At 52.1% G+C, this 922,746-nt stretch carries 864 protein-coding genes, 4 pseudogenes, 4 riboswitches and 2 other annotated features (1 of these 874 running past the window's edge); of the genes and pseudogenes, 701 read left to right on the forward strand and 167 right to left on the reverse strand.

Features of this window, described 5'->3' with window-relative positions:
* Positions 1-2: 2 nt before the first annotated feature.
* From LOS79_RS02560 to LOS79_RS02575, 4 genes are all read right to left on the reverse strand, one after another.
* Positions 3-902 carry a carbohydrate ABC transporter permease gene (locus LOS79_RS02560; protein WP_315416054.1) on the reverse strand — a complete coding sequence of 300 codons (900 nt, stop codon included), beginning with the start codon at positions 900-902 and terminating at the stop codon, positions 3-5.
* Between the two features lie 9 nt (positions 903-911).
* A complete protein-coding gene (locus tag LOS79_RS02565; protein ID WP_315416055.1) occupies positions 912-1,868 on the reverse strand; it encodes an ABC transporter permease in 957 nt (318 codons plus the stop codon).
* Between the two features lie 87 nt (positions 1,869-1,955).
* Entirely contained in the window at positions 1,956-3,554 is a 1,599-nt protein-coding gene (locus tag LOS79_RS02570; RefSeq protein ID WP_315416057.1) for a response regulator transcription factor, read from the reverse strand.
* Positions 3,547-5,325 carry a sensor histidine kinase gene (locus LOS79_RS02575; protein WP_315416058.1) on the reverse strand — a complete coding sequence of 593 codons (1,779 nt, stop codon included), beginning with the start codon at positions 5,323-5,325 and terminating at the stop codon, positions 3,547-3,549. Before LOS79_RS02575 ends, LOS79_RS02570 begins: the two co-directional genes overlap by 8 nt.
* Before the next feature lie 419 nt (positions 5,326-5,744).
* On the opposite strand from LOS79_RS02575, the gene LOS79_RS02580 reads away from it, so the two are divergent.
* From LOS79_RS02580 to LOS79_RS02605, 6 genes are all read left to right on the forward strand, one after another.
* A complete protein-coding gene (locus LOS79_RS02580) occupies positions 5,745-9,305 on the forward strand; it encodes a DUF5695 domain-containing protein (RefSeq protein ID WP_315416060.1) in 3,561 nt (1,186 codons plus the stop codon).
* A 397-nt stretch (positions 9,306-9,702) separates the two neighbouring features.
* Positions 9,703-10,284: a TetR/AcrR family transcriptional regulator gene (locus LOS79_RS02585; protein ID WP_315416062.1), complete on the forward strand. Its 582-nt coding sequence runs from the start codon at positions 9,703-9,705 to the stop codon at positions 10,282-10,284.
* 30 nt (positions 10,285-10,314) lie between these two features.
* A complete protein-coding gene (locus LOS79_RS02590; RefSeq protein ID WP_315416064.1) occupies positions 10,315-11,556 on the forward strand; it encodes an MFS transporter in 1,242 nt (413 codons plus the stop codon).
* A 111-nt stretch (positions 11,557-11,667) separates the two neighbouring features.
* Positions 11,668-13,602 (forward strand): sensor histidine kinase, encoded by a 1,935-nt coding sequence (locus LOS79_RS02595; protein ID WP_315416065.1) that lies wholly within the window; start codon positions 11,668-11,670, stop codon positions 13,600-13,602.
* Positions 13,599-15,176 carry a response regulator transcription factor gene (locus LOS79_RS02600; protein ID WP_315416066.1) on the forward strand — a complete coding sequence of 526 codons (1,578 nt, stop codon included), beginning with the start codon at positions 13,599-13,601 and terminating at the stop codon, positions 15,174-15,176. The genes LOS79_RS02595 and LOS79_RS02600 overlap by 4 nt, the downstream gene beginning before the upstream one ends.
* A 50-nt stretch (positions 15,177-15,226) precedes the next feature.
* Entirely contained in the window at positions 15,227-16,906 is a 1,680-nt protein-coding gene (locus LOS79_RS02605) for a transglutaminase domain-containing protein (RefSeq protein ID WP_315416067.1), read from the forward strand.
* A gap of 127 nt (positions 16,907-17,033) precedes the next feature.
* On the opposite strand, the gene LOS79_RS02610 is transcribed toward LOS79_RS02605, so the two are convergent.
* Entirely contained in the window at positions 17,034-17,594 is a 561-nt protein-coding gene (locus LOS79_RS02610; protein WP_315416069.1) for a TetR/AcrR family transcriptional regulator, read from the reverse strand.
* The gene (locus LOS79_RS02615; RefSeq protein ID WP_397386727.1) at positions 17,587-18,795 is read right to left on the reverse strand and encodes an MFS transporter; all 1,209 of its coding nucleotides are present in this window, start codon (positions 18,793-18,795) and stop codon (positions 17,587-17,589) included. The genes LOS79_RS02610 and LOS79_RS02615 overlap by 8 nt, the downstream gene beginning before the upstream one ends.
* A 213-nt stretch (positions 18,796-19,008) precedes the next feature.
* On the opposite strand from LOS79_RS02615, the gene LOS79_RS02620 reads away from it, so the two are divergent.
* The gene (locus tag LOS79_RS02620; RefSeq protein ID WP_315416070.1) at positions 19,009-20,310 is read left to right on the forward strand and encodes a GntP family permease; all 1,302 of its coding nucleotides are present in this window, start codon (positions 19,009-19,011) and stop codon (positions 20,308-20,310) included.
* A 27-nt stretch (positions 20,311-20,337) separates the two neighbouring features.
* Entirely contained in the window at positions 20,338-21,480 is a 1,143-nt protein-coding gene (locus LOS79_RS02625) for a glycerate kinase family protein (protein WP_315416071.1), read from the forward strand.
* Positions 21,481-21,831: 351 nt separating this feature from the next.
* Here LOS79_RS02625 and LOS79_RS02630 read toward each other — a convergent pair whose 3' ends face one another.
* Positions 21,832-22,860: a CdaR family transcriptional regulator gene (locus LOS79_RS02630; protein ID WP_315416072.1), complete on the reverse strand. Its 1,029-nt coding sequence runs from the start codon at positions 22,858-22,860 to the stop codon at positions 21,832-21,834.
* A gap of 229 nt (positions 22,861-23,089) precedes the next feature.
* Between LOS79_RS02630 and LOS79_RS02635 the strand changes: the two genes are divergently transcribed.
* The 3 genes from LOS79_RS02635 (at position 23,090) to LOS79_RS02645 (ending at position 25,673) form a co-directional block, all read left to right on the forward strand.
* A complete protein-coding gene (locus LOS79_RS02635; RefSeq protein ID WP_315416073.1) occupies positions 23,090-23,887 on the forward strand; it encodes a MerR family transcriptional regulator in 798 nt (265 codons plus the stop codon).
* Complete coding sequence (locus LOS79_RS02640; protein ID WP_315416074.1) at positions 23,884-24,573, forward strand: GNAT family N-acetyltransferase; 690 nt, start codon at positions 23,884-23,886, stop codon at positions 24,571-24,573. Before LOS79_RS02635 ends, LOS79_RS02640 begins: the two co-directional genes overlap by 4 nt.
* 86 nt (positions 24,574-24,659) lie before the next feature.
* Positions 24,660-25,673 (forward strand): alpha/beta hydrolase family protein, encoded by a 1,014-nt coding sequence (locus LOS79_RS02645; protein WP_315421946.1) that lies wholly within the window; start codon positions 24,660-24,662, stop codon positions 25,671-25,673.
* Between the two features lie 389 nt (positions 25,674-26,062).
* Here LOS79_RS02645 and LOS79_RS02650 read toward each other — a convergent pair whose 3' ends face one another.
* Genes LOS79_RS02650 through uxuA form a run of 3 tightly spaced genes read right to left on the reverse strand, consistent with a single transcriptional unit; the run spans position 26,063 to position 28,899 of the window.
* Positions 26,063-26,188 (reverse strand): hypothetical protein, encoded by a 126-nt coding sequence (locus tag LOS79_RS02650; RefSeq protein WP_315416076.1) that lies wholly within the window; start codon positions 26,186-26,188, stop codon positions 26,063-26,065.
* Between the two features lie 17 nt (positions 26,189-26,205).
* Positions 26,206-27,822, reverse strand: a complete 1,617-nt coding sequence (locus tag LOS79_RS02655) for a mannitol dehydrogenase family protein (protein WP_315416077.1) — start codon at positions 27,820-27,822, stop codon at positions 26,206-26,208.
* On the reverse strand, positions 27,823-28,899 hold the full coding sequence (gene uxuA / locus LOS79_RS02660) for a mannonate dehydratase (RefSeq protein WP_315416078.1): 1,077 nt from the start codon (positions 28,897-28,899) through the stop codon (positions 27,823-27,825). It lies immediately after the preceding gene.
* Positions 28,900-29,122: 223 nt separating this feature from the next.
* Here uxuA and LOS79_RS02665 point away from each other — a divergent pair, with 223 nt between their 5' ends.
* The 3 genes from LOS79_RS02665 to LOS79_RS02675 all read left to right on the forward strand — a co-directional run bounded on the left by LOS79_RS02665 (position 29,123) and on the right by LOS79_RS02675 (position 32,954).
* Positions 29,123-29,776 (forward strand): GntR family transcriptional regulator, encoded by a 654-nt coding sequence (locus tag LOS79_RS02665; protein WP_315416080.1) that lies wholly within the window; start codon positions 29,123-29,125, stop codon positions 29,774-29,776.
* A gap of 289 nt (positions 29,777-30,065) precedes the next feature.
* Complete coding sequence (locus tag LOS79_RS02670) at positions 30,066-32,135, forward strand: alpha-glucuronidase family glycosyl hydrolase (protein ID WP_315416082.1); 2,070 nt, start codon at positions 30,066-30,068, stop codon at positions 32,133-32,135.
* 24 nt (positions 32,136-32,159) lie between these two features.
* On the forward strand, positions 32,160-32,954 hold the full coding sequence (locus LOS79_RS02675; protein ID WP_315421949.1) for a Nif3-like dinuclear metal center hexameric protein: 795 nt from the start codon (positions 32,160-32,162) through the stop codon (positions 32,952-32,954).
* A gap of 33 nt (positions 32,955-32,987) precedes the next feature.
* Here LOS79_RS02675 and LOS79_RS02680 read toward each other — a convergent pair whose 3' ends face one another.
* The gene (locus tag LOS79_RS02680; protein ID WP_315416083.1) at positions 32,988-33,275 is read right to left on the reverse strand and encodes a hypothetical protein; all 288 of its coding nucleotides are present in this window, start codon (positions 33,273-33,275) and stop codon (positions 32,988-32,990) included.
* A 90-nt stretch (positions 33,276-33,365) separates the two neighbouring features.
* On the reverse strand, positions 33,366-33,590 hold the full coding sequence (locus tag LOS79_RS02685) for a transposase (RefSeq protein WP_315416085.1): 225 nt from the start codon (positions 33,588-33,590) through the stop codon (positions 33,366-33,368).
* On the opposite strand from LOS79_RS02685, the gene LOS79_RS02690 reads away from it, so the two are divergent.
* On the forward strand, positions 33,590-33,733 hold the full coding sequence (locus tag LOS79_RS02690; protein ID WP_315416086.1) for a hypothetical protein: 144 nt from the start codon (positions 33,590-33,592) through the stop codon (positions 33,731-33,733). The two genes, LOS79_RS02685 and LOS79_RS02690, sit on opposite strands and share 1 nt — an antisense overlap.
* A gap of 301 nt (positions 33,734-34,034) precedes the next feature.
* Here LOS79_RS02690 and LOS79_RS02695 read toward each other — a convergent pair whose 3' ends face one another.
* A complete protein-coding gene (locus LOS79_RS02695) occupies positions 34,035-34,913 on the reverse strand; it encodes a helix-turn-helix transcriptional regulator (protein WP_315416087.1) in 879 nt (292 codons plus the stop codon).
* A gap of 186 nt (positions 34,914-35,099) precedes the next feature.
* Between LOS79_RS02695 and LOS79_RS02700 the strand changes: the two genes are divergently transcribed.
* The 5 genes from LOS79_RS02700 (at position 35,100) to LOS79_RS02720 (ending at position 44,509) form a co-directional block, all read left to right on the forward strand.
* Positions 35,100-37,259 carry a glycoside hydrolase family 3 C-terminal domain-containing protein gene (locus LOS79_RS02700; RefSeq protein WP_315416088.1) on the forward strand — a complete coding sequence of 720 codons (2,160 nt, stop codon included), beginning with the start codon at positions 35,100-35,102 and terminating at the stop codon, positions 37,257-37,259.
* A 47-nt stretch (positions 37,260-37,306) separates the two neighbouring features.
* Positions 37,307-38,236, forward strand: coding sequence for an ABC transporter permease (locus LOS79_RS02705; RefSeq protein ID WP_315416090.1), 930 nt, complete (start codon positions 37,307-37,309; stop codon positions 38,234-38,236).
* Between the two features lie 65 nt (positions 38,237-38,301).
* Positions 38,302-39,123 carry a carbohydrate ABC transporter permease gene (locus LOS79_RS02710; protein WP_397386769.1) on the forward strand — a complete coding sequence of 274 codons (822 nt, stop codon included), beginning with the start codon at positions 38,302-38,304 and terminating at the stop codon, positions 39,121-39,123.
* A gap of 128 nt (positions 39,124-39,251) precedes the next feature.
* On the forward strand, positions 39,252-40,940 hold the full coding sequence (locus LOS79_RS02715) for an ABC transporter substrate-binding protein (protein WP_315416092.1): 1,689 nt from the start codon (positions 39,252-39,254) through the stop codon (positions 40,938-40,940).
* 68 nt (positions 40,941-41,008) lie between these two features.
* Positions 41,009-44,509, forward strand: coding sequence for a glycoside hydrolase family 2 TIM barrel-domain containing protein (locus tag LOS79_RS02720; RefSeq protein ID WP_315416093.1), 3,501 nt, complete (start codon positions 41,009-41,011; stop codon positions 44,507-44,509).
* A 73-nt stretch (positions 44,510-44,582) separates the two neighbouring features.
* On the opposite strand, the gene LOS79_RS02725 is transcribed toward LOS79_RS02720, so the two are convergent.
* Both LOS79_RS02725 and LOS79_RS02730 read right to left on the reverse strand, forming a co-directional pair.
* Positions 44,583-45,902: a sugar phosphate nucleotidyltransferase gene (locus LOS79_RS02725; protein ID WP_315416095.1), complete on the reverse strand. Its 1,320-nt coding sequence runs from the start codon at positions 45,900-45,902 to the stop codon at positions 44,583-44,585.
* Between the two features lie 14 nt (positions 45,903-45,916).
* On the reverse strand, positions 45,917-46,732 hold the full coding sequence (locus tag LOS79_RS02730; RefSeq protein ID WP_315416096.1) for a DUF6492 family protein: 816 nt from the start codon (positions 46,730-46,732) through the stop codon (positions 45,917-45,919).
* A 229-nt stretch (positions 46,733-46,961) separates the two neighbouring features.
* Here LOS79_RS02730 and LOS79_RS02735 point away from each other — a divergent pair, with 229 nt between their 5' ends.
* From LOS79_RS02735 to LOS79_RS02765, 7 genes are all read left to right on the forward strand, one after another.
* Positions 46,962-47,717, forward strand: a complete 756-nt coding sequence (locus LOS79_RS02735; protein WP_315416097.1) for a YheC/YheD family protein — start codon at positions 46,962-46,964, stop codon at positions 47,715-47,717.
* Positions 47,718-47,887: 170 nt separating this feature from the next.
* Entirely contained in the window at positions 47,888-48,124 is a 237-nt protein-coding gene (locus tag LOS79_RS02740; RefSeq protein WP_315421952.1) for an ApeI family dehydratase, read from the forward strand.
* Positions 48,125-48,235: 111 nt separating this feature from the next.
* Positions 48,236-49,255: a LacI family DNA-binding transcriptional regulator gene (locus tag LOS79_RS02745; RefSeq protein WP_315416098.1), complete on the forward strand. Its 1,020-nt coding sequence runs from the start codon at positions 48,236-48,238 to the stop codon at positions 49,253-49,255.
* Between the two features lie 152 nt (positions 49,256-49,407).
* Entirely contained in the window at positions 49,408-50,388 is a 981-nt protein-coding gene (locus LOS79_RS02750) for an ABC transporter permease (protein WP_315416100.1), read from the forward strand.
* A 15-nt stretch (positions 50,389-50,403) separates the two neighbouring features.
* Positions 50,404-51,291: a carbohydrate ABC transporter permease gene (locus LOS79_RS02755; RefSeq protein ID WP_315416102.1), complete on the forward strand. Its 888-nt coding sequence runs from the start codon at positions 50,404-50,406 to the stop codon at positions 51,289-51,291.
* 89 nt (positions 51,292-51,380) lie between these two features.
* A complete protein-coding gene (locus LOS79_RS02760; protein WP_397386770.1) occupies positions 51,381-53,021 on the forward strand; it encodes a type 2 periplasmic-binding domain-containing protein in 1,641 nt (546 codons plus the stop codon).
* Between the two features lie 68 nt (positions 53,022-53,089).
* A complete protein-coding gene (locus tag LOS79_RS02765) occupies positions 53,090-54,439 on the forward strand; it encodes a glycoside hydrolase family 30 protein (RefSeq protein ID WP_315416104.1) in 1,350 nt (449 codons plus the stop codon).
* Positions 54,440-54,544: 105 nt separating this feature from the next.
* On the opposite strand, the gene LOS79_RS02770 is transcribed toward LOS79_RS02765, so the two are convergent.
* Positions 54,545-55,552 carry an ABC transporter substrate-binding protein gene (locus tag LOS79_RS02770; RefSeq protein ID WP_315416106.1) on the reverse strand — a complete coding sequence of 336 codons (1,008 nt, stop codon included), beginning with the start codon at positions 55,550-55,552 and terminating at the stop codon, positions 54,545-54,547.
* Positions 55,553-55,958: 406 nt separating this feature from the next.
* Here LOS79_RS02770 and LOS79_RS02775 point away from each other — a divergent pair, with 406 nt between their 5' ends.
* A complete protein-coding gene (locus LOS79_RS02775; RefSeq protein WP_315411724.1) occupies positions 55,959-57,110 on the forward strand; it encodes an IS110 family RNA-guided transposase in 1,152 nt (383 codons plus the stop codon).
* 612 nt (positions 57,111-57,722) lie between these two features.
* Positions 57,723-58,874: an IS110 family RNA-guided transposase gene (locus LOS79_RS02780; protein ID WP_315411724.1), complete on the forward strand. Its 1,152-nt coding sequence runs from the start codon at positions 57,723-57,725 to the stop codon at positions 58,872-58,874.
* An 820-nt stretch (positions 58,875-59,694) separates the two neighbouring features.
* On the opposite strand, the gene LOS79_RS02785 is transcribed toward LOS79_RS02780, so the two are convergent.
* Together LOS79_RS02785 and LOS79_RS02790 are read right to left on the reverse strand one after the other, a co-directional pair.
* The gene (locus LOS79_RS02785; protein ID WP_315416108.1) at positions 59,695-61,305 is read right to left on the reverse strand and encodes a response regulator; all 1,611 of its coding nucleotides are present in this window, start codon (positions 61,303-61,305) and stop codon (positions 59,695-59,697) included.
* On the reverse strand, positions 61,302-63,041 hold the full coding sequence (locus LOS79_RS02790; protein WP_315416109.1) for a cache domain-containing sensor histidine kinase: 1,740 nt from the start codon (positions 63,039-63,041) through the stop codon (positions 61,302-61,304). The genes LOS79_RS02785 and LOS79_RS02790 overlap by 4 nt, the downstream gene beginning before the upstream one ends.
* A 320-nt stretch (positions 63,042-63,361) precedes the next feature.
* On the opposite strand from LOS79_RS02790, the gene LOS79_RS02795 reads away from it, so the two are divergent.
* From LOS79_RS02795 to LOS79_RS02825, 7 genes are all read left to right on the forward strand, one after another.
* Positions 63,362-64,969, forward strand: a complete 1,608-nt coding sequence (locus LOS79_RS02795) for an extracellular solute-binding protein (protein ID WP_315416110.1) — start codon at positions 63,362-63,364, stop codon at positions 64,967-64,969.
* 54 nt (positions 64,970-65,023) lie between these two features.
* A complete protein-coding gene (locus LOS79_RS02800; protein WP_315416112.1) occupies positions 65,024-65,641 on the forward strand; it encodes a LacI family DNA-binding transcriptional regulator in 618 nt (205 codons plus the stop codon).
* Complete coding sequence (locus LOS79_RS02805) at positions 65,634-66,917, forward strand: alpha-amylase family glycosyl hydrolase (RefSeq protein ID WP_315416114.1); 1,284 nt, start codon at positions 65,634-65,636, stop codon at positions 66,915-66,917. Before LOS79_RS02800 ends, LOS79_RS02805 begins: the two co-directional genes overlap by 8 nt.
* Before the next feature lie 124 nt (positions 66,918-67,041).
* A complete protein-coding gene (locus LOS79_RS02810; protein WP_315416115.1) occupies positions 67,042-67,965 on the forward strand; it encodes an ABC transporter permease in 924 nt (307 codons plus the stop codon).
* Positions 67,966-67,981: 16 nt separating this feature from the next.
* Positions 67,982-68,905, forward strand: coding sequence for a carbohydrate ABC transporter permease (locus LOS79_RS02815; RefSeq protein WP_315416116.1), 924 nt, complete (start codon positions 67,982-67,984; stop codon positions 68,903-68,905).
* A gap of 40 nt (positions 68,906-68,945) precedes the next feature.
* Positions 68,946-71,363 carry a glycoside hydrolase family 31 protein gene (locus tag LOS79_RS02820; RefSeq protein WP_315416118.1) on the forward strand — a complete coding sequence of 806 codons (2,418 nt, stop codon included), beginning with the start codon at positions 68,946-68,948 and terminating at the stop codon, positions 71,361-71,363.
* A 371-nt stretch (positions 71,364-71,734) separates the two neighbouring features.
* The gene (locus tag LOS79_RS02825) at positions 71,735-72,250 is read left to right on the forward strand and encodes a stalk domain-containing protein (protein WP_315416120.1); all 516 of its coding nucleotides are present in this window, start codon (positions 71,735-71,737) and stop codon (positions 72,248-72,250) included.
* 118 nt (positions 72,251-72,368) lie between these two features.
* Here the strand turns inward: LOS79_RS02825 and LOS79_RS02830 are convergent, their stop codons facing one another.
* Positions 72,369-73,643 carry an MFS transporter gene (locus LOS79_RS02830; protein WP_315416121.1) on the reverse strand — a complete coding sequence of 425 codons (1,275 nt, stop codon included), beginning with the start codon at positions 73,641-73,643 and terminating at the stop codon, positions 72,369-72,371.
* A gap of 11 nt (positions 73,644-73,654) precedes the next feature.
* A complete protein-coding gene (locus LOS79_RS02835; protein WP_315416122.1) occupies positions 73,655-74,290 on the reverse strand; it encodes a TetR/AcrR family transcriptional regulator in 636 nt (211 codons plus the stop codon).
* 413 nt (positions 74,291-74,703) lie between these two features.
* Between LOS79_RS02835 and LOS79_RS02840 the strand changes: the two are divergent.
* From LOS79_RS02840 to gtfA, 4 genes and pseudogenes are all read left to right on the forward strand, one after another.
* Positions 74,704-74,913: pseudogene (locus LOS79_RS02840) on the forward strand (glycoside hydrolase family 38 C-terminal domain-containing protein); the annotation flags it as partial.
* A 75-nt stretch (positions 74,914-74,988) separates the two neighbouring features.
* Entirely contained in the window at positions 74,989-75,963 is a 975-nt protein-coding gene (locus LOS79_RS02845; RefSeq protein WP_315416123.1) for a LacI family DNA-binding transcriptional regulator, read from the forward strand.
* A gap of 125 nt (positions 75,964-76,088) precedes the next feature.
* A complete protein-coding gene (locus tag LOS79_RS02850) occupies positions 76,089-77,045 on the forward strand; it encodes a carbohydrate kinase family protein (protein WP_315416124.1) in 957 nt (318 codons plus the stop codon).
* Positions 77,046-77,057: 12 nt separating this feature from the next.
* Positions 77,058-78,527 carry a sucrose phosphorylase gene (gene gtfA / locus LOS79_RS02855; protein WP_315416125.1) on the forward strand — a complete coding sequence of 490 codons (1,470 nt, stop codon included), beginning with the start codon at positions 77,058-77,060 and terminating at the stop codon, positions 78,525-78,527.
* Between the two features lie 16 nt (positions 78,528-78,543).
* On the opposite strand, the gene LOS79_RS02860 is transcribed toward gtfA, so the two are convergent.
* On the reverse strand, positions 78,544-79,431 hold the full coding sequence (locus LOS79_RS02860; RefSeq protein ID WP_315416126.1) for a LysR family transcriptional regulator: 888 nt from the start codon (positions 79,429-79,431) through the stop codon (positions 78,544-78,546).
* A 151-nt stretch (positions 79,432-79,582) separates the two neighbouring features.
* On the opposite strand from LOS79_RS02860, the gene atoD reads away from it, so the two are divergent.
* Genes atoD through LOS79_RS02875 form a run of 3 tightly spaced genes read left to right on the forward strand, consistent with a single transcriptional unit; the run spans position 79,583 to position 82,102 of the window.
* On the forward strand, positions 79,583-80,242 hold the full coding sequence (gene atoD, locus LOS79_RS02865) for an acetate CoA-transferase subunit alpha (protein WP_315416127.1): 660 nt from the start codon (positions 79,583-79,585) through the stop codon (positions 80,240-80,242).
* Between the two features lies 1 nt (position 80,243).
* On the forward strand, positions 80,244-80,915 hold the full coding sequence (locus tag LOS79_RS02870) for a 3-oxoacid CoA-transferase subunit B (RefSeq protein WP_315416129.1): 672 nt from the start codon (positions 80,244-80,246) through the stop codon (positions 80,913-80,915).
* Positions 80,912-82,102: an acetyl-CoA C-acetyltransferase gene (locus tag LOS79_RS02875; RefSeq protein WP_315416130.1), complete on the forward strand. Its 1,191-nt coding sequence runs from the start codon at positions 80,912-80,914 to the stop codon at positions 82,100-82,102. The genes LOS79_RS02870 and LOS79_RS02875 overlap by 4 nt, the downstream gene beginning before the upstream one ends.
* A 168-nt stretch (positions 82,103-82,270) precedes the next feature.
* Here the strand turns inward: LOS79_RS02875 and LOS79_RS02880 are convergent, their stop codons facing one another.
* From LOS79_RS02880 to LOS79_RS02895, 4 genes are all read right to left on the reverse strand, one after another.
* Positions 82,271-84,451 (reverse strand): serine hydrolase domain-containing protein, encoded by a 2,181-nt coding sequence (locus LOS79_RS02880; protein ID WP_315416132.1) that lies wholly within the window; start codon positions 84,449-84,451, stop codon positions 82,271-82,273.
* A 29-nt stretch (positions 84,452-84,480) separates the two neighbouring features.
* Positions 84,481-85,554 (reverse strand): DUF5808 domain-containing protein, encoded by a 1,074-nt coding sequence (locus LOS79_RS02885; protein ID WP_315416134.1) that lies wholly within the window; start codon positions 85,552-85,554, stop codon positions 84,481-84,483.
* 2 nt (positions 85,555-85,556) lie between these two features.
* Positions 85,557-85,952: a GntR family transcriptional regulator gene (locus LOS79_RS02890; RefSeq protein ID WP_315416136.1), complete on the reverse strand. Its 396-nt coding sequence runs from the start codon at positions 85,950-85,952 to the stop codon at positions 85,557-85,559.
* Positions 85,953-86,244: 292 nt separating this feature from the next.
* Positions 86,245-86,715: a GNAT family N-acetyltransferase gene (locus LOS79_RS02895; protein WP_315416138.1), complete on the reverse strand. Its 471-nt coding sequence runs from the start codon at positions 86,713-86,715 to the stop codon at positions 86,245-86,247.
* A 462-nt stretch (positions 86,716-87,177) separates the two neighbouring features.
* Between LOS79_RS02895 and LOS79_RS02900 the strand changes: the two genes are divergently transcribed.
* Positions 87,178-87,678: a hypothetical protein gene (locus LOS79_RS02900; RefSeq protein ID WP_315416140.1), complete on the forward strand. Its 501-nt coding sequence runs from the start codon at positions 87,178-87,180 to the stop codon at positions 87,676-87,678.
* 58 nt (positions 87,679-87,736) lie between these two features.
* Here the strand turns inward: LOS79_RS02900 and LOS79_RS02905 are convergent, their stop codons facing one another.
* A complete protein-coding gene (locus LOS79_RS02905; RefSeq protein WP_315416141.1) occupies positions 87,737-88,522 on the reverse strand; it encodes a 3-hydroxybutyrate dehydrogenase in 786 nt (261 codons plus the stop codon).
* A gap of 26 nt (positions 88,523-88,548) precedes the next feature.
* On the reverse strand, positions 88,549-89,928 hold the full coding sequence (locus LOS79_RS02910) for a GntP family permease (RefSeq protein WP_315416142.1): 1,380 nt from the start codon (positions 89,926-89,928) through the stop codon (positions 88,549-88,551).
* A 361-nt stretch (positions 89,929-90,289) separates the two neighbouring features.
* Between LOS79_RS02910 and LOS79_RS02915 the strand changes: the two genes are divergently transcribed.
* The 3 genes from LOS79_RS02915 to LOS79_RS02925 all read left to right on the forward strand — a co-directional run bounded on the left by LOS79_RS02915 (position 90,290) and on the right by LOS79_RS02925 (position 92,414).
* Complete coding sequence (locus LOS79_RS02915; protein WP_315416144.1) at positions 90,290-90,700, forward strand: RrF2 family transcriptional regulator; 411 nt, start codon at positions 90,290-90,292, stop codon at positions 90,698-90,700.
* Between the two features lie 209 nt (positions 90,701-90,909).
* Positions 90,910-91,815 (forward strand): methyltransferase domain-containing protein, encoded by a 906-nt coding sequence (locus LOS79_RS02920; protein ID WP_315416145.1) that lies wholly within the window; start codon positions 90,910-90,912, stop codon positions 91,813-91,815.
* A gap of 161 nt (positions 91,816-91,976) precedes the next feature.
* Positions 91,977-92,414: a GreA/GreB family elongation factor gene (locus LOS79_RS02925; RefSeq protein ID WP_315416146.1), complete on the forward strand. Its 438-nt coding sequence runs from the start codon at positions 91,977-91,979 to the stop codon at positions 92,412-92,414.
* 172 nt (positions 92,415-92,586) lie between these two features.
* On the opposite strand, the gene LOS79_RS02930 is transcribed toward LOS79_RS02925, so the two are convergent.
* The gene (locus tag LOS79_RS02930; RefSeq protein WP_315416148.1) at positions 92,587-94,524 is read right to left on the reverse strand and encodes an NAD(+) synthase; all 1,938 of its coding nucleotides are present in this window, start codon (positions 94,522-94,524) and stop codon (positions 92,587-92,589) included.
* 204 nt (positions 94,525-94,728) lie between these two features.
* Between LOS79_RS02930 and LOS79_RS02935 the strand changes: the two genes are divergently transcribed.
* On the forward strand, positions 94,729-95,559 hold the full coding sequence (locus LOS79_RS02935) for an MBL fold metallo-hydrolase (RefSeq protein ID WP_315416149.1): 831 nt from the start codon (positions 94,729-94,731) through the stop codon (positions 95,557-95,559).
* Between the two features lie 5 nt (positions 95,560-95,564).
* On the opposite strand, the gene LOS79_RS02940 is transcribed toward LOS79_RS02935, so the two are convergent.
* Complete coding sequence (locus LOS79_RS02940; protein ID WP_315416151.1) at positions 95,565-96,335, reverse strand: DeoR/GlpR family DNA-binding transcription regulator; 771 nt, start codon at positions 96,333-96,335, stop codon at positions 95,565-95,567.
* Positions 96,336-96,676: 341 nt separating this feature from the next.
* Here LOS79_RS02940 and LOS79_RS02945 point away from each other — a divergent pair, with 341 nt between their 5' ends.
* From LOS79_RS02945 to fucU, 4 genes are read left to right on the forward strand one after another with little or no spacing between them, the layout of a single operon-like run.
* Positions 96,677-98,443: an L-fucose isomerase gene (locus LOS79_RS02945; RefSeq protein ID WP_315416153.1), complete on the forward strand. Its 1,767-nt coding sequence runs from the start codon at positions 96,677-96,679 to the stop codon at positions 98,441-98,443.
* 36 nt (positions 98,444-98,479) lie between these two features.
* Positions 98,480-100,045 carry a rhamnulokinase gene (locus tag LOS79_RS02950; protein ID WP_315416155.1) on the forward strand — a complete coding sequence of 522 codons (1,566 nt, stop codon included), beginning with the start codon at positions 98,480-98,482 and terminating at the stop codon, positions 100,043-100,045.
* Positions 100,042-100,692: a class II aldolase/adducin family protein gene (locus LOS79_RS02955; RefSeq protein WP_315416157.1), complete on the forward strand. Its 651-nt coding sequence runs from the start codon at positions 100,042-100,044 to the stop codon at positions 100,690-100,692. The genes LOS79_RS02950 and LOS79_RS02955 overlap by 4 nt, the downstream gene beginning before the upstream one ends.
* Positions 100,693-100,728: 36 nt before the next feature.
* Positions 100,729-101,169, forward strand: coding sequence for an L-fucose mutarotase (gene fucU, locus LOS79_RS02960; RefSeq protein ID WP_315416159.1), 441 nt, complete (start codon positions 100,729-100,731; stop codon positions 101,167-101,169).
* A 473-nt stretch (positions 101,170-101,642) separates the two neighbouring features.
* On the opposite strand, the gene LOS79_RS02965 is transcribed toward fucU, so the two are convergent.
* From LOS79_RS02965 to LOS79_RS02995, 7 genes are all read right to left on the reverse strand, one after another.
* Positions 101,643-102,473 carry a sugar phosphate isomerase/epimerase family protein gene (locus LOS79_RS02965; RefSeq protein ID WP_315416161.1) on the reverse strand — a complete coding sequence of 277 codons (831 nt, stop codon included), beginning with the start codon at positions 102,471-102,473 and terminating at the stop codon, positions 101,643-101,645.
* Between the two features lie 496 nt (positions 102,474-102,969).
* A complete protein-coding gene (locus LOS79_RS02970; protein WP_315416163.1) occupies positions 102,970-103,656 on the reverse strand; it encodes a rhamnogalacturonan acetylesterase in 687 nt (228 codons plus the stop codon).
* Between the two features lie 13 nt (positions 103,657-103,669).
* Complete coding sequence (gene uxaC / locus LOS79_RS02975) at positions 103,670-105,091, reverse strand: glucuronate isomerase (protein WP_315416165.1); 1,422 nt, start codon at positions 105,089-105,091, stop codon at positions 103,670-103,672.
* A 36-nt stretch (positions 105,092-105,127) separates the two neighbouring features.
* Positions 105,128-106,615 carry a UxaA family hydrolase gene (locus LOS79_RS02980; protein WP_315416167.1) on the reverse strand — a complete coding sequence of 496 codons (1,488 nt, stop codon included), beginning with the start codon at positions 106,613-106,615 and terminating at the stop codon, positions 105,128-105,130.
* Between the two features lie 62 nt (positions 106,616-106,677).
* A complete protein-coding gene (locus tag LOS79_RS02985) occupies positions 106,678-108,102 on the reverse strand; it encodes a tagaturonate reductase (protein ID WP_315416169.1) in 1,425 nt (474 codons plus the stop codon).
* A 222-nt stretch (positions 108,103-108,324) separates the two neighbouring features.
* Positions 108,325-109,320, reverse strand: a complete 996-nt coding sequence (locus tag LOS79_RS02990) for a LacI family DNA-binding transcriptional regulator (protein WP_315416170.1) — start codon at positions 109,318-109,320, stop codon at positions 108,325-108,327.
* A gap of 250 nt (positions 109,321-109,570) precedes the next feature.
* Entirely contained in the window at positions 109,571-109,789 is a 219-nt protein-coding gene (locus LOS79_RS02995) for a hypothetical protein (RefSeq protein WP_315416171.1), read from the reverse strand.
* A 152-nt stretch (positions 109,790-109,941) separates the two neighbouring features.
* Between LOS79_RS02995 and LOS79_RS03000 the strand changes: the two genes are divergently transcribed.
* From LOS79_RS03000 to LOS79_RS03010, 3 genes are all read left to right on the forward strand, one after another.
* A complete protein-coding gene (locus tag LOS79_RS03000; RefSeq protein WP_315416172.1) occupies positions 109,942-110,295 on the forward strand; it encodes a DUF3139 domain-containing protein in 354 nt (117 codons plus the stop codon).
* Positions 110,296-110,463: 168 nt separating this feature from the next.
* Complete coding sequence (locus LOS79_RS03005; protein WP_315416174.1) at positions 110,464-111,591, forward strand: DNA alkylation repair protein; 1,128 nt, start codon at positions 110,464-110,466, stop codon at positions 111,589-111,591.
* Positions 111,588-111,869 carry a Dabb family protein gene (locus tag LOS79_RS03010; RefSeq protein ID WP_315416176.1) on the forward strand — a complete coding sequence of 94 codons (282 nt, stop codon included), beginning with the start codon at positions 111,588-111,590 and terminating at the stop codon, positions 111,867-111,869. Before LOS79_RS03005 ends, LOS79_RS03010 begins: the two co-directional genes overlap by 4 nt.
* Before the next feature lie 145 nt (positions 111,870-112,014).
* Here LOS79_RS03010 and LOS79_RS03015 read toward each other — a convergent pair whose 3' ends face one another.
* Both LOS79_RS03015 and LOS79_RS03020 read right to left on the reverse strand, forming a co-directional pair.
* The gene (locus LOS79_RS03015; RefSeq protein ID WP_315416178.1) at positions 112,015-113,376 is read right to left on the reverse strand and encodes a metallophosphoesterase; all 1,362 of its coding nucleotides are present in this window, start codon (positions 113,374-113,376) and stop codon (positions 112,015-112,017) included.
* Between the two features lie 87 nt (positions 113,377-113,463).
* Positions 113,464-114,024, reverse strand: coding sequence for a hypothetical protein (locus LOS79_RS03020; RefSeq protein WP_315416179.1), 561 nt, complete (start codon positions 114,022-114,024; stop codon positions 113,464-113,466).
* 158 nt (positions 114,025-114,182) lie between these two features.
* On the opposite strand from LOS79_RS03020, the gene LOS79_RS03025 reads away from it, so the two are divergent.
* The 4 genes from LOS79_RS03025 to LOS79_RS03040 all read left to right on the forward strand — a co-directional run bounded on the left by LOS79_RS03025 (position 114,183) and on the right by LOS79_RS03040 (position 116,743).
* A complete protein-coding gene (locus tag LOS79_RS03025; RefSeq protein WP_315416180.1) occupies positions 114,183-114,764 on the forward strand; it encodes a TetR/AcrR family transcriptional regulator in 582 nt (193 codons plus the stop codon).
* Positions 114,765-114,902: 138 nt separating this feature from the next.
* Entirely contained in the window at positions 114,903-115,568 is a 666-nt protein-coding gene (rnhA, locus tag LOS79_RS03030) for a ribonuclease H (protein ID WP_315416181.1), read from the forward strand.
* A 70-nt stretch (positions 115,569-115,638) separates the two neighbouring features.
* A complete protein-coding gene (gene ung / locus LOS79_RS03035; RefSeq protein ID WP_315416182.1) occupies positions 115,639-116,307 on the forward strand; it encodes a uracil-DNA glycosylase in 669 nt (222 codons plus the stop codon).
* A gap of 31 nt (positions 116,308-116,338) precedes the next feature.
* The gene (locus LOS79_RS03040; RefSeq protein WP_315416184.1) at positions 116,339-116,743 is read left to right on the forward strand and encodes a hypothetical protein; all 405 of its coding nucleotides are present in this window, start codon (positions 116,339-116,341) and stop codon (positions 116,741-116,743) included.
* 97 nt (positions 116,744-116,840) lie between these two features.
* Here LOS79_RS03040 and LOS79_RS03045 read toward each other — a convergent pair whose 3' ends face one another.
* On the reverse strand, positions 116,841-117,962 hold the full coding sequence (locus LOS79_RS03045; RefSeq protein ID WP_315416185.1) for an AI-2E family transporter: 1,122 nt from the start codon (positions 117,960-117,962) through the stop codon (positions 116,841-116,843).
* Positions 117,963-118,150: 188 nt separating this feature from the next.
* Here LOS79_RS03045 and LOS79_RS03050 point away from each other — a divergent pair, with 188 nt between their 5' ends.
* A complete protein-coding gene (locus LOS79_RS03050; protein ID WP_315416187.1) occupies positions 118,151-118,624 on the forward strand; it encodes a hypothetical protein in 474 nt (157 codons plus the stop codon).
* Positions 118,625-118,653: 29 nt separating this feature from the next.
* On the opposite strand, the gene LOS79_RS03055 is transcribed toward LOS79_RS03050, so the two are convergent.
* On the reverse strand, positions 118,654-118,953 hold the full coding sequence (locus LOS79_RS03055; RefSeq protein ID WP_315416189.1) for a hypothetical protein: 300 nt from the start codon (positions 118,951-118,953) through the stop codon (positions 118,654-118,656).
* A 381-nt stretch (positions 118,954-119,334) separates the two neighbouring features.
* Between LOS79_RS03055 and LOS79_RS03060 the strand changes: the two genes are divergently transcribed.
* From LOS79_RS03060 to LOS79_RS03085, 6 genes are all read left to right on the forward strand, one after another.
* The gene (locus tag LOS79_RS03060; RefSeq protein ID WP_315416191.1) at positions 119,335-120,096 is read left to right on the forward strand and encodes a DeoR/GlpR family DNA-binding transcription regulator; all 762 of its coding nucleotides are present in this window, start codon (positions 119,335-119,337) and stop codon (positions 120,094-120,096) included.
* Positions 120,097-120,133: 37 nt separating this feature from the next.
* On the forward strand, positions 120,134-121,045 hold the full coding sequence (gene pfkB / locus LOS79_RS03065; protein ID WP_315416193.1) for a 1-phosphofructokinase: 912 nt from the start codon (positions 120,134-120,136) through the stop codon (positions 121,043-121,045).
* A gap of 45 nt (positions 121,046-121,090) precedes the next feature.
* On the forward strand, positions 121,091-123,040 hold the full coding sequence (locus LOS79_RS03070) for a PTS fructose transporter subunit IIABC (protein ID WP_315416195.1): 1,950 nt from the start codon (positions 121,091-121,093) through the stop codon (positions 123,038-123,040).
* Positions 123,041-123,236: 196 nt separating this feature from the next.
* Positions 123,237-123,737 (forward strand): Crp/Fnr family transcriptional regulator, encoded by a 501-nt coding sequence (locus tag LOS79_RS03075; protein WP_315416196.1) that lies wholly within the window; start codon positions 123,237-123,239, stop codon positions 123,735-123,737.
* A 318-nt stretch (positions 123,738-124,055) separates the two neighbouring features.
* Positions 124,056-124,727 (forward strand): YitT family protein, encoded by a 672-nt coding sequence (locus LOS79_RS03080; protein WP_315416197.1) that lies wholly within the window; start codon positions 124,056-124,058, stop codon positions 124,725-124,727.
* 206 nt (positions 124,728-124,933) lie between these two features.
* Positions 124,934-125,728, forward strand: coding sequence for a TIGR00266 family protein (locus tag LOS79_RS03085; RefSeq protein WP_315416200.1), 795 nt, complete (start codon positions 124,934-124,936; stop codon positions 125,726-125,728).
* 450 nt (positions 125,729-126,178) lie between these two features.
* Here the strand turns inward: LOS79_RS03085 and LOS79_RS03090 are convergent, their stop codons facing one another.
* Positions 126,179-126,913, reverse strand: a complete 735-nt coding sequence (locus tag LOS79_RS03090; protein WP_315416201.1) for a class I SAM-dependent methyltransferase — start codon at positions 126,911-126,913, stop codon at positions 126,179-126,181.
* Positions 126,914-127,159: 246 nt separating this feature from the next.
* Here LOS79_RS03090 and LOS79_RS03095 point away from each other — a divergent pair, with 246 nt between their 5' ends.
* Positions 127,160-127,858 carry a response regulator transcription factor gene (locus tag LOS79_RS03095; RefSeq protein WP_315416202.1) on the forward strand — a complete coding sequence of 233 codons (699 nt, stop codon included), beginning with the start codon at positions 127,160-127,162 and terminating at the stop codon, positions 127,856-127,858.
* Between the two features lies 1 nt (position 127,859).
* A complete protein-coding gene (locus LOS79_RS03100; RefSeq protein WP_315416203.1) occupies positions 127,860-128,834 on the forward strand; it encodes a sensor histidine kinase in 975 nt (324 codons plus the stop codon).
* Positions 128,835-128,884: 50 nt separating this feature from the next.
* Here the strand turns inward: LOS79_RS03100 and LOS79_RS03105 are convergent, their stop codons facing one another.
* From LOS79_RS03105 to LOS79_RS03115, 3 genes are all read right to left on the reverse strand, one after another.
* Positions 128,885-129,160: a PQ-loop domain-containing transporter gene (locus LOS79_RS03105; RefSeq protein ID WP_315416205.1), complete on the reverse strand. Its 276-nt coding sequence runs from the start codon at positions 129,158-129,160 to the stop codon at positions 128,885-128,887.
* Between the two features lie 158 nt (positions 129,161-129,318).
* A complete protein-coding gene (locus tag LOS79_RS03110; RefSeq protein WP_315416207.1) occupies positions 129,319-129,753 on the reverse strand; it encodes a MarR family winged helix-turn-helix transcriptional regulator in 435 nt (144 codons plus the stop codon).
* Between the two features lie 94 nt (positions 129,754-129,847).
* Positions 129,848-130,885 (reverse strand): NADH:flavin oxidoreductase/NADH oxidase, encoded by a 1,038-nt coding sequence (locus tag LOS79_RS03115; RefSeq protein WP_315416209.1) that lies wholly within the window; start codon positions 130,883-130,885, stop codon positions 129,848-129,850.
* Between the two features lie 195 nt (positions 130,886-131,080).
* Between LOS79_RS03115 and LOS79_RS03120 the strand changes: the two genes are divergently transcribed.
* From LOS79_RS03120 to metE, 5 genes are all read left to right on the forward strand, one after another.
* Complete coding sequence (locus LOS79_RS03120) at positions 131,081-131,851, forward strand: ABC transporter ATP-binding protein (RefSeq protein WP_315416210.1); 771 nt, start codon at positions 131,081-131,083, stop codon at positions 131,849-131,851.
* A complete protein-coding gene (locus LOS79_RS03125; protein WP_315416211.1) occupies positions 131,826-133,775 on the forward strand; it encodes an ABC transporter permease in 1,950 nt (649 codons plus the stop codon). Before LOS79_RS03120 ends, LOS79_RS03125 begins: the two co-directional genes overlap by 26 nt.
* A gap of 14 nt (positions 133,776-133,789) precedes the next feature.
* Complete coding sequence (locus LOS79_RS03130; protein WP_315416212.1) at positions 133,790-134,413, forward strand: DedA family protein; 624 nt, start codon at positions 133,790-133,792, stop codon at positions 134,411-134,413.
* 21 nt (positions 134,414-134,434) lie between these two features.
* Positions 134,435-135,295, forward strand: coding sequence for an undecaprenyl-diphosphate phosphatase (locus tag LOS79_RS03135; RefSeq protein ID WP_315416213.1), 861 nt, complete (start codon positions 134,435-134,437; stop codon positions 135,293-135,295).
* A gap of 203 nt (positions 135,296-135,498) precedes the next feature.
* Positions 135,499-137,799 (forward strand): 5-methyltetrahydropteroyltriglutamate--homocysteine S-methyltransferase, encoded by a 2,301-nt coding sequence (gene metE / locus LOS79_RS03140; RefSeq protein WP_315416214.1) that lies wholly within the window; start codon positions 135,499-135,501, stop codon positions 137,797-137,799.
* Between the two features lie 191 nt (positions 137,800-137,990).
* Here the strand turns inward: metE and LOS79_RS03145 are convergent, their stop codons facing one another.
* Positions 137,991-138,143 carry a DUF1540 domain-containing protein gene (locus LOS79_RS03145; RefSeq protein ID WP_315416216.1) on the reverse strand — a complete coding sequence of 51 codons (153 nt, stop codon included), beginning with the start codon at positions 138,141-138,143 and terminating at the stop codon, positions 137,991-137,993.
* Between the two features lie 398 nt (positions 138,144-138,541).
* Here LOS79_RS03145 and LOS79_RS03150 point away from each other — a divergent pair, with 398 nt between their 5' ends.
* The gene (locus tag LOS79_RS03150) at positions 138,542-139,696 is read left to right on the forward strand and encodes a DUF4349 domain-containing protein (protein ID WP_315416217.1); all 1,155 of its coding nucleotides are present in this window, start codon (positions 138,542-138,544) and stop codon (positions 139,694-139,696) included.
* A gap of 93 nt (positions 139,697-139,789) precedes the next feature.
* On the opposite strand, the gene msrA is transcribed toward LOS79_RS03150, so the two are convergent.
* Positions 139,790-140,776 carry a peptide-methionine (S)-S-oxide reductase MsrA gene (gene msrA, locus LOS79_RS03155; RefSeq protein WP_315416219.1) on the reverse strand — a complete coding sequence of 329 codons (987 nt, stop codon included), beginning with the start codon at positions 140,774-140,776 and terminating at the stop codon, positions 139,790-139,792.
* A 98-nt stretch (positions 140,777-140,874) separates the two neighbouring features.
* Positions 140,875-141,486 (reverse strand): TVP38/TMEM64 family protein, encoded by a 612-nt coding sequence (locus tag LOS79_RS03160; protein ID WP_315416221.1) that lies wholly within the window; start codon positions 141,484-141,486, stop codon positions 140,875-140,877.
* A gap of 148 nt (positions 141,487-141,634) precedes the next feature.
* Between LOS79_RS03160 and LOS79_RS03165 the strand changes: the two genes are divergently transcribed.
* From LOS79_RS03165 to LOS79_RS03180, 4 genes are all read left to right on the forward strand, one after another.
* Positions 141,635-142,570 carry a Gfo/Idh/MocA family protein gene (locus LOS79_RS03165; protein ID WP_315416222.1) on the forward strand — a complete coding sequence of 312 codons (936 nt, stop codon included), beginning with the start codon at positions 141,635-141,637 and terminating at the stop codon, positions 142,568-142,570.
* A gap of 27 nt (positions 142,571-142,597) precedes the next feature.
* The gene (locus tag LOS79_RS03170; protein ID WP_315416223.1) at positions 142,598-142,921 is read left to right on the forward strand and encodes a hypothetical protein; all 324 of its coding nucleotides are present in this window, start codon (positions 142,598-142,600) and stop codon (positions 142,919-142,921) included.
* Between the two features lie 125 nt (positions 142,922-143,046).
* A complete protein-coding gene (locus LOS79_RS03175) occupies positions 143,047-143,364 on the forward strand; it encodes a winged helix-turn-helix transcriptional regulator (protein WP_315416224.1) in 318 nt (105 codons plus the stop codon).
* A 746-nt stretch (positions 143,365-144,110) separates the two neighbouring features.
* A complete protein-coding gene (locus LOS79_RS03180; RefSeq protein ID WP_315416226.1) occupies positions 144,111-144,833 on the forward strand; it encodes a hypothetical protein in 723 nt (240 codons plus the stop codon).
* 65 nt (positions 144,834-144,898) lie between these two features.
* Here the strand turns inward: LOS79_RS03180 and LOS79_RS03185 are convergent, their stop codons facing one another.
* Both LOS79_RS03185 and LOS79_RS03190 read right to left on the reverse strand, forming a co-directional pair.
* Positions 144,899-145,561, reverse strand: a complete 663-nt coding sequence (locus tag LOS79_RS03185) for a hypothetical protein (protein ID WP_315416228.1) — start codon at positions 145,559-145,561, stop codon at positions 144,899-144,901.
* Positions 145,562-145,637: 76 nt separating this feature from the next.
* A complete protein-coding gene (locus tag LOS79_RS03190; protein ID WP_315416230.1) occupies positions 145,638-146,522 on the reverse strand; it encodes a LysM peptidoglycan-binding domain-containing protein in 885 nt (294 codons plus the stop codon).
* A 207-nt stretch (positions 146,523-146,729) separates the two neighbouring features.
* Here LOS79_RS03190 and LOS79_RS03195 point away from each other — a divergent pair, with 207 nt between their 5' ends.
* The 7 genes from LOS79_RS03195 (at position 146,730) to LOS79_RS03225 (ending at position 154,418) form a co-directional block, all read left to right on the forward strand.
* Positions 146,730-147,497: a Gmad2 immunoglobulin-like domain-containing protein gene (locus LOS79_RS03195; RefSeq protein WP_315416232.1), complete on the forward strand. Its 768-nt coding sequence runs from the start codon at positions 146,730-146,732 to the stop codon at positions 147,495-147,497.
* 49 nt (positions 147,498-147,546) lie between these two features.
* Entirely contained in the window at positions 147,547-148,872 is a 1,326-nt protein-coding gene (locus LOS79_RS03200) for an FAD-binding oxidoreductase (RefSeq protein WP_315416234.1), read from the forward strand.
* A 145-nt stretch (positions 148,873-149,017) separates the two neighbouring features.
* Entirely contained in the window at positions 149,018-149,743 is a 726-nt protein-coding gene (gene ric, locus LOS79_RS03205; protein ID WP_315416236.1) for an iron-sulfur cluster repair di-iron protein, read from the forward strand.
* 133 nt (positions 149,744-149,876) lie between these two features.
* Complete coding sequence (locus tag LOS79_RS03210; RefSeq protein WP_315416238.1) at positions 149,877-150,578, forward strand: hypothetical protein; 702 nt, start codon at positions 149,877-149,879, stop codon at positions 150,576-150,578.
* A gap of 204 nt (positions 150,579-150,782) precedes the next feature.
* Entirely contained in the window at positions 150,783-153,209 is a 2,427-nt protein-coding gene (nirB, locus tag LOS79_RS03215) for a nitrite reductase large subunit NirB (RefSeq protein ID WP_315416239.1), read from the forward strand.
* A gap of 24 nt (positions 153,210-153,233) precedes the next feature.
* Positions 153,234-153,575: a nitrite reductase small subunit NirD gene (gene nirD / locus LOS79_RS03220; RefSeq protein WP_315416240.1), complete on the forward strand. Its 342-nt coding sequence runs from the start codon at positions 153,234-153,236 to the stop codon at positions 153,573-153,575.
* Positions 153,576-153,599: 24 nt separating this feature from the next.
* Entirely contained in the window at positions 153,600-154,418 is an 819-nt protein-coding gene (locus LOS79_RS03225; protein ID WP_315416242.1) for a formate/nitrite transporter family protein, read from the forward strand.
* 201 nt (positions 154,419-154,619) lie between these two features.
* Here the strand turns inward: LOS79_RS03225 and LOS79_RS03230 are convergent, their stop codons facing one another.
* The gene (locus tag LOS79_RS03230) at positions 154,620-155,339 is read right to left on the reverse strand and encodes a Crp/Fnr family transcriptional regulator (RefSeq protein WP_397386728.1); all 720 of its coding nucleotides are present in this window, start codon (positions 155,337-155,339) and stop codon (positions 154,620-154,622) included.
* Positions 155,340-155,800: 461 nt separating this feature from the next.
* Here LOS79_RS03230 and LOS79_RS03235 point away from each other — a divergent pair, with 461 nt between their 5' ends.
* The 27 genes from LOS79_RS03235 to LOS79_RS03365 all read left to right on the forward strand — a co-directional run bounded on the left by LOS79_RS03235 (position 155,801) and on the right by LOS79_RS03365 (position 196,380).
* Positions 155,801-158,107 (forward strand): glycoside hydrolase family 65 protein, encoded by a 2,307-nt coding sequence (locus LOS79_RS03235; protein ID WP_315416243.1) that lies wholly within the window; start codon positions 155,801-155,803, stop codon positions 158,105-158,107.
* Positions 158,104-161,025: a beta-phosphoglucomutase gene (gene pgmB / locus LOS79_RS03240; RefSeq protein WP_315416245.1), complete on the forward strand. Its 2,922-nt coding sequence runs from the start codon at positions 158,104-158,106 to the stop codon at positions 161,023-161,025. The genes LOS79_RS03235 and pgmB overlap by 4 nt, the downstream gene beginning before the upstream one ends.
* Positions 161,026-161,101: 76 nt before the next feature.
* Complete coding sequence (locus LOS79_RS03245) at positions 161,102-161,905, forward strand: alpha/beta hydrolase (protein ID WP_315416246.1); 804 nt, start codon at positions 161,102-161,104, stop codon at positions 161,903-161,905.
* Between the two features lie 213 nt (positions 161,906-162,118).
* Positions 162,119-164,818, forward strand: a complete 2,700-nt coding sequence (locus LOS79_RS03250) for a beta propeller repeat protein (protein WP_315416247.1) — start codon at positions 162,119-162,121, stop codon at positions 164,816-164,818.
* 153 nt (positions 164,819-164,971) lie between these two features.
* On the forward strand, positions 164,972-166,765 hold the full coding sequence (locus LOS79_RS03255) for a cache domain-containing sensor histidine kinase (RefSeq protein WP_315416248.1): 1,794 nt from the start codon (positions 164,972-164,974) through the stop codon (positions 166,763-166,765).
* Positions 166,766-166,778: 13 nt separating this feature from the next.
* Entirely contained in the window at positions 166,779-168,107 is a 1,329-nt protein-coding gene (locus LOS79_RS03260) for a response regulator (protein ID WP_315416250.1), read from the forward strand.
* A 116-nt stretch (positions 168,108-168,223) separates the two neighbouring features.
* Positions 168,224-169,147 carry a carbohydrate ABC transporter permease gene (locus tag LOS79_RS03265; protein WP_315421957.1) on the forward strand — a complete coding sequence of 308 codons (924 nt, stop codon included), beginning with the start codon at positions 168,224-168,226 and terminating at the stop codon, positions 169,145-169,147.
* Position 169,148: 1 nt separating this feature from the next.
* Positions 169,149-170,021, forward strand: coding sequence for a carbohydrate ABC transporter permease (locus LOS79_RS03270; protein ID WP_315416252.1), 873 nt, complete (start codon positions 169,149-169,151; stop codon positions 170,019-170,021).
* Positions 170,022-170,154: 133 nt separating this feature from the next.
* Positions 170,155-171,624 carry an ABC transporter substrate-binding protein gene (locus LOS79_RS03275; protein ID WP_315416254.1) on the forward strand — a complete coding sequence of 490 codons (1,470 nt, stop codon included), beginning with the start codon at positions 170,155-170,157 and terminating at the stop codon, positions 171,622-171,624.
* Between the two features lie 607 nt (positions 171,625-172,231).
* Positions 172,232-174,853 (forward strand): bifunctional acetaldehyde-CoA/alcohol dehydrogenase, encoded by a 2,622-nt coding sequence (adhE, locus tag LOS79_RS03280; protein ID WP_315416256.1) that lies wholly within the window; start codon positions 172,232-172,234, stop codon positions 174,851-174,853.
* Positions 174,854-175,116: 263 nt separating this feature from the next.
* Positions 175,117-177,378, forward strand: coding sequence for a formate C-acetyltransferase (pflB, locus tag LOS79_RS03285; protein ID WP_315416257.1), 2,262 nt, complete (start codon positions 175,117-175,119; stop codon positions 177,376-177,378).
* 121 nt (positions 177,379-177,499) lie between these two features.
* Positions 177,500-178,237: a pyruvate formate-lyase-activating protein gene (pflA, locus tag LOS79_RS03290; protein ID WP_315416259.1), complete on the forward strand. Its 738-nt coding sequence runs from the start codon at positions 177,500-177,502 to the stop codon at positions 178,235-178,237.
* A 391-nt stretch (positions 178,238-178,628) separates the two neighbouring features.
* Entirely contained in the window at positions 178,629-180,035 is a 1,407-nt protein-coding gene (locus tag LOS79_RS03295) for an extracellular solute-binding protein (RefSeq protein ID WP_315416260.1), read from the forward strand.
* A 166-nt stretch (positions 180,036-180,201) separates the two neighbouring features.
* Positions 180,202-181,086: a carbohydrate ABC transporter permease gene (locus tag LOS79_RS03300; protein ID WP_315416261.1), complete on the forward strand. Its 885-nt coding sequence runs from the start codon at positions 180,202-180,204 to the stop codon at positions 181,084-181,086.
* The gene (locus LOS79_RS03305; RefSeq protein ID WP_315416263.1) at positions 181,086-181,916 is read left to right on the forward strand and encodes a carbohydrate ABC transporter permease; all 831 of its coding nucleotides are present in this window, start codon (positions 181,086-181,088) and stop codon (positions 181,914-181,916) included. Before LOS79_RS03300 ends, LOS79_RS03305 begins: the two co-directional genes overlap by 1 nt.
* A gap of 27 nt (positions 181,917-181,943) precedes the next feature.
* Complete coding sequence (locus LOS79_RS03310) at positions 181,944-183,797, forward strand: cache domain-containing sensor histidine kinase (RefSeq protein WP_315416264.1); 1,854 nt, start codon at positions 181,944-181,946, stop codon at positions 183,795-183,797.
* Positions 183,775-184,572 carry a response regulator transcription factor gene (locus LOS79_RS03315; RefSeq protein ID WP_315416265.1) on the forward strand — a complete coding sequence of 266 codons (798 nt, stop codon included), beginning with the start codon at positions 183,775-183,777 and terminating at the stop codon, positions 184,570-184,572. The genes LOS79_RS03310 and LOS79_RS03315 overlap by 23 nt, the downstream gene beginning before the upstream one ends.
* 308 nt (positions 184,573-184,880) lie before the next feature.
* Entirely contained in the window at positions 184,881-187,154 is a 2,274-nt protein-coding gene (locus tag LOS79_RS03320) for a stalk domain-containing protein (RefSeq protein WP_315416266.1), read from the forward strand.
* Between the two features lie 149 nt (positions 187,155-187,303).
* On the forward strand, positions 187,304-187,765 hold the full coding sequence (locus LOS79_RS03325) for a Fur family transcriptional regulator (RefSeq protein WP_315416267.1): 462 nt from the start codon (positions 187,304-187,306) through the stop codon (positions 187,763-187,765).
* A gap of 2 nt (positions 187,766-187,767) precedes the next feature.
* Positions 187,768-188,031 (forward strand): membrane protein insertion efficiency factor YidD, encoded by a 264-nt coding sequence (yidD, locus tag LOS79_RS03330; RefSeq protein WP_315416268.1) that lies wholly within the window; start codon positions 187,768-187,770, stop codon positions 188,029-188,031.
* Positions 188,032-188,069: 38 nt separating this feature from the next.
* Positions 188,070-188,329 (forward strand) — a binding site (T-box leader).
* Positions 188,330-188,572: 243 nt separating this feature from the next.
* Positions 188,573-190,603 (forward strand): methionine--tRNA ligase, encoded by a 2,031-nt coding sequence (gene metG, locus LOS79_RS03335; RefSeq protein WP_315416270.1) that lies wholly within the window; start codon positions 188,573-188,575, stop codon positions 190,601-190,603.
* 173 nt (positions 190,604-190,776) lie between these two features.
* Positions 190,777-191,757: a metal ABC transporter solute-binding protein, Zn/Mn family gene (locus tag LOS79_RS03340; RefSeq protein WP_315416271.1), complete on the forward strand. Its 981-nt coding sequence runs from the start codon at positions 190,777-190,779 to the stop codon at positions 191,755-191,757.
* A 33-nt stretch (positions 191,758-191,790) separates the two neighbouring features.
* Positions 191,791-192,540 carry a metal ABC transporter ATP-binding protein gene (locus tag LOS79_RS03345; protein ID WP_315416273.1) on the forward strand — a complete coding sequence of 250 codons (750 nt, stop codon included), beginning with the start codon at positions 191,791-191,793 and terminating at the stop codon, positions 192,538-192,540.
* Positions 192,541-192,917: 377 nt separating this feature from the next.
* Positions 192,918-193,235: a transposase gene (locus tag LOS79_RS03350; protein WP_315416277.1), complete on the forward strand. Its 318-nt coding sequence runs from the start codon at positions 192,918-192,920 to the stop codon at positions 193,233-193,235.
* 11 nt (positions 193,236-193,246) lie between these two features.
* The gene (locus tag LOS79_RS03355; RefSeq protein WP_315416278.1) at positions 193,247-194,110 is read left to right on the forward strand and encodes an IS3 family transposase; all 864 of its coding nucleotides are present in this window, start codon (positions 193,247-193,249) and stop codon (positions 194,108-194,110) included.
* A gap of 671 nt (positions 194,111-194,781) precedes the next feature.
* Positions 194,782-195,585: a metal ABC transporter permease gene (locus tag LOS79_RS03360; RefSeq protein ID WP_315416280.1), complete on the forward strand. Its 804-nt coding sequence runs from the start codon at positions 194,782-194,784 to the stop codon at positions 195,583-195,585.
* A gap of 81 nt (positions 195,586-195,666) precedes the next feature.
* Entirely contained in the window at positions 195,667-196,380 is a 714-nt protein-coding gene (locus LOS79_RS03365; protein WP_315416281.1) for a cytochrome c biogenesis CcdA family protein, read from the forward strand.
* Here the strand turns inward: LOS79_RS03365 and splB are convergent.
* Positions 196,377-197,453 carry a spore photoproduct lyase gene (gene splB / locus LOS79_RS03370; RefSeq protein ID WP_315416283.1) on the reverse strand — a complete coding sequence of 359 codons (1,077 nt, stop codon included), beginning with the start codon at positions 197,451-197,453 and terminating at the stop codon, positions 196,377-196,379. The two genes, LOS79_RS03365 and splB, sit on opposite strands and share 4 nt — an antisense overlap.
* A gap of 192 nt (positions 197,454-197,645) precedes the next feature.
* On the opposite strand from splB, the gene mntR reads away from it, so the two are divergent.
* From mntR to LOS79_RS03385, 3 genes are all read left to right on the forward strand, one after another.
* A complete protein-coding gene (mntR, locus tag LOS79_RS03375) occupies positions 197,646-198,071 on the forward strand; it encodes a transcriptional regulator MntR (RefSeq protein WP_315416284.1) in 426 nt (141 codons plus the stop codon).
* A gap of 183 nt (positions 198,072-198,254) precedes the next feature.
* Positions 198,255-199,931, forward strand: a complete 1,677-nt coding sequence (locus tag LOS79_RS03380; RefSeq protein ID WP_315416285.1) for a family 10 glycosylhydrolase — start codon at positions 198,255-198,257, stop codon at positions 199,929-199,931.
* Between the two features lie 76 nt (positions 199,932-200,007).
* Complete coding sequence (locus tag LOS79_RS03385) at positions 200,008-200,973, forward strand: patatin-like phospholipase family protein (RefSeq protein WP_315416286.1); 966 nt, start codon at positions 200,008-200,010, stop codon at positions 200,971-200,973.
* 100 nt (positions 200,974-201,073) lie between these two features.
* On the opposite strand, the gene LOS79_RS03390 is transcribed toward LOS79_RS03385, so the two are convergent.
* Both LOS79_RS03390 and LOS79_RS03395 read right to left on the reverse strand, forming a co-directional pair.
* Entirely contained in the window at positions 201,074-201,391 is a 318-nt protein-coding gene (locus tag LOS79_RS03390; RefSeq protein WP_315416287.1) for a hypothetical protein, read from the reverse strand.
* A 22-nt stretch (positions 201,392-201,413) separates the two neighbouring features.
* Positions 201,414-202,367, reverse strand: coding sequence for a DUF1385 domain-containing protein (locus LOS79_RS03395; protein WP_397386771.1), 954 nt, complete (start codon positions 202,365-202,367; stop codon positions 201,414-201,416).
* A gap of 206 nt (positions 202,368-202,573) precedes the next feature.
* On the opposite strand from LOS79_RS03395, the gene LOS79_RS03400 reads away from it, so the two are divergent.
* From LOS79_RS03400 to LOS79_RS03415, 4 genes are all read left to right on the forward strand, one after another.
* Positions 202,574-203,065 (forward strand): YqhR family membrane protein, encoded by a 492-nt coding sequence (locus tag LOS79_RS03400; protein ID WP_315416290.1) that lies wholly within the window; start codon positions 202,574-202,576, stop codon positions 203,063-203,065.
* 75 nt (positions 203,066-203,140) lie between these two features.
* Entirely contained in the window at positions 203,141-204,211 is a 1,071-nt protein-coding gene (locus LOS79_RS03405) for a M24 family metallopeptidase (protein WP_315416291.1), read from the forward strand.
* A 45-nt stretch (positions 204,212-204,256) separates the two neighbouring features.
* Complete coding sequence (efp, locus tag LOS79_RS03410) at positions 204,257-204,814, forward strand: elongation factor P (protein ID WP_042178624.1); 558 nt, start codon at positions 204,257-204,259, stop codon at positions 204,812-204,814.
* A gap of 225 nt (positions 204,815-205,039) precedes the next feature.
* Positions 205,040-206,293: an aspartate kinase gene (locus LOS79_RS03415; RefSeq protein ID WP_315416293.1), complete on the forward strand. Its 1,254-nt coding sequence runs from the start codon at positions 205,040-205,042 to the stop codon at positions 206,291-206,293.
* 402 nt (positions 206,294-206,695) lie between these two features.
* On the opposite strand, the gene LOS79_RS03420 is transcribed toward LOS79_RS03415, so the two are convergent.
* Positions 206,696-207,562 (reverse strand): YitT family protein, encoded by an 867-nt coding sequence (locus LOS79_RS03420; RefSeq protein WP_315416294.1) that lies wholly within the window; start codon positions 207,560-207,562, stop codon positions 206,696-206,698.
* A 343-nt stretch (positions 207,563-207,905) separates the two neighbouring features.
* Here LOS79_RS03420 and LOS79_RS03425 point away from each other — a divergent pair, with 343 nt between their 5' ends.
* The 29 genes from LOS79_RS03425 (at position 207,906) to LOS79_RS03565 (ending at position 233,238) form a co-directional block, all read left to right on the forward strand.
* On the forward strand, positions 207,906-208,169 hold the full coding sequence (locus tag LOS79_RS03425; protein WP_397386729.1) for a YqhV family protein: 264 nt from the start codon (positions 207,906-207,908) through the stop codon (positions 208,167-208,169).
* An 82-nt stretch (positions 208,170-208,251) separates the two neighbouring features.
* The gene (gene spoIIIAA / locus LOS79_RS03430) at positions 208,252-209,253 is read left to right on the forward strand and encodes a stage III sporulation protein AA (protein WP_315416296.1); all 1,002 of its coding nucleotides are present in this window, start codon (positions 208,252-208,254) and stop codon (positions 209,251-209,253) included.
* Entirely contained in the window at positions 209,246-209,764 is a 519-nt protein-coding gene (gene spoIIIAB, locus LOS79_RS03435) for a stage III sporulation protein SpoIIIAB (RefSeq protein WP_315416297.1), read from the forward strand. The genes spoIIIAA and spoIIIAB overlap by 8 nt, the downstream gene beginning before the upstream one ends.
* Before the next feature lie 13 nt (positions 209,765-209,777).
* Positions 209,778-209,981 (forward strand): stage III sporulation protein AC, encoded by a 204-nt coding sequence (spoIIIAC, locus tag LOS79_RS03440; RefSeq protein ID WP_020426549.1) that lies wholly within the window; start codon positions 209,778-209,780, stop codon positions 209,979-209,981.
* A 9-nt stretch (positions 209,982-209,990) separates the two neighbouring features.
* Entirely contained in the window at positions 209,991-210,380 is a 390-nt protein-coding gene (gene spoIIIAD, locus LOS79_RS03445; protein WP_315416305.1) for a stage III sporulation protein AD, read from the forward strand.
* Positions 210,381-210,431: 51 nt separating this feature from the next.
* Entirely contained in the window at positions 210,432-211,691 is a 1,260-nt protein-coding gene (spoIIIAE, locus tag LOS79_RS03450) for a stage III sporulation protein AE (RefSeq protein ID WP_315416307.1), read from the forward strand.
* 67 nt (positions 211,692-211,758) lie between these two features.
* Complete coding sequence (spoIIIAF, locus tag LOS79_RS03455) at positions 211,759-212,574, forward strand: stage III sporulation protein AF (RefSeq protein WP_315416309.1); 816 nt, start codon at positions 211,759-211,761, stop codon at positions 212,572-212,574.
* A 35-nt stretch (positions 212,575-212,609) separates the two neighbouring features.
* Positions 212,610-213,245, forward strand: coding sequence for a stage III sporulation protein AG (gene spoIIIAG, locus LOS79_RS03460; RefSeq protein WP_315416311.1), 636 nt, complete (start codon positions 212,610-212,612; stop codon positions 213,243-213,245).
* 214 nt (positions 213,246-213,459) lie between these two features.
* A complete protein-coding gene (locus LOS79_RS03465) occupies positions 213,460-214,332 on the forward strand; it encodes a SpoIIIAH-like family protein (RefSeq protein WP_315416312.1) in 873 nt (290 codons plus the stop codon).
* Between the two features lie 207 nt (positions 214,333-214,539).
* Positions 214,540-215,052, forward strand: a complete 513-nt coding sequence (accB, locus tag LOS79_RS03470; protein ID WP_315416314.1) for an acetyl-CoA carboxylase biotin carboxyl carrier protein — start codon at positions 214,540-214,542, stop codon at positions 215,050-215,052.
* 55 nt (positions 215,053-215,107) lie between these two features.
* Positions 215,108-216,451: an acetyl-CoA carboxylase biotin carboxylase subunit gene (accC, locus tag LOS79_RS03475; RefSeq protein WP_315416315.1), complete on the forward strand. Its 1,344-nt coding sequence runs from the start codon at positions 215,108-215,110 to the stop codon at positions 216,449-216,451.
* A 124-nt stretch (positions 216,452-216,575) separates the two neighbouring features.
* A complete protein-coding gene (locus LOS79_RS03480; protein ID WP_315416316.1) occupies positions 216,576-216,992 on the forward strand; it encodes an Asp23/Gls24 family envelope stress response protein in 417 nt (138 codons plus the stop codon).
* 258 nt (positions 216,993-217,250) lie between these two features.
* Positions 217,251-217,790, forward strand: coding sequence for an alkaline shock response membrane anchor protein AmaP (amaP, locus tag LOS79_RS03485; RefSeq protein ID WP_315416317.1), 540 nt, complete (start codon positions 217,251-217,253; stop codon positions 217,788-217,790).
* Positions 217,791-217,805: 15 nt separating this feature from the next.
* Entirely contained in the window at positions 217,806-218,039 is a 234-nt protein-coding gene (locus LOS79_RS03490) for a DUF2273 domain-containing protein (RefSeq protein ID WP_315416319.1), read from the forward strand.
* Positions 218,040-218,206: 167 nt separating this feature from the next.
* Entirely contained in the window at positions 218,207-218,656 is a 450-nt protein-coding gene (nusB, locus tag LOS79_RS03495) for a transcription antitermination factor NusB (RefSeq protein ID WP_315416321.1), read from the forward strand.
* Between the two features lie 38 nt (positions 218,657-218,694).
* Positions 218,695-219,552, forward strand: coding sequence for a bifunctional methylenetetrahydrofolate dehydrogenase/methenyltetrahydrofolate cyclohydrolase FolD (gene folD, locus LOS79_RS03500; RefSeq protein WP_315416323.1), 858 nt, complete (start codon positions 218,695-218,697; stop codon positions 219,550-219,552).
* Between the two features lie 8 nt (positions 219,553-219,560).
* Positions 219,561-220,934 (forward strand): exodeoxyribonuclease VII large subunit, encoded by a 1,374-nt coding sequence (gene xseA / locus LOS79_RS03505; RefSeq protein ID WP_315416325.1) that lies wholly within the window; start codon positions 219,561-219,563, stop codon positions 220,932-220,934.
* Complete coding sequence (gene xseB / locus LOS79_RS03510) at positions 220,918-221,175, forward strand: exodeoxyribonuclease VII small subunit (RefSeq protein WP_315416326.1); 258 nt, start codon at positions 220,918-220,920, stop codon at positions 221,173-221,175. The genes xseA and xseB overlap by 17 nt, the downstream gene beginning before the upstream one ends.
* Positions 221,162-222,109 (forward strand): polyprenyl synthetase family protein, encoded by a 948-nt coding sequence (locus LOS79_RS03515; RefSeq protein WP_315416327.1) that lies wholly within the window; start codon positions 221,162-221,164, stop codon positions 222,107-222,109. Before xseB ends, LOS79_RS03515 begins: the two co-directional genes overlap by 14 nt.
* Positions 222,110-222,203: 94 nt before the next feature.
* A complete protein-coding gene (gene dxs / locus LOS79_RS03520) occupies positions 222,204-224,108 on the forward strand; it encodes a 1-deoxy-D-xylulose-5-phosphate synthase (RefSeq protein WP_315416328.1) in 1,905 nt (634 codons plus the stop codon).
* A 41-nt stretch (positions 224,109-224,149) separates the two neighbouring features.
* Entirely contained in the window at positions 224,150-225,040 is an 891-nt protein-coding gene (locus LOS79_RS03525; RefSeq protein ID WP_315416330.1) for a TlyA family RNA methyltransferase, read from the forward strand.
* An 84-nt stretch (positions 225,041-225,124) separates the two neighbouring features.
* Positions 225,125-225,700, forward strand: a complete 576-nt coding sequence (locus LOS79_RS03530; RefSeq protein ID WP_315416331.1) for a hypothetical protein — start codon at positions 225,125-225,127, stop codon at positions 225,698-225,700.
* A 28-nt stretch (positions 225,701-225,728) separates the two neighbouring features.
* Positions 225,729-226,178, forward strand: coding sequence for a transcriptional regulator AhrC/ArgR (gene ahrC, locus LOS79_RS03535; RefSeq protein ID WP_315416332.1), 450 nt, complete (start codon positions 225,729-225,731; stop codon positions 226,176-226,178).
* Between the two features lie 45 nt (positions 226,179-226,223).
* Positions 226,224-227,951: a DNA repair protein RecN gene (gene recN, locus LOS79_RS03540; protein ID WP_315416333.1), complete on the forward strand. Its 1,728-nt coding sequence runs from the start codon at positions 226,224-226,226 to the stop codon at positions 227,949-227,951.
* Between the two features lie 114 nt (positions 227,952-228,065).
* Positions 228,066-229,205 carry a SpoIVB peptidase gene (spoIVB, locus tag LOS79_RS03545; RefSeq protein ID WP_315416335.1) on the forward strand — a complete coding sequence of 380 codons (1,140 nt, stop codon included), beginning with the start codon at positions 228,066-228,068 and terminating at the stop codon, positions 229,203-229,205.
* 195 nt (positions 229,206-229,400) lie between these two features.
* Complete coding sequence (spo0A, locus tag LOS79_RS03550; RefSeq protein ID WP_315416337.1) at positions 229,401-230,228, forward strand: sporulation transcription factor Spo0A; 828 nt, start codon at positions 229,401-229,403, stop codon at positions 230,226-230,228.
* A gap of 197 nt (positions 230,229-230,425) precedes the next feature.
* Positions 230,426-231,571, forward strand: coding sequence for an AraC family transcriptional regulator (locus LOS79_RS03555; protein WP_315416339.1), 1,146 nt, complete (start codon positions 230,426-230,428; stop codon positions 231,569-231,571).
* A gap of 111 nt (positions 231,572-231,682) precedes the next feature.
* Complete coding sequence (locus LOS79_RS03560) at positions 231,683-232,660, forward strand: ABC transporter substrate-binding protein (protein ID WP_315416341.1); 978 nt, start codon at positions 231,683-231,685, stop codon at positions 232,658-232,660.
* On the forward strand, positions 232,657-233,238 hold the full coding sequence (locus tag LOS79_RS03565; protein ID WP_315416342.1) for a nitroreductase family protein: 582 nt from the start codon (positions 232,657-232,659) through the stop codon (positions 233,236-233,238). Before LOS79_RS03560 ends, LOS79_RS03565 begins: the two co-directional genes overlap by 4 nt.
* Before the next feature lie 70 nt (positions 233,239-233,308).
* Here the strand turns inward: LOS79_RS03565 and LOS79_RS03570 are convergent, their stop codons facing one another.
* Both LOS79_RS03570 and LOS79_RS03575 read right to left on the reverse strand, forming a co-directional pair.
* Positions 233,309-234,157, reverse strand: coding sequence for a FlxA-like family protein (locus LOS79_RS03570; RefSeq protein WP_315416343.1), 849 nt, complete (start codon positions 234,155-234,157; stop codon positions 233,309-233,311).
* 148 nt (positions 234,158-234,305) lie between these two features.
* A complete protein-coding gene (locus LOS79_RS03575; RefSeq protein WP_315416345.1) occupies positions 234,306-234,677 on the reverse strand; it encodes a hypothetical protein in 372 nt (123 codons plus the stop codon).
* Positions 234,678-234,923: 246 nt separating this feature from the next.
* Here LOS79_RS03575 and LOS79_RS03580 point away from each other — a divergent pair, with 246 nt between their 5' ends.
* Together LOS79_RS03580 and LOS79_RS03585 are read left to right on the forward strand one after the other, a co-directional pair.
* The gene (locus tag LOS79_RS03580; RefSeq protein ID WP_315416347.1) at positions 234,924-235,607 is read left to right on the forward strand and encodes a helix-turn-helix domain-containing protein; all 684 of its coding nucleotides are present in this window, start codon (positions 234,924-234,926) and stop codon (positions 235,605-235,607) included.
* Positions 235,608-235,727: 120 nt separating this feature from the next.
* Entirely contained in the window at positions 235,728-236,036 is a 309-nt protein-coding gene (locus LOS79_RS03585) for a hypothetical protein (protein WP_315416348.1), read from the forward strand.
* 130 nt (positions 236,037-236,166) lie between these two features.
* On the opposite strand, the gene sda is transcribed toward LOS79_RS03585, so the two are convergent.
* From sda to LOS79_RS03600, 4 genes are all read right to left on the reverse strand, one after another.
* On the reverse strand, positions 236,167-236,346 hold the full coding sequence (gene sda, locus LOS79_RS03590; protein WP_315416349.1) for a sporulation histidine kinase inhibitor Sda: 180 nt from the start codon (positions 236,344-236,346) through the stop codon (positions 236,167-236,169).
* Positions 236,347-236,607: 261 nt separating this feature from the next.
* Complete coding sequence (locus LOS79_RS03595; RefSeq protein ID WP_315416350.1) at positions 236,608-236,943, reverse strand: LytTR family DNA-binding domain-containing protein; 336 nt, start codon at positions 236,941-236,943, stop codon at positions 236,608-236,610.
* A 143-nt stretch (positions 236,944-237,086) separates the two neighbouring features.
* Positions 237,087-237,617, reverse strand: coding sequence for an accessory gene regulator ArgB-like protein (locus LOS79_RS33025; RefSeq protein WP_397386730.1), 531 nt, complete (start codon positions 237,615-237,617; stop codon positions 237,087-237,089).
* Entirely contained in the window at positions 237,586-238,257 is a 672-nt protein-coding gene (locus tag LOS79_RS03600) for a hypothetical protein (RefSeq protein ID WP_315416351.1), read from the reverse strand. Before LOS79_RS03600 ends, LOS79_RS33025 begins: the two co-directional genes overlap by 32 nt.
* 130 nt (positions 238,258-238,387) lie before the next feature.
* Between LOS79_RS03600 and LOS79_RS03605 the strand changes: the two genes are divergently transcribed.
* Entirely contained in the window at positions 238,388-238,906 is a 519-nt protein-coding gene (locus LOS79_RS03605) for a DinB family protein (RefSeq protein ID WP_315416352.1), read from the forward strand.
* Positions 238,907-238,946: 40 nt separating this feature from the next.
* Complete coding sequence (locus LOS79_RS03610; protein WP_315416354.1) at positions 238,947-239,201, forward strand: hypothetical protein; 255 nt, start codon at positions 238,947-238,949, stop codon at positions 239,199-239,201.
* A gap of 77 nt (positions 239,202-239,278) precedes the next feature.
* Here the strand turns inward: LOS79_RS03610 and LOS79_RS03615 are convergent, their stop codons facing one another.
* Complete coding sequence (locus LOS79_RS03615; protein WP_315416355.1) at positions 239,279-239,848, reverse strand: thymidine kinase; 570 nt, start codon at positions 239,846-239,848, stop codon at positions 239,279-239,281.
* A 218-nt stretch (positions 239,849-240,066) separates the two neighbouring features.
* Here LOS79_RS03615 and LOS79_RS03620 point away from each other — a divergent pair, with 218 nt between their 5' ends.
* Genes LOS79_RS03620 through LOS79_RS03630 form a run of 3 tightly spaced genes read left to right on the forward strand, consistent with a single transcriptional unit; the run spans position 240,067 to position 243,868 of the window.
* On the forward strand, positions 240,067-240,276 hold the full coding sequence (locus LOS79_RS03620; protein WP_315416356.1) for a hypothetical protein: 210 nt from the start codon (positions 240,067-240,069) through the stop codon (positions 240,274-240,276).
* An 18-nt stretch (positions 240,277-240,294) separates the two neighbouring features.
* Positions 240,295-242,043 (forward strand): ABC transporter ATP-binding protein, encoded by a 1,749-nt coding sequence (locus tag LOS79_RS03625; protein WP_315416357.1) that lies wholly within the window; start codon positions 240,295-240,297, stop codon positions 242,041-242,043.
* The gene (locus tag LOS79_RS03630; RefSeq protein WP_315416358.1) at positions 242,024-243,868 is read left to right on the forward strand and encodes an ABC transporter ATP-binding protein; all 1,845 of its coding nucleotides are present in this window, start codon (positions 242,024-242,026) and stop codon (positions 243,866-243,868) included. Before LOS79_RS03625 ends, LOS79_RS03630 begins: the two co-directional genes overlap by 20 nt.
* A 109-nt stretch (positions 243,869-243,977) precedes the next feature.
* Here LOS79_RS03630 and LOS79_RS03635 read toward each other — a convergent pair whose 3' ends face one another.
* Positions 243,978-244,289 (reverse strand): DUF2627 domain-containing protein, encoded by a 312-nt coding sequence (locus LOS79_RS03635; RefSeq protein ID WP_315421962.1) that lies wholly within the window; start codon positions 244,287-244,289, stop codon positions 243,978-243,980.
* A 167-nt stretch (positions 244,290-244,456) separates the two neighbouring features.
* Here LOS79_RS03635 and lpdA point away from each other — a divergent pair, with 167 nt between their 5' ends.
* The 4 genes from lpdA to LOS79_RS03655 all read left to right on the forward strand — a co-directional run bounded on the left by lpdA (position 244,457) and on the right by LOS79_RS03655 (position 250,291).
* Positions 244,457-245,878: a dihydrolipoyl dehydrogenase gene (gene lpdA, locus LOS79_RS03640; protein ID WP_315416359.1), complete on the forward strand. Its 1,422-nt coding sequence runs from the start codon at positions 244,457-244,459 to the stop codon at positions 245,876-245,878.
* A 280-nt stretch (positions 245,879-246,158) separates the two neighbouring features.
* Positions 246,159-247,190, forward strand: coding sequence for a thiamine pyrophosphate-dependent dehydrogenase E1 component subunit alpha (locus tag LOS79_RS03645; protein ID WP_315416360.1), 1,032 nt, complete (start codon positions 246,159-246,161; stop codon positions 247,188-247,190).
* 3 nt (positions 247,191-247,193) lie between these two features.
* On the forward strand, positions 247,194-248,180 hold the full coding sequence (locus LOS79_RS03650; RefSeq protein ID WP_315416361.1) for an alpha-ketoacid dehydrogenase subunit beta: 987 nt from the start codon (positions 247,194-247,196) through the stop codon (positions 248,178-248,180).
* 554 nt (positions 248,181-248,734) lie between these two features.
* Positions 248,735-250,291, forward strand: coding sequence for a dihydrolipoamide acetyltransferase family protein (locus tag LOS79_RS03655; RefSeq protein WP_315416362.1), 1,557 nt, complete (start codon positions 248,735-248,737; stop codon positions 250,289-250,291).
* Between the two features lie 112 nt (positions 250,292-250,403).
* Here the strand turns inward: LOS79_RS03655 and prli42 are convergent, their stop codons facing one another.
* Positions 250,404-250,505 (reverse strand): stressosome-associated protein Prli42, encoded by a 102-nt coding sequence (gene prli42, locus LOS79_RS03660; protein WP_315416364.1) that lies wholly within the window; start codon positions 250,503-250,505, stop codon positions 250,404-250,406.
* A 97-nt stretch (positions 250,506-250,602) separates the two neighbouring features.
* Between prli42 and LOS79_RS03665 the strand changes: the two genes are divergently transcribed.
* Positions 250,603-251,730: a M20/M25/M40 family metallo-hydrolase gene (locus tag LOS79_RS03665; RefSeq protein WP_315416365.1), complete on the forward strand. Its 1,128-nt coding sequence runs from the start codon at positions 250,603-250,605 to the stop codon at positions 251,728-251,730.
* Between the two features lie 164 nt (positions 251,731-251,894).
* Here the strand turns inward: LOS79_RS03665 and LOS79_RS03670 are convergent, their stop codons facing one another.
* Complete coding sequence (locus tag LOS79_RS03670) at positions 251,895-252,068, reverse strand: hypothetical protein (protein ID WP_315416366.1); 174 nt, start codon at positions 252,066-252,068, stop codon at positions 251,895-251,897.
* 77 nt (positions 252,069-252,145) lie between these two features.
* Here LOS79_RS03670 and LOS79_RS03675 point away from each other — a divergent pair, with 77 nt between their 5' ends.
* The 10 genes from LOS79_RS03675 (at position 252,146) to LOS79_RS03720 (ending at position 261,267) form a co-directional block, all read left to right on the forward strand.
* Positions 252,146-252,718: an NUDIX domain-containing protein gene (locus tag LOS79_RS03675; RefSeq protein WP_315416367.1), complete on the forward strand. Its 573-nt coding sequence runs from the start codon at positions 252,146-252,148 to the stop codon at positions 252,716-252,718.
* On the forward strand, positions 252,709-253,908 hold the full coding sequence (locus LOS79_RS03680) for an endonuclease Q family protein (protein ID WP_315416369.1): 1,200 nt from the start codon (positions 252,709-252,711) through the stop codon (positions 253,906-253,908). Before LOS79_RS03675 ends, LOS79_RS03680 begins: the two co-directional genes overlap by 10 nt.
* Before the next feature lie 104 nt (positions 253,909-254,012).
* Positions 254,013-254,648, forward strand: coding sequence for a stage II sporulation protein M (spoIIM, locus tag LOS79_RS03685; protein ID WP_315416371.1), 636 nt, complete (start codon positions 254,013-254,015; stop codon positions 254,646-254,648).
* Between the two features lie 177 nt (positions 254,649-254,825).
* Positions 254,826-255,293, forward strand: coding sequence for a ferric iron uptake transcriptional regulator (locus LOS79_RS03690; protein ID WP_315416372.1), 468 nt, complete (start codon positions 254,826-254,828; stop codon positions 255,291-255,293).
* 231 nt (positions 255,294-255,524) lie between these two features.
* The gene (locus LOS79_RS03695; protein ID WP_315416374.1) at positions 255,525-255,758 is read left to right on the forward strand and encodes a DUF4227 family protein; all 234 of its coding nucleotides are present in this window, start codon (positions 255,525-255,527) and stop codon (positions 255,756-255,758) included.
* Positions 255,759-255,899: 141 nt separating this feature from the next.
* Positions 255,900-256,793 (forward strand): site-specific tyrosine recombinase XerD, encoded by an 894-nt coding sequence (gene xerD, locus LOS79_RS03700; RefSeq protein ID WP_315416376.1) that lies wholly within the window; start codon positions 255,900-255,902, stop codon positions 256,791-256,793.
* 158 nt (positions 256,794-256,951) lie between these two features.
* Entirely contained in the window at positions 256,952-258,130 is a 1,179-nt protein-coding gene (gene deoB, locus LOS79_RS03705) for a phosphopentomutase (protein ID WP_315416377.1), read from the forward strand.
* A gap of 64 nt (positions 258,131-258,194) precedes the next feature.
* Positions 258,195-259,019, forward strand: coding sequence for a purine-nucleoside phosphorylase (locus tag LOS79_RS03710; RefSeq protein WP_315416378.1), 825 nt, complete (start codon positions 258,195-258,197; stop codon positions 259,017-259,019).
* 56 nt (positions 259,020-259,075) lie between these two features.
* Positions 259,076-259,936, forward strand: a complete 861-nt coding sequence (locus LOS79_RS03715) for a purine-nucleoside phosphorylase (RefSeq protein ID WP_315416379.1) — start codon at positions 259,076-259,078, stop codon at positions 259,934-259,936.
* Positions 259,936-261,267: a pyrimidine-nucleoside phosphorylase gene (locus LOS79_RS03720; RefSeq protein WP_315416380.1), complete on the forward strand. Its 1,332-nt coding sequence runs from the start codon at positions 259,936-259,938 to the stop codon at positions 261,265-261,267. Before LOS79_RS03715 ends, LOS79_RS03720 begins: the two co-directional genes overlap by 1 nt.
* Positions 261,268-261,342: 75 nt before the next feature.
* Here LOS79_RS03720 and LOS79_RS03725 read toward each other — a convergent pair whose 3' ends face one another.
* Positions 261,343-262,077 (reverse strand): GNAT family N-acetyltransferase, encoded by a 735-nt coding sequence (locus LOS79_RS03725; protein WP_315421965.1) that lies wholly within the window; start codon positions 262,075-262,077, stop codon positions 261,343-261,345.
* A gap of 2 nt (positions 262,078-262,079) precedes the next feature.
* Positions 262,080-263,153: a serine hydrolase domain-containing protein gene (locus tag LOS79_RS03730; RefSeq protein WP_315416382.1), complete on the reverse strand. Its 1,074-nt coding sequence runs from the start codon at positions 263,151-263,153 to the stop codon at positions 262,080-262,082.
* 241 nt (positions 263,154-263,394) lie between these two features.
* Between LOS79_RS03730 and LOS79_RS03735 the strand changes: the two genes are divergently transcribed.
* The 26 genes from LOS79_RS03735 (at position 263,395) to LOS79_RS03860 (ending at position 291,455) form a co-directional block, all read left to right on the forward strand.
* A complete protein-coding gene (locus tag LOS79_RS03735; protein ID WP_315416384.1) occupies positions 263,395-264,348 on the forward strand; it encodes a DUF1177 domain-containing protein in 954 nt (317 codons plus the stop codon).
* A gap of 110 nt (positions 264,349-264,458) precedes the next feature.
* Positions 264,459-265,127, forward strand: a complete 669-nt coding sequence (locus tag LOS79_RS03740) for an AroM family protein (protein ID WP_315421967.1) — start codon at positions 264,459-264,461, stop codon at positions 265,125-265,127.
* A gap of 18 nt (positions 265,128-265,145) precedes the next feature.
* Positions 265,146-266,090: an aminopeptidase gene (locus tag LOS79_RS03745; protein WP_315416386.1), complete on the forward strand. Its 945-nt coding sequence runs from the start codon at positions 265,146-265,148 to the stop codon at positions 266,088-266,090.
* 148 nt (positions 266,091-266,238) lie between these two features.
* On the forward strand, positions 266,239-266,922 hold the full coding sequence (locus tag LOS79_RS03750) for an aspartate/glutamate racemase family protein (protein WP_315416387.1): 684 nt from the start codon (positions 266,239-266,241) through the stop codon (positions 266,920-266,922).
* Positions 266,923-267,845: 923 nt separating this feature from the next.
* Positions 267,846-269,372 carry a PucR family transcriptional regulator gene (locus LOS79_RS03755; protein WP_315416388.1) on the forward strand — a complete coding sequence of 509 codons (1,527 nt, stop codon included), beginning with the start codon at positions 267,846-267,848 and terminating at the stop codon, positions 269,370-269,372.
* 257 nt (positions 269,373-269,629) lie between these two features.
* Positions 269,630-270,640, forward strand: coding sequence for an ABC transporter permease (locus LOS79_RS03760; RefSeq protein ID WP_315421970.1), 1,011 nt, complete (start codon positions 269,630-269,632; stop codon positions 270,638-270,640).
* 24 nt (positions 270,641-270,664) lie between these two features.
* A complete protein-coding gene (locus LOS79_RS03765; protein ID WP_397386731.1) occupies positions 270,665-271,570 on the forward strand; it encodes an ABC transporter permease in 906 nt (301 codons plus the stop codon).
* Positions 271,571-271,705: 135 nt separating this feature from the next.
* A complete protein-coding gene (locus tag LOS79_RS03770; RefSeq protein ID WP_315416390.1) occupies positions 271,706-273,307 on the forward strand; it encodes an ABC transporter substrate-binding protein in 1,602 nt (533 codons plus the stop codon).
* 194 nt (positions 273,308-273,501) lie between these two features.
* On the forward strand, positions 273,502-274,785 hold the full coding sequence (locus LOS79_RS03775; RefSeq protein WP_315416391.1) for a M20 family metallopeptidase: 1,284 nt from the start codon (positions 273,502-273,504) through the stop codon (positions 274,783-274,785).
* A 128-nt stretch (positions 274,786-274,913) separates the two neighbouring features.
* Positions 274,914-275,891, forward strand: a complete 978-nt coding sequence (locus tag LOS79_RS03780; protein ID WP_315416392.1) for an ABC transporter ATP-binding protein — start codon at positions 274,914-274,916, stop codon at positions 275,889-275,891.
* Positions 275,888-276,850, forward strand: a complete 963-nt coding sequence (locus tag LOS79_RS03785) for an ABC transporter ATP-binding protein (protein ID WP_315416394.1) — start codon at positions 275,888-275,890, stop codon at positions 276,848-276,850. Before LOS79_RS03780 ends, LOS79_RS03785 begins: the two co-directional genes overlap by 4 nt.
* Before the next feature lie 83 nt (positions 276,851-276,933).
* The gene (locus LOS79_RS03790; protein WP_315416395.1) at positions 276,934-277,359 is read left to right on the forward strand and encodes a hypothetical protein; all 426 of its coding nucleotides are present in this window, start codon (positions 276,934-276,936) and stop codon (positions 277,357-277,359) included.
* Between the two features lie 178 nt (positions 277,360-277,537).
* Positions 277,538-278,779 (forward strand): D-alanyl-D-alanine carboxypeptidase family protein, encoded by a 1,242-nt coding sequence (locus tag LOS79_RS03795; protein ID WP_397386732.1) that lies wholly within the window; start codon positions 277,538-277,540, stop codon positions 278,777-278,779.
* 184 nt (positions 278,780-278,963) lie between these two features.
* Positions 278,964-279,317: an anti-sigma F factor antagonist gene (spoIIAA, locus tag LOS79_RS03800; RefSeq protein WP_315416398.1), complete on the forward strand. Its 354-nt coding sequence runs from the start codon at positions 278,964-278,966 to the stop codon at positions 279,315-279,317.
* Entirely contained in the window at positions 279,314-279,769 is a 456-nt protein-coding gene (gene spoIIAB, locus LOS79_RS03805) for an anti-sigma F factor (RefSeq protein WP_315416400.1), read from the forward strand. The genes spoIIAA and spoIIAB overlap by 4 nt, the downstream gene beginning before the upstream one ends.
* Before the next feature lie 11 nt (positions 279,770-279,780).
* Positions 279,781-280,536 (forward strand): RNA polymerase sporulation sigma factor SigF, encoded by a 756-nt coding sequence (gene sigF / locus LOS79_RS03810; protein WP_036727459.1) that lies wholly within the window; start codon positions 279,781-279,783, stop codon positions 280,534-280,536.
* A gap of 219 nt (positions 280,537-280,755) precedes the next feature.
* On the forward strand, positions 280,756-282,315 hold the full coding sequence (locus LOS79_RS03815) for a sigma-70 family RNA polymerase sigma factor (protein ID WP_315416402.1): 1,560 nt from the start codon (positions 280,756-280,758) through the stop codon (positions 282,313-282,315).
* Between the two features lie 104 nt (positions 282,316-282,419).
* Positions 282,420-283,148: a metallophosphoesterase family protein gene (locus LOS79_RS03820; protein ID WP_397386772.1), complete on the forward strand. Its 729-nt coding sequence runs from the start codon at positions 282,420-282,422 to the stop codon at positions 283,146-283,148.
* Between the two features lie 116 nt (positions 283,149-283,264).
* Positions 283,265-283,492, forward strand: a complete 228-nt coding sequence (locus LOS79_RS03825; RefSeq protein ID WP_315416403.1) for a hypothetical protein — start codon at positions 283,265-283,267, stop codon at positions 283,490-283,492.
* Positions 283,493-283,597: 105 nt separating this feature from the next.
* Positions 283,598-283,909 carry a hypothetical protein gene (locus LOS79_RS03830; RefSeq protein WP_315416404.1) on the forward strand — a complete coding sequence of 104 codons (312 nt, stop codon included), beginning with the start codon at positions 283,598-283,600 and terminating at the stop codon, positions 283,907-283,909.
* Positions 283,910-284,158: 249 nt separating this feature from the next.
* Positions 284,159-285,217 carry a FecCD family ABC transporter permease gene (locus tag LOS79_RS03835; RefSeq protein WP_315416406.1) on the forward strand — a complete coding sequence of 353 codons (1,059 nt, stop codon included), beginning with the start codon at positions 284,159-284,161 and terminating at the stop codon, positions 285,215-285,217.
* A 1-nt stretch (position 285,218) separates the two neighbouring features.
* Positions 285,219-286,253 carry a FecCD family ABC transporter permease gene (locus LOS79_RS03840; protein WP_315416407.1) on the forward strand — a complete coding sequence of 345 codons (1,035 nt, stop codon included), beginning with the start codon at positions 285,219-285,221 and terminating at the stop codon, positions 286,251-286,253.
* Positions 286,254-286,280: 27 nt separating this feature from the next.
* Complete coding sequence (locus LOS79_RS03845) at positions 286,281-287,321, forward strand: NAD(P)/FAD-dependent oxidoreductase (RefSeq protein WP_315416409.1); 1,041 nt, start codon at positions 286,281-286,283, stop codon at positions 287,319-287,321.
* 206 nt (positions 287,322-287,527) lie between these two features.
* Positions 287,528-289,129, forward strand: a complete 1,602-nt coding sequence (locus LOS79_RS03850) for a spore germination protein (protein WP_315416411.1) — start codon at positions 287,528-287,530, stop codon at positions 289,127-289,129.
* Positions 289,119-290,324: a Ger(x)C family spore germination protein gene (locus LOS79_RS03855; protein ID WP_315416413.1), complete on the forward strand. Its 1,206-nt coding sequence runs from the start codon at positions 289,119-289,121 to the stop codon at positions 290,322-290,324. Before LOS79_RS03850 ends, LOS79_RS03855 begins: the two co-directional genes overlap by 11 nt.
* Before the next feature lie 33 nt (positions 290,325-290,357).
* A complete protein-coding gene (locus LOS79_RS03860; protein WP_315416415.1) occupies positions 290,358-291,455 on the forward strand; it encodes a GerAB/ArcD/ProY family transporter in 1,098 nt (365 codons plus the stop codon).
* 14 nt (positions 291,456-291,469) lie between these two features.
* On the opposite strand, the gene LOS79_RS03865 is transcribed toward LOS79_RS03860, so the two are convergent.
* The 3 genes from LOS79_RS03865 to LOS79_RS03875 all read right to left on the reverse strand — a co-directional run bounded on the left by LOS79_RS03865 (position 291,470) and on the right by LOS79_RS03875 (position 294,592).
* On the reverse strand, positions 291,470-291,691 hold the full coding sequence (locus tag LOS79_RS03865) for a YczF family membrane protein (protein WP_315416417.1): 222 nt from the start codon (positions 291,689-291,691) through the stop codon (positions 291,470-291,472).
* Between the two features lie 162 nt (positions 291,692-291,853).
* Positions 291,854-292,867 (reverse strand): ABC transporter substrate-binding protein, encoded by a 1,014-nt coding sequence (locus LOS79_RS03870; RefSeq protein ID WP_315416419.1) that lies wholly within the window; start codon positions 292,865-292,867, stop codon positions 291,854-291,856.
* A 102-nt stretch (positions 292,868-292,969) separates the two neighbouring features.
* Positions 292,970-294,592 carry a helix-turn-helix domain-containing protein gene (locus LOS79_RS03875; protein ID WP_315416420.1) on the reverse strand — a complete coding sequence of 541 codons (1,623 nt, stop codon included), beginning with the start codon at positions 294,590-294,592 and terminating at the stop codon, positions 292,970-292,972.
* 127 nt (positions 294,593-294,719) lie between these two features.
* On the opposite strand from LOS79_RS03875, the gene LOS79_RS03880 reads away from it, so the two are divergent.
* From LOS79_RS03880 to LOS79_RS03900, 5 genes are all read left to right on the forward strand, one after another.
* Complete coding sequence (locus LOS79_RS03880) at positions 294,720-295,079, forward strand: (2Fe-2S) ferredoxin domain-containing protein (protein WP_315416422.1); 360 nt, start codon at positions 294,720-294,722, stop codon at positions 295,077-295,079.
* Between the two features lie 111 nt (positions 295,080-295,190).
* A complete protein-coding gene (locus LOS79_RS03885) occupies positions 295,191-296,000 on the forward strand; it encodes a GNAT family N-acetyltransferase (RefSeq protein ID WP_315416423.1) in 810 nt (269 codons plus the stop codon).
* Positions 296,001-296,042: 42 nt separating this feature from the next.
* The gene (locus tag LOS79_RS03890; protein ID WP_315416425.1) at positions 296,043-296,774 is read left to right on the forward strand and encodes an SDR family NAD(P)-dependent oxidoreductase; all 732 of its coding nucleotides are present in this window, start codon (positions 296,043-296,045) and stop codon (positions 296,772-296,774) included.
* A 222-nt stretch (positions 296,775-296,996) separates the two neighbouring features.
* Positions 296,997-298,151: an AI-2E family transporter gene (locus tag LOS79_RS03895; protein ID WP_315416426.1), complete on the forward strand. Its 1,155-nt coding sequence runs from the start codon at positions 296,997-296,999 to the stop codon at positions 298,149-298,151.
* A gap of 19 nt (positions 298,152-298,170) precedes the next feature.
* Positions 298,171-299,649 (forward strand): carboxylesterase/lipase family protein, encoded by a 1,479-nt coding sequence (locus LOS79_RS03900; RefSeq protein ID WP_315416427.1) that lies wholly within the window; start codon positions 298,171-298,173, stop codon positions 299,647-299,649.
* 128 nt (positions 299,650-299,777) lie between these two features.
* On the opposite strand, the gene LOS79_RS03905 is transcribed toward LOS79_RS03900, so the two are convergent.
* Positions 299,778-300,956, reverse strand: coding sequence for a PstS family phosphate ABC transporter substrate-binding protein (locus LOS79_RS03905; RefSeq protein ID WP_315416428.1), 1,179 nt, complete (start codon positions 300,954-300,956; stop codon positions 299,778-299,780).
* Between the two features lie 227 nt (positions 300,957-301,183).
* Positions 301,184-301,332, forward strand: a riboswitch (FMN riboswitch).
* 128 nt (positions 301,333-301,460) lie between these two features.
* Here LOS79_RS03905 and LOS79_RS03910 point away from each other — a divergent pair.
* Positions 301,461-302,423, forward strand: a complete 963-nt coding sequence (locus tag LOS79_RS03910; protein ID WP_315416429.1) for a DMT family transporter — start codon at positions 301,461-301,463, stop codon at positions 302,421-302,423.
* A gap of 117 nt (positions 302,424-302,540) precedes the next feature.
* Here the strand turns inward: LOS79_RS03910 and LOS79_RS03915 are convergent, their stop codons facing one another.
* Positions 302,541-303,719, reverse strand: coding sequence for a hypothetical protein (locus LOS79_RS03915; protein WP_315416431.1), 1,179 nt, complete (start codon positions 303,717-303,719; stop codon positions 302,541-302,543).
* Positions 303,720-303,904: 185 nt separating this feature from the next.
* On the opposite strand from LOS79_RS03915, the gene LOS79_RS03920 reads away from it, so the two are divergent.
* From LOS79_RS03920 to LOS79_RS03940, 5 genes and pseudogenes are all read left to right on the forward strand, one after another.
* Positions 303,905-304,570, forward strand: coding sequence for a stage V sporulation protein AA (locus tag LOS79_RS03920; RefSeq protein WP_315416432.1), 666 nt, complete (start codon positions 303,905-303,907; stop codon positions 304,568-304,570).
* Positions 304,567-304,992 (forward strand): stage V sporulation protein AB, encoded by a 426-nt coding sequence (locus LOS79_RS03925; protein WP_315416433.1) that lies wholly within the window; start codon positions 304,567-304,569, stop codon positions 304,990-304,992. The genes LOS79_RS03920 and LOS79_RS03925 overlap by 4 nt, the downstream gene beginning before the upstream one ends.
* A 1,109-nt stretch (positions 304,993-306,101) precedes the next feature.
* A pseudogene (locus LOS79_RS03930) lies at positions 306,102-307,772 on the forward strand (spore germination protein); the annotation flags it as partial.
* 191 nt (positions 307,773-307,963) lie between these two features.
* Positions 307,964-309,298, forward strand: coding sequence for a diaminopimelate decarboxylase (lysA, locus tag LOS79_RS03935; protein WP_315416434.1), 1,335 nt, complete (start codon positions 307,964-307,966; stop codon positions 309,296-309,298).
* A 113-nt stretch (positions 309,299-309,411) separates the two neighbouring features.
* Complete coding sequence (locus tag LOS79_RS03940) at positions 309,412-309,843, forward strand: peptidylprolyl isomerase (RefSeq protein WP_315416436.1); 432 nt, start codon at positions 309,412-309,414, stop codon at positions 309,841-309,843.
* Between the two features lie 325 nt (positions 309,844-310,168).
* Here LOS79_RS03940 and LOS79_RS03945 read toward each other — a convergent pair whose 3' ends face one another.
* The gene (locus LOS79_RS03945) at positions 310,169-310,936 is read right to left on the reverse strand and encodes a YwaF family protein (RefSeq protein ID WP_315416438.1); all 768 of its coding nucleotides are present in this window, start codon (positions 310,934-310,936) and stop codon (positions 310,169-310,171) included.
* Positions 310,937-311,225: 289 nt separating this feature from the next.
* Here LOS79_RS03945 and LOS79_RS03950 point away from each other — a divergent pair, with 289 nt between their 5' ends.
* The 23 genes from LOS79_RS03950 (at position 311,226) to glpK (ending at position 335,542) form a co-directional block, all read left to right on the forward strand.
* A complete protein-coding gene (locus tag LOS79_RS03950) occupies positions 311,226-314,699 on the forward strand; it encodes a collagen binding domain-containing protein (protein ID WP_315416440.1) in 3,474 nt (1,157 codons plus the stop codon).
* A 131-nt stretch (positions 314,700-314,830) separates the two neighbouring features.
* Positions 314,831-315,232 (forward strand): large conductance mechanosensitive channel protein MscL, encoded by a 402-nt coding sequence (mscL, locus tag LOS79_RS03955; RefSeq protein WP_315421976.1) that lies wholly within the window; start codon positions 314,831-314,833, stop codon positions 315,230-315,232.
* A 106-nt stretch (positions 315,233-315,338) separates the two neighbouring features.
* Positions 315,339-315,511, forward strand: a riboswitch (FMN riboswitch).
* 226 nt (positions 315,512-315,737) lie between these two features.
* Positions 315,738-316,838: a bifunctional diaminohydroxyphosphoribosylaminopyrimidine deaminase/5-amino-6-(5-phosphoribosylamino)uracil reductase RibD gene (ribD, locus tag LOS79_RS03960; protein ID WP_315416442.1), complete on the forward strand. Its 1,101-nt coding sequence runs from the start codon at positions 315,738-315,740 to the stop codon at positions 316,836-316,838.
* Between the two features lie 38 nt (positions 316,839-316,876).
* Positions 316,877-317,545, forward strand: a complete 669-nt coding sequence (locus LOS79_RS03965; RefSeq protein WP_315416444.1) for a riboflavin synthase — start codon at positions 316,877-316,879, stop codon at positions 317,543-317,545.
* A gap of 62 nt (positions 317,546-317,607) precedes the next feature.
* Positions 317,608-318,861, forward strand: a complete 1,254-nt coding sequence (locus tag LOS79_RS03970) for a bifunctional 3,4-dihydroxy-2-butanone-4-phosphate synthase/GTP cyclohydrolase II (protein WP_315416445.1) — start codon at positions 317,608-317,610, stop codon at positions 318,859-318,861.
* Between the two features lie 51 nt (positions 318,862-318,912).
* The gene (gene ribE, locus LOS79_RS03975; protein WP_036727378.1) at positions 318,913-319,380 is read left to right on the forward strand and encodes a 6,7-dimethyl-8-ribityllumazine synthase; all 468 of its coding nucleotides are present in this window, start codon (positions 318,913-318,915) and stop codon (positions 319,378-319,380) included.
* 133 nt (positions 319,381-319,513) lie between these two features.
* Positions 319,514-320,305 (forward strand): segregation and condensation protein A, encoded by a 792-nt coding sequence (locus LOS79_RS03980; RefSeq protein ID WP_315416449.1) that lies wholly within the window; start codon positions 319,514-319,516, stop codon positions 320,303-320,305.
* Entirely contained in the window at positions 320,274-320,888 is a 615-nt protein-coding gene (gene scpB, locus LOS79_RS03985) for an SMC-Scp complex subunit ScpB (protein WP_315416450.1), read from the forward strand. The genes LOS79_RS03980 and scpB overlap by 32 nt, the downstream gene beginning before the upstream one ends.
* Positions 320,889-321,083: 195 nt before the next feature.
* Positions 321,084-321,782: a DUF2953 domain-containing protein gene (locus LOS79_RS03990; RefSeq protein WP_315416451.1), complete on the forward strand. Its 699-nt coding sequence runs from the start codon at positions 321,084-321,086 to the stop codon at positions 321,780-321,782.
* A gap of 80 nt (positions 321,783-321,862) precedes the next feature.
* Positions 321,863-322,348, forward strand: a complete 486-nt coding sequence (ytfJ, locus tag LOS79_RS03995; RefSeq protein WP_315416453.1) for a GerW family sporulation protein — start codon at positions 321,863-321,865, stop codon at positions 322,346-322,348.
* A 217-nt stretch (positions 322,349-322,565) separates the two neighbouring features.
* Positions 322,566-323,771 carry a D-alanyl-D-alanine carboxypeptidase family protein gene (locus LOS79_RS04000; RefSeq protein ID WP_315416454.1) on the forward strand — a complete coding sequence of 402 codons (1,206 nt, stop codon included), beginning with the start codon at positions 322,566-322,568 and terminating at the stop codon, positions 323,769-323,771.
* A gap of 255 nt (positions 323,772-324,026) precedes the next feature.
* Positions 324,027-324,698 carry a nucleoside recognition domain-containing protein gene (locus tag LOS79_RS04005; protein ID WP_315416455.1) on the forward strand — a complete coding sequence of 224 codons (672 nt, stop codon included), beginning with the start codon at positions 324,027-324,029 and terminating at the stop codon, positions 324,696-324,698.
* Positions 324,699-324,749: 51 nt separating this feature from the next.
* Positions 324,750-325,238: a spore maturation protein gene (locus LOS79_RS04010; protein ID WP_397386773.1), complete on the forward strand. Its 489-nt coding sequence runs from the start codon at positions 324,750-324,752 to the stop codon at positions 325,236-325,238.
* 266 nt (positions 325,239-325,504) lie between these two features.
* The gene (locus tag LOS79_RS04015; protein WP_315416457.1) at positions 325,505-325,825 is read left to right on the forward strand and encodes a hypothetical protein; all 321 of its coding nucleotides are present in this window, start codon (positions 325,505-325,507) and stop codon (positions 325,823-325,825) included.
* Positions 325,826-326,028: 203 nt separating this feature from the next.
* Complete coding sequence (locus tag LOS79_RS04020; RefSeq protein ID WP_315416458.1) at positions 326,029-326,553, forward strand: hypothetical protein; 525 nt, start codon at positions 326,029-326,031, stop codon at positions 326,551-326,553.
* A 437-nt stretch (positions 326,554-326,990) separates the two neighbouring features.
* Positions 326,991-327,335 carry a peptidoglycan recognition protein family protein gene (locus LOS79_RS04025; protein ID WP_315416460.1) on the forward strand — a complete coding sequence of 115 codons (345 nt, stop codon included), beginning with the start codon at positions 326,991-326,993 and terminating at the stop codon, positions 327,333-327,335.
* 20 nt (positions 327,336-327,355) lie between these two features.
* Positions 327,356-328,114 carry a pseudouridine synthase gene (locus tag LOS79_RS04030; protein WP_315416461.1) on the forward strand — a complete coding sequence of 253 codons (759 nt, stop codon included), beginning with the start codon at positions 327,356-327,358 and terminating at the stop codon, positions 328,112-328,114.
* A 112-nt stretch (positions 328,115-328,226) separates the two neighbouring features.
* Positions 328,227-328,751 carry a thiol-disulfide oxidoreductase ResA gene (resA, locus tag LOS79_RS04035; protein ID WP_315416463.1) on the forward strand — a complete coding sequence of 175 codons (525 nt, stop codon included), beginning with the start codon at positions 328,227-328,229 and terminating at the stop codon, positions 328,749-328,751.
* Positions 328,748-330,436 (forward strand): cytochrome c biogenesis protein ResB, encoded by a 1,689-nt coding sequence (locus LOS79_RS04040; protein ID WP_315416464.1) that lies wholly within the window; start codon positions 328,748-328,750, stop codon positions 330,434-330,436. Before resA ends, LOS79_RS04040 begins: the two co-directional genes overlap by 4 nt.
* Entirely contained in the window at positions 330,433-331,695 is a 1,263-nt protein-coding gene (ccsA, locus tag LOS79_RS04045; RefSeq protein ID WP_315416465.1) for a cytochrome c biogenesis protein CcsA, read from the forward strand. Before LOS79_RS04040 ends, ccsA begins: the two co-directional genes overlap by 4 nt.
* 75 nt (positions 331,696-331,770) lie before the next feature.
* Positions 331,771-332,487, forward strand: coding sequence for a response regulator transcription factor (locus tag LOS79_RS04050; protein WP_039301726.1), 717 nt, complete (start codon positions 331,771-331,773; stop codon positions 332,485-332,487).
* Complete coding sequence (locus tag LOS79_RS04055) at positions 332,488-333,927, forward strand: HAMP domain-containing sensor histidine kinase (RefSeq protein ID WP_315416466.1); 1,440 nt, start codon at positions 332,488-332,490, stop codon at positions 333,925-333,927.
* Between the two features lie 121 nt (positions 333,928-334,048).
* Positions 334,049-335,542 (forward strand): glycerol kinase GlpK, encoded by a 1,494-nt coding sequence (gene glpK / locus LOS79_RS04060; RefSeq protein WP_315416467.1) that lies wholly within the window; start codon positions 334,049-334,051, stop codon positions 335,540-335,542.
* A gap of 86 nt (positions 335,543-335,628) precedes the next feature.
* Here the strand turns inward: glpK and LOS79_RS04065 are convergent, their stop codons facing one another.
* The 6 genes from LOS79_RS04065 to LOS79_RS04090 form a co-directional block, all read right to left on the reverse strand.
* Positions 335,629-336,621: a 3-oxoacyl-[acyl-carrier-protein] synthase III C-terminal domain-containing protein gene (locus LOS79_RS04065; RefSeq protein WP_315416468.1), complete on the reverse strand. Its 993-nt coding sequence runs from the start codon at positions 336,619-336,621 to the stop codon at positions 335,629-335,631.
* Positions 336,622-336,797: 176 nt separating this feature from the next.
* The gene (locus tag LOS79_RS04070) at positions 336,798-337,148 is read right to left on the reverse strand and encodes a hypothetical protein (RefSeq protein WP_315416469.1); all 351 of its coding nucleotides are present in this window, start codon (positions 337,146-337,148) and stop codon (positions 336,798-336,800) included.
* Positions 337,149-337,347: 199 nt separating this feature from the next.
* On the reverse strand, positions 337,348-337,710 hold the full coding sequence (locus LOS79_RS04075) for a carboxymuconolactone decarboxylase family protein (RefSeq protein WP_315416470.1): 363 nt from the start codon (positions 337,708-337,710) through the stop codon (positions 337,348-337,350).
* A 49-nt stretch (positions 337,711-337,759) separates the two neighbouring features.
* Positions 337,760-339,373, reverse strand: coding sequence for a thiamine pyrophosphate-binding protein (locus LOS79_RS04080; RefSeq protein ID WP_397386733.1), 1,614 nt, complete (start codon positions 339,371-339,373; stop codon positions 337,760-337,762).
* Between the two features lie 143 nt (positions 339,374-339,516).
* A riboswitch (cyclic di-GMP riboswitch) is annotated at positions 339,517-339,612 on the reverse strand.
* A gap of 381 nt (positions 339,613-339,993) precedes the next feature.
* Positions 339,994-341,244, reverse strand: a complete 1,251-nt coding sequence (locus LOS79_RS04085) for a methyl-accepting chemotaxis protein (protein ID WP_315416472.1) — start codon at positions 341,242-341,244, stop codon at positions 339,994-339,996.
* A 108-nt stretch (positions 341,245-341,352) separates the two neighbouring features.
* Positions 341,353-342,327 (reverse strand): helix-turn-helix transcriptional regulator, encoded by a 975-nt coding sequence (locus LOS79_RS04090; protein WP_315416473.1) that lies wholly within the window; start codon positions 342,325-342,327, stop codon positions 341,353-341,355.
* A gap of 167 nt (positions 342,328-342,494) precedes the next feature.
* On the opposite strand from LOS79_RS04090, the gene LOS79_RS04095 reads away from it, so the two are divergent.
* Positions 342,495-343,340, forward strand: a complete 846-nt coding sequence (locus LOS79_RS04095; RefSeq protein ID WP_315416474.1) for an SDR family NAD(P)-dependent oxidoreductase — start codon at positions 342,495-342,497, stop codon at positions 343,338-343,340.
* 70 nt (positions 343,341-343,410) lie between these two features.
* Here the strand turns inward: LOS79_RS04095 and serA are convergent, their stop codons facing one another.
* Both serA and LOS79_RS04105 read right to left on the reverse strand, forming a co-directional pair.
* Entirely contained in the window at positions 343,411-345,003 is a 1,593-nt protein-coding gene (serA, locus tag LOS79_RS04100) for a phosphoglycerate dehydrogenase (protein ID WP_315416475.1), read from the reverse strand.
* Positions 345,004-345,239: 236 nt separating this feature from the next.
* Positions 345,240-345,466: a binding site (T-box leader), on the reverse strand.
* Positions 345,467-345,578: 112 nt separating this feature from the next.
* The gene (locus LOS79_RS04105; RefSeq protein WP_315416476.1) at positions 345,579-346,484 is read right to left on the reverse strand and encodes a hypothetical protein; all 906 of its coding nucleotides are present in this window, start codon (positions 346,482-346,484) and stop codon (positions 345,579-345,581) included.
* A 65-nt stretch (positions 346,485-346,549) separates the two neighbouring features.
* On the opposite strand from LOS79_RS04105, the gene LOS79_RS04110 reads away from it, so the two are divergent.
* The 3 genes from LOS79_RS04110 to LOS79_RS04120 are packed head-to-tail and all read left to right on the forward strand — an operon-like array spanning position 346,550 to position 348,344.
* Entirely contained in the window at positions 346,550-347,143 is a 594-nt protein-coding gene (locus tag LOS79_RS04110; protein WP_315416477.1) for a CPBP family intramembrane glutamic endopeptidase, read from the forward strand.
* Entirely contained in the window at positions 347,140-347,514 is a 375-nt protein-coding gene (locus LOS79_RS04115; protein ID WP_315416479.1) for a hypothetical protein, read from the forward strand. The genes LOS79_RS04110 and LOS79_RS04115 overlap by 4 nt, the downstream gene beginning before the upstream one ends.
* Entirely contained in the window at positions 347,508-348,344 is an 837-nt protein-coding gene (locus LOS79_RS04120) for a metallophosphoesterase (RefSeq protein WP_315416481.1), read from the forward strand. Before LOS79_RS04115 ends, LOS79_RS04120 begins: the two co-directional genes overlap by 7 nt.
* A 173-nt stretch (positions 348,345-348,517) precedes the next feature.
* Here LOS79_RS04120 and LOS79_RS04125 read toward each other — a convergent pair whose 3' ends face one another.
* Positions 348,518-349,435, reverse strand: coding sequence for a polysaccharide deacetylase family protein (locus tag LOS79_RS04125; protein ID WP_315416483.1), 918 nt, complete (start codon positions 349,433-349,435; stop codon positions 348,518-348,520).
* Between the two features lie 85 nt (positions 349,436-349,520).
* On the opposite strand from LOS79_RS04125, the gene LOS79_RS04130 reads away from it, so the two are divergent.
* The 53 genes and pseudogenes from LOS79_RS04130 (at position 349,521) to LOS79_RS04385 (ending at position 393,734) form a co-directional block, all read left to right on the forward strand.
* Positions 349,521-349,889: a hypothetical protein gene (locus LOS79_RS04130; protein WP_315416484.1), complete on the forward strand. Its 369-nt coding sequence runs from the start codon at positions 349,521-349,523 to the stop codon at positions 349,887-349,889.
* A 286-nt stretch (positions 349,890-350,175) separates the two neighbouring features.
* Complete coding sequence (locus LOS79_RS04135; RefSeq protein WP_315416486.1) at positions 350,176-350,790, forward strand: genetic competence negative regulator; 615 nt, start codon at positions 350,176-350,178, stop codon at positions 350,788-350,790.
* 146 nt (positions 350,791-350,936) lie between these two features.
* Positions 350,937-351,632 (forward strand): glutamic-type intramembrane protease PrsW, encoded by a 696-nt coding sequence (prsW, locus tag LOS79_RS04140; RefSeq protein ID WP_315416488.1) that lies wholly within the window; start codon positions 350,937-350,939, stop codon positions 351,630-351,632.
* 76 nt (positions 351,633-351,708) lie between these two features.
* Positions 351,709-351,855, forward strand: coding sequence for a hypothetical protein (locus LOS79_RS04145; protein WP_315416489.1), 147 nt, complete (start codon positions 351,709-351,711; stop codon positions 351,853-351,855).
* Between the two features lie 113 nt (positions 351,856-351,968).
* Positions 351,969-353,327 carry a germination protein YpeB gene (gene ypeB, locus LOS79_RS04150; RefSeq protein WP_315416491.1) on the forward strand — a complete coding sequence of 453 codons (1,359 nt, stop codon included), beginning with the start codon at positions 351,969-351,971 and terminating at the stop codon, positions 353,325-353,327.
* A gap of 192 nt (positions 353,328-353,519) precedes the next feature.
* A complete protein-coding gene (locus LOS79_RS04155) occupies positions 353,520-354,173 on the forward strand; it encodes a flagellar brake protein (protein WP_315416494.1) in 654 nt (217 codons plus the stop codon).
* Positions 354,174-354,386: 213 nt separating this feature from the next.
* Positions 354,387-355,097, forward strand: a complete 711-nt coding sequence (cmk, locus tag LOS79_RS04160; protein WP_315416496.1) for a (d)CMP kinase — start codon at positions 354,387-354,389, stop codon at positions 355,095-355,097.
* Positions 355,094-355,681 carry a lysophospholipid acyltransferase family protein gene (locus LOS79_RS04165; RefSeq protein WP_315416498.1) on the forward strand — a complete coding sequence of 196 codons (588 nt, stop codon included), beginning with the start codon at positions 355,094-355,096 and terminating at the stop codon, positions 355,679-355,681. The genes cmk and LOS79_RS04165 overlap by 4 nt, the downstream gene beginning before the upstream one ends.
* Positions 355,682-355,859: 178 nt before the next feature.
* Positions 355,860-357,176: a 30S ribosomal protein S1 gene (gene rpsA, locus LOS79_RS04170; RefSeq protein ID WP_315416500.1), complete on the forward strand. Its 1,317-nt coding sequence runs from the start codon at positions 355,860-355,862 to the stop codon at positions 357,174-357,176.
* A 166-nt stretch (positions 357,177-357,342) separates the two neighbouring features.
* Positions 357,343-358,668: a ribosome biogenesis GTPase Der gene (gene der, locus LOS79_RS04175; RefSeq protein WP_315416502.1), complete on the forward strand. Its 1,326-nt coding sequence runs from the start codon at positions 357,343-357,345 to the stop codon at positions 358,666-358,668.
* A gap of 12 nt (positions 358,669-358,680) precedes the next feature.
* Positions 358,681-359,298, forward strand: a complete 618-nt coding sequence (gene plsY / locus LOS79_RS04180; RefSeq protein ID WP_315416504.1) for a glycerol-3-phosphate 1-O-acyltransferase PlsY — start codon at positions 358,681-358,683, stop codon at positions 359,296-359,298.
* A complete protein-coding gene (locus tag LOS79_RS04185) occupies positions 359,291-360,331 on the forward strand; it encodes an NAD(P)H-dependent glycerol-3-phosphate dehydrogenase (protein WP_315416506.1) in 1,041 nt (346 codons plus the stop codon). The genes plsY and LOS79_RS04185 overlap by 8 nt, the downstream gene beginning before the upstream one ends.
* A 66-nt stretch (positions 360,332-360,397) precedes the next feature.
* Entirely contained in the window at positions 360,398-360,673 is a 276-nt protein-coding gene (locus LOS79_RS04190; protein ID WP_315416508.1) for a stage VI sporulation protein F, read from the forward strand.
* A 170-nt stretch (positions 360,674-360,843) separates the two neighbouring features.
* Positions 360,844-361,023, forward strand: coding sequence for a DUF2768 family protein (locus LOS79_RS04195; protein WP_315416510.1), 180 nt, complete (start codon positions 360,844-360,846; stop codon positions 361,021-361,023).
* Between the two features lie 44 nt (positions 361,024-361,067).
* Complete coding sequence (locus LOS79_RS04200; RefSeq protein ID WP_315416512.1) at positions 361,068-361,436, forward strand: 2Fe-2S iron-sulfur cluster-binding protein; 369 nt, start codon at positions 361,068-361,070, stop codon at positions 361,434-361,436.
* 59 nt (positions 361,437-361,495) lie between these two features.
* Entirely contained in the window at positions 361,496-362,230 is a 735-nt protein-coding gene (locus LOS79_RS04205) for a DUF3939 domain-containing protein (protein ID WP_315416514.1), read from the forward strand.
* A gap of 370 nt (positions 362,231-362,600) precedes the next feature.
* On the forward strand, positions 362,601-364,079 hold the full coding sequence (gene spoIVA, locus LOS79_RS04210) for a stage IV sporulation protein A (RefSeq protein WP_315416516.1): 1,479 nt from the start codon (positions 362,601-362,603) through the stop codon (positions 364,077-364,079).
* A 364-nt stretch (positions 364,080-364,443) separates the two neighbouring features.
* Positions 364,444-364,716, forward strand: a complete 273-nt coding sequence (locus LOS79_RS04215; RefSeq protein WP_020427702.1) for an HU family DNA-binding protein — start codon at positions 364,444-364,446, stop codon at positions 364,714-364,716.
* 113 nt (positions 364,717-364,829) lie between these two features.
* Positions 364,830-365,078, forward strand: a complete 249-nt coding sequence (mtrB, locus tag LOS79_RS04220) for a trp RNA-binding attenuation protein MtrB (protein ID WP_315416523.1) — start codon at positions 364,830-364,832, stop codon at positions 365,076-365,078.
* A gap of 107 nt (positions 365,079-365,185) precedes the next feature.
* Positions 365,186-365,725 carry a hypothetical protein gene (locus LOS79_RS04225; RefSeq protein WP_315416525.1) on the forward strand — a complete coding sequence of 180 codons (540 nt, stop codon included), beginning with the start codon at positions 365,186-365,188 and terminating at the stop codon, positions 365,723-365,725.
* Between the two features lie 113 nt (positions 365,726-365,838).
* Complete coding sequence (locus LOS79_RS04230) at positions 365,839-366,708, forward strand: heptaprenyl diphosphate synthase component 1 (RefSeq protein WP_315416527.1); 870 nt, start codon at positions 365,839-365,841, stop codon at positions 366,706-366,708.
* 27 nt (positions 366,709-366,735) lie between these two features.
* Entirely contained in the window at positions 366,736-367,464 is a 729-nt protein-coding gene (locus LOS79_RS04235; protein ID WP_397386774.1) for a demethylmenaquinone methyltransferase, read from the forward strand.
* A complete protein-coding gene (locus tag LOS79_RS04240; RefSeq protein WP_315416531.1) occupies positions 367,457-368,332 on the forward strand; it encodes a UbiA-like polyprenyltransferase in 876 nt (291 codons plus the stop codon). Before LOS79_RS04235 ends, LOS79_RS04240 begins: the two co-directional genes overlap by 8 nt.
* Entirely contained in the window at positions 368,329-368,937 is a 609-nt protein-coding gene (locus tag LOS79_RS04245) for a UbiX family flavin prenyltransferase (protein WP_315416533.1), read from the forward strand. The genes LOS79_RS04240 and LOS79_RS04245 overlap by 4 nt, the downstream gene beginning before the upstream one ends.
* Complete coding sequence (locus tag LOS79_RS04250) at positions 368,934-369,794, forward strand: menaquinone biosynthetic enzyme MqnA/MqnD family protein (protein ID WP_315416535.1); 861 nt, start codon at positions 368,934-368,936, stop codon at positions 369,792-369,794. The genes LOS79_RS04245 and LOS79_RS04250 overlap by 4 nt, the downstream gene beginning before the upstream one ends.
* The gene (locus LOS79_RS04255) at positions 369,791-370,759 is read left to right on the forward strand and encodes a polyprenyl synthetase family protein (protein WP_315416537.1); all 969 of its coding nucleotides are present in this window, start codon (positions 369,791-369,793) and stop codon (positions 370,757-370,759) included. Before LOS79_RS04250 ends, LOS79_RS04255 begins: the two co-directional genes overlap by 4 nt.
* Before the next feature lie 138 nt (positions 370,760-370,897).
* The gene (gene ndk / locus LOS79_RS04260) at positions 370,898-371,341 is read left to right on the forward strand and encodes a nucleoside-diphosphate kinase (RefSeq protein WP_315421978.1); all 444 of its coding nucleotides are present in this window, start codon (positions 370,898-370,900) and stop codon (positions 371,339-371,341) included.
* 26 nt (positions 371,342-371,367) lie between these two features.
* Entirely contained in the window at positions 371,368-372,171 is an 804-nt protein-coding gene (locus tag LOS79_RS04265; protein ID WP_315416539.1) for a CheR family methyltransferase, read from the forward strand.
* Between the two features lie 107 nt (positions 372,172-372,278).
* Positions 372,279-372,455 carry a hypothetical protein gene (locus LOS79_RS04270; RefSeq protein WP_315416541.1) on the forward strand — a complete coding sequence of 59 codons (177 nt, stop codon included), beginning with the start codon at positions 372,279-372,281 and terminating at the stop codon, positions 372,453-372,455.
* Positions 372,456-372,627: 172 nt separating this feature from the next.
* Positions 372,628-373,797 carry a chorismate synthase gene (gene aroC / locus LOS79_RS04275; RefSeq protein WP_315416543.1) on the forward strand — a complete coding sequence of 390 codons (1,170 nt, stop codon included), beginning with the start codon at positions 372,628-372,630 and terminating at the stop codon, positions 373,795-373,797.
* 1 nt (position 373,798) lies between these two features.
* Positions 373,799-374,902 carry a 3-dehydroquinate synthase gene (gene aroB / locus LOS79_RS04280; RefSeq protein WP_315416545.1) on the forward strand — a complete coding sequence of 368 codons (1,104 nt, stop codon included), beginning with the start codon at positions 373,799-373,801 and terminating at the stop codon, positions 374,900-374,902.
* A complete protein-coding gene (gene aroH, locus LOS79_RS04285) occupies positions 374,896-375,267 on the forward strand; it encodes a chorismate mutase (RefSeq protein WP_315416547.1) in 372 nt (123 codons plus the stop codon). Before aroB ends, aroH begins: the two co-directional genes overlap by 7 nt.
* 395 nt (positions 375,268-375,662) lie before the next feature.
* Positions 375,663-377,216 (forward strand): anthranilate synthase component I, encoded by a 1,554-nt coding sequence (trpE, locus tag LOS79_RS04290; RefSeq protein WP_315416549.1) that lies wholly within the window; start codon positions 375,663-375,665, stop codon positions 377,214-377,216.
* Positions 377,217-377,291: 75 nt separating this feature from the next.
* On the forward strand, positions 377,292-378,332 hold the full coding sequence (trpD, locus tag LOS79_RS04295; protein WP_315416551.1) for an anthranilate phosphoribosyltransferase: 1,041 nt from the start codon (positions 377,292-377,294) through the stop codon (positions 378,330-378,332).
* Entirely contained in the window at positions 378,322-379,152 is an 831-nt protein-coding gene (trpC, locus tag LOS79_RS04300) for an indole-3-glycerol phosphate synthase TrpC (protein WP_315416552.1), read from the forward strand. Before trpD ends, trpC begins: the two co-directional genes overlap by 11 nt.
* A complete protein-coding gene (locus tag LOS79_RS04305) occupies positions 379,145-379,822 on the forward strand; it encodes a phosphoribosylanthranilate isomerase (RefSeq protein WP_315416554.1) in 678 nt (225 codons plus the stop codon). The genes trpC and LOS79_RS04305 overlap by 8 nt, the downstream gene beginning before the upstream one ends.
* Positions 379,819-381,015 carry a tryptophan synthase subunit beta gene (gene trpB / locus LOS79_RS04310; protein ID WP_315416556.1) on the forward strand — a complete coding sequence of 399 codons (1,197 nt, stop codon included), beginning with the start codon at positions 379,819-379,821 and terminating at the stop codon, positions 381,013-381,015. The genes LOS79_RS04305 and trpB overlap by 4 nt, the downstream gene beginning before the upstream one ends.
* Positions 381,015-381,836, forward strand: a complete 822-nt coding sequence (gene trpA, locus LOS79_RS04315) for a tryptophan synthase subunit alpha (protein ID WP_315416558.1) — start codon at positions 381,015-381,017, stop codon at positions 381,834-381,836. Before trpB ends, trpA begins: the two co-directional genes overlap by 1 nt.
* Before the next feature lie 56 nt (positions 381,837-381,892).
* Positions 381,893-382,990 (forward strand): histidinol-phosphate transaminase, encoded by a 1,098-nt coding sequence (gene hisC, locus LOS79_RS04320; protein ID WP_315416559.1) that lies wholly within the window; start codon positions 381,893-381,895, stop codon positions 382,988-382,990.
* Between the two features lie 61 nt (positions 382,991-383,051).
* Positions 383,052-384,146 carry a prephenate dehydrogenase gene (locus tag LOS79_RS04325; RefSeq protein ID WP_315416560.1) on the forward strand — a complete coding sequence of 365 codons (1,095 nt, stop codon included), beginning with the start codon at positions 383,052-383,054 and terminating at the stop codon, positions 384,144-384,146.
* Positions 384,147-385,118: 972 nt separating this feature from the next.
* On the forward strand, positions 385,119-385,706 hold the full coding sequence (locus LOS79_RS04330) for an RNA polymerase sigma factor (RefSeq protein ID WP_315416561.1): 588 nt from the start codon (positions 385,119-385,121) through the stop codon (positions 385,704-385,706).
* Between the two features lie 5 nt (positions 385,707-385,711).
* Positions 385,712-385,810, forward strand: a pseudogene (locus LOS79_RS33030) (zf-HC2 domain-containing protein); the annotation flags it as partial.
* Positions 385,811-385,858: 48 nt separating this feature from the next.
* Entirely contained in the window at positions 385,859-386,302 is a 444-nt protein-coding gene (locus tag LOS79_RS04335; RefSeq protein WP_315416562.1) for a zf-HC2 domain-containing protein, read from the forward strand.
* A gap of 245 nt (positions 386,303-386,547) precedes the next feature.
* Entirely contained in the window at positions 386,548-387,135 is a 588-nt protein-coding gene (locus LOS79_RS04340; protein ID WP_315416563.1) for a histidine phosphatase family protein, read from the forward strand.
* Between the two features lie 90 nt (positions 387,136-387,225).
* Positions 387,226-388,314, forward strand: a complete 1,089-nt coding sequence (locus LOS79_RS04345; RefSeq protein WP_315416564.1) for a hypothetical protein — start codon at positions 387,226-387,228, stop codon at positions 388,312-388,314.
* An 11-nt stretch (positions 388,315-388,325) separates the two neighbouring features.
* On the forward strand, positions 388,326-388,832 hold the full coding sequence (locus LOS79_RS04350; protein ID WP_315416565.1) for a gamma carbonic anhydrase family protein: 507 nt from the start codon (positions 388,326-388,328) through the stop codon (positions 388,830-388,832).
* A gap of 18 nt (positions 388,833-388,850) precedes the next feature.
* Positions 388,851-389,030, forward strand: a complete 180-nt coding sequence (locus tag LOS79_RS04355) for an IDEAL domain-containing protein (protein ID WP_039309877.1) — start codon at positions 388,851-388,853, stop codon at positions 389,028-389,030.
* 98 nt (positions 389,031-389,128) lie between these two features.
* Complete coding sequence (locus LOS79_RS04360) at positions 389,129-389,554, forward strand: DUF2487 family protein (RefSeq protein ID WP_315416567.1); 426 nt, start codon at positions 389,129-389,131, stop codon at positions 389,552-389,554.
* Positions 389,555-389,776: 222 nt separating this feature from the next.
* Positions 389,777-390,328: a Rieske (2Fe-2S) protein gene (locus LOS79_RS04365; RefSeq protein ID WP_315416569.1), complete on the forward strand. Its 552-nt coding sequence runs from the start codon at positions 389,777-389,779 to the stop codon at positions 390,326-390,328.
* A 5-nt stretch (positions 390,329-390,333) separates the two neighbouring features.
* Positions 390,334-391,005 carry a menaquinol-cytochrome c reductase cytochrome b subunit gene (gene qcrB / locus LOS79_RS04370; protein WP_315416571.1) on the forward strand — a complete coding sequence of 224 codons (672 nt, stop codon included), beginning with the start codon at positions 390,334-390,336 and terminating at the stop codon, positions 391,003-391,005.
* 145 nt (positions 391,006-391,150) lie between these two features.
* Positions 391,151-392,026: a menaquinol-cytochrome c reductase cytochrome b/c subunit gene (locus tag LOS79_RS04375; protein ID WP_315416573.1), complete on the forward strand. Its 876-nt coding sequence runs from the start codon at positions 391,151-391,153 to the stop codon at positions 392,024-392,026.
* 105 nt (positions 392,027-392,131) lie between these two features.
* Complete coding sequence (locus tag LOS79_RS04380) at positions 392,132-392,779, forward strand: DUF1405 domain-containing protein (protein ID WP_315416574.1); 648 nt, start codon at positions 392,132-392,134, stop codon at positions 392,777-392,779.
* Positions 392,780-392,834: 55 nt separating this feature from the next.
* Positions 392,835-393,734 carry a sporulation protein YpjB gene (locus LOS79_RS04385; RefSeq protein ID WP_315416575.1) on the forward strand — a complete coding sequence of 300 codons (900 nt, stop codon included), beginning with the start codon at positions 392,835-392,837 and terminating at the stop codon, positions 393,732-393,734.
* A 117-nt stretch (positions 393,735-393,851) separates the two neighbouring features.
* On the opposite strand, the gene LOS79_RS04390 is transcribed toward LOS79_RS04385, so the two are convergent.
* Positions 393,852-394,724 carry a YitT family protein gene (locus LOS79_RS04390; RefSeq protein ID WP_315416577.1) on the reverse strand — a complete coding sequence of 291 codons (873 nt, stop codon included), beginning with the start codon at positions 394,722-394,724 and terminating at the stop codon, positions 393,852-393,854.
* 146 nt (positions 394,725-394,870) lie between these two features.
* Here LOS79_RS04390 and LOS79_RS04395 point away from each other — a divergent pair, with 146 nt between their 5' ends.
* The 23 genes from LOS79_RS04395 (at position 394,871) to LOS79_RS04505 (ending at position 418,226) form a co-directional block, all read left to right on the forward strand.
* The gene (locus LOS79_RS04395; protein WP_315421981.1) at positions 394,871-395,200 is read left to right on the forward strand and encodes a nucleotide pyrophosphohydrolase; all 330 of its coding nucleotides are present in this window, start codon (positions 394,871-394,873) and stop codon (positions 395,198-395,200) included.
* 59 nt (positions 395,201-395,259) lie between these two features.
* Complete coding sequence (locus LOS79_RS04400; RefSeq protein WP_315416578.1) at positions 395,260-395,781, forward strand: tetratricopeptide repeat protein; 522 nt, start codon at positions 395,260-395,262, stop codon at positions 395,779-395,781.
* 31 nt (positions 395,782-395,812) lie between these two features.
* On the forward strand, positions 395,813-396,616 hold the full coding sequence (dapB, locus tag LOS79_RS04405) for a 4-hydroxy-tetrahydrodipicolinate reductase (RefSeq protein WP_315416580.1): 804 nt from the start codon (positions 395,813-395,815) through the stop codon (positions 396,614-396,616).
* A 16-nt stretch (positions 396,617-396,632) separates the two neighbouring features.
* On the forward strand, positions 396,633-397,055 hold the full coding sequence (gene mgsA / locus LOS79_RS04410; RefSeq protein ID WP_315416582.1) for a methylglyoxal synthase: 423 nt from the start codon (positions 396,633-396,635) through the stop codon (positions 397,053-397,055).
* Positions 397,055-397,765, forward strand: coding sequence for a bacillithiol biosynthesis deacetylase BshB1 (gene bshB1, locus LOS79_RS04415; RefSeq protein ID WP_315416584.1), 711 nt, complete (start codon positions 397,055-397,057; stop codon positions 397,763-397,765). Before mgsA ends, bshB1 begins: the two co-directional genes overlap by 1 nt.
* 87 nt (positions 397,766-397,852) lie before the next feature.
* Entirely contained in the window at positions 397,853-399,010 is a 1,158-nt protein-coding gene (gene bshA / locus LOS79_RS04420; protein WP_315416586.1) for an N-acetyl-alpha-D-glucosaminyl L-malate synthase BshA, read from the forward strand.
* A 10-nt stretch (positions 399,011-399,020) separates the two neighbouring features.
* Positions 399,021-400,397 carry a CCA tRNA nucleotidyltransferase gene (locus tag LOS79_RS04425; protein WP_315416587.1) on the forward strand — a complete coding sequence of 459 codons (1,377 nt, stop codon included), beginning with the start codon at positions 399,021-399,023 and terminating at the stop codon, positions 400,395-400,397.
* The gene (locus LOS79_RS04430; RefSeq protein WP_315416589.1) at positions 400,387-401,190 is read left to right on the forward strand and encodes a biotin--[acetyl-CoA-carboxylase] ligase; all 804 of its coding nucleotides are present in this window, start codon (positions 400,387-400,389) and stop codon (positions 401,188-401,190) included. The genes LOS79_RS04425 and LOS79_RS04430 overlap by 11 nt, the downstream gene beginning before the upstream one ends.
* Before the next feature lie 343 nt (positions 401,191-401,533).
* Positions 401,534-402,400 carry a 3-methyl-2-oxobutanoate hydroxymethyltransferase gene (panB, locus tag LOS79_RS04435; protein ID WP_315416591.1) on the forward strand — a complete coding sequence of 289 codons (867 nt, stop codon included), beginning with the start codon at positions 401,534-401,536 and terminating at the stop codon, positions 402,398-402,400.
* Positions 402,401-402,449: 49 nt separating this feature from the next.
* Positions 402,450-403,292, forward strand: coding sequence for a pantoate--beta-alanine ligase (panC, locus tag LOS79_RS04440; RefSeq protein ID WP_397386775.1), 843 nt, complete (start codon positions 402,450-402,452; stop codon positions 403,290-403,292).
* A complete protein-coding gene (panD, locus tag LOS79_RS04445) occupies positions 403,285-403,668 on the forward strand; it encodes an aspartate 1-decarboxylase (RefSeq protein WP_315416593.1) in 384 nt (127 codons plus the stop codon). Before panC ends, panD begins: the two co-directional genes overlap by 8 nt.
* 114 nt (positions 403,669-403,782) lie before the next feature.
* Positions 403,783-404,424, forward strand: coding sequence for a tetratricopeptide repeat protein (locus LOS79_RS04450; RefSeq protein WP_315416594.1), 642 nt, complete (start codon positions 403,783-403,785; stop codon positions 404,422-404,424).
* 113 nt (positions 404,425-404,537) lie between these two features.
* Entirely contained in the window at positions 404,538-407,399 is a 2,862-nt protein-coding gene (dinG, locus tag LOS79_RS04455) for an ATP-dependent DNA helicase DinG (RefSeq protein WP_315416595.1), read from the forward strand.
* 372 nt (positions 407,400-407,771) lie between these two features.
* Entirely contained in the window at positions 407,772-408,425 is a 654-nt protein-coding gene (locus LOS79_RS04460) for a redox-sensing transcriptional repressor Rex (protein ID WP_315416596.1), read from the forward strand.
* Positions 408,412-409,713 carry an amidohydrolase gene (locus LOS79_RS04465; RefSeq protein ID WP_315416597.1) on the forward strand — a complete coding sequence of 434 codons (1,302 nt, stop codon included), beginning with the start codon at positions 408,412-408,414 and terminating at the stop codon, positions 409,711-409,713. Before LOS79_RS04460 ends, LOS79_RS04465 begins: the two co-directional genes overlap by 14 nt.
* Before the next feature lie 26 nt (positions 409,714-409,739).
* Complete coding sequence (locus LOS79_RS04470; protein ID WP_315416599.1) at positions 409,740-410,261, forward strand: cell wall elongation regulator TseB-like domain-containing protein; 522 nt, start codon at positions 409,740-409,742, stop codon at positions 410,259-410,261.
* Between the two features lie 660 nt (positions 410,262-410,921).
* Positions 410,922-411,464: a hypothetical protein gene (locus LOS79_RS04475; protein WP_315416600.1), complete on the forward strand. Its 543-nt coding sequence runs from the start codon at positions 410,922-410,924 to the stop codon at positions 411,462-411,464.
* Entirely contained in the window at positions 411,457-412,959 is a 1,503-nt protein-coding gene (locus LOS79_RS04480; protein WP_315416602.1) for an AAA family ATPase, read from the forward strand. Before LOS79_RS04475 ends, LOS79_RS04480 begins: the two co-directional genes overlap by 8 nt.
* A gap of 132 nt (positions 412,960-413,091) precedes the next feature.
* Positions 413,092-413,964, forward strand: coding sequence for a 3-hydroxyacyl-CoA dehydrogenase family protein (locus LOS79_RS04485; protein ID WP_315416604.1), 873 nt, complete (start codon positions 413,092-413,094; stop codon positions 413,962-413,964).
* Entirely contained in the window at positions 413,961-415,169 is a 1,209-nt protein-coding gene (locus LOS79_RS04490; RefSeq protein WP_315416605.1) for an acetate/propionate family kinase, read from the forward strand. The genes LOS79_RS04485 and LOS79_RS04490 overlap by 4 nt, the downstream gene beginning before the upstream one ends.
* Before the next feature lie 21 nt (positions 415,170-415,190).
* Positions 415,191-416,486 carry an asparagine--tRNA ligase gene (gene asnS / locus LOS79_RS04495; protein WP_315416606.1) on the forward strand — a complete coding sequence of 432 codons (1,296 nt, stop codon included), beginning with the start codon at positions 415,191-415,193 and terminating at the stop codon, positions 416,484-416,486.
* A 27-nt stretch (positions 416,487-416,513) separates the two neighbouring features.
* On the forward strand, positions 416,514-417,281 hold the full coding sequence (locus LOS79_RS04500) for a DnaD domain protein (protein WP_315416607.1): 768 nt from the start codon (positions 416,514-416,516) through the stop codon (positions 417,279-417,281).
* A 138-nt stretch (positions 417,282-417,419) separates the two neighbouring features.
* Positions 417,420-418,226, forward strand: a complete 807-nt coding sequence (locus tag LOS79_RS04505; RefSeq protein ID WP_315416609.1) for an AAC(3) family N-acetyltransferase — start codon at positions 417,420-417,422, stop codon at positions 418,224-418,226.
* 447 nt (positions 418,227-418,673) lie between these two features.
* Here LOS79_RS04505 and proC (LOS79_RS04510) read toward each other — a convergent pair whose 3' ends face one another.
* Genes proC (LOS79_RS04510) through proB form a run of 3 tightly spaced genes read right to left on the reverse strand, consistent with a single transcriptional unit; the run spans position 418,674 to position 421,990 of the window.
* Positions 418,674-419,540, reverse strand: coding sequence for a pyrroline-5-carboxylate reductase (gene proC / locus LOS79_RS04510; RefSeq protein ID WP_315416611.1), 867 nt, complete (start codon positions 419,538-419,540; stop codon positions 418,674-418,676).
* A 41-nt stretch (positions 419,541-419,581) separates the two neighbouring features.
* The gene (locus LOS79_RS04515; RefSeq protein WP_315416613.1) at positions 419,582-420,829 is read right to left on the reverse strand and encodes a glutamate-5-semialdehyde dehydrogenase; all 1,248 of its coding nucleotides are present in this window, start codon (positions 420,827-420,829) and stop codon (positions 419,582-419,584) included.
* A 57-nt stretch (positions 420,830-420,886) separates the two neighbouring features.
* Positions 420,887-421,990, reverse strand: a complete 1,104-nt coding sequence (gene proB, locus LOS79_RS04520) for a glutamate 5-kinase (protein ID WP_315416615.1) — start codon at positions 421,988-421,990, stop codon at positions 420,887-420,889.
* A 444-nt stretch (positions 421,991-422,434) separates the two neighbouring features.
* On the opposite strand from proB, the gene LOS79_RS04525 reads away from it, so the two are divergent.
* Positions 422,435-422,632 (forward strand): hypothetical protein, encoded by a 198-nt coding sequence (locus tag LOS79_RS04525; RefSeq protein ID WP_315416616.1) that lies wholly within the window; start codon positions 422,435-422,437, stop codon positions 422,630-422,632.
* Between the two features lie 82 nt (positions 422,633-422,714).
* On the opposite strand, the gene LOS79_RS04530 is transcribed toward LOS79_RS04525, so the two are convergent.
* Positions 422,715-423,626 carry a LysR family transcriptional regulator gene (locus tag LOS79_RS04530; RefSeq protein WP_315416617.1) on the reverse strand — a complete coding sequence of 304 codons (912 nt, stop codon included), beginning with the start codon at positions 423,624-423,626 and terminating at the stop codon, positions 422,715-422,717.
* A gap of 252 nt (positions 423,627-423,878) precedes the next feature.
* Here LOS79_RS04530 and leuC point away from each other — a divergent pair, with 252 nt between their 5' ends.
* From leuC to LOS79_RS04570, 8 genes are all read left to right on the forward strand, one after another.
* On the forward strand, positions 423,879-425,303 hold the full coding sequence (gene leuC / locus LOS79_RS04535) for a 3-isopropylmalate dehydratase large subunit (RefSeq protein WP_315416618.1): 1,425 nt from the start codon (positions 423,879-423,881) through the stop codon (positions 425,301-425,303).
* Positions 425,304-425,335: 32 nt separating this feature from the next.
* Positions 425,336-425,938 carry a 3-isopropylmalate dehydratase small subunit gene (leuD, locus tag LOS79_RS04540; RefSeq protein ID WP_315416620.1) on the forward strand — a complete coding sequence of 201 codons (603 nt, stop codon included), beginning with the start codon at positions 425,336-425,338 and terminating at the stop codon, positions 425,936-425,938.
* A 214-nt stretch (positions 425,939-426,152) separates the two neighbouring features.
* Entirely contained in the window at positions 426,153-427,712 is a 1,560-nt protein-coding gene (locus LOS79_RS04545) for an N-acetylmuramoyl-L-alanine amidase family protein (protein WP_315416621.1), read from the forward strand.
* 262 nt (positions 427,713-427,974) lie between these two features.
* On the forward strand, positions 427,975-429,423 hold the full coding sequence (locus LOS79_RS04550; RefSeq protein ID WP_315416623.1) for an N-acetylmuramoyl-L-alanine amidase family protein: 1,449 nt from the start codon (positions 427,975-427,977) through the stop codon (positions 429,421-429,423).
* Positions 429,424-429,531: 108 nt separating this feature from the next.
* Positions 429,532-430,173 carry a GerMN domain-containing protein gene (locus tag LOS79_RS04555; RefSeq protein WP_315416624.1) on the forward strand — a complete coding sequence of 214 codons (642 nt, stop codon included), beginning with the start codon at positions 429,532-429,534 and terminating at the stop codon, positions 430,171-430,173.
* A gap of 42 nt (positions 430,174-430,215) precedes the next feature.
* Complete coding sequence (locus LOS79_RS04560) at positions 430,216-433,002, forward strand: S-layer homology domain-containing protein (RefSeq protein WP_315416626.1); 2,787 nt, start codon at positions 430,216-430,218, stop codon at positions 433,000-433,002.
* Positions 433,003-433,216: 214 nt separating this feature from the next.
* On the forward strand, positions 433,217-433,927 hold the full coding sequence (nth, locus tag LOS79_RS04565) for an endonuclease III (protein WP_315416627.1): 711 nt from the start codon (positions 433,217-433,219) through the stop codon (positions 433,925-433,927).
* A gap of 2 nt (positions 433,928-433,929) precedes the next feature.
* Positions 433,930-434,196 carry a hypothetical protein gene (locus LOS79_RS04570; RefSeq protein ID WP_039308864.1) on the forward strand — a complete coding sequence of 89 codons (267 nt, stop codon included), beginning with the start codon at positions 433,930-433,932 and terminating at the stop codon, positions 434,194-434,196.
* Between the two features lie 173 nt (positions 434,197-434,369).
* On the opposite strand, the gene LOS79_RS04575 is transcribed toward LOS79_RS04570, so the two are convergent.
* Together LOS79_RS04575 and LOS79_RS04580 are read right to left on the reverse strand one after the other, a co-directional pair.
* On the reverse strand, positions 434,370-434,927 hold the full coding sequence (locus LOS79_RS04575; protein ID WP_315416629.1) for a DUF2812 domain-containing protein: 558 nt from the start codon (positions 434,925-434,927) through the stop codon (positions 434,370-434,372).
* A gap of 1 nt (position 434,928) precedes the next feature.
* Positions 434,929-435,267 (reverse strand): PadR family transcriptional regulator, encoded by a 339-nt coding sequence (locus LOS79_RS04580; RefSeq protein ID WP_315416630.1) that lies wholly within the window; start codon positions 435,265-435,267, stop codon positions 434,929-434,931.
* A 314-nt stretch (positions 435,268-435,581) separates the two neighbouring features.
* Here LOS79_RS04580 and LOS79_RS04585 point away from each other — a divergent pair, with 314 nt between their 5' ends.
* The 4 genes from LOS79_RS04585 to LOS79_RS04600 all read left to right on the forward strand — a co-directional run bounded on the left by LOS79_RS04585 (position 435,582) and on the right by LOS79_RS04600 (position 441,054).
* Entirely contained in the window at positions 435,582-437,234 is a 1,653-nt protein-coding gene (locus LOS79_RS04585; protein WP_315416631.1) for a dynamin family protein, read from the forward strand.
* A 5-nt stretch (positions 437,235-437,239) separates the two neighbouring features.
* A complete protein-coding gene (locus LOS79_RS04590; RefSeq protein WP_315416632.1) occupies positions 437,240-439,261 on the forward strand; it encodes a dynamin family protein in 2,022 nt (673 codons plus the stop codon).
* A 148-nt stretch (positions 439,262-439,409) separates the two neighbouring features.
* A complete protein-coding gene (gene purT / locus LOS79_RS04595; protein WP_315421986.1) occupies positions 439,410-440,600 on the forward strand; it encodes a formate-dependent phosphoribosylglycinamide formyltransferase in 1,191 nt (396 codons plus the stop codon).
* Entirely contained in the window at positions 440,590-441,054 is a 465-nt protein-coding gene (locus tag LOS79_RS04600; RefSeq protein ID WP_315416633.1) for a GNAT family N-acetyltransferase, read from the forward strand. Before purT ends, LOS79_RS04600 begins: the two co-directional genes overlap by 11 nt.
* A gap of 654 nt (positions 441,055-441,708) precedes the next feature.
* Here LOS79_RS04600 and LOS79_RS04605 read toward each other — a convergent pair.
* Positions 441,709-441,846 carry a hypothetical protein gene (locus LOS79_RS04605; RefSeq protein ID WP_315416634.1) on the reverse strand — a complete coding sequence of 46 codons (138 nt, stop codon included), beginning with the start codon at positions 441,844-441,846 and terminating at the stop codon, positions 441,709-441,711.
* A gap of 72 nt (positions 441,847-441,918) precedes the next feature.
* On the opposite strand from LOS79_RS04605, the gene LOS79_RS04610 reads away from it, so the two are divergent.
* The 14 genes from LOS79_RS04610 (at position 441,919) to LOS79_RS04675 (ending at position 463,725) form a co-directional block, all read left to right on the forward strand.
* Positions 441,919-443,568 carry a response regulator gene (locus tag LOS79_RS04610; RefSeq protein WP_315416635.1) on the forward strand — a complete coding sequence of 550 codons (1,650 nt, stop codon included), beginning with the start codon at positions 441,919-441,921 and terminating at the stop codon, positions 443,566-443,568.
* A 2-nt stretch (positions 443,569-443,570) separates the two neighbouring features.
* Entirely contained in the window at positions 443,571-445,397 is a 1,827-nt protein-coding gene (locus LOS79_RS04615; RefSeq protein WP_315416636.1) for a sensor histidine kinase, read from the forward strand.
* Entirely contained in the window at positions 445,394-446,425 is a 1,032-nt protein-coding gene (locus LOS79_RS04620; RefSeq protein ID WP_315416637.1) for a substrate-binding domain-containing protein, read from the forward strand. Before LOS79_RS04615 ends, LOS79_RS04620 begins: the two co-directional genes overlap by 4 nt.
* Positions 446,426-446,574: 149 nt before the next feature.
* Positions 446,575-447,651 carry a galactose ABC transporter substrate-binding protein gene (locus LOS79_RS04625; RefSeq protein WP_315416639.1) on the forward strand — a complete coding sequence of 359 codons (1,077 nt, stop codon included), beginning with the start codon at positions 446,575-446,577 and terminating at the stop codon, positions 447,649-447,651.
* Between the two features lie 152 nt (positions 447,652-447,803).
* On the forward strand, positions 447,804-449,315 hold the full coding sequence (locus tag LOS79_RS04630) for a sugar ABC transporter ATP-binding protein (RefSeq protein ID WP_315416641.1): 1,512 nt from the start codon (positions 447,804-447,806) through the stop codon (positions 449,313-449,315).
* A 51-nt stretch (positions 449,316-449,366) separates the two neighbouring features.
* A complete protein-coding gene (mglC, locus tag LOS79_RS04635) occupies positions 449,367-450,374 on the forward strand; it encodes a galactose/methyl galactoside ABC transporter permease MglC (protein ID WP_315416643.1) in 1,008 nt (335 codons plus the stop codon).
* A gap of 1,561 nt (positions 450,375-451,935) precedes the next feature.
* Complete coding sequence (locus LOS79_RS04640; protein WP_315416645.1) at positions 451,936-453,897, forward strand: WG repeat-containing protein; 1,962 nt, start codon at positions 451,936-451,938, stop codon at positions 453,895-453,897.
* A 242-nt stretch (positions 453,898-454,139) separates the two neighbouring features.
* Positions 454,140-454,922, forward strand: coding sequence for a CAP domain-containing protein (locus tag LOS79_RS04645; protein ID WP_315416647.1), 783 nt, complete (start codon positions 454,140-454,142; stop codon positions 454,920-454,922).
* A 268-nt stretch (positions 454,923-455,190) separates the two neighbouring features.
* Complete coding sequence (locus LOS79_RS04650; protein ID WP_315416648.1) at positions 455,191-456,120, forward strand: GDSL-type esterase/lipase family protein; 930 nt, start codon at positions 455,191-455,193, stop codon at positions 456,118-456,120.
* Between the two features lie 84 nt (positions 456,121-456,204).
* Positions 456,205-457,185, forward strand: a complete 981-nt coding sequence (locus LOS79_RS04655) for an ABC transporter ATP-binding protein (protein ID WP_315416649.1) — start codon at positions 456,205-456,207, stop codon at positions 457,183-457,185.
* Complete coding sequence (locus tag LOS79_RS04660) at positions 457,178-458,167, forward strand: ABC transporter permease (protein WP_315421989.1); 990 nt, start codon at positions 457,178-457,180, stop codon at positions 458,165-458,167. Before LOS79_RS04655 ends, LOS79_RS04660 begins: the two co-directional genes overlap by 8 nt.
* A gap of 71 nt (positions 458,168-458,238) precedes the next feature.
* Complete coding sequence (parE, locus tag LOS79_RS04665; protein WP_315416650.1) at positions 458,239-460,221, forward strand: DNA topoisomerase IV subunit B; 1,983 nt, start codon at positions 458,239-458,241, stop codon at positions 460,219-460,221.
* Positions 460,222-460,620: 399 nt separating this feature from the next.
* A complete protein-coding gene (gene gyrA, locus LOS79_RS04670) occupies positions 460,621-463,062 on the forward strand; it encodes a DNA gyrase subunit A (protein WP_315416652.1) in 2,442 nt (813 codons plus the stop codon).
* Positions 463,063-463,293: 231 nt separating this feature from the next.
* Complete coding sequence (locus tag LOS79_RS04675; protein WP_315421992.1) at positions 463,294-463,725, forward strand: MarR family winged helix-turn-helix transcriptional regulator; 432 nt, start codon at positions 463,294-463,296, stop codon at positions 463,723-463,725.
* Positions 463,726-463,770: 45 nt separating this feature from the next.
* Here the strand turns inward: LOS79_RS04675 and LOS79_RS04680 are convergent, their stop codons facing one another.
* On the reverse strand, positions 463,771-464,517 hold the full coding sequence (locus LOS79_RS04680; RefSeq protein WP_315416653.1) for an RluA family pseudouridine synthase: 747 nt from the start codon (positions 464,515-464,517) through the stop codon (positions 463,771-463,773).
* Positions 464,518-464,520: 3 nt separating this feature from the next.
* On the reverse strand, positions 464,521-465,384 hold the full coding sequence (locus tag LOS79_RS04685) for a class I SAM-dependent methyltransferase (RefSeq protein WP_315416654.1): 864 nt from the start codon (positions 465,382-465,384) through the stop codon (positions 464,521-464,523).
* A 197-nt stretch (positions 465,385-465,581) separates the two neighbouring features.
* Between LOS79_RS04685 and LOS79_RS04690 the strand changes: the two genes are divergently transcribed.
* From LOS79_RS04690 to LOS79_RS04705, 4 genes are all read left to right on the forward strand, one after another.
* Positions 465,582-466,466, forward strand: coding sequence for a helix-turn-helix domain-containing protein (locus LOS79_RS04690; protein WP_315416656.1), 885 nt, complete (start codon positions 465,582-465,584; stop codon positions 466,464-466,466).
* Between the two features lie 103 nt (positions 466,467-466,569).
* Entirely contained in the window at positions 466,570-466,950 is a 381-nt protein-coding gene (locus LOS79_RS04695; RefSeq protein WP_315416657.1) for a VOC family protein, read from the forward strand.
* Between the two features lie 280 nt (positions 466,951-467,230).
* Positions 467,231-467,683, forward strand: a complete 453-nt coding sequence (locus LOS79_RS04700; RefSeq protein WP_315416658.1) for a flavodoxin — start codon at positions 467,231-467,233, stop codon at positions 467,681-467,683.
* A 2-nt stretch (positions 467,684-467,685) separates the two neighbouring features.
* On the forward strand, positions 467,686-468,465 hold the full coding sequence (locus tag LOS79_RS04705) for a hypothetical protein (RefSeq protein WP_315416659.1): 780 nt from the start codon (positions 467,686-467,688) through the stop codon (positions 468,463-468,465).
* A 104-nt stretch (positions 468,466-468,569) separates the two neighbouring features.
* Here the strand turns inward: LOS79_RS04705 and LOS79_RS04710 are convergent, their stop codons facing one another.
* Positions 468,570-469,424 (reverse strand): GNAT family N-acetyltransferase, encoded by an 855-nt coding sequence (locus LOS79_RS04710; RefSeq protein WP_315416660.1) that lies wholly within the window; start codon positions 469,422-469,424, stop codon positions 468,570-468,572.
* 12 nt (positions 469,425-469,436) lie between these two features.
* A complete protein-coding gene (locus LOS79_RS04715; protein WP_315416661.1) occupies positions 469,437-469,712 on the reverse strand; it encodes a GNAT family N-acetyltransferase in 276 nt (91 codons plus the stop codon).
* Positions 469,713-469,922: 210 nt separating this feature from the next.
* Between LOS79_RS04715 and LOS79_RS04720 the strand changes: the two genes are divergently transcribed.
* The 11 genes from LOS79_RS04720 to LOS79_RS04770 all read left to right on the forward strand — a co-directional run bounded on the left by LOS79_RS04720 (position 469,923) and on the right by LOS79_RS04770 (position 482,052).
* Positions 469,923-470,825 carry an ArsR/SmtB family transcription factor gene (locus LOS79_RS04720; RefSeq protein ID WP_315416663.1) on the forward strand — a complete coding sequence of 301 codons (903 nt, stop codon included), beginning with the start codon at positions 469,923-469,925 and terminating at the stop codon, positions 470,823-470,825.
* A 221-nt stretch (positions 470,826-471,046) separates the two neighbouring features.
* Positions 471,047-472,816, forward strand: a complete 1,770-nt coding sequence (locus tag LOS79_RS04725; protein ID WP_315416665.1) for an ABC transporter substrate-binding protein — start codon at positions 471,047-471,049, stop codon at positions 472,814-472,816.
* Positions 472,817-472,886: 70 nt separating this feature from the next.
* Positions 472,887-473,840, forward strand: a complete 954-nt coding sequence (locus tag LOS79_RS04730; RefSeq protein ID WP_315416667.1) for an ABC transporter permease — start codon at positions 472,887-472,889, stop codon at positions 473,838-473,840.
* Positions 473,841-473,854: 14 nt separating this feature from the next.
* A complete protein-coding gene (opp4C, locus tag LOS79_RS04735; RefSeq protein WP_315416669.1) occupies positions 473,855-474,778 on the forward strand; it encodes an oligopeptide ABC transporter permease in 924 nt (307 codons plus the stop codon).
* 12 nt (positions 474,779-474,790) lie between these two features.
* Entirely contained in the window at positions 474,791-475,774 is a 984-nt protein-coding gene (locus LOS79_RS04740) for an ABC transporter ATP-binding protein (protein ID WP_315416671.1), read from the forward strand.
* Positions 475,767-476,732, forward strand: a complete 966-nt coding sequence (locus tag LOS79_RS04745) for an ABC transporter ATP-binding protein (protein WP_315416672.1) — start codon at positions 475,767-475,769, stop codon at positions 476,730-476,732. Before LOS79_RS04740 ends, LOS79_RS04745 begins: the two co-directional genes overlap by 8 nt.
* 249 nt (positions 476,733-476,981) lie before the next feature.
* Positions 476,982-477,596 carry a 50S ribosomal protein L25 gene (locus LOS79_RS04750; protein ID WP_315416673.1) on the forward strand — a complete coding sequence of 205 codons (615 nt, stop codon included), beginning with the start codon at positions 476,982-476,984 and terminating at the stop codon, positions 477,594-477,596.
* 417 nt (positions 477,597-478,013) lie between these two features.
* Positions 478,014-479,852, forward strand: a complete 1,839-nt coding sequence (locus LOS79_RS04755; RefSeq protein ID WP_315416674.1) for a fibronectin type III domain-containing protein — start codon at positions 478,014-478,016, stop codon at positions 479,850-479,852.
* Between the two features lie 202 nt (positions 479,853-480,054).
* Positions 480,055-480,684: a YhbD family protein gene (locus tag LOS79_RS04760; protein ID WP_315416675.1), complete on the forward strand. Its 630-nt coding sequence runs from the start codon at positions 480,055-480,057 to the stop codon at positions 480,682-480,684.
* Between the two features lie 14 nt (positions 480,685-480,698).
* The gene (locus tag LOS79_RS04765) at positions 480,699-481,385 is read left to right on the forward strand and encodes a hypothetical protein (RefSeq protein WP_315416676.1); all 687 of its coding nucleotides are present in this window, start codon (positions 480,699-480,701) and stop codon (positions 481,383-481,385) included.
* On the forward strand, positions 481,378-482,052 hold the full coding sequence (locus LOS79_RS04770; protein WP_315416678.1) for a hypothetical protein: 675 nt from the start codon (positions 481,378-481,380) through the stop codon (positions 482,050-482,052). Before LOS79_RS04765 ends, LOS79_RS04770 begins: the two co-directional genes overlap by 8 nt.
* 13 nt (positions 482,053-482,065) lie before the next feature.
* Here the strand turns inward: LOS79_RS04770 and LOS79_RS04775 are convergent, their stop codons facing one another.
* Positions 482,066-482,692 (reverse strand): GyrI-like domain-containing protein, encoded by a 627-nt coding sequence (locus LOS79_RS04775; RefSeq protein ID WP_315416680.1) that lies wholly within the window; start codon positions 482,690-482,692, stop codon positions 482,066-482,068.
* Positions 482,693-482,858: 166 nt separating this feature from the next.
* Between LOS79_RS04775 and LOS79_RS04780 the strand changes: the two genes are divergently transcribed.
* Positions 482,859-483,416, forward strand: coding sequence for an SMP-30/gluconolactonase/LRE family protein (locus LOS79_RS04780; RefSeq protein ID WP_315416682.1), 558 nt, complete (start codon positions 482,859-482,861; stop codon positions 483,414-483,416).
* Positions 483,417-483,458: 42 nt separating this feature from the next.
* Here the strand turns inward: LOS79_RS04780 and LOS79_RS04785 are convergent, their stop codons facing one another.
* Complete coding sequence (locus tag LOS79_RS04785; protein ID WP_315416683.1) at positions 483,459-484,697, reverse strand: MFS transporter; 1,239 nt, start codon at positions 484,695-484,697, stop codon at positions 483,459-483,461.
* A 158-nt stretch (positions 484,698-484,855) separates the two neighbouring features.
* On the opposite strand from LOS79_RS04785, the gene LOS79_RS04790 reads away from it, so the two are divergent.
* A complete protein-coding gene (locus tag LOS79_RS04790; RefSeq protein WP_315416684.1) occupies positions 484,856-485,506 on the forward strand; it encodes a DUF1796 family putative cysteine peptidase in 651 nt (216 codons plus the stop codon).
* Between the two features lie 162 nt (positions 485,507-485,668).
* On the opposite strand, the gene LOS79_RS04795 is transcribed toward LOS79_RS04790, so the two are convergent.
* Positions 485,669-486,112 carry a MarR family winged helix-turn-helix transcriptional regulator gene (locus LOS79_RS04795; RefSeq protein WP_315416686.1) on the reverse strand — a complete coding sequence of 148 codons (444 nt, stop codon included), beginning with the start codon at positions 486,110-486,112 and terminating at the stop codon, positions 485,669-485,671.
* 173 nt (positions 486,113-486,285) lie between these two features.
* On the opposite strand from LOS79_RS04795, the gene LOS79_RS04800 reads away from it, so the two are divergent.
* From LOS79_RS04800 to LOS79_RS04810, 3 genes are all read left to right on the forward strand, one after another.
* Entirely contained in the window at positions 486,286-487,743 is a 1,458-nt protein-coding gene (locus LOS79_RS04800) for an MFS transporter (RefSeq protein WP_397386734.1), read from the forward strand.
* Between the two features lie 113 nt (positions 487,744-487,856).
* A complete protein-coding gene (locus tag LOS79_RS04805) occupies positions 487,857-488,303 on the forward strand; it encodes a carboxymuconolactone decarboxylase family protein (RefSeq protein ID WP_315416690.1) in 447 nt (148 codons plus the stop codon).
* A 97-nt stretch (positions 488,304-488,400) separates the two neighbouring features.
* On the forward strand, positions 488,401-489,315 hold the full coding sequence (locus tag LOS79_RS04810; RefSeq protein ID WP_315421995.1) for a sigma-70 family RNA polymerase sigma factor: 915 nt from the start codon (positions 488,401-488,403) through the stop codon (positions 489,313-489,315).
* Positions 489,316-489,708: 393 nt separating this feature from the next.
* Here the strand turns inward: LOS79_RS04810 and LOS79_RS04815 are convergent, their stop codons facing one another.
* Positions 489,709-491,067 (reverse strand): PFL family protein, encoded by a 1,359-nt coding sequence (locus tag LOS79_RS04815; protein ID WP_397386735.1) that lies wholly within the window; start codon positions 491,065-491,067, stop codon positions 489,709-489,711.
* 27 nt (positions 491,068-491,094) lie between these two features.
* Positions 491,095-491,364: an ACT domain-containing protein gene (locus LOS79_RS04820; RefSeq protein ID WP_315416692.1), complete on the reverse strand. Its 270-nt coding sequence runs from the start codon at positions 491,362-491,364 to the stop codon at positions 491,095-491,097.
* Positions 491,365-491,595: 231 nt separating this feature from the next.
* Here LOS79_RS04820 and LOS79_RS04825 point away from each other — a divergent pair, with 231 nt between their 5' ends.
* From LOS79_RS04825 to LOS79_RS04880, 12 genes are all read left to right on the forward strand, one after another.
* The gene (locus tag LOS79_RS04825) at positions 491,596-493,230 is read left to right on the forward strand and encodes a GGDEF domain-containing response regulator (protein WP_315416693.1); all 1,635 of its coding nucleotides are present in this window, start codon (positions 491,596-491,598) and stop codon (positions 493,228-493,230) included.
* A gap of 65 nt (positions 493,231-493,295) precedes the next feature.
* Positions 493,296-493,667: a response regulator transcription factor gene (locus LOS79_RS04830; protein WP_315416694.1), complete on the forward strand. Its 372-nt coding sequence runs from the start codon at positions 493,296-493,298 to the stop codon at positions 493,665-493,667.
* The gene (locus LOS79_RS04835) at positions 493,654-496,917 is read left to right on the forward strand and encodes an ATP-binding protein (RefSeq protein ID WP_315416695.1); all 3,264 of its coding nucleotides are present in this window, start codon (positions 493,654-493,656) and stop codon (positions 496,915-496,917) included. Before LOS79_RS04830 ends, LOS79_RS04835 begins: the two co-directional genes overlap by 14 nt.
* A gap of 134 nt (positions 496,918-497,051) precedes the next feature.
* A complete protein-coding gene (locus tag LOS79_RS04840) occupies positions 497,052-498,026 on the forward strand; it encodes an aldo/keto reductase (protein ID WP_315416696.1) in 975 nt (324 codons plus the stop codon).
* A 464-nt stretch (positions 498,027-498,490) separates the two neighbouring features.
* Entirely contained in the window at positions 498,491-499,021 is a 531-nt protein-coding gene (gene lspA / locus LOS79_RS04845) for a signal peptidase II (protein ID WP_315416698.1), read from the forward strand.
* A 259-nt stretch (positions 499,022-499,280) separates the two neighbouring features.
* Positions 499,281-501,143, forward strand: coding sequence for an assimilatory sulfite reductase (NADPH) flavoprotein subunit (locus LOS79_RS04850; protein ID WP_315422000.1), 1,863 nt, complete (start codon positions 499,281-499,283; stop codon positions 501,141-501,143).
* 32 nt (positions 501,144-501,175) lie between these two features.
* Positions 501,176-502,891 carry an assimilatory sulfite reductase (NADPH) hemoprotein subunit gene (cysI, locus tag LOS79_RS04855; RefSeq protein ID WP_315416700.1) on the forward strand — a complete coding sequence of 572 codons (1,716 nt, stop codon included), beginning with the start codon at positions 501,176-501,178 and terminating at the stop codon, positions 502,889-502,891.
* A gap of 240 nt (positions 502,892-503,131) precedes the next feature.
* Complete coding sequence (gene map, locus LOS79_RS04860) at positions 503,132-503,878, forward strand: type I methionyl aminopeptidase (RefSeq protein WP_315416701.1); 747 nt, start codon at positions 503,132-503,134, stop codon at positions 503,876-503,878.
* Positions 503,879-504,114: 236 nt separating this feature from the next.
* The gene (locus LOS79_RS04865) at positions 504,115-505,545 is read left to right on the forward strand and encodes a SpoIIE family protein phosphatase (RefSeq protein WP_315416703.1); all 1,431 of its coding nucleotides are present in this window, start codon (positions 504,115-504,117) and stop codon (positions 505,543-505,545) included.
* A 49-nt stretch (positions 505,546-505,594) separates the two neighbouring features.
* On the forward strand, positions 505,595-505,987 hold the full coding sequence (locus LOS79_RS04870) for an ATP-binding protein (RefSeq protein ID WP_315416705.1): 393 nt from the start codon (positions 505,595-505,597) through the stop codon (positions 505,985-505,987).
* 45 nt (positions 505,988-506,032) lie between these two features.
* Positions 506,033-508,018 (forward strand): methyl-accepting chemotaxis protein, encoded by a 1,986-nt coding sequence (locus LOS79_RS04875; RefSeq protein ID WP_315416707.1) that lies wholly within the window; start codon positions 506,033-506,035, stop codon positions 508,016-508,018.
* On the forward strand, positions 508,011-508,298 hold the full coding sequence (locus tag LOS79_RS04880; RefSeq protein WP_315416709.1) for an STAS domain-containing protein: 288 nt from the start codon (positions 508,011-508,013) through the stop codon (positions 508,296-508,298). Before LOS79_RS04875 ends, LOS79_RS04880 begins: the two co-directional genes overlap by 8 nt.
* 89 nt (positions 508,299-508,387) lie before the next feature.
* Here LOS79_RS04880 and LOS79_RS04885 read toward each other — a convergent pair whose 3' ends face one another.
* The 4 genes from LOS79_RS04885 to LOS79_RS04900 all read right to left on the reverse strand — a co-directional run bounded on the left by LOS79_RS04885 (position 508,388) and on the right by LOS79_RS04900 (position 511,378).
* Positions 508,388-508,792 (reverse strand): CBS domain-containing protein, encoded by a 405-nt coding sequence (locus LOS79_RS04885; RefSeq protein WP_315416711.1) that lies wholly within the window; start codon positions 508,790-508,792, stop codon positions 508,388-508,390.
* Positions 508,793-508,992: 200 nt separating this feature from the next.
* On the reverse strand, positions 508,993-509,418 hold the full coding sequence (locus LOS79_RS04890) for a VOC family protein (protein WP_315416712.1): 426 nt from the start codon (positions 509,416-509,418) through the stop codon (positions 508,993-508,995).
* A gap of 394 nt (positions 509,419-509,812) precedes the next feature.
* Positions 509,813-510,442 carry a C39 family peptidase gene (locus tag LOS79_RS04895; protein ID WP_315416713.1) on the reverse strand — a complete coding sequence of 210 codons (630 nt, stop codon included), beginning with the start codon at positions 510,440-510,442 and terminating at the stop codon, positions 509,813-509,815.
* 30 nt (positions 510,443-510,472) lie between these two features.
* Positions 510,473-511,378: a TIM barrel protein gene (locus LOS79_RS04900; RefSeq protein ID WP_315416715.1), complete on the reverse strand. Its 906-nt coding sequence runs from the start codon at positions 511,376-511,378 to the stop codon at positions 510,473-510,475.
* A 174-nt stretch (positions 511,379-511,552) separates the two neighbouring features.
* On the opposite strand from LOS79_RS04900, the gene LOS79_RS04905 reads away from it, so the two are divergent.
* The 6 genes from LOS79_RS04905 (at position 511,553) to LOS79_RS04930 (ending at position 521,548) form a co-directional block, all read left to right on the forward strand.
* On the forward strand, positions 511,553-512,647 hold the full coding sequence (locus LOS79_RS04905; RefSeq protein ID WP_315416717.1) for a winged helix DNA-binding domain-containing protein: 1,095 nt from the start codon (positions 511,553-511,555) through the stop codon (positions 512,645-512,647).
* Positions 512,648-512,710: 63 nt separating this feature from the next.
* Positions 512,711-513,190: a heme-degrading domain-containing protein gene (locus LOS79_RS04910; RefSeq protein ID WP_315416719.1), complete on the forward strand. Its 480-nt coding sequence runs from the start codon at positions 512,711-512,713 to the stop codon at positions 513,188-513,190.
* A 189-nt stretch (positions 513,191-513,379) separates the two neighbouring features.
* Complete coding sequence (locus LOS79_RS04915) at positions 513,380-513,847, forward strand: GNAT family N-acetyltransferase (RefSeq protein WP_315416721.1); 468 nt, start codon at positions 513,380-513,382, stop codon at positions 513,845-513,847.
* Between the two features lie 167 nt (positions 513,848-514,014).
* Complete coding sequence (locus LOS79_RS04920) at positions 514,015-515,190, forward strand: small-conductance mechanosensitive channel (RefSeq protein ID WP_315416722.1); 1,176 nt, start codon at positions 514,015-514,017, stop codon at positions 515,188-515,190.
* A gap of 2 nt (positions 515,191-515,192) precedes the next feature.
* Complete coding sequence (locus LOS79_RS04925) at positions 515,193-520,616, forward strand: diguanylate cyclase (protein ID WP_315416724.1); 5,424 nt, start codon at positions 515,193-515,195, stop codon at positions 520,614-520,616.
* Positions 520,617-520,705: 89 nt separating this feature from the next.
* The gene (locus tag LOS79_RS04930; protein WP_315416726.1) at positions 520,706-521,548 is read left to right on the forward strand and encodes a methyl-accepting chemotaxis protein; all 843 of its coding nucleotides are present in this window, start codon (positions 520,706-520,708) and stop codon (positions 521,546-521,548) included.
* A gap of 63 nt (positions 521,549-521,611) precedes the next feature.
* On the opposite strand, the gene LOS79_RS04935 is transcribed toward LOS79_RS04930, so the two are convergent.
* Positions 521,612-522,649 (reverse strand): asparaginase, encoded by a 1,038-nt coding sequence (locus LOS79_RS04935; RefSeq protein WP_315416728.1) that lies wholly within the window; start codon positions 522,647-522,649, stop codon positions 521,612-521,614.
* Between the two features lie 181 nt (positions 522,650-522,830).
* Between LOS79_RS04935 and LOS79_RS04940 the strand changes: the two genes are divergently transcribed.
* From LOS79_RS04940 to LOS79_RS04960, 5 genes are all read left to right on the forward strand, one after another.
* Complete coding sequence (locus tag LOS79_RS04940; protein ID WP_315416730.1) at positions 522,831-523,754, forward strand: MBL fold metallo-hydrolase; 924 nt, start codon at positions 522,831-522,833, stop codon at positions 523,752-523,754.
* A 14-nt stretch (positions 523,755-523,768) separates the two neighbouring features.
* A complete protein-coding gene (locus tag LOS79_RS04945) occupies positions 523,769-524,614 on the forward strand; it encodes a GNAT family N-acetyltransferase (protein WP_315416733.1) in 846 nt (281 codons plus the stop codon).
* Between the two features lie 307 nt (positions 524,615-524,921).
* On the forward strand, positions 524,922-526,094 hold the full coding sequence (locus tag LOS79_RS04950) for a helix-turn-helix domain-containing protein (protein WP_315416734.1): 1,173 nt from the start codon (positions 524,922-524,924) through the stop codon (positions 526,092-526,094).
* 43 nt (positions 526,095-526,137) lie between these two features.
* A complete protein-coding gene (locus LOS79_RS04955; RefSeq protein ID WP_315416735.1) occupies positions 526,138-527,187 on the forward strand; it encodes an ABC transporter substrate-binding protein in 1,050 nt (349 codons plus the stop codon).
* The gene (locus LOS79_RS04960; RefSeq protein WP_315416736.1) at positions 527,184-527,996 is read left to right on the forward strand and encodes an alpha/beta hydrolase; all 813 of its coding nucleotides are present in this window, start codon (positions 527,184-527,186) and stop codon (positions 527,994-527,996) included. Before LOS79_RS04955 ends, LOS79_RS04960 begins: the two co-directional genes overlap by 4 nt.
* A gap of 115 nt (positions 527,997-528,111) precedes the next feature.
* On the opposite strand, the gene LOS79_RS04965 is transcribed toward LOS79_RS04960, so the two are convergent.
* The gene (locus tag LOS79_RS04965; protein ID WP_315416738.1) at positions 528,112-528,867 is read right to left on the reverse strand and encodes a PIG-L deacetylase family protein; all 756 of its coding nucleotides are present in this window, start codon (positions 528,865-528,867) and stop codon (positions 528,112-528,114) included.
* Between the two features lie 53 nt (positions 528,868-528,920).
* The gene (locus LOS79_RS04970; RefSeq protein WP_315416740.1) at positions 528,921-530,258 is read right to left on the reverse strand and encodes an MFS transporter; all 1,338 of its coding nucleotides are present in this window, start codon (positions 530,256-530,258) and stop codon (positions 528,921-528,923) included.
* A 253-nt stretch (positions 530,259-530,511) separates the two neighbouring features.
* Between LOS79_RS04970 and LOS79_RS04975 the strand changes: the two genes are divergently transcribed.
* From LOS79_RS04975 to LOS79_RS04990, 4 genes are all read left to right on the forward strand, one after another.
* Complete coding sequence (locus tag LOS79_RS04975) at positions 530,512-532,101, forward strand: methyl-accepting chemotaxis protein (RefSeq protein WP_315416741.1); 1,590 nt, start codon at positions 530,512-530,514, stop codon at positions 532,099-532,101.
* 23 nt (positions 532,102-532,124) lie between these two features.
* Positions 532,125-532,550, forward strand: a complete 426-nt coding sequence (locus LOS79_RS04980) for a chemotaxis protein CheW (RefSeq protein ID WP_315416743.1) — start codon at positions 532,125-532,127, stop codon at positions 532,548-532,550.
* Positions 532,551-532,567: 17 nt separating this feature from the next.
* Complete coding sequence (locus tag LOS79_RS04985) at positions 532,568-534,556, forward strand: chemotaxis protein CheW (RefSeq protein WP_315416744.1); 1,989 nt, start codon at positions 532,568-532,570, stop codon at positions 534,554-534,556.
* An 80-nt stretch (positions 534,557-534,636) separates the two neighbouring features.
* Positions 534,637-534,810, forward strand: a complete 174-nt coding sequence (locus LOS79_RS04990) for a hypothetical protein (protein ID WP_315416746.1) — start codon at positions 534,637-534,639, stop codon at positions 534,808-534,810.
* 103 nt (positions 534,811-534,913) lie between these two features.
* Here LOS79_RS04990 and LOS79_RS04995 read toward each other — a convergent pair whose 3' ends face one another.
* Positions 534,914-535,267, reverse strand: coding sequence for a hypothetical protein (locus LOS79_RS04995; RefSeq protein WP_315416747.1), 354 nt, complete (start codon positions 535,265-535,267; stop codon positions 534,914-534,916).
* Between the two features lie 154 nt (positions 535,268-535,421).
* Here LOS79_RS04995 and LOS79_RS05000 point away from each other — a divergent pair, with 154 nt between their 5' ends.
* A complete protein-coding gene (locus tag LOS79_RS05000) occupies positions 535,422-535,931 on the forward strand; it encodes an AAA family ATPase (RefSeq protein WP_315416749.1) in 510 nt (169 codons plus the stop codon).
* Positions 535,932-536,686: 755 nt separating this feature from the next.
* Here the strand turns inward: LOS79_RS05000 and LOS79_RS05005 are convergent.
* The 3 genes from LOS79_RS05005 to LOS79_RS05015 all read right to left on the reverse strand — a co-directional run bounded on the left by LOS79_RS05005 (position 536,687) and on the right by LOS79_RS05015 (position 539,301).
* Entirely contained in the window at positions 536,687-537,652 is a 966-nt protein-coding gene (locus LOS79_RS05005; RefSeq protein ID WP_315416751.1) for a serine hydrolase domain-containing protein, read from the reverse strand.
* A gap of 161 nt (positions 537,653-537,813) precedes the next feature.
* Positions 537,814-538,806 carry an anti sigma factor C-terminal domain-containing protein gene (locus tag LOS79_RS05010; protein WP_315416753.1) on the reverse strand — a complete coding sequence of 331 codons (993 nt, stop codon included), beginning with the start codon at positions 538,804-538,806 and terminating at the stop codon, positions 537,814-537,816.
* Positions 538,807-539,301, reverse strand: coding sequence for an RNA polymerase sigma factor (locus tag LOS79_RS05015; protein WP_315416754.1), 495 nt, complete (start codon positions 539,299-539,301; stop codon positions 538,807-538,809).
* A gap of 164 nt (positions 539,302-539,465) precedes the next feature.
* Here LOS79_RS05015 and LOS79_RS05020 point away from each other — a divergent pair, with 164 nt between their 5' ends.
* From LOS79_RS05020 to LOS79_RS05035, 4 genes are all read left to right on the forward strand, one after another.
* Entirely contained in the window at positions 539,466-540,005 is a 540-nt protein-coding gene (locus LOS79_RS05020) for a GNAT family N-acetyltransferase (protein ID WP_315416756.1), read from the forward strand.
* Between the two features lie 133 nt (positions 540,006-540,138).
* The gene (locus tag LOS79_RS05025) at positions 540,139-540,690 is read left to right on the forward strand and encodes a hypothetical protein (protein ID WP_315416758.1); all 552 of its coding nucleotides are present in this window, start codon (positions 540,139-540,141) and stop codon (positions 540,688-540,690) included.
* Positions 540,691-540,945: 255 nt separating this feature from the next.
* A complete protein-coding gene (locus LOS79_RS05030; protein WP_315416760.1) occupies positions 540,946-541,638 on the forward strand; it encodes a hypothetical protein in 693 nt (230 codons plus the stop codon).
* A 106-nt stretch (positions 541,639-541,744) separates the two neighbouring features.
* The gene (locus LOS79_RS05035; RefSeq protein ID WP_315416762.1) at positions 541,745-543,010 is read left to right on the forward strand and encodes a DUF5050 domain-containing protein; all 1,266 of its coding nucleotides are present in this window, start codon (positions 541,745-541,747) and stop codon (positions 543,008-543,010) included.
* Between the two features lie 80 nt (positions 543,011-543,090).
* Here the strand turns inward: LOS79_RS05035 and LOS79_RS05040 are convergent, their stop codons facing one another.
* Positions 543,091-543,864: an AraC family transcriptional regulator gene (locus LOS79_RS05040; RefSeq protein WP_315416764.1), complete on the reverse strand. Its 774-nt coding sequence runs from the start codon at positions 543,862-543,864 to the stop codon at positions 543,091-543,093.
* An 18-nt stretch (positions 543,865-543,882) separates the two neighbouring features.
* On the reverse strand, positions 543,883-544,491 hold the full coding sequence (locus LOS79_RS05045; RefSeq protein WP_397386736.1) for a LysE family translocator: 609 nt from the start codon (positions 544,489-544,491) through the stop codon (positions 543,883-543,885).
* Between the two features lie 133 nt (positions 544,492-544,624).
* Here LOS79_RS05045 and LOS79_RS05050 point away from each other — a divergent pair, with 133 nt between their 5' ends.
* The 16 genes from LOS79_RS05050 (at position 544,625) to LOS79_RS05125 (ending at position 564,357) form a co-directional block, all read left to right on the forward strand.
* A complete protein-coding gene (locus LOS79_RS05050) occupies positions 544,625-545,077 on the forward strand; it encodes an HIT family protein (RefSeq protein WP_315416765.1) in 453 nt (150 codons plus the stop codon).
* 60 nt (positions 545,078-545,137) lie between these two features.
* A complete protein-coding gene (locus LOS79_RS05055) occupies positions 545,138-545,752 on the forward strand; it encodes a hypothetical protein (RefSeq protein WP_315416766.1) in 615 nt (204 codons plus the stop codon).
* 32 nt (positions 545,753-545,784) lie between these two features.
* Positions 545,785-546,474, forward strand: a complete 690-nt coding sequence (locus LOS79_RS05060) for a response regulator transcription factor (RefSeq protein WP_315416767.1) — start codon at positions 545,785-545,787, stop codon at positions 546,472-546,474.
* Positions 546,471-547,475 (forward strand): sensor histidine kinase, encoded by a 1,005-nt coding sequence (locus tag LOS79_RS05065; protein ID WP_315416768.1) that lies wholly within the window; start codon positions 546,471-546,473, stop codon positions 547,473-547,475. Before LOS79_RS05060 ends, LOS79_RS05065 begins: the two co-directional genes overlap by 4 nt.
* Before the next feature lie 98 nt (positions 547,476-547,573).
* Positions 547,574-548,329: an ABC transporter ATP-binding protein gene (locus LOS79_RS05070; RefSeq protein ID WP_315416770.1), complete on the forward strand. Its 756-nt coding sequence runs from the start codon at positions 547,574-547,576 to the stop codon at positions 548,327-548,329.
* Positions 548,326-550,272: an ABC transporter permease gene (locus tag LOS79_RS05075; RefSeq protein ID WP_315416772.1), complete on the forward strand. Its 1,947-nt coding sequence runs from the start codon at positions 548,326-548,328 to the stop codon at positions 550,270-550,272. Before LOS79_RS05070 ends, LOS79_RS05075 begins: the two co-directional genes overlap by 4 nt.
* 283 nt (positions 550,273-550,555) lie before the next feature.
* Positions 550,556-551,296 carry an MOSC domain-containing protein gene (locus tag LOS79_RS05080; protein ID WP_315416775.1) on the forward strand — a complete coding sequence of 247 codons (741 nt, stop codon included), beginning with the start codon at positions 550,556-550,558 and terminating at the stop codon, positions 551,294-551,296.
* 71 nt (positions 551,297-551,367) lie between these two features.
* Positions 551,368-552,300 (forward strand): ArsR/SmtB family transcription factor, encoded by a 933-nt coding sequence (locus LOS79_RS05085; RefSeq protein ID WP_315416777.1) that lies wholly within the window; start codon positions 551,368-551,370, stop codon positions 552,298-552,300.
* Positions 552,301-552,484: 184 nt separating this feature from the next.
* A complete protein-coding gene (locus LOS79_RS05090; RefSeq protein WP_315416779.1) occupies positions 552,485-554,245 on the forward strand; it encodes a glycoside hydrolase family 2 protein in 1,761 nt (586 codons plus the stop codon).
* Positions 554,246-554,392: 147 nt separating this feature from the next.
* Positions 554,393-556,036, forward strand: coding sequence for a 3-keto-alpha-glucoside-1,2-lyase-like domain-containing protein (locus LOS79_RS05095; RefSeq protein ID WP_315416781.1), 1,644 nt, complete (start codon positions 554,393-554,395; stop codon positions 556,034-556,036).
* A 303-nt stretch (positions 556,037-556,339) separates the two neighbouring features.
* Entirely contained in the window at positions 556,340-557,653 is a 1,314-nt protein-coding gene (locus LOS79_RS05100) for an ABC transporter substrate-binding protein (RefSeq protein ID WP_315416782.1), read from the forward strand.
* Between the two features lie 93 nt (positions 557,654-557,746).
* Complete coding sequence (locus tag LOS79_RS05105) at positions 557,747-558,670, forward strand: carbohydrate ABC transporter permease (RefSeq protein ID WP_315416785.1); 924 nt, start codon at positions 557,747-557,749, stop codon at positions 558,668-558,670.
* Positions 558,671-558,683: 13 nt separating this feature from the next.
* On the forward strand, positions 558,684-559,496 hold the full coding sequence (locus LOS79_RS05110; protein WP_315416787.1) for a carbohydrate ABC transporter permease: 813 nt from the start codon (positions 558,684-558,686) through the stop codon (positions 559,494-559,496).
* A gap of 39 nt (positions 559,497-559,535) precedes the next feature.
* Positions 559,536-561,407 carry a cache domain-containing sensor histidine kinase gene (locus LOS79_RS05115; RefSeq protein ID WP_315416789.1) on the forward strand — a complete coding sequence of 624 codons (1,872 nt, stop codon included), beginning with the start codon at positions 559,536-559,538 and terminating at the stop codon, positions 561,405-561,407.
* A 1-nt stretch (position 561,408) separates the two neighbouring features.
* Positions 561,409-563,010: a response regulator gene (locus tag LOS79_RS05120; RefSeq protein ID WP_315416791.1), complete on the forward strand. Its 1,602-nt coding sequence runs from the start codon at positions 561,409-561,411 to the stop codon at positions 563,008-563,010.
* Positions 563,011-563,085: 75 nt separating this feature from the next.
* A complete protein-coding gene (locus LOS79_RS05125; RefSeq protein WP_315416793.1) occupies positions 563,086-564,357 on the forward strand; it encodes an extracellular solute-binding protein in 1,272 nt (423 codons plus the stop codon).
* A 31-nt stretch (positions 564,358-564,388) separates the two neighbouring features.
* Here LOS79_RS05125 and LOS79_RS05130 read toward each other — a convergent pair whose 3' ends face one another.
* Entirely contained in the window at positions 564,389-565,186 is a 798-nt protein-coding gene (locus LOS79_RS05130; protein WP_315416794.1) for an alpha/beta fold hydrolase, read from the reverse strand.
* Between the two features lie 151 nt (positions 565,187-565,337).
* On the opposite strand from LOS79_RS05130, the gene LOS79_RS05135 reads away from it, so the two are divergent.
* Both LOS79_RS05135 and LOS79_RS05140 read left to right on the forward strand, forming a co-directional pair.
* Complete coding sequence (locus tag LOS79_RS05135; protein ID WP_315416796.1) at positions 565,338-566,312, forward strand: helix-turn-helix transcriptional regulator; 975 nt, start codon at positions 565,338-565,340, stop codon at positions 566,310-566,312.
* 76 nt (positions 566,313-566,388) lie between these two features.
* A complete protein-coding gene (locus tag LOS79_RS05140; RefSeq protein ID WP_315416798.1) occupies positions 566,389-567,264 on the forward strand; it encodes an alpha/beta fold hydrolase in 876 nt (291 codons plus the stop codon).
* Between the two features lie 121 nt (positions 567,265-567,385).
* Here LOS79_RS05140 and LOS79_RS05145 read toward each other — a convergent pair whose 3' ends face one another.
* The gene (locus LOS79_RS05145) at positions 567,386-569,197 is read right to left on the reverse strand and encodes an LTA synthase family protein (RefSeq protein WP_315416800.1); all 1,812 of its coding nucleotides are present in this window, start codon (positions 569,195-569,197) and stop codon (positions 567,386-567,388) included.
* Positions 569,198-569,454: 257 nt separating this feature from the next.
* Between LOS79_RS05145 and LOS79_RS05150 the strand changes: the two genes are divergently transcribed.
* The 7 genes from LOS79_RS05150 to LOS79_RS05180 all read left to right on the forward strand — a co-directional run bounded on the left by LOS79_RS05150 (position 569,455) and on the right by LOS79_RS05180 (position 573,493).
* Entirely contained in the window at positions 569,455-569,709 is a 255-nt protein-coding gene (locus LOS79_RS05150) for a hypothetical protein (RefSeq protein WP_315416802.1), read from the forward strand.
* Complete coding sequence (locus LOS79_RS05155) at positions 569,706-570,836, forward strand: SGNH/GDSL hydrolase family protein (RefSeq protein WP_315416804.1); 1,131 nt, start codon at positions 569,706-569,708, stop codon at positions 570,834-570,836. The genes LOS79_RS05150 and LOS79_RS05155 overlap by 4 nt, the downstream gene beginning before the upstream one ends.
* 105 nt (positions 570,837-570,941) lie before the next feature.
* Positions 570,942-571,475 carry a TetR/AcrR family transcriptional regulator gene (locus LOS79_RS05160; protein ID WP_315416806.1) on the forward strand — a complete coding sequence of 178 codons (534 nt, stop codon included), beginning with the start codon at positions 570,942-570,944 and terminating at the stop codon, positions 571,473-571,475.
* 12 nt (positions 571,476-571,487) lie between these two features.
* Positions 571,488-571,811, forward strand: a complete 324-nt coding sequence (locus LOS79_RS05165) for a DMT family transporter (protein ID WP_315416808.1) — start codon at positions 571,488-571,490, stop codon at positions 571,809-571,811.
* A gap of 3 nt (positions 571,812-571,814) precedes the next feature.
* Complete coding sequence (locus tag LOS79_RS05170) at positions 571,815-572,144, forward strand: DMT family transporter (protein WP_315416810.1); 330 nt, start codon at positions 571,815-571,817, stop codon at positions 572,142-572,144.
* Positions 572,145-572,377: 233 nt separating this feature from the next.
* Positions 572,378-573,178, forward strand: a complete 801-nt coding sequence (locus tag LOS79_RS05175; RefSeq protein ID WP_315416812.1) for an N-acetylmuramoyl-L-alanine amidase family protein — start codon at positions 572,378-572,380, stop codon at positions 573,176-573,178.
* A 66-nt stretch (positions 573,179-573,244) separates the two neighbouring features.
* Positions 573,245-573,493 (forward strand): P-loop NTPase family protein, encoded by a 249-nt coding sequence (locus tag LOS79_RS05180; RefSeq protein WP_315416814.1) that lies wholly within the window; start codon positions 573,245-573,247, stop codon positions 573,491-573,493.
* A gap of 23 nt (positions 573,494-573,516) precedes the next feature.
* Here the strand turns inward: LOS79_RS05180 and LOS79_RS05185 are convergent, their stop codons facing one another.
* Positions 573,517-574,053 carry a CDP-alcohol phosphatidyltransferase family protein gene (locus LOS79_RS05185; RefSeq protein WP_315416815.1) on the reverse strand — a complete coding sequence of 179 codons (537 nt, stop codon included), beginning with the start codon at positions 574,051-574,053 and terminating at the stop codon, positions 573,517-573,519.
* A 229-nt stretch (positions 574,054-574,282) separates the two neighbouring features.
* Between LOS79_RS05185 and LOS79_RS05190 the strand changes: the two genes are divergently transcribed.
* From LOS79_RS05190 to LOS79_RS05230, 9 genes are all read left to right on the forward strand, one after another.
* Positions 574,283-575,170: an AraC family transcriptional regulator gene (locus tag LOS79_RS05190; protein WP_315416817.1), complete on the forward strand. Its 888-nt coding sequence runs from the start codon at positions 574,283-574,285 to the stop codon at positions 575,168-575,170.
* Between the two features lie 102 nt (positions 575,171-575,272).
* Entirely contained in the window at positions 575,273-575,797 is a 525-nt protein-coding gene (locus LOS79_RS05195; protein ID WP_315416819.1) for a hypothetical protein, read from the forward strand.
* 174 nt (positions 575,798-575,971) lie between these two features.
* Entirely contained in the window at positions 575,972-577,003 is a 1,032-nt protein-coding gene (locus LOS79_RS05200) for an ATP-binding cassette domain-containing protein (RefSeq protein WP_315422004.1), read from the forward strand.
* Complete coding sequence (locus tag LOS79_RS05205; protein WP_315416820.1) at positions 577,000-577,812, forward strand: ABC transporter permease; 813 nt, start codon at positions 577,000-577,002, stop codon at positions 577,810-577,812. The genes LOS79_RS05200 and LOS79_RS05205 overlap by 4 nt, the downstream gene beginning before the upstream one ends.
* Positions 577,813-578,420: 608 nt before the next feature.
* Positions 578,421-578,516 carry a transposase gene (locus LOS79_RS05210; protein WP_315416821.1) on the forward strand — a complete coding sequence of 32 codons (96 nt, stop codon included), beginning with the start codon at positions 578,421-578,423 and terminating at the stop codon, positions 578,514-578,516.
* 57 nt (positions 578,517-578,573) lie between these two features.
* A complete protein-coding gene (locus tag LOS79_RS05215; protein WP_315416822.1) occupies positions 578,574-578,786 on the forward strand; it encodes a hypothetical protein in 213 nt (70 codons plus the stop codon).
* A 79-nt stretch (positions 578,787-578,865) separates the two neighbouring features.
* Positions 578,866-579,051, forward strand: coding sequence for a transposase (locus LOS79_RS05220; protein WP_315416823.1), 186 nt, complete (start codon positions 578,866-578,868; stop codon positions 579,049-579,051).
* Positions 579,052-579,648: 597 nt separating this feature from the next.
* A complete protein-coding gene (locus LOS79_RS05225) occupies positions 579,649-580,173 on the forward strand; it encodes a hypothetical protein (protein ID WP_315416825.1) in 525 nt (174 codons plus the stop codon).
* 35 nt (positions 580,174-580,208) lie between these two features.
* The gene (locus tag LOS79_RS05230) at positions 580,209-580,700 is read left to right on the forward strand and encodes a hypothetical protein (protein WP_315416826.1); all 492 of its coding nucleotides are present in this window, start codon (positions 580,209-580,211) and stop codon (positions 580,698-580,700) included.
* A gap of 12 nt (positions 580,701-580,712) precedes the next feature.
* Here LOS79_RS05230 and LOS79_RS05235 read toward each other — a convergent pair whose 3' ends face one another.
* On the reverse strand, positions 580,713-581,690 hold the full coding sequence (locus tag LOS79_RS05235; protein ID WP_315416827.1) for a biotin--[acetyl-CoA-carboxylase] ligase: 978 nt from the start codon (positions 581,688-581,690) through the stop codon (positions 580,713-580,715).
* Positions 581,691-581,911: 221 nt separating this feature from the next.
* Between LOS79_RS05235 and LOS79_RS05240 the strand changes: the two genes are divergently transcribed.
* The 11 genes from LOS79_RS05240 (at position 581,912) to LOS79_RS05290 (ending at position 592,376) form a co-directional block, all read left to right on the forward strand.
* Positions 581,912-582,463: a biotin transporter BioY gene (locus LOS79_RS05240; protein WP_315416828.1), complete on the forward strand. Its 552-nt coding sequence runs from the start codon at positions 581,912-581,914 to the stop codon at positions 582,461-582,463.
* Between the two features lie 8 nt (positions 582,464-582,471).
* Positions 582,472-583,962, forward strand: a complete 1,491-nt coding sequence (locus LOS79_RS05245; protein WP_315416829.1) for a class I adenylate-forming enzyme family protein — start codon at positions 582,472-582,474, stop codon at positions 583,960-583,962.
* 5 nt (positions 583,963-583,967) lie between these two features.
* Positions 583,968-585,122, forward strand: a complete 1,155-nt coding sequence (locus LOS79_RS05250) for a thiolase family protein (RefSeq protein WP_315422006.1) — start codon at positions 583,968-583,970, stop codon at positions 585,120-585,122.
* Between the two features lie 36 nt (positions 585,123-585,158).
* A complete protein-coding gene (locus LOS79_RS05255) occupies positions 585,159-585,992 on the forward strand; it encodes an SDR family NAD(P)-dependent oxidoreductase (protein WP_315416830.1) in 834 nt (277 codons plus the stop codon).
* Positions 585,979-586,779 (forward strand): ATP-binding cassette domain-containing protein, encoded by an 801-nt coding sequence (locus tag LOS79_RS05260; RefSeq protein ID WP_315416831.1) that lies wholly within the window; start codon positions 585,979-585,981, stop codon positions 586,777-586,779. The genes LOS79_RS05255 and LOS79_RS05260 overlap by 14 nt, the downstream gene beginning before the upstream one ends.
* On the forward strand, positions 586,764-587,624 hold the full coding sequence (locus LOS79_RS05265; RefSeq protein WP_315416832.1) for an ATP-binding cassette domain-containing protein: 861 nt from the start codon (positions 586,764-586,766) through the stop codon (positions 587,622-587,624). Before LOS79_RS05260 ends, LOS79_RS05265 begins: the two co-directional genes overlap by 16 nt.
* Positions 587,614-588,420: an energy-coupling factor transporter transmembrane component T family protein gene (locus LOS79_RS05270; RefSeq protein WP_315416834.1), complete on the forward strand. Its 807-nt coding sequence runs from the start codon at positions 587,614-587,616 to the stop codon at positions 588,418-588,420. The genes LOS79_RS05265 and LOS79_RS05270 overlap by 11 nt, the downstream gene beginning before the upstream one ends.
* Positions 588,421-588,547: 127 nt before the next feature.
* Positions 588,548-589,078 (forward strand): GNAT family N-acetyltransferase, encoded by a 531-nt coding sequence (locus tag LOS79_RS05275; RefSeq protein WP_315416836.1) that lies wholly within the window; start codon positions 588,548-588,550, stop codon positions 589,076-589,078.
* A gap of 130 nt (positions 589,079-589,208) precedes the next feature.
* Positions 589,209-590,765, forward strand: a complete 1,557-nt coding sequence (locus tag LOS79_RS05280; protein ID WP_315416838.1) for an ABC-F family ATP-binding cassette domain-containing protein — start codon at positions 589,209-589,211, stop codon at positions 590,763-590,765.
* 102 nt (positions 590,766-590,867) lie between these two features.
* Entirely contained in the window at positions 590,868-591,791 is a 924-nt protein-coding gene (locus tag LOS79_RS05285; RefSeq protein ID WP_315416840.1) for a DUF7638 domain-containing protein, read from the forward strand.
* Positions 591,792-591,878: 87 nt separating this feature from the next.
* Positions 591,879-592,376: a YcxB family protein gene (locus LOS79_RS05290; protein WP_315416842.1), complete on the forward strand. Its 498-nt coding sequence runs from the start codon at positions 591,879-591,881 to the stop codon at positions 592,374-592,376.
* Between the two features lie 141 nt (positions 592,377-592,517).
* On the opposite strand, the gene LOS79_RS05295 is transcribed toward LOS79_RS05290, so the two are convergent.
* On the reverse strand, positions 592,518-592,889 hold the full coding sequence (locus tag LOS79_RS05295) for an iron chaperone (RefSeq protein WP_315416843.1): 372 nt from the start codon (positions 592,887-592,889) through the stop codon (positions 592,518-592,520).
* A 337-nt stretch (positions 592,890-593,226) separates the two neighbouring features.
* Here LOS79_RS05295 and LOS79_RS05300 point away from each other — a divergent pair, with 337 nt between their 5' ends.
* The 9 genes from LOS79_RS05300 (at position 593,227) to LOS79_RS05340 (ending at position 598,459) form a co-directional block, all read left to right on the forward strand.
* Positions 593,227-593,529, forward strand: a complete 303-nt coding sequence (locus LOS79_RS05300) for a hypothetical protein (protein WP_315416845.1) — start codon at positions 593,227-593,229, stop codon at positions 593,527-593,529.
* A 19-nt stretch (positions 593,530-593,548) separates the two neighbouring features.
* The gene (locus LOS79_RS05305; RefSeq protein ID WP_315416847.1) at positions 593,549-593,911 is read left to right on the forward strand and encodes a hypothetical protein; all 363 of its coding nucleotides are present in this window, start codon (positions 593,549-593,551) and stop codon (positions 593,909-593,911) included.
* Between the two features lie 172 nt (positions 593,912-594,083).
* The gene (locus LOS79_RS05310; RefSeq protein ID WP_315416849.1) at positions 594,084-594,476 is read left to right on the forward strand and encodes a VOC family protein; all 393 of its coding nucleotides are present in this window, start codon (positions 594,084-594,086) and stop codon (positions 594,474-594,476) included.
* Positions 594,476-595,108 (forward strand): pyridoxamine 5'-phosphate oxidase family protein, encoded by a 633-nt coding sequence (locus LOS79_RS05315; RefSeq protein WP_315416850.1) that lies wholly within the window; start codon positions 594,476-594,478, stop codon positions 595,106-595,108. Before LOS79_RS05310 ends, LOS79_RS05315 begins: the two co-directional genes overlap by 1 nt.
* 20 nt (positions 595,109-595,128) lie before the next feature.
* Positions 595,129-595,740: a class I SAM-dependent methyltransferase gene (locus LOS79_RS05320; RefSeq protein WP_315416851.1), complete on the forward strand. Its 612-nt coding sequence runs from the start codon at positions 595,129-595,131 to the stop codon at positions 595,738-595,740.
* 21 nt (positions 595,741-595,761) lie between these two features.
* Positions 595,762-596,379, forward strand: coding sequence for an HAD family hydrolase (locus LOS79_RS05325; protein ID WP_315416852.1), 618 nt, complete (start codon positions 595,762-595,764; stop codon positions 596,377-596,379).
* Between the two features lie 188 nt (positions 596,380-596,567).
* Positions 596,568-596,951, forward strand: a complete 384-nt coding sequence (locus tag LOS79_RS05330; protein WP_315416854.1) for a GntR family transcriptional regulator — start codon at positions 596,568-596,570, stop codon at positions 596,949-596,951.
* Positions 596,948-597,802 carry an ABC transporter ATP-binding protein gene (locus tag LOS79_RS05335; RefSeq protein WP_315416856.1) on the forward strand — a complete coding sequence of 285 codons (855 nt, stop codon included), beginning with the start codon at positions 596,948-596,950 and terminating at the stop codon, positions 597,800-597,802. The genes LOS79_RS05330 and LOS79_RS05335 overlap by 4 nt, the downstream gene beginning before the upstream one ends.
* Positions 597,803-597,805: 3 nt before the next feature.
* Positions 597,806-598,459 carry an ABC-2 transporter permease gene (locus tag LOS79_RS05340; protein ID WP_315416857.1) on the forward strand — a complete coding sequence of 218 codons (654 nt, stop codon included), beginning with the start codon at positions 597,806-597,808 and terminating at the stop codon, positions 598,457-598,459.
* Between the two features lie 25 nt (positions 598,460-598,484).
* Here the strand turns inward: LOS79_RS05340 and LOS79_RS05345 are convergent, their stop codons facing one another.
* Positions 598,485-598,763 (reverse strand): hypothetical protein, encoded by a 279-nt coding sequence (locus LOS79_RS05345; protein ID WP_315416858.1) that lies wholly within the window; start codon positions 598,761-598,763, stop codon positions 598,485-598,487.
* Positions 598,764-598,837: 74 nt separating this feature from the next.
* On the opposite strand from LOS79_RS05345, the gene LOS79_RS05350 reads away from it, so the two are divergent.
* The gene (locus tag LOS79_RS05350) at positions 598,838-599,200 is read left to right on the forward strand and encodes a MerR family transcriptional regulator (protein ID WP_315416859.1); all 363 of its coding nucleotides are present in this window, start codon (positions 598,838-598,840) and stop codon (positions 599,198-599,200) included.
* A 98-nt stretch (positions 599,201-599,298) separates the two neighbouring features.
* Complete coding sequence (gene coaW, locus LOS79_RS05355; protein WP_315422007.1) at positions 599,299-600,090, forward strand: type II pantothenate kinase; 792 nt, start codon at positions 599,299-599,301, stop codon at positions 600,088-600,090.
* Positions 600,091-600,180: 90 nt separating this feature from the next.
* Here the strand turns inward: coaW and LOS79_RS05360 are convergent, their stop codons facing one another.
* Complete coding sequence (locus LOS79_RS05360) at positions 600,181-600,690, reverse strand: GNAT family N-acetyltransferase (RefSeq protein WP_315416860.1); 510 nt, start codon at positions 600,688-600,690, stop codon at positions 600,181-600,183.
* Between the two features lie 253 nt (positions 600,691-600,943).
* Here LOS79_RS05360 and LOS79_RS05365 point away from each other — a divergent pair, with 253 nt between their 5' ends.
* Positions 600,944-601,303, forward strand: a complete 360-nt coding sequence (locus LOS79_RS05365) for a hypothetical protein (protein ID WP_315416861.1) — start codon at positions 600,944-600,946, stop codon at positions 601,301-601,303.
* Between the two features lie 494 nt (positions 601,304-601,797).
* Here the strand turns inward: LOS79_RS05365 and LOS79_RS05370 are convergent, their stop codons facing one another.
* A complete protein-coding gene (locus tag LOS79_RS05370) occupies positions 601,798-602,997 on the reverse strand; it encodes an IS4 family transposase (RefSeq protein WP_315415358.1) in 1,200 nt (399 codons plus the stop codon).
* A gap of 634 nt (positions 602,998-603,631) precedes the next feature.
* Here LOS79_RS05370 and LOS79_RS05375 point away from each other — a divergent pair.
* The 14 genes from LOS79_RS05375 to LOS79_RS05440 all read left to right on the forward strand — a co-directional run bounded on the left by LOS79_RS05375 (position 603,632) and on the right by LOS79_RS05440 (position 617,576).
* Positions 603,632-604,294 carry a GntR family transcriptional regulator gene (locus tag LOS79_RS05375; RefSeq protein WP_315416863.1) on the forward strand — a complete coding sequence of 221 codons (663 nt, stop codon included), beginning with the start codon at positions 603,632-603,634 and terminating at the stop codon, positions 604,292-604,294.
* A gap of 20 nt (positions 604,295-604,314) precedes the next feature.
* A complete protein-coding gene (locus LOS79_RS05380) occupies positions 604,315-605,475 on the forward strand; it encodes an amidohydrolase (RefSeq protein WP_315416864.1) in 1,161 nt (386 codons plus the stop codon).
* Positions 605,476-605,516: 41 nt separating this feature from the next.
* Positions 605,517-606,560, forward strand: a complete 1,044-nt coding sequence (locus LOS79_RS05385) for a methionine ABC transporter ATP-binding protein (RefSeq protein ID WP_315416866.1) — start codon at positions 605,517-605,519, stop codon at positions 606,558-606,560.
* Positions 606,535-607,194: a methionine ABC transporter permease gene (locus tag LOS79_RS05390; protein WP_315416867.1), complete on the forward strand. Its 660-nt coding sequence runs from the start codon at positions 606,535-606,537 to the stop codon at positions 607,192-607,194. Before LOS79_RS05385 ends, LOS79_RS05390 begins: the two co-directional genes overlap by 26 nt.
* A 29-nt stretch (positions 607,195-607,223) precedes the next feature.
* Positions 607,224-608,243: a uroporphyrinogen decarboxylase family protein gene (locus LOS79_RS05395; protein WP_315416868.1), complete on the forward strand. Its 1,020-nt coding sequence runs from the start codon at positions 607,224-607,226 to the stop codon at positions 608,241-608,243.
* A gap of 12 nt (positions 608,244-608,255) precedes the next feature.
* Positions 608,256-609,089, forward strand: coding sequence for a MetQ/NlpA family ABC transporter substrate-binding protein (locus tag LOS79_RS05400; protein ID WP_315416870.1), 834 nt, complete (start codon positions 608,256-608,258; stop codon positions 609,087-609,089).
* 24 nt (positions 609,090-609,113) lie between these two features.
* Positions 609,114-609,923 carry a pyrroline-5-carboxylate reductase gene (gene proC / locus LOS79_RS05405; RefSeq protein WP_315416872.1) on the forward strand — a complete coding sequence of 270 codons (810 nt, stop codon included), beginning with the start codon at positions 609,114-609,116 and terminating at the stop codon, positions 609,921-609,923.
* Entirely contained in the window at positions 609,923-610,687 is a 765-nt protein-coding gene (locus tag LOS79_RS05410) for a VOC family protein (RefSeq protein WP_315416874.1), read from the forward strand. Before proC (LOS79_RS05405) ends, LOS79_RS05410 begins: the two co-directional genes overlap by 1 nt.
* Positions 610,688-610,783: 96 nt before the next feature.
* Entirely contained in the window at positions 610,784-611,650 is an 867-nt protein-coding gene (locus tag LOS79_RS05415) for a DUF4085 family protein (RefSeq protein ID WP_315416875.1), read from the forward strand.
* Positions 611,651-611,757: 107 nt separating this feature from the next.
* On the forward strand, positions 611,758-612,912 hold the full coding sequence (locus LOS79_RS05420) for a copper amine oxidase N-terminal domain-containing protein (RefSeq protein ID WP_315416877.1): 1,155 nt from the start codon (positions 611,758-611,760) through the stop codon (positions 612,910-612,912).
* Between the two features lie 75 nt (positions 612,913-612,987).
* The gene (locus tag LOS79_RS05425) at positions 612,988-614,001 is read left to right on the forward strand and encodes a phosphotransferase enzyme family protein (protein ID WP_315416879.1); all 1,014 of its coding nucleotides are present in this window, start codon (positions 612,988-612,990) and stop codon (positions 613,999-614,001) included.
* 48 nt (positions 614,002-614,049) lie between these two features.
* Complete coding sequence (locus LOS79_RS05430) at positions 614,050-614,382, forward strand: ArsR/SmtB family transcription factor (protein WP_315416880.1); 333 nt, start codon at positions 614,050-614,052, stop codon at positions 614,380-614,382.
* A gap of 63 nt (positions 614,383-614,445) precedes the next feature.
* Positions 614,446-616,023: an MFS transporter gene (locus LOS79_RS05435; RefSeq protein WP_315416881.1), complete on the forward strand. Its 1,578-nt coding sequence runs from the start codon at positions 614,446-614,448 to the stop codon at positions 616,021-616,023.
* 335 nt (positions 616,024-616,358) lie between these two features.
* Complete coding sequence (locus LOS79_RS05440) at positions 616,359-617,576, forward strand: glycoside hydrolase family 5 protein (RefSeq protein WP_315416882.1); 1,218 nt, start codon at positions 616,359-616,361, stop codon at positions 617,574-617,576.
* A gap of 90 nt (positions 617,577-617,666) precedes the next feature.
* Here the strand turns inward: LOS79_RS05440 and LOS79_RS05445 are convergent, their stop codons facing one another.
* Positions 617,667-618,536 (reverse strand): alpha/beta fold hydrolase, encoded by an 870-nt coding sequence (locus LOS79_RS05445; RefSeq protein WP_315416883.1) that lies wholly within the window; start codon positions 618,534-618,536, stop codon positions 617,667-617,669.
* 152 nt (positions 618,537-618,688) lie between these two features.
* Between LOS79_RS05445 and LOS79_RS05450 the strand changes: the two genes are divergently transcribed.
* Positions 618,689-619,402 (forward strand): MerR family DNA-binding transcriptional regulator, encoded by a 714-nt coding sequence (locus LOS79_RS05450; protein ID WP_315416884.1) that lies wholly within the window; start codon positions 618,689-618,691, stop codon positions 619,400-619,402.
* 74 nt (positions 619,403-619,476) lie between these two features.
* On the opposite strand, the gene LOS79_RS05455 is transcribed toward LOS79_RS05450, so the two are convergent.
* Entirely contained in the window at positions 619,477-619,695 is a 219-nt protein-coding gene (locus LOS79_RS05455; RefSeq protein ID WP_315416885.1) for a helix-turn-helix domain-containing protein, read from the reverse strand.
* Positions 619,696-619,807: 112 nt separating this feature from the next.
* Between LOS79_RS05455 and LOS79_RS05460 the strand changes: the two genes are divergently transcribed.
* From LOS79_RS05460 to LOS79_RS05470, 3 genes are all read left to right on the forward strand, one after another.
* Positions 619,808-620,092, forward strand: coding sequence for a DUF6809 family protein (locus tag LOS79_RS05460; protein WP_315416886.1), 285 nt, complete (start codon positions 619,808-619,810; stop codon positions 620,090-620,092).
* A gap of 216 nt (positions 620,093-620,308) precedes the next feature.
* Positions 620,309-621,004, forward strand: coding sequence for a stalk domain-containing protein (locus LOS79_RS05465; RefSeq protein WP_315416887.1), 696 nt, complete (start codon positions 620,309-620,311; stop codon positions 621,002-621,004).
* 634 nt (positions 621,005-621,638) lie between these two features.
* The gene (locus LOS79_RS05470; RefSeq protein WP_315416888.1) at positions 621,639-622,493 is read left to right on the forward strand and encodes a stalk domain-containing protein; all 855 of its coding nucleotides are present in this window, start codon (positions 621,639-621,641) and stop codon (positions 622,491-622,493) included.
* A gap of 78 nt (positions 622,494-622,571) precedes the next feature.
* On the opposite strand, the gene LOS79_RS05475 is transcribed toward LOS79_RS05470, so the two are convergent.
* The gene (locus tag LOS79_RS05475) at positions 622,572-623,225 is read right to left on the reverse strand and encodes a TetR/AcrR family transcriptional regulator (protein WP_315416889.1); all 654 of its coding nucleotides are present in this window, start codon (positions 623,223-623,225) and stop codon (positions 622,572-622,574) included.
* A gap of 183 nt (positions 623,226-623,408) precedes the next feature.
* Here LOS79_RS05475 and LOS79_RS05480 point away from each other — a divergent pair, with 183 nt between their 5' ends.
* The 8 genes from LOS79_RS05480 to LOS79_RS05515 all read left to right on the forward strand — a co-directional run bounded on the left by LOS79_RS05480 (position 623,409) and on the right by LOS79_RS05515 (position 631,133).
* Complete coding sequence (locus tag LOS79_RS05480; RefSeq protein ID WP_315416891.1) at positions 623,409-624,194, forward strand: SDR family NAD(P)-dependent oxidoreductase; 786 nt, start codon at positions 623,409-623,411, stop codon at positions 624,192-624,194.
* A 157-nt stretch (positions 624,195-624,351) separates the two neighbouring features.
* Positions 624,352-625,830 (forward strand): serine hydrolase domain-containing protein, encoded by a 1,479-nt coding sequence (locus LOS79_RS05485; protein WP_315416892.1) that lies wholly within the window; start codon positions 624,352-624,354, stop codon positions 625,828-625,830.
* Between the two features lie 120 nt (positions 625,831-625,950).
* Positions 625,951-626,655, forward strand: coding sequence for a CPBP family intramembrane glutamic endopeptidase (locus tag LOS79_RS05490; protein WP_315416893.1), 705 nt, complete (start codon positions 625,951-625,953; stop codon positions 626,653-626,655).
* A gap of 53 nt (positions 626,656-626,708) precedes the next feature.
* On the forward strand, positions 626,709-627,356 hold the full coding sequence (locus tag LOS79_RS05495) for a hypothetical protein (RefSeq protein WP_315416894.1): 648 nt from the start codon (positions 626,709-626,711) through the stop codon (positions 627,354-627,356).
* A 64-nt stretch (positions 627,357-627,420) separates the two neighbouring features.
* Positions 627,421-628,182 (forward strand): metallophosphoesterase family protein, encoded by a 762-nt coding sequence (locus tag LOS79_RS05500; protein ID WP_315416895.1) that lies wholly within the window; start codon positions 627,421-627,423, stop codon positions 628,180-628,182.
* Between the two features lie 624 nt (positions 628,183-628,806).
* Positions 628,807-629,598 carry a sugar phosphate isomerase/epimerase family protein gene (locus LOS79_RS05505; RefSeq protein WP_315416896.1) on the forward strand — a complete coding sequence of 264 codons (792 nt, stop codon included), beginning with the start codon at positions 628,807-628,809 and terminating at the stop codon, positions 629,596-629,598.
* Between the two features lie 243 nt (positions 629,599-629,841).
* Complete coding sequence (locus tag LOS79_RS05510; RefSeq protein ID WP_315416897.1) at positions 629,842-630,834, forward strand: hypothetical protein; 993 nt, start codon at positions 629,842-629,844, stop codon at positions 630,832-630,834.
* 32 nt (positions 630,835-630,866) lie between these two features.
* Complete coding sequence (locus LOS79_RS05515; protein ID WP_315416898.1) at positions 630,867-631,133, forward strand: helix-turn-helix domain-containing protein; 267 nt, start codon at positions 630,867-630,869, stop codon at positions 631,131-631,133.
* 50 nt (positions 631,134-631,183) lie between these two features.
* On the opposite strand, the gene LOS79_RS05520 is transcribed toward LOS79_RS05515, so the two are convergent.
* A complete protein-coding gene (locus LOS79_RS05520; RefSeq protein WP_315416899.1) occupies positions 631,184-631,405 on the reverse strand; it encodes a helix-turn-helix domain-containing protein in 222 nt (73 codons plus the stop codon).
* A gap of 112 nt (positions 631,406-631,517) precedes the next feature.
* Between LOS79_RS05520 and LOS79_RS05525 the strand changes: the two genes are divergently transcribed.
* The 5 genes from LOS79_RS05525 (at position 631,518) to LOS79_RS05545 (ending at position 640,204) form a co-directional block, all read left to right on the forward strand.
* Complete coding sequence (locus LOS79_RS05525; protein WP_315416900.1) at positions 631,518-631,811, forward strand: DUF6809 family protein; 294 nt, start codon at positions 631,518-631,520, stop codon at positions 631,809-631,811.
* A 301-nt stretch (positions 631,812-632,112) separates the two neighbouring features.
* Positions 632,113-632,595: a recombinase zinc ribbon domain-containing protein gene (locus tag LOS79_RS05530; RefSeq protein WP_315416901.1), complete on the forward strand. Its 483-nt coding sequence runs from the start codon at positions 632,113-632,115 to the stop codon at positions 632,593-632,595.
* Positions 632,596-633,055: 460 nt separating this feature from the next.
* Positions 633,056-636,814, forward strand: coding sequence for a YobI family P-loop NTPase (locus LOS79_RS05535; protein ID WP_315416902.1), 3,759 nt, complete (start codon positions 633,056-633,058; stop codon positions 636,812-636,814).
* Between the two features lie 50 nt (positions 636,815-636,864).
* Positions 636,865-637,743 carry a hypothetical protein gene (locus tag LOS79_RS05540; RefSeq protein ID WP_315416903.1) on the forward strand — a complete coding sequence of 293 codons (879 nt, stop codon included), beginning with the start codon at positions 636,865-636,867 and terminating at the stop codon, positions 637,741-637,743.
* A gap of 352 nt (positions 637,744-638,095) precedes the next feature.
* Complete coding sequence (locus LOS79_RS05545) at positions 638,096-640,204, forward strand: thioredoxin domain-containing protein (RefSeq protein WP_397386737.1); 2,109 nt, start codon at positions 638,096-638,098, stop codon at positions 640,202-640,204.
* 137 nt (positions 640,205-640,341) lie between these two features.
* Here the strand turns inward: LOS79_RS05545 and LOS79_RS05550 are convergent, their stop codons facing one another.
* Entirely contained in the window at positions 640,342-641,130 is a 789-nt protein-coding gene (locus LOS79_RS05550; protein WP_315416905.1) for a PaaX family transcriptional regulator C-terminal domain-containing protein, read from the reverse strand.
* A gap of 207 nt (positions 641,131-641,337) precedes the next feature.
* Between LOS79_RS05550 and LOS79_RS05555 the strand changes: the two genes are divergently transcribed.
* Positions 641,338-642,027: a metal-dependent hydrolase gene (locus LOS79_RS05555; RefSeq protein ID WP_315416906.1), complete on the forward strand. Its 690-nt coding sequence runs from the start codon at positions 641,338-641,340 to the stop codon at positions 642,025-642,027.
* A gap of 349 nt (positions 642,028-642,376) precedes the next feature.
* On the opposite strand, the gene LOS79_RS05560 is transcribed toward LOS79_RS05555, so the two are convergent.
* Positions 642,377-643,186 (reverse strand): alpha/beta fold hydrolase, encoded by an 810-nt coding sequence (locus LOS79_RS05560; RefSeq protein WP_315416907.1) that lies wholly within the window; start codon positions 643,184-643,186, stop codon positions 642,377-642,379.
* Between the two features lie 180 nt (positions 643,187-643,366).
* Here LOS79_RS05560 and LOS79_RS05565 point away from each other — a divergent pair, with 180 nt between their 5' ends.
* Positions 643,367-644,227 (forward strand): aminoglycoside phosphotransferase family protein, encoded by an 861-nt coding sequence (locus LOS79_RS05565; RefSeq protein ID WP_315416908.1) that lies wholly within the window; start codon positions 643,367-643,369, stop codon positions 644,225-644,227.
* Positions 644,228-644,448: 221 nt separating this feature from the next.
* Here LOS79_RS05565 and LOS79_RS05570 read toward each other — a convergent pair whose 3' ends face one another.
* A complete protein-coding gene (locus LOS79_RS05570) occupies positions 644,449-644,676 on the reverse strand; it encodes a hypothetical protein (RefSeq protein WP_315416909.1) in 228 nt (75 codons plus the stop codon).
* 149 nt (positions 644,677-644,825) lie between these two features.
* Here LOS79_RS05570 and LOS79_RS05575 point away from each other — a divergent pair, with 149 nt between their 5' ends.
* Both LOS79_RS05575 and LOS79_RS05580 read left to right on the forward strand, forming a co-directional pair.
* The gene (locus tag LOS79_RS05575) at positions 644,826-645,665 is read left to right on the forward strand and encodes a DegV family protein (RefSeq protein ID WP_315416910.1); all 840 of its coding nucleotides are present in this window, start codon (positions 644,826-644,828) and stop codon (positions 645,663-645,665) included.
* A 189-nt stretch (positions 645,666-645,854) separates the two neighbouring features.
* On the forward strand, positions 645,855-646,217 hold the full coding sequence (locus LOS79_RS05580) for a hypothetical protein (protein WP_315416911.1): 363 nt from the start codon (positions 645,855-645,857) through the stop codon (positions 646,215-646,217).
* 515 nt (positions 646,218-646,732) lie between these two features.
* On the opposite strand, the gene LOS79_RS05585 is transcribed toward LOS79_RS05580, so the two are convergent.
* The 4 genes from LOS79_RS05585 to LOS79_RS05600 all read right to left on the reverse strand — a co-directional run bounded on the left by LOS79_RS05585 (position 646,733) and on the right by LOS79_RS05600 (position 650,384).
* Positions 646,733-648,328 carry a hypothetical protein gene (locus tag LOS79_RS05585; protein WP_315416912.1) on the reverse strand — a complete coding sequence of 532 codons (1,596 nt, stop codon included), beginning with the start codon at positions 648,326-648,328 and terminating at the stop codon, positions 646,733-646,735.
* Between the two features lie 506 nt (positions 648,329-648,834).
* Positions 648,835-649,122 carry a YxcD family protein gene (locus LOS79_RS05590; protein WP_315416913.1) on the reverse strand — a complete coding sequence of 96 codons (288 nt, stop codon included), beginning with the start codon at positions 649,120-649,122 and terminating at the stop codon, positions 648,835-648,837.
* Complete coding sequence (locus LOS79_RS05595; protein WP_315422010.1) at positions 649,122-649,547, reverse strand: hypothetical protein; 426 nt, start codon at positions 649,545-649,547, stop codon at positions 649,122-649,124. Before LOS79_RS05595 ends, LOS79_RS05590 begins: the two co-directional genes overlap by 1 nt.
* A 258-nt stretch (positions 649,548-649,805) precedes the next feature.
* Entirely contained in the window at positions 649,806-650,384 is a 579-nt protein-coding gene (locus tag LOS79_RS05600; protein ID WP_315416914.1) for a beta-class carbonic anhydrase, read from the reverse strand.
* 304 nt (positions 650,385-650,688) lie between these two features.
* Between LOS79_RS05600 and LOS79_RS05605 the strand changes: the two genes are divergently transcribed.
* The 10 genes from LOS79_RS05605 (at position 650,689) to LOS79_RS05650 (ending at position 658,150) form a co-directional block, all read left to right on the forward strand.
* On the forward strand, positions 650,689-651,135 hold the full coding sequence (locus tag LOS79_RS05605; RefSeq protein ID WP_315416915.1) for a hypothetical protein: 447 nt from the start codon (positions 650,689-650,691) through the stop codon (positions 651,133-651,135).
* 95 nt (positions 651,136-651,230) lie between these two features.
* Positions 651,231-652,748, forward strand: a complete 1,518-nt coding sequence (locus tag LOS79_RS05610) for a carboxypeptidase M32 (RefSeq protein ID WP_315416916.1) — start codon at positions 651,231-651,233, stop codon at positions 652,746-652,748.
* 64 nt (positions 652,749-652,812) lie between these two features.
* A complete protein-coding gene (locus LOS79_RS05615) occupies positions 652,813-653,460 on the forward strand; it encodes a PAQR family membrane homeostasis protein TrhA (protein ID WP_315416917.1) in 648 nt (215 codons plus the stop codon).
* Positions 653,461-653,608: 148 nt separating this feature from the next.
* A complete protein-coding gene (locus LOS79_RS05620) occupies positions 653,609-653,965 on the forward strand; it encodes a putative DNA-binding protein (protein ID WP_315416918.1) in 357 nt (118 codons plus the stop codon).
* Positions 653,966-653,986: 21 nt separating this feature from the next.
* Positions 653,987-655,378 carry a signal recognition particle protein gene (gene ffh / locus LOS79_RS05625; protein ID WP_315416919.1) on the forward strand — a complete coding sequence of 464 codons (1,392 nt, stop codon included), beginning with the start codon at positions 653,987-653,989 and terminating at the stop codon, positions 655,376-655,378.
* 427 nt (positions 655,379-655,805) lie between these two features.
* Positions 655,806-656,078, forward strand: coding sequence for a 30S ribosomal protein S16 (gene rpsP, locus LOS79_RS05630; protein ID WP_019910363.1), 273 nt, complete (start codon positions 655,806-655,808; stop codon positions 656,076-656,078).
* Between the two features lie 22 nt (positions 656,079-656,100).
* Positions 656,101-656,331 (forward strand): KH domain-containing protein, encoded by a 231-nt coding sequence (locus LOS79_RS05635; RefSeq protein ID WP_019910364.1) that lies wholly within the window; start codon positions 656,101-656,103, stop codon positions 656,329-656,331.
* 90 nt (positions 656,332-656,421) lie between these two features.
* On the forward strand, positions 656,422-656,946 hold the full coding sequence (gene rimM / locus LOS79_RS05640) for a ribosome maturation factor RimM (protein ID WP_315416925.1): 525 nt from the start codon (positions 656,422-656,424) through the stop codon (positions 656,944-656,946).
* The gene (gene trmD, locus LOS79_RS05645; RefSeq protein WP_315422012.1) at positions 656,946-657,770 is read left to right on the forward strand and encodes a tRNA (guanosine(37)-N1)-methyltransferase TrmD; all 825 of its coding nucleotides are present in this window, start codon (positions 656,946-656,948) and stop codon (positions 657,768-657,770) included. The genes rimM and trmD overlap by 1 nt, the downstream gene beginning before the upstream one ends.
* A gap of 254 nt (positions 657,771-658,024) precedes the next feature.
* Entirely contained in the window at positions 658,025-658,150 is a 126-nt protein-coding gene (locus tag LOS79_RS05650; RefSeq protein ID WP_315416926.1) for a hypothetical protein, read from the forward strand.
* Positions 658,151-658,648: 498 nt separating this feature from the next.
* Here the strand turns inward: LOS79_RS05650 and LOS79_RS05655 are convergent, their stop codons facing one another.
* The gene (locus tag LOS79_RS05655) at positions 658,649-658,837 is read right to left on the reverse strand and encodes a hypothetical protein (protein WP_315416927.1); all 189 of its coding nucleotides are present in this window, start codon (positions 658,835-658,837) and stop codon (positions 658,649-658,651) included.
* Between the two features lie 229 nt (positions 658,838-659,066).
* On the opposite strand from LOS79_RS05655, the gene LOS79_RS05660 reads away from it, so the two are divergent.
* On the forward strand, positions 659,067-659,324 hold the full coding sequence (locus tag LOS79_RS05660; RefSeq protein WP_315416928.1) for a hypothetical protein: 258 nt from the start codon (positions 659,067-659,069) through the stop codon (positions 659,322-659,324).
* Between the two features lie 86 nt (positions 659,325-659,410).
* On the opposite strand, the gene LOS79_RS05665 is transcribed toward LOS79_RS05660, so the two are convergent.
* On the reverse strand, positions 659,411-660,364 hold the full coding sequence (locus LOS79_RS05665) for a hypothetical protein (RefSeq protein WP_315416929.1): 954 nt from the start codon (positions 660,362-660,364) through the stop codon (positions 659,411-659,413).
* Between the two features lie 246 nt (positions 660,365-660,610).
* On the opposite strand from LOS79_RS05665, the gene LOS79_RS05670 reads away from it, so the two are divergent.
* The 4 genes from LOS79_RS05670 to ylqF all read left to right on the forward strand — a co-directional run bounded on the left by LOS79_RS05670 (position 660,611) and on the right by ylqF (position 663,157).
* A complete protein-coding gene (locus tag LOS79_RS05670; protein WP_315416930.1) occupies positions 660,611-660,937 on the forward strand; it encodes a hypothetical protein in 327 nt (108 codons plus the stop codon).
* Positions 660,938-661,096: 159 nt separating this feature from the next.
* On the forward strand, positions 661,097-661,441 hold the full coding sequence (rplS, locus tag LOS79_RS05675; RefSeq protein ID WP_315416931.1) for a 50S ribosomal protein L19: 345 nt from the start codon (positions 661,097-661,099) through the stop codon (positions 661,439-661,441).
* Positions 661,442-661,646: 205 nt separating this feature from the next.
* Positions 661,647-662,267 (forward strand): signal peptidase I, encoded by a 621-nt coding sequence (gene lepB, locus LOS79_RS05680; protein WP_315416933.1) that lies wholly within the window; start codon positions 661,647-661,649, stop codon positions 662,265-662,267.
* A gap of 29 nt (positions 662,268-662,296) precedes the next feature.
* Positions 662,297-663,157 (forward strand): ribosome biogenesis GTPase YlqF, encoded by an 861-nt coding sequence (gene ylqF / locus LOS79_RS05685; RefSeq protein ID WP_315416934.1) that lies wholly within the window; start codon positions 662,297-662,299, stop codon positions 663,155-663,157.
* Positions 663,158-663,349: 192 nt separating this feature from the next.
* Here ylqF and LOS79_RS05690 read toward each other — a convergent pair whose 3' ends face one another.
* A complete protein-coding gene (locus LOS79_RS05690) occupies positions 663,350-664,759 on the reverse strand; it encodes a transposase (protein ID WP_315411930.1) in 1,410 nt (469 codons plus the stop codon).
* A gap of 689 nt (positions 664,760-665,448) precedes the next feature.
* On the opposite strand from LOS79_RS05690, the gene LOS79_RS05695 reads away from it, so the two are divergent.
* The 7 genes from LOS79_RS05695 to LOS79_RS05725 all read left to right on the forward strand — a co-directional run bounded on the left by LOS79_RS05695 (position 665,449) and on the right by LOS79_RS05725 (position 671,998).
* Positions 665,449-666,066 (forward strand): ribonuclease HII, encoded by a 618-nt coding sequence (locus tag LOS79_RS05695; RefSeq protein ID WP_315422014.1) that lies wholly within the window; start codon positions 665,449-665,451, stop codon positions 666,064-666,066.
* A gap of 97 nt (positions 666,067-666,163) precedes the next feature.
* Positions 666,164-668,320: a hypothetical protein gene (locus LOS79_RS05700; RefSeq protein ID WP_315416936.1), complete on the forward strand. Its 2,157-nt coding sequence runs from the start codon at positions 666,164-666,166 to the stop codon at positions 668,318-668,320.
* Positions 668,317-668,622 carry an EscU/YscU/HrcU family type III secretion system export apparatus switch protein gene (locus LOS79_RS05705; RefSeq protein WP_315416937.1) on the forward strand — a complete coding sequence of 102 codons (306 nt, stop codon included), beginning with the start codon at positions 668,317-668,319 and terminating at the stop codon, positions 668,620-668,622. The genes LOS79_RS05700 and LOS79_RS05705 overlap by 4 nt, the downstream gene beginning before the upstream one ends.
* Complete coding sequence (locus tag LOS79_RS05710) at positions 668,619-669,005, forward strand: YraN family protein (RefSeq protein ID WP_315416938.1); 387 nt, start codon at positions 668,619-668,621, stop codon at positions 669,003-669,005. The genes LOS79_RS05705 and LOS79_RS05710 overlap by 4 nt, the downstream gene beginning before the upstream one ends.
* A 263-nt stretch (positions 669,006-669,268) precedes the next feature.
* Positions 669,269-669,550: a hypothetical protein gene (locus tag LOS79_RS05715; RefSeq protein WP_315416939.1), complete on the forward strand. Its 282-nt coding sequence runs from the start codon at positions 669,269-669,271 to the stop codon at positions 669,548-669,550.
* A gap of 34 nt (positions 669,551-669,584) precedes the next feature.
* Positions 669,585-670,094 (forward strand): metallophosphoesterase, encoded by a 510-nt coding sequence (locus LOS79_RS05720; protein ID WP_315416940.1) that lies wholly within the window; start codon positions 669,585-669,587, stop codon positions 670,092-670,094.
* A 212-nt stretch (positions 670,095-670,306) separates the two neighbouring features.
* Positions 670,307-671,998: a YifB family Mg chelatase-like AAA ATPase gene (locus tag LOS79_RS05725; protein WP_315416941.1), complete on the forward strand. Its 1,692-nt coding sequence runs from the start codon at positions 670,307-670,309 to the stop codon at positions 671,996-671,998.
* Positions 671,999-672,166: 168 nt separating this feature from the next.
* On the opposite strand, the gene LOS79_RS05730 is transcribed toward LOS79_RS05725, so the two are convergent.
* On the reverse strand, positions 672,167-672,595 hold the full coding sequence (locus tag LOS79_RS05730) for an organic hydroperoxide resistance protein (RefSeq protein ID WP_315416942.1): 429 nt from the start codon (positions 672,593-672,595) through the stop codon (positions 672,167-672,169).
* A gap of 148 nt (positions 672,596-672,743) precedes the next feature.
* On the opposite strand from LOS79_RS05730, the gene LOS79_RS05735 reads away from it, so the two are divergent.
* From LOS79_RS05735 to dut, 69 genes are all read left to right on the forward strand, one after another.
* Complete coding sequence (locus tag LOS79_RS05735) at positions 672,744-673,211, forward strand: MarR family winged helix-turn-helix transcriptional regulator (RefSeq protein WP_315416943.1); 468 nt, start codon at positions 672,744-672,746, stop codon at positions 673,209-673,211.
* Positions 673,212-673,559: 348 nt separating this feature from the next.
* Complete coding sequence (gene sucC / locus LOS79_RS05740; RefSeq protein ID WP_315416944.1) at positions 673,560-674,717, forward strand: ADP-forming succinate--CoA ligase subunit beta; 1,158 nt, start codon at positions 673,560-673,562, stop codon at positions 674,715-674,717.
* A 35-nt stretch (positions 674,718-674,752) separates the two neighbouring features.
* Complete coding sequence (gene sucD / locus LOS79_RS05745) at positions 674,753-675,682, forward strand: succinate--CoA ligase subunit alpha (RefSeq protein WP_315416945.1); 930 nt, start codon at positions 674,753-674,755, stop codon at positions 675,680-675,682.
* A gap of 173 nt (positions 675,683-675,855) precedes the next feature.
* Positions 675,856-676,974 carry a DNA-processing protein DprA gene (gene dprA, locus LOS79_RS05750; protein WP_315416947.1) on the forward strand — a complete coding sequence of 373 codons (1,119 nt, stop codon included), beginning with the start codon at positions 675,856-675,858 and terminating at the stop codon, positions 676,972-676,974.
* 101 nt (positions 676,975-677,075) lie between these two features.
* Entirely contained in the window at positions 677,076-679,172 is a 2,097-nt protein-coding gene (topA, locus tag LOS79_RS05755; RefSeq protein WP_315416948.1) for a type I DNA topoisomerase, read from the forward strand.
* A gap of 22 nt (positions 679,173-679,194) precedes the next feature.
* Entirely contained in the window at positions 679,195-680,574 is a 1,380-nt protein-coding gene (trmFO, locus tag LOS79_RS05760) for an FADH(2)-oxidizing methylenetetrahydrofolate--tRNA-(uracil(54)-C(5))-methyltransferase TrmFO (RefSeq protein ID WP_315416950.1), read from the forward strand.
* Between the two features lie 30 nt (positions 680,575-680,604).
* On the forward strand, positions 680,605-681,147 hold the full coding sequence (gene hslV / locus LOS79_RS05765) for an ATP-dependent protease subunit HslV (protein WP_315416951.1): 543 nt from the start codon (positions 680,605-680,607) through the stop codon (positions 681,145-681,147).
* Positions 681,148-681,180: 33 nt separating this feature from the next.
* Entirely contained in the window at positions 681,181-682,581 is a 1,401-nt protein-coding gene (hslU, locus tag LOS79_RS05770) for an ATP-dependent protease ATPase subunit HslU (protein ID WP_315416952.1), read from the forward strand.
* 376 nt (positions 682,582-682,957) lie between these two features.
* Positions 682,958-683,365, forward strand: coding sequence for a flagellar basal body rod protein FlgB (gene flgB / locus LOS79_RS05775; RefSeq protein WP_315416954.1), 408 nt, complete (start codon positions 682,958-682,960; stop codon positions 683,363-683,365).
* A 6-nt stretch (positions 683,366-683,371) separates the two neighbouring features.
* Positions 683,372-683,821, forward strand: a complete 450-nt coding sequence (flgC, locus tag LOS79_RS05780; protein ID WP_315416956.1) for a flagellar basal body rod protein FlgC — start codon at positions 683,372-683,374, stop codon at positions 683,819-683,821.
* Between the two features lie 27 nt (positions 683,822-683,848).
* On the forward strand, positions 683,849-684,157 hold the full coding sequence (gene fliE / locus LOS79_RS05785) for a flagellar hook-basal body complex protein FliE (protein WP_315416957.1): 309 nt from the start codon (positions 683,849-683,851) through the stop codon (positions 684,155-684,157).
* Positions 684,158-684,191: 34 nt separating this feature from the next.
* Complete coding sequence (fliF, locus tag LOS79_RS05790) at positions 684,192-685,778, forward strand: flagellar basal-body MS-ring/collar protein FliF (protein ID WP_315416958.1); 1,587 nt, start codon at positions 684,192-684,194, stop codon at positions 685,776-685,778.
* Positions 685,779-685,782: 4 nt separating this feature from the next.
* On the forward strand, positions 685,783-686,799 hold the full coding sequence (gene fliG / locus LOS79_RS05795) for a flagellar motor switch protein FliG (protein WP_315416960.1): 1,017 nt from the start codon (positions 685,783-685,785) through the stop codon (positions 686,797-686,799).
* Positions 686,792-687,640 (forward strand): FliH/SctL family protein, encoded by an 849-nt coding sequence (locus LOS79_RS05800; RefSeq protein WP_315416961.1) that lies wholly within the window; start codon positions 686,792-686,794, stop codon positions 687,638-687,640. The genes fliG and LOS79_RS05800 overlap by 8 nt, the downstream gene beginning before the upstream one ends.
* Positions 687,633-688,946 carry a flagellar protein export ATPase FliI gene (gene fliI, locus LOS79_RS05805; protein ID WP_315422016.1) on the forward strand — a complete coding sequence of 438 codons (1,314 nt, stop codon included), beginning with the start codon at positions 687,633-687,635 and terminating at the stop codon, positions 688,944-688,946. Before LOS79_RS05800 ends, fliI begins: the two co-directional genes overlap by 8 nt.
* 6 nt (positions 688,947-688,952) lie before the next feature.
* On the forward strand, positions 688,953-689,396 hold the full coding sequence (gene fliJ / locus LOS79_RS05810) for a flagellar export protein FliJ (RefSeq protein WP_315416963.1): 444 nt from the start codon (positions 688,953-688,955) through the stop codon (positions 689,394-689,396).
* A 19-nt stretch (positions 689,397-689,415) separates the two neighbouring features.
* Positions 689,416-690,369 carry a MotE family protein gene (locus LOS79_RS05815; RefSeq protein ID WP_315416964.1) on the forward strand — a complete coding sequence of 318 codons (954 nt, stop codon included), beginning with the start codon at positions 689,416-689,418 and terminating at the stop codon, positions 690,367-690,369.
* Between the two features lie 22 nt (positions 690,370-690,391).
* On the forward strand, positions 690,392-691,879 hold the full coding sequence (locus LOS79_RS05820) for a flagellar hook-length control protein FliK (protein WP_315416967.1): 1,488 nt from the start codon (positions 690,392-690,394) through the stop codon (positions 691,877-691,879).
* Between the two features lie 28 nt (positions 691,880-691,907).
* Positions 691,908-692,390, forward strand: a complete 483-nt coding sequence (flgD, locus tag LOS79_RS05825; protein WP_315416968.1) for a flagellar hook assembly protein FlgD — start codon at positions 691,908-691,910, stop codon at positions 692,388-692,390.
* Positions 692,387-692,770, forward strand: coding sequence for a TIGR02530 family flagellar biosynthesis protein (locus LOS79_RS05830; RefSeq protein ID WP_315416970.1), 384 nt, complete (start codon positions 692,387-692,389; stop codon positions 692,768-692,770). The genes flgD and LOS79_RS05830 overlap by 4 nt, the downstream gene beginning before the upstream one ends.
* Positions 692,771-692,892: 122 nt before the next feature.
* A complete protein-coding gene (flgG, locus tag LOS79_RS05835; protein WP_315416971.1) occupies positions 692,893-693,711 on the forward strand; it encodes a flagellar basal body rod protein FlgG in 819 nt (272 codons plus the stop codon).
* A 117-nt stretch (positions 693,712-693,828) separates the two neighbouring features.
* The gene (locus LOS79_RS05840; RefSeq protein ID WP_315416972.1) at positions 693,829-694,053 is read left to right on the forward strand and encodes a flagellar FlbD family protein; all 225 of its coding nucleotides are present in this window, start codon (positions 693,829-693,831) and stop codon (positions 694,051-694,053) included.
* Positions 694,050-694,517: a flagellar basal body-associated FliL family protein gene (locus LOS79_RS05845; RefSeq protein WP_315416974.1), complete on the forward strand. Its 468-nt coding sequence runs from the start codon at positions 694,050-694,052 to the stop codon at positions 694,515-694,517. The genes LOS79_RS05840 and LOS79_RS05845 overlap by 4 nt, the downstream gene beginning before the upstream one ends.
* Before the next feature lie 39 nt (positions 694,518-694,556).
* Positions 694,557-695,555 (forward strand): flagellar motor switch protein FliM, encoded by a 999-nt coding sequence (gene fliM / locus LOS79_RS05850; protein WP_315416975.1) that lies wholly within the window; start codon positions 694,557-694,559, stop codon positions 695,553-695,555.
* The gene (fliY, locus tag LOS79_RS05855; protein WP_315416976.1) at positions 695,545-696,852 is read left to right on the forward strand and encodes a flagellar motor switch phosphatase FliY; all 1,308 of its coding nucleotides are present in this window, start codon (positions 695,545-695,547) and stop codon (positions 696,850-696,852) included. Before fliM ends, fliY begins: the two co-directional genes overlap by 11 nt.
* Before the next feature lie 26 nt (positions 696,853-696,878).
* The gene (locus LOS79_RS05860; protein WP_019910416.1) at positions 696,879-697,244 is read left to right on the forward strand and encodes a response regulator; all 366 of its coding nucleotides are present in this window, start codon (positions 696,879-696,881) and stop codon (positions 697,242-697,244) included.
* Between the two features lie 9 nt (positions 697,245-697,253).
* Positions 697,254-697,784, forward strand: a complete 531-nt coding sequence (locus LOS79_RS05865) for a flagellar biosynthetic protein FliO (protein WP_315416981.1) — start codon at positions 697,254-697,256, stop codon at positions 697,782-697,784.
* Positions 697,781-698,545: a flagellar type III secretion system pore protein FliP gene (gene fliP, locus LOS79_RS05870; protein ID WP_315416982.1), complete on the forward strand. Its 765-nt coding sequence runs from the start codon at positions 697,781-697,783 to the stop codon at positions 698,543-698,545. The genes LOS79_RS05865 and fliP overlap by 4 nt, the downstream gene beginning before the upstream one ends.
* 22 nt (positions 698,546-698,567) lie before the next feature.
* Positions 698,568-698,837: a flagellar biosynthesis protein FliQ gene (gene fliQ, locus LOS79_RS05875; protein ID WP_315416983.1), complete on the forward strand. Its 270-nt coding sequence runs from the start codon at positions 698,568-698,570 to the stop codon at positions 698,835-698,837.
* 10 nt (positions 698,838-698,847) lie between these two features.
* On the forward strand, positions 698,848-699,633 hold the full coding sequence (gene fliR, locus LOS79_RS05880; protein ID WP_397386776.1) for a flagellar biosynthetic protein FliR: 786 nt from the start codon (positions 698,848-698,850) through the stop codon (positions 699,631-699,633).
* Between the two features lie 22 nt (positions 699,634-699,655).
* Entirely contained in the window at positions 699,656-700,750 is a 1,095-nt protein-coding gene (gene flhB, locus LOS79_RS05885; protein ID WP_315416984.1) for a flagellar biosynthesis protein FlhB, read from the forward strand.
* A gap of 71 nt (positions 700,751-700,821) precedes the next feature.
* Entirely contained in the window at positions 700,822-702,804 is a 1,983-nt protein-coding gene (gene flhA, locus LOS79_RS05890; RefSeq protein WP_397386777.1) for a flagellar biosynthesis protein FlhA, read from the forward strand.
* Entirely contained in the window at positions 702,801-704,231 is a 1,431-nt protein-coding gene (gene flhF / locus LOS79_RS05895; protein ID WP_315416986.1) for a flagellar biosynthesis GTPase FlhF, read from the forward strand. The genes flhA and flhF overlap by 4 nt, the downstream gene beginning before the upstream one ends.
* Positions 704,228-705,106 (forward strand): MinD/ParA family protein, encoded by an 879-nt coding sequence (locus LOS79_RS05900; RefSeq protein ID WP_315416988.1) that lies wholly within the window; start codon positions 704,228-704,230, stop codon positions 705,104-705,106. Before flhF ends, LOS79_RS05900 begins: the two co-directional genes overlap by 4 nt.
* 38 nt (positions 705,107-705,144) lie before the next feature.
* A complete protein-coding gene (gene cheB, locus LOS79_RS05905) occupies positions 705,145-706,536 on the forward strand; it encodes a protein-glutamate methylesterase/protein-glutamine glutaminase (protein ID WP_315416990.1) in 1,392 nt (463 codons plus the stop codon).
* A 34-nt stretch (positions 706,537-706,570) separates the two neighbouring features.
* Positions 706,571-708,655, forward strand: coding sequence for a chemotaxis protein CheW (locus LOS79_RS05910; protein ID WP_315416992.1), 2,085 nt, complete (start codon positions 706,571-706,573; stop codon positions 708,653-708,655).
* A 27-nt stretch (positions 708,656-708,682) separates the two neighbouring features.
* Complete coding sequence (locus tag LOS79_RS05915) at positions 708,683-709,144, forward strand: chemotaxis protein CheW (RefSeq protein WP_315416993.1); 462 nt, start codon at positions 708,683-708,685, stop codon at positions 709,142-709,144.
* Positions 709,145-709,180: 36 nt separating this feature from the next.
* Positions 709,181-709,774 (forward strand): chemotaxis protein CheC, encoded by a 594-nt coding sequence (locus LOS79_RS05920; protein ID WP_397386778.1) that lies wholly within the window; start codon positions 709,181-709,183, stop codon positions 709,772-709,774.
* Complete coding sequence (locus LOS79_RS05925) at positions 709,767-710,264, forward strand: chemotaxis protein CheD (protein WP_315416995.1); 498 nt, start codon at positions 709,767-709,769, stop codon at positions 710,262-710,264. Before LOS79_RS05920 ends, LOS79_RS05925 begins: the two co-directional genes overlap by 8 nt.
* A gap of 2 nt (positions 710,265-710,266) precedes the next feature.
* Positions 710,267-710,680, forward strand: a complete 414-nt coding sequence (locus tag LOS79_RS05930; protein ID WP_315416996.1) for a hypothetical protein — start codon at positions 710,267-710,269, stop codon at positions 710,678-710,680.
* Positions 710,681-710,756: 76 nt separating this feature from the next.
* The gene (locus LOS79_RS05935; RefSeq protein ID WP_315416997.1) at positions 710,757-711,545 is read left to right on the forward strand and encodes a FliA/WhiG family RNA polymerase sigma factor; all 789 of its coding nucleotides are present in this window, start codon (positions 710,757-710,759) and stop codon (positions 711,543-711,545) included.
* 29 nt (positions 711,546-711,574) lie between these two features.
* The gene (locus LOS79_RS05940; RefSeq protein ID WP_315416999.1) at positions 711,575-712,978 is read left to right on the forward strand and encodes a flagellar assembly protein A; all 1,404 of its coding nucleotides are present in this window, start codon (positions 711,575-711,577) and stop codon (positions 712,976-712,978) included.
* A gap of 69 nt (positions 712,979-713,047) precedes the next feature.
* On the forward strand, positions 713,048-713,356 hold the full coding sequence (locus LOS79_RS05945) for a hypothetical protein (RefSeq protein ID WP_315417000.1): 309 nt from the start codon (positions 713,048-713,050) through the stop codon (positions 713,354-713,356).
* Positions 713,357-713,425: 69 nt separating this feature from the next.
* Positions 713,426-714,007, forward strand: coding sequence for a hypothetical protein (locus tag LOS79_RS05950; RefSeq protein ID WP_315417001.1), 582 nt, complete (start codon positions 713,426-713,428; stop codon positions 714,005-714,007).
* Positions 714,004-714,636: a hypothetical protein gene (locus LOS79_RS05955; protein ID WP_315417002.1), complete on the forward strand. Its 633-nt coding sequence runs from the start codon at positions 714,004-714,006 to the stop codon at positions 714,634-714,636. Before LOS79_RS05950 ends, LOS79_RS05955 begins: the two co-directional genes overlap by 4 nt.
* Positions 714,637-714,832: 196 nt before the next feature.
* Positions 714,833-715,534 (forward strand): 30S ribosomal protein S2, encoded by a 702-nt coding sequence (gene rpsB, locus LOS79_RS05960; RefSeq protein ID WP_036692565.1) that lies wholly within the window; start codon positions 714,833-714,835, stop codon positions 715,532-715,534.
* Between the two features lie 135 nt (positions 715,535-715,669).
* Positions 715,670-716,320, forward strand: coding sequence for a translation elongation factor Ts (tsf, locus tag LOS79_RS05965; RefSeq protein WP_315417004.1), 651 nt, complete (start codon positions 715,670-715,672; stop codon positions 716,318-716,320).
* 106 nt (positions 716,321-716,426) lie between these two features.
* Positions 716,427-717,155, forward strand: a complete 729-nt coding sequence (gene pyrH / locus LOS79_RS05970; protein WP_039295247.1) for a UMP kinase — start codon at positions 716,427-716,429, stop codon at positions 717,153-717,155.
* Positions 717,156-717,710, forward strand: coding sequence for a ribosome recycling factor (frr, locus tag LOS79_RS05975; protein ID WP_315417006.1), 555 nt, complete (start codon positions 717,156-717,158; stop codon positions 717,708-717,710).
* Positions 717,711-717,787: 77 nt separating this feature from the next.
* Positions 717,788-718,555 carry an undecaprenyl pyrophosphate synthase gene (locus LOS79_RS05980; RefSeq protein ID WP_315417008.1) on the forward strand — a complete coding sequence of 256 codons (768 nt, stop codon included), beginning with the start codon at positions 717,788-717,790 and terminating at the stop codon, positions 718,553-718,555.
* Positions 718,556-718,576: 21 nt separating this feature from the next.
* Complete coding sequence (locus LOS79_RS05985) at positions 718,577-719,380, forward strand: phosphatidate cytidylyltransferase (protein ID WP_315417009.1); 804 nt, start codon at positions 718,577-718,579, stop codon at positions 719,378-719,380.
* Positions 719,381-719,402: 22 nt separating this feature from the next.
* Complete coding sequence (locus LOS79_RS05990) at positions 719,403-720,542, forward strand: 1-deoxy-D-xylulose-5-phosphate reductoisomerase (RefSeq protein ID WP_315417012.1); 1,140 nt, start codon at positions 719,403-719,405, stop codon at positions 720,540-720,542.
* 146 nt (positions 720,543-720,688) lie between these two features.
* Complete coding sequence (rseP, locus tag LOS79_RS05995) at positions 720,689-721,963, forward strand: RIP metalloprotease RseP (protein ID WP_315417014.1); 1,275 nt, start codon at positions 720,689-720,691, stop codon at positions 721,961-721,963.
* A 102-nt stretch (positions 721,964-722,065) separates the two neighbouring features.
* Positions 722,066-723,514, forward strand: a complete 1,449-nt coding sequence (gene proS, locus LOS79_RS06000; protein WP_315417015.1) for a proline--tRNA ligase — start codon at positions 722,066-722,068, stop codon at positions 723,512-723,514.
* Positions 723,515-723,668: 154 nt separating this feature from the next.
* Entirely contained in the window at positions 723,669-727,994 is a 4,326-nt protein-coding gene (locus LOS79_RS06005; protein ID WP_315417016.1) for a PolC-type DNA polymerase III, read from the forward strand.
* A 248-nt stretch (positions 727,995-728,242) separates the two neighbouring features.
* Entirely contained in the window at positions 728,243-728,710 is a 468-nt protein-coding gene (gene rimP, locus LOS79_RS06010; protein WP_315417017.1) for a ribosome maturation factor RimP, read from the forward strand.
* A 26-nt stretch (positions 728,711-728,736) separates the two neighbouring features.
* Positions 728,737-729,834, forward strand: coding sequence for a transcription termination factor NusA (gene nusA / locus LOS79_RS06015; protein ID WP_315417019.1), 1,098 nt, complete (start codon positions 728,737-728,739; stop codon positions 729,832-729,834).
* Positions 729,835-729,864: 30 nt separating this feature from the next.
* Positions 729,865-730,173: an RNase P modulator RnpM gene (rnpM, locus tag LOS79_RS06020; protein WP_315417020.1), complete on the forward strand. Its 309-nt coding sequence runs from the start codon at positions 729,865-729,867 to the stop codon at positions 730,171-730,173.
* On the forward strand, positions 730,166-730,489 hold the full coding sequence (locus LOS79_RS06025; RefSeq protein WP_036724725.1) for a YlxQ family RNA-binding protein: 324 nt from the start codon (positions 730,166-730,168) through the stop codon (positions 730,487-730,489). Before rnpM ends, LOS79_RS06025 begins: the two co-directional genes overlap by 8 nt.
* Positions 730,482-733,175, forward strand: coding sequence for a translation initiation factor IF-2 (gene infB / locus LOS79_RS06030; protein WP_315422019.1), 2,694 nt, complete (start codon positions 730,482-730,484; stop codon positions 733,173-733,175). Before LOS79_RS06025 ends, infB begins: the two co-directional genes overlap by 8 nt.
* Positions 733,176-733,193: 18 nt before the next feature.
* Positions 733,194-733,541: a 30S ribosome-binding factor RbfA gene (gene rbfA / locus LOS79_RS06035; RefSeq protein WP_315417022.1), complete on the forward strand. Its 348-nt coding sequence runs from the start codon at positions 733,194-733,196 to the stop codon at positions 733,539-733,541.
* Between the two features lie 27 nt (positions 733,542-733,568).
* A complete protein-coding gene (locus LOS79_RS06040; protein WP_315417023.1) occupies positions 733,569-734,546 on the forward strand; it encodes a DHH family phosphoesterase in 978 nt (325 codons plus the stop codon).
* Entirely contained in the window at positions 734,543-735,463 is a 921-nt protein-coding gene (truB, locus tag LOS79_RS06045; protein WP_315417024.1) for a tRNA pseudouridine(55) synthase TruB, read from the forward strand. The genes LOS79_RS06040 and truB overlap by 4 nt, the downstream gene beginning before the upstream one ends.
* A gap of 45 nt (positions 735,464-735,508) precedes the next feature.
* The gene (locus LOS79_RS06050; RefSeq protein ID WP_315417026.1) at positions 735,509-736,456 is read left to right on the forward strand and encodes a bifunctional riboflavin kinase/FAD synthetase; all 948 of its coding nucleotides are present in this window, start codon (positions 735,509-735,511) and stop codon (positions 736,454-736,456) included.
* A gap of 150 nt (positions 736,457-736,606) precedes the next feature.
* Positions 736,607-736,876: a 30S ribosomal protein S15 gene (rpsO, locus tag LOS79_RS06055; RefSeq protein ID WP_019910460.1), complete on the forward strand. Its 270-nt coding sequence runs from the start codon at positions 736,607-736,609 to the stop codon at positions 736,874-736,876.
* A gap of 221 nt (positions 736,877-737,097) precedes the next feature.
* Positions 737,098-739,194, forward strand: a complete 2,097-nt coding sequence (pnp, locus tag LOS79_RS06060; protein WP_315417035.1) for a polyribonucleotide nucleotidyltransferase — start codon at positions 737,098-737,100, stop codon at positions 739,192-739,194.
* Positions 739,195-739,444: 250 nt separating this feature from the next.
* The gene (locus tag LOS79_RS06065; RefSeq protein ID WP_315417036.1) at positions 739,445-740,431 is read left to right on the forward strand and encodes a polysaccharide deacetylase family protein; all 987 of its coding nucleotides are present in this window, start codon (positions 739,445-739,447) and stop codon (positions 740,429-740,431) included.
* Positions 740,432-740,508: 77 nt separating this feature from the next.
* The gene (locus LOS79_RS06070; protein ID WP_315417037.1) at positions 740,509-741,774 is read left to right on the forward strand and encodes a M16 family metallopeptidase; all 1,266 of its coding nucleotides are present in this window, start codon (positions 740,509-740,511) and stop codon (positions 741,772-741,774) included.
* On the forward strand, positions 741,752-742,198 hold the full coding sequence (gene dut / locus LOS79_RS06075; RefSeq protein ID WP_315417039.1) for a dUTP diphosphatase: 447 nt from the start codon (positions 741,752-741,754) through the stop codon (positions 742,196-742,198). The genes LOS79_RS06070 and dut overlap by 23 nt, the downstream gene beginning before the upstream one ends.
* 88 nt (positions 742,199-742,286) lie before the next feature.
* On the opposite strand, the gene LOS79_RS06080 is transcribed toward dut, so the two are convergent.
* The gene (locus LOS79_RS06080) at positions 742,287-743,795 is read right to left on the reverse strand and encodes a S41 family peptidase (RefSeq protein ID WP_315417041.1); all 1,509 of its coding nucleotides are present in this window, start codon (positions 743,793-743,795) and stop codon (positions 742,287-742,289) included.
* A gap of 166 nt (positions 743,796-743,961) precedes the next feature.
* Here LOS79_RS06080 and dpsA point away from each other — a divergent pair, with 166 nt between their 5' ends.
* The 9 genes and pseudogenes from dpsA (at position 743,962) to LOS79_RS06125 (ending at position 754,335) form a co-directional block, all read left to right on the forward strand.
* A complete protein-coding gene (dpsA, locus tag LOS79_RS06085; RefSeq protein ID WP_315417042.1) occupies positions 743,962-744,858 on the forward strand; it encodes a dipicolinate synthase subunit DpsA in 897 nt (298 codons plus the stop codon).
* On the forward strand, positions 744,858-745,454 hold the full coding sequence (locus LOS79_RS06090) for a dipicolinate synthase subunit B (RefSeq protein WP_315422022.1): 597 nt from the start codon (positions 744,858-744,860) through the stop codon (positions 745,452-745,454). Before dpsA ends, LOS79_RS06090 begins: the two co-directional genes overlap by 1 nt.
* A 102-nt stretch (positions 745,455-745,556) precedes the next feature.
* Positions 745,557-745,855, forward strand: a pseudogene (locus LOS79_RS06095) (dipicolinate synthase subunit DpsA); the annotation flags it as partial.
* 89 nt (positions 745,856-745,944) lie between these two features.
* Complete coding sequence (dapG, locus tag LOS79_RS06100) at positions 745,945-747,165, forward strand: aspartate kinase (protein ID WP_315417044.1); 1,221 nt, start codon at positions 745,945-745,947, stop codon at positions 747,163-747,165.
* A gap of 16 nt (positions 747,166-747,181) precedes the next feature.
* A complete protein-coding gene (gene dapA / locus LOS79_RS06105; RefSeq protein WP_315417045.1) occupies positions 747,182-748,057 on the forward strand; it encodes a 4-hydroxy-tetrahydrodipicolinate synthase in 876 nt (291 codons plus the stop codon).
* A 582-nt stretch (positions 748,058-748,639) separates the two neighbouring features.
* Entirely contained in the window at positions 748,640-750,322 is a 1,683-nt protein-coding gene (locus LOS79_RS06110) for a ribonuclease J (RefSeq protein ID WP_315417048.1), read from the forward strand.
* Positions 750,323-750,572: 250 nt separating this feature from the next.
* Positions 750,573-751,358 (forward strand): ClpP family protease, encoded by a 786-nt coding sequence (locus LOS79_RS06115; protein ID WP_315417049.1) that lies wholly within the window; start codon positions 750,573-750,575, stop codon positions 751,356-751,358.
* Positions 751,355-751,570: a YlzJ-like family protein gene (locus tag LOS79_RS06120; RefSeq protein WP_315417050.1), complete on the forward strand. Its 216-nt coding sequence runs from the start codon at positions 751,355-751,357 to the stop codon at positions 751,568-751,570. Before LOS79_RS06115 ends, LOS79_RS06120 begins: the two co-directional genes overlap by 4 nt.
* Before the next feature lie 98 nt (positions 751,571-751,668).
* Positions 751,669-754,335: an FtsK/SpoIIIE family DNA translocase gene (locus LOS79_RS06125; protein ID WP_315417051.1), complete on the forward strand. Its 2,667-nt coding sequence runs from the start codon at positions 751,669-751,671 to the stop codon at positions 754,333-754,335.
* Between the two features lie 70 nt (positions 754,336-754,405).
* Here LOS79_RS06125 and LOS79_RS06130 read toward each other — a convergent pair whose 3' ends face one another.
* Entirely contained in the window at positions 754,406-756,373 is a 1,968-nt protein-coding gene (locus tag LOS79_RS06130) for an ABC transporter substrate-binding protein (RefSeq protein WP_315417052.1), read from the reverse strand.
* A 173-nt stretch (positions 756,374-756,546) separates the two neighbouring features.
* Here LOS79_RS06130 and sleB point away from each other — a divergent pair, with 173 nt between their 5' ends.
* The 20 genes from sleB to LOS79_RS06230 all read left to right on the forward strand — a co-directional run bounded on the left by sleB (position 756,547) and on the right by LOS79_RS06230 (position 777,230).
* Entirely contained in the window at positions 756,547-757,422 is an 876-nt protein-coding gene (sleB, locus tag LOS79_RS06135) for a spore cortex-lytic enzyme (RefSeq protein WP_315417054.1), read from the forward strand.
* 194 nt (positions 757,423-757,616) lie between these two features.
* Complete coding sequence (gene yfmF, locus LOS79_RS06140) at positions 757,617-758,897, forward strand: EF-P 5-aminopentanol modification-associated protein YfmF (RefSeq protein WP_315417055.1); 1,281 nt, start codon at positions 757,617-757,619, stop codon at positions 758,895-758,897.
* A gap of 2 nt (positions 758,898-758,899) precedes the next feature.
* Complete coding sequence (yfmH, locus tag LOS79_RS06145) at positions 758,900-760,180, forward strand: EF-P 5-aminopentanol modification-associated protein YfmH (protein ID WP_315417057.1); 1,281 nt, start codon at positions 758,900-758,902, stop codon at positions 760,178-760,180.
* Positions 760,180-760,947 carry an elongation factor P 5-aminopentanone reductase gene (ymfI, locus tag LOS79_RS06150; protein WP_315417059.1) on the forward strand — a complete coding sequence of 256 codons (768 nt, stop codon included), beginning with the start codon at positions 760,180-760,182 and terminating at the stop codon, positions 760,945-760,947. Before yfmH ends, ymfI begins: the two co-directional genes overlap by 1 nt.
* Positions 760,948-761,071: 124 nt before the next feature.
* Positions 761,072-761,332: a DUF3243 domain-containing protein gene (locus LOS79_RS06155; RefSeq protein WP_315417060.1), complete on the forward strand. Its 261-nt coding sequence runs from the start codon at positions 761,072-761,074 to the stop codon at positions 761,330-761,332.
* A 148-nt stretch (positions 761,333-761,480) separates the two neighbouring features.
* Entirely contained in the window at positions 761,481-762,248 is a 768-nt protein-coding gene (locus LOS79_RS06160) for a DUF3388 domain-containing protein (protein WP_315417061.1), read from the forward strand.
* 39 nt (positions 762,249-762,287) lie between these two features.
* Positions 762,288-763,235, forward strand: a complete 948-nt coding sequence (locus tag LOS79_RS06165) for a helix-turn-helix domain-containing protein (RefSeq protein WP_315417063.1) — start codon at positions 762,288-762,290, stop codon at positions 763,233-763,235.
* 41 nt (positions 763,236-763,276) lie between these two features.
* Entirely contained in the window at positions 763,277-763,477 is a 201-nt protein-coding gene (locus LOS79_RS06170) for a hypothetical protein (RefSeq protein WP_315422601.1), read from the forward strand.
* A gap of 259 nt (positions 763,478-763,736) precedes the next feature.
* Entirely contained in the window at positions 763,737-764,228 is a 492-nt protein-coding gene (locus tag LOS79_RS06175; protein WP_315417064.1) for a YajQ family cyclic di-GMP-binding protein, read from the forward strand.
* Positions 764,229-764,362: 134 nt separating this feature from the next.
* Entirely contained in the window at positions 764,363-764,950 is a 588-nt protein-coding gene (gene pgsA / locus LOS79_RS06180; RefSeq protein WP_315417066.1) for a CDP-diacylglycerol--glycerol-3-phosphate 3-phosphatidyltransferase, read from the forward strand.
* A 55-nt stretch (positions 764,951-765,005) separates the two neighbouring features.
* On the forward strand, positions 765,006-766,295 hold the full coding sequence (locus LOS79_RS06185; RefSeq protein ID WP_315417069.1) for a competence/damage-inducible protein A: 1,290 nt from the start codon (positions 765,006-765,008) through the stop codon (positions 766,293-766,295).
* Positions 766,296-766,535: 240 nt separating this feature from the next.
* Positions 766,536-767,600, forward strand: coding sequence for a recombinase RecA (gene recA, locus LOS79_RS06190; RefSeq protein ID WP_315417070.1), 1,065 nt, complete (start codon positions 766,536-766,538; stop codon positions 767,598-767,600).
* Positions 767,601-767,721: 121 nt separating this feature from the next.
* Positions 767,722-768,456, forward strand: a complete 735-nt coding sequence (locus tag LOS79_RS06195; RefSeq protein ID WP_315417072.1) for a regulatory protein RecX — start codon at positions 767,722-767,724, stop codon at positions 768,454-768,456.
* Between the two features lie 308 nt (positions 768,457-768,764).
* Positions 768,765-770,306, forward strand: a complete 1,542-nt coding sequence (rny, locus tag LOS79_RS06200) for a ribonuclease Y (RefSeq protein WP_173133412.1) — start codon at positions 768,765-768,767, stop codon at positions 770,304-770,306.
* A gap of 152 nt (positions 770,307-770,458) precedes the next feature.
* Entirely contained in the window at positions 770,459-771,253 is a 795-nt protein-coding gene (locus LOS79_RS06205; protein WP_315422025.1) for a TIGR00282 family metallophosphoesterase, read from the forward strand.
* A 203-nt stretch (positions 771,254-771,456) separates the two neighbouring features.
* Positions 771,457-771,717 (forward strand): stage V sporulation protein S, encoded by a 261-nt coding sequence (locus tag LOS79_RS06210; protein ID WP_019910496.1) that lies wholly within the window; start codon positions 771,457-771,459, stop codon positions 771,715-771,717.
* A 215-nt stretch (positions 771,718-771,932) separates the two neighbouring features.
* On the forward strand, positions 771,933-772,901 hold the full coding sequence (locus LOS79_RS06215) for a dipeptidase (RefSeq protein ID WP_315417085.1): 969 nt from the start codon (positions 771,933-771,935) through the stop codon (positions 772,899-772,901).
* 215 nt (positions 772,902-773,116) lie between these two features.
* Positions 773,117-773,689 (forward strand): phosphate propanoyltransferase, encoded by a 573-nt coding sequence (gene pduL, locus LOS79_RS06220; protein WP_315417087.1) that lies wholly within the window; start codon positions 773,117-773,119, stop codon positions 773,687-773,689.
* Positions 773,690-773,923: 234 nt separating this feature from the next.
* Positions 773,924-775,579 carry a DEAD/DEAH box helicase gene (locus LOS79_RS06225; protein ID WP_397386738.1) on the forward strand — a complete coding sequence of 552 codons (1,656 nt, stop codon included), beginning with the start codon at positions 773,924-773,926 and terminating at the stop codon, positions 775,577-775,579.
* Positions 775,580-775,952: 373 nt separating this feature from the next.
* Positions 775,953-777,230 (forward strand): IS110 family RNA-guided transposase, encoded by a 1,278-nt coding sequence (locus LOS79_RS06230; RefSeq protein WP_315415005.1) that lies wholly within the window; start codon positions 775,953-775,955, stop codon positions 777,228-777,230.
* A 675-nt stretch (positions 777,231-777,905) separates the two neighbouring features.
* On the opposite strand, the gene dapA (LOS79_RS06235) is transcribed toward LOS79_RS06230, so the two are convergent.
* Positions 777,906-778,781, reverse strand: coding sequence for a 4-hydroxy-tetrahydrodipicolinate synthase (gene dapA / locus LOS79_RS06235; protein ID WP_315417088.1), 876 nt, complete (start codon positions 778,779-778,781; stop codon positions 777,906-777,908).
* Positions 778,782-778,901: 120 nt separating this feature from the next.
* On the opposite strand from dapA (LOS79_RS06235), the gene LOS79_RS06240 reads away from it, so the two are divergent.
* Positions 778,902-779,798, forward strand: coding sequence for a LysR family transcriptional regulator (locus LOS79_RS06240; protein WP_315417090.1), 897 nt, complete (start codon positions 778,902-778,904; stop codon positions 779,796-779,798).
* Positions 779,799-779,854: 56 nt separating this feature from the next.
* Positions 779,855-780,541 carry an MBL fold metallo-hydrolase gene (locus tag LOS79_RS06245; RefSeq protein ID WP_315417091.1) on the forward strand — a complete coding sequence of 229 codons (687 nt, stop codon included), beginning with the start codon at positions 779,855-779,857 and terminating at the stop codon, positions 780,539-780,541.
* A 27-nt stretch (positions 780,542-780,568) separates the two neighbouring features.
* Here the strand turns inward: LOS79_RS06245 and LOS79_RS06250 are convergent, their stop codons facing one another.
* Positions 780,569-781,057: an AraC family transcriptional regulator gene (locus LOS79_RS06250; protein ID WP_315417092.1), complete on the reverse strand. Its 489-nt coding sequence runs from the start codon at positions 781,055-781,057 to the stop codon at positions 780,569-780,571.
* A gap of 223 nt (positions 781,058-781,280) precedes the next feature.
* On the opposite strand from LOS79_RS06250, the gene htpG reads away from it, so the two are divergent.
* From htpG to LOS79_RS06265, 3 genes are all read left to right on the forward strand, one after another.
* Positions 781,281-783,161: a molecular chaperone HtpG gene (gene htpG / locus LOS79_RS06255; protein ID WP_315417093.1), complete on the forward strand. Its 1,881-nt coding sequence runs from the start codon at positions 781,281-781,283 to the stop codon at positions 783,159-783,161.
* A gap of 179 nt (positions 783,162-783,340) precedes the next feature.
* Positions 783,341-784,855: a DHA2 family efflux MFS transporter permease subunit gene (locus tag LOS79_RS06260; protein ID WP_315417095.1), complete on the forward strand. Its 1,515-nt coding sequence runs from the start codon at positions 783,341-783,343 to the stop codon at positions 784,853-784,855.
* Positions 784,856-784,918: 63 nt separating this feature from the next.
* Positions 784,919-785,461 carry an acyl-CoA-like ligand-binding transcription factor gene (locus LOS79_RS06265; RefSeq protein ID WP_315417097.1) on the forward strand — a complete coding sequence of 181 codons (543 nt, stop codon included), beginning with the start codon at positions 784,919-784,921 and terminating at the stop codon, positions 785,459-785,461.
* 101 nt (positions 785,462-785,562) lie between these two features.
* Here LOS79_RS06265 and LOS79_RS06270 read toward each other — a convergent pair whose 3' ends face one another.
* Positions 785,563-786,432 (reverse strand): LysR family transcriptional regulator, encoded by an 870-nt coding sequence (locus LOS79_RS06270; RefSeq protein ID WP_315417099.1) that lies wholly within the window; start codon positions 786,430-786,432, stop codon positions 785,563-785,565.
* 184 nt (positions 786,433-786,616) lie between these two features.
* Between LOS79_RS06270 and LOS79_RS06275 the strand changes: the two genes are divergently transcribed.
* The 4 genes from LOS79_RS06275 to LOS79_RS06290 all read left to right on the forward strand — a co-directional run bounded on the left by LOS79_RS06275 (position 786,617) and on the right by LOS79_RS06290 (position 792,073).
* Positions 786,617-788,356, forward strand: coding sequence for an ABC transporter ATP-binding protein (locus tag LOS79_RS06275; RefSeq protein WP_315417101.1), 1,740 nt, complete (start codon positions 786,617-786,619; stop codon positions 788,354-788,356).
* On the forward strand, positions 788,353-790,092 hold the full coding sequence (locus tag LOS79_RS06280; protein ID WP_315417103.1) for an ABC transporter ATP-binding protein: 1,740 nt from the start codon (positions 788,353-788,355) through the stop codon (positions 790,090-790,092). The genes LOS79_RS06275 and LOS79_RS06280 overlap by 4 nt, the downstream gene beginning before the upstream one ends.
* Before the next feature lie 179 nt (positions 790,093-790,271).
* The gene (locus LOS79_RS06285; protein WP_315417104.1) at positions 790,272-790,967 is read left to right on the forward strand and encodes a TetR/AcrR family transcriptional regulator; all 696 of its coding nucleotides are present in this window, start codon (positions 790,272-790,274) and stop codon (positions 790,965-790,967) included.
* Entirely contained in the window at positions 790,964-792,073 is a 1,110-nt protein-coding gene (locus tag LOS79_RS06290) for an alpha/beta fold hydrolase (RefSeq protein WP_315417106.1), read from the forward strand. Before LOS79_RS06285 ends, LOS79_RS06290 begins: the two co-directional genes overlap by 4 nt.
* Here LOS79_RS06290 and LOS79_RS06295 read toward each other — a convergent pair.
* Positions 792,042-792,938 carry a helix-turn-helix domain-containing protein gene (locus LOS79_RS06295; protein ID WP_315417108.1) on the reverse strand — a complete coding sequence of 299 codons (897 nt, stop codon included), beginning with the start codon at positions 792,936-792,938 and terminating at the stop codon, positions 792,042-792,044. The genes LOS79_RS06290 and LOS79_RS06295 overlap by 32 nt on opposite strands.
* Before the next feature lie 178 nt (positions 792,939-793,116).
* On the opposite strand from LOS79_RS06295, the gene LOS79_RS06300 reads away from it, so the two are divergent.
* Positions 793,117-795,195: a beta-galactosidase gene (locus LOS79_RS06300; protein WP_315417110.1), complete on the forward strand. Its 2,079-nt coding sequence runs from the start codon at positions 793,117-793,119 to the stop codon at positions 795,193-795,195.
* Between the two features lie 118 nt (positions 795,196-795,313).
* On the forward strand, positions 795,314-795,700 hold the full coding sequence (locus LOS79_RS06305; RefSeq protein ID WP_315417111.1) for an alpha/beta fold hydrolase: 387 nt from the start codon (positions 795,314-795,316) through the stop codon (positions 795,698-795,700).
* Here the strand turns inward: LOS79_RS06305 and LOS79_RS06310 are convergent.
* The 4 genes from LOS79_RS06310 to kduI form a co-directional block, all read right to left on the reverse strand.
* Entirely contained in the window at positions 795,672-796,295 is a 624-nt protein-coding gene (locus LOS79_RS06310) for an NUDIX hydrolase (RefSeq protein ID WP_315417113.1), read from the reverse strand. The two genes, LOS79_RS06305 and LOS79_RS06310, sit on opposite strands and share 29 nt — an antisense overlap.
* 166 nt (positions 796,296-796,461) lie before the next feature.
* Positions 796,462-797,217: a 2-dehydro-3-deoxy-D-gluconate 5-dehydrogenase KduD gene (kduD, locus tag LOS79_RS06315; RefSeq protein ID WP_315417115.1), complete on the reverse strand. Its 756-nt coding sequence runs from the start codon at positions 797,215-797,217 to the stop codon at positions 796,462-796,464.
* A 36-nt stretch (positions 797,218-797,253) separates the two neighbouring features.
* Positions 797,254-798,009: a DeoR/GlpR family DNA-binding transcription regulator gene (locus LOS79_RS06320; RefSeq protein ID WP_315417116.1), complete on the reverse strand. Its 756-nt coding sequence runs from the start codon at positions 798,007-798,009 to the stop codon at positions 797,254-797,256.
* A gap of 34 nt (positions 798,010-798,043) precedes the next feature.
* Entirely contained in the window at positions 798,044-798,877 is an 834-nt protein-coding gene (kduI, locus tag LOS79_RS06325) for a 5-dehydro-4-deoxy-D-glucuronate isomerase (protein WP_315417117.1), read from the reverse strand.
* A 227-nt stretch (positions 798,878-799,104) separates the two neighbouring features.
* Here kduI and LOS79_RS06330 point away from each other — a divergent pair, with 227 nt between their 5' ends.
* The 8 genes from LOS79_RS06330 to ybaK all read left to right on the forward strand — a co-directional run bounded on the left by LOS79_RS06330 (position 799,105) and on the right by ybaK (position 808,650).
* Complete coding sequence (locus tag LOS79_RS06330; protein WP_315417118.1) at positions 799,105-800,769, forward strand: hypothetical protein; 1,665 nt, start codon at positions 799,105-799,107, stop codon at positions 800,767-800,769.
* Positions 800,770-800,992: 223 nt separating this feature from the next.
* Positions 800,993-802,417, forward strand: a complete 1,425-nt coding sequence (aspA, locus tag LOS79_RS06335; protein ID WP_315417119.1) for an aspartate ammonia-lyase — start codon at positions 800,993-800,995, stop codon at positions 802,415-802,417.
* 371 nt (positions 802,418-802,788) lie between these two features.
* On the forward strand, positions 802,789-803,499 hold the full coding sequence (locus LOS79_RS06340) for a response regulator transcription factor (protein WP_315417120.1): 711 nt from the start codon (positions 802,789-802,791) through the stop codon (positions 803,497-803,499).
* Complete coding sequence (locus LOS79_RS06345) at positions 803,496-804,638, forward strand: HAMP domain-containing sensor histidine kinase (RefSeq protein ID WP_315417121.1); 1,143 nt, start codon at positions 803,496-803,498, stop codon at positions 804,636-804,638. The genes LOS79_RS06340 and LOS79_RS06345 overlap by 4 nt, the downstream gene beginning before the upstream one ends.
* Positions 804,639-804,640: 2 nt before the next feature.
* Complete coding sequence (locus LOS79_RS06350) at positions 804,641-806,971, forward strand: ABC transporter permease (RefSeq protein ID WP_315417122.1); 2,331 nt, start codon at positions 804,641-804,643, stop codon at positions 806,969-806,971.
* A 4-nt stretch (positions 806,972-806,975) separates the two neighbouring features.
* Positions 806,976-807,734, forward strand: coding sequence for an ABC transporter ATP-binding protein (locus LOS79_RS06355; RefSeq protein WP_315417124.1), 759 nt, complete (start codon positions 806,976-806,978; stop codon positions 807,732-807,734).
* Positions 807,735-807,846: 112 nt separating this feature from the next.
* Complete coding sequence (locus tag LOS79_RS06360; protein ID WP_315417126.1) at positions 807,847-808,098, forward strand: YolD-like family protein; 252 nt, start codon at positions 807,847-807,849, stop codon at positions 808,096-808,098.
* 75 nt (positions 808,099-808,173) lie between these two features.
* Positions 808,174-808,650, forward strand: coding sequence for a Cys-tRNA(Pro) deacylase (gene ybaK / locus LOS79_RS06365; RefSeq protein WP_315417128.1), 477 nt, complete (start codon positions 808,174-808,176; stop codon positions 808,648-808,650).
* A gap of 61 nt (positions 808,651-808,711) precedes the next feature.
* Here ybaK and LOS79_RS06370 read toward each other — a convergent pair whose 3' ends face one another.
* Positions 808,712-809,515: a phosphotransferase gene (locus tag LOS79_RS06370; protein ID WP_315417130.1), complete on the reverse strand. Its 804-nt coding sequence runs from the start codon at positions 809,513-809,515 to the stop codon at positions 808,712-808,714.
* 49 nt (positions 809,516-809,564) lie between these two features.
* On the reverse strand, positions 809,565-810,317 hold the full coding sequence (locus LOS79_RS06375; protein WP_315422027.1) for a YdcF family protein: 753 nt from the start codon (positions 810,315-810,317) through the stop codon (positions 809,565-809,567).
* A gap of 317 nt (positions 810,318-810,634) precedes the next feature.
* On the opposite strand from LOS79_RS06375, the gene LOS79_RS06380 reads away from it, so the two are divergent.
* The 6 genes from LOS79_RS06380 to LOS79_RS06405 all read left to right on the forward strand — a co-directional run bounded on the left by LOS79_RS06380 (position 810,635) and on the right by LOS79_RS06405 (position 818,870).
* A complete protein-coding gene (locus tag LOS79_RS06380) occupies positions 810,635-812,242 on the forward strand; it encodes a response regulator (RefSeq protein ID WP_315417132.1) in 1,608 nt (535 codons plus the stop codon).
* Between the two features lie 49 nt (positions 812,243-812,291).
* On the forward strand, positions 812,292-814,043 hold the full coding sequence (locus tag LOS79_RS06385; protein WP_315417133.1) for a cache domain-containing sensor histidine kinase: 1,752 nt from the start codon (positions 812,292-812,294) through the stop codon (positions 814,041-814,043).
* Between the two features lie 13 nt (positions 814,044-814,056).
* Positions 814,057-815,406 carry an ABC transporter substrate-binding protein gene (locus LOS79_RS06390; RefSeq protein WP_315417135.1) on the forward strand — a complete coding sequence of 450 codons (1,350 nt, stop codon included), beginning with the start codon at positions 814,057-814,059 and terminating at the stop codon, positions 815,404-815,406.
* A gap of 242 nt (positions 815,407-815,648) precedes the next feature.
* On the forward strand, positions 815,649-817,010 hold the full coding sequence (locus LOS79_RS06395) for an ABC transporter substrate-binding protein (protein ID WP_315422029.1): 1,362 nt from the start codon (positions 815,649-815,651) through the stop codon (positions 817,008-817,010).
* Positions 817,011-817,093: 83 nt separating this feature from the next.
* The gene (locus tag LOS79_RS06400) at positions 817,094-818,032 is read left to right on the forward strand and encodes a carbohydrate ABC transporter permease (RefSeq protein ID WP_315417136.1); all 939 of its coding nucleotides are present in this window, start codon (positions 817,094-817,096) and stop codon (positions 818,030-818,032) included.
* Position 818,033: 1 nt separating this feature from the next.
* A complete protein-coding gene (locus tag LOS79_RS06405; RefSeq protein WP_315417138.1) occupies positions 818,034-818,870 on the forward strand; it encodes a carbohydrate ABC transporter permease in 837 nt (278 codons plus the stop codon).
* Positions 818,871-819,062: 192 nt separating this feature from the next.
* On the opposite strand, the gene LOS79_RS06410 is transcribed toward LOS79_RS06405, so the two are convergent.
* A complete protein-coding gene (locus LOS79_RS06410; protein ID WP_315417140.1) occupies positions 819,063-819,416 on the reverse strand; it encodes a cupin in 354 nt (117 codons plus the stop codon).
* 36 nt (positions 819,417-819,452) lie between these two features.
* Positions 819,453-820,382 carry an AraC family transcriptional regulator gene (locus LOS79_RS06415; protein WP_315417142.1) on the reverse strand — a complete coding sequence of 310 codons (930 nt, stop codon included), beginning with the start codon at positions 820,380-820,382 and terminating at the stop codon, positions 819,453-819,455.
* Between the two features lie 182 nt (positions 820,383-820,564).
* On the opposite strand from LOS79_RS06415, the gene LOS79_RS06420 reads away from it, so the two are divergent.
* Positions 820,565-822,673: a glycoside hydrolase family 52 protein gene (locus tag LOS79_RS06420; protein ID WP_315417144.1), complete on the forward strand. Its 2,109-nt coding sequence runs from the start codon at positions 820,565-820,567 to the stop codon at positions 822,671-822,673.
* Positions 822,674-822,710: 37 nt separating this feature from the next.
* Here LOS79_RS06420 and LOS79_RS06425 read toward each other — a convergent pair whose 3' ends face one another.
* On the reverse strand, positions 822,711-823,811 hold the full coding sequence (locus tag LOS79_RS06425; protein WP_315417145.1) for a GerAB/ArcD/ProY family transporter: 1,101 nt from the start codon (positions 823,809-823,811) through the stop codon (positions 822,711-822,713).
* Between the two features lie 175 nt (positions 823,812-823,986).
* Here LOS79_RS06425 and LOS79_RS06430 point away from each other — a divergent pair, with 175 nt between their 5' ends.
* The 5 genes from LOS79_RS06430 (at position 823,987) to LOS79_RS06450 (ending at position 829,690) form a co-directional block, all read left to right on the forward strand.
* Entirely contained in the window at positions 823,987-825,498 is a 1,512-nt protein-coding gene (locus tag LOS79_RS06430; protein ID WP_315417147.1) for a spore germination protein, read from the forward strand.
* Position 825,499: 1 nt separating this feature from the next.
* Positions 825,500-826,723 (forward strand): Ger(x)C family spore germination protein, encoded by a 1,224-nt coding sequence (locus tag LOS79_RS06435; protein WP_315417148.1) that lies wholly within the window; start codon positions 825,500-825,502, stop codon positions 826,721-826,723.
* Between the two features lie 6 nt (positions 826,724-826,729).
* Entirely contained in the window at positions 826,730-826,960 is a 231-nt protein-coding gene (locus tag LOS79_RS06440; RefSeq protein ID WP_315417149.1) for a hypothetical protein, read from the forward strand.
* A gap of 109 nt (positions 826,961-827,069) precedes the next feature.
* Positions 827,070-828,302 (forward strand): MFS transporter, encoded by a 1,233-nt coding sequence (locus tag LOS79_RS06445; protein WP_315417151.1) that lies wholly within the window; start codon positions 827,070-827,072, stop codon positions 828,300-828,302.
* Between the two features lie 98 nt (positions 828,303-828,400).
* Positions 828,401-829,690: an L-cysteine desulfidase family protein gene (locus LOS79_RS06450; protein ID WP_315417152.1), complete on the forward strand. Its 1,290-nt coding sequence runs from the start codon at positions 828,401-828,403 to the stop codon at positions 829,688-829,690.
* Between the two features lie 18 nt (positions 829,691-829,708).
* Here LOS79_RS06450 and LOS79_RS06455 read toward each other — a convergent pair whose 3' ends face one another.
* Together LOS79_RS06455 and LOS79_RS06460 are read right to left on the reverse strand one after the other, a co-directional pair.
* A complete protein-coding gene (locus LOS79_RS06455; protein ID WP_315417153.1) occupies positions 829,709-830,767 on the reverse strand; it encodes an ankyrin repeat domain-containing protein in 1,059 nt (352 codons plus the stop codon).
* Positions 830,768-830,924: 157 nt separating this feature from the next.
* Positions 830,925-831,680 carry a DeoR/GlpR family DNA-binding transcription regulator gene (locus LOS79_RS06460; protein ID WP_315417154.1) on the reverse strand — a complete coding sequence of 252 codons (756 nt, stop codon included), beginning with the start codon at positions 831,678-831,680 and terminating at the stop codon, positions 830,925-830,927.
* Between the two features lie 466 nt (positions 831,681-832,146).
* On the opposite strand from LOS79_RS06460, the gene LOS79_RS06465 reads away from it, so the two are divergent.
* The 19 genes from LOS79_RS06465 (at position 832,147) to LOS79_RS06555 (ending at position 857,633) form a co-directional block, all read left to right on the forward strand.
* Positions 832,147-833,298, forward strand: a complete 1,152-nt coding sequence (locus tag LOS79_RS06465; protein ID WP_315417155.1) for an iron-containing alcohol dehydrogenase — start codon at positions 832,147-832,149, stop codon at positions 833,296-833,298.
* A 30-nt stretch (positions 833,299-833,328) separates the two neighbouring features.
* A complete protein-coding gene (rhaB, locus tag LOS79_RS06470) occupies positions 833,329-834,804 on the forward strand; it encodes a rhamnulokinase (RefSeq protein ID WP_315417156.1) in 1,476 nt (491 codons plus the stop codon).
* Between the two features lie 100 nt (positions 834,805-834,904).
* On the forward strand, positions 834,905-836,161 hold the full coding sequence (gene rhaA / locus LOS79_RS06475) for an L-rhamnose isomerase (protein WP_315417157.1): 1,257 nt from the start codon (positions 834,905-834,907) through the stop codon (positions 836,159-836,161).
* A gap of 65 nt (positions 836,162-836,226) precedes the next feature.
* On the forward strand, positions 836,227-837,072 hold the full coding sequence (rhaD, locus tag LOS79_RS06480; protein ID WP_315417158.1) for a rhamnulose-1-phosphate aldolase: 846 nt from the start codon (positions 836,227-836,229) through the stop codon (positions 837,070-837,072).
* A gap of 148 nt (positions 837,073-837,220) precedes the next feature.
* Positions 837,221-838,315, forward strand: a complete 1,095-nt coding sequence (locus tag LOS79_RS06485; protein ID WP_315417159.1) for an NADH:flavin oxidoreductase — start codon at positions 837,221-837,223, stop codon at positions 838,313-838,315.
* A gap of 143 nt (positions 838,316-838,458) precedes the next feature.
* Positions 838,459-838,842, forward strand: coding sequence for a cytidine/deoxycytidylate deaminase family protein (locus tag LOS79_RS06490; protein WP_315417161.1), 384 nt, complete (start codon positions 838,459-838,461; stop codon positions 838,840-838,842).
* A 618-nt stretch (positions 838,843-839,460) separates the two neighbouring features.
* A complete protein-coding gene (locus LOS79_RS06495) occupies positions 839,461-840,567 on the forward strand; it encodes a hypothetical protein (RefSeq protein WP_315417162.1) in 1,107 nt (368 codons plus the stop codon).
* Positions 840,568-840,596: 29 nt separating this feature from the next.
* A riboswitch (cyclic di-AMP (ydaO/yuaA leader) is annotated at positions 840,597-840,738 on the forward strand.
* Positions 840,739-840,884: 146 nt separating this feature from the next.
* Complete coding sequence (locus LOS79_RS06500) at positions 840,885-842,045, forward strand: KamA family radical SAM protein (RefSeq protein WP_315417163.1); 1,161 nt, start codon at positions 840,885-840,887, stop codon at positions 842,043-842,045.
* A gap of 178 nt (positions 842,046-842,223) precedes the next feature.
* The gene (gene miaB / locus LOS79_RS06505) at positions 842,224-843,810 is read left to right on the forward strand and encodes a tRNA (N6-isopentenyl adenosine(37)-C2)-methylthiotransferase MiaB (RefSeq protein ID WP_315417164.1); all 1,587 of its coding nucleotides are present in this window, start codon (positions 842,224-842,226) and stop codon (positions 843,808-843,810) included.
* Between the two features lie 24 nt (positions 843,811-843,834).
* On the forward strand, positions 843,835-844,287 hold the full coding sequence (locus LOS79_RS06510) for a YlbF/YmcA family competence regulator (protein ID WP_315417166.1): 453 nt from the start codon (positions 843,835-843,837) through the stop codon (positions 844,285-844,287).
* 206 nt (positions 844,288-844,493) lie between these two features.
* Positions 844,494-845,264, forward strand: coding sequence for an NUDIX domain-containing protein (locus LOS79_RS06515; RefSeq protein ID WP_315417168.1), 771 nt, complete (start codon positions 844,494-844,496; stop codon positions 845,262-845,264).
* A gap of 30 nt (positions 845,265-845,294) precedes the next feature.
* On the forward strand, positions 845,295-845,837 hold the full coding sequence (locus LOS79_RS06520; RefSeq protein WP_315417169.1) for a cysteine hydrolase family protein: 543 nt from the start codon (positions 845,295-845,297) through the stop codon (positions 845,835-845,837).
* Positions 845,838-845,896: 59 nt separating this feature from the next.
* Positions 845,897-847,360: a nicotinate phosphoribosyltransferase gene (locus LOS79_RS06525; RefSeq protein ID WP_315417170.1), complete on the forward strand. Its 1,464-nt coding sequence runs from the start codon at positions 845,897-845,899 to the stop codon at positions 847,358-847,360.
* A 406-nt stretch (positions 847,361-847,766) separates the two neighbouring features.
* A complete protein-coding gene (locus tag LOS79_RS06530) occupies positions 847,767-848,996 on the forward strand; it encodes a family 8 glycosyl hydrolase (protein WP_315417171.1) in 1,230 nt (409 codons plus the stop codon).
* 451 nt (positions 848,997-849,447) lie between these two features.
* Positions 849,448-852,483, forward strand: a complete 3,036-nt coding sequence (locus tag LOS79_RS06535) for an RCC1 domain-containing protein (RefSeq protein ID WP_315417173.1) — start codon at positions 849,448-849,450, stop codon at positions 852,481-852,483.
* A 394-nt stretch (positions 852,484-852,877) separates the two neighbouring features.
* Positions 852,878-853,888 (forward strand): 2-oxoacid:acceptor oxidoreductase family protein, encoded by a 1,011-nt coding sequence (locus LOS79_RS06540; RefSeq protein WP_315417174.1) that lies wholly within the window; start codon positions 852,878-852,880, stop codon positions 853,886-853,888.
* 27 nt (positions 853,889-853,915) lie between these two features.
* Complete coding sequence (locus tag LOS79_RS06545) at positions 853,916-856,222, forward strand: thiamine pyrophosphate-dependent enzyme (RefSeq protein ID WP_315417175.1); 2,307 nt, start codon at positions 853,916-853,918, stop codon at positions 856,220-856,222.
* Between the two features lie 145 nt (positions 856,223-856,367).
* Positions 856,368-856,967, forward strand: a complete 600-nt coding sequence (locus LOS79_RS06550) for a DUF1349 domain-containing protein (RefSeq protein WP_315417176.1) — start codon at positions 856,368-856,370, stop codon at positions 856,965-856,967.
* 138 nt (positions 856,968-857,105) lie between these two features.
* Positions 857,106-857,633, forward strand: coding sequence for a hypothetical protein (locus LOS79_RS06555; protein ID WP_315417177.1), 528 nt, complete (start codon positions 857,106-857,108; stop codon positions 857,631-857,633).
* Positions 857,634-857,749: 116 nt separating this feature from the next.
* Here the strand turns inward: LOS79_RS06555 and LOS79_RS06560 are convergent, their stop codons facing one another.
* The 5 genes from LOS79_RS06560 to LOS79_RS06580 all read right to left on the reverse strand — a co-directional run bounded on the left by LOS79_RS06560 (position 857,750) and on the right by LOS79_RS06580 (position 862,263).
* On the reverse strand, positions 857,750-858,568 hold the full coding sequence (locus LOS79_RS06560) for an ABC transporter permease (protein WP_315417178.1): 819 nt from the start codon (positions 858,566-858,568) through the stop codon (positions 857,750-857,752).
* Positions 858,565-859,587 carry an ABC transporter ATP-binding protein gene (locus LOS79_RS06565; RefSeq protein WP_315417180.1) on the reverse strand — a complete coding sequence of 341 codons (1,023 nt, stop codon included), beginning with the start codon at positions 859,585-859,587 and terminating at the stop codon, positions 858,565-858,567. The genes LOS79_RS06560 and LOS79_RS06565 overlap by 4 nt, the downstream gene beginning before the upstream one ends.
* A 20-nt stretch (positions 859,588-859,607) precedes the next feature.
* The gene (locus LOS79_RS06570) at positions 859,608-860,405 is read right to left on the reverse strand and encodes an ABC transporter permease (protein ID WP_315417181.1); all 798 of its coding nucleotides are present in this window, start codon (positions 860,403-860,405) and stop codon (positions 859,608-859,610) included.
* A 36-nt stretch (positions 860,406-860,441) separates the two neighbouring features.
* Positions 860,442-861,503 carry an ArsR/SmtB family transcription factor gene (locus LOS79_RS06575; protein WP_315417182.1) on the reverse strand — a complete coding sequence of 354 codons (1,062 nt, stop codon included), beginning with the start codon at positions 861,501-861,503 and terminating at the stop codon, positions 860,442-860,444.
* A 238-nt stretch (positions 861,504-861,741) separates the two neighbouring features.
* On the reverse strand, positions 861,742-862,263 hold the full coding sequence (locus LOS79_RS06580) for a MogA/MoaB family molybdenum cofactor biosynthesis protein (protein ID WP_315422032.1): 522 nt from the start codon (positions 862,261-862,263) through the stop codon (positions 861,742-861,744).
* A 171-nt stretch (positions 862,264-862,434) separates the two neighbouring features.
* Between LOS79_RS06580 and LOS79_RS06585 the strand changes: the two genes are divergently transcribed.
* From LOS79_RS06585 to LOS79_RS06605, 5 genes are all read left to right on the forward strand, one after another.
* Complete coding sequence (locus tag LOS79_RS06585; protein WP_315417183.1) at positions 862,435-863,463, forward strand: CobW family GTP-binding protein; 1,029 nt, start codon at positions 862,435-862,437, stop codon at positions 863,461-863,463.
* Positions 863,464-863,556: 93 nt separating this feature from the next.
* Entirely contained in the window at positions 863,557-863,904 is a 348-nt protein-coding gene (locus LOS79_RS06590) for a four-helix bundle copper-binding protein (RefSeq protein WP_315417184.1), read from the forward strand.
* 213 nt (positions 863,905-864,117) lie between these two features.
* Positions 864,118-865,086 (forward strand): ATP-binding cassette domain-containing protein, encoded by a 969-nt coding sequence (locus LOS79_RS06595; RefSeq protein WP_315417185.1) that lies wholly within the window; start codon positions 864,118-864,120, stop codon positions 865,084-865,086.
* Between the two features lie 35 nt (positions 865,087-865,121).
* Positions 865,122-865,790, forward strand: coding sequence for a hypothetical protein (locus LOS79_RS06600; RefSeq protein ID WP_315417186.1), 669 nt, complete (start codon positions 865,122-865,124; stop codon positions 865,788-865,790).
* 27 nt (positions 865,791-865,817) lie between these two features.
* Entirely contained in the window at positions 865,818-866,282 is a 465-nt protein-coding gene (locus LOS79_RS06605; protein WP_315417187.1) for a hypothetical protein, read from the forward strand.
* 125 nt (positions 866,283-866,407) lie between these two features.
* On the opposite strand, the gene LOS79_RS06610 is transcribed toward LOS79_RS06605, so the two are convergent.
* The 3 genes from LOS79_RS06610 to LOS79_RS06620 form a co-directional block, all read right to left on the reverse strand.
* On the reverse strand, positions 866,408-867,709 hold the full coding sequence (locus LOS79_RS06610; RefSeq protein ID WP_315417188.1) for a winged helix-turn-helix domain-containing protein: 1,302 nt from the start codon (positions 867,707-867,709) through the stop codon (positions 866,408-866,410).
* A 153-nt stretch (positions 867,710-867,862) separates the two neighbouring features.
* Complete coding sequence (locus LOS79_RS06615; RefSeq protein ID WP_315417190.1) at positions 867,863-869,950, reverse strand: ABC transporter ATP-binding protein; 2,088 nt, start codon at positions 869,948-869,950, stop codon at positions 867,863-867,865.
* Between the two features lie 42 nt (positions 869,951-869,992).
* Positions 869,993-871,741 (reverse strand): ABC transporter ATP-binding protein, encoded by a 1,749-nt coding sequence (locus LOS79_RS06620; RefSeq protein ID WP_315417191.1) that lies wholly within the window; start codon positions 871,739-871,741, stop codon positions 869,993-869,995.
* 484 nt (positions 871,742-872,225) lie between these two features.
* On the opposite strand from LOS79_RS06620, the gene LOS79_RS06625 reads away from it, so the two are divergent.
* Positions 872,226-872,543 carry a HesB/YadR/YfhF family protein gene (locus LOS79_RS06625; protein ID WP_315417192.1) on the forward strand — a complete coding sequence of 106 codons (318 nt, stop codon included), beginning with the start codon at positions 872,226-872,228 and terminating at the stop codon, positions 872,541-872,543.
* A 157-nt stretch (positions 872,544-872,700) separates the two neighbouring features.
* Here LOS79_RS06625 and LOS79_RS06630 read toward each other — a convergent pair whose 3' ends face one another.
* Genes LOS79_RS06630 through LOS79_RS06640 form a run of 3 tightly spaced genes read right to left on the reverse strand, consistent with a single transcriptional unit; the run spans position 872,701 to position 874,705 of the window.
* Positions 872,701-873,216: an ADP-heptose synthase gene (locus tag LOS79_RS06630; RefSeq protein WP_315422035.1), complete on the reverse strand. Its 516-nt coding sequence runs from the start codon at positions 873,214-873,216 to the stop codon at positions 872,701-872,703.
* 41 nt (positions 873,217-873,257) lie between these two features.
* Positions 873,258-873,701 (reverse strand): DUF441 domain-containing protein, encoded by a 444-nt coding sequence (locus tag LOS79_RS06635; protein WP_315417194.1) that lies wholly within the window; start codon positions 873,699-873,701, stop codon positions 873,258-873,260.
* A gap of 20 nt (positions 873,702-873,721) precedes the next feature.
* Complete coding sequence (locus tag LOS79_RS06640) at positions 873,722-874,705, reverse strand: YpdA family putative bacillithiol disulfide reductase (protein WP_315417196.1); 984 nt, start codon at positions 874,703-874,705, stop codon at positions 873,722-873,724.
* 196 nt (positions 874,706-874,901) lie between these two features.
* Between LOS79_RS06640 and LOS79_RS06645 the strand changes: the two genes are divergently transcribed.
* The 4 genes from LOS79_RS06645 to rsgA all read left to right on the forward strand — a co-directional run bounded on the left by LOS79_RS06645 (position 874,902) and on the right by rsgA (position 878,408).
* Complete coding sequence (locus LOS79_RS06645) at positions 874,902-875,498, forward strand: DUF2087 domain-containing protein (protein ID WP_315417198.1); 597 nt, start codon at positions 874,902-874,904, stop codon at positions 875,496-875,498.
* 120 nt (positions 875,499-875,618) lie between these two features.
* Complete coding sequence (locus LOS79_RS06650; protein ID WP_315417199.1) at positions 875,619-876,077, forward strand: DUF3939 domain-containing protein; 459 nt, start codon at positions 875,619-875,621, stop codon at positions 876,075-876,077.
* 191 nt (positions 876,078-876,268) lie between these two features.
* Positions 876,269-876,940, forward strand: coding sequence for an HAD family hydrolase (locus tag LOS79_RS06655; protein WP_315417200.1), 672 nt, complete (start codon positions 876,269-876,271; stop codon positions 876,938-876,940).
* 376 nt (positions 876,941-877,316) lie between these two features.
* A complete protein-coding gene (gene rsgA / locus LOS79_RS06660) occupies positions 877,317-878,408 on the forward strand; it encodes a ribosome small subunit-dependent GTPase A (protein ID WP_315417202.1) in 1,092 nt (363 codons plus the stop codon).
* A 195-nt stretch (positions 878,409-878,603) separates the two neighbouring features.
* Here the strand turns inward: rsgA and LOS79_RS06665 are convergent, their stop codons facing one another.
* Positions 878,604-879,230, reverse strand: coding sequence for an FMN-dependent NADH-azoreductase (locus LOS79_RS06665; RefSeq protein WP_315417204.1), 627 nt, complete (start codon positions 879,228-879,230; stop codon positions 878,604-878,606).
* Between the two features lie 296 nt (positions 879,231-879,526).
* Here LOS79_RS06665 and LOS79_RS06670 point away from each other — a divergent pair, with 296 nt between their 5' ends.
* Complete coding sequence (locus LOS79_RS06670) at positions 879,527-879,664, forward strand: hypothetical protein (RefSeq protein WP_315417206.1); 138 nt, start codon at positions 879,527-879,529, stop codon at positions 879,662-879,664.
* Between the two features lie 154 nt (positions 879,665-879,818).
* Here the strand turns inward: LOS79_RS06670 and LOS79_RS06675 are convergent, their stop codons facing one another.
* On the reverse strand, positions 879,819-880,058 hold the full coding sequence (locus LOS79_RS06675) for a hypothetical protein (RefSeq protein ID WP_039310083.1): 240 nt from the start codon (positions 880,056-880,058) through the stop codon (positions 879,819-879,821).
* 179 nt (positions 880,059-880,237) lie between these two features.
* On the opposite strand from LOS79_RS06675, the gene LOS79_RS06680 reads away from it, so the two are divergent.
* The 8 genes from LOS79_RS06680 to LOS79_RS06715 all read left to right on the forward strand — a co-directional run bounded on the left by LOS79_RS06680 (position 880,238) and on the right by LOS79_RS06715 (position 889,094).
* The gene (locus tag LOS79_RS06680; RefSeq protein WP_315417210.1) at positions 880,238-880,906 is read left to right on the forward strand and encodes a hypothetical protein; all 669 of its coding nucleotides are present in this window, start codon (positions 880,238-880,240) and stop codon (positions 880,904-880,906) included.
* A gap of 280 nt (positions 880,907-881,186) precedes the next feature.
* Positions 881,187-882,191: an ABC transporter substrate-binding protein gene (locus LOS79_RS06685; RefSeq protein ID WP_315417212.1), complete on the forward strand. Its 1,005-nt coding sequence runs from the start codon at positions 881,187-881,189 to the stop codon at positions 882,189-882,191.
* Between the two features lie 142 nt (positions 882,192-882,333).
* Positions 882,334-883,113, forward strand: a complete 780-nt coding sequence (locus LOS79_RS06690) for an ABC transporter ATP-binding protein (RefSeq protein WP_315417213.1) — start codon at positions 882,334-882,336, stop codon at positions 883,111-883,113.
* A gap of 80 nt (positions 883,114-883,193) precedes the next feature.
* Complete coding sequence (locus LOS79_RS06695; RefSeq protein ID WP_397386779.1) at positions 883,194-883,946, forward strand: ABC transporter permease; 753 nt, start codon at positions 883,194-883,196, stop codon at positions 883,944-883,946.
* Positions 883,947-884,183: 237 nt separating this feature from the next.
* On the forward strand, positions 884,184-885,173 hold the full coding sequence (locus LOS79_RS06700; protein ID WP_315417217.1) for an aromatic acid exporter family protein: 990 nt from the start codon (positions 884,184-884,186) through the stop codon (positions 885,171-885,173).
* A gap of 199 nt (positions 885,174-885,372) precedes the next feature.
* Positions 885,373-886,404: an HD-GYP domain-containing protein gene (locus LOS79_RS06705; protein WP_315417220.1), complete on the forward strand. Its 1,032-nt coding sequence runs from the start codon at positions 885,373-885,375 to the stop codon at positions 886,402-886,404.
* A gap of 301 nt (positions 886,405-886,705) precedes the next feature.
* Positions 886,706-887,263, forward strand: a complete 558-nt coding sequence (locus LOS79_RS06710; protein ID WP_039310097.1) for an outer spore coat protein CotE — start codon at positions 886,706-886,708, stop codon at positions 887,261-887,263.
* A 226-nt stretch (positions 887,264-887,489) separates the two neighbouring features.
* Positions 887,490-889,094, forward strand: coding sequence for a putative amidoligase domain-containing protein (locus tag LOS79_RS06715; RefSeq protein WP_315417224.1), 1,605 nt, complete (start codon positions 887,490-887,492; stop codon positions 889,092-889,094).
* A gap of 420 nt (positions 889,095-889,514) precedes the next feature.
* Here the strand turns inward: LOS79_RS06715 and LOS79_RS06720 are convergent, their stop codons facing one another.
* Positions 889,515-890,312 (reverse strand): GNAT family N-acetyltransferase, encoded by a 798-nt coding sequence (locus LOS79_RS06720; protein WP_315417226.1) that lies wholly within the window; start codon positions 890,310-890,312, stop codon positions 889,515-889,517.
* 330 nt (positions 890,313-890,642) lie between these two features.
* Between LOS79_RS06720 and mutS the strand changes: the two genes are divergently transcribed.
* The 18 genes from mutS to LOS79_RS06810 all read left to right on the forward strand — a co-directional run bounded on the left by mutS (position 890,643) and on the right by LOS79_RS06810 (position 910,340).
* Positions 890,643-893,408: a DNA mismatch repair protein MutS gene (gene mutS / locus LOS79_RS06725; RefSeq protein ID WP_315417228.1), complete on the forward strand. Its 2,766-nt coding sequence runs from the start codon at positions 890,643-890,645 to the stop codon at positions 893,406-893,408.
* Positions 893,409-893,562: 154 nt separating this feature from the next.
* A complete protein-coding gene (gene mutL / locus LOS79_RS06730; RefSeq protein WP_315422038.1) occupies positions 893,563-895,635 on the forward strand; it encodes a DNA mismatch repair endonuclease MutL in 2,073 nt (690 codons plus the stop codon).
* A gap of 41 nt (positions 895,636-895,676) precedes the next feature.
* Positions 895,677-896,456, forward strand: a complete 780-nt coding sequence (locus tag LOS79_RS06735) for a class I SAM-dependent methyltransferase (protein ID WP_315417229.1) — start codon at positions 895,677-895,679, stop codon at positions 896,454-896,456.
* Positions 896,446-897,426, forward strand: a complete 981-nt coding sequence (gene miaA, locus LOS79_RS06740) for a tRNA (adenosine(37)-N6)-dimethylallyltransferase MiaA (protein ID WP_315417232.1) — start codon at positions 896,446-896,448, stop codon at positions 897,424-897,426. The genes LOS79_RS06735 and miaA overlap by 11 nt, the downstream gene beginning before the upstream one ends.
* A gap of 19 nt (positions 897,427-897,445) precedes the next feature.
* Positions 897,446-897,685, forward strand: coding sequence for an RNA chaperone Hfq (gene hfq / locus LOS79_RS06745; RefSeq protein WP_315417234.1), 240 nt, complete (start codon positions 897,446-897,448; stop codon positions 897,683-897,685).
* A gap of 139 nt (positions 897,686-897,824) precedes the next feature.
* Complete coding sequence (locus tag LOS79_RS06750; RefSeq protein WP_315417237.1) at positions 897,825-900,392, forward strand: transglycosylase domain-containing protein; 2,568 nt, start codon at positions 897,825-897,827, stop codon at positions 900,390-900,392.
* Between the two features lie 221 nt (positions 900,393-900,613).
* Complete coding sequence (locus LOS79_RS06755) at positions 900,614-901,168, forward strand: ribonuclease FAU-1 family protein (protein ID WP_315417240.1); 555 nt, start codon at positions 900,614-900,616, stop codon at positions 901,166-901,168.
* 2 nt (positions 901,169-901,170) lie between these two features.
* Positions 901,171-901,827: a YdcF family protein gene (locus LOS79_RS06760; RefSeq protein ID WP_315417242.1), complete on the forward strand. Its 657-nt coding sequence runs from the start codon at positions 901,171-901,173 to the stop codon at positions 901,825-901,827.
* A gap of 189 nt (positions 901,828-902,016) precedes the next feature.
* Positions 902,017-902,988, forward strand: a complete 972-nt coding sequence (locus LOS79_RS06765) for an AAA family ATPase (protein WP_315417245.1) — start codon at positions 902,017-902,019, stop codon at positions 902,986-902,988.
* Between the two features lie 35 nt (positions 902,989-903,023).
* On the forward strand, positions 903,024-904,313 hold the full coding sequence (gene hflX, locus LOS79_RS06770) for a GTPase HflX (protein ID WP_315417247.1): 1,290 nt from the start codon (positions 903,024-903,026) through the stop codon (positions 904,311-904,313).
* A 162-nt stretch (positions 904,314-904,475) separates the two neighbouring features.
* Positions 904,476-905,729 carry a methionine gamma-lyase family protein gene (locus LOS79_RS06775; RefSeq protein ID WP_315417250.1) on the forward strand — a complete coding sequence of 418 codons (1,254 nt, stop codon included), beginning with the start codon at positions 904,476-904,478 and terminating at the stop codon, positions 905,727-905,729.
* A 677-nt stretch (positions 905,730-906,406) separates the two neighbouring features.
* Positions 906,407-906,817, forward strand: coding sequence for a MerR family transcriptional regulator (locus LOS79_RS06780; RefSeq protein WP_019910684.1), 411 nt, complete (start codon positions 906,407-906,409; stop codon positions 906,815-906,817).
* 31 nt (positions 906,818-906,848) lie between these two features.
* On the forward strand, positions 906,849-908,177 hold the full coding sequence (gene glnA / locus LOS79_RS06785; RefSeq protein WP_315417315.1) for a type I glutamate--ammonia ligase: 1,329 nt from the start codon (positions 906,849-906,851) through the stop codon (positions 908,175-908,177).
* A gap of 152 nt (positions 908,178-908,329) precedes the next feature.
* Complete coding sequence (locus LOS79_RS06790) at positions 908,330-908,563, forward strand: hypothetical protein (protein WP_315417318.1); 234 nt, start codon at positions 908,330-908,332, stop codon at positions 908,561-908,563.
* 44 nt (positions 908,564-908,607) lie between these two features.
* Positions 908,608-908,871, forward strand: a complete 264-nt coding sequence (locus tag LOS79_RS06795) for a hypothetical protein (protein ID WP_315417320.1) — start codon at positions 908,608-908,610, stop codon at positions 908,869-908,871.
* Between the two features lie 15 nt (positions 908,872-908,886).
* A complete protein-coding gene (locus tag LOS79_RS06800; protein WP_315417323.1) occupies positions 908,887-909,246 on the forward strand; it encodes a hypothetical protein in 360 nt (119 codons plus the stop codon).
* Positions 909,247-909,412: 166 nt separating this feature from the next.
* Entirely contained in the window at positions 909,413-909,634 is a 222-nt protein-coding gene (locus tag LOS79_RS06805; RefSeq protein ID WP_315417326.1) for a hypothetical protein, read from the forward strand.
* Positions 909,635-909,776: 142 nt separating this feature from the next.
* Complete coding sequence (locus LOS79_RS06810; protein WP_315417329.1) at positions 909,777-910,340, forward strand: hypothetical protein; 564 nt, start codon at positions 909,777-909,779, stop codon at positions 910,338-910,340.
* Positions 910,341-910,419: 79 nt separating this feature from the next.
* Here the strand turns inward: LOS79_RS06810 and LOS79_RS06815 are convergent, their stop codons facing one another.
* Positions 910,420-910,758 carry a L,D-transpeptidase gene (locus LOS79_RS06815; RefSeq protein ID WP_315417332.1) on the reverse strand — a complete coding sequence of 113 codons (339 nt, stop codon included), beginning with the start codon at positions 910,756-910,758 and terminating at the stop codon, positions 910,420-910,422.
* A 181-nt stretch (positions 910,759-910,939) separates the two neighbouring features.
* On the reverse strand, positions 910,940-911,566 hold the full coding sequence (gene lexA, locus LOS79_RS06820; protein WP_315417335.1) for a transcriptional repressor LexA: 627 nt from the start codon (positions 911,564-911,566) through the stop codon (positions 910,940-910,942).
* Positions 911,567-911,761: 195 nt separating this feature from the next.
* On the opposite strand from lexA, the gene LOS79_RS06825 reads away from it, so the two are divergent.
* From LOS79_RS06825 to LOS79_RS06885, 13 genes are all read left to right on the forward strand, one after another.
* Positions 911,762-912,175: a cell division suppressor protein YneA gene (locus tag LOS79_RS06825; RefSeq protein ID WP_315417337.1), complete on the forward strand. Its 414-nt coding sequence runs from the start codon at positions 911,762-911,764 to the stop codon at positions 912,173-912,175.
* Between the two features lie 110 nt (positions 912,176-912,285).
* Positions 912,286-912,489, forward strand: a complete 204-nt coding sequence (locus tag LOS79_RS06830) for a DUF896 domain-containing protein (RefSeq protein WP_315417339.1) — start codon at positions 912,286-912,288, stop codon at positions 912,487-912,489.
* A gap of 54 nt (positions 912,490-912,543) precedes the next feature.
* On the forward strand, positions 912,544-913,071 hold the full coding sequence (locus tag LOS79_RS06835) for a hypothetical protein (RefSeq protein ID WP_315417342.1): 528 nt from the start codon (positions 912,544-912,546) through the stop codon (positions 913,069-913,071).
* Between the two features lie 32 nt (positions 913,072-913,103).
* Positions 913,104-913,889: an HAD family hydrolase gene (locus tag LOS79_RS06840; RefSeq protein ID WP_315417345.1), complete on the forward strand. Its 786-nt coding sequence runs from the start codon at positions 913,104-913,106 to the stop codon at positions 913,887-913,889.
* Between the two features lie 241 nt (positions 913,890-914,130).
* A complete protein-coding gene (locus LOS79_RS06845) occupies positions 914,131-914,550 on the forward strand; it encodes a FixH family protein (RefSeq protein WP_315417348.1) in 420 nt (139 codons plus the stop codon).
* Positions 914,551-914,728: 178 nt separating this feature from the next.
* Positions 914,729-918,106, forward strand: a complete 3,378-nt coding sequence (metH, locus tag LOS79_RS06850) for a methionine synthase (RefSeq protein WP_397386780.1) — start codon at positions 914,729-914,731, stop codon at positions 918,104-918,106.
* A gap of 189 nt (positions 918,107-918,295) precedes the next feature.
* Positions 918,296-919,246, forward strand: a complete 951-nt coding sequence (gene rnz / locus LOS79_RS06855) for a ribonuclease Z (protein WP_315422041.1) — start codon at positions 918,296-918,298, stop codon at positions 919,244-919,246.
* 228 nt (positions 919,247-919,474) lie between these two features.
* Positions 919,475-920,263 (forward strand): TIGR01457 family HAD-type hydrolase, encoded by a 789-nt coding sequence (locus LOS79_RS06860; protein WP_315417353.1) that lies wholly within the window; start codon positions 919,475-919,477, stop codon positions 920,261-920,263.
* A 47-nt stretch (positions 920,264-920,310) separates the two neighbouring features.
* Positions 920,311-921,126: an Fpg/Nei family DNA glycosylase gene (locus LOS79_RS06865; protein WP_315417356.1), complete on the forward strand. Its 816-nt coding sequence runs from the start codon at positions 920,311-920,313 to the stop codon at positions 921,124-921,126.
* Positions 921,116-921,970, forward strand: a complete 855-nt coding sequence (locus tag LOS79_RS06870; RefSeq protein ID WP_315417358.1) for a deoxyribonuclease IV — start codon at positions 921,116-921,118, stop codon at positions 921,968-921,970. Before LOS79_RS06865 ends, LOS79_RS06870 begins: the two co-directional genes overlap by 11 nt.
* Positions 921,971-921,981: 11 nt before the next feature.
* A complete protein-coding gene (locus LOS79_RS06875; protein WP_315417360.1) occupies positions 921,982-922,308 on the forward strand; it encodes a cyclic-phosphate processing receiver domain-containing protein in 327 nt (108 codons plus the stop codon).
* A complete protein-coding gene (locus LOS79_RS06880) occupies positions 922,305-922,631 on the forward strand; it encodes a thioredoxin family protein (RefSeq protein WP_315417363.1) in 327 nt (108 codons plus the stop codon). Before LOS79_RS06875 ends, LOS79_RS06880 begins: the two co-directional genes overlap by 4 nt.
* A protein-coding gene (locus tag LOS79_RS06885) for an ABC transporter ATP-binding protein (protein ID WP_315417365.1) crosses the window boundary here: on the forward strand, positions 922,631-922,746 show its start. Its footprint extends 667 nt past the window's final position; 116 of the gene's 783 nt are visible here — the first part of the coding sequence; the start codon lies at positions 922,631-922,633; its stop codon lies beyond the right edge, outside the window. Before LOS79_RS06880 ends, LOS79_RS06885 begins: the two co-directional genes overlap by 1 nt.

Genomic DNA, 922,746 nt, shown 5'->3' on the forward strand with positions numbered 1-922,746 from the left:
CATTAGCTTTTGACCGAGCCCAGCGTCATGCCCTTAACGAAATAGCGCTGCAGGAACGGATAGACGATCAGAATAGGTACGGTGACGACAATCGTAATCGCCATTTTGACTGATTCAGGCGAGATCTGGGCCATGACCTCCACCATATTCCGGCCGCGGAAATTATCGGCATTGGTCGTGGTGCTCTGGATCACCTTCATCAGCTCAAACTGCAGTGTCGTAAGTGCGTCATTCGAGCCGTTGTAGAGATAGGTATCAATCCACGCGTTCCACTGGCCGACAGCCAGGAACAGGGCGATGGTGGCCAGCGCAGGCTTGGTCAGCGGCAGAATGACCCGCCAGTAGATGGTGAAGTCATTAGCCCCGTCGAGCTTGGCGGATTCCTGCAGGGCATAAGGCAGGCCGTCGATGAAGGAGCGGATGACGAACACGTTGAAGGCGCTGACCAGACCGGGCAGGACATAGACGCCGAAGGTGCCCATCATATGCAGGTCCTTGATCAGAATGTAGAACGGGATCAGCCCGCCCGAGACATACATCGTCAGCGCCAGGAAGGTAGAGACGAATTTACGGGCCTGAAAGTCCACACGGCTCAGTGTAAAAGCAAGCATCGAGGCACTGACAAGGCCAAGCAGAGTCCCGATGAGGGTGCGCAGGACAGAGATTTTGAACCCGGTAATCAGTCCCGAGAAGGCGAAGATCGTCTCATAATTCTTGAAGGTGAACACCCGCGGGTAGACGGTGATTCCGCCCTTGATGCTGTCCGTGGAGTCATTGAAGGAGATCGCCAGTACGTTCAGGAACGGATAGAGGGTGGCGACGGTCACGACCGTAATCGCGAGATAGACGACCAAATCGAAGATGCGGTCCGACCAAGAGGCAGCGGCGAATTTTTTCAGCATAGGGGCCTCCTAAATGATGCTTTCTTTCGTTATTTTTTTGAAGATACCGTTTGCGGTAAACAGCAGGATCACGCTGACTATGGAGTTGAAAATATTAATCGCTGTACCGAAGGAAAACCGTCCCATGCCAAGCCCGTAATTCAGTGAATATAAATCAAGCGTCTGGGAGTAGTCGCGGACCAGATTGTTGCCGAGCAGGAACTGCTTCTCAAACCCGATGCTGATGAGGTGGCCTATAGAAATGATCAGCAGAATGACAATCGTCGCCCTGATTCCCGGCAGTGTAATATGCTTGACCTGCTGGAGCCGGCTGGCCCCGTCCACCCTGGCGGCTTCATACAGCTCCGGTCCGATGCCCGAGATGGCAGCCAGATAAATAATCGTGTTCCAGCCCGTTTCCTTCCAGACATCCGAAGCGGTGACAATCCCCCAGAACAGGTTGCCCTTGGCCATGAACTGAACCGGTTCACTGATAATATGGAGACTCAGCAGCAGATCGTTTACCGCGCCGTTGTCGGTGGAGAGCATTTTGGTAATAATCCCGGCGGCCACGACCCAGGACACAAAGTGCGGCAGATAAGAGACCGTCTGGACGAAGCGCTTCAGTACCTGCAGTCTCACCTCGTTCAGGAGGATGGCGAAGATAATGGGAATGACGAATCCGGCCAGGAGGCCCATAATACTCATTGCCAGGGTGTTGCGCAGGGCGTTGAAGAACTGTTCATCCTGGAAAAGCTCCCTGAAATACTGCAGCCCGACCCACTTTTGCTCGAAAAAGGCTTTGCCCGGCTTATATTTCTGGAAGGCCATGGTCCATCCCCACAGCGGCAGATAACTGAAGACAAACGCCCAGATGACAAAAGGGACCGCCATCATGTAGAGGAATTTCTGCTGCCGGAACTTTTTCCAAAAGCGTGAGGGCGGGTTCTTCGGCTCCGGCTTCACAGGGGTAGTAATCGCTTTCATTTAAGTCCCTCCTTCGATATGCTTTTATCATAATCTCCAGGCATTCATGGAAACACCGGAAGATTATCGTTAAAAAACAGGGGGAAATCAGCTATTTTCGTAAGCGTTTTCTGAAAAATCATCATTCTGCGCTGAATCTTTTCTGCGGTAGACAGAGGGGGAGATGCCTTCGATTTTTTTGAACTTTTCACGGAAATAATCGACATCGCTGAAGCCGACCTCGCTTGCCGCCTGATGGATTTTGCAGCCCTGGTCCAGCAGCTCCTTGGCCTTTTCTATGCGGACCTTGTCCAGATAGCTGTTGAAGGAGCTGCCTGTGCTGCTCTTGAACAGCTTGCCGAGGTAGGGGCTGCTGTAAGCGAATACATCCGCCAATGTCTCCAGCTTCAGGTTCTCGGCATAACGGCGGTGGATCAGGTCCAGCATCCGTTTCATCAGTACCTCCAGCTCATCCCGGACAATGCCTCCGGCATATTGTTCTAACAGCTCTATGATGTAACGCTGCAGCCGGGGGAGGGAGGTATGCCTGTAGATATGCTGGATTTGCCCGTCCATCCAGCCCTGTGCCCCGCCAAGCTCCTTATACTGCAGCCCCAGCTTGTTGGAAAGAGCGGTAAGAGTACGCACGTAATATGACTTTACGGCCATCTCGGACATTCCGGCGGCGGTCATAATATCCCCGGCCTCATGAATCAGCGAAGGGATCACCTGGTGGTTGCCGGTGTCGAGGGCGAAATACAGCCGGCCCGGCACCGGCGCCAGACTGCGCTCCGCTTCAAGCGGCCGGGCCGGCTGTCCGGTTCTCAGCTTCAGCGAATCCGGTCCGATCATGCCCGGCTCGTCGTAGAAGAAATGATCCTTCATCCGGGCCAGCGCCGAATGATGGGAGAGGGATAACCCGTTCAGGCTGTCCACCATATCCCCTGCGGTGATGATGCAGTCCAGCCCTTCGGCCTCTGCCGCTTCCCGGATGCTCTGGACCATCAGCTTGCGCACCAGCTCCTTCTGGTAGGAGGGCTGCAGCAGAACGCCAAGATAAGAATCCAGCGAGAAGACCACTCCCCAGCTGTTGCTGTCGAAGCCGGCCGTCAGCCTTGCCTTGACGGCAGTAGAAGGGCCGTTGTCCGCATGGTTCTGCAGCAGCAGCCGGATCAGGACCACCTGATAGGAGTCCCAGAGCAGCCCGGACTCCGCTGCTGAATGCATCAGCGCAGGTGCAGGCTGCAGGCTGCTCTCCATCAGCAGGGACTGGACCAGCATCTCCCGGCTCCAGACCTTGACGGCCGCATTCTGCTTGCGGTGTGCCTGCTGCTCATCGAGCTCCCTGGACAGATTCATCAAGTACAGCTGCATCTCGTCTTCATCCACCGGCTTGAGCAGGTAGCTGTCGATGCCGAAGGACATCGCGCGTTTGGCATAGCTGAAGTCGGCGTAGCCGCTCAGGATAATGATATGGAGCTCCGGATTGTCCTCGCGCAGCTCGCGGATTAACTCCAGCCCGTCTCTGCCAGGCATGCGGATATCGACGATCAGCAGGTCGGGAGTGTACAGGTCATACTTGTGCCTGGCTTCCACAGCATTGGCTGCTGTATCCGCTACCCGGAAGCCGAGGCTCTCCCAGTCCAGCAGGGTGATCAGCCCTTCGCGGATCGCCTGCTCGTCATCAACGATCAATACACTATACATAAGAATCACTCCTTAACGGGATGGCGAAGCTGATCTGTGTTCCGAAGCCGCTCTGGCTGGTTAGGGTTAGCCCGCATTCGGGTCCATATGTCAGCTGGAGCCGCAGATGAATATTGCGCATGCCGATATTATTGGTCTCATAATCTTCCTTGCTCTCCAGCATCCGGCGGATTTCTTCCATCCGTGCCGGTGACATGCCGCTTCCGTTGTCAGCCACTTGTATCTTAAGCAGGTTCTGCTCAATCCGGATGTCCACCATGACCATGCCCCCGTCCGTCACATTCTCCAGCCCGTGAATGATGCAGTTCTCCACCAGCGGCTGGATAATCAGCGGCGGAATGCGGACCTGATTCGCCAGCGGGTCCACGTACAGCTCATAGGATAGCCGGTCGTTATAGCGGAATTTCTGGATGACCAGATAGCAGTTTACGGTCTCCAGCTCACTTTGCAGCGGAATCATTCCGCTGCCGACCTCCAGGTTTTTGCGCATCATTTTCCCGAGCAGTCTTACGACCTGCGAGATATCGGTCTGGCCCCGGGAATGGGCCTTCATCCGGATGGACTCCAGCGCATTGAACAGGAAATGCGGATTGATCTGGCTGGCCATCATCTTAAATTTGATCTCATTCTGCTTCAGCAGGGTAGCATTCTTCTGGCGGTTCGATTCCTGGACCTCACTCATCAGCTCGTTAATGTTCCGTACCATATGATTGAATTGCCTGGCCAGCTGGCCGATTTCATCCTTGCCGTCGATAACCAGCCGTGCCTCCAGATTGCCGGAGGCGACCTTGGAGATATGCTTGCTGAGATGCAGCATCCGCCCGGTGAGCAGCCGGGAGAAATAATAGATCAGCAGAATGGCCATCACCAGGGCGGAGAGAATGACCGTCAGCGCCATCGTAATAATCCGGTTGGTCTCGCCTACAATGCTCTCCACAGTGAAGATGGAGATGATGCGCAGGCTGTTCAGGCTGCCTCCCGGATGCCAGTCGTCAATCAGCATCTTGGACGGCTTGCCGTCAATCATCACATCGGCCAGCCCTTGTCCGGCAAGGGTGGACTGCGGCTTCAGGCTGATATCCTCCAGCGTCTTGCCCAGTGTATCCGCGCGGTTCGAGGCAACGATATGATCGTTCTCGTCTACGATGATCGTCTCGAAGGTCTCCTGGTTCAGAATGGCATTCAGCTTATTCGTATTGACGTTCACGATCAGCACACCGGTTGTCCGCTGCTTGAGGAAGTCTACCTTGCGGATCAGGCTGAGATAGTATTTGCCGTTGCGGCTGTCCGGAATGTAATTCCAGCAGACCATCCCCTTCTGGGCAAGTGCCGCCTGATACCAGCGCTCATGTGTAACCGCAGCGTCAGCCTGGAGGAATTCCCAGTTGTTCAGAATCGTCGGATTGTCGATGTACAGGCGGATGCTGGAGATCTCCGAATACAGGCGGACGAATTCCCGGAAGTCCGGATAGTCCCAGTATGCCTGCACCACATCATAGACGGAGACATAGCGGTGGTTGGCCGCTTCCTCCAGCCGGCTGTCGTTAGACAACCGGTAGGCGATGTCCAGCGGAACATTCAGCATCTCGCCGGTCCGTTTCTTGACCCGGTCGACATTGGCCGTAATCTGCTCCAGCGCATTGCCGAGTGCCATGCTCCGCAGCTCGCTGGTCAGGAACACCCCTACAATGAGCACGGGAATCAGGGCGACAATACCAAACGATAGGAAGAGCTTGGTCCTGAGCTTCAGATTGTTCATCAAAGTGATCATACGGGTATACACAAATACAATCTCCTCCGTCAGCCCTCAAAAGTGGTAACGCTTACATAAAAGTATATCGTGATTTGCACAGCCAATATATGTAATTCGTTTAGTTTTTATTGTCTTCTGTTATGGAATTGCAAGGTTTGAGGATGACGGTGACCGGAGCGGATAAACATTGCAGGCGGCTGTCGTTTCGGGTGAAGCAGGTTGAAATGATTAAAAATAAGGTTGAAATTCAAGATTTTTTTTCGCCGGAGAGCATGTATTATTGTAGATGAATTACTATAAATTTGAAATTAAAGAAACGGGAGCATGAGATGGCCTGGGGAGGAGGACGCGTCCGCGGATAGAGAGATTCATAGAAGTATTCCAGTGAAGTGGATAAGAGACATACTGTACATTCCGCTTTTCAAGGAGGAATTGCAATGCCGGGAAGAATGAAATCACCATTCGCGAAAAGGACGCTGTTAAGCGCCGTTTTCACCACAGCAGCCTTAGGATTATTATGGTTTGCCCAGCCCGCCTTTGCTTATGATCTGTCGAACAGCAATTTCCAGGTCAGTACCGGTACCAATGGAGATATTACCAGCCTGAAGCTGACCGGAGATAACTTTCCCACCAACTATGTCATGAATGCAACCAATGCCCCGAATCAGAATACGGCAGACCACCAGTGGCTGGGCGAGCTGATGTTCACTTACCGGCTGAACAACGGCGCCTGGACCAAAGCCTTAACCAATAAGTCCGCCGACGGCCGTACGCAGAACCAGTCCGGCAATACCGTCAACATCGTCTACCAGAATTCTGCGAATGCTGAGGGTATCCGCAATTTCAGAGTGAACGAAAGCTATTCTCTTGTAAGCGATTACTTACTCTGGCAGATTCAAGTGACCAACACCAGTGCACAGACGCTGGAGATTGGTGACTTCGGCCTGCCGCTGCCTTTTAACGAATTCTGGACCGGCGGAAGCAACGAACAAATCTATGAGACCCGGGTAGTTACCCAGTCCTTCATCGGCAATAACAGCTCTTATGTAACTGCCCAGCGTCCCAGCGGCATTGGCCCGTCCCTTCTACTCATACCGGATGCAACTACCGGCGCAGGCTTCGAGTATATGGATAACTGGCGTATCCAGGATCATGCGGGCAGCAAATGGGCGGGAGATCAGGGCGGCTGGATCGAAGGCCTCTCAGTCTATTACATTCACTCGAATGTGATTAAGAGCACCGGACGCGGCTATCTGCCCAGCAGCAGCCTGACCCTGGCGCCGGGAGCAAGCAAGACCTATGCCTTCAAATTCTTCAAATCAGCCAGTGAGCAGGCAACTAAGGACCGGCTGTACTCCGAAGGTCTGATCGATACTACGGTAGTGCCGAGTATGGTAGTGCCGACGAATCAGACGGCCAAATTCGATCTGCGCACCTCTAAGACAATTACTTCTGTCACTGCGCAATATCCGTCGGAAACGACATTAGCTTCCCTGGGCACCACATCGGGAGACCACAAGCTCTACTCCCTGCAGATGAATCACCTCGGTCCCAATAACATCACAGTCAATTACGGCAGCGGAGAACAGACAACCCTACAGTTCTATGCCATTGAGCCGGTAGATACGGCGCTCCAGCGTCATGCCACCTTCATGGTGAACAATCAGCAGTGGAATGTGCCGGGAGATATCCGCGACAAGGCGTTCGATGACTGGATGATGCAGACCAATACGAAGCGCAACAATTTTGCCGGGTATTGGGGCTGGGGGGATGACTGGGGATATACGCATGCCCAGTTCCTCGCCGAGAAAAATGTCCAGAAGCCGGTAACCTCAGAAATTACCGCACTCGACCAGTATCTGGAGACCACCATCTGGACGAACCTGATGGCCGGTCATCACACCGATTATCTGGTGCCTGACTTCCTGATGGCCCCGCCGAACACTACACCAACCTACCGCGGGTATGCCTATCCGCATATCTATAACACCTATTTCAGCATGTACAAAATTTCCAAGCTATACCCTGGCCTGATCACCTATACTCAGCCAAGCAACACCTATCTGCTGCGGGCCTACAATATTATGAAAGCTCTCTACGACGGTCCTGTAGCCTACAACTGGAATACCGGGCTGATGGGGGAAGTGACCACACCGGAGATTATCAAAGCGCTGCAGGCTGAAGGCTATACCTCCCAGGCTAATGATATCATTGCGAAAATGAACACCAAATACAATAACTTTGCCGGCACGACCTATCCATACGGCTCCGAATACAACTATGACAATACCGGTGAGGAAGCCGTGTATATGCTGGCGAAGATGAATAACAACAACAGCATTAAGAGCAAGATCAATACGAAGACCCGTGCCGTGCGCGGTAAAATGCCGGTATGGTACTTCTACTCCGATCCGGTAACCATCAACGGGGAGCCATGGTGGCAATTCCAGTACACCGCTTCGCTTGCCGGAACGGCAATGGATGACTGGGTGCGTAACCAGTCTGCGACTCCGGAAGTGGAGCAGCGGTTAACCTATGCCGCCAAGCTTGCTAATCTGACGGCCATTAACTCCGGCCAGATCAGTTCGGACCCTGCGGATATTGGAGCGGTATCCTGGACGTATCAGGCGATGAAGGGCAATAACGGGGCCCTGGGTCTTGACGGCGGCCCGCTGTTTAACGGCTGGCGCGGCATGTCCGGCGAAGCGGATCTCGGGCTGTTCGGCGCGATCAAGCTGCTGAGCTCCGATGTGGCGGTTGATCCGATCTTCGGCCTGTACGGCTATGGCTGCGAGGTCACAGAGAGCGGCGGGAACTACATCGTTACACCTAAGGACGGCGTTAACCAGCGGCTGAATCTGATTACAGAGAAATGGGGCATGAGTCTGGAGCGGGACAGCTACACCCTGGCGACAGTAGCCAAGGCGAAGGATAGTGCCAGCTTCACGCTCAGCAGTGCAACTCCGGGTACAGCGCATGTAACCAAGGTGGCCTTTACCGGATTTGCTCCCGGGACCTATAACGTAACTGTGAACAATGTGGCCTCCGGCAGCTTCACTGCGGCCAGCGGCCAGACCGCAACCGTGAGCCTGAATATCGGAACCGCAGCTTCCTATGAGGTGAAGATCCAGCAGGGAACCGTGACTCCGGTTTCCTCCATTGTAGTTAACTACAAGATGAACCAGTCCTCCGGCACGGCGGTTACGGATTCTTCCTCCGCCGGGAACCATGCGGCATTGACCGGAACAGCCACTTGGATTGCCGGCCGCACGGGCGCTGGCAATGCGCTGAATCTGAGCGGAACCAGCGCCTATGCAACACTGCCGGCCGGGGTGGTCAGCCAGCTGAATGACTTTACGATCTCAGCCTGGGTCAAGATTACGGCCAATAGCGACTGGGCGCGAATCTTCGATTTCGGCACAGGTACAACGGCTAATATGTTCCTGGCGCCGCAGATCGGAGGCGGGGGGATGCGTTTTGCTATTACAACCGGCGGCAACAGTGCGGAGCAGCAGCTTACGGCCTCCTCGCCGCTGGCAACCGGAGCATGGAAGCATGTCGTCGTGACCTTATCCGGTACGACCGGCCGGCTCTACCTCGATGGCGTCCAGGTTGCCGTGAATACGGGCATGACGCTGACGCCTTCCAGCCTGGGCAATACCACCCAGAACTATATCGGCAAATCGCAATACAATGATCCGAATCTGAATGGTGCTGTCGATGACTTCATTATCTTTAACCGTGCACTCAGTGCTGCCGAGGTTACCGCACTCTTCGGAGGGACGGTGCCGGCGCTCTCGGCCTCCTTTTCCCTGGAGGAGCTGAATGCCCTGGAGCCGGATGCTGAGCTTACAATTCCGCCGCTTGAAGAAACGGAAGGGCAGCAGCCGGATAGCGGAGCAGCCCCGCAGCCGGATAGCAGCTCTCCGGGGACGGAGCAACCGGATTCTCCTCCAGCTCCTGAGGCTCCGGAAACACCTGAACCGCCTTTAAGCTGATCCTCCGGGAGTGTGTTAAGTTCGAAATGTATAGAGCCGAGGGGAAGAACCTGTAACAGGGTTCTTCCTTTTTTTATGAGAGCGTAGCTAAATCCCTGCTCTATAGGTGGGCTGTACACGGCATTGCCGCGTTCCGCCAGTACCGTCCCTGTGCATGGTTCTGCGTATCTCCGCATGCCCCTGCGTGCCCTAAACAGCAGCTACTATATCTCCGTATTTTGGTGTCGTAGACTGCCTGCTGATTCATTCTCCGCATTTTGGTTTCGCCCACTGCCGGCTGCCTTCTGACATATGTATGAAATTTTAAATTTACAAAGTTTAATCTTTATAAGATAATGATACGAAACGTATCGTTTCTATTAGCCGTGCATCAATGATCATCAGGAGGTGAACCGCAATGATCCCAGGCATTAACCTGAATGCGAAGCATAAGGAAGCCCGCAGCAGGAAGGCGATTCTTGAAGCGACGATGATGATTTTAGAGAATCAGAGCTATTCCTCTTTAACAATAGAAGCGGTGGCATCTCAGGCCGGAGTAGGCAAATCTACCATCTACAGATGGTGGGAGCATAAAGCGCGCCTGGTCCTCGATACTTTTGTGATGGCCGTCGAATCCGAGTTTGTCTTTGAGCGGAACCTGTCCGTTCAGGAGAACTTCAAACGGCAGCTCGAGGCTTTAGCGCGTATTCTTGGCAGCAAAGTGGGGAAATCCACCTTAACTATCGTTACCGAGAACGACGGGATTGCGCAGGAGTTTTACAGCTTATTTTTGTCCCTGAAAAGAAAAGAGGCCAAACAAGCGCTTCAAGCCGCGATGGAGCAGGGGGAAGTGAAGCGGTCGGTGAACATGGACGTTGTATTGGATCTGCTCTACGGTCCGGTCTATTTTCAAATTCTCATCTATAAAAAAATGCCGGATGAGCATTACATCGAGGACTTGTTACAGCACGTAATGCAGGGAATTTCAGCTGGCGTTTAAACTATAAATATACCGGGGGAACTTTACTTCATGAGTCAGACGACAAATGTGCAACAAGGCAATGGCAAGAAAAACTATTCATTAATGACAATTATTCTGTTCTGGTGCGGAATGGTTATTATGACCAGCATGTATATTACAATCCCGTTAGCGGATGTATTCACCAGGGCGTTTCAGATTAGTCCGGCTCAGGCGGCATGGATCGGGAGTTCATTCTCGCTCTGTTATGCCTTGGGTTGTCTGCTGTATGGTCCATTCTCGGACAGATACGGCCGTAAAATATTCCTGGTGGCGAGTATTACCGGCTTAACGCTTGTGACCCTAGTGATCGGGTTTGTGGAGAGCTATTACGGGCTCATTCTTCTTAGAGGTCTGCAGGGGCTGGTGGCTGCGGCATTCGCACCGATCTCGCTTGTGTATGCGGGAGAGATGTTCCCGGCACATAAACGGCTGACCGCAGTCGGCTTTATCAGCACCGGGCTGCTGATGGCGGGGATTGTAGGCCAGGTATTCAGCGGGCTGGTGAATGAATATTGGGGCTGGCACGGAATCTTCATTATACTGGGCATCCTGTATGGGATTACGGCGGTCATTGTAATCAGCCTGCTTCCGAAGGATGAGCTGCACCGGCCGAAAGAAAATGTGCTGCTCAAGTTTAAACAAATGACTGGATTACTGAAGCAGACGCAGCTGCTGGCGGCTTTCGCCATTACGTTTGTCCTGCTGTTAAGCCTGGTCGGCATGTACACCGTGCTAGGCAGTTATTTAAGCTCAGACAAGTTCGGGTTATCGGCACAGGCGATCCTCACGATTCGGGCGGCGGGGATAGCCGGGATGCTGTTATCGCCGTTTGCAGGCCGGATCGCGGGGCGGCTGGGAATGGCGGCAGTGCTGCGGGGCGGCTTGGCAATTGCGGCGGCGGGCCTGCTGGGACTCAGTCTTAGCCCGGGCCTGCCGGCGATTATCCTGATGAGCGTTGTCTTTGTAGCGGGGATCGCCCTCGTCACTCCGGTTAATATTTCAATCGTCAGCCAGCTGGGAGGCCATGCGCGCGGTTCGGCAATTTCATTCAATGCCTTTATTCTGTTCCTTGGCGCGAGTACGGGGCCCATAATCGCCTTAAGACTGCTGAAGACAGGGAACTATGCGCTGTCCTTTGGAATTCTGGGCTCCATTATGACCGCAGGATTCCTGGTTTCTCTTCTGTTACAAGTCCCCTCCGGGCGCCTGGCCAAAAGTGAACAGGCATCAGTTGTACCGGCTAAGCAGTGAACACTGCTGCCGGTTCACAAGCCGGCTCCCTATCAAGGGGGGCCGGCTTTCGCACATCTCAGGCCTTATTGTCCGGAAATAGATCGGACGCATATCTGAAATCCTGCAACCATGACTGAAATTTGGTGCCTTATGGTCCGGGAAGGGATGAAATATAATAGAGATATCAGCAGCGGCGAAGAAGAGGGGCGGGGAATGGGCAAATTCAGGAACACAGCAGCAGGAGTCAGGGCATGGTATGGCGGTCTATCCATTCATATCAAGCTGATTGCGGCTTATATCATCATCATTCTGGTCCCGGTTATTATCATTTCGAACTATTTGTTTGCCGGATTCTACCGCAATACAATCAAAGACACCGTTAAAGAGAACCGTTACCAGATCAACAATGAGAAAGAAGTGATTACGGGTAAAATTGCGGCCATGGAACAGTCGTTCAATCTGCTGATTTCGGATAGTCAGCTCGGAGAATATGTAATGATGAAATCGGAGCCTGAGGTGTACGAGCTTATGACGTACAAGGCGTTCGCTTTCAGTTATCTGCAGCGGGTCATGTTCAATAATCCGGATATTGCGGGTGTCCGTTTTTACGTGAACAACCCCTTCATCATGGAGCTGTGGCCGATTATTTATCATGAAGAACGGATTAAGGACAGCCCCTTATACTCTAAAGTGATGAAGCAACCCGGGAGAATGCTGTGGGAGATAGAGTCCGCAGACTCAAATTCCATGGTCTCCATGATCATCGGTTCAAACCGGGCTGATAACCTGCATATCGGAATCATCAAGATAGACATGCGGATTGAAGATTTTTTTGAGAAAGCGTATACCAACAGCAGTGAACGCGACTCCCGTTTCTTCATTCTCGACCAGCAGGGCAACCTGCATGCCAACAATACAGATCCGCTCCCCGGACTGGATGAAGAGCAGATCCGGCAGGCTGTCACGGAGTATAAACAAGCAGGCAAGACGTCACTGGTGGTGCCCGGGGGCGGTGCCGATTTCCTGTACCTGGTTGAACATATCGATAAAATAAATGCGGAGCTTGTGAACGTAATTTCCTTACATACGACCTATTCCAAAATCGGCCATACCCGGAATACCGTGATTCTTGTAGTCACCCTTCTGCTCATTCTGCTGGCTGTCACAACCTATTTCATGCAGTCTATTGTACTGAAGAAGCTGGATGTTCTGCGGGAATCGATGAAAAGAGTGCGCGGCGGCAATTTCAGTATCGAAGTCCCCGTGCAGGGCGGTGATGAGATCGGCGAGCTGGCCCATCATTTCCGGCAGATGCTGAATACCATTAATGAACTGGTGGCAGACGCGGTTAAGCGCAGTGCGGCTACGAAGGAAGCGGAGCTTCAAGCCTTGCGTAATCAGATTGATGCGCATTTCCTCTACAATACACTGGAGAATCTGAAAATGCTCTCGGAGGTTGAAGGGCAATACACGATTGCGGATGCGCTTACATCTCTCGGCAGTATTATGCGTTACAATCTGCGGTGGACGGGCGATAAGGTGCAGTTGAGTGACGAGCTGGGCCATATTCAGCACTATATTTCGATCATGAGCATCCGTTACGACGAGAAGCTGCAGCTGCAGCTGGATGTACCGTGGGAATTGCAGAACCAGGAGCTGCCCAAAATGTCGCTGCAGCCCATTGTGGAGAATGCTTTGAAGCATGGAATGTACTCCGCCCTGATGAGGCGGGAAGGCCTGTGTGTAGACCTGCATGCTTATAGCGGGGAAGGCTCCTTCTATGTTGAAGTGACTGACAATGGTACCGGTATTCCTGAGGACAGACTGGCCGTGTTAAATGAGAAGCTGACTATGACTGACGCAGAGTTCTATTCTTTGCCGGAAGAAGCTGCAGTGCTTAAGAAGGGCAACGGCGGCATCGGACTGCGCAACGTGAACCAGCGGATCCGCATGTACTACGGAGAGGAATATGGCATCCGGGTGGAGAGTGTTCAGGGGAGCGGCACTACTGTAAAGGTTAAACTGCCCTTAGATAACACTCTGGGAGGGGAAACACAACTATGAGAAAGCTTCTGATTGTTGACGATGAAAAGAATATCCGCCGCGGGCTGCAGGCGATGATCGAACGGGAATATAAGGACATCTATGACATTCATCTGGCCTGCGATGCCTTTGAGGCGCTGGAGATGCTCCGGTCAATGGATATAGAGATTCTGATTACGGATATCTGTATGCCGGAAATGGATGGGATCGGCTTAATCAAAAAGGTGCAGGAGCTTGAGCCCAAGCCGGTCGTGGTCATTGTCAGCGGCTATGATGACTTTGCTTATGCCAAAGCTGCGATCCGCTATGAAGTGAAGGAGTATCTGTTGAAGCCTGTACTCCGTAATGATTTGGCTGCAACAATCAGGCGGGTCGAAGAGGAGCTGGTCCGGAGTGAGGAAGCGGCGAATGCACGGTTCTCGTCGGCTGAGCAGCGCGAGGAATACAGGGAGAGCCAGCTGAATTTGTATTCCAGCCACCCCTCAGCCGAGCAAGAAGAGGTTAGGGGCAAGCTTTCGCAGCTGGACCTCGGCTGGCTGGATCAAGGCTTTCATGCGGTCATGATAAAATATCCCGGGGATGAGCAGGCCTCGGGATCTGCTGCCTTTAAGGCGCGGGTGACGGCGTTGCTGGAGCAGGCAGAGCCTGCACTGCATTTCCGCTTTGCCCGTTTTTGGGACTCTAATCTGCATGCCGTTATCCTCACAGAGGGTGCGGAGTCCTGGCGGATACTTACTGAGGCTCTGGTGCAGCTCGATTCCGGGCTAATGCTATCGGTCAGCGGCTTGAACTTCGGGATGGAGAAGCTGTATTCGGCGTGCGAAGAGGCGGCGGTATCCTTGAAGTATACTTTCATGCTGCCTGCTCCCGGCATTGTGCTATTCGAGGAGATTTGCCGGAAGGACAGTGACTATGAGGTGCCGGGGGACAAAATTGCAATGGCTGTGGATCTGCTGGGCTCAGGGCGGGAGAAGGAGATGCTGGGACTGCTGCATGAAATACTGGATGACGCGGACATTAGCCGGAGGAATACCGGTTATCTGGAGGGCATCAGCAGGGCATTGAACGAAGCTCTTCTTGAGCTGATTATGCAGCAGAAGGGCAAAGACTCCATTGAAATTGTACAGCAGCTCAATACTATCGGGGATGTATACCGGTTCAGCTGCTTCGCGGACTATTTCCGTGAGGTACAGCGTGTATTTCTTCTGCTGGGCGACTATATCCGGACACTGAAGTCCAGGCATACGGATAATAAAGAAATGAAGACGGCCGTACAGTACATCCACGATAATTACGACCAGAATATCAATATGACCCTCATTTCTAATATCGTATCCTTTAACTATTCTTACTTCAGCCAGGCCTTCCGGGATTACACCGGTGAGAACTTCGTAACCTACTTGAAGAATTACCGGATCGGCAAGGCAAAGGAGCTGCTGCAGACAACGGATGATAAGATTTACGAAATAGCGATGAGAGCCGGTTTTGAGAATGCCAAAAATTTTAACCGGGTGTTTAAAGAAAGTGAAGGCGTGAGCCCGGTGGAATTCCGTATCCAGCGGAAGTTTTTGTCCGGACCGTTCATAGACACATAAGCAAAGTATAATGTACTTCAGCAAAATTCCATTACTCCGGAGGTAAAAGAATGCAGCAGGCTAGAGCGGACTTGGCAGCACCTGATTTTGGGCCAAATGTACTTGTATTTGATCCCGCCATGCCCGGCAGGGACATTCAAGAGATGTGTGACCGGGTATTTGCAGAGCAGGAACGGGCGGAGTTTGGAAGGAACCGCTGTGCGTTACTGTTCAAACCCGGTGTATATGATGCTAGAATCCGGATCGGATTCTATACACAGGCGGCGGGGCTAGGCGAATCGCCGGACCAGGTACGGATTACTGGAGGCGGCATTAACTGCGATGCAGATTGGATGAACGGCCTGGCGCTGATTAACTTCTGGCGCTCCGCCGAAGGGATTGCTACAGAGCCGGTGCCGGGTGAGGCGGCGAAATGGACAGTATCCCAGGCAGCCCCGTACCGCAGAATGCATGTGCTTGGAGATCTGGAGCTGTTCGACCATGCCGAGAAAAACTATGCCAGCGGAGGGTTCATGGCGGATACAGCGGTGGATGGATCGGTCAACTCCGGCCCGCAGCAGCAGTTCTATCTGCGCAATTCACAGTGGAGCGAGTGGCATAGCTCCCAATGGAATAATGTGTTTCAGGGCTGCGTGAATCCGCCGGAATCCGCAGGCTGGCCCAGTCCGCCCAATACCGTGCTCTCCCGGGTGCCCGTGGTCAGAGAGAAGCCGTATCTGTATATCGCCAGCGATGGCCGTTATTATGTGAAGGTTCCGCAGCTGCGTGCAGCTGCGGCCGGAATTACCTGGTCCGGAGGAGCCACCGAAGGCAAGTCACTGGAGCTCGGCCATTTCTATATTGCCAAGGCTGGCCAGGATACGGCAAAGACGCTGAACCGCGAGCTTGCCGCCGGCAGGCATCTGCTGCTGACACCGGGAATTTATGGCCTTGAAGAGCCGGTCCGCGTGGAGCATGCAAATACAGTGGTACTCGGTTTGGGCCTGGCTACGCTGGTGCCTGAGCATGGGGCAACAGCTATGCAGATTGCAGATGTAGACGGGGTAATTATCGCCGGACTGTTATTTGACGCCGGAACGGAGGGTTCCGGGAGTCTGCTGGAGGTGGGGCCGCCCGGCTGCACAGGCCGGCATTCCGCTAATCCGGCTTCGCTGCATGATCTGTTCTTCCGGGTGGGAGGGGCGGGAGGCGGCCGGGCAGAGGTCTGCCTGACAATCAACAGCAGTGATGTAATCGGTGATCATTTCTGGCTCTGGCGGGCCGATCACGGTGAAGGCGTGGGCTGGGAGCGGAATACTTCAGACAACGGGATAATCATTAACGGGGATCATGTTACCATTTACGGGCTGTTCGTGGAACATTTTCAGAAATACCAGACTGTCTGGAACGGGGATTACGGCAGACTTTTCTTTTATCAGAGTGAAATTCCTTATGATGTGCCTGATCAGGCCAGCTGGATGAACGGGGGAGTGAACGGCTTTGCCTCCTATAAAGTAAGTGATACAGTGACCCGGCATGAGGCCCATGGTCTCGGGATTTATTCCTTCTTCAATGCCGGGCCCCATATCAGGCTGCACAGTGCGATAGAAGCACCGGCTTCGCCAGAGGTACGCTTCACGCATATGGTGGATGTGTTCCTGAACGGTAACGGGGAGATTACCCGTATGGTGAACGGGCTTGGAGCCACAGCCTGCGAAGGTTCAAGGGTCCACTATCTCGCTGAGGCTTGAGGCATGCGGGATATGGAGTAATTAGCACGCCTGGTATCCAAGTGAAGCCACACCCCGCACGCAAAATTTAAGGCTATTCCAGGCAGCCGTGGTATGGCTTGCCGGAATAGCCTTTTTAGTGTGAGCCCTAGTGGATGCCCTTCCAGAAGGTATCCCAGATAATGGCCAGCGCTGCCTCATAGGATTGCCTGGTTTCATAGACGAGCTGGATTTCCAGTCCGTCGATTACCGTCAGCATCGCCAGGGCACACTCTTCCGGTGTGAAGCGGAAAGAATCGCCCTGCCGGAATATCCTGCATAATTCCTCCTTAACCGTCCCCACATACTGCCGGAACTGCCCGAGCACGAAGTCCTGGATTTCCAGGGGGGCAATGAAGGAAGTAATATGCATAAAAGATACATTCGGCAGGGTCAGGAACCGGTTTTTGAGCTCATTCAGAAAACCGTAGAGCTGCTGCTCGATCATTTTGCCCTGCGCGGCCTCGAAATAACGGATAACAAACTGCTGCTCCTCCTGAACGACTCCGGTGAATAATTCCTCCAGCAGCGCTTTTTTGGAAGGATAGTGATAGGACAGCGACTGCTTGCGGATGCCGGCCTCCTCGGCAATTTGCGCCATCTTGGCAGCTTCATATCCGAAGCGGTTGAAATGCAGGATGGCGGCTTCTTTAATCTGCTTTTTAATCAATGATTGCCTCCTTGTGTCGTTCTGCCGGATTTCCCTGGTTCTGCCGCCGGGCAAAGAGGATGTAGAACAGCAGGAATAAGGCCATAACACCTATGCCGATATAATAAACCATTGTATAGGAAAATGCCGAAGCGATAAAGCCGAACAGCAGTGAGCCGCCGCCGATCCCCAGATCGAAAAAGTTGAAGAAGCTGGCCATGGCCCCTTCATGCTCATGCTCATCGACCAGATTGAGGCACCATGTCTGAATAGCGGGGAAAATAGCCCCGAAGCCGAACCCGTACAGCACACCCGCTGCGATAAATTGAAGCTCAGACTGCGACAAGGTTAACACAAGCAGTCCGGCCATAGTCAGCAGAGCTGACGGAATCAGCACATAGCCGGGGCCAAGCCGGTCCAGCAGCGCTCCGGAGACCAGCCGGACGAGGAAGCTTGCCGCCGCGATGGTGAAAAAGAACCAGGCCACATTCTGAAACCCTTTCTCCACGGCATAGATAGCTACAAAGGACATAATCGAGCCGGCGGCAAGCCCCATCAGCAGAATTAACAGGGAAGGAAACAGAACCCTGCGTTCAAACAGCTTGACCTTCACGCTCTCCCTTGTGCCTGTACCCTGCGGCTGTCTGGATACGAATAGCGCCATCAGCAGCGACAGCAGCAGAATAGCCGCTCCGCTCATGAAGATTCCCCGGAAGCTGTACAGCTCCAGCAATGCTACCCCGATCAGCGGGCCGACGGAGATCGCAACCGTCTCCCCGACCCCGAAATAGCCGATTCCCTCACCGCGGCGTTCCCGCGGAATATTCTCGGCAGCGATGGTTGCGAAATAGGTTGAGGCCAGGCCGAAGCCGGCACCGTGGATAAACCGGATGAGCAGAATGACATAAATGTCTGACGAGAGGTAGTATGAGCCAGTTGCCAGCATACATATAGAGATCCCGGCGATCAGCAGATATTTCTTGTCGATCCGCTGGGCGAGCACCCCGGTCAGCGGACGGATCAGGATGGCGGAGAACATGAAAATCCCTGTAACCAGGCCGATCTGCCGCGCCTCTCCGCCAATGCTGGAGATGAATAACGGCAAGGTGGGCAGCAGCATTTCAAACGCCATGAATAACAGTGCATTAGCCAGCATGATGAAAATAAAAGAGCGGCCCCACAGTCCGGCAGTGGTTGTGTTTCGTTGTGCTTTTGTACGCATTGTTTGCTCCGTTCTTGTTACTGAAATGAAATATAATCCCCAGTTTATCTGACTGTCGTCAGATAAACAAGCTTTTTTATAAGTTTAAATAACGAAGGCTGTAATTCATTGGTCACTTGCACAATGCATTTCGTCCTTTCATCAATATTATTTTGCTGCTCCGGGACCTTATAATGAGAGCGTGTTCAACAAGTACTTAGGGGGAAATTTGAAATGGAAGGATTAGTTATTGGTTGGTATGGAGCACTGGCGGGGCTGGCAATTGCCATTATCCTGATACTCCGGAAATTGAATCCGGTATACGCATTGTTCCTGGGAGCTATATTAGGGGCACTGATCGGCGGAGCCAATCTCGAACAGACGGTAAGCGTTCTTGTAAGCGGTACACAAAGTGTAATGGGCACGGTACTGCGGGTTCTGGCTGCGGGCGTTCTGGCCGGGGTCATGATGGAATCGGGGGCGGCAGAAGCTATAGCCCAGGCTATCGTTAAGAAGTTCGGCGGCAGTAAGGCGATCATCGCCCTGGCGCTGGCTACGATGGTCATTACGGCAATGGGCGTATTTATTCCGGTAGCGGTGCTGATCGTAGCTCCGATTGCCCTGTCTGTAGGCAACAAAATGGGAATCTCCAAGCTCGCACTGCTGCTGGCCTTGTCCGGCGGGGGGAAGGCCGGGAATATCATCTCCCCGAATCCGAATACCATCGCTGCGGCACGCGGTTTCGACCTGGATTTGAGCCATGTGATGCTGGCTGGTCTGATTCCGGCAATCTGCGGGTTAATTGTAACCGTTATCCTTGCCTCACTGGTGAAGAACAAAGGTATAATGGTTTCCTCAGAGGAAGCCGCAACGGGTGCGGAAAGTGCGAATACAGCAGCTTATCCGCCGCTGGGCCGGGCGGTTGTCGCACCGCTGGTAGCGATTGTGCTGCTGATGATTAACCCGATCGGTTCGATCTCCGGAATTGAAGCGCTCACTAAGCTTAAAGTGGATGCGCTTTATATTCTGCCGCTGGCCGGAATTATCGGGATGCTGGCTATGGGACAAGGGAACAAGGTACTGAAGTACACTTCCTCCGGCCTCAGCAAAATGACGGCGACCGTCCTGATCCTCATCGGCGCCGGCGGGATTGCCGGGCTGATCTCTGCTTCGGATCTGTCGGTCCAGGTGGTTCACCTGATTGAGCTGTCCGGCATTTCCGGCACCTTCCTGGCCCCGATTTCCGGTATACTGATGGCAGCAGCCACCGCTTCTACCTCCACCGGGGTTATCGTTGCCACCGGTTCCTTCGGACAGGCTATCCTTGATATGGGCACCGCTCCGCTGGCTGCAGCCGTTATGGTGCATACCGGTGCTACCGTCATCGACTCCCTGCCGCAGGGCACGTACTTCCATGTAACGGCCGATGCCATGAAGATGTCTATCAAGCAGCGGATGGGGCTCATTCCTTACGAAGCGCTTGTCGGCGGTACAATGACCGTTGTGGCTACGCTGGTTTACGGATTTTTGTTCTAATATCAATATTATAGATGAGGTGTGGAAATGAGAGAGACAACCTTTGTACTGGCACCCGATTCCTTTAAAGAGAGTATGACAGCGAAGGAAGTTTGTATTGCAATGGAAAGCGGTCTGCGTAAAATATATCCGGATGCGTCCTATATCCATGTTCCGATGGCGGACGGGGGAGAAGGCACCGTGCAGTCGCTGGTCGACGCCTCCGGCGGAGAGATTCATTATAAGGAAGTTATAGGACCGCTGGGACAGACCGTTACGGCCAAATACGGGATTCTCGGTGACGGGGGAACGGCGGCAATCGAGATGGCTTCGGCCAGCGGCATCCAGCTTGTGGACAAGAGTGAGCGTAATCCGCTCATTACCACAACCTATGGCACAGGGCAGCTGATTCTGGAGTGTCTGGACCGGGGCATCCGCAAAATCATTATCGGCATCGGCGGCAGCGCCACCAATGACGGCGGCGCAGGCATGGCTGAGGCGCTTGGGGCGCGGTTCCTGGATGCAGCGGGTGCGCTGCTTCCGCGCGGCGGCGGCGGCCTGGGCCGGCTGGCTGCAATCGACATCACTGCGCTTGACCCGCGGCTGCAGCAGGTGCAGTTCATCGTTGCCTGCGATGTGACCAATCCGCTCTGCGGGGAGCACGGGGCCTCGGCAGTGTTCGGCCCGCAGAAAGGCGCGACTCCGCAGATGGTACAGCAGCTTGACGCCAATCTGGCCCACTATGCGGCAGTGGTCAAAGAGCAGCTGGATAAGGATGTGCGGGAGCTTCCCGGTGCCGGCGCGGCCGGCGGGCTGGGTGCAGGCCTGATGATTTTCACGCAGGCAACACTGCAGAAGGGGATTGAAATTGTGATTGAGTATACAGGGCTGCAGCAGAAGCTGGCGGATGCCGACTATGTCTTTACCGGTGAAGGCGGCATCGACTTCCAGACCAAATTCGGCAAGACACCGTATGGCGTAGCCCGTACCGCCAAAGCCGCCGGCAAGCCTGTTATTGCCTTGGCCGGGTATATTGGCGAGGGTATTGAAACGCTATATTCCGAAGGCATTGATGCCATCTTCGGTATTGTTCCCGGTGCTTCAAGCCTCGACAGGCTGCTGGCTGAAGGGCCGGCCAATGTAGAGCGGACCTGCGAGAATATCGCCAGACTGCTGAAGCTTAAGGCTTAGTTTAGTCAGCAGCTGAGCGCCATTGTCAGCGGAGCTGCGATTGATGAATCAGCCCCGGGAATTTTCCCGGGGCTATTCTTAATATCTCTGTTTAGTCTTCGTTTGACCGCTTCTCCCCCGGCTACAAGTGGAAAAAGAGCATTTAAATCTCCGGAAATCGCCGACTCTGAAGATTTAAATGGAAAAAGTACACTTAAGTATCCGGATTCCTGGCCATAAGGGTGGGGATGCAGGAATTAGTTGTCATTTTTCCACTTAAGTTACTCAGTGCGGAATGCATGGTGAATTTAAATGTACAAAATCCACTTATTGGGCTTGGCCTGCGAAGCAAGGGCGTGCTTAACTAACTTTCTACTTATACAGCGCCAGCAATTCATAAGTCAGCTCGAACAGCTGCAGCAGATTGCGCGGATCCTTGCCGGTAATGCCCCCGATCCGCTTCAGCCTGTACTGCAGTGTGTTGCGGTGAATATTCAGATGCTCCGCCGTTTGCGAGACGCTGCAATTATGGTTGATGAAGCTGCGGAGCGTTTCCAGCAGGTCGGCGGTATCGTCCAGCTTCATTGCAGTGCCGGCTTTGTCCGACAGCTTGGCCTGGCTGAGCTTTACAAGGAATTCAGCTTCGTCAAAGGTGATTGCCTGTGCGGCGGGCTTCAGCGCAAGCAGGATATTGAGTGCAGCTTTGGCCTGGCGGTAGCCCTCGGCGATGCTGGATTCCAGCCTGCTGGAGGCAATAAGCAGCTTCGGCTGCTGCAGCAGCAGCTGCGCGGCCAGCTTGCTGGTATCAGGCCGGTTCTGGACCAGCATCAGCCAGGTCTCTTCATCGAGCTGGAAGGAAGGATGCATCAGCATCAGCTTGGCCTGATCCTGCTCCGGACTAAAGTGCTTAAGGTACAGCACTGTAGTTTTCAGCAGAAGATCGATTTTGTAAGGTGCAGCTTCCTTTCTCAGCTTCTGGGAGTAGGCTCCCTGATGGGCGAGCAGCATTTCCAGCCATGCCTTCTGGCGGTTGGCTTCACTCATAAGATTCTCCAGGGCGGTCCGCTGTTCAATCAGCAGGGACACTGTGGTTTTTACAATGTTGCAGAAAGGCCGGACCTCCTCCGGTCTGCCGGAAATCCCGATAACCCCGACACGGGTGTTGCCGATTACAATCGGCTCGTTTGTCCCCTTTTTCTCGTACAAGGTATCCTCGATTACCTCTACCATCTGGCCGGTGGCCAGCGCTTCAACGGCTGCCTTGTGAACGGTCCCGACCCGCTCCTTTTTTCCGCTGCCGATAATAATCCCCTGATCATTCATAATGTTGATGTTATAAGGGATATCCATCATCATTTTGTCCACGATCTCCTGCGCCTGCTTCTCGGAAAGCTGAAACAATGACCTTCTCCTCCTTCACCGCACCCGGATGGCTGCTGCTGCAGACTCCTGCTTGTACATTGTGCATCTGAACAAAATTATAGATGATTTTGCCCAGGGTATAAAGACGCAACAGGGCGGCAGGCTGTACTATTTGATGACATTATTGAAGCTCGGCCTGCAGCCTTGACCTTAGGTCAGACCTAAGGTATATCATGGGAGATAAGTATTGAAGCAGGAGGGTTGTCTCATGAGTACAGAAATTACAATTAGTGAGCTGGCCAGACTTATGGAAGTGTCCATACATCAGATCCGGTATTTCGAGGAGAAGGGGGTGCTTCTTCCTTCTTATACAGATACGAACGGATACCGGATGTATGGAATCGATCAGGTCTACCAGCTGTCGCAAATTATGCTGCTGCGCAAGCTGGGGATGCCCGTGCAGACGATCAGAGAACATATGGAGGACCCGGACCCGCAAGCGATGGAGGAGAAGCTGCAGCATTCGCTGACAGAGACCGGCGCAGAGATTGTCCGGCTGCAGCAGCTGGAGCGGCAGATCCGGAAGGTACTGCGTGAGCAGCAGGATTTTCAGCGGGAGAAGCTAAGCTGTCATGTGAAGATGCGTGAGGCATTGCCGCTGCAGAAGTGGTTTGAACTGGAGACGGCGGCATCGCTCGAGGCAAGCACACTGGCGGAGCAGTCTGCCCGGGTGGGCAGGTTATTCGAAACGGACATTCATTATGTATACAGCGGTGCAGATCATGTCGCATTGTATACAGCGGCGGAGCCCGGCGGAAGGACCGACCTGACCTTACCGGCGGGCCGTTATCTTGCTTATTCGCTGCAGGCTGAGAATGAATCTGCGCTTGAACAGATTACCGCCCAATTCAGCCGTCATGCTGAACGAGAATATGGTGAGCTTCCGGGCCCGCTGATTCTTGTCGAGAAATCCTATCTTTCCTTATTCAGCCGGGACAAGCTGCATTACGAAGTGCTGCTCTGTATTGAACCCGAAGGCTCCGGGGAAGGCGCTGATGCCATATGACGGCTAATGCTTCCGCTGCTATGAAGGTTACCGTTACAGATATGCGGCCTGAGTATAATCATGAGGTGGGCAGGCTTATTGCCTATGGATTTCAGGGCAAGTTCCGTTCGCTAACGAAGAACCGGCCGGATGATTTGGCTGTTGTCTTCAGGCAGCTGCTGGAGCAATCGGCGGAAGGTACATGCACGAAGCGGGTTGTGGCGCTGCTGGGGGAAGAGGTTGTTGGTACGATGAGCATGAAGTGGCATAAGGATGCAGCTGGAGGTAAGGCCAGGGAAGCTGGTGTGACTGAAGGTACGGCCAGGGAAGCTGATATGACCGCCGCCGGGCTCGTTAAGCTGCTGGAAACCGGAGGAATGCGCTTAAGCAGGAGGCTTCTGCTGCTGGGGGCGCTCTGTTGCCTGAACCACAACCCGGTGCGGGGTGAGTGTTATATCGCTGATCTGGCGGTCCATCCCAGGTATCAGGGAATGGGGATCGGCGGGCTGCTGCTTCACCGGGCGGCGCAGTACATGCAGGGTCAGCCCCGGCTAGAGTATCTGAGCCTGCATGTCTCCGGCCGAAATACCTCCGCCAAAGGGATGTATGGGCGGCGGGGCTTCCGCACACAATCGGAAGAGCACAGCCTGATCAGCAAGCTGCTGTTCGGTGAAGAAAGTTGGGAATATATGATCTGCGGACAATAGTGGAGGTTCGGATGAAGAGGAAGGTTAGTGCGTTGGATAAGGGGATTACGATGGATAAGAGAAGAATGCTGAGTAAGAGAGGAAGGCTGAGTAAGAGAGGCGGGATCGCAGTCATTATTGTGCTGCTGATCCTGCTGGGTGCGGGTCTTTACGTACTGCGGCAAAATACTTTTGATATGACCATACAGCCTGTAGAAATTTCTACTCCCCAGGGCAAACTGACCGGCATGCTTACGCTGCCTGAGAACGCGGCCGGCAGTAAGCCGGGTCTGGTGCTTTTCATTCATGGTGACGGGCCGGTGGATGCCTCCCATAATGACGGTTATAAACCGCTCTGGGAGCGGCTTGCCTCCCTCGGCTATGCCTCTCTGTCGCTCAACAAAAGAGGGATTAATGGCTCGGACGGCAGCTGGCTTGAACAGAGTATTGAAGACAGGGTGGAGGAAGCGCGCCAGGCGCTGGCCTGGGCCAGAGCGCAGCCGTTCATTGACAGCGGACGGATTGGCGTCTGGGGAGCAAGCCAGGCAGGCTGGGTCATTCCGCAGCTTGCGGCGGAGGAACCCCTTGCATTCAGCATTCTGGTCTCACCGGCCATCAACTGGCAGCAGCAGGGCGCTTACAACACCCGGCAGCAAATGATGAAGGACGGTTATACTGCAGAGGAGATCGCGCAGCGGATCACCTACGAGCAGCAGGTAAATGAGCTATTGCAGCGGGGGGCGGACTATGCGCAATATACGGAAATGACGGACCCGGGTGAAAGGATGTCTGCAGAACGCTGGTCCTTCGTCCGCCGGAACTTTCTGGCCGACGCTGCGGGTGAGCTGCACAACTTTAAGACTCCGGTGCTCCTGCTGCTTGGCGAGGAGGATGTGAATGTGGATGTGGAGCAGACGGAGCAGGTGTACCGCGGGAAGATCCGCCCGGCCTCGCTGCTCACGGTTCAGCGGTTCCCGGACACCGAGCACTCCATGCTCCCGGTGCGGACGGCGGATTCTCCGCTGCGCGCATTCATGATCAGCCTGTTTGCGCCACGGCGGATTACGGTTGATGGCTATATGTCGGCGATTGAGTCGTTTTTGAGTAAAAAGAGTAAATAGGGAAGGTACATTCGGCCTTCGCGCAGCGGTCTGATCCCACCTCTGGGGGAATTAGGGGCACTAATGCCCCTAATATGCGCCATCCGCCTAATTTGTGCGGAACTAGGGGCACTAATGCCCCTAAAAAGCGCCTTCCGCCTAAATTCGGCGGAACCAGGGGCACTAATGCCCCTAAAAAGCGCCTTCCGCCTAATTTCGACGGAACCAGGGGCACTAATGCCCCTAAAAAGCGCCCTCCGCCTAAATTCGGCGGAACCAGGGGCACTAATGCCCCTAATGTGCTCCTTTGCCTACGCGGTGACCCAATGTATTCGGTTTATCACATACAATGAGCTCATTTACCTACGCATAAGCCCGATGTATTCGGCTTTCCACATACAATGGCTTGTCTACCTCTCGATTTCCGTGTTCAACCCATCATCCACCGCCTGAGCAGCAAAAAAAGAGACCGGGAAGCTCCTCCCGGTCTCCATCTCCATCTCTATCGTTATCACTATCTCTATCACTATCTCCATCGCTATCATCTGCTGTATCAGCCGATATACTTCGTAAGCGTAGCCCGTACAGCGCCCGGCCCGGCCAGCATCTCGGCGAACATGCCCTGGATGACTTCGCCGAGCCCGATGGCGTACAGATCCACGCCGAAGATGGCCTGGTCTTCCAGTACGGCCCGCACGCCCGCAGCCTGTGCAGCATCTGCGCCAAGCGCAATTCCTTCAAGCTTCGCCTGCAGCGATTCCAGCAGCGGGTCCGGACTCAGCGAGAATACCGCGCCTTCATCGTTCACGCCGAGCAGGTATCTGCACCAGGCGGCGATCGCCAGCGGAATGGCGGTCAGCTGCTGCGGATCAAGCTCCTCCCGGCGGATGTACGCCTTGATCGTCTCCCCGAAGCGGATGCCGACCTTCTGGGAAGTGTCGGTAGCGATCCGCTGCGGCGTATCCGGGATGAACGGATTGGCGAAGCGCTCCTGCAGCACTTCATCCAGGAACTGCTTCGGACTCAGGATGCCCGGGTCAACGACAACCGGCAGCCCTTCGGTATAGCCAATAACCTCTACAAGCTTGCGCAGGGTAGCATCCTTCATCTCATCGGCGATCAGCGTATAGCCGAGCAGACAGCCGGTTACGGCAAGCGCCGTATGCAGCGGGTTAAGGCAGGTAGTAACCTTCATGGTCTCCACCTTGTTCACCGTATCACGGTCGGTGAAGATGATCCCGGCTTCTTCAAGCGCCGGACGGCCGTTCGTGAATTTGTCTTCAATGACCAGGTACTCGCTGATCTCAGCGTTAACGAACGGTGCGGTGTAGGTGTTCTTGGAGGTCACAATGACCTCCATGCCGCCGATCCCCTGCTCCAGCAGCGCGGCCTGAACGGTTTCAGACGGGCGCGGCGTGATTTTATCAATCATGGACAGCGGGAAGGTGATCTTCGACTCATCCTCAAGATAGGCAACGAATCCGTCCTCCACATGTCCCTTGGCCGCCCACTCCCTGGCAATAGTGACCATGCCGTTCTTCAGCTTGTCGCCGTTATGCGAGCAGTTGTCCATGCTGACGAAGGTCATCGGGTACTGGCCCTTCAGATAGCGGCGGTAGGCCAGCGAAGCAACGATGCTCATTGCATGAACCGGGTGAGCCGGACCGCCGGTAATATCCTTCTCCACGATGCCGAGATACTGGCCGTTCGGACCGGTGAGGGAGTAGCCTTTTTCCGTAATGGTGAAGCTGGCCATCTGCAGGCTCGGATGCTCGAATACAGCTGTCAGGCGGCTGTAATCGGCTTCCCGGGTTTGCTCTGCCGCAAGGCCTTCCACGATGCTGCTGACAATCCGCTTCTGGAAGTCGCCGCGCGCATTCATCAGGACGAGCAGCGTCAGGTTATCATAAGGCTTGTAGACCTTGTCAATCATCTCGAAGTCGAAGGTTTCAGCAGCAATAATACCGGTATCAGCCTTGCCGCTGTCGAGCAGCTTCTGATGGGCATTCGCCACGAACCCTCTGAAAATATTCCCCGCACCGAAATGAACCCATTCCGGCTTCTCCAGCGTATTCTGCGCTACTGCAGCAAAATCAAACTGCGGCAGCTCTACGCCTGCGGCTTCCCAGGCCTCGCGGCCCTCTATGCTGCTTCTGGTCAGATTCAGCATTTATTTCGCCCCCTTGGCATTCTCCAGGCTATCCCATACACCCAGCAGATACATAATACCCAGCGCTCTGTCGTAGAGGCCATAGCCCGGACGGCAGTTCTTCTCTTCGCCCCACAAGTGGCGGCCGTGGTCCGGACGCACATAACCGGTGTAGCCGTTCTCATGATACGCTTTAACGACCTCAGCCACATCCACACTGCCGTCCCGGCCGCGGTGCGATACCTCGATGAAATCACCGTTGTCGAACACCTTCACATTGCGGATATGTGCAAAATAAATCCGGTCGTGGAATTCACGGATCATCGCCGGCAGGTCGTTCTGCGGATTCGTTCCCAGTGAACCGGTGCAGAAGGTCAGGCCGTTATACGGGCTGTCAACCATGTCCAGGAACCGGCGGATGGAGTCGCGGCTGCGGATGATGCGCGGCAGGCCGAAGATCGGCCAGGCCGGATCGTCAGGGTGGATGGCCATGCGGATATCGACTTCTTCACAGACCGGAATGATGCGCTCCAGGAAATACTTCAGGTTGTCGAACAGAATATCCTCGGTAACATCGGCATACGCCGCGAACAGCTCATCCAGCTTGGCCAGACGTTCCGGCTCCCAGCCCGGCATAGTGAATTCTCCGGCGCCCTTCAGAATCCGGTCAACCATTTCGCGCGGATTATCGGTAATGGCAGCCTTTTCATAAAAGAGGGCGTTCGAGCCGTCCGGCAGCTCCTTATACAGCTCAGTACGGGTCCAGTCGAACACCGGCATGAAGTTGTAGCAGATCACTTTAACGCCAACCTTGGCCAGCTTGCGGATCGTATCGATATAAATGTCGATGTATTTGTCGCGGGACGGCAGTCCGATTTTGATATCATCATGAACGTTGACGCTCTCCACAACCGCTGTGCTGAAGCCTTTGGCGGTAATCTGGTCGGCCACCTTCTGAATTTCATCCATTTCCCAGACTTCCCCGGCCACCTTGTGGTGCAGCGACCAGACGATGCCCATTACCCCCGGAATTTGCCGCACATGGTCAAGGGTAATATTGTCATTGCCCTCACCATACCATCTCCAAGTCATATTCATTGTCATTTCCTCCTTGTGATTGAACATAAATACAAATAGAAGTGTTATGATCCCTTGAAAAGATTGATGTTACCGGAATCTGCTGATATGATATAATAATCTTGTATACAAGATGTGATTCGTAATGATCATAAAATAAGCCTGCATCTTTGTCAATGAAATTGTTATACCTTTTCTATATAATGAGTAAAGAAGAATATCGTACAGAAAGTTGGTCAATCCCATGACTTCCAAAAAAGAAATTATGACCTATCTGAAGCAGGAAATCCTCTCACTGGCGCTGAAGCCGGGGGATATCATCAGTGAAACGGTGCTGTCCGAACGGTTTCAGCTGTCGAGAACACCGATCCGGGATGTGCTGAAGCAGCTGTCCCTGGAGCATTACGTCGATATTTATCCTAAAAAAGGTAATCTGGTTTCATACATAGATCTCGAATCCGTCGAGCAGATCATCTACCTCCGCAATGTCCTGGAGAAGGAGATCATGAAGTCGCTGGCCGGCAATATTCCGCTGAAGGGGCTGCACGGGTTAAGGGAGAATCTCCAGCAGCAGCAAAAATGCATTGAACAGGCAGAGGGCGCCGAGTCATTTCTGCTGCTGGATGACCAGTTTCACCGGATGATGTTTGGCCTGGCCGGCCGTGAATTTCTCTGGGGGGTACTGCAGCAGTTTAATGTGCATTACATCCGCTACCGCAAGCTGCATATGCTGAAGGACGAGAAGCTGACAACCATTCAGCAGGAGCATCAGCAACTGCTGGATTATATTATGCAGGGGGATACTGCCGGTATTGATAAGCTGCTGCATCACCATCTCCGCGCCGATATTGATTCGATGAATTTTCAGGAGCATTTTGCCGGCTATATAAAAAAATAAACCGTCCGCAGCTTCCCGGCAGACGCCTGGTATCCTTGTACTCATGTGACATGAAGACAGGGATATTTGGCGTGGATACCTATAGCTTGGATCTCTGTTAAAGCGAACCGGTGTCCGGTTAAGCGTCTGGATATCCGGTTTTAGGCAGCTGGAATGGCAAAATTATGCTTGATTTGGGTAAATAAATGCTTGATTTGACAATGTCCCGCCTGCCTGGCGCATGTTAGCATGAACTGGTATACAAGCTGCTTATTAAGCCGGACTGAGGAGTAAGGAAGGAGATATTAACATGAGTCAACCAACTCAAAAGCGGGACAGCGGATACGAAGCCTGGTTAACCTATCCGGCGCTGCCGCAGGGTCAACTGCATAAAGAATATATGGAGTGGTGCGGAGCGGTCTCTGTCACCGAAGAGCATGAGACCATTCAGGCAGCGCTGAGCGAATGGCAGCGGGGGATCTTACTGATGCTGGGCACCGAATCCGTACAGGAGCCGCAGCCGGAAGGGTTCTGTGTAGCCTTTGGTACGTTCCAGGGCGGAAATACACTGATCCGGAATGTATTTGCCGAAATGAGTACTGACGCTGTAGGAGCGGAAGGGTTCGCCATCCGCACCAGCTTTGCCCATAAATGCATTGCCGTAGGGGCTGCGGCTCCTGCAGGGTTGCTGTATGGTGTCTTCCATCTCCTGCGCCTGCTCGGAAGCCAGAAGGAAATCGGGCAGCTGGATGAAATTGTGAATCCGGTGAATGCGCTGCGGATGATTAACCATTGGGATAATTTTGACGGCAGTGTGGAAAGGGGGTATTCCGGCCGGTCTTTCTTCTATGAGCATAACCGTTTTGTAGAGGATATGGGCAGAATCACTGATTATGCACGCTTGATGTCTACAGCAGGAATCAATGCGATTGCTATCAACAATGTGAATGTGCATGCACTGGAAACCTTGTTTATCTCTACTTATCTGCCTGAGGTTGCAAGAATAGCCGGAATATTTAGAACGTACGGCATCCGGTTGTTCCTGAGCGTGAACTTCGCCGGCCCGATGCATGAGGGAGAAGTAGGAAACGCCGATCCGCTGGATCCCGGAGTAAGACAGTGGTGGCAGAAGAAGGCGGCAGACATCTATAGGCTAATTCCTGATTTCGGCGGATTTGTCGTCAAGGCCGATTCGGAGAACCGTCCAGGCCCGTTCACTTACGGGCGGGATCATGCTGACGGTGCCAACATGCTGGCAGAAGCCTTGGAGCCGTTCGGCGGAATCGTTATCTGGCGCTGCTTCGTTTACAACTGCAAGCAGGACTGGCGTGACCGCAAGACCGACCGGGCGAGAGCGGCATTTGATCATTTCAAACCGCTTGACGGTAAATTCAAGGATAATGTTATTCTGCAGATCAAGAACGGGCCGATGGATTTCCAGGTTAGAGAGCCGGTATCCCCGTTGTTCGGAGCGCTTGAACAGACCAATCAGGTTATAGAGTTTCAGATTGCCCAGGAGTATACCGGACAACAGCGGCATGTCTGCTACCTGGTTCCGCAGTGGAAGGAGATTATGGAATTTGACACGCAGGCCAAGGGCGGAGCGGCACCTGTGAAGCATATTGTCGACGGATCAGTATGGGGCAACCGTTACAGTGGAGTGGCGGCGGTCTCAAGTGTGGGCAATGACCGGAACTGGACCGGCCATCTGCTGGCACAGGCAAATCTCTACGGATTCGGGCGGCTGGCCTGGAATCCGGAGCTGTCTTCCGAAGAAATTGCGGCAGAGTGGATCGCCTTGACCTTCGGATCGGATACAGATGTTGCCGGCGTAATCAGCCGCATCTTGCTCGATTCCTGGGAGATTTACGAATCTTATACGGCACCGCTTGGGGTTGGCTGGATGATTAATCCTGAGCATCACTACGGCCCGAATGTGGACGGTTATGAGTATTCACAGTGGGGCACCTATCATTATGCCGACCGGCAGGGAATCGGCGTAGACCGGACTACAGCTACGGGCACAGGATACAGCGCCCAGTATATGGGTAGCAATGCCCGGCGTTATGATTCGCTTGCAGCGTGCCCGGATGAGCTGCTGCTGTTCTTCCATCATGTGCCCTACACCCATGTGCTGCATTCCGGCAAAACCGTGATTCAGCATATCTACGACAGCCATTTTGCAGGGGCCGAACGCGCCGCCGGATTGCTGGAAGACTGGCGTACGCTGAAGAACAGGGTCGCGGAAGGATTGTATGTACAGGTTGAGGAGCGACTGCAGGGTCAGGCCGCACATGCCAGGGAATGGCGCGATCAGATCAACACTTACTTCTACCGCAAGAGCGGTATTGAAGATGCCGGAGGACGCAGAATCTATTAAGAGGGCCGGGAGGTGATCATGAAGATGAATCCCACGTTCGGGCAGGTAATCGGGCATTTAACGGCAGGGATCAGCCTGCTGGGCGACACGGTGGATAAGCTTGAGCCTGGAGCTCCGGAGACGGAGGTACAGGGAATAGTGACCGCCTTCTCCGCTTCACAATATGTAATCGAGCAGGCAGCGCTGCTTGGCGCGAATCTGATTATCTCACATGAAGGTGTCTATTACAGCCATCATGATAACCGTGAGGTACTGGAGAATGACCCGCTCTACCGGCAGAAGGCTGCGCTGATAGCCAGTACCGGGGTAAGCATATACCGCTTCCACGATGCGGTGCACCGCTATACTCCGGATGGTATTACCGAAGGGCTGCTGCGGGAGCTGGATTGGGAGCCGTACGTTGAGCAGCATCTGCCTCATGTAACGGTTCTCTCGGTGCCAGCCATGACGGTTTCCGAGATGGCCGGTTATTTGAAGAGGCAGCTGCAGATTCCTTATATCCGCGTGGCCGGTAATTTGTCAGCAGTTTGCAGCAGAGTTGGTGTACTGGTCGGTTATCGGGGAGGCGGAGCGCTGACGCTTCCTTTACTGGGGCAGGAGTCCCTTGATCTGATTATTGCCGGTGAAGGCCCGGAATGGGAGACCCCGGAATATATCCGGGATGCCGTCCGCCAGGGCCGGAACAAAAGTTTAATTATGCTAGGCCATGCCGAGAGTGAAGCGCCCGGGATGAAGCTGCTGGCCGAGCGGCTGAAGTCACGGTTTCCTGATGTGGGGGTCAGCTTTGTTCAGGACCAGCCTGTGTTTCAAATTGTGTAAGGGGGCTGGTTTATCTTTGGGTTTTTCCAGCAGTTACGACTCCAGCGCCTGAGTCATTTGTTCGAGTTTCTCACTGCTCATCTCGGTGGACTCGCCAAGTTCGCTCAGTTCCTGGCCACGGTGTTCCTGTTCTTCTTGTTTCTCTGCGGCCTCAATGCCCTCAAACAAAGCCTGTACCTTTTCTTGGAGTTTGGCCTTATGCCTACTAACCGCTTTGCCCCACACGAAAGTGTAACGATTCGCGTTGGCCTCGATCTTGGTGCCATCCACGAAGTAATGCTCTAGGGAAACGTATTTTTCGTCCGCAAGAAATTGAAGCACGGCGGTAAATACCGTTTCGAGGACATTCCTCATCCGCTGGGAACGAAAGCGATTAAGCGTGCGAAAATCGGGTCGCTGCCGTACGACCAGTCACATGAAAGGAATATTCTCTCGCACGGCTTTGGCGATTCGACGAGACGAATAGATACGCTGAGTGTAAGCGTAAATGATGACTATGGTAAGCATTTTAGAGTGATAGCTGTCGGAGCCGCCGCCGGGATAGGCAGCGTCAAAAATGGAGTAGTCCAGCCGATTGACGGCGGCATTAACGACACGAACAAGGTGATTTTTTGGAATGTCTTCTTCCAGATCCATTGGCAAGCAAAGTGGGTCCTGGTATATTAAATGTACAAAGAAATCGCTCCTTTTTTGAAATGGTTGCTCAACACTTCCATTTTACCAAAGAGCGATTTCTTTTTGTGTTTTTTGAAAGAATGGTAGAAACCTTCCCCGCTTAAACAGTGGAGAGGACGGACTGATTGTGGAAAAGCGGTAGCGGTCGCCTTGGTCTCCGGATTTTCACCGCTAAGGGGAATCAAAAAAATCTGGAGAGCACAGTGATTGGAACAACGGTCCGTTCTCGGAACGTCCACCCAAGTGCACACGTTGATCCTACTCCAAGATAAAGAGCTGTCCCAAGCAGCCATTTCATGGCTTTTGGGACAGCCCCTTGTGTTCCGCTCCATGTTGAAGCCGCAGACGATGGTGGAGTCCGGTATCCGAAGCGGAAGAATCCGGGAATGCAAATGAACCGCCGCTTCAATCAAGAGGCTTATGGACTCCATGCAATAATTTGTATTCCGAAGGTGTGCATTTCTTGTAGCTCTTGAATACGCGGTTGAAGGTAGGCAGACTGCCGAAGCCTGAACTCATGGCGACCTCTATAATCGACAGATTCGGATCGATCAGCAATTTCTCCGCAAACATGATGCGATGCTCGTTGAGATAGTTGTAGTAGGACATGCCCATAAATTGTTTGAACAAACGCATAAAGTGGAATTTACTGAAACCGGCCAGTTCGGCCAGTGTTTCAACTTGGATTTCTTCTGTGCAGTGATCATTGATGTAATTGCACACTTCCAGCAGCTTATCAATGTATTTATGCTGCTGCTGCTGGTTTTTCCGGTGGGGGAAGCGGCGCTCCAGACCCATGAAATTCCGGCCGAGAATAACAAAAAACTGAATCAGCATGGCGTAAGCGGAGGCTTCCTTAAGCAGCGAAGGGCTGAAGTACTCCTCCGTCAGTTCAATCAGCAGCGGCTTCAATGCGCCATGCAGATCCTTGCCTTGTTGTGGCGTAATGGTGATATATGGCCGAAGCAGGTGGAAGGTGGAATCCAGCCCGTTCAGATGATAGAGAAGCGTGCAGTCGAACTGCATGATGATCCGTCTGCCCGTTTCCGGGGCAAACAGCTGATGCAATTCGCCCGGAGGGATAATGAGAATGTCGCCCGGATTCAGAACGATCTGGGTATCATCGACGACCGCCGAATAAGTGTTCTCGAGCGGCATAATCACTTCAGCCGCCGTATGCCAATGGATGGGATAATTATCAGCTTCCCGGTTCAAATAGATGCGAATTCCGAAATGTTCCCGGTAAGACACGGTCTCCTTGGCGCCGTTCAGAATTTCAATCATCAGCATCTTTCCTTTCTTGTATACGAGTTAGCAATATTTGAACAGTCAAAAGCTAAATTCACGAAGATAGAACATAGGAGGCATTTTATAATGAAGTCAATGAAACCGCATACAAATGATCAAAGAAGGTAAAATATCTAATTAAATATATTTTATCACAAAAAAGGAAAGAGGGATGCTGAAATTATGGTCAATCTTGTATACAACCAGGAAAAAATCGATCGCTACAAGGCACGCGCCAAAAGTCTTGTTGAGCAGATGACCCTGCAGGAAAAGGTGCATCAAATGCTGCACTCCGCCCCGGCCATCCCGCGCCTTGGCGTTAAAGCCTACAACTGGTGGAACGAAGCATTGCACGGGGTGGCCAGGGCCGGCGTGGCAACGGTATTTCCGCAAGCCATTGGACTTGCTGCCACGTTCGATGAAGAGCTGCTCGAGGAAGTGGCCGATGCGATCGCAACGGAGGCAAGAGGCAAATTCAACATGCAGCAGGCGTATGGCGATACGGATATTTACAAAGGCCTGACTTTCTGGGCCCCGAACATCAATATCTTCCGCGACCCGAGGTGGGGGCGGGGGCATGAAACTTATGGGGAGGACCCTCATCTGACCGCGAGACTGGGCGTCCGTTTTATTCAGGGCTTGCAGGGACATGACGAGGATTATCTCAAACTCGCCGCCTGCGCCAAGCATTTTGCTGTCCACTCGGGGCCGGAGGGTCTTCGTCACCGCTTTAACGCGGTCGTCTCCGTTCAGGATTTACATGAGACGTATCTGCCGGCTTTTCAGGCTTGCGTTCAAGAAGCCAGGGTCGAAGCGGTAATGGGCGCCTACAACCGGACTAATGGAGAACCCTGCTGTGGAAGCAGTCTCTTGCTTGAACAGATCCTGCGCGGCGAATGGCAGTTTGACGGACATGTTGTTTCGGACTGCTGGGCCATCCGGGATTTTCATGAGCACCATCAAATAACGGCGAACGCCGTTGAATCGGTTGCTTTGGCGGTAAGCCGGGGTTGTGATCTGAATTGCGGCAGCCTGTTTCTGTTTTTGCTGGACGCGGTCAAGGAAGGGCTCGTCACCGAAGAACAGATCGACCTTGCCGTAACCCGGCTGTTTACGACAAGGATGAAGCTCGGCCTGTTTGATCAACCGGAGCAGGTAGCGTTTAACTCGATCAGCTATAACGAAGTGGATACTCCCAGGATGCAGGCATTAAACCGCAAGGCCGCCCGTTCGGGCCTGGTGCTCCTTAAGAACGAGAACGGTTTGCTGCCGCTAAGTAAAGACGGGCTCCGCACGATCGGTGTCATTGGCCCCAATGCTAATAACCGCCGGGCCTTGGTTGGCAATTACGAAGGGACCGCGTCCCGCTATATCACGGTTTTGGAAGGCATCCAGGATTATGCCGGCGAAGCTGCCCGTGTCTTGTATTCCGAAGGCTGCGATTTGTATAAAGGCGGGGTCAGCGGGCTCAGTACCGGGAATGACAGGATCTCTGAAGTTAAGGCTGTATGTGCGGAAAGCGACATTGTAGTCGTTTGCCTGGGCCTGGATGCAGGGCTGGAAGGGGAAGAAGGAGATACCGGGAATCAGTTCGCCAGCGGCGATAAGCCGGATTTAAGGTTCCCCGGGATCCAGGAGGAAGTGCTGAAAACTGCTTATGCCAGCGGCAAGCCAGTGGTGCTGGTCGTACTTTCGGGGAGCGCACTCGATCTGAGCTGGGCAGATGGGCACATACCGGCAATTATGCAGGGCTGGTATCCGGGCTCTCAAGGGGGGCGGGCCATCGCGGAGGCATTGTTCGGTGAATTCTCTCCGGAGGGCAAGCTGCCGGTGACGTTTTACAGGTCGACAGAGGAGCTTCCCGAATTCACAGATTATTCGATGAAAAACCGGACGTACCGCTATATGACCAGTGAGGCACTATATCCGTTCGGTTATGGGCTATCCTATACCCATTTCGCCTTGGACAGTATAGAACTGGATACGGAGCGGATCACATCCCAAGGCGTTCAGGTTACCGCCACACTGCGAAACTGCGGAGACCTGGCGGGGGGAGAAACGCTGCAGTTATACGTCAAGGCCGAGCGGGACGGAGCGCCCAATCCGCAGCTTAAGGTATTCCGGAAAATTTACCTGGAGCCGGGTGAGAAGATGGAAGTAATGCTGCATCTTCCGGTTGCCGCTTTCGCATTATGCGATGAGGAAGGCGTGAGAAGAATTCAGCGGGGAACTTATACCGTTTACATAGGCACCTCTCAGCCAGACCAGCGAAGCCGCACACTGACATGCAGGCAACCTGCGGCATTCACGCTTACTGCCGGTGACGAGCTTGAAATCAAATAAGATTTTTTATGAAGTGAACTATCTTCTAAGGAATGTGGTGATTGACAATGGCAGCCAGCAACAAGGCAGCAGACGCAAGCCCGCTGCTCTCGCACGTCAGAAAAGAGTGGAAACTGTATTCGTTTTTGATCATCCCCGTGCTTTATTTTCTCTTGTTCAAATATGTACCGATGCTCGGGAATATCATCGCTTTCCGCAAATACAGGGGCGGTCCCAATTTGATGGGTACCGAGTGGGTCGGACTGCAGTATTTCGAAATGTTTATGAAGGATCCGACTTTTTGGCGGGCGTTCAGAAACAATCTGTTCCTAAGTGTGGTTTATCTGATTATCCGCTTTCCGACCACACTTATTTTTGCCTTGCTGCTAAACGAATTGGTGCGGATAAGGGTGAAAAAGTTAGTGCAGACCATTTCGTATCTGCCGCATTTTATTTCCGTCGTTATCGTCGTCGGGATGGTTAAAGAAATGGTTTCGTTAAACGGGCCGATCAACGCACTGCTGGCAAATCTGGGCTTTGAAAAAATTATGTTCATTTCCTTGCCGCAATGGTTCTCGACACTTTATGTCTCCTCCGGGATATGGCAAGGGCTTGGCTGGGGCACGATTCTATATTTGGCGGCCATGACCGGAATTAATACGGAGCTGTATGAAGCGGCAAAAATCGATGGTGCAAGCCGCTTCCGGCTGGCTTGGCATGTAACGATTCCGGGCATTCTGCCAACGATCATGACCCTGTTGATCCTGGATGTCGGCAGTATCCTCGGATCGAATTTCGAGAAAATTCTGCTGATGTACAATCCGCTGACTTATCAAACTGCGGATGTTATTTCAACCTACGTGTACCGCATGGGTATCACCGGCGGGAACTTCAGTTATGCCACCGCCGTCGGGTTGTTTGAAGGCGTCATCGGTCTGATCCTGGTAACGACCGCGAACCAGATTTCCAAGAAAACAACGCAATCAAGCTTGTGGTAAAGGAGTGAAAAGCAGTGAAAGTATCGGCGTCCTACCGTACATTTCAAATAGTAAACGGTATTATTATGGCTCTGGTTGTGTTCATAACCCTGTATCCGTTTGTATATCTGGTCGCCCAGTCCTTTAGCTCGGAGGCAGCTGTATATGCAGGCAAGGTCAGTTTTTATCCGGTGGGATTTACAACCAAAACCTATGAGATCCTTTTGAGTAAACCGGATTTCTTCCGGTATTACGGCAATACCATTTTGTATTCCGTGGTGGGTACGGCGATTTCGGTTGCCGCAACGGCGGTGCTGGCCTACCCGTTGTCCAAAGAGAAGCTTCGTATGAATAAGTTTTTTATCCCCTTCGTGCTCTTTACGATGTACTTCGGCGGCGGACTCATTCCGAACTATATTTTGGTGGCCAAAACTTTGGCAATGCGGGACACGATCTGGGCGATCATTATTCCCGGTGCGATCAGCGCCTTTAATGTCATCCTGATGAAGACCTTTTTCTCCAGCCTGCCGCCCGAGCTTGAAGAGGCGGCCAAGGTAGACGGACTGGATGTGTATGGCATCTTTTGGCGGATCACTTTGCCGCTCTCCAAACCGATTTTAGCCACAATCGTTTTGTTTGTCATCGTGGGGATCTGGAATAACTGGTTTGGTCCTTCGCTCTATCTGCAAACGAAGGAGAAGTGGCCGATCGCCTTGTACCTCAAGCAGGTTATCGACAGCGCGGTCAGTCCGACCGAAATGGGTGCTACCTCCGAGCAGGCAACGCAAATAGCGGCGACTGTAAAGTCTGCTGCAATGGTACTTACCTCTCTGCCGATCATTTGCGTCTATCCGTTTGTGCAGAAATATTTTGTCCAAGGTATGATGATTGGTTCTGTCAAAGGGTAACGGGATACGTTCCGGCAGCTCCGGTCGGTCAGCAGTTGACTATTTCCCGTTGCCGGGAGGTACACAATATAGATTTCCTCGTTGCATAAGCAGCTCACAGCTTTACTACATCTTTAAGGAGGTTAAGTATGGAAAGAAATAACTTTCAAAAATGGTCCGGGGTCATGTTATCGGCAGTGATGGTATTGGGGCTCGCGGCTTGCTCGGGTTCAAACGGAAACAACAACGCGAGTAAAACTCCGGCGCCGGCGAACACCGAGGTGAAGGGCAACCAAACGGAAGAGAAGACTTTGGACTACAGCTTTGGGGAGAATCAGACCTTCCACTCGAGCGAACCGGTCACCTATTCAATGATGTACAGCGACCACGAAAACTACCCGTACAGCAAAGACTGGAGATTCTGGAGTGCGGTTCAGGAAAGAACAAATGTTAACTTCGATTTGGCCATCACAGCCAGAACGGAATACGAAAACCAGAAATCGCTGCTCGTTAACAGCGGTGACGCTCCTTACATCATTCCGAAGACGTATGAAGAGTCGGCTTTCGTCGCCGGCGGTCAAATCGTGCCGGTCAGCGACTGGATACAGTATATGCCGAATTATTTGAAAGCGGTTAAAGATTGGGGCTTGGAAGAAGATTTGAAAGCCAAGCTGCAGGCGGATGGCAAATATTATGTGCTTCCTGGTCTTTGGGAGGTTGCCGGGGGCGGATATTCCTATATCATCCGCAAGGACATTTTCGAGGCGGCGGGCATTGACGTTGAGGCCGAGGAAGGAAATTGGACATACGAAGATTTCTATGCAGCGCTTAAGAAAGTCAAGGAGTATACCAAAAAAGACTATGTGTTCTCCGATGAATTCAAAGGCGACTCCACGCTGAATATTGCCGGGGTGGCTTACGGCGTAACCGCAGGTTGGGGTAAGGCAAACGGAATGAAGTTTGACCACGATAAAAATCAGTTTTATTTTGCCGATGCATCGGATGACTTCAAATCTTATGTCACTTATTTCAATAAGCTGATTAACGAAAAGATCATGGACCCGGAATCGTTCACCCAGGAGGATGACGCGGCCCAAGCCAAGTTCTTTAAAGGCGACAGCTTCGTGATTAACGGCAACTATCAGCTGCTGGCTGATTTCCAGACGAAGATGCAGGACCCTAATGCCGAACTCTACATGATTGTACAACCAGGCGGTCCTAAAGGAATGCTGCAAATGGAAACATCCCGCCTTGAGAACGGGGTTATGATCAGTCAAAACGCACTGGACGATTTAGGTGAAGAGGAATTTATCAAAATGCTGCGTCTGGTCGACTGGCTGTGGTACTCTGATGAAGGACATACGCTCAGCTTATGGGGCGTGGAAGGGGAAACCTACACCAAGGATGCAAGCGGCAACTTTGTGCTCGATCCCGATATTACGTATAACGGCATGAACGTCGATACGGCAACGAAAAAACTGAACGCCGATTTTGGTTTCGGCAATGGCATGTTTGCCTATGGCGGTTCCGCTAAGCTCAAGCTGTCCAAAATGACAGAAGGGGAACGGGACTACAACGACCGGATCTTCGCCACGCGTGAGCCGCGGAAGATTGATCCGCCAATCATGGCGAATCCCGACCAGAGTGAACAGATGAACCTGATCCAAACCCCGCTGATGGACTATGTCAGCACGATGACTTTGAAATTTGTTACCGGCCAGGAGAGCCTTGCGAACTGGGATGTCTATGTTGCAGCTGTGAAAGCAAACGGCAGTGAGCGTTATGAACAAATGGCCAACGAAGTGTTTGAAAGTACAAAAAGTCTGCTGGGATATTAAATCGGCACAGGAGCCTGGCACACCTTTGCGGTGTACCGGGTTCTTTTTTGTAAGAAGGGGGAGTATCAATGAGCCGGAGCAAATGTTTCAATAACGATTGGCTGTTTTCTAAACATCCTCTTCACACGGACTTCGAGTCTGTAATAACCGGCAAGGCTGACTGGAAATCCGTAACTGTTCCCCATGATTGGCTGATTGGTGATTCATATCACCTTTACGAGGACGGAGATGGCTGGTACCGCAAAGCTTTTGTTCTGCCTGAGCAAGCTCCTGGAACCCGGTTAACCTTACGTTTCGAAGGGGTATACATGGATTCGGCGTTCTATGTAAATGGCCATGCCGCGGGCGTCTGGAAATACGGTTATTCGACCTTTGAAATCGATATTACTCCATTCGCGAAAGCGGGGACTAATGAAATTTATGTCCATGTCGTTCATCAGTCTCCCAATTCCCGTTGGTACACCGGCGCCGGGATATACCGGTCTGTGTGGTTAAAGTCATATCCCGATACCCATATGGCAGCAGACGGGATCTATATTTCGACCTCACATGACAACGAAACCTGGTTTGTGGAGGCTAGCACAGAAATAGTAATAGGAGAACAAAGACGCGGGGCTTCAACCTCAGACCTGAAGCTGCGCTATCACGTAATTGATAACGACGGCAAATCCGTGGCTGTGACCGAGGCTGCTTTATCCGGCGCCAAGAAGAACGGTTCATTAATGTGTGCAGGCACCCGGATTCCTATAGAAAAGCCTGAATTATGGGATATCAGCCGGCCTTACTGCTACACACTTACAGTGGAGCTGATAGATGGTGATGCGGTTATCGAAGCAGAAACACAAAGCTTTGGATTCCGTATGATCAAGTTCGACAGCCGGCAAGGATTCTTCTTGAACGGAAGGCATGTTAAGCTCCAGGGTGTCTGCCAGCATCATGACCTTGGCGCGCTTGGTGCTGCTGTGAACAAGACGGCTCTGCGCCGTCAGCTGGTCCTGCTGCAGGAGATGGGTGTGAATGCCATCCGTACCGCGCATAATATGCCTGCTGTAGAGCTGATGGAGCTGGCGGATGAGCTGGGGCTGCTCATCGTCTCGGAAGCCTTCGATATGTGGGAGCGCAGCAAGACACCTTATGATTATGCCCGGTTCTATCCGCAGTGGTGGAAGCGGGATATTGCCAGCTGGGTAAGGCGGGATCGCAACCGGCCGAGTCTCATCATGTGGAGCATCGGCAACGAGATTTATGACACGCATGCTGACAGCCGCGGCCAGGAGCTGACCCGGGAGCTGATGGACGAAGTGCTGCTCCATGATCCGCAGCGCAATGCCTTCGTGACGATCGGCTCCAACTTTATGCCTTGGGAGAATGCACAGAAATGTGCCGATATCGTCAAGGTGGCGGGCTATAACTATGCTGAGAAATATTACGGGCAGCACCATGAGGAGCACCCGGACTGGATTATTTACGGCAGTGAGACCTGCTCGACAGTGCAGAGCCGGGGAGTCTACCACTTCCCGCTGGCTCAATCTGTTCTGGCTGATGATGATCAGCAATGCTCTTCTCTGGGGAACAGTTCTACCAGCTGGGGCGCCAAAAGCACGGAGGCCTGCATCACCGCAGACCGGGATGCCTCCTTCTCGCTGGGACAGTTTATCTGGACGGGCTTTGACTATATCGGGGAGCCGACTCCCTACCATACCAAGAACTCTTATTTCGGACAGCTGGACACCGCAGGCTTTCCCAAGGATTCCTATTACATTTATCAGGCAGAATGGACAGATTACCGTACGCATCCGATGATTCATATCTTCCCTCACTGGGACTTCTCGCCGGGTCAGCTGATTGATGTGCGGGTCTGCTCGAATGCTCCGCGCATCGAGCTGTTCTTGAATGATGTCTCGCAGGGCAGCGTGAATATCGATCATGTGAACGGACATAAGCTGCTTGGAGAATGGCAGCTGCCTTATGCAGAGGGGGTTCTGCGTGCAGTTGCTTATGGTGAGCAGGGGAATGTAATTGCTACGGAGCAGATTTCCTCCTTCGGGAATGCAGCTTCGCTGGTGCTAACCCCTGACAAGCGGGAAATGACCGCAGACGGTACGGGCCTTATTTTCGTAACGGTCAGCACACTAGATCAGTCCGGGCGTCCGGTAGCCAATGCCAATAACCGGATTCACCTGAGCGTGGACGGCCCGGGCAGGCTGATCGGTTTGGATAACGGGGACAGCACGGACTATGATTCCTACAAAGGCGTAAGCCGCCGCCTGTTCAGCGGTAAGCTGCTGGCGGTGATTGCCGGTACACTGGAAGCCGGGACGATTACGCTGCGTGCGGCTTCAGCGGGGGTAGCTGCTGCCGAGGTTCAACTGCAGTCCGTTCTTCCGGCTCCGGGAACCGTACCTGAAGACGGACTATACCTGTATGCGCATAATCCGCAGGAAGCAGATGCTTCCGCCGCCGGAATGCCGCAGCCGGGGGAAGCGGACGATATCCCGGTCCGGAAGCTGGAGATCATCTGCCCGGAAGGCAATGTTCTGACGCCCGGGCAGCCGTCACTTCCGGTCCGGGTGAAGCTGCATCCGCCGGATGCCTCCTGGCGGGAGGTGGAGTGGCGCATTACCAATGCAGCCGGAATCGATACGAATATTGCTGCAATGGAGACGGACGGCCATGAAGCAGTTATCACAGGCCTGGGAGACGGGGATGTGTATATCCGCTGCGGCACAGCCAACGGAGCAGACAGCATCCGGCTCTATTCACAGATGGAATTGAAGCTTACAGGCTTCGGCCGGGCTTGTCTGAATCCGTATGAATTTGTATCTTCCGGGTATCACAGCAGCCGCAGCACGAATCTCACTAACGGCAACGAACGGGGGGTCGCAACAGCCCGGGAAGGGGAGAGCCGGATCTGCTTTGAGCGGATTGACTTCGGGGAGTACGGAGCGGATGAAATCATCCTGCCAATATTCTCGTTGGATGACCTTGAATTCCCCATAGAAATATGGGAAGGCATTCCGGGGGATAGCACGGCAGCGCTGCTCACCACCGTCACGTACCAGAAGCCTTCCATCTGGAATGTGTATCAGGAGGCGTGTTATAGGCTGCCTAAGCGTTTGACCGGCATAACTTCCCTGTCCTTCGTCCTGCGGAAGAAAATCCATCTGAAAGGCTTCTCGTTTGTCCGCAAGCAAAAAGCGTTCGAGCGTCTTGACGCAATAGCTAATAACGCGGTTTACGGGGATTCCTTCACTGTGACCGGGGATGCCATTGAGGGGATCGGCAATAATGTTTCGCTGGTTTATACAGGAATGGACTTTGGCGGGGCGGAATGCTCAAGGATTGTAATCTGCGGGCGCTCCGCACTCGCAGGCAACACGCTGCAGATTCTTTTCGGCGGTCCTGATGGTGAATCCAAACAGCTGATTGAATTCGCCGGAAGCGGCAGTTACACGGAACGTGAATTCGTTCTGGAGCCGCCGGTAAGCGGCAGCCGGACAGTCACTTTCCTGTTCCTGCCAGGCAGCCGGTTTGACTTCAAGTGGTTCCGGTTCCTGCCGTCCGTGTAGCAATAAGGGATATCCCAAACAGCCATTCCATGGCCTTTGAGATATCCCTATTGTTTGTGGCGGTTGAAGCGAACTAATATACCCGCTCGTCATCCCCCGCTTGGCCAATCCGCACCTCAATCAGCTTCAAAGCGCTGACAGCTCTGATCGCATGCTGTTGTCCCCTGGTTATTGTAAATATTCCGCCTGCCTGTGCTGCGGCTGCAAGCCCGTTCATCTTGACCTCTCCGTGACCGGATATAATTATCCATGTCTTGGCAGAGTGCTGACAGTCCATTTCAGGTATTTCATGTTCCGGCAGCAGTGTCAGCTGGATCGTAAGTGTTAACCCGGTGCCGTTTGCCGTCCTGTCCAGGAGAGTATAGCTCCCCCATGCGGCTTCTCCATACCCTGGCTCCTTAACGGAATGCTCTTGCAGAATGTCCTTGATGCGGTTTGCTTCCTTCTTGGCGGCAATCAGAATGCCTTCCGGACTTCCTACGGCAATTATACCGGGAACACCGATGACATGCAGCGGAACGTTCAGTTCGTTGACAATATGGGTGTCCCGGGCTTCACCCCAGATTGCCCCGTTTCCAATAACTGGTGTCTGCAGCCGGGCAGCCAGTGTACTCCAGCTTCCCAGATCCCCCCATTCCCCTTCATGCCGCAATACGACTGCTTTGGCGCTGCGCTCTGCGACTTCTTTATCAAAGCTGCGGACCGGGAGTCCGGGATATTGCTCTATAAATGCTGCGGCATCGGTGGGCAGTCCCATCTTCTCCAGATGAGAGAGCATGAAACTTAGCGTAAAAGCAAAAACTCCGCAGTTCCATAACGCGTGTGCCTCAATCAATTCCTGCGCACGTACTATTTCCGGCTTCTCCTCAAAAGTGAGTACTTTAGCATAAGCGTCAGTTGAACCCGGCTCCGGAATAATATAGCCGTACTGATCCGAAGGGGCAGACGGTTTTGTGCCCAGCAGAGCAAGATCAGCCCCTGAGGCAGCTAGTACATCTGTGAATTCATGGAACTTCAGGAAAAAGCTCTCGTCCGCGTACATATCTGCCGGAGCTACGCACAGGATATCTTCCGGCTTGGCCTTGCCTGCAGAATAGAGATGCAAGGCTCCAAGCGCGGCCGCCGTAAAGGTGCCGCGCTTATGCGGTTCTCCGATTACCGGATAGCAGTTCCCGGTATACCTCCGGACAAGGCCCGCCTGATCCTGATGCGCGGCGAACAATAAGGATTCATCAAGTCCGGCATGGCGGAGCTGGCGGCACACCCGCCCGATCATCGATTCGGTGCCTCCTCCAGGTGCAGGGAGCAGGCGGAGAAACATCTTGGAGCGGATCCGGCCGGACAGGGGCCACAGCCGCTGGCCGGAGCCCCCGCATAAAAGAATAGTGTGCAAGGCTGTCTGCCTCCTTAGGGCTTGCCTGGAGTGGAATATCCCTTGCGCTGATGAAAGGACAGCGAACGGTAGGAACGGGCGAGCTTACGGATCTTTTCTTTTCCAAGAAGAGCCGCAGGGGTTTTCAATGCTTTATTGTTTGCATTCTTGAGCAGCACAGAGGCGCTGTTCCCGCTGTACACATAGTTGGCATAAGTTTCGAATTCGGAGAACCCGAATTGCTTTTTTTTGTTGATACTGCGCAGGACCGCGGCATGCCAGGACATCCCGTGGCGGGCTTCGATGGTACGTTTCAGTGCAGCCAGCTTCGCGGACTCAAACAGCATGTAATGGGTAACGAAAGACTTGGGTGATGGCGCGGCGGTGCCAAACAGCTTCCGGTAGGTACGAAAATACTCCCGCTGGCTCCAATTGCGGCAATAAAAGATAGTCCGTCCTTCAGAACGGAAGAGGTGAGGGCGGATTAGTACCGTATCGGCATCGACAACCAGAAAGAATTTTTCACGGCAAATATGATTTCCGTTCATTTTGAGCAGCTGCTGATACAGCCAGCCGGACCGGTTCCAGCGGGAGGAGGAGTAGCGGATATCTTTTTTGGTAAAAGGGAGCACGGTAGCTTCGTTCACAAAAATGCAGTTTTTCCGGGAACATAATGCCCTGATTCTGCTGCTGTCCGGTGAAACAATATAAATATTGCTGATGGGATGGCGGACATAACGGCGGAGGCTGTCAATGACATAAGGGAGGGTTGCAAGATCCTTTTCAATGGCCGGGATCAGGATGTCAATAGCCGGCCCGTTTTTTGATGCATTAGCTGAAGAAGCTGACATGGATTCATCTCCGTACCTGTATTGACACTTGAGCGTCTGCAGTAAGTTATGCCCGTGATTGAACGGTTGACAGGGCAAGCACTCTCCACAGGAGCACAAAATAAACATATTTTCATGTACGGGACAGATGCTTTATACAGCTCTGCCTTCTTATGCATAGGATGCAGCGGTTGATAAATCTAGGGAGGATTACTGTTAATCATTCCTTCTCGGACAGGAGAGTGCGTGCGTGAGCGCCAAACAGGTTCAGTCAGGACAGAGCAAATGGTATAAAACCCAATTGCTGCTTAAGAACAACACCATTCATCCCTTCATCCCCGATACCCGGAAGTTCACCAAACACAATCTCAAGCAGATGATTCACAGCTATGGAATGATCTATGTCAAGCCGGAACGGGGAACCTATGGCAATGGGGTGATCCGCGCTGAGCGGGGGGAGCGTCAGGGGTATGCGTACCAGTATGAGGAAACGCTGCGCCAGTTCGATACTTTTGAAGCTTTTCATAACAGTCTCGCGAAGAAGATCGGCAAAAGGAGCTATCTGGTTCAAAAAGGCATCCATCTGCTGAAGCATAACGGGCGGCGCTTCGATATCCGTGTGATGGTGCAGCTTAGTCCCAAAGGTGTCTGGGAAGCCACCGGGATCATCGGCCGGCTCGGGCATCCGCGTAAAATAGTGACGAACTACCACAGCGGCGGCAAGCCGACTGCGGTTGAGCAATTGCTCTCTACCCATCTGTCAGCCCAGCAGCTCATGCACTTGAAGGGAGAACTGAACCGGTTGGGCATACGCATAGCGGCTCAAATGCAGAAGACCTACCCGCACCACCGGCAATTCGGTGTAGATATCGGTCTCGACCGGACGCTGAAGCCGTGGATTATTGAAGTAAACATGAATCCTGACCCGTATATTTTCAATCAGCTGAAGGATAAATCCATGTACCGCAGAGTCATGAGATACCGGCGGCTTGGCCTCACGAAATGAGTCTCGGCGCATACTCGCAGGCTTGCCCGGCTGGGCAGGTCTTTATTTAATTGTGCACCCGTGTGTATGAACCAGTTTGTTTCACACAAGTGACTCTAAGCTGCAGGCCGCCTCTATAGCTAAATACCGCTGCTTTATAGTAAAATTAGATAAATTTACTTACCGAGGAGCTGTCCCATGCTGGACATAATCAGATCAAAGCACGCATTCCCCACCGGTATCCGCTTTTGCTGGTCGACCGGATCACCGGGCAAGAAGAGGGGAAGCGGGCAACGGGAATCAAGAATGTGAGTATCGGCGAGCCGTATATGACCGGGCATTTCCCCGGCTATCCGGTGATGCCGGGTGTATTAATCGTTGAAGCCCTGTGCAGTGCGGAGATAATGTTCGCTTTCAGCGGGCAATAACGGGCGGAAAAGGCGGCTGAATAAAAATCATGATAATAAGTGTTGTATTTAAAACGGTTTCATGCTATTTTATAAACTATAAAAACGTTTTTATTACAGAGGAACATTGATATGGCAAAGATAACAATCAAAGATGTGGCCAGAGAAGCGGGCGTCTCCATCTCCACCGTCTCCAACGCCTTGAATGATGTGGATGTGCTGAACCCGGAGACCAAATCCCATGTGCTGAAGGTGGCCCAGCGCCTCAATTATGTTCCGAACCTGAACGGCAAGCTGCTGAAGTCCGGTACGACTAAGATGCTGGGATTCTTCACAACAAGCGTGACCGGTCCATACTTCTACAAGCTGGTAGAATCCATGGCCCGGCAATGTGACCGTCTGGGCTACGGCCTGAATGTCTTTGTCACCAAGGACAAACAGGTAATTATGAGCAACATTCTGGGGCGGCGCGTGGACGGCGTCATTATCTACGAAGAGCTGGGCATCGACGAGCATGATATTGCCGCAATGAGTAAGGACAAGATTAAGGCGGTATTCCTGGACCGGGTGCTGGAGAACGAAGGCATGGGCAGCATTATTTTTGATTCTTACGAAGCAGGGTATGAGGCTACGAAATATTTGATCGGCCTCGGGCATAAGCGGATTGCCTATATCTCCGGTGTGGACACGATGTTCGACAGCGTGCAGCGGCAGGAGGGGTATCTTGCGGCGCTCCGCCAATATCAGCTTCCTGTGGATGAGGATTATATCCTCCAGGGGTATTTCGAGGAAGACAGCACCTATAATGCCGTAAAGTCCTTTATCCGCGTACATCCCGAGAAATTGCCGGATGCCTTCCTGGCCGGTAATGATATCAGTGCGATCGGCTGTATTCAGGCGCTGAAGAGCTACGGTTATGAGGTTCCGCAGGATGTCAGCGTAATGGGCTTTGACGATATTGATATCGCCCCGTACTATTCTCCGCCGCTTACAACTGTAAGGAACCAGATTGCAAGACAGGGCATGCTGGCCATCGATCATCTGGTCCGTATGATTCAGGACAAAGAGCAGGGTGCTGTGCAGAAATTGCAGGGTGAACTTGTGGTAAGAGGCTCAAGCCATGTGAAGCTGGACCGGAATGATCGCCCATAGAGAGCAGAAGTGATCATTTTGAAATATAAGCTGTTTCCGCCGGGTCTGTTTTATAAATATAATCATAGCAGGGGGGCTTTTTTTTGCGCAGAAATAAAAACGTTTTTATTGATTTAGAGATCTGAATTTCTTGATTTGGAGGGGAGAATAACGTGAACAAAACAGCTGTAGCATCATCCGCCGCAATTCCGCCGGCCCGCAAGAAGCCGGTCTCGCAAAGGGTGAAGGAGTTCATCAGGGATTACAAAAGGCAGTGGGAGATTCAGTCCATGGTGCTGCCGGGCATTATTTTTATGATTATATTCTGCTACATACCGATCTACGGCTTAAGTATTGCCTTCAAAAATTACACTGTCATCGACACGCTGTCCTCCGCACCCTGGGTCGGGCTTGAGAACTTCAAAATCATTATGTCCGATGAATATTTCTGGGATGCGGTCGTAAATACGCTGGGCATCAGCTTCCTGAAGCTGGCGGTCGGGTTCGTCATTCCAATTATACTGGCGATAATGATCTACGAGCTGAACATGGGCCGGTTCAAAAAATTCGTCCAGACCATCTCCTATCTGCCGCATTTTCTCTCCTGGATCGTGCTCGGCGGAATGCTGATTACCTGGTTCTCGACCTCGGGACTGTTCAATGAGCTGCTGCTGAATCTCGGGCTGATCTCGAAGCCGTCCAACATTCTGCTCGATTCCGGCAAGTACTGGTGGATCGCCACATTGTCCGATATCTGGAAAGAGGCCGGCTGGGGAACGATTCTGTACCTTGCCATCATGTCAAAGATCGATCCGACCTATTATGAAGCTGCCAAGATCGACGGGGCCAGCCGGCTCCGCCAAATCTGGAACATCACGCTTCCGAACATGAAGTCGATTATCAGCCTGAATCTGATCCTGACTGTAAGCGGTTTACTTGGCTCCAATCTCGATCAGACGCTGGTGCTCATGAACTCGCAGAACCGGGCCAGAGCCGAGGTCATCAACTCGTATGTATACCGGATGGGGATGACGCAAGGCGACTTCTCCTACGCGACTGCCGTAGGTCTCGGAGTCTCTATCGTTTCGGTAATCCTGCTGGTCACGGCCAACTCCATCACCAGCAAATTGAATGATAATCAATCCGTGTTATAAAGGGAGGCAGCTGCTGTGAACCGAAAGGTGGTTAAAGAAGATATCGACAGCCGGATCTTTGACGCCGTCAATATGATTTTGCTGGTCATCTTCATGGTCATTATTCTCGTTCCGCTATGGAACGTTATCATTTCATCGTTAAGCTCAGGCAAGGCGCTTGCCGAGGGCGGATTCATCTTCTGGTCCAAAGAATTCTCACTGGAGAATTACCGTGCCGTCTTTAATGACAGCAGCATCGGGCAGTCGTTCCTGGTCTCGGTCTCCAAAACCTTCGTCGGGGTATTCACCCATGTATTCTTTTGCGCAATGATCGGTTACGGTCTCAGTAAAAGGGATATCCGCGGCCGCAAGCTGTATGTGGCGATGGGCGTCATTACGATGTTCTTTTCCGGCGGGATGATTCCGACTTACCTGCTGATCAAATCGCTCGGGCTGCTGAACAGCTTCTGGGTGTACATTATTCCAGCCTTATTCAGCTATTACGACGTTGTCATTCTGATGAACTTTTTCCGGAACGTACCGGATTCGCTTGAAGAGTCGGCCAAAATCGACGGTGCAGGCGACTGGCATATTTTCCTGAAAATCTTCATTCCGCTCTCCATGCCCGCTATGGCGACAATCGCCCTGTTCAACGGAGTGGGGCAATGGAACGACTTCATGACAACCAAACTATATATCACCAATCAGGCGCTGTACCCGCTGCAAATGAAGCTGTATGAGATTATCGTGCAGTCACAGACCCAGTCGATGCAGAACATCGGGGGCTCCGCCGTAATTGAAACCACCACCAAAGGGGTTCAACTAGCTACGATTGTCATTACCACCCTGCCGATCGTTGCGATGTATCCAATTCTGCAAAGGTACTTTATCTCCGGCATGATGATGGGGGCGGTCAAAGAGTAGGGAAGAGGGGGATTGGCATGCTTTGAATTTGTGGACTTATTCATTTTCGAAACCGGTTTCTAATTAATTATTCGGGAGGTCAAACAATGATGAAGATGAGAAAAGTGTTAGGAAAGCAGGTCGCCAAGCTCGCGCTGCTGACGATGGCGGCTATGCTGGCGGTTGCCGGCTGCAGCTCAAACGGGGGCGGCTCCAAGAAAACAGGTGATGTTTCGATTGAGAACCGCTACACAGTGGACCCGGAAACTCCGGCCTGGCAGCTGGATAAGAAGGAAGAGACAACCGAGCTAACCTGGTATGTCAATGCGGACTGGTGGAATACAGACTTCGGCAAGGATGTCGTGACCAAGAAGATCAAAGAGGACTTGAACATCAACATCAAGTTTATTACAGGTGATGACACGAAGCTGAATACCTTCTTTGCCGGCGGTGATATGCCTGACCTGCTGACGATCTTCGACTCGAACTCTCCGGTGGTGCAGAAGGCGGCTACCTGGGCGCTTCCGCTGAACGATCTGGCTGAGAAATATGATCCGTATTTCAATAAGGTGGCTGCTGCCGATACATTGAACTGGTTCCAGCTGAAAGACGGCAAAACCTATGGCTATCCTAACTATTCCAATACACAGGCTGATTATGACAGCGGTAACATTCCGGCTAAAACGGCTTTTGTCATCCGCAAGGATGTCTATGAAGCGCTGGGCAGCCCGTCCTTCGGGACTCCGGAAGAGTTCAAGAGCACGATGAATCTGATCAAAACCAAGTTCCCGGACATGATTCCCTTCGGCTTCAACTCCATCGGGGAGGGTACAGGCTCGCTTGGTGATGTGCTGCAGGATTTCATCGGCGTTCCGCTTGAATCGGCAGACGGCAAGTTCTACAACCGCAATCTGGATGAGGATTATCTGACCTGGCTCCGGACGCTGAATGCCGTATACCGGGGCGGGGCAATCAGTGATGACAGCTTCGCCGACGACGGAACAGGCTTCGAGGAAAAGGTGAAGTCCGGAAAATATGCTACAATGCTGCTCGACGGGACACCACAGCAGGGCGGTAATCTGCAGATCTTCATGAGTGCCAATCCCGGAAAAGAATATATTGCTATTGACGGGCCGCAAAGTACTGCAGGCCATCAGCCGACCCTGAACCAGTCCGGGATTACCGGCTGGATGATCAGCTATATCACCAAAGATTGCAAGGACCCGGCCAAAGCGATTCAAATCTTCACCTACCTGCTCAGCGAAGAAGGGCAGAAGCTGATGAACTACGGGATTGAGGGCGAGACCTACAAGGCAAACAGCGACGGCACGGTTGAGCTGCTTCCGGAAGTGAAGGATCTGCAATTGAACAATGCAGATAAGTTCAAGAAGGACTACCGGATGGGTGAATTTATGTTCTTCGGCCATGACCGCCACAAAGCGCTCAGCAAGGATGCTTTCCCTGAGTCCATCAAGCAGATGCAAGAATGGGGCAAGGGCAAGCTGAAGCCGCACTTCATTCTGGAGAATATCAACCCGGATCAGGGTACAGCGGAAGCCCGCGGCCTGACAGCGATTAATACGAACTGGAATACCACGCTGGTGAGCATGATCCGCTCCAAGGATGATGCAGCCTTCGACAGTACCTTGGCAGACTACAAAGCCTTCCTGGAGAAAAACAGTTGGGATAAGATCGTAGAAATCCGCAGCGGGAAGATGAAAGCCAACAAAGAGAAGCTGGGCATTCAATAAGCAAGGCGAAGGGGGCCGCTTTGGGCCCCTCTTCTGTATTTCAATCCAGAATAACGGAGGGATAAAGTATGCCGGAAATTAGCTTTTACCAGTCAACAGGAGAAGACGCGCTCTTTGTGGAGCAGTCCGCAGCTCAGCTGCCGCAGACAGCCTCCGGAGAAGTGACTGTTACAGTTGCTATCGATGCTGATAAGACATTTCAGGAAATGGACGGGTTCGGGGCATCCTTCACGGACTCGGCAGCTTACCTGATCCATCAGGTGCTGGATGAGCAGCAGAGGACAGAAGTGATGCAGAGGCTGTTCCATCCGCAGGAAGGCATCGGCTTGTCGGTGCTCCGCAGTCCCATGGGGGCATCGGATTACGCCAGAACCATCTACAGCTACAGCGATTTGCCCGAAGGTGAGACTGATCCGGAGTTAAGCAGGTTCTCTGTCCGCCATGATGAAGCGGACATTATTCCATTGCTGCAGCAGGCGCTGACGCTTAATCCGGAGATTAAGCTGATGGCTTCGCCCTGGAGTGCACCGGGCTGGATGAAGACGGGCGGCTCGATGATTGCCGGGCAACTGAAGCCGGAGTACTATGGGGTCTATGCGGATTATTTCGTCCGTTATATCCAGGCTTATGCGGCGCACGGACTGGCTACTTATGCGGTTACCCCGCAGAATGAACCGCTCTATGAGCCGCATCACTATCCGAGCATGCTGATGCTCCCGGAGCAGCAGCAGGAATTCATTCGTGAGTATCTGAAGCCGGCTTTGAAGCAGCACGGGCTTGAGCCCAAAATCCTCTGCTACGATCATAACTGGGACCGTCCGGATTATCCGCTATCCGTGCTGGAAGCGGCTGCAGCTGATGTGGACGGGGTCGCCTGGCACTGGTACGGCGGCGCACCGGCAGCCCAGTCGCAGGTGCTGGCAGCTTACCCGGATAAGGAAGTACACTTCACCGAGGGCTCGGGCGGGGAATGGATTCCGCCGTTCGAGCAGGCGTTCTCCAATGTGATGCGCACAGGCATCGAGATTCTGCGGAATCACAGCAAATCGTTCGTGCTGTGGAATATGGCGCTTGATGAACAGAACGGGCCTGCGGTTCCCGGCTTCGGCAAGAGCACCTGCCGCGGGGTAGTGACCGTTAACCAGCAGACTAAGGAGCTTACGTATACTCTGGATTATTACGCACTGGCCCATTTCAGCAAAGTGATCCGGCCGCAGGCACTGCGCCTTGGAGCTGATTCCGACAGCGGGCAGGTCCGTACGGTCGCCTTCCGCAACCCGGACGGCTCGGTTGCGGCTGTATTGTTCAACGACGGAGAGACAGAAGAGACGGTAGCCGTCCAATTGCAGGGGGAAGAGGTACTGACCTTTGCCATGGCTGCGAAAAGCGCGGTGTCACTGAGGGTGAACGGAGTATAGAGAAATGGAGCAGTTGAAGAGACGAATCACTTTATAACACAATAGGCGTCCCGCAGACCATCAGAGGTGGCTGCCCGGGACGCCTTTTTGCACTTAAATCTGAAGCTATTTGCTGACCTGGCTGTTAAAAATAGTGGCGATCTCATCCAGCAGCCTGTCCAGCGTAACCGGATCATCGAAATTATACTTGCTGTCGAACGTGTAGACCCGGCCTTCCTTAACCGCAGGAATGGCCTTCCAGAGTCCGCTGTTCATTAGAGTTGCCTGTCTTGCAGCCGTCTCGGTGCTGGTATCGGTCAGGAGGAACAGGTGAGTGCCCATGTACTCCGGCAGCACCTCGTCGGAGATGCTGGCAAACCGTTCATCGGCATCAATCAGCTTTTGCACACCTGCAGTAGGCGTGAAGCCAAGCTGTCCGTACAGTGTCTCGTTCAGACCCTTACCGCCCATGACGTACAGATCAGAGCCCAGAACCAGCAGGGAGGCAGCGGACTCGCCTTCCGTTAAATTCAGCTGCGCTTTCACGGAGGCCACCTTTGCCTTATAGTTGCTGAACCAGGTATCGGCTTCTGCCGTGCGCCCGAACAGCTCAGCTAACTGCCGGACACGCTCCTCCGTCGGGAAGGTTCCGTCAAGGCCCACCACTACCGTGGGTGCAATCTGGCTCAGTGCTTCAATCCCCGTCTCATCCCAGTCATCAAAGATAATCAGATCCGGTGATAAGGACAGGATCTTCTCCGGGGAGAACGGATATCCGACATCCTCGATGCCTTCAAGCAGATCCGGATAGGCAACCTGTGTGCCGATGACACTTAGCGTAGCTCCGGCAGGCTTCACTCCGAGGGCGAGGAGGTCGCCGGGGTTGCTGCCTACATATACAATCGTTTGCGGCTCGGTAGGAATTTCAACCTCACGATTCTTGTAATCCGTGTACATCCGTGTTGTGGCCGCAGCCGGCTCTGATGCCGCCGGACTGGCCGCAGGCACCACGGTTGCCGCTGCAGTAGCGGCTGGAGCAGCATTGTTCCGGTTATTCGCCTGGCCGCAGGAGGCCAAGATTAGCGTGAAGAGGAGCAGGGTGAGCGGAAGAAGAAACTTTTTTGTGCTTGGCATGGTGACGCTCCTTTTGGATGATTTGTATTTGTGCAGAATCTGTTTGCTGGTGGCGCAATTACCCATTTACCGGCCTGCTTGAGCGGATCATACCGCCAGGCGCTGGGACATTTTACCGTTACAGACATGGTAGACCTTATTTCTTCCCGAACCCCGCTATTTCACATGCTAACGGACACCAGTGCACTTATGTAAGAGAATTCGGCCCCGAAACTGCAGGTGGAGCAGTAATAAGGTCTCTGAGGTCCGTTAGCTCCCACAAACAGGCTGTTTGGAGAAAATAGTTATCATGAACGAAACCGACATCGCAATTTGTTTATCTCGTAGGTTAAATTGGAAATCCTAAGAGTGAATGGCTCAAAGATCCCAATTCAGAGCTAACAAACAAAAAGGAGTCGGTTTACTAATGAGTATCGCCAAAAAGTATATTGGATTAGACGTATCCAAAGCCAAAATTGCTGTAGCCATCGCAGATGAGGGCCGTGGCGAACCCCGCTTTTGGGGGATTATCGAACATACCAAGGAACGCATACTAAAGCTTCTACATCAACTGCAAGGTTCCGGTGAATCCCGAGTGGAACTGGAAGTCTGCTACGAAGCCGGGCCCACCGGGTACATGCTTCACCGTTGGCTCCTCGAAGCCGGCATTGCCTGTACCGTTGTTGCTCCTTCTCTTATCCCTCAGCGCGCTGGGGACCGGATTAAAACCGACAAGCGGGATGCGCTTCGCTTGGCTCAACTCTTTCGGGCTGGCGAACTAACGGGGATCTACATCCCCTCTCCTGAGGAGGAAGCGCTCCGGGATCTCGTTCGAGCCCGCGAGGACGCCAAAGAAGATATGAACCGCCACAAGCAGCGCATGGGCAAGTTCCTGCTGCGTTTGCAGCTCTTCCCTCCAAGCAAGGTCAAGGCCTGGACCTTCGCCTTTGAAGAGTGGCTGGATACCCTCCGCTTCGAGAGTTCCTGCCACCGCATAGTCTTCCAGGAATACCGGGAGAGCATTCGAGAAACGGCAGAACGACTTCGGCGTTACGAAAAAGAGATCGAGCGTCTCTCTCACACCCATGTGCAGGCGCCACTTATTGAAGCCCTTCAGGCGCTGCGAGGAGTGGCCACACTCACCGCTACCACACTGGTGTCGGAGATGGTCAGTGTGACGCGGTTTGCCAGCGCCCCCTCGTTCATGAGCTACTGTGGGTTAGTACCCAGTGAACACTCCAGCGGTGTGAGCCGTAGTCAGGGAAAGCTGACCAAGGCAGGCAATGCACATTTGCGGCGGGTGCTGGTCGAAGCGGCCCACCATTACCGGCACTCACCGGGCGTACGGCGCAAATTGCGGGAGCGAATCAGCGGACTGCCGCCGGAGGTGCAGCGAATGGCCTTTGAGGCACAAAATCGACTTCATCGCAAATACATGACGATGCTGGGAAAAGGGAAGCACAAATCGAAAATCGTAGCCGCCATTGCCCGGGAGCTTGCCGGCTTTGTATGGGCTATTGCCAGAGTTCTGGAGAAGGGCGACCGAAACCCAGCCACGGATTCTCTAATTGCCGGATAACCCTTGCCGTACATGGACGACAAGGCCACACGTTACGTTACTGAAAAAAAGTCCCACCCTAAAAGAAAGGAAGTGAAAACCGGGAAGCTAGAGCATGACTTACCTTGGAGGCAAAATCGAGCAAGGTGAAGAGAAACGCCGCGGAAGACCTTTGTGCCCGTTTGCTTGCAAACGACGGACGAAAATAGTTAGCGGCAGGCTCTTCAGATGGATAGATACCATGTGTAAACCCACGAATATCAGGATGCCAACCAGCGAATGATTTTTGCCTCCAAGTTAAGAACATGCTCCTCCCTATGTGTTGAGAAGAAAGGTTAAACACTGCGTCAACCCTTTGGGAAAAAGGGAACCTCCTCTAAAAGACGTCAATTGATAGGTTTGTTTAAGTGCGCCAAAAACGGGATTGCTACTGCGGCGCTTGACTGTTTCGTTCATATCAAGGTCTCTGAGGTCCGTTAGCTCCCACAAACAGGCTGTTTGGAGAAAATAGTTATCATGAACGAAACCGACATCACAATTTGTTTATCTCGTAGGTTAAATTGGAAATCCTAAGAGTGAATGGCTCAAAGATCCCAATTCAGAGCTAACAAACAAAAAGGAGTCGGTTTACTAATGAGTATCGCCAAAAAGTATATTGGATTAGACGTATCCAAAGCCAAAATTGCTGTAGCCATCGCAGATGAGGGCCGTGGCGAACCCCGCTTTTGGGGGATTATTGAACATACCAAGGAACGCATACTAAAGCTTCTACATCAACTGCAAGGTTCCGGTGAATCCCGAGTGGAACTGGAAGTCTGCTACGAAGCCGGGCCCACCGGGTACATGCTTCACCGTTGGCTCCTCGAAGCCGGCATTGCCTGTACCGTTGTTGCTCCTTCTCTTATCCCTCAGCGCGCTGGGGACCGGATTAAAACCGACAAGCGGGATGCGCTTCGCTTGGCTCAACTCTTTCGGGCTGGCGAACTAACGGGGATCTACATCCCCTCTCCTGAGGAGGAAGCGCTCCGGGATCTCGTTCGAGCCCGCGAGGACGCCAAAGAAGATATGAACCGCCACAAGCAGCGCATGGGCAAGTTCCTGCTGCGTTTGCAGCTCTTCCCTCCAAGCAAGGTCAAGGCCTGGACCTTCGCCTTTGAAGAGTGGCTGGATACCCTCCGCTTCGAGAGTTCCTGCCACCGCATAGTCTTCCAGGAATACCGGGAGAGCATTCGAGAAACGGCAGAACGACTTCGGCGTTACGAAAAAGAGATCGAGCGTCTCTCTCACACCCATGTGCAGGCGCCACTTATTGAAGCCCTTCAGGCGCTGCGAGGAGTGGCCACACTCACCGCTACCACACTGGTGTCGGAGATGGTCAGTGTGACGCGGTTTGCCAGCGCCCCCTCGTTCATGAGCTACTGTGGGTTAGTACCCAGTGAACACTCCAGCGGTGTGAGCCGTAGTCAGGGAAAGCTGACCAAGGCAGGCAATGCACATTTGCGGCGGGTGCTGGTCGAAGCGGCCCACCATTACCGGCACTCACCGGGCGTACGGCGCAAATTGCGGGAGCGAATCAGCGGACTGCCGCCGGAGGTGCAGCGAATGGCCTTTGAGGCACAAAATCGACTTCATCGCAAATACATGACGATGCTGGGAAAAGGGAAGCACAAATCGAAAATCGTAGCCGCCATTGCCCGGGAGCTTGCCGGCTTTGTATGGGCTATTGCCAGAGTTCTGGAGAAGGGCGACCGAAACCCAGCCACGGATTCTCTAATTGCCGGATAACCCTTGCCGTACATGGACGACAAGGCCACACGTTACGTTACTGAAAAAAAGTCCCACCCTAAAAGAAAGGAAGTGAAAACCGGGAAGCTAGAGCATGACTTACCTTGGAGGCAAAATCGAGCAAGGTGAAGAGAAACGCCGCGGAAGACCTTTGTGCCCGTTTGCTTGCAAACGACGGACGAAAATAGTTAGCGGCAGGCTCTTCAGATGGATAGATACCATGTGTAAACCCACGAATATCAGGATGCCAACCAGCGAATGATTTTTGCCTCCAAGTTAAGAACATGCTCCTCCCTATGTGTTGAGAAGAAAGGTTAAACACTGCGTCAACCCTTTGGGAAAAAGGGAACCTCCTCTAAAAGACGTCAATTGATAGGTTTGTTTAAGTGCGCCAAAAACGGGATTGCTACTGCGGCGCTTGACTGTTTCGTTCATATCAAGGTCTCTACGGTCCGCATGGAACAGAAGGTATGTACAGAGAGCCAGAATGCTGGATTCAGAGTACAGAATGCTGGATTCAGAGTACAGAGTGCAGAGTGCAGGATTCAGAGTGCAGATGCAGGATATAGGTAGCAGGTGGCACGCGCAACCTGCTTCTCAGCCGTAGCATCATGCAGCAACATGTGCATCCACTGAATGAAGATGATAATCATTATCACTAGGAGGTGTATTTTACTATAATAGAGAGGAACCGCAGAGTTGTCAATCCGCAGATATACTCTTTCAAGCTAAACTCCCCCGAGCAAAGGCAAACTATCAGCAGCAACGCAAAAGAAGCCCGCACCAATGGGAAGGTGCAGACTTCTTGCCAGCAGAGCAGCTACAGCACGGAATGGGATTGCTGATCCTTCTTGTATTCATTCGGCGGAAGGCCGACCTCCTGCTTGAACAGCTTGGAGAAATAAGAGTAGTTGGTGTAGCCGACTTTATCGGCAATAGTATAGACGGAGTGCTGGGTCGTCTCGAGCAGATGCTTCGCGGCGGCAATCCGCACCTTAATGATATAGCTGCCCAGAGAGATGCCGGTCTCCTTCTTGAACAGCCGGGCAAGATAATCCGGGTTCAGATAGACAATCTCCGCCAGGTCGTTCCGGGTCAGATCATCACCGTAATGGCTGTGGATATACTGCTTAATCTCCTCGGCAACTGATGTAGGCTGGGCGGTGAAATCCCGGTATTTCATCGCTGTACTGACCAGATAGTTCAGGTATTCCTCCATGTCCTCGATCGAAGCCAGGGAATGGAGCAGCAGCTGATCATGGGTTGTGCCGGAATACAGCTTGTGCACCTGAATCCCTTTCATCTTAAGGAAAGAGTAAACAAGCTGCACAATATCAAGCCGGAACAGGCTGAGCACTGAGGTATCAAGCGCCCGGCCCCTCAGCATCCCGCGCAGATAAGCGGTCACCGCGTCAAGAAAGGCGGTCAGATTATTCTGGCTCAGCAGCTCCTCCAGGTGGGCCAGATCCGGCGGAAGATACGCTGCTTTGTTGTGCTGCAGATGCGTCTCCACCAGGAAAGTGTGGTTTCTGCTGCGCGTAATCTCCTCAATCATCAGAAGCGAGGACTTGAATATCCGGCCGACATCGCTGAGTGCACCGGATAAGCCGATGGTGCAGCAGGCGTCACATTTGAGATACGGATTGGCCTTTTGAATAAACGAATTGCATAGCTCCTCCAGCAGGGGAAGCTCGGGGGTCCGGTTCCATTTCAGAACGGCGATCCAGTACGATTCCTTATACTCCAGAATACTCTCAATCGAGAAGCACGGGCTCTTGAACAGCTCATACAGCACATTCAGCAGGGCGAAATCAAACAGATATTTCTCCTCCTTGCCCATGCTGCCGCCCTGCGGGAACAGGTTGAAGAGCACCGGCTGGATCAGATCATCCATCTGATAGGAGAGATTCTGTTCCTCCATTGCCAGATGTATCGCGGCGGGCCGGATCTGGAAGGCTGTGCTGTCATTCACCAGCTTGCGCCAGAAATGCTCCTGGATTTTGGCCTGATTTTTCTGCCAGAATTGGCCCTCCTGGATCGCTTTCTCGTTGTGCTGCTGCTCCTTCGACCGTGTAATCGCTTTCTGGATAATGAGCATCAGCTTGTCGAATTCGATCGGCTTGAGGAAATACTCGAAGCTCTGCAGCTCAATCGCCTTCTGCGCATAGTTGAAATCGGCATAGTTGGTGAGCAGAATCGTCTGAACCGGGTAATTCCGCTCTCTGATCCATGCCAGAAGTTCCAGCCCGCTGCCCTGCGGCATCTCGATATCGGAGATCAGAATCTGCACAGAATGCTGCTCCAGAATGTCTTTGGCCTGGGAGATACTGTTCGCGGTGAAGACATGTCCGATCCCGAGCGCCGTCCAGTCAATCCGCTTCTGCAGCGCAGCAATTACATAGTAGTCATCATCAACCAGCAAAATATTCATCGCATCTGCCCACTTTCTGTTAAGGGTACGGGGAATTCCGGGAGACACAGGGTGATGCAGGCGCCGCCCTCTGCAGCGTTGGAGAAGCTGACGGCAGCCCGCCGCAGGTAGAGATATTCCAGCCTTTTCAGCGTGTTCATAATACCGATATGTGTACCCTTGGACTGATCAAGCGGCTCGCCCTGATTCAGCTTATCCAGCACTTCGTAAGGGAAACCGGGACCGGTGTCGGAAATCTCAATGACGTTCATCACTTCACCTTCCATAATACGGCGGTTCACGGTAAGCCTGATCCGGATCTCATCTGTTCTGGAAACGGCATATTTGACGGAATTCTCGATGAAGGTCTGCAGCACCAGCGGCGGAATCATCATGTCCCGGGTCAGCGCATCCTGCTCAATCTCATAGACAAATGCATCACGGTACCGGCTCTTCTGAATATCGAGATAGATCCGTACATGCTCGATTTCACCGGCAAGCAGCACAAAGTCCTCACTGCCCTGGAAAATATACCGGAAATACTTCGAGGTGGACATGGCCATCTGCTCAATCTCCTCGTACATTTGAATCTGTGCCATACTATATATGCTGGTCAGGCAGTTCAGGAAGAAATGCGGCTTGATCTGCTGCTTCATGAAATCCAGCTGAATACTCTGCTTCTCCAGCTCCTGCTCGTACATGGCGATTTTGATATTGCGGATCTGGTCGACCAGATCCTTGAACTGTGCATTAGCCTGCTCCAGCTCGATGATCTTGCTGCTCTTGAAATCGGCCGGCTGGCCGTCCTCACTGAGATGGGCCAGATTCTCCGAGAAGCTCTGAATCGGTCCCAGTATCCTGCGGTTGAAGAACAGCATCACTGCGCAGAGCGTAGAGGTTACGATGAAGAAGAGCAGCATGATGAGCAGCTGGGCGATCATAATTTTCTCAAAGGCACCGAACTTGATGACCATCTTGGCGCTTAAGCCTGTATCCGAGAACTCATTAGTAATGGTTGTGCGTGACTGGAAGAGCTTCTGCAGCCCTGATTCCTTCTGCAGCGGTTTGCCGCTGTTGGAGACCAGAGTAGAGATGTCCTTTCCTGTCTCGTCGATCAGTGAGGCATAGCCGTTCGCACCCAGGTTGATCTGGCGGAGCGGAGTGATCAGATTGTCGGCAGAGATCATTCCGATCAGGTAACGGTTGTAGTAGGGAACAATATTAATGATATAATATTTGCCGTTCACGAGAACCGGTGTCCAGCGGGAGTAGAACTTCTCGTACACCTTTTTATCATCAATAAAGGAGATAATCTGCTCCCTCAGCTCGCGGTAGTCTGAATAGTCGATGCTGATCGGCGCGCAATTCAGGAAGAAGGACTGGTTCCTCAGATAAAAAAAGAAGTTGAACTCCTGCCCGTAATTCCGCTGCAGCTCCGAGAAACGCTTGAACAGATCTTCGTTGGAGTTCAGAAATTCCTTGCTGCTGAGCTCGTGGGCATTCATCATATTAAGGCTGTCATCGTTCGCCAGTGTCCAGCCCATATAATGGTTAATGTAAGCGAAATCATGATTAATCCGGTTAATATACAGATCGGCGGTGTCCTGCAAATACCGGGTGGACTGCTGCTTGACGATGGAAACAGAAGTAACACTGATGACAAGATCGAGAATAAGCACGGTAAAGGAAATCAGTATCGTGAGTTTAACATAATGGCGGATCGGGTAGGGCTTATGCCCCGCTGTGTTTTTAATCATGGTAGTCAGGCGTTATCCTTTCCTGCATGTCCGTGCCGGACGAACATCTGCGGGTAAATTAGTGACTCTGTAATTATAAAACCTTAAGCCTGAAATTACATGGGGAATTCCCGGCTTGACGCCTACAAGTCCGGATACAGCATGGAAAAGTCTGAATAGCGTTATGAAACCGGCTAAGATCAGGCTGCTGGCCCCCCTAAATATTGTAAGCGGATGCAGAGGTCCGAATAACAGCCCCTAATGGTCCGGAAAAGTCAGAGGCAGGCAAGTATCATTAGGGATGTCAAAAGGATTAAATATACCGAAACGGGGGATTATCAATGGTTAAACAGAACAGGAAGCCGGCAGCCAAGAAATGGGCTGTATCGGCACTGGCAGCAGTAATGCTTGTAGGACTGGCCGGCTGCGGCGGGGACAATAAAGAGAATAATGCAGCAGCTACAGACACGGGCAGCTTCAACAAGGAAGGCCTGCCGATTGTGAATGAGCCGGTAACGCTCAAAGTACTGACTGTCCGCTGGGGCAGCATGGGTGACACCTTCACCCAGAACCAGTGGCTTAAGGACCTGGAGAAGAATTCCAATGTCAAAATCGACTGGCAGGTTATGTCCTCCAATGACTGGGCAGAGCAGAAATCCATCCTCCTGGCCAGCGGCACGCTGCCCGATGTTGTCCTGGGCAATCAGACCTTCTCCGACTCTGATATTGTGAACAACCTCAGCTATTTCCGTCCGCTGGATGATTATATTGACCAGTACATGCCTAATCTGAAGGCTGCGATGGAAGAGACACCGGATATGAAGAAGATCAGCACCTTCCCGGACGGTAAAATTTATTCACTGCCGACCAGACTTCCTTCGCGTCCAAAGAGCTCCCGCCAGCCGGTTATCAACAAAACCTGGCTCGACAAGCTGGGCCTTGAGGTTCCGGGTACCGTTGACGAGCTCTATACTGTGCTCAAAGCATTCAAGGAGCAGGATCCGAACGGAAACGGCAAGGCCGATGAAATTCCTTACATTGAAGTAAGCAATGATATTATCAGTCCTTTCGGCATTGCTGACCTGAATAATAACAACATGCTGGTTAAGGACGGCAAGGCTGTCTATTATCCGATATCGGAAGAATATAAGGAAGGCATGAAATGGGAGAACAAGCTCTACTCCGAAGGTCTGCTCGACAAGGAGCTGTTCACCCAGGATGCTACGATGATCTCCGCCAAATTCCAGAATCCGGATGCGCCGATCGTCGGCTTCACTTACCAGTGGACCCCGGATGCCGTGTTCGGCAAATGGAGTGACCAGTATGTGACCATTCCGCCGATTGCCGGACCGGACGGCAACCGCTACACGATTGGTAATCCGATCGGGATGAGCCTGGGCCGCAATGAGCTGCTGATTACGAGTTCCTGCAAAACACCGGAAATTGCCGCACGCTGGGCGGATGAGTTCTATACGAATGAAGCGAGCATCCAGAACTTCTGGGGAGCTATCGGAACCGTTATCCAGAAGAATGCGGACGACACTTATACCCTGATGGACCCTCCGGCCGGAACCAGTGCAGATGCCTGGTACTGGGATCAGTCACTGCGGGATTTCGGGCCGAAATATGTAAGCCCGTCCTTTGAATCGAAAATTGTATTGAATCCTGAGGCGGGTGACGGACTCAAGCTGCAGCTCGACAAGCTGGGCAGTGAATATGTATCCACACCGTTCCCTAACGTAATGTACACTTCCGAAGAGTTCGAGGAGCTCCCGACCCTGACGACGGATATTGATACTTATGTGAACACGATGCGCGCCCAATTCATCAGCAAAGGCGACATTGACGGCAGCTGGGATGCTTATGTGAAGAAGCTGAACGATATGGGGCTTGATAAGCTCGTTAAAATCCGTACGGATGCATACAGCCGCTACAACAGCGTGGAATAAGACGGACCTCAGGTCCGGTAAGCTCAATCCATAATAAGAGGGGAGACTTCCAGAGTGACGGTTACCATGAAAAAAGTAGCCCGTAGAGCAGGGGTCTCCATCTCTACGGTCTCCCGGGTATGTTCAGGCCGGCCGATGGTCAAGGAAGAGAGTGTCCGCAAGGTGAAGCAGGTCATGGAAGAGCTCGGGTATACGCCGAACAGGATTGCCCAAAGCCTGGTATCAAGGTCAGCGAACTGTCTTTGTCTTCTGCTGCCCTTGGCGGAGCAGCCGGTATTTGCCAAACTGCTGTATATGGAGATGGCCCGCGGAATCATAGCTGAGGCGGCCTGTCTGGGATACGACATACAAATCAGCTCAGGTATGAATGAGCAGGAGGAGCTTGAGGCCGTCTCCGGCCTTCTGAAGGGCCGCCGTGTTGACGGAGTGATTCTGCTGCACTCAGGCGGGGAAAAGCCGTTAATCAGCTATCTGAAGGGCAGCGGTTATCCTTTTGTTGTTGCAGAATGCCCGGGCGCCGAAGCTGTTCAGCAGGGTGATGCCATGCTACATCCGGGCACGTATGAAGCTGTGAACCAGCTGATTGCGGGAGGCTGCCAGTCGGGCACTCTGGCCGTCCGGGCATTGACAGGGAAGATCAGATCTGACCATTGGGAGTGTAAGTATGGCTAAACAAACGGATATTACCCTGCGGAATCAGGTGGTCTATTCCATCTACGTAAGGAATCACAGCGAGGAAGGAACCTTCCGGGCGGTAGAGAAGGATCTGGAGCGGATCAAAGGGCTGGGTGTGGATATTATCTGGCTGCTGCCGGTGCATCCGGTCGGCCGGGAAGCGCGCAAGGGCGGGCTCGGCAGTCCCTATGCCAATCAGGATTACCGGGAAATTAATCCGGAGCTGGGCAGTCTGGAGGAGTTCCGCGCGCTGACCGGGGCGATTCACAGGCACGGAATGAAATGCATGATCGATGTGGTCTATAATCACACCTCTCCCGATTCCTGGCTGGTCCGCCATCATCCGGAATTCTTCTACAGAACTCCGGAAGGCAAGCTCGGTAACCGTGTCGGCGACTGGGGGGACATTGTAGATCTGGACTACGGCAATCAAGAGCTGTGGGCATACCAGCTGAAATCGCTGGTTATGTGGGCTGAGCTGGTGGACGGCTTCCGCTGTGACGTTGCCCCGCTGCTGCCGCTTGAATTCTGGCTGCGGGCCAGGGAAGCGGTCGCAGCGGTTAACCCCGGCTGCCTCTGGCTTGCCGAATCAATTGAACCTGAATTCACGCTGCATCTGCGGCAGCGGGGGATGGTCAGCCTGTCCGACAGCGAGATTCTTCAAGCCTTTGATGCCTGCTATGACTATGATACTTACCCGTATTTCACAGGTGTACTGAACGGCAGCATTCCGCTGAGCAGCTATGTGGAGAAGATTAATGCGCAGGAGTATATCTATCCCGCTAATTATGTGAAGCTGCGGTTTCTGGAGAACCATGACCGGCCCCGGGCCAAGGCGCTGTTCCCGGATGAGAATGAGCTGATCAACTGGACAGCATTCATGTACTTCCAGAAGGGGATGCCGCTGATCTACGGCGGGCAGGAGACGGAGAATGAGATTTGCCCGGACTTGTTCGATAAGAATCCCGTTAATTGGCATACAGGCAAGGATCTCTCCTGGCTGTTCCAGGCACTTTATCCGATCAAGAAAAGTCCAGTTATGACCCATGGCATCTGCAGGCTGACTGCACATGACGAAGACGGAATAGTTACCGGTATTCATTCTTGGGGCGGGCAAAAGCTGGCCGGGGTGTTCAGTCTGCGGGGGAAGCCGGCGGAAGCGGAGCTGGAGCTGCCGGACGGAGACTATGTCAACCTGATTGACGGCAGTCCGGTTAGCGTGGCCGGCGGGAAATTACACTGCAGCGGCAAGCCGGTCATAGTTGAAGCTTAAGCGATTGCGCAAAGTGAACTGCGTTCCTGAGAAAATGCCGCCCCGCGCCGAAGTCTGTCCGCGAGGCGGTATTTTTGATGCTGAAAATTTTTTTGTAAGCTAAAACTTTTGAGGAGGGGTCACCATGAAATCCGGTCAGTCCAGTCCGGCAGCAGCCTTCGGACAGATCAAACGAAACTGGGGGCTGTATTTATTGCTGCTTCCCGCAGTAGTGCTTACATTATTGTTTGCATACAAGCCAATGTACGGGGTGCTTATCGCCTTTAAGGATTATAGTCCGGCGCTGGGGATCGGCGGCAGCCCGTGGGCGGGCTTCAAGTATTTCGAGAAATTCTTCAATTCCTATCAATTCACCAATACCATTAAGAACACGATGATCATCAGCGTATACAGCCTGATTACTTTCCCGATTCCGATTATCCTTGCGTTAATGGTCAATCAGATGCGGCCGAACCGGTTCAGAAGATTCTTCCAGACGGTATCGTATATGCCGCATTTCATTTCTACTGTTGTAATGGTAGGCCTGATGATGATCCTGCTCTCGCCAAGCACCGGTATCGTCGGCAATCTGTATAGTCTGTTCGGCGCGGAGGCTCCAGATCTGATGGGCTCCTCGTCACTGTTCAGCAGTGTATATGTCTGGTCGGATGTGTGGCAGCATGTCGGCTGGGACAGCATTATCTTCATTGCCGCGCTCTCTGCAGTCGATCCCAGCCTGTATGAAGCAGCTACGGTTGACGGGGCCAGCCGCTGGCATAAGGTCCGTTATATCGATATCCCGATGCTGATGCCGACAGCCATTACGCTGCTGATTCTGCGGGTGGGCGGTCTGCTCGGCGTAGGATTTGAGAAGGTCTATCTGATGCAGAATGATCTGAATATCACCTCCAGTGAAATTCTGTCGACCTATGTCTACAAAATCGGTCTGCTCAGCAGCCAATACAGCTTTTCTTCAGCAATCAACCTGTTCAATACCATCATCAACTTCATTCTGCTGATTATGGTAAACCAGATTTCCAAAAAACTAAGTGAAAACAGCCTGTGGTAGAAGGAGGAGCAGCAAAATGGGAGTACTAGAGCCAGTGGTTAAAGAGAATGCCCGGAAAATTAAAAATAACCGGTCCTCAGATTCAGTAATGGAAATGGTCATGTATGTAATTGCGGTCCTGTTCCTGATCATCCTGATCTATCCGCTGTATTTCATCGTTATCGCTTCTTTCAGTGATCCTTCGGCTGTGGCGGGCGGCCAGGTCTGGCTGTTCCCCAAGGGGTTCACCTTCGACGGTTATAAGGAGCTGCTGAAGCACAGCAATATCTGGATCGGTTACCGGAATACCATCCTCTACACTGTGGTGGGGACGGCAATCGGTCTCGTTGTGAATATCTCGGCAGCGTACGCCCTGTCCAGAAAAGATCTGGCGGGACGCAAGTTCCTGTCCCTCTTCTTCATCTTCACCATGTTCTTCAACGGCGGGCTGATTCCGACCTTCCTGACGATCCGTGATTTCCACATGTATGATACCTTCCTTGTAATGGTACTGCCGTTCTCGGTCGGAGTGTACAACATCATTGTGGCCCGGACCTTCTTCCAGACCAGTATACCCGGAGATCTGTGGGAAGCGGCCCAGATAGACGGCTGCGGGAATCTGCGTTATTTCCTGCAGGTCGTGCTGCCGCTCTCCAAAGCCATTATTGCCGTGCTGGGGTTATGGATTGCCGTTGGATACTGGAATTCGTACTTCAACGCCCTGATCTATCTGAAGAACCCGGACATGTACCCGCTCCAGCTGATTCTGCGCAATATTCTGATCACCAACCAGATGCAGTCCAGCATGGGCAGCGGCGAAGCCGCGCAGATTGCCCTGCGGTTAGCCAGTATGATGCGCTACTCTGTCATCATCATTGCGACTGTGCCGATTATGTGTGTGTATCCGTTCGTGCAGAAGTATTTCAATCAAGGGGTCATGATCGGCGCTGTGAAGGAATAGACAGATTGCTTATATACTAGGAAACGAGGTTACCTTACTGATGACAACTACATCTCAAGAACTGCAACCGCTGCCGCAGCACTGGCGCTTCACTTCTGAACCGGCTGCAAATCCCGGGGCAGTGGTTCAAGGAGACGGCTACCGGTTCACAGTACTCACATCTGCGCTGATCCGCATGGAATACAGCCCGCTTGGCAGCTTCGAGGACCGGGCCACCCAGATAGTGGTGAACCGCAGCTTTGAGGTTCCTGAATTCAGGGTAAATGATCTCGGCAATAAGCTGGAGATCATTACAGCCCGGCTGCAGCTTACCTATGACAAAGAGCCGTTCTCACGGCATGGGCTTAGCGTGAAGGTGAGGAACGGCTCCGGACATTTGATGAGCGTGTGGCATTACGGTGATGAGGGGCAGAATCTCGGCGGTACGGCACGCACACTGGATAATGCCGACGGAGCCATTCCGCTGGAGCAGGGTCTGCTGTCGCTGTCCGGGTACACGGTGGTCGATGACAGCCGCTCTCTGCTCCTGGAGCAGGGCGGCACAGTGCAGCCGCGCGGACAGGAAGGAACCGACCTGTATTTGTTCGGTTACGGGCATGACTATCTGGAATGCCTGAAGGATTTCTACCAGCTGTGCGGCAGGACACCGCTGCTGCCCCGTTACGCGCTCGGCAACTGGTGGAGCCGGTATTACCCGTATTCTGAGGAAGAATATATGGGGCTAATTGAACGTTTCGGACAGGAACAGATTCCGTTCTCCGTAGCGGTTATGGATATGGACTGGCATCTCGTTGATGTTGATCCGCAGTACGGCAGCGGGTGGACCGGGTACTCCTGGAACCGTGAGCTATTCCCGGACCCGCAGCGTTTCCTGGGCTGGCTGCATGACCGGGGCCTGCGCGTCACGCTGAATGTCCACCCGGCAGACGGCGTGCGGGCCTTCGAAGAGCCGTATCTGGCAATTGCCGCTGACCTTGGCATGGACCCTGAGCGCGGGGATGCGGTCGAGTTCGACATTACCGATTCCCGGTTCCTGCAGGCCTACTTCAAGTTCCTGCATCATCCGCTGGAAGAGGAAGGCGTCGATTTCTGGTGGATCGACTGGCAGCAGGGCGGAATCACCAAGATTCCTGGACTCGATCCGCTGTGGATGCTGAACCATTATCATTACCTCGACAGCGGCCGGCGGGGAAGACGGCCGCTTACCTTCTCCCGGTACGCTGGCCTTGGGAGCCACCGTTATCCGGTCGGCTTCTCCGGCGACACTATTATTACCTGGGAGTCGCTTGCCTTCCAGCCTTATTTCACGGCGAATGCGTCAAATGCCGGGTATGGCTGGTGGAGCCATGATATCGGCGGCCATATGGGCGGGTATCTCGACGACGAGCTGACGCTGCGCTGGGTGCAGTTCGGCGTATTCTCTCCGCTCCTGCGCCTGCACAGCTCGGCCAGCGCGTTCAACAGCAAAGAGCCGTGGCGGTTTAACCCCGTCGCTGAAGCTGCGATGAAGGAGGCTTTGCGGCTGCGTCACCGCCTGCTGCCTTATCTCTACACGATGAACCGCTATGCCAGCCGGGACGGGCTTCCGCTGGTGCAGCCGATGTATTATCGGCATGCGGAGCAGCGCGAGGCGTATGAGGTGCCGAATCAGTATTACTTCGGCACAGAGCTGATCGCCTGCCCGATTACGCAGCCCGCCCATTCCCATACAGGAGCAGCGGAGTTCAAAGCCTGGCTGCCGGAAGGGCTGTGGATCGACTTCTTCAGCGGCCGGGTGTATGACGGCGGACGAAGGCTGGCGCTTTACCGGAACCTGCAGCAGATTCCGGTGCTGGCGAAGGCGGGGGCGATTGTCCCGATGACCGATCTGACGGAGTATACGTCATCGGTGGACAACCCGCAGCAGCTTGAGGTCCGGGTATTTGCCGGAGCGGTCGGCCGGTTCCAGCTGTGGGAGGATGCAGGGGACACTGCAGAAGACCGGGATGAGCATTGGTGCGTTACCGGGATGACGCTCGCGTGGGGAGAGCAGGCGGTCTTTACGGTTCATCCGGCAGAGGGCAATACTCCGGTGATTCCGGAGCGGCGAAGCTGGAAGCTGGTCTTCACAGGCATCATGGAGACAGACGTTTCAGTGACAGCCGGTGGTGTACAGATTGCTGCAGATACTTCGTATGATGCAGCGTCGGGTATGCTGACTGTTACCGTGCCGGAGTGTCAGGTTACAGAAGCGCTGGAGATTACCTTGGCCGCGGCTCAGGTTGCGGTGAACCGGATCGTAGATGAGGTCTTCGCGCTGCTGAACCGTGCGCAGATCCGCTTTGAGCTGAAGGAGCAGATCTACCGGCTGGTGAGGGGCAACCTGAGCCCTGCGGCGGTACTTGCTGCCCTGGCTTCACTGAAGCTGGAAGCGCCGCTGTATGGAGCGCTGTGTGAGATTCTCAGCGCGCGGCTGTAAGGCTAAGGGCAAATGAATAGCGATATATGATCCGGGATATAGCAAGTCTCTTGTATGCCCCCTACAAACAGCCGATTGCATTGCCGGGCGGTTTGTAGGAGGCTTTTTATGTGGATAAGGCGTGCTGAAATTAACCGGGAATCCGCCGGATGGAGAGGTAATAAGCGCGCTGGTATCCGTTAAGGTCTTGAAATTAGGCTTAATATCCGAAATAAGCGCTGTACGGTCCGTAAGGATTGGAACAGGGGAAACGCAGTAAGCTTAGGGGATTTCTCGGACCTTTTTTGTTATGAATCTTTTCCAGTCTCGGCACCGGCGGCGATAAAATGATAGAATAGAAGTCATAGTCTTCTACGGGGAGTGATAAGCTGATGAAAAAGATTGCTGCCGGGCTGGTGGCCGGGGCATTGCTGTTGGCAGGTACACAGGTGCTTGGCGCATCTTCGTCGCTGGTAGGAAAGGCAATTCAAGCGGAGTTTACCGTGAATGTATATGGCAAGAAATTAGCCGATCCGGCGATTGTGATTGACGGTAAAAGCTATGCGCCGGTTCGTGCAATCGGTGAGATCGCAGGGTTCAAGGTTTCCGTGGACGGCAAAACAATCAGTCTGGACGAAAAAACGGAAAGCGCCTCTTTCGCGTCAAGCGACAGGAGTCCGGCAGTTGGACCTGTACCGGTGGTTACTCCTGATCCCGCTGTAAGCATAACCAAGAGCAGAATTGAAGTGATAGACAGCAAGATAGATGATGCCGTGGATAGAATCCTGACCGCCAGCAGCCAGCTGAAGGCGAACCCGGATAATGCCGAACTGAAGCTTAAGCTGAACCAGTACAAGGCTGAATATGCCGATCTGCTGAAGCAGAAGGATGCAGAGCTGCAGAAGTAAGCGGAAATTGCTTAAGAAGTTTGAAAAAAAGGATGTCTCATCTGCCGTGACCGAGGATGGTTTTGGCTGCGGGACATCCTTTTTGCTGCTGGGCATATATCCCGGGGATGCTCAGATCTTAGCCGCTACTATCTGCTGCTGCGGTATTTCCGGCGTGTCCGGCCAGCTTGCGGACGAGCGGAGGCAGGGCGAATCCGTAAAAAGCGCTGACCAGCAGTGTACAGAAACCCAGCAGATAGTGCAGCCAGGTGATGGACACCAGCGCAGGAAAGGCAAGGGCGACGAAGCCGAGTGCAAGGGAGTGGCCGAGCATCATAATGGGCTCAATCAGCGCATTAACCCGGCCCATGTTCTGCGGAATGACCAGCTCCGGCATCCAGCTGCCAAGCGCGATATTCACCGGTGCTATACAGATGCCTTCGATCAAAACGAGCGGCAGATAGATATAGATTGAATCTGCAGAGCCTAATGTAACAATCAGCATGCTGGACCCAAACAGTCCAAAGATTAGCACCCGGGTGCGCGAGAACCGGCGGATTAGCGGAGAAGCGGCCAGGCTGCCGATCAGAAATCCGATGCCAAGGAAAATAGTAATCAGGGAGGCATGCAGCATATAATTATCCGGACTCAGCTTGTATTTCATGGCAAAAATCGGCAGCACGGCGAATACGCCGTTAACGATACCGAAGAACAGGAAGCCGCCTATGAGCGTAAGGAGCAGCCTGTGCTGCAGGAGATAACGGATGCCTTCACTGAATTCCCTAAACAGCAGCGGGAAGCGGATATCCCGCAAGGAATGATGTCCGGAAGGCATCCGTGCATCCGCGCTGAACCTGCAGCTCAGGATCAGGAGTCCGGAAACGAGGAAGCTCAGCCCGTCGATCAGTATGGCTCCTTCGATCCCGAGAAAGCGGTAGGCCGTTGCCCCCAGGCTCATGCCAAACAGCATGAACAGCCCCATAATCATCTGATTTAAGCCGGAGGCATGAATATACTGCTCCTGCCCTATGCTGCCCTGCAGCAGACCCATCTCGGCGGGACCAAAGAACTTCGCCACTGCGCTGCGCAGGAAGAGCAGCAGAAAGCATAAGGTCAGCATTTCATAATGCAGACAGACCAGCAGCAGCAGTGTTAATCCCGCCCGGATCCAGTCGCTGTAGGCGGCGATCTTTTTGCGGTCGAGCAAATCGGCAATGACACCGACGAGCCAGAATACGGCCAGCGTAGGTAAGGAATACATCAGCTCAGCCGCCGCGGCCAGTGCCGGACGCGTGCTGAAATGGTCTACCAGGTAATAGGCAAAAGCCATATTCCCGACGACGGTTCCAAGCTGTGAGGTGAAGGCGGCCAGGAACAGCCTGGTGAAGACGGGATTGCGGAAAAGTGCTGACATCTTGTATCCTCCTATTCTGAAGCCGGGCTGGCTTCAGGCTTCAGCAGGTGCTCCAGATATTCCAGCAGGGCTTGCATCTGAAACTCTGTCTGAGCGAGCTCTGGCCCAACGGCCAATGAATGGGTCATAATACCCTCGGAATAAGAAGCGGCAATCCTTGCGAGCTGCGCCAGCGGCAGAAGCGGACGGAATTCCCCACGCTCTACACCTGTCTGCAGCAGTGCTGCATAACGCGTGATTCCGCGCTCGTAACGGTCCAGCAGCAGGCGCCGCCGCCGCTCATTCCGGGCGCCTCCCTGGAAGTACTCATAGAAGGCCGACAGGAAGATTCCATCCGGCCCCCGCAGAAGGTCTGCCTGCTGGTCTTCGGTCAGCCGCCGGATCACATCCCAGATCAGCGGATGTCCTGATACCAGGGCAGCCAAGTGATCTTCATATTCATGATCCTGCTGATCCAGCAGCGCCTCGAAAATTTCCTCTTTGGTCTGGAAATACAAATAGATCCAGCCGCGGCTCATACCGGTTTCGTCCAGGATATCCTTAAAAGTGGCGGCCTCATAGCCTTTGGCGGCGAATACAAGCTTGGCGGCATCCAGAATCTTTTTGCGCCGCTCTTCTTTTTGCTGCTCTGATATTTTGGGTGACACTAATCTCTCCTCCTCCAATAAAATGACACGATCGTCATTTATATTATAATGACACATGTGTCATTTATCAAGTGTTATGTGTTAATGGAAATAGAGTATTTTTCCTGGATTATACATCGGTTGCTCGCTGTTGCCCCTGTCGCATTGTTTGCTATACACTAATTGTTATCTACAGAACGCAGCAGGGGTTAAACACACTAATATTGGGAACGCAGCTAGTAGATAGCTGTATTTCGTGCAGTTAAAAAACAGCCGGAAGCTGGTTTGACTCAAGTAAATGTATTCTGTACAACTAAAAACAGCCAAAGCTCTGTTTATGAGCAATTGAGAGCATTTTAATTGTATGGAGTGCAGTTATTTTGCTTATTATGCGTTGGAAGGTGATTATAGCTGTATGAAATGCAGTTAGCGACCGGCTCGGCAATGTGAAGCGTCCGACCCACTGGAATACGAGCCGGGATTATGCCCGGTTCGAGAGTATCGGCCACCAGTGGACCGACTTGTCGGAACGGGGATATGGGGTCAGCTTGCTGAACCACTGTAAGTAAGGCTATGATATCAAACATCACACAATGAGGCTCTCGCTGATCAAATCGGCCGTTCACCAGGATCCGCTGGCTGACAGTCGTTATATCAAAACAAACATGATATGGTAATATGGATGAATGAGTACAATCTGAGGTGGAGAAGAGAAGTCGATGGCTACCATTAATGATGTAGCGGAGAAGGCAGGCGTATCCGTTACCACTGTGTCAAGAGTATTGAATAACCGGGGATATATCAGTGAGAAGACGCGGCGTAAGGTCTACGAGACCATGGAGGAATTGCACTATCAGCCCAATGAGATTGCACGCTCCCTGCTCCGGAAGCAGTCCAACTTAATCGGCTTAATTGTACCGAACGTCTCACATCCTTTTTTTGGCGAGTTCACTGATGTTGTTGAGCATTATGCTTATGAATATGGTTACAAGCTTCTGCTATGTCACTCCCAGCTGGATCCCAATAAAGAGCGGGAATATATAGGCATGATGAAAAGACACCGGGTGGACGGCATTATTATGGGCAGCCATACACTCGAAGTGGATGAATACCGGGAGCTTAATTATCCTATCGTTACAGTCGACCGCCGGATTCATCAGTTTCCTTATGTTGCCTCGGATAACCTCCAGGGAGGGAGGCTGGCGGCGCAGATGCTGATCGGCAAAGGCTGCCGCAGAATAGCCCATATTTGCGGTAACCGCTCCTTGGATATGTTAGCCAATCTCCGGACAACAGGCTTCAAAGAAGAAATTGGTCTGGCGGGCATGGAATCTATCATCTTAGAAACAAATATGGATGTATTCAATCAGGATGAGTACAGGCGCATTGTCTCTGACCTGTTCACTGAGTATCCGGATGTAGACGGAGTCTTTACAACAAGTGACATTATGGCTTCGTATGTAATTAAGCATTGTACGGGATCGGGGAGAAGAATTCCTGAGGACGTCAGGATTGTCGGTTATGATGATGTTGCAGCGGCCGCCTGGATCAGTCCGGGAATCACCACCATCAAGCAGCCGCTGCCCGCTATGGGCAAAAGGGCTGTAGAATTAATCCATAAGCAGATCAACGGGGAGACAATTGAGCAGGCGAACATTTTCCCGGTTGAGCTAATTATAAGAGAGACAACGTAAAGTGAACACCAATAACGGGTTCACTTTACATATTTCATAATATGTCAAAGGATTGACATGTAAAGCGTTTGACATATATAATTTCTTCATATTACAAGATGCCGATAGAGCCTTGGAGGGAAACCATGTTTGAACTGGATGAGAGTGTTGAATTAAGAGAAGCTGATATTGACCTGCTGACAGCAGGCGAACTCCTGATCGATATGATCTCGGCAGAGTTTGACGAAGAGGTTCAAAGCGGAACCTATCAGAGGTTTTTCGGAGGCTCACCCTCCAATATAGCGATGAATGTGAAAAAACTGGGTATCCGCTCCGTTGTAGCTTCAGCAGTGGGCAATGACGGCCTGGGCAATTATCTGATCAGGCATCTGCAGCACGCGGGAATTAGCACGGATTGCATCCAGCAGGTGAGTCAGGCAACAAGCATGGTGGTGCTTACGAAAAGTAAATCTACTCCGGTTCCGATTTTTTACCGGGGAGCAGACTATCAGCTGACGTATACGCGGCAACTCAAGCATGCACTTATGAATTCGAAAATTTTACATTTCTCCAGCTGGCCGGTCTCCAGACTGCATTCACGCGGGACCATCGAACAAGCCATTGCTCAAGCGAAAGAGACGGGGCTGCTGGTATGCTTCGATCCGAACTACCACCCTATGGTATGGGATGAAGGCGGCGACGGAATCCGTTACATACAGGGGCTTATCAGTCAGGCGGATATCATAAAGCCTTCCGAGGATGACGCCGAGAGACTGTTCGGGAAGCAATCGCCGGAGACGCATGTAGAGAACTTTCTGAAGCTGGGCGCTAAGCTGGTGATCCTGACTTTGGGCAAGGACGGTGCGATAGTCTCAAATGGGAGACAAACCGAGCACTTCCCGACAATGGCGAAGGAGATTGCGGATACTACCGGGGCGGGCGATGCGTTCTGGTCCGGGTTATATACAGGCATGGTAAAAGGTTACACGCTGCGCAAAGCGGTACAGGTCGGGCTGGCTACCAGTGCTTACAAGCTTAAATATATCGGGGCTGTAGTCGATTTGCCGGATGCGGAGTCGATTTGCCAAGCATATGAACTCTAGGAGGGTATTTCATTGTCATTAAAAAATCAAGTACAGCTCATCACATATCCGGATTCCTTAGGCGGAAACCTGAAGGCTCTGAATGAAGTTTTATCGCATCAGCTGGCTGGCCTCTTTAAGGGCGGTGTACATATTCTTCCGCCGTTTCCCTCTTCCGGTGACCGGGGCTTTGCGCCATTAACGTATCTGGAGATTGACCCGGCCTTTGGCGACTGGAATGATATGAAGGAAATCGGGAAGAACTTCGATGTACTAGTGGATTTAATGGTGAATCATATTTCACAGAAATCAGAATTTTTTCAGGATTTCCTGGCTAAGGGCAGGGAATCTGCATATGCGGACCTGTTTCTTACCCTGGATAAGCTTTGGCCGGACGGGGAGCCTGTGCAGGCGGATATCGATAAGATGTTCTTACGCCGGCAGTATCCGTATTCCAGATTTCAGATCGGGCAAACCGGAGCAGAAGAGAGGGTCTGGACAACTTTTGGCAAAACAGAGCCTTCAGAGCAGATCGACCTGGACATCAACTCCACAAAGTTCAAACAATTAATGGCGGAATTCTTTCTTAATTTCAAACAGAATAATGTGAAAATTGTGCGGCTGGACGCTGTAGGTTATGTGATTAAAAAGCTGGGCACCAGCTGTTTCTTTGTGGAGCCGGAAATCTATGAATTCATAGACTGGGTCATGGATATGGCGAATTCGCTTGATCTTGAGCTGCTGCCGGAGGTTCATTCCCATTATTCCATTCAATACAAGCTTGCTGAGCACGGCTGCTGGATTTATGACTTCATCCTGCCTTACCGTATTCTGGATACTTTAGTGAACCGCTCAAGTGCAGAGTTGCTGGATTATCTGCGGACCCGTCCGGCCAGACAGTTTACGATGCTTGACTGTCACGACGGCATTCCTGTAAAGCCGGATCTGGATGGCCTGATTGATACAGCTGCTGCCCGTAAACTCGTAGATACCTGCCTGGACCGGGGCTCCAATCTAAGCCTGATTTTATCGGATGAGCATAAAGATGAGGATGGCTTTGATGTTCATCAAATCCGGTGTACGTACTACTCCGTACTGGACTGTGATGATAATGCCTATCTGGCGGCAAGAGCGGTTCAGTTCTTTGCTCCGGGCATTCCGCAGGTATATTATGTCGGCCTGCTGGCCGGAGAGAACGATGCTGAGCAAGTTAAGCTTACAGGCGAAGGCCGTGAAATTAACCGCCACAATTATACTCTGGATGAAATCGGGCAGGCATTGCACAAGGAACCCGTGCAGCGCCTGATGAAACTGATCCGTTTCCGGAATGACTATGAAGCGTTCAATGGGGCATTTGTTGTTCAGGCATCTGCTGACAATGAAATCCGCTTGCGCTGGGAGAAGGAAGGGAAGTATTGTGAGCTCTTTATTGATCTGGGGACTATGCGGCCGGTTATAAGCTATTTAGATGATAATGGTGCTATGGCTGAATATGTTGTGTAGCAACGGACATATTTTGCTATACAACCAGGGAATGCTCTCCTAGAAAACGGATGAATTCCCGCATGCATTTGCTGATGTAGCGCTCCTTATTCCAGATCAGAACGACGTTCCACGGAATGGACGGATTGCGCAGCGGCAGAATGCGCACATTCTGGTTGGATACCTTCTCGCATAGCGGCTCCGGCAGGAAGGCAATGCCTAAGTTAGCGGATACCAGCTCTACAAGCAGGTCCCATTGAGCGCTTTCATAAGCAATGTTGGCCTCGAACCCGGCGCTGATGCAGGCATCAATAATATGCTGCCGCATGGCGAAGCCTTTGGCGAACAGGATCAGCGGCTCTTCCCGGAGATCGGTCAGGGCGGCTTCACTGCTGGAGGCCAGCGGATGTGACTTATGGACAACAATTGCCAGATTCTCACGGACAAAGGGCTTGATGCCGAAGCTGCCTTCACGGACGGGAAGCAGAACGGCACCCAGATCAATACTGCCCTCCAGCACCATATTCTCAACATTCTTCGAGCCCTGTTCATTCAGCTCGAAGGAGATGTTGGGATATTTTTTTTGGAACGGCGTTACGATCTTAGGAACAAATACGGAGCTGATCACCGGAGGCAGCCCGATCTTGATGGTGCCTGCCTTGAGATTGCTGATATCATCGAGCGTCATATGCAAATTGTCCACCGCGTTAATAATCAGCTTAATCTGCTCCATTGCCGCCATACCGGCATCGGTCAGCCGGACATATTTGCCCGAACGGTCAAACAGCATAACCCCCAGCTCATCCTCCAGGCTCTTGACCATCTTGCTTAGCGTCGGCTGGGTCAGGTGGAGCTTCTCCGCCGCCTTCGTAATATTATGCAAATTGGCCACTTCCAGCACATATCTAAGATTCCGTACATCCAAAAGAAAGCGCCTCCAATCTATGATATATTTGCATGGTTCGCATGCGATGTCTGAATTTTACCCCCTAAAAAGCGCGTTGTACACTATATACATAAAGTCATCAGCATCACTTTTGTCAATGGGCTGCAGAAAAAACAGGAGGGGTTTTGGTATGGACAAAGTAACGACGCATGCTGAAATAGGCGATTTATTTCATGACGGAATGACCATTATGGTAGGCGGTTTCATGGGAACCGGAGCACCCGAAGGCTTGGTCCGCATCCTGATGGACCGGGATATCAAAGACATTACGCTGATCTCCAGCGACACGGCTCTGATGGATACGGGAGTGGGACCGCTGGTCCTCAGCCGGCGGCTGAAGAAGGTTATCGCTTCACACATCGGAACCAATCCGGAGACGGGCAGACAGATGCTTGCCGGAGAGCTGGCGGTGGAGCTGGTCCCGCAGGGGACGCTGGCAGAGCGGGTACGTGCAGGCGGTGCGGGGCTGGGCGGCATTCTGACACCAACAGGAACAGGCACAATGGTAGCTGAGAACAAGCAGACCTTAACCATTGAGGGCAGAGAATATCTGGTGGAACTGCCGCTGCGTGCCGATGTTGCACTGCTGAAGGCGCATAAAGCGGATAAGTCCGGCAATCTGGTCTACCGCAATTCGGCACGCAATTTCAATCCGCTGATGGCGCTGGCCGCCGATCTGGTTATAGTGCAAGTTGATGAAATTGTGGAAACCGGGGAGCTAGACCCTAATATTGTCGTCACACCGGGTGTTCTGGTCGATAAAATTATCTGCTACGTGGAGGGCGAATAACATGGATACGAAAGAGCTGATCGCACGCCGGGCAGCGGCAGAGCTGCATGACGGGGACGTAGTCAATCTGGGCATCGGGCTGCCGACACTGATTCCGAATTATCTGCCTGCAGGCGTCAACATTATTTTGCAGTCAGAGAACGGCTATATCGGACTCGGTCCGGTGGGAGACACTATCCTCCCTGATCTGGTCAACGCAGGCGGCAAGCCGGCCCATATATTGCCTGGCGGCTCATTCTTCGACAGTGCGACTTCGTTTGCGCTGATCCGCGGCGGGCATGTGGATGTGACCATTCTTGGCGGGCTCGAGGTGGATGAACACGGCAATCTGGCTAACTGGATGGTCCCAGGTAAAATGGTGCCCGGTATGGGCGGCGCGATGGACCTGGTTACAGGTGCCAAGAAAGTGATTGTCGCGATGGAGCATACTTCCAAAAACGGCGCTCCCAAAATCGTAAGCGACTGTACCCTTCCGCTTACAGCACGCGGTGCTGTAGCGATGATCATTACGGAACTGGCTGTATTCCGCTTCACCCCGCAGGGATTAGTGCTGGAAGAGTTAGCACCAGGTACAGATTTGCAAACGGTTACAGACAAGACGGGCGCAGCGTTTACAGTTTCGGAGCACTTGTCGGCAATGAAAAATATTCCTGCAGATGAGGTGTTATCATGAGCAGAGCCCAAGAGATTGTCATTGTCAGTGCAGTACGGACGGCACTGGGTTCTTTTGGCGGAAGTCTGGCAGGCATTCCAGCAGTTGAGCTGGGGGCACTGGTTATTAAGGAAGCACTGCAGCGGGCGGGTGTTACTCCGGCACAGGTAGACGAAGTAATTATGGGGAACGTACTGCAGGCAGGTCTGGGCCAGAACCCGGCGCGTCAGGCGGCGCTGAAAGCAGGCATTCCAGTTGAAGCCTCCAGCCTGACAATTAACAAGGTATGCGGTTCGGGCATGAAGGCAGTTCATCTGGCGGCGCAAAGTATAATAGCTGGGGACAGCGAAATTATCGTAGCCGGCGGAATGGAGAATATGTCGAAGGCGCCTTATGTGCTGGATCAGGCCCGCTACGGCTACCGGATGGGCAACGGTACGCTGATTGATACGATGGTAAGTGACGGTTTGACTTGCGCATTGGGTAACTACCACATGGGCATTACCGCCGAGAACATCTCCGAGCAATTCGGCATTAGCCGGGAGATGCAGGATGCGCTGGCAGCGTCCAGCCAGGAGAAGGCCGTACGCGCTATTGAATCTGGCAGCTTCAAGGAAGAAATTGTGCCTGTAGTGATACCGCAGCGTAAAGGCGATCCTATCATCTTCGATACTGACGAGTTTCCGCGTAAAGGTACAACGGCCGATAAGCTGGCAGGCCTGCGTCCGGCCTTTAAGAAGGACGGAAGTGTAACTGCCGGGAATGCCTCCGGGATTAATGACGGGGCTGCAGCCATGGTCATTATGACGGCAGAGAAAGCGGAGGAGCTTGGTTTGAAACCCCTGGCCCGAATTCTGTCTTACGCGTCAGGTGGCGTGGATCCTTCAATCATGGGCATGGGGCCGGTTCCGGCGACCAGGAAAGCGCTGCAGCGCAGCGGACTGACGATCGGTGACATTGATCTGATTGAGGCGAATGAAGCATTCGCCGCGCAGATGCTGGCTGTCGGCCAGGCACTGGACTTCCCGGAAGAGAAGGTCAACGTGAACGGCGGAGCCATCGCCCTGGGTCATCCGATCGGTGCCAGCGGGGCAAGAATTCTCGTAACACTGATTCATGCATTGAAACAGCAGGGTGCCCGGACCGGACTGGCTACGCTGTGCATCGGCGGCGGCCATGGGGTAACGACGATAATTGAAGTGATCTAGAATAGTGAATGAAGATAGGCTGCAGGCATCCGTGCACCGGCATTATTGGCAACATAATCATAGTATTTGTGAAAATCAGAACAAAGTTTAGGTGAGCAAAGCTCCTGTAATAGGGCTTTGCTCTTTTTTTGCTTTTTTGTTTGGAGTTTGATACAGCTGATAATTGCGTTATTGCACAGAAATCTCAAACTTCGTTCCGGTATCCCCGGCGAATACAATCGATCCTCCGGCAGGCAGCTTAACCTGATCCTTGTCTCCGATGACACTGAAGTAGATGCAGGTTCCCTCTAAATTATAAATTGCGAAGGAGGCGTTCGGGGACATGCTTACCTTAATGGTCTTGCCCCAGTCTTTGTCGCTTATCGTATACCACCTGGCATAGCCGTCCTGCTGAATCGTAACGGTAGACTTCTTAGCGATGTGTATAGGCTTCATGGCGTCCTCGTTCACTAAGGTGAAACCGCCCGTTTTCAGATATTCAACGCCGTCTTGTGTAAAGAATGTAAGACTGGCGAGATCCCGGCCGCTATTTCCCGGGATTTGCAATTCGGAGACGGCTGAATCCGGGCCGGTTATCCGTTTGTCGAGCACATACCCCGGCAATTGTTCCGACAGATTCAATTGGGTGGGAGGCAACAATAAATAAATGAGTGAAGTGAATTTCTCATTTACTGGATAATACTTCTTGCCGTCACGCTGCATCCATGCTTCCATGGTCTGCGCCGGGAGATTCTGGGGCTGGAGCTTCTCGGCGTTGTACATAGATACTGCCAGCTGACCAAGACCTGGTGCTACTGCGTATTGACGAATCCATTCGTAGGTGCGGCCATTATCCTCCGTCACGAAGCTGATCAGCGTATTTCCATCTGGACTATGAAACATACCGTCCGCTGAATATTGGTAGAACTGGACTGGATTTTCGGAGGAGTGCTCAGGAGTGATGGACATGCCCCCATCTTCGGCAATATCGATGTTCATCGTTGTACCGGTTGCACCATAGATACCCGAATACTGCAGCAGGGACTCCGGCATATCAGCCTTAACCGGTGCGCCGTATGACTTTTCAGGCTTGAATTCAGCAATGACTCCTTTCTCCTTCAGCGCCTGAAGTAAGATTTCGGTCGCCAGAAGCTGATCGTATGTGCTGGCCCCGCCGGAAGAGATAACAGCTGCCGCCATCTCCTGTTCGGGAAGCACAACGAGCGACGCGTGATAGAGAGGCGTATCTCCGCCTTTGGTCAGCGCCTTCATCCCGTATTCGCTGAAGGGATACAGATTAACGCCGTCCCAGCCGAGACCGAAATCGATTGAATTGTCTGCATCGTCTGGCCAGAGCGGCGTTTTGTACTCAGCTTGCGCCATGGCCTCAGCCGATTTGCCGGATAAGACCTCTTCCGCTTCTCCCGTGAAAATTTGCGAGAACCTGGCCAAATCTTCCGCGGTGGAATAAATGCCTCCCGTTCCGATAACGTTCACTGCCTCGGTTGGAAGTTGTCCTGTATAGGTAGGATAATAGAGCCCCGCCATCTTCACTGTGTCCGGAGAATCGAGAGGTGTTTTCGTACCGTTCATACCCAGAGGTTCTGTAATATAACGGTGGATATAAGAGGTGAAGTCCATACCGCTGACCTGCTCGACCAGAATCTCGGCCAGCGTAAATCCGTCATTGCAATACACAGAATAAGCTCCCGGATCCGCCTTCAGGGTCTGACCAGCCAGCTGTTTCAGCAGTGTGTCGTGGGCGTATGTATCGTTGTCTTTGAATAATTTGGCGTTCATTAACGAGGAGCCGTTCAGCCCGGAGGAATGATTCAGCAGCATGCGCGGCGTAATCTGCCTGAAACGTTCATCCTTCATCGTAAACTCCGTAATATACTGGACGATGGGTGTATCGAGATTGATTTTCCCTTGCTCGACCAGCTGCATAACGGCAACTGTGGTGAACATTTTACTAATAGAGCCGATCCCATACATCGTGTCTTTCGTGAGCGGTTTCACTCCATGCTCATCATTCTTGCCGGCTTCGCCGGATATAGTGATGTTGCCGTGATCGATAAGGGCGTATTGCACGCTGTTCGTACCGTAAGGTTTCGTGAGGAGTGTATCTGCTTTCTGCTGTGCAGCTTTCGTGGTTACGTCATAGGTGATCACAGTCTTGGTAGAAGATGAGTCTGCTTCCGCCGTTGACACGGTTGCCGGAACTGCATTTGACTCGGTTACCTCAGCAGTATTAGGAGCGTCTGCTATGTTCTGCATCTGAACCACAGGTACATTGTCGTCGCAGGCGGTTAACAGCAGCAGCAGACATAAAGACAGCGTAATTACGATTTTCCAGCGGATTCTGATCATTTGAACTCCCCTTCACTGTAATTCTTTATTTATCTCAATAATGGAAAAGCAAGAATAGTATCGAGTACCGGAACAGTTATGATCGCGGCGGCTATAATTTTACTGCGCGGGTTGGCCAAATTGACTGTCCAGCCGAAACCGCGATTGTTCGGGACGATGAGTGCCGGATCTTCAGGATTCACGTAGATACTGCCAAGCCACTTCCAGTGCCTCTCCTCCAGTGAAGGTATATCCCTTAGCTGATCAATACCTTTGATTCGCATGTAAAGGATAACACCGGTTAGGGCGACTAGGAGGGCTATGCAGAGCGACATCCCGGAGAGGAAGAGCAGATTCCCTTTCCAGCGGTACAATGCGCTGGCTTGTGCGACCCCATAGAATACAACCATCAGGAATGAGGTGCCCCAAGCCAGAAGCGAATGGATCTTCTTATGCTGCAGCTGTTTTTGCAGCGAGCCTTTCCGGTCATGAGGGTCGAGTGATGTTCTAGCCCGGCTGATCAGCAGATGATAGCAGACGAACACAGTGATATTCAGCGCTTGCGTAATGTTCAGCATGAACACGGTCCACCAGGTTTTGTAAAAGGTAATCATACCGAGATGCAGGACATGCGGAATCTGATCCCACCGCATAATTGCGCAGAAGGTGCATATTGCCATAACACCGGCATTTGCTGAATACCACCAAAAGCTCAGCCCCGGCCTATGATTCCGGCCGGCTGCGAGGCTGGCTGCGCGCTTCGTCTGCCGGACAACCTGCCAGCCTCTGGCTGTCTTCAGGCGTTGCACGGATCTTCGGCTGAGCCATACAGTGAAAAATGATGCAGCTATTATAAGCAAGAGGGATGCCGTCCAAATCAGGAGAGCCCGCGCCGGCTGATGGCGCAGCCAAGACAAGCAAGCGCCTCCGATGACTGCCGCCAATCCGGCGGTAAGCAAAGCGTAATTCCGGCGGATGGCACGGACAGACGGGTCCTTCAAAGCATCCTCCGGCAGCACGATGCCGAACAGGACTGTACGCAATCCGAGATAGACCCGCAAGCTAAGCATCAGGGCAAGGATCAAATAACTGCTAAATATAATAATTGCCGGTTCTTCTACCAACGTTATTCCCCTCCTCGAATCGTAATGATATCCCGGTACACGGATCTGCTCTGCTGGGCAAAAACCTCTTCGGCCATGCCCCTTACGGCAGCCGCTGCCGCAAGGGACCTCAGCTGCCGCCGGAGCTTGTCCTCGAACACCTCTGTTACACCGGGCATCCCGTCCGGCTGAACGATAACGCCCTTTTTCCGGTGCACTTGAAGCAGGCCCTCCTGTTTGAGCAAATTGTAGGCTTTGTTGACAGTATGGAGATTGATCCCGAGATCCTCTGCCAGGCTGCGGATCGACGGAAGCGGATCCCCGGGCCGCAAAGCGCCGGAGGCGATCCCTTCGACGATCTGGTCAACCAGCTGCGTGTAAATGGGGGTGTCCGACTGCAGATCAAGCTCTATGAACACGAATATCCCTCCTTGTAATGTTGTAAGAAATCTAATCGGATGGTAATACATGTTAAATTGCATTTGTTATATTACATGTATAACATATATATTTAAGTCCGCGCAAGATTCAGTTGAAAATAATTCCATATGAACATATCCAAAAAAATATTGAATTGTGAGATATTATGGGTTCATCAATCGTGTTGATTAGTAGGAGGCGAAATCTTCTTCGGCAAAGAAATTCCGGTGAATAACTGAATATAAAAAAGCAAAGCACCAATTTTTTAACTGGCGCTTTGCTTTTTTGAGTTTACAGCGAGGTGGCTGTGACATCAAGCCGCATCCGCGGTGCCGGTCCTCCGGGCGTCTCAATGACACCGGTAGTAACGAAGCCGGCGGATTCATAAAAGCTTAGCGCCTGCCTGTTGGCTGTTACCTCAATGGGCAGCCCGTGCTGTGTAAGGTCAGCGACCAGTGCGCTTGCGACGCCTTGGCGCATCCGGGCAGGATCAGTGAACAGATCCTCAAGTTCCAGGAAGCCGCCTGCCGGGTATGCCGAGGCAAAGCCGGCAATCAGGCTGTCCACTACAGCGACACGTACGAACGGCAGCATGCTGTCGTCCCACACGAACCATTCAGGATGGGCAGCGGCTAGCTCACAGCCGCCTTCGGCAGACAGCGATGCAGAACGGAAGATCACGCGCAGCGTATCCGCGTCGTCAAGAACTGCATTTCTGATGATTAGTTCAGATGAGGGGGATAAGGGTTTTTTATTCTCCACGTTCAAGCCTCCTTTTGATTATTCTACTATAACCCGGAGCATAAAGATGATAGGATAACCTTTTAGAAGGGAAGTGAGGATCGAACCAGGTATAGTGCCGGTTCTTAATCTGGGAATGCAGCTGGATTTACGTTCACTGCTTAGTTTTGATGATTTTTGTTCCCATTCTGGTCCTTACGGACCGTACAGCCTTTATTTTCCGTTTTTCGGCCTTTTCGCCAAGCTAACGGACCACAGCGCCGTTATTTCCTCTCCGCAGAGCCCTTTTTCATTAAAAATCAGCAAATAACGTCCATGGTGTCCGTTGGCCTGCGAAAAATCGAGTAGTATTCGAAATAAGAGCTCCTGTGTCCGTTGGCGATAAGCAGACTCCGGGCTTCGGTAGAATGAGGGTGGGGAAGGTTCTGTTGCACAAAGTACAATTACTCCATTCAGGAGGTGTTTAACTTCTTCAAAAACAGAATGAGAACAAATAAAATAACTGAATTAGAAAGAGAGTTAAGATTTTACCAGCCGTTATTTGAATACGTATCTTTTGATGTTCAGTGGGTGATGTTAAACAGGCGTCTATTAAGAATTTTGTTATTGAATGTGGAAGCCATGTATGAAATGGAGCTGCCGGCTGAGGAAATAAAGATCAATTTAGACGATCAGACTATCGAATATATCCAAATGCTGACTAACTTTTTCGACAATCGAATCGTTACCTTACGGGAGTATTTTGATCAGTATTACATATCCATTCAACCGTTAATGCAAACATCGCCTGACTTTTTTTATGGTTATTTCGATTATGTTTCCAAACTTTTAACGGGTATTAACGCTGAAATTTTAACGAATCAAATCTCTCTTCTGCAGCTTCGATATTTGAATAACTATGTACTTTACTTTTATATGGAAATTGTCCAAGGCATAAACAGATACGAAACAGTTACCAGAGAGCTTGAGCAGTTACAACAATAAGCAGCGGCCCCCCCGGCTAACCGGAGAACCGCTGCTTTAATCATTCTGGGCGCTGTTCTTATTGCGCCGTATACCCGCCGTCGATCAGCAGGGTGGAGCCGGTGACGCCTTTCAGGCGTTCGCTGGCAATCAGCATGGCGTAGTCGGCGATTTCTTCAACCGCCAGCAGGCGCTTCTGCGGAACGAGCGGATAGATCACTTCTTCGAGTACGCTCTCGAGCGGCACATTGCGGGTTCTGGCCAGATCCTCCAGCTGTCCGCGGACAAGCGGTGTATCCACATAACCCGGACAGAGCGCGTTCACCGTAATGCCGTGGGCGGCACCTTCCAGCGCGGCGACCTTGGTCAGCCCGATCAGGCCGTGTTTGGCACTGTTATAGGCAGCTTTGCCGGCAAAGCCGATGACGCCGTTGATCGAGGCCATGTTGATGATGCGGCCGTAGCCTTGTTCCTTCATAATCGGGAAGGCATGCTTGATGCCGATAAAGGCGCCGGTCAGCATCACCTTCAGCATGAACTCAAACTTTTCCACCGGGAAATCTTCAATCGGCGACACATGCTGCAGTCCTGCGTTGTTCACCAGAATGTCCAGTCTTCCGTAGACCTCTTTGGCTTTGGCAATTGCCGCGCCATATTCATCTTCCCGGGTAACGTCACATCTAAGGCCATAGGCTTCATAGCCCTGGGACTTCAGCTCTTCGGCAGCAGCTACGGATTGCTCCTCGCGTACATCGGAGATAACCACTTTGGCACCTTCGTGTGCGAACTTGCGGGCAATTTCCAGACCGATACCACTGGCAGCACCGGTAACGAAAGCTACTTTATTCTCCAAAAATCGGCTCATTTCAGCAAAACCTCCATATGGATGAATTAGAATATCGACAGAACGATGGCAAGAGTGAAGACGGCGAGCGTTTTCAAACAAGTGATGGCAAAGATATCTTTATAGGATTGCTTATGGGTAAGTCCCGTAATCGCGAGCAGGGTAATGACGGCACCGTTATGCGGTAGGGTATCCATCCCGCCGGAGGCCATAGAAGCAATTCTGTGCAGCAGCTCCGGGCTGATGCCGAGCGTATCTGCCATGGTCATATAGGTTTTGCCCATAACTTCCAGGGCGATGGACAAACCGCCTGAGGCGGAGCCGGTAACCCCGGCGAGAATGTTCACGGACAACGCTTCCGAGATCAGCGGATGATCACTGATGTTCATGATCCATTCCTGAATGGATTTGAAGCCTGGCAGCGTTTTCACAACATTGCCGAAGCCGACTTCAGATGCGGTATTGAAGATAGCGAGCAGGGAGCCCATGGCAGCGGCGGTAAGACCGGCAGCCATTTTGCCTTTAACCTGGCGGATATTGATGCAGCCTGCAGCGATAACCCCGATACAGAGGGCGATGATCAGCGACCAGCTGGACGACACGGTTTTGACATTGGCGATATTGAAGGTTTCCAGCAGCTCGCTGCTGTACCAGTTCGTTACGGACATGGAGGTTCTGCTAAGAACAAAGTTGAAGACGAGCACCAGCACAAGCGGCAGAACGGAGATCCAGATATTCGGATATTTGGCGTTCTCCAGCACTTCCGGCTCGTTTTTATGATTAGCGCCATAACCTTCGCCGTTAGCAGCAGCCTGCTTGCGCCGGCGCTCCAACCACCACAGGCCGCCGATGAAGACGATCAGTGCCCCGATGATACCGACGAGCGGGGCGGCATAGGCATCAGTTCCGAAATAAGTGGTCGGGATAATGTTTTGAATCTGCGGCGTACCCGGGAGGGCATCCATCGTATAAGTGAAGGCGCCAAGGGCAATCGTTCCGGGAATAAGCCGTTTCGGAATATCTGCTTCACGGAAGATTGCTACTGCGAACGGATAGACTGCGAAGGCTACGACGAACAGCGACACACCGCCATAAGTCAGTACGGAGCAGGCGAGTACCACAGCCAGCATAGCCCGCTTGGAGCCGAGTGCTTTGACGATCGTCTGGGCGATGGAAGAGGCAGCGCCGCTTAGCTCCATCATTTTACCGAATATAGCTCCCAGAAGGAAGATCGGGAAAAAGTTTTTAACGTAGTTCGCCGCATTCAGCATGTATACTTCGGTGTAGCTCGGCATCAGGGCGACCCCTGAAATGACTACCGCAAGCAGTGTGAAAATCGGTGCAAAAACGATAACCGGAAATCCCCGGTAAGCGAAGAACATCAGCAGGCCAAGCGCCAGAACGATGGCTAAAACCTGAATAACCATGTGAACCCCCCTCAATAGATGTGTAACCAAGACCTTTTCTTAACGATAACCGTAGCTCTGGTCCAGAAAATATTAAATATGCTTTCGTCCCTTCCAACCTTGTGCGCGCAGGTTACTGGTTTGTTGGTAACGCTTACATACAAAGTGTACAACAGCATCTTCCAGGCGTAAAATTCAGTCGGTGCATGAGATCCATGAAAAAATTTTATGGATAAGCAGGAGAATATCCGGCGGGCTGCAGTTTAGGCAGAAGCTGATTTTTTTGCTGCTTGCATTATTTTTGCATTAAGGCTATTATAGATAAATAAAGTCTGTAATACAAAGGCGTTTTTTATTCTGCTGATCTAAGGGGGTGCAAGACATGAAGTATTCTAAGGCAACGAATTATGCGCTGCATACGATGCTATACCTGGTAGCCTTCACTCCGGATAAGCCCGCTAACGTGCAGCAGCTGGCGGAGAAGCAGGGCGTATCGCCTACGTATCTGTCCAAGATTTTGACGAAGCTGGTGAAGGCGGGGCTGATCGAGTCTGCATCAGGTGCGAATGGCGGGTACCGTCTGCGGCGCAGGCAGGAGGAAATCTCCTTCCTGGACATCATCCATGCAATTGAAGGTACGGCATCCCTGTTCGACTGTACGCTGGACCACCCCAGTGAGTGTCTGATCCAGCAGGAGATGGTGAAGGCCGAAGGGCAGATGGAGGATTACCTGAAGAACAAAATGATCTCCGAGCTGGCCGGAAAAATGGCAGAGCACCTGAATCACGCCTAATGTGCAGCAGCCAAAGAGAGCGTAACTTGCTGACAGAAACGCTGTCGTCCCTGGCAAGGAGGGTGCAGCTGTTTCTGTCGGGATTTATATATATGGGGCGGTGGGATCTCAGGCCTTTTCGCGGATATTAACAGTCTGTTAAGTCTGCGAAGGAGATGATTTTATAGCAATAAACGGTTATGAACTTAACAAGAGAGGATTGATTATTAATGAGTAACGGATTATTTGACCCGCAGGTATGGGAGACCGCCTGGAAGGAAGATCCCAAGGCAATGAGCAATAAGTTCAAGGCCATGGGGATGGACCCGCACCACAGCTTCGACCATAAGGCCAAGGTGTTTAATGAAGAGGTATTCAGCAGCGGAGGAAAAGCCAGAAGTGAACGGATTATCAGCTGGATGGAAGGGCAGGGAGTGGATTTTGCCGGACTGACGGTTCTTGATATAGGTGCGGCCTCAGGCGGCTTCACAGTTCCTTTTATCGAGCGGGGGGCTAAGGTTACGGCGGTAGAGCCTAATGTTCCATTAGCTGAGCTGTTCCGGCAAAATACTGCGGGAGCTGCCCCGGGCCAGGTGGAGCTGGTGAGCGAAGCGTTTGAGCATATCGATATTGCGGCAAAAGGCTGGCTGAACGCCTTCGATCTCGTATTTGTATCCATGTGTCCGGCGGTATTTGACTGGGAGAGTGCGGAGAAAGTCATTAGCTGTGCACGGCAATACTGCTACATCAGCATGTCGGCTGGTGTGCAGGAGCATGGCCTGATGAATGAGGTGCTGCCGCTGCTGACCGGCCGGGAGGTGCATGCAGAATCTTCAGATATGGCGTACCTGCTGCAGCTGCTGTATTTGAAGGGTTACACCTATGAATCTATTGTGACCCGGGAAACGAAAAGCAAGGAGTTGTCCATAGAGGCGGCGCTTAACGAAGTGATGGAAATGCTGCCTTTGCATCATTTGAATGATACGGAGACAACCCGGAAGATTATTACAGAATATTTACACACGACTTACCCGGAGCAGAAGGTGGTAGTCCGCCAGGGAGGGCGGTTCGGCAAGGTGCTGATTAAGCTGCAGGAGCTGAATATGTACAGCAGGGCATCCGCCGTGAGCAAGTAACCGGTCCGCAGCCGGTATTCTGGAGATTGTCTTTCCCGCCAAAGATGTTATCATAGAGTAGATCCCTGCGCGGGATCTATTTTATTATCCGGGAGGACTGAGGGCAATGAGCAAGCATATTTTCGAGCATGACCTGATGAGGAAAGTGGGTGAAATCTACTATGAGCCGTAGTACCGGTACGATTTCACTGCGCGAGGAGCTGGTGCAGCAGCTGGTGTATCTGGATGAGCACCGCTTCACCATCCTGGACCGGATGGCCTGGGAGTCAGCGGCGGAGCGCTCAGAGATTCAGGACTTAATCAAGAGATATCAGGCAGCGGTGGAGCAAATTCTGGCCGGAGACAACAGCGGGCTTGAACGTTCAATGGTTCTAGCCGGCTCCTTCGTCTCCCTGCAGATCGGCCAGGAAACGCTGAAGGATGCATACCGGATTGTGATTCCGGGTGAAGCTGAGCTGGATGAATTCTGCATCTCCATCTGGTCCCCGATGGGCCGGGGACTGCTCCTGGCCTGTCCCGGAGATACCGTCACGATCCAAACCCCGTTTGGCAGTGATGAGGTGCTGATTCTGGATAATGTATATGCAGGAATAGCCTAGTACAATGAAAACAGGCGTCTCCCGTCATTCTAAGGAGCTGCGAGGAAATTAGTACCAGCTATTGTTGGCAAAATCTCCACGGTTTTGGGAGTTTTGCCGGCAAATTAGCGGTGCTTTATTTCGTCGCAGTCTCTAAGATGACAGGGGACGCCTGTTGCTGCTGGGATAAGATTTACAGCTCCTCTACTTCACGAAGCCATAGGGCGGCGGAAGCATCGCTCGGCATACGCCAGTCGCCGCGCGGCGAGAGGCTGACCGTCCCGACCTTCGGTCCGTCCGGCAGGCAGGAGCGCTTGAACTGCTGGGTGAAGAAGCGGGTGATGAACACCTTCAGCCAGGATACAAGCTGCTCCTTCGGATACGCCTCGCCGAAAGCATGCCGGGCGAGGTAGAGCATTTTGCCGGGAGAAGCACCCGTACGCAGCATGTAATACAGGAAGAAGTCATGCACAATGTAAGGTCCCAGAATATTCTCGGTCAGCTGGACAATCTCGCCGGTCGCCGAAGGCGGCAGCAGCTCCGGGCTGATTCCGGTCTCGATGATGCTGTAGAGGAATTTATTGACGGTCTCATCGGCCTCGTGGTCCGCGTACCAGGCCACGACATATTGGATCAGCGTCTTCGGAATGCCCGAGTTCACGCTGTACATCGACATATGGTCACCGTTATAGGTACACCAGCCAAGCGCGAGCTCCGACAAATCGCCGGTGCCGATGACGATGCCGCCGTTCTTGTTGGCCAGATCCATCAGAATCTGTGTACGCTCGCGGGCTTGGACATTCTCATAGGTCAGATCATGCACATCTTTGTCGTGGCCGATATCCTCGAAGTGCTGGAGACAGCTCGCCTTGATATCCACGACCAATAGCTGAGCGCCAAGTGCCTTGATCAGGCCGACGGCATTGTCGTAGGTCCGGTTCGTCGTGCCGAAGCCCGGCATGGTGACGGCCAGCACATCGCTGGCCGGACGGCCGAGCAGCTCCATCGCCCGCACAGCGACCAGGAGGGCAAGCGTCGAATCCAGGCCGCCGGATATACCAATCACTGCCTGCTTGGTGCCGATATGGCGGATGCGCTTCATCAGGCCGGAGGTTTGAATCGAGAGGATCTCCCGGCAGCGTTCATCACGCTGCAGCGGATTGCCCGGCACGAACGGATTCATGCTGATAGCGCGCTTCAGCTCACGCCGGCTGTTATCGCGGACCGGCGAAGTGTAGAGCAGCTCCCGGTAGTTGCGGCCGCCCTTGCCGGCGCGGAAGGTGCCCATCACCGTGCGGGAATACTGGACCCGCGGCAGGTCGATATCGGCCGTGATCATCCGGCTCTCATGAGTGAAACGTTCGGACTCGGCCAGCAGCTGGCCGTTCTCAGCGATCAGGGAGTGCCCGCCGAAGACAACATCCGTTGTCGACTCGCCGGTATTACAGCTGGCATACACATATCCGGCTACGCAGGATGCGGACTGGCTGGTAACCAGCTGGCGGCGGTAGTCGGCTTTGCCGACCAGCTCGTTGCTGGCGGACGGGTTGAACAGCAGCGTCGCTCCGGCTTGGGCCAGCAGACTGCTTGGCGGAACAGGTACCCAGAGATCCTCGCAGATCTCCACGCCAAAGGATATATTTCCGTTACTCTCACAGGCAAAAATCAGATCATTGCCGACAGGTACGGCGCTGCCGCCGATCCGCAGCTCGGTCACTTCCAGCTCTTCGGCGCCGGCGAACCAGCGCGGCTCGTAGAATTCGCTATAACCGGGAATGCAGGTCTTCACGACAATGCCGAGAATCCGGCCCTGCTGGAGGACTGCCGCGCAGTTGAACAGCCGGCTCTTGATAGAGACCGGCAGCCCGGCAATGACGATCATCTTATGCTCAGCTGTGGCAGCCGTAATCCGGAGCAGAGCCTCCAGCGCGGCCTCCTGCAGCTTCGGCTGCAGAAACAAATCTGCACAGGTATACCCCGTAATGCACAGCTCGGGGAGCACCAGATACTCTACCTCCTGCTGGTCAGCCTCATGTATAACTTTAATAATCTGTTCCGCATTAAACGCGCAGTCAGCCACCCGCAGTTCAGGGGAAGCAGCGGCCACCCGTGCGAATCCGTAATTCTGCATTCAGTTCACCTATCCTTTATTGAGGTACACTTTCTATCTAATAATTGTACCCATGAAATGCCATTGGTAACAAGCAGCGATTTGCAGAAGCGCTTCCATTTGCCGGCTGGCGGGTATAGAATATATGGATATGCTCTATTTAATAGTACGAAATACAGAAACGGATAGTTGGAAGTGGAATCTAGGATAAGGAGGATTACTGCTGTGTTTAAAGGAAAAGAACTAATCGGAGAGATTAACGCTACCGTGGTGCCTTACGGCTGCCTGGCGGTCTGGTTTCTGGGACAGGCCAGCGTCATTATCAAGGGCGCGGATGTAACGGTCTATATTGATCCATACGTATCACCGGACCCGGACCGGAGCTTCCCGCCTCCTGTAACACCGGAAGAGATAACGAATATGGAGGTCTGCCTCATCACCCACGATCACTCGGATCATCTGGATGAAGCAGGCTTGCCTATAATGGCCGCAGGCAATCCTGCAGCACAGTTCATGGCACCGGCGGTCTGCCTGGAGCGTCTGCAGGAGCTGGGCATCCGGAAGCAGCAGCTCATGGCAGCGTTACCCGCTGAAGAGACGGAGCTTGTGCCCGGACTGCAGGTGATTCCTGTAGCGGCGGCTCATGAGGAGCTTGAGCTTGATGAAGCGGGCCAGCCGAGGTATGTCGGCTACATCCTGCAGCTGAACGGGGTTACCCTGTACCATTCCGGAGATACGGTGCTGTTCCCGGAGCTGATCGAGGAGACCCGCAGCCGGAATATCGACCTTGCCCTGCTGCCGATTAACGGCCGGGATTATTACCGGAACAGCCGAGGTATTGTCGGCAACATGAATTACCGGGAGGCGGCTGAGTTTGCCGCGACCAGCGGATTTGAGACTGTCATTCCGCTGCATTATGACCTGTTCGCCGGGAATGCTGAGAATCCGGGATATTTCGTTGATTACCTGTACCGGAATTTCCCGGAGCAGAAGTTCCATATGATGGCCAGAGCAGAACGGTTCGTATATGTGTCCGCGCAGGCTTTTAAGAGATAATTAGGTTACTGGGACGCAGGATAGAGCAGAGACACCTGATATTTACTCAGGAAATCGATCCATTCCGCAGACGGCTGCTGATCAGTAACGATGTAATCGACCTTGTCGAAGCTGAACAGCCGGATGAAGGCGATCCGGTCAAACTTGGAGTGATCGGCAAGCAGCACCACCTTGTTCGCCTGCTGCTGCATCAGCACCTTCAGCTCGGTCTCCGCTTCGTTCGAATCGCTGAGCCCGCCGGTCATGGAGAGCGCCTTGCAGCTGAAGATGGCGACATCCACATTATATTTCAGAATCGTCTGCGAGGCAGTCGGCCCTACAAAGGAGCTGGTCTCCGGCCCCAGAATCCCCCCTGTGGAAATAAGCTTCTGCCCGGAATGCTGAAACTCTGACAATACCGCCAGTGAGTTGGTGATGATTGTCAGATTTTTTTTGTCCTCCACCATCCGCCGTAAGCCTTCAAAAGCCGTCGTGCTTGTGTCAGTCATCACACTGTCCCCGTCATTGATCAGCTCAAGGAGACTTGCGGCAATCAGCCGCTTCGCTTCAATATTGACCTGGTGCCTGTGGGAGTAGGACGGGTCTTCATTGGTATGGGCATTCAGGATGGCCCCGCCGTAATTCTTTTTGGCAATACCCTCCTTATCGAGCCGGTCCAGATCGCGCCGGATGGTCTCCTCCGATACACCAAATTTCTGCGCCAGATCGGCAACGTGAACCTTCTTATGCCTGTAGAGCTCATTGATTACCAGATCCCGCCGTTCAAATGCCTTCATCACTTTGACCACCCTTGATTTGATCTTTCTTTATCATCGTAACTACTAGTGTACTACAACTTGCTGTCAAGGTTAAAGCTTCATATCCGTAATAATACCACAATTATTTCGATAATATCACACAAAACCACATATAAAACTAATTAAAGTGTGGAATAGTGTTGACTTTATGAGTCTTGAAATCTATGATGAAGTAGAAAAGGATTGGCCGGCGTAGCCTGGACCACAAGCAGGGGCTTGTAGTGCAGCATATTTGACAACGCTTACTAATCCATAGCTTCAACTCCGTTCAGCAGTAATGAAATTATTCATTTATTTATGAATTCCGGGGAGGAACAGCAGTGACAGCAAATTATCCGAAGATTGGTATCCGGCCGACGATTGACGGCAGAAGACGCGGGGTGCGGGAATCGCTGGAGGTCCAGACCATGGGCATGGCACAGCGTGTGGCGGCGTTTTTGCAGGAGCATTTATTTTATCCGGACGGGTCGCATGTGGAATGTATCATTGCCGATTCAACCATCGGCGGGGTGAAGGAAGCGGCAGCAGCAGCACAGAAATTCGCAGGAGCAGGGGTAGGCGTGTCGATTACGGTAACCCCTTGCTGGTGTTACGGGTCGGAGACGATGGATATGGATGCCTCCATCCCGCATGCGGTCTGGGGATTTAATGGAACGGAGCGCCCCGGGGCGGTATATCTGGCGGCAGTGCTCTCGGCTTATGCGCAAAAGGGCATTCCGGCCTTCGGCATCTACGGTGAGGATGTGCAGGAGTCGAGCAGTGAAGAAATTCCGGCGGATGTGCAGTCCAAGCTGCTGCAATTCGCAAAGTCCGGGCTGGCGGCAGCAATAATGAAAGGGAAATCCTATCTGTCCATGGGCTCGGTCTCGATGGGGATTGCCGGTTCGATCGTGAACGAGCAGTTCTTCCAGGAGTATCTTGGCATGCGCAATGAATATATCGATATGTCTGAATTTGTCCGGAGATTTGAGGAAGGCATCTATGATCCGGAGGAATTCGCGCGCGCACTGGCCTGGGTGAAGGACAACTGCCGGGTTGGCGCGGATAATAACCCGCAGCATCTGCAGCTTAGCGAGGAAGTTAAGGAAGAGCAGTGGGAGACTTGTGTGAAAATGGCGCTGATTGCCCGCGATCTGATGACCGGCAATCCAACGCTTGCGAAGCTGGGCTTCGAGGAAGAGGCGAATGGCCATAATGCACTGCTCGGCGGCTTCCAGGGCCAGCGGCAATGGACAGACCATTTCCCGAACGGGGATTTCATGGAGACGATCCTGAATTCCTCGTTCGACTGGAATGGCAGACGGGCGCCTTATATGGTCGCCACCGAGAATGACAGCCTGAACGGGGTCACCATGCTGTTCAATTATCTGCTGACGAATACGGCGCAGATCTTCGCCGATGTCCGCACCTTCTGGAGTCCGGCTGCTGTGAAACGGGTTACCGGCCATGAGCTGGAGGGAGCTGCGGCGGGCGGTCTGCTGCATCTGATCAATTCCGGTTCAGCCGCGCTGGACGGAACCGGAGAGCAGAGCAAGGGCGGCCAGCCGGCGATCAAGCCGTTCTGGGAGATTACTGACGAAGAGGCAGCTGCCTGTGTGGCGGCGACCCAGTTCCGCCCGGCCTCGCAGGAATATTTCCGCGGGGGCGGCTTCTCCACCGACTATTTGACCAAAGGCGGAATGCCGGTTACTATGGCCCGGCTCAATCTGGTCAAGGGTCTTGGACCCGTGCTTCAGCTGGTTGAAGGCTTCACGGTGGAGCTGCCGGAGGCTGTGCATGATACGCTGGACCAGCGGACCGATCCTACCTGGCCGACCACCTGGTTCGCACCAAAGCTGACCGGCAAAGGCTCGTTCCAGTCCGTCTATGATGTAATGAACAACTGGGGCGCGAACCATGGAGCGATCAGCTACGGGCATATTGGTGCCGATCTGATTACCCTGGCCTCGATCCTGCGCATTCCGGTCAGCATGCATAATGTGGAGGATTCCCGGATATTCCGGCCGCGTGTCTGGTCGCTCTTCGGTACAGAGGATCTGGAAAGCGCCGATTACAGAGCCTGCCGGAACTTCGGGCCGCTCTACTAAATCTTCAGATGAAGCGGGTGCGGGATGAAGGGTGAAGTGAGAATCATTAAGCTGCTGGCTGTCGACCTCGGCGCCAGCTCCGGCAGGGTTATGCTGGGAACCTATGCTGAAGGGCGGGTGGCGGTGGAGGAAATCCGCCGCTTCCCCAATCTGCCGGTGGAGGCGGACGGGCATCTTTACTGGAATGTTCCCCAGCTGTTTCAGGAAATCAAGCTGGGAATCAAGGCAGCTGTGGACAGCCACGGACCGCTGGAGGCTATGAGCGTCGATACCTGGGGAGTTGATTATGGCTTCCTGGATGAGCACGGGGAGCTGCTGGGTCTGCCGCATCATTACCGGGATCAGCGGATGGAAGCCATCGCTTCCCGGCTGGAGGCTGCATTGCCGCCGGAGGAGCAGTTCCGGCTGACCGGCAATCAGTCCGGTACAATTAATACCGTCTATCAATTATATGCCGACCTGCAAGGTGATCCCGGACTGCGGGCGGGAGCAGGGCTGCTGCTGATGATGCCTGATCTGTTCCATTATATGTTAAGCGGCATGGCGGCAGCCGAGCAGACTATCTGGAGCACCAGCGGCCTGCTGCAGCCGGACTCTGCCGCACCGGCGCTTGAAGTGCTGCGCCGGCTGGAGCTGCCGGCGGAGCTGATTCCCCGGCTGGTTCCGGCCGGCACCGTACTCGGTGAACTGCGGCCCGAGCTGCAGGCGGAGCTGGGTACAGGACCGCTGAAGGTGATAGCCGGCGCTTCCCATGACACGGCTGCTGCTGTCGCTTCGATCCCTTACGGTTCGGATTCCGGGCCGGACGGATTTGGCGGGAGCCGGGGAATACGCCCGGAGATGAGTCAAGGCAGGAGTCCAATGCACAGCACTGCTGGAGCTGCAGCTCCGGCCGGCTCCGCCGCATTCATCAGCTGCGGCACCTGGTCGCTGGCCGGCCTCGAGACAGCAGAGCCGGTACTGAGCGCTGAAGCCTGTTCCTACGGCTTCACGAATGAGAGCTGCTTCCGCGGCACCAACCGGCTGCTGAAGAATATCACCGGCCTGTGGCTGCTGCAGGAGACCCAGCGCGGCTGGGCAGAGGCGGGCGAGCCGCTCAGTCATCAGGAGGCGGCTGCTCTTGCAGCGAACCTTGACCGGTCCACAGCAAGGGTAGCCATACTGGACCCGAATGATCCCGTGTTCAGCACACCGGGGAATATGCCCCTGCGGATTGAATCCTATTGCCTGCGCACCGGCCAGCCGGTGCCGCAGACCAAGGCGGAGATTATCCGCACCATTCTGGAAAGTCTGGCTGAAGCCTATGCCGGAACGATCCGGGAGCTGGAGCTGCTGACAGGAACTCCGGTCAGCTGTATTCATATGGTCGGCGGAGGTATTCAGAACACGCTGCTGTGCCAGCTTACCGCCGACGCCACCGGCAAAGAGGTGATCGCCGGACCAGTCGAGGCCAGTGCGACCGGCAACATCGTAGTGCAGCTTGCAGCATTAGGTGTAATTGCGGCTGCAGATGCCCGGTCCATTGTCGAGCGGTCGTGTGCACCTGTCAGCTATCTGCCGGCTTCATCTACTATTCACAGCAATCAAGGAGGACAATTATGAATACCAGGGAAGAGGAATTACGCCTGCTTATCTGCGATATCGGCCGTAATTTGTTCAATAAGGATTTTATCGCCGCGAATGACGGCAATATTTCGGCCCGCCTGTCAGCTACGGAGGTGCTGGCTTCTCCAACCGGAGTCAGCAAAGGCTACCTGAAGCCGCATATGCTGGTCAAAGTAAACCTGCAGGGGGACATCCTTGAAGCTGCAGAGGGCTACCGGCCATCCACTGAAGTGAAGATGCATCTGAAGATTTACAATGAGCTGCCGGAAATGGGCGGTGTGGTTCATGCGCATCCGCCGTATGCTACGGCTTTTGCCATCAAGGGTGAATCCCTCGACAAAATGATGATGCCCGAGTCTGTAATTGCCATGGGAGACATTCCGCTGGCGGCTTACGGCACGCCTTCGACCGAAGAGATTCCTAATTCGCTGATTCCCTTCCTGGGCAAGAAAACCGCTGTGCTGCTGGAGAGCCATGGCGCATTAACCTGGGGGAAAGATGTGATGGGCGCGTATATGAATATGGAGCGGCTGGAATATACGGCGAAGCTGACCTTCCTGACGCGGATGATCGGCGGGGAACGGGAGCTGCCGCAGCACCGGATTGAAGAGCTGGTGGCGTTGCGGTCCTTTTACGGAATGTAGCGGTGTGAGGCTTAAGTTTAAGGAGGACAGACCGTTATGCTCAAAAAAATTCCCAAGCTGCTCTCACCGGAGCTCGTCCGCATCCTGATGGAGATGGGCCACGGTGACGAACTGGTTCTGGCCGACGCCAACTACCCGGGACACGGGCTGCATTCCAGGGTGCTCCGGGCCGACGGCATTGGTATTCCCCGGCTGCTGGACGCCATTCTGGAGCTGCTCCCGCTCGATCACTACGCCCCGGCGCAGGCGGCATTCATGGCCGTAGTGGAAGGTGATCCGACCGTTCCGGTCATCTGGGACACCTACAAGGAGATTTTGGCCAGACATGACGGCGAAGCAGTCGTTGAGTATGAAGAGCGTTACGATTTCTACAACCGCTCGAAGCAGAGTTACGCAATCCTTATCACTGGCGAAGAAGCGCTGTACGGCAATATCATCCTCAAAAAAGGGGTAATCCCGCCGGATGCTGAAGCCTGACGCTGAAGCCTGAAACTATGATCATCTTCAGCTGTAGTTCAAGCAGGCCGCCCGGCATTTGCCGGGCGGCCTTAGTGCTGTGCTGAGCGCTTATGCTGCGCAGTGTGCTGAAGGGTTACCTGGGATGTCGACGGATTGTTGGGAGATGGTGGGAAGTAACGTGGTAACCGTCGCGGTAGCGCAATGTATTCGGTTTTTCACATATAAATGGTTTGGTTATCGTCGGGTAGCGCAATGTATACGGTTTTTCATATACAAATGGCCTGTTTACCGTCGGGGTAGCGCAATGTATACGGTTTTTCATATACAAATGGTCTATTTACCGTTGAGGTAGCGCAATGTATACGGTTTTTCATATACAAATGGACCGGTCACCATCGCGGCAGACTATACCTTTTACACAATCCCGATGTGTACCGGACTAGAACAAAAAAAGTGCCCCGTAAGCCGCCTAACCGGCCGGGGCACTTATATTATAGCTCGCTGTAAATCCGCCTTAGTAGTCTTGCACTTTCCTGCATATGTTCCTCCGGCGTGCTCTCCAGCAGTCCATGAATATGCGGGCGCTTGTACTTCATGTAATGAAGCAGCGGGGTGAAGTTCAGCAGCCCCTGTCCGGCCGGAACGATGTGCAGCCTGCCGTCAATAATCGTGAAATCCTTCAGATGCAAGACAGCGATCCGGTCGCCCAGCAGTTCTAATGCTTCAGCGACTATCCGGTCCTGATCCAGGTAATTCTCCGGCGTCATCAAATTGGCAGCGTCGAAAATAACCTGCAGATTATGCGAGGACACTTCATCCAGCAGCCGTCTAGTCAGCTGGGCTGTATACAGCGGATGGTTGATCCCTGCCTCAATGCCCACGGTTACCCCGAACCGCTCTGCTTCGGCTGTCATCTGCTTCACAGAGGCTACAACCTGCTGAAAGGCTTCTTCCGTAAAGTTATCCGGCGTATATCCCCGGCTGGTGCTGCCTGTCTCCGTACCCACCAGGCTGGCACCGAAATCACGGGCCAGCCGCAGATGTGTGCTGAAATCGTGAAGCGCCTGAGCACGCCGGGCAGGATCGGGATCAATGATGTTCACGTAACATCCGAGAACGGCAATTTGAATTCCAGCCTGGCGGAAGGCGTTGCCGTAATAGGAGGCTGAACCGGGGCTGAGTGCACTGAGTGCAGGAACGCTCTCCGGGAACGATTTATGCAGCGCGAGCTGAATAGCGGGGAAGCCGTGCCTGCCCAGCTTCTCAATCAGCTGCGGCAGGGGGCAAGGGTTGAAATCGTGGGCGCGAACACCCAATTGCATAGGAACAGTCATATGTAATCTCCTTCCCGATTTAGAATCAGTTAACGAACATTCTGTTTACCACACCAAGCATTTGCGGGAACTGAACTTACCGGAACTGAGTCTAGCGATACTAAGATTGTTGAAACTCTTTCTACCGATCCCTAGCCCACGCTACTCGTTCTATCGTTACTCATCCACCTAACACACACTCTACCGATACTCATCCACCTAACACACACGCTACCGTTACTCATCCAACTGATACGCACACTACCAATCCCATCCTGCCGCTATCCTTGCGGACATCAGAGCCGTTATCCTCTGCAAATTGTCGATTTTTAGATTCTTACGGACATGAGGGACTTTATTTCCGCAGTAATGTGCAGAATTGGACGTTTCCGGAGCGGATAAAGGCTCTGTGGTCCGCAAGCAGCGGGAAATCTGCATATTGAGGCAGATAAGGTCACCTGTGTCCGCAAGGCGGCTGCAGGTGACCTGGCATACGATTATGGCACTATATTGTGTTGCCTGGAAATAGCTCCTGCCAGGTGCCCGTCTGCTTAAGCGCCTCGGCAACGAGTGCTGCAATCTGCTGCGCACCGAATTGCGAGAAATGGGTATCATCCGTGACTCCATCCGGATAATTGGGCCGGCTGCCCGGCGGCAGATGCATGAACAGCTGTGCCGAATCCCCGGCTCCCAGGCGGCGGAAGAGCTGCTGGGAAGCAGCGAATATGTCCAGCAGCGGGGTGCCCGTCGCTCCGGCAACTTCCCGGGCCGCCTGCGGGTACAGACCGACCGCTTCCGGATCAGGCTCACCTTCCGGTGTGAAGCGGCGGCGGCTGACGGAGGTGAGCAGCACCGGGTAACCGCCCAGGTTACGGGCGGAATCAATAAAGCTGCGCAGATTGTGACGGTATTCGGTCTGCGGATCGGTATACCGCAACGGGTCTTCAATCTTCTGGTCGTTATGGCCGAATTGGATCAGCAGGAGATCCCCGCTGTGGAAATCCTGCTCAATATCGGCGAGCCTGCCTTCGGCCAGGAAGGAGCGGGTGCTCCGCCCGTTGATTGCCCGGTTCTCCACGTGAACTCCGGGAGCAACATGCTGCGCCAGAAATTCACCCCAGCCGGCCATCGGCCATTCACCGCCGCCCTTCCGGGCAGCGGTGGAGTCTCCGGCAATGAAAATTGTCGGCATTGTCAGCACTCCTTTACCGGGCGCTGACAGCTTCGCTGCCCGCGGTCCGGAAGCCGAAATAGCCGGCTGCATTATTGTAGGAGATATCCTCGACCATCCGGCCGAGCAGCTCCAGATCATCCGGTGCCTCTCCGCGCTCGGCAAGTTCGCCGATCAGCTCGCATAGCACCCGGCGGAAATACTCATGACGGGTATAGGAGAGGAAGCTGCGCGAGTCGGTCAGCATACCGACGAAATTACCGAGCAGGCTGTTGTCAGCCAGCATTGTCAGCTGCTGGCGCATTCCGCTGCGCGTATCGTTGTACCACCAGCCGGAGCCAAGCTGCAGCTTGCCTGCGGTGTCTTTTTGATAACAGCCCATCAGCGCCAGCAGCGAAGGATAATCCCCCGGATTCAGCGAGTAGAGGATTGTCTTCGGCAATCCGGCTCCGCTCTCCGCCCGGTCAAGCAGCTGTGAGAGTGCTGTCGTCAGCGGCAGATCATTAATGCCGTCGTATCCGGTATCCGGTCCGAGCTTCTTGAACATCGGCGTGTTGTTATTGCGGTAAGCATGCAGATGCAGCTGCATCGTCCAGCCTTTGTCATGGTAGAACCCGATCAGCGCCGTGAGCAGCTCTGTACGGTAAAGTGTAACTTCCTGCGGGGTCAGCTCGCCGCCCTGTAGTCTTTTAGCAAAAATAGCTGCAACTGCTTCCGGCTCACCCGCCTCGTACCGTAGCACATCCAGTGCGTGGTCGGACAGGCGGCAGCCGTTCTCGTGGAAAAAGTCCACACGGTCAGCCAGTGCCGCAAGCAATGCGTCATAAGTCTGCACCGGCTGTCCAGCAGCCTGCTCCAGCTTGCCGATCCAGGCAGAGAAGCCTTCGGCATCGATATTCAGCGCCTTGTCGGGACGGAAGGTCGGGAATACCTGGAAGGCCGTTTCTTCCTCACTAAGTAGCTTGTGATATTCCAGCGAATCCGCCGGATCGTCGGTCGTGCAGATGACTTTGACGCCGGAACCCCGGATCAGGCCGCGCCGTGTGAAGGCCGGTTCAGCCAGCTTGCGGTTCACCTGCTCCCAGATGGCCGGGGCGGTAGTTTCATTCAGCAGCTCATTTACACCAAAGAAGCGGCGCAGCTCCAGATGCGTCCAGCTGTAGAGCGGATTGCCGACCGCTTTTGGCAGTGTACGGGCCCAGGCCAGGAATTTATCATAATCGGAAGCATCCCCGGTAATATGGGATTCCGGCACGCCGTTCGCCCGCATCAGCCGCCACTTGTAATGGTCACCGTAGAGCCAGGCGGCAGTCAGGTTCGCAAATGGTTTATCCTCATAGATTTCCCGCGGGTCAAGATGGCAATGGTAGTCAACGATCGGCATGGTTTTGGCATGGTTGTGATAGAGCTGGCGCGCCGTCTCGCCGGATAACATGAAGTCTTCGTTAAGAAACATGGATAAGATCTCCCCTAGAATGAATTTGGATAAGATTTATAGTGTTACACCTGTTTTGAAAATAGCCAGCTCACGCACCTGATTTTGCTCATTCCGTGTTTTTTGGCCGCTGGCGACACTGATGATATAAGTAATGAACTCTTCCAGCACATCCGCCATCGGCGTTTCCAGCAGCGGCCCGGCGTTGAAGTCCATCCAGTGGCCTTTTTTGGCAAAAAGATCGTTATTGGTCGCCACCTTCACCGTAGGCACAAAGCTGCCAAACGGCGTTCCGCGTCCCGTAGTGAACAGCACCAGCTGGCAGTCCGAAGCGGCGAGGGCAGAGGCGGCTACGAGGTCGTTGCCGGGAGCCTGCAGGAGGCTTAAGCCTTTTTTGCGCAGCTTCACGCCGTATTGCAGCACATCCACCACTGGTGACGTTCCTGCCTTCTGGGTGCAGCCGAGCGATTTATCCTCCAGGGTGCTGATGCCGCCGGCCTTGTTCCCGGGAGACGGATTCTCATACACAGGCTCGCCGTAGGAGAGGAAATACTGCTTAAAGTTATTGATCAGCGACACGATATCCTCATAGACTTCGCGGCTTTCTGCACGGGCCATCAGCATTTTCTCCGCGCCGAACATTTCCGGCACCTCAGTCAGCACCGAAGTGCCGCCCTGGGAGATGATGAAGTCGGAGAAGGCACCCAGCAGCGGATTAGCGGTAATGCCGGAGAATCCGTCAGAGCCGCCGCACTTCAGGCCGATATTCAGCTCACTGAGCGGAACCGGCTCACGGACATCATCCTTCGCAGCTTCGTACAGCTCATCCAGCAGGGCGCGTCCGGCTTCAACCTCATTGCCCACCTCCTGGGCGACCAGGAATTTCACCCGGGACTCATCGTAATCCCCGAGCATGCTGCGGAATTCAGCGACGATATTGTTCTCGCAGCCGAGGCCGAAGACGAGTACACCGCCGGCATTGGGGTGGTTAACCGCATCGAGCAGAATGCTGCGGGTCATGCGGTGATCATCGCCGAGCTGCGAGCAGCCGTAAGGATGACTAAGCACGGTAAGGTTGTCGAAGCCGCCGAGATCCGGGTGCTCATCCTTGAACTCCTGCAGCATCTGCTCAGCGATGCCGTTTACACAGCCGACAGTCGGGATAATGAACAGATCATTGCGGATGCCGACCTTGCCGTTCTTGCGGCGGTAGCCCTGGAAGGTCAAGTCCCGGCGTGGATAGGTAACCTGATGGATATCCGGCACATATTCGTATTCTTCTTCACCAACCAGATTGGTTTTGATATTGTGCGTGTGAATCCAGTCACCGGCGGCAATCGGGGCAATGGCATGACCGATCGGGTAGCCGTATTTGGTGATGACATCCTCCGGCTGGAAAGCCGTCAGGGCAATCTTATGCCCCTGCGGAACATCCTGGGCGGTCTGCACGGTCACTCCGTCTATAGTGAGCTGTTCCCCGGCCGGAATCGGCCGCAGGGCTACAGCTACGGTATCTCTGGGGTTCATTTTCATTAAGTGCTTCATGTTGACCCTCCTAAAGTTTTGATAGCATAGACTAAAGTTTTGATAGCATGGACTTCAGTAACTCAGCCTACCAGCTGCTGCAGCGCCGCACGGGAATCCCCATGCTCCAGCTGCTCCAGAGAGGCAGTAACTTCACCGGCTAAGCCTGGCAGCAGGGTTAAATCCTGTCCCCACAGACTGGTGTTGCTGAGGATGGTGCTGACGAAGCTGGCCGGATGGCTCCAGGCCTGGTCAAATACAGCAAGTACCTCTGCACTATCCTGGCGCGGCACGCGGTCCCCGCGGTAGCTGAGCAGAAGGGCCGCGAAGGCAAGTGTCATGCGCTCAGGCAGCCGGCTGCGTTCCTGCTGGTAGCGGAGGAGTACAGGGAGCAGGCGGGTTTTGAATTTGGAGATGCTGTTCAGTGAGATGGAGGTCAGCTCATGGCGGATGAACGGATTTCTGAACCGCTCCTGTACAGCACCGGCATAAGACAGCAGCTCATCCTCAGGCAGATCGAGCATCGGAATCAGCTCTTCTTCGATCAGCTGTTTCACGAAGCGGGAGAAGGTGCCGTCATTCATCACATCTTCAACCGTTTCGAGGCCAGCCAGCAGACCAAGCGGAACCATTGCGGTATGCGGCCCGTTCAGCAGATGAACCTTGCGTTCACGGTAAGGGGTCATATCAGGAGTGACCACAACGTTCAGTCCGGCCTTAGCCAGCGGCAGCCGCTCAGCCAGGGATTCCGGTCCTTCAATGACCCAGAAGAGGAACGGCTCGGCCGTAACCATTACTTTGTCGAGATAACCAAGCTCTGCTTCCAGCGCAGCAGCCTGCTCACGCGGGTAGCCGGGAACAATCCGGTCAACAAGGCTGCAGCAGAAGGTATTCTCCGCTTTCAGCCATTCGAGGAATTCTCCCCCGAGGTTCCATTCGGCAGCATAACGCTCCACAATCTCCTGCAGCTTCTCACCATTGCGGTCAATCAGCTCACAAGGGATAATGACGAAGCCCTTCTTGCCGAGCTGGAAACGGCGGTGGAGCAGCGCTGTCAGCTTACCCGGGAAGCTCTTCGGCGGTGCAGCCTCTGCGCGGTCACCGGGAAGATAGGCAATGCCGGCTTCCGTAGTATTGGAGGTGATGAATTCCAGCTCATCGTTCTCAGCAAGGGCCAGATAAGCCTCGTACTGGGTATACGGGTCAAGTACACGGCTCACGGAGCTGATCAATTCACGGGAGTTGACAGTCTGGCCGTCCATGATACCGTTCAGCAGAACCGTATACAGGTTATCCTGTTCAGCCATGAATGTGCCCACGCCGCCGCCGGGGCCTTGCTCAATCGGCTGCACCAGTACGGCGCTTCCGTTAAAGAGGCCCTGATTATTCATCTGCTGCAGCTGCCAGTCCACGAAGGCACGCATAAAGTTGCCTTCGCCGAACTGGATCATCCGTTCCGGATGGAGAGTTAATTCCGGGTGAGTGCTTCGGGATAAACGGTTTGTCATAGTAGTCATGATCTCCTTTAAATATAAAGTTTAAATGCACACGTTAACATTTTTATTTTAAGCAAACCCCGGATACACCGCCCTTGACGGCCGGCTCCGAGTTTGCTGAAAATAGCGGCTTGCCTGATGCTGTACTTCGCTGCCGGGGATCATCGCTGGCCTGAACCGGCATTCAGCAAAAGAATCATAAGCACAGCGCTGCACTCTCCGGGGTCACGCAGCCTAACCCCCGGCAACCGTATCGCGCACAACCAGCGAGGTACGGACGAACAGCTGCTGCGGCGGAGTATCCGGCTGCTGAAGCAGCTGGATCAGCATGGTCATGCCCAGCTCACTGATCTCGGCAATAGGCTTGCGGACAGTAGTGAGGGCCGGATTCGTATAGCGCGAGAACATAATATCGTCGAATCCGATCAGTGAAATCTGCCCCGGCACATTGGTATTGTGGGCGTAGCAGGCATTCATGGCGCCGATCGCCATATCATCGTTGGAGCAGAACACAGCTGTAGGCTGCTCCTCCAGACCCAGCAGTGCCGTCATTGCAGCATAACCGCTCTCAATGCTGTAATCTCCGGAAGCGAAATAATCGGGATTCAGCCCGAGACGGTTAGCAATCAGGCTGTCCATGAATCCTTGCTTGCGTTCGCTGGACGATTTGAAGCCGGGCTTGCCTTCAATTATAGCCAGCTTACGGTGCCCCTGCTGCACGGCGTAATCAATCGCTTCCCTGACGCCTTCACGGTCATTGGCGACCACATTCATAATGCCCGGGTCCTCCAGCTGGCGGTTCAGCACCACAAGCGGAATGCCTATCTTCTTCACATGGTAGATGAAGGCATTATCCTCATCACTCTGGCTCATGACCAGAATGCCGTCGAATCGCTGAGGCTGGATATTGCTGAAATTATGCACGCCGTCGATTCCGTTCACCGTCAAATTGTAGTTCTCATCGAGGATATGCGTAATCCCCTTGATGGCATCAACCAGGAAGCTGGCTGAAGTCCCCTGCTCAATGCTGGAGAAGAACAGTCCGATGGTGAACGATCTCTTGGTGACCAGACTCTTCGCGCTGTAGTTCGGCACATAATTCATCTCCGCAGCAATGCGTTCAATCTTGTCCCGGGTGGCCTTCTTAATCAGCGGGTTGCCGTTTAGTGCTCTGGATACTGTAGTATGAGAGACACCAGCGACACGTGCGATATCCTTGATGGTAATCATAAGATCTCTCCGGGTAATTGGAATTGTTAACGATTTCAGTTTAGTTCTCAAGCGCGGTCAAGTCAATAGTTTATTGAAATGCACACGTTAATATTTTGTGAAATATGAGCGCGGAGGGCAAGACAGGCCCGGGAACCGGTCCCGGGCCTGTCTTGCAGGAAGCAATCTCTTTTGCATGCAGGAGAATGAATCATAGATGCGGAATTAACCGGCATAGAACAGGTACAGTGCAAGTCAGCCAAAAGCTGTCTCAGACCCGGTTATGCTGGAACTTCGTAATGTCCCGGGCGTAATGCGAGGATGTGCCGTCGAATCTTTTTATCCGTACATAGTCTTCAGAGAATTTCACGACAATTCCGACACCTACCTGGGAATACATCCCGTCGGGGTCAAGCTGCAGTGCGGACACAAAGGTCTGCGAAAGGGCAGCGACAAAAAAATCAGCGTTATCAACAAGTGTCCGCGGCATGGCAGGGGTCCCTCCTCAGTTTTGTTCTGGCAAATCAACGATGCAAAAAACTTAGATCTTATTTTACGATAGGAGAGCGGTTTTGAAAATAGGCTTTCTTTTGCAGAAAGTGTGAAAATAATGGTTTTTATGTGAAAAGGGGTGCAATACTGGTGAGTGCGGCAAAAAAGACGGTAATAGGTGTGCTGGCAGGGCTGATCATTCTGCTAATCGTGGTTCCAACAGTGTATGTTCAGGTAAATAAGAGGCTATATGCCCACAGGGTTATGTCTTATCTATTGCATGAGAAGCATTACAGCAGGGAGGAGATTGCTTCAGCCCGGGGAATTTGGTCGGTCAAGTTGCCGCCGTTTCTGGTCAAGGTCAAATTCAGCGATGAGCCTGAGGTTGAGTATACTTACTTTGCACATAATGAGGTGCTGCAATTCAGCCACGAGATTACACAGACCGGGCTTGAACAGGGAATCAGCGATGCTGATCTGAAGCATTATGTTCCGATGGAGTAGGCGTATAGCGTATCACATAAGTTATGTCTGGCGAAAAAAAGAATATAGTCCCGCTCCCCACCGCTGCGGGCATTTCGGCTAATAATATGACATGGGGCTGTCCAGTTACTTGTGCTACACTGTGGCAACAGAAGAGTTATTAAACAGAACAGCAGGGGGAATCAAAAAATGGCGGAACCACTAAAGGCTATGTACAACGAAGAATTTCTGAAAGGGCTTGGGGCTAAACTTGCTGCCGTGTATAGCGGATTTGATTGCAGAGGCTTCACCGCAGCAGCGATGAAAGAGCCTTGGGAGGAGCTCGAGCTTAAGGCCCGGATGCGGCGGATTACGGAAACTCTGGGGGATTTCCTGCCTCCCCGGTATGAAGATGCCCTGCAGATTCTGTTTGCAATAGATGAGCAATGCATAGGCTTTCCGTATCTGATCTTCCCTGACTTCGTCGAAGTATTCGGCGGAAGTGAAGAGCACTGGGAGCTGTCGGTGGCTGCACTTGAGCGGTTCACACCGAAATCTTCGGCGGAGTTCGCGGTCCGGCCCTTCCTGCTGCGCGATCCGCAGCGGATGATGGCCCGGATGCTGATCTGGGCACAGTCGCCGGGTGAGCATGTGCGGCGGCTGGCCAGTGAAGGGTGCCGGCCCCGCCTGCCGTGGGGGCAGGCACTGCCGGTGTTCAAGCGGGATCCTTCCCCGGTGCTGCCGGTGCTGGAACTGCTGAAGGCCGACCCTTCGCTGTATGTCCGCAAGAGTGTGGCCAACAATCTGAATGATATTGCGAAGGATCATCCCGGCGTAGTGATTGAGACCGCCCACCGCTGGCTAGGCGGGAATGCCCATACGGACTGGATCGTGCGGCACGGCTGCCGGTCGCTGATCCGCAAAGCCAATCCCGAAATTATGGCTTTATTCGGTTATGCGGCTGAAGCGGAGGATACGCCGCTCGTCACCTCAGCCGTTCTGGCTGTAGAACCGGGTACTGTGCGGACCGGTGACAGCTGCGGGCTGCAGTATGCTCTTACAATCCGGGAGGGTGATCCGGTACGTATCCGCATCGAATACGGGATTGATTTCGTGAAGGCCGGAGGCAAGACCTCCCGCAAGCTGTTTCTGCTATCGGACAAAACCGTCCCGGGCGGCTCCAGGCTGACCGGAACGCGGACCCACCGCTGGGCCGATCTGACCACCCGGCGGCATTATCCGGGCAGGCACAGGATTGCGCTGCTGGTCAATGGCCGGGAAGCTGCACATACACTGCTGCAGCTCGAACCGTGGAGCGATGGAGGCGATGAAGAGTGATTACGAATAATCTGATGATCAAGCTGAAAGACAGCAGCCCGGAGCGTATTGCTGAAGCCCGTGAAGCGCTGCTCGGCATGCGCGGCAAGATTGGGCATATCCATGAACTGAAGGTGGAGACAGACATCCGCAGCGGTACGTATGACCTCATGCTGATCGTACAATATGTGTCGATGGCCGACCTGGAGGCGTATCTCGTCCATCCTGTTCATGTTAAGGTATCGGAGTATATTGCCGGTGTCATTCTATCAGCGGCTTCGTTTTGCTATGGGACATAAGGAAGCTTTACACCAGCAGATGATGGTCCTGTTTTGGCGTACATCTATAATCTGTTTCCGCGCTGCCGGTACCGCAGCTAGAAGCTGCAAACAACAAAAAGGATGTCTCCTCAGCCTAAATGGCTTGTGGGACATCCTTCTTTGCTCAGGGCCCCTGCAGCTCCACATGCAGCTGTTGGTTGTCCTTCACCTCCCGGCTGGTCATGCCGAGCACATAACTCCGCAGCCCGCCGGATGGAGCTGACTGCCAGAGCCGGTAGCCTTCAGTGGCAATCACTGCCGCATTGTCTGTACGGGCAGTGCCGGCAAAATAGATTTCATTCAGCCGGCCGACTACATCGGCCATGGCCATCAGCTCGGCATCCGAATATCCGGCATATGCAGGGTCTGCGGATAAGCGGGAATAACTGCGGGTCGCTGAGCGTTTGCGGAAATTCGCCTCACTATACTTTTTGAAGCCGAGCAGATTCTCGTCAGTGCTGCCTGTCGCTGCTGCCCAAGCTTCCATACCCAGTGCCGCTGTACTGTAATCCATAGTTTGATTAGCGGAGGAATACTTAAGAAGGCCGTATTGATGAGGGAATACAGACAAAGCGCTTCCGGCAATATCATAGATACGGTTTCCGTTCTCCTCTTGGTATTGGCTGATATCCTGAATGTGAATATGACCGCTGAATACGGTCCGGATACCGCTTTGCAGCAGGGTATCAATCACCTGGCCATGATCGTCCACGGTAAAGCCCTCCTGGATGAATTCACTGTGATCGAGCAGGCTGTGGTGCATAACCGCAACGATGTGCGCGCCGTTTGCAGCAGCCAGCTCACCGCAGGCTCTAATCCATTTCAGGGTTGCAGAACTGACACCGCCCTCCAGCTGCGGATGTCCCAGCTTCTTGTTATCCCCATACTTAGCAGTGTCGAGCATAAGCAGCCACAGATCCTCTGACGGAGCTGCCAGATAGCTGAGCGAATCCCCGTCTTCCAGCAGCGCTTCACTGTACCCGAAATTATTATAGATTGTACGGAATTCCTCCGCTGTTACGGAATCTGCTGTATACTGGCGGCTGCCGTCGAACCTTCGCGCCCAGGGGTTCTGGATATCATGATTGCCGGGAATTACATACACACGGGTTCCGGTATCCTGTTCAATTTGCTGCAAATGTTTAGCCAGGTCCTTATGACTGGCTTGTTCTCCATTATTGGTGAGATCCCCGCTGATGATTACGGCGTCAGGCCTGCGGATTCCGATGTCATAGCCAAGGGCGTCCATCATTTCACGGCTGTAGCCCAGCTGTTTGCCGTCACCGGCGGCCAGGAACTGATTGAAGGCCGGACCGAAATCCCTCAGGCTTTGTGCTAAATAATGTGTGTCGGTCGTCGTCAGTATACTCAGATCATGACCGGACTCTATACGGTACTGCGGTTGTTGCCGTTCTTCTTGACCGCTGCATGAAGTTAATATCAGAAGCAGGGAAGGGATTATGGCAAATTTACGGATGGACAACATTAAGCTGCACCTCTTTTCCAAGTAAAACTTCAAAAGAGGTGTCCCGCCGGGCCGCTTGCCCCAGTGGACACCCCTGTAAGGAGAGGCTTATTTCTTAACTTCAGTTACACCTGTTACTTTACCCTGATCAGCAGCCGTGTAGGTAGCCTGATATTTAGCGTCAGAGAAATAGACGTTGCCTTCGATGGTGGCATTTACGACAGCGAATCCGTCAGCTTCTACATACACATCACCGACGAAGGTGCCGCCCTGAATCCGGGCATTCTCGCTGCGGATCGTAATTTTTGGAGCGGTGAGCGTGAAGGAGTTCGTAATATTGTGATCCGCATCCTGGGTATAAAGCGCAATTTTGCGGGCCGGCTCTTCCTTGTTGATGAATTGTCCGTCGACCACAAGCTCCTCGGTGAAGGTCAGGTCGTTCAGGACAGCAGCGATCCAGTGGCCGTCTTTGCTGATCGCCTTCTTGAAGGCTTCGTTATTGTCAACAACAGACACGGATGTTACGGCATCCGGAGCCTCCGTGGCGGCAGCCGTACTGCCGTTGTCTGCGGGCGTATTTGTGTTTGCCGCATTGTTGTTCGCTGAGTTTCCGCAACCAAGTAACAGGGCCAGTGTGCAGGCTGCGGCTAATGCTGCGAGCTTTCTCATGTAAATAACCTCCTTGGTGTGTATGTTGCTGTTAAACCATTAATGCTTTAAAATTAATATAGAATGATTAGTGCGGAATTAATGTGATGGATTTCACAATTCCAACTTAATATTTACCGATCGTTCTATAAATGCTAAAATTGATCTTGGAAAGGAGCATGATGATGGCCAGAAGCAAAGAGTTTGATATTGACGATGTGCTCGGCAAGGCGATGAATATTTTTTGGCAGCAGGGTTACGAGAAGACCTCAATGCAGGATCTCGTTGCCGGTATGGGTATTCATAAGCGAAGTATGTATGATACCTTCGGTGATAAACACACCTTATACATTAAAGCTATGGAACGCTTTGCTGCCATCAACGCCTCCAGAATGGAGAGCCGTACCGAAGGGGATATTCCGGTGAAAGCGGCAATTGCCCTGCTGTTTGAAGCCGTGATCTATAAAAGCGAAGCAGAGCCCAAAGGCTGCATGCTGGTGAACACTGCGGTAGAGCTGTCAAATCATGATCCGGAAGCTGCGGCCAGAGTGCAGGAAGCCTTTTTGAACACCGAGAGCCTGATAGAGCGTCTGGTGCTGCAGGGTCAGAATACCGGTGAAATTACCAGCCGTCTTCCGGCAGCCGCACTCGCCGCTTGTCTGCATAACGCCTTGGTAGGCATCCGGGTTATGGTCAAGACTGCTGCGGATCAGCAGAAGCTCCAGACTATCGTTGACACAACCCTTGCAGTGCTTGACTGATGCTGCTGCTATAGTATGAACGTGCCTGCCGGGAATTATCCGGATTATATTCGGGCAGGAAGCAGACTTCTATATCGCCGCCGTTTGGATTACAATATAATTTTGATGATTCATTAAGCGGTGAAAGGAGCTGTACCAGTGGCTAAACAGAAATATTATGTGGTTTGGGAAGGCAAGCAGCCGGGAGTCTACGGTACCTGGGCAGAATGCCAGGCGCAGACGGATCATTATACCGGAGCGAAATATAAGTCCTATGAGAGCAAGGCAGCAGCGGACGCCGCCTATAAAGCAGGCTGGAAAGGCAATTGGGGGACCGGTGCGGCGGCATCCGGAGCATCTGCCAAGGGCAAGAGCACAAAGAGCTGGAGCAGAAGCGCATCTGTCGAAACATCGGCGGAGATTGACTACAACAGCATCTCCGTTGATGTCGGCACACGCGGCAATCCTGGACCTGTTGAGTATAAAGGCGTGGACACGCAGACCGGAGATATCATTTTCTCCTGCGGGCCGATCCGCAAGGGGACGAACAACCTCGGAGAATTTCTGGCGATTGTTCACGCCCTGGCGTTGCTGAAGAAGGAAGGCAGCAGCAAAACTGTCTACAGTGACTCCGTGAATGCGATGAAGTGGGTCAAGCAGAAGAAGGTGGCGACCACGCTGCCGCGCGATGCTTCCACCGAAGAGATCTGGGTCCTGATTGACCGGGCTGAGAGCTGGCTGCGCAGCCATACATATGATAATAAGGTGCTGAAATGGCAGACCAAAGAGTGGGGCGAGATCAAAGCGGACTACGGCCGCAAATAATCTCGGCCGCATGTGGTTAATAACAGGGTAAGAAAGAATACTATCAGTAAGCATGCAGGAGGAGAACGGGATGTTTGGCAATGATTGGGATGAAGTGCTGCAGGAAGAGATTCAAAAGCCGTATTTCAATGAGCTGCGCTATGCGCTGGCGCATGAGTATAAGCAATACACCGTCTACCCGCCCAAGGACAAGCTGTTCTCGGCTCTGAAGCTGACGCCATACCATAAGACCCGGGTGGTTATTCTCGGCCAGGATCCGTATCACGGTGCGGGACAGGCACATGGACTGAGCTTCTCGGTTGAGCCGGGGGTGCGGATTCCGCCGTCGCTGCGCAATATTTATATTGAGCTGCATGAGGATTTGGGCGTAGCGGCCCCGAATCACGGGTCATTGCTGCACTGGGCAAACGAAGGAGTGCTGATGCTCAATGCCGTGCTCACTGTACGTGAAGGCCAGCCGAACTCGCATAAGGGACTAGGCTGGGAGACATTTACCGATGCTGTTATGGAGAAGCTGAACGAACGGACTGAACCGATGGTATTCATCCTCTGGGGCAGCCATGCCCAGCTTAAGGGGGCGGCTATCGACCGCAGCAGGCATAAGGTTATCCAGTCTCCGCACCCGAGCCCGTTCTCGGCTCACCGCGGTTTTCTCGGCAGCCGCCCGTTCTCCCAGGCCAATCAGTACTTGGAATCGCACGGGCTTACAGGAATCGACTGGTCCATACCGAATCTATAATTAGCAAGCACAACAAGAAGGGGGTGGAGCCATGAAGCATTGGGTAGGCAGACCGGTCATTATGTACTGCGGGGAGGAGCCGTATACGATTATGAAAGGCGTTCTGCGCAGGTGGGACCCTGCAGCTTCGGTAGCCGTAATCGGACATCAGGAAATTACCGTCCCTTTTCGTGACATTGTGTACATCAAGACACTGGCTCCCAAGGAGAGGGCCCTGCCCCCGGTTCTCCATTCTGTCGGATATGTAATGAGAGAACGCCAGCAGTTTGATAACGCAGTCTATTTCAAATCTGCCGTTACAGTCTGGAAAGGCGACCAGCTGATCGCCTGCAATACGACGATTGTGGCGCATACCAAAGGCTCAGTCACGCTCCGGGACGGGCAGAACCTGCTGAAGGGTAATCACATCTTTGTAGTCCGCTCGCTGCGGGGCTGAGTATCGGGTTCACAAGCAGAAGGGCAAGTCCCCCATCCGGGGTGACTTGCCCTTTTTTTGTAAGCTAAGATTATATATGTGCCTGGGATTACTGTGGTTATTGCGGTTCATTATCCGTTATTACTACGGTCTCCGTCTCGGCTGCAGGCTCATCCCCGCGTTCAGCAATGATAATCTCGTAAATCCGCAGGAAGAGAATTTTGAGGATCATGTATACCGGCAGCGCAATCAGCACGCCGATAATACCGAAGAAATCTCCGCCGACCAGAACAAGCAGGACGGTTGTCAGCGGATGCACATCCAGCGATTTGCCGTAGATGATCGGTGACAGGACATTATCCTGAATCTGCTGGGCAACCAGAATAATTACCAGCGACCAGATGGCCATCGAAGGGGATTCAATGAAGCCTACGATGATAACCGGAATCGCTGCCAGCAGTGATCCGACATAAGGAATGAAGTTAAGCGGAATGGAGATCACCGCCAGCAGCAGTGAATAGGGCAGGCCGATTAACAGGAACCCGATATAGAGCATGATGCCCAGCACCACATTCAGCAGGACGCGGGTAACAATGAAGCCGCTTAGCGCACTGTCGATATCCTTCAGGATATCCTGGCCCTGCTTGCGGTATTTCCTGGGTACCAGACTCTGCAGAATGGGCGACAGCTTATGTCCGTCCTTCAGCATGTAATAGAGGATAATCGGCAGCGTCGCGATAACCACTACAATGCTGGAAACGACACTGATCAGGTTGGACATGGAATTCGTTACCCATGCAATGGCATCATTCAGGTAGCCTGTCAGCCGGGTGGTCAGATCCGTATCCCCTTGGAAAAACCGGGAGAAGGCGGGTTCATTCTGCAGCTGGTTGAACTGGTTTTGCAGCCCTTGCACCAGGTAAGGCGTGTTGTCGATGAAATTCTGGATCTGCTCACGCAGTGTCGGCCAGACCAGCACCCAGAACAGGACGAACAGTCCGGCAAAGACCAGATAGATCAGCAGAACGGAGAGGGCCCTGTTAAGCTTCTTACTCTCCAGGTAATTCACGAGCGGCCGGAGCAGGTAGAACATGAAGCCTGACAGCATCATCGGCACAAGCAGCAGATTAAAGATGGCCACAAGCGGCGAGAACAGAAAGATTACTTTGGAGCCCAGATACAGGATAGTCAGAAATGCGATAATAGCCAGGCATGTCCGGAAATATTTGCTTTGCAGCACAGTTGCTCCCCCAATCTCTAAATTTATGTTTATGTATACGTAACACGAGCAGCAGCGTTCTATTTAATTTGCTGAAGCTCCGGTTCTATCTTTATAACCGGATTGGAAGACTTTGATTCAGCACCGGCTTGTCCCGGGTTCAAGCGGTATACAGAGGGTTAATATCGCAGTAACAGGAGGGATGTGAGATGCCTACTCTCGTTGTAGGGATTTTTGGACACAGGAGCGATGCAATACTTGCAATCGGGGAATTGAAGGAGTACGGAATTAAAGCCAAGGAGATATCGGCGGTTACGAAGCAGAAAAATACACTTGAGATTATCAGCCATGACGCCGGGATAGGGGCTGTGAAGACCGGTGAAGGCAATGAGGGTTTGTTCGGTACAGCGCGCGGTCTGGGTGTCGGCCTTAATATGCTGGATGATACGGCTGTGGCAGCAGGTCCGGCCGCAGGCAAGCTGGCGGGAGCTGATATTGAAAGTGACAGCCTCACAGTCAGTCTGATCGGTATTGGTATCCCGCAGGAGGATGCTGAAGCGTATGCGGCGCATGCTGATCTTGAGCATATCATTGTGATCGTGCTCCTCCGGGAAGAGAAGCAGCGTGAACAGGTACAATCCATATTTGAGAAGCATCAAGCAGTGCCGCTCCGGTCCGGATAAGCGGGCAGGGCACAGAACTAAAGCGGAGCTTAATATTTACGCGGCGGACGGGATCTTCGTTTTGCCGCTTTTTTGCGTGCCTGGACGAAGAGAACGGGATCAATGCCGATTTCTCCCCCTGTAGCTTTAGTAACCTGCTTCGCTTTGACCAGGGAAAGGAAGCCGAATAATTCGCCGAGAACACCAAAGCCGGCGGCAATGATTGCATAGTCTTCAGCACTCAGCTCTTCGCTTTCTGCCGTATTACTGCTGCTTCCGCTGCCGGCATTCTTGCCTCCGCTGTTGTTGCCGGCAGGATTATAACCATAGTTATCGCTGTTATTGGCCATTTCGTGTTCACCCGCTTTTCCCCATATGTAATATAAAATATGTTGCAGCGTCCTGTTATGAAATAGGCAATCGGGAGGTAATTTGCTGCAGCAGAGCTGCGGAGGACTCATCCGGAAATGAGCAGAAATGAGCATGAACAGGCCGGATACACGGTGGGAAGCGCAAAAACCTTGTGAAAAAGGGATATTTTGCTGTTTTTAAAGCAGAAAAAAAGCACTTTACAGGTTATGAAAACGCTGTTACAATCATAAATGAGCACAAATGGTCAATAACGATCAGTAATGAGCGAATAACTGAGCAAACCTTAATCCAAACTCAAATAGATGATCTATTATAGGAATCCGGACAGCTTGAGCTGCCCGTCCTGAGGAGTGAGAATCATGTTTGAAGAAGAACGGAAACGGAGTATCCTGCAATTTGTCAATGAGCATACAAGAGCATCGGTTCAGGAGCTGAGCCAGGAGCTGTCAGTCTCGGAATCAACGGTGCGCCGTGATCTCAAGGAGCTGGAGGAAGCGCACCTGCTGAAGCGTACACATGGCGGGGCAGTGTCTCTGCAAAGTGTAAACTTTGAGGCGGCTATTCCGGATAAGGAAGACAGGTTCCTGGATGAGAAGCTGCGGATCGCCCGTAAGGCAGTAGAGATGATTCAGGAAGGCGATGCGATCCTGCTGGACGGCGGAACGACAACCTTGCAGATTGCCCGGGCGCTGAAATCGTTCCGTAACCTGAAAGTAATCACCAACTCCATCATGGCACTTAACGAGCTGAAGGATTGCCGCAACATCGAGGTGTCCATTACCGGAGGAATGCTGCGGCCGGACACGATGGCTTTTGTCGGACCGATGACTGAACGTTCACTGGATATGGTGCGGGTAGATAAGGCATTCCTGGGAACGAACGGGCTGGATTTACGGGAAGGCATCACCACCCCCAACATGCTGGAGGCAGCTACCAAGCGCAAAATGATCTCTGTGGCGAAGCAGAGCATTCTGCTGGCTGACCACAGCAAGATCGGGCAGATTTCTTTTTGCAAAGTAGCGGATCTTAAGGAGATCGACCACTACATTCTGGATACGGCAGTGCCGGAGAGCTTCCTCCGGGAGCTGGGGAAACTGGATATTGATTATACGTTGGCCTAAGACAGAGCGTACAAACCACAATAATGAGGGATGACAAATGATTTATACAGTTACGCTTAACCCTTCCGTCGATTATATCGTGGAGGTTGAAGAGTTTATTACAGGCGGGCTAAACCGGATGAAGCGGGATATGAAGCTCCCGGGAGGGAAAGGGATTAATGTATCCCGTGTCCTTAACCAGCTTGGAGTAGCTAATACGGCGACCGGCTTTCTTGGCGGCTTCACCGGCGGGTACATTGAAGACTGGCTGCGCAAGGAGACGATAGACAGTGATTTCGTGCATATCTCAGATGACACGCGGATCAATATTAAGCTTAAAGCGGGAGAAGAGACCGAAATTAACGGAGCCGGACCGGATATTACCACAGCCGAGGCTGAGCAGTTGCTGCACAAGCTTGACGGCTTGAAGCTGGGGGATATTGTGATCCTGTCGGGAAGCATTCCGCCGTCGCTTGGCAATGATTTCTACGGCAGACTGATCGCCATATGCAGGCAGCAGGGGGCAGAATTTGTCATTGATACAACCGGTCAGGCCCTCAAAGAAGCCCTGGCTCAGGGGCCGCTGCTTGTCAAACCTAATCATCACGAGCTGGCAGAGCTGTTCGGCGTTGCCATTAACACCAGAGAGGAGATTATCACTTACGGGCGCAAGCTGCTGGAAGGCGGTGCGAAGCATGTGCTTGTATCGATGGCCGGAGAAGGTGCATTGTTCATATCCGGCCAGGAGGTATACCATGCCAGTGCCCCGGCAGGCCAGGTGAAGAATTCAGTAGGTGCAGGGGATTCAATGATTGCCGGATTTGTCGGTACCCTGTCGCTGACCGGGAATCTGCTGGAGGCCTTCCGCGCCGGAGTGGCTTCAGGAAGCGCAACAGCGTTCTCTGATGACCTGGCAGAGCGGCAGCTGATTGAAGAGCTTCGTCCAAGTATAGTACTGTCGCAGCTGTAAACTGCCTTACAAGAGAATGAAGTATACCTTTAGGAGTTGATATTAATGAAGATTACGGATCTGATGATACAGGAAACAATGATTATGGAACTGGCGGCAACAACCAAGGAAGCGGCAATCGATGAGTTAATCGCCAGTCTCGCAGCCAGCGGCCGGATTAGTGATGTGAAGCTGTTCAAGGAAAAGATCCTTGCCCGTGAAGCCCAGTCGAGCACAGGCATCGGCGGAGGCATTGCAATGCCTCATGCCAAGACCAAGGCTGTGAATGAAGCGACTGTCGTATTCGCCAAGAGCAGCACCGGGATTGACTTTGCTTCCTTAGATGAAGCTCCGGCCCACCTGTTCTTCATGATTGCCGCTCCGGACGGAGCGGGAAATGTGCATCTGCGTACACTGGCGGCTTTGTCGAGGCTGCTCATTGAAAGCGAATTCATAGAGCAGCTCATGAATGCTAAGACCCCTGAGGAAATCACAGCATTGTTCGACGCCAAGCAGGCTGAGGCAGAAGCTGCAGCCGAGGCGGAAGCGAAGGCGGCTGCGGAGAAAGAGGTGCAGAAGGCTGCGGTGCAGCAGGCTGAGCCGGTGCGTATGATTACCGGAAACCCGGATTCGGCGGCCTTCGTGGTTGCTGTAACAGCTTGTCCTACGGGAATTGCCCATACCTTCATGGCGGAGGATGCCCTGAAGAAGAAAGCCAAGGAGATGGGCGTGAACATCCGGGTCGAAACCAACGGCTCCGAGGGTGCGCAAAATGTACTGACGGAAGATGAGATTGCCCGGGCCAGCGGTGTTATTATTGCTGCGGACAAAAATGTGGAGATGGACCGCTTCAATGGCAAGCCTGTACTGCAGCGGCCGGTAAGTGACGGAATCCGCAAACCGGAGGAGCTGATCCGGATCGCGGTCAAGGGCGATGCACCGGTCTACCGCAGCTCCGGCAAGACAGACAGCGGAGCCGCTGCGGTGAAGTCCGGTACCATCGGAGGCAAGATCTACAAGGACCTGATGAACGGGATCTCCCACATGCTTCCGTTCGTAGTCGGCGGCGGAATTCTGCTGGCTATCTCCTTCCTGATTGAGCAGGTCGCCAGTGTCGACAATCCGCTGGTGAAGCTGCTGCAGACGATTGGCGGAGGTGACGGCGCATTCCACTTCCTGATTCCTATCTTAGCCGGATTTATCGCTCTCAGCATCGGTGACCGCCCTGCGCTTATGCCGGGTATGGTCGGCGGGATTATGGCTCTGAATGCCAACGCCGGCTTCCTCGGCGGCCTGGCTGCCGGTTTCCTGGCCGGATATGTTATTCTTATGCTGCGTAAAGCCTTCTCAGGTTTGCCGCGCACCCTTGACGGCCTGAAGCCGATTCTGCTGTATCCGGTATTCGGCCTGCTCATAACCGGCAGTGTTATGTACTTCCTGTTCAATCCGGTATTCAGCTGGATTAATGAAGGCATGATCGATGCGCTTAACCATTTGGGCACTGGCAACAAAATTCTGCTGGGACTGGTGCTCGGCGGTATGATGGCAATTGACATGGGCGGCCCGTTCAATAAAGCAGCTTATACTTTTGCGATCGGTGTCTTCACTTCCAGCGGTAATACAAACGGCCTGATGATGGCTGCTGTAATGGCCGGAGGTATGGTGCCTCCGCTGGCGATTGCCCTGGCCACTACATTCTTCAAGAATAAATTTACAGAAACCGAACGCAAATCAGGCTTAACCAACTATGTGCTGGGCTTGTCGTTCATTACGGAAGGGGCAATTCCATTCGCTGCAGCTGACCCGCTGCGTGTCCTCACTTCCTGCATCATCGGCTCAGCCGTTGCCGGCGGCCTCACCCAGCTGTGGAACCTTAACGTTCCTGCACCACACGGCGGCGTATTCGTAGCCTTCCTGTCCAGCAATGCGCTGCTGTTCCTGCTGGCTGTGCTGATCGGCTCCGTCATTTCCGGTCTGATGCTCGGTCTCTGGAAAAAGCCGCTCGCGGCAAAATAATGTAATCCATTCCCGGAAACTGCCGTGGAGCAAGGAAGCCGCCTGAGGCCGCCTGCTCTTCAGGCGGTTTCTTTTTGCTGTAACGGATACTCTCCTCAGAAAGAGCGGCAAAGCCGTTTCCGCCTGGGCTCCATTTTTTTGTCGTATTTCGGTATAATTAAAATATATATAAAGAGAAGGCAAAGGAGAATGCGAGATGATTATGCACAAAGGTGAAGTCTTGTTCCGTCAGGGTGACGGCGGCCAGAACCTGTACCGGGTGAAGAGCGGGCTGTTCAAGGTGACAAGACTGCATGAGAACGGGAATATGGTGCTGTTTAACCTGCTCTATCCGGGTGAGACCGTTCCCCATCATTCCCTCATTTCGCCGAAGGAGGCGCATGGAACAGCAGTAGCGATGATGAAGAGTGAGGTGGAACTCATTCCCGCTGCAGAATGGTACCGCGAGCTTAAGGAGAATCCCGGTAAGGTGATGGAGGTCGCGCTTTTGCTGCAGGAGAAGGTACGGTTTATGCAGACAAGGCTGGATCACCTCACGGTAGGCACGCCTGGAGACCGGATGGCCCTGCTGACCCGCTGGCTGAATGAATACTCACACGGCGCATTGCTGACAGACCTGCTGACACAGGAAGAAATCGGACAATTAATCGGCGTCCGCCGGGAAACCGTCAACCGTTTATTGCGGAATCAGGAGTAATTACTGAAATTTATTGGCAATCTGTTTAGAATGGCCCTGCAGCGTGGTATAATCTATTCAGAACCTATTAAACTAAAGAAAGGATCAGGATACCATGTGTCCCCGAAGGACGATTCCCCAAAGGACGATTTGGAAACGTTATGATCTGTCTTATACTTAGCTTCCCTGTAGAATGTGCGTGATTCGTTGTTAATTGACGAGAACCGCCTCTGCGAGGGAAGGGAGTATTGTATGCGAAGGAGCAACACCTCCGGTTTAACCCGTCGTAGAGGCTGGTGGGACGTCTAGCCGCCATTTACGATAAGGGGAGACCGAGTAATGAAGAAACAAGACAGTGGCATGAGTTTGCCGCTCCGACTAGCTGTTATTTTGTCCGGAACATTATTGCTTGCATTTACGTATTATCACATCAATTATCAGAACCATTTGACCGAGGGCGGATTTGTGGGCCTGTCACTGCTCGGCAAATACGTACTAGGGATTTCACCATCGTTATCCATCTTAATCCTGGATATTCCTGTACTCTTAATCGCACTAATCTTCAAAGGAAAATCGTTCGTAATGAACACCTTCATCTCTGTAGCTGCCTTTACGGTATTTTACAGCTTGATGGAGCGCTATTCCGGATGGGTTATTGACCTGCAGGATAACCTGCCGCTAGCGGCATTGTTATCTGGTGTGCTGACAGGTCTTGGAGCGGGAATGGTCCTGCGTGGCGGCGGGGCGAGCGGCGGTGACGATATTTTGTCGCTGCTGATCAGTGAATGGAAAGGAATTAAGGTAGGCACCGTGTTTATTCTGATGGATGTAATTGTGCTGGGCTTGTCACTCTTCTATATGCCTCTCAGAGAAACCCTGTACACCGTAATGGCTGTTGTTGTGGCCGGTTATGTGATTACATTTACAACCTCTCTGGGCAGATCGAAGCTGGTCAAGACTCCGAAGATTCAGCCTTCACTAGGCCAACCGCAGGATAGCTCGGTAGCTTGAATTACGTCAGATGCCCCCGTATTCCGGGGATGATGAAAGGTCAGCGGACGAAAGTCCGGCTGGTCTTTTTTTTGTGTGTAAGCACATTGCCCAGCCCCAGTCTGAAACCGCAAGCCGGAAGGCAGCGTATATATGTCATTCAAACCAGCAAGATGCATAAGGTAGAAGTAGAGCCAGGCCCACTAGTTGAAGGAGGAAGTCCGAGAATGAGTGCACATGAAATTGATTATGCAATTATGGGCGAGGAAATCCAGTGTGTAGAGGTGCAGCTGGACCCGGGCGAGAGTGTTGTTGCGGAAGCGGGCAGCTTCATGATGATGGATCCCGAGATTACGATGGAGACGATCTTTGGTGACGGGAGCGGGAGCTCGCGGGGCGGCGGACTGATGGGCATGCTGAAGGGTGCAGGCAAACGCCTGCTGACCGGAGAAAGCCTGTTCATGACAGTTTTCACACACAGCGGGGCTTATGGACGGAAGAGTGTAACCTTTGCTGCCCCTTATCCGGGTAAAATCATTCCGCTTGATCTTCTGCAGTATGGCGGTAAGGTAATCTGCCAGAAGGATTCCTTCCTCTGCGCAGCCAAAGGCGTGTCGATCGGCATCGAATTCCAGCGCCGGCTGGGGGCGGGCTTCTTCGGCGGAGAAGGCTTCATCATGCAAAAGCTGGAAGGGGATGGACTCGCCTTCGTCCACTCCGGCGGCCATGTGCTGGAGCGGACGCTGCAGCCTGGAGAGACCATCAGGCTCGATACCGGCTGTCTGGTCGCCATGACCTCTTCGGTCGATTACAATATCGAGATGGTCAAAGGGGTGAAGACGGCACTCTTCGGCGGCGAAGGCCTGTTCTTCGCCACCTTGCGCGGACCGGGCAAGGTGTGGGTGCAGTCGCTGCCGTTCAGCCGGATGGCAGACCGCATCCTGTCGGCCGGCAGCGCGGGCGGCCGTAAGGAAGAGGGCAGCATCCTTGGCGGCCTGGGCAACCTGCTCGACGGCAAGTAACGGAGCTTGCGTGCCGGAGACGGTGGCCTGCGGAACTGTCCGCCATTTCCGCCGGCCGCCAGACAAAACCGCAAGCAACAGCCGCCCCGCCGGGATTCCGGGGGCGGCTGTTTTTTTACGGCTCAGAGTTGTTGACTCCGGCTGCATGCTAAGACGATTATCTCCAGGGCCGTAGCCCCTAGCTGCTCTGCCTCCAAGCCCCGAACCCTCTATTGTACTTTGTACACTAGATAAGCTCTTTACCAGCCGGAAAAGTGAATCTAAAGCACTCTGTACATTAGATTATTGCTGAACAGGTGTTTTTGGGCAAATGATCGGAATTCAAATGTATGAAATACAATAGAATGAGTTTAACCTCCCATTATCACTTATTGTACAAAATGCAATCAGCACCAATACTTTACCAGTAGCCAGTACTTCTATCCTGTACACATAGGTCCATGGCTAATATTACAACTTCACCGCAGACAGCAGCAGGAACATCGGCCGCCGGGTCTCTTCCTGCCACGCCGGATTCATCTCCAGCATGTCCGGAGTCGGCTGCAGCTCGGAGATCTGCCTCAGGCTGAAGCCCGAATCAAGCAATAGGTTGATATAAGTGGCCGTACTGCGGTGGTATTTCGTCACTTCATGTCCGAGGAAGCTGGCCTGACGCGGCCCCTCCAGGTGGTAATTGTCGACCGGCCAATGCTGCTTCTCGCCTTCCGGGCCGAAGTGCCAGTCCTGTGCGGCGAGTGCGGTATAGATGGGGTGCTCAACAGAGAACACGAATGCCCCGCCCGGCTTCAGGCAATGCTGCACCTGCCGGCAGAGCAGGGCGAAATCATTGATATAGTGAATTGCGAGTGAACTGATCACCGTATCGAACTCATCCGCGGCGAACTCCGTATCCTCTATGGCAAGCTGGCGGTACTCGATCTGCGGATCGCTGGTCATTGCCCTGGCCCGCTCCAGCATATTCGCTGAGAGATCAATCCCCACTACAGCATCCGCCCCCTGCTCACGCGCATACCGGCAGTGCCAGCCGAAGCCGCAGCCCAGGTCCAGTACCCGCTTGCCTTTCAACTCGGGCAGAAGTTCGCGGAAGGCGTGCCATTCCCCGGCAGCCTCAAGTCCTCCTGTAGATCTGGGCATTGCACTGTAATTCTCGAAGAAACTGTCGACATCATATTTATTCTGCTTCATAAGGCATGTCCTCCGCTGCGGCGTATGGCCTGTTAATTAGGATTCTGATATTACGGGGTTACCCATGGAAAGTATACCTCAGATTTGACTGGAGTACAGGTACTGTATATATTACCTGTATAGATTTTATAAGACTTCGGGCTCCCCGCAAAGTACCTTAGCCAGCTTCGAAGCTAAGCCCTGCTTTGTGCGGGATGTTATGGGGCAAACCCCTTAGTACGCTAAGGCAGTAATCGGAGGGCCAGCATGTTCAAAATATTCATTATCGAGGATGACCGGGGACTGGTAACCCTGCTTCAGGACTACTTACATAAATTTGGCTACGATACACGGGCAGTGCATGACTTTGATGCGGTACGGGCGGAGTTCGAGGCGTTTGCCCCGCAGCTGGTGCTGCTGGATGTGAACCTGCCCAAATTCGACGGTTACTATTGGTGCCGCCAGATCCGCGCGGTCTCAACCTGCCCGATCTTGTTCATATCCGCCCGCGACGGCAAGATGGATCAGGTGATGGCGCTGGAGAACGGGGCGGATGATTATATCACGAAGCCCTTTGATTATGAGATTGCGATGGCCAAAATCAAAAGCCACCTGCGCCGCGCCTACGGCTCCTACGCCGGAGGCGGTATTGAACGCAGTCTTTCTGTCGCCGGTCTGCAGCTGGATGTGGAGCGCCTGACACTGGTCCGGGGCGGGATGAAAATTGATCTCAGCCATACAGAGGCCAAGATTCTCGATGAGCTGATGCAGAAAGCCGGTACGATTGTCACCCGTGACCGGCTGCTGGAGAAAATCTGGGATACCGAAGCCTTCGTCGATGATAACACGCTGAATGTCTATGTAACACGTGTGCGCAAAAAGCTGGCTGCCCTGGATATTATGGAGGGGCTGCAGACGGTACGCGGCCAAGGCTACAGGCTCTGCGAGAATTGGGAGGAGGCGTAATATGAAGCTGTTCATCCGGGAGCAGTCTCCGATAATCGCGGTCTATTTGGCCCAGCTTGTGATTATTACGCTTGTATACAGGCTTGACGGAGGAAGCAGCGTTACTGTAAGCCTGTATGCGGTGCTGCTTAGCACGATTCTCCTGCTCGGCTATCTGGCTTACCGGTATCTGGCGAACCGCTCGTTCTACGAGCGGCTGATGACCGTTCCCGGAACGCTGGAGGAGTCCGGCGGGCCGCAGCAGAATACTCCGCTCGCTGAGAGCCTGCGGCTGCTCCTGGCCAGGCAGTTCCGGCTATATCAGAATGATCTGCATAACTACCGCCATAAGCTGGAGGAGCATATCCACTTCATTAACCAGTGGGTGCACGGGATGAAGACCCCGCTCTCAGTCATTCATCTCATGATCCAGGACAAAGATGGTCCGCCGTATACAGCGATTGGCGATGAGCTGGACCGGCTGAAGAAAGGGCTGGAAACGGTGCTGTACACGGCCCGCCTGGATACGTTTGAGCATGATTTCTATGTGGAGCGGCTGGAGCTTGCGGCAGTGGTACGGGGAGTGACCTCTGAGCAGAAACGGCTGTTTATCCGCAAACGGGTATTTCCGCAGATTTCGGTAGAGAGCGGCATCATAATAACTACGGATGAGAAGTGGCTGTCCTTTGTGCTGACCCAGCTGATCACGAATGCCCTGCGCTATACGGTGGAGGAGGGCAGATTCGTCCATTTCCGCGGTTGCCTCCAGGAGCAGGGGAGGGTAGTTCTTGAGGTGCGTGATGAGGGGGTAGGCATTCCTCCGGGTGATCTGCCGCGGGTGTTCGACCCTTATTTCACCGGCGTTAACGGCCGCAGCTTCCAGGAATCGACCGGCATGGGGCTGTATCTGGTGAAGCAGATCTGCGGCAAGCTGGAGCATGAGGTGGAGATTCACTCGGAGGTAGGGAAAGGAACGACCGTACGGATTATTTTCTGAAAAAAGCTGCACAAGCCGGTCTGAATAAGCCCTACTGGGCACCGTCCCTTCTACCTGCTGTTTCCGCGGTACCGGAGGATGAGGACGACGACTGTTGTTACGACCGAGAGCGACAGGGAATTGGTGATCAGAAATGCCAGTCCGACCCCCTGGGCAGCCAGATTAACCGCGTAAGCCTCCATAAGTGCGATGCCGAGCAGCATCAGGAGATAAGATTTCAGGCTGAGATCTGCGACTGAGCGCGTCTTCAATATTTGCAGAATTTGTGGAATCCAGCCCAGTGCGAGAATCAATCCGCCGGCCAGCTGCATCACCGTGAACAACATGCGTACACCCCGCTATTCTTCGTTTATTACGTTGTATGCCGGGGACCGGGCAGAGGTTACGATTAGACAGCCGAAGGCGACAAGCTGGCGGTTATATAAAAATAACCCGCAGTCCCCATACGGGACTGCGGGTCCGCCCGGCAGATTTCTGTCCGGGCCTATTGCGGTTTATGCTGTGCAAGCTGCTGCAGGAGCGCCTGCGCATCTGCTACAGGAAAAGCTTCCTGCAGCACTTCATTTACGGTCACCTGAGCGCGGTCCACCTTATTCTGCCCGATGGCCGTCAGGGACGTATAGATGCTTCTGCGGTCATCATCACAGACCTTCCGCTCAAGCGCACCGCAGCCTTTGGCTTCAAACCGGCTGACCAGCCGCGATACAGCACTCTGGCTGAGTCCGACCATGGATTCCAGCTGCTGCAGCTTCAGCTTCTGCTCAGGGGCTTCGGACAGAAACAGCAGCACATAGAATTCCTTCAGCGATAGCTGGTAGTTCTCCATCAGCTTGGCTTCAAGGGCAGCGGCAACATTCATTTGGATATGGGAGAGTGACAGCCAGCTGGCAATCAGGCCACTATCAAGGGTGTTCTTCATGTCTTCATTCCTCCCCGCACGTTACTGTCATCAATCAAATTATAATCCAGTATACCATTTGGAGTCAGAGAAGGACACCACAGGGATAAGTGATTTAGGCTCTCGCACGGGGGAAGCCGAAGGTATACTGCTTCGGAACGCCGGCATCTTTGCCAAGCTGTACGCCTGCCTCCAGGGTCCAGTAAGGATTGCGCAGCATCCCGCGGCCGACCGCGATCAGATCTGCCTCCTCATTGCCGATAACGGCATCCGCCAGAACAGCTTCATCCAGCCGTCCTACAGCAATCACCGGAACATTCAGCTCCTGCTTGATGCTTCTGGCCAGCGGTACCTGATAAGCAGCATGAGTGCCCGGCTTCCCGGCTGCCGCTATCGGACCCTCACCGCCTGCGCTGATATGGAAGATATCGGCCCCGGCTTCCTTATACGCCCGGCTGATCTCCAGGCTCTCGGCAATTCCATATCCGCCTTCTACATACTCCTGTGCGGAAATGCGCATAATCAGCGGCATATCCGCCGGCATCACACTTTTGGCAGCAGCGATAACTTCTTTACCGAACAGATTCAGATCCTGTCCGTATTCATCCGTTCTCTGGTTGGTCAACGGCGAGTGGAACTGGTGAATCAGATAGCCGTGGGCCCCATGCAGCTCAATGACATCAAAGCCGGCCTGAACAGCACGTTCTACTGCCTTCCCGAATTTGCCGACCATCTCCTTCACTTCAGCCGTGGTCAGGGCACGCGGTGTTTTGGAATCAGCATCAAATGGAATCGCGGAAGACGATACAGGCACCGGAGCATCTTCAGCCTTGCGTCCGGCATGGGCAACCTGGATGCCGACTTTGGCACCATGGGCATGAATGGCATCGACAATACGCTTAAGTGCAGGAATCTGCTCATCGGACCAGAGCCCAAGATCATAATCAGTGATGCGGCCGTCCGGTTCAACATCAGCCATCTCAATAATTATCAGCCCGGTACCGCCGACTGCCCGGCTTACATAGTGGTTGTAATGCCAGTCTGTGGCAATACCGTCCTTATTCGTAACAGAGTATTGGCACATAGGCGGCATAACCACCCGGTTTTTCAGTTGCAGGCCTTTAAACTCATAGGGGGTGAACAGGTTCTTCATTGATTGTGCGCTCCTTTGTTATGGCTAATTATTAAATGTATGCTCATGCATATAAATATAGACCGCAAGATGAGCCCTGTCAACTGGAATTTATGGCTTACAATACTGTAAGGTAGTTGTAAGTTTCAGAAATAGCTGGCAAAGTGTACTGTTTGTATAATGAAAACAATCCAGGTGAAAGAGGAGCGGAAGCCCTTGCCCCTATTAGACGTCCACCATTTATCCAGAATTTATGAAGGCAAGGTATCCATACATGCGCTTAATCATATCCGTTTCGCCGTGGAGAAGGGTGAATTCGTTGGCATTATGGGACCATCCGGCAGCGGCAAAACCACACTGCTCAACGTCATCGCCACAATCGATGAGCCGACCTCGGGCCAGGTGCTGATTAACGGCCGGGACCCGAATCTGCTGGGCCGCCAGGAGAAGGCGCTGTTCCGCCGTGAGGAGCTGGGGCTTGTGTTTCAGCATTTCAATCTGCTGGATACGCTCACGGCTGAAGAGAATGTGGTGCTTCCGCTGACCCTTGGCGGCAGAACTGTCCGCGAAATGGAGCTGCGTTTGGCCGAAGTAGCAGCAAGGCTGGATATTACGGCACTGCTGCCTAGGCGCATCCATGAGCTCTCCGGCGGCCAGAAGCAGCGTGTAGCGATTGCCAGAGCGATGATTCACCGTCCCTCGCTGATTCTGGCCGATGAGCCTACGGGCAGCCTCGACTCCAAAACATCCCAGGAAGTCATGGGGCTGCTCGCCGAGGTGAACGAAGCGGAGGGAGCAACCGTGCTGATGGTCACGCATGATGCGGTGGCAGCCAGCTTTTGCCACCGGGTGATTTTTATCAAGGACGGACGGTTTTACAGTGAGATGTACCGGGGCAGCAGCCGGGCGGCTTTCTTCCAGAATATTATTGATATGCTGTCGCTGCTGGGAGGAGACGGCCATGACCTTTCGGCAGTTCGCCTTTAGGAATGTAACCAGAAGCAAACGCAAGTATGCCGCTTACTTCGTGAGCAGTGCATTCTCAGTCATGATTTTCTTTCTGTGTGCGCTGTTTATCTTTCATCCGGCTATTGCAGGAGACTTGATTCTGGATACCGCGGCGAAAACAATGATGATGGCGGAAGGAATCATTTACGTATTCTGCTCTCTGTTCGTGCTTGTATCCGTCGGCTCCTTCCTGCAGTCCCGTAAGCTGGAGTTCGGGATACTCCTGATGCACGGAATGACCAAAGGACAGCTTAACGGGATGGTCTTCCTGGAAAATATGCTGATCGGCGGTTCGGCCATTCTCACAGGGACTACTCTTGGCATGCTGTTAGGCAAGCTGTTCCTGATGATCGGTGCAGCATTTCTCGGCATTCCCCCGCTGGGCTTCTATTTCAGCTGGCAGGCACTGGTGCTGACAATTATCAGCTACGCTGTATTGTTCGTGCTGATTTCATTATCAACCTTCACCTTCATCGGTAATGAATCGCCGGGAGGAATGTTTCAGCGCGGACGCAGCGGGGAGAGGGCACAGCGTGTCCGCAGCCCGCTGGCACTGCTCTCCGGCCTGCTGCTGCTGGGCGGCTATGTGCTGGCTGCACGGACTACTGCATCCACCGTAGAAGTGATGATGTTTCCGGTGGTGGCGATTACGGTCATCGGAACCTACCTGTTCTACACTCAGCTGAGCCTGTATATCGTGGAACGGCTGAGAAGCCTCCGGCGCTTTTACTGGCAGCGGATGCGGATTATCACCTTCTCGGGCTTGTCCTACCGCTGGAAGGATAACGGACGGATGTTCTTTATGGTGACGATTGTCTCGGCAGTCTCCTTCACATCAGTGGGCGTGTTCGCCTCCATCCATACGTTATCCCGGGAGCTGAAGCTGGATTATCCTGCGGCCGTCGGTTACACCGCCAAAGGCGGAGCAGCCGGCTCCTCAGCAGAGCAGGATCTGGCCGGCATTGAACTGGAGCTGATTAACTTAGGTGTGGAGTATAACATACTGAGGATTCCGGTTAAATACGCCGCAGTCGAATCGCAGACCGGCCCGGATCATACAGACCGGCTGCCGCTCATGGCCTACAGCGATTATCTGCTGGCTCTGCAATATGCCGGGTTTGAGTCTTCCGAGCCGCCGCTGGAAGGAAATGACGGGCTGGTGATGATTGGCTCCCAGCGGGACCGCAGCCTGACCGGTGAACGGTTCAAGGCTGATTATAAGCTGGCGCAGGGGCTGGACATCAGCGAGAGCGGCTACACGCAGCATGTGCCGGTTGCTGAATATCTTCTGCCGGAGCTGGATGGCCGGGGCGGCGGCGATTTCAGCGGCCTTGTTATTAGCGACAGCCTCTATAACAGCATTATTCCGGTTCAGCAGGATATATACTACGGCTTCTATATGGAGGATTTCCCGCAGACCGCTGGGATTGGCTCAAGTCTCGCAGACGGCGGGAAGATTGCCTACGAGAGTAAGCGCAGCTACGCCATTGTCGTCAGCGGCACATTATTTGAGATTCAGCGGACCCTGTACAGTACGATGCTGTTTGCTTCCCTGCTCGTCGGGACGGTCTTCTTCATCGCTGCAGGCAGCTTCCTGTATTTCAGGTTATATGTGGACCTGGAGCATGACCGGTTCCAGTATTCGGCCTTGTCGAAGATGGGCTTCACTGACCGGGAGCTTGACCGCAGTGTAACCTCACAGCTGGCCCTGATGTTTTTTGTTCCGGTTCTGCTGGCTATTGCCCATAGTGTCTTTGCCTTTATAGCTCTGCAGCGTCTGTTCTATCTGTCCATCGCGGCTGAGACAGGCGCGGTGCTGGGCGGTTATCTGGCTGCACAGGGAATCTATTTCTTCCTTATCCGCAGCCGCTATTTACGCAATCTCAAGAAAAATCTGCTCTAAACAGGAGGCCGCAAATGCAAACTTGGATTACGGATTTTATGGAGCAGTTCGGATATTTCGGTATTTTTCTAATGCTGACGCTGGAAAATGTGTTCCCGCCTATCCCTTCTGAGGTGATTCTCCCCTTCGGCGGATTCATGACGACAACGACCCATATGACAATAACAGGTGTACTGATCGCCTCAACGGCAGGCTCGCTGCTCGGCGCGGTCATTTTGTACTGGATCGGCCGTCTGCTGGATGTGGACAGACTGGAGCGGATCGTGGAGCGCTGGGGCGGCCTGCTGCGGATCAGCGGGAAGGATATCCGCAAGGCGGATGCCTGGTTTGACAAATACGGGTACTGGACCGTGCTCTTCTGCCGGATGATCCCGCTTGTACGCAGTCTGATCTCAATCCCTGCGGGCATGTCCGGAATGAAATTCGGGGTGTTCATGCTCTTTACGGCGATAGGGACACTAGGCTGGAATTTGCTGCTGGTACTGCTGGGTGCGGCGCTCGGTGAATCCTGGGAAGATATCGCCGGATACATCGGAACCTATTCCAGCTTTGTGTATGCGATTATTGCTGTAGGGCTGCTGGTGCTCGGTGTGCTGTTTTACCGTAAAAGACTGAATGCCGGCAAGGTGCGGGGCTGATTAACCAAAAGGGGGATGACCATGGAGCTGCTGACCATTATCAAAGCAATTATATTAGGAATTGTAGAAGGATTGACTGAATTTGCTCCGGTATCCTCAACGGGCCATATGATTATCGTGGATGACATGTGGCTCAAGTCTCAAGAGTTTCTGGGAAAATATACGGCAAATACGTTCAAAATAGTGATTCAGCTGGGCTCAATCCTTGCGGTAGTCATCATTTTCCGTAAACGGTTCATTGATTTGCTTGGGCTTAAGAGGTTCAGCCGCAAGGAAATGACGGCAGTGCCGGACGGCCAGCCGCAGGTGTCTGCCGGAGGGAAGCTGAAGCTGGGGCAGGTTATTGTAGGCCTGATCCCGGCGGGGATTTTCGGATTCCTGTTCGAGGATTATATTGATGAGCATTTATTCTCCATCTCTACGGTACTGGTCGGGCTTGTGATCGGGGCCATATTTATGATTATCGCCGACCGGTTTGCACCCAAACAGACCCGGACAGAGAGTGTTGACCAGATTACATATAGGCAGGCGCTATCGGTCGGACTGATTCAGTGCATTTCGCTGTGGCCGGGCTTCTCGCGCTCAGGTTCGACGATTTCCGGCGGTGTGCTGCTGGGCATGAGCCACCGTGCGGCTGCGGACTTTACCTTCATCATGGCCGTCCCGATTATGGCCGGAGCCAGCCTGATTTCACTGGTGAAGAACTGGCAGTATTTCACGCTCGATGCCCTGCCGTTCTTCATCGCGGGCTTCATCAGCGCCTTCCTGTTCGCGCTGCTGTCGATGCGTTTCTTCCTGAAGCTGATTAACAGAATCAAGCTGCTCCCTTTCGCCATATACCGGATCATCCTGGCTGCTATAGTCTACCTGGTCTGGTTCTGAACCGGTTTTGCCGGCCGCCGGAAACCGCAGCTCCTGTATAGGAGCATGCGGTTTTTGGTGTGTTACCGCAGCTGATCCGGCACTTTGCTATAAGGAATCTGTATAGCAGAATTAGCCGGAATCTGTTGCGGGCGGCGGGAAGCGTGCAGTAAGATGGCATCAGCTTAAGGGACAGATTGAATATGGATGAGGAGTGGACAGAGATGACGCAAGGAATCAGAACAAGCAGCCTCGGGTACCCGAGAATCGGCAGGAACCGGGAATGGAAGAAGACACTTGAGGCTTACTGGGCCGGAACGACCGATGAGCAGACTTTCCGCGCACAGATGGAGGAGCTGCAGCTGCAGCATCTGCAGGCACAGGCGCAGGCCGGAATCGGGCTGGTACCGGTCGGTGATTTCACCTTTTATGACCATGTGCTGGATACAGCCGTTATGTTCGGCATTGTGCCGCCGCGTTATGCGTACGACGGCGGAGATATACCGCTTGATTTGTACTTCGCTATGGCCCGTGGCAATGCCGGGGCTACAGCCTGTGAGATGACCAAATGGTTCAATACGAACTATCACTATATTGTCCCTGAAATCGGCAGTCTGACGCCGCGGCTGACGGAGAACAAACCGCTGGCTGCATACCGCTTTGCCAAAGAGCGGGCCGGCATAGACGGCAAACCGGTTATAGTCGGGCTTTATACCTTCCTGAAGCTGTCCAAAGGCTTCCAAGCTGACGAGATCGCTGCTGTTGCCGCACGCTTCCTGCCACAGTATGTGCAGCTGCTGCAGGAACTGGAGCAGGAAGGTGTAAGCTGGGTTCAAATCGATGAACCAGCTGTTGTTACCGGCTTGACCGCAGGGGATATCAGCTTGCTTGAAACGATATACGGAGAGATTGCTGCAGCAGTACCGGGCCTGAACATCATGCTGCAGACTTACTTCGAAGCTGCTGAACCGCTTGAAGCACTGCTGGGGCTGCCGGTTCAGGGGATCGGACTTGATTTCATCCATGACGGGGGCAACAATCTGAAGTCGGTTGAACGGCTGGGCTGGCCGGAAGATAAGGTTCTGGGAGCCGGTATCATCGACGGCCGAAATATTTGGCGGGCAGATATTGATGCCAAGCTTGCGCTGGTTGCCCGGCTGCAGCAGAGCGTGCCGGGTGAGCGGCTGATTCTCCAGCCATCATCCAGCCTCCTGCATGTGCCGGTTAGTGTCGAAGGCGAGAACAAGCTGAAGCCGGCGGTGAAGAATGCTTTGGCCTTCGCAAGCGAGAAGCTGGCTGAGCTGGTGCTGGCCGCTGCAGCGGCGAACGAAGGCGCCGGGCTGTATGCCGCTGAGCTGGCCGTAAGCCGCGAAGCACTGGCGGTCTTCCGGGCGCTGCCGGAACGGCAGCGTGAGGATGTGGCGGAGCAGGTTCGCAGCCTTAAGCAGCTGCCGGATTCCCGCAGCCTGCCATTCTCCGAACGTGTGAAGGTCCAGCAGGCGAAGTGGAAGCTGCCGCTGCTGCCGACAACGACCATCGGCAGCTTTCCGCAGACTGCTGAGGTCCGCCAGGCCCGCCTGAAATGGCGCAAGGGAGTCTGGAATCAGGAGCGTTACGACGGGTTCATCCGCCGGCAGATTGCCGAAGCGATTACGCTTCAGGAGGAGCTTGGCCTCGATGTGCTGGTACACGGGGAATTTGAGCGTACGGATATGGTTGAATTCTTCGGGGAAAAGCTGGCGGGTTACCTGTTCACCGGAGGCGGCTGGGTACAGTCCTACGGCTCGCGTTGTGTGAAGCCGCCGGTGATCTATGCCGATGTCGCTTTTGTTGAACCAATGACAGTCAAGGAAAGCCTGTATGCCCAATCGCTGACGAAGCTTCCTGTCAAAGGGATGCTGACCGGGCCGGTCACGATTCTGAACTGGTCGTTTGTCCGGGATGATCTCAGCCGGGAAGAGGTGGCAGGTCAGATAGCGCTTGCACTGCGTCATGAAGTAACCGCGCTGGAGGAGGCGGGCATCGAGATGATTCAGGTCGATGAGCCGGCGATCCGTGAAGGACTGCCGCTGAAGGCAAGGGATCATGAATATTATCTGAACTGGGCTGTGAAGTCGTTCCGTACTGCAACGAATCATGTAAAAGCTACGACTCAGATCCATACGCATATGTGCTACAGTGAATTCAATGACATGATATCTTCGATTTCGGCAATGGATGCGGATGTGATCTCAATTGAAACCTCCCGCAGCCACGGGGAGCTGATTGTCAGCTTTGAAGAGCAGGAATATGACAAGGGCATCGGGCTTGGAGTGTACGACATTCACAGTCCGCGTGTACCGGCCGTAGAAGAGATGACTTCAGCTATTGAGCGTGCGCTGCGTGCGCTGGAGGTCCAGCAGTTCTGGATTAATCCGGATTGCGGGCTGAAGACACGGGGCTGGGAAGAGACAACGGCGGCACTGCGGAATATGGTTAAGGCAGCGGTTATAGTCCGGGAGAAGAGCGGGGCAGTCAGCCGCTGATTGCTAGGCTGTAACAACCGGCCGGACACAGGCAGAGAAAAACCACTATTCCTGGGTATTCCCATCCAGGTATAGTGGTTTATTTTCTTAATTTTACGGAAAACACTTGATAATAATTCTCATTCTTGATAGAATGAGAAAAGAAAAGAAGGAACCGTGGAGGGTCCCTTCGATATTTCTATAAACCGTTATTATTTGCTTTCGAAGGTTTTGCAGTCTGTTTCTTCAGACTTGCTAGGTTCTTTCGAGCTGTGGTAAGCAACAAAGATGGACTCTGCGTTGCATTTGTTTTCTTCAGCCCAATAAGTACAGGAATTAACTGCACACAATACGTCTTTTGCCATGAGGGTTCACCTCCTCTTATAGTAGTTGGCATCATAAATCGGCAATTAGCAATTAATCTGTTCAGCAAGGTGGAGCTTGTCCGAACAGCACCTACCCTCATTCTGAAGAGTGAAGGGTATTTGGTGTTTTTTGTCTTTTTCAGACATTACAATTGTAACAAATAATGAGCGGATACGCAAACAGGATCATCCACCGGCTGGATGGTTCTTTTTGCATACAAGGATAAATTAGGTTGAATTTCAAAGAAAAGAATAGTTTCTTCAGTAGCAGCTGCAACCTTCCAGCTTTTGGAACGTCATAGGTATAAGCGCGGAAGAGATCTATAGATATAACGGCCTTTCGCGGCAGCATTCTGAATATTCAGAAGCGGAATAAATACACTTTTGGAGGAATGAGCATGCGAAAAAGGGGTCTGCAGTACTTGTTATGTTTATTGGCGGTTTCACTGGTTCTGGCAGGCTGCGGGAGCAGCGGTAATAACGATAGTGCCGCAAATACTTCATCCAATGCGTTAATGAGCGACCAGGGTGCGAACTCGGATGGATCTGCCGAGGCTCCGGCAGCAGAGAGCGCAAACAAAAACTCCCTGGCCAATGAGGTTGCAGCTGCCGACACCGCAGCAGCTCCGGTTGAGCAGGGGGGCGGAGGCGCCAGCCCGGCTGTACCGGTTATGGGTTCGGGGCAGGGGGCAGAAGGGCCTGCCGGCTTCGCAGCAGCTGATGTTGCGGCAGGACTGAACAAGAAGCTGATCTACCGGGCCAACCTCAATATGGAGGTAACTGATTACGGGGCAGCACAGACAGAAGTGAGGAATATGATTACCCTGGCAGGGGGATATATTATAGAATTTTCTGAGAATGTATCTGAATATGAACAGGGCGGAACCTTTGTCCTCAAAGTACCGGCAGCTGGTTTCTCTTCGTTTCTGAACAATCTGGAGAAGGTCAAGCATGAGCAGCTGCAGCGCAGCATCCAGGGTCAGGATGTCTCGGAAGAATATGTAGATCTGGAATCCAGGCTCAAAGCCAAACAGCTGATGGAGACCCAATATATTGAATTTATGAAAAAAGCCACTAAATCAGCTGATCTAGTAGCCTTTGCCAACCAGCTGGGCGAAATTCAGGAGCAAATTGAACAAATTAAGGGCAGAATGCGGTATATTGACCAGAACGTCTCCTTCTCGACCGTAGAGCTTCGCCTTTACCAGACAGAGAAGCCTGTTACCGCTACACAGACTAAAGAGCAGGGGCCGCTGGGCGAACGGGCATCCGAAGCGCTGAAGGGCAGTATGAATGCTCTGTCAGCAATGTTCCAGTGGCTGGTAGTCTTTCTAGCAGCTGCGCTTCCGATACTGGTTGTTGCCGCAGTCATTGTGGCGGTCGTCATCTGGCTCCGGAGAGTCTTCAGACGGCAGGATCAGGATCATATTGAGCGGATCCGCCAGGGCAATGCATTAACACGGGCGATCCATAACGCCAAAGAAGAAGCACCTGCAGCACCACCTGCAGCACCAGTAACGGATGAGGCGGAAAGCGATAATAAACCTAAATAAAAAGCCTTCAAACGTTAAACAGCCTCCAGTCCCGGATAATCCGGAAGTGGAGGCTGTTTGCAGTTATGGACTGTAAAAGGTATTGTCCGCTAGTTAAGCATGCTGGAACAGAACACGGTACTCACCGTAGCCTTCCTTCTCCAGATCCTCTTTCGGAACAAACCGCAGAGCCGCTGAATTGATGCAGTAGCGCAGCCCGTTTGCACCGGGACCGTCGTTAAAGACATGGCCGAGATGGGAATCGGCTGTTTTGCTGCGTACCTCGGTGCGGATCATCAGATGGCTGAGGTCACTTTTCTCCTTAACCGCATAATCGCGGATCGGCCGCGTGAAGCTCGGCCAGCCGCAGCCGGAGTCATATTTGTCCTCGGAGCTGAAGAGCGGTTCGCCGGATACAATATCAACATACAGCCCATCGCCGTGATGATCCCAGAATTCGTTGCGGAAGGGTGATTCAGTGGCATTGTTCTGGGTTACCTCATATTGCAGCGGGGTCAGGCGTTCCTTCAGGCTCTTCGGGTCTTCCTTGTGGGTCCAGTGGGCTTCGATAAAAGCCTCCCGTCCCGACCCTTTACGGTAACGTTTGTAATGGCCCGGATTCTTATGATGGTAGCCCTGGTGATATTCTTCGGCCCGGTAGAACGGCTTAGCCGGAAGAATCGGGGTAACAATCGGTGCGGAGAAACGTCCGCTGGCCTGCAGGGCCGCCTTGGAGGCCTCCGCCTGCTGCCGCTGCTCCTCAGTATAGGTAAAGATTGCCGTACCATAAGAGGTACCGCGGTCATGGAATTGTCCGCCGGCGTCCGTAGGATCAATCTGCTGCCAGAACAGCTCAAGGAGCTTGCTATATGGGAAAATATCCGGATTATACGTAATCTGCACAGCTTCTACATGCCCCGTAGTTTCCGAGCACACTTCCTCATAGGTCGGATTTATGGTATGTCCGCCGGTATACCCGGAGATGATCTGGGTAATGCCGGGAAGCTCTTCAAACGGGGATACCATACACCAGAAGCATCCTCCGGCAAATATTGCCTGTTCAGTCTTGAAGCCTTGCGAATCAGCTTGAACTTCACTCATCAATATCCCTCCATTCTTGGAATGCAATTAAATAGATCACAATTTAATTATAAAACAAATAGCAGTTCCCTGCCAGCTTCCGGTAGATTGTCCTCAGTTCAGCGGCGCAGCGAAGGGCGCGGACGCAGGGAATAGCCGGCGACTGCCAGGATCACGGCGTAGAGGATAATTGCTATGGCCGCACTGCGCGGATGCTCGAACAGCTGGCCGCCGAGAAAGGCGTACAGGGCAATCCCGGGAATTTTGCCGATCGCCGAGGCAGCAAGATAACTCCAGAAAGGCAATCCGGCAGCACCCGCGTAAATATTCACAGCCATTTGGGGAATGACCGGAGCCAGCCGGGCCAGAATTACTGAAGCAAACGGCCGCCGCTGCACAGCTGCGGTGAATTTATCCAGCACGGTAATGGATTTCAGATAGGATATGGATCTGTCACGGTACAAATATTTAACAAAACCGTATACAAGGGCTGCCGCCAGATTGGTGGCGAACCAGCAAATTATAGCTCCGGCCAAACTTCCGTAGGCATACCCGAACAGGCTTATAATCAGCTTGTAGGGCAGCACCGGGAATAACGCCAGCACTGTAGCAGCGAGAAGGGACAGCAGCAGGTAATGATCGGCCTTAAGCCAGGCCAGAATATCATACCTGTAGATAAACGCGGGAATAATGCACGAAACATACACAATTACAGTTAACCATTTTCTCATTCTACTATGCCCTTTCTTGACTCCATACATTTCATCATACTGAAAAAAAACTGATTAATGAAGCAAAGATCATTGTCGCCGGGCCGTGTCAAGGTATAATACATCTATAAGGGCTAGAATTTCATCAATATTTAAGGGAGAAACCTCAATGAATATATCTGTTCGCAAAAGAGTGGCAATCATCGGCATCGGCGATATTGCCCGTAAAGTCTATTTGCCGCTGCTCTCCCGTCATGACCAGGCAGAAATTGCCGGAGTGCTCAGCCATTCACCGGTAACGGTACAGAAGGCGGTTCAGGCTTACCGTCTTCCGAAGGGGACTACAGATCTAGATGAGCTGTTATCCTGGAACCTTGATGCTGTATTCGTGCATAGTCCAACACCTTCACATTATGAAATAGTGACCCGTTGCCTTGAGCACGGGGTGTCTGTATATGTGGACAAGCCATTGTCCTATAATCTGGAGGAATCCCGGCAGATGACAGAGCTGGCAGAGCGTAAAGGTCTGCTGCTCGGGGTCGGCTTCAACCGCCGCTATGCTCCTATGTACGTAGCGGCCAAGTCCTGGCTGCATAAGGCGGGAGGCATCAGCCATTGCAGCGCGGTCAAGCACCGGACGAAGCAGCAGGCAGGGAGCAGCCATGAAACAGTGCATGATGATCTGATTCATATGCTGGATCTGCTGCTGTGGTTGTGCGGGGAGAATTACGAGCTGCTGCACAGCAGCCTGAAAGCGGATGCTGAAGGCAGACTATTGCAATCCTCCGGACTGCTGGACTGGAACGGTGGTACAAGCGGGATTTACAGTATGGTCCGGGATGCCGGTGCCGATCTGGAGAAGCTTGAGCTGCACGGAAACGGCCGGTCGGTAGAGGTTGCGGATATGGAGCGGGCAACGCTGTATGAGCAGGGTTCTCTGCCGCGCACACAGAATTTCGGCAGCTGGGACACGGTACTGGAGCGCAGAGGTTTCGCAGGGGCCGTTAATCATTTTTTGAGCAATATCGGGACACCGGAGAAGTGCGGTATTGCCGCTTCAGCGGTTCTGGCCAGCCATGTGCTGGCAGCGAAGCTAAGCCGGTAACAGCATGACAGCAGAGAGGGGATCAACATGGAAGACTACGATAAATCAATGGAAGAAAGAATCATCGAGAGCTACAAGCGGGATGAGGAAATGATGATTCTGGTGTTCGCCCAGTGGTGTGTTAACAACCGGCTGGACCCGCAGGCATTATACATGCAGGCCTATCCGCAGCAGGAGGACAATCTGGCGCTCCGCAACGCGCTTGCGCTGACGGTATCCGAGGAAGAGGCCGGATTCATCTCTGATGATACAGTGCTTGGCGTGCTGTCCCTATACAGCAACGATGATCTGGCGTACGTGGTAACAGAAGCTATCGGGCAGCGGAAGCAGGCGGAGGACACAAGGGATTGACAACAGCGATATAATAGTTATGGCTAATGAACTTTTTTTGTGTAAATGATGTTCATTCTGGATTAAATGTGGTAAAATTATATATACTAACTAATCGTAAGTTTCATAAGTGAGAGGTGACAATAATGGGAGAACATCAGCTGACAATGTGCCCGCGGTTTGAAACGGCCTTTTCTTTTCTGGGCAAACGCTGGAACGGTCTAATCATTCAGACTTTGATGAGCGGTCCTAAGCGCTTCAAGGATATATCCGGACTGATTCCGTCAATGAGCGATAAGATGCTGTCTGAACGTATGAAGGATCTGGAATGTGAAGGCATTCTGGTACGTCACGTGTACCCGGAGACCCCGGTGCGCATCGAATACGAGCTGACCGAGAAAGGCCGTGCGCTGGAGCCGGTTATGCAGCAGATTCAGACCTGGGCCGAAAGCTGGGTCGAGTAACAGCGTTTCATGTGTAATGCCAGCCCCTTGCCGGTCTCCGGTTAAGGGGTTTTTTCAAGAAAGCAGCCAGTCACGTAACCGTTGTACAAGTGACTAGCTAAACGTTACGGACAGGGGAGACGTTAAGCCTGCGGAAAGGCAGCAGAGTGCAGGACCTTAAGGACACCAGCGCCGTTATTTCACCCGAAAAGCGGAGTTAGCCCATGAAAAGCGGCGGACAAGGGCCGTGGAGTCCGTTAAGACTGCCTAAAAGGCCTATTTCGAGCGCATAAGGGCTGTGGTGTCCATAAGGGGCAGAATTGGATTGATTTGACTTGCTTGGCGGGTAATGTACGCGGGCATACTAATATCCTAATTCAACATTTGGCTTTCCAGTTCAAGCTGTATAGTAAGAAAGTATAGAATAGAGTGAAACGGCAGGTGCGGGGCTTTAAACCCTCATACGCGTTGTAATCCGGATCATTTTATTTTGCAATCTGCTAAATAAAACTTGCACTGTGTCCAAACCTGTGTAATATAATAGAACAAAATCATACTCAGAATGTGTGGAAGTTCTAACAAAAGTAGGAAGAGCCTAAGCATCCGATAAATAGTTGAGCGGATAGTATGCTTACGAAGCAAGTTTTGCCGTAGTGGACTCGTAGGAGGCTATGCTAACAAAACTAAGCATATGCTTCCGGTGTAAGTTTTGTACGAAGCAGATTCGTAGGAGGCTATGCTAACAAAACTTTTAGGAGGCGATAATCATGACCATCACCTTGTTTTCCCGGGAAATTACCTATGGAAAAAAAGATGTCGCCGAGCTGGAGAACGCTTCAATCAGAGTGCAGCTGATGTATGACCGGGTGCTCCACATGCTGCACAGCTATCTTCCCGGTTCCCTGTGGAATAGCTGGATCGGTGTACCCTATGAGATTATTTCCTCCCTGTACAAAGGGGATAATGACAGCGGCAGCGTGTTCCAGAAATGGATTCAAAGCCCGTCCGGCTGGAAATGCATCGGCTGTGAACGGCATTGTCTGGAGCCTGCGGAGGCCGGCGGCGGAGAATCGTCTGCACCGCAGCGCCGGTTCACCTTCCATAACGGGAGCAGCCAGAGCATGGTCCTGCAGGCCGTAATCTGGTCGATGTATGAGAATACCCTGCTGTTTCAGCCCTACCTGGGTGATGAGGCTTTTCTGGACGCTGAGGATTTAGAACTGATTTCTGCGTATTTTGTACCCACCTATTTGACGCCCGCCCCGCTGCTTGAAATCAATAAACCCTCCAAAGCTTATAAGGACAAAAATATGCAAATCTATCAGGAATGGATCTCCGCACCGGATCTGGTGCTGCAATGGAACGGCGGACTGACTGAAGGCAGATGGATGACCGGGGTCTACGTGGACCATTCAAGGTTTGCGGGTCTCGGGCCTTATCTGAAGGATGCGCAAGGGAAGCGGACCTATATGCGGGCGACTGTCCAATAAATACTGCCATAACAAAAACTTGAAAGGTGTGTGAGCCCTTCAAGTTTTTTTGTTATGCCAGTTATCTAAATGGTCCAATGGACATGGCTGATGCCAACCAGGTACCATTCATCTTTATAGAATTCAAATATAAGCCTCAGGCTGGAAAACAGCATACCGGTGATATCATTTGATTCTGAGCCGCTGAAGTAATATTCAGAAAAAATGGCATCAGGGTAAACCTCCCTAAGATTATTAGTCGAACTGCTGGAGGCAATGAACTGATTATAGGCGATTTTCTCCGCATTGGCATAATCACGGTCATATACAAACTGGTTCAGGTATTCTTTTAAAGTAAGCTTCATTGGGAAGCCGGTACCGTCGTATGCCCCCCATTCAAATACCGTATCCTTCTGAATCAGAGGTGCCAGCTGTTCTCCCTTGAAGATCAAATCAGCGGTTGGCAGAATTGTAGCATCCGGAGAGAAACGGACTCCCTTAACCGGATGAACCAGAGTCCCGAGTGTCTTCATATCTGAATCTTTAAGTGCTTTGATTACCAGCTGCGACCTTGGGGCAATGATCTTTTCTGCTTCAGCCGGACTGAACTGTGCACCTGAAGACCGGTTCGCGGTAACAATTGTATTCACCGGAATTACCGCCCGGTCAAGTGCTGAAGCATAACTTTCATTCACCCACCCCAGGACTCCAAGACCAGCCAGCAGAGCAATGGCCGTTTTTTTAAGCATTTACTTCGGGCTCCCTCCTTCAAGTTATCACTGTATCTTTGCCCCTCCCGTACTTATTCTATACACTATTTTCTGATTAGAGCAGGGTGATAGCTGCATCTCCTGCCCTATGGAGAAAACCAGTCTGTCCTGTGGTTGTGACCTGCACAAAGTCAAAAACAGCAAGTGCACCCGGACCGGAGATGTCACCAGCAGGACTGGGAATATACCAGCGGTGGACAATGACAGGGGTACCCTTTGTCAACAGCGTAGAGCCAGCATCAAAAGCAGGCGAGCTGTACAGCTCAGTATCTGTAGTGGTGAGATGAATCCGTTTTGTCCAGAGAGGGATTAAATCCATCCGCATAAGGCTGAGTCTGGCACTATCCGCCACATTTGCATCCGGGTCATTCCGTAAGGTCTGTTCCAGGGCTGACCTCACGCCAGCACCTGTTCCAATTCTCCCCAGGCTCTTAACCGCAGAATCACGGATGGTGCTGCAGGAATGGTTCAGCAATTGCGTTAAGTAAGGTACAGCCGTTTGACCCATAGCCTCCCACAGGAATTCCTCCCGGTATAGGGCTTCACCCCAAATGGAGTTAATGGAGTCGCAATCCTCTGGTCTGATATTCCAGCTGTTATAGAGCGCCACAGGATCTACTTGATAGGTACTGACTAACAGCTCGGCTCCGGCAGTGATGAGGTCGGGATTAGTGATTTGATTTGCTTGTATTAAGGTGTGGGGGGTAGTGGAGAATTGCTGAGACAGACACCAGAGCGAGTCACCCGGCATGACTACATAATAGGGGGAACCGCCGGCTTTGGGCAGCGGGGTGTTAGGATCGGGAATGATAAGGGGAATACCGGTGACAATGTAATCGGGATTACAGATAACATTCGCTGCCAGAATGGCGGGCACAGTGGTTTGGAAGCGCTTGGCGATTGCCGATAAATGATCCCCGTGTTGCACAATATACAGCATGAATACAGCCCTCTTTCATAAAAAAATGCGGGCATTAAAAGCATTATCCGCCCAGGCTACAGTCTATGCGTTCCTTTGCAGGATGGGCACATGCAAATTAATTCATGAAAATTGCTATAATTTTGAATATGCCCAATATACATGAGAGGTCAAGAATATTTTGGTGGAGGGATGAACATGTCTTCTGCATCAACGCTTGTATATAGGATGTCAAATGCTGAGAATCTTAGTGCTATTGCTGTAAAGTTTAATGTGAATATTGATGAGCTTGCCCGGAGTAACGCGCTTCCGGCTAATTATTCTCCAGAAGAGAGTCCGGTTATGCTCACCATTCCCGGCCTGAGCCTTGAGATTCCCGGTGTCTACTATAATGTGAATTCCAATGAACATCTGTACAGCATAGGTTTTCGTTTCTTGGCTTCCCCGAACCTGATTGCAGGGATTAATCCGTCTATTCTTAACGCGAACCGGGTTTATATCGGCCAGAAGCTCCGGGTTCCAGCTTTCATTCATACTGCCGGCATTAACGATACATTAACGGACATTGCTAATCTCCGGGGCATCCCCTTTACCTATCTGGCCCGGATTAATGAGGATAGACCCGGCTTTACCTACGAACAATTGCCTGAAGGCTTCGATGTGTTGATTCCGCTCCCCTCCTCCAAAGGGACACTTATCACCCAGCCTGTTCCGGGTACGCGAATCGGGGATGATGTTAGTTTAACGCGGATTCAAGGTGTGGCCTCAGAATTTGAAGGCAACTTTCTGTACCGTGTGCTTGACGAAGATAACCATGTGCTGATGGAAGGGGCCGGAACGGCACCCTGGACAGGAAATACAACTTTTGGCGCATTCGATTTTCCGCTTGATCTCACCTCGCCTCCAACTACTCCAAGAGGTAAAATACTCATCTTTGCCTATAACGAAAGCAGCGGCAGCTTAATCGATCTGGCAGAAACGCGGATATACTTTTAGCGATATTGGGTATTTGGAGCAAATCCTCTAAATCGAAGGAGGCTTGTGTATGGCCTGGACCAGCGGCTTAACAGGGCGTATCCTAGAACAAGGTACTCCAGGTTATGAAGAAGCCCGGCGCAATTATAATTCCCGGTTCTCTAAGTTTCCTAAGCTTATCGTGTATTGCCTGGAGCCTGCCGATGCTGCAAATGCGGTCAGCTGGGCCAAAAAACAAAGGATGGATTTCCGGGTACGCTGTGGAGGACATAGTTACGAGGCATACTCAAATATTGACGGGGGACTTGTCATAGATGTGAGTGAGCTGACACATCTGAAAGTGGATAAAGCTGCAGGTACAGCGCGGGTTGGAGCAGGGTTTCGTCTAAAAATGCTCTATGAAGCTTTATGGAAGTTCGGCTTTACGCTGCCCGGAGGCTCCTGCCCGTCAGTAGGGGTTGCCGGGTTAACGCTTGGAGGCGGATACGGCTTTTTATCAAGGGCATTCGGCATGCTCTGTGATGCAGTTCAGGAAATCGAACTTGTTGATGCCAATGGCGTGCTGATTCGTGCGAATGAAACGCTAAGAAGTGATTTATTCTGGGCATGCTGCGGCGGAAGCGGCGGGAACTTCGGCATTGTGACCACTTTTACCTTTCGTTTGTATCCCATCGGTGATGTTGCCCAGTTCAGTGCATCCTGGGATCATACTGAACTGGAGAAAGTGATCCGTTTCTGGCAGGACTGGGCTCCCCATGCAGATTCCCGTCTGACTTCCGGTCTTGAGCTTCCCGCCAAAGGTCTCGGTGATGTAACAGCCAAAGGGATATTTACCGGACTGGAAAAGGATTTGCGGAAAACCGTGCGGCCGCTCCAGGAGGCTGTTCCGCCCAAGCAGCTGACTTTCCGGTCATCCACCTGGATTGAAGCCATCCGCAAGCTCGGCGGTAATGAGATCAGGCAGGCCAGGTTCAAGAACAGTTCGGCCTACATCTATAAACCTTTTACAGAGCATGCGCTTCAAATATTATCTGATAACCTGCAGGCTGCCCCTGGTAACGGCAACCTTGCCAGTCTTGTTGCCTACAGAGGTGCAATCAGTGAAGTATCTCCGGAGGCTACAGCCTTTCCCCACCGCGAAGCCCTGTTTGTGATTCAGTATCAGTCTTATTGGCGGAGCAGTGATGATGCCTCAGCCCGTATCGGGTGGATTGAGCATTTCAGGGAATCCATGCTGCCCTTTACCCAAGGAGCATACTCCAATTACTGCGACAGCCTGATTTCTGACTGGCCGGTTTTATATTTCGGCAGTAATCTGGCCAGGCTTAAACGTGTTAAACAAGCGTATGATCCTGACAATCTCTTCCGGTACGAACAAAGTATCCCCCTGCCGTAGGCTTACAACCGGAAGATTTTGATCCGTTCATTAAAATTAAATATATTTAGTGCGTACAATCACTAATCCGGCCTGCAGCCAGTGTTAAGGTGTAAAGGTGATCAAGAGCAACAACCTATACCAACAACACGAGGGAGGGGCCATCATGGCGTCCAATCAATTAAACGATATAACTGTTCAACCGGGATTTTCCTCTGAAACCATGGTTAGAGACATCGTTCTGCAGTTCCCGAAAGCTGCGGATTATTTCAAAGGACAACGCATTGATTTCTGCTGCGGAGGCGCGAAGCCGCTCACTGAAGCAGCTGCCGAGAAGGGGCTGGATGCAGACGTAATGATCCAGGAACTGAATAAGCTGCGGGAAGAGCATCCGGTGCTTGAAGAAGATACAGCCTGGAACGAGGCTTCTTCCGAAGATCTGGTACATTATATCGTAAACAAGCATCACCGCTACCTGCGTGAGGAGCTTCCTTTAATCAGCCAGAACGTAACCAAAGTATTCCGCGTACATGGTGAAGATTCCCCGCATTTAGGTGAAATGCACCGTCTGTTCAACCTGCTGCGTGAGGATCTGCTTCAGCATACCGCTAAGGAAGAGGAAACCGAATTCCCGAAAATGCTGGCTTATACACAGAATCCGAGCGAAGAAGGACTTGCTGAGCTCCGCGGACTGCTGGCTAATCTGGAAGCAGAGCATGACGGTGCCGGTGAGATTCTGCGTGAGCTGCGCAGAGTAACCAATGACTACACACCGCCAGCACATGCCTGCACAACTTACCGTTTGACCTATGCCCGGCTTGAAGAGCTGGAAGGTATGACCTTCGAGCATGTGCATCTGGAGAACAATATCCTGTTTCTGCGTTACCAATAAGCTGTTATGGTTGCAAAAGCTCCTACGGGGGCTTTTTTGTCATTCACATAGTGCAGAAATAATTTGAGAACAGCCCTCTGATGCGTTATCCTTAAAGAGTCATGGATACTACAGAAGAAGGCGGTGCCGTGGAATGTCCACCCACTCGATATGGCGCTTGCTGCTGGGCTTGATCGTTGTTATGACATTAGGCGGCTGCAGCTCGGCTCTGGGATCAGGAAATGCCGGCAGCGGTGCCGGAAATGCAAATAATCAGATTACATTGTCTGTCCTGGTCGGCGAGCTTAATCTGGCCGGTACCGCCGGAAGACTGCTTACCGAAGCGTATACGGACGGCAATACAATGATAGATTTGTTACGCAAGAGCGGGGTAGCCGCATTTGCTGCAGATGGCTATAGCATTACGGAGGTTAACCGGATAACGCTAAGTTCCGGGCTGATGTGGGAGATCCAGGTGAACGGCAAAAAGCTCACAGACTGGAACAGTAAAGTGGAACGCGGTTCAGCTATTGCCTTGACAGTAAAAGCTGCGGATGCCGGGGCTCAGCTCCAGCCAATAATTATTACGGTGAACGGAGGGAGCGAGCAGCCGGAGCTGACACATTCACATGTACTCCCTTATACCGAAGAACTGACGGTGAGAGGACTCATGAAGAAGAGCGGGATGATCACCCTGGCCGAAGATAACAAAACGATCCTAACCGTTATGGATTATGCGCGGCTGAGCAATGAAGAATGGAAGCTGAAGGTGAACGACAAGGGCCTGCTTGGCAATGGCATGGATATGAAGCTCAGGCCGCAGGATAAGCTGGAAATCGCATTGATTCTGAAATAGTGCTGAGTCTATCACCTGCGTTCAGTTAATAGTAAAAGGGTTTCTGTGCGGAACGCATGGAGATCCTTTTTTATATGAATTATTTGTGAAAAGATTCACATCTAATGTGATTGCAATCACAAAGGTGCCTTAATTTTAAAAAGTATAATTTCTGTATCAAGCAGGCTTGTGAGGATATCCGAGTCTCTAAGGAGGGTCTTACCAGTGACAACGGAGAGAAAAAAATTAGTTCTGATAGGTAACGGTATGGCTGGTGTGGGCACCATTGAGCAGATTTTGAAACTGGGCGGAGCTTATGATATTACGATCTTCGGAAGCGAGCCGCATCCCAACTATAACCGGATCATGCTGTCTTATGTTCTGGAAGGCAGTAAAACAATTGAAGATATTATCTTGAACGACCGAAAGTGGTATGAGGATAACCATATTACACTCCATACAGGAACAACAGTTGTGCGGATTGATGAAGCCGGCAAACAGATCATTACAGATAATGGGCTTACAGTTCCGTATGACAAAGCGATTATTGCCACAGGCTCGAATTCATTTATTCTTCCTGTACCGGGCAGTACGAAAGAGGGCGTAGTCGGCTTCCGGGATATTGCCGATTGTGATGCCATGCTGGAAGCAGCGAAGCAGTACCGTACGGCTGCAGTTATCGGCGGAGGCCTGCTGGGTCTTGAAGCTGCCAAGGGACTTGTTAATCTAGGCATGGATGTTACCGTTGTGCACTTGCTGGAGGATCTGATGGAGCGGCAGCTGGACCACACAGCATCCTCGATGCTGCAAGCTGAGCTTAAGCGGCAGGGTGTGAAGTTTGCCATGGGCAAGCAGACGGTGGAGCTGACAGGAGAAGAACGGGTTAACGGGCTGCGCTTTAGCGACGGCAGTGAGCTGCAGGCAGATTTTGTAGTGATGGCTGTCGGCATTAAGCCGAATGTGCAGCTTGCCAAGGACAGCGGAATCAATGTTAACCGCGGGATTGTTGTCGATGATTATCTGCAAACCTCGATGGCTGATGTGTATTCTGTCGGCGAATGTACAGAGCATCGGGGAACCTGTTACGGTCTGGTAGCACCGCTCTTTGAGCAGGGTATGGTACTGGCCAAGCATTTATCGGGGGCACCTACGGCCGGGTATGAAGGCTCTGTTGTTGCCACCAAGCTTAAGATATCCGGTGTGGATGTATTCTCAGCCGGAGAGTTCACGGAATCGGCAGAGCATACCGTAATTTCCGCCAAAGATGAGTGGAAGAGAACCTATAAGAAGATTTTGCTTAAGGACAATAAGATTGTCGGTGCAGTTCTGTTCGGCGATGTTACAGAGTCGGCCAATCTGCAGAAGCTGGTGAAGCAGTCAACAGAAATGACCGATGAAATCTACGGGGAAGTTATGGGTACAGGCTGCTGCGGCGGAGGCGGAGCCAAAAAGGGCTTGTCTGTTGAAACCATGGCCGATGAAGAAATCGTCTGCGGCTGTAACGGAGTAACGAAGAAGGCGATTGTTGATGCGGTTACGGAGAACGGTTTTACGACAGTGGATGAAATCAAAGCCTGCACCGGAGCGACCCGCTCCTGCGGCGGCTGTAAACCGGTCGTTGAGCAGATCCTGCAGTTCGTTCTCGGAGACAGCTTCCAGCAAAGCGCCAAGCAGGGCATCTGCAGCTGTACACCTATGAGCCGGGATGAGATTGTGGCCGAGATTACGGCTAAAGGTCTTAAAACTACTAAAGAGGTAATGCATGTGCTGGATTGGAAGCAGCCGGAGGGCTGTTCGAAATGCCGCCCGGCCGTGAACTATTACCTTGGAATGATCTATCCGGATACCCATGAGGATGAAAAAGAATCCCGGTTCGTGAACGAACGGATGAGCGCCAACATTCAGAAGGACGGGACTTATACGGTCGTTCCGCGGATGTACGGCGGGGTAACTACACCGGAGGATCTGAAACGGATTGCCGATGTATCCCTGAAGTATGATGTGAAGGTCGTGAAGGTCACCGGCGGACAGCGTCTGGATCTGATCGGCGTGAAGAAAGAGGATGTGCCGAAGGTCTGGGAAGAGCTGGATATGCCTTCCGGCTATGCCTATGCGAAATCCCTGCGTACTGTCAAGACTTGCGTAGGTTCGCAGTTCTGCCGGTTCGGTACGCAGGATTCCATGGGGATGGGGGCCATGCTTGAACGCAAGTATGAACGGCTGGATATGCCGGCCAAATTCAAAATGGCAGTGAACGGCTGCCCGCGCAACTGTGCTGAATCCTGCACCAAGGACATCGGCATCGTCGGCAACGACGGCGGCTGGGAAGTATTTATCGGCGGTAACGGCGGAATCAAGCCGCGGATCGCGGATGCCTTCTGTAAGGTGAGAACCGATGAAGAGCTGACCCAGGTCTGCTCGGCCGTGATACAGTACTACCGTGAAACCGGCAACTACCTGGAAAGAACTTCGGAATGGGTTGAGCGTATGGGCCTGGAGCATATCCAGACTGTAATTATGGGCAGTGACGACAACCGTAAGGAACTGGCGGCGCGGATCGAGTTTGCCCTCGCACAAGTCAGTGATCCATGGAAAAAAATGCTGGGTGACGAGGGGACCCGCACAGCGCTGTTCGAGCAGACACGGGTATAGCCAAAAGGGAGAGGTGAGAGAAATATGAAACTGGGTAAACGTGAGTATGCAGTAGGTGCTGTAGAAGATTTCATGCCTCAGATTGGACGGGTAGTCACTGCTGGGGAAGTAGAACTGGCGGTATTCCGCACATCAGACGGTGCTGTCTATGCTGTGGAGAATCACAGCCCCCACCCGAAAGGCGGTCCGCTGGCTGAAGGAATTGTATCCGGTTATTATCTGTATGATCCGCTGCACGACTGGAAAATCGATCTGCGCACCGGTGAAGTCCAGGCGCCGGACCGGGGTCTGGCGGCAGTTCATCCGGTGGCCGTTGAAGACGGGATTGTTAAAGTCAGCCTGGCATCAGCAGTGGCAAGCCTATAAATTATAAGAAGAGCAGGTGCGGATATGTTTACGCAAAGCGTAGAGAATATCGTAGAGACAGCCGTGGGCAAACGTGACAAAATGAATGAGAGTCTGCCGAAATATTTTTTGGCAGCCTTGCTCGCCGGAGCATATGTCGGGATTGGTATTATTCTGATCTTCTCGCTCGGCGCACCGCTGGCGGCGATTAAATCTCCTTTTCAGCCGCTGATTATGGGGGGCTCCTTCGGAATTGCCCTGACTCTGGTGGTCTTCGCAGGCTCAGAGCTGTTTACAGGCAATAATATGTTCTTTACCGTAAGCACACTGGCCGGAAGAACGACGATATGGGATACAGTGAAGAACTGGGTCCTCGTGTTCCTCGGTAATGTGGCCGGTGCAGTAATTCTGGCACTGCTGATTCAGGGTACAGGGTTGTTCAAAGCAGCCCCGGTGGATCACCTGATCTTCACCGCCGCGGCCAAAAAGATGAGCCTGCCGTTCTCGGAGCTGTTCTTCCGCGGTATTCTCTGTAACTGGCTGGTCTGTCTGGCACTTTGGATGTCCTCGCGTGCGAAGAGTGAATCCGCCAAGCTGGTGCTGATCTGGTGGTGCCTGTTCGCCTTCATCGCGAGCGGCTATGAGCACAGTGTAGCGAATATGACTCTGCTCAGTGTAGCAGTGCTGCTGCCGAATCATCCGGAGACTGTAAGCATTGCCGGCTGGCTGCATAATATGATCCCGGTTACGCTGGGAAATATCATCGGCGGCGGTGTGTTTGTCGGGATGGCCTACTGGCTGATCTCACCTGTTCGTACGCCGCGTACCTCATCTGCTCCAAGCAAGACAAAGAAAGCAAGTTAATCTGAAAATCCCTGCGGCTGAATATGCTGCGGGGATTTTTTGTCACTGAAAGGGTCCGCGCTTATGTGTTATGCTGTTTAGGACTCAGTTGCGGGCGGGCAAGAAAAAAAGACGCCGGACAGGGCGCCTTCGACCACTCTATTAAAATGATTGGGTCATATATGTTTCAATGAGGTGAATAGAGGGTATTATTGATAGGGATTAAATGCGGCAGATTTCGTTAGGGCATAATTCACAATGGCAGATCTCCTGAAGCATCCCCAGATCCTTAATGACAATCATACCATTCTCATACTCAACAGCATCTTTTTTACGCAGATCGCTCAGCATGCGGTTAACACTCTCACGGGTAGCACCGATCATGTTGGACAGATCTGTATGTGTAATTTTTTTATTGATCAGAATGCTGTCGCCGGTCTTCTCACCATAGGTGTTGCCCAGGCGGATCAGTGTGGAGCAGAGTGCACCCGGCTTGCCGTACATCATCAGATCGCGGAATTTCGTCTGTGTAAGACGGTGATGAATCCCCATCCATTTCATGAAATCAATGGCGAAGTCGCAATGCTGGCAGATTAGAATCTCCAGATCCTTCTGCTCAATCACGCCAACTTCACTTTCTTCAATCACTTCGGCAGTGAAGCTGTGCTTCGTACTGAAGAACGGGTCGGCTTGACCCACCATGTCGCCTGCCTGATACATATAAAGAATCAGTTCTTTGCCTTCATCGGTAGATTTGGTTAACTTCACACGTCCACGTTTGATATAAAACAATTTATCCGAATAGTCGCCTTCCCAGAACAAGTGTGAGCCTTCAGGGACAATGCGCTCTTTCATTGTAACCAGTAACCGGTTAAAGTTCTGTTCGGAGAAACAGTTTGTATTGCCGCGGGCTTCGATAACATTATAATGTTCCTTTATCATAATCGACATCCCCTTTATTCCCTCAGTTTTTCAGTAAATTTTAAATTAATTATACATGGAAATTCCTCTTTATGGGTAGAAATTTTCGCGAAAAAGTGTCGAATTTTTTACATTGTGATAATTTTCACTTCATTTGTGTGAGAAATGATATGTTTTCGGGCCTTAAGAGGGATCAACAACCTGTATTACAGGATATTATAGCAGCTGTCTCCTATTCTGGATAGATCCTGGGAGCTTGCGGCTTTTTTTGCTGTGCACTGAATAAATCTGAAATGGTTTAGATAATTATAACGCAAAATGCAGGATTCTGTAAGTTCCGTAAAAATGCACATAACTTTATTACAGGCTGACCTTGGCTCTGCAGATGCTTAGCGATACGCTGATACTTAAGACTCCGTACCCCCGTGATAGTGTATGCTGCGGGCCGGTCGGAACATTCTTCGGAGAAGGAGAAATCAGCTATGGCAAAAGTGGCAGACAAATATCTTAAGGTCGATCCTTGGGCAATCCTGGAGGAGGGCTTTGATCCGGAGCGCAACCGGACCTCGGAATCGATTTTTTCACTTGGAAATGAGTATATGGGTGTGCGGGGATATGCAGATGAAGGCTACAGCGGGGATACGCTGCCCGGCAGCTATTTGAGCGGCCTCAATGAGCAGATGGAAGTCGGCAACCACTATAAGGGGATTATCCGCTCGCTGCGTTACATGGTGAATGCAGTGGACTGGCTGTATACCCGGATAGCGGTGGATGATGAGCAGCTTGATCTGGCGCACAGCCAAATAACGGAATACAGCCGCAGGCTGGATATGCGCACCGGCACCTACCGAAGGGCATTCATCTGGCATCTGGCAGACGGCAGACAGCTTAAGATTGCTTTTACACGCCTGGTCAGCATGACGATGTCTCAGCTGGGCCTGCAGCAGGTCGAATTTGAGCCGCTCAATTTCTCGGGCTGTGTAAACATTGTAACCGGGCTTGATTTCGGCATGATTCATGAAGAGCGCGGCCAGAGCATGTGGCAGGAGCTGCGCAGCGGTGAAGAAGGAACTGTAACCGCTATTCTGGGCAGTACGCTGACAACCGGAAACAAGCTGTTCTCCGGGTTCGCGCTGAAATCCGCCCAGACTTTGGATACGGAGCTTGTTGCCAAGAGCCGGTTCATCGGCCGGAAGTTCTCGCTGCAGCTGGTTCAAGGGGAGACTGCCGCGTACAGCAAGCTCGCCGTTAATGTTACAGGCAGCAAGGCTTCGCTTAACGGGGATGAGCTCTGGGCAGAAGGAATGACGCTTGCTGCACAAGCCGGCGGGCTTGATGTAGAGGAAATATTCGCTGAACAGGCCGCCTACTGGGACGGGATCTGGGCCACCAGTGATATTGTGATTGAAGGCGATCCTGAGAATCAGCAGGGGATCCGCTTCTGTATTTTCCAGCTGTATCAGACCTACCATGGCGATCATCCCGGCTATAATATCGGCGCCAAAGGGCTGACCGGTGAAGCGTACCGCGGCCTTGCCTTCTGGGATACCGAGTCCTACTGCCTGCCGTTCTATATGTTCAACAATCCGAAGGCGGCCCGCAGCCTGCTGGAGTTCCGCTATAAAACCCTGCCGGAAGCGATGCAGCGGGCTAAGGATGTGGATTGTGCGGGAGCCTTTTATCCCATTGCGACCATTGACGGGACTGAAAGCTGTGACCTGTGGCAGCATTCCAATCTGCAGCTTCATGTCGGGACAGCCGTTTCCTACGGCATCTGGCATTATGTGAAGAATACAGGTGACCGGGAGTTCCTGTACAGCAAGGGAGCCGAGATGCTGATTCAGATCAGCCGTTTCTATGCAACCCGGGGACAATGGGGGCAGCGCAGCGGGCAATACGGTTATTTCGGCGTCATGGGACCGGACGAATTCCAGCTCATGGTGAATAATAACTGTTACATCAATCTGATGGCGCAGAAATTGTTCGAATACACGCTGGAGACGCTGGCCGGAATGAAAGCGGGTATGCCGGATGCCTATGCTGCTGTGGCTGCCGCAACGGGTCTCCGGGAAGAGGAACTGGCCGATTGGGATCATAAGCGTGAGCACATGAAAATTCCGCTCGACCAGGGCAGCGGCGTGTATGAGGAGCATGACGGTTATTTCGATATGCCGCATATCGACATCCATTCCATTCCGGTGACGGATTTCCCGCTCTATTCCAATTGGTCTTATGACCGTCTGTACCGTTACGACATGATCAAGCAGCCGGATGTGCTGATGTTCATGTTCTTGTATAACGGGCAATTCTCCAAAGAAGCCAAGCTTGCGAATTACGAATATTATGAAACCAGATGTATTCATGAGTCTTCACTCTCACCGTCGATTCATTCCATCCTGGCAAGTGAAATCGGCAAACATGAGGAAGCCTATAATTTCTTTGAGTTTGCCACCCGGCTTGATCTGGATAACTATAACCGTAATACAAGAGAAGGACTCCATACCACCTCTATCGCAGCAGCCTGGATGAATATTGTCTACGGCTTTGGAGGTATGCGTTCCGATGGTCCGCAGCTCAGCTTCCGGCCGTCACTGCCGCAGAAATGGGACTCTTACAGCTTCCAGGTCATGTATGCAGGGGTGCTGCTCGGCATCAATGTAAATAAGAATCACGTCAGCTTCAAGGCAATAAACGGCGGAAGTACTGAAGTTATAGTATACGGCCAGCAGGTAAAGGTAGATGCGGCGGGGATTACGCTTCCGCTGGGTGAAGGGATGATGGCCTCATGAGCTGGACTGTAAGCGAGCACAGCTTCGAGCCGGAGCGTATTACGACGAACGGGAATAAATATATGACCGGGAACGGTTATATGGGCTGCCGCGGCACACTGGAGGAATTCGGCAAGGAGCAGCTTGCCGCCGTTACATTAGCCGGACTGTATGACAAAGCAGGGGACAAGTGGCGTGAGCCGGTGAATGCGCCGAACGCGCTGTTCACGGTAATTAACTGCGACGGGCAGGATTTAAGTGTGCTGGCAGCCGAACCGGCAGCTCATACACAGAGTCTTGAACTCCGCCAGGCCGTTCACCGGCGGGAGACGGTGTTTGGTATTCGTGACGGCGGACAGCTGACTTACACAGCGGAGCGTTTCGTCAGCATGGATCAGCTTCATGTGCTGGCGGGCAGGTTCACGCTCCACAGCACAGTGGATTGCCGGATCGTCATCCGGACCGGCATTGACAGTGAGGTCTGGGATATTAACGGCCCGCATTTGTCCGGGCAGCAGAGCCGGATGCGTGAGGAGGTGCTGCTGGCAACTGCGGTTACCGGTGAACTGCAGCTTCCGGTGGCGGTGGCCGAGCAGGCGGATTTCGGATTTGGCAGGCAGGAGATCGATGCAGAGCGGGCACTGCGGACGGTTTCTTTTGACGCCAAGGCTGGTGAGACATACGAATGGTATAAATATGCTGCTGTATTCACCGGACTGGACTCCGGAGAAGAACCGGAGGAATGTGCACTCCGGGCGGTCCGGGCGGCGGCGGATGCCGGTTACAGTGAGCTGCTGGAAGCCCATAGCCGTATCTGGGAGGAGCGCTGGCTGCGCAGCGATGTCCGGATTGAAGGAGATGATAAGGCGCAGTCCGCCCTCCGGTACAGCATCTATCAGCTGCTGATCATTGCGCCTACGGAGTCCGAGAAGGTATCCATTCCGGCCCGCGGGTTATCCGGCCAGGTCTATAAGGGCGCTGTATTCTGGGACACGGAAATGTTCATGCTGCCGTTTTTCCTGCACAGTGATCCCGCGACCGCACGCAATCTGATGATGTACCGGATTCATACACTGGACGGTGCCCGCAGAAAGGCGGCTGAATACGGGTACCTCGGGGCATTTTATGCCTGGGAGAGCCAGGATTCGGGGGATGATGCCTGCACCCTGTTCAACGTAAATGATGTGTTCACAGGACGGCCTATGCGGACCTATTTCCGCGATAAGCAGGTGCATATCAGTGCGGATGTGGTACATGGCATCTGGCAGTATCTGCAGTTTACCGGAGATGACGCTATTCTTGCAGAAGGCGGAGCCGAAGTAATCTATGAGTGTGCCCGTTTCTTCTATTCATATGCCTATTATAATCCGGTGAAGCAGCGGTATGAGATTCTGGATGTGACCGGCCCGGATGAATATCATGAGCGGGTGAATAATAATGCCTTTACCAATGCCCTTGTACACGAAACGCTGGAAATTGCCCTGAAGGCAGCAGCTTTGCTGGAGGACAAATATCCGGCAGTGTATGCGGAGCTGGCTTCGCAGTTCAGCGGCGGACCGTTCCTGGCGGAGTTCAAGGAGATGCTGGAGCATTTCTATGTTCCTCAGCCGGACCCGGACACGCTGATTATTGAACAATTTGACCGGTATTATCAGCTGGAGGAGGTTACGCTGGCAGAGCTTAAGTCGCGGATTATCAACAAGCATGAATATTTGGGCGGCGGCAGCGGTCTGGCCACAACGACCAGAATACTCAAGCAGGCTGATGTTGTACTGATGCTGAATCTATTCAAGGGCAAATTCAGCAAAGAGGTGAAGCAGGCCAACTGGGAATTCTACGAGCCGCGCACCGAGCACGGATCGAGCCTAAGCCCGTGCATCTACGCGCTAGTTGCTGCTGATATCGGCTCCCCGGATTGGGGGTATCCGTATTTCATGCGTACCGCTACGGTTGATCTTACCGGAGAAGCGAAGCAATATGTCGGTGACCTCTATATCGGCGGAACGCATCCGGCTGCGAATGGCGGTGCCTGGATGGCTGCGGTACTGGGCTTCGCGGGGCTGCACTTTGACGGAGGAATTGCTGCGCTGAATCCGGCGCTGCCGGAGTCCTGGCAGTCCGTAGAGCTGCCGGTCAGGCTGCGAGGCAGCAGCTTCCGGCTGCAGATCAGCCGGGGCAGAGTCACGGTCACAGCTGCGGAAGACAACAGCGGGGCGGTCCTGTTTGCCGGCTTCGGCGGTGAGCCGGAGCTGTGCCGGCCGGGAGCGCAGCTGCAGTTTACCGCTCCGGCCCGGGAAGCAGCAGAACAGATGCTGAACAATATGAAGGGTGCGATCTTTGACCTTGACGGTGTAATTGTAGATACAGCCAAATATCATTATTTGGCCTGGCGTGCGCTTGCCGCAGAGCTGGGCTTTGAATTCACGGAAGCCCATAATGAACGGCTGAAAGGAGTCAGCCGGATGAGATCCCTGGACATTCTGCTGGAGATCGGAGGCAGGGAATTCAGTGATGAGGAGAAGCATGCCATGGCGGAGAAGAAAAACCGCCTCTATGTGGAGTATATCTCCCGGCTTGATCAATCGGAGCTGCTGCCCGGTGTTAAGGACTACCTGCATAGGCTAAGAGGGCGGGGAGTAGCCATTGCTCTTGGTTCAGCCAGTAAAAATGCCGAATTCATTCTGGATAAGCTGAACATCGCCGGATTATTCGACGCTGTTATCGACGGCAACAAGGTATCCCGGGCCAAGCCCGATCCGGAGGTCTTCCTGGCGGCTGGCGCGGCGCTGGGCCTGCAGCCGCAGGATTGCATTGTCTTTGAGGATGCTGAAGCCGGAGTGGCTGCCGGTAAAGCGGCGGGAATGCCGGTTGTCGGCATCGGCAAGCCGGAAATCCTGCAGGAAGCGGATCTGGTCATCGCCGGATTGCATGAGCTGTAATACCTTGGTAGAATGGCCTGGAGGAAGTATTTTCCTCCGCCTATTATACTATTGAAGGAAAGCATGAGGGATGAGGATGGAAACATTGCTGCTATGGCCTGAGGGTGCGCCTCACGCACTGGGGACCGGTGATGAGGACCGGCCGGCGGTTACTCCGTATTTGGTGGACGGCAAGCATAATGCCGCTATTGTGATTTGCCCGGGAGGCGGGTACGGCATGCGCGCCGAGCATGAAGGGGCTCCGGTCGCCCGGTGGCTGAATACACTTGGGATTTCCGCCTTTGTGCTGCGCTACCGTGTTGCGCCTTACAGATACCCGGCTGCGCTACAGGATGCACAAAGAGCACTGAAGACGATCCGCCACCGCGCGGAAGAATTCGGCATTGATCCCGGCCGTCTGGGCATCCTGGGCTTCTCTGCCGGAGGACATCTGGCTTCAACCGCCGGTGTCCTGTACGATCAGGGCAATCCGGATCACCGGGATCCGGTGGAGCATCAGTCCAGCCGGCCGGATTGTCTGATTCTGTGTTACCCGGTCATATCCATGAGGGACGGGGTAACGCATGAGGGCTCGAAGACCAATCTGCTGGGAGAGGCACCTGATGAGCAGCTGGTCAAGCGCCTGAGCAGCGAGCTTCAGGTGACAGCCGAAACACCGCCGGTCTTTCTCTGGCATACTGCGGATGATGCATCTGTTCCAGTGGAGAACAGCCTGCAGTTCGCCGCAGCTCTGGGCCGGCATAATGTTCCTTATGATCTGCATGTCTATGCTCACGGCATACACGGGCTGGGGCTGGCGGAAGAAGAGCCGCACACCAAATCGTGGAGTGAAGCCTGCGCCTCCTGGCTGCAGCTGAACAGGTTCGCGAACAATATCTAACCGGATGCGCACAAGGCAGCCGGCCCTTTTACAGGGGCTGGCTGTTTTGCTGTGCAGCGTGCATTAACAGGCAGAGGGTTCATAAGCTGGGGGAGGCTGTTTCAACAAATGATAGTGAAAAGAGTTATATAGATATCTGCACGGTTATTGGTATAATTACCCTGTTTTACAAGTATAAACAGTGCGGAGTTGATTTTGTTGCGGCGAAAGCGTTTGAAATTATTATTCATTTGTGCACTGCTTCTGCCCTGGCCGCTGGCCGGAACACGTGGAGCAGAGGCGGCTGCCGGCCCGGTCCAGTGGTACAAAACCGCCCAGTCTCTGGAATCAAGTGATCTGTACGATGTTGCTGTCAACAGCAGGAGCACTTATGTGGCGGTCGGGCAGGAAGGGACGATTCTGACATCGGCAGATGCCAGAACATGGCAGGCAACACACACGCAAGGAACAGAGAGTTACCATTCTGTGGCTACCAGCGGAGCCGGCTTCGTTGCTGCCGGGAATAAAGGGGCGCTCAAAGTCTCGAAGGACGGCTACAGCTGGACAAACGGGAAGCTGAACCGTGCTTATACCCTTAGCGAGCTGGTTCCGGCAGAGGATAGGAAGCTGGAGAATAAGGATTACACAATTAACTGGACAAGCACACTTCCGCTTACGGCTCTGGCTGTCGACAGTGTAATCTATGACGGCAAGAAGTATGTGGCTGTCGGTAACTGGTCAGTGAGCACCGGTACCCGCAAGGCCGGAAGCAAGAGCACGGAGCCTTCAGCCACGCTGCGTGAAAGGGTGATTATGACCTCGCCGGACGGCAATACGTGGAGCCTGCGCCTTGCGGAGGTCTCCCTCGGCAAGAAGATTATTTATGACGGCGCGAAATATCTCATTATGGCTGACCGCACCCTCTATCAGTCAGCGGACCTTAATACCTGGAAGGAGATTGTTCCGGCTGCGGTGCGCAAGCATTCCGGGGCCGGGCTGGATGATATCATCTATGCCAACGGCACCTATACAGCCATCGGCTGGGACGGCAACATCAGTCTCTATACCGGCCGGATCTACACGTCCAAAGACGGTGTGAACTGGACAGAGATTATGAACAATAAGGAGCTTGGATATACGGTAAGTGCCGAAATTCAGGCGCAGTACGGCAAATCTCCCGGCTTTGCGGGTCTTGCAATGAACAGCATTATGTGGGACGGCAAGCAGTACTGGATTGCCGGTTACCGCGGACTGGTGCTGCGCTCGGATGACGGCAGGCAATGGGAGCGGTGGTCTGATTCTACAGAATTCCTGCAGCCGCTGGGAAATCAGAATTCGGCCGGGAAGAAGGCGAATATCAATAAAATTATGTTTGACGGCAAGCGGTATATTGAAGTCGGCAACCGCGGCACGGTCATCGTCTCGGACACCATGAAGAATGCCGATGTGGTCCGGAAGCGGCTGGGCATCGATGTAGATATTCTTGTTCATGACGGAAATTCGCGTTATCTGGCTGCAGGCAGCGAAGGTGATCTTCTGGAATCTCCGGACGGCTATAACTGGACAAGCGTAGCAATGGGTTATGACGGGATAGCATATACATGGGAAGGTGCGGCTGCCGGCAAAGGAACGGTTCTGCTGCTCGCTGCACAAAAGACAGGATCGGTATTCTCCGGGGAGCATGACTACTTCTACTCATCAAGTCCCGGTGTTTGGGAGAAGAAAAAGTTTCCGGTGAAGGCAGATATCGCATACGGCATTTCATATCAGGCCGGCAAATTTTATGTCAATACATATGACGGGTATATGACCTCAACGGACGGGCTTACCTGGAGCAAGCTGACTGCATACAAACCGCGGTTGACCAAAATCATCAGCAACGGCAAGATTATGATCGGCCTTGCAGCGAATGGCGAGACACCAAGCGGAGCCAAGGAACAGATCAGCTGGCATCAGGTTTATACCTCGGCCGATGGAGTTACCTGGAAGAAAGCTGTGATTGAAGAAGGCAATGTGAAGTACCGCTTTACCGCTGAGGACATCCTATGGGACGGCAAGCAGTTCAGTCTGGTAGCGGGATATGCCTATTCGACCAATGTAACCCCGGGGAAGAGTAAAGAGATCTTCGCCGCCTCTGTGAACGGAATCCAGTGGAAGCTGACCGGCAGCCGTAATGAATACATGTCCAGTGTGGCTTCGGACGGCAAGCAGTTTGTGGCAAAAGGTCCAAAGGGGTTGTATCTGTCCAGTGACGGGGTGAACTTCAAGTTGACCGGCAATGCCAGTGTCAGCGGTAAAGGAACCAATGTGGTGTTATGGGACGGGGAGAAATTCATCGCCGGAGGCCAGGGCGGGCTGATTCTGGTCTCGAAGAAGCCGCCTGCTGCCGGGGGGCAGAGCTGGCAGGATGAGGTCACCACGTTTGCTATTCAATATGACCCCGAGCATCCGATCGATGAGAAAGCAAGTCCTGCCCAGGCTGCAGTGCAGCAGGCTGCCCAGCAGGCCGCCGAGGCATTTAAGAAGGAAGCTGCTGTGCGGATTGACGCAGTGAAAGAAGTCGGCCGGCAATTCGGGTTCGATGTGTCCGATGAAGAACGGAAGGACGGCTGGTATTGTTTCCTGATGCACACGGAAGATATTGATTATGCCACCTTCCCGTCAGGGGATTTCCGCAATCAGCTGGAAATTCAAGTCTATTTCAACGGGATCGATACGAAGCAGATGAAGGCGGCAAGCCAGATTATTGCCCGGCATACCGGGGCCTCTGCGGACGAGATGAATGTGCTGCTGCAATCCGTTCTGGACGGGAAGCAGGATGTTACACAGACGACCAGTGCAGGCGGTACTGCCCTGAAGGTTTCACTTGTCCTCAAGCAGAAGAGTACGGATGAGAGTCCGGAAATGTATGGAGAGTTAACGATCCAGTACTAAAGAGGCTCTCCCGTGAAGACAGACAGTCCTGCTCCGTGATTAACGGACAGGGCTGTTTTTCATATTCCGTATAAATAAGCATAATTAACTTTGAAAAAGACCTATGTAAGCGTTTGTAGGTTTGTTATATTATTGAAACTGGAGGTGTTCCAGATGTTATCTGTGCTTATCAAGCCGATTGTGAAGCTGAACGTCAAGCAGCAGCTAATCCTGCTGTTTCTGATTATGATCTCGCCCATCCTGATTCTTAACAGCTACGGCAACTACAAGGCGGAGGAGATTCTCAAACGCCATGTAACCAATGCCTACGTTGAGCTGAATAAGCAGAATTTCGCCATTATTAACAGGGATATTGATACAGTCAACAAAATAACAACGACCGTTATCCAGAATCCGGTTTTGCAGCAGCTGAATATGAGCGGGGATGATCAGGTGCTGGAACGCGTCAAACGCTATGAGACGATTGAAAAGCTGCTGGGCAGCTACTCGCAGGGAGCCGAACGGGGCGACGGGATTTACTACTCGCTGTATGTGTACGATCCGGACAATTATTACTTTTTTGCACCGAATTTTCCGCAGGTGAAGAAGGCGGGGGTGTATTTTTTCTCCAAAGGCGAAATGCCCTACTGGTTCGAACAGGTGGTACAGCAGAAAGGCCACGGCTATCTGATGTTCACGGAGAAGCTGAGCCCGCAGGCCGAGGATCTCAAGACGCTGACTTATGTCAGGGCAGTTAATAATATTTACCGGGGCGCGGGAACGATCGGCGTGCTGGTTGTCACCAAGATGGAATCCAAGATCGGTGAATCCCTGAAGTCCATCTCCCTGCCTGACGGGGAAATCTTTTTGACGGATATGAATAACCGTGTGCTGGCCTCCACCACGAATTCAACGGGGGACGTAATCGTGCTGCCGGAGGGCTCAGAAGGCGGAGATCCTGAGGGGACTGAGGATATCATTACCGATGATTTCATCTATGTCGTGAACAACAATCATGCCTTTGAGCAAAAGCTGGTCTATAAGGTTCCCGTCAAGGCGCTGCTGCAGCAGCAGAACGAAATGAAACGGGTCATTCAATACATAACGGTTGCCTACGCGCTGTTCGGGCTGATTATTATCACCTATTTCTGGCGTTCACTGATGACTCCCCTGCAGAAACTGGCTTTCTTTGTGCGCAAGTATGAGCCCGGCAACCGTGTGCCTGAGACGCCCCGGAGAGGAAGCAACGACGAGGTCAGCGTATTGATTGCATCAACCTATGATATGGCCCGCCGGCTGAACAGCCTGATTATGTACAAATACCAGATGGAGCTGAAGCAGAAGGAGTCACAGCTGCAGCTGCTTTATCAGCAGATCAACCCGCATTTGCTGTACAACACCCTGGAGAGTATTTATTGGAAAAGCTCGCTGGAAGGCAATGTGGAATCCGCGGAAATGATCAAGGAATTATCCAAGCTGATGAAGATCAGCTTAAGCCGGGGGCGCGAGCTGATTACGCTCGAAGAGGAGCTGGAGCATGCCAGTGCCTACATCAAGCTGCAGCAGCACCGGTATGATTATGTGTTCAGCGTGATCTGGAATATAGCGCCTGAAACCAAAAACAATCTGATTCCCAAGATCACCCTGCAGCCGTTAATCGAAAATGCCATTATTCACGGGGTTAAAAACATGGATGAGGACGGGGAAATCATCATTACTTCGGTTCTGGAAGGGGAGATGATCCTGATTACCATTGAGGATAACGGCTATAAGCAGGTGGATTATACAGCCATTGATCAGGTGCTGAATGATGAGAGCCCCAATCCGGTCAGCGGCTACGGCATCCGGAATATCAATCAGCGGGTGCATTTGCATTTCGGGCCGGACTACGGAATCCGATACGGGCCGCGGACAGGCGGGGGAACAGTGGTAACAGTGACACTGCCGAAATCAGAGACTATAGAGTAGAGGAGAGATCCTGATGTTCAACATACTGGTTGTTGATGATGAGCCGCTGATCTGCAAGGGGCTAAGCAGCCTGCTGGCAGCCTCGGGACTGGACATTGACCATATTTATACCGCCAGCAGCGGGTTTGAGGCGCTGGACTGCATCCGAATGGAGGAGATTGATCTGCTCGTCACGGACATCCAAATGGGCGCAATGAGCGGAATCGAGCTGATGCAGCATGCCAAAATGACCAAACCATGGGTTCAGACCATCGTCATCTCGGCGCATGAGACCTTCCAGTATGCGCAGATGGCGGTCCGGCTGGGGGCCAAGGATTATCTGATCAAACCGCTGAACAGCGAGCAGTTCCTTGATTCAGTAAGGAGTGTAGTCCTTAAGCTGGATAAGCCGTCACCTGAGCTGTCAACTTACATGGCCGGGAGCCCTGAAAGCTTCCGCCTGGAGGAGCCGCTGCCGGAGTACAGCCAGCTGCTGAACAAGCTGCTAACCGAGACGGCGGCAGTGCTGGGGACAGAAGAGGGGCTGCATAAGCTGCAGGAGCTGAGCCTGCAGGGGCCGTTCTTTGCCATACTCAAAATCAAGCTGCCCTTCCCGGAAGGATACCGCGAGCAGAAGTATACTCACCGTGACCACGGCCTGCTGCGCTATGCGGCATTGAATATTGCCAAGGAGCTGCTGGACCAGGAGTGGAACTCAACCGCATTCTATTCACCGGACGGCGAGATTACAGTGATTATCCAGTGGGATGAACGCAGCTATGAGGAATCGGCTACAGGCCAGGTAGGCAGGCTGGATGTACTGGGCCGCAGCCTGCACTTCAATATCCACCGTTATCTGCAGCTTAATGCGGTTATCGGCATCAGCCAGATTCTGAAAGGCCTCAGCTTCATCGATGTGCTGAACCGCCAGGCCTCGAAGGCCATTCTCTGGAACAAGGAGCATGTGGATCATTATGTATTCTACTACGGGGATTTCAACTGGAATAATTATGCTGCCGAGCCTTCCGCTGAAGAGCTGCATACGCACAGTAATCTGATTGTGCAGAAGGCGAAGGAATATATTGACGAGAATTACGCCCAGAAGGGCCTGACTATTCATGAGGTCGCGAAGAAAAATCACGTCAGCCCTAATTATTTAAGTTATCTGTTTAAGAAAAATACAGGCCATAACCTGTGGGAATATGTCATTAAGCTGCGGATGGAGGACAGCCGGGAGATGATCCTGAATACCGATCTGCGCCGGTATGAGATTGCCGAGCGGGTCGGGTATGAATCGCCGGAGCATTTCAGCAAGATTTTCAAAAAATATTACGGGATCAGCCCCAGCGAGCTGAAGAAGTAAGAATGCTTACGATTGGCATAGAACTAGACATGTTCGGCCTCTCCGTCTTTTCCTACAATTAAGGTAGGAGGCACTTTGCGAAAGTGCTGAAAGACGAAAGAAATGAGGGAGCAAGCATGAACCAGTCTGCTGCGTTACACGATCACCCGCCGGCGGAGCTTGAGCGCAAGCCGTACAAGCAAAACCGCTGGAAAAAGAATTTATGGGGCTTTCTGTTCCTCGTCCCCGCGATTGTCATCTTCATTATGTTCATGTGGGTCCCTATCTTCAAAGGGTTCCTGTATAGCTTCTACACGGTGGATTTCGTCAAAGGAAATACCTTCGTCGGCATGGACAACTATGCCAGAGCCCTTACTGACCCGGATGTACTGATTGCGGTGAAAAACACCCTGTACTACATGCTGCTCTGCCTTGTAATCGGCTTCTGGGTTCCGATAGCCTTCGCCATCGCGATCTCCGAGCTGCGGAAATTCGGCGGATTCGTCCGGGTGGCTGCATATCTGCCGTATGTTATGCCCGCTGTTGTGCTCTACGGGTTATGGAGATGGCTCTACGATCCGGTCGGACCGATCAATGCCCTGATTGGCAGCACAGGGGCGGAACAGATCGCCTTCCTCACGGATACGAGGTGGTCGATGATCTCACTGGTCTTCATGGAGACCTGGCAGCAGTTCGGGTCGGGGATGCTGATCTACCTGGCTGCCGTGCTCAGTATTCCGCGGGACTGGTATGAAGCCGCCGAAATTGACGGCGCCGGCGTCTGGGCGCGCATCCGCCATATTACGCTGCCGTCGCTGCGCAATCTGATTCTGCTGATGCTGATTCTGCAGGTGATTGCCACCTCGCAGGGATATCAGTCGCAGATGGCGCTCCTGGACGGCGGTCCGAACAATGCGACGCTGACCTATGCGCTGCTCATTGTGAAGTATGCTTTTACAAGACTGGATTATGGTACGGCTACTGCGCTGGGGATGCTGATGTTCGTTGTTCTGGGCGGTTTGGGCATTTTACAGTTCAAGCTTAACAAGGAGGACAACTAGGATGAAGAGCGCAGAAAGAGGCATTCTGTCGGAGCATGATCTTAAGAAAACCGGCAACAAAATCGTATACGGAATCATGATATTTTTCATTCTTCTGATGGTCTTCAGCATGCTGTACCCGATCCTCATGACGATGTTCAACGGGCTGAAATCCAATGTCGAGGTCAATTCCTTCCCGCCGCATTTCTTCCCGCAGGAATGGCATTTCGGCAATCTTAAGGATGCGCTGAATTATATTGATCTGCTGATGTTCCTGAGAAACACATTATATATCTTTGTAGGAAATATGGCGGCGACCCTGATCGTGCTGGGACTGGCTTCTTTCAGCATCTCGCGGATGAATGTGCCGTTCCGGCGGGGCTTCTACTTCTTCTTCCTGATGACATTGTTTATTCCCGCTACAAGCTACATGATCCCGAACTTTGTCAACCTTAAGGAGCTGGGGCTGCTGAACCAGTATGCGGCCTTCTGGCTGCCGGCGGGGGCGAATACGTTCTTCTTCCTGCTGCTTAAGAACTTCTTCGACGGAATTCATCCGGAGATCCTGGAAGCCGCGCGGATTGACGGGGCCTCTGAACCAAGAAGCTTCTTCACCATCGCTGTTCCGCTGTCTATTCCGATTTTTGCGACGCTGGCAATCTTTATCTTTTCCACTGCCTGGAACGACTGGTTCTGGCCGTCGCTTGTCATGCACAGTGAGGAGAAATATACGCTTGCAACAGCTATCTATAAGTATGTCATTAATGTAAAAGCGCTGAACACGAACATCAAATTTGCCATTCTGTTCCTTGTGTCGCTGCCGCCGATTCTGGTGTTCCTGGTCTTCCAGAAGTTTATTATGCGCGGAGTATCGTTGTCGGCGGTTAAGGGATGAGCAGGAATATGTCTTAAGCTGCTACGGATCGTAAACCTGCACATGAAAGTAATATAAATACACCTCGTTTGTAAACGGTTTCTCTTTTATGATGAATTTGTAAGCTAATTATGAATTGAAAAGGGGAGTTTCAATGCGTAAATATTCCAGCGTACTAGCATGTCTCCTGGTGGCGGGATCGTTATTGTCCGCATGCGGCGGCAATAATAACGGGAACAAGCCGGCGGCAAACGGAGGAGAGGCGACTAATGCACCTGCGGCTACCACTGCGGCAGAAGAGACCACGGCTCCTACAGAGGCACCGGCAGATGATATCACCCAGAGAAAAGTAACGATCAAAATTCACTATCCTACCCCTGACCTTACCGAGGTAAGAGCGCAGGAGGATGACAGAATCAAACGCTTCCAGGAAGTCTATCCGAATGTAGAGATTGTCAAGGATGACTGGCAGTACAACGTAAGTGAAATCGGAGTGAAAATGGCTGCCAACGAAGCGCCAACCTTCTTCAATACGTATGCGACTGAAGCGAAATTCCTGGTGGAGAAGGGCTGGGTCGCTGATATTACCGATCTGTGGAACAATTATGAATTCAAGGATCAGATCAACCCTGTACTGCAGAACCAGTTCATTATTGACGGCAAGGTGTACGGCGTAACGCAAAAGGGTTATGTCACCACAACTATGATCAATAAGAAGATGCTCGATGAAAAAGGTGTAGCTGTCCCTCCAATGGACTGGACCTGGGATGATATGCTGAACACGGCTAAAGGTGTAGCAGATGCCAAGAAAGGCATCTCCGGTATTGCCCCGATGGGTAAAGGAAATGAAGCCGGCTGGAACTGGACCAACTTCCTGTTTGAGGCGGGCGGGGAAATCCAGAAGATTGAAGGCGGCAAGGTTGTAGCTACATTCAATTCGGAGGCCGGCGTGAAGGCGCTCGACTTCTACAAGAAGCTGAGATGGGAAGCGAAGGCTGTCCCTCAGGACTGGGCACTCGGCTGGGGTGACGCTGTAGGCGCCTTCCAGCAAGGACGTACTGCGATGGTAATGGCCGGATCTGACGGCGTTATCGAGCAGGCGCTCAACCAGGGCGGACTCAAGCCTGCGGACGTACTGACCTATCCAATGCCGGCTGCTGAAAAAGGCGGCAAGCATACCGGCGTCCTCGGCGGCGATTATCTCGTCATCAACCCGAACGCTTCCAAGGATGAGCAGGAAATGGCGTTCCGTTATATTACTTTCGATTATTTCTCTGATAAAGGCCTGGATGCGCTTGATGCGATTCTGCAGCAGCGCAAAGCGGACGGCAAGTATTTCATCCCGCCGCTTCTCGACTACTATGCTGCTGATTCTGATTTCGGCAAGAAGACCAAAGCCGTGTATGACAAGTTCTCCGACATTGTATATCAGTACAATCCGGACATCATGGCTCTCCTGGACGGCAAGCCTGAAGCGCAGTACAACACTCAGGACTACTATGCAACCATGTCCAACGTAATCCAGGAGCTGTTCTCCAAGGATGGTACGGATTCCAAGGCCCAGCTCGATGCTGCAGCCAAAACCGTACAGGAGAAGTTCTTCGACACGATCAAGGTAGAGTAGGGGAGCTGAAAGATCAGCTCCGTCCGGCGGCAAGCTGATTAATGAATAGTTCCGGTGCCTGGCACACGGGTAACGGCTGAGGTTAAGGCAGGAGACAGAGTCTCCTGCCTTCTTTTTGTTGGTGGGAACTGTTGCAAAGTATAGAATCAGCCAGCTTTGCGCAAATAGCGGATTCCCAGTCCTCAGCTTCATTCTCTAACTCAACCTAATTCCCAGCCGGCAGTGGGCGGATGCATTACTTTTCTCTATGAGGCAGATTTATATTTATATTTCAGAAGAGGAGAATGTGAGGAGCAGAAATCAAGATTCAAAAAAATATCTGGTATTATTTACCTGTAAATATGGCTGTAAGAGCGTATTGCGGAAAGAGTAGCTCACATTGGAGGTTGATTTGAAGCGGAGTAGTTCGCAATTCAGACAAATATCAATAAATAATCACATATAAAATGGAAATAATGCTAGGATATGATCGAATGAAAGCGCTTTGAAAACAAATCAAAAAAAACTTTATACTTTGTGAAAGATTTCACTATGCAAAGCGGAAAGGATGTGTTAAGATAAATGTGTAGAGAAAAACAACCTAAAAATTGACAGGAGGACGAGGGAGATGGCAGTTAAAAACGAAGTCGCCGCCCAAGTGAAACAAACCACCGCTGAAGAATATATTCAGACTTTGGTGGATAAAGCAAAGAAAGCGCATGAAGCGTTCATGGCGCTGGATCAAGAGCAGACGAACACAATTGTTCACGCAATGGCGCTCGCCGGACTCGACAAACATATGTACCTCGCTAAGCTGGCTGTTGAAGAAACAGGCCGCGGCGTATACGAAGACAAAATTACGAAGAACATCTTCTCAACTGAATATATCTGGCACGGAATTAAGTACGACAAGACAGTAGGCGTTATTGAGGATAACGCTTATGACAACTTCCAGAAGATCGCTGAACCAGTCGGAATTATCATGGGTATCACACCGGTAACCAACCCAACATCCACCACGATGTTTAAAGCGTTGATTTCGGCAAAGACACGTAATCCTATTATATTCGGTTTCCACCCGTCAGCGCAAGAGTGTAGTGCGGCAGCAGCCAAAATTCTTCACGATGCAGGCGTAAAAGCTGGTGCACCTGAGAACTTCATCCAGTGGATTGAGCTTCCTACAATGGACAAAACAAATGCACTGATGAACAATCCTGACGTTGCACTGATTCTGGCAACCGGCGGATCGGCAATGGTTAAGGCAGCTTACAGCTGCGGCAAGCCGGCACTCGGCGTAGGCCCTGGTAACGTACCTGCTTTCATCGAGAAGAGTGCTGATATCGATCAGGCTGTAACGGATATCATCCTTTCCAAAACCTTCGATAACGGTATGATCTGTGCTTCTGAGCAGGCGGTTATTATTGAAGAAGCTATCTTTGACCAAGTGAAGAAGAAAATGATTGCGAACGGCTGTTACTTCGTAAACAAAGAAGAAGCTGCCAAGCTGACAAGCGGCGCAATGAACGTAGAGAAATGTGCAGTTAACCCTGCAATTGTCGGCCAATCTGCTGTGAAGATTGCTGAAATGTGCGGAATCCAGGTTCCTGCCGGAACGAAGATTCTGGTAGCTGAGCTTGAAGGCGTAGGTACTAAATATCCGCTGTCCGCTGAGAAGCTGAGCCCGGTTCTGGCCTGCTACAAAGTGAAGAACGCTGATCAGGGTATCGAACGTGCAGCTGAAATTGTTGAATTCGGCGGTATGGGCCACAGCTCGGCGATCCACTCGAACAACGAAGAAGTGATCATGAAGTTCTCTAACCGTCTGCAAACCGGACGTATTCTCGTCAACTCGCCTTCTACTCATGGCGCAATCGGCGATATCTATAACACTAATATCCCTTCATTGACACTGGGCTGCGGATCTTACGGACGTAACTCGGTATCGCAGAACGTGACTGCCATCAATCTGATCAACGTGAAAAGGGTGAATCGTCGTACAGTGAATATGCAATGGTTTAAAGTACCTGACAAGATTTATTTCGAAAAGGGATCCACTCAGTACCTGGCCAAAATGCCTGATATCACTCGCGTAGCGATTATCACTGACCCTATGATGGTTAAACTGGGCTATGTTGAAAGAGTTGAGCACTATCTGCGTCAACGCCAGACTCCTGTAGCGATCGAAGTGTTCTCGGAAGTTGAACCGGATCCTTCGACTACTACAGTAGAAAAAGGTACAGCCATGATGAACAGATTCCAGCCGGACTGCATCATCGCACTGGGCGGCGGTTCCCCGATGGACGCTGCAAAAGGAATGTGGTTGTTCTATGAACATCCGGATGCTGACTTCAATGGTCTGAAACAGAAATTCATGGATATCCGCAAACGCGTATACAAATTCCCTAAGCTCGGCAATAAAGCCAAATTCGTTGCGATTCCGACAACTTCCGGTACAGGTTCCGAAGTAACTTCATTCGCAGTAATTACTGATAAGACAACAGGGAACAATACTAAGTATCCGCTGGCTGATTATGAGCTGACTCCGGATGTTGCAATCATCGATCCTGAGTTTGTATACAGCTTGCCAAGAACTGCAGTTGCCGATACAGGTATGGACGTATTGACTCACGCGATTGAAGCTTATGTTTCGGTTATGGCTAGTGACTACTCCGATGGTCTGGCAATCAAAGCCATTCAGCTGGTATTCCAGTGGCTGGAGAAATCCGCACTGACCGGCGACAAGCTGGCACGCGAGAAAATGCACAATGCTTCGACACTGGCTGGTATGGCTTTCGCTAACGCCTTCCTGGGTATCAACCACAGCTTGGCGCACAAGTGGGGCGGCCAGTACCACACCGCACACGGCCGTACCAACGCCATCCTGATGCCGCATGTCATCCGTTACAATGCCAAGAAACCTACGAAGTTCGCTTCGTTCCCTAAATACTCGCACTTCGTAGCTGACGAGCGTTATGCCGAAATCGCCCGCATTCTGGGACTGCCGGCCCGCACTACAGAAGAAGGCGTAACAAGCCTGATCAATGCGATCCGTGAAATGAACAAAAAGCTCGGTATCGAAGAATCGTTCTCGGCGCTTGGTTTCGATCCTAAGGACTTCGAATCCCGTGTTGATTACCTGGCTGACCGTGCATTTGAAGACCAATGTACAACTGCCAACCCTAAATTGCCGCTGGTATCCGAGCTTGCTGATGTATACCGCAATGCATTCTACGGCAAATTCGACAACTAACATCTGATTGTTTGGCAAAGAATGAGTTTATAGGTTAATATGGAACTGGATGGAAGTGACAAATATCACCGAAAGAGTGATATTTGTCACAGTCCTTTTTCAGAAAATAAACTAAAATGTTTATATAAAGAACGATCCCAGTTATGAAATCGCGATTGTGAATTTTATAACAACCAATATAACAATGGGATCACGAGACACGGGATCAACCTTCAAGCCCGCGATCTCTACAAATATGATAAATATAAATGGAGGGATTTAGCATGTCGGTGATTGAAAAAGATGTACAAGAAGTAAAGTCGGGTTGGAGAAGTTTTGTTAAAGGCAAATGGTCCAAAAAAGTTGACGTTAACGAGTTTATCGGTAAGAACATTAAGCCTTATGAAGGAAACGAAGATTTCCTCGTAGGTCCAACAAGCAATACAACTGAACTTTGGAAGATTATTTCCCAGCTCAGCAAGGAAGAAAGAGAAAAAGGCGGCGTATGGGATGTTTCCCTGGATACTGTCTCTACTATTACTTCCCACAAACCAGGTTACATTGACAAGGACAAGGAACAAATTGTCGGCGTTCAGACTGACGCGCCTTTCAGACGTTCCATTCAACCTTTCGGCGGTATTAAGATGATGATCGATGCTACTAAGGCTTATGGCTTCGAGCTTCCGCAAAACATCGTCGACATGTTCACGAACATCCGCAAAACGCATAACCAAGGCGTATTTGATGCATATACACCAGACATGAGAGCTGTGCGTAAATCCGGCGTAATTACAGGTCTTCCTGATGCTTACGGCCGCGGACGCATCATCGGCGACTATCGCCGTGTTGCTCTGTACGGTATTGATTTCCTGATCAAAGATAAGAAACAGCAACTGACCGAGCTTGAAGTGGATTCCATGACAGAAGATGTAATCCGTTTGCGTGAAGAGCTGTCCGAGCAGATCCGTGCCCTGGGCGAACTGAAGCAAATGGCTGCTGAACATGGTATGGATATTTCCAAACCGGCCAATAACTTCAAAGAAGCTACCCAATGGGTATACTTCGGTTATCTGGCAGCAGTTAAAGAACAGAACGGTGCGGCAATGTCCCTGGGCCGCGTATCCTCCTTCCTTGACATCTATGCACAACGTGACTTTGAAGAAGGTACCCTGACTGAAGAGCAAGCACAAGAAATTGTTGACCATTTCGTAATGAAACTGCGTATCGTGAAATTTCTGCGTACGCCTGACTATAACGATCTGTTCTCCGGCGACCCTACTTGGGTTACTGAATCCATCGGCGGTATGGCTGAAGACGGAACAACCCGGGTAACTAAGAACAGCTTCCGGTTCCTGCACACCCTGTACAACCTGGGACCTGCACCAGAACCAAACTTGACTGTACTTTGGTCTGAGAAGCTTCCTGAAGGCTTCAAGAAATTTTGTGCCAAAGTTTCTATCGAAACCAGCGCTATCCAATATGAGAACGATGATGTAATGCGTCCATACTGGGGTGAAGATTACGCGATTGCCTGCTGCGTATCCCCAATGCGTATCGGTAAACAAATGCAGTTCTTTGGCGCTCGTGCCAACCTGGCAAAAGCTCTGCTCTATGCAATCAACGGTGGTAAAGATGAGAAATCCGGCGCTCAGGTAGGTCCTGAATATCCGGCGATCACTTCCGAATATCTTGATTACAACGAAGTAATGAAACGCTTCAAACCAATGATGGAATGGCTGGCTAAGACTTACGTTAACACGCTGAACATCATTCACTATATGCATGACAAGTATTCTTATGAACGTATCGAAATGGCGCTGCATGACCGCGACATTCTGCGCACGATGGCTTGCGGTATCGCTGGTCTGTCCGTTGCAGCTGACTCGCTGAGCGCAATTAAATACGCTAAGGTTAAACCGATCCGCAACGAAGAAGGAATTGCGATTGACTTCGAAACCGAAGGTGAATTCCCTTGCTACGGTAACAACGACGACGCTGTCGACAGCATCGCGGTTGAATTGGTTGAAACCTTCATGACAATGATCCGCAAGAACAAAACTTACCGTGATGCGGTTCCGACTCAATCGGTACTGACTATCACTTCTAACGTGGTATACGGTAAGAAAACTGGTACTACTCCAGATGGACGTAAAAAAGGCGAACCGTTCGCACCAGGTGCTAACCCAATGCACGGACGCGACAAGAAGGGTGCACTTGCTTCTCTGAACTCTGTAGCGAAACTGCCGTACTCCGATGCACAGGATGGTATCTCCAATACATTCTCAATCGTGCCTAAGGCTCTGGGTAAAGACGAAGAATCCCGCAAGTCCAACCTGGTATTCATGATGGACGGATACTTCCACAACAACGCTCAGCACTTGAACGTTAACGTATTTAACCGCGAACAGCTGATCGATGCTATGGATCATCCTGAGAACTATCCGCAACTGACAGTTCGTGTATCCGGTTATGCTGTTAACTTCATCAAGCTGACCCGCGAACAACAGCTGGATGTAATTAACCGGACATTCCACGATTCCATGTAAGATCTGTTCTTGCTAAGTGAGAACTGAAATAGCTAGAAGAGCTGCCGCCCTTGAAAGAGGGCGGTACACTCTTGTTATAAATTAATTAAAATTTAAAGTTTTCTCGGAAGGATGACCTCTTATGCTTAAAGGACATATCCACTCTTTAGAAACCTTTGGAACGGTGGATGGCCCGGGTATCCGCTTCGTGCTTTTTATGCAGGGCTGCCTGCTGAAATGCCAATATTGCCACAACCCGGATACATGGGGACTGAATGAAGGCAAGGAAATGACCGTCGAGGCTGTTCTGGCGGAAATCGAACCTTACCTGAATTATTATAAAACTTCCGGCGGCGGACTTACTGTATCTGGAGGCGAACCAACGCTGCAGGCTCATTTCGTTAAACAGCTGTTTACGGAAGTGAAGAAACGCTGGAATCTGCATACGACGCTGGACACCAATGGATACAATGACGGTTCGAAGATCAGCGATTTGCTCGATGTGACTGATCTCGTGCTGCTTGATCTGAAGCACATTGATGATGAAGCGCACATCAAGCTGACTGGTAAATCTAACGACCGCACATTAAAGCTGGCCCGCTGGTTATCTGACAATAACCGTAAAATGTGGATTCGCCACGTATACGTGCCCGGCATTCATAATAAAGAAGAGGATCTGCTGAGTCTCGGCCGGTTCATCGGTACACTGAGCGGCGTAGAGAAATTTGAAATTCTGCCTTACCATGTCATGGGGATTTATAAGTGGCAGGAGCTGGGCCGCCCTTATGAGCTTGAAGGTGTAGAACCGCCGTCCGACGAAGAAGTGAAGCGTGCATACCGCCTGATTGAAGAAGGCCGCATGCAGACTGCTTTGGTCTAATATCATAGCATTATTAACGAAAGCGAAGCTTCCAGTCTGCGAAGTTTCGCTTTTTTGGTGCTGTAAAACAGCAGTTCAAACAGTGATTGCGCTGGAGTTGTCCGGGCATGTTCCGCAAGCTGTTCTGGTAACGCTCGCGCAAAGTTAGCTTGGGGGTTAGCCGGACTCAATCGAATGTATAGGAAGTGTGACATGAGATTGCAGATTTATGAACTGGATTGAATGAAACATGAATAATTCTGGTATGGTCATGTCAGTAAAACTTACTGAATTCGCTTACATTAGAGGTTTTTATCCCTATTGTAGATGAATCTTAACCTTACGATTACAATTGTGATTTTCTATAATAAGAGTTGTAAGGGAAATCATTAAATAGGGAGGGTCACCCGTAATGAGAAAAAGTATAACACTGTTGTTGTCCCTGATGCTGGTAAGCTCAGCGCTGCTGGCAGGTTGTGGAGGCAATAACAACAACACTGCAGCCAGCACTAATGAGCCTGCAGCAACAAATGAAACCGCTGCAACAAATGCACCAGCTACCGAGGAACCCGTTAGTGCCGAACCTTTTGAAATGACAATCCGTCATACCCAGGTAGGGGCCGACAAACAGAAACGTCTGGCGATCCTGGAGGATGTCGTTGGCAAAGTTCAGGCAGATGTGCCAGGCCTCACCTTCAAGCTGGATGGTGTAGATTCTGATGTGAACCGTAAAGAGAAGCTGCGCGGTGAAATGGCCGCAGGCAACCCGCCTGAAATCTTCGACCTGTTCGGCAGCCCGGATTCCAAAATCTATGCCAAGGAAGGTAAGCTGCTCGACCTGACTCCTATTCTCGAAGAGCTGGGCATTAAAGATAAGTTCTCCAACCTGGATCCGTTTACTTATGAAGGCAAAATATACGGTCTGCCGATCGGCGGCTCCGGTGAAGGTTTCTTCTACAATAAAGAATACTATACAAGCAAGGGCTGGAAAGCACCGACAACCTTTGCTGAGCTGGAACAGCAGCTGGCAGATATTAAGGCTGACGGCAAAGTGCCGCTGGCAGGTGCCTCCAAGGCTGGCTGGGTACCATTAATGCTTGCCAACCACCTCTGGTCACGGTATGCCGGACCGGATGTAACTGCCAAGTTCGCTACGGGCGAAGCCAAGTGGAATGATGCGAATGTAGTGAAGGGATTCGCGAAATACAAGGAATGGGTAGACAAAGGATACTTCAAGAAAGGCGAGCTCGGCTTCGAGTATGCTGAATATACAACCCAGTTCACCAGTGGGGAAGCCATCCTCATGTATGACGGAACCTGGAAATCCTCCGTATTCAAAGCCGGTCAATCCGGTGAAGGCCTGATCGGCAAGGTCGGATTCTTCAATATTCCTCCGGTTGACGGCGGTGTAGGCGATCAGACTGCACTGATGCGCGATGTGAACAACGGCTACGGCTTCTCTGCTACTGCGGGTGATGATGAGCGCCAGCTGGCAGCAGTGAAATCATTCATTAAGAATATGTTTAATGAAGAAATGCAGCTGCGCGGTCTGGTAGAGGATGGAGTATTGCCGGCGATGAAGATTGATCAGGCGGTACTAAACGAGAACATTACCGATGATCTCATGAGTGAGATCGTAGCCGTACTGAACGGCTCGCAATCTTCATTCCCTGCCTTTGACTCCCTGGTGCAGGCGGATGTGACTACAGAAATCAGTAACATTCAGATCCAGAGTCTGATTGGCGGACAGACCACACCTGAGAAGATGGGCGATGCGCTGCAGAAGATTCAGGAAGAAGCGAATGCAGCAGTAGAATAAGAAGCGGTAAACTGAATGTACCCTGGTGCCTGCTTTTGCTCCAGGGTACTTTTTTAAAAACAAGACTTTTAGTTTTTCGGGGCCCCCGCAAAGTACCTGAATAAGCCCCGAAGCCAAAGCCCCACTATGTGGGGGAGAGTGATGTCTAAGCAATGTGGAGGTTGTTATGAATAAAGCACTAAGAAATCCTCTGGTGTTCGTCCTGTTTGTTATTCCGGCACTGGTCCTGTTCATCATGTTCTTCATCTATCCGATCTTCAGCTCCATCTACTACAGCTTCACCAGCTGGAACGGCGTATCCGATACTGTGAAATATGCCGGTCTGGATAATTTCAAAAAAGCCCTGGGAGATGAACGCTTCTGGGTTTCAGTTAAAAATAACGGCTGGTTCATTCTGTTCTCCGTATGTATCCAGGTGCCGCTGATTGTCTTTTTCTCCTTACTGATCGCTAATGTAAAGAAGCTGAAAGGGCTCTACAAAACAGCCGTATTCATGCCTTCCATTATGTCAACAGCGGTAATCGGGATCCTGTGGGGCTTCATTTACGAGCCGAATATCGGACTGTTCAATAAGGTGCTCGGCCTGGTCGGGATTGAGCCGATCTACTGGCTGTCGGATGAACGCTTTGCCATGCTGTCCATTCTGATTACGAATGCCTGGCAGTGGACCGGATTCTACATTGTAATGGTACTGGCGGCTATTCTGTCCATACCGGGGGAACTGGATGAGGCGGCAGCCATTGACGGTGCCACGGGCTTCCAGCGTGCCACGCGCATCACCCTGCCGCTGATCGTGCCGATTATCTCCGTTGTCATCATGCTGTCCATTGCCGGTGCAATGAAAGCTGCTGATATCGTCATCGTTATGACTAAAGGCGGTCCGGCCGGTTCGACCGAGGTCATGGCCACTTATATGATCAAGTATGCAATCACCAACTTCAAATATGGGTACGGGAATACCATCGCAGTTCTGATCTTTATGTTCACGCTCGTGGTTACAGCTCTTTACCAGCTGCTGTTTGCCCGTCGTACAGAAAGGATTGAATACTGATGCCGCGCACCTTGAAGAAAAGTCTGCCGCATATCGCTTTGCTGGGGTATCTGGTGGTTGTGCTTTTTCCGTTTCTCTTTGTATTGTTCTCTTCTGTTAAAAAAGACAATAACGCCATTGCCCTGAATCCGTTCGGCATCCCGAAAAGCTTTGAATTCTCGAACTATGTAGAAGCCTGGGTGAATGCCAAGATCAGCACATACTTTTTTAACAGCTTATATATTTCTATCCTGTCGTCAGTGGTATCAATTCTGCTGGCCTCGATGTTTGCCTTTGCGGTTACACGGATGCGCCAGGGGCAATGGAACAAAATTCTCTTCTCGCTGGTCCTGATCGGTATGCTGATTCCGAACAATGCGCTGATGCTGCCGATCTACACGATTGTCCGCAAGCTGCACATCCTGAATACACACTGGGCATTAATCATTCCCTATATTGCCAATGCGATTCCGTTCACAATTATTATTCTGGCGGCGTTCATGCGCTCATTACCGAGTGAAATTGAAGAAGCGGCTGTCATGGATGGCTTGAAGGCTCCGGGTATCTTTGCTAGAATTATTGTACCTTTAACAGTTCCGGCTATGGTTACAGTCTTCATTGTTAATTTCCTGGGAAATTGGAACGAGTTCCTGCTGGCGAACTATTTTCTCTCCAATGACGAGCTGCGCACACTCCCGGTCGGGATGGTGCAATTCCGTGACCAATATCAGATGAACTACGCCCAAATGTCGGCGGGGATTGTCTATAGCGTGGTTCCGGTCATCATTATTTATGCTATTTTGCAGGAGAAGATTATAGAAGGCGTTACTGCAGGCAGCGTCAAAGGATAACCTTATTCATGTCAGGAGCATGGGCCGATGAACTTGCGCTATAAATTATTTACGGCATTCCTAGGCCTGATTATCATTCCGTTATTCATCCTTGGCATGATTATGTTCTTCGTCACTTATAATTCAATTGAGAAGAAGTACAGCCAGCAGTCCGAATATTCGCTTAAGGCGATCAGTTACAGTATTTCAAATGTGTTCAAGGATATGGACAATGTGACAGACAACGGAATTGCCACCTCGGTGTTTCATATGGCGCTCAGCGCAGATGATCCTTCGAAACAGGATTTGACCGATGCCGAGCAGCTCAGCCTGAATGCCAGCCAGCGCAATTTCCGTAGTCTGCTTTACAATCATCCGTCGATCAGCTACGCCTTTCTGTATAATTTTAATGGGAAAGGCAGCTCGGAGATCGTCTCGGTGTTCACTAAAGAAAATTTCCGTACACTCCCCTATGAAAAATTCAAGGGCAGTGATCTTTATCAGGAGGTTATGAAGCTTAACGGGGTTCCAAAATGGCTGGCGCCGCATGAGTATCCCGAGCTGACGGGAACAGAGGCTGTATTTACACAGATCCGGCTGATTAAGGAGTTAAGTTTCTTTCAGAATATCGGGATTCTGGTCGTCCAGATCAAGAATTGGGAGTTCGAGTCGATTTTCCGCAATCTGAAGATCGGGGACAGCAACCAGAAGGTATCCTTCATGCTAGTCAATGATGACGGGATGATTCTGCTTGACCCTGACCGCCAGCTGGACGGACAGGACTTCCGCTCTTTCACTACGAAGGATATTACCTTTAAGCCCGGCTTTCAAAGCTTCAGGACGCAATTTGATGGTGAAAAGAGTATTTTGTCCGTTTATCATCTGAAGGATTATCCGTGGAGCCTCGTTTCGGTCACCTCCTGGGGATCCTTATCCCATGAGGTTACGGTATTCGCCCGCTGGTTCGTCGTTGTAATGTTCCTGTGCCTGCTGGGTGCAGTCATCTTCAATCTCTTCTTCATGAACCGGATAACCGGCGGAATCGCCGTGATTGTCCGCTTCATGCGCCGGGTAGAGGGCGGAGATCTGACCACCAGGGTCGAGGAGAAGGGTGACGATGAAATGACGCTGCTGGCCAGGGGCTTCAATGATTTGATGGACAAAATTAATTCCCTGTTCAACAGAGTCCACGAAGAGCAGCGGCGCAAAAATCAGGCCGAGATGCGGGTGCTGCAGGCGCAGATCAAACCGCATTTTTTGTTCAATACGCTTGAATCGATCAATGTTCTGGCCGTTCAGAATGAAGGGCGCAAGGTGAGCGAGATGGTGTACCGGCTGGCCAGCATTCTGCGGATCAGCATTCAGGACAGGGATGAAATCACGCTGGAGGAAGAGGTTAAGCATCTGCGCAACTATCTCGATATCCAGAAATTCCGTTTCGAGGACCTGTTTGATTATGAGCTGGATATTCCTGAAGAGCTGCTGGGCTGTGGGATTCTGAAGCTTACACTGCAGCCGCTGGTGGAGAACAGTATTCAGCATGGTTTTGAAGGCATCAGCTATAAAGGGCTTGTAAGCGTTAAGGTCTGGGAAGACCGGGGTAACCTGATTCTGCGGATTGAGGATAACGGAATCGGCATGACCTCGTCCCAGCTGTCGATGTTCCAGTATATGGTGAGCGAACCCGCAGAGCAGATGACGGAAGGCAAGCCGGAGCATGGCATCCATCTGGAGCGGCGGGGGCTGGGTGTCCGCAGCGTAGCAGACCGTATCCGGATAGAATACGGTGAGCGGTACGGGATTTTCATCTGCGCGAGTCCGGGAACCGGCACAATCATCCAGTGCATCATACCTAAATACGGCCAGGGGGAGGATCATTATGCTAAAAGTATTATTGGTTGATGATGAGGCGCCTATCCTGAACAATCTGAATAAAGTACTGCCGTGGCAGGACATGGGAATGGAGGTTGCGGGGATGGCCCGCAGCGGAATGGAGGCTCTGCGGATAGCTGAAGCGGACGCGCCGGATCTGGTGCTCTGCGATATCCGCATGCCGGTAATGGATGGGCTTACCTTCATCGGCAGGCTGCGCGAGATGGGCCTGGAGAGCGAAGTGCTGCTGCTCAGCGGCTATCAGGAATTCGATTATGCCCGGGAAGCAATCCGCCTGGGTGTGAAGGAATATATCTGCAAGCCGATTCATTATGAGGAGCTGGGCAATAAAGTCCGGGAGATCGGTGCACGAATTCGCAGTAAGCAGTATAAAGAGAAGTTGTACAACAGCATTCCGCTGTTCCAGGAGCTTCCGGCAGCAGAGGATACCGCTAAAAAAACACCGGACCAGCTGATGAATCTGGCTGCGCAGTATATTACGGAGCGGCTGAATTATGATCTGGGGATTGAAGAGGTAGCGCAGAAAATCGGTATCAGCAGCAGCTATTTCTGTCTGCTCTTCAAAAACCGCTTCGGGGTGACCTTTGTGGAATATGTAACGCAGCAGCGGATTGAAGCTGCCAAATTTATGCTGGCCAGCAGCGACAAAAGCATTACCGCCATCAGCTCCGGGGTAGGCTATCAGGAACGGCGCTATTTCACCAAGGTGTTCCAGAAGCAGACGGGCATGTCTCCCAAGGAATATCGTGACAAGCATAAGACAGCAGAAGCCGGGCAGCATTAATGTTGTTCGCAGCAAGGAAGGCAGAACAATAGTAAATGCAGGCACACGATTGTTCCGAATGGGGCAATCGTTTTTTTGTTGAAGAAATGGACGAACTATGGTAAAAAATAGATATTAATAGATCTTTCTTTACACTTTGTGAAACTTTTCGGTTTAGCCTGCGTCTAATACTATGGTTTGTAAAACGAACGTGGCAAAATATTCAGCCGTCCTGAAGAGGGCGGTTGCGTTTTTGCGGGGACTATAAGAAGTAGAAACAGACAAATACTTCTTATCACACAATAAATGGGAGCAGAAGGAGTCGTACAATGAATTTGAAAAAACTGATTTTAGTGACAGCGCTTGCTGTGACACAAACTGCAGCAGCCGTTCCGGCGATTGCAGCACCTGCCGGTGCACAGGTGGCAACAGATACTGTTGCCGCAGCAGTCAACAACACACAGGCAGAAGCGGCTCAGCCTGAGCCTACAGATCCGCTGCCGCCGCTAACCAGCCAGACCCCTGCAGGGACAACACTGGCAACACCTACGCCGACACCTGCACCAGCGGCTACACCGGTTCCGGCAGCAACAGATGCAGCAGTACCTGCAGTTACGCCTGTACCAACAGATGCGGCAATACCGTCAGTTACTCCTGACCCTGCTTCAGCCCAGACCATCACGACGCAATCCCTGCCTTCATCCGGCCAGTCTGTGAATGCAACCGGTGCAGGCCAGCTCATTCTGATGATGAACAGCAACAAAATGTTCCGGAATGGAGTTCCGTATACGGCTAATCAGCCGATGGCAGTCAAGAACGGTGTCTCTTATGTATCCATCCGGGCCATGGTGGAAATGGTGGGTGTAAGTTACACTTACGATGCCAAGACCAAAGAAGTTATTGTGACCAAGGGCGGCAGCATTATGCGCTTTAAGACTGACAGTAAGATCTATACCGTTAACGGAAGCCCGGTTACAATGAAAGGCCCTGCCTACCAGTTCAAAGGCACCTTCATGGTTCCGTTAACCTCCATTACGTATGCACTGAGCATTCCTTACACGGTGGACAATGTGCAGAAGCGTGTAATTCTGTCGTTGAACACCAAGCCAACGGCATCCTTCTCGGTCCAGCCGACTGAAATCTATGCCGGTCAAACGGTGGTAAACTATGTGACCAGCAGCTCTTCTCCAAACGGCACTGCCATTGTGGATGAAATCTGGGGCGGCAACAAGCTCGACATGTACGACCAGCCGGGATTCTACACCGTTACTTATGCAGTACGCGATGCCAATGGTCTCGTAAGTGATACGGTCTCCAAAACGATTCAAGTCCTGCAGCCCAACCAGCCGCCTGTAGCACAGTTTACAACGGACAAAGATGAATATAAGATGGGTGAGCCGGTAGTGCTTACAGATACCAGCTATGACCCTGAATATGAAGAGCTGACAGCCACCTGGAGCAACCGTGCGCTTGCCTACTTCAACCCGGGTCCTACGTCGATTCAGCTGACTGTTACCGATAAGCACGGACTCAGCAGCACGTTCGAGAAGACCATTAACATTACAAGCGAAACGCTATATACCCAGGATGAAGTTGCGAAGCTGTTTACCGTTCCGGGGGATGTCCTCACCTTCGACGGAGGCTTGATTCCTGGACTGCCTAACCTGAACTACAATCTTTCGTCAGATAGCTACACGCTGATCCGCAGTAACAGCCCCGAAACCGTGAATACGGAAGGTGTACTGTACCGCGAAACGGCTTTCGGTAAAACACGCTTCCTTGTGCACCATATGAACAATATGAGCACACGGCAGAAGCTGTATGTTATTGCGACGAACAATGGTATATATCCTGCAACAATTACGACCGATTATGTAGGGATTGCCGGTCCGGTTACATCTCCGGAATACACAGGCAGAATTTCAATTCAGAAATACTACCAGTCCATGATTACAGGTCTGAGTAAAACCTCAATCATCCTGCAGCCGGGCCAGAGTATTCCGATTATGACGGATTTGAACAAAATTGCCATGAAGCCGAAGGAAGTTCTCTCGCTTAGTGCGGACCTGACCAGCGACTATCCTATTCAATACAATGTAGTGATGGTTGAAGAAACTAAAGATCCGGTAGCGCTGCTGCCGACACTGCCAGTTCTTGACCGTGACGGTGTGCACAACCGGGGAACTTACCCGGATTCAACCCGCATTATCAATGTGACCGATGTAGTCGGAACAACACAATCCAAACTGATCCTCGGGGACAATAGAAACGACCTCAATCTGGTCGGTATTGATCCGATGACGGGAACAGAGGCATCCAATTCCGGCAACTTCGGAGTGCTTTACAAAATTGTCCTTGACCGCGTTGCTGCGAACACGCTGATTACCTTCAATCCGCGCGGAGGCAATTATCTCGGGTCTGTTCTAGTGAACGGAACGATTGTTAACCTGCCGAATAAGGGCAGCCTGTCCAGCTCGGATATGAATGCTGTCGTCTTCCGTACCGGTGAATATGAAGGTCCGGTTGAGATCACCTTCTCGGTAGCTTCCGGCAGTAATCTGCCTGTAAACTTTGTCTTCACGCCGCTTCCGGCGAAGAAATAAAGGCATCTTAGCAACAGCCGTTCCTCAGGGAGCGGCTTTTTTTTTGGCATAATAGGGCGCTGCAGGCACGCTTCATTGACGGGGCAGTGCTTTTCGGGCATTATTAAGGGAGTGATATTCAATCGAATTATGTTATGGGAGATGGGCAAATGCTGTCGACAGATCAAATACTGGAAGCTATGTCGGGGCAGGGGCTGCGGATTACCGATCAGCGCAAGACGCTTGCCAGATTATTTGGCGAGAATACGGGATATTTGTCGGCGAAGGATGTATATGAGCATATGGGCCGCAAATACAGCGGGCTCAGCTTTGATACAGTTTACCGCAACCTGCGTGTTATGGAGGAGCTCGGTGTGCTTGAGCAGGTGGTCTTTGAAGAGGGTGTCAAATTCAAAGCAAGCTGCAGCCAGGATCATCATCATCACCATATGATTTGCCTGCAGTGCATGAAGACTTACCCGATTCATTTCTGCCCGATGAACTTAACGGATACGCCGGACCAGTTCCGGGTGGTCAAGCATAAATTTGAGGTATTCGGGTACTGCAAGGACTGTGAACAGACCCGCGAGGAAGAAGCGGCGGCTGCCTCACACGGCAAGGAAGGCCGCTGATTATGGCCGGTTTACGCAGAACAGTACAAGCGCCAATCCGGGTGTACCGACGGTTTATTTCACCGCTGAAGCCGGCCACCTGCCGCTTCTATCCAACCTGTTCAGCTTATGCTCTGGAAGCGATCGAGGTTCACGGGGCGCTGAAGGGCTCATGGCTGGCTGCCCGGCGGATTGCCCGGTGTCACCCGTTCCATCCGGGCGGACTTGACCCGGTGCCGCCGCCTAAAGCCCGTGATACAGGGGATGAGCCGGCGCATACAACTTGACAGGTGCGGCTGTGATGGGTATATTTTGAATAATAAGTGTAATTCCGAGGAACGGATAAGTAAATGTGGACAACCATTACAGAGAGCCGGGAACTGCTGTGAGCCGGTATGGGACGCCAGATTGAATATGGTCCGGGAGGAACTGTGTTCGAGCGGAAGCCGGAGATAGCGGCAGATGTAAGAGTACAGCGTGTTCCAGCGTTAATGGACAGTTCCGCAAGGGACTGGCGAAGCCTGTGCTCTGTGAGGAGCCGGGGAACTTTGGGTGGTATCGCGTGAGTTTACTCTCGCCCCATATAGGGGCGGGAGTTTTTTGCAATTTCAAGAGTTTATAAGTTTTGAACCCCTGCAAAGGACCTGAGGAAGCATCGAAGTTAAAGCATCACTTTGCGGGGCTATTTTGAAAGATAAGCATTTATATGTGTTACGCTATAAATGTTCCTTATCTTTCCACTGAACCGGATACCGTCCTCTGGAGGACGGCGCAGCCGTTTCCACTTGTGTCAAGATTATCAGGTATAGACGAAGGGATGACAATGTAATGAGTGAGAACAAAACCTTTTACTTAACAACACCAATCTATTATCCGAGTGATAAGCTGCATATCGGCCATGCGTATTCGACCGTGGCCGGTGATGCGATGGCCCGCTACAAGCGCTTGCGCGGTTATGAGGTCCGTTATCTGACCGGCACCGACGAGCATGGCCAGAAGATTGAAGAGAAGGCCGGCAAAGCCGGCAAGACACCGCAGGAGTTCGTTGACGGGATTGTGGTCGGCATCAAGGACCTGTGGCGGAAGCTGGATATCTCCAATGATGATTTCATCCGTACAACGGAGGAGCGTCATAAGAAGGTAGTGGCGGATATTTTTGACCGGCTGCTGAAGCAGGGGGATATCTACAAAGGAGAATACGAGGGCTGGTACTGTATTTCGGATGAGACCTTCTACACCGAGACTCAGCTGGTCGACATTGAACGGGATGCGGACGGCAATATTACCGGCGGGAAAAGCCCGGACAGCGGCCATCCCGTAGAGCTGGTGAAGGAGGAAAGCTATTTCTTCCGGATGAGCAAATATGCTGACCGCCTGCTGAAGTTCTACGAGGAGAACCCGGAATTCATCCTGCCGGAATCGCGCAAGAATGAGATGATCAACAACTTCATTAAGCCGGGTCTGGAGGATCTTGCCGTATCGCGAACGACCTTCGACTGGGGCGTTAAGGTAAAAGGCGACGAGAAGCATGTAGTGTATGTCTGGATTGATGCGCTGACCAACTACATTACCGCACTCGGCTATGGCTCGGAGGACCGCAGCCTGTATGATAAGTTCTGGCCTGCGGATGTGCATATCGTCGGCAAGGAGATTGTCCGTTTCCATACGATCTATTGGCCGATCATTCTGATGGCGCTGGGTGAGCCGCTGCCGAAGAAGGTCTTCGCGCATGGCTGGCTGCTGATGAAGGACGGCAAAATGTCCAAGTCCAAAGGCAATGTAGTGGATCCTGTAACGCTGATTGACCGCTACGGCCTGGATGCCCTGCGTTATTATCTGCTGCGCGAGGTGCCATTCGGCTCGGACGGCACGTTCACACCGGAGAGCTTCGTGGACCGTGTCAACTATGACCTGGCTAACGACCTCGGCAATCTGCTCAACCGGACCGGGGCCATGGTAGAGAAATATTTCGGCGGCGATCTGCCGGCTTATGCTGGTAAAGTGACTGCATTCGACGGCGAGCTGGAGTCTGCTGTTGAGAGCACCTACGCCAAGGTAGAGGAAGCGATGGAGAAAATGGAGTTCTCCGTTGCACTGACCGCCATCGGCGCCCTGATCAGCCGGACGAACAAATATATTGACGAGACCCAGCCATGGGTGCTCGCGAAGGATGAGAGCCGGGCCGGTGAGCTGGCTTCGGTGATGCGACATCTGGTAGAAGGGCTGCGTACCGCGTCCATTCTGCTGCAGCCGTTCCTGACCGGCGCTCCGGCGAAGATCTGGGAGCAGCTGGGCATTCAGCCGGGCGAGCTCACTACTTGGGAGAGCGGCAAGTCCTTCGGCCTGATTCCAGCGGGCACCAAGCTTGCGAAGGGCGACCCGATCTTCCCGCGCCTCGATGTGGCGCAGGAGGTAGCGTACATCGCCGAAGCGATGGGAGCCGGTAAGCCGGCCGCAGCAGAGGCTGCGCCAGCTGCGGCGGCAGTGGCTCCGGAAGCGGCGGCTGCCGCTGATCCGGAGGAAGAGGAGCATAAGGAAGAAATCGGCATCGACGATTTCGCCAAAGCGGAGCTGCGCGTAGCCCAGGTCATCGCTGCCGAGCCGGTGAAGAAGGCCGACAAGCTGCTGAAGCTGCAGCTCGATCTTGGATACGAGCAGCGCCAGGTCGTATCCGGCATTGCCAAGTTCTACACGCCGGAGGAGCTGGTGGGGCGCAAGGTGATCTGCATCGTGAACCTGAAGCCGGTGAAGCTGCGCGGTGAGCTGTCGCAGGGGATGATTCTGGCAGCGTCTAAGGGCGAGCAGCTGACTATCGCTACGGTGCCGGACAGCATGCCGAATGGAGCCATTGTGAAATAAGCTGAGTCAAACAGCTTGAACAAATAGCAGAACAGACCAACCCCGTATGCTTAGGCAGCGGGGTTTGCTCTGTCCGGGCGGGAGCAGACGCAAAGATCAGAGTTGACTTATCGTAACGATTACTATTATAATTCTCATAGTAAATTTTACGATTTAAGGAGCCGATAGAGAATATGTTTCAGAACCGTATGAATAAAGGGCTGCTGCTTGCAGCTGCCATGATAATGCTGCTGATGCTTACGGCATGCGGACCGAAGAGCAGCGGAAGTATTGTAGAGGACAAGGTTAATGTTATTACTACTTTTTATCCGATATATGAATTCACCAGTGAAATCGGCGGGGAAGATATCAACGCAATTAATCTGCTTCCGGTTGGCGTAGAGCCCCATGACTGGACGCCGCGCAGCCAGGACATCGTCAATACATCCAAAGCGCAGCTGTTCCTCTATAATGGCGCCGGACTGGAAGGCTGGGTTCCTAATTTCCTGAAGAGCCTCGACAGTGACAGCAAAGTGAAGTCGGTGGAAGTCAGCCATGGGGTTGATTTGATTATGACGGACGAAGAGGACGGGCATAATCATGGCGGTGAAGACGAACATGCCCATGAAGACGAAGCGGCAGCCGACAGTCTGCATACAGATCCCCATACCTGGGTAAGCCCGAAATCGGCGCTCGTGATGGCGAAGAATATTAAGGAAAGCCTGCAGTCTGTTGATCCTGAGCATTCAGCTGGCTATGAAGAGCGTTACCAGAAGCTTGCTGACCGTCTGACAGAGCTGGACAGCAAGTTTACCGCAGAACTGGGCAAGCTGCCTAATAAGGAGATTGTCGTGTCTCATCAGGCTTTCTCTTATCTGGCGCGTGATTATGGCTTGTCCCAGCATGCGATTATGGGCTTATCCCCGGATGCCGAGCCGCGCGGGCAGGATCTGCTCGACCTGGCGGCACTAGTGAAGGAAGAGAAGATCCGGTATATATTCTTCGAGGAGCTCGTATCGGATAAGCTGGCCAAAACCTTAGCCGGTGAAGCCGGTGTGGAGACGATGGTCCTGAATCCTGTAGAGGGGCTGACCGAAGCCCAGGAGAAGAACGGGGACAATTATTTCACGCTGATGGAGAAAAATTTGCAAAATCTGATTCTGGCCTTACAATAAAAAGGAAAGTATAAGTGAAAGGCGGTACTTCACATGCAACCGGTATCCCTGGACTGCCATCAGCATATGATCGAAATACAGGATTTGTCCTTCTCTTACGGAGAGCAGAAGGTTATATCCAATCTGAATTACACGGTAAAAGAACGTGATTTCCTTGGCATCATCGGCTCGAATGGCGCCGGCAAGACCACGCTGCTGAAGATGATTGTCGGTCTGCTGCCTGCTTCAAGCGGCGAGATCAGACTATTCGGCCAGCCGGTCCGGAAATTCAAGGACTGGGAACGGATCGGCTATGTTCCGCAGAAAAATGCCTTCAACCCCCTGTTCCCGGCCACTGTGCGTGAAGTGGTGCTGTCGGGCCTGTATAACAACAAGAACCTGATCCGCCGCGTGTCGAAGGCCCAGCACCAGAAGTGTGAGGATGCGCTTGAGGTCATGCGGATTCAGGATATTGCGGAGAAAAGAGTCGGCCAGCTGTCCGGCGGCCAGCAGCAGCGTGTTTTCCTGGCCCGCGCCTTGATCAACCATCCGGATCTGCTGATTCTGGATGAGCCTACTGTCGGTATCGACGCCGAGACCCAGGCCGGATTCTTCGACCTGATTATGCATATGCACGCCCACCACCACATGACCTTCCTGATGGTCTCGCATGATATTGATATGATCAAAAACTACCTGGGCAGCGAGCCGGTTCAAAAGAACGGCAAGATCAATTTCTACTGCCGCCACTCTCACGAGGCTCAGGATTGCGTTGCTGAGGATCTGCAGCACACGCTCTCTTAAACTAACTAATCTTTAGTCTTTAAAAGCCGGTTTGCGCTCAGCCATACTGCCTCCGTTGGCCTGGACGTTCAACCTCTTAGTTCTTTTTGTTGTGATTTCGCTCTTGTCATTGCTCTTGCACTAACTCGCTTGCTTTTACATTCTTGTTTTTTGCTCTTTTGCTTTGGATGTTCAGCCGCGTGTAACGGACACAGAAGCCCTTATTTCTTCTGAAAAGCAAGGTTTCGCAAGCTAACGGACACCAGAGCCTTTATTTGCTTCTTTTTACCTCATTTTTGCCCGCAGAAGAGGAAATAAGCGCGCTACTGGGATTAGAATGGAAAGTGGACGACTGTTAACGGACGGAGGGATAATAAGAGCAACGGAGGTGCGTCCCTATGGGAGAAAAACGACAACGGTACAACGAAGAATATAAGAAGCAAACGGTGAAGTTCATTCAAGAACAGACGAAGAGCTTAGGGGACATCGCGCAAGAGCTGGACATTCCGAAAAGTACGCTGCACCAGTGGATGGGGCAATACCGGGAGCTAAAGAATGAACCGGTCGCAAGTATGGATCGGGTACGGGAACTCGAAGCCGAGCTCCAAGAGATGCGCCGTCAGCTTCAGGAGAAAGACACTCAACTTGCTGACACGGAGGAAGAACTAGCGATCGTAAAAAAAGCAGTGCACATCTTCAGCAAACCAAGGAACTAAGATTCCAGTTCATGAAGGACCATCGCTCCGAGTTTCGCTTGGAGAAGATGTGCAATACCCTACAGGTATCCAGGAGCGGATATTACAAGTGGCTCAATGCCAAAGCCAGTTTGCAGGCACTCCGCAAGGCAGCCGTTATGGAGCGAATCCGGTACCATTTTGACGATCATAAAAAACGGTATGGAAGTCCGAAGATCACCCGCCTGCTGCATCAGGAAGGCTATACGGTCACGAAACGCACAGTGAGTGTGTACATGCGAGAAATGAAGCTCCGCTCTATTGTATCTAAGCCATACCGTGTGCAGACGACCGATTCCAAGCATAGCAATCCCGTTGCACCAAACACACTGAACCAAGAGTTTAAGGTGCTTAAGCCCAATACCGTATGGGTCACGGACATCACGTATATCCCTTGTCGTGGAGGTCGCTTATACCTAGCTAGCGTCATGGATCTATGCACGCGAGAAATCGTAGGGTGGCGGCTGTATAACCATATGGAGACGAGCCTGGTCTTAGACGCACTGCAGGCGGCTTACACGGCGAAGCGGCCCGGCGAGGGCCTACTGCATCACTCTGACCGAGGGTCTCAATATACCTCAAAAGAATATGTCGACCAACTAAAGACATACCACATGAAATCCAGCATGAGCCGTAAAGGAAACTGCTACGATAACGCCTGCATTGAGTCTTGGCACAGTATTTTAAAGAAAGAGCTCATCTACTGTAATCCGCGCTTCAAAAACCCGGAACAGGCATATGATGCTATTTTCCAATACATTGAGTTCTATTACAATCGCAAGCGAATGCACAGCTCGCTGGGGTATCTTTCCCCCGCCCGCTTTGCTAAGCAATTCACTAAAAAATCCGTTGCGTGACAGTCTACTTTCTTGACAGAAGTCCATACGGTCCGTTAGCCTGCAAAAAGTAGCCTTTTTGTTAAAATAACGGCTCTCGTGTCCGTAAGAATCCGAAGTGGAATCAAGCATAATAGGTTTTGGGTCTCCAGGCTTCGTGTTTGCAGGGTTAGTGTTTTAATTTCCTATGAATATGCAATTCATAAGGTTTATGTAAGTATTTCATTGGTCGTCCATTGTGCAACATAGGACGGCCTTCGCTCTTGTTTTTGTTATTGTTTCTGCTCTTATCTTTTCTTTATCTTTTAGCTTTTATCTTTTGACCTTAGGACGTATCTAGATCCCTCAATCATTAAGCGTATCCCGTCAGGGAGGAAAAGCGCTCTTTAACCAACGCCTCTAAGCAGCGGAATTCTGAACTCTCACGCCAGTTGCCCTTAACGGGTGTCCAGAGGGCGGAGCCCTTGGGGCCCTCCCTTGGAAGGGAGGGTTTGGGAGGGATCGAAAAGGGTTTACAGAAAAGGGTTTACAGAAAAGGGTTTACAGAAAAGGGTTTACAGAAAAGGGTTTACAGAAAAGGGTTTACAGAAAAGGGTTTACAGAAAAGGGTTTACAGAAAGGTTTGCAGTAAAGGTCTTAAATGAGCTCTAGATTAGTTCGAAATGGTCTGTTTGAAAAAGGAGAATAATATCTTGGATATCCTATTTAGTGATTTTTTCCAGCGGGCACTGGCCGGCGGCCTGATGATCGGCATCACCGCACCGCTGATCGGCGTGTTTCTGGTGCTGCGGCGCCTGTCGATGATCGGGGATACGCTGGCACATGTAACGATTGCCGGGGTGGCGCTGGGCTTCCTGACCGGTTTTTATCCGCTGGGTGCGGGGCTGATCTTTGCCGTAATCGCCTCATTTGCGATTGAAAAGCTGCGTAAGGCGTATAAAAGCTACGCTGAGCTGTCGATTGCGATCATCATGTCGGGCGGGGTGGCGCTGGCCTCACTGTTCTTCACGCTGGGCAAAGGGTATAATGCAGATGTGATGAGCTACCTGTTCGGCAGCATCTATACGCTGAATAATACAGACTTGATTGTAGTGGGGATTGTAACGATTGCAGTGGTCCTTGTGGTAACCCTGTTCTTCAAAGAGTTCTTCCTGCTCAGCTTCGAGGAGGATGCGGCCAGTGTCAGCGGACTGCCGGTGAAGCTGCTGAATATGCTGATTACTGTACTTACAGCGCTTGTGATCAGCACGGCGATCAAGATTGTCGGCTCGCTGCTGGTGTCAGCGCTACTGACCATTCCGGTAGCGGTCAGCCTGCTGCTGTCCCGCAGCTTCAAATCCTCGGTGATGCTCTCGGTAATCATAGCTGAAATTGCAGTTGTGGGCGGTCTGGTGATTGCCGGAGTATGGAACCTCGCACCAGGGGCAACGATTGTGCTGCTGCTGATTGCCCTGTTAACCTTGACGCTAATCGGCAAAAAGGGCCTGCCCGCCTAATAGCCGGAACTACATAAGAAGCTTGAATACTGCAAATGCGGAAGTGACCCGGTCCGGGTACTTGGAAGGAGAGATGCGCAAGTGTCCAGCCTTAATGCAGGAATTGCTTTTGCCGCCGGAGTGGCCTCGTTCATATCACCTTGCTGTCTGCCGCTTTATCCTTCTTATCTCTCCTATATTACGGGCCTGTCCGTACAGGAGCTGAAGAGCGGGGGAAACAGCAAAGAGGTCCGTTTCCGGACCCTTTCGCATACGCTGGCCTTTATTTTGGGCTTCTCCGCCGTCTTCTATACCTTAGGCTTCGGAGCTGGGCTGTTCGGTCAATTCTTCAACGGCCAGCGGGATCTGATCCGCCAGCTGTCGGCCCTGCTGATCATTATAATGGGCTTATTTCTGCTTGGCATATTCCAGCCGCAGTTTCTGCTGCGGGAGCGGAAGCTGGAGCTGAAATGGAGGCCGGCGGGCTACCTTGGCTCATTTATCTTCGGCATCGGCTTCTCCGCAGGCTGGTCACCGTGCATCGGGCCGATTTTAACTGCAATTATTGCCCTTTCCGCCAGTGATCCCGGCACCTGGTTTCCGCTGATAACTGCTTACAGCGCCGGATTTGCACTGCCGTTCTTCGGACTTGCTTTTTTCCTGGGCGGGGCGCGGAAGATTCTGAAATACTCCAGTCTGCTGATGAAGCTTGGCGGCGGACTGATGGTGTTCATGGGCATTCTGCTGTTCACCGACCAGATGTTCCGGATTACAGTCTGGCTGCAGGGAATCACGCCGGAGTGGCTGATTTTTTAAGTGAAGTAATCAATACCCGCTTCCGGGAAATGTTCGAAGATCCGCTCTGTGATGAACTCGCGCAGGGCGGTTTGCTGTTCGTCGGGATAGACATACTTGTTCTGGCCCCACTTGCCCCATTTCTTCTTGCGTTTCTCCATATCCATCTCCAGCTTCGATTTCGGATAACGCTTCTCGATGACCGTCTTGGCTGTCTTGGTGAAGCGGTGCTGTATCATTTCAAAGGTTAAGCCTTTGCCGGTTCCCGGAGGAAGCGACCGGGCCAGCTTCTCCAGCAGCTCCGCATAGCCCTGCTCCCAGCCGTCATGCCATATGATCGGCGCGATGATGAAGCCCAGCGGATAACCGGCCCGGGCAATCTGGCCAGCGGCCTCGATCCGCTCCTCAAAGCGTGAGGTGGCGGGCTCGAAATTTTTGATCACATAATCGGCATTTACGCTGAAGCGTACGCGGGTGTGGCCGTTATGCTTCAGCTGAAGCAGAGGCTCGACATGCTGGTATTTGGTCACGAAACGCAGGCGCCCGAGCGGCTCTTCAGCCATGAACTCAATTAGTTCGGCCAGTGATCCGGTAATATGCTCAAGACCCAGCGGATCTGAGGTACAGGCTGCCTCGAAGGTAGTAATTTCCGGTGCGCGTTCCGTGATATATTTTTTGGCAGCATCGATGATGTCCCCTGTATTGACATATACCCGGATATAGGGCTTGGAACCGAGTGTGGTCTGCAGATAGCAATAATGGCAATGGCCCATACAGCCGGTGGCAATCGGAATCGCATAATCGGCGGACGGCTTGGACTGGTCAAAATTCAATGTTTTGCGGAGTCCGACGACAAGTGTCCGCTTGGCGATTTTGTATTGCTGGGCCTCGGTCTCACCGGGCAGGTTGGTAATCCGGTTATGCGAGGTCGTCATGCGGAACGGGATATTCCGGGCTTTAACCCACTCCATAATCCGCTCCCCTTTGGGGTATTTCAGGGCATCCGGCTCAAAGAACACAAGCTCCGGAATGAACAGCCCTGTAGGTTTCCGCGGTCTTGAGGCAGGAGGGCGTTCAGGGGTTATTAAGGTCATGAATTCACACTCCTTAGCTATGAGGATACCGTTATTGTGCCGGTTTGCACGGCATTGAAATCATGGTAAACATCGCTAGGCGGAGATGCGGCTGTTCGGTTGGACTTGCCAAGGGGCGGCAGAAACATGTATCATTGTTAGAGCAAGGTTCGGCCCTGGCGCCACGCTCATTATAGAAAAGAGGTAAAGTTAATGCCAACACCCAGCATGGAGGATTATTTGGAGCGCATATACAAGCTCATCGATGAGAAGGGTTATGCGCGGGTCTCGGATATTGCCGAGGGTCTGGAAGTACACCCCTCCTCCGTGACCAAGATGATCCAAAAACTGGATAAGGACGAATATCTCATCTATGAGAAATATCGTGGGCTTGTCCTAACAAGCAAAGGGAAAAAAGTGGGAAAACGTCTTGTGGACCGCCATCAGCTGCTGGAGGAATTCCTCGGACTTATCGGGGTTCAACAAGAGCATATTTATAAGGATGTTGAAGGCATTGAGCATCATTTGAGCTGGGATTCCATCACCCGGATCGAAACGCTGGTGGAGTATTTCCGCCGCGATGAAGCCCGTCTTCAAACCTTATACGATATTCACCATGAAATGGCCGGCGACTCATAATCGGGGCTGTTTTTGTTTGATTAGCGCAACCTTTCCAGTTTTATTACGTCAAAACGGGTACGTTCCTTTTTTATACCAGGAAGGACTCCGTTTACCCAAGAAGACGGCCCTCTCTCCCTGATCAGGACGAGAGGGCCGTCTTTTTGCGGCAAAAACCAGAACGAAGACAACAGGGGAGGAATTATGAATTACCGTAAATGGATGTTAGGGCTGCTGGTAGTCATGTTATGTCTGCCGGTATGGTCCACAGGCGCACGTGCAGCAGCAGCGCAGATTACAATTGAGCTGGACGGAGTAAGTCTGAGCAGTGATGTTCCCCCGTATATTACACGCACCAATGTTACCATGGTGCCAGCAGGGGTGATCAGCAAGGGGCTAGGCGCCGGGGTAATCTGGGACCAGGCCAGCAAGACTGCTACTATCAGCAAAGGTAATGATGTGCTGAAGCTGACCAGCGGCAGTAAGACGGCCGTAGTTAATGATGCCCGGGTCAGCCTGGACACCTCTGTACAGATTACACAAGGACGGGTAATGGTGCCTTTGCGGTTCGTCAGTGAGCAGCTTGGGCTGCAGGTTGTCTGGAATCAGGCAACCAAGCATGTAGCCCTGTATTCTAATGCAGAGATTGGCGGTCCGTCTGCACCGGCAGTGCCAACCGTACCGACGGTTCCTGCACCAACTGTACCCACACCTGATGTGACGGCCCCGGCGGTGCCTGTACCAACCGTACCGTCTATTCCCGGGGTGAAGGCCGGCAAGGCGATGAAAGGCGCCTGGGTGTCCACAGTGTACAACCTGGACTGGCCTTCCACTGCCTCTGCGGGAAATGCAGATAAGCAGAAGAAGGAGTTTGACAGCCTGCTGGACAAGCTTCAGGCAGCCGGATTCAACAGCGTGTTCGTACAGGTAAGACCTTCAGCAGATGCCTTGTATCCCTCGCAGCTAGTACCTTGGTCTAAGGTACTGACAGGTACAGAAGGGAAGCAGCCCGGATATGATCCGCTGGACTATATGGTCAGCGCAGCCCATAGCCGGGGCATGCAGTTCCACGCCTGGTTCAATCCGTTCCGTGCAGCAACTGCAGCGGACACCAAAGGCCTTGCTGAGAATCATGTAGCTAAGCTGCACCCGGAGTGGATTGTCAAAGCTGACAACAAGCTGTATATCAATCCGGGGATTCCCGAGGCTCGGCAGCATATTATCGACACGGTGATGGAAGTTGTAAGAGGTTATGATATTGACGGCGTACATCTGGATGATTATTTCTATCCTTCAGGCGTAACGTTTGCTGATGATGCTGCATTTAAAACCTATAATGCTACAGCTATTACCTCTAAAGGGGACTGGCGGCGTGATAATATCAATCAGTTCATCTCCAGGCTGGGTAATGAGATCCATGCAGTGAAGCCGGCTGTATCCTACGGCGTGAGCCCGTTCGGGGTATGGCGCAACAAGAAAGCGGACAGTACCGGCTCGGATACTACTGCGGGTGTGTCGGCGTATGACGACATGTATGCGGATGTCCGGGCCTGGATCCAGAATGGCTGGGTGGATTATGTTGCCCCGCAAATTTACTGGAGTCTCTCATTCAGTGCTGCACGGTACGACAAGCTGGTAGACTGGTGGGTGAATGAAGTCTCGGGCACAGGTGTCAAGCTGTATACCGGACTGGCCTCCTACAAGGTGGGGGATACAAAGCAGACCGCAGAATGGCAGAGTGCTGAGCAGATTATCAATCAGCTGAAATATAATGAGCAATATGATGCCGTGTCCGGCAGCATCCTGTTCCGGGCAAATGATATCGTAGCAAGGGACCCGTTCGGGCTGGCAGGCCTGCTAAGCTTTTATTTCAAATCATAACTTCATAAGGAGTCATGAATATTCCCCCGTGGTCATAGATAAGCAATAAGATCTATGGAACGGGGGAATTGCCGTTATGGAGATTAACGCGGTGTTTGAGGGAGGCGGGGTTAAAGGAATTGCTCTGGCCGGTGCAGTAGAGGCGACCGAGCAGGCAGGGCGGACCTTCCGCAGAGTAGCCGGAACCTCTTCAGGCTCCATCATCGCTTCGCTGCTGGCTGCCGGCTATGACGGGGAGGCGCTGAGCCGGATTATCAGGGCAACGCCTTTCACTTCCTTCCTGAAGCGCGGAGCGCTGTATAATACAGCAGTAATCGGACCGGCAGTGCGTGTGCTGATCAAAAAAGGGCTGTATTCCGGCCAGGCACTGGAAGCGTGGATTAAAGGGCTTCTGCATGAGAAAGGCGTGAATACTTTCAGTGATCTGCCGCAGGGGAAGCTGTCGGTTATTGCATCGGATATTACCAATGGCAGAATTGTTGTGCTGCCGGATGATCTGGCATTATACGGGATTTCAGCAGATTCCTTTGAGGTGGCCAAAGCTGTGCGGATGAGCTGCAGCATTCCTTATTTCTTCGATCCGGTGATGCTGCGGCTGTCCGGGGCTGCCGCCAAAGGCAGAGCCTTCACCGAGCAGTTTGTCTATATGGTGGACGGCGGGATGCTGAGCAACTTTCCGTTATGGCTGTTTGACGAGAAGAAGAACGGCTTCGCGTCACCTGAGCGGAGGACACCTACGGTGGGCTACCAGCTGATCGGGAAGGCGCAGCCGCAGCCGCACCGCATCACGGGGCCGTTCAGTATGCTGCAGGCGATGGTAGGAACGATGCTCTCCGCGCATGACGAGCGTTATATTGAGACGGATAAATTCGTGCGGACGGTCAAAATTCCCACACTTGGTATTTCTACCACCCAGTTTCACATTTCCCCTGAGCAGAGTGAAGCCGTCTATAATGCAGGGCTGCAGGCCGGAGCCGAATTTTTCAAGAACTGGCGGCCCTACCAGATGAGGTTTCCGGCTTCGCCGGGGAAGAAACAATAGCCCAAACTGTATTGATGACTGGTTCCACAAAGTAATATAAAAAGGCATCCCGCACATTGTATAACAACGCGGGATGCCTTTTGCTGCTTTGAACCGGGGTTCAATGATATTTGGGAAGCTGATCGTCGTTTTTACCCTTGCTGCCTTCGATCACCTGGAACGGATAGCTCTTGCGCTTGCCGGGTGAGGCCTGGGTTTTGCGGATGCCCGCGACCTTGGACATCGTCTTCGCCGACGGTTTGACTTTGGTGCGGGAACGCCCGCCTGAGGTTCTGCCCGGCATTGACCGGAAAGCGTAGTACAGCAGGGCAACCAGGATCAGCGGGAGAATGAACACGGATAGTGCAGACAGTCCGCGAATCATAAAATCAGTTACCAGCCCCCAGACTGCAAGAACTATAGAAATCCAAAAAACCAAAGCATGTCTGATCAATGGCCACTCATCCTTTCGCAGGATCTAAAATGCCGCCGGACACACTTGCCTCAGAATATCCTCTTGCTTCAATTGCGGCATCGAGCTCCCGCATCCGGTTGAACGAGGCGATGGACACCTCAACCATATCGTCCTTAGGTTCCTTAGTAGTCAGCAGCTGAAGCCACAGGCCCGGATACCCCAAATACTTAAGGAAAGCCCTGTCTCTTACCGCATTGGTACCCTTCAGCACCTCAAATGAGATCCCGATGACTACCGGCAGCAGAATAATGCGCTGCAGCACCCGTTCCACCAGATTATCCCATGGTACGACAGAGTAGATGATAACACCGAGGATAATGGTCAGCATCATGAAGCTGCTTCCGCAGCGGTAATGCAGACGGCTGTATTTCTGTACGTTCTCTACGGTCAGTTCTTCACCGGCTTCAAAAGCACTGATAACCTTATGCTCGGCACCGTGATACTGGAAAAGCCGTTTGATGACCGGAGTCTGCGAGATCCCCCAGAGATAGACGAGCAGGAGAACCAGCTTAATCCCGCCTTCAACCAGGTTGTGCAGAACATAGTTGTCAAATGCATCGCGGAATAAAAAATCTTCCACGAATACCGGAACCAGTGTGAATATAAGCTTACCGAAAAGGAACGATAGAATACCCATGACAGCTACGCCGAAAATCATACCCAGGCTCCAGCCTTCATCCTTCTTCTTGTCTTTGTTCTTCTCTTGCTGCTTAGCAAGCTCTTCCGGTTCCGTCTCATCCTCGGCATAGGATTCAGCCGAATAGTTCAGATGCTTCGAGCCTTTGGCGCTGGAATCTATAATACTGACAATGCCGCGAAGCAATGGAATCTTGCGCAGCTTGATAACCCAGCTCTTATCGCTCTTCGGCACCTCCAAAAATGTGATTTCCTGATTCTTCCTTCTTACGGCTGTTACGTTGATATGCTTGCCGCCGAACATTACGCCTTCAATGACGGCTTGGCCGCCGTAACTGGGAGTTTCCTGGGACAACCAATTCACCTTCCCGTGTATTAATGTAGTTTATTTATTACATTGTAACTAATTTTTAAGCACATTACTAGTTGGATTGCCTTTTGCTGTACATACTAGTCAAGAGAGAGGAAGCGGAAGCCGGAATAACCCAATACTGAAAGCGAGGCAGTTCTATGAGTTCTTCCAGCAAGCAAAAGTCGGTCCATACGAACCCGTGGTATTTTGCCATGGAGCTTGGTTTTTTCGCCGGATTAATCTGGGGAGGGGTACGCTGGCTGATGTATGTCTTCCATTTCACCAAGGTCATCCCGGGTTTTTTGCTCGAGCCTTTTTTCAAGCATGATTTCCTGTTAACGCCCGCCGGGCATCTGCTCGGATATCTATCCTTTATTGCCTTCTCCGTCATAGTATCCCTGCTCTATGTGCTCATCTTCCGCAGGCTGAAGGGACCTTGGCCGGGTATGATTTATGGCGTGCTCTGGTGGTCAGCGCTGTTCCTGGCCGGTTCATGGATGTTCCTGATGCAGCCCCCCTTTAGGCTTCCCTGGAATTCGGTAATCAGTGAATTTTGCCTCTTCCTGATCTGGGGATTATTCATCGGATATACAGCGGCAATTGAGTACACGGATGAGCGGAAACGCGAACAGCAGACAAAGCTTGCCTGAGCGCCCGAAAAAACTTCTCAGGTGGCATGCCACTATGTTAAAATACAATGTGGCTATTTCGAGAGGAGAATGAAAATGGGCAACAAGCGCGTCTCCAAGCTGCGTACGGTTTTGCAGGAACAGGGATTGGATGCGATGTTAATTACCAGCGGCTATAACCGCCGTTATTTGAGCGGATTCACCGGCTCTTCCGGCTATGTTCTGGTTACCGGTGATGACAGTTATCTGCTGACTGACTTCAGGTATATGACACAGGCCTCGGAACAGGTCACCGGAATGAAGGTCGTTCAGCATGGAGCGAAGTTCATTGATACCGTGCGTGAGCTGCTGCCGCAGAGCGGACAAGTCCGTCTCGGCTTTGAGCAGGATGAGGTATCCTTCAGCGCGTATACTGCCTATGCAGCGGCTCTGCAGCCGGTTGTTCTGGTTCCGGTATCCAAGGCTGTAGAGAACCTGCGTATGTTCAAGGATGAGGAAGAGCTGGCTGTAATGCAGCGGGCAGCCGATCTGGCCGACGCCACCTTCAGTCATATTCTGAATGTAATCAAGCCCGGCATGACCGAACGTGATGTGGATCTGGAAATGGAATTCTACATGCGTACCCATGGAGCAACCTCATCCTCGTTCGATACCATTGTCGCTTCCGGCGAGCGCTCGGCGATGCCGCATGGTGTTGCAAGCAGCAAGGTTATCGGAAACAACGAATTCGTTACCTTCGATTTCGGTGCACTGCTGGACGGCTACTGCTCGGATGTAACACGTACGATTGCTTTGGGATCACCTGATCCCAAGCTGAAGGAAATCTATGATATCGTGCTGGAGGCACAGATGCATGCACTGGCGCATATCAAACCCGGTATGACCGGGCGTGAATGTGACGCTCTGGCGCGGGACATTATTGCCCGCTACGGTTACGGGGAGTACTTCGGCCACAGCACAGGCCACGGCCTGGGTATGGAGGTTCATGAGAACCCGCGCCTGTCCATGCTGGCTGATGAGATTATCCAGCCGGGCATGGTGGTCACCGTGGAGCCGGGGATTTATCTCTCAGGGCTTGGCGGCGTGCGGATTGAAGATGATATTGTCATTACCGAAAGCGGCATAACGCTGCTGACACATTCGTCTAAGGCTTATACGGTATTGTAAGACACACTTATTCAGTTATTTCATCGATTTCAGGAGGGATTTTTAGTGATTTCAGTTAATGATTTCAAGACAGGCTTGACAGTAGAAGTAGAAGGGGATATCTTCACCGTCCTCGATTTCCAGCACGTAAAACCAGGTAAAGGTGCGGCATTCGTCCGCTCCAAGCTGAAGAACCTGCGCAACGGCAACACCGTTGAACGCACCTTCCGCGCCGGCGAAACCATCGGACGTGCAATCATCGAAAACCGCGGTGTGCAGTATCTGTATGCCAGCGGTGCTGAGCATGTATTCATGGATAACGAAACCTACGACCAGTTTGAATTGACTGCCAAGCAGCTGGAGTGGGAGCTTAACTTCCTGAGAGAGAACATGACTGTTAATATCGTAAGCTACCAGGGTGAAATCCTCGGGATCAACCTGCCTACAAGCGTTGAGCTGAAGGTAACAGAAACCGAGCCGGGCGTTAAAGGCAACACTGCCCAGGGTGCAACCAAAGCAGCTACGCTGGAAACCGGTCACACTGTACAGGTGCCGCTCTTCATCAACGAAGGTGACGTCCTGCTGATCGATACCCGTGAAGGCAAATACATCTCCCGCGCATAGGAGCTGTTCTGTCCCGGATTAACTGTTATATTCATCGGCCTCCCCGCAGCTTGCGGCGGAGGCTTTTTTCAAATATAACCATAGACATTCGGACAGCTTCGAGAAAAATGGGCGTTTTTTTTGTGAAACCATTAACGCATGTTATGATTTTCGTATTATACTGTGTTAAAGCGGGAAACCAAATATAAGCTACTACTCAGAGCGAAATAGGGAGTGAATGGAACTTTGTCACTTTATGTTATGAAATTCGGAGGCAGCTCCGTCGGCGACATTGAACGCATGCAGCGTGTCGCTAAGCGCATCGCAGACAAGCAGGATGAGGGCCACCGCTGCGTTGTGGTTGTATCCGCCATGGGGGATACGACAGATGACCTGATCGATCAGGCCAAGCAGCTGAACGCTGAGCCGCCTGCACGCGAAATGGATATGCTGATGACTACCGGGGAACAGATCTCCGTAGCCTTGTTGTCCATCGCCCTGCACGGGATTGGCCGGAATGCAGTGTCCTATACAGGCTGGCAGGCCGGATTCCGTACCGATGATACGCATGGCCGGGCACGGATTAATGAAATTGTTCCGCGCCGTGTGCTGGAGTCGCTGGAGCGTGAGCAGATTGTAATCGTAGCCGGATTCCAGGGAATGACGCTGGATGGCGAGATTACAACACTGGGCCGCGGCGGTTCGGATACGACGGCTGTAGCGCTGGCCGCTGCCATTAAAGCCGATGTATGCGAGATTTACACGGATGTGGACGGGATTTACTCCACAGACCCGCGAATCGTGAAGACTGCGCGCAAGCTGAAGGAAATATCGTATGACGAAATGCTGGAGCTGGCCAATCTGGGCGCAGCTGTCCTGCATCCGCGTGCGGTGGAGTATGCCAAACGGTATCAAGTGAAGCTGGTCGTCAGATCAAGCTTTAATCATAATGAAGGAACTGTTGTGAAGGAGGAAGCAAGCATGGAGCAGGGTGTAGTAGTTAGCGGAATCGCATATGATAAGAACGTGGCCCGGATCAGTATTCTGGGGGTACCGGATGTTCCAGGCGTACTGGCCCAGGTATTCGGCAAGCTGGCCGGAGAAGGCGTTGACGTTGATATTATTGTCCAGAGCGGCGTGCTGGACGGAACCGCTGATTTCTCCTTTACCGTAGGACTCGGCGATCTGGTGAAAGCCAAGCAGGTGATCGAGGGACTGCACAGTGAATTGCCTTACCGTGAAGTGACTTCCGAGGATAACCTGGTCAAGGTGTCTATCGTGGGTGCAGGCATGGTCAGTCATCCGGGGGTAGCAGCCCAGATGTTCGAAGTCATCTCGAGCCAGGGCGTGAGCATCAAGATGGTCAGCACCTCAGAGATCAAGGTATCTTGCGTTGTTGAATCCGGTAATCTGCAGCAGATCATTCAGGCGCTTCATACTGCCTACAACCTGGATACCGCTGAGCAGGCCTTCGTCGGAGGTCCTCAGGACCGCCGGTAAGCCCTAAACTGATGTGGGGGTTGAGCGAAAAACCGAATACAATGCGCGAACGTCAATGTAAAGCGGACAATATATAAGACATAGATACAAAGATCAATTAGTAACCAATAATCGTCAGTCAAAAAGAGTGCTATTCCCCGAGCGAGCGGAGAATAGCACTCTTTTGCATAGCATAGTAAATGTGGCTGGCAACGGTATCGGCGATATGCTTAATTGTACTTTGTACAACTATATTGTCTGATTTACTAGCGATTATCCATATAGTTGTATTTCGTACAACTAAACTGACTTTGTACCTTGGTTCCCGCCCATTTGGGCAAATTTAGTTGTACGGAATACAGTTATACGATGTTCGCATCCATTTTCTCTGTTTTTAATTGCACATTATACAACTATCCTCGTTTAACCCAGACGCCGGAACCGGCCCATGATCTCAACTGTCTCCAGCACGTTAACAAAGGATTTCGGATCGGTCTCCAGAATCGTCTTGCGCAGATCGGCCAGCTCGTAACGGGTTGTGACCGTCATCAGCATCGTGTTCCCTTCGTGGCTGTATCCGCCCTCAGCATTCACTACGGTGACACCGTGGGGCAGGCAGGTCAGGCGGCTCAGCATCTTCTCCCGCTCCTTCGTGACAATGAAGCAGGTCAGCTTGACGTGGCGGATATGGATCATATCAACAACCCGGCTTTTGACGAAGATACACAGCATCGCATAGAGCGCGGAATCCCAGCTTTTGAAGAAGCCCAGGCTTAAGATGACCAGTCCGTCCAGCACGAACAGCACAGTGCCCATCGGAATATCCCGTTTGCGGGTAATAATCGAGCCGAGAATATCGAATCCCCCGGAAGATCCGCCTGCACGCAGCGAGAAGCCAACCCCTCCGGCAATAATAACCCCGCCGAAAATACTGGCCAGAATCGGGTCCTTGGTCAGCTTCACCACAGGAATAATAGTGAGGAACCAGGTGGTGGAAATAACGGACAGCATGCTATAGCAGATATATTTTTTGCCTACCGCGATAAATCCCCAAATCAGGATCGGCAGATTGATGGCGAAATAATACAGCGAAATGTACTTTGGATTCGTTAAGTAGCCGATAATCGAGGCCGTTCCCGCTACACCGCCGCTGAGCAGCTGATGCGGAATCAGGAACAGCCGGAGCCCGCATGCCACCAGAAAAGCAGAGAAAATAATGATGGCTACTTCCTTGACTTGTCTGGCTACTGTTCCTGATACGAGCGGTACTACGAAATTACGAACTTGCATGACTGTGATCCCCTCTTTTTCCGATGTCTTATCTGGCTTCCGGCGGTGCGCAGCACCTCTTTTGGGAAGTGAAATGGAAGGTGCCAGTAGTTTCTCCAGCGACCCGCCCTTCTATTTAATTATGCTCCTGCCGGAACGCGCAAAAATAATTTTATCATACCGATGATATTTTTTTATATAGGTCTGCACTATGATTTCTTTCACACTTGCCAAATTCTCCGCGGGTCTCCTTCATTTCTTTTTGTCTAAAGTGGCGGTCTGCCGCATATCCATGGATAACAGCTTGTTTAATCTGCAATGTATTGCTTGTAATTCATAGATTCGGACAAGGGGGTAGAACGGTTTGGACAAGTATGTGGGCTGGATGGCGGGGCTGCGGCTGCTGTCGGGCAGTGTGGAGATTGCCGCTGCGCTGATCATGCTCCGGCTTAATCAGGTGGACAAGGCGCTTGCCGTCAATTCCGGGCTGGCGCTGGTCGGACCGACAATTCTGATTCTGACAACAGCAGTAGGACTGACCGGGATGGCGGAGCAGCTCTCCTGGGGGAAGCTGGGCTGGATCGGATGCGGCGTGGCTTTTCTCTTAATCGGTATCTTAAAGAAATGATAGATGATAGTCATAAAGCTCAGGTACAAGCATAAATATGGAGTAAAGCTAGTAAGTAGAGGACAGCTTGGGGGTACTTTGTATGGCTAAGGATTGGCTTCTATTATTTCCTGAAAAAGTAAGAGCGCTGCTCAGCGGACTTCCCCTAGCGCTCCTGGACAAAGTGGAGGAAGTCCGCGTCCGTGAAGGACGGCCGCTTGAGATCAACTACTCCGGCAAATATCATTTTGTCGGTGCCGGCGGCGCTCTGACACAGCTTCCCGGTGAAGCCTACAGGCCGGACCGGGAGGATACGCACCGGCTGCTGGACCTGATCAGCAATCATTCGCTGTATACGATGGAAGAGGAGCTGCGCAAGGGCTTCATCACCATCCCCGGCGGACACCGGATCGGCCTCTCCGGCCGGACCGTCCTAAGCGGCGGAGGGGTAGAGCATCTGCGCGACATTACCGGCTTCAATGTGCGCATCGCCCGTGAGGTGCACGGCATTGCCGACGGTGTGCTGCCCTATCTGCTGGACCGGGGGCGGCAGCGGATTATGCATACACTGATCCTCTCGCCGCCGCAGCACGGCAAGACGACGCTGCTGCGCGATCTGGCGCGGCAGATTTCGGCAGGCGGAAGGGACGGACGCGAAGGAAGCCGCCCGGCGCTGAAGGTCGGCATCGTCGATGAACGCTCAGAGATTGCCGGGAGCCGGCGCGGCGTCCCGGCCTTCGATGTCGGCCCGCGGACGGACATTCTTGACGGCTGTCCCAAAGCGGAAGGCATGATGATGATGATCCGCTCGCTGTCGCCGGATGTGCTGATCGCAGACGAGATCGGCCGGCTGGAGGACGCGGAGGCGGTAACGGAAGCACTGCATGCCGGCATTACAGTGGTCGCCTCCGCGCACGGCAAGGAAGTGGCCGAGCTGGCCAGGCGGCCGGGGCTGGGCGGGCTGCTGGAGCACCGGATGTTTGAGCGGTATGTCATTCTGCACCGCTCAGAGTCCGGCCTCGCCTTCCGCATTCTCGACGCCCAGAAGCGCGGGCTGCTGCTGATCTCGCCGGAAGAGCGGCAGGCGGGTGACCGCCATGCTTAAGCTAGCAGGTGCGGTGCTGATCGTCCTGGCAGGCACTCTGGCAGGCTTCAGGATAGCCGCCCAGTACGCTGAGCGGCCCCGGAACATCCGGGCGCTGATTGCAGCGCTGCAGCGGCTGGAGACAGAGATCCAGTACGGCTACACTCCGCTGCCGGAGGCGCTGCGGCGGATCGGTCAGCAGATGAAGGAGCCGCTGCGGGCCTTCTTCATCACGGCGGCTGAAGAAATGAGTGAGCCGTATAACTGCAGCGCCGAGGAAGCGGTACGGCGGTCCATGGAGGCCCACTGGAGCAGGGCTGCCCTGAAGCCGGCGGAGCAGGAAATTATCCGGCAGCTCAGCTGCACACTGGGCACCAGTGACAGAGTGAATCAGAGCACGCATATTGCGCTGGCTCTGCAGCAATTGAAGCAGGAGGAGACAGCGGCCAGAGAAGATCAGGGCAAGTATGAGAAAGTGAGCAAAAGCCTGGGTCTGCTGCTTGGAGCATTGATCGTCATTTTGATCTTTTAGCGAGGTGCCAGGAATGAATATTGAAGTCAACGCGATCTTTCAGATTGCCGGCATCGGCATCATTATCGCCATGATCCACACGGTGCTTAAGCAGATGGGTAAAGAGGATATCGCCCACTGGGTAACGATTGTCGGCTTTATCATCGTGCTGTTCATGGTGATCCGCATGCTGGACGGACTGCTCCAGGAAATCAAAACGATTTTTCTTTTTCAATAGGCTGAGGTTATGGAAATCATTCAGGTAGTGGGAATCGGGCTCTTGTCGACTGTCCTCATCCTTGTATTGAAGGAGCAAAAACCGGTGTTCGCCTTTCTGCTGACAACTGCAGCCGGCATTCTGATCTTCCTGTTCCTGATCGGCAAGATCGGAACGATTCTCGGGACGCTGGAGCGGGTCGCGGAATCCTCCGGAATGGAAATGATCTATATCAAAACCGTGTTCAAAATCATCGGCATTTCGTATATCGCAGAGTTCGGGGCGCAGATAGTGCGGGATGCCGGGCAGGAGTCGATCGCCTCCAAAATCGAGCTGGCCGGCAAGGTGCTGATTATGGTACTGGCTGTGCCGATCATCAGCATAATTATCGAGACAGTGATGAAGCTGCTGCCGGCGTAAAACTGCAGGAGCGCAGCGGGGATAACTGTTACAGGAAAGCGGGGTGACGGGATGCAGGCGCATAGTATTTTTCGTCCGCCAAAAGGTTATAAACTGCTCTTGCTGCTCCCTTGTCTGCTGCTGTTACTGTGTACAGGCACCCTCTATGCCGCTCCGGCCGGGCAAGCACAACAGACACAGACACAGGCTGCTGGCGGAAGCGGGGGCTCGTCCTCTCCGGTTGACCAGTGGGTGAAGGGGCAGGTTCAGAGCCTGCCTACGGACGGGGTAGAGTCGTACTGGAATCAGCTGATGAAGGAGTACGGGGGATTTTTTCCTGACGGTAAAACCCCTTCGCTGATGGATATGCTGTTGCCAGGCGAAGACGGCTTAAGCTTCAAAAGTGTCCTGTCCGGCCTGACCTCCTACATGTGGCATGAGGTGCTTTATAACGGCAAGCTGCTCGTTACGATTGTAATGATCAGTGTGCTGAGCATGATTCTGGAGACGCTGCAGACCGCTTTTGAACGGAAATCAGTCAGTAAAATCGCTTATATGCTCTGTTACATGGTTGTGCTAGTAATCGCAGTCAACAGCTTCAATATCGCTATCGGCTATGCCAAGGATGCCATTGACCGGATGAGCGATTTCATGATGGCCATGATCCCGCTGCTGTTCGCGCTGCTGGCTTCCATGGGCAATATCGTTACAGTCTCGGTAACCCATCCGCTGATTGTGTTTATGATTCATACGGTCAGCACGCTGATTCATACAGTGGTCTTCCCGCTGCTGTTCTTCTCGGCGGTGCTGCATCTGGTCAGTGCCATGTCGGAGAAATACAAGCTGACCCAGCTGGCGAATCTGTTGCGCAATATAGGGGCCGGACTGCTGGGCGTGCTGCTCACCGTCTTCCTCGGTGTGATTTCGGTCCGGGGGATTACCAGCTCGGTTACGGACGGGGTTACCATCCGCGCTGCTAAATACATTACAGGTAATTTCGTTCCAGTTATCGGCAAAATGTTCGCGGATGCCACCGATACGGTGATCTCGGCCTCGCTGCTGGTGAAGAACGCCATCGGGCTGTCGGGAGTCATCATCATCCTTTTCCTGTGTGCCTTCCCGGCGATCAAAATTCTGATCCTTGCCCTGATCTATAACGTGGCCGCCGCAGTAATGCAGCCGCTAGGGGATACGCCGATTGTGAGCTGCCTGCAGACGATCGGCAAAAGCATGATTTATGTCTTCGCGGCACTTGCAGCCGTCTCGCTGATGTTCTTCCTCGCAGTAACGATTATGCTGACAGCGGGCAATGTCACGGTGATGATGCGGTGAGGTATGGGGAGGATAACCGGAGCAGGCAGCAGGTATTAACATATTCAGGACTTTCAGGAGGTGCTCCATGACCTGGTTAGGCGGATGGCTGCATGAGCTGATTCTGGTGGTGCTGCTGGCTGCATTTGTAGAGATGCTGCTCCCCAGCAAATCCATGGAACGCTACGCGAGGCTGGTGCTCAGCCTGCTCGTGCTGCTGACAATGCTCAGCCCGATTGTCTCCCTGTTGAAGGGGGATGCCGGTGCTGAGCTGAGTCAGGCAATGGAGCGGCAGGACCGCAGCGGCGGGCTGCTGTCAGGTACAGGCGGAGGTGACCATTCGCTGGAGCAGATTCTGGCTGACGGCAGGATGCTGGCTTCGGGTACCCGGGAGCAGAGCCTGAAGCTGGCCGCAGCTGAGGTTGCCGGACAAATGCGGGAGCAGATTGCCGCAGGCACCGGAATCCGCGGCGTGAATGTTACAGTTGCGCTGGGTATGGGTCCGGATACAAGCACACTCAGCGGTGAGAATGTGCCGGTGATCTCCGCTGTAACAGTGGCTCTGCCTGAAGCCGCAGCTGCCGCCGGCAGCCCTGATTCAGCTGCAGGTTCAGCTGCCGTCGGCAATCCGATCCGGATTACTCCGGTACAGCCGGTTCAGGTCAGTCTGGACGGCGGCAATCCGGCAGGGGAAGCCAGCGCTGAAGCTTCGGTGCCGGGCGGTTTAGCGGGTTCAGCCGGTTCAGGCGCCGGCCCGTCAAACGGCGGGAGTACAGGCCCGGAGGAACAGGCGGCGGCGGCAAGCGAAGCAGAAGCCATTATCCGGCTGCTGGAGCAGAACTGGAGCCTGGACCCTGAGCTGATTCATATCCAAAGCGGCAGCTCCGCTGCTGTGAAATCATAAGTCAGAAGAGGCCATAACCAGAAGGAGGGAAATCAATGGGCAATTGGCTGAAAAAGCTGGAGCAGTGGGCCGGCGGCGGGAGCGGCAGCCCGAAGCGGAGCCATACGTTCCGCTGGCTGATCATTCTCGGGCTGCTGGGAGTCGCGATTATGCTGTTTAACTCCTTCGTGAATGTGAAGAAGCTCGACAACGAGAATACGGGGCGCGAACCGCCGGTAAGCGGGGCCGCACAGACTGTTCTGCAGGAGACGGTGTCATCAAGTTCCTTCGACAGCATTGAACTGGCGATGGAGAACCGGACGAAGGAAATACTGGAGAAAATCGTCGGGGTCGGCACCGTAGATATCATGGTTACTGTAGAATCCACCGAGGAAATCGTGGTCGTGCGCAATATGAATGATACGCAGGCGCAGAGCGAGGAAACGGACGCCAGCGGCGGTAAACGGCATACCACACAGTACACCAGGGACGGGGAAATTGTTACCTACAGCCAGTCCGGCGACGAGACCCCGATTGTAACCAAACGGATCAAACCCCAGGTACGGGGCGTGCTGGTTGTCGCCAAGGGTGCGGAGAATAAAACGGTACGGAGCCTGATTGAGCAGGCGGTTGAAAAAGGGCTGAACGTACCGAGCTACCGCATCTCCGTTGTTCCGCGCAAGCAGGAATAGATATTCAGCAAAGACTGCCTGCGGCAGACAAAAATCAGGCATATGTGGGCCAAACCACGCGTATGCTTTCATAAACGGGTTGTCCAAGCGGACAAACCGAGCGGATTCACTGAAGCAGATGCTAACAAAACTTTAAGCGTAGGCTTCCGAAGTGAGTTTTGTACGAAGCAGACTCACCGGAGTAAATGCTAACAAAACTTTAGGAGGAATAAAAATGAAGGGCAAAAGACAAACGATTTGGCTCGTATCCATGCTTAGCCTGATGGTGGTGCTCTCGGCATACTACTTGTTCACAGAAGATACAGGATCTTCGATTCCTAAGGAAACAGCAGGCAGCATCCAGGTGGATACAGTGAAGGATGGAACCGGCGGGGGAACGGCAACAGCCCTTGACAGCGGGCTCGTAATCAACGAAGTGAGCACAGACGGCACTGTAGCGGCTGATACCGGAATCACGGCTGATGACAGCAGCACTGCTGCAGTTACTGATGAGACCGGCAAGGCAGCAACAGACGAAACAGCAGCTGCAGTATCCGAAGACAGCACAGACGCGGCCGTAACGGCTGACAGCGGTGATACAGCCAAAGACACAGCGGCAGCAGGCAATTCAGGCAAAGAGGCTTCTGCAGATAAGGGCAAAGAGACCAAGGCGGCAGCTGCCTCCACGGACAAGACTCCGGTCAAGGATGATGCGGCCATTCTGGACGAGGTTGCTTCCCAGAGCGTCTCGGCAACCAGCATGTTCACCAATTATCTGTATGAGCGGGAACAGAAGAACCTGAAGGACCACAACGATCTGCTGGCGCTGATTAATGATATGGATAAGTCGCCTTCGGAGAGTGCGGTTGCCCAGGAGCAGCTCAGCAAGCTGGAGGAGAAGGAGTCCAAAATCACCGGAATCGAAGAGCAGCTGCAGCAGAAATACGGTGAGGCCATCGTGAAGGAAGAAGCAGGGGATGCTTACACAATCGTAGTGCTCAGCGATAAGCTGGATGTCAAACAGGCCGTGGGCATTGTGGACCTCGTCATGAAGGAACTGAGCGTAACGCAGGACAAGATTAAGGTCCAATATGTATCTGAGCAGTAAGCTTGGCTGAATAAAAAATAAGAAAATAGCATAAAATGCCGAAAGAGCCCGGGCTGGTCCAGGGCTCTTTCCATTTCTAGCGTTTGTGATATAATACATAAAGTTATCTTGAAGTATAAAAAAGAATACGCTGGCAGAGTTACCCCTTGCCCTGCATATCTGTATCCAAAATGGCTTTGAGAGAAAGCTGAAGGAGTGAACTATTAAATGTTCAAGTTAAGCGAGATTAAGGAATTGATTAAATTGCTGGACCAGACCTCCTCCGTACATGAGCTGGAGATTGAAAGCGAAGGTATGAAGCTGGCTATCCGCAAACCGGATCGTCCAGAAGCTGATGGAACAGTAATACATCAGGCGGCTCCTTATGCCTATCCCTTTACGCCAGCCCCGCAGCCGCAAAGCCTGCAGCATGTTGCCCCTCCGGTTGTCAGTGAAGCTCCTGCTGCAGCGCAGCAGTCGCAATCGTCCGCTGAAGGCGCATTACATAAAATCGTCTCACCGATGGTCGGGACCTTCTATAGTGCCGCTTCACCGGAAACCCCGTCTTTTGTCAATGTAGGGGACCGGGTCAACGAGAAATCAACGGTCTGCATCATCGAAGCGATGAAGCTGATGAATGAACTGGAAGCAGAAGTGAAAGGCGAAATTGTCTCCGTCCTGGCCGAGAACGGCCAACTGGTAGAATACGGCCAGCCGCTGTTCCTGGTGAGAGCGGAATAGTTGCCGCTACAATCATGAGGAGCTTGAAGCTTCGCTAAACTTTGGGAGGAAACGCATGAACATTCAAAAAGTGTTGATTGCCAACCGCGGTGAGATTGCGGTCCGCATTATCAGGGCTTGCCGTGAACTGGGCATTTCCACCGTTGCAGTCTATTCGGAGCCGGACCGGGACTCCCTGCATGTCCGTCTGGCTGATGAGGCTTACTGTATCGGTCCGGTGCTGTCCAAGGACAGCTACCTGAACTTTACAAATATTATGAGCGTAGCTACGCTCACTGACTGCGATGCGATTCATCCGGGCTACGGATTCCTGGCTGAGAATGCGGATTTCGCAGAAATCTGCGAGTCCTGCAATATCACCTTTATCGGCCCTTCCCCGGATGCCATCACGCGGATGGGTGACAAGGCCGTAGCGAAAGAAACGATGAAGCTGGCCGGTGTTCCGATTATTCCCGGGTCTGACGGTCTGGTCGGTGATATAGAGGAAGCAGTGATGTTGGGCCGTGATATCGGCTATCCGATCATCGTCAAGGCTACGGCAGGCGGCGGGGGAAAGGGCATCCGCATCGCCGAGGATGAAGAGTCGCTGGTGAAGCAGATTACCGCTGCGCAGCAGGAGGCGCAGAAGGCTTTTGGCAATGCCGGGGTATACTTAGAGAAATTCCTCACCGGCATGAAGCATGTGGAAATTCAGATTATCGCTGATAACCACGGCAATGTCGTCCATCTGGGCGAACGGGACTGCTCTGTGCAGCGCCGCCGCCAGAAGCTGATTGAAGAAGCGCCTTGTTCTGTGCTGACATCTGAGATCCGCGAGGCCATGGGCCAGGCGGCAGTACGGGCTGCACAGGCGGTTAATTATTCCGGGGCAGGCACGCTGGAATTCCTGCTGGGACCTGACGGGCAGTTCTACTTCATGGAGATGAACACCCGTATCCAGGTAGAGCATCCGGTAACGGAAATGGTTACCGGCGTGGATCTGATCAAGGAAATGATCTCCGTGGCTGAAGGCAACCCGTTATCCTTCACGCAGGAGGATGTAGTGATTAACGGCTGGTCAATTGAATGCCGGATCAACGCCGAAGACCCTGAACGCAATTTCATGCCGTCTCCGGGCAAAATCGGCTTCTACCTGCCGCCGGGCGGACTGGGTGTGCGGGTGGACAGCGCTGCTTATCCGGGCTATTCGATTTCACCGTTTTATGACTCGATGATCGCCAAGCTGATTGTCTGGGCGCCGACACGGCTAGAGGCGGTTGCCAAGATGAAGCGGGCACTGGCCGAATTCGCCGTGGAAGGTATACATACAACGATTCCTTTCCATCAGAAACTGCTTACGCATCCGGTGTTTCTGGACGGTAATTTCGATATCAAGTTCCTGGAAGAGTATGAAATTTAGGACGGCCTTGCATTGTTTGTCATAAAGTTCGCCAAATGATATAGTATGTTTAATAAGAGACAGAGACTAGCTGCCCTCTTGAAAGGCCAGAATAATTTTTTGCTGGAAAGGTGTGAAGTCTAAGATGAGTACATTGCCGACAGAATTCGAACGTACGGAAATCGGTGAAATCCAGATCGCTCCTGAAGTGATCGAGGTTATTGCAGGTTTGGCAACCGTAGAGGTTAAGGGCGTAGCGGGAATGAGCGGCGGTTTCGCCGGTGGAATTGTGGAGCTTCTCGGACGCAAGAACCTGTCTAAGGGAGTCAAGGTTGAGGTAGGCCAGCGTGAAGCCGCTGTGGATGTATCCGTAATCATTGAATACGGCAACCGGCTTCCGGAAGTGGCTGCTGAGATTCAGCGCAACGTGAAGCGTTCTATTGAGACCATGACCGGTCTGACTGTTGTGGAAGTGAACGTGCACATTCATGATGTGCAGTTCAGAAACAACGCAAGCGTTGACAAGAGCGAAGATACGGAAGCGGTTCTCCGCGTGAAGTAAGGGTCTTATGTTTGCCATGAACCCCCGGGCCGTACGCCGAGGGTTTACCAAATATGTTAATAATTCATATGTTTTGAGGCCCCCGCAAAGTACCTGAGTAGCCATCGAAGCTAAGGCACCACTTTGTGGGGATTTTTATAAAGATAAGAATTTATATGCTTCGCGCAATAAATATTCCTTATCTTTCCCGCTGAAACGGATACCGTCCTCTTTAGGACGGTGTAGCCGTTTCTACTTGTTAAGGAGGTAATGAGACTCGTGGCCAAAATTCTGGACAGGCTTTTGCTGTTACTATACAGCTTAAGTGTTGGAATTCTATCTGTAATTGCCATCCTCCTCTTAAGCGGTGCGGTTCCTGATTCCTTTGAGATTCAGGAGGGGCCTGCGGCCTATATCGCTGCAATCACCGTAGCGGTAATACTGTTCCTGCTGAGTATCCGTTTCTTCTACATTTCCCTGCGCCGTGACCGGGCTTCCCTGCCGTCTGTTGATCAGCGTACGGAATACGGGGATATTCAAATCTCTATGGAGACGATTGAGAACCTGAGTCTGAAGGCAGCCGGCAAGGTGAAAGGGATCCGTGATCTGAAGTCGCGCATCCGCGTTTCGCAGGCCGGTCTTGAGATCATGATCCGCGCAGTAGTGGACGGCGAGCATTCCCTGCCTCTGCTGACTACGGAAATCCAGCGCCAGGTGCATGATTTCGTGCAGGAAACCACCGGAATTCCGGTGGCGGATGTATCCGTATATGTTGCTAACCTCACACAGTCACCAAGCTTCAAAAGTCGAGTGGAATAGAGGTGGGTTTCCCTTATGCCTTGGAGAGAAGTATGGGGAAGTCACGGGGGGAGAATTGCCGGAGTTGCCTTCGGCGCTGTTCTCGGATTGATTTATTTGTTTAGCGGTTTTTGGGATATGCTGTTCTTTGCACTGGTAGTGTTCATCGGATATACGCTCGGCAAAAGAAAGGATACCGCGCAGGGCCCCCTGTTTCAGTGGCAGGAGCTTGCAGCGTGGCTGTCCGGTGTCTGGCGTCCTTTCAAATGAACCGCGATAGTCTTTCTCCCGGAAGCCTGGAACCCGTTATTTTGAGTTGCTGACCTGCGGAAGAACGGCTGCGCGGTTTTTTTCTGGGCTTGGGAAGAATTAAGCAGTAAGCTTTATGAAATAACAATACAAGTATGCTAGTTAAGTTAAGATCGTAGGAGGAACACATGAAAAGACGTTTAGCGAGAGAGATTATTGTCCAGAGTCTGTACCAGATGGAAATGAATGATGTGGAGGTTGCCGAGGCAGTAGAGATGCTGCTGGAGGAAGCGGCGGATGAGAATGAAACAGAGCGCGTCATCACAGACGAGAACGAGCTGAAGGCTTATGTTGTCGCGCATGTTAACGGGGTATGGGAGCACAAAATGGCTATTGATGATATGCTGGAGCATTATCTCAAGGGCTGGCAGATGAGCCGCCTGTCCCGGGTAGACCGGCAGATTCTGCGTCTGGCTACCTTTGAAATGGTCTTCGCTGACGATGTGCCGGGCAAGGTTGCGGTCAATGAGGCCATTGATCTGGCCAAGCATTTCGGTACTGAAGATTCCGGTAAATTCGTAAACGGCGTGCTCGGCAAAATGATCCAGGAGCTGGATACACTTAGAGCTGATTTGTAATGGACTAAGCTTAAATAGACAAAAGGGGAGAGACTTACATGACAGCAGCGATTATCAGCGGTAAACAGGTATCAGACGAAATTCGGATCAGCATTGCCCGGGAGGTTGCAGCATTAGTGGAGCATGGCGTAAAGCCAGGTCTTGCTGTCGTTCTGGTCGGTGAAGATCCGGCCTCTCAGGTCTATGTACGCAATAAAGAGAAGTCTTGTATCGAGCTGGGCTTCCATTCCGAGGTTCACCGGCTGGATGCAGCAACCAGCCAGGAAGAGCTGCTTGCCCTGGTGGCGGAGCTGAACAGCCGTAATGATATTGACGGCATCCTGGTGCAATTGCCGCTTCCGAAGCATATTGAAGAGAAGGCTGTAATTGATGCCATCTCTGTAGAGAAGGATGTAGACGGCTTCCATCCGGTCAATGTCGGGAACCTGGTGATCGGGGACGACAGTCTGCTTCCTTGCACGCCTGCCGGTGTAATTGAACTGATCAAACGGACCGGTATTGAGATTTCCGGCAAGCATGCCGTGGTAATCGGCCGCAGCAACATTGTCGGCAAGCCTGTATCCCTGCTGCTGCAGCGTGAGAATGCTACCGTGACTATGTGCCATTCCCGCACGGCCAACATGGCTGAACTCAGCCGTCAGGCGGATATTCTTGTTGTGGCTATCGGACGGGCCAATTTCATAGACGCTTCCTTTGTGAAGCCGGGCGCGGTTGTTATTGATGTCGGGATGAACCGGCTCGATACCGGCAAGCTGGCCGGGGACGTGGATTATGAGAGCGCCCGTGAAGTTGCCGGGTTCATTACACCGGTTCCGGGCGGTGTAGGACCGATGACAATCACCATGCTGATGAGCAATACGCTCATTGCGGCCAAACGCCGCCATGGCGTGAAGTAGGCCGGCTGATGGCGGCGGAGCGGCAGATTTATTCCATTAAGGATCTTAACAAATACATCCGCATGAAGCTGGATTCGGATAGCGTGCTCGCCGATGTCTGGATCCGCGGTGAAATTTCGAATTTCACCCATCACGGCAGCGGGCATATGTATTTCACGCTGAAGGATGAGAGCAGCCGGATCAAGGCAATCATGTTTGCTTCGCATAACTCGCGGCTGCCCTTTGTGCCGAAGGAAGGCACAAAGGTCATTGCAAGAGGGAATGTGACTGTCTATGAACGGGACGGGCAGTACCAGTTCTATGCCACCCATATGCAGCCTGACGGCATCGGCAGCCTGTATCTGGCTTATGAGCAGCTGAAGAGCAAGCTTGCGCAGCAGGGGCTGTTTGCAGCGGAGCGTAAGCGTCCGCTGCCGCGGTTTCCGCGCTGTATCGGCGTGGTGACCTCGCCGACCGGCGCAGCGGTGCGGGATATTATCATTACCCTGCAGCGCCGCTACCCGCAGGTGGCGATTGTCCTCTACCCTGTGCTTGTGCAGGGGAAAGGCGCAGCGCCATCCATTGTGCAGGCGATCGAGAATCTGAACGCCATGGGCGAAGCGGATGTGCTGATCGTCGGGCGCGGCGGCGGCTCGCTGGAGGAGCTGTGGGCCTTCAATGAGGAGGCCGTCGCCCGGGCGATTGCGGCCTCGGACATTCCGGTCATCTCGGCCGTCGGCCACGAGACCGACTTCACGATCGCCGACTTTGCCGCCGATCTCCGGGCGGCAACCCCCACGGCCGCAGCCGAGCTGGCCGTGCCTAGCGCAGCCGAGCTCGCCGGGCAGCTGCGCACTGCCCGGCAGCGGCTGCGCCAAGGGCTGCTGCGCCGCTCGCAGCGCGGCGGCGAACGCCTCGCGGCGCTGCAGCGCTCGCTGGCGCTGGCCGGCCCGCGCCGGCAGCTGTCCCAGCATGCGCAGCGGCTGGACATGCTGCGCGCGGCCCTGCTCCGCGCCGCCGGCGCAAGGCACAGCCGCGCTGCCGGGCGCAGCGCGCTGCTGCACCAGAGCCTGCAGCGCTTCCACCCGCTGGCGAGCGTCAGCGCAGCCCGGCGGCGCCAGGACAGCGCGGCACGCGGGCTGTCAGCGGCAATGCAGGCGCGCCTCTCGGAGAAGCGCGCACGCTTTACTGCGGAGCTGCGCCATCTGGACGCGCTCAGTCCGCTCAAGGTCATGTCACGCGGCTACAGCCTCGTCTATGACGAGAAGGAAGAGAAGCTAATCAAATCGCTGAAGGAAGTTGAGCCCGGCGATAAGGTCAATATAAAACTGAATGACGGAATGCTGCACTGCCAGGTACAGGGCATGAAGGAGGAGGGCAAAGACAATGGCGAAGGAAGCTGAACTGGATTTTGAGGGAGCCATGGAGCGCCTGGAGGAAATCGTACGTGAGCTTGAACACGGCGACGTTCCCCTGGAGAAGTCGATTGATTTATTCCAGCAGGGGATGAAGCTGTCGCAGCTCTGCGGCAGCAAGCTGGAGCAGGTCGAGCGCAAGATCGAGATGATTACGGTGGAAGATGGCGAGCTGCGCAAGAAGCCCTTCGGCACCCGGCTGGAAGGCGATAGCGATGACTCATTCTGAACATGAGACTGGCAGAGCGGCGGGGGAAGCAGGCCGCCGCGAACCGCTTGAACAGTACATAGCAGAGGTAGGCCAGTGGGTAGCCGATGCTTTGGGGGCAATCCTGCCGGCAGAGTGGACAGTACCGCAAGCACTCAGGGAAGCCATGGAATATTCACTTCAGGCCGGAGGCAAACGCCTGCGCCCGCTGCTGGTCATTGCCGCCTGTGAGGCGCTTGGAGGCAGCCGTGACGCGGCGCTGCCGGTGGCGGCAGCGATTGAAATGGTCCATACCTATTCCCTGATTCACGATGATCTGCCTGCCATGGATAATGATGATTACCGGCGCGGCAAGCTGACGAATCATAAGGTCTTTGGGGAAGCTGCAGCCATCTTAGCCGGAGACGCCCTGCTGACACATGCCTTCTACAGTGTGGTACAGGCTTCCCGCAAATATGGGGTTCCGGCTGAGCAGGTGCTGTCCATCGTTGAGGATCTGGCCGAAATGGCCGGTCCGCGCGGAATGGTCGGCGGCCAGGTCGCTGATATGGAAGGCGAGCAGGGACTGACCGATCTGGAGCAGCTTCGGTACATTCATCTGCATAAGACGGGAGATCTGATGATCTTCTCGCTGCTGGCCGGCGGCAGAATCGCCGGGGCCGGAGAGGCTCAGCTGGAAGCGCTGCGGAGGTTCGGAACAGGCATCGGCCTGGCATTCCAGGTGCAGGATGATATTCTCGATCTGATCGGCGATGAGAGCAAGCTGGGCAAAAAAACCGGCAGTGACATCAAGCAGCAGAAGGTGACGTACCCGTACTTCATCGGCCTTGAAGCCTCGCGGGCCGAGGTGAAGACGCTCACGGATGCAGCGCGCAGCGCAATTCTCGAAGGCGGCTTCCAGGACCCTTCCCGGCTGCTGGAAATTGCCGATTATTTAGTGTCCCGTGATCATTAAGTGAATTTCGGAAACGGCTGTGTTTCGGCAGCCGTTTCGTTTGTGTTATAATGGGGTTTATATTTTACAACATCTAGGAAAGCGGGGAATACTCGTGCTGCTTCCACAAATAAATGATCCTCAGCAACTTAAATCTTTATCGGTCGAGCAACTGGCTGTCCTTGCGGAGGAAATCCGCCGGTTTCTTATTGAGAAGCTGTCTGTGACTGGCGGGCATCTCGCATCTAATCTGGGAGTAGTGGAGCTCACGCTGGCCCTGCATTACTGTTATGACAGTCCCCGGGACAAAATGATTTATGACGTAGGGCATCAGGCGTACGTCCACAAAATACTGACCGGCCGCCAGGACCGGTTCGATTCGCTGCGTAAGCAGAACGGACTATGCGGTTTCGTCAAGCGTTCAGAGAGTGAGCATGATGTCTGGGAAGCCGGACACAGCAGCACCTCCCTGTCAGCAGCGATGGGAATGGCGATGGCCCGTGACTTGAAGGGTGAGGACAATAAGGTCATTGCCGTGATCGGAGACGGTGCCCTGACCGGCGGTATGGCTTTCGAAGCGCTCAATCATATCGGGCATGAACGCCGCAAGCTGATGGTCATTCTGAATGACAACGAAATGTCCATTGCACCGAATGTCGGGGCGATGCACAATTATCTCAGCAAAATCCGCTCGGACCGCCACTATCTGCGGGCCAAGGATGAAGTTGAAGGCCTGCTGAAGCGGATTCCGGCAATCGGCGGACGGCTGGCGAAGACGGCACAGAATGTGAAGGACGGCTTGAAGAACATGCTGGTACCTGGCGTGCTCTTTGAAGAGCTTGGCTTCACTTATCTGGGACCTGTGGACGGCCATGATCTGGAGAAGATGATTGACACCTTCCATCAGGCGGATAACGTACAGGGCCCGGTACTGGTACATGTGCTGACTACTAAGGGCAAGGGCTACAAACCGGCGGAAGCCGATTCTTATAAATGGCATGGTATTTCTCCTTACAAAATCGAATCCGGACAGGTGCTCCAGGCGGTGGGCCATCCGATGTACACGGAAGTCTTCGGGCAGACGCTGATTGAGCTGGGGCATGAGGACAAACGTCTGATTGCCGTTACGCCGGCTATGCCGGGCGGCTCCGGGCTGTTCCCGTTCGCCAAGGAGTTTCCTGACCGGATGATTGATGTCGGAATTGCTGAGCAGCATGCGGCTACGCTGTGCGCTGCGCTGGCAATGGAAGGGATGAAGCCGGTATTCGCCGTCTACTCCACCTTCATGCAGCGGGCCTACGATCAGATTGTCCACGATATCTGCCGTCATAATGCCAATGTCATGTTCGCCATCGACCGGGCCGGCTTCGTCGGTGCAGACGGTGAGACGCATCAGGGTGTGTACGATATTGCCTTCATGCGCCATATCCCGAATATCGTGCTGATGATGCCGAAGGATGAGAATGAGCTGCGCCATATGATGAAGACGGCGCTGGAGTATAACGACGGCCCGATAGCCTACCGCTATCCGCGCATTAACGGCACCGGTGTCGCGCTTGATACAGAGCTGCGTGCCCTGCCTATCGGCACCTGGGAGCGCCTGCGCCCCGGAGATGACTATGCAGTGGTAGCTTGCGGACCTATGGTCCAGGTGGCGGAGGAAGCAGCGGAATTGCTTAAGCGCGAGGGCATACAGGTTGGTGTGGTGAACGCCCGCTTCCTGAAGCCGCTGGATAACGGAATGCTGCTGGATCTGGCACATGCCGGAACGGGCATGATTGTGCTGGAGGAAGCCAGCCAGGCTGGCAGCCTTGGCAGTGCGGTGCTTGAATTCTATGCAGAGCAAGAAATTTATGATGCGCGCGTCCATTTAATGGGCGTCCCGGATATTTTCATTGAGCATGGCTCCATTAAGGAGCAGCGCCAGGATACGGGACTTACTGTAGAAGCGGTGTGCTCGCGTGTTAGATCGATGAAGGCGTTAAGCGCCTATACCTATAAGTCGACTTCCAACTCCTGAATTCAAGCTGGAAGCCGGACCCAACCTACCGGGAGATGAACATGGAACACCCTAAGGAACGAATTGATGTACTGTTAGTTGAACAAGGCTTCTATGACAGCCGCGAGAAGGCTAAGGCTGCTATTATGGCCGGACTGGTGCTTGCCAATGAAGAGCGGATTGAGAAGCCGGGAATGAAGGTGCTGCGCAGCTCTGTCCTGAGAGTCAAGGGAGCGCTGCACCCTTACGTAAGCCGCGGCGGTCTGAAGCTGGAGAAGGCCTTGCGGCAGTTCGGCATAGATATGAACGGGCGGACCATGCTGGATATCGGCTCCTCTACAGGGGGCTTCACCGATTGTGCCCTCCAGCATGGTGCAAGCCATGTGTATGCGGTTGATGTGGGTCATAACCAGCTGGACTGGAGCCTGCGCAACGATAACCGGGTGACGGTGATGGAGCAGACTAATTTCCGTTATATGACCCCGCCGGATCTTCAGGGCCCGGTGCCGGATTTTGCCAGCATTGATGTATCCTTTATCTCGCTCAAAATCATTCTGCCGCCCCTCCTTGCCCTGCTGAACCGGCCGGGTGATATTGCTGCGCTGATTAAGCCGCAATTTGAAGCCGGCCGCGAGAAGGTAGGCAAATCCGGTGTCGTACGTGAACCTGCAGTCCACAAAGAGGTGCTGGTGAATGTGCTGTCTATGGCGTCTGAGCTGGGTTACAGGCTCGAAGGCCTGACCTTCTCTCCGATTACAGGGGGAGAAGGCAACATCGAATTCCTCGCACACTGGAGGCTGCTGCCCGAAACCGGTGATCAGACTTCAGCGGAAGAGCTGCAGACTCCGGCAGGCCATCAGCGGGATCATTTCGCTGCACTTGCCGACACTGTGATTAAGGAAGCAAATGCAACATTTACCGCAACAAACAATGGGAACTCATCTAAGCGATGAGTTTCTTTTGCTGCAAATATAAGATTTTATATGTTATACACGATAACGTATCCTTCTATTTCTCGCTGAAACGGATACCGTCCTTTGAAGGACAGCGTAGCCGTTCTACTTGCGAAATATGGGTCTGATTGGACCCGGAAGCAGGATTTCGCCGCCCCGCGCACGAATAGTTGTACCGAGGTGATGGGAGTGGCGAGCTCTGACAAGGCCGTTGTGGTACTCATTATACTAGCGGCAGCAATATTTATGGTTTACCGGATCTATCTCTGGCTGCAAGGCTCTCCAAGGTCTTTTATGCGGGATAAGGTGCCGATTAATAAAATGATTCAGCCGCATCCGTCCACCGCTCTGCTGGAGGATGCCGGATACGAGATCATCGGCGGCAAGCTGAAGATTCCGTTATCCTTTCAGCTGGATGGTTCACCGGTGTACAGCCGGATGTTTATTGATTATGTTGCCAGCAAAGATGATGAGCATTACTATCTGGTCATCCTGTCACGGCCGCGTAAGAGCCTTGAGTTCACGGGCAGCGGACTTCGTGACGCATTACTTCCATATCTGCTTATTTATCCTTATTGCAGCGGTGTACTGTATGTCGATACAGTGCATTCCGCTGTTCATGTAATCAAGCTGGGCAAGGACGATGGAGAATCGGGTTGAGATCAACTTATAAATACGGGAGGCAACAATGAAGGGACACAGGCATATCAAAATTAGAGAAATTATTACGCAAAAGGAGATCGAAACCCAGGATGATCTGGTGGAGGCGCTGCGTGAAGCCGGATTTCAGGTAACCCAGGCTACCGTATCCCGCGATATCAAAGAGCTGCTGCTGATAAAGGTGCCAATGGATGACGGGCGGTACAAATACTCCCTGCCTACCGATCAGCGCTACAATCCGACACAGAAGCTGAAGAGAGTGCTGGTGGATAACTTTGTGCAGATTGATTTCTCCGGTAATCTTGTGGTGATGAAGTGCCTGCCGGGAACGGCCAACTCTGTCGCTGCGCTGATTGACAATATTGACTGGCCGCAGATTATGGGCACCATCTCAGGTGACGATACCATCCTGATTATTTGCCGTCAGCCGGAGGACAGCAAGAACGTGATTTCACAAATTATGGGTTATATTTCATAATTATCATTTTTCATCAGCGATCATCTTTTCGGAGGTGCATTATTCGTGCTAGAAACATTGTCGATTCGCAATCTTGCCGTCGTTGAGGCGGTGGATGTGCATTTTTATCCCGGCTTTCATGTGCTGACAGGGGAGACCGGGGCGGGGAAGTCCATTATTATTGATGCACTTGCCCTGATTGCCGGGGGCCGCGGCTCGGCTGACTCCATTCGTTACGGCTGTGAGAAAACGGAAATGGAAGCGCTGTTCAGCCTGCCCGCAAACCATCCCGTTTGGGATACGCTGGAGCGGCTGGGTATTGCCGGCGAGCGGGAAGAGCATTTGGTGATCCGCCGTGAAATTACTTCACAGGGGAAGAGCATCTCGCGTGTAAACGGCCAGATGGTCAACCTCAGCATGCTGCGTGAAATCGGCGAGCAGCTCGTTAACATTCACGGACAGCATGAGCATCAGAACCTGCTGAAGGCAGAGCGCCATCTGGGACTGCTCGATACTTACGGCGATGCTGTTATCGGGACGCTGAAAGCAGACTACCAGGAGAAATATACGGCCTTTGCCAAAGTGGAAAAAGAACTCCGGGAATTACAGGATTCCAGCCAAAAAGCGTATCAAATGCTTGATTTATACCGTTTTCAGCTTGAGGAAATTTCTTCGGCCCGATTAAAACCGGGAGAAGATGAATTACTTGCCGAAGAAAGGGTCAAACTATCCCACAGCGAGAAAATGATGGATTCAGTATCCGGTGCATACGAGCTGCTGTATGACAGGCAAGGGCTGGAATCCATCGGGAATGTCATCTCGAAGCTGGAGGATGTAGTCTCTTATGACGAAAAAGGTCTGCGGGCGGTGTTTGAGCAGCTGCAGTCGTCGTATTATCAGCTGGAGGATGTAGCCTTCCAGCTGCGTGATTACCGGGAAGAGATTGAATTCAATCCTGTGCGGCTGGAGGAAATCGAGAACCGGCTGGATCTGATTACCGGGCTGAAGCGCAAATACGGGGACAGCGTCGAGCAGATCTTGGCCTATTATGACCAGATTCAGCGCGAGACTGATCTGCTGGAGAATAAAGACGAGTATATTGAGAAGCTGACAGTGAAACGCGATAGCCTGCTCAGCAGCTTAATGGCCGCAGCCGGTGAGCTCAGCGAGGCACGGCGGCAGTGTGCAACAGATCTTGCTTCACAGGTGGAGAGCGAGCTGAAGGATCTGCAGATGGGACGGACTTCGCTTCAGGTCAAGCTGGATCTCCTTGAAGACCCGCGCGGTATTGAGTATCAGGGCCGGCGTTACCGTCTGACCCGGCAGGGCATCGACAGCGCGGAATTCATGATCTCCCCGAACCCGGGTGAGCCGCTGCGTCCGCTCGGCAAGATCGCCTCCGGCGGCGAGCTGTCACGGATTATGCTGGCGATGAAGAGCATTTTTGCCCGGCATGATGCCATTCCGGTTCTGATCTTCGATGAAGTGGATACCGGGGTCAGCGGACGTGCGGCCCAGTCTATAGCAGATAAGCTGTACAAGCTGTCCTCCACCTGTCAGGTGTTCTCCATTACCCACCTTCCGCAGGTGGCCTGTATGGCGGACCATCAATATCTGATTGCCAAGAAAGTCGAAGACGGACGTACGATGACCGAAGTGGACTCCCTCTCGGCCGAAGGCCGGGTGATGGAGCTGGCCCGGATGCTGGGCGGTGTGGAAATTACCGAAAAAACATTGCATCACGCACAGGAGATGCTCGGTCTGGCCGAGGCCAGCAAGGCAGCTGCAAGTTAAGCGGGACAATGATTGACAGTAATAAAAGCCTGGGGGCAAGGTTATCTTATAGGTACGCAATTGGCGACCACCTTTTTCGTCAAGCGAAAGAAGCAAAAGGGAGCGTGACAGCCATTGAAGCCGAACCTCAGGAAGTTAATACCCGGCCTTTTATTTGCCTTCTTTCTCAGCTTAACAGGCATAACGGGACCCGTTCAGACCTATGCAGCACCGCTGGAGCATCAGCCGCCTAGTGCGGTCAAGGCTAAGGGGAATGACAAAGAGCTTAAGGTGATCCCCGGAGGCCAGACGATTGGTGTGAAGGTGAAGTCTGCAGGCGTGCTGGTTGTTGGTCATCATCTGGTCGAAGTATCGGAGCAGTCCAAGCTTTCTCCTGGTGAGAACAGCGGACTGATGCCCGGTGATCTGATGATTTCCATTAATGGCGTGAAGCTGGACGAGGTATCCAAAGTAGCTAAGCTGGTGGAGCATGCCGGAAAAAGCAATGATTCATTAAGCATCGTGTACAAACGTGCAGGCAAAGAGCATACAGCACAGCTTAAGCCTGCCTATGACCGTCATGACAAGGTATGGAGGCTCGGGCTCTACATCCGCGATTCAGCCGCAGGGGTGGGGACTCTGACGTTCTATGCGCCTAAAGAGGGTGTATATGGGGCACTGGGGCATGTCATTACTGATATGAACACCGGTACGCCCATCGTTGTCGGCAGCGGGCATATCGTGCAGTCCAGCGTAACCTCCATCTCGAAAAGCCAGGACGGTGATCCCGGGGAGAAGCGTGCTCATTTCCTTAAGGAAAGCCAGGTGCTCGGGAATGTGGAGAGTAATACGGATTTCGGAATTTTCGGCAAAATGACACGCAACCCGGAGCATAGCCTGTACCAGGAGCCGATACCGGTGGCGATGAGCAGTGAGGTTAAGGAAGGCCCGGCCCAGATTCTGACGGTAGTTGACGGCCAGCAGGTGGAGCGTTTCAATGTGGAGATCATTCATGTGGCCCGGCAGGAGACTCCGGCGACCAAGGGGATGGTTCTGCGCATTACGGATTCAAGGCTGATTGATAAAACCGGCGGCATTGTCCAGGGAATGAGCGGCAGTCCAATCGTCCAGGACGGGCGTCTCATCGGTGCAGTTACCCATGTATTCGTCAACGATCCCAAGTCCGGATACGGGTGTTTCATTGAATGGATGCTCAAGGATTCCGGTGTAGTCTGGCAAAATGATTTGCTTCCATATAATCTTAAGGCGGTCTAGCCTTAAGATTTTTTTGTCGAAGCCCAGCGATTTACATCGAAACTTGAAGCAAAATATTTAATTATAAATCAACGTTCAAAAAAAATAAAGAAAAATAATTTTCGACAGAAGGATATTTAACTCTCATGTCGAAAGCTTAAGGGAGGGAAGATGAATGCTATTACTTTAGCGGTTTAAATAAGGAGGAAGCAGCCAGTGCAGAATATTGAAGTGTTGTTGGCCGATGATAACAGGGAGTTCACTAATTTGCTTGCCGAGTACATTACCGAACAGGAAGATATGACCGTAACGGGCATCGCCTATAATGGTGAAGAAGTGCTTCAAATGCTGAGCGGGGCACGTAAAATTCCCGATGTGCTGATCCTGGATATCATTATGCCGCATCTGGACGGTCTCGGCGTCCTGGAACGTCTGCGGGATATGGATCTGAATCCGCAGCCGAAGATCATTATGCTGACCGCTTTCGGCCAGGAGAACATTACGCAGCGGGCTGTTCAGCTGGGAGCATCTTATTATATATTGAAGCCGTTCGATATGGAGGTTCTGGCCAGCCGCGTGCGTCAGCTGGTAGGTACTCAGGGCAGCATGAGCACATCGTCCGGTATGTCCGGGATGTCCGGCTATTCGTCTGCCAGATCATCCAGCAATGTGGTGCCGCTCTCCAAAGGCAAGAACCTGGATGCCAATATTACTTCCATCATTCATGAAATCGGTGTACCTGCACATATTAAAGGGTATCAGTACCTGCGTGAAGCGATCACGATGGTCTATAACAATATTGAGATCCTTGGCGCGATCACGAAGACTCTTTACCCGGCAATCGCCGAGAAATTCAAAACCACGCCTTCCCGAGTGGAGCGGGCAATCCGCCATGCCATCGAAGTTGCCTGGACCCGTGGTAACATCGACAGCATCTCCCACCTGTTCGGCTATACAATTAATATCTCCAAATCCAAGCCAACGAATTCGGAATTCATTGCCATGGTAGCCGACAAGCTGCGGATTGAGCATAAGGTGTCTTGAAAGGGTTAGGATCAGGATACGTGAAGGGGTAAGCTTAAATTTCATAAAAGTGTATAAACGGCACTCCCTTTCCAGATTATCTTATCCGGGAAGGGAGTGTTTTGCTGCAACTGAATGCTGGGGATACTCACTAATCTTTATGCTATACTAGTGGATGAGAATTATTCTCACAATAAGCAGTGATAGCAGGTGAAGCAATGGGAAACCAGCATATTAAGCAGGCGATTGCACATATTAAAGAGCACTTGAATCAGACCCTTAGCCGTTCGGAACTGGCAGCTGTTGCAGGGATTGACCCGGATCATTTCTCCCGTATGTTCAAGAAATACACCGGACTCAGTCCAACTGACTATATCACTCAGCTGCGTATGGAAAGAGCCAAAGCTTTGCTAATTGCAAATTCGCTTTCCATTAAGGAAGTGGCCCGCCATGCAGGGTATGAGGACCCTTATCATTTCAGCCGCCGGTTCAAACAGGTTGTAGGTGTGGCTCCTTCAGTATATATGCGTTCTCCTGAGCTCAGAATAGTTGCTCTTGACGGATACGGACATTGTCTGGCACTGGGCGTTGTTCCGGTGGCAGCAGATTCTGCGGTAGTTGGACAAATGGTGCCCTGGAACAGCGAACTGGTGGAGGATTTGTCCCTCCCTGGGCAGTCCGGCATTGATATGAAGCATCTGGCCGCATTGAAGCCCGATGTTATTATTGCCATGAACCGTGACAATCACCAGGAGCTGGCTTCGATTGCCCCTGTCCTGAATATAAATGTGCTGGATGATCCTATTTATGTTCAATTAAGGCAAATTGCTGCTTTTCTCGGAAAAGAGAAGGGGGCCGAGGATTGGATTAAGGAATATGAGGATACCTGCCGTACATTAAGAGCCCGATTAGCCGGAATAGGCAAAAGCAGGGTCGCGGTATTAAGGGTAAGAGAGCAGCTGCTTCAAATTTATGGTATGCAAAACATGGGGTACCCGCTCTACCACTCCCTCCAGCTGATTCCCCCTGAGCGTATTGAGCTGCAGTCCGTGTGTAATATTCACTTTCATTCCAGCGCTATTTGCATGGAAGAAATACCTTATTACGAAGCAGATTATTTATTTGTTGTGACACAGCCTGATGAAGGGGGGCGGCAGAGATGGACAGAATGCTGCGCCTCTCCTCATTTTCAATCCTTCTCAGCAATGCTTACCGGCCAGGTCTATGAACTTGATGTCAATTGCTGGCTTGCTTATGATCCTATATCAATCCGTAATCAGATGGAGGAGGCGGCCGGTTTGCTGCTGCAGGGATTAAAGCGCCGGAATCATCCATCCCTTGCGCAACAATCAGCCATGGAGTAATCCCAGTGGAATGATTAGAATATTAAATGATATTAATAATCATTATCACAAATTGGGGAGGATCATATGTATTTGCGGAATTCAATACGAAAACATGGTTTTATCGTTATTATGCTGTTAGGACTGGCGCTGGTGACGTCTGCATGCGGGGGGAATAAACCAAAGGAATCAGCTAATCAGCCGCCTCAGACCAACCCGCAGCAGGAACTCAAAGCGGAGGTGCAGGTTCAGACCAAAATCGTTGTAGACGATTTGAACAGAGAAATGGAGATACCTCTTACTCCCCAGAGGATTGTGGCAGGTGAGTTTGCTGCCGAGCTTCTCAGGCTGGGAATCAAGCCGGTTGCCTCAGGCGATAACGGATTTAAGGTTATATATACACTTGATGAGATGGAAGGCGTGGAACAGATCGGAGATCCGCCAAATCCGGAAAAGATATTGGAGCTTAATCCCGATCTTGTGGTCGCTCCGACCATTTTTCAGGAGATTTACCCGGAACAAATGGAGCAGATCACTCAGATTGCACCCGTATTTTACCTCTCATTTGACCAGGATCCCATTTATGGGATCTTCACTAAACTAGGGAAGCTGGTCGGCCAAACGGAGAAAGCGGAGGCATGGATTGCCGGATACGAACAAGAGGCCGAGCTTGCGCGTGAGCAGTTGAAATCAGTCATTGGTGATGAAACCGTATCTATCTTCCGTGTTGAGAAGGGCCGCCTGCGGATTTATTTAAACCGGAATTTTGCCGGATATATGCTGCGCACCAGTCTGCAACTGCCTGCACCTAAGGCTGTTGCTGCTGAAATTGAGAAGAATCCCAACAGCTCGGCCGTAGAGATATCCTTGGAAAAGCTTCCTGAATATGCGGGTGATCATCTGTTTGTGATTGTGCGGGAGGAAGGCGATGACCGGAAGGCCTTTGAGGAGATTGAGAAATCAGGTTTATGGAACAGCCTGGAAGCGGTCAAGAATGGGAAAGTGCATTTCCTGGAAACCAATAAATATTACGGATCGGACATCGTTACCATTCAGGAAACAATGAAGGAAGCGGTAGAACTGCTTACTTCCGCTGAAACTGTAAAATGAAATTAAATCATACGGGTGATACAAACACTGATTTGGTTTCCGTAATCCGGGAGAGAAGAACGATCAGAGATTTTAATGGACAGCCCTTAGAGCGGGAGGTGCTGTTGGATATTTTAGAGAACGCAGTGTGGGCTCCGTTTCACGGCAGAAGGGAGCCTTGGCGTTTCATTCTCTTTACTGCAGGCGGCAGGGCACGTTTTGCCGATGCTGTAATGGATACCTATTCGCCGGAACTGGCTGACAAGTGGAGCAGATGGGCGCGCAAGCAATATTGCGAACTAATCCAAGCACACCTGTTAGTAGTCATAGAGGCGGATCCACGCCAAAAATATTGGGAAGACGCATTTTCCGCCGCCTCGGCATTAATCCAGAACATTCAACTGCTTGCCTGGGAAAAACATGTGGGAACCGTCTGGAAAACGAATGAATGGAACCTGGACCCGGCCTTCTACATGAAAGCAGGAATACAGTCTCATGAGCGGATTGTCGGGACACTTCATCTGGGCTACTTTGACAAGACTCCGAAACCGAAAGCCAGAACACCAGTTAAAGATTTATTGACGGAGTTTACTGAATAATTAAACAAATACAAAAAGCGCTCAGCCCTGATAGGTGGAGTGCTTTTTGTTCTCCTAATGAGATTCTTACCTACACTAAAATATCTATCGACGGTGAAGCAGAGGGAGAGCCGGATGCTGAAGCAGAGGGAGAGCCGGATGCTGAAGCAGATGTGTTTTCTGTAGCAGCTGTTTCGCCGGAGCCGCTTTGATCTTTATTTTTTGATGATTTATGTATTTCCCCAGTTTTTTCCTCAGCAGGAGATAGTGAACCTGGAACATTCTTGGTCTTAACTGATGTTTCGCTGCTCTCATTCAGTTCCGATACTAAGTCTCCAATCTTGCTGTCGATCCCGCGGACAGTGGACTTAATATCCAGAATTTGCTCCCGTTTGCCTTGCAATACAACACGCTCTGCGTTCTCCAGCATCATTGGCCTGCCAACGTCATTTGTAGGGTTAAAGGCCAAACGGTCCCGCTCTGTCTTGATCTCGCTTTGGATAGGGTTAATTTCACGTTCAAGCCGCTTGCCTAGTTGTACAAGTTTCCCTAACTGGTCGTACGTGGTGCTGTTTTTGATTAACGCTCCCATCGACTCAGCGCTGATGTCTGTAGTAGGAACTGCATTTGCCTGCTTTTTTGGAGCTTCCTTCTGTTCGATTTTGCTGTTCTCGATTTTTTCCTGCATTACCTCGGCTCTAATCTGTGCGATTTGGGCATCAATTTCCTGAATCGATGACTTTAAAGATTGAACCCGCTCCTGCTTCAGCTTTTTATCCATATTCTCATTGGATCTGACGGTCTCTATCTGTTCATTCAGCCTGGACTTCTGGTCGAGCAGACCCTGAATTTCTTTGTCCCGGGAATTGGTCTTGAACTGGTGACTGGCAGAGGAAATGGGACTAATGAATTGAGACGAAGTTGAAGAAATGGATGACACAAGAATACCTCCTAAGAAAGATATAAATTACCATATATAAGTTATATCGGTTGCTGTCAGAATGGAGATAAGCGGCTATCTTCTTTTCATGCTATAAAAAAAGATCCCAGGCCAGTTACGGCCGGGGATCGCAGCGTTGCAATTGATCTTAGTTAAGTGACTGCTTAGACAAGTTAGTCAGGTAGGCATCTGCTTCTTCATAGGTTGGGTAATGTACAGCAAATTTACCAAACAACCGTTTCATTTGCATTTTCCAGACCGGGGAATCGGCAACGTACACCCAGCCGCCAACACCTGCAGCAACGGCAAGATCGCCGGTAGGAGCAAGCATAGCTGCTACGTTCGGGGAGAGCACGGTCGGTGAGCCTGTAACATCAGTCACGCCGGTGAAACCCGGCTGCAGTTTTTTTAGTGCATTTTCGAAATCAGCTATGTATCCAGGTACATCACCTTCGGTGAGACCGTAAGCTCTAACAATGACCTGATTTTTAGCTACGTTTACTTCCATGGTGTAAGACATGATAATTTCCTCCAGATAGGGTTTTATTAGTACACGGATTATTATCGGATAATAATGTATAGGAATTGAGAGAATAAGGTAAAGAGTTCGGCTGCGTTCTCAGTTATGGGAATTAACGACATTAGCTGGCTTAGAGTCCCAAAAATATGCTTGTTTGTATGAAAAATATTAATGAATCTTGCTGCAACATCTAAAGAATTTACACAAATAATTGTTATTATGAAACACAAATTGTTATCCTGTGTTATGATAGATGTAGAGGTGGCTCCTATGTACGATTTCGATAACTATCCCGACGAGCTGGGGAATTTCATCCGGCACTTCAGAAAAGCCCGTGGTCTAACCTTAAGAGGGCTTGAAGAGAAGAGCGGCATCAGCTATTCACAGCTCAGCAAGATTGAACGGGGAGAGAGTATTCCGCTTAAGGATAACCTGGACAAGATTATTGAAGCCCTTGGTGGAGATCTTAAGAACCGGATGTATCATTTGGCGGACTATATGCCTGACATTGAATACATTAATTCGCTGAAGCAGGGTTATAAGCTGCCGCAGCATAATCAGTCTCAGGATTACATCTATGAAACGGCATTTAACAAGCTGAAGGAATTCAGGGCCGGGGAAGACAAAGAAACGTCATATGTTTCCTTTAATTCTGACGAAGTGATCGTTTATGAAACGGAATATGGGGCAGGAATGGTAACAGAGAAGATTGAGAAATATAACCTGACCGATGTTTTGAACGACAAATTTGAAGGAAGTCTGGACAGCCTCCGCAAACAGCCGCATAAAGACCGTCAAGCCTACCTGTTTGGTGAATGGCTGCGTGAGTACATTAATGAGCTGAACGAGGAAGGCCAGGATCAGGTGATTCAAGCGTTGAAGGAATTCACCCAGTTCAAGGTGCAGCAGATCAAGGGCGTCTATAAGTGAAGAGGGGACCGGCTAAGCCTGTTGTCAAAAATGAATAATGTTGCCCTTTCTTGCAGCCATCTATTCATCTTGATCCATAAACAAACTACAAATGGTTAGACAGAAAAGGGGATAGGAAACATGAGAGTCAATATGAAGTTTACCAGCAAGGGAAAAGCAGCCATTGAGAATTTTAACAACGAAGAGCTGATGGAGATCTTTACGAGATACATCAGAACACTTACCAAGAAGTATGATATTGAAGTGGAAGTGCCGCTTGAGGTGAACCAGAACATTGTGGGCGACGGAATTATTATTGCCATGGCACAAAATGTGAAATGTGACGCGGACACCTTCTTCAAGGAGCTGGGCCGCGATATTAAGGTTCCGCTGAAGAAACGGCTTGGCGGCAAGCTGGAGAATGTATTCAAAACGGAGTTTATCGAGTAGCACCTATGGATGCACATTATGCATGAACAAACAGGAAGCCATCCCCGCATGGATTGTGGAGGATGGCTTCTTAACGTCCGGAAATGGATATCTTTTTCACTGTAGCGAAATCGTTCTTCATGAAATATAATCAGGCATCATAATGATCTGAACCTAATAGCTTGCGATCAGCGAGTACAGACCGGATAATTTCAATAAAATCAGGTGAAGCTTCGGCTTCCAGCGCCACTTCATAGATGTTTATTAATTGTTCGTCAGACAATAGCTCAAGAGATGAGGGGCGCGGAGAAGGATGAAATAAATATTCCATTGGATTCCTCCATCAGTTGTCGGGTATGCTAGCGGATAATCAGAAACGTATCTATTAAAATGAATATATACAAATGGTACCATTTGGAAGCTAATCCGTCTGCTGTCATTCGCCCTCTGAATTCTTCTTTACAAAAGCTGGGTAATATGGGATGATAATTCGTTGGTGTTTATCGATAATACTACTACAAATGAGTGTTATTAAACAAAAACAATCCCGCACCTCAGAGGTCCGGGATTGTTTTGATAATGTGGTAGTTAATTATTCAGGCATGTTCTTTTTTCGATTGGCCAGGAACTTTTTTATCCGTGGCTCATTCGATTCCGAGACATGAGCAAATTGAGCTCCATGTTGAAATGAAACAATCTTACGATCTGAATCATAGTGTTCGATGTTGCTCAGACTAACTACATTACTGCGGTCCAGGCGTTCAAATCCGTTATCCTTATAAGCTAATAACAGATCGGAAAGAGTGGTGGGGAGAACAAACTCGCCTTCTTTTGTATGGACGAATATTGTATTCTTAAAGTTGGAAAAATACAATATTTCATCTTCCTGAATATTCCGGGAAGAGCCGTCGTTTAGCAGAACACGCATGTAGTCCCCATCCTTGTATATTTACTTACGCAATTCTTTTGGAGCTTCTGGACTGTGAAATCCTAATTTCATGACAGCTGAGAAAAAGCGGGCAGAGACATTGAGGGCAGAAGAAGCATGTTTCGCTAACTGTTTTTTCATTATTAGCACCTCCTTTTCCAGGGTATAATTGTAACGGACTGGACTAGAAAAGCCAGCCCGATGACAGAGGAACCAATAAAAAAGTTTAGGCCAACTAGAATGAGAGAGATCGATTTCAGCAAGGGGTACCATTTTTTCGGTATCTGCGTATTCTTATCCGGATTTGGGGCAAATAGAAGCATTAGAATGATGCAAAGAATTGTTCCGTATAATAGCTGATTATCTGAAAGTTGAAATAAATAAGGGGTCATGCAGCAAATAAGGATCGTAACGATATTGCAAGCTGCCGCAGTCTTCAGATGTATGCCTCCTGAAAATACCCGCAACAGTGAAAGGCTTATATAAAAGATTAGCGTATCGAAGAAATTGCCTAATATGAATCCAATGCTCAGTGAAACTATAAAAGTTAAAAGGGTATTTAAGATTATGCCTAAGGAATACTTCATAATCTCGATGGAAACGGTTTCCTCTGGATTGATTCTCTTAATGGCAATTGAAATCTTAAGGGCCAAACTGTTCAAATTCGTCACCACGATTCTTTTTGTCTGATTGATACAGGTATCCGAACAAAATTAATGCATAGACTAGAGGAATGATGAAGAAAAATTTAAATAGATGTTCTGCAAAAAAAAGCATTAGCATGACAAAAATGATTGAAGGAAATGTTAGAATGAACATAAAACGCTCCCGTTTACCAATCATTATTTTTGCGTCAGGCTTATCCGGGATAAAGTCAAACCCTTTTCTTTTTTTGCTGATATAATTACTAATGATGAATGTGGCAGTGGCAGTAAGGATCTGCAATAAATAGATTCCTGTATTAATGGTAGGGTAATTAAGCTTATAAATACCTGAATAGTCAATGACTAAGTAGAGCATTGATTGGACTAACAGATAGGCCTGATAGGAAATCACTGTCATTATGAATGCATAAAAAATATGTATACGGAAAAGTAACCACAAAAAGCAAATAATAAGAATGTATTGTATTAGAATGTCTACCTCTGGTAACTGGTAAATGTTGCGAAGAGTATAGGAAAAAAAAGCCATAATAATACCTGCAAAAATAATTTCTTTAGAGTAAATATCAATCTTGAAAAGCTTAAATCCTAGGTAGAACAATGCGGAGCTTTCAATAATGGATAGAACTATAAAGAGTATAAAATCAAGCATATCTACACTCCCAAATACCAAAATATCTAATCTTGGTGGTATTATACATAATAGGATAAAATTCAACAACGGGTTTTGACACTTTCCGGCAAATAATTCTTAAAAAATGTATATTGAGAGGAGTTTTTCCATGGATCAGCGTCCAGCGCAAGACGAATACACCGAATTTCAATCGAGATACATTTCACTGGTACCGCCCGAGGGGGATTTGCGGGTCATTCTAAGAGAGCAGACTGAGCGAATTCTGGGATTACTAGGCGGGCTTACGGAAGAGCAGGGCAGCTTCCGTTATGCGCCTGAGAAGTGGAGTATCAAAGAGGTGATAGGCCATCTCATTGATAACGACCGGATTATGTCTTACCGTCTGCTATGTTTTGCGAGAGGCGAACAGGCCCAGCTGCCCGGATATGAGGAGAGCGATTACGCTGCTGCCGCAGAATATGACCGGTTCACGCTGCAGGAAGTGCTTACGCATTACCGGATTGTCCGCGAATCCACCTTGGATCTGCTCGACAGCCTGCCGGAAAATTCCTATACACGTACCGGAATGTTTAATGGAGTAGCGATGTCAGTCAGGGCACAGGCCTGCCTTATTACCGGCCATGAACTGCATCATCTGCGGATTCTTCAGGAACGGTATTTGCATTAACAGCCGCGCTGCTGAAGCGGTGGGGAAGGAGGGGATGCATATGAAAATGCTCAGAGGTATCTGGCATTTTTTCATTCCGCGGGAACGGATATTAGTGTACACCACCTTTGATCAAGGACAATACGCACGTGTTAAGGGACGCCTGGCGGCAGCGGGAGTTCCGCATCGTTCCCGGATTAACGGCGGAATGAAAGCATTGAATCAGCGTGCCCGTTATGGCGGGAAAGCCACGATTCAGTATGACCTGTACGTCAGTAAGGAAGATGAGCACCGGGCAATTCAGGCCATTCAATGAATAACGGACATCAGCAAAGAAGCATCCGGCCCGTTCAGGGCGGATGCTTCTTTGCGTTCAGGCGAAATTTATTTCGTTTACAACGGAGGATTCTTGTGGCATTTGCGGCAGACCGGGTAATAGGCTTCATTGCCCCCGATCTGGATCTGTTTGCCGCTGTAGACCGGCTTGCCGTTCTCCACCCGCAGGGCCATGGTCGCTTTCCGCTCACAGAACCAGCAGATGGTTTTCATTTCCTCAATCTTGTCAGCGTAGATCAGCATGTATTTGCTGCCTTCGAACAGATTGTTCTGGAAGTCGTTCTTCAGGCCGAAGGCCATGACCGGGATGCCCAGCTCATCCACAATCCGCACAAGCTGAAGAATGCAATCCTTCGTCAGGAACTGGCACTCGTCGATCAGAACACAGTGGGGCTTCGGCAGATTGCTGCTGACAATATTGAAGATATCCGTATTCTCATCAATAGCGATGGCCTGCTTGCGCAGTCCGATCCGGGAGGAAATATAACCGACTTCGTCACGGTCGTCCAGAGACGGGGTGAAGATGAGTACTGATTTCCCCTGCTCCTCGTAATTATGTGCAACCTTGAGAATCTCAATCGATTTCCCGCTGTTCATTGCCCCATACTTGAAAAACAACTGTGCCACGTCCATCTATCCTTTCGCTGCTAAGCTTGTATAGTATTCATTCCGAAAAATGCGACCTTCTTAGAGTATCATATTCGGGGCCGGGGTAGCCAGTGAAAACATTGCCATGCAGCTGCTTGGCTTTCTTCACTAACTATTTCCAGGTCCGGTTGTGATATAATGAACCCAATTGTGATTTTCAGCAGGAGAAACTTTGGAGCAGAAGGGAAGGCAGTCAGATGACAGACAAATTGGAGCAATATAAGGAACGGCTGGGCGTATTACAGGCGGAGGGAGGGCTTAGCCCGGATTCAGAAGCGCTGCTGGTGGAGCTGCTGGCTGAGCTGACTGAGCTTAACCGCAGCAATAAGGCACTGCGCCGGGTCATCCTGAGAACAGGACAAGGCTCAGCGATGTCAACCCGCCTGCGTGATGCGCTCTACGAATAAATAAATGGGGTATTTTCTATGAAGCTGACATTTTCTTATCTAAAAAAATATCGTGTAGCAGCCATAGCCGCGCTGGTAATGATGCTGATCGAGCTGGCAGTAGAGCTGTCCCAGCCGCTGCTGATTGCCAGGATTATCGATAACGGCATCCGGGTAAAAGATACGGGCGTGGTCTGGCTGTGGGGCGGAGTGCTGGTGGGGAGCGCGGCTGTTGCGTTTCTTGCCGGAGTGCTCAGCTCCTTTTTTGCATCGCATACCAGCCAGGGATTTGCCTTCGATCTGCGGGATAAGCTGTATGAGAAGGTGCAGTCCTTCACTTATGATATGTTTAGCCGGTTCCCTACTTCGTCTCTTATTACACGGCTGACCGGCGATGTGTCCCAGCTTCAGGATACGATCTTCATGGGGCTGCGGTTTATGACCCGCATTCCGCTGGTGGTGGTAGGCAGTGTCATTATGGCGCTGGTGGTGCATGTCAAGCTGGGTCTGCTGCTGACGGTGACGCTTCCATTTCTGGTTATTTTCATGATTTGGCTGATGCGCCGTGCCTCGGAGCTGTTCCGCAATGTGCAGAACCGTCTCGACGGGGTCAACGGTGTCATTCAGGAGAATCTGACGGGTATCCGGCTGATTCGTGTATTCGTGCGTATGAGCCATGAGATAGGCCGGTTTGCTGCCATCAGCGGGGACCTGATGAAATCAACGGTTACTGCGCTGCGGCTGACGGAGACCTCCACACCGTTCATTATGATCATCGTAAATGCGGGAATCTTGGCTGTATTATGGTTCGGCCGGATCGAGATTTCCGCTGGGGATGCAACGCTGGGGCAGACGGTTGCGGTCATTAATTACTCGCTGCGCACCATGGGAGCGTTATCAGCGCTGTCCTGGATTATGGTGAGCTTCTCGCGCGCCCGGGCTTCTTCGGTACGTATTACTGAAGTGATGTCGGCAAGCGAAGGCCCGGGAGAGCTGGGCAGAGTGACCGCGAACGGTAATCCGCCAGCACAGGCTGTTCAGGGAAAGATAGAATTCCAGCAGGTCAGCTTCAGCTATCCCGGCAGTGAGCTTAAGGTACTGGAGGATATCTCCTTCACCGTGCAGACGGGTGAACGGGTGGCTATTATGGGAGCAACCGGCTCAGGCAAATCCTCGCTGGTCGCCCTGATTCCGCGCTTATACGAATGCGGCAGCGGTATTATCCGCGTGGACGGGGTAAATCATGCGGAGATGAATATACAGGCTCTGCGGGGGGCTATTGGATATGTGCCGCAGGAGGTGCTGCTATTCACCGGCTCAATCCGTGAGAATATCGCCTGGGGGAACGTGCAGGCGAGTCAGGCGGACATTGAGCAGGCGGCAGCCGCCGCCCAGATTCATACGACGGTGACTGCACTGCCGCAGGGTTACGATACCCAGCTCGGGCAACGCGGAGTTAACCTGTCGGGCGGACAGAAGCAGCGCCTGACCATTGCCCGGGCACTGGTGCGCAGGCCGGCGGTTCTGATTCTGGATGACAGTACCAGTGCGCTTGATGCGGTGACTGAGGGGCTTTTGCTGGCGGAACTGAAGTCCATGTCCTGCACCACTTTCATGATTACTCAGAAGATTAGCTCCACCGCCTCGGCGGATCTTATTCTGCTGCTGGACGAAGGCCGGCTGATTGCCCGGGGGACCCATGCCGAACTGATGGACCATTCCCTGCTGTACCGCAAAATTTATCAATCGCAGACAGAGGAGGCGCAGCATGTTCAAAGCACTGATTGAGCCGTTCCGCTATCCGAAGCTGGATGTAGGTCACGGGAAAGCCAAAATCTTCGGTGCCATGGGCAGCCGCAAGCCCAAGGCACAGGCCAAGAACTGGTCAGGCACACTGGGCCGGATCTGGAGTTACCTCGCCGAACGCAGGGCTAAGCTGGTACTGGTGCTGTTCATGGTTCTGCTAAGCTCAGGCTTGTCGCTCCTTGGACCTTACCTGATCAGCCGCGCAGTGGACGATTACCTGGGAGGCGCCGGGGGTAGAACATGGGGCATTTTCCTGCTGGTGCTGGCTTGTGTCTACCTGCTGAATTCTCTGGTCTCCTGGCTGCAGAATATCTGGATGATCGGAATCGCCCAGGAGACGGTTTACCGGATGCGTACAGATCTGTTCGCACATCTGCACCGCCTGCCGATCTCGTTCTTCAACCGCAGGCAGCAGGGTGAGATTATGAGCCGGCTGACCAATGATATTGAGAATATCAGCTCGACGCTGAACAGCTCGGCGATTCAGATTTTCTCCAGTGTCCTGACGCTGCTGGGGACAGTCGGTGTAATGCTGTGGCTCAGTCCGCTGCTGACACTGCTGACCTTCATTGTCGTGCCGCTGATGATGCTGGGCATGCGCTGGATTACCCGGCGGACCGGCCCGCTGTTTAAGGAGCGGCAGCGCAATATGGGGGAGCTGAACGGCTACATTGAAGAAACCTTGTCCGGTCAGCGGATTATCAAGGCTTTCTCACAGGAGGAGCGGGTGATTGCCGGCTTCAGAGAACGCAATAGACGCATCATGCTGTCGGGATATTGGGCACAATCGATTTCGGGCTTCATTCCTAAGCTGATGAACGGTCTGAACAATCTGAGCTTTGCCATCGTGGCCGGAGTAGGAGGGCTGCTTGCAATCCGTGGACTCGTAACGGTAGGGGTGATTATCGCCTTCGCCGAATATGCCCGGCAATTCACCCGTCCGCTGAATGATCTGGCGAACCAGTGGAACACGCTGCTGTCGGCTATCGCCGGTGCGGAACGGGTCTTCGAGGTGCTGGACGAAGAGACGGAAGCCCGTGACGAGGGGGAAGCGGTTGCCTTGCAGCAGGTGGACGGTGCGGTGAAATTCTCGGGAGTGTCGTTCTCTTATGACGGAGGCGAAGAGACACTTCAGAATATCTCGTTTGAAGCGAAGCCTGGAGAGATGATTGCGCTGGTAGGACCGACGGGTGCGGGCAAAACTACGCTGATCGGCCTGCTCTCCCGCTTCTATGATCCGGGCAAGGGAAGCATTACACTGGACGGCAGAGAGCTCTCCACAGTCACCCGCGAAAGCCTGCGCAGTCATATGGCGTTCGTGCTGCAGGATTCCTTTCTGTTTAAAGGAACGATCCGTGACAATATCCGCTACGGGCGGCTGGATGCTACTGACGAAGAGGTGGAGGAGGCTGCCAAGCTGGCTAATGCCCATGCCTTCATCATGAGGCTGCAGGGCGGTTATGACCGGATGCTGTCTGTAGACGGCAGCGGTATCAGCCAGGGGCAGAAGCAGCTGCTTGCCATTGCCCGGGCCATTCTGGCAAACCCGTCTATGCTGGTGCTGGATGAAGCGACGAGCAGTATTGACACTGTGACCGAGATCAAGATTCAGGAGGGGCTGCAGGCGCTGATGCGCGGGCGGACAAGCTTCGTGATTGCCCACCGGCTCGGCACAATCCGTGCTGCCGACCGCATCCTGGTGCTTGAAGGCGGCCGGCTGATCCAGCAGGGCTCGCATGAGGAGCTGCTCCGGGCAGGCGGCTTGTATCGTGAACTGGTGCAGGGCGGCCGGGGGGCTGCGCAGTAGGGCTGAAGATAATGGAAGCTGTGCGGCATGAATTATAATAAATAGGGGTGTCTCAGCAGCCGTAACACTATGGCCTGAGGCACCCCTGTTAATTGTCAGACACTGTAGTTTAAGGCAATGCCTCGGCTTCGGTTGCGGGAGGCTGCTGGGCCTGCTGCTTCTCCTTGAAGCGCGGTCCTACATAGTTCTTCTTGCGGTCGCGGGTCAGAATCCAGCCGCCGAGGAAGCTCATGCCTGCCAGGAACAGCAATAAGCCGCCGCCGAAATGCAGCCAGGCGAAATCCGGCACAGCGGAGTCATCCCCATGCATTGCGAAATAGCTGAAGAGCTCATCCTTCATCATCAGGAAGCCTTTCATGGCGAGCAGGCCGGGAATCACCAGGATAAGGATGGCAATAAACCGTGAAATGAGCAGTTTCATCATCGTCGCTCCTCTCCGCAGCACTTTGAATTCATTCATATGATAACGCTTTAACTGGCAAAAGTCCATGGATACATGACGTTTGTAAGTTTTGTATTAGGTGCGAAAGAGAGTACAATGTAATAGGTTATAAGGAACTTATGAGTAATGACTGGAGGATACATATCATGACAATTAACTGTGACGTGGCAATACTTGGCGGCGGGACCGGCGGTTATGTCGCCGCGATCCGCGCTGCGCAGCTGGGTAAATCCGTCGTAATCATAGAAATGGACAAGCTGGGCGGAACCTGCCTGCACCGCGGCTGCATCCCGAGCAAATCGCTCCTGCGCAGCGCCGAGGTATATGCTGAAATCAAGGAAAGCGAAAGCTACGGTATAGAGACTGCCGGCGTACAGCTGGTTTTTCCCAAAGTACAGGGACGCAAGGAAGCGGTCGTAGAGCAGCTGCACCAGGGTGTGCAGTATCTGATGAAGAAGAATAAAATTCAGGTTGTAAAGGGCAAAGGACGGATCATCGGTCCTTCGATCTTCTCTCCGCGCAGCGGGGCAGTGGCTGTGGAGCTGGAGGACGGCGAGATGGAGACTGTGGTTTCGGGCAATCTGATCGTCGCAACCGGATCACGCCCGCGTGTTCTGCCGGGTCTCGTACCGGACGGGAAATCCATTCTGAGCAGTGAAGAGGCACTGGCGCTTGAAGAGCTTCCGGCATCGATCATTATTGTCGGCGGCGGAGTCATCGGAGTAGAGTGGGCCTCGATGCTGGCTGATTTTGGCGTGGAGGTAACGGTTGTAGAGGCTGCTGGCCAGCTGCTGCCGCAGGAGGATGAAGAGATTGCCCGTGAACTGCTGCGCCTGCTCAAGAAACGCGGAGTAAAAGTGTTAACTGGAGCAACAGTTGACGCTGAGACCTGTGTGATTACGGATTCTGGCGTCACCATCGAAGCCCGTAAGGGCGGGCAGAGCGAGAGCCTGGCGGCGGATAAGCTGCTTGTTTCTGTAGGACGTGTGGCGAATATAGAGAATATTGGACTGGAAAATACCGATATCCGCTTCGATAAAGGGATTATCGAAGTGAATGCCAACATGCAGACCGGAGAGCCGCATATTTATGCCATTGGCGACTGCATCGGCGGATTGCAGCTGGCCCATGCCGCCAGCCACGAGGGGATCCGGGCGGTCAATCATCTGGCAGGTGAAGCGCTTCATCCGTACCATACCCATCTTGTTCCCCGCTGTGTCTATACACGGCCGGAGGTAGCCAGTACAGGGTATACCGAAAGAGAAGCGAAGGCGCTCGGACATGAGACGGTGACCGGGAAGTTCCCGTTCTCCGCTATCGGCAAAGCGATCGTCTATGGTATGAAGGACGGTTTCGTTAAAGTGGTCGCAGATGCCAAGAGCGGAGATATTCTCGGCGTGCAGATGATTGGTCCGCATGTGACAGACCTGATTGGTGAAGCTGCGCTGGCACAGGTGCTGGATGCTACACCGTGGGAGGTCAGCGAGTCCATTCATGCCCATCCTACGCTGTCGGAGATCATCGGCGAGGCGATGCTGGCGGTTGATGGAAGAGCAATCGGATTCTAATTAAAGGATGCAGGGCCCTTAATATATGCCGGACGGAGCTGAAGATGCGTGATGCGCGTAATCAGCTTCATACCGGCTGTATTAGTTTGTACGGGGAACCTGCACAGAGTCCGGGTCAGCTCCCATGTTAATTCACCGCTTTACAGGGATGTTTGGGCGTTTCTTTTTGGCAGGAAAGGGATTATAATGAACTGGAAGAGGATTTAGTACCTGGTTTTAAGATCAGGGCATATATTGTTATAAAACTATGCTTACAAAACTTTTAGGAGGTACCTCTTATATGGAATCCCAAGGTACTGTAGAAACCGTTAACAGACATAAGCAGCTTGGACTCAGTGACGGCCAGGTTATCGATATGTACAGATTGATGCAGCTTGGCCGGAAGTATGATGAGCGCAGTCTGCTGCTGCAGCGCGCAGGCAAGATCAACTTCCATGTCTCCGGTATCGGCCAGGAGGCGGCACAGGTTGCTGCGGCATTTGCGCTTGACCGCGAGAACGATTATTTCCTGCCGTATTACCGCGACTATGCATTTGTACTGTCAGTAGGAATGACTACCCGTGAGCTGATGCTGTCCGTGTTCGCCAAGGCGGAAGACCCTAACAGCGGCGGCCGGCAGATGCCGGGCCACTTCGGCAGCAAACGGCTGCGTATCGTCACCGGCTCCAGTCCGGTAACCACCCAGGTCCCGCATGCTGTAGGCATCGCCCTGGCAGCCAAGATGCAGCAGAAAAAGTTCGTTTCCTTTGTCACGTTCGGTGAAGGCTCCAGTAACCAGGGGGATTTCCATGAGGCGTGTAATTTTGCCGGAGTGAATAAGCTGCCTGTAATCATTTTTTGCCAGAACAATCAGTACGCCATCTCTGTTCCTGTTCATAAGCAGCTTGGCGGCAAGGTCAGTGACCGTGCGCTTGGCTACGGCTTCCCGGGCTACCGGGTAGACGGCAATGATCCGCTTGAGGTCTACCGCGTGGTGAAGGAAGCACGGGAGCGCGCGCTTGCCGGAGAAGGGCCTACACTGATCGAAGCGATGATGTACCGCCTGTCGCCGCATTCCACTTCAGATAATGATATGGCGTACCGGACCAAGGAAGAAGTTGAGGAGAATTGGAAAAAAGACGGCATCGCCGCCTTCCGTACCTACCTGACCGGGCTGGGCCTGTGGAGCGACGAGCAGGAAAGTGACTTGGCTGCTGAGTATAATCTCGAATTGAAAGAGGCAATCAGCTACGCCGAAAATGCACCGTACCCGAAACCGGAAGATACGCTGCTGCATGTATACGATGAATCCGGCGTCAAGGGAGGAGCATGAGTCATGGCGATGATGGAATATATTGATGCGATCCGGCTGGCAATGAAAGAAGAGATGGAGCGCGATGAGTCGGTATTCGTGCTGGGTGAGGATGTCGGCGTCAAGGGAGGCGTCTTCACGACCACTAAAGGGCTGCAGGAGCAGTTCGGGGCAGACCGTGTACTTGACACACCGCTGGCGGAGTCGGCGATTGCCGGTGTTGCCATCGGTGCGGCGATGTACGGCATGAAGCCGATTGCTGAAATGCAGTACTCCGATTTCATGCTGCCGGCCACGAACCAGATTATCAGCGAGGCGGCCAAAATCCGCTACCGTTCCAATAATGACTGGAGCTGTCCGGTTGTGATCCGCGCGCCGATCGGCGGAGGGATTTTCGGCGGACTGTATCATTCCCAGTGCCCGGAATCGATTTTCTTCGGCACTCCGGGGCTGAAGATTGTTGCGCCTTATTCGGCGGCGGATGCGAAGGGACTGCTGAAGGCCGCGGTGCGCGACCCTGATCCGGTGCTGTTCTTCGAGAACAAAAAATGCTATAAGCTGATCAAGGAAGATGTGCCGGAAGGTGACTATATTGTGCCGATCGGGGAAGCAAATCTGCTGCGTGAAGGCAGCGATATTACGGTGATCGGGTATAGCCTGCCGCTGCATTTTGCGATGCAGGCGGCGGAAGAGCTGGAGCGCGAGCAGGGAATCAGCGCGCATATCCTCGATCTGCGCACCCTGCAGCCGCTTGACCGTGAAGCGATTATTGCCGCTGCCCGCCAGACCGGCAAGGTGCTGATCGTCCACGAGGACAACAAGACCGGCGGGATTGGCGGCGAGGTGGCTGCGATCATCGCGGAGCATTGTCTGTTCGAGCTGGATGCGCCAATCTTCCGCCTGTGCGGACCCGACGTTCCGGCGATGCCGATTTCTCCGCCGATGGAGAAATTCTTCATGCTGAGCAAGGAAAAGGTCAAGGCTGAGATGCTGCGGCTTGCGCAGTACTAGGCCCGAACTGCGGAGCGGAGGCTTCTGTAGCAGGAGTAATATAAGCTCGTATAGAAATGAAACCGATAGGCGGATATTCGAACAATAGGCTGCCGGAGTAAAATGGGGCGGACGTGTGTAGTGGCTGCTCAATGCAGAATCAACATCTGATTCGTGTCTCCGGTGCAAATAACCACGGGACTTCGGGCAGCTAACTAAATTAGTTGGATTTATGACACTTATTCAATGGATATTACCGATTGTACCGTGATTAGTTGGATTTATGACACTTAATTCTGCCCGTTTTCCAAAATTCATTCATTTGAGCAGATTTAAGTGTTGTTTATCCAACTAATCCGGCAGATGCAGCGGTTTGCCAGCAAATTAGATGTCATTTTTCCACTTAAATAATTGGGCACGAGTTATAGCTTAACTTTAGTGCTTCCGGAGCCAGTTTTGTACGAAGCGGATACAGGAAGCCTATGCTTACAAAACTAAGCGGATGCTTACGAAGCCAGTTTTGTCCGAAGCTGCTGCAAGAAGCCTGTGCTTACAAAACTTTAAGGAGTGACATTATGTCTGACAATACAAAGCTGACGGATGTAATCATGCCGCAGCTGGCAGAATCGCTGGTATCGGCGACCATCGGGAAATGGCTGAAGCAGCCGGGCGACCAGATCGAGCAATATGAGCCGCTCTGCGAGCTGATCACGGATAAGGTCAACGCCGAGCTGCCGGCAACGGTAGACGGCATGCTGGTCGAGCTGCTGGCCGAGGAAGGCCAGACGGTCAGCGTGGGCGAGATCATCGCCCGCATCGCTGTAGCTGATCCTGCCGGATCAGCACCGTCCCCGGCTGCCCCGCCAGCGGCAGCCACAGCCCCTGCCGCCCCGTCAGCGGCGGCATCAACCCCGGCTGCCCCGCATGCGGCAGCCAGCAGGCCGCCGGTGCCGGCGGCTGTGGACGCGGACGCTCCGATGCGTTCGCGTTACTCTCCGGCCGTGCAGACGCTGGCCGCCGAGCACGGCATCAACCTCGCGGCCGTGCCGGGCACCGGCCTGGGCGGACGCATCACACGCAAGGATGTGCTCGCGTTCCTGGAGAGCGGCGCAGCCGGCTCTGCAGCATCCGCACCAGCACATCCAAGCTCTGCCGCCAGCTCTGCAGCATCCGCGCCAGCACATCCCGGCTCCGCAGCCAACTCTGTATCATCCGTGCCAGCACATCCCGGCTCCGCAGCCAGCTCTGCAGCATCCGCGCCAGCTGGCTCCGCCGCCTACGCGTCAGCAGCTCCCGAGCCGCTGCAGCAGCCTGTGGTGCAGGCCATCCAGGCAGAGGTCCGCGACGAGCTGCAGCCGGTGCGCCAATCCGGCCTGCATCTCAGCGAATCGCCGAAGATTCCGACGATCGAGGTGGAAGGCGGCCGGGGCAGCAGCTCGGAATATCTGATTGACGTGACGCCGATCCGTAATACGATCGCTACCCGAATGCGCCAGAGCGTCTCCGAAATTCCGCATGCCTGGACGATGATTGAGGTCGATGTAACCAATCTTGTCGTGCTGCGCAACAAGCTGAAGGATGAGTTCAAGCGCAAGGAAGGGATTAATCTGACTTACCTGGCCTTCCTGATGAAGGCGGTCGTCAGCGCAATCAAGGATTACCCGATCATGAACTCGGTCTGGGCCGTTGACAAAATCATCGTCAAACGCGACATCAACATCTCGCTTGCCGTCGGCACCGAGGATTCCGTAATGACGCCGGTGATCAAAAAAGCCGATCAGAAAAACGTCGCCGGACTGGCCCGCGAGATCGACGAGCTGGCGCAGAAGACACGCGAAGGCAAGCTGCGTCTGGACGACATGCAGGGCGGTACGTTTACCGTCAACAATACCGGCTCATTCGGCTCAATTCTGTCCTATCCGATCATCAACTATCCGCAGGCGGCGATTCTGACCTTCGAATCCATTGTCAAAAAGCCGGTCGTCATCAATGATATGATTGCTGTCCGTTCGATGGCCAATATCTGCCTGTCACTGGATCACCGCATTCTCGACGGCGTCATCAGCGGACGGTTCCTGCAGCGCGTGAAGGATAATATTGAAGGATATACGCCGGATACGAAGCTGTACTGATGAGCTGAGCCCGGCACAAATTAATCCCGCGAAGCGGGGCTTTGACTTCGAATCTTTCAAGACAAACAGCGCCCGGGGGAACCCGGACGCTGTTATTCAAGTACCGGCCGGATTAACCGGCCAGGAACGGCTCGATTACAACCAGCAGAGTAGAGCCAATTATGGCGATCAGCATAACGTAGATAAAGATGCGGAACCATTTTTTCTGTTGCATGAGTGACTCCTTTAGATTAGTTTAAGTTAGAAACGTATTCGTTAACGAACCCACTTACAACCATTGTAACTTATCCGCGAAAGAGAGGGAAGTCCAAGTGATTTCACGAGACAGATTGATCAATGAATTCATGGAGCTTGTCCGGATTGACAGCGAAACGAGAAATGAGCGGCAGATAGCCGATGTACTCAAGGACAAGTTCAGCGCACTGGGCCTGACTGCAACCGAAGATGATTCAGAGGAGCGTACAGGACACGGGGCGGGTAATTTGTTCGTGACCTGGCCTGCGGACAGCGGTACTGCCGCTCCGAAGCTGCTCTTCACCTGCCATATGGACACCGTAGTTCCCGGCCAGAGCATCAAGCCTTCCCTGGGCGAAGACGGCTGGATTACGAGCGACGGCACCACCATTCTCGGAGCAGACGACAAAGCAGGGCTTGCCGCCTTGTTCGAAGCCATCCGGGTGATCCAGGAGCAGAAGCTGCCGCACGGGCAGATCCAGTTTGTCATTACGGCAGGCGAGGAATCCGGGCTGATGGGCGCGCGCGCCATGGACCCGTCTCATCTGGATGCAGACTTTGGCTTCGCGCTGGATTCCAACGGTGAGGTAGGAGCCATTGCAATTGCTGCACCGGCACAGGCACGGGTTACCATGCAGATCTTTGGCAAATCTGCACATGCCGGAGTTAATCCGGAGGATGGCATCAGTGCGATTCAAGTGGCGAGCAAAGCAATTTCCGCGATGAAGCTGGGCCGGATCGACAATGAAACGACAGCCAACATCGGCAAATTCGCCGGCGGCGGCCCGACTAATGTAGTCTGTGACCATGTGCAGCTGGATGCGGAAGCGCGCAGTATTGTGCAGGAGAAAGTAGAATTGCAGATTGCCTCCATGCGTGAAGCGCTGGAAACGACTGCCCGTGAGCATGGCGCGCAAAGCGAGTTCCGCAGCGAAATTATTTATCCGGCGTTCAGCTTTAATGAGCATGATCCGGTGGTTCAGCTGGCAGACCGGGCCATTACCTCCCTTGGGCTGGCTACACGGCTGTTCGCCTCCGGCGGCGGCAGTGATGCCAATGTGTTCAACGGCCTGAAGGTGCCTACAGTCAATCTGGCGGTTGGGTACGAGCATATCCACACTACTAAGGAACGGATCCAAGCAGACGATATTGTCAAGGTGGCCAGTCTGGTGGTAGCTATTGTAGCTGAGAGCCAAAAGGGCTGATCCGTCAAGAAGCTGCACTGCGCCTAGGAGTCCGGGCATGCAAATGCTTGTCCACCTGCTGCGTTTAACGATAATAAGAAGGAGCTGAACCCGGGCTGGCCTGCCGGAAGACAGCTCCTTCTTATTATATTGGAACTCGAATGTTTAGGAAGAACGATGCGGCTTTATCCGGCCTTGGAAGCTTTCATCCGCGTTTCAGCCTTCAGGAGCAGGATGTAGGAGAGCGGCATGTCACGCCCATACTGCTTCATCCATCCCTCCAGTACGCCTTTAATCTGCTCCGGTTTACCTACAATAGTTACAGCGGATGAGCTTACACGGACAGGAGTCTCTTGCATGCCGGCATTCCTTCTTTCCTCTTAAGTTTGCTATAATACACCTTATGCAACCTCAAGCCAAAGGAGACCATAAATCTATGAAAAAAGATGAAATTAACCGCAACCCCGCATTGGATGAAGAAACTATTTCAACACAGCCGATATTTAGCGGGAATATTATCTCGCTGCAGGTGGATACGGTGAAGCTGCCGGATGGCAATACAGCAACCCGCGAGGTTGTGAAGCACCCTGGAGCCGTAGCAGTTCTTGCCCTGAATAACGGGAAAATGCTGGTCGTTGAGCAGTACCGCCAGCCGATGCACCGGACAGAGGTCGAGATTCCTGCAGGCAAGCTGGATAAGGGCGAAGATCCGCTGGCCGCTGCGGGCCGGGAGCTGCAGGAGGAGACCGGATTCCACAGCGGCAGCCTGAAGCTGCTGAAGTCATTTTATACCTCGCCCGGTTTCGCCGATGAAATCATTCACCTCTATGTGACAGAGGATGCGGAGGCGGGAGAGATGGCGCTGGACGAGGATGAGTTCCTGGAAGTTTCCGAGCTGACACTGGAAGAAGCCTATCAGTATATTGCAGATGGACGGATTGCCGATGCCAAAACGATGATGGCTGTCTATGCCTGGCATCTCTATACGCTGACCGGACAATGGCACTAGAGCGTAAGCTGCGCAGCTATTACTGCGATCTGCATGTGCATATCGGGCGGACCTCAGAGGGACAAGCGGTCAAAATCAGCGGCAGCCGTGATCTCACCTTCGCCGGGATTGCCAAGGAGGCAGCGGAGCGCAAGGGGATTGAGCTGATCGGCATCATTGACAGCCATTCTCCGGGCGTGCTGCGTGATATCCGCGGAGCGCTTGAGTCCGGTGAGATGACAGTTGCGGAAGGCGGCGGCATTACCTACCGGGGGACAACCATTATTCTGGGAACCGAGATTGAGATCCGCGAGCCCGGGCGCCGGGAGTGCCATGTGCTCGCCTTCATGCCGGATCTTCAGGCGATGGAGGCGTTCAGCGGCTGGATGAGCGCCCATATGCGCAATGTCAATCTCAGCTCACAGCGCCTCTATGCACCGTCCCGGACGCTCCAGGAGGAGATAACGGGCCGGGGCGGACTGCTGATTCCGGCGCATATTTTCACGCCGCACAAAGGACTGTACGGCTGTGCGGCGGAGCGGATGGCGGAATTGTTTGATCTGGAGGGCATTGCTGCAGTGGAACTGGGTCTCAGCGCCGACTCGGAGATGGCCGGGTATATTCCGGAGCTTGATCCGTACAGCTTCCTGACCAATTCCGATGCCCATTCCCTCGGTAAAATCGGCCGCGAGTATAATGTGATTGAGCTGCAGCAGCCGTCCTTCGCTGAGCTGAAGCTCGCGCTGGAACGCTCGCAAGGGCGCCGGGTCAGCGCCAACTTCGGGCTGAATCCGCGGCTCGGGAAATACCACCGCACCTATTGCGGCTGCTGCGGCAGCATTATTGACGAGGCTTACGCCACAACGGGTCGCTGTCCGTATTGCGGCAGCACGAAGCTGGTCAAAGGCGTGCTGGACCGGATCCTGGATATTGCCGGCCGGGAGCAGCCGCTCATTCCGGATCACCGTCCGCCGTACCATTACCAGGTGCCGCTGGAGTTTAATCCCGGGCTCGGCAAGCGTAAGCTGGACATGCTGCTGCAGGCTTTTGGCACAGAGATGAATATTCTGCACAAGGCGGATGAGGCGTCGCTTGCTGCAGTAGCCGGAACAGAGCTGGCGGCGCAGATTGTGCTGGCCCGGACGGGGCAGCTGATGCTCTCGGCCGGAGGCGGAGGGACATACGGCAAGGTGGTTAAGCCGCAGTCTTAGACACCTGGACGCAGCGTATGACAGTGCTTAACTTCCAAGGACAAGTCATAGTATGGGACATTCCTTCATATGGTGTAACATGTGACCGGAAAGGAGCATGTCCCATGCGCAGTTTAAGGCTGATGATGAAGGAGCAGACGCCTCTTTATATTTTTGTCGCGGTATTATTTCTGGTGGGGGTCGTCTTCGGCGCGCTTATTGTCAGTGCACTGACGCTGGATCAGCAGCAGGAGCTGGGGGATTATCTGGGCAATTTCTTCATGACCATCGACCAGCAGGGGCTGCCGGCAGCTGAGGACTCCTACTGGAGCATCGCCGCCTTCAATCTGAAATGGATCGGGTTGATCTGGATTCTGGGCCTGTCTGTAATCGGCCTCCCGGGAATTCTGATCCTGGATTTCCTCAAAGGCGTGCTGATCGGCTTCACCGTCGGCTGTCTTGTCAGCCAGTATTCCTGGCACGGGATGCTGTTTGCCCTGGTGTCCGTTGCCCCGCATAATCTGGTGCTGATTCCGGTGCTGCTCGTCTGCAGCGCAGCTGCGATAGCCTTCTCTCTCCTGATGATCCGCAGCCGGGTGCTGAGCCAGCAGCGGCGGACTACGGTGACCCGGCCTTTTCTCATGTATACGTTACTGTCTTTCGGGATGGCGCTGCTGGTTATGGGAATCTCCGGGTTTGAAGCTTGGGTGACGCCGGCGATGATGCGGTGGGTGACGCCTTTGCTGGTAGGAAATGCTTGACTGGCAAGAATTCAGACCTTCAAATACTATAAACCGATCGTAAAACTGGCTATTCGGCCTTTTGGATTCACTTTGTACAGCCCGCTAAAACCGTTTGACTTCTCAAACTATATCCCCCTATAATGGAAGAAGTGGCTTGAAGCCCGGTGCGGTAATTTTCCAAGGGGGAGGGAGACAATGGAAGCCCGGATAGACAAGATTAAGCAACAACTACAATCCCAAGGATACAAGCTTACACCTCAACGGGAAGCGACCTTAAGAGTTCTCCTGGAGAACGAGGATGATCACTTAAGCGCTGAAGATGTATTCATGCTGGTGAAAGAAAAGGCTCCCGAGATCGGTCTCGCTACCGTATATCGTACCCTGGAATTGCTCAGTGAGCTTCATGTTGTAGAGAAGATCAATTTCGGCGACGGTGTTGCCCGCTACGACCTGCGTACGGATACTGCGAAGCATCATCATCATCATCTGATTTGTGTACAATGCGGAACCATGGATGAGATTCGCGAGGATTGGCTGGGCCCGCTGGAAGAGCGGCTGGAGAAGGATTATAATTTTACGGTGCTTGATCATAGACTTGATTTTCACGGAATATGCCACCGCTGCAAGGAGAAGAATCCTCCGGAAGGCAATACTCCCGAATAAGCTTATATATGAAGAATTACCGCACAAGCTCTCCCCGGCTGAATGGCTGGAGGGGGCTTTTTAATAAGATAAGAATTTATATGTTTTGGGGTCCCCGCAAAGTACCTGAGTAATCCTCGAAGCCAAAGCCCCACTTTGTGGGGTTATTTTAATCTTCCGTATAGTACATAACCTCCCCCTCCGGCGCATAAAGTGAAGGACATGCCAAGAGAACTTTTAGGAGGGGTTCAGATGATTGTTTCTTTGCCCAAAACCGTGCGGAGGCTGTATTTCATGGCTTTGCTGGTTACGCTGAGCTGTGTGCTGTATTATGTTATGAGCTGGGTCAGTGTGTGGATTAGTCCGGCGCAGCAGGAGGATATACCGGAAGGCACAGCCGTCCGGGCGTTTTATGATGCCGGGGGTACGGATGAGGGTCTCAGTGCAGGGCAGCGTCTGCGTTTATATTATTGGTACGGGGAGTAAGCCCTCCTCCTTGCAGGAACAAACCGGAAGTCTGTCGAATCAATCTATAGCATATCAGGCAGAATTCACCGCTTTGATTGCTGCTGTATCTACTGCCGGGACTGCTTGAGGCAGCCTCCGGCATGACAGGAGCGTGAGCCCATGGAATCACACTTGGAGCCGTTTATACAGTATTTGTCCGGAGACAAAGGGTTGTCTTCCAGCACGCTTGAATCCTACGGAAGGGATGTCACGCAGTTTCTGGAGTTTATGGAGGAGCGCGGCACTGCCGGGCTGGAAGAGATGAACAGAACGCATATTATGCTCTATCTCGGGTCTTTGCGCGGAGCAGGCAAGGCTGCGGCAACGGTAAACCGGAATACGGTTTCGCTGCGGGCCTATTTTCATTTTTTGCTGAAGGAACGGCTGATCGGGCAAGACCCGACACTGGATATGGAGTCTATCAAGCCAAGCAAGAAACCGCCGATGATTCTTAGCATTGAAGAAATCGAGCGTCTGCTGGCTGTTCCGGATGAAGCTGCCCCCCAAGGAATGCGCGATAAAACGATGCTGGAGCTGCTCTATGCAACCGGCATCCGTGTAACCGAGCTGATCTCGCTGGACGTGCACGATGTGAATACAGAGCTGAGATTTGCCCGCTGCAGCGCAGCCTCCGGCAAGGAGCGGGTGGTGCCGATCGGGATGCTTGCGGCAGAATGTGTAGTCCGTTATATCTCCGGTATGAGGGACAAGCTGCTGCGGGGGAACCGGGAGGAGAAGGCGCTGTTCCTCAACAGTCTGGGCGGACGTCTGACCCGCCAGGGCTTTTGGAAGATTATTAAGAAGCATGCCCGGGAAGCCGGTATAGAGCAGGACATCACACCGCATACTTTAAGGCATTCCTTCGCTGCGCATCTGCTGGAAGGCGGGGCAGACCTGCGCTCGGTGCAGCAGATGCTGGGCCATTCCGATATTTCAACAACGCAGATCTATAGCGGGATTGCCCGCAGGAACATGAAGGAAGTCTATGAAAGCCATCATCCCCGGGCCAAATAAATGAAGCCTTCTCCGCCGAAAAGATGCTTTTTGTGAGTAAGAAAGTTATGATGGAATCATACTGTATGGATAGCTTCCGGGAGCGGGTCTCCCGGAGTTTCTTCCTGTTTAGGCAAGACCTTAAGAATATGCAAACTATTGAAGGAGTGAAGACGGCAATGTCCTCATTTAAACGCATCGGATTTATTGTTCTGGATAGTGTAGGTATCGGCGAAGCGCCGGATGCCGCTAATTTTGGAGATACGGGTTCCCATACACTGGGCCACATTCTGGAGCGGGTTCCCGGACTTAAGCTGCCTAATCTGCAGAAGCTGGGGCTGGCCAATATCGCTCCGCTGCCGCCGCTTGAACCGGTAGACGCACCAGCAGGCTATTACGGAAAAATGCAGGAGGTCTCTGTAGGCAAAGATACCATGACCGGCCACTGGGAGCTGATGGGGCTGAAGATCGAGGTGCCTTTTAATACTTATTTTGACGGATTCCCTGCAGAATTGATCGAGAAATTTGAAGCAGCCACCGGCCGCAAGGTCATCGGCAACAAGCCGGCATCCGGCACGGAGATTCTTGTAGAATACGGCGAAGAGCAGATGAAGACCGGGGCATGGATCGTGTATACTTCGGCAGACAGCGTATTCCAGCTGGCCGCACACGAAGATATCATTCCGCTGGACGAGCTGTATGCGGCCTGTGCAATTGCACGTGAGCTGACGATGGCTCCGGAATTCTCCGTAGGCCGTGTTATTGCCCGCCCTTATGTCGGGGAGCCTGGAAAATTCGTGCGTACGCCGAACCGTCATGACTATGCGGTGAAGCCGCCGGAGCCGACGGTGATGAATGCGCTTGAGGATATCGGTAAAGATGTGATTGCTGTAGGTAAAATCAATGATATTTTCACCGGTGAAGGGGTTACCGCTTCCTATCCGACGAAGAGCAACGAGCACGGCATCCAGATTACAATTGATGAGCTGCGCAAGCCGTTTGACGGCTTCCTGTTCACGAACCTCGTAGACTTTGATTCCCTTTACGGCCACCGCCGTGATCCTGAAGGCTATGGACGTGCGCTGGAAGTGTTCGATGAGGCGCTGCCGGAGCTGCTCTCCACGCTGGGTGAGGATGATCTGCTGATTATCTCTGCCGACCATGGTAACGACCCGATTCATGCCGGAACGGATCATACCCGCGAGTATGTGCCGCTGCTGGTCTACAGCCCAAGATTCAAGAATCCGGGCAGCCTCGGCATCCGCCAGACCTTCTCTGATGTAGCGGCGACAATCGCTGATAACTTTGGTGCGAAGGCTCCGCAGTACGGGACAAGCTTTTTGTCTGAATTAATATAAATAACTAGCTTTTTCATATTATTAAGATCAATCTGTACACACCCACCTCAAGGAGGAAACAACCATGACCGCCGTAACCCAAAACCATATTCAAGAAGCAGCAGTTTACATTAAAGATAAATGTACCGTAGCCCCTGAGATCGGGCTGATCCTCGGCTCCGGCCTCGGCGTACTGGCCGATCTGATTACGGATGAAGTAGTAATTCCTTACAACGAAATCCCGCATTTCCCGGTGTCCACGGTAGAAGGGCATGAAGGAGAGCTGCTGATCGGTATGATCGAAGGCCGCCGCGTGGTGATGATGAAGGGCCGCTTCCACATGTATGAAGGGTATGGCCCGGAGACGACCGCCTTCCCGGTACGTGTAATGAAGGAGCTTGGCGTAACCAGCCTGCTCGTAACCAATGCTGCCGGAGGGGTCAATACAGACTTTACTCCAGGCGATCTGATGCTGATTACCGATCATCTGAACCTGACCGGCCGCAACCCGCTGATCGGCCCGAATGATAACGCGCTGGGTGTACGGTTCCCGGATATGTCCACAGCTTACAGCCCGCGTCTGATTGCAGCCGCCAAAGAAGCTGCCGCAGCACTGAACTTCGAGTTCAAGGAAGGCGTATACGCCGGCCTGCTGGGACCGAACTATGAGACTCCGGCTGAAATCGTCATGCTGCGCCGCCAGGGAGCAGATGCTGTAGGGATGTCCACGGTCTCTGAGACGATTGTGGCCCGTCATGCCGGAATTGAAGTGCTGGGCATCTCCTGTATTACCAATATGGCCGCGGGCATTCTTGAACAGCCGCTGAACCATGCTGAGGTTATGGAAACAGCGGAGCGTGTGCGTGAGCACTTCCTGAAGCTGGTACTGGCTTTTATTCCGAAAATGTAGGATAAGCTCCAGGCACACGAATATTACATTATCTATAATTCCGGGAGGAACAACACATGACTCAAGCAACTGTCCCGTATGGCGCGCAGGTCAAAGAAGCCGCTGCATATATTCAGTCCCGATTAGGCTCTTATAAGCCGGGCATCGGGCTCATTCTCGGCTCCGGCCTTGGTGATCTGGGTGACCAGATCGAGGATGCTATCTACCTGCCCTACGAAGAAATCCCCCATTTCCCTCGATCCACAGTAGAAGGACATGCCGGACGGTTCGTCATCGGCAAGCTGGAAGGCAAGGATGTTATCATCATGCAGGGCCGTTTCCACTATTACGAAGGCTACGAGATGCGTAAGGTGGTGCTGCCGGTATACGCAATGGCTAAGCTGGGTGTAGGGACACTGGTGATCACCAATGCAGGCGGAGGGATGAACAAAGCCTTCAGCGCCGGCGATCTTATGCTGATTACCGACCATCTCAATTTGACCGGTGATAACCCGCTGATCGGACCGAATGATCCGGAGCTCGGAGTACGATTCCCGGATATGTCTAAGGCTTATGATCCTGAATATATTGCCCTGGCCAAGAAGCTGGCGTCTGGAATTAAGGGCGTGGACGGCAAAGCCCTTGTACTGCAAGAGGGGATCTATGCCGGTATCAGCGGTCCAACTTATGAAACTCCGGCTGAGCTGAATATGCTGGCGTACTATGGCGGCGATGCCGTCGGGATGTCTACGGTGCCTGAAGTAATCGTAGCCAGCCACAGCAGGCTGCGCGTACTCGGCATTACCTGTATCACCGATATGGCGGTCGGGGATGAGCTCGAGCCGCTGACCCATGAGCAGGTAGTCAAAGTGGCTAACCTGACCAAACCGAAATTTATCGGCCTGATCCGGGCCTTTGTCCGTGAGGTGGGGCTATAATGCGCGCTGTAGATCTGATTCAGAAGAAAAGAGACGGTGGAGAGCTGAGCCGTGAGGAAATTGCTTTCCTGATCCAAGGCTACAGCAGAGGCGAGATTCCGGATTACCAGATTTCTGCCTGGGCAATGGCCGTGTATTTCCGGGGCATGAATGCGCGGGAAACCGGCGATCTGACGATGGAAATGGCGATGTCCGGTGATCAGGTAGATCTTAGCCCGATTGCCGGGATTAAAGTAGACAAACATTCCACCGGCGGTGTAGGTGATAAGACAACCGTTGTCCTCGCACCGCTCGTCGCCGCAGCCGGAGTTCCGGTTGCCAAAATGTCCGGCCGCGGCCTCGGCCACACCGGCGGCACACTCGACAAGCTGGAGTCGATCACCGGGTTCTCCGTGGAGATGGACCGTGAACGCTTCTTCACGCAGGTGGGGGAGATCGGTGCAGCTGTTATCGGCCAGTCCGGCAACATCACGCCTGCTGACAAGAAGCTGTATGCGCTGCGCGACGTAACCGCCACCGTTGAATCGATTCCGCTGATTGCCAGCTCCGTGATGAGCAAGAAGATTGCTGCAGGGGCTGACGCTATCGTACTTGATGTGAAGACAGGCAGCGGCGCGTTCATGAAGACGCTGGAAGATTCCATTGCGCTGGCTCAGGCGATGGTCGATATCGGTACGCATCTTGGCCGTAACACAGTCGCTGTAATCAGCGACATGGACCAGCCGCTGGGCTTCGGCATCGGCAATGCGCTGGAGATCAAGGAAGGCATCGAGACGCTGCAGGGCCGCGGGCCGAAGGATCTGCAGGAGGTCTGCCTCATTCTGGGCAGCCAGATGCTGGTGCTCGGCGGCAAAGCGAAGGACGAGACGCAAGCCCGCGAGATGCTGCTGGCTCACATTGAGGACGGCAGCGCGCTGGAGAAGTTCAAGCAGATGGTATCCGCGCAAGGCGGCGACGCCACGCAGGTTGAGTCTCCGGATACCCTGCCGGCGGCGCAGAAATTCATCGAAGTGAAGGCTGCATCAGCGGGGTATGTCGAGAGCATTCAGGCAGAAGAGATCGGCGTAGCCGCGATGCTGCTTGGCGCCGGACGGGAGACGAAGGAATCCGTCATTGATCTGGCTGTCGGCATCCAGCTGGCGCTGAAGGTCGGCGATGCTGTCGCCGCAGGCGATACGCTGGCCGTACTGCATGTGAACGGTGCCAGCGAGAGCAAGGTGCAGGAAGCGGAAGCCAAAGTGCTGGAAGCTTACCGCATCTCCACGCAGCCGGTTCCGCCGCAGCCGCTCGTATTTGCACTGGTGACTAAAGATGGCGTGACCCGCTACTAAGCCATATCATGAACTGCCAAAAGCCGTACGGATCAGCAATCGCTGGCGTACGGTTTTTTTTTGTAAATATAGAATTTATTCTAGCCCTTCGAAATTGCAGCGCCAATCGGACACCCAGGCGGGAAAATACCCCAGCCGGTGCGCCACCCGCTGTGAAGCAATGTTACTGGCGATAACGTCATAGCTTGGTATTCCGCCGCACTCCAGTATTTCATAAGTCAGCCTGTTCACCAGATAACCGGCTAATCCCATGTTACGATATTGCGGCAGTACTTCTATACCAATCTGCCACAGCTTTGCACAGGTTTGGCTTGCTCCGGCCACACCGGCAATTTCCCCGTCCTGCATTGCAAGCATTGCGAGATCGGTCTGCCAGGGAAGCTCCGGATCATAAATAACAGCTTCATTGAATCTTGCGGCATCAAACAACCGGACTACCTCTTCACGCCGAATCAGTTCAAAAGTGAAAGAACCGGGCGGTGTAACTGGCTGCATTCTTATGATATCGGGCAGGAAGTGCAGGTAAAGTCCCCGGATAAACGGTAAGGAGAAAATAGCATCCCTGCTGTTGCCCTGCATCATAATTCTGGCAATCTGCAAACGTTCTGGTGTAGCTGAAACGATAATCGATTGTCCCATAGACAGGATTTCGAAATAACGTTCCTTCCTTGGAAAAGGTCTGCATCCCGGATTTTCTTTGGCTTCAACAAAAACAAGGCTGTCCCTGCCGCTGTTCAGGTCATCCACTGAGCAATTCAGGTCAAGTGCAAGCTGTGATTGCACATTGGCCAGCATTTCTTCATTTGTCATCCTCAAGGGTGATCATCCTCCTGCTGAAGCGGCAGATTCGCCTCAAGGACCTGCATCATCCTATAAGCCCCCCTGCTCCGGTTGCAGAGAGCGGTGAAGGTTACTCCGCTTGCCGGATAGACGGCCGACCGGAAGGAGACGCCGGGATCGGAACCCATGACATGATATTTTATCACCTTGCCATTACGGACCTGAATCCATACTCCATAGCCGTAGTAGCTGTCTTCATCCTCGCGGATATGAGGAGTCAGCAGCAGTTCTGTAGTCGCTGGCAGCAGCAGCGTATGCCAAAATAGCCCTATCCACAGCCGCTGCATATCTGCTGCCGTAACGAATGCGCCGCCGTCTGGACCGCCTACCACGGGAAGCGAATAGACATTGTTGATGGTTTCACCATGCTCATTCTCCGTGTAGCCAAGTGCGGTATTGGCCGGAAGGGCATCCTGGGCGAAATAACCGGAGTCCGTCATCCCGCACGGCCGGAAAATCTGCTGCTCCACATAATCCGTGAACTTCATTCCGCTTACTGCTTCGACAAGCAGACCGAGCATAATATACCCTGCGTTGTTATAGTGGAACCGCTCACCAGGCGTGAATTTCATCGGCAGTGCTGCAAACAGCGGGAGGAAATCGGCGGGCCGCCTCAGCGTATACATCGGAGTCTCCTTCCAGAGTGCCGCGAAATCATCCATAACCTCTTCGTCAAAATAATCCGGAATTCCCGAGCTGTGCGTGAGCAGCTGATGCACTGTAATCTCCGGACTGAATCTTGGAAACTCGTAATCTTGTAATACGGTAAGCACCTTGCTGTCAAAAGAAAGCTTACCCTGCTCCACCAGCTGGCAGACGGCTACCGCAGTGAACAATTTGCAGCCGGAAGCGATTCCGAAGCGGGTATTGAACTGGTTTAACCTTTCTTCTGCGAGGTTGGCATATCCGTAGGCTCTAGCCGTCAGCGCCTGTTCCTTCCGTGTTACTGATACTGCCCCGGAGAATCCCGTGCTCCGTGCTTCATTGTCGATGGCCTGATTGAGCTGCTCTTGCGCAGCTTGAGGCTCACGTTGTTCTGATTTCATATCTTCCCCTCATTTCAATTCTTGAATTGAATTTCTTCTGACTATCCGCCAATTTGGTAATTATAACCTATATTCAGCATTTTGAAAGGGAAAGAACGTACCTCCTGCGTAAGGTTTATCTGCGAAGGACAAGAAATAGAGCTCAGGTTTGGCAGAGCGGCACATTGTGGACGTTTTGATATTTAAGATAGTATAAATGCAAACATAACAATCATGAGCACACATCCGGGGAGGAATTATAATGGCACTACAGCAGACAATTACAGTCTTGAACGCACTGGACAGCGCTTATGTGAACGGTGAGCAGGTCAGGCAGCTTTTCGCAGAGTACTCTGCAGTTAACGTCGAGGTTCGAAAAGTAGAAGGCGAGAAAGGCAGCACAGAATTCGTTAAAATCACCATTCCGGGCAGTAAGGGCAAGCTTGGAGGCGGCAGTGCACCCACCTTCGGGATTGTCGGCCGGCTTGGCGGCATCGGGGCACGGCCCAGCCGGACCGGCATTGTGTCCGATGCGGACGGCGCAGTAGCGGCCATTGCATCAGCACTGAAGCTGGCTGACATGCAGACTAAGGGGGATGTGCTGACAGGGGATGTGCTGGTCACGACGCATATTTGCCCGGATGCTCCGACGCTGCCGCATGAGCCGGTTGATTTCATGGATTCCCCGGTTGATATTCTGCAGATGAATGAGCAGGAGGTGCTGCCGGAGATGGAGGCGATTCTGTCCATTGATACGACCAAAGGCAACCGTGTGGTGAATCATAAAGGCATTGCGATCTCGCCTACCGTCAAAGAAGGGTATATTCTGCGGGTCAGTGAAGATCTGCTGCGTATCAAGGAAATGACTACCGGACAGTTTCCCGTTACTTTTCCTGTGACGACTCAGGATATTACACCTTACGGCAACGGGCTGTATCATATCAACTCGATCCTTCAGCCTGCAGTTGCTACGGCTGCTCCGGTTGTAGGCCTGGCGATTACAGCCCAGTCTATGGTACCGGGGTGCGGAACGGGCGCAAGCCATGAGGTGGATATCGCTCAAGCGGTCCGGTTCGCTATTGAGACAGCCAAGGAAGTCACTCAAGGCACCTGCTCCTTCTATAACGAGGAGGAGTTCGCCCTGATCTCCGGATTGTACGGCTCCATGAAGGTGCTGCAGACCATGGGCAACCTGGCCTCAGTCGCCGGCTCATAATAGTACGGATACAAGACAGGCGCTGAGCTTCACTTCAGCGCCTGCTTATGATTAGAGGCGTGTATGCCTTTGTTTGGATGCAGCGCTGTAAACTGAGAGGAGGGCCTATGATGAGCCAGATTGGTTTGATTACCATTGGTCAAACCCCGAGAACCGATGTTGCACCGATTATCGAGCAGTACCTGGACGGCAAGGCTGAACTGGTACAGGCCGGCGTGCTGGACGGCTTCACGGCTGCTGAGATCATTGAACGTTTCAGTCCGGGTACTGGTGAGTATGTACTGACTACCCGTATGGCGGACGGTTCAGCGGCAGTAATCTCCCGGGAACGGATAAAGCCTGTTCTGCAGGAGAAAGTAGAGCTAATGGAAGCAGCCGGAATAAAGGTCATTTTACTGGCCTGTACCGGCGTATTTCCGGGGCTGCATGCAACTGCTGCCCATCTCATTGAGCCGGACCGGATTATTCCTCCGGTGGTACAGGCGATGCTGGGCGGGCGGCGTCTGGGGCTGATTGGTCCACTGCCTGAGCAGGAGAACAGCATGAATGAGAAATTTGCTGAAGCCGGTACCAGGCTGCCGTTTGCCGCTGCATCGCCGTACACCGGGACCGAAGCGGATTTCCGCGCGGCAGCCGGACGGCTGAGGGGGCAGGCGGATGTGATTGTACTTGACTGTATGGGCTATGTGGAGCAGCATAGACAATGGGCGGCATCCGCAGGGATTCCGGCTGTGCTCTCTAATGCCCTGATGGGCAAGCTGATAGCGGAAATGGTGTAATCAGGAGGAAGATGAACAATGAGTGAGCAAAGAATAGGAATCAGCATGAATGTTCTTAAGGACTGCCTGGGGCTTGGCAGCGGTGAGCTGCTGGCTGTAGTAGCCGACGACGACAAACGTGAGCTGGCCGAATCGGTCTATGAAGCAGGCAAGCGGCTGGGCGCGGAATCCATGCTGCTGATTATGCAGGCCCGGAGCAGGTCCGGTGAGGAGCCGCCGGCTCCAATTGCCGAAGCTATGGCAAAAGCGGATGTGGCGGTATGTATCACGACACATTCGATGACACATACGGCGGCGCGTAAGGGGGCAGCCGCTGCGGGAACCCGGGTGGCAACCATGCCGGGCATGACAGATGATATGTTCAGCCAAGGAGCGATTACTGCGGACTACCCGCAGGTCAAGGCGCTGACAGAGCAGGTGGCTGAGCTGTTGACTGCCGGACAGCAGGTGCGTATCGAGAAGGACGGATTAGCCTTGAGCTTCTCGATTGCCGGCCGGGATGGTGTACTGAGCACGGGATTATACCTGAATCCGGGTGAATCCGGTAACCTGCCGTCTGGTGAAGCGTATATCGCACCGCTGGAAGGTACAGCTGCCGGGCAGATTAAGGTGGACGGCTCCATCGCGGGCATCGGAGCACTGGGCAGCCCGCTGGTGCTGACAGTAGAGCAGGGACGCTTAACCGGTGCCGAGGGGGAAGGCGGAGAGAAGCTGCTGGACATGCTTGGCAGCGGTGACGGCAGGCTGCTGGGTGAGTTCGGCATCGGGACGAACAACAAGGCGAGAATTACAGGCGTGGTGCTGGAGGATGAGAAGGTATACGGGACGATCCATGTTGCATTTGGCAGCAATAATACCTTCGGCGGCGTAGTTGCAGCCGGTGTGCATATTGATGCCGTGGTCATGAAGCCGGATGTGTATATTGATGATAAGCTGATTATGCGTGCCGGTGAGCTGCTGTGAGCAGGACTGCCGAGCCGGATTAAGGCGGGGATCAGAAGAGAGTATGCTGGAGCAGGATATACAGACGCAGTTAGTCTGGGAAGAGAGTGAAGTAGGCTGAAGCGGGAGTTCTGCTGTTTGATCACAGCCTGAATCGGAGGAGATTAGAATGCTTGGAATCATACGGGTAATTACACTGCAGGACGAGCCTGCCGTCCATATGCACGGGGCACTGGTTGAACGCCGGTTCGGCCTGCCGGTCATCAGCCGCTGCATTCCGGATCAGCCCCGGGGCGTATTCAATGACGAGACCGAAGCGGAGTCGGTTCCGAAGATTATTGCACTTGCCCGGGAGCTGGAGCAGCAGGGCTGCACAGCCATTGGCATCAGCTGCGCCGCCGATCCGGCACTCAGGGAAGTAAGAGCTGCGGTGAAGGTTCCGGTGCTGGGAGCCGGCTCTTGTGCCGCCCATATGTCACTGGCTTACAGCGACAAAATCGGTGTACTCACGATTCTGACCGAGGTGCCGCTGCTGATCCGCAGCATTCTGGGAGAGGCTTATCTGGGTATGGATCGGCCGGACGGTGTCACAACTACGCTGGATCTGAATACGCCTGCCGGCCGGGCAGGCGCGCTTGCCGGTGCAGCCCGGCTGGTGGAGCGCGGTGCAGAGGCGATTGTACTGGCCTGTACCGGCTTTGCTACCATTGGCCTGGCTGCAGAGCTGGAGGAGAAGCTCGGCATCCGCGCGTTCGATCCGATCCTCTGCCTCGGGGCAGCAGCCGCTTCGGCGGCTTCCGTTCCGGTACAGCCACAGGGAGGGCCTGCCGCACGGCCCATATTGGAAGCTTAAGCAAGGTTAAAGCGTTCCTCGGACTTCGGGTCCGGGGGCGTTTTTTTGTGCAGCAAGCGGAAAGAGGGCAAATACGGGGAGGAGCGGAGTACGAGGCAGGAGAGCTGGAAAGGCGGGATGGGAAAAGAGTAAGGAGAGCTGGAATTGTGGGGTCGGAGAAGGAGAGGGAGAAGGAGAAGAATTAGATTGAAAGAAGGGAATTCCGGCGGGAAGAAGCGTAATAGGGCGATGAGTGCACAGGTGCACAAGTGCCCCTAATTCCGCCGAAATGAGGCGGGAGCGTGAAAATAGGAGCAGAAGTGCCCCTAATTCCGCCGAAACGGGGCGGAAGCGCCAAGATAGGAACAGAAGTGCCCCTCAGTGAACCTCTGCCAACAAAGTAGACAGCCGCGCACTAGTTTTCAAGTACATAGCTTAACGTTACGGACAGGAGAGGCGTTAAGATTTAGAAAAGCGCCAGAATGCGGAGGCTTATGGACACCAGCGACGTTATTACATTAGAAAAGTGAAGATTGTACCCAAAAAGTGGTGGATAAGGGCTGTGATGTCCGCACCCCCGTAAAACGGAACGATTATGGGCTGATAAGGGCTGTGGTGTCCGTAACAACCGAAGTGTCCGCCAGATGGTATTCGTATGTGACGCAGGTAGGCAGGCAGTTTTTCTTCCTCTTATAGCCCACTCACCCCGAAGGCACCTTCCGGCGTACTTTGATATAGTTTTTGAATCGCCACAATAAACATCTGCAATTTGATATATTTTCCTGCGGCTGACGGGGAATGTCTGATACACTAGCGGAACGCGATAATGCCGCAACTATGTTTTGAGAATACATTAGTGTTTGTGAACACAACAGCATCTGTGCGCAGTGGCATATTTGCGGAAAAATCAAGAAATACTGTAGACAGCAGAGGGAGGCCGAAGGATGAACACAAGAGGAATTACACTGCGGGAGCTGATGGAGCTGCCTGAGCTTAAGAAGGCGAAAGTAATCAGCGGTGAACAGGGGCTGGAGCGGATCGTCCGGTTCGTGGATATTATGGAAGTTCCGGATCTGAAGGGCTGGGTCAGCGAAGGCGTGATGCTGCTGACAACAGCCTATTCGATCCGGCACGACCCTTCGCTGCTGACTGACCTGATCTATACGCTGAATAATGTGGGAGCAGCTGCGCTTGCGATCAAGCCGGCCCGCTTCCTGAAGGAAATCCCGCAGGGAGCCATCGAGGCCAGCAATGCCTGCGGCCTGCCGATTGTGGAGATCCCGCCGGAGATTCCGTATACAGACATCACCCAGCCCGTAATGGAACTGCTGCTAGGGCGCCAGGCGATGCTGCTGCGTCGCGCCGAGGAGGTGTACCGTACCTTAACCACAATGGTGCTGGAGAATAGCGGCATACAGGCAGTTACCGATAATGTGGCTGAGTTCCTGAAAGCGCCGGTAGCACTGGTCGATACTGAACAGCAGATTATCGTATCTTCACCGTCCGACTTTGACTGGGAACACCGTCCTGCACCGCTCAGCTGGAATATCCATGTGGACCGGCGCACAGTCGCGCGGCTTCAGGTGGATAAGGAGCGGCTTGATGATATGGAGGAGGTCGGGATCGAACAGGCCCGGCTTGTATTTGCCCTGGAGCTGATGCGGCGGAAGGTTGCTGAGGATACCGAGTTCCGGCTGCGCGGTAATTTTATCGACGAATTGCTGACGCCGCCGCTGCCTTCACGCCATGAGGTGCAGCGGCGGGCGCGCCAGCTGAAGATGAATCCGGAGCATAAGTGGGAGGTAGCTGTCATTGAAGGGGAGACCGCGCCGGATGAGGAGACAGTGAACCGTCTGCTGGACCGTGAAGCACGCAGGCGCGGCGTTATCCCTCATGTCGAGTACAGGTCCAGCCGGGCTGTATTGTTCCTGCCGACACCGGAAGGGCGGAAATCTGCCAGTACAGATGATGATGAAGATTCCTGGGCCAGGACACTGGAAGGCTGGCTGCAGGATAAAAGCACAGGGCTCGGCAGCTACCGGAGCGGGATTGGCACTCCGGAATATTTATGGGATATCTACACCAGTTATAACGAAGCACGCAAAGCCCTGTCGGTGTCCCGGCGGCTGGGCCAAGGGGGCGGCAGTGTAACCCGTTACGAACAGATGGAGGTATACCATTTGCTGGAGGGTCTGGACAGCCAGCGCTTCGAGCGCCTGTTCGAGCGTAAGCTGGGCAAGCTGCTCCGCTATGACAAAGAGCATGACAGCAACATGCTGCTGACCTTTTATCACTATCTGGAGTGCCGGGGCAGCCTGATTGAGACAGCGAACAGCCTATACATACACCGTAACTCCGTCAAATACCGGCTGGAGCGGATCCGCGATATTACCGGTTTTGACCTGAATGATCCCCGCGAGCAGTTTGTCTGTCATTTGTGCCTGATCTACTATTATTTGCAGGAAAAATAGGCGTTATTGGAATATTTACGGAATCTAATGTCAGTAAAGGTGACATATAAAGCCTCTGGTAGTGCACAACCAACAAACGGTTGTGCATTTTTTTAGCTGAACGGGACGTAGAGCGGGTTAGAAAATCTATGTAGAATAAGCACAACTACTAAAGAGAACAACCAGACAGTACAGTACCTGACATGGGACCGTCAGTCCCGCCACAAAGAGCAGGCTCGCCGCAAGAGACGGGCAGAAGCCGTAAGGGGGTTGATTCATTGTTTGCCTACACACTAAAAAGACTTGTGCAAATGATTCCGGCCTTGCTCGGGATCATCGTCATCACCTTCATTCTTTCCAGAGTGCTGCCAGGCGACCCCGCCATTATGCTGGCAGGCGAGCAGGCGCCGGAGGACATCGTGAACAAGATCCGCCAGGATATGGGGCTGGACAAGCCGCTGTACATTCAGTTTTTTGCTTACATCGGCCAGCTGCTGCAAGGAGATATCGGCTATGCCTATCACACCGGGCATTCTGTTGCCAGTGATCTCGCCTCCCGTTTTCCGGCCACTATTGAACTTACACTGGCCAGCATCCTGATCGCGGTACTCGTAGCCATTCCGGTCGGTATTATCGCCGCTACCCGCAAAGAATCAATCCTGGATCACATCTCCCGGGTGTTCTCGCTGATCGGTGCCTGTGTTCCGATTTTCTGGCTGGGCCTTATGTTTATCTACATCTTTTATTCTATACTCGGCTGGGCTCCGGCGCCTATGGGACGAATCAGCGGTGACCTTAACCCGCCCGTACATCTTACAGGATTGTATGTGCTGGACAGCATTCTCTCCGGAGATACGGCCGCCCTCCGAAGCAGCCTGGCGCATCTTCTGCTCCCGGCCATCTGCCTCAGCACAGGGACGATGGCAATCATTGCCCGGATGACCCGCTCCAGCATGCTGGAGGTGGTGGATCAGGACTTCGTCCGTACCGCCCGGGCCAAGGGGCTGCGGGAATCAGCCGTTATCTGCAAGCATGCGCTTGTTAATGCACTTATTCCAACGCTGACTGTCCTCGGCCTTCAATTTGGATTTCTGATGGGCGGAGCGGTCATTACGGAGACGATTTTTTCCTGGCCGGGAATCGGCGGATATGTCACCGACTCCATTCTGGCTGCAGATTACGCTCCGATTCAAGCTTTTACCCTTGTCAGCGCCGTACTTTACTGCGGTATTAACCTGGCAGTCGATTTAATCTACGGCTTCATTGACCCGCGGATCAGATATGAATAAAACGGCTTACATGAGAGGAGGAGAATGCTTGTGAGCACTGCAGCACACTCAGCACAGGGCAGTCCGGCTAAGCCTGCGGCTCCGGCCAAGCCCAGAACTCTACTATCCCTGCTGCTGCATAACCGCCTGGCCGCCCTGGGGTTAACTTTCATCTTAATCTGGACAATTATCGCGGTAATCGCCCCCTGGATCGCCCCGCATGATCCTTATGTTACAGACATGGCGAACAAGCTGCAGGGGCCGTCGGCCAGCCACTGGTTCGGAACCGACAATTTCGGCCGCGATATTCACAGCCGGGTACTCTACGGGGCGCGGATCAGCATCTGGACCGGCTTGATCGCCGTGGGCATCTCTTTCGTAATCGGTGTGCCGCTCGGCGGCATCGCCGCTTACTACGGCGGACGAACCGGAACGGTCATTATGCGGCTGATGGACATATTGCTGTCCTTCCCGTCGCTCGTTCTGTCCATGGCCATTGCCGCCTCCATCGGCGCAGGCCTGACCAGTGCAATGATCGCTGTCGGGATTGTCGGCATTCCTGAATTCGCCCGGCTGATGTTCGGGCAGACCGTCTCGCTGCGCGAGAAGGAGTATATTGAGGCCAGCCGGGCGATCGGTGTGAAGAATACGGTCATTCTATACCAGCATATTCTGCCCAATGCCCTGGCACCGCTGATGGTACAGGCTACCCTGGGAATGGGATTTGCTATCCTGACCGCATCCAGTCTCAGCTTCCTGGGCCTTGGGGTCAAGCCTCCCGTTGCCGAATGGGGCGCGATGATCTCCGAAGGCCGGGAATACATCATTTCCGGGCAATGGTGGCTGGTTACTTTTCCGGGATTGTCCATTGCCACATCCATCTTAGGCTTCAATCTGCTCGGTGACGGTTTCCGAGATGTACTTGATCCACGGTTGCGCTCGGGCAAATAAGCGGAGCAGCAGGGGGCAAGAAGCACCCGCAGCTTTGCAATATCCCGGTAGATATAGATCAGGGTCTGCCTAACGGCGCATGATCACAAGCAGCATCAGAATGCAGGCAGGATAGAGAAAAGGGAGGAATTATTGATGAAAAGAATTAAACTGTTGTCCACATTTGTTGCGTTCTCCATCATGCTGGCCGGATGCGCAAGCAGCGCCAATCCGCAGACACCAGCTGCCACAACATCCGCGGCGGGGAATACCGGGACGGCCGCAGCTGTAAAGTCTAACCTGACGGTTGCGTATTCCGAGGGCGGTACCACGCTTGATCCGGCTGAAGCCAATGACCTCACCTCCGATACACTCGTGCTTGCCGCTTATGATCAGCTGGTCACCTACGGCATCAAAACTGAAGACGGCGCAAATATCGCTAACACAGAAGACATTCAGCCGATGCTGGCCGAGAGCTGGGAAGTAAATGCCGATAACACCGTCTATACATTCAAGCTGAAACCGGGCGTGACCTTCCAGAGCGGAAATCCGGTGGATGCCGAGGCGGTTGCGTACTCTTTTGACCGGGTGGCGAAATCCAGTTCCGGCAGTTTCCTCTACGGGATGACAGCGATCAAGTCTGTAGCAGTCAAAGATGCTTCTACAGTAGAGATCACACTGACTAATGCCAATCATAATTTCCTGCAGATTATTGCGATGTATACCTTCTCCATTGTTGATCAAAAGACGGTGGAAGCGCAGGGAGCGGACTATCTCAAGACGAACGCCGCCGGCTCCGGCCCGTTCACGCTGGAGAAATGGGACCCGGCTACCGAAGCTGTTTTCACAGCTAATGCGAGCTACTGGCAAGGTGCGCCTAACCTGAGCAAGGTAACCATGAAGTTCACGAAGGAAGCCTCTAACCGCGTGCTGCTGCTGGATAAAGGCGATGTAGATATGGCGATTGAGATTCCTCCGAAGGATGTTGAGTCACTGAAGAGCAACACTGACCTGACTGTCGCTTCGAACGCGAGTAACCGCATCCTCTTCTTCGCAATGAATAACAACGTGAAACCTTTTGATAATGTAAAAGTCCGCCAGGCGATCAATTATGCGATTCCTTACGAGGAGCTGCTGAGCGGTGTAATGTACGGCCAGGCCAAGCAGATGAAGAGCGCTGTAGCAAGCAACACGCCGGGCTTCACGGATGCAGGCTTTGTATATGAGCATAACCTGGATAAAGCCAAGGAACTGCTGGCCGAAGCAGGCTATCCGGACGGATTCACCTTTGACTTCACGCTCGGTTCCGGGTTCGATGACTGGGAAGATGATGCGGTCCTGATTCAGGCTGAGCTGGCCAAAATCGGTGTAACCATGAACATCAATAAGCTGGCCCGTGCCCAGTTCCTGGAGCAGCAGAAGACCAATAACCTGACCTCTTACATCTCCAAATGGACATCTTTCGTCAATGATCCGGGCTATCACCTCGGCTTCCTGCTGTACGGCAAAGGCTCCTCCAACTACATCAACTACTCGAACGCTGAAGTAGACAAGCTGTGGGAAGAGGCGAACACAGAGACGGATACAGACAAACGTAACGCGCTTTATGCACAGGCACAGGAAATCATTACAACGGAAGCACCTTGGGCTTATCTGTACGAGTACAACCGCATTGTCGGCATGAGCAATAAGATCAGCGGCTATGCCTTCTATCCGGATGAAGTGATCCGTTTCTATCCGCTTTCGTTCACAGAATAATAAGCAGGCCTCTCTAAAAGAGAGCGGGGCGCACAGGTACCGTACGGTAACTTAGCCTGCTAATTTCCGCTGAAACGGTACCGTCCTGCAACAGGACGGTACACCCGTTTCTGCTTGCACTTTTCCACCATCATAAGGAGCCCCACGCCAGCCTTACGGCAGCAAACGGGGACATGCAAAGGAGAATTATAACCATGACTGACTGGACAGGCAAAGTGCTGGAGGCAATTGATGCCGGGCAGGATCAGCTGCTGCAGCTGTGCTCAGAGCTCATCCGTTTCCCTTCCGAGAATCCTCCGGGCGATTCGCGCGAGATCAGCGCTTATATCATTGATTATCTGCAGCAGGCAGGGATTGCTACGTCCATCCATCCGGCGACGGACACCATGCTGAATCTGGTATCCACTCTGGGTGCGGGAGCCGGGGAATCCTCCGGCAGAAGCCTGATCTTCTGCGGGCATACTGATGTTGTGCCTGCCGGTGACCGTTCCCGCTGGGATTTCGATCCGTTCTGCGGCGATATCGTTGACGGCTATCTGCTGGGCCGGGGCGCTTCGGATATGAAAGCCGGCCTGGCTGGCCTCATTTATGTAACGGCGCTGCTCTCCAGGCTCGGCGTACCGCTGAAGGGTGATTTGTCGCTTCTGATTGTGCCGGATGAAGAAACCGGCGGCCATCTCGGAGTGCCTTGGGTACTGGAGCGCGGACTTATTACCGGAACAGGGGCAGTCATTGCTGAACCTTCCGGCCCGCTGAATCCGACGATCGGGCAAAAGGGCAGCTGCTGGTTTGAGTTCACCGTTGAAGGCACACCGGGTCACGGAAGTCTGGCTCCGGTTGTCGGTGACAGCGCAATTGTCAAAGCGGCGAAGGGGATCGAGGCCCTCCAGCGGCTGTGGGATATCAAAGCGGATATTCCGGAGGAAGTGAAGGAGATCATCCGCATCTCGCAGGATTATGTGAAGGAGCGCGAAGAGGACGGCTCGGTCGCGTATCAGGTCTTCGACCATGTGACCGTGAACATCGGGACCATCCAGGGCGGGACCAAGGTGAATGTCGTCGCCGACCGCTGCACAATCCAGGTTGATTCCCGCGTGCCGTTCGGCGTAGACTACCGCGATGTGCTGGACCGTGCCCGTTCCCTGCTGCTTGAGGCCGGCATTGAATCTGAAGTGAAGGGCTTCGGCTTCCAGGGCAACGCTAACTGGACCTCGAGTGAGGACCCGGTGGTCAAGGATCTGGTAGAGAGCATCTGCGAAGTCAGCGGGGAAGAAGCCTACGGTGTGCTGCAATGGGCTTCCAGTGATGCCCGCCATTTCCGGACGCATAACATACCTGTGCTGCAATACGGCCCGGCTGAGCTGTCTACTATTCATAACTTTAACGAGAAAGCACCGGTATGGCAGATTATCCAGTGTGCGAAGGTATATGCCCTGACGGCACTTAAATACTTGGGCGTGGAAGATACCGAGAGCTGAACATAAAGCAATTTACTTGGAAAAAAGTCTGAAACATTTGGGGTTCCCGCAAAGTAACTGAGTAATCGCCGAAGCTAAGACTCCACTTTGTGGGGGATGTTTGCGGGGGATTTTAAGGAGGGGTAAATATGACAGCACTGCTGGAAATATCGGATTTACGCACCGAGTTCAAAACAGCGGCGGGCACAATCCGTGCGGTGGACGGCATCAGTCTGTCAGTACGCAAAGGGGAGACGCTGGGCATTGTCGGCGAGTCCGGCTGCGGCAAAAGCATTACCTCACTGTCCATCATGCAGCTTCTGCCCAAGCGGATCAGCCGGATCGCCTCCGGCCATATCCGCTTTGAAGGCAAGGATATGCTGGAAATGCCGCTTAAGGAAGTACGGGATATCCGGGGCAACCGGATTGCGATGATCTTTCAGGAGCCGATGACCTCACTGAATCCGGTCTTCAAGATCGGCCGGCAGATATCGGAATCAGCCCGCTACCATTTGAAGCTCGGCAAGAAGGAAGCGGAGGAGCGGGCGGTTGAGATGCTGCGCAAGGTCGGCATTCCCCGCCCGGAGAAGATTGCCGGGCAGTATGCCCATCAGCTCTCCGGCGGAATGCGCCAGCGGGTGATGATTGCCATGGCGATGGTCTGCAATCCCCAGCTGCTGATTGCCGACGAGCCGACGACCGCGCTGGATGTGACGATCCAGGCGCAGATTCTCGATCTCATGCGCGAGCTGCAGGAGAAGGAGGGCATGTCCATCCTGATGATCACTCACGATCTTGGCGTAGTCGCCGAGATGTGCGACCGGGTCGTCATTATGTATGCCGGGCAGATCGTGGAGGAGACGGATGTCGCTACGCTATATAGCAATCCGCTGCATCCGTACACCCGCGGGCTGCTGGCCTCGCTTCCTCAGCTGGCCGGGGACAGTGACCGCCTGACCTCGATTCCGGGACAGGTGCCGAATCCGGCGGACCTGCCGCCGGGCTGCCGGTTCGCCCCGCGCTGTCCGGTAGCAGTGGAGCGCTGCACGGCCGTACGCCCGGAGCTGCTGGAGATCCAGCCGGGCCATACATGCCGCTGTATCCTGCAGCAGGAGGGAGTCCTATGAGCACAATTCTTGAAGTCCGCAATCTGAAGAAGCATTATCCGGTCCGCAAGGGCTTCTTCTCGAAGCAGGTCGGATCGGTTAAAGCAGTTGACGGTATCACTTTATCTGTGCAGCAGGGAGAGACACTTGCCGTTGTCGGCGAGTCCGGCTGCGGCAAGTCGACCACCGGCCGGGCCATCCTGCGGCTGATCGAGCCGACGGACGGTGAGATCATCTTCGGCGGCACCGATGTGCGCAAGCTGAACACCGAGCAGCTGCGCCGGTTCCGCACCGATATGCAAATGGTGTTCCAGGACCCTTATGCTTCACTCGACCCCCGCTGGAGCGTCCAGCGCATTCTGGAGGAGCCGCTGCGTACGCATGGCTCCGCCTCCGGCAGTGAGCTGACAAGCAGAGTCGAGCAGCTGATGGAGGTGGTGGGCTTGTCCCCCTATCAGGCCCACCGCTTTCCCCATGAATTCTCCGGCGGCCAGCGGCAGCGGATCGGGATTGCCCGTGCGCTTGCGCTGAATCCGAAGTTCATTGTCTGCGATGAGCCGGTATCTGCTCTGGATGTCTCCATCCAGGCCCAGGTACTGAACCTGATGCAGGATCTGCAGGAGCAGTACGGTCTTACTTATATGTTCATTTCCCATGACCTGTCGGTAGTGAAATTCATCAGCGACCGGGTAGCTGTGATGTACCTTGGCCGGATTGTCGAGCTGGCGCCAACTGCATCATTGTTCGCGAAGCCGCTGCATCCGTATACGCAGGCATTGATGTCAGCCGTTCCGGTGCCGGATCCGGGACAGAAGAAGTCGCGGATTGTGCTGACCGGCGACGTGCCGAATCCGGAGACGCCGCCAAGCGGCTGCGCCTTCCATCCGCGCTGTCCCTATGCCATGGACCGCTGCAAAGCGGAAGCGCCTGTACTGAAGGAGCTGGAATCAGGGCACCAGGCGGCCTGCCATTTATATTAGGCAAATCTAGTACTAGAAATGCACAAGCTCTTTTTCATAGCCTTCATATACTGAACTTAGAATATGAAAAGGAGTGATAGAGCATGGTTAAAACGCTTCTGGACTACAACGCTTCCGTAGTTACCCCGATTACGAATGGAGTCTCGATTCCTGTTCCGATTTCCCCCGCAGGTGTGCAGATCGCCGGCACATCAGTATTTATTGATCCTGCAGTACCTGCACATTTCCCCAATAAAGTAGAGCTCAAAGCTACGATTGGTGTAAATGTTCTTCTGGATACCCCTAACGTGCTGGTGCGTATCTGGCGTGCAGGCTTTGAAATTTTTTATGCCCGTGTAGAATACGAGGACCTTTTCAATGATCACGGCATCATCTCGCTGCACATGGTAGATATCAATGCACCCGCCGGCGTGCAAAACTATCAGCTGATTGTAGAGAATCAGGATACCAATTCCGCTGCAACGGTTGTCGGACCTGTAATTTTCAGCGCAATGGCTATCGGAGGCTAACAAGCTAACCAGGCAAGAAGAGGGAGCCTTCTCTCGAAACTCTGTAAAGAGTGCGGGAGGAGCTCCTTTTTTTGTGCGACCGGAGTTTATAGGTTCCGGGGATATTTTCAGCGTGAACTGGAATAATTTCCTGCTCTTTTGACGAAGCTGGAACACAGTACCTGTGAAATGAAGGTTAATGTTCAGGAGGGGAACGATTGTGAGAAAAATTCGTTATGTTACGCTTGCGCTGTGCATCGCTGTTTCGGTTCTGGGGGCAGCTTCCGGTGCGTTTGCCGAGGAAAAAGCCAAAGGCGGTACGGGCTCAGCGAAATCGGGCAATTCTGCGGGCACCGTCACTGCCGATCTTGCACCGGGAGCGCGTTCAGCGATTCTTATGGATGCCGGAACAGGCACAATTATTTATGAGAAGAACAGTCATGATAAGCTTCCGCCGGCCAGTATCACCAAAATTATGACGATGCTGCTGACCGTGGAGGCGCTCGATGAGGGCAAGCTGCAGCTGACCGACAAGGTACGGACCAGTGAGTATGCTGCTTCGATGGGCGGTTCACAGATTTTTCTGGAGCCGGGAGAAGAAATGACTGTTGATGAGATGCTGAAGGGTATCGCTATGGCTTCCGGGAATGATGCGTCAGTAGCCATGGCGGAGAAAATCGCCGGCTCAGAGAGCGCCTTCGTGGATCTGATGAACCAGAAAGCTGAAGCATTAGGCCTGAAGGACACTCATTTCGCTAATTGCAACGGTCTGCCTGCCGAGAATCATTATTCGTCTGCGCATGATATTGCTGTGATCAGCCGGGAGCTGCTGAAGCATGAGCGGATTATTAAATATACCGGCTCTTATCAGGATTACCTGCGGAAGGATTCCGCCAAACCGTTCTGGCTGGTCAATACGAACAAGCTGGTGCGTTTCTATACGGGAGCAGACGGGCTGAAGACAGGCTACACCTCCGAGGCTAAATTCTGTTTATCCGCAACTGCAGCAAGAGACGGGCTGCGCGCTGTGGCTGTTGTGCTGGGTGAGCCGAATACCAAGACCCGCAACAGCGAAGTGTCGGCGATGTTCGATTACCTCTTTTCCCAGTATAAAGTGCATACCATTCACAAAGCAGGAGACACCATCGGTACGCTGAAAATTGCGAAGGGCGTGAAGAGTGAGCTGCCGCTGACCGCGAAGGAAGACTACACAGTGCTGCTCAAAAAAGGCATTACCCAGGAGGGCATCCGCCATGAGCTGGTACTGGAGGAGAATGTGAAAGCGCCGGTGGCCGCGGGTCAGACCGTCGGGAAGCTGATTGTCTACCAGGGTACAGAGGTAATGAAGGAGTACGAGCTGCAGGCAGGCGAGGATATTGCGAAGGCGGGCTGGTGGAAGCTGTTCAAGCGCACAACCGGATCGCTTTTTACCATTGATTAAGCAGTGTACGTAAAATCTTGTATTTTGTAGATTAAGATCAGGCGCGATGTAAGTTCTTAGGGGTTTTCTTCTAGTTTTGTCGCGAGGCAGGAATCAGCATTTGCCGCGTAGAAACCTTGTCCTTGTAGGGGGAAGAAATAGTTACAGGACGGTTGTCAAAGCAACGAAGAGGAGAGTGGCAGGCATGAATTCACATGTGGAGTTGGAGCATCACCGGGGGGTGCTGATTGTCCGGTTGTCGGGCGAGCTGGATCATCACGCAGCCGATTATGTACGGATGGATATGGATGAAGCGATTATGCGGGGCCAGGTGGAGCATCTGATCCTCAGCCTGAAGGAATTGCAGTTCATGGACAGCTCAGGGCTTGGGGTCATTCTCGGAAGGTACAAGCTGATCCGCAGCAAGGGCGGCAAAATGGCAGTCTGCGATGCCACCGCTCCGGTGAAGCGGCTGCTGGAAATGTCGGGCCTGTTCAAAATCATGCCCCTATATGACAACGAGAGCACTGCGCTCTCCGATTTGGAGGTTGCGTTATGACAAATAGTGAAGCTCGTAACTTCATGAGCGTCCAGTTTGCCGCATTGTCGGAGAACGAATCGTTTGCGCGTGTGGTGGTTGCGGCATTTGTCTCCCGGCTTGATCCGACGATGGAGGAGCTGAACGACCTGAAGACCGTTGTATCGGAGGCAGTCACCAACTGCATTATTCACGGCTATGACAGTGATCCCGCAGGGAGGGTCAGCATCTCCGCTTCCATTGACCATGAAACGGTTCATCTGACCATCGAAGATCAGGGCCGGGGCATTGAGGATCTGGAGCTGGCCCAGCAGCCGCTGTACACATCCAAGCCGGAGCTGGAGCGGTCGGGTATGGGGTTTACCATTATGGAGAATTTCATGGATGAGTTTGAAGTAACCAGTGAGCCGGGACGCGGGACCTCCATTACAATGAAGAAAACCATCGTCTCGAAAAAAGCTTTATACAATTAGGGGTTGGAGCCATGGATGCAGAGTCGAAAAAAGCTCCGCCGACCTACTTGGACGATGCGGAGGTCAAACGTCTAATCGCGCTCAGTCAAGCCGGGGATCATACGGCCCGCGACACGCTGGTCAACTGCAATATCCGTCTTGTCTGGTCGGTGGTACAGCGGTTTATGAACCGCGGATATGAACCGGATGATTTGTTCCAGATCGGCTGTATCGGACTGCTGAAGTCCGTTGATAAATTCGACCTCAGCTATGAGGTCAAGTTCTCCACCTATGCGGTACCGATGATTATCGGCGAGATCCAGCGCTTCCTGCGCGACGACGGCACCCTTAAGGTCAGCCGCTCGCTGAAGGAGATGGCCAACAAGGTCCGCAAGATGAAGGATGAGATGTCCAAAACGCTCGACCGCCTCCCGACCATCGGTGAGGTTGCGGAGGCACTTGGTGTAACACCGGAAGAAATCGTGTTTGCGCAGGAGGCGAACAAGCCGCCTACCTCCATCCACGAGACTGTATTCGAGAACGACGGTGATCCGATTACGCTGATTGACCAGATTGCCGACGAATCGCAGGAGCGGTGGTTCGACAAGCTGGCACTGAATGAGGCCATTGGTGCTTTGACCGAACGGGAGCGTCTGATCGTCTATTTGCGCTATTACCGCGACCAGACCCAGTCGGAAGTAGCCAGCCGCCTCGGCATCTCGCAGGTCCAGGTGTCGAGGCTGGAGAAGAAGATTCTTGCGAATATCCGTGAGCAGATTGCACAGTAGGGCCCAGGCGTAAGGAATGAGCATGAACAGGTATGTGATGTACAGTGACGGGTGCATGAACGGGAATACGTTTGAAGCAGCAAGCTCAGGAGCCGCCTCGGGAGAGGCGGTTTTTTGCGGTGCAAATCCGGTTCCGCTTGGCATTTGTAACCTTTCCCCCATCTGATGGCACTTATAATTATAATAAGCTATATATGCAGAAATGAGGGTTGCAGACGAATGCAGCAGTGGGTGGAGGAAGCACAAAAGGGGGATGGCGAGGCATTCCGGCAGCTGACCGAGCGGATGAGCGGAATGGCTTATACAGTATCCTACGATATGCTGGGGGATACGCAGCTGGCGGAGGACGCAGTGCAGGAAGCATTTACGGAGGCATATGTGAAGCTCGCCAGCCTGCAGGAGCCGGCGGCATTTCCGGGATGGTTCAAGACCATTCTGGTCAGGCAGTGCCACAGGCTCCTGCGCCGCAGGCGGGAGGCGCCGCTGCCGCTGGAGGCTGCGCTGCATATCTCCGGGCAAGCTACCGGCGTTGCAGAGATTGCCGAACGCCGGGAGCAGGCGCGGGTGCTGCGCAGCTCTGTGGCTGAGTTATCCGCCAAGCTGCGGGTACCGCTGCAGCTGTTCTATTTCTGCGGCTATTCACTTCAGGAGATTGAGGGGTATCTGGGGGTTCCCGCAGCAACCTTGAAGAAACGGCTGTACGACGGCAGACGCAAGCTGAAGGGCGCTTTTCCCGTGGCCGATCTTGCGGCTGCATTTCATCTGTTACATGAGGGAGGACAGCAAATGCTGCATATTGTGAATGGTGATGTGGTGGGTAATATGCTGAAGCAGGGGATCGTTCAGGGGGATGTGCTGGTGTGGAGGGAGATTTATTCTGCAGGTCCGGTATTTACCGACCCTACAGGGACACGGGAACGGCAGCTGCGGGCTGAGGTGCTTCAGACAACACTGGGAATTCCGTCGGCGGAATATACGGCAGGCTGTGAGGAGCAGGAGCGGTTCATCAGCGGCTTCCACCGCTATGACGAAGTGGTACTGTGGTTTGAGCATGACCTGTTCGACCAGAGTATGCTGGCTTATCTGCTGCACTGGTTTAAGAGCGCGAACCTTGGGCGCACGAAGCTAAGCCTGCTCTGCATCGGGGAATTTCCCGGGGTTGAACGGTTTCACGGTCTGGGCCAGCTGACCTCAGCCCAGCTCAGTACCTTATCCGGTACCTGGCAGAATATCGGACAGAAGGAGCTGGAGCTTGGAAGCAGGCTTTGGCAGGCTTATGCCTCTCCGGATCCGCTGCAGCTGGCGCTGCTGCTCGGAGAGTACAGGCAGGAGCTGGAGGAATCTGCGTTTTCTTTTGCACATACCGCGTTCAAGACCCATCTCTCCCGCCTGCCGTCTGTCTATAACGGCCTTGGCATTGTAGAACAGACAACACTTCAGGCTGCGGCTGACGGGGCGGATACTCCGCTTAAGCTGTTCCAGGAGGTTACGGCTGCTCTGCATCAGCTGGGGATGGGGGATACTGAATTCTGGAAGTATTTGCGTGCACTGTCTGCAGGTGAGCATCCCCTGATCACAATAAATGGTGCCGGCGGATTCTTGAACCGGAAAGTGATACTTACTCCGCTGGGGCAGCAGGTATTAAGCGGAGCAGCGGACAGGGTAAAGGTGCAGGGTATCGATGAGTGGTATGGCGGACTGCATATGCAGGGCTTTGAAGTACCGTGGCGCTGGGACAGTGCAGCAGAATTACCGGTATTTATCCGGCAGTCAACATAAAGCGAATTCTGACAGGCGCGTGCGGAAAGCGGATTTTACACGTATAATTAATGTCCTGAGTTTAAGACACCGCAGAGCAGGGGGAGACAGAGATCAGAACATTAATCATCAGTGATATTCATGGCTGCATTCAGGAATTTAACCTTCTGCTGCGCAGGGCGGCATACAACCCGCAGGAAGACCAGCTGATTCTGCTTGGCGATTATGTGGACCGGGGCAAGGACAGCAGGGCTGTTGTGGAGCGGGTGATGCAGCTTGCAGAGGACTGCGGGGTTATCGTGCTGCGGGGCAATCATGACCAGATGGCTTATGATGCGCTGACAGGCCAGGATGACAAACGGGATACCCACTGGATTACCAATGGGGGCTTTGATACGATGCTGAGCTACTGCGGCGGCACCGCCTCCGTGCTGCTCCGCCATGATTCCAGCTGGAAAGATTATGCGGAGATGAAGGAATATATATGCCGGGAGTATAAGGAGCAGCTCGATTTCCTGGGCAGTCTGCCGTTGTATTATGAGACGGATACTCATTTGTATGTTCATGCAGGCATTGATCCTTCCTTGGCGGACTGGAAAAGCCAGCGGGATTACGACTTCATCTGGATCCGCGAGCCGTTCTATAATCATCCTGTAACTTCTACCGCGAAGACGGTGGTGTTCGGCCATACATCGACTACAGATTTGCAGGACGGGCCTGAAATCTGGTTCAGTCCGCTTGGGGACAAAATCGGAATCGACGGCGGCTGTGTATACGGGGAGCAGCTGAACTGTCTGGAGATCGGGGATGAAGGGTATAAGACTTATGCTGTCCGGTTGGGCGAAGTGGAATAATCTGCAGCCTGATCAGCGGCCGTTCATAAGAGCCATTAATTCATCGCCATGTTCCGACAATATCCGCCAGTAAGCTGTGATACACTGAAGCAAAAAAATGCGCGGAGGAACATCTCATGAGAAAAATATTATCCCGTATAGGTCTCGGCTTGCTGCTGCTGGTTATTGCGTCCATTGTGCTGTGTTTTTATTTCAATCAATTCACCTACGCTTATACGCTGCTTGTTGTGCTGCTGTTCATATTTGGCGGGATGGGGCAGCTGTACAAGCTGAAGAATGATGAGTATATGTATGCAAGGGGCAATCAGCAGCAGCGGAGCGAATACGAGGAATACACAAGATAGGCAGAAATTTCAGCCTCAGCCGTTCACGCATGCAAGAGTTCCCGCTGTCATAGGATGATATAAAGTAAACGCTTTTATCATTCGTTTCCGGCAGGAGGGAATTACATGGATGAGAGGCTGGCCGCACTTATTCTGCGGATTGATGCCATTGCCACAGATATCATTGTACCGCTGCGCCGCAAGATCATTAATGAAGCAGCACTGCTTCAGCTATATGCGGCGCTCGATGAAGCGTACCTGCTGACCAGGCATGAGGAGCAGCTTGACCGGGAGCTTGCGTCAATTCTGTTCCTGATCTACTCACAGCTGGTTACACAAACTAATTATGTATATGACAAAAGCCCCTTTGTACCGCAGATCGGCAAGCTGCAGGGCTACATCCGCAAGCTGTTTGGCGGTACGCTTCAAAAGGTATAACACAGGCATCTGACAATTCTTCAGCTCTATGACCGTGAATACGGCAATCTGCACTACGGAACCATTCTCTGTGGGAATGGAATCCGGTGCATGATTGCCTTTTTTTATTGCCGGCAAAGCCGCGCGGGGCGTGCGATTGGAGATTTATAATAATCGGGTTTACATTTGTCCATTGCCAAACAGTGACAATCTCATTTACAATATTACAATGATAATGAGAATCAATTTCATAGAAAACGGGTGACATGTATGAATTATCAGGCTGTGTCCGGTAGCGGGCGTAATCAGAAGACCGAACCGCTGAAGCTGCGTTCACGCCCTTGGGCGGCAACGCTGATCCTAATCGGCGGTCTGATTCTACTCGCGCTGGGCATCGCTGTTTCCGTATCGTTTGGGGCAGCAGATATTAAGCTTTCTGTCGTATGGACGGCAATCTTTCATTTCAATCCGGATATCACAGAGCACCAGATTATCCGTGAACTCCGGCTGCCGCGTGTGCTTGGCGGAGTGATGGTCGGAGCCAGCTTTGCGGTGGCGGGGGCCATCATGCAGGGAATGACCCGTAATCCGCTCGCGGATTCGGGGCTGATGGGCATTAACTCGGGAGCGGGCTTTGCGCTCGCGGTCTGCTTTGCTTTTTTCCCGAACCTGTCATTTATGTATCTGATCCTGTATTCCTTCATCGGGGCCGGTGCGGGAGCGGGAATCGTCTACGGCATTGGTTCACTGGCGAAGGGCGGGCTTACACCAGCCCGGCTGGTACTCGCCGGAGCCGCCTTCAGTGCGCTGCTCTCAGCGCTTAGTGAAGGAATTGCCTTGTATTACAAAATCGGACAAGACCTCGCCTTCTGGTATGCCGGCGGACTTGCCGGAACGAAATGGTTCCAGCTTCAGGTCATGTCCCCCTGGGTGATTGCCGCCATTATCGGGGCAATGGTTCTGTCCCGCTCGATTACGATGCTCAGCCTGGGTGAGGATATCGCTAAAGGGCTTGGGCAGCGTACAGGGCTGGTGAAGCTGGCCGGAGCCATGATCGTGCTGATTCTGGCCGGGGCATCAGTAGCAGTAGTAGGGGCGGTAGGATTTGTCGGGCTGATTATTCCCCATCTGACCCGCTATCTTGTAGGTGTAGATTACAGATGGATTATTCCTTGCTCAGGCGTGCTGGGGGCGCTGCTGGTAGTCGGGGCGGATCTGACTGCCCGGATGATCAACCCGCCGCATGAAACACCGGTCGGAGCCATTATCGCACTCATCGGGGTGCCGTTCTTCCTGTATCTGGCCCGCAAAGAAAGAAGGGAGCTCTAAGATGCAGAGAACCACAGTTACCTCCTTCGAGGATGCAAGACGCAGACACGGGCTAATTGTACTAACCGTGCTGGCTGTTCTTATTATTGTTATGTTCATCGTCAGTGTAAATACAGGATACATACGCTTAACCCCCCTTCAGCTGCTGGATACCATGCTCGGCAAGGGGACGGACAAACAGGAATTAATCCTGTTCCAGTTCCGCTTGCCGCGGATTGTTATTTCCATTCTGATTGGGGCTGCGCTTGCGGTTTCCGGCGCGGTGATGCAGGGGGTCTTCCGCAATGACCTGGCTGATCCGGGAATTCTCGGCATCAATGCCGGCGCCGGGCTGATGGTGATGCTGCTGGTATCCTTTTATCCGTCCACCTCTGCCGCACCGGTCTATCTTCTGCCGGTAGTCGCCTTTGTTGGTGCGGCCTGCACGGCTGCCCTGATCTACAGCCTGGCCTACAAGCGGCATCAGGGCATCGCGCCGATCCGTCTGCTCCTGACCGGTGTCGCCGTTGCGGCCGGGATGAGCGCAGCGATGATTGTACTGACGTTGCGCCTCGATCCGGACAAATACCAGTTCGTAGCTACCTGGCTGGCGGGCAGCATCTGGGGAACAAGCTGGAAATTTGTATTTTCCCTGCTGCCCTGGATCGTCATCCTGCTGCCTTATGTGATCTATAAGGCACGGGTGATGAATGTGCTTAATCTCGGTGAGCAGACGGCGACCGGACTTGGTGCGGCGGTCGGCAAGGAGCAATTCCGCCTGCTCGCCGCTGCTGTCGGACTCGCCGCTTCAAGCGTTGCCGTAAGCGGAGGAATCGGCTTCGTAGGACTGGTTGGCCCGCATCTGGCCCGGCGGCTGGTCGGTCCGAAGCATCAGCTGATGCTGCCTGCTTCGGCCCTGCTCGGCGCTCTGCTGGTTATTACCGCAGATACAATCGGCCGCCGGATTCTGCAGCCGTCCGAGATTCCGACCGGTATCGTTGTTGCTGTGATCGGCGCACCTTATTTTCTCTATTTGCTTGCCAAGACAAAATCTTAACTACACCTGGACCTTGGAGGGATATTGATGAATGATTCACTCGAATTATATGATGTGACGATTATTGGCGGTGGCCCCGCAGGGATGTATACAGCTTTTTACAGCGGAATGCGGGATTTGAAGACCAAGCTGATTGAAGCGAAGGAAGAGCTGGGCGGCAGAATGTTAATCTATCCGGAGAAAATGATCTGGGATGTCGGCGGTGTAACCCCGATTCTCTGCCGTCAATTAATCGACCAGCTGGCGCAGCAGGCCCGGACCTTCGATCCGGACATTATCTTCGGACAGCAGATTATTAATCTGGCGCGGCAGGAGGATGGAACCTATATTCTGACCTCGGCAACCGGTGAGCAGCACTGGACGCGGACTGTTATTCTTACGATCGGCTACGGGATTCTGCAGATGGCGAAGCTGGAAATTGAAGGTGCCGACCGGTATGAGGTGACCAATCTGCATTATACTGTGCAGGAGCTGGAGCCGTTCCGCGGCAAGCGGGTACTGATCTCCGGCGGCGGTAACTCAGCCGTGGACTGGGCGAATGAGCTGGAGGGGATTGCCGCAAGTGTGGCGATTGTCCACCGCCGTGAGCAGTTCGGCGGCCATGAGAAGAACATCGCGATTATGAAGGCTTCTTCCGTTGAAGTACGTACTTCCTATGCCGTCAGCCAGCTGCACAGCAGTAATGGCGAGCAGATTGACCAGGTTACGATCAGCCATATTGAAACCGGAGAGACAGAGCAGTTCACCGTCGATGCGGTCATTGTAAACCACGGCCTGAAGAGTGACTTCGGCCCGCTGAAGGACTGGGGGCTGGATATGGGCGAATGGTGGGCGAATGTCAGCGGCAGGCTGGAAACGAATCTGCCGGGCGTATTTGCCGCCGGGGATTTCGTGAACTATGACAGCAAGGTCAGACTGATCGCCGGAACGTTCACCGATGCGGTGCTTGCCCTGAACAGTGCGAAGCTGTATATGGACCCGGCTGCAGACAAGGTGGCCTATGTATCCTCACATAATGACCGGTTTAAGGAAAAGAACAAGGCGCTTGGCGTGGCTGATGACCACTAGCCCTGACTGCCTGGCGGCAGGGGCTTCACGCGCGCTTCTATAGATATCAACAAGGAGACTGCCCCGTATACAGCAATTGCTGTATACGGGGCAGTCTCCTTGACGTTCAAAGCTGATTTTACGGCAGCTGAAGGGACCCTCACACATTCCATAAGCTGCATAAAAAAAGGTTAGCAGGCGAATAGTAAAGCCAGGAGGTGCTGATTATGGCTAAGAGAACAACAGAATCAGATCAGGCAGCAAAGCAGCCGGAGCCGTCAGTACAAGCGGACAGCAGCGGTACAGGCCCTGACAACCCGCCCATCTCTCCCGTTCTGGAGGAGAACCTTGACCAGATCAGAACCAGACTGGGAAACAGCCCTGATCTTATTTTTCGTACCTATGAATTAATCAATAGAACCGTCAGGGTAGCTGCAGTATATATGATCGGCATCACCGACAGGGAGATTGTAGACGTATTTATCTCGCATGCCATGTCATTTGAGTCCTTGAATGACGATGAGCGGCTCGCACAAACACCGGAGGCGGTTTTTGCCTACATCAAAGAAAATGCGCTGAGCATCGGCAAGGAGAAGCTGGTTCAGGATATAAACGGATTACTCGAAGCGCTTCTGTCCGGTGATACCATTATCCTCGTAAACGGGCTGAATGAAGCTGTCAGCGGAAGCACCTGCGGCGGTGAGGTAAGGCCGGTATCGGAAGCGGTAACCCAGGTAGCGATCCGCGGCTCGAAGGAGAGCTTCACCGAGACGATCAGCACCAATATTGCGCTGGTACGTAAAATCATCAAGAACCCGGATCTGTGGACAGAAACCATGAAGCTGGGTGATATTACCCACACCGATATTACGATTATGTATATCCGCGGCATTGCCGATGAAGAGACCATTAAAGTGTTCAAACAGAAGCTGAAGGAAATTCAAGTCGATTCCGTCCTGGAATCAGGTTATATTGAGCAAATCATCGAGGATAACAAATATTCGCCGTTTCCGACACTGTATAATACAGAACGCCCGGACAGCGTGGCCGGAAATCTGCTGGACGGGCGGATTGCCATCTTCGTCGACGGAACCCCGTTTGTCCTGATTGCCCCGACGACCTTCTTCATGTTCTTTCATACTGTGGAGGATTATTATCAGCGCTACGACATCTCAACCTTAATCCGGCTGCTCAGATTTCTTTGCCTGCTGATTTCCTTATACGGCCCGGCCATCTTCGTAGCCGCGCTTAATTTCCATCAGGAGATGATTCCGACGCCGCTGCTGATTAATCTGGCTTCCCAGCGGGAAGGGGTGCCCTTCCCGGCGTTTGTCGAAGCGATTCTGATGGAGGTCACCTTCGAGATTATCCGCGAAGCGGGGGTCCGGATGCCTTCGCCGATCGGGCAGACGGTCTCCATTATCGGCGGTCTTGTCCTGGGGACGGCAGCGGTTCAGGCGGGAATTGTCTCTCCGGCCATGGTCATTGTAGTCTCGCTGACCGGGATCTCCAGCTTTGCCACACCGGCCTTCAATATGGCGCTTTCGATCCGGATGCTGCGGTTTGTCATTATGGTCATTGCCGCCTTTATGGGACTATACGGTATTGCGATCTTCACGATTATGCTGATTGCCCATATGTGCAGCCTGCGTTCGCTGGGAGTGCCCTACATGTCGCCGATGGGGCCGTTTGTACCGGAGAACCAGAAGGATACCTTCATCCGTTCCCCGGTGCATTTCATGAAGACGCGTTCCCGTCTGAAGCGTAATAATAAACCCGGTTCAGATTCTGGCAAAAGCGGGACGAAGAGGAAAGCGTATGGACGTTAAGCGGATACTGCAGGCAGCAGCTGTTGCGGGAATAGTCCTGCTGCTGACCGGCTGCTGGAACAGCAGAGAGCTGAACGAGCTGGCGATTGTGAGCGGGATCGGGATCGACCTGGCTCCGGGTGGGGATGAATACAAGGTTACCTTTCAGCTGGTCAATCCGTCATCAACAGCCACCAGCACCGCAGCCAGCACCGGGCAGCCTTCGATTGTAGCCGTCACCGCGACGGACCGGACTTTGTTCGGGGCGCTGCGGCAGGCATCCAAGAAGGCGACGCGCCAGCTTTTTTTTGCCCATACACAGCTTGTTGTGCTGGGGGAGTCACTCTCCCGGAGCGGCATCAACAATGTCTTTGATATCTTCGAACGCTCACATGAGCTAAGGCTGAACTCAGCGGTACTGATTGCCCACAACAGTGATGCTGCCTCCATTCTGAAGATCCTGACCCCGGTAGAGAGCCTGCCTTCCATGGGTATGGTCAAAAAAACGCAAAACACTTCCCGGGTCTGGGGAGAGAACCGGTTGGTGCAGGTGTTTGACATCATAAACGGCATTACCGGAGAAGGGGATTTGACCATCAACGGGGTGTATATTAAGGGAGATCCCGAGGAGGGGATGAATAAATCCAATCTGGACCAGTCTAACACCAAGACTGTAATCAACATGAACGGATTAGGCGTCTTCCGGAAGGGCAAGCTGATCTATTGGATCAAGGATGCAGATGCCAGAGGCACGCAGTGGCTGCTAAATAAAATTGAAGAGACGGTTGTTAATGTCGACGCTGACGATAAGAAAGAATCGGTTGCGGTTAATATTTTTTACTCCAAAACATCGGTGAAGGTTGAGCTCCGGGACGGGCTGCCGGTATTCCATGTTAATATCCGTGAAGAAGGTATCGTTAACGAGACGGACAGCTATATCGATCTCAGCAAGCGGGAAGAAATTATCAAGCTGCAAAAAAACCTCCAGCAGCAGACGGAGAGCGAAGTGAAGCAGGCGTTTAAGACGGCTCAGCAAAGCGAAAGCGATATATTCAACTTTGGCAATGAACTGAAGCGGAACCGGCCTGAAGAATGGGCGTTACTGGATAAGGAATGGGGGCATTTATTCGCCCAAGGGAAGCTGGATCTCCAGGTGGAGGCCTATATCCGCAGCACCGGCATGAGCCTGAAACCCTATATTCCCCCGGATCAATAATCAGCTTGAATGCAGAAATAAGGTGAGCGGCTTATGAGAAAAGAAGTGATCAGCCCGGGGCAGCTTTTTGCCATGATTGTTTTGTATGAGCTGGGAACGGCGCTGGTAGTGCCTGTAGGACTCGAGAGCGGGCATGCAGTCTGGCTGTCGATCCTCTTTGCGCTGCCGGGCGGCATCCTGCTCTATCTGGTGTTTGCCGATTTGTATTTGCAGTTTCCCGATCAGGTTATCAGCGGATATGCACGTAAAATTCTCGGCAAATGGATCGGCTGGCCGGTGGGCCTGCTGTTTCTTCCGGTACTGCTGTACAACGGCTCCAGAAATCTGCGCGAATCGGGCGATCTGTTAATTTCTGCTTCTTATGATAAGACGCCGATTTTTATTATCAATTCCATCATGGTCGTTGCGGTAATGTATATTTTGATCAAAGGCATCGAGGTGTTCTCAAGAACGGCGGAGATTTTCCTCTGGATCATTATTGTGATGGGGTTGATCTGTAATTTTATTGTGCTGGCTTCCGGGCTGGTTGAATATAAGAATCTGTTTCCGCTGCATGGGTCAGACCTGCGAGAAGCACTGAAATCAGCGTACCCCAACATCTGGATATTCCCCTTCGGTGAGCTGGTGTGTTTCACGACCATAATGCCGCAATTCAATAAGGCGCGGAAAATCAAAAAGACGGGCATGCTGGCCATTACGGTCAGTGCCTGTCTGCTCAGCTTTACACATGCTGTTGAGATGGGGGTGCTTGGCGAGAATCTGTACAGCCGGACAACATTTCCGATGTTTACAACGATCACCCTGGTCAATGTGGCGAATTTTATCCAGCGGCTGGATGCCTTTGTGATGCTTACCCTGATTATTGGCGTCTTCTTCAAAATGTCTGTCTACTGTTACGCTGCTGTTACTATCGCGGCTGATCTGTTCAAGGTACGCAATTCGCGTAAGCTGATTATTCCGGCAGGAGTAGTGATGCTGTTCAGCTCAATCATCAGCGCGGAGAATTTCCCGGTGCATATGAATGACGGCAAAGTTTTTCTGGAGAATATCCTGCCGGTATTCTGTGCAGTCATTCCCATTCTGCTATACCTGATTCACCGGATCCGGCGTAAATTCGGCCTTTACCGGTAGACGCAGCTGCTGCTTCAGCGGCTGCGTCTGCGTTTGACGGCGCTGGCGGCAACCTGTACAACGGGGAGCAGCAGGAAGCTGATCATACATACGGTTTCCAGCATAGTGGTTGTTCTGAACACGGAATAAAAAGAATGCAGCGAATCGCTTAAGCGGATGCCGGACAGCACATCCACAACGATAATGATAAACATGGTAAGGGCGGCAAACAGGATATAGATGCTGAGAATCTTCATGGACGGATCTCCTTATACTTGCCTGAGAATTTGCCGGCGGTCGGTGCGGCGGGCGGGCTACTGGTATTATCTCCATTAACGGAAAAGGTAATCGTAAAAAAGCTGCCTGAGGCACCGGGAACGGTGGCTCAGGCAGCTTTTTAAATGGAATAAAACTCTCGTTTATTTCGCGGCCGTCAGCCAATCGGCAAGCTCTTCTGTCTGCGCCAGAACCGCTATCGGATCGTAATACCAGGAGCGCTCCTCTTTCCAGACATACACGTTACCGTTCTTGACAGCCGGCAGGCTGCCCCAGATCGGATCGGCCTGGAAATCCTCCTTCGTCCATGTGTTATCTGTAATGACCAGATAATCACCTGCATAAGCACCCAGCGTCTCGGAGGATAGTTCAGCCCACTGCTTTTCCATCAGCTCAGCAGCAATTGCGGAGGGTGCCTTGCGTCCAAGCGCCTGATAGACAGGCTGTCCGCCGCGCCCGAAATTGTCCCCGTACACCCAGGTGGACTTGTCGGCGTGCTCCAGAATGCTGAACGTGGCATCTGCCGGAATGGCGGCATCAACGCGGGCCTTAGCAGCGGCAATCCGCTTATCATAGTCGGCAAGCCAGGCGGCGGCTTCCTGCTCTTTGCCAAGCAGCTTCCCGAAATAAGTCAGCTCCTCATGGGCATTCTTCAGCTCGCCGTAAGGGACGATAACTGTAGGAGCAATCTTGCTCAGCGTTTCGTAGCTGTCCGCATTACCGGAGATGATCAGGTCGGGGTTCAGCGCGACAATATTCTCCGGCGACATCTTTCCGTATGTGCCGGTATCAGTTACCCCGCTGAGCGATTCCTTGAAATACATGTTCTCCAGAGTCAGTCCCGGAGCACCGACCGGAATCGTATCCAGGGCAATGAGGCTGCCCAGGTATTCTTCAGCCACAATACGTTTGGGTGACGTGGGAACCTCTATCTCTCCGTTAACTGTGGTTACAGTCTTGGTCTCTGGAGCGGCAGTTGCGGCAGCGGCCTCGGACGGTGCGGATGATGCAGGGGCTGCGGTAGCTGATGCATCTGCACTGCTATTGCCAGCAGGTTCATTGCTGCCGCATGCTGACAGAATAAGCATCATGGCGAGCAGAAATACAACCATGAGACGGTGCGTATAACGGGTACGGTTAAAATACGGATGATTCAAGATGTATGCCTCCTTATGTATAACGATTATCATTCTCAATAACACTTTACAGAGTTTATCCTGTGAACACTATGGCTGAATGTGATGTTCTGCCATGTAAATTTATGATGTCAGCGCCTGGAGGAGGACCTTCAGCTGAGCCTGGGAGGACAGCGGGTCAAAGCCGTAGAACATGGCAGGCTGATTCAGGAAATATACCCTTGGAGCGGCAGAAGCGGCAAATCGCTGCTGCTCCGGCGGCTGGAGGATGGAGCGGAGCGGGGCCCGCGATTGAGCTGTTTCCGCACTGCAGGTAATAAATATATGATCGGCTATATAACCTGCCACATCCGGGAGGGCAACCTCAAGGTACCCCTTGCCGGCTAACCCCTCTGTTACAAGACGGTCAGGAGGACTGAAGCCAAGATCATCATACAGAATCTGCGCGCCGTGGCCATAGCTGCTGCTGAAGCAGTAAGCCGCATCCCGGCCCAGCTCCCAGACCATTGCCGTGCCCCGGCGGCCAAGCCGGCGGTCGAGCTGTTCGTTCGCCTGGCGGCAGCGCTCTGCATAACGGCTGAGCCAGATTTCGGCCTGCAGCTTACGGCCGGTCACCTCGGCAATGAGCCGGAACTGCGTCTTCCAGTCCATCTGCATGAACGGCAGTTCAATGACGGGTGCCACAGAAAGCAGCTGTTTGTTCACTTCCGGCAGAGCATAGCTGAGAATGACGTCCGGCCGGGCGGAGGTCAGCCGTTCATAGAAGCCGCTGACACCGGCACCCTCCTGCTTCAGATTGTGGGCTGGAGGTATCGGGGATAGGCTCACCTTCTCTATCCAGTCAGAGAAAACACCGAGCCGGGGCAGCACTTCAAGCGCCTGCAGGCTGGCTGTATGATTGAAGTTCAGCGAGACAATGGCTTTATTCTTCCGGTGATAAGCTGCCGGTGATACACCTACTACCTGCTTGAATTTGCGGCTCAGATAAGTCCCTTCGCTATAACCGACCTCCATTGCCAGTGTACTCAGGTTCGGTGCCCCGGTCAGAATCCGCTGCTGGGCTTTGCGGATGCGCAGCAGGTTCACATGCTCATTGAAGGTCCGGCCGGTTGACTTGCGGAAGACACGGGAGAAATGCTCCGGGGTAACCCCGGCAAGCTCGGCGGCCTGGGTTCTGGTAATATCCTCATTATAACGGGACTCGACATATCGCAGAGTGCGGTCCAGCCAGTGCTGCTGCGGTTCTGCAACTTCTGAAGAGGTGGCGTACAGCTCGGTCAGCAATTCAGTGAAGAGCAGCTGTACGTTCAGCGGCGGCTGCTCCTCCGGCGGAGTGTTCCAGGCAGTAAGCAGGCGTGCGGCCAGCGCAGCAGCCTTCGGATTGGCAGCATTGACCGTTCCTGTGTCATTTGTCAGATAGGAGGCATTATAGCCGTTTGCGGAAACGGAGGTATATTCAATCTTCACCCCCTGCAAATTATCCCCTTGCCCCAGAGCGGTGAATGCAGAGCTGTTACACCACACTGTGCTGCCGCAGGACAGGCTGCTCCATGCTCCGCCGATCTCTATCGATCCGCTGCCGGCAGTGATCATGATCAGCAGGGAAGAAGAGTGCTGCCTGTTGGCTTGCCAATCTGCTGTATCACTGTCCAGCGCCGAAATTTGTATTGGAATATAAAAGCAGTGGGTGCCGGGCAGCAGGTTAGCGGAATGCTGAGTGTGCATGTTCGTAGTCACTCTTTTCATAGTTGATAATCATTCTCACTAATAGTATAACAGTCTTTCCCCCTATTGACGATTGTTTACCGGATAGATAGAGTTTAGAGAGAGGGAACTGCAGGGTATTGATGTACCAGAGAGGGGACAGAGCTCCATGACGACCTGGAATCTGCAAGGAACAGTCAGCCATCTGCTGATCTGTAACGGTAGCGACTGCAAGAAGCATAAAGGTGAAGAGGTCGCAGAGGCGATCGAGGATGAAATCAGCAAGCAGGGGGCGGACAGCCTGATCCATACTACAGTAACCCGCTGCAACGGAAGATGCTCCGACGCCTGTGTGGTAATCTCCTATCCTGAAGGCGTATGGTACCGGGATATTACCCCGAAAGCTGCCAAAAGTCTGGTGCGCAAGGTTCTGAAGGGTGAGCAGCTGGAAGAGAATATCCTTTACACGTACGAAGAAGGCCTGCAGGCTGCTACTCCAAAGGGTGCAAAAGGTAAAAAGAAAAAGTAGAAGCTTATAGCAGAGCAGCCCGCCGCTGGTGAATTTTCAGTGACGGGCTGTTTATTTTATCCCGGCAGAGGATTATGATTGAAGGAAATGGAAATTCAGGAGGTCTGCAGGATGTTGAAGACGTTCGAACCGAGTGATCCTGTGCTGCACAGCACGGGATTCATGGAAGCTGAAGTCCAGTATAATCTGGTTCATTTTATTGCCGGACAACCAAATTCGCATAAGCTCAAAAGCTCCGGCGACGATCTGGTTTATGTCCATTCGGAGGGTTACAACCCCTGGCTGTGGATATCGCCTGAGCTTGGGCTCCTCCAGAAGAAGGCGCTTGTACAGCAATTGGCGGAGAAGGTGAAGGACCAGGAGCTGACCGGGGTAACCGGCGGGCCGGAGCCGGCGAAGCTGTTCGCTGAGGCATACTGCCGATTAACGGGCAAGCTCTATCATCCGCGTATGATGATGGAGGCGTATCATTGCCCGCAGGCGGTGCAGCCGGCCGGTGTCAGCGGATATCTGCTGCAGGCTGGTGAGATCCATATCCCGCTGATCTCGGAATATGTGGCCGCCTTCGTCCGGGATGCCTTCGGTACCGAAACTCCGCCGGAAAGTCATCTGCCCTATGCACGCAGCCTTGCCGAGGCCGGGAGTCTGCATCTGTGGGTTGTAGAAGATACACCGGTATCCATGGCCAATCTGGCACATATGTCGGCCAGACATGTCCGGATTAATGAGGTATTCACTCCGCAGGAGCACCGCAAGCACGGTTATGCCAGTGCGGCGGTAGCTGAATTATGCGCACAAATGCTTGGCAGGGGCATTACGCCTATGCTCTACGCGGATGCGGCCAACCCGGATTCCAATAAGGTCTATCAATCGGTCGGGTTTGTAAATGCAGGTACGGTTGCGGATCTGCGGTTTCAGTAGGAGAGCTTGGAGAGCAGATAAGAGGGGAGGGAGTGTCAGCTGATGCTGAAAGGGATGAAAATCATTGTGACCGGCGCTGCTTCCGGGATCGGCAAGGCGATTGTTATACGTTGTCTGCAGGAAGGGGCTGAAGTGATTGCCTGTGACCTGAACAGCCCGCTTCTTGAGGAACTGAAGACCGCTACGGCTTCCGATAAGCTAAGCTCCTGCCGGCTGGATGTCGGCAGCTATACCGAGGTGGAGCATTTCTTCACATACATACAGCAAGAGCATGCGGATGTTGCCGGACTGGTCAACAATGCGGGGATATATCTGGGCCGCGGTCTGCTGGAGTATACATCTGAGGATATCGACAGGGTACTGGATATCAATATCAAGGGGTATGTCTATTTCTCGCAAGGGTTCGGACGGCTGCTGCTGGATCAGAAGCGTCAAGGCGTCATCGTCAACATGTCCTCTGTATCCGGCCAGGAGGGCAGTTCAGATGCAGTGTATGGCCTGACCAAGGCAGCTGTACTCGGCTTGACCAAAAGCTGTGCCATGAACTTTGCTCCTTATATCCGGGTGAATGCAGTTGCCCCGACAATGACCAATACACCGATGATGGGGCATATTCCCGAGTGGAGGCAGCAGGAATATCTGGAGCATCAATTAACCCCGGAACCGCTGCTGGCGGAGGATATTGCGGAGACAGCGGTTTTTCTGCTGAGCAGCAGAGCGAGGGCCTACACCGGAGCCACATTTGATATTAACAACGGCTGTTACTTACGCTGAATTACCGGCTGGCCGGAAGGCTTACAGGAATTCTGGGGAACTGGACAAATAATAGTGTGGTGCACCGCGATCTGCTGCAGGGATTATGTCAGAATATATTGAGGAAGCTGCCTGCCCCAGCGCGCCGGAAATTTGACTTGCAGCCTCCGTGTTGACTATGCTATTAGGAAGTGCAATTCATCACACACCTATTGAAAGTGTTGCAGCAGGGGGGCGGCGGATATGGAAAGACGTCAGGTCTGGCCGGATAAATTCCGGAAGTTTATTCTGAATAACAAGTTTGTGGTGGCGCTGCTGATCGTGCTGCTGACGGGTCTTACTGTACTCGTATTCTCAAAGATTCCTTTTATATTCAAGCCGTTATCGGTGCTGCTGCATACTGTGGCGGCGCCGCTGCTGCTCTCGGGAGTCGCCTATTATCTGCTGAACCCGCTGGTGGACCGGATGGAGAAGCATAACCGTGTGAAGCGGGCCTATGGTATTGTGATTCTGTATCTTGTCATAGCCGGAATTATCACATTGATTCTGCTGATGGTCATTCCGATTCTCCGCACCCAGCTGCTTGGGCTGATAGATAATTTTCCGCGGTACAGCGAGCAGATTCAGGCGGAATTCATTCATCTGACCGGCAGTGAGCTGTTCGGAAAGATCCAGGATAGTGTAGGGACTGACATCAGTGACCTCACCGGCAAAATCACTACCTGGGGGACCTCATTCCTGAATAATGCGGCTACCGGCGTGGGGAATTTCGTGGGAACCTTAACCGAGATTGTGCTGGCCTTAGTGACTACTCCGTTCATTCTGTTTTATCTGCTGCGTGACGGCCGGAGATTGCCTGATTATCTGATGAGATTCATTCCTACCGCGCTGCAGCCGCAGTCCAGAATGGTTATGAAGGAAATGAACAGCCAGGTAGCGTCCTATATCCGGGGACAGATTATTGTCAGCTGCTGCATCGGCGTGCTGCTCTATATCGGTTATCTGATTATCGGGCTGGAATATTCGCTGGTGCTGGCAATTGTTGCCGCCTGTACGGCAGTTGTGCCTTATCTCGGGCCGGCTATTGCGATTACGCCTGCGCTTGTAGTGGCGCTGGTGACCTCACCGTTTATGCTGCTGAAGATGATATTCGTCTGGACGGCAGTCCAGCTGATTGAAGGCAAATTCATCTCTCCGCAGATTATGGGCAAGACGCTGAAGATTCACCCGATTACGATTATTTTTGTCATTATTTTTGCCGGAAAAATGTTCGGAGTGCTCGGCATCATTCTGGCGGTACCGGGTTATGCCGTGCTTAAAGTGGTTGTCACCCATGCCTTCCAGTGGTTCCGGTTCCGCTCCGGGCTCTATAAAGTGATTGAAGAAACTGAGGAATAACGTGAAAAGGATGAGTGCAATGACAGGACAACTGGTGAATACGGCTTACGGGCAAGTACAAGGGGAACAGAGCGGCGGTGTAAAGGTCTGGCGCGGTATCCCGTTTGCGGCTCCCCCTGTTGGCGAGCTGCGCTTCTGTGCTCCGCAGCCGCCGGAGTCCTGGAGCACTGTGCGGGAGGCCAAGGCATTCGGTCCGGTCAGCCTTCAGCCGGTAAGCACCAGCGGTACGCGGTTCGGCGGACAGAGTCCGGTGTACTCGGAGGACTGTCTGTATCTTAATATCTGGTCTCCGGCTGCTGAAGAGGACGCAGGGCTGCCGGTCATGGTCTGGATCCACGGCGGGACCTTTGTCACCGGGGCAGGCAGCCAGCCGATGTTTGACGGCACAGAGATGGCCAGGAACGGCAACGTTGTGCTGGTTACAATCAATTACCGGCTGGGACCGCTTGGGTTCCTGCATTTGTCGCCGCTCGGCAGCGGACTTGGCTCCAATCTCGGACTGCTGGATCAGATTGCCGCACTGGAATGGGTACAGGGGAATATTGCCGCATTCGGCGGCGATCCGCAGCAGGTTACGGTGTTCGGGGAGTCGGCAGGCAGCATGAGTATAGCTGCGCTGCTGGCGATGCCGGCGGCAAAGGGGTTATTCTCGCAGGCGATACTGGAGAGCGGTGCGGCCCAGAGCCTGAGCGGGCAGCAGGGTGAAGAGATTGCTGCTGCCTTCATGGCGGAGCTGGGTGTGCAGGCCGGCGGCAGCCTTGAGCTGCTGCACAGCCTCCCGGCCCAGAGAATTATGGAAGCAGCCGGGCGGATGGCGTACAAGCTGTCAGGTGATTCCATGAGCATGTATTTCCAGCCGGTCATTGAGCCGTCCACCCTGCCGCAGGAACCGGCGCAGGCGATCCGGGAAGGCGCGGCAAGCGGCATTCCCCTGCTGATCGGGACGAATCTGCATGAAGGCAACCTGTTCTTCCGTGAAGGACAAGGAGGGGACAGCTTCGAGTCCTCGCTCCATTCCCTGGAGCTGTTAATGGGCATTGAAGATCTCTCTGAGCTGACCTCTGATTACAGCAGAACCTGGCAAGGACAGGCGGAGGTGCTGACCGATTTGTTCTTCTGGGCCAGCTCGATTTCACTTGCCGAGAAGCAGTTCAAGCATGCTCCGGTCTGGATGTACCGGTTCGACTGGACAGTTCCCGGTCATCCGCTGCTGGAGAAAGCAATTCATGGAGCTGAGATACTCTATGTGTTTGGTAATCTGCCGCTGCTTAAGCAATACGGCCTGGAGGTTACGGCTGAAATGACGGGCGTTGCGAAAGCGATGCAGAGGGCCTGGACGGCCTTCGCCCGGCATGGCGACCCGGCTGTGCCGGAGCTTGCCTGGCCGCAGTACACGCCGGAGCAGCGGGCTACTCTGTTGTTTGACCGGATATCGAGTGTGGTCAATGATCCGGATAGTGCGAAGCGTGAGCGTATTTTTGCACATTATGCAGGCTAGACCTTTATAATCGGTGTAACACCACAAGCAGCATTCCCTTTGTCCGGGAGCTAATATCTCCGGCAGGGTATGCTGCTTTTTGGTGTATGATTCAGCTTATATGCTGTCAGTATCACGCCCGGCAGCAGTTATTTCACCGGGGTATACCCGGTCTTCTCAACCAGCTCCTGACCTTCTGCAGACTGGATCCATTCCAGAAAGGCGGCGATGTTCGGATTGGTGCTGCCCGCTGTTACAGCATAGAATTCGGATGTGAACGGATAGTCACCGCTGCGGATACTCTCTTTGGAAGGAGCAACTCCGTCAATTTCCAGCAGCTTGATTTCATCGCTGCTATTCATCTGGGAGGCGTAGAAGAGAAAGCTGAATCCAAGCGCATTATTGTAATTGCGGTAACTGGCGGTCAGGCTGATGATGCCGCTCATGACATCGGCCACATTCTCTTTCGGCGGATTCATCAGCTTACGGTCTCCCATAATCTTCTGCAGCATCGTCTGGCTTCCGCTGCCTTCGTCCCGCTGAAATGCTCGGATGGACGTATGCTTGCCGCCAACCTGCTTCCAGCTGGTCAGTGTGCCCCCATAGATATCCTTCACCTGTTCAGCGGTCAGCCCGTTCACCGGATTGTGCTGATTGACAAAGAAGACAAAGGCTTCACGCCCGACCGGCGTCAGCTTCAGCTCTTGGCCGGCAAGCTTTGCCTGCTTCGTCTGGGCCAGAGAGGGGGCTGCCGCAAAGATAATATCGGCATCCCCTTTAATCAGCCGCTTATAGGCCTCGGAGGTTGTCGTGCATAAAGCCAGATCATTACCTGTCTCATGAATATTATAGTTATATGTATCCGGCGGATATACCGCTTGAACGAATGCGGAGTACAGCGGATAAAGGGCGGTCGCGCCGTCCAGGCGGGGCATCTGCTCCGTGATTTGATAGGCTGGTTTATGATCCAGGGCAGCGGCTTTGGTATTTACTTCAAAGGGAGCATACTGCAGCAGATTCACTTCCGGCTCGCTTACTTCAGTGAGGCTGTTTATGTATGCCTGCCGGATCTCATGTCCCGCTGCACTCAGCAGGCAGATGCCGGCAAAAGCCGCCAGCAGGATCAGCCGCAGCCGTCTGCTGAACAGTTCAAAGATGGTAATTACGGTAAACACCGCAAGGCCTGCCGCAGCGGCGAGGATAAGCGGAGCATAGAATAGCATGCCTCCGGTAAAGGTGGCAATTACATAAGCGATAAAACCGGTGATTGTAATGATGGCCAGAGCAAGGATAGAGTAGAGCAGCTTGCTTCCAAGGGATCTTTTCACAGTTACCTCCAAGTATGATTTCAATATTATGGATGTAAAGCGTAATCTTCGTCCATTTTATAACAGACCGGCCATTCTGCCAAACTCTATGCGAAGAAGAGATGATAGCGGTAGTCCGCTTGCCGGAAATGATTGAAGAGTGAAAGGAAAATGGTTATTTTCATAAAAAGGCTGGACGAAATGCCCAAACGGAGTTATCCTGAGATTGTGAAAAAAATAACGGAATACAAGATTCTCGGGGTAAGGTGAAATTCCTGACCGGCGGTGATGTTCAAAGCGAACTAAGCCCGCGACTCGTTACTCTATCACAAGAGGAAGCGACTGATCTGGTGAGAATCCAGAGCCGACGGTAAAGTCCGGATGGGAGAGGATCATAAGATAAAGGCAGACAGGTGTATTCCTGGTGTCTTTATTGATAATGGCCCCCGATTGTTGTCCTGTTTACAGGTGACTCGGGGGTTTTGGTCTCTTATCGAGGGTTTGTATCGACAAGGAGAATGAAAGATGAGTAATGTTACTGCTTCAACCCAAGGTGTCCGCACCGCACCGCTGCGCAGCGGATTCTGGCTGGTCGTTCTGGGGGCGGCGTTATGGGGCGTTGACCCGCTGTTCCGGATTATCCTGCTGAAATCACTGACCTCCTCCCAGATTGTCCTGCTGGAGCATGTGGTACTCTTTCTCGTCGCCGCACCTGTACTCTGGCGTCAACGTGCTGATCTGAAAGGTATCCGCCTCCGTCAGGCTGCAGCACTTCTGGTTGTATCCTGGGGCGGCTCGGCTGTAGCAACGATTCTGTTCACCAAGGCCTTATCCAGCGGAGATTTCAATGCTGTACTGCTGCTGCAAAAGCTTCAGCCGCTGTTCGCCATCGGTCTTGCTGCGGTTATTCTCAAAGAACGCCTGCCGAAGAATTTCGCCCCGCTCATTATTGTTGCGCTGTTCGGCACTTACCTGCTTACGTTTGGCTGGACCATACCTTTCGGACATGTGAACAGCTTTATAGGTGTAGGCAGTCTAATGGCGCTGGGTGCTGCAGCATTATGGGGCGGCTCCACCGTTATGGGCCGTTATCTGCTGGGTTCAATGAAATATGAAACGGTAACTTCCCTGCGCTTCATCCTGGCACTGCCGCTGCTGTTCGTGATTACAAGCATGGAAGGAGCACCATGGCAGATTCAAGGCGGACTCAGCGCTTCCAGTCTTGTGGCGGTCAATCTGCTGCTTCAGGCCCTGCTGCCGGGACTTCTCAGTATGCTGCTCTACTATAAAGGGCTGAATACAACCAAGGCTTCAGTCGCTACCCTGGCTGAGCTCAGCTTCCCTATGACAGGCATCCTGATTAACTGGATTGTCTATAGCCAGCTGGTTACTTTGCCGCAGCTTATCGGCTTCGCACTGATCTGGACTGCACTGTTCTTTATTTCAAGCCAGCAGAACCGCCAGGTGGAACTGGCCAAGCAGAACTAATTCGTAATAAACCGCAGCCTGAGGGGATATGCTCCAGGGCTGCGCCAAATATTAGAGGATGCTTCCTTAGCCTTAACGGCCGGGAGCATCCTCTTTGTTGTACCTGTCAGCAGGCAGTTATTGCTGCAGCTGAGGAGTCAGTACAATGGAATGGTAACCGAGCTGCTTCAGCTGTGCCTGTGTAATGTAGAGCCTGTTTGTGCTGACGAAGCTGTTGGCCGGAGTGCAGATGATCTTTGTGCTGCCGGCCGTAAGCGTATAACGGTAGCCCGCGGCTTTAGCAGCTGCGGTAGTCCGCGCTTCAAGGTCAATGCTCCAGCCGAGTGCTGCGGCCAGCGGCTTCACCGGGATCCAGGCTGCTCCATCCTTGGTGAAAACTGTGGCTACGTCTACGCTTTGTCCATCCAGCAGTACGCTGTACTCATAAGTCAGAGTCACAGGGATCTCCACAACTGGCAGCTGCCCAAGGACGATGTTCTTAGGCGGCTGCACCTCCGCTGTTGAAGAAGCAGGAGAAGGCGGGAACAGCGTCCTCAGCTCGGCATCATCTTTAATCAGGCGCGATGTGCCGTTGTTCAGATTATAGACCCAGGGCCGGCGCAGGGGCTCGTTTTTGGCAAACTGGATGATTCCCGCGGCCGGATTCCAGTTCTGCAGGCTGCCTTGCAGCAGCTCCTGACGTTTACCCGTTAACGGGTTATAGGTGCTGATTACATTCTGTCTGGCGTCTTCGCTATATCTGTTCTCAAGCAGGGTATGCTGATCTATCCAGAAGGCGTAATACCGGCCCTGGCTGGAATAATAGACCGAAGTAGCTCCGGTTGCCATGTTCTTAAGGTAGTAATCCGTGAACTTAGCCGGGTATCCGCTATTTGCAGTTGCTCCTGGCACCCATACGTATCTGGAGCGTCCGATAAACCCGAAGCTGCCATCCGGAGAGAGATCGTAAACGGTTTTGCGCAGGATGGACCGGCTTTGCGTATCATACACATAGCTTAACTCCGGATCATCGCTCCACGATAAGGACAACTCCCCGTTTGTGTTTTCCCATAAATACTGAAAAGGCTCCTGCCACTTGGCGAAGCTTCCGTCCGGCTGCCGGGCAATGACCGCGTGATCATAGCTGCTGCCATTGAACTGTCCTGCTGAATACAGCTCAATTCCTTTCTCCCTGTTGATATACGAATCGGAATAATAAATTTCTTCTGCCGCATGTGCGGCGGGCGCTGCTGCCATGGCCAGAAGTACAGATGCGCTAAGGGCCAATCCTAAGGTTGTCCGGGTCATCTTCTTCATATTTAGGGGCATCTCCTTTTAGTATAAGCTGACTAATTAGACTTCCATAATTTAGAAAGGTTGCGGATGCCGGGGTTTGCGGAGCTGAATTAGCAGCTGCAAGAGTAAAAATAAGCCTTTTCTCCCATACTACCGTTAATCTTACTGCATAACCGCTTTACATTACAGCTTAGGAGGTGCCGCAGATGAGTAACAGGCACTCGGCTCCCGCGATTTACATACAGCTAAAAAACCGGGTGACGGTGCCAAGAGGCAGGGATGTGCTGCTGCGGGATGTAGCCCATCTGATTACTGAGCCGGAGTGGCGGGAGCCGCTGTATTCGCTCTTGCTGCTGCAGCCCAAGAGCAGTGACGGCAATCTGATCCTGATTGATCTCTTGACCGTCATTCCGCGGATCCATGAGCTGCTGCCCGGTGCGGATATTCAGCCGATTGGCGAGGGAAGAACCATTGTCCAAATCGAAGGCCCGGCCGAAGCGCGTAAGCCGTCAATGGCTTTATTCGTTCTGGTGTGGCTGCTGCTGTTCTTCGGCTCGGCGCTGACCATTATGAATTTCCATGCCGATGTAAGCATGCTGGAGGTGCAGATCCGGATTGTAGAGATGCTCACCGGCCGCCGGGATGAACATCCGTATATGTTTCAGATTGCCTATTCGCTGGGAATCGGGTTTGGGATGGTGATTTTTTTCAATCATTTGTTCAAAAAGAAATGGAACGAGGAGCCAACCCCACTGGAGGTGGAGATGTTCCTGTATCAGAAGAATATCGACCACTATGTAGTCAATGAGGAGTACAGCAAAATGAAGACCCGCAGGGATGACCAGACCGGTCCGGAGGAGGAAGGATCATGACGGCGCAAATCTCGCTTGGACTGAATCTGCTGCTTGGCATTGCCGGAGGTATTGCTGTCGGCGGAGGGGTGATTGCGCTGTATATTGTCCTCGACATGGTCCCGAGGCTGGCGCAGCTCACCTCTTCCTACGACAAAGTGCACTGGTATGAAGGTGCGATGATCGGCGGTTCACTGGTGGGTACAATAAGTGATTTCTGGAACTTGACAATAAAGGCGGGGCCGCTGGCTGAGCTTGGGGTCGGGCTGTTCGACGGCGTGTTTATCGGCATGCTGGCTGCTGCCCTTACGGAGGTGCTGAATGTGTTGCCGATTCTCGCGAAACGGCTGCATATGACCCATCTGCTGTTCGGGCTGTTAATGGCCATGGTCTGCGGCAAGGTGGCGGGCTCGTTGTTTGACTGGTTTGTATACCGACAGTAGAAGGAGGTCATGAGGTGGTAAGGTATATTCACAGCGGTGATCAGGTAGAGGCGGAACAGAAGCAGCAAGGCAAGCCGGTTGGGCAAAAAGCGCCGCCGCAGGCCGGGAAGCCCCCCCGGCATGATAGTGCTGGCGGAAGGCAGGACGCCGAGGCAGCAGCGGAGCCGGGCGAAGTGACACGCCCGATTGCGGGCGGGCAGGAGAGCCCGTCCGGGCTGGACGCTGAGCCAGCAGCGGAGCCGGGCGAAGAGACGCGCCCGGTTGCGGGCGGGCAGGAGAGCCCGTCCGGGCTGGACGCCGGGGCAGCAGCGGAGCCGGGCGAAGAGACGCGCCCGGTTGCGGGCGGGCAGGAGAGCCCGCTGGGACAGGACGCAGGCGAGGGCAGTGCGGCGGAGGCGGACAGCGGCGCAGGAGAGGACGGAGCAGCGCGCGGTGAAGAGAGAGGCGCAGTGGAAGCTACAGACGAATCATCGCCCGGGGGCGGGGTATTCGGATTTCTGAGCAGCCTGTTCGGCGATGAACCGGAACCGGGTCAGGGCAATGAAGCTGACGCTGGCTCTGCCGGCGGGCAGAATCAGCAGATGGAAGCTGCGGATGAACTGGGCCAGCCTAATCAGGATCAGAAGCAGGATGGGCGCAATAACGTGGACATCGGGGTGGATTCCGGAGCAACCGGTTATGGAGACCATGATTTACAGGCTTCTGATGGAGCAGGAACACCGGATCAGGAGGGAACAGCGAAAGCGGATCAGGATAGCCCGGATTCCGGCCCGGACACAGCACCGCCGGGGGCAAGTTCAGCAGATCAGGGCACTCAGGGCTTTACTGCAGGGAATAATGAAAATGGCGGACAATTAAGCTCGGGGTCAAACAAGGAATCAGCCCCGGCAGCTGGTGCACAATCTTCTGCAGCTGAGGCCCCAGGAGACCAGGATCAGGATACGGAAACATCAGATGAACTGGGGGCGGAACCCCCTGCTGCGGCCCATAAAGGCTTTTTCGCCCGTTTATTCGGCGATGACGAAGAGACTGAGGATGAGGGTGAAGAAGACTCCTATTCCAATACTTCCGGCAGGAGCGGGGGGCAGCGTGCAGCAGTTGGTCAGGCACAGAGTAAGGCACAGGGGGACGGCGGCCAGGAAAGCCCGGAGCAGTCCGGAGAGAAAACTGGAAAGGCTGCCAAGAAGGCGAAAGCCGAGCCGCAAGCGGAGGCGGCGGAAAAGCCGAAAGATCCGCTTCAGCAGAAACGTGACAATGAACGTTCAGATTCACTGGAGCAGTCCATCCTGTACTGGCAGGGTAATGACAAAATTTCGCCCGAGCTTGAAGCTACCAAAAAAACACTGACAGAGGTCATGGGCCTGGGCTCTTCCTTTGACATCGTGTTCAGGGAAATGTCCTTCGGCGGCCGCCGCACTGCACTGCTCTGTATCAGCGGTTTCGCCAAGGATACGATTATTGACGAGATTCTGAAGCGTCTCACCTACCTGACCCCGGAGAATATTTCTGCCGATGTGTTCTCCAGCTTCATGAGCGAGTACATTCCCCATGTCCAGGTGGAGAAAGGCGAGCTGCTGAGCGAGAGCATCAATAAAGTGCTGTCGGGAATGAGCGTGTTCTTCTTCGAGGGTGAAACTCAGGTAATTGTGATGGATACCCGCGCCTACCCTGCACGCAGCCCCGATGAGCCTTCCATTGAACGGGTTGTCCGCGGAGCACGCGACGGCTTTACGGAGACACTGCTGAGCAATGTGGCGCTGGTCAGACGGCGGGTACGCGATCCCGGGCTTAAATTTGAGATGCATCAGATCGGGCGGCGGACACGGACCGATGTCAGCTTGGCCTATATTGATGACATAGTGGACAAGACCCAGGTCCAGGCGGTTACGGATAAGCTGAAAAGTGTGGATATCGACGGCATTCCTCTGGCTGACAAGCAGCTGGAGGAGGCAATCGTAGGAGGGGGCTGGAATCCCTATCCGCTTGTCCGTTACTCGGAGCGCCCGGATATTGTGGCTTCCCATCTGCTGGAAGGCAGAGTGGTAATTTTTGTGGATACCTCACCGAGCGTAATGGTACTGCCAACGACGTTTTTTGATCTGTGCCAGCATGCGGAAGAGAACCGCCAGACGCCTTTCATGGGCAGTTACCTGCGCTGGGTGCGGTTCATCGGGATTTTTGCCTCAATGTTTCTGCTGCCGCTGTGGATGCTGCTGGTTATTCATCCGGAGCTGAAGCCGGCGGTGCTGGAATTTATCGGGCCGCAAAAAACTGCCAAGATCCCGCTCATCGCCCAGTTCCTTATCGTAGAGCTTGGGGTGGACCTGCTGCGGATGGCCGCAGTGCATACCCCGACACCGCTGGGTTCAGCGATGGGCCTGATTGCCGCCATTCTGGTCGGCGACATTGCCGTACAGACAGGGCTGTTCGTCAACGAAGTCGTGCTCTATATGGCGGTGGCTTCAATCGGGATGTTCGCAACGCCGAGCTATGAGCTGGGGCTGGCCAACCGGATTGTCAGGCTTGTGCTCCTGCTTGCTGTAGCCGCCTTCCAGGTGCCCGGCTTCATGATCGGAACGACGCTGCTGGTGGTGCTGCTGACGACACACCGCTCGTACAATTCGTCGTATTTGTGGCCGTTTATACCATTTAATGCAAAAGCAATGGGTGAAATCATCCTGCGACAGCCGGTGCTCAGCTCGAAAACAAGGCCTTCCTTCAACAAAACCAGAGATAATACCCGGATGCCGCCTGTCCAGAAGAATGAGCGCAAGTCGTAGGAAAATACAAATCAACTGCAAATTAGTCCATTCTATGGCGTTCCCTCTGTCTGTTATACTGAATTTACTAAACAGCTCCGTATAAAGCGGATTTTCCCTCCTAATGACGGATTGCAGGAACCCCGCGGAGCAATATAACATATACTAGACAGGGTGGAACAGATATTCCACAGAAATTGGAGGACTGCGCAATGTTTTTACACGGGACGAGCCGAATTAACGATGCAGGGCATCTGGAAATCGGCGGATGTGATGTGACTGAATTGAAAGCGGAGTACGGAACACCGCTATATATAGTGGACGAGCAACTGGTACGGCAGCGCTGCCGCGAGTACATGGAGGCTTTCAGAGCTTCCGGCCTCGGATTCCAGGTTGCCTATGCCAGCAAGGCGTTCTCGACAATGGCGATGTGTCGCTTGGCGGATGAGGAAGGATTGTCGCTGGATGTTGTGTCTGACGGAGAGCTGTACACTGCACTGCAGGCCGGATTCCCGGCTGCGCGGATTCATTTCCACGGCAACAACAAGACACCGGATGAGATTGAAATGGCAATTGACGCCGGCATCGGCTGTTTTGTAGCCGACAATCTGGTAGAGCTCGGGATGCTGCAGGCCATTGCTGCCCGCAAGGAAGTGACTGTGAATATTCTGCTGCGTGTTACACCGGGGGTTGAGGCGCATGCCCACCATGCCTATGCTTCTACCGGTCAGACCGATTCTAAATTCGGCTTCGATGTCGGAAACGGTTCGGCGGCGGAAGCGGTCCGGCTGGCGGACAGCAAGGCTAACCTCAATCTGCTTGGTATTCATTCCCATATCGGTTCGCAGATTTTTGAAACGGAAGGCTTCCAGCTGGCGATTGAACGGATTGCCGAATTCACCCGCAAAGTGAAGGAAGAACTGGAAATCAGCTTCCCTGTAGTCAATCTTGGCGGCGGCTTCGGCATCCGTTATGTGGACGGGGATACGCCGCTGCAGGTTTCGGAATACGTAGCAGCGATTACAGATGCAGTGAAAACACATTTTGCCGGCATCGGTGAGAGCCTGCCGCAAATCTGGGTAGAGCCGGGCCGCAGTATTGTGGGCGATGCAGGCACGACCCTGTACACTGTGGGCACCAGCAAGGAAATTCCGGGTGTGCGCAAATATGTTGCTGTAGACGGCGGCATGACTGACAACCCGCGTCCGGCCCTGTATGAATCCAAATATGAAGCATTGCTCGCCAGCCGCGCGACAGAGCCGAATGCAGAGACTGTATCCATTGCCGGTAAGTGCTGCGAGAGCGGTGATATGCTGATCTGGGATGTGGAGCTGCCGAAGGTGGAAAGCGGCGATCTGCTTGCTGTTGCCTGCACCGGAGCATACAACTATTCCATGGCCAGCAACTATAACCGCATCCGCCGGCCGGCAGTAGTCTTCGTGCAAGGCGGCCAGAGTGATCTGGTGGTACGCCGCGAGACTCATCAGGATATCGTAGCCAATGATATTGTACCGGCACGGATTGCCAAACAGCCGGTTACGAAATAACAGGTCAAACAAGGCAGGCGGGGGACTTCCCGCTTGCTTTGCTTTGTGCCGGGTTTCATAGTAAACTAATACAAGTGTTCAATATTTGTCATTTCGAAAGGAGTCATTTACATATGGCTAAGCAAGCGAAAATTACACTCGAGAACGGTAATGTCGTACTGATCGATTTGTTCGAACAGGATGCACCTAATACGGTAGCAAACTTTGAGAAACTGGCTAACGACGGATTCTACAACGGTCTGGTCTTCCACCGTGTAATCCCGGGCTTCGTAGCTCAAGGCGGCTGCCCTAACGGTACTGGTACCGGTGGTCCTGGCTACACAATCAACTGTGAGATCAACCCGAACAAGCATGAGCGCGGCTCCCTGGCAATGGCCCATGCCGGTAAGAACACAGGCGGAAGCCAGTTCTATATCGTATACTCCCCGCAGCCGCATCTGGACGGAGTACACACTGTATTCGGTAAAGTGGTTGAAGGTATGGACCAGGTTGATGCCTTCAAAGGCCGCGACAAAATGACTAAGGTTGAAATTGTAGAAGTATAATTTCATTTTAGAAATACTATAACAAAGCCAAAACACCCGGCTGGGATCCCAGCCGGGTGTTTTGGCTTTGTTAAGGGAATTATTCAGTGCGGCGGGTCAAATTCCAGCCTAATTTGATCCTTGCGGACATCACAGACCTTATCCGCCACTTTTGATGTGCTATCTCGACTTTTCCGGTGAAATAACGGCGCTGGTGTCCGGAAGGCCCGCCACCCCGTCGCTTTTTCACAACTTAAGGTCTTCCATGTCCGTAACGCTCTTCTTCCTGAACAGCAGCCCCAATCCCTCTGACTCTGCTGCTAAGGAATAGGCTACTGCCGTAATTTTACCTGATCCTGAGCTTGGTGCGGCTTCGGCGGCTGTGGCGTGCGGCATAGAGCTCCGGCAGCTTGAAGAAGATCAGGAACATCAGCAGGAAGATGATGAAGGCAAAGCCCTCTTCAACGAGCAGGTAATACGGATAAGGCCCGAAATAATCAAGCACAGAGAACGTGCTGGGCTTATGGACCAGGAACATGTAGTTGGAATCCAGCAGCAGGTCAGCGGCATAGACGCAGGCGGCAACGATGTTCAGGCAGAGCATCGTGAAGAAGAGAGAACGCCAGCCCGGCCGGTATTGTTCAACCCAGGTCATATACAGGGAAGCGAGAATGATCGAACCGTGGGCGATGAAGAACAGCAGGAAGCGGAAATGCGGAAACGGATAGACGAGATTTGGTGTAAGCAGGGCGATGAATGCGCCGCCGATTCCGGCGAAGTAGAGAAAAGAATAGAGCAGCCTGCTGCGGGTGAGCAGCATGAGCGCGGATAAGAGCAGCGTAATTCCGCATAACTCAAGCGGCAGGGAGGAACTGCGGCTCCAGATATCGTGGGAGAGGTACCAGACATGCAGCCCGGCTTCTGCCGATATCAGCAGCAGGATAAGCAGCAGACGGACGAACAGCCGCGGACCGGTGTGCTGGCGAAGGGAAAAGCGCACTGCATAGAGAATCAGGCAGCAGACGGCGATGACGGCCAGGGCGATTAAGTGCGGGGTTGAGAACATAACGAAATCAATGTCACGTTGGCGGTCCCAAAAATGAATACGGTTCACTCAGCTCTCTCCTTGGATAAAAAAATAATTAAATAAAAATAAAAAATCATAATTTTAATTTAATCTGATTCTAATGAACTTCTCTTAGGTGATATAAGTATATATCGTTGAAGCTGGGCAGAAAAGGCAGGATTCTCAGTTTTTTTAAATAGTAAGAAAGTATAGATGGCTGCACGATGCCCTAATACATAACTTTCCTCCAGACCGGAGGGATGCTTACTGCTGGCTTGTCAGCCATCTTTTCAGCATGTTTGGTCAATCATATCTAACGAACGGGGGATTCTGGTTAATGGTGAGAAAAAGAGCAAGCCTGATTATCGTCATCCTTATGCTTTTCGTGCAGTATGCCTATGGAGTAGGGTTTTTCCCGCAGGTGAAAGCAGCGGCAATTGAGCAAGACAGAGATATTATGACCAGTGTATCTATGGCGGTCTATGGTCCGGATGGAGGGACTGTAACGGGCAGTGTGTATGATCTCGATTCAACCGTCACGCTGGATTACACCTGGGCACTGCCTGACGGGCATAGTTATGTCCTGGGGGACAGCTTCACCTTCCAGCTTCCCGCACAGTTCGAATTGTTCAATGATATTCAGGGCGGACTCGTGTCTGACGAAGGGGATGTAGGCACATTCACAGTCAGTAAGGCTACGCATCAGGTGGTCATGACCTTTAACGACTATATCCAGAATCATGACAATGTCCAGGGAACGCTGCGGATTAATACTAAATTCGATAAACAGGTGATAGGCGGTACTACAGTCCAGCAGATCCTGTTCCCGATCAGCGGCGGTATACAGACAGTGACCGTCGCATTCATGCCTGTGGTCGGATCAACGATTGAGAAGCGCGGGGTCTCAAGCGGCTTCAACGCTGATCATATCCGCTGGACGGTGGATGTGAACAAACGGCTGGAAGCAGTCAGTAATGCAGTTGTGACTGACCCGGTTCCTGCCGGACTCGCCTTGGATAGCACGGTTACCGTAGCGGTATACCAGCTTAACGTCCTGCTTGACGGCACAGTGACCGAAGGCCCGGCAGTGGACAGCAGTAAATATACAGCGGATGTGTCCGGCGGGACGCTGGTGCTCCGGTTCACTGATCCAGTCATTACAGGAGCTTATCGTATTGTCTATACGACACCTGTGGTCAGCGACAGTCTGACCAGCTTCACCAATACTGCGACATTCAGCGGGGACGGGCGGACTCCCGTAAGTGACTCGGATACAGTAGTGATTGAACGCGGTGCGAGTATTAATAAAAAAGCGGTCAGCTATGACTGGGGCAACCAGACGATATCCTGGGCTATTGAGTATAACTATAATAACCGGACGATCTCACCGGGGAATGCAGTACTGACGGATCTGTTCAATGCCTCACAGTCGCTGGTTCCGGGTTCGCTGCGCATTTATCCGGTTACACTGGATTCAGCCGGACAGGTGAGCAAAGGGGCTGCACTGAACGAGGGCACGGATTATACAGTGACTCCGGCTTCAACCGGAGCGGTTGCCGGCTTCAAACTGGAGTTCGCGTCTACCGTGAACGTTCCATACCTGATTGAATATAAGACCAAAGCGGTAGACCGGGTGTTCAGCGATACTACGATTACGAATACGGTATCCGACAGCACTTACAGTGATCAGGCAACCCAGCTGATCCGGCCGGCGATTATCTATAAGAATCTGTCCGGGGTCAATTACACCACCCATATCACGGATTGGAAAATCACCCTGAACGGCGACAATTATCCGATGAGCGGAGTGGTTGTGACAGACGGCTTCCCGGATGGCGGACAGAAGTATATCGAAGGCTCACTGGTCGTGCGCAATGGATCGGGTACCGTGCTTAGTCCTTCAGCTTACTCCCTGGTTGCCGGTTCGCCGGTACAGCCAAATGAAAGCTTCAAGGTTATCTTCAACGGGCCGGTCAGCGGTACACACACGATTAGTTATAAGACTGAATTCAGCAATGACTGGCTGACAGGCAGCACGGATAATTTCATCAACCTGGCACGGATCGACTGGAAGGACAGTGACAACAAACCGCAGACGGCTGAGGCCAGAGGGCTGTTCATACCTAATTCCGCAGTGAAGAATAACGGCTTCAAGGCCGGGACTTATGATGCTTCCGCCAAAAGGGTTACCTGGAACATCGGTGTTAATTATAACAGTAAGATTATTGCCGATCCCGTGGTCACGGATATTCTGAATGCCGGACAGGCGCTGATTCCGGGTACAGTCAAGGTATACCGGATGAACATCGCCTCTGACGGCAGCCGGGTCCGGGGAGCCGAGGTTAGCAGCAGTGCTTACAGCTATAGCGTCGGAAGCGGCAATGAGCTGCGGGTGAATTTCCAGAATGCTATCAGTTCACCGTATTATGTCGTCTTCTCCACCAGCCTGGAAGGCCAGCTAATCGGTAAAACCATTGAGAATACCGCCAAGCTGCTGGATGGGACAAAGCCGGTCTCCAGCGATTTGAAGGCTAGTGTAAACATTCCGCATGGTGATGAATATCTCTACAAGGATGGTGTGCAGGCTGGTGACAGGCTGCAGTGGACCATCACAATCAACCGGACGCAATCCCATGTGAAGGACGCAATGATCACGGATGTGCCCAGCTCGAATCAGATTCTGCTTCCGGAGACATTCCATCTTTACCGTGCAGTAACGGCTGTCCACGGCGACATATCCAAAAGCGGGCCCGAACTGGTGCGCGGCACAGACTACAGCTTGAATATCAGCGCTGATGAGGGCGGGAAGCAGACCTTTGTGCTTAGCTTCTTGCAGGATATCGATTCCGCCTATGTACTGGAATACGATTCATTAATCGTAGCCAACACGGGGGATAAGCTGACTAATACTGTGAATTTCAGCGGTAATAATGTTGTCACCGTCAGTAAGGATACCAGCAAAGAAATCATTGTCGGGGTATCCAGCGGTTCGGGTACAGGCAACGGTGTCAGAGGAACGCTGAATGTCCACAAGCTGGATGCCGGAGATAATACGAAAGTACTCGCCGGAGCAACCTTTGAGCTGTACCGCTTGAACGGCAGCGACCGTGTGCTGGTTAATACACGGACCACAGATGCGTCAGGCAAAGCAGTATTCAATAATATCTGGCTGGGCAGCTACGTGCTGGTCGAAACAGCGGCTCCGGCAGGCTACGTGCTTGACAGGACGGAGTATCCGGTGAACATCGGCTCATCGGCAGCGGTGAATCTGACAGTGCTGAATGCTCTTGCGGAGCAGCCTACAGCTACACCAACACTGGCGCCAACACCAACATCAACATCTACACCGTTGCCATCAGAGACGGCGGCTCCGACGGAAGCACCGGCGGTTACTCCGGGACCGGGGGTTAGCCCTGTTCCGACACCTGCTCCGACAGATGCTCCGGCAGCTACTGCCGGACCCGGGATTACGCCAACTCCTGTAAGCACTGTAGTTCCGGGCATCATTATTGACGATCCGGCAGTGCCTGCGGGCCCTGGATTGCCGGCTAGTGCGGTGCCAACATCAACGTCAACGGTTGCTGTAAACACGCCTGAATCCGAAATTCCTGTTGATGATCAGACCCCGCTTGGCGGTGTCGAGATTGAGGATGATGCTATTCCGGAAGGGACAGCATCCGGACCTGACTCAGGCGGCACGCTGCCACAGACTGGGGAGAGCAGCCCGCTGCCGATCTATCTGGCGGGTATGGCACTAATTCTCGCAGGATTTATACTCACTCTGGTATTCAGAAAAACGCGGAAGCAGTAATCAGCATACAGCCGCGGGAATGACAGGCACAGGGCGCTTGGCGCCTTGTGCTTGTTTTTTTTATAATTCCGGTGTGGAGAGATGCTATAATAAGGGCAAAATCAATGACTTGGAGGGATATTGCAATGTCCATGTGGAAGGAATTCAAAAGCTTTGCAATGAAAGGAAATGTGCTTGATCTGGCGGTGGCGGTTGTAATCGGGGCGGCTTTCGGCAAAATCGTTACTTCGCTTGTGGCCGACATCATCATGCCGCTCATCGGGCTGATCAGCGGGGGGATCGACCTTCAGGGCCTCCAGGTCGGCAGCGGGGAGGCAGCGGTTAAGTATGGTTCATTTCTGCAGTCTGTCGTAGACTTCTTCATCATCTCTTTCTCCATCTTCCTGGTGGTTAAGCTGGCAAGCAGATTCCGGCATAAGGAAACGGTTAAAGTGGAAGTTGTAGAGACGCCGGCACCGGCACCCGAGGTTGTGCTGCTGACCGAAATCCGTGATCTGCTGAGAGCGGACAAGCAGCGGCAGTCGGAGAATTAAGGGAACTAAGTTACATAAATAAAGTAAATTTCCGAAACACACTTGCATTTCCTGCCGGTAAGTGATAATTTTGTTGTAGGCAAAACTTGTTATTCAACTGAATAGATCAATCCTTCAGGGCAGGGTGTAATTCCCTACCGGCGGTGATGCTGCCAGATCGGGCTGTAAAGTCCAGATCTGCTGCTTAGTCCGCTACCCGCTTCGTATGCTTGTCATATGGACGGTGGACCCGGTGCAATTCCGGGACCGACAGTATAGTCTGGATGGAAGAAGGAGAGATTGACGCGCTGCGCTTGTTTTGGGCAGCCGTACTGCAGTATTTTCTAAAATTATGTGCTAAGTTTCACAATTTCGTCAGTATTCCTGGCGTTTATTTAGGCATAATTTTACTAAGCTGCCGTTAACTCTCGTATATCCCGTCTTGAACTCCTCCTGGAGATTGAGACGGGTTTTTCTGTTTGGATTGTACACATTATGAATACATCCGGTGATTGGAGGCAGGCAGATGGATAAGATGAATGATGAGTTCTATATGTCCCTTGCGCTGGATATGGCGGAAAGGGCGCAAGGCCAGACCGGGATTAACCCGGTTGTCGGCTGCGTAGTGGTGAAGGATGGTGTCCTGATCGGGCTTGGCACCCATCTGCAGCGCGGTACCGGACATGCCGAGGTGCATGCGCTCAATATGGCGGCAGGCAAGGCGCAAGGCAGCACAGCTTATGTTACGCTCGAACCTTGCAGCCACTATGGAATTACCCCTCCCTGCAGCCAGCGTCTGATTGATGAGGGAGTAGCCAGAGTGGTTGTCGCCTGTGAAGACCCCAATCCGCAGGTGGCAGGCCGGGGAATTGAAATGCTGCGTGAACAGGGCATCGATGTTGAAGTAGGGCTGCTGCGGAGCCGCGCTCTGCGGCTGAATGAGAAGTTCATCAAGTATATTTTGACCAAGCAGCCATTCATCACGCTCAAGAGTGCAAGTACCCTGGACGGCAAAATTGCTACCCGCAGCGGAGACAGCAAATGGATTTCGAATGCGGAGTCGCGGGAGCTTGTACATACGCTGCGCCACCGGCATCAGGGAATTATGGTCGGGGTGAATACCGTCATTGCCGATAATCCTTCGCTGACGACAAGGCTTAACGTTCCGGGCCTGAATCCGGTGCGGATCATTATTGATTCAGCCCTGCGGCTGCCGCTGGATAGTGCTGTAGTGACTGATGGGCTTGCCCCTACGATAGTCGTGGCTACTGAGGCAGCCGATTCAGCCCGCAAGGAGGCACTGCTCGCTGCAGGCGTTCAGGTTGTCAGCGCCGGCAGCGGTCCGCGGGTGGATCTGCAGGCCGCTATGATTGAGCTTGGAAGGCTTGAGATCGGTTCAGTCCTGCTGGAAGGCGGAGGCACGCTGAATGGTGCGATGCTGGAGCAGGGGCTGGTTGACCGGGTAATCCTCTTCTTCGCCCCGAAGATTGTGGGCGGAGGCGCAGCGGCAGCAGGGACCTTCGATTTCCCGGGGGTGGAGCTGATGCGCGATGCAGTTATGCTTGCAGGACTGGAAGTGGAGGTGCTCGGGGATAATGTCTGTATCAGCGGCACCCCGGTGCGTTAAAAAAAGTGTAAAAGCTGTAATAACGAAGGAGGGATAGGATGTTCACCGGCCTGATTGAAGAGGTGGGTATCCTCCGCAGCGTCACGAGCGGGGGGGAGATGATGGTGCTGAACATTGGCGCCTCCCTCATTATGGATGATCTGAAGATCGGCGACAGTGTTGCCGTCAACGGCGTCTGCCTAACCGCAACATCGCTTGGCGACCGTTATTTTACGGTTGATGTTATGCCGCAGACCTACCGCAACAGCACTCTCAAAGAGCTGAGGACCGGAAGCAAGATGAATCTGGAGCGGGCGATGGCCGCCGGCGGACGTTTCGGCGGGCATATCGTCCAGGGGCATGTGGACGGCACCGGCGAGATCCGCAGCGTCAAGCGTGATCAGAATGCGGTTGTGTTCGAAATTGCCCCGGATAAGGGAGCATTGTTCAAATTCATTATTCCAAAAGGTTCTATTACGATTGACGGCATCAGCCTCACGGTTGTGAATACAGAAACTGCAACGTTTACCGTGTCGATCATTCCCCACACGCTCGGAGAAACGGTGCTGGCCCATAAGCGTACAGGCGACACGATTAATATTGAATGTGATGTGCTCGGCAAATATGTGGATCATCTGCTTCATTATGGTTCACGGTCCGGAGATCAGGAGGATGCGGCCAGCTCGAAGATCAGCCATGATTTTCTGGCGGCCAACGGCTTTGTGTAATACAAGATTCGGCGGATGCCAGCCGGTAAGGCGGGGCATACAGCCATCAGGAGGACAGAATCATGAGTCAGCAAGACCAAAAGGACAGCGTCCTGGACCCGATTGAGGATGCCATTTATGATTTGATGCGCGGCAAGGTTATTATTGTTGTTGATGATGAGGACCGCGAGAATGAAGGGGATTTCATCGCCCTGGCTGAACGTGCCACACCGGAAGTCATTAACTTCATGATTACCGAAGGCCGCGGACTGGTCTGCGTTCCGATTACTGCAGAACGGGCGGAGGAGCTGGATCTGCAGCCGATGGTTGCCACGAATACTGATAACCATGGTACTGCGTTTACAGTCTCCATTGACCATAAGGATACCACGACCGGTATTTCAGCCGGCGAGCGTTCCCAGACTATTAAGGCGCTGATGGACCCGGACGCGAAGCCTTCCGATTTCCGCAGACCGGGCCATATGTTCCCGCTGATCGCCAAAAAAGGCGGAGTGCTCCGGCGCTCCGGCCACACTGAAGCGGCAGTCGACCTTGCCCGGATGTGCGGCTCCTACCCGGCCAGTGTAATCTGCGAAGTAGTCAAAGCTGACGGCTCCATGGCCCGTCTGCCGGATTTGATCGAAATTGCGAAGAAGCATGACCTTAAGCTGATCAGCATCAAGGATCTCATTCACTACCGTAATGAGAAGGAACAGCTGGTTCACCGGGAAGTGTCAGTTAATCTGCCGACGGATTTCGGTGTTTTCCAGACGATTGCCTACACCAACGAAGTGGATGACAAGGAGCATGTAGCCTTGGTAAAAGGGGATATTTCCGGAGATGAGCCGGTGCTGGTACGGGTGCATTCCGAATGTCTGACCGGAGATGTCTTCCATTCCCACCGCTGTGACTGCGGACCGCAATTTGAAGCCGCGCTGCGCCAGATCGATGAAGCCGGCAGAGGCGTGCTGCTCTATATGCGCCAGGAAGGGCGCGGTATCGGCCTGATCAATAAGCTGCGTGCCTACAAGCTGCAGGAAGAGGGACTGGATACCGTAGATGCCAATCTCCGGCTCGGGTTCCCGGCAGATCTGCGTGACTACGGAATTGGCGCACAGATCCTAAAGGATCTGGGTATACGCCAGATCAGACTGCTCACGAACAATCCGCGCAAGATCAAAGGGCTGGAAGGCTATGGTCTTGAAGTGGTGGAGCGTGTAGCGATTCAGATGCCGGAGAACAAGGATAATTCCAATTATCTCCACACGAAGCAGGCCAAGCTTGGCCATCTGCTGACTTTTGACAATATCGAACAGAACGAGGATTCCAAGATTTAAATGGGCTCAGCAGCACTAACTTATAACATACCAGAAGGGTTGATGAATATTATGCCGAATTATTTTGAAGGACATTTAGTATCCGAGGGTTTGAAATACGGGGTTGTCGTAGGACGTTTCAATGAATTCATTACAAGCAAGCTGCTCTCCGGGGCACTTGATGCATTCAAACGCCATGGCGTAGCAGATGATGAGGTGGATGTAGCCTGGGTTCCCGGCGTGTTCGAAATTCCGCTCATTGCTCAAAAAATGGCCGAAAGCGGCAAATATGATGCAGTAATTACCCTTGGCACTGTGATCCGCGGATCCACAACACACTACGACTATGTATGCAACGAGGTAGCGAAGGGCGTGGCGGCTATCAATCTGAAGACCGGTGTGCCGACTATCTTTGGTGTGGTTACTACCGAGAACATTGAACAGGCTATTGAGCGTTCCGGAACGAAAGCCGGCAACAAAGGCTGGGATGCGGCGACGGCGGCTATTGAAATGGCTAATCTTAACAAACTCTTCAAATAAGACAGCTCTTGACGGATTGGCGTAAATCGTGCTTATTTATATGTATGAGAAGAAAGCATGAACATAGATCTTTCTACTTGTGTAGCGTCCTTGTGGCGCTGCACTTTACTTTTGTTGGGCTGGAGGAAACCGCGTGACTGTATTGTACAAGCTGGAGACGTTCGAAGGTCCGCTCGATCTGCTCTTGCACTTGATTGACAAAGCGGAAATCGATATCCAGGACATTCCGGTCAGCGAGATCACGGAGCAGTACATGGACTACCTGCAGGGGATGCAGGAGCTTGAACTGGATATCACCAGTGAATTCCTGGTCATGGCGGCTACCCTCTTGTCTATTAAGAGCAAGCTGCTGCTGCCGAAGCCGCCGGTGATTGAAATTGAGGATTTCGAGTATTATGAGGATGACGGCTATGACCCGCGGGCTGAGCTGGTACAGCGTCTGATCGAATACCGCAAATTCAAGAGTATTGCTGTACAGCTGCTGGATATGGAGAGCGAGCGCAGTTTGATTTTTACGAAGGAGCCGGAGGATTTAGGGCCCTTTGTTCCCGCGCCCGCCGATAACCTGCTGGTAGGACTGCATACTGCCGATCTTATTGCCGCGTTCCGCAAGGCGCTGAGCAAGGCAGCACGGAGAAGCTCTTACCAGCGGATTACCCGGGACGAGATCTCGGTCAAGGACCGGATCCGTGATGTGTCAGAGGCACTGCAGCGTAAAGGAAAGGGCGGAAGGCTGCGTTTCTCGTCCCTTTTGCATGATGAAATGGCCCGTCATGAGATCGTTGCTACGTTTCTGGCTATTCTGGAGCTGATGAAGATGAGGGCTATTTACTGCTACCAGGAGAAATTATTTGACGATATTGTGATGGAGTGGAGAGGAGGAGAGGAATTCAGTGGACTACAACACGCTGAAATCGATTATTGAAGGTTTGCTGTTTCTCTCAGGGGACGAAGGGTTATCCGTGCGGCAGATTGCCGAGATTACCGAGCAGCGGTCTGATCTGGCTTCAAGAGCCATTGAGGATCTGAAAGGGGACTATGTATCTCAGAACCGGGGGCTGCAGGTTGTACAGATTGCCGGGAACTACCGGCTGGCTACGCTGCCGGAGCATGCGCAATATTTCGAGCGCCTGGCCTACTCGCCTTCCCGCTCATCCCTGTCCCAGGCAGCACTGGAGACGCTCGCCATTGTGGCGTACCGCCAGCCTATTACCCGGGTGGAGATTGAAGAGATCCGCGGGGTGAAGTCGGAGCGGGCGATACATACGCTGGGGAATAAGGATCTTATACAGGAGGTGGGCCGGGCTGAAGCCGTCGGCCGGCCGATTCTGTATGGAACGACCAAGTCCTTCCTGGACAGCTTTGGGCTGGCCAGCTTGAAGGAGCTGCCGGAGCCGTCCGCCTTCGATACTTCCGACGGGCTGGAAGAAGAGACGCAGCTGCTGTTCAGCAAGCTGGACAGCCAGTTGACCTTCGGTGAGGCGGAAGCAGATACAGAAACAGAATAACTATGGCGGGAGACCGCTGAACCGGATGAACTGGTAGTACCTGTAGAACCGTTGCCCCTTAGGCAGCGGTTTTTTTTAGCAGCGGGACAGAAATTGGAGCTGTTTGCAGAGATGCGAATGTTATCCAGCAATTTTTGCCATACTAAACCAAAGGCACCATTATATATTACCTGAGGCTGCTTGGAGGTTAAGATTGTGACGTTATGGCTTGCGATACCTTTAGCCCTGCTGCTGCTGGTTATGCTGCTGCTCTTGCTGGTGTTGGCTTCTTCAATACATTTTCATTTCCGTCTATGCAGGCTGGGTAAGGATGACCGGATTGAACTGGATGTCCGGGCACTCTACGGATTGGTTAAGTTCCATTATGAGCTGCCGGAGCTGGTCTTTGAAAGTATTGAGCAGGGAATTCAAGTGAAACTCGAAAAAAGCGGTATTGCTCCGGTGAAGCAGGACAGCGATAAGCGGGAACAAATCGACAAGGAAGCTATATCCGAATGGTTCTCGAATATCCGCACCGCTCTCAAGGCTACCCGGGGACTCCGGAAGTGGCTGGTGAGCACATTGTCCCACGTGCAGATTACGAAGCTGGACTGGTCCACGGATTTCTCGCTTGGTGATGCTGCACATACAGCTACTGCAGCCGGGGCTTTATGGGGGATGAAATGGACGATGATCGGCTGGGTTTCGCGGTTTGTCAGGCTGCAGCACAGTCCGCGGATGTTCGTAGCCCCGGTGTTTCGGGATGAGCCTTGCTTTTCTACCGAGGCAGTATGTACGGGCAAACTGTCTGCCGGGTATGCCTGCTATGCCGGGCTCCAGCTGCTGCGCCGGATTGCGAAGGTTGAAGGCGGCCTTGGCCGCTGGAAGGAACTGCTTAGCCGGGTGCGGCAATAAAAAAACTACATACTCCCTTCCATAGTGGGCAAGATAAGGACTGCAGGTACACTTATATGCATAATAGGAGGAGAACAACAATGTCAGATCATCCGATTCAAGGTCTAATGCAGACCGCTATGGAAAATATTAAAGGCATGGTTGATGTGAATACCATTGTCGGAGATCCTGTAGAAACGCCGGATGGCAGCGTGATTCTACCGATCAGCAAGGTTGCGTTCGGGTTCGCCGCAGGGGGCAGTGACTTCCGGGTAGAGGACGATGCACCTGGGGTAAACGGCAGCGGCGGCGGAGTGAAGATGCTTCCGTTCGGGGGAGGCAGCGGCGGCGGAGTCTCGATCCGTCCGATAGCTTTTCTGGTAGTGGGCAGGGAAGGGGTACATATTGTGCCGCTCGACAATCAAACCCATCTGTTCGAGAAGATCATCGATGCTACACCTAACCTGATTGATAAAATCCAGAACATGTTTCAACCAAACGGAGTTCCTGTAGGTGCTGAAGTGCCCGCCCAGGTGACCAAAACTGTAGTCAAAACCGAGCCGGCCACCCATTCGTCGGCACACTAGAGGAGCGTTGCATTTCAATATTTTTTCCGGAGGGGTATCGCCTAGAGGCGGTATCCTTTTTTGTGAGTGTACCCCCGAGGCCAAACACTGTTTGCCGGGGTTATTTTATCATGCACAGAAGGCTGGGACATACTGCCGCCAAGCGGCGCATACACTTGTACAACCAGGCAAGGCTGTGGAGCCCTGTGCTTAAGTAGAACAGATAAGAGGCCGGAGGATGAACATGAAGACATTAACCGTAAAACCGTTGGTATCCTTATTAATATGCCTGCTGCTGGTGCTGGTACCGCTGCCTTGTGTCCGGGCCGAGAATGCTTCGGTCTCCACACACGCCAGGGCGGCAGCGCTGATTGATGTCGAATCCGGCAGGCTGCTCTACAGCAGCCGGGGTGATGAGCCGATGCTGATTGCCAGCCTGACCAAAATAATGACGGCCATTGTGGCCATAGAGAATGGTGATCTGGCTTCCAAGGTAAAAGTGGGGAAAAACGCTTTTGCCAAAGAGGGCTCTTCCCTGTATCTGAAGCAAGGCGAGGAGATGTCTCTGGAGGATATGCTGTACGGCCTGATGCTGCGTTCGGGGAATGATGCGGCCACCGCGATTGCCGAGCATGTCGGCGGGTCGGAGCAGGGCTTTGTCTATCTGATGAATGCGAAGGCGGAGGAGCTGAACCTTAAGCATACGCATTTCGCCAACCCGCATGGACTGGATGCCGAAGGCCACTACTCGAGCGCAAATGATCTGGCAGAGTTAACCGCTTATGCGCTGCATAACCCGGTATTTAAGGAGATTGTAGCTACTAAGGAGAAGACGGCGGACAATCCGAATGAGCAGTGGGATTACAAATGGAGCAATAAGAATAAAATGCTGCGGCTCTATGAAGGGGCGGACGGCGTGAAGACGGGGTATACCAAAAAAGCGCTCCGCTGCCTGGTCAGCTCTGCTACACGGGGCGGACAGCAGCTGGTTGCGGTTACGCTGAACGACGGCAATGACTGGAATGACCATTCGGCACTGCTGGATTTCGGCTTCAACCACTACCCTCTTAAGACGCTGGTAGAACGTGGTGAAGGCATCAGCGGCTACAATCTGGTCACCGGGATGGAATTCTCGTATCCGCTTGGCCAGGGGGAGGAAGCCAGGCTGGTCACCAAGCTGGTGCTGAACGAGGAGAAGACTCCTGCCGGAGCGGATTCCCGCGCGGGTGAAGGGGCTGCGGCCAGCAGCTTCGGACTCAAGGGGGCCATTATTCTGCAGCTGGGCGGCAAGGAAATCGGCCGAGTTCCGGTGTATGCGCCGAACCAGCTGCCGCCGGAAGCAACGGCGTATACGAAGAGATACAGCCCGGCCGGTGCAGCACCATACCCTGCGGACAACTGGCTGCAGGCCTTCGGCAGCGCGTTGCGGGCGTTGTTCCAGTGATGCGGAGCTGCCTAAGTGCTAAGTGTAGAAAAGGCATCTATTTCTATGGCAATATCCGATATTGCGAAAACAGTTGGATAAACAGCATTTAATTTGGCTCAACCGGCGGATAACAGGCAGTACAGGTGAAATTAATATACGAATATCCAACTATTTTCGAAAAAGTTGCTTTGAAGCCTTAATTAAATAGCATAAATCCACCTATTATTTAGAAGCTAAATTAAGTTCAGGGTGAAGCTGGAGGAGGGGAAACGAATGATAAACGGTATCTGGCTGGGGATGATTCTGATCGGGTTTGTGTTTGCGGCTGTGAACGGACGGATGGATGAATTCACGGCTGCCGTATTCGACGGTGCCAAAAGCGGCGTTACGGTCAGCTTCGGACTAATCAGTGTACTGGTGTTCTGGCTGGGGATTATGCGGATTGCGGAGGATGCCGGCCTGCTGAAGAAAATAGCCAGAGTGCTTGGACCGGTAGTAGCCTTTTTATTCCCGGATGTGCCCAAAGGCCATCCGGCTATCGGCTATATCCTCTCCAATATGAGCGCCAATCTGCTGGGGCTTGGCAATGCTGCTACCCCCATGGGCATTAAGGCGATGCAGGAGCTGCAGAGCCTTAATCCGGACAAGGAGACCGCTAGCCCGGCGATGTGTACCCTGCTTGCGTTAAATACGGCCAGCATTACGCTGATTCCGGCAACGCTGATAGCCATCCGGCTGAACTATGGATCAGCCGACCCGGCAGCAATTGTCGGAACGACGCTGGCCGCTACGGCAGTGGCCACGCTTGCCGCTATTGCAGCGGACAGGCTGTTCCGCCGCCTGACCCTGCTGCGGAGGCCTCCGGCCCCGCCGCCGCTGGTAAAGAAAAGCAAGGGCCCGGCGAAAGGGAGCTCGGCGCTCCCTCATTCTTCTATGAAAGGGTGACCCGCTTTGTTCCAATTAATCAGTCTAATCTCCGCCTGGGCGATACCGGTGATGGTCACCTTCATCCCGCTCTATGCCTTCACCCGGAGGATTCCGGTCTATGAATCCTTCGTGGAGGGGGCGAAGGACGGGTTCAGCACTGCCATAGCCATCATCCCCCATCTGGTCGGCATGCTGGTGGCGATCAGCGTCTTCCGGGCATCGGGGGCACTGGACTTCCTGATGGGCTTTATAAGCCCTGCTCTGAAGGGGCTGGGTGTTCCCCCTGAAGTTCTTCCGCTCGGCCTCCTGCGCCCGTTGACAGGCACCGGATCGCTTGCCTATACGACAGACCTGATCCGTGTTCACGGGCCGGACTCATTGATCGGCATGATTGCATCTACTATACAGGGGAGTACAGATACCACCCTGTATGTGCTGACCGTATACTTCGGCGCTGTAGGCATCCGCAACGGCCGTTATGCGCTTAAAGTAGGCTTGTTCTCCGATATTGTCGGCTTTGTTGCGGCGATTGCTGTATGTCTGCTGGTCTTTGGGTAACCGAAAAAGCCGCTGGGAAAAGAAGGAAAAGTCCGGTGCCCTGAAGAATTATTCAACAGATATCCATTGATTAATTCAGAGGAGCAAATTTTATAGTGGAAATGATTGTGATTTTACTATTTTTATATGTATTTGTTTTCATCTATTTATATACACACGCAGTTAAAGCATTTAAGGAAGAGTGGGTCCTTGACCGAAAGTTTCTGGCCCGTAAGCTGCTGAAATTATCGGGGATATTCCTCGCCCTGCTCCTGATTAATTTCCTGATGCTGAATTTCAATCTGGAAAGAACCGGGAGTACAGGTGCGCTGCAACTGAATATACTCTGTGGATTCATTGCATTCTCCGGGGTCTTGGCTTTTTTTGCCGGGAGGAAGATATTCACAGCCTTCATGGGAGTTTTGTATATATTAGATCTGCTTACATTTATTTATTACATAGGGAAAATGACTGGTAATGGGCTGGAGGATTTCGCTCTCGGCATACACAGCGGGATTATCCTTTTTATTAACCTGCTGCTATTTGCCGCAGCTATTCTTCTTGATCGTGCAATTCCGCTCGAAGAGCCGGGTGATAAGATAATTTAACGGATGGACAGGCACCTTTGTTGCACGTCGTACAACTTAAAGCGCCGAGTTCCGGCGGAATTATAAGGATTGTTGTAGAATTTACAATAATTTCAACGCTTTACCGTTGAAATGGAAAGAAATGTTGTATTTCTTACAGCATTCTTTGAATAGAGCTGCTATCCTGATGAGAATATTGTATTTTCTGCAGGATTTTTTGCGGCATGTTTAATAATTATTATTCCGGAGGGGCAGCGGGGAAGATGGGACCGGTTATTTTCTTATTGGCTTGCTATGCGGCAGTTCTATTGTACTTGTTTCATCACGCCAGAGATATTTTTGCATTAGCCTGGAATCAGGAACGCAGCAACTTGAGCCGCAGGCTGGTGATGCTGTCCGGGTTATTTATTTTACTTCTGCTGATGGACTTTCTGGTGCTGAATACCAATTGGGAGCATGCAGGCCGGAGCTTTATTCTGCCCGTAAATATATTTCTTGGAGCGGTTGTTCTTACAATCGTGCTGGGTATCTTTGCCCTAAGGTATGTATTTGCAGGAATCATCACATTTCTGTACATATTCGATCTGGTCCAATATCGTCAATTCCTGACAGCTATTACGGGAGATTCTTCGCGGGATGGCGGTATCGGATATGGCTTGCTGTTTAATATATTTATTAATCTAATCGGTTTTGCCGTAGCTGTTGCTATAGATCATGTTATCCATCTGGTACAAAAGGCTAAAGTATAAATTGTTTGAAGCTTATACTCGTATTAGCAGTGGGCACGTGTTGCCCGGTATTTATGTGACTGCTATTTTGAATGGTATGCAAGCGCTGCGCAGCAGCCGCTTGCCCTCAGCCCTTACCCTCCTCAGCGGGTGAGGGCTGATTGTTTTATCTTTGAAGGGTTCCCGCACAGCCCGCTGGCGGAGGAACGGAGCGGAAGTTTGGAGCTGTAGGAGCGCCAGCGACCGCCTTTGTCTGCGGATTTCACCGCTTAGCGGTATAAATCGAAGAAATCTGCAGACAACAGCGGCCGGAAGCCCAAATCTTCTGCGGAGTTTCGATTAGCCGGCTCCCCCGCCCGCCCGCGCCCCCAACCCCCAAAGATTTTAACAGCAGTCCTCACCCCGCGCCCTCCCACTTCATATGCTATTTCAGCATTACGGAGGGAGGCCGGCAAAGGGTGGACTACAAAGGCTTTATTCTGCATCATTCCCGCTGTACGTCGATTAACGGAAAAGGATTTGACTTCTGGGTCGGTTTAGACGGGGCGGTCTATGCTGCGCCGCTGCTGACAGATCCTGAGCATATTCATATTTGCTTTGAAGGCAACTATGGCGAGGCAGAGGCGGTTCCGCAGCTTACGGAAAGCCAGCAGCAGCTGTTTGCAGCCGGCAAGCTGATTCTGGAGCTGGCGGAACGTTATCAAATTACCCCTTTACTGATTGAACCGCATAGTAAAACTTGCCCTGGTGCATTTTTTCCGTGGAATGACCTTGTGATTTATCCTTCGGGTGGTTATCATTAACCTGAGGTGAGTAGTCGAAAATGGAAAGATTACAGAAAATTTTGGCGCAGGCTGGTGTGGCGTCCAGACGCAAGTGTGAAGAAATGATTTTAGCCGGTAAAGTGGAAGTCAACGGGGAACTCGTAACTACGCTTGGCACGAAGGTGGACCCCGCAACAGATATTATTAAAGTCTCGGGCAGGCTGATCAGAGGCGAGAATAAAATCTATATCATGTTCAATAAGCCTAAGGGTGTAATTACAAGCGCATCCGATGATAAGGGCCGCAAGGTGGTTACGGATTACCTGAAGGGCATTACCGAGCGTGTATACCCTGTTGGCCGTCTGGATTATGATACCGAAGGGCTGCTGCTGCTGACCAATGACGGTGAGTTTGCCAATCTGCTCACGCATCCGAAGCATCACGTGCCGAAGACGTATCTGGCCACGGTCAAGGGTGTGCCGCACGGCACGGCGCTGGACAAGCTGAAGGCCGGCATCAAGCTGGAAGACGGCATGACGGCTCCGGCGGAAGTCGAGTACAAAGATGTTGACGAGGATAAGAAGGAAACGGTTATCAGCATCACGATTCATGAAGGGCGCAACCGTCAGGTCCGGCGGATGTTTGAAGCGATTTCTCATCCGGTAATCCGCCTGAAGCGGATTTCCTTCGGAGATATTCTGCTCCAGAACCTGAAACGCGGCTCCTACCGTCATCTGACCAAGGATGAGATTAATCATCTGCAGCAGATTGCCAAAGCGGGGGCGCTAAGAGAGAATACGACCCGCAAAGACACATAAAGTTCACAATTCCCCCTCCTAAAACTGTGACAATATTCGTTATAATGTTCATAGGATGTTCACACCTAACGAATAATGTAATGAGTTGCGTCACAGAAGGGGGCACCCGCGTATGGGCAAAGCGAGAAAGCCGATCCAAATTGTGATTCTATCTCTAATTCTCCTGCTTGGGGTATATGCTGTCGGTTCCTCCGTGTTCGGAGGCGAAGGTAAACTGGAGGAAGGCGGAAGAGCGCCGGACTTCAAGCTGCTGGGGCTGGACGGCCTGACCCACACGCTGGAGGAATACAGAGGGAAGTCCGTAGTGCTTAACTTCTGGGGCTCCTGGTGCGCCCCTTGTGTGAAGGAAATGCCTGCCCTGCAGGCACAGTGGGAGAAGTGGAAGGATCAGGGCGTAGTGGTGATAGGAGTGAATGTAGGCGAGGATCAGATGACGGTGGAGAATTTCGTGAAGCTGGTCGACATCAATTTTCCGGTTGTAATGGATACGGGACGTGATGCCGTCCGCAGCTACGGGGTATCACCGCTGCCGACTACATTCTTCATTAATGAGAAGGGCAAGGTGGACAGCATTCACATCGGCCAGCTGGATTTAAGTTCGCTTGACGAGCAAATCGGGAAGCTGGTGGGACAATGAAGCCGAACCTGCCGCTGATCAGCAATACCAAATGCGAATGCGGACATCAGAACCCTGTGGGGACGGTGCTCTGCGAAGCCTGCGGTAAACCGCTTGACGAGAAGGAATGGAAGGCTACAGGAAATCTGGAGATGCGGTACGACGGGGTTGCCCGGCGCTCACAGCGTGTAAGTCCGGGGATCATCGACCGGGTCTGGAACTTTTTTTCCTCCGTCAAGATTGCCATCTATCTCATTGTACTGACACTGCTGGGCGCTATGCTGGGTACGATATTTCCGCAGGAGAGCACGTTTCTGAATATTGATGCATCAACTTATTATAATGAAATGTATGGAACAGCCGGGAATATATATTATAGACTCGGCCTTTCGCATACCTACGAATCCTGGTGGTTTGTAACGCTGCTTGTGATGATTGGGGCTTCCCTGGTCGTTTGCAGCCTGGACCGGGTGCTTCCGCTGTACAAGGCACTGACCCGGCAAAAGATCCGCAAGCACCGGCAGTTTCTGACCCGTCAGAAGCTGACGCTCACGGCCGCTGTGGAGGAAGAGCCGGAGTCCTGGACTTCGCGCATGATCCAGCCGCTCCGGAAGAAGGGCTACAGGGTCCGGACGGAAGGCGGTGCTCTTTTAGCCGAGAAATACCGTTTCAGTCGCTGGGGACCTTATGTAATACATATCGGCCTGATTATATTTTTGCTGGCAGTACTCGCCAGAGGGCTTCCCGGACTGAATATGGACCAGCATCTTGCATTTCCGCAGGGAGAGGCTGTCAGAATTCCGGATACAAGCTTTTACCTGAAGAATGAGCAATTCACAGTAGAATTCTATAGTGACGAAGAGATGCCGGCCGAATTCCGCGGGGTTAAGGTTCTTCCCAAGCTTTATGAGACTAAAGCGGTCCTCTATGAATGCACTGCAGACTGCTTGGACCCGTCTAAGGAGCCTAAGCTTGCTGAAGTGGCCAGGCACGACATTCAGGTGAATTCTCCGTTGAGCTACAAAGGAATGAAAGCGTATCAGTTTGATTATGACCTGACCCCGGTGCTGCGTTCCGTGAAGCCTGATCTTGTAAATTCAGCAACGGGCGAGAGCTACGGAAAGTTTGAGCTGGATATGAAGAATCCCGGGCGGGTTTTCAAGGCTGGTCCTTATACGCTTGAGCTGAAGGAGAAATATATGGATTTCGGACTGAATGAAGAAGGCCAGCCGGTATCCAAATCGCCTTACCCGAATGCGCCGGCCTTTCTGTTCCTGCTTAAGGGGCCAGGTCTGCCGGACGGGGGGCAGCAGTATTTTTACTTCCCGAAGCAGGTGGATAAAGAGCAGTTCCAGCAGGCAGCCATTAACGATAAGCTGGGCGGCGCAGACAGGTTTCTGGAGCTTGAGGTCAGCAGTATGAGCGATGTTGATTTCGCGGAGTCCACCACTTATCTGAATGTGCGTGTGGACCGGGCAATGCCCTTTGTCTGGGTCGGTGCAGGAATTATAATGCTGGGACTCATTCTCGGCTTCTACTGGCAGCATAGACGCATCTGGCTGTTCGTAGAGGACGGGGAGCTGGTATTAGGAGGCCATACGAACAAGAACTGGTTCGGCTTCCGCCGTGAAATCGTTTCTATTCTTAAGCAGATAGACATGACAGTCGATGAAAAATCATTGGACAACGGAGGAGGCCTGGCATGAGCTTGCTTGATTTCAGCAGTGATGTCTTTATTGCCGCATTCTTTTTATACAGCGGAGCTTTCATGTTGTTCACCATCGCCATTATGGGCCGCAGATGGTCCGGCAGGAAGCCGGAGGAGCACACTGCACGCTGGGGCAGACTGGCTTTTATCGCCTCTTCGCTCGGGCTGCTGTGTCATATGGCGTATTTCGTCACCCGCTGGATGGGCTCAGGCCATATTCCGGTCAGCAATATGTATGAATTCATGACCTTCTTATCCATGATGGTTATGGTTGCGTTTACGGTGATCTTCGCGATCTACCGCAAGATTATTCTCGGCGTATTCGCAGTTCCGATTTCAATTATAGTGATGGCCTATGCAGCGGTATTTCCGCAGGAAGTGCAGCCCTTGATTCCGTCGCTGAAATCCATCTATTTGAATATTCATGTCACGCTGGCAGCGCTGGGCGAATCCTTCTTTGCAGTCGGCTTTGCTGCCGGGCTGATGTATCTGCTGCGGACGGTGAATTTCGGCAGTAAGGAACGGGGCGACCGCAAGCAGCAGAGACTGGTTGAATTTACTCTCTTCTCAATCATTGTTATAATTGGTTTTCTCGGATCCGTATTTGCTTTCCGGGGAGCCGGCTACGAATCTGTTTTTGTCCGTACTAACGTTACGATTGACAGCCCCGGGCAGGAAGATAGTACAATAGAGAAAGTGAGTTATAAAATGCCGCCGATTGTGGCACCTTACCATAGCGAAATTGAGAGCTTCCAGCCGTTTCTTGGTATGAAGCAGCCGTTATTCGAAGCACCTTCCTGGATGAACGGTGTCAATGCAGGACGCAAATTTAATACCGTAATCTGGTCCCTGCTATCCGGTCTGATTCTTTATGGAATTCTCCGCCTGGCAGTACGTAAGCCGCTGGGCAGGGCGATTCATCCGGTTCTGGACGGAATTGATGAGAATGACCTTGATGAAATTACTTACAGGGCTATAGCCATCGGTTTTCCGATATTCACGCTGGGGGCTTTGATTTTTGCAATGATATGGGCCGAGGTGGCCTGGGGCAGATTCTGGGGATGGGACCCCAAGGAGGTCTGGGCACTCGTTACCTGGCTATTCTACAGTGCTTATCTTCATTTGCGGCTGGCCCGCGGATGGCAGGGACGCAAATCTGCTTGGCTTGCAGTACTCGGCTTTCTAATCGTAATGTTTACCCTGGTTGGTGTTAATTTGGTGATCGCCGGACTTCATTCCTATGCGGGGACGGACTGAAACATTAGATTCACCATCGCGCAGGCAAAGTAAGGGTAACGTTCTACTGTATTTGATGAAGGGGTTGTTGTGTAAATGGCAGAGCACTTGAATAGAATTCTGGTGGTGGATGACGAAGAGCGCATCCGCCGCCTGCTCAAAATGTATCTCGAAAAAGAAGGCTACGAAATTGATGAAGCCGAGGACGGCGAAATCGCTCTGCGGAAAGCAACAGCCAATGACTACGGTCTGATCTTGCTGGATGTCATGCTGCCGGGCATTGACGGAATTGAAGTGCTTACCCGGCTGAGAGGGGTTAAATCTACACCGGTTCTGATGCTCACAGCCAAAGGTGAGGAGATTAACCGGGTCCAGGGTTTCGAAATGGGTGCAGATGACTACGTCGTGAAGCCGTTCAGCCCGCGTGAAGTGATTTACCGGGTCAAGGCGATTATGCGCCGTTCCTCGGCAACCGCCTTTTTGTCCAAAGAGAGCAACTCAAGCAATAACATTGTATTTCCGTTTCTCATTATCGAGCATGACGCACACCGCGTTACCGCCGGCGGCCAGGAGGTAAGCTTGACGCCTAAGGAATATGAGCTGCTGCATTATCTCGCTATTTCACCGGATAAGGTATTCTCGCGTGAAGAGCTGCTTAAGGATGTATGGAATTACGAATTCTTCGGAGACCTGCGGACAGTAGATACCCATGTCAAGCGGCTGCGCGAGAAGCTCAATAAGGTGTCCCCGGAATCGGCGGCTATGATTACAACGGTATGGGGCGTAGGTTACAAGCTTGAGGTGCCTAAATAAGTGAACTTCTGGAGAAGTCTTGTCGGTAAGCTGTGGATCACGATCATCTGTCTGGTTGCTGTCGTGCTCATTACACTGGGGCTGTTTCTGCTGCCCTATATCGACAGTAATTTCGCCAATTCCGGGGCGATCAAACGTTTGTTTACGTATGTCTGTATGATCGGGTTTTCCTTAACGACATTCTTTGCCTTATTTTTGTTTACGAAGATTACACAGCCGATGCAGCAGGTGATTGAGGCGGCCAATAATATCCGCCGCGGCGAATATGGTACAAGACTGACGCTCGTAACCAGTGATGAGATCGGTCAGCTGGCCACCTCCTTCAATCACATGGCTGAAGAGCTGGAAGAGAACATACGCAGCTTGAATCAGGAAAAAGGCCATCTGTCCAGCGTTCTGCGCAGTATGAGCGATGCCGTAATTACCTTTGATATCGAGGGGCGGATCATTCTGACCAATCCGCACGGGCAGGCACTGCTGGAAACCTGGAGCGATCTGGCCTGGGAGCAGGAGGCCGACAGCGGGCTGTATCCGCCGTCTGCTGCCTCTGGTGAGGTGCCGCCGCCGCTGCTGCATTTGTTTTTCAGCACGCTCAGCCAGGGCGGTGACCAGCGCTCCAATGTACATGTCCGGCAGGGTGTTTGGTCCGTGCATATGGCCCCCCTCTATGCCGAGGATCATCTCCGAGGGGCGGTAGCTGTACTGCGTGATGTAACTGAAGAGGTGCGGCTGGAGAAGATGCGGCGCGATTTCGTCGCCAATGTCTCCCATGAGATCCGTACCCCGCTGTCTATGATGCAGGGATACAGCGAGGCACTGCTGGACGGCATGGCCTCCTCTCCGGAGGAGAGCAGTGAGCTGGTTCAGGTCATACATGACGAATCGCTGCGGATGGGCCGTCTGGTCAAGGACCTGCTCGATCTGGCCCGCATGGAAGCCGGGCATCTTGATATGATGAAGGTTCAGGTGGATGCCGGGGAACTGCTGGAGCGGGTATACCGTAAGTTCGCCGTCAGAGCCAAGGAACGGGAGATTCTGCTTGAACTGAAGAAATCCGGGCCGGAGCTGCTGCTGAAGTCTGCTGATGAAGACAAGCTTGAGCAGGTGCTGACTAATCTGCTGGACAATGCTTTCCGCCATACACCCGCCGGCAAAATGATCTCCATTACAGCCGGCTCCATGATTCTGGAAGGCCGGAGCTACCTGGAGATTGAGATCAGGGATCAGGGTGTAGGCATCACGCCGGAGGATCTGCCCTATATCTTCGAACGTTTCTACAAGGCAGACAAAGCGCGGGTCCGCGGGGAGTCAGGCGGAACCGGGCTGGGTCTTGCGATTGTCAAGAATATCGTCGAATCGCACCACGGCAGCATTCACGCTTCCAGCAAGCCTGGCGAAGGGACCGCCTTTATCCTGCGGCTTCCTGTCGAAAAACAGTAAATCCGGACATTGCATGACAGCGCCTCTGACAGCAGAGGTGCTTTTTGTTGAAACCACCACATAAATCTTGTTCATCGTGGAACATATCTTTTAAGCAAATGCTAGCAGGAGGCTGGACATTATGATTCTTTCATTGGACCAGGGGACGACCAGTTCAAGGGCGATTCTCTTTAACGAGAGCGCAGGAATGATCGCGCAAGGACAATATGAGATTAAACAGTCTTTCCCCCGCCCGGGCTGGGTAGAGCATGACCCGGAGCAGATCTGGGAGAGCCAGCTTGCCGCCGCCAGAGATGCTATCAGCGCCAGCTCAGCCCCGGCTGACAGCATTACAGCAATCGGTATCACCAACCAGCGGGAGACGGCACTGATCTGGGAGAAGGTCACAGGGAAGCCGATCTATCCGGCGATTGTCTGGCAGGACCGCCGGACAGCTCAGCATTGCGAGGAGCTGAAGGCGCAGGGGATGGCCGGAGAGATTGCAGCGAAGACAGGGCTTGTCATCGACGCCTATTTCTCAGCTACGAAGCTGGCGTGGATTCTGGACCATGTACCGGGAGCCAGGGAGCGTGCAGCTAAGGGAGAGCTCATGGCAGGAACCGTTGACAGCTGGCTGATCTGGAAGCTTACAGGCGGCGCTGTGCATGCCACAGACGTTACCAATGCCTCCCGGACGATGCTGTATAATCTGCATGAGCGCAGATGGGATTCCGGACTGCTTGAGACGCTGCGGATTCCGCCGTCCATTCTGCCTGAAGTACGGATGTCGGGCGGTGATTTCGGTACCGCAGACAAGCAGTGGTTCGGTGCAGCTATTCCAATCCGCTCTGTGCTGGGTGATCAGCAGGCGGCGCTATTCGGTCATACCTGTCTTGAAGCGGGCAGTGCCAAGAATACCTACGGGACAGGCTGCTTCATTCTGATGAATACAGGTACAGAGGCTGTATCCTCGAGCCACGGCCTGCTGACGACCGTTGCCTGGGGCATCGGGGATGAACTCTATTATGCGCTTGAAGGCAGTGTATTTGTCGCAGGAGCGGCCGTACAATGGCTGCAGGAAGGGCTGGGTCTGATTGAAGGGCCGGCTGACTCGGAGGAGAAGGCAAGTGAAGTCGGAGACAGTGAGGGCGTAGTGGTCGTACCTGCCTTCACCGGTCTTGGTGCGCCGTACTGGGATATGTATGCCCGCGGGGCTGTGTTCGGGCTGACCCGCGGCACAACTGCCGGACATCTGGTCCGGGCAACGCTGGAGTCACTGGCCTTTCAGTCCCGTGACGTGATCGGAGCTATGGAGAAGGACGCAGGGATGCCGCTCAGCGGCCTCAGAGTGGATGGCGGCGCAGTACGCAACAATCTGCTGATGCAGTTCCAGGCAGACATTCTGGGCAGCGACGTTACACGTACAACCTACGCGGAGACTACTGCACTTGGTGCTGCGCTGCTTGCCGGACTTACATCAGGCATCTGGACCCGGGAGCAGCTGGAGCAGTTCAACAAGGCCGAGAAGGTGTTCTCGCCGCAGATGGGGCAGGAGGAGCGTGAGCACCGTTACCGCGTCTGGCAGGATGCTGTAGCGCGGACGATGGGCTGGGAGAAGCATGAAGGGCAGCACTAGGTTCACTGGGACAGAAGTGTAAAAGCCTGCCGGATAAAAAACGGCCCGCAGCAGTTATCCTGCCAGCGGGCCGTTTGAATTATATATTAGTATTCCATTACAAAGGCAACATTTTGCCAGCCGGCGCCTACAGTCCAGAACAGCACCTTATCACCGCGTTCGAGCTGTCCGGTCGTCACGGCTTTATGCAGTGCGATGAAAGGGCTGCTCGTAGAGGTGTAGCCGAATTCATCGCCGATGTATACTGCAGCATCCGGATCAATTCCGATTTTGCCGGAGACCGCCTGAATGTTCGGTAGCGACAGCTGCGAGAAGCAGGCCGCTTTGATGGATTCAGGGGCAATCCCGTTATTGCTTAGCAGTGTATTGATCGATTCCGAGGCAGCATCCACGCAGATCGAATCATCGAACGGAATAAACTTCACATTGAATTCGCCTGCAGCGACACCGCTGCGTCCGAGATTAGCCAGGCCTTCTGCCGGGAATAAGGAGTTCCCGTAGACACAGGTATCGGTCTGGTAGATCGAATCAATGAAGCCTACAGAATTCTCATCACGCTCCAGGATGACAGCAGCAGCAGCATCCCCGAAGTTGGCGTAGTATACCGGATCATTTTTGTTAGCATGCGGGGCAACATAATCCGAGCCGATGACAAGCGCACGGCGGATCCGCGGATTGCCAAGCATCTGGCGGCTGACCTGCTCCACTGCAGCAGTCATTCCGGCACAGTTGGCGTTGCTGTCGATGCAGATCGTATGCGATGCCCCGTTAATTAAACGATGAATCATGAGTGAGTTTGTAGGAAAAATATATTCAGGAGTTTGGCTTGCATAAGCGATTAAATCAATATCTGCACCGGACAATCCGGTTTTTTCCAGAACATTGCTTGCGGCTTCAAAGGCCATCGTCAGGGAGTTCTCATCTGTGCTGCTGATGCTGTACCGGGTATCACGGCCCAGTGTAGCCAGAAGTCCGCGGATATCAATGCCCTTCTCATCGAAATGCTGAATGAAAAAGTCATTGCTGATCTTAGTGCTTGGATGGTAGATATCAATGTCCTTAATGCGAATCCCAGCCATAGTAGACCTCCTAAAAGTATTATGCATATAAGCTTTCTGATTACACTTCGGCAAAACTCGCTTCGTAAGCTAAAACTTAAGTTATGTTAGTAAGTGATCTCGTACAAACTTAATCATGATAACTGGCGGTAAAGCCCGGAGTTTCAATGATGGAATTTAGGTGTATATAAAAATTACTAGGCTTGTACCGTCGAGATAATGTCCAGGTTTTCCAGTCCTGCTTTGCGGCCCAGACGCGCCAGCTGCATTTTGAGAATCGGGTTGTTCTCCAGGGTCAGGGTGACCTTCTGGAAGCCGTCAGACTTGAACATGATGAAGCAGCCTTCCAGCAGCGGCACAACATCAGGGGCGGTTACGTTAAGCTTTCTGCAGTCGATATCAAGGGCATATTCAGCCGGATTAATCGGGTTAATGGTCTGCTGGTAAGCTTGAATGGATTTCAGGCCATCCTCATTCGAGAAGGTTCCTTCCAGCTCAATATTAATGACTTTCTTTGCACTGTCCGTCTTCAAAATAAATTGTCCCATGTTCATCTCTCCCGTAATTTTGATTGCATGACAACTCAGACCTTATCGGTTAATCATCATGATGGATATCCGGAAACTGCATTCTTACGACTATATTCGACATTTGAATTTAGTTTTTGGGATATTTTGCCTTCATTATAACCGCATGATTCTCGAATATGCAATACAAAAGTCGAATGTTGTAATATCTTGTAAGGGATTAACGGATCTCTTCCAGCGTCTCCAGCAAAACATTGAAAGCCGAAATCACTCTTGGAGCGCCAATAACCGGTACCAGATGCAGCAGAATTCCTTTGATTTGATCAACGGTCATTCCGACGCGAAGTGCCATTACATAATGAACACCAAGCTGTTCAAACTGCCCCATAGTTATTAAAGATGAGATAACGGCGATCTCCTTCCAGTCCGCCCCAATAGTTGTCCGCTGAAAAATATCCCCGTAAGCATTACCCATAATGAACTCGGCAAGCTCAGGGAAATGCTCTTTGATCGGTGCCAGCGCTTTTGCTCCGTATTGTCCTGAAAGATTAGTGAAATGCTCCAAACCGCTGTTCGTGTTCATACTTCATGGCCTCCTGAGAGTAGGGTAGTAGAGTGGGATGCAATCCGGCTTAATTAAGATCAAGTGTCCGGTGAGCCGTAGGAGGCATTTCATCACGGTCGGTTAAAAGCTCAATCACAGCAACACGGTTTAGCGCAATTGCCTCGCGGACTGCTGAAGCAAATTGCTCCTGTGTCTCGCATCGGAAGCCTGCGGCACCAAGCGATTCGGCGAATTTGACAGCATCAAGAGGAACCTCGAACAGTGTTCCATCAATCCGGCCGGTTGTTTTCGCCATACCCTTGAGTGCCATATCCAGCTGCATATTATTGACAACAATGAAAATCACAGGTATTTCCTTGCAAACGGCTGTGTTTATTTCAGTACCAAGCATCATGAAGCAGCCGTCACCCGTAATGCAGAACACGGTTTCTTGCGGAGCGGCTACCTTGGCTCCGATGGCCATGCCGATTGAATTGCCCATGCAGGCAAAATAATCATCGAAAACAAAGCTGCCGGCCTTCTTAACGTTGAACCATTTCACTGCGTTGAAGCCATGGCTGCCGTCATCGACAAATACAGTACTGTCATAAGGGATCAAATCACTCATTGTGCTCATTACTGAGGCGAGAGACAGCTTGGGCAATACGGGAAGCTCCTCATGATACTCATTGGATACTGTAATCTCGCGTCTCTTGACGGACGCCGGATCAATCTGCTGAAGGTACAGCTCCAGATTGTCCCGCATATCGCCGCCAACAGAAATGGTGCGAGAATGGAGGATTTTACCGACAAATGTAGGATCGACATCAAACTGAATCAGCAGCTCAGGATGGTTCTCAGGCTTCAGATTACAGATGGTCATATCGCTTAGCCGTGAGCCAAGGACAATAAAAAGATCGCTGTTGTTCATTAGCTCTTCACCGTGCGGACATCCGCCGACGCCGATAGGCCCGTGATAGAGCGGGTGATCCCAGGCGATGGTGCCTTTGCCGCCGGGAGAGGTGACAACAGGAATGTTGAAGGTTTCGGCCAGCTGGACAAGCTCCTTGTGGGCTCCGGAACGGTTGACGCCTTTACCGGCGATGATCAGAGGTCTGCTGGAGGCATTGATTGCCGAGACGACCCGTTCAAAGTTAGCGTAGTTGACGAGCTTTTCCCGTTCAGGCAGCACGATCCGGCATTCCTCCAGCCGTTCCGTTTGGACATCAAAGGGAATGCAGAGATGGACAGGGCCTTTTTTGTCACCCAGCGCGATGGACAGGGCATGATTGAATATAGTGCTGAAATGATCACCGCGTTCAACCAGCTTGCTGAACAGCGTTGCCGGCCGGAACATCTCTGCCAGATCGGCAAGGTAGGATGTGGAATCCTGACACTGGGGAATCCCCAGCTCTTTAATTGACTGATGGCCGGTGATGAAGAGAACGGGAAGATTGTTAGCCTTGGCATGTGCCGCAGCGGTGAGCAGGTTCGTTCCGCCCGGGCCGGAGGTGCCGAAGGCTACCCCGAGACTGCCTGTTTTGAGCGCGTAACCGCCTGCTTCAAATCCGGAGCTGGATTCATGCCGGCCGGGAATGAATTCAATACCATAATCTACAAGCTTTAGTGCGATAGGACAAATAGATTTGCCGATAATCCCAAAAGAATGTGTTACTCCGAGATTGTGTAATGCCTCGGCCATATAATCTGCAACTGTCTTCAGAACATCCACCCCGCAAGTTGTTATTAGGTATGTAGCAATAGAAAACCTGCACTCGTTAGTAGGAGCACAGGCCTGTTGCACGAATCACAGACCGGACATGAAATCTAAGACGTCCGTAGTGTTTCAGCAACCTGGCTGTCATGGTCCTATAAAGATATAGGACTGTAGATCCATGGCTTTGCGTCATTCCCTTTCGAAGAATTTTGCCTCTTATTCTGTTAGGAGTAATAGAAGAATAATTTTCCTTTACAATATATTCCTCGCTCTCCTTTTGTCAATAAGCGCAGTTTATGGAACTCGAAATTTAGCGAATTTTCAGGGATGAAAGCGGCTTGAAATGATAGTTTTCAAACCATTTGCATTATGTTTTCCGAAAATGTGGATGTGTAATAATATAAATTCAAAAAATCAAATGTATAGTATTATAGAGGTTTTTATATATATATTTAATGAATAGTAAGTAAATAATACAAATTTACTTTTTATGGTTATGCAGAATCTTAACACTTTGTGAATATTACAGTAAATCTTTGCCTCGACATAATAAAAAAGCCGTTTCCGCAGTTTGCAGCTGCGAAAACGGACTCTCTGCGAATCTGTTAAAATTTGAAAATATGAATTGTTTTTTGCAGCTGGAAAACCGATTGGGTCATCTTCTCGGTCTCTTCAGCTACGGACTGCAGTGCATGGATTTGCTCGTTCATCGCTGCGGATACCTCTTCGGTACCTGCTGCCGTCTGCTGGGTGATCGCCGAAATATTCTCAATTGCTCCGGAAATTTTAAGCGCACTTTCGAGCATCAGGTCACTCTCGGCGGAGAAGGAGGCGATCTGCTCAGTTATGTACTGTACGCTGTGAACGATTTGGGAGAAGATATGTGCAGTTTCGGTAATCATCTCATTCTGTACTTGTACTACTTCTTCGTTGATGGCAATATTATCGATCGCCTGCTTGATATCAGCTTCTATGCTGCGGACCAGTCCGAATACCTCTTTGGTGGAGGCAGTGGATTCTTCCGCCAGCTTGCGGACCTCCTGGGCGACAACTGCGAATCCGCGGCCATGTTCGCCTGCACGCGCAGCTTCAATGGAAGCGTTCAATGAGAGCAGGTTCGTCTGCTCAGCAATTTCAGTAATGCTCTTGGCAATCATGGTAATGCCGCGGGCATTCTGCGAAAGGGCTTCGATTGTGTCTGCCACCTTTTGTGTAGCCTGAATATTCTTGCGCATGCCGTCTGCCTGGGTATCAACGGAGATTCGTCCTTGTTCAACCAGTTCAAGCGTATGTACAGAGCGTTTATTCATTTCTTTTGTAGAATTCGTATAATTGGAGACCTTGGTTTCAATATCTTTGATGGACTCGGTCATTTCTGCAATATCTACCGAAATTTCGTTCGCGCCGAGGGCCAGTTCATTGGAAGAGGAGGCTACCTGGGCCATTACGATCTTCAGGTTCTGGTTCTTATCCTCTATCCCGCGGCTGGCATCCATAACCTGACGGGTGAGCTGTGAAGCATCAGTCAGAATCTTCTTCAGCTTGTCGATCATTGTGTTGAAGGAACGGCTGATATCGCCCATGGAGCCACTCTCGTCCGCCCGGCTGGTGAAGTCGCCTTTGGCAATCGTATGCGTTACATTGGAGATATCCTCAAATGAAGATGTAAGCGTTCTCTCAATGAAGCGCGCGAGCGGGAAGGTTAGGGCAGCGAGTACCGCAATCAGAATAAGGCCAATCACAACCTTGCCCATAATGATCAGCGTAATCAGCACGGGGACAGCGAATAAAGCGGCAACCAGGTAACATCCGGCAATAATTCTTTGTTTTAACGGCAGCTTGTTCATCCAGTCCATAAAGTATAGTTCCCCCTAAAAATGATAATTGTGTATTGTCATATTATAGGGGATTAGAGCGCGATCGGTCTATTGTAAGAACTGACATAAAACTTCTTTTTGCATTCGCTAAAAAGAGTGCGGTTGCGTATTGTTTTCGTACAGCAAAAGAGCTTCACGTAAACTGCACTCTACGCTGCCGGCCAGCTCCGCCGGAGAAGCTACAATAATACCCGGACTTAACGACAGGATGATCCGGCAGGCTGACTCCGGCGTATTGAATTCAGCTTGCACAACTATCCAGCCGGGGCGGGCATCCGGGGTCTGCTGCAGGATATTAACGTAACGCTCCTTCTGCAGGGCGTTCATGGCATTCTCCTTCACAAGCAGCTCTGCCGGATAGCGCGGGAGGGAGGATTTGAATGCCGTGGTTGAAGCCTCCCAATAGTCTGCCAGGTTGAAATTTGCCGGTCTGCGAAAAGTTTCTTCCATGACTTCGGCACTATTAATCCGTGAAATACGATAGGTCCGCATGCCTTCTCCGGTCTCTGCGGCGACATACCACACTCCGCGTTTGACGACCAGCCCGAGCGGGCAGATCAGCCGCTCTGCGTACTCTTCTCCGCGCAAATAACCGATGCGCACTTTATGCTCCTCCCATACGGCTTCCTGCAGTGCCGTAAGACAGGGATAGGTTTCTCCGGACGGATGCCAGCCTGCACCGTCAATATGAATCCGCTCGTTTAGAACACTCAGCGGTGAAGCCGGCAGTCTGGCAGAGGCAGCCTGCAGCTTGCGGCTTGCGGAAGAGAACTCGGACTGGATTCCCAGCGCCTGGAGAATTGCAGGATCGGCCGGCAGGAGCAGTGCTGAGATCTCTTTGGGGGTCATTCCGGTCAGCGAGGTCCTGTAACCCTCGGCAAGCATCCAGCCTCCCTCGCGGCCGCGTTCGGCCAGCACAGGGATACCGGCGATGCCGAGCGCCTCCATGTCCCGGAAGATCGTCCTTTCCGAGACCTCGAGCGTCTCGGCGAGCTCCCTTGAGCTGATTTTACCGCGGTTTTGCAGCAGCAGCAGAATGGACAATAAACGGTCTGCCCGCATAATAAGCCTCCTTATATGAAGAGATGGAATCACAACAATGAATATAACCAGTATAAGTCTTATATATGTCAGGAGCTGTCATATATAAGGCTTATATTAATAAAGAGAACGGATTGGTGCAACATAGCTGATAGAATATGCAGCATTAGCTGAGAGGAGAGGTTATTATGACAACGTTAAACGGGAAGATAGCACTAGTAACAGGCGGGAGCAGGGGGGCGGGAAAGGGGATCGCGCTAGAGCTGGCTAAAGCAGGTGCCTATGTATATGTTACGGGAAGAAATGCCGGATCTCTGCAAGATAGAGGACCAAGGACGCTTGAAGGTGTACTGGATGAAATTCATGAGGCCGGTGGTGCAGGCGCCGTTATCCGCTGTGATCATACGAATGACGGGGAGACAGAGGCGGTAATCCGGCAGATTGCCGCAGAGAAGGGGCGCTTAGATATTCTGGTCAATAATGTATGGGGCGGCAATAGCCTTCCGATTGAGATAAAGCCGATGTGGGAGCTTCCGGCTGCCCATTGGGACAATATGTTTGATGCCGGAGTCCGGGCGCAGCTCATGACTAACTATTATGCCGTTCCGCTGATGCGCAGCGGGGGCTCCGGTGCAGGGAAGCTGATCATTCATACCACCTTCTGGGATGATTATAAATACGTAGGGAATTTCTATTATGATTTGTCTAAAAATGCGCTTGTACGCATGGCCTTCGGCCTTGCGGCTGAACTGGCGGAAGACGGCATCGCTGTAATTCCGCTATCACCCGGGTGGATGCGGACAGAGCTGGTGCTGGACAGCCTGAAGACAGATGAGGCACACTGGCGGGAGGTCGAAGAGCTGCAGGCCAGCGAATCTACAGCATATATCGGCCGCGCAGCCGTAGCACTGGCTGCTGATCCCGGGGTGCTGAAGCTGTCAGGCAAGCCGCAGCAGGTAGGCCGCCTGGCGGAGGAATACGGCTTCACGGATACTGACGGACGGCGGATTCCGGTCTTCAGGGTTCCAGAATAATCAGCAAAAAAACACTCCTCCGGAATGGATGGCCTGAGCCATCCTTCCGGAAAGAGTGTTTTTTTGGGTCCTACAGCAGAATGATTTCTTCTGCAGTGTTGATCTCAGGCAGTCCGGCCAGCTTAACCAGGACATCCTGCGGAACAGCCTTGTCAACGGTCAGCAGCATGATGGCGGCACCGCCGACAATTTTACGGCCAACCTGCATGGAGGCGATGTTGACGTCATTCTGTCCGAACAATGTGCCGACGAGACCGATAATACCCGGTTTATCGTTGTGCGAAATGACAACCTGATGGCCTTCCGGAGCGATGTCCACCGGGAATTTGTTGACCTGCACAATCCGTTCGCCATAGCCCTGCAGCAGTGTGCCGGCAACCAGGCGTTCTTCGTCATGCTCAGCCTTCAGAGTAACCGTGATCAGGTTGGTGAAGCCTTTGGTCTTGGAGGCCTTGGTCACTACCACGTTAACATCGCGCGTCTTGGCCAGGTGCATCGAGTTTACGATATTAACATCACCGGCAAAGTGACGGGAGAGAACCCCTTTGACAATATAGCGGGTTAATGGCTGAGTATCCACATCAGAAAGATCTCCGGCGTATTCCACATGAATCTCGCGGATGGCCCCGTCGGTAATCTGGGTTGCGAAGCTGCCCAGCTTCTCGCCGAGTGTAAAGTATGGCTGCAGCTTGTTCATCACGCTCGGTGCGACCGGCGGGATGTTCACGGCATTGATGAAAGGCTCATTGCGCAGAATATGCAGCACCTGCTCCGATACGTCAATTGCCACATTCTCCTGTGCTTCCACGGTCGAAGCCCCCAGATGCGGAGTCACGATAATTTTCGGATGGGAGAGGAACGGATGATCAGCCTCCGGCGGCTCCTTCTCGAATACGTCGAAGGCAGCTCCGGCAACGATCCCGCTGTCAATGGCTTCAACCAGGGCCATTTCATCGATAACACCGCCGCGTGCACAGTTGACAATGCGCATACCTTTTTTCATAACCTCGAACTGCGGGCGGGAGATCATATGGCGGGTTTCCGGTGTCAGCGGTGTATGAACAGTAATGAAGTCTGCACCACGGACAATGTCATCCACCGAAGCAAGCTTCACTTCCAGCTTCTCTGCACGGTCTGCGGTCAGGAACGGGTCATAGGCCAGTATATCCATGCCGAAGGCTTTGGCTCGCTTAGCCACTTCACTGCCGATCCGGCCCATACCGAGCACGCCCAGTGTTTTGCCGCGCAGCTCAACGCCGAGGAAAGTCTTTTTGTCCCATACACCGGAGATGGTCTTGGCATAGGCTTGAGGAATATGACGGGCGAGTGCCATCATCATAGCGAAAGCATGTTCACAGGTAGTAATGGTATTGCCGTCCGGGGCGTTGATTACAACGACACCGCGCTGGGTGGCAGCTTCCAGCTTAATGTTGTCTACACCGACGCCAGCCCGGCCGATCACCTTGAGATTAGTACCGGCTGCGATGATTTTCTCAGTTACAGTAGTCTGGCTGCGGACGAGCAAGCCGTCATATTCGCCAATGATTGCAATAAGCTCATCTTCATTTAGTCCTGTTTTCTTGTCCACAGTCACATCGCTTGCGTCCATCAATTGCTGAATCCCCAAATCACTGATCGGGTCCGATACTAATACTTTAAACATGGTCTCTTGTCCTCCTTCAATTTAGAAAGCTAATATGCCAAGGATGCCCTGGGAGGGCAATCCGCAGTACCATAATCATCAGAAAAGGTGGCGCGCACGCTCGAATAACGGGGTAACGCGCTGTCGCATAAAAGAGACAGTGTGCAAAGAGCCGGCAACGGTGCACGACGGGCGGGCCGGGCAGCAATACAGAATCCGGGTAACAAAAAAACTCCCAACCCCATACTACTGCCGTAGTAAGGGACGAGAGTTGTCGTGGTACCACCCTAATTCACTGTAGCAGTTAAACTACAGCCTCATTGGCCTGCAAAGGCCACACTGGTAACGGAGATGATCCGATTGTATCTACTCAAGGTTCAATACAATATCTCAGGAGCGCTAAAGAATTCTGTTCACCACCGGTTTGCACCAACCACCGGCTCTCTGAAGATTTCCAGATCCTTTGTTCCATCATCGGTTTTGCTTGATTAATTTTTCATAATGTAACATGGTGATGCCAAGTGTGTCAATAGGCTTCTTCAGCTTTGGGTCGTCTTGAAGTGGACCCGGTTTTTCGTTATGATGCATTAATGGTCTTATTCATAAAAGAAGGGAAGCTGCGGCATAATCTCCTTGCCGTAATACTGTTCCCGCCACTTGATGAAGTCCTGCTCCTGTACCGCACCGGTGGATATAAGCAGGGTGACCGATGACTGTACATCCTTAAGCTGCAGGGAGCTCGCAGTACCGGAGTAGATCATATCATCAATTTTGGCAGTGATATCCTGAGGATCGTAGCCGGCGTAGATTCCGCGGTTGAGCATCATATCTGCGATGGAAGCGTTTTTCAGCAGCAGCGGCATTTTTTTCCATTGAATGAAAGACAGGGTCTTCAGCTCTCCGGCCTGCTCCGGAATGGACGAATTGGTCTTCGCCCCCCATTTAAGCATGGAATCATAAAAGTTCTTCTGGGCCAGCAGCCCGAACTTCACAGCGCTTGTAGTGAAATTATCGCTTCTCAGCAGCTTGGCCGCTTCCGCTCCGGAGGAGCCGGCAGAGACCTTGCCGGAAGCCTGCGAGAACAGGGTTAGGCTCTTTAATACGTTAAGCTGTGACTGATACAGCAGCGGTGAATTGGTGAACAGGGAATCCTGCGTGACCTTGGCATACTGCTTATCCGCCAAAATGCCAAGATTCTTGAGTGTGGCCGCATTCTGGCGCGCATCCGTGCTGCGTGCGAGGCTGTCCACCTGATCATTCCAATTGCGCTTGAATTCCCGATAAGGCAAAAATACGTTATGATAGAACGTAACAAGATCCTGCTGCTGATAGGAGCCGGAGAACTCCTCTGTTAGATCCGGACCGGCCAGTTTGGCATACTTAGCTTCCGTTTTGTCTGCTCCAACCTTTACTCCCGTAAAAAACGAGGCGAATGCGGATATTAGAAACAAGATAAAACCTAGTGTGTACAGCATTTGAGTGCGGGAGGTACGGCTGTTCATAGTTAGTGCTCCTTCGTATAGGGAAATTATCTTATGTAAAAACATTATAGAACAGGCAGGTTACAATGAAAAAATTCAAATTCAGCGAGATCAAAATTAAAAAAGCCGATCCTCAGCAGCTGACCGACAAGCTGCTCTTAATCAATCTGTACATTACCCAGGGCCTTACACTCTTTATCGGTTTGATATGGATATTATTACAGAAAAGAAATCCCATTCACATATTAAATTTTCCAGAGAGCCTGAATTTCGTGTATTGGGGGCTCGGTCTTGCGGCAATTATGCTCATTGTTGATTTCCTTTTGACCCATATTGTTCCAGAGGACAGCATGGATGACGGAGGGATTAATGAGCTGCTGTTCGGGAACCGGCCGCTGTGGCATATCGTGGTTATCGCGGCAATTGTCGCAGTCTGCGAGGAGCTTCTTTTCCGGGGAGCGATACAGCACTCACTCGGGCCTTACTGGACAAGCATCCTTTTTGCTGTAATTCATGTGCGTTACCTGCGCCACTGGATTCCAACCGGCTGGGTGTTCCTCAGCAGCTACGGGCTCGGGTTTATTTATATCCATTCGGGCAGCCTCTGGGCACCTATCCTGTGCCACTTCGTGATAGACCTGTTCTCCGGTATGGTGATCCGTTACAGGAGGGCATCATGAGCGAAGGATTAAGCCGGGTGAAATCCCGCAAGAAACAGTATAAAGGCGAAGACAACCCTCCTGTCAAAGGGAAAAGCGGAAAGCCGGTTCCGGCAGCAGTAACAGGCCAGCAGGAGACTCCGGCCGGGGAGCCGGGAACATTGTCCAGAAAGGCGCGCCAGACGCTGCAGCGGACCTCCGGAAAGCCGAAAGGCAAGGCGGCGGCTAAAGAGGGTGAAGAAACGCCTTCGCGGGCACAGAGCTATCCTTCGGAACGAATCCGGTTCAGCAAGATGTTTATTAATTCACTGATCATCATATTTGTGCTCTTATTGGCCTTTTTGCTGTGGTGGGGCATCATCGGGGCACCGCCGCTCAAAACGTTATGGTAACGGCAGTACTGCTGGTTCTTCTGGGCCTGTGCGCCGGAGCTGCGGCAGTTATGGCGGTCCTTATGGTTGCCGGAGCGTTCCGCAGCCGCATTATTGCCGAGGAAATAGTACTGGCCGGCCTGCCCGGCGGGTTCGACGGCTACCGGATTCTCTTCATCACCGATATACACCGGCGCCGTCTTCCAGCTGCACTGCTGGAAGAGTACCGCGGAGAGCTGGATGCCGTCTTCCTGGGCGGCGATCTGACGGAGAAGGGGGTTCCCCTTAAGCGCCTGCGTAATAATCTGGCGCTTGCCGCATCCCTGGCCCCTGTTTATGCAGTTCATGGGAACCATGATTACCAGGCGGAGATCAGGCTTGTAGATCAGCTCATACGCAGCAGCGGAGCCAGGCTCCTTGTTGATGAGAATGTGAAGCTTGAGTGCAGCGGGGCGGAAATTGTGCTTACAGGAGTGGATTTCCCGCGGACAGGCGGCAAGCGGGCTTATCATGCGCTTCCGCCGGTCACGGCCCGGGATGACGGAGCCTTCCGGATCATCCTTGTGCATGACCCGTTATGGCTGGCGCAGCAGAAGGAGGTGCCGGCTGATCTGATTCTGGCCGGTCACACCCATGGCGGGCAGGTAGTGCTTCCCTTTATAGCGAGCAGGCATGCCGATGAGTTCTACCGGCACTATAATGCCGGAATGTACGATTTACCTGCGTACGGAAATGATACATACCAGCCCAAGATGCTCATCAGCCGTGGCTTTGGCACTGCGCATCTGCCGCTGCGCTGGGGCAGTCCGGCAGAGATGCATCTGCTCACCCTGCGCTGCAGGCAGGAATAGCCGGCAGAAATCAAAAATCGCTCTTGCGGATTGAAGGCGGATGCCTTCATTTCCACAAGGGCGATTTTTTAATAACATTTGATTGTCTGCGGTCATTTACCGGGGTCCCCGCAAAGTACCTGAGTTCGCTTCGAAGTAATCGCCTCACTTTGTGAGGGTATTTGTGGGGCTTATTACCGCATTTTCAGTTCAATGCTGCGGGGATCAACAAAGCTGTAGCCTTTGCCTTCGAGCGTAGTCAGCAGAGTATCCAGCGCCTCCACGGTCCAGGGCAGCTCATGCATCAGGATATTGCTGCCGGAATGCAGCTGGCTGGTCACATTGCTGATCAGCTTTTCTGTTTTGCCCGTGTCCTTTTCTTTCATCTCCCAGTCAAGCGAACCTACAGACCAGGTCATATAAAGCAGGCCGTTGCCAGCCGCGATTTTTTTGCCGACATCACCGCCGGCGCCGTGCGGCGGACGGAAGAACTGCGGGGCCTCTCCGGTAATTTCCTTGACGATATTCTGCACATCCTCGATCTGTTTCCTGACCTCAGTCTCGGATTTATCCTTCAGCACAATATGGTCCCAGCTGTGGTTGCCGATAATACCGCCCCGGTCATGGATTAGCGTAAGCAGCTCCGGATGCTCTTTCACCCGGTACCCGTTGACGAAGAAGATGGCTTTGGCATTATGCTTGTCCAGCGTATCCATCAGCGGATTAATCAGCTCGGCTTCTTTGGGCCCGTCGTCGAAGGTGAGCAGGACCACTTTTTTGTCAGTCGTTTCCGTATTAGGGACAATATCATAATTCTTGTTCATATGGTACAGCAGCGGCACTTCGGCCGCGGCAGCAGAATCGTCCGGCTGCGCAGTCCCGGCAGCATCCGCCTGCGGTGAAGCTTCAGGCGAAGGCGCTGTCTCTGCTGAACTTGCCGGCTGGGCAGACGGGGCGGCAGTTGCCGGCTCTGCTGTTCCTGATTGTGCTGTTGCCGCTGGCTGCGGCTGATTCCCTGCTGCGGTGTCTGCTGAATTCCCGTCACTATTGCAAGCTGACAGGAGAAAAGCAGCCAGGAGCAGCGTGATTGTTGCTTTACCCACTTTTTTCATCTCGCTTTCTTGTTGTTTGACTGTATGAGCCGGAATCTTTCCGCGAACACTAAGCATGATTTTACCATACAAGGAGGTTAGAGATATGAATACTTCGTCATTTCTGTGCGGAGTGCTGATGGGCGCTGCCGCCAGTATGATTATGTCCAAAAAACGGAGCGCCATTATGTCATCCATGCTGCATACCGGAGAAGCTTCATCCAGTGCCGGCGAAAAGGCCAAGGATAAAATCATGGGGATGGCAATGACCGGCTTCGGCAGTACGGCAGCGGACAGCAGCCATGACAAGCATGCCCAGGCATCAGCCGGCAAAGAGCATCATGAGGAATCACCGGTGAAATCCAAGGAGTCGAATCTGAATATGCTGAAGGACTTCATCCGGAGCAATCCGGATGTTAAGCATGAAGTGGAGCAGATCCTCAAGGATACACATACAGCCATACCGGGATTGTAACCGCAAAGGGCGTAAGCAGAATCATTTTGGCGGTGCCCCGCACTGCTGAAATGATTCTTTTTTTGCCGTGGAATCTGTTTAAATTAGATGTATGTGCATACAGTGATTAGGCGGAGCAGCGGGGCTTTACAGATAAAGGGCAAATAATTGGCCTTGTTCTATATTTATTTACGTGCATTTAGAGCGTCAAAATGATAACATACATACATAGTAACCATTTTTGGCTCATTACTCGGGACTCATCATACATTAATACTAAATGAGCTTGCAAAAGGAGGATCCTGTCATGAGAATAGAGCGATTAGGTCAAGATAAGATACGGATTTTCCTCACTTTTGACGACCTGAGCGAGCGGGGCATCCAGAAGGAAGACATGTGGCAGGAGGTTCCCAAGGTGCATGACCTCTTCACGGAAATGATGGATCAGGCGTATAGTGAGCTTGGATTTGACGCTACCGGTCCGTTAGCCGTGGAAGTGTTCGCACTGCCCGCACAAGGTATGGTCGTTATAGTGACCCGGGGAAAATATGATCACCATCAGTACGGTGGAGCCGGGGAAGATGAATTGCCTGAAGAGATTTACGAAATGGAAGTTACTCTTGAACAAAGCGACTCCATTGTGTATGCATTCCGCGATTTTGAGGTTTTGGTTGAAGCGGCCCATGTACTCATTGGCAATATTACTTCTCAAGGTCAGCTGTATTCTTATAATGATAAATGGTATCTCTACTTCGATCCGAAGGATTTCGAGGAACCGGCAATGGCAGGTCTTGTCGGCGTGCTTTCAGAATTTGGGGATTCCTCTCCGGTAACCCAGGCTGTGCTTGCGGAATATGGCAAGACAGTTATGGCGGAGAACGCGGTACAGACATTGTGCACTCATTTTAAACGCCAGGAGTAATAACCGGAAGGGCACCGGGGCGTCCCGCTCTGTTGCCCTTTCTTGGATTTTGCTGCCGGGAGAAGATCATGCTTGACAGCGGGCGCAAGTATAGTCCGCAGAATATTTCAGCAGAACCTAGTTTTAGGTGCGGGGAGGCTACTTCGGTGCTTTTGTTATCGGTCATTTCGTCAGCAGTGGCACCGGGACTTGCGCTGTTGACTTTTTTCTATCTGAAAGACAAGTATGACCAGGAGCCGCTCCATATGGTGCTTAAGGTATTCCTGCTCGGCCTGATCATTGTGCTGCCGGTGATGATTATCCAGCGGGGGCTGGTGCTCGGTCTGGACGGCGGCCCTTATGTAGATTCGTTTCTGATCTCCGCAGGGGTGGAGGAAGCGTTGAAGTGGTTTGTGCTGTACCATATGATTTACAATCATACCGAATTTGACGAGCCCTATGATGGAATACTATACGCCGTAGCAATTTCGCTCGGTTTTGCAACAATAGAGAATGTAATGTATGCCTGGTACAGCAATGCTTCAATCGGTTCTATGATCATAAGGGCGCTGCTTCCGGTATCCGGACATGCCATGTTCGGCGTAATCATGGGGTACCATATGGGCAGAGCCAAATTCTCGGGCGGTGTCCGGACAAGAAGGATTCTGCTCATTTCGCTGCTGCTGCCGTGGCTCTGGCATGGAATCTATGATTTCCTGCTGACCTCCACGGCCAACTACTGGATCTGGTTCATTGTGCCGCTGATGGCGGTTCTGTGGTACGGGGGAATGGGCAAGGTGGCGCGGGCCAACAGCCGTTCACCGTTTCGTTTTTTGAAGCGTGAGGAAGAGGTTAACCTGTAATAGAGATGGACACACTTAATCCAGAAGGGCAGTTCCTTAGAGCAAGGAATTCCAGAGAGGAGCGAGGTGTCTTTTTTTGCGTGTAAAAGTCCGGATTATCTGCAAGCAGTGCGGCGAAACCTACATATTAAGAGGAAGCAAGGATCAGGGAGTCATTCAGACCGGCTTCAAGCAGTGCCTCTGCAGCAGCGTGAGCGGGTTTGAAATCGAAGAGCGCGCCTGAATAATCCTTGAAACTGATGCCCCACTTTGTGGGGTTTTTTTCCGTGTGCATAAGACTTCTCAGTTATTGTCAAACTAACGGCAATAAGCTACTGAAAGGAGTTTTGCGGACCCATGTACAAAAGATTAAGTGCCATTATGTTCCCGCTGACCGCACTTTTGCTGCTAGGAGCGCTGGTCTGGGGCTATCAGGAGAATCAGGAGAAGAATTCAATTCTGATCAAAGCGGAGAATCAGTATCAGCGGGCTTTTCATGATCTGTCCTTTCATATGGAGCAGCTGCATGGAGAGCTGGGGAATACCCTCGCCGTCAATACAACATCAAACGGGAGGCACCGTAAGGGCCTTGTGAATGTCTGGAGGCTGACCAGCCAGGCCCAGAATGAAATCAACCAGCTGCCGCTCACCCTGCTGCCGTTCAGCGAGACGGAGGAGTTCCTCTCCAAGATTTCCAATTTCTCTTATAAAGCAGCCGTCCGTGACTTCACCAAGAAGCCGCTGACCGAAGGTGAAATGGCCAATCTGAAGACTCTCTATGCGAATTCAGCCGAGATCTCCAAGGATCTGCAGACCGTCCAGGACAAAGTCATCAGTAACCGGCTGCGCTGGATGGATGTCGAAACAGCGCTTGCCACCGAGGAGAAAGCGGAGGATAACACAATCATTGACGGATTTAAAACCGTGGATAAACGGGTCGCCGCTTATCCGGAGCTTGATTATGGCCCTTCCGTTGCAAGCATTTATGACAAGCGTTCGGTGAAAAAGCTGGGCGGCAAGCCGGTTACTCCAGAGCAGATTAAGGCTAAGGCGCTGAAAGCTGCCGGAATGCAAGGCAATGCTGACGTGAAAATTCAGGAGAACGGCAAAGGGACGGAATGGGCTTCCTACACAGCCACGGTGATCTCAAAGGATCATAAAGAGCCGGTCTCAATGGATTTCACCGCGGAAGGCGGCCTGCTGATCTCTTACAATGACAGCCGCGAGGTTGGTCCGGCTAAGGTGTCCATGAAACAGGCTGTTGTGAAGGCCGGAGAATTCCTGGAGAAAAAGGGCTACCCGGCCATGACCGCTGTCAGTGCAGACAGATATGACAATCTCGGCAATCTGACCTTTGTCAGCAGCCAAGACGGCGTATTGATCTACCCTGAGAAAGTAACAGTGCGGGTCGGGCTTGATACAGGTGAGCCTACAGGATTTCAGGCCAGCGATTATGTGCATGAGCATAAGGAGAAGCGGGAAATTCCGCAGCCGCAGCTAAGTCTGGAAGAAGTGAGAAAGCTGCTGAATCCGGAATTCAAAGAGCTGTACAACAGGCTTGCCTGGATCGAGAATGAAGATGCCGTGGAACTGCTGACATACGAGTTCGGGGGTAAAATCAACGGCTCGCAATTCCGGGTCTACCTGAATGCGGCTGACGGCAATGAAGAAGCTGTTGAGCAGGTCCGTACCTCCTCGGGGGCACAGGAGAAATAGCCGGCGTCTCGCAGCGTACGGACAGATGCAGAAGGAAAGGGCGCATTCCCGGAAACGGAATGCGTCTTTTTTGGCGACTGCAGGAAATATAAGACCAGGACATGCGCGGATGAAACTTTTCTGACCGGGGCCGCAATTGCCATGCTATAATCGGTTTAGAATTAATTACTAACTCATGCGGCGGTGACAGGTTTGTATCCCAAAATCAACGAGTACTTATACATTCAGGTAGCTTCCAGTGATGCAGCGGAGTCCGAGAAGGAATACCGGGCAAGAATTGCGGATATGGAGGATGATACATTCCTGATAGAAATTCCGATGGAGGAGAATAGCGGCCGGCTGAAAAAGCTGTTTATCGGTGACGAGCTGTCTGTATATTTTCTGACGGAAGGCGGAATCAAAAATTATTTCAATACCCATGTGCTCGGCTTCAAGGAGGAGGTCATCCGTATGCTGCGGCTGCGTAAGCCTGCGGAGGAATCCATCTTCAAAATCCAGCGCCGCAGCTTTTTCCGTGTCAATGCCGAGCTGGAGCTGGCGGTCAAAGACGCGCTTGGAAGCCGTTTTCTGGTCCGGACCGAGGATATCGGCGGCGGCGGGGCCTCGTTCCTCAGTGACGGGAAGGTTTCCCTCGCGGTAGCGGACAAGCTCGTCTGCTGGCTGCTGGTCTCCTACCGTAACGGCAGCACGGAGCATGTTAATTTCGAAAGCGAAATTGTACGGATCAAGAAGCTGGAAACCGGACGCAATCTGATTATGCTGAAATTCTCGGCCATCTCCGATTCTGAACGCCAGAAGATCATCCGCTACTGTTTTGAACGCCAGTTTGATTTCCGCAACCGCTGAACCGGGCGGCGGGGAAACTTCAAAAGGCTGCAAAAACAGCTTTTTTCTCCGTAAAAACCTCTGTGTCATTTTGCACTGGGTTACAATCTGTGGTATAATTTTATAAGTCGCAGGCAATGCCTGCTTTTTTCTTGATAATATCAGCAAGCCAGTAGAGAAATATGCCGCTTAGGCCTATTTTCTGCGGAAGAGTGTTTGAGGAGGAATGCCCCGTTGGACAGGCAGGGGACACATACTTACGAGAGAATTAACGTCGCCATCGACGGACCTGCCGGGGCAGGCAAGAGTACTGTAGCCCGATTGGTAGCACGGGAGCTGTCTTTCATCTATGTTGACACAGGCGCGATGTACCGGGCAATCACCTGGTATATGATCCGTGAAGGCATATCTGCGGAGGAGCATGAACTGATCGACCGGATGGTCCAGGGCATGGAAATTGATCTTCTTCCGGAGAAAGATGTGCAGAAGGTGCTGATTAATGGGGAAGACATGACCCCGCATATCCGCAGTCTTCAGGTCAGCGGCCAAGTGTCGCAGTATGCGAAGATTGAGGGTGTAAGATCCAGGCTGAGTCAATTGCAGCGCCAGATGGCGCTTCGCAAGGGAGTCGTAATGGATGGCCGGGATATCGGTACAACCGTACTGCCGGATGCCGAAGTGAAGATTTTCATGACGGCAAGTGTGGAGGAGCGTGCTCTCCGTCGTTACAAGGAACTGAAGGATACGGAAACAGTGACTCTCCAGCAGCTTGAACATGATATTGCCGCGCGGGACCGCCTCGATGAGAGCCGGGAGATTTCACCGCTGCGCCGTGCCGAAGATGCCATTCTTCTGGATACGACCCATATGGATATCGGTCAGGCCGTGGAAGCCATCGTCTCCCACTGCAGAACTTATGTTAACGGGGAGAGGAATCATCTATGATTTATGCTATTTGCGTTGGATTGCTTCGCTTGATTTATGCCGTTCTGTTCCCGCTGAAGATTGTGGGAAGAGACAATGTGCCAAAGGAGGGCGGAGTGCTGCTCTGCGCAAATCACATCAGCCTGCTGGATCCGATGACGATCGGCATTAAGCTGAAACGACAGGTAAAGTATATGGCCAAGGCTGAACTCTTTGAGGTTCCGGTGCTGGGCTGGCTCATTAAGCAACTGGGGGCTTTTCCTGTTAAACGTGGCGGCGTAAGCAAAGAATCCATCAAGACGTCCCTTAATACGCTCCGCAGCGGACATGTTATGGGCATCTTTCCGGAAGGAACGCGGAATTCTGACTCGGGGTCGGCGAAGAAAGGCGCAGCCAGCTTTGCCCTTCGCAGCGGTGCAGCCGTTGTACCTGCGGCCATAATCGGGTCTTATAAGCCCTTCCGCCGGATGACTGTAGTCTACGGGGCTCCGATAGATCTCAGCTCGTTTGAAGGTGCGGGAAGCGAATCTCTGGAGGCAGTAACCGATGTGATTATGGGGCGCATCCGTGAGATGATTGAAAGCGGTAAGCCCAGCCAGCATTAATTTGCGGCTGAGAGATGCTGCTGCCGCAGTGATCAGATAAATAACAGCATAACCGTTATTATTTGGAACATACTAACTTACAAATGCAAACGGATTGATCCAGAAGTGAATGGTTGTTTTGAACTCTGCTCTACGCGGGTTTAAATAAATGGGGTTTTGAATCGAGGAGGGTAATCACATGTCTGAAGAAATTAAAAATCAAGAAGCTGCGGATAACGTTGAGAACAACGAAACCGTAGAAGGGGCAGAAGTTGTGGAAGCCGCTGTAACAGCTGTTTCCGGCAGTGAAGAAGAAGTGACAAGCCAGGAAGGTCTGGAAATCATTTCTTTGAAAAAAGGCGATACCGTGAAAGGAACAATCGTCAAAATCGAAGATAACCAAGCTTATGTAAGCATTGGATATAAATACGACGGCGTTATTCCTATCCGCGAATTGTCTTCCGTTCAGCTTGACAATGCTGCAGCAGCAGTAGAAGTGGGCCAAGAAGTGGAATGCAAGGTTGTCAGCATCAACGACAACAAGGAAAGCCTGGTTCTTTCCAAACGTGCAATCGACAGCGAAAAATCATGGGAAGATCTGGAGAAGTATTTCGCTTCCCAGGAAGCTTTCGAAGTTGTTGTAGCTGATGTTGTCAAAGGCGGCCTTGTGGCTGACGTTGGCGCACGCGGCTTCATCCCGGCTTCCATGGTTGAGCGTCACTTCGTTGAAGATTTCAGCGATTACAAAGGCCGTACCCTGCGCGTTAAAGTGAAAGAGCTTGACCGCGAGAACAGCAAAGTAATCCTGTCTGCCAAAGAAGTGCTGGAAGAAGAATTCGAAGCTAACAAGCTGAAGATTATGTCCGAGCTGTCCGAAGGACAAATTATCGAAGGTACTGTACAACGTCTGACCCAGTTCGGCGCATTCGTTGATGTAGGCGGCGTTGACGGCCTGGTTCACGTATCCGAGATCGCCTGGAATCACGTGGAGAAACCTTCTGATGTTGTATCCGAAGGCGATAAGGTTCGCGTTAAAGTACTTAAGGTTGATCCTGAAAAAGGTAAAATCAGCCTCAGCATCAAGGCGGCTGCTCCGGGTCCTTGGGATTCCGCTGCTGGTCAAATCAACATTGGCGATGTAGTAACAGGCGTAGTTAAACGCCTTGTAAACTTCGGCGCGTTCGTTGAATTGCTTCCAGGCGTAGAAGGCCTTGTGCACATCTCGCAAATTTCCCACAAGCACATCGGCACTCCGCATGAAGTGCTTAAAGAAGGACAAGAAGTTCAAGTGAAAGTCCTTGACTTCAACCCGTCCGAGAAGCGTGTTAGCCTGAGCATCAAGGAAACTGAGGAAGCTCCGGCTCCTGTTGCCAGACCAGAACGTACGAACAACAGAGACAGAGCACCTAAAGAAGTGCTGAACAATCCTAACGTATCGCTCAGCAACGAAGGCCTCAGCTTCACACTGGCTGAACGTTTCGGCGACAAGCTGGATAAATTCAAGGGTAACAACTAATCCCTTTGTTATTTCATCATAACGGGTAAAGTAATCGGCGAGCCCTCAATACGGGGGTTCGCCGATTGTGTTTTTTGGGGCTGGCAGAACAGCTGCAAGACTGTTAGCCAATTGAATTGTTTTTTGCTATGATGAGTAACGTAAGGAAGACAGGAGGAATGAAGTTATGGCAAGACCCGTAGTGGCCATCGTAGGCAGGCCTAACGTCGGTAAATCGACGATATTCAATAGGCTGATTGGCGATCGGCTGGCCATCGTAGAGGATAAACCGGGGATTACGCGTGACCGGATCTATGGCGTTTCAGACTGGAACGGCAAGTCCTTCAGTGTGATTGATACCGGAGGTATTGAGATTGACGGTGAAGATGCGATTCTGAAGTCCATCCGCGTCCAGGCGGAGCTGGCGATTGAAGAAGCGGATGTTATCGTATTTATGTGCGAAGCCAAGAGCGGGCTTACAAGTTCGGATGAAGAAGTGGCACAGATTCTGTTCCGTTCCGGCAAGCCGATCGTACTGGCGATTAATAAAGTAGATAACATGAAACGCTCCGAGGATATTTATGAATTTTACAGCCTGGGATTCGGTGACCCGATCGGAATTTCGGGAAGCCATGGAACCGGAATCGGTGACTTACTGGATGCGGTTGTTGAACGTCTCCCGGATACAACCGATGATGAATATGATGATGATGTCATCCGTGTGGCCTTAATCGGGCGCCCGAATGTAGGCAAATCCTCCCTCGTGAACGCTATCCTGGGTGAAGAACGCGTCATTGTCAGTGATGTTGCCGGTACTACACGCGATGCTATTGATACACCTTTTGAGCGGGATGGCCAGCGTTACGTGCTGATCGATACGGCAGGTATGCGCAAACGCGGCAAAGTCTACGAAAACACGGAGAAATACAGTGTTATGCGGGCTATGAAGGCTATTGAGCGTGCTGACGTTGTACTGGTTGTGATTAACGGCCAGGAAGGCATTATTGACCAGGACAAGCATATTGCCGGTTATGCCCATGATGCTGGCAAAGCCTCGATCTTTGTCGTCAACAAATGGGATGCCATTGAGAAGGACGACAAGACGATGCAGAACTTTGAACGCACTATCCGCGACCACTTCCTGTTCATGAGCTATGCGCCGGCCGTGTTCCTGTCTGCACTCACCAAACAGCGGCTGCAGAAGCTGCTGCCGGTAGTTCAGCATGTTGCACAGCAGCATGCGCTGCGGATTACAACCCATCTGGTAAATGATGTGGTGTCTGATGCTGTGGCAATCAATCCTCCGCCAACGGATAAAGGGCGGCGTCTGCGCATCAACTATGTAACCCAGGTTGCGGTGAAGCCGCCAACGATCGTCGTATTCGTAAATGATCCGTCGTTGATGCACTTCTCCTACGAGCGTTATCTGGAGAACAAAATCCGCGCAGCATTCAATTTCGAAGGCACACCAATCCGTCTCTTTACACGGCGCAAATCCGAAAACGAAGGTTAGGGGAGAAGAGTAGTGGCGTTTGAACTTCTGGTTATCGTTGTAAGCTATTTGCTTGGCTCTGTCAGCTTCAGTGTATTACTCGCCCGGCTGCTCAAAGGTATTGATATCCGCCAGTACGGAAGCGGCAATGCGGGGGCGACCAATACACTGCGTGTGATGGGGAAGGGACCGGCCATACTGGTGCTGTTTCTGGACGTACTGAAGGGAATTGCCGCAGTCTGGCTTGGAACCTGGGCCGGCGGCTGGGGGACCTGGGTAGCGGTAGCTTGCGGGATCGCTGCTATTATCGGGCATAATTGGCCGCTCTATTTCCACTTTCGCGGCGGGAAGGGCATTGCAACGACAATTGGCGTAATGGCTACACTTGCATTTTGGCCTGCACTGATTGCGGGGGTAATTGCGATTCTCGCTATTGTCTTTACCCGCTATGTATCGCTGGGTTCACTGATTTTTGTGGCGCTGACACCGGTATTCCTGCTGTTCACCGCATTCTCACCTCCGGAGCTGTGGGGGAGTCTGATTATTGCGTTGTTTGCATTCTGGCGGCACCGCAGCAATATTGTGAAGATTTCGCAGGGCCGGGAGAACAAGATCGGCTCTAAAGTCAAGGAGGCGAACCGCGTTGTCTGATAAAGTGACCGTGCTGGTCGCGGGCAGCTGGGGAACTGCGCTGGCTACTGTGCTGGCGGCAAACCACTCGGAGGTTTATCTGTGGACGCGAAAGACCGAACAAGCTGACGAGATCAATAAAGCACATACGAATGATCATTTCCTGCCGGGAATCAAGCTGCCTGAGAATATTATTGCCACCACCGATATGGAGACTGCGGTTTCCGGCTCGAAGGCGGTAGTTATTGTAGCTCCGTCATCCGCCATGCGCGAGGTGGCCCGCAGCCTTAAGCCCTTCTGGAAGGAAGATATGCTCTGCATTCACGCTACCAAGGGGTTCGAGACGAAGACCATGAAGCGGATGTCTTTGGTTATTGCCGAGGAACTTGGGTGCAGTGAGGAGAGAATCGTAGTTCTCTCCGGCCCAAGCCATGCCGAGGAGGTAGTGCGTCTCTGCCCGACTACGGTTGTAGTGGCTTCACCTGACGACAGCCGTGCTGCAGCTGCCCAGGAGCTGTTCATCAACAATGATTTTCGTGTATATACTAACCGGGATCAGGTTGGCGTAGAGCTGGCTGGTGCATTGAAGAATATTATTGCGCTTGGAGCCGGTCTCTCTGACGGTCTGGGCTTCGGTGATAATGCCAAGGCAGCGCTCCTGACCCGCGGCTTAGCCGAGATATCCCGTGTCGGTGTCGAAATGGGAGCGAACCCGCTCACCTTTGCCGGACTTGCCGGATTGGGCGACCTTGTCGTTACAGCGACGAGCCAGCACAGCCGCAACTGGCGGGCCGGCTCGATGCTCGGCCAGGGCAAGCCGCTGGCCGAGGTGCTGGAGTCGATGGGCATGGTGGTTGAAGGCATACGGACTACAGAAGCAGCTTATGCGATCTCACAGAAGCTTGGTGTGCAGATGCCGATCACCGATCAGATCTACCATGTGCTGTTCCAGGGCAGAACACCGCGGAATGCGGTTGAAGCCTTGATGGGCCGTGACCGCAAGACGGAGATGGAAGCTATTTCGCAGGAAACTTGGGAACAGTGGCATTCCTGATCACGGTCACCTTTTGCCGGAAGACCTCATATGTTGTATTGGGGACTTACGGAGGAGGGATGAATAGTGAGCAGAGATTTTTCCAAGGATGCATTGAACGCCATCAACAAGAAGGCGGGCAAGAACATTACGGAAGGTGCCATCAAGAAGCTGGCCGGTACGGTTAAGCCGGGCACAACGCAGAATGAAGCCCAGCTCCGCCAGTTAATCAAGCAGGTATCAGCCATGGCCAAGGTGCCGGTTAGTGAAGCTACAATACAGGAGATTGTCAATACTGTTAAAAAAGGCGGATCAGGTACCGGTACCATGGAGTCATTAATGAAAATGATGCTGAAAAAATAGCATAGCCTGCAAGCCGGCAGCCATCCCGTCAGGGATGGCCTTTTCTGCATTCACGGAACCTGCTGTGATTGGAAGTCTGACGTTTTTTTATTCCGGAAGTCTTATAAAATTTTAAGTTTCACGCTATAATAGTCGCAATCCCAGTATTGTGAAATGGAGGCGTTGAAGCCATGGACCCGATGGCAAAGATGTGGCTGTCGCTGATTGCTGTACTGATCATGGGTTTATCCGTATTTCTGATTACCTTTGCACGGAGCAAAACCAGGGGACTGCTTAAAGGCGTATTGTCCGTACTTGCTTTTATTATTATGCTGATCGGTATTTTGGGCGGTGCCGCTTCAATTATGTAAGCATTTACAATTAGGAAATCAAAGAACAGGAAGGGACCAGTACCATGACGCCGCGTGATAAAATAACCGTGACTTTCCTGCCGGAAGCCCGGAGTATCGCTGTTTCTCCCGGGATATCGCTGCTTGAGGCTGTGCGCAAAGCCGGGATTATATTACCGACCCGCTGCGGCGGAAAAGCCGGTTGTCTGATGTGCAAGGTATCCGTAGCCTCAGATGGAGCTGCAGCGCTCAGACCGCCGTCTGATGCCGAGCGGCGCAAGCTTGGCAGTCTGCTGGACAACGGCATCCGTCTGGCTTGCCAGGCAGCCGTACGGGGGGATGTGACTGTTAACATCCCGGAGGACCCGCTTAAGGCTGCTGTGCGCCGCAGACTTGAGGCTGCACGCCGCGGGGAAGAGGATGGATTGTGGTGAGCACAGGATGAACCGGCAGACTTCGTAAAATGGAAGTCAAGAGGAGGGGAATGAACTCCATGGATCAGGTAAGACGGAGCAGGTCAGCAATGCTGTCAGGGCTTGTCCTGCTGCTGCTGCTGAGCGGCTGTATGTATTCCGGCCAGGACAGCCGGCAGCAAGCCGGCGGCTACCGTGAGAGTGTGAAGCGGGTGCAGGCGGCAGTTGATGATTATCAGGCCGGTGAAGGCCTGCTGCCGATTCTCACCAGTGATGAAATGACACCCCGGTATGAGAAATTTGTAGTTGATCTTGACAGGCTGCAGCAAGACGGTTATCTAGATGAGATTCCGTCGGCTGCCTTCGAGAAGGGCGGAAGTGCTTATTTCCTCATTCTGAATGAAGAAAGTGACCCGGTGGTCAAGCTGATGGATCTGGTGACGGTCCAGAAGGTGAATGACCTCCAGCGCCAGGTGAACCTGTATAAGTCTGCTCACGGAGGGGAGCTGCCGGCTCGGGAGGAGATCTATCCGGGGCTGTATGCGGTGGATACGGGCAAAGCCGGTACGGAGCCGGTCAAGCTGAACAGTGTGTACTCAGGACAGCAGCTGCCTTTCATGATGGATAAGGCCGGAAATGTGTATGCCGATTACGCAGCGGATATCATTTCAGCAATCGGGCATAACGGCAGTACACCGGAGGCAGGCCGTGACCTGCGTCTGGAGCTTGAAGCGGCCTCCTATTATGTCCCTGTGAAGTCATTGCCCTATCTGTGGATCGGCGGAAATCCTGTTGCGCAGGCTCCGCTGGAATAAATTGCTCTATCGTTTTGAAGCCAAGGCCCCACATTGTGGGGTTTTTTGCGGTTCTAAGCGCAGCCCCTCCTTCATAGGATTGATGAGAAGACTTCCGGGCGAGCGGACAGATGAAATTCAGGGTGCGAAAAATAAGGTTACTGGTCATAAATCCATTCTGGATACATATGATGATACTAGTCCAAATGCATGTCCGAGCATTCGGAGTTTAGCGCGGGGCAAGCTGCTTCCGCCTTAGGCAGTAGCTAGGCTTCGGGCGGGCAAAGCTTAGACCGGCGGTTGTCCTGCAAGGGCCAGTCTGCCGGCGGAACGCGAAGTCGATGCTCTTCAGGCATTTTTTCTTCGGAGTAATATGAGGAGGGGATCTCTTTTGGAAAAAGTGGATATTTTCAAGGACATTGCCGAGCGTACCGGCGGAGACATTTATCTTGGCGTCGTCGGCGCGGTTCGCACGGGGAAATCAACATTCATCAAACGGTTCATGGAAACGGTTGTTCTTCCGAACATCACGAGTGAAGCGGACCGGGTAAGAGCAGTGGATGAGCTGCCGCAAAGTGCGGCCGGCAAAACCATTATGACCACTGAACCGAAATTTGTACCAAACAATGCTGTTCAGATCAAGGTGGCTGAAGGGCTGGAAGTCAATGTCCGGCTGGTCGATTGTGTAGGTTACGCAGTAGAGGGTGCAAAGGGCTATGAGGATGAGAATGGTCCGCGGATGATCTCAACACCTTGGTTTGAGGAGCCGATTCCGTTCCAGGAAGCAGCAGAAATCGGTACACGCAAAGTGATTCAGGAGCATTCCACTCTGGGAGTGGTGGTCACCACCGACGGTACGATTGCTGAAATTCCGCGGTACTCTTATGTGGATTCCGAGGAACGTGTTATTGCTGAGCTGAAGGAAGTCGGCAAGCCGTTTGTGCTGGTGATTAACTCTACCCGGCCGCGCAGCGAGGAAACCCAGCAGCTCAGAAGTGAGCTGGCCCTGAAATATGATATTCCGGTAATGACGCTCAGTGCCGCGAATATGACGGAAGAGGATGTGACCGGAGTTCTCCGCGAAGTCCTCTATGAGTTCCCGGTACATGAAGTTAATGTTAATCTGCCAAGCTGGGTTATGGTGCTGGGCGAGAATCACTGGCTGCGCAGCAGCTATGAGAATTCAGTCCGTGACACGGTAAAGGATATCCGCCGCCTGCGGGATGTAGACCGGCTTGTCTCACAATTTACGGAGTATGATTTCATTGACCGGGCCGGCCTCAGCGGAATGAATATGGGGCAGGGCGTTGCTGAAATTGATCTCTATGCTCCTGAAGAACTATATGACCAGGTGCTCATGGAGGTTGTCGGGGTGGAAATCCGCGGCAAAGACCATCTGCTCCAGCTCATGCAGGACTTCTCCCATGCCAAACGTGAATATGACCGCTTCTCGGAAGCGCTGGAAATGGTCAAAACCACAGGTTATGGTATTGCTGCCCCTTCCCTGGCTGAGATGGCGCTGGATGAGCCTGAGCTGATCCGCCAAGGCTCCCGCTTCGGGGTACGCCTTAAGGCAACGGCGCCTTCGATTCATATGATCCGGGTCGATGTGGAGTCGGAGTTCTCGCCGATCATCGGTACGGAAAAGCAGAGTGAAGAGCTGGTGCGTTACCTGATGCAGGACTTCGAGAATGACCCGATCAAAATCTGGGAATCGGATATATTCGGCCGCTCCCTGCATAACATTGTCCGCGAGGGCATCCAGGGCAAGATTGCCATGATGCCGGACAATGCCCGCTACAAGCTGCAGGAAACGCTCGGCCGGATTATTAACGAGGGCTCAGGCGGACTGATTGCCATCATCCTCTAAAAATTAAAATTGCCCACATTAAGAGCGGGATTGTTCCCGCTCTTTTGTGCTGCCTGAGCAAATGAATAGAAGGCGGTTCGCGGCAGCCAAAAAGGGGGATTATCCCAGGGAAGCCTCCGCTTTTCCGGAATATTTGGTAGGAATAGACTGCTGAAGCGGCAGGAAATGTGTAGAAACCTGCTACTTTCTGCTCCTTTTTTGCGGAACGCCTTGAAATTATGGATGGGCTGTATTACTATAAGTTTGTTGCGCTTCTAGAAGAGTAGCGCCAGTATGCAGTATTAAACGGGATTATCACGTATATTTTGCGTTGAAACGGAAACAGTGTATGATACCGGAAGTTTACCCAGGGAGGTGAGAAAACATGAATAAATCTGATTTGATCAACGTGGTTACAGAAGCAACTGAACTTCCCAAGAAAGATGCTACTAAAGCGGTAGATGCCGTTTTCGAAGCAATCACAGGTGCCCTGCAAAACGGAGATAAAGTTCAGCTGGTTGGCTTCGGAAACTTTGAAGTGCGCGAACGTTCCGCACGTAAAGGCCGCAACCCGCAGACTGGTGAAGAAATCGAAATTCCTTCAAGCAAAGTACCGGCATTCAAACCTGGTAAAGCGCTGAAAGACGGAATCAAATAAAGATTTCTACATATTGATCCCATAGTCTTTGAATAACATCTATGCCGCCCTCCAAGGCGGCATTTGTTGTTTGAGGCCAGGCAGTGCTCGTCAAACTTTGAGGAGGTTCCCACATGACTGAGAAGAAAAATGAATTGAATCCTGCACCGTCCGGCAGTGATTACATCATCGTCAAGGCCAAAGAAAACGGTGTTCAGGTCATCGGGCTGACCAGAGGGCTGGATACAAGGTTTCATCACACGGAGAAGCTGGATAAAGGCGAGGTGCTTATTGCACAATTCACCGATCATACCTCTGCGATGAAAATTCGTGGTAAAGCGGAGATATGGAGCAAACACGGACAATTAGAGAGTGAAAGCTGAGAAGCAGGCATAGCCTGCTTTTTTTCAAAATATAACTAGATATAAGGCTGCCGGCAGTGCGGTATAATGTCCTGCGGCGGCGGAGATTATGATTAAGGGGGCTAATCATGAACCGGAGCTGGCTGATCGGAACCGTGATGCTGCTGAGCGCAGTGTCTGTCTTGCTGCTGCCTAGACTTGCCGGCTTCGAGTTAAGCCAGAGGGCTGCTTACGGTGCGGTGGAGACGATTAGCGTTAGCGGAATACAGCTCCGTAATGACAATCTCGTAGATGCCCTCGGGGAAATCCCGTTTAGCCTGCTGATTGACAGGGTAGGCTGGGAGAACCAGGTGCTGTCCCTGGATCTGAAGGTGACCGGTAATGATCATGAGCCGCAGGAATTATACCGTAATATGGCGCTTGCGATATCATTTGCCTTTCAGGAGACGGATAATGTGAACCAGCTGCTGCTCCGGGTGGTGGCTGAGGATAAGTGGCTGGACACGCGCCGCCTGCTGCTGGCCGGAGATATCCGCCGGGAAGAGTGGTCCGCCCCGCTGCTGGATATGCTGGAGAAGGCAGGCAATTCCCCGCTGCCGCTTTCGCTTAAGAACGGCTTCCGCATTAGTGAAAGCGAGCTGTGGAAAAAACAGTTCATTTATCCCTGAAGTGGGTAAAAGAAACTAGAACGCTCCATCGTGCGTGACCAAAAAACATGTGATATAATAGACAAAGTTGTGAACAAATATATTGTCAAACGTCAATGGCTTCGGAGGCTGAAATGAAACCGTACCGCATACATCAACTGGCTAAACCCTATACCGACTACGATATGATTCAGCGGCATACGGAATTGCCGCCGTTCTCAGACGGGCGGGGGCATTTGTTATATATTTTTCTGAGCCGCGGCAGGAGTGCCGGATTCCAGGATAGTGAACTGCTCACGCTGGTAACTGGACTGGTGCAGCTCGGACTGGATACACATGAGGGAATCGACCGGTATCACGAGGAGCCGGGAGGCGATATCATGCGCACCCGCCAGCTTAAGGTGCTGGCCGGCGATTACTTCAGCAGCTGGTTCTACCGCCTGCTTGCAAAGCATGATCAAATTGCAATGGTGGGCATCTTAAGTGCGGCGATTGCTGATTTTAATGTGATGAAGGCTAATCTTTACGGCAGGATGAGAGAGCAATCCTTCACTGCCGAACAATATTTGAAATACACGGTACAGCTCAATATGCGGCTGTTTCTTTCTTTTACACCGATGATTGAGGATTCGCTCCGGGAGGTCTGGGAGAAGCTGCTGGTTGAATTCAGCCAGTATGAGACGGTCGTGCAGGAGCTGCGCCGCGGCGTGGATCCTGCAAGCGCACTGGAAGGCTACACTTACTGGAAGGTGCTGGAGTCGGCAACGGAGGAGGAGGAGCTGCTGCTCAGCCAGCAGGCTCTGGATTTGAAGGACTGGAAGAAGCTGAAGCTGAGATGCAAATGCGATACCCTGCTGACGGACAAGCTGCATGCATCGGCGGAGTCTGTTCAGGTATTGCTGCAGGGCATCAAGGACGAGGAGCTGACCGGTGAGCTGAGAGCTCTGCTTGACCGTCTTCTTGAACAAATGAAAATTTCCGGACAAGCGGCCGTGGAGGGTTAGAGGATGACAGTGGATAAAACTTCCGTTATGGGCGATCAGGGCATTAAACCGAAAGAACAATTCGTGCACTCGGTATTTGAGAGCATCGCCGGTAAATACGATTTGATGAATGATATCTTAAGCTTCCGCCGTCATAAAGCCTGGCGAAAATTCACAATGCGCAAGATGGGGATGAAGCGCGGGGATTCGGCAGTGGATTTATGCTGCGGCACCTGCGACTGGAGTATCGCCCTTGCCGAGGCCAGTGAGACCGGCTGTGTAATGGGCTTGGACTTCAGTGCAGGGATGCTGGAGGTCGGCAGGCGCAAGGTGGAGGAACGCGGGCTTCAGAGCCGTATCTCCCTGATTCAGGGGAATGCCATGGAGCTGCCCTTCGGCGACAATTCCTTCGACTATGCTACAATCGGCTTCGGGCTGCGCAATGTGCCTGATCCGGTTCAGGTTCTGAACGAAATGAAGCGCGTCGTGAAGCCGGGCGGCATGGTGGTCTGCCTGGAGCTGTCGAAGCCGATGAAGCAGCCGTTCAAAGGTATTTATTATTTTTATTTCCAGCGTGTGCTTCCGCTGCTTGGCAAGCTGTTTGCCAAGCGCTATGAGCAATATAAATGGCTTCCAGAATCATTGGCACTGTTCCCGGACAGAGAGCAGCTGGCAGTGATCTTCCGTGAAACCGGACTTACCAAAGTGGAGTCGTTCCCCTTGACCGGTGGCATCGCAGCGTTACATATTGGGCTCAAGGAGAATTGTAATGTTTAAGAAAATGGGTATTTTTCTTCAGATGATTAAATTTGAGCATACGGTTTTTGCATTACCTTTTGCCTTCATGGGCGCTTTACTCGGTTCCGTAGTGATGTTCGGTGTATTGCCCTCCTGGAGCCAGATCGGCTGGGTGGTGGTGGCCATGTTCGGCGCACGCAGCGCGGCTATGGGGCTTAACCGGCTGATCGACCGGATCAGTGATGCGAAGAATCCCCGCACAGCAGGAAGAGCCATTCCGGCAGGACTGCTTAAGGTCGGCGAAGTATCACTGTTCATCGCGTTCTCATTCTTTTTACTGTTCTGGGCAGCCTTTAAGCTCAATCCCTTGTCAACCAAGCTGCTGCCGGTTGCGGTCTTCTTCCTGGTGTTCTACTCCTTCACCAAACGGTTTACCTGGGCCTGCCACCTGATTCTCGGCCTGACCATTGCTCTTGCGCCGCTTGGCGGATGGGTCGCGGTTACGGGGACGGTGGACTGGACGGCTATGGTTTTTTATTTTACCATCGTCTTCTGGACAGCAGGCTTCGATATCATCTATTCCTGCCAGGATGTTGAATTCGACCGCGGGGAAGGCCTTTATTCCATTCCGGTCCGCTTCGGGGTCGCCCGTGCCCTGGATATCGCCAAGGTATTCCATCTGCTTACCGGCATAGGGTTCATCTCTTTGCTGTTTATCGCCAACCTGAGCTGGTGGTATGTGGCCGGTATGCTGATTGCCTATATTATTTTATTTTATGAGCATCATATTGTATCCCCGAGTGACCTCAGTAAATTGCAGACAGCCTTCTTCACTATGAACGGCGTACTCAGCATCGTGGTGTTCTCCTTCACTCTGATTGACCTGGTGGTGCAATTCAACAAATGACTGAGCTGAAGCCAAAGCATATTGTTGTCGGCATTACCGGTGCGAGCGGGGCGATTTACGGCATCCGGCTGACAGAAACCCTCCTGTCTTTGGGCTATACGGTGCATCTGATCGTAAGTAATGCAGGCTGGCGTGTGTTCAAGGAAGAGCTGGGCTTCAGCGTAACTGACCGGGAAGAGTTTCTGAACAGCCAGTTCAGCGGCTTTCCCGGTTCTCTCTTATATCACCCTGTTCAGGATATCGGAGCGTCTGTGGCCAGCGGTTCCTTCCGTACGGAGGGAATGATTATCATGCCATGCTCCATGGGAACACTGTCTGCTGTAGCTCATGGCAGCTCTGACAATCTGCTGACCCGGGCTGCTGATGTTATGCTGAAGGAAGGACGTCCTCTGGTGCTGGTGCCCAGAGAGACGCCGCTGCATGCCATCCATCTGGAGAATATGCTGAAGCTGTCGCGAATGGGCGTCCGGATGATTCCGGCCATGCCGGCCTTTTACTTTGGCCCTGCCACAATGGATGATCTGATCAATTTCATGGTGGGCAAAGTGCTGGACAGCCTCAATATTGAACATGCTTTATTTCGCAGATGGGGGGATGAAGGATGATACATCCAGAGCACACAGTTATCGGTAAAATCAGCTATACCAACTCATGGCCGGTATTTCACAATTTCCATCCTTCCTCCTTAAGCTTTCCGGCGGAGATGGTAAGTGAAGTGCCAGCCATTCTTAATCAGGGTATGGCCAGCGGGGAGATTCATGTAGGCGCATTATCCTCCTTCGCATACGCGGCAGCCAGTGACCGGCTGGTGCTGCTGCCTGACCTGTCTGTCAGTGCCGACGGTCCGGTGAAATCGATTCTGCTCTTCTCCCGGATGCCCGCCCGGAATATCGGCACAGGCCGGATTGCCGTAACGAACACCTCGGCCACTTCGGTCAATCTGCTGAAGATTCTTATGGAGCGGGCATTCGGAGCCGGCCCCGAATATATTAGTGCCGCTCCTGATCTGAATGAGATGATGGAGCAGAATGATGCCTGCCTGCTGATTGGAGATCATGCCATCAGGGCTTCCTGGCAGGACCAGGGGTATTATGTGACCGATTTAGGCGCGCTATGGAAGGAATGGACCGGCCATAGCATGACCTTTGCCGTCTGGGCGGTTAACCGGGAGGCTGCGGTGCATAAGCGGGAGGCTATTGCCGAAATTGCTGAAGCCTTCGCCCGCAGCAAGCAGCGGGGGCTGAGTGAGCTGTCGCCGATAATTCAGGCAGCCTGCAGCACCATCGGGGGGACGGCAGCCTACTGGAGAGAATACTTCCGTAATTTATGTTACGATTTTGGGGAAAGGCAGCAGGAAGGTCTGAACCTCTATTTCCGCTATGCCTATGAAATGGGCCTGCTGCCGCAGGAAGTGAAGATGGAGCTTTGGAGCCACAATCTGCTGACACGGGTGAAAGAATGAAGCGAATGCAAATATTTGGCTTGCTGAACAAAGATATGGACCAGATTGAAAAGGAGCTATACCGCAGTGTCCAGGGCGATGATGACCTGCTGACCGAAACCTCGCTGCACCTGCTTAAGGCAGGCGGCAAGCGCCTGCGCCCTGTGTTTGTCCTGATGGGCGGCAAATTCGGACAGTATGATCTCGATAAGCTGAAGTGCATCGCTATTCCGCTTGAGCTGATACATAGCGCTTCGCTTGTCCATGATGATGTGATTGATGATGCCGAGCTGCGGCGCGGAGAGCCTACTGTCAAGGCGAAGTGGGGCGACAAGATCGCCATGTATACCGGCGACTATATTTATGCCAAGGCGCTGGTCATGACTTCGGAGCTGAAGAATCCGCAGATTCATCAGATTCTGTCCAAAGCTATGGTGGAAATGTCAATCGGAGAGATGGAGCAGATCCGTGATTTCTTCAACAGTGAGCAGAGTGTACGCCACTATCTGCGGCGGATCCGCCGCAAGACGGCACTGCTTATTGCAGTGAGCTGTCAGCTGGGTGCTCTGGCGGCCGATGCCGGGCCGGAAACAGCGCGTCTGCTCTATAATTACGGATATAACGTAGGAATGGCGTTTCAGATCCGTGATGATCTGCTCGATCTTTCCGGAACAGAGAAGCAAATCGGCAAGCCTCCGGGCAGTGATATGCGTCAGGGCAACATAACCCTGCCGGTCATCTACAGCCTGCAGGATTCGCGGCTTCGTGCGGCGCTGCTGGAGGAGCTGGAATGGATCCGCGCCGGTGAACGGGGAGTCGGCCGGGCGATTGACCTGATTCTCTCCGGGGATGGCATCAGCCGGGCGGAGGAGCTGGCTTCCCGTTATATTGCCAAAGCGCTGAACGCACTGGATCAGCTTCCCGGCAACCGGACGAAGCGCAATCTGCGCGACATCGCCTATTTTGTTACAGGCCGCGCATATTAGCCCTGCAGCTGTCTGAGATTAAGCGTTCACAGATGGCGGGGTTTCTGATAATATCGAACAATGAACTACTTGAATATGCAATCCGCGTAGTCAGAACCAATGTACATTAAGATTATGAACGAAATGGAGAGTGCCCCTATGGAACAGACTTATCTTATGATCAAGCCTGACGGTGTACAGCGCGGATTAATCGGACGGATTGTCGCCCGCCTGGAGGATAAGGGATTTAAGCTGGTTGCCGCCAAGCTGATTACGGTTACCGAGGAACAAGCGAAGAAGCATTATGCAGAGCACGACGGAAAGGACTTTTTCCCGGAGCTGGTCGGCTTTATTACCTCCGGTCCTGTATTTGCCATGGTGTGGGAAGGCGACGATGTCATTGCGCTGTCACGGCTGCTGATCGGCAAAACCAAAGTGGGCGAGGCTTTGCCGGGAACGATCCGCGGAGATTATGCCAGCCATACACCGCTTAATTTAATTCACGGGTCAGACTCCCCGGAAAGTGCAGCACGTGAAATTGCCAATTTCTTTGCTCCGGATGAATTGGCCCAGTACAACAAAGACATCGCAATCTGGATGTAAGTCCAGGCAGGAGGCAGGGGAAAAGTATGGCAGAACGTGAAGAAAGTGTATCAGCCGTGGACCCGGATTACACCGGATTTATTCATAACATCAAGCAGAGCACCGGAATTGATCTCGCCCAGTATAAGGAAGCACAAATGAAGCGCCGGCTTACGACCCTGCGCGTGAAGAATGGTTATCATACATTCAGTGATTTTTTTGCGGCAATGATGAAGGACAAGGCTCTATTCTATGAATTTCTCGACCGCATGACCATTAACGTCTCTGAATTCTGGCGTAATCCGAACCGCTGGGAGGTGCTCCGCGATGTCATTCTGCCTGAGCTGCAGCGTTCGGGCCGCAGGCTGAAGCTGTGGAGTGCGGCCTGTTCGACAGGTGAAGAGCCGTATACCCTGGCGATGATTTTAGCGGATCAGAATATTTTGGCCCAGTCCGGAATTCTGGCTACGGACATCGACGACGGGGCGCTGGGCAAAGCGAAGCAGGGACTGTATCTGGAGCGCTCGCTGAAGGATGTGCCCAAAGATGTGGCCGCGCGTTATTTCACTCCGGAAGGGCCTGTGTTCAAGGTCAGTGAAGGGCTGAAGAAAAATATTGATTTCCGCAAGCAGAATCTGCTGCTGGATAAGTTTGATGAGGGCTTTGATCTCATTATCTGCCGTAATGTAATGATTTATTTCACAGAAGAAGCCAAGAACAAGCTGTATCACAAATTTTCGGCCAGTCTGCGTCCCGGCGGATATTTGTTCGTTGGCAGCACGGAACAGATTTTCACTCCTGCGCAGTATGGCTTTGAGTCTACGGAGACCTTCTTCTACCGTAAGAAATAACCTGCTGGCTGCCTCGCGAGAGTCTTCCGGACTACGTATACTTTAACTTCTTTTCAGTGATACTGGATAGTAGGTTCCCTACGCCAAGTGAAAGGTTGTTAACGCAGATGGACAAAAGCAAGGTTATTGCCGCTTATAGACGCGGCTTTCTTACCGTCCGTGAATGCGGGCAGATTCTCGGGATGGAGGAGCTGCAGCTGCAGAGCCTGCTTGCGGTGGAAGAGGGCAATACGGCAGGCCAGCCTCTGGTTCCGGGTAACAGGGGGCTGGAGACAGGCTCTTGAAGCAATGCACAGCGGCGCCATTTCTGCTTTGAAAGAGCAGGAGCGGCGCTGTTCTTGTAATGGAAGATGGAGGGAGTGATTCTTGTCAAAGAGGAGTCCCTATACTATAATAAGCAAAGACATTTAACATTTTAGCGGTTTACAGTCCAAAAGTGTGAAGGGGGAACGCAGCATGAGTTTACGCTATTTGACGGCGGGGGAAACGCACGGCCCCCAGCTTACAGCCATTATTGAGGGATTGCCCAGTAACTTGCTACTTAATTTCGAGGAGCTTAATTTCCAGCTGCACCGGAGACAGAAGGGCTACGGCCGGGGACGCCGGATGCAGATTGAGAAGGACACTGCCCAGATCGTAGGCGGTGTGCGTCATGGCTTCACCACCGGTGCTCCGGTAGCACTGGTAGTAGAGAACAAGGACTGGACCCACTGGAAGAACATTATGAATATCGAGCCCATTCCGGGCAGTGATGAAGAGAAGCGGCGGGTAAACCGTCCGCGTCCCGGACATGCCGACCTGAACGGCGGCTTGAAGTATAATCTGACTGACCTGCGCAATGTATTGGAGCGCTCCAGTGCCCGTGAGACGGCAGCAAGAGTAGCTGTAGGCGCAGTGGCGCGTCAGCTGCTGGCGGCATTTGGCGTGAAAATTGCCGGACAAGTCATCCGGATCGGTGAGATCGAAGCGCCGGCCAACCAGTTGTCTGTGGATGAGCTGATTGCCCGGACGGAGGAGTCTTCTGTCAGAGTCGTCGACAAAGAGACGGAGCAGAAGATGGAGGCTTACATAGACAAGATCAAGGAAGAAGGCGACTCCATCGGCGGGATTGTGGAATGTATCGTCGAAGGCCTTCCGGTTGGACTTGGCAGCCATGTACAGTCCGACCGGAAGCTTGACGGTGCAATAGCCGGAGCAGTGATGTCGATCAATGCCTTCAAGGGTGTGGAGATCGGCATTGGATTCGAGGCAGGCAAGCTGCGCGGCTCACAGGTGCATGATGAGATTGTGTACGAGGCTTCGCAGGGATATTACCGGGCAAGCAACCGGCTGGGCGGCTTCGAGGGCGGAATGACCAACGGCATGCCGGTGGTGGTCCGCGGGGTGATGAAGCCGATTCCGACCCTGTACAAGCCGCTGCAGAGCGTAGATATCGACACGAAGGAACCGTTCACTGCCCAGGTGGAGCGTTCGGATGCCTGTGCGGTTCCGGCCGCCTGTGTGGTACTGGAGAATGTGGTCGCCTGGGAGATTGCCAAGGCATTCCTGGATAAATTCGGCGGCGACTCCATGGAAGAGATCCGCGCTAACTATAACAATTATCTCGCACAGCTGGAGAGCTACTAAGATGCGCAGTATTACAGTAGATCTGGGCGAACGTTCCTATCCGATTCATATCGGCAGCGGCCTGCTGCAGGGCATCGGCGGACGCTGTATAGAGGCCGGGTTCCCGCAGCGCAGCCCGCTGCTGGTGGTGACGGACAGCGAGGTGGCTCCGCGTTATCTCGCGCAGGTGGAGGCCTCCTTGCGCGAAAGCGGATATACAGTGGTAAGCCATATTATTCCGGCAGGAGAAGCCTCCAAATCCCTTGCAGTCTATGAAGAGGTTGTTACCTCAGCTATTCAGGGCGGGCTGGACCGCAGCTCAGCGGTGCTGGCGCTCGGCGGGGGGGTGGTGGGGGATCTGGCCGGATTCGTCGCCGCCACCTATATGCGCGGGACCCAGTTCATGCAGATTCCGACGACGATTCTTGCCCATGACAGCAGTGTAGGCGGCAAGGTAGCCGTGAACCATCCGCTGGCTAAGAATATGCTGGGCGCGTTCTATCAGCCGTCCATGGTGCTCTATGATCTGGATACCCTTGCTACACTTCCTCCGCGCCAGGTATCTTCGGGACTGGCTGAAGCGGTGAAGCATGGCCTGATTCTGGACAGAGAGTTCGCCTACTGGTGCCGCGAGCATGCCGCAGAGCTGCTTGCACTGAATCCGGAGGCGCTCGGCTATGCGCTGGAACGCGGCTGTTCCATTAAGTCCGCCGTCATCGGTAACGATGAGCGGGAGCAGGGCCAGCGTGCCATTCTGAATCTGGGACATACCATTGGCCATGCGATTGAAGCCGTTGGCGGTTATGGGGTGTTCCTCCATGGCGAGGCCATTGCTATCGGCATGGCGGGGGCTGCCCTGCTGGCTGCGAAGCTTGGCCGGGACAGAGCGATCTATGAGGATACGGTGTCTATGCTTACCGCGTTGTCCCTGCCGGTCAGACTTCCGGCGGAGTATTCTGAAGATGAACTCATGGAAGCCATGATGCATGATAAGAAGTTCAAGGAAGGCAGAATGACCTTTATCGTGCCGGACGCGATAGGTAGGGTCAGTATTGTGAGCGATGTGCAGCAAAGTGATGTGCGCAGTGTAATCGCTCAGCTTAAGAAGGAGGACAGCCCATGGTGAACCGGGGGATTCGCGGTGCAACGACCGTAACGAAAAATGAGGAAGCGGAGATTCTACGTGAGACCGTTGTGCTGCTTAGAGAGATCGTTGAACGCAACAATGTCATTGCTGAAGATATCTGCAGTGTATGGATCACAATGACGGAGGATCTGGATGCTACGTTTCCGGCACGGGCTATCCGCGAGATCGAAGGCTGGGAAATGGTGCCGCTAATGTGTTCGGTCGAGATTCCGGTCAAAGGCAGCCTGCCGCAGTGCATCCGCCTGATGGTCCAGGTGAATACCGACAAGTCGCAGCGGGACATCCGCCATGTATATCTGAACGAGGCCCAGCGGCTCCGTCCGGATCTCTCACAGAGCAAGTAAAACAACCCCACAAAGCGGGGCATTGGCTTTGCGGCTGACTCAATTACTTTGCGGGGTTGTCAATGACCGCCGTCATCATGTATAGTGTAGTTAGCCGAGTTAAGCAGAGTATAGTTTAGTTGAGATGAGTATAGTTGAGCAGAGTGCATAACATGGATTTAGAAGAGGCAGACCGCCTGAGATCCAGTTATCTTTTTTGGCATACCTGTATAGTGTAGGTAACGCAGTAGATGCGTTCACGCTATCCGTGTATCCTTCTTAGAGATAATCTGTATTCAGTCTGGTTCATGCCGGTCCTATGCGCTTAATCATATACTTACTTACACAACCTCTACTCCGGTAGAGGTTTTTCTGTATTTCGGACATTACCCATAGAACCCTAGGAGGTTACCCAAGTGACGAATCCGAGTATTGAAGAAGTGGTGTCGCTGTCGCGGGAGTACAATCTAATTCCGGTTGTAAAGCGGCTGCTGGCTGACATGGAGACGCCTATCCGGTTGTTCCAGCGGTTTGCGGAGCAGGATCGCGCTTTTTTGCTGGAGAGTGTAGAAGGCGGCATTCAATGGGCGCGCTATTCATTTATCGGCAGTAATCCTTTCCTGATGATCTCCGGCAAAAAAGGTGTGATTCACGTCGAAACCGGCGGTGTGCAGAAACAGCTGACGGGTAAACCTGTTGAAGAGTTAAAAGCACTGCTTCGTTCCTACCGCAGTCCCAAGCTGGACGGAATGCCTCCATTTACAGGCGGGGCCATCGGATTCTTTGGTTATGACCTGCTGCAATATTATGAGAAGCTGTCCCCGCATGCGCTGGATGACCTGAATATGGATGATATCCGCTTTATGTTCTGTGACCGGATTATCGTCTTCGATCATGTGAAGCAGCAGATTCTGCTGGTAGGCAACCTTCATATCAAGGATGGCGATACTGATTCTGATATCCGCGCAGGTTATGAGGAGCTGAGCCTCCGCCTGGAGGATCTGGCTGAAGAGCTGCAGAAGGAAGGACCGAAGGAGAATGTCAACCGGCGCAGCATTCCGCAGGACATTGACTTGGGTGAGATTCATTCCAATCTGACCAAGGAGCAGTACATCAGCAATGTGGAGCGGGCGAAGGAATATATCCGGGCCGGCGATATTTTCCAGGTGGTGCTGTCCCAGCGGCTGCATATTGAGACAGAGGTATCCCCGCTGCATGTGTACCGGATGCTCCGGACGCTGAACCCTTCACCCTATATGTATTATCTGAAAATGGATGAGGAGATTATTGTAGGCACTTCGCCGGAAGCGCTGGTTAAAGTGGACGGCGGCCGGGTAGAGACCCGTCCAATTGCCGGAACACGGCCGCGCGGGGAGAGTGAAGCGCAGGACCGCGAGCTCGCTTCCGAGCTGCTTGAGGATGAGAAGGAACGGGCGGAGCATCTGATGCTCGTGGATCTCGGGCGCAATGACCTGGGCCGGGTATCGAAATTCGGAACGGTGAAATGCGATTCCTTTATGGAGATTGAGAAATACTCACATGTCATGCATATGGTCTCGAATGTGACCGGCACGCTTGCCGAGAATAAGGATTTCTTCGATGCCTTCCTCTCTTGCCTCCCGGCAGGAACGGTATCCGGAGCACCGAAGCTGCGGGCGATGGAGATTATCGCTGAGCTGGAGCGGGAAGCACGCGGCGCATATGCCGGAGCGATCGGTTATCTCGGCTTCTCGGGAAATATGGATTCGTGTATTACGATCCGTACCATCATCTTCCGCAAGGGCCGGGCTTATGTTCAGGCTGGAGCGGGAATTGTCTGGGACTCGGTTCCGGAGAAGGAATATGAAGAGACGGTGAACAAGGCTAAAGGCATGCTGAAGGCGATCCGGATGGCTGAAGCGATGTTCCCTGCCGAGGTGAAGGAGAAGCAGGTCATTAACCAGGATTATATGTATGAATATACCCCGTGAGCCGGGGATAAGCAGAGCCCAGAAGAGATGAGCAGAGAATGCTCCATACCATACTTATTTCAGGAGGGAAACGATATGGAAGCAAGCCAGTTAATACAATCAGGAATTGCCGGACTCATTGAGGGAAGGGATCTGAACCGCAGCCAGGCCCGTGAGATTATGGGTACAATTATGGAGGGGGCGGCAACATCGGCGCAGATCGGTGCGCTGCTGACTGCACTGCGGATAAAAGGAGAAACGGTCGAGGAAATTACCGGGTTCGCGGAAGCGATGCGCGGGTTCGGTACACATGTGATTACAGAGCGGAGCCAGCTGCTGGATACTTGCGGCACCGGGGGCTCCGGCATTCATAAATTCAATATTTCTACCGCTTCAGCGATTATATCCTCTGCTGCTTCCGTCAGAGTCGCCAAGCACGGCAACCGTTCAGCTTCCGGCCGGGCGGGCAGTGCGGATGTGCTGGAGGCGCTGGGTGTCAATATTCATCTGAATGCAGAGCAGGCCCGGCAATGTCTTGACAGCATCGGTATCTGCTTCCTGTTCGCACAAATCTATCATCCTTCGATGAAATATGCTGCCGCTACCCGCCGTGAGCTGGGTGTACGTACTGTATTCAACATGCTTGGGCCGCTGACGAATCCGGCTGGGGCTGACCGGCAGCTGATGGGGATCTATGACCGTAATAAGACTGAGACCGTAGCCAAGGTGTTAGGAGAGCTTGGGTCTAAGCGGGCGATGATCGTAAGCAGTCTGGACGGACTGGATGAGATCAGCATATCGGCTCCGACTCAGGTTTCGGAACTGAAGCACGGTGAAGTAATCACCTATGAAATTACGCCGCAGGAGCTTGGGCTCAGCCAGCACCGGCTGGAGGATGTGCTTGGCGGAGATGCTGCGGAGAATGCGGCAATTATAACTTCCGTGCTGGAAGGGCAGATGAATCCCTACCGCGATATCGTGCTGGCTAATGCCGGAGCCTGCATTTATGTAGCGGGACTGGCGGATACATTGAAGGAAGGCGTGGACCAGGCGAGAGCCGTCGTAGATTCCGGAGCGGCGCTCAGCAAGCTGGAACAGCTGAAAGTCATGACAAAGGAGCTTGATTATGTATCTTGAGCGGATTGTTGCCACTAAAGTAAAAGAGGTTGAAGCGTTAAGCCAGACATTTTCCTTAATGGAGGCTGAACGGGCCATTGCTGCCCTGCCGGCTACAAGAGGATTCCGTGAGGCATTGACAAACCGGAGGAACCGGGACATAGGGCTGATCGCCGAAGTGAAGAAGGCTTCACCGTCCAAAGGGCTGATCCGTGCCGATTTCGATCCGGTAGCGATTGCCAAAGGGTATGAGGCCGGAGGAGCCGACTGCCTGTCGGTGCTTACGGATAGTGAATACTTCCAGGGCAGCGGACTGTATTTGCAGCAGGTAAGAGCGGCTGTCAGCCTTCCGCTGCTCCGCAAGGACTTTATCATCGATGAGAAGCAGATTTATGAGGCGCGTTTGCTTGGGGCGGATGCCATACTGCTGATCGCCGCTATTCTGACGCCGCAGCAGCTTGGGGCCTTCACGGATACCGCGGCTGCACTTGGGCTGGATATCCTGATTGAAGTCCATGACCGCAGCGAGCTGGAGATGGTGCTGGCCACCGGCAAAGCCGATCACCCCGCCGTCCTGCTGGGCATCAACAACCGCAATCTGAAGACCTTTGAGACGTCGCTGTCCGCAACTGCTGAACTGGCTGCATTGCTGCCGGAGGGCGTTCCTGTAATCAGCGAGAGCGGTATTGCCGGTCCGGATGATATTGCATTCTTGAGCAAAACCCGGGCAACCGGTGTGCTGGTGGGGGAATATCTGATGCGGAGGCCTGATGTGGAACTGGCAGTACATGAGCTGCTCGGGCCTCTTCCAGCCGGAAAGGACCGTGCGCTGCATGGCTGATACCCTTGTAAAAATCTGTGGACTTCAGGGCGTTGAAGTGCTAAAATCTATGAAGAGTTTACCGCTGGATTACGTTGGTTTTGTATTTGCCCAAAGCCGCCGCAGAGTTACTGCGGAGACGGCTGCCGGAATGACTGCAGAGCTGAGGACATGGGAGAATGGACAGGTGCCCCGTGCAGCAGGCGTATTCGTGAACCCGGAGCTTGCCGGACTCGCTGAGCTGCTTGGAACTGTTCCGCTGGATGTGATACAGCTCCATGGTGATGAGAGCCCGCAATTCTGCAGGGAGGTCAAGCAGGCTTTTCCGCAGGTTGAGGTATGGAAGGCTCTGTCGGTCACGGGCCGCGCCCCTGATGCTGCAGAGATTCATGCTCTGCTGGAGGGCTACGCCGGGGCTGCTGATGTACTGCTGCTGGATACCTACGACCCGCAGGGCAGCGGAGGCTCCGGCCGGACGTTTGACTGGGAGCAGATACCGTTATACCAGCAGGCGGCAGCGGACTATGCGCTGCCTTTATTTATAGCCGGAGGACTGCATCCGGATAATGTGCAGGAACTGCTGGAGGGCTATGCTCCTTATGGTGTGGATGTCTCCAGCGGAGTAGAAAGTGACGGCAGTAAAGATATCGTTAAAATGACAGCATTTGTAGAAAGGGTGAAGCAATCATGATACAAGTACCGGACAAGAACGGACGTTTTGGTTCTTTTGGAGGCCGCTTCGTTCCTGAAACGCTGATGAATGCACTGATTGAGCTGGAGGAAGCCTACCGCAAGTATTCGGCAGATCCGGCCTTTCAGGAGGAGATAGATTACCTGCTGAAGCAATACTCCGGACGTGAGACCCCGCTGTATTATGCGGAACGGCTGAGCAAGCATCTTGGCGAGGCCAAGATCTACCTGAAGCGTGAAGATCTGAATCATACGGGAGCCCATAAGATTAACAACGCAATCGGACAAGGCATCCTGGCTAAAATGATGGGCAAAACAAAAGTCATTGCCGAGACCGGAGCCGGCCAGCACGGAGTGGCGACAGCGACTGTAGCAGCCCTGCTCGGCATGGAATGTAAGGTATTCATGGGTGAAGAGGATACCCGCCGCCAGGCGCTGAACGTGTTCCGCATGAAGCTGCTCGGTGCAGAGGTCATCCCGGTAACCTCCGGATCGAGAACCCTGAAGGATGCCGGTAATGAAGCGCTTCGCTACTGGGTGAGCAATGTTGAAGATACGTTCTATGTGCTCGGCTCTGCTGTAGGCCCGCATCCGTATCCGATGATGGTCCGCAACTTCCAGCGCATCATCGGGGATGAGACCCGGCACCAGATTCTTGAGGCGGAAGGAAGATTGCCCGATTTGCTGGTTGCCGCTGTAGGCGGAGGCAGCAATGCCATCGGGATGTTCTATCCGTTCATGGAGGATGAGCAGGTGGCGATGATTGGCGTTGAGGCGGCAGGCAAAGGCATCGATACCCCGTTTCATGCAGCGACAATGAGCAAAGGAAGCCATGGCGTATTCCAGGGCTCGCTCAGCTACCTGTTACAGGATGAACACGGGCAGGTCATTGAAGCCCATTCCATCTCAGCCGGACTGGATTATCCCGGTGTCGGACCTGAGCACTCTTATCTGAAGGATATAGAGCGTGCACAGTATGTACCGGTTACGGATGAGGAGGCGCTGGAAGCACTGAAGCTGCTCTGCGTCACTGAAGGCATTATTCCGGCGCTTGAATCCGCCCATGCCATCGCCCATGTGGTGAAGCTCGGCAAGACCCTGACCAAGGATGACATTGTCGTGATCTGCCTGTCCGGTCGCGGGGACAAAGATGTGGAATCGATTATGGCCTATACAGAAGGGGCGGGGAAGTAATGACGACCGATACGACCAACCGGATGGATCTTGCTTTCAAAAAACTGCGGGCAGAGGGCCGTACAGCACTTATCCCTTTCCTTACAGTCGGAGATCCCGATCTTGAAACTACACTGGAGATCATTGCCGAGCTGGAGGCGGCCGGTGCGGATATTCTGGAGCTGGGCGTTCCCTACTCCGATCCGCTGGCTGACGGTCCGGTGATTCAGCGGGCTTCCTCGCGGGCCTTGCGCAGCAAAGTCCATCTGCGCACCTGCATGGAAACGGCTCTCAAGGCCCGGCAAGCCGGCAGCCAGCTGCCGTTCATCCTGTTCACCTATTATAATCCGGTGATGCAGATGGGACTGGATACCTTCTTCTCTGAGCTTGCAGCCCATGAGATCAGCGGACTGATCATTCCTGATCTGCCGGTTGAAGAATCAGGAGAAATGCGTGAGCGCAGCCGGGCAGCGGGCGTGAGCCTCATTCCGCTGGTGGCTCCGACCTCCAGTGAACGGATTGCCCGGATTGTCTCAGGTGCCAGCGGCTTTATCTATTGTGTCTCTTCACTCGGGGTTACCGGTGAACGCTCGGCTTTTCATAGCGGTGTAGATGAGTTTATTGAGTCTGTCCGCCGTGCAACAGATCTGCCTGTTGCCGTCGGTTTCGGAATTTCCACCGGGGAGCAGGTCGCCCGGTTTGCGAAGATTTGCGATGGTGTAGTCGTCGGCAGCGCGATTGTCCGTAAAGTGGAGGATGTAATTCCGCTGCTTGCGCAGCCGGAGACAAGAAGTGAGGGGCTGTTGCAAATTCGTGAATTTGTGGCACAATTAAGACCATAACGGTCTGCTGGCAGACCTGATAGCAGCTAAAACCTTCTGGAGAGCGAGGATCACCCATGAACCCGAAACCGAATATTGTCGACCTCCCTGTCTACAAGCCGGGGAAACCGATTGAAGAAGTCAAGAAGGAGCTGGGCTTAAACGATGTGATTAAGCTGGCTTCCAATGAGAATCCTTATGGAGCAGCACCAAGCGCAAGAGCCGCAATTGTTGCGGAGCTGGATAACCTGTACTTGTACCCGGACGGCTCAGCCGCCGAGCTGACTTCGGCCCTGGCTAAGCATCTGGAAGTCACAAGTGAGAATATTATTTTCGGCTGCGGCTCGGATGAGATTATTGCTCTGATCGCCCGTGCCTTCTTCCTGCCCGGGGATGAGACGATTATGGCCGATCAGACGTTCTCCGTGTATAAGAGCAATGCCGATATTGAAGGTGCGGTGACGATTGAAGTTCCGCTTAAGGATGGAACGCATGATTTGGACGCTATGCTTGCTAAGATTACAGACCGTACCAAAGTAATCTGGGTATGCAATCCGAACAACCCGACCGGGACGATCGTACCTGAGGATGCCCTTGTTGCATTCCTGGATGCTGTCCCTGCTGAAGTCATGGTTGTGCTGGATGAGGCTTACTATGAATATGTAATGGATCTCAGCTACACAAACGGAATTAAGCTGCTGTCTGCCTACCCGAACCTGGTTGTACTGCGGACCTTCTCGAAGATTTACGGCCTTGCAGCCCTCCGTATCGGCTATGGGGTAGCCAGCCCGCAGATCATCAACCTGATTAACAAGGTCCGGGAACCTTTCAATACGACCCGTCTGGCGCAGGTTGGAGCACTCGCAGCACTGGCCGACCAGGAGTATGTAGAGAAATGCCGTACCCTTAACAGTGCCGGTATTCAGCAGCTGCAGGGTGAATTCAAGCGGCTTGGGCTGGATTCCTTCCCGGCTAACGGAAACTTCATCATGGTGGATGTACGCAAGCCTGCCTTTGAAGTATTCGACGCTTTGCTGCGGCAGGGGATTATCGTCAGAGCAGGCCATCACCGTTACCCGACCTATATCCGGGTTACAGTCGGATCTGCCGAGCAGAACGTAGCCTTCATCACTGCCCTGGAGCGGGCGCTTGAGGAGCAGGAAGTGCGCGTATAAGATTAGTTAGAAGTCAGAGACAGGATTGACGATATCACTGAAGGCAGGTAGTTCTAAGAACATGACGACAAAAATAGCAATCTTCGGTGTCGGCCTGATCGGAGGCTCTCTGGCCCTTTGTTTCAAAGGCAAGGAGGGTCTGACCGTTGTTGGGCATGCCCACCGTCCTGAATCTGCAGTTAAATATGTCAGCAGGGGAGTGGTCGATCAGGCTACGTTATCCCTGGAAGAAGCGGCCCTGGATGCTGATTTCATCTTCCTCTGTGTGCCTGTCGGCATGCTCGAGGATTATCTGCAGCAGCTGAGCAGGCTGCCGCTGAAGCCGGGCTGTATCATTACCGATGTTGGCAGCACCAAAGCCAGCATTGCGGCTTGTGCGCTCTCGCTCGATCTTCCCGGTGTACACTTCATCGGAGGCCATCCGATGGCCGGATCGGAGCGTTCGGGCGTGGAGGCAGCTTCGTCGCTGCTGTTTGAGAATGCATACTATGTGCTGACACCGCCGCCGGGGATTCCCGAAGAGGCTTACAACGCCCTTGAATCGCTGCTTCTACATACGCGAGCGCAGATCGTCCGGCTGGGCCCGGAGCGCCATGATGAGATTGTCGGAGCGATCAGTCATCTGCCGCATATTATTGCGGTGGCGCTGGTTAATCAGATTCACGAATATGATGATTCAGATTCCCTGTTCAGCACGCTGGCCGCCGGCGGCTTCCGGGATATTACGCGGATCGCCTCCAGTGATCCGATTATCTGGCGGGATATCCTCCTGAATAACCGCTCGGTTATGCTGCGTCTGCTCAAGGACTGGAATGATGAGGTATCCACCTTCATCAGTCTGCTCGAGCAGGAGGATGGTACTGGAATCGAGGCTGCTTTTCACGAGGCCAACGAGTTCCGCAGCCAGCTGCCAGAGCGGCGCAAGGGTATGATTGTTCCGCTGTTCGACCTTCATATTGATGTGCCCGATCATCCGGGGATTATCGGACGCATCGCGACAGAGCTTGGCGACCAGGGGATCAACTTAAGCAACGTGCAGATCATTGAGAGCCGGGAGGATGTTCCGGGAATCATGCGCTTATCGTTCCGCCAGGAGCATGATATGGAGCGGGCCAGAACGCTGCTGCAGCAGAATGACTATACGGTATATGTATAAACGTGAAGCCGGGGCAGGGTGCCCCGGCTTTTGTGTGCGCTTAGAGTACTTACTCTAAAAAAAGTGAACAGCCTGCCTGCTGAGGGATTAAACGCTAAAACCACCGGTGATCGCATAGCAAATGCCAGAGCTAGTACTGGGGCTGAAACCGGAACCGAAACCTGAGTCCGGCAGAGACATTGCAGGGAAACAGTTGGATTTTCTCCACTTGCTAAGGAAGGGAAAGGACCTATTCCAAACCTTAGTTGGAAAAACAGCACTTAATGTAGGGTTTATTGGCCAAAGTAGAAGAAATGCATGAAATTAGATGACGTTTATCCACCTAATTCCCGCAAACGCCTCAGAACCGCAAAATTAAGATACGTTTATCCACCTATTGTTGCAGAGTAGCTTCAGAGTAGGCTGTGGAGGGAAGAGAGGGGCACAAGTGCCCCTAAATCCGCCGGAACCAGGCGGAATAGCAGAGCTTACTTACTATATTTCTCTAAAAATAGACAAAAAAAGACCGCTTACAAAATAAGCGGTTACAGTTCACAAGTTATTGGAACCGTGCAGTTTTTGGATAGGAGTGGAGAGAAACCATACTGTACTTTTATTATATGTATCCGTTTACATTTTGTCAACACTTTATTTAAACTTAGAATAGAGCGCTCTCATTCCTAGGCTCTGCAAGTGGCTTTGCCGGAGTCTGAAAGTCTATTAATGAAATCCTGTTATCATTTGTGCTATACTAGGTTAAGTATGTTTATAGATTTCTTTGATTCCGGGATTTGTAAAGATACGAATTTCTTTCTGTATTTACATACAGCATTTCTTAATTAACGGCTGGTTGAATATACATAGGAAGTATTTCATTTTACCGCAATCGTACAAATTTGTAGCAATGCCGCAACTTTTTCTTACCTGACCGGTATACATAGGTACGGACCGGACGGGATAACACGTGCAAGGGCGAGGAGGGCCGAACTCACCATGACGGATTCCCAGTTGATCCAGCTAATCAAGCAAGGCGATACAGAATTATATTCAGAGCTGATGAGGCGCTATCAACGCAAGATATTGGCATTTGTATATCATATGCTCAAGAACTCCCATATGGAGCTTATTGCTGAAGATCTCTGCTCAGAGACCTTCTACAAGGCGTTCCGGAGTCTTCATTCCTTCCGCGAGGTAGATGCTTCATTCTCAACATGGCTGTATACGATTGCCCGCAATACGGTGCTCAGTGAGCTCCGCAAGAACCGTGCCGGCAATGTATCGCTTGAAGAGAGCGGATTTACTCCAGTGGCCCCGCCGGAAGTAGCTCCGGAGCAGGCGGCATTACGCAAAGAACGGATGAATCTGGCCCGGGAAGCAATCAATAATCTCCCGGAGAAGCAGCGCTCAGCACTGATTCTGCGTGAATATGATCAGATGGATTATCAGGAAATTGCCGTAATTCTGGATCAGAGCGTCAGCTCTGTGAAATCATTATTGTTCCGTGCGAGGAGCAGTGTGAAGCTCCAGCTTGAATCCTATTTTTATGAGCCTGAAGTCGAAGAGCAGGCTGAGAGGGTGTAAGGCCGATGAATTGTAGGGAAGCGCAGGATTCCATTCCGCTCTTGTGGGACGCTCCCCCCACGGACCCGAGGCGGATTAGACTGGAGAAGCATATCGCAACTTGTTCATACTGCAGGGCCGAATGGGCGCTCTGGCAGGAGACAAGCGAGCTTATGCAGGACACAAGGTTTGAAGTCAGCGATGAGCGTGCAGAAGCGATTAACCTCAAGGTTATGGAGCGTATCTATCTGGAAAGTCCCTGGCTTATGCCCGGTGACGGGAAGTCTGCAGGGAACACTGCTGTATTCCGCCGCCGTTTAAGCCTGTGGATTGCCTGCTTCCTGGCGGTGTTTATCTCCAGCTTTTTATATTTTACAATATTCAAAACACCCTCAAATACTACGGTGGCACAGAGCGGGATTGTAGAAACCGGTGTGGCCGGCCTTACGCTGGAATGGTCCTCTTCTTACCCGGTAGAATCTGAAGGCGGAATTATTGAACCGCTGGTTGCGAATATGGGACCGGGCCATCCGCAATACTGGATGGTATTATCGACACTGGGTGTCGGGTTGTCTATATTCCTGCTGATCCGGCTCAACCGTTACCGCAGACAATAAAAGCCCCTTCACTACCAGTGAAGAGGCTTTTTTGCAAGGGGAGGATTTATATGCTCCGGGGTCACTGCAAGGTACATGAGTCAGCCCGAAGCCCGAACCCCGCTGTGCGGGGTTATTTTTGTTGTCCGGAGATGACCGGGAGGCAAGTGGAGGGAAATCTGCAATTTTATTATAAAAGAAGACATTTGTTTTCATTCGTGTTACATTATTAAGCAAACCAATGGGGAAGGGAAAGGTGATAGGCGATGCTGATCGGCTTAATACGCCATGGGCTGACAGATTGGAATGCGGAAGGCAAAATTCAGGGACAAAGTGATATTCCGCTAAACAATGAAGGCCGGAGGCAGGCTGAGATGCTGGGAGACCGGCTTCTGCAGGAGCCTTACCACTGGGACTACTGCATCACGAGCAGTCTTTCCCGCGCAGCAGAGACCGGTAAGATTGTGGCTGCCAAGCTGGGTGTTCCTCTGCTTGAGCCTGACCAGCGGATCCGCGAGCGTGCCTACGGGCAGGTGGAGGGCATGACAGCCGCAGCACGGGAAGCAAAGTGGGGGAAGGACTGGAATCAGCTGTCACTGGGACAGGAGAGCGATGAGGCACTGCAGCTCCGCGGTCTTGCCTTTCTGGAGGAGCTTTCAGCCCGGTATCCTGAGCAGAATGTGCTGGTCATCTCCCACGGGGGATTCTTGGCCCAGCTCTATACCGCACTATTCAAAGGGAAATATACGGAACGGCTCGGGAATCTCTCATTGACCATTTTGGAGAAAAATGAGCAGGAGTGGAACCCCGTTTTGTACAACTGTACCCGTCACATCTTGCAGAATCAGCATTAACCCGACCCTTCGGGTTATTTTTTTTGCGAAAAAAGGAATAAAAAGGGCTGTATTTCCCATAATGGTAGTAAAACGGTGAGGCGATAAAAGATGAATCTGGCGGATATGCTCACTTACGCGGACATTGGTCAGCTTACCGCCATTGCGGGACGCTATCAGTGCGATTGCAAGCGGAACTCCAAACATGATTTGATTCAGAGTATACTGATCACCTTGGGCAGCCGGGAGTTTATGGAGTCTCATATCAAGGGATGTTCTCCCGAGGAGCTGCGTTTTCTTAATACCCTGCTGTTTGATGAGCGCAGCCAGTTCAGTCTTGAAGATCTGCTGGCCGCTGCCCGGCAGGCCTCCTTTGACACCCCTGCCGGGAAAAGCGGCGGTTACCGCGAGCTGATCAGCACGTTCAAAAACAGCGGCTGGCTCTTCAGTGGAGCATCGCAGCAGAGCAGGTACCAGTATCAGATTCCGGCGGATTTGAAGAGCCGCTTCCGGGACAGAATGGGCGGATACTTGAAGGAACGGATTGTCACCTGCCCGGAGCCGCCCGTGTACCGCGGGGAAGGGGAGCTGCTGGCCGGGGATCTTCTGCTCTTTCTGCGCTATGTTCAGGAGAATGAGCCGGAGCTGAACCAGGAAGGTGCGCTCTATAAACGCAATCAGCAGGGGGTGATGAATGCCCTGCAGATTGCTGAGCCTCTGCTGGGAAAAGGCGGGTGGAGATTCGGCTACGGCAGAGCCTTTGAACATTATCCGCCGCGGTTTGCCCTGCTGTATGATTATGCGAGGCACCGCCGCTGGACTTCGGAGGAGGGATACCGTCTGAAGCTTACCTCTGCAGGCAGCGTGTTCCTGGAAGAAGGGAAATCGGAAAAGCTGATGCAGTTATTCACCTTTTGGTTAAGACTGTATAAAGGCGCTATTCCAAACCTGCCGTCACTCGTATACTGGATTAGTCATTGTGCGGGGAGCTGGGTGAGCATTGCCTCACTCTCAGAGGCGCTGGGCTGGCTGATCAAACCATTCTACTACGATGATGCCGCAGCGATTCTGGAACAGCGGATTCTGCGGATGCTGCTGCATCTCGGGATGCTTAGGCTGGGTGACGGCGATGAAGGGCCGGTGGTCATAATGACACCCTGGGGAAGCGAGGCGGCAGTGCCGAGGCTGCTGCTTAAGTAAGGGGGGAAGAGATGCGGATTGCTTATGGCAGTTACATACCGCAGCTTGATGAATCAGTCTACGTGGCGGAAGGTGCCAAACTGGTTGGAGATGTGAGAGTAGGGAAGCAGTCCAGTATCTGGTTCAATGCCGTATTAAGAGGCGACCTTGCTCCGGTAATTATCGGAGAGCGCTGCAACATTCAGGATGGTGCTGTGGGGCATGTGGGCGCCGGGTTACCGCTGGTGCTGGAGGATGATATCACGGTCGGCCATTCCGCAATTATTCACGGCTGCCGTATAGGCAAAGGCACATTAATCGGAATGGGTGCAATTGTACTGAACGGAGCAGAGATTGGTGAATATGCTTTAATAGGAGCCGGCTCCATTGTAACCGAAAACAAAGTCATTCCGCCCTATACTCTCTCCCTGGGGACTCCGGCCAAAGTAATCCGTGAGCTGACTCCGCAGGACCTGGAGAGGATGGCACGCACCAGTGAAAGCTATGTGAAAAAGGCACTCGAATACGGAAACTCTTAAACAGCGGAGGTGTATCGAATGGACAAAATGAAGGCTACCTATGAAGTGATGCTGGGGCTTGCTGCAGAAATGGTTTGGGATGAAGCGTTAAGGAAGCGCCGTACCGACATCTTGTACCGGAAGATCGACACGGCGCTGGCTGCCGGGGATGAGGCGGCTTTCCGGAATCTGACTGAAGAACTGAAAAGTTTGGCATAAAAGAAAAACAGGAATACGCCGGGCGTATTCCTGTTTTCTGTACATACATTGAAACTATGACTCTAGCAAATGATTGTTAAGCGAAAGGAAGACAGCCGATGAAATTTAGCGATTTTGACAGTAAGACTTGGGAAGAGGACGGGCAGTACTATGACACCTGCCTGATTCCATACTGCGGACTTCAAGGTACCGAGAATCCTCCTGAGACGGTTGCGGCGCTTGCCCGGCAGCGGAATTTCCTCGAAATGGCCGAGAAGCCTTTTCAGGGACGGATCGTAACCTATCCGGCAGTTCAGTACGCAGGAGCCGAAAGTATTGTTTTAATAAACGAGCTTTGCCGAAAAGTCAAATCCACCTTCTTCCAGTATGCCGTGGTGATGTCTGCGAATGAAATGCTGGATGGCTGGGTTGTTTATGAAAGCGATTTAGTCCTGTCCCTGCCTGGCTTTAAGGGTGATTCGCATACGGCAATAAGCTCCTGGGTAAGAGATGGAATTCAAGGATTATGGCAACGTGAAAAATAAGTTAAATGTGACGGAAAATCAACAATTACTTAAAAATGGGCTCTTGACGCCTGTCACAATTTAGACAATATTCTTGACGGGTTTTGGCTAGCTAAGCTATGATTAGGTTGAACTTATATAACATGTGATTTTTTTCATTGAAAACGAATTAATTACCAAAAAAATCTGTGACCGTATTCGGCAGATGCCTTCTCCAATGTTGAAAAGGGGGTTACACACAGTATGAGCAGTCTCAATGAAGAGCAGGAATCACCGCAAGGACCGCCCGGCCGGAAAGACATTTCGCGCAGACAATTTTTGACCTACACGCTTGGCGGTGCAACCGCTTTTATGGGGGCCGGAGTCCTTCTGCCGATGATCCGCTTTGCCGTGGACCCGATCTTACATAAAAGAGGCGAAGGGGATTTTATCAAGGTAGCTGAAGTCTCCGCAATTACCGGCGTGCCCCAGGAATTCACCTTTGAGCTGCCGCAGCAGGACGGATGGTATGCCAGCATAGCCACACTGACGGCGTGGATCCGCAAAGACGAGAGCGGGCAAATCTACGCGCTGTCGCCGATCTGTAAGCATTTGGGCTGTACTGTAGGCTGGAATAATGATCAGGCTTATCCGGATGAGTATCACTGCCCCTGCCACGGGGCACGGTATACGAAGCTGGGCAAGAATCTGGCCGTTGCCGCTAAGCCGCTTGACCAGTATACGACGAAGATAGACGGCGGCTGGGTGTATCTTGGTGATATTGTTCCCAACACTGAAGCTAACAAGGAGGCGTGATTGAAGTGTTTAAAAATGTCTATAACTGGATTGATGAACGTCTGGATATTACGCCAATCTGGAGAGATGTTGCCGACCATGAGGTGCCTGAGCATGTCAATCCGGCCCATCACTTCTCAGCCTTCGTGTACTGCTTCGGCGGGTTAACTTTTTTCATCACTGTTATACAGATCCTCTCAGGCATGTTTCTGACGATGTATTATGTACCCGATATTATGAATGCCTATGCCAGTGTGGAATATTTGCAGACAAAGGTAGCCTTCGGAAATATCGTCCGCGGGATGCATCACTGGGGGGCCAGTCTGGTCATCGTCATGATGTTCCTTCATACCATGCGGGTATTCTTCACCGGTTCCTACAAAGCTCCGCGTGAAATGAACTGGGTGGTGGGCATGCTGATCTTTTTCGTCATGCTTGGCCTGGGACTGACCGGTTATCTGCTGCCATGGGACAATAAAGCATATTTCGCCACCAAGGTAACGCTTGAGATCGCTAACTCTGTGCCGGTTATGGGACCGGTACTGAAGGAGCTGATGCAAGGGGGGACGATTGTCGGTGCCGAGACGCTGACCCGGTTCTTTGCCCTGCATGTGTTCTTCCTCCCGGCAGTTCTGCTCATTCTGCTCGTCGGCCACTTCATTATGATCCGCAGGCAGGGTATTTCCGGTCCGTTATAATTTTTAAAGTTTATGCTTCCGGTGCGAGTTTTGACGAAGAAATTCATGGAGTAAGCTCACAAAACTTAAGTTTATGCTTCCGAAGCGAGTTTTGTACGAAGTAAATCATGAAGTTAAGCTCACAAAACTTTTAGGAGGAACGTTCATGGCGCATAAAGACGACTCCAAAGAGAAGGTGGTATTCGTAGGGGATTCCCGGGTCCGTAAGGGTAACGGGTTCATTACTCCACCTGACTACACGGCGTATCCGGGGAAGTCGGAGGCCTTCATTCCGAATTTTCTCCTTAAAGAATGGATGGTTGGTGTGGTCGTGCTCGTTGGAATTCTCGTACTGACGATCTCGGAGCCGGCACCGCTAGGGTTTCCGGCCAACGCGGCAGCGACGGTAATTCCGATCCCTGACTGGTATTTCCTGTTCCTCTATCAGTATCTGAAGCTCCCATATGCTTCTGGAGACTACATCGTACTCGGGACGCTCGGTGTTACCGGCGTGGCGTTTGGTGCGCTGCTCCTGGCCCCGTTTCTCGATACCGGCCGGGAGCGCCGTTTTTACCGCAGACCTGTCGCTTCTTCGCTGATGTTCCTGTCGCTGGCGGCTGTCATTTATTTGACCAACACTGCCTGGACGGAATACAAGCATGAAATGGCAGAGACTAACCAGGTTCCCGAAGATGTGCAGCGGGAAGAAAAAGCAGCCGAGAACAGGGCGGCCGGCCTGCCGGCCACCAGTGCAGTGCAGACGAAAGAAGTCGCCATTGTGGACAAGGCCGACCCGGCGATGGAGCTCTATAAACAGGCTACCTGCATAGCCTGTCATGCGGCAGATATGAAGGGGACCGGCGGACCGCCATCCTTGCGCGGTGTCGGCGATAAGCATGATAAGGACGCCATTCTTACTATCATTAAAGACGGCAAGGGCCAGATGCCCCCTATGTACGAAACAGCACTCGGAGCAGGATTGTCTGAGCAGGATATCGATGATCTGGCCGGCTGGCTTGCCAAACAAAAAAGCGAACAGTAAAATGAAAATAACGCAAACCTGATCGTGCATGCGGTCAGGTTTTTGCCTGTTCAAGCCATGGATTTGCTGAATTGAAGCTGCTACAGTCGGGAGGAAGTTATTAATATGCCGGGGAATTGGTTTGAGAGATTGTTTAGACAGAGAGGGATTATATGGCTGCTGTTCATAGTAAACCTTCTGGGTACGGTGTACGGATACATATGGTATGGCAATCAGCTAGTGTTCACGGCGGAGAATTACCCTTTCTGGCTGCTGGTCTTTGTTCCGGACAGCCCGACGGCCAGCCTGTTTTTCACAGCTGCCTTACTTCTGCTGCTCTATCCGCCTAAGGGACTTAAGGGAACAATGCTGCGTCAGCTGATTGAGGCACTCGCTGTAGTCACTTCGGTGAAATATGGCATTTGGGCGGTCAGCATGATTGCAGCCGGGGGTTATCAGGGGGATCATGTGAACTGGAAGGACTGGATGCTGATTATATCCCACACGGGGATGGCGGTGGAAGCGCTGATCTACGCCCGGTTCTTCTCCTTCCGGCGCATGCTGCCGCTTGCGCTGTTCTGGACCTTTGCTAATGATATGGTCGATTATTCCCAGGGTGTCTATCCGTGGCTGCCGTCTGTGCTGGATGATGATGTTATTGCCGTCCAGTATTTCACAATAGGGCTGACCCTGTTCAGTACCCTGGCTGCATGGTGGTTCGGCGGCAGAACCGGGAGCGGCGGGCTTCATGCCAAACCTGCCGGCAAGGGCTGACAGGCTGTTCTAACTCTTGTCCCTCCGCCATACATTAAGGTGGGAGGGATGTCTCATGCCGCGCGGGAAAATCATTGCTGTAACAGGAATAATGTTGTGCTGGCTGCTGGCCGGCGTTCATAGCGGAAAGGCTCTGGCGGATGCGGAGGCTGCTGCCGCCGGCACCGCATCTGAGACGTATATAGAAGCTGCAAGTGTCACAGTGAGTGATCCTGCTGCACTCACGGGCAGAAGCGGGGCACAGCGGCTGGAACAGGCAGCGGAAGCCTTCTATGGCTACGTGCTTGAAGGCAACGTGCTCAAGGCGAGGCAGGTAAGCGAGCAAATCGCTCAGATTTTTATCTCCTCTTCTTTTGACGGCTTAACTACGGTAGAAGGAATTAATGCCCTATCCGCGGTAATTATGGATATGAAATCTGCTTTGGCCGCCGTAGAGCCAGCTCCTGAGAAATGGGAGGCTGTTGCCGCAAGGCTCCGCCTTGCCGCGAATAGCCTGAATCATCCCCGCCAGCCGATGTGGCTGCAGTATTACAAGCTGGTCCGCGAGGACCTGAATGATATGGAGCAAAGCGCTGCCGGAAGTGATCTTAAGAGCTGGAAGGCTGCATTATCCCGGCTGCAGAGCAGATATGAGACGATCCGGCCGGCGGTCATCATCTCCAGCCCGCCGGAGGCGGTGAAGACCTTTGATTCCTGGCTGTCTTATGCAGAAGGCGTCGGATCATCACCGCAGCCGCTTGAGCGTGCCAGGCTGCTGGAGATTGTCTCTTACGGGCAGGACGCCGTACGTGTGTTGTTCGGCAAGGAACGTGATGAGCCGGCCCTGTCCCTGCCGCTTGCACCGCAGCAGTACGGAGCCTGGGGCGCACTGGCCGGTGCTTTTATCTTCTCGGTGCTGATCTATGCCGCCTACCGCAAATACCGCGGACAGAATGGAGAATGGAAGGCGGTATAGAACGGGGAAGCAGGCAGCCGCTTAAGCTGCTCACTGCTCCGCAGGCAAGGAATACACACAAAAACTCCCTTCCCGCAGAGGCGGACGAAGGGAGTTTTGTGTGTATTCCGTAAATAATCAGGTTTCCCGGAAACCCTCGCCGTGCACATCATGAACATCGCTGATAATAACGAATGCCTTCGGATCAACCGATTTGACCAGCAGGCTGAGCCGGCGGATTTCCTGTCTGGATACCACACAGTAGACCATATGCTTCGCTTGCTTGGAGTAGGCTCCGATTGCCGGGATCAGCGTTACACCGCGCTCCATTTCCGCTGTAATCAGATCGGCAATCTGCGGGGCATCATCACTGATGATGGTGAACGCCTTGGCGGCGTAAGCCCCTTCCTGAATGAAATCAATCACACGCGAAGCGATGAAGACGGCTACGAGCGTGTATAGTATCTTTTCGCGGGGAATATAGAGCAGGGAAGCGCCGATAATGATAACATCCACTGCCAGGATGATCTGGCCCATACTCCAGCCGAACTTGCGTCCGAGTATCCGGGCTACGATATCGACCCCGCCGGTTGTGCCGCCGAAACGGAAGACAATCCCGAGGCCCAGACCCAGCGTTACGCCGGCATATAATGAAGCAAGAATAAAATCATGCTCTGTGCTGAACGTAACAATCCAGCCGGCGGCAATCATGCGCTCGAACAGCCAGAGGAAAAATGACAAAGAGCCGATCCCCACGCCGGTATAGACAATCTGATTGGCACCAAGCACCTTCCAGCCCAGCAGAAAGAGCGGAAGGTTGAGCAGCAGGGTGCTTAAGAAGATAGGGACGCTGAAGGCATAGTTGAGCAGGATGGTAATCCCGGTTACGCCGCCCTCCATGAGCTGATTGGGTACGATAAAGTATAGAAGTCCGAATGCGTAAATCGCCGCCCCCAGCATGATTGGGGCAACTGTTTTGCTGATTGTGCTGAGTTTGAATGATGTATTCATATAATCCCTCGCCTATGCCTCTCATCGGGCAGTTTATAGGTAGCCTTCCAGGAAGACTTACAAAAAAGATTTGTCTTCAAAACGTCTTTACGATAACATAGGGGCAAACAGAAGGCAAGAACATACGGGGGGTGAAGCAACAATTTATGGATAAAAGTCTTGTTGACATACAGCGTGAGGTTGATGCTTATATCTCACAATTTAAGGAAGGCTACTTCAGTCCGCTGTCTATGCTGGCCCGGATGTCCGAGGAAGTCGGAGAGCTGGCCCGCGAGGTTAATCATCAATTCGGCGAGAAACCGAAGAAGGCGGATGAAGCCGAGAACTCCATCGAGCTGGAGCTGGGCGATATTCTTTTCATAACCGTATGTTTCGCCAACTCACTGGGCATTGATCTTACTGAAGCCCATAATAAGGTTATGCACAAATTCAATACCCGTGATGCCGGGCGCTGGACACTTAAAAACACCGATTAGGCCTTTACTACATATGCTGTACCAAACAAGCGGGATTTAGCCGTGAGGATGGTGAGGATATGAATCACAATGATTATGTAAAAGCCGCATACCGCTCAATACTGCGCAGCGACTTTGCTGAGGCGATCACTCTGTTTGAGGCTGCCATATCGGCCAGCCCGGATGATGCTGAGGTGAGATACCGCTGCTCCATAACCTATGCCCGCAGCGGGATGCTGGAGAAGGCGCTGGAGCATGCTGTTGCTGCACTCAGGCTGGAAGGCAGGAATCCGGATTACCGGCTGCATCTCCAGCATTTGCAGGCACTGCAGCTCGTACAGGAAGCCAAACGGCTGCTGGAGGTTGAAGCAGCGGAGTCTTCAAATCCGTACCATCCGGTTACCTTACTGAAAGAAGCGGTATCGCTAGACCCCTTATACGGGGATGCTTATGTATGGCTGGCCATTGCGCACAGCCGGATGAATGAGCATTTGCAGGCCATATCCGTCCTGAAGGAAGTAATGTCGCTGCACCCGGATGATACCGGACTGCGCCAGCTGATGAAGGATCTCCAGAAATCTTTGCAAAACTATATACAATAATATTAGAGCCAGGGAAAAGGGAGGAATTGAATTGAGCGAGAAGATCAGAGTTATTGTTTCCGGAGCAGGCGGCAAAATGGGCAAAGAGGTTGTTAAGCTGGTACTGCAGGATGAAGAGCTGGAACTGGCGGCCGCGATCGACCGCTCTGCGGCTGATACGGATGCCGGCCGGCTGGCGGGCCTCGAGGACAGCGGGGTTCAGGTGACTTCAGATCTGGAGGCTGCCCTTGCAGGAACTGCTGCAGATGTACTGGTGGATTTTACAATTCCGCAATCGGCCTACAGCAACACTGCACTGGCGATTAAATACGGTGTACGCCCGGTAATCGGGACAACCGGCTTCACCACTGAGCAGATCACCGGGCTGGACAAGCAATGCCGCGAACAGGGCATCGGCGGGCTGATTGCACCGAATTTCTCGATCGGGGCCATTCTGATGATGAAGTTTGCCGCCCAGGCTGCCAAATATTTCCCTCACCTCGAGATTATTGAGTATCACGGGGACCAGAAGCTGGATGCCCCTTCGGGAACAGCAATCAAGACGGCAGAGATGATCTCAGAGGCTCGCGCGGAGCTTCGTCAGGGAAATCCCTCTGAGGAAGAGATTATTGAAGGCTCGCGCGGCGGGTATTACAACGGCTTCCGTATCCACAGTGTACGTCTGCCAGGCGTGTTCGCCCAGGAGGAAGTGGTATTCGGCGGGTTCGGACAATCGCTGAAGATCCGTCATGATTCTTACGAGCGTGCCGGTTATATGCCGGGAGTCAAGATGGGTATCCAGAAGGTGATGGGATATACGGGACTGATCTACGGGTTTGAACATTTTATAGAATAGACGGGGAGAGAGCAGGATGTTAAAAATCGCATTTATCGCACATGACCGCAAAAAAGATGAAATGGTTAACTTTGTAACCGCCTATGAGCATGTGTTTGTAGGCCATGAATTATTCTCAACCGGAACAACCGGACAACGGATTATGGAGGCAACCAAGCTGACCATTCACCGTTATATGTCCGGCCCGCTGGGCGGAGATCAGCAGATCGGCTCTATGGTTGCGACTGATGAGCTGGACTTGATTGTTTTCCTGCGTGACCCGCTGATGGCCCAGCCGCATGAACCGGATATCACCGCACTGCTCCGGCTCTGTGATGTATACGGAATTCCGGTGGCCACGAATATTGCTACTGCAGAGATTCTGGTCAAGGCCATTGACCGCGGCGATTTCGGCTGGCGTGAGCTGGTACATAAATACAAACCGGGTGTGGATGAATAATGAAACTCGACATTCTGGTATTTGGCGCGCATGCGGATGATGCCGAAATCGGCATGGCAGGTACGATTGCCAAGCACACTGCGGCCGGCTTCAAAGTGGGCCTGTGTGATCTGACCGGAGCGGAAATGTCCTCCAACGGTACTGTGGAGCTCCGTAAGCTTGAGGCACAGCAGGCGGCTGATCTGCTTGGGGTTTCTGTACGCACCAATCTGGGGCTGCCTGACCGGGGGCTGTATTTGACTGAGAGCCATTTGGCGGCAGTGACGGCGGAAATCCGCCGCTTTGCACCGGCAATTGTGTTTGCCCCTTACTTTGAAGACCGCCATCCGGATCATATCGCCTGCAGCAAGCTGGTGGAGGAGGCTGTATTTAACGCCAAGCTGCGCAAATATATGCCGGACAAGCCCAGCATTCCTGAGCCGCAATTATATTTTTATTTCATAAATGACCTTGGCCGCAGCGATCTGATAGTGGATGTTACTGCGCAGTATCCCCTGAAAGAGCAGGCGCTCTCCTGTTATCGTTCACAATTCGGGCTTGCCCCGGGTGAAGACACCGTGAAGACGCCGCTAACGGAAGGGTATATTGAACGTGTCCGCGCAAGAGATATGCTGCTTGGACAGCGGCGGCTCATTCCTTATGCGGAAGGGTTCACCAGCAAGGTGCCGCACACGGTTGATTTGTTCAGCGCAGCACGCCCGCAGGCCTAAGGTTTGAAAATAGTTCAAAAACAACTATAATAAATTCATGTCATTACTTGAAGTAATGGAAAGATGTCAGGGAGAAGGGGCGGAGCTATGGACCGGCTGAAAATAGGCATCACTTGTTATCCGTCTCTTGGTGGCTCGGGCGTAGTGGCAACTGAACTGGGCAAGCTATTGGCTGAAAAAGGCCATGAGGTCCATTTTATTACACACAGTATCCCGTTCCGGCTTGGAACGTTTCAGAAGAATATATTTTATCATGAGGTTGAGGTTAACGATTATTATGTGTTCCGTTATCCGCCGTATGACCTTGCGCTGGCAACCAAGATGGCCCAGGTGGCCAAGATGCAGAAGCTGGATTTATTCCACGTGCATTACGCGGTGCCGCATGCCGTCTGCGCCTATCTGGCGAAGCAGATCCTCGGCAATGATATTAAGGTGGTAACTACACTGCACGGCACGGATATCACGGTGCTGGGCCAGGATGAATCGCTTAAGGATCTGATCCGCCTTGGTATTAACGAGAGCGATGCGGTGACAGCGGTTTCTCAGGACCTGATTAACGAAACGCGCAAAGTGCTCGATATTACCCGCGGGATAGATTTAACTTATAATTTCGTGGATAAGCGGGTCTACTATCCCCGTGATGTCACGGACCTGCGGGGGGACTTTGCATCGCCGGATGAGAAAATTCTGATGCATATCAGCAACTTCCGTCCGGTTAAGCGGGTCAGCGATGTGGTGGATGTATTCGCCCGTGTGAACCAGAAGGTTCCTTCACGGCTGCTGCTGGTCGGTGAAGGACCCGATCTGCCGAAGATTCAGGCGAAAATCAGTGAGATGGGCCTTGATGACAAGGTGCGCTTCCTCGGCAAGCAGGATGAGATTGCCCAGGTGATCTCGCTGGCTGATCTGCTGCTGCTTCCATCGGAGAAGGAGAGCTTCGGGCTTGTTGCACTGGAAGCGATGGCCTGCGGTGTTCCGACGATCGGTTCGCAGACGGGAGGCATCCCGGAGCTGATTCAGCATGGCATTACCGGCTTCCTTGCCCCTGTGGGGGATACCGAAGCGATGGCAGGGTATGCGGTTAAGCTGCTCTCGGATACCGGTATGGCTGAAAGCTTCAGGCGCGCTTGTCTCGAGCGGGCCTGCAATGATTTCAGCAGAGATATGATTACTGATCAATACGAAGATATTTATTACCGTGTGCTTGGACGCAGGGTACCCGGGCTGGACCCTATCCGGGGGTAAGGAGTTTGGCATGAAATGGACAATGGCACCATCCGGCATGGCGGAAGCCGCCGGTGTGGTGATTGCAGCTCTGCTTGCAGACGGGCACGAGGCTTTTTTTGTCGGCGGCTGTCTGCGTGACGAGCTGTTAGGCCGGCCGGTGCATGATATGGACCTGACGACCTCTGCCCTTCCGGAGGAGGTCATCGCCCTGTTTCCGCGCTGCGTGCCCACCGGGCTTGCGCATGGCACAGTTACTGTGCTGCAGGGCGGGCATAGCTTTGAGGTTACAACCTACCGGACGGAGAGCGGCTATGCCGATCACCGCCGTCCGGAGCATGTTTCGTTCGTACGTGATGTGAAGGAGGATCTCCGCCGCCGCGACTTCACAATTAATGCGATCTGTTGCGGCCAAGACGGCGTAATGATCGATCCCTTCCACGGGGCGCGGGATCTTCAGCTCCGGCTGATCCGCTGCGTCGGCAAGGCGGAGGAACGCTTCGATGAAGACGCGCTGCGGATGCTCCGCTGCGTGCGGTTTGCTTCTGTTCTTGATTTCGCCATCGCCAAGAATACATGGCGGGGGCTCCTGCGCCAGCGTGACAAGCTGGCGCATATTGCTGTGGAGCGGATGCGCTCGGAAATAGAGCGCATCGTCGAAGGCCCGCATCCGCAGCGCGGGCTGGGCCTGCTGCTGCGCAGCGGCCTCTTGCCGCGCGGCAAAGCGCCGTTCCCCTGGACCGGCCGGGACCTGGCGGCAGCCGCCGCCCGTTCAGCCGGTCTCGCGGACCTGCAGGACGCCCGCCTGCGTTGGGCGCTCCTGCTCCATGCCCTGGGATCATCGGCCGATACGGCCGGTGAGCTCCTGCGGGCATGGAAGTTCCCGGGGGCGGCGCTCTCCGGCATCGCCGCCGTGCTGCGCGTCCGCGAAGCCTGGGACGCGGCGCTGGCAGCGGAGGCGCCGGAGGATCCCGGCGCCTCCGCAGGGCTCCGGCGGCGCTGGATCGCCGCCGTGCTGGCCCACGGCCGGTCAGCCGCCGAAGGATGGCTGACCGTGGCTGAGGCGGCTGAGCGGGCCGCCGGTTGCTCTGCTACGGCTACGCCCACGCCGGAGCGCGGTGCCTTTAGCCTTGGCGCTGCAGCCGCCTCCACCTCCGGGCCCGGCTCTAAGGCCAGCTTACCCGGCATTGCACAGATGCGGTCCTGGACCGCAGAGATGCGGCTGCAGAGCCTGGGTGAGCTGGCCGTGTCAGGGCATGAGCTGACAGCTGTGCTGGACAAACGTCCCGGGCCTTGGCTGGGCGTGCTGCTGAACCGGCTGCTGCTGGCAGCGGCGGCCGGCGAGATTGCTAATGACAATCAATTACTGCTGCAGGAAGCGCAAAGGATGGATAGAGATGAAGAGTGATTATCCACTGCCGCCCGGACTCATGAAGCGGGAGAACTTCGTTTCGGCCTGGCCTGGCCGGATTCAGCGGTTAGATACAGTGTCCTCGACACAGGAGGAGGCCAAGCGGCTGGCCGAGAACGGTGCTCCAGAAGGGACCGCGGTGATGGCTGAGGAGCAGACCGGAGGGCGGGGAAGAATGGGCCGCAAGTGGCATTCCCCGCGCGGCAAAGGCATCTGGATGAGCCTCGTGCTGCGCCCGGAGCTTCCCCTTAGCCTGACCCCGCAGCTGACACTGCTCGCCGGGGTGGCGGTCTGTACCGCGATCCGTACGGTTACAGGAGTGCCGGCCGGAATCAAATGGCCGAACGACCTGCTGGCCGGCGGGCGCAAAATCTGCGGCATTCTGCTCGAATCCTCCTTCAGGGAAGGCGGCTTGCACTATTGCATCGCCGGCATCGGGATTGCGGTTAACTTGACAGAGGAAGACTATCCGGACGAGCTGAAGACGGTCGGAACCTCCCTGCTGATTGAAGGCGGGGGCATTCCGGTGGACCGGATGAGGCTGGCGGCAGCCGTACTGACCGAGCTTGAATATCTGTATACTCTTTACATCGCCCACGGATTTCAGCCCATCAAGGTGCTGTGGGAATCCATGTCGGTTACGCTGGGCCGCCAGGTGAGTGTGAATTCATCCCGGGGGCGCACAGAAGCGGTTGCTGTCGGGCTTGATGAGGGCGGCGGGCTAATGCTGCGCAGCAGCAGCACTGGCGAAATTACCAGTGTGCTGTCCGGCGAGATTGAATTGATATAAGCGAAAGACGGTTATTGTCCTTCAGGGGAGGATACCCGTTTTAGCTTAGGTGGTGTAATTGTCTGCGGATTTTGTTATACTAGCTGTAGAGGCGGCATCGGATGACCGAGCTGTACTCACGCAATTAAACCTTTTTTCAGAAATTAGTTTACCGGATGTACCTTCATAACTGGAAGTAACGGTTACGTTGGATTCTGCTCTGAGCCGTAAGGACCGAGACAGAAGGGACGATCGCGAGTGACTCTTTTTTGCCCTTCGGACCTTTTTAGCGGACCATGCTAAAAGGTTTTTTTGTTTGCGCGGCAACGCGTATTTATTGAAAAGCAAAGGGGAATGAGAGCAAATGGCAGACAAACATGCACTGAATATTGTGAAAATGAAAAAGATGAAAGCGGACGGTGTGCCTCTCAGCATGCTGACCGCTTATGATTACCCCTCCGCCCTCCTGGCTGAGGAAGCGGGAGTAGACCTGATTCTGGTCGGGGATTCGCTTGGAAATGTTGTGCTCGGGTACGATACGACCCTGCCGGTTACCATAGACGATATGGTCTATCACACCCGCAGCGTGAAGCGCGGGGCGCAGAATACATTCATTATCGCAGATATGCCTTTCATGACGTATCACGGCAGTGTAGACGCTACGCTGCACGGGGTGCGCAGGCTGATGCAGGAAGGCCAGGCCCATGCGGTCAAAATGGAAGGCGGACTGGAAATCTGCGCGGCGGTATCCGCAGTGGTTGCCGCCGGTGTGCCGGTTCTCGGCCATATTGGCCTGACTCCGCAATCTGTGAATATGATTGGCGGCTACCGGATTCAGGGCAAGGACGCTAAGGATGCGCAGCGGCTGATGGATGAAGCAAAGGCTCTGGAGGCTGCCGGGGCGTTCGGCATCGTGCTGGAGCTGGTAACCGAAGAGGTGGCGGAAGCCATCTCCAAGGCGGTCAGCATTCCGACCATCGGCATTGGTGCAGGCCGTTACTGTGACGGCCAGGTGCTGGTGTTCCATGATGTCCTGCGCTATGCCTCCCCTTACCGGGAGAAACGGTTCGTCAAAACCTACGCGGATGTCGGGAGCCTGATCCGGGAAGGCATCAGCAGCTATGTCCGCGAAGTGAAGGACCGGTCCTTCCCGGCGGAGAGCCATGTGTTTAATGCAGATGAAACTGTACTGGAATCGCTGTATGGCGGCGCCGTAAAAGGAGCGAACTAAAATGAGAGTCATTAGAACCGTAGCACAATTGCGCGAAGCGCTTGAATATATGAAGCAAGGTGGGCATGGCCCGGTCGGATTTGTTCCAACTATGGGATATCTGCATGAAGGACATGCGAGCCTGCTGCGCAAGGCCGGGGAGAAGAGCGGCACCGTGGTGATGAGTATTTTTGTCAACCCGCTGCAGTTTGGGCCGAATGAGGACTATGCCGCTTATCCGCGTGATGAACAGCGCGATCTGGAGCTGGCCGAGCGTGAAGGGGCAGATATTGTATTTATCCCCAGTGTAGAGGAAATGTATCCTCAGCCGGTCCGTACTGCTGTAACTGTTTCTTCGCTGACAACGCAGCTTTGCGGAGCATCGCGCCCGGGGCATTTTGACGGGGTGACTACCGTTGTCAGTAAGCTGTTTAATATGGTGCAGCCGGAGTATGCCTTCTTCGGGCTGAAGGATGCCCAGCAGGTGGCCGTTCTCCGCCGGATGGTGGCTGACCTCAATATGAACGTTGAGATTATTGCTTGTCCGATTGTGCGTGAAGAAGACGGCCTCGCCTTAAGCTCGCGCAATGTGTACCTGAGTGCAGAGGAGCGCAGCCAGGCGCTGGTCTTGTCACGGTCCCTGCGCGAAGCCCGTCAGGCGATTGAAGCCGGTACGGTCCGCACTGCAGATGAAGCCCGCCGGCTGCTGGTATCGGTTATTTCGGAATCCCCGCTTGCCGTTATCGATTATGCCGAGATTCTGACCTTCCCGGATCTGGAGCAGCTGGAAGGCGGCAGCCCGCTTAGTACGGCTGGCGGGGAAGTCATTATGGCTCTCGCTGTGAAGTTCGGCAGAACCCGCCTGATTGACAATAATGTATTTATTCCTAAGGAGGCTCACGCACTTGTTTAGACATATGATGAAATCCAAAATCCACCGGGCCACCGTCACCGAAGCTAACCTTAATTATGTAGGCAGCATTACCATTGATGAGGATCTGATGGAAGCGGCTGATCTGCTGGAGAACGAAAAGGTGCAGATTGTGGACAACAATAACGGATCCCGTCTTGAAACTTATGTCATTCCCGGACCGCGCGGCAGCGGTGTGATTTGTCTGAACGGTGCTGCCGCCCGTTTGGTACAGCCTGGTGATACTGTTATTATTATTTCTTACGCAATGCTGTCGTCCGAGGAGCTGGCGGGCCATAAGCCGACTGTTGTGTTCGTAGATGCGGACAATAAGCCGGTGAAGCTGGCGGATCATGAGATTCATGCAACGATCGCCTGAAGCATCCGCGGCAGTGCCATGTAATCAATGGCAGGGATGAAGACACTCCGACTTGTGAAAAATGAAGGCAGGCAAGCTTAGCTGACTTCATTATCAGTAAGGGTGGGATGTCCGTTGTTTCAACATTTATTTGCTGAGATGAACAAGATGCTCGAGGAGATCATAACCGACTACCCTTGTGCGGAGGGAGCCCGCCGCAACGACCTTTTATCCAAATATAATATGCTTCACCGGATCAGCGATAATGTCATGGATGAATGGCTGGCCTTTGCCGAGAAGCTAAGCCAGTTCCGTGACGGGGCGGACTTCCAGCTTCAGCCGGAGGAGGCTACGCCGGAGCAGGAGGCGCCTGAGCTGGCTATGGATGCTTTTGTCCGCGGCCAGGGGTACTACAAGCTGCTGATGTACCGCAAGTGCATTGACCAGTTCAAGGAAGTTACAGCGAAGCATCCGGACAGCCTCGCGGCCCGGCTGTATCTGGCCATGGCTTACCTGCAGGAAGGTGAAGGGGAGACTGCCTGGAGCCATCTGCATCATATGCTTGGCCTCATCCGTGAGACGAAGCTGAAGGCAATGATCTATAATGCGCTCGGCTGCATCAGAGCCTCGCAGGAACGCTTCAACGAAGCAAGCGAGCTGTTCAGCCTCTCCCTGCTGCATGATCCGGCCCTCCCGGAGCCAAGCCTGAACCTGGAGGTTTGCGCAAGACGCGGCGGGAAGCTGCAGTTCGGGCAGCAGCTGGTTTCGCTTTTATAAACATTTGTATCCATTCAAGCGGTGCAACCTACTTCCCGGGGTGTGCATCGCCTTTTTTCGTAACTTCTGTTATGCTGATAAAGAGTCTCATGGGAAAGGGAATAGAACTTATAATGAAATTTGCCGTGCTTGATTTTGAAACTACAGGAACCCAATCTGTGGGAGAGATTATCCAGGTTGGCCTTGCCATTATAGAGGATGACGGGACGATCTCCCGGGTGTATGGTTCCTACGTCAAGCCCGGAGCGCCGATTCCTCCTTTTATTACGGGCCTGACCGGAATTACAGATAGTGATGTACAGGATGCGCCGGAGCTTGATGAGATGATGATGGAGCTGGTGCCGCTGCTTGATGATGTGGTGCTGGTTGGACATAATGTGGCGTTTGATTTTCATTTTTTGCAGAATGCGCTGGACCGCTGCGGCTATCTGCCGTTTCAGGGGCGGATTCTGGATACTATCGATTTTCTCAAAATATGCTTTCCTTCACTGACAACTTACCAGCTTGGTGCAGTGAGTAATCATTTCGGCATTACGCATGACCGTCCGCATCAGGCGGACAGTGATGCGCTGGCTACCGCGCTGGTGCTGCTGAAATGTCTGGAGGAGCTCTACAGTCTGCCTCTGCTGACCATTCAGCGGCTGAATGAGCTGTTCACAGATGAGGACAGTGATCTTGCCTGGTACTTCGACGGACTCCTCCGTGAGCGCGAGATGGAGACCTTTCAGCCGGAAGGTGATTTAACCTTCTACCGGCAGCTGGCGCTGGCTGTAGGGGACTGGGCGGAGCTGGCTCCGCCGCGTGAGGATCACGCAGGCAATCCGCTGCAGAATATTACGTTCAAGGAATACATGGAAGAGGTCACCCTGCGCCTTAAAGAGGCCCTTCCGCAATATGAGAGCCGCGAGGCGCAGGAGCTTATGATTCACGAGGTAATGACGGCGCTTGCGCAGGATAAGCATCTGCTGATTGAAGCGGGCACCGGAACGGGCAAATCGCTCGGTTACCTGCTGCCGGCCATTTATCACAGTATCCGCAGTGACGAGAAGGTCATGGTCAGCACGCATACGATCAACCTGCAGGATCAACTGCGTGAACGCGATATCCCTTTGCTCACCAGCGTCGTCCCGTTCCCGTTTAAGGCTGCGATCTTTAAGGGAAGAGGGCATTATTTGTGTCTCCGCAAGTTTGAACATAGAATTATTAAGAAGGATTTCACAAGCACCCGGGAAGAAGCGCTGACAGCAGCGCAAATGATCGTCTGGCTGACCCAGACGCAGACAGGCGATGATGAGGAGCTTAATTTACACGGCCGCGGAGGTGATTTCTGGGAGACGGTAGCCAGTGATACCGACTCCTGTCTGGGGCGTTCCTGTCCGTGGTTCCGCAAATGTTATTATCACCGGGCGAAGCATGAAGCCGGAATTGCCGATGTAGTTGTTACCAATCACTCCAAACTGTTCGCAGACGTTAAGGCCGGGCATCAGCTGCTTCCGGCTTACGAGCATCTGGTTATTGATGAGGCGCATCATCTGGAAGATATCGCCGGTAAGCATCTGGGCATGCAGATGAAATATTTCACAGTCGCCCATACGCTTACCCGTCTGTACAAGGACAGCCGCAGCGGTCAGCTGCCGGCCCTGCGCCAGACTTTGCAGTCTTCAGGCAGTGAGCAGGCTTCGGAATGGAGCGGGGTTATTGACCGCATCTATCCAGACCTGCTCACCGTGAAGGAGTCGTGGGATGCGCTTAGCGACAGGCTGTTTGGCCTGCTGCCGGAGCGCAGCGATGCCGGGGCCGGAGAAGCCGGGCAGCTGGTTGCGCGCCTGCTGCCCGGAAAGAAGCCAAAGGAGTGGGAAGAACTGGCTGCGCTGGAGAATACGCTTCATCTCAGCCTGAGCGATATTATCCGTAAGGGTGATAAAATGCTCAGCGAGATGCGGGATACGGACAGCCAGTCGTCTTCAGACAGCCTTGTGACTGACATCGGCGGACTGTTCAAGGACCTTGCATCCATCCGGGAGCAGATCCGGTTCTTCATGACGCTGAACGATGAGAATATTGTGTATTGGCTGGAGGGAAGCGGCAATTACCGCGGCAAGTCACTGCAGATGTACGCTGTTCCGGTCGATGTCAGCACACAGCTCAGAGAGCTGTTCTTCGACAAGAAGAAGAGTATTATTCTGACTTCCGCCACTTTGTCGGTGGACAAATCCTTCCAGTTCATGATTGATAATCTGGGTCTGGGCGGAGCTGCAGAAGAAGGACGGCTGATGACTTCGCTGCTGCCGTCTCCGTTCAACTACCGGGAGCAGGCGCTGCTGGTCATCCCCCGTGACTTCCCAAGCGTGAAGGGCAGCATCGGGGATGCCCGGTTCGTTGATACGCTGGTACGTTCACTCGCAGAAGCGGCTATAGCCACGCGCGGGCGGATGCTGGTGCTGTTCACATCATACAAAATGCTGCGGCAGGTGTATGATCCGCTTAAGGAAGCCCTGGCAATGCAGGATATCTCAGTGCTTGGACAAGGGGTGGAGGGCGGTAGCCGGAGCAAGCTGATCCGCCGTTTCCAGGACAGCCCGGCTGCGGTGCTGCTGGGTACGAGCAGCTTCTGGGAAGGGGTAGACATTCCCGGAGATGCACTGACCTGTCTCGCTATCGTCAGACTGCCGTTTCAGCCGCCGAACCATCCGCTCGCCGAAGCGAAGTCGGAGCTGCTGCAGGCCCAAAAGAAAAATCCGTTTATGAAGCTGTCTGTTCCGCAGGCGGTCATCCGGTTCAAGCAGGGCTTTGGACGGCTGGTCCGCACCGCACAAGACCGCGGCATTGTTATTGTATATGATACCAGGGTCATTGAAGCTTATTACGGGAAATACTTCCTGTATTCACTGCCCGGTCCGAAGATGGAGCATATGCTGACTGAGCAGATGGTTCCGCGGATTGCAGAGTGGCTTGATGAAGGCGGGGTTTCATAAACGGCTGCCGGTTGATATTATTAATAGATCCTAATTTACCCGAAGACCCGGTCGCTGCTGCTGACCAGATGCCGCGGCAGCGGAGCAGGGTTTCTATAACTAACGAAAAGCAAAAAGGATCGAAGGGGAAATTTGGAACTGTAGGAGCGATAGCGATCGCCTTTGCCACCGGATTTATACCGCTAAAAGTGGTATTAATTAAGAAATTTTGGGGCAACAGCGGCCGGAAGTCCAAATGTTCACCGCAGTGACAATTCAGCTTTAAGTTCAACTTTTTTAATGCTATCAAACTAAGACTATGCTTACGAAGCAAGTTTTGCACGAAGTTAATAAATGAAGCGTTTGCTTACAAAACTTTTAGGAGGAGAAAACATGAAATCGGATAAAATATCGGAGGCCGTCGTGCGCAGGCTCCCAGTGTACCTGCGTTTCCTGAACGATCTCCAAAAACGTGAAATCTCTACAGTTTCTTCTCAGGAGCTGGGACAAAAGCTTGATCTGAACCCTGCCCAGATCCGCAAGGACCTGGCTTATTTCGGGGATTTCGGCAGAAAGGGCATCGGTTATGATGTCTCTTATCTCATAGAGAAAATCCGCCACATTCTGAAGCTGGACCAGCAAATTAATGTAGCGCTGGTAGGAGCCGGTAATCTCGGCCATGCCTTGTCCAATTACAATGCCTATCTGAAGGATACGATGAAGATCACGGCTATTTTTGATGCTTACGAGCCTAAAGTAGGCCAGCAGATCAACTCTCTGACCGTACAGCCGATGAATGAGCTTGGTGATACAATCCGCGCGCAGGGCATTCGTATCGGGATCATTACCGTACCGGACAGCGAAGCCCAGAATGTAGCGGATATCCTGGTGGATTCAGGGATTGAGGCTATTCTGAACTTTGCCCCGGTCATTCTGAAGACGCCGGCGAACATCCGGATTCACGCTGCCGACTTCACTACCGATCTGCAGAGTCTGGCTTATTATTTGCATGATGGAAAGGAAGAAGTGGCAGATGAGCAGCAATAAAACTGTTATTGAGAATGGCCGTTTCCTCGTTCCGGGCAGTGACCAGCCGGTGCTGAGCGGTTATATGACTATAGAAAATGATCTGATTACGTACATAGGTGAAGCTAAGCCTGTAACGGGTGAGGATTTCCAGGTCATCGACGGCAGCCGTCTGCTGTTCATGCCGGGTCTCATTAATACACACGGCCATGCAGCCATGTCGCTGCTCCGCGGGTATGGTGATGATATGGTCCTTCAAGCCTGGCTGCAGGAAAAAATGTGGCCGATGGAAGAGAAATTCACCGGTGATGATGTGTATTGGGGAACTTCGCTGTCCGTGCTGGAGATGCTGAAGAGCGGCACTACCACCTTCCTCGATATGTACGACCACATGGACCGGGTAGCGGAGGTTACGGAGCAGTCCGGAATCCGCGGCGTGCTGATGCGCGGCGTTATCGGCCTGTGTCCCGAAGAGGTGCAGAACCACAAGCTGGCGGAAGCGGTTGCTTTTGCCCGGAACTGGCATGGCAAGGCAGACGGCAGAATTACCTCGATGATCTCGCCGCATGCGCCTTACACCTGCCCTCCTGAGTTCTTCATGAGGTTTGTACAGGCTGCCCATGATCTGGACCTGCCGATGCATACGCATATGTCCGAAACCCTGCGTGAGGTAGAACAGAACGCGGCTGATTACGGACTCCGTCCGGTTGCACACCTTGAGAAGCTGGGCATGTTCACGCGTCCGTCCCTGGTTGCCCACGGTGTTCATCTGAATGATGAGGAGATCGGAATTCTTGCCCGCCATAATGTCGGCGTATCGCATAATCCCTGCAGCAACCTGAAGCTGGCCAGCGGCGTAGCCCGTGTTCCGGATTTGCTGAGAGCCGGTGTTAAGGTGTCACTCGGCACAGACGGTGCAGCCAGCAACAACAACCTGGATATGTTTGAGGAGATGCGGATGGCCGCGCTGATTCACAAGGGTGTGAGCGGTGATCCGACGGCCGTACCGGCACCGCAGGCGCTGCTGATGGCGACAGAATACGGGGCGCAGTCTATTTTCCTGAATAATATCGGGCGTCTTGCTGCGGGGATGAAGGCCGATTTCATCGCGATTGATATCGATCAGCCGCATTTGCTGCCGCACACGGATCTCTTGTCACATGCCGTATATTCAGCCAGCGGCAAGGATGTCGAGCATGTATGGGTGAACGGCAAGCAGGTTGTGAAGCACAAGCAGTGCCTTACCCTGGACGAAGAGGCTATCCGCCGTAAAGCGCAGGAAACGTTCGAAAATCTGCTTAAACGGTAATAGAGGTTATATAGAAAGGAAGCTGCATGTTGAAAAAGAGGAGAAAGTGGCTTCCGCTGGGGATCTCCCTGGTATTGCTCCTTCTGTTCGGACTAAGCCAGTTTTACGCCTACATTATGAAGGATCAGTGGAACGAGCGGAATGAAGCCAGGCAGCTTGCCAGAACGCAGGCCGGGCTGACGGAAATAACGAAGGCGCAGAAATCCATCTGGGATGAAAATTCAATCTACTGGGTCCTTACCGGCATCAATGACGCAGGTACAGAGCTGATGGTCTGGGTCCGCTTTACCACGGAAGGCAAGCCTGCCGGGGGAGAGAACGGGGTATATGCGGAAGAGATCAGTAAGGGAACCTCAGAGGCCCAGATCCGTGACAAGATCGCACGTGAGCTCCCGGGCATCACGATTAAACGGCTGCTGCCTGGTGTGTATAGCGGAGAATATGTCTGGCAGTTATTTTATAAAAAAGACGGGCGGTTCTATTACAGCTTTTACCGTTTCAGTGATGGCAGCGCCATTGGGGACGGTTACAGCCTGCCCATCCGGTAATAAAATACCGGCAGCATTCCATGCTTAATCAGGCGGGGGGACAAGGGATTGTTCTCCTGCTTTTTTTGTTAAAAACGCTCATGGGAGGCCGAAATGCATTACTTTACAACGTATATCCTTATGATTATGGGCAGTATTCTTTGCATCCGGTTGGGACGGAAGAGTGGAAGGAAGTCCCAAGTCATTATTGGTTATTTACTTCTGGCCTTTGAAATTATTTTGCCGGTACTCTCGTTTACGTTCGGATTGATTGATGGTTTGAAAGAAGGATAGCATCGATTGATATATTATAGTATATGTTGAAAGATATATTCATGATAGAGCTTGATGTATACGCAGAATTGTAAAATGAGGATAGAGTGAAGGCAACAGCAGTTCAGAGCAGGATTCTGAGCTGCTGTTTTTTATATTACGCCCAAACGGGGCTAATCTGAAGCAGCTCTTTTGCCGATAAAGAATGATAATCTTCTGAAACATCCAGAAATTAGTATCAAAAATTTTAAATATATTCACACTTTTCCGTAAAATCGTATATACACCTGTGATATACTACTATTTGTATCAAGGCATGCTTAAGAGCATGCGAGTTCGGAAACTGGACATGCTTGCTGGTCATTATTATAAATAATAGCTTGCTCATCTTTGAGAGGAGGACGTTTCTTGAAACTGCGTCTTATGCCTGTGCTTCTAACGTCTCTGCTGTCCGTTGCCCTGTTGTTTGGTGGCTGGTATGCTTACCGCCAGTTCGCTGTTCAGGAGCCGCTGCAAAAGCTTGTATCGTCCTATGAGGGCGTGAAGGATTCCCATATTACTATTAAACGCAATGAGGTAACTTTGAAACTTGATTTACAGCCGGGCACGAAATTGCGCGAGCTGGTGCAGTATGTCTCCAAAGAGGGCGGCTCCGCTATTAACGGCCGTACACTTAAGCTGGATGTGGAGCAGCACTCAAGCGCTCTGCTGGACGAGTACTGGGACAAGGCGATGTTCTCTGTGGCGGAAGCGATGGAGAGCCGGAAATATACCCTGATTCCCGCCAAGCTGGATGACCTGAAGGCAGAATACAGCCAGTACAGTGCAGTTACAGCAACTACTGAGATTGATGACAATAACGTATACGTAAGCCTGAGTGACGGGAAAGAGAGTAAATTTATTATTCTTCCGCGTACAGCGGCTGCGATGGGAGTGTGGAACAATGCCTAAGTGGTGGAAAGAGATTCTGGCCGGATTTGTTCCGGTGCTGCTCGTTTTTATGGCTTTTGTCGGAATTAATATTATCCCTGTAATCGTTGCAGCCGGCATGGTTGCTGCCCTTCTGTTCATTGCCCATGCGCGCGGCGGTCTTACGGTTAATGCCGGTGCGGATAAAAAACGCAAAAAAAGCGGCCCTGCCAAGCTGACGTTTGAACAAATCGGCGGCCAGGACAATGCGAAGCAGGAGCTGCGCGAGGCGCTGGATTTCCTGATCCGGCACGAAGAAATCAGCAAATTCGGGATTCGTCCGCTCAAAGGGATTCTGCTTACAGGCCCTCCGGGGACCGGTAAGACGCTGATGGCTAAAGCTGCAGCGCATTATACCAATTCCGTATTTGTGGCGGCTTCAGGCAGTGAGTTTGTAGAGATGTATGTCGGTGTCGGTGCCGGACGTATCCGTGACCTGTTCAAGGATGCCCGCACGCGCGCACTGAAGGAGAACAAGCAGAGCGCCATTATTTTTATTGATGAAATTGATGTCATCGGCGGGAAGCGTGAAGGCGGACAGCAGCGTGAATATGATCAGACGCTCAATCAGCTGCTGACGGAGATGGACGGGATTTACAACAATGAGACCCCGCGGATTCTGCTGGTCGCAGCAACGAACCGTAAGGAAATGCTCGACTCGGCACTGCTGCGCCCGGGACGCTTCGACCGCCACATCCAGGTGGACATGCCTGACAAGAAGGGGCGCAAGTCGATCCTTGATCTGCACGCCAATAACAAGCCGCTGCATGAGAGTGTTGATCTGGATAAAATCGCCGAGGAGGCTTACGGCTTCTCCGGTGCCCAATTGGAGAGCGTGATGAATGAGGCGGCAATCTACATGATGCGTGAGAATCTCACCGAGGTGGAGCAGCGTCATCTGTCGATGGCGATTGATAAGGTAATGATGGGTGAGAAGACTGACCGCGAGACCAATCATGAAGAGAAGCAGCGGGTAGCGATTCATGAGCTTGGACATGCTATTATGGCTGAGCTGCTGCGTCCGGGAAGCGTCAGCCAGGTCACACTGACTCCGCGCGGACAGGCTCTCGGGTATGTAAGGCATAACCCGCAGACAGAGCAGTATCTGTATACGAAGGATTATCTGGAGCATCAGATTATGATTGCACTGGGCGGAGCGGTAGCTGAGGAGATGTATTACGGCGGGCGCAGCACCGGTTCGCGCGGCGACTTCGACCAGGCGCTGAATATTGTGGAGACGATGATGAAGTCAGGTCTTACCTCACTCGGTATTGCCAATCTGCAGATGGTGACGACCGAAGAGCTGATGAAGGAGAACAGTAAGATCCTGGATGAGCTGATGGCCCGCACCAGAGATCTGCTGAACAAGCAAAGAAATGTATTTGATTACTCCCTTGACATTTTAATGAAGGAGGAAGTTCTCTCCGGGGAGCAATTTCGTTGTCAATTTCGTGACAGTGTCCTTTTACCGGCATAATTCTTTATGCCGGTTATTTTTTTTTACTTTTCAGACATGCTAAGATATTATTATATGTCGGGCTACTTATTTTTTTCGACAGACAAGGTACAATACAAAAGTATAGATACCTGAAAGGATGGAGACTTTTAAATGAATTTTAAGAAGATTGGTGTCATCGGCGGTGGCACAATGGGCCAAGGCATTGCTGAAATGCTGGCAGCCAAAGGCCTGGATGTAATGCTGGTGGAGAAAACTGCTGAAAGATTGAACTACTCCTACGAAATGATTGAGACAAATCTCGACAAGCAGCTGGAGAAATGGGCGATTACCCAGGCGGAGAAGAAACTGATTCTCGGCCGCATTCAAAAAGTGACACATTTTGCTGAGCTCAGCTCCTGCGATATGGTTATTGAGACCATCGTTGAGGACCTGGAAGCGAAGCAGAAGGTATTTAATCAGCTCGACCAAGTATGTCCGAGCCACATAATCCTTGCCAGCAATACCTCGACCCTCAGCTTGACTGAGCTTGCCAGTTCTACTATGTATCCGGAGCGCGTAATCGGCATGCACTTCATTCATCCTGTAGGCAAGGTTGATCTCGTAGAAATCGTGCGCGGACTGAAAACTTCAGACAGCACGTTTGAAGATACCAAAGCCTTTGTAGATGAGGTTGTAGAGAAGAAGGGCGTAATGATTTATGAATCCCCGGGATTCGTAACTTCACGCCTCATTTGCCTGTTCATTAACGAAGCTATGCATGTCCTGCAGGAAGGTGTCGCTTCCCCTGAGGATATTGATGATGCTATGCGCATCGGCTACCAGTTCCAGAACGGGCCGCTTGAAATGGCAGACCGCTTCGGTCTGGATTCCGTCCTTGCCGCACTTGAGAATATGTTCCGTGAATACGGCGAGCTTAAGTACCGCCCTTCTACAATTCTTAAGAAGATGGTGCGTGCAGGACAACTGGGAACAAAATCAGGCGAAGGCTTCTTCAAGTATGACAAGGATGGTGACCGGATATGAAAGTACTAGTAATTAATGCAGGCAGTTCTTCTTTGAAATATCAGCTCTATGACATGACAGATGAATCCGTACTGGCTAAAGGTCTGGTTGAGCGGATCGGGATGGACTCCTCCATTCTGAACCACAAGCCAACCGGCAAGCAGGAGGTTACTGAAGTTAGTGAGATTCTGGAGCATACTACAGCTATCCGTAAAGTTCTGGCTAACCTGACTGATAAAGAGCATGGTGTAATTGCATCCATTGATGAAATCAATGCTGTAGGGCATCGTGTGGTACATGGCGGAGAGAGCTTTAAGGAATCTGCACTCGTAACACCTGAAGCCAAATCGGAAATCCGCCGGCTCTTCGACCTGGCGCCGCTGCATAACCCGGCCGCTTTGCTCGGGATTCTTGCCGCAGAGAGCAATATGCCTGGTGTGCCTCAGACCATTATTTTTGATACTGCATTCCATCAGACTATGCCGGAGAAGGCTTATTTGTATGCTATTCCAAGAGTGCTATACAGCAAATATAAGATCCGCCGTTACGGCTTCCACGGAACTTCCCATGATTATGTAAGCAAGGCTGCTGCAGAGTTTGTCGGACGCCCGCTTGAAGAGCTGAAGATTATTACTTGCCACATCGGTAACGGTGCGAGCCTGACGGCTATTGATGGCGGTATCTCAGTCGATACTTCTATGGGGATGACCCCGCTTGAAGGACTGATGATGGGTACGCGCAGCGGTGATATTGACCCGGCAATTGTCCCTTATGTAATGAATAAGGAAGAACTGACTCATGGTGAAGTGAACTCCATGCTTAACAAGCACAGCGGTATGCTGGCCATTTCCGGCATCAGCAGTGACATGCGCGAAATTATCGACGGATACGAAAAAGGCGAGCCGAATGCTTCCCTGGCCTTTGAAATGTATGAATACCGTCTCCGTAAATACATTGGAGCTTATGCAGCAGCACTGAATGGTGCGGATATTATCGTCTTCACAGCCGGCGTAGGTGAGAATGCCTCCCTGCTGCGCGAGAAAGTATTGAACAACCTTACCTATCTGGGTATTGAGCTTGATGCTGAAGCCAATAAAGTTCGCTCCGGTGATCCGCGCCGTATCTCTACAGAGAGCTCCAAGGTACAGGTGCTTGTGGTTCCAACGAACGAAGAGCTTGTCATTGCACGTGATACTTACCGTATTGTGCAAGGAATTAACGGCTAATTTAGAGGAGAGATTTCAGGCATGGCTAACAAGAGTGTAATTAAACGCGTAAATGAGCATGTCGGAGAGAGTGTTGTAATCGGCTGTTGGGTGAACAACAAGCGCTCCAGCGGTAAAATCCAGTTCCTGCAGCTCCGGGATGGTACAGGCTATATCCAGGGTGTTGTAGTGAAGTCGGAAGTGCCTGAGCAGGTCTGGGACGATGCGAAGAGCCTTACCCAGGAAAGCTCACTGTATGTTACGGGCATTATCCGTGAGGAGCCGCGCAGCCAGTCCGGTTATGAAATGACAGTTACCGGGATTGAGGTATTGCATCTTACCGAGAATTATCCGATTACCCCGAAGGAGCATGGCGTTGATTTCCTGATGGATCACCGGCATCTCTGGCTGCGTTCCTCCAAGCAGCGGGCGGTAATGGTCATCCGTGCGGAAATTATCCGTGCGGTTCAGCAATTTTTCAACGAGAACGGGTTCACCAAGGTTGATCCGCCGATCCTGACCCCAACGTCAGCTGAAGGGACAACCAACCTGTTCCATACGAAATATTTCGAAGAGGATGCGTACCTGACCCAGAGCGGACAGCTGTACATGGAAGCTGCTGCAATGGCTCTTGGACGCGTATACTCCTTCGGGCCAACCTTCCGGGCGGAGAAATCCAAAACCCGCCGCCACCTGATTGAGTTCTGGATGATCGAACCGGAAATGGCGTTCACAGAGCATGAAGAAAGCCTGCGCGTGCAGGAGGATTTCATCAGCTTTGTAGTGCAGTCCGTGCTTACGAACTGCCGTGCCGAGCTGGAAGCGGTCGGCCGCGATGTCTCCAAGCTGGAGAATATCAAAGCTCCGTTCCCGCGGATCAGCTATGACGATGCCATTAAATTCCTGAATGAAAAAGGTTATGAAATCGCCTGGGGCGATGACTTCGGAGCACCTCATGAAACGGCAATTGCCGAGCTGAGCGACAGACCGGTGTTCATTACCCATTATCCGGCGTCCTTCAAGGCCTTCTACATGAAGCCGCATCCTGAACGCCCTGAGGTTGTACTGTGCGCGGATATGATTGCTCCTGAAGGCTACGGGGAGATCATCGGCGGCTCGCAGCGTATTGACGATCCGGCGCTGCTGGAGTCACGGTTCAAGGAGCATAATCTTTCAATGGATACCTACAAATGGTACATGGATCTCCGCACCTATGGTACCGTTCCGCACTCCGGCTTCGGCCTGGGGCTGGAGCGTACTGTAGCCTGGATCTGCGGCCTTGACCATGTTCGTGAGACGATTGCCTTCCCTCGTACACTGTATCGTCTCTACCCGTAAAATAGGGTGGCTTAAGGGGGCATGAGTATGGACGGAAAAGGATGGAGAATCTGGGGTGAAGGTGCAGCCTTCGGCCTGGAGAACGGAATGGCCGTCATTCCTTACGCTCTCTTGAAATATTACCGGAAGCTGGATCTGACCGGCAGTGAGGCTATGCTGCTGATTCATCTGCTCTCGTTCAGACAGGTGGAGGGGATAGACTTCCCTTCTCTGGAAGAGCTGCAGACCGTAACCGGACGCAGTATTCCCGTGATTGCCGGAGAGCTGCAGAAGCTTATGAAGGAAGGGTTCATCAGCATCGACGGAGATAATGACGAGCTGAGGGATATCCATTATGAGCGCTACAACTTCTCCGGCCTATACGGTAAGCTTGGCGCTTATCTGGCAGAGGTCTCACAGGAGCAGTCCCAGGAGAACCGCAGCCGGGATGACAGCGGTCCGGGTTCCCGGTCAGCTGTGCGCTATTCCGGGGCTTCAGCACCGGAAGGCGGCTATGGCCGCGCGGCTGGAGCAGGGGAGCAAGAGGCTGAGGAGAGCCGCAGCCTGTTCAGTATCTTCGAGAAGGAATTCGGCCGGCCCTTGTCTCCGATGGAATGTGAGACTATTTCCTGCTGGGTAGACGAAGACCGCTATCCTGAGGAGCTGATCCTGCTCGCGCTCAAGGAGTCTGTCTTCGCCGGCAAGGTTCATTTCCGCTACATTGACCGGATTCTGCTGGAGTGGGCCCGCAACCGGGTGAAGAATGCCCAGGATGTCAAAGCGTATTCCCAGAAATTCCGCAGTGGCGGACGATAAGTCATATCATTGTTATGCCTGACATAGATTAATCTGAACTTAAGGGCACTGCTTTCCAGATTACCGGAGACAACCCCGCAGAATACTGCGGGGTTGTCTTTTTTACATAAGTATCGATACTTGAAGGGAGTAGAGAGGATGAACAACGTTAACGAACCAATTCTGATGTTGTCAAAGGAAGATTTGAAGAAGCAGTTGGCGGCCGGCGGATTAAAGGCAGGGCAGAATGTGCTTGTGCATGTTTCACTCCGCAGCCTGGGTTATGTTATCGGCGGGGCTGAGACATTGATCCGTGCGCTTCTGGAGCTTGTAGGTGTAACTGGTACCCTGATGATGCCTTCACAGACATGGAAGAATCTCGATCCGCTGACAGGGGTGCACTGGGAGGTGCCTGCGGAAGGCTGGCCGCTGATCCGTGCAGAGTGGCCTGCTTACGATAAGGAGATTACTCCGGCAGTCGGGATGGGTGTCGTGGCCGAAATGCTCCGTAAATGGCCGGGTGCCGCAAGATCAGACCATCCCGCCCGCTCCTTTGCTGCAATAGGCAGACATGCGGAGTTTCTGACGGATAATCATGATCTCAGCAATATCTTTGGCTCGGGCTCACCGCTGGACAGACTGTATCAGCTGAATGGTCATATCCTGCTGATCGGAGTAGGCCATGACAAGAATACTTCCCTGCACTTAGCTGAAACCCGGGCGGATTTCCCCGGGAAGCATATGGTTGAGGAGAGCAGTGCGGTTCTTGTTAATGGTGTCCGTGAGTGGGTGACCTATCCGACGTTGGCTGTGGATGACAGTGATTTCATCGTGCTGGGGCAGGCATATGAGCAGGCAGTAAAGCTTCAGCCAGTACAGGTTGGACATGCACAGGTAAGGTTCATGGAGCAGAGGTCCTTGGTAGACTGGGCAACATTGTGGATGCAGGAGAACAGGAAGGGCTGAGGGAAACAGAAACAGCGTTGCGGAAAGGAGCATGAACACCGCCGCGCGGACTCTTCGGGTACTACGGACACCACGGCCCTTATGAGCTCATTATCGGGCCATTTGGCGGGTTTGCGAACACCACAGCCCTTATTTTCCACTTTTGGAGTGATGTATCCACTTTTCTGGCGAAATAACGGCGCTGGTGTCCGTAGAGGCCGTCACAAAGGTGCTTTCTGCAGGTTTAACGTCTCTCCTGTCCGTAACGCTAAACTATGTACTTGAACACCGTTGCGGGACTGGCTGCTTTATTGACGGAGAGCCAGAGGGAACCCATGCCCTTGATTCCTCTTGCCTTATCCCAAAAACAGCCCGCAATCTGCTTATAAATAAAGCAGACCGCGGGCTGTTTCTACAGGAATCTCATAAGTACAGGACAACAATAGTACACGGACCATTATCAAAGAATTATTGCAATTCTTTCTCCAGCGCCGCACCCATTTCGCGGGAACGCTCGGCGCAGCGGCTGACGGCAGAGATGACGGTTTCGAAAAAGTCACCGCGTTCCAGCACTTCAATCGCCGCCTGGGTTGAGCCATTCGGTGAGGTAACCTTTTTGCGGAGGGCGGCGGGTTCTTCACCGGTCTGCTGCACCATCCGGGCTGCTCCCAGCACAGTCTGGACGGTCAGCTCGCGGCTCTGTTCAAGCGGCAGTCCGCCGCGGATCCCGGCCGCAATCATCGCTTCCATCATGTAGTAAATATAAGCCGGTCCGCTTCCGGAGATACCGGTCAAGGTTTCCATCCGTTCTTCGTCGATTACGGCGGTTAAACCGACAGCCTCGAAGATATTAAGCGCAGTGCGGCGGCTCTGCTCGTCCACTTCTTTGGAGAAGGCGATGCCGGTGGCACCAAGACCGATGGAGCTTGAGGTGTTGGGCATCGAACGGACAATAGGCTGAGGAGTGCCCAGGAGACCCTGCATAGTGCGGATCGTCAGCCCGGCAATCACAGAGATTACCAGCTGATCCGGTGTAAGTATTGGACCGAGTGCCCGCAATGCTTCAGCAGCATCTTTCGGTTTCATCGCGAGTACGATGACTGGTGCTGTACGCAGAGCTTCTGTTTTTTGCTCCGGGTCATTATAGCCGAGCACGCCGTAACGGCTGCGCAGCTCAGCCAGCCGTTCACTGCTGCTGCGGTTCAGCATGATGATTTTGCCGGATTCAACTACATTCCTTGCGATCAATCCGCGCACAATTGCCTCAGCCATTGAGCCTGCGCCATAAAAAACAATATTATCATTGATAAGCGGTATGGATGGTTGCTGACACATGGCTGGTAGTCCCCCTAAATGGTTTATATAATATATGATTCTTATCCCCTAATCTGGCCTGAACCATGGATAATATACTTGCATGAAGTCAGGGCAGGCAGTCCCATAGGACCACGGGCATGAAGCTTCTGGGTACTGATGCCGATCTCCGCGCCGAAGCCGAATTCAAAGCCGTCAGTAAACCGGGTGGAGGCGTTATGATACACGGCAGCTGCATCGACCTCCTGAAGGAAGCGGGCAGCCTGGCTGCTGTCCTCAGTCACAATACACTCAGAGTGCTTGGTGCTGAACTCGGCGATATGCGCCAGCGCTGCGTCCAGAGTGTCAACGATTTTCACATTGAGAATGTAGTCGTTGTACTCTGTAGCGAAGTCCTCAGCCGTCACCGGTAAAGCCCACGGTACAAGGGCCAGCGTGTCCGGACAGCCGCGCAGTTCCACACGGGCTTCACGGAAAGCCACGGCCAGCGCCGGCAGATGAAGGACGGCATAATCCCGGTGAATCAGCAGGGTCTCCATGGAATTGCACACCGAAGGCCGCTGTGCTTTCGCATTCAGGCTGATGCGCTGCGCCATGCCTGGCTCAGCACTTGCATCGAGATAAGTATGGCATATGCCTGCACCGGTTTCAATTACCGGCACCGTGGCGTTCATCACTACATTCTGAATCAGTGAGCTGCCTCCGCGCGGGATAATAACATCCAGCAGGCCGTTCAGCTTCAGCATCTCATCAACGGAAGAACGGTTAGGATCTTCGATCAGCTGCAGCGCATCCGGCGGAACTGAAGTGCCGGCCAGAGCGCGGTGCAGCACCTGAGTGATTGCCCGGTTGGAGGAGAGGGCGGAGGAGCCGCCGCGGAGCACGACAGCATTGCCTGTTTTGAGACAGAGTCCGGCAGCATCGACAGTGACATTAGGGCGGGCTTCATAGATGATGCCGATCACGCCAAGCGGCACGCGGACTTTCTCAATATGCAGGCCATTCGGCCGGTCAATGGTTTCAAGCATATCACCAACCGGGTCCGGCAAAACGGCGATCTGCTGCAGCCCCTCAGCAATCCCGTCAATCCGCCGGACATCAAGCGCCAGCCGGTCCAGCATGGACTCCGGCGTTCCGTTCATGCGGCCGCGCTCCAGATCTTCAGCATTCGCTGCAATAATATAGTCCGCTTCTGCGCGCAGTGCTGCGGCCATGACCAGCAGGGCTTCATTCTTCTGTCCGGTAGTCAGGCCGGCGATCACACCTGTGGTCGCTTTGGCCAGCGTTACTTTGGTTACTACTTCACTCATGTAGATTCCTCCTATAAAGTATTGGGAACGGGTAGCATACACTTAAGTCCTCTATTACTAGCGCAGTGTAATCCATTCATCGCGGTGGATAACCTCAAGCCGGTGAACCTCGCCCAGCTTAGGAACGATTTCGCGGCTGGGCAGTCCTTGAATGCTCCGCAGCTGGGTATCATCATAATTGACGATGCCCCGGCCAAGCAGCGCCGCATCGGGACCCAGCACCTCTACGACATCGCCGGAATGGAAGCTGCCTTCAATCCGTTTGACTCCGACCGGCAGCAGACTGTGCCCGCCATGCAGCAGGGCCGTCACCGCTCCTTCATCCACATAAAGGGATCCGAGCGGGGTGGACATGAAGCCCAGCCATTGCTTCTTGACCGGAAGTGAGGAGAGGGAGGTGTCGAAATAAGTGCCTCTGCCGGTACCTGCTGCAGCAAGCGACAAATCGCCGGGTTCAGTGGCTCTGCCAATGAATACGGGAACACCGCCCCGGGTGGCGATTTTGGCGGCATCGATCTTGGAACGCATGCCGCCGGTGCCTACGCTTGTGCCTGCACCGCCGGCAATGGCATAAATCTCCGGTGTGATTTCTTCAATATGCTGATACCGGACTGCATCCGGATGCTTGCGCGGGTCACCGCTGTATACGCCGTCCATATCGGTCAGAACGAGCAGGCGCGTCGCCTTCAGCAGATTGGCGACAAGCGCAGAGAGAGTATCATTATCGCCGAACTTCAGCTCGTCTACCGAAACGGTATCATTCTCGTTAAATACAGGAACCGCACCCTGCCGCAGTAATTCTTCTACAGTCATCATCGCGTTGTTCATGGCCCGGCGGCTGCAGAAGTCGGTACGGGTCAGCAGAATCTGCGCCGTAGGAATACCGTGCCGGGCGAAGGCTTCCTGGTAAGCCTGCATGAGCATCACCTGTCCGACAGCCGCTGCAGCCTGCTTCTCATGCAGCAGCTTCGGCCGTGACGCATAGCCGATTCCCCGGAAGCCGGCGGCCACGGCACCAGAGGTGACCAGAAGCACTTCACAGCCTTCTTTGCGCAGTGCAGCTATCTCAGAAGCGAAGAAGCTGACGGCATCACGGTTTAATCCCCCTTCTGGGCCGCTGAGTGAGCTGCTGCCTATTTTGACCACGATTCGTGTCGTCATTGTCTTTCACTTTCCTCTCACAAATAAAATCGCTGCAAACCTGAAAATGACAAAAAGCCCCCATCCTAAGACTTAGCAAAGGACGAAAGCTTGTTAACTTCCGCGGTACCACCTTCATTGATGAGGGTTCATCCGACTTCATTCTCATAACGGGAGTTTCCGTCCTGACTGGGCAGGCCGCTCGGGGGTAGGATTCAGAATGGACATCTGCGGTAAATTCTCCCAGCCTTCCGGAATTTACTCTCTGTACGCGGATATACGCCAATTCTTACTGGTCCCGTCTGCACGTTTCACTATTTGTCCTTTAGAATACCATGGGCAAGCCGGGTTTGCAAAGAGCAGCCAGGGTAATATTTTTCCGGCCGCTGCAGGTGCGAATTACATGTTTAGCTGCCGGGGGAACGGGTAAAATACTTATAATCTGTTACCAGGAGGTGGATTGATGTGAGCAAGAGCGACAATGTCCAGCAGGAACAGAACCAGAATGCCAAGGAAGCCGCCGAGTTCCAAAATAAGGCCATCAGAGAGTTTGTAGAGGAGAAAGCGGAGGATACCCGCAGCAGAGGGCCGGTGGATGAGAGTACTTCCCGCATGCCTGATGACCAGAACCGGATGATCACCCAGCATAATTTGCGTAAATAGGCAGTCCGCAATTGCGGGCTGCAGCCATATAAGCCCAATCAGCTGCTTGTAGAGCCGGTTGGGCATTTTTATGACAGACAGATTATTCGCCGGCCAGTCCGGTAACGGTGTCCTTGAAGGTCTCAATGAAAGCTTCAGCAGCGCGGGATAAATAGCGGCCCCGCCGGTAGGCGACAACCAGGGTGCGTCCGGGTACCGGTTCAGCCAGGGGCAGGTACACAGGCACGAATTCACTCCGCGGTGCACGGGCGATGAAGCGGGGAACGAGCGTTACGCCCATTCCGGCTGCGACGAGCGATTGAACCGTCTCCATATTGCTGCTCTCAAAAACAATCTGCGGCTCGAATCCGGCTTCCCGGCACAGCTCCACCGTCATTTTGCGGAAGCCCTGGCCTTCTTTCAGGACGATAAACGGCTCATCCTTAAGCTCTGATAATGAAGTGCGGATCCCTTGCAGACTCCGCGGAGCCAGCGGATGATCGGGCGGAACGGCCAGATCAATCCGCTCCTCGCCAAGCACCTCGTAAGCCAGCGTCGGAATTTCCAGCGGGAGCGACAGCAGGCTAAGATCAGTCTGGCCGCTGGCTGTCAGCTTCTCCAGATTCATGGAGGAATCCTCGAGCAGGGTGATTTCAATTTCGGAATATTTATTTTTGAAGACAGGCAGCACACGGGGCAGCAGATGCGCTCCGGTAATCGGCATGCTGCCGACCACTACCCGCCCGGTTCGCAGCTGGGAGATATCGGACATCTCCTGGCGCAGCAGCTCCACAGCGTCAATAATAGCCTGGGCCTGCTCAACGAACTTCTCTCCGGCATGGGTCAGCTCAACGGAGCTGGTATTGCGCTGGAAGAGCAGTACGCCCAGCTCCTTTTCCAGCTTGGAGAGCTGCTGGCTGAGTGAAGGCTGGGCGAGATGCAGCTTGTCGGCAGCACGGGAGAAATTCCGCTCGGCTGCAATCTGCAGTGCATATTGCAATTGTCTAAGTTCCATACATAAGCTCCTTCAATACCAGTCATTTACCTATAAGTACTATAAGTATATCCTATAACAGGGTTCATTAGTATAGGTGTTTAATTTCCCCGTTCTGCAAAATGGTTAACAAAGCTTATAGTCGCAGCCTATGAACCCTATAGAAATCATATCTTGGAATTATAAACACGCTGATGTTATATTTAGAGCATTCAAGAGAGACTCCACTCTCTCTTCCAAGTGGAACGATCCTACTATTATGAGGTGAAAGCAATGGGCAACAAGACAATGTTTGAGAAGATTTGGGACAATCACGTTATTCATCAGGAAGAAGGCAAGCCTAGTATCATTTATATCGATCTGCACCTGGTTCATGAGGTTACTTCTCCACAAGCGTTTGAAGGTCTGCGGCTGAGCGGCCGCCAGGTCCGCCGTCCGGGTCTGACCTTTGCAACCATGGACCACAACGTACCAACCAAGGACCGTTACAACATTACAGATCCTATCTCCAAGCAGCAGATTGATACGCTTTCGCAGAACTGCCGTGATTTTGGCGTAAGACTGTTCGACCTGAATGATATTGACCAGGGTGTTGTTCACGTTATGGGCCCGGAAATCGGCCTGACGCATCCAGGTAAGACGATTGTCTGCGGTGACAGCCATACCTCCACTCACGGTGCATTTGGCGCACTGGCTTTCGGAATCGGGACCAGTGAGGTTGAGCATGTACTGGCGACCCAGTGTCTGCAGCAGTCGAAGGCCAAGACGATGGAAGTGCGTTTCACTGGCAGCCGTAACCCGGGAGTAACAGCCAAGGATATGATTCTCGGCGTTATTGCCAAGTACGGTACAGACTTCGCTACAGGATATGTTATTGAATATACGGGCCAGGCTATCCGTGATCTGTCGATGGAAGAGCGCATGACGGTCTGCAACATGTCGATTGAAGGCGGGGCAAGAGCCGGACTGATTGCGCCGGATGAGACTACATTCAACTATCTGCGCGGACGCCAGTATGTGCCGCAGGGCGAAGCATACGATGCCGCTGTAGAGAGCTGGAGAGGTCTTGTAAGTGATGAAGGCGCACAGTACGACACTGTAGTGGAATTCGATGTGGAAACGCTGATTCCGCAAGTAACCTGGGGTACCAGCCCGGGGATGGGTACGGATATCAACTCGACAGTTCCGAACCCTGCAGATTTCACAACCGAAAATGAACGTAAAGCCGCTGAAAAAGCGCTTGAATATATGGATTTGGCTCCTGGAACGCCTATCTCTGAGATTGGCATTGACTATGTCTTCATCGGTTCCTGTACAAATGGACGGATCGAAGATCTGCGGGCTGCTGCACAGGTAGCCAGAGGACACAAGGTATCTGACAAGGTTACAGCGATTGTAGTTCCCGGCTCCGGACGCGTGAAAATGCAGGCGGAAAAGGAAGGTCTCGACAAGGTGTTCACCGAGGCTGGCTTTGAATGGCGTGAAGCGGGCTGCAGTATGTGCCTGGCGATGAACCCTGACGTTCTGCAGCCCGGACAGCGCTGTGCTTCAACGTCAAACCGTAACTTTGAAGGGCGTCAAGGACGCGGCGGACGTACACATCTCGTATCTCCGGCGATGGCGGCTGCAGCGGCAATCAAGGGCCGGTTCACTGATGTCCGTGACTGGAATTACATGACGGAAGCTGTCAACGCATAGATACTTTGAGAGAGAGCGGGAGGAAATAAATTATGGAAGCCTTCAAAAAATTAACAGGAATCGTAGCCCCGGTTGACCGGGTAAATGTGGATACGGATGCGATCATCCCTAAGCAGTTCCTCAAACGGATTGAACGTACCGGATTTGGACAATTTCTTTTCTACGAATGGCGGTTTGATGAAGCGGGAAATGACAACGCGGCGTTCGAGATGAACAAGCCGCGTTATCAGGGAGCTTCCGTGCTGATCTCACGCGCGAACTTTGGCTGCGGCTCGTCACGTGAGCATGCGCCTTGGGCAATTATGGATTACGGGTTCAGAGTTGTCATTGCACCTTCTTACGCGGATATCTTCTACAATAACTGCTTCAAGAACGGTATTCTGCCGATTAAGCTGTCCGAGTCACAGGTAGATGACCTGTTCAGCCGCACTGCTGAACATGACGGCTACTCGCTTACCGTAGATCTTGAGAACAAAGTGCTGAGTGATGATTACGGCCTGTCTATTGCAATTGAGCTGGATGAGCACCGCCGCCAGTTCCTGCTGCAGGGCCTTGATGATATCGGCCTGACGCTTAAGCATGCTGATGAAATTGCCGCATACGAAGAACGTCATGCTGCTAAATTATTCGGATAGGTTCACCAGCAGTCAATCAGGCAAATCCGTGAGCAGCTGGCGAAGAAATTCGTAAACTTTACAAATTTTACACAAAACTTCTATTTCCGGCTGTCGGAAATAGAAGTTTTTTTGCTATAATCGATATATTCATAACGGGAAAGGCAACTTTTAGGAAATTCTGTCGTCTTAATCTTATCTATGGATCTATCAACTGACAAAAGGAGAGGAAAGGATGAAGCGAGCTGGACAACGGGTATTATTGCTATTGCTGCTGCCCCTCTTACTGCTGACATTCACCGGACATGAAGCTGCCGCAGCCGGAAGCACGGCAGGCCGCATTGTGATGGACAGCAAGGAGCTGGCACTGCCCAAGGGAGTGATCCTGGAGAACGTAAATGGAAGCGTTATGATTCCGATCCGGGTTGTCGTGGAGAACCTTGGTTTTGAGGTGCTGTGGGAGCAGACGACCCGCAAGGTAACTGTCCAGCAGGACGGTAAATCTGTACAGCTTGCAGTGGGAAGCAAAACTGCTGAAGCTGACGGCGTGAGCCTGTCGCTCAATGCCGCCCCGAAGCAGAACGGCGGGACTGTTCTGGTGCCGATCCGTTTTGTAAGCGAGCAGTTCGGACTGAGTGTCGGCTGGGATAATACGGATAAGACAGTGTACTTAAGCGGTGGAATTCCAAGTCAAACCCCGGAACCGGTAACTACTGATCCGCTGCCTTCTGCTACACCGGCCCCTGCAGCCGCTGTGACGGTGCCTGCTCCATCGCCGCTGCCGGAAGACAATGACAGCACGGAAGAGCATGGCGGCAGCATTATCGCCACTCCCGCGCCTGTAGTTACTTCTCCGCAGGTAAAGGGAGCCGTATTCAGTGAGAACCGCCTGATTATTGCTGTTGCCGGAGGGGCCAAGCCTACGGTCACGAAGGTTACCGGACCTGACCGGATTGTAGTAGATTTCCCGGGAGCAGCCTTTGCCTCCGACTTCAGCGGCAGCTTTCCGGGTGTATCAACCGGAGGCAGTCCGCAAGGCAAGCTGGATGTGAGCGGTTATCCGCAGGTTACAGAGATCCGCTATGCCCTGTTCAGCAACAGTCCATCAACGGTCCGGTTTGTAATTCAGACCGCCGGCCCCCAGAATTATCAGGTGAGCACGGACGACAGTACAGGACTCATTACGGTGGATCTTAATACGGTGAATAACGGTACGGGGACTGTGGTGAATCCGGAACTGAACGGCAGACCGGTTGTAGTACTGGATGCGGGTCATGGAGGAACACAGCCGGGAGCGGTCAGTCTTACAGGCAAGGCGGAGAAAGCCTTCAACCTAGCGGTCATCCTGAAGGCTGGGGCCATTCTGGCCCAGGAGGGCTGGGCCGATGTAGTCTATACGCGCACGGATGATGCGACCCTGGATTTGAAGGGGCGTGTAGCCATCGCTGAAGCCGCGAAAGCGACCCTGTTCATCTCGCTGCACGGAAATTCACTCGCAGCAGAGTACCCGAACCGGGACAAGGTGAACGGCAGTGAAACTTATTACAGCCGCAGTGAGAGTCTTCCGCTGGCCCAGATTATGCAGAAGCATCTGGTTGCCGGTACCGGCTTCAAGGACAACGGAGTCCGCTCCAAGAGTCTCCATGTAACCAGGGAAACAAGCATGCCGGCTGTGCTGCTTGAGGCAGGTTATCTGACGAATCCGGGAAATGAAGCGGCCATGTACAGCGAGCAGATGCAGGATAATCTTGCCCGTGAGATTGTAGCCGGAATTCGGGAATATCTGGGTCTTTAACGCCCGCGGCAAGGGAGCTGCGGCCAACTGCATTATGTCCGGATAACAAGAATTTATAGTTTATTAATGCTAGCGTATCCTTCAGTTAATAAGAGAAACGGAACCTTCCCAATCTACAGACGGCACAGCCGTTTCTGCTTGCAATGGTATATATTCGCAACTTTTAGGTTCTTTAGGCGTCTAAACTATGTCGAAGGTTGTCAGCTGGAATGTCATCAAGATCGCTCGTAAGGGCGGAATACTAGAGTCTTAGAGGTGAAGAATGAAGAAATTTGCTAGTGTGCTGTTGCTGCTGCTCTTTGTATTAATTCTGCCGGAGCATGGACAAGCTGCTTCCGCCGGGTCCAGCAAGATCTTCCTGGATGGACAGGAGCTGACCGCAGGGCAGGATGTTCAGGTGGAGAATGTAAACAACTCCATCATGGTGCCCCTAAGAATGATCGCTGAGAACCTTGGATACAAGGTGGACTGGAACCAGACAAGCAAGACCGTTACAATTGAACAGCAGGGCAAGACGATGCAGCTGATTGTGAATCAGACTGCGGCCTCTGTTGACGGCAAGACCGTAATGCTGACTACCGCCCCGCTCCTGCGCAGCGGTACGACTCTTGTGCCCATCCGGTTTATCGGCGAGCAGTTTGGCCTGACGGTGAAGTGGGACAACGTTAATAAGATTGTAGATCTTATTACCCCGGTTACTTCTGAGCCTAACACGGGTACAGGCGGCAGCGGTGAAGGAGACGGGGGAGACACGGTTGTTGTGCCGCCGAACGGCGGAACAAACGGCCTGAGCATGGTGAACGGGATCAGCTTTAATGAGAACCGGCTGACGATTGCTTTGGACGGTAACGCCCAGCCTGCTATTTCCAAAGCAGGCAGCCCGGAGCGGCTGATCATTGATCTGCCGAATGCCACGTTCTCAGATATGTTCGGCACAGGGCAGCAGCTTGACCCGAACCTGAACGGTAAGCTGACGATTACGGATTATCCGGATGTGTCGGGTGTGCGGTACTCTTTATACAGCACCACTCCATATACCGTGCGTTTTGTAATTGACCTTAACACTCCCAAAAATTATAGTGTTGAAATTTCAGGAGATACCTCTAAGCTGATTGTTATTGATTTGAATGCGCAGAGTACCGAGGATACCTCTACACAGCCCGGCAACAGCGGGCGGAAGCTGGTTGTCCTTGATGCCGGTCATGGTGCCAAGGATTCAGGCGCTGTCGGCGTTACCGGTAAATATGAGAAGAATTTCAATCTGGCCGTCATCTTGAAAGCGGCGGAGTTGCTGAGACAGGAGAACAAAATCGACGTAGTGCTGACACGCAGTGATGATACCTTCCTTGAGCTGAAGGACAGAGCAGCGATTGCCAACAACCTCAAGGCTGATTTGTTCATTTCCGTCCATGCCAACAGCAGCAATTCCTCAGCAGCGAGCGGAACGGAAACATACTACCAGCGGGATGCGAGCAAAGCTCTGGCGAATGTGATGCACAAGTATCTCATGCAGGCCACCGGACTTAGTGACCGGGGGGTGCGTTACGGTAACTTCCATGTCATCCGTGAAACGACCATGCCTGCAGTATTGCTTGAAGTGGGCTACCTCAGCAACAAGAATGATGAAGCGCTGCTGTTCACAGAGGCACTGCAAAACAATGTCGCTGCTTCGATGGTCAGAGGAATTAAGGAATATCTCGGGATTCAATAATAACGGGCGGCAGCCAGGGCCGCAAAGTCGGCTTGGAGCATACCGTTCAGGTTACAGGGACTTTGCGGCCTTGTACTGCCCATATTCATCTAAGGGGGTTATGTTGTGATGAACAAGAAATGGATATATACAGGTGCAGCTGTGCTGCTGCTATTAGTAATTTCGGGCTGCGGGGATAAGCCTGCTGCTGCCCCGGCAGATTCAGCGGGGCAAGTAGTCAGCGGAGCAGAAGGAAATGCGGACAGCGGCGGCAATAATACACCGGCAGCTACAAGTACGCCTGAGCCGGCGCCTCCGGCAGCAACCGAAGCACCGGCAGCTACAGAGAAGCCTGCAGAGCCCGCGAAGCAGAGCCAGACGATCCAGGTCTATTATACCGACCCGCAGCAGAGTGATCTTGTAGCTGCAGAGGTTCAAGTTAGCTTCACAGATGACAAAGAAAAATTCACGGAAGCCTTCAAAGCGCTGCAGAACAGCAGCAATGCCGACCAGATTCCGCTCTGGGGCAAAATTGAACTGAAATCTTTAGAGTTCTCGAATGGACAAATTGTGCTGGATGTTCACAAACCGGATGAAGCACAGCTTGGAGCCGGCGGTGAGGCGCTGGCCATCAGTGCACTGTCACAGACCTTCTTCCAGTTTGCCGAAGTGAAGAATATTGATGTTCTGGTGGATGGAGAGCAAGTGGACAGCCTGATGGGCCATGTCGATCTTGTTCATCCGATGACCCGGGAGAATAACGGGCTGTAACAGCTGCACGGAATACGGGTACAAGCTTAGATGGTTTAGCCCATGATGAAATCAGATGATCAGAGAGAGGGGAATACCGTATTGTCTCGTCCAAAAAAAGTAAAACGCAGCATTAGATCCTATTCTGCCAAAGCGGTCTCAGCCGTTCTGGCCGGCACCATGGTACTTGGCGGCGCCGGGGCGGCTTTTGCCGACACCTCTGCAACGGCAGCTCCATCCGCAGCGGTAACTACCCAGACGGCAGCGGCTGCAAGCATCTTCAGTGATGTCAAATCAGGCTTCTGGGCTGAGAAGCATATCTACAAACTGGCTTCGCAAGGAATTGTAGTCGGCAATAACGGCTTATTCCGTCCGGGAGACCCGGTTACCCAGCAGGAAGCGGTTCTGATGGCTTTGCGTTTCATGAAGCTGCAGGGCAATGTGAATTTGAACACCGATGCAGCACTCCCGACAGATTTTCAGGTATCTAATTATTATAAGCCCTATGTAATTCTTGCTTTCCAGCAGGGCCTGCTCGATAAAACAGTTGAAATGACTGCAGACAATCTGAAGACCTCCTGGGGGGAACGGAAGGCCAGCCGGGAGTGGATTGCTGAAATTCTGATCCGGGCGCTTGGGAAAAGTGCACAGGCTGCTGCCGTAGCCGGAGAACCTACCGGTTTTGCCGATGATTCCAAAGTATCTGCCAGCAAACGCGGATATATTAATACGGCGGTTGATCTGGGGCTGGCTAACGGGCTCGACGGAAACCGGTTTGATCCGCAGGGTGCTGTAACCCGGGCACAGCTGGCAACCTTCTTCAGCCGTGCTCAGGCCCACAATACGCTGGAATATGATAATACATTCAAGGGCACCGTCAGTGCGCTGAATGCCGGCAAGCTGTCGCTCTACAGCAACGGCAGAACCTCGGAGTTCACGCTTAATGCGAATACGGCTTATTTCACCAGTACTTCCGAGACACGTATCTCTCTGAATGAGATTCAGCCATATACCAAGGTTACGGTGATCGGAGCTACATATAATGCAGCTTACGTAGAGCTGACTGATCCTACGCAGCAAGTTGACCAGGCAGAGGGTACTTTTGCCAAGATCTCTTCGGGTATTATCTGGGTAGATTCAGCTTTGGGTTATGATCAATATGAATATGATGCCGGCACATTATTCAACGATGTAAACGGAACCGTAATCCAGCCTGCAGCCATTACTGCAGGAAGCAAAATCAGAGTAACCCGTGAAACGTACAGCGGCAATCATAAGGTTATCAAGGTACAAGTGACCTCCGGTGTAGTTAACAAAACGGCTGCAGGCAGCATCCAGAGTGTAGATACGGCAGCCAAGAGCATTACGTTCAAGCTTGCAGACGGCACGACAGAAGTCTTCAAATGGGAAGAAGGAGTGTCCCTGTTCAGCTCCCAGAATTCCATTATCGGGCCGGCAGATCTGAAGGCGGGTGCCGCTGTCTCGTATACGGTCAAGGATAATCTGATCCGTTCCGTAGAGGTAACCTCAGGGATCGAGCGTACAGTCAAGGGCTTCATCTATGAATTAACCGGTTCAACCATTGTCTATCAAAAAACGGACGGTACCCGTGAGGTCAAGCTGCTGGCAGATAAACCGGCCATTGTGATTCCTAATATTGCGAATCCGGCCGCTGCCGATCTGATCGCTGATAAAACAGGCGGTGACAATGTGCAGCTAACGCTGAACAGCAGCGACCAGGTTACCAAGATTGAAGTGTTAAGCCGGCAGATTGACCAGTTTACCGGGGCTACAGTGGTGGACTTCAATGTTAAGACGCAGCTGCTCACGTTCACTGATTTTAACGGTAAAGCGCATGTAATCAAGCTGGATACAAGCACAAAGATGGCTTATGACGGGGTCCCGACGACTTCAATTACCAGCATGGGAGCAAGAATGACTGAGAACCGGAAGGTGGATGTTACGGCCATCAATGACCGGGCACTGTCGGTTGAGCTGTCCACCAAATATACCGGTACGCTGACTGCAATAAATGCCTCGACCAAAACGATCATCTTTAAACTGGCTAACGGCCAGCTGATGACGATGGGTTATCCGCAGGCTGTGGATATTTTCGGCAAGACAGGTGCAACCATGTCGGATGTGGCAATAAATGTACCGGTAACGGCTGTTCTCACCGGCAATCAGGAGATTATTTCCGTGCTGCGCGTAGCCTCGGCTTCCCAGCATGAGGTGACAGGCGTGAACGCCGGAGCCAATAAACTTACAGTCAAAGTAACAGGGGGAACCAGTGACCTGTATCTGGCGGCTGTTCCGCTAACCAATGAAGCCGGCCAGAGCATCACGATCAGCGAAATCAAAACAGGCGATTATGTAAATGTGAATTTTGACGGCTCTACTGTGGTATCCCTGCAGGCGGTTAAACAGTATTCGGGGCAAATCACTTCCTTGGATGCGGCTGCGGGAACGTTCACCATTAAGGATTATACAGGCGCTTCCCAGCCGTTTAATGCCAGTGCCGGCGTGCAGATTATCCGCGATGGTACAGCTACCACGGCTTTAAGCGGATTGACGACAGCTGACCGGGTTATTGTGCGTAAGGATGCAAACGGGATTATCAAAATTTCCGTACTCAGCCAGCTCAGCCGGACCTTCTCCCGTTATGAGAGTGCAAGCAGTGAGATTCTGACCAAACGGGCCACACTTAATGATACTTACCGCTATGTACTGGCTGCAAATGCATATATTCATCAAGGTGACACGACTTTATCCGTGCAATCTCTTAAAGAAAATGATAATATTATAATGTATTTCAATAATGACAAGATCGTAGAAATAGTGAAACAATAATTGTTTTGGTGCTTTTCTGTTAGAAACACCGTCTTGCTCCAGGGGATTAACTGGAGCAAGACGTTTTTTTTGAAATATAAGATTAGCAGTATGTTCGCTTGAACGCTAAGAAAGTATACGATATAATGTATTCTTTGCTTATATTTCTCTAGATTTGAGCATGTATATCCGTGAGGCTTCAGGCGGTTATACTTACTTTCGTGGAGGGGACACTATGAAAGCTGCAGAGGTCCGCCACATTCTGGATACCATCGGAGATATGTTTCCTGATGCGCATTGTGAGCTGAACCACAGCAACGCTTTTGAATTAACCATTGCAGTGCTGCTCTCGGCCCAATGTACGGACGCAACAGTGAACAAGGTAACCGGGGACCTGTTTCAAAAGTACAAGGCACCGGCCGATTACATCGCAGTGCCGCTCGAAGAGCTGGAGCAGGATATCCGGCGGATCGGGTTATTCCGCAACAAGGCCAAGCATATTCAGAACCTCTGCTCCATTCTCATTGAGCAATATGGCGGAGAGATTCCGGAGGCCCATGATTTGCTGGTAACCTTGCCGGGTGTCGGGCGTAAGACCGCAAATGTGGTTGTGTCCAATGCTTTTGGCGTTCCGGCTATTGCCGTAGACACGCATGTCGAACGGGTAGCCAAACGGCTCGCGTTAGCAGGCTGGAAAGATTCCGTGCTGGAAGTGGAGAAAAAGCTGATGAAGGCGGTGCCGCGTGAGGAATGGACGCTGACGCATCACCGGCTGATTTTCTTCGGAAGATATCACTGTAAAGCACAGAATCCTGGATGCCAGGTCTGCCCGCTGCTGGATGTATGCCGGGAAGGCAAGAAACGTATGAAAACAGCGGTAATCAGGAAAGATAAGGTTCATACGAAACCGAGCAAAGAAGTAGAGATGAAGAAGAGGATGGGATAGAGATGAAGTGCATTTCTGTATACACCGATAATTTTGAAGCTTTTTCCGATATTTTTGACCGTGTGGTGGACAGCCCGATGGAAGAGAATGAAGAGCAGGAAGTAGAGGGCATTACCATCAGCCATTCCGGCGACGTGCCTGAGTTTTACCTGGAGCGTATGTCTGTAAAGCCTGAAGTGGTTGTAATGAAGGACAAGGCCCGCGGCCTCACAATTCTTCAGCACGGCAAAGTATTCGAAATTCTGCTTCCGGTACTGGAAACAGCTTAACGCTTGCAGCAGCACAGAAAAGCCGGCCCTTGGGCCGGCTTTTTGTAAATATAAGAACTTATATGTTTCACGCAATAACTGATCCTTATATTTCTCGCTGAAACGGATACCGTCCTTTAAAGGACGGCGTAGCCGTTTCCACTTGGTAAGACAAGCATGGAGCGAAGCATAGATCACGATGATAAAGCCCGCAGTCTTAGAGAAAAAGCAGCGTACACCATAAGAGACGGAAGGAAGAACATCGCACAGACTATCATGGAGACACGGCTAATGTTGTACAGCAGCGAGTGATCCCAGACCTGGCCCGACAGGTACATCAGAGTTATGGTGAGGAGAGTCAGCAGCATGACCACGAGCGTGAAAATTTTGCTGCTGCGTGTGATTTTCCGGTATTTCTCAAATAATGTAGTGCGGTCAGAGTGGATGGGCCTTGTTCCCGGTTCTGCCGCAAAAATATGCATTTCCCCTGCAGAGCAAACCAGATCCCAGCCGCCGGCCGCGAACAGCTCACGGTACTCATTCTCCTCCTCTTGTGATACCTGCTGGATATCCAGGCAGTAAATCTGCTTATGTGCTGCACCTTTACGGACAATGAACCCAAACCCGAACCTCGAGAAGCGCTCCAGATGCCAGCCCTTTTCCGATAACCTGCTCAGCTTATCCATTTCCCTCTGCTCGGCAAAAGCAAGACCGTTAGACAGGATATACCTTGTCTGCTTAGTGTTCTTCATGTTAATTCTCCTCCCTGGCTTTCATTTGTGCGATGCTGCCATGCTTCGACATCCTTAACCGCCGCTCGATCTCCGCCTCGACCAGAGCTGTACCGCTTGCCGTGATCTGATAGGTCTTACGGCGGTCATCTTCATCCTCATTCAAAAGGATGCTGCCTGCTTTCTGCAGCTTCTTAATGAGGGTGTAAAGGGTTGCCGGACCCATCTTGACCTCGCCTTCGGTCAGCTCTTCAATGTACTTCATAATGGCATAACCGTGCTTCGGGGTCAGCAATGCCAGCAGAATATAATAGGCTGAGTCGGAGAGCTGCTCCATCTGGAGGGATTGATTAAAGGCCATGTTGTACCTCCTGTTCCTTATTTGACAGTGTGCTCATTATATCCATTGTTGTTATATCTATGATGGTTATATCCGTTATGGATATATCTGCTATGGATATAGTAAATGATTTGGAATCATCTGTCAAGGCAGCGATTTCTCCCATCGAGTGGGGTTTCGTGCAGAATGATAGGTGATTTTGTAATTACGGATAGTTGATTTGTGACGATCTGATGATAAAATGTAATTATTCTATTCTTGCAGATACTATCATCATACTGATGTAATGATAAACGGATTCACATATTGGAGATTGCAGCAAAGGTGGGGTTGTTGTGGGAGCGGGACAGGGCAGGCTTGAGCGGTCAGCAGAGTCATCCGGAGCATCGGGACTTACCGGGCTGATGCAGGTAATGGAGGGATGGGGAGAACATGAGCATGCCCGGATTATTGCTGATCTTATGGATAAGGAAGCGGCGGGAGAGCTGACTTTGGCCTTCTGCGGGCATTTCTCTGCCGGGAAATCAAGTATGATTAATCAATTATGCGGCAAGGTTATTCTGCCTTCGGGACCGGTTCCGACCAGTGCCAACATCGTCTCGATCCGCAGCGGAGCGCCAAGAGTGCTTCTGCATCCGCAGCCGGATGCTCCCGGAGCCATTCAGTCAGTCATTGAAACTACCCCTGAGTTATTGCAGGAGTATTGCCGGCTTGGCACAGACTATTCAGCAATTGAGGTCTGGGAGGCTGTGCCGCTGCTTGGCGAATCCGGTGTGCTGATGGATACACCAGGCGTGGATTCTACCGACGAGGGACACCAGGCGGCGACTCATTCGGCGCTGCATCTGGCGGATGTCGTGTTCTATGTAATGGATTACAATCATGTGCAATCCGAGAATAATCTGGCGTTTGCCAAGAGCCTCAGTGACTGGGGGAAACCGCTGTATCTGATTATCAATCAAATTGACAAGCACCGGGAACAGGAGATTCCGCTGAAGGAATATCGGCAGCAAGTAGAAAGCGCTTTCCGCGAATGGGGGATCCATTCCGCCGGCCTGTTGTTCACTTCGCTTAAGGTTAAGGAGCATCCGCTTAATCAATGGAACGAGCTGCTACGGCTGCTGGCAGCGCTGCTTGAGCAGCGGAGAGAGCTGCTCTCCTACAGCTTGTCCCGTTCGCTGCATCATACAGCGGATGCCGTGCTTGCCGGCTACCTGGCGGAGCAGCAGGAGGAACGCTCGCAGCTGCTGGAAGCGGCCGGTGGCGCCGGGGCAGCGGAGATTGCGGCTGAGCTGGCGCAGTGCCGGCAGGAAGGGGAGCAGCTGCTGAACCTGCCGGAGCAGTCGCGCCAGGATCTGCGCAGCGGGCTGGATGCCCTGCTGGGCAACAGCAATCTTATGCCTGCTGATGTGCGGGACGCAGCAGGCGCTTATATAGAGAGCCTAAGCCCGGGGTTCCGGCGAGGCTTGCTGTTCACCGCTGCGAAGCGGGAGCGGGAGCAGGCGGCCCGGCTGGCTCACCTGCACGGGCTGCTGGGCAGGGAGACCACCGCACAGCTGGAGCGGCATCTGACTTCTCTGGTACGCGGCTGGGCAGAAGGCCTTGGCGTGTGGCAGGAAGGAGCGGAACAGCTGCTGCAGGACAGCTTCCCGGCGGTGGGCCGCCAGTGGCTGGCGGATCAGGTGAAGCCGGGGACCGGCTCCTCCGGCGAGGCGCTGCTCAATTTCTGCCGCTCGCTTGCGGCAGAGCTTAAAGCGCAGTTCCGCCGGGCGGCGGTTGCCTGCGGCGAGCAGCTGCTGGCTGCGCTGCCGCCGCGCTTAGACGAGCGGCGCGCGCAGCTTATGCGCCGCGAGGCCGCCCTCCAGCGGCAGGCTGCCGCCGCCGCTGCGCTGGCCGCCCTGGACCGCGCGGCAGCTGCCCGCGCGGAAGAGCTCGCGGCGCTGCTGCCGCCGCGCGTTACCCTCACCCCGGCGTCCTGCCGGAGGTGAGGGCTGTGACGGCTGGCGCGCCCTGCGCCGCCAGCCCGGGGCAGCCGCCGCGCAGCGCAGCGGCGGCAAGCCCCGCCGCCCGGCCGTGGGCGGCGGAAGCGGCACAGCCGGCGGGCGGACGCCGCCGGCTGGGGCAGGCCGCAGCGGCGCTGGACGCTGCGGCGGGGCTGCTGCGGGGCGAGCCGGCCATGGCCTCGGCCGCGCGCAGCCTGGCGGCGCGGGCGGCGGACCTCGCCGGTGGCCGCTTCACCCTGGCGCTGTTCGGAGCGTTCAGCGCCGGCAAGTCCTCCTTCGCCAATGCCCTGCTTGGCGAAGAGGTGCTGCCTGTGTCGCCGCATCCCGCCACAGCCGCGGTCGGCCGCATTCTGGCCCCGGAGGGCGGATTCGCCCACAGGACTGCGGCAGTGACCATGAAGCAGGAGGAGAATTTCTGGGAGGATATCCTCCATTCCTTCAGCGTGCTGCAGCTGGCTGCCCCGCAGCGCAGCAATTGGATATCCGCCGTAGCCCGCCTGCAGACCGGCGGACTGCATCCCTCCTCGCTGCCGCATGCCGGATTCCTGCGGGCGGCGGCAGCGGGCTGGGACAGCTGCGGTCCGCTGCTTGGAACGGAACGCACGGTCAGCCTGGAGGAATACCGCAGTCTGGTGGCGGATGAGACTAAGGCCTGCTTCGTGCAGAGCACCGACCTGTATTATGACTGTCCCTTGACACGCAGCGGGATTGTCCTGGTGGACACTCCGGGAGCAGATTCCTTACACGCGCGCCATACCGGGGTAACCTTCGGTTACATGAAGGATGCCGATGCCATCTGCTTCGTGACTTACTATAACCATGCCTTCTCCAAAGCCGACCGCAGCCTGCTGGCCCAGCTCGGCAGAATTAAAGACAGCTTCGCCCTGGATAAAATGTTCTTCATCATCAATGCCTCTGACCTGGCAGCAGATGAAGAGGAGCTGGCCGAGGTGAAGCAGCATGTGGCACAGAATCTGCGGGCCGGTGGTCTGAATGCGCCGCGGATCTATGCGTTATCCAGTCTTCTGGCTCTTGAAGGCAAGACGGGGAGCGGCTTAGAAACTTATGAGGCTTCCGGCTTCAGCGTCTTTGAAGAGGTATTGTCGCAGTTTGCCGGCGAAGAGCTGCCGCGGCTGTCCCTTGCCGCGGCCAGGGACAGTCTCCGTACAGTCCGCCGCCGGGCCGAGGAATGGCAGCAGCTGTCTCTGATGGAAGCAGGCCAGCGGGAAGCGGGTATGGCCCGGCTCCGGCAGCAGCGGGAGGCAGCGGAGATCCGGCTCTCCCGGCTTGTAGCCGAAGAGCGGCCGCTGCGTGATCTGCGCCGCGAGGGCGGAGAGCTGCTGTATCATGTGCGGCAGAGGCTGGCCTTCGCCTTCGGCCGTTTCTACCAGGAATCGTTCCATCCTTCGATTCTCCGGGAGGATAGCGGGAACTTGAAGCAGATTTTTGTTGCCTGCGGGCGGGAACTGGAACGCAGTATTCTGCGGGAGCTGGAGCAGGAGCTCTGGGCCACCACCCTGCGGCTGGAAGCAGCTGGACGCCGGTTTGTAGGTATCACCGCAGCAGCGGCAGCGGCTGACTTATCTGCAGAAGGGCATGAGCCTCTGCTCCGGGAGAATGCCGGGCAGCACTGGCCTTCTCCGGAGAAGCTGGACTGCGGGCTGGCCCCGCTGGATTGGGCGGAGCTGTGGGGACAGTTCAAGTCCCCCCGTCATTTCTTTGAAGGTCCGGGCCGGGCCGGGATCCGTGCGGCGGCTGAGCCCCGGTTCAAAGAAGCCGTTGCCGCAGCGGTTGCCTTGCAGGAGGAACTGCTGCTGAATTACTACTGTGAAGCGGCAGCTGAGGCATTGGTCCTTGCCGGGGATGAACTGCGGGAGCAGCTGGCAGAGCGGGAAGCCGCCATGACAGAGCTCCTGAAAGGGGGTGATTCAGCGCAGCACTGGGGCCGGACCGCCGGAGAATTATCACTTCTCGAGCAGGCTTTCGACGATATGGTGGACGGTCAACTGTGAAGTTTGTAGGAAAATGTCGAAGAACACTTGCAATCTGGCGGATGATGGATGAAAATAAAGATGACTGAAAATTTACAATTAAACTGCGACATTTTACAGAAAGAGAGAAGTCAGCAGTCAAATTTGCGAAAAGAGGTTGGAGTCGACAATGTGGGGAGCTCCTTTATCAACCCGGAGTAAGAAGCTGCTGCTGCTTGGCAGCGGTGAACTGGGGAAGGAAGTCATTATCGAAGCTCAGCGCCTTGGCGTAGAGACCGTAGCTGTGGACCGTTATGAAGCTGCACCTGCAATGGGTGTTGCCCACCGCTCTTATGTACTGGATATGCTGGATGCAGAAGCTCTGAAGGCGCTGATCCGGGCCGAGAAGCCGGATATTATTGTGCCGGAGATTGAAGCTATTGCTACCGGTGCGTTAGTGGAGCTCGAGGAAGAAGGTTATCTCGTAGTGCCGACCGCCCGGGCTGCAAGGCTGACGATGGACCGCGAAGGCATCCGCCGACTTGCGGCAGAAGAGCTTGGCTTGCCGACCGCCGGCTACCGGTTCGCTGACAGCCTGGAAGAACTGCGCCAGGCGGTGGATGAGCTGGGAACACCGTGCGTGATCAAGCCGATCATGAGCTCTTCCGGCAAAGGGCAGAGCATCTGCCGCAAACCGGAGGATGCGGAGGACTGCTGGAATACGGCTCTGGAAGGAGCGCGTGCCAAAGGTACACGTGTCATTGTTGAAGCTTTTGTTACTTTTGACAGCGAGATTACACTGCTTACCGTCCGATCGTCGAGCGGAACCGTATTTTGTCCGCCCATCGGCCACATCCAGAAGGATGGCGATTATGTGGAGTCCTGGCAGCCGCATCAGATGAGTGCAGCGCTGCTGGCTGAAGCAGAAGAGATGGCCCGTGCTGTTACGGATCAGCTTGGCGGGTATGGGATTTTTGGCGTAGAGCTGTTCCTGACCCCGGAGGGGGTGCTGTTCAGTGAAGTCTCGCCAAGACCGCATGATACAGGCATGGTTACAATGATTACGCAGGATTTGTCGGAATTTGCTCTGCATGTCAGAGCCATTCTTGGATTTCCTTTGGACTCGGTTACTTTATTGACACCGGGAGCCTCTGCCACCCTGAAAGCCGAAGCTGCAGGACAAGCTTTTGCGGTAACAGGAATCGGGCAGGCGCTGGCCTTACCCCGTACGCAGGTCCGGGTATTCGGCAAGCCGGAGGTCCGCCCTGGACGGCGGATGGCAGTAACACTCAGTTCAGCGGAAGATGTGGAAATCGCGCGGGCGACAGCCAAGCAGGCTGCGTCTATGCTAAAAGTGGAGGTATATGAGGATGAACAGTAGTACTCAGGAGCAGGTACTGCAAATTCGCAAATGCGGCATGAATGATCTGGAGAGAGTGACAGCCCTTCTGCGGGAATTCGGCTATCCGACAACGCTTAGCGTGATGAAAGAGAGAATGGAAGACATGGAGCATGATCCGCTCCACTGTACACTGGTCGCAGAGCTTAATAATGAAGTTGTGGGAATGGTCGGACTCCGGCAGGTGAAATCCTACTACAAGAATGCAGAATGTATTACGGAGATTACCGCGCTAATCGTATCAGAGGAGCTCAGAGGACAGGGCCTCGGCAAAAGACTTGTAGCTGCAGCGGAGGAATGGGCACGCCATCAGGGCTGCTGCCAGCTGTTCCTGCGGAGCGGCAACCGCGTCGAGCGTGCTCCGGCACATGCTTTTTACCGCCATATCGGCTTCGAAAAGGCAACAGGCTACCGCTTCAACAAGGCATTGCTATAATTCTATACGTAACCGAACATCCCCATCCCGGACTTAGCGGGATGGTTTTTTTTATATGCCCTGGTACAGGGCATTGGCAGAATGAAGAGTTGTTATTGAGCACTGTAATCATAAATTTTGCACGTTGTGCAACCCGAGTTCATTGATTGAGAGGTGTTTGGGGAAATTGCTGTACTTTATACAGAATAAATCCCAAAAAACCGCCTAAAAAGCGTGAGATCCTGCATTTTGTACAACAGTTTCGGATTTGGGCCGATTTAATGAGGAAAATGTTGTATTCTGTGCAGGATTACATGTAATCTATCCGATCACTGTGGTTTAATGTCCAAATCCTCGTAAATTCCTCCAGTTTAAGCTGTATAGCTGTATATTGTGCAATTAAACTCATTGAAGAGGAGTCCCTGTACCTTTTAACTGTAGTCTGTACAACTAAATATACCCTAACTGGTTATATCGAATAATAAATGATGTTTTAAGTGTACGAAATGCAACTAAACGGTAAGCAGACAGGAAATTAAACATTATAGTTGCACAAAATACAGTTAAGGGTACAAGGGGACGCAGGTCCTGCAATCAAGAACTTTCCAACCAAGTGAAGACCTTGCCCGTTGCTGTAAATATATTGGTGCCCCTTGCTGTATGTGCTGTATGTACCTAATAATCACTTGCATTTATCGCTGCCAGCTTATATAGTGAAATGCCCCATACCTGTACGCAAAGCTGGAATATGTAAGTAAACCGGAAGAAGGCTGCAGGTGCGGAGAAGTTTTGCAGCTTTCTTTTTATAAACATAGATTGAGGCTCCTGAATCAGCTATTATAGTTCTGTGTCAAACTCCAAACCATATCCGAAGAGGGATGAACCATGTACAAGTTAATTCTCGCCGAAGACGAGGAAGATGTAAGAGAAGGCATTGTTGCCCAGATTGACTGGGAGAAGTACGGATTCGAAGTGGTCGAGCAGGCGGAGAACGGGCGTGAAGCTGCCGATGCCATTGACCGCCATCTGCCGGATGTGGTAGTTACCGATATTCAAATGCCCTTCATGAACGGGCTGCAGCTGGCCGAATGGATCCGCAGCCGTCATCCCAATACGAAGATTATCATTCTGACCGGCTATGATGAATTTGAATATGCCCAGAAGGCGATCAAGCTGCAGATTGATGAATATATCCTCAAGCCCTTCTCCTCCCAGGAGCTGATCGATATTCTGCTGAAGGTCCGGGCGAATATTGAAACCGAGATTGCCGAGAAGGAGAACATTTTTGTGCTTAGTGAGCATTACCGCAAGAGCCTGCCGGTGCTGCGTGAGCAGTTCCTGTCTTCCCTGGTATCGCGCAGACTGCGCTCAGCCGAGATTGCCGAGAAAAGCGCCGAGTACGGTATCGATCTGGACGGCGTATTATTCCAGTCATCGGTCATCGGAATTGATTATATCCGTCAGGACAGAACTCCGGGCTCCAGCGAAGCGAGGCAGGTCTCCTTACGCGATACTGGTGACCGGAATCTGCAGCTGTTTGCCGTGCTGAATATTGCCGAGGAGATATGCCAGAAGCACAGCTTTGGCCGGGTGTTCATCCACCGCGATGATGTGGTGCTGCTCTCGGTCAGCCAGGAACAAGATGAGAGTGTGATTACCGGCAGAACCTTTGCGATTCTGGAGGAAACCCGCCAGAATGTGCAGCGCTTCCTCAAGCTGACGGTTACCGCCGGAGCCGGCACGGTCTGCCGCCAGCCGTCGAAGCTGTCAAGCTCCTTCGGGGATGCGCTGCAGGCCCTGGATTACCGGCTGATTCTCGGCAACAACCGGGTGATCTGGATTGAGGATGTGGAGTCGAGACCGAGCCAGATGCTGGCTTATGACGAGCTGACCCAGCAGTCGCTGATCCGCACAATCAAGCTGGGGACGGTTCAGGAGCTGCGTGAGGTAGTGGACGAGCTGTTCGGGGGCCTGGATACTGCACAGGTATCTACCCGGGACTATCAGATTTTCCTGCTGGAGATTATTACTTCCATTCTGCGGGTGGCCAAGGAAGCCGGCAGTGAGACGAATGAATTCATCGGGCCTGGCCTGTCCTCGCTGAGCGAAATCAACAAGTTCAATAATATGGGCGAAGCCAAGCAGTGGATTATTACAGTGTGCAGCAGGCTCATGGATACCATCGCACTGGAACGGCAATCCAGCTATAAGCAGCTGGTTGACCAGGCCAAGGAATATATCCGCAGCCATTACGAGGAATCGGATATCTCCATCGGCCGGGTCTGCCAGCATCTGCATATCAGCACAGGGTATTTCAGCAGTATTTTCAAAAAAGAGACGAAGATGACCTTTGTCAGCTACCTGCTGCAGATCCGCCTGGAAGCTGCTAAGGAAATGCTCCGCGCAACCGAGCTGAAGGCGTTTGAAATTGCCGAGCGAATCGGTTTCGCCGATCCGAACTATTTCAGCTTCTGCTTCCGCAAGAAATACGGACAATCCCCCAAAGAGTACAAGAACAGCTCACGGGGAGAATAGCCATGAACAAGCCGAAGGACTTTTTCTTCCCGCAGCGCCCGCAGCCCCGGAAACGGAGCAAAATCCGCGTATCCTCCAAGCTGCGGAGCATTCAGCTTATTATTATGCTGACCTTCACTGCAGTTACTGTAGCCGTTGCGGTAATCGTCAGCATTATGCTGTACGGGAAGTTTGCCAGGACGGCGGAGGAGAATGCCAATCTCAATATGCAGCAGATTATCGAGCAGGTGAATTATAATCTGGAGCTGTATGTCAAAGGGATGAGCAGTATTTTTGAAACGGCGGAGCAGCAGATTACAACCAGTGAATCGATAGACTCGCCGCTGCTCTATGAACGGATGGATACGCTGATGAGCAGCCGGGAGGATCTGGTGTCCATGGCCATGTTCACGCCGCAGGGTCAATATGTCGTAGGCACCCCGGGGCAGCGCATGCGCCTGAACACACAGCTGGAGAGTCAAAGCTGGTTCACCACAGCCAAGCGGACCTCGGAGATATCCTATTCCGCCCCGCATATTCAGAATTTGTTCAAAGGCAAGTACACCTGGGTCGTGTCCATCAGCAAGATGATTCAATATATGGAGCACGGTGAACTGAAAACCGGCATTCTGCTGCTGGATTTCAACTTCCGGACGATTGATGAGCTGAGCAAGCAGGTGAAGCTCGGCAAAAGAGGATACGCTTACATCCTTGATCCGCTCGGGAACATTGTTTACCATCCGCAGCAGCAGCTGATCTATGCCGGCCTGAAGTATGAGAATGTGGAGCCGGTGCTTGAGTATGCCTTCCGCAGCTACCTGGATGAATCCACGGGAGAGAAGCGGTTTATTACGGTGCGTACCCTGGCCCAGACCGGCTGGAAGATTGTCGGGGTTGCCTACTACGATGAGATCGTTACGACCAAACGTGATCTCAACCAGTTCCTGGCCTGGTTCCTGGCAGTTGTCCTTGTCTGTGTTATTGCCGTGTCGGTGCTGCTGTCTTGGCTGATTGCCAGCCCGATCCGCAAGCTGGAGCGCACGGTCAAGCAGGTGGGTGAGGGGGACCTCAATACACCGATTAATGTCAGCGGTGCCTATGAGGTGGAGCAGCTGTCAAAGCGTTTCAATATGATGCTGCAGCGCATCCGCCAGCTGATGGATCAGATTATCTATGAGCAGGAGACCAAGCGTAAAGGGGAACTCGAAGTATTGCAGTCGCAGATTAATCCCCATTTCCTGTACAATACGCTGAATTCGGTCATCCGGCTGGCTGAACGCGGCAAGACGGATGAAGTCGTGACCATGATCCAGTCGCTTTCGAAGTTTTTCCGGATCAGCCTGAGCAAAGGGAAGAATTTCATTACGATGCAGGAGGAGCTGGATCACATCCGCCATTATCTGGTGATTCAAAGCTTCCGCTTCAAAAACAAGTTCCGCTATGAGATCAATGCGCAGGAAGAAGTGCTGCAATATCAGACGATTAAGCTGATTCTTCAGCCTATTGTTGAGAATGCTCTATATCACGGCATCGAAATGCTGCCTGATGAAGGACTGATCTCGATCAGCGCTGTGCTGCAGGAAGGGCTTGTTGTAATCCGTATCAGTGACAACGGGCTCGGGATGTCCAAGGAAACGATGAATGTCCTGCTCTCTGGCGGCGTCAAGAGTGAAGGCGGTTCAGGGGTCGGGGTGCGGAATGTCAATGAACGGATTGGACTGTATTACGGGCGTGAATACGGGCTTACGTTCGAGAGTGAGCTTGAAGAGGGCACGACGGTGACCATTATTTTCCCGGCCCGCCTGACCGAAGAGGCACCGGAAGCGAAGAAGGAGGAGACTGATCTGTGAAAAGCATACGTTTTTGGCTGACCCTGCTCCTGTGCAGTGTATTATGGGTCTCTGTCTCTTCCTGCTTCAATTCGTCACCGGCCTACATCAGCACGAATAAGACGCGTAATATCCATCTGATTGTCAAGATGAACAAAGGGGATTACTGGAATACGGTCAAGCTGGGAGCAGAGGCTGCAGCCAAGGAGTTCAATGTCAAGCTGACCTTCAAAGCGCCGGATTCAGAGAGTGACATCGATGAACAGGTAACGATGGTCGAGGATTCCATTAAGGAGAAGGCGGACGTCATCATTCTCGCTGCCAGCAGCTACATGGGACTGGCACAGGTAGTAGACCAGGCGGCTTATTCCAAAATCCCCGTGATCTCGGTCGATGCGGAGGTCGGGTCGGCCAGAGTCCAGACTTATGTCGGCTCAAACGGCTATGAGGCCGGGCAGAAGTCAGCGGAACGGCTGATTCAGCTGTTGAACGGCTATGGCGAGATCGGGATTGTCAATTTTACCAATGCTTCTGTGAATACCGGCAATACCAGCTCGGGGTCCACAGGAAGTATTGATTTCGGAGCCCGGGATGCGGACGAGCGGGAGAAGGGATTCCTTAACTATGCAGCCCGTTATACGAATGTGAAGGTTGTGCAGATCTCGTATACCTCTTCCAGTACTGCAGATGCGGAAGCTCTGACCCGGGAGATGGTGGCAAACCATCCTAATCTGCGCGGCATTGCCACATTGAATGAAATTGCTTCCCAGGGAGCGGCCAAAGTAATACAAAATTCAGGGTTGGACAATATAAAGATGGTTGCGTTTGACAGCTCTCCCTCCATGATGGAGCTGCTGCAGGAAGGGACGGTTCAGGCTACGGTTATCCAGAATCCGTTCAGCAACGGATATCTGGCTGTGAAATATGCAGTGGAAGCTCTTGAGGGCGTAGCTGTACCGGAGCGCGTGGATACCGGCACCAAGCTGATTGATCTGGAGAATATGCTGTGGCCGGAGAATCAGAAGCTGCTGTTTCCGTTTGTCAGATAGAACTTTGTGGGGAATTTTAGACATTAGAATTTTCATGGAAATGAGTAGTATTTTATATTCGCAACCGTTTTCACGTAGGGCATAATAAGGATGTACCCGGGACACAACGGGATAACAAAAAAGAAATATCCTCAGGAGGTCAACTAATTATGAAAAAAATCACTTCCGTTCTACTCGCTAGTGCATTGCTTGGTGCTGCTCTTGCAGGCTGCGGCGGCAACAACAACGCAGCTAACACTGGTAACACCGCTAATACAGGAAACACTGCTAACACAACTAACTCCGGTGCTGCTGAAACTCCAAAAGTGGGCGTAGCCATTTACAAATTCGACGACACCTTCATGACGGGTGTCCGCAACGCAATCGATTCCGCTGCCAAAGGGATTGCCACTGTGGATATCGTAGACAGCCAGAACTCCCAGCCTACCCAAAACGACAAGGTGGATCTGTTCATCACCAAAAAATATGACGGCATGCTGATCAACCCGGTTGACCGCACCGCTGCCGGCGTGATCATCGACAAAGCCAAAACAGCTGACATTCCGGTTGTCTTCCTGAACCGCGAACCGCTTCCAGAGGATATGAAGAAATGGGATAAAGTGTACTATGTAGGTGCTAAAGCAGAAGAATCCGGCACCATGTCCGGCCAACTGATTGTAGACTACTGGAAGGCTCACCCTGAAGCTGACAAGAACGGCGACGGCGTACTGCAATACGTAATGCTCAAAGGCGAACCGGGACACCAGGATGCTGAGCTGCGTACTACGTACTCCATCCAGGCGATCGAAGATGCCGGTATCAAGGTTGAGAAGCTTGCTGAAGATACAGCCATGTGGGACCGCGTAAAAGGTCAAGAAAAAATGGCAGCCTTCCTCGGCTCCCACGGCGACAAGATCGAAGCCGTTCTGGCCAACAATGATGACATGGCTCTCGGCGCAATCGAAGCCCTGAAGGCTCAAGGCTACTTCTCTGGCGACAAATACATGCCGGTTGTAGGCGTTGACGCAACAGCTCCTGCGGTTCAAGCGCTGCAAGACGGAACCATGCTCGGAACCGTACTGAACGATGCCAACAACCAAGGTAAAGCGGCAATCGTGCTGGCTTCCCTGCTGGCTAAGGGCGAAACGCCTACCAAAGAAAACGTAGGCTTCGACATCACTGACAACCAATATGTATGGATCTCCTACAAAAAGATCACTAAAGATAACGTAGCTGACGCTAAGTAATAGTCAGGACAGCTCCAGATACAGATAAGCAGTATATAGAACAATCCCGGAGGGCGGCCGTCCGCTCTCCGGAATTCCTTTCGGGTAGGGAACAGGATGGAACCGCTGTGCCTCTCATGGAAAAAGAAAAAAAGCGTAGGGGGCGTAACAACATGGCAAATACGGAGTTTTTGCTGGAAATGAACGGCATTACCAAAGAATTTCCCGGCGTTAAGGCGCTGGACGGAGTCAGTATCAAGGTAAGACCGGGTTCAGTTCATGCACTCATGGGCGAAAACGGCGCAGGCAAATCTACATTAATGAAATGTCTCTTTGGAATTTATTCGCCGGATGCCGGCGAGATCTTTCTGGATGGTGAGAAAGCAAGCATCTCGAACTCCAACGATGCACTCAAGCACGGAATCTCGATGATTCACCAGGAGCTGCACCCCGTACCCTTCCGCAGCGTCATGGAGAACATCTGGCTAGGACGTTTTCCGACCAAGGGCATCGGACCCATTCAGTTCATTGACCACAAAAAAATGTTCACGGACACGGAAAATTTATTTAAAGATCTGGATATCGATCTGAATCCCGAAACTTTGGTGGGCAAGCTGTCCGTATCCAAGGTCCAATCCATTGAAATCGCGAAGGCTGTCTCTTTTCATTCACGCGTCATTGTCATGGATGAACCAACCTCTTCCCTGACCAGTGTAGAAGTTGAGCATTTGTTCCGGATTATCCGGGATTTGCAAAAAAGAGGCGTAGCTATTATCTATATATCTCACAAGATGGAAGAGATTCTGGAAATCTCTGATGAAGTAACCATCATGCGTGACGGTAAAAAGATCGGAACCTGGCCGTCTGCTGAGCTGACTACGGACCTGATTATCTCCCGGATGGTCGGCCGTGATCTGACGAACCGTTTCCCTGAACGCAGCAATGTGCCGGGTGAGGTGTTCATGAAGGTGGAAGGACTAACTTCACCGGAGCCCAGATCCTTTAAGGATGTCTCCTTTGAGCTAAGACGCGGTGAAATTCTTGGTGTCGGCGGTCTCGTCGGCGCGCAGCGTACCGAAGTCATTGAAGCGTTGTTTGGTCTTCGGGCTATCAAATCCGGATCGATCTCCATCGCCGGCAAGAAGGTCAAGATCAACTCCCCGCAGGATGCCAAGAAGCATGGACTGGCTCTATTGACCGAAGAACGTCGTGTAACAGGGATATTCCCAGTTTTATCTGTGCACGAGAACGGAGCCATTGCCAACCTGGACCGTTATAAAACCCCCTACTTCCTGCTGAACGGCCGGAAGAAGAAGGCTGAAGTGGATAAGATGATCGAGAAGCTGCGAACCAAGACACCAACGACCAAGACGCAGATCATGAATCTCTCCGGCGGTAACCAGCAGAAGGTACTGCTGGCCAGATGGCTGCTCACCGAACCGGAAGTCCTGCTTCTGGATGAGCCGACCCGCGGGATCGATGTCGGGGCCAAATTCGAAATTTATACGATTATTGCCGACCTGGCGAAGCAGGGGAAAAGCATTATCATGATTTCATCGGAAATGCCGGAGCTGCTGGGGATGTCTGACCGGGTCATGGTCATGTCGGAGGGACGGCTTACAGGAATATTAGAAGGCGAGCAGGCTACGGAAACCGAAGTTATGCGACTCGCTGCACAGCATTAGGAGTACGGATAGGAGAATATGCACGCGTAATTTTAAGGGGGATCACTACTAATGAATGTTAAAAAAGCGCAGTCCTTTGTGACTCAAAACGCAATATACATCGTACTGGTTATTCTGATTATGGGGATCATCATCTACGAACCAAGCTTTATGTCCATCAACACTTTGCGTGACGTACTGATTCAGTCGTCTACCCGCGTAATCATCGCGCTGGGCGTAGCCTTTATCCTCATCACAGCCGGTACGGACTTGTCCGCAGGACGCGTAGTCGGGTTCACGGCGGTTATCTCCGCCTCCATGCTTCAGATACCGGATTACTCCCGCCGGTTCTTCCCTGATCTGCCGCAAGTGCAGGTATGGCTGCCCATCCTGATTGCCATTGTTGCCGGTCTGCTCTGCGGTCTCGTCAATGGGATTATCGTCTCGAAGCTCAATGTACCGCCATTTATCGCAACACTGGGCACCATGCTCATCGTATACGGACTGAACTCCCTGTACTTCGATATGGACCCGAACCAGTCGCAGCCGATCGGCGGCCTGCGCCCTGACTTCACCAAAATCGGCTCCGGCTTCATCGGCAGCGGCCAATATTCGATTCCCTACATCGTGCTTATAGCCCTGGCGGTCGCCGCCATCGTATGGGTGCTGTTCAACAAAACTAAGCTGGGCAAGAACATGTACGCTATCGGCGGCAACATGCAGGCAGCCAAGGTTTCCGGGATCAATGTATCCAAGAACCTGATCTACATCTACGCGATTGCCGGTGCCCTGTACGGTCTGGCTGGTGTGCTTGAAGCAGCAAGAACAGGCGGCGCAACCAACAACTATGGTAATATGTACGAGCTTGACGCTATCGCGGCCTGCGTAGTCGGCGGCGTATCCACAACCGGCGGTATCGGTACTGTTCCAGGCGTACTCGTCGGTGTTATCATCTTCACCCTGATTAACTACGGCTTAACCTTTATCGGCATCAGCCCTTACTACCAGCTGATTATCAAAGGCCTAATCATCATCGCGGCGGTATCGTTTGATATGCGTAAATACTCATCGAAGAAGTAAACGGGGTTCGGTGATTAGTCGTAACTGCGGTGAATGTTTGGACTTCCTCCCATCACCTCACCCGGGTGGGGGAGGGTACCAAAAAGCGTTTGCGGAATACCGCAAACGCTTTTTGGCGTAGTGATTTTACTGGCTGCGTGGCTCCAAACCGCCTAAATACCGCAGTGTCCGGACTGCTGCAAACCCAAAAGTAACTATTATATAGCTTGAACTGGAAAGCTATATGTTGATTTAGAATTGCTGAACGGCCGAAATTCATTCTAATGTATTCACCGCCTATCCGCGCGACAGCTTAGAGTATACGATGGTTGGCGTTCACTCCAACTAAGGAAGCTAAACGTGTCAAATACAATCCAAATCTGACCCAAACCACAGCCTTTATTCGCTCAAAAAAAGTCATTTGGGCGGACTTACGGACATGACGGCCCTTATCCGCCGCTTATCGTGGACATACTCCGCTTTTCCGGTGAAATAACGGCGCTCATGTCCGTAAGACCGGCACTCAGGTACCTTTCCGCAGGCTTAACGTCTCTCATGTCCGTAACGCTAAGCTAGTCATTTGAACAACCGTTGCGTGGCTGGCTACTTCTCTAACGGAGGGAACATCAACCCATTTACTTGTACGCGGCAGCTCATTGTACATGATTTTCCGCTTAAAGCTGAGTTTTGGACTTCCGGCCGCTGTTGTTTCCTATTTTTTTGATGATTACTGCTGTTCATGGTGAAAATCCAGTAACGCAGGCGGTCACTGGCATCCTTACAGATCCCAGCCCCTCCTCCACCAATTCTCCTTTTTCTAAATTTTTATAGTTCAATCTATATAGCATGAAATGTTGTACGTTGTACAACTCAGAAGCCTGAATAAATGGTCGTTTGGGCGGTTTGTTGTATGAAATGCAGGAATTTTCTATTAATCCGCCTTGTAGGAGGTGAAATGCTGCATTCTGTGCAACAGTTTCAGTTTAAGGATAATTTTCTGAGGATAATGTTGTATTTTGTGCAGGCTCTTCAGTTCTGGCCTGGAATTAACCAATTTGCAGCTCACAATTGAATCACAAACAAATCTAGCCGATATAGCATGCTGCAGGCAATGAGCCTGTTGTCATGTTCTCATCATTACAGAGTTGAAAGGGCAGGCGAAGCAGCCCTTGAATACCCGGTAAACACCTTCCGAAAGGGTGTTTTTGTGTTGCTTTTAACGCTTTTAAGTTATTGACTGAACCAAAGAAAAAGGTAGAAAGTAACGGAGGGGAAGTTTGAGCTGGAGGAGCGTTAGCGCCCGCCTGAAAGCTTTCCGCAGGAAAGCTCACATCGGAAGCTTAAGCTAGGTTTGGATTTCTACCGCGGACAGCGGAATAAATTCAGGAAATCCAAACCTAACAGCGGCCGGAAGTCCAAACATTCACCGCAGTTACGGCAGATACTTTTAAACGCCATCACGCCATCACGCCATCACGCCCCTTACGCTCTAACGCTCCTAACATTCCCAGGCACATAAACACCCTTTCCCCTCCGCCCTCATATTCTATAGGCAAATGCCTTTGTAAGGGAGAGCGACTGGATGCTGAGGATTAAGCTGAACGAGCTGGGAAAAGGGAATGACAACGGTCTGATTATGGCGGAAGTATGGCGGTGGGACGGGATTGGCTGGAATGAGTGCATTCCGCAGCAGGAGGAGGATTTCATCCGGGCGGATGATGATCTGTTCGTAACCATCCCGGCAGAGGAGGGATTATACCGTGTAGACTACGCCAAGAAGCCGCTGGAGGCGCTGATCGTGCTTCCGGAGGGGGAAGCCAGCGCCCTGCGCGCAGAGCTGCTGCATCCGGCCCCCTTCCGGCTGAAGGATGGGACGCTGTGGGGCTATATCAACAATGAGGGGCGGACTGTACTGGAGCCGCGTTATGAGTATGCCGAGGATTTTCAGGAGAACGGGCTGGCAGTTGTGCAATACAAGAATTACAGCGGCCTGATTGACTCGAACGGACGGGAGAAGGTCAAACCGGTCTATAACTTCATCGGCCCCTTTTCAGAAGGCCGGGCTGTGGTCTCTGATGCGAAGGGCTACACTTTGATCGACGAAAGAGGGAAAGAGGTCACGTCCGCACGTTACGATTATTTGAATTCACTGCATGAGGGCCGGGCAATGTTCTCTAAGCAGAGCAATAGCGGCAATTCCCGCTACGGTTATCTGGATGCCCAGGGCAAAGAAGTGCTGCCTGCAGTTTACCTGGATGCCAGTGATTTCAAAGACGGAACGGCCCTGGTCAAAACCGCCGAAGGCGAATACGCGCTGATTGATCCGCAGGGCACGGTGCTGCATACGTACAAACATCCATTTGTCGGCAACCCCGGGGATGGCCTGCTGGCTTTTCAGGCTACAGAGAACGGCAGATACGGGTATCTCCGCACCGACGGAAGCATAGCCATTCAGCCGCAGTACACAGCAGCACTGCCCTTTTCGGAGGGGCGGGCGGTCATTAACACGGCAGAGAATTACGGCAATGCCTATGGCCTGATCGACAAGCAGGGCAAAGCCATTATTCCGGCAAGCTATTATGAGGTTCAGCAGCTGGGCGAGAACCGCGTAGCGCTGGGAACTCCGCTGTATGCAGATCAGCCGTACCGCGGGTCACGTTATGTGATTGCGGATGCGCTGACCGGAAGAATACTCAGCACGCATCCGCTGCTCGGGGTGAACAACTATCAGCAGGGGCTGGCGTCGGTGTATGATGCCAAGGATACGTATTTTATCGACAAAAGCGGCAATAAAGCCGCCCAGCCGCCTGTTATCTCCGGCGCAGGGACGCTGACATTCAGCGGCAGCCTGATCCGGGCCGATATTGACCAGCGGACAGCCTACTATGACCGCAGAGGCAAACAGGTCTGGCGTGAGAACGGCGTTATTCCGCTCAGACCGCCATACTCTGTGCTGGAGAAGAAATATAAACCGAACCGCGATTATCTCGTTTACTATCCGGTAGTAGAAGGTATCGCCGTTACAGATGTGTCGAGAGCGGTCAATGATAAGCTGCGCAGCCTGTCGCTTGCTGAAGGAGTGGGCACGGGTGGTGCCGGGCAGGATTTCAGCTACACCGGCGATTTCGCGGTTTCCTTTTTCCGCAAGAACCTGCTGGTGTTAGAGCTGAGCGGCTACAAATATCCGTTTGGCGCTGCCCATGGGATGCCGACCCAAATCTATGAGCATATCAATTTGCGCACCGGTAAATTTTTCAGCCTGAGTGATTTATTCAAGCCGGGCAGCAAGTATGTGCAGAAGCTCAGCGATATTGTCGGCAAGCAGATTGCGACAGACCCGCAATATTCATATGTTTTCCCGGATACGTATAAGGGGATCACTGCGGATCAGCCCTTTTATGTGGATGCTGAAGCGCTGTATTTGTATTTTGAGCCTTACGAAATTGCCCCATATGCCGCAGGATTCCCGACCTTCCGGATTCCGTACGCAGAGATTATGGGCCTGATCTCCACAGAAGGTGAGTTCTGGCAGTCGTTTCATTAATGAAGACTGAAGAATAACCGATATATCAAGTAAGAGCAAGAGCTGTCCTGCTTGCAGGGCGGCTTTTTGGCTGCAGCGGGAGGGACAGGCCTTCAGTTTGTCTTATAATGTAAAAAATTAGCAGCGCACAGCGGAGAGTTTTATGTTATGATGACTGAGGAACAAATTACAACTTTGTAACATTTGGCATAAGCTACTCTCGGCAGCCGGATATCATACAACAAGAATAAGGAGATGGCAGAATGAAAAACAAGACTCTAAGAGCAGTAGTAGGTGGAAGTGTAGCGGCTGTTATGGCACTTGGCATTTCTCTTCCATTGCAGGCAAATGCAGCATCGGGGGCTGGAACAGCAACCGGATCAGATACGAATTTCGCAAAGTTCATGGAATATTTCACCCAGTATAATTCGAAAGTGTTTGTCTTTGACGGAAATAACTATACTGTGTCGAAGACTGTGTTCTATAAAAAACCGGCCGCCGCTGCTCCGGCAGCGACAGCTAAACCAGCGGCAACCGCTGCACCGGTGGCGACGGCCAAGCCGGTAGTGACGCCTGCAGCAACTGCTAAGCCAGCAGCTACACCGGCACCGGCGGCTACCGCCAAGCCTGCAGCTACAGCAGCTCCGACTGCTGCCCCGGCTGTGGCCGACAGCAATACAAGCTTTACCCAGCAGGTAGTTACGCTGGTGAACAAAGAGCGCGCTGCGGCGGGACTAGCCCCTGTAGCGGCTCTCGACAGCCTGAATAAAGTGGCTGCCGCCAAAGCATCCGATATGCGCACCAACAATTATTTCTCGCATACTTCTCCGACCTACGGTTCACCTTTTGATATGATGTCCGCATTCGGCATCACTTATAAGGCGGCAGGCGAGAACATTGCCATGGGCCAGAGAACACCGCAGGAGGTCATGACCGCCTGGATGAACAGCCCGGGCCATAAGGCTAATATTCTCAGTGCGAACTTTAATTATATTGGTGTAGGCTTCGACAACAACTACTGGGTACAGGAATTTATCGGTAAATAAATTGTTGAATTATAAGACTTACAGCCTGCCTTCCGGCATGACCGGAGGGCTTTTTTTTGCTGATCAGGAAATGAAATATAAGTAACGCTTATCCACCTGCTATTCAAAAATCCCGGCAGGCTGCTGCTTTGTTATCACCATTACAGGAAAATGTTCGGGTAAAGTGAATATTTGCAAAATAAGCAAAGAAGAATTATGTTTATCTACATAGTTAAGAAGGCCCAGAATTGTGGAATAATGAAGAATAAAGGCAGACGGAGGGATAGCTTTGAAAGATTCCAAGTGGACCTGGCGGGCAGTGAGCCTGGTTTCTATCCTGGCGACTTTACTGTTAATAACAGGTTTCGTGTATGCAGTGGGTGATATTCTGAATCCGAAGGGGGAGGTCCTGTTGTCTTCACTGCCGCAGCAGACAGCTGAGCCTACAGCGGCTGCCGGCAATGAATTGAAGGTACTGGCGCTCGGGGATTCTCTGGCCAAAGGGACAGGCGACAATTTGGGAAAAGGGTTCGTGAAGCGTGCGCTGGAGCAGCTCTCTGCGGACGGAGGCAAAGCGGAGCTGCTCGGCAATATGGGCATTAACGGCCTGACTACGGCCGGCCTGCAGAGCAAGCTTCAGGAGGATGGTGTCCAGTATGCACTGCGTCAGGCGAATGTTGTGCTGGTTTCCATCGGCGGCAATGATTTGTTCCGCGGCTCTAATCTGCTGGAGTCCGGCAGCGGGACAGCTGCTGCCGGCAGTCCAGCAAGCCCTGAGAGCGGAGTATCGGCACTTGGGACAGACACAGCTGGCAGCGGGGCGAATAACACGGTAGAAGGCTCAAAGCCTGTGCCTACTGCCTCAACGGACGAGCTGACGCCGGAATCGCTCCTGGCTGCGCTGCCTGATGCAGCCAAGCGGCTGGGCAGCATTCTGGAGCGTATAGCCGAGATTAATCCGCAGGCGCAGATTTATTATGTGGGCTTGTATAATCCCTTCGGAGATATTGCAGATTTGCTCGTTCCGGGGAACCAGGCGGTGACCGCATGGAACAATGCCGCCATGGATATTATCAACACCCACAGCAACATGACGCTTGTTCCAACCTTTGATTTGTTCAACCGCCATCTGGACAAGTACCTCTCGAATGATCATTTCCATCCGAACGGCGACGGTTATCAGCGGATGAGCGAACGGATCGTACAGGCTGTGCGCTGAGATGAGCGGAATGGAACCGGAACAGCACCGGATGAATGATAGTGCTTGTGAACCGAAATGACTGCGGCAAGGAGTGGCATGGCGATGACGAAACAGAAAGCTGAAGATTCCGGGACAGTAATTCTGTCCGTAGAAGGAGTCCGCAAGAAAATCGGCCGGAAATGGATCATAGATAATGTTACGTTTGATGTGCGGAAAGGGGAAATCTTCGGCTTCCTCGGCCCGAACGGCGCCGGCAAAACAACGACAATCCGCATGCTGGTCGACCTGATCCGGCCAAGTGAAGGGATGATCACCGTCTGCGGCTATAACGTCAATAAGAACCCGGAGAAAGCGCTGCAATATGTAGGGTCAATCGTTGAGAATCCGGAAGTCTACACCTATCTGACCGGCTGGGAGAATCTGCAGCACTTTGCCCGTATGCAGCCTGGTGTAGATGAAGCCAGAATTGCTGAGGTTGTGGATATTGTCCGGCTGGATCAGCGGATTCATGACAAGGTGAGCACGTATTCCCTGGGCATGCGCCAGCGGCTGGGAATTGCCCAGGCATTGCTCGGCCGTCCGCGGCTGCTCATTCTGGATGAGCCGACGAACGGGCTTGACCCGAAGGGAATCAAGGAGCTGCGCCAGTTTATCCGGAGGTTAGCTGACGAAGGGCTGGCCGTGTTTGTCTCGAGCCATCTGCTGAGTGAAATCCAGCTGCTGTGCGACCGGGTGGCGATAATCAGCAAAGGCCGTGTGCTTGCTGTAGGCGGCGTTAACGATCTGGTAGCCCGTAACTCCCCGTATGTCCTGTGGGAGCTGGAGCCGCCCCGGCAGGCCCGGGAGATGCTGGCAAGCCGGCAGGACATCCGGCTGCTCACGCTGGACGAAGTAACTTTGGATGATTCCATTGTCGCCGGGATGGGTGCAAATTCCCTGATTACGGTGATGGACGAGGACTTGATCCCGGAAATTGTAGCCGTACTGGTAACCGCCGAGGTGGAGGTGCGGGCCGTGCATAAAATCAACCCTACACTGGAACAGCTATTCTTGAAGCTAACGGAAGGTGAAACTATTGACTAACCTGCTGCCGCTCATCCGTAATGAGTGCCTGAAGATCATTAAAAAGAAACGTTTTTATGTCATTCTGCTCATATTGCTGGTGCTGGTGCCTATGTTTACCTATGCACAGATGCGCATAGCGGAACGCAGCCGGGACAAGTTTAACTCTGACTGGAGGCTTGAGATCCAGCAGCAGATTACGGATAACCAGAACTCGCTCGGAAGTGACCGCATACCGGAAGAATGGAAGTCGTACCGGCGGATTTTTGTCCAGCAGCTGCAGTACTATCTGGATCATGATGTCAATCCGAACGAGCCGAGCGGAGTTACCTTTACGCGCGAGTTTCTCGATAATTCCGTGTCCCTGTTCATTCCTCTGCTGATTATGGCAGTTGCCTCCGATCTGGTCTCCGGGGAGCGGACAACCGGAACTATCAAGATGCTGCTGACCCGGCCCGTCAAACGCTGGAAGGTGCTGTTCAGCAAAATGACGGCCCTGCTGATGTTCGTATCGCTGATTGTCCTATCCGCTTTTATTATCAGCTATCTGGTGTCGGGGCTGGCCTTCGGATACAAGGGTTTTAATGTTCCGGTCTTTACCGGGTTTCAGCTTAACGGGGATACGGTGGACATGTCATCGGTTCATGCCGTACCGCAGTGGAAGTACCTGCTGATGCAGGGCGGTCTGATCTGGTTCGTCAGCGTAGTGGTTGCACTGCTGGCCTTCATGGTATCGGTGCTTGTACGCAGCACGGCGGCGAGTATTGTGGTGATGATGGCGGCGCTGATTGCGGGGACGATCCTGACGAATATGGCCTCGGCCTGGACGACAGCGAAATATTTATTTATGGTCAACCTGGGGCTGACAGGGTATTTGGCGGGAACTCCTGCCCCGATTGAGGGGATGACACTGGCCTTTTCGATGGCAGTTTTAGGAATTTGGGGGCTGGCGGCTGTAATCATTTCATTCGCCGTCTTTACGAAACGGGATATTTTGAATTAGAATGTACAAAGTGAACGAAACGTTTGTTTGCATTTCATAGAGAGAGTAAGACACAAGAAGGAGGAGCATGAATGCTCGAACAGATCGATATGTTTGCAAAAGTCTCTAAGAACGGCGAATCAGGCCCGACTGGATACGATGCTGACGACATTCAGGTGCTCGAAGGTCTGGTTGCGGTACGCAAACGGCCCGGCATGTATATTGGCAGTACGAGTTCCTCGGGACTGCACCATTTGGTATGGGAAATCGTGGACAATGCCGTAGATGAGCATTTGGCCAAATTTTGCTCGAAAATTGATATTACACTCCGCAAGGACGGCTCGGTAACCGTAATCGACAACGGGCGGGGAATTCCGACCGGAATGCATAAGACCGGTGTGCCTACGCCGCAGGTTGTTTTCACCATTCTGCACGCCGGGGGCAAGTTCGGCGGCTCGGGCTACAAGAAGTCGGGCGGTCTGCACGGCGTCGGTGCTTCCGTAACCAATGCGCTGTCCGAGTGGCTGGAGGTTGAGATTTACCGTGAAGGCAAAACTCACCGCCAGCGCTTCGAATACTGGGTCGATGCAAGCGGCAAGGAGCATGTCGGTGAGCCGGTAACCGGACTTGAGGTACTCGGAAATACGAACAAGACCGGTACGAAGATTACCTTCAAGCCGGATATTCGTGTCTTTTCTGCGGGCATTTCCCTGAACTATGATACGCTCGCGGAACGTGTGCAGGAGATTGCCTTCCTGAACTCGGGGCTCCGGATTAACCTGAGCGACGAGCGTAGCGGACGCCAGGATGAGTTCTTCTACGAAGGCGGGGCGAGCCAGTTCGTACAGTTCTTGAACGAAGGCAAGGATGTGCTGCATGATGTCATCCACTTCAGTGCGGAGAAGGATGATATTGAGGTGGAGATCGCGCTGCAGTATAACGCGGGTTATACCGAGACCATTGCTTCCTTCGTCAATTCAATTCCTACCCGCAGCGGCGGAACGCATGAGACGGGCTTCAAGACAGCCTATACCCGTGTGCTGAATGATTACGCCCGCCGTACACAGCTGCTGAAGGAGAAGGACAAGAACCTGGAGGGGAATGATCTCCGTGAAGGGATGATGGCGGTTATCAGCGTGAAGATGTCGGATGTGGAATTTGTCGGACAGACCAAGGACCAGCTCGGCAGTGCTTCTGCACGCAGCGCCGTGGACTTTATCGTCTCGGAGAAAATGGCCCGCTTCCTGGAGGAGAACCCTCAGGTTGCGCAAAGCCTGCTGAAGAAATCGATCCAGGCCTCCAAGGCCCGGGAAGCAGCGCGCAAGGCCCGCGATGAAATCCGCAGCGGCAAGAAGCGCAGTGAAAGCTCGAATCTTGGGGGCAAGCTGTCTCCGGCACAGTCCAAGGATGTGACACGGACGGAAATCTTCATTGTTGAAGGAGATTCGGCCGGCGGTTCCGCCAAGCAGGGCCGGGATTCCAAGCTGCAGGCGATTCTGCCGCTGAAGGGCAAGCCGATGAATCCGGAGAAGGCCAAGCTGCTGGATATTCTGAAGAACGATGAATACAAGGCAATTATTTCGGCGATCGGTGCGGGAATCGGCCCTGATTTTGCCGTAGAGGACAGCAATTATTCCAAAATTATTATTATGACCGATGCCGATACGGATGGCGCGCATATTCAGGTGCTGCTGCTGACCTTCTTCTACCGCTATATGAAGCCTCTAATCGATGCCGGCAAGGTCTATATTGCCCAGCCTCCGCTGTATAAGCTGACGCGCAAGTCGGGCAAGCTGCAGACAGTGCGGTATGCCTGGAGCGATGAGGAATTGCAGAATTACTTGAAGGAATTCGGCAAAAACTTCGAGCTTCAGCGGTATAAGGGACTCGGGGAGATGAACCCTGACCAGCTGTGGGAAACGACAATGAATCCCGATACCCGCACTTTGCTGCAGGTGCAGATTGAAGATGCCGCCAAGGCGGAACGCCGTGTATCCACACTTATGGGCGACAAGGTTGACCCTCGTAAGCGCTGGATTGTCGAGAACGTCGACTTCACGGAGATCGTGGAGTAATAATAGTGGTAAGTGACGATAACTTCCGTTGTTTTTAATTTTTTGATGATCATTTTAAGCGCAGCGATCGGGATTGTCACAAATTGCCGTCAGAACTTTAGAATAAAGCGAAGCTAAATAGGTGGTTAGTAACGGAGGGGAATTTTGGAACTGTAGGAGCGCCAGCGACCGCCTTTGTCACCGGATTTCTACCGCTAGAAGCGGTAACAATTAAGAAATCTGGAGACAACAGCGGCCGAAAGTCCAAACATTCACCGCAGTTACGGCTTAACACCGGTTCATTTAGATTTATTCTTAAGATACTTCAGGCAATATGGATTGAATATCCCAAGAGCGCAGCCATCAGATCATCAATAGTTAAAAACGTGGACAGATTGAGGAACAGAAGGTGAAGAGCGAATGAGCAGTTTATCAGAGCAGTTTATGCCGGCTTTTCTGGAAGAGGTCGTGGGTGACCGCTTCGGCCGGTATTCCAAATATATTATTCAGGACCGGGCGATTCCGGATGTCCGTGACGGTCTGAAGCCTGTGCAGCGCCGGATTCTGTATGCGATGTACGATTCAGGGAATACACCGGACAAGCCATACCGCAAATCAGCCAAAACCGTCGGGGATGTAATGGGTAACTATCATCCTCACGGGGACTCCTCGATTTACGATGGAATGGTGCGGATGGCCCAGCCTTGGAAGATGGGCCATGTGCTTGTGGATGGACACGGCAACTGGGGCTCTATGGATGATGACCCGGCAGCAGCCATGCGTTATACCGAAGCCCGCCTGTCTCCGATCGCCATGGAGATGATGCGTGACATTGAGAAGCGAACCGTATTGTTCAAAGATAACTTTGACAACACAGCGAAGGAGCCCGTTGTGGTTCCTTCCCGCTATCCGAATCTGCTTGTTAACGGAACAAGCGGGATCTCCGCCGGCTTCGCTACAGAAATTCCTCCGCATAACCTGCGTGAGGTGATTGACGCCTGTATCGCGGTGATGCAGAAGCCGGATATTGCGCTTGAGGATATCATGACCTTCATCAAAGGTCCGGATTTCCCTACAGGCGGAACCATTATGGGCGGAGACGGTATCCTCGATGCTTACCGTACCGGTAAAGGGCGCATTTATCTGCGCTCGAAGACAGAGATTGAGAATATGCGCGGCGGTAAGCAGCAGATCGTGATTACGGAGATTCCTTTCCAGATTGTGAAATCACGGCTCGTAACCGCGATGGAGAATATCCGCCTCGAGAAGAAGATTGAAGGTATTGCTGAAGTCCGTGATGAGAGCGGCCGTGAGGGCCTGCGGATTGTGGTCGAGCTGAAGAAGGAAGCGGATGCGGGCGGTATTCTGGCTTATCTGCTCAAGAAAACGGATCTGCAGGTCACCTACAACTTCAACATGGTGGCCATTGTGAATAAAGCGCCGCAGCAGCTTGGACTCAAGGCTATCCTTGAAGCTTACATTGCCCATCAGCGGGAAGTGGTTACTCACCGTACCCAGTTTGACCTGGAGCGTGCAGAGGACCGGGCCCATGTGCTGGAAGGGCTGGTTAAAGCACTGAACATTCTGGATGAAGTAATTGCAGCGATCAAGGCATCGAAGAACCGCCAGGATGCGCAGAATAATCTGGTCTGGATGTTCGGTTTCAGTGAACGCCAGGCTGATTCCATCCTAACCTTGCAGCTGTACCGCCTGACCAATCTGGAGATTCATTCACTCCAGAAGGAGCTCGATGAGATGCTTGCACGGATTGCAGTCCTGCAAGGGATACTGAACAGCGACAAGAAGCTGGTCGCCGTTATCCGCAAAGAGCTGCTGGAGATCCGTGATAAGTACGGAATCGACCGCCGGTCGCTCATTCAGGGTGAAGTGGAAGAGCTGAAGGTGAGTATGGAGGTCCTCGTGAACGCTGAGGATGTGCTGGTTGCTTTTTCAGAGGGCGGTTATATCAAGCGGACAGGCATGCTGTCCTTCACCCGCTCCGGCGGAGAGCGGCATTCAGCGGGAGTCAACGAAGGGGACCATATCAGCAAGCTGCTGGATCTCAATACCCGGGACAGCCTGCTTGTGTTCACACGTAAGGGGCAGTATTTCCTGCTTCCGGTCCACCAGATTCCGGAGTTCAAATGGAAGGAGCCCGGCACGGCAATTGTGAACGTGATCGGGCTTGCCAAAGGGGACGGAATCGTCAGCGTACTGCCGGTCGGCAACCTGGAGGACCCGGCAGCCAGTCTGGTCTTCGTTACCCGCAAGGGACAGGTTAAGCGTACAGAGCTTAAGGAGTACTCTACAAGCCGTTCCGGTGCTGTTGCCGCCTGTAAGGTGGCTGAAGGCGACGAGATCATTACAGTGGCTCTGAGCAGCGGAGACAAGGACATTGTACTTGTGACCCGCGAGGGGATGAGTATCCGGTTCCGTGAGAATGAGGTCAATCCGATGGGCCGGGTAGCAACAGGCGTGAGAGGCATTCAGCTGCGGGAAGGCGACGAGGTTGTGTCCTGCTTCTGGGTTAGTGAAGATGAAGGGGAGATTCTTGCAGTCACGGAGATTGGCTACGCCAAGCGCTCACTGCTGCTCGACTATCCTTCCCAGAGCCGCGGCGGCAAAGGGATGCCGACGTTTGAATTCAAGGAAGGCAAGCGTGTCCGCCCTAACGGCAGCAGGCTTATAGGGGCTTTCTACTGCAAAGACCCGGTAGAGCTGGTTGCCATTACCCAGAGCGGGGCGGTGCATTCCTTCTCCTCTGAAGCGGCACCGCTGTCGGAGCGCCGTTCGACCGGCAAGCAGCTGGTTCCTGTAGAGAAGAAGGACGAGATTACCAACCTTTTTCCGGCGGTTAAGTAGTCCGGTTCGCGGATTATAGATGTATTGCTTTATCACAAACGGCGCTTGGCTGCTCTGATTTCAGAGCTCCAGGCGCCGTTTGTTTAGATCCCCGTTGCCAAGGGAGCTTTGATTTTATTTTTTTCGTTTGCAGGAAATGGAATTTCTTTCGCGAAAATGTTTAGATATACCGGATAGAGATCCGCAAAATAACCCCACATTCTATAAGGTCAAGGAAAGGAAGGAATGAGTGTGCACTCCACTGAATTCAGTAAAATCTGGCATAAGATATTAAAGGACTACAAGTCACATATGGATAGCAAGCTTGCCCCTACATTGACAGATGCCCAGCTTACCGTGCTCGAACTTCTGCAGGAACGTGACGCCATGAAGCCTTCCGACCTGGCTCCGCATCTGGCAACCAGCCCGGCGGCGGTGACGATGCTGCTTGACCGGATGGAGAAGCACAGTCTCATTAACCGCGCACGCGATGCGTCCGACCGGAGAATCGTCTGGGTGAGCATTACGGATACAGGCAAGCGCGAGACCTCGCGCGGACTGCAGATCCGCAGTGATTTTTTCGCGGAAGCCCTTGACCCCATTTCATCGCATAATCAGCAGCTGCTGCTCTATCTGATGGGGAAGATGGTAGTAGCCCCGGCAGCGGAAGGCTCTGCACAGTAGGGTCTATAGCTTGTAGTATATAAATAAAAAAAAAGCAGGCATCCGTTACCGGATGGCCTGCTTTTGGTTATGCGGCGTCCACAGATTCCATGGATAGGTCTGCGGGGGCAGCGATATTAATTCAATCTGCTCTCTGGTCACCGGGTGAGGGAAGCCGACTACAGCCGACCACAGGGCAATCTGCTGTCCGGGCCGGTTCACTGCCGCGCCGTATTTCTGGTCGCCAAACAGCGGGCAGCCGATGCCGCTCAGCTGTACACGGATCTGATGGGAGCGTCCGGTCAGCAGGTCGATCTTCAGGAGGGTATAGCCCTCCGCGCTGCCGATCACCGTATAATCAAGAATAGCTTCCTTGCCGCCCGGGGTTCCCTTGCGGACGATGCTGACTGTATTGCTCTTAGCGTCCTTCAGCAGCGTGTTAACCAGCCGCCCCTGTGACGCGGGAGGCTTACCGTGGACTACAGTCAGATATACCTTCTGAAAGGCATGGGAGCGGACACTCTCGGACAGCCTGGAGGCGGCCTTTGAGGTTTTGGCAAAGATCATCGCACCTCCTACAGGCCGGTCCAGCCGGTGGACAAGTCCCATGAAGACATTGCCCGGCTTGGAGTAACGTTCCTTCACATCCTCCTTGAGCAGGGTCAGCAGATCCTGATCACCGGTGGCGTCCTCCTGTACAGGAATGTTAACCGGCTTCACGATGCCTAACAGATGGTTGTCCTCGTACAGGATTTCAAACCGGGATTGACCGCCTGCTGACTCTCCGGCTGTTCCGTTATTCGGTGCTGTCATGGCTTACGCCTCCCAGCGGCCCAGAATTCCGCAAGGCAGGTTCATGCCGGAAGAGGTAATCGGCAGGCCGATCTCGCCGGAGGTAAGCTTGCCTCCGTAGCGTTTGCCCATGGTCATTGAGAGCATATTACGCAGGACGGTTGGCGAGATTCCGGTGGTATAGGAATTGATCAGTGTGAAGAGCGGCCGGTCACTCATGATCTCCATGCAGCTCTCCAGGAACGGATAGAGGCTTGCTTCCAGCTTCCACATTTCGCCGCCCGGGCCTCTTCCGTAGGAAGGAGGGTCCATGATGATGGCATCATATTTGCTGCCGCGGCGCTGTTCCCGCTGAACGAACTTGAATACATCATCCGTAATGAAACGGACGGGTTTATCGGAAAGTCCGGACAAGGCGATATTTTCCTTCGCCCACTGGACCATGCCTTTAGCGGCGTCAACATGAACTACCGATGCGCCGGCACTCGCTGCAGCCACAGTAGCTCCTCCGGTATAAGCGAACAGGTTAAGCACGGAGATCGGCCGGTTAGCCGCAGCAATCTTGTCCATCATCCAGCGCCAGTTGGCAGCCTGTTCAGGGAACAGCCCGGTGTGCTTGAAGTTCGTCGGACGAAGATTAAACTTCAGCTTGCCGTAACTGATCTTCCAGTCTTCCGGAATGCTCTTCTTCATCTCCCATTGTCCGCCCCCGGCGGAGCTGCGGTGATAGTGCCCGTGCACATCACGCCATTTGGCGGTTTCACTGGCCAGCGGCCAGATAATCTGCGGGTCCGGGCGGCGCAGGATAATATCACCCCAGCGCTCCAGCTTCTCGCCGCCCCCGGTGTCGATTACTTCATAGTCCTTCCAGTCACTTGCTATATACATTATCGATCCATCCTTCAAAAATTCATTTAGCCTTTATTGTACAACATTTCGCGCGGCTCCTACAAACAAAATGGTTGCAAAGCTGCGACGATTCTCTAGTTTGTCATGGATTTAACTGAAGGGAGGCTTCTGGCGTATCCGGCAGCGATTGTGTATGATCAGAGTGATCAGCTACTCAAGAAGGGGGGCCAACCGGGATGTACAATCTCGCTAAGCTGTATTATCCGATTACAGCAAATCCGGCCGCCGCAGGAGAATATCTGCCCGGCAGACTGCTGCAGCCGTACATCCGCTGCTACTGGGGGACGGGCCCCAGCCTGCCGGAGAAATCTGCTGACAGGGAACCGGCCGGCCCTCAAGATGAATATGCCACAGTAGAGACTTCGGCAAAGCTCAGTACAGAAACGATCATTCCGGACAGCTGTATGGATATTATCTGGGAATGGGATGATATTACAGGAGAGGCCGGCGGGATTTTTTGCGGCATCAATGATACTTCCTTTGAAGTGGGACAAGACCGGCTGCAGGGGGCCAGGCAGCGGTTCGCGATCCGTTTTCATTTCTGGGCGGTGCATCTCTTTGCCGATGAGCCGCTGCAGGAGGTGCTGAATGCCCATGTTGCTGTAGACGACTACTTCCACACCTTTCGCAAGGAGCTGGGGGAGCAGCTTAGGAATATAACTACAATGGCTGGGCGCATAGCTGCCGCAGAAGGATTCCTGCTGCGGCGGCTGGAGCAGGGAGGCCGCAGCAATGACGGAATGATGAATGCGGTCCACCAGATGCTGAAGTCACGGGGGGTGGTGTCTGCCGGTGAACTGGAGCATAGCTCCGGCCTGAGCAGCCGCCAGCTGGAACGGCTGTTCCGCCGGCACATCGGTCTTCCGCCCAAAAAAGTCGCCGATCTCGTCCGCTTCCAAAACGTCTGGCTGGAGCTGTACCGGACACCGCTCTACCAGGGCAGCCAACAGGATCTCGCCTTTACTTACGGCTACAGCCATCAGTCACATTTCATCAACAATTTCCGTAAATTCGCCGGGAGAACACCGCTTGCGGCATTGGATTATGCTAACCGCAGATGAGTGTCGTTTTTTTGCAATACAAGCCCGGGAAGGACCGTTACAATAAGTTAAGAGGGCTGATCCGGAGTGATCATGCTACAGCTACTGAGGGGACGGATGAATTATGATTACTACTTTTGACGGCATCAATCTGTACAGTAAGGATCCTGCTGCGCTTGCGGCATTTTATTCTGAGGTACTGGGTATTCCTGTTCCGTTTGAAGGCTTTGGGGAATATGACGGGGCAAAGATCAGTTTCGAGCGTAACCAGCCCGGACTGATCATCTGGAATGAGACCAAATGGGGCAAGCACACCACAGGAGTAGTTAATCTGGTGTTCTCCTGCAGCAATCTTGATGAAACCTATGAACAGCTAAAGGCGAATGGGCTGGATTGCCACCCTCCGGAAACGATGGAGTACGGCGGCAAGGAAATGAATTTCCGCGACCCTGACGGCAACGGGATTACGCTGCTGGAGGGCGGATACTTGACAGACGAAACCTGATCTTTTCAGGCGGCAGATTAAGCGGTTCAAGCAATGAACTCGGAATGAAATATGGAATGCTGACAGCGGCAGTCCCGGACAAGCAGTGCAGGTCCGGAATTGCCGCTGTTCATGTTGTCCCGGGAAGCAGAGCAGCAGGTCTTACCGAAAAGTATTTAAAAAGTTGACAATGAGAATCATTATCAAATAGAATGGGGATAGAAAAACTTGGTTAGCAGTTTGCAGCTAATGGACTGACTCATAAAGATAAACTTCATTTTTACCTTGGGAGGACTAAGTAATGGCTAAGGTGCTAGTGGCATATGCCAGCTTGACCGGAAATACGGAAGAGATTGCGGAACTGATTGTAGAGGGAATACGCCAGGCAGGCGGGGAGGCCGTACTGAAATCGGTCACAGACTGCAATGCGGATGAGATAAAGGACTACGAGGCTGTGCTGCTGGGAGCGTACACTTGGGGAGACGGCGAGCTGCCGGATGAATTCCTTGACTTCTATGAAGAGATGGATGAGCTTGACCTCTCTTCCTGCAAGGCTGCTGCCTTCGGCAGCGGAGATACCGGGTATGAGATCTATTGCGGTGCGGTAGATCAGATCGAAGCGAAGCTGAAGGAGCGCGGTGCAGAGATCGTTCAGGCGAGCCTGAAGATTGAATATGGACCGAATGCGGCGGAGAAGGATGCCTGCCGCAGCTTCGGACGCGAGTTCACCCTTACCTGCGCGGCGGTTTCTTAACGATGGGCGCCGCAGCAGGATGCTGTGCAGGAAGACAACTGGATACAGGGACTGCCCGTTACAGCCGTCTGAATGACTTCCGGATGGAGCATATCATGCTGGGCGGTGCAGAACATACAGGTAAAGGGGGGCAGGCCACCGGACTTCCCCGCTGGAGACAGCAGGTCCAGTATGCAGTCGGACATACGCTGAATGACTTTTACAGTCTGCAGCCCGAAGTGCGCCGGGAGACACCGGTACAATTTCTGCTGGAGCACCGCTGGCCGCAGAAGGCAGGCGCTTTTCCTTCGCTGATGCATTTCTGGGAAGTCAAACAAGCGGTTGCCGATGAGCTGACACGGATTGCTGCGGGCAATCATACCGGGGAAATTCCGGTCATGCTCTATGAGCAGTGGCATGTACCGGTGCCTGAGCTGGAAATTGAGCTGGCGATGATCTTCCAGCTGGCCTGGAATTCCGGGACCGCAGGGCGCAGCCTGAATATCCAGAAGTTCATGGTGAACGGCAATGATGAGGTGATTACCGGATTTCTGCATATGGCGAATGTCTTCTGCCACAAGGCCTACGGGCTGCCGGCAGAGACGATAGGTGTCTATTCGCTGCTGGACGGGCGCCGACATATCTTTGACGGTGCGGGGATTCCTCTGCAGGAGTCGCTCGACTATGTGCGCCTGCTGTCGGTATTCCTGGAACCGGAGGAGCATGCAGAAGGCTGTGTACGGTACGGCAGCCGCCGCAGCGAGCGGGATGAGCCCATGCTCCGGGGGTATGGGCTGATGTAGCCTCTTATATTAAATACTAAAAAGCATCTCAACCGGACGGCACGGGCAGCCGCAGGAAGAGATGCTTTTTGCTGTCTTGGGGTTATTGGTGCACTTGCCGGAACTTAGTCCAGGCTGGCTGAATAGTAATCCTGCTGGTTCAGAATGACGAATCCGCAGCTCTCATAGAGCTTCAGCGCATTCGGGTTGTCCAGAGCCACCTCAAGATTAACGCCGTTATAATTCCGCTGCTCCCGCTCAATCGTCTGCATCAGCGCACTCCGGCCGATACCGAGACCCCGCAGATTCTTGTCTACCGTAAGGCCGAAGATCCAGGTCTCATTGTCCTCGGACCAGAGCCGCATCTTGCCGGCAGGCTGTCCGTTCCATTCGATCATGATATGCTCCTGAGAGCCTTCCTGCTCATGCTGGACGTACATTTCGGCGGCATCTTCCTCCGTCATGCTGAATCCGCCGCAGTCGAAGGCGATTAATACAGGCGTCTCATCGGCACGCGCAGGCCGGAGCATAACGTTGCCCGAGGCTGAACTGGCCTCCTGGATTCCGCGGTTCCCTGCCGCTCTGTCCCACTTCATCTGAAACTCCGCATGGCTGAATTCCAGCGGCAGAGTCTTCAGAAAAGCGTTACCTGATTCTGATGCCGCAGGGGTATTCAGCAGCAGCGACTTGACCTTGCCGCGCCGGATCAGGGGCTGTACCCGCTGCCAGAGTGAGCTGAAGATGCCCCGGCGGCGGTAACCCGGGCGAACCATGCCGCAGATTTCCATATCGCCGCCGATATTATATAACCCGATGAACCCGACCAGCAGCTCATCTTCATAGGTCACCAGCCATTCCGCTCCGCCTGCTTCCCCTGGATGCCGGAGCATGTCCCAATTCAGCTTAAGTGAGATTCCTTCATATTGCTCGCAGCGCTGCTGCAGTTCCTCTATTTCTTTCAGTGTATCCGCTGTAGTCAATCTTTCTTCCTCCTATTTCAGTACATCCCGGTACTCCGCGTGCTTCTCGAACTGATGGGCCGCATACGGGCAATCAGGCACAATTTTGACATTCTGTTCACGGGCCAGGTCTACAACCGCCCGCACAAGCTTCTCCCCGGCACCCTGACCGCGCAGATCTTCAGAGACAAAGGTATGGTCAATCACCAGGTTACCTGTATTCTCTTCCGCTCTGTATGTAATCTCGGCAAGGTCCTTACCGTCACCAGCTATATAAAAACGTCCTTCTCCCTTAGCAATCCGTTCCATGTTACTTCACTCCATTCCTGTGTATTCCCTTTATTTTACTACCCTCTCCGGCAAAAAGCGAGAAATAGCAAGCCGGGAAAGTTGCAACGTGACATGTGTATTACATCTGGAGTCAGAAAATTCGGAATGACTTGCACATTTCCTTCCCGATGCCATAAGATTAAGGCACTAACGCTGTAGCGAAAAGAAGTTGCATCAGGAGGAATAGCCATGGATTACGAGGTTGAGGTTCATTTTCAGCCGGTTTATGAATTAATCAGCAGCATACATACGTTTATATGCAAGAAGGGGAGTAAAAAGATAGATCTTGGCACAGCCTGGGCGGCAGATGTGGCACGCGGCTTAAGTCCCGGACTGCTGGCTGTGCTGGAAGAGACAGATCTCGATAATGACTGGAAGCTGCTTAATCTGCTGATCTATCTGTGTCCGGACAAGGATCATGTGGAGCATGTGCTGGAGTGGCTGGAAGGCTTGTCCGTAGGAGAAATCTACGAAACGCTTGCAGGCCATGTAAGTATATTTCCGGCACAGATGGAGCAGTACCGCAGCCGGATGATCTTTCTGCTGTCAGAGTGGAACCGGCAGTACTTCAGCAGCTGCACCCCGGATCTTATGGAGAAGCTGCACCAGCATGCGGAGGAACGGAGACAGGCGCTGGCTGGCAGTCCGGTTGCCGATTTCGTGAATAAGACGACCAACGGCTTCTATTTCATGCCCGGTGACGGGTTGCGCAAGCTGGTGCTAATCCCGCAATACCATTTTCAGCCAATCAATATTATTTATAACTTTGGTGCGCTGACGATATGCCACTATGCCGGGAAAATCCAGGCCTCTGAAGAAGAGATTTCGCCGTCCATGCACCGGACGCTCCGCAGTCTGGGAGAGAAGAGCCGCCTGAAAATCCTGAAGTCACTGGGCGGGGAGCGTAAATCGTTTACGGAAATTGTCAGACAGGCCGGTCTGTCTAAGGGCATTGTCCATGATCATATTTCCAGCCTCCGCAGTGCCGGTCTGCTGCATGCCTACATTGAAGGGGAGAACGTTACAGCCTATAGTCTGCGACTGGAAGGGATACAGCAGATGAATGAGCAGCTGTTTGATTATTTGAAATAAATTCAAAATAAAATCCGAAAGCCAAAGTCCTCCCCGTCAGGAGAGTATTTTGGCTTTTTTCCTGTCATCATCCATTTATAATTCTGTTTAAGAAGAAATATTTATAAGTTCTCTCTTTACAGAACTCAATTTACTTTCTATAATGTGAACTATCGGCCTTTAATCATACTTAGTGGGTAGGAATTATTAGTATTACAAAATGGGAGAAAAGAGATGATGTTATGAGAAAAAGTACGCTATTGCTATCCTCATTGATGATTGCAGGTTCCCTGCTGCTGTCCGCCTGCTCGGAGAACGGCAACAAGGATACGGCATCCACGGACACTCCGGCAAATACGGCGGCAACGGCTGATCCGAATACAGCTGCTGCCGGCACAGCGGCGCCATCAGCTCCGGCGGTTGTTCCGGCCGGCGCGCTCAGTGAGCCTTTTACAGCAACCGACCTGACGAAGCTGCCGGCAGCAGCCCAGAAACGGACTGATACGATTATCGTCGGGCTCACCGATCCGAGCGGAGCATTCACGCCATACTTCCAGGAGAGCGGCTATGACGGCAATGTATCCTCACTGCTCTATGCGTCACTGGTTACGGTGGATGATAAAGGGGTGCCTGTGCCGGAGCTGGCCGAGAGCTGGGATGTATCGGAGGATCAGCTTACATATACGTTCCACCTGCGCAAAGACCTGAAATTCAGCGACGGTTCGCCGCTCACTGCGGATGATGTGGCGTTCACCTGGACGATCCAGTACGACAAAGCTTATGACGGCGGCTCATCGCTGCCATCGCTGAAGGTGAAAGGCAGCGAGGCTTACAAAGCCGGGACTGCCCAGGCTATAGACGGCATTACAGTCATAGATCCGCAGACCCTCTCGGTTACACTGGAGCAGCCCAATGCTACGGCACTGGTGACACTAGGCTCGAATGTTCTGTCGAAGGCTTACTATGGCAAGGACTACGAGTTCGGCCAGCTGGAGTACATCAAGAAGCTGCATGAGAAGCCGCTGGGCGACGGCCCTTATAAGCTGGAGAAATTCATTCCCGGACAAGAGGTCCGCTTCGTAGCCAATGAGAACTATTTCAAGGGCAAGCCGAAAACAGAGCATTTTATCTACAAAACAACAACCGGGGATGCCTGGCAGTTCCTTGAAACCGGTGAGGTGGATTATGCGTCCTTCCCGGCCACAGAAGAAAATATTGCAAAGCTGAAGGAACTGGGATACGTGAACATTCTTCCGTATACTCCAAGCACCTACGGCTACATGCAGGTCAACCTGAAGCATGAGCAGTTGAGTGATAAACGCGTCAGACAAGCAATTGCTTATGGACTGGACCGGCAGAGCATCTATGTGGACGCTGCGGAAGGCGCAGGGGCTGTGGCCAATATTCCGGCATCGCCGATCTCCTGGTCCTATACGGACGAAGGGATCAACCCTTACAAATATGACCCCGAACAAGCGAAGAAGCTGCTGGATGAGGCCGGCTGGACGGTAGGGGCGGGCGGGATCCGCGAGAAGGACGGCAAACCGCTGAGCATTCATTATCTGGCGAGCAAGAGCAAGAACTCGGATATTTTCATCGCGGTAGCCAAGGAGAACTTCGCTGCGCTCGGCATCGACTTCCAGCCTGAGATCTTCGCCGACTTCAACTCACTGGTCTCGAAAACCGAGAGCGGGGATTATGATCTCGTGTCCTTCTCCACCAGCATGCTGACAGATCCGGCGGACGGCTTCATGCAGTTCTTCGACGGTGAAATTGCCGGCTATGACAATCCGGCTTTCACCGAGCTGTACAACAAAGCGCTGGCAACTACTGATATTGAACAGCGCAAAGCGGTCTATAAGGAGCTGTATCAGCTGTTCAACGATGAACTGCCGATTATTTTCACCAATTACAAAAAAACAGTGTATGCCTATAACGGCCGTATCGAGAATCTATCAGTCAGCCCGTTCATCGGTCTTGCCGGCAGCCTGCCTAACTGGACTCTGAAATAATGAAGCATTCATCCCCTGTCTGCACGGCTTTGAAAGAGGCAGACAGGGGGATGAATCCAAGGAGCCGATCATGAGCACTTATCTGACGAAAAGAGTACTGTATATGCTGATCATCCTGTTTGCCGCCTCGCTGCTGATCTTCTGCCTCTATGCATTGACACCGGGTGATTTCATTACCGGAAATATAAAGCTGACAGCTGAACGTAAGGCAGAGCTCCGGGAAATTTATGGTCTTAATAAACCTGTGCTTGAACGCTACGGGACATGGATGAACAATGCTTTTCACGGGGATTTCGGATATTCACTTGCCCAGCAGAAGCCTGTGCTTCAGCTGTTTGGTGACTATATCTGGAATTCTTTTTTGCTGGCCGCCGTCTCTACGTTCCTCACCTGGCTGATCGCGGTAATCATCGGCGTCATTTCTGCCTATAAGCAATATTCCTGGTTTGATACCTTGGTAATGATTGCAATCTTCGCCGCGATGTCGCTGCCGTCGTTCTTCATCGGCCTGTTTCTGATCAAGATTCTGGCGGTAGACCTGAAGTGGCTGCCGCCCGGGGGAATGATGACAACAGGCAGCAATGCTGCCGGATTCGCTTATTTCAAAGAAGTGGTGCATCATATGACCCTTCCGGTCATCGTCATGACGCTGCTGGGACTGGGCTCATTAACCCGCTACTTCCGCAGCAATATGATCGACGTGCTCAAGCAGGACTATATCCGTACAGCCAGAGCCAAAGGCTTGAAGGAACGTAAGGTGCTGTTCACCCATGCGCTGCGCAATGCCCTGCTGCCTGCGATCACTCTGGTCGGCTTCGAGCTGCCCGCGCTGTTCGGGGGTTCAATTATTATCGAGCAAATCTTTAACTGGCCGGGCATCGGCCAATTGTATATGAAGTCCTTCGGTCTCAGGGACTACCCGCTGCTGATGGGCTTCACGATGTTTCTGGCTATTCTGACGGTAATCGGAACACTGCTCTCGGATATTCTGTACCGGGTGGCTGATCCGCGTGTCCGGTTATAGGAGGGGAGGATCTTATGGCGGTTAACAGCAGTTTGAGCGAGGTGGCAAGACCCCGGGCCGGCACGGGCAAATCTTCCCTGTTCCGGCAATCCCTGCGGAGGCTTCTGCACAATAAGCTGGCGGTGGCGGGCTTCGCGGTGGTCGTATTTATGTTTGTATTATGTTTCATCGGACCGTTCTTCTCGCCGTATACGGATAACAAGATCAATATGGCGATGATGAACAAGGCACCGGGTCTGCAGCACTGGCTGGGAACGGACGCCCTTGGGAGGGATATTTTAACCAGGGTTATGCAGGCCGGGCGCATCTCTCTCACCGTAGGCCTTGCTTCGATGGTGTTGTCCGTGTTTCTTGGCGCACTGCTCGGTGCGGTTGCCGGATATTACGGCGGTATTCTCGATCAGATTATTATGCGGATCGCTGATCTGCTGATGACCATTCCCGGCCTTCCGCTCTTGTTCATCTTCGGTGCGCTGCTCTTGGAATGGAAGATTCCAACCGATTACCGCATGTACATCGTCATGCTGATGCTAAGTATTGTGAACTGGCCGGGGCTGGCCCGGATGGTACGGGGACAGATGCTCAGCCTGAGGGAACGCGAATTCATGCAGGCGGCCGAAGTACTGGGTCTGCGTGACCGCAGAAAGCTGTTCCATCATCTGCTGCCGAATATTGTTCCGCTGCTGATTGTTATGGCTACACTGAATATCGGCGGGGCGATTCTCAGCGAATCGGTGCTCAGCTTCTTCGGCCTGGGGGTCATGCCGCCTACGCCGACTTGGGGGAACATGATAGACGCGGCGAACAACATCCTTGATTTCCAGGACCGCCCATGGCTATGGATTCCGCCGGGACTGTCGATTTTTGCAACAGTTATAGCGATTAATATTTTTGGTGACGGCCTCAGAGACGTGCTTGATCCTAAACAGAAGAGGTAGGTGGCCATATCTATGGAGCCTTTAATGAATATAGAAGGCCTGAGCACCGTGTTCTTCACAGATGAAGGCAAGGTGAGGGCCGTGGATAACGTAAGCTTCGGCATCCGCGAAGGCGAGACGGTCTGCATTGTCGGTGAATCCGGCTGCGGCAAAAGTGTTACGGCTATGTCCATCATGGGACTGATAGAGGAGCCTGGCGGCAAGGTTGCGGGAGGCCGTATTGATTTCCGCGGGGAAGATTTGCTTAAGCTGGACAAAACTGCGCTGCGCAGCATCCGCGGCAATGAGATCGCCATGATCTTTCAGGAGCCGATGTCTTCGCTCAATCCGGTCATGAGGATTGGCGAGCAGATTATGGAGCCGCTCCTGGTTCATCTCAAGATGAACAAGAAACAGGCCCGTACCCGGGCTGTCGAGCTGATTACCCAAGTCGGGATTTCCCGGCCGGAACAGATTATGGGCAGCTACCCCCACGAGCTGAGCGGGGGGATGCTGCAGCGGATCATGATTGCTATCGCGGTCTCCTGCGGTCCCAGGCTGCTGATCGCCGACGAGCCGACAACCGCTCTGGATGTAACCATCCAGGCGCAGATTCTTGATCTGCTGCGCGGATTCAAGGAGAATTCGGGCATGTCTATTCTGCTGATTACCCATGATCTTGGCGTAGTGGCTGAGATGGCCGATTATGTTATTGTCATGTACTCCGGGCAGGTTGTTGAGGAAGGCGGTGTAGTGGAGCTGTTCGAGAATCCTAAACACCCGTATACCCGGGGGCTGCTGAAGTCCAAGCCTGTGATGGGCCAGCGTCTGGATGAGCTCTATTCCATTCCCGGCCAGGTGCCGAATCCGCTTGAATTAGCACCATCTTGTTATTTCCACGACCGCTGCGGGCACTGCACGCCGGTCTGCCGCAACGTCCAGCCGCAGCTTCAGGATACGGGAAACGGGCAGAAGGTAGCCTGCTGGCTGTATGAGGAGGCGCAAGCATATGTCTGAGCTGCTGCTTGAAGTTAAGTCTCTGAAGAAATACTTCCCGGTGAAGCAAGGGCTGCTGGGACGTACGGTAGGACATGTGAAGGCAGTGGACGACATCAGCCTCACACTCCGGCCTGGCGAGACCTTCGGCCTTGTCGGCGAATCCGGCAGCGGTAAGAGCACCGTTGGACGGACGATTCTGCGGCTGACGGATAAAACAGAGGGTGAGGTTAAATTTAAAGGTGTGGATATCCACAGCCTGTCAGCGGCTGAAATGCGCCTGATCCGGCCGCAGCTGCAGCTGATCTTCCAGGACCCTTACAGTGCGCTTAATCCGCGCGTAAGAGTCGGGGAGGCAATAGGCGAAGCGCTGCTGGACCATGGGTTAAGCACGAAGAGGGAAGTCAGGGACCGGGTACTTGCGGCTCTGGAAGCCTGCGGGTTATCCGCCTATCACATCGACCGCTTCCCGCATGAATTCTCCGGCGGACAGCGCCAGCGGATCGGCATTGCCCGGGCGCTGATCCTGAATCCGGAGCTGATTATCGCAGATGAGCCGGTGTCGGCACTTGATGTGTCCATACAAGCCCAGATCATCAATCTGTTCAGCAGGCTGCAGCAGGACAAAGGACTAGCCTATCTGTTCATTTCGCATGATCTTAGTGTTGTGGAGCATCTTTGCGCGCGGATAGGTGTGATGTATCTGGGATCGATGGTGGAGACGGCGGCCAGGGACGAGCTGTTCCTTCATCCGCTGCATCCCTATACGAAAGCGCTGTTGTCTGCTGTACCTGTGCCGGTCCCCCGGCTGAAGCGGGAGCGGATCGTGCTGAAGGGGGATATTCCAAGCCCGGCAAATCCGCCCTCCGGCTGCAAATTTCATACACGCTGCCCTTATGCCAAGGAGATCTGCATGGCGGAAATTCCGCTGTTCCGGGATGCAGGCGGAGGCCATTTTGTCGCCTGTCATTTAGTGTAATTAATATTAAATATGGATTTAAATTGCATATTACCCTATTTTGACTTGCTATCTTCCCAGTGCTATACTGATTCCACAGCAGGCAAATATGGTTAATAAGAGACTGATTAGACATAAGAATCTAATTGGTCTTGTTTTTATTACAGCAATGCTGACACCACTTGGCGGATGCTTGCAAGCCAGCTTTATTCAGACTCAGAAGCTGCACCTGTAAGTGTGCTCCGCTAAAAAACTTTTAGGAGGAATATCATGAATACCACAGTACGCTTGACAGAAAGATCCGGCTCGACTTCTTCCCAGCGCAGCAAAGGCTTTGTACCGGTCGTCGTCTACGGTGCAGGTTCAGATACCCAGTCCTTTTCAGCAGATGCCAAAACCCTTAATGAGATTCTCGGCAAAAACCCGCGGGCGATCCTGAAGGTGGAAATTCCCGGCTCCGGCGCGAAGAATGCCGTTATCCAGGAGGTGCAGCGCCAGCCGCTGTCACGTAACCTGCTCCATGTTGACTTACAGCAGATTGATATGAAAGCTGAACTCGATACGAAGGTGGCCTTCCACTTCACCGGTGATCCTGCCGGGGTGAAGAGCGGCGGTATCCAGCAGGTAGAGCTGTACGAGCTGGACATCCGTACCTTGCCGGACAAGCTGACGGCTTCGTTCGAAGTGGATATCAGCGGCCTGGAGATTGGTGACCAGCTGCTGGTCTCGGATCTGCCGAAGCATGAAGGCTGGGAGATCCTGACCCCGGAGGACACGCTGATTGTGCGGATTTCACCTCCGCTTGTGCTTGAAGAGCCGGCTGATACAGATGCTGCAGAACCGGCAGCAGCGGAAGCAGCTGATGAGGGCAAGGCCGAAGAGTAACTTCTGCTGTTTCTATAGTCCGGTTTATTGGACAAGCGGCAGAGCAGCTGGTCAAGACCGGCTGCTCTGCCGCACACAGGCTTGATTGATTGAGAGCAGACATATCCTCATGCGGGGAGTGTCTGTTCTTTTTTCGTTGTAGCGTTAAACTACATTCCGGGGCTTTTCAGCATGTCTTGCTGCGAAAAATTGCATATTAACGAATAACGCAGAAACTTAGCAGGACTTTCGTTTTGTCGAAAAAAGGAGCGAACGGGTGTTTCGCCTCATTTAGTAAAAAATGGAGATATATTGATTGACGAAAGCGCTATCAAAGCTGAGAATGAGGATAAATACCATGGTATGGTACAGCCGAACCCGCATTTCCATCCTTTGAAAACGCTTTAGTAAATATCCCGATTGAGGAGGAACACTTGGATGAAAAGAAAGCTGATTCTCGTCCTGATGGCAGCCGTGCTGATTCTGGGGGCTTCATTGCCTGCTGCCGGTACAGCCCGTGCGGATGCGGTGAGCGATGCGTCAAACCGGGCGCTGACCTGGCTGCAGGTGCAGCAGGATGCCACGGTGGGGTATGCCTTTGACGGCCTGGTGGACAGCTTCGAGGATTTCTGGAGTCCGAACAACCCGAAACAAATCGTCTACACCTATGATCAGGCCGTTGCAGCAATTGCTTTCATTGTCAAAGGGGAGCGGACCCGGGCCGAGAAGGTGCTGAACAAAATGCGTGACATTCAGGACCCGGCGGGATATTGGCTGAACTCGTACTGGTATAACAACGGCTATGGTGAAGAAATCCGCAAGCATGTCGGACCTGTCTCCTGGATGGCCATGGCTGCTATGGCATATGAGAAGCAGTATAACGATACGCGCTACCGTGCAATGGCACTGAAGGCGCTGGACTGGTGCCTGACTTATTCGAAAGCAAACGGCGGCATCGCCGGAGGCTGGAGCGCATGGAGCAATTCGGATGAGCCCTGGAGCTCAACGGAGCACAATATTGATCTCTACCGTGTCCTGCAATACTATGCTTCCGTGGATGCAAGCAAGGCAGCAGCTTATACAGCCGCGGCAACCGGCGTGAAAAGCTTCCTCGATAATGTGGTCTGGGATGAGGCGGCGAAACGCTTCAAGGGCGGCTGGAAAAATGATACGAATCTGATTGACCCCAAAATTCCGCTCGATGTCAATCCTTGGGGTGTGCTCGCATTAGGGCTGAGCGGAACACGCAATTATGGAGCGAGCCTGGCCTATGTGGAGAATGCAGCAGGTACACCGGGAACACTTGCGAGTCCGCGCTACAAGCAGACTCTGACCTATAACGATGCCGGAAATACGATGACCGGATATGATTTCGACTGGACCGGTGAGGTGCTGCCGGCGTATGACGATAACGGTAATCAGATTGGCAATACGGGGGCAGACATCTGGCTGGAAGGGACAGCATTCATGTCACTTGCCTACTACATGCAGGGGAATACAGTCAAAGCGGATGCGATCAATACGGAGATTATCAAAAAGCAGGGAACCAGCGGCCCGTCACTCGGCGGAATCCCTTATTCCCTTAAAGGCACAAGCAACAGCTACTGGGTGATGGCCCAGCAGAATTGTGTCTCCAGCACCGGCTGGCTAATTCTCTCTCTGCACCGTTTCAACCCGTTCACCGGCCAGTATCTGACCGGAGGCAGCACTCCGGGCGATACTACAGCACCAACGGTACCTGCGAATCTGACCTCAACGGGAAAGACAGACACAACGGTCAGCCTGAGCTGGTCGCCGTCCACGGATAATACGGGAGTTACCGGGTATAACGTGTACCGCAGCGGCACTCAGACGGCTTCAGTCACCGGAACTACAGCAACGCTCAGCGGATTGACTGCTTCTACGGCATACACCTTCACGGTAAAAGCAACAGATGCCGCAGGTAATCTCTCAGCTGCGAGTAATGCCGTAACCGTCACTACAAACAGCTCCGGCAGCAGCGGCAATCATGTAACAGCTGATTATACGGCAGGGGTGACTAAGCTGTCTGCAGCGGAAGCCAGCATCTTCATTACACCGGTGACCCCGGCCCTGTATGTGGATGTTCACTATAAGGTGAACGGCGGCGCACAGCTGAATTACCGCATGATGCTCACCTCGGGAACCTGGCGAATGGCCGTCAGCGGCCTGAGCGCCGGCAGCAGCATTGAATATTGGTTCACCTATGAGAAATCCGGCCCGCAGTATGATTCCCCGCATTATACCTATGTCCAGTAAGAAGCGGTACGGGGGGCGGCAGAAGATGAGTGTAAGGCTTGGTATATAAGCCGAATATGATGAGGATACCAGACAGCCGGCAGGCTGTCTGGTTTTTCTGCCGATCGGACCCGGGTTGCTCAGTTAGGCCGGCCGGATAGCTGATGCTTGTTTATTTACAACGTAACAGTGTTATGTTACGATGGTCGCAAGGAGTGATCACATGGAAGAAGATTTAATCTCCAAGAAGGAACTTCTGGATGAGACCGGTATCTCTTACGGACAGTTATACCGCTGGAAGCGGAAGCAGCTGATCCCGGAGGAATGGTTCATCCGCAAGTCTACCTTTACCGGGCAGGAAACCTTTTTCCCGCGGGCCAGAATCCTCGGGCGGGTGCAGCATATTTTACAGAAGAAAGAAGATCTGTCCCTGGATGAACTGGCTGACAAACTGTCAGAGCCTTTGACTCAGCACCAGATATCTTTAACCGTGGCTCAATTAAGAGAACGTAACATTGTTTCGGACAGCAGTCTGGAGCGGTTCGGTATACCGGGAAGCGAGCAGTTTCAGCTGACTTTTGAGCAGATTCTGAATCTGTTCACTGTGGATATGCTGCTCGGCAAGGGTGAACTGAATCTGGAGGAAGCAGACCGGCTCTATCAGACACTTGGCTCCCATATGCAGGGGTTCGGAGGGAAGGGCTGGGAGCTGTTTTTTGTGCGGAAGATGGGTGTCAGCTTCTTTCTTATGGCTCTGCCTGGAGCCGGGCTGGTATTCGATGAAGGCGTACGGCTGGTGTGCAGGCTCAGCCTTGCAGATCTCGTGGAGCAATTGAAAGGGAGACTAAGCTGATGGGAGGGCGGGTCATGGAGAACAAAGAGCTGCCGGATTTACGGATGGATGGGGTCAATACAGCCGCCGGAGGCAAGTATAATAAGGTGAATATTAATGGTGTCAGCCGGATTAACGGGGCGCTGAGCGCGCATTCCTGCAAATGTGACGGTGTAATGAAGATGAACGGAGACCTTGCAGCGGAAGAAATGGAGCTTAACGGAAATCTCAAAGTGAAGGGCAATCTGCAGTTTGATGTAATGAAGCTGGATGGGGTGCTGCTCGGAGAAGGCAGTCTGCGCGGAGAGAACTGCAAGCTGAACGGCATGCTGAAGCTGAAGGGGAACTGTGAGGTTGAGGAGCTGATTGGCGAAGGTGTATTTACTGTAGGCGGATTGCTCAGTGCGGGGCGGATGGAATTCGGGCTGCAGGGTCTGGCAGAGGCTGGTGAAATCGGGGTGGAGAGCCTGATTATCCGCAAAACAGGCACCGCCGTCTGGGGCAGGCTGTTAGGCGGGATCATTCCCAAGCTTAGACTGGAGCTGCGGGTTAAGGTTATCGAAGGCGATTATATTGATCTGGAATACACAACAGCGGATGTGGTCCGGGGCGGTACTGTCATCATCGGGGAAGGCTGCAGTATCGGACGGGTTGAGTACCGGACGGGATTGACTGTGCATCCGGGAGCCACAGTGCTGAAGGAGGAGAAGAACGGTGCATGAGGCTATAACACGCAATGATTTGAAGATACTCGGCACATCCAGCTCTGCAGGCGGCATTTTCAAGGATGTCAAAGTGACCGGAGAATGTACATTTGGCGGAGATGTAGATTGCCTGAAGTTCAGCCAGACCGGGGAGGTTGCAGTGAACGGTAATCTGCGGCTCCAGCAGATGAAGATTACCGGAGAGTGCGAGGTGAAAGGCCGGGTAGACGGAGCCAGCCTGCGCGGACAAGGCCAGCTTACAGCTGGCGGAGGACTGCGGATCGGGGATATCAGATTAACCGGCGGGATTAAGACGGGCAATGATTGTGAAGCAGAGCAGCTGCAGCTTAGCGGAGTAATCGAAGTAAGCGGGCTGCTGAATGCCGGGAAGCTGGAGCTCTCAATGTACGGCCCGTGCAGTGCAGCGGCGGTCGGCGGCGGCAGGATTTCGATCAAACGCAGCCGGACCGGGGCACTGCTGAAGATCGGACAGCAGCATGCCATGACCTTCACGGCCCGGCTGATTGAAGGCGATGAGCTTGAGCTTCAGGCCACCCGGGCTGAGACCGTCCGGGGCGGACGGATTATCATCGGACCCGGCTGCGAGATTGAGACGGTGGAATACCGCAGCACACTGGAGATTCACAGAAACGCAAGGGTCAGAAATCAAGTGAAGCTGCTGTAAGCTGCACTAATCCTTATACCTCCTGCGTTACTGTGAATCTCAGGACGGTTCTTAGCTTCTCAGCCTGTGTTCTGCGGGCATCGGAGATGTAGATTTCCCGGTGGAGCTTGGAGAGCCGCCTGAGACCTTGCCCGGCACAATACTGTTCCATTCTGGAAAAGCTGCCGGGTTCATCATCATATGGGCCGATATGCAGCATCTGGACACTATGGCCGTCTTCGACATTGTCGAAGGCGGCTTTGTGCAGCAGCGGATGCGGTTTGCTCTGCTTAACCTTCTCCAGAACTTCAGCGGCAAGCTCCGGGGTCACGAAGTCCGGCTGACGGATCATCAGGGTGTATACCAGTTCGTCCTTGTCGAGCTCAGCTTTACAGCGTCCGGCTTCGGTAAGATCCCAGATGCCTTCCAGCGGGAACACCGTATATTCATAATACCCCTCAGGCGCCGGCCCTTTTTTGGGCAGCATCTTGACTGCATAGGAAAGGGAATAGAGTACACCCACAGCTTCTGCGAAGTCCGGTTGGTTCGGATTGCCCTGTCCCTGCAGGGTGAAATAATTATAGGCGGGAACATGAATCTGCACAGGTTCAGCAGCCGGGAGATATAAGGCCTTGTCCTGCTTTTTCCATTCGTATTTCATCTGTACACCTCTGTCCTTAGATTAATACACCCAGAATATCATGCCTAACTGGACAAGGGTATGTCAGGTTGCCGCAAGCAGTACATAAGGGCACTGCAAAGGCAGAGAGCATAAGTTAGAATTAATCTGAAGCTTCATCATCCGTATAAGCGTAGGAGGAATTCTGGTGACTGGGCTAATTGAACTGGTAATTGATTCCAAGTCGCTGCTTGGCGAGGGACCGCATTGGGATGCAGCGGCAGGCAAGCTGTCCTGGGTAGATATTGAAGGCAGGGAGCTGCGCGTATATGATCCCCGGAGGGGAGAGGAAGACCGTTATTTCTTTGAGCAAAAAGTAGGTGCAGCAGTGCCGGCACAAGGCGGAGGCTGGATTCTGGCCATGCAGGACGCAAGCGGACGCAGAACAGTTGTCCGGTTCGCCGAAGGAGACGGCTGGCCGGATGGTATGACCATTGACTGCGAAGGCATGCTATGGATTGCCCATTATAAGGGAAGCTGCATCTCACGCTGGAATCCGCATACCGGGGAACGGCTTGCGGCCATTGAGGTTCCGGCTCATTGTGTAACCTCCTGCACCTTCGGCGGTGAACATCTGGATGAGCTGTACATTACTACGGCACGCGGCGGCATGAGTGCAGCGCAGCTGGAGCGCTGGCCGCTGGCCGGCGGATTGTTCAGGGTCAAGCCGGGTGTAAGGGGCCTGGCGGGGAATTACACCCGGTAGGTTAAGCAAATGGTAATCATCCGGGACGCGGCTTCCTCCGGCTCAGGCGGATTTACTGATTCCGGCCGGTAGTCCTTGGCTGGTCTTGCTGCTGTGCGTAGACAAATAACTGAGCCATGCCCCGGCAAGCGCAAGTACGGCAAGCCCGGAGGCCAGCCAGGGAATGGAAGCAATGCCCGTCAGATTGATGGCGGCTCCGCCGAGATAAGCTCCGGCAGCGTTGCCGAGGTTGAGCGCCGAGTGGCTGGAGGTGGTGGCCAGCAGCGGCGCTTTATGCGCCAGATTCATAATGCGCAGCTGAATGCCGGGCATGATACCGAAGGCGGCAATGCCCCAGAGGAATACGTTCAATACCGCAAGAACAGGATGCTGCAGCGTGAACGGGAACAAGGCAATAATCCCGGCCAGCACGGCGAAGTTAACGATCAGGGAGGGCATCAGCCTCCAGTCGGCCAGCTTGCCGCCGATGATATTGCCGAGTGTCACACCCACTCCGAACAATACCAGAATCCAAGTGACGCTGTGTTCAGCGAAGCCGGTGATCTGCTCCAGTATCGGCGTAATATAAGTGAATAAGGCGAACAGGCTGCCGCAGCCAAGTGCTCCGGTCAGCAGAATGAGCAGCACCTTCGGATTCAGCAGCCCGCGCACCTGCTCGGCGAGATTGGCTGCCTGATCCTGGACGATGACAGGGATATACCGGATAATGCCGGACAGGGAGACCAGTCCGAGCACTGTAATAGCGCCGAAGGAGGCTCTCCAGCCGAGTTGCTGACCGATGAAGGTGCCGAACGGTACGCCGATAATATTTGCTACGGTCAGTCCTGCCAGCACTATGGACACTGCGCCGGCCCGTTTCTCCGGCTGTACCAGCCGGGCGGCAATAAGCGTTCCGACCCCGAGGAAGGTTCCATGGGCGAAGGCGGTCAGCACCCGGGCCAGGATTAAGAGGGAATATGTAGGGGCGATTACCGAGACTGCGTTGCCGAAGATGAAAATTCCTATAAGAATCACGAGCAGTTTTTTCTGCGGCAGACGGTGGGTGAAGATAGTAAGCACGGGAGCGCCGATGGCCACGCCCAGTGCATAACTGGTAATCAGCTGCCCGGCCTGCGGGATGCTTACCCCGAGATCACTGGCTACATTAGGCAGCAGCCCCATTATAATAAATTCGGTCATTCCTATAGCGAAGGCACCGAGTGTCAGTACAAGCAGAGACAACGGAAAGCGCTCCTTGCGCGGCCGCGAGGTGCGGTTATTATCATTGGATTTCGGATTCATGTAGTTTTCAGCACCCTTTCTGAAAGTGAATGGTTTTCATATTGGTTTACATTCTAACCTGTTTTGTCAAAATGGGCAAAGCATTCCTCATCTCCCGTCCAGGCTTTTTTCTGATCTGCAGCATTTAATATAGAAATACAGGTAAGAGGTGAGCGCAGATGAACTTGGCCGGAATTAAGGGAGGTTATGATTGCATCATCAGTCTGGGAAGCTCTTGTGAGCCTGCGGCCCATTTACGCCGGAAGGGCCTCCGGGTGTTCTCTTCACCGCTGGATTGGGTTGTTTCACTATCGCTAACCGATGTCAACCGGCTGCTGGGCCAGCGTTTTTCCGGATATATGGAGCTGCCGAATATGGGTGTGATTGACGGGAATGATGTGTTTGTCGAGAATGAAGTGGTACAGCCGGTCAAATCTTATTTTATAAAAGACTACTATTATAACGTGATCTCTGTGCATGATTTCCCGGTGCTGGAAGGTCTGGAATGGTATCATGTCTATCCCGGTTTCAAAGAGAAAATCAATATGCGTTCCCGCCGGCTGCTGGATGCGCTTGCTGTCAGCCGCAAGGTGCTGTTCATCCGCTGGGGCGGTACACGCGAAGAGGCTGTTCAGCTGCAGAGTACACTCGGCACGCTAACCGGCGGTGAATATCAGATCCTGATCGTTAATGGTGTGGATGGCCTGGAGTCGGTGGTTGACCGTGAGTGGAGCCTTCCGGGGATTGCTTCACTGGGAATTCCTAACCGGGCGGGAGACTGCGAGAGCTGGGATTATATTCTGGAGGGGATTTATCTGAATCAGGTGTAAGAGGCGGAAACAGGCAGCAGGCGCGAAGGCTTCTGTCTGTGGCGTATTTACAATCCAGCCAGAAACAGCAGAACAGCAGAACAAAGCAGCGGTTCCCGGGAATACCGGTTGAACCGCTGTTTTGCTCTGCTGTGGCAGGTATACGGCAGGTGCTGCCACTTGTCAGGCCTGATTGTTCATCTCTTCTGAATTCTGTGTGACCTTATGGAGCAAATTAATCAGAGTATCCATCTCAGCACCGGTTAAATTGGCGGACAGCCTGCGGTTAAAGTCACTTAGAAGTGAATAGAATACCGGAGCGAATTCAAGCGCTTTAGCCGTCGGATACAGTAGGGAGGAACGGCGGTCGCCCGGGTCGGGCCGGCGTTCGAGATAGCCTGAAGCCTCAAGATGCTTAACAGAGCGGGCGGTGGTAGCCTTATCGCATTTGATCTCTGCAGTCATCTGATCCTGGGTAATGCCCGGATGTCTCAGAATCAGCTTAAGGAAGCTGTGCTGGCCGCCGCTGCCGATTCCGTAGGGCAGCAGCTCTCTGGCAAGAAGCTTCTGGTTCAGGCGGTGCAGCCGGGTAATCAGTTTGCCGATCGGTTCTTGGTCTGCAGTCAAAGAATTACACCTCTCAGAAGATAGTTACGGTGGTTTCGGCTAATGCGAATACTGTCTGACTCACATACTACAACAATATGGTTGCGTGCGCAACTAAATTGCAGTACACTTGGATTGAATAATTCGTTGCGCATGCAACTATATTTGAAAATTGACACAAGAGGGTGTTAGCAGTGAGCAGTATAAGTGCTACATATCAAGAGGACGCAGTCATTCAGAAGAAACGCTGGATTATTCTGATCGTCCTGAATTTGTTTACTTTCATGTCCACACTGGACGGCAGTATCGTTAATATTGCACTGCCTGTACTGGTGAAGCAGCTTCAGCTCCCGGTGGCACAGATTGAATGGGTAACCACCGGCTACCTGATGGCGATCTGTTCCGTGATCCTGTTCTTCGGGAAGCTGGGGGATATAGCCGGTAAGATCAGGATTTTCAAGCTGGGCATGATTGTCTTTACCGCGGGTTCGCTGCTCTGCGGCTTCAGCCATACCTTGCCGCTGCTGATAGCATCACGGGTCATCCAGGCCATCGGGGCTTCGATGACTATGGCGAACAGCCAGGGCATTGTAACAGATATTTTCCCGTCTACGGAACGGGGTAAGGCACTTGGGCTGATCGGTACCTTTGTATCGCTGGGCAGTATTGCCGGACCGAGTCTTGGCGGAATCATTGTTTCGACGATGGGCTGGGAATATATATTCTGGGTGAACGTTCCGATCGGCCTGATTGCGATTGTCCTTGGCTGGAAGGTGCTGCCGAAGGATCTGGTCCGGGTGAAATCCAGAATTGATCTTCCCGGCAGTACGCTGTTTGCCGTCTTTATAGTTACGTTATTTGCCGGATTGCTGCTTGGCCAGCAGTTTGGCTACGGAGACAACCGGATTCTTGCCTCCCTGGCCGCAGCCGTAATTACCTTCATTGCGTTTATTATTGTGGAACTGCGCCGCCAGCAGCCGCTGCTGCAATTGTCGCTGTTCAAGAATCCCTTATTCTCGCTGAGTATCTTCTGTGCGTTCCTGGTATTTATCTCGAACTTCTGCTTCAATATTATCGCTCCGTTCTATGCGCAGAATATGCTTGGCATGTCGCCATTCAGTGCAGGGTTCCTGCTGATGCTCTTTCCGATCTCGATGGTTATTGTCGCGCCGCTCAGCGGAGCACTGTCGGACAAGATTGGCTCCGAGCTCCTGACCTTCGCCGGTCTCATCGCCATGGTTATCGCCCAGTTCGGCCTGGCGCGGCTGCATGACGGCAGTCCGGTGCTGCTTGTCGGCGTCTGGATCGCCATGCTCGGGATCGGCAGCGGACTGTTCGGCTCGCCTAACAACTCGCTGATCATGTCCACTGTACCGCGCACCCAGCTGGGTTCCGCCGGCAGTGTGAACTCACTGGTCCGTAACGTGGGTATGGTAGTAGGGATCACCGTGGCCACCTCCATTTTGTTCAATGTCATGAGCAGCAAGGCTGGTTACCGGGTGACCGGACTGATTGCAGGCCGGCCGGATATTTTCCTCTCGGGGATGCATGTTGTCTTCCTGACCTCGTCGGGCATCTGCCTGCTGTCTGCATTCCTGACCGGCTGGCGGCTGTTTTCTTCGCGCAAGAGCAAGCGGCTGAATGCCAGCTAAGGCTGATGTTTAGTAAGACAATAATAAAGTTTGAATTTCCTGCGCCGGATTTGTCACAACTCACGGATCACTGTTGTCTACAGTATGTAGAACAATAATGGAGGCGATTAGACATGAGTCTGAGAATGAATTACCGTGAGGTTAACGCCCCTGCTTTCCGGGCTATGATGGCGCTGGAGCAGCATGCAGGCAGCCGCAGCAAAGACAAAGTATTGTACGAACTGGTAAAGATCCGCGTCTCGCAGATCAACGGCTGTGCATTCTGCCTGGATATGCATGCGAAGGATTTGATGAAGCTGGGCAATTATACCGATCATATTGTGCTGCTGAGTGTATGGCGTGAAGCTCCGCTCTTCACCGGGAAGGAGCGTGCGCTGCTGGAGTTCGCCGAGCATGTAACCCTGATCAGCGGCGCCGGAGTTCCGCTCGAGCTGTACAACAAGGTTCTGGAGCATTTCAGTGAAGAGGAAATGGTCGACTGGATTATGGCGATCAACACGATTAACAGCTGGAACCGGATTGCAATTACCACCGGGATGTTCCCGGGATGCTTCGGCTAAGACCATAATCAGGAATGCGTCAAAGGAGGGGCAGCGCTTGGAGGCCAGTAAAGATAGGATTGCAGAGGCTGAAGCCGTGCAGGACAGCAGTTCCGCTATGGAGGAGCTGTATCTGAGTTATAAAGGGTATGCATTCTCCATTGCTTACCGGATGCTGGGTGTAGTAGCGGATGCTGAGGATGCTGTTCAGGATACATTTGCCGAGCTGCAGCGGCGGGACAGGACCGGAATCCGCAATCTGAAGGCCTATATAGCCAAAGGAGTTACCAACCGCTGCCTCAACATGCTGAATTCCGCCCGCAGCCGCAGAGAGACCTACATCGGGGAGTGGCTGCCGGAGCCTGTCAGCGAAGGCTATGACGGGCCGGAGGCGGCGGCGGAGCGGAGGGACAGCTTATCCTATGCGTTTCTGGTGCTGCTGGAACGGCTGGCTCCTGCCGAAAGAGCGGTGTTTGTATTGCGACAGGCGTTCGAGTACGGCTACGACGATATCGCGGATATGCTGGGCAAGTCAGAGAGCAACTGCCGGCAGATCTTCAGCCGGGCGAAGCGCACGCTTCAGGCGGGGCCCGGTTCCCGCACACCTTCGCTGGCACCGGGATACGTGGCTGCCAAAGACAATCTGCTGCGCCGGTTTACCGCCGCATTCACCTCGTATGATGTTGGCGGCATGCTGAAGCTGCTGGGTGAGCATCCGGTGCTGACCGCTGACGGCGGCGGACAGGAAGTGCATACCATTCTCCGGCCGATGACCGGCCGCAAAGGTGTGCTGGCGCTGCTGACCTCGCGCCGGGTGCTGAATTATCTCCGCGCATGTGCTCATGAATATGGGGTAATCAATGGTGAGCCGGCCCTGATCTTCACCGATCAGGGGGAGATTAAGGGTGTGCTCTGCCTTAGCCTGGACCCCGGCTGTGAGCAGATTCAGCAGATTTATCTGATGATGGGCCCGGATAAGCTGACCCATGTTGCAGCTGCTTCGGGCATGTCCCGGAGCGGATTCCGCGCTTAAGCCAAAGACAGGTTACCCATCCCGGAGGGAGAGGTAACCTGTCTTTGGCTTTGTCTCGGCATTTAAGCAAAATGAAAAAGAGCCGATTACGGAGGAAGCGGGCTGAAGCGGCGGGGAGCGGGGCCGGCGAGGGTCCGAATGGAACTCTATTAAGAAATTTGACAGCTCCGCAACAGTGTTCCAAGTTAATGGCTTAGCGCTACGGACATGAGAGACCTTATGTTATGGAAAAGTACCTGAATGCGGGACCTTGCGGACACCAGTGCCGTTATTCCGCCGGTAAAGTGGAGCTGGCGTATGAAAAACGGCAAATAAGGTCCGTGATGTCCGCAAGGCCGCCAACCAGGCCAATAATGAGCGAATAAGGTCCATGGTGTCCTTAAGGTCAGAAATTTAGTTCTTGAAGCTGTGGATCGGTGCCGGAATCCGGCCGCCGCGGTTAACGAATCCGGCGCAGTTGAACGGGTTGACCGCCATTACGGGAGCGTAGCCAAGCAGGCCGCCGAATTCCACCATTTCGCCGACATCCTTGCCGATGACGGGAATGACGCGGATGGCGGTCGTCTTGTTATTGACCATGCCGATGGCCGCTTCGTCAGCGATGATGCCCGACAGGGTCTCTTTGCTGGTGCTGCCCGGAATGGCGATCATATCGAGGCCGACGGAGCAGACACAGGTCATCGCTTCGAGCTTCTCCAGCGTCAGCGCGCCGCGCTGCACGGCCTGGATCATCCCGTGGTCCTCGCTGACCGGGATGAAGGCGCCGCTTAAGCCGCCGACGTAGGAGGAGGCCATCACGCCGCCTTTCTTGACATTGTCATTCAGGATGGCAAGTGCGGCTGTGGTGCCTGGAGCACCTGCTTCTTCAAGGCCCATCACCTGGAAGATTTCAGCGATGGAGTCGCCGATCTCCGGTGTCGGGGCGAGCGACAGGTCGATAATGCCGAACGGCACATTGAGGCGCTTGGAGGCCTCCTGGGCAACAAGCTGTCCGACACGGGTTACTTTGAAGGCTGTCCGTTTAATCGTCTCGCAGAGCGTCTCGAAATCCTGGCCCTTAACCTCCTCCAGCGCCCGCTTGATGACACCGGGACCGCTGACGCCGACATTGATGACACATTCGCGTTCACCGACACCATGGAAAGCCCCGGCCATGAACGGGTTGTCTTCAACCGCATTACAGAAGACGACGAGCTTGGCGCAGCCGATGGAGTCGCGGTCCTTGGTGCGCTCAGCCGTCTGGAGGATGATATCGCCCATCAGCTTGACGGCGTCCATATTGATGCCGCTGCGCGAGGAGCCCACATTGACCGAGGAGCAGACCCTCTCTGTTACAGCCAGCGCTTCCGGGATGCTGTCGATCAGAATCCGGTCGCCCTTGGTACAGCCCTTCTGGACCAGCGCGGAATAGCCGCCGATAAAGTTAACGCCGACCTCCTTAGCCGCCTTGTCCAGAATTTGTGCTACGGGGACATAAGTGTCCGTATGTACTGCGCCCGCTGCAATCGAGATTGGAGTTACCGAGATCCGTTTGTTGACAATCGGTACACCGAACTGACGCTCCAGATCCTCACCGGTCTTGACCAGCTTCTCGGCCGAGCGGGTGATTTTGTCATATACATTCTGGTTAAAAATCTTCATATCCGTATGGGCGCAGTCCATCAGGCTGATACCCATTGTAATGGTACGGACATCCAGGTTCATTTCCCTGATCATCTTATTGGTTTCCTGCACTTCTCCGATTGAAATCATTAGGTTGTTCCTCTCTTTGCCGCCCGGCTAAATCCGGTGCATAATATTGAAAATATCCTCATGCTGAAGCTTGATTTCTACGCCGATATCTTCACCCACATGCTGCAGATCCTCTACGATTTCTTCAAAGGACTTGGCGGGGGCAGAAATGTCCACAATCATCATCATGTTGAAGTAGTCCTGTACAATAGTCTGGGATATATCCAGAATGTTCAGGTTGTGTTCCGCGAGGTATGTACATACTTTGGCGATGATTCCTACTTTGTCTTTTCCCAGTACCGTAATAATTCCCTTCACTTAAAAAGCCTCCTATGGTAGATTCTCTGTTTCGCCGCCCACTGCCGCTTTAACGGAATGAACTTTTCAATTATTATGTCAAATGAGGAGAAGCTTATCAACCAAAGCTTTTTTGTCAGTCTGATTAGAGATTTATACTTGCATTTCATTGTAAGGAGATTATAGTTGACACCGCATGGAAAATATGATTAATTGAAGGATTGAAAGACATGTATGTTTGAAGGAGCTATTATGACTACGAGAAAATATAAAGAGCTGGTTGAAAGCCGTACGAGACAAACACTGCAGAAGTGGTCGGAAATGCCGGCAGTCGAGGAAAAGGAGATTTACCGCTTTCTGCATAATCTGAAAGGCACCTCCGGAACGGTGGGTCTTGATATAGTGGAGGCATTCTCCGGCAGCACTCTGCTCTATTTCTCGGAAGATAACCATAGAAGCTGGACGGAAGCAGAGTGGAGCGATTATTTGTATCCCCTGCTTGACCTGTTTGCTGAGCCTGAAGCTACAGGTGCAGTGCCTCCGCAGATTCCGGGAATTGCCTTATCCCATGATAGTATTCATCAGCAGTACGAGATTCTTGTTATTGACGATGATGTCGAACTGGTGGCTTTTTTAAGGGAATCACTGGAACGGCAATCTTACTATGTGAGTATAGCGTTGTCTGCTGAACGCGGACTGAAAATCTTCTATGAGACTAAACCGGATATGATTCTGCTCGATATTCTGCTTCCTGACCGGAGCGGAATTGATGTGCTGAACCAGATTATCGGCAAGGCGAAGAAGGAACGGGTGCCGATCCTTATTATCAGCGGTGAGCATTCCAAGGAGATCCAGATGTATGCCTATTCCCTCGGTGTTATGGATTACATAAACAAACCGGTGGATATCGATCTGTTCCTGATGCTGATTAAGAACCGCTTTGAGCTGAAGAAGGAATGGCAGGAATCGATCATTATTGATGAGCTGACCGGCGCCTTTAACCGCAAATATTTCAATCAGACGATGAAGCTGCTGGTGTCGGACTACAGACGGACAAGCCGTACGTTCTCGCTGGCACTGCTGGACCTGGACCGGTTCAAGCATGTTAATGATACCTACGGGCATCTGGTCGGAGATGAGGTGCTGCAGGCTTTTTCAGAGCTGGTAAGGCAGTCCATCCGTACAGAGGATACGTTCTGCCGCTATGGCGGAGAGGAATTTGCCCTGTTCATGCCTAATACCTCGGCTGAATCGGCACTGCTGGTCATTGAGCGGATTCAGGAGCACTTCGCCGCCAGGGAATTCACGGCCAAGCGTGAGAATTTCAATGTTTCCTTCTCCTGCGGGATTACCGAGATCAGCGAACGGCAGCAGGACCCCGAGAAGCTGGTAGAGGAAGCCGATCAGGCTTTGTATTCCAGTAAACACAGCGGGCGTAACCAGACGACCCTGTTTAGCGAGGAATTGTTAGCCGGCCAAAGGCTGAGTATCCTTAATGTGATTGTGGTTGACGATGATCCGCTCATCCGGCGGATTATAACCGGGAATTTCAGTTTGTGGGAGCCGGATAATATCGCTGAAATGAAGGTTACCAGCTTTGCAGATGGTGAGCTGTTCCTGGGCTCAGACTGGTATGCTCCTGAGGAGAAGTACATCATTCTGCTGGATGGTGTGATGCCTGGACTGGATGGCCTGGAGGTGCTGGAGAATATCCGCAGCAGCTATCCCGAGGTCAACATTCTGGTAATTATGCTCACGGGCCGGAATGACCAGCGGGACATTATCCGGGCACTGCAGATGGGGGCGGATGATTATGTAATCAAACCGTTCCATCTGCCGGAGCTGATGACGCGGATCGAGCGTCTGGCCCACAGGTTCCTTTTCTGAATATTCTATAAGTTCTAAATGCAATGCATCCCGTGCGGATGAATCAGAAGGTGAGAGTGGTATTTATGCAAAAAATTCTTATTGTCGACGACGAAGATGTGCTGCGCATGCTGATTGAGGATACGCTGGAGGATCTGGAAGAGGTAGAGATTCATACAGCCGAGAATGGGGTGGAAGCCCTCTCAAGGCTGGCGTCGGACCGTTATGATCTGGTCATTCTGGATTATATGATGCCGGAAATGACCGGAATTGAGGTGCTCGGCGAGCTGGATGAGCAGATAAAGATTGCGACACCGATCATGATGCTGACAGCTAAGGCACAGGATATGGACCGTAACCGGGCGAGGGAGGCAGGGGCGCGATATTTCATGCCGAAGCCGTTCAGTCCGATGGAGCTGCTGCAAATCGTGGAGGGAATACTCAGTGAGAAACCGTGATATCGCTAATGTGAGTATCAAGACGAAATATTTCCGGATTATTTTTATTCTGTTCATAGCATTCTTAATAAGTGGTATTGCTCTATTCTTCTATATCAATAACCAGCAGGACAAGCTGAAGAGTGACCGGGTGGTGCTCCAGCATAAGACAGAGACGATCAATGAGCTTGCGGCAACGCTGAACGAGGTCTTTTTCCGGGCGAGAGGGTATGTTGCGCTGAAGAGCGACAATGAGCTGGCGCTGCTGAACACAGCACTGACAACGCTTGACGGTATTCTGGAGCAGTACTCCGGATTAAATTTATCTCCTGAAGAGGCCGAATACAGGGATGATCTGGATGCATTCTACTCCGAGTACAAGAATGAAACACTACCTGAAGTTATTCAACTGGTCAGCCAGGATGATTACACAGCGATCCGCAATCTGTCCCAGAGCGGCAGCACGAAGGCTGTGAACGAATTCCTCGGCTATACCAAAGCATTCAAAACCAGATCGGACAACCAGCTGAATGATATGGCTTCCCAGTCCATCAAGCAGGCAGATACCTTTACCTTCTTCGCCTTCGGGCTTAGTGCGGTGCTGCTGCTGTTCTTCACACTGATGATCTGGCGGATGCTAAAAGTTGTCCTTGACCCGATCGTCAAGCTGGAGGAGGCTACCAATTCACTTGCGGCCGGTGAGGCGGTGCTGCTCGGCAAGCTCCATAAGCAGGATGAAATCGGCCGGCTCTATGAAGCCTTCCTGAACATGGCCCGCAGCATCCAGGATAAAGAGGAAGAGCTGATGATGCAGAACGAAGAGCTGCATGCCCAGCAGGATGAGCTGCAGGACCAGCAGTTCAAGCTGGAGCGCTCGCTTAGTGAAATAGAGAGCATGATGAAGGCGCTCAACCAGTCTTCGGCTGTGGGGATTCTCACCAGCAAAGGTGTGTTCTCTTATGCCAATGACAACCTGAGCAGCTACACCGGCTATAGAAATTCTGAGATTATCGGTTATACCTTCCGGTTGTTTGAGCTGCACAATATGCTGGATGCCCAGGTTGAACAGATTATCCGCAAGCTGTCGACAGGCGGTGTCTGGACCGGTGAGGTGCAGATTGAGAGCAAGGGCGGGAGTATTGTCTGGCTGCAGATTACGATCATGCCGTATCTGAACGATGAAGGCCAGATTTATCAGTATATTCTGATTGCCAACAACATTACCTCCATGAAAAATATCCAGCAGGAGCTGGCAGAAACACTGAAGAGCACGGAGCAGACCTCCATGATGCTGGAGCTGAACAACCAGCTTAACCATGAGATCACTTATACGCTGGACAAGCAGGAATTTGCCGAGAAATTCAGCCAGTTCATGAACCGGCTGTACTCCTTTGATAGTAGTCTGTTCCTGCTGGTTAAGGATAAGATCTCTGTAGTCAAAGGCGTTCCGCATGAGAATGTGGAGCGTTATATCAATGAGAACAGCAAAGATATGCTGTACCGCCTGAGCCAGGAGAAATCCTATATTGTGAAGCGTAAAGGAGTGCCGAGAGAGCAGGGGATTGCTGCCAAGGATGTATACTGCTATGACTTCTATACTACGGTCGTAAATGCCGAGGATGAGATTCTGGCTATCTTCTGCGGTACAAGAATCGGACATTCCTTCACCGAGGAAGAGACCAGTGAAATCAAGGGAATGATGAACCGTGTGGCGCTGGCCATTGAACGGCTGTTCATGTACGAGGAGATTGAGCATGGCCGCAAGCTGAACCGGGATATTGTCAATAATGTCAATGAAGGGATTCAGTTTGTTGATACGGAAGGTGTAATCCAGCATATCAACAAGGCGCTCAGTGAATTGTTCGGTTATGAGGACTGGGCGGAAGGCAAGCTGGTTGCGAAGGAGCTGTGGATGAACCACTTCATCCTCCGGGTGAATGAACCGGAAGAGATGAGGCAGTTCTACCAGAAGGCGATGTCTCCGCATACCGTGGATTCCAGCACGATGAAGTATTCGCTCGGCAAGGAAGCGATGAAGCATGTCGATGTGTATGCGATACCGGTATTCCGCCGGGAAACACGGGTAGGGACGTTATTCGTGCACCGTGATATTACCCGTGAATATGAGCTGGATCTGATGAAGTCGGAGCTGGTCAGCACAGTCAGCCATGAGCTGCGTACCCCGTTGTCCAGTGTGCTGGGCTTCACAGAGCTGCTGCTGTCCAAAACGATGAAGCCGGAGAAGCAGCTGAAATATCTGGAAACGATTCACAAGGAAGCAAAGCGTCTGACGGAGCTGATCAATGACTTCCTGGATCTGCAGCGGATGGAATCCGGCACACAGCTGTACAGCGCGGAGAAGATCAATCTCAGCGAAACTGTGTTAAGCGTGATCGACCAGTACAAGCTGAGCGGCACCCATCATATCCTGCTTGAGGATGAAGCGCTGAATGCCGAGGTAGAAGTGGATAAGGACAAAATCATTCAAGTGCTGACAAACATGCTGAGCAATGCAATCAAATTCTCACCGGGCAGCAACGAGATCAAGGTCATGCTGCACAATGAACCGGGTAAGGTTGTGGTACGGATTCAGGATCACGGCCTCGGAATTCCGAAGAATCAGATCGGCCAGCTGTTCCAGAAATTCCGCCGGGTCGATAACAGTGCGTCCAAGCGGATTGGCGGAACCGGCCTGGGGCTTGCCATCTGTAAGGAGATTATCGAGAAGCAGAAGGGAAGCATCGGCATTGAATCTGTAGAAGGTGAAGGCTCGACCGTATGGTTCAGCTTGCCGGTACTTCATGACGAGGGCAGCGGTCATGAGGATGACCCGCATAAGTGGAGCGCCGGTAAGGAGAATAAGCCGAATGTGATGATTGTGGAGGATGATTACAGCCTGTCGCTGCTGCTCTCGGAGGAGCTGAAGAACAAGGGCTTCCGGGTCACACATCATTACCATCCGCAAAAAGCATTCGATCAGGCGGTGAAGACGCCGTTTGTCGCCATTGTCGTGGATCTCATGCTCGGCGAGGAGCTGGACGGCTGGGATCTGATCCGGATGCTCAAGAATGATCCCCGGACGGAGAACGTGCCGATCGTCATCTCCTCAGCACTTGATAAGGGAGATAAGAGCATGCTGGATAATGTACAGAAATATTTGACCAAGCCTTACCCGCCGGGTGAGCTGTCCAATACACTACAGGACATTGTGCAAATTAAGCTAAAAAGCGGTGAGGTGCTTTTCCCGGACAGCTGGGGAGCGCAGCTGTAACCGGACAAGCCCTCTGATGGAGGGCTTGTCTGCGTCTGTCCGGAAGAATAAATGACTTGCCTTAGAGTAGGCTCTAAGGATTATAGTATAGGCGAAGCAGACAACCTAACAGAAATGAAAGGGAGGAATTGCGCGTGAAGTACAGTTATTTGGGTAAATCCGGTCTTAAGGTCAGCCAGCTCTGTCTGGGAACGATGAATTTCGGGCCGGAAACCGAGGAGAAGGAGGCATTCCGGATTATGGATGCTGCCCTCGATGCAGGAATTAACTTCTTCGATACGGCCAATGTCTACGGCGGGCAGGAACGGCGCGGCTGGACTGAGGAAATTATCGGCCGCTGGTTCCAGCAGGGCGGCGGACGGCGTGAGAAGGTAGTACTCGCTACCAAGGTATACGGTGAGATGTTCGACGAACAGGATGGCCCTAACTCCGGCTCCGGTTTATCTGCGTATAAAATCAGACGGCATTTCGAAGGATCGCTCCGCCGCCTGCAGACCGATCATATTGAGCTGTACCAGATGCATCATATCGACCGCAATGTGTCATGGGACGAGCTGTGGGGAGCCTTTGAGATTCTGGTTTCACAAGGCAAGGCCGGATATATCGGCTCCAGTAACTTTGCCGGCTGGCATATTGCCGTAGCCCAGGCCAAGGCTAAGGAACGTCATTTCCTCGGCCTGGTATCCGAGCAGCATCTGTACAATCTGCTGGAGCGGACTCCGGAGCTTGAAGTGCTGCCGGCCTCAAGTGAGCTGGGGCTGGGCGTCATTCCGTGGAGTCCGCTGGCCGGCGGACTGCTTGGCCGGAACGCTCTGGCGAAGTCGGGGGTGCGCAGTGCCCGTTCCGCCAAGCTGGAGCAGCACCGCAGCCAGCTGGAGCGGTTCTCTGCCCTGTGCAAGGAGCTTGGAGAGCACGAAGACCAGGTAGCGCTGGCCTGGGTGCTGGCTAATCCGGCTGTAACCGCACCGATTATCGGACCGCGTACGATGGAGCAGTTCGAGGATTCGCTGCGGGTTACCGAAATTGTCCTGGATGAAGCCGTGATGAAGAAGCTGGATGAGATTTTCCCCGGACCGGGTAAGCCTGCACCGGAAGCCTACGCCTGGTAAGTGTGGCGTTATCTGATGACTATCAACAGCCGTACCTCCTAGACCGAGGACGGCTGTTTTTTTAATTGGTTTGTCTCGAACCTGTATTGGCTGTGCCCTAAATTAGTTGGATTTTCTACACTTGTTTCTGAAGAGCCTCCGCTTTTTCAAACAGCAGTTGGATAAAGAGCACTTAATCCAAGGACAATCAGCCGAAACAGGGAAAATGGATAGAATTAAATGTCATTTATCCAATTTAACCTCGAAAATGGTATGAAACTATTAAATTAAGATACGTTTTTCTAACTAAAAAAAGGCATTTCAGAGTTCGAAGGTACAGCTTGGCCGCTGCTTCAGTGAACGCTTGGGTTCCCGGCGGCTTTCGCTCTTACAGTTTATTTAGGCTCCCATTCTGTCTGCTGCCGGCCCCCCCTAGCTGCCAGAGATGAATCCCGCCGCAGACCTGTGGTAGACTGGAGGCTGGGATGTACGCTGCGCAAGCAGGCTTAAGCGGCTGCTGCAAGCTGCCGGGAATATACAGGAGGGCGGTGTGGAAGCCGATGCTATTTTATCTGATATCCGTGCTGGTGCTGATTCTTGATCAGGTTGCCAAATGGATTGTCCGTACGCACATGGAGCTGGGGGAGCGGATTCCGTTCTGGAGCCCGCATCTGCAGTTTGTCTATTATGAGAACAGCGGCGCAGCCTTCAGTTCTTTTCAGGGTTACGGGCAGTACTTTGCCATTATCGCTGTTGCATTCATAGCGGGCGTATTCTATTACCGGCGCCAGGGTAAGATCCGCGGCCCGTTGCTTGAAGCAGCCAGCGGGTTTCTGGTCGGCGGAGCCGCCGGCAATGCGATCGACCGGGTAGTGTTCCGTCAGGTGACAGATTTCCTGGTCTTCGGGAACCGCGGAGGGATTCTGAACCTGGCGGATCTGGCGATCAATGCCGGGGGCATACTGATTGTCGTATATCTGCTCTTGGAGCGCTTTGGACATAAAACGGTCCGCTGATTCCTGTTATCGCTGTGTAAAAGCAGCTGCAGGTTATCATTTTATCTAATGCAAGTTATCATTAATTGTAATGAGTCCGCCTAAATCAGAGCTTTTCACTATGATTTAGGCGGTTTTTACGTCTTTTATACAAATATTTACCTTATAATCTACATATTGGATGTCAGATAGTGCGTTGATCGTTTCTGATTATTATGTTAGCCTGAGTTCATGATATTTAGAGGAAAGAAGATTGCACGTTAAGGAGAGGTCGATATTGTTGCCACTACAAGTTACGAACAGTCCCTTTAATGAGAGCCAGGCGGAGCTTCTGAACCAGCTTCTGCCGACACTGACAGGTCCGCAGCTGACCTGGCTGGGCGGATATTTGTCCGCACTGTCGCTGCAGGGAAATGCAGGACAAGCAGGTACGGCTGCTGCACCGGCCAATCCGGCAGCTGCGGAAGCAGCAGGAACGGCCCAGGCTGCGGTTAAGCCGGAGATCTCCCGTGAAGTCACCGTGTTGTTCGGTTCACAGACCGGCAACTGCCAGCGGCTTGCGACCAGCCTGTCACGCAAGCTGGAAGAACAGGGCTTCAACGTTTCCGTTCAAGCAATGAACAGCTTTAAGCCGAATGGCCTGAAGAAGCTGGAGAACCTCCTGCTGCTGGTCAGCACGCATGGTGAAGGGGAACCGCCGGATAATGCCCGTGCCTTCCATGAATTCCTCTACAGTAAAAGAGCTCCTCAGCTGCCGGAGCTGCGCTATTCGGTACTTGCGCTTGGTGACACCTCTTATGAATTCTTCTGCCAGACCGGCAAGGACTTCGACCAGAAGCTGGAGGAGCTCGGTGCACAGCGCCTGAGCCCGCGCGTCGACTGTGATCTGGATTATGATGAGCCGGTAGCCGGCTGGTTCAGTGAGGTGATCAGCGCACTGCAGGGAACCCGGCAGGCAGCAGGCCTGGCCGGTGAGGCAGTACAGGCAGCCGAGAAGGCGGAGGCGCTGGAATCAGCGTATTCCCGGAATCATCCGTTCCATGCCGAGGTGCTGGAGAATTTGAATCTGAACGGACGCGGCTCGGACCGCGAGACCCGCCATCTGGAGCTGTCGCTCGCCGGTTCCGGCATTACCTTCGAGCCGGGAGATTCGCTGGGCGTCTATCCGGAGAATCACCCGCAGCTGGTTGAGGATATTATTGCTGCAATGGGCTGGGATGCGGCAGAATCCGTTCCTTTGAATAAGAAGGGGGAGGAGGGCAGCCTGCAGGAAGCGCTGCTGCGGCATTATGAAATTACCGTGCTGACAAAGCCGCTGCTTGAGCAGGCAGCGAAGCTGGCACCGGGTACTGTGCTGCAGGAGCTGCTCTCACCGGGGCGCCAGCAGGAGCTGAAGGATTATATCCACGGGCGTGATTTGCTGGATCTGCTGCAGGACTACGGGCCATGGAACGTACCGGCCCGCAGCTTCGTGACCATCCTGCGCAAGCTGCCGGCCAGGCTGTACTCTATCTCCAGCAGCTACAATGCTAATCCGGAGGAAGTGCATTTCACCGTCCGTGCTGTACGGTATGAATCGCATGGACGGGAGCGCTACGGGGTCTGCTCCGTACACTGTGCAGAGCGGGTAGAACCGGGCAGTACGCTGCCGGTCTATATTCAGAGCAATCCGAACTTCAAGCTTCCGGCAAATCCGGATGTTCCGGTAATTATGATTGGTCCGGGCACAGGCGTTGCCCCGTTCCGTTCCTTCCTGGAGGAACGGGAGGAGCAGGGCGCCGGGGGCAAATCCTGGCTGTTCTATGGTGACAGGCATTTCGTCACCGATTTCCTTTACCAGACAGATTGGCAGAGAATGCTGAAGGACGGGGTGCTGAGCAAGCTCGATGTCGCCTTCTCGCGGGATACGGAAGAGAAGGTGTACGTGCAGCACCGCATTCTGGAGAAGAGCCGCGAGCTGTATGCCTGGCTGCAGGAAGGCGCGCATGTCTACGTATGCGGGGATGAGAAGCATATGGCGCATGATGTCCACTCTGCACTGATTACCGTCATTCAGACCGAAGGCGGATTTAGCCCTGAAGGGGCGGCTGCCTATCTGGAGACTTTGTCGCAGGAGCAGCGTTATCAGCGGGATGTATATTAACCGGCATTCATAGGGAAGGAGCGGAATTAATAATGGCAAATAAGGAACCAGCGGTACAGCCGATTGGCGGTCCGCCGAGTGATGTTGAACATATTAAGCTGGAGAGCAATTATCTGCGCGGGGCGCTGGTCGAAACTCTGAGCAATCCGATTACCGGAGGACTGCCGGAGGATGATAACCGGCTGCTGAAATTTCATGGCAGCTACATGCAGGATGACCGGGACCTGCGCAGCGAGCGGGAACGCTCCAAGCTGGAGCCGGCATTTCAGTTCATGCTGCGTGTGGTGGCACCGGGAGGAGTCGCGACACCGGCTCAATGGCTCGTAATGGATGAGCTGGCCCATAAATACGGCAACGGCACGCTGCGCCTGACCACCAGACAGGCATTCCAGATGCACGGTGTGCTTAAGTGGAATCTCAAAAAGACGATTAAGACCATTAATGATACACTGATGACTACCCTGGCGGCCTGCGGCGATGTCAACCGTAACGTGATGAGCGGACCGAATCCGTATCAGTCAGAGGTGCATGCCGAGGTCTACGAATGGGCCAGAAAAATCAGCGATCATCTGTCCCCGCGTACTCCGGCCTACCACGAAATCTGGCTGGACGGCGAGAAGGTGGTCGACAGCAAAGTAGTTGAACCGATTTACGGCTCTGTCTACCTGCCCCGCAAATTTAAGATCGGCCTGGCTGTACCGCCATCCAATGATGTCGATGTATTCTCCCAGGATCTTGGCTTCATTGCCGTTCTGGAGGACGGCAAGCTTGCCGGATTCAATGTCTCGGTCGGCGGCGGCATGGGCATGACGCATGGCGATACCAGCACTTATCCGCAGCTGGGACGGATCATCGGCTTCTGCCGTCCGGAGCAGATGATTGATGTGGCAGAGAAGACCGTTACCATTCAGCGCGATTACGGCAACCGCTCGGTCCGCAAGAATGCCCGCTTCAAATATACCATTGACCGTCATGGACTGGACTGGTTCACTGGCGAGCTGCATGAGCGGCTGGGCTGGATGCTTGAACCGGCCCGTGAGTTTCAGTTCGATCATAACGGGGACCGCTACGGCTGGGTGAAGGGGCTTGACGGCAAGTGGAATCTGACCCTCTATATCCAGAGCGGACGGATTCAGGATACCGCTGAATATCCGCTGATGACCGGCCTGCGGGAGATTGCCAAAATTCACGGCGGCGACTTCCGCCTGACGCCTAACCAGAATCTGATCATCGGCGGTGTCAGCAGTGCGAAGAAACGCAAGATCTCCGAACTGGCGAAGCAATACGGGCTGACCGATGGCGCCCATCATTCTGCACTGCGCAGAAGCTCCATGTCCTGTGTGGCGCTGCCGACCTGCGGTCTGGCTATGGCTGAGGCAGAGCGTTACCTGCCCAAGCTGCTGGACAAAATGGAGCTCATCATTGATGAAGCCGGCCTGAGGAATGAAGAGATTATCATCCGGATGACCGGCTGCCCTAACGGCTGTGCCAGACCGGCATTAGGCGAAATTGCTTTTATCGGCAAAGGTCCGGGCAGATACAATCTCTATATGGGCGCAGGGTTTACCGGAGACCGGCTGAATAAGCTCTATAAGGAAAATATTGACGAGAAGGAAATTCTCGACACCCTGGGTCCGATTATTCACAGCTATGCCAAGGAACGCATCACCGGTGAGCATTTCGGCGACTATGTCATCCGCAGCGGCTATGTCAAAGAGGTTACCTCAGGGCTTAATTTCCACAACTAAGCTTCACAGCAGTCTGACTGAGTGAGAAGACAAACTTCAGCTCATTGCGGCATGAGACCATGCCGGCAGCGAACCTGTTTTCCGGTGCGGTACCGGAGGACGGGTTCGTTTTTTTAGAAAATTTCAGATTGGATTTGGATTTCCGGCGGTTTTCTTACATAATATAGAGTAGCACTACAAAATCATAACCAAGAGCCATTATAGTGTGTAATGGGATCTGTACAGAAGAGGCGAAAATCAATGATTATTATGAAGACCATGGAAGAAATCGAGAAAATGCGTGCCGCCGGTAAAATCTTGGCTGAATGCCACCGGCAGATTGCCCAGCTGCTGAAGCCCGGCATCACGACCTGGGAAATCGACCAGTTTGCCGAGAAGTTCATTCTCTCTCAAGGTGCGACCCCCGAGCAAAAGGGCTACCACGGATATCCATATGCGACCTGCGCATCAGTCAATGATGTGATCTGCCACGGCTTTCCGAAGCATGAGGAATTGAAGGACGGGGATATCGTAACAATTGATATGGTTGTCAATTTAAACGGCTGGCTGGCAGACTCGGCCTGGTCGTACGGTATTGGTACAATAAGTGAGCAAGCCGATAAACTGCTGACCGTTACTAAAGAATCAATGTTCAAAGGTATTGAGCAGGCTGTAGCCGGCAACCGGATCGGTGACGTAGCGCATGCTGTTCAGGTCTATGCCGAAGCGAACGGCTTCTCGGTCGTCCGGGATTTCATCGGGCACGGCATCGGCTCCGAAATGCATGAAAAGCCTGATGTGCCTCACGTCGGCCCGGCAGGCAAAGGCCCGCGTATTAAAGAAGGAATGGTATTCACGATCGAGCCTATGCTGAATACCGGCAGCTACCGGACTAAGATGGATTCTGACGGCTGGACTGCCCGTACCTTTGACGGCGGATTGTCGGCCCAGTATGAGCACACGATTGCTGTTACACCGCAGGGTACGGTTATTTTGACAGAGCTGTAATGAAGGGATTTCCGCAGCTGCTTCAAGCCGGAATTCCGCATTAACTCCCAAGACCGTCCGGTATTCATGGATTTCATGAGTACTGAACGGTTTTTCTGCATGTCTTCACCGGCCGCTCGGAAATCCATCAGAATTTATGCTTAATTTTGTCTTTATGTGTCGGAATTCACGGCTGGAACAAAATCTAGAGCATATAATGGGAAGACTTAAAGGCTGAATAGAATAGAGGCTCAGGCATGGCAACAGACAAAAATTGCAAAAATCAGCACCGTTCTCCCACCGAGGAGCAGTGCATGGACCATTACGGCTGCATCTATGAGAACAACCATCTCATCACGCTGCTGGTAGATCCGCAGAACGGGGGCATTGTTGATGCGAACCGGGTCGCTTGCGACTTTTACGGCTACAGGCTCCGGGAGTTCAGGAAGCTGCGGATCAGCGATCTGACAGCAGACCGGGAACAGGGGGTTCAGCAGTTCGTAGAGAAGGCACTGCCTACGGATGAGGCGCAGAAGAACCGTGTATTTACAGATCGTCATGTCCTGGCCAGCGGACAGGCCATAGATGTTGAGGTTCATACTGGTATGATGACGATGCTGGGCCGGAACTGCGTATATACAGTGATTCATGATATCAGTGAGCGGGTCCGCTCAGAGAAGCGGCTGAGGGAAAGTGAAGAGCGCTACAGGGATCTGGTTGAACTGTGCCCTGAGGCGATTCTTGTCTATAGCGGCGGTACCATTCTGTTTGCCAACCGGCAGGCTGAGCGGATGTTCGGCAACAAGAAGAATGAGCTGGTCGGTAAAGGGCTTGAGGATTTTTTCAATGAAGTCTACTTTCAAAGCGCGGAGCATAACAAGCTGCAGACGACCGGGCTGCTGAAGGAAAGGTTCCGGATTGAACAGCGGCTGATCCGTATACAGGATAACCGGGTTTTTGATCTTGAGATATCAGGCGTACCGGTCATTTATGAGGAGGAAAAGGCGCTGCAGCTTGTGCTGCGGGATATCACGGACAGCAAGCGGGAGATTGAACGGGCCGTGCGGCTGCAGGAGCACCGTCATGCAGTGTCTTTTCCGCTGGAGGGCAAGGCCGTGCTTGAGAAGCTGTATATTCCTGCTAGAACGTTAAGCGGCGATTTTTTTATTTTTCACAAAATTAATGAAGAACAGGTCATCGGCATCATCGGCGATGTTACCGGCAAGGGGATTACAGCGGCGCTGAATATTTCGGCTCTGCGGGTGCTCTTCATGGACAGTCTGATGAACACGCAGGACCCCCTTCAGATGCTGAAGGACCTGAACAACAAAGCACTGCAGCATCTTGGAGAGGATTATTTCGCTGCCTGCTGCTTCCGGCTTGATTTCACAGCCGGCGTGCTGAAGGCGGCGGGAGCCGGAATCAATGAATTTCTCTTTGTCCCCGGCGGCAGCAGCAGTGAGCGGATTACAGTGAAGGGGACCCCGCTCGGAATGTTTGCGGACAGTGAATTTGAGGAGACCAGCATTCCGTTTGCTTCCGGGGACCGGTTCTGCTTCTACAGTGACGGAATGGAGCTCAGGTTTGACAGTGAAGAGCTTGCGGCAGAGCGCGGTTATCTGCTGGAGCGGCTGGCCGGGGCGGCACTGCAGGATGATTGCACCTGGTTCAGCCTGAACATTAAATAAAAAACGGGAGTGTCCCGCCAAAGATTATGGAGCAAAGAGGGAGTGAGTTATGGGCGCTGTTCAGAAGGAAGTGATGCTCCGCGGTCTGGAGTGTCATCAGATGATCATTGACGGAATCATTGAGGAGCTTAACTTGGAAGCCTATGCTTTTGATATCCGCCTGATTCTGATTGAAGCGGTAACTAATGCCTACTATCACGGTAATCTTAGTGACTGCAGCAAACCGATTACGATCCGTTATCTGCTGAGGGACAAGCTGCTGAAGCTGCAGATTGAGGATTCCGGGGCGGGGGGTGGCGTGCTGCTGTTCCCGGAGACGATCAGCAATGAAGAGTTGCTGGAAGACGGAGGAAGAGGCTTGTATCTGATCCGCTGTTTCTCGGATACCGTAGAGAGGGTCGATAACACGATGTATATCAGCAAAAGTATCTGTTCCTCATAGAAGCTAAAAGGGGAGAATTCAGTGAAATTTAGTCTAAAAGTAAAAATGAGTATTCTGTTGTTTCTGATTATCAGCGTACCGCTGGGGATTTCCGGCATCATTTCATATCAGCTGGCTTCTAACGCTTTGCAGAAGACGATTGAAGAGGAGCTCAAGGGTACCACGAACTCTGCGGCCAAGGCAGTAGAGGCTGAGCTCGAAGCGGTAGGCAATGACCTGGGCATCGCCAGCATGAATCTGGCGCTTGCTGATTTCGCCGGTAATCCTGCAGCGGGGGGACTGAAGAGCACAGCGTTTGATTATATTTCCGGTGTGCAGCAGGACAACGAGAAGCTGATTGAATCGCTGATCGTTGCGGACCGGGACGGGAAGGTCCTCCTTACCAGCAGCTCAGAAGCGCCGGAGCTGGATGTCAAGGACCGGCAGTATTTCCAGGAGGCGCTGCAGGGCAAGCCTGCTGTCAGTGAAGTTCTCCTCTCCCGCGAAAGCAATCATTACATCGTGGCTATTGCCAGACCGCTGCGGGTGAATGACACGGTCACAGGTGTTCTGATCGGCACGGCCAGGTTTGATAACATCACCACACCGGTCTCGGAAGTGAAGGTTGGAGAGAGCGGATACGGTTATATGATTGACCGTACCGGTATGATTGTCTCGCATCCCAATGCGGACAAAGTGCTGAAGGAGAATATCGACGGCAACAGCAATGCTAAATTGAATGCTCTTGTCCAGCTGATGAAGGCGGGGGAGACCTCGCAAGGCTTTTATACCTATGAAGGTGTACATAAGTATGTTTCCTTTCAGCCTGCCGGGAATTGGGTAGTAGCTACAACGGCAAATGTTCAGGAATATATGGCTCCGGCAACCGAAATCCGCCAGACCACCCTGCTAATCACTGTATCCTTTATTGTGGTTGCACTGCTTGTAGCCTATTTCTTTACCACACGCAATATTGTGAACCCGGTCAAGAAGCTTCAGAAGGCGATGGGGCTTGCCGGTGACGGTGACCTGACCGTTCATACCGCGATCCGCTCCGGTGACGAGCTGCAGTCGCTGAGCGAATCATTCAATACGATGATCAACAAGCAGGAAGCTATTATTAAGAAGGTAAGAGCGGGTTCGGTCGCTTTGACGTCCATGTCTGAGGAAATGGCGGCCTCCTCCGAGGAGATCAGCGCATCCATTGAGGAGATCAGCTCCAGTACCCAGGAGATTGCAGCCGGTGCAGAGAACAACAACCAGTCGGTAGTTAATGCTTCACAGGTGCTGGTGCAGCTCTCCAGTCTGGTACAGCTGGCACAGAGCAAGGCTTCAGCTACCTCAGGCAATGCGGATAATACAAATCAGGCGGCGCAGGAAGGCAGAGCGCGGGTTATTCATACGGTTGAAGCCATGGATACCATCCATAGCAGTACCCGGGAGACCAAAGAGATTCTGCTGGCTGTCAGTGAACTGTCAGAGCAGGTGTCTACCATTATCAGTACAATCAATACGATCGCCCAGCAGACGAATCTGCTGGCGCTGAATGCTGCGATTGAAGCAGCCAGAGCCGGTGAGCATGGCCGGGGCTTCAGTGTCGTGGCCGGTGAGGTACGGAAGCTGTCTGATGAGACTCATAAGCAGGCAGGGGAAATTACGGAGCTCGTCAGTGATATGGTCATGCGGATTACCCAGGCGGTAGATTCGATGCGGGGTGCTTCCGAGGCGGTGGAAAGCGGCGTGAGCATTGTGCATGAGACAGACCGGGCATTTGTGCATATCATCCAGTCGGTAGAGCTGATCACCGGAAATGTACAGGAGATTCTGGATATTACCCGGGATGAGGTAGCTACCTCTGATCAGATTATCAAGCTGATTGATTCCATGGGAACGATCTCGGAGCTGGCCGCGGCAAATACGGAGAATGTATCCAGCTCAACGGAGGAACAGGCGGCTACGGTTAATAATTTCGCGGCTTCTGCCCAGGAGATCAGCGCTATGGCGGGTGAACTGGAGCTTCTTGTTGAGAAATTTATAATCAGGGGTGAGTAGCTTGAGCGAGATTGTGATTGAAATGCCGGAGCTTTTCTCAGTGGAGGAGGCCGGCAGTTTCAGAGAAACATTACGTAAATACATCCAGGACGGAGATTCAAGCTTCCTGCTTGACTTCGGCGGCTGCCAGTTCATCGACAGCACCGGGCTTGGAGTTATTGTCAGCTCCTACAAGAAATGCGTGGAGACCGGCGGCACGATCCGGCTGACACGGATGAACGGCAATGTGCGGAAGATTTTTGAGCTGACCCGGTTGACCCATGTGTTTGAAATTGTATAGCTTGAATTAATGCAGTAAAGGCAGGGCCGTCCACTCCGGGACAGTCCTGCCTTTGCTGCAATTGAAGATATTTTCGGCATGGCATGCATTTAATCGGTAATATTCCGTGTGTAATACTCAATGATGTCCTTACGGCGGATAATGCCGAGGAAGATTCCGCTGCCGTCCACTACCGGTACGAAGTTCTGGTCCGCGGCCAAGGTCAGCATATCCTCCATCTGCGCGTGTATCTCTACACTTTCGTTATGCACATGACGCTGAATGGTGCTTACGGTCACACCTGACATGTTCTCAAAAGTGAGGCCTGCGGTATTCTTCAGTTTCCACAGTAGGTCGCCCTCCGATAAGGTCCCAACATACTTTCCTTCTCCGTCAATAATCGGAATGGCTGAATAATAATGATTCTCCAGCTGTTCCAGCGCCTCCCGCATAGTGATGGAGGACGTGATATACGCCACCTGATCCTTGGGCAGCAAAAAAGAGGATATTTCCATAGGTTAGTCTCCTTTTCATTAGGCTGAGTGCATTAACGATAGTTCAATTAAAACATAAAAACAGATGTAAGCGCATTAAAAAAGGGTTACAACTTCGCAATACAGGAAATTATAGCTAGGCCAAAAAGGATATGCCGGCTCTCCGGGAAGAAGAGCTGACATATCCTAAACGTTTAAAAGTGAAGATAGGCTTACTTCAATTAGCCGTTCTGGCCGTTATCGTGGCTAAGCTGCCAATAGATGCCGAATTTATCCTTCAGGCTGCCGTAACACTCGCTCCAAAACGTTTTTTGCAGTTCCATGCTAACCGTGCCGCCTTCCTTAAGCTTCTCATACCAGGCTTTGATCTGCTCAATGTCGGGATCCATCAGTGTAAGATTGACATTATTTCCTTCCACAAACGGCATACCGGGAAATACATCAGAGAACATTACAGTGCTGCCGGCAATCTTCAGATTGGCATGCATAACGAGATTCTTGGCTTCTTCCGGCAGAGGATGTGAGGGATCGGATGGTGCTTCACCGAAGGTCATAATATGCGGAGGCTCCGTACCGAATACCTCAGCATAGAACTCCACCGCCTGCCGGGTGTTCCCGTTGAAATTCAAATAAATATCAATTGCCATATGTGCCACTCCTCTCAAGTTCAAGATAGCAAATCGTCACTGCCCCAGTGTATCATGTGCTTGTCCATTTACAAATATACTATAGAGCTTGAACTGGAAATACGAGAATGCCCAACCTGACGGGCACCACAGCCTTTATTCGCTCGAAAAAGGTCATTGGGGCGGGCTAACGGACATGACGGCCCTTATCCGCCGCTTTTCATGGGCAAACTCCACTTTTCCGGTGAAATAACGTCTCTCATGTCCGTAAGACCAACACTCAGGTACTTTCCGCAGGCTTAACGTCTCTCATGTCCGTAACGCTACACCAGTCACTTGAATAACCGTTGCATGGCTGGCTGCTTTTCTTAATGGAGGGTCCATTCAACCCATGTTTTTTAGTTCAATCTATATATTAGTGCAGTTTCAGGTTTGAACTAACGGTGATATATATATTTCTGTATAATGGCATCTTCAATTCACTTATGTTCCAAAGCTCTTTGAACTCTGAGATGGATACTTTGCGGTTATATTCCATACTTGTTACATTAACGAGCTCATTAAGCGATTCTGCAAAGTATAAATAATCTTCATCATATCCAATAACCGGGACGAAATGTAAGTAGTTTTGATTTTTATTTACTTTAATAAATACAATAACAGGAGTATTTTTACTAACCTCCTTTTTCAGCTGTCCTATATTACCTGTATGAAGGGTGGCTTTAAAGCCTTGCTGCTTCAGTAACGTGATAATCCCTTTTGGATACACATATCCGCTTTTTATTTTATAGGGCATGATCTTGTAGATTTCTTCTCCACTTGCTTGAATTCCATAGTGCCTCATAAGATAAGCTGCCGAATATGCAGAACATTCAAAGTTTGTTTGAATATCAATCCGGTTGCGGGTGGTGACCAGGTGCTCCGGCGGATCATGCTTCTTCGGGAGAGCAGGAATTGGCAGACCCATAAGCCTACAATTGATCAAAGTGGTGATCAGCAGCCAATTTAAGACAGAAACAATAATCCAGCCCAGTATTAACATCATAGGATCCTCGCAATTATTAATATAGAATATTCAACCTTCATATAAAAGACTCTCTACCCACCCGTAGCAACTCTCCAGCTGTTCAGCAGTAATCAGGTCGGAGCGGTGCTCGAACATAATCCTTACTCCAGGGTTCTCTTCGCGGATGATGCGCAGATAGTCTGCAATAGGGGCCCAGCCGTCCTCCGGACGCAGCTCTGGCAGCACCGGGTAATGGCTATACTGAACCTTCCCGTTAACTAGAACAGTGGACAGATGGATCAGAGAGGCATACTTGAGGTATTTTCTCAGCAGCATCCGCGCATCAAAATCAGGGTCCAGCTTCTCTTGCAGATACAGACGGGCGGTATCCAGACACAGCTTAATACCGGGATATTCACTTAATAATTGTTCGAGAAAATCATGCCCGTAAACATACCGGTTTAGGCCGTCGAACTCGAGAACAGGCTGGAAACCGTACTCTTGGCCCTTTCTGCTCAGCCATGCGAATAAGTCTTCACTGCGCCGGATGAATTCTTCGAGCGTGATCTCACTTTCAAAAATATATTCCCGGCGGTCGCTAAACCGCCAGTGCTGCCAGTCCACGCGGTCATCCAGAATGACCGGCTTAGGATAATGAAACAATACATACTCAGGACGAAGCTCAGCCATATATTCCAGCTCTGCTTGAATATGTCCGAAGGCGGCGTGCCGCTCATCCTGATCTTGCGACAGGAAGAGGGCATCCCGCAGCTTGGCAGCATCCGCCCTGAGCGGAAAATGGATGCCGGTATGAAATCCGTGCTGCTGTGAAGCTTTAAGCAAATTCAGGTAATCCTCACCGCTGCGGAAGGAACAGGCTTCGATTCCGTAGAAGCCGGGTTTGAAATCCTTCTGAAATTTGCCGTAATCGAATCCTCCGTATTGGCCGATCATAAATTTCTGCAATTCCTGCACCCCGTTTATTTTCGTGTGTTCAACATAATTAATTTACAATTCGCCTCTAATACAGTTTTTACCTGCACCGGTGCTACCGGGACAACAGGAATTATGATCTTCGGGTTATTCTTGATAGACAGCGGACAGGCTGGTTCAATATACTGGAGGAAAGCGCCGGGACAGCAGAGGAGAATGAAGATGACCCATGAAATGATTGCTAACCAGCGCATGCTCCGGCAGCGGATTCAGCAGCCCGGCAGCCTTCGGCCTGAGGAGGTCGTCCGGCGCTTTGGAGCTATGCAGGCACAGGATTATGGCCAGGCCGTCTGGGCAATCGGCCTGCGGACACCGTCAGCGGGGCTCGCTGAGGTCGAGCAGGCCATAGCAGAGCGCAAGCTGCTGCTGACCTGGACGCTGCGCGGCACACTGCATTTCATCCCGCCGGAGAATGCGAAGTGGATGCTACAGCTCTGTGCTCCGCGGATTATGCGCCAGGCTGCAGCGCGGCTGAATCAGCTCGCGCTTGATGATAAGCTCTTAGAGCGCTGCCGGAAGCTGTTATACCAGGCGCTGAAGGGCGGCCGGCAGCTGGAGCGCCAGGCTCTGCTGCAGCTGCTGGAACAGCAGGGCATCAGCACCGCCGGCCAGCGCGGCTATCATATCCTGTGGCACAGCGCGTACAGCGGGCTCATCTGCTTCGGTCCGCGCAGCGGCAAGCAGCAGACATTCGTGCTGCTGGATGAATGGGCAGCAGATTCACGCGAGTTATCCTTCAGCGAGTCGCTGGCAGAACTCGCCCGGCTGTATTTCACGGCACACGGGCCTGCGACCGTGCAGGATTTCGCCTGGTGGGCAGGGCTAACGCTCACGGATGCCCGTGCGGGGCATGAGGCGGTAAGAGCCGGCCTGCTGCCGGCAGTTGTTGACGGCTGTGAATACTGGCAGCCTGCTGAGCCTGGCACAGAGCGGACTGCCTTCCCCGGCGTTCACCTGCTGGCCGGATTCGACGAGTATATCCTCGGGTACAAAGACCGCAGTGCAGTCCTGGACCCGGAGACGGCACCGCTGATTGTTCCCGGTAATAACGGCATCTTTCTGCCGACGCTGATTGCCGGCGGCCGGGCAGCCGGAACCTGGAAGCGGACCATTAAGCGCAAGGGCGCCGAGCTGTTCGTTAAGCCGTTCGCACCGCTGAATACCGGCATCCGGGAAGAGGTGCAGCAGGCGGCTGAACGTTACGCTGCCTTCCTGGACATGCCCTTAATCAAGCTTGAATATGTACAGTAATCAGAATGACAGAACCGTAGGGGTTCATCTTCTCCGGATAACCTAGCGAAGGAGTGTTTGCACTTGGAAGACTATTCATTGCTGCTGGAACAGATCCTGCAGCAGGAGCAGGAATTGCAGTTTGACACATTCAGTAACGGAACCGCTATTCAAGTGGGCAGTGCAATACTGGCCAGGGCGCAGAATATGGGGAAGTTGATTACCATTGATATCCGCATGAACGGAACGGTGCTGTTCCATGCCAAGATGGATAACAACGGCCCCGGCAATGATCACTGGATCAACCGCAAGATCAATGCGGTGAACCATTTCGGCCATTGCTCTTATTATGTTCATGTGCTGCTTAAATCCAGGAATACTACCCTGCAGGAAAGCGCCTTTGTGGATCCGCTGGAATATGCAGCGGAAGGCGGTTGTTTCCCGCTTCAGCTGCGGAGTGCCGGAACGGTGGGGACAATCTCTGTATCCGGACTTGCCGGAGAAGAGGATCATGAGATGATTGTGGCTGTGCTGAAGCAGATCCTTAAGCAGGAAGCCCGATAGTAGGAAGTGCCGGGACAGTGTTTTGCCGAATGTGCAGACACTGTCTTTTTTGCATAATTATAGCAAGGTATATATTAATAACTATTAAACTAATGAGTTGTATAGCCGCAAATTACTGGGCGAATTTCCCTAAATTATGCTATTCTAATAGAGTTGCAGCATTCAGTCAGATTAAAGGAGAGCTAACGTATGACAATGATCAGACAGCTGATGCCAGGTGAGGCAAAGAGTATTACACCCATGATCCGCGAGGCATTTGACGTACATATATCCGTTAATTATTCAGCGCAGGGTGTCATAGAATTCTATAAGTATATTGATGTCGCTGCTATCAATAAGCGCATGCAGGAGGATCATGAAATATTCGTCGCTGCATCGGCAGAGGGGCTCTCAGGTATTGTCGAGCTGCGCAGCAACAACCATATCTCGCTGCTCTTTGTAAGAAACGAGCATAAAGGAACAGGGATTGGCAGAATTCTGCTGCAGCATGCAGTTGAACGGATGAAGGCAGAGGGAATTACGCAGATTACGGTTAATTCATCGCCGAATTCTGTAGGCTTCTATGCCTCGCAAGGCTTCGTGCCGGTTGGCGAAGAACAGGAAGTGCAGGGGATCCGTTCCTTAAGAATGCTGCTGGATCTGGGACCCGAGGGATAATTGTGTGCAACAGGTCTTCACACGGAATGCTCCATACGTCATGAAAGTGGACGATGGGGTATCTTTTTGTGTGTCCCCGGCAGGAATAATCTGGAGTGGCAGCGAATAGTAGCGGATATCAACAAAATTCGACTTTTCAAGTACATATACAAGTGGGGTAATGCACAATGACAACCTGGAAGAAGACCTTATTTCTGATTATTACCTTTGTTCTGATCTTTGCGCTGCCCTTGTTCGGGAGCCTGGCGAAATGGAAAGGCCTGCCGCCCGGTTACGGTGAATTTCCTGCACAGAAGGTTGAAGCAGACCCTGGATTCAGCCTGCTGTATTTCTCGCTTGCCTGTATTGTAGCGCTGGTCATTACACTGGTTCTGGTATTTCCCCGCCTGTTCGGCTTCAGGAAGACTGCTGAGGAGCCGCCGGGGCAGGCTGCCCCGCAGAGGGATGCAGCTTCATATCCTGTCTGGTTCTGGTGGAGCCTGCCGGTGCTTGCACTTAGCTGGTTTTTGATGTGGGCGCGGGTGAAGCTGTTCATTTCCCTGGAGTATTATACATTTGTTCCGTTATGGTGGTCATTTATCCTGATTCTGGACGGTATTGTATACAAAAGAAATAACGGGGCGTCCATCATATCGCGTAAGCCTAAGGTAATGCAGCTGCTGGCAGTCGTGTCATGCTTCAGCTGGTTTGCTTTTGAATATCTGAACTTCTTCGTGCTTGAGAACTGGTATTATCCCAACAGTCAGGTGTTCTCCAATTTCGGTAATGTGTTCTGGTTCTCTTTATCGTACACCACGGTGCTACCGGCCATCTTCGAATGGTATCTGCTTCTGAAGACCTTCCGCCTGTTCCGCACACGGTACAGTAATGGGCCCAAACTTAAGGTGTCAACAGCCTTCCTGGTTATTTATTATGTGCTGGGGCTGATATTAGCCTTCGGAATGGGTTATTATCCTTATCTGCTGTTTTGGGTGCTATGGGTTGCGCTGGTGCCGCTGCTGTCTGCCGCGATGGCGCTGGCCGGCTACTGGACGCCTTTTACGCCGATCAAGGACGGGGACTGGTCCAAGGTCATTCTTATTGGTCTGGCAACAGTCTTCAACGGCTTCTTCTGGGAATTCTGGAATTTCGGCAGTGAGTGGTTCCACGGGGATGCTCCAACCAATCCGAATTACTGGAAGTATTCTGTGCCTTATCTGGACAAGTTTCATATTTTCTCCGAAATGCCGGTGCTTGGTTACTTCGGTTATTTATTCTTTGGGCTGAACTGCTGGATTATTTGGCTGATTGCCGCATATGTGTTTAAATTTGACGCTGATTTTGAAGTGCTAAAGGTGGAGTAGGAATGATTGCTAATGGCAACTATCAGATACTGGAAACCATTTCAGATCATAATATTAAAGCGGTTTACAGATGCAGCGAGGCTTCAACCGGAGAAACAGTCATTCTTAAGGTATTAAAAGCAGAATTTACCGGAACCGAGGCCGTGATGCGCTTTAAGCAGGAATATAAGCTGCTCTCCGAGCTCAGCCGCCATACTACAGGGGTAATCCGGCCGCTTAAGCTGGAGGAAGTAAACGGACTTTATATTATGGTACTGGAGGATATATCCGGGCGGTCGCTCAAGCAGATTCTGGTACAAGAGAAGCCGGAGCAGAAGGAGCTGCTGCAGCTGGCGGTTAAGGTTGTGGATATTCTCGCAAGTATCCATGAGCAGAACGTCATTCATAAGGATATCAAGCCGTCGAATATCATCTGGAACCGTGAACAGGATATTGTGCAGGTCATCGATTTCGATCTGGCCGTTAAGCTTTCTAAGGAAAGAAGGGAATTTCAGAACAGCGGTGTGCTGGAAGGCAGCCTGCTGTATATTTCCCCTGAGCAGACCGGCCGGATGAACCGCAATATTGATTACCGCAGTGATTATTACTCGCTGGGAGTTGTGCTGTATGAGATGATGACCGGACTCCGGCCGTTTGATGCCCCGGAAATGCTGGAGCAGATCTATTCCATCATTGCCAAGGAGGCCGTTCCTCCCTATATGGCAACCGGCGGCAAAGTGTCGAGCGGCTTATCGGCTGTCATCATGAAGCTGATGGAGAAGTCGTCAGAAGACAGATACCGCAGCGCGTATGGAATTAAGGCGGACCTGAAGAAATGTCTGGCCGAAACCGAAGAGTTCGTGATTGGAGCAGAGGACCGGCGGGACACCTTCCGGATTCCGCAAAAAATAGTCGGCAGGCAGCAGGAGCTGACCCGGCTCGTAGGGGCATTCCGCAGCAGTGTTAAAGCCAGCTCACAGCTGATGCTTATCTCCGGGGATGCAGGTGTAGGCAAGACAGCCCTGGTGCATGAGCTGCACCAGACCATCAGCCGGGAAAAGGGGCTGTTTGCCGAAGGGAAATTTGATCAGTATAACAAGAATATTCCTTACAGTGCTCTGATTCAGGCGTTCCGCCGGCTGATCAGCCAGCTGCTGGAGAGCCCCGATGAGGATTACAAAAGCTACATCAGCCGCTCCCTGAATCAGGCACTGGACGGCAACGGCCGGGTGATTGCCGGTTTAATTCCTGAGCTGTCCGCGCTCATTCAGGTTCAGCCGGATCCCGAGCCGCTGGGACCGTCGGAGGAGACTAACCGGTTCTTCATGAGCTTTGCCAAGTTTGTGGAAGGCATTATCCGGAATGATAAGCCGCTGGTCCTGTTCCTGGACGACCTCCAGTGGGCAGACTACTCCAGCCTGCAGCTTGTGGAGAAGCTGATGCTGGACAACCATCTGCAGCGGCTGTTTGTGATTCTCTCCTACCGGCAGAATGAAATTCATGAAGGTCACCCCCTGTTTGCTTCCATTGCCAAAATAGAGAAGAACCGTGAAGTATCGCGCATTCACTTGTCCCCCCTGAAGGAGGAGGATGTGCAGAGCCTGATTGCTGATGCCTTATACAGCACCACGGACCGGGTGCAGGAGCTGAGCGGCCTGGTCTATAAACGCTCCAAGGGTAATTCCTTCTTCCTGACGGAAATTCTGAAGGATCTGCACAAGCGGGGACTGTTCTATTTCGATAAGCTGAGCGGGGAATGGAACTGGAGGCTTGCACAGATCGCCAGCCTGCCGGTCAACGACAATGTGGTTGATTTCCTTGTCGGCCAGCTGCAGACGCTGCCGGAGGAAGTCCGCAGCATATTGATGCTCAGCTCGGCCATCGGCAGCGAATTCGATTACAGTATGCTGACACTAATCGCTGATGCACCTCCGGAGGCCATTGCCGCAGCGGTGGGCAGGGCGGTGCAGGAGGAATTCATTCTCCCGTCAGATCACAGATACGCAATCTTTGCCGGTGCGCTGGGTGAACCCGGCGGACTGCCGGTACAGACTGGTATCCGGCTCAAATTCGCCCATGACCGGATTCAGCAGGCCTTCTACCAGCTGCTTGATGCGGAGCGCGGAAAAAAACTCCATCTCAGTATCGGACGGCTGCTGCTGAAGAATCTGGACCGCGGGGAAGTTGAAGAGAAGCTTGTCGATATAGCTGCCCATATGAATAAGGGGCTCGAGTACATCAGCGACAGCAACGAGCGGGATGAGGTCATTGCCCTCAATCTGCGGGCGGCACAGAAAGCAAAAGCCGGCTTTGGCTACGACTCGGCGTTTCTTCTGCTGGAGGCGGCAATTACATTGCTCCCTCCGGACTCCTGGTCTTCAGACCGGGGCCGGACTCCGGAAATCTATAGAGTCTACGCGGAATGCAGCTATCTGACCCATCATGTGGAGCAGGCGGAGCAGGCCTGCAGCCTGCTGCTGGCCCACACCACAGATCCGCTGGGGCTTGCGGAAATATATGAAATGCAGGCCAATCATTATATGTATCTCGGCATGATGCCGGAATCGATTGCTTCAGGACGGCGGGGCCTTCAGGTGCTTGGCATTCATATTCCGGCGAAGGCCGGCATGGTCTCCGTGCTGAAGGAACTGCTCGTCATCAAGGCTGCGCTCCGGGGCCGGTCGCCGGAAGGGATCTTTGCCTCGCCGGAGATGAAAGATCCGCAGATGAAGCTGGTCATGCGGCTGCTGATTAACTTTATCCCGCCGTCCTTTATCTCAGGGGAGACTTCCCTGTTCGGCCTTGTGGTGCTCAAGAAGGTGGGACTGACGCTGAAATACGGCAATTCCCCGGAGTCTGCCCTTGCTTTTATCGGCTATGCCATGCTGTTGTCCGGCTTCGGTGATACGAAGGGGGCCTTTGAATTCGGGCGGCTTGGAATCAGAATCAACGATAAATTCAATGATCTGCAGTGGAAAGGGGCAGCTAATGTTCTCTATACACTGTTCTGCCATTCCTGGACTGAGCCTTGGGATACACTGCAGGAATGGTTCGGCACTTCAATTGAAGCGAGCTTGAAGACAGGAGATCTGCTCTATCTGGCCCATTCCGCCTTCTATGTGAATCTCTGGAACCCGTCGATGGATATTGCGGCCACTCTGCAGGAGAGTGCCCGCACCATCTCAATGATAGAGAACACGAAATATAAAGAATCACTGGCCACAGCACAGCTGGCCCGGCAATATTTCCTGAGCCTGGCCGGTGAACTGGCTGAGCGGACCTCATTCAACAGTGAACAGTTCAGCGAAGAGGTATATTTGCGTGAGCTCGGCGAGGCTAAATATTATTCAGGAATTGCCATTTACTATATCTACAAAATGAAGCTGTTATTCACTTACGAGCAGCATCATGAGGCGCTGAAGTATATTGACAAAGCCTACCCGATCATCGGCACGCTGGCCGGTTCAGCTTTTATGGAAGAATTCGCTTTATACACCTTCCTGAATCTGGCCTATGCCTATAAGGATTTATCCCTGAACGGCAAACGTAAGGCAAAGTCGAGAATGCGCAAGGAATTCGGCCGGGTCCGCAAATGGGCCAAGCATGCCCCCGGTACCTTCCTGCAGCATGAGTATTTAATGCGGGCCGAATGGGCCCGGATTGCCGGTGCCGATGATAAGGCCGGCCATTACTATGACCTGGCGATCGAAACCAGCGAGCAAGGGAGCTTTGTCCGGTATAAGGCGCTCAGCAATGAGCTGGCGGCGAGATTTTATTATCATAAGGAGTTCAATGAATTCGCAGCCTATCTGCTCAGGCAATCCGCTTATTACTATTCGGTCTGGGGGGCCAAAGAGAAGATTAAGTTCCTCAATGAACAGTACCCGTCAATCATCAGGAAGATCAACACCAAGGAGTTTCTGCACGGGCGAACCGTTACAGATTTCACTGAAAGTATTGATCTGAACTCGATGATTATGGCTTCCCAGGCGATCTCGAAGGAAATCGAGCTGAACAATCTGCTAGAGGCACTGATGGAGATTGTAATCAAAAATGCGGGGGCGCAGCGGGGCTGCATCCTGATGATTTCCAGTGCAAACCTGCTGGTCGAAGGGGAGTATAAAGCGGATACCGACCGGATTTCGGTAGCAATGCATGAGGCCTCGCGGCTGGAGCATTTGCCGTTATCGATCATTAAGCAGGTGGAAGAGAGCAGAGAGAGCCTCATCTATAATGACGCATACTCCGAGACTCCATTCGTGAATGATCCTTATATTGTTCGGCATCAGCCGAAATCCATGGTCTGTATGCCGCTGATCAACCAGAACAAGACGATTGCCATCATCTATCTGGAGAATAATCTGGTTACTGGTGTATTCACCAAGGAGCGGATGAAGATTATCAATCTGCTCTCCAGGGAAATGGTCTTCTCGCTGGAGAATGCCAGCCTCTATTCCGAGCTGGAGCGTTCGGAGGAGAAATACCGGGAGCTGGTCAACAATCTGCAGGACGGGATCTTTATTACCCAGGACAACCGCTGCAAATATGTGAATGAGGCGCTTGCGCAGATGCTGGGCTATGAGATGGACGAAATGCTGGATCAGCCGTTTGAGAACTTCATCAGCCCTTCCGACCGCGATAAGGTCATGCACTATTACGCAAGGCGTGTTGAAGGCAAGCAGGCGCCTTATGAGTATGAGACCCGGCTGGTTCACAAGGATAAGACCCGTGAGCTGATTGTGATTCATAAGGTAATCCGGATTATGTATATGGACAGGCCGGCAATTCAGGGAACCGTCAAGGATATTACCGAACGGAAGAAGGCGGAAGAAGAGCTGCGGAGGCATAAAGAGCATCTGGAAGAGCTTGTAGTGGAGCGGACGAAGGAGCTGGAATTCAATAATAAGGAATTGAACAAGTATATCGGGCTGATTGAACAGATTTCAATTACCGATGAGCTGACCGGACTGTATAACCGCAGATATTTCAACAAGCTGTTCCTGGAAGAGGTAGAGAAGGCAGCTGCGGTGAAGCAGCATTTGACCTACCTGATGCTCGATATTGATTATTTCAAAAAATACAATGATACGTACGGGCACTATGAAGGTGATACTGTACTGCGCAGAGTCGGGCAGCTGCTGAAAGAGCTGGCTGAGTGGGCCGGCGGGGTAGCCTTCCGCCTGGGCGGGGAGGAATTCGGAATTATGGTCACCGGCTTCACCCCGCAGCAGTCCCGGGATTACGCCGAAATGATCCGCAGAAGCATTGCCGAGCTGCGGATTCAGCATGATCTTAGCCCGGAATACGGGCGGATTACGGTGTCCATTGGTGTAGCCGCTGTTCTTGTGGATGGACTCCGCGAGGAGGATATCTACAAGCTGGGCGATGATGCACTGTATCAATCCAAAGCAGAGGGCCGGAACTGTGTCACGCTGTTTGAGCAATAAAGAATGATCAGCAGATCTGCCATGGTACTGCAGCTCCGGTGGATTTGTTGATCTGCTGTAAAAATATAAATTCAGGAGCTGTTAAAGCCATGAGCAACGTAAACGAAACAGAAATGGAGCAATTGCTGCAATCCTTAAAAATATCTTTACCTCTGGTACAGCGTCTATTCCCAATAGATGTAATGTTTGCCTTAGCCGATACGGATAAGTTCATTTATTATCTGCCGGGGACAGAATTGGATATCCGCATACAAGAAGGGGCAGCGATTCCGCAGAACGGGGGAATTCGGACTGCGCTGGTCAAGGGAGAAGAGGTCAGTGCTAACATTCCAAAAGAAATCTACGGGTTGCCCTTCAAATCATCATCTATGCCGATCCATGACCAGAACGGGGCGATAGCAGGTGTGTTTACTATCGGAATCAGTCTTAGTAATCAGGAAACGCTTAGTGAAGCGGCAAATGCTCTGGCAGTGACCTCTGAAGAAATCAGCTCGACTTCTGAGGAGATCGCGGGAACAGCTTCTGATCTTGCCAACACAGTAAATGATCTGAAGGAGCTGGGCCAGCGGGTAGTAACGGATCTTCAGCAAACAGACGAGATTCTGGAGTTCATCCGTAAGGTGGCAGACAACTCCAATCTGCTGGGCTTAAATGCTGCGATAGAAGCGGCACATGCTGCTGAACATGGACGGGGCTTCGGCATTGTTGCGCAAGAGATCCGCAAAATGTCAGTATCCAGCGCTTCATCAGCTAAGGATATTGCCGGTATCCTGCAGTTGATCAAGCAGAATATCAGCCAGATGGATGCCATACTCATGGATTGTCTGGCCCAAAGCGAACGTCAGGCTGCAGCTACTGAGGAGATCACCGCTTCAATGCAGCAGCTCGCTGCTTCAGCTGTAGAGATAGAGAAGATCGCAAGGCTGATCTGAATAGCGCATACGTCACAAAGCCCGTGGGTCCCCACGGGCTTGTTGGTATTTATATAAGATTGCTTAATACTCGTTAAACATCGCGGCGATTTCATCGTAGCTGGTCGTTTGGGTCAAGGCCAGGGACAGCAGAATTCTTGCTTTCTGCGGGACAAGGCTGTTGCAGGGGATTGAATTGGCAGACAGATCAATATATGAATCCTTGAGCGTGATTCCGCTGGAGATCCGTGAACAGCGGACTACCGGAATATTATTGTTCTTGAGCTCGCCGACCTTATCAATCCACGGCTTGCTGTATATCCCTCCGCCTGCTCCGGCTATCACAATTCCCTTTGAGATGGTAGCGAGATAATCAAGAATGCCGGGATTCGCATCCACGTGGAAGTAGGCTACGGAGACTTCCGGCAGCTCTGCCAAGGCAGAGACATTAAATTGTGCGTCTGTAGTATGCTTCTTGAGGGAACGGGTGTAGAAGAAAGCCTGCGCGTCACGCATATAGCCAAGACAGCCGAAATCACGCTCATCAAAGGCATTGGCTTTGAAGGTATTCACCTTCTGCACATCCCGGCCGCTATAGATGCCTTCGGCAAATACAACCATTACCCCCTGCCCGGATGCATCCGGATTGGCTGCGAGCGCTACAGACTGATACAGATTCAGCGGCCCGTCTGCACTAATTGCCGTAGCCGGCCGCATGGACCCGGTGATAATGACCGGCTTGTCGGTTTTGAGCACCAGGTTCAGAAAGTAAGAGGTCTCATCCAGGGTATCTGTGCCGTGGGTGATTACGAAGCCGTGCACATCCTCCCGGAGTGCGAGCGTATTAATGAGTGCTGCGAGCGTCAGCCAGTGCTCACTGGTAATATCCGCACTGCACAGATTGCTGACCTGCACGCCGGCGCAATTGGCTACCCGCTCCAGGTGCGGCACACTGTCCAGCAGATCTTGAACCGGCAGGGCACCCGGCTCGTAATTTAATGTTTTATGCGCTTCACCGCTGCCGGCAATGGTGCCGCCGGTAGCAAGGATAACTACATTTTTGAGGCTGGGATTATAAAAAGGGGAAGCTTTAAAATTAACTTCAGGAGCTGGAATAATCATAGGTCATTTCCTTTCACATTAAACAGAATGAAGAGTTCAGGTTAACTTTGAATGTATTATAACATACGATTTCAGAGGGACAATCATCTGTTTTTGCCCCTGTTTTTCCCTGCAAAGAAATAGTCAGTTAATGCAAACCATATTAAGGTATAATAGGATAAATATAAATGGGAGGATATGTATGTTTACGATTGAACAAGTAGCACAGGGAGTGTGGGCGGCGGTGGTCACCCCGGGCAGCGGCGCAGTGGGCAATGCTTCAATTATTGATCTGGGTGATTTCACGGTAATTGTGGATACCTTCAGTCTGCCTGAGGCTGCGAAAGGACTGCGTATGCAGGCAGAGCAGCTGACCGCCAAGCCGGTCAAATACATAATTAATACACATTATCACGGAGATCATCATTACGGGAATCAGGAGTTTGCCGATTGCATTATTATCTCTACAGAGCAGACGCGGGAAGTGCTGACAAGTAATGCACCACCGGAGCTGAAGGTATGGCTGGAATCTCTGCAGAAGCAGATTACAGCATTGCAGGAAGACTGGGAGGTAGCGGCTGAACAGCGTCTGAAGGAAGACCTTGGGTATGAAATTGCCGAAAAAGAGGCCCTGCTGAAGGCGGCACCCGGCATCCGCAGGGTTACGGCAGGGGTAACGTTCCAGGATACAATGGATATACATGGATCTGCCAGAAGCATACAGCTGCTCACCTACGGGGGCGGACATACATGCAGTGATGCCATGGTGTACATAGCGGATGTACAAGTCTTGATCGCCGGAGATCTGGGGCTGAATCAGTCTCATCCTGCAATGCTGCACGGGTTCCCTGAAGCATGGGCCGGAATCCTGGAACGGATTGGACAGGATATTGATTTCAAGGTGCTGATTCCCGGACACGGAGGGGTTGCCGGACCGGAGTGCCTCCAGGAAATGCTGAGTTATCTTAAGGCAATTCAAAGCTACGCGGCAGCTGCGGTGCAGAGCGGGACAAGTGCCGATGACTGGCTTGCCGGAGGCATCCCGGCGCCGTTCCATGAATGGACGTTCAGCCACGTCTTCAGCTGGAATTTCCGCTGGTTGTACAATCAGTATAGCCGGAACTGATGAAGGAGGAATAAATGATGCTGAAGCTGGATAGCCGGAACTATGCTGCTGCTTCGCTTGCACTTGAGAGCGTGCATATCAATACATTGTTTGCCGGTGCAGTGCTTAAAGGAGAGACTTCAGGTGAAGTGTATGTGGACAACCTGCAGCAGCCCCGGACTTTTTATGTAGCCCATGCTTATGGAATGTCGCTGGTATTTGGAGATTCCGGCAACGCTGATTTTAACAGGAGCCTATGTGACTATATCACCAATAAGGCCGGGGAGAGGCATTCAACTGAGTGGCTGCAGGCTGATCCGGCCGGAGACTGGACTCCCCTGATTGATTCTATCCGCTCTATGCATAACAGTACACTGAAACAGTCGGCTAACCTGCCGGAAGCGGAGGATTTAAGAAGAATAGAACGGAATACAAGGGTCAATTTCACGTTTAACCGCGAAGCGTATGTGCTGGCTAAAGAGCAATGGTTCCGGCATGATGCCGAGATCGTAAGGATGACTGCAGAACTGTTCTCAAACCAGGACGGTGGGGTAATTGCGCGGTTCTTCTGGCGGGATCAAGAGCATTTCCTCACATCAGGAGCAGGGTTTACTCTGCTGCATGAAGGGAAGAATGCCTCGACGGCATTCTCGGCTTACCGTACAGAGAATCAGCTGGAGATCGGGATTGAATCTGCAGCAGCACACCGCGGCCGGCATTATGCCTTCTCAGTCTGCGCTGCCCTGATCGATTATTGCCTGGAGCACGGGCTGGAGCCGGTGTGGGGCTGCCGCCAGGAGAATGAGCCTTCTTACAGGCTGGCGCAGAAGCTGGGCTTCCGTGTATCGCTGACCCTGCCATACTACCGCTTGGCACAGTAAGGACCTGCAATGACTTGCGGACACCAGCGCCGTTCTTTTACCGGAAAAGTGGCGTCAGCCCATGAAAAGCGGCGGATAAGGTCCGTGGTGTCCGCAAGACCATCCAAAAGGGCTATTTTGAGCGAATAAAGGCTGTGGTTACGTATAACATTATACTCATAGCACAAGCAAAGGGCGCTGAATACGCTCTTTTTTTATTGAGTTTTATATAGATAATGATTATCATTATCATATTCACTATATTCCAATAATATATGATTAACCGCTGCACGGCGGCAAATTGTACGATAAGAACGGGGGGACAGCTGTGAAGCAGGGGAAGCGGGTCAGTCTGAACGTAATCCGGGATTATATCGCGGAGCATTATCATGAACCGCTGTCCCTGGATCAGCTGGCCGGGATGGCCGGGCTGCGGCCGAAGTATTTTGGCGAATTGTTCAAAAAAACCTTCGGGCAGAGTCTGATGGATTATCTGACCGGCCTGAGAATGGGCAGAGCGAAGCAGTATTTGCAGGAATCGGATTATCTGCTGCGCGAAATTGCCCATAAGGTCGGCTATAGCGATGAGTTCTATTTCAGCCGTAAATTTAAAAAGGAGACAGGAGTTGCCCCCTCGGCATTCATCAGGCAGCCGCTGCGGCGGATCGCCGCCTGCTCGGCTGCTGCGGTCGGCCAGCTGCTTGCCCTGGATATCATCCCGGTAGCCGCGCCGCTTGATGCCAAATGGACCTCTTATTATTACAACAAGTATTATGAGGCTATTGAGATTCATCTCCGGGTCGATCTGATGGATCAGGAGCTTGAACGGGATAAGCTGATTAAGTCCAGAACAGATGCCATCATCGGCCATGATGCCTGGGACCCGCAGTGGGAGGAGCATCTGCTGCGTAACAGCCAGAATCTGTTCATTCCCCGGGAAGAAGAGCGCTGGGATGAACAGCTCCGGGCGATTGCCGTATTTCTGGGCAGAGAGCTGCAGCTTGAATTGTGGCTTCAGCGGTTCGCGGCCAGGTCTGCCCTGGCCAGAGAACAGGTGGCTGCCGTGGCTGGAGAGGAACGCTGCATGGTGCTGCGGCTGTACGAAGGTGAATTGCATGCTTACTGCAACAGGGGGATCCGGGATGTGATCTTTGGCGAGCTGGCCCTGAGGCCGGCATATACACGCGGAGGTCCGCTGTACAACGAGCCGGTCACACTTGAGGAGGTCCGCTTATTGAATCCGGAGCGTTTAATGCTTATTATCTGTCCGGACTTCACCACCAGAAGGCACTGGCTGAGCCTGCAGCACAGCGGCAGCTGGCGCAGCCTGAGTGCTGTACAGGCAGGGAAGGTAGATCTGCTGCCATCGGATCCCTGGTTTGAATATTCGGCGGTTGCCCTCGACCGCATGCTGGAAGAGGCGGTGCTGATGCTGACAGGAAATAGTCCAAACCCTGAGCAGGATACTGTCCATGGCTACCCTGCGGTCTATCCTTTATAATCCCTATTAATGAGAATGATTATCACTTAGGGGGAGAATCAACATGCAGGACTACAAGAAAATATCAGGAAATTCGTTGAAGAACGGAGGCCTGTCGGCGTTTATCGTGCTGGTGCTCGTCTTGACCCTGCTTGCGGGCTGCAGCGGCAAATCTGACGCCGGCGGCAGTTCACAAAGTACGGCCGCTACTAATGCAGCATCGTCTGCACCTTCAGCTGAGCCGGCAGCGGCTAAAGCTGCGGAAACTCCGGCAGCCCCGGCGTATCCGCTCACTGTACAGGATGAACTCGGCCATGAGGTTACATTAAACGCTGCTCCAGCAAAAATTTTTGCGCCTTATATGGAGGATTCCCTGGTCGTGCTTGGCGTGAAGCCTGTGGGGCAATGGTCGAATAACGGCCAGGGACAAGCTTATCTGCAGGATCAGCTGTCTGATGTACCGCTCGTCGATTTCACCAGCGGATTGCCTTCACCTGAGGCTGTAATGGCGATGCAGCCGGATCTGATTGTGCTGCATAATGCCTATTATGCAGAGAACGGAGTCTACGAGCAATATTCCAAGATAGCCCCGACCTATGTATTCAAGCAGGCGGCAGGCGATCTGGACAGCTCGGTTACGATGCTGGGGGAATTGCTTGGCAAGCAAGCGGAGGCAGCTAAAGGTCTTGCCGATTACCACAAGAAGGTAGAGGCAGCCAAGGCGGTGCTGGCACCGCATACCGAAGGGAAGAAGGCGCTGATTATCCGCTTCAATTCACGCGGAATGTTCCTGATGGGCGGTGTATACGGCGGATTTGTTCTGGCAAGCGAGCTTGGTATTGCCAAGAGTGATCTTGTTGCTGAGGAGAACAGTCTGGATTTATCTCTGGAGCTCTTACCACAAATTGATGCCGATTATATTTTCCTCGCTAATGATACAGCGAATACAGGTGAAACCTTCTATAAGGAGCTGACCGAAAGCGCCCTCTGGAAGAGCATCCCGGCTGTGAAGGCCGGGCAGGTCTATAAGGTGGATGACCGCTACTGGCTGGGCGGCGGCGTGGTTGCTTACAGCAATGTCATTGACGATGTGCTCAGGATCCTTGTGCCATGAGCCATATCCAAGAGCTGAATCTGCTGCACCCCGGCTGTGAGGAGCATATCATCTTTGCCGGCAGGCGCGGCCTGGAATACCGTATTCTAATCTCACAGCCTTCCGGGGAAGCGCCGCCTGAAGGGTATCCGGTCATCTATGCGCTGGACGGGCACGCAGTCTTCCATACCCTGGCGGAATCTGCGCGTCTGCAGACCCGCAAGCCGCATGGCTACGATCCTGTGGTAATTGTAGGTATAGGGTATCCTTCCGGCGAACCCTTCGATATGCTCCGGCGCTGCTATGACTTTACCATGCCTGCAGAGGAGGATAAGCTGCCCAAGCGTCCAGATGGCACCGGATGGCCTGAGAGCGGGGGAGCGGATGATTTCCTGACGGCGCTGGAGAAGGAGATTATGCCGTTTATCACCGGCAAGTTCCCGGTGGACTCCCGGCGTCAGGCACTGTTCGGCCATTCGCTCGGCGGGCTGCTGGTGCTGCATGCACTATTCAAGCGCCCCGGCCTGTTCACACATTACGCAGCAGGAAGCCCTTCCGTCTGGTGGAATGACTACGCCCTGCTTACCGAGCTGGAACAGTTCTCGGCAGCTTTTCCGGGTGCGGAACTTGAGCGTAAGCTGATGATTACGATCGGTGCTGATGAACTGGAGCAAATGGTTGAGGATGCAGCGAAGCTGCCCGGTCTGCTGTCGCCGCTCGCCGGGCAGGGGCTGCAGGTCAGTTATTATGAATTTGCCGGAGAGAGCCATGTCAGTGTGCTTCCGGCAGCACTAAGCCGCCTGCTCCGCTTCGCGCTTGAGCAAGAGTAAGTTTACCGCAGTTCCCTGTTATACACAGCAGAGCCGCTGCTCTTCCGTTATGGAAGAACGGCGGCTCTGCTGTTTGCGTTTCGGGCTGCAGGATGGTGCCGGCTGCCCTGTGAGCCTAGACGAGCCGGGCATCCACGAAGCAGTGCATATGCAGCGGAGACAGCACCTTCAGGCCTTCACCCAGCTCGAAATCCTTGCCTTCCGCGAGCTGGCGGCCTTTTTCGCGGAAGTAGATCTCGTACATCGCCAGCGTCTCACTGCTGAACTGACTGCTGTGCTCCGCGAGCGCGGCGAACTTGCGCGTGAAATGCTCCGTGATATCAATGACCGTATTCGGCTCCGATGTGAGATAGAAGCCGATCGCCTGCGGCTGCCAGGGCCTGGTGGCTGTTCCCCGGGGATAGAGGGGAAGCCCGGCGGACAGGAAAGCATGTGCAGCAGCTCTGCCTGTAACGATATGATCATAGTGGGCTTCATAACTAAGCCAAGGATCAGGACAGAAGATCGCATCCGGCTGTATGGTGCGGATGATCTCAGCAATCTCTTCAGCAAGTGCCGGAATATGCTCCAGGGTGCCGTCCCCGTGATTCAGCTGATGGAATACGGTAGCGCCAAGCAGCCGTCCCGCAGCTTCCAGCTCACGTGCGCGGATGGCTGAGATTTCGGCTGCAGACATATGCTCGTCCAATGCGCCGAGATCACCGCTGGTCACCGTCAGATAATGGATCTCGCAGCCCCGGGATGCGAAATAGGAGATCGTACCTCCCAGGCCAACCTCGTTATCATCCGGATGCGGCTGGATGCAGAGAATTTTGCGGCAGCCCGACAGATCGGGAGGGGCCATAAGTGCTGATAATGCGGATAAGTCCATGTAATATCACTCCTTAATATTATGTAGCAGACACTCGCTGTCCTGTGCACGGGTTATACAGCCCGGCTCTTTTCCAGGTCGCTAAGGATCTGAATCCGCTGCCGGTCACTAATATTGTAGAACAGAATCGGCAGGATCGCTGCCAGGAAGCATAGGGCAGGCAGCAGAAACATCACGAAGCTAAGGCCATTCTGGAGCTGCGGCGTAGCCGGCTGATTCTCAACGTAGCTTAACAGGCCCAGGCTTGCACCGATAATGAGACGGGAGAGCGCCCCGCTGAATTTGGTGATGAAGGTATTGGTGGAGAATACGATGCCTTCCCCCCGGAAGCCGAGCTTCCATTCCGAATAATCGATCGTATCCAGCAGCATTGAGGTGCTTACAATGGTCGTCATGCCGGAGAAGAAGAAGCTGACGGCGAAGAAGATCAGGGTCGGCAGAATCCGGTGATCACCAAGGAAGTAAGGCAGGATACAGGACAGACTTCCCAGAACACAGGAAACAATGAATACCTTCTTCTTGGAGAAGCGTCTCAGCAGCGGAGGGGTAGCTATCATCCCCAGCAGCATTCCTACAACAAGACTGATCCCCACCTGTGTCGCATAACCGGCATCTCCCCAGACATACACCACATAGTACAGCTGTATACTCTGCCGGATCCCGTTGACCAGATTGATAATCAGCAGCGCGGCCAGCAGCGTGAGCAGCGGTTTATTTTTATAAACCGTTTGCAGGTTCTCACGGAACGGGATCGTTTCTGCTGAAGGGATCACTCGCTCCCTGGCAAGCAGTCCGGTAAAAAAAATCGATGAGGCTGCGATAACTCCAATGATGATTGCTGAATACAGATAAGCTCCGGTGCTCCGTTCACCGCCGAAGGCGAGCAGCAGCTGAATACCGCCGACGGTGATGACGACTGCACCAAGCGTGCCGCCGATTTTGCCCAAGGTGACGAACAAGGTCCGTTCTCCCGGATCTGTAGAAATGACGGATGACAAGGCCCAAAGCGGCGTGTCACAGACTGTATACAGCAATCCCCACAGCAGATACGAGACGGTAGCAATAACCAGCGTTACCTGAGAAGAGCTGCCCGGATCCCAGAAGCAGAGGGCGGTGGCTGCAGCGATGAGGAAGGGGGCGAACAGCAGATAAGGCCGAAATTTCCCCCACCTGGAGCGTGTTTTGTCCGTAATCATGCCCATAACCGGGTCCAGACAAGCATCGAAGATGCTGGCCGCAACCAGGATGAAGCTCGCGGTGGTGGCCGGGATCCCCAGCAGATCGGTGTAGAAGAACAGAATGTACATCGACATAAAGCTGTAAAGCATATTTTGTCCTAGCAGACCGCTTGAGAATGCCATTTTTTCAGCCAAGGGTACTTTTGTTGTCAATGGGCAGGCCTCTTTTCTAAGAAGATAAGTACAGGTTGTACCATTTGCTAATTATGTCTATTTATAACTTATTTGCAATCGTTGTCAAGCACATTCTGCAGTAAGATCGCGGGTTTAAATGGCCAGGAAATTAAGTAAAAAATAAACTATAAAAAATTTAGCTAAAAATGTCGAATATATAGCAGATGGGAGAGTGTTGTAAGGTTAAGCCGCCATACATAAGGCGAAGAAACTAACTTTGGGGGGATTTAGCGTGAAATGGTTCGGGAACTTGAAAACGGCAACAAAAATCATCTCGGCTTTTCTGATTGTTTCGGTAATTCTGGCGGGACTTGGTGTATATTCCATCAGCTCGCTGCGCAGCAGCAATGAAAATATGAAATCGATGTACAGTAACAATCTGATCTCGGTAAGAGACTTGTCTGCTGCACAAATCGGCTATCAGATGAACCGGGTATACCTGCGTGATATGAACAACTCAAGAGACCAGGCCGAAATTGCCGGCTATAAGGAGAATATTGCTGCAGAACGGAAAAATGTCAGGGAAAAGCTGGATAGCTATCGTCCGCTGGCCACAACAGCCAAAGAAAAAGAACTGCTTGGTTCATTGGATACGGAATTTGAAGCCTATCAAAAGCTGCTGGATGAGGCGGTTGTTCTCGCAGAAGGAAATGATCCTGCGGCATTTAACGTATTCCTGCAAGCCGAGCTGACACCTCAAGGCCAGAAGGTAATCAATAATCTGAATGATTTAATTGAAGTGAATGTGGAGCTGGCAGATGAGGCGAACCGCCATTCCCAGTCCGCATATAAATCGGCGTTTACACTTACAGTTGCAGTGGTAGCTGCCGCTGTTATTATAAGTGTACTTATTGGTTATCTGATTTCCAGGTCTATTTCCAGACCGCTGATGAAAATGCTCCGCCTGGCTTCAGAGGTAGCCAGCGGAAATCTGACGGAGCAATCCGATATCACTACACATGATGAAGTAGGGCAGCTGGCTGCTGCACTCAACCGGATGGTGCATAATCTGAAGGAACTGATCAATGGAATCATCATGAATTCACAAGGTGTGGCTGCTTCCTCCGAGCAGATTTCGGCAAGCACGCAGGAAATCGCCGGCACGAGCACCAACCAGTCGGCTGCAGCGACGAATATCACCGAGCTGTTTAAGGAGCTGTCGCTGGCAATTGATTCTGTTGCCTCCAGTGCTGAGGAAGCCGCGGAGCTCTCGAATGATACCGTCCGGACCGCCCGGGAAGGCGGATATGTAGTGGAAACATCTCTTCAGGGCATGCAGACAGTCAGCCAGCAGATGAAGCAGCTGGAGGAGGATTCCGGCAAAATCGGCGATATTATCGAGGTGATTGACGATATTGCCGAGCAGACCAACCTTCTGGCGCTGAATGCGGCCATTGAAGCTGCACGTGCCGGAGAGCAAGGCCGCGGCTTCGCAGTCGTAGCGGATGAGGTCCGCAAGCTGGCAGAGCGCAGCAGTGACGCTACTAAGGAGATTACCAAGATCATTAAGGGCATTCAGGAGAATACGAAGCAAAGCGTCCGTGCAGTGGCCGAAAGTGTAGAGCAATCCTCGATGACCAGCCAGGCCTTTGAGCAGATCATCATTATGGTTAACAATTCCTCACTTAAGGTCAATGAGATTGCGGCCGCCTGTGAAGAAGAATCCGCTCAAGCGGCTGAAGTAATGAGCTCCGTCGAATCGATCGCCGCTTCCAGCGAGGAATCTGCAGCAGCCTCAGAAGAAACTGCTGCTACCTGCCAGGCGCTGGCCCAGCTCTCGGAAGAACTGGCTCAATCCGCAGCCGCGTTCAAAACGCATTAATTATACAGACAGAAGGTGAAGACATGTCATCTTTACAGAAGGAACAATATATTGAACTGGTGGTTGGTGCGGAGACCTGTGCGATCCGGATCGAGGAAATCCATGAAATTATAAAAATGCTCAGCATTACAGATATTCCCTTCAGCCGCAATGAAGTGAAGGGGGTAGTCAATCTGCGCGGCAAGGTGGTCTGTGTAATGAGCCTGCGCAATCTGCTCGGTATGGCTGATGAACCGTACACCCGGTCTACCAGAATCATTGTTGTCCGCCACCGTGAGGAATTCGTGGGGCTTATCGTGGACAAGGTTAATAAAGTAACTACCTATGCTGAAATCCATCCTCCGGCAGGCGGACATAACCGCAGCCGCGAGGGCGTGTTCCACGGGATCGGCCAGCGTGATGACCAGCTGGTGGGCATTCTGAAGCTTGAGGAAATATTAGGCGGTTAGGAAGGGGAACAAGAATCATGATGGAGCTGTCAGCCTACCGTGATATTTTCATCGAAGAGCTGAATGAACAGCTGGAGCGGATTGATCAATCCCTGCTTGCTCTGGAGCATGCTCCGGCTCCTGAGCGGATCGCGGAGATCTTCCGCGCTGCCCATACGATCAAAGGCTCTTCTGCGACGATGGGTTTCCGTGAAATGAGCGACCTCACACATGAGGTTGAATATGTGCTGGAGTGGGTCAGAGAGAAGAACCCGGAGATCACCGGAGCGCTCATTGATACGCTGTTCCGCGCACTGGACGCGATGAAGCTGCTGCGCAGCCAGTATATTAGCGGCGCAGATTATACCGACTGCAGCAATGTGGTTGCCGAGCTGAAATCGCTGATTAACAGACAGCCGGAAGTGCAGCCGATCCGGCTCCCGGTCTTAAGCGGGGCGGAGCAGCTGCAGGCCGGGGAAGCAGTTGCTGCAGGATATACACTGCTGGCCCTTGCGGTTACGCTGAAAGAGGATTGCCAGATGAAGGCGGCCAGGCATTACATGCTGCTGCAGCGGATCGAGGATGTATGCGGAGCGGTTATTGCCACCGCGCTTGCTCCGCCAGCCGCCGCCGGAGGAGATGAGGATGCGCGCTTCACCCGGTTTGCTGTCGTAGCGGCCAGCACCAAGGAGCGGGAACAGGCAGCAGATCAGCTGTCCGGTGATTCCGATGTCGAGAGCATTATTATCACTCCGTTCCAGCCAATAGCTTCCGGCAGCAGCGTTACAACCGCAGGCGCTGAGCCGCCAGCAGTCCCGCCTGCTGCTTCTACGGGAGAGGAGAGGGCTAAAGGGGCTCAGGCTACGGTCCGGGTCAATGTGGAACGCCTGGATCATTTGATGAACCTGGTCGGCGAACTGCTGATTGAGCAGACCTCACTTGCGGCACTTAGCGCAGCCGGCCAGCGCAATGACCCGGCCAAGGTGCTGCCTGGCATAAGCGGAGTCTCAGACCATATGGGCAGCATCATCAAAGAGCTGCAGGAAGGTGTCATGAAAACCCGGATGCTGCCGATTGACCAGCTCTTTAGCCGCTTCCCCCGGCTGGTCCGGGATCTGGCCCATAAGCTGGGCAAGGATATTGAGCTGCTCATTCAGGGCGGCGAGACGGAGCTGGACCGGATGATCATCGAGGAGCTGAGTGATCCGCTCATTCATTTGATCCGCAACAGCGCGGATCACGGGATTGAGACCCCGGATATCCGGACGGAACGGGGCAAGCCGCCTAAAGGGACAATCACCCTAACCTCCTTCCATGAAGAGAATCAGGTAGTCATCCGCCTGGAGGACGACGGCCAGGGCATTGATGCCGGCAAAATTACAGCCTCGGCACTCAGCAAAGGCCTCATTACTGAAGAACAGGCCGGGTATTTAACACCGCAGGAGGCAGTCCACCTGATCTTCGAGCCGGGCTTCTCCACAGCATCTGAGGTAAGCGAGGTCTCGGGCCGGGGAGTCGGAATGGATATTGTCCGCAGCCAGATCGGCAGGCTGAACGGCCTAATTGAGATTCAGACTGAGCCGGGCCGGGGCACGGCATTCATCATCCGCCTGCCGCTCACGCTGGCTATTATTAAGGGGCTGCTGGTAAATGTTTCGGGCCGGGTGCTGATTCTCCCGATGTACAATGTGGCGGAAATTGTGCGTATCTCCCCCGATGAGATTCAGGTTGTGCAGGGGGAACAGGCCATTATCAATCACGGGCGGATTGTGCCGCTCTCCTGGCTCCGGGACAAGCTGCATTACCCGCGGACCGAGCGGAGATCGAAGACGATTCCGCTGGTGATCGTCAGATCTGTGGACAGAGTTGCGGCGTTCGCAGTAGACGAGATCATTGGTAATCAGGAGGTAGTCATTAAGTCGCTGGGCGCTTACCTGGGGAAGATGAACCATCTGTCGGGAGCTACGATTCTGGGGAACGGGCGGGTAGCGCTGATTCTCGATGCCTCCTATCTGGTCAGCCATTAATACTTATGCCGTGCAATTTGAATAGAATAAGCGGTATTTGTGAAAAATATGGCAAGGATATACCGGAAAGAGGTGAGGAGTTGGAGATTACAATGGCTTCCGATGAGGTAATCAGCCGGATCAAGCAGCTTCAGTCCGGCGGGGGGACTATGAACAAGAAGCAGGTCAAGCAGCAGGACCCGGAGCTGATGCGCAGCGCGCTGTATTATTTTCCGAGCTGGGAGCATGCGGTGAAGAATGCCGGATTGCTGTAGAAGTAAACGCCAAAAACCGGAAGCCCGCAGCTCTGCGGTTCTTCCGGTTTTTTGTTATGCCCGGAGAATGGAGATCCCCAGCCGCTTTCTTAACAGGGCTGCTTCAAGGCTGCTTACTGTTGAATTGCACCTCTATCGCCCGCTGGTTCAGCTGCAGCTCCTCCATGTAGGCTTTGACCTTCAGCTGCAGCTGGTGCAGCATTTCAATATGCATGTCATTTATACGGTCCTCGATACAAAAGGCCGAGCAAGCAAGATAACCGTCGCTATAAGCTTTAGTATCGTCAACAACTGTATTCAACTTTTCTTTATAAATCCGTTTTACAGGCCCGCTCTCAGGTTTGATTTCGTAATAGCGGTTGGTCTCCACCAGCAGTCTCCAGTGACTGACCTGGACAGCGAATGCATCCTTCTCCAGCTGTGCAGACACTCTAACAATTTTGATAGGACTATTCATATTGCCGGCAAACCTCCTGCGCCCCTATACTTTTACAAGACGATCATCTCAGTAAGACTTAAGAGAGTATAACACGCGATTCCCCATGATTCCCACTGGTATATTAGGTAAAATATCGTGCCACAAGACTGCTTAATTTGAGGAGGATATAGTGATGACAAAGTTGGTCATCGTTAACGGCACAATGGGGGTTGGCAAAAGTGCTGTATGCAAACAATTGCTGCAATCCCTGGACCATTCTGTATGGCTGGACGGAGACTGGTGCTGGATGATGCAGCCCTGGACTGTGAATGAGGAGAATATCATCATGGTTGAAAATAATATTAACTTCATGCTTCGCAGCTTTTTGACAAACTCTTCTTTCAAGTATGTAATTTTCAGCTGGGTTCTCCACCGCAAAGAAATCATAGACCGTCTGCTTTCAAGACTGGCAGATCTGGAATATGAGCATCAGTTAGTTACACTGATCTGTTCGGCAGAGGCTCTCAGACAGCGGATGCATAGTGACAATAGAACGGAGGAGCAGATCCTGCGCAGTCTGGACCGGATAAGGAATTACGAGGCAACAGGTATATCTTCTATAAATACAAGTGATATTGGAGTGAATGAAGTGGCGGCCAGGATTATTCAACTTGTCTCTGATGATAACGCATACATAACATGAGATAAGCAAGGCGGAGTAAACATAAACTAGCCGGAGGAATTGTTAGATTTGGTCATTTTATTTGTAAACTTAATGTAATTTCGGGGATTATGGCGGAATATGCAGGTTTTTGAAAGTTTAAATTTTATTGAATGGGCGCTATAATAGAGACATCACCACAGGAACCACAGCAACACTTTATAAGTGGTACCGCCGGTGATGGGCCTCATTCCTAAATTTAGAAATGAATGAAGGAAAGGAGAGGAAACCGATGTACTAGCGTTAGCGAAGCATGCCGGAATCGGCTGCATTCAGTAGAAGGTGGATGATAACATCTTCTTGCAGATCGTGGGTATGCGGGAATCCAGCGCAAGTAATCACAAGGGATCAGGATAATTTTATCAGGTAATCTTTTTGATGAAGAACCAAAGCTGTTCATTCAAGCAAGAGTTACTCTTGCGGAAGAAAGAGCGTGATTCCGTTGAAAAAGGTTAGCGAAGCGTACTAAAACGATTCTTCACAGCAGGAGAAATGTCCGTGAAAACATTTTTCGTGAAATCGTGTACGCGGGAATCCACCCCATATGCAGGACATGGAGAAATACTCCGGACAGGAGCGAACGGGCAACACGGTAACATGAATTTTAGAACAATTACCATGTCAGGGATATGGCTTTGTTACTTGGAGGAAATGATTGAATTGAATACAGGAATTATCACATAAATCCCCGTGCCGTAAGTAATCTGGCAGCGGGGATTTATGCGTACATACAGTTCTTATGCTCGTTTTGGCCTGTCTGAAGCCAGCAGCAGCGGAGCGATATGCTCATGGAAGGCATCCGGCGCCGGATTGTTCCGGCCGCGCTTGTTGTCCCTTGTCAGCACAACCACAACCTCCAGCTGCGGCAGCACATATACGAATTGCCCGGCATAACCGCGTGCATAGTAATAAGGCATACCCTCTGACCTCTCCGGCCCTGTACCGGCCGGCAGTGTATCCGTCCACCAGTGCCAGCCGTATCCTCCTTGCCGGGGCGGCTCACTCCTCAAAGCCGGCAGGGCTGAACTGGCTACCAGTCCGCTGGAGATAACCTGCGTATTCTCCCATTTCCCTTCTTGAAGATAGAGCTGCCCGAATTTCAGCAGGTCAGCGGGCATAAGCTTCAGCCCGAAGCCGCCGGTATGAATTCCCTGCGGGTCAGCCTCCCACTCATACTCAGTAATGCCGAGCGGCCCGAAGAGAACCTGTTCAGCGAACTGTGCCGTTGGGATCCCCGTAGCCTGTACCAGGATTGCTGACAGCAATTGCGAAATCCCCGAATTATACTCCATTCTGATTCCCGGTTCATCCGCGAGCGGCTGCTTCAGCACATATTCTGCCCAGTCCGGAGACCGGGTCATTTGCGGAAAGGAATTCAGTCCGCCGAACTCGTTCCAGCGGAAGCCGGCAGACATCGTTAACAGATGCCCGATGGTAATCCGCTGCTTGCGTTCGTCCTTATCCCGGCTGAGCTGCGGAAAGAACAGGCTGGCAGGTGTCTGCGGCCCGGGAAGCTTGCCTTGATCCATTGCGATACAGATCAGGGCGGAGAGAATGCTTTTGGTGCAGGAATTAATTCTGAATATCTCGTATGCGGTGTGCCGGTCCTTATATTGTTCGTATACCAGGCTGCCTTGCTGCTGAATCAGACAGCTTCGGAGCTCCAGGGTTTCCAGTTTTGATGTTAATCCATGCAGATTCATAATGGTGTCCTTTCTTGGTGAAATACAACCAGCCCCCTGTGGGGAACGGTGACCGGTATCTGTCCGATATGCCCTGAATGGAGTCTACCCTATTATCTCAGTCTGTGCCAGAGATGTCGAATGGAGGGGCGGCCAGGACATAATATGAGTCTGACAGCCCTTTAGCTGGGAATATCAGGTGATTTGGATACCACACCGAAGGTAGAAGCTTTGATGTAAGGCTGATTCTGCAATGTCTCCAGTTGCTTAGCAGTCCCGGTAACGACTACACCAATGATCGTGATATCAGCCGGCTCAAGTATATTATTATCCCCGGCTAAGCTTTCCTGAATCTGCTCCGCGGCCCATTTGTAATTTTTGCCGCCTGCCCGAAGCTGCTCAACGCTGTTAATGAAGGCATCAACACCGCCGTAGGGAGCAAACTGCATACCGTGAAATCCATAGATAATCTGCGAATCGGCAGCGATCGTTTGTCCGGTTTCTTTCAGGTAATCCTTATAAGAATTTGTATAGGCATCAGTCCAATACCATACAGGCTGAATTCCTGCCGGCAGAAGCGTTTGCATCTCCTCCAGTTTGTAGGCCCGGTCAAAGGACAAAGCCAGCTCAACCAGCATATTGTCTTCCAACAGCTTCAGCTGGCTAATGCTATCCTCATAGGAAGTATATTGGATCTGCGGATGATAGAAGAACATTTCCCGGTCTCCGGTAGCAGAATTGTAGCGGTATGTGGAAGCTGCACTGAGCTGTTCCGGCAGAGGAATTGCTCCATGCGCACCATATCTTCCAGTTGAGCGGCCTGACAAATTATAGAACTCCTCAAGGGTCTCCCAGACATATGGTTTATTCCCGAGCCATTTGTAAGTTTGATTATAGACTTCGCCGCCAAAGGCATCCAGCTTCACAGATTGGTTACTGATATGGACATTGGGTGCACCGATCTCATTTCTCCAGAGAATCTCGGATTGGACCTTATCCCCCTGCGACAATCGCAAGTGATAAAGACCGTACCACATAGCGGCGAGGATAACCGGAGTGACAACTATGATGATTCCGATGGTTCTCAAGGTGGAGCGGAGCTTTGCTTTTTTTATCATCTGCTGAGCCTGCTTGCCGTTAAAAGTAAAATGATCTTTATCGTGATTATGTTCCATTTAATGATCCTCCTCATAATGTTTGATGAAATTATTTTTGGCGCGGGTGACATGAGTTTTGAGCGTATTCTCATTCTTGTTATACAGCGCAGAAAGATCCTTGTAGGTCAGATTCATCTCATATTTGAGAATTAACAGTTCCTGATGCTGCTCTGAGAGCAAAGCCAATGTATCACGGATCGTTTGCGCGGTTTCCCGCCTCAGCAGCTGAATTTCCGGCAGATGAGTTAAGGATACGAGCTGCACTTCATCAACATCGACCGTGGGACGCCGTTTATCCAGCCGTTTCAGATCATAGAATTGATTCGTTGCCACCCGGAACATCCAGCCTATAGCTTGATTCGAGCCGATACCGTCCTTATAGAGCAAATATTTGTAACAGGTATCCTGAACAATGTCTTCAGCATCCTCGCGGGCAAGTCCGCGTTTGCGCAAATACCGGTACAGCAATGTCCCTGTTTGCTGCAGAAAGTGATTGATGGTTTCTTTGGCCATGTCCTGCCCCCTTCCTCAATACAACGCTAAGCTCTCTGAAAAGTTTACATCAGCTGATTAAGCCGTATTCTTTGTATTTACTCATTCAGTACCAGCTGCAGCCGTATTAGATCCGTTAATATATTATCAGGTTGTCAGATTTTAGCTATAAATGGAGGGAATCTATGTATCAGGATAACGAACTAATAATCCGGCCTATAGAAGAGAAAGACTTGGCCCGCCTATGGGAACTCAGTTACAGTGAAGAATCGCCGGAGTGGAAGAAATGGGATGCGCCTTACTATGAGCATAAGCGGATTTCACGGGAAGTGTATTACAGCCGGAGAGAGGAAATGATTGGCAGAGGCGATAACTGGGTAATTGAGGTTGCGGGCGAAGTCATCGGTGATGTCAGCTACTACTGGGAGCATGAGCCTTCCTATTGGCTGGAGATGGGTATTATCATCTATGATCCGGCCTATTGGGGCGGCGGCTACGGTACAAGAGCGCTCCGTATGTGGATTCGTCATCTGTTCAGCACACTTCCGCTAGTCCGCGTAGGGTACACCACCTGGTCCGGGAATGAGCGCATGATCAAGACAGGAATGAAGCTGGGGATGACGATGGAAGCGAGACTCCGGAAGTGCCGTTATTATGACGGGCAATTCTATGATTCTATCCGGATGGGTTTATTGAGAGAGGAGTGGGAAAGCGCGGCAGAATAGCATTTTTCATGAAAAGAAAATATTAAGATGAATGTTTGTGAAAATAGACACAATATTGTGAAAATTATCACGTTGTATTCATAAAAATTTTAATATATAATAAGATTAATCAAAAGAAACAGGGGGATTTAAAATGAAATTATTCAAAGTTTTAGCAGTAGCAGGCTTGTCAGCAGCATTGCTCGCAGGTTGTGGTTCGAACAATAACGCAGCTAATGAGGCAGCAGCAACAACAGCTCCCGCCACTGAGCAAACCGATGCCGTAACAACAGCTTCAATCGTTAACCAGGCAGATGCGTTCACAGCGGCAGTAAGCGAAAGCGGCAACTGGATTGTGGCTATCCTTAACGACCTGACTGTAGATAGCGATGTTGTAGTAGCCGGTGAGTTCCATGACAAAGGTGACGCAGCTAATGCCATCTACCGTAAGCTGGCCCTGTATGCCCAGGATGCTGACCACAAGGTTACCGCTACTTACACTCTTACGGCTCCGAAAGTAACTGTACAGAGCGAGAACTTCCGCGTTCAAGGCGGTACAATCAAAGGTGACGTATACGTAGAAGCTAACGGCTTCAATCTGTATAAAGATGCTACTATCGACGGCAACCTCTACTTTGCAAGTGAAGATGTGAAGGCTACTGCTGTAATCGAAGGTACTGTAACCGGAGCAACTGAAGTTAAGTAATATTATGATGACTGCCTGCGGACGAGCCCTAAATGGGCTTGCTCTGCAGGCTTTTTTGTAAGAATTTATTTGGGGTCCCCGCAAAGTACCTGAGTAAACCTCGAAGTGAAAGCCCCACTTTGTGGGGTTATTTTGTTTTTTGGCTGGAAATCCCTTATAGTATTATGCAACTGTATAAATATAGCAGACTCAGCTGCCACACTGTATGGAAGCGGATACAAGGTTAGTGCTGAGCGCGGACGGAGGTTGCAGCGGATGCAATTTTTTAAACAGCATAGACGGGGAGCAGGGTTGACTGCCGCGGCGGTTATTGCGTCTGTCGTCTTACTCTACGCATTACTATACATGTATGAGAAACCCGGAGGCTGGTCGGACCGGCAGATGTCACGCTCGCTCGAAATGGAACAGACACTGCAGATTCCGCTGGGCCAAAGCCCGGAGGAAGCCGTGTCGTTATTCCGGAAATTTCCCTTTATCCGGCTGCTGCACGAGGAAGCTGTCGGCCGGGGAGCACTGGTGTTCTTCACGCGCATGAACCAGAAGGACGGCAGCGATCTGCAGGTGGAGTATGTCCGTAAAACATGGATTGGCTGGAAATGGGTGTGGGGCGGAGGATATGCGGCCGGTGAGGACCCGCGTGAGACCGCAATGAGTTACATGAGCCTTCCGGAAATCGACCATATCTCTACACCTTTTCCCATCGTATTCGGAGAAGTGCTCGATCCGGCGATAGAGCAGGTAGTGGTAGAAAGCAAGGAGAACGGCCGGGATACCTATGAGGCTAAGCTGGTCCGGGAGGACACTGGCCGGCGGCTTTGGTTCGCTATGCTGCCGTCTACAGCAACTGCACCGTTTGAAATCGGAGGCTACAATAAATCTGGAGAGAAGATTGCTGCCGCAACGGTCACGGATGCAAGGGATTTCGGGGCGATCGCACTTAAGAAATGACACGGAAGGAAATTAGTAAAGGTATATTATGGAAAGTTATAGGAGTTGGGTGTAGAATACTTAAGGGTTATCTGATCAGAAACTGAAGCCAATGAGGTGTTCTCACATGAAGAAATGGGTTGTTATTGCCCCGCTGCTGCTAAGCTTAACTGGCACAGGGACAGGCTTCGCTGCTCCGGCGGCTCAGCCGGGTATTACGGTGACAGTCAACAATAAAGTTGTGGATTTTGATGTTCAGCCTGTAAATGATCAGGGGACTGTATTTGTTAAGCTCCGGTTCGTGGCAGCGCAGCTGGGGGGACTAATCAGCAGCGGGAAGAACAATGCCTATATCATCTCCAAAGGGACGATTACGCTGAGTATTACCGCCGGTTCTACTGCCGCCTACAAGAACCAGCAGCCGTTCACCCTGGCTGCAGCTCCGAGACTGGTGAACGGGCGGCTGCTGGTCCCGCTCCGGGTACTCGCCGAGGTGTTTGAGGCCAGTGTAACATACGCGAACGGCCAGGTAGCCATTACAACGGAACCTAAGCCTTCGCAGCCGGCAGGTCCGGGTGTTTCGGGAAATACCGTAGCCAATCTGAACAACGGCGGCTGGTATGCTGCAGATGAGGACTGGATCTACTTCAGCAATATTCAGGACTCCGGCAAACTCTATAAGCAGCGGAAGGACGGGACGGAATTTCAGCTGCTGAGTGACGGCCTATATGCGGGTTCGCTTAATCTCATGAACGGCAAGCTGTATTATATTGCCGAGAACAACAAGTTCTTCTGTATGGATACGGACGGCTCAAACAAGACGCTGATTAAAGACTTTGTTCTGGGGAAAAATCTGCTGTCGGTTACGGAGGACTGGATCTATTTCACTGAGGGCTCCGGCCCGACCAAGCCGCTGTACCGGATGAAGCTGGACGGCAGCTCCAAGACACTCCTGGAGCAGTACGGGGTATCCAGCCTTGCCGTGTACGGCGGGCGAATCTACTATACCATTGATGCCTCAAAGCTGTTCGCGATGAATCTGGATGGAAGCCATAAGCAGAAGCTGCTTGAAGGCGGGTATATGTCAGACATTCTTATTCAAGATACTACTATATACTTCAATTACAAAGAGCAGCTGTACACGATGAATACAGACGGAACACGGCTGGCCAAAATTTCCGGTGATAATGCCAGAGATCTGAATCTTAGCGGGAATTGGCTATACTACAGCAATCATTCGGAGTACAGCAAGAAGCTGTTCCGGATTAATCTAACTGACTACTCATCCGAGAAGCTGGCCGATGATAAAACAACAAGTATTCAAATTACGGGTAACAAGCTGCATTATCTGAATCCCAATACAAGGAGCTTTGCTGAGCTTACGATAGAATAAGAGCGGACCGGGCCTGCACCGAGCGGCTTGGCCGCTGGTGCTGGAGCAGCTGGATCTTGTCATGGCCGCAGAATAACCGGTTACCGGAGCTGTGCGATATATTCATAGGGGGTCACGCCAAACATGCTTTTGAAATGGCGGTTCAGGTGGGTCAGGTCGGTGAAGCCGCAGTCTGCAACAGCTGCATAGATATCTCTGGTCTTCTCAATCGACTGTCTCGCATGCTCTACCTTGCAGTTGAGGAAGAACTGGTAGGGTGAGATGCCGGTATGGGCTTTGAATTCCCGGATGAACTGATATTTGGACAGGCTGAACTCCTGCGCGAGATCGTCAAGCTTCAGTACCTGGTCCAGGCTGCAGTACATCATTTCTTTGGCCCGGCGGATAAAAGTATTATCGGTCCGCGGGTCTGCGGCGATATCAGTCCGGGCAGCCTCTGCAGCCAGCTGGAGCAGCAGCTCGGTGCAGAGCGCATCGTCTGCACCGTTCTGGACTGCCCGGTTAAGCGAGAGGATGCACCTGGCCAGCCTGGAATCGTAGACGATAGGGGTCGTGAAACGCAATTCATGCCCGCCCAGAACCTCCGTGAACATCTCCGGCTTGATATAGAGCATGACATAATCTATGCCTGCCCGGTCATAGGAGCTGCCGTCATGATATTGCTGCGGGTTGAACAGCATCACGCCGTTCCGGTGGGAAGAATGCAGGCTTCCGCCCAGATGATATTGCTGAATGCCGCGCAGGGTTACGCCGAGGGCGTATTCCTCATGGCAGTGCTTTTTATAAGTGAAATCCGCCATCGTTGCCGACAGGGACAGGATTTCCGCTGATTTTTTATAATTGAAAATTTCCATCCTGCTCACCGCCAGTCTCTAAAGAATTCCGGATGCCAATATAGCAGAGTATACTAGAAAGAGGGCCATTAGGCCATTCAATACCCGCCGGTGCCGCTGCAGGAAGCTTGCGAATACAGAGCCGAATATCATCCAGGCTGTAAAGGCCAGAAAGCCGATAACCGTAATCAGCATAGCAAACAGAAAAGCTGCTGCTGGGGAAGGATAATAGGGCATTACGTAGGCTGGAATTACAGTCAGCGCGAACAGCAGCACCTTGGGGTTGACGAATTGCATCAGCATTCCGGGGAGGAAGCCGGCAGTCTGCGGTGAATCCGTGTCTTTGCGTCCCGATTTGTATATCTGATAGGCTAAGTAGAGCATATATAAGCTGCCGGTGATCTGCATCAGGCCAAGCACCTGTGGAATGAATCCGGCCAGTAACCTGCCCAGCAGTGCAGAGGCAGCCAGCAGCAGGCCGAACGCGAGTGTAGCTCCCCAGACGTAATTCATTGTTTTTCTGGCCCCGTGCTGCTGTACAGCGGAGAGAATGACAATATTGGTCGGTCCGGGAGTAAAGGTAACAACTACGCAATACATAATAAAAGCGGCGATATTCATGATAACCTCCAGCACATGTAGTTTCATGAATATACACCGGGAATAGAGATGGCTATAGTACATTATTGCAGGGGGATTTGGATGAGGCATACCGCTCCTCTGTATATGCAATTTTGGTCTTATACCTTGTTACGATTATATTCTACAGGAGGTCCGACAAATGGAAGATTGTTTAATTTGCAGCCGGATTAAGATGATTGGGGAAGGTACGAACAAGTATTTTGTAAAAGAGCTTGAAACTGGGTACGCGGTACTTGGCGACCACCAGTATTTCGAAGGCTACACCTTATTTCTCGGCAAGGAGCATAAACGTGAGCTGCATGAATTAGACAGCGGATATAAGCAAAAGTTTCTCAGGGATATGAGTATTGTCGCTGAAGCAGTACATCATGCTTTCAAGCCGCACAAGCTGAACTATGAGCTGCTGGGCAACGGGGATGCGCATATGCACTGGCATATTTTCCCCAGAAGCCTGAATGAACCGAATCCTACCCATCCGGTCTGGTGGACACCGCGGGAAGTGATGTATTCCGATGACTACAGACCGGATGAAGCACGATTGGCTGATCTGAAAAACAAATTACTTACTGAGCTGAACAGGCTGGCAGACTAACTGTGAGGTCTGACGGCGGGAGGCAGTGCTTAGCTTCCATTCTCCAGAGGAGGAATTATAATGAAAGGAATATTACTGCGTGGGCTGCTGCTGCTCTGTCTTGCCGGACTGCTGGCTGGGTGCAGTACTTCGTCCGGTAAAAGTAACAGCACTGGTAATTCCAATACTATAATAATGCCGCCTGCCGCCGGAGTGACTATGACACTGGACGGGCAGGGGCAGTATACGGGATTTGACGGAATGGCGGAGAAGGAAACGATAGAAGAGGCTGCTGCTGCGGGAAATGTGGTCATTCGTGATCTTGAAGTGGTTGCCGGCCAGGAGGCCTGGGACCAGTTCATTGAAGCGGCAGATAGCGGCATTAATGCCGGGCTGCGGATTGCGCAGTTTTTCAGTGATGAACCGGGCAGTCCGTACTATAACGACCTGTTCTACCAGGACGGGAAATATTATTTGTTCGATAATACCGCTAAGACGCTGGTGCCGGAGCCTTTCTCTTACTTATTAACTTTACGCGGGAAGACGGGGAGACCACTAAAGGACAGCGGCATGATCATACTGACGGATGATAACAGGTTAACCTTCGACAGGGTCATCGCCGCACAGTATTCCAGCAGCACTGAGGTGATTAACAGCCTTCCTCCGTATACACTCATCAGATATCTAGTGAATTGATTGACAGCAATGTTTCGGAAGGAGAGGCCCTTTTGTTCAAAATTATGCTGATTGAAGACGATATTACCCTGTTTGGCGAAATCAAGGAGCGTCTGTCCCAGTGGTCCTATGAGGTATACGGGATCACGAATTTCGGCAAGGTGCTGCAGGAGTTTACCGAGGTGAAGCCGGATCTCGTGGTGATTGATATTCAGCTTCCGCAGTTTGACGGCTTTCACTGGTGCCGGATTCTGCGCACGCACTCCAATGTGCCGATAATCTTCCTCTCCTCCCGTGATCATCCGAGCGATATGGTAATGTCGATGCAGCTTGGCGCAGATGATTTCATCCAGAAGCCGTTCCATTTCGAGGTACTGATCGCTAAGATCCAGGCCACGCTGCGCCGGGTGTACAATTACAGCACAGAGCGGACAGAGCTGAAGACCTGGCGCGGGGCAGCTATTGAATTCGTGAAGAACACGGTAACAAACCATGCGGGAGCTGCTCTGTTGACGAAGAACGAGATGCTGATTCTGAAAATTCTCGTTGAGCACAAGGACAGCATCGTGGAGCGTGAAGAGATGATTAAGAGCCTGTGGGACAATGAGCATTTTGTCAGCGATAATACCCTGACGGTGAACGTGAACCGGCTGCGCAAGAAGCTTGAGCCGCTGGGTCTTGAAGCATTCATCGAAACCAAAGTCGGACAGGGGTATATGGCGACCGAAGGGGCGGAAGAATGATAAGGAAATACATAACCGAGAAGCGGAGCTGGCTGCTGCTGCTTGCCGTTCTGCAGCTCAGTACAATATTCATAGCCTATGTTGATTCAGCGATTCCGCTGCTGCCGGTACTATATATCGTGATGCTGAATGTCCTGCTCTGCCTGCTGTTCGTCTTCTTAAGATATTTCAAAGAGACGCGCTATTACAAAAGCCTGGAGGTCTGGGAGCAGGCCGGTGATTTCCATACGCTGTCCGGTCCTGGCAGCCCGCTGGAGCGAATTGTACAGGAGGCGCTCAGTAGCCAGGCGCAGCGCTTCAAGCGCGAATCCTCCATGAATATCCGGCTGCTGGAATCGGAGAAGGATGAGCTGCTGGCCTGGATACATGAGGTCAAAACCCCGCTCACCGCCATGCAGCTGATGATTGAACGGCTGCCGGACGAAACGCTGCAAAGGCAGCTGATGTACGAGTGGCTGCGGATTCATCATCTGCTTGACCAGCAGCTGCATCAGAAGCGGATTCCGTTCATGCGCAATGACCTGTTCATAGAGACCGTCAGTCTGGAGCCGCTGCTCCATAACGAGATCCGGGCGCTGAAATCATGGTGTATCTCCAAGGGCATCGGATTCGATGTGGAGCTTACGGCCGGAGAGGTGCTGAGTGACGGCAAATGGCTGGCGTTCATTCTCAGACAGCTGCTGACCAATGCGGTGAAATACAGCGAGGCTTCAGATATCCTTATCCGGAGCGGAGAAGCGGGCGGCCATGTCACGCTCACGATTGAAGACAGCGGGCAGGGAATCACGCCGAGAGATTTGCCGCGGATCTTTGACAAAGGCTTCACGGCATCACGCGGGCGGCAGGACGGAGCGGCTACCGGCATGGGGCTGTATCTGACCCGGCAGGTGGCAGAGCCGCTGCAGATCGGAATTGAAGCAGAATCCGTCCCCGGACAGGGGAGTGTGTTCACGCTGACTTTTCCCCGGGAGAACGACTTTCAGCAGATAACAGGCGTGTGACAATAATGTCACATGCTTGTTCATATTGTTCGGCGAAGCGCAGGATAATGAGCCGCAGCCCGCTTATGATAGAGCTATAGAAAAGGAGTGGGTAAAGCATGGTCATTATGCAGGCAAATAAAATTTATAAAACCTATGGCAACAAATTCAATAAGCAGGAGGTGCTGAAGGGCATCGATCTGCAGGTGGATAAAGGTGAGTTCGTTGGCATTATGGGTCCTTCCGGCTCGGGCAAAACAACGCTCCTGAACGTGCTGTCCTCGATTGACCGGGTGAGCCAGGGGACGATTGAGATTGAAGGCAAGGAATTTACGGCGATGAAGGAGAAGCAGCTGGCGGAATTCCGCAAGCACCATCTCGGATTTATTTTCCAGGATTACAATCTGCTTGATACGCTGACCGTCAGGGAGAATGTGATGCTGCCGCTCTCCATTACCGGAATATCGAAGAAAGAGGCGCATCAGAAGTTTGTACAGGTGTCCAGTGAGCTTGGCATCTATGAGCTGCAAAATAAATACCCGGCGGAAATCTCCGGCGGCCAGAAGCAGCGGACCTCGGCGGCGCGGGCGTTTGTGCATGATCCCAGTATTATTTTTGCCGATGAGCCTACAGGTGCATTAGATTCCAAGTCTGCCTCTGACCTGCTGAACAAGCTGGCGGACATGAATGAGAAGCGTCAGGCAACCATCGTAATGGTCACACATGATGCGGTTGCGGCAAGCTATTGCAGCCGGGTGGTGTTCATCCGGGACGGGCAGATCTATACGCAGCTTAATAAAGGGGATGAAACCCGGCAAGCCTTCTTCAACGACATTATTAATACACAGGGCGTGCTTGGCGGTGCAGCGCAATGAGTCTGAACTATATCATCTTCCGTAATCTGAAAAAGAACATCAAGAACTATTATCTGTATGTATTTGCGCTTATTTTCAGTGTTGCCCTCTATTTCTCCTTCGTGACGCTGCAATTCGACCCGGCCATGGATGTTGTCGGTGACTCGATTAAAGGCGGGGCGGCCATCGGGGCTTCTTCCATCCTGCTCATTGCCATCGTTGCTATCTTTCTGCTCTATGCCAATACAATCTTCATCAAGCGGCGCAGCAAGGAAATCGGGCTGTTCCAGCTGATCGGCCTGACCAAAGGCAAGATCTTCGCTCTGCTGAGCGCCGAGAATCTGATTCTGTACTTCGGCTCCATGTTTATCGGGATTGGTGCAGGCTTCGTAATGTCCAGGCTGATATTAATGATTTTGTTCAAAATACTTGCCGTGGACAATCTCGCAAAGCTGCGTTTCTCGCCGGAGGCGCTGGTGCGGACCGTTCTGGTGTTTGCAGCAGTCTATGTGCTGATTATGATTATGAATTATACATTTATTAAAGCGCAGAGTATTCTCTCGCTGTTCAAGGCAACCTCTGCATCCCAGGCCCGTATCCGTAAAATGCCGCTGTGGGAAATACTCATTGGCCTCTTGGGAATTGCTTTCATCGGCGGCGGGTATTATGTCTCCAGCCAGCTCTTCAGCGGGAAATATACAGATATGACAGAGCTGATGGCTGCGATGATTGTTATTCTGGCGCTGGTGATTATCGGAACTTATCTGTTCTACAAGGGCTCAGTCAGCTTCATCTTCAATTTGATCCGCCGCAGTAAAAAAGGCTACCTGTCGATTAATGAGGTGCTGTCGCTCTCGTCGATTATGTTCCGGATGAAGTCGAACGCGCTGCTGCTTACAATTATCACCACCGTTTCTGCGCTGGCGATCGGCCTCTTGTCACTGAGCTATATTTCTTACTATTCAGTGGAGAAGTCAGCGAAGGAAAGCTCGCCGCATGACTTCGGTTTCGTCCATCAGGAGGCTGAGGTTAAGTTTCTGCAGGCCCTGGACGGTGCGGAAATAGGGTATACCCTGCTGGAGATTCCAACCGTCCAGGTGTTTATGGACGTTGCAGATATTATCGACAAATACAATTACAAGGATGAAGCAATAACGGACATGGCCACTACTGTAATCAGTGACAGCAGTCTGGACGGAAAGGATCTGCAGCCGGGTGAGGTATTGATTACCAATTACAACTCTACACTTAAGACCATACTTACTCTTAAAGACAGCGGTGAAATCATTTTTAAACCGGAGGATCGCACCATTACCCAGCAGCTTATAGAGGTGTCTGAACAATCGGTGCTGCCTTATTACTATGACGCCGGGATTATGGGTGTGATGGTGGTTGATGATACGGTCTTCAAGGAGCTGGCTCAGTATCAGGAGCCGAATGCACAGAAGAGAATTAAAGGTAACGAAATATATTACGGTATAAACCTGACAGATCCTTCACAGGCCAAACAGGCTTATGAAATCTTCATGGACCAGAAGCCGGAGTTTCCGAGCTTTTCACAGTATGATTTTGAGCTCGCTCAACGGACCAGTATGGGATTTATCATGTTCATCGTCGGATTTCTTGGCTTAACCTTCCTGATCACCTCCGGCTGTATTCTCTACTTCAAGCAGATGGATGAAAGTGAAGAGGAGAAGGATGGTTATACCATTCTGCGCAAGCTGGGCTTCACCCAGGGGGATCTTCTGAACGGCATCCGGTTCAAGCAGCTGTTTAACTTCGGCATTCCGCTGATTGTCGGCTTGTGCCACAGCTACTTTGCGGTGAAATCCGGCTGGTTCCTGTTTGGCAGCGAGATGCTCACCCCGATGATTGCAGTCATGGTGGTCTATACTGTGCTGTATTCCATCTTCGGCCTGCTCTCTGTACAGTATTACAAGCGGGTGATCCGGGAATCACTGTAATGTTAAGGAAAGAAGAGGATGGCCCCTGGTCATCCTTTTTTATGCTGCATTGTATTCTGCGGTGGAAGGAACTGGACAGGCGTATGCTGAAACGGTAAAGTGTATACATCTGAACCTGAAGGAGGATTATATGAGCTGGAATACTGCTCTGGAAAAAGTCTGCGGGCAGTTCGCCGGATCAGAAGCGGAGTACAAGTGGATTATCGCATAACAGCAGAAGGAAATTGCAAGAATTACAGTATGGGCAGGACTACATATTATAAGACAGAAGAGGTGCGGCATAGTGTCAATTACAGTAGGCGAAATCCGGGCCATTAACCGGTATCCGGTGAAATCCTTTGCCGGGGAGCAGCTTGAGGTATGTCAGATCGAGCCTTCGGGCGTAGAGGGAGACCGGTATTGTTCTTTCCATGACCTGAGCAAAGAAGACTGGTCGCGGTATGTCACCGCCCGGAAGGTTCCTAAGATGATGTCCTATAAGGCGGAGTATAAGGACGGGGATATCCGCGTTACTGCCGCGGACGGAAGAGTATTCGGCTGGGATACAGAGCTGCTGGAGGAGATTCAGAGTCTGACCGCTACACCCATTACTATGTCTGCATATAAAGCGCCGCATCCGGAGGCGAAGCATCCTGAGCTGCTGTCCGTGGACGGGGCAAGCATTCTGCTCGTGACTGATAAGAGCCTTAAGAAGCTGGAAGCAGTATGGGGCAAGCCTGTCGACCAGCGCCGCTTCCGGGGGAACTTCCTGGTGGAGATCAGCGAGGCGGACCTTGGTGAAGGGGAATGGCTCGGCCGGCGGCTCTCGATCGGCGGCGCCGAGCTGCAGGTGGACAGCTATTGCGACCGCTGCGTGATGATCACGACGAACCCGGATACGCTGGAGCGGGACAGCTCACTGCTGAAGCAGGTGCATAAGGAGTTCAATATGAACTTTGGAGTCTATGCTTCGGTTATTCAGACCGGTGAGGTCCGGCTGGGGGATCAGGTAGTATTGCTGGATAACGGATTGAAACGGCAATGAAGGAATTGTTGGATTTCATGCAGAAGTCCGAGAAGTAAGAGATTAAATAGACAGCAAGCGGAGTGATCAATATGCTGGAATTATCCATGGAACATCCTGATGAGCTGGTGAAGGTGACGCATGCGCTGTCTACGGAGCTCCGGCTGAGAATGCTGGAGCTGCTCAACAGCCGGCGGATGAATGTCGCGGAGCTGGCGGAGGCGCTGGAGATACCGGTATCGACCTCCGCTTCGAATGTGAAGGTGCTGGAGCAGGCAGGGTTGATTGAGACGGAGCTGCTGCCCGCTTCACGCGGTGCGATGAAGGTCTGCAGCCGAATCTATGATGATATCAAGATCATCATCAACGTTCCTGAGCGGCGTGCCGGCGCGGACCAGGGGGAGCATTGCTATGAGATTGCCATGCCGATCGGCAGCTTCACCGCCTGTGAAGCCGCTCCGACCTGCGGGATGGTCAGCGAAACCGGGCCGATCATTGTCGAGGATTCTCCGGCGGGCTTCTTCCACCCTGAGCGGATTCATGCCCAGCTGCTCTGGCTGCGCAAGGGCTACCTGGAATACCGTTATCCGCTGGAGATTCCGCAGGGTGCAGCCGTACGGCTAATCCAGTTCTCAATGGAGATCTGCTCTGAGGCGCCGAATTACCAGAACGACTGGCCTTCGGATATTACCCTGTGGATTAACAATGTGGAGATCGGCACCTGGACCTCGCCCGGCGATTTCGGCGGCAGACGCGGGAGGCTGAATCCGTCCTGGTGGATCGACACGGGTACGCAGTTCGGGATGCTTAAGACCTGGAGTGTTGACCATACCCGCAGCACCATCGACCACAAGGAGATTTCTGCCGTCAATCTGAGCGACCTGCAGCTTAGCGGACAGAACCATGTGGATCTGCGCCTGGGTGTCAAGGAGAATGCGGTATACAAGGGCGGCATCAATCTGTTTGGACGGAAGTTCGGTGATTATGAGCAGGATCTGGTCATGAAAATTTATTATACTGTATAGTAATCCGGGCTGGCCGAGTCGCTGGCGACACATCCGGACAGACAAGCGAAGAACCTGATGCCTTGGGCTAAGGTTCTTTTTGCTGTACAATCTCCCATTGACATTCCGGCAGATTCTGCAATAATTAATACATAATAATTGTATTAAAACAAAATTACTGTTGTTAAGGAGTGTGTTTCGTATCATGGCGACCGAGCACTATATTAAAGATTATCCGCGTCCGCAATTTGTCCGTGAGGCCTGGCAGAATCTGAGCGGGGAATGGGATTTCCGGTTTGATGATGACAACAAGGGGGAGCGCGAACGCTGGTATCAGGAGCTGCACGGGGAGCTGAAGATTCAGGTTCCGTTCACCTATGAGACAGAGGCCAGCGGAATTGGCGAGACCGCCTTCCATCCTTACGTATGGTACGGGCGGGAGCTGCAGCTGCCAGAGCATCACGAAGGTAAAAGGGTACTATTGAACTTTCAGGCGGTAGATTATCTCGCCAAGGTATGGGTTAACGGTGCCTATGCCGGAGGACATCAGGGCGGTTATGCCGCGTTCTCACTGGATATCACGGATTATATAGACACGGCGGCAGGCGCAGTGAACCGGCTGGTGGTCAAAGTGGAGGACAGCCGGAGCTGTACACAGCCGCGCGGCAAGCAGCGCTGGGTGGATGAGAACTTCGAATGCTTCTATGTGCAGACTACGGGAATCTGGCAGAGCGTGTGGATGGAGTATGTGTCACCTTCTTATCTCAAGTCTGTCAAAATCACCCCGGATCTCGATAACCGCTCAGTCCGCTTTGAATACCAGACTCAGCTTGCAGCGGACAATCTCCGTCTGGAGACGAGAATCAGCACGGGGCAGAAGACCTTTAAGCAGGTCTCCCTTCAAGCGGACCGCGCCTGGCTGCAGCTGGAGGTGGAGCTGACCCATGAAGCGAACGGCCCGTGGAAGCTGCAGTCCTGGTCGCCTGCGGCACCGAGCCTGTATGAGGTGGAGTTTATTTTATACAACGGGAATACGGTGATTGACCAGGTCTATTCCTACTTCGGCCTGCGCAAAATATCAATCGAACAAGGAAAGGTGCTGCTGAACAATACGCCGGTCTACCAGCGGCTGATTCTGGATCAGGGCTACTGGCCGGAGAGCCACCTCACCCCGCCGTCCGAGGAAGCGCTGATTGCTGATATCGATGCTATTCTGGCGATGGGCTATAACGGTGTACGCAAGCATATGAAAATCGAGGATGCCCGGTTCCTCTACTGGTGTGATGTGAAGGGTCTGCTTGTCTGGTCGGAGATGGCCGCAGCCTTTGAGTTCAACGATTCGGCAGTGGAGAATTTCACGAAGGAGTGGACGGAGATAGTGCGCCAGCAGTATAACCATCCTTCAATCATTACCTGGGTGCCGTTTAACGAATCATGGGGAATCCCGCAGGTATACACGAATAAGCTGCAGCAGAAATTTACCGAGGGGATCTACCATCTGACCAAAGCCCTCGACCCTCACCGGCCGGTAATCGTCAATGACGGCTGGGAGCATACGGTCAGTGACATCATTACCCTGCATGACTATGTGGAGAGCGGAGAATACCTGCTGAAGCATTATGCGGATGCCGGAAGTATTCTGGGCGGGGGTGTCTCCTTCAACAACTGGAAATACGCGATGGCACAGGGGTATGAATATAACGGCCAGCCGGTGATGGTCAGTGAGTTCGGCGGCATTGCCTTTAATACCGGTGCAGGCTGGGGATACGGGGAGCAGGTAGGCAGCGAGGAAGCCTTCATTGAACGGTTCCGCAGTATTACCCAGGCTATTAAGGACACTCCTTATATTTGCGGTTATTGCTATACACAGATCACGGATGTCCAGCAGGAAGTGAACGGTCTGCTCACAGAGAGCCGGGAACCGAAGATCCCGCTGGAAGTAATCCGCAAGGTCAACCTGTCATAAGCGGTATAATCGTAACTTTGGCACCCGAAAAACGGTAATTTATCGGTTCATTGACATAGGAAAGCCGGGTAGAATTTTCAGTGAAAGCACTTACAACCAAGTGCGGACAATCTGTTCGATCATTGAAGATGAAGAGGAGGGGCTTATTTGCTTAAAAAATTGTTCACCTCACTGTCTGCTTTCCTATGTCTCCTGCTGGTGCTTACCGCTGTTCCCGCTTTGGCGGCGAATGGACCCGTGGTGTGGGGAGCCACATCCACAATCACCAATATTAACACCTTCACGGATGCCGGGACCGATGCCCGCGGGCTGCGGCCCGGAACGTTCGGGGCAGAATACGCGCGGATGATCAAGCTGGCGAACGGGGATTGGCTGGCGGTCACAGCCATTTACGATAACAACGGCTACACCAAGGTCCCGTGGGGAGGCACCCGGCTGCAGGTCTTCCGCAGTACCGATAACTGCCGCACCTGGTCGCTCATGTCTACGCTGTGGGAGGACGGGCGCGATCTGGACAACGGGCAGTTCGTGCAGCTGGCGAATGGTGATATTCTGCTCGCCATGCGCTCAGTCCGCTGGCAGGAGTCGTACAAGCTCCGGGTGTACAAGAGTGTAAACGGAGGCCTGGACTGGAGCTTCCTTAGTACAATCGACGAGAACAACGGGGCGGCAGGCGCGCTGGGCAACCCGGATAAAGGGGTATATGAGCCACATATGCAGCTGCTGGCAGACGGCTCTGTAGCTGTAATGTATGCCAGCGAGAAGCATGTGACCGAGAACCCGTCGTACAGCCAGATCATCTCTGAGAAAATCTCCACGAACGGCGGCGCCAGCTGGGGGAATGAGATTTATGTGGCCTGGGACCCGTCGAACGCCGGAGCGCGTCCGGGGATGCCGGTCTGGAGCAGGATGGCGAACGGCCAGTACATTGTTGCCTTTGAGGTGTGCGGGACGCAGAACTGCAGAATTTTCACCAAGAAAAGCACTGACGGCAAAACCTGGTCCAGCGGCATCGGCACCCAGGTATCAACCAATCAGCAGGGAGGTCCATATCTCCTCTCCCTGAGTGATGGCCGGCTGCTGCTCAGCTCTAACTCCAATGTATTGTCCTTAAGCAACGATTACGGAAATACCTGGGTGGATAATGATCTTCCGGCTTTCGGGAATTCATGGTGGACGGCGATGTACCAGACCGGAGCGAATGAGATCGCCTTCGTGGATTCTGTCGAGCGGAGCGCCGGCGGACATAATGTCCAGGCCCGGTTCGGTACGCTGAGCGGCTCGTACAGCAATGATTTTGCTGCGAATGACAACGGCTGGGTCCGTTACGGGGGAACATGGGCGGTCAGCGGCGGAACCTACAACGTGAATTCGGCCAATGCGGATAAATCTGTGCTCACCCCGTATCCTTCCAAAATGAACTTTACGCTGGAAGGCGATATCCGGCTGAATAATGCCGGCCAGGGCAGTCTCGTCTTTAACCTGACGGGTCCAGGCACAGGTGCTGATTCGCAGAAGGGCTACGCCGCAGGCATTGATTCCGCCGGGGAAGTCTGGCTGGGACGATTCAATAACAACTGGACCGCGCTGCAGACTGTGGCAACCCCGATAGCGGTAAACACCTGGTACCATATGAAGGTCGTTGTCAGCAGCGGCAATATTAAGGTCTACGTCGGCGATATGTCCGTGCCTAAGATAAATTTGAACGATGCAGTGTATACCTCCGGCACGATCGGTGTGCGCGGCGGGTTTAATAACAGCGTCAGCTTTGATAATATTGCGGTGAACTAATCTGCTGGTTCTGGAGCCCTTCGGGGCTCTTTTTGCTGCATGCGTCATCATTCCAGATGGCCTGCTTCCGCAAATGGGCCGGCAGAAATCCTCCGTAACATCCTCAACCCTCCGTAACATCGTCTACCTTCCCGGGTTCCCTGCACATTTAACACCTGTCATTTGTTCTCCAAGTAGCGGCGGTTTGTCGGTTCAAGCTTAGGGGCATTCCCTGTAAAGTTAGTGGTAAGAAAGCCCTTACATGAAGAGGTTAAAGGACTTTCGGACACAAACTTTACAGACGAGAGGGTTGTTCAAATGAGAATGAATAAGAAGTACACAGGTATACTGTCGGCCGGGCTGGCTCTGGCCCTGATTCTGCCGGGCTGCACCTCCGGAAACAAAGAGAATGGAGAGCCGGCCAAGGCGGCGAATGAACCGGCGAAGACAGAGAATGCGGCAGGCAGCAGCAGTCCGGTGGAGATTTCGTTCTGGAATATGTTCGGCGGCGGGGAAGGGGAATTCGTAGACCAGATTATTAAGAATTTCAATGACTCCCAGCACGAAGTAACGGTGAAGCAGCTGCGTCTGGAATCCAATGAATATTATGCCAAGCTCAGCACTGCGTTGTCATCCTCCAAAGGACCGGATGTGGCTGTAGCCCACGTTGAGCGGATCTCACCGTTCGTGAAGGCGCAGCAGATTGTGCCGGTGGATGAGCTGGCCACCAAGGCCGGGTTTGACCTGAAGGAAATTTCGGATTCCAATATCCAGAGCGTGTCCTATGACGGTAAGCCTTACGCTGTTCCGCTCGATACCCACTTCCATATGTTCTATTACAACAAGGATATTCTGCAAAAGGCAGATCTGCTGAATGAAGACGGCACACCTAAGCTCGGTGATATGACACCGGCAGGCTTCGAGCAGACGCTGGCCGAGGTTCAGGCGAAGGTGCCGGATGTCCAGGCAATGGCGATCAATACCCCGTATTTCCAGGAACCCTTCCTCAATCTCTATTATGAAGCCGGCGGTGATATCCTGAATTCGGATCTGACCAAAGCAAGCATCAACAATCCGCAGGCGCTGGATGTCCTGAACTTCTATATGGACGTCTTCAACAACAAATATGCCGATCTGAATGATAAAACCCCATGGGATACATTCCATAACGGCAAAGCGGCCTTCTGGTTCGGCGGTGTATGGGAAGCGGGCCTGCTGCTCGGGGATGAGTCGCTGCATATCGGCGCGATGCCGCTGCCTCCGATCTTTGGCAGTGAGACGCATTGGGGCAGCTCCCATACGCTGGTCATCCCTTCTTATGTAACTCCTGAGAAGCAGTTGGCTGCTGCCAGGTTCATGAAGTATTTCTCTGAAGTGGGCGGGGAAATCTGGGGCCAGGCGGGACATGTGCCTGCGAACAGCAAAGTAACAAGCAGCGATGCCTTCAAGAGCCTGCCTTACCGCAGTGAGTTCATTGAAGCGCAGAAGACGGTGAAATTTGCTCCGCCGACAGATAAGTATACAACGATCATTACGACAATCTCTGAGGAGCTGCAGAACATCATCTTCGGTAGTGACTCTCCGGCAGACGGACTGGCGAAGCTGGAGAAACAGATCAACGAAGTGCTGGAGAATTAGCTCCCCGGCCAACATAAGGATAACCTCCCGCCTGCGGGCGGGGGATTATCTTCTGCGTCAGGGCAACTTTTTGAATGAAGGAGAGAATGAAGTATGGAGCGGACTTTAAGAGAGAATAAGGCGGCTGCGCCTCTGCGCAGGGCAGAGCCTGTACACATACTGAAGGAACTGAAAGCGATTCTGTATCTGGTGCCGTTTCTGGTGCCGTTTATCTTGTTCTATCTGTGGCCGGTGATCCGCGGAGCCTGGATGAGCCTGCATGTGTGGGGCATTCAGGGCATGCAGAAATACGTTGCCTTAGCCAATTATGCGAAAATATTGAAAAATCCCGATTTCTACTCGTATCTATGGAATTCGTTCTACTTCGTGCTGCTGTGTGCGCCGACCGTACTGGTGCTTGGACTGGTGCTGGCACTGATCATCAATCAGAGAATTTGGCTGCGGACCGTGATCCGCTCCGTTTTTTTCCTGCCGTATGTGCTGTCGGTCTCTGTAGTCAGCTTCATCTGGCTGCGGATGCTCGATGCCAAGAATGGTCCGGTGAATGCAGCCTTGCATCTGCTGGGCATCCAGGCCGACATTAACTGGCTTACGGATCATAAGTTCGTCTGGTGGGCGATTACGATTGCGACAGACTGGTGGAGCGTCGGATTTGTAATGGTGCTGTTTCTTGCCGGACTGCAGGAGATTCCAACGGATCACTATGAAGCAGCGACCATTGACGGGGCAGGCGCCTGGCAGCGCTTCTGGAACATTACTTTACCCGGGCTGTCAAGCGTAATCAAGATTCAGATCTTTTATCAGATTATCAATTGCCTGAAGCTGTTCGGACAAGTGCAGATTATGACCGGCGGCGGGCCGGGCGATTCCACGAATACGATGATCCGCTATATTTACGTCACGGGGTTCAAGAAAGACATGTTCGGCCTGGCGGCTGCGCAGTCGATTGTTTTCTGCTTCATCATGCTGCTGATCGCTGTGGTTCAATTCAAAATTACCGACCGGAAAGACGGATAGGGGGGAGATATTCATGAAAAAGCTTGCTCTAAATACCGCTGCTGTTCTGCTTGCGCTGCTGTTTATTTTCCCGCTGATCTGGATGTTCCTCACCTCGCTGAAGCCTGACGGTGTGAATGTATATACGCTGGCTGATTGGGTCAACTGGTCCGATCTGAATACCGATAACTATGTGAAGGTCATCCGGGATTCGCAGATTCTGCACTGGACGTGGAACAGCCTGATTATCGGCCTACTGACGACTGTAATCTCGCTGCTGCTCAGCTCGCTGGCGGCCTTCTCGTTCTCGAAGCTCCCGTTCCGGACCCGGGGAATCTTCTATGTCCTGATCGTTTCGGGCCTGCTGATTCCGACAGAAGCGATTCTCATTCCGCTCTATGAGACGGCGCTGCATCTGCAGCTGATTGATAACATCTGGGCGATTGTCCTGCCGGGACTGACGAATCCGATCGGTATCCTGCTGCTGAAGCAGTTCATGGACGGCGTGCCCAAGGATTATATGGAAGCCGCACAGATTGACGGGAGCCGCAGCTTCCGGTTATGGTGGAGCATCTGTCTGCCGCTGACACGCTCAGCGATGGTATCTGTGGGAATCTTCTTTTTTATCCTCTCCTGGAACAACTTCCTGTGGCCTTATCTGGCCATTACCTCGGAGGAGAATATGATTCTTTCGGCAGGGCTGCCGACCTTTTTGTCGAATAATAACATGTCGCTCAATCTGATCATGACGGCCAGCGCAATTGCGGCGATTCCGACGATTATTGTGTTTATACTGCTGCAGCGGCATATTGTGCAGGGCGTGGCGATGTCCGGCGTCAAGGGCTGACGTTCTGCTAAGATTCTACAACGGGAAAGGATATAAGGCATGCACAGATCACCTGAGAATCACGCCGGACCCTTGCGGCTCCGCTTCATATCCTGGATCAAAATCATGAAGAGCAGCATGCGCTATAAGTGGATGCTGCTTCTCGTTCTCTTCTCCTTGACACCGCTGGTGGTCATGGGGATTATTTCATTTTCGATCTCGAAATCGACGATCAATCATAAAGTCACCGAATACTCCGAGCATCTGCTGTATCAGACTGCCGATAATCTGGATACCCGGCTCGGTATTTACAAGGACATGATGATGCAGGTGCTTAACAACAATGAGATTGTAGGCATGCTGCGGAACCTTGATCGGGCGGAGCAAGCCAGTTATGATGTGGATAGCCTGTCACTGACAACGAAGCTGTCCACCATTGTGGCGATTAATCAGGATGTGCAGTCCATCTCCTTCGTCTCCGCGCAGCATTATATCAAAGGCATCTACCGCTGGAACCCGCGCACGCCTGCCGAGGTGGAGCCCTTCCTGCAGACCCTTGACGGCGGCAGTAATTTCCGCTGGTATCCGACCCGTTACGGGACTTATGTAGACAGTCTGAACTCCCAGAGCACCCATGTTTTCTCAGTTGCCAAGCAGCTCTATAAAATATCCGATGACAGTCCCCTGGGGATTGTAGCTGTGCTTGATATCCGCGAGGATGTGATTAAAGAGTTGGTCTCGAAAGCGGTCAGCAATAACCGGGATCTGCAAAGCTTCGTGATGGACGGCAGCGGCAATCTGGTGTCGTATCCGGACAGCGGACTGATCGGCCGAAGCGTAACGGAGGTGCTGGGCCAAAGCGGTTATGAGCAGCTTGTTCATTCCGGCCTGGAGGAAACGAGGTTTCCGCTTGTCTACAAGGGCGACAGCCTGATTGTGAATGCCAAGAAGCTCCACACCAATGACTGGGTGGTGGTGAATGTCATTTCCAAGGCTGCGCTGTACCAGGATTCGAACCGCCTGCTGCAGATTTTTATCTTCGTCGGGCTGCTCTGCATAGTCTTCTCGGTTATTGCCGCACTGGTGCTGGCTAACTCCATTACGAATCCGATTCTGAAAATGATCCGGCTGATGCGGCAGGTGATGTCCGGTGAGCTCAGTGTCCGCTACAAAGCCAAAAGCCGGCATGACGAAATAGATATTCTCGGCGATAATTTCAACTCTATGGTAGAGCGGATCGACGAGCTTTTGAAAGCGGTCTATCTGGAGCAGGACCAGAAACGGATGGCTGAGCTGAAGGCATTGCAGGCGCAGATCAATCCGCATTTTCTCTATAACACCCTGGATATTATTAAATGGACGGCTCTAATTCAAAAGGCCAACAATGCAGCAGAGATGGTCAGCCTGTTATCACGTCTGCTGCGGATCAGTCTCGGTAAAGGGGAAGAGACGGTTACAGTGGAAGAGGAGATCGAGCATGTGCAATGTTACCTGGGTATTCAGAAATTCCGCTTCAACTTCAATATTGAGACCTTTGTTGAACTGGACGAAGAAGTCCGCCATCTGCGGACGCCCAAGCTGATTCTGCAGCCGATTGTGGAGAACGCAATGATGCATGCCTTCGGGGATATGGAATCCGGCGGCAGCATCCGCATATCCTGCAGTAAAGCGCCGGGCAATCTCGTCTGGTTCGAAGTGGCGGATAACGGCAAGGGGATGGATGCTGCACTTGTCAGCAGTCTGCTTACAGGGAAAGCAGCGGATGAGGACAAATTAGGAGGCATAGGGCTGGCCAATGTAGATGAGCGGATCAAGCTGATTTGCGGAAAAATGTACGGTATCGAGATCCGCAGCGAGCTGGGTGCAGGAACAGCCATCCGGATTAAGCTGCCGCTCATAACAGATGACATAAGCATAAGGGGGAGCCGCTGATATGCACCGGGTTATAATCGTAGAAGATGAATTTATAGTGAGATATGGAATCCGGTCCATGATTAATTGGGAAGCTATCGGGCTGGAGGTGAGCGGTGAAGCCTCAAACGGCAGGGAAGCACTGGAGCTCATGACAGGAGGACTGCCTGATATCCTGATTACGGATATCAAAATGCCTGTAATGGACGGGATCGAGCTGATTGCCGAAGTGCGCAAGCTTTCACAGGATATAAAGATTATTATCCTCAGCAACCTCGAAGATTTCCAGTATGCCAAGGAAGCGATCCGGCATAGTGTCTCCGAATATATGATTAAGTCGGATATGATGCCGCGTGACTTCGAGCTGGCGCTGCTGAAGCTGAAGGAAGGGCTGGAGGGAGTGCAGCGGCAGGCGCCGGTTCGTGCTTCTGCTGCGACACAGGAGCCGGTGCATAAAGAGAATTTCTTGACCGGGCTGATTGAACGGGGGCCGGTTCAGGGAGCGGTTGACGAAAGCAGGCTTGCACAGGCGGGGCTCGCTGGCCGCCGGCCACACTATCTGCTGCATGTCAGCTTCAGCAGCGGGGCACAACCGGGATATGGAGCGGGATCGACAGTGATCTGCAAGCTGCTGGATGATATTTGGGGAAGTGAGGCCTCCGGTTATGAAATGTTTCCCGACAGGCAAGGCAATCTCAACATCATCTTGACCGGAGAACCCGCAGCTCAGTCTGCGGCTTCAGCGGGAACAGGGCTGCTCCGCAGCCGCAGTGAAGAGCTGATTCAGCATTTAGCCAGCGGTTACGGCTGGATTGCGACGATCGGAATCAGCGGTGTGACCGGGCAGTGGGCCGGAGTGGGCAATGCCTATATCCAAGCAGTGGACGCGGTCAGACAGAAGCTGTTCACAGGAAACGGCTGTGTTCTGATACACGGAAGCGAGGAGCTGAAGGCACGGACATCTTCGTCCTCCGTGCTGCAGATCAGCAGCCGCGAGATTCAGTCTATGGTGTACGCCTTCCAGACCAAGGAGCTGACAGACTATCTGAACCAGCTGTTCGGACAGCTGGCTGTGCGCCGGGATACAGAGCTTGTGCAGATTATTACCCTTGAGCTGCTGATGATCCTGACGACCCTATGGCCGGATGTATCGAGGGATGCTGAGCAGGTCCTGGAGCTGAAGAAGCAATACTTCGACGAGCTGGCTATGCTCGAGACGCTTGAAGAGAGCCAGACATGGTTCTTGCAGGCATTCGATGAGCTGGCCCGGCATATGAAAGAGATGTATAACAGCGACCGGAACAGTATTATCAAGGCCACACAGTACATTCAGCAGTATTACCATCAGGAAATTACACTGCGGTCCATCAGCCGGCTTGTGCACTTAAGCAAGAATTATTTCGCTAACCTGTTCAGGAAAGAGGTCGGTGAGAGCTTCCTGGAGTATCTGACCCGCATCCGGATTGAGAAAGCCAAGACGCTGCTGACCGGAGAACTGAAAGCCGGTGATGTCGGCAGCCTGGTCGGCATTCAGGACCCGAAATATTTCTCTAAGGTATTCAAGAAGATCACCGGCGTATCTCCGTCGGAATATCGCGGGCTGGTCAAGAAGAGCGAAAGATAAAGCTAGAGTGGAAGTTAATGCAAGCGCTTGCAAATTTTAGCCGGATGGAGATGGGCCGGGGAGGTGAAAAGAAAAATGAAAAAATGGTGGCTCATGCTGCCTGTTCTGCTGCTGAGTCTGGCCCTGCTGCCGGGCTGTGCGGACTTCACTGCCGGTGAAGAAAGCCGCCCTGAGACTTCAGCACCGGTCGAATTATCCTTCTGGAATCCGTTCGGAGGCGGCGAAGGAGAATATGTTGAGCGGATCATCCGGAATTATAATGCTGCCCAGAGCGGAGTATTTGTGAAGCAGCTCAGACTGGAGTCTAATGAATATTATGCCAGACTCAGTACAGCCTTGTCCTTCGGCAAAGGGCCGGATGTAGCTGTAGTCCATGCAGACCGCTTGTCACCGTTTGTGAAGGCTAAGCAAATCGTACCGCTGAATAAGCTGGGGGAAGAGCGGGGATTCCAGTGGAGCGGAATCGCTGAACAGAACCTGCAGAGCGTCAGCTACAACGGACAATATTATGCGGTACCGCTGGATACGCATTTTCATATGCTCTATTACAACAAGGATATTTTGGCCAGGGCCGGGGTGTTAACCCCCGGAGGCACGCCAATGCTCAAAGAGGACACTCCCGAAGCGTTCATTGCAATGCTGCGGCAGATCGCTGCGCGGGTACCGGGAGTCCAGCCTATGGCCGTTAATACCCCGTACTTCCAGGAATCCTTCCTGGATCTGTATTATGAGGCTGGCGGTGAACTATTCAGTCCGGATATGAACCAAGCAGCAATATATAACGAGAAGTCGGTTCAGGTGCTGAGCTTCTACCAGCAGCTATTTGAAGAGGGACTAAGTACTCTGGAGGATAATACGCCATGGGATTCTTTCTATAACGGCCAGGCGGGCCTGTGGTTTGGCGGAGTATGGGAAGCCGGGCATCATCTGGACAACGAGGCGCTCGATATCGGAATTGTACCTCTTCCGCCGATCTTTGGCAGCGCGGCGCACTGGGGAAGCTCCCATACACTGGTTATTCCAGCTTACGTCAGCGGTGAGGAGCAGGAAGCGGCCATGGATTTCATGAGTTATTTCCTGGAGACCGGGGGCAGCATCTGGGGGGAAGCGGGGCATGTCCCGGCAAGTCTGAAGATTGCAGGGAGCGAAGAATACCGCGGGCTGCCTTACCGCAGACTGTTCATCCAGGCCAGGGATCAGGTGAAGTATGCCCCTCAAACGGATAAATACGCGGCGCTGTTCACCGCAATGTCTGAGGAGCTGCAGAATATTATCCGCAGCCGGATTCCGCCGGAAGCGGGGCTGAAGACGCTTGAGCAGAGTCTTAATCAGATTTTGGCCAATTGACAGGCGGGCACGGCTCCGGGGAATCAGGGGGTCAAACGGTTAATTCAGGCACCGGGCAGAAGCCGGGATTCTCCTTACATAAGGCTTTCGTGTATTCGGGCCGGTCCCTTGACAGCACAGCGAAATAGCTTCTGAGCGCATGATTCAGTTCAACTGTCCCGTTCTGGAAAGACAAGGAATATAACGTCTGGACATGGGTGTAGTAATACTTCTTCTCTTGCCGCGGCAGCTTGTAGATGGTGGGCGGAACATAGGTCGCAGGGTCAAAAAGATTGGCATACCGGAAGCTGCTGCGGACATACTGGCTGAAGGCTTTGGCGAACGCCGGGTCACCGGCACGCGGAGAGCCGTAGGTATACAGCCGGGGGGACTTGTGAGCAGAATTCACGGCGGTATCCAGCGCACACAGGGTTGCGAGTGCCCCGCCGAGACTGTGGCCTGTAACGTATAGCGGTTTGTCAGGTGATAATGAACCGAGTGCTGCGAGGATTTCATCCCGTGCCGACGAATAGATATCGGTGAAGCCTCTGTGCGTAAGGCAGTCTTCCTTGACGTATTTGAATTTAATCTGCGCAGCATTCATATTGGAGAGCCAATTGTTGACCGAGCTGCTCCCGCGCCAGGCAATGATAATATCCTGCGGCGATTCCAGAATAAATCCGAACGGCTCCCGGATACCGCCCATAGATTTCGCCTGGAAGCTCTGCACAACGGAGTAGCCCTGCGGCACAACAAATGATCCATCCGCATGATCGAATTGCGCATAAGTCTGTCCGCAGACGGCAGCCAGAAAGACCGCCCGGTCTCCTTCATTTCTAATGTTCCCCATCCCGCATTCCGCCCTTCTTTTCTACCTGTGTATGACGGGGAAGCGGGATAGGTGCCTGTCATCTATGGCTTTCCCGCAAGTCAAATCAAGTATTGCGAATTCCAATCCTACATAATGGCTATAGAGCGGTTGAAATGAGGTGGGCAAATCAATGTATGAGTGGCACAGACAAATCCAGGTAATCGTTGATGAAATTGACGAGTGTATTATTAATCGTAACAGTGAAGCCATAACGCTGCGGTTGCTTTCCCGCAGGTTAGGTTATTCCGAATTTCATACAACGAGAAAATTCAAGGAAATCTCAGGTATGCAATTCAGGGATTATTTACGGAACAGAAAATTAGCCTTTGCATTAAAAGAGGTACGGGACCGGGGAAAAAGTATTTTGGATATTGCTTTTGATTATGGTTTTTCATCACATGAAGCATTTACCAGAGCTTTCAAGGGAACCTTTGGTGTAACTCCAAGCGAATACCGGAAAAAGCCTGTGCCAGTCGTCCTCCGTACCAAAATAACCCCGTTCGACCGCTACTTTTTCGGATTTGGAGAGATTGGTATGATGAAATCTGCAGAGGATATTAAAATTTATTTTGTAACGATGCCCGCACATAAATTTTTGCACATAAAAAATTATGAAAGTAACGGGTATTGGGATTTTTGGAAAAAACAGAGCCTTATCCCGGGGCAGGACTGCGAAACCGTTTGCGGCCTACTTGATAGTATCAAGGGCAAACTGGATGACAGCGGCGGAAGCGAATCTAACAGCGGCAGTGGTCAGATTATGGCATATATTAATGACCCTGCCGGCAGACTCTGCGATTGGGGGATTCCGCGTACAGAGTGTTTTGGTGTTCGTCTTCCTTCTGATTATTGTGGTGAGATCCCGCCGCAAATGCTTATGATAGATGTTCCCGAAGCTGAGTATATTGTTTTTGAGCATGGGCCCTTCGACTATGAGCAGGAAAATCGCAGTGTGGAGGAAAAAATGGAACAGACAATGGCAGCATTCGACTTTGCAGATACTGCCTATTGCATGGATACTTCCCCCGGCAGAGTAATTTACTTTCATCATGATCCGGCAAAGTGCTGGAAGTATATTAGACCTATAAAAAAGTCGCACTATTAAATAACTCCGTGAGAATTACATTCATTTCTGGTAAAATTGCCTCTGATGGATCATACATAAGCTGGAGGCATGAATAGTGATTGAAGAACATATATCGACAGGGCGGCTCGCACTGAATGTAAAGTATTCTTTTAACGGTAAGCCGGTTGTCCTTTTCCTTCATTTCAGCGGCGGAAATCTGCATATGTGGGAGGGAATACTGCCGCAGTTTCAGCAGGAGTTCAGTGTGATTGCCCCCGATCTGCGCGGACACGGGAGGTCCGATAAACCGCAGGCCGGCTATCATATCGATGAGATGGCGGAAGATGTGCATCTGCTGCTGCAACAGCTCGGCATCCGGGAATGTCATGTCGTCGGCAGCTCCATGGGGGCTGAGGTCGGGCTCAGCCTGGCGGCGGCTCATCCGGGGCTGGTAAAATCACTTGTCTGTGAAGGTGCGCTTCATAATGAATTCGGGGAGTACGGAATTTTTCAGGGCAACGCGGAGGACATTGAACGGAGACAAGCAGAGATTCGCGGGGAGCTGGCAGAGCGGGAAGAGCGCGTGTTTGCTGAAGCTGAAGAATACATCGCTGAAATGCGGGCAGAACTGACCGCAGAAGGGCTGTGGAATGAATATTTCTCAGCATTTTATGAGCACAGCCTGCAGCCGCTGCCGGACGGAAGCTATACCTATTGTTACCGGAATCATGTGAGAAATGAGTATATCGAGCAGTATTGGGAGCTGGCGTTCGAAGATTATTATCAGCGGCTTACATGCCCGGTCTTATTCCTGCCGAGTGAAGACGAATGGAACAATCCGGCGGTCCGCAGCAGTCTGGACAGCTTCGCGGCAATGGTGAACAGCTCTGAAATTAAGCGGATTCCCGGCTCTATCCATGCCTATGTCTGGATGCAGCTTCCGCAACAGGCAGGTCAGGCGGTCAAGGACTTCCTGGCAGAGCAGCTCTAGGTAGATTTAAGTGCAGCATAACGGTAGGTAACTTGTAAAAAAGAAGCCCGGATAGCGGAGATGATTCTCCGGCACCCGGGCTTTTCGTCTACTGCTTATTGCCGCGACTTGTTGGCAGAAATTACTCTGCTGTCTCAGCCTCGCGGTCCGGCAATTGCGTCACATAGCTGTCCGACATGCGCAGCAGCTCCAGCGCCCGGTTGAATTCATCCTCTGTGGCCTGGAGCGTCTGGCGGCCGTCCCCCGATAAGGTGGAATGCTGGCCGTCATCGAATCCGCTGCCGGACATGAACAGCTCCTCGTTGTTGACGAACGAGCCGGTCGGCAGGTAATAACGCTGCGGCAGCAGGTTATATGCGGTCTGATTCAGCAGATCCTGGCCGAAATGGAGATGATCCGTTAAAGAGACGCCAAGCAGATTGGAGACGGTCGGCAGTATATCAACCTGACCGCCGAGCTGTTCCATTACGCCTGGTTCCGTAATTCCGGTGCCGGATATGACGAGCGGGATATTAATAAGATCTGTTTCGGAATATTCATGGCCGAGAATCTCGGCAAGTAAAGTCTTATCCTCATCCTTCAGGGAGAAGATCGGCAATCCCCGGTGGTCCCCGTAAAGTGCAACCAGGCTGTTGTCCCAGACACCATTTGCTTTTAGCTCAGCGATGAACTGTCCCAGGGCATAGTCGGCATAATTCTGGGCCCGGATATAATCCCCGACGAGCGTTCCTTCGAAGCGTTCCGGCAAGATCATCTTGTATTTGGATTCCGGAATGGTGAACGGATTATGTGAAGACATCGAGATCACATGGGAATAGAACGGGCGGTCAGCCTGATCCATCCGGGCCAGCTCAGCCGAAGTCTTGGCATAGAGGACTTCATCAGATGCCCCGTAGAATACAGTATCTTCTTCTGTGAAGAAGGCTTTGTCATAATAGCGGTCAAACCCGAGGGCGCTGTATAGCTCCCCGCGGTTCCAGAAATCCACTTCATTCGTGTGGAAGGTCGCCGTATCGTACCCCTGTGCCTGCAGCAGCTTCGGCAGACTTGGCAGCTCCTTGGGCGCATACATCTCGGTAGCCGGTCCGTCCGGCGGAACATAGAATGAGGTGTTCACGATGAATTCGGCGTCAGAGGTATTTCCTTGTCCGACCTGTTGATAGAAACGCGGGAAGTAGAAGCTGCTGTCGGCCAGCTTATTCATGTTCGGTGTAATTTCCTGCCCGTCCACGGTCAGGTGGATCAGGAAATTCTGGAAGGATTCCATTTGCAGCACAATCAGATTCTTCCCGCGGGCAGCACCGTATAACAGCGGAGCTGTCTGGGAATGAATACCTTTGATCTCATCAATCGCCGATTGTGTAATCTCTGCGGAATCCATCGGTTCTTCCTCTTCCTCAGCAATCAGGTTATAGGCTTCATAATTGAGAATGCCCATCTGCTCGGCCTTGACGTTCTCATTCATGCTGGCCTGGTTGGGGAAGATGTTCATCATGCAAATCACTAGTGAGATGCAGAAGAGGACGGCAACGGCCTTGCGGTTGCTGCGGCGGGCCATCGATTTCTTCCAGGCGACAGCTTTCTTGCGGCTCAGCATAATCAGTCCGATGATGATGATATCAATGAAGAATAGGATATATTCCGGATGCACAACAGCAAAAATACTCTTCTTGACGGCTCCGACCTGCTTGACCTGGCCAAACACCTGGGAGGTTGCAATAATACCGAAGTGATTATGATAGACAATGAGCGAGAAGAACAGCACAGAAATTAAGAGATTGACCAGCATGTAAATGGCGATTTTCCGTTTCGTGGCGAACCATTCGATCATACAGAACAGCAGCAGCATAAACGGGATTTCCTTCAGCCAGGTGGTCCAGGTGGGGCCATCCTCGAAGAGATAGTACCAGGCGAAATAGCTTTTGACGAGCATAATCAGCGAGAAAAATAGAATAGATTTCTTACTTAATGTCCTAGACGGGTTAAGCGGCATTACCTATACGCATCCTTTGCGGTTTAATTCATCCATTCTATTACAAGCAAGCGCTTAAAATCAACTAGATTTGAGGTTGCGAGTTTACAAAAAAGATGATGAAATTCCCGGAATACAGATGTAAATCCTCCGTTTTTACGTTATTCTCAAAGAAGCGGCATGCAGTAAGATTATAATCAGGCACAGGAGGAAAACAGATGTCAAAGCAATTTTCACGGCAGTATACCGATAGTGTGAAGCAGGAGCTGCTTAACCGGCTGGGATTGAAGCAGGTGTATTTCAAAGGCCAGCAGGGGGATGACCTGTTGTACGAGGCAACTGGTTTTGACCGGGGAACGGCACATAAATTTTGTATCCGGACGAAGAACGGGACGATCGACGAGTGGGTCGGCGGCAAGTGGATGAAGGTCCGCAGCTTCACTATTACCAGCAGAGCGGATGGCCTGAGATGAGCAGAGATCCCCATTTAAATTCTGTGACTTTGGCTGAGCTTGCGGCGAAGGGGCATCTGAAGCTTCATGGACGGACTTCCGGAATCCAGTCTCCGGTAACTTTATTCTGGACCGGAAGTGCAGTGGAGCTGAATGTCCAGGCTTCGGGTCTGTGGATTGAAGTGGAGTCCGGTTATGACGAGTATGAGTCATGGATCAGCATCTTGATCAACTCTGTTCAGGTAAGCAGGCAGATGCTTAATGCAGGCAGGCACTGGATTCCTGTATTTAGAGGAATGAGCCGGGACACCGTGAAGAATATCCGTATTGTAAAAGAGGTCCAGGCAATGAGCGGCGATCCTGGCTGCTATCTGCAGTTCCATGCGGTCAGGACAGACGGCGAATTCCTGCCTGTTGAGGCCAAGCCTTACCGGCTGGAGTTCATCGGCGACAGCATCACCTCCGGGGAGGGCGCCATTGGAGCTAAGCAGGAAGCGGACTGGATACCGGCTTGGTTCAGTTCAGTACATAATTATACTGCATTGACTGCTGAGGCATTAGAAGCTGAGTACCGGGTAATCTCACAGAGCGGCTGGGGGGTGCTCACGAGCTGGGATAATAACCCGCAGCACAATATTCCCGGCATTTACGGGCAGGTCTGCGGTTTGCTCAGTGGTCCGCACAATGAAATGCTGGGAGCACAGCTGGACAATGACTTCGCCTCCTGGCAGCCGGAGGTGGTCGTCGTTAACCTCGGCACGAATGATGACGGTGCCTTCCATAACCCGGAATGGCGCAATCCCGATACCGGACAGAGCTATAAACAGCGGCTGAATGCAGACGGCAGTTATAATGAAGAAGATTTGGCAGCCTTTGAAGATGCCGTTATAAGGTTCCTTGCCAAGCTAAGGCAGTGCAACAAGGAGGCTCATATTCTCTGGGCTTACGGGATGGCAGGTGCTCCGCTGCTGCCGGCCATTGAGCGGGCTGTTCAGGCTTACCGCAGCTCATCAGGTGACAAGAAGGTATCCGTGCTGGAGCTTCCTGCTATGACGGAGGAAACCACCGGTGCCAGAAGCCATCCGGGATTACCGGCCCATCAGCAGGCCGCGGATGTATTAATCGGCTATATCCGTCAGCTTCTGTGAGCTGGCCCGAAATAACGCCCGTCAACTGACGGGCGTTATTTGCTATCCGGTTAGAGTTGACTTTAAAACCGTCTGGACGGTATAGTAAATACAGAGGTGATCACATTGAACCGGAATTCCAAACGCGGCCTGATCCTGGCCGCAGCTTCAAGTGTTGTGAAGCATAACGGGATCGAGAAGCTTACTCTGGAGGCGGTTGCCGCCGAGGCAGGGGTGAGCAAGGGCGGGCTGCTGCACCATTTTCCGAATAAGGAAGCTTTAATACAAAGTATGGTGTCAGGCATCACGAATGACTTCGTTACGGATGTTCAGACCCGGGTTGACAGCGATTCACAGGAGAAGGGCAAGTGGAGCCGGGCCTATCTCGAGTCCACTGCTGAAGGAAACCAGGAAGGGCTGGGTATGAATGTAGCGCTGAATGCTGCACTGTTCAGCAACAAGGATCTGCTGGAGGAGCTTAGGGAGCACTACGCGTTCTGGCAGCGGAACATAGAGAATGACGGGGTGGATCCCGTGCTGTCCTCGATTGTCCGGCTGGCGGCGGACGGCTTATGGTTGTCAGAGGTGTTCGGAATCGGGGAGATCGGAGAGGACATGCGTGGTAAAGTCATCAGTAAACTGCAGGATATGCTTAAATAGGAGGCTGCTGAATTGAATCCATTTGTATTATTAGCCATTGCAATCTTGAGTGAAGTCTTTGGCAGCTCTATGCTTAAGGCATCGAACGGCTTCAAGCGGGCGGCACCTTCCATCGCTGTTGTTGCAGGCATGGGGCTGGCATTCTATTGCCTGTCCCTGGCCCTCAAAGAAATTCCGCTCGGCACGGCGTATGCCATCTGGTCGGGGGTAGGCACGGCTTTAACGGCACTTGTCGGTGTTGTGGTCTATAAAGAAGGTTTGAATGTCAAAAAAATAGCAGGACTGCTCCTCGTTATCGGCGGTGTAGTACTCCTGAAGCTGTCAACGGGGGTGTAAATTATGAAAAGTTATCTGGCGCTGGCCATTGCTATTATCTCGGAAATCTGCGGAACCACGATGCTTAAGCTTTCTGACGGATTCAGTAATGTGCTGCCGTCCATCGGTGTAGTGATTGGGATGGGAGTGGCTTTTTACAGCTTATCCATTAGTCTCCGGACGATTCCGTTAAGCCTGGCGTATGCCATCTGGTCGGGGGCCGGTACAGCTCTGACTGCACTGATCGGTATTCTGGTCTGGAACGATCCCTTCAACCTGCTTACCGGCATCAGTCTGCTTATCATCATCGGAGGGCTGGTGCTGCTGAATTCCTCCAAGCCGTCGCAGGCATGACATAAGGAATTGCCAGGCGGACTGGCAATGTAAATGTAGAAAAATGCTGATTTGAAGTCATAATTGTGACTTTGAATCAGCATTTTTCTGTTTATCAGGCACCATGGAGGGCAATTAACAGATTTGGGCCTTGCCTAGCAACCCGGGGGTATGCTGAAATGGAAATGGGAGGTGAGCGCATCAGCATGCAGCTTCAGTAATAAATATGTTGCAGGTAAGAAGGAGAGACAGGAATGTGGAAAAGGCATAAATTAACTGCGGGCTTGCTTAGTCTGCTGGTACTGCTGCCGTTTGCGGCATGCAGCAGCGGCAGCAGTAATGATTCAGGCGGGAACAGCGCAGAGCCCAAGCTAAGTATAGCAGCGGCGCCAGCTGCAGATTCAGTAGCCCGTGAACCTGACAGGGCAAGCGAAGCTGCTGACAGCAAAGCAACATCCGGAACAATCTACAAGGTGGTGATCGACCCGGGGCATGGCGGTGAAGATCCGGGGGCTACTTCGGTGAGCGGACGGTTCGAGAAGGAATTCAACCTCAGCATATCACTGGCGGTTGCGGCGAAGCTGGCGCAAGATCCGCAGATTCAGCTTGAGCTTACCCGGACCGGAGATGAATTCATATCATCCCATGAGCTGTTCCGTCCGGAATTTGCCAATACTCTGCCGGCTGATTTATTCATCTCAATCCATGGCAACACTTATGAGGATGAATCAGCTTCAGGCACGGAGACTTTTTATTATCATGAAGATTCACAGGCTTTTGCCGAAACTATACATAGACATGTTATTCAGGCTACAGGCCTTAAGGACCGCGGAGTGAAGACAGAGAACTTCTACGTTCTGCGGGATACAGAAATGCCGTCCGCACTGCTTGAACTGGGCTATCTGACGAATCCGGGAGATGAAGCAAAGATGTGGACTTATAGCTTTCAGGACGCGGTGGCAGAAGCGATTGTAGATGGAATTAAGGAATATTGCAGCATACTTGAGCGCGGGGAGAAGCCGGCAGCTTCACCTGCACAGAGGGAGGAATCATGAACAGGATAATGATTCTGGGATCGGGCGGATGTTATTATTTTCCTGGATCTGCCCCGGCTGCTCTGCATGTACCGGATTGTGAAGCGCCGCCTGATGTACCGCAACACGGCAAGACCTGATATGAACGAAGGCTGCCCGGAGAAGCTGGATTGGGCTTTCGTGAAGTGGGTCTGGAACTATAAGTTACGCAGCTGCATGATTACGCTCGGCAGACTGCAGCAGGCTGCTGCGCATCAGCAAGTGATCATTCTGACCAGCCGGAGGCAGGTCAAGGAATTGCTGAGGAGCTTCGCCGGTAGAGGACGAGCTATGTGATCGGGCTGTTCGGCAGCAAGCCGTTATTTCCTGCTGAACAGCCCTTTCCGGTCCAGCTGCAGCTCGCTTGAGCTTGCAAGGATAAGCCATTCCTCTACTGCAGACAAGGTAGCAACGGCACATACGATGGAGGTCCACAGGCTGTTGTTCACCTGAGGCAGCAGAATAGGTGTGATGAACAGCAGAAGGCCGGCAAGCTTGTTGCCGTAGGTATGGATGCTGCCATAGGTTCTGAATTTGTACAGAGCTGTAAGGATAGAGGCTCCGCGGATGGCGGCGATGAGAATGATCCACAGGATGAGGCCCGCTGTGAGTCCGAGGTGCGGGTAAAGGGTATATAATGCGGCGGTAACCAGGGTCATATCGGCAATGGAATCAAGCTTAGCGCCGAGGCTGCTTGTGGTTCCGGTGCTTCTGGCAATCAGCCCATCCAGCCAATCGCTCACACCGCACAGAATGTAGATCCATAGATAGGTCCGGCCCAGCGGCTCGAACCCAAGCAGCAGCAGGGTCAATCCGATCCGGCTGAGCGTTATTGAATTGGGTATAAGCTTCATCATGAACCTCCGTCAGTGTGAACAGTAATACTCATATTCTACTACCTGAATGACTGTTAATCCTGCACAAACTACAACATTTCTATGATAAAATCACCCCTGTATTTCCTGCAGCAATCCGCCGGGCTATTTCCACTCAGCGGTGAGGGGCACCCGTCAATACGGTGCATGAACTGTCGGGTCTGATCGGGCTCCGGATGTTAATCTGTAACCAGAGGAAAGGGAAGGAGAGATGAATTTGCTTGAGCATATGAATGCAGCGCTAAGCTATATTGAAGAGCAGCTGGAGGCGGAAGTGGATATGAAAGAAGCAGCGCGGCTGGCGCTGTGCTCGGAATACCACTTTACGCGGATGTTCTCCTTTCTGGCCGGCATCCCGCTGTCCGAATATATCCGCCGCAGACGGCTTACGCTGGCCGCATTCAAGCTGCAGGGCAGCCGGCAGCGGATCATTGATATTGCGCTGGACGCAGGGTACAGCTCTCCTGATGCGTTCACCAAGGCATTTCAGCAGATGCATGGCGTGACACCTTCAGAGGCCAGAAGCGCAGGGACACCGCTCAAAGCTTTTCCTCGAATGACGTTTCAGTTAACTATCAGAGGAGGAAATGAAATGAATTACCGCATGGAAGAGAAAGCAGCATTCAGCATTATCGGGCTGAAGAAAAGAGTGCCGATCCAATTTAACGGTGTGAACCCGGAGATTGCCGCGATGTGGCAGAGCCTGACGCTGGAGATCATTACGGAGCTGAAGGGGCTGTCCAATATGAATCCCGCAGGGATGATCAGTGCTTCGGTTAATTTCTCTGAAGGCCGGATGGCCGAGCAGGGGGAATTGGATCACTACATCGGAGTTGCGACAACTCTGGATTGTCCGCCGGTGTATGCTAGGCTTGAAGTACCTGCGTCAACATGGGCGGTGTTCGAAGCTGTAGGGCCGTTCCCGGACACACTCCAGAATATCTGGGGCCGGATCTACGCCGAGTGGTTCCCTTCCTCCCGCTATGAGCAGGTAGAAGGACCGGAAATTCTCTGGAATGAGAGCAAGGACATGGCAGCGCCTGACTACAGAAGCGAGATATGGATTCCTGTGCAGGAAATGCCTGCCCGCAGCCGCTAATTTCAACCCCCTCATATGATTGAAATGCTTGTTTTGGTATGATTATCCTAATAAGATAGATGCCATCAGGCATCTGAACCTGTTCTTCCGGAGGTGGTTGATGTGAAGAGATTAGCTTTACTGCTGCTGGCCATGCTGCTGACCGCCGGCTGTAATCCGCATCAGGAAGCAGAGCGCATCCCGCAGCAGCAGGCCATGCCAGAAGAGATGCCGGCAGATTTCGATTTTCTCGTCCGCTACGGCTATGGTGAGTTAACCAAGAATGAGATTAATACGTACCATGATACAGTTGTAAAAGATTTAATCGTCAACGGAACAGCAACGGCTAACCTGAGCCTGAGCGAAGAGGATCTGGCCGGCATCTATGAGCGGATGCGGGCGGCGAATGTTATGGGCGAGCTCGAACTGAAGCCCTCGAAGCAGAATTGTGCGGCAACTCCGTCTCAGGAAGACCAGTGGCAGATTACAGCGGACGGAATTACCAGGACGCTTAGCTGGTCGGATGAATACTGTGAAATGACGGATGATGCCAAGCAGCTCCTGGAGCTGCGGAATTATATCCGGGATATTGTTGCGGCCAAGGCAGAATATCAGGCGCTGCCCGAAGCGGAAGGCGGATACGACTAACTGAATAGAATAGCCTTGCTGTCCGCCTGCAAGCGTACACCTCCGGTCCGATCCTTTTGGGTCGGATTTTTGTTTTAATAGTGCATAGGAAAGGAAGCTTGTGGCCGGTTTACATTCAGTTTAAATAACCCGGTTACCATGCATCTATATTCAGTTGTCTAGGAGGAATCAATGATGAGACAGACAGGGCAAAAGGAAGGCGCCGGAGCTAAGGGCAGTTACGCCATTGAAGCGCAAGGGCTGGTCAAAACGTATGGCAGTAACCGTGCAGTGGATGGTGTAGATCTTAAGGTGGGTACAGGAATGATCTATGGGGTGCTCGGACCGAACGGAGCGGGAAAAACAACCGTTATCCGCATGCTGGCCACCTTACTGCGGCCTGACGCAGGTTCGGCGCGTATCTTCGGACATGATGTGGCAAAAGAACCGCAGATCGTGCGTCAGTTAATCGGGGTAACGGGACAATATGCATCGGTGGATGAGTCACTTAGCGCAACAGAGAATCTGGTTATCTTCTCCAGATTGCATGGCCTGGGACGCGCGGAAGCACGCAACAAGGCCGCCGAGCTGCTGGAGGAATTCGGACTTAGTGAAGCAGCGAAACGTCCGCTTAAGAATTTCTCCGGCGGGATGCGCCGCCGCCTGGATCTGGCAGCCAGCCTGATCGGCCAGCCGCCGCTGATTTTCCTGGATGAGCCGACAACAGGGCTTGACCCGCGTACGCGTAATCAGATGTGGGACACGATCCGCCGGCTGGTGAAGACAGGCTCAACTGTACTACTGACAACTCAATATCTTGAGGAGGCGGATCAGCTGGCCGACCGGATTGCGGTTATTGATACCGGTAAGGTGGTTGCTGAGGGGACCGTAGATGAACTTAAGGCATCGGTCGGCAATTCCTCGCTGCATCTGAAGGTGCAGAATCCGGCCGAGATGGGCAAGGCCCGGCAACTCGTAGAGCAGGTGTTGCAGGTACGCTCTAATATATCGGCAGAGGCGGCGAAGATTACCGCCCCGATGGGCAATGTCGACCGGGTTACCGATCTCCTGATTGCCCTCCGCGAAGCAGGGATTCCGCTGCTGGAGATGAGCGTGCAGAAACCGACGCTGGATGAGGTATTCCTCACGCTTACCGGGCATGGCGTAAAGGATGAGGCAGGTTTAGCTTCAGACAGAGCAAAGAATAAGGAGAGTGTACTTGCATGAGTACTGTAATTAAACCAGGCATAGAACGTAAATTGAAGAACCGCACAACCTTCGGCCAGGCGGTCCGCAATTCATTAACGATGGCTTACAGAGGCCTGCTCAAAATCCGGCGTACACCGGAGCAATTATTCGATGTCACGTTCCAGCCGATTATTTTCACCTTAATGTTCACGTATATCTTCGGCGGAGCGATTGCCGGTGACGTAGCCAGCTATCTGCCGGTCATCATCCCGGGAATTCTGGTGCAGACTGTTATTACAACCTCTGTCGTTACCGGTGTCCAGCTGCGGGAGGATATGGAAAAGGGCGTGTTTGACCGGTTCAAATCACTGCCGATTGCCCGGATTGCGCCGCTGGCCGGTGCGCTGCTCGCCGACACTATCCGCTATACCATTGCAACGGTACTGACCTTCGTGATGGGTTACATCATGGGCCTGCGGCCTGAAGGCGGCCTCGGGAATGTTGCCCTGGCAGCCATTCTGGTCATCGGCTGCTCCTGGGCAATCAGTTGGATCTTCGCTTTCTTCGGCGTCATTGCCCGCACGGCTTCCAGCGTACAGGGGATTTCGATGATTGTACTGTTCCCGCTAACCTTTCTCTCGAATGCGTTCGTGCCGGTGGATACGATGCCGAACTGGCTGCAGTGGTTCGTCAATATCAACCCGATTTCACATCTGGTTACGGCGGTACGGGAGCTGATCAATAATGGAACGGCCGGCAGCGATCTGGTCTACTCGTTAATCGGTGCCGCAGTCATCGTAGCCATCTTTGCTCCGATCACGGTGCGCGCATATATGCGCCGTACGTAATCCGCATTACTGAAAGACGCTAACGGATGTAGAAATACATCGGGTTAGCGTCTTTTGTGCAAATATAAGAATTTATATGTTTCACACCATAACTTATCCTTCTATTTCTTGCTGAAACGGGGCTGTCCCAAAAGCCATGAAATGGCTGCTTGGGACAGCTCTTTATTTTGTAGTAACATCAACATGGGCACTTGGGTGGACGCTCCGCGAACGGACCGTTGTTCCAATCGCTGTTGTCCCCAGATTTTATTGATTCCCCTTAGCGGTGAAAATCCGGGGACAAAGGCGACCGCTGCCGCTTTTCCACAATCGTTCCGTCCTCTCCGCTGTTTAAGCGGTAAACGCATATCCTCAATCTTTAAAAAATGTAAAAAAAGAAACCACTCTTTAGTAAAATGGAGGTACCACCCAACCATTTCAACTCATAGGAGGAGTTTCTTTGTACTTTCAATATACCATGGACCAACTTTGCTTGCTGATGGATCCGGAAGAAGACATTCCGGAACATCATCTCGATCGCGCTCGTTAACGCAGCCGTCAATCGGCTGGACGATTCCCCCTTTGACGCTGCCTATCCCGGTGGCGGCCGTGACAGCTACCACCCAAAAATGCTCACCAAAGTCATTATCTACGCATACACTCAGCGAATATATTCGTCTCGCCAAATCGCCAAAGCGGTACGGGAGAGCGTTCCCTTCATGTGACTGTCCGGACGGCAGCAACCTGACTTCCGTACCCTTAATCGCTTCCGTTCCCAGCGAATGAAAGATGTTCTTGAAACGGTATTTACAGCCTTGCTTCAGTTTTTGGCTGACGAAAAATACGTTTCTCTGAAGCATTACTTTGTGGACGGAACCAAATTTGCGGCTAACGCCAATCGCTATACCTTGGTGTGGGGCAAAGCCGTTAGTAAGCATAAGGCCAAACTGCAAGAAAAGGTGCATGCATTGTTTGAGGGAGAACCACATTCGTAATGGTCAACTCAAACCGGGTTACAATGTACAAATCGGAACGGAAAACCAGTTTATTCTGGCCTAAAGCCTCCATCCAAGAATGACCGACACCCGCTGCTTTCAGCCGCACATGGAAAAGTCGCGGCAGATCTTCGGGAAACTCCCGCAAACGGTAATTGCGGACGCAGGTTATAGTAGTGAAGAAAACTATGCCTATCTGGAAAAAGAAAAGATTCAGTCGGTAGTGAAATACGGCAGCTACCACAAAGAAAAGAGTAGAGCGTAGAAAGAAAACATCGGAAAGATTGAGAACTGGACGTACACCGAAGCTGATGATACATGGACATGCCCAGCCGGACAAACGCTGCATTTTCGCAAAGAAAGCAAGAAATCCTAGAGAGTGGATATGAAATTTGGAAACGTCATTACCTAAGTAACTTCTGTGAGGGCTGCCCTCTGAAGGAGCGTAACCTACTTTTGGGACAGCCCCAGCCGTTTCTGTTTGTTTTGGCAGGAAATGACGGATCAAATGTTGAATTGCAAGTTACAGGTGCTATGCTAAGGGACTACCGCTCATGCTATAACTGTATTTTGTACAACTATAACGCTTCATTCCTGCGCAGGAATATTTTTAATTGCACTTTGTACACTTATAAATGGCTTCTTAGCTGTGAAAGAATAATTTCCCTATTTTTAATTGTACTGAATACAGTTATCCCTAGACATGTGGTTTTTCGCTTGCGTTTAATTGCACAAAATACAATTACAATGCCGCTATTGTCTTCACGCTGCTCCTAAAGTTTAATGCTGCGCAAGCATCAGGTCTGCTGCACTGGCCACATACATTTTCAATACAACCACTTTTATAAGGGGAGGAACTCAAATGATATATCTGCTTGATCATAGCGGTAAGGAAAGATGGTATTTCGAAGTGAATGAGGCAGGCTGGGCGTTCAGGCAGATTTTATTGGAGGAAGGTAAAGAGAGTAAGATATCTAATCAAAAGAAATATGATTTTTTCTTATCTGAGACAGAATTATCATTAGATGACGAGACATTGTTAAGAATTACTCAAGATGAATTTGAAGAAGTGTGGAATAGGATAAATAGAGATCAAACGCAGAGTTGGGTTGAATTGAAAAGCAAACTTCCATTGGGTACCAAAGTTACTGGCCCTATAGAGGTCCTCTACCCTCAAGGAGTAATTGTGAGCCTTCCTGATTTCGATACGTTAGCCATAGCGAATTATGAAGAATGTGCTGCAAATTATAAGAACCGGAACCTACATAAAGGTCTCTATGTAACAGCTGATATCATAGGGTACGACGAAGTGAATTATTGGTTTGTTGTAGGGAATCCGAGGATTATAGATATGCAGCAAAAGTTGCGATCGCAAGAAAGGACGTAATCATGAATAAATTTGCGGGAATAGGGTCTAGCACAGTGAAATATGCAATCCTGAATTTCTTACTGGTCATTACCAATTTATTCTTATATGCTTTAGGGCCGGAGGGCGGCGGGACCGGGGACCGGGAAGAAGGGTTGTATTTCTATCAGCTGTATATGGTCTGTCTTCTCATAGGGTTCGTTGTTTATGGTGTATGGTCAGTGACTTCAGGAAGACACAAGAAGAGCATCAGAGGCTTAACTGCGGTTCCGGTGATATTGTCTTCGGTTTGTATCGGCGGGCTGCTGATCTATTCAAACAGCAAGAACAAGAGAATGTATGATGGTGTCTGGTTAAATGATTCAGGTTCGGATGTCTTGGCACTTAACGCAGACTTTCTAATCTGGCTGATTTACTTCCTCCTGCTGTTTGCCGTTTGCATTAGTGTGCTGGGGATGATTACGAGAAATAAATGGGCGATACTTGGACTGCTGCTGAATTTGTCTTTGCTGTATCTGCATTTTCACGCGCTTGCGGCATGGATTTGATCCAGCCAGCAGCTAGACGGTAATGCTGACTTCCCCGCTTGAAAGATACTCCTCGTCACCATTCTCATATCTGACCTTCAGACGGCAGTCGTTATCAATGTCAATGGCTGTCGCCCCGCGCTGATTATTATCCTTCATCACCATTACAGGTTTGCCAAGGGAAAGGATCCGTTGTCTATATTCGGAGAGAAACGGCCTGTCCGTTAGATGCGCATAATATTCCATGAAATGATTCAGCACTTCTGCAGCTAACCGGCAGCGGAGATCGTCATAATGATTGCTTTCGGAAAATACAGATGCTGCAATCCCGCTAAGCCCGTCAGGAAAGCCGCCTGCCGGCAGGGCTACATTGATGCCAATGCCGAGAACGGCATAATCCAGCAAGCCATTCTCTAGTGAAAGGGAAGCTTCGGTGAGAATTCCGCACACCTTTTTGCCATCCATGAATACGTCATTGACCCATTTAATCTGCGTGTCTTTGCCGGATACGCTCTCGATGGCCAGGGCAACGGCGGCTGCAGCGGAGGTTGTCAGCAGAATGGATTCTGCCGCAGATAGCTTGGGGCGCAGCAGGATGCTCATATAGATGCCCGTTCCCCGCGGGGAAAAGAAGGGCCGGCCATTTCTTCCGCGGCCGGCAGTCTGCTCTTCCGAGAGGATCACTTTCCCTTCAGCCTCTCCATTTGCGGCCAGCATTTTTACAGCTTCGTTCGTTGAAGGTATAGTCTTGTAAACCTTAAGGCGCAGCTGATGACTCTGTGGTTTCAGGTGTTTCGAAATCGCGCCGGCAGACAAAATATCCGTCAGAGGGGATAAGGAATACCCTTTGTTGGTAACAGCCTGTATGGAATAACCGTCCGTCTGCAGCGATTTGATGGCTTTCCAGACTGCGCTGCGGGTTACGGATAACTGCCCTGCAATCTCCTCGCCCGATATATACCCGCCTTTGTTGCTGCCCAGCAAGGAAAGAATTTGTTCTTTAACTGTCATGGAAATAACCCTCCAGAAATATTACGTTCCGATCAAACCTCTTCGATTAGTTTAACATGCTTAGATAACAATAGGAAAATGAAGGTGTTACTTTTGTTGTATTGTGAACCTGATTTATTAAATAGGTTTACAATAGGGCGGGTCTCCATTATAATTCAACGTATTGGCTGTATTCTTTAACCGGAGCACAACCTTTATTTTATTCAATGGAGGACAATATCTTGAAGACAAAAGAACTTGTGTATGCCGCATTATTCGCAGCGCTCATTGCGGTGCTGGGCATGATTCCGCCTTTGCCTCTTGGCTTCATTCCTGTTCCGGTCACTGCCCAGACGCTTGGTGTCATGCTGGCCGGATGTTTTCTGGGCAGACGGATGGGTACCCTTAGCCTGGCTGTTTTTATCATTCTCATAGCCCTCGGATTGCCGGTGCTGACCGGCGGGCGCGGCGGACTGGCGGTGCTCGTTGGGCCGTCTGCGGGATACATATTCAGCTGGCTGGCCGCGGCAGGCTTCATCGGCTGGTACTCCGAGAAAATCTGGCGGAGGGTTTCCATCTGGAAGCTGATAGCTGCTAATTTGGTCTTCGGCGTACTGCTGGTCAATCTGATTGGTGCGCCTGTCATGGCCTTAATTACAGACACACCGGTCTGGACCGGACTGATCGGGGCTTTAGCTTTTCTTCCCGGAGATATAATTAAAGCGGTTATTGCGGCCGTCATAACAATGCAGCTGAAAGAAATCAGCCCCATTGAAGAAAAAACGGGGGTGTGAGCATACTCATGAACCTGGTACAGCACATTTTCGAACGTGGACAGGCCGCCTCTTCCCGCATTGCGATCTCGGACGGGCGGGAAGAACGCTCCTACGCCCAGCTCATGAGGCTTGTGCAGCAGGTTGCAAACGGATTGCGTCATGGCGGACATATCAAGCGGAATATTGCAATTGTATCCGGTAACCGTATGGAATTCGCCGAGTTTGTTCTCGGCGCTATCTATGCAGGATGCGTTCCCGTGCTGCTGGACCCTAAATGGCATCCCGAAGAACTGGACAGGGTTATCCGGCAGTGTGAGCCCGGACTGATCGTTGGTGAAGCGCGTTTTGCGGCTGATTTCACAGAACGTTATAGAGAAATTCAGCAGCTATACTTCGGCGGGGAGCAGAGAACCGGCAGCTACAGCTCCTGGCTGGCCGAATTCGGACCGGATGCCGCTGCAGAGGAGAGCCCCGGGCTGCTGTTCATCGGATACACTTCAGGCACAACCGGTCTTCCCAAAGGGTACATGCGGACTCACCGGTCCTGGTTAACCAGCTTTGAAGCGACGGAGAAGGCATTCAGGCTGAACGGTATGAAGCATGTACTTGCGCCCGGGCCGTTCGTACATTCCCTGTCGCTGTTCGCCATGATGCAATCCTTGTATAGTATGGCGACTTTTCATCTGCTTCCGGCATTCGATGCTGAGAGCGTATTGAACCTCTGCTCCCATGAACCTGATATGGTCCTGTTCGTTGTGCCTGCGATGATTGACGCAATGGTCCGTCAGGCCGCTGCGGCCACGGACCCGGTATCAATACAGGCCATAATCAGCTCTGGAGGCAAGTGGCCAGTGACATTGATACAAAGATGCCGTGAACTGTTCCAGGAGACGAAGCTCTATGAGTATTACGGCTCCTCGGAGGCCAGCTACATCAGCTATCTTGAAATGACCGGGGAGGCGGAGGCGGATTCCTTAGGCAAACCGTTCGACGGCGTGCAGATTTCCATTCGCGATGCGCAGTTTCGTGAGCTGCCTCCAGGTATGATTGGTGAGCTGTATATCCGTAGCGAAATGATGTTCACCGGGTATCACCTGCTGCCTGAAGAGACGGCAAACGTGTTTCGCGGGGACTGGCTGCGTACGGGCGACTACATGTTCTTTGATCATAACGGGCATCTGCACTTGGCTGGCCGTGCCGGCAACATGATCAAAAGCGGGGGACACAAGGTGTTCCCCGAAGAAGTGGAGGCGGTGCTGATCCGCATTCCGGCCATCCGCGGGGTTATGGTATTCGGAAAGCCGGATGAGCGGTGGGGAGAGCAGGTGACGGCAGCGGTTGAATGGAACGGAGAACAGCGGCTTACTCTGGAGCAGATCAGGAATTACTGCCGTCCATATCTTGCAGGTTATAAGCTGCCCAGGCAGCTCGTTACTGTGGAACAGTTCATCTATACCAGCAGCGGAAAAATTGCACGCCAGCGGATGATGGACATTGTGGGAGATGGGATGAAATGAGAGAAATCAAAGAGACCGTGCTGGTTATGGCCAGACGCACACCTGTCGGTAAAATCGGCGGACAGCTAAGCACGCTTGAACCGGAGCAGCTGCTTGCCCCGCTGATCCGCCTCCTCGTTACAGAAGCCCAGCTGCCGCCGGAATGGATTGATGATGTCATTATCGGCAATGTAGTGGGGCCTGGCGGGAATATTGCCCGTAAGTCTGTGCTTGAAGCAGGATTGCCGGTTACAGTTCCGGGAGTCACAGTCGACCGTCAATGCGGTTCAGGGCTTGAAGCCATCATCATGGCGGCCCGCCTCATTCAAAGCGGTGCAGGAGAGATATACCTGGCAGGCGGAGCCGAAAGTGTAAGCCGGGCGCCTTGGCGGATGCTCAGGCCCGGCACGCTGGCAGGGACGCCAACCTTATATACACGCGCACCGTTTACACCCCTTGCTTACGGAGATCCTGACATGGGGCCTGCTGCAGAGAATGTGGCGGCTAAATACGGGATTACCCGTGAAGCGCAGGATCTATATGCGCTGGAGAGCCATCTTAAAGCCGTCCGGGCACAAAGTACAGGCAGATATGTACCGGAGCTTGTACCGCTTGAGGTTAACGGATTACAGATTGCAGAGGATGAATGTCCGCGACCGGATACAAGCCTGGGGAAGCTGCGCAGCCTGCCGCCTGTGTTTGCGGAGGATGGCACTGTGACCGCCGGGAATGCCTGTCCTATCAATGATGGCGCCGCTCTGGTGCTCATGATGTCCCGTGAAAAATGCGAACAGCTTAACCTGACTCCCGTCCTCCGTTTTGTTGACTCTCAGGCTGCCGGAGTGGACCCCCGTTATCCGGGGATCGGACCGGTTCCGGCGGTGCGGAAACTGTTAAGCCGCCAGGGGCTGACCATCGGAGATGTGGATATCATTGAGTTTAATGAAGCTTTTGCCGCACAGGTATTGGCATCACTGCAGGAGCTTCAGCTTCCGGCGGATAAGGTTAATCCCGGCGGAGGCGCGTTAGCACTGGGTCATCCTTACGGGGCATCCGGTGCGATCCTTATGACGCGTCTGTATTCGGAGATGCTGCAAGCCCCCTACAAACGGGGTATAGCTACACTTGGTATTGGCGGCGGGATGGGGCTGGCCGTTCTGGTGGAGGCGGCTAGACGCTAAAGGCACTTTTATCATTGTAAAGGGGGTCATGGATCTATGAAGACGGCATTGATAACCGGGGCAACCCGGGGGATTGGGCGCAGTATAGCTACAGAGCTGGGGCGCTGCGGATATCAGGTCGCCGTTAATGGTTTACATAGTGAGAGTATTAAGCAAGTAGTCGAGGACATCCGGGGGACAGGCGGCTTCGCGGAGGGATTCTGTGCCAATGTTGCCGATCCCGCTGCCGTTACGGTGATGATGGACGAAGTGGCCGGGAAGCTGGGTTCCCTGGATATTCTAATTCATAACGCCGGCATTCTTCATGACCGCAGATGTGAGTCCATGACGGATCTGGAGTGGCAGTCCGTTCTGGACGTTCATTTAAATGGAGCGTTCTACTGCATCCGGCGTGCATTAGCTCATCTGAACTACGGAGGCGACATAATGCTGATGACCTCAACCGCAGGGCTAGCCGGCTCGCCGGGGCAGGTCAATTACAGTGCGGCCAAGGCCGGACTTCTCGGGATGGTATGGACGCTTGCCGATGAACTGAAGCCCAGAAGAGTCAGGGTTAACGGCATTGCTCCTGCTGCCATAACCGATATGACCCGGCCGGTGATTGAACATTTGACAGAAAAATATGCCGAGCGTAATGAGCCGTTTCCTGAGGCATGGAGCTTGGGTGAAGCGGACGATGTGGCCCGGTTCGTGCGTGCGCTTCTGAATTACAAGGACCCGGAGCTGACGGGGCAGGTGTTCGGTATCAACGGACAGCAGATTACACCTTGGGATAAGCCACGGCCGCGTGCGGCAGTTACTTCTGCGCCGGAAGATTTTTTCGAATTAAGGAAACAGCGGAGGGAGCGCGGGGCAGATGCTTACTTTTGATCAGGTCGAGTATTATTACCGGAGCGGAAATCCCGTTCTTCGCGGGTTAAGCTTCGAAATCCGCCAAGGCGAATTTATCTCCATCATTGGAGGGAACGGAAGCGGAAAGTCCACGCTCGCCAAGTTAATGAACGGGCTCCTGCAGCCCAGAGACGGACAGGTAATGCTGGACCATTGGAATACACGGAATCCCGATGACCTTGGGAAGATCCGGGAGCAGGCCGGACTGGTATTTCAAAATCCCGACGATCAGTTCATCACAACCTCCGTTCTGGATGAAGTGATATTCGGACTGGAGAATCTGCGCGTACTGAGAGCTGATATGGCCGGGCGGGCGAATCAGGCTCTGCAAGCGGTCCATATGGAAGATTATGCGGCAGCCCTGCCACATCAATTGTCGGGCGGACAGAAACAGCGGGTGGCGGTTGCGGCAGTTGTGGCAATGGAACCTTCGATTGTGATTTTTGATGAAGCAACCTCCATGCTCGATCCGCAGGGGAGAAAAGACATTCTGGATATCATGCATACCCTTCACCAGCAGGGCAAGACCATCATTCAGATCACGCATCATATGGAAGAGATTCTTTACTCTGACCGTGTTCTGCTTCTGAGCAGAGGGGAAATTGCTTTCGACGGATCACCCTCGGCTTTGTTTAGCAGCGTATCCATTACAGAGCATCAGCTCTCGCCCCCTTTTGCGGTAAGACTGCATCAAGCACTTGGATTGAAAGCTCCCCTGCGTGCGGACTGGAAGGAGACGGTGTCTGCCTTATGGGCTACGAGTTAACTGACGTAAGTGTAAACTTGAATGGGGAAGAGATCCTTCAATCCGTAAGCTGCACGCTTAAGGAGAAGAAATGGATTTCGGTAATCGGCCATACCGGGGCAGGGAAATCCACCTTTGCCCAAGTAATAAAGGGACTGGTTCCTTGCTACAAAGGCGAATATACGCATGACCGCGAGCCTCTGCCCAGGGACAGTAAAGGGAATATAAAGTCTGTCCCGCAGATCGGTTATGTGTTTCAATATCCGGAGCAGCAGCTTTTTGCAACGACGGTTTATAAGGAGCTTGCTTTTGGTCTCACTGTGAAGGGGGAATCTCCAGGGAAAGTGGAAGCAGCCGTCAAGACGGTTATGAAGCAGCTGGGACTCCCGGCAGATCTTCTCCACGAGAAGCCGTTCCAGCTTAGCGGGGGGCTGAAGCGGCTTGTCGCTGTCGCTTCCGTGCTGATTATGGAGCCGGAGCTGCTTATTCTGGATGAACCGACCGCCGGACTGGATCCCGTGCACAGGACAGCGCTGCTGAGGCAGCTCAAGGCATGGCAGAGGGAGAAGAACCGGACAGTACTGCTCATCTCCCATCAGCTCGAGGAGGTTGCCGACTATTCGGACGAGGTGATGATCTTCCAGAAGGGACGCTTATTGGCCCATTTGGAGGCGAATGAACTGTTTCTGAAGCATGCAGCATTGATGGAGCAAGCCGGATTGCCTTTGCCCGAGCCTGTACAGCTCTTAAGATTGATTGAGGAAATTTCCGGACGGAAGCTTCAACCGGCAAGCTGCAGGGAAGAAGATATTATGCAGCTTGTGAGGAATGTCTGGCAGTCAAGAGGTTTTCATCATGAAGGATAACATCCTGCTGGGCCAGTATATCCCTTCAGCTTCAGTACTTCACCGGCTAGACCCCCGCACCAAGCTGTTAAGCATGCTAACCTTTACAATCAGCTCTCTTTTCATCAATAATTATGGCGGATATGCTGCAGCTACTGTCTTTGCGGGAGGCCAGCTGCTGTTGTCCCGGATTCCGGTACGGAAATTTCTTAGCGGATTAAAGCCGGTTGTGCTCATCTTGTCCTTTACTTTTGCTTACCATCTCTTCAATACCAGCGGAGTACCGCTCTGGCCGGGTTCGGCCGTTAAAGTGACAGAAGCAGGCATAGAGAAGGGTCTCTTCATTGTCTGGCGTATTCTCTTGCTCGTGTCGCTTGCATCGCTCCTAACCTTGACGACGAGGCCGCTGGATCTGGCAAAAGGCCTGGAACAACTGTGCAAGCCGCTATCCCGCCGGGGCGTTCCGGTTGAGGCTACTGCATTAATGCTTGTGATTGCAATCCGCTTCATCCCCACAATTATTCAAGAGCTGGACCGCATTATGCTGGCGCAAAGAGCCAGAGGGTATGACATAATAGCGCTCAAAGGCCATAAGCGGATGTTTGCCTATTTGTCATTGGTGGTTCCTCTGCTAATTACAACGGTTCAACGGGCAGAGCAGCTGGCCATGACGATCGATGCAAGAGCCTATGGGACTGGAAGGGGCCGCACTTCTTATAGAGAGCTAATATTATCACGAATGGATTATACCGCCGGGGGAGTCACGCTTTCTTACATGCTGCTGCTTCTGTACCTGCAGAATGCCCATGTAATTTGATTAGGGCTTAAAGAACTTCAACTCTGTATAGTTTATGTATAACCAAACCCTCCCTTAATCTGAAAATCACTGCATGGTAAAATTAGTCTATGAACATTTCAGTGAGCGTGCAGATGGAGGGGAATTTATGTATTTGAATAATGGAAATTTAGTCATCCGGGATGCGGCAGCGGGTGATGCACAGCTGCTGTGCAAATGGTGGAACGATGGAGCCATAATGGCCCACGCCGGTTTTCCGCGCGGAATAGGCACTACTGAACAAGAGGTGCGAAGCAAACTGCAGAGCAGTGCAGGTGATAAGCGGCAGGGCCGCCTGATCCTGGAGATCGATGCCATACCTGTCGGGGAGATGAGCTACCGGGCGACTGCTGAGCATACAGCAGAGATCGGGATTAAGATTTGTGACTCAAGTGCCCAGAACAAAGGTGCCGGGACCCGTTTTTTAACACTGCTGATCCGCCATTTGTTTGAGGAGCTGGGTTATCTGAGAATTATACTCGATACCAACCTCAAGAATACCAGGGCACAGCATGTATATGAGACAATCGGCTTCCGCCAGACAGCCGTGCACTATAATTCCTGGAAGGACCAGTTGGGCGTATGGCAATCCTCGATTGATTACGAGCTGGCGGCAGAAGGCTGGGTTAATCATTTCTGAGCCGAAATAGCGGATATCCTGGCTGACGGCAACAAAAACCGCTCTTTTTTGCAAACCTGCTCTGGAGTTGTGGCGCGTTAGCCTTTATAATATGACGAGAATATAGAATAAAGGAAAAGGTGTTCACTTCATGAGTATATTAAATGTAGAAAAGCTAAGCCACGGTTTCGGCGACCGGGCGATCTTCACGGATGTATCCTTCCGCCTGCTGAAGGGCGAGCATATTGGTCTGATCGGTGCGAATGGTGAAGGTAAATCGACCTTCATGAATATCATTACAGGCAAGCTGCAGCCGGACGAAGGCAAAGTGGAATGGGCAAAGCGTATGCGCGCCGGTTATCTGGATCAGCACGCCGTGCTGCAGAAGGGACAAACGATGCGTGATGTGCTGCGCGGGGCATTCCAGTATCTGTTCGATATGGAACAGGAAATGAACGATATGTACGGCAGAATGGGCGATGTGACACCGGAAGAGCTGGAGCAGCTGCTCGAGGATGTCGGAACGATTCAGGATATGCTGACCAGCCAGGACTTCTATTTGATCGATGCCAAAATCGACGAAACCGCCCGTGGTCTAGGCCTCACTGATATTGGTCTTGACAAGGATGTTAATGATCTCAGCGGCGGTCAACGGACCAAGGTGCTGCTGGCTAAGCTGCTGCTGGAGAAACCGGATATTCTGCTCCTCGATGAGCCTACGAACTATCTGGATGAACAGCATATTGTCTGGCTGAAGCGCTATTTGCAGGAATATGAGAATGCCTTCATTCTGATCTCCCATGACATTCCGTTCCTGAATAGTGTAATCAACCTGATCTATCATATGGAAAATCAGTCGCTGTCGCGTTATGTAGGCGATTACGAGTATTTCCAGCAGGTCTATGAAGCGAAGAAATCGCAGCTGGAATCCGCATTCAAGCGCCAGCAGCAGGAAATTGCAGACCTGAAGGATTTCGTCGCCCGCAATAAGGCAAGCGTAGCGACCCGGAATATGGCTATGTCACGCCAGAAGAAGCTGGACAAGATGGAAGTGATCGAGATTGCCAAGGAGAAGCCGAAGCCGCAGTTTAACTTCAAGCAGGGGCGGACCTCCGGCAAGGTGATTTTTGAGACCAAGGATCTGGTGATCGGTTATGACTCACCGCTGTCGCGCCCGCTGGACCTAAGTATGGAGCGCGGACAGAAGATTGCCCTCGTCGGTGCGAACGGTATCGGGAAAACAACGCTGCTGCGCAGCATTCTCGGCCAGATTCAGGCGCTTTCCGGCTCAGTCCGGCTTGGCGATCTGCTGGAAATCGGCTATTTCGAGCAGGAAATGAAGGAATCGAATTATAACACCTGTATTGAAGAGATTTGGAACGAGTTCCCTTCCTTCACCCAGTTCGAAATCCGGGCAGCGCTGGCCAAGTGCGGCCTGACGACCAAGCATATCGAGAGTAAAATTGCGGTGCTCAGCGGCGGCGAGAAGGCCAAAGTCCGGCTGTGCAAGCTGATTAACCGCGAGACGAACCTGCTTGTACTCGACGAGCCGACAAACCATTTGGACGTAGATGCGAAGGATGAGCTGCAGCGTGCACTCAAAGCGTACAAAGGCAGCATCCTGCTGATTTCCCATGAACCGGAATTCTACCGCGATATCGTGACTGATACCTGGAACTGCGAATCATGGACAACCAAAGTATTCTAAAAGTCCGGCTGTGATGCTGGGCTGCACAGTGACCCGTAAGAGCACAGCTTTGTACAAAGTGACACTCTTACGGGATATTTATGTTGACGAGGAGGATTCAGGGTGAGAGCCATCCGCCGGACCAAGACCATAGAAGGCACTTCGATACCCGGGTTTATTCACAACGGGGGGCAATTTTTCTATATCAATGTAGATGTATATGAAGATGGAATGGTGAACTGCTGGGAGCTTGTGGACCTTAAGGGCTTGCAGGGCAAATTGGATTCGGGCTGGTTAGTACCGGCTGTTCCTGCAGGGGAGCAAATTTTTATACATGGGCTGGGTGCATACATTGTAGAATCGGCACAGTGGGCATTTGATGAGAAAAGCTATTATAAGCATTTTAAGAATACCCTGGCCAGCCTTAATCCTGATCTCACGAATATATACGCAATTTCCAGCAGGGAGCGGCAGCGTGATGAACAACGCCGGATCGCCCATTCGCCTGCCGCAACGGATTTCTATGTATCGAGTGAACAATTCTACCAGACCGTAGAGGGCGCAAGTCTCCATCTGTTCATGAAGTATGGCAGTGAGAATTATTTAGTCAATATAACTGTGTACAAGGATGGGCGGGTGCTCATTCATAATCTGCCGGATGAGCAGGAGTATACGCTTGAGCAATTGGCAGAGCTTTTTGCAGACGGAACCTTCTTTACTGAGATTACAACCGGTACTGCTATACAAATGCTGAATATAGGTAAGGTTGTTTTATCTGACTCCTTATATTCCTCTGACGCTGGAGAGAAGCTCAAAGAACTGTACAATCTCCATAAGAAGCTGAATGGCGAACAAACTGCCCATGAAGCCTGCAGGGCCGCCTATCATAACTATCTGGAGAATCCCATCGAATTCTACCGGGAGCAGCTGAGAATCAAATATGAGCTCGTCCCCGAACATGAAAGAATGTACCTGGGAGATATGGATACGAAGGACTGGGATTACCGCAGAATTATCTACTCCCCTGAAAATAAACGTGAAGTGTAAAAGGGAAGCTGTCTTCATTGAGGGATTCGCGGAGTAAACATGTTATACTTAAGCCGTTAGCAGATTATAGAGATAAAGGGTGGCAAGATGGAGAAAATCAGCTTTCATTACGGAAAACATATTGGGGCGGTCGCACGGGCCGTATACTTCAATTCGTGGAAATCCATACTGTCAATTGCGGCTCAAGCAGCGTTCGCAGCGGTGTGTCTGATTCTGTATCTGCAAAATGAGTCGATGATTCTGCTCGGCATATCAATCACGCTAGTGCTTACCATAGCCATGTCGATTGCTACACGGACGTTATTGTTACCGCGTATCCTTGCGGCAGATACAAGATACAATAAAGAGTTTGACTATCTGTTTGATACAGACGGGATTAATTTCGATCCGGAAAAATCACAGGCCATCATGAAATGGGGCTCCTTCACCCAGGTATGGGAGAACAAAGCTTATTATCTGCTGTTCCATGGACACAGCGAATACTGGTTCATTGCCAAACAGTCGTTCACGGATACAACGCAGGAGAACAAATTCAGAGCTTATGCCGCAGCCCACCGGAAGATTAGTACGGGTATTATCCGCTGATACGGCAGCTATTCAAGGACATGCCGGAAGGCATGTCCTTTTTTCAATATGAGTGTTTATACATTAAGCCAGTCTGAGTTTCATGCGGCATAGCTTGCTTCATCTCTTGCAGAATTGATCTTGTCTATTTGCCCGCCTCAATTACGCCCGCCAGAACGTAGTACAGTCAGCTTTATCGGCAATATTGTACTCGATGATTTCTCTGAGCAGCCCGTAATTCACCGGGTTACTCCATTTCATCCGGATCAGCAGCTTGGTGTGATCGAGGCCTGCCAGCTTTAATTTGTCTGCAAAATGATCCATGCCTGCCTTCTCGGGTGCCACGGCCATATGCGGTTTGGCTACACTGAAGCCGATAATATAGGTTCCATGATGGGTGAACATTGGCTGATTCCAGGCAATTCGCGGTGCTAAATCAGGAAATTGCTCCAGAACCCAGGCGAGAACCTCTTCCAGTTCTGCCCGGTGAACCGGGTTATCGATTTTTGCCAAATACTCTTCAAAGACGTCCATGATATTTCCTCCTGATCTATAACCGTTCTATGCTTCCTATAATATAGTGTGACCTGCACTTAGTCAAAATCTGCATTACTCGAATTTGTATCATTATTGCAGGCTTCTGCATTACAGCAATTTCCTGTATGATTATAAGGTAATCTTACATATTGTGCCAAAGCGAGGGATTTGAATGGAGAATACTTCTATAAGTCACAAAGCCAGACGCCCGTCGGAAGCTTTTAGTGCGTTCTTCATGATCATATCGCAGTTATGCTGGATCTGTTTTTTTCTGTTTATAAGAACCTATCCTGTACATCTACTTATAGTTAGTGCAGTTGTCACGATAAGCACAATGATTATAGTTATTTTGCTATACAGGCTGATGATGTTCCGGAGAAGGTTTACGCTGGCGATCAGGCCAGAAGATTTGCAGGTGAAGAATGCAACGATTGCAGCCGAGCGGATTAAGAGAATTTATGTTAAAGGGTACTTCAAGCCAGTCATTGCAGTTAAGCCGCGGGGCCGCTTGATGGTACCTTACAAATATTGCTTCAGCTTCGCGGATCAGGAAGATCAGGCAATTAAGGAACTTAAGGCTTGGGCCGGCCAGCATCAGATAGAGGTACGCGGTTCAGGATTTGCCCGCTGGCTATAGCTGTTAAAGGAGTGGTTAGATGTTATTACAATTGGTTCCGCTAAGAATTCCTACAGGTTGGACAGTGAAATGGAATATTTTCACTGAAGTATCAACTGAAGATTTTACCGATGAAGAACATGTACACTGGATGGAATACAGTGAGGATTTACTCCTGTTGGTGAATAACAATAATAACAAAATTCTTGATTTAGGCTGGTATCCTGAAGGTAAGCCACAGGGTCAGTACACTCTATTATTAATAGATCAATACGATGATATCGAACAACAAACAGCCGCTTGGGACACACCCTTAGTAAAGTTCAAAACAAGAGATATAGATGAAGTGAAGCTGAAAATCGAAAAAGTTTTATTACAGGTTAATAGTGGTGACTTCTCTTGAACACATCAATCAGGCAAATAACCCAGAGTCAAGCAGAGGAGATTGCGTATAATTGGTATTATGTCAGTGAGTTTTCTTTTTATGACGAGCCATCAAAGTATATATAAAAAAAGATTTATCTCCGTAAATACTTAAATGATCTATATATGTTAAAACAAAAGGAGGCAGCGAAATGAAAGTAACCGGATTTAGCCACATCACCCTCAATGTCCGCAATCTGCAGCAGTCCCTTGATTTCTATCAGGGTATCCTGGGGATGACGGTAAGACACCTTGGCAGATCAGATGCCTATCTGGAGTGGGGAAGCGCCTGGGTGTGCCTGGTCGAACGGCAGAATTACAGGGAAGCAGCAAGCGGATATGCCGGCATGGATCATGTGGCCTTCTACATAGATGAGCAGGATTTCAATGAAGCACTGGATATTCTGCGGCGTAATAATATTGCTGTCGTGCGCGGTCCGGTGCAGCGGGGAACCGGGTGGTCCGTGAATTTCCTTGACCCGGATGGCATTCAGTTAGAGCTGCATACATCTACTTTAGACATACGAATGGAGAGCTGGCGCTAATGACAATTCCTTTTACAGACATTCTGACTACCGAAGCTGAGCTTAGGGAACTCCTCGGGGTTCCAAGTGAGGTGGTAAAGCGTAAATCGATCCGGCATCTGGATCATAATTGCCGTAATTTCATCGCCATGTCACCGTTATTGTTTCTTTCCACTTCAGACGAACATGGCGCTTGCGATGTGTCCCCCCGCGGGGATGGTCCGGGAGCGGTGCTTGTGCTGGATGACGGGCATTTGGTAATACCAGAGAGACCGGGCAACCGCAGATTTGATTCCTTACGCAATATTCTTGTGAATCCGAATGCCGGTCTGATTTTTATCATCCCCGGGCTTGAAGAGACACTCAGGGTTAACGGTCAAGCGTATGTAATTAAAGATGAGGAAATTTTGGACAGGATGAAGGCCAGAGATAAACGGCCAACCCTGGGGATTGGTGTGAAGGTAGAGGAATGTTATATGCACTGCGCCAAAGCTTTCAAGCGTTCACAAATATGGGACAGCGGGTCCTGGCCGGAGGATTCGTCGCTTCCTTCCGTCCCAAGGATCATTGCGGAGCATGTGAATGCTGCTGAATTTACGGTCGAAGTCGTCCGGCAAGGCATTGAAGAGAGTTACGCGAAGAGACTCTATTAAAGAATGGAGTGCCAGAGCAGATGGATAAGCAGAAGCTGATCCGGATTTTTGATAAACAAGCGAGGCAGTATGACGGCAAAAGAGAAGACCCCAGCCAGCAGCGCTGGCGGAAGCAGCTTATAAGCCATGCCAAAGGCGATGTGCTTGAGCTTGCTGTAAGTATTGGAGCGAATTTCCCGTTCTATCCCCGCGAGGTCAGGATCACTGCGGCAGACTTTAGCGAAGCGATGCTCACGAAAGCGCGCCAGGCTGCGCAGCGCTATCAGCTGAATGCTGACTGTATATGCGCGGATATCGAAGAATTGGATTTTCCGGCACATTCTTTTGATACGGTAGTATCCACCCTATCCATGTGCAGCTACAAGCATCCTTTGGAGGTGCTAAGCAAGCTTAACCGCTGGTGTAAGCCGGGGGGGACCATCCTGCTTATGGAGCACGGGATCAGCTCGAAGTTCATGGTGGCTATTGCGCTAAAAGCACTAAACCCGCTGCTCTACCGCATTTATGGCTGTCATCATACCAGGGATATTCTCGGGCTGGTCCGGGAATCGGGAATGCAAATCGACAAAACAGAAGCTTACTGGCAGAACATGGTCCATCTGATCTGGGCCAAACCTGCACATCAACAATGAACCTGCGTAAGGAGAAACGGAATGGATAGCCTAATTTTTGATCTGGACGGTACATTATGGGATTCGACAGATGTCGTAGTGGTAGGATGGAATAGTGTGCTCAGCAACTACCAAGGTGTCGCGAATGCAGTAACGAAGGAAGATTTGCAGGGGATTATGGGGCTGCAGGTGTATGAAGCCGGCCAAAAACTGTTCCCGGGTGTAGATGAGGATACCCAGCAAAAAATTATGCGGGAATGCTGTGAAATCGAGAATCTGTTTCTGGCCAAAGCAGGCGGAAGCTTATACGGGTCACTGGAAGAGGTGCTTCAGACGCTCTCGGCCAAATACAAACTGTTCATCGTCAGCAACTGCCAGGCGGGATACATCGAAGTTTTCCTTGAATATCATCAGCTGCAGAAGTATTTCACCGATTATGAGAATCCGGGCAGAACAGGCCTGTCCAAGGGTGAGAACATTAGGCTGGTCATGGAGCGGAATCACTTAAGCAGTCCAGTGTATGTAGGGGATACTGAAGGGGACAGAAAGGCTGCCGCATTTGCCGGGATTCCTTTCGTGTATGCACAATACGGATTTGGTGAAGTGAGCCGGTATGATTATTCGGTTGACCGGTTGGAGGGGCTGCTGGAATTGTTTTAGTCATACATCTTGTCCTCTTCAAGTGTATATTATAATTAATTCAGACAGTTGAGCGTCCTTTGCAGGACGTTCTTTTCTTTTGCAAGAGGACAATAGTTAGTTATGAATGACGATTTTGCTTGAAAATAGTATGAATCATCGAATATACTGTTTATATACGATATATACGATTAGGAAGGAGCAGCCGTATGCATCTCTCCGTGTCACTAACCTCGGGAGAACCCATCTATTCGCAGGTGAAGGAGCAGATCAAGAATCAGATTCTGGCCGGGCAGCTCCGGGAAGGGGAACTGCTGCCGTCGATCCGCAATCTTGCCCAAAGCTTGAAAATCAGTGTAATTACGACCAAACGGGCGTATGACGATCTGGAGCAGGAAGGACTGGTTACATCCGTATCCGGCAAAGGCACCTTTGTAGCGGGCAACAATATTGAATCTATCCGGGAGATTAAATACCGTGCACTCGAGGATCAGCTCCGTACAGCAATTGCTGAAGGCAGGAATATGGGTTTGACACGTACTGATTTTATGAATCTGGTTACAATTTTGTTCGGAGAGGAGCTGGAACCATGAATGTCATTGAGTTTCAGGGATTTTCTAAACGAAGTGGTGAATTTTCACTCGAGAATCTGAATTTTGCTGTTCCAAGCGGTTATATTACCGGGCTGATCGGCCCGAACGGTTCGGGAAAAACCACTTTAATCCGCTCTATTATGAACCTGATCCGGCCTGACCGGGGCGGGGTGCGGGTGTTCGGCCAGACTTATGCGGACCAGGAACGGGATATCAAGCGGCGGATTGGCTTTGTATATGATGAGGATTTCTTCTACAACCACTTAAGCCTGACTGAAATGGCGAAAATCATAGCGTCGTTCTACCCTACTTGGAATGAGCAGACCTTTAAGAAGACTCTTGATGATTTCCGGCTGCCTCCGCGGCGCTTAATCCGTGATTTGTCCAAAGGGATGAAAACCAAATTCGCTTTGGCGGCGGCACTCGCGCATGAGCCTGAACTGCTGATAATGGATGAGCCGACATCCGGGCTTGATCCGGTGTTCCGGCGTGAGATTTTGACCATACTTAGTGAATATATACAGGAGGGAACACGGTCTGTACTTTTTTCCACCCATATCAGCAGCGATCTGGAACGGATTGCCGACTATATTGTGTATATCCGCCACGGCCAAGTGGAATTCTGCGGAACGAAAGAGGAGCTGACGGATTCATACCTGCTCCTGAAAGGACCAGCGGAGTGGCTGCGGACCTCGGGGCTGAACTATACGTTTTTGGATGTGGAGCACAATGAGCTGGGATTCGAGGGGCTGATTGCCCGCAGCAGCTATTCGGAAGAGGCGTTTGGCCCTCAGGTGAGGGTGGAGCAGCCGTCGCTGGATGACATTCTAGTCTACACAAGGAGGGGATAACAGATGCTGCAGCTGCTCATTAAGGATATCCGGATTCAAAAAAAGTTCATTTTGCTGGGCTTTGTGTTTATCGGAGTTTTCTTCTTCATTCTCGGTGCCTTTGAAGGCATGCCGCTGACGGTTCCCGCTGCTATATTAAGTCATTTCTTAATCGTGGTCGCGAGTAAATCGGATGAGAAAAATAACAACGGCCGTATGCTGGCTTCGTTCCCTTTGCGCAGAATTGATATTGTGACCGCCAAATATGCAGGAGTTGTGATGTTCATTAGCCTATCCTTTCTGCTGACATTATTATGGCGCGGATTAGCCGGGCTCGTTCTGCCAGTACAGGAAATGCCCTGGTTCAGTCTGCAGTCCGTCATTCTGACTCTTGCGGTTCTGCTTGTGTTCTATGCGATCTATTTCCCGCTGTTCTTTGCCACAGGCCCCCGCCTTGTCCAGGTGCTTGACTTAATTGTAATTATGTCGGTCGGCGGGGCCCTTGTCATAGCTATAAGGGTTATGGAATGGCTCGATATCCCTGTTGGCAACTTTCTTCATAATTGGCTTACCTCAGATTACTTAACAGGAATGTTCTGGCTGCTCGGGGCCAGTTTACTTCTGATCATCCTGTCATGGTGTGTATCGTTGTTCGTGTATACGAACAGAAGTGTGTAGTTCACCGCTAGTGCAATTATGATTCTCAGAGAAAGTAGCCCGTATATATGGCCAGTGAAATCACACACCGCACCGCTACATGCGGCACCCGGATAAATCCTTGCAGCACATAACCGTTACACAGAGCACAGCCCAAGAGCATAATCAGTCCAAACGGGAGTAAAAGCGGGTAAAGCAGCGTGCAGAGCAGTGCTAATGAGCCAAGCAGGTTAGCAGCGGTAAGCGGAATTCCAAGCTTGCTGGACTTAAGTATTGCTGCAGCACCCATAAGCATGGCATACAGTACAATTAGGATATAAATCATCTTCTTCCTCCTCACAGTGGGATATAATCAGATTTAATCACATGGGGTTAACCCCATGGCAAGGGGGCGGGCGGATGCAAATTGGCGGATTTGTGAGTGAGATGGGAACGACAGCGGATACCGTGCGTTACTATATGGAGCTGCATTTACTGAAGCCGGCGCTTGTGCGGGGCCGCTACTTCTTCGCTGAGAAGGAAGTTATGGATTTCCGGGCGGTTACGCAGCTGAAGCAATGGGGACTGGCAATGAAGGAGATTCAGCGTCTGTTCGGATATAAGGCGGAATCCGGCTGCGGCACAGCTGACCTCCTGGCCTTCGCCCGCACTGTGCTGCTTGAACGGCTGCAGGCAATTGATGCCCGTGCAGCGGAGCTTGATAGGCAGAGGACTCAGGTGCTGGAGAATCTCGCTGAGATAGAAGAACTGATTACAAAATGAAGTGATATTGAGCAGGAAGTGCTGTATTATTAAAAGTTGTTAATGTACATGTTTTTAATTTAGGAGGGGTATTCCTGAGCGTCTCAACACGAATCGGCATCGATGCCGGCGGAACATTAATTAAGATTGCATACATAAAGGATGGTCAGCTTGAGCTCCGCAAATTTCCGTCTGTGAAACTGACTGATATAGCAGCCTGGATCAGCGGGCATTTCACTGAGGTGGAGCTCTGTGTGACAGGCGGAAAAAGCGATCTGCTGCAGAAGCTGTTAGATCAGAAGGTCCAGCAGATTGTCGAGTTCGAGGCAACCTGCAGAGGCGTGCTTCATTTGCTGCAGGGCAAGGAGCAGATGCCGGAGGAGCATGTGCTGACCAACGTAGGAACGGGAACTTCCATACATATTGTGACCAAGGATGAGCATTTCCGGATCGGCGGGACCGGGGTCGGGGGCGGAACACTGCTTGGGTTGTCCAGGCTGCTTGCGGAGGTAGGCGACTACGATGATATTATCCGGTTAGCGCCGCAAGGCTCCCGTGAGCACATCGACCTGAAGGTCAGCCAGATCTATGAGGGCTCCGTACCACCTATTTCCGGGGATTTGACTGCCAGTAATTTCGGCAACCTGGCCCATGATCCGGTTAATCTGAACCCGCCGGACTATCTGGCATCTGTAATCGGACTGGTCGGAGAGACGGTAACTACAGTGAGTGTTCATGCGGCTATGCAGCACGGGCTCTCGACGATCGTCTATATCGGTTCTTCTTTTATCGGCAATGAAATGCTGAGAAAAGTGGTTGCCGATTATACGATTTTACGGGGAGCAGTACCGGTGCTGCTGGATAACGGAGAGTACAGCGGAGCCATTGGAGCGCTGCTGTCGATTGAGTAAAGAAGGGATCTGGCAGGCTGGCAAAGCCTGTACCAGTTCCGGTTAAACAAGCCCGTGAGATATGCTCACGGGCTTGCTTAATGTGCCGTATTATCGGATCAGCTTCATACACACCTGCGGTTCTTCATCCACCGGTCTGCAGGGGGGACAGGCCGCGAATCCGAATTTGCGGACACTGGCCAGCGAAGCCTCATTCTGCGGATGGGTCAGGATATAGATGCATTCGACCCTAAGCTGCCCGAAGCAGATCCGGATGAGAGCGGGCAGGGCTTCCGACATATACCCCATCTGCCAGTAGTCCTTCCATATATCGTAGCCAAGCTCGACCTGCTTAAGCTCACGGTCCCAGTAATGGTAACCGCATGTCCCGATGAATTCACCGGTTACTTTGTCGAACATGCCGTAGCGGAGATGGTCTTGTCCTTCCGGATTCCGGTAATGCCCGATAATGGCCAAGGCTTCTTCCTGGTCGCAGGGAGGCTCACTGAAATATTTGCACATATCCGGGTCGGAAAATTGCCTGTGTACAGCTTCAGCATCCTCTGGCCGCAGCAGGCGGAAGTGCAGGCGCGCAGTCTCAAACGGATCAGATAAACTCATACTGCTCACCTCAATAATAAGAATATTTTATTAGAATCATCGTGCTAAGTGCCTAATTGTACTCATTCTTCATCACTATATTCCCTCGGTTATCAGTTGTCTATGAGCATTTTGTACATAGAAACCTCACATATTGCGTAATAAGTAGGCCTGAAGAGTCATATATCACAGATAGTGGAAAACGTTTGCAATTATAATGTAAGCGTTATCTCTTGATGGGTATACATTATTGCGCAATGGGAGGGAGAAAAGGTTGAGTTTACACAAAGTTTCCTTTAATCTGATTGTGTTCATGGCGTTAGGCATTCAATATGCATTGATGCATCTTTTTTCGGCAGGCGAAGTCATCGTTATTTCCACCGGTGAGCTTATTATTTATATGTTGTTTACCTTCGCGGGCCTGGGCAGGTTTTTTCAGCGGCGCAGAGATGTGCTTAAGGAGCAGGGCTGCGGATATACAGGACTTTTCTTCAGTGTGTTATGGACAGTGTCCTTGTGTTCACAGTTCCGCAAAGAGAGCTACCCGGAGGCACTGACCATTATCAATTCGCTCGGAGTGTCTGCTGCCGGCCTGGTGCTGTTAACTGAGATTATTGTGTTGTTTAAGGCATAATTAATTCAAATATATAAAAAAGCACCTGTCAATCCGGGATTGGGATTCCCGATGACAGGTGTTTTTTTATTCTAAAATCCGGATAACAGTGAAAAAGTGGCTTAAGCGGCGTGGAGCGATATTTATGCAAGTCCGGAGAGCACAGAAGCAGATTAATAGATGGATAAATAACACTTGCTGCAAGAACGAAGGAGGAAAGATTAAACAGCAAGTGGAAAAAGAGCACTTAATATTAGGGAAACAGGCTAAAGTAAGCGAAATGGACGGAATTAAGATACGTTTGTCCACTTAAATGTCTCAAAGGACCAAAAAAGGCGAATTTAAGATACGTTTATCCACTCGCATTGCATTAACCCTAACATGAAATCTATATATACCTATTTATTGGTTTTAAAGAATATTTTTACATCCACTTCTTCTCTCAAAAGTTAAAAAGAGTAGGAGGGAATAGATGTAAGACGCGTTTGTCAATTAAATCCATATTTGCGTTCGAATTACTTTTTGCTCGGCCGTAGCTTGCCTACCGTCGTTCGTAGAATTTTTGGTTTTGGACGGACGCCCGTGGGTTTCCCTTTGGACGATTTTCGCGGACGTAACACCTCTTGCTCCAATGCAGACCACGGCAGATAGAGATACACCCGCATCAGTTTAAGCAACTGCCAAGGCGTTAGCTTCCGGGCGAAAGAAGCATTGGCCTCCTGCACCAGAAGCGCCGTAATTAAGACCAGGAACAACTGATTCCAGATCGCCTGCGGTTTGTAGCTATGCACGTGCACGGCTCGCAAATGCTGCTTCATCCATTTAAAAAACAACTCAATGAGCCAACGGTTTTTGTAAATCTGTGCGATCTCTTCCGCCGATACCTCCCAGATGGAAGTGACAAGCCGGTAGAGGCGCCCTTTTTCATCCAGAAATTCAATGAGGCGTAAGGTTTTCTTGTCCGCCCGATCCGCACGGCCCATGTGGACCTTGGCGTCCCGAAGGATTCGGCTTCCGGCAGGCACCGTAGATTCTTCAAGGACAGTGGTGTATGCCCGGTCCCGCAGACGCATCACAAATCGAATCCCTTGGGTACTCCACGCCTCCATCTTTTTGTAGTCATCGTACCCCCGGTCCATGACATAAGTCGTGTCCGAAGGAATGACCAATTCTACGGCACACGCTCGATCTCCGACATTGGCAGTCGTGGGAACCATAGCATCGGGAAACACGGTGTCGGGCGAGGCCACAACCAGACGAAGATGCATTTTGACGCTGCTGGCCTTACGAGTCACCTGTGCCCAATTCCCCAAATTCAGGGGTAACGAAATGGTGGAAGCATCTACAATGCTCAGTTTACCAATGGTTTTGGAAATCCCACTTAACGATGCTGTCCGCTCTTTGGCCCGCAGAGCCAGTTGCTGAAAAAGCCACTCGAGCAGTTCGGTAGGCAGACGATCTAAGGAACGGGATAACTGAGAGCCGCTAATACTTTCCAAATGAAACAAACGCTGCAGTTCGGTTTGTGCACGGATTTGAGCTTCGATTTCGCTGTAAGAACCCCATCGATTCAACTGGGCGGAAACAAAAATCAAGATACTTTTCATCACAGTTAGCTTTTTAGTGTAGTAATCGAACACGGTGGGGTCTAGAGCATTGACCGGAAGTAAAGATAAGAATTGACGTATGACTGAATTTGCTTTAACGTTATCCATTGAGAGCTCCTTTGTAAGGGGGTATGGACAACGCGCCTACCTTCTTACATTAGAGTTTTTTTCTGTTTCTGGACAGGTAGTTTATTCCATTCGGATAATGTTAGCTTTTATGCAACGCTAGTGACGTTTATCCACTTATTTCCTTCAACAGAGGCCAAACTCAGCATTTAACTAGCAGCTGCTAAACAGAAGGATCTTCGCCGTGAGGAATAGTAACGAGTAAGTTAATCCACCGCAAGCAGCGAAGTCCACCCGGAGGGCGATTTTGTTCATATATAAGAATTTATATGTTTCATACGATAGCTTATCCTTCTATTTCTCGCTGAAATACCCCTCAGAAAGCTGCTTCAAATGGTCAAATATCCGGTTATTAGCCCAAACATGAAACTCGTACAGCGGATAAGGTTGTTGCGCTCCTGTTAAGGCTGCAGGGAGCGCTTACAATTGACAGACTGGTGTCTATTTATTATTCACCCATAAATCATACTTGACTAGTGAGATTAATAGGATTATAGTATGAAAAAAGCTTGATCAACCGCGAAAGATTTCCAATACTAATCTTTCATAATAATTGTATACAATTATACAGTTATTCAGGCGACCCGCAATATAAAGGCGAGGAGCAATCATACATATGGAAATGCGTTCAAGAAGATTGTCAAAGGATAATACCTACTACACACTCAAGCAAAAAATAATAGACAGTGAGCTGGAGCCGGACCAGGCGGTGAATGAAGAGAATTTGGCGGCATTACTCGGCGTTAGCCGGACCCCATTAAGAGAGGCTATCCAGCGGCTGGAGAATGAGGATTTTCTTGTGCGTCAGCCCAACGGCAGGCTGCGAGTAGCTCCGCTGAGTATCAAAGAGGTCGAAGAAATCTTCCAGATCCGCAGCATGCTGGAAGGCCACATTGCCAGAAGTGCAGCGAGGAATGCTACAGCCAAGGATATTCAGCGGTTAACTCAGATTCTCGAACGGCTGAAGCACTCCTTCCAATTGGGTGACAGTCATGATGTGGTGTCCTACGGGTTTGAATTCCATGATTATTTGTCGGAAATAAGCGGGCTGAAGACCTTCGAGAAAGTGCTTAATCAATTAAGAGACCGATCACTCCGTTATTGCCGCTATGTCTCCTTGCATGGTGACTGGAACACACAGGCGGATGAAGAGCACTATGCGATTCTGCAGATGATCGCTGAGCGGGATGAAGAGGGTGCGGAAAGCTCAATGCGCGAGCATATCTTAAGCAGCTTGTCTACAGCACTTGAGCGGATTAAAGGGATTGGGCAACAGTAAGGAAGGGAGCGTACACAATAATGAACCTACAGCATGAGACAGAAGAGGCCCTGGCAGCAAGCCTGACCGAAGTACGGCGCAACCTGCACCGGGAGCCGGAGCTTAGCAATGAAGAGTTCAGAACGACGCAGAAGCTGAGGGAATGGCTGACTGAAGCAAGTATTCATATTCTCGATCTCCCGCTTAAGACCGGACTTATTGCCGAGGTCGGACAGGGGGACGGGCCGATCGTTGCGGTCCGCTGTGATATAGATGCACTCCCGATTGAAGAGCAGACGGAGCTGCCATTTGCCTCAACAATTTCCGGGAAGATGCATGCCTGCGGTCATGACTTCCACACCGCAGTGATCTTAGGGGCCACACTCCTGCTGAAGCAGCATGAACATGAGCTGCACGGCAAGGTTAGGCTATTGTTCCAACCGGCGGAAGAAACGGGACACGGAGCGGAGGATGTGCTGGCATCCGGCGGCCTGAACGATGTCGAGGCCATCTTCGGATTACATAACTCACCGGACCTGCCTACCGGGGCGTTCGGTACTAGAACGGGAGCCTTAACGGCAGGCGTAGACCGGTTTGAAATTACGGTAAAAGGGGTAGGTGCACATGCCGCTACTCCGGAAAAAGGCGTGGACTCTATAGTAACAGCTGCGCAGATCATCACGATGCTGCAAACCGTAGTCAGCCGGCAAAATAATACGCAGGAGCCGGTAGTGTTAAGCGTCACGAGAATCAACGGCGGCTTCACCTGGAATGTGCTGCCGGAGAAGGTGGAGCTTGAAGGCACGGTACGTACTTACAATGAAGACATCCGCCGCAGCATTCCGGACCAGATGACCCGGATTATTGAGGGGATTGCGGCAGCAGCCGGAGCAGAGGCACAGCTGCACTGGTATCCGGGTCCGCCCGCAACCATTAATCACGGAGAATGGACAGACTTCACCAAGGAGGTAGCCGCACAAGCCGGCTATACCGTGCATGATATTCCGCCGCAAATGGGCGGGGAAGACTTTTCGTATTATTTACAGCAAATCCCGGGTGCGTTCGTCAATATTGGAACAGGCCCGAATTATGCGCTGCATCATCCGCGCTTTGATGTCGATGAGGCGGCAATCCTGCCGGCTGCGAAGTATTTTGCCACACTTGCCGGACAAGCTCTAGCCAAACTGGCGGCTGAGGAATAATCCTGAATCCTAAATTTACTCCAGAGTTGAGGGGAACGACCATGATTGAAATACGGGACGTGTACAAGACATTCACCCGCAAACAGATGAAGATTGAAGCACTGAAAGGGATTAGCCTCAAGGTGGATAAAGGCGATATCTTCGGCGTAATCGGCTACAGCGGTGCCGGCAAAAGCACACTGATCCGTCTGGTCAATTATCTGGAACGGCCGACGACGGGGCAGGTGCTGGTAGACGGCCATGATCTCGGTGCTTACAGTGACAAGGAGCTGCGGACTGCCAAGAAGAACATCGGAATGATCTTTCAGCATTTCAACCTGCTGGAATCGAAGAAAGTGTTCGACAATGTAGCGATTCCGCTCGTCCTGCTGAAGAAGAGCAAAGCGGAAATCCGCAAACGGGTGGAGGAGCTGCTGGCATTCGTAGGACTGAGCGATAAGGCGGGGAGCTACCCGAGCGAATTATCCGGCGGACAGAAGCAGCGGGTCGGGATTGCCAGAGCGCTAGCCTCAAATCCCCAGATACTGCTCTGTGACGAAGCGACTTCTGCCTTAGATCCGCAGACGACACAGTCGATTCTGCAGCTGCTCAAACGGATTAATGCCGAATACAACATTACCGTCATGATCATTACGCATGAGATGTCTGTCATTCAGGAAATCTGCAACAAGGTGGCGGTCATGGAAGAAGGCAGGATTATCGAGCAGGGAAGTGTACTGGATGTATTCGGTGATCCGAAGCATCCGACTACGCAGAACTTTGTGAAGACCGTCATTCAGAACAGCATGACCGCAAGTGTCCGCAAAACCCTTAAGACTGAGCAGGGAAGCCGGGTCTATAAGCTGAATTTTGCCGGAGACAGTGCATCTGAGCCGATTCTCTACGAGGTCATCCGTTCCAGCGGGGTCAAGGTCAATATCCTGTTCGCGAATACGACGGAGATTCAGGAAACGACACTGGGTACGATCATCGTTCAGCTCCAGGGTGAAGAGCTGCAGATGGATCAGGCACTGGATTACTTGAAGCAGCATGAAGTCCGGGTAGAGGAGGTGAAATCCTATGTTCTCGACATCGATCACAAGTGAGCAATTTCTTAGAGCCATTATAGAAACGATTCAAATGGTGGGTGTATCCCTGTTTGTAGGATCACTTCTCGGGATTCCGCTGGGCATACTCCTGGTGATTACCCGTCCTGGCGGTGTACTGGAGAATAAAGCGCTCTATACCGGGCTGAATCCGGTGATCAATATTATCCGCTCGCTGCCTTTTATCATATTATTGGTAGCGATTATTCCGGTAACAAGAGCAATTGTTCACACCTCAATTGGGACCAATGCGGCGATTGTTCCGCTCATTATCTACATCGCACCTTATATCGCACGGTTGGTAGAGAATTCTCTGCTGGAAGTAAATCCGGGGATTCTGGAAGCTGCTGAAGCAATGGGGGCTACTCCGCTGCAAGTAATATGGTACTTCCTGCTGCCGGAGGCGATCGGCTCTTTAATCCTCTCCCTGACCACAGCGACGATCGGCCTCATCGGGGCAACGGCCATGGCTGGAACAGTAGGTGGAGGCGGCGTCGGGGATTTGGCCATCGTCTATGGCTACCAGCGTTTTGACAAGTTTGTTATGATCGCCACCGTAATTATTCTGATTATTCTGGTGCAGGGCATTCAATCTCTAGGCAACACACTGGCGCGGAAAATCCGCCGCTACTAACTATTACATACACAGAAGGGGACCGGCAGATGAGTGCATGGAGCAAGCAGGACCGTTTTAAGGCATTATTATCCGGAGAACTTGCGGATCGTCCGATTGTCAGCGGATGGCGCCACTTTATTGACAAGGAACAGAATGCAGAAGATCTGGCAGCAACTACGATTGCTTTCACGAAGAAATACGACTGGGACTGGGTGAAAATCAACCCGCGGGCCACCTACCTGGCTGAAGCCTGGGGGAATGAGTACGACTTCGCGGATTATCAGACAGTGTTCCCGAGACAGCTGACTACGGCTATTCCCGCTGCGGCGAATCTCTGGGATCTTGAAGTGAAAAAGGCATCCGGAACAGCTTCGCTGGCTGAGCATCTGGAGGCGGTACGGAAGATCCGCCAGGGTTTACCTGAGACTCCGCTGATTCAGACGGTCTTCTCACCGCTGACAGTACTGCTGTTCATTGTAGGACGTTCTGCTTATGTCACCAAGACGGTATTCGGAATTGAGCAGCCGGTGACGCTGGAATCCTTGTTCAAAGAACACCGGGCAGCCGCACATCATGCACTGCACGCCATTGCCTTGACCCTGGCGGATTTTGTGCAGGAGCTGAAGCAAGCGGGTTCAGACGGTTTGTTCTATGCCGTGACAGGTACAGCACATCCCGGATTATTCGATGAAGCGATGTTCGATGAGCTGTCGAGACCGTATGATTCTATCGTCCTGGAAGCTGCGAGCTATGGCAAAAATGTTCTGCATACCTGCGGTGCCTATGCCCAGCCCGGGAAATTCAATGATTACCGGATTGACGGAATCAGCTGGGATACGATTGCCGAAGGAAATCCGGGTCTTGAAGCTGATCTCAAAGCTACGAAGGTAGGCGGAGTGGATCACGGATTGTTTGCAGGGAACGACATTAAGCGAATTGAGCAGCAGGCCAGGGAAGCATTGGCACTCATGAAGGATCAGCCGTTTATCCTTTCGCCGAACTGTGCCATTCCGCTGAATGTTACAGACGAGGCGTTAGCGAATTTTAAAAACATAGTATTAGAATAGGAGATGAAGGTTATGAAGAAATTACTGGTAGTGATGTTGATTAGTGTGATGGCGGTGCTGGCGGCTTGCGGCAACAATAAGGAAGCGGCAAATTCCGGGGACAAGAAAGAAATTACTGTCGGATTCGGTGTAGGTACATATGAGGAGCAATTCCGTCAATCCATTCTGCCGATCCTGGAGGAAAAGGGCTATAAAGTAGACATCAAAACCTTCTCGCAAAATATGCAGGTGAACCCGGCGATGAAGGAAGGCTCGATTGACGCGAGTATTTTCCAGAGTACAGCATACATGGAAGCAATCAATGAAGAAATCGGTGCGGACATGACGGGTATTGCTTATGTTCCAGGTGCACCGCAAGGTCTCTATTCGGTAAATCATACCACGCTTGACGATGTAAAAGACGGTACTACCGTGGCTGTTCCGAATGACCCTGTTAACCAGGAGCGCGCGCTGCGCATCTTAGAGGAGCTGGGCTGGATTAAAATCAAAGAAGGCGCCGGTGTTGCCGACTTCAATATTAACAGCATGGAAGCAGATAAATACAACATTGATATTAAAGTGCTGGACCCTGCACAGATCCTGGTCTCCCTTCAGGACGTAGATTATGGGGTAGTCAACGGGAATTACATTGCCAATGCGCCGGACCGAAAGATTACAGACGCGCTGAAAATTGAGAATACGCCAATGCAGCACAGAATCATCGTATCGGTTAACAAGAAGGATGCAGATACCCAGTGGGCTAAGGACTTGAAGGCTGCATATGAATCCAAAGAATTCGAAGAATACATCACAGGACAAGAGAAGTATGCCGGATTCATTCTGCCGGAAGCATGGGCAAATAACTAATCAGAGTCAGGAAGTGAGCTGCAAGTGGCAAATCAAAGGATTCATTTCATTGGCGGCGGACAGATGGCTGAAGCGATCATCCGGGCCAGTCTTGCGAATGGTACACTGACTGCCGGACAGATCAGTGTGGCGGATATTAACGAAGGACGTCTTCAGCTGTTGAAGAGCAAGTATAACGTAGACACGGAGAGTACACAGGAGCAAGCCCTCTCTCAAGCTGAGCTGATCGTTATTGCGGTTCGTCCGCAGGATGATCTGACAGCACTTGGACAGCTTATCCGGAAGTCCGCATCGCCTGCTGCGGTGATTGTATCGATTGTGGCAGGGGTAACGATTGCCCAATTGGGAGATTACTTCGGAGCGGAACGCCCGATTGTCCGGGTCATTCCGAATACATTAACCGATACAGGTTACGGATATAGCGGCGTTGCCCTGAATGCTGTTGCCTCTCGTAGCCAGGTAGAAGAATTCCTGCTCGGCTTCGGCAAGGTGCAGTATCTGGAGGAATCGTATATTGATATCTTCACCGGATTCGGCGTGGCCGGACCGAATTATATCTATTATTTCATTGAATCCTTCACGGATGCCGGTGTACTCGCCGGGCTGCCGCGGGAACAGGCCTGGAACGTAGCCCTGGAGAATATGCTGGGAGCGGTAGCGATGCTGCGGCAGACCGGATTACATCCACGACAGCTGCTGGATATCAACAACTCGCCCGGCGGTGTCGGTATGCACGGCTTGTACGAGCTGAACAACAGCGACTTCGCCGCAGGACTGCAGCGCAGTGTGCTGGCCGCCGTGAAGCGGACCACTGAGCTGGGAGTGAAGAAATAATGGCCGCACTGAAATGGGATCATCTGGTGCACTATGTGAATGATCTGGATCAGCCGGTGCAGCTCTTTGCTGATCACGGTCTGCTGGCTTTCCGGGGCGGCTCGCATACGGCTTGGGGCACCTATAACGCGTTGAGTTATTTCGGGCTAACCTATCTTGAGTTCCTTGGCATTGAGAACCTGGAGCTTGCACAAGCCACTAAGGACAATGTGGTTGTGCGGGATGCCGTTGCCGTTCTGCCGGAGCATGAAGTGTTAAGCAGAGTGGTGCTGCGGACGGATGATATTGAAGCAGTCGAGGCTGATCTGAAAGCTGCAGGCCTCTCGTTGTCGCCCATCATCGACGGCCGCCGCCTCGATAACAAAGGCCGGTTAATTGAGTGGCGGATGATGACCATTGACGGTGACTTCCAGGGACTGGTCTATCCGTTCATCATTCAGTGGAATCAGCGGGATGAAGCGCGGCTGGACAGCCTGAACACAGCCGGGATCAACCAGCCCCATCCTGCGGGCCAGGTGGAAATGGTGAGCGCGGTCTTCCGCGTTACAGATCCGGGCGCCGCCGCTAAGCATTGGAGCGGGCTGTTCGGTCTTCCGGTTACAGCGTCAGAAGACGGCAGCTTCAGCCTTAAGGCGGGCGGGCAGACCTTTGACTTCTTAGAAGGCGAAGAGAACCAGTTCAGCCAGGTTATTTTCAAGGCAGATTCATCTGCACTACAGGGAAAGACCATTCTTATAGGTGAAGGGGAATATGTCTTTAAGTAGACGGATGCCCTAAGTAGAGAATAGGCTTGCTGCCGCAGTTGCGGTGGCAGGCCTATTCTAGCTAATATTAGGAAGTAGAGGAGGGGAGCAGCAGCCGTGAGATATCTTACACAAGAGTGGTACGAGCTGTGCCAGCGGAGGGGACTTCATTTCGGCATGCGGGTACATAGAGGAGCAGCAGCGAAGGATGAAGCACTGTATACCAGGCTGTATGCAAGAAAAGAAAAAGCTTATTTGAAGCTGGAACGTGAAATCTACGATGTAGATCCCCGGTTTATGCTGGAGCATGACGGGGCAGAGCTGGTATCCGCAAGGGCACTATCCGGCAGCGGGGAGATTAAGGACGAGGATATCATAATCTATCGTATGCCGCCTGAAGAGAAGCTCCATATCGAGAAGCTGATTGCCGACTACGATGTGCGGCCGCCTTTTGACGTCACAGGCAGCAAGTACAAGTTCAAGGAGATTCACGGCTGGAGCTGTGAAGATCAGGCTCGACGGCTGTCAGGAGAGTTATATGAACAGATTGCCGATATACGGGTGTTCACACTGGGATATTGCACGAAGGAAGTGCTGCACCAGCTGAAGCGGGAGAGCAAGGCGAATGAAAGCCAAACAGGTGCGGTTATGAGTGAATACAGATCCGCGCAGCAGGCGGAAGCCATTCCTGATCATATTAAGGACAAATTTCATTTCCACGACTGTACAGTCACCGGGATTCATATTTCAGAAGATATGGTTATCCGGCTAGATACAGACGGGGGATTCACCCATCTGAATCAGATTACACTGCTTAAAGCTGAGATTCTGCGGCAGGATGCGCATGTACCAGGCAGCAGTTGGCTGTATGAAGAACTGTATGTTGTTAACGGCGGGTATGAGGTGCATGTGTTGTTGTCAGGGGCAGGAGGCATGCAGGAGCTGATTGTGCGGTGTAAGGATATTGTGCTGGAGGAGAGCTGAATAGATGAATCAGCAAGCAGGTCCGTGCGTATAGCCGCAGGGGCTTGTTTGTGCTAAGATTTGCCATATGGGATTTTTTGAGAATTGAAGGGGGACTAGGCATGGGAATGGGGAAGAAGATAATTCAAGCTATGGGTCTGGGCATGCTTATTATGGGTGCAGTGCACTCTCCGGGGGAAGCGGCAGCTGCTTCAGCTAAAGTGCAGAAGATCAGCCTGCCTGCAATCAAGGTATATCTGAACAACTCGCAGATTACCTCTTCTGTGGGGTATCCTTCCTTGGTGAATGGCACCGTGATGGTTCCGCTGGACGGCTTCTATGTCAGAGGAGGAGAGGTTACTTACGATAAAGGGAGACAAACAATCACTATAGTGAATGTGTTCACCAAAGGCAGCATCAAGGTTGGCAGCAAAAACGCAGTCGTAAACGGCAAGAAAGTTACTTATGCAGCAGCCCCTCAGCAGATTAACAAACAGCTCTATATCCCGCTGCGGTTCGTTAGTGATGCTATTGGAGGCGCTTTGAAATGGGATGCGGCCAGCCGGCAGGCGTTCATCAGTTATTCCGAATATACCGGTGAAGGCAGGACCCGTAAGGATGCCTATTTCCTGAACGGCGTAACCGGCACACTATACAAACGGGATGAGGCGGGTGTTGTTCACTCACTGGGAGCCACTACAGCGAAGCTTGATCCCTATTTTATTTCCGGTGCTCAGGTTACTCATGTGAGAATTTCCGACGAGGCGGATCTGGTGACGATTCAATACTCCTACGGCGAACCTTCAATTAATCTGGATATCATCCGTCTTTTTGTGAACAAAGGCGTCATTATGCGGCAAGCTAAAGTCCATTACTGGCAGTATGCTCCGCTGGAAGAGCTTAAGGTATACGAAGGCAATGCCGTAATGAATGACGGCCAGTCTTTCCGGTTAATTGCTCCCGATGGCTCCGTCAAGCAAACCTGGAACATTGCGAAGCTGGCAGGCACCCCTGATGTCAGTTATTCGATTGAAGCAATAGGGGAGAATTATGTGCTTGCCCGTTCCTCAGATGAAGGAATGCTGACATTAATCGATACCGGAGCGAACCGCGCAGTCCTGCTCTACAAGGAGTTCGGAATTAATCCTCTGGATATGGCGGGATTCAAGTACGATGGAATTAAACTCACCGGTACGGGCGGGGATCCTTCCGAGCTGGAGTTCGAATTCACAAGCGGGAAGAAGGAGAGTAAGACGTTTACTTATCGGCTGGGAACGGAGTAAATGAAGTATATCTAAATATCATATGAGGTTAAGTGCTGTTCATTTGCAATGTTTACTGAGACGGAGGCTTTCAACTTGGAAAATATCATCAGGGACCTATTCAACACCCATAATATTCTGGAAATAGCAGCAGGCCGCTACGGAATTCATAGGGATGAAATATCGGACATCGGCGGTTTTCAGAATTTTGTATATGAGTACCAGCAATACGGTAAAAGCTATATCTTAAGAATTACTCCGGGAATGCACCGGACACCCGAGCTGGTAAGTGCAGAACTGGAATGGATCAAGTATTTGGCGCGCAACGGGATTTCGGCTTCTGAGCCTATCCGCTCAATAAATCAGGCTTGGACCGAAGTGATCCGTACACCTGAGATGCCGTTTACTGCGGTCAGCTTCAATAAGGCTCCGGGGAGCAGGATCAACTATCCCGAATGCCTGAACGATAATGCAACCTATGAGCAGCTTGGTCAGCTCACCGGCAGAATGCACGCTCTCTCGAAACAGTATAAGGTGCAGAATCCTGCATTGCAGCGGCATCATTGGCATCATAATTATTTCCTCCAGAACATCGATATTCTGCCGGCCTCGCATCAGCGGGTCAGAGAATGTTATTACAGCATTGTGGATACGCTCCGCAAGCTGCCTAAGGATATAGATTCGTACGGTCTCATTCACAGTGATATGGGCTTCGGGAATTTCATGGTGAACGACCAGAGTGTGATTACTTTATTTGACTTCGATGAGGCGCAGTACAGCTGGTTCGTGGAGGATATTGCTATTCAGCTCTATTACCTGGTTTATGTATATGGAGGGGACACGGCTAGAGCAGACCGGGAAGAACAGGCTTTGCGGTTCATGCAGCATTTCATGAGCGGATACAGTAAAGAGAACATATTAGATAAGTATTGGCTGGAGCAGATTCCGCACTTTCTCAAGCTGCGGGAGCTGATTGTGTACATCGGGGCATTCCGGAACTTCGACGGTGACGAAACCTTCAGCAGTTCAGATAATGAGTGGTATAAGGACTGGATCAGAGATAGCAGAGGCCGGCTGGAGAATAACCTTCCGATTGTTAATGTGTGGTAGGTTGACATGTGCACACAAATGCATATAATGAAATCAGGCGGTGAGGATATGGGAATCAATCAGGACCCGGCGAAATGTAAAAAGTTAATCGAAGACAATATCGACATTGAATTTTACAGGGCGATATTCGATTCCGTGCGAAGCGAGCTGCTGATCTTCCTGGCTGCCAACGGAGAGATGACGATCGGGGAGATTGCCGAGCATTTCCCGCAGAACCGGTCCGTGATATCCCGCCATCTGGATTATATGAACCGGTACAAGATTGTCCAGCGCAGGAAGGAAGGCCGGGAAGTGTATTATACAGCCAACCGGGAGTTTATTGTCGATACGTTTACCGAGACAGCGAATAATATGAAAGCACTCATGAATCTGCTGCAGTAGAGTGCTTTTATTTTATACAATATGTGCATATGTGTGCACGGGTACATGAGAGGGGATAATGTTGTGGAACAATCGGTTAGAAAATGGTGGGTGCTGGTTACCGTCAGCTTAGCGGTCTTCATGGCGATGCTGGATATTACGATCGTGAATGTGGCTTTACCGGAGATTCAGAAGAATTTCGCCTCCGATTTCTCCAGTCTGCAGTGGGTTTTGAATGCTTATACGCTGGTGTATGCGGCGATGCTGCTGCCGGTCTCGAAACTAGGAGATATCATCGGACGCAAAAAAGTATTTCTGCTCGGATTAGCAGTCTTCGTGCTGGGTTCCCTGGCGAGCGGACTAGCGGGCAGCGACCTGTGGTTGAACATCTTCCGGGGATTCCAGGGGATCGGCGGGGCTGCAATGATGTCCTTGTCGCTGACGCTGGTTACATCTTCTTTTCCTGAGAGGCAAAGAGGGCTGGCCTTAGGCATCTGGAGCAGTGCGGTGGGGCTGGCGATTTCCGGCGGTCCGCTGATTGGCGGCGCGCTAGTGGATAGCTTGGGCTGGCGCTCCATTTTCCTGGTGAATATCCCGTTTGGTCTGCTGGCGATTGTGTTAGGCCTAATCTTTCTTCAGGAAAGTGACCGTAACCGTAACGGTAAAATCGATATTCCCGGATTTGTGCTAAGCACGGCACTTATTTTCACTACAATCTTCGCTCTGATCCAGAAAGAAATGCATGCTGATTATTCGTGGACGGACTGGCATATTGTAAGCCTGTTGGGATTAGCGGTGCTCTTCTTAATCGCCTTTATTCTAACAGAACGGAAAGTGAAGCAGCCGATGATCGAGCTGTCGATTTTCCGGAGTTGGTCGTTTAATGGGGCCAACATTGCGGCGTTTGTGCTGGGGGCCGGGCTGTATGGGGGGTTCACCTACCTGACCATTCTGATGCAGAATTTTATGGGCTACTCCGCTACCGAAACAGGTGTGAAAATGCTGCTGATCAGCGGCTTTACGCTGGTACTCGGTCCGCTCGCGGGCATCATCTCCGGTAAAATCGGCAACCGCTGGCTGATCAGCGGGGCGCTGCTGATTGGGGCGACCGGCATCCTTGTACTCCGGCAGATGATCGGGGTCCCGTTTGAGTGGAGCTACTTAATGCCCGGGTTCGTGCTGCTTGGCATCAGCAATGCGCTCGTCAATCCGCCAATCTCCAATGCGGCCATGAGCGCTGTAGACAAAAGGCAGGTAGGGATGGCCTCCGGCATCCTCAACGTATTCCGCCAGGTCGGGATTTCCTTTGGTGTAGTGATGCTGGGCATTCAGCTTAGCGAAGGCTATAACGGTTCACTGGATAAACCTATCCAGGCGATGGAGGATATCAGCCCCGAATTCAAAAATCAGCTGCTGGATGTATTCCATCAGGCTGGAGCTTTTGCCGGCTCGCAGATTTTCGAGAGTAAACAGGCAGCAGCATTCAAGGCAATGCCAGGCTTTGCGGACATGAAGAATATTGTGTACAGTGCCTTCAATGCAGGGATGAAAGAGGTAAGTTTGTTTATTGCTGTGTTTTTGGTTATTGGGGCGGTTGCGAGTGCTGCGATGATTTCAACAAGCAAACCGAAAAAAAAGCGAGAGGGGACAAAGCTTAGCTAACTGTTATTTAGCGGATGAAACGGATAGAAAAGAGGATTCGAGACGGATAAGCCGGAGCGTAGAGAGAGCCTACGTGCCGGCTTTTTCTATCTACAACATCTCTGAATAGAGTTTACAAAATATGGCATATGTGGTATCTTTGCTATGAAAGCGCATCCATGATCTGATAGGTTGAACGAATATTTACCATTTTATCATAGGGAGGAAGATACAAACGACAAAATAACTTAAGATGGCAAGCGTAATGCCGCTGGTTGCGAACAGGATAATCTTTCATTTCAGCGGAGTCAATAATGCAGTGAATATACAACCACCCTATAAACGGAGGTAATGGCATGTTAGTCCAAATGAAAAAAAGCGGAATCCACTGTCTAGCACTAGTATTACTGGCTTCAGTTGTCTTTGGCGGATGGAACGGGCGCGCAGCTGCGGCATCACCTATTACATCAGACTTCAGATCCTTGCAGGCCTCGCAGATCGTCAGCGAGATGGGAGCCGGATGGAATCTGGGCAATCAGCTTGAGGCATCGGTAAATGGTACACCCGGCGAGACAGCATGGGGGAACCCTACTGTAACTCCCGAACTAATCAAAAAGGTGAAAGCAGCAGGATTCAAAACAATTCGTATTCCGGTTTCCTATTTGAATTACATTGGAAGCGCTCCCGGATATACGGTCAATTCGGCATGGCTGGATCGTGTGAAAGCAGTTGTTGATTACGCCTATAATGAAGGCTTGTATGTGGTCATTAATATTCACGGGGATGGTTACAATTCCGTTCAGGGCGGATGGCTTTTAGTCAATGGCAGCAACCAGACTGTCATCAAACAGAAGTATCAGAAGGTATGGCAGCAGATTGCCGACAAATTTGTCAATTACGACGAGCGGCTTATCTTTGAGTCGATGAACGAAGTGTTTGACGGCAGCTATAGCAATCCGAATTCGGCATATTACGCCAACCTTAATGCGTACAATCAAATCTTCGTGGATACGGTCAGACAGACAAGCGGCAACAATAGCGCCAGATGGCTGCTGGTTCCGGGCTGGAACACGAATATCGACTACACGGCCGGCAATTACGGATTTGTGCTTCCTACCGATACCTACAGATCGACTACAATTCCTGCTTCGGAAAAAAGAATCATGATCTCCGCCCACTACTATTCCCCGTGGGATTTTGCGGGCGAGGAATCAGGGAACATTACACAGTGGGGAGCGTCAGCCACGAATCCTTCCAAAAAATCAACCTGGGGACAAGAGGATTATCTCATTTCGCAGCTCCAGTCCATGTACAATAAATTTGTTACCCAAGGCTACCCTGTAGTGATCGGAGAATTCGGTTCGATTGATAAATCCGCCTATGATTCAAGCAGTAACGTGTATCGTGCAGCTTATGCCAAAGCCGTAACGGCGGCAGCCAAGACCTACAAAGCGGTACCGATCTATTGGGATAACGGCTACAACGGCCAGCACGGGTTCGGTTTGTTCAACCGTACGAATAACACCGTAACCCAGCAAGGTATAATCAATGCAATTATGCAAGGCATGCAATAATCGGGCGGTTTAGCTGAAGGAAGCTCCTGTGGAAATCACAAGAGCTTCTTTGTGCTATAAATAATATTTTCGCCGGATAGTTCGGCTTCTTCACAGCAAATGTCTAATCAGCCAAGGCTTCAGTAGGGGCAGAACGGTGGCAGGCTGCATAGCTTTGGTGTGGTCCATATCTTGTCCCGCTACGACTTCTACATCCCACCCGAGCCCGGTTAATGCAGACTCATTTTGCTTGAGCGCGCCGATAATATCTACAGTTACATTGCCGAAGTTATCCCCATACACAATCGTATCCTTTTCTCCAGCAAAAGCGAGTCTTGGAAGTTCCAGCAGATGTTGAATCTCACGATCACGGAAATCCGTTAAGCTCTCATACATCGTAACAAACTGTTTCGTTTGAGCCGGGTTAATCTTCACCTGGATGTTATCCCAATCGATTGGATCCGGATCAGCAGGGATCTGTACATCGGTATCTGAGAGAGTCAAGTTGCTTAAAGCCTGCCGGTACGTATGGTTGGTTACGATCAGCATTTCCTGATAAGGGCCATCCATTGGCGGGAAACCGCCCATGATCAAAGCCTCCAGCCTGTCAGTGCGGATGGCTAATTGCAATCCAACCAAGGCCAGCCAAGAATAACCGTAGTAGCTGAACTTGCCGACGTTCATTTCATCCGCAATGGTCAGCAGGTCCTGGACAATGCTCTCCGGGGTAAGCTGGTCCGGGTTCGGATGCTTGAGCCGGTGGCCCTCGTAGTCGAAGTAAAGTGCCTGGAACGTATCGTTGAGGCCCTCGATGAAATGCTGGCCCAGTTCAGGATCTACTCCCCACATCCGCAGATTCTCCGCTTCTTGCCCGTTTACGGATGGTTTGGCAACAGGAAGCATAATGACCGGAGAACCGGGTTTTCCAATGAGACCCACCTGCAGCTCTGTTTCATCTGACAATTTAATAATCTTTTCCACTTCATCATCACTCCTGTGAACGTTATACCTCAATCTTATAACATTCATGCAAGCTTCCGGCTTACGGAACCCCGGTCCAGATAGATTGCGGGTTATGAGCGGGATATGTTATCGTAGCACTTAAAGGTTCTACTTGAAGGAGGGGAGAGCGGATGGAGACATATGCCCCAAACCAAATTGCAGATATCTTGCAGGTCAGCACCACAACACTTAGAAGATATGAAGAGCAAGGTCTCATTCCGGATGTACCGAGGACTCCAAGCAATTACCGTTACTATAGACCGTTACACCTGCAGTCGTTCACTGCCATCAGAGTATTATTACAAGGCTATGAGATCCCGGTTGTGTATGAAGCTATGAGATTGATGAAGCAAGGGAGCATGGAACAAGCCCTGTGGCTCTTGAATGAACAGCAATATCAGATTCAAATAGAGAAGCAGCGGGTGGAAGAGATTCTGACGATGATCCGAAGCACGGATTTCACCCGTTACCGCAATGTGCAATTGAAGGAACAGATGAATATAGGAGAAGCAGCCGCGATAGCAGGCGTGAACACTTCAGCGATCCGCCACTGGGAAGCCGAAGGACTCATCCGGTCAGTACGAAACCAGGACAATGGATTCAGAGTGTTCTCCCTGGCCGAGCTGCGCAAAATCCTGGTCATCAGCAGCTTGCGAAAAACCGTCTATTACTTCGACAACATGAAGAGCCTGCTTAATAATCTGGACACGCAGGATAATGAGCAGATCGAGCAGTCTTTTCAGCTGGCGCTGGAAAATCTGAATAAACGGCTTGTCATCCAGTTTAAGGGAATTGCGGAGGCGGTTAAGTATTTGGAGGTTTGGGGTGGGGAGAAGGAAGGGTAAGTGAGAGTTAGTATAGTTAAACGTAAAAAGAGCTCCTGTGATTGGCACAGGGGCTTGTTTGTGCTGTGAATGCTCTACTTAGCGGTATTGCGCTTGGGGTTATCTGTCTGCCCTAATAGGTAGTCGATGCTCACTTGATGAAAATTGGCTAATGTAATCAGAACAGCACTTGGAAGATCCAGATTACCATTTTCGTAGCGGGAATAAGTAGTCTGCGTAATATGTAGTAGCTCAGCCATTTGCTGTTGTGTCAGGTCTTTGTCTTCGCGCAGATTGCGGATTCTTGTGTACAAGGATATCACCTAAGCTCAGTTTACTTTATGCGAAAAATGCATATTGTTATTTATGCGTTTTTCGCATAAAATTTATACATAATAATACTATAGTCATTAAAAAGGAGGCCTGATGAAGATTATTCTGGAGGATTTCTACTATGAAAAGCTGCATCCCAATGAGCTAATTAAGCCAAATAATCCGGAAATTCTGGAACTAAGCCAAAAAGTCATGGAAGCATCACAGCAGCTTAAAAAGAACTTAACTGTACAGGAGTTTCAGAAAGTTGAGAAGTTTCTTGATTTGCAAACAGAGTTGAATGCATTGCAAGCTGCATTATCATTTATTCAGGGATATAAAATTGGGGCTTTGAAGATGATTGAAGTTTTTAGTGGAGAAAGTGAAGCTAAAGAATGAAATGAACAGTGGTTGAGTTAACCGGGGCGAAGGGATTTGCTTCGGTTTTTGTTGTTGAAAATGTAATTCAGATGGAGGAATTTAGTGCATTTAAAAGGACGAAAGGAAACCTTGTCGAATAATAAAAAGAAAATGATGAATGAGCATTAAAATAATGGATGGGATTAGGCATTAATTTTCGCACATATAATTTTTAGGTGAAGGAGTGTAACAATAGTGAAGAAAAAGTTAATGTTATCAGGTTTTCTTACTATTTTTTCAGTAGCATGTTTATCAATCACGGTCTATGCGGCCACTACAAGTTACTCTTTAAAGGTAAATGGGGCTGCAATTAAAGGAGAAGCAAAGGCCATTGACGGGGTAACCTATGTACCTTTGCGTACAGTTATTGAAGGAATGGGAGGCTCATATCACGTTATGCCTGATTCAAAGACAATCAGCATCTCGCGAGAAGACAATAGTATGTACGGTGGATACACCAAGGCCAATCCATTACCTTTCGGTTCAAAAGCATATTTTGAAATTAATGATAATTATGATAAGTACATAGGTTCAGTCACTATTGAAGATATGAGTACAGGAAAGGATGCATCGAAAATCCTTCAAGAGAAAACAGAGCCTGCTCCAAGTGGGTATACCTATGTTTTTGTAAAAGTGAATTTTGAAATCTTAGCATCTGAGAAGCCTGGAGCATCGCTAACAATAGACAATTATAGATTTCTATATATTGACCCGGCCACTCCGAAGGGAGTTCCCTCTTTTATGTTCCACAAATATTTGCCCAGCGTATCAAAAGGGGAATTCTTCAACGGCTGGGTTGGGTTTATAGTCCCGGAAGGTCCCCAGTCTGGATTGATTGTTTTATCAAGTTCTAATGACCGGCAGAATGCCTTGTGGATGGAAGTGGAGTGACATTGTAAGTTAATTTATAGTGGAAGGAAAATCTGAGAAGAATTAAAGCAGCTGTTACTCTAAAGAGAACACAAATCTCGCAGCAATGCATTTAGGAGATAGCCATAGTTAGATTGCTAAATTGCTGGGCCAGCCTGTCCATACTACCAAAGGAGATAGCCCCTGTGATTGTCACAAGGGCTTGTTTTGCTGCGGATACTTTAACTTTTTGGATAGGAATCCTTCTGATTCGTCCTGTTTAATAAATAATCTGTACTCGTCTGGTGGAATTCTGCCAGCTTAATCAGGATTGCCTTAGGGATATCTACATCAATTGCTAGAAAGCCTGGGTGGAATTTTCACTCCGGTTTTTGTTTGAAATGATAACAGCTACTTCGAAGATACGCTATGTGAGGTAAAACTATTATAGGTATAAAATCCTGATTAATAGGATGTAAAAGGAAACATGTGGTATAATTTCACTGTTAAAATAGACTTCATTTTACATATCAAACGTATCTCAACACGTAAGGAGAAATAATATGTCATTATTTAATAAATTCTTCGGACAAAAACGTACGATTCAAAGCTCGACATTCGCTAAGCTTAATGGCGGTCCATACGAAACTACAACGTTATAGAAGGGGGGGATATTATGAAAAAGGTACTTTCAGGAATTATGCTCATGTTTGCATTAGCGATGGCTTCTTCACCTGCTCATGCGGCAGCGAGGAATATTCAAATCAAGATTGACGATGTTGTGATTTCATCCGATGTGGCAGCCGAAATTAGAAACGGTCACACCATGGTACCTCTGCGGGTGATCAGTGAGAATTTAGGCGCAAGGGTCACTGGGACTAACTCGGAAATCATCCTGACGAGAAACAATATGCAAGTGAAATTGAAATTAAACAGCGGTAACGTAACGAAAAATGGAGAGTCTGTTTTTTTGGACGCAAAGCCGTATTTAAAGAATAACCGAACCATGGTTCCGCTTCGTTTTCTTTCAGAAACGTTTGGCTGCCAGGTGGGTTACAGCAATTCTACAGTGACGGTCAATTCTGAAGCTTTGGTTATTGATCAAGTCAAAATAAAAGCATTGCAGGAAGAATATCACATGATCATGGGCGGTGTAGTTCAGCAAATCGAAGGAAATGCATACATTACAGCCATTCATGATGTTATTACTGATAACTTGGGCAACAAGGTCGAAGCTCCTGAACATTATTCGTGGACCTCTAACATTGATATTCCGGGATCTTATTATAAAGAAAGACAATTCGATTTTCTGGACGCGAACGGTAAAAGCATCAAGCGTTATGACATTTACACTATAAACAGATCCTTTCCAGAGCAAATGTTAAAGCCCTATCCAGAAGGCTTAATACATGATGCGACCTCAGACCAATGGTATTTATTCAGCGAGGCAGCGAGAACGCTTATTTATCAAAACATGGATACCGCTACCAAGAACGGGTTCCTGAAAATAATCAGTAATACGATTGCATAGTGATGAATTCTTGAATAGCAAATAAGCTCTTGTGAGAATAACAAGAGCTTATTTGCTTCCGCTAAATTCAACACTTAATTAACGGCCGCTCCCATAAAACGTATGAATTAAGTTTAATAGGGATCTGTCGTACAGCATTTTTGCTGTTGCTTCGTTTTGAATATGTCCCCCTGAATACAGGTGAATAACACCATGCAGCGATGCCCAAACAAGATTAACAACAATAAAGGGGTCCTTCTCAGCAATATATCCCTGTTCAATGGCTGTTGAGATCATGTTGGTTAGTTGTTGCAATGCGGTTACCATTGCCTGTAAACTTTCCTCTTCCGGTTTGAATTCGCTAAAGGCCCCTCCAAACATGACCATATAATAGCTTGAATAATCCTTCGAGAAATCCCAATAGGCTTGCCCAAGGTCAAGAAAATATTGTTTGAGATCTGCTTGCAGGGGAACGGCCTGAAAGGCATCAGCTAACAATTTGCAGCCTTCCAAAAAAAGTTCTTTTGCCAGACCTTCCTTACTTCCGAACAGGTTATAAATTACTTTTGTGGGACATTCCATTATTTCAGCTACTCTGCGGATCGTTACAGCTTCAGGACCTGATTTCAGCATAATTGATGCAGCGGATTCAATAATGTTGCGTCTTAACAGTTCATTATGCTGAAGCTTGACCTTTGCGTAGGTTGTAACCTGATGTTTGTCAGCGGAAGGGATACCGGATGAATTTTGCATGTAATTTCACACCTTTAGAACTTTAGTTTTTTCTTGTTCAATATATTTTACAGGTATCTATTTAAATAAGCCAGCTGTTCAGAATGATTATGTTCTTTATTTGACAACGTAATTTCAATTAGATACAATGATTCGTATAGAAACACTGTTTCTGATGGGCAATCAAAAAGGAGAAGTGATTGAATGATAGCAATAAAAAACAAATGGACCCTGATAACAGGTGCTTCCTCGGGGATCGGTGAAGCATTTGCGCATGAGTTTGCAGCAAGAGGAAGCCACTTGATTTTAGTTGCCCGCTCGGAAACTAAGCTGATTGCTTTAGCAGAGAAACTACATATAAAACACGGTATTCAAGCACAGGTAATTGTTTCTGATCTATCTCAAAAAGGGTCTGCGGCGGAGCTCTACCAACAATGTGCTGGGCGTGATCTGAGGGTTGATATTCTAATTAATAATGCAGGCTTCGCGACCCATGGACTATTTGAACAGCTGTCAGGAGCAAGACAACATGATGAAGTGATGCTGAATGTAGCGGCGGTAGTAGATCTTACTCATTTATTTTTACCGGATATGTTGAAAAAGAAAAGCGGAATGGTTATTAATGTGGCATCCACTGCAGCATTTCAGCCTACTCCTAATATGGCGGTATATGGGGCTACAAAAGCATTCGTGTTATCATTTACAGAGGCGCTGTGGGAGGAAAACCGAAAACGCGGCGTACAATTTCTTGCATTATGTCCCGGCTCTACGGAGACTGAGTTTTTTAATATTGTGGGGGCGGAAGAGGCCTCTGTAGGTAAGCGGGATACTCCAGACAATGTTGTTCAGGTAGCAATTCGCGCGCTTCAAGCTAAAAAGGTATTTGCAATCCCAGGGGTGAAAAACTATATTTCAGCTCAAATGCCCCGCCTCTTCACAAGAAAACAAATGCTTTTTGTTGTTGGGAGAATGCTCCGGCCACGTCATTAACGCGTGAGACAATTATTATGAAACTTCTGCTAACATTCCAGCAGGAGTTTTTTTATTACAACCAAAATCTAGTTTCGCAGGGATTCGCATGCAATTAACGTCTTATTTGTTAGAGGTGCCCTCAGTAAGAGATGCACGAATCTAAAGGAGATTAACCATGAACAAGATACCGAAGAGAAGAGGAACAATCACTAAAGCAATCGCCATCCTGCTGATCGCAATCATCACGACGATTGTTTGTTGGCATGAGCTTGGAACTCTAATAACGTCAGGGAATTACGATAGTGAGCCGAACATGGTGGAAACCATAATGGCCAAAACAGCAACACCAGGCGTAGCGGTCGTAACCTCCAAGCAGGGCAAGTCAGAATTTAAGACATACGGCTACGCGGATGCGAAACAAGAAAAGCTGGTCACGGAGGAATCACTCTTTGAGCTGGGCTCGACGACCAAGGCGTTTACGGCGCTGGCTGTTATTTTGTTACAAGAAGAGGGGGGCTTGGCGTATTCCGATTATATCTCAGAACATCTTCCCTGGTTTGCTCCAACCTATAAGGGGGAGAAGGCTGAGATTTCAATTAATCAGCTCTTGGCTCATACCAGCGGTATACCGTCTTGGAGCATCAGACTAATTCCGGAAGGGTCTAGTACGGAAATGCTGGCTACAACCATACATAAGTTCTCTGACATTGCGCTGGATACAGATCCGGGGACTGCATATCAATATGCCACGGTGAATTATGATATTCTGGCGATGATTATTGAACAGGTTACAGGCATGCGCTATCAGGATTATGTGACGGAGCATATCCTGCTTCCGCTGGGGATGACGGACAGTTATTTTTCATCAGGACAGGAGGAGCAGCCGGAGCAGCTTGCGCAAGGCTATCGCGTGTTTTTTGGAAAAAGCGTAGCGTACAATGCCCCCAGATATTACGGGAATATGGCTGCGGGGTACCTGGTAACGAATATCAAGGATCTGGAGCACTGGATCAATGCGCAGCTGGGCATAGGCGAAATACCGGAGGATCTGAGGAACGCCATTCAGCAATCCCATGAGGTTGATATCCGGACAGCCGGAGTTGAAGCTAAGAACCAGTTCTATGCTTTCGGATGGAGTCAAGACCTGGACGGGCAGGTGATCAGTCATAGCGGGCGTAACCCGAATTATTCCTCTCAGGTCATTATGGATAAAGGGCGGCAGGAGGCGGTATTCGTACTCACCAATCTGAACTCAACAGCCCCTTCGCTAATTGCTCAGAATATGTATGAACTAATGAACGGGAAGCCTATGCACACCTTTAAATATGATGACAGCAACATCATTATTGACTGGGTAGCATCGTTGTTAGTCCTGTTATCGGTTATCGGAATTACTCTTAAGGTAATTTCACTGGCCGGGGGGATAAACCAGCACATCTTGGATGAACAAGCCAAACGGAGCAACAAGCTCCGGACTCGTGCAACTCTGATTGTTAGATCGCTGCTGTTACTCTTAGTGCTGATCTGGCCTTTTTTGATTAATTATAATTACTCGATGATTAGCGTCTGGCTATCCTGGTCCGTATTGTTGTGGATGGGGCTTGCTGTGATTAGCTGCGTGTTGTCGATGATATTAGTCCGTATCCGCCGCTGATCATTTATATTTAACATAACGCTGCGTTATGTAAGTAGTTTATATAAATGGTTAATTTATGATATGGTAGAAATATATTAATTGGTTTGATAAATACATAGCTGGAGGTATGTACTAATAGTGAAGTCAGGAATGCAATTGAGAAATCGGGTTCAAATAAGTATCCAAATGCTAATTCTTTTTCTTATCGGATACACCATTTCACATTTTCTAATGGAAGGGATTGCTGCAGTTTTTTATTACGAAGGAATGCCAGACGAAGTCCGGATTATTGTTTCGAGATTTAGTGTGCTCGGGTATATTCTGCCTTTTCTTTTCCTGGCTCCGCGGAGTGTTTTTAATTCTGAGTTTTTTCGTATTGGAGATTTCCAATCCAGTATCTTTTTTCCTTTTATCTGGCGGGGAAAAGAAGATCCGGTATGGAGGTTTCTCATTATCTTTGTGTTTGTAGCGCCAGCTGGGTCAAGTTTCTTTATATATTTCTTTATAAGTCATTTAGATGGCAGCTCATTAAGGCTTCTGTTGTATTATGGACTGCTTTTTTCGCTAGTTAATTCAATTCTGGAGGAACTAGTATGGAGAGGGATTATACTTAACCAATTCGTCAAATGGTCTGGAAACGTATATGGATTAATTGTAACCAGCCTGTTCTTTGGTATGGCTCATTATGATTTGGGGTTTTCGCTTGGAATGTGCATCGCCTTTTCAGTTGGAGGTTTCTTTATGGGAGGAACGGCCATACGGTCTAAGGGGCTTGTTGCGTCCATACTGATGCATATTTATATGAATTTAGTTTTTGTATTGACTGGATTGATTTTCAGTTAAAGACTGTTTCTGCAATGAAAAACAAATTTAACTTGGTTGGGAGGATTCAGTTTATGGAAGCGAAGAAGATTGGGGCAAGCGATTATCTTGCATTAGGTTTATACGCTTTTGCAGGATTCGGTCTTGAGGTTGTTTTGTCAATGCTATTGCCTTCTATATTGGGGGTTGAAAGCTCTGAGTATACCCTCATCCATCATTGCATACACTGGGGGCTTACATGCATTTTGTGGGGAAGTATGGCTCTATTACTGATAAGGCTTTCAAGGAAGAAATACGCCTTTGATCTTATGAAGTTAAACGAAGCGCCTGACTCCAAGGGATGGTTACTTGCGGCTCTGATTTCTGTTATAGCAATAGCTGCTACTACCATTGTATGGGGCGGCTTTAAGCCGGTTGAGGAGTACAAGGGGATCGTTAGATTTATTGCCCAGAATATCTATTACTTATTCGAAGCGGCCTTGATTCTGCTGACAATTGCTTTTGGCCAAAAATTCGGTGAAACGCTCTTTAAAAGAGGCGGTCTGCCTTATGGAGGATTCTTTCTTGCTCTCACATGGGGGCTTATACATATTCTACTGCAGGGCGGGCCGACTGGTGCTTATGCGTTCTTCATGTCTCTTCTATATGGCACTATATACATACTTTTGAAAAAGAACATCCGGTATTCTTATGTGATGATTGCGGTTGTGTTTATTTTGTAAGCCTTCCCAGCGCAGGGACATACATAAGAATGTGCAATACAGACAAAGGAAGTGTCGTTAGCTTATGAAAATTGGAGTGATTGCCGATGTTCACGGTAACGCTCCTGCCCTACAAGCAGTCCTTAATGAGTTTGACATGAGGCAGGACATTGAACATATTTATTGTCTGGGAGATATGATAGGGATTGGTCCTGATTCAAATGAAGTCTTGGCAATCTTGTTTGCCAGAAATGATGTCTCTATGATTACCGGAAATCACGATGAAGCAGTGTTGGCCCTTTTAAAAGGGGGAGAGTATCCGGTAAGCCACACTCATGCTAAAGAGCATCACCAATGGATAGCAGATCATCTGGACAAAAGGTTCATCACACCGTTAGAGCAGCTTTCACGGATAATTACTGTAACCATCGAAGGCAAGTCTATATTATTTATCCATTATCACATGGAGCATGCCAAACGGGATGAGCATATAAGCAAGGACCCTTTTAGTGAGATTGTTGAGCCAGGTTTAGATCATTTGATCTCTCTGTTCAAAGGAAACGAAGCTGACTTAATATGTTTTGGGCATCATCATCCCATTCATTTTTTTGAGGGTAAAGATACAATCTTTCTAAATCCAGGTTCTTTAGGATGCAACTCGAAACCTGCTGCCCCCTATTCAGTAGTAGAACTGGCAAAAGACAATATTACAGTTCGTTTAGAAGCAGCCTCCTACGATAACACGAAATTCTTAGAATCATATGAAGTATTGCAGGTTCCGCAACGTGATTTTCTTATGAAAGCTTTTCATGGTAATCAGTGCAGGGGAAGGAGGGAAAAGTCTTGAAAAAACTCGGGATGCAAGGAATCCCCACCAATAATGAGTTCGCCCATTTGCCATGGTTTACGGGGCTGAGATGATGGATGATAATAGGAAAGATGCTTAGGTAACCTTATCGAATATACTAGAGAAAGCAAATGAGTTAGTAGATATAGGGCTTGAACTATTGCACACGATTGTTGGCGTTCGCTCCCACTAAGGAAGCCAAACGTGGGGTTGGAGCAGGTTATAGAGGGCTATTGCCATCTGTCTGGTTCAATACAATCCAGGGAAGGACACCACAGCCTTTATTTGCTCAAAAAAAGTCATTTGGGCGGGCTTACGGACATGAGGGTCCTTATCCGCCGCTTATCATGGGCAAACACCATTTTTTCGGTGAAATAACGGCGCTGATGTCCGCAAGTCCGGCACTCAGGTAGCTTTCTGCAGGCTTAACGTCTCTCATGTCCGTAACGCTAAGCTAGTCATTTGAACAACCGTTGCGTGGCTGGCTGCATTTCTTAATCGAGGGTACATTCAACCATTTACCGGTCGCTAGTGCCCCTATATATCCCACCACCACCGACTCTCTTTTTCTAAAGTTTTTAATTCAACTTATATAGAATATTTAAAGAGAATCGAGGATCTCAAATGAAATTGGGAATGCCCACTTTAGCCGAATACACATCTATAGCTGATAATGTCCAATTATGTAAAGCACTTGGATTGGAATTTATCGAATTAAATATGAACCTTCCGATCTGCACACCAGAGAAATTAAGTCCTTCGGAAATAGGTTACTACAAAGAAAAATACGGAATCGATTTTACAATTCATCTCCCTGAAGAATTAGATTTATCCTCCTATCACCCGTCAATAAGGAAGGGGCATCTAGAACGTTGCAGACAAGCGATGGAGTGGGCAAATCTGTCAGGAATAAAAACGCTGAACATGCACTTAAATAATGGGATTTATTTCACCCTGCCGCAAACAAAGATCTGGATTAATGAACAGTATGAAGCCGATTTTTTAGAATTACTTTATGATTCGTATTCAGAACTTTATCATTTGGCTAAAATGTTTGAGGTTGAATTATGTATTGAGAACACGGGGAATTTTCACATTCCGCATATTCGAAAGGCTCTTGATCAGTTAAGTTCATTCAATAACTTCTATCTTACCTGGGATGTGGGTCATGATGCGAAGGCAGGTTTCGATGAAGAATCCATCTTTACTTATTTCAGTGATCATATCAAACATATGCATCTTCACGATTATAATGGCAAATCGGATCATCAGCCCTTATATACTGGAATTGTTCCAATCGATAACCGGCTGGAATTTGCTCAGCGAAACGATTTGTCTGTTGTTATTGAAATTAAAACCAGTCAGTCTTTAACTGAATCCGTATCGGAGCTTAAGAAAAAAGATTACCTAAGCTAACGAGAATGCTAACTCATAATACTAATAGAACCCATGGGATTTTCCGTGGGGTATTTGTTTTGGTTAAATACTTTTTCGGATGAACAAGGGATGGCATTTCGCCGTTGACAATATTTTGAAAGTGACGTACAGTAAATGGTAAGTGATAAGTAGTAAGTAGTAAGTAAAACGGATATAAATAAAATTCTTCATTCACAGGAAACATGAACCGGATTGTCAAATCATGGGTAGGGGTGGATGGCTATGACGGATTTGAATTTAGCTCAAAGTTTTGCGCTGGTCGCATTAAATGCACAGAGTAGTCTTTACATGACTAATGCAAAGAAAGTGTCTCTGCGTTCTATTGCTGCAGCGGTTGTTTTGGAGGCTTACTTAGAGGGATATTTCACACAAGAGGATAACAAGCTGTTTATCCGCAAAGAAGCTCTGGACCAATCCAGTTCAACGCTCTACAGAGAAACTGTTCTATTACCATTGCTCCATAATCATGCTGAGATGCAAGGTGATCTGGGATGGTGTCTGAAGAAAGCTTCCATGCTGCCTAACAAAAAATTAAAAGAGCTTGAAATCGCGTTAGCGGATGATCTAAAGGCAATGAATTTGCTGGAAGAGATCCCAAGTCTGTTAGGAAGCGATATGTATTTTGATTCAGCGGGTGTTGAAATGAAAGCCTATCGCAGCCACAATGGAGTGTATACAAGCATTACAGAGAACCTTCGGGCAGAAATTCTGGAAGAGGGAACGGTAACGGATGAGATTATTGGCATGCTGTGGCTGCTTCGCGAAAGTGGATGTATGCATGATTTCTTCTCGCGGAATGAACTGGAGCAGATTAATACCAGAATGCACGATCTGTACGTCAGTAACTTATGGGCAAAGTCATTGTTTCGGACCCAGATTCATCATGGATTTGAGTTAGGGGTCAAACAGTTCCTGCAATTGAAGTCGAAGTTGGTGAAGACATCTGCGGGCAGCAGTATCAATTTTTTCTTCCCTTTCCTTGAGCGGTCACAAGCAGTCTTTATAGAGACAGAGGCTTGGTTTGATAATAGTAATAAAAGGCTAAACTTCGTCCTTGCAAGGTTAACCTCCTATGGACATGAAGTTACGGTGATTGAAAAAGGATCAATTGCAACCCTCAAGATTGATAATCTGCTATACGATGTGATTCCGCATTTTGTAATGATGAAAGTACCGATTCAAGGTGTGCGTCTTGTTCCGAAGCGCCCACTGTAAAGGAGTGGGATCTATTGTCCAGGCAACGTTCGATGGAGGCGATTCTGGCCTCAGAGTATGTATCTATTGGTGAATTAGTAAGAATTACAGGTTCTCGTTACAGCACGCTGAAACATTACACCGAGGAAGGCATGCTGCCCTTTGAACAGGCTGAAGAGAATTTAACACGCCGATATAAAAGAGAGGATACCGTCGCACGCATCCTTTGGATAAAAGAGCTGAAAGCGAACGGGTTATCTATTCCGCAGATTAAAGAGGCTATAGGGATAACAGTCGTTAGTCTGAAGGAGGGGGAATAACATGAAACAAGCTCATGTGGTTCGTAAATGAGCTTGTTTTGCTGCGAATATTATTTTTTAACAGGGTAGCGCTTGGGATTATCGGTCTGCCCTAAAATATAATCAATGCTTACGTTATGGAAATTAGCCAGCGTAATCAAAACGGCGCTCGGAACATCCAAATTCCCATTCTCGTAGCGGGAGTAGGTGGCTTGTGTAATATGTAAAAGTTCAGCCATTTGTTGCTGTGTTAGATCTTTGTCTTCGCGCAAGTCGCGGATTTTTGTATACAATGCTCTTCACCCAAGCCAAGTTTACTTTATGCGAAAAATGCATATTGTTATTTATGCGTTTTTCGCATAAAATTTATACATGGTAGAGTATTAGTCTGCGAAAGGAGGCTTGATGGTAATCATTTTGGAGGATTTCTATTACGCAAAATTACGACCGAATGAGTTGATTAAGCCTAATGATCCGGAATTGCAGAAGATTAATCAGAGAATTATTGATGTACTGCACATGCTTAAAACAAAAATGTCCGAAGAAGATTTTGAACAAGTTGAAGAGCTATATGATTTACAGAGTGACTCAAATTCTTTGCACTCAGCATTATCTTTTATCCAAGGCTATAAGATAGGAGCATTAATGATGATTGATGTCTTTAGTGGGGAGAAAGATTCCATCTATGAAGGCATATAATTAGCAGTGAAGGAACCGGAGTGTAAGTTTGCTTCGGTTTTTTTGTTTGGTAATAACTGAAAAAAACCATTAGAGTCGGAATCGATCTTGGGCATATTGCGATATGGTTAACGGATAACAAGATACCTATGCCGTACAACAACGAAATGTGGCCAAATGGAGATTCCCTGAAGAAGAACGAATCAAGGTTATGAGAACACATGAGAAATTGAAGACACAGGAAGAACATGATGCCATCGTAGGAGGTTTAGTGAAGAATAGGCTGATGAATCCCAATAGCTGGAGATGAATATTTCCCCTGTTGGAATTACTCTACTGTGAGAAATGCGGAAGTAGAATGCAGTTCAGAGTCGGTAAAAGCAAGAAACAGGGCCAATTTTGGAGTGCTTTATGCTATCACCATTATAAGGATGGCAGCAAATGTGAGCAGAAGGGGAAGGTGTTGGACGAAGCGTTTTTTGATACTTTATATGAGCGGATCAGCAATGTTGACCCGATTATTTTGCAGGAAATCGAGCAGCAAGGTCGCGGTTATAACGATACGAAGATTATGATTGCCGTGAAGGAGCAGGAGCTGCAAAAGCATAAACGGGCATTAGATAAACTACATGAATCCTATGAAGAGGACATGATTGCAAAGCAGGTCTTCTTGGAGCGGAAAATTGTTAGAACAAGACAGATTCAGAAACTCGAGGAAGAATTGCAGGATTTGCGGAAGGTGGTAGTGGATGAAGGTAATTATCCTACGATGGAGCAGATCGTTGAACGGATTGGGCAGTTTTGAGAGCTGTGTAGTGAAGCGGTGACAAGTGAAGAGAAGAATCGGGCGTTGAGGAAGCTAGTGGAGCGGATTGTTTATAACCGGGAAGGAAATCGGGTGGAGTTGACGGTTTGTTATAGGTAGTAAAAATAAGAATATCAAATCATAGTAAAGGGCCTCTAGAATTTATTCTAGAGCCATTTGCATGGGGTAATTTGGTCTTTTTGGGAGGGGAAAATCAATTCTTGTCGAATATTTTTAACAGTAGTAGTTTCACAACTAATAAATGGTTAATAGTGCAAAGAAATTCTATAAGTTCGAGTTTTCAATTCAGTTAACATTTTATCTAAGTAAAGTTTCACTTAATAAAAAGGGCTCATTTCCTTTTTTAAAAGTGATTATTATTTGATATAGAACTGTATGTAACTTGGAAATGTCTTGGTAATTTATAATGATTAGGATCACTAAATTATAAAAGGGGAAGATGGGGAAATTGAGAACAAATTTAAATGCATATAATTTTCAAAAATTAACACCTATAAAAAATGCTGATTTAAGCATTTACGAGGCTGCTTTAGATTTTGTATTTCAAGAAGAAGATCTAAAGAATATTGCCATAACAGGCCCCTATAGTGCAGGGAAAAGTAGTGCTGTTGAATCATACTTATTTAGTAGACCTGATAAACAATTCTTGAATATTTCGCTTGCGCATTTCGATTCAGTGAAAAATGAAGGTGAGATGAGTGATCCTGAGATAATAGAAACCTTAAAAAACACAACAAATAATGATGCTGCAATTGAAGGGAAAATCCTAAATCAGTTAATTCATCAAATTAATCCTCAGAGTATTCCTCAATCACATTTTAAGGTGAAAAGAAAGGTATCAAAACGAAAGATCTTCCGAATTTCTTCTCTTTTTACTATTTCGATTATATTGATACTATATATTTTGAATTTTAAAACTTGGAAAGATACATTTGATGGTTTATCCAGTAAATGGTTAAAAACTTTCCTTGAATTTTCAACTTACGATAGCTCTTTTTTCTTGGGAGGAGTATGTGCAGTTATCATTTTGTTAGTTACAATTTACAGTATTGTTAAAATTCAATATAACCGAAATATATTTAAGAAAATAACAGTTCAAGGAAACGAAATTGAAATATTTTCAGAAGCAAATGAATCCTATTTTGATAAATACCTTAACGAAGTGCTTTACCTTTTTGAAAATGCTGACGTTGAAGTCATAGTTTTTGAAGATATTGATAGATTTAATAGTAATCATATTTTTGAAAAACTAAGGGAAATCAATCTTCTAATTAACAAGAAGTCTGGAAAAGTTATACGTTTCTTTTATCTTCTTCGTGATGACATTTTCACTTCTAAGGATCGAACTAAGTTTTTTGATTTTATAATACCGATTGTACCTGTTGTTGACGCTTCAAATTCATATGATCAATTTATTAATCATTTTAAGAAAGGAAATATATTTGGGAATTTTGACGAAAGTTTTTTACAGGGACTCTCTCTATATATTGACGATATGCGTATGCTTAAAAATATTTACAATGAGTATGTAATTTATCATGACCGTATACAATCTACAGAATTAAATCCAAATAAATTATTGGCGGTAATTACATATAAAAATATATTTCCTAAAGATTTTAGCGAATTACAGCTTGGAAAGGGATTCATTCATAATTTATTTGAAAATAAAAATACTCTAATAGAAATAGAAATGAATAAATTCAGTCGCGAAATTCAAGAGAAAGAAATTCAAATTCTTAATACTGAAAATGAAATTTGTAATAAAATTGACGAATTAGATGCATTATATTTTAAAACGGAAATGTTGGGTGTTATAGATGTAGGGGGACAATATGAGAATCAATTTAACTCCAGGGCGTCTTTTATAAGACGAATGAAAAGCAATCCTCAGCAAGTATATATTAGTCGACCAAATTATAATGGAAGATATCAGTTAGATTTTGAAACTGAATATGCAAAGCTAGACCTAAATACTGAATATACTGATAGAAAACGAAAAGTTGAGAATAAATCTAGAATTAATGTTATAAGGTCTGAGATCAGTGAATTAAGCAATAAAAAAGTATTATTGGAAAGTAGAAAGCTCAGTGAAATAATTAACAAAGATAATATAAATGAAGTTTTTAAAGTCACTTTTACTAATGAAATAGGTGAGAATGTTTCATATAATGAGGTCAAGTCAAGCCCATATTTTGGACTAATCAAATTCCTAATTAGAAATGCTTATATTGATGAAACTTATTCAGATTATATGACATATTTTTATGAAAATAGTCTTAGTAGGGCGGATAAAATCTTTTTACGCAGTGTGACCGATGAAATTCCTAAGGAGTACTCATATCAGCTTAAAAATCCGTCATTAGTTGTTACTCGACTTAAGTCTGCAAATTATAATCAAGAAGAGATTTTAAACTTCGACCTATTGGAGTACTTGTTACATAACGAGAATGAGAACTTAAATAGATTTATTATTCAACTTAAAACTAAAAATAGGTACGATTTTGTTTTGCAGTTTTGGATTACAGAGCGAGAAAAGGTTTCTTTTATTAAGTCATTGAATCATCTTTGGCCCCATGTATTAAAAGGCGTACTCAATGATAATAATTTTTCTGAGATTCAAAAAGCAAACTTTATTCTTGACGCTCTTTACTACTCGCTGACTAGTGATTTAGAAGAACAAAATGATGAAAATTGTCTAACTGTATATTTATCAGAAAATAAAGATTTTCTGAATATAAATGAACCAGATATATCTACTATTATTGCAAAATTAAAATTATTGAACGTGAAATTCAAACAAATTAACTATGCTAATGCTAACAGGTCACTCTTTTTAGCCGTTTATGAGGATGAACTCTATGAAATAAATATGTATTTAATCGAAGTGATTTTAAAAGAAATATATAATTTACCAACTGTCAATGATAGTTACAAACATAATAGTTACACACTTATAGTATCTAAACCTGAAGAGGCTCTGGTTAAATATGTGAAGAGAAATATTGAACAATATGTCGAATTAATTTTAGAACATTGCGATTCGATAATAACAGATGATGAAAATGTTGCACTTGAAATTATTAATCAAGAAGATATTAAACCTGAACTTATATTTACATATATCGAATATCTCCAAACAACAATAGAGAAGTTAGAAAGTGTTATTAATAAAGATTATTGGCCTAAATTATTGTTGCAAAAGAATTTGCGCTACTCTGAACACAATATATTACAATACTACTTTTACTTAGAGGATGATTTTGGGGAGGTTCTAGTAGATTTCATTAATGGTAATGGAGTAGATTTGAATTTTAATTATAATGAAATAAAAGATGAATTTGGGACGAGTGAAACTGCATCTTTTTTTAGAAAAATAATTATAAGTGAAAGCTTAAGCAATGAAAAATATGAAATATTCATAAGAGATTTCAAAAGGTATTATAATGAGTTTAAATTTGAGGGAATCTCCGATGCTAAGCTTCAAATTTTAATGAAGTATGAAGTTGTAAGGATGAATGATTTTAACCTGAAGTTTGTAAGAGATAATTATTCTGAACAACTGATTTATTTTATTATCCTAAATATTGATATTTATATTAATGAAGTAATAAACGATGATAATTTTGAGATTTCTGAATTACTGAGTTTGCTGGATAAAGACATAAACGATGATCATAAGTTGAATTTAATGGCCTATTCCACTGAACCCATATCCATGACTGGTAAGCAGTATTCTGAAAGACTTGAGTATAATATCTTAGAAAACAATTTTAACATTATTGATCTTCCGTATATAGTGAGTGGATATGATCAAAAAAGTACAAGTCTGCGTAAGAAGATCAAATCTATTAGTATTCAGCATTTTGACCAAATTCTTAGAGAGAATTATAAAGTTCCGTATGATCTTCTAATTGATATTTTTGAATCGAGTGAAGTTGGAAAATCAAGCAAAAAAAGATTACTGGTTTCTCATATTATTCACCTAAATGAAGTACAAACAACTACTTGTTTGCAACTTTTGGATATGACTGATGTTATAAGTTTATTTTCCGGTAGAAGGCCGAAAATTGAGAGAAATAATGAAAATGAAAAAATCCTGGAAATATTTAAAACAAAAGGATGGATTACTAGTTTTAACATAGATAGGCAAGATAATGATTATTTTAGAGCGATAGGACGCAGAGCTTATATATAAGATTTATAGTTTTAACAATTAAAATAATTTTCATTAAGAAGGTGAGATTCGTGAAAATAGAGTGGGCCTATTATGAAAACGGTGATGATACAGAAGAAGTTTACTATGAACATCTTGATAAAGATTTGTATGAATCAAAATATCAAGAACACCTTTACTGTATTAGTGATGAATGTGATGCAATGATTAAATTTACACATCGTAAAAATGGAGTGAAGTTTTTTAGTACTTGGAATGGTCAAGGCGATTTACATGACATCGAATGTCCGTATTTTCTCAAAGATAAAGGAGAAGTTGAACGAAAAAATATACTTCATCAAATTGAATCTGCTCCGGTTACTGATGAACATATAATTAATACTATACTTAATAAAAGTAAAAAATTGAAAGAAAAAGAAAAAAGGAAAAAGCAAAACACAAGAATTATGACAAGAAGAACTTTACAAGGTAAACAAACAAGTCAACCAGAGAAAATTGATAATGGTGAAATAGATCAGTTTGGCAGTTCTAGCATAAGAATCTTTAGTTTGGATTCAAAACACATAACCCCTGATTATGTTGGATATAGGAAATGCGTATTCGGTAAGATAAGGCATGTTTACTTCCACGAAACTGACGGTTATGTTTATCTGAATCTTGATAATGCTCAGTACAGAGTTAGTATATATTTGCCTCAAGCATTTTATGCTGATCCAGAAAAAACCACAAAATCAGCATTGGTTTCCTTTGTTGATATAATTAAACAAGAGCTACATGTTCATAAAGAGCTTGTTATTATATGTGTTGGAATGATTCAATTTAAAAAAGGAAGTCAACAAGATGTAAATATCCATGTTATTAATCCGTCTCATTTACTAATAAATGATATGAAGTACTACGAGATTATTACGAACAGTTCGGTAAGTTCAAATCCTTATAATTATTTGTAGCTAAATGAATCTCTAATTAATATATTATTAATCTAAGGGATTTGATATTGCGTTAGACAAAGGATGTTTGGTCTTTTTATGGGGTCAGTCTTCCAGAACGTGTGTGTAGATATAAATTAGGTTTTTATTACGAAGTTAATATCAGAAGAAGGGAAGTTTATATAGAGTACTTTAATAAAGGGGAACTGAGTTTTACCAAAATATTCAAGCTAAAGTTTCAGAGTAGTCATGAAAGGTAACCCCAAACCTATGGAGTTACCTTTTTGTATTCCTTGCGCCTTCTCCCGCCAAATTGGGTAAACTAACCCTAGATGTACTTTACCCAAATTCATCTGAAATGAGGGGACGCCCCGTGACAACTCACAAGTCACCCAATAGATTAGCCAACGAAAAATCGCCCTATTTACTACAACATGCTCACAACCCCGTGGATTGGTATCCATGGGGAGAAGAGGCTTTTGCCAAAGCCAGGTCAGAAAACAAGCCGATCTTCCTTTCAGTCGGCTATTCGACTTGCCATTGGTGTCACGTAATGAATCACGAATCCTTCGAAGACAACGAAGTCGCAGAGCTCCTTAACAATCACTACGTAGCGATCAAAGTCGACCGCGAAGAGCGGCCGGACATAGATGCGCTGTATATGTCGGTGTGTCAGGCGCTGACGGGGAGCGGGGGATGGCCGCTGACGGTGCTGCTGACGCCGGAGAAGAAGCCGTTCTATGCGGGAACGTATTTCCCGAAGCGGCAGATGTTCGGCCGGATCGGGCTGATGGATGTGCTGGAGCAGATCCATACGAAGTGGGAGCAGGACGGCGGGGCGCTCAATAAGCTGGGCGACGACCTGCTCGCGGAGCTGCAGAGTCTTGACCGGAAGAATGCGCACAGCCCGGGCGCTGCGGACAGTGGCATTCCTGGTGAAGAGCTGCTGCATGAAGCGTATGAGCTGTACCGCCGCCAGTTCGATGAGGAATACGGCGGGTTCGGCAATGCGCCGAAGTTCCCTTCGCCGCATAATTTGTCCTTCCTGCTGGCGTACAGCCAGATGTATGACCAGCCGCAGGCGCTCGCGATGGTCGAGAAGACGCTGAAGGCGATGTATCAGGGCGGCGTGTACGACCATGTGGGCTTCGGGTTCGCACGGTATTCGACGGACCGGGAATGGCTGGTGCCGCATTTTGAGAAAATGCTCTACGATAACGCGCTGCTCGCGAACGTCTATCTGGAAGCCTTCCAGATTACCGGGATCTCGCTGTATGCGGACATTGCGGAGCAGATCTTTACGTATGTCGCCCGTGATATGACCTCGCCGGAAGGAGCATTCTACTCTGCTGAAGATGCCGATTCGGAAGGGGTGGAAGGCAAATTCTATGTATTCTCACGCGATCAGGTTGAGGAAGCGCTGGGGCTGGAGGATATGCATTCGTACTGCCATGTGTACGGAATCACACCGGAAGGCAACTTCGAAGGGCTGAACATTCCTAATCTGCTGCAAGGATTACCGGAAGAGGTGGCGGAGCGCATGGGCATGAATCCGCTGGCGCTGCGGACAAGAGTGGAGGAATGGCGGGAGAAGCTGTTCCAGTACCGGGAGCAGCGGATTCACCCGTCCAAGGATGATAAGGTGCTTACCTCCTGGAACGGGCTGATGATTGCGGCACTGGCGAAGGGAGCAAAAGCTCTGCAAAAGCCCGGATATGCCAAAGCCGCCGCCCGTGCTGCGGACTTCATCTGGGACAAGCTGCGGCGTGAAGATGGCCGGCTTCTGGCCCGTTACCGTGACGGGGAGGCGGCGATCCCTGCCTATGTGGACGACTATGCCTTCCTGATCTGGGGGCTGACGGAGCTATATGAAGCAACCGGTCAAGCGGTCTATCTGGAGCGTGCTTTGCTGCTCAAAGACGGGCTGCTGGAGCTGTTCCATGATCCGGATGGCGGCGGGTTCTTCTTCACAGGCCATGACGGCGAGGAGCTGCCGATCCGTCCGAAGGAGCTGTATGACGGCGCCCTTCCCTCCGGCAATGCGGTGGCCGCGAAGCTGCTCTGGAAGCTGTCTGTGATTGCCCAGGATGTGGAGCTGAAAGGCATTGCCGAGCGGACTGCTGCGGTGCTGGCTTCTGCGGCGGCAGGGTATCCTCCCGGTTATGCGATGTATCTGCAGGCGCATCTGGGAATGCTCTCAGGCGGCAGGGAATGGGTACTCTCCGGCAAAAAAGAAGATCCGGCGCTGCACGGTATGCTCGCCCAGGTCCAGCAGGCTTATCTGCCGGATGCGGCTGTGCTCGTGAACTGGCAGGAGGATGGCGGAGCTCCGCTGCAGAAGCTGCTGCCTCATCTTGCAGATAAACCGGCGCTCAGCGGACAGGCTACAGCCTATGAGTGCCGGAATTTCGCCTGCCGGGCACCGGTTACGAATGCGGAGGCGGTCAGGGAGCTGCTGGCTGCCGGGCTGCGTGAAGTATAAAATGTACATCTACGGGCAGCCCGGTTCAGGGCTGCTCTTTGCCATGGGCGGTTTGCGCCGCAGAAGCAGAACAACACAAATAAGCCGGCATAAGGCCGGCTTACATCACTGCTTTTATAGGAAAACCCGGATGTACATTACTTAATAAAAGGGGCGTAATCGGAATCCGGCGGAACCGCCTGGGCCAGTGTCTGCATATATCCGCTCATTTCGAGGGTAATTGCTTTCCCGGTCCAATGCTCCGGCAGCAGCTCATCCGGCAGGTACGGGTCGGCCATGAACAGCCCGCTTAATTCCTCCCCCATTTGCAGGTAGAGCAGGAACAGCAGGAGCGGCTGCTTCGCCTGAAGCGCTTTCTGCATGGCCGGGATGAACTCCTGCTGCAGCCAGAGCGCTTTTGACTTATACAGCCCTGCAATCTTGCTCAACTCCCAGATCGTTTGGGCTCTCTGCGGCGTAATCGAGCCCTCCAGAAACCGGCCTTGGAGGATGGATACCCGTCCTTCCAGCTCCAGCTTCTGAATCTGCACGGCTACCTCAGTCTGATAGTTCCAGGGAGAAATGTACACACTGTTATATAAAAGCCCATAGCCAAGCTGCCCGAGCGCCGTGCGGAACAGATCCCGCTTCTTGCGTTCCGCTTCAGGAACCTCAAGCATGACGACATCCCAGGTATGGTCCCACTGCTCCTGGTAACGGGCGGGCTTGCCGTTGATCGCTTTAATGTAAGCGAGACCTGCGGCCGTGACCTGATACCATGAACGTGACGGGGAGGTGATATAGCCTTCTTTTTTCAACCGGGACAGGGAGTTACGTATATAGGTGGAGGTGTACCCCCGATGCTCATAGATTTCAACAAACTGCTGGGCGCCCATCTGCTCTACCTTGGATAAGAGGAACAGCATGGTTTTCTCAACGGACAGCACTTCTCTTCACACCTCTCTTGACATTCGGCAGCAATGAATATATCATGAAAACGAACGAACGTATTAAAAATAGTTATAATCTTATTATCCCATGAAGTCAACGGACTTCCGGATGGCTTGTTGTCATTGTATCGTAAACTATGTTTTATTGCACGGTTCAAGCGGCTTGGAATTACAGAAACCATCTGCGAAGAGGAGAGACAAATTATGAAAATCATTTATCACGGCCATTCCTGTGTGCAAATTGAGACGAACGGCAAATCGCTGATCATCGATCCGTTCATTAGCGGCAACCCGGCGGCTGTCACGAAGGTTGAAGATATTAAGACGGACGCGGTGCTGCTTACGCATGCCCATACCGATCATATTCTGGATGCTGCACCGATTGCGATAAGCAACAATGTTCCTGTGGTTGCCACGGTAGAGCTGGCATCTTATATCGGGTGGAAGGGTGCGCAGACCATCGGGATGAACATTGGCGGGACGGTCGATCTGGGCTTCGCCAAAGCAACGATGATCCATGCATTCCATACCAGCGGCATCACTTTGGACGATGAGCAGCAGATCATATACGGCGGTATGCCTGCCGGATTCATTATCGAAGCCGAAGGCCGTACGGTGCTGCATGCCGGAGACACGGGACTATTCAGTGACCTGAAGATGTTCGGGGAGCTGTATGAGATTGACCTGGCTATCCTGCCGATTGGCGGACATTTCACGATGGGGCCTGAGCACGCGCTGATTGCGGCCAAGTGGCTGGGTGCCAAGCAGGTGCTGCCAATTCACTTCAATACGTTCCCGCCGATCCGCCAGGATGCAGGGGCTTTCGTTCAGAAGCTGGAAGATGCGGGCATCCGCGGTGCGGCGCTTGAGTATGGAGAGGCGCTGGAGCTGTAGTGGCAGGCGGGATAACTGAATATCTGTAAAAAAATAAAAACGCTTAAGGTACGTTATACGTATCTTAGGCGTTTTTTGATGCTTGGTGAAGGACATAAGTTAGCGTACCTCAAACGAATCAAATCCGTTGAATTAAGATACATTTTTCCGTCTACTGTCGCAGGGTACCAGGACAATATCAGCTATACCTTAGAACGCGGGGAGTAGAGGCTGTTATGCGTTCAACCATATACAGGACCGCAACCGGCTGGCTTTGATGTATATTTAAAGCGCTCTAGCTCAAAAAACCTCCTATCCCGCTCTGTAAGCGGGTAGGAGGTTTGCGTGTAACAACGGATAATCTGCTATTTCACTTGGCGAAGTTAGCCAGCTCGCGGTTGAACCGCTCACGTTCGTCATAGAACAAGCCGTGGCCGCTGTTCTCGAAGGGAATCAGCACCGAACCCCGTATCCCCTGATGCTGCGCCTCGGCCAGCGGGAAGTAACACACCTGATCATGAATTCCGTGAAGGATGAGCGCGGGAACACAGATTTGCGGGAGATCATCGAATAGCTGCTCGGCGAGCCAGGCTTTGGATACGGCGACTGTGGCCCAGCTGGCTGCTTCAAGCCCTAACTGGAAGAACCAGTCGGAGAATGGCTCTGACACTTTGTGGTAAAAGAAGATTTCACCGAAATCATGCAGCATCTTGGGCCGGTCCTGGCCGGTTGCCTGAATGATCTGCTCGATCGCTTCTCTGGTCTGTCCGTAGGGGAAGCCCGGCCGCTGAATCAGACTGGGGGCGGCTGCAGCGAATAGCGCAAGCTTCGATACACCATATCCGTTATGGCGGGCCATGTAGCGGATAGCTACGGCTCCGCCGGTAGAATGTCCGCACAGTGTAATATCTTTTAACCCCAACGCACCGATTACACAGCGGATATCATCGGCGAGCCGGTTGTAGTCATATCCGCCTTCTGGTTTATCCGACCGGCCGAAGCCCCGCATATCCATCCCGATACATCGGTATCCCAGCGGCACAAGCTGATTGTACTGGTACTCAAACATCTGGTGATTGGCCGGCCAGCCGTGGAGGAACAGAATCGTGCGGCTGCCGGACGGATTCAGATCATTCACATAAATTTTCACATTGGCTTCAGCTCTAATCCAGTGTTCCATTAGATTTCCCTCATTTATCCGTTGATTTGACTGCTGGAAACAGTGTATTCGGCGAAAATGGGAAAATGCCTGAAAACGCTTATTGGATAATCCGTATTTGTATGAGATGCTCAACTATGCAGGGCGCTGCCGCTGCCTGGTTCAACATTACAGCTTGAAGGGAAAGGAATAGATATTGTTATGAGCAATGTACTGAGCGGGATCTGCTGGAAGGGGCAGTCGGCCAGGTGGGAGGAATTATTGCCTGTGGCTTCTACTGCGGTTATCACCCCGATGAAGGGGGGATTGGAAGCCGAGGTGTACAGAATTACTCTGCCCGAAGCGGAGCTGGTCCTCAAAATCTGGAACCGGGAGTCAAGGCCTGATATATCCATGCAATACCGGATGCTGGAGCAGCTGCACCTCCGGGGACTGGCGGTATCACAGCCATGGGGCTGGGGCGTGGATGAGCTGAACCATAAGGTGCTGCTGACAAGCTTTGACGGTGTTCCTGTGGCGACAGTGGACTCCAGTTTTCTGTTAGAGATGGCGGATATACTGCTCGATATACATAAGCTGCCGGCCGGTGTTTGTAGTGTCATGAATGTGCCTGTGTATGATTTCACCGATTATTTCTTCTTTGAAATTGCAGGTCATCCGGAGATCAGGATGCTGGCACGGGAGCTGGCGGATCAGGCGGGAGTTACCCGGCAGCATCTCATTCATGCGGACTACCACCCCGGCAACATTCTTGAGGCCGAGGGGAAATATACGGTTATCGACTGGACCAATGTACAGCTGGGTGATCCGCGGTATGATATCGCCTGGTCCATTATTCTGATCCGGATCTATATCAGCGGGCGTTATGCCGATGGTTATCAGCGAAGATTCTTGGAGCAAAGCGGCTATACGCCGGCAGAGCTGGAGCTGTTCGAAGCCCTGGCCTGCCTGCGCTGGCTGCAGCTTCACCGGAGCACAGGAATTCCGGTAGAGCGCAATACGATACGAAATGTGCGGAGTATTATTGGAAGAAATGCTTTTTTGCCGGAAGGGCTGCTCTGAGGGGGAGACGGGGGAGTGCAGTGCTGAGTATGCTTGCATTGCTGGGAAAATGTCAGAGAGATGAACATAAAGAGGAACCGCGGATGTCCGGCGGTTCCTCTTTATGTGCTGGATGGTAATAGTAAGCTTAAAGTAGCTGTTGCGATTTCCCGCTTCACTATGATGTGGCGCAGGTAATCTATTACACAAGCGGGTACGCAGCAAGCCAGCCGGAGAGACTGTTATTTGCCTTGGTCCGGGTTCTGTGGTTTCACGCGGGCCGGTCTCGTAACCCAATTGCTGCGGTTCATCGGTTTAACCGTATCGATACGCGGATTGGGCTGCTCCTCACGGCTGACAGCCTCTGCCGGAGCCTGATCCTCTGAGGCCGCTTCCGGGGCAACCGGATTTTTCTTGGACAAACCGGCACCATTATGCTTGCCTCTATTCCATACTCTGTTCTTGCTCATGTGTACACTCCATTTCTGTTTGCTTATTCCTAAACCATATCATAAGAGAGGCTAAGCACAAAAATTTGATTTTGACAAGTTATAAATTGTACTATTGGTTTCCCGCGAAGCTGACTATACTGGTATAGAATTGAAAGGAGAGCACCCTGATGCCCATCAAGATTATAACCGATAGCGGTTCAGATTTACCCCCTGAATATGTTAAACAATATGATATTTCAATTGTGCATTTGCCGGTGCATTTCGGCCATGAGCTGATGCCTGAGGATACGGATGCGAAGACTTTTTATGCGCGGATGCATGAATCGAAGGAGCTGCCGACTACGGCAAGCCCGAGCCCGCAGGCTTTCCTGGACAGCTTCAAGCAAGTGGAAGCAGGCACTGACATTCTGGTCATCTGCATGTCCTCCAATATCAGCAGTACTTATCAGACCGCGACGATCGCGAAGGAAATGTATGAGGAAGAAGGACATCCTAATACAATTGAAGTTATAGATTCCAAATTTTTCTCCGGCGGCTTGACCCTGATTGTGGCACTGGCGGCGAAATGGTCGCTGACTGCTGCAAATCTTGCCGAGCTGAAGGATAAAGTTATGCATAAGATTACAGAAACCAATGCCTACTTTACGCTGGATACACTTGAGAACGTAATCAAGGGCGGACGGCTGAGCCGGATCTCCGGTGCTGTGGCTTCCGTGCTGAATATTAAGCTGCTGCTCAAAATCAGCGAAGAGGGCACCGTTGAAGTAGTAGAGAAGACCCGGGGCCTGCCGAAGGCACTGACGAATCTGCTGGCCAAGCTGGATCAGAAGCAGTATGACTATGAGCAGGCTGTCATCGCTATCGTACATAGCAATTGTGAGAAGCTTGCACTGGAGATCAAGGAACGGATTCTGGAGAAGCATCCCTTCAAGGAGGTTCTGCTGTCCACAATGGGACCTGTCATGGGCACCTATGCCGGCCAGGGCGGAATCGGGGTAGCTTTCTAGGCTGCCTGCAGGTGACAGACATTTAACTAAGCCGTATCGGAGAGTTCATGGGTACGGCTTTTTGAGCTGCCTGGGGACCGGAAGCAGCGGCATGATGACCAGGGAGGCTTCCCTGCAGCGGGCTAGGCACCTCGGGATGGGCAGATGCATAGTATGGAGCAAATCCATTTACACGGAGGTCAAACAACCATGTCGACTTATCCTGCTAATCCGCAAACGGCGGTTATTTATCAGGCAGATCCTGCAGTTGTCCAGCATCTGCACGGTGTCCGGGATTCTCTGCATCAGTCCTGCAAGCCTTATCTCAATCATAAAGTACAGGTACAGACCATCGACGGAGTGATGCATGAAGGCACTATTGCCGGCATGGACAGCAAGCATCTCTACCTGACGGTGACAGTAGCTGTGGAAATGGGCCGCGGATACTACAATCCTTACTACAAGCCGTATCCAGGCTACCCTGGACCGGGATATCCTTACCCGGGTCCGGTCAACAACAACGTGATCCTGCCGCTGGTTCTGTTTGAGCTTCTGGCAATTTCGTTAATCTGAGGAAGTCGCGGCAATTTGGTGTGATGCGGCGCTTAGCGATATTCCTGGCCCGGTGAACAAGATGTTTTTGCCGAGAATACCTTGCCTTGGATACAAATAACCGGAGCGGTTAAAAATGCCCTCCGGTTATTTGGCTGCGTCTTCATCCGCTGAAGATGAGTCCGGCCAATTTTTCACTGATTGGTTTAGTTTCAAGGGAAAGAAAACTCAGGGATAGCTGCATTTAGTACAATTATAAATTGTATAAAGGTGCTTATAAAGCATTTAACTGTAGTCTGTACATCTAAATCCGCAAGAATTGGTTAAATCGGTCCATATCTGATAGGTTAGTTGCACTAAATACAGCTAAAAAGAGGATCGGCAGAAAAATAGGTGTTTTAGTTGTACAATATGCAATTATGCGTTAATCCAGTGGTGAAGATCGTTTTGACAGACCAGACCTGAGCAGGACGGGATTATTCCTGTTCAGGCAGGTTCTGCAGATATTACGGGTGCATGCGCTGACAGCGGCTTTCTTATTTACCGCCGGGATTGCCGCTGTTGAGGCTTATACTCTCAGCTTCAGTTGTGCCTGATTTGAGAGTGTACTGGATGATGTCGTCAGCCTTAAGCGCAGACAGGGCGATAACGGTCTCCGTACGCTTGCCATCAGCGAATGTAACCGAGACAAGCTTAGCAGCTGTGGACACCGTAATCACGGTGGTCTCAGCTGAGAAGCTCATCTGCCCGCCGCCTTGTCCTTGCGGCCTTCCGCCCTCACCGCCAGCCTTGCCGCCTCCGGCGCCCGGCTCGGCGCTGGGCCGGCCCGCAGGCTCTGCGCCTTGCGGGCCGCCGTCTGCTCCATTCTGCGGAGCAGCAGCTGGCGCTTCGGCTGTGTACAGAGTAATCTTGCTGCCGCTGATACTCTTGATCTTGCCGAAGCTCATGCCCCCGGCGGCATTCATCCCGCCGCCGCCCTCACCTGCCGCCGGCTTCGCATCCGCCGCAGGCTTCGCACTTGCGCCTGCGCTGGCGCCAGCCGCAGGCGTACAGCCGGCCGCGGGCTTCGCACCCGCGGCCGGGGTTGCCGCCGGCTTCGCGCTGGCGGCTGCCCCTGGCTTGTCCGGCGCACCTGCGGATGCGCCGGCACTTCCCGGAGCAGCGCTGCCAGCTGCTCCGCCCCCGGCACCCGCAGGCGCAGCGCCCTGCGGTGCCCCGACTGCGGGACCGCCGCCCGTGCCGGCGGCGGGACGTTCGCCTGCCTTGCCGCCCTGCGGCGGGGCAGGCTGTCCGTCCGGGCTGGATTCAGGAGCCGGCTGCGGCTCCCCGGTGATGCCCGGACTGGAGAGCGGGAGGGGGCTGGCACTGGCCTCCGGCACAGCCGTCAGGTTACCGCCCCCGGTAACAAAAGCCTCCTGCAGCTCAATACTCGCTGCCACCAGAGTACCAGCATGCAGTGTAACCCGGATGATGTCCCCTGCCTGCAAGTCCGCAAGAGCCGCGTTTCCGGCGCTTGTCCCGCTTGAGCTTTCTGCTCCGCCCATGCCGGACCGCAGCACAAACTCTGTATCTTCAGCAACTGTAATCACAACAGTTTCATCGCTCCCGCCGATCCCCGCCGCATCACTTCCACTGCCAATCTGGCTAACCGCCTGATTCTCAGCACCATTCCCGGAAGCACTCGCAGTATCGCCTACACCAGATACAGTAGCATCGCTCCCGCCGATCCCCGCCGTATCACTCCCGCTGCCAATCTGGCTAACCGCCTGATTCTCAGCACCATTCCCGGAAGCACTCGCAGTATCACCTTCACCAGATACAGTAGCATCGCTCCCGCCGATCCCCGCCGTGTAACTAACATTACCGTCCGGGCTAGCTGGCGCATCACTGGCACTGCCATTCTCTGCATAATCCGCTTCATCCTCTCCGCCGCCTGACTTAGCCTTATACAGTGTAATTTCATTTCCGCTGATGCTGCTGATTTTACCAATGAAGCTGTGTGCTGTAGCAATTGCCGGATCATCCGGACTAGCAACAGGAATGGCCTCTTCCTGTGCATTGCCGCTGCAGCCTGATAAGAGCAGGGCGGAGAGCAGCGTTCCGGTGAGCAGGCTTTTTGTGAATCTCAACATGATTCTGATCCTCCTAATCAAGGTATGAGCTTTTGCTTTGCCGGCAAGTCCTCAGTACGATCCGCTATTGAAATCCAGCTGTAGTCCGGCAGGCAAAGGGTCTGAGATAATATAGCAGCAGTACCTGAAAGAAAGATGAAAACTTTACCTTTTTTATTGTTGCTGAGATTGATATTAATCGTTAAGCTCCAGGTTTTTCACCAATCCTGCACAAATTACAACATAATTCTCCGAATTCACGCTAAAATCGAAAAATGTTGTACAAAAGGCAGCATTCTGTCTGTTCTCGGCAGATTTTTGGAGCGGATTTTGTATTTTCTACAACAATCCACATATTGACCGGGTTACTTAAGAATCAAAGCTGCATTTCCTGCAACATTTCAACCGGCACGACCAGCAAAGACCCAGCTTGTCAGCGTGCACAATCATACGGCATGGTTCATCCGCTGAAAAGAAACAAAACACAAAAACACCGCCCGCTGATTCAGCGGACGGTGTATTCATTGCTAGGCGGTAACAACTGCAGTAATCTCTTCATCCAGCTCGAGACGCACATCTTCACGGTAAGCGCGGATGCCGTATTCGCTGTGCATGTACTGCAGAATGGCTTCAATCAGGTTGGATTCCACCAGAAACTGGCTGCGGCCCTGGATCCAGACCTCTGCGGTATAACCGGTGTCTTCATCCCAGCTGAGCTCGACCTGGACCTCTTCAACCCGGACAGCTTTGCGCTGCGCCATATGCAGGCAGACCGCATTAATGATCTCATCCATGCTGAGAACGGTGGTACCCATCAGTAACGGCCGTCTCTTTCCTGCATTCTGCGCCGCTCCTGTCTGCGCCGGAAGAAGGACATAATCATCATTACGATAAGATAGATGGCCAGCATGTTAATGAAGAGTCCGATGATGTTACCGAAAGCGCCCATGCCGGAGAACATTCCGCCGAAGAGGAAGCCGGCGATGCCGCCGATCATCAGGCCTTTCATCAGGCTGCCGCCGCTGAAGAATCCGCGGTTAGTGTTCGCTGTAGTACCGGCTGTAGTTCCTTTGGTGCTATCGCTTTGCTTCACATTATTGGTTGTTGATTTCTTCGGGGTTGTGGTGAAGCCCCGGGTTCCTGATTTGAAGCCGCCGCCGCGGCGTGCATCTGCAAAGTCAGGGACAGTTACGGCAAAAAAGAGAGTGAAGGCCATTACGATCATCATTACGCGTTTCATTGGTTTCATTGAGTACGAGAACCTCCTAGAAGTATGGTAAGCGCAGACATTTCCGAAATCTGCCGGAGACTGCCGGCCTGCAATCAGCAGTGCTCCTGCAGCAGTAGTTTCTGCATGTCTGTCCGGTAATACGCATACAAAGCCATGAGGTTTCAATTTTTAATAATCAGAAATAAAAGGAATAAAATTAACCGTAAGACTGGGGCCTCCCAGGGCAAAAAAAAGTGCGTGGATCCGGGATCCACGCAAACAGCAGTTTCAGAGAGTTGCCTTATGCTCCGCGTATCCATCCGAGACAAGCTCAAGCGCTCCGGTGGCCGGATCAATGATCATGCCGTGAATAGGTACGTTTGGGGGGAGTAAGGGATGGCGCTTGATCAGCTCCACAGTCTGAATTACCCCTTCCTCCACATTGTCAAACCCGCGCAGCCATTTGGTCAGCTTAATTCCCGAATTCTCCAGCGTTGACAGTACTTCCTCTGACACGCCGCGTTCTTTGATGGAATTAATCATCCGGTCAGCATTCAGGGAAGCCATACCGCATTCATAATGCCCGACAACAATGACTTCATCTGCATCCAGCTCATACAGGGCAACCATTACGCTGCGCATTACGCTCCCGAACGGCTGGGAAATGACGGCACCGGCATTTTTGATAATTTTGACATCACCGTTCTTGAAATTCATTGCTTTGGGCAGAAGCTCAACCAGCCGGGTGTCCATGCAGGTGATAATCAGCATTTTTTTATCCGGGAAGCGGCTGGTCAGATAGGCTTCATATTCTTTTTCCTCAACAAAATGCTTGTTAAATTCCATAATTTTAGTAATCTGACTCATGACCATGCTGCCTCCTCAAAATTAATTTTGCATTATAAATTGTATCCATTCTACAGCGTCTTGCTGCAAATATAAAGCTCTTCATGATAAATACAATGATCAGGCAGCAGTGTTCAAAGATACCGGACTGATTCATCAAGTATTTCAAATTAGAGATATTTGCTCTGGAATTGATTATACGTACTTTACTGAACGGCCGTCAATTTGAATTTGGGGCATCCCTGTAAATAACCCGTCCGGAGACTGATTAGCATTGTTTCAATTTGCTTTATACTGGGACCATGACAAATATTGGAGGAGTATTATGAGAAGCTACCGGATTCAATTTTCGCTGAGCGGTCTATTATTGTATGCTCTGCAGCTGCTCCCTAACCTGCTTTGGATGCTGGTGCCTCCGGCAAATGATGTGCTTACCGGGAACAGCTCGGCCTATCCTCTGCTGAATATAACTGAAGGCTCATTCGGGGTACTGACCGTTATTCTGATGGTGATTCTGATCCGGAAGGGCGAAGGGAAGAACAGCAGGGTTTTTATCAGACTGGCAGGGCTGTTCCTGGCCGTATATTATCTGGCTTGGGTCCTTTATTATAACGGGATCGTTGCTCCTTGGCTGCTCATCCTGGGGATTGCGCTGATGCCGCCGCTGTACTTTTTCTTTACGGGGCTTTGGATGAAGAATTATGTTCTCCTCATTCCGTGCGCGGTTTTTGGGATTACCCATATCCTGATTACCGGCATGAATTTTTTGTGATGTCAGCTATTGCCGCAAGCCGTGTTTGATTATGGAGCTTATAAAAAGTATCATCAAGAGGAGTGGATAAATTAGACAAGGCAGGTGCTCAAACGATGGAACAACGGGTCAAAGACGAGTGGGACAAGTTTAAGGAGCTATTATCTAAAATCAGAGGCTATTATGAAGCAATCGGACTTCTGGGCTGGGATCTGCGGACAGGTGCACCGCGTAAAGGGGTGGAGACCCGTTCAGCTACACTCGGCATGCTGAGTGCAGAAGCGTTCAAGCTGCAGGTGTCGGAGGAAATCGGGAAATTCACAGAGTACTTCAGCAAGCCGGAAGTGATGAGTCAGCTCTCAGATAATGAGAACAAGATTGTCAAGGATACACGTAAGGAATATCAGCGCAGCAAAAGCATTCCCTCCAAAAGATTCGAGGAATACTCTGTCCTGGCGGCCCACGCGCAGACAATCTGGGAAGAAGCCAAGGATCATAATGATTTTGCTTCCTTTGAGCCTTATCTGACCCGGATTGTCGAGTTCAAAAAAGAGTTCATCGGTTACTGGGGCGCAGAAAGCTCGGCGTATGATACGCTGCTAGATATGTATGAACCGGATCTCACGGTGGAGAAAGTAGACGCCATCTTCAGCCGTCTGCGCAGCCGTCTCGTTCCGCTGGCTGAAGCGATCAGTGCATCGCCGAATAAGCCGGATACAGAATTCCTGAGCCAGATCTTCCCTAAGGAGCAGCAGGAGAAGTTTGGCCTCTTCCTGCTTGGGCAGATGGGTTATGATTTTGAAGCAGGGCGTCTGGATGAGAGTGTCCACCCGTTCGCCACCGGCCTGAATCCCGGCGATGTACGTATTACGACCAACTACCTGCTGGATAATGTGACCAGCTCCATCTTCAGCTCGCTGCATGAGGGCGGACATGCCCTGTACGAGCAAAATTTCGGTGCAGACATTATCGGTAGTCCGCTGGCTCAAGGAGCGTCCATGGGGATTCATGAATCCCAGTCCAGACTGTGGGAGAATATGATCGGCCGCAGCCGGGCCTTCTGGCAGCGTTATTACGGTGATCTGCAGCAGCATTTCCCGGAACAGCTTGCTAATGTAGAGGTGGAGGATTTCTACCGGGCGATTAACAGTGTCGGCAATTCGTTCATCCGGATCGAAGCGGATGAGCTGACATATAACCTGCACATCATCATCCGTTACGAGATTGAGAAGCTGATCTTCAATGAAGGGCTGGAAGTGAAGGACCTCCCGAAGACCTGGAATGCGAAATATCAGGAATATCTCGGGATCACCCCTCCAACGGATGCGCTTGGCGTGCTGCAGGATGTTCACTGGTCGGGCGGAGACTTTGGCTATTTCGCCTCCTATTCACTAGGCAACATGTACGCTGCCCAAATGCTGAATACGCTGCGTAAAGAGCTGCCGGAGTTCGATGAGCTGATTGCTGCAGGCAATCTGCTGCCGATCAAGGAATGGCTCACGGACAAAATCTACCGCTACGGCCAGAGCCTGACCCCTTCACAGATTATCGAGCAGGTTACAGGCGAGCCGCTGAATCCGGATTATCTGGCTGATTATCTGGAAGCGAAGTACACGGATCTGTACAAGCTGTAAAGCTGGAAGGCCTTCAGGGAAAGAGCTATAATAGAAGGAAACCGCAAACGGAAGGAATAGTGGGATGGCAAATACTCACACATACAGCCGCAAGGAAGAAGTCGCTAATGCGATTACACATGGAATCGGTGCAGTCTTAAGTGTTGCTGCGCTGGTTCTGCTGATTGTATTCGCTGCTCAGAGCGGCACGGCCTGGCATGTTGTCAGCTTCTCCATTTATGGGGCAACCATGCTGCTGCTGTATATTAATTCAACCCTGGTGCATAGTCTCAGGGAAGGCAAGGCGAAGGATTTCTTCGAATTTATGGATCACTCCTCGATTTACTTGTTCATCGCCGGGACGTACACACCGTTTATGCTGGTGGCGATCCGCGGGCCGCTGGGCTGGACCCTGTTTGGCATCGCTTGGGGAGTAGCGGTGTTTGGTGTCTTTTTCAAAGCTTTTTTCGTCAAAAGATTCCTCTTCATGTCGACCATATTTTACATCGCCATGGGCTGGATGATTGTAATCGCCTGGGGGCCGCTTACGGAGGCGGTGGCCAGCGGCGGAATATTGCTGCTGGTTCTTGGCGGAGTAACGTATACGCTGGGCACGGTTTTTTATGTGTGGCGGGGCTTCCCGTACCATCATGCCATCTGGCATTTATTCGTTCTGGCAGGGACAATACTGCATTTCTTCGTTGTATTGTTATACATTACTCCGATCCAGTAAGATGGCCGGATAACGCCCCGGAAATACCGGTTTTATGCAAAGAAAAAGATGACAAGCAAAAAAGCTTGACATCTTTCTTTGTTTTCGGTATCATAAGGGACGTTGTGAAGCTGTAAAGTGTTTTTCCTTGACGAAGGGAGTGCCCTTAATGAGTCAGGAGAATAGGCTCGAGAAGACGAACCGGATTAACCTGTTATTCGCGTTCTATGAGCGGCTGCTTACTGACAAGCAGCAGACTTTTCTCAAATATTATTTCCATGATGATTTCTCTCTGGGAGAGATTGCAGCGGAATTTGACATCAGCCGACAGGCCGTGTATGAACATATTAAGCGGGCAGAGCAGGTTCTTGAGAATTATGAAGAGAAGCTGGGACTGCTGGCCAAACATGAAGAACGTACAAGATATCTAGAAGAACTGCGCAGACTGCCGGAGAATGGGATGCTGCCTGAGCAAGATAAGTTGCGGTTCACAGAGCTTGTGGATCGATTGCAGAGGTTAGAGTAGCATGAAGGGAGCAAGCCGCATATGGCATTTGAGGGTTTAACCGGAAGATTGCAGAATGTGTTCAGCAAGCTGCGCGGCAAAGGGAAGGTATCCGAAGATGACGTGAACGAAGCCATGCGTGAAGTACGGCTCGCGCTTCTGGAAGCCGATGTTAACTTCAAGGTCGTCAAGGACTTCGTGTCCAAGGTGAAAGAGAAGTCCGTCGGCAAGGAAGTGATGGACAGCTTCACACCGGGCATGGTTATTATCGACATCGTTAACAAGGAACTGACCGAGCTGATGGGCGGAAGCCAGGCGAAGCTGGCCAAGTCGAACAAGCCGCCGACCGTCATTATGATGACGGGTCTGCAGGGTGCTGGTAAGACTACCACTTCAGGCAAGCTGGCCAAGCTGCTGCAGAAGGGCAATCACCGCCCGCTGCTCGTAGCGGCTGATATCTACCGTCCGGCAGCGATTAAGCAGCTGCAGGTGCTCGGTGAACAGATTAAAGTCCCGGTATTTGCGTTAGGTGATCAGGTCAGTCCGGTAGAGATCGCCAGACAGGGCGTACAGCATGCGAAGGACAATAATCTTGATTATGTCCTTATCGATACCGCAGGCCGCCTGCATATTGATGAAGAGCTGATGGAAGAGCTGAAGCAGATCCATAGCGTCGTAACTCCGGATGAAGTGCTGCTTGTAGTCGACGCCATGACCGGTCAGGATGCCGTGAATGTGGCGGACAGCTTCAACAAACAGCTGGAGCTAACCGGTGTCGTGCTGACGAAGCTCGATGGTGACACCCGTGGCGGTGCCGCGTTATCCGTCAAAGCTGTAACCGGCTGCCCGATCAAATTCGCCGCGCTTGGCGAGAAGATCGATGCGCTGGAGCCGTTCCATCCGGAACGTATGGCTTCGCGGATTCTCGGAATGGGCGACATGCTGTCGCTGATCGAGAAGGCTCAGGCCAATATCGATACTGAGAAAGCGAAGGAAATGGAACGTAAGATGCGCAATGCGGAGTTTACGTTCGATGACTTCCTGGAGCAGATGGATCAGGTCAAGAAGCTTGGCCCGATTGACCAGATTCTTGATATGCTGCCCGGCATGAACAAAGCCAAGGGCATGAAGGATCTGAAGGTTGACGATAAACAGATGGGACGCGTCGAAGCCATTGTTCATTCCATGACTAAGGCCGAGAAAGCCCAGCCTGAGATCATCAACCACAACCGCCGCAAGCGGATTGCGGCCGGCAGCGGTACGAATGTTGCCGAAGTCAACCGGCTCATCAAGCAGTTTGATGAAATGCGCAAGATGATGAAGCAGTTCTCCGGTATGATGGGCGGCGGCGGTAAGGGCGGCAAGAAGAACGCCATGAAGCAGCTCAAAGCCCTTGGCGGCAAAGGCGGAATGAAGTTCCCTCCTTTCCGTTAACATTTGGTAGGTTTCATCCTTTATGGTTTACCCTTAATGGTTTACCCTTAATGGTTTATCCTTAATGGTTTATCCTTAATGGTTTCCCATAGATCAGATATAGTACAACATCAGATGATCGAGAGTGGTTTTGTCTTTAATCTTTTGATCTTAATCTTTTGATCTTAATCTTTATGACCTTTAATCTTTACCCTGTATCCAGGTAACGCCGTAGTCAAGCGTATCCCGCAGGGAGGAAAAGCGGTCATTCACCCAAACTCCTCCAAGTCCCGCCAGTCTGACCGCCTACGCCAGTTGCACTTAAGCGGGTGTCCAGAGGGCAGAGCCCTTGGGGCCCTCCCTTGGAAGGGAGGGTTTGGGAGGGATCGAAAAAGGTTTGTCCCAAAGGTTAACAATATTCCGATATTCTTATAAGGAGGTGAATTTCGTGGCAGTACGTATTCGTTTGAAAAGAATGGGTGCACATAAAGCGCCTTTCTACCGTGTAGTGGTTTCCGATTCCCGGTCCCCTCGTGACGGTCGTTTTATCGAGGAAATCGGTTACTATAATCCGATTGAAGTACCGGCAGTCGTTAAGATTGATGAAGAGAAAGCTCTTAAATGGCTTCAAACAGGTGCACAAGCATCTGATACCGTTCGCAACCTGCTTTCCAAAGCTGGTGTGATGAAGAAGTTCCATGAGCTGAAGCAACAGAAATAATGACTGATTGCGAGGGTCCTCTATGGAAGAATTAGTTGGTGTTATTGCTAAGGCTTTAGTGGATCATCCAGAGGATGTGACCGTACGGACCGTGGAGAAGGATCACCTGATTGTCTATGAGCTCTCCGTACATCCTGATGATGTCGGCAAGGTCATCGGCAAGCAGGGGCGGATCGCCAAAGCGCTTCGTACCGTAGTTACATCGGCAGCAGTCAAGAGCGATAAACGCGTTACCGTAGATATTTTATCTTAAGGATGCGCACAAGGAGGGGCCTGGATAGTATATCCCGGCTCCTTTTTGTTGAAATATATAGATAACCGAACCTGCAAAAGGAGAGATCATATGACCGAAGAGTTAACTGTAGGCAGACTGGTGAATACACACGGAATCCGCGGAGAGGTCAAAATCCTGTCCCATACCGATTTTCCGGAAGTCCGCTTCGCACCGGGGAAGAAGCTGCTGCTGATTCCTGCAGACGGCAGTGCGAAATTTGAAGTAACCATTGAATCGGCCAGAGAGCATAAAGGGATGTATATTGCTAAGCTCAAAGGCTACACCAACATCAATCAGATTGAGAAGTACAAGGGCAGTATGCTTAAGGTGCCAAGTGATGACCTGGTTGAGCTGCCGGAGAACGAATATTATTTCCATCAGATTGTCGGCTGTGAGGTGTACACGGATGAGGATGCCGGAAGTCCGCTCGGTACGATAACAGAGATTCTGCAGCCGGGGGCGAATGATGTATGGGTAGTCAAGCCGGCTAAGGGCCAGGAGATTCTCATTCCGGTTATCAACGATGTAGTGCTCAACGTAGATATTGAAGCGAAGAAAATCACGGTGCACATTATGGAAGGGCTGCTTCCATGATCCGGATTGATGTCCTTACACTTTTCCCGGAAATGTGTGAAGGGGTATTCAGTACGAGCATCCTCGGAAAAGCCCGTGATAAAGGAATTGTTACGCTGAATGCGGTGAATTTCCGTGAGTTCTCGGGAAACAAGCACAACACTGTAGACGACACACCCTATGGGGGCGGCGGCGGGATGGTGCTGAAGCCGGATCCGATCTTCGCAGCGGTTGAGCATGTACTGGCCCAGACCGCTGATACCGCATCTGCGGGCGGGACTGCCGCTGTGAAGACTGAAGAGGCGGCGGAAGAGGGCGGCAGCGCTTCTCCGGTGAAGCCGCGGATTATTCTGATGTGCCCGCAGGGCCAGACGTATACACAGCAAATCGCGGAGGAGCTTGCCGGGGAAGAGCATCTGATCTTCATCTGCGGCCATTATGAAGGCTATGATGAGCGGATCCGCGAGCATCTGGTAACCGATGAGCTGTCGGTTGGCGACTATGTCCTGACCGGCGGGGAGCTGCCTGCGCTGACCGTTATTGATTCGGTAGTCCGGCTGCAGCCGGGAGCGCTCGGGAATGAGACTTCAGCAGTGACCGACTCCTTCAGCACCGGGCTGCTGGAGTACCCGCATTACACCCGTCCGGCAGAATTCCGCGGCTGGAAGGTGCCGGATATGCTCCTCAGCGGACATCACGCCAACATTGAGCTCTGGCGGCGTGAACAGGCGCTGCAGCGGACTCTGGAGCGCAGGCCCGATCTTCTGGAGACGGCTGACCTGTCCGCGAAGGATAAGCAGGTGCTGAAGCGGCTGCGGGAACAGGGGAGTACGGATACGAATTAATAAAAATGGGCCGGGAAAAGAGTCATAACAAGCGTCTTTTTAACGTATATTACGTTAGGGAGGCGTTTTTTTGCTGTGTACTGAGGAGCGGGGAAGAAGTTCAGCCAAATATAAGAGTTTAGCAGACACAGAAGATTCACATAATAGAATGCGAGCAAATGTGCGTCGATATCCTTTTTCTAGGGTAATAGATAGAGGTGCCGCAGCAATGAAACTTGCAGCTTTAGACGCAGCTAGCTTAACTATCGGAGGGAATGACAGAAGTGACTACGAATACGCATGAACCATTCAAGCCAGCCGTGGACACTGTCCACAAGGAGGCGGAGCCGCTCCGCACGGTAAGTGATATCATTGATTATTATAAGAACCGCAAATCGTAATCTTATTGCTAAGCATTGAGCAGACCCTGGTAACAGGTTCCATAGCCAGAGCGATATAATATCCTGCCGATAACCACTGAAGACAGGCGAACCTCTTGTTCGCTGCTTCAGTGGTTTTTTGGCGGGACCCCGTAGCATATAAAAAAAGACCGTCCGAAGACGGTCTCTCTACCCGAGGCGCTTACTTATTACCTTGATCCGTATCCCGCGCCACCAGGGCCAGTAATTCAGCCGTTGGTCCGGGTAAGGGATACGTTCAGCATGTCATGCTTGATGTGAACGCACCTCCTTTCCTTGTGCCAAGAGTATATCACAGCTTGTTTGAGAAAACCATTAAATTTTAATAATAAATAAAAAAAGTTTGGATCGGAACGGCATTAAAGCAGATGTCCTTTTCGTGATCCGCTCCGATTACAAAAAACACTTCCGTCAGCACTGCGGCTCTGGCGGAAGTGTTTTAATAAGGAATAATGTAATGGATGAAGCATGACCTGCAGGTTAGGCTTTGCCCCGGCGGTCGCGGGTAAGCATAATTACACCTGTAACTAATGAATACAAGGCAACAACCATAAGCAGTACAATTGCCCAAGTGTAATGGCGCACCGTATAGGTGAGTGATGTGAATATGATAAACCAGGCGATACGAAGTATTCCTTCATTAATGAAACGTCTGCCTGCTGTACTCATGATTCCTGCCTCCTTATGAATTGTAGATTATTGTTCACAATCGTAAGCGCTTCAATTCAACTCTATACCCTAATAATACCCCTTTTTGCTGGAAAATGATACAGAATGTTCACAAGTTCTTTGTTTCACAGCTAAAATAATTATAGACATTTGCCTCGTGACGATTGCCGTTACCGGCTTATCCCTCCCCTCATAAAATACAGCAACACGATTGAGGAGGAATCATCAGATGGAAGCTTATTATAATTGTCTGCACTGCAAAAATAAGCGGGTACGCATTATGACCAATGACGGCAAACGTCATGAAGGCATTATTGTCGATGTGGACCGGAACAATGTATATCTGAAAACAAAAGGCAACGGCAGAATGCAGACTTCGGCATTCTATCCGGGCGGTCCGGGGAATTACTATGGCGGCTATTATGGTTATGGCAGTGAAATCCTTACCCTCAGTTTATTTACCCTGCTGGCGATTGCTCTGATCTGATAACTGTCTGCACACATAAAGCGGGCCTCCCTGGCGTATCAGGGAGGCCCGCTTTATGTGTGTGCAGAGTTATTTATAATGGAATGCTATGGATTAACTGAAATTGCCCCGATCTGTGTCGTCAGCGAGACCAGCGGTCCGCCGCCGTTATAATCCTGCGGTTTGCCTGCTTCAGCTCCGGCGATATGACCCAGCTCGCTGTCTGCCTTCACAGTACACTGCAGGGAGTGATCCAGATCGGCAGTAATTCTGCCGATGTCGCTCCGCGCCTTCAGGCTGCTGCCGCTTTCCATACCGGAGATTCCAAGTTCAATGCTTCCTGTATTGGAGACTACTGCGGATTTGCCGGTGAAGACAGCATCCTGAACAATAATGCTGCCGACATTGCTGGTAACATCGAAAGAACCTTTCAGGCCGCGTAATTGAATGGCCCCAACATTATTGGTAAGCTCATACCTGTCAACATCCGCAGGAAGCCCGATTGCATAATTAATGCTGAAGTCGGAGTCTCCGTATTCCTTCTTAGCCCAGTCCCACAGGTCCTTCTCAGTATTGCCCGTTCCATGCATAGAGACGATCAGCGCATTTCCTGCATGCTCGATCGATAGTTCAGCGTTATCCAGTATAGCTGTTGTTGATTCCTTGTTGTTACGGTCATGGACAATTACGGTAGCTGTAACTACAATTTCATCACCGGAAGACGGGGAGAGCGCGATTTCACCCAGGGCATTCTCCACTTTGACTACGGAGGCTGAACCGGCCGGCAGGGAAGTGGAGAACTCTCTGCTTATCCCTTCGGCATTAATCTTGTCTTCCAGCTTCTCGGTGGTCTCTTGAACGGCCTCGCCGACAGCTGTGGTAATATTCCCGATGCTACTCTTCACGGCCTGGGCAGCCTCCTGCTGGAAATTGCCGGATAAGCGCTGCTCCAGCTGGTTATCGGCAGCCTCCTTGCCCGGAAGCTCCCGGCAGCCGGCCAGTATGGCAATTGAGAATACGGCTACGGCAGCGAGGAGTGCTGTGTTCTGATTTTTCTTCAATATAGTTACCCTCCTGAGGGTTAATAATATGCTTATGTATACTCAATATTATATATTATGGAAAATCATTGGATAACGGGCTGGCGGCGGGTTGCTGTACTAGACTAAAGTCCAGTACTTCCGGCCGACTACATTTTACCGGCCCGATATGTTAAACTAGCGTTAGATCTAAGACCGGAATGATCAATTTTTGCAGCTGGAACAGACCGGTACAGAAGGTTGACGGAGCCTGGTCTGTTTACTATTTTGACTGAAAAGTCAGAGGAGCGGATGAGCCAAATGCAATATGCGGCGGTCTTCATTATTTTAATAATTGGTGCAGCGGTTTATGTAGCATTCCGCAGCCGGATGGACAAAGGACGGTCCGCCGGAGTGGTGCAGGGTAAGACCAGTAACGTAATATCGATGGAAAGCCACCGCAGGGCGAAGCAGAATGCTGCCGAACAGCTCTGCTCTTCATGCAAGAAGAAGAACGGCAAGCTGATCTTCTATGCCCAGGATAACGGAAGTGTGGTCGGGCTCTGCAAGGATTGCAAGGCTAAAGCGAAGAAACGGGATATGCTGCCGCTATAAATTAAACCAGCAAACTAAAAATAACTATTGCAGAAGCCTGTCCTTTGTGATATTATTATTTCTGTTGTGTGGAATACGGTGGTCCTCTGCGGATAATGAGGGAGAGCAATGGCTCTCCGGAAGAGGCAAGAACACCTGTACGGAAGGAGGAAGTCCTTAATGAATATCCTACAAGCTATTACGCAAGAGCAACTTCGCAAAGATATCCCGAGTTTTCGCCCGGGTGACACTTTGAAAGTGCACGTAAAAGTTATCGAAGGAACTCGTGAGCGGATCCAGTTGTTCGAAGGCGTTGTAATCAAACGCCGCGGCGGTGGTATCGGAGAGACTTTTACAGTGCGTAAAATCTCTTATGGTGTTGGTGTGGAAAGAACATTCCCAGTCAACTCCCCTAAAATCGAGAAAATCGAAGTGGCTCGCCGTGGTAAAGTGCGTCGTGCGAAGCTGTACTATCTTCGTGACCTGCGCGGTAAAGCTGCAAGAATTAAAGAAATCCGTCGCTAGAATAGTGACAAAGGAAAGGGGCTTGAATTCAAGCCCCTTTCGTTTATTCTTGTTCTGTAATGAAAACCTTAAGTGTAAGAATATGTGCCTTAGGATCAGCTTCTCCGAAAAGGCCTCCTGAAGGAGTAATCGCGGGGGAGTTTTTGGCAGGAGTTTTTTTGTATTGTATAGTGGAGATAACAACATATGGAGAGGACGGTGAACTATGCAGCAGGATTTGCAGCCGGGACAAGGTGAGATTACTGAGCAAGGCAGCCAAAGCCCCCGGAAGCCAAAGAATGAAGTTCTGGAATGGATTAAAGCCATTGCGATTGCATTGGTTCTGGTTATTCTGATACGCTGGCTTTTGTTCAAACCGTTTATTGTAGACGGGCCTTCCATGCAGCCTAACTTCCATACCGGAGAACGGGTTATTGTGAATGAAATTCTCTATGATATCCGTAAGCCGCAGCGCGGTGAGGTTATCGTATTCCATGTGCCTTCTGAAGGCAGGGATTTCATTAAACGTGTTATTGGCGTAGCCGGAGATACGGTCAAGGTTGAAGGGGATGTCGTATCCGTTAACGGCGAACCGGTGAATGAAACGTATATTCAAGGTGCGATTGATGAAGCGCATAATAACAATTCTTTGTACAACAATAAGAACTTCCCGAATGAAGACTTCACCGACGGCACTGTGCCGGAAGGCCATGTATTTGTTATGGGTGACAACCGCTCAGACAGTACAGACAGCCGGATGATCGGTTATGTACCGCTTGGGGATATTGTGGGCCGTGCAGACCTGATCTTCTGGCCGGTCAAAGATATTACAGTAATTAATCATTAAGCTGACAGAAGTCAAAGGAGGTGACGGCAATGGCCATTCAATGGTTTCCTGGTCATATGACGAAGGCTAGACGGCAAATTGAGGATAAGCTGAAGCTGATTGATGTTGCGATTGAGCTGCTTGATTCCCGTCTGCCGCTTTCCAGCCGTAATCCGATGATTGACGATATTTTGCGGGACAAGCCTAGGCTGATTATTCTCAACAAAGCCGATCTGGCCGATCCGGAGTCTACGCGCAAGTGGCTTGCTTACTTCAAGGAACAGGGACATGTTGCTTATCCTGTAGATGCTTCTACAGGAACTGGCATCAAGGAGATTCCTGAGCAGGTCAAGCTGCTGCTGAAGGACAAGATCGACCGGCAAATTGCTAAAGGGATTAATCCGCGGGCGATGCGTGCATTGATCGTAGGAATTCCCAATGTAGGCAAATCGACACTCATTAACCGGATGGCGGGCAGAAGTATTGCGATTACCGGCGACCGTCCGGGGGTTACCAAGGGCCAGCAATGGATCAAGACAGGCGGTAATCTGGAACTGCTGGATACGCCGGGGATTCTCTGGCCGAAGTTCGAAGACCAGACTGTAGGCTATAAGCTGGCAGTAACCGGGGCAATCAAGGAAGAAATCCTGAATATCGAGGATATCGCCTTTTATGCGGTGAAATATCTGGTGAAGGATTACGGCAGCCGGTTCCAGGAGCGCTTCGGTATTACTAAGCTGCCTGAGGACTTGGAGAACCCGGATGAAATTGTTGCTGTCATGGAAGCCGTAGGGCGCAAGCGCGGCTGTCTGCTGAGCGGCGGCCGGGTAGACCTGGAGAAAGCTTCACGGGCACTGCTGCATGAGCTGCGCGCGGGCAAGCTCGGGCGCTTTACGCTGGAGACTCCGTAAGCAATAGAATGAATTAGGGTATGGAAGAGCCATCCGTGTTACTGGGATAGGCTCTTTTTTGCGTAGAAGAACCGGCATTTGGCGAGTAGCGCGGGTGAGCGCAGTAATTATTGTATGTAAGAGTCAATTTCATAATTCAGTTTGCTGAATAGCAAGACTGGGCCAAAAGCTGAGTTTGTTTTTTAAAAAAAGTTAGGCCACTTGCTGGGAGTTACTCAACTGCTTGTTCAACTTGTCTAGCGCAAACTTACTCAAATTGTAGGCCAATGTGCTGAGCTGGAAATCGACACTTGCCCGGACGCCGCGGTGACGTGTGCGTTTCATCCCAAAATACTCTTTGAGGTAGGCAAAAACACGTTCTACAGCCGTTCGTTTGTTATACAGTTGCGTAAAGCTCTCGCTCCCTCTTGCTGGGTAAGCGTGCTTTCGCAAATCGGTTTGAATTCGGATCTTAAACACTTTTTGGCAGCCGGATTCGGAAAATGGACAGTCTTTACACTGGTTCGGCCTGGTGTAACGCAGCGTTTCGTATTTGGCATCGAAACTGTCGTAACGGTAGGCGTGTCCCTGCGAGCACACAGGGGTGTAATCCTGGTTCATCCCCTCGGGCGGTTTTTTGTGGTGAATCATTTTAATAATAGGAAAAGCGCCTAAGGAATGAATCAACTGGTAAATGGCTGAACTGTCATACCCTTTGTCGCCCAAGATATGCTTTACGTTTAGCGAAGGGAACTTCAGAAGCAGGCCTTTGAGGAGAACAACCGCCATACGCTGGTCATTGGGATTCGCTGAACTCCATAAGCCACTAACAATATATTGACTGTCCGTATCAACCAGCAGATTTGCCTTGAACCCGTAATAACTGGTGAGTCGCCCCTTCGTATTTTTCTTGTCACAACGTGCGGCATGCCGGGGCAGCGCGGCCAACAGTTCGTCATAGGTGTAAGGCAACATTGCTTCAATGGTTTTCTGAAACGGTCCGAGGCTTTGTTCATAAGCTTCTTGTTCCTCCCGTCGGCATTCTCGTTCTGCATGCGATGGACGTCCACGCTTGGCGTAGGCAGGTTTCTTCGGTGGCCCGTTCACTACGGTGGGCTTCGGCTCCGGGAGTTCAAACTGGAGCTGCGGCTCTGCCACCGAAGCCTCACTTGGCTTTGGTGGACGGCGAGCGGCGCGGCGTTTCGCCGCAGCTTCGCTGAATTGGCAATCCCAAGCCTCCACAATAGAGGAATCCACGGCGAGATGTGTACCGCTAACAAACCCTTCCTCTAGGGCAGACAGGACCAACGAATCCTGCAGGTTCTCGAGCATTCCGGTTTGCTCTAGCGCATGAATCAAACGGGAATACGAGGCTTCACTCGGGATATTGTCGGAGCCGGTAAATCGGCACTGCGCCCGAAACTCTTCACTGTGCAAAAGACGCCAGACCAGAGAAGAAATAAACTCGATGTTCTCCATTTTGGCGATGAGCAATGAATAGATCATCGCAGGTACATTCAGTTTTTCGGGTCGGCCACGGTTACTCTTTTTCCGGAGGGTGTGCAGCACCTTGGAGAGATCTAAGTGCTCAAAAATATGGTTGTATTTATCTTCGGGGTTCATCTGGAACAATTCCTTAAAGGAAAACAGTTCTTCTTGTCGAATTGAATAGATAGGGATTACCTCTTTTCGTTCTCGGGTGGGTTTCGTCGCCTATAAATTCGAGAATGTGGGGAGGTACTCCTTTTTCTATGCTCAACAAAACCAGATATAGCAAGGGTTTTGAATTATGAAATTGACTCTGTAATACAACTTTGATTCATTGATTCTTGGGTGTTCTGGAGGATTGTTGCAGGAAATACAATAATAATCTATCAAAACAGCTTGAAGGCGAAGGAATACTGCAATTCATACAACATTTTTGAAATGGGGCGGAAATAATGAAGGGAATGTTGTATTTCGTGCAGGAAAGTAAATCGGGAGACTGTTAAGATGCGGCGGCTAACCCAATTAAATAACGGCAAGCAAGAATTAAGGAATGCAAAATAGGAACATAGGGAATTTTGGACTTGCAGAAGTGATAGCGAGCGGTTGGGTAAACTGATCTCAGCTGTAAACAGCAGGTTATTTCAAGAAAAATGGTTGCAGGCAGCAGCTGGAATTCCAATTGTTCACCGCAGGGGAGGCTTAGCTTCAAGTTAAAAAATCATTATAATGGCAGATGACCATAATGGCCGCGTATGTTAAGCTGGCAAGTAGAGGAACCGGATAATTTATGAAGTGGCAGGTGGAGTAACGTGAGTGAAATCGATATGCTTTTATATGAAAAGGAAGGCTGGGAACAGTCCTATCAGCATATAGCCGGAGTAGATGAAGTTGGCAGGGGCTGTCTGTTCGGAGATGTGGTGGCTGCCGCAGTCATTCTGCCGGTGGGCCTTATTATAGAAGGTGTAGATGATTCCAAGAAGCTGACAGCCAAGAAGCGGGAAGCCTTGTACGATATCATCATGGACCAGGCGCTGGCGGTAAGTGTAGGGCATGTGGAATCAACGGTAATTGATGAGATTAACATTAAGCAGGCTGCGCGTCTGGCGATGAGGAAGGCTATTGAGGGACTAAGCAGGCAGCCTGATTATATGCTGGTTGATGCCGAAAAGGTGGACCTGCCCTTGCCGCAGCGGGCGATCATCAAAGGGGATGCCAACAGTCAGTCGATCGCGGCCGCCTCGATTGTCGCCAAGGTTACACGCGACCGGCTGTGTGAAGGGCTGTGGGAGGAATTATACCCGGACTACGGTATCAAAATACATAAAGGCTATGCGACCAAGCTGCACCGTGAACAGATCAAGTCACTGGGGGTAACCCCTATGCACCGCCGCAGCTTCATCGGTAACATTCTGGCGGAGCAGGAGCAGATGACCTTATTCTAGGGCGGATTGCAGGGAAACTGGCGCAGACAGCGGGATTTATTTAATCATCAATTAAGAAATTGCCGATATAAAGTAGAAGAGAAGGGAGGCGGACAGCATGAATATCGGGTCACTTATTCGCGGCTTGCTTGGAGACACCAAAGCGGGAGAAGCTAAAACTGTTGAACTGAAGGAAGGTCAGGTTGTTCGCGGCGTAGTACTCAGCGTATCTGATTCAGGTAAAGAGGCTGTTGTACAGATTCAGGGAACCCCTGTCCGCGCAGAGCTGGAAACACCGCTTGCCGCCGGCCAGACCTTGAATCTGCAGGTGGGCTCGCCCGGCGAAGGCGGATTGCCGGTTCTTAAGCCGGTCACACTGGGTGAAGCTGCACTATCTTCGCCGCAAAGCATGGGCGAGGCTATCGAATCGCTGGGGCTGGCGAATTCCAAAGCCGGGCGGGAGATCATTCAGGCCATGCAGTCCGGGGGCCTGGCCCTGACAAAGGAGACAGCAGCGAAGCTGGATGCAGTCATGAACGCCAAACCTCCCGGCGTGCCGGCTTCAGAGTGGCTGGAAGCGGCGGTCATCTCCGTGAAGCGCGGGTTGCCGGTTACTGCGGAGAGCGTGAGGGGACTGCAGCAGGCTGTGTTCGGGCCGAAGCTGCATCAGTTGCTGGCTAAGCTGGAGACTGAGCTTCACGTATGGGCTCAGCAGCAGGATGCTGAGGGGAGTGAGGCCTCAGCAGGAACGGCTAAGCCGCCAGCGGGGAACGGACCGGCTGCATCTGCTCCTGCCCCTGCCCCAACAAATGCAGGGAATTCTGCTGCTTCAGCCGGACAGCCGGGACTGGCGGCAGAGCCGGAGACTGCTGGCGGCAGACCTGCCGGCTCTGCTTCTGTTACGGGAGCTGCTTCTCCGGCGGAAGGGCAAACGCGACTGGTACAGGACCTGACAAGCGGCGCTGGTAATACAGGAGCAATCCGGCAGGCTGATGGTCCGGCAGGACCGAGTGCTGATGCAGCAGCTGTTATAAATGCCGGTCCGGCGGATGGAGAGGAACCCTCCGCAGGGGCTGGCCCGAAGCTGGGAGCAGCAGCTGGAGCTGACCCTGCGGCTGCCGGAGCTGCACAGGCGGACGGCGGGCCGGAGGCGGCAGGACCCGCAGCGGCGCGGGCAGGCAGACCTGCTGATCCGGCCGCAGCAGGGACTGTCCGCACGGATGGCGAGCCGGAGGCGGCAAGACCGGGTGCTGCCCGGCCCGCCGGCGGTACCGATCCAGCCGCTTCCGCGCCTGCACGCGCGGGCGGCAACCCGGAGGCTGCCGCAGCTACAGCGGCGCAGGCGGGCGGCGCTGTAGCTGCGGGCCGGCATGAGGCCGCAGCCCCGCGGGAGGCTGCCGCTGCGCAGCTGGCAGCCGGCACTGACCCGCAGCCGCAGCCCCGTGCTGCGGCCTCCGGGCCGGCCCTGCTCGCGAAGCTGCAGGGCGTGCTGACCCAGCTGCGCGGCAGCCTGCCGCAGCTCGCCGGGGACCCGCCCGCCTCCGGTGCGGCGGGCAACACCGCCCCGCCCGTCCAGGCCTCCTCCGATACGGAGGCCTGGGTAGGGCGGGTGCTGAAGCTGCTCGGTGCGGAGCACGAGCAGCAGGCCGTGCGCGGCGGCGGGGCCGGGGCCGCGGGCGGGCGCGAAGCAGCGCTGCCGGCTGCGGCGCTGCAGGGAGCGTCCGGCGGCGCGGATGAAGCCGCCGGGACGCTCAAGGGCGTGCTGCTGCAGATGCTTGGCGCAAGCGAGGTGCCGCCCGCGGTCAAGGATGCCGCGGGCCAGCTTGTCCAGCAGCTGACGGGCCAGCAGCTGCTGCTGAATACGGACCGCACCGCGCCGTTCGCGCAGGTGACGATGTTCCTGCCGCTGCGCGGACCGGACGGCCAGGAGACGGCCTCCGTCCATATCCAGTCGCGGCGCGGCCGCAAAGGAGAGCTGGATGCGGCGAACTGCCGCCTGTGGTTTGACCTGGACATGAAACAGCTCGGCCAGACGATGGTGGATGTGCAGGTGGCAAGCAAAATTGTCAGCCTCAAGCTGCATAACAATGAGCCGTGGGTGCTGGAGCTGCTGGAAGGGCGCCGTGAAGAGATTAAGACAGCAGTTGAGGGCATCGGTTACCAGCTGTCCAGCCTGCGCACTGAGCCGTTGCCGGAGCCGGGGGCAGCGGCGGTGTCTGCCAAGCAGGCAGATTATGTGCCGGATGCCTACAAAGGAGTAGATTACCGTATATGAGTGATGAGCCTAAGACTGAAATTTCGCGAAATCTCAAAAAGGCAGTCGCCCTCAAATATACCCCCGGTCAAAATGAAGCGCCGGTCGTAGTAGCCAAGGGTCAAGGCTCAGTTGCGGATATCATTCTGCAAAAAGCGAAAGAGAACGGTGTGGCCGTTCAGGAGGATGCGGCGCTGGTAGAGGTTCTGTCCAAGCTTGATCTCGATCAGCAGATTCCGCCGCAGCTCTACCAGCTGGTCGCGGAAATTCTGAGCTATGTGTATCAGAGTGACCGTTCAGCCGGGGAACGGAGAATGAAGTGAAACCTGCGTCAGAGGGAGAGCCCTTCTCCCGTAAGCAGAAGGGGGCGGCTGCCGAGCAGGCGGCATGTTTGTATCTGTCCACCCGGGGATACCTGATCAGGGAATGCAACTGGCGCTGCCGCAGCGGTGAGCTGGATGTGATTGCTGAGCATGAAGGGGAGATTGTCTTCGTTGAAGTACGCAGCCGCAGCGGAGCGGGTGTACAGGGAACCGCGGAAGAGTCGGTGGATAACCGCAAAATCCGCCAGGTCAGGAATACGGCGCAGGTATATCTGCATATGAAGGCCTTGCATCTTGCGGTAATTTCCTTTGATGTGATTGCCGTGCAGCTTAATCCGGATCTCAGTGTGGCATCACTGCGGCATATCCGTAAGGCATTTTGATTTTTTTTGATAATTATCTGCGAAAAACATAATTTTCCCCTTGACACTACCTCGGCTTCATGGGTCATTTCTCAAAAGAAATGGGTAAACATTAGTGTATCTTTTAATGCACCATGAGGAGGGCTGCCAGAGTGACTAATCAACCGATTGATATACAGGTGAGTTTTACTTGCCAATATTGTGAACACAAAGTAGTGGCAGAGCTTGGCGGAGAGCCCTTGTCAGTGATCTGCTGTAGCCATTGTAACAAGACATTTACCGTTATGCGGCCGAATATAGCGGAAGAAATATTGATTGACTGGGAGAATGAGGCATTATTCCATAAGATGCGCGCCGAGCAGACTGAAAGCAGCAACAGCAGTCTCCTGTCACTGGTCATAAACGTGATTGAACTGCTGACCTGGAGAGACAAGGGCAACGGGCAGGTCGAGGCGATTAAGGCAATGCGGCAGTGGCTGATTGATCATGAGGAGGCCCCGCCGCTGGCGGAGCTGATTCAGATGGATACAAACCGCCGGTCTTCCAAGCGTAACTGGAATAAATAAGTCTACAGCTGGTATGCGGAAAGGAGAAGGCGGATTGTCCACTGTATATTTTACTTCGGATCATCATTTTGGCCATAAACTGATTATAGATTTCGAATCCCGTCCGTTTGCCGGCGTAGAAGACATGAACCAGGCAATGATTGACAGCTGGAATGCCGTGGTGGGCAAGGAGGATAAAGTATTTCATCTGGGGGATTTCTCATTTCTGAACCAGGAAGCCACCCGGGAGATCATCAGGGCCCTGAACGGGTACAAAATACTGATTCTCGGCAATCATGACCGCGGGCGCGGACGGGACTGGTGGCTGGAAGCCGGTTTTAACGAGGTTAGTGAATATCCGCTGGTCTATAAGGACTTTTTTATCCTGTCGCATGAACCTATGTATATGAACAAGCATATGCCTTACGTTAATGTGCATGGTCATATTCACGGCCAGAAATATGAAGGCAGCAGCTATTTCAATATTTGTGTAGAGCACTGGAACTATACCCCGCTGTCATTTGAACAGATCCGGGATAAGGTTGTGGTCAGCGAGGAAGGCTGAGTCCCTGATGCTGCAGTCACGAATGCGTAATTATGCAATACATTTAAAGTTTGAATATAGTGCATTACAGGATGTGCAATAACCATTGCGCATTGGAGTAGAAGCTGCGTATACTATAACTTAATAGAGCTAACGGAAAATGAGGAAGCACCCTTTTTCTTGGAAATGAACGTCCGGTATGGACGTAATTCAGGAGAAGAGGTGTTTTTTTTATGTATGGAAAAATGCATAGCGCCTGTCTGTATGGCATTGAGGGTGTAATGATTGGTGTGGAGGTTGATCTGGCGAACGGGCTGCCGCAGACGAGTATTATCGGCTTGCCGGATTCTGCTGTACGGGAAGCGGTAGAACGGGTAAGGGCCGCTGTCAAAAATTGCGGCTACAGCTATCCCCAGCAGCGTGTCACGATCAATCTGGCGCCTGCGGATCTGCGGAAGGAAGGCTCAGCATTCGATCTGGCAATCGCACTCGGGATATTGACAACAAGCGGACAACTGGTCATGCCTGAGGCTGAGAACATGCTGCTTATCGGGGAGCTGGCACTGGATGGCAGCCTGCGCCCGGTAAACGGGGTCTTGTCGATGGTGGAGGCTGCACGCCGCGCCGGATTTAAAGCGGTTCTTGTACCGCCGGGAAATGCTGCTGAGGCGGTATTGATTACAGGGATCAGCGTATACACCGCCGGGCATTTACGGGATCTGCCACAGCCCGGACAGCCTGAAGCGCCGGAAATGGTGGGGAAGAAAGCAGATGTGCGGCCTGCCTCCGGTTCTCAGCCCGGCGGGCTGCCGTTTCCGGTAACGGTAAGTGAGGAGGGGGCTTCCCAGAAAAGGCCGCCGGTCTTGGCGCTTACGCTGGAGCATCTGAAATATCTGCCTGAATCAAAGAGTCCGGCCGGGATGATTATGCGGGAGGAGCAGCTGATGCAGGAGGACTACAGTGATGTCATCGGCCAGAACCATGTGAAACGGGCGCTGACAATCGCGGCTGCCGGGATGCACAATATTATACTGATCGGCCCGCCGGGTACCGGGAAAACAATGCTCATCAAACGTCTGCCGGGCATTCTACCCAGGCTTAGTGATACGGAATCGCTTGAGGTAACGAAGATCTTCAGCGCCTCCGGCAAGCTGAAGGATGCCAGCGGCGGTCTGCTGCGCAGCCGTCCGTTCCGTTCACCCCATCATACAATCTCCGCAGCCGGACTGATCGGCGGAGGGGGTGTGCCGAAGCCGGGTGAGGTAAGCCTTGCCCACCGCGGTATTCTGTTTCTGGATGAGCTGCCCGAATTCTCCCGCTCGGTGCTGGAAGTACTCCGTCAGCCGCTGGAGGACGGGGTGGTGACCATCAGCCGGGCGCGGGCTTCCTTCACCTTCCCGGCCCGGTTTCTGCTGGCCTGTTCCATGAACCCCTGCATGTGCGGATTTCTCGGAGCCGGCAATCCGCACCAGCGCTGCACCTGCAGCCCGGCCAAAATTGCCCAGTACCGGGCCAAAATCTCCGGGCCGCTGCTGGACCGGATGGATATGCAGGTGGTTGTGCCCCGTCCGAAGGATTGGGACCGGACGGCCCCGGCACTCTCGACTGCGCAGATGCGCACGGAGGTGCTCTGCGCTCAGGCTGTTCAGGCAGAGCGTTATAAGCATCTGCCAATTTCCTGGAACAGCGAGCTTTCCGGTGCGGCTTTGCGCCGTTATGCAAGCCTCGGGGCAGAGGGCGGCGAGCTCCTGAACCATATACTGGAGAGCCTAGGACTAAGTATGCGGGCACATGACCGGATTATTAAGCTGGCCCGCACCATTGCCGATCTGGAGGGTCAGGCGGACATTGGTTCTGCTCATCTGGCAGAAGCTGTCCAATACCGTAATCTGGACCGGCAGGTGATGGCGGAGGAGGAAGTTTAACCCAAATTATGTACAACTGCAGCAGTCCTAATCACACAGCAGCCCCCTGCCCGTGTTCCGGGCAGGGGGCTGTGCTTGCTCTCCGCAGGAGAGAGTAATGCTATATGAAGGGTAAGCGGCGGATATGGGGGGATACCCGGATTATAGGAATGGCGCCGATGACGCGGATTACAGAACGTTCAGTTCCACTTCAATATTACCGCGGGTTGCACGGGAATAAGGGCAGGCGCCATGGGCTGCTTCGGTCAGCTTGACAGCTGTTTCGTGATCAACGCCTTTGACCAGTACATCCAGCTTCACTGCAATTCCGAAGCCGCCGTCTTCAACTTTGCCGAAGCTCACTGTAGCTGTTACTTCACTGCCTTCAATCTTGACCTTGCCGAGGCGGGCTACCATGTTCAGCGCACTGTCGAAGCAGGCGGAATAGCCGGCTGCAAACAGCTGTTCAGGATTAGTGCCTTCGCCGCCGGCGCCGCCCATTTCCCGCGGAGTGCTGATGGTGAGGTTCAGCTTAGGACTTTCGGATTCGATGTAGCCTTGTCTGCCGCCGACTGCTTTTACTGTAGTTTCATACATTTTCTGTTGAATAGTCATCATTATAAATCGCTCCCGTTCGTTTCGTTAATGTATTGTACACAACTTAATTTAACACAATTAAAAATAAAGTCAATCTATTTTCCGCTATTAACATGAAATGATAAATGAATTGTGATAAACTAATGTCACAAAGGCAGGTGAAGAAGAGATGCAAGAAGAAACAACTACAACCCCAGAGCTTATGCTGGAGAACCAGCTCTGCTTTACGATTTATGCCTGTTCGCGTGAATTTACGAAGCTGTACCAGCCTCATCTGGACAAGATCGGTTTGACCTATTCACAGTACCTCGTGATGCTTGTCCTCTGGGAAAGACGGCAATGCACAGTCAAGGAGCTTGGAGAGGCACTGTTCCTGGATTCAGGCACGCTTACACCGCTGCTGAAGCGGCTGCAGGCCGCAGGGCTGATCTTGCGTGAACGTTCTTTGCAGGATGAGCGGAAGGTGCTGATATCGCTGACCATTCAAGGCCGCGCGCTACAGCAGGAGGCACTGTGTATTCCAGGTAAAATGGCTGAAGGCACCATGCTCTCCGCCGAGGAATTCATCGCTCTGCTGGGCCAGTTTAAAGGTCTGCTGGCACGGGTTCATGAAGCTAATATTAATAACTCCAAATAGTCCAGCAGTATAAAGTCAATGCAATCGTTCGCAATACGGCATGAATTTAAGCGAAAATATGTGTATAAATAGTGAAAGTTTATGAGGAAAGCGTTTTAGAATCATGTTACAATATTCTGGGTTTCACATTCTGACATATAGGTAATTATAGATAGGAATCTGTAATATGCTCTATATTGTCGCAGGATGCCGCAGGCAGAAGACAGGGCTGATCTTTGTTTTCTGACTGTGCCGGGATATTGACAACAGCACCAGTCTTGCCCCGGCTTTGGACAATCAAAACGGAATGCGGAATGGCCGCAGGCTGCCTGCTATACGGCCACCGCAACACTTTAGGAGGCTTCCGGTATGAATATCCACGAGTATCAGGGAAAAGAAGTACTCAAGAAGTACGGTGTAGCCGTACCGAACGGAAAAGTTGCTTATACAGTGGAGGAAGCAGTGGAAGCTGCTGCAGCGCTGGGTACACCGGTTGTTGTAGTCAAGGCTCAGATTCATGCAGGAGGACGCGGCAAAGCCGGAGGCGTCAAGGTAGCGAAGGACAGTGATGAGGTCCGTGCCTATGCGGATGAGATCCTCGGCAAGACACTGATCACCCACCAGACAGGGCCGGAAGGCAAAGTTGTGAAGCGGCTGCTGATTGAAGAGGGCTGCCAGATTGTCAAAGAATACTATATTGGACTGGTTGTAGACCGCAGTACCGGCCGGGTGGTCATGATGGCATCCGAGGAAGGCGGTACAGAAATTGAAGAGGTGGCGGCCACGCATCCGGAGAAGATTTTCAAGGAAGTCATTGATCCGGCTGTAGGACTGCAGACCTTCCAGGCACGCAAACTGGCTTACAGCATTGCCATACCGTCCGAGCTGGTGAATAAAGCGGTCAAGTTCATGCAAGCGCTATATCTGGCTTTTGTGGATAAAGATTGCTCAATTGCGGAGATTAATCCGCTCGTGGTCACCGCTGACGGAAACGTAATGGCGCTGGATGCCAAGCTTAACTTTGATTCTAACGCGCTGTACCGGCATAAGGATATTCTGGAGCTGCGCGACCTTGACGAAGAGGATGCCAAAGAAATTGAAGCCTCCAAATTCGATCTCAGCTATATAGCACTGGATGGGAACATCGGCTGTATGGTGAACGGGGCGGGGCTCGCAATGGCAACCATGGATATTATTAAATATTACGGCGGCGAACCGGCGAACTTCCTCGATGTAGGGGGCGGTGCGACCACGGAGAAGGTTACTGAAGCGTTTAAAATTATCCTGTCTGATGATAAGGTGAGCGGGATATTTGTTAATATTTTCGGCGGAATTATGCGCTGTGATGTCATTGCTTCCGGGGTGGTCGAAGCGGCCAGGCAGCTGGGCCTGACGAAACCGCTGGTAGTACGGCTTGAAGGTACGAATGTGGCGCTAGGCAAAGAAATTCTCGCCGGCTCAGGGCTGAATATCGTAGCGGCTGATTCTATGGCTGACGGTGCCCGTAAAATCGTTTCTCTCGTGTAATATCCGACAATAATAGTGAGGATGTGACCTTAGACATGAGCATTCTTGTAGATAAGCATACGAAAGTCATCACGCAGGGAATTACGGGCGCTACAGGCTTATTTCATACTAAAGGAGCACTGGATTACGGTACGCAGATGGTAGGCGGGGTAACACCGGGCAAGGGGGGGACCACGGTACAGATTACCCTGGAGAATGGTACGGAAACCAGTCTGCCTGTGTTTGATACCGTCGTTGCCGCCAAAGCCGCTACGGGTGCGACAGCGAGTGTAATCTATGTGCCGCCCGCCTTTGCTGCTGACTCCATTATGGAAGCTGTGGATGCCGGGCTTGAGCTGGTTATTTGTATTACGGAAGGCATTCCGGTGCTTGATATGGTGAGGGTCTCCAGATATATGGAAGGTAAGTCTACCGTCCTGATCGGGCCTAACTGTCCCGGGGTAATTACGCCTGGAGAATGTAAAATAGGCATCATGCCGGGTTATATCCATATGCCGGGTTATGTCGGTGTAGTTTCACGGAGCGGAACTTTAACCTATGAAGCGGTTCACCAGCTGACAGCCCGCGGCATCGGCCAGTCTTCGGCAGTCGGCATTGGCGGGGACCCGGTCAAGGGCTCGGAATTCATTGATATTCTGAAGCTGTTTAATGAAGATCCCGGTACGAAAGCCGTGGTCATGATCGGGGAGATCGGCGGTACCGCAGAAGAGGAAGCCGCTCTATGGATTAAGGAGAATATGACGAAGCCTGTAGTAGGGTTTATCGGCGGTGTAACAGCACCTGCGGGCAAACGGATGGGGCATGCCGGGGCGATCATTTCAGGCGGGAAAGGGACGGCAAGCGAGAAAATCGCTGTGCTGGAAGCCTGCGGAATTAAGGTTGCGCCAACGCCTGCAGAAATGGGCTCGACCCTTGTGAGTGTGCTGGAGGAGCGCGGAATCTTGAATGCGTTCACCACCCACTAGCAGTCTGCTAACCGGAGCACACAAAAATCACTGCTTTTACATTTGAAGCATGTATAATCATCTTAAAGGTAAGCAACCTTTTATTCCGGAATCCGGGGTGAAAGGTTGCTTTTTGTGTTTATATGGCATACCCACTAAGGAAGGACTGCCCTTCCGCATAGGAGCGAATACTTATGGATAACCGGGAACTGTTGTTCGGCCTGAATGAAATGGAAGGTATTGGCTGGAAAAGTATCGACAGGATATGCAAGGCGGGATTTTTGACGAATGAAGTCTTTTCCTGCAGTGCGGAGGATTGGGGGAAGGCTGGAATCAGCGGAAAAATGTCAGCAAAGCTCGCTGCTGATTTTGACGAATCATGGATTCGAAAACGGCGCTCTTTAATGGAAGAAAGCGGTGCTGCAATGGTGACGATTCTGGATGAAGACTACCCGGCCCAGCTGAAGGAAACGGCCCAGCCGCCATGGGTCCTGTATTACCGCGGCCGGCTTGCGCTGGCCTCCCGCCCTTCGGTAGCAATGGTCGGTACCCGTGTGCCCACAGCCTATGGACGCAAGGTAGGGGAGATGCTGGCAGAAGAATTGAGTGCGGGGGGGCTTACAGTGGTGAGCGGGCTGGCCCGGGGAATTGACAGCATCTGCCACGAAGCGGCGCTGGCCGGACCCGGAAGCACCATAGCAGTAGTAGCCACTGGTCTGGATAAGGTCTATCCGCCGGAAAACAGGGAGCTGGAGCGGCAGATTGCACGTGCCGGGCTGGTAATAAGCGAGTATCCGCTGGGTACGCCGAGCCACCCGGGACTATTCCCGCAGCGCAACCGCATCATTGCCGGGTTGTCGCTCGGAACCGTAGTTGTGGAAGCAGATCTGCGCAGCGGCTCGCTGATTACAGCTGACGCAGCACTTGAAGCGGGAAGGGATGTGTTTGCGGTTCCAGGTCCGTTGACCTCACCCAAAAGCAGAGGAGCGCTGGAGCTGATTAAGCAAGGCGCTAAGCTTGTAACCGGAGCGGCAGATATTATGGAAGAATACGTATCTTATCTGCCTGCGAAGGGGCTGAAAGAGTCCTCAGCGGACGGTTTGGCAGGGCAATCCGGTGACGGGCAAATTGAAAAGAAATTGACAAGTGAGGAGCTGCACCTTTACCATATACTGCATCAAGGCCCTTTTTCCCTCGATGAGCTACTGGGATCTACGAGGTGGGATTTTGGACATTTGCATTCAGTTCTGTTATCTTTAATCATAAAAAAAGCGGTAACACAATTGCCGGGTGCAATTTATAAGGTAATTTAATATAGAAGGTATTGTGTAAAGCATAGGTTCTTGAGTCCCAATCCGGTTATAACAGCGGATTCATGAAGACATTTGCTTACAAAATTTCGGGAGGAAAACCTATGGCAGATGCGCTGGTTATTGTAGAATCACCATCAAAAGCGAAAACAATCGGGAAATATCTGGGCAGTAAATATATTGTGAAGGCCTCAATGGGGCATATTATTGATTTGCCGAAAAGTCAGATCGGTGTAGAAGTGGAGAATGATTTCAGCCCCAAATATATAACGATCCGCGGTAAGGGTTCTATATTGAAGGAACTCAAGGATGCCAGCAAAAAAGTGAAAAAAGTCTATCTCGCAGCTGACCCGGACCGTGAAGGGGAAGCTATTGCCTGGCATTTGGCGAATGCGCTGAATCTGGACAATACCCAGGAGTGCCGGGTAGTTTTTAATGAAATCACGAAGCAGGCTGTTAAGGATGCATTTAAGACACCGCGCAAAATTAATATGGATCTGGTCAACGCCCAGCAGGCCCGGCGGATTCTGGACCGGCTGGTGGGATACAAGATTAGCCCCCTATTATGGAAGAAAGTCAAAAAGGGCTTATCCGCCGGCCGGGTGCAATCGGTTGCGGTGAAGATTGTTATGGACCGTGAGAACGAAATCTCGGCTTTTGTACCGGTGGAATATTGGAGCATTACCGCAAAGCTGGCGATCCGCGACTCTGTATTCGAGGCCAAGTTCCATAAGCTGAACGGTAATAAGAAGGAATTGAACCAGGAAAGCGATGTTCAGGAAGTGCTGGAAGCGATCAGGAATGCCGCCTTCAAGGTTCATGAGGTAAAAGAGAAGGAGAGGCAGCGTCATCCGTCCGCTCCGTTTACGACAAGCTCACTGCAGCAGGAGGCTGCGCGTAAGCTGGGCTTCCGCGCGTCCAAAACGATGTCTGTAGCCCAGCAGCTCTATGAAGGTGTTGAGCTGGGGAAAGAGGGCACCGTCGGTTTAATTACCTATATGCGTACAGACTCTACCCGGCTGTCTGTAACCGCGCAGGATGAAGCGAAAGAGCTGATCCTCGCCAAATACGGTGAGAAATTTGTTCCGGAGTCTCCGCGGCAATATTCCAAGAAAGCTGCCGGTGCCCAGGATGCGCATGAAGCGATCCGCCCGACCTCGGCGCTCCGTGAGCCTGAGCTCGTGAAGGAATTTATGAGCCGCGACCAGCTCCGCCTGTATAAGCTGATCTGGGAACGTTTTATCTCCAGTCAAATGTCATCCGCCCTGCTTGATACACTTTCTGTGGATATTACAGCAGACACTGCAATTTTCCGTGCTGTCGGCTCCAAGGTGTCCTTCCCGGGGTTCATGAAGGTCTATGTGGAAGGCAATGATGACGGCACGACGGATGAAGATAAGTATCTGCCGCCGCTAAAGGCGGGAGATGAACTGATTAAACAGGATATCGAGCCGAAGCAGCATTTCACCCAGCCGCCGCCGAGATATACGGAAGCACGCCTGGTTAAGACGCTTGAAGAGCTGGGTATAGGCCGTCCAAGTACGTATGCGCCTACGCTGGAAACGATCCAAAAACGCGGATATGTAGCTATTGAAGAGAAGAAATTTATGCCTACCGAGCTCGGAGAGCTGATCATAGAGCAGATGGAAGAGTTTTTCCCGGAGATTCTTGATGTGGAATTCACAGCCCATATGGAAGGGGATCTTGACCATGTGGAAGAAGGCTCCGAGGATTGGGTAAAGGTGCTCGCCGAGTTCTATGAATCCTTTGAGAAACGGCTGCTCCATGCGGAAGAAGAAATGAAGGAAATTGAGATTAAAGATGAGGTCTCTGATGAGCTGTGCGAGAAATGCGGTAAGCCAATGGTCTATAAGCTGGGCCGTTTCGGCAAGTTCCTGGCCTGCTCGGGCTTCCCGGACTGCCGCAATACGAAGCCGATCATCAAGGATATTGGTGTCACCTGTCCGCAGTGTCATGAGGGCAAGGTTGTAGAGCGCCGCAGCAAGAAGGGGCGTGTCTTCTACGGCTGCGATCATTATCCGGAATGCGACTTTGTGTCCTGGGACCGGCCATCTGTCAAGCCTTGTCCGGCTTGCGGCTCATGGATGGTAGAGAAGCGCAACAAGCAAGGCGTGAAGCTGCAGTGCACCTCTTGTGATCATACCGAGGCTGTGCTGGACAACGAAGAATTAGCAGAATAATTGTTCACAGGAGGAAAAGGAATTGACAGAAACAGCTAAAGTAACCGTAATTGGCGCCGGACTTGCCGGCAGCGAAGCCGCCTGGCAGATCGCCTCGCGCGGTGTTCCGGTCAGATTATACGAGATGCGTCCGGTGGTGAAGACACCGGCCCATCATACGGATCAATTCGCCGAGCTGGTCTGCAGCAACTCTCTGCGCGCGAATGGCCTGGGTAATGCAGTGGGGGTACTCAAGGAAGAAATGCGGCGCCTCGATTCGCTTGTGCTTGGAGCAGCAGACCGCCACGCAGTGCCTGCCGGCGGCGCACTGGCCGTAGACCGTGACGGATTCTCCGGGGAGATTACATCGATGCTGCATAATCATCCGCTGGTTGAAGTCATAAATGAAGAACTTACGCATATACCGGAGGAAGGGATTGTAGTCATTGCTACCGGCCCGCTGACCTCCCCGGCCTTGTCTTCCGAGATTAAAGGGCTGCTTGGCGAAGAGTATTTCTACTTCTATGATGCTGCTGCCCCGATTGTGGAGAAGGACAGCATCGATATGGGGAAGGTGTACCTGGCCTCCCGTTATGACAAGGGCGAAGCCGCTTACCTGAACTGTCCGATGACGGAAGAGGAATTTGATGTTTTTTATGATGCGCTGGTATCGGCCGAGACGGCTGCGCTGAAAGATTTCGAGAAAGAGATTTACTTTGAAGGCTGTATGCCGATTGAAATTATGATGAAGCGCGGCAAGCAGACGGCATTGTTCGGTCCCATGAAGCCTGTGGGCCTGATGAATCCGCATACCGGCAAACTGCCTTACGCGGTTGTGCAGCTCCGTCAGGACAACGCTGCAGGTACGCTGTACAATCTGGTCGGATTCCAGACCCATCTAAAGTGGGGGGAGCAAAAACGCGTGTTCTCGCTTATTCCCGGCCTGGAGAACGCTGAATATGTCCGCTATGGGGTAATGCACCGGAATACCTTCATTAACTCTCCGAAGCTCCTGCTTCCGACCTATCAGATGAAGGGACAGGAAAGACTGTTCTTCGCGGGCCAGATGACGGGTGTTGAAGGCTACGTCGAATCTGCGGCTTCGGGCATGATTGCCGGGATGAACGCCGCCAGAGCTGCGCTGGGAGAAGAAGGGCTTATCTTCCCGGAAGAGACTGTGCTCGGCAGTATGCCGGCCTATATTACTTCGGCAGACCCGGAGCATTTCCAGCCGATGAATGCCAACTTTGGACTCTTGCCAAAGCTTGAAACCAGATTCCGCAGCAAGAAGGACAAAAATGAACGTCTGGCTTACCGCGCCCTGGACAGCCTGGCTGCTTATGCTGCTGCCAAAGGCCTGGCTTACAAGGAGCCTGAAGTCTCAGAAGCAGAGCCGGTGGCTGCGGATAGTCCGACGCAATAAACACTATCACACCTGGAGGTGTCCTAAATCATGTTACCCAGCTTTCATGCGACAACGATTTGTGCGGTAAGACATAACGGCCATGCGGCAATCGCCGGCGACGGCCAGGTTACATTCGGAGAAAGTGTCATTATGAAGACGACGGCGAAGAAGGTCCGCCGGCTGTACAGAGGTCAAGTGATTGCCGGTTTTGCAGGTTCCGTATCCGACGCGATTACATTATTTGAGAAGTTTGAAGGCAAGCTGGAGGAGCATCACGGCAATCTGCAGCGGGCTGCGGTAGAACTGGCCAAGGACTGGCGCCAGGACCGGATCCTGCGCAAGCTTGAGGCGCTGATGATTGTCATGGATAAGCAGGGTATGCTGCTCATCTCGGGAAATGGTGAAATTATCGAGCCGGATGATGATGTGCTGGCCATTGGCTCCGGCGGGAATTTCGCCCTGGCCTCCGGACGCGCACTGAAACGCCATGCAGCCCATCTGGAGGCAGCGGAGATTGCCCGGGAAGCGCTGCAGATTGCTTCTGAGATTTGTGTATACACAAACTCCAATATTATTGTTGAACAATTATAGGCATGGTGCCATAGAAAGAGGGAGGAAGTCACAATGGTGAATCAATCGCTTACACCCCGCCAGATCGTAGCAGAGCTTGATAAATATATCGTTGGCCAGAAGCAGGCCAAGAAGTCCGTGGCGGTTGCGCTCCGCAACCGGTACCGGCGCAGTCTTTTATCGGAGGAGCTGCAGGATGAGGTTGTGCCCAAGAATATTCTGATGATTGGTCCTACGGGGGTCGGCAAAACAGAGATTGCCCGGCGCCTGGCCAAGCTTGTGCATGCCCCGTTCATCAAAGTGGAGGCTACCAAATTTACTGAAGTCGGATATGTAGGCCGTGATGTTGAATCCATGGTCCGCGATCTGGTGGAGACTTCCATCCGTATGGTCAAGCTTGAACGCACCGAGAAGGTGAAGGACCGGGCCGAAGAGCTTGCCAATGAGCGGATTGTAGCCATTCTCGTCCCTTCTGCTGCGAAAGGCAAAGCGCAGCGCAATCCGTTCGAGATGATTTTCGGCGGTAACAACGGAAGCAATGAGGATACCAAGGAGGAAGCAGAGGACGGAAGCCTGAGCGAGCGGCGCAGAGGCATTAAGTTCAAGCTGCTGGCCGGCCAGCTCGAAGACGATATCATTGAGATCGATGTGGAGGATACTACCCCGTCGATGATGGATATGTTTGCCGGACAGGGCAACGACCAGATGGGCATGAACATGCAGGAAATGTTCGGCAATCTGCTGCCGAAGCGGACCAAGAAGCGCAAGCTTCCGATCCGGGAAGCGCGTAAAGTACTGATTCAGGATGAAGCAGCCAAGCTGATTGATACAGATGATATGATTCAGGAGTCGATAGCGCGTGCCGAGCAGTCCGGGATTATTTTCATTGACGAGATCGACAAGGTGGCCAGCCAAGGCAAAGGCTCGGGGCCGGATGTATCCCGTGAAGGTGTGCAGCGTGATATTCTGCCGATCGTTGAGGGCTCAACCATCATGACCAAATACGGGCCTGTGAAGACGGATTATGTGCTTTTCATCGCCGCTGGAGCTTTTCACATCGCTAAGCCTTCCGACCTGATTCCTGAGCTTCAGGGCCGTTTCCCGATCCGTGTGGAGCTGAGCAGCCTTACGCTTGAGGATTTCGTGTCCATTCTGACTGAGCCGAAGAACGCGCTGACTAAGCAGTACGTCCATTTGCTGCAGACGGAGAACATTGAAATCCAGTTCCAGAAGGAAGCCATCCACGAGATTGCCAAAATAGCGGCTTCGGTTAACCAGAATATGGAGAATATCGGGGCACGGCGCCTGCACACGATTCTGGAGAAGCTGCTGGAGGACCTCTCCTTCGAAGCGCCGGAGCTTACATTGGAGACAATGGTGATTACACCGGAGTATGTTCGCGAAAAGTTGGCAGGAATCGCGCAGGACCGCGACTTAAGCCAATATATCCTTTAATGCGACAGACAGCTAAAAATTTTGAATATAGGTATATCGAATTATTGCTATGCAAATTTAATTCGAAATTCATGCATTAAGTGGTAAAATATTCAATATAAAGGAATAAAATGTCACAAAAAAGGTAAAAAGTTGTAAAATCATGCTTTAAGCCCTCTCTTTTCAGAAAAGATAGGGCTTATTTCTTATTGTAATAATATACAAATTCTAAGAGAATCATAGTATGCGAGATTGACATTTGAAGTATATATCGACACCTTTCGACCTGTCGTCGACAAAACTATGAATAAATTAGCTTTTTTTGTCGAAACAAGCAGGAATTCGGAAGAAGTTGTGGAATTCTTTTCATTATGATAGGTTTGGAAGGGGGATCACCATGGGTTTGCTGAACAGTGTCAGTTTTCAAAGATTGCAGGGAGGCCTTAATGCTGCCACCAAACGACAAAGTGTTCTGGCTAATAACGTAGCAAATGCGGATACGCCGAACTTCAAACGCTCGGATGTCAGTTTTGAGAGTTTCCTGAAACAGCAGGAGAGTGGAATAAAACCAACACTGGCTGCGAGAGTATCTGATTCCCGCCATTTCCAATTCGGAGCAGTGTCCGCTGTGCCGGCTGCTGTTGTCACAACAGATGGAACAACCTCAATGAACAACAATGACAATAATGTGGATATGGACCGCGAACAGGCGCTCAGCGCCGAGAACCAGCTCAGGTACAATTCTTATGTTGAGCAGTTGAACAGTCAGATTACAATGATGCGTACAGTTGTGCAGGGAGGGTAATGAATTATGAACTTTGGTAGCAGCTTTGGAATCAGCGCCTCGGCTTTAACCGCCCAGCGCCTGCGGATGGACGTAATCTCCTCCAATATCGCCAATGCCGAGACAACCAGAGCGTCTGTGGTGGACGGCAAAGCCGTACCGTACCGCCGGAAGCTCGTCGTACTCGAAACTGAGCAGCGGGACAGCTTTTCGGATATGCTGAATGCAAAAATGAACGCCGGCAGCACGGATGGCGTCAAGGTGAGCTCGATCATTGAAGATGCTTCCCCGCTGAAGCCAGTGTACAATCCGAGCCATCCTGATGCGGATGCTGACGGATACGTGTACATGCCGAATGTGGATGTTACGAAGGAGATGGTCGATATGCTGTCTGCCTCACGTTCTTATGAAGCGAATGTCACGATGCTTAACGCGTCGAAGGCCATGGTCACCAAGGCGCTTGAAATCGGCCGCTGATTGAATTGACTTTTAGGGGGTTAACAATTGATACAGAATTTATTGATCGGTACCCAGGCTGTTCAGCCTCTGGCCATGAAATCCGCAGCTGCCGAATCGTCAGCCGTCCAGGGATCGGGACAAAGCTTTGGCTCTTATCTCGAGAATGCCCTTAACCAGGTTGCTGAGCAGGAACAGCAGGCTAAGGAAATGAGTAACAAATTTGTTTTGGGAGAGGTCAATATTGATGAAGCTATGATTTCCTCCCAACAGGCATTGCTGAGTTTGCAGCTGACTACACAAGTCCGGAACAAAGTGATTGAAGCCTATCAGGAAATTATGAGAACTCAAATCTAAATAATCCTAGCTACGTTTCGGATGGGGTGACACTGTGAATGAAAGATTGGCCCAGTACCGGGAAAAGGTTACCCAGTACTGGAACAGATTCAGCGGTAAACAGAAAATATTATTTTTCTCCACTCTGTTTATCATCATAATAGTAATCGTAGTTGTAACTACGCAGTTATCTAAGACAGAATATGAAGTTGCTTTTCAGGATCTGGACAGTACCGATTCAGCAGGAGTCATGAGTTATTTGGATACATCGGGGATCTCTTACCGGTTAAGCCCGGATGGCAAGAGCATTTCAGTACCCAGCACTGATGCTGCGCGCATTAAGATAGCTATTGGTTCGCAGGGGATCGTACAGGAAGGCTCCATCGGGTACAAAGTATTTGATCAATCCTCTTCGATGATCGGCACTACGGACAATGAATTCAATGTGAAGTACAACAACGCCCTGAACGGCGAAGTTGAGCAGCTGATGAGAAGAATGCAGGGGATTAAAGATGTTAAGGTTCTGATTACCCTGCCGAAGGAAACTGTGTTTGTTGCACAGGAGAATCAGGAGAAGGCGCTGGCTTCAGTGGTGCTGACCTTCAATCCCGGATTTAGACCTACACAGGATAATATCGACGGATACTTCAATCTTGTGAAGACCGCCGTACCGAATTTACCAATTGACAACATTACAATTACTAATAATGAGGTCGAATTGACGCCGACCGCAAGGGGCGGGCAAGCGGGTACGTCGAGCCAGGTGGAAGAGAATTTCGCTTTGCAGAAGAAGTTTGAAGAAGATGTCAAAAAAGATGTGAAGCAGTTTCTGAGTACGCTGACGGGTCCTGATAAGGTCGATGTCCTGGTATTCTCCAAGCTTAATTTCGATAAAGAAAACCGGCAGGAAGATCTCGTATTGCCTGTGGATGCGGAGAATATGAAAGGAATTGAAATCAGCTCGCAGATTATAAGCAATACGTACTCGGGTCAGGGAAATACGACTGGAGGGGTTGCGGGAACGGGTTCGCAAGATGTCTCGGGATATCCTGCGGGGACTGACTCTGGCGCCTCATCTTCAGAGGAATCATCAGAAACGCGGAATTTCGAAGTAAACCGGATTACAAAGGATATCATTGCAAGCCCATATACTGTTAAAGATTTAACCATTAATGTCGCGGTTGAACCACCTACAGGACAAACAACTTTGGATGATGCCACTTCAGCGGCTATCCAGAACATTCTGGTCAATATCGTCCGTGCTTCACTGGCGGATTCAGGAAACACATATACCGATGCTGATCTTGCCAAAAAAGTGCTGGTGTACTCACAGCCATTCGGCAGTACAGCTGCTGCGGCCGCATCCGGCGGTCTGGCCAGCTGGATGATCTGGGCTATTGGCGGAGCAGCGCTGCTGGCGGGTGCCGGCGGAGGTTATCTGATCTACCGCAGCCGTAAGAGTAAGGAAGAAGAAGTGGAAGAAGATATTCCGCTGCAGGTTCCAACAGAATTCCCGTCGATTAATCTGGAAAGTGTGACGAATGAAAGCCAGGTCCGCAAGCAGCTGGAAAGTCTGGCCAAGAAAAAGCCGGATGAATTCGTAAATCTGCTGCGTACATGGCTCGCTGAAGAACAGAGGTGAAGGAATGGCAAAAGCTAGCCAGCAGGGACTTAGCGGCCGTCAAAAGGCGGCGATCCTGCTTATCACACTAGGACCTGAAGTATCTGCGCAAATATTCAAGCATTTGCGGGATGAGGAGATCGAGCAGCTGACTCTGGAGATTGCGAATGTCCGTAAGGTGGACAGCGTGGAGAAAGAATCGATTATGTCCGAATTCCATCAGATCTGTCTCGCGCAGGAATATATCTCGCAGGGCGGTATCAATTATGCCAAAGAGATTCTCGAGAAAGCGCTTGGTTCAACCAAGGCGATGGAAGTCATTAACCGCCTGACCGCAACCTTGCAGGTGCGGCCGTTCGATTTCGCCCGCAAGGCGGATCCGAACCAGATTCTCAACTTTATCCAGAACGAGAATGTCCAGACTATAGCCCTTGTACTCTCCTATCTGCAGTTTGAACAAGCGGCCTCCATCCTGTCTTCCCTGCCTCAGGAGAAGCAGGCTGAGGTGGCAAGAAGAATAGCGATTATGGACAGCACCTCTCCGGAGGTTGTGACGCAAATTGAACGTGTTCTGGAGCAGAAGCTATCGGCTACCGTTACCCAGGATTACACCAATGCAGGCGGTATTGAGTCGATTGTACAGATTCTGAACGGGGTTGACCGGGGGACAGAACGGACAATCCTCGACTCCCTGGAGATTCAGGATCCGGAGCTTGCCGAAGAAATCAAAAAACGGATGTTTGTCTTCGAGGATATCGTCAACGTGGACAACCGTTCGATCCAGCGCATTATCAAGGATATCGAGAATGCGGATCTGCAGCTGGCGCTCAAGGTGGCCAGCGAGGAAGTGCGGGATGTTATCTTCCGCAATATGTCAAAGCGTATGGCCGAGACCTTCCGCGAGGAAATGGAGTATATGGGACCTGTGCGGCTGCGTGATGTTGAAGAGGCGCAGACCCGCATTGTAGGCACGATCCGCAGACTGGAAGAGTCTGGTGAAATTATCATCGCCCGTGGCGGAGGAGATGACATCATTGTCTAAGCTGATCAAATATTCTGAGTATGTTCCGGTAGATGTGCTGAAGCGGCTGGAGCAGGCCAGACATTATGCTGGCCTGGACGAAGAACCTGCTCCTGAAGAAGCGCCGGGCGAGGCCCATTATCAGGACCCGGCCAAAGAAGCGGCGGAGCAGGCACGCAAACAGATGCTGAAGGATGCTCAGGAATTCGCTGAGGGACAAGTCCGGAACGCATCCCAGGAAGCTGAGAATATTATGGAATCGGCGCGGACGGAAGCGGAAGAGTGGTGGCGGCTCCGCAGGGAGCAGGATGAGCATTTGGTTGAAGCAGTCAAAGCTGAAGGGTTCCAGCTCGGATATCAGGAGGGCATTGCCCATGCCGAGCAGGAAATGTCCCGGCGGCTCGCGGAGATGATGGAGGAAGCACGGACCGTGCTTCAGGAAGCATACCGGGCCCGGGATGTTATCATTCAGGAGGCTGAACCCTTCCTGGTGGAGCTCAGCTGTGATATTGCCGAGAAGATCGTCGATAAGCAGCTGACGGTCGAGCCGCAATTTGCAATGGATCTGATCCGTAAGAACCTGGCCCGCAAACGCGAGCAGGGGTTAATCTCATTATGCGTCTCCCCGGCGCAGTTCACTTTCATTAATGCCGCCAGGGAAGAGCTCTCACTGGTGGTGGATTCTCAGGCTGAACTGCAGATTCTTCCCGATTCGACGGTCAAGGATCTGGGCTGTGTGATCAGGTCTTCCTTCGGAAGTATCGATGCGCGTGTGGACACCCAGCTGGCCGAGATTAAGAAGGAACTGCTGAGAATTGCTCTGGATGAAGGCGACCACAGAAATGGGGAAGAGCATGCTTGACAGCGGGAGATACAAAGATCATCTGCGTAATTTTGACCCGGTCCGGATAAACGGCAAAGTAACCCAGGTTATCGGCCTCATGGTGGAGTCGGAAGGGCCGGATGCCAGTATCGGTGATGTCTGTTATATCTATCCCGCGAAGGGAAACAAGCCGCTGCAGGCAGAGGTTGTCGGATTCCGTGACAATAAGGTGCTGCTGATGCCGCTTGGTGAGCTTCAGGCTATCGGGCCCGGCTGTGATGTAGTGGGCACAGGCAAGCCGCTGAGTGTGCAGGTGGGCTCGGAGCTGCTCGGCAAGGTGCTGGACGGGCTGGGACAGCCGCTGGACGGCTCCCTGATCCCTGCCCGTATGCCGCATAGCTCGACCTTCAATATCCCGTCCAATCCGCTTAACCGTCCCCGGGTAGCCGAGCCGATCAGCATTGGGGTCAGAGCCATTGACGGCCTGCTGACGATCGGGAAAGGGCAGCGGGTGGGGATATTCGCAGGTTCGGGTGTGGGGAAGAGCACGCTGATGGGGATGATTGCCCGTAACACCTCAGCAGACGTGAACGTAATCGCGCTGATCGGGGAACGGGGCAGAGAGGTGCTTGATTTCATTGAGCGTGATCTGGGGCCGGAAGGCCTCCAGCGTTCGGTGGTCATCGTCGCTACATCCGATCAGCCGGCGCTGATCCGGATCAAGGGTGCCCTGATCGCCACCACGATTGCAGAATACTTCCGCGACCGCGGACTGAATGTGATGCTGATGATGGACTCGGTTACCCGCTATGCCATGGCCCAGCGTGAAGTGGGACTGGCCGTAGGCGAGCCGCCGGCGATGAGAGGATATACACCTTCAGTATTCGCCAGCCTGCCGAAGCTGCTTGAACGGGCCGGGACGGGGCCGACGGGCTCCATCACCGCTTTTTACACTGTGCTGGTTGATGGTGATGATATGAATGAGCCGATTGCCGATGCCGTACGCGGTATTCTCGACGGACATATCGTCCTTAACCGTAATATCGCCAATAAAGGCCATTTCCCGGCCATCGACGTGCTCGCAAGCATCAGCCGTGTCATGAAGGACATAGCCCCGGAGGAGCAAATTGCCGCAGCCGAGAATGTGAAGCGCCTTATGGCGGTCTACAAGGATTCTGAGGATCTTATCAACATCGGTGCCTACCAGAGAGGCTCCAACGCACAGATTGACGAATCCATGCATTATATCGACAGCATCTGGGATTTCACCAAGCAAAAAGTGAACGAGAAGGTAACCCTTAGCGAAGTGCAGCAGTCATTAATTTCACAGTTCTCGAGGAGTTGATTGATCATGAGATTCCATTATACTTTTCAAAAAGTGGTGGACTTGAAGGGTAACGAAAAAACACAGGCAGAGTGGATGCTCTCAAGCGCGCTCGGAGAACTGCAGGCACAGGAAAGAAGTCTTGATGAATTAATTATGCAGCGCAGCACACTGATGTCGTCCCTGCAAGCCGCGGCCGAACAGAAGTCGCCTATGGCCAAGCTGCGGGAGATGCAGGATTATGTGGATTACCTGGATAAATGCATTGCCCGCAAGCATTCGGATATCAGCCGGGCGCACATGGAGGTTCAGAGCAAGCAGGATCATCTCAGCACCAAGGTGCTTGATGAGAAGGTCTGGCTCAAAGCCAAAGATAAGGCACAAACCGCTTTTCTGCAGAATATGAGTTTACGGGAACAAAACGAACTGGATGAGATGGCTACCGTCCGCTTCGCGATGAAATCCCTCTGAGTCCGGGAGGTTTCCGCTAGTGGCAAACAATGAAATGGAACTTGACAATGAAGGGTCCGCAGGGAAATTTGAGCGTTTCTTGTTCTTGATGATTCCGATCATCTTCACGCTTGTCCTGCTAGGGGTACTGTTGACCCTATTCAATATGGATATCCGTAATAATGTGCTTGAGGTTGCGAACAAAATTCCCTTCGTGGAAAAGTGGGTTCCTGATCCGGCTCCGGACCCGGAAGCAGCCGGGGAGAAAACGGAGAACCCGCAGACGGAGAGCGAAGAGCAGGCTGCCAGCTCCGAAAGCACCATCAAAGAGCTCAAGGCGCAGCTGGCTGCGCAGGGAGAGCAGCTGAAGCAGGCGGAAGCAGAGAAGGCAAATGAAGCAACTAAGGCCGAAGCGCTGCAAAAGCAGATCGACAATATGAAGACAGAAGCAGCGGCGGCAGAAGCGGCTCTTCCGGAAGAAGAGGATCCTTATCTGAAGCAGGTTACTGACCTGGCTAAGCTGTATGCGGGGATGAAGGCTTCCAAAGCAGCACCGATTATGGAGAATTTAACTACTGATGAGATGGTGCAAATCTTTAGTGTAATGAGCAATTCAAGCAAAATGGCTATTCTGGAAAAAATGGATCCTAAAAAAGCTGCGGATGTCTCTATAAAGCTAAAGGAAACAACAAATTCAACCGATATGGCTATTGCAGCCCTTCAATCACGCCTGAAACAGGATGAGGCCGGAACGACTGCGGCTGCCTCTTCCGCCAACCTGGATCAACAGAAGCTGAGCCAGACGTTTACCTCTATGCCGGCGGCAGAAGCGGCTACACTGTTAGGGTCAATGTACACGATTAGCCCGGATAAGGTCATTACTGTTCTGAATACAGTCAGTGACAGTGTCCGCTCCTCCATACTGGGCGAGATGACGAAGAACGACAGCGCCTTAACTGCCAAGATCGTCAACCGTCTGATGGGCGGAAAATAGCACTTGAAGGGAGGTGAAAAAGATGAGTTTAATTATGCAAACATTAACTGCAGGCAATTTGTCTGCTAATGGCAGCAGCACTGCTGCCGGAACAAACGGAACACCAGCTGCCGGCTCAGCTGCAGGATTTGCAGCGACGCTGGTTCAAAGTATGACAGGCACTGCTGGTGCTGCTGCAAAGGGCACAGAGACACCTGTCCTTGGCAATCTGGCGTCCTTGTTACAAGGCCTCTTAAGTGCAGCTCAGACTGCAGAAGGGGATACAGGAGCTGCTGATGTGAAAAAAGGTGATCTGCTGGAGGGGCTTGCCCGGGATATGGAGGCACTGGATACCAGTCTGGAAGCCGATCCTGCACTGCTTGCTGCACTTCAGGGATGGCTGCTTCAAACCGCTGCCTTGTTGTCCGGGGGCAATGCCGCCGTTCAAGAGGATGGAGCAGAAGGAAATACAGCTGCAGTGACAGCCGGTTTGTCCCCGCTTGCTCAAAGCGCAGACACCCTGCGGTTCGCCGTACAGGATGAACTGAACAGCCTGGTCGGGCTGATCCAGGATGCTGCTGCCAGCGGAAATGAAGAGACGGCTGCTAAAGGAGCTGCCCTGCTGAATCAATTCTCGGCAATTCTGGCTGAGAGTGCACCTGCCGGCAGTAAAACACAGTCAAAAGCTTCAAAGGCTGAGGAATCCGTATTTTCAGTTAAGCAGACAGCAATTGCAGACAATAAGCCGGAAACAGCTGTTAAAGGCAATGCAGTTTCAGAGGTCCGTACTCTTCTGCAGGCTGCAGTCCAGACTGATAAGAGCGCACAAGCCTCTGTGGCAGCAGGAACGGCAGTAATCAAGCCTGAGGAGTCTCCAGAGCTTGTAACCACTGGATTAGCTGCAGCAACGAAGACAGCAGGGGATCCGGAAGAAGCATTCCCCGCTGCCAAAGCACCAACCGGTGAATCTGAAGTTGTGACCGCAGGTCAGCTTTCACTCAGACACGGAATAACAGCACCGCTCAAAGCGGAAGCCGCACCTGTGCCGGTCCAGCAATTTGCCCAGGAAATGAGCAGCTTCATCAGCGGCAGACTGGAAATCGTCAAAAAAGGCGGAGTGGCAGAAGCTACAATTACATTGTTCCCGGAGAACCTGGGACAAGTTGATGTAAAGATTACAATGCAAAATGGTAACCTTGTTGCCCAGTTCCTGACTCAGCACAATGGAACGAAGGATATTCTGGAGCAGCAGATGAATCAGCTCCGTATGGCACTGCAAGCCCAAGGGCTTCAGGTGGAGAAGCTTGAAGTAACCCAGAATAGCTCTTCCCCGCAGTCGCAATGGACAGGACAGCAGGGACAGCAAGCCGGAACAGGCGGACAACAACAGCAGGGCAGACGTTCGAGAGAACGCCAGGAAGACTCCGGTGATGCGCTGCTTGCCGCAGAGCTGAACGGGGAATGGAAAGACTGGGCTATGGAAAGACAGCAGGCTAATCTGCAAAATGGCGGATTCTCAGCCAAGGCTTAATTGATAAGGACAAGCGAGGTGATATGAAATGGCAACAACTCCGGTATCAACAAGCAATCAATGGAATTATGTAGCGAATACTTCTTCTACTCCGAAGACAACCGGCAGCTCGACACTGGGCAAGGATCAGTTCCTGAAAATTCTGATTACCCAGCTCCAGAACCAGGACCCGATGCAGCCAATGGAGGATAAAGAGTTCATTGCTCAGATGGCCCAGTTCTCTTCTGTAGAGCAGCTAATGAACATTTCGACCCAGCTCACGGCACTCAATCAGTCACTCGGCTCAGTGTCCGGTCTTATCGGCAAAGATATTACCTGGACAGATGCAGAGACCAAACTACCGAAATCAGGAAATGTTGAGTCGATTGTAGTAAGCAATGGTGTACAATATGCTGTTGTGGGTAAAGAGCGGATTGCTCTAACCGATATTACACAAATCCAGAACGCCTCTGCTGAAGCAGCAGCCGGCAGCAGCAGTGCAGCTGACGGGGAGAGCGGGGCGGCCTCATGAGCGACAGACTGACAGTAGGCCAGTTATATCCGGCCAGTATGCATCCTTCGGCGCTTCAGCGCCAGCAGGCAGCTAAGAACGTTGCAGCTAATGAAGCTTCATTTGAGAGCGTGCTGCAGAAGAACATGCTGAAGTTCAGCAATCATGCGGCGAAACGGCTGGAGCAGCGCGGGATCGAACTGGGCAGCCGCCAATTGGATCAAATCTCATCAGCTGTAGACAAAGCTGCTGCCAAGGGCAGCAAAGAGTCCTTAATCCTCATGAAGGATATGGCATTGATCGTCAGCGTAGCGAACCGTACTGTGGTTACTGCTATGGACGGAAACTCAATGAAGGATAATGTGTTCACACAGATTGACAGTGCAGTAATTATTTCATGAACCGGCCGGTCCTAACTGGAAAGCCGGAATGACCGCCGACCGACTGACGCGGCCATAATTCCAAGGTTCCATTATTCTATTTAAAGAGTCAGATGACTCTAAATCGGGGAGGACAATTCACAATGTTAAGATCAATGTATTCAGGTGTTTCAGGTATGCGCGGATTCCAGACTAAACTGGATGTTATCGGTAACAACATTGCCAATGTTAACACTGTCGGCTTCAAATCAGGACGTGTAATGTTTAAGGACATCATGAGCCAGACGGTATCCGGTGTTACAGCACCGGTAGAGGGTGGAGCAGGCGGGGTCAACGCCAAGCAAATCGGTCTCGGTGTGAGTATCGGCTCCGTGGATACGATGCATCTGGCGGGCAGCGCAATGACTACCAACAATCCTACCGATCTTCGTATTGACGGTGATGGCTTCTTTCTGGTGAAGCTTACCGGCGATCAGGAGACGCCGTTCCTGACACGCGCCGGGGATTTCCATACCGACTCCAGCCGTAACCTCATTACTTCAGACGGTTTGCATGTTCTGGATTCCGACGGTGAAATTATTCAATTGGCTGACGATGTTACTGCCTTCTCTATCTCCAGTGACGGTACAATTGTACAGACGATGGCTGATGGAACCACAGTGCCGGGTGTACAGATCGGTGTAGGTAAAGTCAGCAATCCGCAGGGCCTTGAGAAAATCGGCGGCAACCTGTACCGCATGTCGCTTAACGCCAATGCTGAAGGAGAACTGGAGCCGACTACAGCCAATAATGCAGAGGTAGGTACGGGTTCAATCGTTGCCGGCCAGCTGGAAATGTCCAATGTGGATCTGACCAGTGAATTCACAGAAATGATCGTCACCCAGCGCGGATTCCAGGCGAACTCGCGGATTATTACAACTTCCGATGAAGTGCTGCAGGAAGTTGTCAACCTGAAGCGTTAAGTTTAAAGATATAATTTAATTATAGACTTGCTGTTATAATGTTTTGCCTTTTGCGGACAAGTTATTTCCAGTCGTGGGGGGGAACTCCTCCCCCTATTTTTTGTTAGGAGGCCTGTTATGATTTCGGTAACAAGATTGAACGGGGCGGCGATGTGGCTGAATGCCCTGCTGGTTGAAATGGTTGAGGAATCTCCGGATACATACATTACACTTGTAACCGGCAAAAGGCTGATTGTGCTCGAGAAGGCGGATGAAGTCATTAGCAAAATCAAGGAATACAACAGGGACATAGGCACACATGCTGCCACCATTAAAGTCCAGTCGATGGAGGAGCTTTCATGAAGAAGATGCTGCCGTGGCTCATTACGATTTTACTGGCGATTACACTGATAGTAGTTGCCGCATTTTTATTAATGGACAGATTTTTCCCCAGTGACGCGAACAGTGTGAATCAGGCTGTGGAAAGTGTGGAAGCCAACAGGCTCAGTGCGGATGAAATCGTCGAGCTGACGGCTGAAATCACGGATATCAAAACTAATCTTGCTGACCCCGATTATATCGTTTCAATAAACTTCGCATTCCAGCTGGATACTGCCAAGGCCAAGGAAGAATTCGAAAAAATTAAAGAGATCAAAATCAAACCGCTGATTATCAAGGCACTTGCGGATACCAAGCCGGAAGAGCTGAACGGGGCGAACGGCAAGGATCAATTGACCAGCAAGCTGGTCAATATAATCAGCAAGACCTTGACTGAAGGCAAGCTTACACAGATTGAGGTCACCAACTTCATCTTGGCACCAATGTAGCTGCTGGCGGGTTAATTCTTTGATGGGGGGGTGATTGAATTGGTTGATGTACTATCACAAAACGAAATTGATGCTCTGCTTGCTGCACTTTCATCCGGTGAAATGGATGCCGACGAACTAAAAAAGGAAGAAACCCAGAAAAAAATCCGCTCTTACGATTTCAAACGGGCTGTACGCTTCTCCAAAGATCATATCCGCAGTCTTACCCGGATTCATGATAACTTTGCCCGCTATCTGACAACGTACTTTTCAGCCCAATTGCGCACCTTCGTGCAGATCAACGTCGTTCAAGTAGAGCAGCTCCCTTATGATGAGTTTATCCGCTCCATTCCCAAAATGACGATTCTGAACATTTTTGAAGCTGAGCCTCTGGAAGGCCGGATGGTTATGGAGGTGCACCCGAATGTTGCTTTTGCCATGCTTGACAGGTTACTAGGCGGATTCGGTACAGCACCTGCTAAAATTAACACCCTGACAGAAATTGAAACAACGATCATGGAGAGGATTTTCAGCAGATGCTTTGAAAGTCTGCAGGAAGCCTGGAAGACGGTGCTGGATATTTATCCCCGGATGGAAGCACTGGAAACCAATCCGCAGTTTATGCAAATTGTATCGCCCAATGAAACGATTGCGCTGATCTCACTCAGCACCAAGATCGGTGATACCACAGGAATGATTAACCTTTGTATTCCTCACGTTGTCCTGGAGCCGATTATGTCGAGACTGTCTGTACACCAGTGGTTCGTTTCCGAGAAGAAGGTGCGGGACGAGGTTGAGCTTGAAGCGATCCGGGCCAGAGTTCACCGGGCTCAGCTTCCGATTGTGGCAGAGCTGGGTGAATCGAGGTTATCTATTGCTGAATTTCTCGGACTCAGTGTCGGCGACGTGATTTCTCTTAACAAGACTGTGGATTCCGGTCTGTCGATCAAGGTAGGGGACAAGCTGAAATTCATTGGAAGTCCTGGGATGATCAAAGAACGGGTAGCTGTGCAAATAGACGAGATTGTCAGTGAAGGGGTTGAAGAGTTTGACGAGTAAAGATTATTTGTCCCAGGAAGAGATAGATGCTCTTCTCAGACAGTCTGCGGAAGGTACCATGGCTCCCTCTGCGAAGACAGTGGATGATTACCTGACGCCGTTTGAGCAAGATGCTTTGGGGGAAATCGGCAATATCACCTTCGGCAGTGCAGCCACTGCCTTATCTACACTGCTTGGCAAAAAAGTCGATATTACCACCCCAAAGGTATCGATCATTACCCGCGGCGAATTTGAGGAAGCTTTCCCTAAACCTCATGTAGCCGTTCATGTCCAATATGTGGACGGTTTCCAGGGGATTAATTCCCTGGTGATCAAGATCAGGGATGCCCAGGTCATTGCTGATCTGATGCTTGGCGGCGAAGGCGAGCCTAAGGATGAAGAGTTAAATGAGATTCATATCAGTGCCGTGCAGGAAGCCATGAATCAGATGATGGGTTCCTCAGCGACCTCGATGTCGACGATTTTTAACCGGTTTGTCAATATTTCTCCTCCGGGTATTGATATTCTCAATATGTCCAGCGGTGAAGGTGTAGGAAGCCTCCCGGATGATGAGACACTGATCCAGGTTTCGTTCCGGCTGAAGATTGGTGATCTGATCGACTCCACCATTATGCAGCTCCTGCCTGTACAGTTCGCCAAGGACATGGTCACCATGCTGCTTGGGGATGTGAGCCAGGCTGACCAGGAAGCTGCGGTTACTGCAACAGCACCGCCGGCCCAGCCGGCCGCAGCACCTGCTCCGGCAGCTCCTCCGGTCCAGCAGGCGCCTGCTCCTGATCCCGGGGCAATCCCGCCGCAATATCCGCCGCAGGGAATGCCGCCGTATCCGGGAATGCCTGAGGGAGGCTACTATTATCCGCCTGCCGGAATGCCGGCTTACGGCATGCCCGGAATGCCGCCATATGGAATGCCTCCGCAAGGTATGCCGTATGCGCCGCCGCCCCAGCAGCCGCAGAATCCGGCGCCTAACCGTAACGTCAATGTACAACCGGTACAATTTGCCAACCTGAGCGCAGGGGCCTTTGGCAATATTGACGAAAATAATTTAAATTTATTGATGGACATTCCACTGAGAGTGACCGTAGAATTAGGAAGGACCCAGAAGCAGATCAAAGATATTCTGGAAATGTCGCAAGGTTCGATTATCGAGCTGGACAAGCTGGCGGGTGAGCCTGTTGACATTCTGGTTAACAACAAGCTCATTGCCAAAGGGGAAGTCGTAGTTATTGACGAAAACTTCGGTGTCCGCGTTACGGATATCGTCAGCCAGTGGGACCGTATACAAAAATTACAATAAGCATACTTAGGGAGGATTTTGTAAAAATGGCTAACCGAATTCTAATCGTGGACGATGCAGCATTTATGAGAATGATGATCCGGGATATTTTGTCGAAGAACGGGTTTGAGGTAGTGGGTGAAGCCCAGGACGGCTCACAGGCTATAGAGAAATTTAAGGAACTGCGCCCGGATCTGATCACGATGGATATCACCATGCCTGAAATGGACGGAATCGCCGCCCTGAAAGAAATCAAAAAAGTAGACGCCAATGCCAAAGTCATCATGTGTTCAGCCATGGGTCAGCAGGCTATGGTCATTGATGCAATTCAAGCCGGTGCCAAGGACTTTATTGTGAAGCCTTTCCAGGCAGACCGGGTAATTGAAGCGATCAATAAAACGCTGGGTGTGTAAGGAGAGGGCATGTTAGCCACTTCCGGAACGCTCGGAGCCGGTAATCCCCTGCTGAGTTTGCTCAAAGTTGTGTTTGTTCTGGCAGTAATAGTCGTTCTTATCGTGCTGCTGATCCGTTTTCTGGGACGCCGCAATCAGAGTCTGATGAGCGGCCGTTCCATCCGTACACTTGGTGCAATGGGGCTTGGCCCCAATAAGTCGGTACAGGTTATAGAACTCGGCAGCAGCCTTTATCTAATTGGTGTTGGTGAGAACATTTCCATGATGGACAAGATCACTGATCCGGCTGAAGTTGCGCTTATTATTTCCGCATTTGAGGATCAGGCCTCCGCAGCGGATAATTTCATGACTCCGTTAATCGGCAAGATCAGATCCAGGCTGCGCGGCGATGTCCCGTCCCAGGAGATTGAGCTGAATGAGACATCCTCCTTCTATGAGACACTGCAGTCGAAGCTCGCACTCGCGCCTGAGCGGAAAGAAATGCTGGAAGAATTGCTGCGCGATGATGATGACCGTAAGAAAGAGTCGGGGGATCTATGAAAAAAAAGCTGATTCTTTCGCTGCTGTTATTCGGTGTATTCAGTATTCTGCTTCTGCACCCGGTTCACGCTGATCCGATTCCGGGCATCAGTATCCAGGTCGGTGATAATAATGGTTCAAGCAGCGGTACGAGTTCTATCTCCATACTGATGCTTGTTACGGTTCTTAGTATTGCCCCATCTTTTCTGGTGCTTATGACCAGTTTCACCCGGATTGTAATTGTGCTGGGCTTTGTAAGAACATCACTAGGCACGCAGCAGATGCCTCCGAACCAGGTTCTTGTAGGGCTGGCTCTGTTCCTGACCCTGTTTATCATGTCGCCCACACTGGCAACGGTGAATGAAACGGCTCTGCAGCCGTACATCAAAGGCAACTTGACCCAAAGCGAGGCTCTCGACAAGGCCCAACAGCCACTGAAGGAATTTATGTTCAAGCAGACGAATACCAAGGACCTGCTGCTGTTTATGAACTATACCGGCAACAATGCTTCGGTCAAACCTGCCAGCTACAATGATATTCCCTTGACAGTGATGGTTCCGGCTTTTGCCATTGGTGAGATGAAAAAGGCCTTTATGATGGGCTTTATGATTTTCATTCCGTTTCTGATCATTGATATCGTGGTATCGAGCACGCTGATGGCGATGGGGATGATGATGCTGCCGCCGGTAATGATCTCATTGCCCTTCAAGATCATGCTCTTTGTACTGGTGGACGGCTGGTACCTGGTTGTCAAATCACTGCTGCTCAGCTTTAACACCTGACGCTAAAGAGGAGGCATAAGGGATGAGTGCGGAGTTTATTATCGGTCTAGCCGGCCAAGCCGTATATTTGGTGCTCGAAACAAGCGCCCCCATGCTGATTCTTGGTCTGGTGGTAGGGCTGATCGTCAGTATCTTTCAGGCTACAACCCAGATTCAGGAGCAGACCTTGGCGTTTGTTCCCAAAATCGTTGCCGTGCTGCTGGCTTTACTGCTGTTCGGTCCGTGGATTATTACCAAGCTGGTGGACTTTACCAGCCAAATCTTAGGCAGTCTCTATATGTATATCGGTTGAGATGATGAATATAGATACCCTAACGCAAAGTTTTCCTGTTTTTCTGTTGATTTTTTGTCGAATTTCAGCCTTTTTTGTTGTCGTTCCTGTCTTTTCTTCACAAAGCGTGCCGACAACATTCAAAATTGGTTTGTCTTTTTTTGTTTCCATGGTAATCTTCAGCTCAGCCGGCATGAATACCATAGTTCCGCAGGATCTTAATTTTGTTCTGCTGATCGTCAGGGAAGCCTTGATTGGGCTGCTGCTTGGCTTCATTGCTTACCTGATGTTTATGACGATTCAGACAGCAGGCTCTTTTATCGATATCCAGATCGGGTTTGGGATTGCGAATGTTATCGACCCCATGACCGGCGCATCTGCACCGATAATCGGCAACTTTAAATATATGATAGCGCTGCTGCTGTTTCTGAGCATGAACGGACATCATCATTTGCTGGATGCAATCGTCTACAGTTATAAGTGGGTACCGCTGGACAATGACCTGTTCCTCAAAATGATTGACGGAAGCCTGTCGGAGTTTCTGATCCGCACCTTCGCCCAGTCGTTTATGCTGGCCTTTCAAATGTCGGCGCCGCTGGTTACAGCCTTATTCCTGACGGATGTCGGCCTGGCCTTCCTGGCAAGAACGGCTCCGCAATATAATGTGTTCGTCATCGGTGTCCCGCTCAAAATTATTATCGGCCTGGCTCTGCTGCTTGTACTAATGCCGGGGCTGGCAGTGCTGTTCCAGAGTCTCTTCGATATTATGTTTGAGTCCATGCAGAACCTGCTTGGTCTCGTGGGGAAGAGTCCTTAGGCAACGGTAAGGAGAGAGAGTCATGGCTAAGCCGAAGCGTTATAAACTGAATCTCCAGCTGTTCGGGGGAGACAAGACGGAGAAAGCTACCCCGAAGAAACGGCAGGATGCCCGCAAGAAGGGGCAGGTGGCCAAAAGCGCGGAGATATCCGGTGCAGTGGTGCTGTTCTCGGCCCTGTTATCTCTGAGCGTCTTCGGCGGGTTCATGAAAGAACGTTTCATGAAGCTGTACACGGATGTATTACAGAACCGGATGATGCTGGAAGTGACACCTGAGAATGTATCGGAATTATTTAACCAGTACGGGCTGCAGATTCTGATTCTGCTGGCTCCGCTGCTGGGGATAACGTTCGTGCTGGCGCTGGTGGTGAATTTCGCCCAGGTAGGCTTCATGGCTACCGGTGAGGGAATTACGCCCAAGTTCAGCAAGATTAATCCGATCAAAGGATTCAAAAATATTTTCTCCATGCGTTCGTTTGTCGAATTCCTGAAGTCAGTATTCAAGCTGCTCCTGATTGCCTATCTGGTTTACAGCACGCTCTGGGGGGAGAAAGACAGCTTTGCATCCCTTTCCCATGTGAGTGCGGAAGGTGTCTACGGCTTCGCTGCGAAGCTGACCATGAGCCTTGGCATCAAAATTGCAGCGGCTCTTTTTATAATGGCCGTTCTGGACTATATTTATCAGAAATATGAACACGAGAAAAGCTTGAAGATGTCGAAGCAGGACATTAAAGATGAGTACAAAAAGATGGAGGGTGACCCCATCATCAAAGGCAAGATCAGGGAACGGCAGCGCAGAATGGCGATGCAGCGGATGATGCAGGAGGTTCCAAAGGCCGATGTGATCATCACGAACCCGACCCACTTTGCAGTGGCCCTGAAGTATGACGGTTCCAAAATGGAGGCTCCGCAGATTATTGCCAAAGGCCAGGATTATGTGGCGCTCCGCATCCGGGAACTGGCCAAGGAGCATGGTGTTGTAACTATGGAGAATAAGCCGCTGGCACGGGCATTATTCCAGAGAGCGGAAATCGGTGATGTCGTTCCTCCCGATCTGTTCCAGGCAGTTGCCGAAGTGCTGGCCTATGTATACAAGCTAAAAGGTAAGAGGAGATAAGCCGGGGGAGGTTAAGCACATTGAAAGCTAGAGATCTAACCGTTCTGCTGGGCGTTATCGGAATTGTGCTTATGATGATTCTGCCCATCCCGGTCTGGCTGCTGGATGTTCTGTTAATTGTCAACATTTCGATAGCACTGATCATCATCCTGGTTGCGATGAATACGAGAGATGCGCTGCAGTTCTCGATTTTCCCTTCATTGCTCCTGATTACGACACTGTTCCGGCTGGCCCTGAATATCTCTACCACCAAGCTGATTCTTGCTGAAGGGCATGCCGGTGAGGTTGTGGCCACCTTCGGGAGCTGGATTGCCCGGGGACAAATCGCCATCGGGTTCATCGTCTTCCTGATCCTCGTTGTCGTACAGTTCATTGTTATCACCAAAGGCTCTGAGCGCGTTGCCGAGGTTGGCGCACGCTTTACGCTGGATGCAATGCCCGGCAAGCAGATGAGTATTGATGCGGATTTGAATGCGGGGATGATCAATGAGACCCAGGCCCGTGAACGCCGCCGCAACGTGGAGCGCGAAGCGGATTTCTTCGGAGCTATGGACGGTGCGAGTAAGTTCGTCAAAGGGGATGCAATTGCCAGTATTATCATCCTGCTGATCAATCTGATCGGCGGTTTCATTATCGGTATGACGGTTCACGGCTTATCGTTTCAGGATGCCCTTTCCACTTATTCCGTCCTGACGATCGGGGACGGTCTGGTCAGCCAGATTCCGGCACTGCTTATCTCGACTGCATCGGGCCTGATCGTAACCCGGGCAGCCTCGGATGGCAATCTGGCCGAGGATTTGACGGGCCAGCTGCTGTCTTATCCGAAGCTGCTTTACATTGTAGCTGTAACGATTGCCTTCCTCGGCTTCTTTACTCCAATCACGGTAATGTCGACTCTACCGCTTGCTGCACTGATGGCTTACGCTGCCTACAGTATGGGACAGAAGGCCAGTAAACAGCAGATTGCCGAAGAGCAGCTGGTAGAAGAGAAGCAGATTGAAGAGGTACGCAGTCCGGAAAGTGTAATCAATCTGCTGACGGTTGATCCGATCGAATTCGAATTCGGCTACGGTCTGATCCCGCTTGCGGATACCGGACAAGGCGGCGATCTGCTCGACCGAATCATCATGATTCGACGGCAATGTGCACTTGAAATGGGTCTTGTTGTGCCGGTGATTCGCATTCGTGACAATATTCAACTAAAACCGAACGAATATGTCATCAAAATTAAAGGAAATAACGTCGGCGGCGGTGAATTATTACTTAATCACTATCTGGCTATGAGTCCCGGTTACGATGACGAGTCGATTAGCGGAATTGAGACTATCGAACCATCCTTCGGACTTCCTGCACTCTGGATTGATGAGTCTGTGAAAGAACGTGCCGAATTATCGGGTTACACAGTAGTGGATCCGCCGTCTGTTGTAGCTACACATCTGACCGAATTGATCAAGCGTCATGGCCATGAGCTGCTCGGGCGTCAGGAAACGAAACAGCTGGTCGACAATCTCCGGGAGAATTATCCTGTACTGGTGGACGAGCTTATTCCGTCGATTCTTGCCGTCGGGGATATTCAGAAGGTGCTTGGAAAGCTGCTGCGTGAGAAAATCTCCATCCGGGATCTGGTAACCATCTTCGAGACTCTTGCAGATTACGGCACTTATACGAAGGATCCGGATATTCTGACCGAATATGTCCGGCAGTCCCTGTCGAGACAGATTACCCAGCAGTTCTCACAATCGGGGGAAACGCTGCGTGTCATTACAGTAGGGCCAACCCTGGAGAAGAAAATATCTGAAAGTGTCCAGCAGACAGAGCAGGGCAGCTATCTGGCATTAGACCCCGTATCCACGCAAACGGTCTATCAGCGGCTTACCGAGCAGATTAACCGGCTTCTGCAGTCCGGCCAGCAGCCGATCGTGCTGACTTCTCCGACTATCCGGATGTATCTGCGGCAGGTGATTGAACGGACGATGCAGGATATTCCGGTATTGTCCTACAGTGAGCTTGAGCCGAATATTGAAATTCAAAGCGTTGGGGTGGTGAACTTATGAGAGTGAAGCGTTATGTGGTGGATACCATGCCTGACGCTATGCATTCCATCCGCAGCGAGCTTGGTAGCGATGCTGTTATTCTGAGTACTAAAGAGATTAAGGTCGGCGGCTTCATGGGCATGTTTACGAAAAAGAAAATCGAAGTCGTCGCTGCCGTCGAGAACGGGCAGAAGCCGTCAAAAACGGAGCCGGCACCTGCACTGCCGATGAATATTCCGCGCAGCGCCGTTCCGCAGGCTTATCAGAAGGCGGCTTCGGCAGCTGGCGCTGTATCCGCAGCGGCAGCTGTCCCGCAGACACCGGTACACGAGCCTTCCGCAGGCCGGACATTCGCAGAGATTGCCGCCTCGCTTGCTGATCCGCTGGAGCAGGGAGGCGGTGTAGCCGTAATGCCTCCGCTCGTCAAGACTGAACCGGCTGAGCAGGCTTACGCTTCACCGGCAGTGGAGCTGCCACCGTTAATGAAACCGGAGATCAGCAGGACGCAGGTGTCAGCAATCCATGAGCTGCCTGAAGCTGAATCGTCTGCAGGCAGTGAAGCCGGAGGGCTGGAGAGTGATGTGCTCCGTGAAATCAGGGATATGAAGCTCTGGATGGAGCGGATTGCGCGGTATTCATCCGGTGTGGCAGAATTGCCGGATTCACTGGAAGAGCTTAAGCACCGCCTGATAGAGCAGGAGACGGATGCTGTGCTGGTGGATGAATGGATCGGCAATATTCTGGAACGGTACCGGGAAGATGGAAGCGGATGGAACGAATCCCGGTTCGGGGAAGCGCTCAAGGAGCAGCTTGATGAATTTCTGAGCGGCCGGATTGCCGGCGGTATTGCACCGGATACGAAGATCGTATACATTGCCGGACCTACCGGTGTAGGCAAGACGACAACGATTGCCAAGCTGGCAGCGGAGCAGATGTTCAGGCAGGGCCGCAAGGTGGGGCTCATTACCTCGGATACCTACCGGATCTCGGCAGTGGAACAGCTTCGCACCTATGCTTCAATACTGAATATGCCGCTTGAGGTGGTCCAGTCGCCCGGTGATCTGCAGCGGGCGATGTTCCGGCTGGAAGGCTGTGATCTGGTTCTGATGGACACGGCCGGGCGGAACTACCGCAATGAATTGCTGGTAGCAGAGCTGCAGAGCCTGCTGGCCAAGGAGCTGAAAAGTGAAACCTTCCTCGTGCTCAGCCTGACATCCAAAAGCCGTGATATGAAGAAAATTGTCGAGCATTTCGGGCGTTATCAGCTCGACAAGGTTATTTTCACCAAGCTGGATGAAACGGGGAGCTACGGTCCGCTCTTCAATGTTCTTAATGATTATCCGCTAAAGCTCTCTTATATGACTAACGGCCAGAATGTACCGGATGATCTGCTGCTTTCAACTAAGGAACAGGTTAGCGGATTGCTGCTGGGAACAGGTGATGAGTGATGGATCAGGCGCAATCCCTAAGGAGGCTGGTGTCCAGCAAGGATACGAGGCCAGTCCAAAGCAGCGGAGTTTCCGCCCGGATTATTACCGTTTGCAGCGGGAAAGGCGGCGTCGGCAAATCGAATTTCACCCTTAACTTTGCGCTTGCCCTGAAGTCTATGGGACAGCGCGTCCTGCTGTTCGATGCGGATATCGGTATGGCGAACATCGATGTGCTCATGGGTGTAACCGCCAGATATAATCTGTATCATCTGCTTAAACGGGAGGCGGATATCGGACAGATTATTCAGCTGGGACCGGATTCCCTGCCTTTTATCGCAGGCGGCTCTGGCATGGACGAGCTGTTCTCGCTCTCGGAGGGCGATCTGGACTATTTCACCAACCAGATAGCACAAATCGCGGATACGATGGATTTCATTCTGTTTGATACGGGGGCAGGGCTGTCTAAGGAGACTATGAAGTTCATTACCTCTGCTGATGACTGTCTGGTTGTGACTACTCCGGAGCCTACGGCCATTACTGATGCCTACGCGCTGATGAAGGTAGTTCATAATTCGCATCCGGAGGTATCGTTCAAGCTGATTGTCAATCAGGCAGGGGATGAGCGAGAAGCCAGGGCTACCAGTGACAAGATCCGGATGGCCGCCAGCCGCTTTCTGCAGCTGGAACTTCCGTTTCTGGGTTATATCAGCAGTGATGCCCATGTAGTACAGGCAGTAAAGAAACAAATTCCATTCTCAGTGGCTTTTCCGAACAGTACGGCTGCCAAAGATGTGAACCGGCTTGCGCTTAGCTATCTGGCTGCTGATTCAGTAGAAACCACAAAAGTACAAGGCATCAAGGGATTTATCAGCAAGTGGTTGAAACGAAAATAATAAATGTTCTGAATTTGAGGGACAGAGGTGGAACTGCTATGAGGCCATATAAAGTTCTGGTCGTTGATGATTCTGCATTCATGCGGAAGATCATTTCCGACTTAATTGAAAATGATAAGGACTTTCAGGTGACGGCAACGGCGTCTAACGGCCGTGAGGCTATTGAGAAGGTGAATCAGCTTCGTCCGGATCTGGTTACAATGGATGTGGAAATGCCGGAAATGAACGGTCTGGAAGCGCTGAAAGTAATAATGGCCCAGCATCCGCTTCCAGTCATAATGCTGTCAGGGATTAATGAGGAAGGGATGAAGGAAACGATTCTGGCTTTGGAATGGGGGGCTTTCGATTTCATCCGAAAGCCATCCATTTCAAACTCGCAGGATATCATCGCTGTCGGGGAATCCCTCCGGGAACAGATGAAGGAGGCCATGCTGGCACGCGAGCAGCGTGAAGCGCGCGCTACAGCCGTTAAGGCTGCTGAACCGCCAGCCCTGCCGTCTCCTCCGCCTGCACCGCGAAGTATTGCCCAGCCTGTGAAGCGGAAGCTGGAGCAGGCGGGGAAGGAACCGGAACCGCCAAACAAGCCGGTTAAGGGGATGCAGAAGCCGGCAGGCGGATTGCCGCCTGTGCAGGAGCAAAGCAAGAAGGCGGCTGCACAGGCCGGAGAGGTCATTGCTCCGGGGCGTACGGTTAAGCCGGCATCTGCGGTATCAAAGCCTGCTTCCGAGCGCTTCCGCAGCCGCAGCAAGGAGGATTCTGCAGCAGCTTTGTCTGAGAGCCGGCCTGCTCCTGTTGCCGCTGCGGGTTCAGAGCCGCCTGCAGCTCCGGTAAGCCCGTTAAGCGGAAACCGCGGGCTGCGCAAGCTGGTAGCGGTTGGATGCTCTACCGGCGGGCCCAGAGCCCTCAAAGCTTTCCTGGAGAATATTCCCGGTGATTTCCCGGCACCGATTGTTATTGTCCAGCATATGCCGCCTAACTTTACCAAGTCGCTGGCCCAGCGCCTGAACACCTTCAGCGCTCTGGAAGTGGCTGAAGCAGAGCATGGCATGGTGCTGCGGCAGGGGGCTGCGTATATTGCTCCTGGCGGATATCATCTGAAGGTGGCTCAGGCAGCAGGAGGCCAGTACATCATTGAGCTTACCAAGGAGGAGGCCCGCAACGGGCACCGCCCTTCTGTGGATACCCTGTTCGAATCGGTGCTGCAATTAACATCACTTGAACGCCATGCGGTTATAATGACCGGGATGGGCAGTGACGGCGCCCGGATGATGAAGGCACTGTACGACTCGGGCGTAACATCAACCTTTGCTGAAAGTGAAGAGACTTGTGTTGTTTATGGAATGCCGCGTTCTGCGGTGGAATTACAATGTGTGAAACATGTCCTGCCTTTGCCGGAAATAGCGCCAAGGCTGGTCCAAGCGGTTAAATAAAGGAAAAGCGAACTCGAAGGGAAGGTACCCGCTCATGGACATGAACCAATATTTATCCATGTTTATTGATGAGTCAAATGATCATCTGCAGTCATTGAACGAAAGCATGATGGGCCTGGAAGCAAATCCTGAAGATCTCAGTATTGTCCAGGTAATTTTCCGCTCCGCCCATACCCTGAAAGGTATGGCGGCAACAATGGGTTTTGAGGATTTGGCTTCTCTGACACACCAGATGGAAAATGTGCTGGATCTGGTGCGCAACAATAAGCTGCGGATGCAGGATTTCATCTTTGACACCCTGTTCAAGAGCCTTGACGCTCTGGAGTCCATGGTCGAGAATATCACCGGCGGCGGCGACGGCAAAGCTGATGTCTTTGCAATTGTAGCTGCACTTCAGGCGATTGTCCGCGGTGAAATTCCGGCTGCCGGAGGGGCGGCTGCTGAAGTTACAGCGGCTAAACCCGGGAACACCACAGATGCACAGGTATACCTGGATGAATTCCAGTACTCGGTGCTGGAGCAGTCACTGCAGGAGGGGCATCAGGTACTATATGTGGATGTCGCCATCCGCAAGGATTGTCAGCTCAAGGCAGTGCGGGCATACATGGTCTTTGATCTGCTGGAGCGTTCAGGAGAAGTCGTCAAGTCCTTCCCTTCGGTTCAGGACATAGAGCAGGAGAAATTCGATTACGGCTTCTCCCTCTATTACATAACCCAAAAGGATGCAAGCGAAATTCAGAAGATGATTCTGAATTTGTCGGAGATTGACCAGGTAACAGCCGTTGCCCTGGATCAGGAATCCCTGCGCCAGATGGGACAGGAGAGCATTGCGGCAACAGCTGAGGCGCCAGCCCCTGCACCTGCGCAGGAAGCAGCTCCGCAAGCCTCGAATGCTTCGCCGGCCGCACCGGTCCAGAAAGAGGAGAATGGCAAAGCAGCTCCGGCTAGAACGGGCGGAGCTCCGACTCCTTCACGGACTATCCGTGTCGATATTGAACGGCTGGATGTACTGATGAATCTGTTCAGTGAGCTGCTGATTGACCGGGTCCGCCTGGAGCAGCTTGCTTCCGAAGTGCAGAACGGGGATCTTACCGAAACGGTTGAGCATATGGGCCGGGTCAGCGGTGATCTGCAGAACATCGTCATGAAGCTGCGGATGGTGCCGGTAGACACTGTGTTTAACCGGTTCCCGCGGATGATCCGCGACCTGGCTAAATCGCTGGACAAGAAGGTTGACCTTATCATCACCGGTGCGGATACCGAGCTTGACCGTACCGTTATTGATGAGATCGGTGATCCGCTGGTGCATCTGCTGCGCAATGCGGTCGACCACGGAATTGAGTCTATTGCTGACCGCGTGGCTGCCGGCAAACCGGAGACAGGAACAGTCCATCTGCGGGCGTTCCACAGCGGTAACCATGTCTTCATTGAGATTGAAGAGGACGGCGTGGGGATCTATCCGAAGAAGGTGCTCAAGTCAGCCGTGAAGAAAGGCGCTATCACCCAGGAGCAGGCAAACTCCATGTCCGACGATGAGGCTTATCAGCTCCTCTTTGCTCCAGGCTTCAGCACAGCGGAAGTGATCTCGGATGTCTCGGGCCGCGGTGTGGGTCTCGACGTGGTAAAGGCTAAGATTTCTTCACTGGGCGGGAATGTCACTATTTACTCGACTCCGGGTAAAGGCACAAACTTCTCCGTTCAGCTGCCGCTGACTCTGTCCATCATCGCTGCGATGCTGGTCCGCCTGGGTTCTGAGAAGTATGCGATTCCGCTGTCTTCGATCGTAGAGACCGGGATTGTGAAGCAATCCCAGATCCGCACCATTCACGGCAACAAAATGCTGGAATTCCGGGGCAGCCATATTCCGCTGGTATCCCTCAGCAAGATCTTCTCCATTCCGGATTATGATGAAAGCACGGAAGAGGAGACAGAGATTGTAGTTGTCCGCAAGGGAGAACGTCTGGTTGCCCTGGCGGTACAGGATTTTATCGGCCAAAATGAGATTGTTATCAAGAATCTGGGCAAGTATCTGCCGGAGGTGCAAGGGATTTCAGGGGCCACCATTCTCGGTGACGGACAAGTCGCACTTATTATTGATCCGAACGCTTTCATAAAATAATCAGGATAGAACAGGGAGGTTCATTCCATGGCTGAAGATATCAAAGTGATAGTATTTAAGCTTGGTACTGAAGAATACGGCATTGAGGTGGAGAAGGTCCAGACCATCGAGCGCATGATGCCGATTACCCGTGTACCTAAGACTTATTCGTTCATCAAAGGTGTAATCAATCTGCGTGGTGTGGTCATTCCGGTTATTGATCTGCGCGGCCGCTTCGGCATTGAGGAAGCGGAGCATACAGATCAGACCCGGGTAATCATTGTGAATGTGAACGCGATGGAAGTCGGCTTCATTGTTGATTCTGCGAATGATGTCATTGATTTGAACCGTGATATCATCGATACACCGCCGGATGTTGTGGGCGGAATCAAAGCGAAGTACCTTGACGGGGTGGCCAAAATTGGAGATGACCGACTGCTGATTATGCTTAATCTGGCTGAGGTGCTTAATAAGGGTGAAATCGTGCAGCTGGAAGGCCTGGAGGGCTAACCAGTGGAGCTATTCAAAAACTTCAAGGATTTCAAAATGGATGTGCTGAAGGAAGTCGGGAATATTGGAGCCGGCAACGCCGCCACCGCGTTGTCACAGCTGCTGAATAAACCGATTGATATGGCTGTTCCGAAGGTGCAGCTGCTCAGCTTTGAGGAGATTACAGATAAGGTTGGCGGTGCCGAAGAGCTGGTCTATGCCGTATTCCTGCGTGTTGAGGGTGAAGCTCCGGGTAACCTGTTCTTCATTCTCACTCCGGAAGCAGCTACGAATCTGCTCGGCCGGATTGCAGGAATTGAGGTGTCCGGCGGTGACGAGCTCAGTGAAATGGAGCTTTCCGCACTCAGTGAGATCGGCAATATTCTTGCCGGATCGTATCTCTCTTCACTGGCTGATTTCACCTCGCTGTCCATGTTTCCGACTGTACCTGCGCTTGCCATGGATATGGCAGGAGCCATTCTTGGCTACGGGCTGCTGCAGTTCGGCCAAATGGGTGATGATGCCCTGCTGATTGATACAACCTTCCTGGAAGGGCAAAATGAAATTGAAGGGCAATTTTTCCTAATTCCCGATCCGGAATCTTTCCCAAAAATATTCAAGGCACTGGGAGTACCGTTTGATAATGATTGAAGAACAGAGCATCATTAAAGTAGGTATGGCGGATCTTAATGTAGGCAGCCAGGACAGTCTGATCCGTACGACGGGTCTTGGCTCCTGCGTTGGTATTACAATGTTTGATCCCGGCAAAAAGCTGGCAGGCATGGCGCATGTAATGCTGCCCTCGTCTGACATAGCCCGGGAAGGACAGATGAATATTGCCAAATTTTCCGACACCGCTGTACCTGAGCTTTTATCCCGCCTGCTGGCGCTGGGGGCGGTCCGGAGCCGGATCGTAGCCAAGATGGCCGGCGGCTCACAGATGTTTGCTTTTGCCGGGGGAAGTGACACCATGAGGATCGGGCCTCGTAATGTGGAATCCTGCAAGCTAGCTCTGGAATCACTGAATATTCCGTTAATTGCGGAAGATACGGGCGGCAACTATGGGCGTACGATAGAAATCTCCTGCAGCACGGGAGTTCTCTTTATCCGCAGCGTTCAAAAAGGCCCGAAGGAAATATAGCCATGAGCCGGAAACTAATGCTAAATACATTGTTCGGGATGATTGGATTTCTATTTACGTTTTTAACTAATTACGGGCATAATTTAATTGGAACGAGCCTGATTCGGGGGATCTTCGGATTTATTATCTGGTTTGTGCTTGCTTTTATTCTGAGATGGGTATTGGGTTCTATTGCAGGTAAATCCCCTGAGCCGGATATTGAAGCGGATAACGAGGATGACGGGGAACGGCTTGGCGCGAGGCTCGATATCCAGACACCGGATGAGGATCAGGAGCTGAAGAGCCTGCTGACACCGAAACGGGAAGCGGGAAGCGATGAAAATGAAGGCTTCACACCGCTGCAGCCTCCGAAGCTGGTCACCATGAAAGATCCTGAAGAATTGGCCAAGGCCGTTCGTCACCTGAAAGAAGAATAAGCGAGTACTGCGGCGAAAGTCCGTTATCTTGCGCCGCATGTGACCCGCTAACTAACTTTGGGAAGGGTGAAAGCCGTTGAACGAGCAAAGAGCTTCTCAACCAGATACAGACAGGCTTTGGGAACAGTGGAAAGAGCACGGCGATCCTGAAGCCAAAAAAAAGCTGATTGAAAGTTATCTTCATATTGTAGATTACGTATCCAGCCGTCTGGCAGTAGGACTGCCCAAAAATGTCTCCAAGGATGACTTGGCCAGCAATGGTGTGATGGGATTGATTGATGCCATTGAGAAATTCGACTATAAGCGGGGACTGCAATTTCAGACCTATGCTTCCTGGCGGGTAAGAGGAGCGATTCTCGATTCTTTACGGCAAAGTGACTGGGTCCCCAGATCGGTGCGGGAAAAAGCAAAAAAAATCGAGGATGCCTACCAGCAGCTGGAACAGAAATATTTGAGATCTGTCAGTGACGAAGAGATGAGCCGGTATTTGAATATCTCCGAACCGGAGTTTCAGACGATGCTGCAGGATGTTGCGGTGATGTCGCTCTGCTCACTGGAAGACCCCATCCGTGAGGAAGAATCAGAGACCCGGATGTCGATTTTGGTGGATGATAAAGCCAAAAATCCGGACCGGAAGGTAAATGAATTTTATTTGCGCGATACGCTTACCAAAGGCATCGAGAAATTAACAGTGAAAGAACGGACCGTCGTGTCCCTTTTATATTATGAGGATTTATCGTTAAGCGAGATTGCTGAAGTAATGTCACTATCTCCTTCACGGATTTCCCAGCTTCATTCAAAGGCAATTTTGCGGCTGAGGGGAACACTGGAGAAAAACCGGGACCTTCTTATGCAAAATGATTAACCGGGCGGCGGTGACAAGGGGGAGCGGAAATGATCGGTCAATATGTGTTGAGCCAATACCTGAGTATTACGTTTTCGGATGATTTAGGGATTGCTTATCTCCAGTTTATTAAGAAGGATGAGAATTTCTCGTGTTCAGTTGAAGATCTTGAAAGCTTCCTGTTCAGTCACAACATTCGTTTCGGCATCCAGCGTGACATTGTCCAGCGTATTAGCAGCAATCCGGAGGAGTATTTCTGGAACCGGGTTCCAATTGCCATCGGCCAGCCTGCGATAAACGGGAAGGACGGGCGGGTGGCGATGACCATTGACCTGGAGGAAGACCGTAAGCCGCTGGAGAAGGAAAACGGTAAGGTCGATTATAAGGAGCTAGTCCGGCTGCACAATGTAATGAAGGGCCAGCTGATTGCGAGGCTGATCCCGGCAGATAAGGGTGTCAGCGGGAAGACGGTGACCGGAGTCGAAATGGCTCCCAGAGCAGGGAAGGACGCCCATTTCAAAGTAGGGAAAAACGTGCTTATCGACCAGGATGAGACTTCCATGTACGCGGCGATTGACGGTTTGGTTACGCTGACAGACAAGGGCAAGATCAATGTTTTTCCTGTCTATGAAGTGAACGGGGATATAGATTACAGTACAGGCAATATTGACTTTGTCGGTACGGTAGTTATCCGCGGCAATGTGCTTACCGGCTTTACAGTCAAATCAGCAGGGGATATCCGTGTCGTTGGCGGAGTAGAAGGGGCTGAGCTGATTGCAGGCGGTTCCATTGAGATCACAGGCGGAATTATCGGCTATAACAAGGGGCTTGTGACTGCGGGCAAGAATGTGAAGGTCTCGTTCATTCAGGATGGCAATGTGGTAGCCGGAGAAGATGTTATCGTCTCACAGAGCATTATGCACTCGAATATCCGTGCCGGCCGTGACGTGCTCTGCAACGGTTCAAAAGGACTGATTGTTGGCGGTACCGTGCAGGCGGGTGAACGTGTTGTTGCCCGGACAATCGGTAATACAATGTCGACAGCTACGGCGATTGAGGTGGGTGTTGTCCCTGAGCTGAGAAATGAGATTAATGAGCTGCGGCAGGAGCTGCGCCAGCTTTTGGAGAATGAAGACAAAACCAACAAAGCCTTATACCTTCTTAATCAGCTCGCGAACAACGGTCAGCTCTCCCCGGACAAGGTGGCTCTGCGCGTAAAGCTTAATGCAACGAAGCAATCCCATATACGCGAGGAAAAGAGGATCAAAGAGCGTGTACTTGAGATCGAACGGATGCTCGAGGATACCGGCAAGGCAAGGGTCGATGTAATCAAAACGATTTACGGCGGCTCCAAGATCGTAATCGGCCGGTACACCCGGTTCGTTAAGGATCCGACGGAGCGGGTTTCCTTCATCTACAGTGAAGGGGATATCACCCTGTCGCCGTACATTTAAACAGGCGGGCAGCGGAAGCGGCCTGCCATTCCTTGATTCTGGATTGATTATGGGGAGGAGAGGGAGCTTATGAGTCTGAAACCGGTGGAACTGCAAATTGCCTTACCCCGGACACATGAAGCCGGGAAAGTCCAGAACAGTCTGCAACATCGCCCTGCACTCGACCAGCAGCAACTAGCCGGCCTGAATGTCAAGCACAGCCAGGAGATTGCCATGCGGAGCAGTGAGGTGGATGAATCGGCGGAATCAGCCCTGCGAGACGGCGGCAAGGGGAATTCTCCGGAGGGTCATGCGCAGAAGCATAAGCCGCGCAAGCAGGACAACGCTCACGATGCTGAACATCCCTTCAAGGGGCACCGTATAGATCTCAGTCTTTAAGCATGCATGCTGACACGAAATGAAAGACATAAGCTACACTTGAAATGATTATTAAAGGGGATCAGATATTTGGAACCATGGGTATATATTGTGCTGGTGGGTGCAGTTGCTATCGTTTATGCCCTGAGGCTGCCGGCGAAGACGCATAAAGAGGATTCGGATGAAAAGAAGAGCCTGAAGGAGACAGAAGCGGTACTTGAGCTCTACATGGCCGACATTGAGCATGAGAACACAGAGCTGCTGCAGCTCGTCGGCGGCATCAAAGCACAGTCACAAAGTAATAAAGCGGCCTTGCAGGAGGAGATCGGCGGGCTGCGGGAGCAGGTGAATGAGCTGCAGAAGACGCTGCTGCTCCTGGATGCCCGGCTGACAGCGGAAGAAAAGGGGCTGCTGCAGCTATCGTCAGCCTTTGGCAGCCGTGAAGCTTCTGCTGCCCGCACTGCAGCTGCTGCACCAGACGCAGCTTCAGCAGCAGAAGAGATTCCGCAGGCCAAGCCGAAGCCTGTCAGCTCCATCAGGCTGCGGTATCCGCGGCTGTTCGAGCTGCATGAGCAGGGTAAATCAATTGATTCAATCGCGAAGACCGCAGGCCTGCAGCGTGGTGAAGTCCAGCTGATTCTGCAGCTCGCCCACCAGGAGGAATCGGTATGATCAGGAACCGTTACTTCATGCTTGGACTTGGAGCAGGACTCATTGCCGGCGCTCTGCTCCTGCAGCTGATGTTCTCCGCACGGGTAGCACCGCTGACCAAGGAGGAGCTGATCCGCGAGGCGGCCAGATTGAATCTGACCGTTACGGACCCGGCGGATACGGCTGCTGGCGAAGCAACACCTGCACCGGAGGGCGGAACAACGGATGAACCAGCTCAAGCAGCCGGGCAGACCCCGGCGCCGGAAGCTACAGCAGCTCCGTCCCCGGCTCCTGCAGTCCCGCCGGAAGCTGCTGCAGAACCAAGTGCTGCAGTTACGCCTCTCAAGCCGTCAGCGCCTTCTCAGCCGCAGAATGAAGCCGCGGATACAGGCACTGCAGCTCCGGCAAATCCGGAGGCTCCTGCAGTCAGTGTAAATGATGCCATTTCCGTCCGTATTCCGACAGGGATTACGCTCTCCCAGACCGCTGACCTGCTGGCGGAGGCAGGGGTGATTCAGGATAAGACGAAATTTCTGCAGGCGGCCGTCAGCCGCAAAGCTAATAAGATTATCCAGTACGGCAGTTACAGCTTTGCTAAAGGGGAAAGTATTGACTCCATTATTGATAAGCTGATAACGGTAAAGAAATAAGTTCTTTTGCATAAGCAAATATAAATTCGCAGCAGTCGTTGCATAGATTGTTTTAATATGGTATAGTAATTGACGGTGTTAAAACACACGCCGGTTGATTTCGACAAGAGGTGCTTTCTTCTGAAGAAAGTCTTGTAGAAAGATGACACGCGGCGGAGGAGACACACAATAAACCAATATTAGGAGGTGTGTGAAGATGGCAGTAATCTCCATGAAACAGCTTCTCGAAGCTGGGGTACACTTCGGTCACCAGACTCGTCGCTGGAACCCTAAGATGGATCGTTATATCTTCACTGAAAGAAACGGAATTTACATTATTGACCTGCAGAAAACAGTCAAAAAGGTAGAGGAAGCTTACAACTTTGTTAAGAGCGTCGCTGGCGACAACGGCACTATCCTCTTCGTAGGAACAAAGAAACAAGCACAAGACTCTGTTAAAGAAGAAGCTGAACGTTCGGGCATGTTCTTCATTAACCAACGTTGGCTGGGTGGTACCCTGACTAACTTCCAGACAATTCAGAAGCGTATTGACCGCCTGAAGAAATTGGAAGCTTGGGAAGAAGACGGTACCTTCGCAGTATTGCCTAAGAAAGAAGTTATCCTTCTCCGCAAAGAGAAAGATCGTCTTGAGAAATTCCTGGGCGGTATCAAGAACATGAAAGGTCTTCCAAGCGCGCTGTTCATCATCGACCCGCGTAAAGAGCGTATTGCAGTAGCAGAAGCTCGCAAATTGGGTATTCCAATCGTAGCTATCGTTGATACTAACTGCGATCCGGACGAAATCGACTACGTAATTCCAGGTAACGACGACGCTATCCGCGCTGTAAAACTGTTGACTGGTAAAATGGCTGACGCTGTTGTTGAAGCTCATCAGGGCGAAGACACAACTACTGCCTAAGTAGTCTCCAAAACATACACAAGAACTTAAATGAAAAGGGTGGTTGGCAGGTGGATAACCTCTCACTGCCCTTTTTTTAGGATAATGGGCCCCGTGCTCGCATAAGACAACGACAATTATCTGGAGGGAATAACAATGGCAGTAGATGCAAAAGCAGTAAAGGAACTTCGTGAAAGAACAGGCGCAGGTATGCTTGACTGCAAAAAAGCGCTGGAAGAAGCGAATAACGATATTACCAAAGCAGCAGAATTGCTTCGTGAAAAAGGCTTGTCTGCAGCAGCTAACAAAGCTGGACGTATCGCTACTGAAGGTACTATTGAATCTTACATTCACGCTGGCGGCCGTATCGGCGTTCTGGTGGAAATCAACTGCGAAACTGACTTCGTAGGTAAAACTGATTCCTTCAAAGAATTCGCACGTGATATCGCAATGCAAATCGCAGCAGCTAGCCCGCTGTATGTACGCCGTGAAGAAGTACCGACTGCAGATCTGGAAAAAGAAAAAGAAATCCTTAAGGCTCAAGCGCTGAATGAAGGCAAGCCAGAGAAAATCGTTGAAAAAATGGTAGAAGGCCGCATCAGCAAGTTCTACGAAGAAAATTGCCTGCTTGAGCAGTCTTTCGTTAAAGACCCGGATAAGACGATCTCCCAATTGCTGAATGAAAAGATCAGCACGATCGGTGAAAACATCTCCATCCGCCGTTTCGTGCGCTACGAGCTGGGTGAAGGCCTCGAGAAGAAAGTCGACAATTTCGTTGAAGAAGTAATGGCTCAGGTTAACCAATAATAGCTTTGTAACAATAAAGGTCAAGAACTGAATAAAGGCAAGCATCAAAAGAGCGGAACACATCCAAGTAGTGTTCCGTCTTTTGTAAGAAAGTGAGGGTATACAATTGGAACAACCGGTATTTAAGAGAGTAGTCCTTAAGGTTAGCGGTGAATCACTCGCAGGACAGAATGGCTATGGCATCGATGCCGAGACGATTATCTCCATCGCGGAGCAGGTTAAGGAAGTAGTCGAGCTTGGAGTTCAGGTTGCCATTGTGTGCGGAGGGGGCAATATCTGGCGCGGAATCGCTGGAAGCGCAAGCGGTATCGACCGGGCAACAGCAGATTATATGGGAATGCTGGCAACCGTGATGAACTCGCTGGCTCTGCAGGATGCCCTGGAGCAGATTGATGTGCCTACACGGGTGCAGACCTCTATTGCCATGCAGCAGATCGCTGAACCGTATATCCGCCGCCGGGCTATCCGGCACCTGGAAAAAGGCCGGGTCGTTATTTTTGCCGCAGGTACAGGCAATCCCTTCTTCTCCACGGATACGACCGCAGCGCTTAGAGCGGCTGAAATCGAAGCTGAAGTCATCCTGATGGCGAAGAACAAGGTGGACGGAGTGTATTCCGCCGATCCGTTCAAGGACAGCACTGCTGTGAAGTATGAGCAGCTGACTTACATGGATATTCTGAATAAGAATCTGGGTGTGATGGATTCTACCGCTTCCTCTCTCTGCATGGATAATAATATACCGCTCATTGTGTTTGCTATTACAGAGCAAGGCAATATCAAACGTGTCGTTCTCGGTGAGAAAATCGGGACGATTGTCAAAGGGAGTGTAAATTAAATGCCACAATCGGTTAAGAAAAATGCCGAAGAGCGTATGGAAAAAGCGATTCTGTCGCTGAAGCGTGACCTGGCTACCTTGCGGGCGGGGCGTGCGTCGACGTCACTCCTGGACCGCATTCAGGTGGAATATTACGGTGCTCCGACCCCGATCAATCAGCTCGCTAACATCAGCACGCCGGATTCCCGGACACTGCTCATCCAGCCATGGGATAAAACCTCGATGTCTGATATTGAGCGGGCCATCATGAAATCTGATATCGGAATTACACCGGCTAATGACGGTACTGTAATCCGCCTGTCGATTCCGCCGCTTACCGAAGAACGCCGCAGTGAGCTTGTTAAGTTCACCAAGAAGTTTGGCGAAGAAGCTAAGGTGGCTATCCGTAACATCCGCCGTGATGCCAACGATGACATCAAGAAGATGGAGAAGAACGGAATTTCAGAAGATGAGTCACATGGACACCAGGAAGATATCCAGAAATCAACGGATAAGTTCATAGCCGAAGTCGATAAAGTGCTCTTGTCCAAAGAAAAAGAGATTATGGAAGTATAACGAAATTCAAGAGACTTCAGGCCCCTCCGTTTAGGTGGGGTTTGTCTCTTTCTGATAAGAGCTTGGAGGAAACGGAAATGATCAAACGGATTCAAGAATGGCTGAGCCGTAAAGACAGGCAGCAGCCAGTCGAGATTTCACCGGATAATATTCCCCGGCATGTGGCTATCATTATGGATGGCAACGGCCGCTGGGCGAAACGGCGCGGGTTGCCGCGTATTGTAGGCCATCAGAACGGGATGAAGGCTGTCAAACGTGCGACGATCGCGGCGGATGACCTGGGAATTGAGTTCTTGACCATGTACGCGTTCTCCACGGAGAACTGGAAGCGTCCGAAGGACGAAGTCGATTTCCTGATGCGCTTGCCCGTGGAATTTCTGGCGCTTGAACTGGATGAACTCATTGAGAAGAATGTACAGGTACGTGTAATGGGCGATGCCGAGGCGCTTCCTTTCCACACGCGCAAGGCGATGGAAGAAGCGGTTGCCCGGACCGCAATGAATACCGGACTTATTCTGAATTTTGCTCTGAACTACGGTGGACGGAAAGAAATTGAGGACTGTATGCGAGGCCTGGGTAAAGATATTCAGGCGGGGCTTCTGACACCGGAGGAGATTACTTCGGACCTCATCGACAGCCGGCTGTTATCCGGCGGGCTGCCAGATCCCGATCTGCTGATCCGCACAAGCGGTGAGATGCGTCTAAGCAACTTTATGCTCTGGCAAATCGCCTACAGTGAATTTTGGTTTACAGATGCGTACTGGCCGGAGTTTGACAAGACGCATCTGATGCAGGCTGTGGCGGAATATCAGCGCCGCACACGCCGTTATGGTGGATTGAAGTAGCCTGATGGGAGATGGGAATCTTTGAAGCAGCGATTGATTACCGGGATTGTTGCCGGAGCCCTGTTTTTGGGCTTGTGTTTTTTAGGAGGATGGCCATATCAGCTTTTGCTTATCGGCATGGCCCTCGTCGGCTATTATGAATTTGTAAAAATGACAGGTACAGCAACCTTCGGAGGGACTGCTGTGCTTGGTTATGTCTCCATATTATGCTTCATGATCCCTTGGGATTTGCTTGGTGTTCAGAAATTCTTGTCCTGGGAGCAAGGCGTATGGCTGCTGCTGCTGCTGTTCCTGCTCGTAACGGTCTTCAGTAAAAATAAGCTGGATATCAAAATCACTGCACTGATGTTTACCGGGATAGTCTACATAGGGATGGGGTTCTCCTATATGGCCACTGCCCGAGCCGCCGGCGACGGACATGGCCTGTTCTGGACCCTGCTGCTCTTATGCTGCATCTGGGGAAGTGACGCCGGTGCCTATTTCGTCGGCAGAAGCCTTGGCAAAAACAAACTTTGGCCTGCAATCAGTCCCAATAAAACGATCGAAGGGGCTCTTGGCGGAGTGTTCATCTCTGCTGTTATTTCAGTAGCTTTTGCCCTGTTTGTTCCTGATCTGCTGGGAATCGGCCGTGCGCTGCTAATCGGTATGTCCTGCGCGGTTCTGGGCCAGCTCGGAGATCTTGTACAGTCTGCCTATAAACGGGTGTACGGTATTAAGGATTCAGGCTCACTGTTGCCGGGCCACGGAGGCATCCTGGACCGCTGTGACAGCTGGATTATCGTATTTCCTTTCGTACATATCGTAATGCTGATGCCTTACATTTAACGACAGGGAGAAGGTTGCAACTGTGAAAAGAATTAGTATTCTCGGCTCTACCGGCTCCATCGGCACGCAAACGCTGGATGTCGTAGCTATGCACCCCGACCAGTTTGAAGTGGACGGGCTGGCGGCGGGCAGCAATATTGCCCTGCTGCTGGAGCAGGTTCACCGCTTTAAGCCGCGCCGCATTTCCGTCTCAACCCGTGCGCTGGCTGAGGAGATCCGGCCCAGCCTGCCTGCCGGTGTAGAGCTGTACAGCGGAAGTGAAGGCATGGTGGAGATTGCCGCTGGCGGAGACGCGGCGATTGTTGTTACAGCAGTGGTTGGAAGTGTCGGCCTGGAGTCCACGCTTGCAGCTATTGATGCCGGCAGACACATCGGACTTGCCAATAAGGAAACTCTGGTTACAGCCGGGCATCTCGTTACAGAACGGGCTGAGCGCAGAGGGGTCAGGCTGCTGCCTGTGGACAGCGAGCATTCGGCGATCTTCCAGTGTCTGAACGGCGAGCGTCATCAGGATATTGCCTCAATAACCGTTACGGCCTCCGGCGGCTCTTTCCGCGATTATACCCGGGAGCAACTGGTGAATGTTACGGTTGAGGATGCGCTGCGCCATCCTAACTGGAGCATGGGAGCCAAAATTACGATTGATTCGGCAACGATGGTCAACAAGGGGCTGGAGGTCATCGAAGCCCACTATCTGTTCGGCCTTCCTTATGAGCAGATTAATGTGCTGCTGCATCCGGAGAGCATCATTCACTCCTTCGTGGAGTTTCGTGACAGCAGCGTTATTGCCCAGCTCGGTACACCAGATATGCGTGTCCCGATCCAATACGCGCTTACGTATCCGGAGCGCTGGCAGTCGCCTGCTGAACGCCTCTCCTTGGCCAAGGTAGGCCGCCTTAACTTCCGGGAGATGGATTATGTACGTTATCCGGCGCTGAAGCTGGCGATCGACAGCGGCAAGGCCGGGGGGACGGCGCCAACCGCCTTTAATGCCGCCAATGAAATTGCGGTTGCCCGTTTCCTGCGCAGGGAAATTCCGTTTTTGCAGATTGATGAGATTATTGCAGAGGTGCTTCAGCGGCATAATAATACAGCAAATCCCGATCTGGAGCAGATTCAGCATTGTGATGCGCTCACCCGGAAACTTGCGACCAGTCTGTAAGAGGACCTGCTTTTCGTATTGGCAATAATTGCTGTACCCTGAAAAATAGGGGTGGACTGTTGATTCTCTTGTGCCGTACCTTGGAATAATGATAAATTAAGAGGACATACTTCGGTCTTACACCTAAAGGGGGGGAAGTTTACGCTATGGAGATGGTCAGAGTCGTTTTTTTAACGGTGCTAATGTTCTTTGTACTGGTGACTGTCCATGAATGGGGACATTTCTATTTCGCCAAACGCGCCGGAATTCTTGTAAGGGAATTTGCTATCGGTTTCGGTCCGAAACTGTTTTCTTATAAACGCGGGGAAACCCAGTTCACGCTTCGTTTGCTGCCGTTCGGCGGATATGCCCGCATGGCCGGGGAAGATCCGGAGATGATTGAGATCGGCCCCGGGCAGACGATTGCGGTCAGGCTGGGCCAGGATAATAAAGTAAAGAATATTTATCTGGATTTGCTGGATACACGCAGAAATGTAATCCGTGGTGAAGCACAGTTTACGGATCTTGAGAATGAGCTGAAGATCCGTCTGGATGTGGACGGCGAAGTAACCACTTATGATGTCCATCCGCAGGCGATGCTGATTAAAGGCAGCCAGCAGACGCAGATCGCCCCTAAAGACCGCCAGTTCGGCAGTAAAACGGTGGCTCAGCGCGCGGTAGCGATCTTTGCCGGACCTGTTATGAACTTTATCCTTGCGTTTGTGCTGTTCGCACTGCATTTGCAGATGGCTGGAATCCAGGTGGAGAATCCGACCTATGTCAAGATCGGTGATGTCAGCCAGGGGATGCCTGCACAGGAAGCCGGACTGCAGAAGGGCGACATTGTTGTCTCCGTGAACGGTGAAGCCATCGGCGGGGATTACCAGAAGATGATTTCGCTCACCTCTGCCTCCAAGGGCAAAGAAATGACCTGGACGCTGCAGCGCGGCGGAGAAAACTTTAGTGTGGCCATGATACCCCGGAGCATGGAAGGGGAAGAAGGCGGCAAAGTAGGGATCACACCGGAGCTGCCTACACGCAAGGCGGGAGTTGGTGAAACCATCACCAAATCAGGCACAGCGATGGTGGATACGACCAAGCTGATTTTCATCGGCTTCAAACAGCTGATTAACAAGTTCAACATGGATGATATTTCCGGGCCGGTCGGCACCTTCCAGATGACCGGACAGATCGCCCAGCAGGGGATTCAGTATTTGACCTATTGGGCAGCTATTCTTAGCCTGTACCTGGGGATCTTCAATCTGCTGCCGATTCCTGCACTGGATGGCAGCCGGCTTGTCTTTCTCGGGGTAGAGGCGCTGCGCGGCAAGCCGGTCGACCCGAGCCGGGAAGGGATGGTTCACTTCGTCGGCTTTGCCCTGCTGTTCCTGGTGATGATTGCTGTTACTTATAATGATATTTTACGCCTCATCAGCGGCTGATTACGTTCATATTATATTCTTTCGGAGTCCCTGCAGAGCAGTTAAACCGGCTTCATTGGCTGGCTGGCGCTTTGCGGGGGGAATTTAGGAGGACTTCGTTACATGGCTAAAGACAAGCAGTTCGTTACGGAAATCACGCCCCAGGGCGAGGATTTCTCACGCTGGTACATTGATGTAATTAAGAAAGCGGATCTGATGGACTACTCTCCGGTCCGCGGCTGTATCGTATTCAAGCCGGACGGGTATGAAATCTGGGAGCATATCCAGGAGGAAATGAACCGCCGCCTCAAGGAAACGGGACACCGTAATGCTTATTTCCCGCTCTTCATCCCGGAGAGCTTTTTCCAGAAGGAAAAAGAGCATGTGGAGGGCTTTAACCCGGAGCTGCCGTGGGTGACCGAGGCGGGCGGGGATGTGCTGGAGGAACGTCTGGCGATCCGTCCGACTTCAGAAACCATGTTCGGCCATATGTATTCCAAGTGGATTCAGTCGTACCGTGATCTCCCCGTGCTCATCAACCAATGGGCTAACGTAGTCCGCTGGGAGAAGCGCACACTGCCGTTTATCCGGACTACTGAATTCCTGTGGCAGGAAGGCCACACCGCTCATGAGAATGAGACGGAAGCACGTGAAGAAACGATGAAGATGCTTGATAACTATCGTGACTTTGCCGAGACCTATCTGGCTATTCCGGTAGTGACCGGACAGAAGACACCATCCGAGCGTTTCGCCGGTGCGGTAGATACGTATTCCATTGAAGCCATGATGAAGGATGGACGGGCTGTTCAGGCGGCGACCTCGCATTATCTGGGAACCAAATTTGCAGTAGCGTTTGATATTCAATATTTGAGCCGTGATAACGTGCTGGAGTATGCACACACCACTTCATGGGGCTCCACCACACGCCTGATTGGATCGCTAATTATGGTTCACGGCGATGACCGCGGACTCGCTCTGCCGCCTAAGGTGGCACCTACACAGGTCATTATGATTCCAATCGGACCGCCTAAAACCCGTGATGCCGTAATCGGGCGTACCGACGAGCTGTTCAAGGAACTGAAGAGCGCCGGTATCCGCGTGCGTGTGGATGACCGTGCCGATGTAACGCCAGGCTGGAAGTTCAATGAATATGAAATGCGCGGTGTTCCTGTACGTCTTGAGCTGGGGCCGCGTGACATGGAGAACGGAGTCTGCGTGCTTGTATCGCGGATCAGCGGCGAGAAGAAGGTAATCCAGCAGGAGAACCTGGTCGCAGAAGTCAATGCCATGCTGGAGCAGGTTCATCAGGAAATGTTCGAGCGGGCGCTGCAGTTCCGCGAGGATCATTTCTACTCTGTGGATACCCTGGAGCAAATGAAAGAATCCATGGAAGAGAAGCGCGGGTTCGCACTGGCCGGCTGGTGCGGATCGGATGAATGCGAATCGAAGGTGAAGGAAGAGACCGGCGCAGGCAGCCGGAACATTCCGTTCAATCCAGCTGAGCGTAAGGAGACCTGCATCTGCTGCGGGCAGCCTGCACAGCATACAGTTGTATTTGCCAAGGCTTATTAAGCGGCGGCATCGGTTTGGCTGATTTTTCATACTAGCTTCTGGCGAGAGGAGTCGGCGGGCCGCAAATACCCAATGCACCTCAAGCCGGAAGCTTTTTCTTACAATAGAAGTATGGGTTTATACTCAATTATTGCCGAGGGTTAGGTGGGGAAGCATGGAGCATAACGTGGAGAGAAGGAAAAGGTTCGAGCTGTTGATGAAGCAGGGGGAAATCCCGCCGGCAATCATTGATCCTTATTTCATGGATGGTCAGATTGAACGCGTTGAAATCAGCCGCGGCAACCGTGACTGGCATATCGTAATTGCCAAAGAAAGCCTGGTTCCCGCACAGACCTACCGGGCCTTTGCCCTTCGAATGCGAGAGAAGCTGCAGCATATTGCCAAAGTCAGCTTCCTGTTTATATATGATGAGACTATCAGCAGGTCAGATATCGTGCAAGAGTACTGGGGAATGTTCCTGGAGTGGGCACAGCGGGAGATTCCTTCCGTCAACGGGTGGCTGACACGCTCAAGCCAGGAGCTGCAGGAAGGGCTGCTGATCCTCAGCCTGAACGATACGATGTCACTGGAGCTGGCCCGCAAGAAGGGTATAGAATCTGCAATTATTAAATTTTATGATAAGTATTTCGGTCTGACCCTGAAAGTGAAGCTGCAGATAGCCGAGGCGGAGAGCAAAGCAGATGCTTATGAAGAATTCCAGCAGAAGCTGCAGCAGGAGCAGCGGGAGCTGGTTGAGCTCATGATGATGACAAGCGAACCGGAGGAGCCGGAAGAGACCGGTGACCCGAATGAGGTGATTAAGCTTCAGGTAGGCAATGAGATTAAGGAGCAGGCGGTATCCATTCTGGAAATCCAGGACGAAGAGAAGAAGATTACCATTCAAGGGACAATCTTCGGCTTGGATACTAAGGAGCTGCGTAACGGGAACACCCTGTTCACCTTCTGCATTACCGACTTTACCGACTCCCTGCAGATGAAGATGTTCGCCAAAACCAAAGAGGATCTGAAGGTTATGGGCCAGCTGGCCAACGGCAAGTGGGTCCGGGCGCGCGGAAAGGTGGAATACGACCGGTTCATGCAGATTCCGGAGCTGGTCATGATCCCCTCGGATTTAACCGAAGTTTCCGCACCGGCAGGCCGCAAGGATACCGCGAAGCAGAAGCGGGTTGAATTTCACCTGCATACGACCATGAGTACAATGGATGCTGTAACGCCAATTACCACGTATGTCAAAACGGCTGCCAAGTGGGGCCATCCGGCAATTGCCGTGTCCGACCATGGCAATGTGCAAAGCTTCCCGGATGCGAACCATGCGGCCCATAAGAATAAGATTAAGCTGATCTACGGTGTTGAGGCCAATGTTGTTAATGACGCGGTTAATATTGTGGAGAACGCCCAGCCGATGGATCTTAAGACTGCAACCTACGTTGTATTCGATATTGAAACCACCGGTCTGTCGATCACCCGCAATAATATTACCGAGCTTGCAGCAATCAAAATGTGTGAAGGCAAAGAGCTGGGCCGTTATACGACCTTCGTTAATCCGCATGAAAAAATTCCGTACCATATCCAGCAGCTGACCAATATCACCGATGAGATGGTTAAGGACGCTCCTGATCTGGAACCCGTGCTTAATGAGTTTGTCCAGTTTGTAGGCGACAGTATTCTCGTTGCCCATAATGCCCGGTTTGATATGGGATTCATTCAGGCATCCCTGAAGAAGCTGGGCCAGCCGCAGCTGCCGAATCCTTCGCTGGATACGCTGGAGCTGGCGCGCCTGCTGTTCCCGACGATGAAGAACCACCGGCTTAACACGCTTGCCGACAAATACAAAGTGCTGCTGGAGAGCCATCACCGTGCGGTGGATGATACGATTGCCCTGGGCGGCATTCTGAACGGCCTCCTGGCTGATGCCGAGAAGATGAAGGGCCTAACCCGGCTGGACCGGCTGAATGACTATGTGGGCAATGACCTGTCGAATGTCCGGCCGTTTCACTGCGGCATCTATGCGCTGAATCCTGCCGGCAAGAAGAACCTCTACAAGCTGATTTCCATGTCGCATACGGAGTACTACAAACGTGTACCGTGTATTCCAAAATCGAAGCTGGAGGAGCACCGCGACGGCTTGATCGTTATTTCCGGCTGTGAGCGCGGGGAGTTCTTTGAAACCGTACTGAACAAAACGGTGGAGGAAGCTATAGAGGTAGCCCAGTTCTACGATGTTCTGGAGATTCAGCCGCTGACGATGTATATGCATTTAGTCGATAAAGGTTTTGTAGCGAGCGCAGAGGATTTACGTAATGTAGTCCGCAAAATTTGCGAAATCGGCGAGCAGATGAACAAGCCGGTTATTGCCACAGGCAATGTCCACTACCTGGACCCGCGTGACAAGCTGTTCCGCGATATTACGATTCACGGGATTACCGGCTTCAGTCCGTTGAAGGACCAGAATAAGCCGGATGCCCATTTCCGGACGACCGATGAGATGCTTGCCGAGTTTGAATTCCTGGGTTCGGAAAAAGCGCTGGAAGTTGTTGTTACGAATACTGTGGAGCTGGCGGACCGTTTCGAGGAATATGACCTGTTCCCGAGCGAGCTGTTCACGCCGAATATTGAAGGTGCGGACGATGAAATTCGCAGCACCTGCTACAACACTGCCAAATCTATCTACGGTGAAGAGCTGCCGGAGGTTGTTGTTGCCCGTCTGGAGAAAGAGCTGGCACCGATTATCAAATACGGCTTCTCCGCCAACTATCTGATCTCGGAGCGGCTGGTTAAAAAGTCGAACCAGGACGGCTACCTGGTAGGCTCCCGCGGCTCGGTGGGATCATCAGTGGTGGCTACCTTCCTCGGTATTTCGGAGGTTAACCCGCTGCCGGCCCATTACATCTGTGTGAATCCGGAATGCAAGCACAGCGAATGGTTCCTCGACGGCAGCGTGCCGAGCGGCTTTGACCTCCCGGACAAGGCCTGCCCGGACTGCGGAGGCAAGCTGAAGGGAGAAGGCCAGGATATTCCGTTTGAGACGTTCCTGGGCTTCAAAGGGGATAAGGTCCCCGATATCGATCTTAACTTCTCCGGGGAGTATCAGCCCAATGCCCATAACTTTACCAAAACGATGTTCGGTCCGGACAACGTATTCCGCGCCGGTACCATCGGTACAGTTGCGGAGAAGACAGCATTCGGGTTCACCAAGAAATATGAGGAGCATCATCAGAAGCGCTGGCGCGGAGCCGAGGTAGGGCGCCTGGCAGCCGGCTGTACAGGCGTTAAGCGCAGCACGGGCCAGCACCCCGGCGGTATCGTCGTTTTACCGGATTATATGGAGATTGAAGATATTACCCCGGTGCAATTCCCGGCAGATGATGTTACGGCAGAGTGGAAGACGACGCACTTTGACTATCACGCCTTCGATGCCAATCTGCTGAAGCTAGATATTCTGGGCCACGATGATCCGACCATGATGCGGATGCTGCAGGATCTGACCGGTGTCGATCCGACAACCATTCCGATGAATGATCCGAAGGTAATGAGCATGTTCAACTCCACGGATGCGCTCGGGGTGAGACCGGACCAGATCCGTACACCTGTAGCAACCTACGGGGTGCCGGAAATGGGGACAAAGTTTGTCCGCCAGATGCTTGTGGAAGCCAAGCCTTCCAGCTTTGCCGACCTGCTGCAGATTTCCGGGCTGTCCCACGGTACCGGAGTGTGGCTGGGAAATGCCCAGGAGCTGATCAAGAATAATACCTGCAACATTAAGACGGTTATCGGCTGCCGCGATGATATCATGCTCTATCTGATCTACAAAGCGGGCATGGACGCCAGTCTCGCCTTCAAAATTACGGAAAGCGTGCGTAAAGGGAAGGGGCTGCCTCCTGAATGGATTGAAGAGATGAAGAATTGCAAGGTGCCGCAATGGTACATTGATTCCTGTCTCAAAATCCAGTACATGTTCCCGAAGGCGCATGCCGCCGCTTATGTTATTTCTGCCGTGCGGACCGCCTTCTTCAAGCTGTATCATCCGATTGAATATTATGCAACTTACTTCTCGGTACGTGCTGCTGATTTCGACATTGAGCTTTGCTGTAAAGGATATGAAGCTATCGCCCGTCAGATTGTAGAGATCGAGGGCAAAGGCTTCCAGGCGCTGCCCAAGGAAAAAGCGATGCTTCCTGTACTGGAAATGGCGCTGGAGATGACTGCGCGCGGCTTCACCTTCAAGAACATCGATCTGTACCGTTCCGATGCCACTAAGTTTACGGTAGACGGCACGAGTCTTATTCCGCCGTTCTCCTCGCTTGCGGGTATCGGTGACAATGCCGCAATCAATATTGCGGCTGCCAAGGATGCCGGAGAGTTCCTCTCCATCGAGGATTTCCAGCAGAAATCCAAGGCCAGTAAAACGATAATCGAGCTGCTGACCGGCATGGGCTGCTTCCGCGGGCTGCCGGAGAGCAATCAGCTTTCCTTATTCTAAAAAGGACCCCACAAAGTGAAGCAAATGCTCCGAAGAATCGCCTGGTACTCTGCGGGGACCCCGAGTAATAAATAACTCCGCACAGCGCATGAAACAGGGGAGTCAAGGGCTGGTACTTGTCAGTGCCGACTCACTATGGTATAATTTTTTTGGTAATAATGAGATAAGTCCGTTGTGTAAAGAGTGGGGAAACCCACTCTTTATCTTTGGTATATAGCAAAAGACAAGTTCGTGGAGGTAATTTTCTTTTGAGCACATCCAAATCCAAAATTAAACAAACGGTTGAGCAGCTGCTTGGGTCCTATCTCGAGGACAATGGTTTCGAACTGGTGGACGTTGAATACGTGAAGGAAGGCTCCAATTGGTTTCTGCGCGTATTCGTAGATAAAGAAGGCGGCATCGATATCGATGACTGCGGCACCATCAGCGAATATATCAGCCAGAAGCTGGATGAGAATGATCCGTTCACCGAAGCTTATTTCCTTGAAGTCTCCTCACCCGGAGCAGAACGTCCGCTTAAGAAGGCAGCTGATGTTACAAAGGCGGTCGGCAAGGACGTCTATGTAACGGTGTATGAGCCGATTCAGGGACTCAAAGAATTCGAAGGTCGCCTGCTCTCGTTCGAGAATGAGGAAATGCTCATCTCCGCGGGCAAAAAAGAACATCTTGTACCGTACGCCAAGGTCGCAAGTGCGAGATTGGCCATTATTTTTTAACGTCTTGAAAGGGGGACCGGAATTTCATGAGTATGGAGTTTATTGAAGCTATGAATGAACTGGAAAGGGAGAAAGGCATCAGCAAGGATGTGCTGTTTGAAGCTATCGAGGCTGCGCTGATCTCCAGCTATAAACGCAATTACAATGCGGCGCAGAATGTGCGTGTGGATATGAACCGCAACACTGGCGTAATCAAGGTGTTTGCCCGCAAGCTGATTGTGGAAGAGGTTCTGGACTCGCGTACAGAGATTTCTCTGCCGGGCGCCCGGGAGATCAACCCGCATTTCCAGCTTGAGGATATCGCTGAGCTTGAGGTAACGCCGCGTGAATTCGGCCGGATCGCTGCCCAGACTGCCAAACAGGTGGTTACACAGCGTATCCGTGAAGCGGAACGCGGACTTATCTATAACGCCTTTATCGACAAGGAAGATGACATTGTTACCGGCCTTGTGCAGCGTCAGGATATGCGTAATATTTATGTGGATCTTGGTAAAATTGAGGCGGTTCTGCCGCTAAGCGAGCTTATGCCTGGTGAGAAATTCAAGCAGAGCGAGCGGATCAAGGCGTATATCACCAAAGTGGAGAACACAACTAAAGGGCCGCAGATCATGCTGTCCCGCAGCCATCCTGGTCTCCTCAAGCGTCTGTTCGAGCTGGAAGTGCCGGAGATTTTTGACGGAGTAGTGGAAATCCGTTCCGTTGCCCGCGAAGCCGGCTTCCGCTCCAAAATCGCTGTGTTCTCGCGTAATCCCGAAGTTGACCCGGTTGGCTCCTGCGTAGGCCCTAGAGGCACGCGCGTACAGACCATCGTGACTGAGCTTCGCGGCGAGAAGATTGATATTGTGCGGTATTCTGAGCTTGTGCAGGAATATGTGGCCAATGCGCTCAGCCCGTCCAAGGTGCTTGAGGTTCAAGTGTTTGAAGCGGAGAAAATGGCCCGTGTAATCGTGCCTGACTATCAACTGTCGCTCGCGATCGGCATTAAAGGGCAGAATGCCCGTCTTGCCGCTAAGCTGACCGGCTGGAAAATTGATATCAAGAGCGAGACTCAAGCGGAGCAGGAGTACGGCAGACCCAAAACTTTGAGTGATGAAATGCATCAGGATTCCGTCTCCATCGATTAATGAATCTGCTGACTGACGGGAGGCGCTACGATGAAACAACGGAAGGTGCCGCTGCGTAAATGCGTTGCCAGCCAAGAGATGATGCCCAAGAAAGAGCTGATTCGCGTGGTGAGAACGCCTGAAGGCGAAGTGCTCATTGACCTGACAGGCAAAAAGTCAGGCCGTGGCGCTTATATTTGCGGCAAACTGGAATACTTCAAGCTGGCACAAAAGACCAAAGCACTTGACCGCGCATTGAAATGTCAGGTGAGTCCTGAAATCTATGCCCAGCTTGCCCGGGATTTCGTATCTGTGGAGGACGAGTTTTTGGCAGCGAAGGATAGTGAGGACAATGAGTAAGACACTTTCTTATTTAGGGCTTGCGATGAGAGCAGGCAAGATTGTCACCGGTGATGAGGCTGTGCTTAAGGCAGTACGGTCTTCAGAGGCGAAGCTGGTCGTCCTGGCAGGTGACGCTTCAGATAATACCCAGAAGAAGTTCCGCGATAAATGCGGGACCTACGATATTCCACTAGTAATCGCATTTCACCGGGATGAGCTCGGTGCAAGTATTGGTAAAGACCAGCGCGTTGTGCTGGCCGTTACGGATAAAGGATTCGCGGAAATGATCTCCAGAACGCTTGGAGATACTGTCGGAGGTGGAGTTATTGACTAAAGAAGACAATAAGGATAAGCTGCGCGTATACGAATATGCAAAGTCTCTGAACATGAGCAGTAAAGAAATTATTACAATTCTGAAGCGTTTGGATGTCCCTGTGAATAATCATATGAGTGTCATGGAGAATGGCTCCGTGAACAAAGTTGAGCAGTTCTTCAAGGATATCAAGTCAAATGCTGCAGCCAAGCGGGATGCCGGCACCAGCAGCCGTCCGGTCACTACCGGAGCGGTAAAAGCTGAACCCCAGAGTGCTCAGAATGCCAACAAAAATCAACCGGAAAAGCAGGTAGGTATGAACAGTAACCAAAACAACAACCAATCGACGACGTCCCCAAGGCCCCAAAGCGGACAAGATTCCCGCAGAACACAATCAACAGGCAACACCCAGAATTCACGTCCGCAAGGCAGCTCTACCGGCGGCAACCGTCCGCAGGGCAGCTCCAGCGGCAGCCGTCCGCAAGGCTCCACCGGCAGCAACCGTCCGCAAGGCAGTTCCACTGGCGGCAGCCGTCCGCAGGGCAGCTCCACCGGCGGCAACCGTCCGCAGGGCAGCTCCACTGGCGGCAGCCGTCCGCAAGGCAGCTCCACCGGCGGCAGCCGTCCGCAGGGCAGCTCAAGCGGCAACCGTCCGCAAGGCAGCTCCACTGGCGGCAGCCGTCCGCAGGGCAGCTCCACTGGCAGCCGTCCGCAAGGACAAGGCGCACCGCGTACCGGCGACCGTCCGCAGGGACAAGGCAATGCAGGCGGAGATTTCTCGCGCGGCGGAGACAGAGGTCCTAAGAAGAACGCTACTGGCGGCAGACCGAACAACAACGGCAACCAGAAGCGTTTTGAAGACGGCAAAGGCGGCAATGGCAATTTCCGCGGCCGTGGCGGCAAGAATAACCGCGGCAGGAACCAGCCGGTTGTATACCGTGAGAAGATCGACAACACACCGAAGAAAATAATTGTCCGCGGCAGCATGACTGTCGGTGAGACAGCGAAACTGCTGCATAAGGATGCATCCGAAGTAATCAAGAAGCTGATCTCGATGGGCGTTATGGCCACAATCAATCAGGAGCTTGATATCGATACAATTCTGCTGCTTTCCGGCGAGTTCGGTGTTGAAGTAGAAGTGAAGATTCCTGTGGATGAAGACAGCTTCGAAACCGTGGAAGAAAATGATTCCGAAGATGATCTGCAGACCCGTCCTCCGGTTGTAACCATCATGGGACACGTTGACCATGGTAAAACAACCTTGCTCGATGCTATCCGTTCCACGAATGTTACAGGCGGCGAAGCGGGCGGGATTACACAGCATATCGGTGCTTATCAGGTGGAAATCAACCATAAGAAGATTACCTTCCTGGATACACCTGGACACGAAGCGTTCACTGCTATGCGTGCCCGTGGCGCCCAGGTAACGGATATGACGATTATCGTTGTAGCTGCTGATGACGGCGTAATGCCGCAGACTGTGGAAGCAATCAACCATGCCAAAGCAGCCGGACTTCCGATCATTGTTGCTGTTAACAAGATCGATAAGCCGGGTGCAGATCCGGACAGAGTGAAGCAGGAGCTCACAAGCTATGAGCTGGTTCCGGAAGAATGGGGCGGCGATACGATCTTCGTCAACCTGTCAGCCAAGCAGCGCATCAACCTGGAAGAGCTGCTGGAAATGATTCTGCTGGTTGCAGAAGTGAATGAGTACAAAGCGAACCCGGACAAACGGGCACGCGGTACTGTAATAGAAGCTGAGCTTGACAAAAACCGTGGACCGGTAGCCCGTATTCTTGTACAGAACGGTATGCTGAAGGTCGGAGACGCCTTCGTGGCAGGGAACTGCTTCGGACGTGTCCGCGCTATGGTTAATGACAAGGGACGCAAAATCAAGGAAGCAGGACCTTCCACACCGGTGGAAATTACCGGTTTGACAGAGGTGCCGCAGGCCGGCGATCCGTTCATGGCCTTTGAAGATGAGCGCAAGGCACGTGCTATCGCTGACAGACGTTCTACTACGCAGCGCCAGTCCGAGCTGAATACGAACACCCGCGTAACGCTGGATGATCTGTTCAAGCACATCAAAGACGGCGAGATCAAGGATCTCAATGTAATCATTAAAGCTGACGTACAGGGTTCGGTTGAGGCGCTGAAAGGCTCCCTGGCCAAAATCGAAGTCGAAGGCGTGCGCGTGAAGATTATTCACAGCGGTGCCGGCGCGATTACAGAATCCGATATTACGCTGGCGGCAGCATCCAATGCTATTGTGATCGGCTTCAACGTTCGTCCGGATGCCCAGACGAAAGCAGCAGCTGAGCAGGAGAAAGTGGATGTACGCCTGCACAACATTATCTACAATGTAATTGAAGAAATCGAAAGTGCTATGAAGGGGATGCTTGATCCCATCTACAAGGAGAACGTTATCGGCCATGCCGAAGTGCGCAACGTATTCAAAATCAGCAAAGTGGGTAGTGTCGCAGGCTGTATGGTTACAGACGGCAAAATTACCCGTAATGCTGAAATGCGCCTGATCCGCAGCGGTATCGTTGTCTTCACAGGCAAGATCGACACCTTGAAACGTTTCAAAGATGATGCAAAAGAAGTGGCGCAGGGTTATGAATGCGGCATAACTTTGGAACGCTATAATGACCTCGTTGAGGGGGACATTATTGAAGCGTTCATCATGGAAACGGTAGAGCGCTAAGCGAAGAGGTGAAATTAAATGTCTAAAATCAGAGCCGGACGGGTTGGCGAACAGATCAAGAAAGAGCTGAGCCAGCTTATCCAGAGTGGTCTTAAGGACCCGCGTGTAGGGTTTGTAACAGTTACTGGCGTAGATGTGACGAACGATTTGTCGCAGGCCAAGGTATACCTGAGCGTATTCGGGGACGGAGAGCAGCAGGCAGGCTCGCTCAAGGCGATTGAGAAAGCGAACGGCTTTCTCCGCTCAGAGCTTGGCAAAGCAATCCGCCTGCGCCATACGCCTGAGCTGATCTTCAAGATTGATGAATCCGTAGCTTACGGAAGTCATATCGAGAAGCTGCTCGGCGAAATCGGCAAAAACGAATAGTGCTACGGGACATAAAGGAGACGGCGAATGCAGAGCTATGAACAAAGTCTCCAGCAGACCCGTAAGTTTCTGCTGGAACACGACGATTATCTTGTAGTGTCGCATGTTCAGCCGGACGGAGATGCAGTCAGCTCCACCCTCGCGGTGGGCTGGCTTCTCTCATGTCTGGGCAAGAAATACACTATGGTGAATGAAGGGCCAATACCTAGCCGTATGGAATATTTATGGCAGTCGGGTGAGATCATTAATCTGACCGCCGAGGCACTGACCCGCCAGTACAGTCATGTCATCTGTGTCGACTGTGCTGATTTTCAGCGGGTGGGGCGCACACAGCAGCATTTTGCCAGTGATGCGCTGATCTTGAATATTGACCATCATCCAACCAACAACGGTTACGGTGCTGTGCAGCTGATCAAGCCGGATGCGGCAGCAACTGCAGAAATCCTGTTTGACCTGCTGAAGACCTTCGGGGTGCAGTGGGATATTGATATTGCTACAGCGATCTACACCGGTTTGCTTACGGATACAGGCGGGTTCCGCTATAACAATACCTCAGCTAAAGTAATGGCAGCAGTCTCTGAGCTGCTTGCACTAGGCGTTAACGGACCGGAGCTGGCTGAAACGCTGCTTGAAGAAATGACCCTTGCCCAGGTTAAAGTTTTAAACCGTGCACTTACTACACTGCAGATGAGTCCTGAAGGAGATATTGCCTGGGTACATGTTACCCCCCAGGATATGCTGGAGTGTGGAGCGGCGAACGAAGATCTTGAAGGGATTGTCAATTATCCGCGTAACATCCGCGGGGTAGAAGTAGGCATTCTGTTCAAGGTAATCGATGAGCAGGCAGTCAAGGCCAGCCTGCGTTCAGCAGGTAAAGTCGATGTAGCTGCGCTGGCGCAGGTATTCGGCGGCGGCGGACATACCCGTGCTGCGGGGGCCAGGATTAACGGCACTCTCGAAGAAGCGGTTGCGCAGGTGCTTGAGGAGGTTAAGCGTCATTTATGAGTGAGCTGACAGGTGTTCTGGCCGTATATAAGCCGGCCGGGTTCACTTCACATGATGTTGTAGCGAAGGCACGCCGGATTCTTGGCATGAAGCGGATTGGACATACCGGCACACTTGATCCGCAAGTGACCGGAGTGCTGCCGCTGTGTCTGGGACGGGCTACGCGGGTGGTTGAATACATCCAGGAGCTGCCTAAGGAATATGTCGCGACGCTCCGGCTTGGTCTTGCCAGCGATACAGAAGATTTAACCGGGACAATTACGGAGTCAGTAGAAGAGGTCCATGTCACTGAAGCAGAAGTGCTCGCTGTGCTGGACTCATTCAAAGGCGTAATTTCACAGGTTCCTCCAATGTACTCGGCAGTTAAGGTCGATGGCAAGCGCCTGTATGAGCTGGCCAGAGAAGGCAAGACTGTAGAACGCAAGAGCCGTGAAGTAGAAATATATGAGATTGAAATGCTTGGCATGGTCCACAGCGGGAATTACCCCGATATTAAGTTCCGTGCCCTGTGCTCCAAAGGTACTTATATCCGTACTTTGTGCGTGGATATCGGCCGTGCGCTGGGAGTTCCGGCTGTCATGGTCCAGCTGGAACGGACGATGTCAGCCGGAATATCGGCCAGCCATTGCCTAACCCTGGAACAGATTGCTGAGCACAGCCAGGCCGGTACGCTTGAAGCGCACCTGATTGCTACTGATGAAGCGATTGCGCATCTGCCGAAGCATGTCGTTGTGGATGAGAAGAAGAAGTCAGCGCTGCAGGGACAACGCCTGTCCAGCCGGTTTGTGGCACCAGAAGTGAAGCGAAGCGGAGATTTCCGGCTGTATGATCAGCGAGGGGAGTTCCTGGGCATTTATGCCCTGGAGTCTTCCGGTGCAATCGCTCCTGTTAAGGTGTTCGCACAGGCGCAGTCGTAAACTTGGATTTGGATTTCTATATTTGAATTGTAGGTGAGAAGCAGCGTGAGAACCGTAACCTTAAGCTATCCTATGTCGCCGGAGACTGCGGCACAATTGGCACAGCCTCAAGTTGTCGCCCTGGGACAGTTCGATGGACTGCACCGTGGACATGCCAGCGTCATTACCAAGGCTGTAGCTCTGGCCCGGCAGGCCGGAGTGCCGGCGGCTGTCATGACCTTTCATCCCCATCCGAAGGATGTTATGGGTAAAGGTGATTATGAGGGCTATTTGACACCGAAGCGAGACAAGCAGGAACTGCTTGCCGGGATGGGTGTTGAACTTTTATATACAATTGAATTCAATGAAGAGCTCTCCCGGGTCAGCCCGGAAGACTTTGTTTCGGTGATGCTGCTGCCGCTCCAGATGGTAACCGCCGTGGTCGGCTTCGACTTCCGCTTCGGCTACAAGGGTGAAGGGGATGCGGACAGGCTCAGAGAGCTGGGGCAGGGCAATATGAATGTGGAGGCAGTCGCTCCGTTTCTGCTGGAAGGCGAGAAGGTCAGCAGCTCAGGAATCCGCAAGAGCCTGCTGAACGGGGAACTGGAGAAGGCCAACGCCTGGTTTGGCCGCTGTTATCACCTGCGCGGAACCGTAGGCCATGGAGAGAAGCGGGGCCGGACCATCGGTTTCCCCACCGCCAATCTGCAGCTTGAAGACCGCTACGTCATTCCTGCCAAAGGCGTATACGCCGTCAAGGTAACTCATAATGAACAAATGTTATACGGGGTCATGAATGTCGGCGTAAAACCAACGTTCCACGAAGGCGTCACAGCTCCGAGCTTCGAGGTGCACCTGTTTGATTTTGCCGGGGATATTTATGGGCAGGAGCTTAAGGTAGAACTGGCAGCCTTCATCCGTTCCGAGCGCAAGTTCGAATCCATAGGGGCATTAATTGCCCAGATTGGTGCCGATGCCGAGACAGCCAAAGTGCTGCTTGGCTATCCATCCTGATCTTTTGGAGAGGGCCCGTTTACATTTACCTTTGAAGATGCTATACTGATTAACGTTGCTGGAATGACAGCATCAGAACCTTAGCTTGGTTACTTGTTCTCACCGACGGTTACGAGGCTACTGGCGATTATAATGAAGGAGGTGAACAGGATGGCATTGACTCAAGAACGTAAACACCAATTGATCGACGAGCACAAAACTCACGAATCCGACACAGGATCCCCTGAGGTGCAAGTTGCTATCCTTACGGAGAACATCGTTAATTTGACTGACCACTTGCGTACGCACAAGAAGGATCATCATTCCCGCCGCGGACTGCTGAAGATGGTTGGACAACGTCGTAAACTGCTGGCGTATTTGAAGAACAAAGACATCAGACGTTACAGCGCCCTGATCGAAAAACTGGGATTGCGTCGTTAATTTCCATAAGAGTAACCCTAAAGCAGCCTGGTTGTATACCGTATGTCCTTCTTACGAGCGACAGCGGGACAGCCGGGTTGCTTTTTGAAAATTTAGGGTAAACTTTACAGTAACAACAAGTAGATATTTTCCGCAAAAACGGCTAGAACCCCTCTCCGGAGGACAAGCCGTTTTTGCTTGTAGAACATATAGAAGAATACTATTTTTCAAGGAGGGGTTTTATGGAACAACGTGTAGAAATGCTGCTAGGCGGAAGACGCCTTGTGCTGGAAACAGGCCGTCTGGCCAAACAAGCGAACGCAGCCGTTATGGTTCGTTACGGAGATACTTCAGTATTGTGTACGGTTACAGCTTCCAGTGAGCCTAAAGATCTGGATTTCTTCCCGCTTACAGTGAACTATGAAGAAAGATTATATGCAGTAGGTAAAATCCCCGGCGGATTCATCAAGCGTGAAGGCCGTCCGAGTGAAAAAGCCATTCTGTCCAGCCGTCTGACCGACCGCCCGATCCGTCCATTGTTCCCGGAAGGGTTCCGCAATGACGTTCAGGTGCTGAATCTGGTTATGAGCGTGGAGCAGGACTGCGCACCTGATATTGCGGCAATGATCGGTACTTCCGCTGCACTGAGTATTTCCGATGTGCCTTTCAACGGCCCTATCGGCGGTGTGGCAGTAGGCCGTATCGACGGTGAATTCATCATCAATCCGACTGTAGCCCAGCAGGCAGTCAGTGAGATCTACGTGGTAGTAGCGGGTACGAAGGATGCTATCATGATGGTTGAAGCTGAAGCGAATGAAGTATCCGAAGATGTGATGCTTGAAGCGATTATGTTCGGTCATGATGAAGTCCGCAAGATTGTTGCTGTGATTGAGCAGCTCGTGGCTGTTGCCGGTAAGGAAAAGATGGCAGTGAAGCTGCATGCGGTTAACGCTGATGTGAATACAGAGGTTCGTGCTTATGCGCAGAGCCGCCTGGTTGAAGCGGTAAGAATTGCCGAGAAGCATGCCCGTCAGGATGCCATCGACGTTATCAACAGTGAAACGGTGGAGTATTTCGTAGAGAAATACATAGAGACACCAGAACTTCTGAAGGATGTAAAAGAAGTGCTGCATGATATCGTGAAGGACGAAGTAAGACGTCTGATCACGCATGATAAAGTACGCCCGGATGGACGCAAGCTGGACGAGATCCGTCCGATTGAATGCGATACAGCCCTGCTGCCGCGTACGCACGGTTCCGGTCTGTTCACACGCGGTCAAACACAGATCCTGAGCGTATGTACACTTGGCGCACTGGGTGATGTGCAGATTCTGGACGGCATTGATCCGGCTGAAACCAAGCGTTTCATGCATCATTACAATTTCCCTCCGTTCAGCGTAGGGGAAGCCCGTCCGCTGAGAGCACCGGGACGCCGCGAAATCGGCCATGGCGCACTGGGTGAGCGCGCATTGTCCAAGGTCATTCCAAGTGAAACTGAATTCCCGTACACCATCCGTCTGGTATCAGAAGCGATTGAATCCAACGGTTCAACTTCCCAGGCGAGCATTTGCGCCAGTATCCTGGCGATGATGGATGCCGGGGTGCCGATTAAGGCACCAGTAGCAGGTGTTGCTATGGGTCTGATCAAAGACGGGGAGCATGTCTCTATCCTGACCGATATTCAAGGCATGGAAGATCACCTCGGCGATATGGACTTTAAGGTAGCAGGTACAGCAGAAGGTGTTACTGCGATTCAGATGGATATCAAAATCGACGGTATCGACCGCAAAATTCTGCAGGATGCTCTGGAGCAAGCGAGAGAAGGACGTATGTTCATCCTGGGTAAGATGAATGAAGCCATCTCCGCACCAAGACCAAGCCTGTCCCAATATGCGCCAAAAATCATCATCATCAACATCAACCCGGACAAAATCCGCGATGTTATCGGTGCTGGTGGTAAGATCATCAACAAGATCATTGAAGAAACCGGCGTGAAAATCGACATCGAACAGGATGGACGTGTCTTCATCGGCTCTTCCGACGAAGCGATGATCCAGAAGGCCCGCGGTATTATCGAAGGCATCGTGAAAGAAGTTCAGGTCGGTGAAATTTATGCAGGTACTGTAAGACGCATCGAGAAGTTCGGCGCATTCGTTGAACTGATCCCTGGTAAAGACGGTCTTGTGCATATTTCCCAGCTGTCTACAGAACGCGTAGCCAAAGTGGAAGATGTGGTTGCGATCGGTGATGTTATTACCGTGAAGGTAACCGAAATTGACCAGCAGGGCCGTGTCAATCTGTCGCGCAAAGCTGTACTGACTGCGGAAGCGAAGGCTTAAACAGCCTGCTTTTACATTAAGGTTAAGCTGCCTAACTGAATAAATGAAAAAGAGACAGAAGCATTACCGTTCTGGCTCTTTTTTTTGGAAAGATGAGAATTTATAAGTTTCGCACGATAGTGATGGCAACGCTGTTCCTGCTTGGTCATAAATGACTCTTTTCATACATAGGCTGGGACAAAGCGTCCTTGCACGGCTACTTCCTTGTGCGGGACGGATCAGACCGTTTCTGCCAGGGAGGAAAGACGTCATGAAGACGGATAAAGCCGCGCTTGTGCTGGCGTGTATTGCTGTTATAATCGGGATCGGCAGCACGGATGGCCCGGTTAAAGAGATGTTCGCCGGGCTGAAGCCGCAGGCTGCGGAGGCTGTGCTTGGTACGGGCGGTGCCGATAAAAGTGAGGAACTGCGTGCACGGATAGTCAAGCAGGCGGCTGAGCTGAATGCCCCGCCGGTTGATGCGGCCCTTGACCGGGTATGGAAGGCCATACCGGGCTATAACGGGCTTGAAGTAGATGTGGAGGCATCGTACCGGAATGCCCTGCTGCGGGGGCCGTCAGACAGTCTCAAGCTTGTTTACCGCCAGAGCGTGCCCAAGGTATCACTGGATGACCTGGGGGCGCAGCCGATTTACCGGGGGAATCCGGCGAAGCCGATGGTTTCCCTGATGATTAACGTCGCCTGGGGCAATGATTATATCATTCCGATGCTGGATATTCTGGATGCGGAGCAGGTGAAGGTAACCTTTTTCCTTGATGGCAGCTGGCTGAGTAAGAATAAGGAGCTGGCCGCAGAGATGCTGAAGCGCGGACATGAGGTAGAGAATCATGCCTATTCACATCCCAATATGAGCCAGCTTAGCCGGGCGCGCGCTACCGTAGAGATCGAGAAGACGCAGAAGCTGCTGAAGGAGAGCCTGGGCGTAACCAATAAGTGGTTTGCCCCGCCGTCAGGCGATTTTAACCAGCAGACCGTAGAAATAGCAGCCTCACTGGGTCTGAAGACGGTGCTCTGGACGCTGGATACAGTGGATTGGCAGGGTCCGTCACCGGAATCGGTCATCCATAAAATCAGCAGCAAAGCTGAACCGGGCACCCTGGTGCTGATGCATCCGACAGCCTCCTCCTCCAAAGCGCTGAGGGGAATGATCCGCGGGATCAGGGCGAAGGGACTGCAGCTGGGAACCGTCAGCCAGACGCTGTCAGCAAAGCGGGTATTGCCGCCGGAAGTTGAGTGAACGGCTTTTATCTGATAGGATAAGAGGCGCGAATAATAAATACAGAGAGAACAGGGCTGTGCCAGGAGGATTTTACATTGGACAAAATATTATTATCGAACGGCCTGCGGGTGGTCACGGAGAAAATCCCGACCGGAAGGTCCGTATCCTTCGGAATCTGGGTCAAGACGGGCTCGCGCAATGAGAATCCGCTGAATAACGGGATTTCACATTTTATCGAGCATATGCTCTTCAAGGGAACTGACCGCTACAGCGCGAAAGATATCGCGGAGCAGTTTGATGCAATTGGCGGCAACGTCAATGCCTTTACCTCCAAGGAATATACATGCTACTATGCCAAAGTCCTGGATGAGCACCTGCCGATTGCGGTGGATGTGCTGGCGGATATGTTTTTCCGTTCACGGATGGATGCGGAGGAGCTGGCCAAGGAGAAAAATGTGATTCTTGAGGAGATCGCCATGTGCGAGGATACTCCGGATGATCTGGTCCATGAGCTGATGTGTGCTGCTGCATATGGGGAGCACCCGCTGGCATATACCATTCTCGGGCTGAAGGAGCGCCTGCTGGAAATGACGCCGGACGACCTCCGGACGTACATGAAGGAACAGTATACAATAGAGAATACAGTAATCAGTGTAGCCGGGAATATCAATGACGGGCTGATTGACCTGCTCGAGCAGCATTTCGGGTCCTTTGCTAACCACGGGGAATCCCCGGCGCTGACTGAACCGGATTATCAGGGTGAACTCGTCTTCCACAAAAAGAAAACCGAGCAGAACCATATCTGTATCTCCCTGCCCGGTGTACAGAGCGGCGGTGTGCATCAATATCCGATGGCACTTCTCAACAATGCCTTCGGCGGCGGCATGAGTTCACGGCTGTTCCAGGAGATCCGCGAGAAGCGCGGACTGGCCTATTCCGTATTCTCTTACCACAGCGCACAGGCGGACAGCGGACTGTTCACGGTGTATGCCGGGACTGCACCGAAGCAGACCAAGGAAGTTACAGAGCTGATCAAAGAAATGCTGCATGATCTGGCCGTGAACGGCCTCAGCGAGGATGAGCTGCGCAAGGGTAAGGAACAGCTGAAGGGCAGCCTGATCTTAAGCCTGGAGAGCACCAGCAGCCGGATGAACCGGATGGGTAAAAATGAGCTGATGCTCGGCAGACAGGATACGCTGGATGAGATGATAGCTAAAATAGCGGCTGTTACCATGGATGACGTGAATGCGCTGCTGGACTTTATGTTCTCGCAGCCGCTGTCCCTGGCAATGGTCGGTTCAAGTGATAAAGCGATAGAGAGAGTTAGGAGAGATGATCTTGTCTTATTACGTGCAAATTAACAAACTTCCGGGTAACGAAGATGTGCTGCTGCCCCGTAAAATGTCTGAACAGGCCTCAGGATATGACCTGTATGCTGCTGTAGCAGAGGCTGTAGTGCTTGCTCCGGGCGAGCGGGCGTTAATCCCGACCGGAATATCCCTCGCTATGCCGGACGGGCTGGAGGCGCAAATCCGTCCGCGCAGCGGGCTGGCGCTGAAACATGGCATTACCTGCCTCAATACGCCGGGTACAATTGACGCGGATTACCGCGGTGAGGTCAAGGTGCTGCTGATCAATCTGGGACAGGAGCCGTTTGCTATCGCCCGCAATGAACGGATTGCCCAGATGGTGTTCCAGGCGGTGCCTTCTGTGACGCTGGTGGAAGTAGATCAGCTCTCGGAAACCGAGCGCGGCGCCGGTGGCTTCGGCCATACCGGTAAGTAATTGTATTAACGCTGAACGGTAATTAAAAAGCTTGCGGAATCACCACATGGTGCGTTCTGCAAGCTTTTTTAGCGTGTATGGCCGGATCTTAATTCAGCTTGGAAGCGGCTGCGGGCTGATTCTGTCCAATCACCTCATACAGCTTCTCCATCTGGGCATCCCGGCGGTCTATAATATCCCGGGCTGTTGTATAAGCTTCAATATCTGGAATGACCGCGCTGGCCGGATCACGGCTGGGATCAGGGCGGGTGAATTTTTTGTGGGAGACGATATAGCTGATTCCGGAAGCCGGAAGCCGGAAACTCAGGTAATCGCCATAAGACGAGGGCTTATTCCCGGTGGCTTGCCCGATAAGTTGTCCCAGCTTGTTATCCTGCACAATTAAAGCGAACATGTTCGCCGAGCTAAAGGTACGCGGCGAAGTCAGCACATACAGATTACCGCTGAACGGATATTCTGTCTGCAGAGCATTCGTAATTATTTCCGCCTCATTAACCGCAACGCCATGGTCCGGGCTGCCTGGCCGCTGCTGCTTGACTTGGGGGGAATAGCGGATTTCGCTTTTGAAGCTGCGGTATTCCTTAATATCGGTATAGGTCAGGAATTCACTAACAACACTTGAATCGCCGCCCCCGTTATTCCTTAAATCGACAGCAACATTAGTAATCCCCTGAGTATGCACTTCGTTAAAAAACCGCTGAAGGGTAGCTTTGTAATCCTCAGAATTCACGCAGCTGTTCAATTGGAAGATGCCTAAGGACCGTTTCTTATCCATCTCGAAGGTAAAATCAGTATTATACTTGGGAAATGGATTATATTCAGCCTGTCCGGAAGAATCCGTTAACTCAAAGCTCTGGGCCAGAGACTGCGAGCCGCGCATAACGGTTATCTCCACTGTATGCTGATCTGAAATCAACCCTAAGTAGTTAAGGAATTGTTCTGTCCGGAGCAGGCTCTGGCCCCGTTCCTTAACCCAAATGTCATTCTCTGCAGAAATAACTGAGCTTAGCTCTGCTTCCAGTTCGCTAATGCTGCGTCCCCCGATATCCGTCACCAGATCCCCAGGCAGCAGCTGGCCCCGTTTGTCAGTCACCACCAGACCTTCACGGCTCCAGAATAACGGAATATCCAGATATTTATTTACAGTTGGCGAATACAGCACGGTATGCGCGTCATGCAGCAGCGTGGCTATTGAGTCGGCTATGAAATAAAATTCGCCCGGTGTCCGGGGCTGATCGGCCTTTGCGTACGCCGCTTCAATAACCTGCTGTTCTTCAGCCGTCCATCCGTCAATTAACCGTGGATGCACCTTCACGAGCGTATCCGTGAGGCTGTCCAGATCCTCTTTCATCTGTGCCGGGCTCAGCTTTGCCACTTCGGGAGCGGGGGCAGGGACTGGCAGCCCGGAAAGGGTTGTATTAAGCGGGCTGGCTGCCGCTTCACCATTATGTGCAGCTGCTGAGGGAACAGGGGAACCCTCGAGGAGCCGCCCGCTTTGCCCCCAGCCCAATCCGGCGTTTCCGGTGGAGACGGCTGCAGCGATGATTCCGGCTATGGATAGAATTGCGGCTGCGAATAGATAATGTTTTTTCTCCATGATTACCTTCCATTTACTTTTTTTAGCTAATTGTAGATTGAAACCTGAGGAATCTCAGTGATTTTTTTCAGCCGCACCGAATTCTTCTCCGCGTTTCACCCATCTGCCCCGCCCGGCATAAGATGCTCTATAGTCGAATGTGTATGTGGAAAGGAGCGTCAACCCTATGCTTACTGGCATCAGGATCGTGTTCCTGGGCGGGGACGCGAGACAACTTGAAGTGATTCGGAAATGTGTGGAAATGGATGCAGCGGTAAGTGTTGCCGGGTTCGACAAATGGGAGGTCCCAAGCCCTGGGGTCAGCCTGGAACTGCTGTCGGCAGAGCTGCTTGAACATGCGGATGTGCTCGTGCTGCCGACTGTTGGCTGCGATGATGAAGGTTATGTGAATGCATTGTTCTCTTCCGAGCGGCTGCAGCTGCGGGAGGAGCATATCGCTGCCCTGCCTTCCCGGGCGATTGTGTACACCGGTATGGCTAAAAGCTATCTGCGCAGCCTGTGCGCAAAGCGTTCCCTTAAGCTTGTAGAGCTGCTTAACCGGGATGATGTGGCTATTTATAACTCCATTCCGACAGCGGAGGGAGCACTGGTGATGGCGATCCAAAATACCGACTTCACGATACACGGCTCCACCTGCATGGTGCTGGGTATGGGAAGAACCGGCTTCACCATGGCGAGGGCGCTGCAGGGAATGGGGGCAACCGTAAAGGTAGGCGTGAGGAAACAGGAGCATTATGCCAGGGCGGCGGAAATGGGCTGGAAGCCCTTTATGACGGATAATCTGCTGAACCATGTGCCGGAGGCGGATCTTATCTTTAATACAATTCCAAGTATGATTATCAACGCACAGGTTCTATCACGGCTTCTGCGGCACTGCGTGATCATTGATTTGGCTTCCGCACCGGGCGGATGTGATTTCCGCTATGCCGAGAAGCGCGGGATCAAGGCGATGCTGGCACCGGGACTTCCCGGTATCGTTGCCCCGAGGAGCGCCGGAATCATTATGGCAAATGCGCTGGTACAGTCGATATCGGACGAGACTTTAGTCAGGGGGGACGAATGATGGATTGGCGTGGAAAAACAGTAGGTTATGCAATTACCGGCTCTCACTGCACCTTCGCCGAGGTGATGCCGCAGATTCAGCGTTTTATGGATGGGGGGGCCAATGTGGTGCCGATCGTTTCGCAATCGGTGCTGAACACGGACACCCGCTTTGGCACATCGGAAAATTGGTTAAAACAGTTGAAAGATATAACGGGGAATGATATCATTTCTACAATTGTTGAAGCGGAACCGCTAGGGCCGTCTAAGCTGCTGGATGTACTTACGATAGCCCCCTGCACGGGGAATACCACGAGTAAACTAGCCAATGCGATGACTGACAGTCCTGTACTGATGGCAGCCAAATCGCAGATGCGCAACGGACGCCCGCTGGTGCTGGCCATCTCGACCAACGATGGACTGGGCCTGAATGCGGCGAATATCGCGAAGCTGCTGGTGACCAAGAATATTTATTTCGTGCCGTTCGGCCAGGATAATCCGGCTGCGAAGCCGAATTCACTTGTAGCACGCATGGAACTGATTCCTGAAGCCTGCTACGCTGCCCTGCAGGGCAATCAGCTGCAGCCGATGATCATCGAACGGTTTCATTCAGCATAGCATTTCAGTCTGCTGCAATCGTATAGTCAACACTTCTGCCGTCCTCATTTTGAGGGCGGTTCAACACTTTATTCACTACTTTACAAGCAGGCCGATTGTTTGGTGCTCGCTAAAGCCGATGTTCTGGTGCTGCCGGTAGCGGGATGTGATGAGGAAGGAAAGATTAATACGCTGTATTCCTCTGCTCCGCTTCACTGCTGGAGGAACATATGACATCGCTGCGGCCGGACTGTATAGTGTATACTGGTGTGGCCAAAAGCTATTTGCGCTCCTTGGGCGCCGGTCATTCTCTCAGGCTTGTGGAACTGCTGGACAGGGATGATGTGGCGATATATAATTCTATACCGACTGCTGAAGGCGCTTTGGTAATGGCTATTCAGAACACCGACTTCACTATCCACAGTCTATTTCTATTTTGCCCAAAGAGGGGAATTCCCGGATTGATACGCAGTAACACTTGATGCTTAAAGAATTATTGGAGGAATTATACATGGGTATTTTGGTGCAAAAATTCGGCGGAACCTCGCTCTCCACACCTGTGGCGAGAGAACACGTGATCCGTCATGTCAAACGCGAGCTCGCAAACGGATTCAGCCTCGTAGTGGTAGTCTCGGCAATGGGCCGCAAGGGTGAACCTTACGCTACGGACACGCTGCTGGATCTGGCGCTGCAGAGCGGAAATTCGCTGCCGGACCGGGAACGCGATCTGCTGATGTGCTGCGGGGAGATCATTTCGGCCGCCAATCTTTGCGGACTTCTCGAGCAGGAAGGCATCCGTTCGACAGTGCTGACAGGGGCGCAGGCCGGATTCCTGACTGACAGCAATTACGGCAATGCAAGAATTCTTGATGTACGTACAGAACGTATTCTACGTGAACTGCGTGAGCATAAAGTAGTAATAGTAACCGGGTTCCAGGGTCAGACCGAAGCCGGTGATTTCACGACCCTCGGCCGCGGGGGAAGCGACACCTCGGCTACGGCGCTCGGGGCTGCGCTGCGTGCGGATATGGTCGATATTTATACCGATGTCGACGGCATTCTGACCGCTGATCCGCGGATTGTCGAAGATGCCAAGCAGCTTACTTATGTAAGTTATACCGAGATCTGCAATATGGCTTATCAGGGGGCGAAGGTGATTCATCCCCGGGCTGTAGAAATCGCTATGCAAGCCCAGATTCCGGTACGTGTACGCTCGACATTCTCCGAGGCGGAAGGCACGCTTGTCACCCATCCCGAAGGCTTCAGCGATGTCTCGCATGGCGTGGTGGACCGGTTTGTCACAGGTGTAGCCTATGTCAGCAACATCACCCAGATTTCGGTGGAATGTCCGGAGGGTAACGGAACCGGCGTGCAGCTGCAGATTTTCAAAAGCATGGCTGATAACGGCATCAGCGTTGATTTCATCAACGTAACGCCTAGCGAAGCGGTATACACTGTATTCGATGATAAGTCTGAGCAGGCTATTGCTGTGCTGCAGGAGCTGGGACTGCGTCCGAAGAGCTTGTCCGGCTGCGCCAAGGTATCGGTCATCGGCGGAGGCATTAACGGTGTGCCGGGTATTATGGCCCGGATCGTTGAAGCACTGAGCACACAGAATATCCAAATTCTGCAATCTGCAGATTCCAACACAACAATCTGGGTTCTGGTCAAGAAGGAAGATATGGTGCAGTCGGTTCGCGCCCTGCATGCGAGGTTTGAATTGCACCGCTGACAAGGAGGAATTCAAAGTGGATTTCGGAAGACTGATAACCGCTATGGTAACCCCGTTTGACGGGGATGGAGAGATCAACTGGGAAGCCACCGCAAAGCTGGTCGATTACCTGATTGAAGAGCAGAAATCTTCGGCGCTGGTCGTTTGCGGTACTACAGGTGAATCGCCTACCTTAAGGGATAAGGAGAAGCTGCAGCTGTTTTCTTTTGTTAAGCAGCAGGCGGCCGGGCGCTGTAAAATTATCGCCGGGACCGGCAGCAACAGCACGAAGCATTCCATTGAGATGACGCAGGAGGCAGAGCAAATCGGAGTGGACGGAGTGCTGCTCGTCGTCCCTTATTATAATAAACCGAATCAGGAAGGGCTGTACCGGCATTTCGCGGGAATTGCGGCGGAGACCTCTTTGCCTTGTATCCTGTACAATGTGCCTAGCCGGACTAGCATCAGCATGAGTGCAGCAACTACACTGCGTCTGGCGGAGATTCCGAATATTGTGGCTACAAAAGAATGTGCCTCCGTCGATCAGATTACCTTAATCGCTTCCGCTTGCCCCGCTGATTTCCATGTCTACACCGGCGATGATTCTGCAGGCCTTGCTACGCTTGCCGTCGGCGGCCATGGAATTATCAGTGTAGCCAGCCACATTGTCGGTGCGCAAATGCTGGAGATGATCGAGTCCTACACGGCAGGCAATGTCAGCCGCGCCGGCGAGCTGCACCGGAAGCTGTTTCCGGTCTTCAAAGGGTTGTTTGAATGCCCGCAGCCGCTCCCGAATCCTTCGGCCGTGAAGTATGCACTGGGCCTTCGCGGAATCGATGTAGGTTCAGTCCGGCTGCCGCTGGTTTCACCGACCGAGGAAGAGGCTGCCTTTATTTCGGAATTACTAAAGTAGTTATTATTAGGATTTAATGGAATATTTCATTTCCGGTAACCGGCGACTCTTCTGGAGCAGCCGGTTTTTTTATGACTGAAATAATTTTGTGTGTATAAAGCGAGTGTAAAAAATGAGCGGTATAACAGCATTTTTTGCTTGTCTTTTCCGCAAATAATGGCTGTTTGTTAAGGAAAGGATAGGAGTAGCAGCATGGTGACTTGTCTTTTGCCAAAAAAATCATGTATAATGTTCTTAAGTGACTGGGTGCGGTTAAAAGAATATGCGGTATTCTTCCGGCAATGTGATTTTGCATTGTGAGACAGGATAGGTCCTTGAATAAGTCTGTGCTGAATGTGCCGGTTTTTCGCGCGAGGGGCGCGGTGGTGAAATTTTGACGGCGGTTGTCTGCTTCAAGATGATATTCACTGCCCGGTTCGGGAGTTTTACTTTGCGCAATTATACAGACTACCTGGGTTTTCTTTGTCGAATCAAGGGAAGTTAACAGCAATTTATGAATGTTACAGCGCCGCTGAAATAATTGAAGCTCATTGTTAACAAATAAAAGTATGACGTCCAACATCATAGGAGGGTTAGATTCATTTGTCCAAAAAAAACAACAACAACGATAAACTGGCGATATTCGCTCTAGGCGGAGTCGGCGAGATCGGGAAGAACATGTATGTTATTCAGTACGGAAACGACATTGTAGTCGTGGATGCCGGCCTGAAATTCCCGGAAGAGGATATGCTCGGTATTGATATTGTAATACCTGACATCTCATACCTGACAGAGAACCGTGACAAAGTAAGAGGAATTGTGCTGACACACGGTCACGAGGATCACATTGGCGGCTTGTCTTATGTACTCAAGAACCTGAATGTTCCTGTATATGGAACCAGACTTACCCTGGGGCTTGTGGAGAATAAGCTTAAGGAAGCGAATCTGCTGGGTGAAACCAAACGGATTCTGATCAATGAAGATTCGGAGATTGAACTGGGGACCTCCCTTAAAGTTACATTCTTCAGAACGAACCACAGTATTCCGGATTCGGTCGGCGTATGCATCGAAACACCGGAAGGCAATGTTGTACACACCGGTGACTTCAAATTTGACCACACTCCAGTCAATGGCCAATTTGCCAACCTGCACCGGATGGCTGAGATCGGCCAGAAGGGCGTGCTTGCACTACTGTCGGACAGTACCAATGCCGAGAAGCCGGGCTTCACACCTTCGGAGAAGAATGTCGGCATCGTTCTGGAAGATATTTTCCGCAAAGCTGAACAGCGCGTAGTGGTAGCAACCTTTGCTTCCAATGTGCACCGTATCCAGCAGGTGGTTAATGCCGCAGAATCGACAGGCCGCAAGATCACTGTAATCGGACGCAGCATGGTCAATGTGGTATCCATTGCTTCCGAGCTTGGATATCTGCATATTCCTGACGGTATGCTGATTGAACCGGAAGAAATGAACAGAATGGCCGGCAACCGTGTAGTTGTTCTGTGCACAGGCAGCCAGGGCGAGCCGATGTCAGCGCTCACGCGTATGGCACGCTCCAGCCACCGCAAGGTAGATATTCTGCCTGGTGATACTGTAATAATTGCGGCTACTCCGGTTCCCGGTAATGAGAAATATGTAGGCCGTACGATTGATGAGCTGTTCCGTCTCGGTGCCAACGTTATTTACAGCGGCTCGAACTCCGGCGTTCACGTCTCCGGTCACGGCAGCCAGGAAGAGCTGAAGCTGATGCTTAACCTGATGAAGCCGAAGTATTTCATGCCGATTCACGGCGAATTCCGGATGCAGCGCAAGCATGCACTGCTGGCAGAGGACGTCGGCGTAGATCCAAGCAATATCTTCATCACTGAGCTTGGTGAAGTGATTGAAATCTCCGGCGGCGCTGCACGCAGAGCCGGTAAGGTAACTGCAGGCAATGTACTGATTGACGGCCTTGGTGTCGGTGATGTCGGCAATATCGTACTCCGCGACCGCAAGCTGCTGTCCCAGGATGGTATCCTGGTTGTAGTAGTTACCCTTAGCAAGCAGAACGGGGCCATTGTTTCCGGTCCGGATATCATTTCCCGCGGATTTGTGTATGTGCGGGAATCCGAAGGACTTCTGGACGAGGCTAACCGGATCGTCTCCGGTACGCTGCAGCGTCTGATGAGCGAAAAGGTTAACGAATGGGCTTCCCTGAAGACCAGCGTCAAAGACTCGCTCGGCCGTTTCCTCTATGAGCAGACCCGCCGCAGACCGATGATCCTGCCGATCATCATGGAAGTATAATTCAGAAAGCAGTTTAATCTTCAAATAAATAGCTAGGGCGAGCAGCCCCTTCTTCCCGGAAATATTGGACGGTTTCCAGGGAAGGAGGGGTTTTTGCCTGTTTTGGCGTCCCCGTAAGTGAAGCACCCTCCGCTTCTGTGTGTGTTTTATGAAGCAGGCGCATAAGGAAGTCCCCGGGAATGTCATACTATAGATGATTGTATGGCTGCAGCGGATAAGGGCTGCAAGCGGAAAAGGAGCGCTGCGGACTATGGGTTTTACACAGATCAGCAATGACGGCGGGAAGAACGAAGAGATTGTGCCTGACGGGATTAAGCCGGAGGTGAGTAATGAGCCTGTGCCGCCCGGTGCCGCAGGGGTGTTGAAGGAATTAGGCCAGACGGTGGTGCCAAGCGGCGAGCCGGATATTTTCTGCATGACCATTATCGGCCAGATTGAAGGCCATTTCGTCTTGCCGCCGCATAACAAAACCACGAAATATGAACATATCATCCCCCAGCTGGTGGCTGCCGAGCAGAATAAAAATATTAAAGGCCTGCTTATAATCCTCAATACGGTCGGCGGTGATGTTGAGGCGGGACTGGCGATTGCCGAGATGATTGCTTCTCTGTCCAAACCAACCGTAACCGTTGTAATCGGCGGCGGCCACAGCATCGGAGTACCTATCGCTGTAGCCTCCACCTATTCCATTATTGCCGAAAGTGCGACGATGACCATTCATCCGATCCGGATGAACGGGCTGGTCATTGGAGTGCCGCAGACTTTTGAATATATGGAAAGGATGCAGGAGCGGATGGTTAAATTTGTCACCTCGCATTCCCGTATAACAGAGGCGCAGTTTAAAGACCTGATGTTCAAAACGGGAGAGCTGAACCGGGATATCGGAACAGCTGTAGGGGGACAGGATGCAGTGAAGTTTGGACTTATGGATGAAGTAGGCGGAATCGGGGCGGCACTGGCCCATTTGAACCGGATTATCGCGGGTAACACGGCTGTATTGCCGGCAGGCCTGCCGCAGGGAGGGCTTACACAGTGACATTCTATACGGTTTTGCCGATGGAGCAGGTATTTGAAGGAGCGCTAAGCTATGCCCAGCCGCTGCAGGAGGTCAGTATTCAAGGCATGCTGATGCAGGTCGAACCGCTGGAAGGCGGCCAGGCAAGAATTGTCCGGCTGCTGCAGTGTCCGCTGCACAAATATCTGGATGCAGCTTATTCGCCGGGAAGTATGATTCAGCTGGACCGGTAATAAGGCGAACATACACCCTATAGATGCATTTTCTGACAAAAGAGAACATAGGTACGCCACGCCATTATATGGTATAATGTGTTCCGGGGGTGGCTGGCGTGGCTAAACGGAAAAAGAAAAAGAAAAAAGCGCTGCTCGGCAGCGTTTTAAAATATGAGATCTATGGTATTCTGCTGATTACAATATCAGTCATTGCCTTGTCCGGAGAAGCGGCAGTCGGCCGCTCGCTTTCAAGTATGGCTGGCTATCTGCTCGGCAGATTCTATTTCGTGCTGCCGCTGGCCGGGATTATCTACGGCTTGATGGTGATGATTCACCGCAAATGGCCGTCATCCTGGAATAGCCGGTATACCGGAGGGCTGCTGCTACTGCTGTCCATGTGCCTGATGAGTACTATTTCAGCGATGCAGCAGAAGCTGGGGCCTATCGGGATGCTGCATCCCGGCAATGTGCTCTCACAGATACATAATGATCTTTCAGGCGCGCTGTCTCAAGGAACGGGGGACAGCAGTGTCTATATGCTGGGTAAAGATATCAGCGGAGGGTATCTCGGAGCCCTGGAATATGCGGCGCTCCTGTGGCTGTTCGGCAATCTGGGCGCCAAGCTGCTGATGATTGTACTGCTCGCCATCAGCTTCATGCTGATTACCAATCTGTCTTATGTTGAACTGTTTACATTGCTGCGTGTCAGAACGGTCAAGCTGCTGGAAGGGATTAAGCAAAAGGCTGCGAACCGGCCTGCCGCCGTTCCCGTTGCAGCAAAGTCTGCCAGAAGCAGAAAGGCTGCTGCTCCGGAACCGGCAGATGACGATGATTACTATGAAGATGATGAGGATGATCAGCAGCTGCCGAAGCGGGCTCAGTCGGGACTGGCAAGCAAAATTGCCGGCTGGTTCAGCGGTTCTGCCCGTAAGGGGCAGCAGGAAGAAGAGGAGACTGATGGTGAAGCTGCGCCTGATCTCATCGTTACCGAATCGCGCAAAGGCCCGATCATTTCCGGGCTTGCAGCAGACAGGACAGAGCCGGCGGTTAATCCGGATGATTATGACTTCCCTGAGGAGGACATAGAGCCGGTTGCGCCGATTATCCGCGACTTCTTCGAGCATATCCGTTCGGAAGGGCTGAATGAGGAAGACCGGGAGGAGTGGGGAGGCTTCTCACCTGCTGCGCGCGGAGGTACCGCTGCGGCTACTGGCGATACCAGTCATCATGCAGCAGCCGGAGCTATAACTGCAGTGGAGGATTCCGGCGGGGCTGAGCTGCCTGTGGAGCTGGACGGCCTGCTTGCAGCGGCGGAGAATGGTGAGCTGATTCCGGCAATTCCGCCCCCGCCGCCGCCTAAGCCGTACAAGCTTCCTTCTGTCCGCCTGCTCTCCAAACCTAACAATGGCGGCAAAGCCGGCGACCAGAACGACTATATGCAGACAGCGCGTAAGCTGGAAGCCACTCTGGAAAGCTTCGGAGTCCGGGCAAAGGTGCTTGAGGTTGTCCGCGGTCCGGCTGTGACCCGGTATGAGATCCAGCCTGATATCGGTGTGAAGGTGAGCCGGATTGTCAATCTTACGGATGATATTGCGCTGGCTCTGGCGGCGAAGGATATCCGGATGGAAGCGCCGATCCCCGGCAAGTCGGCAATCGGGATTGAGGTTCCGAATTCTGAGGTCTCTGTCGTCACCATGCGCGAAGTGATGGAGACACAGATTTTCCAGGATGCGGATGCCCGGCTGTCCATTGCCTTCGGACGTGATATTTCCGGCCAGACCATTATCGGCAATCTGGCCAAGATGCCCCATCTGCTGGTCGCCGGTGCAACAGGCTCAGGTAAATCAGTCTGCATCAACGGCATTATTACAAGTATTCTGTACAAGGCTAAGCCGAATGAAGTGAAGTTCCTGATGGTCGACCCCAAGATGGTCGAGCTGAACGTCTATAACGGGATCCCGCATCTGCTTGCCCCGGTCGTGACCGATCCCAAGCGGGCCAGTCTCGCCTTGAAGAAGATTGTAGTAGAGATGGAGAAGCGTTATGAGCTGTTCTCCAAGTCGGGTACACGCAATATGGAAGGCTATAATTCATTAATGAAGGATAACCCGGCAGCAGTATTGCCTTATATCGTAGTCATTGTGGACGAGCTTGCCGACCTGATGATGGTGGCTGCGAATGATGTAGAGGATGCAATCTGCCGGCTGGCCCAGATGGCGCGGGCTGCGGGCATCCATCTGATTATCGCAACCCAGCGCCCTTCCGTAGATGTTATTACCGGTCTGATCAAAGCCAATATTCCATCACGGATTGCCTTCGGCGTATCGTCGAATGTGGATTCGCGGACTATTCTTGATATGCCGGGGGCGGAGAAGCTGCTTGGACGCGGGGATATGCTGTTCCTGCCGATGGGCGCTTCCAAGCCGATCCGGGTCCAGGGGGCTTTCATGAGCGATCAGGAGGTTGAGACGATTGTCCAGTTTGTCAGCAGCCAGGGCGAAGCCGATTATGATGAATCCCTTGTTCCCGAAGTGGATGATATGGTAGCTGAGGACCAGGATCCGCAGGATGAATTGTATGAGCAGGCCGTCCAGATTATACTCGAAGCCAAGCAGGCCTCCGTATCGCTGCTTCAGCGGCGCATGCGTGTCGGTTACACCCGCGCAGCACGGTTAATCGATGCGATGGAGGCCCGGGGAGTCATAGGGCCTTACGAGGGCAGCAAGCCGCGTGAGGTACTGATGTCACTTGAACAGTACCAGCACGGAAGAATAAGCTCCTAAAGATAAAGAGATGACCCGGGTAATCCGGGCCATCTCTTTTTTGTAAATCGAGTCCAAGAATTGGAGCTCGTTATTCCACCCGCGGTGCGGCAAGCAGGCTGTCCACGATGTAATCAAGCTGGGCATTGAGCGAGTAAATATCACTGTAATAGGACAAGCCGAAATCAATCTCCATCAGCCGGCCGGCCTTGACAGCCGGGATGCTGGTCCAGAGCGGGTCACTAGTCAGATCAGCCATGCCGTCATAGGCAGAACGGAAGATATAATCCCCGCTGTAATCGGCCAGCACTTCGAACGATACGGTTTCACCGTCAGCGCCGGTAGCGGTATCGATCTTTTGCTGGACAAGCTCCGGGGCTTTCATCCCGAGATATTCATAAATGACCTGGGAGCCGCGGCCGAATTGCTTGCTGGTGACAACAGCCATGCTGCGGTCTTTACCGCCTTCCATAATAGAGATTGTAGACCCGAGAATGCCGGCCTCCTGCAGCTTCTGTTTGCTTTCCTCCACCTTGGCATGGAAGCTGTCGAACAGGGAGGTGGCCTGGTCTTCTTTTCCTAATATCTGTCCGATAAAGCTGACACGTTCCTCAGCGGTCATCTTCTCGTATGGAACGAGCACGGTTGGAGCGATATCATGCAATGCCTCGTAGGTCTCCTCGGAGGGGACAATAATCAGGTCCGGCTCCAGTGAAAGAACAACCTCAGGACTTGCTTCGAACCAGTTTCCCAGCTTCTGCACATCCTGCAGCTCTTGTTCGAAAGCGGCTCCCTCGGATACGTCAGATACGCCGACAGGTTTGATGCCCAGAGCGAGAACATCCCCCAGAAGATAGAGTACAACCACCCGCTGCGGATCAGCCGGAACTTCAATTTCTCCTTTGACCGTTGAGATGGTCCGGGTCTGGGCTTCGGCGGATGCTTGATCCGGAGCTGTAGTTGCTGCGGCTGATGCAACGGGTGAATTGTTGCCGCTGCCGGAAGCAGCGTTGCCGGCTGTACCTGCGGAGCATGCGCTTAAAAGGATGGTGAAGCATAAGAGCAAGGTGAGAATTAGAGATGGTTTAGCTGTTCTGAACATGTCTGGCGCCCCTTTTAGGATATATTGATAATGATTATCATGATCAATATATCGGAGACCGCCGTCCCGGACAATGTCATAAGCAGACACGTCAGATGGCATATCCGGCCATTTTCCTGCAGCAGGCAGAGAGTTTTTGTACCTTACCGGGGAGGTGCCGTAGAATTTCTTGAACATTTTACCAAAAGAATAGGCATCCGGATAGCCGACAGCGGCTGCGATCTCATGCAGGGCGGCTCCGGTATTCAGCAGCAGCCCGCGGGCTTTTTCCATCCGGATCCCGATCAGATATTGCGCCGGGCTGGTCTGAAGTCTGACCCGGAACAGTCTTGATAATGTTCTTGAGCTGGTGCCAAGTGTCTCAGCCAAAGTATCAAGCAGAAACGGCTTGTGATACTCATCCTGCATATAACGTACAGCCTGCTCCAGCGGATCTGCCTTAAGGGGAAAGGCTGCCTGCTGTGCATGACGCTGCTGATGCAGCTCATGGACCCATTGATAGAAAAGCGCCTTTGTATGCAAATGCTCAAGAACCCCGCCGCTCTGCCACTCGTTGTACATTTGGGCCAGCAGACCGTAAAGCGGCAGCGGGTGGGCAGGAATAAACTGGTAGGATTCAGCAAAAGGGCTGCTGCGCTCCAGAAGGGCTGCAAGATGCCTCCGCACCGGAAGAGTCATTGTAGCTCTGTACATAATTAAATAGTATTCCAGGATTCCCTCTGTCCGGAGGACTTCAAGGGTCATGCCTTTACCGCCATGAAAGACACTTGACACACTTGCTTCAAAGGGAATTTCATCTATAACTACACTGGCGGTACCGCGAATAACATACATATATGTACTTGCCGGCAGCCGGTACCGTAGCGGCAGATCTGCATAAGTAAACGAGGCCTGGCGGATATCAATAACTTCTATTAAAGCATGGTTCCACAGCACGATATGATCCTTCAGCTTCATGTTAGCTCTCAACTCCTGTTGTTTCATATTTCAAGTATATTTGATAATCGTTCTCAGTTGCAACGAATTTACTGAGGTACGCACGCCGGTTATGCATAGGATGTCTTGTCAGTCGTCATAATAACTTTAGCCATTCATGCAGAACTTACAAGAGAAAGGTAGAGCGAACCCTCATGACAAAACATAAGCAGTGGATCTTTGCCGTATTAACCCTTGTGTTGGCCGCAGCGCCGTTTGCCGGCGTATTTCTTGAAGATCATGCCGTGATCTATGCCCAGCCGCAGGCTTCAGCTTCAGCTATTACCGAAACAGATATTTCTGATTACGGGGAGGAGGCGCTGCCCGCTTTCGGTACAGTTCCGCTTAAGGTCGGATCGTCCGGCCAGGACGTATATGAGCTGCAGGGCAGACTGAAGTATCTTGGCTACTACGCCGGGGCGATTGACAGCCAGTTCGGGACCAAAACGAAAAATGCCGTCACCTGGTTCCAGTGGAAATTCGGCTTGAAGTCCGACGGGGTTGTCGGTGCCAAGACGAAGCTCAAGCTGTACAATGCAACGACTGCATGGAAGCCTACAGAGCCAAAAACCTCTACTGCGAAAAAGGAGAGCACATCATCCGGGAACACAACGGCTGCAGCTGGCACGGCCAAGAAGAACACAGCCGAGCTGTCTTCCGGGAATACTATGGGCCTGTCGGAGAATGATCTGAAAATCATGGCAAATGCCGTTTACGGGGAAGCCCGCGGGGAGCCTTTTGAGGGCCAGGTTGCCGTAGCCGCCGTTATTCTCAACCGGGTAAAATCACCGAGCTTTCCGAACACCCCTTCAGGAGTGATCTTCCAGCCGGGAGCCTTCACCGCTGTAGCTGACGGACAGATTTATCTGGAGCCGAACGAGCAGGCGCGCAAAGCTGTACAGCAGGCGCTGAACGGCTGGGATCCGTCGGGCGGATGTATCTATTACTTCAATCCGAAGACGGCCACTTCGAAGTGGATCTGGACCCGCCCGCAGGTCAAAACTATCGGCCAGCATATCTTCTGCATGTAGACTGCCAAGCAGACTTGAAAGGTTAATTATCAGCCGGGAAGGATCTGCAGCCGGCTGTACCGCTTATAAATCACCCCGAGAGCAACCGGTACGCTGTGTTCCGGTTGCTTCCTTACTTTGGAATGGTTTAGAATGGATAATACTTCATAAACTTGTTGTATAGCATCTATCCACGCCGCAAAGGAGTTTTGGACTTGACAAATAATGGATTTCAACATGGCAGCGCCGCAGGCATGCGCATACACGTTCTGCCTACCAAGGCGTTCAAGACGTTCGCCATCTCACTTTATGCCGGCGTACCGCTTGCCGAAAGTACGGTTACCCCTACAGCGCTGGTTCCTTTTGTACTCCGCCGGGGTACAGCTTCCTACCCGGAGACTACCCAGTTCCGTGAACAGCTCGAGGAGCTGTACGGTGCCGGCTTCGGCTTCGATATTTACAAACGCGGGGATTACCAGATTGTCCAGTTCCGCATGGATACGATTAATGACTCCTTTGTACAGAGCAAGGAGAGCCTGCTGGGCCAATCCTTTGCTTTTCTCGGTGAGGTATTAACCCGGCCTTTGCTTGAAGACGGGAGCTTCCGTGCTTCCTACGTAGCCACCGAACGGGAGACTGTCCGCAAAAAGCTGGAAGCGATTGTGAACGATAAAATCCGTTACGCTGCTGAACGCTGCATTGAGGAAATGTGCCGTCAGGAGCCTTACCGCCTGCATCCGCTTGGCCAGAGGGCTGATCTGGATGCTATCACTCCCGAATCGCTGTACCAGTCGTATAACGCTTGGCTGAACGATGCGACACTTGATTTGTATGTGGTAGGGGACACAACACCTGAGGAAGTAGAGAAGCTGGTTACAGCCAACTTTGGCCGGGCCCAGCATGCCGGATCTGCTCCCTATGCGTCTAACTTCACGCCGGTCTCTGTAACGGAAGTCCGGACGGTAGAAGAGAAGCTGGATGTCAATCAGGGCAAGCTGAATATGGGGCTGCGTACCTCAATCACCTACAAGGACGACAGATATGCCTCTGCGCTGATGTATAACGGCATCCTGGGCGGTTATCCGCATTCGAAGCTGTTCGTTAACGTACGCGAGAAGGAGAGTCTGGCGTATTACGCATCCTCGCGTTATGACGGGCATAAAGGCATCGGAACCATTCAATCCGGCATCGAGACCCAGAATTACGGCAAAGCCGTTGACATTATCCGCAAACAGCTGGATGAGCTGAAGGCCGGCAATATCAGTGATCTGGAGCTGAGCCAGACGAAAGCGATGATCCGCAACCTGCTGTCGGAAATTCAGGACTCGGCATTTGAGATGATTTCTTTTGACTTCAACCGCCAGTTGTCCGGTAAAGACCGCTCTGCGCAGGAGCTGATGGATCAGGTGGACAGCATAGGAGCTGAAGAAGTGAAGGCGGCAGCCGGCACCTTCGAGCTTGATACGATTTATTTCCTGACTGGGAAGGAGGAATAACGGTGGAAAAGCTGCATTACGAACGACTTCAAGAAACGCTGTATCACGAGGTTATGGACAACGGCCTGCAGGTGTATGTGCTGCCCAAACCCACTTTTCGCAAAACCTATGCCACCTTCGCAACCAAATACGGATCGGTGGACAATCATTTCAAGGTAGCTGGCGGTGAAGAAACGACTGTGCCGGACGGCATTGCCCACTTCCTGGAGCATAAAATGTTCGAAGAGCCTGAAGGCGATATTTTTGCCACTTTTGCTTCAAACGGGGCATCTGCTAATGCATTCACCAGCTTTGATCAGACGGTATACCTGTTCTCGGCGACGGAGAATATTGAGCAGAATCTCAGCACACTGGTTGATTTTGTGCAGCGTCCCTATTTCACGGACGAGAATGTGGAGAAGGAAAAAGGCATCATCGGCCAGGAAATCAACATGTATGCGGATAACCCGGACTGGCGTGTCTATTTCGGGCTGATTGAAGCGATGTATGCCAAACACCCGGTGCACATCGATATAGCGGGAACCATTGAATCCATCTCCACCATCACCAAGGAAACACTCTACACCTGCTACAATTCCTTCTATCATCCCAGCAATATGCTGCTCTTCATTGTCGGCGGGGTAGAGCCTGAGAAGGTATTTGAACTGATCCGCAGCAACCAGAAGGGGAAAAACTACGAGAAGCAGGGCGAAATCAGCCGCATCTTCGCAGAGGAGCCGCATGAAGTAGCCTCGAAGCATGTAGAGAGCAAGCTTGCTGTGTCCATTCCCAAGATGATGTTCGGCTTCAAGGAAAAGGTGGATGGCCTGACCGGCGAAGCCGCAGTACGCCGCGACCTGACAACCAGACTGATGCTGGATCTTCTGCTTGGCAGCAGCACACCGCTGTACCAGAAGCTGTATGATGAGGAATTAATCTCAGACAGCTTCGGCCATGAGTTTAACAGCTCGCCACAATACGCCTTCTCGGCGATCGGCGGGGATACCAAGGATCCGGGGCTGCTCCTTGAGCGGATTAAGGAAGAAGTCGGACTCATTCTTGAATCAGGCTTCGCGGAGAAAGACTTTGAACGCGCCCGCAAAAAGAAAATCGGCGGTTATCTGCGGATGCTGAACTCGCCGGAAAGCATCGCCCATGAGTTCACACGCTATCAGTTCCGCGGCGGAGACCTGTTCGAGGTGCTGCCGCTGTATGAGTCGGTTACGCTTGAGGAAGTAAATGCCCGTCTGCATGCCCACGTGGACTGGGAGCAGCTGGCCGTTTCGCTTGTGGTGAGCCCTTAATGACATTGCCGGGAGAGGACAGCAAACCGCTTAATGAAATGACGGTGCTCATTACCGGAGGCAGCGGGGGAATCGGCGGAGCCATCGCCGAGCGTTTTGCCACGGTCGGTATGAACATTGTGATCCATTACATGAATTCTCATGAAGCAGCGAATGATGTTGCCCGCCGCTGTATGGCGCTGGGAGCTAAAGTGATGACAGTGGCTGCGGATATGAAGGACCGCAGCCAGCTGCTGCGGATGGCCGAGCGGCTTGAGAGCAGCGGCATGATGCCGGACATTCTGGTCAATAATGCCGGGAAAGCCCATTATGGCATGCTGGCCGATGTGACAGAGGAAGAATGGGATGAGATTATGGCTGTGAATTTGAAGGGCACGTTCTTGTGCAGTCAAATCTTCATGCCGTACATGATCTCCCAGCGCTACGGCCGGATTATTAATGTGTCGTCCGTCTGGGGAATTTCAGGCGCTTCCTGTGAAGTGGCCTATTCCGCCAGCAAAGGCGGGGTAAATGCTTTTACCAAGGCGCTGGCCAAGGAACTGGCACCCTCCAAGGTCACAGTAAATGCTGTAGCACCCGGTGCAGTTCATACAGCTATGCTGAATAACCTGCAGGCGGATGAGCTGAAGATGCTGGAGGAGGAGATTCCTGCGGGACGGCTGGCCTCCCCTGAGGATATTTCGTCGCTTGTATATTTTCTGGCGCTGCCTGAATCCGGTTATATTACCGGCCAGGTAATCAGTCCAAACGGCGGCTGGATTACATAAGCCTGCTGGATGGAACTAATGAGCCTATGGTGAAATGCTCCAGCATAAGATGTTCCGGCTTGAAGCATATTATAACTGTTGCTTTTAAATCTCAACATTATTACAACCTTGAGGAGGATTTAAGATGTCAACAGATTCCGTAGTGAAGAACTTTGATACCTGGAAAAGCTTTTTAGGCGAACGGGTCATTCAGGCCGAGAAAATGGGGATGAGCGACGAGACCATCACCAAGCTGGCTTTCGAAATCGGGGAATTCCTCGATAAAAAGGTCGATCCGGGCAACTACTCCAACCGGGCCATCAAAGAGCTGTGGGATGTCGGAACGGATGATGAGAAGCATACGATTGCCGGACTCATGGTCAAGCTGGCGAAGAAAAACGCATAAGGCACGCGGAAGAAGCTCCCCCTGCGGGAGCTTTTCTGCAATTATTACAACAGTGACCTTGCCTTTCAAAAATTTTTTATATATCATTAACATGACCCGTGTATCAAAAACGACATTCAGGGAAACGGAATCTACGAGGTGCGCTAAAGTGGAATATAAACAATGGTATATGGAGTACAAGATACATAAGAACAGACCCGGTCTGCTTGGAGATATCGCTTCGATGCTGGGAATGCTGGAAGTCAATATCCTGACAATTAACGGCGTAGAAGGCAAGACCCGCGGAATGCTGCTGGAAACAAGTGATGACGAGAAGATCATGCTGATGGGCGAAATGCTCAAAAAAGTGGATAACATAACGGTTACGGCATTGCGTTCACCGCGGCTGGTGGATAAGCTGGCTGTGCGGCATGGACGATATATTGACCGGGATTCAGATGACCGGAAGACGTTCCGGTTCACCCGCGATGAGCTTGGACTGCTGGTGGATTTCCTTGGTGAGCTGTTTAAGAGGGAAGGGAATCAGGTTATAGGACTACGTGGCATGCCGCGGGTCGGCAAGACAGAATCCATTATCGCCGGCAGCGTCTGCGCAATGAAGCGCTGGACGTTTGTCTCTTCGACGCTGCTGCGCCAGACGGTACGCAGCCAGCTGGCTGATGATGAGATGAATCCGCACAATGTGTTCATCATCGACGGGATTGTGAGCACCATCCGCTCGAATGAGAAGCATTATAACCTGCTGCAGAATGTGATGAGCATGCCAAGCACCAAGGTGATTGAGCATCCGGATATTTTTGTGCGCGAATCCGAGTATACCTTCGATGATTTCGATATTATTATCGAACTGCGTAATACACCGAACGAAGAGATATTGTACGAGTCGTTTACGACTAGCTACAGTGATGATCTTTAGTATATAAATCATGTTAATTAACATTTAGGAGGTGATGGTATGTCGGAACTGGGCCGGCATTTGAAGGAGGCGCGTCTGCAAAAAGGGATGAGTCTTGATGATGTCCAGGAAGTAACAAAGATCCGCAAAAAATATTTGGAAGCCATCGAAGCGGGTGATTATAAAGTGCTTCCCGGTAGTTTTTATGTCCGGGCCTTTATCAAGACCTATGCCGAAGCGGTCGGGGTTAATCCGGATGAATTAATGGAAGAGCACGGCAATGTGCCTGCTGCTCCTGTGGATACTACTATGGAGACTGTGATCCAGAAGCGGAGCCGCAAGCCGGAAGCTGAACGGAATTCCAAATGGCTGCCTACTCTGCTGATGTGGACTTTTCCTGTCCTAATCCTTGTGGTGATCTATCTGTATGCATCTTCGACAATGAACAAAGCTGATCCGGATACAACGGATACGGGGAGTCTCACAACGGCTACACAGGATCCGTCGAAGGTGGAGCCTTCAGCTACTGCTGCCGGCGGCGGGGCAGCGGCAACAACGGCTCCGGATGCCGGGGCGGCCACAGAAGCGCCTACAGCAGCTCCGTCGCCTTCTCCGTCTCCGTCCGCGCAGTCTATAACCGTTACGGAGGACCGCAAATCAGGCAAAACGACCATTTACAAGGTTTCAGCACCTGCCGGAAGCCAGGTTCAGGTAGCGATTGCCGCAACCGGAGCCAGCTGGCTTGAGGTATATAAAGGCGAGAACTCCAAGGGGGAGAAGCTTAGCTTCGGGACCACCAAAGCCGGGGATAACCTCAGCTTTACACTCGGCAGTGAAGGCATGTATATTAAATCAGGATATTCACCTGCCACGACGATTACAGTCAATGGACAAGTCATTACCGACGGTAAAACATCTTCCCGGCTGCTCCTAGAGCTCGATGACGGAACCTCGGCTTCTGCAGGAAATACACAGGACGGCGGTACAGAGAGTATTACTACGGAATAGCAAATGAATGTATAGACTTTGGCAGATTGGAGAACCTAGAAATGATTTACAGTTCTTACGCCAAAGTGAGGTGTACACTCATGACCGTCAGCTGGATCGTAACAGGACTTGGCATAATTGTCAGTCTCCTTGGTTATTATCTGACACCGGGTGCCTGGGGTTATGGTATTCTGGGCTTCGGACTGGCACATGTTGTGCTTGGGATTCTGGATATGTTCCGGGCTCCTGCACGCAGCAGGTAAAAGGTTCAGATGTGAGCGTCTCCTGGAGAGTCTTCTCCGGGAGGCGTGTTTTTTCCGCCAGGCGAGGATTAAGTTCATACATATTTCCCTCAGAAACGGATACCCTCAAGCTGGGCTAGCTGAGTCAGCCTTGAAGCCAAGCCCCACTTTGTGGGGTTATTTTGTAGTGTTCGTAAGGCCTCCGCTTTCCAAGTATTAGACTTTAGAGGACCTTATCCCATATAATAAGAACAGAATTGTAAGAAAAGGACGTGGAATCATGAGTTCGGAAAGTTCATTCGACATTGTATCCAAAATGGACATGCAGGAATTAACCAATGCAGTCCACCAGACCGAGAAGGAAATTGATAACCGGTTTGATTTCAAGAACAGCAAGAGCAGCCTTAAGCTGGAAAAGGATGCGCTGATTATTGCCTCAGAGGATGAATACAAGCTGAATGCGGTCATCGATATTTTGCAGTCGAAGATGGTCAAGCGCGGAATCACCCTTAAGAATATGGATTACGGCAAAGTTGAACCTGCCTCACTTGGAACTGTACGCCAGCGTCTTGGCCTGAAGCAGGGCATTGACCAGGAAAATGCCAAGAAGATTAATATTCTCATCCGGGATTCCAAGCTCAAGGTCAAGAGCACGATCCAGGGCGACCAGATTCGTGTTACCGGCAAAAGCCGTGATGATCTGCAGCAAATTATCCAGCTTCTGCGCAAAGCTGATTTACCGCTGGACCTGCAGTTTAACAATTTAAAGTAAGATTACGTACCCCGCAGCGTATTATACGCAACTTACTTTGCGGGGTGTTATTTATGGCTATAATATACTATCTAAAGCAGTTTTGAAGAAAATTGTGGAATAACGGATTCGTATGGATCAGGGGAGGAACTTCAGTGAATTTGCCCAACCGTATCACGCTAGCACGTATTTGTCTTATCCCGATTATGATGTTTTTTCTGCTGGTGGATTTCAGCTTCTATCCGGAACCGATCCATTGGGGCTCATTTCAGCTTTCAATTAACCATCTGATTGCGGCTGTCATCTTCCTGCTTGCAGCCAGTACAGATGGAATAGACGGGTACATAGCCAGAAAGTATAACATGGTCACCAATCTCGGCAAGCTGCTCGACCCGCTTGCGGACAAGCTGCTGGTCTCGGCAGTGTTGATCTCGCTGGTAGAGCTGGGAAGATGCGACTCCTGGATTGCCATTGTTATCATCAGCCGTGAATTCGCGGTAACCGGCCTGCGCCAGGTTGCTTTGCTTGAAGGAAAAGTAGTGGCTGCAAGCAAATGGGGCAAGATAAAGACAGTAATTCAGATTGTCGCCATTTCACTGCTGCTGCTGAACAACTTCCCGTTCCAGTTCGTCAGCATTCCGCTGGATGATATTGCGATTTGGGCCGCAGCGCTTGTTACCATTTATTCAGGAATCGATTATTTCGTGAAGAACAAAGAGCTATTGCAGCTTCATGATGCTTGAGGCTTGCTGTGCAGCTTGAAATTTGATGAGTACGCTCAGGAGGAGAACGCCAGCTATGAAAGCGGAAATTATTGCCGTCGGCACAGAACTTTTACTTGGACAAATCGTGAACAGCAATGCCCAGTTTCTTTCAGTAGAGCTGGCTGCGCTTGGAATTGACGTGTATTTTCAGACTGTGGTCGGGGATAACAAAAACCGTCTCCTTGAAGCTGTTGAGATTGCCCGGGGCCGTGCTGATCTTATCTTATTTACGGGCGGAATCGGTCCGACAGAGGATGATCTGACAAAAGATGCGTTAGCTGCGGCACTCGGCCGCGGCCTTCATATCGACCAGCTTGCAATGGATCATGTACAGCGTTTCTTTGATGACCGCAAGATTGTAATGACCGAGAATAACCGTAAGCAGGCTATTATAATTGATGGAACAACACCGCTGGCCAATGAGACGGGGCTTGCAGTCGGGCTTGCTTTTGCCGAAGCGGGCAAGTATTACATTGTGCTGCCCGGGCCGCCCCGGGAGATGAAGCCGATGTTCACAGACCAAGCGAAGCCGTGGCTGCAGCAGCATGCGCTAAGCGGCGAAATGCCGCTCTACTCCAAAATGCTCAAATTCGCAGGCATCGGCGAATCCCTGCTGGAGGACAAGCTGATCGAACTGATCCGCGGCCAAAGTGACCCTACGATTGCCCCTTACGCCAAGGAAGGCGAAGTGACGGTGCGCATCTCCACCAAAGCCCCGTCTGAACGCGAGGCAATGCAGAAGCTTGAAGTACTGGAGAAGCAGATTGCCGCTATTTTGCCGGATCATTTGTATGCAAATATCGATGTTCCGCTGGAGCAGCTGATTGTAGACTGGATGGCGGATGCCGGGCTGACACTGAGTGCGGCAGAGAGCTGCACAGGCGGGCTGCTGATGGAGAGTATTACGAATATCCCGGGCAGCGCATCCATGTTCGCCGGCGGTATTGTATGCTACTCGAATGATATGAAGAAGAAGCTGCTGAATGTGCCGGCAGCTATGCTGGAAGGCCCGGATGCCCCTGGAGCCGTGAGCCGTGAGGTTGCGGAGGTGCTGGCTGAGCAGGTGCGCATGACCGCTGACAGTGATTTCGGCCTGTCTGTGACCGGTGTTGCCGGCCCGGGGTATTCCGAGCGCAAGCCGGTCGGGCTTGTGTTTGTCGGCCTCGCCGAACGCGGACGGAAGACAGAGGTCTACGAGCTGAATCTCAAGGGAACACGCGAGAATATCCGCCTGCGGACAGTCAAGGCGCTGCTGTACCGTCTCTGGCGCCGTCTGGAGGAACGTAAAGTAGCTACCCCGCTGGATGGATCGGCCTTGCAATGAGCATTCCGTCCGGTATATAATTTATTCATACGGAAGAACCGTGGCATAGATATTCTCTGCTGCGGTTTTTTTGTTTATTGTGGAGCGGCTGATGGTGCAGTGTACCCGGAAGGAGGCTTACAATAAAAGGGAGTATTAACCCGGGAGTCAAAAAAAACGAATGTATGTTCGAAAAAAAGCTTGGCAAGACCTCTAAAACACGTTATTATAATACTATAAACAGTGAAGGAAGTGGTCTGATTGTCAGATCGTCGTGCTGCGCTTGATATGGCGCTTCGTCAAATAGAAAAACAATTCGGTAAAGGTTCGATCATGAAATTGGGAGAATCCACTCACATGAAAGTGGAAGTCGTACCTAGCGGATCTTTGGCACTTGATATTGCATTAGGTATTGGCGGACTTCCCAAAGGACGCATTATTGAAGTATACGGACCGGAATCATCCGGTAAGACCACAGTTGCCCTTCATGCTATTGCTGAAGTGCAGAAGGTTGGCGGACAAGCTGCCTTCATCGATGCCGAGCATGCACTTGATCCTAAATATGCCAATGCTCTTGGTGTTAACATTGATGAATTGCTGTTATCCCAGCCGGATACAGGCGAGCAGGCGCTTGAGATCGCTGAAGCACTTGTCCGCAGCGGAGCGGTGGATATCATTGTCGTTGACTCCGTAGCTGCGCTGGTACCGAAAGCGGAAATCGAAGGGGATATGGGTGATTCCCACGTAGGTTTGCAGGCCCGTCTGATGTCCCAGGCACTGCGCAAGCTGTCGGGTGCCATTAACAAATCCAACACGATTGCCATCTTCATTAACCAGCTGCGTGAGAAGATTGGTGTTATGTTCGGTAACCCTGAGACCACTCCGGGCGGACGCGCTCTGAAGTTCTATTCCTCTGTGCGTTTGGATGTACGCCGGGTGGAGAGCATTAAGATGGGGAATGATGTTGTTGGTAACCGCACTAAGATCAAAGTGGTTAAGAACAAGGTAGCTCCTCCGTTTAAGCAAGCTGATGTGGATATCATGTACGGTGAAGGAATCTCCAAAGAGGGAAGCCTTGTGGATATCGGTACCGAAATGGATATCGTCAACAAGAGCGGCGCCTGGTATTCTTACGAAGGCGAACGTCTGGGCCAAGGCCGTGAGAACTCCAAGCAGTTCCTCAAAGAACATCCGGAAATCGCTTTGCTGATTGAGAATAAGATCCGTGAAGCAAGTAATCTTTCTACTCTGGTAGCAGCGCCGTCTGAGGCTGATGTTGCTGCGGAGCAAGAGGAAGAAGAGAAGCTGCTGCTTGAGATTGAATAAGGTAATTGCTTGGGTCCCTTGCAATTGAATAATAAAGATAAGGCGCCCTGTGAGTGAGTGAACAGGGCGTTTTTTCATATTGCAGGGGTTAGATGTCAATATAGATGAGGTGAATGTAAGAATGGTAATCCAATTAAATCCCGAGCCGGAGGAACAGGATGTACAGGTGCTGGCCGACTTCCCTGAAGAGGAAGAGCTGGTAATTACACGAGTGGAGCGCTTAAAGAAGTCAAATTACCGTTATGTGATTCACTTCGGTACATATAATATGACTGTGCACGAAGATGTCATGATTAAATACCGGATGATCAGCGGAAGCTCCTTCAAGAAGGCTGATCTGGAAGAGATTGTTGCGGCAGATGAACGTCAGCGTGCCTATGTAGAGGGGCTGCGGTATCTGGAGCGCAAGCCCAGAACGGCCCAGGAGATGGCACGCCGTTTACGCGAGAAGGAAATAGGAGAGACTGTAATTAGCGAAGTGCTGCACCGGCTGCAGGAAGAGCGGCTGCTCGATGATCCCTTATATGCCAAGCAGTGGGCAGAGCAGCGGATTATGAACCAGCGCAAAGGGAAGATGTGGATCCGCCAGGAGCTGCGCGAGAAGGGGATCGATAAATCGCTGATTGCCGAAGCACTGGATGAAATTTCGCCGGAACAGGAGCTGGAAAGTGCCCTGCTGACCGGGCGTAAGAAATGGAATATGGTCCGTGGAGAGGTGCAGGATAAACGCCAGAAGACCGGGGCCTTCCTGATGCGCAGAGGATTTCCGGGTGAAATGGTGCGCCAGGTACTCCAGATTTTACGGCAGGAAGAGGAGTTTGCGGGGGATGATGAGGAATTTTACGACCCGGATTGATTCTCTTGACTTTAATGCGGTTATCGACTCTCTTGACAATGTCTTTTTATAAATAATAAAATATAACATGAATCGGCATAAACTAAGAATCCTTTTTCCTTCCCAAAAAGCAGACTCTTATGTTCCGGTTCGCGTACAACTCATATGAAATGTAATCGCCGGATAAGGCGGGCAGTGTGCATGTGCAGCATGTGCAGTATGGCAATCGGTGTATTACCGGTTTTTTGTATGGTGATGAACGGATAGTTTAACAACTGCACAAATACCCAGGGGAATATCCTTGGAGGAACCAACGAGGAGGTGAACAGATGGAATCATGGATCTGGGTCATTATCGTTCTCGTTGTAGCTGCATCATTCTTTGGATTCGGTTATTTTATTCGTAAGTCCCTTGCAGAAGCTAAAATTTCCAGCGCTGAGAAAGAAGCCGTAGTCATCGTGGAGAACGCGAAGAAAGAGGCAGAGGCGCTGAAGAAGGAAACGGTACTTGAGGCTAAGGACGAAGTTCATAGAATCCGTACCGAGGCTGAGAAAGAAACTCGTGAACGTCGGAATGAAATCCAACGCCAGGAGAGACGTTTGCTGCAAAAGGAAGAATCACTGGATAAAAAAATGGAATCGCTTGAACGAAAAGAAGAACAGGTAGCTAACAAAGAGAAACGAATTGATGAAACCCAACAACAAATTGACGTGATTTACAAAAACCAGGTGACTGAACTGGAGCGTATCTCCAATTTAAGCATCGATGATGCCAGAAGTATCATTCTCAGTAATGTAGAACAGGAAGTTCGCCATGAAACTGCCCAGATGATCAAAGAAATTGAACAGCAGGCTAAGGAAGAAGCGGATAAGAAAGCCCGCGAAATCATTACACTTGCTATTCAGCGCTGTGCAGCCGATCATGTGGCAGAAACTACGGTATCTGTAGTAACATTGCCGAATGAAGAGATGAAAGGCCGGATCATTGGCCGCGAAGGCCGTAACATCCGTGCCCTGGAAACTCTTACGGGTATTGATCTTATTATTGATGATACGCCGGAAGCTGTTATCCTGTCCGGATTCGATCCGATCCGCCGCGAAGTGGCCCGTACGGCACTCGAGAAGCTTGTGGCTGACGGCCGTATCCATCCTGCACGGATTGAAGAAATGGTGGAGAAATCCCGTAAAGAAGTGGACGAACGGATTCGCGAGTATGGTGAACAAGCTACCTTCGAGGTGGGTGTTCACGGTCTGCATCCGGATCTGATCAAAATTCTGGGCCGCCTGAAATTCCGTACGAGCTACGGTCAAAATGTACTCAAGCACTCCATGGAGGTTGCTTATTTGACTGGACTTATGGCCGGTGAGCTTGGGGAAGACATCGTGCTTGCAAAACGCGCCGGTCTGCTGCATGATATCGGCAAAGCGCTTGATCATGAAGTGGAAGGTTCGCATGTCGAGATCGGCGTCGAGCTGGCGAAGAAATACAAGGAACATCCGGTCGTTATCAACAGTATCGCGTCCCACCACGGAGACTGCGAAGCTACCTCGGTTATTGCAATGCTGGTTGGAGCTGCTGACGCCCTGTCGGCTGCCCGTCCCGGTGCACGCCGTGAAACGCTGGAAACGTACATTAAGCGTCTGGAGAAGCTGGAGGAAATTTCCGAGTCCTTCGAAGGTGTGGAGAAATCCTACGCTATCCAAGCTGGCCGCGAGGTCCGCGTAATGGTGCAGCCTGAGAAGATTGATGATGCGGAAGCCTTCCGTCTGGCCCGCGACATTACGAAGATGATTGAGAGTGAGCTGGATTATCCGGGTCATATCAAGGTTACCGTAATCCGCGAGACACGCGCTGTAGAATACGCTAAATAAGCAAGGAAGTTGGCCCCCCTGCGGGGCCTTTTTTCATTTTTTCATTCAAAAGTTATAGTTTGGAACGAAACAGATTCGGTGAATTTATACTTATAAAGAAAGTTTTGTATATTGGGTATTAAGGAAACTAAATCTTATAGGAGGAGAAAATCATTAAAGTATTATTTATCGGCGACATTGTAGGCAATACGGGGAGAAAGGCACTCCGTGAAATGCTGCCTTCCCTGAAAAGTAAATATCAACCGCATATCATTATTGTTAACGGTGAGAATGCAGCAGCAGGCAGGGGGATTACTTCCGCAATTGCCAATGAGTTCTTCAACTGGGGCGTTCATGGCATTACTATGGGTAACCATACCTGGGATAACAAGGATATCTTCGAATTCATCGATGATGAGCCGCGGATTATCCGTCCGGCTAACTTTCCCCCGGGAACTCCGGGTAGAGGATATACCGTTGTCAAGGGGAACGGCAAACAGCTGGCGATTGTGAACCTCCAGGGCCGTACCTTCCTGCCGGCTATCGATGACCCGTTCCGTATCGGCGAGGAGATTATCGAGGATCTGCGCAGAGAGCATAAATGTATTCTGGTGGATTTTCATGCGGAAGCGACCTCTGAGAAAATAGCAATGGGCTATTTCATGGATGGCATCGCCTCAATCGTGGTAGGCACTCATACGCATGTGCAGAGTAACGATGACGTAATTCTGCCTGGCGGTACAGCTTACTTAACTGATGCAGGGATGGTTGGTTCAAGAGAAGGGATTTTGGGTATGGAAAAGGATGCAGTTCTTTACAAGTTCACCACTCAGCTGCCTTCGCGCTTTGTAGTTGACGAAGGCAAGTGGCAGCTTCACGGCTTATTCGCTGAGCTTGACGAGCCTACCGGCAAAGCAACACGCCTGGAAAAGATCCGGCTGCGTGAAGATGAGTGGGTAATGAGCTAGAAGGATTTGCAAGAAAGAAGATATTTCGGGAAAAATCGCTTGAATTGGGTAAAGTGTGATATTTATTATATCGAAAAAGAGTATCTTTTGAACTATTTTCTCCGTGGAGGTCCGCAAAAAGAAGGAATTAATTCTTCTCCCGCGAATAACATCTACTGTAGTGGAAGAAGAACACCATCATTTTCCCAGGGGAGGTACTTACTATGGATGTATTAAAAGTATCAGCTAAATCCAATCCAAATTCCGTTGCTGGCGCACTAGCAGGTGTTCTTCGTGAACGTGGATCGGCCGAGCTACAAGCTATTGGAGCAGGAGCACTGAACCAGGCAGTCAAAGCAGTTGCCATCGCCCGGGGATTTGTTGCACCAAGCGGTGTAGACTTGATCTGCATTCCGGCTTTTACGGATATAGTCATTGATGGAGAAGACCGGACGGCGATTAAACTTATTGTTGAACCGAGATAACTATATGGTTTTCATTAGGATGAGCCTGTTTACTTTGGTAAACAGGTTTTTTTGTGTTATGAATTTATAGGTTTGGGTCTCTGTTAAGTTCCGAAGCTAGCCTCGAAGCCAAAGCCCCACTTTGTGGGGTTATTTGGTATGTGCAGCATACACTTCAGTATAGGAGCTTCCGGTTTCGCCGCTTCTGTATAAGTTGAGAAGGAGCTGATTCCTTAATGCATACGATGAAGAAGAAGCTGAAGGTGGCTGATTTTCACTGTGACGTATTAAGCAAGCTGCAGGCTGATCCGGAACTGGATTTCAACAGCAGCAGCCGGCTGGATGTGACCGCACAGCGGCTGGAGGAGGGGAATGTCGAACTTCAGGTATTCGCCATTTATTTGTCAGCAGCGCGCGGAAGAGCAAAGTTCGAGGATATTCTCGGCCAGATCGAATGTTTCCGCTCCAAGGTGGCTGGCCCAGGAGGCCTGCAGTGGCTGTGCTGGAAGGAAGAGCTTGAGGGAGAGAGAGTAACTGTGCCGGGTCTGGGAATGCTCTCCTTGGAGGGCGTAGACGGCCTGGAGGGCAATCTGTTCTATGCGCAGCTATGCTTCGAGCTGGGAGTGCGCTTCCTGGGGATCACCTGGAATTATGCAAACTGGGCAGCGGATGGTGTGCTGGAGCCGCGCGGCGGCGGATTTACAGCGCAGGGGCGCAAGCTGATTGATTGGTGCAATGCCAGCGGCATGCTGCTGGATGTGTCGCATCTGGCCCCGGCAGGCTTCTGGGAGCTGGCTGAACGCAGTACACGCCCGTTCATTGCTTCGCATTCCAATAGCGCCGCAATATGCGGTCATCCCCGTAACTTGAGTGATGAACAGATCAAGGCGCTGATTACAATGGACGGCCGGATGGGCCTGACCTTTGTCCCGTGGTTTGTCCGCGAGGACGGAGCGGCGCAGATGGAGGATATGCGGCGGCATATCGAGCATGTCTGCAGCTTGGGCGGAAGCGGACAGCTGATGTTCGGGTCCGATTTTGACGGCATAGAGGCCTGGGTGGAGGGCCTTGAGCATCCGGGAAAATATGCGGAGCTCGCAGAGTTGCTGTTGCAATTTTACCCCGAAGATCAGGTGAAAGGCTGGCTGTACGGGAATGCAATGAGCTTTTTGCGCACACATTTGCCAACGAAGGGAAGGGAATAGATACCTGTCCCAGGTGTGGCGGCAAATCATTACTAAAATTAGCTTTTCCTGCAAGCGGAGGAATAGTTAGACGGTGAGAAATAGTTCACAGTTTTGCAATATGTCGAAAAAAAGACGCTCAAAGTGATGAGGGTCTTTTTATTTTCGGGTAATAAGAGGTATAATGTTCAGTGGCTTGTACAGATACTAGAGAAAATACAAGGAGTGACTTACAAATGAGCAAGACTGTACCCGTAGGTGTGTCGGCCCGGCATATTCACCTTACGCAGGAGCACGTGGAAGCATTGTTTGGCCCAGGATACCAATTGACTGAGTTCAAACCGCTTTCCCAACCAGGACAATTTGCAGCAAATGAGCAAGTAGCTGTAATCGGAACTAAAGGTAAGTTCGACAAAGTAAGAATCCTCGGACCTGCCCGTCCGGCTTCCCAACTGGAAGTATCCCGTACAGACGCATTCAGCCTTGGCGTGAAAGCACCTGTCCGTGAATCCGGCAATATTGAAGGAACACCAGGCATCACCATTAAAGGACCTGCAGGTGAGGTTGAACTGGAGACTGGTGTTATCGTGGCAGCCCGTCATATCCACTTCCACACTTCCGAAGCAGAAGCATGGGGGATTGCCGATAAGCAGCTCCTCAAAGTACGTCTGGGCGGCGAACGCGGCCTTGTGCTTGAGAACGTGCTTGCGCGTGTATCCGACAGCTTCAAGCTTGATATGCATATCGACACCGACGAAGCTAATGCGGCTGGTGCGAATAACGGCGATACAGCGGAAATTGTAGATTAGTATAATATAATATGGCATGACAAAAAAGCAGGGGATTAATCCTCTGCTTTTTTGTCGTTGCCGGTGTGCGCTGTTTTTTTTCTGAAAATATTGAAATGAAAGTTTTCATTATTTGCTGTTCTGTGTTATCATTGCTTGTTATGACTTTGACGAGCGAGATGTGGAGACGCTGCAGAAGATATATACAGTGCTTACCTGCTTGATAATATATGTACTCAAAATTAAGGAGCTAAAATGACATTTAACGATTTGAACCTCATTCCCCCGATTCTCAAGGCACTCAGCTTGGAAAACTATACTTCCCCTACCCCGATACAGGAAGAATCCATTCCTGCCGCATTAGCGGGCAGAGATATTCTGGGTTGTGCGCAGACAGGAACCGGGAAAACAGCCGCTTTTTCATTACCGATTATTCAGCTGCTCAGCCAGCAGGCCAGAACCGGAGGAGCGAAACGCATCCGTTCCCTGATTCTGACACCGACGAGAGAGCTTGCGCTGCAAATCTCTGAGAACATTCAGGCTTACAGCAAGTTCACTACAATCAAATCAACGGCAATTGTCGGAGGCGTATCGCAGAAGGCGCAGGAGCGGGCACTGGCGATTGGTGCGGATATCCTGATTGCTACACCGGGCAGACTGATCGACCTGATCAGCCAGAAGCGTGTTGATCTGCAGCATGTGCAGATTCTTGTGCTGGATGAAGCGGACCGTATGCTCGATATGGGCTTTATTCATGATGTGAAACGGATTATTGCCAAGATGCCGGTCAAAAAGCAAACGCTGTTCTTCTCGGCAACCATGCCCGCAGAAATTTCACAGCTGGTCAAAACATTGCTGGTAAATCCGGTGAAAATTGAAATTACGCCGGTATCCTCCACAGTGGACCGGATCGAGCAGTCGATATATTTGCTGGAAAACGGCAACAAGCAGAAGCAGCTGAACCGCCTGCTGCAGGATAAGTCCATTGTATCCGCGCTGGTCTTCACCCGCACTAAACGCGGAGCGGACCGGGTCAGCCGTGATTTGGCCAAAATCAATATTACAGCACAGGCGATTCACGGTAATAAATCGCAGAATGAACGGCAAAATGCGCTTAAAAACTTCAAGAGCGGTGCGACACGCGTACTCGTTGCAACCGATATTGCCGCCCGCGGAATTGATATTGACGAGCTGTCGCATGTCATCAACTTCAACCTGCCGAATATTCCGGAAACTTACGTTCACCGGATTGGCCGGACCGGCCGTGCAGGCATGAGCGGTATTGCGATTTCGCTCTGCGAAGCTGAGGAAATTCCGTACCTGAAGGATATCCAGAAGCTGATCGGCAAGACGATTCCGGAAGTGAAGGATCACGCTTATCCGATGTCACAGAGCAATCTGGCGCTGCTGGCCGACCGTCCGGGTAAAGCACCTGCTAAACCGGTACAGAAGGCGAAGACAAATCCGGCCCGTAAGCCGAAATCAGAGTGGTTCACCCAGGGCAAACAGGGCGGCGGATACGGCAGCACTGGTGGCGGAGTGAAAAACGGCCCGGGTAGCGGCAATGGCGGCAGCGGAGTGAGAAACAGCTCGGGCGGCGGTTTTGGCGGCAGCGCAGGGAAGAACAGCTCAGGCGGCGGATATGGCAGTAACGGAGCGAACAGTGGCTCTGGCGCCAGAACAGATGGCAACGCAGGTGCCGGCGGCAGCCGTACTGCTGGTGAATCCGGCAACAGAGCGGGCTTCGGCGGCCGTCCGGGTGAAAGAGCAGCCCATCCGGGCAGTGGCCACAGCAATAAACCGGCCGGGGGACAATATGGCCGTTCCAGCCAGAGCGGGAACAGACCCGGCAGCAGCCAGAGCGGTCGCCCCAGCAGCCGTCCTTCGGCAAAAGCAGGCCGTTCCCAGTAAGTGAAATAAGCGTTATAGCACTACGGCTGTCATATTCTACAGTGGTACAGCCGATTTTTTTCAACGGCTTAGCCATTAAAAAAGCAGCGATTCTCCCGTTATTGGAGAATCGCTGCTTTACGTTTGCCTTATCCGGTCCATACTCACTACGATCTGGATCTCTGCCAAGAAAGTAGCCAAATCACGTATTGCTGTCAGGTTATTTGCTTACGTTACGGACAGGGGAGACGTTAAGTTCTGAAGCAGGGCCTGAGTGCCGGGCCTTAACATTCCTGTATACGCTAAGATTTGGACTTAGACAAAAACAAGGGCGCCTCGTAAGATGGGGGTGTACGGGGTCTGGAGCCCTAAAACCCATCAGGAGGCGCTTACTATGAAGTCTAACCGAAAAGATATAACGAATCAACGCATTGAACGAATTACCATGCAGCATGCCGTAGTCGGAATCGACATTGCCAAGGATGTGCATGCCGCACAGATGACCGACTTTCGCGGGCGTTCACTCACGCCCCGTCACTTGTCGTTCTCCAACACGCTGGAAGGCTTCGAAAAGTTCTTGCGCTGGGCAAGGGAAGCTCAGTCGAAGCATCGTCTGACCTCCCTGCTCATTGGTCTGGAGCCCACCGGTCATTACTGGTTTAACTTCGCGAACTGGTTACTTGAACAAGGGATCGAGGTGGTACTGGTCAATCCGGTGACGACCCACCGCAACAAGGAAAACCGGGATAATAGTCCATCGAAGAACGACCCTAAGGATGCGCTTGTCATTGCGGATGTCGTCAGCCGTGGCTATTACACCGACTACCTCGCTCAGGCGGCGGTCTTCGACCGGCTGAAGACGCTAATGAGCAACCGGGAGTATTGGGTCAAGCAAGGGATAAGCCTGGGCAATCGCATCGTCCGCTGGATCGACCTGTACTTCCCCGAATTCCGCCAAGTCTTTCCGGACTGGACGACGCTTCGCTCGCTGGCGTCACTTCGCGCCTGCCCTTTGCCGTGTGACCTCAAGGGACGCAGCGTCGAGGAAGTCATGGACCTGTGGCGCAAACAAGGCATGAAACGGGCGGCAGGTGTCAGCGGCCGTGCGAAAGCGGCGGTCTTGCTGGCGACGGCCGCGCGCAGTATTGGCGATACCCGGGCGGTGGAGGAAGCCAGGCAAGACCTCGGCCACCTCCTCCAAACCTACGACAACGTCATGGCCATGCTCGACGAAATGGACGAAGCCCTCCAATCGCTGCTGGAGGAAATCCCCTTGGCTGAGCAGTTGCGAAGCATCCGCGGGCTGGGAGATCTGACGGTGGCTGCCATTTTGGCCGGAGCCGGGGATTTGCGCCTTTATGCGCATGGCCGACAATTGCTAAGGCGCGCCGGCCTGAACTTGGCGGAGTGCACTTCCGGTACATCCAAAGGGAAAATCAAGCTCTCCAAACGCGGCGACAGTACGCTACGCAAACACTTATACTGGGGGATGCTGAGTCTGTTGCGGCAAAACCCCGACTTCAAGCGCTGGCACGCAAACAACCAGGCACGAGGCCTGAAGAAGCAAGCTTCGCTGTTTAAGCTCATTGGCAAACTGGCTCGCATCCTAATTGGCATGGTGCAGCGAGGGGAAACCTACCGTGGTGCTGATTTCTCCCCCGTAGCCGCATAAACCGCAATCACGAAAGTTGACTCATTCGCAGGAACGTACCGTATTACGTGCACAAGAGAATCGAAGGTGGTGTCCGGAAGGGCTTTGACCCGTTACCTTAACGCGATCGATCTCCACGCCATGGACAGGTGAAACGAAGGAATGAAAGGGCATAGACCCGTTGAGATCTGGGAGGGTGAACCTCCGTGGGACAAGTGGAGTGTGCAGGATAGCGAGGATTTAAAAGCACGTCTTACGCTGCTTTTGTTCCTGCATGCCCGTAAGCCGCTCGGCAGGGCCCTCTCTATCGCCCCCCACTTTCACTCCCGTTTCTATACATTGAAATCCTGCGAAGGAGTGAGTATTTGTGAGAAAATCCCCTAAATACGAGGGACGGACATCAGCGCCGTTATTTCGCCAGGAAAGTGGCGATATCACGTGAAAAGTGGCGAATAAGGACTGTGGTGTCCGCAGTTGACTCGGGTAAATGGAGTTTCTGAACCGCCGCAATCCGGCCGGAACGGATATCTGAAACCGTGCAAAGCGGCGGAAAGCAGAAATGAGGGTTAACGAGTATATTTGGCCTTAACTGCTCTACAGCAAAAAAAGCCCCCGCCGCTATCCCGAGAATAACTGGATAGCGGCGGGGGCTTTGATTCAATTACTTAGTTAACAGCTGTCCGTGAAGCAGAATGCTTACCCGGCAAGGTAAGCGCCCAGTTCGTCACGCAGCGAAGAGCTGATGGAGGTCATCGGCAGGCGGAGCGTATCCGAGGCGATCTCGCCGTATGCGCTGAGCAGCCATTTGATCGGCGCCGGGTTAGACTCCTTGAACAGCAGCTTCATCAGCGGTACCAGCTGATTGAACTCAGCGTGAGCGGCCTCAACCTGGCCGGCTCTGTACTGCTCATAGATGCTGAGATAGCGGGCGGTATGCACATTAGCCGAGGCCAGCATGCCTCCGGCGGCTCCGCAGCCGAGCATGTCGAAGAAATGCAGGTCATCTCCGCAGAGCACCGGCTTCGAGCCGAGGCGGGACAGCTCGGAGACCAGCAGCGGGGAGCCGGAGCAGTCTTTGAGCCCTACGACATTGTCCATCTCCAGAATCGTGCGGGCGGTATCGAGCGACATGCCGACACCGGCGCGGCCGGGGATATCGTAAGCGATAACCGGCAGACCGACTTCTGCTGCCTTGCGGAAATGGGCGATAATGCCTTCCTGGGAAGGGCGGCTATAGTAGGGAACCACCACCAGTGCAGCATCAGCGCCGGAGTTCGCTGCAAGCTCGGTGCGGGCAACGGTGGACATTGTATCATTCGTGCCCGTGCCAATGACCAGCGGAATTGTGCTGGATTTCAAGAGCTCCCGTGAAGCATCCACGAGGGTCTGCAGTTCCTGTATATTGACTGTCGGCGATTCTCCAGTGGTTCCATTAACGACCAGACCATGAATATTGTTCTTGATGATGTTGTTCACATAACGCTGATACGATTCCAGATCAATCTCGCCAGCGGCGTTGAACGGGGTTACCACGGGAACATAGATTCCATAAATCTGTTCTTCTGTTAACATGAATATCGGCCTCCACAATTGTAAAATCCTTTTATCTTACTGTACCATGGAATTTCACATCGGAGTTAGCTATAATAAATGATGTAGGCTATCAATAATATTGATGTTAGGGTGAGGGGAATGGACTTAACCTATATGCGCACGTTCCGCGAGGTAGCGAAGCGGCAGAGCTTCACCCGTGCGGCTGAGGAGCTGGGCTACGCCCAGTCCAGCGTAACGATGCAGATTCAGAAGATCGAGAAGGAGTACGGCATTCCGCTGATCGAGCGGCATGGCCGGGCGCTGCGGCTGACCCCGCCGGGGGAAGAGCTGCTGAAGCTGTTCGCGGAGATTCTTGATCTGTACGACCGCTCCAAGGAGACTATCGCCCAGCAGACCATCGGAACGCTGACCATCGGGACGATCGATTCACTGGCGGCCTTTTATCTGCCGCCGTATCTTCAGCAGCTGCGGACGATGTTCCCGGGGCTGAATATCCATCTGCAGACAGAGCAGGAGGCTAATCTGATGTCCAAAATCCGGGACGGCGAGGTAGACATTGGCCTCCTGCTGGACCGCAATACAGCGGACGCCGTGCTGGCGCGGACCATCATCCGGGAGGAGCCGCTCGTCCTCGTGGCGCCGGTCAGCCATCCGCTGGCCGGGCTGACGCAGGTGTCGCTGCAGGATCTCAACAACTGCGAGCTGATTGTCTCGGAGGAAAGCTGCATCTACCGCAGCCTGTTCGAGAACCTGCTCCGGGAGCACGGGATCGTGTTCCGGATCGGGTTTGAGCTGTCGAATCTGGAAGCGATCAAGCGCTGTGTGCGCAACGGCCTGGGCATTGCACTGCTGCCCAGAATTGTTGCTGAGGAAGAGATTGAGCGGGGAAATCTCGCGGAGCTGTCTTTTGCCCATCCGGAGATTCACTTTGATCTGCAGCTTCTGCTTCATCCGAAGAAGTGGAAGTCGCTGCCGCTGCAGTCACTGATTCAGCTGCTGCTGGAGGATGCGAAGGTTAAGGGAGCTACACCCTGAACGGAAGGCTGCACTGAGTAGCCTGATGATCGAGTCCAGACAAGACGGAGGAGAACATGAACATAATTGAGCTAGCGATAGAATTTGAATACCATGGACAGAACTATTATATCTACCCGAGCCTTATTGTGTCCGGGGAAGAGCTAACACTGGTCGATGCCGGGTATCCGCAGTTCATGCCGCGTATAGAGGATGCGATACTGAAGCACGGGCATGACCCGCAGCATCTGCAGAATATCATTATTACCCATTATGACGATGACCATATCGGAGCGCTGGAAGATTTCAAGCTGAAATATCCGGCAGTGACGGTCATAGCGAGCGAAGCAGAAGCGCCGTTTATCTCAGGTAAAGTGAAATCGGAGCGGCTGGTTCAAGCCGAAGCCCTGCTTGCGCAGATGTCAGCTGAAGATCAGGCTTCCGGGGAAGAGTTTGTACAGCTATTACAAGACTTAAGACATGTTCCGGTAGATATGACCGTCCGGGATGGCGAGTGGATACTAAATAACAAATGTCAGATTATCGCCACCCCGGGGCATACTTCAGGCCATATCTCTTTGTATTTTCCTGAACTAAGCAGCGTGATTACCGGAGATGCGGCAGTGAAAGAAGGGGAAGTGCTGGCTGTCGCGAATCCGCAGTACTGTCTGGACCTGGAGAGCGCAGCAGACTCCCTGAGCCGGCTGATAGACCTTAAGGCGCAGACGTATTACTGCTACCATGAAGGGCAGCTGCGTCTTTAGCCAAACAACCCGGCCGATCCCCTGATGTCATTGCTGCTGCACCGGGATACACAGCTGGCAAAGATGATTGCGGATCATCTCACCGGTGTATCTTTCCATAACAGGCCTCATAGGGTCGAGCTGCCGCCCGCTGCCCTGCAGCGCCGGAATAAGCCCATCCCAGGCCCGGGCAACCGCCTCAGCGGTATGTTCAATGGTAAGGATGGCATAGGTTCCGCCGGAGAGCAACCCGTAACGGATGGAATCATCTGCCCGATTGCCGGCAGCAGCAGACGCCTCCTGGGCAGAAGCCCCGGGCAGGCTGATACAGGCATCATACCGGCAATCCTCCGGAGCTGTATCCGCAGGGTTATCCATGGGAATACCGAAGAGCACGGCTGATCCGGCCAGCAGCTCATTTTCCAGCGCCCACTGCTTCAAATGCTCCATAGCCCGGGCGTTGGCAGGGCCGTAAGGCCCCGTTTGCCGTACATAAGCAATGGCTGTTGCCGGGATCTTTTCAAGCTGAATATTCATCGTCTCATTGTCCTTTCACCATCTGTATTTGGAGTACATTCCGAATGCTAACATGGACTAAAATGAATTACACAACTTTTTTCAGCCGCTTAAATGCAGCAAGATATTGACATCAAAAACGAGAATATGTTATATAAAAGGAAGTGTTAGCACTCGGATGAGTGGAGTGCTAAACAACGATACGCAATCTGAAGGTTATTTTTGAAAGGAGATTTATTTATTCATGGCCAAAAAAGAGTTTAAAGCCGAATCCAAAAGACTGCTGGAAATGATGATTAACTCCATCTATACGCAGCGGGAAATCTTTCTGCGGGAACTGATCTCGAATGCAAGCGATGCCATCGACAAAATCTATTACAAGGCACTGGCCGACGAAGGCCTGGTGTTCAATAAAGAGGATTACTACATTAAAGTAACTGCCGATAAGGCATCCCGCACTTTGACCATTTCCGATACAGGGATCGGGATGACCCAGGAAGAGCTGGAGAATAACCTCGGGATTATCGCGAACAGCGGCTCTTTTGCTTTTAAGAAGGATAATGAAGCCAAGGACGGCCACAACATCATCGGACAATTCGGGGTAGGGTTCTATTCCGCATTCATGGTCGCTGACGATGTAACGGTAATCAGTAAGGCGCTGGGCAGCGGGCAGGCGTTCAAATGGGAATCCCAGGGCGCTGACGGCTACACGATTGAACCCACGGAGAAGGATGCTGTAGGTACCGAAATTACACTTAAGATTAAAGAGAACACCGAGGATGACAATTACGACGAGTTTCTGGAAGAATACCGCCTGAAGTCGATCATCAAGAAGTACTCGGATTTCATCCGCTTCCCGATCAAGATGGACATTACCGGCAGACAGCCTAAAGAAGGCGCTGAGAATGAATTCATCGATGTGACCGAAGAGCAGACTGTGAACAGCATGGTGCCGATCTGGCGCAAAAACAAGAGCGAGCTGAAGGAAGAGGACTACAACAACTTCTATTCCGAGAAGCGCTACGGATTCGACAAGCCGCTGAAGCATATCCATATCAGTGCTGACGGTGCGGTAGTGTATAATGCAATCCTGTTCATTCCGGAGAATACTCCGTTTGATTACTACACCAAGGAATATGAAAAAGGGCTTGAGCTGTACTCGGGTGGCGTGCTGATCATGAACAAATGCGGGGATCTGCTGCCGGATTATTTCAGCTTTGTCAAGGGGATGGTGGATTCCGAGGATCTGTCGCTGAACATCTCCCGCGAGCTGCTGCAGCATGACCGCCAGCTGACGCTGATTGCGAAGAACATCAAGAGCAAGATCAAGAGCCAGCTGCTGAGCCTGCTGAAGGATGAGCGCGAGAAATATGAGACGTTCTATAAATCTTTTGGCAGACAGCTGAAGTTCGGGGTCTACAATGACTATGGCATGGAAAAAGAAACGCTCCAGGACCTGCTGATGTTCCACTCCTCCAAGGAGAAGAAACTGGTTACGCTGGCTGAGTATGTCGAAAGAATGCCGGAAGACCAGAAGTATATCTACTACGCTTCCGGGGAGTCGGCAGAACGGATCGAGAAGCTGCCGCAGACCGAAATGGTGCTGGACAAGGGCTACGAAATTCTCTACTTCACAGACGATATCGATGAATTCGCGATCAAGATGATCATGTCCTATAAGGAAAAAGAATTCAAAAACGTCTCCAGCGGCGACTTAGGCATCGAGGATGCTGCGGACAAACCGTCGGAAGAGGAAGAAAATGAGAACAAAGGGCTGTTCGAAGCGATGCAGGGCATTCTGTCCGGCAAAGTGAAGGCAGTCAAAGCATCGAAGCGGCTGAAATCCCATCCGGTCTGCCTGTCCACTGAAGGCGAGCTGACCATTGAGATGGAGAAGATCCTCAAGGCAATGCCTAACGGCGGCCAGGATGTTCAGGCGGACAAGGTGCTGGAAATTAACGTGAACCACGATGTCTTCAAATCCCTGAAGGCTGCGGCTGAAGGCGATAAGGAGAAGCTGGGCCTCTACACCAATCTGCTTTACAACCAGGCTTTGCTGATTGAAGGGCTGCAGGTGAATGATCCGGTGCAGTTCACGAACGATATCTGCAAAATCATGGTCTAATCTAACCTTTGGGTCTCTGTGCTCAAAAGTAAGCATAACCCGCTTCCGGCTTAGCCGGAGGCGGGTTATTTGTTGTGCGCTAACCATGGAGGAAAAAATGAAAGAATATTTAAATTGACAGTAACTATCAAAAGAAATAAAATAACAAATGAAATAAAATGTCAAAGGGAGATGTTGTAATGCTGTTGGAAAAAAATAAGAAATGGTGGGTTCTTGGTGCGCTCGCAATCAGCTTGCTGACGGTGGGATTAGACTTAACGGTACTGAATCTGGCTCTGCCTACACTGGCTGTACAAATGAATGCGAGCAACAGTGAGCTCCAGTGGTTTGCGGATGCCTATAATCTGGTGATTGCTGCCTTGTTGCTGCCCGCCGGACTGCTCGGAGATAAGCTGGGCCGGAAGAAGATGCTGCTGATGGCCTTACTGGTATTCGGGCTGGCCTCTATAGGCTGCGCCTATTCGGATACACCGCTGCAGCTGATTATCGGACGCGCATTCCTGGGACTTGGGGCAGCTTTTCTGATGCCGTTATCGATGTCAGTCATTCCGGTATTGTTCACCGAAGAGGAACGCCCCAAAGCTATCGGAATCTGGGTAATGGCCAACGCTCTGGGTATTCCGCTTGGACCGATTCTTGGCGGATGGCTGCTGAAGAATTATGCCTGGGGATCGGTTTTTCTGATTAACTTGCCTATTATCCTGCTTGGTATGATTGCCCTTTCTATCTTTCTTAAGGAATCCCGGAGTACCGGACGTACTAAAATTGATTTCCCGGGGATGCTGTTATCCAGTTTCGGGCTGGTGAGTCTTACCTATGGTTTCATCGAAGCCGGAGAGAGAGGCTGGAGTGATTACGCAGTTATGGGGCCTATCCTGGGAGGAGTTGTTCTGCTTGCACTGTTTATTCTTTGGCAAAGCTTCGTCAAACAACCGCTAATCGATCTTGAATTATTTCGTTCAGCCGGATTTACTTGGGGTTCTATCTTGGCCACTGTAGTATCGTTTGCCATGTTTGGGCTGCTGTTTGTCACGCCGCAATATTTCCAGGCGGTTAGTGGCGCGGATGCGCTCGGGACAGGAGTAAGACTGCTGCCTATCGTCGGCGGTCTCCTGATCGGGTCTCAAATTGCCGAACGGCTCCAATTAAACTTTGGCGCAAAATTCACGCTGCTTGCAGGTCTTTCCCTGCTGGCGCTCGGTATGTTCATTGGCGCGAATACCGGATCATCTCACGGCTATGGCTTTGCTGCCATTTGGATCTCTATAGTGGGTCTTGGAATCGGGTTTGCCCTGCCGACTGCCATGGATATCTCGATGGCCGCCTTGACAGCGGAGCGGAGCGGCATCGGGTCGGCGCTCATCATGACCATGCGGCAGATTGGCGGAACAATCGGTGTTGCCGTGCTGGGAACTATGCTTAGTTCGGTATATCGTGATAAACTGGCAATAGAAGGACTTTCAGGTGATTCCGCGGATGCATTACAGCGAAGTGTGGCCTCAGGGATGAATGCTGCCCGTGAGCTTCATTCTCCGGAGCTGCTGGAGGCTGTGCGTTCCGCCTTCATTCATGGAATGGATGCGATGTTATGGGTAGTCGGAGGAGTTGCCGCACTGGGTATCCTATTAACGCTTGTATTCCTGCATATTCCGCAGAGCGGGAAGGAAGGCCGTTCGATTAACGTTAGGGAGTGATAGGAATTGCCGGTGGGTGAGGAACGAAAGCCTGGCTTACGTGAACGGAAGAAGGCAAAGACGATGGCGCTGGTGCAAAAGCATGCCCTCCGCCTTTTTCACGAGCTGGGTTATAATGCAACAACCGTTGAACAAATTGCAGAGGCTGCAGAAATTTCCCCCAGTACGTTCTTCCGGTATTTCCGGACCAAAGAGGACGTAATGATGACGGATAACTATGATCCGCTTCTGATTGCAGCATTTGAGCAGCAGCCGGAGGATTTAAGTCCGCTGACCGCCTTAAGCAATGCCATGATTTCAGCAACTGCTGATCTGTCAGCAGAGGAGCTTATCACTGTGCGGGAGAGAAACCAGCTGATTATGACTATTCCGGAACTCAGGGCTGCTTCCCTGAACAATTGGATGCAAACGATGCAGATGATTACCGGGATGCTGGCAAAACGGCTGAACAAGAGCAGTGATGACCTGGACATCCGCACGCTTGCCGGAGTTGTGATTGGTGTTAATCTGTCTGTTATGCAGTATCATGCGGAGCATCCGGAAAGTGATTTTGCCGCCTTGCTGGATGAGGCCTTCCATAAAGTGCAGTCCGGCCACCTGCTGTAAATATCTGACCGCATAATACCAAACAGTCCGGCCCTCTAAGGAGAGCCGGACTGTTTGGCTGCAAGAAAAGACACTAAATATTTGAGGTTATTCAATACTGATCACTGCTGCTGAAAGTTCTCAATAAATTTGGCCGCCAGTGCGGACAGATATTTATCCTTCATCCAGATTGCCGCTACCCTTGTATGGAGCGAATCGCTGCGGATCTCCTTGGAGACAAGGTTGCGGTTCGCGGCAAGCGAGTATGCGGAGCGCGGAATGATCCCGACACCAAGGCCGGCATTGGCCCACAGCAGGGTGGTCCGGGCATCGTCGTTCATACAGAAGAACCTCGGGTCGAACCCGTTCGCCAGACAGGTCTCGGTAATCAGCTGTTCGAACCGCCGGTACACAATAAGCGGCTGCCCCTTGAGCTCATCGATCTCTATCTCGGTTTTTCCGCCGGTCCAGTCATATTCAGGTGCCATTACGGCAATCATAGGCTCTGATGTAGTATAGATGCATTCAAGACCGCTGCTGCTGAACGGGGTGCGGACGATTCCGACTTCAACGATCCCTTTGTTCAATAAATCGATAATCCGGTAAGTGTTGCCCTCATGAATTTCAAATTTGACGCCGGAGTAAAGCTGATGAAATTCCAGCAGCCGTTCCTGCAGCAGCGTTGCCGCCGAGGAGGAAACCGTGCCGATGGATAGCGTGCCGGACACGCCCTTCACATAGTCCTTAAGCTCACGGGTGGTCGAGTCCGCCAGCTCCAGCAGCTGCATGGCCCTTTCCCGCAAAAGCATTCCGGCGTCTGTCAGCTGCACGCTGCGCGGCCCCCGTTCAAACAGCTTAACCCCCAGCTCCTCCTCCAGCAGCTTCAACTGCTGGCTAAGCGGGGGCTGGGCCATTTGCAGCTTCCGTGCTGCGGAGGTAATCTGTCCTTCCTCGGCGATGGCCAGAAAATATTTCAATTGGCGGATATCCATTGTGTCATATGCCTCCTGTAGTCTACCGTTTGAATGGTGTCTATGCTAAGTGCCATACGAAATATGTATCGCATAGATACGAAACCAATATTATTAATATGTAAACGGGTATGACATAATCATAACGGGTCTTATGCTTTTTTCAAGATCAAATACATACTACGTAAGTTAGGTGAGGATAACTGTGCTGAAAATTGCTGTTTTTCTAAAACCGTACAGAAAAGAAACAATCATCGGGCCGGTCTTCAAGCTGCTGGAGGCTATTCTGGAGCTGCTGCTGCCGACCATCGTTGCCCTGATCATTAACAACGGGATAGGTAATCAGGATAGCGGATATGTCTACCGCATGGGCTCCCTGATGATACTGATGTCGCTCCTCGGCTTCGGCTGCTCCATGATCTGTCAGTATTACGCTGCGCGGGCTTCGCAGGGCTTCGGGACCTCGCTGCGCAACAGCATATTCAAGCACATCTCTTCGCTGTCCTATGCGGAGCTGGATGTTATCGGTACGCCGTCGCTGATCAACCGGATCACGAATGATGTCAATCAGCTGCAGCTGGCGGTTGCCATGCTGATCCGGCTCGTCATCCGCGCGCCGTTCATCTGTATCGGTGCCATTATTATGGCCATGATCCTTGATTTCCGGCTGTCGCTGATTCTGATTGCAGCCACACCGGTATTCGGTGTGATTCTGTACTTCATTATTACGCGCAGTGCTCCGCTGTACCGTAAGTATCAGGCGAAGCTTGACCGGCTGGCACTGGTGCTGAGTGAGAACCTCTCCGGTATCCGCGTCATCCGCGCATTCGCCAAGAGCCGCCGTGAGAAGCAGCGGTTCGATGAAGCTTCGGAGGACCTGACGCAGACTGCCATCCGGGTAGGACGTATTGCTGCCTGGCTCGGCCCGCTGACAACACTGGTAGTTAATGCGGCGATTATCGCCATTCTCTGGGCAGGGGGCATCCACATTGAAGCCGGAAGGCTCTCGCAAGGGGAGATCATCGCCTTCATTAACTATGTGACGCAGATTCTGCTGGCCTTGATTGTAGTGTCCAATCTTGTCATTCTGTTCACCAAAGCATCTTCATCGGCTAACCGGGTAAACGAGGTGCTGGCCATGACTGCTTCAGTTGCCGAGCCTGCGGATGCAGTGCTTCCTGCCCGTCCGGTGGAAGAGGCGCCGGCGGTTTCCTTCCGCAATGTCTCCTTTGGTTACAATAAGACCGGTGAGCTTGCGCTGCAGAATATTTCTGTAGAGATTAAACGCGGAGAAACGGTTGGACTGATCGGAAGTACCGGGTCCGGCAAATCAACATTCGTTAATCTGATTCCGCGCTTCTATGATGCTGTAGAAGGGGATGTCGAAGTGGATGGCATCAACGTAAAAAACTACCGCCTGGAGCAGCTGCGCAGCAAGATCGGCATCGTCCCCCAGAAGGCGGTGCTGTTCACGGGAACCATTGCCGATAACCTCCGCTGGGGCAAAGCGGCAGCAACCGAAGAGGAGCTGATGGCTGCGGCCTCCATCGCCCAGGCGGAAGAATTCATCAGCAAGCTGCCGGAGGGACTGAATACACCGGTGGCCAGAGGCGGGCTTAATCTGTCCGGCGGGCAGAAGCAGCGGCTGACCATCGCCCGCGCAGTCGTGGGGCGCCCGCCGATTCTGATTCTCGATGATTCCTCCAGTGCGCTTGATTTCGCTACGGATGCGGCGCTGCGCCGGGCACTGAAGGAGAACAGCGGGGAGATGACCGTACTGCTTGTGTCCCAGCGCGTGAGCACCGTGCGGCAGGCGGACCAGATTATCGTATTTGAGGAAGGACGGATTGCCGGTACCGGCAGTCACGAAGAGCTGCTGGAGAGCTGCGGGGTGTATCAGGAAATCTGCAAATCCCAGCTTTCGAGTGAGGAGGCGCTGCAATGAACACTACAATGACCTGGAAAAGGCTGTTCGCCTATGCAAAACAATATAGAAAAATAACGGTTGGTGCGGTGATCTGCGCCATTCTAAGCGTCATCGCCAGCCTGATCGGACCGCTGCTGATCGGCCGGGCGATCGACAGGATGATCGGGCCGGATCATGTGGATTTCCCGGAAATCCTCCGTCTGCTGCTTATACTGGGGGCCGTATATCTGGCAGGCAGCTTCTTCGGCTGGCTGCTCACCTATTACACGAATAAGCTCGCCTACCGCACAGTATACGATCTACGCAGGGAGCTGTTTGACAAGCTCGATGCGCTGCCGCTGAAATTTCATGATAATCATCCGCAGGGGGACAGCATCAGCCGGTTCGTGAACGACATGGATGCCGTCTCTGACGGGCTGCTGCAGGGCTTCTCCACCTTGTTGACCGGGATTGTTACCATTGCCGGGGCCATCGGGCTTATGCTCTATATCAGTCCGGTAATGACGCTGGTAGTGCTGCTGTCGGCACCGGCAACCTTTTTCGTCGCCCGCTTCATTACGATGCGTTCCCAGCAGCTGTTCCGTGAGCAGGCGAAGATTCTCGGCGGGCTGAACGGCTATGTGGAAGAGATTATCGGCGGACAAAAGGTGGTGCAGGCGTATCATTATGAGGACCGTTCGTTTGCCGCTTTCGCTAAGCGGAATAATGATCTGTACAGTGCGGGGGTCAAATCGCAGTTTTACGGTTCGCTGTCCAACCCGACAACACGGCTCGTCAATAATATTACCTTCTCGGTCATCGCAATGATCGGCAGTGCGATTGTCATCGGGGGGCATCTGTCTGTAGGGGACCTGTCCAGCTTCCTGATCTATTCCAACCTGTTCGCGAAGCCTTTTAATGAGATTACCGGGGTTATTACCCAGCTGCAATCGGCAACAGCATCAGCACAGCGGATTTTCACCGTTCTTGATCTGCCGCAGGAGGCTCCTGATGCGCCGGATGCGCATGTGCTGCAGGGCAGCCAAGGGACGATTACCTTTGACCAAGTAAGCTTCGCCTATACGCCTGAGCGTCCGCTGATCAAGAACTTCAGCCTGGAGGTGAAGCCGGGTACCCGTGTGGCGATTGTCGGACAGACCGGTGCCGGCAAAACAACACTGGTTAACCTGCTGATGCGCTTCTATGAGGTCGGCGGCGGTACAATTTCAATTGACGGCAAAGATATCACCACAATTACCCGCGACAGCCTGCGGCGTAATTTCGGTATGGTGCTGCAGGAGACCTGGCTCTACGGAGGCTCCATCCGCGATAATATCGCCTACGGTAAGCCGGAGGCGTCCGAGGCTGAAGTCATAGCCGCAGCCAAAGCAGCGAACGCGCACAGCTTCATCAAGCGTCTGCCGGAAGGCTATGACACCAAAATCAGCGCGTCCGGGGATAACCTCTCCCAGGGCCAGAAGCAGCTGCTGACGATTGCCCGCGTCATGCTGGCGGATCCGCCGATGCTGATTCTGGATGAGGCGACAAGCAGCATTGACACGCTGACAGAGGTGCGGATTCAGAAGGCGTTCCTCGCGATGATTGCAGGGCGGACCAGCTTCGTCATTGCCCACCGCCTGTCCACAATCCGCGAAGCGGATCTTATCCTGTTCATGAAGGACGGCGACATCGTCGAGAGCGGCACGCATGAGCAGCTGCTGGAGAGCGGAGGGTATTACGCCCGGCTGTATAACAGCCAGTTTGCGGCGGTGTAACATAATAAAGTTGATAATTCTCCTCATAACCTGTTGGGATGTATGCCCAATAAGGTTATGAGGTATTTTTTTCTTGATTTCACTATAACATCGTTATAGACTTGGTATAACGATGTTATAGTGAAAGTATTTACTTACCGCAAGGATTCAAGGATCAGCAATTGAAAGGGGAATGAAAGATGGCTAAGGAAGATAGGGGTGCCGGCGAGTCTGGCACAAGAAGCAGCGGCAGAAAAGCTGGCGGCGGGATGGAGGGAGCAAATGCCGATACACGCATGAGAATTCTGGAGAGTGCAAGGCAGCTGTTTCTGGATACCGGTTATCATAAAGTATCGATGCGGACACTTGCTAAAGCGGCAGGAGTCTCAACGGGTCCGCTTTATTTTCATTTCAGTAATAAGGCCGAGGTCTATTTCGCTTTGAGCATGGAGGCGCTGCAGGTTCTTAACGGGAGGATACAGCAGGCAGCAGCACTTGACCTGCCGGAAGCCCGGAAGCTTCACATGATCTTTATGGTGTTTGAAGGCTTTTACCGGGAGGAGCCGGTGTATAACCAGATTATCCGGCTCGCCTTTAACCCGTTATCGGGAATAGACTTTACAGAGTCACAGCGGACAGCACTGCGGGACAGGAAGCTGCAATATATGAACATTATGAAATCAGTGGCTGCATCCGGCATCCATAATGGTGAACTGCGTGACACAGAAGCTACCCGGCTGATGCTTGTACTCCATGCACTAGGAGAGGGGATTATGATGGCTGCTGAGAATGGGGATCTGGATATGTATGGCGTTACGGTCACGGAGCTGGTGAATGAGGCTTCACGGGTTGCTTATCGCGGCATTGCCGTCCGTGAGGAGGGAGAACAGGAATGAGACTGCTGGAATGGGGATTGCTCCTTGCCGGTTTGGCGGCGGGGCTGCTGCTGATTAGGGCTGTGTGGCAATTGGCGGAGTGGAATAAGGCGAGAATTCTTGTCAAGCATGGAGGGATCAGCCAGGTTGATAAAGTTGTGCTCGGCGGTGTAACGCAGTCTATCCTTATCCAGTCTTCCAGCCGGGGGCTGCCCGTACTGCTTGTGCTGCATGGCGGACCGGGGATGCCGGTGCCCGGTGTGGGTGCAAGAGGGAATAAGCGTACATTTAATCTGACAACGCAAGAGCTGTTAAGCCAGTTCACGGTTGTATATTGGGATCAGCGGGGTACGGGCCGTTCCAGCCCGAAGGAGCTTGATCCGTCGACAATGAACTTTGAGCAGCTGGTTGCTGATGCTTATCAATTGAGCGGCTGGCTTACCAGGCAGTTTGAAGTGGATAAAATCTATCTCTGCGGGTTATCGTGGGGCAGTATGCTTGGACTGCAGCTGGCAGCCCGTCATCCCGAGAAATTCCACGCGTATTGCGGCGTGGCCCAGATTATCAACTGGACACAGAGTGATATTCAGGGCTACGACTGGATGCTGGAACAGGCGCTTGGCACCGGGAATAAGAAAGCCTACCGGGGGCTGCTGAAGATAGGACCGCCCCCTTACGAGGATAACCTGCCAAACTGGAATGAATTCCGCAAATGGCTGATGCTGCTTGGCGGATACACCGGCCGGAATGGTACACAGAAGCCTGCCGGGCTGCTTCCCTTCATTGCCGCCCTGCTGAAATCTCCTGACTACAGGCTGCGCGATCTGGCTCATATCTTCAGCAAAGGGATGAAGCTAAGCTACTCACCGCAGATGCTGAAGGATATTCATGTTTATGCAGCGGAGCGTTCAATCGGGAGGCTTAAAATTCCCGTGCAGTTCATCCATGGTGTTCATGATCAGGCATGCCCGGCGGATCTGCTGGAGCGTTTCTGCGTGCAGCTGGAGGCGCCGGCAGGCAAATCGGTAGTCTGGCTGAACAATGCCGCACACATCTTCAGTCCAGAGGATGCACAGACAGCGGAGAATGAGCTGATTAAGTTGTTGTCTCGGAATTTGAGCCGTTAAGCTTCTGGTACCGGCTCCGCATAACCCCCGGCGTACAGCCATGCGCCTTGCGGAACACTCGGATGAAGTAATTGGTCTCCATGCCAAGGTTCAGCGCAATATCCTGCACCGGGCGCTCAGGCGCCTCGGTAATCATCTGCACCGCGCGCTGCAGCCGCAGGTTCTGCAGATATTTATGCGGGGTCACGCCGTATTCCTGCTGGAACAGACGCTGGAAATGCTGGACGGAATAACCGACGGCCGCTGCAAGGTTCGTCACCAGCAGCGGCTCGGTGAAGTGCTCGTTAATCAGGCTGACGGCTTTGCCCAGCGCCTCATTGCGGACATATTCATTCTCCAGCCTCCCCGCTGTGCCGGAGGAGCTGTCCCCCTGGCGCAGTGTCAGCAGCAGCCGGTAGAGGCTGACGGACAGCTCCTGCAGCGATTGCTCCTCCTGGCGGCCGGTGCTTTGTCCGTTGACCGTATGCCAGATGCTGCCGATCAGCTCCCAGCATTCATCGAAATGCTCGACCCGGAAGGGGACCGGAGGCAGTAGCCCTAGCCCCTCCAGCACGGTGCCGGACAGGCTGCCCTGGAAGCCGATGAAGCCGACATGCCAGGGCTCATGGGACAGCGGATAATATTCATGGCCCCGGTCACGCGGGAAAGCGAAGGCCATCCCCGGCTGCAGGATCGTCTCTGTGCCGTTTTCCAGGTCCCGGAACAGGCCGCTGCCGCTGCGGATCAGGAACACCTGATTGACCGGGAAGCCGCCCGGGCGGACATGATGATACTGGATATGACGTCCGACCGAATACGGATATAAGGGGAATGCGCTAAGGTCGCGCGGCATTTCAATCAGCGAAAAGGGAAGAATAGGGAACACCTCATATTCATTTTGTACTATGGAGTCGCTTGTTTTATCCTAACATTGATAACGCTTCATCCTATATGATTAACAGTATAAACGGTTGCCCGATAAATGAATAGAGCTTCTGATGCATAGAGATCAGTGAAAAGTCTCATTCTATCATGGGCACATAACAGAAAGGATGAACGATTCAATGACTAAGAAAGTTCCTGCCGTCAGCAGCAAGATTCCGGTAATGCTGCATGGGGCCGACTATAATCCCGAGCAATGGCTGAAATATCCCGAGGTGCTCCGCGAGGATATCCGCATGATGAAGCTGGCCGGCTGCAATGTGATGTCCGTCGGGATATTCTCCTGGGTGTCCCTTGAGCCGGAAGAAGGCGTGTTCACGTTCGACTGGCTGGATCATGTGCTCGATTCATTTGCCGAGAACGGCATCTATGCCTTCCTGGCTACCCCGAGCGGGGCACGTCCGGCCTGGATGTCCGCGAAGTATCCTGAAGTGCTGCGGGTGGAACGGAACCGGGTGCGTAACCTGCACGGCGTCCGCCACAACCACTGTTATACTTCTCCGGTCTACCGCGAGAAGACGGCTCTGCTGAACGGCAAGCTGGCAGAACGGTACGCTCATCATCCGGCAGTTATCGGCTGGCATATCTCCAATGAGTTTGGCGGCGAATGCCACTGCGGACTGTGTCAGGACAAGTTCAGGGAATGGGTTAAGGCCAAGTATAACAATAATCTGGATGAACTCAACCATGCCTGGTGGGCGACCTTCTGGAGTCACACGTACACCTCCTGGGAACAGATTGAATCCCCGGCTCCACATGGGGAAAATCAGGTGCACGGGCTGAATCTGGACTGGCGGCGGTTCGTCAGCGAGCGGACGATCGATTTCTGCCAGCATGAGATTAACTCGGTCCGCAGCTACAACTCTGGGCTGCCGGTTACGACGAATATGCATATGATCGACGGCGTGGATTACCGCGAGCTGGCGAAGATTCTGGATGTGGTCTCCTGGGATGCTTATCCGGACTGGGGATACACGGAGGATGACGACGATTCCCGTCTGGCGGCCTGGACTGCAATGCACCATGACATGTACCGCAGCTTCAAGCATAAGCCGTTCCTGCTGATGGAAAGCACTCCGTCACTTACGAACTGGCAGTCGGTCAGCAAGCTGAAGCGTCCCGGCATGCACAAGCTGTCCTCGCTGCAGGCGGTAGCACACGGCTCTGATTCCGTCCAGTACTTCCAGTGGCGCAAAAGCCGCGGTTCCAGCGAAAAGTTCCACGGGGCGGTAATTGACCACAGCGGGCATGCCGAGACCCGTGTCTTCAAGGATGTAGCGGAGGTAGGCGCGACACTGGCGAAGCTTAAAGAGGTTGTCGGCACAAGTACACCTGCGGAAACGGCGATTCTGTTCGACTGGGATAACCGCTGGGCGATCAAAGACGCTCAGGGGATCCGCAATTCCGGGCTGAAATACGAGGAGACGGTTCTCCAGCATTACCGGGCGTTCTGGGAACTGGGCATTCCGGTCGACATTATGGGCTCGGGTGATGACCTCTCCGCATATAAGCTGGTCATTGCTCCAATGCTCTACCTGATCAGCGAAGAGAACGGCAAGCGGATTGAACGTTATGTAGAGCAAGGCGGAACCTTCCTGGCTACGTATTGGTCCGGTGTGGTAGGCGAGACCGACCTGTGCCATCTGGGCGGCTTCCCGGGACCGCTGCGCCGCACACTCGGCATCTGGGCGGAGGAGACTGAAGGGCTGCACAGCCGTGATCTGAACGGTCTCGTCATGAAGACGGGAAATGCCCTGAAGCTTACCGGCGACTACGATGCGCATGAAATTGCTGAGGTAATCCACCTGGAAGGTGCAGAAGCGCTGGGACATTACCGTAATGACTTCTATGCAGGACAGCCAGCGTTGACTGTGAACAAGCTGGGCGCAGGCAAAGCCTATCATCTGGCTACGCGTGTGAAGGACGCAGCATTCTATGTAGAGCTGTATGCAGCAATTGCTGACAAGGAGCGGATCAGCCGTTCCCTGAATGCTGAGCTTCCGGCAGGCGTTACTGCCCAGAAGCGTACAGACGGAGAACATGACTACGTATTTGTGCAGAATTTCAGCGGCAGTGAGCAATCGGTAACGCTGGATGGCCAGGAATATACGGATATTGAATCCGGCGCAGCTGCTCCGGCAGAGCTGAAGCTCCCGGTCAACGGGCTGGCGATACTGAAGCGCAAGAGTGCAACTGTATAAATAACTTTAAAAGGCAGGGCCTGTACTTAGGGTTCTGTCTTTTTTAATGTGGAATACTGTGAAACCTCCCGCTCCCTGAGAGCGTAACCCATTACAAACTGAAAGCGAGGGGATGACAATGGGCTTGCACGTACAGGAATACGGGGACAGCAATGCCGGGATAATGCTGCTGTTTCTGCATGGCGGCGGAGTGAGCGGGTGGATGTGGGAGAAGCAGGTACAATATTTCTCTTCCAGTTATTGTGTGGTTCCGGATTTGCCGGGGCATGGGCGCAGTGATGGGGCTGATTTCACGATTCAGGGCCGGAAAGAAAAAGCGGTTATGCGGAAATCTGCCGCCGATCTTGTGCTTAGAAACCCCAAGTGCACTCTTGTGATTATCCCCGGAACCGGACACGGAGTTTCTTTAGCGTTGCCGGAGCTCTTTAACCGGATGGTTGAAGCATGGATACATAATGCCGGGTTACCGGAAGATTTTATCGAAACAAAGCCTCAATCCCCTTAATGACCTGCAAATAATAAGCCTGCTCATGCGGGACGAACCGGGTGAAGCCGGCCTGCTCGTCGATGATCACCCGTTCACCGTCAGCGGTAATCCGGAAGCCCTGAATGCGCAGGGTATCTGCAGCACCTGTGATTAGACTGCGGAAACTGCTGAAGCTGGCCTGAACGATTCCGGCAACCTCTTCCTGCTGCAGGACGAAATCCTCCAGGGCATAGCGGTTCTCGTAAATGAAGACATTGGCCCGTTCCCTGTCCAGGAATCCGGCGGTATCCATGCAGTAGGGGATGATTCCCAGCGGCTTCAACTCGTCAAAAGCTAGCGCAAGGCCTAACTCCTCCTGCACCTCGCGGACACCGTCCTGCACCGTTTCACCCGCCGTCAGATGCCCGGCGGCAGTGATGTCGAGCAGCCCGGCGTAATCCCTTTTCTGAGTGCTGCGCAGCTGCAAATAGACGGTCAGCCCGCTGTCATCCTTGCCCACAAACCAGCAGTGAAAGGTCTCGTGCCAAAGACCCAGGCGGTGTACCTCATCACGGGGAGCGGTGCCGGTAACATGGCCCTGCTCATCAAACGTTGTCAGTATTTCTTTATTCATGCGCAAGCTCCTTTGCGAATTATATGTTGTCCAGCTTACCACAGCTCCGCCGGGCCAGGTCAAGTCTTGGCACAGTAAAAACCCGGATGCGGAGCATCCGGGCGCTTTTGTCTCTATAGGGTGTATCAAGCCGAATCCGATTGTTGTTCAAGTGTTAAAGCTGGAATTATCTGGCCAGCCAGCCGCCGTCCACATTCAGAATGTGGCCGTTCAGGTAGTCAGAGGCTGCGGAAGCCAGGAATACAGCAGGGCCCTTAACATCTTCAGCAGTACCCCAGCGTCCGGCAGGAATCCGGTCAAGGATGGAGTCGGAACGGTTCTGGTCGGCACGGATTGGAGCTGTGTTCTCAGTTGCCATGTAGCCTGGAGCAATGGCGTTGATGTTCAGGCCGGAACCTGCCCATTCGTTCGCGAATGCTTTGGTCAGGCCTGCTACAGCATGTTTACTTGCAGTGTAGCCTGGAACGTTGATGCCGCCCTGGTAGGAGAGCATGGAGCAGATATTGATGATTTTACCGTTGCCTCTTTCGAGGAAGTGGCGGCCGGCAATCTGGGACAGCAGGAATACAGTGTTCTGGTTGAGGTTGATTACGTCGAACCAGTCTTTTTCGCTGTGGTCTTTAGCTGGCGTACGGCGGATCATACCCGCACAGTTAACAAGGATGTCTACTTTGCCGGTGAAGGCTACCGCTTCGTCGAACATGCCTTGCAGCTTGCTGTGATCGCTAAGATCAGTAGCAATGCTGAGCGCTTTTACGCCAAAAGCTTCAGCAGCTGCTACAGTTTCATCACTTGTATTAAGGGAAGCCGAGATTACATCTGCACCTGCTTCTGCGAAGGCAAGGGCGATCCCTTGTCCAAGACCCTGAGCCGCACCTGTTACGATTGCTGTTTTACCTGCCAGACTGAATAATGATGACATATTATTTTCTCTCCTTTGAGATGTATTGTATTTGAACTATCCGCACTCGATGGTAACGCCGGCCTTACGGAACAGCTCTGCCGTCTCCGGTGCCAGGCCGCTGTCTGTAAGCAGCACGTCCACTTCCTGCAGGGAAGCGAAGGTGCGCAGCGCAGTATGCCCGAATTTGTGATGATCACAGGCGGCGAACACCTGGCGTGCTGTGGATACAAGCGCCTGCTTGAAGTCGATTAAGTCTCCGGTATAGATGGACAGCCCGTGCTCGATGTGAACGGCTGTCGCCGAGAGAAAGGCTTTTTGAATATTAAGCTTCTGGACATAAGAGACCGCTTCAGGACCGGCCAGCATATTGCGGACACGGTAACCTCCGGGAACGACTAGACGTATGTTGTCCTTGGGAACCAGTTCGCTGATGATGTACACATCATTGGTGACGACCGTCAGGGGCATATTGTCCAGCCGCCGGGCAATCTCAAGCGTAGTGCTGCCGCCGTCGAGTGCAATAATGTCATCCTGCCCGATATGTGCAAGGGCACGCAGGGCAATCTCCGTTTTCTCATCGGAATATTTATCGAGCGGGGCCCGCAGCGGGAGAATTCCGAACTGATCGCTTTGTGCCAGCACAGCTCCGCCGTGCACACGCATAATCAATCCTTGCTCCTCCAGCTTGCTCAGGTCCTCGCGGATCGTTTTTCCCGTCACCTGGAGCTTGTCGCTCAACTCGTTCACGGTTACATCCTTCTGGTTCAGCATAACTTCCATAATCATCTCATGTCGTCGTATCGGGTTCATCCGCCTGCCTCAGCTTTCCGTAGTTGATTTGTTACTATTGTAATTCCTTCATGCCTACGGGGTCCATATCATCGTAACGTTTGTTGTCTCCGGCCATGCTCCAGATGAAGGTGTAGTTATGTGTACCTACGCCGCTGTGAATGGACCAGCTTGGAGAAATAACAGCCTGTTCGTTATGCATAACGATGTGACGGGTTTCGGTCGGTTCGCCCATCAGGTGGAACACAATGGAATCATCCGGCAGATCGAAGTAGAAGTAAGCTTCCATCCGGCGGGGGTGAGTATGCGATGGCATAGTATTCCACATGCTGCCCGGTTTCAGTTGGGTCATGCCCATAACAAGCTGTGCGCTCTGCACGCCGTTCGTATGGATGAAGCGGTGGATGGTACGTTCGTTCGAATTCTCGAGACCGCCCATCGCGCCGGATTCAGACTCTTCAAGCGTAGTTTTGGTAGTAGGGTAGGACTGGTGAGCCGGAGCGGAATTCAGATAGAACTTCGCCGGCTTTGCGCTGTCCGCGCTTTTGAAAATAACATCCTTTACGCCTTGGCCGACATACAGGCATTCTTTGAAATCAACTTCATATTCAGTTCCGTCTACAACAACCGAACCCTTGCCGCCGACATTGATAATGCCCAGCTCACGGCGTTCGAGGAAGTAAGTGACACCAAGCTCTTTCAGGTCAGTTGTAAGGACAACCTCGCCGTTTACCGGATTAGCGCCGCCCACAATCATGCGGTCTTCATGAGTCAGGACAAGCTTCAGTTCGTCCGGTGCAAAAATAACCGGGATGTGGAACTCCTTACGCAGGCGCTCAGTGTCAAATTGCTTCACTTCATTCGGGTGGGATGCAAAACGTCTTTCCATTGAATATTCAATCTCCTTCGGAAAATGTATTTTCGTTCGTATAGGTACAATTTAATCCATATTGGTTCATTTGGCAAGAGATAATCTTTTTTAGTACGTTTAAATTAGTTTGTTTATTCGTTTTTGCGATTGCCTTATGAACTGAATGCGTGCACAATAGAGCTGGAATGATGTAATGGATTCACAGCTTGACCGGGAATTATTAATTAGTTCGGAGGGTGAAGAAAATGGCAGACAGAGAGAATAACCAGACTGCTTATAAGGAACGGCAGCAGGAAATTATCCGCAAGGCTGCACTGGAGGCAGAACGTCTTCCGCTGCTGGACAGCGGATTATGGTTCCACGATGATGTACGGAATAACTTCTATTATGCTTCTTACTTGTTCGCTGCCGCAGTAGACGAGACGCTGGAACTGCCGATAGCCAGGGAGGAGGCGAAGCGGAAGGCTGAGGCGGTGCTGCTGGAGACCGTCCTGCTGCAGAACCGCCAGCCCGGGACTGAGCTGTACGGCCATTGGCCGCTCGGGCTGAATCCAGTGCCACGGGAAGCCGGGTATCATGAACTGCCGGTGGAGATCATGGGCAGCCTGATGGCCTGGTTCTGCAAGCAATATTCCGGCCGGTTCAGCGCCGCGCTGCGCATTGCTTTCCATACCGCCATCGGCCATGTGTACCGCAGCGGCTTCTTCCGGAAGCCGGTAACGACCTTTGGCCATCACGAGGCGAAGTATACGGCAGCGAAGCTGATCTTCGGCCGGCTGTTCGCGGATGATGAACTGCTGGAAGACGGGCGGCATAGCCTGGAGCTGACGCTTGCGCATATCCGGGAGAGAGGCATGCCGGAATACGGCAGCCTGCCGTGGTTCTGGCACTGGGTTCAGGCGTTCACCTGCGCCTGGGAGCTTGAAGAGGATGACAGCATCAAGCATACCCTTAGCGAGATGCTGGACTATCTCTGGAACGAGCGGAGCCAGTGGTACCTGCAGGGTGCCTGGGCCGGCGCGCATTCCCGGGGCTGGCCGCATGATGTGCCGGCGGACGGCAATGTGCTGCACGACTACGTGCAGTTCGGGGATTTCCGGCTGAGTGAGGGGATGCCCCGGACGGAATATGCCGGCTTCCTCTGTTATGCAGTGCCGGAGCAGGTGCGGACAGCCGCGCTGGACCGCCGGACACCTGCCGAGGTCTGCAGGCAGACCGAGAAGGTGGTGGCCGGCGCGGCGGACCGGCAGGCGCCGCTGCATTCCTATGCCTACATCACCGCGGATTACGCGGCGGGCGGCATGTGGGAGCGGGTGGAGGAGTTCGACAACGAGCAGCTGCGCTGGGCATATTCACTGCCGGTCGGTGCAGCGGAAGGCGTGAACCGGCTGTACTTCTTCCATCCGGGGCAAGGCTATTATCCGGGCGATCCGCGGCACCAAAGTGAGCATATGGAAGTGCTCTACCATAAGAACACGGTGATTGCGTTGTTCCCTGTTCCAGCCGGTACAGAGAATACGATTGTCGGCGTGCTGCCGAAGGGCGAATGGGTCAAGCAGCCTTCGGCGCTGTTCGGCTTTGCCGGGAGTGTGTATTTTGCCGTTTATCTGTCGCATGCCTATGAGCTCGAAGAGCGGCAATCTTACCTGGAGGTTACATCGGCAGATATGCCGGGCGGTGTCGTGGTTGAAGCCTTGAGCACCGGGCAGGCTGCAGAGCTGGGCATAAAAGGGCTCCGGCAGTTTGCCGAGGCGGCTGCGCAGCATGCACCTGAGTTCACAGCAGGTGACAAGCTGTCCGTACAGTACACCTCACGGCTTAGCGGAACGCTGCTGCAGCTTAGCAGCGGTGAGCACCCGCAGGCGCTGATTAGCGGCAGTCCGGTATCATTTGATCATTATACTGTTTAAGTGTAAGCTAGTTTATACAGCAGATGCTGAACACCAAAGCCCGGAGACGTGTGTCTGCCGGGCTTATGGTACAGCCCGGGGCTTGGCAGACAGTGCTGTGGAAGCCCTTACATTTCATAGTGGCAACCTGACCGGGTTAGGGTAATATCTTTATAGATACACGGAAAGAATAAGCGGACAATTATGCAGCAGTCAATCTACTACTTAGATGCGGGGGAGCAGCATGACGGAGATGGAATACCGGCTTGAGAAGGATTTTCTGGGCAGTAAACAGGTGGAGAAACAAGCCTATTACGGGATACAGACGCTGCGTGCCGTCGAGAACTTTCCGATTACCGGCTACCGGGTGCATGATGAGCTGATTAAGGCAATGGGAATTGTCAAAAAATCGGCAGCGCTAGCCAATATGGAAATCGGCAGGCTCTACAAGGGGCTGGGAGAGGTTATCGTGACTGCAGCGGATGAGGTGATTGCCGGCAGGTGGCATGAGCAGTTCATCGTTGATCCGATTCAGGGCGGTGCCGGCACTTCACTTAATATGAATGCGAATGAAGTGATTGCCAACCGAGCGCTGGAGCTGCTGGGCCGGGCCAAAGGTGATTACCTGCAGCTCAGTCCCAACACCCATGTGAATATGGCCCAGTCGACAAATGACGCTTTTCCGACAGCGATTCATATTGCCACGCTCTCTCTGCTGGAGCAGCTGCTGCTGACGATGCGCAGAATGCATGAGGTGTTCGTGCAGAAGGCGGTAGAATTCGATCCGGTGATTAAAATGGGCCGGACGCATCTTCAGGATGCCGTGCCGATCCGCCTGGGCCAGGAGTTCGAAGCATACAGCCGGGTGCTGGAGCGCGATATTCTGCGGATCGAGGCGACGCGCCATCACCTGTACCAGGTGAATATGGGGGCGACTGCCGTCGGAACCGGACTGAACGCCGATCCGCGTTACATTACACGGGTTGTAGAGCTGCTGGCCGAGATCAGCGGCCTGCCGCTGGTGAGCGCGGAGCATCTGGTGGATGCTACGCAGAATACGGATGCCTACACTGAAGTCTCGGCAGCGCTGAAGGTCTGCATGATGAATATGTCCAAAATCGCCAATGATTTGCGGCTGATGGCCTCCGGCCCGCGCTCCGGCTTAGGTGAAATTACGCTTCCGGCCCGCCAGCCGGGATCCTCCATCATGCCCGGCAAGGTGAATCCCGTGATGGCAGAGGTGATTAACCAGGTTGCGTTTCAGGTGATCGGCAATGATCATACGATCTGCCTCGCCGCCCAGGCGGGCCAGCTGGAGCTGAACGTTATGGAGCCGGTGCTGGTATTCAATCTGATCCAGTCGATCAGCATTATGAACAATTCATTCAAGGTGTTCACCGACTACTGTCTGGCGGGCATCGTTGCCAATAAAGAGAAGCTGCAGCGCGAAGTCGAGCAAAGTGTCGGCATTATTACCGCTGTGAATCCGCATCTGGGCTATGAGGTGGTGTCGCGGATTGCCCGTGAAGCAATTCTGACCGGTGAATCGGTCCGTGCGCTGTGCCTGAAATATAATGTCCTCAGCGAAGAGGAGCTGAATCTGATCCTTGATCCGTACGAAATGACCCATCCGGGGATTGCCGGAGCGGGGTTGCTGAACAGGGATTAGCAGTGATGGATTGCAAGGAAATGAAGGCATAAGGATGCCGGCCCGGAAGGGGCCGACTATAAAAGTCTATAAGTAACCCGCCAGGGCGCATCAAGCTGGCGGGTTATTTCATTGTAGAGGAAATTATACAAACCGATAAAATGTCGATCACAGTGGAAAGTGCCCCTGATTCCGCCGGAACGGTTGCTAAACATAGGTATTTTCAGCGGGAACAGAGTCGCGACTAAGCTCCCCCCTCTGCAAGCAGTTAAGCTCGTATCGGAGGGCAGGTTGGTTCAAAAATAACCGGAAAAATCTTAAGGTAATGTTAAGGTTTATCATTTTTAACTGAAAGGTAGGGCCTCTATAATGAACTTACGGCTCAAAGGACGATGAGCGAGAAGAGAGGTGAAACCATGAACAAAAAGATTCTGATTGTAGATGACGAGAAGGAAATTCGTGAGCTTCTGCGGTTGTACATAGAAAAAGACGGCTTTTCCGTGATACAGGCCGAAAATGGACTGGAGGCGCTGAAACAGGCCTCGTCCGCAAAGATGGATTTGGCTGTTATCGACATTATGATGCCGGAGCTTGATGGTTATCAGCTAATTAAAGGTTTGAGAGAACTAAGCAATCTTCCCATCATCATCGTGAGCGCTAAAAGTGAAAACCATGAGAAAATACTGGGGCTTGACCTTGGTGCGGATGATTATGTGACAAAGCCGTTTGACCCCTTGGAGGTTATTGCCCGAATCAAAGCTCAATTACGCCGCTATGACGGAGGCGCGGCGGATTCCGAAGCGGCTTTGCTAAAGGCAGGCAAACTGTGTATGGATGTTTCCGCTTGCACCCTTAGCGCGGACAAAGTGATAATCCCGCTTACCGCTACGGAATTTAACATGATGAAGCTGTTTATGCAAAGCCCCGGGCGTGTATACACCAAGCAGCAGATTTATGAAGCTGCCTGGCAGGAGGCAGTCATTGTGGACGACAATACGGTGATGGTCGCGATCAGCAAGCTGCGCAGTAAACTGCCTAATGACGGTGCGGCGGCCATTGGGACCGTCCGGGGATTAGGGTATCGTCTGGAGGTGCGTACATGAAGAACAAGCGCAGCTTCAAAAGAATTATCATGCACAGATTTATTGGCTATACCATCGGAATCGCCCTGACGCTTCTAGTATTGGAATTGTTATTCAGTCTGTTTACATTAAATAACGGGATGAACTTCTCGGAATTGGCATCATCTCCTCTGACCAAGGGGACGGAAACGGTGCAAATCACGCTTTCCGTTTTGTGGATTCTGATCACCGCAGCAGTATATTTTATAGGAATTGTTCTTTTTGGCCGCGGAATCAGCAGAAAAGTTATGGAACCGGTACAGAAAATGGAAGAAGGGTTCAAGGAAGTTACGGCCGGCCATTTGGACACTACGCTGGACTTTGAAACCGAGACGGAATTCGGGGAGATGCGGGATGCCTTTAATTACATGTCACGAAAGCTGAAAGACTCCGAAGAAAAGCGCAGAACAATGGAACATGAGAGAATGCGGATATTCTCACATATTGCCCATGACTTGAAAACCCCCATGACAACGATTTCCGGATATGCGGGGGCTTTGGCAAGCGGGTTGGTGGAGGAACCGGACAGACAGCGGGAATACCATCTGGCGATTCAAGCGAAATCCGGGCAGATGAACCAATTGATAGACCAATTGCTGACCTATTCCAAGCTGGGTGCACCGCAATACCGGATGAATTTTGCGAAGGTTGACCTGGCAGAGCTGCTTCGTATATCGTGTGCTGACTTGTTTGGTGAAATCGAAAGCAAGCAGATGCTATTGGATATGCAGTTACCGGACCAGCCTGTATATTACATGGCGGACCGGATGGAACTTAACCGGGCTATTGGCAATCTGCTGACCAACGCAATCCGTCATAACCCGGAGGGCAGCCTATTGTCCGTAGGGCTGACGGAAGAACCCGGCCGGATTATGATCCATGTTGCCGACAACGGAGCGGCTATTCCGGAGGCCATTGCCGGAAGTCTCTTCGAGCCGTTTGTGTCGGGCAGTGATTCCAGAAGTACCAGCAGTGGAACGGGACTTGGGCTTGCTATTGTAAATAAAGTGATGGAACAGCATTCCGGCGAGGTTGTCGTGCTGGGTGCCTCCTTTCCGTATACCAAGATGTTTGTTCTGAGTTTTCCAAAGGATTCAGGACACAGAAGGAACGAGGGGTGAATATGTATCCAAAAATAATTAAAAACGATATACGCAGAAATAAGCTGATTACCGCAGCCGTTATGGTGTTTATCCTCGTTGCCGCCATGTTGGCCGCCTTGGCGGGATCGCTGACAGTAAACCTGTCCGGCGCTATCAACAATATGCTTATTTCGGCAAAATCGGTCCATTACATGCAGATGCATACAGGCAGCGTAGATAGGGAACAGTTAAGGAGCTTCGCGGACGCTAATGACAGCGTAGAGGAGTATCAGGTGCTGGAGTTCCTCAATATTGAAGGTGCGGATATTGTTATCGGGGAGGATTCCCTTGCCGGAAGCATACAGGACAACGGCCTTTCCGTTCAGGGCGAGAAATTCGACTTTCTGCTTAACTTAAACGGTGAAGTCATCCACCCCGAAGAAGGCGAAATCTATGTGCCGATCTATTACATGCAGGAAGGTGACGCGGCACTTGGCGATCGGATAACAATCCATGGTATTTCCTTTACTGTCACAGGTTTTTTACGGGATTCTACTATGAACGCAGCGATGATAAGCTCCAAGAGGTTCCTTGTGAGCCAGGCGGATTTCGAAAAGGTCCGGGAGTTCGGACAATTAGAGCACCTTATTGAGTTCCGGCTGGCAAAGAACGTTTCCTTTCCGGCTTTCGAGGTAGCCTATCAGGGTGCGGGGCTTCCGGCAAACGGGCCGCCCGCTATCACTTACACTCAAGTGAAGATGATAAACGGCATTACGGACGGCATCATGATTGCCGTGTTGGTGTTGATAGGCATTCTTGTCATCATCGTGGCATTTTTGTGCATCAGGCTTACATTATTAGCGAAAATCGAAGAGGACTATAAGGAAATAGGCGTACTGAAGGCCGTTGGCATGCGGGTATCAGAGATAAAGAAGCTCTACCTTGCAAAATACGGCGCTATCGCGGGGGCGGCCTGCATACTGGGATTTCTGGCTTCACTGCCGCTCCAAACACCTTTCATGCGCAATATCCGCCTATACATGGGCGGGAGCGGCCGCCCGTTACTCGGCTTGCTCTGCGGACTTTTGGGAGCGGCTGTAGTCTGCGGGGGTGTTATGCTGTTTGTCAATAGTATATTGAAGCGCTTCCGTCATATCCCCGCAGCACAAGCCGTGCGGTTCGGCACATCGCCGGAACAATCGAAAACGGCCAGAAGCTTCCGGCTGAGCCATAACAGGCTGTTTTCACGGAATATCTTTCTTGGAATTAAAGATGTTCTTTCCCGGAAAAAGCTGTATATCACTATGCTGATGGTGCTGGTCATTTCCTCATTCATTATGATTGTACCGCAAAATATCAGCAGCACCATTTCTGCCGGGAACTTCATCACCTACATGGGCATGGGGATTGCCGATGTTAATATCGGGGTGATGCGGACACAGGTGGAAGATGTTCTGGGAAAGTCAGCAGCTGTTGCTGATGTGCTGGCGGAGGATAAGAATGTTGAAAAGTATGCTTGGTTCACCTCAAAAATGTTGGAGCGGAAAGCAGACGACGGAACGATGGAGAAGCTGCGGGTGGGGTTTGGTGACTATTCCGTCTTTCCTATCACCTACTCCAAGGGCCGTGCACCGCAAGCGGATTCGGAACTCGCCCTCTCGGCCCTCAATGCCAAGGACCTTGAAAAAACCGTTGGGGATACAATCATTTTAATCGTTGACGGTGCGGATAAGCTCCTGACGGTCTGTGGCATATACTCTGATGTCACGAACGGCGGCAGAACAGCACAAGCTGTTTTTGATGCAGACAGCGGAGATGTTCTGAGCGTCAGCCTGGCGGTCACATTCTATGACCGCCAGAGTGTAAAGGCGGCAATATCGCAGTACAGGGAACAGTTCCCCTTCGCCAAGGTTACTGGCATCGACGAAAGCATCGGGCAGATGCTCGGCTCTATAAGGAATGCCATCAAAATGGCTTCCGCTGTCGCTGCCCTGGCAGCAGTCCTGCTCACACTTATGGTCACGGTGCTGTTCATGAAGATGCTGGTGGTGAAAGACCGTAATTCTATCGCCATAATGAAATCAATCGGCTTCACCGGTGGTGATATTTGCAGGCAGTATCTTACACGCTCACTCACCGTGCTGGCACTGGGTGTAAGCATCGGCACGATTCTGGCAAACACACTAGGAGAGTTTGTCGGTGTGGCAATCGTTTCTTCCTTTGGTGCAACAACCTTCCATTTTTCAGTAAATCCGTGGTTTGTCTACGTTACTTCCCCGTTGTTGATTACTGTCTGTGTTGTCATCGCCACCTTGCTGGGCATTTCCGGTATTCAGACATTAAAAATCTCTGAACATATTAAGGAGGCTTAACATAATGGGTAGCATCATTACAGGTATAAACATTGTAAAAAACTTAGGCAAGGGAAACGAGCAATCCAAGGCGCTGAATGAAGTAAGCATTGAAATAGCAAAAGGTGAATTTGTTGCTGTAATGGGGCCTTCTGGATCAGGAAAATCCACGCTGCTGTTCGCGCTCAGCGGCATGGATGAAATTTCAAGCGGTACGGTGAGATTTGGCGACACCGAGCTGTCTCAGCTCCGCGATAATGCACTTGCGGATCTCCGCCGTGAAAGAATGGGCTTTGTATTTCAGCAGCCCACTATGCTGAAAAACTTAAATCTTTTGGATAATATTATCTTACCTGCAGCACATCGGGGCAACAAGGAGACGGCAAAATTTACTCAAAAGGCGAAAGTCCTGATGAAGAAAACCGGGATTGCCGGGCTTGAAAGCAGGGATATCACTGAGGTTTCGGGCGGCCAGCTTCAGCGGGCCGGTATCTGCCGCGCCTTGATAAATTCGCCTGAGATTCTCTTTGCCGATGAGCCAACCGGGGCGCTCAACTCAAGCTCGGCGGAGGAAATCATGGGCCTGCTCGCGGACATCAACCAAGAGGGCACTGCCATATTACTTGTAACCCACGACGCGAAAGTAGCGGCCAGGGCGGACAGGGTTCTGTTTACGAAGGATGGGAAGATCGTTTCTGAACTGGCGCTGCAAAAGTTCCCCGGCAGGGATATGGAGGCGAGAGGGGAACAGGTACTTACCGGGATGAGCGCTGCGGGTATTTAGGTTGACGGAAGGGTGCCGAAGATATAACATTGGTAAAGGAAATAATAAATAATATCATATAATGATATTTTTACATCTTCTGGAAACCAGCTTAATCTATTGGAGGTACAGTGTGGCGAAGGCGAAAGTGGCAAAACGTCCAACCCGTGACGAGTTCGTCCTTGAGGAGCTGGGCAATCAGCTGGTTGAGGCAAAGCAGGAGGATTCTGAAATTCTGCTGACGGTGTGGGGTAAGGAAGAGCAGGTGCGCGGAGTAATTGTCGAGATGGATTCGCGTACCGGTAAGGTGCACCTCAGGAATAACGAAGAGATTATTAAAGTCCCGTTCATGGACATTATGCAGGTGGATTACCCAAGATATTAGCCGGCAGCTGCAGGAGCCTGTTCATCCAGGCGAAGGCTCCGCAGTACCGGGAACGTTGGCCGGAGGTAGCAGGACATGCAGGTGAACAAAACGAATGCGATGCGCATTCTGGATGCCAGAAAGACCCGGTACGCTATTCATACCTACGATAATGAGGATGGATTAATTCACGGCAGCGCGGTGGCTGAGAAGATCGGGCTGCCTGCGGAGACCGTATTTAAGACACTGGTTGCGCACAGCGGACCGCAGGCATATGTATTTGTTATTCCGGTAGCAGAGGAGCTTGACCTGAAGAAGGCAGCCAGAGCTGCCGGAGCGAAGAAGATCGAGATGCTTCCGCTGAAGGAGCTGCTGCAATGGACCGGTTATGTCCGCGGCGGCTGCTCGCCGGTCGGCATGAAGAAGCAGTACCCCACCTTCATTCACAGCAGCGGTGAGTTTATACCGGCTATTGCGGTTAGCGCAGGCCGGATCGGGATGCAGATGGAGCTTGAACCTAAGCTGTTGGCTGGTGTGGTGGAAGCAGTATTTACGGATCTGATAAAAGAGTGACACCGGATAAAAAGCCGGAAATCCTATTTATTTAGGGTTTCCGGCTTTTTTGGTATGCAGGTCAGCACCATTCCGTGAAATGGTTGGCTACAAAGCGGATCTCCCGCTCGTAATGTGCCAGGTGGCCTTCATCAACCATTGCTATAAAAGCAGGGTTGCCGCCCTCGGCGCCGTTCTTCAAGGTATCACACATGGCGGTCAGCCGCTCTATAATCCACTTCTGCAAATCAGCAGGAACAGGTATTCCGTATGCGCTGAAAAATAAAGCGATCCGCCGGCGTCTGTCTGCTGCATGTAAGTTCGACTGATAGGCTCCTGTGTGCCCTGTAGCATAATCAGGTACAAAGCTGGCCAGTGGCACCGAGGTGTACATGGAATACGCAATGTCCCACATTCGCGGCCCGGGTCCGGCCATGTCAAAATCGATCAGTGCCACCGGGACATCATGCTGAAAAACCACATTGTACAGTGCAGCGTCATTATGGCAGATCACTTCATACGCTTCAGGATCGGCATAGCTGAGCTGCCAGCTGCCGCCAGCAACGGGGGTAAAGCCCTCTGCTGCATCGTGGTAGCTGCGCATAAGTCTTGCTACGCCAGCGAGTGTCTCGTCAGACCACATATACGGCTTAAGTTCAGGGTAAGCATTGCCCGGAACTTCCCCGGCAATGTAACTCAGTATTTCACGCCCGGAGTTATCTATTCCGAGGAACCGCGGCGCTCCTGCGAAGCGCTGTTTCTCCAGATGCAGCAGCAGTTCATGGACATTTGGACTCCAGTACCCTACGGGGCGGCGGACGGTGTCCGCAGTGCGGACAATGTGATTGACATTCCCGCCGGTTAAAATCTCCTCATCATTTGCCACTATATTATGTCCTCCCTTGATTTCGTCCGCCCGGCTGGCATTAGTCCGCTTACGGCAGCAGCCTCGCCGCCAGCAGTCCCAGATACTCCTTCAATGCAAGAGCGGTTGTTGAGACGGCTCCGCCGGAAGGCGTGAACTTGTTAACATAGAGCGAGATGGGGCGGCTCGCCTGGTAATCGGTCGGGAAGGGCTGCGGCGATAGCCCGGCATTCTTGAACTGCTCCATGCTCCGCGCCATATGGAAGGCGGAAGTAACCAGCACCGGGCGGCTGAAGCCGTGCTCCTGCATGAGCCGGGCGGTGTTGACCGCATTCTCGTCCGTGTTGAGCGAGCGGTTCTCTGCCAGAATGTCCCCGGACGGAATACCGAGACCTATCAGCTGCCGCCGGGCGATATCGGCTTCGTTGCCGCTGTCAGCAAACACCTGTCCGCCGGAGAAGATAACCGGCAATCCGCTCTGCCGGTACAGCCGGACGGCTGTCAGCAGCCGGTTCGCTGCCGGTCCGGACAGATTGCCCGCTCCGTCCAGGTCCGGGGTGCCGGAGACAGCGCCCCCGCCCAGAACGACAATGACATCACCGTCTACAGCAGCCGGCTGGGTATATTTCTTCTCCAGGCTGCCAATCAGCAGATCACTGGCGAAGGAGGTCATCGACAGATAGAGCAGCAGCGTAACTGCGAGTAAAGTCAGCGCCGGGCGGCGGTTTTTTTTCCATAGCCAAAGGGCCATTGCCAGCAGCAGCACCACGAAAATTCCGGGCGGGAGAACAAAGCTATAGACAAATTTAATGAAATAAATCAATTCAGTCACCAACTTTTCAGAAAATTATGCAGCATTCCTAAGTTAACTTTTTAGCAGGATTAAATTCTTGTAGTATTGTACCATGAGACCGGCTGCTGATCCCAGCTTATAAGTGATAGTCAACTAACGCGCGGCTATGCTCCTGATCTGATTTTCTTAAAAAACTGCGCTTTCCGCTTAAAAAGCTTCACCTGGCTGACGCGCTTGCCATGGTACAGTATAATGGGATGAATCTCTTGTATCGCGGCAATTATGAATATAGACAGCCAGACGTTCAGCCTGGCATTAATCAATGGCAACCATGCGGAGGTGCAGCAATGAACAGAACAATCCGGGTGCTGCTGGCAGATGATGAGCCGGTCATACTGCGGGGGCTGAAGAAGCTTATTTCCTGGAGTACGCTCGGGCTGGATATCGTGGGTGAAGCGAGGGACGGCATAGAGCTGAGGGCGATGATTGAGAGCTGTAAGCCGGATCTGATTATCAGCGATATCAGTATGCCCGGTTATTCCGGTATAGATATTATCCGCGAGATCCATCAGTCGGGACGTACAATCAAGGTAATATTCATCAGCGCCTATCAGGAGTTTGCCTATGCCCGTGAGGCGGTGCAATACGGTGCACTGGATTATCTGGTCAAGCCTGTCAATACGGGCCAGCTGGAGCAGGTAGTCACCCGCGCCGCCACGTTGATCCGCCAGGAATCACAGGAGGAGCGCAACAAGGAGATGCTGAGAACCTATGAGCGGAGAAATTTGTCTGTCACCGTTGAGGAACAGCTGGAGCAGCTGACGGACGGCAATAAGGCAGCCGCTGTTACACTGGCCCGGATGGGCAATACAGCGATTACCCGGTATGCCAGCATCTGTGTTATTGAGACGGATGAATATAGTGATCAGCCTTCACGCTGGGAGGAACGGGAGCGCAAGCTTGTCGAATTCGCCTTGTCCAATATCATCAAAGAGACGGTGGATGAGCGGGGCAACGGGTATGTGTTCCGCAAGGGTGAACGGTTCAGCGTACTGCTCCAGCATGAGCAGCTGGCCGAGCCGCAGCAGTGGATGGAGGATCTGCACCACAAAATCAACAGCTTCCTGAAGCTGCAGGTCACGATCGGGATCGGAGAACCGGTGGGTGGTGTGGAAGAGGCGGCGGAGTCCTACCAGTCTGCCTTGAAAGCGCTCAGATTCCGCTATTTCGCCGGGTCTAACCGGGTAATCTCCTACACGGAAGAGCAGGCGGCGGTATCGTTGCAGGCAGCTGTACTTCCCGGTATTCAGAGCGTTCAGAGCGGCATCACCGAGGCGCTGAAGTCACTGGATAAAGAGCTGCTTACAGCCTTAACCGCCGAACTGCTGGATAACGTGTCCCTGCTGTCGGGAGGAAGCCGCAATCAGGCGGTGTCCCATGTGTATAATGCGATTATTCAGCTTGAAGCGGATATGGCCGATTTCGGTGTGGATGCCGGGCTGATGAATCAGGGCGGCAAGCCGCTGCTGGAGACGCTGGCCGATGCTCCGGCCTTCAGCACACTACGCCAGGAATTCGCTGCTGTGCTGCTTAGGATGCTGGAGCAGCTCGGCTGCCGGGCCGCCGGCAAAGAAATGCCGCAGCTGGCCCAGGTGAAAAGCTATGTGGAAGAGCATTATGCCGAGAATATCACCCTGGAATCGATTGCTGCCCTCGTGTATATGAATCCTTATTACTTCAGCAGCTTCTTCAAGAAGCATACCGGGCAGAACTTCAAGAATTACTTGACGGAGGTGCGGATGGATCATGCCCGCCGGCTGCTGCTGCAGAGTGATCTGATGGTCTATGAGATTGCCGACCGGGTCGGTTACAACAATGCCCGTCATTTCAGCGATATGTTCAAGAAGCAGTTCGGCAAGCTGCCGCAGGAATATAAGCAGTCTGTGAAGCACTGATGCCGTTCAGCCCGGATCATGAGTACAAGAGAGAGAGAAGGGGAGCTCCATGCTGATTTGGGGACGGGGTCCGAAAAGCATTTTTGTCAAATTTTCCGCATCCTTTCTGCTGGTCGGGCTGATTCCGCTGTTTGCCCTCAGCTTATTTTCCGTGAGAACCTTCTCCGGATATGTAGAGCGGTACACGACCAGTAATCTGCAGCAAATGGTGCTGTACATGAGCTATAATCTGAATTCGGCATTCAACCAGTACAATGAAGTGTCGAAATTAATGTATACCGGGCGTTATGAGGGCTTCATCGAGAGCTACTCGCAGAATCAGACCCAGAATGTGAATGAGCTGGAGAGAATCAACGCGATTCCCATTGATTCCTTCCTGAAGACCGTGCTGTTCAGTGATCCTTACATCTCAAGTGTGCAGTTTGTCCGCCAGTCTGACGGTAAAATGTATTATCAGGAGCGCGGCAACCGTTCGCTGAACAATGATGCGGTGCCGGCAGCCCGGTGGCTGGCAGAAATGGCCGGGGACCCGTCTAAGGTTGCGATATTCCCTAGCCATGAGGACAGCTATTTCTACGGCGCGAGCCGCCGGGTCTTTACGATCGGACGCAGCCTGATTGATACCTCCGGCCGGGTAACCAAAGAGCCGAAGGTTGTAGGCACCTTGTTTCTTGATGTCGATACCTCGCTGTTTCAGCAGTTTTTCCGGGAGCTGAGCCTCGGGGAGAAGGATGAGCTGTATCTGCTCGACGGGTCTGGACGGACGTATTTCAGCAATCAGCCTGCCGGCAGGGAAGAATCGGCGCTTACAGGGGATGAGCAGGGAGAGATGCTCGTGCTCAGTGAAGCCATTCCTTTTCTGAACGGCCAGGTTATCGCCAAAATCCACCGCGGCAATCTGTTCGAGCAGCTGCTGTCCGCCCGGACAACCGTGTATATTGCCATAGGCATGTGTGCTGCCGTAATGATTGTAATGGGGGCCTGGTTCTCAAGGCGCCTGGCGGCGCCGATCCGGGAGATGATCAAGCAGATGGCGGTTGTCGAATCGGGCAGGCTGGATACGCAGATTACCGTGAACAGCAATGATGAGATGGGCAGGCTGGCCCACGGTTTCAACCGGATGGTGGAGCGGCTGCAGGTCTACATTGATGAGGCCTATGTCGCTCAGATCAAGCAGAAGCAGAGCGAGCTGAACGCGTTGAAGAGCCAGATCCGGCCCCATTATCTGTACAACACGCTGGAAGTCATACGGATGAATGCTGTGGATAAAGAAGCCGGAGAGGTAGCCGATATGATACTGGCGCTCTCCAATGAGCTGAAATATGTCATAGATTACGGAGAGGACCGGGTCAGCATTGCCAGTGAACTGGCCCACCTGCAGAACTACTTCTATATCATCTCGGTCCGGTATGAGAACAGGTTCGAGCTGCATCTGGATATTGCCCCGGATATTGATCTGGACTGGCCGATACTGAAGCTGTCCCTGCAGCCGATGGTCGAGAATGCGGTTCAGCATGGCCTGCGCCTTCAGGGTAAAGGAACAGTCGGTCTTACTATAGAACGCAAGGAGCAGGTACTGGCAATTACGATTTATGATGACGGCGTCGGGATGGGCAGGGAGGAGCTTGCACGGATCAGCCGGCTGCTGGATGACCCGCAGGCACCAAGTAAAAATGTCGGCCTCAAAAATGTACATGAGCGTATCCGCACCAGCTTCGGGGAGAATTACGGCCTGACCATCAGCAGCAGAGAGCATATCGGGACTTCCATTACACTGACATTTCCGATCTTCACAGAATGAGGAGGCACTGAGCATGCCAATACGTAAATCTAATTGGACGGGCTTCCCGCCACTTCTGCTTGCAGCCGGCCTTCTTCTCTCCGGCTGCGGCGGCGGTGGGGATTCTGCCGGTACGGTAACGTCAGGGCAGAGCAGCCAGCACACCGGCAGTACGGCGGGCGGACCCGCGCCGGTGAGCTTCACGATCGGTTATGCCTCCGGTGATCCGGCAACGAAGCAGGCGATCGGGGAGACGATCAAGGCTTTCATGGAGTCCTATCCGCAGGTGAGGATTCAGGATATCAGCGAGAACGGCTCTTCGGCATACCTGGACTGGCTGAAGGTAAAGGATGCGGTAGGCGAGTTCCCCGATCTGGTAGAGATGCGGGACACGGAAGCTTTTGCAGGTGCCGAGAAGATCGTTCCGCTCCCGGATGAGCTGGCGGAATTGTTTGACGATCCGCCGCAGGTGGACGGCAAGGTGTGGAATGCACCGCTGTTTGTGTCCGCGCCGCAGGGCATTATTTACAGCAAGAAAGCCTATGCCGCAGCCGGGATTACCGCCCTTCCGGCAACCTATGATGAATTTTTGGAGGTTCAGGGTAAGCTTAAGGCCAGCGGAATTACTCCGCTTGCTGTTGGCGGCAAGGATATTTTTCATATCGGCTTCTGGGTCAATAAATTTCTGATCGACGATGTCTATGCGCAAGACCCGGACTGGAATGCCAAACGTAATGCCGGCAGTGTCAGCTTCACCGATGATAATGTGGTCCGGGCAATGTCCGATTTCAAGGAGCTGCTGCAGAACTATACAGACCCGGGCTGGGTAAGTACCGGAGATAACCTGACCGCGTCACTGCTTGTTTCCGGCCGGGCGGCGCAGCTGTTCTCCGGCTCCTGGATGTTCTCCCAGATCAGAGAGGCGGACCCGGGCTTTGAGTTCGGCTTCTATGCCGTTCCGGACCGCAAAGGAAAGCTGAGTGTCGTCGGCCTGCAGGCCCCGTCCGGCTGGTCCATTTCTGCGCAGGCAGCGGCCGACCCGCTCAAGAAGCAGGCGATCGGAGAATTTATCCGCTTCTTCTTTTCACCTGAACCTTACAGCAAATTCCTGTCCCGCATTGATTCCATTCCTTCCACCAAGGTAAAGGTAGCCAGGGAGACCAGCGAGCAGATGCAGACCGTGCTTGAGCTGATGGCCGATCCGCAGGTGACCAAATCGCTGATGATGAATATCTGGTGGGGGGATAATCTGATTCCGCCGCAATTCCGCAACTGGTTCTATAAGCTGCTGCAGGACATGGTTGTCCAAGACGGGGATGTACTGGAATATATGAAACGGGCCGATACTGAGTATGACAGGCAGGCAGAAGAATACCGGCACTAGCATTACAGCAATAAAGGTGAAGAAACGGGAGTCTGCGGACTTCCGTTTTTTTTGTTTAAGAATTTAATTGTTTGCAGGGCTGTTTCCTCTTAAATTTACCGCATATCCCCCTTAAAAAAGTTCATTCTAACCTTTCTTGCCGGATGCTATTCTTGAATCACAAGGAAACGCTTACGAGCGATGATGCGCACATCGGGCCTGCCGTTTCCGTGCTGTACACCAAAGGGGAGGTTATCAAAGATATGAAGAAGAACTCGATTACGAAATTATCCGTTATGCTGCTTGCTGCTACAACCGTACTTTCGGCATGCGGCGGGAATAATAATAGTGCCGGTAATGCCGGCAGCGGGAACACCCCGGCAACCGAGGCTCCGGCAGGGAATACTGCGGCTACTGAAGCTCCGAAGAAGGAAGTCAGCTTCACCATCGGTTATGCTTCCGGTGACCCGGCGACCAAGAAGGCCATCGCCGATACCGTCAAGAAATTCACGGATGCGAATCCGAATGTGACCATCAAGGACTTGAGCGAAACCTCATCTGCCGCTTATCTGGACTGGCTGAAGACCAAGGATGCGGTAGGGGAATTCCCGGATCTTGTGGAAATGCGTGATACCCAGGTATTCGCGGATGCCGGCAAAATTGTCGAGCTGCCTGCAGATCTGCTGGACTTGTTCGAGTCTCCGCCGCAGGTAGACGGCAAAGTATGGAACGCACCGATGCAGGTGAATTCACCGCAGGGAATCATCTACAGTAAAAAAGCCTATGCAGACGCAGGTGTTACCGAGCTGCCGAAAACCTATGACGAGTTCATCGCCATTCAGGAGAAGCTGAAAGCTTCCGGCATCACTCCGCTGGTTGTCGGCGGCAAGGATATTTTCCACATGGGCTTCTGGGTGAATAAATTCCTGATCGACGATGTATATACCAAGGACCCGGACTGGAATTCCAAACGCACAGCCAAGACCGTCAGCTTCACCGATGCAGGTGTGGTACAGGGAATGACGGATTTCAAAGAGCTGTTCACCAATTATGTGGACAAAGGCTGGCTCAGCACAGCAGACAACCAGACGGCTTCAATTCTGGTCTCCGGCAAAGCGGCACAGCTCTTCTCCGGCACCTGGATGTTCACGCAGATTGCTGAAGCAGATCCAAGCTTTGAATTCGGCTTCTACGCCGTGCCTGACCGCGAAGGTAAAGTGAATGTAATCGGCCTTCCGTCACCGGCCGGCTGGTCCTTATCTACGGATGCCGCCAAAGATGCGGACAAAACCGAAGCGATTAAAGAGTTCATCCGCTTCTTCTTCGCACCGGAGCAATATTCAGTCTACCTGGCTTCTATCAATGCCATTCCTTCGACTAAAGAGAAAGTAACCTATGAGACAGGCGAGCAAATGCAGGTAGCCCTGGATCTGATTGCTGACCCGAATGTAACCAAATCCCTGGCGATCAATAACTGGTGGGGCGATAATCTGATTCCTCCGCAGTTCCGCAACTGGTACTACAAGCTGCTGCAGGACATGGTTGTGAAGAACGGGGACGTAACCGATTATATGAAACAGGCTGACACTGAATATGACAATCAGGTCAAAGCCAATTCACTGTAAACTATAGCGCCGGAGGAGTAACCTCTGCTCCGGCAGAGGTTGCTCTCATCTAAACATACGCGCACCAGGGAGGGAGAGGAAGCATGGCTACATCCATCGTTAAAGCAGACCAGCCGCTTCTGGCCGGCGGGAAGCTGCACAAGAAAAAGAAAAAATGGCAGTCTTACGCGCTGCTGTTCATACTGCCGTCATTCCTTTTATACACATTATTTGTTATCGTGCCTACAGCAGGCAGCGTTTACTTAAGTTTTACGTCCTGGGACGGAATCAGCAGCGATGTCCGTTATATCGGCTTCGCCAACTTCGTGGAGATCTTCCAGAGTCCGCGGGTGCAGAATGCATTGAAAAATACAATGGTAATGACCATTACGCTCGTCGTGCTTGAGAATATCGCAGCGATTGCCATGGCCTTAATGGTCGACAAGGTACGCTGGTTCCGCAATCTGTTCAGAAGCATCTTTTATTTCCCGACTCTGCTCAGCGGCATCGTGATGGGCTTTGTCTGGGCGATGATCCTCAATTACAACTTCGGTGTGTTTAATCAGATCCTCAGCGCCATTGGTTTAGGCGACTATATCGTGGACTGGCTGGGCAATCCGAAATACGCCATGCTGTCGATTATTTTGTCAACGGTCTGGAAGGGTGCGGGCTATTATATGATTATCTATCTGGCCGGACTGCAGGGTATCCCGCAGGAGCTTAATGAAGCAGCCAGTATTGACGGGGCAGGCGGCTGGAAGCAATTCCGGCACATTACCTTCCCGCTGCTGGCAGGCTCGATGACGGTGTGCATGGTGCTCTCCATGATCAGCGCACTGAAGATCTTTGACCAGATTGCCGTAATGACCGACGGCGGCCCGGGCTTTGAGACGGAGACATTAACTTATATTATCTATAAAGTAGGCTTCGGTGAGCTGAGACAAGGCTTCGGCACAGCGCTGGCGATGGTTCTGTTCCTGATCATTCTGATTATTACAGTGATCCAGGTCAAATTCCTGCAGAAACGCGAGGTGCAGCTCTAAGATGAAGTTACAGACGAAGCGGAGATTGGCTGAAATTGCCCTGTTTGTCATTACAGTCCTGGTAGCTGTAGTTTTTTTCTTCCCGATCTTCTTTAATTTAATGTCCGCGTTCAAAAGCAATGCCGAGATTATGCGCGATGCGATTGCTTTTCCGAAGTCGCTGTACTTGGAAAGCTTCAAATATCTGCTCACGGAAACCGAGTTTCCCCGGGCGATTCTCAACAGCCTGATTCTGACCGTGGTGGCGATTGTCGCCCAGGTGCTGATCATCCCGATGGCCGGTTATGCAATTGAACGCCGGAATACCCGCTGGACGCGGCTGGTCTTCCTGTACTTCCTGGCCGGAATGATGATTCCGTTCCAGGCGTACATGATCCCGCTGTTCAAAGAGCTGCGGATGCTTGGTCTCTACGGCAGTCTGGCCGGACCGATTATGATCTATGTGGCCGGTGCGGTCGGCTTCGGCTGCCTGCTCTATACCAGCTTCGTGAAGGGAATTCCACAGGAGATTGAAGAGGCGGCTGAGATTGACGGCTGCTCGCGCTACGGAATTTTCTGGCGGATCGTGTTCCCGCTGCTCGGGCCGGTTACCGCCAGCATGGTGGTGCTGAACGGGCTGGGGATCTGGAATGACTTCCTGATGCCGATGCTGGTGCTGCCTTCAGGCCAGGCGAAGACGATGGTCGTGGAAATTTACCGCTATATCGGGGAATTCTCCTCGCGCTGGGATATGATTTTTGCCGGAACCGCCATGTCGGTTGTACCGGTGCTGATCGTATTCATCTTCCTGCAAAAGTATTTCGTCAAGGGCATCGCCTCGGGGGCGACCAAAGGGTAAGCCGCATTTGATCTTGTGCAATAAACAAAACTCCGTGCCATGAGAATGGTTTGCGGAGTTTTTATTTGCGGTTAGGGAAGCGATTACCCTCGCTGGAGCCGAATGTATTCGGTTTTTCATATACAAATGGCGCGCTTGATTGAAAAAAGCTGTATTGTGTCTCCAAGCCCATCCAAACATTAATCCCAGCGCTTATACCAGCGGCATACGGTCTGCAGGGTTTAAGCTGTCACTCTCAATTATAATCGCAGTTAATCCGGTATCTGTCCGGGTTTCATGCCATTCTCCTAATTCCCAATAGACAGCTTGGCCAGCATGAACAGCCGTGAATGCAGCTTCCTCACCCCGGACATAACCTTCGCCCTGCACAATCAGCAGCAGCTGCGGACAAGCCGCCTGATGATAGCCGATCATTCCTTGCTGCCCGAGATATACACAGCCGATATGAGCCTCTGCTCCGGTCCGGACGATCCGCGACATAATGAAATCGGAGTCAAAAGCGGAGATGGATTTCCCCGACTCCTGGCTAAAGCTATATATCTTCATATGAACCACCTTTATAAGTATAAGATAAAAGCCAAACTACTCCTTCACCGGCTCTGACTCGGCCGTAAGCTGGCGGTAGCCCATCGGAGGCAGGCCGGTCCAGCGCTTGAATTGTTTGCTGAAATGGGAGACATCGCGGTAGCCCAGCCGGTGGGCAATGCGTTCGACGGACAGGCTGTTATCCAGCAGCAGCAGCTTGGCGTGGCGGATAATCAGGTCGGAGAGATACTGCCGCGGCGGCAGCCCGTAGATTTGCCGGAACGCGCGGTTGCAGTGGTTCGGGCTGTAGCCGAGCTTGGCGGCAATATCCTCAATACTTCCGGCCCGGCTGCCGGTGGCCGCTGCGGTGAAGACGGATTCCTGCAGCAGTCCCTCGATCGCATTCGCCAGTGCAACGGTGTTCTCGGTAACCCCCGGCACCGTACTTCGTACGGGCGAGGGCAAGGCGGCCAGCACCCAGCCGCTGAGCGCGGTGAACAGCTGCAGTGAAGCGTTAAGCATAACCAGCCGGCTGCGCTGGGCATCGCTGGTACCGGACAGAATCGTGGAGCTGATTACAGCATCCAGCGAGGCGCGGATGGCCCGCAGCTCGGGGGTATCACCGCTCATGCTGACGGTATCCACGGTCATCAGGGTACGCCGCAGAATCAGATCATCGATGTCAAAATGCAGGCAATAATAAGTCATGTCCTCACCGGAACCCGTTCCCAGGCTGGAGTGGGACACCCCCGGACGGATGAACAGAATATCACCGCTCTGCTGGTGGTAAGTCTGTCCGCCGATGATCATCTGCTGCGAGCCCTGCAGCACAACATTAATTTCGAACATGGGATGAGTATGTACAGGGTAATGCCAGTCCTTGTCGACCTTCCGCCAGTGGGCGGCAAAGATATGAAAGGCAACCTGAAGATCCGGTGACATCCGTCCATCCAGGGAATGTAGTATGCCGGGTTCGTATGCGTTCATTGTCTACCTCTTTTTCGCTAATAGATGGTTCTATTATAGCATAGGGAAGGGCAAGCGATTGATTTGTCCAAATAATAGGCGGCTTTGCGCCTGTTCCGTAAGCACCGGTCCCGTTAACATAGAGCTTGAACCCGGTACTGCCGGGATACAGCGGGAAAAGGGAAAAGGAGTGCATTCACGTTATGCCGACAAATCAATTCTACAATGCCCATCATTCACCGATCGGAGCGTTTGCAAGCTTCACCCTGGGCTTCAAGGGAGCCTCAGGCGGCTTTGACCTGGAGGCGGGCCGGCCGCCGAGACAAAATATATATATCGGACTTCAGCGCAAGGATGGTAAAGGGTTCAACACACTGCCGTTCCATGAACTGGCTCAGGATGACGAGAGCAAACGCTATGATATCGAGAATCCCGACCACAATCCGAATAAGCCGCAGCTGCTCTACCCTTTCGCGGATGAGGAGATTACCCGGGATTTCCGCCTTGCTACGGACAGCTGGCAGGCTGGTGAGTTAACCTTCCGGATTCTTTCGCCGGTGCGCCCGGTACCTGATCCGGAGACGGCAACCGAAGCGGAGCTGAAGGAGGTGCTGCTGCCGGCGGTACTGGTCGAGCTTGAAGTAGATAATACTGCGGGTGATTCGGTCCGGAGGGCATTCTTCGGCTTCCAGGGCAATGATCCGTATTCTGCTATGAGAAGAATCGACAGCAATGCGGAGCTGGCAGGTGTGGGCCAGGGCCGGTTCCTGGCGATTGCTGCTGAGCAGGGTACGGCGAAGCCGGCTATGCACTTCAGTATGGAGGATATCCTGTCAGCAGAGCTGGAAGAGAACTGGACCTTTGGCCTTGGCCGGGTAGGGGCCCTTATTATGGATGTGCCTGCCGGAGAGCGGAAGACCTACCGGTTCGCAGTCTGCTTCCACCGTGCGGGTTATGTTACCTCGGGAATGGATGCCGCATATTATTACAACCGCTACTATAGCAATGTTGAGGCGGTTGCCGAATATGCGCTTGCCCAGTTTGATGAATTGAAGACGCAGGCCGAACAGGCGGACCAAATGCTGGAAGGTACCGGATTAAGCACAGACCAGACCTTCATGCTGGCTCATGCCATCCGCAGTTACTATGGTTCAACAGAGCTGCTGGATCATAAAGGCAAGCCGTTCTGGATTGTAAACGAAGGGGAATACCGGATGATGAATACGTTCGATCTGACGGTAGATCAGCTGTTCTATGAGCTGCGGATGAACCCTTGGACCGTGCGCAATGAGCTGGATATGTTTGTTGACCGGTTCAGCTACACGGATACGGTGCGGTTCCCGGGTGATTCAACCGAATATCCGGGCGGGCTCAGCTTCACTCATGATATGGGAGTGGCGAATGCCGTGTCGCGTCCCGGGTACTCCTCCTATGAGGTATACGGCATTGACGGCTGCTTCTCGCATATGACCCATGAACAGCTGGTGAACTGGATTCTCAGTGCGGCAGTTTATCTGGAGCATACCGGAGACCAGAGCTGGATGGAGCGCAATCTCACTGTTCTGGAGAGCTGTCTGCAGAGCATGCTGAACCGCGACCATCCGGACCCGGCGAAGCGCAACGGCGTAATGGCGCTTGACAGCTCGCGGACTATGGGCGGGGCGGAGATCACAACGTATGACAGTCTGGATGTATCCCTGGGCCAGGCACGGAACAATATTTATCTGGCGGGCAAATGCTGGGCTGCATATCTGGCTATGGAAAAAATCTTCAAGGATAACGGTAATCTGCAGCTGTCGCAGACAGCGGGCCTTCAGGCTGAGCGCTGTGCCGCAACGATTGTGGGCAGTGTTACTGAGGATGGCTATATCCCGGCAGTCATTGCTGAAGGCAATGACTCCAAGATCATTCCGGCCATTGAAGGCCTGGTCTTCCCTTACTTTACCGGCTGCAAGGAAGCTCTGGAGCCGGGAGGCCGGTTCGCGGAATATCTCGCAGCGCTGGACCGGCATCTCGGAGCGGTGCTGGTTGAAGGAGTCTGCCTGTTCCAGGACGGCGGCTGGAAGATTTCTTCCACCAGCAACAACAGCTGGCTGAGCAAAATATATCTCTGCCAGTTCATCGCCAGACAAATTCTGGGGCTGGAATGGGCAGAGGAGGGCCGTGCAGCTGATGCTGCGCATGTGTCCTGGCTCACCCATCCGCAGCTCTCGATCTGGAGCTGGAGCGACCAGATCATCTCCGGCGAAATTACCGGCAGCAAATATTATCCGCGCGGAGTGACGGCGGTGTTGTGGCTGGAGGAGAAGTAGCATCTGGAGCAGCCGGCAGCAATAAGCAGCTATAGAGCTAAGCGGCTGCTGCGCGTTCTTTCACTTTGTGGACAACGAGCAGAATAAGCGGCAGCACGAGTGAAACCGTGAAATCCCAGTCTACCCAGTAGGCTGGGATTTCTTTTACATAGAATATGATGTTCTTGGCAATCAGCTGCGAGAGGCCGTAGATCAGGAAGGCGACCGGAAAGATCAGCGGACGGTGGCTTTTCAGCTTTAACAATTGGGCAGTCCCCAGGACAAAAGCATAGAAATAGAGCGCAGTTTTGAAATAAGTGGTAATGATCCAGGCTGTAGCCATAAGCGCTTCAAGCCTCTGCAGGAAATTGGCGATATTAATCTTCTGGGCCAGCACATAGGCGGCATAGAAATTATGCTCTGAGAAATAGACGCCAAGGACGGTCAGTGAAAGGAACAGAATCAGGTTCAGTCCTGCCGATCCAAAGACAAGACACAAGAAAATATCACGGTTCGTCTTGCTGTTCTTCTGCGCGAAGGGATATACCATGAAGAACACGCAAAGCTCCCCGAACGGGTAGAACACGCCGAACATCACAGCATGCAGCATGTCGGGAAGAGGTGTATTTAGTATGGGGTAGATCCGTTCCAGCTTGACCTGCGGTAATAAGAGCAGCATCAGGCAGACGAGGAAGACAGCAAACAGGGGAAAGAACACCTGAGCGGCCCGGCTGACCGTTTCAAGCCCGAGGCGCAGGCCATAGACCAGGAGAACAATACTCATAAACCGGATAACCCCGCCGGGAGTTCCTTCATAGATCTGGGTACACATGAAATCCTCAATCTCTCTGACATAAGTAGAGGCGGCTATGATAAAAAAGAACAGATAAAATACCCCGATCACCCGGCCGATCCACTTCCCCATAATCTGCTGGCTGAGTTCAATAATCGTCTTGTTCGGATTGATATTCGCCACAGTTACCATAAGAAATACCGTTCCCAGACCCAGCGGAATACTGATCAGCGCGGCAATCCAGGCATCCTGATGGGCTGCTGTAGTCATGGCTGCGGGGTAGACGAGGGCCATATCCCCAATTAATGTGAACAGTCCGAGGATTACCAGCTGTGCTGTGCTGATCCGATCTTTTTCGATACTCATCTGTCTCCTCCATTTACAGTAACCTTTAAGGCCGAATCTTCCCGGATATTGGCTTAGTATGCCGCTGCCTTCCAGAATTATGTATTCCAAGCATAGGAGTTCTAACCGGAATAATTATCAAATCCTGCTGCCAAACTACACCATACAGAGGATGATGTGGAAAGCGGGGGTAGCTATGTTAAAGGATGCGCTTGAAGGGGAGTTGTCCCGCCGGCTTGCAGAGAATGAAGAACAGATCTACCGGCTGCTGGGCAAAAGCTCAGATCTGGTGCGGAAACAGCTCATGTTAGGGGAACATACGCAGCTTGCTATATTTTATATCGATGGGCTGGTGGATACAGGATTGCTGCATCATTCGATTCTGTATTCCCTTCAGGAGGAGCGGGCTGCGGATTTGCTGGAAGAGCTGACTCCGGATGATAAAATCGAGCTGCTGCGCAAACGCGTGCTGATGGCCAGTGACCTTACCGTTATCCGTGACTTCAGCCATTTCGTTCATGACCTGTTATCCGGCAATGTAATGCTGATGCTGGACGGGACGAATGCGGCACTGCGGATCGGGCTGCCCGGCTGGGAGGACCGTAATGTCAGTGAGCCTAATTCACAATCGGTAGTCCGCGGACCTATGGAAGGCTTCACAGAGAACCTGCGGACCAATACAGCCCTTATCCGCCGGAAAATCAAAGACAGCCAGCTGTGGCTGGAGACGGTCCAGATTGGCCGTGTCACCCAGACCAGTGTCTCTATTATGTACTTGCGCAATATTGCAAACGAAGAGCTGGTCGGAGAGGTTAAGCGCCGGCTGAGCCGGATTGATACGGACAGCATTCTGGAGAGCGGCTATATCGAAGAGTTTATTCAAGATGCTTCGTTGACCCCGTTTCCAACCATGTACAACAGTGACCGGCCGGATACGATAGCTGCAGGGATTCTGGAGGGGAAGGTGGCAATACTGGTGGACGGAACGCCGTTTGTCCTGCTTGCGCCGACTGTATTTGTTTCCTTTTTTCAATCGGCAGAGGATTATTATCAGCGGGCAGACATCTCCACACTGCTGCGGTTTGTACGTTTTCTGGCTTTCTTCATCACCTTGTTCGCACCTTCCTTCTATGTGGCTATAACAACCTATCACCAGGAGATGATTCCGTCTAATCTGGTAATCAGTCTGGCTGCCCAGCGGGAGACGGTGCCGTTTCCGGCATTTGTCGAAGCGCTGCTTATGGAATTGACCTATGAGATTCTGCGGGAGGCCGGGGTACGGATTCCGAAGAATGTCGGTCAGGCCGTGTCCATTGTCGGAACGCTGGTGATTGGACAAGCGGCGGTTGCAGCGGGCTTTATCTCCTCTGCGATGGTTATTATTGTATCAATAACAGCCATCTCAAGCTTTGTCATTCCCGAAGCCGGGATGGCGATTGCAGCGAGAATTATGCGTTTTGCCCTGATTGCCCTGGCCGGGTTCATGGGGCTGTATGGAATTCTGTGCGGAGTATTCCTGCTGGTGCTGCATCTGGTCAGCCTGCGTTCCTTCGGTGTGCCTTATATGAGTCCGCTCGGTCCATACCGGGCAGCAGATCTTAAGGATTCCATCTTCAGATTTCCCTGGCCGCTGTTAAGAACAAGGCCGAAAGAGAACAAGACGCAGAATCTCCACCGCCAGCCGCCGCTTAAACGGAAGGAGCCTTAAGATGAACCGGAGATTAACCCGGGCACTGTCGGTATGCCTGCCCTTGCTGCTGCTAACGGTGCTGCTCAGCGGGTGCTGGGAGAGGAAGGAGCTGAATGAACTGGCTTTTGTACTGGCTCTCGGGCTGGATAAGGCTGAGAGCGGCTATAAGGTGACAATGCAGGTGGTCATCCCGTCCTCCATCACTTCCCAGAGCGCCGGGGGAGCAGGTGGCGGCGGGGTTCCGGTAGTAACTTATTCATACAAGGTTCCAACGATTTACGAATCCCTCCGCAAGTTCAATTTGATCAGTTCACGGACCGCTTATTTCGGGCATATTCGGGTACTGGTTCTAGGGGAGGAACTGGCCCGGAGCGGAATTGGAGAAACCCTGGATGTACTCAAGCGGAGCCGTGAACCGCGGATGGATTTTTACACATTGGTAGCCAAACAGACGACAGCTGAGAGTATTCTGAAGGTTCTTACACCGCTGGACCGGCTGCCGGCCAACAAATTATTTAATGCGCTGGATAAGTCGTACAAGATTTCAGCCAGAACGGTTGCGGTGACGCTTGACACATTGATTGAAGATATGCTCTATGAGGGGATAAACCCGGTTTTGACTGGAGTGGAGGTCACAGGAGATGCTGCTGCCGGCGACAAGAAAAGCAATATTGAACAAACCACCCCAAGCGCCAGACTCCGGTATGAAGACGTGGCCGTATTCAGGAAGGATAAGCTGATCGGCTGGCTGGATGAGGAGGAAACCGTCGGATACAACTACATCACGGATAAAGTAACTAAAAATACAGGTCATTTCAAAGATAAAGACGGAAGCATTGTAGTCATTGAAGGATTGCAGGCCAAAACGAAGCGGAAAGTGAAAATTATTAACGGAGAGCCGCATATTTATCTCAGGGCAGAAGCCTTCTGCAATGTGGAGGAGGTTGAGGGAGCGGATAAGCTGGATACAGAGGGCAAAATCAGATCGCTTGAAGAGGAGTCCGAGGACAGAATCGTTCAAAGGATGAAGGATGTGGTTGAGCAAGTGAACAGCCGTTATAACGTTGACATCTTTGGCTTCGGGCGCTCCATTTACCGGACCAGTCCGGGAACCTGGGCCAGGCTGCAGGAGCAGAATAGGGAGGGGTATCTCCGGTCGCTGCCTATCCATTATGAAGCCAGCGTGACGATCAACCGGATTGGGCTGATTGATAATTCTTTTCTGGAAGACATAAAGGAGTGAATGCGGATGCTGATCGTGGTCTTTTTTCTTGTCATTGCGGCAGTTTGTGCAGCGCTGGATCTGCCTTCCTTCAAGGGCAAGGCGAAACGGCGTGACCTGCTCGTTACGGGTGTGCTTTGGATCTGCGGACTGGCTGCGACCATTTGCACGGTTCTGCAGATCGAGGTGCCCAGCCCGCTGCTGCTCATCATATTTATCTATAAGCCGATTAATGAGCTTGTAGGATTGCTGTTCTAAAGAATCCGGGATACTGTGCATTAATTCACTTAGAAAAGGAAGTAAATATAATATAATCCCAATAATTAACTCGGACTGGAATCAGCGGGTAATGAAAGGGGATGCCTAGGTGGACAAAGTACAGCTACACCGGAAGTACAGTATATTTTTAGGCGTTCTTTTGTCGGGGTATAATGTGGCCGACAAGCTTTACGGTGCGGTGTTTATCATTTTGATGAGTCTGCGCGGCGTTGATCCCTTTCAGATCAGTATTGTATTTGCCGTCTCTTCGCTGTCACTGGCGGTCTTTGATTATCCCAGCGGCAATTTGTCCGATCTCTATGGCCGCAAACGGATGACGGCACTGGGATTTATCATCTGGGGGGCGGGGCTGGGGATATTTGCTGCAGCTGGAGGCCTGGGGTTATTCATCGTCTCGTCTGTAGTCATGTCGCTGGGGATTGCGCTGATATCGGGTTCCCCGCAGGCCTGGTATTTCGATGAGATGGAGAAGCTGGGCATGGCCGATTATCCCAAAATCGCTCTGCCGCGGATCAGCGGGTTCGTCTCGGCGTTCGCCATTGTCGGTGCATTGCTGGGCACCTTGAGCAGCAGCATTCATTACTATTTGCCGGTTGCTGCAGCCGGGGTGCTGGCTGCTGCCCTTGGCGTATATGCCTGGCTCCGCTTTGCCGACAACTATGGCAGCAGAACCGAGAGCAGCATTGCCAAGGAGGTCTATGCCAGCTCGGTCCAGTTCATCCGCAGCGCCGAGATGCGGTTTATCCTTTTGCGAAGCATCTTGACCCATATGGCCCTGCTGGCTTTCCTGCTGTCGTGGCAGGTATATGGTGTTAATCAGCTGAAGCTGCCCGTGAATTCGCTCGGCATTCTGCTGGTGCTGTTCATGGCGGTCATCAGCGCGGCAAGCTTCCTGGTTTCTTATCTGGCCCGCAGAGGGGTAGCGTCCATCCGGATTATTATCAGCGGCACGCTGATCTCGGCACTCGGACTGCTGCTGGTCGGGTTATTCCCCTATAAAATCATTTTCATTGCCGGACTGCTGCTGTTCGAATTCGGCCTCGGGATGGATAAGTCATCCTCAGGTGTCTGGATACAGGATTTTATTCCCGGGTCCAAACGGGCCACCTTCACCTCGGGTCTGTCTGCCCTTCAGTCGCTGGCCGGGTTCCTGATTACGCTGCTGCTGGGAATGATGGCTGAGCATCTGGGCTATGCCTTCATCTGGTTCTTTGCCGCCGGTGCGCTGCTGGTATCGAATATCGTCCTGCTCTACTTCAATTCAAGATTCTCCCGGATCGGCAGCCAGCCGGTACCGCAGGATGTACCACAGGTATCGTGAAGCGCTGGCAGATTCTGATCAGGGATTCCCCCATGCAGTCTATCTGATGTACTATATATGAATAGCTATAGACAGATAGAGGGAATGGTGATGACTGGATGGTTAACCTATTGGAAGTGCTGAAGAAAGAGATAGTTCCGGCGGAAGGCTGTACGGAGCCGATAGCTGTTGCCTATGCAGTGTCACTCGCGGCTGAGCTGGTGGCGGAGGAGATTACAGGCATCAAGCTGTTCCTCAGCGGCAATATAATCAAGAATGCTATGGGCGTAGGCATTCCGGGCACGGGGCAGACCGGGCTGCCGATTGCAGCTGCGCTGGGTGCGGTGGTCTGCCGCTCGCACCGCAAGCTGGAGATTCTGTCCGGACTGACTGCGGAGGAGCTGGCGAAGGCGAATGGAATCATTGAGCAGAAGCTGCTGGACGTAGAGCTGATGGATACGCCGGAGAAACTGTATATTGAAGCCCGGGTGTCCGGAAAGAATCATACAGCAACTGCAATATTGGCTAAAGAGCATACGAATATCGTGTATCTGGCTCTTGACGGCATACCGCTTGAACCGAAGAAGGACAAGGCGGATTGCGAGGAGAAGGGGACTCTCGACCCGGAGGTTTATTCGGTATCACTGGAAGAAATTTATGAATTTGTTCAGACTGCCCCATTCTCTGACCTGAGCTTCCTGCTGGAAGGGGCTGTAATGAATAAGGCGATTTCGGACGAAGGCCTGCGCGGGGAGTATGGCCTGCAGGTGGGCCGCAAAATGAGCCAGCAATCGGCCGTTAATCTGTTCGGGGGAGATGTGGCGAACATGATTATTGCGGCGACAGCAGCGGCTTCTGATGCGCGGATGGACGGCAGTGCCATGCCGGTGATGACCACTGCAGGCAGCGGGAATCAGGGGATTGCCTGCACAATGCCGGTTATTGCCCTGGCTAGGTTGCTTGACAAGGATGATGAAATGCTGGCCAGAGCGATGGCGCTCAGCAATCTGATTACTATACATGTCAAGCATTATATCGGACGTCTGTCACCGCTTTGTGGATCAGGAATTGCCGGCGGAGTAGGGGCGGGCAGCGGAATTGTCTATCTGATGGGCGGCACGCTTACGCAGATCAAACACAGCATTCAGAATACAATAGCCTCTACGTCGGGAATGATCTGCGACGGGGCCAAGCCGACCTGCGCCCTGAAAATTTCGACAGCGACCAACGCGGCCATCCAGTCCGCCACGCTGGCTATGAACGATATTTCGCCGAGTCTGAACGACGGCGTAATCTTCGAGAAGGTCGAAGATACGATTAAGAATATGGAGACCCTGGTGCAGGAAGGTCTTGCGGCGACCGATCAGGCGATCCTGAACATTATGCTATCCAAAGGTACGGCATCGTAAATTAAAGTTATTTCATAATCAGCGTTTATAGTCCGGCTGTTCCATAGACACCGGCAGCGGATTGGCCGCTACCCATTGCACCGCCAGCTCGCTTAATCTTGCGGGCTCATCATTACCGTAACCCTTTTTACGCAGCCGGGATACCAATAGTTCTGCCTCCTGTAGGAGCGTATGAGAAAGTGGCGTAGCTGAGGACATATACCGGAGCAGCGCATCCAGCATTTCACGGTAATTGTCATCCCAGTTACCTCCGCCGTTGTCCAGAATCTCATGGGATACCCGTCCAGTGATACGGATAACCTCTCCTTGTACCGTTTGTGCGTGTCCTGAAGCCGGGACGAGAAAATCCCATAGCTCCTGATGCTGGGCGGGCCATGCAGCAGCGGCAGCTTTGATGGGGGAGCTTCCGTCATGCTTTATTTGCTTCGCTACCGGTTCGACATCGAACAGCCGGTAGAGCTCCAGCAGGGCGGCGGCTTTTTTATCCAGCTCCTCGTTATTGTGGCTGGCTCTGACAAATTCCAGATCCTTGCCGATCCGCCGTACCGAATCTTTCATCTCCGGCGTGATTACTGCTCCGGCATCCAGCATGATTTTTGCGATTCCTGCCATGTGGGTAATATCGATATTCCGGCATTGGGATAATCCCTTAGCGAGCGGTGTTTGTTTCCGTTTACTCACCGCATGGATATTTGCGTCATGAGCGACCAGGTCCTGGATTGCCCGGGTCCGGTAATAACCCGCTGCCGCATGCAGCGGTGTCTCATCCTGATAATCAACGGCTTCCGGATCCGCACCCAGCTCAAGGAATAAAGGGATATTACCGGACCAGGTTGCAGCTTGGGCATGCAGAGGGGTGCGCTGGTACGTGTCCCGGGCGTCAATATCGGCACCTTGTTGTACGAGCCAGCGGACCAGTTCATCCGGGATTTGCCGGAAGCTGAGTGCGGTTCCTTTGCTGTAACCACCGCGGGCATCCCATTCACATTTATTAAGAATCTCCTGAAGTACTGCGATATCATTTGTTTTGATCCGCTCATCAAAATCGGCCGGCAATGTTTTTCTCTTTTTCCCCATAACATATCCGCTCCTTTATGAAAAGCATATATTTTCCTGCTAGCTTAACATATAAAGGAACTCAAAACCAACAAAGGCAAAACCTCTTTCCTGACCACGGGATAAGGTTTTGCCTTTTGCTGTTATTTGTTAGCCTCAGCCCGAATGACTTTGGCGCCTAGTACAAAACTTCAATATTCTGCTTAGCGAGCAGGTTCAGCCAGGCATCCGGCGGCTTGCGGTCCGTAACCAGCACATCGACCCGGTTCAGCTCGACCAGCTTGGCGAAGGCGGTTTTGTCGAACTTGGTATGGTCGGCCAGCAGCACTACCTTCTCGGCCTGGCGCAGCATATACTTCTTCAGCTCACATTCCGGCTCGTTGGAATCTGTCACGCCGCGCTCCATATCAATCCCTTTGCAGCTGATTACTGCGGTGTCGACGTTATAGCGCTCAATCGTCTCATGGGCCACAGGTCCGACGAGGGAGAGCGAGCGGTGGCGCAGTGAGCCGCCGGTCGAGATAATGCTCAGGCTGGAGCTGGCGAACTCATGCAGAATATTGATCGAATTCGTGATGATCGTCAGGTTGCTTTTATTGCCCAGCAGCTTAAGGAATTCAAAGGAAGTGGAACTCGGGTCAACCATCAGCGTATCCCCGTCATTAATCAGATCAAGCGCTTTGATCGCTATATTCCGTTTGATATCTGTATTGAGCGCTCCGCGGGTCAGGAACGGCAGATCCTCGTTGGTATGCCTGTTCAGCATGGCCCCGCCGTAAGTGCGGCTCACAATGCCGTCCTTCTCCAGCTTCTCCAGGTCTCTGCGGATCGTTTCTTCCGTGACCTCAAACATCTTGCTCAAATCAGACACCAGCACCCGTTTATCCTGATGGACAAGCTCTATTATTTTTTTGCGTCTTTCGGCAGCAAGCATGGGTATCACCTTTCCGGCAGCTTATAGCTTTAATTTTAATATAGACCCTAATTTCTGTGTTGTACAATAAAAATATTAATATCCCACATTTATTATAGTTTAATCTTCGCGAAACAAACAATAAACAAATAAAAACAACATTATTTATATTTAATTTGTTGACAACAAAGATTAATGGAGATACGATGAGGATGTTAATAATCTCTTTGAAAGCGCATGCCTTTGTGACAGTAAGGAATACCGCAGATAAGCTGCAAGCTTCCTAATTGTCTGCAAGAAACACTGGATTTCCTGCTCAAGGGGAGTGCAGCGTATTCTTCACGGGAGCGCCGGAGCCGGTCTGCTGCTTAACCTCATTGAGAGACCAGCCTGAGGCGCCACAGCCAGAATCTACGTCAGGATCAGAGAGATTCTTAGCAGTCCATTATTGTTGTTATACTAATTTGCCTGGGAGGCTGGTTAATCAATGAGTACACGCGTCTATTATGTTCCGTCGATCAACATTATGGGTAAAGGCTGTTTGCAGGACATTGCTCCCTATATTCAAGAGCTGAACCTGAAGAAAGCACTCGTCGTAACCGACAAGTTCCTGATGAAGAGCGGAATCGCCGGCAAGCTGCTGGCTGTACTGGATCAAGCGGGAATCAGCTATGTGGTATATGATGAAGTGAAGCCTAACCCGACCTGTAAAAATGTCCATGACGGCGTTGATTTCCTGAATGCGCATGAATGTGACTATCTGATCTCTATCGGCGGCGGCTCCCCGCAGGATACTGCCAAAGCAATCGGCATCGTAGCTACGAACGGCGGTTACATTGCAGATTACGAAGGTGTTCATAAATCCAAGAATAAATCCTTACCGATTGTAGCAGTGAACACCACTGCCGGCACTTCAAGTGAAGTTACAATCAACTATGTTATTACGGATGAAGAACGCAAGATCAAGATGGTAATGGTAGACAAGAACAGTATCGCCACCATCTCGGTGAATGATCCTGAACTGATGGTCGATAAGCCTGCAGCACTTACGGCTGCTACAGGTATGGATGCGCTGACGCATGCGATTGAAGCACTGGTCACTCCTGGCGCTTACCCTGTAACCGATGCCACTGCGCTGGCGGCTGTTGAACTGATCTTCGGCAATCTGGCCCGTACGGTTACGGACGGACATGACATTGAAGCGCGTGAGCAGATGGTCTATGCAATCTTCCTTGGCGGACTGGCGTTCAACAATGCCGGACTTGGTTATGTGCATGCGATGGCGCATCAGCTCGGCGGCGTGTATGACCTGCCGCATGGCGTATGTAATGCAATGCTGCTGCCATACGTTGAAGAAGAGAATGCCAAATATGTGCCTGAGAAATTCAGAGCGATTGCCAAAGCGATCGGCCTGCAGATTGAAGGCAAAAGCGATAAGGAATGTGCAGATTTCGTGATTGAATCCATTAAAGCGCTGTCCAAGGAAGTCGGTATTCCTGCCAAGCTGTCTGAGCTGGGTGTAGATGAAGTGGATCTGGATTTGCTGGCGGAGAATGCGATGAAGGATGCCTGCGCTCCGGGCAACCCGTTCATTCCTACCAAAGAAGAAGTTATCGCCTTGTTCCGTAAAATTCTCTAATTTAACTTCTATTAGATAAGGAGATTCCCCATGAACAATCATATCGCCGTCGATATCGGCGCCTCCAGCGGACGGCTTGTACTCGGAACCCTTGATGGCGGGATTCTCTCGCTGGAGGAGATTCACCGGTTCAGCAACGGGTTCACCGAGCAGGACGGCTCCTGCTTCTGGGATATTGATTATTTATTTAATGAAATTATTAAGGGTCTTCATAAAGCCAAAATTGCCGGAATAAGCGAATGTACACTGGGTATTGACACCTGGGCAGTGGATTATGTATTGCTGGATGCTGAAGGTAAACGGATGAGGGAAGTATATGCTTACCGTGACCGCCGCACAGACGGAGTAATGGAAGAGGTCGGGAGGCTGATCTCACCTGAGCAGGTATATGCCAAGACGGGCATCCAGCAATTAACCTTCAATTCACTATATCAGCTGTATGCGCATAACCGTGAAGAGCTGGCTGCAGCCAAGCAGATTCTGATGGTGCCGGATTATCTCTATTACAGACTTAGCGGACGCCTGATTAATGAGGTGACCAACGCCTCCACAATGCAGCTGCTGAACCTGGCAACCCGGGACTTCGATACCGACCTGCTGGATTTGCTGAATCTTAAGAGAGAGCAATTCGCCCCGCTGACGGAGCCGGGAGAGGATCTCGGCTTCATTACGCCGGAGCTGGTGGAGACGCATGATCTGCCTGAGTGCCGCCTGATCTGCGCCGCTACCCATGATACGGCATCTGCCGTGCTTGGTGTGCCTGTACAGAAGGACCGTTCCTCAGCATATATCAGCAGCGGCACCTGGTCGCTGCTTGGGGTAGAGCTGGATCACCCGGTAAATGACAGTAAAGCTATGGCAGCCAATTATACCAACGAGTGGGGCGCGTATGGTACCTACCGTTTCCTGAAGAACATTATGGGACTGTGGCTGATCCAGGAAGTACGGAGACTGGACGGAGGCAGATACAGCTTCGCCGAATTGGCTGAACAGGCCGGAGCATGCGAAGGCTTCCGCAGTCTGATTCCCTGCAATCATCCCCGGTTCCTGAACCCTGATAATATGATAGAAGAGATCCGCCGGGCCTGTGCGGAGAGCGGCCAGCCTGTGCCGGAGTCGCCGGGAGCATTAGCCCGCTGTATCTTCGACAGTCTGGCACTGTCCTACCGCAGCTATCTGGCTGAGCTTGAAGAGCTCACCGGCCGTAAGATCGAAGTGCTGCAGATTGTCGGTGGCGGGGCCAACAATGAACTGCTGTGCCAGCTGACCGCTAATATCATCGGCAGAGAGGTGCTGGCCGGTCCGACTGAATCGACTGCGCTCGGCAATCTGGCCGTGCAGATGATCAAGGCCGGACGTATGGCTGATATTCATGAAGCCCGGAGGATTATCGGCACGTCCTTTGCGATTAAATCGTATCTGCCCCAGGCGGTTCCAGAGCTGGATCAGCTGCTGGTCCGCTGGGATAAGCTCCATGCCGCATTCAATGCGGATGAGCGTAAATAGTAAATTTGCACATAGATTATTTGGTTTATGCATTTAGAGTGAGTTCTGCCGAGTTCAATCATAGAAGCGTATGCCAACAATACTTTTAGGAGGCGACAGCATGGATCAGAGCATCATTAACAGCTATAACGAAGCGAAGAAATTATACGCAGCCCATGGAATTAACACAGATGAGGTTCTGGAGAAGCTGGCCGGAATCAAAATTTCACTGCACTGCTGGCAAGGTGATGACGTTCAGGGCTTCCTGTTCAAAGATAAGGAGCTTAGCGGCGGTATTGCGGTAACCGGCAGCTATCCCGGCCGGGCCGGTACTCCGGATGAGCTGCGCCAGGATCTGGAGAAAGCACTGTCCCTGATTCCGGGCAAACACAAAGTTAATCTGCATGCTATTTATGCTGATACGAACGAGCAGGTTGATCTGGATGAGCTGGAGCCGCGCCATTTCGCGAATTGGGTAGAGTGGGCTAAAGAGCAGGGTCTTGGACTTGATTTCAACCCGACCTGCTTCTCCCATCCGAAGGCGGCTGACGGTTTCACCCTTAGCCATGCAGATGATGATATCCGCAATTTCTGGATCAGGCACTGCAAGGCCTCCCGCAAAATTGCCGAGCATTTCGGCCGTGAGCTGGGCCAGCCTTGCGTAACCAACTTCTGGGTCCCGGACGGTTACAAGGATACACCTGTAGACCGTCTGGCTCCGCGTATGCGTCTGAAGGAAGCGCTGGACGAAGTATTCAGTGAAGAGATTGATCCGAAGTACAATATTGATGCCGTTGAGAGCAAGCTGTTCGGAATCGGTTCTGAGAGCTATGTTGTCGGCTCCCATGAATTCTATATGGGCTACGGACTGACCCGCGGCAAGGCAATCTGCCTTGATGCCGGACATTTCCACCCGACTGAAGTGATCTCGAACAAGCTCAGCTCGATCCTGATGTTCAGCGAGCAACTACTGCTGCATGTCAGCAGACCAGTCCGCTGGGACAGCGACCACGTAGTAACGATGGATGATGAGCTGCTGGAAATTGCCCGTGAGCTGGTCCGCGGAGATCTGCTGCCGCGCACGAATATCGGCCTTGACTTCTTCGATGGCAGCATCAATCATCTGGCGGCTTGGGTTATCGGTACACGCAACACCATCAAAGCGCTGCTGCGCGCCATGCTGGAGCCGGTAGAAGAGCTGCGCGCCATTGAGCTGGCCGGAGATTATACTTCCCGCCTGGCCCTGGTCGAAGAATTCAAATCCTATCCGTTCGGCGCAGTCTGGGATTACTACTGTGCATCGCAGGGAACTCCGGTCCGCGAGCAGTGGCTGGCTGAAGTGAAGAGCTACGAGCAGGAAGTACTGGCGGGCAGATAAGTTTGGAGCTTAGAACAACAAGTATCCACGCACCTAGCGGTGCATATAGAAGGAGAGACAACCTAATGAGTACTTCTGTTATTGAAACCAAAGGTTATATCGCAAGCGTTGAAGCCCCTTTTATCCAGGAAATGTCCGAAATCACCCACCACATGTGGTCCCTCGGCTGGGATGAGCTGAATGGCGGTAATGTCAGTTATCTGCTGGATGAAGAAGAAGTAGCCAAATATATCAACATCAGCGAGCCGCTGCGTACGATCAGCCTTACGTTTCCTGTAACTGAGCTGGCGGGCAAATTCTTCATCGTTACCGGCTCCGGCAAGTATTTCCGTAATGTCATCAAAGACCCGGAAGCGAATCTGGGCGTGCTGCGTGTCAGCGATAGCGGCGAAAGTGTAGAAGTGCTGTGGGGACTGCGTAACAATGCGGTGCCAACGAGCGAGCTTGCCTCCCACTTCATGAGCCATATCGAGCGTCTGAAGGTAGATCCGAACCACCGCATTGTACTGCATACCCATGCAACGAATGTAATTGCCATGACCTTCACCCATGATCTGGATGAGCTGAAGTTCACTAAGACCCTCTGGGAAATGTGCACAGAATGTCTGGTTGTCTTCCCGGACGGCGTCAGCGTTATTCCTTGGATGGTTCCGGGCAGCAGTGACATCGGGCGTGCTACCGCTGACAAGATGAAGGATTACCGTGTGGTTATCTGGCCGCAGCACGGGATCTTCGTGACCGGAGCCACTATGGACGCTACCTTCGGTCTGGTAGAGACGATCGAGAAGGCTGCAATTGTCTACAACCTGATCGGCGGACGCGAAATCAAACAGAAAATCACCGATCAGCAGCTGGCCGATCTGGCCGCAGCCTTCCGTGTAACTCCGAAAGCCGGCGTTCTGGACTTGTAATTTCATCATTCTATTGTAAAGCCGGACTTAGCAGCTATGCTGCGGTGTCCGGCTTGTTAGTATTTTCTAAATGCATATTTGCATTTACCGTTCATAACAGTCATACTATGCTTACTTAAAGTAATCTAGTAGGAATCGGAGGCTGAATATGAAGACAGATAAATTATTTGAACCTTTCCAGGGTGGAGGCCTGTCCCTGAATAACCGTGTGGTTATGGCACCTATGACAAGAGCGCAGTCTCCCGGAGGTGTAGCCAGTCCGGAAGTGGCGGCATATTACCGCCGCAGGGCAGAAGGCGGAGTCGGCCTGATTGTTACCGAAGGGACAGCGATTAACCATCCGGCAGCGGTCAGCCACCCAAATATTCCGAATATTCACGGCGAAGCTGCCCTAGAAGCATGGGCGCAGGTGGTGAAGGAAGTCCATGCAGCGGGAGGGAAGATCATTCCGCAGCTGTGGCATGTCGGTATGGCCCGCAGCATTGGCGATCTGCCTAATAGCACAGCGCTTCCCATCGGGCCTTCCGGTCTTAATCTGGCCGGCGAGCAGGTTACAGAGCCGATGACCCGGGAGCAGATTCAAGGGATTGTCGGCGCCTTTGCCCAAGCGGCGAAGGCAGCCAAGGCAATCGGCTTCGACGGTATAGAGCTCCATGGAGCACACGGGTATCTGATTGACCAGTTCTTCTGGGAGAAGACCAACCGGCGCACCGATGAGTACGGCGGTGATCTCGAAGCACGGACAACCTTCGCTGTTGAGGTCATTGATGCCTGCCGCCGTGAAGTCGGTCCGGACTTCCCGATAGTGCTCCGCTTCTCACAGTGGAAGGGCGGCCATTATGATGCGCGGCTGGTGGATAACCCGGAAGACCTGGAACGCTTCCTGACGCCGCTCAGCAATGCCGGTGTGGATATCTTCCACTGCTCGACGCGGCGCTTCTGGCAGCCGGAATTCGAAGGCTCTGAGCTTAATCTGGCCGGCTGGACGAAGAAGATTACCGGCAAGCCGGTAATTACTGTCGGCTCAGTTGGGCTTGACAGTGCTTTTCCAAGCCCGGTAACGGAGAAGAACCAGGAAGATAATATTGAACGCCTTCTGGAGAGACTGGAACGGGAAGAGTTCGATCTTGTAGCGGTTGGACGGGCCCTGATCAGCGATCCGGCGTGGCCTGCCAAGGTGCGTGACGGCAGAATCAGTGAGATTGTTCATTTCACCTCTGATGCGGCGAATACATTGTACTAATAGCTGATATGTGAATCAGAACACCCTATGCAACAGGCATGCATGAGGTAAACCCCGTGTTTATCTGTTCATGTCTGCCTGCCTGGGTTTTTTTGGTATAATTTAGGAAGTTTCAGCAGTACATACATAAGGAGAATCATACAATGAAAGTCGAACAGAAAGATAGGGAGCTGATCCAGGCCGCCCGCGAAACCATCGACCGTAACTTCGATCTGGTAAACGAGCGCCATACGGTAGGGGCAGCGGTACGCTGCAAGAACGGTAACATCTATACCGGAGTCAATCTCTACTCGATCCATGGGTCATGTGCGGAGTTTATTGCCATAGGGGCTGCTATTACGGCAGGGGAAAGGGAATTTGAGACGATTGTAGCTGCGAGAACGAGCAGTGAAGGTGGCGTGCTTCTGCCTCCTTGCGGCAATTGCCGGGAGATGCTGGTGCGGTATGCCCCGGATATTGAGGTATTGATGGAGAGTGATAATGGTGCGGAGAAATTCAGTATTCAGGAGCTGATCCCCCGACACTGAACATGTGTCAGGCGGCTTGCAGTGATTATAGATCTGAATGCTGGTGTTGACTATATAGCTTGAACTGGAAAGCCATATGTTGATTTAGGATACAAGAATGCCCAAGGAGCTTCTTGCTGAACGGCCGGAATTCATTCTGTTGTATTCAGGGTGGAGCTGGTTATAGAGGGTCAATCCCCTCTGTCTGGTTCAAATACACTCCCAAGCTGATCCATACGGACGCCACAGCCTTTATTCGCTCAAAAAAGGTCATTGGGGAGGGCTTACGGACACGACGGCCCTTATCCGCGGCTTTTCATGGGCAAACTCCACTTTTCCGGTGAAATAACGGCGCTCATGTCCTTAAGGTCCGGCACTCCGGTACCTTTCCGCAGGCTTAACGTCTCTCATGTCCGTAACGCTATGTTAGTCCCTTGAATAACCGTTGCGTGGCTGGCTGCTTTTCTTAATGGAGGGCACATTCAACCCATTTACCTGCTATGGTGAACATTCTGTAACTCAGGAGGTCACAGTGCCCCTACATATCCCCCCGCCACCAACTCTCTTTTTTCTAAATTTTTTTAGTTCAATCTATATAGAGTACAGATAATTTCTGCTGCCGTGAGGAGGTATCTATTTATGCTTGAAAGTGTTATCTTTCCGGTACTGGTACCAAATCCAGGTGTAGTTATTGCCATGCACGCGTTAAAAAGTACAGAAACGCAGGCGGTACCCTTACTGGTGCTGAATGAGGAAGGGGAGTTATGGAGGCTTGAGCTGCATTCTGGGCTTGCGGTCAAGCTGCTGCAAGTGGATATTCCAGAATTTAATCCGCTGCACCCGCAGCAAATCGTTCTCTCTAAGGACGAACGGTATGCGGCTATTTCCAACCGGCTAGGCCAGCATGCCGCAGTCTATGATCTGCAGAGCCTGCAAGAGGTGATGAAGCTGTCCCGGGATGACTACCATTATACTACATGTACTTTCCCTCTGGCATTTGCTGAACTGGATCACCGGACCGTCCTCATAAAGGGTACTGAATGGAACAGACTCGATCTGGTCGACATGGATACCGGTGCGTTGCTGACTGACCGTGAGTCACCGGTATACGAAAGCGAAGACAAGCAGGCGACGGAACATTACCTGGATTATTTCTTCGGCAAACTGCATGTTTCACCAGACGGAGAATGGATTATTAGCACGGGCTGGATCTGGCAGCCTGTCGGGAGCATCCGTGCCTGGCATCTTCCATCCTGGAAGTCTAACTGCTGGGAGGCTGAAGACGGGCCGACTGTACATAACATATGGGAGTATACGGAGGACTGGGACTACCCCGTAACCTGGATAGATGATTATACCTTCGCGGTGTGGGGCAAAATTGAGACAGAAATGTATGATGAAGAGGATGGCGAGTTGGAGATTTATGGTGACGGTAAATCCGCTCCGGTACTGGCTTTATTTGATGTGAAAACTGGTGAGCGGAAGGAATTCTTCTTAAAAATGCCGGCAATCCGATTGACTTCAGATATAGAAGGCCTCTTTTACCCTCATGCCCAAATGGCACAGGTGCACGGTAAGCTCGTATTATGGGGGGCGATTCATGGCCTGTCCATCTTAAATCCCGATAGCGGTCATATAGAGTACTCTGAACAGACCTCACGCCCTGATCTATACCACGAATCTGCCGGCTTGTTCCTCCTGACGGATGTTTCCGGTTCTATTACCGGCCTGAAATTAAATCAATAGTTTTGACTTCAGCAAACTTTGCAGGTTATACTTGAACTACGCTTAATTTCCAGTATTTCCAGCTGGAAAGCGGGGGAACCAGTCAATTGGGGCGAATCATTGAGCTATGCAATGTAGGGTACCATCTTACCCGAGTCCGTCAGCTAACCTCGTCAGTAGTGGATGGGTCTGCTTTTTTATGTTTCTTATAACATGAGACCCTTGTGCTAAGGGTCTCTTTTTGTGTTTTTAAGAGAGATCCTGCTGGCTGCCAGTTTGGCTTTTTGACATCAAGGCTCCCAATGTCTCGCCATTATGAGAACAAAGGAGAGATTCATGTGCAAAAGGTACGTTACATAACCGACATTAACAAAATGGAAATGCTGCCCGAGGCGGAAAGATCCAGACTGAAAGAAATTACGGACAAGTTCGTATTCCGGGCAAACGACTATTACCTGTCCCTTATTAATTGGGAGGACCCGGATGATCCCATCCGCAAGCTCGTTGTTCCCGGAGAGGGCGAGCTGCTGGAGTATGGGGAATGGGACGCATCCGATGAGGAAGCCAACTATGTGGTTCACGGCTGCCAGCATAAATACCGGACCACTGCGCTCCTGATTGTCTCCGAGGTCTGCGGAGCCTACTGCCGCTACTGCTTCCGCAAACGGCTGTTCCGCAATGATGTCAAGGAAGCCTCCTCGGATGTTACCGCCGGAATCAAGTACATCGCTGCCCATCCGGAGATCAACAATGTCCTGCTCACAGGCGGCGACAGCCTGATTCTCTCGACCACCAAGCTGCGGTTCATCATTGAGAGCCTGCGGGCCATCCCGCATGTCAAGATCATCCGTCTCGGCTCTAAGCTGCCCGTGTTCAACCCGATGCGGATTTCCCAGGACCCCGAGCTGCTGGAGCTGATCCGCACCCATTCTACCGTCGAGAAGCGGATCTATATCATGGCGCATATCAATCATCCCCGCGAGATTACGCCTGAAGCCAAACGGGCCGTAAGAGATCTGCATGATGCCGGGGCCATTATCGTCAATCAGACGCCGGTGCTTAAGGGAATTAATGATGACCCGGCCGTTCTGGGTGAGCTGCTCGACCGCCTCTCCTGGGCTGGAATAACGCCATATTATTTCTTTATTAACCGCCCGATTGCCGGTAACCGTGAGTTCGTCCTGCCGCTTGAACAGGTATACCGGATCGTCGAAGAAGCCAAAGCGAGAACTTCAGGCCTTGGCAAAAGAGTCCGTCTCTCCATGAGCCATTCCTCCGGCAAAATCGAGATTCTGGCTATCGAGCAAGGCAAAGCCTATCTCAAATATCACCAGTCCCGGGATCAGGAGTACGGCAAATTCATGATCCTTGATTGCCCTGAGGATGCGGAATGGTTCGATGATCTTCCGGGTAACGAGCAGTACTGGAGCAGACCCGAAAAGAAGCCGGCGGCAACTTCAGCCTGTGAGCTGTTACAAGCGACTGTCAGCGCTAATTGAGGTTTAGTACGGAGATAACAGCAGCCCTGGTGATCAACATATCACCGGGGCTGTTCTGCCTGTGAATATCCGCCAAGTCTCACTAGTATAATGGATTATCTTGGGAGCTCTATGATATAATTTTACATTAGCAAAGCCTAACATATAGCAGCAATTCAGCAGAGGATGTGATACTGCAATGGCGAAAGGGAAGAAAAGCCCACCGGACCTGAATTCCGGCCAGGGCGGCAAGGATTACTCCAAATATTTCGATTTCAGCGACGCCAAGATTATAAGTGAGCAGGAAGGCAAAACTACCTACCGTATCAAAGGAAGAAACGTGCAGATCAACAGCCAGCCTGATTATAGGGAAGGCAAGCGCCGCGGCAAGGAAGAGATCGAGGTGCTGTACCATTTTGAGATTCTGCCGGAGATGGAGCATTTTGGCTGCGGTAAATTTTATCATATTACTACTTACGGCTGCCAGATGAATGAACATGATACCGAAACGATGAAGGGCATGCTTGAGCAAATGGGTTACCAGGCCACGCCTGACCGGAATAATGCAGATATTATACTGTTAAATACATGTGCCATCCGTGAGAATGCGGAGGATAAGGTGTTCGGGGAGCTGGGCCATCTCAAAAGCCTGAAGCTGGAGAAGCCGGGGCTCTTGCTCGGAATCTGCGGCTGCATGTCCCAGGAGGAAGGGGTAGTCAACCGGATCATGACCCGTTACGGGTTCGTGGATATGATCTTCGGCACGCATAACATCCACCGTCTGCCGGAGCTGATCAAGGAAGCGGTCTTCAGCAGGGAGCTGGTCATCGAGGTCTGGTCCAAGGAAGGCGACATCATTGAGAATCTGCCAAAGAAAAGAGAAGGGTTGCGCGCCTGGGTGAATATCATGTACGGCTGCGACAAGTTCTGTACCTATTGCATTGTACCGTTTACGCGGGGGAAGGAGCGCAGCCGCCGGCCGGAGGATGTCATTGCCGAGGTGCGGGAGCTGGCCCGCCAGGGCTTCAAGGAGGTTACGCTGCTGGGGCAGAATGTAAACGCCTACGGTAAGGATTTTACGGATATCGACTACACGTTTGGTGATCTGATGGACGATATGCGGGGGATCGATATTCCGCGTATCCGCTTCATGACTGCGCATCCCCGTGATTTTGACGATAAACTGATTCATGTGCTCGGTAAAGGGGGCAACCTGGTGGAGCATATCCACCTGCCGGTGCAGTCGGGAAGTACGGCGGTGCTGAAAAAAATGAGCCGCAAATATACGCGTGAAGCCTACCTGGAGCTGGTGCGTAAGATTAAAGCCGGGGTGCCGGATGCGGTGCTGACTACGGATATTATTGTTGGTTTTCCGGGCGAAACCGAGGAACAATTTGAAGAGACACTGTCGCTGGTGCGCGAAGTAGGGTATGATATGGCGTATACCTTTATTTATTCTGCACGTGAAGGTACACCTGCTGCTGCGATGGAAGACAATGTTCCGGCAGAGGTCAAAAGCGCGCGCCTGCAGCGCCTGAACGATCTGATCAAAGAGCAGAGCCGGCTCGGCAATGAGCGGATGCTCGGCAAGGTGGCAGAGGTGCTGGTGGAAGGCGAAAGCAAGAACAATTCGAATGTCCTCGCCGGACGGACCCGGGACAGCAAGCTGGTGCATTTCGAAGGCCCGGCGTCACTGGTCGGCACGATGGTGCAGGTGAGAATTACCGATACGAAGACCTGGTACATCAAAGGGGACTATCTGGCTGAAGCGGCAGCAGTCCTCTAATTATAGAGAAATGGGGCGAGAAGAATGAGCCGGGAAGAAGCGCGTTTGAATGCATACGGCATGGAGACCCACAACACCCGCGATTTAATTGTACGCGAGGATATTATGGGCAAAGCGAAGGAGCTGGCTGCACTGATCTCCACAAGTGAAGAGGTCCGGCATTTCCAGCAGGCTGAGCTGAAGATCCAGAATCACGACCGGGTGCAGGGGCTCATAGCTGCTATCAAGAAGAAGCAGAAGGAGATTGTGGCCTTTGAGAGCTTCAAGAATGTGAGCATGGTCGCAAAGATTGAACAGGAAATTGAATTGCTGCAGGATGAGATTGACAGCATTCCGGTCGTGAATGAGTTCCAGCAGAGCCAGAGCGATATCAACTATCTGCTGCAGCTGGTCATCTCGGTTATCAGGGATACCGTCTCGGATAAAATCAACGTGGAAGCAGGCACAGACGCGCCTCCGTCCACCTGCGGCGATTAAGAAGCACCTCCGGGGCGGATGAGAATCCGTCCCTTTTATGTTTTGGGGTCCCCGCAAAGTACCTGAGTAATCATCCGTAGCTATAGCTCCACTTTGTGGGGTTGTTTTATTTTTTACCGCTCTATGCGGTTGATTTTAGAAGGACAGGTTTGGTACATTAAAAGATACGAACAGCAAATAAAAGCTGCGGCAAAGGATGATCTAAAGTGAGCGAGAACGTGGAACCAACCTATAACGCCAAAAAATACCGCACTCCGGACGGCGTTCCGGCGGATATTGTCATGTTTACGCTGACCAAACGCGAACGGAAGACGGTCACGAAGACACTCCCGCTGCGGGAACTCAAAGTGATGCTGATCCGGCGGAAGAAATGGCCTTGTGCGGGCATGTGGGCCTTGCCGGGCGGCTTTTGCCAGGAAGATGAATCGATCTATGGTGCAGCTACACGCGAGCTGAAGGAAGAGACCGGCGTGGACGGCGGCCATCTGGAATACCTCGGGGTCTACAGTAAGCCCGGACGCGATCCGCGCGGCTGGATTATCAGCCATGCGTTCTTTGCCCTGGTCGAAGAGTGGATGCTCGAACAGAGACAAGCCTCCGACGATGCGGGCGAGGTCGGCCTGTTCACTCTGCAGGAAGCGCTGGAGGAGCTGGAGCTGGCTTTTGACCACCGTGATATTATTTCCGACGCCTACCTGCGGATTCAGCAGCAGATGCTGCAGACCACGATTGCCCGGCAGTTTCTGCCGCGCCATTTCACGCTTAGCGAGCTGTACCAGGTGATTCAGACGGTAGTTCCGGAATTCAAGGAACCGAATTTTATCCGCAAAATTACGTCAACCCGCAGCCGGCAGGGTATATTAAAGGAAGTAAGGGATGAAGCGGGTGACCTGCTGAGCTCCAATCAATACTCCCAGCGTCCGGCGCAGCTCTATATGTTCACTGACCATGAACCGCTGTTATCCATTTATACCTGATTTGATTTGCGAAAAGGGGGCTATCTGTATATGAAAGCACTGATCGTAATTGATTTCACGAATGATTTTATCGACGGCAGTCTGCCTGTAGGGCAGCCCGGGATTGACATTGCCCCGCGGGTTAGCGCATTGACTGAGCAATTCGTGCAGGCAGGTGACTATGTGGTCATGGCGGTCGATCTGCATGAGGCCAATGATCCGTATCATCCGGAGAGCAGGCTGTTTCCGCCGCATAATCTGCGGGACAGCAGCGGGCGTGAGCTGTACGGCACCCTGAAGGCTGTATATGAGGCGAACCGTGAGGCCATCTATTGGATGGATAAAACCCGTTACAGCGCGTTCTGCGGCACGGATCTTGCGCTGAAGCTGCGTGAGCGGGGGATTACCGAGCTGCATCTGATCGGCGTATGCACGGATATCTGTGTGCTGCATACAGCTGTGGATGCGTACAATCTGGGATTTAATATTACTGTTCACGAGGATGCGGTGGCCAGCTTCAACCCGGACGGGCATACCTGGGCGCTGGGGCATTTCCGCGGCAGCCTCGGTGCGGCAGTCGTAAGCGCAGAATAGTGAACTAACCAGCAGCAGCAGATTTTACTTCAGCAGAGGAACTATTAGGAGATGAGGACTTGAGGAGAGAACTTGCTCTACATACAGACAAATATCAGATCAATATGATGTACGCCCACTGGGTGAACGGCACCCATAAGCGCAAAGCCGTATTTGAAGCATATTTCCGCAAGCTGCCGTTTGGCAACGGGTTTGCTGTCTTCGCCGGTCTGGAGCGGATCACCCAGTATATTGCGGAGCTGCGGTTCACGGAGGAGGATATCCGCTACCTGTCGGAGCAGGAGGAGAATTATGCGCCGGCGTTTCTGGAGGAGCTGCTGCAGTTCCATTTCCAGGGCAGTATTCATGCCATGAAGGAAGGCGCGCTGATCTTCCCGGATGAGCCGCTGATCCGCGTGGAAGGCACGATTATGGAAGCCCAGCTGGTCGAGACGGCCATCCTGAACTTCATGAACTACCAGACGCTGATTGCAACCAAGGCTTCCCGGATCAAGCAGGTCGCTCCGAAGGATACGCTGCTTGAATTCGGAACGCGCCGTGCGCAGGAAGCGGATGCCGCGGTATGGGGCGCCCGTGCAGCTTATATCGGCGGGTTCCATGCCACTTCGAATATGCTTGCCGGCAAGCTGTTTGGGATTCCGACGAAGGGAACACATGCCCATTCCTGGGTGCAGAGCTTCCCGAGCGAGCAGGAGGCCTTCGACGCCTATGCCAGAGTGATGCCTGATGGCGTAACCCTGCTGGTGGATACGTTCGATACGCTGCGCAGCGGTGTGCCGAATGCCATTAACACAGCTAAGAAGCTGGAGGCACAGGGCAAGCGGATGAACGGGATCCGGCTCGACAGCGGGGACCTTGCGTATCTGTCGCGTAAAGCGCGTGAAATGCTCGATGCAGCGGGCCTTGACTATGTGAAGATTGTGGCTTCCAATGATCTTGATGAGAACACCATCATGGATCTGAAGCTGCAGGGTGCGGCGATTGATACCTGGGGAGTAGGAACCCAGCTGATTACGGCTGCCGATCAGCCTTCGCTGGGCGGAGTCTACAAGCTGGTTGAGATTGAAGCGCCAAGCGGTGAGATGATCCCGACGATCAAGATCTCCTCCAATCCCGAGAAGGTCTCCACCCCCGGCAAAAAATCCGTCTACCGTATTGTCGGGCAGAACGGCAAGGCGCTGGCGGATTATATCAGCTTCGCGGATGAGCCTGCTCCGCGCAGCGGGGTCCGGCTGAAGCTGTTCAACCCTGTGCATCCCTATATGAGGAAGCATGTAGAGAAGTATGAGGCGCTGCCGATGCTGGAGCCCGTCTTCGTGAACGGCTTCCAGGTCTACAAGCTGCCGGATCTCGCGGAGATCCGCCGGTATCACCAGGAGCAGCTTGACCTGTTCTGGCCGGAATATCTGCGCAAGCTGAATCCGGAGGTCTTCCGTGTTAACCTCAGCGAGCAGCTCTGGAACCGCAAGCAGCAGCTGATTGCCGAGCATATGATGACGGATACGGATGCGGATGCGGAATAACCGCAGTTTCCTTAGTGGCCAATAGCTGCGCCGGATTGCTGTTCCGGTGCAGCCTTAGACTGGCTAAGCCCGTCTGGCGGTGATTATCCGCCGGGCGGGCTTTTTGCCGGATAAGGCCTGGACAGCCCGGGGAATCTGCTGAGGACGTACGCCGGCAGGACCATCTGCTCATTGACAGGTAGTCTCTGGAATAATATATTAAATATGTTCCAAATTACAATTTCGCAGAAAGGAATTATTTTTTTGGAGTGAAAGTATAAACGTTTAAACTTTCATCGAAGAAAATGCTGCAGACGGTGCCATAATGTTTTACGGGGGGTGAACTTTTCCTGACGCAGTCCGTTTGTGAAATCGACATTTCTTTTGTCTGAGTCTAATCCACTAAATTCTAAGGAGTGAATTAGTTATGAACAAGCAAGGGAAACGCAAGCTGCATTGGAAAAGTCTGGTTTTGCTCTGTCTGGCCATCTTCCTTCTGCCTGCCGGATCTGCTTTTGCGGCAGTGAATAAGCCCTTTCCGCAGCATACGGCCTATACAAGCGGATCCATTAAGCCGAATAATGTGACCCAGACTGTTATGGACAACGCCGTAAAGACCAAATGGGATGCCTGGAAAGGCGCGTATCTCAAGCCGGCCGGAACGGGCAAATACTATGTTAAATATAATTCGGACGGGGAGACCGTTTCGGAGGCACACGGCTACGGGATGCTGTTCACTGTGCTGATGGCGGGCTATGATGCTAATGCGCAAACCTACTATAACGGACTCTATAACTACTATACAGCACATCCAAGCTCCATCAATCCTTACCTGATGTCCTGGAAACAGAACAGCAGCTTCCAGAATATCGAAGGTGAGGATTCTGCAACGGACGGCGACATGGATATCGCCTTCTCGCTGCTGCTGGCGCACAGACAATGGGGCAGCAGCGGAACGGTAAACTATTTGCAGGCAGCAATCAACATTATTAATGCAATCATGGATAAAGAGATCAATGTTGCGCAGTGGACCATCCGGCTCGGCGACTGGGCGAACAGCGGCGCGTATAATACGGCGACCCGGCCGTCTGATTTCATGCTTAATCATCTGAAGGCATTCCAGGCCGCGACAGGCGATACCCGCTGGCAGAACGTGACGGACAAGACCTATACAATCATAAACAGCCTATATATCGGATACAGCGCTACTACCGGATTGCTGCCGGATTTCGTTGTCTACTCCAGCAATGCGTATAAGCCGGCTGCAGCGAATTTCCTGGAGGATGCGAATGACGGCAACTACAACTATAATTCCTGCCGCACTCCGTGGCGGATTGCCACCGATTATCTGCTCACAGGGGATAACCGGGCCCTGGCACAGTTAAATCAGCTGAACAGCTGGATTAAGACCAAGGTCAGCAGCACTCCGGGCAATATTAAGGACGGCTATAAGCTGAACGGAACCACATTCGGCAGCTATAACAGCGGTGCCTTCTATGCCCCGTTCGGTGTAAGCGCGATGACTTCCTCTGCCAACCAGAGCTGGCTTAACTCCCTCTGGAGCCATACAGCCGGCAGTGCGGCAGAGGATTACTATGAAGACAGCATTAAGCTGTTCTCGATGATTGTGATGTCCGGCAACTGGTGGACTTATTAAGAGTAGGTTTTCTAAAGGGTTTGGTTTTTTAAAATGCTCATAGAGGTTGTACTCCTAGCAGTTTCGCGGTGCTGGGCCGCGGAGCTGCTTTTTAATTGCTCTATGCGGCATGAACAATTGTGAATCACAGTATATGGGCGGATGAAACAATTTGAAGCAGTATTACAACAGAAGCCTGGATATCCGGTGTTCCTGAATTGAATGGATTTTCTCCACTTACTAAGGAAGCGGAGGGGGGGGACATGTAAACAGCAGGTGGAAAAACAGCACTTAATTTGCGGCTAATCAGCCAAATCAACAGAAAAGTGAGAAATTAAATGACGTTTATTCAGCATCCAAGCTGTCGCGGGGGAGTATGTTAAATGGTTCTTTATGATCATTTTTTTATTGGGTTGAATGGTATAATATCCCTTGATGTCCAATACATAGACAAGGAGCTTTGAAACGTACTATGAATTCATTTAAGAGAGTGTTCACCAGGAACATAATGCTGAAGCTAATTATTCTGCTGTTCATTACCGGAACGGTGGCCGCCGGTGCCCCGCCTGTCTCTACCCAAGCCGCCGGGAATCAAGACAGTTACACTGGTGTCAAGCTGCGCAAGATCACAGCCAGCAATCTCCAATCTTATGCGCTGGATACCCAGGGCAATTTGTGGGCTTGGGGCCAGTCTAACGGCTATACCTCCTATGGAAATGGAGTCCCCGGCCAGGTAAGCTTTTTCAAGAATAAGCCGATTAAGGATATCCAGGGCGGCAACCAGTTTCTGCTGGTGCTGCTTGAAGACGGTACAGTATGGGTGAAGTTCAATTATTCTACAGACTCAGCGTTATTTAGCCAGGTCAAAGAACTGAAGCAGATCGAGCAGATCAGTGAAGCAGAAGCCTATGCATACGCCACGCAGAGCGACGGAACTGTCTGGACGTACGTGCCTTCCGAGCCGGGGAAAGCCCCGGTCAAGCGGCCGGAGCTGAGCAATGCCGGCTTCAAGGCTTTTTATGATACATATGCGCTTAAAAATGACGGAACTGTATGGAGCATCGGCTCTAAGCCCTCGGTTCCCGTTCAGGTCGATGGGCTCTCGGGTATCCGGAAAATCATAGACGGACAGACAGAACAGCCCAATTATGCCTTGTCGGAAGACGGGCAGGTCTGGGGCTGGGGCAGCTCAACGATTTATAGCATGACCGCCAAGCCGAATATAATAAAGCTTCTAAAGGGGGATGGCGAGGTTCAGCGGATTGAGGAGCTTGAGGGTATTCAGGATATCTCCTCCGGGCAGGGCTTTTTTACCGTGCTCAAGAATGACAAGACAGTCTGGGCCTGGGGCTATAATGACCGGAATCAGCTGGGAGACGGGACGACTAAGCATTCTGTACAGCCGGTCAAGGTTTCTAATCTGAACAATGTGTCAGGGCTTAGCATCGGCTATATAGCGAATCATGCCTTTGCGCTGCTGGAAGACGGAAGTGCAGTGGCCTGGGGCGATAACAGCAAGCAGCAGTCGGGTACCGGTTCAGACCTCCAGACAGTTGCCACTCCGCAAAGGGTTGCCTTTCCCTTGTCATCCGGTGATGCTGAGAAGCAATTCACATTTACTTATGACGGACAGCAGGGGAATACACTCGGCCAACCTGTCAGCAACGGACAAGGAATGGTGATCATTCTAAAGACTGAAGGATATCTGTTATCCAAAGATGGGGGCGCTGTCTGGAGCACAAAGCCTCTGCCGGCAGTCTCAAGCAAACTAAACATCACTTATCAGCATGACCGCTTCTTTTTAAGTGATCTGAATCCGGACTCCCCGCATTTATATTATTCGCTGGACGGGGAGAGCTGGACCGAAACCGCAGTTGAACTAACACCATCAGCACTGAAGGCTTACACAATCACCTGGCAGAACAATCAGTTTATACTGCTGTCTTATCCGGATCAGACGTCGAAGACTGAAGTATACACCTCAGAAGACGGTAAGGTCTGGACGCTAAAAGGGACGGCCGGGCAACAGCTGGACCAGATCTTTTGGAACGGCAAACGGTATATGATGACTTACGGAGGATATGCCTATTACGGAGCCGCCAGCGGGCGGAACCAGTTCCTTTATATGCCCAGTGATAAACGCAGCGTCGAGCTGATCGTGTATACATCGGATAATTTAAGCCAGTGGACCCAGCAGTCCGGTAAAATAAATAACAGTTTTAAATACAGAGCAGCGGTAAACGGCCGGCCGATCCGTAACTATTGGCTGATCTTTGATGAGTTGAAGCCGGATGGAACCCTTGTCTTCCATGACGATGAGGGCAATAATCTGAGCACCAAGGACGGGATCAACTTCCAGCTGGCCAGAACTTCGGATATGTTCTCCGGCTTATACAGCCGCAGCGGTATATTCTGGAACGGCAAGCAGTACCTGATCTATGCTTCCCTGTTCCGCAATGAAGGCATCGTGTTTGTCTCCACCGATAAAGTGAAATGGCAGCAGCAGAAGATTTCCAATATTCCTTTCGGGATGTCAGTGACCTACACCGGGAAAAGCTATGTCGGCGTTTCGGGCACACGCATTGCCGTCTCTAAAGACGGGCTGAAGTGGGAGATGAAGCAGGGGGCTAAGCCGGATGCCTACCTGTATCAGACTGTAAAAGGAAATGGGATATTTGTATCCGTCGGTTCCCTGTATGTCTATTCCGTGCCTGCTGTTGCTGTAAGCAAGGACGGCAGGAACTGGCAGCAGATTCTGCTCGGGAACCAGAAGGATACAGCGCAGAACGGTCTGACCTCTGTGGCCTGGAACGGCAGCATGTTTGTGGCTGTAGGGAGGCAGTATGCCTGGACCTCCAAGAACGGCAGCGCCTGGACCCGCAACAGCAAGCCGCTGGATGCCGAGATGAGTAAGGTAATCTGGACAGGCAAAGAATATATTGCCATCGGTCAGCCGAAAGGCAATGATAAGAAGTCGGTGATCTATTCTTCGGCAAACGGGACTGCATGGAAGAAGATCTGTGACTGGACAGGTAAGCTTACCGACATTGCGGTCCATAACGGTACGGTTGTAGCAGCCGGAGTGAGCGGCGGCAAGGCTGTTATTTTACAGAGTACGAGCTCAGCTAAATGGAATACACAGACCCTGGCGACGGCGAGCGGCCGCACGTACAGCTTCATGAATGTGCAGTGGGTGAAGGACCGGTTCCTCATTGCTGCAGATCATATCTACAGCTCGGCAAACGGGCTGCAGTGGAGTACTGTCAAAGGGCAATATGATCAGGTTATTCAGCCGAATGATGCAGGCGACATTCCAAGCAGACTGGTCTGGACCGGTCAGGATTACCGTTTCATGAGCGGCAACAGAATCGGCATATCCAAGGATTTGAAGAGCTGGAGCTTCTATGAGCATGATCAATTCTATACCTTTAATGAGATGTTATGGACAGGCAGCGATATGCTGGTCTCCGGCAAAGAGGGCTTGTTGCTGCGCTTGCGGGATAAATAAGATTTACAGATTCAGCCCATCCGTTCAGGATGGGTTTCTTTCTATATGGGCTGGGCACCTGTGACAAATATCATGATTTCTGTGATAAATTTAACATCTTAATTTTTAATTTTATTGCTAAATTAAGGGTGACATTGGTTGCAAATCTCCCTTGGGAAGTACGTGGTTACACAGAATATTCACAATTTGCCGTTTTTATGGAAGGTTTCCTTCTATTGAAATAACACCGTGCTGTTGCATATAAAGAAACCCATTGAAATCTATAAAGAATTGTGATTCCCCAAGCGTGATAAATGCAAGATATGTCACTTCGCGGCTTGCAAAATCGAGTTACAATTTTTGAAAAAGTCAAAAGGATGTTATTCTACTTGACACTACGAAAGGGGTTATGTCGGTGGTACAATTGCCAAAAGTAAATGAGCTGGGCTTTTTTGAGATTCGTCTGGAATCCATTGGGGGCCTGGGGGCGAACCTTGCCGGGAAAATGCTTGCGGAAGCAGGTGTGGTCGGCGCGGGTCTGAATGGCGTCAGCTTTTCATCGTATGGTTCGGAGAAGAAAGGCTCTGCGGTTAAGGCTCATATCCGTTTCTGTGATATGGACACGCATATCCGGGATACTTCCCCGGTAGAGCGCCCGCATGTCGTCGGCGTCTTCCACGAAGCGCTCGCCAGAACCGTCAACGTAACCAGCGGTATTCATGCAGACAGTACTGTTCTTGTGAACTCGGCCAAGACGCCGGAAGAACTCAAAGAGCTGCTGAAGCTGAAAGCCGGAACCATTGCCGTAATTGATGCAACCAGCATTGCGCTGAAAGAAAAGAACCGGGTGAACATGGCGATGCTCGGCGCGCTGTTCCGGCTCTGCCCGTTCCTGAGTACGGATATTATGAAGGGCGTAATCGAGAAATCCCTCGGCAAAAAATATCCGCAGGCCGTTCAGTCGGCCATCACAACCTTTGACCGCGGATACAATGAAGTGAAGTTTATGACCTTTGAGCTGGCAGCAGGCGACAGCATGCCTGAGTATGTCCGCTCCGATATTTCAGCGCTCGGTTACGAGACCCAGCCGATGGGCGGCACCATCACGAACCCGGGCAGCAGCTTCCTGAAGAATCTTAGCATTTCCCGCTCCGGTATGCTTCCGGTCTTTGATATTGAGGCCTGCATCAACTGTGCACAGTGCGACACCGTCTGCCCGGATCAATGCTTCGTCTGGGAGGAACGCCTGGACCGCAAGGGCCGTTCGCAAATGTTCCTGACGGGTATTGACTACCAGTACTGTAAAGGCTGCCTGAAGTGCATTGGCGCGTGCCCGACTTCGGCGCTCTCCAGTGCACGTGAGACGGAAGGTTATGCTGACAGCCGTACAGTGAAGCACACGTTTGATCTGGTTACTCAAGTCTAAATACCCGGAAGAAAGGTGGAATGAATTGTGGCTATCGATTATGAAAAAGAAGTAGGCTCTGCCAAGGTGGAGCAGAAATTCCTATATGAATCCGGCAATGAAATGGCGGCATATGCAGCCCATCAGATTAACTATCATGTCATGGGTTATTTCCCGATCTCCCCGTCGACAGAAGTAGCCCAGTTCCTCGATACGATGAAAGCCAGCGGACAGCATGATATCATGCTGATTCCTTCAGACGGAGAACACAGCTCGGCAGGGATCTGCTACGGCGCTTCGACTGCAGGCGGACGCGTGTTCAACGCAACGAGCGCTCAAGGATATATGTTCATGCTGGAGCAGATGCCCGTACAAGCCGGCACGCGGATGCCGATGGTCATGAACCTGATCTGCCGCTCCATCTCCGGCCCGCTGAATATTCACGGCGACCACTCGGATCTCTATTTCGCACTGAACACCGGCTGGCCGATCCTGATGTGCCGTGATCCGCAGTCCGTCTATGACATGAACCTGATGGCGCTGAAGCTGGCGGAGCATGCCAAGGTCCGGCTGCCGGTTATGGTAGCCTCTGACGGTTATTTCACTTCTCACCAGAAACGCCGCGTGCAGGCGTTCGCCCACCGCGAGGATGTTCATAAGTTCGTAGGTGAACAGCCGCCGGCCGGCTTCACAGATACGCTGGACCGCAATAACCCGGTAACTGTAGGGCCTTACATGAATGAGCCGGATTATATCAACAACCGTTATCAGCAATCTGTTGCCATGTATAATGCCGGCGAAGTATTCGAGGAGATTGCTGCGGAGTTTGCCGAGCTGACAGGCCGCCATTATCCGATGATCGAGCAGTACCGGATGGACGATGCCGATGTGGCTGTGTTCCTGATGAACTCTGCTTCAGAGATTATCAAGGATGTGGTCGATCAGCTTCGCCTGCAGGGAATTAAGGCCGGAGCCATCTCTCCGAACATGATCCGTCCGTTCCCGCAGAAGCAGATTGCTGAAGCGCTGAAGAACGTCAAAGCCATTACCGTCGGTGACCGTGCGGATTCTGTCGGCGGACACGGCGGCAATATGGTTAATGAGATCAAGGCGGCATTGTTCACTTACGGCAACCGGACCACTAAGGTGATCAGCCGGATCTACGGTCTGGGCGGCAAAGACTTCTATGCTGAAGATGGCCATCACTTCTTCCAGCTGGCAATGGATGCCGTAGTGGCTGACCGTGTAGAAATTCCATTCGATTACTACGGCCATAATCCCGGAGAACCGGACAAAGCTCCGCAGCGCCTGCTGAAGCCGATGGATTTTGATGCGCTGAAGACGGGTCTGATTACGGTGAAGCAGGATGAAGAGACCGGCAAGCTGGCCGTAAGAATCCCGCCGATCCGCAGTCTGATGAAGAAGCCGAGACGATTGTCGCCGGGACATGGCGCATGCCCTGGCTGCGGGATTTTCTCCGGACTGGAACTGTTCTTCAAAGGAATCGAAGGCGATATCGTCGCGCTGTATCATACGGGCTGTGCCATGGTTACAACAACCGGCTATCCGTATTCTTCGCATAAATCGACCTTTATCCATAACCTCTTCCAGAACGGCGCAGCTACGCTGTCCGGTGTTGTGGAGATGTTCTGGGAACGCAAACGCCGCGGCGAGCTCGATGGTCTCGGTCTGAAGGAGGACTTCACGTTCGTCATGGTTACCGGCGACGGCGGGATGGATATCGGTATGGGGCCGGCCATCGGTGCAGCCCTGCGCGGCCACAAGATGATTATTGTGGAATACGATAATGAAGGTTATATGAATACAGGTGCGCAGCAGTCCTACTCCACACCGCTCGGACACCGCACTTCAACATCCAGCATCGGCAAAACCCAGCAGGGTAAGGCGACCCAGCATAAGGATACAGCGCAGATTATGGCAGCGACCAATATTCCTTATGTCTTCACCGGCTGTGAAGCCTACCCGCAGGATCTGCTGAAGAAGGCAGCGAAGGCACAGTGGTATGCGCAGAATGAAGGCCTGGTCTACGGCAAGATTCTGATCGCCTGTCCGCTGAACTGGATGAGCGAAGATAAAGACGGGACGGATATCGTCTCCCTGGCTGTGGAATCCTGCTTCTTCCCGCTGTACGAAGTTGAGCATGGCACGACCAACATTACGTACAATCCGGAAGATAAGGATAAGCGGGTAGAGGTAGGAGCCTGGCTGAAGACCATGGGCAAGACCCGTCATCTGCTGAAGCCGGAGAACGAACCGGCGCTGCGCAGCTTCGAAAGCGAAGTACAGCGCCGCTGGAGCCGCCTCAAAGCAAAGCATGAGCATCCGGATTTGTAAGCGAAACTGCAATCTTAAATTCATGAACCAGTATAAATTGCCTGGCAGAGAATTTTTCTGCCGGGTTTTTTGTTGTGCTGTTCCCTGTTGATACCCGGATCAGGTACAATAAGCGTTAATTGAATGAATGAAAGGTGTGTATAAGATGAGAATAGTAGAGTGGCAGGCTGGTCATTGGAGCAATGAACCTGTGTCCAGCAGGATTGTCTCAGGTACACTTGTGGTTGAGGCCGCAGCAGGCAGTGATTATTGGCAGCAGACCCTGTATGGCTTCCAGCATAATAACGGGCATGCCCTGCTTGCGCCTTGGGAAGATACAGAGGCGGTGGAGATCAGCTTTTCCCTGGACGGGTTCACAGAGCTGTATGATCAGGCAGGCATTATGCTGTGGCACAGTGAGCACATCTGGATTAAAGCCGGGATTGAGCTGAATGACGGGGTTCCGCATATCGGCGCGGTTGTGACGGACACATACTCGGACTGGTCGCTCTCCCCTGTTCCGGAATGGGCAGGTGAAGAGGTGACCCTCCGCGCCTCGCGGATGAAGGATGCGGTAATCCTCAGAGCCAGAACGGACAACCATCCTTGGCGGACAATCCGTGTTGCGCGGTTTCCATATGAGCTTGGCAAGCAGGCAGGACCGTTCCTATGTGCACCGACCCGGAGCGGATTCCAGGTAAGCTTCAAGCGCTGGAGTTTGTCAGATCCTGATTCAGATGTGCATACGGACCCGCAAGTTCTCTGATATTATTCCCTATACGCAGACGATACTCTATCTATACAGCTCTGCATACTTTTCCAATTGTCAGGCATCCTAAAGTTATTCATGCCGCTGTAAAGCGGCAGTTAAGAGATGCCGGGCATTGGAAAAGGGGGCTAAGATATGTTACACCGGTATAGAGGCATGCTCGCTGCTATTCTGGCTGCCGGAGCACTGCTTGCAGGCTGCTCCGGGCAGCGGGAAGCGCAAGACGCAGGAAATTACACTACACATTCCTACCAGGATGGTACGCTGCTGGCCTACTCGCAGGGCAAAGGGCTGGACGGTCGGTTCCGCAAGGAGCTGCGCCAGGACTTTGCGGGTCAGCAGCTTGCTCTGACTGATGAGAAGTTTACTGAGGATAACCACGGGAACACCAGTTATCAGTATCTGATCAACAGCCAGCCCGCGCAGAATATTACACTGCATGTATTCAGCAGCCGCCCAGAGCGGGTAAGCCGGATTACGGACTGGTACGGGGGACAGCCGCTGACGGAAACATCCGGAGCCAGAACAGAAATTTACAACAAGGATAATACTTCCCTGATCTATACCTCAATGGGCAAAGAGAAGGGGAAATACTCGGAGAAGATAAAGAAGCTCTTCACGAATCTGCTGGAGCATCTGGGAACAGACTCGCATTCGCATTGATCGTAGCCGCTAAGCAGCTAATTCTGTTCAAGCTTGAGCCGGAAATAAAACCGCCCGCAAGGATAACGCAGCACTGCTGACGTTAAGCTTGCGGGCGGTTTCATTATATAGCGGGATTAGAACATGCTCCAGTTGCCCTTGAGCCGGGCATGGCGCTCCGCGCTGTACAGGATGTACCGGGTGCAGCCGGCGAGCAGAATACTGCCGAGAACCAGCACGAGGAGCGCAGTCCACCAGCCCCGGCCGATGCTGCCGTATAAGGCCCCCCGGACCAGAATCAGACTGTAGGTTACCGGAAACAGGCTGGACAGACCGGTGGCCCAGACCGGGAAGACGGCCGGAGGAATCCGCACACCGCCGAACAGCTCCATGGGGGCCTGGAATACGTAATAGAGAAACGAGGATTCTCTGAAGAAAAGCGAGACGGCGCTTAGCAGTGCGCCCCAGATTACTGCTGCAGCCATAATCAGCAGCAGGGCTAGGGTCAGCGCCGCCCAGTTGACTGAGGAACTGTCCGCGACGAATACAAAGGTCAGCAGGGAGAAGACCGCGAACATCCAGATTCCGTGAAGCAGCGAATACAGGGAACGTCCGTACAGGAAGGATGATTTGGAAGCAGGTGTCAGGAACACGGTCTCAACCGTGCCGTCCTTGCGCTCCTGCTCAAATAGCCAGGCGGCTTCCACTACTGCCCAGAACAGCTGGAATACCAGATACCCGCTGAGCAGGAACAGCGGAATACGCTCATCCGGGATGATGCGTGAGAGTACAGAGCCTTCACCGGTCCGGTAAGGCTTCATTGTGTAGTAAGAGGTCAGGAAGCTGAGCACCGGCCAGAACAGGAGCGAGAAGAAGGTGGCTTTGCCCCTCCTGCGGTTCCTGTGCTGCTTGGTAAGCTCGGCGGCAACAATAGCCCATTGTCCGCTCCAATTCATGATACCTTGTCCTCAGCCAGCCGGATAATCGCATCCTCCAGCGTGGGCTTATCGCAGGAAAAGCTGTGTATCCGCAGTCCGTGGCTGCTGGCCCAGGGAAGCAGGGTGGTGATCAGCCTGTCCGCTGCAGGGGTCTGTACAGAGATCCGGTACGATTCATCCTCCTGCGCAGAAGTCTGCCCTGAGACTGCCGCGGTGCCGGCCAGCTGTGCAGGGTAACCCAGACCGGACAGATGTGTAAGCAGCAGCGGTCTGAGCTGCTCATCCCAGCCGTTCACATCCAGATGTGCCGTCTGGGAACCGGCGATCTGGGAGATGATGGCCTCCGGCTTGCCGCATAGCAGCAGCTCACCCCGGTTAAGAATGTACACCCGGTCGCATAGCTCCTCTACCTCCTGCAGATAATGGCTGGTCAGCAGGATGCCTTTCCCCTGCTCCTTGGCCAGCCTGCTTACCGTTGCCCGCAGCTGCCTGGCAATGGGGGCATCCAGGCCAAGCGTAGGCTCATCCAGAAACAAATAAGCCGGATCATTGATTAGGCCTCTGGCAATCTGCAGCCGCTGTTTCATCCCCTTCGAATACTGCTCCACCGGCAGATCGGCAGCATCAGCCAGGCCAACCTCGTTAAGGAGTCTTGCGCTTTCTGAGTTAATTGCTGCGCGGCTCAGACCATAGAGTCTGCCGAAGTACTCCAGATTCTCTCTGCCGGTCAGCCGCCAATACAGCATCCGTTCTCCGCCGGGAATCATATTCACTTTCTGCTGAATCATCCGCCGGTGAGTGTTCATGGAGAGTCCGTCCACCTCGATTGTACCCGAAGTCGGATCAAGCAGTGTAGAAAGCATGCGGATGGTAGTAGTTTTGCCGGCTCCATTTAGACCCAGCAGACCGGCCACTTCACCCGGTTCAATGCTCAGGTTCAGCGCATGTACAGCCGTATGAAGCCGGGTCTCGGAACGGAACAGGCGGAGCCTGTTTTTGCTCTGGTATATTTTAGTTACATCGTTCATCCGGATCATATAGTATTCAGCCTCCTGGTTTAGAATTTCTCAAATAATTGGCGTTCCACCCTGCTGATGCACCATATGCCTACGGCAATATAGACCGTACTCAGGAAAAAGGCAGGCAGAAGGTCCGTCAGTGTAATGGTACTGCCATTCAGCAGGGCCCCGCGCAGCAGCTGGAGCGAGGAGGTCAGCGGGAAGATCTCCGCTGCGTTCTGGAGAAATCCGGGCAAATACTGCCTCGGGAACTGAAATCCGCAGAGCAGGGTTGTCACAGCAAATAAAGTATTCTGTACGATGTATGTATCACGGGTAAGCAGCATTACACTGCCCAGCACCAGCGCCATGGAATAGATAGAGAGAATGAATACCAGTGCTCCGGCCAGTACGGACAGCAGGTGAGGGGCAGGCAGCCTCAGTCCGGCCAGCAGGCCAAAGACCAGTACAGCCAGCAGGATGAAGCCGCTGCGGTAAAACTGCTGGATGGCTGTCCCCAGGAAGTAGCCGTTCCGGCTGGAAGGCGATAACAGAAGCGCTTCCAGCGTGCCTTCCCGCCATTCTGTAATCAGCGCACGGGAAACATTCATCATCATGCTGATGCAGAAAATGTTCAAGGTACCGCCAATGATGGCAAATGCCAGATAATTGTCAGTTCCGGTATACAGCAGAAACCTGTCATCCAGATCACCCTGAATCAAATAGACGTACGAGAAATAGGCGACGAGCACCAGATATGCACCATCGATAATATGGCCTAACGTGAAGCTCCAGGGAAAGGCCCGTAGATTGGCCCGCTGGTTTCTCAGTGCCGTTGCAATTGCAGTATGCCACATCCGTGGTCAGCTCCTTACCAGTTAAATTAATCAGCCCTATTGGTCAAAATACTGCCGCTGCAGAATAATCAGGCTGTCGAATGCCTCCTTGTCAGTGGAGTAAAATAAATAATTGCCTTTGCGTTCTGCCTGGACAAGCCCGGCTGCACTCAGCAGCTTAAGCTGCTTGGAGACTGCAGCCTCGGAAATTCCGAGCACCGGTGCAAGCTGCTTCGTACAGTGCGGGCTCTGGTAGAGCAGCTTCAGCATCCGCAGCCGGGTCGCATCCCCGAGCGCCTTGAAGCTGCGCAGCAGATCCTCCGGCGGGTCTTCACTTACCGGCTGGCCGGGGATATCGACTGCCAGCGGCAGCATAAGGCTGTCTGTAGTCCAGTCCATCAGCAGATGCGGGAAGATGAACGTGGAAGGAAGCACATAGATCAGCTGCAGCTGATCATGCCTGAAATAATAAGTATGCGCCTTCTGTGCAGTAATCGTCCCCTCCGCAGCATGAAGCCGGGGATGAAGCAGATTCAGGGCTTTCTCTGCAGAGCGGGAGACGGTATCCTGAAAGCCCGTTGCGGCAGTAGACATCCACGGCTGAATATACTCCCATTCCTTGCGGAAGTAGTTCTGTTCGTATTGCTCCAGCGTGGTGAACAGCTGCGTACGGACAGACTCCAGATGACGCAGCAGATACCGGGCTGCTTCATCCGGCGCTTTCCCGGGTCCGTTCCACTCCCGGGTTCCGCTGTTTGCCGCAAGCTCCGGCTGCTGCAGCCATGCAAGAATGGTCCCGAGTGTGAATTTGCCGGCAAGCAGCAAACAGATAAGCTCTGCATCCGGAAGCAGCTTCAGCTGCAGGATGCCCTCCTGGCTGGAAGCAAAGGTGCCCTGCTTGAGGGTCAGTGTCAGGCCCAGCCAACTGTCGGACAGCCGGCCTATGGTATGTATCCCCTCAATCAGTGATAAGGGCATCGTACTTAACATTAAGCCGGCCCAGTGCAGGCGCCGCGGGTGATGCTCCGGCTGATGCAGCACATGCAGGCTGCACAGCATTTCGTGATACGGACAGGCAACCGTTCTAATCTTGCGTTGTAAGGCTTGGAGTGAGCTCATCTCTTCCTTTCCGATTAACCGGATGGTTAATCAAAAACCACTTTCGCGTAAAGTGTTCAATATTATAGGTACAAGACCAGCATTTGTCAATGAAAATCTGACAGCTGTAATTGCACGGCAAAAAAGCAAACCTGCAGAAGCTGCGATCCGGTTGAATGCGGCTGTCAGGTTTGCTTATATGGAGTTGCCTATAGCGCCTAATCTTCAATAGGACACTGCCGCCCGCTGAATCTGCGCTTCAGGAGCGTTTGTAAATTTCCCGCATCACATGACGCAGCTCGGGCACAATCAGCCGTTCCATGGCCAGCTTAATGGCTCCGGTGGACCCTGGCATTGAGAAGACGGCTGTAGTACCGATTGTACCGGCAATAGCCCGGCTGAGTATGGCAGCGGAGCCTATATCCTCAGTGAAGCTGAGCAGCCGGAATATCTCCCCAAAGCCCGGCAGCGACTTGTCGAGCAGGGAAGCAACCGCTTCATAAGTGGTATCGCGGGGGGAAATGCCTGTTCCTCCGGTCAGCAGGACGGCTTCAATGCCGGAATGAACAGAGCTTTTATAGACCAGCTCGCGGATCTCCTCATAATCATCCTTGACGATCGTACGGCCTATCACGGTATACCCTGCGGCTTCTAGCATGCTCTGAATCAGCGGACCTCCGGTATCGGTCTCCGTGGTCCGGGTATCTGAGACGGTAATGACATAGCAGGCAACGGAATCAGGGGCTTCACGCCGGTGTTCCTCTACTGATGACATGCGGATCAGCTCCTCTGGCGGATAATGAATTTCTTGTAACCTCCATGATAGGGGAAGGCGGGAGCAAAGACAAGTCCATGCAGAACCGGGAGGCATAGCCGCCCGTTCCGCTTGCGTGAGCCGGATGGTTGTAGTACACTCGCTAGCATAACTGATTTTTACGGGGAGCGAGAGAAGTTGGAACAATCATTACCGGTATATATATTGTCGGGGTTTCTCGGCAGCGGCAAGACTACACTCCTGCAGCGGCTGCTTGCGCACTGGAAATCACAAGGCCTCCGGCCGGCAGTCATTATGAATGAGCTTGGGGAAGTGAATCTGGATGGCCTGCTCGTGGAGCAGTCTGTGCCGATGGCGGAGATGCTGGGCGGTTGTATCTGCTGCACGAGCCGCGGGGATTTAAGCACAGAGCTGGCTACTCTGGTTAAAAAAGAAGCGCCGGATGTTGTCGTCATTGAAGCAACCGGCGCAGCTAATCCGCTGGAGATTGTCGATGCAGTGACCGAAACATCGCTGTACCAGCAGGTGGAGCTGAAAGGCCTGATTACCGTCGTGGATACCGCCCATCTGCTGGAGCTGTACCTTTCACAGCAAGGCGCTACGTACCGTCTGATGCAGGAGCAGATCCGCTGCGCCTCTGTGCTGATTCTGAATAAAACCGACCGGGTATCAGCTGAAGAAGCGGTGGAAATCTCGGAGGTGCTGCGCAAGTGGAATGCCTACGCAGAGATTCTGCCGGCTGTGCGCTGTGAGCTGGATCCGGAGAAGCTGCTCAGTACACTGGGAGGCGTTCATACAGAGGACCGCTCTGCTGCCGGGACTGATGCGGGAGTACGGCAGGCGGAGGAAGCAGAACAAGCAGGCGGGGAAGGACGGCTGCATGCTTCGCATGACCATGTGATGGCGTATACACATTATTTTCAGAATCCGGTGAACAGCGAGGAATTTGAACGGTTCGTTAAAGACCTGCCGCGCGATGTCTACCGGGCTAAGGGAATCGTGGCTTTTAGCGATACATCCAGCCGGTTTCTGTTTCAGTATGCGTACAGGGAAGCGGATTTTATGAAGATCACCCCGCAGGGCGACGTGCCCGATGTGGCTGTTTTTATCGGTGAACATTTCTCATCCGGCAATCTGCGCACAGAGCTGCTGCGGCTGGAGAAACGCCTGCCTGCCAGACCTTCTGCCGTCAAAAGAAGCTTGTAGTGAAGCTGGTCCGCTTCAAAGCATTGGTTCGTTCCTTTTCTTGCAGGTTAATACATAGGCATACCCTATAAAAATTGCAGGAGGTTTAAGGCTATGACCCGAATTCAATATCAGGAATGCATTGACGCTTGTATCAAATGTATGGATGCCTGTAACTACAGCTATGTCTCAAGCCTGAAACAATATGATCTGGCTGCCCTCCGGGAGAGCATCCAGCTGGACCGTGAGTGCGCTGACATGTGCTCCTTCGCTATCCAGGCCATGACGCGCCAAAGTCCGTTCGTGGTGGAAATCCTCCGTTTATGTGCAGATATCTGTGAACGGTGCGCTGATACGAGCAGCCGTCAATCCCTTGCCCATTGCCGGGACTGTATCGATGCCTGCCGCAGTGCTGCAATGGCCTGCCGGCTGGTAAGCGGTGTTGCCAGCGTATATGCCTAGTCAGATTTCCGGATCATTTCTATAGAATACATAAGCCAGAGGACTGCAGTTCATTTTGCAGACCTCTGGCTTTTTGGGTGCGGCCAATACATAATTCTACAAAATCCGAAAGGAGAAGAGTGCCGCTCCGGCGAATGTAGTAACAGAAGTATTGAGTCCGCAGCCTGCGTGACAATAAATGATTAGCAGAAGCTTGAGGGAGGCACCAGAGAAATGATCCTTCAAAGTACAGACCAGAGAATGCTGCCGGCAGAGGATAATAATGTACCGCCTTTAATAACACTAACCCGGGGGAGCAAGCTGTACGGCGGCCGTCCGGTTCTAAATGAAGTATCCCTGCGGATTACCTCAGGGACAGCCACGGCATTAGTCGGCCGGAACGGTTCAGGCAAGAGCACGCTGCTTGCAGTTCTGGCCGGACTGCTGAAGCCGTCCTCCGGCAAGCTGGAATATGGCAACCGGAGGTTAACCATCGGGTACGCGCCTGAAGCCTTTCCGGGTCAGAAATTAACAGCGGAAGAATACCTGCATTTCATGGGCCGGATGGCGGGACTGGCTCCGGCAGCTGCTGAAGAACGGATTAGCGCACTGCTGGACAGCTTCAAGCTGGAAGCAGCCCGCAGCCGCCAGATGGCCGGATTCTCGAAGGGAATGCTGCAGAAGATTAACCTGATTCAGAGTCTGCTGGCCCGCCCGCAGCTTCTGCTGCTTGATGAGCCGATGTCGGGGCTTGATCTTCCGGCTCAGGAGACCCTTGTGGAGCAGCTGCTGGGGCTGAAGGGAGAAGGCAGTGCGCTGATCTTCTCGGTCCATGAGCCGGAGACGGTGGAGGCGCTGGCTGATACGGTGCATGTCTTGCAGGAAGGGCAGATTATCCGGACCATTCATGGTAATGAGAAGCTGCGGACGATTCCTGCGGTGCACATCACATTTAAGGGTCTTTCACAGGCCGAACACAAGGAAGTGCTGAGAATGCCGGGAATCGGCTCGGTGCAGCCTATGCCGGACTATGCAGAAGAAGAGTGTACATTATTAATTGCGGAACAGGCGGTGTCGGATGCTTGCCTGAAGCAAATACTGGCGGCCGGAGGTTCCATAATCAGCGTTGAACGTTCAGGCGGCACTATTGATTTGGCCAAATGGATGGACCCGAAGGCAACGGCTGGAAGGGGTGCGGAATGAAGGGATTACTATCATATTTCTTGCGCAGCTATACTGTGTCACAGAGGTATTTCGGTCCGCTCGCCGGTGTTATCATCCCAGCACTGCTTCTGTATTCCTATAAGCCCAATCCGGTCATGAGCAGCTATGCTGCCACTGCGGTCTTTCTATTCATCGGCTGCTGCTGGCTTGGAATAAGCTTTCTGAATCATGAGCATCCGGTACAAAAGCAGGTGAGCATCGTCCAGCTCGGCAGTGCCCGTCGGTACAGTGTTGGAGGTCTGCTTACATTAAGCCTGCTTACGCTGCTGCTGGATCTCTTTGTTGTGATCTATCCTGTAATAACGGGGAGCTTCGGAGAAGCTGCCGGACTTGACCGGATTCTTCTGGCCATATGCGGGCATGCTCTGCTCGGCCTGCTGGGGATAGCCGTCTCGCTATTTCTGCAGTCTTCCTGGGTACCCAAAGCCGGCTATGCCGCGGGGCTTATGCTGATTATCATCATTCTGTCAGTCAGTGCAGGAAAGGTAGCAGAGTTAGTACCCGGACCTATAGTTTCTATTCTGCTGCCGCCGGTATTTCCGGTGATGGATGCTATGATGAATACGGATTCGCTGCCGCTGCGGGCGGTGCTTGGGGCGTATGCCCACGCTTTGGTATACATAATATTGCTGGCCGGACTGTACATATACCGTTCCGGCCGGATGGACTATAACAAAAATTAAAATAACAGATCAGGAACGGGAGGAAAGATGAAGGATACACAAATACCGGAGAGTGAACAATCCAAGGAGTTATTTGCATATTTCGGACTGGCGGTCTACTACTGCCAGGCACTGGAGCAGCAATTGACCAATCTGCTGCTGCTAACGAAGCTGTCGCAGGGCCAGACCCCGACGGATGCCGAGCTTGCGGAACTGTATCAGCGCAAGCTCAGCAACTCACTCGGCCAGCTCATCAAAGAAATCCAGCATCATTTTCCATTCTCGGAGGAAGAAACGAGCCAGCTGCAGGCGGTGTGGAAGGAACGAAATCATATTGTCCATGATTATTTCAAGGAACGGATTCAGGAGACCTTCACTCCGGCCGGAAGGGCGCAAATGATCCGCGAGCTGAAGCGCTTCAAGAATAAGGCGAGAAGACTGGAAATCAAGCTGCAGGGCTATTGTACAGAGATGTATAGCAAGCTGGGGCTGGAAGAAGAGCACTTCAGCTAATTCACAGACTCCCGCTCCGGAAGAATTCTACTGCGGAGCGGGGGGCTTTTGTATAAGGTTTGGGGTCCCCCCGCAGAGTACCAGAGTCATCACAGAGGTTAAAGCCTCACACTTTGCGGGGCTGGTCAGGGCTGCTGCAGGTCAGGGAGGAATACCGCTTCCAGCTCCTGCAGTCCGCAGGAGGTGACGGTGCCAGCGTCAAACCGGATGCTGGCTGCTCCTGTTGTCCGGGCAAGCGAGGTAAGCGCCCGGGTAAGCGCGGACAGCATTGCAGCGGTCAGGCTCGCTTCCGGCTCCCACCACCAGCGGACAATCGTGAGAACACCGCTCTTCCGGTTCATAACCGGCTCCAGCCGGGCGATAAAGCGGCCGTCATACAGAAGCGGGAGCACATAATAGCCATACTCCCGTTCCTGCACCGGCTTGTATACCTCCCAGCGGTAATGAAAGCCGAACAGCTGGCGGATTAGCTCCCGGTCCCACAGCAGGTTATCGAGCGGGGCCAGCACGGCAGCGAAGGCTGGAGGCTCCGGGGGTGAGTTATAATCCGGGGAAGAAACCAGCTTCGCCTCATCACCACTGCCGGCGTCCTCCTGCAGCAACGCTTCAAGCACGGGAGTGTCCGCAGTCCGTACATACAGCGGCAGCTTAAGTCCTTCTACCTGAACCTCCCGCAGCAGGTCCCTCTGCAGCAGGCGCTGAACAGCGGCTGTGCGTTCCTTGCTCTTCATTCCGGAGATTCCCAGCCAGCCGTCACCCGACTTGTTCCACTGCAGCCCGATGCTGCCGATCCGCCGCAGAACATACCAGTCGTGATGCTGCTCTTCCGTCACGTTTGGATCGCTTGTGCGCAGAAGCTCCTCCGGCAGCAGATTCGCTGTAAAGTCATAATACCGCCGGGTATGGACCCTGTGATGGATCGAGAGCTCTCCCCAGAAATACATACTCTCCATCGCTGCCCGGGACAGTCTGGCCGGAGCCCAGGCCCAGTCGATCTTCTCCTTGCTCTCCAGATCAAGTGACGAGAGCGGGCCGCGGCTCATCAGCTCCTCCCGCACATGGGCTGCCATAGCGGACATCGCTTCATTGTTCTGATACCGGAGGGCCGCCGCTTCCCGCCGCCGCTGGAAATAAGGCCAGTCTTCGGTGCAGTAGATGGACATATTCTTGTCCCAGCCATCGAACAGCAGCCTGTCCTTATAGAGTAGCTCAGCAGCCATTTCCGGCAGGAAGCCCGGCAGTCTGGCCTGCAGCACAAGCTCATGATTATGTCCGGTGATATTCAGCGGGTCATACTGGATACAGCCTACATGACGGACGAATTCGTATATGCCATTCTTGCCTTCGGACAATCCGCCGGGTACCAGGCGCTGGTGGCGCAGCAGGAATGACCGGGCTTGCCGTTTGCTCAGGTTATAGCTAACCAATGTCCTCACCTCATCCATTCTTATGTATTACCATTCATTATAAGGAACAAATGTTCGGAGTACAAGCTCTCATTACGCAGCAAAGCCCATCCCCTGCCTGAAGGGATGGGCTTTGCTCATATTACTTGCCGCAGGCTTTCTGTTCCTGGCGGATTACAGCTGCTCTGTTGACGGGCGCAGCACTCCGCCTGTGAAGGAGGAAGCGGCAGCGGGTTCCACTGCACCGTTTCCGGCGCCGGCTCCAAGCTGGAGCTGATACATCCGGAAGTAACGCCCGCCCATGGCCATAAGCTCATCATGGCTGCCGCGTTCCACAATTTCCCCGCGGTGCAGGACCAGAATCTGGTCTGCGCTGCGGATGGTGGATAAGCGGTGGGCGATGATGAAGGTCGTCCGGCCCTTTTTCAGCACTTCAAGCGCCTCCTGGATGATACTCTCGGTCTCGGTATCGATGTTCGAGGTCGCTTCATCCAGAATCAGAATTGCCGGATCGAAGGATAGCGCCCGCGCGAACGAGATCAGCTGACGCTGACCGGCGGACAATGTGCTGCCCTTTTCGATGACCGGCTCGTCAAAGCCTTTAGGCAGGTGAGCCAGCAGCTTGTCGGCACCGACTTCACGCAAGGCCCGTTCTACCCGCTGCCGGGAGATGCGTTCATCGCCAAGGCTGACATTGGAGGCGATGGTTCCGGTGAAGAGATAAGGGTCCTGCAGTACAATGCCCATATGACTGCGCAGCCATTGCTTCGGCAGCCCCTTGACCTCTTGCCCGTCAATGGTAATGCTTCCGGTTTGCGGATCATAGAAACGGAAGAGCAGGTTGATGATGGAGCTTTTCCCTGAACCGGTATGGCCGACAAGCGCAACTGTTTCGCCCGGACGCGCCTCGAAGGAGATATCGCGCAGAACGTAGTCCTTTTTATAAGCGAAAGACACATCCTTGAATACGACTTCGCCCTTATAGCGGGGCATGGAGCCATCGGTTACCGGTTCCCCAGGCTCATCCATCAGCGTGAAGACGCGTCCGGCAGAGACCATCGAGCTGTCCAGGTTGGCGAGTTGATTGACCATCCCTGTGATCGGCTGGAACATCCGTCCCAGTACGTCGACGAAAGCATACAGCACGCCGAGCGAAACGAAGGTTGAACCGTCCAGACTGCCGAAGCCGAAGTACCACAATACGAGTACGAAGGAGAGGCTGCGCAGGGAGTTCACAAGGTTGTGGGAGGTGAAGGCATTCAGGTTCAGCATTTTATTCTGGTATTTCAGATAGTCATCATTCAGCTGCTCGAATTCAGCGCTGCTCTGCTTCTGGCGGCGGAAAATCCGGATGATCGACATCCCCTGAATCGATTCGTTAATAATGGCATTGATCTCGCTCAGACGCGAGCGGATGATCGTATTATACTTGGTTGCCACCTTGCGGTAGAGCACGATCCAGATGATGATAACCGGCACGATGAACAAGCTTACGAGGCCCAGCTTCACATCCAGCAGGAAGAGTGCGACATAGACACCGGTAATATTAATAATCCCTGTAGCAAAATTGGAGAGAACCGCAATGAACAGGTCTTTCACGGCCTCGGTATCATTGGTTACCCGCGAGACAACCTTACCCGCCGGCAGATTATCGAAGAAATGCACCGGCAGCCGCTGGATATGGGCATACACATCGGTCCGGAGCTTACGGATTACTTGATTTGCTGAAGATTGCAGCCAGTAGGTTTTACCGAACTCCGCAATTATGGAGATCACAAGGAACATGGCATACAGGGCTACCAGCTCATAAATACCGGGAAGCTCCGGCTTGTAGAATGAAAACAGCTGATCCGCTGACAGCTTCACGGCCGGATAGACCGTTTCCTGTTCTCCGTAACGGATATGCAGCTTCCCGTCAGTGAAGCTTCGTTCACCTTCCGGCTGCGCCACAGCTTCATTGATGAAATAGAAGCTTCTGCCGGCCTGAAGCAGGCGGACCTCCTGGCCCTTTGCTTCATCTTCGGCAAACCGGTCACCGCGTTTGTAATAGGTATTGTTATATTCAGCCGCTTCTTCATGCGAAGCCGTCTGGAAATAAGGCTTTTCAATGGCGAGCAGGTGATTGTCGATCATGCTTTTGGCAATGAACGGCCCGGCCAGCTCAGCCGCTACCCCGATCGTAAGGAGCAGAAGGGCGGCGATAAAGGTTTTTTTGGCAGTCAGTGCGTACTGCAGCAGACGTTTGCCTGTACTCTGTGTCAACGGTGACACCTCCTGAAAGTTTTGTGGAAAGGAAGCGTGAGCTTAGTCGTTCGTCAGATTGTTCTCCACCTGCTGGCGTTCAAACTGCTCGCGGTACCAGCCGCCCAGCTCCAGCAGCTCCTGATGGGTACCCCGCTCAGTAATATGGCCGCCGTCAAGCACCACAATCAGGTCGGCATGTTCAATGGCCGAGAGGCGGTGGGTGGAGATCAGTGTGGTTTTACCGCTGCGCTCTTCACGGATATTCTCGATAATCTTCGCTTCCGTACGGGCGTCTACTGCAGACAAGGCATCGTCCAGAATAAGAATGTCAGGATTTGAGATGAATGCCCGGGAGATGGAGACCCGCTGCTTCTGGCCGCCGGAGAGGGAAACCCCGCGTTCGCCGACCGTGGTGTCCAGCCCGTCGGAGAGGGTGCCCAGGTCATTCTGGAACGCAGCTGCCGTAATCGCCTGCATAATAAGTTCATCGCTGGCTCCGGCATGGCCGAACTGGATATTTTCACGAACCGATTTGGAGAAGAGAATCTGCTCCTGCGGCACATACCCCATCCAGCTGTGTAACTGATCCAGGGCAATCTGGTTAATCGGAACGCCGGAGATCAGAATTTCACCTTGTCCGGTCGGGTATTCATGGAGCAGCTGCTTCAGCAGGGTCGATTTACCGCTGCCGGTCCGGCCGACAACACCCAGCGTCTGGCCCTGGGACAGGGACAGGCTGACACCGCTCAGGTTATCGATGGCTGAGGTCGGATAGCGGAAGGTTACATTCTTCAGCTCAATCGAAGAAGGTCCGGCTACCGGAGTCGGATGCGGCATATCCGCTACATCAGGCTTCGCATTCAGTGTCTCATCAATCCGCTCCAGCGAGGCGCCGCCGCGCTGCATAATATTGATCAGCTCACCGATCGCGAACATCGGCCAGACAATCATACCGAGGTACATATTGAAGGAGACAAGATCTCCAAGTGTAATTTGATTGCGGAAGACCAGATAGATCCCGTAAGTCAGGGCAATAATGTAGCTCAGCCCCACACAGAAGCGGATCGTCGGCTCGAAAAATGCATCCACCCGGGCAACAGCCATGTTTTTGCGGTACACATCATCGGTAATGTCAGAGAAACGTTTCTCATCCAGCCGTTCCTGCACATAAGCACGGATAACGCGTATGCCGGATACTGATTCAAGCACCTGGTCGTTCATGTCGCCGAAGGCATCCTGTGCCAGGCTGTAGCGGTCATGAATGGCTTTGCCGTAATAGATCATGGCGATTGCGATCAGCGGCAGCGGAATTACTGCAGCCAGGGTCAGCTTCCAGCTGACCAGGAAGCCCATTGCGAACAGTACGACGGTCAGATAGACTGTAGAATCGACAAGGGTAAGCATACCAAAACCTACAGTTGCCGAGACCGCGCGGATATCATTGGTGGCACGGGCCATCAGATCACCTGTACGGTTGCGCTCGAAGAAGGCAGGCGTCATAGTCATTAGATGGTTCATGAAGCGTGAGCGGAGCAGGCGTTCTACCAGGTTGGAGCCCCCGAACAGCTTGTGCATCCATATGTAGGTGATCCAGTAAATAGTCAGCAGCATAAATACGATCAAGCCGATATATTTCATTAAGGAGCCTGCGGTAATGGCACCGCTGACAATATCGTCAATAGCGTTGCCCAGGAGACGTGGAGGCAGAAGTTCAAGTATACCTACCACAATTAACAGTACAAGGCCTATCGCATAGCGCCTTTTTTCCCGGCGGAAGAACCAGCCGAGATCGCGGAGAACGGAGAACAAGGGAAATCCCTTCCTTTCATGTTGTGAATGTTGTTTGCCGGCAAAGTGGAGTGTACTCTCTCAGCATGCAAAAAAGCGTACCATCCGAAAACGGATGATACGCCTGTATTTACGACGTTCATGTCTACGGTGCTAATCGCAGCACAGAGACATGGAAGAGATGTACTTGCCTGAATTCATACGGTACGCGTAACACGTAAGAAGGTTCAGGAAGGCTCCACTACTCGGGCTGCTTCGGTATTATATTGTTTATTGTTGCCGGCACCGGCTGGATCAATAGTAAACACCGCGCTCACCCTTTCATTAATTTGGTAATAACTTGCAGATGCTTCGTTATGTTCCGAGTTTATCATCCCGCTTCGAGAATTGTCAAATGTAATTTTGAACAAATACCGAATAAGCGGTATGATGAAATAGGCTTCTGCCATCTGGAGCCTGTATTTTAATCAGACTTTCTTGAGAGTTGCGGGAGGAGTGGAGAGAGATGAGCATTGAAATAAGCCCGGAGGCTGCCGCATGGTTCAAACGGGAGCTGAGTCTGGCGGACGGGGCCTATGTCCGTTTGTTTCCCCGGTACAGCTCAGGGGGCGGGCTGCATCCCGGCTTCTCGCTGGGAATCGCTACCGAGCCGCCGGGGCGCCCGGCTGTGCAAACTGAGCAGGGCAGCCTGATTTTTTATATGGAGGAGCAGGATTTGTGGTATTTGGACGGGTACAGCCTGTCGGTTGTATATGTGGAGGCTGAGGACGATATTGAATACAACTATGTACCCACTCCGGCAGGCGCAGGCTTGAAGGAGTAGCTGCAACCGGCTTAACCGTTAATACGCAGAAGAGGGCTAAATGCCCGCGTATCACATCTGTTAGAAATCAGCCGCTGCAGTACACACAGAGGGGGTGTCCCGGCCATAATATGGCCTGCGGGACACCCCCTCTGTGTTAAAATTCGTACGGCGGAGCCTAATGCGAGCTGCGGAAGGTCTCTTCCTCCATCGCAAATTCGAAATCATCGATATCGAATACCTGGACCGGGACGCTGCCCTCGATAATGCGCTGGATCAGCTCGAACTGGTCCGTCAGCACCGGCACCTTTTCCCGCTGGGAGGTGAGGAGCAGCTCCGTCTCAATCGGATCAAACGATTCGCCGTAAGAGGCGTTATCGATACTGTTGATAATCGTCAGCTGCGCTTGACCGCCGAGCAGAATAGCCGGGCTTTTGGCCCAGGGCACATTGAGGGCACGGTTGATCTTCTTGGAATTGAGCGGCTCCTCGAAATAACTGATCAGCTCGCGGATCCGGAGCTTGACCTGCCGGTCATCATCGGGATGGCTCATCACCGGCTCATCACTGTCGCGCAGCTCATATAATTCCATAATCGTGGTATAAGGCACAATATATTCTACAGGGCTTCGCGGAACAAGCAGCTGGCCGTATATAGCAATCATGACGGCTTCCGTCACAAATTTCTTTGGCATCATTATCCTCCTGAAAGTTCATTTCGCTGCGGATGCCTTAGTTAGAGGCGTCCAATCAGCAGCGACAGAATACCGGCTGCGATCAGCGGCCCAACCGGAACCCCTTTGAAAAAAGCAACGCCAATTACAGTTCCGATCAGCAGACCGGCAACAATAGAAGGCTGGCTGCCCATAAGGACTGCTCCGCGTCCCCCAAGGTAAGCAACCAGAATTCCGATACCGACCGCCGCCAGCGATTTCCAGCCCAGGAACGTCTGCCAGAGGGTCTGCGGCGGGATTTTACCGCTGGCCAGCGGGGTCATCACTCCGATGGTCAGAATGATGATGCCGATGGTCAGACCGTACTTCTCCAGCCATGGAAAAGCCTGCTGCAGGCCCAGTACGCGCAGCAGCAGCAGACAGATTATGGCGATGGTCAGCGGCGAATTCTTGCTGATAATCCCCAGCGCCGCCAGGGCCAGCAGCAATAAAGAGGTTACATCCATAGCTTAACTGAGCTCCTTCTCTACGAAAGCCGTTTACTAATAATATGATCGGCAATCAGTTTCCCATGCCCGCGTCCGCTTTCGATGAATACCTCATTGGCATTCCGGCCGGAGGCAATCACGCCTGCGACATAAATACCCGGGATGTTGCTCTCCATCGTTGCAGGATTGAAGGCGGGTTTGTCGAGGGTATCGTCCATGAGCACACCTGCCGAAGAGAGCAAAGCCCTGCTCGGGCGGAAGCCGGTCATGGCCAGCACGAAATCATTATCCAGCTCAGCGGTTTCCCCGCTGCTCGAAGTAATGATGACAGAAGCAGGGGTAATCTCCGTGACGCGCGATTCCAGATGGAGGGCGATGCTGCCTTTCTGCACCATACTCTCAAAAATCGGCCGGACCCAAGGCTTGATATTATCCGAAATACTGCTGCCGCGGTAAATCATATCCACCTTGGCCCCTACACGGATTAGCTCAAGGGCCGCATCAACAGCCGAGTTGCTGCCCCCGATCACGGCAACCTTCATACCGGAATAGGGATGGGCTTCGCCGAAATAATGGGTTACCTTGGGTAATTCCTCACCGGGGATCCCAATCAGATTAGGCTGGTCGAAGTAGCCGGTAGAAATCACCACATTCGCCGCGCTGCGCGAAAGTTCTTCTCCGCGTTTATTGCGTGTATGTACAACAAAGCTGCCGTCACTCTGCGGAAGCACGGATAGTGCTTCTTCATAAGCGGCGATGTCCAGATTATGCTGTGCGGCAGCCCGGCGGTAATAGACTAGAGCCTCATGGCGGTAAGGCTTGTCATTCGGGGAGGTGAAGGGCACATCCCCGATTTCAAGCAGCGGAGCCGTACTGAAAAACTGCATGTTCGTCGGATATAAATAAATCGAGTGAACAATAAAGTTCTTCTCAATAATCAGGCTGGACAGGCCTTGGCGCTGGCATTCAATGGCTGCGGACAGTCCGCAGGGACCTGCGCCGATAATGATGACGTCTTTCATGATAGCTGAATCCTCCCTGGAAAGTGTTCTTTGAGTAAATGGTACATTATATTTTAGAATTTTGCCATTATCCGCAGATTCTGCTGTGATTGTCTTGCTCATTTTCGTATACGGGTATATAATTAGATATATATCTAAATTATTTTTGCCAAGCGGCTTTTGCGGGCATTTATGAACATTACAGGAGTGTGGTCCGGTGCAGTTAGAAAAAATCGTTGCTTATCATAAAGCTTTGTCCGACCCGACCCGGCTGCGGATCCTGCTGCTTCTCTCCAAAGGCGAAGTGCATGGCCAGGCTCTGGCCGAGAAGCTGAATCTGTCACAGCCGACCGTGACCCATCATGCAGCGAAGCTGCGGGAAGCTGCACTGATTATGGAGCGCAGAGACAAGAATACGGTGTATTTCAAGCTTAATCCCGAGTTTATCCAGGCCGGCTCAGAGGCATCGCTGAAATTTATTTTTGCCAAGGGGGTGGAGGAAATGGAAGTCGAATCGCCGGAGAGCAGCCTCAAGGCATCGGTTCTGCGTAATTTTTTTGCAAAGGACGGACGCCTGCGGCAGATTCCCTCACAATATAAGAAAAAGCTGATTGCCTTGCAGTATATTGTGGAGAAGCTGGAGCCGGGTGTTGTCTATTCCGAGAAAGAGATGAATGAATTCATCAAGCAGTTTCATGAGGATTATGCCACAATCCGCCGCGAGTTCATCATGCATCAGTTCATGTACCGCGAGAATGATAAATACGAGTTGAATCCGCAGGAAATCTGGACCCGCTGGGAAAATGTCAAATAATCATCTTAAGAATTGGGACATTCTGTGACAAGTGAGAATACGCTGATTAAATGTCAACTTAATGAATAAAATGGAATTGTAAGCGTTAACTGACATAAGCTTCGAAAGGAGACTTTCAGTATGATATTCAAACGCGCCAAAAAAAACATGCCGCCAGTTCATCTTACCGTAACTTTGCCGCAGATCAAGCAGGCCGTCCGGCAGTTTGAAGCAGATATGCCTGCTCCAATTAACCGTACAGCTCTCATCCTGGAAGATAAAAGTATTGATTTAAGCAGGCTGAAAAGATATTTGGGCGGTATTCCGCAGCAAAAATTCTATATGTCCCGTGAAACCTTTGAAATCTTCGAGGAAGATGACAAGCTGGTGCCTTATTATCTCGATATGGTCCAGTCTGCTGTAGATAATTATATCAGCGATACGGGCAAGCTGCCGCTCCTTGAGGACGCCTGGCTTCCGGAGGTTCATTACCGGCTGCTGGCTACCGAACGTTATCTGAAGGAAACTCCGCCCTTCCCGCTATACATTACGGAAGAGGAAATGATGCTTACTCACCGTGCCGAGTATTTCGAATCTTAAAAGTATACCAATGCTTCCCATGAAGGCTATTCTGCCTGGAGAACGACGTTCTTCGGGTCAGGATGGTCTTTTCTTTATAGATTGTATATGTTACGGGTCTTTAGAGGGGGATTTCATTGTTCCCTGACGCATAGTACAATGAATATCTGATGAATATTTACTGAAAATGATTGGAAAAGGGGAACTTCAGGATGAAGGCAGTACAGGGTTTGCTGTTCGATCTGGACAATACGCTGATGGACCGGGATGCGACCTTCCGCAGCTTCAGCAGGCAATTTGTGCAGGACTTGCTGGGACATCTGGATGAGAATGAAGCAGCACTGATTGTAGACGATATAATTGTGAGAGATGCTGACGGGTACCGGGACAAGGACGGATTTTTTGCCGAGCTGAGTGAGGTGCTGCCCTGGCAGAAGCCGTTCCCGGCAGCGGAGATCCGCTCTTATTATGACCTGACCTATGCCAGCCACGGTGCTGTCATGAAGCATGCGCTTGAGATACTTGAGTACTGCCGGGACCGGGGCTATCTGCTGGGACTGGTGACAAACGGCGGGAAGGACATCCAGAACGGAAAAATCGATCTGCTGGGCTTGCGCGGCTACTTCGATACGATAGTTATTTCTGGTGAGGTTGGCATCAGCAAGCCGGACCCGGATATTTATAAGCTTGCGCTTAAGCGCCTTGGCACTACCGCTGAAGCGACCTTGTTCATTGGCGATCATCCGGTGAATGATATCTGGGGGGCTGCAGCAGCAGGTATGGATACGATCTGGCTGAAGCGAAATCATGCCCTGGACGAATCATTGAATGTCCAGCCGGCAGCAACTATAAGCGAATTGGACGAGCTTAAGAACATCATTTAGGAGGCTGGAAAATCCGGCTGTTGACAAATAGCTCCAAGTAGGGATATCATAACAGCATCTTAAGTATCGGAAGGAGACGATGTGATATGACAGTTTATACAAAGGGTACAGAATGGGTTGCAACTGTTGTGGATACGTGTCTTCCGGGAACAGCGGCTGTGGAGCAGATGCACACGGCTTAGCAGGTAAGCTCTAATCATGTCTGTTAGAGCCGCCGGGAACCGTATCGGTTCCGGCGGCTTTTTTGCGTGTGCAGACCCGGTTACATCCGGCAAAAGGATGTATTCAGGCCTGCAGTGTCCGCCGCCGGAACCTCTGGGTTCCGGCGTTTTTTTGTCTAAGGCACATAATACTTAACACCTTCAGGAGGAATTGAATGATTATTGAACAGTATGGCTGGAACGAAGCATGGAAGAGCAAGTGGCAAGAGAAGCTGGCGGAGCTGGAGAATAAAACGCTTGAGCCGGGGAGGGTTGTCGGTGATTTCGGCAGTAAATACCGGGTAATTGCGGGCACCGGGGAAATCTGGGCAGAGCTGTCCGGCAGACTGAGGCATTCATTGACCGAATCGGGCAGCTATCCTGCTGTCGGCGACTGGGTGATGCTGGCCATGCAGGATGGCGGGGAGCATGCCGTCATTCATGGAGTCCTGCCCCGCCGCAGCGTGATTTCGCGCAAGGTGGCTGGATCCACCCAGGAGGAACAGATTGTCGCCTCCAATGTAGATACCTTGTTCCTCGTAAGTGCGCTTAACGATGACTTCAATGTACGGCGGATGGAGCGGTATCTGATTATGGCCTGGAACAGCGGGGCTAATCCCGTCATCCTGCTGACCAAGGCAGACCTCTGCAGTGATGCGGAACACAAAATGGCTGAGATGGAGCGGGCGGCACCGGGCGTGCCTGTACATGCTGTCAGTGCACTGCTGGGCGACGGGCGGGAGGACCTGCTGCCATACATCGGGGCTGGTCAGACGGTTGCCTTGACCGGCTCGTCGGGCTGCGGCAAATCTACTATGGTCAATTGGCTCAGCGGCCGCAATCTGCAGCTGACTCAGGATGTCCGTGAAGGCGACAGCCGCGGGCGGCATACGACGACACACCGCGAGCTGTTCGTTCTGCCGGACGGAGGGATCATCGTCGATACACCTGGGATGCGTGAGCTGCAGCTCTGGGAGGATGACGGCGGTCTGGACCTGGCTTTCGGTGATATCAGCGGATTTGCGGGGGAATGCCGCTTCAGCGACTGCTCTCATACCCGTGAGGAGGGCTGTGCAGTGCTGGCCGCCGTGGAGAACGGACTGCTGGAGGAGAAACGGCTGCTGAATTACCGCAAGACGCAGAAGGAGCTGAAGTATCAGAACAGCAAGGAAACAAAGCAGAAGCGCAAGACCCTTGCTGCGGCTGCCAAGAGCACAGCGCCGCGCGCCAAGGGCAACAGCTGGCAGCGGGTGCTGGACGAATATTAAGCCTGCAAGTACGTAAAAAACCCTGACCGCTGTTGAAAGCGGTCAGGGTTTTTTATTGGTAAATGGTCCGGCAAATGAACCCGGAGGGTGCATTGCCGGAGCTATATATAAATAAAAGTCCGGATAACAGTAAAGCGGATGCCTGATTAAAGTGCGGATATCTAAAGCGGGAACCGGACTTTTAATGCTGGCGGATTAGAACGATGCAGCTGCTGTTTTAGCCAGTTGCAGGCCATTTGCAATAATCTCAGCAGATTGCTGCGGGTTCTGGTTGTGACCTTCAATAATAACCTGTGTAGTTTCTTTGAAGCCCCAGAAGTTCAGGTTGCCCATAATGAAGTTAACAGCCATTTCTGCGCTTGCTGCAGGACCTTCGGAATACACGCCGCCTCTGGCGTTCAGTACAGCTGCTTTTTTACCGTTCAGCAGGCCTACCGGACCTTCAGCAGTGTACTTGAAGGTAGTACCGGCTTGGTTCAGGTAGTCGATATAAGTGTGCAGCACGGCCGGAACAGTCATGTTCCAGAGCGGGAAGGCAAATACTACTTTGTCAGCAGCAAGGAACTGGTCCAGATACTTCTTCACAAGTGCTGCCCCAGCTGCTTCTTCCGGAGTAGCTTCGAAGCCTTGGTTAGCCTTGTATACACCGGTAATCAGTGTGTTATCGTAGTATGGAAGCTGTTCAGCGAACAGGTCCAGTTCAGTGATTTCATCTTGCGGATGGGTTTCTTTGTAGCTGGAAAGGAATTCGTTATACAGCTGAACACTTACAGCTTGCTCTGCAGGACGGTTGTTTGCTTTGACGAACAGTACATTTGACATTATGATTTCTCCTTAAATATCTATTTAATATTAACTTTCATTAATATAGCATTTAATTTTTTGTTTGTAAATATCCGTCGAATAAAATTTTTATTTTTCCGACAGTAACATGCTTTCCTTCGCACAAATACCATATCTCTGTTTAATTGCTGACTATATACCGGCAGTTGATCAAGATGTAGTATGACGAAATCCGCAGACATTTATTGCATATTATAGGCAGTGTTTAGAAATCCGGAGCCCGGTTATATAGGATTTACAAGGGGGTTAACCCCGATTGCAAAGGAGCGATTGACATGTCCATTGACCGTTTTATCATTAAGAAACTGGACAGCTGTCACGAAGAACATACCCGGCGCAACCTGGTGAAGCTGTTCAAACTGCGGATTCAGAAGGCAGAGAATGAAGAAAACCGGAATCTCCGGATTGGCTGACATGTACGGTAAATCACCCTTTAAGACCGATTCAACCCATAGGCATCTATATAAGAGCGAAGGGGCACAATCCTGTATGCAGGCTTGTGCTTTTTTTTGTCATCTTTAGAGCAGAGCTGTTATCCCCGGTTTGCTGCAAAAAAATATCCCTCTATTAATAGAGGGACAGGGCCAATGAATCATTTTCACTATAACTGTGCAATATAGCTTCTGAGCCTTTAATTTCGATACTGATCAGTGAATTCAAACATTTCTGCAGGGCATTTTTTCCCTTTTGAATTTTGAGCTCCAAGGTGCTGTTAAGCAGTCGAAGTACTTTTTGGGTAGGCTGTTTGTTTTCTGTAGTAAAGTACACGGGTACAAGTTTGTTCTGAAATGTGATGAGCATTCTCATTTGAAATCACCTCGGTAAAAGTATTTCATGTTATAGATCATACCCTTCATTTCTTAATTTTACCTTAAAATTAGCTTATGATAACATAAAGATTACAAGTTTTATAGTTTTGTTGAATCGTGAACCTGTTATGTGATAAGGTATTTCAGATTTAGGCAAACCGGGAAGGGAATTTAAATGTGAATAATCAAGATGAAATCTGTTTGGCGCAATTCCTGTTCCCTGATGAAGCAGAACGGGCAGCTGCTGCAGGCTTATTGCAGACTGCCCCTGCTGCAGAGCGGATCTGCAGGATCAAATACGCGGAAGGTGAACAGTTTCAGGATGTGTGCCTGCAGGTATTCTGTGACCGGACCGTAGTAACCGGGATGGATAAAGAGGATGGCTACAGCTATGTGCTGGAGGAGCCTGGACAGATCAAGCGGGCTTTCCGTTATCTGTTTAATTGTTCCGAGTACGCCGAAGGCAGGAGTCTGGCTGTACCTGCGCTGGTCCTCTCCGGATATACAGTCCAGAAGCTGCTGGATGAGTCGGGTACCTGCAGTCTGATTATACTGGCTGAACTTCTGGGTGCAGAAACCGGTGATCCGCTGAGCGCCGCAAAGCTGGCGGCAACACTGCACAGCCGCGTGATAACAGGGGTGGTGTGGTTATGTACCCGGAGCGTAAGCAGCTGGTGCCTGCAGCAGGCGGCTTTTGTTGAAGGCTCTGCCGGCGGGTGGCTGCTTAGAGGCGGCTGTGAAAGGGCGCAGGATTTCATTACTGCCTGTCCGTTCACAAGAGCGGAAATGTGCCAGGCATTATATGATTGGATCGTGCTGCCGGGGGCTTCCCGCCATCCAGAATAGAACCGGACGGAGTAATCAGCCGATCCGGCTGCAGTGCTTTCGTTTCTTAAGGCGGAGCCAAAGCTCCGCCGGCCAGTCCCCTGTATTTCCCCGCTTAATCTACTCTAAGATGTTCTGCAGAACCCATTCAGAAGATATTTTTTTTGGTTTCCTTCATTTAATAGAGATTTTTATGTAAGCGTTTCATTATCGCTGCGTAGAACCGGCTTTAACCTTTCCTTAGGCATCCGCATATGCATAGAGCAAGGGCAATAGACCCTGGAGGAAAGGAGCAAACAGGATGAAGATGAAGAAAAAACTGTCATTGTCACTTTTGATAATGATTTTATGCTTTGCGGCTCTCGCCGGCTGCGGCGGTGATTCGGCTGTAAAGGTGAAGATTGGTGAGGTCACCCGTTCTGTATTCTACGCACCGGAGTATGTGGCGCTGTCCCAGAATTTCTTCAAGGATGAAGGGCTGGATGTGGAGCTGCAGACGATACCGGGCGGAGATAAAACGATGACTGCACTGCTCTCCGGTGCCATTGATGTAGCCCTGGTCGGCTCGGAAACATCCATTTATGTGTATCAGCAAGGGGCAGATGACCCCGTAATCAATTTCGCCCAGCTTACCCAGCGTGATGGAACCTTTTTGTTCGCGCGTAATCCGGACAGTGATTTTACATGGGATAAATTGAAGGGCTCAACCTTCCTCGGCCAAAGACAGGGTGGCATGCCGCAAATGGCCGGTGCCTTCACAATGCTGAACAAAGGGATCGACACCTCGAAGGATCTCACGCTGATCCAGAATATTGACTTCGCTAACATTGCCGGTGCGTTTGCTTCCGGTACCGGGGATTACGTGCAGCTGTTTGAGCCGCAGGCGTCGATCTTTGAAAGTGAAGGCCGCGGTAAGGTAGTTGCCTCCTTCGGTGTGGAGAGCGGATATCTGCCGTACACTGTTTTTATGTCCAAGGGCAGCTTTATCAGCAAAAACAAAGATACGGTGCAGAAATTCACCAATGCCATCCAGCGGGCTCAAATTTGGGTGAAGGATCACAGCCCGGAGGAAATCGCCGATGCGGTAATGCCTTATTTTGATAAAACGGACCGGAATATAGTAATCTCGGCAATCAGCCGCTATAAGGAAACAGACTCCTATGCGCTAAACCCTGTCATTGATGACAAAGAATGGAACAATTTGCTCGATGTAATCGACAATGCCGGTGAACTGAAGGAACGAGTTGCTCCCGGCAAGATCGTAGACAACAGCTTCGCGGAGCAAGCGGCAAGCAATATCAAGTAGAAGCTTATGCTTACGAAGTGAGTTTGTTCGGAGCAGAATCAGACGAAGTAATGCTCACAAACTTAAGCTTATGCTTTCGAAGTGAGTTTTGCCGGAGACAATCAGGTTGCATATGCTATACAAAACTTTTAGGAGGGCAAAGATGCTTCCAGTCGTAGAGTTAAAAGAAGTCACGCACGCCTACCTGGGAGACCGCGAGGCTTCACTGGCTATCGAGAACATGAATCTGAGCGTCGGAAAAGGTGAGTTTGTCAGCCTCGTCGGGCCCAGCGGCTGCGGCAAGACTACGCTTTTGTCCATTATAGCAGGGCTGCTTCAGCCCTCGCGAGGTGAAGTGCTGCTCAGCGGACGCCCCAGTACCGGGCCTTCACCGGAGGTCGGCTATATGCTGCAGCAGGATTACTTGTTTCCCTGGCGGACGATCCAGGACAATGCCCTGCTCGGGCTTGAGCTGACCGGCCGGCTGGATGAGCCGTCACGGTCCAAAACACTGCAGCTGCTCGCGGACATGGGGCTGGCGGGCAAAGAGCTTGCCTATCCGGCACAGCTGTCCGGCGGGATGCGCCAGCGTGTCGCGCTGGTCCGGACGCTGGCAACCGACCCCGGTCTGCTGCTGCTGGATGAACCCTTCTCTGCACTGGATTATCAGATCAAGCTGCAGCTGGAGGATCTGGTCTCGGAAACGCTGATGCGCCGGGGAACCACGGCAATTCTGGTCACGCATGATCTGTCCGAGGCGATAGCTGTCAGTAACCGGGTTATTCTGCTGCAGCGTAATCCGGGACGTATCCGTAAAATATTCGATGTACCTGAAGCTATCCGCAGTACACCGCCGCTGTATGCGCGGGATCTGCCCGGCTTCGCGGAGCTGTTTCATGAGGTGTGGAAGGAAATGGAGCTGGCAGGGAGGGATGGTATGTGAGTACAGGATACCGTACTGAAGAAGCAGCCTCCCGGACAACGTGGCTGGAACAGAGGCATGCGGATTACCGGAAGAACAAGCTGCGCCGGAAAAGTCAGGTGCTGGCCGTCCGGAGCAGCCTGCTGATCCTGTTTTTTGTCCTCTGGGAGGCTGGCGCCCGGCTGGGCTGGTTCGATGAACTGCTGTTCAGCTATCCAACCAAGGTATTCGGGCAAATCTGGGGGGATATGATCAGCGGAAGCCTGTGGCCGCATCTGGGAACGACTGTGGGAGAGACTATTGTAGGCTTCATTCTCGGTACGCTGCTCGGAACACTGCTGGCGATAGTGATCTGGTGGTCGCCGTTTCTGTCTGCGGTCCTTGATCCTTATATGGTCGTATTCAACAGCATGCCGAAAGTTGCACTGGGTCCGATCTTTATCGTTATGTTCGGAGCCGGATTCACGGCGATAGTAGTGACTACGTTATCGATTACAGTAATCATAACTACATTAGTGGTGTACAACAGCTTCTGCAGTGTGGATCATAATCTGGTTAAGGTCGTCCGTTCGTTCGGGGCAACCAAAGTGCAGGAGTTCAGCAAGGTGATTCTGCCTGCTTCGTTTCCCACAGTAATCTCGACGCTCAAGGTGAATGTCGGCATGTCGTGGGTCGGGGTTATTGTCGGTGAGTTTCTGGTGGCGAAGTCCGGGCTCGGCTACCTGATTATTTACGGCTTCCAGGTGTTCAACTTTACCCTTGTAATGTCCAGCCTGCTTATTATTGCCGTGGTGGCTACAGCGATGTACCAGCTGGTTGTCTATGTGGAGAAGCTGTTATTGTCGAGGCGGTAAGAACAATGTAATATTGTGTCTCTCCGCAAAATCTTGTACCATGACAATATCTTTACCTGTAGCGAAGAAATTCAAGGATGTATTGCTGACAAAACTTGAGTGTATGCTTCCGGAGCGAGTTTTGCGAAGAAACTCAAAGACGCATTGCTGACAAAACTTGAGTGTATGCTTCCGAAGCGAGTTTTGAGAAGGGACTCAAGGATGATTTGCTGACAAAACTTGTAGGAGAGGTATTAAATGGGATTTCGTATCATCAAAACGGCGGCTGCAACCCTGCTGTCCATTCTGCTGGCCGCCGCCGCAGGCATTCCTAATGCGCAAAGCGCGGGTCTGCTCGCTATTCTCGGGGTGGAAACAACCCGCAAACGGAGTCTGCGCACCATCACGGCAAGATTTTTTGCCTCAATGGTAGGACTCGTTTTGGGTTGTATCCTCTTTTTCACCCTTGGTTTTCATTACTGGGTTCTGGGATTATATGTATTATTCGGGTTTCCTCTGATCGTAAAATCCGGCTTCAAAGAGGGGATTGTCACCAGCTCCGTTATTGTGTTCCGGGTTTTTGGACAAGCTGAGATTACGGTTCATATCCTGCTGCAGCAGATTGAACTGCTGATTATCGGCCTCGGTTCGGCCGGTCTGGTCAACTTCATCTATATGCCGCAGACCGGGGGCATCATCGCCGGTATCCGCAAGGAGGTGGACGGTTATTTCTCCGTTATCTTCAAGCAGATTGCAAGGACACTGCGTGATCCGGCTTATGTGTGGGACGGGAAGGAACTGATAGGTGCTGGGGAAGCGGTGCATAAGGGGCTTACCGCAGCTTCCCGGGAGATGGAGAATCATGTGATTCATCCGGATGAGGCCTGGAATGTGTATTTCTATATGCGCAAGGAACAGCTGGAGTCGATCCAGAATATGATGCAGCTGCTCTCCCAGGTGTACCGCCATTTGCCGCACGGGGAGATGGTCGCGGAGCTGTTCGATCAGCTGAGCGGCGATGTGCTGGCTGAAGAATACACCGGACGTACAGAACATCTGCTTGATGACCTGCAGCAGGAATTCCAGGAGATGGAGCTGCCGGATTCCCGCGAGGAATTCGAGATCCGTTCAGCCATACTGCAGCTCTGCCGTGAGCTTGCGCTCTACCTCAAGATCGCCAAAAGGTATAAAGGTCCGGTGGAATTCAAACGCCTGAAGGACAAGCAGCCTGCCAAGGACAATATGTAAATCGTGAAAGAAATGGGCAAAAGTATTAACATTGCGGTGTGAAATAACGATAAGAAATATAAGCACAAAAGGTGAGTGTTTGTATAAAGCTGTTCATTTTAATCCCGGAGAGTACAACCGCTGAAGAGTAAGTAGCTTGATGAGGCCGCGAAGCTTCCAATTACAGCAGGGGTTCACTCGTGAACAGCTGCACTGGCAGGTGAGGAATTTGAACAACAGTAATGATCAATATATCGGAAAACAGCTTGCAGCCAACCTTTTTAATCAGAGTGGTGTGTTCGTTCTGCCGGCCTTAACCCTGTTAAGCGGGGAGCATATCCGGCTGATCGGCCAGCACAGGATTATTCTGGAACCGCATGATGTGCTTCAGGTGGATAATGCCATGTTCTATCAGCTTGCTGTAGATGATTGTACGGCAGCGATGGAAAGTATCTTTGAAGAGATGCGTCACACCAAGAGCAAACGGCTTCCGATGTTAGAGCTCAGAAATGAAGTTATTCCTTTTATCCAGCAGGTAAGTGAGAAGAATGATTTTTACGGTATACTGGCTGCACTGCAGTCAAAGGATGATTATACATACAGGCATAATGTTGCAGTCGGAATTATCTCCACGCTGCTCGGGAAGTGGCTGAAGCTGAAGCCCGAGGAGCTGAGCATGCTGACGACTGCCGCCACGCTTCACGATATCGGCAAGGTGATGATTCCGGCAGACATCCTGACTAAAGCCGGTCCGCTGAGCGAGGAAGAATATGCGCAGATGAAGAAGCATACTACCCTGGGCTATGAAATGATCCGTGATACCGTAGGCACAAGCCACATGCAGGCGCTGGTTGCGCTGCAGCATCATGAGCGGATGGACGGCAGCGGCTATCCCTTTGGAGTACTGGGGCACCGGATTACCGATTTCAGTAAAATTGTAGCGGTAGCGGATGTGTTTCATGCCATGACCTCAGACCGCTTTTACCGCTCGGCTGCACCGCTGTATGAGGTGCTCAGGCAGATGGATGACAATGTCTACGGCAAGCTGGACCCTTATATCTGCAGTGTGTTCATTAACAAGCTGATGCAGTCGATGATCGGCAATGAGGTTCTGCTGTCAGACGGGCGTTCCGGCAGAATCGTAATGATCCTTGTCCATGATCCGCTGCGGCCGCTGGTGAACATCGGGGAGGATTTCATTGACCTGAGCCGCCACCGGCAGCTTGGGATAGTACGAGTGATTCCGCAGTAAGTGCGGCTGGCCTGGAGGAAGAGAAACAAAGCGATAAATGACATATGCTCACTTGAAAAAGCAGCGAATCTCTGCAGAAGAGGTTCGCTGCTTTATATTTTTAAGAATTGAACTCTTCAATTTTTGGCTTTTTTCGGGCGGGAGGACTCATAACTGGGCAAACCCGGCAATAAAATGAAGCAGAGGGCAAAATAAACGGCTCCCGTAGGCTTACCCAAATTTATTTCTACTCTAACAATCAACAAATGCCCAGAACGTGCATACACTTGATAGTGAATGATTGTATGGAGGAGGTTCAAAGATGTCATTAAGCCATAAACGTCAAACAAGGGAGATCATTACGAAGGCAATTTGCGGCAAAGGTCGTAAGTTCTCTACAGCAACCCATACCGTGACTCCGCCACATCATCCGACTAGTATTCTGGGGGCTTGGATTATCAACCACCAGTACGAAGCGGTTGCCGCCGGTAACGGAATCGAAGTAATCGGTACTTACGATGTAAACATCTGGTACTCGTACGACAAAAACAAACAGACCGAGGTTGCCAAGGAAACGGTCTCCTACGTGGAGCTTATTCCACTGTCGTATCTGGACCCGAGACACCGTGCCTCCACAGCACAGGTCTCTGCGGAGGCAACGCAGGAGCCTAATTGTGTGGAAGCCGGAGTATCACCGGGCGGCGGCAGTGTAACGCTGCGGGTAGAACGGGAGTTCGAGGCGGAACTGGTGGCTGAGACCAAGGTCCGCGTGTATGTCAGCGATCAGAGTGATGATCTGGAAGACAAGGATTATGACTTTGACGGTGAAAGCTTTGATTACGATGATCTGGACCCTGACGCCCTGGATGATGAGCTGTAAGAAGGAATACGCCGCTGCCTTCTGTTGCTGAGTGGGTTATGATCCATTATATGTAGTGAGGGCAGCGGCGTAGAGGGCGAATGCCCTCTTTTTTTTAAATTATAAGAAAATATTTGTTCTACATAATACCTTAACACCCTGCTCTTAAAATTCTCGCTATGCCCGGTACTGTCCCATGGAGAGCGGCGGCGCAATGATATCTTGATTGATTCAGGAGGTTGCTGTGATGAATGAAGGAATTGAGGTATTCCGGCAGCTGACACCGGAAGGGATCATAGCCAGGCTTGAGCGCTGCGGAATCGAGTCCGGCCCCGGGCTGGCCGGTAAACTCCGGCGCGCAAATAACCGCAGCAGCTTCGGTGGTAACGGAAAAGTGAGTACAAATCCGGGCAGACAAGTCCCCGGGAGCTACAAGCAGCACTACAGGGTGCTGGTTTTCAACTTGTGTGTGCTGGAATGCCGCGGGCTTGGCGCCGGAACGTTAGGCGGGGTAATCCATACTGGGAATCTTCGTCCCGAAAGCGGCGGGATAAAGCGTGGAACTGGTGCCTATGCGGATGGACAAGGCCGGGAATCGCCAGAACGGGGAGAGCGCAGCAGGATAGAGATTAGAAATAGAGCATATGCGGAGGGACGCAATCAAGGAGCGGCAGAGCGGGGAATGAGCAGTGAAGCAGAAGGCGGATATGCGGCAGATGTGGAGGAAAGACACGGCTTAGGGGCAGGGGATAACGGGGCAATAAGCATAGATAACTATGGTAGTGGTTCGGGAACGGGCAGCGGAGGCGGTGCTCCTGCACCGCGCGGAACGATAGGGATTCTGCACAGCACTGCTGTGCGGACACTATACAGCCTGGGGCTGGACAGCGGCGAGGTGGAGCTACGGGCGCTGGGCGGGCGGCGGTATGCGGTGACAGGCATTAAGCCGTTAATGCCTGCTGCGGGAGAGCCGCTGCCGCAGCCGTACCGGTCCGCAGCGCAGGCGCTGGACCGGGCGCTGGCCCTTGAGCCGCCCGGGCGCACCGGGCTGCTGATGGGCATGGACCCGGAGTTTCTCCTGCTCCGGGAATCCACAGGCCGCGTCGTGCCGGCGTCGCGGTACCTGCCCACGGACGGCATCGCGGGCTGCGATGCCGGACCCCCGGGAACATACGGAGTGTTCCCGGTGGCGGAGCTGCGCCCTGCGCCGCGCGGGGAACCGCGCGCGCTGCTGGCGCAGCTGATGTCCGCCGCGGCGCAGGCGGACCGGTTAATTGCCGACCGCTCGCTGCGCTGGCGGGCGGGAGGTATGCCGCTGCCGGGCTGGGCGCTCGGCGGCCACCTCCACTTCAGCGGCGTGACGCTGTGCGCGCCGCTGCTGCGCGCGCTCGATAACTATCTCGCGCTGCCAATGATGCTGCTCGAGGACGACCGGGCGGCGGCCCGGCGTCCACGCTATGGCGTGCTCGGCGATTTCCGGCGGCAGCCGCATGGCGGCTTCGAGTACCGGACCCTGCCGAGCTTCCTGGTATCCCCGGTCATCGCCAAAGGCGCGGTCTGCCTGGCTCACCTGATCGTGAGCCATTATGAGGACCTGCCGCTGCGCCCGCTCGACCGGGAAGACCTGCATGCCGCCTTCTACAGCGGCAATAAAGCTCCGCTGCGCGCGGTCTGGCCGCAGCTGGAGGCTCAGCTGCGTGCGCTGGGCGGCTACAGTGCCGCTGCACGCAGCGTAGATCCGCTGCTGCGCTCCATTGCCGCGCAGCAGACCTGGGATGAGTCGCGTGATATCCGCAGCTTATGGCGGACCGCTCCGCCCGTCAATGCCCTCCCGCAGGAAGTCCGGCGTTAGGTCCGCCTGGCTGCATACTCATGTAATGCCATCTCTCTGGTTCAAGTACAATGCCACTCTGACCCTGAACGGACACCACAGCCTTTATTCGCTCAAAAAAGGTCATTCGGGCGGGCTTACGGACACGACAGCTCTTATCCGCCGCTTTTCATGGGCAAACTCCACTTTTCCGGTGAAATAACGTCTCTCATGTCCGCAAGTCCGGCACTCCGGTACCGTTCCTCAGGCTTAACGTCTCTCATGTCCGTAACGCTAAGCTAGTCACTTGAACAACCGTTGCGTGACTGGCCACCTTTTTTAACGGAGGGCCCGTTCAACCCATTTACCTGCACGGCAGCTCATTGTACATAATTTTAATTCTGTAACTCAGGAATTCGTTAGTGTCCCAACATATCCCCTCCACCACCGGCTCATCCTTCCCTACAAATACAACATCGACCAGGTGCCGATATCGCTGAAGCCGAGCTTTTTATAGATCAGGCCGGCCTTAGGATTGTTGTAGAAGAGGCAAAGTGACTTGCCTTCGGCCAGAACATCAGCGCATAAGCGGGCAACCACCCGTGTAGCCAGGCCCTGTCCCCGGTAGTCCGGATGAGTGGCTACGGCAATAACCATTGCCGACATGGAGTTCTCAGCTGCAGTTGATGCGGTTACGGCGGTTTGACCGTTTTTTGTCATGAAGTAGGTACGTCCGGTGCCGGTCTCCAGCGTTGTGTGCAGGGATTGCCGTGAGTCGGCGGAGCTGCCGGAGAATTCAACAATCTGATCGGTAAGGCTGCAGATGTCCTCCACATCCTGAGGAGCAGCTGTCTGGAATTCTCCCGGGGGAGAAGCCGCCGCATAAATCCGCTCATTCAGAGACTTAAGCTCAGCGAAATACATATGCTTTTCGGTGCTGAAGCTTATGATCTTGCTGAACTGGCCCACTACCTCAGTGGAACCGGAGAGCATGTCCGCGTTGTCCGCTGCACTGAGCAGCTCTGCGAAGCCCTCCACATCAAAAGGACCGTCAGCATAACAGATATAACTACCGTAATACCGCATCATCACCGCTTTTACCGGGCCACCCGGCTCATCCGTCTCACCCCACAGCTCCATAAAAGGCTGCTCCATTCCGAAATTCTCCACATCCCCGATGATATACAGATTTATGGCCGGATTCTGCTGCAAAAGCGTCATCAGCGGGGCGCGGTCAGCTTCATTCAACTTGCGGATCATCTCACTTACCTCCCCTTAAAATATAAATCAGCAGAGCTCAACAATGTCCGGTAAGCAGCCAGTGAATTCCCTGCATGCTGCGGGTTGTATCCGGACCGGCGAATCTGCTTCATCCTATCACTCTATTCATTTGATTATCATCTCACATCCTGAAGTGAACTGCCAAGGAGAGCATTCAGGTACATGTAATACGGGCAAAATGCCGCGGATGCTCGGGGTTTTTGCGGTGAGCCAGGTTTTAGCAGGCGGGGAGGAGCTGCTCCGGGTAACTCTGAATGCAAAGTTTCTGCTATAATAGAGAGCAGTATGAAGTAGGCATGGAGGTAGACGATGGCAAACTATACGCCGATGATTCAGCAGTATTTAAAGGTTAAGGAAGGAGCCAAGGACGCTTTCCTTTTCTTTCGTCTGGGCGATTTCTATGAAATGTTCTTTGAGGATGCGCTGCTTGCGTCCAAGGAGCTTGAGATTACGTTAACCGGCCGCGACGGCGGAGTAGGAGAGAAGATTCCAATGTGCGGTGTGCCGTATCATGCCGCCGAAGGATATATCCAGCGCCTGATTGAAAAAGGCTACAAGGTCGCCATCTGTGAGCAGCTTGATGATCCGGCCGTGACGAAGGGAATGGTCCGCCGTGATATAGTCCGGGTGGTAACCCCGGGTACAGTGATGGATGGCAAGATCATTACGGATAAAAGCAATAACTACCTCGTCTGCGTTACAGAAGAGGATGGAATGATGGCGCTGGCTGCCTGTGATTTAACGACAGGTGAGCTGTATGTCACCTCTGTACTCGCCAGCACCGAATGGCTGCGGGACGAGATCGGGATCTATGAACCGGCGGAGATTATCGGTGATGCGGCACTGCTAGAGCAGCTTCGCAGTGAGGCTTCCCTGCTCGCGAAGCCGGTAGTCTATACCCCGTGGGACAAGCAGGAAGAGGCTTTGGCCCGCCGCCAGTTCGGCGAAGCGGCCTGGGTCCGGCTGGAGAAGGAACGCGGGCACTGTCTCTCGCTTCTGATCTCCTATTTCAGTGAGACCCAGCGCCGGTCGCTGGGACAGCTTACCCAGATTTCGCCATATGAGCCGGGCAACTATATGATTCTCGACCCGTTCACCCGGCGTAATCTGGAGCTGACGGAAACGGTACGGGAACGTTCCAAAAAAGGCTCGCTCCTCTGGCTCCTCGACCGCACCGAGACCTCCATGGGCGGCCGTCTGCTGCGCCGCCGGATTGACAAGCCGCTGCTGCAGCGGGCGCCGATTGAGCGCCGGCTGGAAGCGGTAGACTATCTGTACAACCAGTTTATTGTCCGTGAGGATCTGCGCGGTGCGCTGAAAGAGATTTATGATCTGGAGCGGTTGGTCGGACGTATTGCCTTCGGCAGCGCAAACGGGCGGGATATGAATGCGCTGAAGCTGTCCTTGGCCCAGATTCCGGATCTGAAGGAGCTGTGCCTGTCCTCTGGATCTGCCACGCTCCGGGAGATCGGGGCGTCGATGGATGTCTGTGCGGAGCTGCGTGAGGATATTGAGCAGGCCATTGTCGAGGATGCGCCGGTCTCGGTCCGTGACGGCGGAATTATCCGCAGCGGCTATCATGAGCGGCTGGATGAGCTGCGTCAGGCCAGCAGCAGCGGCAAGCAGTGGATTGCGGAGCTTGAAGCCAAGGAACGCCAGGTGACGGGGATTAAATCCCTTAAGATCGGCTATAACAAAATCTTCGGTTATTACATTGAAATTACCCGCGCGAACCTGTCGTCGCTGCCGGAAGGCCGGTATGAGCGCAAGCAGACGCTGGCTAACGCCGAGCGTTATGTTACACCGGAGCTGAAGGAGAAGGAAGCGCTGATTCTGGAAGCCCAGGATAAGATGACTGACCTTGAATACAGCCTGTTCACCGAATTGCGCGAACGGATCAGCGCCCAGGTGCCGCGTCTTCAGGCGCTTGCCGAGAAGGTTGCGGAGATTGATGTGTATCAGTGCCTTGCAGCAGTCAGTGCGGAGCACCGGTTCGTGAAGCCGAAGCTGTCCGACGGCTATGATCTGCGGCTCGAAGGCGGACGCCATCCGGTGGTTGAGGCTGTGCTTAAGGATTCGGCGTTTATTGCCAACGGCAGCACGCTGAGCAAGGATGAGGGCAATATCCTTTTGATTACCGGGCCGAACATGGCGGGTAAAAGCACGTACATGCGCCAGGTGGCGCTCATCTGCATTATGGCCCAGATCGGCTGCTTTGTTCCGGCAGCCAGTGCCGAGGTGCCGCTGATTGACCGTATCTTCACGCGGATCGGTGCAGCAGATGACCTGATTGGCGGCCAGAGTACGTTCATGGTCGAGATGGCCGATATCCAGGTGATGACGGAAAAGGCAACCGCGCGCAGTCTGATTATCATCGACGAGCTGGGCCGGGGAACTTCCACCAGTGAGGGCATGGCAATTGCCCAGGCAGTGATCGAATATGTGCATGATACCATTGCCTGCAAGGCGCTGGTCTCAACACATTTCCACGAGCTGGCCCATCTGGAACAGAGTCTTCAAGGCCTCCGCAACTATTCAATGGCGGTGCAGGAGAGCGGGGACAAGGTGAACTTCCTGCGTAAGCTCGTTCCGGGAGCTGCCGACAGCAGCTATGGGATTTACTGTGCCAGATTAGCCGGACTGCCGGAAGGCATTATCGACCGTGCTTACGGTCTGCTGCAGAGCATCGAGCAGGCGTCGCCTCCGGGCAGCGTGCCGCTGAATTACGGTGCAGGCTACAATGAACATTCCGGCAGCGGGCCGGTTATCCGTGAGCAGCAGGGTGCACACCTGATGCCGGATTTGGAAGTTGCCGCAGCAGCTGAGCTGGAAGCAGCGGCTTCACTTGCTTCTCCGGCGGGAGAAGCGGACAATGAGGTGGTGCAGCTCTCCATCTTTGGTGAGGAGGAGCCGCGCAGGAACCGCAAGGGCGGGGCCATCGCATCTCCAGCCAAGGAGAATCCGCTGCTTAAAGAGCTTATCTCAGCTGTGCAGGGCGCTGATCTGATGAACATGACGCCGCTGCAGGCTATGGGCCTGCTGAATGAGCTGAAGCTGAAGGCCAGAGAGCTGTAGCCGATTTTAGCAACCAAATGTATACCGTTTTCCGCATACATTGGGTCTGATTACCATCGTGGAACCGAATGTATTCGGTTTTCCGCATACATTCAGTCTGTTTGCCACCGTGGTGGCCAAAGTATACGTCTATAACAAATCGGGGGTGAATTTCATGGCGAAAATTCATGTGCTGGATGAGCATATTGCCAACCAGATTGCTGCCGGGGAAGTGGTGGAGCGTCCCGCTTCTGTGGTGAAGGAGCTTGTCGAGAATGCGATCGATGCGGGCAGCACCCGGATCGAGGTGTCGGTGGAGGAAGGCGGACTTCAGAGCATCCGGGTGAAGGATAACGGCTCGGGGATTGAGCCGGAGGACTGCGAGACGGCTTTTTACCGCCATGCTACAAGCAAAATTGCGAACGGCCGCGATCTGTTCCTGATCACGAGCCTCGGGTTCCGCGGAGAAGCACTGCCCAGTATCGCGGCGGTATCGAAGGTGTCACTGCTGACTGCAAGCAGTGATGACGGCAAGGGACGGCTGCTCGAGATTGAAGGCGGGAAGCTGATCACGAATGAGGATGCTCCATCCGGCCGGGGCAGTGATCTCACCGTCCGGGAATTGTTCTACAATACACCGGCGCGGCTGAAATATATGAAGAGCATCCAGACGGAGCTCGGACATATCTCGGATGCCATGTACCGGATGGCGCTGGCTCATCCGCAGATCTCGTTTACTCTGCATCATAACGGCAATCAGCTGCTGCATACGCTGGGCAATGGTGACCTGCTGCAGGTTATCGCCGCGGTCTACGGTACTTCTGCCGCCAAGTCAATGCTCGCTGTTTCCGCAGAAGACCCGGATTACCGGATTACGGGGTTTATCAGCCGCCCGGAATGGACCCGCTCGAACCGCAATGCGGTTACGACGATTGTCGGCGGACGGTATATCCGCAGCAACGGGCTGAATGCCGCGATTATGCGTGCTTATCATACCCTGCTGCCGATTAACCGGTACCCGCTGCTGGTGCTGCAGCTGGACATGCATCCTTCCCTGGTCGATGTCAACGTGCATCCGGCCAAGCTGGAGGTCCGCTTCAGCAAGGAAAGTGAGCTGTTCACCTTCGTGGAGCAGCAGCTCCGCAGCCTGCTGATGGGCCAGACACTGATCCCGCGCCCGACGAAGGAGATCATCGGCGGCAAGAACAGCAGCTCCTTCATCCAGGAGCAGTTTGCCTTCTCCAAAGGGGCAGCCACCGCAGAGCGCAGCGGCCAGAGCCAGCCAGGCGGTCTAACAACGCCTGCTGATGTCCCGCGCGGAGGCAATATTATGCCTCCGCTTGCCGTAAGCCCGGATACCGGCAGTCAGCCGCCGGTATCCGGGTACAGCGCTGCTCCATTCTCCGGCAGCACAGCTGCTGCCGGGAGCCCGCAGCGCGGGTCCGGCCTTCCGCTGCCGCAGCAGCCTCAGGCCAGGGAAGCCGCTGCGGCGTACGGCAGCGGCACTCCGCTGCAAGCGCCGTACCGGGGCAATGCCGGCGTACAGCCGCCATCCTCTCCGCGCGCCAATGCAGCAGGCGCGGGCTACCGCCCGCAGGCGCAGATGCCTTCCGCTGAAGAGCTGTATGCGCCCGCCGGAACTGATGCCAAAGACAGCGGGCTGCCGCAATTTCCTGAGCTTAACTATATCGGGCAGCATCACGGAACGTATATTATCGCCCAGAATGACAGCGGGCTGTACCTGATTGACCAGCACGCGGCGCATGAACGGGTGAATTATGAATTTTATTATGAGAAATTCGGCAAGCCTGAGGATGCCTCACAGGAGCTGCTGCTGCCGATTACGCTGGAGTTCACGCCGTCGGAGAGCCGGCAGCTTAGCGAACGGCTGCACTGGTTCCAGCAGGCCGGGGTGTTCCTGGAGCATTTCGGCGGCCAGACGTTCCTCGTCCGTTCCCTGCCGTACTGGTTCCCGGAAGGGGATGAGAAGGCCGTCATAGAAGAGATGGCGGAGTGGGTACTGAGTGAGCGGTCGATCGACCTCGCCAAGCTGCGCGAGAAATCGTCAATCCTCTGCTCCTGTAAGGCTTCTATCAAGGCCAACCAGAAGCTTACGGAGCTGGAAGTAGAGTCGCTGCTTTCCCGGCTGGCCGCCTGCCGGCAGCCCTATACCTGCCCGCATGGACGGCCGATCGTCGTTTCGTTCTCCGCGTATGATCTGGAGAAGCTGTTCAAACGGGTAATGTAAGGCAGTATTGTACATTTGATAAGTGCAAGATCGGAGGCAACATGATTATTACAACGGGTTTTGACCCGATACCGGAAATCGTATTACGCGCCCGTAAGCTCGCGGAGGTCACCGGCTGTGCTTATGCGCCGCGGGCCAGATTCTCCATGAGCAAGCTGGTGCAGCATTACGGGGACGGACAGATTCTGGTCGTCCTGCAGGAGGCGGTCCGGCTGATTACGCCGGAGATGCCGCCAATGGAGTTTCACCCCAGTATGGGGTTTGTCCGGGCGAAGCGGATCATCCGGGGCGAAAGTGACCCGATGATCGAAGCGGCGCGACTGCTGCCTGGTGACAGCGTCCTGGATTGTACCGCAGGGCTTGGCGGTGACGCACTGCTCTTTGCTGTCAGTGGAGGCGAGACCTCGCAGGTTACAGCACTGGAGAGCTCGCTTCCCCTGTTTGCGCTGCTTCTGGAGGGGATGAGCCAGTATGTTTCAGGCCAGCCTAAGGTGAATGAGGCGCTGCGCAGGGTCAATGTGGTGCGGGCTGATCATCTGGATTATCTTCGGACACAGCCGGACAACAGCATTGACATCATCTATTTCGATCCGATGTTCCGGGTGCCGCTGACAGAATCCGCTGCGATCTCACCGCTGCGGCAATTCGCCAATCCGGCAGCATTGTCGGAGGAGAGCGTGGCGGAGGCGGTCCGTGTGGCGCGCAAGACTGTACTGCTTAAGGAGAAAGCGCTGAGCGGAGAATTCACCCGGCTGGGCTTCACAGAGCTGCTGCGGGCCAGTGCCAAAACATCATACGGGGTGATTTCGCTTGACAACTGAGAAGAAACATAGAGTACTCGTGCTGCTGGGGCCGACAGCCGTCGGCAAGACAAGGCTCAGCCTTGAACTGGCAGAGGCGCTTAATGCCGAGATTATTTCTGGTGACTCGATGCAGGTGTACCGCGGCATGGATATCGGAACGGCCAAGATCACGCAGCCTGAGATGCAGGGCATTGCCCACCATCTGATTGATATCCATGATCCGCAGGATGCTTACTCCACTGCTGAATTCCAGGAGCAGGGCACCCGGCTGATTGAAGAGATCAGCAGCAGGGGCAAGCTGCCGTTTATCGTCGGCGGAACCGGACTGTATATCGAGTCCCTCTGTTACGGCTTCCGCTTCTCTGAAGCGGTGGCTGACGAGGCTTACCGCAGCGAGCTTGACGCTTATGCTGAAGAGCATGGAGCGGAGGCGCTGCATGCCCGGCTGGCGGCAGTTGATCCGGCCAGTGCGGAGCGGCTGCACCCGAATGACCGGCGGAGAATCATCCGTGCGCTGGAGATTCATCACCAGACCGGAGCCCCGCTTTCCGACTCTCTTGCCGGGCAGACAAAGGAATCTCCCTACGAGCTTTGCCTCATCGGTTTGACAATGGACCGGAAAATACTATATAAACGTATTGAAGACCGAATCGATCAGATGCTGGCGGAAGGACTCGTGGCAGAGGTACAAGGACTGCTGGAACGCGGCTACAGCAGTAGCCTGGTATCGATGCAGGGACTGGGCTACAAAGAGATTGCCGCCTACCTGGAGGGAGAGACTACGCTTGAAGAAGCTGTGACCCTGCTAAAGCGCGATACCCGCCGTTTCGCCAAAAGACAGTTGTCATGGTTTCGCCACATGAAGGAAATTCAGTGGATCGACGTCGACGAGAGTCAAAATTTTTCTGAGAATTTTGCAAAAATACATGCTATAATAGCAGGAAAGTTTCTCTCAGGTCTTGAATATACTTCTGAACAATCTAATTGAACCATTGGGGGTACGTCATATGAACAAGTCCATTAACATCCAAGATACGTTCTTGAACCAACTGCGTAAAGAGAATATCCCTGCTACAGTATATTTGACCAACGGCTTCCAGATCCGGGGGATTATCAAAGCCTTCGACAACTTCACCATTGTGATCGACAGTGACGGACGCCAGCAGATGGTGTACAAGCATGCGATTTCGACCTTTACCCCGCAGCGCAGCGTATCGCTGATGCAGGACAATACGAACGAGATTTAAGTTTTACCGCCTTGAAGCGAAACCTTTTTGCTTATAAATCGTTTGAATAGAGAGTGCGAGAGAGCAACCTGAGAAGGTTGTTCTTTTCATTCGGGAACAGAAACCAGAGATTTTTCCGTTAAGGGAGTCAGGAGGCATCATGTCACGAGACCAGCTAACCAGGAATGGGAATAGAGACAGAAGCGCAAGTCCGCCGAATTCCAAAGGAAAGCCTAAGAAGAAAAAGAAGTTTCTAACCAAGAAACGCGTACTATGGACACTGTTCTTTGCGACAGCACTGGCGATTTTTTGTGCGCTGGGCGGCTATTTGTTCATTATGCTGAACGGGGAGAAGCTGCTGAATGAGAACAAAGATAAATTAACCTTGAACCCGCCGACCCAGATTTTTGACCGTAATGCGAATCTGATCGGTGAGCTGTCACTGGAGAAAAGTGATCCCGTCGATTACGAGGATCTTCCTCCATTGCTGGTAACGGCTTTTATAGCAACAGAAGACAAACGGTTCCTCGATCATAAAGGCGTCGATTTCTGGTCGATCGGCCGGGCGGCCGTCAAGGATATTGCTGCCCGCAGCATGGTTGAGGGCGGAAGTACGATTACCCAGCAGCTGGCCAAAAATATCTTCTTGACCCGTGACAAGACATTCTTCCGTAAAGCAACCGAGCTGTCGATTGCGATCGCGCTGGAGAATGACTTCACCAAAGAAGATATCATCACCATGTATTTGAACCGGATTAATTTTGGCGGAACGACGTATGGGATTAAGGCTGCCTCCATCCGTTATTTCGGCAAGAGTGATCTGAGCAAGCTGGACCTGTGGGAAATGGCGACCCTGGCGGCTATGCCGAAGGGCCCTTCCCGGTATAATCCGCTGCGTAATCCGGAGCTGTCCAAGGAGCGCCGTGCGGTCGTGCTTCAGCTCATGTATGACCAGAAGGAGATTACCAAGGAGCAGATGGACGAAGCCAAGGCCGTGGATTACGACTATACACCGCCAGAGAGTAAGCAGCGCTATCAGGCTTTCATTGATTATGTAGTAGACGAAGCCGAGGAAAAATTTGCTTTGACCGAGGATGATCTGAATATCGGCGGATATAAAATCTATACAACGATGGATAAGCATGCCCAGGAGACGATAGAGGCTGCTTTTGCCGACGATGACAATTTTGAGAAAAGCGTGGACGACGAGCTGGTACAGGGCTCGATGACCATCATCAATCAGGAGAACGGCAGCATTGTGGCGCTTATGGGCGGACGCAATTATGAGAAAAAAGGCTACAGCCGCGTTGACGGCAGCCGCCGTTCACCGGGCTCGTCGTTCAAGCCGCTGGTAGCTTATGCTCCGGCACTGGAGAGCGGGAAATTTACGACTACCTCCATGCTGAGCAATGAGAAGCAGTGCTTCGGCACCTACTGCCCGAACAACCTTCATGGCTATTCGACCACCATCAGCATGGGGGATGCCCTGACGAAATCCGAGAATATTCCGGCAGTCTGGCTGCTCAATGAGATTGGTGTCAACACCGGCTTCCAGTTCGCCAAGAAGCTGGGGATTAACCTGAAGGATGAAGACAAGAACCTCTCGCTTGCCCTCGGCGGAATGAGCGAAGGAACGAACACCCTGGAGATGGCCCAGGCTTACAGTGCGTTTGCGAGCGGCGGTGAGCTGCGGGATGCCTACTCCATTAAGTCAATTGAGAATGCCGACGGTAAGACGGTGTATAAGGCTAACACAAGTGCTGAACGGGTGATGAGTGAGGAAACTGCTTATCAGATGACCGAGATGATGCAGAAGGTCGTACAGGATGGTACAGGTAAAAAAGCGAAAATTAACCGTCCCGTAGCCGGTAAAACGGGAACGACGCAGAGCGGCTACAGCGGTATCAGCTCGAACCGTGATGTCTGGTTCGTCGGTTATACGCCGGAGTGGACCGCAGCGGTCTGGATGGGCTACGACAAGCCCAGCAAGAAACATCTGCTGAAGAACAGCAGTCCGCTGGCTGCTGCCTTCTGGGGTAAGGTGATGGAGGAAGCGCTGCGGGATATTCCGGCGAAATCCTTCCCGGTCCCGAAAGGGGCGTCAGAGCCTGAACCAACACCTACTCCTGAGGCTGTCTCCATCGTAACCGGCCTGCAGGCAGCATATGATCCTTCAACGATGACGGTTAACCTGAACTGGAACCCGGTTGAAGCAGGCGGGGTGGAATACCGCATTTACCGCAGGGAGACTTCAGAAGCTGAATTTACCCAGCAGCTCGGTACAATGGCCACCAGTATCGGAGATATCAGCGCCATGCCGGGGCTGACTTATGAGTATTATGTTACTGCCTATAATCCTGAAACCGCTACGGAAAGCGAGCAGTCAGATACTGTGACGGTGTCCGTCCAGGATGAGCTGCAGACACCTGAGCCGGAACCGACTCTGGAACCGGGCCTGCCGACGGATGACCCGCTGGGTGGCGGAAATAACGGAAACGGTAACGGTAACAACGGAAACGGAAATGGCAACGGCAACGGCAATGGAAACGGAAACGGAAACGGCAATAACGGGGGTCCGGTGATTCCTGAGATTACTCCTCCTCCGGTACAGGTGACTCCTGAACCGTTGCCGACACCGGAACCAACAATAGAGCCGGAGCAGGGTCCGGTAACAGCTCCCGGCAGTGATCCGGATACAGGTGTGGTTGATGGTGTCACAACCCCATAGCATATTTACTGACCCGCTGCATGTCTGTGAGATCAGCGGCAACACCAGCCCTGCCAGCCCTGGGGATTCTGCTTCCTGCAGAATTTCCGGCTGGCGGGGTTTTTATTATCAATAAGCAGAATCATCCAGAAAATATTTCCGCCAGTTTGATAGGGATGTTTTGAGTGTCCTGGCGAAATGTGTTAAGCTGAAGGCACCATTATCAGAAGAGGGTTAATCATATGAAACGTAAATTCGGAGACCGGGCCAACTGGCGCCGGATTACGCGCCGCCATTTTGCCTGCCGCTATGTGGAAACCCGGGAGTTTAGCGGTTATATCACATTGTATACGATTTACGGGCTGAAAGAGCCGCTATGGAAGAGCTATGGCAGGCATACATACCGCATTGCGGACAAAGGATATTCATGGCTGCAGTATTTTCCCAAAGACAGCCACTATATTGTGACGGCTATGTTTGATGAACGGCAGAATATTGTACAATGGTATATTGATACCTGCAAGGTTCAGGGGGTTACGGATCAGGGGGTTCCCTGGTTTGATGATTTGTACCTGGATGTTGTAGTGCTGTGGAACGGCGAGGTGTATTTGCTGGATGAGGATGAGCTGGAGGAAGCGCTGGAGCGGGGAGATATTACCGACAGTGATTATAATTTAGCCTGGTCTACAGCGAATACAATATTGCGCAGCATAGATGCCCACGCCTTTCCTTATTTCTCCCTTTCACTGAAGCATCGTGCCGAATTGTTTCATCACGGAGAATTCAGGAGGAAATAAACATGGAATGGAATGTGTATCAGACAGGAGCAACCCCGATCCGCAGATTCTCACGGAACCGCCCTGTCCGCCGGAGACGGGGATGGTGGATTCTGCTTGCGGTGCTGATTACCGCCGGACTGCTCTGGTCTATTGTGGCTTTCGGCAGGATTAACAGTGCAGTTACAACCTCACCTATGGCGAAAGCGGATGCAGGAGTGATTCTGGGAATGTCGATGTGGGGAGATGAGCCCAGTCCCGGTCTGAAGGAACGGCTGGATTACGGGCTTAAGCTCTACAAGTCAGGGGCGTTCAGCCATTTCGTGGTGTCCGGAGGGCTGGATCACCCGGATTACAAGTACACTGAAGCTGAAGGGATGCAGCGCTATTTGACTGCTCATGGTGTGCCTGAGGAAGTTATCATTCTAGAACAGAAGTCTACCAGCACTTATGAGAATCTGCTGTTCAGTAAGGCTGTCATGCAACAGGAGGGCTTGTCTACTGCAGTGATCATTACACATGATTTCCATGGCCGGAGGGCTCTGGAAATGGCCCGTGAGCTTGGGTATACGAACCCTGAGCTGGGGGTTACCACCTCTGAGGTTATGTCGATGTTTAAGTATAAGACACGCGAAATTCTGGCCTACACGAAGTGGAAACTGCAGCAGCTGTCCTTATAATATAAGAATTTATATGTTTCACACGATCAGTGATCCTTCGATTACTCGCTGAAACGGATACCGTCCTCTTAAGGACGGCGTAGCCGTTTCCACTTGTAACTCTGCTAATTTCCGAAACTGCTAATAACGCCTCTTGTGCCGGAATAGACTGGTTAGAGCAAGTCAGCCCTGTATAATGAGGTGAACAAGGTGAACGGACATGTAGCGGCGGCAAGCGGACGGGATGAAGGCAGACCGTCAAGGCAGATCAATATTGTGCTGAGGAATCAGGAGCCGGCACCGGCGGGCGGTACACCGCTAGAGACCGCCGGCGGGACGGTACCTCCTAAGACCAGCAGCCACAGCGGGCTGTTTCAGGAGCTGAGCCGTGAGCTGGATGCACTGGTGGGTCTTGATAATATCAAAGAGCTGGTCTTTGAGATATATGCCCTGCTGCAGGTAGCCCAGATGCGCAGTGAAGCCGGACTCGCCAGCGGCGGCCAGGCCTATCATATGGTGTTCAAGGGGAATCCAGGCACCGGCAAAACAACGGTAGCCCGGATCGTTGCCAAGCTGTTCCAGCGGATGGGTGTGCTCAGCAAAGGACATCTGATCGAGGTGGAGCGTGCAGATCTGGTGGGTGAATATATCGGGCACACTGCACAGAAGACACGCGATTTGGTCAAAAAGGCGCTGGGCGGCATTCTTTTTATCGATGAAGCCTATAGTCTTGCCCGCGGCGGTGACAAGGATTTCGGCAAAGAGGCTATTGATACACTTGTAAAATCCATGGAAGACCACCGCAGCCAGTTTGTGCTGATTCTGGCCGGCTATTCCGGTGAGATCGATTATTTCCTGATGAGCAATCCGGGGCTTCCTTCACGCTTTCCAATTCAGGTGGAGTTTCCCGACTATACAATTGACCAATTGCTGCAGATAGCCGAGCTGATGGCCAAGGAGCGTGATTATATTCTGATGCCGCAGGCGATACTCAAGCTAAAGCAGCACTTGCTGATTGAGAAAACCGAGAGTCTGCACGCCTTCAGCAACGCGCGTTATGTGCGCAACAGTATTGAAAAGGCGGTCCGCGCCCAGGCTGTGCGGCTGCTGAACCAGTATGAGAGCGCGAGCCCCGGCAAGCAGGAGCTGATGACGCTGCGGACCGAGGATTTCAAGCTGTGAGACATGAATGTACAGAGATGAGGAGTATTTAATTAATGGCAATCACAACACATGATACAGAGACGGATTTGCAGGACCGGGCCATTCTGGTCAGTCTGGTAACCGATAAAATCAAACGTACAGGCATTGACCCTGAGCTGTCGCTTCAGGAGCTGGTTCAGCTGGCTGAAACAGCAGGTGTAGAGGTGCTGGATGTCCTGCGGCAGAATAAAGAAACCCCTGACTCCAAGTGGTTCATCGGTAAAGGGAAGGTTGAAGAGCTGCGGATGGCGGCAGACGGTCTGGGCGCGAATACGGCTATCTTCGATCAGGAGCTGTCCGGAGCACAGGTGCGCAACCTGGAGGAAGCACTGGATCTGAAGATTATTGACCGTACCCAGCTTATTTTGGATATTTTCGCCGGGCGGGCTAAGACCCGGGAGGGCATAATTCAGGTAGAGCTGGCCCAGCTCTCCTATTTGCTGCCGCGTTTATCCGGCCACGGCAAGAATCTGTCCCGCCTGGGCGGCGGGATCGGGACACGCGGTCCCGGGGAGAGCAAGCTGGAGACGGACCGCCGGCATATCCGCGGCCGCATAACCGAGCTGAAGCGCCAGCTTGATGAGGTGGTCAAGACGCGTGAGCTGCACCGCGAACGCCGGCGCAAGAGCGGTGCTGTTCAGGTGGCGCTGGTCGGCTATACCAATGCCGGCAAATCCACGCTGCTGAAGCAGCTGACGGATGCCGATGTGTATATTGAGAACCAGCTGTTCGCAACACTTGACCCCACCTCGCGTGTCCTGCAGCTTCCCGGCGGCAAAGAGGTGGTGCTGACCGATACGGTCGGATTCATCCAGAATCTGCCGCATGATCTGGTTGCTTCATTCCGGGCCACACTGGAGGAAGTGAATGAAGCGAATCTCGTGCTGCATGTAGTCGATTCATCTTCGCCTATGCGGGAGGAGCAGATGGAGGTAGTCGGATCCATTCTGCAGGACCTGGGCGCAGCCGGGAAGCCGCAGATTGTCTTGTTCAACAAGACAGATCTATGCCAGCCGGAGCAGCTGGAGATGCTGCCGGCTGGCCCGGGGTATATGAAGATCAGTGCGTTTAATCCGGACGACCTCACCCGGATTACAGAGATAATCAGTGATGAGCTGGCCGGAGATACCCTGACCTTCCGTATTCCGGGGGACCGTGGAGATCTGTCCTCACTGCTCTACCGGGTGGGCGAGGTGCTGGAGCAGGAATATGATGAGAATGATGTACTCTACAAGGTCCGGCTCAACAAAGAGGATTACGATAAGTGGAGCTATAAGCTTGCGGAATTCGTAGACTCCGAGTGATTCGCCGAATGTGTGTTACCGGATAATCCAAGTCCCTGTATAGCAGTTGTACCGCTTTCGGATGATCCGGAAGAAGGCAGCTGCTGTGCGGGGGCTTAATTTCTTGCGGTAAAGCTTCATCATATGGCAGTTAAATGTAATGTAAGGAGAGGTTAAGGGGAAATGGCAGTATTTGCAGAGGATTTATTACAGGCAGCGGAAGCTGCAGAGCTAGAAATAGAGAAGGCTGTGAAACGTCTCGAAGCAGTTGTAGATCATAATCAGTGGAAGGTTATTGAAGCATTCCAGCGCCAGCATGTCAGCGACTTTCACTTTGCCGGGTCTACCGGGTATGCTTATAACGACCGGGGGCGGGAAGTGCTCGACCTGGTCTATGCTGAAGTATTCGGTGCAGAAGCTGCGCTGGTGCGCCCGCATTTCGCCTCAGGCACACATACCATATCGACCGCACTGTTCGGCGTGCTCCGGCCCGGAGATGAGCTGCTGTACATCACAGGCCGCCCGTACGACACCCTGCATAAGGTAGTAGGCAAGCCGGGTGACGGAACAGGCTCCCTGGCCGACTTCGGCATCACCTACCGCGAGACAGCGCTGGATGCCGGTGGGCGGGTTGACTGGGATGCGGTTGCCGCAGCCATTAATGATCAAACGAAGGTAATCGGAATTCAGCGTTCACGCGGGTATGACTGGCGCTCCTCCTTCACGGTTGCCGAAATCGGAGAAATGGTCACGAAAGTAAAGGCGCTGAAGCCGGGAGTCATCGTATTTGTCGACAACTGCTATGGTGAATTCACGGAGCTGATTGAACCGCCGCAGGCCGGTGCTGACCTTGTTGCCGGCTCGCTGATTAAGAATCCGGGCGGCGGGATTGCCGAGACAGGCGGCTATATCTGCGGCCGTGCCGATTTGGTAGAGCTCGCAGCCTACCGCCTGACAGCCCCGGGCATAGGCGGTGAAGTAGGTGCCATGCTGGGCACTACACGCGGCCTCTATCAGGGGCTGTTCATGGCTCCGCACACGGTAGGACAGGCTGTGAAGGGCAGCATCTTCGCTGCCGCCGTGTTCCAGCGCTGCGGCTTTACGACCAAGCCGGCCTGGGATGAGCCGCGGAGTGATCTGATCCAGGCAGTGTCTTTTGACGGGCCGGAGCATCTGATTGCCTTCGTACAGGGGATTCAGCGTGCGGCTGCTGTAGACAGCCATGTCGTTCCAGAACCTTGGGATATGCCTGGTTATGAGCATCCTGTAATTATGGCGGCAGGTACATTCATACAGGGGGGAAGTCTGGAATTGTCCGCTGATGCACCCATCCGTGCTCCTTACATCGGATATATGCAGGGCGGGTTAACTTACTCTCATGTGAAATATGGCGTGCTGATGGCTCTGCAGAGCATGCGGGAGCGGAACTTACTGTAGTGCAGCACACGTGGTAACGTTATGCTGACATCAAGGCTACAGCAGCTGTGAATATAAAAGAACAGGGTTATAACCGGACGCGCAGCTACGCCGTGTCCGGTTATTTGTCTGGCTAGAATTTATTAGAATCCTCTACTTTCATTGATGCTACCTCACCGCAATGCTTGCATATTGTCAGAATAAGCTTTGATCCAAAGCTGAAAGGTTTATTGAGCGGTCTGACATTGGCGTAACCATCCATTTTACCTTTAACAAAAGTGTTATGTCCGCATGCCTTACAAACTAAGTTGCTATCCTTCATGACAATCACCCCATAGTTGATTTATATAACACTCTACGTGACTCAGCAGGGAAGGGTTTCGCCAGACGGGCAGATCGCTGTAAATGAAATTACAAATTACATGATTTATTTTCATATTTGCGGGGACTCTATCAGGTATAATGACGCGGTATGACTGGAGCTTGCGAAAGGGAGCTGCAGAGCGGGAAACTTTTGCTTATCGCTCGGCCGATGTGATATACTGCGGTAAGCTTAATCCGCGGAACTGACATTCTGTTCACCTAATCTATTCATTATCAGAATAAATCCTGTGAGAAAAACTAACATACCATTGACACGCGAAATAAGGAAATGTACAATGAGATGAGAAAAAGATCATTGGAAGGTTGGATGAGTCATGGGTGATGAAATCCGCAGAAATATGGCATTATTCCCTATAGGAATCGTAATGAAGCTAACCGATTTATCTGCGAGACAAATTCGTTATTATGAGCAGCACAGCCTGATCGTACCTGCACGTACATCCGGTAACCAGCGTTTATTCTCATTTAATGATGTAGAACGTCTGCTGGAGATCAAGGCATTAATTGAAAAAGGTGTAAATATTGCCGGCATTAAGCAGGTAATGAACCCTGTATCGAAGGAATCTGAAGAAGCTACAGTGATTACCCCTGATACTGAAGTAAGGCGCAGAGAGTTGTCTGATTCACAGCTTCACCGTCTGCTTAAGCAGGAACTGGTTTCCGGCAAAAGACCGGGACAAGTGTCTCTGATTCAAGGCGAGCTATCCCGGTTTTTTAATAAATAACTATTAGAGCTGTTGAAAGGGAGAGGGTAACGTGAGTTTTACTAAAGAGGATATCCTGCGCATTGCCAAGGACGAGAACGTCCGGTTTATTCGCCTGCAATTTACCGACTTGCTCGGCACAATTAAGAACGTAGAAATTCCGGTAAGCCAGCTGGAGAAGGCGCTTGACAACAAAATGATGTTCGACGGCTCTTCCATCGAAGGTTATGTCCGTATTGAAGAATCCGATATGTACCTGTATCCTGACCTAAGCACCTGGGTTATCTTCCCTTGGGTTACCGACAGCCGTGTTGCCCGTCTGATCTGTGATGTATACATGCCGGACGGCACACCGTTTGCCGGAGACCCGCGCGGTATCCTCAAACGTTGTCTGCAGGAAGCGGAAGAAATGGGCTTCACTGCAATGAACGTAGGCCCGGAACCGGAATTCTTCCTGTTCAGAACGGATGAGAAGGGCAACCCGACCATGGAACTGAACGATCAGGGGGGATATTTCGATTTGGCGCCGATGGATCTTGGGGAGAACTGCCGCCGCGAAATCGTATTGACCCTTGAGGAAATGGGCTTTGAAGTGGAAGCTTCCCACCATGAAGTTGCTTCCGGCCAGCATGAGATCGACTTCAAATATGCTGACGCCATCAAAGCAGCGGATCAGATCCAGACCTTTAAGCTTGTCGTGAAGACGGTGGCCCGTCAACACGGCCTGCATGCTACATTTATGCCTAAGCCGCTCTTCGGCATGAACGGATCCGGTATGCACGCACACCAATCCTTGTTCAACGGCAGCGAGAACATGTTCTATGACGAAAGCGACACACTGGGCCTCAGCAAGACCGCCCGTTACTATATGGCGGGAATTCTGAAGCATGCCCGCGCTTTTGCAGCTATTACGAATCCGACAGTGAACTCTTACAAACGTCTCGTGCCTGGTTATGAAGCACCTTGCTATGTAGCCTGGTCTGCAAGTAACCGCAGCCCGATGATCCGTATCCCGGCTTCCAGAGGGCTTAGCACCCGCGTTGAAGTCCGTAATCCGGACCCTGCAGCGAACCCTTACCTTGCACTTGCTGTAATGCTGAAAGCAGGTCTCGACGGCATTAAGAACCAGCTGGAGCTTCCGGCTCCAATCGACCGCAACATCTATGTGATGTCCGAAGAAGAGCGGATTGAAGAAGGCATTCCAAGCCTGCCGTCCGATCTGAAGGAAGCACTGAACGAACTGATCCGCAGCCATGTCATCACAGAAGCCCTCGGCGAGCATGCACTGGCCCACTTCTACGAGCTCAAAGAAATTGAGTGGGACATCTACCGGACCCAGGTTCACCAATGGGAAAGAGATCAGTACATGACGCTTTACTAGGATATAGCAGCCCTTGACGCTCTTGCGTCGGGGGCTTTTTTTGTTATCAGACGAAGAAGCATAAGGGGAATGTCTTTTACATATTGTACCAAGTCCGATATAATATACCCTATAGATAAACTTGGGGGGATCAGATGAAGGTCATTTACAGAATGACAGGTATTATTTTTGCAATAATCACTATCGTTTTAGGGTTAACCTCGCTGATTACTAATAATGATACTATAAAGCAAGTTAGTCTTTTTTGGATGCTGGCGGCGATGTGCGGGAGTCTGATTTTCAATGGGCTGCATTACTATGTCAAGGACCGCAATAAACAAGGAATGGTTATGTATGTTACCGGAGGAATTATTCTGATTGTTACAGTGGTAACACAATTCTTATAGCAGCGTCTGGCATACGGCCAAATATATATACATAGAGGTATAAGATGAAGCTTAAAAAAATCGCCATACTTGTAATTATGCTGTTGCTTGTTCTGGTGTGCTCACAGGCCGGGGCTACCGAAGATGGGGGGATATCTGCTGAAACACGGGAGCGGATTTCAGACCAGTACGGGCTGGAATCACCATCGTCTGTACTGCCGTACTGGGCCGGAGCGGACATCGGAACCAGCAGTCCGGTTGATCTAATGTTGCTGATCATCAGGTTCATTGTCAGTCCGCTGACAGTTATGATCCAAGAATTATTATAACAGGAGGGATCACGGATGAATTCACGTTATGATATGCCGCAGACCCGGTACAAGGCGCGTAAGTCGAATTTCCCGAAAGTGCTGCTTGTTCTTATTCTGCTGGCGGCTGCGCTGGCGCTTACTAATCCGGTGAAGAGCGATTTCAGCAAATACGCCCTGAATAATCTGGAGGACTCCATCGGGATCAGTATTGGCGAAGGGGTATCAAGCCTGGTCGGAGAGCCGGTGGTGGAATCTTTTACCCTCCGGGACAATTATATACTGTTCTCTGTATTCAGCCTGCCCGATGTTCAAAACAGTAAGTTTTTAACCGGGGATGTTACAGCAGCTAAAAGGTATCTGGGCCTATTTAAAATCATTTTTATCAAGCTGTGATTAGGGGTTACAGAGTCTTCTGCAATCCGGTGCTGTAGGGGAGATTAGCTTCCGGTGATGTAACTTGCATCCGCCGCGATAACAGTTCCAAAGATAACTGCCAAATCACACAAGCTCCAAAGGCAATCCTTGCATCTCCTATACTATAAAACGTAAAAGAGGTGTAATGATGACGCAAAGAGAACGTAATAGAATTCGTAGAGCGATCAATGCGCTGCTGGCACAAAGAGCGATCCTGCTGGAACAGCTTGAAGAAATCAACGAGAATCTGCGCAGAGTTCCAAGCGGTTCACGTGCCAGAAGAGAGCTGCTGGCGGCCAGGGCTTCGATCCGTGAGGCGATCCGGCTGAATACGATTGCTATCCGTCTGCTCCGCAGTGTGCTGTAATTTTTCGAGGTAAGGCTATATTTGAGACGAGGGCATCCCGCAGGGGATGTCCTTGCTGCGTTGTGCTGGAGGATTCGTTGAGCAGCGCAGTATACGGGAGTATAATGAACGATAGAATCAGTTATGGAAGGTGAATGAGAGAATGGATGATCAATTGCGCAGCCGTCTGGGTCTGCCTGTACTTGAGAATGACCGTGCGGCGGTGCCGGCGGCCGAAGCCACAGCTACAGATATAGAATCCGAACCGGAGATAGCCGGTACAACTGTACTTTATGTGTCCAGAGAGGATGTGGAGCAGGGCAGGCTGGAGAGCTACTTGCGGGAGTTTAAGAAATATGAGAAAAAACGGCTGCAGAGCCGTGTTGTTTTGATTTTTACCGGATATGAGAATGACCGCAGAGAAGTCTATCAGGTGCGCGAAATCACCAATTGGGTGGACCGGCTGCTGAAAAATGTGCCTCATTTGTTCTATTTCCTCAGCAGGGAGAATTATGCGATGCGGATCGCCTTCTTCTGTTTGTCGGAGGTCGTGGGCCGATCCGGTGTTGAAGTGTCCATTACTAAGGAACAAGGGCGCCGGCTGATTGAGAAGGTGACTAAAAGCGCAGTGCTGTATGCCAAAAAAATGAAAGTGTCCCCAGCCGGGCAATGGAAGCTTGCGGAGGATATTCTGGACGAGCTGGGTTATGGCCAGACCCTTCAGTAGATTCAGTAGAATACGAACAAGAACCCCTGTGAGGATGTAAGAAGTCACAGGGGTTCAGCGTTCTTAGGAAGCTGCGAGGCTACTCTCTGATGGTTACACGGGTACCGATTGGGATGATCGCTGCCAGGGCGACTACATCTTCATTATACATGCGGATACAGCCATGTGAGACCATATGGCCGATTGATGCCGGATCATTGGTACCGTGAATTCCGTAATGCGGCTTGGACAGACCCATCCAGAATGCACCGAAGGGTCCGCCGGGATTAGGCTGCTTGTTAATAATCGTATACTCCCCGACCGGTGAAAGTGTCAGCATTCTGCCGATTCCGACCGGGAAACCTCTGGTCACAGTGTCATTGTCAAGCAGGTATAACATACGCTGTGAAAGATCAACAATAATCCGGTAATTGGGCATTGCATTCAGCACTCCTTTGTAATCAGGATATGTGCGGAAGGCTTAACTAGTTCATCGGAAAAAGTGCCCAAAAACACCAATAGGAACATATGATCCCACTAGTGTTTTTGGGCACTTATCCTGAGACAGACAACAGGCTGCTTCGCTTAAAGCGGAGCAGCCTGTTCGTTAATGGGGAGTATTAATGAATATCGCGGAATAATCCGATAACTCTGCCCAGAATGGTTACGCGGTTAAGGCGGAGAGGCTCGTACGCCGGATTCTCCGGCTGCAGGCGGATATGATCACGTTCTTTGTAGAAGGTCTTAACAGTAGCCTCATCCTCTTCGGTCATAGCAACAACGATATCGCCGTTATCAGCAGTCTGCTGCTGGCGGACAATAACATAATCGCCATCCATAATTCCGGCATCGACCATGCTGTCCCCGAGGACAGAGAGCATGAATACCTTGTTATCTCCTACGTAGTGGGTAGGCAGCGGGAAGTAATCTTCAATATTCTCCGTAGCTGTAATGGGAATACCGGCAGTAACCTTGCCCACTACAGGGACGCGGGTAACGGTCTGGACGAATTGATGGACATTCTCTGAATCTTCCTGGCCGAGCAATTCAATAGCACGCGGTTTCGTAGGGTCGCGCCGGATCAGACCCTTCTTCTCCAGACGGTCCAGGTGACCGTGTACTGTAGAACTGGAAGCCAGGCCGACAGCCTCGCCAATTTCCCGGACGGACGGAGGATAACCCTTGCTGCGGACTTCGTTACGTATAAATTCCAGGATCGCCAGCTGGCGACTCGAAATCTTTGACATCGGAATCAACCCCATATACTATGTTTGGGAAAATTATAACATAGAACTGCCGTTCGTACAAACATAAGTTCTAAAAATCTTGTGAACCCAGTAAAAATAAAAGGGAACAATTGTTCGAAAAAACTATTGATCAAAACACATGTTCGTGTTATATTATTTTCGAAAGTAAGAACAAGTGTTTGGAGGATGATGATCATGTTAAAATACAGTACATATAACAGCATCTACAACGAGGATATCAAGGTGTCTGCTCCCGGGAATCCATCTATTTATAATCAAGTGTCCCAGCTTAGAGATCGGATGCTTAAACAGCTTACAGGACTTGCTTTGTTATTCCGCCGGATCAGCTTCATTAAGATTGCTCTTGTTCTAATGCTTGTAGTCTCCGGATTTACTGTTGTCGGGAATGTATTCGCAGGTTCTGTCAGCTCATTGAATCAGGAGAAGCGGGTTGTGGTTGAGCGCGGAGATACGTTATGGAGCATTGCTCTGGAGAACAAGCCTGATGATATGAAGACTGCTGTATATATAGAAGGAATAATGAAGAATAACGGGCTGGAGAACAGCAGAATTAAGGCCGGAGATATACTGACTGTGCCTGTGTATTAACAGATTAGATCATACAGTTAATAGACTCAGAGAGCTTTCAGGGAGTAGACCTTGACAAGCTCTTTTTCTCATGGCAAAGTTAGAATGAATTTAAAGGGGAGGGGAAAGTATTGAATATTGATGAATTGGTCGCCCGTATTAACGAATTAGCACGCAAACAGAAGGAAAGCGGCCTGAATGAGGAGGAACTGGCAGAACGTGCCAAGCTCCGTGAGATTTATCTGGGCAATATCCGGAAGAATTTCCGGGCACAGCTCGATACCATTGAAATTGTGGATGATCCGAGGCATGAAGAAGGCAACAACGGACATTAACTTTAAGTCTGCTGCCTTTTCATAGATAATACAGGATGACTAGGGGGAACTGACATGGCCCGTTCTTGGGAAAGAATGGTTCAACGCAACACCAGGCAAGTTAATCAGCAGCGGAAGAAGCAGGGGAAGGATTCTATTTATTCTTCGAATTCTAAGGCAGCGGCAAAGAGCATTGATATTTTTAAAGGCCGGAATATTGTATTCCCTGTAGTGCTGCTGGCACTGGGTATTATGTTCTGGGTGGTAGGCTCGATCGACGAAACTAAGGGAAGCGGAATTCTCGCCAACTGGCTTGGAGTAGTATTATACTTCCTGCTCGCCGCACTGCTCTTCTTCCGCCGTCCGTTCCTTAAGGTAGAACGTGCCCGTCTCTCTACTATTAAATACAACCGTGAGCGCTGGCTCACAGCGGCAGATATTGAGAAGATTATCGTATCGCGCAGTGTAGTTACCATTAAGCATAAAGCCAAACGCAAACAATGGATTTTCTCCAAGCTGATTAACCGTTATGATACCGCTTCGATGGCTGAACGCCTCGAGCAGTTCGGTAAGAACAATAACATCGAAGTAGTGCACGAGTAGTTAGAGAAACAGCATAGGGAGTGGGAGAACGAATGCCGGTAACCGCCGTATTATTTGACCTTGACGATACACTGCTATGGGATGACCGCAGCGTGGAAGAAGCATTCCGCAGCGCCTCCGAGGCAGCTGGAGCTTCTGTTGATCCGGCCGCACTGGAGGCTGCTGTGCGTAAGGAAGCGCGTGCGCTCTATGAATCCTATGAGACTTATCCGTTCACGAAGATGATTGGTATCAATCCGTTCGAAGCGCTATGGGCTAACTTCACAGCCGGTGAACAGCCGGAATTCCGTCAGCTGGAGCAGCTTGCCCCGGTATACCGTACAGAATCCTGGCGCCGCGGCTTAGCTTGTCTTGGTGTAGACGATGAAGCTCTTGCTGAACGCCTTGCCGCCAAATTTGCCGCAGAACGCCGCAGCCGCCCGTATATCTATGAAGAGACCGTGCAGATCCTGGATGAGCTGCACGGTAAAGTGAAGCTGCTGCTCCTGACGAACGGCTGTCCGGCGCTCCAGCAGGAGAAGCTGGATAGTGTGCCTGAGCTGCTGCCGTATTTCGACCACATTGTCATTTCGGGCAGCTTCGGTAAAGGTAAACCGGACAAGGAAATTTTCGATCATGCGCTTGAACTGCTGGAAATTTCTCCGGAGCAGGGGATAATGGTCGGGGACAAGCTTACGACCGATATTCTCGGCGGACTTGCAGCCGGACTGACAACCGTCTGGATTAACCGTACTGATAAAGCAATTGACCCGGAGATTACGCCGGATTATCAGATCAGCCATCTTTCGGAGCTGTTGCCGCTGGTGCACTCCCTATAACTGTTAGCACTGAAGCCGGTATCCTCTCTAGGGGTGCTGGCTTTTTTGATCTATATGCACTGTTCTTATGTCTTTGACCGCCTGTGTATATGATTATTCTCATATTACCCGGGCAATTTATGAAGCTTATATAAAGCAAGATGAATATATTGTGTATAATAGGGATTGCAGGGTGAATTCTTTGTCAGTCTCAGTCAATATGGTACAGAATCTTTCAACAGAATCGGGAGGAATCCGGATAATGAAGCTGAAGCTGCATACAGGACTGATTTGTATGATTATGGGGATGATGCTGGCCGGTTGTTCAGGGAATCATGAGGAGAACGGGCATATGCAGGCTGCTGCAGATTCCTCCATGACGCCGATCCAGGTGGAGCTTAGCTGGAGCCCTGAAGCCGTAACTGCCGGTGATACCGTAAGTATTAAGGCTGTTGTTACACAGGACGGCCAACCGGTGGATGATGCCAGGGAAGTGCAGTTCGAAATTGCGGGCGGGCCTGATGCAGGAGAGAGTATTGTGCTTGAAGGCAAGGGCAGCGGAGAGGGAGCTTATGGCATTGATCATACGTTCGGGCAATCCGGAAAGTTCACAATTACTTCTCACGTAACTGCACGGACTCAGCATTCTATGCCGAGTAAAGAGCTTGTGGTAGAGCCTTAAGGAAATTGGATAGACGAAATAGCGGTATAATACTAATAATGCAGGGTGGAAAGGAAGGCTTTCCGAATTCCCTTTATTCTGCTAAACTTACTCTAATGTTCGACTAGGGGGATAGAAAGTGGCCAAATTCACACTTGCAGAAAGCTTGCAGCAACGCATATTAATACTAGACGGAGCCATGGGCACTATGATTCAACAGGTGCCGCTTACAGGCGATGATTTCGGCGGAGAAGAGCTGGATGGCTGTAACGAGATGCTGGTGCTTACCCGGCCGGAGGTTATTCAGGATATTCATGAGAAATACCTGGAGGCCGGTGCGGATCTGATTGAGACCAACACCTTCGGCGCCACCTCAGTTGTGCTTGCTGAATATGATATCCCGCAGCGGGCCAGGGAGATTAATCTGGAGGCTGCACGGCTTGCCCGTAATGCCGCTGATAAATATGACACACCTGAACGCCCGCGTTATGTAGTTGGAGCGATGGGGCCGACGACGAAGACGCTCTCAGTTACAGGAGGCGTGACCTTCCAGGAGCTGATAGACAGCTACGAAGAACAGGCTGTTGCGTTAATCGACGGCAAGGTTGATGCGCTGCTGCTGGAAACTTCACAGGACACTTTGAACGTAAAGGCTGGAAGCATCGGCATCCGCAATGCTTTTGCGGCGACCGGAGTTACCTTGCCGGTCATGATCTCGGGAACGATTGAACCGATGGGGACTACTCTCGCGGGGCAGAACATAGAGGCGTTCTACATTTCACTGGAGCATTTGAAGCCGATCTCAATCGGGCTGAACTGTGCAACCGGACCGGAATTCATGCGAGATCACATCCGTTCGCTGTCGGCAATCTCTTCAGCAGCGGTCAGCTGCTACCCGAATGCCGGTCTGCCCGATGAGAACGGGAATTATCACGAATCCCCGGATTCGCTTGCCCTCAAGCTGGCCGGCTTCGCTGAGAAGGGCTGGCTTAATATTGCCGGCGGCTGCTGCGGAACTACTCCGGACCATATCCGGGCAATGGCGGAGACTTTATCTGCATATCCGCCGCGCGGGCTGGACGGAGTACATCCGCCGGCGCTTTCCGGGATTGAGCCTGTGTACATCGAGAGCGATAACCGTCCCTATATGGTCGGTGAGCGGACCAATGTGCTTGGTTCACGGAAATTCAAGCGCCTGATTGTAGAAGGCAAATATGAGGAAGCTTCAGAAATTGCCCGGGCTCAGGTCAAGAGCGGGGCACAGGTGATTGACGTCTGTGTGCAGGACCCGGACCGGGACGAGACTGAGGATATGAAACAGTTCCTGGAGCTGGTAGTGAAGAAGGTCAAGGTGCCGTTGATGATTGATACTACTGATCCGGCGGTTATTGATCTGGCGCTGCAGTATTGCCAAGGGAAGGCGATTATTAACTCCATTAACCTTGAAGATGGTGAAGAGAAATTCGAGCATGTCACGCCGTTGATCCATAAATATGGTGCAGCCATCGTTGTGGGTACAATTGACGAAACCGGCCAGGCTATACTGGCTAAGGACAAGCTGGAGGTTGCCCGGCGCTCTTACGATCTGCTCGTTAACAAATACGGCCTGAATGCAGAGGATCTGATCTTTGACACCCTCGTGTTCCCAGTTGGAACAGGGGATGAGCAATACATTGGTTCGGCTAAAGAAACAATCGAGGGTATCCGCCTCATTAAGCAAGCTATGCCTGCAGTTCATACCATACTGGGGATAAGCAACGTCTCCTTCGGCTTGCCGGAAGCAGGCCGCGAAGTGCTGAACTCCGTTTTCCTCTATGAGTGCACTAAGGCTGGTCTGGATTATGCGATTGTGAACACGGAAAAGGTAGAGCGCTATGCTTCCATTCCGGAAGAGGAACGTAAGCTTGCTGAACAGCTGATCTATAATACCAATGATGCTACCCTGTCAGCGTTTGTAGCGGCCTTCCGCGGCAAGAAGATTGAGAAGAAAGAGAAAATCTCAAATCTGTCACTGGATGAACGCCTTGCCTCTTATGTAGTGGAAGGAACAAAAGAAGGACTGATTCCGGATCTGGATGAAGCTCTGAAGACAGCAAACCCGCTGGAGATCATTAACGGGCCGCTCATGGCAGGCATGTCCGAGGTTGGACGTCTGTTCAATAACAATGAACTGATTGTTGCGGAAGTGCTGCAAAGCGCCGAAGTGATGAAAGCGTCTGTCGGTCATCTAGAGCAGTTCATGAAAAAGGATGAGACCTCGGTGAAGGGGCGGATAATGCTCGCTACCGTTAAGGGTGACGTACATGATATCGGCAAAAATCTCGTCGAGATTATCCTGTCCAACAACGGATACGAGATTGTTAATCTGGGGATCAAGGTACCGCCGGAGAATATTATCGAAGCCTTCCGCAAGGAAAAAGCGGATGCCATCGGCTTATCCGGCCTGCTGGTGAAATCGGCGCAGCAGATGGTGCTGACAGCCCAGGATTTGCGCTCTGCCGGTATTGATGTGCCGATTCTGGTCGGCGGCGCGGCGTTAACGCGCAAATTCACCAAAACGCGGATCCGTCCTGAATATGACGGCCTGGTGCTGTATGCTAAAGATGCAATGGATGGTCTGGATATTGCCAACCGGCTGATGAACCCGGTCGAGCGGGTGAAGATAGAAGAGGAAGTCCGCCTGGAAGCAGAGTCAGCTGTAGCTGTAGCTTCAGAGCAGCCGCTCCCCGAGCTGACGCGTGCTGTACGTTCGAAGATCTCAGCGGATGCGCCGGTATTCACCCCGCCGGATCTGGAGCGTCATGTCCTGCGCAATTATCCGCTGGGGCATATTATTCCTTATGTAAATATGCAGATGCTGCTCGGGCACCATCTGGGTCTGAAAGGCTCGGTTGAGGCCGGACTGGCTGCCAAAGATCCGCGTACAGTAGAGCTTAAGGATACCGTGGATGAGATTCTGCATCAGGCTATGCTGGAAGGGACGATTGTCCCCCATGCGATGTATCAGTTCTTCCCGGCCCAGTCGCGCGGGAATGATATCCTGATCTATGATCCGCAGAATACGGAGCAGCTCCTTCATACCTTCACCTTCCCGCGGCAGAACGTAGAGCCGTACCTCTGTCTGGCTGACTTCCTGAAGCCGGTGGAGAGCGGGATTATGGATTACGTCGGTTTCCTGGTCGTAACTGCCGGACACGGGGTACGTGAACTGTCAACTGAGCTGAAGGAACGCGGCGATTATCTCCGCTCCCATGCCCTGCAGGCTGTAGCGCTTGAGGTGGCGGAAGGCCTGGCGGAACGCGTTCATCATATGATGCGCGATACCTGGGGCTTCCCGGACCCTGCGGATATGACGATGAAGCAGCGGCATGGTGCCCGTTATCAGGGCATCCGTGTCTCCTTCGGATATCCGGCCTGCCCGGATCTTGAGGATCAGGGGCCGCTGTTCAAGCTGATGTCACCGGAGGATATCGGCGTCCAGCTGACCGACGGCTTCATGATGGAGCCGGAAGCCTCGGTATCAGCGATGGTCTTTGCCCACCCGGAAGCACAATATTTCAATGTAGAGAAGCTGTAGGCTGCCAGCCTGCACCGCAATGATTAGAACGGGCTTTGCCCCGACTTAGCGGAAACCTCCCCGTAGCGGGAGGTTTTTTGCACTGAATGAATTGGTATGTTTGTGGGACATAACAGAATAGAATTCGTGTCATTGCAGCCGTAATGTTACAATGTAGCTATTGCAAAAAGAGAAGGAAGGAGGGATATGATGGAATTATATTTTTTGGGAACGAATGCCGGGGTTCCGACACTCCAGCGCAATGTGACCTCGATTGCCCTCAGGCTGCTTGAAGAACGGCGCACGTTCTGGATGTTCGACTGCGGCGAAGGCACCCAGCATCAGGTACTCCGTTCGCCGCTGCGGCTAGGTAAGCTGGAGAAGCTGTTTATTACCCATCTGCACGGTGACCACCTGTTTGGCCTTCCGGGTCTGCTGTCCAGCCGGGGATATCAGGGCGGAATAGCTCCGCTGACGGTGTACGGGCCTCCAGGACTGAAGGCGTATCTGGATATTTCGCTGTCAGCCAGCCAGTCGCGTATCCCTTATAAGCTAGAGGTTGTCGAGCATACCGGAGGTCTGATCTTTGAAGATGAGACGTTTAAGGTAGAAGCCGGGCTGCTGGAGCATAGAATCGACAGCTACGGATACCGGGTCACCGAGAAGGACAGCCCGGGAAATCTTAATGCTGAGCTGCTTAGAAGCTATGGCCTGAAGCCGGGCCCGCTCTACGGAAGGCTGAAGAAGGGTGAGGATATTACCCTGGAGGACGGGACTTTGATTAAGGCGGCGGATGTAATTCATGCACCCAAGCGCGGCCGGATCATAACGATTCTTGGTGATACCCGGACCTGTCCCGGCGCCCTGCCGCTGGCGCTTGATGCGGATCTGATTGTTCACGAGGCAACCTTTGCCCATGATTTGGCTGAAATGGCTTATCAGTATCATCATAGTACAGCACGCCAGGCGGCGGAATTGGCACGTGATGCCGGCGGCAGAGAGCTGCTGCTGACCCATTTCAGTTCCAGATATACTTCACAGGAGGAATTAATTCCGCTGCTGGAAGAAGCACAGGCAATTTTTCCGGCCACACTGCTGGCGGAAGAATTTTGTACGTTCCCTGTACTCCGCAGAAATCCGGGAAACCGCTCCGGGGAATAAATTATTTTCCGGGAAAGCGCAGGAAATGACAGTGCGAGCCAAAAAGAGCTTGCCGGTACGGCGGTTCGCTATCGTTCGACGAAGTATGTTAAATTTAAAGGAACACACGGGGATTATGATTAGCTGACAACAGGCTGTTCTCCGGGAAATATCCGGGCTTAACTACTGTTCATGACGTTAATTGTATAGATCCCGCAACAATAATAATCGGAATCTGCAGGGGGAGTTATGAATAATATCGGAGGTTTGTTAATCGATCTGGACGGAACGCTCTATCACGGCAGGCACATGATTCCTGATGCGGATAAGCTGATCGCTGCGCTCAGGAAAGCGGAAATCCCGTTCCTGTTCGTGACGAACAATTCCTCGCGGACCGCAGCAAGTGTGGCAGCGCATTTGCGGGAAATGGGCATTGATGCCAATCCGGAAGAAGTATGTACTTCGTCGCTTGCTGCTGCTCGTTATGTTGCTGAGGAATCCCCGGGAGCGGCTGTGGCAATTATTGGGGAAGAGGGATTGCTTCAGGCCTGTACCGAAGCCGGGCTAACGATTGTGACGGAGAAGCCGCAGTATGTGGTGCAGGGAATCGACCGGTCCTTTACATATGAATCACTGGCCAGAGCTTCGCGCTGGATCCGTGAAGGAGCCAGATTCGTGCTGACGAATCCGGATGTAATGCTGCCCTCTGACGACGGGATTACGCCGGGTGCCGGGACGCTTGCTGCTGCAATTGAGGCTGCGAGCGGGGTCCCGCCGGTGGTGATCGGCAAACCGGAATCCCATCTCGTTGCCTATGCGACCTCGCTGCTTGGCATCAAGCCGGAGGAAGCCGTTATGGTCGGGGATAATATGCGGACCGATATTTCAGCCGGCGCCCATGCAGGCTGCCGCACAGTACTCGTGCTTACGGGCCTGACTACCCGGGATAACCTGGAAGACTATCAGCGACTCACCGGGGTTAAGCCGGATGAAATTTGTGCCGATTTAGCTGAACTTATGGTACTGCTCGGTGTATAATGACAAAGGTATGAGCATTTTACCAACCTGGAAGGGAAGATAACAATATGCCGGAACTACCGGAAATGGAGAATTACCGCAGGCTGCTAAGCCAGCATATTATAAATGTTCCGATTACGGGAGTAACCGTAAACCGCGAAAAGACGATTAACATGGAGACAGCAGAGTTCGTGAATGCTCTGGTCGGTGCACGGATTGTCTTTGTAGAACGCCGGGCCAAGCATATCCTGTTTCATCTGCATGACGGAAGAAGACTGCTGCTCCATCTGATGCTGGGCGGGTTATTATTCTACGGCACGGAAGAGGAGCGTCCGGACCGCACAACCCAGGTTGAGCTTGCTTTCGGAGATAAGATCCTGTACTTCATGGGCCTGCGGCTTGGATATCTGCATCTGCTGTCCGTGAAGGAGGGAGAAGCGGCCATGGGCAAGCTCGGGCCGGAACCGCTGGACCGCAGAATGACGGCGGAGCGCTTCGCGGGACTGCTCAAGGGGCGGCGCGGGGCACTGAAGAGCCTGCTCGTTAATCAGCAGGTGATGGCCGGAATCGGCAACTGCTATGCTGACGAAATTGCCTTTGAAGCACGGCTGCTGCCGTCAGCGCAGGTGCAGAACCTGACCCTGGAAGCGGTGAACCGGCTCTACGCCAGTATACGCAAGGTGCTGGAGGAAGCGACCGAGATCGGCGGATATATGGAAATGCCGTTCATAACCGGAGACACCGTAACCGGTTCATATAATGATGCCTGTAAGGTGTATGACCGGGAAGGCGAGCCGTGCCTGCGCGGCGGGGGAACGATTGTAAAGACAGAGCAGTCCGGACGCAAAGTATTTTATTGCCCGGATTGCCAGCATGAAGTTTAGCCCTTACATCGGGGCGCATGTCAGCATACGTGGCGGGTACGGGCAGGCTGCCCGGTCCGCCCGGGAGAGCGGTGCGGCATGCTTTCAATATTTTCCGAAAAATCCGCGCAGCCTGAAGCTGAAGCCGGTAGATTACCGTGATGCTGAGAGCTGCGCCGCATACTGCCGCGAGCAGGGGATGGTCTCAATTGGCCATAGCGCGTATCCGACCAATCTGGCGGCTGCTCCGGAGGACCGGGAGGTCATGACTGCCTCATTGCGCAATGATCTGGAAATTGCCGAAGCGTGCGGTTCGCTTGGCATTGTGGTGCATTTTGGGCATTTTGCCGGAATGGAGCCATTACAAGGTTATCAAAATATTATACAATGTATAAATGATACACTGGCAGACTGGCACGGGCAGAGCAAGCTGCTGATCGAGAATATGGCAGGCAACCAGGGCCGGGAAGGAATGACGCTGGAGGAGCTGGTCAAAATCCGTGAGCTGAGCCGTAATCCGGAGAAGATCGGCTTCTGCTTCGATACCTGCCACGCCTTTGCCTCCGGCATCTGGAATCCGCTGCACACGGGTGCATTCCTTAAGCGCGGTTCTAAGCTGGGATTTTGGGACAACCTGGTCGCAGTACATCTGAATGATTCCCGTTATCCCTGCGGTGCAAGACGCGACAGGCATGCCGGAGTCGGACAAGGCCATATCGGCAGTGCGGCGCTGCAGGAGCTTGTAACCTTAATTCCGGTAAGCAGGCCGGTATTTGTCATGGAAACGGAAAAAGGGCCGGACGGCACGCACCGGACGGAAATAGCACTTGTGCGGAAATGGTTTGAGGCGGGGGATGAACAGTGATGCATATATATATGGATGATTTGCGGCGCCGTCCTGCAGGATTTGTGTTAGCCAGAACTACCGAAGAATGCCTGCTGCTGCTGCGGAGCGGTCCGGTTGATATTTTGTCGCTGGATTATGATATGGGGCCGGAGGATTTCAGCGGTGCTGAAGTGGCTAAACGGATTGTACTGGAGGCACTCTTTCCCCGGGAAATCTATCTGCATACCTCAAGCCCGCAAGGACTTCAGGAAATGTACGGCATTCTGTATCATGCGCTGCCAGCAGGCACACTGCTGCATCATGGTCCGCTCAGCTTCGGGCGGCTGCAGGAAATCGCCGCAGGTGCAGAGCAGTGATCCGGGAGCTGGAACAGGCTGAACTGCTGGAGCTGCTCGGTACACATGGCCAGCCACTCGTTGTATTCTTATATACTCCGCTGTGCGGGACCTGCAAGGCAGCCCGGCGCATGCTGGAGGTCGCCCGGCATCTGCTGCCGCCCGAGCTGAATATTGCCGGGGGCAACGTGAACAGGCTCCCGGAGCTGGTGAAGACTTACCGGATCTCCAGTGTGCCTGCACTGCTGGCAGTGCCTGCAGACCGGGCAGCCCGGCCGGAAATTCTATATTCATTCGGCTCTGTAGAACGGGTGCTGGATTACATAAGGAGAGTGACCTCATAATGATATCTTTACAACATCTTTCCCTGCGCAGGGAGCAAAGCCAGATTCTTGATGATGTATCGCTGGAAATGAAGCAGGGGGAGAACTGGGTTATTCTCGGACGCAACGGCTCCGG

The organism is Paenibacillus sp. MMS20-IR301 (assembly GCF_032302195.1).
GTDB lineage: Bacteria > Bacillota > Bacilli > Paenibacillales > Paenibacillaceae > Paenibacillus_AQ.

Bases quoted from the DNA above. Each gene is read 5' to 3' on its own strand.
- LOS79_RS02560 (WP_315416054.1), bottom strand. From the start codon at position 902: ATGCTGAAAAAATTCGCCGCTGCCTCTTGGTCGGACCGCATCTTCGAT.
- LOS79_RS02565 (WP_315416055.1), bottom strand. From the start codon at position 1,868: ATGAAAGCGATTACTACCCCTGTGAAGCCGGAGCCGAAGAACCCGCCC.
- LOS79_RS02570 (WP_315416057.1), bottom strand. From the start codon at position 3,554: ATGTATAGTGTATTGATCGTTGATGACGAGCAGGCGATCCGCGAAGGG.
- LOS79_RS02575 (WP_315416058.1), bottom strand. From the start codon at position 5,325: ATGATCACTTTGATGAACAATCTGAAGCTCAGGACCAAGCTCTTCCTA.
- LOS79_RS02580 (WP_315416060.1), top strand. From the start codon at position 5,745: ATGCCGGGAAGAATGAAATCACCATTCGCGAAAAGGACGCTGTTAAGC.
- LOS79_RS02585 (WP_315416062.1), top strand. From the start codon at position 9,703: ATGATCCCAGGCATTAACCTGAATGCGAAGCATAAGGAAGCCCGCAGC.
- LOS79_RS02590 (WP_315416064.1), top strand. From the start codon at position 10,315: ATGAGTCAGACGACAAATGTGCAACAAGGCAATGGCAAGAAAAACTAT.
- LOS79_RS02595 (WP_315416065.1), top strand. From the start codon at position 11,668: ATGACTGAAATTTGGTGCCTTATGGTCCGGGAAGGGATGAAATATAAT.
- LOS79_RS02600 (WP_315416066.1), top strand. From the start codon at position 13,599: ATGAGAAAGCTTCTGATTGTTGACGATGAAAAGAATATCCGCCGCGGG.
- LOS79_RS02605 (WP_315416067.1), top strand. From the start codon at position 15,227: ATGCAGCAGGCTAGAGCGGACTTGGCAGCACCTGATTTTGGGCCAAAT.
- LOS79_RS02615 (WP_397386727.1), bottom strand. From the start codon at position 18,795: ATGCGTACAAAAGCACAACGAAACACAACCACTGCCGGACTGTGGGGC.
- LOS79_RS02620 (WP_315416070.1), top strand. From the start codon at position 19,009: ATGGAAGGATTAGTTATTGGTTGGTATGGAGCACTGGCGGGGCTGGCA.
- LOS79_RS02625 (WP_315416071.1), top strand. From the start codon at position 20,338: ATGAGAGAGACAACCTTTGTACTGGCACCCGATTCCTTTAAAGAGAGT.
- LOS79_RS02635 (WP_315416073.1), top strand. From the start codon at position 23,090: ATGAGTACAGAAATTACAATTAGTGAGCTGGCCAGACTTATGGAAGTG.
- LOS79_RS02640 (WP_315416074.1), top strand. From the start codon at position 23,884: ATGACGGCTAATGCTTCCGCTGCTATGAAGGTTACCGTTACAGATATG.
- LOS79_RS02650 (WP_315416076.1), bottom strand. From the start codon at position 26,188: ATGGAGATAGTGATAGAGATAGTGATAACGATAGAGATGGAGATGGAG.
- LOS79_RS02655 (WP_315416077.1), bottom strand. From the start codon at position 27,822: ATGCTGAATCTGACCAGAAGCAGCATAGAGGGCCGCGAGGCCTGGGAA.
- uxuA (WP_315416078.1), bottom strand. From the start codon at position 28,899: ATGAATATGACTTGGAGATGGTATGGTGAGGGCAATGACAATATTACC.
- LOS79_RS02665 (WP_315416080.1), top strand. From the start codon at position 29,123: ATGACTTCCAAAAAAGAAATTATGACCTATCTGAAGCAGGAAATCCTC.
- LOS79_RS02670 (WP_315416082.1), top strand. From the start codon at position 30,066: ATGAGTCAACCAACTCAAAAGCGGGACAGCGGATACGAAGCCTGGTTA.
- LOS79_RS02675 (WP_315421949.1), top strand. From the start codon at position 32,160: ATGAATCCCACGTTCGGGCAGGTAATCGGGCATTTAACGGCAGGGATC.
- LOS79_RS02685 (WP_315416085.1), bottom strand. From the start codon at position 33,590: ATGGATCTGGAAGAAGACATTCCAAAAAATCACCTTGTTCGTGTCGTT.
- LOS79_RS02695 (WP_315416087.1), bottom strand. From the start codon at position 34,913: ATGATTGAAATTCTGAACGGCGCCAAGGAGACCGTGTCTTACCGGGAA.
- LOS79_RS02700 (WP_315416088.1), top strand. From the start codon at position 35,100: ATGGTCAATCTTGTATACAACCAGGAAAAAATCGATCGCTACAAGGCA.
- LOS79_RS02705 (WP_315416090.1), top strand. From the start codon at position 37,307: ATGGCAGCCAGCAACAAGGCAGCAGACGCAAGCCCGCTGCTCTCGCAC.
- LOS79_RS02710 (WP_397386769.1), top strand. From the start codon at position 38,302: ATGGCTCTGGTTGTGTTCATAACCCTGTATCCGTTTGTATATCTGGTC.
- LOS79_RS02715 (WP_315416092.1), top strand. From the start codon at position 39,252: ATGGAAAGAAATAACTTTCAAAAATGGTCCGGGGTCATGTTATCGGCA.
- LOS79_RS02720 (WP_315416093.1), top strand. From the start codon at position 41,009: ATGAGCCGGAGCAAATGTTTCAATAACGATTGGCTGTTTTCTAAACAT.
- LOS79_RS02730 (WP_315416096.1), bottom strand. From the start codon at position 46,732: ATGTCAGCTTCTTCAGCTAATGCATCAAAAAACGGGCCGGCTATTGAC.
- LOS79_RS02745 (WP_315416098.1), top strand. From the start codon at position 48,236: ATGGCAAAGATAACAATCAAAGATGTGGCCAGAGAAGCGGGCGTCTCC.
- LOS79_RS02760 (WP_397386770.1), top strand. From the start codon at position 51,381: ATGAAGATGAGAAAAGTGTTAGGAAAGCAGGTCGCCAAGCTCGCGCTG.
- LOS79_RS02765 (WP_315416104.1), top strand. From the start codon at position 53,090: ATGCCGGAAATTAGCTTTTACCAGTCAACAGGAGAAGACGCGCTCTTT.
- LOS79_RS02770 (WP_315416106.1), bottom strand. From the start codon at position 55,552: ATGCCAAGCACAAAAAAGTTTCTTCTTCCGCTCACCCTGCTCCTCTTC.
- LOS79_RS02775 (WP_315411724.1), top strand. From the start codon at position 55,959: ATGAGTATCGCCAAAAAGTATATTGGATTAGACGTATCCAAAGCCAAA.
- LOS79_RS02780 (WP_315411724.1), top strand. From the start codon at position 57,723: ATGAGTATCGCCAAAAAGTATATTGGATTAGACGTATCCAAAGCCAAA.
- LOS79_RS02785 (WP_315416108.1), bottom strand. From the start codon at position 61,305: ATGAATATTTTGCTGGTTGATGATGACTACTATGTAATTGCTGCGCTG.
- LOS79_RS02790 (WP_315416109.1), bottom strand. From the start codon at position 63,041: ATGATTAAAAACACAGCGGGGCATAAGCCCTACCCGATCCGCCATTAT.
- LOS79_RS02795 (WP_315416110.1), top strand. From the start codon at position 63,362: ATGGTTAAACAGAACAGGAAGCCGGCAGCCAAGAAATGGGCTGTATCG.
- LOS79_RS02805 (WP_315416114.1), top strand. From the start codon at position 65,634: ATGGCTAAACAAACGGATATTACCCTGCGGAATCAGGTGGTCTATTCC.
- LOS79_RS02810 (WP_315416115.1), top strand. From the start codon at position 67,042: ATGAAATCCGGTCAGTCCAGTCCGGCAGCAGCCTTCGGACAGATCAAA.
- LOS79_RS02815 (WP_315416116.1), top strand. From the start codon at position 67,982: ATGGGAGTACTAGAGCCAGTGGTTAAAGAGAATGCCCGGAAAATTAAA.
- LOS79_RS02820 (WP_315416118.1), top strand. From the start codon at position 68,946: ATGACAACTACATCTCAAGAACTGCAACCGCTGCCGCAGCACTGGCGC.
- LOS79_RS02825 (WP_315416120.1), top strand. From the start codon at position 71,735: ATGAAAAAGATTGCTGCCGGGCTGGTGGCCGGGGCATTGCTGTTGGCA.
- LOS79_RS02830 (WP_315416121.1), bottom strand. From the start codon at position 73,643: ATGTCAGCACTTTTCCGCAATCCCGTCTTCACCAGGCTGTTCCTGGCC.
- LOS79_RS02845 (WP_315416123.1), top strand. From the start codon at position 74,989: ATGGCTACCATTAATGATGTAGCGGAGAAGGCAGGCGTATCCGTTACC.
- LOS79_RS02850 (WP_315416124.1), top strand. From the start codon at position 76,089: ATGTTTGAACTGGATGAGAGTGTTGAATTAAGAGAAGCTGATATTGAC.
- atoD (WP_315416127.1), top strand. From the start codon at position 79,583: ATGGACAAAGTAACGACGCATGCTGAAATAGGCGATTTATTTCATGAC.
- LOS79_RS02870 (WP_315416129.1), top strand. From the start codon at position 80,244: ATGGATACGAAAGAGCTGATCGCACGCCGGGCAGCGGCAGAGCTGCAT.
- LOS79_RS02875 (WP_315416130.1), top strand. From the start codon at position 80,912: ATGAGCAGAGCCCAAGAGATTGTCATTGTCAGTGCAGTACGGACGGCA.
- LOS79_RS02880 (WP_315416132.1), bottom strand. From the start codon at position 84,451: ATGATCAGAATCCGCTGGAAAATCGTAATTACGCTGTCTTTATGTCTG.
- LOS79_RS02900 (WP_315416140.1), top strand. From the start codon at position 87,178: ATGAGAACAAATAAAATAACTGAATTAGAAAGAGAGTTAAGATTTTAC.
- LOS79_RS02905 (WP_315416141.1), bottom strand. From the start codon at position 88,522: ATGAGCCGATTTTTGGAGAATAAAGTAGCTTTCGTTACCGGTGCTGCC.
- LOS79_RS02910 (WP_315416142.1), bottom strand. From the start codon at position 89,928: ATGGTTATTCAGGTTTTAGCCATCGTTCTGGCGCTTGGCCTGCTGATG.
- LOS79_RS02915 (WP_315416144.1), top strand. From the start codon at position 90,290: ATGAAGTATTCTAAGGCAACGAATTATGCGCTGCATACGATGCTATAC.
- LOS79_RS02920 (WP_315416145.1), top strand. From the start codon at position 90,910: ATGAGTAACGGATTATTTGACCCGCAGGTATGGGAGACCGCCTGGAAG.
- LOS79_RS02925 (WP_315416146.1), top strand. From the start codon at position 91,977: ATGAGCCGTAGTACCGGTACGATTTCACTGCGCGAGGAGCTGGTGCAG.
- LOS79_RS02930 (WP_315416148.1), bottom strand. From the start codon at position 94,524: ATGCAGAATTACGGATTCGCACGGGTGGCCGCTGCTTCCCCTGAACTG.
- LOS79_RS02940 (WP_315416151.1), bottom strand. From the start codon at position 96,335: ATGAAGGCATTTGAACGGCGGGATCTGGTAATCAATGAGCTCTACAGG.
- LOS79_RS02955 (WP_315416157.1), top strand. From the start codon at position 100,042: ATGAATACCAGGGAAGAGGAATTACGCCTGCTTATCTGCGATATCGGC.
- fucU (WP_315416159.1), top strand. From the start codon at position 100,729: ATGCTCAAAAAAATTCCCAAGCTGCTCTCACCGGAGCTCGTCCGCATC.
- LOS79_RS02965 (WP_315416161.1), bottom strand. From the start codon at position 102,473: ATGCAATTGGGTGTTCGCGCCCACGATTTCAACCCTTGCCCCCTGCCG.
- LOS79_RS02970 (WP_315416163.1), bottom strand. From the start codon at position 103,656: ATGCCGACAATTTTCATTGCCGGAGACTCCACCGCTGCCCGGAAGGGC.
- uxaC (WP_315416165.1), bottom strand. From the start codon at position 105,091: ATGTTTCTTAACGAAGACTTCATGTTATCCGGCGAGACGGCGCGCCAG.
- LOS79_RS02980 (WP_315416167.1), bottom strand. From the start codon at position 106,615: ATGAAGCACTTAATGAAAATGAACCCCAGAGATACCGTAGCTGTAGCC.
- LOS79_RS02985 (WP_315416169.1), bottom strand. From the start codon at position 108,102: ATGACAAACCGTTTATCCCGAAGCACTCACCCGGAATTAACTCTCCAT.
- LOS79_RS02990 (WP_315416170.1), bottom strand. From the start codon at position 109,320: ATGATTACCATCAAGGATATCGCACGTGTCGCTGGTGTCTCTCATACT.
- LOS79_RS02995 (WP_315416171.1), bottom strand. From the start codon at position 109,789: ATGCCGCGGACACTTGTTGATAACGCTGATTTTTTTGTCGCTGCCCTT.
- LOS79_RS03005 (WP_315416174.1), top strand. From the start codon at position 110,464: ATGGCGGAACCACTAAAGGCTATGTACAACGAAGAATTTCTGAAAGGG.
- LOS79_RS03015 (WP_315416178.1), bottom strand. From the start codon at position 113,376: ATGTTGTCCATCCGTAAATTTGCCATAATCCCTTCCCTGCTTCTGATA.
- LOS79_RS03020 (WP_315416179.1), bottom strand. From the start codon at position 114,024: ATGAGAAAGCTCGCAGCATTAGCCGCAGCCTGCACACTGGCCCTGTTA.
- LOS79_RS03025 (WP_315416180.1), top strand. From the start codon at position 114,183: ATGATGATGGCCAGAAGCAAAGAGTTTGATATTGACGATGTGCTCGGC.
- ung (WP_315416182.1), top strand. From the start codon at position 115,639: ATGTTTGGCAATGATTGGGATGAAGTGCTGCAGGAAGAGATTCAAAAG.
- LOS79_RS03040 (WP_315416184.1), top strand. From the start codon at position 116,339: ATGAAGCATTGGGTAGGCAGACCGGTCATTATGTACTGCGGGGAGGAG.
- LOS79_RS03050 (WP_315416187.1), top strand. From the start codon at position 118,151: ATGCCTACTCTCGTTGTAGGGATTTTTGGACACAGGAGCGATGCAATA.
- LOS79_RS03055 (WP_315416189.1), bottom strand. From the start codon at position 118,953: ATGGCCAATAACAGCGATAACTATGGTTATAATCCTGCCGGCAACAAC.
- LOS79_RS03060 (WP_315416191.1), top strand. From the start codon at position 119,335: ATGTTTGAAGAAGAACGGAAACGGAGTATCCTGCAATTTGTCAATGAG.
- pfkB (WP_315416193.1), top strand. From the start codon at position 120,134: ATGATTTATACAGTTACGCTTAACCCTTCCGTCGATTATATCGTGGAG.
- LOS79_RS03070 (WP_315416195.1), top strand. From the start codon at position 121,091: ATGAAGATTACGGATCTGATGATACAGGAAACAATGATTATGGAACTG.
- LOS79_RS03075 (WP_315416196.1), top strand. From the start codon at position 123,237: ATGATTATGCACAAAGGTGAAGTCTTGTTCCGTCAGGGTGACGGCGGC.
- LOS79_RS03080 (WP_315416197.1), top strand. From the start codon at position 124,056: ATGAAGAAACAAGACAGTGGCATGAGTTTGCCGCTCCGACTAGCTGTT.
- LOS79_RS03085 (WP_315416200.1), top strand. From the start codon at position 124,934: ATGAGTGCACATGAAATTGATTATGCAATTATGGGCGAGGAAATCCAG.
- LOS79_RS03090 (WP_315416201.1), bottom strand. From the start codon at position 126,913: ATGAAGCAGAATAAATATGATGTCGACAGTTTCTTCGAGAATTACAGT.
- LOS79_RS03095 (WP_315416202.1), top strand. From the start codon at position 127,160: ATGTTCAAAATATTCATTATCGAGGATGACCGGGGACTGGTAACCCTG.
- LOS79_RS03100 (WP_315416203.1), top strand. From the start codon at position 127,860: ATGAAGCTGTTCATCCGGGAGCAGTCTCCGATAATCGCGGTCTATTTG.
- LOS79_RS03105 (WP_315416205.1), bottom strand. From the start codon at position 129,160: ATGTTGTTCACGGTGATGCAGCTGGCCGGCGGATTGATTCTCGCACTG.
- LOS79_RS03110 (WP_315416207.1), bottom strand. From the start codon at position 129,753: ATGAAGAACACCCTTGATAGTGGCCTGATTGCCAGCTGGCTGTCACTC.
- LOS79_RS03115 (WP_315416209.1), bottom strand. From the start codon at position 130,885: ATGAAGAACCTGTTCACCCCCTATGAGTTTAAAGGCCTGCAACTGAAA.
- LOS79_RS03125 (WP_315416211.1), top strand. From the start codon at position 131,826: ATGACCTTTCGGCAGTTCGCCTTTAGGAATGTAACCAGAAGCAAACGC.
- LOS79_RS03130 (WP_315416212.1), top strand. From the start codon at position 133,790: ATGCAAACTTGGATTACGGATTTTATGGAGCAGTTCGGATATTTCGGT.
- LOS79_RS03135 (WP_315416213.1), top strand. From the start codon at position 134,435: ATGGAGCTGCTGACCATTATCAAAGCAATTATATTAGGAATTGTAGAA.
- metE (WP_315416214.1), top strand. From the start codon at position 135,499: ATGACGCAAGGAATCAGAACAAGCAGCCTCGGGTACCCGAGAATCGGC.
- LOS79_RS03145 (WP_315416216.1), bottom strand. From the start codon at position 138,143: ATGGCAAAAGACGTATTGTGTGCAGTTAATTCCTGTACTTATTGGGCT.
- LOS79_RS03150 (WP_315416217.1), top strand. From the start codon at position 138,542: ATGCGAAAAAGGGGTCTGCAGTACTTGTTATGTTTATTGGCGGTTTCA.
- msrA (WP_315416219.1), bottom strand. From the start codon at position 140,776: ATGAGTGAAGTTCAAGCTGATTCGCAAGGCTTCAAGACTGAACAGGCA.
- LOS79_RS03160 (WP_315416221.1), bottom strand. From the start codon at position 141,486: ATGAGAAAATGGTTAACTGTAATTGTGTATGTTTCGTGCATTATTCCC.
- LOS79_RS03165 (WP_315416222.1), top strand. From the start codon at position 141,635: ATGAATATATCTGTTCGCAAAAGAGTGGCAATCATCGGCATCGGCGAT.
- LOS79_RS03170 (WP_315416223.1), top strand. From the start codon at position 142,598: ATGGAAGACTACGATAAATCAATGGAAGAAAGAATCATCGAGAGCTAC.
- LOS79_RS03175 (WP_315416224.1), top strand. From the start codon at position 143,047: ATGGGAGAACATCAGCTGACAATGTGCCCGCGGTTTGAAACGGCCTTT.
- LOS79_RS03180 (WP_315416226.1), top strand. From the start codon at position 144,111: ATGACCATCACCTTGTTTTCCCGGGAAATTACCTATGGAAAAAAAGAT.
- LOS79_RS03185 (WP_315416228.1), bottom strand. From the start codon at position 145,561: ATGCTTAAAAAAACGGCCATTGCTCTGCTGGCTGGTCTTGGAGTCCTG.
- LOS79_RS03190 (WP_315416230.1), bottom strand. From the start codon at position 146,522: ATGCTGTATATTGTGCAACACGGGGATCATTTATCGGCAATCGCCAAG.
- LOS79_RS03195 (WP_315416232.1), top strand. From the start codon at position 146,730: ATGTCAAATGCTGAGAATCTTAGTGCTATTGCTGTAAAGTTTAATGTG.
- LOS79_RS03200 (WP_315416234.1), top strand. From the start codon at position 147,547: ATGGCCTGGACCAGCGGCTTAACAGGGCGTATCCTAGAACAAGGTACT.
- ric (WP_315416236.1), top strand. From the start codon at position 149,018: ATGGCGTCCAATCAATTAAACGATATAACTGTTCAACCGGGATTTTCC.
- LOS79_RS03210 (WP_315416238.1), top strand. From the start codon at position 149,877: ATGTCCACCCACTCGATATGGCGCTTGCTGCTGGGCTTGATCGTTGTT.
- nirD (WP_315416240.1), top strand. From the start codon at position 153,234: ATGAAACTGGGTAAACGTGAGTATGCAGTAGGTGCTGTAGAAGATTTC.
- LOS79_RS03225 (WP_315416242.1), top strand. From the start codon at position 153,600: ATGTTTACGCAAAGCGTAGAGAATATCGTAGAGACAGCCGTGGGCAAA.
- LOS79_RS03230 (WP_397386728.1), bottom strand. From the start codon at position 155,339: ATGATAAAGGAACATTATAATGTTATCGAAGCCCGCGGCAATACAAAC.
- LOS79_RS03235 (WP_315416243.1), top strand. From the start codon at position 155,801: ATGGCAAAAGTGGCAGACAAATATCTTAAGGTCGATCCTTGGGCAATC.
- pgmB (WP_315416245.1), top strand. From the start codon at position 158,104: ATGAGCTGGACTGTAAGCGAGCACAGCTTCGAGCCGGAGCGTATTACG.
- LOS79_RS03245 (WP_315416246.1), top strand. From the start codon at position 161,102: ATGGAAACATTGCTGCTATGGCCTGAGGGTGCGCCTCACGCACTGGGG.
- LOS79_RS03255 (WP_315416248.1), top strand. From the start codon at position 164,972: ATGTTATCTGTGCTTATCAAGCCGATTGTGAAGCTGAACGTCAAGCAG.
- LOS79_RS03260 (WP_315416250.1), top strand. From the start codon at position 166,779: ATGTTCAACATACTGGTTGTTGATGATGAGCCGCTGATCTGCAAGGGG.
- LOS79_RS03265 (WP_315421957.1), top strand. From the start codon at position 168,224: ATGAACCAGTCTGCTGCGTTACACGATCACCCGCCGGCGGAGCTTGAG.
- LOS79_RS03270 (WP_315416252.1), top strand. From the start codon at position 169,149: ATGAAGAGCGCAGAAAGAGGCATTCTGTCGGAGCATGATCTTAAGAAA.
- LOS79_RS03275 (WP_315416254.1), top strand. From the start codon at position 170,155: ATGCGTAAATATTCCAGCGTACTAGCATGTCTCCTGGTGGCGGGATCG.
- adhE (WP_315416256.1), top strand. From the start codon at position 172,232: ATGGCAGTTAAAAACGAAGTCGCCGCCCAAGTGAAACAAACCACCGCT.
- pflB (WP_315416257.1), top strand. From the start codon at position 175,117: ATGTCGGTGATTGAAAAAGATGTACAAGAAGTAAAGTCGGGTTGGAGA.
- pflA (WP_315416259.1), top strand. From the start codon at position 177,500: ATGCTTAAAGGACATATCCACTCTTTAGAAACCTTTGGAACGGTGGAT.
- LOS79_RS03295 (WP_315416260.1), top strand. From the start codon at position 178,629: ATGAGAAAAAGTATAACACTGTTGTTGTCCCTGATGCTGGTAAGCTCA.
- LOS79_RS03300 (WP_315416261.1), top strand. From the start codon at position 180,202: ATGAATAAAGCACTAAGAAATCCTCTGGTGTTCGTCCTGTTTGTTATT.
- LOS79_RS03305 (WP_315416263.1), top strand. From the start codon at position 181,086: ATGCCGCGCACCTTGAAGAAAAGTCTGCCGCATATCGCTTTGCTGGGG.
- LOS79_RS03310 (WP_315416264.1), top strand. From the start codon at position 181,944: ATGAACTTGCGCTATAAATTATTTACGGCATTCCTAGGCCTGATTATC.
- LOS79_RS03315 (WP_315416265.1), top strand. From the start codon at position 183,775: ATGCTAAAAGTATTATTGGTTGATGATGAGGCGCCTATCCTGAACAAT.
- LOS79_RS03320 (WP_315416266.1), top strand. From the start codon at position 184,881: ATGAATTTGAAAAAACTGATTTTAGTGACAGCGCTTGCTGTGACACAA.
- LOS79_RS03325 (WP_315416267.1), top strand. From the start codon at position 187,304: ATGCTGTCGACAGATCAAATACTGGAAGCTATGTCGGGGCAGGGGCTG.
- yidD (WP_315416268.1), top strand. From the start codon at position 187,768: ATGGCCGGTTTACGCAGAACAGTACAAGCGCCAATCCGGGTGTACCGA.
- metG (WP_315416270.1), top strand. From the start codon at position 188,573: ATGAGTGAGAACAAAACCTTTTACTTAACAACACCAATCTATTATCCG.
- LOS79_RS03340 (WP_315416271.1), top strand. From the start codon at position 190,777: ATGTTTCAGAACCGTATGAATAAAGGGCTGCTGCTTGCAGCTGCCATG.
- LOS79_RS03345 (WP_315416273.1), top strand. From the start codon at position 191,791: ATGCAACCGGTATCCCTGGACTGCCATCAGCATATGATCGAAATACAG.
- LOS79_RS03350 (WP_315416277.1), top strand. From the start codon at position 192,918: ATGGGAGAAAAACGACAACGGTACAACGAAGAATATAAGAAGCAAACG.
- LOS79_RS03355 (WP_315416278.1), top strand. From the start codon at position 193,247: ATGAAGGACCATCGCTCCGAGTTTCGCTTGGAGAAGATGTGCAATACC.
- splB (WP_315416283.1), bottom strand. From the start codon at position 197,453: ATGACCTTAATAACCCCTGAACGCCCTCCTGCCTCAAGACCGCGGAAA.
- mntR (WP_315416284.1), top strand. From the start codon at position 197,646: ATGCCAACACCCAGCATGGAGGATTATTTGGAGCGCATATACAAGCTC.
- LOS79_RS03380 (WP_315416285.1), top strand. From the start codon at position 198,255: ATGAATTACCGTAAATGGATGTTAGGGCTGCTGGTAGTCATGTTATGT.
- LOS79_RS03385 (WP_315416286.1), top strand. From the start codon at position 200,008: ATGGAGATTAACGCGGTGTTTGAGGGAGGCGGGGTTAAAGGAATTGCT.
- LOS79_RS03395 (WP_397386771.1), bottom strand. From the start codon at position 202,367: ATGTTCGGCGGCAAGCATATCAACGTAACAGCCGTAAGAAGGAAGAAT.
- LOS79_RS03400 (WP_315416290.1), top strand. From the start codon at position 202,574: ATGAGTTCTTCCAGCAAGCAAAAGTCGGTCCATACGAACCCGTGGTAT.
- LOS79_RS03405 (WP_315416291.1), top strand. From the start codon at position 203,141: ATGGGCAACAAGCGCGTCTCCAAGCTGCGTACGGTTTTGCAGGAACAG.
- LOS79_RS03420 (WP_315416294.1), bottom strand. From the start codon at position 207,562: ATGCAAGTTCGTAATTTCGTAGTACCGCTCGTATCAGGAACAGTAGCC.
- spoIIIAA (WP_315416296.1), top strand. From the start codon at position 208,252: ATGGCTAAGGATTGGCTTCTATTATTTCCTGAAAAAGTAAGAGCGCTG.
- spoIIIAB (WP_315416297.1), top strand. From the start codon at position 209,246: ATGCTTAAGCTAGCAGGTGCGGTGCTGATCGTCCTGGCAGGCACTCTG.
- spoIIIAC (WP_020426549.1), top strand. From the start codon at position 209,778: ATGAATATTGAAGTCAACGCGATCTTTCAGATTGCCGGCATCGGCATC.
- spoIIIAD (WP_315416305.1), top strand. From the start codon at position 209,991: ATGGAAATCATTCAGGTAGTGGGAATCGGGCTCTTGTCGACTGTCCTC.
- spoIIIAE (WP_315416307.1), top strand. From the start codon at position 210,432: ATGCAGGCGCATAGTATTTTTCGTCCGCCAAAAGGTTATAAACTGCTC.
- spoIIIAF (WP_315416309.1), top strand. From the start codon at position 211,759: ATGACCTGGTTAGGCGGATGGCTGCATGAGCTGATTCTGGTGGTGCTG.
- spoIIIAG (WP_315416311.1), top strand. From the start codon at position 212,610: ATGGGCAATTGGCTGAAAAAGCTGGAGCAGTGGGCCGGCGGCGGGAGC.
- LOS79_RS03465 (WP_315416312.1), top strand. From the start codon at position 213,460: ATGAAGGGCAAAAGACAAACGATTTGGCTCGTATCCATGCTTAGCCTG.
- accB (WP_315416314.1), top strand. From the start codon at position 214,540: ATGTTCAAGTTAAGCGAGATTAAGGAATTGATTAAATTGCTGGACCAG.
- accC (WP_315416315.1), top strand. From the start codon at position 215,108: ATGAACATTCAAAAAGTGTTGATTGCCAACCGCGGTGAGATTGCGGTC.
- LOS79_RS03480 (WP_315416316.1), top strand. From the start codon at position 216,576: ATGAGTACATTGCCGACAGAATTCGAACGTACGGAAATCGGTGAAATC.
- LOS79_RS03490 (WP_315416319.1), top strand. From the start codon at position 217,806: ATGCCTTGGAGAGAAGTATGGGGAAGTCACGGGGGGAGAATTGCCGGA.
- nusB (WP_315416321.1), top strand. From the start codon at position 218,207: ATGAAAAGACGTTTAGCGAGAGAGATTATTGTCCAGAGTCTGTACCAG.
- folD (WP_315416323.1), top strand. From the start codon at position 218,695: ATGACAGCAGCGATTATCAGCGGTAAACAGGTATCAGACGAAATTCGG.
- xseA (WP_315416325.1), top strand. From the start codon at position 219,561: ATGGCGGCGGAGCGGCAGATTTATTCCATTAAGGATCTTAACAAATAC.
- xseB (WP_315416326.1), top strand. From the start codon at position 220,918: ATGGCGAAGGAAGCTGAACTGGATTTTGAGGGAGCCATGGAGCGCCTG.
- LOS79_RS03515 (WP_315416327.1), top strand. From the start codon at position 221,162: ATGACTCATTCTGAACATGAGACTGGCAGAGCGGCGGGGGAAGCAGGC.
- LOS79_RS03525 (WP_315416330.1), top strand. From the start codon at position 224,150: ATGGAACACCCTAAGGAACGAATTGATGTACTGTTAGTTGAACAAGGC.
- ahrC (WP_315416332.1), top strand. From the start codon at position 225,729: ATGAAGGGACACAGGCATATCAAAATTAGAGAAATTATTACGCAAAAG.
- LOS79_RS03555 (WP_315416339.1), top strand. From the start codon at position 230,426: ATGGGAAACCAGCATATTAAGCAGGCGATTGCACATATTAAAGAGCAC.
- LOS79_RS03560 (WP_315416341.1), top strand. From the start codon at position 231,683: ATGCTGTTAGGACTGGCGCTGGTGACGTCTGCATGCGGGGGGAATAAA.
- LOS79_RS03565 (WP_315416342.1), top strand. From the start codon at position 232,657: ATGAAATTAAATCATACGGGTGATACAAACACTGATTTGGTTTCCGTA.
- LOS79_RS03575 (WP_315416345.1), bottom strand. From the start codon at position 234,677: ATGTCTTACACCATGGAAGTAAACGTAGCTAAAAATCAGGTCATTGTT.
- LOS79_RS03580 (WP_315416347.1), top strand. From the start codon at position 234,924: ATGATAGATGTAGAGGTGGCTCCTATGTACGATTTCGATAACTATCCC.
- LOS79_RS03585 (WP_315416348.1), top strand. From the start codon at position 235,728: ATGAGAGTCAATATGAAGTTTACCAGCAAGGGAAAAGCAGCCATTGAG.
- sda (WP_315416349.1), bottom strand. From the start codon at position 236,346: ATGGAATATTTATTTCATCCTTCTCCGCGCCCCTCATCTCTTGAGCTA.
- LOS79_RS03595 (WP_315416350.1), bottom strand. From the start codon at position 236,943: ATGCGTGTTCTGCTAAACGACGGCTCTTCCCGGAATATTCAGGAAGAT.
- LOS79_RS03600 (WP_315416351.1), bottom strand. From the start codon at position 238,257: ATGCTTGATTTTATACTCTTTATAGTTCTATCCATTATTGAAAGCTCC.
- LOS79_RS03605 (WP_315416352.1), top strand. From the start codon at position 238,388: ATGGATCAGCGTCCAGCGCAAGACGAATACACCGAATTTCAATCGAGA.
- LOS79_RS03610 (WP_315416354.1), top strand. From the start codon at position 238,947: ATGAAAATGCTCAGAGGTATCTGGCATTTTTTCATTCCGCGGGAACGG.
- LOS79_RS03620 (WP_315416356.1), top strand. From the start codon at position 240,067: ATGACAGACAAATTGGAGCAATATAAGGAACGGCTGGGCGTATTACAG.
- LOS79_RS03625 (WP_315416357.1), top strand. From the start codon at position 240,295: ATGAAGCTGACATTTTCTTATCTAAAAAAATATCGTGTAGCAGCCATA.
- LOS79_RS03630 (WP_315416358.1), top strand. From the start codon at position 242,024: ATGTTCAAAGCACTGATTGAGCCGTTCCGCTATCCGAAGCTGGATGTA.
- LOS79_RS03635 (WP_315421962.1), bottom strand. From the start codon at position 244,289: ATGAAACTGCTCATTTCACGGTTTATTGCCATCCTTATCCTGGTGATT.
- lpdA (WP_315416359.1), top strand. From the start codon at position 244,457: ATGACAATTAACTGTGACGTGGCAATACTTGGCGGCGGGACCGGCGGT.
- LOS79_RS03645 (WP_315416360.1), top strand. From the start codon at position 246,159: ATGGAATCCCAAGGTACTGTAGAAACCGTTAACAGACATAAGCAGCTT.
- LOS79_RS03650 (WP_315416361.1), top strand. From the start codon at position 247,194: ATGGCGATGATGGAATATATTGATGCGATCCGGCTGGCAATGAAAGAA.
- LOS79_RS03655 (WP_315416362.1), top strand. From the start codon at position 248,735: ATGTCTGACAATACAAAGCTGACGGATGTAATCATGCCGCAGCTGGCA.
- prli42 (WP_315416364.1), bottom strand. From the start codon at position 250,505: ATGCAACAGAAAAAATGGTTCCGCATCTTTATCTACGTTATGCTGATC.
- LOS79_RS03670 (WP_315416366.1), bottom strand. From the start codon at position 252,068: ATGCAAGAGACTCCTGTCCGTGTAAGCTCATCCGCTGTAACTATTGTA.
- LOS79_RS03675 (WP_315416367.1), top strand. From the start codon at position 252,146: ATGAAAAAAGATGAAATTAACCGCAACCCCGCATTGGATGAAGAAACT.
- LOS79_RS03680 (WP_315416369.1), top strand. From the start codon at position 252,709: ATGGCACTAGAGCGTAAGCTGCGCAGCTATTACTGCGATCTGCATGTG.
- spoIIM (WP_315416371.1), top strand. From the start codon at position 254,013: ATGCGCAGTTTAAGGCTGATGATGAAGGAGCAGACGCCTCTTTATATT.
- LOS79_RS03690 (WP_315416372.1), top strand. From the start codon at position 254,826: ATGGAAGCCCGGATAGACAAGATTAAGCAACAACTACAATCCCAAGGA.
- LOS79_RS03695 (WP_315416374.1), top strand. From the start codon at position 255,525: ATGATTGTTTCTTTGCCCAAAACCGTGCGGAGGCTGTATTTCATGGCT.
- xerD (WP_315416376.1), top strand. From the start codon at position 255,900: ATGGAATCACACTTGGAGCCGTTTATACAGTATTTGTCCGGAGACAAA.
- deoB (WP_315416377.1), top strand. From the start codon at position 256,952: ATGTCCTCATTTAAACGCATCGGATTTATTGTTCTGGATAGTGTAGGT.
- LOS79_RS03710 (WP_315416378.1), top strand. From the start codon at position 258,195: ATGACCGCCGTAACCCAAAACCATATTCAAGAAGCAGCAGTTTACATT.
- LOS79_RS03715 (WP_315416379.1), top strand. From the start codon at position 259,076: ATGACTCAAGCAACTGTCCCGTATGGCGCGCAGGTCAAAGAAGCCGCT.
- LOS79_RS03720 (WP_315416380.1), top strand. From the start codon at position 259,936: ATGCGCGCTGTAGATCTGATTCAGAAGAAAAGAGACGGTGGAGAGCTG.
- LOS79_RS03725 (WP_315421965.1), bottom strand. From the start codon at position 262,077: ATGACAAATGAAGAAATGCTGGCCAATGTGCAATCACAGCTTGCACTT.
- LOS79_RS03730 (WP_315416382.1), bottom strand. From the start codon at position 263,153: ATGAAATCAGAACAACGTGAGCCTCAAGCTGCGCAAGAGCAGCTCAAT.
- LOS79_RS03735 (WP_315416384.1), top strand. From the start codon at position 263,395: ATGGCACTACAGCAGACAATTACAGTCTTGAACGCACTGGACAGCGCT.
- LOS79_RS03740 (WP_315421967.1), top strand. From the start codon at position 264,459: ATGAGCCAGATTGGTTTGATTACCATTGGTCAAACCCCGAGAACCGAT.
- LOS79_RS03745 (WP_315416386.1), top strand. From the start codon at position 265,146: ATGAGTGAGCAAAGAATAGGAATCAGCATGAATGTTCTTAAGGACTGC.
- LOS79_RS03750 (WP_315416387.1), top strand. From the start codon at position 266,239: ATGCTTGGAATCATACGGGTAATTACACTGCAGGACGAGCCTGCCGTC.
- LOS79_RS03755 (WP_315416388.1), top strand. From the start codon at position 267,846: ATGAACACAAGAGGAATTACACTGCGGGAGCTGATGGAGCTGCCTGAG.
- LOS79_RS03765 (WP_397386731.1), top strand. From the start codon at position 270,665: ATGCTTGTGAGCACTGCAGCACACTCAGCACAGGGCAGTCCGGCTAAG.
- LOS79_RS03770 (WP_315416390.1), top strand. From the start codon at position 271,706: ATGAAAAGAATTAAACTGTTGTCCACATTTGTTGCGTTCTCCATCATG.
- LOS79_RS03775 (WP_315416391.1), top strand. From the start codon at position 273,502: ATGACTGACTGGACAGGCAAAGTGCTGGAGGCAATTGATGCCGGGCAG.
- LOS79_RS03780 (WP_315416392.1), top strand. From the start codon at position 274,914: ATGACAGCACTGCTGGAAATATCGGATTTACGCACCGAGTTCAAAACA.
- LOS79_RS03785 (WP_315416394.1), top strand. From the start codon at position 275,888: ATGAGCACAATTCTTGAAGTCCGCAATCTGAAGAAGCATTATCCGGTC.
- LOS79_RS03790 (WP_315416395.1), top strand. From the start codon at position 276,934: ATGGTTAAAACGCTTCTGGACTACAACGCTTCCGTAGTTACCCCGATT.
- LOS79_RS03795 (WP_397386732.1), top strand. From the start codon at position 277,538: ATGTTCAGGAGGGGAACGATTGTGAGAAAAATTCGTTATGTTACGCTT.
- spoIIAA (WP_315416398.1), top strand. From the start codon at position 278,964: ATGAATTCACATGTGGAGTTGGAGCATCACCGGGGGGTGCTGATTGTC.
- spoIIAB (WP_315416400.1), top strand. From the start codon at position 279,314: ATGACAAATAGTGAAGCTCGTAACTTCATGAGCGTCCAGTTTGCCGCA.
- sigF (WP_036727459.1), top strand. From the start codon at position 279,781: ATGGATGCAGAGTCGAAAAAAGCTCCGCCGACCTACTTGGACGATGCG.
- LOS79_RS03815 (WP_315416402.1), top strand. From the start codon at position 280,756: ATGCAGCAGTGGGTGGAGGAAGCACAAAAGGGGGATGGCGAGGCATTC.
- LOS79_RS03825 (WP_315416403.1), top strand. From the start codon at position 283,265: ATGAGAAAAATATTATCCCGTATAGGTCTCGGCTTGCTGCTGCTGGTT.
- LOS79_RS03830 (WP_315416404.1), top strand. From the start codon at position 283,598: ATGGATGAGAGGCTGGCCGCACTTATTCTGCGGATTGATGCCATTGCC.
- LOS79_RS03835 (WP_315416406.1), top strand. From the start codon at position 284,159: ATGAATTATCAGGCTGTGTCCGGTAGCGGGCGTAATCAGAAGACCGAA.
- LOS79_RS03840 (WP_315416407.1), top strand. From the start codon at position 285,219: ATGCAGAGAACCACAGTTACCTCCTTCGAGGATGCAAGACGCAGACAC.
- LOS79_RS03845 (WP_315416409.1), top strand. From the start codon at position 286,281: ATGAATGATTCACTCGAATTATATGATGTGACGATTATTGGCGGTGGC.
- LOS79_RS03850 (WP_315416411.1), top strand. From the start codon at position 287,528: ATGGCTAAGAGAACAACAGAATCAGATCAGGCAGCAAAGCAGCCGGAG.
- LOS79_RS03855 (WP_315416413.1), top strand. From the start codon at position 289,119: ATGGACGTTAAGCGGATACTGCAGGCAGCAGCTGTTGCGGGAATAGTC.
- LOS79_RS03860 (WP_315416415.1), top strand. From the start codon at position 290,358: ATGAGAAAAGAAGTGATCAGCCCGGGGCAGCTTTTTGCCATGATTGTT.
- LOS79_RS03865 (WP_315416417.1), bottom strand. From the start codon at position 291,691: ATGAAGATTCTCAGCATCTATATCCTGTTTGCCGCCCTTACCATGTTT.
- LOS79_RS03875 (WP_315416420.1), bottom strand. From the start codon at position 294,592: ATGAAAAGAGTGACTACGAACATGCACACTCAGCATTCCGCTAACCTG.
- LOS79_RS03880 (WP_315416422.1), top strand. From the start codon at position 294,720: ATGACGACCTGGAATCTGCAAGGAACAGTCAGCCATCTGCTGATCTGT.
- LOS79_RS03885 (WP_315416423.1), top strand. From the start codon at position 295,191: ATGTTGAAGACGTTCGAACCGAGTGATCCTGTGCTGCACAGCACGGGA.
- LOS79_RS03890 (WP_315416425.1), top strand. From the start codon at position 296,043: ATGCTGAAAGGGATGAAAATCATTGTGACCGGCGCTGCTTCCGGGATC.
- LOS79_RS03895 (WP_315416426.1), top strand. From the start codon at position 296,997: ATGGAAAGACGTCAGGTCTGGCCGGATAAATTCCGGAAGTTTATTCTG.
- LOS79_RS03900 (WP_315416427.1), top strand. From the start codon at position 298,171: ATGACAGGACAACTGGTGAATACGGCTTACGGGCAAGTACAAGGGGAA.
- LOS79_RS03910 (WP_315416429.1), top strand. From the start codon at position 301,461: ATGAGTAATGTTACTGCTTCAACCCAAGGTGTCCGCACCGCACCGCTG.
- LOS79_RS03915 (WP_315416431.1), bottom strand. From the start codon at position 303,719: ATGAAGAAGATGACCCGGACAACCTTAGGATTGGCCCTTAGCGCATCT.
- LOS79_RS03920 (WP_315416432.1), top strand. From the start codon at position 303,905: ATGAGTAACAGGCACTCGGCTCCCGCGATTTACATACAGCTAAAAAAC.
- LOS79_RS03925 (WP_315416433.1), top strand. From the start codon at position 304,567: ATGACGGCGCAAATCTCGCTTGGACTGAATCTGCTGCTTGGCATTGCC.
- lysA (WP_315416434.1), top strand. From the start codon at position 307,964: ATGTTTTTACACGGGACGAGCCGAATTAACGATGCAGGGCATCTGGAA.
- LOS79_RS03940 (WP_315416436.1), top strand. From the start codon at position 309,412: ATGGCTAAGCAAGCGAAAATTACACTCGAGAACGGTAATGTCGTACTG.
- LOS79_RS03950 (WP_315416440.1), top strand. From the start codon at position 311,226: ATGGTGAGAAAAAGAGCAAGCCTGATTATCGTCATCCTTATGCTTTTC.
- mscL (WP_315421976.1), top strand. From the start codon at position 314,831: ATGTGGAAGGAATTCAAAAGCTTTGCAATGAAAGGAAATGTGCTTGAT.
- ribD (WP_315416442.1), top strand. From the start codon at position 315,738: ATGGATAAGATGAATGATGAGTTCTATATGTCCCTTGCGCTGGATATG.
- LOS79_RS03965 (WP_315416444.1), top strand. From the start codon at position 316,877: ATGTTCACCGGCCTGATTGAAGAGGTGGGTATCCTCCGCAGCGTCACG.
- LOS79_RS03970 (WP_315416445.1), top strand. From the start codon at position 317,608: ATGAGTCAGCAAGACCAAAAGGACAGCGTCCTGGACCCGATTGAGGAT.
- ribE (WP_036727378.1), top strand. From the start codon at position 318,913: ATGCCGAATTATTTTGAAGGACATTTAGTATCCGAGGGTTTGAAATAC.
- ytfJ (WP_315416453.1), top strand. From the start codon at position 321,863: ATGTCAGATCATCCGATTCAAGGTCTAATGCAGACCGCTATGGAAAAT.
- LOS79_RS04000 (WP_315416454.1), top strand. From the start codon at position 322,566: ATGAACATGAAGACATTAACCGTAAAACCGTTGGTATCCTTATTAATA.
- LOS79_RS04005 (WP_315416455.1), top strand. From the start codon at position 324,027: ATGATAAACGGTATCTGGCTGGGGATGATTCTGATCGGGTTTGTGTTT.
- LOS79_RS04010 (WP_397386773.1), top strand. From the start codon at position 324,750: ATGGTCACCTTCATCCCGCTCTATGCCTTCACCCGGAGGATTCCGGTC.
- LOS79_RS04015 (WP_315416457.1), top strand. From the start codon at position 325,505: ATGCTGAATTTCAATCTGGAAAGAACCGGGAGTACAGGTGCGCTGCAA.
- LOS79_RS04020 (WP_315416458.1), top strand. From the start codon at position 326,029: ATGTTTAATAATTATTATTCCGGAGGGGCAGCGGGGAAGATGGGACCG.
- LOS79_RS04030 (WP_315416461.1), top strand. From the start codon at position 327,356: ATGGAAAGATTACAGAAAATTTTGGCGCAGGCTGGTGTGGCGTCCAGA.
- resA (WP_315416463.1), top strand. From the start codon at position 328,227: ATGGGCAAAGCGAGAAAGCCGATCCAAATTGTGATTCTATCTCTAATT.
- LOS79_RS04040 (WP_315416464.1), top strand. From the start codon at position 328,748: ATGAAGCCGAACCTGCCGCTGATCAGCAATACCAAATGCGAATGCGGA.
- ccsA (WP_315416465.1), top strand. From the start codon at position 330,433: ATGAGCTTGCTTGATTTCAGCAGTGATGTCTTTATTGCCGCATTCTTT.
- LOS79_RS04050 (WP_039301726.1), top strand. From the start codon at position 331,771: ATGGCAGAGCACTTGAATAGAATTCTGGTGGTGGATGACGAAGAGCGC.
- glpK (WP_315416467.1), top strand. From the start codon at position 334,049: ATGATTCTTTCATTGGACCAGGGGACGACCAGTTCAAGGGCGATTCTC.
- LOS79_RS04065 (WP_315416468.1), bottom strand. From the start codon at position 336,621: ATGGCTGGGATTCGCATTAAGGACATTGATATCTACCATCCAAGCACT.
- LOS79_RS04070 (WP_315416469.1), bottom strand. From the start codon at position 337,148: ATGGGACAATTTATTTTGAAGACGGACAGTGCAAAGAAAGTCATTAAT.
- LOS79_RS04075 (WP_315416470.1), bottom strand. From the start codon at position 337,710: ATGAACACGAACAGCGGTTTGGAGCATTTCACTAATCTTTCAGGACAA.
- LOS79_RS04080 (WP_397386733.1), bottom strand. From the start codon at position 339,373: ATGGCCGAGGCATTACACAATCTCGGAGTAACACATTCTTTTGGGATT.
- LOS79_RS04085 (WP_315416472.1), bottom strand. From the start codon at position 341,244: ATGGACTGGATGAACAAGCTGCCGTTAAAACAAAGAATTATTGCCGGA.
- LOS79_RS04090 (WP_315416473.1), bottom strand. From the start codon at position 342,327: ATGCGGGCAGACCGTTTATTGTCCATTCTGCTGCTGCTGCAAAACCGC.
- LOS79_RS04095 (WP_315416474.1), top strand. From the start codon at position 342,495: ATGACAACGTTAAACGGGAAGATAGCACTAGTAACAGGCGGGAGCAGG.
- serA (WP_315416475.1), bottom strand. From the start codon at position 345,003: ATGTTTAAAGTATTAGTATCGGACCCGATCAGTGATTTGGGGATTCAG.
- LOS79_RS04105 (WP_315416476.1), bottom strand. From the start codon at position 346,484: ATGAACAGCCGTACCTCCCGCACTCAAATGCTGTACACACTAGGTTTT.
- LOS79_RS04110 (WP_315416477.1), top strand. From the start codon at position 346,550: ATGAAAAAATTCAAATTCAGCGAGATCAAAATTAAAAAAGCCGATCCT.
- LOS79_RS04115 (WP_315416479.1), top strand. From the start codon at position 347,140: ATGAGCGAAGGATTAAGCCGGGTGAAATCCCGCAAGAAACAGTATAAA.
- LOS79_RS04120 (WP_315416481.1), top strand. From the start codon at position 347,508: ATGGTAACGGCAGTACTGCTGGTTCTTCTGGGCCTGTGCGCCGGAGCT.
- LOS79_RS04125 (WP_315416483.1), bottom strand. From the start codon at position 349,435: ATGAAAAAAGTGGGTAAAGCAACAATCACGCTGCTCCTGGCTGCTTTT.
- LOS79_RS04130 (WP_315416484.1), top strand. From the start codon at position 349,521: ATGAATACTTCGTCATTTCTGTGCGGAGTGCTGATGGGCGCTGCCGCC.
- LOS79_RS04135 (WP_315416486.1), top strand. From the start codon at position 350,176: ATGAGAATAGAGCGATTAGGTCAAGATAAGATACGGATTTTCCTCACT.
- ypeB (WP_315416491.1), top strand. From the start codon at position 351,969: ATGTACAAAAGATTAAGTGCCATTATGTTCCCGCTGACCGCACTTTTG.
- LOS79_RS04165 (WP_315416498.1), top strand. From the start codon at position 355,094: ATGATTTATGCTATTTGCGTTGGATTGCTTCGCTTGATTTATGCCGTT.
- rpsA (WP_315416500.1), top strand. From the start codon at position 355,860: ATGTCTGAAGAAATTAAAAATCAAGAAGCTGCGGATAACGTTGAGAAC.
- der (WP_315416502.1), top strand. From the start codon at position 357,343: ATGGCAAGACCCGTAGTGGCCATCGTAGGCAGGCCTAACGTCGGTAAA.
- LOS79_RS04195 (WP_315416510.1), top strand. From the start codon at position 360,844: ATGGACCCGATGGCAAAGATGTGGCTGTCGCTGATTGCTGTACTGATC.
- LOS79_RS04200 (WP_315416512.1), top strand. From the start codon at position 361,068: ATGACGCCGCGTGATAAAATAACCGTGACTTTCCTGCCGGAAGCCCGG.
- LOS79_RS04205 (WP_315416514.1), top strand. From the start codon at position 361,496: ATGGATCAGGTAAGACGGAGCAGGTCAGCAATGCTGTCAGGGCTTGTC.
- LOS79_RS04215 (WP_020427702.1), top strand. From the start codon at position 364,444: ATGAATAAATCTGATTTGATCAACGTGGTTACAGAAGCAACTGAACTT.
- mtrB (WP_315416523.1), top strand. From the start codon at position 364,830: ATGACTGAGAAGAAAAATGAATTGAATCCTGCACCGTCCGGCAGTGAT.
- LOS79_RS04225 (WP_315416525.1), top strand. From the start codon at position 365,186: ATGAACCGGAGCTGGCTGATCGGAACCGTGATGCTGCTGAGCGCAGTG.
- LOS79_RS04230 (WP_315416527.1), top strand. From the start codon at position 365,839: ATGAAACCGTACCGCATACATCAACTGGCTAAACCCTATACCGACTAC.
- LOS79_RS04235 (WP_397386774.1), top strand. From the start codon at position 366,736: ATGGGCGATCAGGGCATTAAACCGAAAGAACAATTCGTGCACTCGGTA.
- LOS79_RS04240 (WP_315416531.1), top strand. From the start codon at position 367,457: ATGTTTAAGAAAATGGGTATTTTTCTTCAGATGATTAAATTTGAGCAT.
- LOS79_RS04245 (WP_315416533.1), top strand. From the start codon at position 368,329: ATGACTGAGCTGAAGCCAAAGCATATTGTTGTCGGCATTACCGGTGCG.
- LOS79_RS04250 (WP_315416535.1), top strand. From the start codon at position 368,934: ATGATACATCCAGAGCACACAGTTATCGGTAAAATCAGCTATACCAAC.
- LOS79_RS04255 (WP_315416537.1), top strand. From the start codon at position 369,791: ATGAAGCGAATGCAAATATTTGGCTTGCTGAACAAAGATATGGACCAG.
- ndk (WP_315421978.1), top strand. From the start codon at position 370,898: ATGGAACAGACTTATCTTATGATCAAGCCTGACGGTGTACAGCGCGGA.
- LOS79_RS04265 (WP_315416539.1), top strand. From the start codon at position 371,368: ATGGCAGAACGTGAAGAAAGTGTATCAGCCGTGGACCCGGATTACACC.
- LOS79_RS04270 (WP_315416541.1), top strand. From the start codon at position 372,279: ATGGACAAAAGCAAGGTTATTGCCGCTTATAGACGCGGCTTTCTTACC.
- aroC (WP_315416543.1), top strand. From the start codon at position 372,628: ATGAGTTTACGCTATTTGACGGCGGGGGAAACGCACGGCCCCCAGCTT.
- aroB (WP_315416545.1), top strand. From the start codon at position 373,799: ATGCGCAGTATTACAGTAGATCTGGGCGAACGTTCCTATCCGATTCAT.
- aroH (WP_315416547.1), top strand. From the start codon at position 374,896: ATGGTGAACCGGGGGATTCGCGGTGCAACGACCGTAACGAAAAATGAG.
- trpD (WP_315416551.1), top strand. From the start codon at position 377,292: ATGGAAGCAAGCCAGTTAATACAATCAGGAATTGCCGGACTCATTGAG.
- trpC (WP_315416552.1), top strand. From the start codon at position 378,322: ATGTATCTTGAGCGGATTGTTGCCACTAAAGTAAAAGAGGTTGAAGCG.
- LOS79_RS04305 (WP_315416554.1), top strand. From the start codon at position 379,145: ATGGCTGATACCCTTGTAAAAATCTGTGGACTTCAGGGCGTTGAAGTG.
- trpB (WP_315416556.1), top strand. From the start codon at position 379,819: ATGATACAAGTACCGGACAAGAACGGACGTTTTGGTTCTTTTGGAGGC.
- trpA (WP_315416558.1), top strand. From the start codon at position 381,015: ATGACGACCGATACGACCAACCGGATGGATCTTGCTTTCAAAAAACTG.
- hisC (WP_315416559.1), top strand. From the start codon at position 381,893: ATGAACCCGAAACCGAATATTGTCGACCTCCCTGTCTACAAGCCGGGG.
- LOS79_RS04325 (WP_315416560.1), top strand. From the start codon at position 383,052: ATGACGACAAAAATAGCAATCTTCGGTGTCGGCCTGATCGGAGGCTCT.
- LOS79_RS04330 (WP_315416561.1), top strand. From the start codon at position 385,119: ATGACGGATTCCCAGTTGATCCAGCTAATCAAGCAAGGCGATACAGAA.
- LOS79_RS04335 (WP_315416562.1), top strand. From the start codon at position 385,859: ATGCAGGACACAAGGTTTGAAGTCAGCGATGAGCGTGCAGAAGCGATT.
- LOS79_RS04340 (WP_315416563.1), top strand. From the start codon at position 386,548: ATGCTGATCGGCTTAATACGCCATGGGCTGACAGATTGGAATGCGGAA.
- LOS79_RS04345 (WP_315416564.1), top strand. From the start codon at position 387,226: ATGAATCTGGCGGATATGCTCACTTACGCGGACATTGGTCAGCTTACC.
- LOS79_RS04350 (WP_315416565.1), top strand. From the start codon at position 388,326: ATGCGGATTGCTTATGGCAGTTACATACCGCAGCTTGATGAATCAGTC.
- LOS79_RS04355 (WP_039309877.1), top strand. From the start codon at position 388,851: ATGGACAAAATGAAGGCTACCTATGAAGTGATGCTGGGGCTTGCTGCA.
- LOS79_RS04360 (WP_315416567.1), top strand. From the start codon at position 389,129: ATGAAATTTAGCGATTTTGACAGTAAGACTTGGGAAGAGGACGGGCAG.
- LOS79_RS04365 (WP_315416569.1), top strand. From the start codon at position 389,777: ATGAGCAGTCTCAATGAAGAGCAGGAATCACCGCAAGGACCGCCCGGC.
- LOS79_RS04375 (WP_315416573.1), top strand. From the start codon at position 391,151: ATGGCGCATAAAGACGACTCCAAAGAGAAGGTGGTATTCGTAGGGGAT.
- LOS79_RS04380 (WP_315416574.1), top strand. From the start codon at position 392,132: ATGCCGGGGAATTGGTTTGAGAGATTGTTTAGACAGAGAGGGATTATA.
- LOS79_RS04385 (WP_315416575.1), top strand. From the start codon at position 392,835: ATGCCGCGCGGGAAAATCATTGCTGTAACAGGAATAATGTTGTGCTGG.
- LOS79_RS04390 (WP_315416577.1), bottom strand. From the start codon at position 394,724: ATGAATACATCATTCAAACTCAGCACAATCAGCAAAACAGTTGCCCCA.
- LOS79_RS04395 (WP_315421981.1), top strand. From the start codon at position 394,871: ATGGATAAAAGTCTTGTTGACATACAGCGTGAGGTTGATGCTTATATC.
- LOS79_RS04400 (WP_315416578.1), top strand. From the start codon at position 395,260: ATGAATCACAATGATTATGTAAAAGCCGCATACCGCTCAATACTGCGC.
- mgsA (WP_315416582.1), top strand. From the start codon at position 396,633: ATGTTAAAAATCGCATTTATCGCACATGACCGCAAAAAAGATGAAATG.
- bshB1 (WP_315416584.1), top strand. From the start codon at position 397,055: ATGAAACTCGACATTCTGGTATTTGGCGCGCATGCGGATGATGCCGAA.
- bshA (WP_315416586.1), top strand. From the start codon at position 397,853: ATGGACCGGCTGAAAATAGGCATCACTTGTTATCCGTCTCTTGGTGGC.
- LOS79_RS04425 (WP_315416587.1), top strand. From the start codon at position 399,021: ATGAAATGGACAATGGCACCATCCGGCATGGCGGAAGCCGCCGGTGTG.
- LOS79_RS04430 (WP_315416589.1), top strand. From the start codon at position 400,387: ATGAAGAGTGATTATCCACTGCCGCCCGGACTCATGAAGCGGGAGAAC.
- panB (WP_315416591.1), top strand. From the start codon at position 401,534: ATGGCAGACAAACATGCACTGAATATTGTGAAAATGAAAAAGATGAAA.
- panC (WP_397386775.1), top strand. From the start codon at position 402,450: ATGAAGCAAGGTGGGCATGGCCCGGTCGGATTTGTTCCAACTATGGGA.
- dinG (WP_315416595.1), top strand. From the start codon at position 404,538: ATGAAATTTGCCGTGCTTGATTTTGAAACTACAGGAACCCAATCTGTG.
- LOS79_RS04460 (WP_315416596.1), top strand. From the start codon at position 407,772: ATGAAATCGGATAAAATATCGGAGGCCGTCGTGCGCAGGCTCCCAGTG.
- LOS79_RS04465 (WP_315416597.1), top strand. From the start codon at position 408,412: ATGAGCAGCAATAAAACTGTTATTGAGAATGGCCGTTTCCTCGTTCCG.
- LOS79_RS04470 (WP_315416599.1), top strand. From the start codon at position 409,740: ATGTTGAAAAAGAGGAGAAAGTGGCTTCCGCTGGGGATCTCCCTGGTA.
- LOS79_RS04480 (WP_315416602.1), top strand. From the start codon at position 411,457: ATGCCTAAGTGGTGGAAAGAGATTCTGGCCGGATTTGTTCCGGTGCTG.
- LOS79_RS04485 (WP_315416604.1), top strand. From the start codon at position 413,092: ATGAATTTTAAGAAGATTGGTGTCATCGGCGGTGGCACAATGGGCCAA.
- LOS79_RS04490 (WP_315416605.1), top strand. From the start codon at position 413,961: ATGAAAGTACTAGTAATTAATGCAGGCAGTTCTTCTTTGAAATATCAG.
- asnS (WP_315416606.1), top strand. From the start codon at position 415,191: ATGGCTAACAAGAGTGTAATTAAACGCGTAAATGAGCATGTCGGAGAG.
- LOS79_RS04500 (WP_315416607.1), top strand. From the start codon at position 416,514: ATGGACGGAAAAGGATGGAGAATCTGGGGTGAAGGTGCAGCCTTCGGC.
- LOS79_RS04505 (WP_315416609.1), top strand. From the start codon at position 417,420: ATGAACAACGTTAACGAACCAATTCTGATGTTGTCAAAGGAAGATTTG.
- proC (WP_315416611.1), bottom strand. From the start codon at position 419,540: ATGTGTCAGCAACCATCCATACCGCTTATCAATGATAATATTGTTTTT.
- LOS79_RS04515 (WP_315416613.1), bottom strand. From the start codon at position 420,829: ATGAGTGAAGTAGTAACCAAAGTAACGCTGGCCAAAGCGACCACAGGT.
- proB (WP_315416615.1), bottom strand. From the start codon at position 421,990: ATGACGACACGAATCGTGGTCAAAATAGGCAGCAGCTCACTCAGCGGC.
- LOS79_RS04530 (WP_315416617.1), bottom strand. From the start codon at position 423,626: ATGGAACTTAGACAATTGCAATATGCACTGCAGATTGCAGCCGAGCGG.
- leuC (WP_315416618.1), top strand. From the start codon at position 423,879: ATGGGCAACAAGACAATGTTTGAGAAGATTTGGGACAATCACGTTATT.
- leuD (WP_315416620.1), top strand. From the start codon at position 425,336: ATGGAAGCCTTCAAAAAATTAACAGGAATCGTAGCCCCGGTTGACCGG.
- LOS79_RS04545 (WP_315416621.1), top strand. From the start codon at position 426,153: ATGAAGCGAGCTGGACAACGGGTATTATTGCTATTGCTGCTGCCCCTC.
- LOS79_RS04550 (WP_315416623.1), top strand. From the start codon at position 427,975: ATGAAGAAATTTGCTAGTGTGCTGTTGCTGCTGCTCTTTGTATTAATT.
- LOS79_RS04555 (WP_315416624.1), top strand. From the start codon at position 429,532: ATGAACAAGAAATGGATATATACAGGTGCAGCTGTGCTGCTGCTATTA.
- LOS79_RS04560 (WP_315416626.1), top strand. From the start codon at position 430,216: ATGATGAAATCAGATGATCAGAGAGAGGGGAATACCGTATTGTCTCGT.
- nth (WP_315416627.1), top strand. From the start codon at position 433,217: ATGAAAGCTGCAGAGGTCCGCCACATTCTGGATACCATCGGAGATATG.
- LOS79_RS04570 (WP_039308864.1), top strand. From the start codon at position 433,930: ATGAAGTGCATTTCTGTATACACCGATAATTTTGAAGCTTTTTCCGAT.
- LOS79_RS04575 (WP_315416629.1), bottom strand. From the start codon at position 434,927: ATGAAGAACACTAAGCAGACAAGGTATATCCTGTCTAACGGTCTTGCT.
- LOS79_RS04580 (WP_315416630.1), bottom strand. From the start codon at position 435,267: ATGGCCTTTAATCAATCCCTCCAGATGGAGCAGCTCTCCGACTCAGCC.
- purT (WP_315421986.1), top strand. From the start codon at position 439,410: ATGTGGGGAGCTCCTTTATCAACCCGGAGTAAGAAGCTGCTGCTGCTT.
- LOS79_RS04600 (WP_315416633.1), top strand. From the start codon at position 440,590: ATGAACAGTAGTACTCAGGAGCAGGTACTGCAAATTCGCAAATGCGGC.
- LOS79_RS04605 (WP_315416634.1), bottom strand. From the start codon at position 441,846: ATGTTTATAAAAAGAAAGCTGCAAAACTTCTCCGCACCTGCAGCCTTC.
- LOS79_RS04610 (WP_315416635.1), top strand. From the start codon at position 441,919: ATGTACAAGTTAATTCTCGCCGAAGACGAGGAAGATGTAAGAGAAGGC.
- LOS79_RS04615 (WP_315416636.1), top strand. From the start codon at position 443,571: ATGAACAAGCCGAAGGACTTTTTCTTCCCGCAGCGCCCGCAGCCCCGG.
- LOS79_RS04625 (WP_315416639.1), top strand. From the start codon at position 446,575: ATGAAAAAAATCACTTCCGTTCTACTCGCTAGTGCATTGCTTGGTGCT.
- LOS79_RS04630 (WP_315416641.1), top strand. From the start codon at position 447,804: ATGGCAAATACGGAGTTTTTGCTGGAAATGAACGGCATTACCAAAGAA.
- mglC (WP_315416643.1), top strand. From the start codon at position 449,367: ATGAATGTTAAAAAAGCGCAGTCCTTTGTGACTCAAAACGCAATATAC.
- LOS79_RS04640 (WP_315416645.1), top strand. From the start codon at position 451,936: ATGCTGAGGATTAAGCTGAACGAGCTGGGAAAAGGGAATGACAACGGT.
- LOS79_RS04645 (WP_315416647.1), top strand. From the start codon at position 454,140: ATGAAAAACAAGACTCTAAGAGCAGTAGTAGGTGGAAGTGTAGCGGCT.
- LOS79_RS04655 (WP_315416649.1), top strand. From the start codon at position 456,205: ATGACGAAACAGAAAGCTGAAGATTCCGGGACAGTAATTCTGTCCGTA.
- parE (WP_315416650.1), top strand. From the start codon at position 458,239: ATGCTCGAACAGATCGATATGTTTGCAAAAGTCTCTAAGAACGGCGAA.
- gyrA (WP_315416652.1), top strand. From the start codon at position 460,621: ATGAGCAGTTTATCAGAGCAGTTTATGCCGGCTTTTCTGGAAGAGGTC.
- LOS79_RS04680 (WP_315416653.1), bottom strand. From the start codon at position 464,517: ATGACAGCACCGAATAACGGAACAGCCGGAGAGTCAGCAGGCGGTCAA.
- LOS79_RS04685 (WP_315416654.1), bottom strand. From the start codon at position 465,384: ATGTATATAGCAAGTGACTGGAAGGACTATGAAGTAATCGACACCGGG.
- LOS79_RS04690 (WP_315416656.1), top strand. From the start codon at position 465,582: ATGTACAATCTCGCTAAGCTGTATTATCCGATTACAGCAAATCCGGCC.
- LOS79_RS04695 (WP_315416657.1), top strand. From the start codon at position 466,570: ATGATTACTACTTTTGACGGCATCAATCTGTACAGTAAGGATCCTGCT.
- LOS79_RS04700 (WP_315416658.1), top strand. From the start codon at position 467,231: ATGGCTAAGGTGCTAGTGGCATATGCCAGCTTGACCGGAAATACGGAA.
- LOS79_RS04705 (WP_315416659.1), top strand. From the start codon at position 467,686: ATGGGCGCCGCAGCAGGATGCTGTGCAGGAAGACAACTGGATACAGGG.
- LOS79_RS04715 (WP_315416661.1), bottom strand. From the start codon at position 469,712: ATGGAACGGATTGCTAAGGGAGAAGGACGTTTTTATATAGCTGGTGAC.
- LOS79_RS04720 (WP_315416663.1), top strand. From the start codon at position 469,923: ATGGATTACGAGGTTGAGGTTCATTTTCAGCCGGTTTATGAATTAATC.
- LOS79_RS04725 (WP_315416665.1), top strand. From the start codon at position 471,047: ATGAGAAAAAGTACGCTATTGCTATCCTCATTGATGATTGCAGGTTCC.
- LOS79_RS04730 (WP_315416667.1), top strand. From the start codon at position 472,887: ATGAGCACTTATCTGACGAAAAGAGTACTGTATATGCTGATCATCCTG.
- opp4C (WP_315416669.1), top strand. From the start codon at position 473,855: ATGGCGGTTAACAGCAGTTTGAGCGAGGTGGCAAGACCCCGGGCCGGC.
- LOS79_RS04740 (WP_315416671.1), top strand. From the start codon at position 474,791: ATGGAGCCTTTAATGAATATAGAAGGCCTGAGCACCGTGTTCTTCACA.
- LOS79_RS04745 (WP_315416672.1), top strand. From the start codon at position 475,767: ATGTCTGAGCTGCTGCTTGAAGTTAAGTCTCTGAAGAAATACTTCCCG.
- LOS79_RS04750 (WP_315416673.1), top strand. From the start codon at position 476,982: ATGAATACCACAGTACGCTTGACAGAAAGATCCGGCTCGACTTCTTCC.
- LOS79_RS04755 (WP_315416674.1), top strand. From the start codon at position 478,014: ATGAAAAGAAAGCTGATTCTCGTCCTGATGGCAGCCGTGCTGATTCTG.
- LOS79_RS04760 (WP_315416675.1), top strand. From the start codon at position 480,055: ATGGAAGAAGATTTAATCTCCAAGAAGGAACTTCTGGATGAGACCGGT.
- LOS79_RS04765 (WP_315416676.1), top strand. From the start codon at position 480,699: ATGGAGAACAAAGAGCTGCCGGATTTACGGATGGATGGGGTCAATACA.
- LOS79_RS04775 (WP_315416680.1), bottom strand. From the start codon at position 482,692: ATGAAATACGAATGGAAAAAGCAGGACAAGGCCTTATATCTCCCGGCT.
- LOS79_RS04785 (WP_315416683.1), bottom strand. From the start codon at position 484,697: ATGAATCCGAAATCCAATGATAATAACCGCACCTCGCGGCCGCGCAAG.
- LOS79_RS04790 (WP_315416684.1), top strand. From the start codon at position 484,856: ATGAACTTGGCCGGAATTAAGGGAGGTTATGATTGCATCATCAGTCTG.
- LOS79_RS04805 (WP_315416690.1), top strand. From the start codon at position 487,857: ATGAGTCTGAGAATGAATTACCGTGAGGTTAACGCCCCTGCTTTCCGG.
- LOS79_RS04810 (WP_315421995.1), top strand. From the start codon at position 488,401: ATGGAGGAGCTGTATCTGAGTTATAAAGGGTATGCATTCTCCATTGCT.
- LOS79_RS04815 (WP_397386735.1), bottom strand. From the start codon at position 491,067: ATGATTTCAATCGGAGAAGTGCAGGAAACCAATAAGATGATCAGGGAA.
- LOS79_RS04825 (WP_315416693.1), top strand. From the start codon at position 491,596: ATGACTACGAGAAAATATAAAGAGCTGGTTGAAAGCCGTACGAGACAA.
- LOS79_RS04830 (WP_315416694.1), top strand. From the start codon at position 493,296: ATGCAAAAAATTCTTATTGTCGACGACGAAGATGTGCTGCGCATGCTG.
- lspA (WP_315416698.1), top strand. From the start codon at position 498,491: ATGTACGCTGCGCAAGCAGGCTTAAGCGGCTGCTGCAAGCTGCCGGGA.
- cysI (WP_315416700.1), top strand. From the start codon at position 501,176: ATGGCAAATAAGGAACCAGCGGTACAGCCGATTGGCGGTCCGCCGAGT.
- map (WP_315416701.1), top strand. From the start codon at position 503,132: ATGATTATTATGAAGACCATGGAAGAAATCGAGAAAATGCGTGCCGCC.
- LOS79_RS04865 (WP_315416703.1), top strand. From the start codon at position 504,115: ATGGCAACAGACAAAAATTGCAAAAATCAGCACCGTTCTCCCACCGAG.
- LOS79_RS04870 (WP_315416705.1), top strand. From the start codon at position 505,595: ATGGGCGCTGTTCAGAAGGAAGTGATGCTCCGCGGTCTGGAGTGTCAT.
- LOS79_RS04875 (WP_315416707.1), top strand. From the start codon at position 506,033: ATGAGTATTCTGTTGTTTCTGATTATCAGCGTACCGCTGGGGATTTCC.
- LOS79_RS04885 (WP_315416711.1), bottom strand. From the start codon at position 508,792: ATGGAAATATCCTCTTTTTTGCTGCCCAAGGATCAGGTGGCGTATATC.
- LOS79_RS04890 (WP_315416712.1), bottom strand. From the start codon at position 509,418: ATGGCAATTGATATTTATTTGAATTTCAACGGGAACACCCGGCAGGCG.
- LOS79_RS04895 (WP_315416713.1), bottom strand. From the start codon at position 510,442: ATGATGTTAATACTGGGCTGGATTATTGTTTCTGTCTTAAATTGGCTG.
- LOS79_RS04905 (WP_315416717.1), top strand. From the start codon at position 511,553: ATGAAGATGACCCATGAAATGATTGCTAACCAGCGCATGCTCCGGCAG.
- LOS79_RS04915 (WP_315416721.1), top strand. From the start codon at position 513,380: ATGACAATGATCAGACAGCTGATGCCAGGTGAGGCAAAGAGTATTACA.
- LOS79_RS04920 (WP_315416722.1), top strand. From the start codon at position 514,015: ATGACAACCTGGAAGAAGACCTTATTTCTGATTATTACCTTTGTTCTG.
- LOS79_RS04925 (WP_315416724.1), top strand. From the start codon at position 515,193: ATGATTGCTAATGGCAACTATCAGATACTGGAAACCATTTCAGATCAT.
- LOS79_RS04930 (WP_315416726.1), top strand. From the start codon at position 520,706: ATGAGCAACGTAAACGAAACAGAAATGGAGCAATTGCTGCAATCCTTA.
- LOS79_RS04935 (WP_315416728.1), bottom strand. From the start codon at position 522,649: ATGATTATTCCAGCTCCTGAAGTTAATTTTAAAGCTTCCCCTTTTTAT.
- LOS79_RS04940 (WP_315416730.1), top strand. From the start codon at position 522,831: ATGTTTACGATTGAACAAGTAGCACAGGGAGTGTGGGCGGCGGTGGTC.
- LOS79_RS04945 (WP_315416733.1), top strand. From the start codon at position 523,769: ATGATGCTGAAGCTGGATAGCCGGAACTATGCTGCTGCTTCGCTTGCA.
- LOS79_RS04955 (WP_315416735.1), top strand. From the start codon at position 526,138: ATGCAGGACTACAAGAAAATATCAGGAAATTCGTTGAAGAACGGAGGC.
- LOS79_RS04960 (WP_315416736.1), top strand. From the start codon at position 527,184: ATGAGCCATATCCAAGAGCTGAATCTGCTGCACCCCGGCTGTGAGGAG.
- LOS79_RS04965 (WP_315416738.1), bottom strand. From the start codon at position 528,867: ATGGACTTATCCGCATTATCAGCACTTATGGCCCCTCCCGATCTGTCG.
- LOS79_RS04980 (WP_315416743.1), top strand. From the start codon at position 532,125: ATGTCATCTTTACAGAAGGAACAATATATTGAACTGGTGGTTGGTGCG.
- LOS79_RS04985 (WP_315416744.1), top strand. From the start codon at position 532,568: ATGATGGAGCTGTCAGCCTACCGTGATATTTTCATCGAAGAGCTGAAT.
- LOS79_RS04995 (WP_315416747.1), bottom strand. From the start codon at position 535,267: ATGAATAGTCCTATCAAAATTGTTAGAGTGTCTGCACAGCTGGAGAAG.
- LOS79_RS05000 (WP_315416749.1), top strand. From the start codon at position 535,422: ATGACAAAGTTGGTCATCGTTAACGGCACAATGGGGGTTGGCAAAAGT.
- LOS79_RS05005 (WP_315416751.1), bottom strand. From the start codon at position 537,652: ATGAATCTGCATGGATTAACATCAAAACTGGAAACCCTGGAGCTCCGA.
- LOS79_RS05010 (WP_315416753.1), bottom strand. From the start codon at position 538,806: ATGGAACATAATCACGATAAAGATCATTTTACTTTTAACGGCAAGCAG.
- LOS79_RS05015 (WP_315416754.1), bottom strand. From the start codon at position 539,301: ATGGCCAAAGAAACCATCAATCACTTTCTGCAGCAAACAGGGACATTG.
- LOS79_RS05020 (WP_315416756.1), top strand. From the start codon at position 539,466: ATGTATCAGGATAACGAACTAATAATCCGGCCTATAGAAGAGAAAGAC.
- LOS79_RS05025 (WP_315416758.1), top strand. From the start codon at position 540,139: ATGAAATTATTCAAAGTTTTAGCAGTAGCAGGCTTGTCAGCAGCATTG.
- LOS79_RS05030 (WP_315416760.1), top strand. From the start codon at position 540,946: ATGCAATTTTTTAAACAGCATAGACGGGGAGCAGGGTTGACTGCCGCG.
- LOS79_RS05035 (WP_315416762.1), top strand. From the start codon at position 541,745: ATGAAGAAATGGGTTGTTATTGCCCCGCTGCTGCTAAGCTTAACTGGC.
- LOS79_RS05040 (WP_315416764.1), bottom strand. From the start codon at position 543,864: ATGGAAATTTTCAATTATAAAAAATCAGCGGAAATCCTGTCCCTGTCG.
- LOS79_RS05045 (WP_397386736.1), bottom strand. From the start codon at position 544,491: ATGAAACTACATGTGCTGGAGGTTATCATGAATATCGCCGCTTTTATT.
- LOS79_RS05050 (WP_315416765.1), top strand. From the start codon at position 544,625: ATGGAAGATTGTTTAATTTGCAGCCGGATTAAGATGATTGGGGAAGGT.
- LOS79_RS05055 (WP_315416766.1), top strand. From the start codon at position 545,138: ATGAAAGGAATATTACTGCGTGGGCTGCTGCTGCTCTGTCTTGCCGGA.
- LOS79_RS05065 (WP_315416768.1), top strand. From the start codon at position 546,471: ATGATAAGGAAATACATAACCGAGAAGCGGAGCTGGCTGCTGCTGCTT.
- LOS79_RS05070 (WP_315416770.1), top strand. From the start codon at position 547,574: ATGGTCATTATGCAGGCAAATAAAATTTATAAAACCTATGGCAACAAA.
- LOS79_RS05075 (WP_315416772.1), top strand. From the start codon at position 548,326: ATGAGTCTGAACTATATCATCTTCCGTAATCTGAAAAAGAACATCAAG.
- LOS79_RS05085 (WP_315416777.1), top strand. From the start codon at position 551,368: ATGCTGGAATTATCCATGGAACATCCTGATGAGCTGGTGAAGGTGACG.
- LOS79_RS05090 (WP_315416779.1), top strand. From the start codon at position 552,485: ATGGCGACCGAGCACTATATTAAAGATTATCCGCGTCCGCAATTTGTC.
- LOS79_RS05100 (WP_315416782.1), top strand. From the start codon at position 556,340: ATGAATAAGAAGTACACAGGTATACTGTCGGCCGGGCTGGCTCTGGCC.
- LOS79_RS05105 (WP_315416785.1), top strand. From the start codon at position 557,747: ATGGAGCGGACTTTAAGAGAGAATAAGGCGGCTGCGCCTCTGCGCAGG.
- LOS79_RS05110 (WP_315416787.1), top strand. From the start codon at position 558,684: ATGAAAAAGCTTGCTCTAAATACCGCTGCTGTTCTGCTTGCGCTGCTG.
- LOS79_RS05115 (WP_315416789.1), top strand. From the start codon at position 559,536: ATGCACAGATCACCTGAGAATCACGCCGGACCCTTGCGGCTCCGCTTC.
- LOS79_RS05120 (WP_315416791.1), top strand. From the start codon at position 561,409: ATGCACCGGGTTATAATCGTAGAAGATGAATTTATAGTGAGATATGGA.
- LOS79_RS05125 (WP_315416793.1), top strand. From the start codon at position 563,086: ATGAAAAAATGGTGGCTCATGCTGCCTGTTCTGCTGCTGAGTCTGGCC.
- LOS79_RS05130 (WP_315416794.1), bottom strand. From the start codon at position 565,186: ATGGGGAACATTAGAAATGAAGGAGACCGGGCGGTCTTTCTGGCTGCC.
- LOS79_RS05135 (WP_315416796.1), top strand. From the start codon at position 565,338: ATGTATGAGTGGCACAGACAAATCCAGGTAATCGTTGATGAAATTGAC.
- LOS79_RS05145 (WP_315416800.1), bottom strand. From the start codon at position 569,197: ATGCTCGTCAAAAGCTATTTCGCCTGGTACTATCTCTTCGAGGATGGC.
- LOS79_RS05150 (WP_315416802.1), top strand. From the start codon at position 569,455: ATGTCAAAGCAATTTTCACGGCAGTATACCGATAGTGTGAAGCAGGAG.
- LOS79_RS05155 (WP_315416804.1), top strand. From the start codon at position 569,706: ATGAGCAGAGATCCCCATTTAAATTCTGTGACTTTGGCTGAGCTTGCG.
- LOS79_RS05170 (WP_315416810.1), top strand. From the start codon at position 571,815: ATGAAAAGTTATCTGGCGCTGGCCATTGCTATTATCTCGGAAATCTGC.
- LOS79_RS05175 (WP_315416812.1), top strand. From the start codon at position 572,378: ATGTGGAAAAGGCATAAATTAACTGCGGGCTTGCTTAGTCTGCTGGTA.
- LOS79_RS05180 (WP_315416814.1), top strand. From the start codon at position 573,245: ATGTACCGGATTGTGAAGCGCCGCCTGATGTACCGCAACACGGCAAGA.
- LOS79_RS05185 (WP_315416815.1), bottom strand. From the start codon at position 574,053: ATGATGAAGCTTATACCCAATTCAATAACGCTCAGCCGGATCGGATTG.
- LOS79_RS05190 (WP_315416817.1), top strand. From the start codon at position 574,283: ATGAATTTGCTTGAGCATATGAATGCAGCGCTAAGCTATATTGAAGAG.
- LOS79_RS05200 (WP_315422004.1), top strand. From the start codon at position 575,972: ATGAGACAGACAGGGCAAAAGGAAGGCGCCGGAGCTAAGGGCAGTTAC.
- LOS79_RS05205 (WP_315416820.1), top strand. From the start codon at position 577,000: ATGAGTACTGTAATTAAACCAGGCATAGAACGTAAATTGAAGAACCGC.
- LOS79_RS05210 (WP_315416821.1), top strand. From the start codon at position 578,421: ATGCTCACCAAAGTCATTATCTACGCATACACTCAGCGAATATATTCG.
- LOS79_RS05215 (WP_315416822.1), top strand. From the start codon at position 578,574: ATGAAAGATGTTCTTGAAACGGTATTTACAGCCTTGCTTCAGTTTTTG.
- LOS79_RS05220 (WP_315416823.1), top strand. From the start codon at position 578,866: ATGACCGACACCCGCTGCTTTCAGCCGCACATGGAAAAGTCGCGGCAG.
- LOS79_RS05225 (WP_315416825.1), top strand. From the start codon at position 579,649: ATGATATATCTGCTTGATCATAGCGGTAAGGAAAGATGGTATTTCGAA.
- LOS79_RS05235 (WP_315416827.1), bottom strand. From the start codon at position 581,690: ATGACAGTTAAAGAACAAATTCTTTCCTTGCTGGGCAGCAACAAAGGC.
- LOS79_RS05245 (WP_315416829.1), top strand. From the start codon at position 582,472: ATGAACCTGGTACAGCACATTTTCGAACGTGGACAGGCCGCCTCTTCC.
- LOS79_RS05255 (WP_315416830.1), top strand. From the start codon at position 585,159: ATGAAGACGGCATTGATAACCGGGGCAACCCGGGGGATTGGGCGCAGT.
- LOS79_RS05260 (WP_315416831.1), top strand. From the start codon at position 585,979: ATGCTTACTTTTGATCAGGTCGAGTATTATTACCGGAGCGGAAATCCC.
- LOS79_RS05265 (WP_315416832.1), top strand. From the start codon at position 586,764: ATGGGCTACGAGTTAACTGACGTAAGTGTAAACTTGAATGGGGAAGAG.
- LOS79_RS05270 (WP_315416834.1), top strand. From the start codon at position 587,614: ATGAAGGATAACATCCTGCTGGGCCAGTATATCCCTTCAGCTTCAGTA.
- LOS79_RS05275 (WP_315416836.1), top strand. From the start codon at position 588,548: ATGTATTTGAATAATGGAAATTTAGTCATCCGGGATGCGGCAGCGGGT.
- LOS79_RS05280 (WP_315416838.1), top strand. From the start codon at position 589,209: ATGAGTATATTAAATGTAGAAAAGCTAAGCCACGGTTTCGGCGACCGG.
- LOS79_RS05290 (WP_315416842.1), top strand. From the start codon at position 591,879: ATGGAGAAAATCAGCTTTCATTACGGAAAACATATTGGGGCGGTCGCA.
- LOS79_RS05295 (WP_315416843.1), bottom strand. From the start codon at position 592,889: ATGGACGTCTTTGAAGAGTATTTGGCAAAAATCGATAACCCGGTTCAC.
- LOS79_RS05300 (WP_315416845.1), top strand. From the start codon at position 593,227: ATGATTATAGTTATTTTGCTATACAGGCTGATGATGTTCCGGAGAAGG.
- LOS79_RS05305 (WP_315416847.1), top strand. From the start codon at position 593,549: ATGTTATTACAATTGGTTCCGCTAAGAATTCCTACAGGTTGGACAGTG.
- LOS79_RS05310 (WP_315416849.1), top strand. From the start codon at position 594,084: ATGAAAGTAACCGGATTTAGCCACATCACCCTCAATGTCCGCAATCTG.
- LOS79_RS05315 (WP_315416850.1), top strand. From the start codon at position 594,476: ATGACAATTCCTTTTACAGACATTCTGACTACCGAAGCTGAGCTTAGG.
- LOS79_RS05320 (WP_315416851.1), top strand. From the start codon at position 595,129: ATGGATAAGCAGAAGCTGATCCGGATTTTTGATAAACAAGCGAGGCAG.
- LOS79_RS05325 (WP_315416852.1), top strand. From the start codon at position 595,762: ATGGATAGCCTAATTTTTGATCTGGACGGTACATTATGGGATTCGACA.
- LOS79_RS05330 (WP_315416854.1), top strand. From the start codon at position 596,568: ATGCATCTCTCCGTGTCACTAACCTCGGGAGAACCCATCTATTCGCAG.
- LOS79_RS05335 (WP_315416856.1), top strand. From the start codon at position 596,948: ATGAATGTCATTGAGTTTCAGGGATTTTCTAAACGAAGTGGTGAATTT.
- LOS79_RS05340 (WP_315416857.1), top strand. From the start codon at position 597,806: ATGCTGCAGCTGCTCATTAAGGATATCCGGATTCAAAAAAAGTTCATT.
- LOS79_RS05345 (WP_315416858.1), bottom strand. From the start codon at position 598,763: ATGATTTATATCCTAATTGTACTGTATGCCATGCTTATGGGTGCTGCA.
- LOS79_RS05350 (WP_315416859.1), top strand. From the start codon at position 598,838: ATGCAAATTGGCGGATTTGTGAGTGAGATGGGAACGACAGCGGATACC.
- LOS79_RS05360 (WP_315416860.1), bottom strand. From the start codon at position 600,690: ATGAGTTTATCTGATCCGTTTGAGACTGCGCGCCTGCACTTCCGCCTG.
- LOS79_RS05370 (WP_315415358.1), bottom strand. From the start codon at position 602,997: ATGGATAACGTTAAAGCAAATTCAGTCATACGTCAATTCTTATCTTTA.
- LOS79_RS05375 (WP_315416863.1), top strand. From the start codon at position 603,632: ATGGAAATGCGTTCAAGAAGATTGTCAAAGGATAATACCTACTACACA.
- LOS79_RS05380 (WP_315416864.1), top strand. From the start codon at position 604,315: ATGAACCTACAGCATGAGACAGAAGAGGCCCTGGCAGCAAGCCTGACC.
- LOS79_RS05385 (WP_315416866.1), top strand. From the start codon at position 605,517: ATGATTGAAATACGGGACGTGTACAAGACATTCACCCGCAAACAGATG.
- LOS79_RS05390 (WP_315416867.1), top strand. From the start codon at position 606,535: ATGTTCTCGACATCGATCACAAGTGAGCAATTTCTTAGAGCCATTATA.
- LOS79_RS05395 (WP_315416868.1), top strand. From the start codon at position 607,224: ATGAGTGCATGGAGCAAGCAGGACCGTTTTAAGGCATTATTATCCGGA.
- LOS79_RS05400 (WP_315416870.1), top strand. From the start codon at position 608,256: ATGAAGAAATTACTGGTAGTGATGTTGATTAGTGTGATGGCGGTGCTG.
- LOS79_RS05410 (WP_315416874.1), top strand. From the start codon at position 609,923: ATGGCCGCACTGAAATGGGATCATCTGGTGCACTATGTGAATGATCTG.
- LOS79_RS05420 (WP_315416877.1), top strand. From the start codon at position 611,758: ATGGGGAAGAAGATAATTCAAGCTATGGGTCTGGGCATGCTTATTATG.
- LOS79_RS05430 (WP_315416880.1), top strand. From the start codon at position 614,050: ATGGGAATCAATCAGGACCCGGCGAAATGTAAAAAGTTAATCGAAGAC.
- LOS79_RS05440 (WP_315416882.1), top strand. From the start codon at position 616,359: ATGTTAGTCCAAATGAAAAAAAGCGGAATCCACTGTCTAGCACTAGTA.
- LOS79_RS05450 (WP_315416884.1), top strand. From the start codon at position 618,689: ATGGAGACATATGCCCCAAACCAAATTGCAGATATCTTGCAGGTCAGC.
- LOS79_RS05460 (WP_315416886.1), top strand. From the start codon at position 619,808: ATGAAGATTATTCTGGAGGATTTCTACTATGAAAAGCTGCATCCCAAT.
- LOS79_RS05470 (WP_315416888.1), top strand. From the start codon at position 621,639: ATGAAAAAGGTACTTTCAGGAATTATGCTCATGTTTGCATTAGCGATG.
- LOS79_RS05475 (WP_315416889.1), bottom strand. From the start codon at position 623,225: ATGCAAAATTCATCCGGTATCCCTTCCGCTGACAAACATCAGGTTACA.
- LOS79_RS05480 (WP_315416891.1), top strand. From the start codon at position 623,409: ATGATAGCAATAAAAAACAAATGGACCCTGATAACAGGTGCTTCCTCG.
- LOS79_RS05485 (WP_315416892.1), top strand. From the start codon at position 624,352: ATGAACAAGATACCGAAGAGAAGAGGAACAATCACTAAAGCAATCGCC.
- LOS79_RS05495 (WP_315416894.1), top strand. From the start codon at position 626,709: ATGGAAGCGAAGAAGATTGGGGCAAGCGATTATCTTGCATTAGGTTTA.
- LOS79_RS05500 (WP_315416895.1), top strand. From the start codon at position 627,421: ATGAAAATTGGAGTGATTGCCGATGTTCACGGTAACGCTCCTGCCCTA.
- LOS79_RS05505 (WP_315416896.1), top strand. From the start codon at position 628,807: ATGAAATTGGGAATGCCCACTTTAGCCGAATACACATCTATAGCTGAT.
- LOS79_RS05510 (WP_315416897.1), top strand. From the start codon at position 629,842: ATGACGGATTTGAATTTAGCTCAAAGTTTTGCGCTGGTCGCATTAAAT.
- LOS79_RS05515 (WP_315416898.1), top strand. From the start codon at position 630,867: ATGGAGGCGATTCTGGCCTCAGAGTATGTATCTATTGGTGAATTAGTA.
- LOS79_RS05525 (WP_315416900.1), top strand. From the start codon at position 631,518: ATGGTAATCATTTTGGAGGATTTCTATTACGCAAAATTACGACCGAAT.
- LOS79_RS05535 (WP_315416902.1), top strand. From the start codon at position 633,056: ATGGGGAAATTGAGAACAAATTTAAATGCATATAATTTTCAAAAATTA.
- LOS79_RS05555 (WP_315416906.1), top strand. From the start codon at position 641,338: ATGAAAATCATTTATCACGGCCATTCCTGTGTGCAAATTGAGACGAAC.
- LOS79_RS05560 (WP_315416907.1), bottom strand. From the start codon at position 643,186: ATGGAACACTGGATTAGAGCTGAAGCCAATGTGAAAATTTATGTGAAT.
- LOS79_RS05565 (WP_315416908.1), top strand. From the start codon at position 643,367: ATGAGCAATGTACTGAGCGGGATCTGCTGGAAGGGGCAGTCGGCCAGG.
- LOS79_RS05570 (WP_315416909.1), bottom strand. From the start codon at position 644,676: ATGAGCAAGAACAGAGTATGGAATAGAGGCAAGCATAATGGTGCCGGT.
- LOS79_RS05575 (WP_315416910.1), top strand. From the start codon at position 644,826: ATGCCCATCAAGATTATAACCGATAGCGGTTCAGATTTACCCCCTGAA.
- LOS79_RS05580 (WP_315416911.1), top strand. From the start codon at position 645,855: ATGTCGACTTATCCTGCTAATCCGCAAACGGCGGTTATTTATCAGGCA.
- LOS79_RS05585 (WP_315416912.1), bottom strand. From the start codon at position 648,328: ATGTTGAGATTCACAAAAAGCCTGCTCACCGGAACGCTGCTCTCCGCC.
- LOS79_RS05590 (WP_315416913.1), bottom strand. From the start codon at position 649,122: ATGGGTACCACCGTTCTCAGCATGGATGAGATCATTAATGCGGTCTGC.
- LOS79_RS05595 (WP_315422010.1), bottom strand. From the start codon at position 649,547: ATGAAACGCGTAATGATGATCGTAATGGCCTTCACTCTCTTTTTTGCC.
- LOS79_RS05600 (WP_315416914.1), bottom strand. From the start codon at position 650,384: ATGAGTCAGATTACTAAAATTATGGAATTTAACAAGCATTTTGTTGAG.
- LOS79_RS05605 (WP_315416915.1), top strand. From the start codon at position 650,689: ATGAGAAGCTACCGGATTCAATTTTCGCTGAGCGGTCTATTATTGTAT.
- LOS79_RS05610 (WP_315416916.1), top strand. From the start codon at position 651,231: ATGGAACAACGGGTCAAAGACGAGTGGGACAAGTTTAAGGAGCTATTA.
- LOS79_RS05615 (WP_315416917.1), top strand. From the start codon at position 652,813: ATGGCAAATACTCACACATACAGCCGCAAGGAAGAAGTCGCTAATGCG.
- LOS79_RS05620 (WP_315416918.1), top strand. From the start codon at position 653,609: ATGAGTCAGGAGAATAGGCTCGAGAAGACGAACCGGATTAACCTGTTA.
- ffh (WP_315416919.1), top strand. From the start codon at position 653,987: ATGGCATTTGAGGGTTTAACCGGAAGATTGCAGAATGTGTTCAGCAAG.
- LOS79_RS05635 (WP_019910364.1), top strand. From the start codon at position 656,101: ATGGAAGAATTAGTTGGTGTTATTGCTAAGGCTTTAGTGGATCATCCA.
- rimM (WP_315416925.1), top strand. From the start codon at position 656,422: ATGACCGAAGAGTTAACTGTAGGCAGACTGGTGAATACACACGGAATC.
- LOS79_RS05650 (WP_315416926.1), top strand. From the start codon at position 658,025: ATGACAGAAGTGACTACGAATACGCATGAACCATTCAAGCCAGCCGTG.
- LOS79_RS05655 (WP_315416927.1), bottom strand. From the start codon at position 658,837: ATGAGTACAGCAGGCAGACGTTTCATTAATGAAGGAATACTTCGTATC.
- LOS79_RS05660 (WP_315416928.1), top strand. From the start codon at position 659,067: ATGGAAGCTTATTATAATTGTCTGCACTGCAAAAATAAGCGGGTACGC.
- rplS (WP_315416931.1), top strand. From the start codon at position 661,097: ATGAATATCCTACAAGCTATTACGCAAGAGCAACTTCGCAAAGATATC.
- lepB (WP_315416933.1), top strand. From the start codon at position 661,647: ATGCAGCAGGATTTGCAGCCGGGACAAGGTGAGATTACTGAGCAAGGC.
- ylqF (WP_315416934.1), top strand. From the start codon at position 662,297: ATGGCCATTCAATGGTTTCCTGGTCATATGACGAAGGCTAGACGGCAA.
- LOS79_RS05690 (WP_315411930.1), bottom strand. From the start codon at position 664,759: ATGAACCCCGAAGATAAATACAACCATATTTTTGAGCACTTAGATCTC.
- LOS79_RS05695 (WP_315422014.1), top strand. From the start codon at position 665,449: ATGCTTTTATATGAAAAGGAAGGCTGGGAACAGTCCTATCAGCATATA.
- LOS79_RS05700 (WP_315416936.1), top strand. From the start codon at position 666,164: ATGAATATCGGGTCACTTATTCGCGGCTTGCTTGGAGACACCAAAGCG.
- LOS79_RS05705 (WP_315416937.1), top strand. From the start codon at position 668,317: ATGAGTGATGAGCCTAAGACTGAAATTTCGCGAAATCTCAAAAAGGCA.
- LOS79_RS05715 (WP_315416939.1), top strand. From the start codon at position 669,269: ATGCGGCCGAATATAGCGGAAGAAATATTGATTGACTGGGAGAATGAG.
- LOS79_RS05725 (WP_315416941.1), top strand. From the start codon at position 670,307: ATGTATGGAAAAATGCATAGCGCCTGTCTGTATGGCATTGAGGGTGTA.
- LOS79_RS05730 (WP_315416942.1), bottom strand. From the start codon at position 672,595: ATGATGACTATTCAACAGAAAATGTATGAAACTACAGTAAAAGCAGTC.
- LOS79_RS05735 (WP_315416943.1), top strand. From the start codon at position 672,744: ATGCAAGAAGAAACAACTACAACCCCAGAGCTTATGCTGGAGAACCAG.
- sucC (WP_315416944.1), top strand. From the start codon at position 673,560: ATGAATATCCACGAGTATCAGGGAAAAGAAGTACTCAAGAAGTACGGT.
- sucD (WP_315416945.1), top strand. From the start codon at position 674,753: ATGAGCATTCTTGTAGATAAGCATACGAAAGTCATCACGCAGGGAATT.
- dprA (WP_315416947.1), top strand. From the start codon at position 675,856: ATGGATAACCGGGAACTGTTGTTCGGCCTGAATGAAATGGAAGGTATT.
- topA (WP_315416948.1), top strand. From the start codon at position 677,076: ATGGCAGATGCGCTGGTTATTGTAGAATCACCATCAAAAGCGAAAACA.
- hslV (WP_315416951.1), top strand. From the start codon at position 680,605: ATGTTACCCAGCTTTCATGCGACAACGATTTGTGCGGTAAGACATAAC.
- hslU (WP_315416952.1), top strand. From the start codon at position 681,181: ATGGTGAATCAATCGCTTACACCCCGCCAGATCGTAGCAGAGCTTGAT.
- flgB (WP_315416954.1), top strand. From the start codon at position 682,958: ATGGGTTTGCTGAACAGTGTCAGTTTTCAAAGATTGCAGGGAGGCCTT.
- flgC (WP_315416956.1), top strand. From the start codon at position 683,372: ATGAACTTTGGTAGCAGCTTTGGAATCAGCGCCTCGGCTTTAACCGCC.
- fliG (WP_315416960.1), top strand. From the start codon at position 685,783: ATGGCAAAAGCTAGCCAGCAGGGACTTAGCGGCCGTCAAAAGGCGGCG.
- fliI (WP_315422016.1), top strand. From the start codon at position 687,633: ATGCTTGACAGCGGGAGATACAAAGATCATCTGCGTAATTTTGACCCG.
- fliJ (WP_315416963.1), top strand. From the start codon at position 688,953: ATGAGATTCCATTATACTTTTCAAAAAGTGGTGGACTTGAAGGGTAAC.
- LOS79_RS05820 (WP_315416967.1), top strand. From the start codon at position 690,392: ATGAGTTTAATTATGCAAACATTAACTGCAGGCAATTTGTCTGCTAAT.
- flgD (WP_315416968.1), top strand. From the start codon at position 691,908: ATGGCAACAACTCCGGTATCAACAAGCAATCAATGGAATTATGTAGCG.
- LOS79_RS05830 (WP_315416970.1), top strand. From the start codon at position 692,387: ATGAGCGACAGACTGACAGTAGGCCAGTTATATCCGGCCAGTATGCAT.
- flgG (WP_315416971.1), top strand. From the start codon at position 692,893: ATGTTAAGATCAATGTATTCAGGTGTTTCAGGTATGCGCGGATTCCAG.
- LOS79_RS05840 (WP_315416972.1), top strand. From the start codon at position 693,829: ATGATTTCGGTAACAAGATTGAACGGGGCGGCGATGTGGCTGAATGCC.
- LOS79_RS05845 (WP_315416974.1), top strand. From the start codon at position 694,050: ATGAAGAAGATGCTGCCGTGGCTCATTACGATTTTACTGGCGATTACA.
- LOS79_RS05860 (WP_019910416.1), top strand. From the start codon at position 696,879: ATGGCTAACCGAATTCTAATCGTGGACGATGCAGCATTTATGAGAATG.
- LOS79_RS05865 (WP_315416981.1), top strand. From the start codon at position 697,254: ATGTTAGCCACTTCCGGAACGCTCGGAGCCGGTAATCCCCTGCTGAGT.
- fliP (WP_315416982.1), top strand. From the start codon at position 697,781: ATGAAAAAAAAGCTGATTCTTTCGCTGCTGTTATTCGGTGTATTCAGT.
- fliQ (WP_315416983.1), top strand. From the start codon at position 698,568: ATGAGTGCGGAGTTTATTATCGGTCTAGCCGGCCAAGCCGTATATTTG.
- flhB (WP_315416984.1), top strand. From the start codon at position 699,656: ATGGCTAAGCCGAAGCGTTATAAACTGAATCTCCAGCTGTTCGGGGGA.
- flhA (WP_397386777.1), top strand. From the start codon at position 700,822: ATGATGATTCTGCCCATCCCGGTCTGGCTGCTGGATGTTCTGTTAATT.
- flhF (WP_315416986.1), top strand. From the start codon at position 702,801: ATGAGAGTGAAGCGTTATGTGGTGGATACCATGCCTGACGCTATGCAT.
- cheB (WP_315416990.1), top strand. From the start codon at position 705,145: ATGAGGCCATATAAAGTTCTGGTCGTTGATGATTCTGCATTCATGCGG.
- LOS79_RS05910 (WP_315416992.1), top strand. From the start codon at position 706,571: ATGGACATGAACCAATATTTATCCATGTTTATTGATGAGTCAAATGAT.
- LOS79_RS05915 (WP_315416993.1), top strand. From the start codon at position 708,683: ATGGCTGAAGATATCAAAGTGATAGTATTTAAGCTTGGTACTGAAGAA.
- LOS79_RS05920 (WP_397386778.1), top strand. From the start codon at position 709,181: ATGGATGTGCTGAAGGAAGTCGGGAATATTGGAGCCGGCAACGCCGCC.
- LOS79_RS05925 (WP_315416995.1), top strand. From the start codon at position 709,767: ATGATTGAAGAACAGAGCATCATTAAAGTAGGTATGGCGGATCTTAAT.
- LOS79_RS05930 (WP_315416996.1), top strand. From the start codon at position 710,267: ATGAGCCGGAAACTAATGCTAAATACATTGTTCGGGATGATTGGATTT.
- LOS79_RS05940 (WP_315416999.1), top strand. From the start codon at position 711,575: ATGATCGGTCAATATGTGTTGAGCCAATACCTGAGTATTACGTTTTCG.
- LOS79_RS05945 (WP_315417000.1), top strand. From the start codon at position 713,048: ATGAGTCTGAAACCGGTGGAACTGCAAATTGCCTTACCCCGGACACAT.
- LOS79_RS05955 (WP_315417002.1), top strand. From the start codon at position 714,004: ATGATCAGGAACCGTTACTTCATGCTTGGACTTGGAGCAGGACTCATT.
- rpsB (WP_036692565.1), top strand. From the start codon at position 714,833: ATGGCAGTAATCTCCATGAAACAGCTTCTCGAAGCTGGGGTACACTTC.
- tsf (WP_315417004.1), top strand. From the start codon at position 715,670: ATGGCAGTAGATGCAAAAGCAGTAAAGGAACTTCGTGAAAGAACAGGC.
- frr (WP_315417006.1), top strand. From the start codon at position 717,156: ATGCCACAATCGGTTAAGAAAAATGCCGAAGAGCGTATGGAAAAAGCG.
- LOS79_RS05980 (WP_315417008.1), top strand. From the start codon at position 717,788: ATGATCAAACGGATTCAAGAATGGCTGAGCCGTAAAGACAGGCAGCAG.
- rseP (WP_315417014.1), top strand. From the start codon at position 720,689: ATGGAGATGGTCAGAGTCGTTTTTTTAACGGTGCTAATGTTCTTTGTA.
- proS (WP_315417015.1), top strand. From the start codon at position 722,066: ATGGCTAAAGACAAGCAGTTCGTTACGGAAATCACGCCCCAGGGCGAG.
- LOS79_RS06005 (WP_315417016.1), top strand. From the start codon at position 723,669: ATGGAGCATAACGTGGAGAGAAGGAAAAGGTTCGAGCTGTTGATGAAG.
- nusA (WP_315417019.1), top strand. From the start codon at position 728,737: ATGAGTATGGAGTTTATTGAAGCTATGAATGAACTGGAAAGGGAGAAA.
- rnpM (WP_315417020.1), top strand. From the start codon at position 729,865: ATGAAACAACGGAAGGTGCCGCTGCGTAAATGCGTTGCCAGCCAAGAG.
- LOS79_RS06025 (WP_036724725.1), top strand. From the start codon at position 730,166: ATGAGTAAGACACTTTCTTATTTAGGGCTTGCGATGAGAGCAGGCAAG.
- rbfA (WP_315417022.1), top strand. From the start codon at position 733,194: ATGTCTAAAATCAGAGCCGGACGGGTTGGCGAACAGATCAAGAAAGAG.
- LOS79_RS06040 (WP_315417023.1), top strand. From the start codon at position 733,569: ATGCAGAGCTATGAACAAAGTCTCCAGCAGACCCGTAAGTTTCTGCTG.
- truB (WP_315417024.1), top strand. From the start codon at position 734,543: ATGAGTGAGCTGACAGGTGTTCTGGCCGTATATAAGCCGGCCGGGTTC.
- rpsO (WP_019910460.1), top strand. From the start codon at position 736,607: ATGGCATTGACTCAAGAACGTAAACACCAATTGATCGACGAGCACAAA.
- pnp (WP_315417035.1), top strand. From the start codon at position 737,098: ATGGAACAACGTGTAGAAATGCTGCTAGGCGGAAGACGCCTTGTGCTG.
- LOS79_RS06065 (WP_315417036.1), top strand. From the start codon at position 739,445: ATGAAGACGGATAAAGCCGCGCTTGTGCTGGCGTGTATTGCTGTTATA.
- LOS79_RS06080 (WP_315417041.1), bottom strand. From the start codon at position 743,795: ATGGAGAAAAAACATTATCTATTCGCAGCCGCAATTCTATCCATAGCC.
- dpsA (WP_315417042.1), top strand. From the start codon at position 743,962: ATGCTTACTGGCATCAGGATCGTGTTCCTGGGCGGGGACGCGAGACAA.
- LOS79_RS06090 (WP_315422022.1), top strand. From the start codon at position 744,858: ATGGATTGGCGTGGAAAAACAGTAGGTTATGCAATTACCGGCTCTCAC.
- dapG (WP_315417044.1), top strand. From the start codon at position 745,945: ATGGGTATTTTGGTGCAAAAATTCGGCGGAACCTCGCTCTCCACACCT.
- LOS79_RS06115 (WP_315417049.1), top strand. From the start codon at position 750,573: ATGGGTTTTACACAGATCAGCAATGACGGCGGGAAGAACGAAGAGATT.
- LOS79_RS06130 (WP_315417052.1), bottom strand. From the start codon at position 756,373: ATGAAGCTGAAGGATCATATCGTGCTGTGGAACCATGCTTTAATAGAA.
- sleB (WP_315417054.1), top strand. From the start codon at position 756,547: ATGACAAAACATAAGCAGTGGATCTTTGCCGTATTAACCCTTGTGTTG.
- ymfI (WP_315417059.1), top strand. From the start codon at position 760,180: ATGACATTGCCGGGAGAGGACAGCAAACCGCTTAATGAAATGACGGTG.
- LOS79_RS06155 (WP_315417060.1), top strand. From the start codon at position 761,072: ATGTCAACAGATTCCGTAGTGAAGAACTTTGATACCTGGAAAAGCTTT.
- LOS79_RS06165 (WP_315417063.1), top strand. From the start codon at position 762,288: ATGTCGGAACTGGGCCGGCATTTGAAGGAGGCGCGTCTGCAAAAAGGG.
- LOS79_RS06170 (WP_315422601.1), top strand. From the start codon at position 763,277: ATGATTTACAGTTCTTACGCCAAAGTGAGGTGTACACTCATGACCGTC.
- LOS79_RS06175 (WP_315417064.1), top strand. From the start codon at position 763,737: ATGAGTTCGGAAAGTTCATTCGACATTGTATCCAAAATGGACATGCAG.
- LOS79_RS06185 (WP_315417069.1), top strand. From the start codon at position 765,006: ATGAAAGCGGAAATTATTGCCGTCGGCACAGAACTTTTACTTGGACAA.
- LOS79_RS06195 (WP_315417072.1), top strand. From the start codon at position 767,722: ATGGTAATCCAATTAAATCCCGAGCCGGAGGAACAGGATGTACAGGTG.
- rny (WP_173133412.1), top strand. From the start codon at position 768,765: ATGGAATCATGGATCTGGGTCATTATCGTTCTCGTTGTAGCTGCATCA.
- LOS79_RS06210 (WP_019910496.1), top strand. From the start codon at position 771,457: ATGGATGTATTAAAAGTATCAGCTAAATCCAATCCAAATTCCGTTGCT.
- LOS79_RS06215 (WP_315417085.1), top strand. From the start codon at position 771,933: ATGCATACGATGAAGAAGAAGCTGAAGGTGGCTGATTTTCACTGTGAC.
- pduL (WP_315417087.1), top strand. From the start codon at position 773,117: ATGAGCAAGACTGTACCCGTAGGTGTGTCGGCCCGGCATATTCACCTT.
- LOS79_RS06225 (WP_397386738.1), top strand. From the start codon at position 773,924: ATGACATTTAACGATTTGAACCTCATTCCCCCGATTCTCAAGGCACTC.
- LOS79_RS06230 (WP_315415005.1), top strand. From the start codon at position 775,953: ATGAAGTCTAACCGAAAAGATATAACGAATCAACGCATTGAACGAATT.
- dapA (WP_315417088.1), bottom strand. From the start codon at position 778,781: ATGTTAACAGAAGAACAGATTTATGGAATCTATGTTCCCGTGGTAACC.
- LOS79_RS06240 (WP_315417090.1), top strand. From the start codon at position 778,902: ATGGACTTAACCTATATGCGCACGTTCCGCGAGGTAGCGAAGCGGCAG.
- LOS79_RS06245 (WP_315417091.1), top strand. From the start codon at position 779,855: ATGAACATAATTGAGCTAGCGATAGAATTTGAATACCATGGACAGAAC.
- LOS79_RS06250 (WP_315417092.1), bottom strand. From the start codon at position 781,057: ATGAATATTCAGCTTGAAAAGATCCCGGCAACAGCCATTGCTTATGTA.
- htpG (WP_315417093.1), top strand. From the start codon at position 781,281: ATGGCCAAAAAAGAGTTTAAAGCCGAATCCAAAAGACTGCTGGAAATG.
- LOS79_RS06260 (WP_315417095.1), top strand. From the start codon at position 783,341: ATGCTGTTGGAAAAAAATAAGAAATGGTGGGTTCTTGGTGCGCTCGCA.
- LOS79_RS06265 (WP_315417097.1), top strand. From the start codon at position 784,919: ATGGCGCTGGTGCAAAAGCATGCCCTCCGCCTTTTTCACGAGCTGGGT.
- LOS79_RS06270 (WP_315417099.1), bottom strand. From the start codon at position 786,432: ATGGATATCCGCCAATTGAAATATTTTCTGGCCATCGCCGAGGAAGGA.
- LOS79_RS06280 (WP_315417103.1), top strand. From the start codon at position 788,353: ATGAACACTACAATGACCTGGAAAAGGCTGTTCGCCTATGCAAAACAA.
- LOS79_RS06285 (WP_315417104.1), top strand. From the start codon at position 790,272: ATGGCTAAGGAAGATAGGGGTGCCGGCGAGTCTGGCACAAGAAGCAGC.
- LOS79_RS06290 (WP_315417106.1), top strand. From the start codon at position 790,964: ATGAGACTGCTGGAATGGGGATTGCTCCTTGCCGGTTTGGCGGCGGGG.
- LOS79_RS06300 (WP_315417110.1), top strand. From the start codon at position 793,117: ATGACTAAGAAAGTTCCTGCCGTCAGCAGCAAGATTCCGGTAATGCTG.
- LOS79_RS06305 (WP_315417111.1), top strand. From the start codon at position 795,314: ATGGGCTTGCACGTACAGGAATACGGGGACAGCAATGCCGGGATAATG.
- LOS79_RS06310 (WP_315417113.1), bottom strand. From the start codon at position 796,295: ATGAATAAAGAAATACTGACAACGTTTGATGAGCAGGGCCATGTTACC.
- kduD (WP_315417115.1), bottom strand. From the start codon at position 797,217: ATGTCATCATTATTCAGTCTGGCAGGTAAAACAGCAATCGTAACAGGT.
- LOS79_RS06320 (WP_315417116.1), bottom strand. From the start codon at position 798,009: ATGAACCCGATACGACGACATGAGATGATTATGGAAGTTATGCTGAAC.
- kduI (WP_315417117.1), bottom strand. From the start codon at position 798,877: ATGGAAAGACGTTTTGCATCCCACCCGAATGAAGTGAAGCAATTTGAC.
- LOS79_RS06330 (WP_315417118.1), top strand. From the start codon at position 799,105: ATGGCAGACAGAGAGAATAACCAGACTGCTTATAAGGAACGGCAGCAG.
- aspA (WP_315417119.1), top strand. From the start codon at position 800,993: ATGACGGAGATGGAATACCGGCTTGAGAAGGATTTTCTGGGCAGTAAA.
- LOS79_RS06340 (WP_315417120.1), top strand. From the start codon at position 802,789: ATGAGCGAGAAGAGAGGTGAAACCATGAACAAAAAGATTCTGATTGTA.
- LOS79_RS06345 (WP_315417121.1), top strand. From the start codon at position 803,496: ATGAAGAACAAGCGCAGCTTCAAAAGAATTATCATGCACAGATTTATT.
- LOS79_RS06350 (WP_315417122.1), top strand. From the start codon at position 804,641: ATGTATCCAAAAATAATTAAAAACGATATACGCAGAAATAAGCTGATT.
- LOS79_RS06355 (WP_315417124.1), top strand. From the start codon at position 806,976: ATGGGTAGCATCATTACAGGTATAAACATTGTAAAAAACTTAGGCAAG.
- ybaK (WP_315417128.1), top strand. From the start codon at position 808,174: ATGCAGGTGAACAAAACGAATGCGATGCGCATTCTGGATGCCAGAAAG.
- LOS79_RS06380 (WP_315417132.1), top strand. From the start codon at position 810,635: ATGAACAGAACAATCCGGGTGCTGCTGGCAGATGATGAGCCGGTCATA.
- LOS79_RS06385 (WP_315417133.1), top strand. From the start codon at position 812,292: ATGCTGATTTGGGGACGGGGTCCGAAAAGCATTTTTGTCAAATTTTCC.
- LOS79_RS06390 (WP_315417135.1), top strand. From the start codon at position 814,057: ATGCCAATACGTAAATCTAATTGGACGGGCTTCCCGCCACTTCTGCTT.
- LOS79_RS06395 (WP_315422029.1), top strand. From the start codon at position 815,649: ATGAAGAAGAACTCGATTACGAAATTATCCGTTATGCTGCTTGCTGCT.
- LOS79_RS06400 (WP_315417136.1), top strand. From the start codon at position 817,094: ATGGCTACATCCATCGTTAAAGCAGACCAGCCGCTTCTGGCCGGCGGG.
- LOS79_RS06405 (WP_315417138.1), top strand. From the start codon at position 818,034: ATGAAGTTACAGACGAAGCGGAGATTGGCTGAAATTGCCCTGTTTGTC.
- LOS79_RS06410 (WP_315417140.1), bottom strand. From the start codon at position 819,416: ATGAAGATATATAGCTTTAGCCAGGAGTCGGGGAAATCCATCTCCGCT.
- LOS79_RS06415 (WP_315417142.1), bottom strand. From the start codon at position 820,382: ATGAACGCATACGAACCCGGCATACTACATTCCCTGGATGGACGGATG.
- LOS79_RS06420 (WP_315417144.1), top strand. From the start codon at position 820,565: ATGCCGACAAATCAATTCTACAATGCCCATCATTCACCGATCGGAGCG.
- LOS79_RS06425 (WP_315417145.1), bottom strand. From the start codon at position 823,811: ATGAGTATCGAAAAAGATCGGATCAGCACAGCACAGCTGGTAATCCTC.
- LOS79_RS06430 (WP_315417147.1), top strand. From the start codon at position 823,987: ATGTTAAAGGATGCGCTTGAAGGGGAGTTGTCCCGCCGGCTTGCAGAG.
- LOS79_RS06435 (WP_315417148.1), top strand. From the start codon at position 825,500: ATGAACCGGAGATTAACCCGGGCACTGTCGGTATGCCTGCCCTTGCTG.
- LOS79_RS06440 (WP_315417149.1), top strand. From the start codon at position 826,730: ATGCTGATCGTGGTCTTTTTTCTTGTCATTGCGGCAGTTTGTGCAGCG.
- LOS79_RS06450 (WP_315417152.1), top strand. From the start codon at position 828,401: ATGGTTAACCTATTGGAAGTGCTGAAGAAAGAGATAGTTCCGGCGGAA.
- LOS79_RS06455 (WP_315417153.1), bottom strand. From the start codon at position 830,767: ATGGGGAAAAAGAGAAAAACATTGCCGGCCGATTTTGATGAGCGGATC.
- LOS79_RS06460 (WP_315417154.1), bottom strand. From the start codon at position 831,680: ATGCTTGCTGCCGAAAGACGCAAAAAAATAATAGAGCTTGTCCATCAG.
- LOS79_RS06465 (WP_315417155.1), top strand. From the start codon at position 832,147: ATGAGTACACGCGTCTATTATGTTCCGTCGATCAACATTATGGGTAAA.
- rhaB (WP_315417156.1), top strand. From the start codon at position 833,329: ATGAACAATCATATCGCCGTCGATATCGGCGCCTCCAGCGGACGGCTT.
- rhaA (WP_315417157.1), top strand. From the start codon at position 834,905: ATGGATCAGAGCATCATTAACAGCTATAACGAAGCGAAGAAATTATAC.
- rhaD (WP_315417158.1), top strand. From the start codon at position 836,227: ATGAGTACTTCTGTTATTGAAACCAAAGGTTATATCGCAAGCGTTGAA.
- LOS79_RS06485 (WP_315417159.1), top strand. From the start codon at position 837,221: ATGAAGACAGATAAATTATTTGAACCTTTCCAGGGTGGAGGCCTGTCC.
- LOS79_RS06490 (WP_315417161.1), top strand. From the start codon at position 838,459: ATGAAAGTCGAACAGAAAGATAGGGAGCTGATCCAGGCCGCCCGCGAA.
- LOS79_RS06495 (WP_315417162.1), top strand. From the start codon at position 839,461: ATGCTTGAAAGTGTTATCTTTCCGGTACTGGTACCAAATCCAGGTGTA.
- miaB (WP_315417164.1), top strand. From the start codon at position 842,224: ATGGCGAAAGGGAAGAAAAGCCCACCGGACCTGAATTCCGGCCAGGGC.
- LOS79_RS06510 (WP_315417166.1), top strand. From the start codon at position 843,835: ATGAGCCGGGAAGAAGCGCGTTTGAATGCATACGGCATGGAGACCCAC.
- LOS79_RS06520 (WP_315417169.1), top strand. From the start codon at position 845,295: ATGAAAGCACTGATCGTAATTGATTTCACGAATGATTTTATCGACGGC.
- LOS79_RS06530 (WP_315417171.1), top strand. From the start codon at position 847,767: ATGAACAAGCAAGGGAAACGCAAGCTGCATTGGAAAAGTCTGGTTTTG.
- LOS79_RS06535 (WP_315417173.1), top strand. From the start codon at position 849,448: ATGAATTCATTTAAGAGAGTGTTCACCAGGAACATAATGCTGAAGCTA.
- LOS79_RS06550 (WP_315417176.1), top strand. From the start codon at position 856,368: ATGAGAATAGTAGAGTGGCAGGCTGGTCATTGGAGCAATGAACCTGTG.
- LOS79_RS06555 (WP_315417177.1), top strand. From the start codon at position 857,106: ATGTTACACCGGTATAGAGGCATGCTCGCTGCTATTCTGGCTGCCGGA.
- LOS79_RS06560 (WP_315417178.1), bottom strand. From the start codon at position 858,568: ATGAATTGGAGCGGACAATGGGCTATTGTTGCCGCCGAGCTTACCAAG.
- LOS79_RS06565 (WP_315417180.1), bottom strand. From the start codon at position 859,587: ATGATCCGGATGAACGATGTAACTAAAATATACCAGAGCAAAAACAGG.
- LOS79_RS06570 (WP_315417181.1), bottom strand. From the start codon at position 860,405: ATGTGGCATACTGCAATTGCAACGGCACTGAGAAACCAGCGGGCCAAT.
- LOS79_RS06575 (WP_315417182.1), bottom strand. From the start codon at position 861,503: ATGAGCTCACTCCAAGCCTTACAACGCAAGATTAGAACGGTTGCCTGT.
- LOS79_RS06590 (WP_315417184.1), top strand. From the start codon at position 863,557: ATGACCCGAATTCAATATCAGGAATGCATTGACGCTTGTATCAAATGT.
- LOS79_RS06595 (WP_315417185.1), top strand. From the start codon at position 864,118: ATGATCCTTCAAAGTACAGACCAGAGAATGCTGCCGGCAGAGGATAAT.
- LOS79_RS06605 (WP_315417187.1), top strand. From the start codon at position 865,818: ATGAAGGATACACAAATACCGGAGAGTGAACAATCCAAGGAGTTATTT.
- LOS79_RS06625 (WP_315417192.1), top strand. From the start codon at position 872,226: ATGAGCATTGAAATAAGCCCGGAGGCTGCCGCATGGTTCAAACGGGAG.
- LOS79_RS06630 (WP_315422035.1), bottom strand. From the start codon at position 873,216: ATGCCAAAGAAATTTGTGACGGAAGCCGTCATGATTGCTATATACGGC.
- LOS79_RS06635 (WP_315417194.1), bottom strand. From the start codon at position 873,701: ATGGATGTAACCTCTTTATTGCTGCTGGCCCTGGCGGCGCTGGGGATT.
- LOS79_RS06640 (WP_315417196.1), bottom strand. From the start codon at position 874,705: ATGAAAGACGTCATCATTATCGGCGCAGGTCCCTGCGGACTGTCCGCA.
- LOS79_RS06650 (WP_315417199.1), top strand. From the start codon at position 875,619: ATGATATTCAAACGCGCCAAAAAAAACATGCCGCCAGTTCATCTTACC.
- LOS79_RS06655 (WP_315417200.1), top strand. From the start codon at position 876,269: ATGAAGGCAGTACAGGGTTTGCTGTTCGATCTGGACAATACGCTGATG.
- rsgA (WP_315417202.1), top strand. From the start codon at position 877,317: ATGATTATTGAACAGTATGGCTGGAACGAAGCATGGAAGAGCAAGTGG.
- LOS79_RS06665 (WP_315417204.1), bottom strand. From the start codon at position 879,230: ATGTCAAATGTACTGTTCGTCAAAGCAAACAACCGTCCTGCAGAGCAA.
- LOS79_RS06670 (WP_315417206.1), top strand. From the start codon at position 879,527: ATGTCCATTGACCGTTTTATCATTAAGAAACTGGACAGCTGTCACGAA.
- LOS79_RS06675 (WP_039310083.1), bottom strand. From the start codon at position 880,058: ATGAGAATGCTCATCACATTTCAGAACAAACTTGTACCCGTGTACTTT.
- LOS79_RS06685 (WP_315417212.1), top strand. From the start codon at position 881,187: ATGAAGATGAAGAAAAAACTGTCATTGTCACTTTTGATAATGATTTTA.
- LOS79_RS06690 (WP_315417213.1), top strand. From the start codon at position 882,334: ATGCTTCCAGTCGTAGAGTTAAAAGAAGTCACGCACGCCTACCTGGGA.
- LOS79_RS06700 (WP_315417217.1), top strand. From the start codon at position 884,184: ATGGGATTTCGTATCATCAAAACGGCGGCTGCAACCCTGCTGTCCATT.
- LOS79_RS06710 (WP_039310097.1), top strand. From the start codon at position 886,706: ATGTCATTAAGCCATAAACGTCAAACAAGGGAGATCATTACGAAGGCA.
- LOS79_RS06715 (WP_315417224.1), top strand. From the start codon at position 887,490: ATGAATGAAGGAATTGAGGTATTCCGGCAGCTGACACCGGAAGGGATC.
- LOS79_RS06720 (WP_315417226.1), bottom strand. From the start codon at position 890,312: ATGATCCGCAAGTTGAATGAAGCTGACCGCGCCCCGCTGATGACGCTT.
- mutS (WP_315417228.1), top strand. From the start codon at position 890,643: ATGGCAAACTATACGCCGATGATTCAGCAGTATTTAAAGGTTAAGGAA.
- mutL (WP_315422038.1), top strand. From the start codon at position 893,563: ATGGCGAAAATTCATGTGCTGGATGAGCATATTGCCAACCAGATTGCT.
- LOS79_RS06735 (WP_315417229.1), top strand. From the start codon at position 895,677: ATGATTATTACAACGGGTTTTGACCCGATACCGGAAATCGTATTACGC.
- hfq (WP_315417234.1), top strand. From the start codon at position 897,446: ATGAACAAGTCCATTAACATCCAAGATACGTTCTTGAACCAACTGCGT.
- LOS79_RS06750 (WP_315417237.1), top strand. From the start codon at position 897,825: ATGTCACGAGACCAGCTAACCAGGAATGGGAATAGAGACAGAAGCGCA.
- LOS79_RS06755 (WP_315417240.1), top strand. From the start codon at position 900,614: ATGAAACGTAAATTCGGAGACCGGGCCAACTGGCGCCGGATTACGCGC.
- LOS79_RS06760 (WP_315417242.1), top strand. From the start codon at position 901,171: ATGGAATGGAATGTGTATCAGACAGGAGCAACCCCGATCCGCAGATTC.
- hflX (WP_315417247.1), top strand. From the start codon at position 903,024: ATGGCAATCACAACACATGATACAGAGACGGATTTGCAGGACCGGGCC.
- LOS79_RS06775 (WP_315417250.1), top strand. From the start codon at position 904,476: ATGGCAGTATTTGCAGAGGATTTATTACAGGCAGCGGAAGCTGCAGAG.
- LOS79_RS06780 (WP_019910684.1), top strand. From the start codon at position 906,407: ATGGGTGATGAAATCCGCAGAAATATGGCATTATTCCCTATAGGAATC.
- LOS79_RS06790 (WP_315417318.1), top strand. From the start codon at position 908,330: ATGACAGGTATTATTTTTGCAATAATCACTATCGTTTTAGGGTTAACC.
- LOS79_RS06795 (WP_315417320.1), top strand. From the start codon at position 908,608: ATGAAGCTTAAAAAAATCGCCATACTTGTAATTATGCTGTTGCTTGTT.
- LOS79_RS06800 (WP_315417323.1), top strand. From the start codon at position 908,887: ATGAATTCACGTTATGATATGCCGCAGACCCGGTACAAGGCGCGTAAG.
- LOS79_RS06805 (WP_315417326.1), top strand. From the start codon at position 909,413: ATGATGACGCAAAGAGAACGTAATAGAATTCGTAGAGCGATCAATGCG.
- LOS79_RS06810 (WP_315417329.1), top strand. From the start codon at position 909,777: ATGGATGATCAATTGCGCAGCCGTCTGGGTCTGCCTGTACTTGAGAAT.
- LOS79_RS06815 (WP_315417332.1), bottom strand. From the start codon at position 910,758: ATGCCCAATTACCGGATTATTGTTGATCTTTCACAGCGTATGTTATAC.
- lexA (WP_315417335.1), bottom strand. From the start codon at position 911,566: ATGTCAAAGATTTCGAGTCGCCAGCTGGCGATCCTGGAATTTATACGT.
- LOS79_RS06825 (WP_315417337.1), top strand. From the start codon at position 911,762: ATGTTAAAATACAGTACATATAACAGCATCTACAACGAGGATATCAAG.
- LOS79_RS06835 (WP_315417342.1), top strand. From the start codon at position 912,544: ATGGCCCGTTCTTGGGAAAGAATGGTTCAACGCAACACCAGGCAAGTT.
- LOS79_RS06840 (WP_315417345.1), top strand. From the start codon at position 913,104: ATGCCGGTAACCGCCGTATTATTTGACCTTGACGATACACTGCTATGG.
- LOS79_RS06845 (WP_315417348.1), top strand. From the start codon at position 914,131: ATGAAGCTGAAGCTGCATACAGGACTGATTTGTATGATTATGGGGATG.
- metH (WP_397386780.1), top strand. From the start codon at position 914,729: ATGGGCACTATGATTCAACAGGTGCCGCTTACAGGCGATGATTTCGGC.
- rnz (WP_315422041.1), top strand. From the start codon at position 918,296: ATGGAATTATATTTTTTGGGAACGAATGCCGGGGTTCCGACACTCCAG.
- LOS79_RS06860 (WP_315417353.1), top strand. From the start codon at position 919,475: ATGAATAATATCGGAGGTTTGTTAATCGATCTGGACGGAACGCTCTAT.
- LOS79_RS06865 (WP_315417356.1), top strand. From the start codon at position 920,311: ATGCCGGAACTACCGGAAATGGAGAATTACCGCAGGCTGCTAAGCCAG.
- LOS79_RS06870 (WP_315417358.1), top strand. From the start codon at position 921,116: ATGAAGTTTAGCCCTTACATCGGGGCGCATGTCAGCATACGTGGCGGG.
- LOS79_RS06875 (WP_315417360.1), top strand. From the start codon at position 921,982: ATGGATGATTTGCGGCGCCGTCCTGCAGGATTTGTGTTAGCCAGAACT.